Here is a 922,746-nt window from a genome sequence, read left to right on the forward strand (position 1 = left end):
GGGATTTCAATTTGATGTGGAGAAACCGGATGGATCCATCACCACGATTAGCACCGGAACCGAAATCTCGTCACACCTAGATGTGGATATTTACGAATTAGCGTACAGCTATTCCTTCGTTCAAGATGATCGGCTTGATCTGGCCGTTGTGGGAGGACTTTATGTCATGCCCGTGGATTTCGGTTTCTCCGCCAGCGGGGTCACCGTGGCGGAAGGGGGATTAACCTTTTCGGCGCCCCTCCCGGTGATCGGTTATCGCATGGATTTCGCCATGACGCCGAAATGGTTTTTCCGGAGCGGGACGCAAATCTTTTACGTGGATTACAATGGGTTTGTCGGAAGTTTATCGGACATTCGCGCCGCGTTTGAATACCAGGCCACTAAGAATTTAGGCCTCGGCCTTGGGTTTGATAATTTCCGAGTCAACTTTGAGGGAAACGGAAGTGGTTTGCCGGGTTCGGACTTGGACGGAACAATTGCTTTTGAGAACCGGGGCCTTCAGTTTTACGCGAAATATATATTTTGAAGTTTTTTCCAGAGTTCAGGAGGAGCTAAAAAATGGGGCATTCGAACGAATTTGGACGGAAAAAACCAATGGGGTTGGCGGTGTCGTTCATCGCCTTAGCCGCCTGCGGAAACCCTTATCGGCTGAATTACGTGAGCGTTCTTGATCGGCTTCCCGCCCAACCGGCCTTCGCCCCTTCCACCCCAACGCCTCGGCTGGTGGAGGCGAAAAATCCCCGGGAGGATTCGTTGAGGTTGGTGGAAGAGGGCTATGCGCCTATTGGTTACGTCAAATTCAATTCCGTCAAAGCCGATGAACAATTAGCCTTGGCTCAGGCGAAGGAACTGGGGGCCGACGTGGTGCTGACCTCGATTCAGTTCACCAACGTCGTGAACGAATCCGTCCCTACGACCGTTTATAAGGGTCCGGAAACGGTTCGCGTGGAGGATCGCGGCAACGTCGGGTATACCGGGGTCAATTACAACCGAAGCCAAACCGTGACCTACGAAGGAAGCTACCAAACCGAATTCGTCAACCGCGAAACAGCTTTTTACGATCAAAAGGCCCTGTTCTTTCGCAAACTTCAAGCCCCCGTTTTCGGCGGGGCCGTCAGCGCTCTTCCGGAGGAAGTGCGGAATTCGCTGGGCCGCAACCGCGGCGTGGTTGTTCGCGCGGTCGTGAACGGGTCTCCGGCCTTTCGGGCGGATGTTCTCAAGGGCGATATCCTGATCGGGCTCGAAGGGGAGGACATCATTGAACCCGGCGAGTTTTACAAGAGGATCGAATCCCTGGCCGGTCGGTCCGTCTCGCTGTCTATTTTGCGTAACGGGCAAGCTCTGGAACTCCCCGTTAAGTTGGGGGAGCGCCCGGTGGCGGCGGTTCCGGCGGCGCCGAAATAATGTCTTAATTAAAAGAAGTCGCGGTCAAAGGCGCTCGCTTGCCCAAGAAAACGATGGGAGGGAGCGGGAGAGGGAACGCCGCTTCGAAAGGGCTGAAGGGATAGATTTTTAGGAAGGGGGACGTGTGAACAAAAAACAAACAGGGTTAATCGTGAAAGGGGCAATTTGCGCGGCGGTTTTACTTTGGTCGAGCGGGCCGGCGAGGGCGGACAGCCGGGACGTGGCTCTTTATCCCAACGAGGGTTGGGTTTGGCGGATGGCTCCGGTCATCGGGCCGCAAAGCTATGACGGCTCCGTGCGGGTGGAAGGACAGCGGGGAACGGCGAATGCGGCGTTGAGCGATATCGCCGATCGGGCCACCTTTCAAATGGCGCTTCAAATGGAGGGACACGGGGAACAACTTGGGTTTCTTTTTGATCTTTCCTTCCTGGACTTGAACGCCGATTTAGACAACGGGGTCCAGAAGACGAATCTTTCAGCAAACCTGCTTTCCGTGGACACCCTGGGGTCCTATGGATTGGGCCCTTGGAACATGGGAACCGCTTCGGCCGGGTTTGAGTTGTTGGGCGGGGCGCGGTGGAATCAATTTAACGCCAGCGCGGAGGTTTATCCGGGAGGGTCCGCCGAATCGGGGCGTGGCTGGGTGGACCCGGTGGTGGGGGGGCGGCTCACGGCCAACTTCGATTTCCCGCTTCGGTTGGAAGCCCGGAGCGATTGGGGGGGATTCGGGGTTGGGTCCGCCACGGACTTGACCTGGCGGTTTTTCGGCGCCGCCCATTACCGTCCCGACCCCGCCCTGGAATTTTTCGCGGGGTATCGGATCACCGACATTAAAAGCCAGCACCAGTCGGGCACGGGCGGCACCGCCTTGGACGGCCGGATATCCGGGCCCATGATTGGGATCACTTTTATCCTTGAATGATTTTTTCCAGAACAAAGATTTCCCTTGGGTTCCTTTGCTTAGCAATGAGCGCGGGGGTCTGGGGCGCCTCCCCGCTTAAAAACGCCCGCCTGGGCGAAAATGCCAGCCTGGACCCCAAGCCAGACGCGGCGGAGATGATGGACGATGTCACTGTCTCTTCCGGAACGAAGAAAGGTGTAGATTTTATTTTTGCCCCGATTCCCTTCTCCAACCCCACCACGGGAGCCGGTCTCGCGGGAATGGCCAGCCTGATTTATCCCCTCTCCCCAGCGGACGCGGCGACACCGCCGTCGATGACAGGTCTTGGGGGATTTTATTCCGAAAATGATTCCTGGGGCGCATTCCTGTTTCAACGTCTCTACCTGCCGGGCGGGCGTTGGCGCTTCAACGGCGGGCTCGCCATGATGAATTTCAACTACAACTATTACGGAATCGGCACCGAAGCCGGGTTTGACGGGCAATCCATCCCCGTCCATCAACGAATCAATGGGCTCACGGCCGACGCCCTTTATCGAACATGGAAGTCTCTTTTTGCCGGTATGACGGGCGTTTGGTCGGTTTCCGACGTTTCGATGGGGGGGGGTCTTCCCCCTGCGGGAGCCGGACCAGGCAACGGCTTCAAATCTCAGATCGGGGCGGTGGGCCCAAGGTTGCAATGGGACACCCGGGACAACACCTTTAGCGCCGCCACCGGATCTTTTTTCGACGGCTCCTTTAAATACTACGGCCCGGCGCTGGGGAGCGATTATGAATACAATATCACACAACTGGAATATAACCATTACTGGTCCCCTTCAGAAAAACATGTTTGGGCCGCGCGTGGTTACGGGCGGTTTGCGACCGGGGATGTTCCCTTCTACGCCCTCAGCCAGTTCGGTATGAAAAGTGATTTGCGCGGATACGTGACTGGGCAGTTTCGCGACAATATGATGATCGCCGTTCAGGCGGAATCCCGCTGGCGGCTGACCCGACGGTTCGGCGCGGCGGCTTTCGTTGGGGTCGGCGAAGTGGCCCCGACGCTGAATTCCTTTAATTTAGAAAATCTCTTGCCGAGTGTGGGGGGTGGAATTCGCTACATTTTGTCGGAACAAAATCGAATTGTTTATAGGATCGATTATGCGGTGGGAAAAGGGGAGCAAGCCCTGTATTTTAACGTCGGAGAAGCGTTTTAACCCGTTTGTGCGCCGCTTTTAGCATTTGGGCGAACACCGACTGGTTTCATTATTTCCATGAACAAAACCTTTCTTTCCATCCATGGTCGATTTCTAAAAAAGGGCGTGTGGCTCTGTTTTTTCTCGATGTTTGGTGTTCACCCATCGGTTCATTCTTTGTCCATGGGCGAACCGCTGACGGACAACAACTATCAAATCGATGTGACCCGCACCGTGACCACCGGGTCCACGAGGAAGATCGCTCTCGGCGGAGCATGCGCGGGCATCGCGGAAGGGAACGCGGCGATTCCGGACAATCCGGCGGCGGTATCGTACCGGGCCCGGGCCTTCATGCGGCCCTTGGAACTGGATATGGTTCTAAGCACCCTGGCCATTGAAGACAACGACTCCGACAATAGCGGAACGGAAAGCCTGGTTTACGGCAACTCCTCCCTGGTGGATTTAGGGGCGATGGCGCAGTATAAAAACTGGGGGATTGGGTTTGTCAGCCAGATGGCGGTATTTGAATCGGAGAACCTCCCGCAAAATCAAGAGGCTCAATTTCGGAGCGGCATCCTGGCCGCAGGGTATACCACGGACGACAGAACCATCGCTTTTGGGTTTTCGCTCAACCCGGTGGGCGCTCGCGTCCATCCGAAAGACAATTACGACCCCCGGTCTTTTCAATTGAAGGGAGTGGGGTACGGCGCGGGGATCTTAGTCCATCCTTGCCGGGGGGCCTGGCGGTTTGGCGCGGCCTACTCCTCCGGGGTCTCCACGGATGAGGGGCTAGTCAGCTCCGCTACGGAGGTCGTCAAGGTGGGGAACCTGATTGTCCCGGAGGGGGTTTTGGAGGCCGACAACTTCTCCCTCGGCGTCGCCCATGAATGGAACCATTTTCTTGGGTGGCGCGGCCACCCAGGGTTGGCCAGCGGAGACATCCGTCTTTTTGGGAAATCCCCGTCCAACGCCCAGGGGTCGGCGGCCTTCGTCAGCCAAACCTCCCGGCCCATCGGGCAAAAAGCCATCGCGACCATTCACGGCGGGGCGGAGGTGGAACTGGTTCCCAACCGCTTTCGTCTTCGGGCGGGCACGTATTACGAGCCCAGCCGCTACGAGGGCGGCTCGGCCCGGACCCATATCACCGGCGGGTTCGAGGTCCGACTGTTTTCCATCCCCTTCGTCACCCGCGACGCCTCCTTTTCCTACGCCGTGGATTCCACCTCCCGCTACCAGGTCCACTCCTTTTCGTTATGGCTTTGGGCTTTGGCCGTGCCGGTTCCCGCTCCATGATGGGAAATGCTAAATTTCGGATACGATGAGATTTGTGGGAATTCGATTGGAATTTAATTTCAAACTTCGACGCTTTCGGACGAAGGCAGTGGTGTTCGCCCTGGCCGGTGGGGTGTGGGCGGCCACGGCGGGAAACCTTTTCGCGGACAACCTGATCCCGGAGGGGGCGCTGTACGTGACCCACAGCAAGATTTTGCGGAGCCGGTTTGCGGCGGGGTTGAATTACCGAACCGAAGACGGGTCGGTCTCGTCGGGCAACCTGGAATACGACTTGGATGTGGGGTTGCTCACTTTCTTCCGGCGCTATGTCTTTAAAGATCCCAACGTGGAAAAGGCCCAGCGTTTAACCACGCGGTTAGGTTTCGCCTATATTCCGGATTTGCGCGACGTGGAAAATCCGGCTGATGAAAACCGCGGGATTTTCGAGGTCACCGGGAGGATCCCCTTCGGGGGATCCTGGTTGCTTGCCGACCGCAACAAAGGGGATTTTCGCTGGATCGACGGGGTTTATTCCGCCCGCTACCGCAACCGGGTGCGGTTGGAGCACAGCATGGTCCGTGGATCGTTCAAGTGCACGCCCTACGCCAACGCCGAGGCCTATTACGATTTCAAAGCCGACGAGTGGAATCGGGCGGACATGACGCTGGGGGCGGAGTTTCCCTGGCGGTGGAGCACGGTCTTGGAATGTTATTTCACCCATTACGAAACCCGGCGCGGCGGTGACGGGCAGTCCTGGGGTTTCGTGTTCCAAAAACATCTCGTGACAAAACCTCGGGGGGGAACATGATTCGAAACCGTTTCCGAAATGTTTTGGTGGGGGGAGCGATCATCGGAGGGGCCTGGGGCTTTTCGGCCGCAAAAGAAACGGAAATCACACTGGAAGTGGGCACACAAAATTATGCGCACACCCGGCTCCTTCAGGAGGGGTCTGTGAAGGTGTCTGGTTGCACGCTCCATTACAACACGCTGTCCCTGGCAAGTCTCCGGGCCCAACCCGAAAAGTTCGACGTTATTGAAGTGGATATTTTGCCTTTTCTATCTCAACTGGCTGCGGGAGAGCCGCAAGATTACACATTAATCCCTGTGTTTCTTCTGCGGGAGTTTCCTTTGCGGGATCTGTGGGTTCGATCCGATCGAGGGATTAAGGGCCCGGAGGATTTACGGGGGAAACGGGTGGGGGTGGATGGCTACGGAACCAGCGGGGCCACCTGGATCCGGAAATTCCTCCAATCGAGCGCCACTTTGAAAACCGACGACATCACCTGGGTGGACGTCTCCACGGGTCCGCCTCCCCATAAAAGCTTGGTGGAGTTGATTCAGGCCGGAAAGGTGGACGGGATGATCTTTATGGGAACTCCCGAGGACGCGGGCCCTGTTGTTCGCCTTTTCCCGAATTACGCGCAAGTGGAACAGGATTTGTTCAAGGCGAGCCGGGTATTTCCCCTGGCTACAGCGCTGGCGGTTAGGACTGACCTCGTTAAAGAAAACGCATGGCTTCCGGAAGCTTTGTTTATGGCTTTCGCCGAGGCGAAACGCCGAGCCGTTGAAAACCTGGGCACCGACAAGGAACCCAAAATTCCCTTGCCTTGGGGGGCGGAGTCTTACCAGACGACCCTGGATTTGATGGGAAAACAATATTGGTCCTACGGCGTGCCGAACAACCCTCGTTCCTTGAAAGCCCTTTTAGATGCCGCTTTTGCCCAAGGACTGTTGAAACGTGAATTGAAGGTGGACGAGATTTTTGAACCCTCCACACTGCAACTGATGGATCAGTGACCAAGGAGGTGTTGGGTTCGTTGAGATTGAGAGGGGAGAATGAAGAAGACCTCCCCTTAATCCCCTCCTTGGGAAGGAGGGGAAACAATGGCTCGACAGGGATTTGTCCCTCCCCTTGATAAGGGGAGGGGTGTGGTGCGAAGTTCACTTTTTTTAGGAGTTAAAATGAAGAAAACTCTATCGTTATTGTTGTGTCTCTTGTTGGGCCGGGCGATTCTTCCCCTTTCATCCGACGCGGCGTCGTCGGCCGATACGGACCAACGGTTTCAAGCGGTGGATCAACGACTCAAAGAGTTGGAAGACGCTGTCCGCGCTCGGGACGCTAAAATCGACAAATTAGAATCTGAACGAAAACGGGTGAACACCTACACGCCTAACCTGGGATTTAAGGTGGCCGATACGGAGAAGGGGGATCTCAACATAAAAATCTTTACCTATATCCGGTATCTCAATCAGACAGGGCTGGATGAGACCTTCACCGATTCCTTTGGGACGACGAGCAAAATCCAACAGCGCCAGGACATCCAATTCAACAAGGCGAATATTTTCTTTACGGGTTGGTTCTTAGATCCCAAATTCCGCTACATGACATATGTGTGGACCTCCAACACCAGTCAAGGATTGGGCGCCCAAGTGGTGGTGGCCGGGAACCTCAATTACAATTTTAACGAACACCTGACGTTCGGCGGCGGAACGGATTCCCTTCCCGGCGTTCGAAGCACGGAAGGCAACTTCCCGTTTTGGCTGGGGGTGGACAACCGGCTGATCGCCGACGAATTTTTCCGGCCCTCATACACCTTCGGCGTCTGGGCCAAGGGCGCTGTCGTCGAGAAACTGAATTACGCCATCATGCTCGGCAACAACCTGAGCCAGTTGGGGATCGACGCGGGGCAAATGGACAACGATCTCAACACTTGGTCGGGAGCCTTAACCTGGATGCCCAGCACAGGGGAATTTGGGAAACGCGGCGGGTTCGGGGATTTTGAAGATCACAAAACGGTAGCAACGCGGCTGGGCCTTCACTTTTCCCGAAGCGACGAAAATAAGCAAAGCCAACCCTCGGACACCAACTCGTTCGACAACGTTCAGGTTCGGCTTTCAGACGGGAATTCCATTTTCAAGAAAGACCTTTTCGGCGCTGGCATTCAGGTGGAAGATGCCACGTACCGCATGTCCTCTTTTGACGCGGGGGTGAAATTCAAAGGGTTCTCATTGGAAGGGGAAGCCTATTGGCGATGGGTGGACCATTTTCGAGGGGCGGGAACCGCGGGGTTGTCCAACCTGAACGACACCGGCTTTCAGATCCAGGCCTCCGCCATGTTAAAACCGCAAACCCTTCAGGCCTACATCTCCCATTCCAAAGTGTATGGGGAATACGGCGATCCCTGGGATGCCCGGGTGGGAATAAACTGGTTCCCGTGGAAAGTGGAGGGGACCCGCTGGAATTTTGAATACATCCAACTGCAAAAATCCCCTGTGGGGGGACTTAGCCTGCCCTATCCGGTGGGGGGAGATGGCCCGATCTTTTATTCCAACTTTCAAGTTTCTTTCTAAAGGAGTTTTATGAAAATAAAAACATGGCTTCGTTTTTTCGTCGCGTTCGGGATGGTCGGCGGCTCTCTTCTTTCGAATCTTTCCGCAGAGATCACCATGGATCAGGTGCGGGAAGAGGTGCAACGGCAATTAAAAGAAGAGGAATCCGCCAAGCAGAAAGCGGTCCCCACATCCATTGATCAGAGCAAAATCGATTTCAAAGCGGGGAAAGGGCTTGCCTTGGTGCGGTCCCCCAACGGCGAATTGAAAATGAATTTGTATCTATTGGTCCGGTATCTCAACCAACTGCCCGCGACGCAGTCTTTTGAAGACCATTTGGGAAATCCTCACGACATCGACACGGCCAACTATATTTCCGCGCCTCACCGCGTGATTATGAATTTTAACGGTTGGTTGTACGATCCCAGATTTCTTTATTCAGCCGCCGTTTGGACCGTAAGTTCAACGGACAAGGTGGCTGTCCTGGGAGCTTTAGGCTGGGCCTTCAACAAAAAGCTCACACTTAACGTGGGCATCGGCGCTTTGCCGGGGACAAGGACGTTGACTTATTCCCATCCCTATTGGCTGGGAACGGATCGGATGATGGCTGACGAATTTTTTCGGCCGGGTTTCACCCAGGGAGCGTGGGCGTCGGGTGAAGCGGCCCCGGGGCTCAATTACACCGTCATGATTGGAAACAACCTCACCACATTGAACGTGAATGCCAAGGAAGATTCTCGGGATTTCGCCGCCAGCGGCAATCTCGCCTGGATGCCCACCACCCACGAATTCGGACCCAAGGGCGGCATGGGAGATTTCGAACATCACGAAAAGCTGGCCACCCGGATCGGCACAGCCTATACCCAGGGGCGTCAGAACGCCGCCATGTCGACTTCGGGAAGCAGTCAACCGGATTCCACGCAAATTCGCATGGCCGACAGCCTTCTACCCTTCACCCCAGGCGCCGTGGTGGCCGGCTACACTGTGGACATTTTGAAATACCAAATGTGGGCCGTGGACGCGGGGGTTAAGTATAAAGGCCTGCACCTGCAAGCCGAAGCCTACCTGCGACAACTGAGCGATTTTTACACCAAGACGGATGATCGTGTGCCGCAAAATATGATCATCGATACGGGATTCTATGCCCAGGCCTCCAAAATGATTCAACCGCGGAAAACAGAGGGCTATGTGGCCACGTCTTTTGTGTTCGGCGACAAAAGCGCCGGGTACCGCACGAGCTACGATATTATTCAAGGGCTCAATTTCTTCTTGTTCGATACGCGCAACAGCCGAATCAATTTGCATGTGATCGAAGTCTACCGCGCTCCGACGTCCTCCGATTTTGGCTACTATGTGGGGGGACAAAAGGGTGTGACTGTGTCGGTGGGTTGGTCGATTAATTTTTAAGGGGGCGCGTGTGAAACGAAAATTTTTCGCGTTTACGGCCGTTGCGTTTCTCAGTTCGTTGGGGCATTCGGCCCCAAAGAAGGTTGAGCTGAACGATGGTCATTTCCACCTCACCAATTATATTCAAGAGGGAACCGACATCCGTGATTTCCTGAAAATCATGGGCGACAAGGTGGGGCGGTCCACCCTTTTCGGCATTCCGCTTCAACAACAATGGATGTATGCCAGCACCGGAGATTTCGCCCCCTGGTACTATCTTCAGACGGACGCGCCCCTCTATTATTACTCTTTCACCGACGCTCACATCGCCATGGCCTACAAGTCCCTGCCTAAAAAAGACCAAGCCCGGTTCGACCCCATGATCACTGGGTTTAACCCCACGGACATGTACGCGGCGGACCATATTCGCCGAGTGTTGACGACGTTTCCGGGCGTGTTTTCGGGCATCGGGGAATTTTCGATTCACAAAGAATTCGTTTCTTCGAAAGTGGCAGGCGAAGTGTCGACGCTCAACAACAAAGCCCTGGATCGAATACTCGACTTCGCGGGGGAAGTGGGCCTGCCGGCGATTCTGCACTGCGACGTGAACGTGCCGTTTCCTAAGCCCAATCAGGACCCCTACATCGTCAAGATGCTGGGAGAACTTTTTGTTCGCCATCCCAAAACCACGATTATTTGGGCCCATGTGGGACTGGGTCGCGTGGTGCGACCGGTGACGGACCAGGCCGGCATGGTCGAGCGGGCCATCAATAATCCGGCCTTGAATCATGTCTTTTTTGACCTCTCCTGGGATGAGACGGCCAAATACATCGTGACGTCCACGGCTTCGGTGGCCAAGGTGGCCGCGATGATCAACCGCCATCCGGACCGATTCCTCTATGGGTCCGACGAAGTGGCTCCCACGGAACAAGCCGCCTATTTGAAGACTTACACCATGTACGCTCCCCTTCTGGCCCAACTCACGCCTGAGGCTAAAGAAAAATTTCTTAAAGGCAATTACGAACGGATTTTTGACACGGCCCGAAAACGGGTGAGGGCTTGGGAAAAGGCGAACGTGGGCAAAAAGAGGCCGCCGTCTCCCAAGACCCCCATATCCGGGTATGCGAAATAAATTTTGTAGATACCCCATCTACGGGGCTAGTGAATGACAAGCCGCTCGATAAATCGAGCAACTACAAAGAATGCCACCAGTTAAAGGAGAACGCACTCATTGAAAAAAACAACAATGGCGTTGTTAGGGTTGACCCTCATGATGCCAGGTTTCATGAAAGCCGCGGAACCGTCCTTCGAAGTATACGGGTTCGCCCAGTTGGACTACATCCAAGACTTCAACCGGGTGCAACCTGAATGGGACTCCACGCTTCGTCCCAGCAAGATCCCGACCACGGAAGGAATGTATGGGTCCGATGGACAGGCGATTTTGAGCGTCCGTCAGAGCCGGATCGGGTTTAAGGCCGACCTTCCCATCAACGGGGAATCGGTGTTTACTAAATTTGAGTTTGACTTCTTCGGCGTCGGCGCCGATGCGGGCCAAACCACGATTCGTCTTCGCCATGCCTACGGGGAATGGGGACCCGTCCTCGCGGGACAAACCAACTCGTTGTTTATGGACGGCGATATTTTCCCCAACACCATTGATTACTGGGGACCGACCGGAATGGTGTTCCTGCGCAACCCACAAATCCGTTTAACGAAAAAAGCGGGGGATAAATCATTTGCTGTCGCCCTGGAACAGCCTTCCAACGACATCGACGACGGACGCCTGCGGGAACTCGACCCCGCTTTGGATTCCGCCGTCAGCGGGGACGAAAAATATCCCGACCTCACCGCTCAGGCACGCTTGGGTGGAGAGAAAGGTCATGTTCAATTGGCCGGAATCGTTCGACACCTCGGCTACGAGACCGTGGGCGGCGTCGACAGTTCCCCCAAAGGCCATAAAACCGGCTGGGGTTTAGATCTGACGTCTGTCTTAAAGGCCCGCGAAGGCGATGCGCTCCGAGTGGGCGTTGTTTATGGCGCGGGGATTGCGAGCTATATGAACGACGGCGGCATGGACCTCGCCCCACAGGGTTCCACCACCACCTCCATATCGGCCAAAGCGGTGCCTTTGATTGGCGTGTCGGCCTATTACGACATCAAATGGAGCGACCGTTGGAGCAGTTCTGTCGGTTACAGTTTCAACGATGTGGAAAACACGGACTTCCAGGATCCAGGGACCTATGCCCGCGGCGACTACGCTTCGGCCAACCTGATCCATTATCCGACCCAAAACGTGTTTTACGGGCTTGAATACCTTTATGGTCGACGGGAAGACGCCAACGGGAAAGCGGGCCAAGACCAACGGGTCCAGTTCTCTGCCAACTACAAATTCAGTTCAAAGAATTCCCAGAATTAATTTCCCAAGGAGGAACAAATCGATGCTAAACAATTCCATGTTACGAATGGGTCTTCTGGCGGCACTCATGGCCGCCATGATCTCCCCGGTCCAGGCCGTCAGCAAGGCCGATGCCGATAAAGCGCTCAAGGCCGCCCACGACACGTATAAGGGGCTGAAAGAAGGGAAAAACGCCGACTACATCCCGGCCCTCGCCAAAGTCGATTCCAACTTCTTTGGGATCGGCTTGGTGACCGTGGATGGGCAGGTTTCCACCGTGGGGGACGTTGACCAATTGTTCTCCATCCAGTCCATCAGCAAGGTGTTCACCATGGCCGAGGTCATGCAAGAATCCGGTGACGACGTGGTTCTCAATGGAGTCGGCGTGGACGCCACGGGGCAGGTGTTCAATTCCATCGTGGCGGTGGAACAATACCGGGGGAAGGAAATGAACGCTTTGGTCAATCCGGGAGCCATTGCCACCACGAGCCTGGTGAAAGGGAAAACGGCGGACGAGGTGTGGGCCAAGATCCTCGGCATGCATAGCGACTGCGCCGGTCGTCCTCTGGAAGTCAACGCGGAAGTTTACAAATCCGAGTCCGACACCAACCAACGCAACCAGGCCATCGGGATGTTGATGTACGCCTACGGGCAAATCAAAGACAACCCCGCTCAGGCCACGGACCTCTACACCCGCCAATGTTCCATCAACGTGAACGCGAAGGACTTGGCCATGATGGCGGCCACCCTTGCGAACGGCGGTAAAAACCCCGTCACTAAAAAGCAGGTCATCGACCAAAAACACGTGGCGAAGATCCTGGCGGTCATGGCGACGGCCGGCTTGTACGACGATTCAGGCAAATGGCTCTTCATGACAGGACTTCCGGCAAAAAGCGGCGTGGGCGGCGGAATCATCGCCGTGTCTCCCGGCAAGTTCGGCATCGCGGCTTTTTCGCCTCCGCTGGACGCCGCCGGCAACAGCGTGCGCGCCCAGAAAGCCATTACGATGATATCGGAGAAACTCGATGGGAACCCCCTGAATCCCAAAGCGAAATAAATTCCGTTCCTTCAGGTGTTGAAGGGGGCGGCCTCCCGAGGATTTTTCGGGAGGCCGCTTTTTTTCTCTTGACAATTTTGGATTTAGGGTTAGAATTCGAATGCAGTCGGCAGAACGTGCGTTTGAATTCGTTTCGGCGGAGGCGCAACCGTGGACAATGTCGTGGCGACTATAAACAAAAAAGATTCGTTTCACCGGAAGGATCTGGTTTCCCTGGTGGGAATCTTCGCCACTCCCTTGGCTATATTAATGGGTATGACTGGAATCCTCGTGAACCGTTTGCGGGGGGGAAAGCTTTATCTTTGCCTGGGGCTTTTGACTTTGGGGGCTTTGTTCAACTTCGTATTTCCACGTCTGATCGCCCGTCAGTCTTCTTTAAAAATTCGGGGGATCGTGGTTCAACTCAGAATTATCACAAATGTCATCTTTAATTCCGTTTTGGTTTATTATTTAGGCGAAGCCTTTCGCCCTATGTGGTTGGTGTTGGCTCTGACTCCCTTTGCCACCGCGATATACGCATCGCGCGCCAGGACCCTTTCGGCTTCTTTAACCGTTTCCGCCGCCCTTTTGACGGTTTTTGTTCTTCGGGGCCCCGTTGACGCCGTTGGGTTGGCGGAGCAGTTGACTTACTGTGTTTTCATGCTCCTGATTAGTTTAATGATTAACAAGGTGGCTGTTTATCCGCCTTCCTCCGAGGAAATTTTGACCTTCCTCAAGCACCCCGCATTCTGAAACATATCAAAAAGATAAAACCCTTATCATGGCTTTGACAGGAAATCTCATTGTCTCGCCATGGCGAGGCGGATCGCGTCTTCGGGTTTGATTTGGTGCTCCGCGTTTTCTGCGGCGTCGGAGATGGCTAGTTGGATGCCTTTCACCGTGCCGTTGAATCGGTTGTCGCCCGCTTTGTAATCCGGGGACACCGGAGCGCCGGAATCTTCCCCCACATCACAGCCGTCGTCGGCCGAAAACACAACGGCCAAGGTGGCGCCGATTTCTCCTTCACCGACTTTCTTCCCGTCTGTAAACAACGCGACCTTTCCGCCCTTGCCCATGCCGCCTCCGGCGTAGGCGAACTCCAGGCGGACCTGGTGCGGACCTACGGGAAGCGGGGTGGTCCCTTCCACGAAGAAATGTTTTAAACCGCCCCAGTTGTAGCAGTATTTGAGTTTTCCGTTTTTGGCGTAGAGGCTCCAGCCCCCGATGTTGGCCCCCTGAGAGACGATAACGCCCTCCGCGCCGTTCTCCGGTACGACGATTTCGGCGGTGATGGAATGGGATTTGTTTTTAAGGTTCAACACGCAGTTCTCGCTCAAGCGGCCCATGCCGCCGAAGAGAAGTTGGGTTTTCCCTTTCACCAGGACCGGCCGACCGGCCGTGTCCGGGTTCATTTTTTCCATCATGCGATCATCCAGTGGGAGCACCTTGTAGCGCGTCGCTTCGATGAGCCAGAGGCGCTGTAGCTCGAGCAGTTTTTGGGGATTCTTTTTGGAGACGTCGTTCGACTGGCTCCAGTCGCCGGGCTCGTACAATTCCCAGACGTCGTTGTCGAAGGCTGGTACGGGGGCGTTCAAGGGCGCCCAGGGCGTGCGGTGTTTGGTTACGGCGGTCCATCCCTTGTGGTAAATTCCCCGGTTGCCGAACATCTCGAAGTATTGGGTTTCGTGTTGTTCGGGCGCTTTGGCGTCGTTAAACGAATAGAGCATGCTGGTGCCCTCGATGGGGTCCTGCTGGATGCCGTCCACGGAAACCGGTTGAGGGATTCCCGCCGCTTCCAGAATGGTCGGGGCCACGTCGATCACATGAAAAAACTGGGAACGGATCTCGCCTTTCGCCTGAATCCCTTTGGGCCAGTGAACAATGGTGCCGTTGCGCGTGCCGCCCCAATGGGAGGCCACTTGTTTGGTCCATTGGTAGGGAGCGTTCATCGCATGGGCCCAGGCGGAAGAGTAATGATTGTAGGATTCGGGTCCGCCCAGCTTTTCGATTCGGGCGTCGAGATACTCGGGCGTTTCAAAGGACTGGAGTCCGTTAAAATAACTCATCTCATTGAAGCATCCGTTCACGCCGCCTTCGGCTGAAGCGCCGTTATCTCCAATGATGTAGTACACCAAGGTGTCGTCGAGGATACCGAGCTTTTTGATCCCGTCCAAGAGGCGGCCCACGTGATGGTCCGTGTATCCCATGAACCCGGCATAAACCTCCATTTGGCGGGCCAGGAAGGGCCGAAAGGCCTCCGGCGTATCTTTCCACGCGGGAAGCTCCTTGTTGGGCGCGGTCAGCGGACAGTCCTGGGGAACGACTCCCAGTTTCTTTTGACGAGCGAGGGTCTCTTCCCTTAATTTGTCCCAGCCTTGATTGAATTTGCCCTTGTACTTATCCGCCCACTCCTTGGGCACGTGATGGGGCGCGTGGGTGGCCCCGGGGGCGAAATAAACAAAGAACGGTTTGTCCGGCGCCAGCGCCTTTTGCTGGCTGACCCAGTTCATGGCCTTGTCCGTCATGTCCGCCATGAAATGGTATCCCTCTTCCGGCGTCTTCTTGGGTTCCACCGACGTGGTGCCTTCGTACAGGGTTGGATACCATTGGTTGGCTTCACCGCCGATGAACCCATAAAATTATTCGAAACCACCGCCTCCGGTGGGCCAGGCGTCAAAGGGACCCGCGGGGCTGGTTTGCCAGACGGGAACTTCGTGGCATTTACCGAACTGAGCCGTGTTGTAGCCGTTCAGTTTAAGCGTTTTTGCCAGGGGCGCCATGGAATTGGGTAGGACGGAACAGTATCCCGGCGCGCCGGTGGCGATCTCGGTGATGCCCCCCATGCCGGAGGAATGGTGATTGCGGCCCGTCAACAGGGCTTGCCGGGTGGGCGAACAGAGAGCGGTCGTGTGGAATCGATTTAACTTGAGCCCAGCGGCCGCCAGTTTCTCGGCGTTGGGGGTTTGGCATGGCCCGCCGAAGGCGCTGGCGGACCCAAACCCGGCGTCGTCCAAAAGAACGATCAAAACGTTGGGCGCGCCCTTGGGCGGACGCAGTTGGGGAATGGGGGGGGAACTTGCTGTCTGGATCCTTGGCGTCGTAGGCGATGAATTTCGGATGCTCCGTGTTCGGCATCGGCAAATGGGATCGGTGTCGTTTGTCATCATTTTGGGTCATGGCATGGCTCCCTGGGTAAATCGGTTTTGTCACCTCTACGACTAAAAGATCTCGGTGCGGGTCAAAATGGTCAAAAACATCAAGATTCCCAATAGGCCCACCACAAACCCTACCGCCGATGTAAAATTGAATTTTTTGAAGGGGATGGTTGTCTGTCGGTTCAGGCGATTAACGGTCCCCAAATACTCGATCGAGCCCAATAGGATGGCCGACGTGCCCAGTGCGATCAGCGTGAGCCCGAACCGACGCGGCCCCGGCGCGTTTCCAATTACGGCCGACTGGAGAAATTTATAAATGGTGAACCCAAAACTAATCAACGACAGACCCGTGCGGATCCACGCCATCATGGTGCGGTTGGCGGCCATGAACGTCCGTTCCACCGCCAGATCCGTCCGTTGCAACGCCAGCTCGTCCGATGTTTGTTTAATTCCGGTCCCCATTGGCTGTTCTCCGAACCCTCTGCTGGATCAGGTCTCGAACGAGAGTATAGTATTTTGTAACTGCTCAGGTCTTCTGCTGGTCGCTCGTCGAAAAACCCCACCCTCTCCCCGCCCCTCTCCCGCGAGCGGGAGAGGGAGAAACGTCAGTTGCAGTATTTTGTTTAAGTCAAAGTTTCTGTGGGGGGTGGAAATGGACAAAAAGAACCGAAGAAGGCATAATCATGAAATGAGACGAATCTTTTTACTATCGTTGTTATTGGGCCTTGGATGGGTTCAGGGGTGGGGAGATGCCGCGTCTGTGGACCCGATCGCTATGGATGGGGGGAGAGACGAGTCCGCGTCCCATGCGGAGGTGGACCTGGACGGGCAAACTCTTTTCCGTGTGACCGGAGCCCCGAATTATCCCGCGGAAAAACGCGCGTCAGAAATTTCAGATCGCCTCGCACTTTTTGCGGGCGACCCCACCCGGTCGACCGACACCCTTAAAGTGATCACCCAGCCCGACTTTGCGGTCGTCATGGCCGGGGACCAGTTGTTAATGCGAGTCTTCGATGTGGATTCTGGAATACCCGGTTTGAACCACGCGGGGTATGCGGAGTTGGTTCAACATTTAATCGGGAAGGCCGTCTTGGATTACCGCCAAGCGCGGACCGCCGTGGCCCTGTTGAAGGACGCGGGTTTGGCAGGGGCGGGAGCCGCTCTATTATTTCTTCTTCTCCTGGGATGGACGCGGCTTTATCACAGGCTGAGAGCGCTCATTGAACGAATACTGAAACCCCAAATTTCAAAGATCCAGACCAAATCGTTCGATTTGCTCCAAGCGGGACTCCTGTGGGATGGACTTCAGGGTGTGATGACGGTTTTCCATGTGGTTGTGGTGGCCCTTTTGGTTTATTTCCACTTGGGCTTCATCCTTCGGCTTTTCCCATGGACCAAACCCTTGGCCGACGGGCTTTTGGGGTTGATTTTAAATCCGCTTAAAATGCTGGGCCTTTCGTTTCTTGCCGGATTGCCCGGCCTGATGGCGACCTTGGTGATCGGACTCCTTTGTTACGCGGTCCTCCGGACCCTGGGACTCTTTTTTGCGGGCATCCGCACGGGAACGATCAAGCTCACGGGATTCGACCCGGACTGGGCCATCCCCACCTTCCGCATCGTCCGGGTGGCGATCATCGCTTTGGCGGTCATGATCGCCTACCCCCACATCCCAGGTTCAAATTCCGCGGCGTTCAAAGGGGTTTCCGTCTTCCTCGGAATCATCATCTCCTTGGGGTCTTCCTCCTTCGCGGCCAACCTTATCGCCGGGTATTCGGCCATTTACCGGCGCGCCTTTCGCGTGGGGGACTGGATCGAGGTGGACAACTTCCGCGGGGAAGTTTTGGAAATCCAGACGCTGGTCACGCGGTTACGGACCGTTAAAAACGAAGTGGCCGTGATCCCCAATTCCGCCATCGTTAATTCTCCCGTCATTAATTACAGCACCTACGCTAAAGAACGCGGCTTAATCATCCACACCACCGTTGGCATCGGCTACGAAACTCCTTGGCGCCAAGTGGAAGCCATGCTCTTGGAAGCCGCCACGCGAACCCCGGGGTTCCTTTCCGAACCGAAACCCTTTGTTCTGCAAAAAACCCTGGGGGACTTTTGCGTGACCTATGAAATCAACGCCTATTGTTCCACCCCCGCCCTTCGCTTGGCGTTGACCCACACCCTGCACCAAAATATTTTAGATCTCTTCAATGAAAACAACGTCCAAATCATGACCCCCGCCTACGAAGGGGACCCGGAGCAACCGAAATTGGTTCCCGCGGACAAATGGTTCACCCCGCTGGCTCCACAGAACAAAAAGACCTAGTTTTCCCTTGAACAAAAAAATATTTGCATTGGGAAGTGGTGTTTGGCTGGCCGGTTGCGCCGGGCTTCCGAAAAACTTTACGGCGGAACGTTCTAGAGCCATCCGCCAGGATGAAGTCACCGTTCTTAAATCCACCTTACAACCTTCCCTAAACGCCCATCCTGGGCTGTCCGGCTTTTTTCTCTTGGACAAAGCCCAGGACGCCTTTCTGGCTCGGTTGGCGTTGGCCGATACAGCGGAAAAGACCATCGACGCACAATATTTTATTTGGGGCGGGGATGCGGCGGGAATCATTCTGATGGATCGATTGATTAAGGCCGCCGACCGCGGCGTCCGGGTTCGGATTCTTCTGGACGACGTCACCAGCCACGGCAAAGACATGGGGCTGGGCGCGCTGAACAAGCATCCCCTCATCCAAATTCGGGTATTCAACCCGTTGGGGCACCGATTTACAGGGAATGTGTCCCGATCCATTTCCATGGCACTGCACATCGGCCGGATGACCCGACGGATGCACAACAAACTCTTTGCGGTGGACAACCAGGCGGCCATTGTGGGCGGCCGGAATATCGCGGACGACTATTTCGGCCTCCATGGAAAATCAAATTTCCGCGATATGGATTTGTTGGCGGTGGGGCCGGCCGTGGGGGAGGCGTCGGGCAAATTCGATGAGTTCTGGAATTCTTCCTGGTCGGTGCCCATGGAGGTGTTGGGCGTTAAGGCGCCCACCCAGAAGCAATACGACAAAATGCTGGGGCGAATTAAGAAATATTTCACCACGGAATTTAAGAAGTTCCCTTATCCTCTCGATTTCAGCCATGAGGCTGTCCTAAGGGAATTGGATACGCTCCGCTCCCAGTTCGTCTGGGCCAAGGCCGAGGTGGTGGGGGATACTCCGGGAAAATCCTGGGAACCTGAGGAAGCTGGGAAAACCCGATCGGCCGTGGCCGCGCGGGTTTCTGAAATCGGAGGAGCATCAAAAAACGAGGTTTTGCTCTGTTCCCCTTATTTGATTTTGTCGACGGGTGCGGTTAGAGGCATGGGGGAATTGGTTCGAGCCGGGGTTCGCGTTCGAATCCTGACCAATTCCATGATGTCCACGGACGCCCTTCCGGTGGTGGCGCATTACAAAGGGATGCGGGAGAAGTTGATCGGGCAAGGGGTGGAACTATACGAAATTCGGCCGGATGCCGAAAACAGTCCCCGCCATTCGGCCTTCCCCAAGGCCCGGCACAGCCTCCACGCCAAGGTGGCGGTGTTTGATCGTAAAGATGTTTTTGTCGGAACGTACAACATCGATCCTCGATCCGAAAACTTGAACACCGAGGTGGGCCTTTTGGTCCACAGCCCGGAACTCAGTGAACAGGTGGCGCAAAGCCTGGAGGACGACCTCCGCCCGGTGAACAGTTGGGCCTTGGAATTCACCCCGACGAAAGATCTTGTTTGGAAGGGGGAGAAAGACGGAAAAAAGATTGAATTTAAAAAGGACCCCTATGCCGGGTTTTGGACGCGGTTTTTTGCCGGATTTTTGTCGATCCTTCCGATTAAGGAGCAGTTGTAAAATGGCGTCGCCGGCCAGGTTCCCATGACGGAGGAAAAAAGTTCCCTTATCCCTGGGCCCATGGAGCGAAAAATCCCGTTTTCCAGAGGTGCTTCCGCGGTTTTCGGGGCGGTGGTCCTATCGAGTCTCCTCGTCGGGAGCTACGTGGCCTTGGGAAAGGCGGGCCTGGCCCTTTGGGTTCTGGACCTTCTTTTTTCCGTGGCGCTTCTTCTGTTATGGTTGGGTCGACGGCGGGCCCCGATCCTTTCGGCCATGGGGATGCTTCTGACGTGGATGTTGACGGCGCGTATGGCGTTGGGTACCGCGACACTTTTCCGCCTTCTCGGGGGATTGGCCGCGGCGATCCTGGGGCTGTGGACATGGAAGAGGGCGGCCGCGCCGAGGGTCTCCCGACCCTTGGGCCGGGTCAGCCTTTGGCGCGTTTTAACGACATTAACGGTGTTCGGTTTGATCCTCGGGGCTCTGGCGGGGCCCCCGCGGATCATGGTGGATCCCCAAAAAAGAAAAGCCGCCTTGCGGGCGAAATCCATGGGCCCTCCGGACCCTGTGTCCGATTTGGAACGCCGGCTCCAGTCCCATGTCTTTCATCTGGCCGATCGAATCGGGGAGCGGGCCGTATACCAGCGCGACCGCATCGCCGCCGCGCGCGATTATGTGCGGGATCGGTTCACCTCCTTGGGATTGCCCACGAAATTGATTCCCTATCGGATGCCAAGCCTTGGGTCAAAAGGCACGGCGGACAACGTGGAGGCGCGGCTTTTACCGGCACACCCGAACAATGCGCCGATTTGGGTTATCGGCGCCCACTACGACACCGCGCCCGACACTCCGGGCGCCGACGACAACGCCAGCGGGGTGGCGGTATTGCTGGAACTGGCCAGGTTGCTGAAATCCCGCTCCGTTGCCGCTGAAATCCGTTTGGTCGCCTTTTCCACCGAGGAGCCTCCGTCCTTTGGAACCCGAAACATGGGGAGCGTTCACTACGCCCGGGCTTTGAAGGAGGAGGGGGTCCCCGTGGACGCCATGATGAGTTTGGAGATGCTGGGTTATTTCAGCGACCGGCCGGGTTCGCAGTTCTACCCTCCCTTGATCTCCCGCTGGTATCCTGAGCAAGGGAATTTCGTCGCCCTGGTGGGGAACGTGTCCAGCCGGGGCGTGGTCGCGAAGATCCGGCGGAAATGGCGGGCGGCGTCGACCTTTCCCCTGGAAACCCTGACCTTGCCCGCGCCCTTTTCGGGCGTGCCCTCTCGGATCAATTGAGCTTTTGGGACCAGGGATTCCGCGCCGTCATGCTCTCCGACACCTCCTTTTTCCGTAACCCCCATTACCATGAACCCACCGACCAACCCGACACGCTGGACTACCGCCGCATGGCCCAGATCACGGAGGCTCTCGCGGAAGTTTTTTCAACGTCTCGCGGTCCGAACCCGTGAAACGCCGGGGCACCCGAGGGGTCCTCAGGATTTGACGTAAATGGGATATAATAGGACGAAGCTCACAGGAGGATTAAACGATGGTGGACGTTGATTTAAATTCGGTTCGTGGATTTTTGAATTCCTTGGGAGCTTTAGGAATTGTGGGAACCGTGGTCCTCGGATTTTTGGCGGGATTAGTCGCCAAGGTCGTCATGCCCGGCAAAGATCCGGGAGGGTTAATCTTGACCATGCTGATCGGGATCGGCGGGTCCTGGGTGGCCACTTACCTGGGGCATCGCCTTCATTGGTTTCGAGCGGGCGGCCTTCAGGGGTTTATCGCCGCTGTGGTAGGGGCCTTTTTAATCCTTTTCGCCTACCGGTTATTGCGCCGGGCGGTTCGATCTTAGTCTTTAACGGATTAACCGGGCGGCAAAGGCGTTTTTGAATTTTCGGTTCAGGGGAGACGCGATATGAAAAAAATCAACGGAAAAATATGGGTGGGGGCGGGTTTGTTCGTTTTAGCGGTGTCGGTGGTCAGGGCGGGCGGAAACGCCGGCGAGGTGGGGGCGGAATTTTTGCGGATGGGGGCCGGGGCGCGGGGGATGGCCATGGGGGAAGGTTTTTCCGCCTTGGTCGACGACGCCACGGCGCTTTACTGGAACCCGGCCGCCTTGGGGGGGCTCAAAGATCGGTCCGCCACCCTCATGCACGCCAAGACCATTGAGGATAGTTTTTATGACTTCGGGGGGTATGGGCAGAGACTGGGGGCCGGCGGAATCGGGGTGGGGTTGCAGTATTATTCGGCGGGATCGGTGGACAACGTGGATTCGGTGGGCAACAAGACGGGCACCACCGATCCGAACGATGTGGCCGTGTTGGTGGGGTATGGGCGAAACGTGGGGGGATATCAGCTGGGCGCCACGGGGAAATTCATTCGATCGACCCTGGTGGACTCCGCCACCACCTTCGCCGGCGACGCGGGGGTTTTGACCCCGTGGTATTTTAAGGAAAAGGTCCGCCTGTCCGCTACCATCGTCAACGTGGGCGGAAAGTTGACCTACGACAAAGATTCGGTGGACCTTCCCATGGCTTTTCGCCTGGGGACCGGGATTTCGATCTTGAAGAACTGGTTGGTGGGCGCGGATGTGGTCGCGCCAAAGGGCGACGACACCTACATCGGTTTGGGAACGGAATACAAGATTTCGGTGGGCGAAAGGATGGGCCTGGCGCTCCGGGTGGGTTACAACACACAAGAGCGCGGCGGGTCTGACGGCGTCAGCGGCGGGATGGGATTCCGTTTCGAGGGGTTGGACGTGGATTATGCCCTTGTGACCCAGGGTGACTTGGACGCCAGTCACCGGATATCCGTGGGGTATCGGTTTTAGAAAATACGTTTGCGCGAAGATAAATGGATTTCAGTATTTCGGTGATCGGAGGATGCATGGGTGAATCGATTCACGGGCACGATGTCATGCGGATGATGGTGGAGGCGAACCGGCCCTTTACCGAAGAACAGCTGGAGGCCGCCATCCAGACTCGCTTTGGGGCGGAGGCGCGGTTTCATACCTGTTCGGCGTCCGAAATGACGGCCAAAGAGTTGATTGGGTTTTTGCGGTCGAGAAGCAAGTTCATCGTTTCCGACACCGAACTCTCCATGGCTTCGGAAAACATTTGCGATCACGGGGATCATTGAAACTAACGGGTGGACTATTTTAATGTTGGATACGCTTCCTTGAGGCATTTCTCTCAACCGAAATCCCCGGCATTGGAGGTTTATATGAAACGGATTCTTTTTTTGTTGGGATTGATGTGTTACTCGGGCGTGGGAAAGGCGGCGGTGGTCACCAAGGAAATTGAATATAAAGATGGGAAAACGGTGCTGCTCGGGTTTTGGCCTATGACGACGCCAGCGTGGGGCCAAGGCCTGGGGTTCTGGTGGCCCACGAGTGGAAAGGGCACGGGAATACGCCCGTGGGCGCGCGCGACAACTGGCGGAGGCGGGGTATGTGGCGTTCGCTTTGGATATGTATGGGAAGGGGGTGTTCGCCAAGGACCATGAAGAGGCGGCCAAACTGTCGGGAATCTATTTTGGGGATCGACAACTCATGAGACGGCGGGCGCTCGCGGGGTTGAACGTCCTTTTAAAGCAACCCAGGGTCGACCCCAAACGGGTGGCGGCCATTGGCTATTGTTTCGGCGGGACGACGGTGTTGGAATTGGCGCGGTCGGGGGCCGACCTGAAAGGCGTGGCCAGCTTCCACGGAAACCTGACCACACCTTTGCCAGCTCAAGCGAACACGGTTAAGGCCAAGGTGCTGGTTCTTCATGGGGGAGACGACGAATGGACGGCGGGAGGCATTGCCGCTTTTCAAGAAGAAATGAAAAAGGCGGGGGTGGATTGGGAAATGAACACGTATGGCGGCGCGGTTCACAGTTTCACCGTCAAAGAGGCGGGGGATGATCCCGCCACCGGCATGGCCTACAACGCGGCCGCCGACCGGCGGTCTTGGCGGGCGCTCCTGAACTTCTTTATCGAGGCGGGACTCCAATAAACAGATACGGTCGTTTTATCGCTTTTCTTCTCGCCCTCTCGGCGGCGTGTGGCGGAGTTCGCGCGGGGGAGGCCCATGTTCGGGCGGAACTTTTTTCCGAGCCGGCGGCGGTTTCGCCGGGAACGCCGTTTTGGGTGGCGGTTCGCCTCACCATGGCGCCGGGGTGGCACACTTACTCTAAAGATCCGGGGGATTCGGGACTTCCCACCAAAATTCGTTGGCGTCTCCCGGACGGGTTTGCGGCGGGGGAGATTCAATGGCCGGTGCCCAAACGGATTGAAACGCCGCCGTTGGTTAACTTCGGCTATGAAGATACGGTTTCCCTGTTGGTCCAACTAACCCCGCCGTCTTCGTTGGCGGGGGAAAAAGCGATTCTCTCGGCTCAGGTGACGTGGCTGGAATGCAAAGATGTCTGCGTGCCTGGAAAGGCCGACGTTTCACTGACCGTTCCGGTTTCCTCACAGCCATCGCCCCCCACGGCCGAGATGGCGTCGTTCTTCGCCGAAGCCCGGGCGCGGCTTCCCGCGGGAAGCGAAACGGCGCCTTCCGCTTCCAGAGATCCGCCCCTTTCCCTGGGGTTCGCTCTTCTGTTGGCCTTTCTGGGGGGGCTTTTGCTGAACCTGATGCCCTGCGTTTTGCCGGTTCTCTCCATCAAGTTCCTGGGCTTTTTGGAAACACCGCGGGAAACGTTGCGTAAACATGGGCTCCTTTATGGGGCGGGGGTTTTGCTTTCCTTTTTGGTTTTGGCGGGACTTTTGATCGTTCTTCGGGCGGGCGGGGAAAAACTGGGGTGGGGATTTCAGCTCCAATCGCCGGTGTTCGTGGGGTTCTTGGGGGCGCTGTTTTTCGCGCTGGGGCTCAACCTGCTGGGCGTTTTTGAAATTGGGACCTCGTTGGTGGGGTTGGGCGGGTTCTTGGGGGGGAAATCGTCTCGGAACGCTTTTTTGAGCGGGGTCTTGGCGGTTTTGGTGGCGACGCCTTGCACGGCGCCGTTCATGGGGCCGGCGTTGGGGTATGCGCTGACCCAATCGGCCCTGTCCTCTTTGATCATTTTCTGTTCCTTAGGATTTGGCCTGGCGTTCCCCTACGTGTTGTTGTCCTTCTTTCCAGTGGGGTTGCGATGGATCCCCAAACCCGGCGCCTGGATGCTGACCCTTAAGCAGGGCATGGCCTTCCTCTTTTTTGGCACCAGCCTTTGGATGGTGTGGGTGCTGGGCCTGCAACGGGGAACGGAGATGGTTTCCGTATTGCTCCTCATCTTTCTGGGCATTTCCGTTGGGGCCTGGCTCGCGGGGCCGGTGGCGGAACGAGCGCGTTCCGACGTTAAAAGAATCCGGGTGCGGCGGGTCGGCGTGGCGGTCGCTGTTCTCTCCGCGCTCGGGTTGTGGGCGTTGGGCGGGCCGGCCACGGAGAGGCCGGACGACCACCGATATTCCCAAGCCAAGGTGGACTCTCTTTTGGCGGAGGGACGGCCGGTCTTCGTGGATTTCACGGCGGCTTGGTGCATCACCTGCCAGGTGAATGAGCGGACCACCCTGTCCTCCTCGAAAGTTCGGGAAGCCTTTCGGAAACGGAACGTCGCCGTCCTCGTGGCGGACTGGACAAACCGAGACCCCGATATCACCCGAGCTTTGGAACAATTCGGGCGAAACGGGGTGCCGCTCTATGTTCTTTATTCGGCGCGGGGGGAGAGGGTTGTTCTGCCCGCGGTTTTAACACCGGATATTGTATTGAAGGCTTTGGATTCACTTCAAGAATAGAGGAAAAGGCGACCCCTCCCTGACCCTCCCCTTGGCAAGGGGAGGGAACGAAGAGAAAAACACGTCATATAGGAGAAAACAATGAGACGAATACTTGGTGCGGTTTTTGCCGGACTGATCATCGGCGGGGGCCTTTCCGCTTCGGCTGTGGAAGTGGGGGAGGCGGCTCCGGACTTTTCCCTGCAGGACATTCAGGGGAAAATGCAGTCGCTGGCGAAACGTCGGGGGCAGTTTGTGGTTTTGGAATGGGTCAACCACGGGTGTCCGTTTGTGAAAAAACATTACGACTCCGGGAACATGCAGGCCCTTCAAAAGGAGTTCACGGGGAAAGGGGTTCAGTGGTTGTCCATTTGTTCCTCGGCGGAGGGAAAGCAGGGGAACATGAGCCCCGCCCAGTGGAGAATCACGGCCAAGGAAAAAGGCGGGTTCGCCACGGCCATTCTTTTAGACGACTGGGGGCGGGTCGGCCATCTCTATGGAGCAAAAACGACCCCGCATATGTTCATTGTCGATCCGAAAGGAATTTTAATTTATCAAGGCGCCATCGACGACACCCCGTCGACGGACCCCGCCGATGTGAAGACGGCGGCCAACTACGTTCGGGCGGCGTTGGACGAGGCGTTAGCGGGGAAACCGGTGACGACGGGGGAGACAAAGCCCTATGGATGCGGGGTTAAGTATAAATAAACATTCTTCACCCGGAAGCCGATGACCAAAATCACGACGTTGTTTTGGGATGTGGGCGGGGTTCTGCTGACCAACGCCTGGGATCGGTCGTCCCGGCGGAAGGCGGTGGAACGGTTTCGGTTGGAAGGGGAAGAGTTCGAAGACCGCCACGAACGGGTGAACGGGGATTTTGAAAAGGGAAAATTGACCCTGGACGAATACCTCGATCAAACGATTTTTTACCGAAAACGATCGTTTTCAAAAACGTCGTTCAAGACGTTCATGTTCGCTCAATCCCAACCAAACTTGGAGTCCTTGGCGCTCATGGAACAGATCGCGGCCGGCGGAGGCTATTCGATCCACGCGCTGAACAACGAGTCCAGGGAACTCAATGAAGACCGGATCCGCCGGTTTGGGCTGGATCGCTTCTTCGACGTTTTTCTGTCTTCGTGTTTTTTGGGTTTGCGAAAACCGGACGAAGCGATGTTCCGATTGGCGCTTGAAGTGACGCATCGATCTCCCGAAGAAACGCTGTTGATTGACGACCGACTTCTGAACCTCGAGGGGGCGGGCCGGGTTTCCATGAACACGCTCCGATTCATCAACGCGGCCCAAACAGAAAAGGAATTGAAGAAACGAGGAATCGAATGGTGACCCCTCCGGCCGGGACCGCCCCGCGGGACCCCGCCAAAGCCTGGCACTCCCGGACGGTGGAAGAAACCTGGGCGGATTTGGGTTCCGGCTGGGATGGCCTGTCTGTTGGAGAGGCCGAAAAACGCCTCGTGGAGAATGGGCCGAACCAACTGCGGGAAGCGCAACCCGTGCGGCCAATCCACATTCTCCTCCGACAGCTGAAGGGACTTTTGGTGTGGGTCCTCCTCGCCGCCGGGACCGTCTCTTTTCTCCTGGGTGAACTATTGGATGGCGGCGCCATCGTGGCCATCCTTATCTTGAACGCCGTGATCGGGTTCTACCAGGAGTTCCAGGCGGAAACCTCCATCGCGGCGCTGAAACGGTTGACCTCGCCCCGGGCGAGGGTTTGGCGGGGAGGTAAGGTGACGTTGGTTCCGGCCTCCGCCGTCGTGGCGGGGGACCTTCTGGACCTGGAAGCCGGCGACCTCGTTGCGGCGGACGCTCGGGTGGTGAAGGCGGCGTCTCTCAAATGCGTCGAATCGGCCCTGACCGGCGAATCGGACGCGGTGGGGAAACAAACCGAGGCCATCTTGGGCATTGACCCCCCCCTGGGGGACCGGACCAACCTGATTTTCATGGGGACCAGCGTCGCGGCGGGGACGGGGCGCGCCGTGGTGGTGGCCACGGGCATGGGCACGGAATTGGGGCGCATTGCGACCCTCCTTGAAAAGGCGGGCGAGGACGAAGGAACGCCGCTACAGAAAAGGCTCGCGGGTGTGGGGCGGGTTTTGGTTTGGGCGACGCTCGGCATCGTGGGCCTTCTCTTTGCGCTGGGGTATTGGCGGGGGACGGCGCCGATCGAACTTTTCATGACCTCGGTGAGCCTCGCCGTGGCGGCGGTGCCGGAGGGGTTGCCGGCGGTGGTCACGGTGGCGCTGGCGCTCGGGGTCTCCCGCATGTCCCGGCGGGCGGCGCTCGTGCGACGGCTCCCCGCCGTGGAAACCCTGGGGTCCACCACCGTCATTTGCACCGACAAGACAGGAACCTTGACCGTTGGAGAAATGACCGTTCGCCGCCTCCAGGTGGCGGGGCAACCCTACGAGGTAACCGGAGAAGGCTACGGGCCCGGGGGCGAAATTCTTTTGGACGGGAGAAGCGTATCGGCCGTGCCGGATTCCGTGACCGAGCTGGCCCTAGGACTGGTGGCCTCCGCCAACGCCCACTTAGAGCAGAAAAAGGGCGTCTGGCGGGTGATCGGGGATCCCACCGAGGGCGCGCTTCTGGCGCTTGGGCTCAAAGCGGGGTGGAGCCAGGAACGAGTGGAACGGGAGTTTCCAAAAGTGGACGAAATCCCTTTCGACTCGGACCGAAAGAGAAGCACGGTCATCCGCCGCCTGCCGAGCGGTGTTCGCCGCGCGTTCACGAACGGCGCGCCCGACCAGATCCTTCCGCTTTGCACGCACTTGTACACCGCTGAAGGGGTCCGGCCTTTGACGGAGAAGGACCGGCAGGCCCTGCTGGCCGAAAACGCTTCCCTGGCGGGGCAGGCTCTTCGGGTTTTGGGGTCCGCTCGGCGGGACCTGGGACCTGATTTCCAAGGGCCGGTGTCGGCGGAAACCGTGGAGCGGGAACTGGTGTTCGTGGGTTTGACCGGGATGTACGATCCCCCCCGACCGGAGGGAAAAGAAGCGGTGGCCAAGTGCCGCGCTGCGGGGATTCGCGTCATCATGATTACGGGAGACCATCCCCAGACCGCATTGGCCATCGCCCGCGAACTCGGCATTGCCACGGAAGAGACCGCTTGCACCGGGACGGAGTTGGACGGGCTGTCGGAAGAAGACTTGAAACGGCGCGTGCTCCGGACCCACGTCTACGCGCGGGTGAGCGCCGAACACAAACTGCGGATCGTTCGCGCTTGGAAAAGCCACGGCGCCGTGGTGGCCATGACTGGAGACGGGGTGAACGACGCGCCCGCCATCAAGGGGGCGGACATCGGCATCGCCATGGGGCGAACCGGGACCGAAGTGACCAAACAGGCGTCGGACATGGTGATCACGGACGACAATTTCGCGACCATCGTGGCCGCGGTGGAAGAGGGCCGCGGGATTTACGACAACATTCAAAAAACTCTTCAATACCTTCTGGCGGGAAATACCGCTGAAATCCTGCTGATGGCGGTGTGCGTGGTGGTCGGATCGCCGGCGCCTCTCCTGCCGATCCACCTGCTATGGATCAACCTGGTGACCGACGGCCTGCCGGCGCTTTGCCTGGCGACCGACCCCATCGACCCGGACGTGATGCGGCATCCCCCGCGCCGCTCCACCGCGCGGATGATGGACGGACGGTTTTTGGGCACGATGATGTTCACGGGTTTCCTGACGGCGGGGGTTTCCCTGGGGGTGTTCTTCGCGGTTCTTAAAACCGGCGACCTCGCCTTGGCCCGGACCCAGGCTTTCACGGTGTTGGTTTTTTCCGAATTGCTTCGGTCGTTCGGAACCCGCGACAAACGCAAACCGCTCTGGCGGATTTCCTGGCTTTCCAACCTCCCGCTCCTCCTCGTGGTGGCGTTGTCTTTGGGCCTTCAGTTCCTGAGTTTGCACAACCGAATGTTCGGTGGATTCTTAAAATCCGCAACGGTCCCGCTCGCGGAGAGCCTTCCCTTGTTGGCCTTGGGAGCGATCCCGTTATTGACATTGGAACTGGTGAAAATCTTTCGGAACGGGGGGGTCTCCCGTGCGACATGAAAAAAGCGCCTTGGAGAAACGAATCTTAACCCTGAATGGCGGGTCCTCCAGCATTAAATTCACTTTGTTTGAGGCGGGGGGGACGTTTCGCCGCGCCCTGGCGGGGACCCTTGAACGCATCGGATGGGCGGACGCTCGGATCCGGTTTCGGAACGAGGGCGGGGAGGAGGGGAAGGAACGGGTCGGTTCAATTTCGCGGGAGTCGGCGGCCTCCTTTTTGTTGAAATGGTTGGAGAAACGGGTGGATTTCGCGCGCGTCGAAGGCGTGGGACACCGCGTGGTATTCGGAATGAACCGATCCCGACCGGAACGGGTGACAGCGGCTTTGCTACGGGACCTGACGCGGTTCATCCCTTTCGACCCGGACCACCTCCCGGGTGAAATCGGACTGATGAAGGCGGTTCGGGAACGGCATCCGGGCCTGCGCCAAGTGGCTTGTTTTGACACGGCCTTTCACCAAACCCTTCCCCGGGTGGCCAAAATCGTGCCGATTCCCCGCAGGTTTGAAAAAGCCGGGCTGGTTCGGTTCGGGTTTCATGGGCTGTCCTACTCTTCCCTCATGGGACAACTGGAACGCGTGGGGGGGAAGAAAGAAGCGCGGGGGCGAGTGATCTTGGCGCATCTCGGGAACGGAGCGAGTTTGGCGGCGGTGCGCGGGGGGAAAAGCGTGGACACCAGCATGGGGTTTACTCCGGCGGCGGGGCTCGTGATGGGGACCCGACCAGGGGACCTGGACCCCGGGGTGGCGTGGCATTTGTTGAAAAACGCGGGGCTCTCTCCCGATCAATACAATCATTTGATCCATCATGAATCCGGCCTGCTCGGCGTGTCTGAAACGAGTTCCGACATGCGGGATTTAATCGAACGGGAACGCACCGATGTTCGGGCGGCCGAAGCCGTGGATTTGTTTTGCTATCAGACGAAAAAATGGATCGGTTCTTTCGCGGCCGTGTTGGGCGGGATGGAAACCCTTGTTTTTTCAGGCGGGATAGGGGAGAATTCTTCCGTGGTGAGAGAACGCATTTGCGAGGGGCTTGGGTTTCTGGGAATCGCGCTGGACCGCCGGCGGAATTCCAAGGGCGAAGAGATCATTTCCACCACCGGTTCAAAGACCACCATCCGCGTGATTCGAACGGATGAGGAAGCTCAGATCGCGGAGCTGGTGCAGAGGGTCTTAAAGATTTAATGGTGACCTCAAACGATAGGATGAACCCATGAAGCCATACGAAAAAGACGGGAAGAAATCTTTGTCGGCGGACCTGCTGAAAAAGATGAACGCTTATTGGCGGGCGGCCAATTATTTGTCCGTGGGGCAAATCTATTTATTTGACAATCCGCTTTTGAAAGAACCACTGACGTTGAAACATGTGAAACCGCGATTGCTCGGGCATTGGGGGACCACGCCGGGGCTCAACTTTATTTACGTCCACATGAACCGGATCATTCGGGAAAAAGACCTCAAAGTTATTTATGTGGCGGGGCCTGGGCATGGGGGGCCGGGGTTGGTGGCCAACACCTATCTGGAGGGGACCTACAGCGAAGTGTACCCCGACATCTCTCAGGACGAGGCGGGAATGAAACGGTTGTTTAAACAGTTTTCGTTCCCGGGGGGAATCCCGAGCCATGTGGCCCCGGAAACGCCGGGGTCCATCCACGAAGGGGGAGAGTTGGGTTACTGTTTGACCCACGCCTACGGCGCGGCCTTCGATAACCCCGACCTATTGGTCTGTTGCGTGGTAGGGGACGGCGAGGCGGAAACCGGGCCTTTGGCGGCGAGCTGGCATTCCAACAAATTCCTCAACCCCATTCGAGACGGGGCGGTGCTCCCGATCCTTCATTTGAACGGGTACAAGATCAGCAACCCCACGGTGCTGGCGCGGATCAGCCACAAAGAACTGGACGACCTGCTACGGGGCTACGGCCATACGCCCTATTTTGTCGAAGGCGACGACCCGGAACACATGCATCAACTCATGGCGGCGACCATGGACCGCGTGACCCACGACATTCGGCACATCCAAACGGAGGCGCGGAAAACCGGGAAATTCGAGCGGCCGTTTTGGCCCATGATCGTGCTCCGGACCCCCAAAGGCTGGACCGGGCCGAAACAGGTGGATGGACTTCCGACGGAGAATTCCTGGCGGTCCCATCAGGTTCCTTTCGGGGAATTGGCCTCGCAACCCCGCCATCTTAAATTGCTCGAAGAATGGATGCGGAGTTACAAACCGGAGGAGCTTTTTGATGAGGCGGGACGGCTTCGGCCCGAATTGGCCGAGTTGGCGCCAAAGGGGGAACGCCGGATGGGCGCCGTGCCGGAAACCAACGGCGGGTTGGTTTTGCGGGACCTCCAACTTCCTAATTTCCAAGACTTCGCGGTTCCCGTCCCCGCGCCGGGCGCTGTGACCGCGGAAGCGACCCGGGTGATGGGGACCTTTTTAAGGGATGTGATTCGTCTCAACGAGCCCCATCGAAATTTCCGGCTCTTTGGTCCGGACGAAACGGCCTCGAACCGATTGAGCGCGGTGTTCGAAGCCACGAACCGGATTTTCGAGGGAAAGATTCTTAAAACCGACGACCACACCGCGCAGGACGGTCGGGTCATGGAAATTCTGAGCGAGCACCTCTGCCAGGGTTGGCTCGAGGGGTATTTGCTCACGGGCCGCCATGGACTTTTCTCCTGTTACGAGGCCTTCATCCACATCATCGATTCCATGTTCAACCAACACGCCAAATGGTTGGAGACGACACGTCACATTCCCTGGCGCCGGCCCCTCGCGTCCCTCACGTATCTTTTGACGTCGCACGTCTGGAGGCAGGACCACAACGGGTTCAGCCACCAAGACCCCGGATTCATCGACCACGTGGTGAACAAGAAAGCCAACGTCATCCGGGTCTATCTTCCCCCGGACGCGAACACCCTGTTGTCGGTGACGGACCATTGCTTGAGGAGCCGGCACTACGTCAACGTCATCGTCGCCGGAAAACAACCCGCGCCGCAGTGGCTTTCCATGGAGGCCGCCATCCAACATTGTACGGCGGGGGTGGGAATCTGGGAATGGGCCAGCAACGACGCGGGGGGAGAGCCGGATTTAGTGATGGCTTGCGCCGGGGACGTGCCGACGTTGGAAACCCTGGCCGCCGTCCAACTCTTGAATGAGTTTTTGCCAAATCTTCGAGTGCGCGTTGTGAACGTCGTTGATTTGATGACGCTCCAATCGCCCAGCGAGCACCCCACGGTCTTCCCGACAAGGATTTCGACGCCATCTTTACGAAAGACAAGCCCATCCTGTTCGCCTATCACGGGTATCCGTGGCTGATCCACCGCTTGGCCTATCGGCGAACCAACCATGACAACCTTCACGTTCGGGGCTACAAGGAATGCGGCACGACCACCACGCCCTTTGATATGACGGTCTTAAATGACCTGGATCGGTTCCACTTGGTGAACGACGCCGTGGACCGCCTTCCGCAGTTGGGGGCCCAGGTCGGCTACATCAAGCAAAAGGTTCGGGACAAACTGACCGAGCACAACCTCTACATCAGGGAATATGGGGAAGACATGCCGGAAATCCGCGAATGGAAGTGGAAGGGCCGGACCGCGTGAAAAAAACCTCTTCCCGATTGAAGGAACCCGCCGGTTCCAATCAAAAACCCGACGGCCTGTTGGTTTTGAGGACGTTGGCCATGCCGCGGGACACCAATCCGAATGGGGACATTTTCGGTGGGTGGATCATGTCCCAAATGGACATCGGGGGAGGGCTCTTGGCCAGCGAAGTCGCCGAGGGGTCCGTGGTAACGGTGACGGCGGACAAAATGACGTTTCTCCACCCGGTCCGCGTGGGCGATACGGTGTGCGTATATGCGAAACTTCTGCGCATCGGCCGTTCCTCCATGGACATTCATCTAGAAGCATGGGCCAAAGGGTTGGTGGACGACTTCGCCCGCGACCGGCGCCGGGTCACCACCGGCCTTTTCCGTTACGTGGCGATTGATAAAAATCATCGTCCCCGTCCCGTGCCCGCCCGAGCGAGAAATAAAATCGATCGGCGATCTTCCTCCGCTTGATCCCACGGGAATTCCGCCATATCCATTTCTCTAGATTCGGCCTACCCATTACATAGTATAATAATTTAGGGCGTCCCTCAAACCTTTAAATCTCCCTTGAATAGTTTTGATTTTAGGGCAAAACTGATGGGGACATGGGGATTCGGGGTCGTTCGATATCTTGGATTGGGGTGGTATTTTCCCTGACATTTTACGGGGTTGGGACCGGTTTTGCCCTTGTGGATGGGCAAAACGCCTTGAACGCGTTGGGAGAGTTGAGTTCTTTGGACGCGGTGTTGTACACCAAAAACGGGTTGAACAACGGGCCGAACACGCGGGGGTTGAACGGGGCCCAGGACGTGGCGCTGGACGTCGCGGGGCATCGGCTGTTCGTTTCAGATTCCGTCAACAACCGGGTGTTGGTCTTCAACCTGGACGGGTCCAACACCCTGGTGGACCGGGTGGCGGACAACGTGTTGGGGCAGGCGGATTTTGATAGCAACGGAGCGGCGGTCGCCAAGGCGCGGTTGAGCGCGCCCAGGGGGTTGGCCTACGACTCGGCGGGCCAGAGGCTGTTCGTGGCGGATTACACCAACAACCGTGTGATCGTCTACGACGTCGCGGCCGTCACCAACGGAGAGAACGCCGTCGGCGTATTGGGGCAGGCCAACTTCACCACCGGAACCGCCGCCACGGCCCAGAACCGGTTGAGGAACCCACGGGGACTGGCCTACCAGGCGGGGACGAACCGGCTTTGCGTGGGGACTTCACGAACAATCGCGTCATCGTCTACGACGTCGCGGTTGTCACCAACGGCGAAAACGCCGTGAACGTGTTGGGCCAGGCGCTCTACACCACCAATACCGCGGCCACCACCCAGGCGGGACTCCGCGGACCCAGCGGCGTCGCCTTCGATTCGGGAACCAGCCGGTTGTTCGTGGCCGATGCGACGAATAACCGGGTTTTGGTTTTGACCTCCTGGCGACAACAAACGGCGAGAACGCCGTGAACGTGTTGGGCCAAACCCTCTTCACCGCGAGCGTCGCCGCCACCACCCAAGCCGGCCTTCGCGCCCCGGCAGGGGTTCTCTACGACGGGGCGGGTCGGTTGTTCATCGGCGACACGGGGAACCACCGTGTGGTCGTGCAGAGCATGGGAGCGATCGCGGACGGGCAGAATGCCGCCAACGTTTTAGGGCAGGCCAATTTCACCTCCGGCGCGGCCGCCGCCGCCCAGAACCGCATGTCCAGCCCCGTCGGGGCCGCCTTCGACGCCGCCAACAGCCGCCTCTTCATCGCCGACAGCGGAAATAACCGCGGTTTGGTTCACCCCACAGGAGCCATCGCCAACGGCCAAAACGCCTCGGACGGGCTGGGGGAGTTGAGTTCTTTGGACGCGGTGTTGTACACCAAAAATGGGTTGAACAACGGGCCGAACACGCGGGGGTTGAACGGGGCCCAGGACGTGGCGCTGGACGTCGCGGGGCATCGGCTGTTCGTTTCAGATTCCGTCAACAACCGGGTGCTGGTCTTCAACCTGGACGGGTCCAACACCCTGGTCGACCGGGTGGCGGACAACGTGTTGGGGCAGGCGGATTTTGATAGCAACGGAGCGGCGGTCGCCCAGGCGCGGTTGAGCGCGCCCAGGGGGTTGGCCTACGACTCGGCGGGCCAGAGGCTGTTTGTGGCGGATTACACCAACAACCGTGTGATCGTCTACGACGTCGCGGCCGTCACCAACGGCGAGAACGCCGTCGGCGTATTGGGGCAGGCCAACTTCACCACCGGAACCGCCGCCACGGCCCAGAACCGGTTGAGGAACCCACGGGGACTGGCCTACCAGGCGGGGACGAACCGGCTTTTCGTGGGGGACTTCACGAACAATCGCGTCATCGTCTACGACGTCGCGGTTGTCACCAACGGCGAAAACGCCGTGAACGTGTTGGGCCAGGCGCTCTACACCACCAATACCGCGGCCACCACCCAGGCGGGACTCCGCGGACCCAGCGGCGTCGCCTTCGATTCGGGAACCAGCCGGTTGTTCGTGGCCGATGCGACGAATAACCGGGTTTTGGTTTTTGACCTCCTGGCGACAACAAACGGCGAGAACGCCGTGAACGTGTTGGGCCAAACCCTCTTCACCGCGAGCGTCGCCGCCACCACCCAAGCCGGCCTTCGCGCCCCGGCAGGGGTTCTCTACGACGGGGCGGGTCGGTTGTTCATCGGCGACACGGGGAACCACCGTGTGGTCGTGCAGAGCATGGGAGCGATCGCGGACGGGCAGAATGCCGCCAACGTTTTAGGGCAGGCCAATTTCACCTCCGGCGCGGCCGCCGCCGCCCAGAACCGCATGTCCAGCCCCGTCGGGGCCGCCTTCGACGCCGCCAACAGCCGCCTCTTCATCGCCGACATCGGAAATAACCGCGGTTTGGTTCACGACGGATCGGGCGGACCGCCAGCCGCTCCGTCTTCCGGGTCCTTTTCCGGCCGAACCACCGTCTCCTCTTCAGCCACCTGGACTTCTTCGCTGGGGGCCGCCACCTACACCCTTTCTATTTCGACTTTGCCCGCCAACCCGCCCACGGTGGTGGCAGGGTCCAGCACCACGGTTTTGACCTCGGGAACCGTGGCAGGGCTTTTGCCGAACACGACCTACTACGGGTTCGCCCGCGCGTGCAACGGATTCGGCTGTTCTATTTACACAGCGCTCGGCTCCACGGCCACCTTGGCCAATATCCCGGTGGCGTTGTCGACGGCCGCGCTCGATTCGACCTCCGCCACTCTCGCCGGGGGGGCCAACGGGAACCCCCGCGATACCTCTTAGCGGTTGGAACAGGACACGGGAAGCGAGGGGCCTTTTTGCGCTCGCGGCTTCCACTATTGGCGTGAGCGCCGCGGCCACGGGCTTTCGCCTGGCGTGAACGCCTGTTTCCGCGCGGCCGCTGTGGATCGAGCGGGGACTTTGACCTCTTTCACCTCCCCGCTCTGCGTGGTTCCGCCCTTCACGCCGCCGGGCGCGGGCTCTCTTTCCGTCCTAGGGACCGATACCCTTTCCGGCAGTTGGCTCTCCGCCCCGGGGGCGACCTATTACGTTTTGCGGGTGTCCACGAATCCGGACAATCCGCCGGTGCTCGTGGCGGGGTCCAGCAACACCGTTTTGACTTCGGGGAACATTTCTTCGCTCCTCCCGAACACCACCTACTACGGCTTCGTTACCGCGTGCAACGGATTCGGCTGTTCTATTTACACAGCGCTCGGCTCCACGGCCACCTTGGCCAATATCCCGGTGGCGTTGTCCACGGCCGCGCTCGATTCGACCTCCGCCACTCTCGCCTGGGGTGCCAACGGGAACCCCCTCGATACCTCTTATCGGTTGGAACAGGCCACGGGAATCGCGGGGCCTTTTGCGCTCGCGGCTTCCACTATTGGCGTGAGCGCCGCGGCCACGGGGCTTTCGCCTGGCGTGAACGCCTGTTTCCGCGTGGCCGCTGTGGATCGAGCGGGGACTTTGACCTCTTTCACCTCCCCGCTCTGCGTGGTTCCGCCCTTCACGCCGCCGGGCGCGGGCTCTCTTTCCGTCCTAGGGACCGATACCCTTTCCGGCAGTTGGCTCTCCGCCCCGGGGGCGACCTATTACGTTTTGCGGGTGTCCACGAATCCGGACAATCCGCCGGTGCTCGTGGCGGGGTCCAGCACGACCGTGTTGACGACGGGAAACATTTCTTCGCTCCTGCCCAACACCACCTACTACGGCTTCGTGAACGGGTGCAACGGAGCCGGTTGTAGTTCAGATACCGGGTTGGGGTTGGCGGTCTCCTTTGCCGCCGCACCGATCGCGTTGTCCACCACGGGAGTGACGGCTGTTTCCGTGTCGTTTGGGTTTGGCGCCAACGGGAACCCGTCGGGGACGCTGTTTGAAATTGAAAGGGCCACGGACGGCGTTTCTTTCGCGCTGACCCTCGTGACGGCGTCCCCCGCGGCGACCATCGGCGGGCTTGCGCCGGGGGGATCCTATAGCTTTCGGGTTCGCGCGGTTAACCACGCGGGACTGGCCAGCGGTTACTCCAACACCGTCTTGGTCGTTACCCCGAGCACGGCCCCGTCGGTTCCGGTGAATCTGCGGGGAACGGCCGGGAGCGGGACCTTGACCTACGACTGGAACCCCGTTGGGACCGATACGGCGGGGACTCCTTGGCCGCCGTTCACGGTGGTGACCTACGAGGTTTCCGACGCCAACGACCCCTCAGGGCCCTTCGCCGTTGTCGCCCTGACGACGGTTCCGTTCCACGGGCCGGTGGCGTCGGCAGGAGCGGAACGGTATGTTCGGGTGAGGGCAGAGGCCCAAACGCTCTTCTCCTCCGTGACGCCGGTCATCGATAACGTGGGAGCGGGGCGGTACGTCTACCCCTCCCCGGCGGGAACCGTGGTCGTGACACCCCAGGGCTCTTGACCGGGGTGGGGGGCCCCCTTCATCGGGTTTCTTTGACGGCTGGGCCTTTGACAGACGGAGCGGTGGCGGCGGTGGACCTTGCCGTGCTTGATTCGAGTTCCAGCCTTTCGGCCGGCGATGTGGTTTTTTCGCCCGCGGCGGAGGTTCGCTTACCGCTGGCCGGGGCCGCCGGGGAAAGGCCGGTGGAGTTTTTTAACGGGACGGGCTGGTTTCTCGCGGGCACCGCCCAGGTCGATGGGGCTGGAGCGGCGCGGTTCAATGCGGGCCGGACCGGTTCCTACCGACTCACCGGAGCGACCAGCGATTCGCTGATTCAGTCCGTGGCGCCCCGGGTGTTTTCGCCCAACGGTGACGGACGCAACGACGTCACGGTGATCCGGGTCGACAACCCCACCGGGCTTCCGGCGGGGGGATCGGTTTACGATGTGGATGGCGCCCGCGTGGCGGATTTGACCCCGGGCCCGGCCCCGGGCTTAAGCCTGTTGTGGGACGGGCGGCACGACGCCGGTCAACCCGCGGCGAGCGGGGTGTACCTTTACCAAGTCACCGTCGGCGACCGGCGCGCCACGGGGACGGTGGTGGTCGTGCGATGAAACGGCTCCTGCCGTGGGCCCTGTTTTTGGCGACGAGCCCCGCCTGGGGGGCTTTCGCGGAATCGGTCACCGGGGGGCGGGCCGCGGCCTTGGACGGGGCCCTCACCGCGGCGCCGGGGGACGTGTTCTCCTTGTATTACAACCCTGCCGGGTTGATGGACCTCGCGGAACCGGAGGCGGGACTTTATTACGGCCGACTTTTTAAGGGTATTTCGGATGGATCCAACATCAGCCGTTCCTTTTTCGGGTGGGCATCGCCCTTTCGGGGGGCGGCCCTGGGGGTGAGTTACGGGGCGTACGGCTTGGACCGCCTCTACACGGAGGAAACCGTTTCCGTCGCCTACGCCCGCCGCCTGGGTCCGAACGCCCGCTGGGGTGCCACCCTCAAACATTTCCGGCGAAACGTCGGCCACGACGCCACGACGGATTCCGCCATCGATCCGCTGTCCGGGACTAGTTTCGGGGCGGAAGATCCCGTTTATTCGTCGGGAAAGTCGGCGGAGGCCTGGGACGTTGATGGGGGAGCCCTGTGGCGCCTGGACCCCCGATGGAGAGTAGGGGTGTTCGCGACGAACCTGTTGGGAGCGGATGTGGGGTTGGCGTCCGAGGATAGGGTACCGCAGATGCTCAAAGGCGGCGCCTCCTACGACGGGCCGTGGGGACGGGTGGTTTTGGATCTCTCCCGGCGAGGGCGGGCGGGAGGGGAACAGACGCGCGTTCACGGGGGATTGGAGAAATCGCTGAACCGGTTCGCCGTGCGATGCGGGGGCGGTTTTGGGGAAAACAATTACGCCCGGGTGGCGGCCGGGTTTTCGGCGCGGGTTCGAAGGCTTCGGTTCGATTACGGGTTTTGGTTTCCCCTGGGGGGGGTGAAGGATACTTCCGGGAGCCATCAGGTGTCCTTTGTTCTCGGGTTTGGATCGGAGGAAAAACGTGCGGCCCCGTAAAACACCCGCCCTGCTCGCTGCCTGGGCGTTGGCGTTCGGAAACGGCGCCTGGGGCGCGGAGGATTTGAGGGGGCGGTGGGGGATTGAAGCGGACCTTTCCGGCGCCGTGGGGTTGCTTACCGAAACCGTTCGGAACGATGGGCGGACCGGCGCCGCGCCCGGGGTTTTGGTGCGTTTCGGCGACAACGGGGACTGGGAGACGGGGTTTGGTTACAACGTGATTTCGCTTCACGAGGGGATTCGCTTGCGGCCCGCGACCCTCGTCGGCACCCGACGATTTCCCAAACGGGGAGCGTGGACGCCCTATGTTCGCCTGGGAGGAGGGATCAGCTCAGACCAAAGCGCCGGGGCTATGAACAGGATGGCCTTTCGCGCCGGCGCGGGGGCCGAACGGTTTCTGAACCGCCGATGGGCGGTGGGGGCCAAGACGGAATGCTGGGTGTCGCCGCGTTCCGGCGGGGTCGGGGAGGATATGGTTCTTTTGACGGCCGGCCTGACTTTGGCACTGGCCTTTGAACGAGAAAATGACGCCCGGGTGGAACCGGACGCCCAAAAGGAAGAGACGAAACCGACCGGCCCTGTTCCCGAAACGATCGCGCCCGCGCCGATCGCTGCCACGGAAAAAGAAAAACGTCCCCCGGAAACCCAGGTATATTTCCGTTCGGAAAAATGGAAACCGAGTTCGACCCAAACTGAGCGAAACTCCGCCGACTGGGAGGGGGCGGCCCTTTTCCTGGCCCGACACCCCGAAGCTCGGGTGGAAGTCCATGGGCACGCCGACGCTCGGGGACCCCAGGAGTTTAACCGGGCCCTCTCGCAACGACGAGCGGAAGCCGTGCGGGACCTTCTGGCGAACCGCTGGGGATTGGAGCCCGAACGCATTTCCGTTTACGCCCACGGGAGCAGCCAACCCGTGGCCGACAATGACACCCCGGAGGGACGAGCCCGGAACCGCCGGGCCGTGGTGGTCTTCCGACTCCCAGACGAATAACCCGGCCCCCTGCGCCCGTTGGATTCAAGCCATTTTCGGATATAGTCCCAACGGTTAATCCAACGCAAGCATTCCAAACAACAGCATGCTTTATAGTAAATTTTTTAGGACGTCCCCTATGGTTGACAGGGATACAACGCCAGCCCGCCGCAAGCGAAGGCGTTTCGCGATGGGTTGGTGGAACTTGATTATGCGGCTCGACGCGTAGGCCGTGATTGGGAGCCGGGCACTTTGGTTTTTTACGACGCCAGGAGCAAGAATATCTTAACAGCGGAATGGCACCCATCACCGTTCGCCGTGACCTACCCGAAAAAACAGACCGAACCCGGCAGGACCGGTTCATTGTCACCCCAACCCGCGTGGGAATTCGGGGATTTGCTGATCAAACGACGGGAGGTGGGGGGAACGACCACAGATAAACGGATTTTCCTTTCCCGGGAGGATTGGGAAGGATCCTGGGGACGGCTTGGAAAAGCGGGTGTTTGGTGGGACGGACAACCTCGACCGGATCGTGGGGCTCTCTCCTGATCAAATGATGGATCTCCTGGTGGTCACTCTGAACGGGCTGATCCAGATGACTCGCACGGATATCGATCGGTGTGTGGAAACAGCCCGGAAGATTTCGACGAACGCCTAAGCGGTTTCTGAAACGGAATTCCCTTTCCCCCTTGGCGGCGCCATCGCCCGACGAATGTCTCCTAATAGTATAATTATTTAGGGCGTCCCCCTTGGCGGTCCCAATGGGTTTGGTTTTTGTGCTAACATTTGGGCGGAAGTTATTTTTAGGAGGAAGACCATGACTGGAGAAAAAGCTAAACCGGAATCAGAAGAAAAGTGTTGTTCGGATAAAACGGACAAGGGGTCTTGTTGTTCCAGCGGGAGCGGGTCGGGGTGTCGCTGTTATCGGTTGGCGGTGTCGGCGCTGTTGGTGTTGGCGGGGTTCCTGGCGGGGTTCTTTCTCAGCCGCGGCTGTCCTTGGATGATGAAATGCGATTCCTCTCGGGCTCGGGCGATGCACTGCCCTGTGGATATGAAAATGCCCATGGACGGAACCACGCCGCCTGTAAAATAACCCCGGGAACCACCACATGCCGACGAGGAACGCTCAAAACACCTTGAAAGGCGGGAAGGGATTGGGGGAACACGTCTCCCAGGCGCCGGGGGTGACCCGGGCGCCCACCCATCATTCGTCTGGCGGGGGGAATTGTCCCGCCTGCGGGGAGTCGGTGCCACCCAAACCGGGGTTTCGCTTTTCTTCTTTGGTTTGCGGGAAATGCGGCGCCTCCATGGGGAAGAAAAAGAGTTGATTTCCCGCAGTCCCTTGCCTTTCAATATCCGAATGGACAAGCGGACCGTTTCAGCCATGGTGGCCCTTTATTGTCGGACCGCTCATTTGACTGAGTCGAAGCCTTGCGTCAAATGCAAAGCCCTTTTGGATTATTCCCATGGGAGGCTTGAACAATGCCGTTTCGGTAAAGCGAAGACGACCTGTGCCAAGTGCCCGATACTGCTATCGGCCCGCCGCGCGAGAAGAAATGAAGCGGGTCATGCGGGAGGCGGGTCCCCGCATGGCTGGGGGCCATCCGATATTGACCCTCTGGCATTCGTGGCAGAGCCTAAAGGGGGCGCCTCGGGTGGGGGGCGCGGGGCGGGGATGAAAAAACTTTGAGCGGGGGGGGAAAGTAAAACATTGCCTCTCCCTCCCCGCCTCCCGCCCGCGGGAGAGGGAAAGCGCTTAAAGACATTAAAGCTAGGTCAGGGGGGATTTTGAGCATCATTCAAATTTTACATGCGGACCACGCTTATTTCCGCGAGAGATTCCGGCAGATGGAAAAGATGGCCTTGGCTCGAAAATCGAAAAGGACGACAACCTTGGCCTTGACCATCGTCAAAGATCTTAGACAACGACACAAGACCCATCTTCGGTGGGAGGCGGAGGTTCTCTTTCCGGGTTTGGTCGAGGCGTTTCGAAAACGGCGGGTGAAGCCGAAGGATCCATTGATTCTTCGCCATCTGGAAGAGGAACATCGGGACGTTGGCCGCGCCATCTACCTTTTGGACCAAGAACTTTCGGAAACGCCCCCCTTGCCAACTTGGACCGATCGGTTTATAACGTTTCGGGATTTATTTGATTCCCACATGCAAAGAGAAGAGGAACATCTTTTTCCTGAAGCTTTGAAGCTTTTGACCCAGAAAGAACTGGAAAAGATGGCCCGGGCCAACGGTGGGATTGGTTCTTATTGACCCGAAGGCAAGCCGTCTTGTTAAATTTAACCCAACAACAGACCCTTCCCTGACCCTCCCCTTTTGAAGGGGAGGGAACTTCCCATTAACGGGGGAGGGAGAGGGCCGGTGGATTTGGGGCGGGTGGTGGGAGCGTTCATTTGATAAGATGCGGATACCACCATCGGTCAATTCCGATGGAATCAAGGAGGCATTATGGGCAAAGTCACAAAGGCGTTGGGGACTGGGTTTGGAATGGCGTTGGCCGCGACAGCGGGAGCGTATCTCCTTTATAAGAAAAATCCGAAAGTCCGGAACAAGGCGAAAGTGTGGGTGGACGACATGAAAAAAGAACTGAAGAAGGACTTCAGCAAACTCAACGAAATCAATCAGACCACGTTCAAGAAAACGGTGGAGGATGTGGGGGAACGGTTCGGACGTATGGGTCAGGTGAACAAAACGGAACTTTCCGGACTGGTGAACGACTTAAAGGATGCTTGGGCGCACTTCAGCAAAGATCTCTCGTCGCTGAAAAAGGGCTGAAACGATACTGTTTGGGGGGCCGCTCGCGAGAGGGGGAAGGCGCTTGGAAAAGAGATGAAGGTCAACCTCCCAGGAGCAGGACGAAACCAAAGACGAACATCAGGCCGCCGACCAGGGTGTCTGACCAGTAGGTCAATTGGGATTCGTCCACCGAGGTCAAGACCTTCTTCCATCGGTTAATGAAACCGCCCAAAACGATCCAGGCGCCGATCACGCCGACGAAGGCCCCCGTTCCCGTGGCGGCCATTCCCATTTGCAGGGTGGACCCGCGGTTCATCCCGAGGAAAAGGGCGCCGTAGGCGGCCCAGGTGCCGGGGTTCGTCAACACGAGCCCGGCGGGCCAGAAGATCAGGATGGGCCAGGCCGTCCAATGGCCCAGATTCTTTTCGTCTTTTTCGAAATAAAGAAAGCCCAAACCGCTCAAGCACAGAACCAAACCCACCGTTAAATGAACCGCCCCTAAATGGGCCCGGAGGGATGGCGCCGCCAGGCCTAGGCCCCAGGCGGTGATCCCGGCCGCTCCGCCGTCCGCCACCGCCATGCCCAGGACGGCGGCAAACCCTTTCCGAGCCCCCCGCAGAAGCCAGGTCCGCAGGACCAAGAGGCCGGCGGGCCCCGCCGGCAGGGAGAGCAGGGATCCGGCGAGGATTCCTTTGGCAAAATCAAAGAAAAAAGATCCCAGCAACTGAGTCATGGATGCCTCCGTGGCCTCCGGTCCATTCATCGGCAAAGAGGCCCCAAAAATCCGGCGACTACAAATCCCCGCGTTCTTCCAAAGGGCTGAAACCCCGGGGGGCTCCGTCCGTAGGATGGCCGTGGCCAACCCCTGAGAAGCTTACCGCCGGTCCCCGCCCCCGTCAAGGGAAAAATTCATCCCGGATTTTTCCATTAAAATGATCCCCTTTTGGGGTTATAACTAGATTGGTGAGCGGCGTCTTTTTGTTTTCCCCGGTTTAGCGTCTTAAGAAATTCCCCAGCAGAGCGTCGTCCCGTCCTCCCCAGCTTGCCTTTCCTGTAAAGATTCCGGGTCTCGATTTATTTGTTCTGTGGTGGCACCCTTTAAAGAGAGAGGGGGTGCCGGCCATGAGGACACGACATTACATGATTTGTGGGGAGGTCTTTGTTCCGGATGCCTGCACGCGCGGATTTCAAAAGGTCTGTGGAAAGGATTTCTGCCGCCGGGCGCGGAACGACCCCACCTATTGGCGGGACTACCGCGCCCCCCACCCGGCCTACACGGAACGAAACCGGGAGCAAACCCGCGAGCGCCTGCGGGCCTCGCGACGTGTGTTTGCAAAACAAGACGCGATGGCCGGGTCCATCGACGGGATTGTGACTTTTTTGATCGGTCGGGAGGTGTTTGCAAAACCAAACGTTATGGTTCCCACCGGGTGAGCTGTGGCATCATACGCCCATGAACGCTGAACTCTGGGCTGAAATCCGACGGCTCCACATTTTGGAGGACCAGCCTACGGATGCAAAGCAGAAATTCGCGGGGGTTCAAACCCCTTGGCCTCCCGAACCTGGTTTATCAAGACCGCTGGGCCGGCCCGGGCGTGTTTACAACGACCGTGGGGGACTATTATCAGGTCAACCTTTTCCACGTTTCCGACCCGCCCCTATCTCGCGCGATGTTTGACAATGTTTACCTGGGACCCATTTCGGTGGAAATCAGCACGGCCAACCCATCGGGCCGACTTTGCTTCAAACGTTTCAACTCCGCCGGCAAAAAAGAACAGGTAGTGTATACCATGACCGTCCTTCGAACGCGAGAGGACAATTGATTCGGACGCGGTTCACTGAAGCAAAACAAGAAATATCCAACATCGACGGAATCGATTCGCTCACGGTCTCCTGGTTGGGGGCGCCTTCCGCGGCCGGAGGAACGAATCCTGGTCCGCCGTCCAAGCCGTCGTTTCCTCCCAGAGCCTCATCGCGGAGATCCAGGGTACAGACATGAACACCGTTAGTAACTGGAACGGGCGAACGGACACGGCGGGGAAGTGGCAACGCACCGTGGAGGTTAAACTTGTCCAAGTGGCGACAGGAGTCCTCCTAAAGTTCGGGACAGCGTCGGGGCGATTGGGTATTTTTTGCTGTTGTTTATTTTCATCGTCTTGGTCATGGCGATGGGGATGTTCAATTCCGTCAAAAAAGAAAGTGAACACAGCGTTTTCAGTCGGGTCCAGGTCAACTCTCGGTTAAATAACGAGGGGGCGCTGAATGCCGCGCGGTGGAGTTTGCCGGCCTGGGACGCCGCCTCGCCCCCGTCCACCTATGTCATCCTTGTGGACAGCCAGAACCCGACCACGGTCACCATCTATTTTTTAGGAACCCCTTAAAACCGAATAATTCAGTTGCCCACGGTTTGTCGCGGAGCGAGAATGCCGGAGGAGGGAGAGAAGAAAACTCAGGCGGTCGACTTGGGAACAGCGTGGTAGAGCCATCGGCCGCCTTGGACGAGGGGGATCTTTTTTTCGACGCGATAATGGGTTTCGAGCAGCGCTTCGAAATGGGGGCGGTCGTAATCCGTGAATATGTCCTCTCGGTTTAGGAGAAGACGTTGAACCATGCTGTCCTCTTTGCCAACGAATTCCACCACGAGTTCGGCGCCCAGGGACGCCAGCCAGGCCACGGCGTCGGCCAGCGGGACGTTGGCGCCGATCACCAGGTGGTGCAGAAGGGCGAGAGCCATGACGAGGTCGGGCTTGCCTCGGCTCGTCAGCGATTTGCGTTCCCGCCCCGCCCAGCCCTGGGCGGGCGAGGGATCGGCGAGGTTCATGACCAGGGGGAGGACGCGGGTGTCTTGGGCGGTTTTCAAGCGGCGGTAGAGATTCTCCACCACCCCGTCGTCGGCGTCCATGGCGACCACGCAAGACGCGTGGTCGGCGGCGATCAGAGAAAAGTCGCCGGTGTTGCATCCTAGGTCCCACGCCAAATCCCACGAACGGCGCGCGCAAACGCTTTTGACGAACTCCTTTTTAGCGGCATAGTCTTCAGGCGAATAGTTCCGTTCGTTCGCGTAATCAGACCATTCCGATTCATGCCGTTTCACACGAAGCCCCCGGACGATGCCCAGAAGGCGACGAACGTTTTTCAGAATAAATTCCTTTGGGAACCCGGCGTCCCGCATTTCAGTTCGGATCGTTCGTTCCGTTTTTGCCCAGGATCGTTCGAGGCGCGCCTCCAGAAAAACATCGGCCAGGAGGCCGGGGCGGAAGAACTCCCACCAGGAGAAAAGGCGGGTCATTTCCTCCGCCGGTATCCCTTCCAACAGGGAACGAAGCCATCGTTGAAAGGCGATGCCTTTGTACGCCTGGAACAAAAGCGGGTAGAGGAACGTTCGGCAAAACTGTTGGTAGCCCGCCCACACTTCACCGCTCTGGTGAAGGGCAAAGGAGGGAATATCAATGAAAAGAGGGCGGGCCCCCGTCCATTGAATGTTGAAGGGGGAACAGTCCCTCAAAATAAAGTCTTCTTCCAGAGCGGCCGAAATCAAATCTAAATGCGCGGCCGCCGCGTCTTGGAGCATGCCGAAGGACCATTCATACGGGTAAGAGATGAAAGGGATGCGGTCGTGTTCTAAAACGGCTACCCACGGCGGTTTTAGGGTTTCGGGATTGACCTCCACCCGATGGGTCGACCCAATTCTTTTCATGGCCAGGAGGCGTGGGTAGAGCGGTGAAGTTGAAAGAGAATCCCATTCCTTCAACGCCCCGGCGTCCAGGTATCGACAGACGCGGCCGTCTTGATAAAACACCCGGCTACTGCGGTCCCGGAAAGATCCACGATCAAATCGAGGAGGAATCGATTTCATCCTTTTGGGGGGGATGGGCGTTTTCGGCCGAACCAGCGTTTCCAGTGCATTTTGATCAACATGAGAATTCCCCCGACCCCGGCCAGGAGGGCCTGTAGGATCATGCTCCCGGTATTGGCGTCAAGGTACGCGTGCGCGGGTTGCGGCAGAACGGCCATGAGAAACGCCGCGGTCATGAATGCCCCGCCCAAAGACGCGCCGCATCGGGCCCATTGGTTCATGCCGGCCCCCGGCCTTCCTGAATTATTTGGCCCACTTTAAGCCCACTCATTTTGAGCCCAAAAGCAAAACCGTCCAGGGGCGTCCGCCCGTGGCTTGACAAAAGGATGGATTCGGGTTATATCTAGCCATATGGTCCCCGTTTCTTCCAAAGTGCCATCGCCCCCACCCGTCGCTCTTCGGCGCCGTCGATTTCTGGTTCACCCCTCTTTGCAGTGGATCCTGGTGGGCACGATCCTTGGGCTTGTCTCTCTCGCCACCATGTTGGTATTGGGCGAGTATTACTTCAATTTCGGCCGGAACATGTCGTCCAATTTGATGGACCCCGGACTCTTTCGCCTCTTTCTGGCTGGGAATTCCATTTTGATGGTCAAGCTGTTCTTTCTCTTTGTGATCGTGTGGGGGATCGGCCTTCTTTTGTCCCACCGACTGGCCGGGCCCATCGAAAACCTGCGAAAGGCCTTCCAGATCGTTGGGGATGGAAACCTTTCCCACCGCGTCCGGTTGAGGCGGCGGGATCATCTGCAAGATGTCGTGGAGGATTTCAATACCATGACGTTTCGCCTTTCTGCCCGTTACGAGGGAGTCTTTGCGGCGATGCAGGATGTTCTTCGGAAATTGGATGACTCTCTGGGACAAACCACCGACACCGCCACTAAAAATCAACTTTCTTCCCTGCGCGAGACGGTCGCCCGCCTGATTAAAAGTTTTCCGCATTAAGATACACTTCGTTTTTACAAACCTCGACATTATTCTTGCCCCTTGGGATCGGGAGCTCCGGAAAACGCGATCGTTTTCGCGGCGGGAATGTTTTTGAACGGGTTTTGGTCGGCGGGGCAACAGCGGGTCACATCGATATGAACATACGGTGTGGCCGGATCGCAATAGTAAGACCGGTTTTTCCAGCGACCGAAATGGGTGCCGAAGTAGGTGTCGAAAATAAACGGGAAGGTGTTCACCGGAGTGAAATCCTGAGGGAGTTTTGGCGCGTGCTTTCCCGGAAGGCGCATGGCGCACAGGTTGCTCATGCGCTCGTGAATTTGGGCCGCAGAGGGGTGAGGCGAAAAAGTCAGGGTGGAAGGCCCATGGTCCGATTCTAGGATAATGATCGGGTCCGTCTTAGATTCTTTTACAATGCGGTCGATGGCGATGAGGATCCGCCGGCTGATGAATTCCAGGTTATCCAAATAACGGCGGCGTTTCGTCCACCTTTTGCGATAGCTCTCTTTTACGAAATCAGGTCGAGGGTCTCCCCCGTCGGGGTAAAAAACGAAGGGTTCGTGGGGACAGACGAAGTGGGCGAAGACGAACTTGGGCCCTGCGATGGACTGGCACCGCTCCAAGGCCTCGAGGTTGGAATAAATGAGCTCTCGCCAGCCCCTTTGGCTTGATTTTGCGAACAGGGTGCCCGGGATCGTCGGCCGGAAAAGGATGGCGCGGAACTCGTGAAGGGAACGATGGCCCATCACCACGTCCGCCCCGGGGTTGTGGTCCGTGACCGCCCAACCGGACGGGAGATGCACAATCTGGTAACCGCCCCGTTTCAGCAAGCTTTGAACCGCGTTGTTTTGGATCATCTCGCCCGGAAGGTCCCGCGCGACGCTCCCCCGATTATTTTCCCGCACTACGTCGTCCAGATACCGCATGTTCAGCGTGGCCGCGAGAGAAAGGAAGGTGATGCTGTAGTTGCTCTTGGATTGATCCGCGATTTGGAAACCGCGTTGGCGGAGCTCTTTCAAGAAAGATCCGTTGTCGAAATGGAAAAGGTTCGTTAAAACGTCCTCCCGAGCGTAGGCGTCCAACAAAATAAAAAATATGTCGGGGCGGCCGGTGATTTCCGCGGAACCCAAGGAAACCGTTGCCGCGGGAGGAATCCATTTGTGTCGAGTGGCTTGGTGGGCTGCGATGCCCAGCACAGGAAAAAAGAGCCAAAGCGCCGCGGTGAAATCCAGAACCCGGTTGCTTCGTTCGGGCGGGGGATGTCGCCAGAGGAAGGCGGCCAGCCCGCCGATGGACAACGTTCCCGCGATAAGAAAAATATATTTCATTAAAGGCTCGGACCGCGTTCCTCCCACAAAAACAAAAATGTCGACCCCATACCCAAAAAAGAAATAAAAAAGAACTAAAACCGACGTCAGCAAGGCCCCTTTCAGGAAGCTTCGATAAACAGCCGCGATTCCTACGTAAGCCAACGCCGCGAACCCGACCCCTTCCAAAACCGGGCGCACCAAGGCCCCGGGCCACAACTGGTCGATGTTCATACTGAACAAACTCGTGGCTGGATAGGCGGCCAACAACAGGGGCGACAGAGGAGGGATCCGCCCGGCAACCCGGCGGACCACCCCCACCATTCGCAGGAGGATTGGGGACATGTTGCGATCTATATACCCCCACTGGATGAACCTGTCAATACCGTTTTTAAAACAGTTCGGATAAGCTTAGACGAACGACGATAATTTGTTTCCGGGGCGGGGAAAGAAGAGGACGTCGTGTGGAAGGCCCCGACCGACCAAAAGACAGGGTTAAGCGAATGTTTTTGATATTCAGAGGTCTTCCTGGCTCCCCCATCGATCAACAAAAAGTTAGGTAAGTGTTTCTAGGTTGACATTTTCGCGTTTCGGGGATAAGAAATAGGGATAGGTGGGAGGGTTCTATGAGAAAGAATGTTTCGGGGTCCCTTCGGGGATTTGCGGGCCGCTTGGTTTTGGGGGTGGGGCTGGCGGGGTTTCTTACCCCCTCCGCCAGGGCGGCCGTGGACCCGGTCAAACTATTTAACGCCCATGTGATCAATGGGGTCGGTGGATATTACGATTTTACCGCGAGCAGTTATTCCGTTTTATGCAACGTCGTGGGCGCTGCGGCCATTGGGCCTTACAACTTGGTTCTGGTGAGCGACGGGCAAATGGGGGACCTCTCTTATGCTGGCCTTCCCGCCTCCTCGTACCTGCATTTGCCGGGTGGAGACGCGGATGATCGAGCGGGTTATGACGTGTCGCCCAACGTGTGGGCGGGAAGCGATAAAGGCACCTCGGCGCTCTTTTCGTTCAGCGCCCTCGGCAATCTGAACCCCCGGGGTTACCCCTTGGCGCACCAGACTTACGTGGGAAGCGATATCGCTATAATGGGAGCTCTATTTTCCTTTTATGGCACCTCTAAAATCAGGCTCGCAACCCCCGGAGGCGCTCCCGCTTTCGTTTACGGGGCGCAAAGCGTAAAGGTTGGCCACCTGAACTGGATGACATTGCCTTGGGGCGAAAGTAATTTTGTGGTTTTTTCCAAATCAGCGCCCGCGGCGTCGAATTTGGGGGACGGCTCGGTTGTCAATTATTTATTGGATTTTAACACAGGACTGGTGACGGCTGTGTCCGTTGTCTCGACAAGGACCAGCCTCCACAGAACGAAAAACCCCATCGGGAACCTTGCCTTTATGGATTCGGACACCGCCATGGATATTCTTGTCGGCGATCGTCAGGATTCACCTCCTTTGAAATGGTTCAAAAACCCCGGAAACGGAAACATCACCGACGCCAACTACCAACCCGTCAATGTGGCGGACGCCGATGTCTTCCATCCGGCGGCGGTTTTTGCCGACAGATTTGACAATGATTCGTTCACGGACATTCTCGTGGCCCGGGACGGCGCCGGAGCGGATCGGAGACTCACGCTTCTTCATGGGACGGACGCGACGGGAACCAACTTCACGGTTAAACACATCACGGGGTTTCCTTGGGCGGCGAGTGCCTTGGCTGTGGCGGATTTTGACGGGGACGGTCGGCGGGATGTGGTGTCGGGAATGCTCCCGGACTCGGATCCGCAACCGTCGCCCGTCACGATCTTTTTTTCCGATGCGGGATTTAACACCTGGACCCCTCAGCCCCTGCCGAGAGGCGGGCTTTTCACCGGGACCCTTTTGGACGTCCAACTGGGCGACTTGAACGGGGACACAAAACCCGACGTGGTGGCGCTCTTTTCAGGCGAAGGGCCCGACGATGCCGGGTACCGTTCGCGGGGGTTAAGCTCCAACGTGCACGTTTGGATCAACCGTAATACAGGGGGTTCGCGGAACCAATGGTTCGATTTCGGTTTGGCCGAACCGGCGCTTCCCGCGGCGGCCTCCGGGTCGTCTGGAGGGAGTCTGGTCCTTAGGCCGGGTGGATCTATTGTCCGGGTGGCCCAGAAGTGTCCGGTGGTTTTGTTTGAGAACCGTTACAAATCCCAACAGGAATTCCGAATCCAAGCCACCACCGGCCGTGGACGCAACCGTCATACGAGCACCGTCATTACCGATGGTAATGGCAATGTTCGCCGCCAAATAGAGGGAAACCGATGAGGGGGCGGGGCCTGGGGAAAAACGGGGTTACGATGATTGAACTGTTGGTGGTTTCTTTCGTTTTAAGCCTTGTCATGGTCATGGTTTTTCGGGCCCTCACCCTGTTTACCAAAGGGGCCGTTCAAATCCAACAAAAACTACCTGGCCAGAACGTCATCCAAACCGCCTACCATTTTCTTATGTTGGACCTGGCGTCGGCTTCGCGTGGGTCCGTTAACAATCTTTTGCCAAATCCGTGTTTTTTCGAAGACGACGCAAGCGCCTTAATGGAATCCAACGTCCCGTCCTCCAGCACGTGGTCCTGTCCCGCTTACCGTATGGCGGCGGATCCCGCGCCGCATTCTTCGGTGGCTTTTTTCCAATCACGTTTGGAACTTCATTCCGTGAATAGCGGAACCACGACGGCCTATGCCCTTGCCGCGGAACCCGCGGTGAAGGTCGAAACCTTTCTTTTCTCGGCCAGTTATTTTTCCAATAATATCGGAACCAGGAAAGCGGAAGTCCGCGGAGGTCCAAACCCGTTTTCCCCGGTATCGCTGGTTTACCAAGACACCGGGACCCAAACCGGGGTGTTTACAACCACGATGGGGGACTATTATCAGGTCCACCTTTTCGACGAACCCCCCAACGCAAGCGATTCTTCCATTAGTTTCGGCAAAGTGTACTTGGGCCCGATTTCGGTGGAAATCAGCACGGCCAACCCGTCCGGCCGCCTTTTTTTTAGACGGTACAACCAGGATGGGAACTGGGAGCGCGTGACGTACACCATGAACCCCCTGCCGAACGGAAGAGGGCGGTTGATTCGGACTCGTTTCCTCGAATCGGAAAAACAAGAAACGGTTAACATCGACGGGATCGATTCGCTCCAAGTTTCCTGGTCGGGGGCGCCTTCCGCGACCGGGGGAACGAATCGTTCTCTCGTAGTTCAGCTTGTGGGGCGCGGGCCGAGTTCTAGACCCGCAGACGCGGTGTCAATCAAATTCGAGGTATACCCAAATGCTCCCTAAAATCGCTCGGTCTTCAAAAAGGTCAAAACTCGCGGGGTTTTCCTTAGTCGAAGTGGTGCTGGTCATCCTCGCCTTGGGGTTGCTTTTCCTTCCGGTGCTCCATTATTTCTTCGGAATGACGAAGGCGACGACGGACTCCTGGTCCGCCGTCAAAGCCTTTTCGTCCGCCCAAACCGTTGTTGCGGAGATTCAGGCATCCAATCCTTACACCGTTTTGAATTGGGACGGGCGCAACGACACGGTGGGAAATTGGACCCGCACCGTTCAGGTCTATTATGTCAACATGGTTGGCGGGGCGTTTGTCCAGACGGCTTCCCCGACACGTCTTTATTCCGTGAAAGTGACGCTAAAAGGAATTCGCAATGAAACCATTGTCCTCTCGACCATCGTTGAAGCCCCGGACCTCGGCTGCTAAACATCAGGACAGGGTTGGGGCGATTGGATATTTTTTGTTGCTATTTGTTTTCATCGTCTTGGTCACGGCGATGGGGATGTTCAGTTCCGTCAAAAAAGAAAGCGAACACGCCGTTTTCAGCCGGTTCAAAGTCAGCTCTCGGCTGAACAACGAGGGGGCGCTCACAGCCGCCCGTATGAATTTGCCGGCCTGGAACGCGGGAGCGACGACGACCTACGACGTCTATGTGGACAGCCAGACGCCCACCACCATCACGATCGAGTGCATCGGGGTGCCTTGAGAATAAATTGAGTTCCCCGGCGGGCGGGCCGGGCCGGGTCCCGATAGATTTAGACAAGTAGACCCCCCGTTCTTCGATTGGTTCGCTGTAGAAACACCCCACGCTCTCTTTGACCTTTTCCGGAATCGGCGCCCAGCTCTCTGCGTTGGGTCGCGAGGAGGAGAAACGACTACAACGGAGTCATCCTTTCGCAGGCGCCGTCAAAACCGGCGTGCCGTTGATGGTCGGGGGGGGGGTAGGCCGCTCCGGCTGGGCGTTGCGCGTTCCGGAAAAACAAACTAATATTGTCAACATTCGCGCGAGCCCTATGACCCAGACCTCCCAAACAGACGGAATTACCCCGGACCATTCGGACGTTGGCCAGTTGGGGATTTGGCTTTTCATTCTCTCGGAAATCATGCTGTTCGGGGGATTTTTGGCGAGCTATTTTATGCTCCGCTGGGGAAATTCCGTGTGCGCGATCGGAGCGCCGGCGTGGCCCAAGGAAGGATACACATGGGGCCTGGCGCTGGCCACGACGAACACGTTGATTTTGATCACCAGCTCTTTCACCATGGTGCGGGCCGTTCTGGCGGCTGAACTTCGGAACGAACGGGCTTTTGGCCGCTTTATGGGATCGACCATCCTCCTGGGGCTTTTATTCCTCTGTGTGAAAGGCGTCGAGTATGCGTTAAAAATCCACCATGGGTACTACCCCAGAAGCCCGTTCATGGAGGCCACGCCGGGGCTTAATATATTCATTTCTTTTTACTTCGCCCTGACGGGGTTTCATGGCCTGCACGTGGTGATCGGGATACTTTGGAATTTGTTTTTGAAACGGTCCGCGCGAAAGAAAGGCCTTTCTCCCGCCTTCGCTCGGAAGGTGGAATACGCGGGGCTTTATTGGCACTTCGTGGACGTGGTGTGGGTTTTCTTATTCCCGCTTTTCTACTTGATATGAGCGAAGAAAAATTTTCCGTGGTTCTCTTTGGGAGTTTGGCGGCCCTGACTCTGATGAGCGTTACGGCTTCCCGTCTTGGCCTGGGGCGCGGGGGAACGATTGGAGTCGCTCTTGGCTTCGCCGCTGTGAAGGCCTTTTTGATCGGTTGGTATTTCATGCGCCTCCGAACCGCGGGGCCCGTGGCGCGAGGAGCGGTTTTAATCGGGATTTTGGCCGTGCTGATTTTGGCCATCGGGATTTTGCCCGATGTGGGGTTGTTGAACCGATGAAACGACGCCTTCTCTACATCCTGGGAGGCCTCCTGGCATTGATGATCGCCTTTGGGGGAATCGCCTGGAACTGGATTTCCGCCAAACGCGCGGGCCCCGAGGCCTTGGGGTGCGCGCCCGACTTCGCGCTTCCCGCGGCCACGGCGGCGGGCGCAACGACGTTGGCTTTAAAGGATCTGGGGGGACGGCCCTGGGTGGCGGATTTCATTTTCACCCACTGCAGTGGGCCTTGCCCGCTCATGTCGGCGAAAATGGCCGAGCTCCAGCGGGGGCTCCCGGAGGCGGTTCGGTTGGTTACCTTCACCGTGGACCCCGACCGAGACACCCTGGATGTTCTAGCGGAATACGCCCGGCGCTTTGAGGCGGACCCCAAACGGTGGTTTTTTGTCAGGGCAGACAAAGAAACGTTGTATCGGATCGTCTTTGAAGGCTTCAAACTCCCCCTCATGGAAGATCCTTCGGCCTCCTCGGGTTATCGGGTCACCCACAGTTCAAAACTGGTTTTGGTTGACGCGCTTGGGCGGATCCGACAATATTTTGATTCCTCGGAGGAGAGACTGGCGGAGAAGGTTCGGGGGGCGGTGCTCGCTCTGGGAGAAAAACCATGAAAGGAACCCGTGGGTTTTGGTTTATTTTTGGGCTCGCGGGTCTCCTCTCGGCCGGATTGTTTGCGCTGTTCCACGCGCATCCCATGATGCCGGTGGCGGCGAGCGCCGAGGCCCATCATGTGGACCATGCTTTTAAGGTCATCCTTTGGCTGTCCATTCCCATTTATTCGCTCGTTATGGCCGCCCTTATCTACGCCCTTGTTTTTTTTCGCTCGAAAAACAAATTGGAGGAGGGGGAAAAGTTCGACAAAAGTCGCGGCCGTTGGGTGGAAGCCCTCTGGATCGCGGCGAGTTTCGTTATCACCATCGGCCTGGCCGCCTTCGGATCCGTTGAACTTCGTCGGCTCCACGCCACCCAGCAACAGGCCGACCTGGACATTAATGTCAACGCTTCCCAATTTTCTTGGGAATTTTATTACCCGATGCAAGGGCAGTACACCTCCCGCCTGATTTTGCCGGTCAACAAGAAGGTCCGGCTGATTTTCAAATCGGCCGACGTGATTCACTCTTTTTGGGTGCCGGAGTTCCGTTTGAAGCAAGACGTCGTCCCCGGCAAGGTGACCCAACTGGTGATCACTCCGACCGTTAAAGGCAGTTTTTCTTTGCGATGCTCAGAACTCTGCGGGTCCGACCACACCGTGATGACGGCCGGCGTGGATGTGGTGGACGAAAAGAATTCGACGATCGATGGAAGGGGGACAGCTGGTGATACCAGGACTCATTCGTGGCATTCTGGCGGGTATCGGCGCTTTCCTGGCCGTCTTTTTTTCCCTGAAACTCCGTTTGCCGGCGGAAACGGCGGCGGCCATCGCCTACCTCGTTTCCATTCCGATTTACCTGGCCGCCGGCGGCGGGTGGGCCGCCTTTCGGCGGTGGATGGATGAAAAGGAAGAGCCCGAAATTCACGGGGCGGCGCGATATTTTTCTTTCAACACCGACCATAAGGTGGTGGGGGTTCAATACCTTTTCGCCAGTTTTTTTCTGTTCTTTTTTGCGGGCATCATGGCCATGATCATGCGTACGGAGCTGGCTCACTCGGGAATGCAGTTTATTTCCACCAAAACCTACGGAACCGTGGTGGGTGTGCACGGCATCGGCATGGTGTTGGTCGCCCTCACCGCCATCGTGGGAGGGTTCGGGAATTACGTGGTGCCGCTTCAAATTGGCGCTAAAGATATGGCCTTCCCTCGGTTGAACGCTTTGTCTTATTGGCTTCTTCCGCCAGCGGTTTTGATCCTGGTGGCGAGCCTTTTTAACGGAGGATTCGATTTTGGCTGGACCGCCTACGCCCCCCTGAGCACGAAAGGCCCTATCGGAAAACTTTTCTTCCTCTTATCCTTCGCCACCGCCGGATTTTCTTCCATCTTCGGCGGAGTGAATCTGCTGGTGACCATTATTCGAATGAGGGCCAAGGGAATGACGTTTTTCCGCATTCCGATTTTTGTTCATTCCATCGCCGCCACCGCGGTGGTGATATTGATCGCAACATCCGTTGTCGCCAGCTCGCTCTTCATGGTCATTTTTGACAGGGTATTGAACACCTCCTTTTTCGACCCGTCCCGGGGAGGGAGTGTGCTTCTTTACCAACACCTCTTTTGGTTTTACTCCCATCCCGCGGTCTACATCATGATTTTGCCCGCTTTCGGGCTTTTGATGGAAGTTCTCCCCGTTTTTGCGAGAAAACCCCTTTTCGCTTACCCGCTGGTGGTCTTGTCCTTCTGGGTCATCGTCTTTTTGAGTTTCGTTGTTTGGGCCCATCATATGTTTACAAGCGGCATGTGGGGTCTCCTGAATTTTCCGTTTTTGATCACCACGGAACTTATTTCCATCCCCACGGGCGTCATGTTCCTGGCGGCGATAGGCACTTTGTGGCGGGGGAAAATACGGATCACGACCCCGCTCCTCTTCGCGGCCGGGGTGATCGCCAATTTCCTGATTGGCGGGCTCACGGGGATCTTCCTGGCCGACGTCCCGACGGATGTCCATTTGCACGATTCGCTTTTTGTCACGGCCCATTTCCATTTCACCATTGTGGGAGGAACGATTTTCGCCATGTTTGCCGGGGTTTATTATTGGTTTCCTAAGATCTTTGGGCGACAATTCAGTGAAAAACTCGGACGCTGGCACTTCGGACTGTTTTTCTACGGTTTTAATGCGACCTTCATCCCGATGTTTTGGACAGGGACACGCGGTCTTCGCCGCCGGGTGGCGGATTATACCCCTGACATGGGCCTGGACCCGATTCAAATGTGGATCAGCGTCTCCGCTTTTATCATTTTTATCGCCGTGGCCGTCTTTCTTTATAACATGATCCGGTCGGCCCTTCGAGGAGAGAAGGCGGCCGCGAACCCCTGGGACGCCCAGACCCTGGAGTGGACCTTATCATCCCCGCCTCCGGCCTACAATTTTGACCGGCCTCCGGAAGTGACGGCGGCGCCTTACAATTTCGGGCGTTTGCCTGGTTAAAGACATTGTCGACGGGGTCATGAAAAGCTAAAATTCGCGCGGTGTGACTGGGGTTAAAAAGACTGTTCATGAAATCAGATTATGGGACCGGTCAGAGATACTGAATGAGGTAAAAGAATACAGGTGGCGCCGCCCTCGCGCACGAGGGCGCTAGGCGTCGGGCCAGTTCGTTGGATGGCATTGGCGTGAATGGGGCCAGAGGGGCCGGGCAGAGTCAACAGTCAGAGTTAACAGTCAGAGTTAACAGTCAGAGTCAACAGTCAGAGTCAACGGTCAGAGTCAACAGTCAGAGTCAACAGTCAGAGTCAACAGTCAGAGTCAACAGTCAGAGTCAACAGTCAGAGTCAACAGTCAGAGTCAACAGTCAGAGTCAACAGAATGAGGTAAAAGAATACAGGTGGCGCCGCCCTCGCGCACAGCGCGAGGACAGGCGCGAATGGGCCCAGAGGGCCCGGTCATTCGCGCCGAGGTAGCTCAATTGGTGGAGCAGTCCCTTCGTAAGGGACAGGTTGTCGGTTCAAGTCCGATCCTCGGCTGATTTTTTAATTAAGGCGAAAAAAATTCCTTCAAAATGAATTCCCTTCCTCTACCGATCGAAAAGAACGCGAATTCTCAGGGGGGCGGCCTATCCCAGGCGGCCTGGGGGAACATATTTTCACGGGTGGTGGCTTGGTGTTTGCCGGTGACCTACTTTTTGGTGACGATTTCTTTTTATTTGCGAACGTATGATTCGGCGCAAATCAAAATAACGTTCACGCAGGTCGGCTGTAGTTTGGTGATGCTCTTTTGGTTCCTGCAACTCGTTTTCCAAAGACGTTGGCCGTTTTCCAGGAAAGATCTCCCGATCGTGGCTCCGTTTTTGGCCATTTTGGCCAGCGGCGTCGTATCGTTCGTTCAATCCTCCTTTCGCGCGGGGAGTCTTGAGGAATTCACGCGGCGGATTTTTTACTCCTTCATGGCGCTCATCGTCATTGCCGAGTTTCGCGGCATGGACCGACAACGGCGTTTGTTGCGGTGGCTGGTGGCGGCCTTTGCGGTGACAGTTTTCTATGGATTCGTCCAATATTTTGATGGGCGGCTGTTTCCTCCAGGACTCACGAAGGTGGGGTTGGACCCTTTCATTTGGCGGCAGGCTTTTTCCCTTCGGGTGTTTTCCAGCTTTGGGAACCCAAACTTTTACGGCAACTTCCTCGTTATTATCACGCCGATCCTTATCGCGCTCTATTTCAAGAATCGGGGAAAGACCTTTCAACCGTTCCTGCTGATCGCCTGCCTCGTCCCGGTCGTTATCTTGACCGATAAACTCTTTGCCAATAAATTCGGCGGGATCTCCGCCCACAATCAAATCTGGGTAACGGTGAGCCTATTGGCGGCTCTCATTTCCGTTCTGGGTGTCATCTGGTGGAAGAGCCCTTCCGCTTCGGCCAGCGGAATGTTGATCTTTTTGGGGGCGACGTTCGTCAACCTCTATGCCACCGAAACCAAGGGCGCTTGGGTGGGGTTCATTGGAGCCATCGTGGCCTCCGGGTTTCTGATCGGCCTTTTTCTGGTGGGCCCCAAGGCCCGGCGCCTCACCTATGGCCTCATGATTATTTCCCTCACCATGGCCATCGGCGGATTTGCCGTGGTGCGCCACTACGCCCAACAGAGAAAACAATCCGTGGATTTTCGCGTTTTTACCTGGATCGGGACCTGGGATATGATCCGGGCCCAGCCCTGGTTCGGGTCCGGGATCGGCAGTTTTAAATGGGCCTACCCGGCCTACCGGCGGCCGGAAATTATTCTCTTGGAAGCGCGATCGAATACGGAAACGGATCACGCGGAAGATGAATACCTCGAGGTCATGTTCGATGAGGGCATGGTGGGATTTGGAATATTTCTTTGGCTCATTCTGAGCGGGAGCGTCGTGGGGATTCGCCTTTTAAACCGTCTCACGGCGGGGGGGCCCCGCCCGCCGCCCGACATGGCCTTTGATGAAAGGGTCTATAAAGTGATGGCTTATTTGGGGGCCTGGTGGGGGGCTTTGGTCCATTGGTTTATGGACGTTTCCGTCCGTTTTGTTTCTTCCGGCATCTTTTCTTTTTTACTGCCCGCCCTGGTTGTGAGCTTCGCTCGGAACGACCCCATGCCGGACCAACAGGACCGGCCCAGCCGAGCGGACCTTTGGGTCCGAATGGGGGTCGCTGTTTTTTGGATGGCCTTTTTCCTCTTTCCTGACAAGACCCTCAAACCGATGATCGCGCCGGGGGGGATTCTATTTATGGGAGCCTGCCTGTTGGTGTTGGGCGAGATTTTGGAACAACGTCTTTCCCCCAATACGCCCCGCCTTTCCCCGTACCCTTTCCTTTTGGCCGCTTCCCTTTGCGTCGTGGCGGAATTTTTTGAAATCCCGGAGCTCGGCAGTGAAGGGTTGACGGCCATCCATGTGCTTCGGATTTTCTCCGGTCTGGGTCTGTTTTTTGTAGGTTGGCTCATCCAGCGAACCGGGGCCGAGTCCTCGTCTAAACTGGATCCTCTTTCCGACGGACCAGGGCCCGACGCCAGGGCCATTGGGCTCGCGGCCCTGGGCATTGTCGTATGGTTGGGCGGAGCCTCCCTCTGGCGCGGCTACTTTCTAGGAGATGTGAGTCATAACGTGGCCATCTTTTTTTCCAAGCAAAACATTTGGATGAGGTCCCCTGAGTTTGACGAGAGGGTGAAAGTTCCAGGATACCCGCCGGAGATGAGAGAAGAATACGAACAAGTGGGCGGCGCGCTGGAGCATTACGAGAAAACGGCGGAGCTGAACCCGGGTTTCCCCATGGCGCGTTATTTCGTTGGAAACGTCTACAACGACTGGGGCTCCAACGTGTTCGAGGCGTCCCGCCAGGCACGTCAAAAAGGAGACCTAAAAACCGCTGAAACCCTTCGGGCTCGCGCCATCGAAAATTGGAAAAAATCCCTCGACGCCTACGGAAAAGTGAAGGCCTTCGCCCCTAATTATGTGCAAACCCACCATCAGGTGGGCCTGGTCTATTTGAAGATGGGGGAAATGGAATCTTCCGTTGGGTCAAAGGAAAAAGCGGAAGAGTATTGGCAAAAAGCGTTGAAAAACTTCAACCTGTACCGTCAGCTCGATCCCGTATTTCCTCCCAATTATTACCGACAGTCCTATGTCCACTTTATGCGGGGCGACATGGTTAAGGCGGAAGAGGCCTATCTGGGCGCGCTCGTTTATAATTCGACCAACGTCGTCGGCCGGTTCTACAACGACCGGAATGCCGAAACCTATTCCAACCTCGGACGGCTCTATTACGTCCAGCTCGTTAACCAAAATCCAACAGCCGCCGTTCTTCCGGCGAATTCGAATGCCTTTCAGAAAGCCGAAAGGTATTATCTTAAAGCGCTGGAAGAAGCAAAGCTTTCCGGGAACCGCGAAGATCAAATCGCGATGGAACCCGCCAAAGCTCTGGCTGTTCTTTACAGCCGGGTGGGAGACAACGAAAAGTCCAAGGAACTTTGGCTTAAAATTCGGGGATGGAACCCGGAGGACCCCGACGTCCAGCGGGTGTTCTCCACAGCCCCCGTTTCCGCACGGTAGTGGGTCCGAGGGGGAGCTCCTTTTCAAAAAACTTTTTTTTTATCGCTGTTATTCTTCACATTATCTCACCCCTCCTTTTCCTTACCCATTTCACAGAAAATCCTTTCAGCCTTCAAATTTTCTTGTTGCACGCCGGGCTTTGCTTGGTCTGGGGTTCGATTGGTCTCCTCCTTTGGGGAGGACCCCCAGCCCTTTTCGTCCGCACCGAGATTGACGGGCCCCTCCTGCTTTTCGGAATCTGGGCCCTCTCCACCTGGGGGGGCTCGGCGCTCCGTCATGGGGCTTTCTTTCGGGCTCCGATTTTTCACGAAGGGCTTCGGGGGGCCATTTTTCTTTGGGTCAACGGACTTGGCGTATTTTGGTTCTCCACCCAATTATCCTCGGAGCCAAAAGCGCGGATTTTGCGCCGGACAATGCTTGGCGTTGCCGGAATTTCCGCCGCCTACGGCGTGCTCCAATATTTCGGCGTGGATCCGGTGTGGGGCCATGGCGTGAACGCCTTCAACGGCAGGCCGGTCTCCACCTACGGAAACCCGAATTTTCTCTCCTCCGCTCTTGCACTGCTTGCGCCCTTGGCGCTCCAAGAATTTTTGACCGCGCGGAGCGTTGCGGGAACTTTCGGATGGGGAAGCCTGGGACTCCTCTACGCGGCCGCGCTCATCGCCACGCTCACCCGCTCTTCCTGGGTCGGCGCCTGTTTCGGGCTCGGCCTTTACCTGGTGTTGGATTTCAAGACGATTCGGACCGCGCTCCCCCGCGCGCTGGGCTGGGCGGGGAGCGCGGTCATCCTTGTTCTCGCCTGGCCAGGCTCCCATTCGGGGTCTGCGCGCCCGCTGGCTCGCCTGGGGGAACTCTGGACGGGGATCACGGGCGGGGCCGTTTATGGGTCCTGGCACCAGAGGCTCCTGATTTGGAGATCCGCTTGGGACATGTGGAAAGATCACCCTTGGATGGGGAAAAGGGTGGGGACTGTTTGAACTCTTTTTCCCCTTTTACCAGGGGAGGCTCGTGACGTTGGACCTCTTTCGTTCTTTTCGCACCCACGCGAACAATGCCCATCAACTTTTTCTGGAGTTCGGTTCCCAATTGGGTTTGATTGGTTTGGGTCTCTTCTTTTGGTTAATGGCTATCACCCTCCAAGCTCATCGGCGGCGGTGGGCGGGGGAAAACACCCACCGATCCGTTCCGGCCGCCCTTTTGGCCGGAATGGGGGCCCTGGCGACGGACAACGTCTTTGGGAATGTGTCGCTTTTTTTTGCCGTTCCGGCCTTTCTTTTTTTCTGGGTGTGGGGACAATGGGCCGCCCTGACGAACGGCCGGGAGGTCCGTCTCCCATGGCCCCTTCCCGCGAAGCGGATGGCCTCCGTGAGCCTTCTGCTCTTGTCCTCGCTCGCGCTCATTCACGAGACGAGGGGGTTCCTGGCCGAAGCGGCGTCTTTCCGCGGCGCAGGGCGCGCCGCCGGGTCCGAGCGCTGGAGGTCCGGCGAAGAGGACCTGCTTTGTTCCCGACGCTGGCGGCGTTTTGAGGTTCATAACGCCTACGCGCTCGGGATTCTGTATTCCCGGGAAGCCGATGAAGCGGAACGCCGCGGATTCGCCGAGGAGGTTCGAGCCTCGTCGGAACGCGCCGTGGCGGCTTGCACCGATGCCCTCCGCGCCAACCCCGGGTATGACGAAATATTTCAAGCGCGCGCGCTAGCTTTCCGTCGTTTGAACCGCGTGGAGGACGCTATTCTCGATCTTCGCGTCGCGATCTTGATTAATCCCCTTTCCGTGGGGAATTATCAGGCCCTCGATACGCTTTACCGAAAATCCCCCGTCTATGACCAAAAGCGGGAAGCCCTCCGGCAAGGGGCGTTCCGTCTGTTCCCCTCAGAAGAAGCCGGGATCCAAACCGATCGCTCCGCCCACCCCCTCGCTCCCAGAGAATTCAATAAGGTCCCGCATTGACTCCTCGTGGGCCCTGGGATACAATGGGCTCCGTGCTTGAGATAACGCGGCCCATTGAAGACGTTCGCGGGGGACGCCTATGTTGTCGATGACATGACCCCGATTCTCCCGGCCACGCCGGGACCTTCCTTCTTAAGGCCAGGTCTCCGATCGCGGCTGCTGACTTTTTTTACTCTCGCTCTCATTCTCCCCACCCTGGCCACGGCCGCGATCGTCTACGTCACCGTGCGCCGCTCGCTTCGCGATGCCACCTTTCGCGAACAGCGGGAACTCTCCCGCCGCATCGCTGATCGGGTGGCGGCCCCCATCGAGAACGCCCATCGCGGTTTGGCCGCTTTGAGGACCGAGCATCGTTTCCAAAACCGCACCGAAAAACAAAACATCGCTTCTCTCCGCCACCTGCTCGAAGCCTACCCGGATCTGATGGACGCCTCCCTCTTCGATGCACAGGGCCGCGGGTTGGTGCGCGTTTCCCGTCGAAACGGAAAATTGGTTTGGGGGAAGGAGTCCTCCTCCCGGGCCGGCCGCCCCGAGTTCCTCCGCGCGTCGGAGGGGCGGACCTACACCAGCCCCGTGTTCTTCACGACCCGAGACCGCGTTCCCCAAGTTCTCCTCTCCGCTCCTTACGGAACCGCCCACGGGGTTTTGGTGGCTCGACTGAGCCTTGCCGGTTTATGGGACCTGGTGGGGGAATCCGCCGGCCCGTTCAGCCAAGCGTTTGTGGTGGATGCCGAAGGGCGCCTAGTGGCGCATCCCGACCACGGGCGGGTGTTGGCCCACGAGAACTGGTCCGAGCGAGCGGTCGTTCGAAAGTTTTTAGAGGACCCCTCGGGAGCCCAGGGCTTTCCCATAGACCAAGGAACCGGCTCCGCCCGGACCTTGGCGGTCTTCCATCGGGTCCCGGGGCTTGGGTGGGGAGCATTCGTTGAAACCTCCTACCGGGATGTCCTGGCCCCTGTGCGTCGGCTGGGCACCAAGGTCTTGGGGACCACGCTCTGTCTCGGGATTCTTTTTTGGTCCGTGGGTTTTTCCCTAGTGAATAAGATTTTGCGTCCCTTGGGTGTGCTTCAAGAAGGAATTCAATCTATCGGACGCGGGGAATTGTCCCACCGGATCGATCTCCGAACGGGGGACGAACTTCAGCGCGTGGCCGAGACGTTGAACGCCATGGCCCAATCATTGACGGAAATCGACCAGACCAAACGCGACTTGACTCACATGATCGTCCATGACCTCAAAAACCCGCTTTCGGCGACGCTGGGGAGCATCGAATATGTTTTGCATATGGCGAAAGATTCCCTGGATCCCGACCAGAGAAAGCTCCTGACCCTGGGGGCCAAATCAGGCCGCGATCTTCTGCGTTTGATTCAAACCCTTTTGGACCTCGCCAAAATGGAAGAGGGGAAATTGGAAATCCGGCCGGAGTCCTTTTCCCTGCTGGAAATGGCCGGCCAATGCGTCGATGATTTGGAAGCGCAGATTTTGAAGGAGAACAAAGTCATCTCGGTGGAGGTGGACCAAAATCTTCCCAATGCCTGGGCGGACCGGGATCTCGTGCATCGCGTGTTGGCCAACCTCCTCACCAACGCGCTTAAACACACTCCCGCAAAAACGGAAATTTCGATCCACGTTCGGATGGAAGGGGAGCCCCCGTCCCTGATCGTGAGCGTCCAAGACAATGGGGAAGGAGTCCCGGCGGATTTCAAGGAACGCATCTTTGAAAAATTCAGCCAGGCGGAGGGAAAACGCCGGAACCATCGGGTGGGAAGCGGGCTCGGATTGACCTTTTGCAAACTCGCGGTGGAAGCCCACGGGGGAAAAATTTGGGTCGAATCCGAACCCGGTCGCGGGAGCGAGTTTTTTTTCTCCCTTCCCTCGCCGAAGCTCGGGAACGCCGTTGATCTTCTCGAACCGCCTTCCGAGGCGGTCCGAAAAAAAGAACCCATCGCTTCGATTCCGGCGTCTTAAACCCCCGTCCGCTGAAGTCAATAGTTTGTATAATTCCACTATTCCTTTTTTATGAAAACAAACGACCTTTCCAGCATTGACAGGGTGTGTGTGAACACCCTGCGCTTCTTAGCCGTCGACGCGGTGGAGAAAGCGAATTCCGGCCATCCGGGAACGCCGATGGAAGCCGCCGGACTTGGCTACGTCCTTTGGACGCAGATTCTTCGGCACAACCCCCGGGATCCACATTGGGCGAACCGCGATCGGTTTGTCCTCTCGGCGGGCCACGCCTCCATGCTTTTATACGGGCTCCTGCATCTGACAGGCTACGATCTGTCGCTGGAAGAACTGAAAAACTTCCGTCAATGGGACAGCCAAACGCCAGGACACCCCGAGAAGGGCCACACCGTGGGCGTTGAAACAACCACCGGCCCGCTGGGTCAGGGGGTTGGGAACGGCGTCGGCTTGGCCATGGCGGAACGTTTTTTGGCCGAGCGGTTCAACCGTCCTGGTTTTTCATTGATCGATCATCGGATCTGGGCCTTCGTTTCCGATGGCGATTTAATGGAGGGGGTCGCGGCGGAAGCGGCGTCTTGGCGGGGCACTTAAGATTAGGGAAACTCACCTACGTTTATCTGGATAATCGCATCACGATTGAAGGATCCACCGATTTAGCCGTTTCCGAAGACGTGGGGCGCCGGTTTGAAGCTTAGGGGTGGAGGGTTCTGCGAATTCCCGACCCAGAGGATTTGGCCGCCGTCCGGTCCGTTTTGGAAGCCGCCCGGAGCCAAGAGAAACAACCCACCCTGGTCATCGCCCGAACGCACATTGGGTTCGGGGCCCCCAACAAACAGGACACGGCGGACGCCCACGGCGCGCCCCTCGGCGCCAAGGAAACCGCCTTGGCGAAGAAAAATCTGGATTGGCCGGAATCCCCGGCCTTCCACCTACCGGAAGAGGCCCGGTCTCACTGGGCCCAAACGGCGGAACGGGGCCGAAGGGTTCAGGCTGAATGGGAAGAAATGTTTTCTCGCTATCGTCTCGCTCATCCGGATCTGGCGGGGGAATGGATGGCGCTCCAGCGCACCCCCCTCACCGAGGGATGGAAAGATAAACTTCCTGTTTTTAAAGCGGGCGAGGCTCTCGCCACGCGACAAGCGTCGGGAAAAGTGATCAACGCTCTGGCGGCGACCTTGCCGACGTTGGTGGGGGGATCCGCCGACCTGGCTCCCTCCAACAACACGAATATGGACGGAGCGGGTGATTTCTCACCACCGGGGCGGGAAAAACCTTCATTTCGGCATTCGGGAACACGGCATGGGATCCATTCTAAACGGGATCGCCCTTTCCGGGCCTTTGATTCCTTACGGCGCCACGTTCCTCACTTTTGTCGATTACATGCGCCCGACTCTTCGCTTGGCGGCGTTGATGAAGCTCGGGGTGATCTATGTTTTCACCCACGACAGCATCGGGGTGGGAGAAGACGGGCCCACCCACCAACCCGTTGAACAGTTGGCCAGCCTGCGTTGCATTCCGGGCCTCAGCGTTATCCGTCCGGGGGACGCCAACGAAACGGTTTTCGCCTGGCGCGCGGCCCTCGAAAGGAGAGCCGGGCCCACCGCTCTTATTCTTTCGAGGCAAAAACTCCCCACTGTTGATCGATCCACCCACACTTCGGCCGAAGGACTTCTGCGCGGGGGATACCGACTGACACCGGAGGGGCCCACCGACGTTCTTTTAATTGCCACGGGGTCGGAAGTCGCGTTGGCGCTGGGCGCCCGGGAGCGGTTGGGGCGGGAAGGGGTGAACGCCGCGGTGGTGAGCCTGCCCAGCGTGGACCTCTTTGAGCGGCAGGACGAGGCCTACCGGGAGGCGGTGATACCGCCGTCCCTTCGGGCTCGCGTGGTGGTGGAAGCCGGCGTGTCTTTCGGTTGGCATCGTTACGCCGGTCCGGAGGGGGCTCTGGTCACCCTGGACCGGTTCGGCGCTTCCGCCCCCGGCGAGATCGTTATGGAAAAGTTGGGATTTACCGTCGAAGCGGTGGCGGCCGCGGCTCGCCAAACCCTCGCGCGCGCACGCGCTCGAATTTGATTCAAGGAGAAATGTCATGCCCCTTTTAAAAGAATTGCTGGCCCACGGCCAAAGCGTCTGGTTGGACAACATTCATCGGGGAATGCTGGTTTCCGGGGAACTGAAGAACCTCATCGATGGAGGGTTGCGGGGCATGACCTCGAACCCGAGCATTTTCGAAAAAGCGTTGGGCACCGGGACGGACTATGACGCGGGCCTGCGAACCCTCCTGCAAGAAGGAAAAAGCCTGGAAGACATTTTCGAATCCCTGGCCCTGGAAGACGTCTGCCAGGCGGCCGACCAGTTTCGGCCTCTCCATGACGAATCGAAAGGGGCCGACGGGTTCGTTTCGATCGAAGTCTCTCCGCTGTTCGCGCGGGACACGGAACGGACCCTCGCCGACGCGCGCCGCCTTTGGAAACGCGCGGCCCGGCCCAACGTCATGATCAAGATTCCCGCCACCAAAGAGGGCCTTCCCGCCATCGAACGGTGCCTGGCCGACGGAATTCCGATCAACGTCACCCTGATCTTCTCCATCGAGCGTTATCGGGAAGTTTTGGAAGCCCATCGCAGGGCCATGGAAACACGATTGGTGGAGGGAAAATCCCTCGCGGTCTCCACGGTGGCGAGTTTCTTTGTCAGCCGGATCGACGCGCTCATCGACAAATTGATCCAAGAAAGGATCCAGGCCTCGTCCAGTTCGACCGAAAAGGACCAATTGTTGGAACTTCTGGGAAAAACGGCCGTGGCGAGCGCCAAAACGGCCTATCAGGTTTTCAAGACAATGACCGGGAGCCCCGCCTGGGCTCCTCTCCGCAAAAAGGGCGTGAGGTTCCAGCGCCCCCTGTGGGCCAGCACCAGCACCAAGAACCCCCATTATCCGGACCTTCTTTATGTGGACAGCTTGATCGGTCCCGACACCGTCAACACTCTTCCGCCCCAAACGCTGGAAGCGTTCCTGGACCATGGGACCGTCGCCGACACCCTGGAGAAAGGGACCGACGAGGCGCGGAAGGTCCTGGAACGTTTAAAAGTCCACAAGATCGATCTTCTTCAAGCGACGGAGACCCTCGAAACGGAGGGCGTCAAACTTTTCGCTGAGGCCTATCATAAATTGATCGCGGGACTGCTGGCCAAGAAGAATGCGCTTCTGACTCCCGGCGCCAAGAAATAGCGGCCCCATGATGGCTGAAACGAAAACCGCCATGGACGTGGATGCCCAGAAGAACGCGTGTCGCGGAGATAACCGCGCGCGGAGTCCTCGTCACCCGTTAACCTTTTCCTCGGTTGTGAAAAACTGATGGACATCGGCTTCGTTGGACTTGGGCGCATGGGCGCCAATATGGTGGAGCGCCTGCTACGGGGCGGCCATCGCGTGGTGGCGTTCAACCGCAGTCCGGAGAAAACCCACGCCGTGGTCGAAAAGGGAGCCGAGGGGGCCTTCTCGCTTTCGGAATTGGTCTCCAAGCTGACCCCCCCCCGTACGATCTGGGCCATGGTCCCATCGGGTTCGGCCACCGAAGCGACCGTTTTGGAACTCTCTCATTTATTGTCCGCTGGCGACCTGGTCGTGGATGGAGGAAATTCTCGGTACACCGATTCCGTTCGCCGGGCCGGGATCCTGGCCGGGAAGGGACTTCGGTTCATGGACGCCGGGACCTCGGGCGGGATCTGGGGCCTCGAAAACGGATATTGCTTGATGGTGGGGGGGACCCCGGAAGATTATCATCGGTTGGAACCGGCTTTGAAAACCCTGGCGCCGAACGCCGAAGGGGTTTTGCACGCCGGACCGGTGGGCGCGGGCCATTTCACGAAGATGGTTCACAACGGCATCGAGTATGCCCTCATGCAGGGATACGCGGAGGGTTTCGAGATTTTGCGCGCGGCGCCCTTTCCCTTGGACTTGGGCCGGATCTCTCACCTTTGGAACCAGGCCAGCGTGGTCCGGTCCTGGCTTTTGGAGCTCGCCGAACGCGCTTTTGCGAAGGACCCAGATCTGGCGGCGATCAAGGATTACGTGGAGGATTCCGGCGAGGGCCGTTGGACCGTGGAACAAGCGATCCAAACGGGCGTCCCCGCCGATGCCATCGCCCACGCGCTCTTCGCCCGATTCGCCTCCCGCCAGGAGGAATCCTTCGCGGGGAAAGTGCTGGCCGCCCTGCGAAATGAATTCGGCGGCCACGCGGTGAAAGCCAAGTAACCTGTGGGGAATCCCCGCGCTGGAGGCGTTTTTCGAACCAAGGTCCAAGAGCGTTTTTGTTTTGAGACCCGGCCCGACCCTTGCGGGCTGGTGATCTTCGGGGCCTCGGGCGATCTGGCCGAGCGAAAAATATTACCCTCCCTCTTCCGCCTCCGGGTCCGCGGCCAGTTGCCCCGGCGTTTTTACGCCCTCGGCGCGGGTCGGACCGAATTCACGGATGACGTTTTTCGCGAGAGGGCCCGGACCGCCATCACCTCGGCGGTCAAAGACGCTTCCCCGGAGTCCCTGAAAGAGTTCCTTTCCGCCCTCTACTACCAACCGCTTCGCTATGACCAACCGGAAGACTACCGGGCCTTGGCGGATCGTCTCGTTTCCTTGGACCAGGCCCACCAGACCGGGGGGAACCATGCCTTCAACCTCTCCATTCCACCGGGCCTGTACGAATGCGTGATCCGGGAACTGGGTCGCGCGGGGCTGGCTCAGGAACGGGAGAATGGGCACGGGTGGTCCCGCGTCATCATCGAAAAACCATTTGGGCGGGACCTGGAGACCGCCCAAGCCCTGGCGAAGGAAACGCGCCGCGTTTTTAGCGAGGACCAGACTTATCGCATCGACCATTACCTCGGAAAAGAAACCGTTCAAAACATTTTGGTCCTGCGGTTCGCGAACATCTTCTTTGAACCGATTTGGAACCGCAACTACGTGGACCACGTCCAAATCACCGTGGCGGAAAGCATCGGGATCGGGCACCGGGCCGGTTATTACGAAGAGGCCGGTTGCCTTCGGGACATGTTTCAAAACCATCTCCTTCAGCTCCTGTGCGTCACCGCCATGGAAGCTCCGTCGAGCTTTCACGCCAACCGAGTGAGAGATGAGGCCTCCAAGGTCCTGCGCGCCATCCGCCCGATTCCCATCGACCGGGTGGACGAACGCGCGGTGCGCGGCCAGTATGGCCCCGGCCGGGTGGAGGAGGAGGCCGTGCTCGGTTATCGCCAGGAATCCGGTGTTTCGCCGGATAGCCGGACGGAAACGTTCGTCGCCATGAAGGTTGTTTTGGATAACTGGCGCTGGCAAGGCGTTCCCTTTTATTTGCGATCCGGGAAACGGCTGGCCGCGCGGCGGTCCGAAGTGGTCATTCGATTTAAACACGTCCCCCATTCGCTCTTCCAGCCGCTCCAGCCCACGGACCTGACGGCCAACACGCTCGTCCTGCGTATACAGCCGGAAGAAGGGGTGTCTCTTTCCTTTGAAACCAAACACCCGGGCCCTAAAATGTGTATGAGTTCCGTTGAAATGGATTTCGATTACGAACAGTCCTTCGGGGAGCCACCCGAAGCCTACGAACGCCTTTTCCTCGATGCCATGTCTGGCGATCAAACGTTGTTTATCCGCTCGGATTGGATCAACATGGCCTGGTCGTTCCTAACCCCCGTCCTCACCCGCTGGGCGGCGGACGGTTCCCCGGCTCCCTACCCCGCCGGCCTTTGGGGACCCGCGTCCGCGGACGAACTCCTGGCCCGGGACGGACGGACCTGGCTCAACGGTTAGCGAAACAATTCGCCAAGCTTTGAACTCGGGGGACCTTCCCCCGGGTTGCCCCGACGGAGACATTGTTCTAGAATGGTCATATCAAATAACCCTTATTTTGAAATGAGAAAGGAGATTCTATGTCTCGTCGACCCCTGATGGCCGGTAACTGGAAAATGCAAAAAACGATCCCCGAAACGGTGGACTTTTTGAAGAAACTCGCCCCTCAGGTTCTGGGTCTATTGGACCGGGAAATCCTGATCTGCCCTCCCTTCACTTCGCTTTTCGCGGCCGCCCAGGCCGCCCAAGGGAGCCCCATTGCCATCGGGGCTCAAAACTTGAATGAAAACCTTCAAGGCGCCTATACGGGAGAAATTTCCGCCGGCATGATTAAAGACGCCGGGGGGACCTTCGTTTTGATCGGACATTCCGAACGGAGACAGTATTACGGCGAGACCGACCTCCTCGTTAACAAAAAAGCCAAGCTGGCGCTGGAACAGGGACTGACCCCCGTGGTTTGCGTGGGGGAAACCCTCGCTGAACGGGAGGGGGGGAACACCTTCTCCGTGGTGGAACGCCAGGTGCTCGAAGGGCTACGGGGGTTCGCCGCGGCCCAGGCACCCGCCTTGGTCATCGCCTACGAACCCGTTTGGGCCATCGGCACCGGCAAAACCGCCACGCCGGACCAGGCCCAAGAAGTTCATGCCTTCATTCGGAAAAAGTTGGAGGGCCTTTTCGGAGGGGAAGCCTCCCGCATGAGGATTCTTTACGGCGGTTCCGTGAAACCAGACAACGTCGACTCGCTGATGTCGCAACCGGACATTCACGGCGGATTAGTGGGCGGGTCGAGTCTAAAAGCGGAAGACTTCCTCCGCATTGTCAAATTCAATCGGGTTCCCCAGGCGGCGGCCCGCTCTTGAACGTTTTCATCGGCGCCGACCACGGAGGCTTTCTCGCTAAAACGCTCTTGGTTCGAAGCCTGCGCGCCGACGGGCATGTCGTCACCGACGTGGGCGCCCCCAGCGGGGAACCCACGGATTATCCGGACCACGCGGCCCTGGTGGCGAGAGCGGTGGCGAAAGGAAAAGCCGAACGAGGCGTTTTGATCTGCGGAACCGGCATTGGCATGTCCATCGCCGCCAACAAAGTCAAAGGGGTTCGCGCGGCCGTCGCGTGGAACGAAAAAACAGCCGCCCTGGCCGCGGAACACAACGGGGCCAATGTGCTTTGCCTGGGGGGGCGTTTTCTTTCGGCTCCGCGAATCACGCGGTTGGTCCGAATATGGCTTCGAACCTCTTTTGCAGGCGGTCGGCACCTACGGCGGTTGAACAAAATATCCGCTCTGGAAAAAGGGGGCGCGCGATGAAACGATGGACATGGGCTTCTTTTTTTCTTCTGCTCGGCGGGGTTTGCTGGGCCGCCGAGTCCTCGACGCTTTTAGAAGAGGGCCTTCGCCTTGCTAACGACGGGAAGGCGTCGGAATCCCTCGTGATGATTCGTCGCGCCGCCGCCGCCGCGCCCTCAGATGCCGCCACCCAAACGGCTTTGGGGCTTGTCGCTTTACAGAACCAAAACCTTCAGGAAGCCCGCGGGGCCCTGGAGCGGGCCGTTCAACTGGATCCAAACTCCCAAACGGCGTTTTATTCGCTCGCGATGCTGTATGAGAAACTGAAGATGGGACCGGAAGCCCGGTCTGCGTGGCAACGGTTTCTGTCGCTTTCGCCTTCCGCTGAAATGGCGGAGCTGGCGCGGCGGCATGTGGAAAGGCTCCAATGAGGCGGAAGGGGTTTCTCTTTTCATGCGCGGTTATTTTGCCGGTCCTTTTCTCTGGATGCTTTTCAACAATTCGGACGGCCACCCGGCCGGGAACGGATTTCAGCCGAATCAAAAGCGTTTTGGTCCTGGAACCGGAATACGCCCAACAACGAGCCGTGACGGATGAATTCGCCCGTCAACTGCTGATGCGGGGCTACCAGGTCAAGGTCGGGGGACCTGCGGATGGGTCCGACGCGTGGCTCCAAATCACGGTCACCCAATTCGTGCCCGACGCTAAATATCTCGTTCCCCTTGAGACCTCCGGGAATCGGCAGACCTTGGTGCTGAACGCGGTGACGCCTATTTCCGGGCGAAACCTCTATCCGTCGGGGAGCGGAGCGGGAATCGAGAACGCACGGGTTTTGGTCTCCAACGCCTCCCTCTCCTTATCGGCCCGGCTCCTCGCTCCCCAGACCCAGGAACTTCTTTGGAGCGGGGCCGTCACCTACGAAGGGTTGGACCTCGATGTGGCCGTGGAGGGTTCGGTGGCGAGCCTGTTCAAAAAGTTTCCCTTGCAGTAAGGGGGGGCCATGGAATCCTTGAAATTAAGGGTTGAAAGTGAGTTTAACTTGATACATACTCATGAAGGGGATCCGAAAGCCAGCATTGGAGTCGGAAGGGGTTCCCCCATGGAAAGATGACAAGGGTCTTGCTAAAATGAGGTTTATTAAATTGTTGGAGATGCGACACCAGGAGGTTTCCCGTGGCCGTTGATATCAACAAACTCTTCCAAACCATGCTCCGAAGCGGTATATCGGACATTCACTTCAAGGCGGGAACGCCGCCGATGGTTCGTATCCACGGACGACTCATGTCCTCCGGGTTCAATAAAATGGGGGCTGAACACATCCTCGAGCTCGCCCAAATTTTAATGAACGAGAATCAACGCGCCATTTTTGAGCGGGACAATGAACTGGACATGTCCTACTCGGTGCCGGACTTATCCCGCTTTCGGGTGAACATCTATCGCCAGAAAGGCTCGGTCGCGCTCTCGCTCCGCGTTGTTCCGCTTCAAGTCAAAAGCTTTGAAGAATTAAATCTCCCCGGGGACACCATGCGGAAACTCTGCCAAAACACGCGGGGCATGCTTCTGGTGGCGGGAATCACGGGCGCCGGAAAAACCACCACCCTCAATTCCATGGTGGACTACATCAACAAAAACTACGCCTACAACATGATCATGATTGAGGATCCCATCGAGTATTACCACACCAACGACAAGTCTTCCATCGCCCAGCGGGAGATTGGGCAAGACACGCCCTCCTTCGCTTCCGCCGTTAAACATCTATTGCGGCAAGACCCCGACGTCGTGGTGCTTGGTGAAATGAGAGACGCGGAATCCATCCAGGCCGGCATTACCGCCGCGGAAACGGGGCACTTGGTTCTGGGCACCATTCATACGATGGACGCCTCCCAAACCATGGGCCGCCTTCTGGAATCCTACCACGCCGCGGAACAGGCCGGAGCGAGGGCCCGAATCTCCAACGTTTTAAAAGGTATCGTCGCACAGAGGCTTCTGGAATCCGCCGACGCAAGGGAACGCTATCCCGCCACGGAGATCTTGGTGGTGACGTCGCTTATTCGGAAACTCCTGCTGGAGGAAAAACCCGGCGAAGTCAATAAAGCCATCGAACAGGGCCAATATTATGGAATGCATTCTTTCGATCAAGACATCATTCGCCTCTTCAACGAACACAAGATCACCAAAGAAGAAGCTCTCGATGCCTCCACCAATCCCGACGATCTTTTGGTGAAAATGAACACTCTCCGGATCGGGGACGCCTAGCGGAGTGATGGGAGGAAAAACCGGTGAAGCCGGAGTCCAACTAGATGGCCATCCAGCGCTGGGAGATGTTGCTCTCCGCTCGGGCGGATAGTTATCTTTTAAAGATTCAGGGGCCACGAGCGGACGTGGACCGGATCATTCAAGCCCACCCCGACGTCTGCCAAGACGTTCAGGAAATATCAGACGATATTTTCCAATGGGCGGTGTTCGTCATTGATGCTCCACTCTCCGAACGGCTGGCCATCCAAAACATGGTCATGTCCTTAACCGTCGACCCGTCCGGGAACCGGCCCTCCAATGAGTTAACCGATGTGCTGGACGGCCTCAGCGGCGCCCTTGAAAGCCTCACGAATTTGACGGATGACGAACACGCGTTCGTGATGAAAAAGCTTTCCGGCGTGGCCAACGCCGCGGCCCCTATTCCACCTCCGCCGCTGAAAACGCCCACGGATCACCCGGCAACAGCGCCGCAGGCGCGTCCTCCCGCGGGAACGCCTCTTCCTTCAGTCAACATACCCGGGAAAATGGCGATGCCGGGGGTTCCTGCACCAATAGCCAAACCCGCTTCGCCAAACCCATTTCCGCCTTCAACCGGAAACCCGTCCCGACCGGGAAGCGGAATACCGTTGCCTTCCGTTGGACCGATTCCAGGCATCGTTCGCCCCGTTCAGCCGCCAAAACCCGTTCCCATGCCCACAGCACCCGGCGTTTCCCCAGCGGCCAAACAGCCTTTGCCGCCTGTTCCAGTCAACCGGCCGGCACCCATGCCTCCTCCTACTGCGCCGCCGCCTCCGATCTTCGCAAAACCTGTCCCGCCGCCCCCAGCCCCGTCGGCCCCGCCGCCACCCCTTTCAATGTCACAAACCCAGCGCCGCCGCCCCAAGCCCGTCGGCTCCGCCGCCACCCCCTTTCAATGTCACAAACCCAGCGCCGCCGCCCCAAGCCCCGTCGGCTCCGCCGCCACCCCCTTTCATTGTCACAAAACCAGCGCCGCCGCCCCAAGCCCCGTCGGCTCCGCCGCCACCCCCTTCCATTGTCACAAAACCAGCGCCGCCGCCCCAGGCCGCATCGACACCTCTGGTTCCGCCCTCGGCGGTTACAAAACCAGCGTCGCCTTTCCAAACAGCGGCGGTTCCTCCTTTGCCAACGACAGATAAAAAGCCAGCATCGCCCCCGTCCCAAGCCGAGCAAATTTTACCGCCGCCCCAAAAAGAAATCGGAGAAACATCCCCTTCAACCGTTCAAAAACAACCATGGCCGGTCAAGGAACCGAGCTCGGTTTCAAACATCGAAACCGGGCATTCTGCCCAATCCTCTCTTGTTCCCCAGAAAGAAGAAGTTCCCGTTCAAATCGAATTGACTCAAAAGTTTGAGGAGATGGTAGCACCGGATAATTCATCGACGAAACACGTCCGAGCGGATAAGCCTTCAGGGGCAGGCATCGAACCGATGGCGGTGGCCCAAGTTTCCGAAAGTAAGGGGGGGGCCAAACCGGTTGTGACCCCTTTCGGTCCAGCCGTTCCCACTGGGAATGCCGCTCCGGATCCCGCTCCTCCTTCGGCCACAAAGCCGCCTCAGCGAGAAACCGACGCCAAAACGATTGAAGACCCCTCAATTCGAGTGACCATTTTCTATCCCATCGGCGGAGAGGCCCCCAAAGATCGGTTCACGAGCACGATGATGGAAATGACACAGAAGAAGTCAAAAAAACCCATGGCTTTCCAGGTGGTCAACTCCGTTCCGACAACGGTAGCGCTGGAACACTCCACCGAATGGATATGGACCGCCAAGGCCAATGGAGCCAACTGCTTCTTCGTCATCCTTCCTCCCGACGTCATGATTGATCTCATGGAACCGATTCTGGCCGAAGCCCAAGAAGCCGGGATTCGTTGTTTTCTCGTTCCTCAGGCGGACGTGGGGTCCAAGCTCCTTTACATGGATTTAATGGTGGAGCTCATGATGATCAAACGTCGGGGGAAATAGACCATGGCGGCCGCCGCCCCTGATTCCGTTTCCGGGACCGGGGACACGCGCCTGGTCCCGGCGTACACGTTTGAAGAATTCGTTGTCGGTCCCCATAACCGCTTTCCCCATGCGGCGTCTCTCGCCGTTTCCGAAAATCTGGGCAAAGCCTACAACCCGCTTTTTTTGTATGGACCCGTTGGGATCGGGAAAACACACCTCATGCAAGCCGTTGGCCACCGCGTTCTTCAACGGGATCCAAACACGCGCGTCCTTTACGTCACGGCTCAACAGTTCATGACGGAAGTCATCGAACTTCTTCAGGCCGGGCGGCTTCAAAATCTTCGGGGGCGATACCGGGCGTTGGACCTTCTCTTGGTCGACGATATTCAATTTTTAGCGACCTCCGAAGCCACGCAAGAAGAATTTTTTCACATGTTCAACGATCTCCACGCTGGAGGGAAACAGATCATCATGACCTCCGACCGCCCCCCGAAAATGCTGACGACCCTGGAAGATCGCCTGCGGAGCCGGTTTGAATGGGGACTCATCGCTGACATCAAATTCACGAACCTGGAAACCCGCGTCGCCATCCTTAAGAAAAAAGAGGTCCATCTGAAGGGGTTCCATCTCGCCGACGACATTCGCCTTTACATCGCGAGCCGCCTCAAATCCAACATTCGGGAGTTGGAAGGATTTCTTCGCCGCATTCAGGCCTACACCCAACTCAACAACGAAGAGATATCCCTCGATTTGGTTAAAGAAATTTTGAAGGAACTCTTGCCGCCGGAAGAGTGGGGCGAGGAGGGGGAACACGCCGGGCCTGCGGTTCAGGCTGTCAGTGTGGAAGCGCCTCCTTCGGAAAAAACTCCCGATACACCCACCGCGCTGGTTCAACCTAAACTCGATGAGCCCCCGCGCGAGAAACCCAGTGCCAGGGATCCGTTTGATATTTCAGATGGGACGCCTTTTGCAGACCTGCAGGAAAAATCGGAGGGGAAAGAAAGTCACCCCGCGGAATCTCGGGAACAGGCCGCGGGGCAGGGGCCCGAAGGCCCGGCCGCCCCCATCGCCGCCTCCGCAGCCCCCGCCGCAGAGCTTCGGGGACAGGCCGCGGGCCAGAGGCCCGAAGGCCCGGGCGCCCCCACCGCAGAGCTTCGGGGACAGGCCGCGGGCCAGAGGCCCGAAGGCCCGGCCGCCCCCACCGCAGAGCTTCGGGGACAGGCCGCGGGCCAGAGGCCCGAAGGCCCGGCCGCCCCCACCGCAGAGCTTCGGGGACAGGCCGCGGGCCAGAGGCCCGAAGGCCCGGCCGCCCCCACCGCAGAGCTTCGGGGACAGGCCGCGGGCCAGAGGCCCGAAGGCCCGGCCGCCCCCACCGCAGAGCTTCGGGGACAGGCCGCGGGCCAGAGGCCCGAAGGCCCGGCCGATTTTCTCAGCGCGATGGAGGAACAGGGGGGACAAGACTCCTCCAAATTGTCTGGGGAAACTCAAGGCAAGGCCGAAATGGGCAACCTCATTAAAAAGGAAGAACCGTTACCGACCCTTTCTCCCAAGACATCAGCGGACCTGATTCAGCCGGAGGCTCCACGAGAGGAGAAGAAAGTGGAAGAGGGTGGAATGCCTATCCCCTTCAGGGACGATGCCCCGGCCAGTGAGAACCATCTGCCAACACCGAATTTACCGAAGACATCCCCGGGGGCCCCAGGAGTTGAAAAATCCTTGGATGAATTGGGCGACGCGTTGGATTCTCTCGACTCGCCCACGAAAAGCCCTTCGCTTTCCACAGGGATCCCTCTACCGGTGCTTCCCGTTCGGCCGACGACGCCACTGCCACCCGCTGGAACCCTTGGAACGCCCCCAAAAAAAATCCCCTTGCCAATGCCGGGGTTTCCGAAAATGCCTTCCGCCCCGCTCCCTTTGCCAACAACGCCGGTTAACCGACCGGGGCCTTTTCCAACGGGGGCCCAGCCGCCCGCTCCGCCACCGTCCACCCAATTCTCCAAAACAGAAGGGACTCCATCGATCGGGATCCCCGGAAATCCAGGGGAAATCCCGGTGGTTTTCTTTTATCCGACCGGACACGATAAAGAACTGATTCAGTTGAAAAGAAAATTTGAAGACATCATCAAGAAACATAAACTCAAATTCGTTCTCCATCCGGCGCTCGAGGTCGATTACAGCCAGGACCCCTCGATCCCGGATCACCTTTTTGTCGAAAAGTGCCAACAGGCCGGCGTCAACATCGGCGTGGTCCTTGGCCCCTCACCCGACAGCGGGTTGCAGGAAGGCATGTTCTTCAGCCGCCTGCAAGACACGTTCGACCAGGCCAACCTTTCCCTTCAAGTCATACCCTGGGATGAACTCTCGAAGGATTATCGTTTCCTCAACCTCGCCCTCGACATCACCCTGATCCGCATCAAACAGCGAAAACCCTAACCCACCCCCGTTCGGGCTTTAGGGTGGGGAGGCGCCTACAAAAAAAGGATTCGCTTTTCCGTCCGTTAACCTAAATTCCCCACAACCGAAAGTTCGACCCCTGGCCGGAGGTTTATTGGCCGGTTGTAACTGCTCAGGTCTCCGGCTGGCCACTCGTCGGAAAATCCCACCCTCTCCCCGACCCTCTCCCGCGATCGGGAGAGGGAGAAACGTCTGGACCTGAGTAGTTACGGCCGGTTTTTGATATGATTCCCAGAGGTTCATCGTCGGTGTTTTTCTTGGTTGCCAATACTTTTTAGGAGGCCGTCGTGAGAAAAACCAATGCCGCTTGGCACCCCCTCTCGTTCATACCCCTGGCCTTCCTGCTACCGTTTCTGTGCGGCGTCTCGGTTCGGGCCGATGCGCCAGCCTTGATCCACTATCAAGGCCGCCTCGCGGACTCCGCGAACAACCCTTTGACGGGGAACCATGCGTTTTTGTTCAAAATTTTTCCGGCGGTGACGGGAGGAAGCGCCGAATGGACGGAAACACAGACGGTGGCGGTGAACAACGGGATTTTCGAGGTCCACCTCGGATCGAACACTGCGTTTCCAACGACGCTTTTTGATTCTCCGAACAAATGGCTGGAGATCGCGGTGGACGGCGATCTTTTGACTCGCCGAGAGAGGCTCTTGTGAGTTCGCTACGCGGCGCGTGTGGCCACTGCCAGCATCGCGGACGGTGAAATCAAAAACACCGCTGAAATCAATCCACTCAAGATCAATGGGGGGACATTCCAAAACGAAAGCTACACCTTCCCCGGGCTTTTGAAACCAAACGGCTGGATCGGGCGCGATGCGACCAACGACAAAATGAATATATTTGGCGCGCCTTATGACGTGGATAGCGGGAGGATCGAGCTCTGGGGAAAGGACGCCCCCAACAATCAAGGAAACGTCAGCCTCATTGCTTCTGACGAAAACGCCGGCCCCACCAGCGGCGGGAAAATTGTTTTCACCACCTATCATCCATCGGGGGGGCTCGGCAACGACTATCTGGTGCGTGTCATCATTTCGAGCGCCGGGTATGTGGGAATCGGAACGGTAAATCCGTTGGAACGATTGGATTTAGCGGACGGTTCCATTAAAATCATCAACGCGACCACGACGGCCAACGCGCCATCCCCAGGCCTTATTTCCCGATCGGGATTGACCTTTCCGATCGCGAGTCCGCTAGGGGGAAACGTTTACTTGAACGATTTTGGGTTCGGTTTTATTCAAGAAAGCTTAACCTCAGACAGCGCCTATATTTCAGGCGGGGGGATTCGATTCTTTACCAACCAACAACAATATTTGACCATCGGAGGATCCGGAAATGTGCGCGTGAGCTCCACCGCCTTCCAGGTGGATGGGACCGGCGGGTCATTGAAAGTCGGCGGACAGGGAACCCCCGTCACCGCCTACCTTTCGGCCACCCAATCCCTTGATTTCCCATCGATGGCCAAAAACACCACCGCGGAACTAACCCTCACGGTGACCGGCGCCGCCGTGGGCGACACGGTGGCCCTGGGCCCGCCGGGCACGTTGCCGGCCGACCTTATGGCCATGGCCTACGTTTCCGCGGGTAACACGGTCACGGTTCGGCTCGCCAACATCGGAGGGGGTTCCATCGATCCGGCGGCGGCCACCTATCGAGTCAGCGTGATCCGCCACTAAGGGTTTGAAGAGGAGGGAGACTTCTGATGCCGATCTTCGCGCGACGAGCGGGATGGGTGGCCTTGTTCCTCTGCGGATCGCCTCTCCTGGCCGCGGGGTTAACCGGGACCTCCCATAGGATCGCGCGGGACGCGAAAACGTCGGGCGGCGGGTCAAAGGTGTCCATCTCCAACGGTTGGCGGGTCGTCTCCTCCCTGGGGGCTCCGGTTCAAGGGGAAACCGCCTCCGGGGCCCATGGATTGTTCGGGGGCCCCATGCGAACCTTCTTTTTTCCCGGGACGATCACGGACCTCGCCGTGACCACGGGCCCCGCTTCCGGCGAACTTCGGCTGGCGTGGTCGGCTCCCGGCGCTGACGGAAGAGAAGGCCGCGCCGCGCTCTACAAGGTTCGATACTCCCCCTTCCCCGCGGCGATCTTAACGCAATCGGATTTCGAGACCGCCTTGGATTCCGCCAACATCGTCGTCCCCCAACTTCCAAACGTCGCTGAACCTTCTTTTTCCATCACGGGTTTGATCCCTGGGACGACCTACTTCGTTGCCGTGGAGGCGCGGGACGCCGACGGCAATCAGGCGGAGCTATCAAACGTTCCCTCCAAATGGGCCCAATTCTCCCTATTGTCAGTTGATATCAGCTCCTCCAGTTACGATTTCGGATTGTTTTCTCAGTCCACCCAGACGGTATCCACCTCCACGATCCGGGTGATCAACAATGGGACGCTCCCTTCCACCTGGAGCCTGGCCGCCGCGACGACGACGGCGGGGAGCCCTTGGGTCATGACCTCGGGGAGCCCGGCTCCCGACCGCGTTTCTTTGAGCGCGGGGTTCCACGTCAACCGACCCGTTCCGGCCCAGTTCGGCCCGGAGGACCGGATGGTTCCCCAAGGGCAAAACTCGAGCGCGTTGGCCTTCAGCATCGACGGCACCCAGACGGGCGCGGGCGTTGCTCCAACAGCCGAACGAAACCTTTGGATGCTTTTGGAGACTCCCACGTCCTCCAGCGTTCCCGGAAGACAAGACTTCCAAATCACGGTGGTCGCGGGCCCCTGAAACCATTTTCCCGCCCAAGGGCGGAAATGAAATCAAAAGGAGAAATGAACCATGAAAAGAAAAATCGCAACGGCGGTGCTGGTGTTGTTCGGATGGGCGGTCTTCGCCTCGAAAGCCCAAGCGGCGACCACGGATAACATGACGGTGACCGTCACCATCGGCGGAGCCCTCGATATCAACCTCGTGGAAGCCACCTACGACTTCGGGAGCCAAGGCATCAACATCACCACCGTCTCGGCCACCGGGGTCACCGCGCAAAACAGCTCGACCGCGCTCACCGAAGACTGGCAGATTAACGCCTCGACCTTCACCGCCAACTGGAACCTCACCACCGCGGCGCCTGGTCCCGACACGGTCCGCCTGTCCGCTCAGTTGGCGGCCGTCCGGCCCGCCGTGGGGGGAGGAACCTGGAGCGTGTTCGACATCCTCACGTCTTACCAAAACCTGACGTCCTCCGCGTTCACGGACGGCACTTCCAACGGGAACGACGTCCCCGCTGCGGGAAGCCGAACCCTCTGGTTCAAGCTGGAAACTCCCACGACCACCTCCAGCAGCAACGTGCAAACCCTCACGGTGACCGTGCAAGCCGTTGTCGCGTCAACGTTCTAGAGGAACCCTTCACCGCCGTCATCGTTCATCGGCCCGGGTAGCCGGGCCACTTCGATGGGAAGGGGCGAACCGCATGAAAAAAATCATCGCGGGAGCGCTGGTCGTTTGGGGTGCCTGCGTGGGGCTTCCGGGGGATGTTTTTTCCCTTGGGCTCTCAACCCCTTTCGGCCTCGTCACCGTTGAAAATCTCCAACCTGGGCAGACCTATAACACGCGAGAGTTGGTCAACCTCCCGCTCAGCATTACCAACAAGTCCGAAACGGCCGTGGATCTCCGAATCGACGTCGTCGTTCCGGATTCGAACCGGTATCCCAACATGGCGTCCGCGGGGTTCGAACCGGTGCCCGACGCCGCTTGGGTGAGCGTCACCGCGCCCGAAATCACGGCGCCGCCGGGACAGACGGTGGCGACCGACGTCGTCATCCGCGTACCGGACGACGATCGTTACTTGGGGAAGCGATACCAAGTGCAGTTAATGTCCCGCATGGTGACCAAAGGACCGTTGGCCGCGGGGTTGAACAGCACCCTCCGGTTCACCATCGCGCCCCGCCGCGCCGGTCCCGAAGAAATCGCTCAACGGAAGAAGGTTGAATCGTTCAAAAACGTTAGTTTCAGCCTTCTTCCTTCGCGGCTGGACGCCGAACCGATGGAGCCGGGTGGCGAGGTGATGCTCCCGCTCAAACTGGCCAATACCTCGGACGAGACCTTCACCTTCTTTTTCTCGTCCGTTCGGCCGGAGGAGGTGGGACTGGTGGGAGGGTCGGAGGTCTCAGCCGCCCCCACGGAGTGGCTCGAGGCCCCGCGCAAGGGGCTTAAAGTCGGGGCCAACCAGGTGAAGAAATTCACCGTGCGTGTCCGGGTCCCCAAAACCGCCGACGTTCGCGGAGGCCGGTATCTATCGGTCCTTAAAGTCGAATTGCCTGGGTTGACCACCGTCCTCAACCAGGCGGTCCGCCTTTATCTCACCGTGAAACCGGGGGAGGGAAAATAACGCCGTCGACTATCGATCGTCGTAAAGGAGGTCCATGAAGCGCTGGTTTCTTTCAACGGGCCGTCGCGAACCGGTCTTCTGGGCATGCGCCCGGAGGGGGGGAGTCCTTTTGTCTCTCGTTTCCCTGGCTTTCCTCACGGGCCCCCCGTTCCTCCAGGCTTCATCAACCGACGCGGTCGCGTTGACGGTCGTCGTGCGTCCGCCGCCGGATGGAATTTCGGACCTCCGCGCCCTGACAGGGGACCAAATAACGCCCGCGCCCGCCCTGGAGGGAGCGCTCTCTTTGGCCTGGACGGATCCGGACCCGAACGACGGGACGGGAACGGCGTCCTCCTACGACGTTCGGGTCGCCACCTCGGGAAATCTGGAAAGTGACGCGGACTTTGACGTGGCGCCTTCCCACGTCCAAACCTGGGCCCCCGCCCCGGCCGGGAGCGCGGCGGTCCAATTGATCACGGGTCTCGAACCCGGGGCGACCTACTATTGGGCGATCAAAGCCTCCAACCATTTCGGCGAACGAGGGGGCTGGACGCGGGGGGGGCCCGCTGACGGCGTTAACGACAATAATTTTGCCGCGGCCTCGGACCTTCCCCCTCCGCCGCCCTCTGGACTGACCGCCCTTCCGGGGGATCGCGAGGTCCTTCTCCACTGGAATCCCGTGGCCGTCTCGGATCTTGCTTTTTACCGAATCGATGTGGACGCCACGGCGCCGTATGATTTCTTCGATGCCTTCTCGCTGGCCGTCGGCTCGGCCACCGTGTCTTTTCTCCACACGGGTCTCGTGAATGGCACCACTTACACCTATCGACTGGTCTCGGTGGATAAGGGCGCGCCACTCTATGCCGGGATCGCCCTGCCCGGCGCGCCGTCCTCCAGCCTCTTCGCCATCCCTGTCCCTCCGCCGGACTTGATTTTTCCAAACCCTTTGGCTGGAGTGTGGGGCGAAATCCTGTCGGGGTCCCCCAATCAAATCCGGGTCCATTGGAGCCGAGTCCTCCGAAATGTCGACGGCTCCCCAGCGGCCGATCTCGCGGGCTACGATCTCTTTCAATCCACGGGCCGGTGGGGGCCCTGGCTTCCGCTTGTTTCCCTTGGAATTAACATGTTCAGTTTCGACACCCCGCTGGACGGATCGCCCGCCCTCGCTTATTTTCGTGTGGTCGCCAGGGACACCAGCGGCAATCCTTCGTCCGATTCGGCGCTCATGGAGGTCCGCGGAGATGGGACGGACCTCCGCCTCCTTTTCATATCCGACGATCCCACATCCTATTTTAGCCTGACCGATACGCTGGCCCGGAATCTGTTGAGGACGCACACGGGCCTCTCCGAGGACCTGGTCCTGGAAGGGCTCCGACAAACCTCGCGGGAAGGACCGGACACGGTCAAGAGCGTGCAGTTCCAGGTTCTCGAGGGGTACGGAGGCGGGATCCTTAACAATTTTGTCTTCCTTCCGCCGGAGGCGCTGGTTGTTATCGGGTATCCCGTGTCGGGCGGGGAAATTCGACCGGGGATCCCGGAATATTCGGCGGCCGACGTTTTGGGCCTTTTTTGGTTTAACGGGGTCGATTTCACCCGTGTCCGAGCGGAAGTGAGCCTCGCCGAAAAAACCATGGTTCACCGGGGCGGACGCGTGGGACTTTTCGAAATCCATCTCGCTGGCCCCGTGGAAGGAACGGCGTTGGTCCTGGTGCGGCCCCGTGTTTTCACGCCGAACGGCGACGGGTGGAACGACCAGGTCGTCTTTGAGATACAAAATCCCAACCGGGCGACGATCTCCGGAAAGGTTTTTGACGCGCGCGGGACGCTGGCCGCTCCGCTGGCTCCGGGACCAACCCCGGACACGCTCATATGGGATGGAAAACTGGACGGCCATACCGCCCCCGGAGGGGTGTATGTTTATGAAATTTCTGTTTCCGGGCGCACCATGACAGGCACCGTGGTGGTGATGCGATGAGCGGAACCGGTCGGAGGAATGCAATAATCGGACGTTGGCTAGTCGCCATGGCCTCTTTTTTAGGGGGCCCAACGGCCCTGCTCGCTTCTTTCGAGCCTGTTCCCTTGGGAGCGCGGGAGGCGGGTTTTACCGAGGCGCTGAACGCCGTTTCGGACGATTCCTTTGCGGTCGTCACCAATCCGGCCGGGCTGGTCTTGGTGGAAAAACCGGAGTTTTCAACCACCTACGCTCAACCGTTCGCGAGCTTAGACGACGGCTCGCGGATCTCCCGCGCTTTCCTTAGCTTCACCCGGCCTCAACCGCTTCGATTTCGGAAAGCGGCCTACGCCGCCAGCTTTTTCCGGACGTCTTTGGGGGGCCTTTACGCCGAAGACACATTGAGCGGCGCGGCCGCCCGGGAATTCGGCGAGCGGGCGATTTTGGGTGCCACCGGAAAAATCCTGCGCCGAACGTATGGGGCCTCGGCGGATGTCTCCCGGGCGATCCAAACCCAGACGGGGGTCACCAGCGGCGGAGCGGACCCACTGCTTTCCTCCGCGCGGGCGACCACCGTTTTCACGGCCGACGTCGGCGCGCTTTGGAAACTCAATAACGGCGGTCGTATCGGCGCCGCCATGCGAAATGTCACTCGTCCGGATTTGGCGGCTGGGGATGATTTCGACCCCGCGCCGGTGACGTTCGACCTAGGCTGGGCGGCCCAGCGGTGGGGGATCCTGCTGGCCGCCAACTACAGCCATGTGCGGTACGCCGACCGCCGGGAAGATGCCTTGAGTTTGGGGGTCGAACGATGGATCACCACCCGCGTAGGTCTGCGTGGCGGGATCCTCACCGGGTCCCACGAGCGCGGAGAGGGATCCGTGGGGTTAAGCTACCGGCGATTTCCAATGCAATTCGACTACGCCTTTGGCTACGCGCTCTCCGACGCCTCCGGATCTTCCGGGAGCCATATCCTTTCAATGACCTTCCGTTTCGGAGACCAAATCTCCCCGATTAAAAAGTCCCGGGACTTTCGGCCGACCGTTAAAAACGCGGAGCCGATGAATCCCGTTTCCGTTTCCGCCCCGCTTCGCCGCGAAGAAATTGTCCTGCCCATGGTGCCGATGGAACCGAACCCCGCGCTCACGCCCGACGTGGCCGAAACGTACGCCGCCGTACTCGATGCCTACGCCGCCAAAATAAAGAAAAATGAACCGATCGAAGATCGAGCCGCTCTGTTGGAAGTCCTCTTTTCAGATTTTGAGGAACGCGGCCTGGATACGCGCGTTATCAAAATCGAAATGGCCGCCCTGGAACGGGCGGAAGCCGATGCCTCCCGTCATTATTCGGCCTTCTGGGCCTATTACAAAAATTCCAAATCCGGCGCCACCGGGCGGGATCGGACCTCCTTCCTTCATTGGCTGATCGAAACGTTCCGACCAACGGGCGTCGATGTGTCCGAAGCGGAACGCGAATTGGAAAAAAACCTAAAAAACAAATAGCCGGGCGGCTAATGTGTCCTTGTCAACGGATAAGGAAATTTCTAAGATACGTCTTTGGCTTCCTCGGTGCGGTACCCAAGCGGCCTAAGGGGGAAGTCTGCAAAACTTCTATTCGCCGGTTCAAATCCGGCCCGCACCTCCACTCTGAACCATGAGCCAAAGAAAAAGAGATTACTCCGAGAGCCATGCCCGGTCGGGCATAAAGGAAGCGTTGCCGGTCATTGAATGCTGGGAGAACCAATATCCCGGGTACGGGATCGAATTGGTCTTCCCGGAGTTCACCTCCGTGTGCCCAAAAACCGGCCTGCCGGATTTCGGGACTCTCACCATTCGGTATCAGCCGGAGCGGTGGGTTTTGGAGACGAAGTCGTTGAAGCTTTATTTGAACGCTTTTCGGGACCTTGGAATATTCACGGAGAACGTGGTCAATCGGGTTCTCGCCTCCGTCGTTTCCTGCGCCAAGCCCCGGTGGGCCGAGGTGGAAGGCCGGTTTTCGGCGCGGGGGGGAATCGAAGCCCGTATCACGGCGCGGCACGGGCGAAATAAAAGCAACGCCCATTTGCTCGGTTAGCTCAGTTGGTTAGAGTACCTCCTTGACATGGAGGGGGTCACAGGTTCGAGTCCTGTACCGAGCACCATTTCAACTTAGACGTGCCCTCCGCGGCACGGGAGCAGGGTCAACCCAAATGCCAGACGTTCAAGAATCCGTCGAGTCTAATCAAGAATATCTTCAGAAGCTCCGCCACTCCACGACCCACGTCATGGCCCAGGCGGTCCAGGAACTCTTTCCCGGGACCAAAATCACCATCGGCCCTCCCGTGGAAGACGGGTTCTATTACGACTTCGATTGCCCCCACCCGTTCACTCCGGAAGATCTTCCAAAAATCGAATCCCGCATGCAGGAAATCGCGGCGGGGAACCATCGCTTTGTGATGAGCACCCATTCCGCGGAAGATGCCAAAGCCTTTTGGGGCGAGAAAGGGGAAAACTTCAAAGTCGAGCTGATCCGCGACCTGGGGTCTCCCACCGTCACTTATTGCACCCACGGAACCTTCACGGACCTTTGCCGTGGCGGCCACGTGGAGACGACAAAAGAAATCCGCCATTTCAAACTGACCAAGATCGCGGGCTCCTATTGGCGCGGAGACGAAAAACGCGAGAGGCTCCAACGCCTCTACGGCACGGCCTGGCCGACAAAAGAAGCCCTGGACGCCTATCTCGCCCGAGTCGAAGAGGCTAAAAAACGAGACCACCGGGAGCTGGGTCCTCGCTTGGGGCTCTTCTCCATCGAACACGAAGAAGGCGGCTCCGGGTTCATCTACTGGCTCCCCAAGGGCGCGGTGATGCGGCGGATCATTGAAGACACCCTCAAAAACTATCTCTCGGAGCACGGATACGATTTCGTTTACACTCCCCATGTGGCCCGTTCCGTTCTTTGGAAAACTTCGGGGCACCTGGACTATTACCGGGATAACATGTATCCCGCCATGGAATTGGAAAATCAGGAATTTCTCCTGAAACCCATGAACTGTCCGGGCCATATCCTGATTTACAAGTCCGCGCTCCATTCCTACCGCGAACTCCCGATTCGCTATGCCGAGTTCGGCACCGTTTATCGTTTTGAACGGAGCGGCGTCCTTCATGGACTGATGCGGGTCCGAGGGTTCACCCAGGACGACGCCCACATTTTCTGTCGGCCCGACCAGGTGGAAAAGGAAGTGGTTGATATTCTAAAAATCATCACCGAGATCCTTTCCATGTTCGGTTTCAAAGAATACGACATCAAACTTTCCACACGCCCCGAATCCTATTCAGGGACGCTGGACGGATGGGCCCACGCAGAGGGGGCGCTCAAAAAGGCCCTGGAGACCGTCGGGCTTCCCTACACCATCGATCCCGGCGAGGGCGTTTTCTACGGCCCGAAGATCGACCTGAAGATCAAGGATTCCCTGGGCCGGCAGTGGCAATGCTCCACCGTCCAGGTGGATTTCAACAACCCGGAACGGTTTCACATCCATTTCCGCGACGAGAAAGGCGGCGAAACCCAAGTATTCATGATCCATCGCGCGCTCTTGGGCTCCTTGGAACGATTCTTCGGTGTTTTGATCGAACACTATGCCGGGGCTTTCCCGCTTTGGTTGTCGCCCATCCAGGCGGCGGTATTGCCGATCTCGGACAAGTTCCAGGCTTACGCCGACGAGGTTTACGGAGCTCTGAAAAAAGAAGGTTTGCGCGTGTCCGTGAGCGCGACCGCTGACAAAATCGGAGCCAAGATCCGAGAGGCCACCCTTCAAAATCCCCTATATGCTGGTGGTCGGCGGGCGCGAAGCCGAAACGAAAACCGTCTCGGTGCGCACCCGGGAGGGGAAAGACCTCGGCGCTCTGCCCCTGGCGGATTTCATCCTTCGGCTGAAAGACGAGGCGGCGAAAAAAGCCTGAGCCGACGGGCAGAGAAGTTGAATTTTTAAGTTTGAAAAAAGGAAAAGGAGAAACCCATGAGTGACGTCGTTCGAGTTGGTCAGGCGGTGCCGGACTTTGAAATGGACGTGTTCAACCCCAAAAGCCATGAGTTCGAAAAAATCTCACTGGCGGACCTCAAGAAAAACAAGAAATGGACCGTCTTGGTGTTCTACCCCGCGGACTACACGTTCGTATGCCCCACGGAATTGGCCGACGTGGCCGTGAAACACGACGAGCTGGCCAAAGCGGGGGCTGAGGTGATCTCCGTCTCCACCGACACGAAATTCGTCCACCTGGCCTGGCAGAGGGAAGAAAAACTTCTCTCCGGCGTGAAATATCTGATGGGCGCGGATCCGACGGGGAAAGTCTCCCGCCTTTTTGGCGTTTACGACGAAGCCACCGGCTTGGCGCTTCGCGGCACCTTCATCATCAACCCGTAGCCACCCTGGTGGGCCGCGTGGCGGAAGCGCTCAAATAAATCCTTCGAATAAAAACCCTCCCCCGTCCCGTATGACGAATAGGATCCGCTTCGCGCGGGCCGGGTGGGGGATTTTTCTTTATGCCTGAAAATCAACACGTCGAAACCGCACCGCCGATGGACCGGCCCGCTCCTGAAAGCCGGGCGGGGGAACGCGCCCATGCGGTTGTCGTTGGGGGCGGGTTTGCGGGAGCGGCCGCGGCATCCGCCCTGGCGGAAGCCGGGGTCACGGTGACGTTGATTGAAGAGCGGGCCACGTTGGGGGGCCGGACGAGTTCCCTAAAAGACGGGGTCACCAAGCAGGATGTGGACAACGGGCAACATCTTTTTTTGGGCTCCTACCGCGACACCCGAGCCTTTCTGAAACGCCTCGGCGTTGAAGATCGGATTCTTTTCGGAAAATCCTTCTCGATTCCTTTTATCAACAGAATGGGCCACCGCTCGATTTTGGAACCGCGGGTGTTTTCCGGGAGGCTGGGGCTCCTGGCGGGAATCTTCGCTTTTCGGGAAATGAAATGGAGAGACCGGATCTCCCTGTTGTGGGGGTTGGGCCGCGCTCGATTTTTGGCCCCGGAACGTGTGCGGACGTTGACGGTTTCCCGATGGCTCACGACTCTTCGCCAAACTCCCGGCGCCCGCCGGGCTTTTTGGGACCCCCTTTGTTTGGCCACCTTAAACGAACAGCCCGACCGCGCGGCGGCGGAGGCCCTGCTCTGCGTGCTACAACAAGGAATATTTTCTGACGGTAAATCACGCTCCATGGGCCACGCCACTCTGCCCCTCAACCGGCTTTGGTCCATGGAACTGGGCCCTTACCTCCAGCGGGCCGATGGGCGGCTGGCCGCGCGGCAAAAGGCGACGGGGTTCCGGGTCGAAGGAAATCGAGTCACTTCTGTGGAGGTCGCCGGCGAATCCTTTGTGGACGCCGAGGTTTTTGTTCTCGCCACCGAGCTCGCCGCCGCGGAATTAATCGCCCCCGCACCCCTGCGTGAGGCCTTTGCGCCGATACAAAAACACGATCATGCTCCCATCGTGGCGGTCAACCTCTGGTTCAAAGAACCGCCCTTCAAGGAACCGCTGGTGGGCCTGCTCGATATGGATTTGCATTGGATCTTTAACCGCGAAACCCTATGGGGCCCCACCGCCGCCGGCCAAATTTCAGCGGTGATCAGCGCCGCTCGACCCCACCTCGGACGGACCTCGGAAGAACTGATCGCCTTGGCCCTGGCCGACCTCCGGCGCGCTTTCCCCGGCTTTCAAGAGGAGCCCCTCCACGCCTCCGTTCTCTGGGAACATCAGGCCACGCCATCGCCCACCCCCGATTTTATTAAACACCGTCTTCCCGTCCGAACCCCGCTGGCGAATTTTTCTGGCCGGCGATTGGGTGGACGTGGGTTGGCCCCCCACCATTGAAACCGCCTGCCGAAGCGGTCACCGCGCCGCGGAACAGGCGTTGGTCTATCTGCGCACCGCGGGGCGCCTTTCGAGCTTGGCGAAGGAATCTTCGGCATGCTGAAAGCCCTCATTTTTGATTGCGACGGCGTGATCGCGGATTCCGAACATTTGCACTTTCGCCTTTTTCAACAGGTCCTTTCCTCGGTGGGGATTTCTTTGACCCAAACGGACTACGTGGAAAAATATCTGGCCATGGACGACAAGGGATGTTTCAACGCGGTTTTCGCCGCGAACGGCAAAACGCTCCCTGACGATGAGAGGGCCCGCCTCATCGCTCAAAAAACCGATCTCTACAAAAAGACCGCCGCTCAAAATTTGGTCATCCTTCCCGGTGTGGTGGAATTCGTCATGGCGGTCTCCCAGAAATATCCCCTGGCCATGGCCTCCGGCGCCCTGAGGGACGAAGTTTTACTGATGATCGAGGCCGCCGGGATACGCCACTACTTTGATGTCGTGGTGGCCGCCGAAGACGTCCAGCGCGGGAAACCCGCGCCCGACGCTTATTTGAAAGCTCTGGAAGAATTGAACAAAAAGTATCCCGGAAAAAATATCGCGCCGGGAGAATGCTTGGTGGTGGAAGATTCCAAACACGGTCTGATCTCGGCCCACGCGGCAGGCATGAAGGTGGTGGCCGTCACCACGACCTACCCCGCCCATGAACTGGCGGCCGCCGACCGGGTGGCCCCGGTGCTGACCGCCCTGCGCCTAAAAGACCTGGAAGGGCTGTTTAACGGAGCCCCCCAATGAGCGAGGCCGGTTCTCCCCGGGAAGCGTTGGCCCGCCTCCTTCGGGTTCACGAATCGGCCATCGATCTGGCCCAGGCCTCTCTTTTCATTGCCCAAGACGAATACCCTCTGCTTGAAAAACAACCCTACCTCGACCGCATCGCGGGTTTGGCCGCCCGGGTGACCGAAAATTTGACGGCGGGCCGGGATCCCATCGGAACTATTTCCGCCATGAACACGGTGCTTTTTGACGAGGAAGGATTTCGGGGGAACTCCGAGGAGTTCTTCGACCCTCGAAACAGTTTTTTAAACGAGGTGCTGGACCGCCGCGTCGGAATCCCCATTACGCTTTCCATCCTCTATTTGGAAGTGGCCCGTCGGGCGGATATTCCCATGGTGGGGATCGGCCTGCCGGGGCATTTCATCACGGGGCTGGTGGCTCCAGGGCGGACCTTTTACGTGGATCCCTTTCACCAGGGACAGTTGATGACCCCCAAAGATTGCGCCGAGCGGGTCGCCAAAATATTCGACGGCCGGATGTCCCTCACCCCGGAGCATCTCCACCCCGTGGGCGCCAGGGGCATCCTTTTTCGGCTTTTAACCAATTTAAAAAATATCTACATGGAATCGCACTCTTTCGCCAAAGGCCACGCGGTCATCGACAAAATGGTCCTCTTGGCGCCTGAGGATTGGTCCCAAGTCCGGGACCGGGGGCTGATCCGGTACCACTTGAAACATTACCAGCCCGCGCTGGCGGACCTGGAACTTTACCTCCAAAACACCCCCGAAGCCCGGGATCGGTCCGACATTTTGAAACTTGCCAAATTGATCATCAAAGAACTGAGCGAACCTTCTTAAGGAGCACGTCATGTCAAAATCAACGAAAGCCATTGATCTTCGAGCCCAAAGCCGTGCCATCACGGAAGGCGTGAACCGCGCACCGAACCGCGCCATGTTGCGGGACGTGGGCCTGACAGATGCCGATTTCAACAAACCCCTGATCGGGGTGGCCAGCACCTGGAGCGAAATCACCCCCTGCAACATCCACATTAACAAACTCGCCGAATCCGCAAAAGCTGGCGCCAAAGCGGCGGGGGGAGCCCCTCAGATCTTCAACACCATCACCGTTTCCGACGGGATTTCCATGGGCACCCCTGGCATGCGCTACTCATTGCCCAGCCGGGAGATCATCGCGGACTCCATCGAAACCGTGGTGGGCGCCCAACGCATGGATGGGTTTGTGGCCATCGGCGGGTGCGACAAAAACATGCCGGGATGCCTGATGGCCATGGGCCGCATGAACGTGCCGGCCGTATTCGTTTACGGCGGAACCATCAAACCGGGGCACTTCCAAGGAAAAGACGTGGACATCGTGAGCATCTTTGAGGCCGTCGGCCAATACAACAATAAGCTGATTGACGAGAAAACGGTGAAGGGCATCGAATGCGCCGCTTGTCCCGGCCCCGGCTCCTGCGGGGGAATGTACACCGCCAACACCATGGCTTCCGCCATTGAAACGTTGGGCATGAGCCTGCCCGGCAGTTCCTCCCATCCGGCGGAATCCCCGGAAAAAACCCGGGAGTGCGAGGCGTCGGGCCGCGCCGTCGTGAATTTATTGAAGCGGGGGCTTCGGCCCCGGGACATCGTCACGAAAACGTCCTTTGAAAACGCCATGGCGCTCGTGATGGTGTTGGGCGGATCGACCAACGCGGTGCTCCATCTGATCGCCATCGCCGACGCTTTTGGAATCCGACTCACGTTGGAGGACTTCACACGGGTGGCCCAACGAACCCCGCACCTGGCCGATCTCAAACCGTCCGGCCGCTTCGTGATGTACGACCTCCACAAGGCGGGTGGCGTTCCGGCGGTGCTGAAACTGATGTTGAAACACGGGATGATTGATGGAAACGCCCGGACCGTCACGGGAAAAACCCTCGCCCAAAACCTGGCGTCTTTCCCAGGCCTGACCCCGGGTCAACAGGTCGTCCGCGACCCCAAAAACCCCCTGCGGCCCACGGGCCCGTTGGTGATTTTGAAGGGCAATCTCGCTCCAAAAGGCGCCGTGGCCAAGGTGGGGGGACTGACGAACACCACCATCACGGGTCCCGCCCAGGTATTTGACGGCGAAGAAGCGGCGACCCAAGCCGCTCTCAAAGGTTCCATCAAGGCCGGCGACGTCGTGGTGGTCCGATACGAGGGCCCCAAGGGGGGACCCGGCATGCGGGAAATGTTGTCCTTGACCGCGATCCTTTCCGGCAAGGGGTTGGGCGACAAGGTGGGTTTGTTGACAGACGGCCGTTTCTCCGGCGGAAGCCACGGCCGCGTCGTGGGCCACGTCTGCCCGGAAGCCGCCGTGGGCGGCCCCATCGCGCTCATTAAAAACGGCGATGTGGTCACCATCAACGCCGACAAACAGGAACTTTCCGTGGCCGTCTCGAAAGCCGAACTGGCGAGGCGGGCCAAAACATGGAAACCGCGAAAATCAAAGGACAACCCCAGCGGGTGGCTGGCCCGCTACGCGGCCCTGGTCACCTCCGGCTCCGAAGGCGCCGTCCTCCGGGTGCCCCGTCCATAACAGGGTGGGGAATTATCCTTCGTTTTTCCAGATTTGTTCGAGACGACGGGCGGCTTGGTTGGCGGTGCGGGCCAAGACGAAGAGGTAGTCGGAGAGTCGGTTCAGGTAGATTTGGGCGTGGGATAGGGAACGGTCTTTCTTCAGCAAAGGCACCAGCGCCCGTTCGGCACGGCGGGCCACGGCGCGGCCCTGGTGCAAAACAGCGCCCAGGGGGGAACCTCCTGGAAGAATAAAATTTTTCAGTTCCGGGAGGCGGTCGGACAATCGATCGATTTCACGCTCCACACGGGCGATATGATCCGCCCCGATCCGGGGAACCGGTTTGGGGGCCGGGAGGACAGCGGGGTTGATAGATCGGCCCCGAGGGTGAAAAGCTCCCATTGAACCGTCCGGATCGCGCGACGGAGCGCCTGGCCCGGAGCCAGCGTTTCGGCCCAGCCTAGGACAGAGTTCAGCTCATCCACATCCCCGTAAGCCATCACCCGGGGATGATCTTTTCGAACTTTCTTGCCGCCGAACAAATACGTGTCGCCGCCGTCGCCCATCTTGGTATAGATTTTCATGGGTTTATTTTAGCGTTTCCGGCGCCCGCCCAAAAGCCCACTGAATTTGAGAGAATACCGTTATGGCCTCGCGCGTGGACAAATTGCTGGTCGCTCTTAAAAAACTCTATCCCCAGGTCTCCTGCGCGCTCACGCACCGCAATCCCTTCCAGCTTTTGATCGCCACCATCCTGTCCGCTCAATGCACGGACGAGAGGGTGAACCACGTCACGCCGCATCTCTTCAAAGAATACCCAACCCCGGAGAAAATGGCTCGGGCGACCTTGCCTTCGGTGGAAGAGATCATTTGGTCCACGGGCTTTTTCCGCCAGAAGGCGAAATCCATCGTTCTTTCTTCCCGAATTCTTGTCGAAGAACACGCCGGACAGGTTCCCCGAACGATGGACGCCCTCCTTCGTCTGCGCGGGGTCGCCCGCAAAACGGCCAACGTCGTTTTGGGCTCAGGGTTTGGAATCGCCTCCGGCGTCGTGGTGGACACTCACGTCACGCGTCTCTCGCGACGGCTGGGGTTGACCCGGGAAAAAGATCCCGTTAAAATCGAACGAGACTTGATGCGTCAAGTTCCACAGGCGGATTGGATTTGGCTTTCCCACGCGCTCATTTCCCACGGCCGACAGGTGTGCGGGGCGCGAAAACCCCAGTGCCCGGAATGCCTGGTCCGACACCTCTGCCCTTCGGCGGGCCGAGAGTGAACGATCCTCGCCTGGAAGAAGGGGTGAACTGTTTCAACCGGGAGGAGTTTTTTGAAGCCCACGAAGTTTGGGAAAACCTGTGGAACGAAACCTACGACGATTCAAAACCATTCGTCCAAGGATTGATCCAGGTGGCCACGGCCATGCACCATCTGTATAATGGAAACATGCGCGGCGCGCGAACGCTCTACCACTCGGGCCTGGACCTATTGAAACCCTTCGGAACCCGCCGGTCGGGAATCGATCTCGGGAAACTGAGCCGCCAGTTCACCCAGGCGCTGGAGGGTTTTCTGGACGTTCCTTACGAGCAGTTGGCGGGTCGCGGCGGGTCGGGAGGGCCGCTGAAGGCGGCCGACGCGTCGACCCGCGCCTTTAAAATCGACTATGAAAAAGAGTAATCCAACTCCAAAATCGACGCACCTCCACCCTCTTCAAGAGCGGCGGATTTTACAAGGTTTTAAAACCGCCGGGTTGGCGAAACGTTGGTGGGCTTCCGCCGCCAAAGAAATCCGCCATTGCCTGCGTTGCGGCGGCGGGTTGATCTGGCGCCACATCCGGTTGGAGGGGAAAAAACGTTTTATCTGCACGGAGTGCGAGTTCATCGTCTATCAAAATCCAAAAATCGTGGCGGCGACGCTCCCGGTCCGAGACGGAAAGATCTACCTCCTCCGGCGGGCCATCGAACCGGCCTACGGGCTCTGGAGCCACCCCGCCGGCTATCTAGAACTGGGAGAAACCGTGGAGCAAGGAGCCGCCCGGGAAACATTGGAAGAGATCCGCACCCGGGTCACGCTGGTGGGCCCGCCCCGGGTCTATTCTTACCCCGACGCGGCGGTCGTCACGATGGTTTATTTAGCGAAGGTTTCTGGGCCCGAGCCGCGCCCCGGACCGGAATCCCTCGAAGTTCGCGCTTTCCGCCCGGCCGAAATCCCCTGGGACTCCCTGGCGTTCCGAAGCACGTTCCACGCCCTCCGGGATTGGGTGCGGGAGTTGAATTAAAAGAAGGTTCGGATCAGGCTGGTGACGCACCCAATCACGGCCAGCTCTTGGCCTCGCAGGATGGGGTAGGCCTTGTTGGTGGGTTCCAGGAAAATATCTCGGCCGACGCGGCGAAATTTCTTAACGGTGGCGTCACCGCCGTCCACCGTGGCCACCACGATGTCGCCGTTTTGGGCCGTGGGCTGGTTTCGCACCAAAACCAAATCCCCATCGCGTAGGTCGGGCACCATACTGTCCCCTTTGACCCGGAGGGCGAAGTTGGCGCGCTTGGCGATGGCTTCGTCCACCGCCAGATAATCCTCCACTTCGGAAATGGCTTCCAGCGGCATTCCGGCCGGCACTCGCCCCAGAATGGGAATGCGCAAATGGGCGCTCACCAGCCCCCGGGCTTCCAAAACAATTCCCCTGGCTGTTTCCTTGGCCCGATGCAAAACCCCTTTCCGTTCCAGCGCCGCCAGATGGTCCTGCACCGCTTTCGGATAAATGCGGAAGTGCCGACCGATTTCCCGAACCGTGGGGGGAAACCCGCTCGTCTGGATTTTCTGTTGAAGAAACTGATAGATTTGAGTTTGTCGATCCGTAAGAGGGTCCATGCCAAACACTATACAAAAGGCCACATGATTCGAAAAGCCCCCCGCGTTTTTTTATTTCTCCCTTTGACAGCCTTTTTAGGGCCCGTCCCGGTGTTTTCCGAAATCACGGGTGAACCTATCGTTAGTAACGACTACAGCGTGGCGGTTCAACCCTCGGTGGCTGTCGGATCGGCCCGGAAAGTCGCGTTGGGCGGCGCCTATGTCGCCGTGGCCGAGGGGGTAGAGAGCCTCTGGGAAAATCCCGCCGGCGCCGCCTTCCGCCGCTCCACCCAAACGGGGACATGGCGGGTGGACGGGACCGTGGGTTCCTTTTTGGTCGACGGCGACGACATCGATAACAATGGCAGTGTGTCGACGGTGTTTCGCCAAAACCAGGTGATCAACGCCGGGGGCCTCCTCCAGTATAAAGGGTGGGGGCGGCTTCTACGCGGTCTCCCAACAGCATGACCTGGAGACGTCGAACGGGGTCCGCCGGCTCAATTTCAACGTCGGAGCCCTGGACCTGGGGTGGGCTTCTCGCTCCAAGGAATTTTTCTTTGGGGTCGGGATCCGCCCGGTCAGCGCGGAAAGCCAGTCGAAGGACACCGGCTCCCGTACCCTCCATTTAACCGGTTCCGGGGCGACCCTGGGCCTGCTCTGGCATCCGAACCGCGGAGCCTGGCGATTTGGTTTGGCGGGATCCGGTGCCATTAAAGACGACGGCCGTTTTCCACAGACCGCCACCGGTACGGTGGTCGTGGACGGCATGGTGATCCCCCGGGAGGTCACCATGCCCGCCACCGCGGCCGTTGGCGCCTCTTTCACAAAAGCCAGGGGACTTTATTGGGCCGGCCATCCGTTGCTCCTTACCTTTCAAGCGGATCTCATGGGAAAGACCGAAAACGCCGTGGGCGTGGAATCGTTTTTAGAGCAACGCGTTCAAAGGACCGGGGAACACGTGACCGTCACCCCCCGGCTCGGGGCCGAATGGGAGTTCCGGCCCCAACGACTCCGCTTTCGGGCGGGATCTTATTTTGAGCCGAGCCGCTTTGCGGGCGTGCCGGGCCGCGTTCACGGCACGGGCGGATTTCAACTGCGGCTCTTTCGCTTGCGCTTCCTGGGGGAACACCACGTCGGGCTCAGCTACGCCATCGACGGCGCTTCCCGGTATCTCACGCAATTCCTCGGCGTTGGCTTTTGGGCCTTCTAGCCCGTCCATGATTTCGTTCCGACAACGTTCCCAGAGTTCCAAATACTTGCGGGTGTCCACCTCCGGCGCCTCGCTCACGAAGGCCAGGGGCGTGGCCCGCATCTCGGCGATTTTGTCTCCGGCAGAACGGATCACGTAACGCACCGTCTCTCCCGCGTGCAGTTGAACGCCGGAAGCGGCCAGCCGCTTGACCGCCACGGCCGAGGGCCCGTTGGCGACGTAGTCCGAGGGATCCTTGGACAGCGTGAAAGTCACGGCCAATTCGGCCGCCTCCACCCGCCCGATGGCGATCCGTTCCCTCACCCCATCGGCGATGTCCGCCAAACGCCCCGCCCGGGCCCGACACCCCGCCACGTCCTCCGCCTCCGCCAAAACAGCCAGCATGTCTTTTTGCATCCGTTTAAATATTTCCGGCGTGTCCCGGCGGCGCAGGGCCAACCCCCGGATTTTCAGCTCCCCGTTTCTGAAGGCGCCGAAATAACGGTTGGGAACGCCCGAAAGCGGATCCGTCTTCGAGGGACAGAACCTCAACCATTTATAGACGCCTTCCAGTCCCACGGAGCAACCGCCCGCCGTCTCGATTTCACGTCGAAGGGCTTCATACTCCATTCCAGGACGCCCCTGAATCCAAACGCAATCCACGTTGGCGTGAAGGACATGAAACCCCCGCTCTTCCACAAAATCTTTGGCACGCAAGAGCGTCTCGCGCCCCCAGGCCGTCACCGATTCATGCGCCTCAATTTTCCCGAACCGCGCATTTTTAAATCCAAGATAACCAAATGAGGTCACCAACGACCACTTGTGGGCGTCGGCGCGGGCCTTGAATGCGGCGGCCTGAGGATCTCCCGCTTTGACTCGGCGCTTGTATTCGGCGCGTTTCTTTAAGATCGGGACCAAGACTTCCGGCACGATTCCTTGGCGACGAGAGCAAAGGTGATGGCCGATCTCCGGGACGGAATTTTTGTCACGGTTTCCGGGCTGGCGCCCTTCAACCATTTCCTCGGCTCCCACGCCTCGGTCACGGTTTCCGGGCTGGCGCCCTTCAACCATTTCCTCGGCTCCCACGCCTCGGTCACGGTTTCCGGGCTGGCGCCCTTCAACCATTTCCTCGGCTCCCACGCCTCGGTCACAGCACTCACAGTTCACCGTTTCAGGGGAAATATTGTGTTTCACCATGAGCGTGGGGTACATGGAGACGAAATCGTATTCGGCGACGTTTTCGAACCAGCCGATGTCGGGTTCGTAGACCAGGCCGCCCTTGTCGGCTACCACCAGGTCCGAAGCCGGGCGGAAATCCTCGGCCTGGGCCTTGTCCATGGGAACCCAAAGCCCCCGGCGAAGCGCCACGTCCAACTGCATGGAGGAAAGAGAGGTCCCAATCGTCGTGCGGGCGGCGCGCTGGACGGGGATCTTGGCGATGCGGGCGATCTCGTAGAGGCCCTCCCAACCGCATTCCTTGAAATAGAAACTGTTTTTTAAATCCAGATGCCACCGGCCGAAAAGATAGTGCGCGCCCGATTGGTAAACCGTCCGCCCGTAGGTCATATAGCTTCGGCCTCCGCTAGGGGCCGTCCCCGTTTGTAGGAGGGGCGGCCTCCGCTAGGGGCCGTCCCCGTTTGTAGGAGGGGGCGGGAACCGTTCCGCCCCACGCCCCGCTCCAAATCGCGAGAGAGTTGAAGCGGACGGCCCGCGCGTTGGGCCCAGGTGAGGAGATGGGGAACCAGGTAACTATCGCCCCAGTCCGTGGTTAAGACATCCGGGTCCCATTCCTCCAGCCGCCGTTCCAGGCTTTCCAACTGGAGGGCGGGATCCCCTTCCAAGACATGGGTGATCCCCTCGTGTTGCAACACCAGCCCGCCGCGGGACGCGTGGTTCGGGTCCACCGCACCGGAAAATTCCGAACCCGCCAGGGCCAGGTGCAAGAACCGCAGGGGGGGAATGGAATAGTCCGTCGACCAGGGATCGTCCTGGAGAAAAAATCGGTTCAGGCGTCCGGCGCCAAATTCAAAGGTGCCGAAGGCCAGGGGGAAATGGCCCCGTTCGTAATGATAATGTTGAACGGGATGAAAGTCCGCGTTGTAGAGAAGAACCCCGGCCCGTTTTAACTTTTTGACCAGGGCCCCATGAAGCGGAGGAGGAACGCGAACTTCCCAGCCCGGGCGACGGATTTCGCAATAGAGGTCCGTGCCCTCTTGAGGGGCGATGGAGAGGGGGGCGCGGACCTCCGCCAAAAGGGGCCGGGCCCGAGCCCAGGAAGTGCCCTCCACAATGAAAGGGGCCCGCCACGCATCAACAAAGCTGACCCGCCGACCATCCGCCAGGATGGCCCACACTCGCATCCCTTCAAAAACAGGATAGGCATCAAAGATCCACCCGTCGCAGAGCATCCGCGGACTCCTTCATCTCCAGCCGTTTTTCAAGTTCCGCCAACCGCGCGGCGAGGCCCAGGAGCATCGCCATCAGAATTCCCTCCATGGGGACCGGCCGGCTCGCCATGGACAGAGGCGCGGCGTGGCGTCGGGCGTAGCGCCACAACCCGTCCAAAACCTCCTGGTCCTCTTTGCGAAGCGCCCGGCGGAAACCGTTCCAGAGGGTCTCCTCCATATGAAGCGTTTGGACGATGGTCGGGAGCGTGCGGCCCATTAGTTCTCCAGCACGGGGAGGCCCGTGCCGCTGATTCGGCCGGTCGCAGAGATTCCGACACTTGGGGGCGGGCCGCTCCCACGCGGCACTTCCGCTAACGCGGTCGCAGTGCCGCTGATGCGGGTCACGGTTTGGGCTTGATCCAGGAGGAGCGCTGAAAAAAAACCACGGTCGGGGGGCGCCGGACGGTCCACTAGGAGGACCAGAACAGGCCCGGGCACATCGGCCAGGCCGAACCGTAGGCGGTCAAAGGCGCGCCGGGCGTCCTCAAGGGCCAAATCGGCGTCATAAAAAGGCGCCAGGGGGTCGGCCAGAACGACCGGCGCCACGGGAAGGCGAGGCAGTTTTCCGGCCACCAGGGCGGCCAGTTGGAAAGCGTTGAACGTCCGAGCCAGGTGAACCCGGGAAAGTGTCGCCCGGGGATCCAAACCCAAGACCTGGGCCGCCTTGGCAAAACCGTGGGCGTCAAAACGGTTGGCCGCGTCCACCCAGTAGACCTTGGCCGCCCCCTCGAGCAAGGGGCAAAGGGCCTCCAACACCCATTGAGAAACCCCATGGGGCCCCCACACCACATGAAACCCCCGCGACCGCCCCGCGGGCAACCCCAACTTTTCGGAAACCAAACGGCTGGGGGGAGGCAGAGGGTTCATTCGACTACTATACATTTGTATACCTACAGAATCAAGTCCACCCCCAGGGCCCCATCCAATACGGCGACGTCGACCCCGCCACGTTGGGTGTAATCCATAATTATTGTTGTAAAATGACCAACGACCACCGACGATCTATGAGCCATCGACCTAAAATATTGTTTTTTTCTGAAGCGGTGACGCTGGCCCACGTGTCCCGCCCCTTGATGCTGATGGAAACCCTGGACCCGGACCGCTACGACCTGCATTTCGCCTGTGCGTTCCGTTACGAATCTTATTTTAATCTTAAACGCTCCACCTACTGGCCGATGGAGAGCATTTCCTACGACGCGTTCATCAGCTCCATGAGCGGCGACAAATCAGCCTACGACGATGAACAGGTGGAAAGCTACCTCGCCGAAGAAGACGCCCTGATCCGCGAAATTCAACCGGATTTGATTGTGAACGACGCGCGCTACACGCTCTGCATCAGCGCTCCCTCCGCGGGAATCCCACTCGTCAACATCAACAATTCCTACTGGAGCCCCTTCCGCAAGAATAAAGGGTTCCCGATCCCGGCCTATAAACGATCCGCCCTCTTCCAGATGTTTCCGCCGGCCCTGGCGGAGCGCCTCCTGCCCTTTGAGTTGGTCAAGCGCACGTTTCCGATCATGCGACCCTACTACCATTGGAAATTCCTGGCGCCGTTCAACCGGGCCCGCCTCCGTCGGGGCCTTTCTCCTCTGCGGAGTATCGAAGCCATCAACACCTTCGGCGATTGGACGTTGTATTGCGATGTGCCGGCTCTCATTCCATTGAACCCCTTGTCGGCCACCCATCGGTTCCTGGGCCCGCTCCTATGGTCGCCGCCCGAAGCGCCGCCTTTGCCGACGATGGATCGATCGAAACCCATCCTATACATCAGCCTCGGCTCTTCCAACGACGTGCCCCGATGCCGTGAAATCGTGGCGGACTTGGCCGAGTTGGACGTCCAACTACTGGTGGCGACCGCGAACCGGTTCTCTTTTCCCTCGTCGGACCGGGTGCATGCGGCTGAGTTTCTGCCGGGGGTCGACGCCTCCAAAGCGGCCGCGCTGGTGGTGTGCAGCGGCGGCAGCACGGCGGCCTACCAAGCGCTCTCGGTCGGGACGCCGGTTTTGGGCCTGCCCTCCAACACAGACCAACACCTGGCCATGGGAGGCATCGAGCGTTGGGGGGCGGGGCTTTCCATTCGGGCCGACCAGGCCACTCCCGCCAACGTGCGGGAAGCGGTGAAGCGAATCTTGGCGGATCCCGCCTTCAAACAACGGGCCGAGGCGTTGGCCCAACAATTTTCCGGGTTCGACGCGCGGAAACGCTTTCGGGCGTTCATGGACGAAATACTCCCCGCTCCCGGGGGACGCGCTGAACCCTCGAGCCACCTGCAAACCCTGCCGGACCGCCTCCGTCGACGAGCGGAACGGACGCCCGACCGGCCCGCCTTTTGGGGACTGACGGCGCGCCAACGGGGAGAAGCCCCGCAGACGTACGGCCAAGTTTGGGATCAAGTCCAGCGGCTGGCGGCCGCGCTTCGTGAGCGGGGGGTGGAGCGGGGAGAGCGGGTGGGTTTTTTGGCCGGGGTGGATCCCGCCTGGGAACTGTTGAACCTGGCGGTGATGTTGGCGGGCGGGCGTCGTGGTGGGGTTGGACCTCCACGATGCGCCCGATCGAGTCCGGAACGCGGCCCAACAGAGCGACATCAAAGCCTGGGTCGTTCAAAATGAAAAAGTCCTCGCCGACTGGCCCGGCCTGTTCGAGGGAGCCCGCCTCGTCCTGCTCTTGAACGATCCCCCAACGCTTCCACCCGGCGACCAGGTGATCCCCTACCGTCGACTGCTGGACGGTCCGGCGTTGAGTCCCGTCCCCTGGCCCAACCCGGACGACCTGGCCACCCTTATTTTCACCTCCGGCACGACGGGCGAACCCAAGGGGGTGCCCTATACCCACCGCCAACTGACCCACGCGGTGCGGGCCATCGCGCGGGCCTACCGGGGCCTGCCCGAAGGTTTTCAGTCGCTCTGTTGGTTGCCTCTCTCCAATTTGTTCCAGCGAATGGTAAACCTCTGCGCCATGGAACGTGGCGCTGTCATCACGTTTGTGCCCCACCCCAACCAATTGGTGGAGAGCCTGCCGCTGGTCCGGCCGGAATTGCTGATCGGCGTGCCCCGCTTCTACGAAAAGCTGGAGGCAGGCATCCGCAACGCGGTGGCCGCCAAACCCTGGGGCGTTCAGGCACTCTTCCGCTGGAGCCTGGCGGTGGGAGCCGCCTACCGGACTGGTCGGCACGCCCATAACACCCTGAGGTTTTTTCTCTGGCCCCTGTATCAAACCCTAGACGGGCTGGTGTTGCGTGTTGTGCGGCAGCGGTTTGGGGGACGGCTCCGTTATTTGGTGTCCGGAGCGGCGGCCTTGAATCCCAAGACCATCCAGTTCTTCTGGGGTTTGGGGCTGTCGACCCTGGAGGCCTACGGCACCAGCGAAAACGCCATCCCTATCGCGTTAAACCGGCCGGGGGCTTTTGCTTTCGGAACAACAGGTCAACCGCTGGGGCCCAACGAGGTTCAGATCGGGCCGGACCGAGAAGTGCTCGTCAAGGGGCCCAGTCTTTTTACCGGCTATTGGAACCAACCGCGGGAGGCGTCTCTCTTTCAAGGGAGTTATTTTCGGACAGGGGACGAAGGCCGATGGGAGCCTGGCGGGTTCTTGAAACTCCTGGGCCGGTTGTCGGAGATCATCAAGACATCCACCGGGCGACGGTTGGCCCCGGGACCCATCGAACATCACTTCAAGGCAGTGCCTTTTGTCGATCAAGCCGTCGTCCTGGGCAACGGGCGGAAGGGCCCGGCTCTTTTGGTGACCATCGACCCGAGCCGTCTGGGCTTGACCGAAAACGCCGAAGGCGGGTTCTCTCCGGCCTTGAAAGAAAAAGTGGAGAAGGATTTGGTGGATCAAGCGGCTCGGCTGCCTTCCCTTTCACAACCCCTCGGTATCCTGGTGCTCCACCGGGCCTTTTCCGTCCTGCGGGGGGAAATCACTTCCAACCTTAAAATTCGACGGCGAGCAATTGAGCATCACTACGGTTCCATTCTCGACACCCTTTACGAGGAGGCCGTGGGCGCCTCCGGCCCCACGGTGTGGTTCCTTTCCTCCAGCGACACCCGGATGCAGGAGTTCGCCACCCTTCCTGTCCTCCATCGCTTGAAAACGAGTGTTATCCTCCGGTGGATCAGCTTGGGATTTTTTTTCCTCCGCGCGGGAGCCGCGTATGCCAAATACAGTTGGAACCTTTACCGCGCGCCCTGGAATTTCAAGAAATATCAATTCACCCTTTTTGAAACGCTCATTCGCCTGTTCCGCAACACGGTGGGCCCCCTGAAAGGCCCCCTGGTCAAAATCGGCCAAACCCTGAGTTTCGTCGACTTGGGGCTTCCCCCGGCCCTGCAAGGACTTTTGAGAGAGATCCAATACAAAACCCAGCCCCTCTCCGCGAAAATCATTCGAAACATTATTCGCCGATCCCTGGGGAAAGACCCGAGAGACCTTTTCCTCGATTGGCACGACATCCCTTTGGCCTCGGCCAGCATCAGTCAAATTCATCTGGCTCGGTTAAAAGATGGACGGCGCGTGGCGGTGAAGGTAAGGTATCCGGGCATCGAACAGATTGTGAAATCCGATTTGGTCGCCGTCAAGGCGCTCCTGCCCTTGGTTTCCGCCATGACGGGGGTTCGGAATGTTCGGGAAAATTTCGAGGAGGCCAAGCGCCTGCTTTTGGGCGAATGTGATTTTCGAAAAGAGTTGATTTTTATGAAACGGTTTAAAGCCATTTTCGCCGGCCACCCCCGTATTGTGATTCCCGCCGTTTACCCGGAGTTTTGTTCCAAGGACGTTTTGACGATGGACTACATCGAGGGGCAAAGTTATGCCGAATACAAGGCCACCGCGTCTCCTGCGGAAATTGACCTGGCCGGCGAGACCATCTATGAAATGCTCGCGGTGAGCTCCCTCCGTCACGGCCTTTTTCAGGCGGATCCCCACCCCGGAAACTATATATTCCGAAACGGCCAAGTCTATTTCTTGGATTTTGGTTTTTGCAAAGAGTGGTCAAAGGAATTCGTTTCCCAATGGAAGCGGCAGACTCGAGCCGTCCTCAACAACGACCTCGCCGCCTTTTCGGACGCCACGGAAAAACTCGGGATGCGCCTGCAGGAAGGCCGAATGAATTACGAACAAATGTTGCGCGGCTTTCGAAATTCGGTTGAGCGGTTCCTCCTCGAAGATCGCCCCTTTCGCCTCACAACCGAATTCGTCAAAGAAGTCAACCGGGACCTCCAAAAACACGCGCTCAGCGCCCAGGGACTTTTCGTCTCCCCGGAAATGCTCGCTCAAGGTCGGCTTTTTTGGGGTCAGAATTCCCTCTACGCGGACCTCGGGTGTAACGTGAACTTTCACCGCATTATTCTCTCTGTGCTTAACGAAGGGGAACACCCATGAATGACACAAGCCGTCCCTCCAACATGTTCATGAGCTGGAGGGATCTCACCCTGTCCCCCTTGGTTTTGATCGGGACGAACGGCGCGGCGGTTTTCGCCGCCTGGAAAGTTCACCAACAATTTCACTTTGGACTCTTTGCGGGTGTTTTGACCTATGGGGCCGCCAACGTCATCCTCACGGTGGCATTCTTGCGGACCTTGGTGGCTCTCGTGGGCTTTAAGGACGGCCGATACGACCGAATTGAACATCCCTGGACCTTTTATTTCTTCAACCTCCACTCCTTGGTCTTAACGACCAACCTTTACCCATTTTATGAGAACATCCTTTTTGTTCCGTCAACCTTTCGTAAGTGGCTGTACAAATTACTGGGCTCGAAAATGGGAGAAGGCCTGATTCTTATTGCCGGGGAAATCCACGATCCATGTCTTGTCGCCGTGGAATCCGATGTCATCGTGGGGACCGGGGCGCTCATTTTCGGGCATTTTTACACGGCCAAACGAGAATTGAGGCTGGGATCCGTCTTGATTCGGCGGGGCGCCTTAATCGGCGTGAATGCGGTTATTAGTCCGGGATGCGTTGTCGGAGAAAATGCCAGCGTGACCCCCGGTAGCATCCTCGCGCCTGAAACCGTTATTCCCGCCGGCGAGGTTTGGTCGGGAAATCCCGCCCAGAAGAATTTGAAACTCTCGCCCAGAAATCCCTCCGACCCGAACGACCCTTTGTGAGAGGCCGACCGAAAACGTCCCTGCAACATGGGGCCCATGGCCATTCCCCAGACAGGACTCCTTTCCAATAACAAGAGGAATATCGGGTTCAACCAGAAATGAAACGCCACGAAACCCGCCACTATCTGCCGGTCGGTCAGGCCTGGCTGGCGAAGACGCGTTCCTGCCAAAGATGTCCGTCGGTCGTTTCGGAATAGGGGCGGGTTTTTAAGTTTTCCAAGAGCCACTCAATGACGGCGGAAAGACTTGAATCGAGCCCCGATGTGGAGGCGGTTTTGAAGAGACCCACGTGAACGTCCTTTCCCCAAGCGGACGTCAACGCGGTTCGCAAATTATCTTGCGTGAGTTTGGTGGATCGGACGATGACCAAGCGAAGGTGTTTCGGCAGAGTGGAGAGACCTTCACTCAACAAAACGATTTTTGCGTAGAGAACCGGATTCGCCACGGCGGGGTCCACCCGCAGGACCAAGGCCTTCTCAATCGGAGAAGGGGTTAAAAAACTCTCCAGGTTGGCGCGGGTGACGTCGCCGACCGGCCCGGGCTCTTCGAGGCCGCCGATGTTGAGGCAGGGAATCGCATTGGATTCAGTCCCGGAAAGGGTCCCACCGAGATCCGGAGGGACAATCGACCGACGAGTTGGCGTCACATGGAAAGACCCGGCTCGAGGATGGACGGTTCTGAGAAGCCTCCGCAGATCCGCCGGGGAATACCCCAAGCGTTCTCCCAATTCAAAGAGATTTTGAATTTCTTGGCGCGCGGGCTTCTTATTTTTTTCCTGTTCCAAAACTCCCAGCTGGGCCAAGAAGCGCAATTCTCCCGTCCGGCGCACGGGGTCAAACCCCTTCGTTAAAGCCGACTGAAGGGGCCCCACATTTTGAAGGAGGGAGTGAAATACCTCGAACTCTTTTTCCATTGACGCATTTCCCAACATCGTCTCCCCCGCCAACGAATAACGCGTGACGCCCGCGGTATCTAACTCCTGTAAGGGAGCGTTGATACGGAGATGGTAACCGGCCAGGAGAACCGCCGGAAGGAACACGCCGAGGCCCATAAGAGGGAGGAGGGCGCCGACCAAAAAGGTCAGGGCGGTTAACTGAAGCACGACAGAGTCCCGATAGGAACCCCGGTTTCCAAACACGGACAGCGCAAGGAGTGGATGCGGTAACCAAAACACCAGGGCGGAGACCGTTCCAATGACCCACATTTGGATCTCCATCGAATCAAATCCTAGAGGCGCCAAGGCTAAAGCGACCCATCCGCCCGCCAATAAAGAAAACGGCGTCTCCAACCAAGCCCACTTCTTCTTATAGTTCCCATTCCCAAACCACGCCCCCCCGGTGGCCGGCGGGACCGACTTCCGCAACACAAACACTCCTTCGGGCGTCAACAATTTAAAATCCCCGTTATCCAGGGGCCAGACATTGAGCCGTGTCACGCCGTCCGGCCATTGTTTGGGAAGGGGCTGGCCAAGCCTATCCAACCGGCTCACTTGAAGGATCGGGTAGCCTCGCCAGTAATACGTTTTTAGCAGGGGTTGTTCAGGCGCATCGATTTTTTTGACCACCGTCGGAAAAACCCCCGCCGATCGCAGGGCGGTTTCCAGTTCCTTTAACCGATTCGGATGGATCGGCGGCGTCGCCATAAAGCGCCGCCGGTCCGGTGTCAGGATTATTTGATAAATAAATCCCGTGCGAGGGGAATCCACCAAGGCCACAACGGACCCGGCCGGGATCCTCTCGCTTTTCACATAGACCGGCGAATCGGGCCTGGCGGGATCGATGGCGTACCATTCATCATTTTCCGGTTTTTCGCCGGAACTAATTCGGATGTGATGAACGCCTTCGACCTCATCCACCATTTCGGGGGATTCCCCTTTGTCCCAAAACTTGCACGTTAGCCTTACTGTTTTCCAGGGAGTATAACCGGGATCATGGGGGACAACAGCCAGCAGGTTCGCCAAGGTGAAGTTCGGGGTCTCCAAGCCGCCATGTTCCAGTTTGAATCCAGACACCGTGTTGCCGAGAGGAGAAACTAAGATCAGGCCTGATCCATCGGCTTCCGGCATGGCCTGGAAAGACATGCGTTGCCCCTCCCTTAACTTCGGGTCCCTCATGGCATGCAGGGAAGTCGAATCATTTCCTTGGGTGTCCACAATCGTCCATGCGGGTTCCCGCGGGTCCCGATCCGACGCCGGCCTCCCTGAGCAGCGTCCAAGGAGGGTTGAATGATTTTGATGAAAAGAACTTCCGTTCCATCACCCACCGTTAATTGCTTTTCCCGGGAAAGAAAGACCTCCGCTCCGTGGGAATGGGACGCCGAACTCATCAACGATATCCGCTCCAACATGGCCGTGGCGGGATCCAGCTCGCTGAATTCTATGGACACCCATTGGTAAGGAGGTTGCGCGGAGCGAACGCCGCTCACTTTTCCCGCGGCCACGAACAAACCGGCCTGGTTTCGCCACACCATCACGAGGGTGTTGGAGGGGGATCGCCATAAAATCTTTTTAAGAACCTTCCATGGAATGGTTTTCCCCGCGGGGGCCCGCTGGGACGCCAAAACCAAGTGCGTTTCCCTAAGCCCCGAAGCCGGAGAAATGGGCGGGTCTAATTTTTCAAATTCCGCCTTCGTTTGTTGTCTCTTTTCCAGAAAAGCCACCCGTTCCCGAAGAATGGACGGTTTCAAAATGAGCATGAGGAAAAGCCGTAAATCAACGGGAGAAGGGTCTTCCTCCGCAAAACCGTCCTGTCTTTTCCACGCCCCGTTGATCAGGTTTAGGATTTTCATCTCTTCGGCGGTTTTCTCTTCCAGGTTGATTTGACTTAAAATCAATTTCTCCATCATTCGCAGGGTAGAGACGTCCTCCATCCGATTCAATTCTTCTTCGATCCACCGCGCCGCCGGCAAATATCGTTCCCGGTGCATCAACAAGAGAGGCTCCAACATTCCCTTCAATTTAAAATCAAACAGTCTCAGGTATAATCGATATTGATGGATCGTCAGGGGAGCCATTTCCTCCCGGGAGGAAGAGGGCGAACCGCCCGTGCGGAGATAGTCGCGCCAGGCTGTTTGGAATTGCCCTTCATCAAAGCCCCAGGGGCATGGCCCTTCTTTCAAACACCATTCCAGAAGTTGGAAGAGATACCCCATGGTTTGATATTTCGAAAGTCGATCTTCCACGGCCGGGCGCGCGCCCATGGCCGCATAATTTATAAAACCGCTTATGCGCCCTGCCCAATCCCTATTGGAATTGAGGCGCGCGACAACCTGGTCTTTGATCTCATCCAGCAAGATGCGCCCTCGCGAAGAGATCAAAAAGAGGATCGCGGAGAGATCGGGTCTTTCGTCGCGTCTGGGAGCGTAACGCAAAACACTCATCTCCAACGTTTCGATCCGATGAAGATGCGATTCCAAGAGGAAAAACAACAGCGCGTCATCGTAACTTCCGGCCGACGGCCCTTCCATTTTCTGAATCTCGCCGTCTAAAAAACTTCCCAGGTTCAGGGCGAGAAACGAGGCCTCTTCCATCCAATTCTCAGCGACTGGCGCCTGGAGGGGGGTATTCTTTTTTTGGCGGGCGCTGGCGCGGCGAAACGCCTCCCCATCTGAACGAGATAGGATTTGGCATAAATCACCCACCTCCTTTTTTACTTCTTTGGTTTTCCGAAGCCTCTCCGCGTGGTCATCCTGGCTTCCGCTGGCCGGGACTGTGCCGAACCGTTTCCAACCCACATTATTACTGAAATGCGCGATGGCCATCGCGGCCCACGCCAAGAGGCTCGGTCCCATGAGGCCAAGGAGCGTTTCGCTAAGGCCCAGCCCGGGGGGGAACCCCCTCCCTGGAAGAAATCCCAAAACGCTGATCGTCGCCACCGTGCCCAGGAGATAAAACCCTCTCAAAAGCCGATCCTGCCTATTTCGCCGGTGGAATTGATGGCCGGGAAGGTTCATCAGATATCGGTGGGTGGGAAAAAACATCAAGAAAGCAGAAAGGCTCCCTCCTAGGATCTGAAGAGGCAGGGCCGCGCCCAGGGAAGCCGCCCCCGCGATGACGAGCGAGGGAACCAGCGCCGCGCCAAGGGATTGAACGGCGCTTTCCACGAATGGGTCCCGTCCTTTCCGACGAACCCAATCCAGCGGATCGTTCTCGCTGTTTCCAAAAGCATGGAAAAGAGTGAGCGCCAAAGCGGCCGCTGGGCCCGCCCACGGAACCGAGCCAACCAGTCCGGCCAGGAAGGTGAACCCCGCCAATTGAAAAACGAAACCATCCGCGCTGGATCCAGGGTTCCCAAACCGCCCGCCGAACAACGATTCAAACCATCGGTGAGGCGCCCAAAAAACGATGGCGGCGAAGATTCCGGAAAGAAGGGCCTCGACCGCGCCGGGATCCAAACCCAACCCCGAAAGGAAAGGAGCCACGGCGCCAGCGACCATCGATCCGATCCAAAGAGACAACGGCGTTTCGAACCATGACACCCATTTCTTATAGGGTTCATTTCCAAACCAAGCCCCGCCCGTTTTTTTTCTTTCATTGTGCTTTATGGGAGGTTCGGGAAAAGGTTCTTTCTGTTTTAAACGCATGGGACCGTCAGGCGTTAAAATCAAATAGTCCCCATGGGGAAGCGGCCTTGCGTTGAGGAAAGTAATTTCTGGTCCGCTGGATGGAGTCAGGCCAAGAGGGGAATCCTTGACCTGCAACAAAGCAAGCCCCTCCCACACATAGGTGACGCGCGTGATCATTTTATTTTCAAATCGCGACACCACCGGCTGGGCGCCCGCGGAGAGAAGGGCCGTTTTAAGCGAGTTCAAATCTGGCGGCTCCAGCAGGTTCATCAAATACAGTTGTCCGTCCGGGGTTACGATGCACTTTAAAAGTGTATTTTTAGAATCTACGGCCATCAGAATCACCAAAGAGCCTTTGGGGATGGCCGGCATGGCCGGAACGACACCCCAGCCTTGATCGTAAGGCGTGAAAATAAAACCGTTGGTCTCTGGGATTTCAACTTCGTTGGTTATCCACACATGGCGCACTCGACGAAAGAATCCCGGCGACGGGCTCACAAATCCCGGGACCCGGGGAAGAAGAACCTCGAAACCAAACCACATGGAAGGGACCGCGTCTTTCGACCCCGCCTGCCTTGGAACACGCCCCACGAACGAGGCCAACTCAAATGTTCCGCCCTCGCTTTTCCATTTATCTCCCTTAGGAAAATAGGTGAACCCCGCCAATGTGTTACCGTGAAAGGGAACCACGTAGACGGGGTTTCCCGCCAGGTCGGTGGAACGAGCGAAGTTTAATTGGTTTATGAAGGACGTGACCGTCGACGGGGGAACTTCGATGGACCCGGAATACCCCGCTTCGGTCCGTTTCCTTTGGGTTCCAGGCCACCGGACGAATTCCCATATACCGGGACCGGATGGTTTAATTACATTTAGATCCAAGTCCGGATGAACAACGGCCTCTCCCTTTTCGGGCCAATGGATACCCAAAACCGCATATTCCCGTCCAACGATGACATCTGGTAACGTGTAGGTTCCCCAGCCTGTCCTTTCCGGAATCGGACCCAGCCGCCCCGAAACAGCATCTAGCAATGCCTTGGCGGCGAGGAGGGGATCAGATTTTCCAAATTCCACGAAGGTCCAATGAAACCTTTGTGAATGGCGAACGGCCCGGATGGTCGCCGCGACGAATTCGACGATCCCCGTTTTTAAATTCATCAACGTCAACACTCCAGGGGTGTTGGTGCCAACGAAACGGTCCAGTTCGTCTTTGACCGCAAGCGGCTTCATCGGGCCCGGAAGGGGAACCACTCCTTCCACGGGACCTGAAACAGTGGTTTCTCCTGTAGGACTCTTCTTCCTGCTCCCTCCGCTGGCCTCCAGCTTTGAGACCTCCGCTAATTCGCCCAAACGAATTGAAATGGCCTCCCGGACCCGGGGAGCGAGAAGGATGAAATGCCTCAAATCTTCGAAACGAGGCCGGGGGTTTTCCCCAAACCCTTGGGCGCGAAACCATTTACCCCAGACGCCACCGACCAACATCACGAATTCCTCTTTCTCCACCGTTTTTTCCGCTCCCGTCGCGTTATGATCGAGCACGGAGAGAAAGTAGTTTGCCGTTTCGGTATCCGGAATCATTCGTATGACCTTCAGGAGTTCTGGATAAATGGTCTTATATTCCAATTCTATTTTAACCCGCAAGGCCTTCAATTCGTCGTATAGGGGGCCTCCGCGGAGCCGTAATAAAAGTCTAAATCCATCAAAACCAAATTCCGGAACAGCGGCCGTCCGATCCTCCCGCGAGACGTTCTGGCGATAGAATTGATGGAAAAGGGGATTCAGGTTGTTCCGAAAATCGTTCAATGGGCTTCGCTTGGCCCCCGCGGCCCAAACACCGGTTTCAAATAAATACGCATACTTCTGGTAAGTCCGCATGCGAGAATAATGGACGCCGTCCGTTCTCTCCGCCAAGAAATGAACGAACCCAAGGAGGATGGAAGGAACTTTAAGAGAGGCGTCAAACAACCCATCGGCTTCCTCCACAACGGAATTGGAAAGTTTCATCCCGGCCTCTGAGACGGCTCCCAGATTTTCCACAAACACTCTCCGCCCTTCAACCGCAGCCAAATCTGCGCGCGCGGGATCCGATAGAGCGACTCGTAATTTTTCGACTTGATTCAAAACCGATGAAACTCCAAAAAATGTTTTTCCAAACAGATCGGAAGTTCTTCTCAACCGTTCTCCTTCGCCCCTCCGGTTCGTGTATGTAAGCGCTGTATTAATTTCCTCCAATTGGCATCGCAATTCAGCGAGCAGGAGCGCCACCTGAATCGGCCAGTGGGTGAATTCATTCACGATTTGAAGGATGTCGTATCCTGGCTCGTTCCGTCTGCCCCGGACATGCGCGTTCGCCCGAGGAACGATGGTTGGAAATAGGCGTTCGAGCGTTTTTATAGCGGTTTCGACCGACGCGACCGTGCCGTCAAGGTTTTCGAACCCGATCCAGAAAGGAGGAAACCGAGCTCCACCACTAGGAGAGATCCCAACCCCAAAAACAAACAGAAAGGGGAGCCCCTGGGGAATAAAACAAAGAACCGTTGTCACCAAAGAGAGAGAAACAGCGACCCTGATAAACATTGGATTTCTGACGATTTTCTTCAGGATGAGAAACAAAGTTTTGAGGATAGAATTTTTAGCCTTTCGTATTTCAATGCGGGTTCTTGTTCCCGTCCCCGACAAGAGAGCGGGGGTTCCGGCGGGATCACTTAATTCGTTTATGACGGGGGAACAGGTGATGGTCACATCACGAACTCCACCGATGGCCACTGTTCCTGTCATCAGCGCCTCATGAACCACGGCTTCAACCGGTCTCGCCAACACCGCCACCGCCGTTTTTGAACCGCCGACGGGAGCCACGGCAGGCGTGTCCACCAACGCGATTTTTGGGGCCGCAAAGAGGGCATCCAACGGAAGTTTCTCCCTGGTAAAAACGTTCAAATAATCGTTCGCCGCCGATCCGTCCACTGAATCGAGTTTTGGGGAAACGGTGAGGATCGTGGCTTTTCCTTTCAAAAATGAATTTAACCCGTTCGAGTGAAACCCCCCGGCCACGAAAACCACCGGCTCGTTTTCTTTGGTTCCTTTGGCCATTTTCTTTTTCACCGCTGCCGCCAATGCTTTATTTCGCGCCAGCGCTTTCTCGTAAAAGCCCTCAAAGAGTTTGAGATCGGCTTTCCATCTGGAGGGGTCCTCTCCGAAACGTAAGGGAAGTAAACAAACATCCGTTTCGTGAAGGGACACAAACTCCCCCCACTCCTCTGGGGTGAGGTTCAGTCCAATCAGGGCCCGGGCTCTTCGGAGATTTTGGTCAGCTTGATAGATGTTTTGCTGGGAAGCCGTCTGGAGGGCTTCCTCCCAGCGACGTTGTTCCAATTGTTTTAATTCAGCCAAGAGAACTTCCGGGTGAAGGGAATCCGCCTCTACCATATAGCCCACGTATCCGTAAAACGCGGGGAAATCCGCCGGCCTCAGTCCTGCTCGCGCCGTGAGATCCCGCAATCTTCGATAAAATTGAGGGTAAGGGATTTCTCCGCTTCTCAACGCCACGCTCTCATTCACGAGACCCTGGATTTCCGGTTTCGACAAACGTTTTATCAATTCGCTCAAAACTTGGTTCCGTTCCGCTTCCACCCGCGCAAAATCCAAACCCTTTTCCTCTTGGACCAGATGGACAAACCGGGAAACTTCCGGAAAACGCTCCGTTTTCAAGGATGAACCAGAATGGACCAGAAAGTCCGCGTATTCTCCCAGACCGGTCCGACCCGCTTCCCTGTCGGAACCTTTTCGATCCAAGATTTTCAATGCAGGGGAAAAACACATATTTTTTTCTTTTTCCAGGATGGCCGTCCAAGCGGACAACCGTTGTTGCCAGCGGGCCTGTCGCGGCAATGACTGTTTAACCGCCGCCACATTTTCCAAATACAAAACGGGATCTTCCAACCCAAAATACCGAGGAACCGTTTTCGAGGTAAACACCGGCAGTTCAGCTCCCGTCAAATAGCCTGTCTGGAAGAAAAACCGCCCGGTCTCCGCGTTGGCTTCTGGTGAAGGACCGCGAAACGGGGATAAGTCCATGTCCCTTGCTTCGGCGCCCTCCAGGCCCACGGGCGTTTCCGGATATTTCTCCAAAATGTCAGCCAGCAAAGCGGCCAGATTTTCTTGGGCCTTTCGTTGGCCGTGGACATCCTGAACATGAACGAGGAGGGGGCTGTTCTCAGGGCCCCTCTGAATTCGGTGCAAGGTTCCATGACGGGACAGAAGGGACACCAAGGAAGAAAGGCGAGGGGAGGGGTGGGCATATCCAAGTTTCGCGAGGGATTCGTTTCCCATGGGAGTCGCCATCGCGAGACCCGGGTTCCCTCGCACGGAAGGACTCGTTGAAACCAATTGAGCGAGGAGGGAGTGATCGGAATTTCGGTTGTTTCCGCGCGCGGCGACCCGTCGTTTTTCCCAAAATCCACTTTCCGGCCATTGGGCGAAGAGGACGTTATTGAAAAACACACACGTCACCAACCCCACGCAGAGGGTCGTTTTAAACGCCCTCCACCCGCCGCTGGATGAGAAAGACATGCCCATGAACCGATTGTAGTTTTACTCCTCAAAAGGAATGGTTTAGAACTTGTAACAAACTTGTAACTTTTTGGCTACGCATTCGTTTTATGGCGGGTCTCGTTGTGTGGCCGGAGGATTTGCGGAATTATCCAGAGGGCCGTCACGGGCTCTAGGAATTTTGTACACTAACGGTTCGAATCACCCCAAACCCTCATTTAACCATGAACCATCTCGAAGAACTGGAACAACAGAGCGTCTACATTTTGCGGGAAGCTTTCCGGCATTTTGAGCGCCTTTGCATGCTGTGGTCCATCGGCAAGGACTCGACGGTCCTGCTCTGGCTGGCTCGGAAGGCTTTTTTCGGCCACGTGCCGTTCCCTTTGGTCCACATCGACACCAGCTACAAACTCCCCGAAATGATCACCTACCGCGACCGACTGGCGCTTGAATACAAACTCACCATGATCGTGGGCCAAAACGTCGAGGCCATTAAAGCCGGCCGGACGTTCCCGGCCACGCAACACCTTCCCGAGGGACACCCCGACAAAGTGTCGCGCCAAGCGTGTTGCGGCCTGTTGAAAAAAGACGCTCTCGCCAACACGCTGAACGGCGCTTGGCCGCGCCAACGCCTGAACCTCGCCACGGGCCGCTATGAACTGGATCCGGATCGGGCCCCCTACCACGGCGTGATTGTCGGCGCCCGGGCGGACGAGGAAGGGAGCCGGTCCAAAGAACGGTATTTCTCGCCGCGGGATAAAAACAGCGCCTGGGACGTGGGGGAACAACCGCCGGAATTCTGGAACCAGTTCAAAACCGATTTCGCTCCAGGAACCCATGTGCGCATCCACCCGCTCCTGGATTGGACCGAACTGAATATTTGGGAGTACATCCAACGGGAGAACATCCCCACCGTGTCCCTGTATTACGACCAGGGCGCGGGGACCCGGTACCGGAGTTTGGGGTGCGGACCTTGCCAAGCGCCCATCCAAAGCGGCGCCAAGAACGTGGACGACATTATTTTGGAACTCAAAAGCGGAACGCTTAAGAACATCGCCGAGCGGTCCGGCCGACTGCAAGACGGCAAGCACGGGCTGGAAGAACTTCGCCGCGAGGGGTACATGTGACCGCCCCTGCGACTTCCGCCGCCGACGTTCGGGAACAGATGAGCATTGTGATCGTGGGCCACGTGGACCACGGCAAGAGCACCGTGGTTGGTCGACTGTTCGCCGACACCGGCTCCTTGCCGGAGGGGAAACTGGACGCCGTGCGGAAAGAATGCGCCCGCACGGGAAAACCCTTTGAATACGCCTTCCTACTGGACGCCCTCACCGACGAACAGGACCAGGGCATCACCATTGACACCGCCCGGTCTTTTTTCAAAACCGCCAAACGGGACTACATTATCATCGATGCGCCGGGCCACATCGAGTTCCTCAAAAACATGATTTCCGGGGCGGCCCGGGCCGAGGCGGCGGTGCTGGTCATCGACGCCAAGGAAGGCGTTCGGGAGAACAGCCGCCGGCACGGGTATTTATTGTCCATGCTGGGGATCCGGAAGATCATCGTGGCCGTCAACAAAATGGATTTAGCGGGACGTTCCGAATCGCATTTTAAAAAGATCGAAGAAGAGTTCCGGACCTTTTTAAAAAGCATCGGCGCCCCGACCCCCGAACGGTTTATTCCGATCAGCGCGTTAACCGGAGAAAACCTCACCACGCCCAGCCGGGACATGGCGTGGTATGCCGGGCCCACTCTTTTGACGGCCCTTGATCAATTTGAAAAAGCCCCCGAAGATGGACCGCCCGATGAGGTTTCCGGTTCAAGCCATCTACAAGTTCACGAGCGAGGGCGACGACCGCCGGATCGTGGCCGGACGGCTGGAATCCGGCCGCGTCCGTGTGGGCGACCGAGTGGTTTTTTCACCCTCGAATAAGTCGAGCTTGATTAAAAGCATTGAAGCCTTCAACGCTCCGGCGCAGGACGAGGTGGGGGCCGGGTGGTCCACGGGGTTCACCCTGACCGAAGAAATCTACATCACCCGGGGCGAACTCATGAGCCACGAATCGGTTCCGCCCCTGGTCAGCACTCGGTTCCGGGCCAACATGATTTGGTTGGGGAAAAAACCTTTTGAAAAAAACCGGGACTATAAATTGAAAATTCATACCCACGCCGTTCCGGTTCGGCTCCGGGAAATCAACAAAGTCGTGGACGCGTCGGACGCCGGGCGGGTGATGGAACGAAACCAGGTAAACCGCCACGACGTGGCCGATGTGGTCCTGGAAACCCGCCAACCCATCGCCTTTGACGATATCGCGCTAGGGGAAGCCACGGCGCGGTTCGTCCTGGTGGACGGCTACGACATCGCGGGAGGAGGCATCATCGTTTCCGCTGAACGGGACGAGCAAGAGGAGTTCCGAGCTGAGGCCCGTTTGAGGGATTTCCATTGGATCAAAGGCGGGGTGAACCTTCTGGAGCGGGCGGCTCGGTTTGGGCACCGCGCCGCCCTGGTCATGTTCGTAGGAAAGACCGGCGTCGGAAAACACCGATACGCGCGGGCCCTGGAAAAATCCTTATTCCGGGCGGGCCGGGCGGCCTACCTGATGGACGGGACCAACGTCCTCCTGGGTGTGGACAGCGACATGATCTGGGCCCAATCCACCCAACAGGAACTGGTGCGCCGATTCGCCGAGGTGGCCCACCTCCTTCTGGACGCGGGACTCTTGGTGGTTTCCACCACCAACGCCATCGGCTTGGCCGACGTGGCCGCCGTGCAGGCGCTCATCCCCGATTTCCCCGTTTTGGCCGTTGAAATCACGCCTGAAGGAGGGGGCCTCTCCTCCGCTGACTTGCGGCTCCATGGAAGGGAATCAGAAGACGAGGCCGTCACTCAAGTCACCGCCCTTTTGACCCAGCGACAAATCCTTCAGTCTCCCACCGTTTCTTAAAAACGGTCAGAGGGCAACCGTCTACGGACGTCCGCAGGCGGAAAGTAATGGCGGAGAATCTCGCGAAACCCCTGACCTTCCTGGGCGCGGTCCCGCGCGCCGTATTGGCAGAGGCCGACCCCGTGGCCGAGACCGGACCCTTCGAAAACAAAATAATTTCCTTTGCGTTGGACGGTGAATCGCGTGCTTTGAAGTTCGTGCCATCCTCTTTTGCGGCCCCAGGCCAGATAGAGGGATTCGCCTGTTAGATTGCGGCTCCCCCAACGAAGCTGAGCCGCGCGCCCCGAGCGGTCCCGCGACGTCACGGCCACATCCCCGGAAACCTCGTCGACGCCCATAAGCAAGGCGAGTTCCATGCCGCTGATCTCCGTGCGCCAGCGGTGGTGGGGGGAATCGGCGCAAGAGGGTCGATCCTCCGGACCGTCGGGCGAGCCCGACAGTCCGGACCGGCCGGCGGGCCAAACGTCCTGGGCCCACGCGGTGTGACCGCCGCAGTCCGAGTGAAAAAAGATGTCCGAAGGCCGGCCGTCCTGGATCAGAACCAAACCCGCCGTTTCCAGAACCGCTCGATCCACCTCGGGACGAGACACCCGGCCCGCGAAGGCTTGGCAATGGGTGAGGTCGCAGACGTCCGCCCCGTCAGACTCATGGCGGCCGCGGTTGGCCGGAAGAAACGTGCGGGCCAACACGGCCTGGGCCTTGACCGCTTCCAGGGGCCAATCGGCGGGAAGTTCGCGCCCCACCGTGGATCGGACATAGGATTCCTCGTCCACCCGGTTGATCACTCGGAGCCGGTCCTTTTCGATTTCCACCGTTAATTCCCCGTCGAAGCTCCCCGTCCATCCTTTCGGCGTTCGAAGGCGGAGGGGAGCGCCCCGGGGCTGGAGCGTCAGTTTTTTTCGTCCCGCCGCTCCGACCTCTTTTCAACCGCCAAACCACCTGGCTATTTAGGGCCTCCACGGAGAATTCCTCCGCAAGTCCGAGGTCCTTTCCATCCGACAAGATCCGCGCGGTGGAAAGGACCTGAATCGAGCGGGGAAGTTCTTTTTGGAAGAGGAGGACCCGGACCTCTGCGCGGAGGGTTCCACCCAGAAAAACAAGTCCGAGCAGGCAGAGTCTCAAGGGCGGACCACAAACTCCACTTGGTCCAGGCGTCCCCGGGAATCGGCCACGGCGACGCGATGGGAGCCGGGCCAGGGGTCCACAAAAAGAGTCTCGTCCGGCCCGGCGCGGCCTAAAAGCGCTCCGTCCAAATACCAATAGACGGGCCCGTCCCCTCGCTGGCTGGCGGCCCGGAGCGGAAGTTTCTGACGCCCCCGCCGGAGCGCTTCGGTCACCTGGTAACTTCCGCCGGCCCGGGGAATTTCGATGCGCAATCCGCCCTCCCGCTCCAAAACGGGACAAGCCGGGTTGTGGGGGGGAAGCGGAGCCAAGGCCTTGCCCTGGGAACGGAGGAAGGCGGCCACCTCCGGGGGCCAAAGCGTGATGACTTTCCGGCGATAGGCCGAGCGGGCACCCGTTCGGCATTCCCGGCAGGTCTCAAACCCCTTTTTGTCCACCACCGCCTCCACATGCAAACCGCAGAGAGACTCGTCGCTATGCCCGGGGATATAAACGTCCGGCACGGAAGCCGGACAAAAGGGCCCCACCGGCTCCCCGCTCACAGAGCACACGGACCGGGTTCGGACCCCGGCGGGCCGGGTGAACCAGACATCCCGGTACCGCGTGAGCTCGTTCATGATTTCCGTCAAAAGCGGCGCCGCCGCCCGGGACCCCACGAGAGCGCTGGACCCCCGGGCGTTCACGTTTCCGAACCAAACGCCCACGGTGTAGTCGGGCGTGAACCCCACGCTCCAGGCGTCCCGGAGTCCGAAAGAGGTCCCGGTCTTGTAGGCGAACTTCCCGCGGTTCGCCGTAAATTCCCACGATTGGGGCAGGTCCGGGCGGAACAGTCTGGCCATCATGCCGATGGTAAGGGCGGCGGCCTCCTGAGAAAGAACGGAGCGTCCATCACCCGCAGGAGAGCCGGAAAGAAACCGCAAGGGTCGTAGACGCCCTCCGTCCGCCAGGGCGGCATAAAGCGTGGTCAACTCTTCCAGGCTCATGGGGAACGCGCCCAGAGTCACCGAAAGGCCCGGATCGTTCCGCGCCAGTCGATTCCCAAAGAGGCGGGTTTCGCCGAGGAAGCCCGCCAGACCGCGCCTTCCCAGCCGCCATTCCAGGTCCACGGCGGGAGTGTTCAGGGAATAGGCCAAGGCGTCTTCGGCCGTCAGCGGGCCCCAGGCGTGGCGCTCGAAATTGGCGGGCTCATAACCGTCATAGTTACGTTCAATGTCATACACCAGGCGACGGGGCGTGATCAGCCCCTCTTCCATGGCGCGGGCGTATAAAAAGGGTTTCAGGGTGGAACCAGGGGACCGGAGGGCGGCGGCCCCGTTCACTTGTCCTCCGTGTTCCGTGTCGTCAAAGTCCGGCGATCCCACGTAAGCCAAAACGTCCCGCGACCGGTTGTCGACAACGAGAACCGCCCCATTAAACACCCCCTGTCGACGGAGGCGGCGGGAAGCTTGGCGAAGTCGGTCCTCGCAGAAATCCTGAAGGGCGGGGTCCACATGGTAACGACGCACCCACCCGCCGGCGGCGCGGCGGGATCGTTCGAGGAGGTGGGGAAACCGGTGGGGGTTGACGAACCGTTTTTGAGGGAGCGGCGCCTCCATGGCGGCGAGAAGGGCCGAGGGGGATAGGCCCACGCCGGGGCCGATGCGGCGCAAAACCTTTTCCCGTTGGGCCCGGGCGGGGCCGGGGCGACGGTCCGGGCGGAACAGAGCGGGGGATTTGGGGAGACCCACCAATAGGGCGCTTTCCGCGGCGCTCAGGCTGGCCGGGGGTTTTCCGAAGTAAAGAAACGACGCCGCGCCCACCCCCTCGATGTTGCCCCCCAGAGGAACGCTGTTCAAATAAATTTCCAACAGTTCGTCTTTGGAATAGGCCTGCTCCAACTGAAGGGCCCGGAAGATTTCGACGACCTTGGCGCCCAGGGTGCGCGGTTTGGGCTCCATCAGTTTGGCGATCTGCATGGAAATGGTGGAGCCGCCCATCAAGACGCGACGATGACGGAGGTTGGCGGAGAGAGCCCGGCCCAACGCCACGGGATTAACCCCGGGATGATGGTAGAAGTGGCGGTCCTCGTAGAGCAGAAATCCCCGCGTGAGAACCGGAGAAAAATCAGCCAATCGGAGTTTGACCCGGTATTTTTCCGCCGGGGAAAGGTCGATCCGCGCGAGGCCGCCTTTCCGATCCAGATGGAGAACCGAATAGTCCGTCTCCAGAAAACCGCGCGGGAGGGGAAAAACCGCCAACGACAGCGCCCACCCCAGCCGCCACACTCCCCACGCCGCAAAGATCCCGCCCGCCCACCAAAGCGGCCGGGGGAGGCCCCGGAGCCGGGACGGGATCCGACCCATGGGTCCGGTCAGGGTTTCACGTCGGCCACCACGAGCGGCAGAGGTTCTGATCCCTCGCCGTTCACGTCCGGATCGTACATGGCCTCCGCGAAAGGGTTGGGGACCGTGTATCGCCCGGGCGTCACCGCCCGCACGGCATAGGAAAAGTTTTGGGTCCCCATGAACCCGTCGGTGAACAAGAGCAGGCGGTCGTCCCGGATGTCCTGGTAGGCCGGATTGAACCCGAAGGCCGGATCGAACCCCAGTTCCCCTCGGGAACGGAGCCGCGGGTTTTCGATTTCAAAACCGCCCGGCAGAAGGTCCACGACCACCACGTTCCGGGCCTCTTTTTCCGCCGTCACCGTCAGGGTGACCACCACGAGATCCCCCTGGGGCACGTTGGAGAGATTGACGTCCCTCCCCTGGGTGTCCCGATAGGAGCGGGTGACTTTCAAACCGTTGGAACGGGGTTTCTCGGCCTTGGCCAAGGGCGTTCCCTCCACCATCCAGTGATAATAGAGGGTCGAATCGCCTTTGTTGGTCAACGCCAGTTTTTTTCCAGAAAGGGTAAGGTCCTGGATGTTGGCGGAAGAGCCCTCCGGAACGGCGTAGGGTTGGCCGTTGGCCGTGAGCGCCACGTTCAATGGTTTTCGCTTATCCTCCGCATTAAAGGCCCGGCCCAGGGCCATGAGCGCCCAGGCGTTTTCCTGGGTGGAGCCGAAATACCCGTTTTTCATCTGCGCCCCCAGATAATCGACGATCTGGGAAATGCGGGTCGATGCGGGGTCCGCCAGAGCGAGGGCGGCCAGATACATGGCGCTGTTCCGAACGGGAGAGTTGAAATCCCCGAACTGTTGACGGTAAAGCCAGCGGCTTTTGAAATCCGGCTTCAAGAGTTTCAGCGCGGTGTCCCGGTCCCCGGTTCGGCTGTAGGCCATGGAGAGGAGCGCCCGGGATACCTCGTCCAGCTCTTCCGGTTTTCGGGCCGCGACCACCGCCATGGATTCCCGGTCCGGTTGGCCCAACAGGGCCTTCAGGTAAAGAAGGTAAGGATCCAGAACCAATTGGCTTTGGTCCTGTTGCCCCCGGCGGTCCAAGCGGCTTTCCGCCATGTGCGCGGCCTGTTGCGCCGACAGGGGGGGAGGCTCCGGCGGTTGATAGTCGCCGTCTTCCCCCTCGCCTCCTTCGTCACGCGGGGTGCCGGACTCGTCGTCTCCCTGGGCGCCTTGGTTTTGGGACATGGCCTGAATCTGTTCCCACGGAATTTCAATGACGCCTTTGGTCAACAGCGTGCGAACCCGGCCCAAAACCACGGGATTGACTTTATACCCCTGGGATTTGGCTTCGATGAGGAAGTGGGAAACGTAATAGCTGAGCCAACGCCCGCCGGACCCGCCGCCCGGCCAGAACGAAAATTCCCCGTTAGGCAACTGAAGTTTTTGCAGGCGGTCCACCGCGCCCTGCACGTAGGTGTCGATGGCGTTGGCCCGCTCGGCAAACCGACCGGTGGCGAAGCCCAGGTCCTTCAGATACAGGAGGGGGAACGCCTGGGAGGCGGTCTGTTCCGCGCACCCGTAGGGGTAAGTGATCAAGCGGTCCAGCACGCCCAGATATTGGTACATCGGGTTTCCGGACATGCCCAAACGGAGCCGTTGGCCGAAGGGAATATACCCCGCCGTGGGGGCGAGCTCCACCGAAGCCCCGGGCGCCAGAGATCCCGCCTTCATGACGGTGGCCAAATGGGTGGCGGGACGGACGCTGAGTTCCTCCGTCGTGATGGATTCCTGGCCGTTGCCCCGGGCGATCACGGTGATTTTTGCGACCCCGGCATCCGCCAGAGCCCGAACGGAAAACACCAAACGCGTTTGGCCCTCCTTGGCCAAGTCCACCTTTTGGGTGGACCCGTCGGTTTTGACCGGGCCCTCGGCCCTGAGCACGATGGAGAAATTGCCGGCGCGGCCCGTCTTGTTGTACACATCCACGGGAATTTGGAACTCGTCGTTGGGCGAAACGAAGCGCGGAAACGCGGGCTGTAAAACGATCGGGTCGGCCACCTGAACCGATTTCGCGGAGGATCCGAATCGGTCCCCCCGAACGGCCAGGGCCATCAGCCTTATTTCACCGTTGAACCCCGGCGTGTTCACGTGCCAAGCCACTTTCCCGTCCGGGCCGGGGGAGAGGATCCCCGACACCACGGCCATGGACTTTTTCTTTTTGGCCTGGACCGGGTTCAGGTGGCGGCGGGTGAACTCGCCTTCGTCGCCGCCGCCCACCGCCAGTTTCTTGGCCTCCAGGTCGGGCAGGAGAAGGTCCATCAAACTGTAGGTGTGGGTGGTCAAGCCGTTCTTCCGGTAGAAGAAGGCCAGGGGGTCGGGTGTTTTGAACCCGGTCACTTGCAAAACCCCCTCGTCCACGGCGGCCAAAACGACGTTCGTGCGGTCCGGGTCCCCGCCCACCTGGAGCGAAACGTCGATCCCGTCGGCGGACTTGACCGCCGTGGGCGTTCCCCACGTGACGGGAATGGCGCGGGCTTTGGTTTCAACGTTCAAGGAAACGATGCCGAAGGATTCCATGGGCAAGGTATCCAGTTGCGTGTCGGGGGAACGGACGACCAACCCCACGATATACATGTTCGGCGTGTAGTCGTTTTTCACGTCGAAACGGACCGTCGTCTCCCGGCCCGTCATTTCAATGACGCGGGTTTCGTAGACTTTCTCCCGCTCCACGGTCAAGAACAGTTTCCCGGGGAAGGGAGACCGAACGGTCGCCTGAACTTGTTCACCCGCCGCGTAGTCTTCCTTGTCCAAAACGATTTGCAATTTTTCCGGCGACTGGAGGTTGGCCGTTTCAAAGCCGGTGCCCAGCACATTCACGGTCAGGCTGGAACGCATCCCGGAGGGGCTCACGAGCAGGATCGTGTATTCGCCCTCCTGTTCCGGCTTGAAGGTGGAGAGCACCGACTTGGCGGGCAGGTCTTTCACTTCGTTGACTAATATTTCCTCGTAGGTGGAGGATTGATAGTAGTCCCGCCCCCAGGACCCGTGGCGGTAAACAGAGTACCAGGCCTTGTGGCGGATGACCAAACGCATTTTTTCCACCGCCACCGCTTTTCCAGAGGGCGCCACGGCCACCTGCCGGAACTTGATCTCTTGCCCCACCCGGCGCGGACCGGTTTCCTCCACCTTCACGCCGAGGTAATGGGGATAGACGTTCACGTCGGCATATCCCGCCGCGCTCACGGGCCGGCCGCCGGTGTCGAAGACCTCGCTGTACAGGTAGGCCCGGAGGGCCGAGGGAGGTTTCACTTCGGGGATGGGAAGGGAGTATTCCTTTTCTCCCTTGTCGTCCGTCACCTCGTCGCCCAGATCGACTTGTTCGTCGGAAAAAGAGCGGTTGGAGTCTTGAAAGACGTAACCATCGTAGCCCGCGGGCGAGAAAATCCGCGAGTAAAAGCGAACCGACGCCGTGACCCGGTGATTGATCGCCGGCGGTCCGAACATCTGCCGAGCGCTCACGGTGAAAGTCAGCGGTTGTCCGGCCATCACCTCGTCCGCCGGCCCTTTCACCGCCACCTTCAACTTATCGGGAAGGAACTCCTCGACTTTCAGGGACGTGGTCCCCAGGACCCGGTCCGACCCCGGTTGCTCCAACCGGACGTCGTAGGCCCCGGTCAAGGCGTCCAGGGGGAACTCCACCATTGAAAACCGCCAGGCCGTTCCCGTTCAGGCGCCCGTCCAACTTGGCGTATTCCGCGCCCCGCGGGTCCCGGACGGTCATTTGAACCGGGATGTCCGGCGGCAATTGCCGCTCGGCGGTGCGCACGATGGTTGTGACGAAAGCCGTCTCGCCGGGCCGGTAGACCCCGCGTTCGGGGGTCAGGAAGGCCTCCAAACCCTCCCTTGTAAAGGGATCCCCGCTGATGGGGAACGCGTAGGCGTTCTTTTCGGTCTCCTGGAAATAGAGGAATGAAAAATCGTCGTCTTTCTTGGCCACCAGGAATTGTGGGCTCAACCGGTATTCGTGGTTCCGCCAATTCGGGAACACCGCTCGGCCCGCTCCGTCCGTGGACTGGGCCTCCATGATTTGGTTCGTGTCGCTCACGAGCTCCACCCGGGCGTCCGCCACGGGCCGCAGGGTGTTGACCGACACGACCCAAACCCAAAGGTCGTCGCCGGAATGCTTGGCCACGAGCCCCAAATCCGTGCAGAGGAACCAGGCGTTTTCCCGGTTGTAATAACTCTTCGGATCATACAGTTCCACCTGGAACAAACCTTTGTAGGGTTCCTTTTGGAAAGCGGACAGGCCGATGTATTGGGTCACCTCTTCGTTGATCTCGCCTTCCTCCACGCGATAGACGCCGTTGTAGATTTGTTTGGTGAGCGGAGGCGAAGATTTATTGTTCAGGAAACCCAGGAGGTTGTTGCGGAAAACCTTGGAAATTCGGACACCCACCGTGTCCAGATTCACGGTCTTGACCGCCAGGTTCTGGGGCCCCGACAGGGATAAAATATTTCCAGGACGGGCGAACTTCAGCGACGGCGGGAGATCTTCAATCCGTACGCTCCCCGTGTGAGGGGTGACCATGATTTCACCGCTTCGGGCCACGAGACCGGAGGCGATGTGGACGGTGTAATTCACGTTGGGCTTAAAGGGGCCGCGCAAAATCGCCATGGCGTATTCGGTTTTGACGTCCACGGAAAGCGGGGGGGTGATCTGCAAGCACCGGCGTACCTGGTCCTGGGAAACCGGCGTGTTGAAGAGGACGCTCACCAAGGTGTTGCCCGGCTCGTGGAACAACCGGACCTCCGTCACCTGGGGCTTCGGTTTTTCCGGAAGAACCAGAAGCGACTGATATTCCTTTTCCAGCGGCAGGGTGCCGCCGATGCATCCCAGGTCCGCCGACAGGGAAACAGCCACCGTTTGAAGTTTGGCGGAGGGCTTGACCCCTTCACTGCGGAAATAGCAGCGGGTGGGGTCGATGGCCCGTTCCCATTCCACCGGCAGGGGTTTGTCGTCCTTGGTGATCTTGGCGTTCCGGCGCAATTCGTCCAGGGCCACGGGGAAGTTGAAAGCCAATTCGCCCACCACCTCCATGTCCTGGGCCGTGATGGCGTCCAGGTTGTAGAAGACCCGGGCGTTGGTGACCCGGAAGAGGTCGGTGTTAAACTCGGTTTCCGCGCTTCCCTGCACGGCTTTCGCCGAAGACATCACGTTGGCGCCGTCGAATTCCACGACGTAACGGGTGGAGGGTTTCAAGGGTTCGGAGGGAATGAAAGCCAGCACGCGGGGAGATTCCTGTCGATAATTTCCCGCCAGGGGGGGAGTGATCTTAAAACAATCCAATCGCCGCAGGTCCCCCAGGCGGGGTTTCACGTCGCCCGAAAAGGAAATGCGGATGGCCACGCGGTCCGACACCAGGCCCGAAGGGGAAAACTCCACCACCGTTACGTGGGTCCAGCGGTAAAACCAGCGCGCGGCGGGGATGAAGACCGCCACGGCCGCCAAAGCCAAAAGGTCCGGCGAAGGAGGATCTCCCGGCCCGCCAACCTGGCGGCCGCGTAAGATCGTAGGAAACGCCCCACGCCTTCAAGGCGGTTCCCGCTCCCGTCAGGGCCTGGCGGGATTTATCCGGGGTCCCGAACCGTTCCTTGGCCATGGCCGCCCAACGGGCGGCCCGTTCCCAGGATTTCCGGCCCCCTCGGTTTCGGCCCGTTTCCAAGATAGCCAGCCTTCCTGGATCGCCGAGACGATTTCATCCCAATAGACGTGAATCCAGGGCAAGGTGAGAAGGAAATAGAGCTGTCCCCAGGGGAGCTTGGAAAGAAGCGGGGCCAGAAGGAACCAGGCCGTGAAGGTGATCGCCGCGTTTCTCAGATACTCCATTTTTTTTGAAAATTCCCGCCAACGGATCCAACCCGACAGAAGGGGAATGAAAAGGGTCAAGGCGTAGAAGTGGTTGTAGATCCAGCCCGCGAGCCCGATCCGAGATACCTCCAAAACCCCGTTCCGAACGGAAACGCCGTAGCGCGAAACATCGGGGTGGGACGCCAGGATCACCGAAGGAATTTTTCCGACTAGCCAAAGCACGAACCCGACCCCGACCGACAGGAGAAGCCAAGCCGCCAGGGGCCGGGCGGCCCCTTTCAAACGGGGCCCCTGAAAAAGATGTTTCCCCAGGGCGATGGTGCGATCCAGCCCGAAAACACCGAAGAGAATGCCCACGAGCAGAAAGGTGGCGATAAAAAGAAGGGTGGGAGCGGCCGTGCCCAAGAGGAGCCTGGTGTAGAAGACAAGGGCGTGGAGAAGAAGCAGGGCGAAAGCCGTGGAAATGGGGCGGGGGGAAAGCCCGAGCCATCGCCGGGTAGCCACGGCCACCAGCGCGGCCCCCAACGTCACCATCCACCCGTTTCGGAAAAAGAACCCCAGGAAAGCCGCCGCGGGCCCCCAGGTCGCCAGAGAAAGGGAGGCCCCATAAAGAGTCATAAAAAAAGCCAACAAAAGTAAAACCCAGGATTTTTTCATTCGTCATCCTCTTTTTTGGCTGAAATAAACCAATTTGACTGCTCCCATGATAACAAATGTTTTTGGATGACCATGGGTCAAATGTTAGGGAGAGAAAACTTTCCCGAATGACCCTTCCGGGGACTGGTTCCATGTATTCAGGAAGGGCAACAGCCTCATGGAAACCGATGACGAGAGCCACATTCGGGAGTTCAACAATATAATTGTGGCCCAAGGGTTTCCGCCCTTTGTATAATACGGTCACTGCAACAGAGGCGCACCCGGGAGGATTCAACGTGAAAAAAACAGGGATCTTGTTGGCGGCAACGGTGTGGATGGTTGGAGTGGGCCTTCGGGCCGAAATGGATCACGAAGGGATGGGAATGGACCCCTCGTCCCACAAGGCGGAAATGATTGACGGCCGGGTGGACCAAATGGCCAAGGCCCTTTCGCTCACGGCGGACCAGAAAGCCAAAGTCAAGGCGGTCCTGGAATCCGACTGGGAAGCCAAACTCGCCCAAATGAAAGAAATGGGCGAAAAAATGAAGGCCATGAAAGAAGCTTCGGACGCCAAAATCAAGGCTTTGCTGAATCCGGATCAACAGGCCAAGTTCGATAAGATGTGCGCCGAGAAACCCTGTTGCGGGATGGCCGGGATGAAGGGCCACAAATGCCCGGTCGGGAAGGACAAACCGAAGGCCTGTTGCCCCATGACGGGGGCCACGAAAAACGGTTCAAAATAACCCGTCCGTATTCACGCCCCCGCCCGTCCCAAAGACGGGCGGGGGTTTTTTATTTCTTCCAAGCGAGGGAGAAATCAAGTGTTTCAAAGTGACAAGAACAACGGCTAATCCCCCCGCGCCCCCCTTTGGAAAGGGGGGAAAAGGCAGGCAGAGAATGAGCGGTCCCCCGGTCTCTCCCACGGGGCGGCATGGCCGACAAAAAAATTGCCCCCTAAGAAACGAACATGTACAATACATGAACAGAACTTTGTCGTTTATTTGGTTTTTCTGATCTTCGCGTGGTCAGAAAAACGGGGGATAACGGTGGATAAGCTCAGGGTCAAAATGAGGATGGGGGAACGGGAATTCGAGGCCGAGGGGCCCCGGGAGGCGGTGGAAGCCCGCTGGGCGGAGGCCCGATCTTGGCTATTTGAGGATCGTCCGAAGCAGAAAAGCGCCGACGTTGAAGTCGCTCAACCCCTCCAGGAACGGGACGCCCACCCCCTGTTCGACATCGACCGGGGACGCCGGACGATCCGTCTCCGGGTCTTGCCCCCCCGGGGGGAGATCCTTCAACGGCTCTCGAATGCCCTTTTGCTTCTTCTTCATGGTTATCGAGACCTCCTCCATCGTCCGGAAATACCCGTCACTCGTATGGCCGAAGACCTTCCGAATGTCCAGGTTTCGCTGGGCTCAAAAGACTTTCCCGCGCCTTCGATCGGCTGGAACAGGAAGGACTGGCCGCCCGGTCGGGTGCCGGGAAGGGCACCCGATATAGAGCGACCCACCCTGGCTTGGAAAGCGCCAGGGCCCTGGTCCAATCCCTATCGAAGTGAGTTAGGCTTTCTTTATTTTCCAGGCCAAATCGAGGGAATCCTTCTCAAAAGGACCGGCGATTTGCCCGGTGGAGGCGTAGAGATAGAGCGCGCAACGGTAGATTTGGTTTCCGACGCTCATCAGATAAACAAAAGAAAATAGGCCCAGGAGCCAGAAAACGAACGTCCCTCCGAATACCCAAGGGGTCCTTAAGGTGGCGGAGAGATAGCCGCTCACTCCCAAGAGAACGATCGATGCCAGAAGAACGATCACACCGCCGAACTGGATCCCCAAAAACCCAATCACCGCCTCGCCCCAGGCCTTGCGGAGCGTCTCCGCAGATCGACGGAGAACGGCCACAGGGTTGGACCCAGCCTCCTCATCCATCACAAGCACCGGGATAACGAAGACGCTGGCCGCGCTCCAGGCGAGCCCGACCAGGCGAAGGATCAATTTACCAACGAGCCCCACGCGCTCTTCCAAGGACTTAATCAACCAACCCACCAGGCCCGCGAAAAGCGACCAGAGAAAAATGGCCGGCAATCGCCCAAAGGCGAACCGGAGACCCTCCCGAATTGAAACAGGTTGTCCTTGAAGCGCATTCATGATTTCCCGGTAGAAGGCAACGTTAAAAAACGTCGCCATAAACATCGCCAGAAAATAGACAACGGCCACATACCCCATGGCCTGAGCGGTAACACGCAACTGATCCCGAGCCGCCCGCGATGAGGATGAAGACGCCTCTTTGACCGCTTTTATGGAGGATTCCGTAAAGACAGATTGGGAGACGGCTTTCCAATGAGCCGGCTCATTGTATCGATGCCCCGTGGGCTGAAGCGCCACCGGCGCCAGTATAAAAGGGATCATGGCCAGGGTAAAAAAGGTCACCAGTAGAGGAAAAAGCATCAGTTTCTTGTGGTCTCGCATGACCGACCAGGTTTGTTGGACCAAACGCCAGCTGCTTTGAAACCGTTCACCGAACCCCATAGAGAGACCTCCAAGGCCGAACGCTCGAAACGAGGAGACAATGAAAAACAACTTCACTGACTCGGAACGAGAAATCGGTTTATTTTAGAAATGCCGCGGAGACAACCCGGCCGAATCAACCATAGATCGAGTTCGCCGTTTCGTCAACCCCTTTCTGAATATTATGTCCGATAATATATATTATGTTAAATATACGGCAAGCAAACTGGATCGCGCATGCCGAAGAATTTGTATTAGCTATTTAGTTGAAATTATTGTTTGTCAATCGTTTCTAATTCGATATTAATATTATTTATTTGGTTTTTCGATGATGCGCATGGATGCCTCACTTTCCCATTGACAAAATTCTGTTTTTGGGGCATTCTCTAATTCGACCCCGGCCGAGAGGCCGTCCCGGTCGAAAAAGGAGCTGGAATGTTTCAACTGGCACTGGATATTCTGTTGGTCGGTGGAGTCTTGATCCTCTTTCTTCGGATCGTGACCTGGTATCGCTCCAGGTCGGCTAGCCGCGCCAACGACACCACAAACAAACCCTAAACACCCCTTGGAGACCCCCATGGAACGAGATCGCTTGTCCCTTATCCTGAACACCGGCGCCCTCAAAACGGCCGGCGCTCTTTTGATATTGGTGGTCCTGCTCATCCTGGCCCCCAAACTCTTCGAGACCAACAACGCGGGAAATTACGTTATCCGGCAGGCGGCCGTCACCGGGAAATTAACCGCCATTACCGATTCCGGGATGTTCCTTCAATTTTTCGGGGATGTTTTCAGGTACCGGGCGGCAGACACCCTATACTTTTCAAAACACCAGGATGAAGGCAGGGAAACGGATGATTCCATATCCGTCCGATTCAACGACGGGGCCACCGCCCAGGTCACCGGCAATATCCGGTTTGAGATCCCGAACAACCCGGAACAGCTGGTGGACCTTCATAAGAAATTCCGGGGCTATGACGCGGTGATCCGCGATACCATCGACCAGGTGGTCTCGGAGGCCGTTATCTTGACCGCCGCATTGATGAGCGCGGAGGAGTCTTACACCACCAAACGCGCGGAATTCTCCCAAATGGCGGACGACCAGGTCAAAAACGGAGTTTACCTCACGGAAGCCGACACCATCGACTTCCGAGACTCCAAGACAGGAGAAATCAACAAGAAACAGATTGTCCGGGTCCAGACCAACACCAAGGGCGAATTTGAGCGAAAAGAAAGCGTCTTTTCGAAGTATGGGATCCGAGTCACCCAGTTCGTCATCAAGGAAATAGACTACGAAGCCAACGTGGACCAACAAATTACGACAAAGCAACAGGCCCTCATGAAGACCGTTTCGGCCAAGGCGGAGGCCGAAAAGGCCCAACAGGATCGTTTGACGGCGGAGGAGGTGGGTAAGAAGAACGTGGCGGTGGCGAAATACGAGCAGGAGGTGGAGAAAGCGAAGGCCATCACGGCGGCCGAGAAGGAGCTGGAGGTGGCGAAACTGAACCGATCCGCCGCGGAACAGTATAAATTGACCCAAATTTCCCGGGCGGAAGGCGACGCGGAATACCGTCGACGCATTATGGCCGCCGACGGCGCTCTGGAGAAAAAATTGGACGCCTATGTCCAGACCCAAAAGGTTTGGGCCGACGCCTTCGCCAACGCGAAGAACGCCGTGGTTCCCGAAATCATGATGGGCCAAGGCGGCGCCACGGGCGGAAACAACGCCGCCATGAACCTGATGGAAATCATGGCGGTCAAGGCCGCCCGTGATCTACAACTAGACTTGAAACCTAAACCCTAATCACCACGGAGGACAACGTGTTCACCATCGGCGAATTCAAAGGCAATATGGTCATCAGCTTAAAAACCAACGAAAACGATCGGTTCGGCTTGACCTTTGGCCTCACCAAAGCCAAACTGATCCTGGACCATATCGATGAAATCAAGAAATTTTACGACGAAAACAAGGAAAAAATTCAACGCAAATCCCCCCCCACGCCAGCCCCCTAATTCTCCGGCGGGGGAGAGCGTTGACCCTCCAGAGGAAATAGTCCAAGGGGGTCGGACGGAACGTTAGCGGGGGTTCGCGCGGGGATCGTCGAGCAGGCGGAGCAGGTATTGACCGTAATCGTTCTTCTTCATGGGTTCGGCCAAGCGCCGAAGTTGGTCGGCGTTGATGTATCCCTGGGAAAAAGCGATTTCCTCCGGGCAAGACACGCGCAACCCCTGGCGGTCCTGAATGGTTTCGATGAAAACCGAGGCCTGCAGGAGGGACTCGTGGGTGCCCGTGTCCAGCCAGGCGATGCCCCGCCCCAGCCGTTCCACGTTCAGTTCCCCCCACTCCAAATACACCCGGTTGACGTCCGTGATCTCCAGTTCCCCCCGGGCGGAAGGTTTTAAACCGGCGGCCACGTTCAGCACCCGATTGTCGTAAAAATAGAGGCCCGTCACGGCGAAATTTGATTTGGGTTTTGGCGGTTTCTCCTCAATGGAGACGGCCCTGCCGTCTGGGTCGAAGGCCACCACCCCGTAATCTTCGGGTTTGCGCACGGAGTAGGCGAACACGGTGGCGCCCTTTTCCCGGCCGGCCGCACGGTGCAAATCCTCCACCAAGCCGTGCCCGTAGAAAATATTATCCCCCAAGACCAAGGCCACGCGATCCGTTCCCACAAAATCCCGGCCGATGGTAAACGCCTGGGCCAAGCCGCCGGGAGAGGGTTGGACGGCATAGGAAATCTTGAGCCCAATCCAGGAACCATCGTCCAGGAGCCGTTTAAACCCCTCCTGCTCATGGGGGGTGGTGATGATCAAAATATCCCGGATCCCGGCCAACATCAAGACCGAGAGGGGATAATAAATCATAGGCTTGTCGTAGATGGGCACCAACTGTTTGCTGATGCCGCGCGTGAGCGGGTAAAGACGCGTGCCGGAACCGCCGGCGAGGATGATTCCTTTCATAGCCGTTCCCAATGATACATCATCTGTTCGCCCGATGTCCCGGCCGGAGAAGGTCGTTGATGGTTTTGACGGGATGGAAGACCCGGGCCGGGATCTCCACAAAAATCGTGTTCCAATGGGCCATGCCGCCGTTCCATAAGCCGGGGTGCTCGAGGGTGAGGATATCCTGACCCTCGAAATGTTTGCGGGAAACCATCGCGGCAGACGGATCGGCGTATGGCGAAAGACGGAAGGGCTTTCCGCGGAAATCACGAAGCCCCACCACCATGTCCACGGGGTTAAAATGCGTGGCGCGCCCCAGCAGGGCCTCTCGCGAATGGGGGATCTGGGACGCCTCGACGATTTGAACGAAGGGCCCCTCCCCGCCGGTGACCCAGAAAGGGCCGCCGCCGGGTTCCCCTCGGTTGGGAACCATGCCGCACACCCTCCAGGGACGGGTTAAGAGCCGGACCACGCGGGCGCGCCGTTGAGCCAACGTCAGGCCCCGGGGAACGCCGCTCCCCAACGTCACCCGAATGAAATTCTCGGCTTGACGTATAATTCCATGCGGAGAGTTTCGTGCCCGAACGGCCTGAATCCATCGGCCGGACGTTTCCTGGGCTTCGATCAATCGTCCCGCCAAGGCGGCCCGCCAAAGGTTCCCCTCCGCCTGGTGGGAAGGGGTCGGCACGTTGTCGATGTTCTTGATAAAAACGAGGTCCCCCCCCGTCCCTTCGAGATTGGCCAAGAGCGCCCCGTGACCGCCCGGGCGAAAGAGCAGACCCCCATCCGAGCGGCGGACCCAGCCCCCGTCCGCGTCCAGAGCCAGGGTGTCCAAGGAGGCATCCTGAACGCTGAATTTAAGCTCTGCCAGGCCCCTGGAGCGACGTTTGAGTGATTCCGATACCTGGCGACCCAAGCGTCGATACTCCGCCAGATGCTCCGGAAGAACCGTGAAGTGAACGCGCACGGGGCGGGTTTTGTCGGCGAAGGCCGAGGATTCAACCACCTGCTCCTCAAAAGCGGTTCGCGAACGGGGGCCGATCCGGTGGAACGGGATGAGCCCCTTTGGGCGCCGAGCCAGGTCCAGACCCTTAGGCCCGAGCAGAGCGTCCAAAAGCGGGTCCAGGTCTTGCTTCGCTAAAAGCCGTGGGAGATTTTTTTGGTGGATTTTTTTCAGTATTTTCGCGAGATCGCTCCGCAAAGCGAAACGGTCCAACTCCGAAAAGAATCGGAAAGCGTCCCTCGAAAAAGGGGCGCCCCCTTGTCGTAAAACCTCCCCGGCGCTCGCGCGGGATTCTTTTCGGGCTCGATCCAACTGAAGGAGAGGGTGAAAGAGGCGTGTGGCGGCCCCGGAGGCGGGAATAAAGCGTGAGAAGCGGCCGGCGTGATCCGCGGACCTCGCCAGGCGGGCCAAACGGTCTCGCTCCGCGCGAGACAAACGCTCGATCCCGTCTCCGATGGAACAGGGACGCAGGAGGGGCGGGAAGGGCGGCGGCCGGCGGAGGAGGCGGGCTTGACGGCGGGCGTCGCGCGGGCGCAGGCCCCGGGCGATCAAATCCCGACGGTCGCGCGGGCTGAAACGAATTAAACGATGGGCCGGGCCCAAAAAGAAGACCTCGAACCCGCTTTCATTTTATCGTGCTCAGACCCGCGGCGTTTAGGCTTCCACCGGCAAGGAAGAAATGTCGGTGGAGTTGGTCCAAAGGCTTTTGCAGGAGGAACATTCAAAATATTTCAGGTCTTTGCCGGCGTCGGTACGGGACTGCTTAACGTGAACCGTTCCTTTGACGTTGCATTTGGGACAGAGCGTGTCGGACATGAAGGCCCTCCTGCCGTGTGTCTCTTTAGCCGCCCGATGTAACCGTCAGGCGTGCATTTTGTAGTTGGCCCATTTATGGGGCCACATTTTTTCAAGACGCGTTCTTCCGATACTAAATCGCCCGATAAATCGGGCAACTACAAAATTCGCTTCAGTGCGCCAAGGTGATTCCCTACAGTTTCTTCGATGGCGGCGCCCCGGAGGCGTCGTCCACAAAACGGAACTCGATCTCGCCGGGCCGAAGCAAGCCCAACTCCCGCCGCGCGGCGAGTTCAATGAATTCCTCGTCATTTTCCGCCCGCGCCAGCCGCGCCTCGAGCGAGCGCATCCGCCGGCGGGATTCGGCCAAACGGTCTTCGAGGCGTTGCAGATCCTCTCGGCGGAGCCAATAATGCCGCACCGCGCCGCCGCACACCAACACCGATAAAACAAGAACCCCTCCCAGGACCCAGAACGCCCGGCGGCGCAGGTTCCTACGAGTCATGGTTAAGGGCGCTGAAACGCGGAGGCCCCAGAAAAGCTCGCGTCCCGGCCAAGGGATTCTTCCAGCCGGAGAAGCTGGTTGTATTTAGCGATCCGCTCGGAACGGGAGGCGGAACCCGTCTTGATTTGGCCCGCGTTCAACGCCACGGCGAGGTCCGCGATGAAGGAATCCTCGGTTTCACCGGAACGGTGGGAAATGATGGCCCCGTAACCCGCTTTCTGAGCCATCTGAACGGCCTCCACCGTCTCCGACAGGGATCCGATCTGGTTCACCTTCACCAAGATGGCGTTCCCCACCTGGCGGCGAATCCCTTCTTCCAAACGTTTCGGGTTGGTGACAAAAAGGTCGTCGCCCACGATTTGGATTCTCTTCCCCAAGCGGTCCGTCATGCGTTTCCAGCCGGACCAGTCGTCCTCGGCCAATCCGTCCTCGATGGAAACGATGGGGTATTTGTTCACCCAATCCTCGTAAACGCTGATCATCTCATCGGCCGTGCGGTTCCGAAAGCCGACCTCGCCTTCCAGGCAATACTGGCCGTTGGAATGATATTCGTTGGCGGCGCAGTCCAGGGCCAGAAAAACGTCTTTACCGGCCTTGTAGCCCGCATTTTGAATGGCCGTCAAGATGACCTGGATCGCCTCTTCGTTGGATTTTAAGTCAGGAGCGAAACCGCCCTCGTCCCCCACGCTGGTGTTGTATTTTTTTTCCTTCAACACTTTTTTTAAAGCGTGGAAAACTTCCGCTCCGGCTCGCAGAGCTTCGTGGAAAGACCCTCCCGCCACCGGAACGATCATGAACTCCTGCAAATCGACGTTGTTGTCGGCGTGGGCGCCCCCGTTCAAAATATTCATGAGCGGGACCGGCAAAACGAATTCCTTGCTCCTAATGCCGAACGTTTGTCGGAGATGGATGTGGAGCGGAACCTTCTTGGAGACCGCGGACGCGCGGGCCGCCGCCATGGACACGCCCAGGATCGCGTTCGCCCCCAGTTTGGATTTGGTTTCGGTTCCGTCCGCCGCCAACAGCGCACGATCTAGGCCGCGTTGGTCCGTGGCGTCCAATCCTTGGACGGCTCGGGAAAGGACCACGTTCACGTTGTCCACCGCTTTCCGAACGCCTTTGCCCCCGTAACGGGCTTTATCGCCGTCCCGCAGTTCCAAAGCCTCGTGGGCCCCGGTCGACGCCCCGGAGGGAACCGCGGCGCGGCCCTGGGACCCGTCGGCCAAAACCACGTCCACTTCCACCGTGGGATTGCCGCGGGAATCCAAAATCTCCCGGGCGTGAACCGACGCCACGCGGGCCCCGCTGAGGGGTCCTTTCCCGCGCCCGCCCGCCTTCGTTTTCTTCACCGCCGCTTTCTTTTTCTTGGCCATAGAGGTCTCCGAATGTGTTTGATGGTCCTATTTGTGGGCCGCCGCCAGTCCGGCCAATACTCGGCCGGCCTTTTCGAGCGCCTTCATTTTGGCGGGGTCCTGGCTTTCCAGGTAGACCCGCACCACGGGCTCCGTGCCCGAAAGTCGAACGCCGATCCAACTGCCGTCGGTTAAAATAAATTTATGCCCGTCGGTTTCCACGATTCGGCGCACGGGGAATTCATTCAACCGGGTGGGCGGTTTGTGGGTGAGCTTCTCCCTTAATTCATTCATTTTATCCGCCGTGAGGTGATAATTGAGGCGGGCGGTATAAAAGGAGCCCACCTCTTTTTGAAGAAGTTCGATGGATTTCCGAAGCGGCCGCTTGGTGACCGCCACGATTTCGGCCGCCAAAAGGCAAGCCAAGATCCCGTCTTTTTCCGGCACGTGCCCCCGGATGGAAAGCCCGCCGGATTCCTCGCCGCCGAGAACAAAATGCCCCCCGCGCGAAGGATAGACCGAATTTTCGTGAACCATCACGTCCCCGATGTATTTGAAGCCGACGGCCGTCTCCCGCACCGTGAGATCGTATTTTTTGGCCACCGCGTCGAGGAAGTGAGACGTCATCACGCTCCGCGCCACGACACCTTTCCAACCCCGGGTTTTGACGATATGATCCAACAGAAGAGGAAGGAATTCGTTGGGACTGAGCAAGCTCCCGTCCACGTCCATGACCCCGAAACGGTCGGCGTCCCCGTCGGTGGCCAGGCCCAGGTGCGCCTTTTTTTGGAGCATGACGCTTTTAAGTTCTTTTAAAATTTCAGGGTCGGGCGACGGGCTGTGACCGCCGAACAAAACGTCCCGGTGGGTATGGAGCGCGGTCACTTCCACCCCGGCGCTACGAAGGAATTCGTCCAGGTAACCGCGGCCGGCGCCCCACAGGGAATCCACCACCACGCGGATTTTCCCTTTTTTCAAGAGAGATTTGTCCACCAGCGTTTCGAGGTGTTTCACGTAGGCGGGCATGGGATCGTGCGGAACGATGAGGCGTTTTTTCAGGCCCACGGCTTCCCGGCCGGTCTTCGGGGTAGACTCCCCCAGCAGGTAGGGTTCGCACCCCGCTTCGATCCGCTGGGTGGTGGCCGGCAGGGCGGGACCGCCCCAAGAAGAGTTGAATTTCAGGCCCGAGTAGGTGGGCGGGTTGTGACTGGCGGTGATGTTGATGCCGCCGGCCGCCTTTTTGTGCAAGACCTCGAAGGCGATCACGGGCGTCGGGGTGTCCCGCACGCACAGGAGTGTTTCCATCCCGTTGGCGGCCAAGACCCCCGCGGCCGTGCGGGCAAATTCTTCCGATAGGAACCGCGTGTCGTAGCCCACGATCACGGGTTTGTTGTGAAGTTTTTCTTCCCGCAGGTAATCCGCGATGGCCTGAACCGCGACGCGCAGACGAGGGAACGTGAATTCGTCGGCGAGGATGCCCCGCCAACCGGACGTGCCGAATTTAATGCTCATGGAGGTGAACGCCTTTATTTATTAAGGGAAATAGTGAGGTACGGGGGCATGTTAGCACAGCGACGCCGGGCTGTCAACGTCGCTATAAAGGGTCGCCGCGGGGCCCGGATGGAGCTCGAATTCAGACAGAAAATCGAGAAAATCCCCCAGACGCTCCATCCGGTTGGCGCGATCCCGAAAGACGGAGGCCCGGTGGAGGCCCCGAACGTAAGAAGGGATGTATTTCCGAAGGCGCCGCATCCCCAGGCTCTCTCCGTAAAACTCCACGATCATTCGGGCGTGTTCGCGCAGGAGGGCGAAACGTTCGCGGAGGGCCACTCCCGTCGTCGGCCGGTCCGCATGGGCGCCCTGGAATTCCAGAAAGAGGAAGGGGTTTCCGATGGCGGCTTGGCCCACCAAGACCCCGGCGACGCCGGCGGTGTCCATCATGGTCCGAGCGTCCGAATAAACGGTTACCCCGCCGTTTCCGAACACCGGGATCGAAACCGCCCGAACCACATCGGCGAGCCCGGCGAGGTCGGGAGGGCCCCCGTGTCGGTCCTCCTGGGCGCGGGCATGGACGGAGACGGCCGAGGCCCCTTGGTCTTCGGCGATCCGAGCAAAGCGCACCGCGCGGTTTTCCCCCCGTTTAAAGCCCAACCGCATCTTCACCGTCACCGGCACCCGAACCCCGCGGACCATGGCGGACACGCAACGGGCGAAAAGGTCTTCTTCCCTCATGAGGGAAATTCCCCCGCCGCTTCGCGTGATCTTGGGAACGGGGCACCCGCAGTTCAAGTCGACGACGGAAGCCCCCGCGGACTCGGCGGCCTGGGCGGCCTCGGCCAATCGGTCGGGGTCGTTTCCAAACACCTGCATGCTCACGGGATGTTCGTCCGGGTAGGTGGCCAACATGCGGCGGGAGCGCTCGTCTTCGAAGTGGAGGGCGTTGGCGGAAACCATTTCCGCGCACACCATGGCCGCCCCTCCCCGACGACACAAGCGACGGTAGGGTGGATCGCCGATCCCCGCCATGGGGGCCAGGATGAACGGATTGTCCAACTGGAGCGGTCCGATGGAAGGGTTCATCCTTCCCTCCGGGTTCGTCATCCCCAGCTTTCGACGGCCAGGGTGGAATCGACGGAAAGGGGCTCGGGTTGAAATTGGTGTTTGGGCCCGCGGTGATACTTGTAGTAACCGGCGACCGCGATCATCACCCCGTTGTCCGTGCAGAGAAGCGGCGAGGCCATGTGAAGTTTGTATTTTTTTTGGTGGTCAGCGAAGCCCGCTCTCAAGGCGCTGTTGGCCGCGACGCCGCCGCATACCGCGATATGCCTCAGGCCCAATTTTTCGGCCGCGGCCACCGCCTTCTTCACCAACACCTCCACCACGGCCGCTTGAAAGCTGGCGCAGACATCGGCGATTTTTTTCTTGGACGCGAGGATTTCCGGATGGTCCCGCAGGTAATAGACGACGGAGGTTTTGAGCCCCGAGAAAGAAAAGTCGAACCCCTCGGACAGAAGCGGCCGCGGGAAGGCCACCGCTTTCCGGTTCCCCCGATGGGCGGCGCGGTCGATCGCGGGTCCTCCGGGATAACCGAGTCCCAGGACTCGGGAGACTTTATCGAACGCTTCCCCGGCGGCGTCATCCCGCGTGCGCCCAAGGACATGGTATTTCCCGTAGTCCTGAACATGGATCAATTCCGTGTGTCCGCCCGAAACGACAAGAGCCAGATAGGGGGGTTCCAGGTCCGGGTGGCCCGGCAAAATGGAAAGAAGATGCCCCTCCAGGTGATTCACCCCGATGATGGGTTTTTTGTAGACCCAGGCCAACATCTCGGCGACCACTTTGCCGACCAGGAGGGACCCGATCAGGCCGGGCCCCACCGTGACGGCCACGACGTCCACGGGAAGCGTTCTGGGAAACGGGACCACCCCCCGGGGGGTCTGGCCCTTGAGCGCCGCCTCCACCACGGCCTGGACGTTTTCGACATGGGCGCGGCTCGCCAGTTCCGGGACCACCCCTCCGTAGGGTTGGTGGAGGGGAACCTGGCTGGAAACGACGTTCGAGAGAATGTGTCGGCCGTTTTCAACGACGGCCGCGGCCGTTTCGTCGCAGGACGTTTCAATGCCGAGAACCCGAATGGTTTTACTCATGGACAAGCGCCGCCTTTAGAATTTCGCGTTTCATCGGTCGTGGATCACAAGCCGTTGGAACACATGATCCCGGTCTCCCACGTCCAGGGTCCACCGCCCCCCTTCCGTTTCATCCCGCATCAAAGCCAAGCCGCTCTGGGAAAGAAAACCCAGCAACCGCTTCAGAAAGGGACCCGACCGAAAACCGGCCGGCCGCGCGATCTCGAGCGTCGATTCCAGCCAGGAGCTTCCCTCCGCGTGCCGCTCCTCGTTGTAACTTTTCAAAATATCTTTTTCGCGGAGACCGGATTCGGACAGAAACTGACGAACCCCCGCTTGGGCCCCCGCGCTCCGCCGCCCCAGATCCGTGATGGCGGGCGAAATTTTAACGGGGGCCGCGCCCGACTGACCCGAGCCCCGTAACTGGAGAAACCATCTCCCCCATTCCGCCCGGGTCCGCCAAACCATAAAACCGCCCGCGCACAGGACCAGGATGAGGAAGAGGTCCCAGAGAATTCCACCGAAAAGGCGGCGGCGGGTGTGGACGGCGGCGAACACGCCGTTACCTCTTCATCTGATGAAAGACCGCTTCGGCTTTCAAAATCTGGGTGGCCCGTTCCAACACCTCGTCTTTCACCCGGTCTTGTTCTTTCACCGTGGATTGGGGCGATTTGTCTTTGGCATAAATCTCGTCCCCTTGGGCGTAGAGTTTCGATTCGACCTCGCGGGAAACCGCGATGACGATGTCGGGGGTGATCCCGCCCTTTTTCGTTTTCTCGTCGCGGTGGATCGAACGGCCGCTGGGCGTGTAATATTTGGCCACGGTGAGGCGGAGGGCCGACCCGTCCGCCAGAGGGATCACCGATTGGACGCTTCCTTTCCCGAAGGTCTCCGACCCGATGATCACCGCCCGTTTATGGTCTTGGAGCGCTCCGGTGACGATTTCGGAGGCCGAGGCGGATCCGCCGTTCACGAGAATGGCCATCGGAAGATCTTCGTAGGGGGCGTGGCTGTCGGCGAAGAAATCCTGTCGGGGAGAGGCCCGCCCCTGGGTGAACACCACGATTTTGGAATCGCCCAGAAAGAGCTTCGTCACATCCACCGCCGCGTTCAGGAGCCCGCCCGGATCGTTCCGCAGGTCGAAAACCAGAGACGTCATCCCCTTGCCCTTCAGATCCTTCAGCGCCGCGCGCAGATCCGAATCGCTGGTCTCAATAAACTCGGCCAGCCGCACGTATCCGATATTTCCCTCGAGAAGGACGGATTTGACGCTTTGAATTTTAATCACCTCCCGAGTGATGGTGAAATCCCGGGGTTCCTTTTCGCCTTCGCGCAGAATGCTGATGTTGACCTTGGTGCCCGGCTTTCCCCTCAAACGTTTGACCGCGTCCTCCACCTCCAGGCCTTGGGTGACTTCCCCTTCGATCTTGACGATTTTGTCGCCCGGCAGGATCCCGAGGCGATAGGCCGGCGTGTCCGGCATGGGCGTGATGACGGTCAACCAACCGTCCCGCACGGCGATCCGGATGCCGAGCCCGCCGAATTGCCCCTGGGTCTCGGTCTTCATCTCTTTGTGCGCGTCGGGCTCCATAAACTGGCTGAAGGGGTCCAGGGTCCGCACCATGCCGGCCGCCGCCCCGTAGACCAAGGACTTTTTGTCCACATCGATGACATACTGTTCGCGGATGTGTTGGAGAACATCCACCACTAATTTAATTTCAGCGTAACCTTCGTCGACGGCGGAACGGACCGGAGGAAGGAGGAACGTTCCCCCCATGACCGCCGCCGTTAAGGCCAACAAAACGGGTTTTTTTTTCATGGTTCGTATCTCCTTGGGCGCCTCGTTCAGCGCGAAAAGCTAGTGAAGCCACACGTCCGGGTCGACCGGTTCGCCGTCGACCCGAAGCTCAAAGTAAACCAGCGGACGGCCTTGGTCGTCCCGGCCCGGCTCGCCCACCGGTTCCCCGCCGAGAAGCTGTTGGCCGCGGACCACTTTCAGTGACCCCAGCTGGGCGTAAATGGTGTGCAGATGATCCGGGTGGCTGACAAGGGCCATCAACCCATAGTTCATGAACGGCCCTGCGAAAAGGACCTCTCCCCCCGCCACCGCCTGGACCGAAACCCCCGCCGCGGGCCGAATTTTGATCCCGTTCGAAATCGTCAGGGCGTCCAATTCCGAATTCTTCGTCCGACCGAACTTTTCCACCACGGCCCCCGCGATGGGCCAGGGAATTTTTCCGCGCCACTTTTGCGCCGCGGCGAGGGAGACGGAGGACGGTCCCTGAACAACCGGCTTTTTGGCCGCGCGGACCCGGGCAAGGCGTTCTTTCTCGATCAGCCCTTCGATTAATTTTTCGAACCGCCGGGCGGAGGCGTTCAATTGCGTGATCTGGCGAGCGAGCAGAGCCTGCCGTCCTTCCGTCGTTTGTTGGAGATCCCGCATGCGCTCCCGCGCGGATTCCATGCGGCGCTCTTCCCGCTCTTTGTTTTCTTTTAACCGCCGAAGATCGTTTTCCGCCTCGGCCAAATCGTCCCGCAGAAGCTCCACGCTCCGGTGGTTCTCCAGCGCAAAGGAAAGACCCGTGACCCGCTCCGAAAGAAAAGCTTCCTCATACCCCAAGAGGGCGAAGGACCCTTCCGCCGCCACGGACCAACGCGAATAAAAATCCCGCAAAGCGGCGTTCAAGCGGTCCTCCCACTGATCGAGGCTTTGGCGGGAAGCCAACAACCGGGATTCCGCTTGGGCCCGCGTCTTCTCGGCCTCCGTGAGGCGGCGGTCGGTGATCTGAAGCGCTTGGCGAGCGCCTTCCAGCTCATCCGAAATCCGGTTCACTTCCTGACGGATCTCCCTGGCCCGACGATCCGCGCGTTCCTTTTCGCGCCGCTTATCGTCTAATTCGGTCTGGATTTTCTTGAGGCTTTCCCGTTGGCCCTCCACCGCGTCCGTCTCCGGCCGAACCAACGCCGCTCCGGTCAGGAGAAAAAGAACCATCGCCCCGCCGATTCTCCTCACCGCCGTTCGACGCACCGGCCCAGGCCCGCCAAAAAACCGACCAGCGTTCCGGCCAGAACCCCCGCCGGTTCCCAGGCCCCCGTCCACGCGAAAACGACTCCGGCCCCCGACACACCCCCGACGGCCCCCGCGATCAAACCGACCAGGGAGGGACCCCAACTCGCGGCCATGAGACTCCAAAAGAGAAGATGGGCCGACCAAAACACCGCCGCGGCCGCCCCCGCCCACAGGAGAGAGGACAAAACAACGTCCCACTGACCTCCAAGGCGGGAGAGGAGCGCCAAACGTTCCAGTCGAGAACGATCATAGCCCACGCCGCTGACCCCATCCAGCGTTCCCCACTTTTCCGCGGCCGGACCGATGAGGTCGGGCCGTAGGAAGGCGGGTCTCCAACTGACTTCGAAGGATTCCGGCAAGGGATTGCGCGCCGCGAGCTTCAGCCCTTCGGCCAGCGCCGGGTTGTCCTGAGCGCGCCCGAGGGCTTCCTCTTTTGTCACCAACCGCGCCCCGAGGACTCCCGGCGTGACCAACAGTCGTTCTTCCACAAAAGAACGATCAGCGTGGTCGCCTAAAAACACGACGAAACGAAACGACCGACTTTCCCGCTCCACAAACCCGCCCACCATCCCCCGCGCATTTTTGGCGAGGGAGGCGGCGAAGCCTCCCGCCGCGGCCAAACCGAGAATCGCCGAAAAAAAAGCGACGTCCCACGTTCGGCTCAGCCCCCGAGAGGCGCGGTGAGACGGACGAGGACCGAAAGATTTCAGCCAGCCTGTGGAGGCGACGTTGGGCGACGGGATTCCCATTTCCGTCCCAATTTTACAATTTTTTAAGCGCCGTGTCGGCGAGGGATCTCCCGAGGGCCTCCAGGGCTTCCTTGGCGCGAGCGGGGCGGTCCCCGGGATCCACGGGACCCGCCAGGAACGCGCGGATCAACATCTCCCGCCACGCCTCGAAGCCGGCGACGGAGGGTGGTATAACCGGAACGCCCAACTCCCGCGCCAGATCGCCGACCTTGCCATAAACCTCGACGGCCAGCGCCGGGCGGTGCGCTAAAACCGCCGCCAGCAGACCGTGGTAGCGCAGGCTCACCACCAGGTCGTAGCGCGTGATCCGATCGAACAGATCGTCCGGATCCGCCCATGTTTCGAGCCGATGAGGAAAGGGGAACCGCGCTCGCGCGCGCGCCAGAGAGGGCCCGTCTTCCGTCGGATGGAGCGGGAGAAAACCGTGTTCCCAGTTCGCCCCGGCGGAAAGGGAGCGAACCCCTTCGATCCAGGACGCGGATTCGGGACCGCCGGAGGAAAAACGCGGAATCCACAAAATGCGGCGAAGGGTGGTCGGCGGCGGCGCCGCGGGCGCGGGCCAGGCCCAAACGATGTCGGGCATAAGATCCGCCCCGACCCCGCGACCCGCCAAAAAAACCCGGGACCTTTCGTCCCGAACCCAAAGACGCCGGGCCCCGCGCAAAACGGAGGCGGTGAGAGAACGGAACGTCAAGGGAAGGTGAGGGTCGAGCCCCAAGCTGAAACCGAACACGGGGCGCCGAAACCACCGGGCCAGGAGGGGCAGGGACAAATAATAAAAGAGACTTCGAACGCTGGTCCGGGTTTGAAAAAGTTCGCCTCCACCCAACAGGAGCGCCCGGGAATGTCGAAGGGCGCGGAACACGCTCGGGAGATGGAATCGCGGCACGGCGTTCGGTCCCCTGGGCGCCGGCCCGGACAGGAAGGGCGCGAGGCCGAACCGACGACGGAGCAGGTCCAGAATCATCTCGTCCCCGGCGTTGCCGTGCCCAAAATAACCGGCCAGCAAAATCGGTTCTAGGGGAGCCGTTGCCACCGCGTCTCGGCCCAGCGCAAACCGGCGATCAAAAGGCCCCCGAGCGCCGCCCCCAACCACAACCCATGGAAGGCGCGGGTCAGGGAAATGGACAGGGGGGTGTGGGCATGGCAAAACGTGTTGACGATGGACAGCGGCCCGACGAAACCCAACAAAAGGAACGGACGCGCGTCGTGAAAAATAAACCGAAGGGCCTGGGCCGCCGCCCCTCGCCCTGACGGAAGGAACGTCCCCCCCGCCGCCAGCCGAGCCCGAAGGGCGAACCCCAACCAGAGCAAGGGGTGCCCGATCAGAAATTCCTTAAACCGAGGCCGGACACCCAGGAGAGATTCCAGATGTCCGCGAACAACGATTTCCATGCTGGAGGCATCCGCCACGGTGCCGTGACCGGTGCGGAGAACGAAATACGCGACGGCGCCGAGAACCGCGCCCCCGAGAACCAACCGACCCACCGTGACGGTTTCCTGAAGGACGTGTTGGATTTCCTCCGCCCTGTAAAGGGTGAAAAGAACGACGGCCAGGGGGAGGAGGAGGGAGACCTTGACCCCGCGAAACACCGAAAACCCCAGGGCGAACTCCGGCGCGGAAAGAAAGGCCGCGACGAGGAGGCCTCCCCCCAAAGCGACGCCCGCCAACCCCAGAGGCGCGGCCACGGGCGAACGCTGGCGGAGGGCCCACTGGAAGGCCCCCAGCGGGACGACCACCGACGCCAAGAACGCCAGAAAAAGCCGCGCGCGCGTCGGCATCGGGGCCAAGGGGCGAGGCCAATCCCCATAACGGGGATGCGCGATCCCGAGACGCCATCCGTCCGACCGGAGGGCCTGGGTCAGACGCGTCACAAAAGCCATGTTGGCTTTTTTCGGAAGACCGGGGAAAAGATGGACGTACAAGAACCGCGCGCCCCTCTCTCTAACCGCCCGCCGCAGGCGCCCGAGAACGGCGTCCGGGCCCTTGAGCGGCATCTCCTCTTCGCTCAAAGTGTGGGCGCGAAGGATCCGTTCGGGAAACTTCTTTTGAAGTGCGTCCATCCCGCGTTGGCGACCGAACTCGACCCAGGGCAAACGGTAATCGGTGGCTTCAAGCCAACCCACGACGGGGGCCAAGTCGGGGTATCCCATCACGGCGGCGCCGGAAAAAAGGATATTGCGCACGACCGGCCCGTTGCGGAGAGGGCGCGCGACCCGCGGCCATCCCTGGGGCCAATCGGAAAACTGCACCGGCTCCGGCCGGAGCGTCACGCCCACGCCCTCCGGGACGCGAGGATCCCATTCCCGCAACAGGTCTCGAAGAGGGCGAGTGGGGTCCCAATAGACGGCGACGCCGGACACTCCCGCGGCCCGAAGATCCTCCAGAGTTCGCCAAGTCGCCTCGTCGTTTTGATCGGACAGGAGTTCTATTTCGGCGCCGTCGACGCAAAGCTCCACGGTATCGTCTTTTTCCCATTGCCAGCGCCCGGCCAAGGCGTGCGCCACAAAAAGGGTCGCCCATAGCCCCAGAAAAAACAGCGCCGCGTCCCGATGGGACCAACGGTTCATCCAGACCTGAAAGCGGCGTCCGCCTTCGATCGCCCGCTCGCGAAGGGCCGCGGCCAAGACCCTCACGCTCGGGCCGTCTCCATGTGAGCCTCCACCGCTTTCTTCGACTGGGCCAAACGGTAAAGGTCCAAATAACGCCCCACCGAATCTTTCCAATCGAAGGAAAGACCCATGCCCCGCCGCGTCAGGGCGCGCCACGCCGCCGGGTCCTCCCGGAAAAGCCGCACCGCCCGTTGCAGGGCGGCGCGGAACGCCGCGGTGTCCACGCGCTCAGCGACAAATCCCACGCCGACGCTTCCGTTGGGTGACGCGGGAGACACCGTGTCTTTCAACCCGCCGGTGGGCGTCACCACCGGCACGGCGCCGTAACGGAGCGCGATCATCTGGCCCAGGCCGCAGGGCTCGAAGCGCGAGGGCATGAGGAAAAGGTCGGCGCCGCCATAAATTTTATGCGCGAGGGCCTCATCGAATTCCGTCGTGGCGGAGACCCGGCCCTTGAATTTTCGCGCGAGGGTTCGGAGCGCCGCTTGGTACACCCGGCTCCCCTGGCCCAGAAAAACCGCCTGGCACCCGTCATCGACGAACTCCTCCAACAGGTCCAAAAGCATGTCGAACCCTTTTTGGGGATCCAGGCGGGAGACCATGGCGAGGATCGGCGCCCGCGGGTCGGTTTCGAGACCCACCGTGCGCTGAAGGTCTTCCCGGCAGACCGTCCGGGGGCCCAGGCTCCGGGCGGTGTAACGCCGTGCCAAAAGCGGGTCCCGGGCGGGGTTCCACAAGGCGGTGTCCAACCCGTTCAGGACCCCGGCGTAATCTTTCCCCCGCCCTCGGAGAAATCCGTCTAACCCCGCCCCGAATTCTTCCGTCTGGGTTTCCAGAGCGTAAGAGGGGCTGACCGTGGAGAGCACGTGCGCGTAGGACATCCCCGCTTTCAAGAAATTCACGCGATCATAAAATTCGATTTTGTCCGGGGTGAATTCGCTCCAGGGCAGGCCCGCGATGCCGAGGGTTTCTTTTGGAAAAACGCCTTGGTAGGCGATGTTGTGGATGCTGAAGACCGAGGCGGTGGGGATGAAAAACGAATCCGAGCGGTAGGCGGTCGCGAGCAAAGCGGGGACCAGTCCCGTCTGCCAGTCGTGGGCGTGGACGACGTCGGGACGGAACGCCACGGCTTTGGCGATTTCCAGGGCGGCCCGGGAGAGGAGGATGAAACGGATATCGTTGTCCGGAAAATCGCGCCCGCCGGGTTCGCCATAGACGCCGTCCCGGTCGAAATGGGCCGGGCTGTCGACCAAGTAAGCCCGAAGGCGGGGAGCGAACACGGCCTCGTAGACCCGAACCGTCTGTTCGCTCCCGCCGATGGGAACGCGGAGCGGAAAGGGAAGCAGAGTGAGCGGCGGGAGATCCGCTCGGAGGGAACGGTATTTGGGAAGAACGATCCGAACGTCATGGCCGGCCCGTTTCAAAGCGGCGGAAAGGGCGCCCACCACGTCGCCCAGCCCGCCGGTTTTAATGAAGGGGACCGCTTCGCTCGCGGCGAAGAGGATCTTCATTCCGCGGTAGGACGGCTGTTCGCCTCGCGCAGGTATTGCGCCGCCTGCTCGGGCGGCGTGGGGTTGATGTAGAAGCCGGCGCCCCATTCGAAGCCCGCGGTGTGGACAATTTTCGGCATGAGCTCGATGTGCCAGTGGAAGTGCGCCAGCCGGCTCGCCTTGAGCGGGCTGGTGTGAACGATGAAATTGTAGGGCGGATGGTCCAAAACGTTGTTCAACCGGTTCAGAACGCTTTTGAGCGTCTGGCTCAGGGACCGCAATTGCGCGTCGGAGGCGCCCTCGAAGTCCGAGGCGTGGGTTCGAGGGAGGATCCACATCTCGAAAGGAAACCGGCTGGCGAAGGGCGCGATCACGGCGAAATCGTCGTTCACCTCGATGACGCGCTCCCTCTTTTCCAACTCGGCCCGCAGGATCTCGCAAAAGATACAGCGGCCCTTTTGCTCGAAATATTCCTCGGCCCCGCGAAGCTCTTGCTTGACCCGGATCGGCACCATGGGCGTGGCGATCAATTGGGAATGGGCGTGGGACAGGGACGCTCCCGCCGCGGACCCCCGATTTTTGAAAACGAGGATGTATTCAAAACGCGGGTCCCGCTTGAGGTCGTAGATGCGCTCGCGCCAAGCGGAAAAAACCTCGGCCACGCGCGCTTCGTCCAAATCTTCCAGTTGACGGCTGTGATCTTCCGTTTCGACGATGACCTCGTGGGCGCCCAGGCCGTCCATGCGATCGAAAAGATCTTCTCCGGAGCGATGCAAGTCACCTTCAATTTGGAGGGCGGGGTACTTGTTGGGGATCACGCGCAAGTTCCAGCCGGGGGTGTTGGGGCCTCGGCCCTTCCCGCCATAAGCCAGGATCTCGGGAGGCGTTTTGGATTCGTTTCCAGGGCAGAAAGGACATGGCACGGACCCCTGGTTTTCCCGCATGGCGCTAAACCCTCCGGGACGGCGGCTTCGCTCCGTGGAAATAATGACCCAACGGCCGATGACCGGGTCGCGTCTCAGTTCAGGCATGGATGTCCTCCGAAATCGGATCGACCGGACCCTCGGGAGCCGGGGGCGCGGAAGCTTCCGGCGTGTCGGCCGGGGGGGCGTTTTCCAAAAGGGGCTCCTCCGCGGCGGGGGTCGTTAACGAATCCTCCGGAGGGACCAATTCCTCCAGACGAGGAAGCTCGTCCAGCGATCGGAGGCCGAACTGCTTCATGAAATCCGTGGTGGTCCCATAGAGGAGCGGGCGGCCGAGGGCCTCTTTGCGGCCTACGATTTTGACGAGCTTCCGCTCCAGGAGCGTCTCCAGAGTTCCGGAAACGTCGACGCCGCGAATATCCTCCACCTCGCCCCGGGTGAGAGGTTGTTTGTAGGCCACGATGGAAAGAGTTTCCAGCGCCGAAGGAGAAAGGCGGAGCGCGGTCTTTTCCTTATAGAGCTTCCGAACCCATTGGCTGAAGCCCGGGCGTGAAGCCAATTGGTACCCTTGGGCCACCTCGACGACATGATAGGGAGCCTGGCGCTCGTCCAGTTCCCGATCCACGGCCGACAGATCCTCACGAAGTTCGATTTCCGTAAACGACGGGTCGCCCAGGACATGGAGGATCTCCGTCATCTTAAGCGGACGGTCGGTCATCCAAAGAAGAAGTTCCAAAACTTTTTTTCGCTCGTCTCGTTCCATTTATTCTCCCCCCACGGGTTCCGGGAGCGGTGCCGCCGGCGCGGGGACCGGTTCCTGGGCCACCGGATCCTCCGCCAGTTCCTGAGGCAAGGAGTGCGAGTGGTAAACGCGGATTTCACCGAACGATTCCGTCTGGCGCGCGGCGATTTGCCTCAATCGGATCAGCTCCAAGACAGCCAAAAAGGTGATGATAAGGCCGCGGCGGGTGGCTTCCCGCTGTAGGATTTCCTTAAAGGTGGCGAAGGGTCGGGACGCCAGGAACGCCAACACGTCTTTGATCTTGACCTCGATGGGCACATCGTCGCTCTCGATTTCGCGCACCCGGGGCTTGAGATTTTTCAAGACGTCCCGGAAAGCGTCCAGGAGGTCGAAGAGCGACGCCTCCATGGTGAAATCAGTGTCGTTAAAATGGGGGGATCCCCGGTAATGGACGTCCTTCGACGTCTGAAGCTTCTGCTCCAGGTGGCGAGCGGCCTCTTTGAAACGTTGGTATTCCAGAAGGCGTTCCACGAGGTTTGCGCGCGGGTCCTCTTCCTCTTCCGCCGCGGAGGACGGCGCGGGAAGAAGCGTCCTCGCCTTGATTTGCATGAGCGTCGCCGCCATGACCAAGAACTCCCCGGCCAAATTGAGATCCAGGTCCTTCAAGACGTCCATCATCCCGAGGTATTCGGCGGTGATTTGGGAAATGGGAATGTCGTAAATGTTGAGGTCGTTTTTCTTGATGAGATAGAGCAGAAGGTCCAGGGGACCCTCAAAAACCTCAAGTTTAACCTCGTTCACGGCGTTGGCGGTCATTTTGTCCTGGGGCGAAGGCCCATGGCGGTTTGAACTTCGGCCAAAGTCTCTTGGGCCACGGCTTTGGCCCGCCGGGTCCCTTCTTCAAGAACGTCTCGGATATAATCCGGTTTTTGGGCCAACAGAACCCGTTTCTCTTGGATGGCTTTGAGGGGCTCCATCAACCCCAGCAGATGCTTCTTGCACGCCACGCACCCGATGCGCCCTTCCCGGCATTCCAACTCCCGGCTGGGGGCCTCGGCATTATAAATCTTGTGCAGGGCGAAAACAACGCATCCTTCGGGGTGGCCGGGATCGTTGGCGCGGAGTTTTGCCGGGTCCGTGAACATTTTTTGAATTTTTCCCCAAAGGATTTCAGGCGTGTCGCCGAGTTCCACGGAATTTCCATAGGATTTGGACATCTTGCGGCCGTCCAGCCCCGGCACTTTGGGAGTTCGCCCGAGCATCGCCTTGGGCTCCGGGAAAACGTTTCCGTAAAGCCGATTGAAACGCCGGGCGATTTCCTGGGTGAGTTCGAGGTGGGAGAGTTGGTCCTCTCCCACCGGGACCGCTTGCGCTTTGTAGACCAGGATGTCCGCCGCCTGAAGCACCGGATAACCCAAAAACCCGTGGGTCGTGATTTCTCGCCCCGTGATCTCCCGCAGTTGCTCTTTATAGGTAGGAATTCGCTCCAACCACCCCAGAGGGGTGATCATGGAGAAAAGAAGCGCCAGTTCCGAGTGTTCCGGCACACGGGATTGGACGAAGAACACGCTTTTTTCCGGGTCCAACCCCGCCGCCAGCCAGTCCAACACCATATCGTGGATGCTAGCCTGAAGGTCTTTGGTGTCCTCGTACCCCGTCGTGAGGGCGTGGAGATCCGCCACCATGAAAAAACAGCGGTGTTTTCCCCCATTTTGCAATTGGATCCAAGGAACCAACGCCCCCCAATAATTGCCGAGGTGCAATTTGCCGGTGGGCCGCATGCCGGAAAGAACGGGAATAAGAGGGTTCGTCGTCATTTTTGCGTCTCAAAAACGTGATGAATTTTAATTTTTAAGAGGAGGATTGTCAATCGAAAGGACGAAAGGCGGGCCGGCAGGGCCCCCGTCCACCGTCAGGGGGAGTCGGGCTCAAGAACCAGAGATTCGGAGGGAGAACGAGGCCTTTTCGTCTTGTGGGCCAGCCATTTGGCGAAATTCTTGTCCCGTTCAAGGATGTGCCGGGAGATCCAGGCGTTGACGAACTCACCGAATTCCGCCAACGCGGGAGATTCTCCCTCGTGCATTTTTTCCAGCGTCTTTCGGACCCGGGACAGCAGACCCTCATGTTCCAGCCGGTGGCTTTCCAATTCAGGATACGCGACCCTCTCCATTTGGTCTTCCTCCCCGCGGAAATGGGTCATGGCATAATGGTGGAGATAATGGAGAGTCTGCTCCAACTGTTCGGGTCCGCGGTTTTCCCGGCAGGCTTCATCAAAGGTTTCGGCGCAACGGAACAACTCCCGGTGTTCCCGGTCCACGCGCGGAATGCCGGTGGTGTAAAGATCAGACCATTCGAATTTCGTCATAGTGACTCCTGCCGTTTTTATCAACTATTTTGTTCATACCCTTCAGACCATTAAAGAAAGTCTTTGGTTTCACTAAGAGTCGTTTGGTACCCCCGAACGCCCACCCGCGCGGGATTGCCCAAACAAGTGATGGGACGACAAATCCCGGACGGTCCGCTCGTAACTGCCGAGGGGGCCCGCCTTTTGGTTTTTCGCCCAACGAACGAATTCGTCCAATCCCTTTCTTAATGTCATCCGGGGTCGGTAAGAAAAAGACGGTGACCACGCCGGTGTAGGGGTTGCCCAGGGATTGGCGGGACCCATACACGTTGAAATAACGGAGGATCACCACGGAAAAACCGTGAGCGGAAGCGGTTTGAAGGCAGAGATCTTCCTGGTGTTTCTTGGTGAGCGCGTAAATGGAGCCGGGATCCAAAGCGGCGTCCTCGGCGGTGGGAACCGGGCGCATGTCGCGGCCGCAGTGGGCGCATTTAATTTGAAAATCCCCCCTCTCCAGGTCCCCGCGAACCCGCCGGGCGGGATGGCCTTGGCCGTGGCGGGGACAGCGAGCGGCGCCTTCCCCATAGACGGCCCGGGAGGAAGCCAGCACCAGTTTTTTAATCCGGGTTTTTTGGCCGACGATGGCCTGCAGGAGGGCGGCTGTTCCTCCCACATTGGTGTCGACGTAACGAGCGACCTCATATTGGCTTTGGCCCACGCCGGTTCGGGCAGCGAAATGGAAGACGACCTCGATCCCGTCGAGGGCTTTGGCCAGGTCCCCGGGACGACGGACATCGCCCCGCATTCGCTCCACGCGGGGATCCAGCGCGGATGGGAACTGCCTTTCCTTTCCATGAATCTGGGGGTCCAGGACATCCAACACCCGAACGTGGTGGCCCTTGGCCAAAAGAGCCTCCGCGGTGTGGGACCCGACAAAGCCGGCTCCGCCGGTGAGGAGGATTTGGGTCACGACAACGTTCCCCCCGCTTTGTCCAGTTCCTCCATCAGAATATCGGAGGGACGGTAGGATCGGGCGATGGCGCGCATGGAGACGGCCCTGGCCTTCCAGGCCGGATCGTCTAAAAGTTCCTCGGCCGCGCGGGCGATCCCGGCGGGTGAAACGCGGTCCCCGCGGATGGTTTTGCCCAGTCCGGCCCGCTCCGCGAAAAACATGGAGGAAAACTGATCCAGGTTGGAAGCCACGCCGAGGAACGGGACGCCGGCCAAGAGACACTGATTGATACCGCCGCTCCCCCCGTTGTGGATGACCAGGTCCGCCGCTTTTGCCGCGACGTCCCCGGGAATGTAGGGAGCGGGGTGAAGTTCCAGGACCCCGGGGGCGGGGTTGCGGATGTCTCGATCGGGCCCCGTCGCCACAAACACGCGAAGCGGGCGTTTTCCCAATCCTTCCAGAATCGCCGGCAGAGCGTTTGGGTTTCCCGAGGTGCCCAGGGCGATGAAAACGGTTTTTTTGTTGGGGCTCTGAGCGGTTATATTTTCCGGCAAGGGGACGCTAGGGGACCAAGCGACGGGTCCCAAATAACGGTGCGTGGAAGGAAGACCCCGGGTTGAAACGATTTCGGGCAGATCCGGATAAAGCGTTCGGTCCCCTGCGCAGTAGGTCTTTCTCAAATCGGCGCCGATCCCCCGCTGTCCCCATTTTCGGAGAAGGCGATTGAACCCCTTCGCATAGGCTCGAAAATACAGGGGACGAAGGAGATTAAAGATCGTTTGCCCTAAAGAGACCCCGAGCCGATCCACGACCCCCCATTCGGGGACGACCCACCGGGTGGCGGCATAAGGACTCCAGTGGGCGTTGACGACGTTCAAGAAGGGAATCCCCGCCCGTTGGGCACTGACCGCCAGGGAGAGGCGGGTGTCCCCCACCACGAAGGACGGCCTGGTGCGGCGGAAAAGCTCGAGCTCGTCCGACACGTAACGGTCCAGTGTTTCGAAGTCATAGGCCGGCTTTCCTTGGCGGAGCCGTTCCAAGAAGAGAGCGGTGGAGAAGCTCGCCAGCGGGAACCATGGGCCCGGAAGCGGCCCGACGATTTTATTGAACCGGTCGTCCCAAGCGAAAACCGGTTCAAACCGGGCCCGGTCCAACCCCGCGGCGAGCGAGACCATCCGCCCCACATGGGCCAACGTCACCGCCTCCGCGACAAAGAGAACCCTTTGGGGAGTCACGGGAGAAGCCTATATCAGAAATCCTATTCCATCAAGGGAAAACCCTCGACCGTGCGCGTGCCCAGGAAAAGATCATCCGCTCCGTGGGAGCGGGAAAACTCCTCTGGACGTTAAAGAGGCGGCTTGGATTTTATGGGAGGGCGGTTTTGAGGTATTCGCGGTTCAATTGGGCGATGAAATCCACGGAGATTTCTTTGGGGCAGACGGCTTGGCATTCGGACTGGTTACTGCAATGGCCGAACCCTTCCGAGTCCATCTGGGCCACCATTTGCCGAACCCGTTCCCGGGCTTCGATTTTCCCCTGGGGCAGTTGGGCGAATTGCGAGACTTTGGCCGCCACGAACAGCATGGCGGAGGCGTTCCGGCAGGCCGCCACGCAGGCTCCGCACCCGATGCATTGGGCCGCGTCCATGGCCCGGTCCGACGCTTTCTTCGAAATGGGGATCGCGTTGGCGTCCGGAGTTCCCCCGGTCCCCACAGAAACGAATCCCCCGGCTTGGATGACCCGATCGAAGGAGGTTCGGTCGCAGACGCAGTCTTTGACCACCGGGAACGCTTTGGCGCGCCAAGGCTCGATGGTGATGATTTGGCCCTCGTGAAATTTCCGCATGTGGAGCTGACAGGTGGCCGTGGCCTGATGGCCCCCGTGGGGGACTCCGTTGATCACCAGGGAACAGGAACCACAGATGCCCTCGCGGCAATCCGAATCAAAGGCGATGGGTTCCTGGCCCTGTTGGATGAGGCCTTCGTTGACGACGTCCAGCATTTCCAAAAAGGACATGTCCGGGCTGATATCGACGGCGGGATAATCCACCAGGCGGCCGGGTTCCGACGCGTTTTTCTGACGCCACACGCGCAGGGTCAAATTCATTTGTAGCTCCTCTGCTGAAGATGGACGTTTTCAAAGACCAGGGGCTCTTTGTGAAGTTCCGCGGGGCGCCCCACCCCTTTGTGTTCCCAGGCCGCCACGTAGGCGAAATTCGCGTCGTCCCGTTGGGCTTCCCCTTCCGCTGTCTGATATTCCTCGCGGAAATGTCCGCCGCAAGACTCCTTCCGATGCAAAGCGTCGGCGCACAGCAGTTCGGAAAATTCCATGTAATCGGCCACCCGCCCGGCCTGCTCCAGAGCCTGATTGAAATCCTCTCCTTGACCGGTGACCATGACGTTTTTCCAGAATTCCTCCCGCAGGGCGGGAATCCGTTGGAGCGCTCGGTTCAGGCTGGCCTCCGTGCGCGCCATCCCGCACTCGTCCCACATGATTTTTCCCAGTTCCCGATGGAAAGAAAGCACGGTCCGTTTTCCCCGGATGGAAAGCAACCGGTTCGTTTGCTCCCGGATCGATTCCTCGGCTTTCTTGAACTCGGCATGGTCCGTGGTGACCGGTTCCCGTTTGACGGAAGCGAAATAATGGCCGATGGTGTAGGGCAGGACGAAATAGCCGTCCGCCAGCCCCTGCATGAGGGCGCTGGCGCCCAGCCGGTTGGCCCCGTGGTCGGAGAAATTGGCTTCGCCGATGACGTGCAGTCCCGGCAGGTTGCTCATGAGGTTGTAATCCACCCAGAGCCCCCCCATGGTGTAATGGACCGCCGGGTAGATGCGCATGGGCGCCTGGTAGGGGTTTTCCCCGGTGATGCGCTCATACATATCAAAGAGGTTCCCGTAACGCTCGCGAACCACGCCCTCGCCCAAACGCTTCAGCGAATCGGCGAAATCCAAGTAGACCCCTCGGCCCCCCGGTCCCACCCCGCGGCCCTCGTCGCACACGCGCTTGGCGGCGCGGGAGGAAATGTCCCGGGGAGCCAAGTTGCCGTAGGTGGGGTAGAGCCGCTCCAAATAATAGTCCCGTTCGCCTTCCGGTATATCGCCGGGGGCCCTTTTATCGTTAGCCGCCTTGGGAACCCAGACACGCCCGTCGTTCCGAAGGGATTCAGACATCAGCGTCAATTTGGACTGATGATCGCCCGATTGGGGAATGCAGGTGGGATGGATCTGCGTGTAGCAGGGGTTGGCCAGGTAGGCGCCCTTTTTATGGGCGCGCCAGATCGCCGTGGTGTTGCAGTTCTTGGCGTTGGTGGACAGAAAGAAAACGTTGGAATAACCGCCGGTCCCCAAAACAACGGCGTCGGCGGCGTGGGATTCGATGGCCCCGGTCACCAAGTTCCGCACGACGATGCCGCGGGCCTGGCCGTTGATCACCACCAGATCCAGCATTTCGGTTCGGGAAAACATTTGCACCGTTCCCAGCCCGATCTGGCGGGACAGGGCCTGGTAGGCGCCCAAAAGCAATTGTTGGCCGGTCTGGCCCCTGGCGTAGAACGTGCGGGACACCAAGGCGCCGCCAAAGGAGCGGTTGGAAAGAAGCCCCCCATACTCCCGAGCGAAGGGAACGCCCTGCGCCACGCACTGGTCGATCACGTTGGCGCTGACCTGGGCGAGCCGGTAGACATTGGCCTCGCGGGCCCGGAAGTCTCCCCCCTTGACCGTGTCGTAGAAAAGCCGATAAACGCTGTCGCCGTCGTTCTGATAGTTCTTGGCCGCGTTGATGCCCCCTGGGCAGCGATGGAGTGGGCCCGGCGCGGACTGTCCTGATAACAGAAACATTTCACCTGGTAGCCCAGCTCCGCCAAAGAAGCGGCCGCCGAAGCCCCCGCCAAACCGGATCCCACCACAATGACGCTGTAGCGCCGCTTGTTGGCGGGGTTGACCAGTTTCATATCAAACTTGTGTTTGTCCCACTTCTCGGCGATGGGTCCGGATGGAATTTTGGAATCCAGTATCATGGAAGTCCCCCAGTCGGCAGACGGATCAGGCCCAACAGCACCCCCGCCGGGATGGAAGCAAAACCTAAAAAGAGGAGCCCGCCCGCCAGGGCGGCCGCCGGTCGAACCCGCCGGCGAAGAGTTTCCGATTGAACTCCAAGGGATTGGAACATGCTGTACATCCCATGGGAAAGGTGCATCCCGAGGAGAAACACCCCCGCCGTATACCAGGCGCTTATTCCGGGACGCATGAAGCCCAGAACCACCATGGAATAAACGTCATGGCGCCCTTGAGCGTCCACCAAATAGCGGTATTCGGGATGGGTCAGGAGCCAAGTGAAGTGACAAAGATGGTAAACGACGAACGCGAAAACAATGAGGCCGGAATAGACCATGGTGCGGGAGGCGTAGGTGGCTTCCTTATAGCTCTTCACGGCATACCCCACCGGCCGAGCGGCCGCATTCTCACGGCTCAAAGAAACGGCCGTCGCGATATGGACGGCGACCATGGCTAGCAATCCTCCGCGCACCAGCCAGAGGAGTTCGCCCGTGCTTTTCAGGAAGGCCGCGTAGCGGTTCACGGCCTCTTGCCCCAAAAACATCTGGAGGTTGCCGATGAGATGGCCGACCACAAAACCGACCAAGGCCAAGCCGGAAACGCCCATCAGCACTTTCTTGCCGGTGGACGTCCATAAAAAGAAAGGAGTTTTTTTATCGTTTGTTCTCATGCGAATGGATTTTGAATGTTTTTTTGGAACCGAACGCCATGCTAGCATTTTTTTAAAGTAGGTTCCCCGCGCCGACTAAACGGCGGATTTTTTTCGACCCGTTCGTGTGCGGCCGAATTCCAGCCGCGAAGAGACATCTCTTCCCTTTTGTGCTTTTAATTTGTGAAAATAATGTTGGTATCTCTTTAGCGGACCGTTGCATCCGACGGAGTATGCCTTTTGTAGTGGCCCCATTTATGGGGCCACCGTTTTCCGGGGCGAGTTCCTCTAACGGAAGACCGCCCGATAAATCGGGCAACTACAAAAATCGCTTCGAAACGCTAAAGAGACACTGAAGATGCTTGAAACACTTATGGAACCGGGAGTCTTTCCCTGATGGCTCTCCTAGTGACTGGATTCGTTTTGTTCTTCTTCGTTTTCTGGACGATCATGGTTTACAACAAACTCGTTCAATTAAAAAACATGAAGACGGAGGCCTGGAACGGCATTGATGTCCAGATCAAGCGACGCGACGAGCTGTTCCCAATCCGGTCCGGACCGTGGAAGGTGACGCTCGCCACGAGAAGGATTTATTTGAACGCATCAGCCGGCTTCGCGCCCTAAGCGGTGGAGGCGGGTCGTAAATTTTCTGGTGGAACTTATGTTTCGGTCTGGTGTCAAAGGATCAACGGTTCCTTTCGCAAGATCCCCCGACAAGGAGCGGGCCCTCCCATGAAATTCAAAGAAATAGCCGCGGTCGGTTTGATCCTTTTACTCGCCTTGGGCCTGGCCTTTGTCGGTGGGAAGCGCTATCAACTCTCCCGGAAAGCCCTGGGCCATTATTATGACCGCATTCTGGTTCAGGGGGATCGGCCCCAGGAAGATTTTCTTCTCGTGTTGGAATTGAGTCGCGTGGAACAGGCGCTGACGGGGAAGTATTCACATTTTTATGACGCCCGGTTGTGGTGGCGCGGCCAGGTTTATCGAAGGCGGGACGCTTTTTCCTCCCTTTCCCATGAAATCCAAACGGGAAAGCTCTTCTCTCAGATCGCCTCTCGTTCGGAAAAGGAATCCACCCAGGAACGGGTCGATCTCACTTTCCACATGGATCAGAAAACAATCCACCTGGTTTTGACCGGATTGGAAAGCGATTTCATCGTTAAGAACCGGTTGGAATATCTCCGGTTCTTGAGCGTCGGGCAAGCCCGTCTCACCCTGGATGAAAAAACCTTTGCTGGCCAGGCCGTCGTTGACAAAGTCGCCTCCACCGACGTTTCGGAATCCTCCGCGCAAGGAATGGACCATATTCGCCGAACGAACCACAGCCTGATGCTGTGGGACGAAGCGCACAATTTCTATGGCATTGATCAATCCATCGTGCCGACCCCCAACCCCAGATATCCCCCTCACTGCTGGGTTTTGCTGAAAGACCATGCCAAAGGGAGCCTGCGGAAAGGGTTCAAGGCCAACGTCCAGGTCAACAAAGACCCATTAGGGACTCCGACCCTATGGAAAATCGAAATACCGTATTTGGATGGACCGAAGTTGACCTTGAAATTCGTCGGTGAACTTTCGCGGGCGGGAGACGTGACGGGAAGGGTGGCCGGCGAAGTCCAAGACGGTCGTGGGATCCGTAAGGTGGTCGGCTACGGAAGTTACGACGACATTTTTTAGAACAAAACCCGTGCGACCGTTTTATTTTTTTTCTAGCCGGACCCGGTGACGGGAGGCCACGATGATCCCCGCGCACTGGGAGGCCCCGCAAAGGCAGGGGGCCGGGTCGTCGCGAAAGGAATAGCCGTAGTCGTAGGTGATCTCTTCCCCCTTTAATATCGGGCGAAGCGACCTCAGCCAAATCTCCCCTCCGGCATTTTCACTTTCGGCGTTCGGGGCGCAGGAATGGTTGGCGTGTCGGCCCAGATTCCATTTCACGGACCCATCCACGGCCTCCCGCCGGTTCACCCGAAAGACAAACGTGTTTCCTTCCGCCGCCGCTCGGCGCCCTTGCTCCAGCGACAACCGAGGCCCGCTGTATTTCACCATCCGGGTCCCCGCGGGAATATCGGTCCGGGCGAAAAGCCCGTTCCCGTGAATGCCCGACCCTTTGGCGAACACCCACTGGTTGTTATCGCGTTTTGCGCGATTTGTCAGTTTAGCTCTCCGAAGTGATTTTTGTCGTTGCCCGATTTATCGGGCGATTGTTCGTCAGAAGAACTCGTCTTGGAAAGAGGTGGCCCCATAAATGGGGCAACTACAAAATGCATGCTCGGTCGGGTGCATCAGGCGTTAGAGAGAAGGAGCCAAAACCAATCGTTTATTCGTCGAGGGCGGCCTCGACGGCTTTTTGAAGGTTGTCGGAGAGGGGATCCTCCCGGCTTCCAAAACGGGCCACGACATGGCCTTGCCGGTTGATTAAAAACTTATTGAAGTTCCAAGAAATGCCGCCGGAGAATTCGGGGTTCGTCTCCGGCGAAGTCAACCACTGGTAAAGAGGGTGTTGATCCTTCCCCTTGACGGAAATCTTGGAAAACATCGGAAAAGTGACGCTGTATTTTGTGGTGCAGAAGGATTTAATCTCCGCGTCGGACCCCGGCTCTTGCCACAGAAAATTGTTCGCCGGAAACCCCAGCACCGCGAACCCTTTGTCCTTGAATTTCTGATACAGCGCCTCCAACCCTTCGTATTGCGGCGTAAACCCACAACGGCTGGCAACGTTGACGATCAAAAACACTTTCCCCTTGTAATCGGAGAGCGGGGTCTCCTTCCCATGGATGTCTTTCATGGTGAAGTCATAAACCGTATTCATTTTTTTCTCCTTGCCCAGAGCCCCGAGGAACGGAACGCTGAGGCACACCCATAAAACCAGAGACGAGCGGAAGCCGATTTTTCCCATGGCACTCGCAACCTCCCTTTTTATAAACACGCCAAAGGCTTTCCAGCTCCCAAAGCGCCTCATTCCCGTGCCCTATTGTATGAATAATAGACCCAACGGCGTTGAAGCGAGGGATCGAATGACCCTTGCCAAACTTGAAAACGGGCCCCATACTTGAGCATGCGGGGAACGGCGGCTTTCATTTTCGTCGTCCTTTTCCCGGCCGCCTTAGCGGCCGAGCCCTCCACGAATTCGGTTTCGAGCGCGGAACCGGAGTGGACCCTGGTGGCCGGCGGTGACGTGATGATGGCCCGAACCATCGGGGTGCGGATGGGCCGGAATGGCGCCGCGAAGGCCTTGGCAGGCGTGGGATCCATTCTCTCCAAGGCCGACATCGCCTTTTGCAACCTCGAATCCATCCTGGGAACATCGGACAATGAAAAGATGTTCCCGGAGAAATGCTACAACTTTCTCGCGGCCACACCGACGGTCCGCGCGCTCACGACCGCCGGTGTCGACACGGTTTCCCTCGCCAACAACCACGCCATGGATTATAACGGAAAAGCCTTGGCTCAAACCCGCCTCCTTTTATGGAAGCAGGGGATCTACCCGTTTGGGGCGGGCAAGGATTCCGTCCAGTCGCATCTTCCGGCCACGTTTGTCGTCCGCGGAACGACCGTGGCGTTCTTGGGATACGGCATCGCGCACTCCACTTGGGTTTGGTCGGGGGCTTCCCGGCCCGGCGTTTCGGCGTTGGACCCGCGCCGAATCCGGCAAGACATCCGAAAGGCGCGGAAGGGGGCGGACCTCGTCGTCGTCTCTCTCCATTGGGGAGAAGAATACAACCATTATCCCTCCAAGAGGCAAATTCAACTGGCCCATGGCCTTGTGGAGGGAGGCGCCGATATCATCCTGGGCCACCATCCCCACGTGCTCCAGGGGGTCGAGGAATACCAGGGAAAAGTCATCGCCTACAGCCTGGGGAACCTTCTTTTTGATCAAAAAAAGAACGCCCAGGACGAAAACATTCTTCTGCGGATTTCGTTGCAAAGGAACCGGGTCCGGCGGGTGGAATTGGTCCCCGTGGATCGGCGGGAGGTGTTCTACCCGGCCGTGGCCATGGGGGTGAAGGGAGAAAAGATTTTATCGGATGTTCAGCGCTACTCTCTTCCTTTGCAATCCACCGGGACCCTCACCGGCTTGATCTCTTTCGCCCTGCCGGCGGAAGCCCAACCGCCGAAATACGCCGAGGCCACGCCGTAGCCCTATTGAATTCGGGAGAGGGTGCCTTGGCTCGCGTCGAAACGGACCTGGGCCCCCAACGGGAATTTGGCGTTCGGAACGAAATGGACCATCACCGGGAGTCTTCGTTCCCGCGCCAGGATGGCCAGGTGGGACAACAACCCGCCGTTGTGGGACAGGATGCCCTGAATCCTGTCGAAATAAGTGACGAGGTTCGGGGACAGATTTTCCGAAAATAGGACCATTTTCTGGTCCTTCCGCTCGGGGGATCCCAACTCATCCACAGTGACCAAAAAACCTTCGGCCGTGCCGGCGGAGACGCCCAGGTATTTTCCCGTGGGGACCATCACACGATGAGACAGGGGACCCGGAATATCGAATTTATTGAATTCCTCGTACCTTTTTTTACGCTCCGTCCAAACCGCCTCCCGAGCCAGACCTTTGGCGGATTTCCTCCCACCGAGCGAAGTGAACGAGCCTCGCATCCTTTATTCCTTTCCCGCGGGCCCAATCCAAAACCGCGCGGCGGAGTTTGTTCACTCCCCTCACCGTCAGCCATCGACCCCATTCCCGCAACCGCGCAGACCGAAGCGCTCTTCGAACCGGCGTCGCCAAACTCTTCTTATTTTTTTCCGGCAAGGCGTCCCACCCCCCGGGAGACGGCTTTTGAATCGGGTCCAAGCACCGCAGAAATTCCGTTTCGTCCGCGAGATCGAGGCTGTTGCCGAGCCAACCGATCTCTCTTATTTCTGGAATCCCCCCCTCCGCGGGGGCCAACAGAGGCCCGCCGGTTTGCAAGATTTCCGAAACCTCCGCCTCCCCCTTTAACGCAATTTCCAGACTTTTAACAGCGATGCCGGCCAAGAGGTTTGTCTCGAAAACAGATTCATAATCTTCCAGAAACCTTGCCAAGACTTTCTCCGGAGATTCGGCCGCCCAAGGCGCGGCCAATTTCGCTCGGAGTTCTTCTTCCAAACGTTGGATCGCCCTATCCGTGAACCGCGCTGGCAGAAGCGACAAGGCCGCCAGGTTTTTGATGGTCGCCCACCACCCGCCGGAAAAGGTCATTCGAGGGGTTAAGGTGGGAGAGTTCACCACGCTGTAAGAAGGCAAGAGACTCTTTATTTCTTTCTCTTTATCCACAAACAGTTCATTCCCTATTTGTTTAAAAAAGTCAGTGTCCCGAAAATCAATGCCGAACCGCCGATAAACGCCGGCCACCGGGCCCGTGTCTCGATGAATTTCTTTCAAAACATCCAGGGTCAATGAGGTCGGACGCGGAGCCATTTCAGTCACAGGGCTTTTGTCATAAAGAAAGGGCTCCTGTGAAGGTAACACGCTGACCAAAAACAGGATCTGCGCGTATTGGTTTTTGGAAATGGAGGTAATGGGCCGGGATTGAAGAATATGGAGGATCCCCGCCTGGAGACACCATTCGATGTCCTGGGGCGCGCCAAACAATTCTTCCACGGCCTTGCAGGTTTCCAGCAACTTGGCGAAACCCGGGATTCGCGCGGCGGTCGGAGGCAAAGCGTGATTCCAAAGCAGGGAAAGGCGCTCCGCCTGAATTTCTCCACCCACCAATTTCTCGCCGCGCCCCTGATGATATTCGAAAACCATTTCCCGCCCCCCCTGCGGGTTGCGGGTAAAGCAAACACCCGAAAAGTCGGGCTCAACGAAGGACTGGACAAGCAGGGAAAATTTGTTCATTTGGCCCTGGAGGACCCCATCGGCGTGATCCAAAACCTCCCGGATCGCGTCAGAAAGACCGGCGGGAGGGACGCCGCAACGGGTTTGAAACTGGCCCGCCATGGAGGTTTGATCCCCGTCTTCGATCAGCGCGCTGGAACGCACCGCGTAAGTTTGAGCGTCCAAGGCGTTATGGATTTCTCCGGTCGTTTCCATTCGGAGGCCCACATCGCGCCGGATAGCCTGGCAATCCTCCGAGGGGATGGCGACAAAGGGCGGAACAGGGAACCCGGCGTCCAGACACTTCTTTAGGCGTAGGGTCTTTGACCCGATGCCTTTGTGAGCGGATTGAATGTTCGAAGGCGCGAGGAGGGTCAATGGTGATCCTAGGGAACCGCCCTGGCACCGGGCGTGGCAGGCGGGGAGGATTTAACTTCTATTTTTCTTCCATCGTTTTTCCACTTTTTTAATTGCATGTCGTAATAAATTATTGAAACGACGTAAGAAAGCGCAAGGCAGAAACAAACCCCGACGATCACGAGAACCGCCCATAGCCATTTTTTTTGTTTCACCTTTTCCCACCGGGTTTTAAAAAAGGTTCGAACCATCCCGACACTTGAAAGGATGAACAGAAGGCAAAACCCCAAAAATTGCGGGATTTGGGACCCCAGATTAAAAATGAAATCCGGCGGCGGAATCGCCTGGGCGCTTGAAGGAAAACCGGCGACAAAAACCACCAGGGACATGAACATCCATTTTTTATTTCTCAAAATGGACCGCCTCCCATAGCTCGATCTCCGCGCGTCGCGCAATCAAAAGGGTCGACTCCAGGTGGACTTTCCCCTGCCCCGGGACCGCTCCTTAAACTTAACCCCGGGCCAAACGCCCGTCAATGAGATTTTTTTTAAAGACGGCGAATTAACCTTGACAGATGAATAGACTGAGGATATCCTCCTAAAGTCGCCGCTTTTGGGGCGGCAGACTTCGTTGCACGGGAGGATCCCTTGATTCGATTGATCACGTGTTTGCGGCGGCGTTCGGAGATGACCAGCGAAGAATTTATTGCGGAGTGGGAAGATCCTAAAACGAAAATGTTATTCGACGGAGCGGTGAGCGCCCTTCAGCCCGCGAAATTTGTCCGGAACCGGACCTTGGTCGTGAAGTTTAACCAGGACCTCATGGAAATGCGGAACAGCGAAGCCCCCTTCGACGCCGTGGTCGAATGGTGGTGGCAAGGCACCCAAGCCTTAAACCCGAAAATGGAAACACCGGAAGCCAAGGAAGCCCTCAAGGCCCTGTTCCAACATCAGAAGACATTCATCGATATCGAGAAATCCCCTTCATTCTTTACCGTCGCGTAAATCGGACCCGAGTTTGAGAAATTCCCGCGGTGGAGCCCCTATCGTGGGGGGCGCCTTTGGGCTAGGCGAGCCGTTCATTTTTGCGCGATAGGTCCTTGTTGGTGCCCCTCCTATCGCTTTCATCCCAGGCGTGGCCGCTGGGATATCGGCCGACTGTTTTGAGAAGCCCAGGCGCCGGGGCGCGATAACCGTTCCTTACAATTATCGAATTTCTGCTTTAAAGCGCGCGGGGTCGGGAGGCTCCACGGAAGTTCGCAGGCGGAAATGGGTACGGCCGATTTCTCGGCCGTCCGTGGTCTCGACCTTCACGCGCCAATCCCCGGGAAAATAATTTTTCTTGAAAGAGTACCCGCGAAAACCTTCTTTGCGACCGCCCACGATTTTCAAGGGGATCCGGTCCGAACTCACCCAGCCTTGACGGGGATCATGGAAAAACCAATGGAGCGTGAGTTCATCGGAAAACCGCGCGGGAGAATAGATCTGGGCGAAGAAAAAGACCGCCTCGCCGGACCGGGCTTCAAAGTCTTGATCGCCCTTCCGCCACAGAGCCCAAACGGGACGCTCGTGATAGAGCCAGTATCGGTTCCCCAGTTTTTCGACGCGATGATAAATGCCCATGTGAACCACCGCGAGGGGGACCGGTGGAATCCAGCCGAGGAAATAAAAGGCCGTGGTCAATACCCCAAAGGCCGCAGATGGAAGCAGAATCCGGCGGACCACCATGCGCCGGTCGGGGATTTTTTTGAGGACCCAGCGCGCCATCCCAACCATGACAAGCCCGGCGCTCCCCAGCGACAAGGCAAAGGGAACTCGCCCCACGAAACCCAGGAGGGTCGGCCAGAGCATGGAAAAAAACGAAAATATGCAAAGCGCATAGAGCGCCACTTTGAGGCCCAGACCGGCGGATTGCACAATGGGCAATTCGTTCGCCACAAGGATCCCCAGGATGAGAAGAATAAAAATGAGCGAACTGGCGAGCGACGCGCTTTTTAAGAAAAAGAGAGAGTACACGCTGATGAGACTCCCCAACATGAAATGCATGAGGAGAACGCGGTAAGTCCAGATTTTCTCCAGCCAGCGCGGGGGCGCCCATTGTTTGGCATCGAACAGGAGATCTTTATACAGGAACCAACCGATGAGACCCAGGTAGGCCGCTTGCTGGGCGATGGAGAAAAGATTATCGACGGTGGACAGGGTGAGGACATCAAAAATAAAACCGCCTAAAAAAAAGGCGATGTTCAACCGGTTGTCGTATCGTCGATAGAACTCCTGCAGGCGGTTTTTCCAGTTTGCGGGGTGGGGACCAACGGCGGCGATCATTCCGCTCATCTTACAAAATGGGGGTCATGCCGGATTGACCAAAGAGGCTTGAGGCGTTTAACTCCTTTTTCTTAGCGGTCTTGAAGACGTGGCTCGTATCGGATGATTTTCGTCATTTGTCTTGGAGGCTTGGGAGAAAGCCTTCACTCCGACTTTTTTTACACCGACGGTCCGATGGATAGAACAACTTTGCCGAAGGTCTGATCCGAGGCCACCAGATCCAACGCACGAGCCGCCTCCTGGATCGGGACCACGGTGTCGATGACCGGCACGATGCCGCCGTCCTCGATCCGGGGCCACACCACGCGTTCAAGATCCTCCATCACCGCCGTTTTTTCCGTCACGGACCGGCTTCGCAAGGTCGACCCGATCAGGCGAAGGCGTTTCATCAGCAGCACGCCGATCTCGAGTTCGGCCGCCGATCCGCCCATCAACCCAATGACCACCAAACGGCCGCCCGAACGCAGACTGCGCAGATTGGGCTTCAGATAAGCGCCCCCCACCGGATCCAAGATCACATCGAATCCCTCTCCGTGGGTCCATCCGGCCACCTGCTCGGAAAAGGGACCGGAGTGACGGTTGGCGCCTCCGGCGGCGCCGAGCGCCAGACAACGCGTCAGCTTGTCATCGGTGCCCACGGTGACAAAGCACGGGTTGTGATTCATCTTGCACAACTGGATTCCTGCGGTGCCCACGCCGCTGGCACCCGCGTGAAGCAAAACCCGCTCGCCTTCCAAGAGGCGCGCCTCCATGAAAAGATTCAGATACGCCGTGGCGAACACTTCCGGCAGGGCGGCCGCCTGTTCAAAGCCAAGGCCCCGCGGAATGGGGAGGACTTGCCCGACGGGGACGTTCACCCGCTCGGCGTATCCTCCTCCGGTGAGAAGAGCACACACGCGATCACCCGCTTTATGGCGCGTGACCCCAGCCCCCACCGCCATCACCACCCCGGCACATTCAAGTCCAAGAATCGGACTGGCGCCAGGCGGAGGTGGATAGAGGCCCGCCATCTGCGCCAAATCGGCTCGATTGACTGCCGAAGCGTGATTCTGGATTAAAACCTCGCCCGCGCCGACAACGGGGTCGTCCACGTCCTTCCACTGAACTCTTTTGTCTTGCACAACGACGGCTTTCATGGTTTTTTAAAAATCCCCGCTAATTCTTCTGAAAGGGGACGGGGTCAAATTGAAAATAGAAAAGGTTGCTGTGGTCCTTCCCCGAAGTGACGGCGATGAAATACGGCCGTTCGGGGTCGATGCGATAGGGTTTCACGGGACCCAGGTTGGACTGGGGAGAGTCCACGGTAATTTTATCGACCGCCCATTCACGAATGGTGAGCTCGAGATACATGTCCGGACCTCCGACGATCACCTTCTTTTTTTGGTTCGGACGGTTCCCAAATTCGCCGAAAAGGACGAATCCTTTTTTCCATGGGACGAACGACGGGATCAAACCGGCGATTTTCATGGCGGAGGGCCCCCGTAGGGACGGGAACTCCCCCCGATTTGATTCGTTAATCCAGATTTTCTGGAACGGAATCCATTCCTGCGCCGCCGTCCTGGCTTTCGTTTTTCCATCGTCTTCCAGCAAGGTCGCGACCAACTGCAGGCTGGTGGAACAGACATGAGCCTCTTCGGTCGTGTGACATTCCAGCCGACTCACCTGTTTCCCCGGGAAGGCCTGTTTCCTTTCCCCACCGCCATGATCATCCGTATCCAAGGAGATCCAAAGGCTTTTCCCTTCAAAACCCGTCGGAATAAAATATTCCAGTTCGAAAGCCGCCGACCGTTTGTCTTCACGGACAAGAGTGAGCTTGAGGATCTGTGGTTCCGCGCCCATGGGGGCCGTGTTCTCAAAGAGGACCGCTCCCGTTTCGCTGGACGTGGAAACGAGGGGCGGGTGGAGAGTCGGGATTCTCCACCCCTGGACAGGGGTCGGTGCCGTGGCCACGGCGGATTCGCCCCCCAAGAGATCTTGCTGAACGGAGGAGGTGGCGGCGCCCAGGATTTCGCCCGTCTCCACCGCCACCAGCCAGGCGTGGATATCCCAAAAGGACTTTTTTCGGTCGGTCAAACTGCCGTAAACCAGGGCGTCCACCCCCAATATTTTGCCGATGCGTTTGGTGGTGGCCTCGTCCAAAAGTCCTGTCATGCCCAAGGTCAGTTCGTGTTTCACGGAGTCCAACCGGTCGCGCTCAACCACCACGACGTCGCCCCTGGTCACGAAGGCATAGATGAACCGCTCCTGCGCCACACGCCCGGCGATGGCGCCTTGGCCATTGACCAAAGTGAACTCAAGAACCGCCAGGCGTTTCACCTTGGCCGTTTGGGCGACAGCGGCCAGCTCACCGGCCATTTTTTCAAAAGAGTCCGTGGCGGCATGCCCCCCCCAGGGGACGAAAAGAAATCCCAGCACAAAGAAACCACATAGACGCCGCGCGAAGAGGGTCATGGGACCTTGGCGCGGACCGGGGAGCGGTGGAACCGATGACGATGGGGTGAATGGTTCAGCATATCGACAACGAAATGATACCGCATTTAAAACATGCCGGCTGTCCCTAAGTTCGGGGATCGGGGCGAACAGATAATTATTTTCCAAATCAAACCCAAGGCCGCCATTGGCTGTTTTAATCTTGCGGCCCCTTTTGGTCATCAGGCGCCGACGTTGGGTTTGGCGGGCCATGAATCCATCCCTGGCTTCTTCAAGGTTTGGTTTGAACAAAGCGCACCCAAGCGCCGCGGACAGCGGGGTCAGGTGGCTCATTCACCCGGATAATTCAGCCGGAAATAAAACCACTGAAGCCCTGGCTGACCAGAGCCACTTCAGGGAAAAAAGGACGGCCTCCCTCACAAGCCGGCGTTGGAGAATATTTCCCTAAAAAGGTTTTTGGAGGGGCGCAGGTCCCTCTCCCTGCCCGTTTGTTACATGCGCAAATGGGCGACAACGTTGAAAGAGCCGCCGCCGTTCACATCGCCCACTCTGAAGAAAAAATGTTGATAGTCTAGGCTCATGCCCAACATGGCGCCCTGGGAAACTTTCATATCGAAGCCCAGGCCCAGTAGCAATGTGGGGCTTATATCTTCTTGGTTGGAGCCCTGAACGACAGCGGGTCCAGCCGTAGTTGCATCATTTATATTCACTTGCGTGCGCGCTAAACCCAAGCCCGTTTTAACAAACGGCGAGGCGCCCCCCCCGGTAGCCATGCTGTGGTGGGTCATCAACATGGTGCTTAAAATGCTGACCGAGGTATCCACTTGATCCTTGGACGCTTTTCCGAAAGAATAATAGCTGACCCCGACGCCATAGCTGGCGTTTGGATCCGACTGTTGCATCACTTGCGCCCCAAAGAAAAGGCCTGTGTCGGAGATGTCCCCCAGATCCCCCACCACCGGGATCGCCAGGCCAATTTGAGAAAAGACCGTTGTTGCCTGCGGCGGCATTTCTGCCGGCGCCGAAAACGCGCTCCTACTTGCAAACCCACTTAACAACAAGACAAACCCAAGCATTGTCAAATTCTTTTTGATTGGCGACATTTTGATTTCTCCTAAGTGTAAGATGAACTCCAAATTTCGTGGCACGCCCTAGAAAATGCGGTGGAACGCAGGTGATCCACCTTTGACCTTTATCCGCTTCATTATTTCAAATTTCGGATGGTTCCTATCAAATAGCCTAGGTTGCGGGTGGCGTTGTCCGGGTTCTTTTGGGCTAACAGTTCAGATCGATCGACGGAGGGTTCGAAGAAGGTCCTGGACGCGGACGGTTTCTTCTGCGGTGAGGGTGTGAGCGCCGAATCGGACCTGGTGGTAAAGTGCCGTGAGTCGACCGAGGGCGGAACCGGGGGGAGCGGCGAGGCGGGCCTGGAACTCGGCGGGGGTCTCGGCGGGGGCGCGTGGGTAGCCGCGACGTTTCAGGTGGCGCAGAGCGTCGTTATAAAACTTAATTTTCGAATGGCGCGCCGCCGGTTTTCGTAACGAGCGTCGGCCCCATAAAACCGCGGCGGTCATAACCAAGGCGCCACCGAGGGCGCCGATCCAGAGCGCGCTTCCCGGGATCCGGCCCGTGCGCGACCCTTGGTTCCATTGACGTCGAAAGGATTGGAGGCCCCCCTCGATCCGTTGCGACGTGGACCACGCCCCTAGCGCCATGTCCTTTTGGGATTCCAAGTCGTAACCCAACACATGGACCGCCCAGAGAAAGTTGACATAGTCCAAACGTTCGCGCCAGCGGCGCCATAAACCTGGGGGGGCCGGAGCGTGGCGGTTGACGGGCGTGGGATCGAACGGGGCCCAGAGATTCCCCACCCAGGCTTCGACCCAGGCGTGGGCGTCCTGGGCGCGGATCACAAAATAGCCCCCGTCCAGATTCCGCTCATGGGCGCGGAACCCCGTGACAATTCGGGCCGGGATCCCCTCCAAACGAAGCATTACCGCCAGGGCGCTGGCGAAATGTTCGCAATGCCCGCGTCGAACATCGAACAGAAAAGACTCCACCGGGTTTTCGCCGGTCACGGCCCCCTCTAAACTGTAGGTGAAATCCTGTTGGAGCCGCTGGGTCAGCCGTTTCGCGGTTGCCGCGGGAGGTTCCCGTTTCACCACCACGCGACCTGCGTAGGCCTTGACTCGGTCCCAATTCCCGCTGGGAAGGGCCAAGGACTTTTCGAGGAGCTCTGGGGAAGCCGTTTCCGTCCCCGGGATCGGATCGGAAAACACCGTGTAAGCCAATCGGCCGCGATGGTCCGCCGGTCGGGCCAACGTGCGGTCCTCCCCCGCGAAGATCCGCGGCAGGGACACCTCCAGACGGCGGGGCCAAGGCGCGGCGAAAAGCGTGCCGGAATCCACCGCCTCCAAATAGATCCTCTGCCGACGAATGGCGCGGGGTCCGGGACCAGGGGCGGGCAGGGTGAACCGGTTTACCACCAGGCGCGGGCCGCGGAGAAGAACGGGAACGCCTTTTTCCGCCGTCCAACGGACGCCGTCGAACCGGGTGAGGGTGGTGCCCCGAAGGTATCCGTCCCAGGGGGCGGGGGTTTCCACCCGAAGGACAACGCGCGGGTCTTGATATATTTCTCCCGCGCTCTGTAGATTAACGGACTCGGTGTAACCGGACCGGCGGAGGGGGCCGAGAAAGGTCCCTTGGAAAACCGCCGCCGACCACCGCGGAAAAAGAAGGAACATGAGAAACGACAGGACAAAAGCGGAAAACAGCGTCACCCCCGCTGTGCGGACCAGGGCCGGCATCATGGGACGGGGGTTGGCTTCTTCCCCTCGGGATTCCAAACCCGCGAGGGTGAAGAGGGCCAGCGTCACCGAGGCCATGACCGTATAGGCCAGGAAGGCCATCAGAAAACTAATGTTCAAGGAGAGGGAAGCCGCGGCCAGAAGAACGAAAAATGAAAGAGCCGTGATCTGGCGGAGGTCTTTGAGGTCTTTCACGAAGGCCCCCTTTGTTAATAGAAAAAGAACCAAAAAATCCGCGATGACCAGGAGGAACGGGTCCCGTCGGAAGAGGAGTCGCGCGAGGGTGAGAAGCAGGAGCGCCGTTGCGATCAAGGTTTGAATTCGGTCCGCCCGCGGAAGACGCCGCTTTTCCTCAGCGACAAAAAGGAAAATCCAGAGGAGCGGAAAAACAGCGGTACGCAGGGGATCCAGTTCCCGCGTGAGCACGAGGGCGGCCACGGCCACCCCGGCGAGCGTCCAAACAACCCGCCGCAGGAGCAATGACAGAGCCGTCACCGTTTCCCCCAACGACGCCAAAGCGCTAAAACGGAGAGGGCCCCGTCGACGGGGAGCGGCGCCGTCAACGCGTCGGGCTCAAAAAGGGCTAAACGGGTCAGAATCGCCCGACGAACGGACGGTCCCGACGCGGGGGGCACGACCCGATCCCCTTCCACGAGACCCACGGCGAACCCGGCGTCCCAGTGTCGCAGGGCGAGCGTGGCCGCAAAGGAAACGGCGTTTTCACGGTCCGCCAGGGAGAGATCCCCCCAATCCCGGGCGGCGCCCAGGTTAAGGATGAGCCGCCGATCGGTTTCCTGTTCCGTTTCCTGGACGATCAGCCGACCCCGACGGGCGACGCTTTTCCAGGCCATTCGGCGGGGGCTGTCCCCCTGACGGAAATCCCGCAGTCCCCAAAACGTTTCTCCGGGCCCCCGGCGGGGAACCGACCGGCGCGGGGCCCCGGAATCCGTCCATAGGGCCCCACGGGGGAACGGCAAGGGAGCGGGGAAAACAACGTGGTCCTCCCGGGGCGTCAGACGGAGTGATTTTTCAAAAAAACCGAAGGGGAAGGAGGTCCCCACGCGGATTTCCAGGAGGGTCCAGCGGCCTCGGCGGTCGGGGTGGAAAAACATGTCCCGCGAACGTTGACCCTTCGGCGGGATAAAGAGGATCACGGACGGACTGGATTCACGGTCGGGGACCCCAGCCCGGCCGAACCGGACCCAGACTTTCAGACCCAGCAGGGGACGCGCCGACCGGTTTTTCAGGATGAACCGGACCGGCGCGGGCCGTCCAGCGAAAAGGTCCGCTGGGATCAAATGATCCACGACCACGGCCCGAAGCATGGATTCGGAAACGAGTCCCGAGGCCAGAATAAGTCCCAGGAGCAGACCAAAAATAACGTAGAGGAGATTGTTCCCCGTGTTCATGGCCGCGAACCCGATTCCCAGAGCCAGAAGGATCACCTGGCCCCCCAGCCGCGTGATCCGCAGAACCCGCGGCGGACGCCAACGTTCACGGAAACGGCGCCAGGCCCCCCGCCATCGGTCGCCGGTAATCGGCGGGATCAAAGAGGAACCGGCACCCGGGCCAACAATTCTTCCACCACGCGCCGGGCGGCTTCGCTTTCAGGCTCGCCGTCCGATCCGCGAGGAACCACCCGGTGGGCCAGGACGGCCACAGCCAGGGATTTGATGTCATCGGCCAACACGTAGTCCCGGCCTTCCAGGAAAGCGTTGGCCTGGGCGGAACGGCGAAGGGCGAGGGCGCCCCGCGGACTGGCCCCCAGTTCCAAGAAAGGGGATTCGCGGGTTTCTCTGACCAGGGCCAGGACATATTCGTCCAAGGCCGGATCCACGCGGACGGCCCGGACTGATTCGATTCCTTTCCGCATGAGCACGGCGTCCGCGACGGGGGCGAGCCGCTCGGCCGCCTGGGCATCGATGCCGTTGCGAAGAATTTCCAGTTCGTGGGCGGGGTCCGGGTATCCCATCGTCACCCGCATCAAGAACCTGTCTTTTTGGGATTCCGGCAAGGGGAATGTTCCGTGATGCTCGTGGGGGTTTTGGGTGGCGATGACAAAAAAAGGGTGGGGCAGAGGGCGGGTGGTTTGGTCCGTGGTCACTTGGCGCTCGCTCATGGCTTCCAGCAAAGCGCTTTGGGTTTTGGGGGAGGACCGGTTGATTTCGTCCGCCAACACAACGTTATGAAAAATCGGTCCGGGCTTGAATTCGAAAGATTGGTCCCGCGGATTAAAGACGGAAACGCCCAGGATGTCGGTGGGGAGCAGATCGGCCGTGAATTGGATGCGCTGAAGGGAAAGGCCCAGCGTTTTGGCGAGAGAGAGGGCCAAAATCGTTTTCCCCACGCCGGGGACATCTTCGATGAGGAGATGCCCCTCCGCGAACACGCAGGCCAAGGCCTGGCGCACCACGCGGTCTTTCCCCCGAACGACGGAGGTGATGCGATTTTCCAACTCTTTAACGGAATCGGTCATGGCGGTCCTCTCTGACAACAACGGAGCCGGATTTTTGTTCCCGGACACTCTATTCCTTTGGCCAGTTGATCCAACGACAAGGAGTATCGAATTTCATTTAGCTCACCAGCGGGTTTCGACTCCGGATTCAACGAGGGTCACCGGCGACGGTTCAGAGTCGAGACGGGACGGGATACGCCCGCAAACACCGTCAGCGGTTCCATCCGCCAGTCCGCCCGCAGGGCGGCGTCCACCCATCGCCACGTAGGGTCTTCCCCCTCTCGCGCGGCGTTCCGAACGGACCAGGACTAGGACTAGGGGACGGAGACAACTAATCAATTAAGTAGCTCCCGCGACTCCGGACGGTCATTCAGCCATTGTTCGCCTCGTTCCCGCACCTTGCTGGCGGCCGCGGGAAACATGCGGGTGGCCTCGCTCATTCCCTTTGCGGTCCGCCCAAATTATTCCACCCCCACGTTCATTCATTATCAATTCAAGAAACAAGACCGGCCCCCATTCCGTCTCTCACCACCCCCGCTCCCGGGCTCGTCGAGAGAGGGCGCTGAAGGCTTTTTTATCTGAGCCAGAGCCGGGAAAGGTTCGCAGGCCGATGGTTCCCAAAAATTCTAAAAAAGCAGGCGAGCTAATCCCCTAATTTAGGCTGGCCACCACCGCCGGGTCCAAATCGGTCATGAAGGTGAAAGAAACAAGGTAATGGGGACGGAGGCAACTAATCAATTAAGTAGCTCCCGCCACGCCGGATGGTCATTCAGCAATTGTTCGCCTCGTTCCCGCGCCTTGCTGGCGGCCGCCGGGGACATGCGGGTGGCCTCGCTCATGCCCTTTACGGTCCGACCAAAGTATTCCACCCCAAGTAGATCAACGCCGACTTGGCCCGGGAGACCTCCGCGGTCCGACCCCGCGAAAAAAGTGCTCGTTCGGGAATCCCGGCCTTTTTCGCCACCGCCAACGCCATCGTTCGAAGGTCCTTCCCTTCCCGCCGCAGTGTGTTTTTCGCCTTCAACTTGGCTTCCGTGTCCTTCAATACCTGCGTGACAAAATCCCCTTCCCCTAATACCCGAGAATCGCCCTGTTGCCGGTCCCCTTCCCTCCGCGCTTGCATGACCGCCTGCACGCCTCCCAGGCTCCGCAAAAGGCCACCTCCCACCAATTCCGGTCGACGTCCCTGGTCTTTCCCCTCCTCCATGAACCTCCGATACCGCCCCCGCGAACCAAAACAATCCAAAACCGATCCCGTCGCCTGCCAGGGCCGTGAAATCCTTCCCAAAAGGGCGCTGTGTCCACAGTAAGGATATTGATCCAACTCCGAAAGGGTTTTCACTACCCCCGCGCGCAGTGGGTTTAAATGAATGTATCGAACCAATTCCGTGAAGTAGGGATCTTGCTGGCAGACGATCGACTTAAAGCGGTTTTGAAAGAGATATCCGGAGCGCTTGTGCCGCGCATTAAATGCCACCGCATACCCCGACATCAGGCGCCGCATAAACCGGGAGAGACCTCCGGAACCCGTCCGAATCAAGAAATGAAAATGGTTGGGCATGAGCGCCCAGGCCAAGATTTGGTTCGGACTCTTCTCCAACGACGTTTCGACGCGGGAGAGGAAATCTTCGTAATCCGACTTCCCGGTGAAAATCACGCGTCGTTCCAAACCACGCGCGATCACATGGTGAAACAACCCAGGGGCATCCAGCCGGGCTTGTCGGGGCATGCTCTTACGGTATCAAAAGACCAGCGCGCTATCAACAAAGTTGATTAGTTGTCTCCGTCCCCTAATTTTTCTCGGACTATCTGGAAAACCTGCTCTTTAAGGTCAAAAATCAAACCCAATGTGTTAACTCGACGGGATTAGAACCTTTACAACCAAAAGTGGATTTTTCAGTTCAAAACGTCCAAAACCATTTAAAAGGCATTTTGAGAATATGCGCGCGCAAACCCGGGATTGAAAAAAGCCTGGCGGTTCGAGGGCACATTCAAGAGATCCGTTATTCCAAAGAGAGAGTGTGTGTGGACGTCCGAATTGGCCGCCCGCCCGTCGGTGAATCGAGTTTCGGACAGACGTCCTCCGCCGCGACTCTTTCCGTTGTGCCTTCCTCTTTTTCGTCCCCTGAAATAAGGAAAGGGCCTGTCCGCAAATCGCAGACAGACCCTTTTCCTCAGTTTGACGCTTTCGTAAATGGCGGGGTCGACGGGATTTGAACCCGCGGTCTCCGCCTTGACAGGGCGGCGTGTTAACCGAGCTACACCACGACCCCAAAATGGGACAAAAAAAACGTGGCACAGGCCACGTGTCTCGAAGAGTTTACCAAAATACCATGGCCAAATCAAAATTTTGGTGGCGCTGGGGGGTAGATGTATTTACTAATATTAGCCTTATGAACTTGGCGCGGAGATTCGTTTTATTGTTTGTTTTGGTGGGGATGGCGGTGGGTGAGGGTTGGGCGGATGATATTTCTCAAGTGGAGAGGGCAATTGAGACTTGGGATCGGGGGCTTTTAAGTGAGGCCCTCGTTGGTCTCGATGCTCGGGCGAAGGGTTCCCCTCAGGATGCGCGGGTGGCCTATTGGCAGAGCGTGGGGGCCTTTCATACGGTTTTGATGGATAAGCCCTCGGACGATGTTATTGCGTCTGTTTTGGAAACGGTTCGGAGGGCTTATCAGCTGGACCCCGCCCAACGGGAAATCAATGCCATGCTGTGCGTGTTGTATGGCATGCGGATACAGGCCAACAAGATGCGCGCGGTTTGGTTGGGACCCCGGGTGATGAGTCACAGCAAAATAGCCTTGGCGTCGCCGGAAAACCCCCGGGCGGTTTATTTGGTGGCCACGTGCCGGTACTATGGGGGGCGGGGAAAGAAGGATTTTGAAGAGGCTTTGCGGTTGTTGAACCGGGCGGAGGGGTTGTTTGATGTTGAAAGCCATCAGCCTCCTTCAGAATCAGAACCCCGGTGGGGGCGCGGGGAGTGTTTGCGGTTTATTAAAATAGTGTCGGACAAATTGGGGCGATGAGGCGGGTGAGGCGGAGGCGGTTGTAGCGTTGGACGAGGATGCAGGGGAGGTTGCCTAAAATTCCGTAGGCCACCATGAGGCCGCCGACCCAGGGGCGGTTCCATAGGAAAAAGAGCGGGGACGCACACATTCCGATCCAATGGGACAGTTCACCGCGGCAGGTTTCCAAGATAAAACGCTTTAGAAAATCCGGTGATCTGGAAGAAAGAGAACTTTTTTGGAATCCGCCTTTAAACCAGGGGCCGGCGTCGGGCAGGTGATCTTTCCAGGATTTTATGAGGAGAGCTTCATAGGTCCGACCGCCGCGCTCCCAATTTCTCTCCCGAAACAGCCAAGCCGTTGGGTTGAACTTTTGACCGTCGAGCGAGACCATTAATTTCGAGACGCCCAGTTGGATCAGGAGCCAGGCCGCCACGTCCAAGGCCAGCGTGACGGGCAGGGGAAAAAAGAAAATCCTCATTGGTTCGTTCGACCTTTCCAGACCAACGGTTGACGAAACACCAGGGCCGTGAGCGATCGGAGAAAGACAACAACAAAGTACAGGGCGGCAACGGGATAGAAGACGGCGGTGGATAAGCGAAAACCTCCGATTCGCTTAAGCCATCCATATATTTGAACGGCAAAAAAGTGTAGCCGAGGGCGGCCCACAGCAACGCGACCGTGTCCCAATGAACCAGAGCCGAGATGAGCGCCCTGGTCGCTCCCAAGGCCCCCCCAACCACAAGCTCCAGCAAATCCAAATAAAAAGCGGCGTGCCTTTTCCGCCCATGGCGAAAGATTTGGCCCACCCCGCCGTCATTTCTCCCAGCCCGCCGGCGTACATGCGGAATTCGACTGAGCCTTTCCCCCCATAACAGGCCATGGGAATGCCCTGCTTATCGAAATGTTCGGCCAGGTCGAAGTTTTCCACCCAGCGGTCTTTCACAGGCTCGTATCCTCCCACACGCAAAAACGTTTCTTTGTTAACAGCCAACACGGGGCCAAAAAGCCGTTTGTGTTTTGACCTGGGGCCGCGAAAAGTGAATGCGTTGGAGGCCGCCGCTTGGACCAGATTAAAAAAGGCGGAGAGGTCTTCGACCATACGAATGGTGCGGTGGTAGGGCAAAATCGAAACGGCGCCGTTTGATTTTTGGCAGGCCGCTAGGATTTGTCCAAGGGCGGTCCGCCGTAGAGTCACATCGGCGTCTAAAAATAAAATCCATTTTCCCTGGGCGGCATGGCCGCCCTGGTGGCAGGCCCAGGTTTTCCCCCGCCAGCCTTTGGGCAATGGGGCGGAGGCGATCACTTGGGCGCCCAGGGATCCGGCCAGCGCGGCGGTGTCGTCGGTAGAGTGGTCGTCGACCACCAGGATTTCGAGCGGGGGGTGGGATTGGTCTTTGAGCGAAGATAAAAGCAAAGGCAAACGTTCGGATTCGTTTCGGGCGGGGATAACGACAGAAAGAGTTTCTTCCCCCGAATCATCCCCGGGTTTGGGGAGGGTGGCGATGCGCCAGAGGATAAGATAACCGGCTAGACAGCAGAAGAGGTGGATAAAGAAGGTGATCATTTTAATTGGTGTCTTTTCATGTAATGGTTAACAAGGGCCTCAGATTAATTATAACGGCAAATCGAACTGCACCCTCTCCCCGGCCCTCTACCGCGAGCGGGAGAGGGAGAAAAACAGAGAATTGGGTTTTTGATGAATTACAAATCGGCGAGGATTTTATCACGGGCCAGTTGGCCGGAGAGGACGACCATGGGCATGCCGCCGCCGGGGTTGACGCTACCACCGACGAAATAGAGGTTTTTGTAGTGGGCGCTCCGTTGGGGGGCCTTAAACCCTAAATTCTTTTTGCGGTCGGAGACGACGCCGTAGATGGAGCCTTTGTTGGAATAATAGCGGCGTTGAATGTCCACGGGGGTCCAGGTGTCTTCGGTGACGATGTGTTGGCGCAGGTCGGTGAGGCCCATGCGCTCGAGCTTGATTAACAACCGTTCCCTGAGCGCCGCATAATCCGCGGGGGTGAAGGGATCCGTGTCTTTTAAATGCGGGATGTGGGGCAACACTTTAATCACCTCGCACCCGGCGGGGGCTTGGCTGGGGTCGGATTTGCAGGGGGCCACCAGGTAGATCGTGGGGTCTTGGGAAAGTTTCTGCTCTTGGAAAAGCGTGTTGAAATGTTTCTTGGCGTTCTCCGCGTAGAAGAAGTTGTGATGGGCCAGTTGGGGATATTGGCGGTCGACGCCCAGGTGCAATACCAGGCCGGAACAGGCGGGTTCGAACTTGTCGTATTTTTTGACGAGCGACGGGGGTTCCTTGAACAGGTCTCGGTAAACGGGGATGACCTCCATGTTGGATACGAACAGGTCGGCGGTCACCCGCCGGTTGCCGGCGAGAACGAGGGCCGACAGACGGCCGTCCGCGCGATCCGCGCCGACCACCTCGCTGTTGAAATGAATTCGGCCGCCCAGATCGTTCAGCAGGCGTTCCAGCCCCCGGGCGAGGCCGTAGAGGCCGCCTTTCACGTACCAAAGACCATAGCCGAACTGGATGTGGGGCATGAGGTTCAACAGCCCCGGAGCGTCGTAGGGCGAGGAGCCCACGTATTTGATGAAGTAGTTTAGCGCGTCCACCAGTTTTTCGTTTTTGACGAACCGGCGCACGCCGCCATCTAAGGTGCGAAAGACATCAAACCCAGCCAAACTCCGGAGAGGGCCATAAAACCTCACCAGTTCCCAAAACGTGTCGAGGCCTTTGGCGAAATAGCCTTCTTCCGTGATTCGCGTCAGGTCGCGGGAATAATTCAAGAAATCCCAAAACCCTTCAGTGCCACCGCCGGGGATTTTTTCAGTTCTTCCTCCATTCGGCGGAGGTCGGGAGTAAAGTCGAAGACGGTGCCATCCTCAAAGAAGTTCCGCCAATGGGGGATGACTTCCTGGAACTGGACGTAATCCTCCATGCGTTTGCCCGCGCGGTCGAAGAGGGCGCGGAAAATGTGGGGCATGGTTAAAATGGAGGGGCCGAGGTCAAAAGTGAAACCGTCTTTTTCCAAGAGGTTCAGTTTGCCGCCGGCGCGGTCGTTTTTTTCGTAGACATCAACGGAGAATCCCTCGGTGGCCAGGGAAATGGCCGCGGATAAACCGCCCAAACCTGCGCCGATCACGGCCACTTTTTTGTTTTTAATGCCCATGGGTCCCCCTATTTCTTCTGAGTCTTTTTTGTGTTTGGGCCATTCAAATGAAAATCGCCCGATGAATCGGGCAACTACGAAAACCAAAACGAAACATTAAAGATTTGCCTTTTTTTGAGACTGGCGAAAGGCGCGCATAAAGCCCCACAGGCCCTTCAGTTTGGCCAGCAGGGGTTTCTTTAAAAAGGACATGTGCAGATAGACCCGCAGATTTTCGTAGACGGCGCGGCTGTAGGGGAACCAGTTTAATTCCCGTGAGGCGGACCCCTGATTGACCATGACCGATTTTTCGTAGGTAAAGGCCCGCAGTCCTTCAGGACCGTGGTAACGGCCGAACCCGCTCTGTTTGATCCCGCCGAAAGGCATGTGGGGGTTGCCGATGTTTTTCAGCACGTCGTTCACCACGCAGTTGCCCGCGGCCAGGCGAGAGGCGACCCGGCGGCCACGGGCCAGGTCACGGGTCCACACCGAGGCATTGAGGCCGAATTTTGAATCGTTGGCCAAGGCGATGGCCTCTTCTTCGGTCTTAAAAGACATCACGGGCAAGATGGGACCAAAAGTTTCTTCGGTCATCACGGCCATGGTGTGGTTGGTTTTCGTCAAAACGACGGGGCTCATCAAAGGGCCCTTTGTCCAGCGTTCCGTGCGCAATTGGGCGCCTTTTTGCAGGGCGTCGTCGATGTGGCCGTTAATGATGTCCGCTTGACGGGGGTTGGTGAGGGCGCCCATGTCATCGTCCATCGTTGTGCCGATTCGCAAGGCTTTTGTTCGTGCCACCAGGGCGGCGACGAACCTGTCGTGCACGCCCTCCTGCACATAAAGCCGTTCCGTGGCCACACACACCTGCCCCGCGTTGGCGAAAGCGCCGTAGACGGCGGCCTCCACCGTCCGGTCAAAGGGCGCGTCATCGAAAACGATCATGGGATCTTTGCCGCCCAACTCCAAAACGACGGGGATCAGATGGGTCGCGGCGGCCGCCATGACTTTTTTTCCCGTTTCCACGCCGCCAGTCAGAAAAATCAGGTCTGGTTTCTCGTCTATCAGCTGTTGGCCGACCAGGCCATCCCCTGGGGCCAGCACGACCGCTTCCTTTGGAAAACCCGCTCGGTGGAAAAGACTTTCGATCATTTTCCCAACTTCGGTGGACAGCTCCGAGGGCTTTAATATCACAGCGTTTCCCGCGGCCAGTGCCGTGGCCATGGGGACCAGAGACAATTGAAAAGGGAAGTTCCAGGGAGAGAGGATCAATACCCAGCCCCAGGGGTGCCGTTCCACGTGGGAGGAACTGTGACGGTAGGAAAAAGGCGTGGGCCGCTTTTCGGGCGAGAGAACCCGGGCGAGATTCTTTTCTAAATAACGGAGGTTTTCGACCGTCGGAATGATTTCCGTCATCACCGCTTCCACAGGGGTTTTGCCGGTGACCGTGTTTAAACAACCGGCGATGGCGTCCATTTCTTCGATGATGAGATTGCGCAACCGGCCCAGGCGATCGACCCGCTCTTCGAACGTGGTTTGAGCCCAGGATGTCCCGGCCTGGCAGGCCCGATCACCCAGTTCTTCGATCAATTAGACCTCCGCGGGCAGGGCGGGGACTGGCGGGAACGGCACGCCGTGCTTTTTGCAAATCAGGTTGGAGGAGATCCGAGCGGACTCGTAGATCGTGGGCAGTCCGCTTCCGGGGTGGGTTCCACCGCCCACCAGGTAACAATGGTCCAGTTCCTCAAATTTGTTCCGCGGCCGCAAATACAACAATTGAGAAAACGTATGGGCCAGGTTGAAAGTGGCCCCCTGATAAATAAGGCCGTCCTTTTCCCAATCGAGCGGGGTGATCACGCGTTCCACCCGGATTCGGCTCCGAAGATCCTTGATGCCGGACCGTTCCACCACCAAGTCCAACACGTGGTTTTTGAAGGTTTCTTTTTGGGCGGCCCAATCCACCGAACCGGATTGGTTGGGCGCGGGGACCAGGATATAGAGGGCGGATTTCCCCTCGGGCGCCAGGGACGGGTCCGTGGCGGAGGCATTTTGAATATAGAACGAAATGTCGTCGGACAGCACCTTGCGGGTGGATATGTCGTGCAGGTTGGCTTTGTAATCCTTCGCGAAAAAGATGGTGTGGTGGTCCAGCGGAACCTTCCCGTCAATGCCCAGGTAGATCATGAACGTGGAACAGGAATATTGCTTCTTGGCCAACTTTTTGGGCGTGTATTTTTTGAGTTTCCCCCCGGGAACCAAGTGGGACATGGCGTGGGCGAAGTCGGCGTTAATCACCACTTCGTCGGCGGTGACGGTTTCGCCTGATTTTAATCGGACACCTGTCACCCGTCGGCCGTCCAGAACCAAGGATTGAACCGGGCTTGAAAGATGGATTTTACCCCCCCATTCTTCCACCACGCGGGCCATGGCCTGGGAAATTTGGTTAAGCCCGCCCATCACGTGCTCAACGCCGTAGGCATGCTCGATGTAGGGAAGCATGGTGAACAGCGCCGGGCAATCCCAGGGCGACATGCCCAGGTATTTCGCCTGGAACGTGAAGGAGAGTTTGAGTTTTTCCGGTTTAAAATAGCGGCCCAGGTTTTTAAACAGCGACCGGCCCACGCCAAGGGCGGGAACGGCCTTCAAGAGATCCAACGACAGAAAAGAGCCGAGGCTGGAGTAATCCCGCTGGATGCAGGGATAAAGCTTTTCGTATCGTTCCCCTTCGTCTTTCAAAAATTTATCAAACCCCGGCTCGCTTCCCGGGAACACCCGGCCGATTTCCCGGCGCATGGCCGCGTGGTCGGAAGAGACCGCCACCTCACGGTCCTCAAACCGGAGACGGTATAGAGGGTCGAGTTTTTTGAAAGTCAAATATTTTTCGACGTCACGCCCCGCTTCCTGAAACATCTCAGCCAGAATGAAGCGCATCATCAAAAAGGTGGGCCCCGTGTCGAACGTAAACCCCTCCGCCCGGATGGGCGCGTTTCTCCCCCCCACCACGGATTTGGCTTCGTAAACCGATACCTCAAACCCCCGCCGGGCCAAGATCATGGCGCTGGTCAACCCGCCGGGACCGGCGCCGACGATGACGATTTTTTTTGGTTTTTTGGGGGTTTGGTTCATGTTGAGATTTTCCTTAAATCTTCAAAATTTGGCCAGAAGGGCTCTGAAAAAGGATTCTCTCATATTCGGAAACAAAGAGGAGCGGGACACACAGGCGTTCACTCGCAAATTTTACGTGGGTCAACCGGTCCACTTCCTGTAGTGAAACAATTTTGGCGCGATCAACTTTCGCGCCGTTTCAACAAAAAAGATGCACAAACCCGGGAGAAGCGCGATGCCCCAATGCCAGGGTTTTAACGGCACAGTATCAAACGGATCATGAAAGATGGGAACATAGACCAAAATCAACTGCAAAACAACCCCCAGCAGAACGGCCAGGAAAAGCGGGCGGTTCTTGAAAAAACCAAGGCGAAAGATCGTATATTGATCGGACCGCGCGTTAAAACCCACCAGCCATTCAAAGATCACGACCGAGCAAAAAGCCATGGTCCGGGCTTCGTGGATCTCGTAGTGCCGGTACGTCCAGGCAAACACCAAAAAGGATCCAATGCCGAGCATGCTCGATAGAAATATCACACGCAAGACCATGCCTGGAAAAAGTAAACCCACGCGGTTATTTCTCGGCGGGTAATTAAGCTCGTCCCCCACGCGAGGCTCCAGGCCCAGCGGAATAGCCATCAGGGCGCCCGTCACCAGGTTGATCCACAAGATTTGCAGTGGAACCAGCGCCGCGTGGCCAATGAACGCCACGCTCAACAACAGCACGAGCAGTTCACCGAAACAGGTTGTTAGGCTGAACAAGAGCACATTGCGCAACCGGTTAAATATCGCCCGGCCCTCCTCCACCGCCGTCACAATCGAGGAAAAGTTGTCGTCCGCCAGAACCATGTTGGACGCTTCTTTAGCCACGTCCGTTCCGGTGATCCCCATGGCAATGCCAATATCCGCCGACTCCAGCGCCGGAGCATCATTCACCCCGTCCCCCGTCATGGCCACCACGTGGCCCCGGCTCTTGAAAGCATTGACAATGCGAAGCTTATGCAAAGGCTCGATGCGGGCAAAAACGGAAACACCTTCCACCCGGCCCGCTAGATCCGCCTCATTCATGCCTTCCAGATCCCGGCCGGTGAGAACCTCGCCATCCGTCAGGCCGATCGCCTTGGCAATGGCACTGGCGGTCACCTTGTTATCCCCCGTGGCCATCACAACCTTGATCCCTCCACCCCGGCAAAGCGCGATGGACTTCTTCGCCTCCTCGCGAGGGGGATCGATCATGCCGCAGAGCCCGGCCAGAACCAGCCGTCCGTTAAAGACCGCCGCTGTGAAAGGAGTTTGATCAGGGGCCTCTTCCATATAAGCCATCGCCAGCACACGCATGGCCTCACGGGACATCTGATCGGCTGATGCCAGGAACTGGGCGCGGATGTCATCCGTCAACGGGTGAATGGCGCCTTGGTCGATGTAAAACCGAGACATCGGCAAGATCTTCTCCAGCGACCCTTTTACTCTGACTACCCGTTGGCCGGACTCTTGGTGCAAGGTCGCCATGTATTGGTTTTCACTCTGAAAGGGGATTTCGTCAACGCGCGGCATCCTCTCCTCAAGCGATTTCTTGTCCAGGTGGGCTTTGGCCGCCAGAACAACCAGGGCGCCTTCGGTGGGATCGCCCAAAATATCAGGGCCGTCCTCCCCCTTAATTAAATGGGCATCATTGCAGAGAAGGGCGGTGGTTAAAACCTGGCGCAGGGACGGGTCCTGCGTCGCCGAAAAACTTTTCCCCTCTTGCGTAAATTCACCGGCCGTGTCATAGCCCTGGCCACCCACCTCCACCCACTGCCCATGGGAGTACATCTTACCAACGGTCATTTGATTAAGGGTCAATGTTCCGGTCTTATCCGAACAAATGATCGTTGTGGAACCAAGCGTTTCCACCGCGATCAGCTTGCGAATAATCGCGTTGTGGCGGGCCATTCTCTGCATTCCCAGCGCCAGCACGACGGTCACGACGGCCGGCAAGGATTCCGGTATCGCGGCCACCGCGGCCGCCACCGCCATCATAAACACTTCGGTCCGATCCATCCCTTTCCATAAACCCAACGCCACCAGGAGGGCGCACGCCGACAGGACAACCCAAATCAGCCAGTGCCCTAACCGATCAATGCTCTTTTGCAAAGAGGTTTTTTCTTTGCGGATATTCCGAACAGCCCCTGCGATCCGTCCGATCTCTGTTTTCATCCCGGTCTGGACCACCAACGCAAAGCCGCGGCCATAGGCCACCGATGTTCCCATAAAAACCATGTTCTTACGTTCCGCCAAGGGCGTATCCAGAGGCAGGGGCTCACGCTTTTTTTCGACGGGGAGGGATTCCCCCGTCAACGACGACTCGTTCACTTTGAGGCTTGACACTTCAAACATCCGCGCGTCCGCCGCCACCTTATCACCCGCTTCAAGCAGGAGGATATCCCCGGGAACTATGTCGCGGGTTTCGATGATCTTCACCGTCCCCTCCCGGCGAACCTTGGCTTTCGCCGCGGCCAACTTGAGCAAAGAGGCCATGGCGCTCTCGGCCCGCATCTCCTGAACAAAGCCGATCACCGCCATGAATAAAAGAACGCCGACAATGACCAACGCATCCAACGGCCCCTTCACATACGCTTTAATGCTCGCGGCGACCACAAGAATATAAACCAGGGGGTTTAGGAATTGACGGAAGAAGACGGACATCGGCGTGGGCCGGTCACGGGATTCCAGAACATTCAGGCCGTATTGGCCCGTTCGCCCAAGGGCCTCTTGGTCCGTCAACCCCTTGGGATCGGACGAAATTTCTCTGAATAACTCTTCAATTGTTTTATGGTGAGCCATCGGAATCCTCAATGACAAAATTTCTTAACGACGAAAGGGCGGGTTGTGACCCCGCTTTCGTTAAAAAGGGGTTATTTGATTTATTTTACTTTTTATCGAGGGTTTTGAGGTAGCGAGAAGCCGTTTGAATATGGTTTTCTTGTTTTTCCAAAGGCATCTTATCGAAAATTTTGACCAGCATTCCCAACCGTGGATTCGTCAAAAAGAATTGGCGTTGGGTGTGCATGAAGCGCCAGAACAAGCCATCCCAAACCGACTGCCAGTCGCCTTTCGGGTAATCGCTCATTTTCATCAAATAGTTACTGCCGCTGATGTAGGGTTTAGTGGTCATCAGCCCGCCATCGGCAAACTGGCTCATGCCATACACGTTGGGAACCATGACCCAATCATACGAATCAATAAAGAGCTCCATAAACCATTTTTACACTTCATCGGGGTCAAACTCGCAGAGCACCATAAAGTTCCCCAACACCATGAGACGCTCGATGTGATGACAATACCCGGTGGCCAGTAGTTTTTTAATCGTGGCGTCTATGGGTGGGATTCCCGTGCTGCCGGTCCAAAACGATGGCGGAATCTTCCGTTTGAATTTCCAATAGTTGGTGGTGCGTTCTTGACTCCCCTTGATTTGATAAACGCCGCGGATAAATTCGCGCCACCCTATAATTTGGCGCACGAACCCTTCGCAAGAGTTGAGAGGAATTTTGTTTTCATTGGCGTATTTAATGGCTTGATCCACAATCTCCCCGGGCGTCAGCAATCCCACATTCAGCATGGGTGTTAGGAGGCTGTGGTGTAATATGATTTCGTCCTTGACCATGGAATCTTCATAGTCGCCGAACTCGGCAAACCGTTTCTGTAAAAATTGGTTCAGCCACGCGCGACTTTCTGAAAAGGTTGTGGGGTAAATAATCGTGTCGCTAATTTCGCCGTAATTGAAAGGAAAGTGCTTTTTCACATAGGTGGCCGCTTCGGTCCAATAAGCGTTAGGGTTGGGGAATTTTACTTCCGGGGGTTTTTTGCCTTTGGGATACTTCAACCGGTTTTCTGTATCAAACGTCCACTTCCCCCCGACCGGTTGGAGTTTCGAATCGACCAATAGTTTGAAGCGCTTACGTTGCTGGGTGTAGAAGTCGGTCTGGTGGAATCGTTTTTTGCCGCCGAAATAACCGCTGACCTGTTCCGCCGTCAACATAAAAAGGGGCGAATCATGCTTAGTCGCTTTTATTTTCAGTTGGAGGGCGTGTTCCGACATCCTTTTTTCCAAAAGATAATCCGTCACATCGACATAATGAATCTCGGAAACGCCTTTTTGTTTGAGGTGCGGCAGTAGATGTCTAACATCCGAAATCTTTTCTTTTGCCTCGATGTAGGTGACGGCATACCCCTTGCTTTCCAGAAACCGCTGGTACGCCTTCATGGTGGCGCGATGAAAGACCAACTTTTGCTTATGGAAGTTATACTGCTTGAAAAAGAGAAATTCTTCCACCATAAAAACCGCTTGGTTTTTTTGCAACGCGGGGTGTTTTTCGAAAAGCTGATGAGGAAACACAAGAGTGATGGCGCTCATTATTTTATTCCTTTCGTTCGGCATCGATCGCTTCAGGATTTGACCTTGACGGCAAACACCTTAAAGAAACCGCACAAGCCACCCCTCCCTGACCCTCCCCTTGGCAAGGGGAGGGAACACATCCTTTAGGTCGAGCCGTTGTTTCCTCTCCTTCCCAAGGAGGGGATCAAGGGGAGGTCTGAGATTCTGTCTCTGCCCATCATGAGTTAATCGACTTCTATCTGGACTTCGTTGTGACGTAGGAACCACAGAGTAAAGGGCGCGTTGTACCGGGCCAGGATCGGCTCGTTTTTAGATGTCAGGCCTTGCGCGGCGATCCATTGAATCAGCGCGCTCTTTTTTTCTTCGTACCGGGATTCGGACCAGCTTCCGGAGTAGGTGATCACGGCGACTTTTCGCGACGGAACCTGGCGTAGGACGACCGTTTCGTCGTTCGGTTGAGGGGCGGTCTCCGCGGTGTAGATCGATGGAAGAGTAAACGAAACGATGTACCCGTTTTCGGAAAGCACTTGGGTTACGGGTGCGGTCATTGAGATCTTTTCCGGGGAGCCTTGTGATTGTTGGCCCACCGGAGCGGTCATGGGGATTTTTTTCTGGCCCTGGTTTTGACCCTGGATGTAACGGAAGAGCTTCCGGAAGGCGCTATTGCCGGCTTCCTTAAATGTGGCGCGCACCTCTGTTTCCGCCACGGCAAAGGACTCCATCTGCCGGAGCTCAAAATCACCGTCGGTCTTTACAACGCTGAATTTCGGCTGTTCGATTCCCAAGGCGGCCTCCGTTAAGAAGAAGGGAAGGAAAAGGAATAAACAGATCCACGCCGCAGACCCGAGCTTCGACTTATTGAAACCGGTCATTTGGGTTTGAGTGATCGCGCTCATAAATTCCCCCCACTTTCTATCTTACCATTATCAATTTTCTTTCTTTCCGCACCCCGAGTGTAACGCCCCGCTGGACATAAAGGTTCCCGAATCGAGTGCTGAATTCCAGCAACAAGACCGTAGGACGGCCTCCGACCAGCAACGGGGCGCCACACCCCATAGGCTAATTAACTAAATGCGTCCCCCATTTTTGACCCAGGTGGCGGCGTCGTCGAAAAGGGAATAGGCGACGGGGGTGATGAGGAGGGTGATGAGCAGGCAGAGGGACTGGCCGCCCACGATCACGACGGCCATGGTGGCGCGGTTGGCGGCCCCGGGGCCTCGGCCGAAGGCCACGGGGGTCATGGCGGCGACCAAAACTAACGTGGTCATCAAAATCGGTCTTAAGCGGGTTTTGTTGGCTTCCAAGATGGCTTGGTCCCGATCCATGCCGCGGGATCGAAGGGTGTTCGTGTAGTCCACCTGGAGGATGGCGTTTTTCTTAACGATGCCGAAGAGCATGAAAACCCCCATGATCGAAAAGATCGTGAGGGTTTGGCCCACCAGCAGAAGCGATAGGAGGGCGAAGGGGATGGAGAGAGGCAAGGACAAGAGGATCGTGACGGGATGCAAAAAGCTCTCGAACTGGGCTCCCAACACCATATACATGAAAATGAAGGCCAGCCCGAAAGCGATCAAGAATCCCCGGATCATGCGGCCGAACTCTTTGGCCTTGCCCAGCAACCCGCTTTTGTATTCAGGCGGTAGGCGGAGGCTTTTGGTTATTTCCTCCGCCTTTTTGATGGCGTCGCCGATGGGAAGTCCCTCGAGGTTGGCGGTGAAACTCACCTGCCGTTGACGATTGATGCGCTCAATTTGGGCGGGGCCCCGTTCCTCCACGAGGGTGGCCACATTGTCCAACCGCACCAGGCCGCGGGTCGACGGCACCGTGAGACCGGAAATGGCCTCGGCGCGGTTCCTGTCTTCTGGCCTCACCCGCAGTCGGACTTGATAGAGGTCGTCCCCCTCTTTGTATTTAGTGATGTCTTCTTCCCCCCCCACCAAGGTGCGGAGGGTGTTGGCGATGTCTTCCACTTTCACGCCCAGGTCTTGGGCCCGCTCGCGGTTAATGCGCACGTTGAGCTCGGGTTTAGCGAACACGAGGCTGGAGTCCACGTCCACCAGGCCGGGTATTTTTTTCAAACCGGCCTGAATGGCCGCGGCGGCGCTTTGAAGGCCTTTCAAATCAGGCCCCGTCAAAAAATAAGTGAAATCAGCATTATTAAACCCGCCCCCGGAGATGGGGCTGATGACGGCCACCCCGATGCGAAGGCCCTTGTATTTGGCGAAGGCTCGGCGGGCCTGGGCCATGATCGCGAACTGGGACTGCTTGCGCTCGGAAAGGTCCGCCAGTCGAACATAGATCAAGCCGTCATTGACCTGGCGCCTTCCCCTTCCCCCACCGAAGCGAGCAGACTCTTGACTCCGGGAAGACGCCGCAGGTCCGCTTCCATTTGCTCGAGAATTTTGGAGGTCATAGACAGAGACGTGCCCTCGGGCGTTTTGAGGGTCACCTGAAATTCGCTGGAATCGTCCGGCGGGATGAAATCTTTTCCCACATGGCGGATGAGCACGCCCGTGGATAGGATCACCCCCGCCGCCGTGACCACCAACACCCAACGCCGACGGAGCGACCACAGGATCATCCGCCCGTATTTCTCTTTCAGCCCGTCGTTCAGTCGGTCCACCGCGATTTGGAACCGGTGGCGGGGGCCCGTGGACACCCTTAAGTAGCGGGAGCACAACATGGGGGTTAAAGAGAAGGCGACGAAGAGGCTCACCCCAATGGCAAAAGCCACGGTGAGCCCGTAGCTTTTGAGAAACCGTCCCACGATCCCCGGCATATACGCCAGAGGAAGAAAAATGATGATGAGGGAAACCGTGGTGGCCATGACGGCCAGGCCGATTTCGTCGGTGGCTTCGAAGGCCGCTTGCCGAGCCGATTTCCCCTGTTCTTCCATGTGGCGGAAAATGTTTTCCAAGACCACGATGGCGTCATCGATCACCACGCCCACCGCGAGAGCCAACGCCAAAAGGGTCATGTTGTTAGGTGAACCCCGCCGCGTCCATCAAGATAAAGGTGGCGACCAGGGAAGTGGGAATGGCCAGGGACGCGATCAGGGTGCTCCGCCAGTCGCCCATGAAAAGAAGCACCACGAGGCTGGCCAGGATGGCGCCCAGGATTAAATGTTCCTCCACGGTGCGCACAGAAGAGAGGATGAAACCCGATTGGTCTCTCACCAGACGAGCCGACAAGCCGGCGGGAAGGGTCCCTCGCAAATCGGCCAACGCGTCTTTGACGTTTCGAATCACTTCCACGGTGTTGGCCCCGGATTGTTTTTGGACGACCAGGGACACCGTGGGAGCGCCGTCCAAGCGGGCCATCGTTCGGGGTTCTTCTTCGGTATCTTCGACCCGGGCCACGTCTCGAACACGGAGGGGGACGCCTCCGCGATTGGCCACGATGATGTCTCCAAAATCCTCAGGGGACTCGATGCGGCCCATGGTCCGCAAAATGAGTTCGCGCCGGTTTTGGTCCACGCGGCCGCCCGGGACTTCGATGTTTTGTTGTTTAAGAGCGTCTTTCACCTGTTGCACCGAGAGCGAGAGGGCGGCCAATTTTTGCGCGTCCACCACCACGTGAATTTCCCGTTCCCGGCCGCCCACCAGGGTGATGCGGCCGACGCCCTTCAAGGTTTCCAGCGGTTCTTTGATCTGTTTCCGGGCCAGTTCGGTGATCTCGCGGAGAGGTCGGTGGGCGCTGACGGCGATGGACAAGACCGGGCTGGCCCCCGGATCGAATTTTTGGATCACGGGAGGGTCCGTGCCCTGGGGGAGGTTTCGAAGCACGCGGCTGACGGCGTCGCGGACCTCCTGGGCGCCCACGTCGGCGTTTTTCTCCAGGACAAAAGTGACAATGACCTGGCTGAGCCCCTCGAAACTGGTGGAGCGAAGCTCGTCGATGCCGGAGATGGTGTTCACGGCCTCTTCAATGGGTTTCGTGAGAGATGTTTCGACCTCTTCGGGGCTGGCGCCTTTCAGCGTGGTGGAAACCGTGACGATCGGGAAATCGATATTAGGAAATAAATCCACCCCCAGCCGCCCAAAAGAAAACAGCCCCAGCACCACCAGGGCCGCGATCATCATGGTGGCGAAGACAGGGCGGCGAATACTAATGTCGGCGAGTTTCATGGGGCGGGGTCTTTAAGAATTTCCACCGGGCTGCCGTCTTCCAAACCGTAGAGGCCAAAGACAACCACGGAGTCCCCTTCCAATAAACCAGAAAGTATTTCACCCACCGTTTCGGAGCGGATCCCCATGGTGACGGGGCGCCGTTGGGCTTTGCCGTCCACCACCACGAAAACGGCCGCGTCTCCCCCCTCCACCAGGGCGTCAACGGGAACCGTGAGAGCGCCCGCCCGCGACGAGGTGACCACCGACAGGGAGGCGAACATGCCGGACTTAAGGATGCCGGGCGGATTGTTTAACGTGACCTCAATCGGCACGGCGCGGGTGGCGGCTTCCACCACCGGCGATACCCGGGTGATCCGCCCCGGCACATCCCCCTCCGCCCGGGCCGCCACCTGGACCCGAACCCGCTGGCCCGTGGCGATCCGACCGGCGTATCGTTCTGGGACTTCCGCTCGAACCAGCATACGGCTGTCGTCCACCACCAAGACAACGGGGGTGTTCAGCCCCACTTCGGCCCCACGGTCCAGATAAACGCGCCCCACGATGCCGTTCAAGGTGGAGGGCACCGGGGCGGGATTGTATTCAACGCCCACTTCGTCCCGCCGGACCAGGGCCACGGGCTGGTCAATCTTCACGCGATCGCCCTCCTTGACCAGGTTCTCCACCAATTTACCGGAGACGCGCGAAAAGAGCGTGGCCTCGTCTTTCGCTTTGACGGTTCCCACCAGGGTCAAGGCCTCCTCCACCGTTTGCCGACGGACCGAGGCGACGCGCACCGGGAAAGCGTCGGTGGGCAAGCTCATCGTTTCTTTTTTTCCGCAGGCGATACCGACCACCGCCAAAACAAAAAGAGCCACCCGATTCGATGTTTTCATGGAACGATCTCCTTAAAAATGTCGGCCTGTGGTTTTTTCCACGGCGCCGACGCTGGTCCAATAGTCGCTTAAAGCCAAAACGTGAGCCAACCGGGCCCGTTGGAGGGAGAGGGTGGCGTCGTTCAGGTCCAGCTGGCTGGCTTGGCCCGCCCGGTAACGCACCTCCATGGCATCGAGGGCACGGCGGGCTTGGGCGATGGCGGTGTTCTGGGACTGGGCCCGTTCGAGCGCTTCTTGGGCGTCCAAATAATCGGTTTTGAGCGCCGCTCGGACGGACCGTTCGGCTTGCTTTTCCTGCTCCACGCTTTTTTGATATTCGAGCTCGGCTTGGCGGATACGTTCCAGGTTGGACCCGCCCATGAACAACGGTGTGTAGGCGCGAAGGCCCGCCGCCAGGCTTTCTCCTTTCTCGTCCGCCGTGGGGGAAAAGTCCGGCGACTGGGCCTGCCATTCATACCGGCCGAAAAGAGCGAGGGAGGGGCGAGCGGTGCCCCGAACGACACCCACGTTGTGTTGGGCGGAAAGGGAGCGCTGACGAGCCGCCTGAAGGGCGGCGTCATGTTCCAGCGCTAAACCGACCAATCCTTCATAGGGCGGAAGAGGTTCCGTCGGCGATGATAGGTCCCCCGAGATTGAAAGAGGATGGTCCACGTCCATGGTCAACGTCATTTTGAGGAGGGTCAGGCCGGTTTCCAACAGATTCCTGGCCCGAATCAACAACGGTTTTGTGCCCGCCACTTCCACTTCCTGGCGAAGGACCGTGAGGTCGCTGTCCAACCCCTCTTTATAACGGGTTCGAATGGTAAGGAGATGGTCCTCGGCCGAGGTCAGGGTGTCCTGCTGAATGGAAACGGTGGCGCTGGCCAGCAGGATCCGCCAAAACAGCCGTTTCACCGCGAAAATCGTTTCCTCCTGGGCGGCCCGCAGGGATTCTTTGTCCGCGGCGATCCCCGCCCGGGCGGCCCGTTGACCGGCCCGGACACTGCCACCGGCGTAGAGGATTTGTTCGGCGTCCACCGTGGCCGTCATCCCGTTCAATTCCCCCATGCGCATTTTGGTCCCGTTCGTGAACGCCAGGGGGTTCCTTGTAATTGCGAGTGTACACGCCCGAGGCGCTGATCTCCGGCAGGCCCATCCCGACAATTTCGCGATACCGGCTGTTCATTTGAGCGAGATTGTGTTCGGCGAGGACGATGTCCACGTTTCGTTCCAACCCCAGGGCGACCGCCTCGTTCAAAGTCAGAGTGGATGGGTCGCGGTCGGAGGCCGCCGCGCCAACCCCCGGCGATATCGCCAAGAGCCAAATTCCCAGAGCCAAGCCCGTTCGCCCCATGGACTTATCGTTTCCCCAACCCGTTCAGAAAGAGGTCCATCATCATCGCCGTTTGGTTTTTGAGCGGGGCCGACGTCTTCCGCACGATTTTTTGCAGAACCAACATGCGGAGCAGGGAAAAAAAGAACAGGCTTCCCAGGGATCGGTCGTGCCGCTTCAGATCGCCGGCCCGAACACACCGTTGAACCCTGTCGGCGATATGGTCCATGACCCGGGTGAACCGGTCTTGGAGAACCTTCCCGGCTTTTTCCCCGCAAAGATTCGGCGTTTCCCGGGAAAACTGAATCAGAAAATCCGTGTGGGCATCCACACAGTCCAGCAAAGCCGAGGCCATCTCCGACAAAGCCTCGAGCGCCGGCCCCTTTTGCTGGACCGCCAACAACCGGCCTTCAATCCGATCGACGACGTCGCTCAGGACCGCGGCGAAAATATCTTCCTTATCCTTGAAGTAAAGGTAAAGAGCGCCTTTTGAAAGGCCCGCCCGCTTGGCGATGTCTTCCAATTTGACGTCGTGATACCCCTTCTCCACCAGCGCGGCCGCCGCCGCTTCCATCACCCGGCGACGACGAACCTCCAAAGGTTCCGAACGCGTTCGGGACATCGCCCCTCCTATTAATGACTAAACGTTCAGTCAGTAATAGGATAATACGCCAAACGGCGGAGGTCAAGGGTTTTTTGGATGGAATTTCTTGGCCGTTCTCCCGTCATCGACGGGGGTGACCTTTTCCCCATGGGCCAGGGAGGGGGCGGATGGCCGGCCTTATTTCTTTCAACAACATTCCCTCTCCCCCCTCAGCGCCCCTGGCGCCGCCGGCGGGAGAGGGAAAACCATTCAATAGACTAGAAACATAATCAACGAACGAAGGCGGGTTAGGAGCGACGGGGATGTTCGATTTTCGGCGTAATGGTATGATGGGTTGAGTCCTTCACAAACGATGATCTACGGCATCAGCCAAACCCGCGGGAAGGTTCTTCTCCAAAAACTAAAACGGCTTTGGTGGGCCGCTTTTTGGATTCTGCTCGTTGCGTGGGTTGCCGTCGCGTTGACTGGCGTTACCGGGGCCATCAATACCGCGGGACCCGCCAACGAAGGCATGGTTACGTCATGATCTTTTTCTTGTTTGTGGGTGGGTGGATTTTGGCGATCATGTTTTTGGCGTGGCTGTTTTGGGGTCTGGTGGGCCTTTTAATAGAAACCTTTGCTAAAGAAAAGTTTAAAGTGCGGTCCCGGCCATTTGGCGAGGACGTTTCAATTGAACGGCTGTGCGGCGCGGCATCCTTGAGGGCCACCGTTGCAAGCAACTCTGTCAGACCAGGAGTTCCTTTATGCCTTTGGTCGAAATAACCGTCCCCGCCGGGTTTTTGCCCGGCCCGGAAAAACAGACGCTCATCAAAGAGCTCACCACGGCCGTGTTGAAAGCGGAAGGTGTTCCGGACAGTGCGCGGGCCCGAAGCCTGACTTGGATTTTGATCAACGAAGCCAAGCATGGACATTGGGCCATTGCCGGGGAGCCCCCGCCAACCTCCGGTTTCTGGTGAGGGTCACGGTCCCCTGTCGGGGCGGTGAGCCTGGCGCGCAAACGGCGGATGGGCCTTGAAATCCACCGGCTATTATCCAAAACGGCGGGAAAAACGCTCGGGTTCGATGAGGCCTGGATCATCGTCCAGGAAGTCCCTGACGGGAACTGGACCGCCGACGGCAAGATTCTTCAATTAAAAGATCTCACCGCTTTCGTGGGCCTAAAACTCCCCGCAAAACCCGACGATAAGAAAACCTAAAGCCCCCTTGAAAAAGAGGGACGGTTTGCGACGACTCGGATCTATGATCCGTTAGACGTCGAGAAACCCCACCCCCTCCCCAGCCCTCTCTCGCGTCAGGATCGCTGGCGGGAGAGAGTCCACCTTTTAAGCAAACTTGGGCGGTACAGGGCTCGAACCTGTGACCCTTCGCGTGCCCCGCTTAATGCGCGGGGCGTGTGGGCTCGGCCGGTCCAGTGGGTCCGGCCTCTCCCATCCGACAAACCGGGACTATGCCTAGCGGCATTGCGCGCACACGTAAGGCGAATGGTTTCGCCTGTGCTTGCCTTCCATCTAAATCTGGGCGGTGAGGGTTTCGAACCCCCGACCCTTCGCGTGCCCCGCTTAATGCGCGGGGCGTGTGGGCTCGGCCGGTCCAGTGGGTCCGGCCTCCGCGCACACGTAAGGCGAATGGTCTCGCCCGTGCTTGATTTCCATCTAAATCTGGGCGGTGAGGGTTTCGAACCCCCGACCCTTCGCGTGTAAGGCGAATGCTCTACCGCTGAGCTAACCGCCCAAAATCGGACGTTTGGTTCTCCGTTTTCCGCGTGCCCCGCCAACGGCATGCGGGGCGTGTGGGCTCGGCCGGTCCAGTGGGTCCGGCCTCCGCGCACACGTAAGGCGAATGCTCTACCGCTGAGCTAACCGCCCTGCGGGGATGTCGCGCCTCTGGCGCGCCGTGGTTTCAGGGCTAACGCCCTTCAACCATTTCTTCGGGCCCCGCCCTCAGTCACAGGCACCCGAACTCTCCCTTCCTACAAACCGGGACGATGCCTGACGGCAATGCCGGTCAGTTAAGTTTTGATTTGTTGCCCCATTCATGGGGCACTTTTAAAATCAGTTCATTCGTTTCTTTGCCGTCAAAATCGCCCAATAAATTGGGCAACTACGCTTAACGGACCGGCATTGGGCTAAGCCCCTATCAGCTCCATCGGGAAGGTTTTAACCTTTTCCCAGGCGTGATTTTCATGGGCCACGTGCCATAGGTCGAAGTTCATCTGAAGGTTTGTCCACAGCTCCGGGGACGTCTTAAACGCCTTTGACAAGCGGAGGGCCATGTCAACAGTCACTGGAGCTCGTTCATTGATAATGGCCGAAACGGTTTTACGGGACACCCCGAGGTCTTCGGAAACCTCCGTCACGGTTAGGCGGAGGGGTTCCAGGTAATGCCTGCTTAGAATCGCGCCCGGATGGGTGGGCGGTCGTTTTCTTTCGATCATAGTACCCCCTAGTGATAATCCTCAAGGTTGATGGAGGAGGCGTCGCCGTTCTCAAATTGGAAGGTGACTCGCCAATTCCCCGTCACCTTCACCGCCCAAGAACCTTTCTTGTTACCTTTCAAAGGATGCAACCCCGCCCCCGGATAGTTCATATCCTGAATGGCCACCGCCGCGTCCAGGCGGTCGAGAATATCCGTCAGTTTTTGGGCCAGAACGGGCGGAATCCCCCTTTTTGACCCGTCATTGAACAAGCGTTCAAGCCCTTTATGGTCGAAGCTCTCAATCACGGCCTAATTGTAACCTAATACGTTACGTTTGTCAAGAGCCTCGCCGAGGACTTCGGCCATGACGACGCCGTTGGGGGTGCGGATGTCGACGATGAGGCCGGGTTTGGCGGCTTCGGAGCGGAGGAGGGCCAGGCCCAGGGGGCCGTGGAGGGCGGGCGAACGGGCGACGCTGGTCAGACGGCCCACGTCGGCGCCTTCCCAGAAAACGGGCATGCCGGGCGGGACGGGGTTCAACAGTTTTAGACGAACGAGGTGACGGCGGGGTTTGCCTTTGTTCATCAGCCGGGCGATGACCTCCTGGCCCAGGTAACAGCCTTTGTTCGGATGCACGGCGGAGGCGAGGTTGGCCTCCATGGGGAAAACGGTTTCGTCCACGTCCAACCCCAGGCGCGGGACGCCCCCTTCCACGCGCCAGGCCTCGAGCTCGTCGGGTGAAAAGAGGGCGGCCCCGGCATCGAAAAGGCGGTGGACGGTTTCGGAGGTTTTGGCGGGTTCGACCAGCAAGGCGAAGCCGGGCAGGCCCCACAAGCGATCGCCCACGGCGATCGTATCCGGGAAGTTCGCCTGAACCAAGGAATCCGCGGCGCGGGGGCCCAGGACGGCCAGGGCGTTCCATTGGGCGGAAAGGTCTTCCATACGGGTTTCGCTCACGGCGAGATATTTTTCCAGGGCTATTTTGAGCGGCGGCAGAGCGTCGGGCGGGCAGAGGCCGAGGAAATCATCCGCCCTTCGAAAGAGGAAAAAGTGGGAGACCAGTTTTCCCTCGGCCGTCAACAGGCAGGCGTGAATTCCCCGGCCCACCGCCATAGACCGGACATCGTTGGTGAGAAGACCGTTTAATGTTTCAGCGGCGTCGGGCCCGCTGAAACGCAGGAGGCCGAGCGCCACGGGGCCCACCGCGCACCCGGTTTTCGCCGCCTCGTATCCGGTGGTGGGGGTTTGGGGCATGGAACGGTCAGTAGCCGACGAGTCTTAAGAAATCCGCCAAGCGTGCGGCGGAGAGGAAGCGGTTCTCTCTTTTTTCATTCGCCAGGGTGCCGGTGGTGCCTTTGGCCGAATAGTTGTGGCCGGGGTAGAGAACCGTGGTGGGCGGAAGTTGGCCGATCACGCGATTTAAGCTGTCAAATAAATCGGTGGGGTTGGAGCCCGGGAGATCGCAACGGCCGCAAGCGCCCAGAAAAAGAGTGTCGCCGGATAAAAGCTGTTCGTTGACCAAAAAACATTGGGAGCCCGGCGTGTGGCCGGGCGTGTGAAGAAAGGTGATGGACGTGTTCCCCATGGTCAGCTTATCTCCGGATTGGACGGGTTTGACGTGGTCCTTCGGCAAATCCAAAAAGAGACCCCTTGGGGCGCCTTTGTCCAGATACTCGAGTTCTTTGGGATGGACGTAAATCGGCACGTTCCGTTTAGCCAACAGTTCTTCAACGGCGTTGCAGTGGTCGTAGTGGCCGTGGGTTAGAAGAGCCCCTTCCACCGTATACCCGTCTTTTTCGGCCTGGGCCCAGGCGCGGTCGATTTCCCAAGCGGGATCCACCACGACGCATTTTTTGAGCTCGGTATCCCCCACAAGATACACGAAGTTTTCCATGGGGCCCAACTGCATTTGGCGGAGATAGAGGCTCATATCCCCTTCATCATATCAAAATGGTCCGTGTAACCTGGACGCCGATGCCTGAGATGGCGCGACGCGGGATCGGGGCATCAGCGGACGCCGGCTTTGGTGAAAAGGGTTTTTAGGGGGATGCGGCCGGTGTAGCACAGGGCTTTGATACCCAGGCGTTTGGCGGCGCGAACGAATTCGGGGCGATCATCGACGTAAACCATGTCCTTAAAATCAAAACCTGTTTTTTGGACAAGAGTTTAAAAATGCGGGGATTCGGTTTCATGCATTTGAGCAAATGGGAAGCCAGGGGCCAACGGGCGGACTGGAGAGCGGGGTAGGTTCGGAGGAGGTAACGCCAATGGATGCCGCTGGTGTTGGACAAAAGGGCGGTGGAATGCGTTTTCGAAAGACGAATCAACAGGCGGAGGTTTTCGGGAATGGGCGTAAAAATATCCCGGAACGCGGCGCAAAAGGCCGCGTAGCCCATGGCCAGCCCGGCGGGGCGGGCCGCGCGCCGGAAAAATTCCGGCCCGGCAACTCGGCCTTTCTCCAAATCGAGCCCGAGCCGCGTTTCCCAGAGGGCGCGGACCAGAACCGGCCCGGCGCCGGGCTCGATCCGATCGAAATTTTCTCCGGCGCGTTCCTGACTGAAACGCAGGAGAACGTTGCCGATGTCGAAAACGATCAGGGGTTTGTCGCTCAAAGGATGGGCCACGGAAAGCGGATTATATCATCTGGAGGGGGCCTGGATTTGGTAGAATGCTTCCGTCCATGAAACCAGTTTTAGCTCACGAATCGCGGGTGGCGGTTTGGTCGGAACGCCTTAAAACCTACGCTCGGTTCCTCAAACTTGAACACACGCTTTTTTCTCTCCCCATCCTTTTTTCGGGCAGTTTGTTGGCCCATGAGGGGTTGCCCGGTTGGCGAATATCGGCCTTGATCCTTTTGGCCGGCGCGGGGGCCCGAACCCTGGCCCTGGCCCTGAACCGGTTGATCGACGTGCGGGTGGACGCCAAAAACCCCCGGACGGCGAACCGGGAATTGGTGACCGGGGCGCTGAGCGTATTCGACGCCGTCCTGGTGGCCCTGCTGGGTCTGGCCGTGTATCTATGGGCCGCGAAAGCCATCAACAGTTTCTGCCTTCTCTGGAGCTGGGTGCCGGTCCTTTTCTTTGTGGTTTACCCCATGCTCAAACGGTTTACCTGGCTCTGTCATTTCGGGTTGGGTCTCACCTGGGCCCTGGCGCCGCTGGGCGGATGGTTTGCGATCCGTCCAGGTTTCGAGGGAAGCTGGCCCGCCTGGATCCTAGGCCTCTTCAGCGTTTTTTGGCTCTCCGGGTTCGACATCATTTACGCGGTGATGGACGAGGAATTTGACCGGAGAGAGGGGTTGTTTTCCCTCCCGGCTCGGTTCGGCCGGCGACGAGCCCTGCGGGTTTCCGGCGTTTTGCACGTGCTCGCGTTTCTTACGTTGACAGGGCTCTTCTTCTTCACCCTGCATGGGGCCAACGCCGCGTTCCTCTGCTTGAGCGCGGGAACCCTGTTGTTGTTTGAACATCTCGTGGTGGACCACGTGGACCTGGCGTTTTTCAAGATCAACGTGGTCACGGGGTTCGTGGTTTTCGCCATGGTTTTTGTGGGCCTTCGGCCGGAATTTTAGGAGGAACTTATGCGCATTGTGCTTGGAATGACGGGAGCGTCGGGATCCATTTTCGCGGTGGAGTTTTTGCGGCGGTTGTCGGGAGAAGATTCCTATTTGATCCTGTCCCGCTGGGGCCGGTCCGTCCTGCATCAAGAAACCGGCCTGACGGCGGAGAACCTGTCCACCTTCACGAAACGCATTTTCTCCAATGACGACATGAACTCGCCCCTGGCCTCGGGCTCGAACCCCTTCGACGCGTTGGTGATCCTGCCCTGCTCCGTCACCACCCTGGCCAAAATCGCCCACGGAATCGGGGACAACCTGATCACCCGTTGCGCGGCGGTGGCGCTGAAAGAACGGCGCAAACTGATCGTCTGTGTTAGGGAAACGCCCCTTTCCACCATCGACCTTGAAAATGCCCACAAGCTCTCACTGGCGGGCGCCATGATCATGCCGGTGTGTCCCCCCTTCTACCAAAAGCCCCAATCCTTGCCCGACCTGATCAACGGCTACGTGGACAAGGTCCGCGGCGCCGTGGGGTTGGCGGTGGAGGCGGGGTGGCGGGCCAAGGAACTGGAATAGCCTCCGACCATTCGAATCAACCCTTCCGTGAAAATCCCCAACGACCTGCCGGATTTTATTCGTTTATTGGAAAGGTCCGGTGAATTGAAACGGGTTCGGGTGGAAGTCGACCCGGCCCTGGAGATCACGGAAATCGCGACCCGGGTGGTGAAGGCCGGGGGACCGGCGCTGTACTTTGAGAAGATCAAAGGGTCGCCCTATCCGGTCGTCATCAATTTGTTCGGCTCCGAGCGGCGGATGGAAATGGTTTTTGGCCGGCCCCCCGCCGCCATCGGGGAAGAGTTGCGCCTCGCCGCCGAGGACCTTTTTCCCCCGGCCCCCAGCTCCCTCTGGCGCCACCGCTCGCTATTGATGCGGGCGTCCAAAATGTCGCCCCGTCAGGTCGCCCGAGGGCCCGCGACGGAAGTCACCGAGGCACCGGATCTGGACGCCTGGCCCCTCCTCACCTGCTGGCCCGAAGACGGCGGCCGCTTTTTCACACTTCCCCTGGTGATCACCCAAAACCCCGCCCGGAAACAGAACGTCGGGATGTACCGCCTGCAGGCCTTCGACAAAACCACCACGGGCATGCACATGCAAATCGAACGGGGCGGCGGGGCCCATTACGCGGAGTGGGAAGCCCGCGGAGAAGCCATGCCCACCGCCGTGGCCCTGGGCGGAGATCCCGTGACCATCCTCAGTTCGGTTCTCCCCCTTCCGGAAAACATGGACGAGTTCGCCTTCGCGGGTTTCTTGCGGGGCGAGGCCGTCCCCCTCCTCCGCCTCTCCAACGGCGTTTTGGCGCCGGCCAATGCCGAGTTCATTCTGGAAGGGTTCATTCCCCCAAAAGAACGCCGGACGGAGGGCCCTTTCGGGGACCACTTCGGCCACTACAGCCACGCGGCGCCCTACCCGGTCTTCCACGTTCAAAAAGTCCATCGACGGAAGAACCCGATCTACCCCGCCACCGTGGTAGGCAAACCGCCCCAAGAAGACAAGTTCATGGGGAACGCCATCAACGAAATGCTGATCCCGCTCTTAAAAACCATGCGGCCGGAACTGAAAGATTTGTGGACGTACCAAGAAGCGGGGTTCCACAACCTAGCGGTGGCCGCCGTGAAACAACGCTACGCCAAGGAAGCGGTGAAAACCGCCTTGGGGCTCATGGGCCAAGGCCAGATGTCTTTGACCAAATGCGTGGTGCTGGTGGACCCCGGCGTGAACGTGAAAAGTTTCAACGAGGTATTGGACGCGGTGCGGAAGAACTTCCGGCTGGAAGAGGATTTCATCCTCCTTCCCGGCACCGCCCAAGACACCCTCGACTTCACCAGTTTCAAAATGAACCTCGGAAGCAAAATGATTTTGGACGCCACGACTGTCGGAAAAAAGCCAACGGAGCGAAAACCTGTTTCTTCCGCTGGCCCCTCCCCCGATGGAAACATTCTTCAATCCCGCCTTTTGCGGGACGCCCTCCTGGTGGTTCAGATGCAAGGTCCCGGGAGGCCGGTGATCGAGCGTCTGGTAAGAGACCCCGCCCTTTCTGGGTTTCCTTTGATCGCGGCCGTGAGCGCCGATGTTCCCTTGGACGACGAAGAGCTTTTGATCTGGGGCCTGTTCACCCGCTTTGATTGCGCGCGGGACCTCGTGCCCGGCTCGGCCCGGCTCGACGGCGCCTGGCCCAAAATGAGCGGCCCCCTGGGCATCGACGCCACATGGAAACCCGGATACCCGAACCCGCTGGTCATGGACCCTTCCGTCGTCGAAAAGGTCACCCAACGTTGGGGAAGCTATGGGCTTTGACCGGAGCGGGCCGAACGATGACAGGGGCCGTGGAATGAGGGGCCGATGATCTTCACCGACGAACGGCTTCCGATTCTTTGGGAAAAGGTCCAGCGGGGGAACCGGCTGGACCTGGAGGACGGGCGGGTTCTTTTCGCCAGTCCGGACCTTTTGGGCGTCGGGTGGATGGCGGACCAGGTGCGAAAAAAACGCCATGGTCAGAGAGCGACGTTTGTGTTTAACCGCCAAATCAATCCCACCAACATTTGTGTTTTATCTTGCAAGTTTTGCGATTATGCGACGAAAGAGGGCAAGCCCAACGCCTACGTCCTTTCGGAAAAGGACATTTTGGACCGGCTTTCGCCGGAACTGCGCGAGGTTCACATTGTGGGCGGGCTTTACAACAAATGGGGTTTTGAGGATTATTTGAACGTCCTCCGGGTGATTCGCCGGGCCTATCCGCACATTCAGCTCAAGGCCTACACGGCGGTGGAAATTGATTATTTCGCCCGTAAGGAGAAGATTTCCATCCACGAGGTTTTACAGCGCTTGAAAGACGAAGGCTTGGTGTGTCTTCCGGGCGGGGGCGCGGAGGTGTTCAGCGAACGGATTCGGAAAGCCCTTTTCCCCTTCAAGATCGGGTGGGCCAAATGGTCGGAGGTTCATCGCACGGCCCACCAGCTCGGGATCCGATCCAACGCCACCCTGCTCTACGGCCACATGGAAACCATCGACGAGAGACTGGACCACATGTTCAAACTGAGGGCGCTCCAGGACGAAACCGGCGGTTTTCTTTCCTTCATCCCCCTGGCGTTTCAGCCGGGCCAAACGGGAATCGTGGACCGGCCCACCTCGTCCATCGACGATTTAAAAACCGTGGCCGTGTCGCGCCTGCTCTTGGATAATTTCGACCACATCAAATCTTATTGGGTGACCGTGGGCGAGGAAACCTGTTCCATGGCGCTCCGCTTCGGCGCGGACGATGTGGACGGGACGATTTTGGAGGAGCGCATCATGCACGCGGCCAAGGCCGAGACGCCCGTGGGAATGGCGCGGGACCGGCTGGTGCGGATTATTCGGGAGGCGGGGTGCGTGCCGGTGGAGCGGGACGCGCTCTACGGGGTGGTTCGGGTGTTTGAGGGAGAGGCGCAGAAGATGGCCGCCGTATGAATTACCTTTACCCGGTGCGGGTGGGAGAGTTGTCGTTTACGAACACGGTGCCCTTTCGGTTGGCGGGGCGTTGGTATCCGATGCCCTGTTCGTCGCCTCGGCTGTTGGCCCAATGGGCGGAGGAGGACCGGATCGACGCGGGCGTGATCCCGGTCGTGGACGCTTGGCGGTTGGAAGATCGCTTTGATCCGTTAGGGGCCTTCGGGATCGCGGTCAAACGGCGGGCGAGAAGCGTGCTTTTGTTTTCGAAACGGCCCTGGGAGGAATTGGAGGGGGCGATTATCGGCGTGACGGACCAAACGTCCACGTCCGTTCAGCTTTTGAAACTGCTCATGGAAGTGCGGGACGGGTTTTCCGTCGGCTTCCGGGACGGATTTCACCCCTCCGACGAAGCCCGCCTGGTGATCGGCGACAACGCCTTGGCGCCGGACGCCGAACTCGCCGACAAATTCCCCTATATCGCCGACCTCGCCGAGGAATGGCATGCCTGGCACGGAAGCCCCTTCGTTTTCGCCCGCTGGGTGGTGAGGAAGACGGTGCCGCCCTACCTGAGGGAAGAGCTGATGGATTCCTTGGAAGATGCCCTGGATCATTTCAAGTTGAATCAGCAAAACCTTTGCCGCCAGTCGGCACGGTTTCTCAAAATCCCGGCCCGGCAGGTTTTGGAATATTTGAACGGGTTCGTTTACCGGTTGGGGCCGGCGGAAGAGGAAGCGGAAACACTGTTCCGCGCCCTGGTGATCGGCCGGAAACGGCGAACGTGCTGTTGAGATGAACCCCGCCTGGGAAACCATCGAACGGAAAGCCGCCGCCGGGGAACGGCTGAATTCAGCAGAGGGGCGGTTCCTTCTGACGGAGGAGGCTCCGCTCTTGGAACTGGGGGCCCTGGCTCATACGGTGCGAGCGAAAAAAACCGATCCGCGACGAGTGACGTTCGTGGTGGATTCCAACCCCAACTACACCAACATTTGCGACACGGACTGTCTCTTTTGCGCCTTCTATCGCCGGCCAAAAGACACGGACGCCTACGCCCTGACCGTGGACCAGGTCATGGAAAAGGTCGCCAACGCCGTGAGCCAAGGGGCGACCACCATTTTGCTCCAGGGCGGGCACAACCGGGACTATCCCCTTTCCTATTACACGGACCTCGTCCGTGAAATGCGGCGCCGGTTCCCCCAGGTCACGCCCCACTGTTTCACCGCTTCAGAGGTCCAAACCATGGCCCAGGTGGCGGGGATCCCCATGGAGGAGGTCCTTAAAGCCCTTTGGGAAGCCGGGCAACGAACACTGCCCGGAGGCGGGGCGGAAGTCCTATCGGACCGCGTGCGAAAAAAATTGGCCCCAAAAAAAGGCGGCGCGGACCAGTGGATGGACGTGCACCGCGCCGCCCATGCCGTGGGGTTCAAAAGCACCGCCACGATGATGTACGGCCACGTGGAAACCGTGGAGGACCTCGTGGAACACTGGGACCGCATCCGGTCGCTTCAGGACGAAACCGGCGGGTTCACCGCTTTCATCCCTTGGAGCTTCAAACCCCAAAACACCGTGATGGAACGCCGCCACCCTTCCCGCACCGGGCCCGTTCCCTACCTCCGGATGCTGGCGGCCTCCCGGGTCTATTTGGACAATTTCGACCACGTTCAGGCTTCTTGGTTTTCAGAAGGGAAGAAAGCGGGAGAGGTGTCGCTCCATTTCGGGGCGGACGATTTCGGCGGGACGCTGATCGATGAAAACGTCCACGCGGCGGCGGGATTTGTGAACAAAGCCTCCACCGAAGAGGTGGTCCGGCTGATTCGGGAATCCGGTTTTATCCCCGTGCAGAGGACCACGCTTTATGAACCGATCCACGTCTTCGGAGAAAAAAATTGAACGAGTCCCCCCTTCCCTACGAATCCATGGTGTTCGTCTGCACCCATCAACGCGGGCCCGGGGAACGAGTGGCCTGCGCCAACGCGGGACGGGCCGGACAAACCGTTTTGGATGAACTTAAGAAAGGGGTTTTGGCCCGGGGATGGGAAGGGCGCGTGCGCGTCTGCAAGTCGGGGTGTCAGGACAAATGCGAAGAGGGGCCCAACGTGATGGTGGTTCACAAAGACGGATTTCCGGAATGGCGCCGGAACGTGGGGCCGGAAGACGCCGCGGCCATCCTGGATGGGTTGGCTCCAACAAAAGGCTCGACTCTCCCAACCCCTCTTTGACGGCGCCCTCTCCCTCCAGAGGGAGAGGGAAACCGCAGAAAAACCAAACCTGGATTTAGGCTTCCACGGGTTCCGGGGGCGCGGGCGCTTTGGGGGCGACGGGAACGGCCTGGTAGGGGCTCCGGGCGACGTTCCGGGTGAGGGAGGCGACCTCCAGCGGGCCGCGCGGGAGTTCCAGATCGTCGGGGAGCACGACTACATTGTTGATCAGTTGGGCGCCCACCACGCCTTCGTAGGCTTGGCGGAGCATCCAACCGGCGGCGCCGGTGTAGCCATGCCAAATCATGCGGCCTTGATCGAAGGTGGTCAGCATGTCGGCGGACTGTTTGTTGGGCTGGCCGCCATAGACCTCGATTTCGCTGGGCGACAGATGGGACAGCGGAGAAATTTTCATCCAGAGGCGCAGGGCCGTTTGACGGTATTCCTTGGCTTTGGAACGGTCTTTGTCCAGTTCGGCCCGTTCCGCCAAAAGCCGGGCGGCGCGCACCAGCCACTGGACACCGTGGCAATACATCCCGTTTTCCCGAACCCCTTCCGGGTAATGGCTCGACCGGCCGAGATAGGGTTTCGTGTCTTCCCGGAGGGCGGGCCACCCGAGTAAAATCACGTTATCCTTCTCCAACACTTTCAGCGCGGTTTGGAACACGATGCGGTTCCGGTCTGGGTTTATGCCGGCATAAACGGCCCAGGCGGCCGTCAGGGCGTCGATTTCCCAGACGCCGCTGTCTTTTAAACCAATCTCGGTGCCGTCGTCGTGGATGGCGCGCAGGTAGCGGTCGTCCCGCCAGGTGTGTTCCAGGGCGGCTTCCAACTCGTGCAAGCGATGGAGGTAATGTTCCTTCCGCTCCCGACCTTCCTTCGTTTCGATGAGGTCCGCCATGTTCTTAATGATGTAGTACAAAAAGAACCCCAGCCACACGCTCTCGCCCCGGCCCTCGCTTCCGATTTCGTCCAGACCGTCGTTCCAGTCCCCGGTTCCAATCAAGGGAAGGCCGTGGGCGCCCATGCGTTTATCGAGCACGAGATCGATGGCTTTCATGCAGTGGCGGTAAAGCGTGTCTTCCACGGTGGAGCGGAGGTAGATCGTTCCCCAACCGTGTTTGTTTTTGGGGAGAGGCAGGAAAGGGTTCTCCGCTTTCAAATACGAGGTCCGCTCGTCCAGAATAGAGGCGTCGCCCGTCATCCGCACGTATTCGGCGGCGCCCCAGGCCAGCCAGAGAAGGTTGTCGGAGGCGTGGGAACGGTTGGAAAAAGCGGTCCGGCCGTCGTGGAGCGTGTGGAACCAATGGACCACGTCCCCCTCGATAAATTGCTGGGACGCGTGGAGCAGGATTTGTTTCCGCGCGAAGGCCGGGTCCACCCAGGCCAGGTTCACGGAATCTTGCAGTTGGTCCCGGAAACCGAAGGCGCCGCTGGTTTGATAAAAACCGCGCCGGGCCCAAAGACGTTCGGCCACGGCCTGGTATTTGAGCCAGTTATGGAACTGGTCGAATTCCGGCTGGTTGGTTTCCACCCGCACGGTGGACATGAGGCCCCTCCACCAACGACGGGTTTCCTCCAGGCTGGTTTTGGCGGCGTCGACACTTTTGTATTTGCGAATGATTTCTCCCGCCTGGGTCCGGTGATCGGCTTGCCCGAGCACGATGACGATGGTCCGTTCGCCGTGAGCGGGGAGATCCAAGGTTCCCAAAAACCCCGCGACGGGGCGTTCGTCGGACACCTGGGACTCGTCCGCCGCGCCGGTTTCCACCAGATACGGGTGGCTGACGCCTCGGCCCGTGCCCAGGAAACGGCCGCGTTTGGTTTCCCGAAGGTCCGAGGGGAGGGACATGGAAGCGAAGGCCGGGCCCGACCGGAAGGCGTTCCCGGGGTTTTGGAAGAAGAGCGCGTTCAGCTCGTCGTCCTGGTGGATCTGGAGGGAGGGCCGGCGCGGTTCCCCCTGGCCCGCCAGGGCGATTTGGAAATAGGGCGCCACCCGGAGGCGGCGGGGCTGGGCGGATTTGTTTTTCACCGTCAAGAGATAGACCCCCGTGGGCTCCTGGGGCGGCACGAAGACGGTCAGCTCGGTGGCCAAGGTCCCCCGCGACATTTTGAAATGCGCGGTGCCGTCCACGCTGAACTCGCACTCGTGGGCGGCGTTGGGGTCGTTTAGGGGTGGTGCGTGGGGAATACCATTCCTTTTGATCGGCATCGAAAAGGTAAATGGCTTCCCCGGGGACCTCCCGGGTCACGGTGTCGGGCCAGTCCGGCGTGACGGGGTTTTGCTGGGAGTTGCCGTTGGCGGTGGTGTGCAGGCCGCGGTTGGTCACCATCACGTAATGGCCGACGCCGTTCGACAGCGCGTGGTCGTAGGGCCGCGGGGTGAAGGGGGTGCGGACCGCCAAGGTGTTGCCCCCGTCTTCGTATTCGAAGTAGGGGAGCGGCGTGCCGGGAAGGATCTCGCCGTGCCCGATCAGAGGGACTTTCGCTTTTTTCTTTTTCCGTTTGTCGGCGACGGATTTGCCGGCTTGGGGGTGGAGGAGATTTTCAATGAGTTCCAGGGCGTGGTCCCGGTTCTTGGCCGACCCCAGGAGGAATTTGAGCGTGCGGGAGGCTTTGGGTTCCACGCGCACGGCCAAGGACAGGGTCCCGATGGGGTCGAAGGTGGGCGCGGGGGCGGTGTCTTTGGGTTCCAGAAAATCCAAGGTTTCCAAAAGACGGGGAGACCACAGGCTCCGGGCCCGGCCGATGAAATCCATGCGAGAGGTGTGGAACCCTTCCGTCGGAATGTCCGCGGCCAGGAACCCCGTGGACTTATTTTTCTTTTGGTTGACGACAATGGCGTTGGCCCGCGCCACGTATTCCATTTCCGGGAACAGCCGGCCGTACTGGGTGTGGCCTCGGTCCGAATCCGGGCGGTCCAGCACCCATTCCAGGTAGGGGACCAGTTTCAGGTCTTTGGCTTCGTCGCCCAAATTTTCCAGCGTCACCGTCCAGAGTTCCGCCGGGCTCCCGCGGTCGGGAAGCGTGATCTGAAGCGTCGTGCGGACGCCGTGGTGGGTCGTCACCACCCAGAGGGAATCGGCCCCTTTCTCCACGTGGGCGGGGGCGGCGACCTCGGTCGGAAAGTTGCCGAACACGGGCCAGCGGCGGGCCGGGTTTTCGGGCGATTCGGCCGCGTTCACCAGGAAAAGCGCCCGTCCCGCGGGGTCCAACCGGTCGTAGGACCTTCGGCTCAGGTCGTAACCGGACCGAACCAGTTCGCTGTGCCCGCCCCCATCCGCCAGAACGGACACTTTGTATTCCGGGTTGGACAATTCGAAGGAAACGGGCCGGCGGCGGGCCCCCCGTTTCAAAAACGCGCGCACAGTGGCGGAGAGGGCGCTCATCAATAAAACCCCCGCCACAAAAAGGCCCGCCAAGTGGTGCCATTCCAAAGACAGGACGGCCTGGGTCAGACCGCCGCCCGCAGAAGCGTTTTGGATTTCGATGGATTTGGCCCAGGCGAAATCCCAGTTTTCCCCCCGCGGGAGGTAGAAGGGGATCAGGAGCGGGGCCCAGGTGGTGAAACGTTTGACTCCTTCCGGCAAATAGCGTTGGGCGGCGGAAGGACCGATGAAACGGGCGATCTTTTCGTCCAGCTTGTCCATGCCGAGGAAGCTCAGGTTGACGAGGGTGGCCACCCGCAGGCCCATGTGGTCCAGCCAAATCAGGATACGAAGAAAGTCAAAGGCCAGCAGGGACACGAACACGCCCAAACTCCAGGCCTGGAAATCCACGGGGCTCAGCGTGAGGCTTTTCCAGCTAGCGATGAGAGTGCGGATCGCCCCGTCTTGGTTGTACCAAGTGGCTTGGCCCATCAGGCGGAGACCCGTGTTGATGATGGGCGACATCCAAAGTCCCCACCGCATCACGTGGATCAGGTTCACGCCCAGTTCCACCGCGCCGGCCTGGGAGAAGAAATGGCGGATAGGCGCTTTATCCCGCTGGAAATAGGCCGTCATGAACACGCGGTTCACCGCGAATAGCGGTGCGGCGATGGACCAGGTGATGAGCCCGGCCAAGGCTTCATTGAAGAACAATTTGACCCCGCCGGTGTAGGACCCCAGGTCCACCCGGCCCCATTTGCTGAGGAGGGAATAAATCGTGTAGTTCGAAGCCTCCAAACCGGAACTCGTGTAGGCGCGGAATTTTTCGACGATCACGGGCACTTGGGCCCCGTCCATATAGAAAGCCCCCAGGGCGCCGATCAACCCGCCGATGAGCCCGTCCACCAAGTAAACCTTGCCGGACTGAATCCGGCCTTTCCGACGGAGGGCGTTGGCGCCGTCGCAGAAAAGGCTGACCCCCGAGGACGCCAGCAGGCCCACCAGAAACCCGTAGGTCGAACGGTCCCCGGAACCCGTTTGAATGAAATCGCTCCCCAACCCAAACCCGAACCCCGCCCCGGCCACCGCCCCGCGCAGGTAGAGCGTGGTTTGGCCGTAACTGTAGCGGAGCCGCAGGAAGAAGGGCATGCTTCCGTCGAAACTTTCAATGATGGTTTTAAGAAGCGGGAAAAGCAGGGCCCCCGCCAGTGCGCCCGAAAGGAGAGGCGTGGCCGTCAAAAAGGTTTTAGCCGACGGACTGTCCACGACGATTTTGATGCCGTAAAGGAAACCCATGAACAGACCGCTGTAGGCCAGGCCTTTGCGGAGGCCCGTGGACCCGTGCCGTTCCAGAGCGTCGCCGGTGGGAGCGTAGCCGTGCAGACCGTCCAAAATCATTCCGGTAATGAAATAGGCTTCCACCCAAAGGCCGGCCTGGGAGACCATGGCCGAAACAATGGCCGCGAGGACGCCCAGGGAAGGGGGCAAAGCCGCCACGGCGGCGCCGGACCCCCCGTTCGCCACCGAAGGAGAGAGCACAACGCCGAGGGAAACCAGCGACACAAACCCGTGGGCCTTAAGGCCGCGCAGAAAGGTTCCTTTGGCGGCCAACCCGATGGCGTTGGCCACCACCTCGTTAAAAAGGAACACCACGATCAAGCGCCCCAAGAGTTCGCGTCCCGCCGCCCAGCCTTGCCAATCGCTGGACAACAGAGCGCCGCTCAGGGATTGAAGAAGCGACGGGTTCTCCAGCAGGAGAAGGCCCCCGAACAGAAAGGGGGTTCCCACGATCAACGCCCCGGTGATCGCCCGGAGATGTTTGCCCGACCGGGCCAGGGCCGCCCCGTTGGCCACGTGGTAGACGAGACAAGCCAGGGACATGGTGATGGACGATTTCATCAACAGTTGGTGCCAGCTCGTGGGCGCCTGCCAAATGACTTGGGTGCTGGCCGTGGCGGCTAAAATTCCGGTGAGGATGAAATTCTGAAAGACTTCCCCCCCCGTGAGATGTTTTTTCGTTTGCGTGAACTTGAGGAGTTCGGCGATCAAAACCCCCGCCGCCCCAGCAAAACCCCCACGTGGGCCACCCGGAGCGACGGAGCCGCGCCGAACACATAAACGGCCAGGGACGTGGCGCCGATCAGGACGGCGGCCAATCCGTTCAAGGCGTCGGATCGAAGGCGAGAAAGGGCGTTTCCTCGGCTTCTTCCAAAACCGGGGCCGCGGCGGTTTCCTCGCGCCGGAACATCCGCCGCCAAGCCTTCCCCACCCCGCCGGTAAAGAGGGAAAGACCTAAACCGACGAGGAGAACCCACAAAAGCCGTTTCGGCCCGGACACCGGCGACTCTTTTTTAGGGAACGTTCCTTGAATAAATTCCAGGTCCAGGCCCACGGTGCCGGCCCGGTCCCCGCCCACGGGATGGAGAACGAACACCGCCTCTTTCAACCGGCCCACCGCGGACCAATCGATGGCTTCCCGCGTTTCCGTCCACCCGTCCCCTAACGAAAGCGGGATCTGTTGGACCTTGTCGCCCTTCAGTTCCAAGGACAGGTCGATTCCGGCCACCCGCAGGTCTTTAGGAACGTTCACGGCCACCCGCACGCCGTTCACCACCTCCCGGGTCAAGTCCACCGGGAAATCCTTCATCCAAATCCCCGCCGCCGACCCCTTGGGCGTCTTGTAGTTAAAGGAAAGAACTTCTCTTTTCAGGGAGTCGTCCAGGCGCGTTTCAATGAGGCCATCGGACCCCAGAATATTGAACACCCCCCGGGCACCCGCCAAAGTGAATGGGTAGGTTTTAGGGCCGGCCGCCACCAAGGGGCCCGGTTCAGGAACCGCGGGCGGAGGAACCACACCCTTCGGGAAATCGTCCTTGGAAAATTCCAGATTGAACCCGAGCGTGGAGGAAACGAGGCTTGACTTCGGACCCGGCTGGACCACGAACACGGCCTCTTTGAACTCGCCGATCGTCGCCCAGTCCACGGGTTCCCGCACCACGTTCCAACCAGACCCCAGGGGCACGGGGATGCGTTGAATTTCTTTTTGGGTTCCCTTAATTTCCAGCGCCACGGACAACCGCCCCAGCGCGGACCGCGGAACGCGGACCCCCACCGTGACCCCATGAATGGCGGCGGGGACGAGGGCCGGATAGTCTTTCGTCCACAGCCCCACCAGGGACCCGGCGGGAACGGAAAAGGAGAGGGTCGGGATTTCTTTCCGAACGGTTTCGTCGAACACGGACCCCACCGCCACTTGGGCGGGCCCCGTGTTGAACGGACCCCGGGCCCGGGCGTCTTCCAAAGCCACGGTGCCGGGCGCCGCTTTCTTCGTTTCGGGAAGTTTAACGAAAACCAAATCCGCCAGGAGGGTTCCTTTCCGAAGGCCCCCCACGGGGGTGAGGACCCACGGCTTCCTGAAGCGAGCCAACGCGGGCCCAGTCGATGCGGTGGGGAACGGGAGCCCACTCCGATTGGACGGGAACGGGGATTTTTTGGGTATCTTTGGAGCCTTTGATTTCCAGGGAAACCGCGACTTGTTTCGATTGCAGGTCCGTGCCCAACAAGGCGACCTTGACCCCGTTCACGGTCCCCGCGCTCCATTCGGCGGGGAAGTTTTTGGTCCAGACCCCCACGGCGCTACCGGCCGGGGCGGCGTAATCGAACTTCAACACGTCGCGGCGGAGAGCTCCCTCCGGAACCACGGCGACTTTCCCATCCGCTCCTTTCATGGTGAAAATGCCCTTGGCGCCCGCCTGGGTCAGCCCGAACCCGCTCGCCGCGGGCGCGGCCGCCCGCGGGGCCAAACCAAAGGCCGCATCGAACCACAGCGTTCCCCGCCGGGCTCCGCCCACGGGCGACACCACGAACACCGCCTCGGCGAAGTCGCCGATCCGGGCCCAGTCCAGGACCGCTTCGCTCGCGGACCAACCGGCCTTCAGCGGCACGGGGATCCGCTGGCCCCCCTTGTCCCCTTTGACTTCAAAAACAACCGTGACGTTGGCGGGATTTCCGTCGTTGGTTTTGACCGAGATCGTGACGAAATTCGCCGTCGCGGCGCCCAGGTCCCCGTATCCCTTGCTCCACACGCCGACCACCGAACTTTCGGGGGCGTCGAAATCCAGCTGAAGAACGTTTCGTTTAAGCCCGGCGTCGGGCGCCAGGGACAATTTCCCGCGGGATTCCCCGATATTAAAAACGCCGCGCGAGGCGGAGTCCAACAGCGTCCGGGGGCGGTCCCCCGCGCGCAACGGAAAGAGACCCGCGGCGATGAAGAAAAGGACGAAAAAAGTTTTTTTTGAAACCACCATGGTCATTCTCCCTCACAAGAGTTGAGCGATAAATTGAGACGACTTACCAGGTCTTCATCGGTTCAATTTCAGGAACCCTGCCACCCGGACAATCGGTCGTTCCCTCCCCTTCCCAAGGGGAGGGTCCGGGAGGGGTCTCGTTTCAGCCGTGTTCCGGACCGTCACGGTTAACACCTCCCCATTCCCCCTCCGGGTGAAGGAGGGGGAAAAAAACGGCCCCCCCTTCTCCACGCGGCTATCGAAAAGAACGTTCGGGGCAAAATGCAATGCCGGGAAGTTGAGCGTAGTTGCCCGATTTATCGGGCGATCTCCGCTCCGCTCGAGCACAAGCCGCCCCCTGAATGGGGCCAGGACTAGCCCGAATAATTCAGTTGCCCACGGTTCGGCGCAGAGCGCCGAACACCGGAGGCGGCAGAGCCGCTGAACGGGATTCGACGTAAAATCTGACCCTTTTTACTTCACAAAAAAGTTCGACCGTAGTCCCAGCTACGCTCTCACTTTTTTGTTTCGTAAAAAGAGCCATCTTTTCCGTCTCGGTCCTCGCGTGCAACTGAATTATCCGGGTTAGGCATCCTGCACGGCCCGGCGTCGAGGCTAAATATTAACAATTTTTCTCCGGGTTATGAGAAATTCGTGTTTGTAAACAAACCGCAAAAAAAACCCTGGCAAAAACGGGGTTCAGGGGCTAGACTGGATTGAAGGGATGCGGGGGAAAGGAGGGGTTTATGAAACTTCGCCACGAAGGTTCAGCCCGACCCGAAGGGCCGGTTCGATCGGGAATGCGGGAGTCGCGGATCGCTCGACGGATTTTGGGATCCAGCATGATTGAAGTGGTCTTGTTCATGTTTGTCGTTTCCGTTATTTTCCTCGTGGGCGTGCAGGTGTTCCGCGGGGTGGGCATGGGCGTGGCGACTTCCAAAAACAAGACCCTCGCCGCCAACCAGGCTCAAAGCCACCTGGCAACGCTGGTGGCCACAGGATACGGCGAGATTTCAGCCAGTTCAGTCACCGCCGCCGTCCCCGGACTAACACCGGCCAAATACTACGACACCATCCAATATCCCCCCACCAGCACCAAGGTCGGCGCGGCCACGTTCACCCGCTACACCCTGGTCGAGAAAATGTCCCACGGGTCCAATGGCCAGCTGACCGCCCTGGCCGCCTCGGCCGCCGACGAGGGCTTGAAACGGATCACCGAACTGATCACCTGGCGGGACGGAAAAGATTTGCGTTCCGTGGAATTGAAAAACATCGTGGAATCCCCCCGGACCGACATCCGCCTCTGCGAGTTCCGGGGGGTCGTGAAAAGCACGAACAACGTGCCCCTGTCGGGCGCTTCGGTGATGGGTTCCTATTCCGACCAGCGGGCTTTCGCGCCCACCGACAACACGGGGGCCTATACGATCCAGGTTCCCTCGGGCACCTATGTCGTCACGGCTTCCTATCCCGGGTACGAACCCCGGACGATAACCGGGCTGAACCTGTCATTCCTCACCAGCCCGGTCACGGTGGACTTTTCGCTCAACCGCAGTCCCACGGGCGTGGTCCAAGGCTCTGTGTGGACCAACCCGAGCCTCGTCATCAGCCAGGTGGTGGCGTCCACGGTGAACTCGTCCGGCTTTTCACAAGAATACGTGGAGGTCTATAACCCCACCACCTGGACCTGGACCATGCCGGGAAACGTGGGGCTCATGTATCAACGACATGTGTCAGACGACCCTGTGGCGCTCCCCATCAGCATTAACTATTTAAGCAACTTCTTCGAAAACCGCAAATTTTATTTGTTCGCCAACACGAGTCCCGTGGTGGTGGCGGGGATATCGAAAATCCCCGACGCGGTGTGGGACACCTCGGTGGGAAACCCCAACTACACGAATTTCCCCATGTTTGCGGCCAACAAAAACATCATACCGACACAGGAGGATGGTTCAGGATCCAAACCGGGCGTCGGCGGTGTGGGCCTCTGCCAGGCCCCCTGCGTGGCCGGGGGACCCACCAAATGGGACCGGGTGGGCTGGGGAAGCGGCGGGGATGACCCCACCATCGTTGAGGGCATCCGCATTGAAGGCAGACCCTCACCAGGGACCTCCTATAGTCGGATATCCAGCACCTCGGGGGTGAGCAACGTGGACGGTCCCGCCTACGATATGGATGACAATTCGGCGGATTTCGTGGTATCCACCTTCGTGGCCGCCCCGCCGCGCAATATGTTAACAGCGGACACGATGCCCCGGACGGGGGTTCCCCCCACCGGGGCCTATGTGTGGACCAACGACCCTTTGGGTTACCCTACGCCGGCGGGCACGGTTTGGTGGATCAGCGGATCCGCGTCCCGGAAAACCTCGCAATTCACCCTCACCGTCACCACCGCGCCCCAAATGGTGGCGGTCAGCGCCGGCGCATTCGGAAAATCCTACGACCCGAGTTCCTTCATTAGCCCCACCAGCACGGGCCCCACGACAATCAACGTTTCAGCGCGGGAAACCAACCGTTGGGCCATACTTCAAGGCACGGTGAAGGACAACTTGGGATTCCCCATCGCCGGGCTCCCCGTGGTGGAGGGAATGCCCTCTGCGCCGGGCCCCACGGACATGACCGGTCTAAAACTGACCCGAGCCGACGGAACGATCACCGTTGGAACCATGGACGCCGGATTCCGCGCCACCATCAATCAAGGGGCGGCCATCAACCGCAAATATGCGTCCTCCCAGTTTATCCCGGTGGGTTGCAGTGTGGGAGCCGTGTGCGCCCCCCCCCTCGTCCTTTTGCCTTGCCAAGCGACGGTGCGAGGACAAACACTCACATCCGGGGGGTCTCCTCTTTCCGGCCAATCTGTGATTATAAATCCGGGGAACAAAAGTGTCATTTCGGATTCCAACGGGTATTACAACGCTACGGTTACGGAAGGGGTCAACACCTTGACGTCCTATGCGCCTATCGGATATATCCCGCCAAATGACCAAAGCGTTACCGTTCAAGCCACCGATGCGGGGGCGACCCTCGCCGCGCCGCCGTTGGTATTCACGAGCGACGTCCGAACCATGACCGGAAAGGTCACACGCGGCGGCGTCCCTCTAAAAACAGGCGCGATCGTCATCCTGAATAAGAATAGCATTCTGCCGGCTGTTTGGGCCCCCGGATATGCCCCTGATCTCGGTAGCATGCACGAATATTCTGCCACCCGATCCGAAACCGATGGGACCTACCAACTAAATCTTAAAGTGAATTCATGGGCACTGGATAAAGGAAACCTGTATGCGTACGAAACCCATGTCGAAAACGGAAGCGTTGTCACCAACCGAACCGTCGTATCGGGCATTAACATCAGCTCGAATTCAGTCCCGACGGTCGACCTGAATTTTTAGGGGATTCCCATGAACCGTTTTAAAGAACTTTGCGCTCCCCGCGGGCAGATCATGATCCTGGCCGTGGGAATCGTGTTGGTGCTGGCCATCTTGACGCCTCTCATGGTTCACCTGGTTCAGAGAGAGAGCGCCTGGAGCGTCAAAAGCGTCCGCCAGCTCAAAACATCCTCCCTGGCCCAGGCCGCGCTTCAAAAAGCGGAATGGCGGATGTCCACCAGCACCGAGTTCTACGCTCAGGCGTCCAGCGGAACCGTGATCCCGGGGTATAACAACGACCAAGTTTTTACCGATATCGACGAAGGCGAATACAAGGTCCGCCTAACGACGGGCCCCCTCGCCGACCAGTTCACCATGCTGGTCACCGCGCGGGACAAATCCACCAACGAGGTTCAAGGAATTCAAGCCGTCTACTGGAACTCGGGCGTTCAAGGCGCCTTTTACAATAATGGGACGTGCAATGTCAACTCGGACATGATCGTCCATTGGGCGCCCGTTCGCCGGAAGGGAACAATGAACGTCAGCTCTGCCAGCCCGTACGGCGCTCGTCATTTCCCCCGAAAAATTTCGGACTCTCAGATTTCGGTGGTTCCCGGGACGATATATAATAAACTGAACCCCACCGACAACGTAGAGTTTTGGATTCTTCCCACAAGCGTCGGGCCAGACCCGGTCCCGGATTTCAATTACTACAAAGACAAAGCCATGAAATCCGTCGTTCCCACCAGGACGGCCAACGGGAAAATGTTTGCCACCATTAACGGAATCGCCGAGGCCAACCCGGTGGGCTCCGGCCTTTTCCTGAAATCCCGGAACCTGGGCTTTACCACCGTTGGAGCCTATTTCGGTGTTAATTATCAGTTTCAAGACCCCTCCGCGGTATTGCTCTTCGAAAACGATATGACCGGGGCGCAAACAACGGTGAATGCCCCCATTGTTTTCAGTTCTTATACTTTTATCGACGTTGAGGCGGTGATCAATAGATGGAACGGAGCCAACAGCCGACTCTCCATTTCCAGCCTCGGGGCCGGGGTCGTACAGGCGACCATTCCCGCCAGCGCCAATTTGGAGTACCAACATCCCACCGCCCAAACGGTTTGGACCGCGGGCGGGGTCAACAGCATGCAAGTCAAATGGATGAACCCGACCCGATGCTGTTACCCCATCGGCAACGTGAGCGTTCGAGCCTTCATGTATTCAGCCGCGGGGTTCGACGTTATTTCCGGAAGGCCCGTCGTGGTCGGAGCCATGTCGTCGCCCTCTTACGTGGGAGCCCCTGCCGGGGCGCACGGACCCACCATTTATTTCGATGAGGCAAGAATGAAAAATGTTAGGATCAACAACACCGCCACCCGGATTTCCGGAAAAGAGATCAGCGTCCAATGGTGAAACGCCGGTGGGGGCGACCGGCACGAGCCTCCGGGCAACGGGGGTTGACATTAACGGAGCTGTTGGTGGTGGCGGCCATCATGGGGTTGGGCGCCGCGGTTGTTCCAAAAATGATGATCGACCTGGTCCGGTTCACCAACCGCAACACCACCCAAATCGAAGTTCAGCGCGAAGCCCGCATTGCCATGGACGAAATCATCCGGTTACTCCGTATGGCCAGAATTGGGACCACTAGTATCCTAAGCCCCGTGGGCCAGCCCCCCTTTTCCAAAATCACGTTTATAGCGGGGGACGACATCATGTATGTCATCAGACAAACCGGTTCCCAACTCCTCATCGGCCCCGAAACGGGAACGAAAAGGGTCTATTCCAACAACCTTGTCTGGTGCAGTTTCATCAATTCGAAAGGGACTGATTTTAGATCTATAACTGTTTCCATCCAACTCTCCAAGGCCACCATCAAACCCCTCTCGGATTCCGAGATATCAGTTACGGAAACCATCACTCCATTAAACTGAAGAGGTTCTCGGCGGCCAGCGCGTCTTCCGAAAACACGATGGTCGCCTTGAACCGTTTTTTTTCATCCACGGCTCGGGTGAGGCTGGCCCACCGTTCGCCTTTCCCCGCCGCCCAAGATCGGGTTTCAATGCCGCCCTCTGTAAAAACCTGCCCAGAAGAAGGCGACGCGGACGCCGCCGCGAGGGTGCACCCCACCAACAAACAACTGAGCACGCTCAACCGAACGCGCAAACTCACGGGCGCCGCCCCGCGCCGACCGGCCCCGTTGGATCCAGGGAAACCTTTCCGAGGCGCGCCACGCCGAAAACAAAATCCCCCCCCTTGCGCTCCGTCCAAACGGTTCCCAGACGAAACCCGCGCCGCTCCAGCGCCGCGCGAAACTCTTGGCTGGTAAACCGGTTTTCTTTGGGATGGTCAAACAGGACCCGGTACGGCCAGCGGTTCAGCCATGGACGGGTGACTTCTTCAAAATAAAAGGCCCCGCCGGGTTTCAGCACTCGCCGGATTTCCTCGAGGGCGAGATCCCAGTCCGGGACATGGTGCAAGGCGGCGAAATCGAAGACCGCGTCGAACTTTCCATCCGGAAAGTGAATGGCCGTGGCATCGCCTTCTTCCAGCGTGACCCGGTTTGGATCCCAACCGGCGAAACGTTGCCTGGCCCGCCGCACCATATCCGGATCTAAATCGAAAGCGTGAACGGACTTCGCTCCGAAGAGGGTCAGGATCAGTTCCGTCCCGACGCCGCGCCCGCACCCCACCTCGAGGACGTCTCCCCCCTTCACCGGCCCTCCCAAACGCAGAAGAATCGGAGCTTCCACCCACCGCTGAAAAGCCGCGCGCACCCCGCTGTTCATCATCATTTTTTCAATTCGGTTCATTTTCATTGGGGTTTCCCCGTGGGACGACGCAAAATTAACGCCGGTTCTTCCGCGCTCGGAAACCAATAGCCGAAAAAAGCAAAAAAGAGGAGGGGGGGGGTTTTAAAAAAAATCCAGGGGGACCGATTCGCAATGACCGCGTTGAGGTTGTGTCCCAGGGTTCGGCTGTATTCGTCGAACACACGATAATTGCAGAAGGGGACCAGCGTGTCCAAATAGGACCGTCGATACCGAGCGACCCGATCAAACCCGGTTTCCTCCCCCAGACGGTCCAATCCCGCTCCGGTTAAAAGCACCCGGTGAAATGGCTGGTGAAGGGCGGTGGTGGAGCGTTCCAGTCGATCGACCGCGATCGGCGCTGAATCGGGAGTTCCGATATAAAAAAGGCCGCCCGGTTTCACAAAAGAACTGGCGCGCCGAAGAGCCGCGCGCGGATCGGGAACATGCTCAATGACATCATTAAACACCACACAATCAAAAAGTCCCTCGGGTTCGGTGGCGAACGCGGGAAGGAAAGGGTCGTATCCGACGCAGGCGCCCCACCCTTTCAATTTCAGGAAGTCCAGAAATCGTCCGTTTCCGCAACCGTAGTCCAACACACGGTGTTCCTTTTTCAACCCAGCCCGCCGAAGGCGCCGCAACAGATTCCCCATACTGACCCGGGCAAATCCATCGAGAGAAAGCCCGTTCAACGGATAATCGCGGTAAATGTCGGCGAAATCCACCGGGTCGATGCTGTGAACCGTTCCACACGCCGGGCACTTCCATATTCGGAACCAGGTTTCCTTAAACCGTTCGGTATTGCCCCTGACGCGACCGATTTGATTCCCGGGAGGTGGGTCCGCGCGGAACCCACAGAGGGAACACTCCGCGGCCCCTGCGGGCGGGGTTTCATCACCGGATCTTTCGGCGGCCGTTGGGGAGAAAATTTTTCTGCCGACGCGAACCAGAAATTGGACCGGCACGAAGGCCGCTAATCGGCCTATCCAAACATCTTTCCATCGGGTATAAACCAGGGGCGCCCCGCGGGCCAAACCCTGAAGGGAAACGGCCACGACGGTTTCCGGTTTTTGACGGGGATTTCCGTTCTCAATATTGGCCAAGACGCGCGTGGAAAAACCCGCCCGCGCGTTCATGTTTGTTTCAATAACCCCCGGCAGAAGAGTTTGCACCAAAATTCCTTGGGATTCCCACTCGCTGTGCAAACCCAATCCAAAACTCTTGAGAAAAGCCTTGCTGGCGGTATAATTGACCATAAAAGGAGTAACGAAATGCGCCCCCGTGGAGGCCACCATGACGATCGCACTCGTGGGAAACGAGGAGAGATCCTTATGAAGGAGATAACAGAGTTGAACGATGGTCGTGATATTTAGTTGAACGGTCCCCAGGAGGGTTTCCGGAGAGGTCCCTTCCAGCGGTCCCCATTGAACACGGGCCGCGTTATTAATCAAAAGGCGAACGCGAATGCCACGGGATCTGATGGCGCCAACCAGTTCCTCGGCCGCCCCTGCGAAGGAGAGGTCCCGGGCCAAGACCAGGGTCTTGATTCCCGCGCCCTGTTCGAGTTCCGCCGCCAAGGACAGAAGGCGCGTTTCGTTCCGCGCCACGAGGACCAAAGAAAGACCCCCTTTCGCCAACTCCCTGGCAAACGCCATCCCCAACCCCTCGGAGGCCCCCGTGACAAGAGCCCAGTCCCCACGCCAAGAACGGATATCCACACCTCCCGACGCGGTTTGTCTCAGCATGATCAGTTTTTCCCCATTTCTTCTTTCAACCGTTCCAGGGCCTTGGCCGCTTTTTTGTCGTCCGGGTTGGCCCGCAGGGCTTGTTCGAATAGGCTCTTGCCTGATTCTAACTCTTTGGCGGAGTAGGCCGCCATGCCCTTCTCGTAGAATCGCTGGGAGTCCTCTTTGGCGCGTTGCTTTCCGGCGGTTTCCAAAAGAGAGATCCGGGTTTCGCTGTCTTTATAGGTTTTCAACCCTTGCGCGGACATCCGATACAGGTCGATGGCGGTTTGCCGATTTCCCTTGCGTTGGGCCTCGGCCGCGGCGGCGTAGGCCTCTTCCCGGCCGTGGGCCATGGCGCTGGTCGAGGCCGGGTCCGCCGACGATAAGTCCAACACTTTCCCCCAGGCCTGGATGGCGGGCCGCCAATCCTTGTCCGCCGTGAGTTGGCGCGCCCGGGCCCGCCGACGGGATGCCCAATCGGCCCCGAATCTTTCCAGGGGGTGGTCAACCAAATCCTCGGAGTCTCGCAACACCAGGCCTTCACCGTCGTGAGTGCAGAGGACGCTCCTGTGACAAAAGAGCTTCTCCCCACCAACGGCGAATAGCCCCTCTCGCCCCAGAGGAAAAGCGTCGGAAGCTTCGCGCTTTCCCGCCCCCAATAAAAAACCCGCCTCAAAAAGGAAGCGGGTGCTTTAAAAAAATAAAAGTAGCGGGGGAGAGAATTGAACTCTCGACCTCACGCTTATGAAGCGTGCGCTCTAACCAGCTGAGCTACCCCGCCATTCCTCTCATTTTAGCAATTTGTTGAAATGTTCGGGGAAAAACCGGGGGCGTCAGCCCGACATGCGGACGAGTTGGCCGTTGGCGCGGCCGCGTTCCAGCATGCGGAGACAAAACCAGCTGAAGAAAAGCGTGAAGAGGACGTTCAGACCCAGGGCGGCCCAAAAGGACGTCCACGGAAAAAGGCCGGTGTCGATGACGGTTCGCATGGCTTCCAGGACGTGGGTGCTGGGGAGCGCCAAGACGACGGGTTTCAACCAGGCGGGATACACCGAAACGGGATAAAAAATGGCGGAGAAAGGCTGGATTAAAAAGGGCACGCCCCAGATCAAGGCCTCGGCCGAGTGGCCCCATCGGAGCAGGAGGCCCGTGGTGAAAAGGCCCATGGCGTAACCGAACAGGAGCAAATTGGCGGCGATGGGAATAAAATAGAAGCCCAGCGCGGTCACGTTGAAGGCGTAAAAGAGGGCGGCCAGGACCAACAGGATGACCACGATGATCCCCGTTTTGATCAATCCGTAAATGTAGGCGCCGATGACCCATTCCCGGGTGCGGAGAGGCGAGATCAAAAGGTTCAACACGTTACGGGTCCAGAGTTCCTCCATGAACGCCAGGCTGAGGGCCTGTTGGGACCGGTAAAGAATGTCCCAAAAAACCAGGGCGTTAATCAGCGTGATCATCAGCCGTCCGTTGGCGTCCAGGTTGGTGCGCCGAAGATACATGGTGAAAAAACCCCAGACGAACAGTTCCATGACCGGCCAAAAAAAGAGGTCCAGGAGCCGGGCGGGGCTTTTCAGATGGATCAGGACATAACGGCGCACCACCGTTAAAATTCGGCTCATCGGGGGGCCTCCGGGTCCATGATGTCACCGGTGCGGGCCAGATGGATGAACACTTTTTCCAGGGAATCTTTTTGAAAGCGGTCGGCCACTTCCTTGGGCGTGCCTTCGGTGATCGCTTTGCCTCGGTGAAGAAAGAGGACCCGGTCGCACAGGGCCTCCACCTCGGACATGTTGTGGGACGTGTAAAGGATGGTCAACTGAACCCGCCGTTGAAAATCCTGAAGCGCGCGCCGCACCAAGTCGGCGATGTCGGGGTCGAGGCTGGCGGTGGGTTCGTCTAAAAAAAGAAGTTCCGGGTCGTTTAAAAGCGCTTTGCAAAGATTGAGCCGCGTCTGTTCCCCGGAGGACAGGGACCCCGTGCGGCTGTTGGCTTTATCGGTCAGCTTAAAAGACTCCAGCAGGGAATCGATTTTTTCCCCCCGGCGGGGGATCCCGTAAAAGCGGGCGAAGATATCGAGGTTTTGACGGGCCGAAAGGTTGAAGGGCATCTGGACGTAAGCCGAGGAGAAGTTCACACGGGCGGCTAATCGTTCTCGATCCGAAAATGGGGAGAGGCCGAAAAGTTCCACCCGGCCGGCCGTCGGGGTCAAAACACCCAGGAGGACATGGATCGCGGTGGTCTTGCCCGCGCCGTTGGGTCCCAGGAGACCGAAGATTTCCCCCCGCCGAACCCTCAGGGAAAGGCCGTCCAAAGCCGTGACCTCTTTGTACCGTTTGGTGAGACCCTCGACGACGATCAGGTCGTCGGTCACGGGCATCGGCCCGTCCGCTGGTTGACGTCCAGGATACCGGCGTTGCCTTCCCAGGTTTTTAGATCGTCCAGGGAAACCGGCGACACGTAGGACCAATTATGGACTCCCACCGTCCCGGGCAAATTGATGCGGGCTTCCGCGGGGTCCTGGCCCAACAGGGCGCCCCCGGCGTTCAGCCAGTCCTGAAAGAGCTGAACGCTGAAGATGGAAGAAGTTTCCCCCGCTTTCTCTAAAACACGGCGGACGAACTCCGGGGTCGCCGTTTCCGCCGCGGGGCCCTCCATCCCCAGGAAATTCCAAAAAGTCTCTTTTTCCCAGCGGGTCGATCGAAACAGGTCGAGAAAGTCCCGGGCTTCCTCCGCCCGAAGGCGGAGCCCCGCCAAGAGCGCGGGCTCGGAATTGATTTCTTGGCGCCAGTGCAGACGGCCGTGGGCTTCCCGGGAGGGATCGAACAGCCGGGCTTTTAATTCGTCGTGGGGAAGGCGGCGGTCTCGGCATTTGACCTCAAAGGAGAGAGCGTCCACCGTGGCCGTTTCGTCCCGCCACCAGGCGGCGACGATGGACATGTCGTGGGTGGAGGACACCGCCACGGAGTTGGGGCGGTAGCTCTCGGGAGAGTTGAACGCGTAGGTTTTCCCCCAATCCCGCGCCCAGCGTTGCACCTCCAAGCCAGGGATGGAAAGTTCCCGGAGAACCTTATACGAGCAGGCGGGCACCACCCCCAAATCCTCGCCGCAGGGAAGCATCGTGGTGCTTTTCAACATCACCTCCAAGAGCCGCCGCCCGTGTTCTTCCCACAGAGCTTCGTCCTTGGGCTCAAAGATGCCGTCCAAGGCCTGCCGTTCCGGGGGGCTCGACAGCGGGATTGTGAACACCCGGAAAACGCCGATCACGTGGTCGATCCGGAACAGGTCGTAAAAGTTTTGGGCGTAGCGGAGTTTTCGCTCCAGGTAATCGTAGTCGGCCTGGGCCAGAACGGGCCAATCGTAGGCAGGCATGCCCCACCGCTGGCCGCCGGCAAAATAGAGGTCCGGCGGGGCTCCCACGGAGAGGTCCAGGCGGAAATAATCGGGATGGGCCCACACGTCGGCGGAGTCCCGGGCCACCAGGAAGGGCATGTCGCCCATCAACAAAACGCCGCGGGACTCGGCGTGGGATTTCGCTTCCAAAAACTGCTCGAAGATCTGCCATTGGAGCCATTCATGGAAACGCACCGATTCTTTTTCCTCGGCCACCAACTTGTCCAGGGCCTGGGGGTTGCGTTTCCGGTAGGGTTCCGGCCAATCTTCCCAACCGGCTCCGTTAAACCGCCCCTTGAGAATTTTATAAAGAGCATCGTCCCGGAGCCAAAAAGCGGTGCGGCGGCGGAACTGTTGGAAGCGGGGGTCCTCGGGCCGCTCGCGGGTTTCGAACATCCGCCAGAGCAGGCTCATTTTGGCGCCTTTGATCCCGTAATTGACTTGGCGGCCGATGGGGAAACCCCGGCCCAGTTCCCGAATTTCCCCCTCGAAACGCCCGGCATCCACGCCCCACAAGGAACGGAGCGACAGGTACATGGGATCCAAAGCGAAGGAGCTTTTGGCGCTGTAGGGCGCGAAGTCGTAGCCCACATCGTTCAGCGGCAGGAGCTGGATGATGGACAGACCCGTGGCGGCGCACCAGTCCACCAGACCCCGCAGGTCGGGATATTCCCCGATGCCCACGCTGTCATGGGAATGGAGCGAAAAAAGCGGCACGCACACGCCGGCCCGGCGTCGAAGGCCCACCCGTTCCCAGTGGGCGCGCGAGGGACTTTTAAGGAAAGCGCTATAGTCGAAGTCGGTCATAGAGGCACGGTCTCCCGGATCGTATTTGAAAGGGGGTTCGGCATTCCCTCGAATATTCGTTGGGCCGCGGCTTCGCCCGAAGCCACGCAGTCCGGCAGGCCGATGCCGCCGTAGGCGTTGCCGGCCAGTTCAAGCCCGTCGATGGAAGCCACCCGGCGGAAAATGTCACGGACGCGGTCCACGTGGCCCAGCCGGTATTGGGGCATGGCCGCCGGGTAACGGCGGACCACCATCCATTCGGGATCGCCCCGGAGGCCCAAAAAATCGCGCAGGTCCCGCGTGACCGCTCCCCGAACCTCGTCGTCGTCCCCGCGCAAAATAGCGCCCCCCACAAAAGCCCGGAGCAAGGCGAAGCCTTCCGGCGCGCGGCCCGAAAACTTAACGGAACTGAACGTGCATCCCGTCACCGCGCGGTTCTCGCGGGAGGGCACCACGAACCCGAACCCGTCCAGGGGATGGTCCAAGCGGTCCCGCCGCACGGCCACGTTCACCGTCGCCACGTCGGCGTAAGGAATCTGCAGTAACAGCCGTTCCGTGGGCCGGTCCACGGACGCCAACAGGTCCGCCGCCACGGTGGCGGGCACCGCCAAAACCACGGCGTCCGCCTCCACGGTTTTCCCCCCGCTGAGCGTCAGACTCCACCCGCCCGCGTTTCGCTCGAGGCGCGAAACCCGGCTTTCCCCGGCATAGGTCCCGGGGGGCAATCGGTGGACCAACGCATGGACCAAAGAACCGACGCCCCCCTCAAAAGTAGCGAACAACCCGTAACGGGGCCCGCTGGCTCCCACCGCTTTTCCGGCGGCGCGGCGCCGCGCGGCCAAGAGACCGCGAATCACGCCGCCCTGGGCTTCCATCTCTAAAAAACGGGGAAAGGTGGCCTGGAGGCTCAAGGTTTCAGGATCGGCGGAATAGATCCCGGCCACCATGGGCTGGGCCAATCGGTCCAAGGTCTCACGGCCAAAACGCCGACGGACAAAAGACGCCAGGCTTTCGTCGCCCTGGTCGCGACGGGGAGGAATAAAAAGTTCCAGCCCGGCCCGCATTTTCCCTTTCCAGGAAAGAATCTTCGTGCGGAAAAGCGGGCCGAACTTGGAGGGAGCCAACAGATAAAAACCTTCCGGCGTGGGCAAGAGACGCCCGTTCCGCGCCACAAAACTTTGTTGGTATTGCCGGTTGGTGCCGACGACCTGGTTTTCCATGCCCAGGCGCCGCGCCAGCGTCAGGGCGGCGGGTTTCTCGGTGATGAAACTGTCGGGACCGCCTTCCCAAAGGAACCCGTCCCGTCGGCCCGTATCCACCACCCCGCCCGGGCGGGATCCGGCGTCTAAAACGGTCAGGTCCACCTCGGTGCCGGTTTCGCCCGCCCGTTCCCATATCCGGTGCGCGGCCGCGAGGCCGGACAGGCCGCCACCGACCACCACCACGCGCCGTCGAGATCGCCCCCTCCCCCTCACAGGGGCGGGCTGGGCCATCCGAGCGAACTGGGCCCGGACCCGGTCGGCCAGCATCGACACGAAATCCTCTTGGAGCCCCACCGTTTTCGCCCGATAATACTCAGCGCCCACCGATTCCGCCGCCGAGCGCGCTTTTGCGTCCAGGTCGTAGAGGACTTCCACATGATCCATCAAAAACCCCACGGGGATGAGCAGAACGGGGCGCCCTTTCAAATCGTGGTTTTGGGCCAGGGTTTCGGATATGTCGGGTTCCAGCCAGGGGTCTTCCGGCCGGCCGCTCCGGCTTTGGAACAACAAGCGCCAATCGGTTTGATGGAACTGGGCGGCCACGCGGGAGCACAGCGATTGAATTTGGCTGGAATAACCGGAAGCCGCGTCCCAAGACAGGGGAATACTGTGGGCGGTGAAATACCAACGGGCCCGCGGGCGCTGGTCCACGGGAATTCCGTCCAGCGCCGTCCGCACGCGCTCGGCCACCGCTTTTTCGAACAGGGGATCGGCGTGCCAGGGCGAAACGTAGCGGAGCCGAAAACGGCCGCCCACGGAATGAAAGGCTTCCGCCGTGGATTTAAGGTAATAGTTCCAACTGGGGATGGACCGGTAGGCCGCCAACACGACGCCGACCAGGTCGGTCACCCCATCCTCTTTCAACCGCGCCAGTGTTTCCGCCAGCGGGGGCGCCCAGTTCCGCATCCCGAGAACCACGGGGATTCCTTCGGCCGACAGGCGCTTCTCCAACTCCCCCGCCAAAGAGGACGCCAAGGCGTTGTAGGGAGACCGCCCGCCGATCCGTTCGTATTGGCGGGCCACTTCTTCCACCCGGCCAGGAGGCACGGGGCGGCCGCGAAGGACATTGGCCAGAAACGGCCGGATGTCTTCCGGCCGGTCGGGACCGCCGAAACCGACGAGCAGGACCGCGCGTTTCACCGCGAAGAAAACTCCTTCACGCACTGGACCAGCGCGACCACGTTTTCAAAGGGCGTGGCGGGAAGGATGCCGTGGCCTAAATTGAAAATAAAACCCGGCCGGGACCCGACTTCGGCCAAAATCCGTTGAACCTCCCGACGAACGACGCCGCGGGAACTGAGGAGAACCGTGGGGTCCAGGTTCCCCATGGCGCCCACGGGGCCCAAACGTTTCCAGGTTTCCAAAAGAGGGACGCGCCAATCCAGCCCGATCACGGTGCCCCCGGCGTCCCGCATGAGCGGCAGGAGCGCCCCCGACTGGGTGCCGAAGTGGAGGGCGGGGACCCCACGGGGAAGGGCCTGGAAAACGGACCGCGTGTGGGGTTGGGCGTAGGTCTGGTAATCCGACGGAGACAAAACCCCGACCCAACTGTCGAAAAGTTGAACCGCTTGAACCCCGGCGGAAATCTGTTCGTTTAAGAGGTCGGCCACCACGCGGGCTATTTTACCAAGCAGAGAATGCCAGGCTTTGGGTTCGGAGCGCATGAAGGATTTGGTGAGAGAAAAATCTTTCGACCCGCCCCCCTCGATCATATAGCCCGCCAAGGTGAACGGCGCCCCCGCGAAGCCCAGCAAGGGAATGTCCGCCGGAAGAGACAGCCGGGTTCGGCGGACCGCCTCCAAAATATAGCCTAGGGAATCGCCCACGTCCACGGGCCGAAGACGGGCCACATCCGCGGCGCTCCGGATGGCCGGCGCGATCGCGGGCCCCTCGCCCTTTTGAAAAGAAAGCGCCAGGCCCAAGGGTTCCACCGGCAGGAGCAGATCGGAAAAAAGGATGGCCGCGTCGACGCCGGTTTCTTGCACGGCGTTCACCGTGACCTGGGCCACCAGGTCCGGGCTTTTACAGAGTTCCAACATGGACACGTGTTCCCGGAGCGCGCGATAGCTGGCTTGATACCGGCCGGCCTGGCGCATCAGCCACACCGGGGGCCGGGGCGTTTTCTCGCGCCGACAGGCGCGGAGGAAAAGGCTCTCCTTCCAAGGAGAGAGGAGCCCGCCCTTTCCGGTTTTCACCAAACCCCCAGGCATTTTTCCAGCGCCGCCCGGAGCGACGCGGGGGTCACGGGTTTCAACAACACGCCCACGGCGCCCTTGGCTTTCGCTTCCGCCTCGTGCAGGTGCGCGTCCGCCGAAAGCAGGATCAGGGGGAACCCCGCCGACCGGGGGTCGGCTTTAAGGCGGGAGATCACGTCCAGCCCGGACATGTCGGGAAGACGATAGTCCACCGTGGCGGCGTCCGGTTTCTCGCTGTGGGCTTTGGCCAGGGCCGACGCGCCGTCCACGGCGGGGATGGCCGCCAGATTCAACTCTTCGCAAAAGTCGACCATCAGGTCCATCAGGTTCGGGTCGTCCTCCACGATTAAAAGGCGTTTCGTTGTTTTCATGGGCTCTCCCAAAGGATTAAAACATTTCCGCCAACCGCCGCCCGGCCAGGATCTGCGAGCCCAAGACCCACAACGCGGTCAGCCACACCAGGGCCAAAAGGCCGCTGGGCCGCCGCCCGGCCAGAAAACGCCACAGCGAGATGGCCGTGAACGTCGCGGCCACCCAAATCCCCAGAAAGCGATGTTCCCGCCATGGCCCAGCCGACCCCAAAAGACCCATCACCGAATGGGTGCCGAGAAATCCGGTCGCCACCCCGGCCAGAAGACCCGCCGTCCCCGTCCACAGGAGCCAGCGGGCCGCGGGCCCCGCCGGTTGGGGCCGGGCCGCGTCAAACATCGGTTTGACTTCCAAAACGAATCCGACGACGAGCAAAACCATCGGAACGTAGACCGTCCAAACATGAGGGGTAAGTGAGATCACTTTATAAAACCTGATTTAAATTATGGCAGTTTTGGAGCGAGCCGGAGAGCGTTCCCTATGACGGAAAGAGAGCTTAAACTCATGGCGGCGCCCGCGATCATGGGGCTCAGAAACAGGCCGGTCAGCGGATACAACGCGCCCGCCGCGATGGCCACCCCGAGGAGGTTGTAGAAGAACGCGAAAAAAAGGTTTTGGCGAATATTGGTCAGGGTGTCCCTGGCCAGCCGCACCGCCCGAACGGCCCCGATGAGGTCTCCCTTCAGCAGGACGATATCCGCCGTTTGAATGGCGACGTCCGTGCCGGTCCCAAGGGCCAGTCCAGCGTCGGCTTCCGCGAGAGCGGGAGCATCATTGACGCCGTCCCCGGCCATGGCCACCCGGGCGCCGGCCGCCTTCAGTTCGCGAACCGCGTCCCGCTTGCCTTCCGGCGACAATCCCCCGCGCGCCTCCGCGATCCCCAACCGATCGGCCAACGCCCGCACCGCCGCCGGGGCGTCTCCCGAAAGAAGAAGCGGTCGGAGTCCCAGGGATTTTAACGCCGCCACCACCGCCAGCGCGTTGGGCCGGAGGGGATCCTCAAAAAAGAAGCGCGCGGCGCGCCGCCCGTCGATCCTCAAGTCAGCCGAAAGCCGATCGAGCGGGGCGTTCGGCCCGGGGTCCCCCCGCCCCACCTCGACTCGATGGCCATCCACCGTGCCCGAGATTCCCTGGCCGGGGACGTTCTGAAAATCGGCGGGTTCCGACAGGGAGAGGGCCTTCGCGCGGGCCGCCTCCAGGAAAGCGCGGGCCAAGGGATGTTCGCTTCCCCGTTCCAAACTGGCGGCCCAACGGAGGGCGTCGTCGGGGGAAACGCCTGGTTCGGTTTGAAGGTCCACCAGGCGGGGTCGGCCCTCCGTGAGGGTCCCGGTCTTGTCGAAGGCCAGGGTGTCCACCGACGCCAATTTTTGAAAGGCTTCCGCGTTCCGCACCAGCACGCCGGCCCGAGCCCCGCGGCCCAGCGCCACCGTGATCGACATGGGCGTGGCCAAACCCAGCGCGCAGGGACACGCCACCACCAGAACCGAAACCGCGTTCAGAACCGCCCGAGGCCAGGACGGCGTCGGCCCCCACCAGAGCCACAGAACAAAGGTCAGCGCGGCCACCCCACCACCGTCGGCACGAAAACCGCCGCCACGCGGTCCACCAGGGTCTGGATGGGAGCCCGGGTGCGCTGGGCCTCTTCCACGGTTCGAACGATGTGGGTGAGAACCGAGTCGCGGCCGGATTTTTCGACGCGCAGGATGAAAGATCCGTTGCCGTTCAACGTTCCACCGACCACGCGGTCCCCCCGCTCCTTCTCCACGGGCCACGGTTCGCCCGTGAGCATGGATTCATCCACCGCGCTCCCTCCGTCCAAAAGGATCCCGTCCGCCGGAACCCGTTCCCCCGGCCGGACCCGCACCCGATCGCCCGGGAGAAGGGACCCGGCGGGCACGTCGGTTTCCCCCCCCGCATCGTCCAACCGGCGGGAGGTTTTGGGGGACAGGTCCAGGAGCGCCCGAACCGCGCCGCGGGTTTTGCGACGCGCGCCGGTTTCCAGCGCTTGGCCCAGAAGGACCAGAGTGGTGATCACCGCCGCGGACTCGAAATAAACCGGGCCCCCGGCCTGGGTCAAGAGAACGAAGAGACTGAAAAAATAGGCGGCGCCGTTTCCGAGCGAAACCAGCGTGAACATGTTGGCGGCGCCGCGCCGGAGGCCCCCGACCCCCCGGACCCAAAAGGGAGCCCCCGCCCAAAAGACCACCGGCGTCGCGAGTGCGGCTTGAACCCAAAGCCCGGCCGGGCTCCCGCCGGAATGCATGGAACCCATGGCGAGGAGGAAGACCGGGAGAGTGAGCGAGGCGGAGACAAAAAACCGTTTCCAGCTCCCCCGTTCTTCCGCCGAAAGTCCATCCGCCGAGGCCTCCGCTGGCTCCAGCGCCATGCCGCATCGGGGGCAAGCCGCCGGCACCGGGGATAAAACGTCGGGATCCATGGGGCAGAAATAGCCGGAGGCCGGCGAGGTGTCGACGGGGCCGGGGTGAAGAAACGATTCGGGGTTGGATTGAAAACGGCCGTTACAGCGAGGGTTGCAAAAGGCGTAGAGCGTGCCGCGGTAAGTCCACCGGCCCCCGGGCGCGGAGGCCGAAACCTCCATCCCGCAGACGGGATCCTTCACTTGCCGGCGGGATGGCGCGCGGCCAGTTCCTTCAATCGGTCAACGGCAAAGCTGGCGTAGGACTTGTCGCGGGAATTGGCCATGTCCAGGTAAATTTCCGCGACGCGTTTGAAATTCCCCTGCTTCCGGTAGATGTTGGCCAATATATTCTTCACCATGGAAGGGCACTCCGGGTCGAGGACGGCTTCCTCCAGGCGGGAAATGGCTTTATCCATATCTTGCTTCTTCCGGTAGGCGATGGCGCCCGCGTAAAGTTGATACCTCCAGAAACTCGGATCGCCGCGGACCCCGTCATCCAAAACCGCCAAGGCCTCGTCCACGCGGTTCAGGTTGAAGGCCAAGGCTCCCGCGGTGAATAGATAGGGAAAATGAAATCGCGGGTCCAGGGAACCTGCTCGAAAGGCGTAGTCCTTCAATTCGGGGAATGAGGCCGAGGGCCGGTCCGTGGAATCGGCCTCGCCCTCGTGGCCCAGGTGAATGTGGACGTGGCTGGTCTCCCGCTCTTCGATTTCTTCGATGGTTCGGGAGGCCAGGGCTCGACGGCCGTGGGGATGGTGGGGGTTGGCGTTTCCTGGGCTTCCGTAATACTGAAGAAGTTCGATGAACGCCAAGTCGGCCCCCAGTCGGCGGGCCCCGTTCACCACGGCGCCCATGTCTTGAACGGCGAAATCCTCCATGGTGGGCCGTTGGAAAAGAGGAAACGAGGGCGCCGGATGACGCCCCACGACCCAGGCCGCGGCCAGAAGAACGGCCGTGCCCAGAAACAAGGCCGCACTCTCGGAGCGCCGACGAACCGGCATGGGTTAAAATTCCTTTTTGGAAAAAAGCGCCGAACTGAGCGCGAGGCAGGCCAGGGTGTAGAGAACGGCGTAGGCGGCGCCCCACGCAAGGGGGCCGGCCCCGAAGCCGGGAAGGTCCATGACGTCCCGGGCGTTCAGAAGGCTCAGTTTCGGCAGGAGAATCCCCAACCCCTTCGCCAGGAACTGGGCCACGGGGCCGGATTTCGAGGCCAGGTATTGGATCTCGCTTCCGAAGTGGCCCAGCACCCAAAAGAACATGGAGAACACCGCCGCCGTCGGCGCCGACGTGAAGGTCAGCGAACAGAGAAGGGTCAACGCCGTCATCACCATGATCTTCAGCCCCATCATCGGGATGGCCGCGAAAACCGCGGGTTCGGGTTTCCATCCTTTTACGAGGAGCAGGGAAATATGAAACACTTCCATCAGGGCGATGCTGGCCCCCACGGCGAGGAGCAGTCCCAGGAACCGTCCCGCCACGTAATAGGGCCGCGGGAGGGGCCGGGTGAGAATCAGGTAGATGGTTTTCGATTCCATTTCTTCAAGCACCAGGGTCACCGCGCCGAAAAGCGCCGTCGCGAGGCCAAAGAGTTCCGCCGTGGCCAACCCCAAATCCAAGATCACGCGAACTTCCTGGTCTCCCGCCAGCGCGCCGAAAAGAAGAGAGGCGCCCATCATCAAGAGGCCGAACAAAACCACCACGAGATAAAGCCGGTTCCTAAACTGCTGTAGAAACGTGTAACGGGCGATGGAGAGGATGGATTTCATTATCGCACCTTGAGATGGTCCGGAGCGACGGTGGACACAAATATTTCTTCCAGCCGCCCATGTTCGTGGCCCCATTCCGATTGGTCGACGATGCGCGCCAAACGGCCGTTCACCAGGATGCCCACACGGTGGCACAACTTTTCCACCTCGGAGATGCTGTGGGAGGAGAAGAAGATCGTCTTTCCGTCGCGGTTCAAGCCCTGGATCAGCTCGCGCATTTCACGGAGGCCCAGGGGGTCGAGGCCGGTCACGGGTTCGTCCAAAACCATGAGTCGGGGGTTGTGGAGCATGGACTGGGCCAGCCCGATCCGTTGAAGCATGCCCTTGGAATATTCCCGCATGGCGCGATGGGCGTTCTGGGTCATGCGCACGGATTTCAGGACCTCTTCGATCCTCGCCGCCAGAAGGTTTTCCGGAATTCCCGAGAGCCGTCCATAAAACCGCAACACCTCGCGGCCCGAAAGATATTTGTAGAGGTAGGGGATTTCCGGCAGAAAACCGAGGACTCGTTTCGCTTCCGCCGAGCCGGCGTCCGCGCCGAACACTTTTGCCCGGCCGGCGGTGGGAAACAGGAGCCCCAGGACCAATTTGAGAGTCGTGGTTTTCCCTGACCCGTTCAACCCGAGCAAACCAAAGACTTCGCCCGCCCGGACCGACAACGTCACGCCTTCCACGCCCAGGGTGGTCTTCACGCGCCCCAGGTGGGAGCGACGGTAAATTTTCCCCAACCCCTCCAACTCAACCGCGGCCAAGGATTCGTTCATAGGGTGCCTAAATTTTAACCATTTTTGCGGAAAGAATGGAGGGGAAGGCCTTGACCTTGGCTAAAACCTCCGAGGAAGGGGCGCTGTCCACGCTCCAAAGCGAAACCGCCACGCCGCCGGGACGGTTCCGAGCGATGTCCATGCCCGCGATATTGATGCCAGCCGCCGAGAGAACGGAACCCGTGTGGCCCACCACACCGGGCCGGTCTTCGTTCGTCATCACAAGCAGGAACCCCTGGGGGTTGACGTCCACCGGGAGGTCGTCGATGCGCACGAACCGCAAATCCCCCCGACCGTAGACGGTCCCCGCCAACTGGTGGGTTCCGGTGGCCGTGGTCGCTTCCATCTCCAAAAGCGATGCATAGTCTTTGGCTTCCGCATGCACTTGCTCCTGGATCTGAAGCCCGCGCTGTTGCGCGAGAAGAAGAGCGTTCACCGGCGTGGCCGCCACGCCGAGACCCGAGAGGAACCCCGCCGCCGCCGTGGCGGTGTAAAGCGCCGGATTGACCCGGCCCAACTCGCCCGAGTATCGGAGCGAGAGCCGCACGGGCTCGCCCTCCGCGATCTGGGCGAGGAAAGCCCCCTGCTTGTAAGCGAGCCCCACGAACGCCAACAACTGCGTTTGGCCCGCCACGTCCAGGGGCGGGAGGTTGACCGCTTGGCGGGCGAACCCGTTTTGAAAGAAGTCCACGATGGACTGGGACAATTCCGCCGCCACTTTCACCTGGGCTTCTTCCGTGGAGGCCCCGAGATGGGGAGTCAAAATGATTTCCGGGTGTTTCATGAGCGCGGAGGCCGGGTCCAGCGGCTCCTTCTCAAAAACGTCCAACGCGGCGCCTTTCACGTGCCCCTGCTCGACGGATTCGATCAGGGCTTTTTCGTCCACGATTCCCCCCCGCGCGCAGTTGATGATCCGGACGCCTTTTTTGGTTTTGGCCAACGTCTCGCGATTCAACAGTCCCCGGGTTTGATCCGTTAACGGCACGTGCACGGTGATAAAATCCGACTGAGCCAACAAATCGTCCAGCGTGACGAACGTGACGCCCGCTCGACGGCACCAGGACTCGTCCCCCAGGGGGTCGTAGGCCACCACCCGCATGGCCAGCCCCATCCCCCGCACCGCCACCTCGCGACCGATCCGGCCGAGCCCCAGGACGCCCAAGGTCTTCCCGGTGATCTCCGTGCCGACGAATTTGGAGCGTTCCCACTTGCCGGCCCGGGTGGAGGCATCCGCCTGGGGCACGTTCCGCGCCATGGCGAAGAGGAGCGCCAAGGTTTGTTCCGCCGCCGAAATGGTGTTGCCGCCGGGCACGTTGGCCACCACGATCCCGTGCCGGGACGCGGCGCCCAAATCAATGTTGTCCACGCCGGTCCCCGCCCGGCCGATGAACCGCAAGTTTTTGGCGGCGGCGATCACCTCGGCCGTGACTTTGGTTTCCGAGCGTACGAGGAGGGCGTCGCACCCGGCCACTTCCCGGAGCAAATCCGCCCCTTTCAGGCCCGGCTTCACCGTGACGACGAAGTTCGCCTGCTGGCGAAGCGGAGCCAACCCCTCTTCCGAAATCGGATCGGAAACGAAAACGTGAATAGCCATGGGATTTTGTTCGCGTGGCCAGGCCAGCAGCGCTGCGGACGAGGCGGTAATGGGGGTGATCAACTGTTGTTTTGTCATGGACGGCCTCCCGGGATTAATAATCGGTGAACGAACGAAGAGCCATGGGCTCAAGCGGATTTCTTGATGTCCGCAAACATCCGAATGGGCTCTTTTTTACGGGACACGACGTCTTTGTCCACCAACACCCGCTGAAGCCCGTTCTGTTCGGGCAGTTCGTACATCGTGTCCAGCAGAAGAGCCTCAAGAATGGAACGGAGTCCCCGGGCGCCGGAACCCCGCTGGATCGCGAGTTTAGCGATGGCGTCCAAGCTGTCTTTGGTGAAACTCAGTTCCACCCCTTCCAGGGCGAACATTTTTTGGTATTGCTTGACGAAAGCGTTCTTGGGTTTGGTTAAAACGTCCACCAAGGCTCCCACGTCTAAATTGTCGAGAGTCGCCAGCACCGGCAGACGGCCCACCAGTTCCGGGATCAAGCCGTATTGGATCAAATCTTCCGGTTGCACTTTTCGGAGAACGTCGCCCAGGTTCATGCGCCGCTTCGGTTTCGGCTCCACGCCGAAGCCCACGCCGAATTCCCCCAAGCGCTGTTCGATGACTTTATCCAGGCCCTCAAAGGCGCCCCCGCAAATGAACAAAATGTTGGTGGTGTTCACCTGAATATATTCCTGCTGGGGATGCTTTCGCCCGCCTTGGGGCGGCACGGAGGCGACGGTTCCCTCGAGAATTTTCAAGAGAGCCTGTTGCACCCCCTCGCCGGAAACGTCGCGGGTGATGGAGGGCGAATCCGCTTTCCGGGAGGTCTTATCGATTTCGTCCACATAGATGATGCCGCGCTCCGCGCGTTTCACGTCGTACTTCGCGTTCTGAAGCAAGCGGAGGACGATGTTCTCCACGTCTTCCCCCACATAGCCGGCTTCGGTCAGGGTGGTGGCGTCGGCGATGGCGAAAGGCACGTGCAGCAACCGCGCCAGGGTTTGCGCCATCAGCGTTTTCCCGGTGCCCGTGGGGCCGATGAACATGACGTTGGATTTTTGGAGTTCCACCTCGGGGGACATTTCCCGCGAGCTGGCTTCGATCCGGCGGTAGTGGTTGTAGACCGCCACGGAAAGGATCCGTTTCGCCTGTTCCTGCCCGATCACGTAATCGTCCAACACCTTCTTGATCTCCGAGGGTTTGGGCAGGGCTCGTTGCTCGCGGCGCTCCTCCTCCTCGTTCAACCGCGTCAGGAGCGCGTGGGAGTTTCGCACGCAATCTTCGCAAACGTAGATCCCCTGCCCCCCGATGAGCCGGAGCCCCTCGCGTTTTCCCTTGCCGCAGAAAACGCATTGGGAGATGTCTTTGCCTTCTTTGCCGATGGGGGTCGTCATGGGATTCCTTCGCCCGAGAGTTGGGTGGGGCCGACGGTTTCGGTTTTACTTGCGCGGAGCGAAGACCTCGTCCACCAGGCCGTATTCTTTGGCCTCCTGGGACGACATGTAAAAATTGCGCTCGCAATCCGCGCGAACTTTATCAAAGGGCTGGCCGGTGTGCTTGGCCAAGATTTCCGTCAAGCGAACCTTCGTGTTCTCCAGTTCCTTGGCTTCAATGGCGATGTCGGTCACCTGCCCCGAAACCCCTTCGCCGTAAATCAAAGGCTGGTGGATCATCATGCGGGCGTTGGGAAGGGCATAGCGTTTCCCTTTTTTTCCCGCCGCGAGAAGAAGAGCCCCGAAGGACATGGCCATGCCCAGGCAAATCGTCGAAATGGGCGCCCGGATGTATTGCATGGTGTCGTAGACCGCCAACCCCGCTGTCACCATCCCTCCCGGCGAGTTGATGTAGAGGTTGATTTCCCGCTCCGGATCTTCCGCTTCCAGATAAAGCAGTTGAGCGATGATCGCGTTGGCCGAGTCCGTGTCAATGGCCCCGCCGTACCCGCCGATGAAAATGATCCGGTCCCGGAGAAGCCGGGAGTAAATATCGTAACCGACGGCGGCGCCTTGGTTCCATCGCTCAATGATCGTGGGAATCATGCTGGGCATTTAAGTGTCTCCTTTTACGACCGCACTTCAGATGCGGGCGCCTCAGTGATTTTAGCGTTTTGGATAAGGAAATCAAACAACCGTTCTTCCCGCAATTGAGCCTTCACGTTGTCCCGCCGGGACCGCATCCAGGTCTCCACTTCCGCGCGTTGATCCGGCCGGGCGCCGCCCAGAATTTTCTCAATGTGGGCGTCCACGTCCTCGTCCGACACCGCCACTTTTTCTTGCTCCAAGATCTTCCCAAGAATATAGGAAAGCCGAACCTGGCGTTCCGCCTCGGGGCGGGTTTTTTTCGAACATCTTGGGTTCCTGGGCCTGCCAATCCGCCGCCGTCGCCCCGCGTTCTTTCAAAAATTCCTTCAGCCGTTCCGTCAACTGCTTGGCCCGCTCCTCCACCTGGGACGACGGCACGTCGAAGACGTTCCGCTGGAGGAGTTCATCCACCACCTGTTTTTCAAGGTCCTGCCGTTCGGCCCGCGTGCGTCCGGTCTCGAGATCCTTGCGGACGCTTTCTTTGACCTCCGCCAGATCCTTCGCCCCGATATCCTTGGCGAACTCGTCGTCCAAAACCGGATATTCTTTTTCTTTGATGGCCGTCACGGTGGCTTTGAAGTTCACGGTTTTCCCCGCGAGATCCTTCTGGGGATGTTCCGCAGGAAACTTCACGGGGATATCCCGCGTTTCCCCATCCTTCGCCCCCAAAAGCCCCTCCGTGAACCCTTCCACGTTTTGGGCCGCTCCCATTTCGATCAACTGCTGGGTGGCCTTTCCGTTCCGGACCGGAACCCCGTCGAGAAAGCTTTCGTAATCCACCACCACAAAATGCTTCTTTTCAACCGTCCCGTCTTTGGAAAGGACCAGCTTCGCATGGCTCTCCCGAATCTCCGCTAGGCGTTTTTCGATGTCCGCCTCCAGCGGAACGGGGGTTTTCTTCACCAACGGAAGGCCCGCGTAGTCCTTCACTTTCGCTTCCGGCGCGCACTCAACCTTCAGTTCGAAACGCAGGGGCTTCCCCGGTTCCCCGACAATTTTATCCACCACGGGCGCGCTCACCCCGGCCACCTTCTCCTTTGTGAGCGCGTCGTAAATCGATTCCCGCAACAGATGATCCACGGCGTCTTCCCACGCCGCGTCATGAAAATTCTTTTTGACCATATCGAGCGGCGCCTTGCCGGGCCGAAATCCCGGGAGCTTCACTTTCGCCTGAACGCGGCGATAGGACTCCTCGGTGGCCTCCTGAACCCTGACGGCCGGAACTTCCACGCTCATGACCACCGAACAGGCCGCCCGGTCCTTCACTTTCACCGTGAGCCCATCGGACACCGCCGCCGGCGCCGCGGCCTTTTCCCCATCCGCCGTTTCGCTCGTTAAAGGTTTCTCTTTTTTCTTCCAACCGAACATAGAGGTTTCCTCTTGAAGAAAGGATGAACAACACGCGCCCACCAAACATTTGCGAGGGAAGGGACTCGAACCCTCAAGCCTTTCGGCATACGGTCCTAAGCCGTACGCGTCTGCCAGTTCCGCCACCCTCGCTCAGATCCGAACGATTTTTAAACCACTTTCGCTGCCGTCGCCCTTCAGGCTTCTAAAGCGATTTCCCTCTCCCGCCTGCGGGAGAGGGGGAGGGAGAGGGGCTTGCCTCAATAACCTCAGACCTCCCGAAATTCCTCAACCATCCTGTCTGGGCCATGGGGGACTTCCCCTTCCCCCGCCGCCTATCAGCGGCTCCTCCAGGGGCCGGCCGCCCTCGCTTCTTCTGCCCATGGGCAGCGCTCGGGTCGTCTGCAAGTCCCCGCTGTTCTTTCTTTCAACCATCCTGTTTGGGCCATGGGGGACTTGCACCCTCAGCCTCGCGCTTAAGAGGCGCTTGCTCTACTGTTGAGCTAATGGCCCAGACAGGGTGGTTAAAATGAAATGCGCGCCCGGAGAGACTTGAACTCCCAACCCTCTGCTCCGAAGGCAGATGCTCTATCCAATTGAGCTACGGGCGCAAAAGGCGTCGGGGTAAAAAAAAATCCCCGGCTTTAAAAGGCAACCGGGGGTTGTTCCCGTAGAGAGAGTATACAAAAAGCCGGGCGTTTCTGAAAAGTTCTGGAACCTACGCGACGAGGCGGAGACGATCGGCCAAGGCGCGGTACACGCGATGGTCGGCCCGGTCCGGCGCGGCCACGACCTGAGGGCGGAGCGTGCGGTGCCAAACGGAGAAGTAGGCGTTTTCGGCCGCCCACAAGGATAAGGGCAATTCCAGTTCGTCGGTTAAATCGAGAAGGGCTAAACATTGGCGACCGCGCTCGATCGTCGGCTCCTTGGAAAGAAGGTCCATATGCGCCTCCAACCGATGCTGAACGATCTGGCCCACTCCGGCCCAGTTCAGAACCACGTTGAACATGTGAGCGTCCCCGTGCACGCGCTTCAATAAACCCGTGCGGGACTCGTCCTTTTGAAACTCTGTCAGGCTGAGATGCAAATCCCGTCCCAAGACCGATTCCAGGGCAAGGCGAAAAGCGTGGGGCATGGGGTAACAGGCCTTTAAAAGATACGTCATCAATTTTTTGTTTTCATCCACCAAAAGCCGATAGGTCCCCTCGAAACGCGCCAGGATGTCCTCAATGACAGCGCTCAGGATGTGGCGCCGCTCTTCCACCAAAAGATCCTGCAAATCGAAGACTCTCGGTTCGAAATTTTGAGCAAACAAACTTAAAACCTCCGTCATGGAACCGGTGGTAAAAACCTCCACCAGCCGTTGGAGCACGGGGCGGAAACGCGCCATGTCCGGCGAGGCCCGAAGAACGCAATAAAAATCGTGGCCCCCCAAATGGAGAACGGCGTAGGCGGCGTCCAAGACCTCCCGGGTGATTTGAGACCGGACGCGGATTTGTCCGACGGAAAGGGCGGTTCCGGCGGCCCGTTCGGTCCGCCGATCCCCGAACTCATAATCAAAACAATAGACCGTTCCTCGATCCTTTTCCTCCCGCCAAAGGGCTTTCAACGCCTGGTGGGAGGCAATCCGGGGAAGGTCCGCGGACACCGGTTTCACGTAGCGTTCGTAAACGACGGCGCCGTTACCGATTTCGGGCAAATTGCTCTTGGCCGCGGCGAGGCCCGCGATGAATTCCACTTCCAACCGCGCCCCCTCCGGGTAGGCCGCGGCGATTTGAAGCGCCCGCGCGGCCGAGGTCAACACCGTCGTGCTTTCCAGACCCGACACCTCGTCAAAGAACCAGGCGCAACTGGTGAACATCAAAAGCCGTTGCCTCTGCATTTCTAAAAGGCGGAGCGAGTCCGTCTGAGCGCTTTCGGAAAGGGGCCGAACGGAGTGCGTGTCGAAAAACCGTTTCAAGCTTTCGGGGCTTCGGTCCAGGACGACGTCAATGTAATGGTTCCGAGCCAACCACGGCTCGCGAAGATACTCGCCCCCGCGTTTTTCAAAAACGTCGTCCAGCGTTTCGGAGAGCCGGTTCAGAGATTCCCGAAGCGGCGTCCGCCACTCTTGGGTCCAATGGCCGTGCCCGCCCAGCCGACACCCGCAGTTGGAACGCCACCGCTCGACCCCATGGGCGCAGCTCCATGACGAATTTTCATGGATCTGAACTTCCCATTCGGGGGGATTCTTTTCCAGGAACTCCCCGTAATTGGTCAACTGGGCCGCCCCGCTCTCGCGAATCCGTTTTAAGGCAATGGCCAAGGCCATGTCGCCGAACCGATGGTGGTGGCCGTAAGATTCGCCGTCGGTGGCGATGTGCATCAGTTGGGGCCCCTTCCGATCCGCGGAAAAGCCCGAAAGGAGGCGCGCCGCGAAAACGTCCCCGCTGGCCAGCACCCCCTCGAAAGCGACCGCGTGGGAAATGGGGGCGTCGTAGAAAAAGATCGCCATCTGGGCCCCGCTCGGCGACCGCCACAGGTAGGGACGGCTGGGATCAATGCGCCCGCCCGAAACGTCCCCCCATTCGCCGCCGGTCGGTGGGTCCCCGCCGTCCGGCCGGTCGCCGGTGCGGCGCACGGGGCGAATGGCCCGGGCCTGGGTGGGAGACAGCAGGGTAAATTTAATGCCATGGTCGGCCAGGGCTTCCAGGGTGGCGCTGTCAACGGCCGTTTCCGCCAACCACATGCCCTCGGGAAGGCGTCCGAACCGCCGTTCAAAATCGCGAATCCCCCATTTGATTTGGGTGTCCCGGTCGCGGGGAGACGCCAAGGGCATGATGAGGTGGTTGTACACTTGGGCGATGGCGTTGCCGTGCCCCGAACGGGTGGCGCGGCTCGCCCGGTCCGCCTCGATAATCCGCTGGTAAATCTCGGGTTGCTTCCGCTCCATCCAGGAGAGAAGCGTGGGCCCGAAATTGAAACTTATCTCCCGATAGTTATCGACGATTTCAACAATCCGCCCGTTTCCGTCCAAAACGCGCGAGGCGGCGTTCGGGCCGTAGCATTCGGCCGTGATGCGCTGGTTCCAATCGTGATAAGGGTGGGCCGAGTCTTGAACCTCGATGTCTTCCAGCCAGGGGTTTTCCCGGGGCGGCTGGTAAAAGTGGCCGTGAACGCAGAGGAATCGATCCATGGAAAAGGTCTAACGGAGAGGGGAGAACCGGATCAAAAAACCGAAGATCGGAGGCGTCCCGCCCCCTATCTTTTTAAGTGGGCCCACTTGCTTCGACCGCGACCGATGGCGACGATGCCGGATTTGTCCACATGATAGCCGGCCTTCTGGTCGGCTTCGATGTCCTGGCCGATGCTCGTATTATCGGGGAATACGTTGAACCGATCGGCCACCACGCGGCGGAACCGGCAATTTTTCCCGACGATGCAGTGGTCCATCAGAACGCTGTCTTCGATGACGGCCCCGGATTCGATCACCACCCCGCGACCGATCACGGAGTGGCGGACGAAAGCGTCTTTCACCACCACGCCTTCACTCAAAATGGAATCCTCCACCTGCCGACCCAACACCCGCGCCGGCGGTCCGTTGTAGCGCCCCGCCATGATGGGCCAATCGTCGTTGTTCAAATCCAACCGAGGCTTTTCTCCCAAGAGATCCATGTGGGCGGACCAAAAAGATTCCAGGTTCCCCACATCCCGCCAATAGCCCGGCTCTTCATATTCCTTTTGGCCGGGCAACGGAGCGGATTTAAAGTTGTACGCGTAGATGCGGCACTTGTCGAGAAGAGACGGCAGAATGTTTTTCCCAAAATCGTGGCCGGTTTCTTTTTTGATGTCCTCGGTGAGAACTTCTTCCAAAACATCGCGGTTGAAAATATAGTTCCCCATGGAGGAATAGGCGAAGTCGGGGTCCCCCGGCATAGGTTTCGGGTTCTTGGGCTTTTCGTCAAAGGCGGTCAACCGCCCCGCCTTCGTCACGTTCAAAATACCGAAAGATTTGGCTTCGGCGATGGGAACGGGCAAAGCGGAAATGGTCACCTGGGCCTGTTTTTCCACATGGTAGGCGAGCATTTGCCCCACGTCCATCCGATAAATGTGGTCCGCCCCGAACACCGCCACGTAATCGGGATCAAAGTCCCGGATCAAATTAAGATTTTGCGAAACGGAGTCGGCGGTGCCCCGATACCACATTTCCCCCATGCGCATTTGGGGCGGCACAACGGTAATGAAATGGCCGGGCACCAACCCGCGGTTGGACCAGCTGAGACGCAGATAATCGATGAGCGATTGGGACAGGTATTGAACCAGCACGTAAACGGAAAAAATTTCGGAGTTGGCGAAGTTGCTCAACACAAAATCCACAATGCGGTATTTTCCCCCGAAGGGGACCGCGGGCTTTCCGCGCTCGTTTGTGAGGGGCATCAGACGCTCGCCTTTCCCCCCCGCCATGATAATGCCGAGGACTTTTGAACGGATCATAGGGCTCCCATTTTCACTTCGGTAGGATACACAATTTCCGATTTCGCGACAATGCGAACGAACGCGCGAAACGCCTCCGGCGGATCGCAACAGACGGTTCGCGTCCCTCCGTCGGGGTGCGGAAAAGCCAGTCGGCCCGCGTGCAACATCAACCGCGGCGCCCCTCCGACGGGCCGAGGCGGCGGTCCGTACAACGGATCGCCCAACACCGGGTGGCCGATTCCCGCCAGGTGCGCCCGAATCTGGTGCCGGCGTCCGGTCACGGGCCGGACAAGAAGGAGCGCCCCGCCCTCCCAGCGCGCCCAGGTCTCGTAATCCGTCCGGCATGGTTTTCCCCCCGGACCGGCGGCCACCCGACCGGAACCGAACAGGCGGAGGGGAACCCCCACGCTTCCCTTTGCCGGCGCGGGATCTCCCTGGACGGCGGCCAGGTATTCCTTCTGGATATGACGGCCCTCAAAGGCGCCGTTCAAAAACCGGTGGGCCGCCGCGTCCCGGGCGAACAAAACGATCCCGCTCGTTTCTCGGTCAATGCGGTGAACCACAAAAACCTTCCCGCCGAAATGGGCCGCGGCTTCGTCTTTCAGGCAGGGCCCCGACTCCGGCCCCCTCCCTGGAATCACGTTTTGACCCGTGGGTTTATGGACAACAAAAACTCTTTCGTCCTGATAAAGGATTTCCACAGGAATTCAGCGAAGCGCCGGAAAGGCGCCCGGCTTGGGCGCGATCAACGACCACAACGGCACGGGTTCAGGAAAACCGGCGAACTTCACCGCCCCCTTGGGGTCCAACTCAAAAAACGCTTGGACGCTGGCCGCCGTTTCGGGACCCATGATGATTTCCCGCGGCCCGCTCACTTTCTCGATCCGCGCCGCCAGGTTCACGGCGGACCCGATCACGCTGTATTCCGTCCGTTCCTTGGACCCCACACACCCGGCCAGAACCTCCCCCGTGTTCAAAGCGAACCCGACCGCCAACGCCTCTTCGCCGGGGACAGACGAGCCGATGAATTGAAGAATGGTCCGCGCCTTGAGGGCCGCCCGGGCGGCGGCCGCCGCGTGGTCCGGCAAATCCTGAGGCGCGCCGAAGATGGCCATCAACCCGTCTCCCAAAAATTTATTCACCACGCCGCCCCGTTCCTGAATGGCGTCCACCAGAACCTCGAAGATTTGGTTGAGCGCGCGCACCGCCTCTTCGGGAGAAACGCGCCCGGCGTAGGGGGTAAACCCGCGCACGTCGGCGAACAGAATGGTCACCTCCCGCCGTTGGCCCCGTTTCCAAAAATCATCGGGATGATCGAGGACGAACCTGGCCACTTCCGGGGTCGTGAACTGACCGAAGAGGTCCCGAACTTTCTGCATGGAGGAAAGTTCCGTGTAGGCGCGATCCAATTCTTCGCGCAGAGCCCGCTCCCGCTCCAATTCCTTGAAAAGACCGCGCTTCGACGCGCACCGGTCGATGGCCATGCGGAGGGTGTCGGGAGAAAACGGCTTGACCAAATAATCGTAAGCCCCCTCGCGCACGGCTTGGATGGCCGTGGAAAGGTCCGGGAACCCGGTCATGATGAGGACGTCGGTGGTGCTTTTCGCCCGAACCCGGCGCGTGAGTTCCACCCCGTTCACCGAACCCGGCATATCGAGGTCCGTCAAAACGATTTCGACGTTCCCCGAAAACCGCTCCAACGCCTCGTCCCCGCTGGCGGCGGTCTCCACCTCGTAGCCCGCCGCTCCGAGCGTTTGGGAGGCCAGATCGCGCATGGTTTTTTCGTCATCCACCACGAGGATTTTCATGCGGAAGGGGAAGGAGGATCAGGCTTGTTGGGTTTCTCAAAAACGCCGTCCAAAACCTGGCGCACGCGTTGAACCAAGTCCCGGGGCCGGAACGGTTTGGCGAGGAAAGAGGATTCCACTTCTTGGAGAATGTTGTTGTGCGTATCCGTCTCCATGTAGCCGGAGAGATAGAGGACCCGCGTGCCCGGATGAGAAGAGAGGAATTGCCTCGCCAATTCAGGTCCCGTCATTCCGTTCATCACCACATCCGTGACCAGAATATCGATGGGCTCCGTTTGGTCCTGGGCCACCCGAAGGGCTTCCTCGCCGCTCGAAGCCTCGAGAACATGGTAACCGCTCAAGGAAAGAATGCGGACCGCCAGGTTCCGAACCGATCGATCGTCCTCCGCCAGAAGAATGGTTTCGTTGCCCTTGAGGAATTCGTCCGTTTCCGCCCCTTTTTCCCGAACGGACAACCCCTCCTCCACCCGCGGAAAGAACAATCGAAAACACGTGCCGTGCCCGACCTCGCTCGTCACGCGGATATGGCCGCCGGATTGTTGCACGATCCCGTAAACCGTGGAGAGACCCAGGCCCGTTCCGCGCCCTTTTTCCTTTGTCGTGTAAAAAGGCTCAAAGAGATGGGCCAACGTCTCCGCCTCCATTCCGCTCCCCGAATCCGTCACGGTCAAAACCCCGTAGGAACCGGGAGGAACGTCGGCGCGGGCCCCGGGAGGAGGAACCGGCACGTCCACGTTGGCGGTTTCCACGGTGAGGGTTCCCCCGCTCGGCATGGCGTCCCGGGAATTGACACTCAGGTTCAACAACACCTGCTCCAACTGCCCCATGTCCAACCGAACCCGCCAGAGGTCCGGGGCGCGCACCGTTTTAAGAACAATGTTCTCTCCGATCAACCGCCGCAACATTTTCTCCAGGTTGGCCACCACCTGGTTCATATCCAACACGGTGGGTTGCGTGATCTGCCGGCGGCTAAAGGCCAGAAGTTGCTGGGTCAACGTCGCGGCCCGGCCGGCGGTTTCCTTGATTTCCTCCACATCGGCGCGGCGCGGATCCATGCGGTCGAGGGAACGCAGAAGCAGGTCGCTGTAACCGTTGATGACGGTCAGCAAATTATTGAAATCGTGAGCAACGCCCCCCGCGAGGCGCCCCACGGCCTCCATTTTTTGAGCCTGGCGCACTTGCTCTTCCAACCGTTTTCGCTCTTCCACATTTCGCGCCACCACCACTGCCTTGACCGGGACCCCTTTCTCGTCCAGGGCCCAGCTCACAATGGATTCAAACAACGGCCAGGTCCCATTTTTGTGCTTGTAGCGGAATTGGACAGTGCGGTCGATCCGCTTTTCCAAAGCCGCTTGAAAGGCCACCCGCGCCGCCGTTTTATCGTCTGGATGGACCAAGGTGAAGCCTTTGCGCCCCACCAGATCCTTGGGGGAAAGCCCGAGAGACCTTTCGAAAGAGGGGCTGGCGTAGGTGAACTGCCCTTTTTGGTCCAAAAGATAAATCAAGTCTCGGGAATGTTCGGCGATGAGGCGAACCTGGGCTTCCTGCCCCCGCAAATTTTCTTCGGCCTCTTCTTTCTGGCGACGGATGTCCCGGGCCTTCACCGCGTTCAGAACGGCCGAGGGCAGGCGCTTGAGCGTGGACTTTAAGATGTAGTCGTCGGCGCCCCGCTTCATGCACTCCACCGCCACCTCTTCCGACTGGGCCCCCGTCACCAGGATGAACGGAACCTCCGGGAGATAGTGCCGCAGAACCGCCATCGCCTCCAGCGCGTCGAACTGGGGCAAAGCGAAATCGGAGAGGACGATGTCCGGTGAAAATTCTTTCAACTCCTTGAGAAACGCCTCCCGATTGTCCACCCCGCGAGAAACGAAAAGAACTTTCGCCTTCTGAAGCTCGTGTTCCACCAGCTCGCGGTCTTCCGGGCGGTCTTCCACGATCAGGATGCGGAACTGCTCGGGGTTCACGTTCGTTCTCCGGCCACCGAAGCGGGCAGGGTGAAAAAGAAACACGCGCCTTCGTTGGGCCGTCCCTCCGCCCAGACCCGGCCCCCGTGCTTTTCGACGATCCGCTGAACGATCACCAATCCGACCCCCGTCCCTTCAAAATCGGACGTGCTGTGAAGGCGTTGAAAGACGTGGAATAGTTTCCCGGCGTGGTTGGGATCGAACCCCACGCCGTTGTCCTTTAGGTAAAACGTGTGTTCCAGGGGCCCCTCCTCGGCGCCCACCACGAGGACGGCGCGGGCCGTGCGGCCCGTGAACTTGAGCGCGTTCGAAAGAAGGTTGGTCCAAACCTGGCGGATCATGCCGCTGTCCCCCCGGGCCGGAGGAAGCGGGGCCAACTGGAAATCGATGACCCGAGATCCCTTGGGCGTGGTCAAATCCTCGAAGACCTCCCTCGCCATCTCGGTCATATTGACGTCGACCGCCGTCACGGCTTGGCGCCCCAGGCGGGAAAAAGCCAAAAGGTCGTCGATCAACTGCGCCATGTGTTTCGTGTTCTTCACCACGATGCCCAAAATACGGCGTCCCTCGGGCATCATGGAAGAGGCGTATTCGTTCAAAAGGATCTGAGAAAACCCGTCGATGGCCCGCAAGGGAGCCCGCAAGTCGTGCGAAATCGAATAATTGAACGCTTCCAATTGCCGATTGCTTTCCTCCACTTCCCGGGTTCGCCCCTCCACCTGCCGTTCCAGGTTTTCCCTCGCCAAGCGAAGGTCCTCGTCGCGGCGTTGAAGCCGTTCGGCGATTAAATCGACGGCGCGGGCAATTTCGCCCAGTTCTCCCGGTTCCTGACCAATGCCGGTCCGGGCGGTCAGGTCTCCCGTGCTCATGCGCTCCATCACCAGAAGGAGCCGTTCCACATGCCGAGTGATGAAGAAATGGCCCACCCCGCCCGCCAACGCCGCGACGATTCCCAGGAAGAACAGCACCCACACCAAGCTTCGATACACCCGGTTGTGCGCCCGGCGAACGGCCTCATCGCGCGGGATCTCATAGACGATCCGCACCCCCGACCCCGGCGGAACCCGCACCGGGGCGACGGCAAAGATTCGGTCTCCCGCTTCCATTCCTTCTCCGGAAACCCGTTTTCCCGACACCGTCCCCAAGGACAGGCCGTCCGGCAAGGGGAGCGGGGATCCCACCGCTCCCCCCCCGCCCGAGGAAGCCAGGGTGATCCCCTCCCGATCCACCACGTAGAGCCGCGCCCCTTGAGGCAGGGCCAACCGCTGGGTCAGAATGGAAAGCCAGCCCAAATCGATGGAGGCGAAGGCCACTTTATTAATTTTCCCCCAACGGTCGCGAATGGGATATCCGCAGTTGATGCCCGGCCGTAGGGTGACCAATCCCACCTGAAAATCCCCAACGGCAAAATCCCCGGATTCCAAAACCCTCGTGAAATACCCCCGATGGGCCACGCTCACGGGTTTATCGAAGGGAACCGCGCTGGCGAACAATCCGCCATCCTTCCGCGCCACGCCGATGTTCTGGAATTGAGGGTAGCGCCCCAGAAAATTTTTCAACACGGAGTTCGCGATTCCTTGCTCGATGGCCTGATACTCGTCCAGTTGGGCGTAGGCCATCAACATCTGGCGGGCGCTTTCGAACAACCGTTCGTATTCGCCCGCCGCGATCTGGGTCAACATCGCCGCTTCATGGGCCGCGTCTTTCACCCGCAAGTCCCGCTGTTCGAAATGGTCGTGAAGGATCATCCCCATGGCGGGAAGGACGGACAGGAGCACCACGGTAAAAAGTCGGCCCCGGAGCCCGGTGACCGACTTGACCCGGCGCCGCCAGCGTTGCCCCCAGGGAGACCGAAGGAGGGAAACCCACCGCTCCGCCGCCCGGGCCCGTAAAAGCGCCAGAGGAAGGAGTCTCTTCATCGCGGCCTCTGCGCCGGGAACGAGGTGTCCGTGTGTGTGTGCGAATCCGTCACGCAGTTCTCCCTTAAAAGAAACACCGGGGGCTTACCCCGAATTCCCCAGTTGGATCGCGGTTCGGCGCAGAGCGCCGAACACCGGGGGCGGCAGTGCCGCTGAAAGGGGATTCGACAAAAAATTCGGGCATTTTTCGTCTCGGTCCTCGCGCCCAACTGGGGAATCCGGTGTCCTCCGTTATATACCCCCGGAACGGGGCCATGTCAAGACGGAAAAAGGAAGGAGACTCGGTCGGATCAGGAAGCGGTGGGACGAACGACTTTGAAGTCCGGGTTTTTCCGGATCAATCGCCGGGCCCAGGCCAACCGGTAGAGAGTGCGAAGCGCCCGCTCCCCCTCCGCGCCCAGGTCCAGCGTGTCGCGGTTGACGTACATTTTGACGAAACGCTCCCCCACGGCGGGGTCCACCCCGCGGCCGTAACGGAGCGCGTAGCGCACGGCCTCCGCCTTGTGGCGGTAGGCGTAACGAATGCTTTGGGCCAACAGTCCCGCCAGCGCGCGCGCGTCGGGAAGGCCCACATCTTTCCGCACCACATCCAGCCCCAGCGGGATGGGGAGCCCCGTCCGGGACCGCCACCACCGGCCGAGGTCCAACACCTTCACCAGCCCTTGACGGGCGAAGGTAATCTGGCTCTCGTGGATCACAAGTCCGGCGTCCACCTGTCCGCGGAGAACGGCCTGGGGAACCTTGTCAAAGCGGGTATCCACCGAAACAAACCCCGCTGGCCGGGCGAGGCGAAGCAAGAGAAGGGCCGTGGTTTCGGGGCCCGGGGTCGCGATCCGGAGCTTGGACCAATCCTTCCCCGCCAACGCTTTCCGGCGGTCGGGACGGCACACCAGCACGGGCCCGTACCCCCGCCCCACGGAGGCCCCCACGGAAAGCACCCAGTATTTCCGCGCCACCGAGGGGAACGCCGCGGCGGAAATGGCGGTCACCTGGTGAATCCCGTTCCGGGCGTCGGCGTTCAACGATTGGATATCTTTCAACACATGCTTCACGCGCCATCCCGCCGGAAGCACCCCGCCTTTCACGATCCCATAAAACATGAAGGCGTCGTCCGGGTCCGGACTGTGCGCCACGCTCAGAATTCGTTTCAAACCGCCCCCTCTAAAGACACAAAGAGTTCGTCGCCCCGCCGTTCCAGCGAAAAGGTTTTTGAACAGCGGGACGGATCCATCCGAAGCCCCCCCGTTCGAACGTCAAATTCCCATCCATGCCACGGACAGGTAACGACCCCCCCCTCCAAACGCCCGTCCGACAAGGGCGCTCCCCGGTGGGGGCAGACGTTGTCCATGGCGTAAAATTGGCCGTCGACGTTGAACACGGCCACGTCCCGTCCGTCCACGGAAACAGCCCGCCCCTGCCCCGCCGGAAAATCCGCCACCACCCCGGCCCTCACCCACCCCGCCACGCCTACCCCCTGGGAGCGGGAATCCGCTCCAACTGCGCGATGAGCTCCCGGCAGAAAGCCGGAAGATCGTCCGGCTTGCGGGCCGTGATCAGGTTTCCATCGACCGCCACTTCCTGGTCCACCCAGCGGCCCCCGGCATTCACGACATCGTCCTTGATGGCGGAAAACGAGGTGACGGTTTTTCCCTTTAAAATCCCCGCCGATGCCAACACCCACCCGGCGTGACAGATCGCGGCCACCGGCTTTCCGGCCCGGTGGATTTCCCGAACGAAATCCAACACCGTCTCATAGCGCCGCAAGAAATCCGGCGCCCACCCCCCGGGAACCAAAACGGCGTCAAAATCCTTGGCTTTCACCTGGTCGATCCATTGGTCAGCCATGGCCGGATAGCCGAATTTTCCCTTGTATTCCTTGGCCCCCGTTCCCAGAAACACCACCGTGGCCCCCTCTTCCTTCAGCCGCAGAGCCGGGTACCACACCTCCAAATCCTGATAGTCCTTTTCCAATAAAATCGCGACGACACGTCCGGTCAGTTTCATAGAATCCCCTTTTTGGCGCGGAGAAGGAACGTTAAAAACGTACGCACCAGCGCCCCCGTGGCGCCGGGCGGCGAAAGCGGCGTCCCGGTCCCGTTCCAGCCCACGGCGGCCATGTCGATGTGGGCCCAGGGCCCGTCGCCCGCGAACTGCTGAAGGAAAAGACCGCCGATGATGGTCCCGGCCTCGCCGGGGTTGCCGATGTTCTTCCAATCGGCCACCTGGCTTTGAATGTGTTCCAGGTAGCTTTTTTCAAGCGGAAGGGGCCAAAGTTTTTCCCCCGCCTCCGCCCCCGCGTCCCGCAGGGCCTGTTCCAGAGCGGGCCGGTTGGTCATGAGGGCCGCGTAGGCTTTTCCCAGGGCCACGGCGGCCGCGCCGGTCAAGGTGGCCACATCGATCACGGCGTCGGTCTTTAAGCGTTGGGCGAAGGAGAGCGCGTCGGCCAAAATCACGCGCCCTTCGGCGTCGGTGTTCAAAATCTCGATGGTTTTTCCGTTCATGGCGGTGAGGACGTCCCCCGGCTTATAGGCGTCCGGACCCGGCATGTTCTCGGCGATGGCGGCCACCCCATGGACCTCCAACCGAGGGGCGAGATCCGGAAGGGCTTTAAAGAGAGCGAAAACCGTGGCCGCCCCGGCCATATCGTATTTCATGGTCATCATGCCGTCCGCGGGTTTTAGCGACAACCCCCCCGAATCGAAGGTGACGCCCTTGCCCACAAACGTCACCGAACCCGTCGGCTTGCCCGTCGGACGATAAACCAAATGGACCAGCGCCGGCGGGTGCGCGCTCCCGCGCCCAACGCCCAAGAGAGCGTTGGCGCCCAACCGAGACAGGGCCTTCCCCCCATAAACCCGAACCGACACGCGCCGTCCCGCCAGTTTCCGCGCGAGGCCCGCTAAAACCATGGGCGCTTTGTCGCTGGGCGGACGGTTGATGAGGTCGCGGGAAAAATTCACCGCTTCCGCGAAAATTCGTCCCGTCTCCAAAGCCCGCCGCCCGACCGGCGCCGCCGGATCTGAAACGATGAAGGCGACCTCCCGGAGGGGAGTCCCCGGCGCTTTTTCACTTTTGAACCCATCGTGGCGGTAAGCCCCCAGGAGCAGGCCTTCCGTCAAGGCCTGTAGGGCGGGAGGGGCCGCCCCCGGCAGAGCGCCGGCCGGCGGAACCATTTGGATTCGCTCCCAACGGGCCTCCGCCGCCTTTCGCGCCACCGTCGCGGCGGCGCGGCGAAGAACCTGAGCGTCCGCCTCCTCCCGTTTTCCCAAACCCACCAAAAGGACTCGAAGCGCCGGCCGACCGTCCGAAGGACGAACCGTCCATAAGGCCCCCGGTTTCCCCGAAAACCCCTCTTCCCGGGCGTAAGCCAAAACCCGATCGGGGACGTCGCCCCCGGCCCGGCGGAGAGTCTCCCCCTCCGCGAACACCGGCAAGACCAACCAGCGGTCCTTTCGAATTTTATCAGAGAGATGAAATATCATTTGATTTTTTGGATTCGAATGCGGAAACCTTTTTTTCCCTCCACGATGCCCAAAACCCGGCAACCGAACTCCGCGCACCAAGCCGGAAGATCCTGCCGCGTGGCGGGGTCGTCGGCCCAAAGGTCCAAGCGCCCGCCGCTCCCCATTTTCTCCAGGGCCAAAGACGCCATCACGGTGGGCAGGGGGCACAGCGCCCCCCGGGCGTCCAAGCGCTTGGGCCGAACCTGCGGGGCGCGTTCAGGCTTTTGGCGTATCGAACCGGGCCTGACAGCCAATGCAATACCGCGCGTGGGGGATGGCCTTGAGGCGCGGAGCAGCGATGGTTTTTCGGCAAGACTCACAAACGCCGTAGACGCCGGTGTCTATTTTCCGAAGCGCGGCCTCCACGGCGTCCAAACTGTTGCGTTCGTTGTCGGACAGCTCAAAAAGAAGTTCCCGTTCGGAGGATTGGGTCGCCTGATCGGCCTCATCGCCCACGTCGGCCGGCACCAGGGTTCCCCCCTGGGTCCCTTTCACGATACGCATGATATCCGTTCGCATGTTATTGAGGATTTTCTCGTAGGCCTGGGTGCCGGCCTGTTTCTTGACTTTCATTTTAACGGGGCCGGGTTTGGCGGCTCGAACCGGTTTTTTCTTCTTCATCGGGATCTCCTTGATTAGCGAACGGCCACCACTTTGATGGTCCGGAGAGCTTCGCCCTCTTGCCCAACGACGCGGATGTCTTTGTCGGACAGATCGGCGAGGTAGTTTACAATTTCCTTGGTGATTCGTTCCCCCGGAATCAGGACGGGTATCCCTGGCGGATAAGGGGTGAGGGTCTGAGCCGAAATCTGCCCGACCGCCTTGGACAGCGGCACTCGTTTGGCTTTATGCAAAAGAAAAACGTCCCGGGGGTTCATGACCATTTCCGTCGTCAGCTCGGGGATTTGGAGCACCCAATTCTGGGCCCCACCCCGGTATTTCTCGTCAATTTCGCCCAGCGCGTCCACCAATCGGTCCACGTCGGATTTGTCGGACCCGATCCCCATGATGGCGATCATGTTGAACAAATCGGCGGCGTCCACTTGCACCTTGTATTTTTCCGCCAAAATGTCTTCGATCTCATGCCCGGATAGCCCGGTGCGGGTGACGTTGATGGTCAACTTGGTCACATCCAAGTCGTAACCCCGAGAGACGATGTCTTTCCGTGAAAACATAAAAAGGTTTTTCATCTGATTGATGCGCTTCCTGGCCGATTCGGCGTTCCGGATGACCTTTTCCAAAAGCCGTTCCCCTTCCAACACCGCCTGGCGGCGGGCGGCGTCGAGGCTGGCCAGGATGACGTAGTTGGGGCTCGTGGTCTGAAGAAGCGAGACCACGCGCCGAACCCGGCCCACATCCACCAGGTCCGACTGCAAATGCAACACCGATCCCTGGGACAGCGCGGAGAGGATCTTGTGCGTCGACTGCACGCACATGTCCGCTCCCGCCTCCACGGCGGACACCGGCAAATCTTTATGGAACTTCAAATGGGCCCCGTGGGCCTCGTCGACGAGGAGGATCTTTCCCCGGGCCCGGCAAATCTCTTTGATCTTCACCAAGTCCGCGGCCACCCCGTTGTAGGTGGGGCTGGTCACGAACACGGCCTTGGCCTCGGGGAAAAGCCTCAGCGCTTCCTCGATCTGCTCGGGGCTCGAATCGAAAAGGATGTCGAGGTTTTGGTCCACCTTGGGCTGGATCCAAATGGGCCAGACCCCCGACAGGATGACCCCCGCCATGGTGGATTTGTGGGCGTTCCGGGAGATGATCACCGAATCGCCCGGCCGACAGGAGGACATCAGCATGATCATGTTTCCGACGGAGGACCCGTTCACCAGAAAGAAGGAATGTTCAACCCCGTAGGCCATGGCCATCAGTTGCTGAGCCTTCTTAATCGGCCCCACCGGATCATGGAGGGAGTCGACCTCGGGGAAAACAGTGACGTCCATGTAGTAGAGGTTCCGCCCCGTAAAGGAGCGCAGGCGACGGTCCACCCCGCGCCCGTTTTTGTGCCCGGGCGTGTGGAAACTCACCACGCGATTTTTCGCGTGGTTCAAAAGGGTCTCAAAAAGCGGCGCGCGGTCGTGTCTCATAGAGGGAGGAACGCGGAATGATTTTTTAGCGTTCCGGACGGCCTATTAGAAAGCATTTCCAAGGTCCTGTCAAGAACGAACAGCATCCCGCCAGGGCGGTTTCCCGGAAGGAATAAGCAGGTGTAAAACGACGGAGGCTCCCAACGTGGAGTCCCTTCAGTCGTCTAAATCGGCAGCGGTGAAGGTCGTCCGGTCGCCCAGTCCGACGGAGCCAAAAGAGGCGTGCGCGAAATAACTGAACAAAATGGCGGCGCGACGCGCGGGAAGATCGAGCATTTGGTGTCGAACGGCGGGGGTCAAGGAGTCCACCGCGCGCAAAACCACCGAGGTATGATGGCCCGTTTCCAGCTCCCGCGCCACCCGCTCCAGCTCGGGGATCGCGTCCGGCGCCAGGGCGTCCGAGAAGGGCAAGAAGAGCCGGTTCAAGAAAGCCACCACTTCCAACTGCTTCCCCGACCGCTTGAAGGTGAGGGGGCTTCCTTCCAGGATTCGATTCTTGTATTGGTCCCTCAACTGTTCCTGTTGGATGAGAAGTTTGGAGGTCGTCTTTTCGACCGGGGTGAGGAAATCAGGCAGGGGAGCGGACCGCTTCCCCCCCCTCTTCCCACTCGGCAACCCCGGATGGGCCCCCGGCGATTTTGCCCGCCCGGGGGTAATGGCCCAGCTGGGCATGGGGTCGTTGGACTCGATGGTCGCCGAAGGCGCTTCCGCCCGTTTAACCGCACGATTCAAGCGCGCCCCCGTCTCCTGCTCTACGATCTTCCCGGTGCATCGGCTGATGTATTCGCGCGCCACCGCGTTGGAGGGGTCTTCCTTCTTGACCTTGACGAAAATCCGAAGGGCCTTGTCGTATTGGCCCTTCTCGTACAGCTTGGTCCCCTGTTCAAGAAGCGCGTTGGTGTCCGCCGCCCGCGCCGGAAACCCGCGCGTCGCGGCTAAAAACAGGAGGGTTCCCACAAAAAACCAATGGCGTCTCGGGCTCACGGCTGTGTCTCCGGTTCAAGGGTGATCAAGATTTCCGTCACCTCGCCCCGGGCCCCCTGGGCCTCGACACCGGGCTTAAAGTTATCCCCCTCAAAAACGAGTGCGTCCTCTAAGAACCGCTTCAGGGTGTCGGCCCGCTGTTCGGCCACCCCCCGCCCCCCCTCGCCGGCATAGACCGTGACGCGGAAGGGAGACCCCACGTGAACCCGCATAATATTCAGAAGGCCTTTGACCAACGGCACCGCCTCGATCGACAGGTCCGCCGAGCCCCTTTGAAAAAGAACGTCGTTGCGGATTTCAACGTGCAAAAGCCCCCCTTGATTGAACTGGAGGGCCTCCAACTGAATCGGTTCGCCAAAGTAGCGTTGAGTGGAACCCCGGGGGTCTGTCAACGTCAACATCGGCGTATAGGGCACGCCGGCCTGCAGAACGAGGACGTCGTTTTGAAACCCATCCCACACCGCCAGGTCCCGGGGAAGTTCCGGCCCAGATTTGTCGTAAATGACACGGGACATCTGATCCATGACGCCGAAGGACCCCTTAGACGTTTCAAGGCCGGGCGGAACCTCCATCCGAATGAAAGGCGGAGACGGGATGCGAAGAGGCAGGGCCCCCAGCGCCTGGCGAGGGTCCAAAATGGCCAAGCCCAAAATTTCGTTCCCCGGCATATGTTCCACGGGCCCGTCCAAGACCCGCTGGGTTTGGCCAGGCCGGGCAAACCCCACCACGTCCTTAAAGGACAAATCCAAAGGAGGCGGATCCAGGGCGATGGGAATCTCATCCTGAGCGCTGGAGGTGATCTCCAAGCTCCGAGAATTGTCCGGGGCCGCGTTGTCCTTGGGTTTGTCCGACGCCGGAAGCTCCCGGTCGTTGGGGGTTTCCCCGCCCGGAAGGGGTCCCTTCGGTTGGGCCGGCTGAGGTCCCAAAAGAGGGGTGGTCTTGGAAACCACCGGCTTCGCCTCCGGGCCCGCCGCCAGGGCGAAGGGGAGAAAGACGAACAGAAGGAGGGCCATCGGTTGTTTTTTCATTTGAAAGAGAATTTAAATTCAATGGTGCCGCTCTGGACCAGGTTGCCTTTTTCCGGCGGGAGCGAAGAAAAGACCCAGTGGAGCAGGGCGGTCCGCGCGATTTCATCCAACCCCGCCGATCCGGAACCTTTCAGAAGTTCAATGTTTTCCTTCACGCGCCCGTCCCTCGTGACCCAAAAGCGGAATTGGACAACGTTTTGTTCCCCTTTTTTCTTAAACGCGTCGGGAACCTCCGGTAGTTCCTGGTATTTGACCACGCGGTCCTTCAATTCGCCATAAATCGGAAAAATCTCCATCTTGCGCCCCGCCGCCGTGGTCGGAAAAGTGTGGGCCTCCATGACGGGCGAAGGAGAGTCCGGTTCCTCTTTCCCATGCCGGGGGACGACAGGAGCGACGACGCCCACGCCTGGACCTTTCAGAATGGCCGGATTCGATTTAGGATTCGACTCCAAATAGTTAACGTGCCCGGGAGAGATTTTCCCCTCCTTGGCATGCCCTTCCGGGAGAAGCGCCAGATCGAGCGTCGGCCGAGAAGGTTCGGGGATCGTGACGACGGGGGTGTTTCCCGCCGAAATCACCCCGCCTCCAATCCCTTCCAGCTCGTTGGGAGAGATCGGTTGCACCCTCGAATTGAGGTTCTGGATGCGGCCCCGCGGCTCCTCCCCCACGGAACCGGGCAAGGAAATTTTACCGCCGCCCGGAATCCCCGCAATGGAAGGGATGGCACCGGGGGCCGACCCCGTCCCGACGGGTCCCGTCGCAAGATTCGTCTTACCAAGCCCGGCAATCTGCGGGGGCGTCGCGGGCAGACCTTTCAAACCCGCCGGACCTCCAGAAATCGGCGGAATCGCGACCGGGGGTAAAGCGAGGCGCGGAACCAATTTGCTGATCGGCGGAGGAGCTTGAATAAAGTCGGGAATCGCCCGGGGAAGCACCGCCGGACGGCTGAGAATATCTTTAACAAATGCCTCCCCGACATCGATGTTATAAAGAGACCCCGATTTGGCCGAACGGAGCGGCGCTTGAAATTGGAGCAGAAGCAGAGGGAGGTGGAGCGCCACCGCGACGCCCAGGAGAACAGCGTCCAAAGAAACAGGGGGCCGCCCGTAAACCAGGTCCCAATGCCGCGACATCATGGCGTAGCCCCCTCCGCTCCCAGGGTCGACTCGTCGCCCTCGATCTCGCGCGTGCCCAAAGCCACGTGGGTGGCGCCCGCGTCCTTGGCGATCTTGATCAGTTCGTTGAGGCGCCCGTATTGAACGTTCTCGTCCGCGCGGATGATCACGTAAACGCCGGAGCCTCGAACCTTCAACTCGTTGCGAACCGCGCGTTCAAGGTCTTTCAGATCCAACTCTTGGGAGTTCACGGCCAGCCGTCCATCCGGGTTCACGGAAATTGAAATATGATTTTCCTCATCCTCTTTGAGGACGTGGGCGCGGGGGAGCGTCACCTCCACGGGCGACCGGTCCATGAGGGGCGAGATGACCAAGAGGATCACCAGCAGGACCAGGCAAAGGTCGATCACAGGAACGATGTTAACGCCCCCAATGGCCGAATCGGTGGTGATCCGTCGCCGCACATCCATCATTTTATTTTCTCCTGTTCCTTTTTCTTAAGGCCCAACAAGGAGAGGCTTTTCGCGCCCGCCAGCTTCGCCCCATCCAACACTTGAACCACCTGCCGGACCACCACACGCTCGTCGGCGCTCACGAGAACCGACCGCTCCGGATTGGTCAACAATCGCTGTTTCAAGTCCTCGAGCATGGATTCCACAAACTCAAAAGGCTCGCCGTTCAACAAGAACCCGTTCTCCCGGATGTCGACCCGGAGGGGCCCTTCCTCTTTTTTCGCCTCGGGGCCCGCTGCCCCCGCCCCCGTCTTCACCTGGGGCGTCGACACGCGGATCAAGGACTGGCTGATCATGGGAGAGATGACCATCAAGATGATCAGGAGAACCAACGTCAAATCCGCCAGCGGAACCACGTTGATCTTCTCCGTCTCCTCCATCTCCCCATCCATTCCCGGATCATTCATTCAGAATCCCCCCCGCCAGGCACTTAAACAAAGTTGCCCGATTCATCGGGCGATTTTGAAGAGATGCCGAAAAACAAACCGCCTCCCTGCTTTACAGGACACCGTTTCGCCGACAAAGTTCACACGTCCCGGCCCAGCGTCACGATGAGGGCGATTTCCTGCCCAAAGATATTGAGGCTGTTCAGCACGTGTTTGAGCTTGAAATTGAAATAGTTGTAAATAAGGGCCGCCGTCACAGCGACAAAAATACCCGCCGCCGTCGCATAGAGCGCCTCGGAAATACCCGCGGCCACCACCCCCGGCCCACTGCTCTGAGCGCCCGCCAAATTTCGGAAAGCCGTCATGACGCCCAGCACGGTTCCCAGAAGGCCCAAGAGAGGCGAAATGAAACTCAGGGTTCCGAACAACCCCAGCCGGCGGCTCAGCATGGATTGGGTTCGTTGAAAATAAAGCGTGAGCACATGGTCCATTTCGCTCCGTTCCCGGGAGTGGGACGCCACCAGAACCGCTTCCAAAGACTCCGCGATCAACCCTTTCCCCTGGGACGCGGCGACTTCGGCTTCTTTCAGTTTCCCGGCGATGAGGAAATCCTTGATGCGTTTGAAAAGGAAGGGGTCAATCTTTCCCATGCGGGAGAAAAAAAGCAGGCGTTCGATAAAAACCGCCACCATCAGGATGGACATAAGCAAAAGGACCGGGATGACCAAACTGATTTTCAAAATCCCAAACAGACTCAACGTTTCCATGGGTTCTCCTTAATTCGTTTTGTTCGTCGTCCCTTTCGGGGTCTTCGGCGTTTCGGGCGCCGGCGTCGGCGGCGGAGCGTCCAAGATCGCGCGAATGGCTGAAATCTGTTGTTGAGCGAGGGCCCGGCTGGCCTCGTCGGTGGCATTCTTCTTCACATCCTCATAGGCCGCCAAAGCCTTGGGGGCGTCGTTCGCGGCGACGAAAAGGTCCGCCAGGGCTAGGATCCCCGCGATGCGGTAGGGGTCGCCCTTGGCCGGAATGGTGCGAAGAGACTCGTAGGCCAGCTTCTCGCCGGCGGGTTCGGAAAGATTTTTATAAAGCCGAGCCAACAGATAAAGGGACTGGGCGTATTCCGGCCGTTTCGCAGGCACGCGCTTGTAGGCCTCGATGGCCCGGGATTCCTGGCCGACTTTCTCCAAAAATTGGCCCAGTTGAATAAACGCCGCCCCGAGGTCGTCGGCATCCGGATAAGCCGCGGCGTAGTTGATATAGGCCTGGTTGGTCTTGTCCACATCGCCGAGCCGGGAGTAGGAGATGGCCGTGTTCAACGCCGCGTTTTTCGCCAGCGGATCCGCCGGGAAGTCCTTGCTGTATTGGTCGAACACCGCCGCGCTCCGTTCAAAGTTGTTCAAACTGAAATAGGAAACGCCCAAATGGAACCGGGCGGGAGGAACGTTGGCGTTGTCGGGAAATCCCTGAAGGAATCCGTCGTAGGCCCCCACGGCCTCCAAATATTTCTCTTCAAAAAACAGCGTTTCGGCCCGATAAAAAGAGGCCTGCGCCGCCCAGGAAGAACTGGGAAATTCGTAGAGGATTTTCTGAAAATTCTCCCGGGCGGCGGCGTAGTCCTTTTCGTTGTATTGTTTCGCTCCTTCCGTCCAATAGATATCCGCCAGCACAGGGCTTTTTGTTTTCCCCTGGAACAAGGCGGTCAGCTGAGCGGCGGTCATCCCCGAATTGAAAGAAGCCAGCTGGATGTAGTTATCGACCTGGGCCCGTTCGGGATCGTCCGGGAACCGCGTCTGGAAATCGTTATAAACCTTGATGGCATTGGGCCAATCTTTGGAATTGAAGTAACACTGTCCGATTTGGAACCGGGAATCCCGCACGAACGGGGAGTTGGGAAAGTTGCGCACCAAGGATTGGTAACCGACAATGGCCTCGGTGTACTTGCCCATCTCAAAACGCGTGCGGGAGGCCCGGAAAAGGGCCTCCGCGGCGCGGGGATCCCGCGGGTATTGAACCGAAAGCCTTTCCCACGCCGAGACCGCTTCGTTGTAATATTCAGACCGATAAAGGCTCAGGGCCTCTTGGAACAGCGCGAAGGGCATCTGCTCATTTTGTGGGTCGATTTGCCCCAACCGCCGGTAGTTGGAAATCGCGTCATCGAACCGCCGAGCGTTAAAGGAAATGTTGGCCATGTCCAAGGTCAGCTTGCCCATCAGGTTTTTCTGGCCCCGCTCCTCGGCGCTCTGGTAGGCCCGTTGAAGCACCGGCAAAGCCTCCTTCACGCTCTTGTCCATGGCGAAGGCCAGGGCCTGGGAGCGAAGGGCCTCCGCGACCCAGGGATGGTCCACCGAAGCCACCGAGAGAAATTCTTTAAACTGTTTCTGGGCTTGGGGATAGTCCCTCAGTTTCATGGCGGCGTGCCCCATCCAATAAATGGTTTCGGGGAACTTCTTTTGTATTTCAGGGTCCACCAGCCGCCAGAGACTGTTGACCTGGGTGGTCATGGATTTGTACTCCCCCGCGCGGAAAAAACTCATGCAAGCCAGCTCCGCCGCCTTGGCCGCGTAGGGCGTTCCCGAGAAATGTTCGGCCACCAACTGATAAGAGGCAAAGGATTCGGGTTCCTGCCCGAGCCGTTCAAAGGCGTAGCCCTGAAGCAGGAGCGTGCGGGGCGTTAGTTCCGGATCTTCCCGCTCGTTCAAGAACTGGTTGGCTTGCTTCGCCGCTTTCTGGAATCCCCTGGGCCGCCCGAGCCCAAATGATTCGATAGTTGTTTTCGGGCGTTCGTTTGCGGGCGGGGACCTGCTCGAGGATCCCAACGATTTTCGAAATTTTGTCCTGCGTGGCCAGGGATTCAGTCAAGAGATAATTCACGTTGGCCGCCAAAGCCGGATCCAATTTGGATTGGTTCAACGTCCATAACCGTTCTTCAGCAGAGCTGTATTTTTTCATACGGACATCGCAACAGGCGAGCCTGTACAACGAGAGATAGTCCCACTGCTTCGTCCGGTGGGAGCGAAAAATGTCCCCGAAGGTCTGGGACGCCAACAAATAATCCCCCTGGAGGTAGAACGTCTCGCCCAGCTCAAAACGAGCGCGATCCGCCCAAACGCTTTCCGGAAATTCTTGCGTGATCCGCCGAAAGGCCCCGCTCGCTTCAGGGAACATTTTCAATTCCCGGTAGCAAAGTCCGGAAAAATATCGGCTGGCCGGGTTGCGATCGTCGCGCAACAGGTAGTCGAGGGCGCCTTGGTATTTTCGCACCTCCCACTGAATGAGTCCCAAGGGAAGCATGTACCGGGGGTGGGTCTTGTAGGCGGGATACAGCGCGGAAATCTCCCGAAAATGTTGGTACGCCTTTTCGATATCTCCCATGGAAAGCGTGGCCAGGGCTAACCCGATGATTGCCTCCGGCACGAGAGCCTTGGTTTTCCCCTCCGTCACCGCGGCGAAATAGGGGGCGGCCTGGGAATACAACCCTTCCTCATGTAACAGGTGGCCAAACGCATCATCACCGAGGCGCGAAAATAGTCGTCTTGGGTAGGGACCTCCGATAGGTTCTTAAGAAGCCGGGCCGCGTCTTCAAAACGCCCCTGATCCATGAACAGGTCGGCCACCGTGTACTGGGAGCCGATGCCTTCCAGGCCGGGCGCGACCTTCTGCAAGAAGGCGAGGTAACTCCGAATCGCATCGTAGGCCGCGTCTCTTTGGAATTTAAATTGGTAGGTCCGGATGGGATCGTGAACGGATTCATTTTTCTTGGGAGCGGCGGACGGGGACCCGACGAGGGTCGAAAAGAGGAGAAAGCTCCCCCCCAACGACCGCCATACCGGTCGAAAAGAAAAACGCGGGAGATCCGATGTTAAATGGCGAATCATAGGTTGATAGAGTTGAGTTGATGATCTACCGAGGTATTATGCAACGCTATGGCCAGAAGGTCAACGCACAATCGTCAGGAGCGATCGTCCCTTGGCGTCGGTGCGCCGTTGGTTGGGGTCTCGAACGGCCTTGCCGTCCACAATGAAATTATAGGAGTAATCCCCGGGGGCCATCGCCACGGAAACGCTCCACCGGCCCACGGTGCTTTTGCGAAAGGCTTCGGGGGTCCAGTTGTTGAAATCCCCCACCAGTTGAACGCTTTTCGCATTGACGTTGTTGTACACGAAGGTGCGGCGAGAAAGCGCGCCGGTTTTTGGCGGCCCCGAAAGCGAGGAAGGCGTCGATTTTGGATTTTCAAAGGGAACGGCCGGGTCCACGGGGGAGAGCCCCGCCGGGGCCGCCGTCGAGAGCACCGGTGCGGCCGCCGTCGCCGGACTGGTCGATGTGCTCACCCCTTCCACAGGGGCGGTGGAGGACACCACGGGAAGGGGCGTTACCGTTTCGGTCGCGGGAGGTTCCGAAGGCGCCGGGAGCGGCGCCGACGAAGGGGCGCCTCCGCGCAGGGTTTCGAACCGCGTCCAAAGACGAAATCCGACCACGCCCAGAAAGACGAGGTCAATCAAAATCAAAAAGGAAAGGGCTTTTCGGCTCATGGCGCTGTCGGTGGCGTAGGCCCTTCCGCCAGGTGTTCCAGGATCTTTTGAAGGCCATAGACCTTTTCTTTCAAAGCAACGAATTCCTCTTTAAACGCTCCCGCCTCCGGATCCGGCATAGCAAAACCTTGGGCAGGAGGAGGGGCCTCCACCGAGGGGGCCGGCGACGGAGGGGGGGGTGGCGGGGGAACCGCGTTCATCTTCTCCGTCATTTCCTCGATTCTTTTCTCGATCTGGCTCAGCCGCTTGATCATCGGGTCCAAAAACAAAGGTTCCTTTTGGACCGCCTCCTCAACCCCCGCAATCCGTCGAATCAGCGCCTCCTGCATGGCGGGATCCACCGGTGGCTTTTCGCCCGATTCGGGTTGGGGCGCGCGCACCGCCGCGGCCTCGGCGGGAGAAAGAACCACGGTCTTGGTGATGGCGTCAAATTTTGACGGGTCCGGCATCGGCGGCGGGGCCACAGGAGGGGAAGGCGCCTTTGGTTTGGCGGGAGGCGGGGCCGGGGCCGGTTTCGCCTTTTTCGCCTTCTTCTCGTTTCCTCCCCATTCCATAATCCCTTCCCCCACCGGCTCCGGCGCTGGAAGAATCACATCGGGAGCGGCCGTGGGGACCGCCTCCGGGGCCTGCGGCGCCGTCGTCAGAACCTTGGGAACCGCCGGGGATTGGATCAGTTTCGCGATCAGCCCAAATAACATAACGAACCCGGTGATGAAGCACGCGACGTAGATTAAAAACTCCAGGTCGCCCATCAGGTCGATGTAGGTGGTTAAGAAGTCCATTTGAACGTGAATCTAATGGAATTTTCGCCCATTGTCAATGCGTTTGTTCATGGAAAAAGCCCTCGCTGTTTCATCGCGAGAGATAAACGGCCGAGTCCGACGAGGAACGCCGCGAGCCTCAAATCCACTTTCTGCTCTCCGGCCACGCGCCAGACCTCCTGAAAGGCCCGGGCGAGGATGGCGCGAAGCCGTTGGCGCACTTCTTGTTCATCCCAAAAAAAAGCCTGGAGATCCTGCACCCATTCAAAATAACTGACGGTCACCCCGCCCGCGTTGGCGAGGATGTCCGGAACCACCGTAACGCCCCGCGACCGAAGGATTTCGTCCGCCTCGTTGGTGGCGGGCCCGTTGGCCCCTTCAACGACGAACTCGGCCCGCACCTTCCGCGCCACCGCCGCCGTGATCTGGTTTTCCATGGCCGCGGGAATCAGCAGATCGCAGTCCATTTCCAGGAGCTGAGCGTTCGTGACGCCCCGCCCCTTCGGGTATCCGGCAAGGGGGCCGGTTTCGGCATGGCGCCGAAGATCGTCCACGTCCAACCCCTCCGCCCGCGCGGTCCCGCCCTCCGCGTCGGAAATCGCCACGATCCGAGCCCCCGCCTCGTGCAAGATCCGGGCCGCGTTGGCCCCCACGTTCCCAAACCCCTGCACCGCGATCCGGAGGTTCTTCAGTTCCCGTTTTTTCACCCGGCAAAGTTCTTCGACGATATAATACAACCCGCGCCCCGTGGCCTCCCGCCGCCCCACGGTCCCGCCGATTTCCAAGGGCTTTCCCGTCACGACGCCGGGCACCGAATGGCCGGCCTGCACGGAATAGGTGTCCATGATCCAGCCCATGATTTTTTCGTTGGTGTTCATGTCCGGGGCCGGGATGTCCTTGTCCGGCCCGATAAGGATCGAGATCTCGGCCGCGTAGCGGCGCGTCAACCGTTCAATTTCTCCCTCGGAAAGATTTTTGGGATCGCAGACCACGCCCCCCTTGGCCCCGCCGAAAGGAAGGTTGACCACCGCGCACTTGATCGTCATCCAAAACGCCAGCGCCCGCACGTCGTCTAAGGAGAGGTCCGGATGGTAGCGGATCCCGCCCTTGGCCGGCCCCCGGTCCAGGTTGTGCTGAACGCGGTACCCGTCGAAAACGCGAAGCGACCCGTCGTCCATCCGCACCGGAATGGACACCTGCAAAATCCGTTTGGGTTTCCGGAGCCGTTCCACGATCCAGCGCTCCAACCCCATGCGCTCCGCCCCCCGCTCCAACTGAGCCAAAGCCTCCGCCCAAAGGGAGGATCCCGAGGGAGAAGAGGACGTCATGCGCCCCTCCCCTCTTTCACACAAACAGGAGAGGTCAAAGCGAGAGAAGAGAACCCAATGCCCCTTTCTCCCCCTCCTTCCCAAGGAGGGGCCAGGGGAGGTCTCAACGCCGTCGTCATGCAATGCGAAGCGATTTGCGTAGTTCGAATTGGAAGTAATGTTTCTCCCCCTCCTTCCCAAGGAGGGGCCAGGGGAGGTCTCAACGTTGTCTTCGTGATGGGACGGACCGTTCCTCTCATCCCTCCCTATCTACACCCGATGGAACCTTTTCGCAAGGTCTTCATCCGAAAATCGGAGGAAGGAGGGGCGACCGTGGGGACACGTCCACGGCCGCGGAGAGGCTTGCAGCTCCCGGATCAAATGGTTCATCTCCAGCACCGTCAAGGGATCCCCGGCCTTCACCGCCCCCCGGCACGCCGCCCGCGTGACCAAGGCGTCCCAGCCGCGGGGGATGCGCTCCGTCAATAAATCATCCGCCAACCCCTCCAACAGGGTCCGCACCTTGTTTCCTTCCCCCAGGGCGGCCGGAACCGCCAACACCCGCCAAGCGCCCCCGCCGAAAGGTTCCAAATCGTATCCGAGCTTCTCAAATTGTTCCCGTTGGGCCTCGATGACGGCCGAGGCCTCCGCCGAGGGTTCCCAAACCCAGGGCAGCAGCAGGGATTGTTTGGCCGGGGTCCCGCGGGCCGCCCCGGCGGTGAGGACCTCATAAAGGACCCGTTCCGCCGCCGCGTGCTGATCGAAAAGGAAGAACTGGTTTTCCACCCGGGTCAAAAGGTAGGTGGCGTACAGTTGAGCCACCGGTTCAAATCGCGCCGCCCGGAACGTTTCCAGGGGCATGCCTTCCCAGGCCGGCGGAGCGAGGTCGGGAGAAGCGGAAAGGAAAGGAGCCTGAAGTTGGAACGCCGCCCGAGATTCCGCCGCCGTGGGAGACCGCCCAAGGGACACCGAAACGCGCGGGGAACCCTCCACGGGATCCGGAGGAACCGCCAGGTCGGCGGGGGCGAAAACCGACGGGGCCTGAACGCTCCGCCCGAGCGCGTTCTGCACGGCGCGGCTCAAAAAATCGTGAACTTCCGCTTCGTGGGAAAGGCGAACCTCGCGCTTGGCCGGATGAACGTTCACGTCCACCAGGGTCGGGTCCATTTCCAAAAAGAGGAGGGCCGCCGGGTGCCGCCCCACCATCAGCCGGCCGCGGTACCCGTCGTAGAGGGCGTGGGCCAACCGGCGGCTGGTGACGGCCCGGCGGTTCACGAAAAACCGTTGATAGCGGGCTGTGGATTGGGGCTGGTTCACATCCGACACCCACCCCCGCACCCGCATGAACCGCCCGTTTCGTCCACCGCTTTCAAAGACGCCGCGCGGTCCGCCCCCCACAGAGATTCCAACCGCTCGATCAGCCGAGCCCCGTCCGCCTCCAAAGCCGGAAGCGAGAGCGCCTCCTTGCCCTCGGACATCACCCGAAAAGCGGTGCCCGGAGCCGAAAGAGAGGCGTCCTCCACGGCGCGAAAAAGGAGGGAACGTTCGGTGGGATCGGATTTGAGGAATTTAAGCCGCGCGGGAACCGCGAAGAAAAGGTCGTCGGCCGTGACGGAGGTGCCGGCGGGGGCACCGGCGGGCCCGTCGAAGGAGATCCGCCCGGCCTCGGCCCGAATGGCCCAAGCTTCAGGGGCCCCGGCCGTGCGCGTCACGAGCTCAAAGCGCGAGACGGCCATGATGGACGGCAGGGCTTCGCCCCGAAACCCAAAGGTCCCCACATGTTCGAGATCGTTTAAATCGCGGATTTTGGAGGTGGCGTGCCGTTCCAAGGACAACCGAGCGTCGTCCGGCGCCATGCCCTCGCCGTCGTCCCACACCCGCAACCGTTTCCGCCCCGCCTCCCGCCACTCCACATCGATCCGGCGGGCCCCCGCGTCCAGGGCGTTTTCAATCAGCTCTTTCAGAACGGAAGCGGGCCGTTCCACCACCTCGCCGGCCGCAATGCCCCGGACGATTTCTTCCGTCAGTTTCTGAACGCGCGCCACGGAGACCCCTCCAAAAAACGCACCTATGAGGCCGGAAACCTTTTTCCAACTGAAAAAGATTTCCCTCTCCTCTTGGGAGGCCGTTCGCAGAGCTCACGGCACCGGGGGCGTCGTAGCCGCTGATGCGAGGGCAGGGTGAGGGATTCGGTTTCGACGGAAAACGCTCTTCCGTCATCCGGCTTCCCTCCTATCCCTTCCGCCCGAAAGGGACCCCGCGTCGACCCTTCTTATTTCAGCTTAACGGATTTGGCGCAGAGGGTAAAATACCCGCACTTCCGAAAACAAACGTCTTTGACGCCGAAAGACAACTTCAACTCGCAATCCTGAAAGTCCTCCGCCATGGAGTTGATCTTGTCGACCGTCTCGCGCTTCAGATGATCGAAGCGAACCCCGATGGCCGTGGTGTCGCCCTTGGGCTCCGTCCAGGCCACCCGCCCCTGAAGCTCCATCCCCTCCAACCCGTGAACGTCCATCATCATTTTCAGCTTGGCGTTCCCCGACACATGGGCGAACACCACCAACGCCATCCCGCCCGCGGAAAGGTTCGTGAGCACCGCCGGCACTTCCTTCGCCGGATGGTCCATCACGAACAAATCCACCGGCTCCGCCATATCTTTCAACACCGGAAACCGCTTGTGGTTTCGCTTCTCTTCTTTCAACATACCCCCCCCCTCCCCACCCCATTGAGTGCCACCCATCATAACACCCCCACCCCCCCAAAAGCAAGATGCGTCCTCCCTTTGAAGTGCCCCCGAAAAAATGCGTAACAAGAAAAAGCGTGTAATCACCCATCGTTGAGGGGACGTCCTTCACTTTTATACTATGCTTCCACTCGCCAGGGGAACTCGACCAGGGAGCCATTGTCCATGGACCTGCTGGCGATTGGCCCGACCGTCGGCGGGTCCCTACCCCCTGGATCCGACGATCGCCGAACTAGAAACCCATGGATAGATAAACCCGAACGTTGTCCCGACTACCGAAAGCGGGATTATCGTTGTTGATGTATTCGATGTTGATCGGAAGGAGAAAACTGTTCAACCAGAGGGCGTCCAAACTCGCCCCGGCCGTGATCTCGTTGACCCGATGGGATCCTTTGAAATCGTCGATGGCGTAATGGTCGTAGGAAAGATAAAGCCCTTCCCGACGCAGGGACAGCGGAAAGGTGAAAAAGTATTGGCTGAAATTCAGGACCTTCTTCAACCCGGCCGACCCCTTCACGACCTTTTTCACGTACCTCGTTCCGTCGAGGCTCGGCATCGTCATCACCGAGGGGTCCCCTTCCACGAGGGAGGTTTTTGAAACCAGTTTGATTCCACGCCGCTCGGCCGCGCTCATCTGTTCCCGATCGCTGACGGAACCTTTTCCCCCGAAGGAAAGGTACCATTCTTTCGGAAAGTCCCGCTCAAAAGCCAACGCCCCGCCCATCCCCCTATCGCCGCGATCGGAAACCGCAAACACCTCGCCATCGACACCGCTATGGCGGTAAAAACTGTGGCCGAATTGTTCACTCTTCGAAAGCGCCACGGACAACCCGGCCGGCGCTCGTTCCACCGATTCCACGTCTTGGGAATAGGAAGCGTTCACGGCGCCGTCCCAATACCCTTTTTTCAGATAAGGGACGGAAGCCATCCCAACCACCCCGAAGTCCCGGTAGGTGGAGGAGGGCAACGTCCCGTTCTTTTCCGTCACCGCGTAGGGAATAACTTTAAACCCCACCAAGGATTGCGTGTTTTCATAACCGACCCCCAAGACGGTGACTTCGTCGTCCGTTCGTGAAGCCAAAGCGGTCACCGCATTTTGGGTTAACGGATCGGCAAAGACCATTTGAACATCGTAAAGCCACCCCGCGTCCGGATCCGACTGTAAGTTAACCATCGTCCCGCTGTAGTGCAAATCCAAGAGGGAATGGTAGGGTTTGGATAAATCCACCCTCTCCGTTTTTCCGTTCTCATTTTCCTTCACCGCGAAGGGCGGATCTTTTTCGAAAAACAGCTGGGGCTCAAAGGGCGCTCCTTGTTTTGCCTTCCACGGACTCACCACATAGTAATAATCGTCCGCGCTCGTGGCCGCCAACAACACCTCGCTGTCTGAAATCCAGCGCGCTTCCACAATATTGTCGGCTTCCGAAACCCGTTACACCTTCCCGTTTGGATCCGCGCGATACAACGTGGACCCCAAGGCGGAATTGGCGACGAAAAACACGTTCCCCGCATCGTCCACGTCGGCCACGATCCCGTAATATCCCTGAAAGGAGCACAGCGGCGATTTATTTTTATATAGGGTCCGGGTCTTGTTTTCCTGGGAGAAGTAATACAAGTTGTCTTTCCAGTCGATCAAAACGGAGGAATGAACATCGTCATAAAATTGGTCTCCCACAAACAAGCGGGGATGGTCGAACGAACTGGAAACGTCGAAATAAACCGCCCGACCGTCTCGCAAATAGCCTTGAATCATCATCCCTTCCGTTCCCTTTAATATCACCCCCCGCTCATCAAAGAGCCCTTGGTATATTCGCAGAGGAGAAACGTACCCCCCGCCCTGGGTATAATAACGGCCTTCGGCCTTAACCATTTTCCCCATCTGGTAAGAAGCCCGCTGTCGATCGACGTTTTTCGTCTTCCGTTTCAAACGGACCCGTTCCGGCGCGCGCACCCCGTCCTCGTTGACCAGAAAAAAGATCTCGTCGCCGTCCCGGTTCAACGATGCAAAATATTTGGATCGCGCAATAACAGTTCCCTGGGCTTCCACCACCTGATCCGCCAGAGGCTTCGTTTGCGCGACGTAACCCGACATCAGCGATTCAAAATTTTGGGTGACGGCGCGTTCCATGGCGGCGTTGGTGAAAAACGGCCAAAACCAATCCTGGGAATTTTCTTTCATAAAACCGTTGGTTTTCTGAATCCCATAATTCTCCGCCAGAAAATACTGGAAATAACTTCCCATGGTGTAGTAATGCTCGCCATAGGGAAAAAACAAGGTGTCGTTGTGCATCCGGGCCGGGGTAAAATATCCCGCTTTCACCTGGAGAAGCGTCTGGGCCAGAAACCGCCCGCTATAAAGGCGCCCCCCGTTGCCATGCCAGGATTCGTTCAAAACGGCGTTCCCTTCAAGAAAGAAAGGACTCACCGCCAGGTTCGGGAGCGTGAAGAAAGGACTGAAAAACCAGCCGTTGCCCAAAACAGAATGAAACGATCGGGAAATGAGGTTGTCTTTCGCGTTCAACTGATAATTGTGGGCCGTTTCGTGGTAAATCAGGGTGTCGAGCCAGGAGGAGGCGCTGAAATAGTCCACCATCTCCGTGCCGCCGATGAAGTTGATTTGCCGGTTGTTGGGAATTGGAGTCGAATACCCGTTGGCGATTTGGTTGTAGTCCGACATCAACCCCACATAAAGTTTTTCATCCAGCGCAAACCCGAAGAGCTTTTCGTAGCGAGGATGAATATATTTTTCCAACGCCGCCGCCCGTTCGGCGGCCGCCTGGTTTTTCTCCGTGAATATCAGTTGCACGGAATCGGTGTCAAACTTGAAATAGGGCTGGTCGTGGGGAACGCCGTCCGCGCCCATGACCCGACCAACCAAAAACAAAAAAAGCGACCATCGGTGAATTTTCATTTAATTTCCCTTTTCAAAAGATCCCCAATGATCCGCCCGTCCGACCATCGCTTTCGCGTCATGGTTTGGCTCCCCCACCAAAGTGATTTTTATCATCCCAGGACTCTTCTTACAAGCGACTCTTTTTAGGGAGAGTTGGGCCCATCGTCTCAATGGCGAACGGGGACGAAGCGATGAAGGGAGATGGATTTAGGACAGCCTTATCGTAGGCTTCCGTCAGGAGTCTTTTGATCGGAAAAAGGGGCGGTTCCCAAACGCTGGGCGAAGCGTCAATCCCACCCGGGGGTCAGGCGTTGATCGACAGGAAACGGAGGGTGCGGAGGGCGTTCTCCAGTTCGTCGCCCAGCGGTTTCACCAACGGCACGAGCCTCGCGCCCAGAGCCTCTATCGCCTCGACCGATTCGACCAACGCGTCGGGCGTGAAACCCACCAGGGCCAAGGATCCCGGACGGCCGCGCCTTTCGGTGTAGGCCGCCACGGAGAACCGGCCCCCCGCGATCATGGCCGCGCCCTCCGTCTCCGAGGCCAACAGGAGCGTGGCGCGGGGAGAGAGCGCGCCCCCCGGAGACAGGGGGGCCAAGGCCTTCAGGACCGCGCCCCGCTCGATCGCCGACCGAACCACCACGGTCAAGCGGGCGTCTTTATTTCGGCGGGCTTGAATTTCCCAAGCGGCCAAGATCGTCGCGACCCCTCGGCGGATTTCGTCCGTGGGGTTTTCCAACAACGGGGTGATGTCCAACACCGCTTCCCGACCCAGGAGTGCGTTCCCGATCAACGAGAGCCGCAGGGTTTCGCGACGCAATGCGTTGTAGGAGTCCTCGAACCCCCCCAACACTCTCGCGCGGGTTTCCGCGGGGAGATCTTTCACGGCGGCGGCCCACGCCTTCACGGCCCAGCGCACGCGGTCCGCCGCGTTGGCGTGATTCAAGCCATCCCGGGCGCCCAGCGCGGCCCCCGCCGCGCGGGCGGCGGGCTCGGTGGCGATCGGTTGGGCCCACAGAGCCAGAGCCAAAGCCGACAGGTTCCCTGGCGCTCCGTCCGCGGCCAAAATCCGCCCGCCCACGGCGTCCCCGGCCCCCAAGGCTTGGAGCGCGTTCTCCCATTCATGGTGGATCTTACCCCCGCCGCCCGTTCGTGGCGCCTCCGGAACACGCCGCCAATCAATCTCTATTTCCAAACGATCCATGTCCAAGGGGCCCGGCGACAGCATCCGCAATCGTTCCAACGCGGCCCCGTCCGTCGGGGGGCCCGTCCGCTCCCGAAACGCGGGGGGCGAGACCGCGGCGTCCCGCACGGCCCGCGCCACGCGGCCCCAGGCCCGTCCCGCGGCCCAGACAACCCCCGCCGCTCCGAGGGTCATCAGCATGACCCAAGGATCGATCGCCGCGCCCACCGCGGCCGCCGCCCCGAAGGCGTTTCCCCCCATCAAGATGAGCGTCCCGGCCGCCAAGATTTTCTTTCCGGGAGAAGACCCCGATTTCTCGGCCCGTATTTTGGCGATTATCATTATTTCGTGTTCGGCCTTTTCTCTGTCCGTCACCCCATTCCGCAACCGGGCGACGATCGCGCGCAATTCTTTTTCCCCGCAGAGGAACGGACCGGTGTTGACGTAAGACCACGCCTGAAACCGGTAGGTGATTTCGTCCGGGTCCGGATGTTCAAAGTGGGCGGCCAAGGACCCCCAGCGATTGAAATATTGTTGCACCAGCCAGGCCCGCTCCATCATGCGAAAAATACGCGCCTTCGAATCTCCGTTGGCGTCCCCTTCAAGGGCAAACCGAGAACCCAGGGACAAACGCTCGCTGGCGTTGGTTTGCAATAACTCGTCGCACCACTCGGCCAACGCGTCGAACAGGCGGTCGGGACTGAGGCGAATGTGCGCGACGAAGGCCGGGCGCTCCTGGCGGGCCTGGTAAACCACGTAAAGGTCACGCCCTCCGTTCGAGGTTCGAACCTCCGCGAATTCCCCCAGCGCTTGTTGCAGATACCGCGAAAAGCCCAACACTCCCCGGCGATTCACCAAAAGGAGAAACCGGGCCGAGGACCGCCCTCGGGCGCGGGACGCGCGCGGCCCTTCGATGGGATACACCGACGCCGCCCCCCCGCGCGCTTCCGGGGGCGGGGTGTAGGCCGCGATCAATCGTTCCAGCGTCTGATGCATTTTTTCCGATGAGTCGGGCACCCCCCCCCCGAACGCCACGTCGGTCTCGTTGGGACGCAAGTCCTCGATGGCCCGGTCCACCTCCTCCGGTTGAAAAAACGCCCCTTTGAGGGGAAACAGATGAACGTCCCGCCTGCCCCCAACGCGCCGGGCGGCGGCCGTAATCCGCGCGTATATTTTGAAACGCGATTTGATATCCGCGGCCCCCTCGTATTTGAACACCGGCACGGCCCCGATCCCGTCGACACTATTCAACCTCACGCGATACGCCCGCCCCTTTTCGCCCAAACCGTGGAAAAACAAACGAAGTCCTTCAAAGGGATCCTCCCATAGGTGGCTCCCGCTCACGGTGGTGGTGAAAACCCATTGCAGTTCTCCCAGGAGCCCTGTCAATTTTTGGTCTGGGTTTCGCTGACGCCCCGCCAGCTCCGCTCGTCGCAATAACAGGCCCGGGTGCCGTTGCACCCCGAGGCGCGCCTCGGTGCGGTTGGGGAAAAGTCCGAGGCGGAGGGGAGTGACCGACCGTCGATCCCCTTCCCCGCGCAAAGCCCGGAGCCACCGCCCTAATGTGAAAACGTGAACCCCGTCTTTCCCTTCCAAGAACAAGACATAGCCCCCGGCGCGAAACCACTCGACCTGGAGAGTGTAGAGGCTGTTCGGGGACAACACCATGGGGAGCGTCAACTGCCGCATTCGGCCCATTCGCCTCGAAAAGGTGAGAGGGGCTTGGCCTTTTTTGTCCGAGCGCACGGTCCACTCCGCCCGGTTGAACTCCTCCCGCCGCGCGGCCGCTTTGGGAGGCTCTTCCCAATAATTCAGGAAATCCTCTTGGGAAACGGAAAGAAGCAGCGGTTCCAGGGCGCTGCTGAGAAGGCCCTTTTGCGCCAACGAAAAGTGGCCCGCCGGCGTGCCGACCACCTCATCGAACTGCCCCGCGTGGGCGAAACGGCCTAGAGCAAACACCATTTTTTGGCCGCCCCCCGTCGACAGCAATTCCAGGGTCGATGTCTGACGAAAGAAACGAAGGGCGTATTCTCCGGGAGCGCGGAACACCAACGTGGTCACCCGGGTCCCGTCCGAACGGAATAGGGGAAAGGACGGGGTTTCGCACAGCAGGGTTGTGGATTGGGCGTCCGCCAACCGCACCCGAAGATCCGCGGGGGAAACCACGGCTAAGGCTCCATCGAGTGTCGTGGCCAGGTCGAAGTAGCGGGGCAGTCGCGCCAGGGCTTCCGTGAGGGAGGGAAACTCCCAAAGAGGGGGGGCCCCGATCTCCCGGTTCCCCTCGGTGGAATCGAAATACCGTTCCACGGCGAAGGCCATCGTCCTGCCATCGGTCCGCGTGAGGAGGACCACCGGGTAGTGGCCCCGGGGCCAAAAAAGTTTCATAGACGCGCTGTCATCTTTCAGAAAATCGTTGTGGAAATTGAGACGGCGGTTATCCCCGCGGATCAAGGTCAACAGGCGGTCGGAGATCCGCACTCCCTTGCGACGAGAGCTAACGGGAAAAGGAGGCGCCGCGGCCTCAAAGGCGGCCATGTCTTTTTCGATTTCTTCCCGAACCTCCAGCTCCCGCCCATCACGCACGGCGCGAACGGCGCGTTCCAAAAGGGCGAGCGCCTCGACTCGGGCGTTTTGCAACCGCTGTCCCGAGGAAACGACCGCCAAGTCATCCACCGGCTGGGGCGAAAGGACGGCGGTCGGTCTGGTGGCCAGGGCTTCGGCGTAATTATTGATTAGAAACACCCGCAACGCCGAACCCGCGCTCAACGTCAGAACCAAGCCCCACCCCGGCCGCCATTCCAGCGCCGCTTTCCAATAGCCCCCCCCCGTCAACTTAACGAACCGAAAATAACGCCGGATCCCGCGGTAAAAGAGATCCCATCGTCCCGAGGGGGACGGATTGGCCAGATACCCTTCGTCATTGAACGACTGGATGGATTCCAGGAACAAGGCGGGGAGGTCCGCCGTTTCCAGGTTTTTGTCCAAACGACTCCCTTCCATCAAGAGGTCGAGGAACCCCCGCACGGCGTCGGCCTGTTCGCGCAAAACCGGGCCCACCGGCGCGGCCGCGATCGCGGGTTCGCTTCCCGGCATCGACCGATGGGTCGCTTGTTCCACAGCGAGCGCGGCGGCGGGGCCCAGGGCATCGACGGCGGCCCGAGGGTTCCGCCAGCGATCGAGGGCCGACCGGAAAGACGGGTCCGACTCGAACACCTCGCCGACGCGCTGGACCCTCTTTTGCTCGTGGAAAATAGCCAACCACCGCGCGTGGAAGGCAGGATCGCCGAACAACCACTCCGCCCGCAACACGCGGCGCACCCGCTCCCACAGGTCCCGGGGTTGAAATTCCAATTCGGACACCACGGCGGAAACCGGGTCGCCGGTGACCGCCCGAACCTGAACGAAAACCGACCACACGCGTTTTCCGGTTTGGCTGGGAAAGATCAAAGAGAAATGCGTGCGGGGGCCGATCACCGCGTCGGCGGACTTCACGACGTCGGTTTTTTTCAACTCGTCCAACCAGTCTGTAATGAAGTCCATCAAGACCGGGCCGAGGTCCGTGCCGGCGGATTTCTTTCCAAAATCCAAAACCAAATGCACGTCCGGCGGCGGTCCCTTTGACGCGTCCCAGTCGCCGCCCATGACGATCAACCGCGCGGGGACCAGCCGCCCTTCTTCGTCCGCGATTTGGGGAACGGTCCGGCGCGCCGTGTCGAGAAAGCGTTCCATGTCGAAGCGACTTTTTTTCATGTTCGCTATCGGCCCGCTGTTTTTTTCCGGGGCGGCCCCCGCGAACAGCGACATGAAAGGCCAAGGTCGCCCGGAGTTGCGCCCTTCCCTCACTTCGCGGTGCTGAAACATCACCCATAGATTCACGAGGACGTGCGCCAGGATGTTGCTCCACCCGTCCGGGTCCGCGAAATACATCGCCGTGAAAACGGCTCCGAAATACAAACGCCAGACGCTGTCGATCCACCCCTCGGGCGGAAGCACCGTTCGACCCGGCCGGTTGTAGAGCCCCCCGGCCAGCCCCCGAAATACAGGGTGCAGGAACGTGAAGAGAAGGAGGACCGCGCCCGCGTAGACATAACCTTCTCCCAGAAATCCCAGCCACGTCGGGGCCGACACGGCCACGCCTCCGGCCAACAGGAATTGACGAAAGAACCACTCCTCGGCGGCGCTTAACGCCAACACGGCGGCGCCATAGCCCCAGGCCCCCGCCCGCCCGAGTTTTTTAAGCGGGGCGAGGAAAGGTTCCAAAATCATCATCGCCTTCGGGTTGGCCTCCTCGGCGGGCAACAACAACACGCTGGCCGGCCGGTCCAGGCGTTTCTCGATTTGCTCCCGGACGGGAAACGGCAAGTCGCTGGGATTGTCGGGGATTTCCGCGGCGACCTGGAAAAGGCGCTTAGATTCCGCCGTGGACTGGACCGACGGCGGGCCGAGAATTCCCGACTGGTTTAACCACCCCGCCCCCAAGAAATAATCCCGCTCCAACGCCACCGCCTCCCCTGATCGTTCAGTCGACCGGGTCAAGGCCTTCAGATTTTTCGCGACGACATCCACCGGATCCTCGGAAGTCGGGTGAATGTTCAGCAGAAACCCAACCGTCTCCCCTTTCATGGAGGGGATTCTCACGCGAGCGCCTTGCGGGTCGGGGTCAACCCGCGAACCGGGCGGCAAGGCTTCCAGCAGTTCGCCAAGGAACACGTTGACCACCGTCCGCGGTTGAAGCCACTGGCCGACCACAGGATCGTCCGGGCGATAGCTCAGAAACACGTCAACATCCCCGCGATCTTCGGCGAAACGGTATCGACTGCCTCCCACGATATCGGCGCGCACGGGCATCCCCAAACGGCCCAAATCCGACGTGCGTTCGGCGGCCCGCCACAGAGCCGACTCCAACACCGCCAAATCCGGCAACCGAAGGATTGTGACGCGCTCCACCGTCGCGGCCCCGCGCCATACCCGAAGGACCTCCAGAGCCCCTTGGCCGTGCGCGGAGAGGGGATCCTTCATCACCCGCTCCCACAACCGCCGCTCCTCCCGCCGTTGGGCCTTACGGGGCCCTAGGCCCGCCGTCGGCAACGCCGCCAACACCGTTCGGGCGTGGCGGCGAATGAAGGGGGAGGGATCGGCTAATTTGGCCTCGAGACGCTCAAACAGCGAGTTAAAATAACGGGACGCTTGCGTTTCGTTGGGAGCCGTCTTCAATTCGTCCCACGCCAAACGCAAACCCAACCGGTCGATAGACCCATCCGATTCATGCGGGGGATTGACTTCCAACGGATCGGCCACAAACCGGGCGGCGGGAACGACTTCCCGCAACGTCGTGGCTTTGGCGAAAACGAACGATCGGATGTTTTCGAGACCCACCCGCCGGGTCCAACGGTGAGTCACCGGGTCCAAAACGGATATCGCACGGACGGTGGAAAGCGGCACGCCTCCCGCCAACGGCACGGGTGGCAGGTGGTCTTCGCTCAAAGAGGGCAACGACGTTCCGGCGGCCGCCAAGGCGTCGTGGGAGACTTCGATCACGACCGCTGGGTCTTGGGCCGTTTGACGGGTCTCCGCGTATTCCTGGGCTTCACTCCATTTGAATGTGAATAAGGGAGCGTCGAGGAACCCGGCCCGCCCCCCAACCCATCGCACGTTCCCCCCCGACTCTTCGATCCGATTTTTACGGAGATCGGACACGGTGGTGCCCCGGTAAAGAACGCCCGCCGTGGGCGCCAGCAACGTCAGCCCCGAAACGGACCGGGTGGGCGACGCGGTCGGCGGCAAAGAGCGGACCTCCATCGCCATGTCCGGCTCCAGGGCCATTTTCCACTTTTTCTCTTTGAGCGACCAAACGCGCAACAACCCCGGCCCAAATTGCCCCTCCAAGAGCGTATACACCCAAAGACAGTCGCAACCGCGATACTCCAATTCGGCGGCCCCCCCGGCGCGGGCCCAGGCCAAAACCAAATCGAACACGCGGACCACATCCACCGGGGTTTCCCAATCGTCGTTCATCTTCAGGCTTTGAAGGACCGCCCGTTGCCGATTTTTTTCCAACCGCATCGACGCAACGGTTCGACCGTTGAGCCCCATCACCACGTGGGTAGGACCGTGCGCCCCAAGCCGCGTCAACCGGGACTCGAGACGAAGGGGCACATCGCTCGGTGTGATTCGAGCCGCCGCCGTCGCCTCAGTTTTTTCCGTAGGCCCGACCGCTGGAGGGCCCCGAGAGGCCGACAACCGGCCGCGTAGCACGAGCCCCGTCAACATCTCGTTGGAAACAAAAGAGATTCCCTCCGACCGCAACCGCTCCAAAAACCCCACGCCGTTCCAAGGCGGGGCGTGACTCCAAGGCAGCCCGACCGCCAGGTCTTTTTTAAACATCACTCGCAGACGGTTCCCGTCGAAAAGGTCCGGGGCCCGGTGGACGGCCATCACCCACAGCGCCGCGGAAAACTGAAGGTCACGACCGGGGGCGGCGTCGGCCAACATTTTGAAAAAGGCGGAGGGAAACCCGAGGAGAACGCGGTAGCGAAGTTCCACCTGGGGTTCCTCCACCGCCAAAACGCCTCCGTCCTGAGGGAGCAAGCGGAAATGGCCAATCGTTTCACCTTGAAGAACGATCTCTTTCAACCGGGGGTCGTTGCCCACCGCGTCGCGGAAGGACAACCCGGCGAATTCCTGGTCTTCCACGAACGAGGGGGGCTTTGTTCGTGAAACGGGAACTTGAACCGGCGCGAGGAGCTGACGAACGCGCACCCCCCATCCGTAGGGGTTTTGCTGCCAATGCGTTAAAGCGCCCCGGGATGCCTCCGTCAGCCGGTCGTCAAACATCGGCCCCCACACGGCTTCGTTGGGGACGGAAATTTCCTTGGCGACAAAGGGAAAATGACGGCCGTAATCCTTGGCGACCAGAGCGTCCTTCCAGACGAAATCATCCGTGACGAAGAAAGCCCCGGGGCGGAAAGAGGCGGCGATGTCGAAAAGGAAACTATCGGAGCGATCGTAGACAGAGGCCAGACCCATGCCCGCGCGAAAGTAAAACCCGTCCAACCCCCGGCTCAGGATATCTTGATAGGCCGCCACATTTTCCAAGCGCCCGTCGTGGAAGACAACCGTGCGGGGGCGGCCCTCCCAGGGGAAACGAAGCGCCGGTCGACCATCGATTTCGAGGACCTCCACCGCTGAAGGGGGGACCCCCAGCGCCGTCACTTCGATGGCGATGGCCAGGGGCAGATTGGGCGACGCGCTTAGAAAAATTCCCCGGGAATAGCCCCCCCTGAATTTTTCTTTGCTGTAAATCGTATCCGTTGAAGGAACGCCTTGGGAAAAGGTCGCCCGCAGAAGATCCGCCGTCAGCCCCGGGTAAGGGGCCAACATATAGACCCGTTCGGGGCTCCAGGTCATCAGGACGTTGGACACGTCCGCCCCGGCGCCGCCGTACAAAACCGTTTTCCCTTCCCCCCGGGGGTTCACGATCGACCGAACGGCGAGATCGTGATGGACGAATGGCGCCGACAGTAATTTATTGCCAATGACGGGGTGATTCTCCGTCGATTCGTCAAAAGGTCGGGGAGCCGGGGTCGACGCCGCCACGAACCCGCCAGCGGGGACAAACCGCACGTTAAGACGGTTGCCGTACCCCTTCAACTCGGCTTCGGGAACCCCTTGATGAGATCCCCTCAAGGATGTCTTCACCTTTTCGAACAGTTCCTCCTCGCCAGGGAATCGGGACACCGGCAAAGCCAGGGGAAACCGCGCGGCGTTGTCGCCGTTGTCGCTATAATGGCCCACCCACACATCATCCGTCGCCAAAACGCCCTCGGGCGGCATGGCCTCGGCGATATCCGATAAAAACGTCGAAGGATGACGCGCGAACTCTTTCGAAATCGCCATACCGGCGCGTTGCAGGTAAACGTCCACGCCGCGCTCAAGAACGTCTTGGTAAGTTTCGGGGTAAAGGACGTTGGCACTGACGAAAACGATGCGCCGCCACCGAAGGGGTTGCCCCGCGTAGGCCCACGGAAAGAGGATGGCCAAACGCCCCTCAAACATTTCAATGCGGACCTTGGCGGGGTCCACCCCCATGGCCGTCAACTCGAGGCGGAGAGCTTCCAGGCGTTTGGAAGAGCTAACCATCGTCCATACCGGGGCGTAACCTTTTTTCCTTTTCTCGGCCAAATATTTCTTTTCAAAACCGGGCGTGTACGGCACCTCCGCCGCGGTTTTTTGCAAAGGCTGAAGGTCTTCTTCGCTCAGCGGGCCGTAGGTGTCCAGAAAGTAAAACAACGAACCATCGGTATCCAACAAAGCCCCCGCCACGTCGCCCCCCGCCCCGCCCACCAGGACGCGTAGCGGCCGATGAGCCGGGTTGATTTGCCGCCGCATGGCCAGGCGATAATCCACCATCGCCGGAGCCAGAAGCCCGGCGTCCACCAGGCGACGATCGGTCAAATTTTCCGAACGTTTCGATCCCCGGGCGTTGAACAGGGAAACAGTTCCCATCATCGCCAAACCCCATGTTTCGAAAGTTCCCCCGAAAATCAAATGGCGAAAAACATATTCCACCACAACGGGCGCCACCAGCACCGCGAGCAAGGCGTACGCCGCGTAACCCTTTTTTGCCTTTTCTTTCAGGTGGCTGAAAAGCGAATCAAAAACAAAAAGCGGTTTGGCGCCAAAATGAGAAAAGAAAACATTGGTCTTTTTCCCCAGTTCGCGCGATGCCGCGGAGGGAAATTTCTTCAAGCGGCGAAAAATGCCGGCCAGCGAAGCGCTCGTCTTAAGGGAAAAGACCGGTCCGTTGGGGCCCATTTCGACCGACACGGGGGTTTTCGACGACCAGGGCGTCTCAAGGCCGTCCTGTCGAGCGAACGCGTCGGCGGTCGGGATCAGCATCGACTGCGTCGCCCGGGCGCGGGGCCGATCCATCGGGTCCAACTTATCCAGCGGGACCAACACCCGCGCCAGGGGCAATTGAACCCGGTCTCCGGCAAAAATTCTCTCCAGAGGCAAAGGATCCCGGGCGAAGGCGTCGAGCGGTCTGGTGTTCGCCTTTTCAAACCGCGGGGTAACCACCACGGCCCCGGCGCCTTCCAACGCCAATCCGTTTAGAATCCCCGCGGTGTGGAACCCTCCGACCACCAGAGCGACGGTTTTCTGCCCGCGCGCCCAGCGCAACGTATTGGCGACCAGAGATCCGTTTCGGGCGACGGCCTTTTCGCAAAATTGCTCGAAGGGCGCCAGATCGGGAAGGGCCGGCGCGGAGTCCCCGGCCAGGGCGGTGAAACGTTCGGGAAGGCGTGCGATATCCCCCCGTCGTTGGCGATACTCCCCCCAGGCCGCCGGCGTCATTTCGTTGCTGACCAAGCGGGCCGTCAGATCCACGTCGTTCGACAAAGCCAGAAGATCCTTTTGGCGCGAGGTCACCGCCCATCGACGGCCCGCGGCGGCTTCGGCCGCATTAAGCTCCTCCAACAACCGCGGTCGGGAAATGGATTCAACGGCGGCCACGTAGTCCAGATAGGCCGAAAAGGCGGGGGTGGTTCGAAGGTCCACGCCCGCGAGGTGGCAAACGGTTTTCAAATGAGCGTGAAATTCTCCCGCGGTCATTCCCCCGGAGCGGTACCGCTGCGCTTCGCGGAGCAAAGCGCCCGTTTGATCGGCGGCAAGTCGCGCCGTGAGATGCTCCAGGACGCCTCGCCGCTCCCGCTCGGCTCGGGCGAAATCCAAGCGGGCCTCCATCTCGAGCGCGGCCACAAAACCACGCAACGCCGGCCCGGTGCCGTGGGGAGCCAAGAACCGGGCGTAGTCGCCCACCCCGCCCCGTCCGGCGTGAAACGCCGAGCGGCGTGCGTCCAAGGTGGCGAGTTCAGGGGAATAAAGAGCTTTTTTCAAGGGACCCAGCCGACGCCCCCACACCGCCACCGCGGCCCTGGCCTTCGGTCCTTCGGCCACGCACAGCCGGGCGGCCCGCACGTTGTCGTAATACTGTTCAAAGGATTCGACGCCCACCAGGCGGGGGACTTTCCCCAGCGCGAGACCGGCCCACTCCGGACCGCTGATGTATCCCTCAGCGCGAAAGAAATCGGCGGCGCGGGCCAGGGGCCGGGGGTGAGGGTAACGGCGATATCGCTCAAGCTCGAGAGGGACCCACGCGCCCTCCAGTCCCGCCGTGGCCACGCCCTTGTCGGCGAGCGCCTCCAACAACCGACCGATGTTCGCTTGGGCGGCGTCCTCCGTGTGAACGTCCTCAATGACCACGACAAAGGGGGCCCCGGGCGTCCCGGCCCGAACTTCCCCCACCGCCCCGAAAGGCCGCACGGCGGCCTCCAGGCCCGGTCCGAGGGGCGTCTGATCTGTTTTCGATGAGAGTGGGGAGCAGGTGACGCCATCGCAGAAAAGGGAGTCCAACGATGGGGACGACGCGGCGAGGGGGGGCGACCAGAACCCCTCGCGGTCGGGAGGTCGTGCCGCGCGCCGTTGTTCCCAAAAACTCGCCTCGTTGGCGTGAGCCGCGACCACGTTCGAAAACAAAGTGGCGCCCGACAGAACAACGGCAACAACCCTTCGAAAAGGAAACATCATGGAACCAGTATAAACCCTGCCATCGAATTTGCTCTTAAGAAAACGTAACAAAGTTGTAACAAAATCAACCGCCACCGCTGTCCGGGGAAAATCGGGATTTTCCTTCCCCTCTTGGGGGAAGGTGCCCCAGAGGGGCGGATGAAGGAAATGTTTTCCTTCAACAAACCCATTCCCCTCACCCTGCCCTCTCCCAAGGGAGAGGGAAAAACTACGGACAATGCAGCAAGGATGTCTTATTGGCTGACGATCCGTTAAGAACGGGCATTTTTCCCCGGACAGGCGTGATCAACCGCCACCGCTTGTCCGGGGAAAATTAAAATCTCAGGTGGCGATAAAAGAAGATTGGAGTTGGGGGTCCAGTCGATTCAACCGTTTCAGGCTGGTTTCATTCAAAAGAGACACTCCGCTTCAGGGGATTATCAAGGGAGCCCAAACTTTTCGAATTCCTTCGTTTTCAGTCGAGGGCCTGTCGGACCCTTTGAAACATCAAAGGGAGAGCTTATTTTTAATCTCGTCCAAGGCCTGCAGGGCGCCCATGGGGGTCAGCTGGTTGGGATCCAAGGCGCGAAGCGCCTCCAGGGCGGGATGGCTGGCGAAAAGATCCCGTTGGGCCGGGGGGTCGGCCTTCTCAACGGGGCGTTTTCCCGCCTCGAAGGTTTTCAGGAGTTCCTTCGCACGAGCCACCACCTTGGGCGGAAGCCCGGCCATCTGCGCCACGTGCACGCCGTAGGATCGATCCGCCGGGCCCGGCAGGATTTGATGGAGGAACACCAGTTCGTTCCGCCCGTCGGCGTGGGTCCATTCCCGCACGGCGGCGTGAAAGTTTTTGACCCGGGGCCAACGCCGGGCCAGTTCCGTCAGTTCAAAATAGTGCGTGGCGAAAAGAACCTTGGGGCCCGGCCGTTCGGCCGTTCCCGCCAAATGTTCCGCCATGGCCCAGGCCACCGCGAGCCCGTCGTAGGTGGACGTGCCGCGGCCCACTTCGTCCAAAATGACCAGGCTCCGGGGGGTCGCGTTCAACAAGATTTCCGCCACTTCCCGCATTTCGACTAAAAACGTCGACGCCCCTCCCGCCAAATCGTCCCCCGCCCCGATCCGGGTGAACACGCGGTCCACCAACCCCATCCGCGCCCGTTCGGCGGGAACAAAAGACCCCATCTGGGCCAGCACCGCGCCCAAGGCCGCCTGCCGAAGAAAGGTGGACTTTCCCCCCATGTTCGGCCCGGTCACCAGGAGCAGGCGTTGGTCCCCGTCCAGAAATAAGTCGTTGGGGACGAAGGCCCCCCCGCCCCGCGCTTCCAAAACCCGCTCCACCACCGGATGACGGGATTTCTCAATGGCCAGAACGTCGTCTTCGGTGATCTCCGGGCGCACCCAGCGCCCGCGCTCGGCGGCTTCCGCCAAGGACGCTAAGGCGTCGGCCTCGCCCAGGGCCTCCGCCAAACGGAAGAGGTCGTCCCGATGAGCCAGCACCCGGTCCCGAAGTTCCGCCAACAGTTCCCGTTCCAGGGCGCGGGCTTTGTCGTCGGCGCCCAAAATCTTATCTTCCTGAACCTTAAGTTCCGGCGTCACGAAGCGTTCCGCGTTCACCAGGGTCTGCTTGCGGATCCATTCCGGCGGGACCTTGCCCAGGTTGGCCTTGGACACTTCCAGAAAATAACCGAAGACGGAGGTGAACCCCACTTTTAAAGACCCGATCCCCGTCCGCTGGCGTTCCTCCGCCTCCAGGGTGGAGATCCAGCCCCGTCCCCGGGAAGCCAAGCCCCGCAGTTCGTCCAGCGCGGCGGAATGTCCGTCGCGGATCACCCCGCCTTCCGACAGTCGAACCGGGGGATCCTCCGCCAGGGCCCGTTCCAGGAGGTCCGTCAGTTCCGCCGGGGTGTGGAACCCCTCAGCGAGCCCGGCCAAAGGGTGCGCCCCCGCCAGGGGGGCCGACGCGCTTAAAATCTTCGCGGCGCCCGGCGCCCGACGGAGGGTCCGCCGAAGGGCACCCAGGTCCCGCCCCGTGGCGGTCCCGGCCGTCAAGCGGGAAAGGATCCGCTCCAGGTCGGCCGTTTCCTTTAAAAGTTCACGCAGGTCCCGACGCTCCCGTTGAGCCTGAACGAAAAACTCCACCCGGTCCTGCCGGGTCCGGATGGCCCCCCGGTCCATCAAGGGGCGGAGGAGCCAGGATTTGAGGCGGCGCCCCCCCATGGCCGTGGCCGAATGGTCCAAAATTTCCCAGAGGCTCGCGGGGGCGGCCCCGCTTCGCCCCCCGGATTCCGGGAGAAGGTCCAGTCGCCGGATGGCGCCTTCGTCCAGCGTCATGGACTCCGCTCCGTTGTACCGGCGCGGAGGCCGGAGAGCCCGAAGGACCGCGGGTTGGTTTTTTTCCACGTAGGCCAACAGCGCCGCGATCACCCCCCGCGCCGCATGCCCTTCGGAAAGGCCGAACCCGCCCAATCCTTTGACGCCGAAAAGGCTTTCCGCCCGTCGCTCCAATCCCTCTTCTAAAAACCCGCGCAAGGGAACCAGGGTCACCGTCCGTCCCGGCGGGACGGAGGCCCCTTCGGGCCAAAGCGTTTCCCGCGGGGCCACCCGCCCCAATTCCTCCGCCATCCGCCGCGCGCCCGCTTCGCCCGAAGAGAACTCCGCGTAGCGAAGTTCTCCCGTGGACATATCCGCCCAGGCCAACGCCGCTCCGCCCTTCTCGCGGCCGGGCCACACAGCCGCCAGGAAATTGTTTTCCTTGGCCGACAGAAGTTCTTCCTCCAACACCGTCCCGGGGGTGACCACGCGGACCACATCCCTCGTCACCATGCCTTTGGCCGTGGCAGGGTCTTCCATTTGTTCGGCAATGGCCACCCGGAGGCCCTGTTTGAGCAGTTTGCCCAAATAGCTCGGCAACGCGTGGTGGGGAAGCCCGCACATGGGGATCCCCTGCCGCTGGGTCAGCACCAGTTCCAAGATCGGCGCGGCCCGCCGGGCGTCCTCATCGAAAAGCTCATAGAAATCGCCCAAGCGGAAAAAGAGAAGAGCGTCCGGATTCTTGTCTTTGAGGGCCCGGTATTGCCGCATCACCGGCGTGCCGGAAGCGGGGGAGGGGTCAGTCACGGAAAAACCTCTTCATGCGTCGCAACCGCCCGAGCCAACGTTCCGTTGACAAAACCCGTTCAACGAACCGCCGCGTTTCGGGAAAAGGGATGTCCGCCAGGGTCAATCGATCCCCGCGCCGCCAGGCTCGCACGTTGGTGGGCCCCCCGTTGTAGGCCGCCAGGAGGGCCACCGGATCGGGCCCGAATTCCAGCCGGAGCACTTCAAGATACTTGATTCCGATTCGGATATTGACTTCCGGATCGTCCAGCGAGATTTCCGAAGCGTCCAGGCCCAGGCGTCCCGCCATCTCCGTGGCAGTGTCGGGCATGATTTGCATTAAACCCACCGCCCCGCGGTGGGACCGGGCGGAAGCGGAAAACCCCGATTCCACCCGCACCAGCGCCAACACGAACAACGGGGAGAACCCCGCCTTGACCGCGTATCGATCAATCAAGTCTTTGTGGACGAAGGGACGAGTGATCCGCCAAAAAACGGGGGACGGGATAAAAACGGGCACGAGAAAAATCAGCGCCAACGCCAAGAGCCACCACCGGCGCCGCCGCGAAATCCGTTTAGCGCGGAATAGCGGAGAGCGATGTTCCATAAAGGGTCTTGCCGTCGGCCCGATCCACCTGGGCGCGCACCAGGTCCCCCACGGCGGGGTTCCCGTCCGAACGGACGAACATCTTCCGACAGTGCGCCGTCCGCCCCTCCAGTTCAAAACCGCCGTCGGCCGGACGGACGGCTTCCACCAAAATTTCCTGAACCTGCCCGGCCAAGGCGGCTAATTTTTTCCGCGACCGCGCGTCGGTTTCTTCCAACAGCATCGCCAAGCGTTCCTCCTTCACTTTTTCCGGCACATCGTCCGGCCCCGCTGCCGAAACCGTTCCGGGCCGCGCCGAATATTTGAATGAATAGGCCCCATCCAAGTCCGCCTCCCGGCCCAACCGAAGGGTGGCCTGAAAGTCCTCTTCCGTTTCTCCCGGGAACCCCACGATGAAATCCGTCGTCACCGCCAACCCCGACACCTTTCGCCGGAGCATTTCCACCTTTCGAAAGAAATCCCCCCGGGTATAGTTTCGCCGCATGCGAGAAAGGACCGCGTCCGACCCCGATTGCACGGGGAGGTGGAGATGGGGAGACACCCGGGCCGCCCGTCCAAAAGCGTCGGCGAACCGTTCGTCCACATGGAAGGGGTGGGGGCTCATGAACCGGACGCGGGCGACCCCCGGCAGGGCGTCCACCGCTTGCAACAAGTCGGCGAAATCCCGAACCTCCCGCCCGTCCAACCCCGGGTTGTTCCCGGCGGGACGGTAGGAATTGACCGTTTGGCCAAGCAGTAAAATTTCCCGTTGCCCCAGGGCCGCGCGTTCCCTCGCTTCCGCCAGGACGCTAGCCGCGGGCCGGTAAAATTCCCGCCCGCGCACGGAAGGGACCACGCAGTAGGTGCAGGCGTAATTGCAACCCCGCATGATCGTCACAAAAGCCGTCACGCCTTCCCCCGGGAGGCCCGTGGGGCCGAGCCCCGGCGCCCAACCCCAGGCGTCCGCCCATTCTTTCTCCCCATCAAAAACAGGAGGAGGCAGAAGGGACTCGATCAGCCGGTCGAAGTCCGCAATGGATTTAGCCCCCACCACCGCGTCGACTTGGGGGAACCGATGGGCCAGTCGGCCCTTCAATCGCTCGGCCGCGCACCCCGCGAAAATGAGCCGTCGTCCGGGCGCCGCGTCTTTCCAATCGGCGAGCCGCCCCAGAAAAGACAGGGCCTTGTTTTCCGCGTGGTCCCGGACCGTGCAACTGTTGACCAAGACAATGTCCGCCCGCGCCAGGTCCTTCGTGGCGCGGTAGCCGCGGGCCCGAAGCCGGCGCCCCATTTCCAGGCTATCCCCGACGTTCATTTGACAGCCGAATGTCTCGACGTAGAAATACACGGGGAGGATTATACCACTCTCCAACCACCCCCCGGTTGACAAAACGGAGAACGGGGGCTAGGCTTAGACCGCAAGCGAAATTCGGAAGGAGGGACCCCGATGAAACCGACGGCGAAGAAAGTGGTGATCTGCGGCGGCGTTCGAACGCCCATCGGTCACCTGGGGAAAAGCCTCGCCGGGTTTATGCCTGAAGATCTCATGGAGGTGGCCCTGCGGGCGGTGATGCAGAGGACCTCCCTCTATCCCCACGCCGTGGACGGCGTTTTGGTGGGCTGGGTCGGCCAGGGATCCCACGCGCCGAACATCGCCCGCGTCTCCGCCCTCAAGGCCGGCCTGCCGGAAAAGGTTCAGGCCTACACCATCCAACAAAACTGCATCTCCAGTTTGGAAACCGTCGCCAGCGCCTATCGCCACATCATCATGGGGGAAGGCGACCTCTATTTGGCCGGCGGAACGGAATCCATGTCGAATTTCCCCTACGCCATCCGCGGCCACCGGGACCACAAAATGCTCCGTTCCTTGGAGACCGTCAAGGCCAACTGGGCGGGCCTTTGGGACGATCCCGAGGTCGCCATCACCGACACCACCGAGGAAGGGCTCAACGATCCCATTTGCAAAATCAACATGGCCGCCACCGCTGAAGTCTGCGCCCAGATGTATTCCATTTCTCGCGAAGCCCAGGACCGCTACGCCTTCGAAAGCTACAAAAAAGGCCTGGAAGCCGAAAAGCGGGGTTTTTATGACTCCCATGTGACTCCGGTGCTGAAAGACGGCCAAAAAGTTTTGGATCGGGACGAATACCCTTTCCTGCGCGAAAGTTTGGTGGAAAAACCGAGGATGCTGGAAAAAGCACCCACCATTTTTGACGGTCCCTCCTACGGAATCAAAAAATTTTACCAGGACAACGCCCCATACATTCTGGGAAAATCCTATGAGGAAGGAAAAACCAAGGGGACGGTGAGCCTCTTTAACGCCTGTTCGCGCTCCGACGGAGCCGCCGTGGTCATCGTCACCTCGGAGGAACGGGCGAAAGATTTGGATTTGGAAATTCTCGCCGAAGTGACGTCCTGGGGGTTTTGGGGGTCGAGCCCCGCCTACATGGGTATCTCGCCGGTTTTCGCCGCCAGCGTGGCCCTGGAACGGGCCGGGATTCACTTCTCCGACCTGGACCACGTGGAACTGCACGAAGCCTTCGCCGCCACCTGCCTCTCGATCTTCCGCGTCGGCAAGGAGAAATACCGCCAGAACTGGGACGCCGCCAAAGAAAAAGGAATCGTCAACCCCAACGGCGGCACCCTGGCCCTGGGCCACCCGCTGGCCGCCACGGGGGTCCGCCTGCTCTTGAACTTAATCTACGCCATGAAGGAAGACCCAAACTCCCGCCTGGGAATGGCCGCCGCTTGCGCCTCCGGCGGCCTGGGCGGAGCCATGATCCTAAGACGATTTGGGGCCTAGCCAAGGCCCCTCCTTCCGGCGGCTTCTCGTCCGGACACGAAAATCCCGCGACCCTCGGCCGCGGGATTTTCATTTAAACCAGAGGGGACGTCCTTTACTATTATACTATTCTGGAAAATCAAGGGTAACACTGGCATGCGAACGGGGGTCGCAACGCCCGGGCCCGGAGCACCCGTGAAATCCCGGGCCCGTTCCAACAACAAAAAGATGCCGGCCTTACTTCCCCGCCGCATTGGAGGAGGTGGACTTCACTTCCGTCCGAAATTTTTCGCGTTCCGACTTGTTTTCGGATTTTTGTTCTTCGATATAGGCCTTGTTGGAGGCCTGATTCTTTTCACGAAGAGCTTCCAGGGCGGCCTTTTTCTGTTCGTGGGTTAAATTCGGATCGTTGGCGATTTTCTCAAAGGCGGCCACGTTGTCGTTGTAGCGCTGTTCGCGAAATGAAACATTTTTCGAATATTGTTTTCAAAATGCGCGATGAGCTCATTTTTCTGGGCGTCCGTTAATTTGTCGTTCGATGCTAAATGGGCCTTCAAAAACTCCGTATTTTTCTTGTGCATCTCTTCGCGAAACGCCATGTTCTCGTTGTATTGCTCCTCGTGATGGGCTTTGATGGCGTCGGCCTTCTCCTGATCAGACTTCCCTTTTAAAGTCCCACGAAACGCTTCGTTTTCCCCCTGTTGTTGTTTTCGGTGCGCCTCGCGGGCCGCCTTCTGTTCCTCATGGAACGCCTTTCTCTGGCCTGATTTCCCGAAAACAAGCCCAGGCGCGAAAACGAGCGCCGTCGCCAAATAAATCAAACAAGATCGATTCATCGACTTCTCCTTATGAAACGGTGGATGAGGAGGCGCGACCATAAGATCGACACCGACCCCATAGAGTTTAAGGGGAGAATGTCGGTTTTTCAAGGGTTTCAAAACCGGACGAGAACCTCCTTCCGCAGGTAGGTTCCCGCCCCAAACAAAAAGACCCACCCTTGACAAAGAGGGTGGGTCTTTTGCTCTAAATCTTGCGGGGGTAGGATTTGAACCTACGACCTCGAGGTTATGAGCCTCGCGAGCTACCAGGCTGCTCCACCCCGCGTGACGATTGTAGCAAACCCGACGGGGAATCCTCAACTTCTTTTTTTGACCGGGGAGTTCCGGAGCCCCACGACCCCAAGCCCGATCAGGAGGAAGAACGCGCAAACCCCGACAAAAACATCGCCGTGGCGGGCGTAGAAGGTGAGGCCCTCCATGGGCTGGGGACGACCGAAGAGGATGGCGGGCTCCAGCAGGTTGGTTCGGCCGGTGATTTCTCCACGGGGGGAGATGAAACCGGAGTATCCCGTATTGGCCGCGCGCACAACCCAACGACGGTTCTCCACGGCGCGCAGGACGTTGGCGGCGAAATGCTGTTCCGGCGCGGCGGTGTCGCGGTACCACCCATCGTTCGTAAGGTTGACCAAGACCTGGGCGCCCTGAACGGTAAAACGCCGGATCAGGTGAGGAAACAAACCCTCAAAACAAATGTTCACCCCGAGGCGCGCCTCCGGGAACGAAAGCCCCGAGACTTCCCCACCGGGGGAAAAGGAACCCAAGTCGTTCAATACGCCCACGCACCGGGACAGAAGGGGACGGAGAGGAACGTATTCCCCGAAGGGCACCAAATGTTCTTTCCGATATTGTCCGACGATTTCACCCTTGGGCGAGAGGAGAAACGCCGCGTTAAAGTCACCCCTCTCCTGCCGGGAAACAGCGCCGGTTAAAAGAAACGTGCGGGATTCCCGGGCCGCGTCCGTGAGCCAACGCGTGATTTTCGGGTCGTTGGGAATCCAGCCGGGGACGGCGGTTTCGGGCCAGACGATGAGGACCGGTTTCTTCAAAGCGGCCTCCCGCGTTAACGTGGAATAAGACCGAACGATTTCCTCTTCGTAGGCGGCGTCCCACTTCTTGTATTGGTCGATGTTTCCTTGGATCACCGCCACGTCGAAGGCGGGCCCGCCCGGGAGAGGACGGCGCCAGAGAGCCACGCTCCCCGCGATCAAGGCAACGATGGCGACCAAGCCGGGCACCGAGGCCAACCATCGCCGGGGCCGCTCGAAAACACCGAGAAGGGCCGCCGCCAGCGTCCCGTTCACCAAAAGAATCAGGAACGACACCGCGTAGCCCCCCCCGATTTCGGCCAGTTGCAAATGTGGGGGGACCTGCCACTGGGAACAGGAGAGCGGTGTCCAAGGGAACCCGCTCAAGAGGCGAGCCCGCAGGGCTTCCGACGATGTCCAGGCCGCGGCGGCCCAAAAGGGCCGTTCCCAAAGAGGGCGCCGCGACAAAACCCAGACCGCTCCCCCGAACAAAAGCCAAAAGAGAGCCGTGTATCCCGACAAGGCTCCCACCGCCAGGAGACTCACCGCCGGGTTCACTCCCCCCCACCGGCAGGTTGGATAGACCCAATACAAAACCCCCAGCCCGCTCACCCACCCGGCCGCAAAACTCCACCCGACGGCGCTTTTGGCGCTCATCCGCGGGAGCGCGACCAGCATCGGGACGAAAGCAACCCAGGCCCATGGGCCGTGGTTGAAGGTGGGAAAACAGAGGATGGAGAGGAACCCGGTCAGACAGACGGCCGGGCCCCATACACGGGAGTTCAACGACGGGAAATGAGGGTAACTAAGCGTTCGATGGCCGCTTTGGCTTTTTTTGAGCTAACGCGGTTCGTTTGGCGGTAGAGACGGACAGCGTCGGGCTTGAACCCGGCTTTGATCAATTTCAGATAGTCCGATTCGCTCACCGGATCCCCGGGTTGGGGGTAGAGCCCTTGTTGGCGGAGCTTATTTAAGCGCCGAGGCGTCCGCTGAAAGGCGAGGAAAACCCACAGGACAAAGGCGATGACCACCGTGCAGGCCCCGACGAAAAAACCATACCAAAAAACAGGTTCGACTATTTGCCGCAGCATTTTTTGAACTTCTTTCCGCTACCGCACGGGCAGGGGTCGTTGCGGCCGAGTTTTTGGACCTGAGGGAGGGACGCGGGGGATGGGATCCCTCCCTGAGGGGAAGACCCCGTCGGCGCGCCGGCCGTCCGAATCAAAGGGGCCGAAGCAGCGGAAGTCGAGGGCGGGCCCGAGGATTCAGATTCCCCGTCGATTTGGGGCGCCGCCGGCTTTTCCGCCCGCATCACGCGATCTTGGGGTTTCGCCTGGGGAACGGCCTCGGCGCGGAAAAGGAACTCCAAGGCTTCTTCCCGCACCCGTTGAAACATCGATTCGAACAGGTTCAAACCCTCTTTTTGAAATTCAATCAGCGGGTCCTTCTGACCATAAGCCCGAAGGAAAATCCCTTTCCTCAACTGTTCTAAATAGGTCAAATGTTCCACCCAGGCGGTGTCCATCACTTGAAGCAAAACCAGGTGGCTCAACTGTTGGAAATTTTCGGAACCCAAATCCAATTCACGCGCCCGGAACGCCTTTTGCAAGACCTCCTTCAACTCGGCGCGAAGATCCGCCTGGGAGGAATACGTCTCCGGGCGAAACGCGACCTCCGCCTCAAACCCGCGCGCCAGCCAGGCGGAGAGGCTCTGGAAATCCCATTCCTCGGGATGCGTCTTCTCCGGCGCCCAAAGGGCCAGCTTTTCGTCGAGGGATTCTTCCATCATGCTTTCCAGGCGTTCGGTCATGTTTTCGCCGTCCAAAATCGCGTTCCGGAGGGAATAAACGGCCTCGCGCTGTTTGCTCATGACCTTGTCGAAATCCAGGAGCTGTTTGCGAATGTCGAAATTCATGGCTTCGACCTTGCTTTGGGCGTGGCCGATGGCACGGCTGACCATGCCGTGCTCGATGTTTTCCCCCTCCTGCATACCCAACTTGCCCATCCAGTTCTGGATGCGTTCGGTGTTGCCGAAAAGCCGCATGAGTTCGTCGTCCAAAGCCAAATAAAACCGGGAGGAGCCGGGGTCGCCCTGCCGTCCCGAGCGGCCGCGGAGCTGGTTATCGATCCGCCGAGAGTCGTGGCGCTCGGTGCCGATGATGTGGAGCCCGCCCCTTTGTTCCCGGGCCAACAAGGTGGCGTCAAAGAACGATTCCAAAATCCGGCGGTTCACCTGGCGAAGGGCCGCCACGTCAGGCCATTCACCGGCAACCCGGGGTTCCCGCGCCTTCCGCCACAGGTCCTCGGAAACCCCCGCCGGGGGGGCGGACACCGCGAGCTTTTCGGCCAGGGCGGGTTCGTCCAGGAGGGAGTTCAACGCATGGATGACGTCCCGCTCTTTCGCCTTGGAGTAACCCGCCGCATCCACACCCATTTGATCCAGAATCAATTGATCCACGAGCCGCGGTTTCTTGGCCATTTTTTCAAAGGCGTAGGCGTTGAAATCCCCCAGTCCGTAAAAGATGGATCCCTCTTTAACGATCGCGGCCTGTTCCGCGTCCGGAGGGTTCCCGCCCAAAATAATGTCGGTCCCGCGCCCCGCCATGTTGGTGGCGATGGTCACGGCCGCTTTGCGCCCCGCCTGGGCGATGATCTGGGCTTCCTGCTCGTGGTATTTGGCGTTCAACACGCTGTGGGGAATGCCCTTCCGCCGAAGCATGCCGGACAATCGCTCGGACTTCTCAATGGACCGGGTGCCCACCAGCGTGGGCTGGCTCCGACGCCAACAATCCTCGATTTCATCGACGATCGCCTCGTATTTTTCGCGCTCGGTCCGGTAGACCCGGTCCGGGTGGTCCAGACGGGTGACGATGCGGTTGGGCGGGATGGCCACCACGTCCAGTTTGTAGATCTCCCAAAACTCTTTGGCCTCGGTGAGGGCCGTTCCCGTCATTCCGGCCAACTTTTTATACAGCTTAAAAAAATTTTGAAAAGTGATCGTGGCCAGGGTTTGGTTTTCCTCCGCCACGCGCATCCCTTCCTTGGCCTCCACGGCTTGGTGCAAACCGTCGGACCAGCGGCGCCCGGGCATGAGGCGCCCCGTGAACTCGTCAACGATGATCACTTCGCCGTCTTTCACCACGTAATCCACGTCTTTCTGATAAAGCTTGTGGGCGCGGATGGCCTGGGTGATGTGGTGAACCCACTCGCCTGAAATATCGTCGTAGAGGCTCCGTACGCCCAGGAGGTGTTCGCACTTGCCGATCCCCGCGTCGGTGAGGGTGGCGGTGTGGGCCTTCTCGTCCACGATGTAGTCCAACCCCACGCTTAAGTCGGCGCCGGTGTATTTCGCTTTGATTTCTTCGTCCTCGGTGATCATGCGGCCTTTCAGCTGAGGCACGAGGCGGTTGACGATTTGGTAGCGCTGGCTGGAGGCCTCGCCGGGGCCCGAGATGATGAGCGGCGTACGAGCTTCGTCGACCAAGATCGAGTCGACCTCGTCGACGATGGCGTAATGGAAGGGCCGGAGCACCCGATGCTCCTTGCTTCGAACCAGGTTATCCCGCAGGTAATCAAAACCGATTTCGTTGTTGGTGACGTAGGTGACGTCCGAGGCGTAGGCCGCCCGGCGTTCGTCGTTGGGCATGTCGTGTTGAACGAACCCCACCGTGAGCCCCAACCGTTCGTAGACCGGGCCCATCCACTGGCGGTCGCGTTTGGCCAGGTAATCGTTGACGGTCACCACGTGGACGCCCTTCCCCGTCAGCGCGTTCAGGTAAACAGGGAGGACCGCCACCAGGGTCTTGCCTTCCCCGGTTTTCATCTCGGCGATTTTTCCTTCATGGAGGACCACGCCGCCGACCACTTGGACGTCGTAAGGGCGAAGGCCGATGGCCCGCTTGGCCGCCTCGCGAGCCACGGCAAACGCCTCCGGCAGGAGATCGGACAAGGTCTGCCCGTTGGCCAGCCGTAATTTAAATTCGTCAGTTTTTGCCCGCAGGGTTTCGTCGGCCAAGGCCTCCACGGCCGCGCCGAAGGAATTCACCGCCTCCACCAGAGGATCGATCTTCTTGATCGTCCTTTGGTTTTGGGTGCCTAAGAATATTTTTAAGATGCTCTCAATCGTGGAAATCATGGCGTTAAGGGCTCCGATTATACCAAAAGCGTCCGAAGCGCCCGTCGTTTTTCTCGCTGGGTCTCCTCTTTTTCCTCCCTCAACATCCGCCGCTTGGCGTCGCGGCCGCCGGGGGCGGAATAGCCGCCCAAGGTCCCATCGGAACGCACCACGCGATGGCAAGGGATGAGCGGGGCGAAGGGGTTCGCGCCCAGGGCGCGCCCCACGGCGCGAGCGGCCCCCGGCCGGCCGATGTGGCGCGCGATCCAACCGTACGTGCGGGTCTCCCCCTTGGGAATTCCGGCGCAACAGCGCCACACCGCCTGGTAAAACGGCGGGTAGGCTTTCATCCGGGCGGACACGCGATCAGGAATTTTCAAGGACGGCTCCTTTCGAAAAAACGGCTTTGCCCCGTCGAGCCCGGTGAAAAGAAACGGCGAACCGATGGGCTTCATCCCGCACGCGTTGAAGCAAGTGGAGAGCGGGAGAGTTTTTGGGGAGACGCAAGGGTTCCGGCTTCCCCGGCAAATAGATTTCCTCCTCCCGTTTGGCCAGGGACGCCAGGAAAAGCCGGCGGCCCGTGACCTCGGCCACCGCTCGGACAGCGGCCGACAGTTGGCCGGGCCCGCCGTCGATCAAAATCAGGTCCGGCCAGGGCCACCCCTCTTTTTCCACCCGGCGGTAGCGGCGCCCCACGACTTCGGCCATGGACGCGAAATCGTCCACGCCCGCCACGGTCTTGATCTTGAATTTCCGGTAAGCGCTCTTTTCCGGGAGGCCGCGATGGAAACAGACCAGCGACGCCACGGTCTCCGCCCCCTGGATATGGGATATATCAAAACATTCGATCCGCACGGGCGGCCGGGGAAGCGAGAGAGCGGCCTGAAGCGCCTGGAGCGCCCGGGAAGAATCAATCCGCCCCTGAACGTCTTCCTCCTTCAGGTGGCGAAAGGTCACCGGTTCCCGGATGTGATCCAACGCCTGCAGGCTGTCGCGAAGCCGCGCGGCGCGCTCGAATTCCAACCGATGGGCCGCCTCTTTCATTTCTTCCCGCCACACCGCCAAGAGCTCCACGTTTTTGCCCTCAAAAAAAAGGCGGGCCCGTTCGACGATCCGCCCGTAGTTCTCTTTGGAAATGCGCCCCAGGCAGGGAGCGGGGCATTCCCCCGTGTGAAGATAAAGGCAGGATTTTACTTTCTCATAGGGAAACACCCGGCCTTCGGTGATGTCCAGGTCGCAGGGGCGCAGAAGGAACAGGCGGTTTCGCCACACCCAGTCCAAGAGGTGCCGCACCGCCCGAACGTTGGGATAAGGGCCGAAGTAACGGGCGCCGTCCCGCAGGCGCGCGCGGGTGAGACGCAGACGGGGAAAATCCTCGTTGGCCGATAGCTTCACGAACGGATAACTTTTGCCATCCTTCCACATAGTGTTGTACAGGGGTTGGTGCCGCTGGATCAACCTCTGCTCGATGACGAGGGCGTCCCGCTCGCCCGCGGCGGAGAGATAGTCGATGTGGCGGACATCGGCCATGAGGGCGCGGATTTTCGGCTCCACGTCGGGGCGGAAATAATGGGCCACGCGTTTGCGCAGGTCCACGGCCTTCCCGATATAGAGGATGCCCCCGGCGGTGTCCCGCATCAGGTAAACCCCGGGCCCGTGGGGGAGGGCGGTCAACAGGGGGCTACTCAGGGGAAATATCCTCCGCGGTTCTCCGACGGAGGATGTCCCGCAAATGTCCAAATTCCTCCAGGCGGGCCGCCCAAGAAATAAAGAGGTAGAGCCCCGTTCCCACGGTCACGGCCCCCAAGGCTCGAAAGGGGAGGGGCCCCGGCGCCCAGCGGAGCGACGCCCAGGCGCCCGCGGCCATGATCGCCGACGCCGCGGCGCTTCCCACCGCGGTCCGGAGCATCTTCCGCCCGCCCAGGGCGCCGATTTTCCGCCTGAGGAGCCAGAGCAGAATCCCGCCGTTGACAAAAGAGGAGAACGCCGTGGCGAAGGCCAAGCCCCCCACGCCCCATCGTTTCATCAAAAGAACGTTCCCCGCCATGTTGAGGAAGAGGCAGACGGTGGCCACTTGGACGGGCGTTTTCGTGTCTTTCCGAGCATAGAAAGCCGTCACCACCACCTTGACCACCGCGTAGGCCGGCAGGCCCAGCGTGTAAGCGACCAGGGCGGACGCCGTCATGAGCGTTTGTTGCGGCGTGAACAGCCCGTGCTGAAAAAGCGTCTTCACTAAAGGATGCGCCAACACGATGAGCCCCACCATGGCCGGGACGACCAAGTAAAGCGTCATGCGAAGGGAAAAATTGAGGTTCTCTTTGAAGGCGGCCCACTCCTCCCGCGCGGCGCTCATGGAGAGGTGGGGCAGTGTGGCCGTGGAGATCGACACGCCGAAAAGTGCCAGGGCGAATTGCATCAGCCGGTTGGAGTTGTAGAGCGCCGTCACCGACCCTTCCCGCAAAAAGGACGCGCAGATCGTGTCGACATAGGCGTTCACCTGGTCGATGGAAAGGCCCCACAGCGCCGGGATCACCAGCAGGCCCACCCGACGGATGTCCGGGTGCCCGGGGTTCCATTTCCAGCGGGGGGCGATGCCCTCGCGATGGAGGAGGGGCCACACCATGGCCAGATGAAGCAGGCCGCCGATGGTGGTGCTGATCGCAAGCCCCTGCATAGGGTCCATGGCCCACTGTTTGATGCAGAGCACGTAAACGATGGTCGCCACCGACAGCATCGCGGGGGCCAAGGCCGGAATGAAAAAGTGTCCCAGCGCGTTCAAGGCGGCGGAGGAAATGGCCGCCAGGCAGACGAATAAGAGGAAGGGAAACATCTGCCGCGTGAGCGTCACCGTCAGGTCGAAGGTCGCGGGGTTCGCCGATTTGAAACCTCCCGCGGCCAAGGCCACGATCCAGGGCGATCCGAGCATCCCGATACCGACGAGCACGAGCAAAAGAACCCCCAGCGTCGTGAAGAGGGATTGAAAGAAGTCCCGGGCCTGCCGCGGTTCGTGTTTGGCCAAATGCTCGGAAAAAACGGGAACGAAAGCCGTGGCCAGGGGCCCCTCGCCCAACATGCGACGAAGGAGGTTGGACAATCGGAACGCGGCGTAAAAGGCGTCCGTCAAATGGCCGCCGCCGAAAGCGCTGGCCACCAGCGCGTCCCGCACATACCCCAGAATGCGGGAGAGCAGGGTCGCGAAGGAAACGGCGCCGGCGTGCCGGACAAACTTTTGTGAACTCATCGCGGATTTGACTCCAAGGATTGAAAAAGGTACACTTCCGCCCTATGGCAAAGCTTAAAACCGGACGTCACACGTCCTCCCTTAAAGAAGTTCGCAAGGCCAACCGTCGTCACTGGGCCAACGCGGCCGCCAAAACCGGCGCTCGCGACGTGGCCAAGGAACTTCGGGCCGCCATCCAGGCCAAAGACGCCGCCAAGGTGAAGGAACTCCTTCCCCAGGCCATGTCTTCCTGGACGAAGCTGGGCAACCGCCACACGATCCACCCAGCCAACGCGTCCCGCAAGATCGCGCGCATTTCGCGTGCGGCGCACAAAGCCCTTAGCGCCGCTTAAGCGCGGCAACTTCCCCCCCCGTCAGGGACCACACCACGCGCGTTAAATCCGCGTCGGGTGAGCCGCGCCCTGTTTTAAGGGAGACGTCCGCCTCCACCAATCGGTCCAGCGCGGCCAAGAGATGATCCCAGGTCCACAGGGCCATGGCTTTCTCGAAATCCGCCTGGGCGTCCTGAAGGCGGATCCACAACCGTTCGAACACTTGCTTTTTTCCCAACCGGTTCTCGCCTAGGAGCGCTTTTCCCAGGCACAGTTTTTGAACCGCGCGGGTGACTTGGGGGAGGAGCTTCTCCACCGGCTCCCCCTGACCCCGTAAAATTTCCAACAATTCAAGGGCCTTCACCCGGTCTTTCCGCCAAAGAACCCGTTCCCATTCCATAAACCGCAAGGTCGAACGATCCCCCACGCAAGCCGCGACATCTTCCCGAGTAATGGACGGCCGGTCCGCCACGTAGAGAGCCAGCTTTCCCAGTTCCTGGGCCAGATCGGGAAGGCTCGGCCCCACCGCGTCCAAAAGGGACTGGGCCGCGGCCCGGTCCATGCGTTTCCCCGCCGCCTCGGCGCGCCCGACGACCCAGGCGGGCAACTGGTTTTTCAAAGGGAGGCCAGAGAGTCGTCAGAGCACCCACCGACCGAACGGCCTGAACCAAGACCGAGCGTTGGTCCGGCTTTTCATCCCACAGAAGGACCAAGGCGTTGCACTCCGGAATCGTCGAAAGGCCATCCGCCAAACGGTTGGTCTCGGCCGTGGCCAAGTCCGCCGCGCGGCGCACCACCACCAGCCGCCTCCCGCCGAAAAACGGCAGGGTATGGACGGCGGAGAGAATGGCCCCCGCCGTGGCGTCGTTCCCGTCGAAAAGGTCCAGCCCCATGCCGGAAGGGTCGGCGCCGAGGAACTCCTTTCGAAGCCGCGCCACGGCTTCCTCCTTGGTCAAGGTGTCGGGCCCGCCCAAAAGCGTGACGCGGTGGAACCGCCCCTGGGCCCAGCCCTCGATCAGGGAGCAGAGACTGCTTTCGTTGATCGGCGGCACCTCAGTAGGGAGCCGGCGGAGCCACCCGGGGCTCCGGCGGGGCCGCCGGTTTCTGGGCGTCCGGATCCGGCAGGGTCGTCTCCGGCACTTTGCGCGAGCTCGCCCCGGTGACGGAGCCGAACCCTTCGATGGTTCGTTTAACAATATCGCGGGCGAAAAGGTTCCACACGCGCTCCCGCGCTTCTTCTTCCGTCATGCCTCCCGGTTGGGTGTCGATGTAATACCGGTATTCCTGTTCCAGCCGAGGCTCTTCCCACAGAACCCGTTTTTCCTTCCGATCATTGAAACGAACATTCATAATGACCCACAACCGGTATTCCAGGGGCTGGTTGCTGGCATCGTAGGTGGCCACCTGGAGGATGTAATTCACAATTTCGCCTTCCACCATGCCGTCCGCCTGGGCCTCGGAACTGACGTAAGGCAGGCGGCCGTCCCGAATGAACTCCTGTTCCACCTGCAGGCGCAATCGGTCCTCTAGCCCGAAGAACTGGGTCCGGTTCACGAAATTCCGAATTCCGATCTTCTGAATGTTCGGGGGCAGGATGACATTGGCCGATTTTTGGCTCTCCCCCATTTCCGCGCATCCCTGCAAGGAAAAAGACCCCGCCGAGAACGATCCCTCTTCGTGCGTTTTCATATTCCATTCCTCCCATTCGGGGCGCGGTGACGAGGTTCACCATCCGGCCCGGCACGTGGATTTCTTTAAGGATCTTTTGGTCCTTCAAAACTCTTGAATGCGGGGCAAAGCCTTGGCCGCCGCCACCACCGCCGAGGGGCCCGTGCCCACCGGCACCGTCAGCCGGTCTTTCACCTTTCCATTGATTTGGACCGGGTATTCCACCGCGTCCTCCACCAGAAGGGCCGGGTCCGCCACGGGCCAGGGTTGTTCAGAAGCCAACCCCTTCCGTCCCAACCGTTCCCAAAATTCCTCCGCCAGATGGGGCGCGAAGGGCGACAGGAGAAGGGCCAGCGCGCCCAAGTCCTCCTCCGCGGCGCCGGGCCCGAGCGCGCTCACGTATTCCATGAGGGCCGCGATGGCGGTGTTGAATTTGAAATTCTCGATGCGTTCCGTGACCGCGTGAAGGGTCCGATGGCGAAGGCGCTCGTGGGTCCCCGCCGACAGCCGGGGCGCGTCTTGAAGCCTCCACACTTTATGGAGGAACCGCGTCACGCCCTCCACGGTCCGCATGTCCCAAGGTTTCTCCGCCTCGAAATCGCCCATGAACATTTCGTAGAGGCGCATGGCGTCGGCCCCGTGGCGGTCGATCACGTCGTCGGGACTGATCACGTTTTTCTTGGACTTGGACATCTTTTCTTTCAGTTCCCGCAGGGGTTCCCCCGTGGATTTCAAGGCGGGAGGGGTCTTGGTGAAATCGATCTCGTCGTAGGCGTGGTAGGCGCCCAGCTTGTCTTGGTAGCTGTAGGAAAGGATCATCCCCTGGTGCCGCAGTTTTTTGAAGGGTTCCCGGGTGGACACCAACCCCAGGTCGAACAACACCTTGTGCCAGAACCGCGAATAAAGCAAATGCAAAACGGCGTGTTCAGCGCCGCCTACATAGAGGTCCACCCCAGTGCTTCCCATCCACCCTCGTTCGGCCTCGGCCGACCACCCGGCCGCGGCGTTCTTCGCGTCCATAAAACGAAGATAGTACCAGCAGGACCCAGCCCACTGGGGCATGGTGTTGGTTTCCCGACGGGCGGGCCCGGCGCAGTGCGGGCACGCGGTGCGGACCCAATGTTCCACCGCCGCTAACGGCGATTCGCCGGTTCCCGTGGGTTCGAACTTATCCACTTCCGGCAAAAGCACGGGCAATTGGTTCTCCGGCACCGGCACCACCCCGCAGGCCGGGCAATGGACGATGGGGATGGGTTCGCCCCAATAACGTTGGCGGGAAAACACCCAATCCCGCAGGCGATAATGGACCGCGCCTTTCCCCGCCCCTTTTTCTTCCAACCATTTCGTGATCAACCGCTTAAACTCCGCCGTGGGCAAATCGGTGAAAGCGCCGCTCTGGACCGCACGCCGTCTTCTTCAAAAGCTTGACCCTCGGGCACCACCCGGCCGTCCGCCGGGGCCACCACCGGCCGGATGGGAAGGTTGAATTTTTTCGCGAAGGCGTGGTCCCGGCCGTCGTGGGCGGGCACGGCCATGATAGCGCCGGTGCCGTAGCTGATCAGGACATAGTCCGCCACCCAAACGGGAATTTTCTCTCCGTTCACCGGGTTGACGGCAAAACCGCCGGTAAAAACCCCGGTTTTATCCTTGGCCAAGTCGGTCCGTTCGAGATCGGATTTCCCCCGCGCCCGCTGTTGATAGGCCGCCACGTCGGCCCGCCTTTCGTCTGTCGTGAACGCGTCCACTAAGGGGTGTTCCGGAGCCAGCACCATATAGGTGGCTCCGAAGAGAGTGTCGGGCCGGGTCGTGAAAACCACCAGGGTCTTCCCCGCCGCCGTTGTCGGCGAGGCCCCCGCGAAGCGCACTTCCGCGCCCTCGGACCGCCCAATCCAATTCCTCTGCATGGCCAGGGTGGACCCCGGCCAATCCAATCCTTCCAGGTCGGCCAATAATCGGTCCGCGTAGGCCGTGATTTTCAGCAACCATTGGCGCATGTCCCGGCGTTCGACCAGAGTCCCGCACCGCTCGCAGGCGCCTTGGTGCACTTCCTCGTTGGCCAGCCCCGTGCGGCAACTGGGGCAAAAGTTGATGGGGCTCACGCCCTCGTAGGCCAGGCCTTTCTTGTAAAGCTGGAGGAAAATCCATTGGGTCCATCGGTAGTAGGCGGGGTCGGTGGTGTCCACTTCCCGGTCCCAATCGTAGGAGAACCCGAGGGACTTGATCTGCCGCCGGAAATTGGCGACGTTTTTTTTCGTGACCTCGCGGGGATGAAGCCCCGTGGCGATGGCGTGATTTTCCGCCGGCAGTCCGAAGGCGTCCCACCCCATGGGATGCAGGACGTTGAACCCCTGCATGCGTTTCATGCGGGAGATAATGTCCGTGGCCGTATACCCCTCCGGGTGCCCCACGTGGAGCCCCGCGCCCGACGGATAAGGGAACATGTCCAAAATATAAAGTTTGGGCTTGGCGGGATCCGCCTGGGCGCGAAAGGCGCCCGCCTCTTCCCATCGCTTCTGCCACTTGGGCTCAATGGTCTTAGGGTTGTAGGGTTCTGTCATGGTTGGGCTCTCTTCAAATAAATCAGGAATTCGGCGTTCCCGTCAGGTCCGGTGAGGGGAGAGGGGACGCGCCCCTGCAAAAGAAATCCGTTCGACGCCGCAACCCCCTCCACTGTTTTTAATACCCGTTGATGAACCTCGGGATCCCGAACAACGCCTTTCGGCGCTTCTCTGGGGACGACCTCGAACTGGGGCTTAACCAAAAGAACGAACTCGGCCTCTTCATCAAAAATGTTCCCAAGATGAGGCAACACCTTTGTGAGCGAAATAAACGAAACATCCACCGTCACCAGGGGACGGCTTCCCAGCCCCAAAAAGGCGGTCACGTCCTCCCGTCGCAAAGCCAGCACGTGTTGTTTCTCCCGGTTCTCCACCCGGGGGTCGTTCCTCAGTTTCCAATGCAATTGACCGTGCCCCACGTCGATCGCTAAAACCTTCAGGGCGCCCGCCTGCAGAAGACAATCCGTAAACCCGCCGGTGGAGGCCCCGATGTCCACGCAGACCCGGCCTTTCACCTCGATCTCGAATTCTTTGATCGCCGCCTGAAGCTTGAGCCCGCCCCGGGAAACAAAGGGAAGCGATTCCACCCGTTCGAGCGGCTGATCGAGCGAAACCTGGGCGCCCGCCGTGATCTTGGCCAAGCCCGGCGCCCGCACTTTCCCCGCCAGGATCAATGCGTGGGCCATGGCCATGGTTTCGGCCAACCCGCGCTCGACCAACAGGCGGTCTAAGCGAACTTTTTTGGCCAGACCCGTTACCGAACCGACAAACGTTGACGGTGAAGTTCCAACGCCCGGTCAGCGATTTTCGCGGCAGAAAGGCCCACCTTGTCCCGCAGTTTGGCCTGGGTGCCGTGCTCCACAAAACTGTCGGGCAAGCCGATGGTCCGCACCTGAAAGTTCTCCCCCTCGAGAGTTTCCCGCACGGCGTCGCCAAACCCGCCCACAAAGGTATTTTCTTCCACCGTGATAAGGAGCGGCGCCTTCCGCGCGACCTGAAGCACGAACTCCCGATCCAAGGGTTTCACGAACCGGGCGTTCACCACGCCGACCCGAACTCCCTTTTCAGCGAGGATTTCCGCCGCTTCCAGACAGGCCTGAACCGGGTACCCGATGGCGTAGAGGGTGGCGTCTTCCCCCTCTCGCAGTATTTCGCCTTTCCCGATGGGGAGAAGCCTCAGCTGGCTGTCCATGGGAACCCCCACCCCGGCCCCGCGGGGATAGCGGATCACCGAAGGCCCCGGCAGGTTCAACCCGGTCTTCATCATGTGCTGAAGTTCGTTTTCGTCTTTCGGCGCCATCACCGTCATATGGGGCATCATGCGCGCGAAGGAAAGATCGAAGGTTCCGTGATGGGTGGGGCCGTCGTCGCCCACCAACCCGCCGCGGTCCAAACAAAAAACCACCGGAAGTTTTTGCAGGCAAACGTCGTGGATCATCTGGTCGTATCCTCTCTGCATGAAAGAAGAATAGATCGCCACCACGGGTTTCAACCCCCCGCAAGCCAGCCCGGCCGCGAAGGTGGCCGCGTGCTGTTCCCCCAATCCGACGTCATAGAAACGTTTGGGAAATTCTTTCCGGAAGAGATCCAACCCGGTTCCCTCGGGCATGGCGGCCGTGATGGCCACGATTTTGGGGTCTTCTTGGGCCAGTTTAACGAGGGTCTGGCCGAAGACCTGGGTGTAACTCGGCGGTCCGCCCGCGCCTTTCACCATTTCGCCCGTCTCCGGGTTGAAACGGGTGACGCCGTGATATTTGATGGGGTCGGCTTCGGCGGGCTCGTAGCCGCGCCCTTTTTTGGTGATCACGTGGAGCACGTGGGGCCCCTTCAACTGTTTGATCGCGTTCAACACATCCATCATTTGACCGAGGTCGTGCCCATCGATGGGCCCCAGATAGCCAAACCCCATTTCCTCAAAAAGGACGCCCGGGAAAAGGAGGACTTTCACCCGCCGCGCCACGCGCAGGAGGTAGGGCCCGTAAAAACTCATGCGGGTCAAAAACCGCTCCACGCGTTTCTCCATGCGGCGGAAGGCGCCCGCCGTGGTGAGTTTCGCCAGGAACGCCCCGAAAGCGCCCACGCGGTGCGAGATAAACATTTGATTGTCGTTCAAAACCACTAGCAGATCGGTCCCCAAATGCCCGGCATTTTGGAGCGCCTCGAAAGCCATCCCGCCCGTCAGAGACCCGTCGTTGACCACGGCGACCACGTGATGGTTCTGCTTTTGAACGTCCCGTGCCGCCGCGAACCCCACCGCCGCCGAAATGGCGGTGGAAGCGTGGCCCGCGCCGAACACGTCGTGTTCGGACTCCGTGCGGGTCAAAAACCCCGAAATCCCGCCAAACTGCCGCAACGTGTGAAACCGGTCCCGCCGCCCCGTCAACAGTTTGTGGGGATAGGCCTGATGCCCGGTGTCCCAAATGATCTTGTCGGTGGGCGAGTTGTAGACGTAGTGAAGGGCGATGGCCAGTTCCACCGTCCCCAACCCCGCGCCCAAATGGCCGCCCACCTGGGAGGTCACTTCCAGAATTTTTTCGCGGATGTTTTTGGCCAATACGGGTAGCAGTTCCGGCCGGATTTGTTTCAGTTCCGCGGGGCTGTTGACTTGATCCAGTATGTTCATAAGAGGTCCTTTTTTAGTGTCCGTTTAGTTCCAGGGACTGACCGATGAGCTTCGGTTTTCGTAGTTGCCCCAGTTATGGGACGGCCTTTCTTTCAATGGCGTCCTTCCCACAAATAATCGCCCGATAAATCGGGCAACTACAAATTTCACCCCTGACCGTAAACAGACACATTTTTTATCGATCGCGTTCGATCATGTAGTCGGCCAAGGCGGAAAGCAGGTCCGCCCGGCGCCCAAAAACGCGCAGAGCGTTTTTGGCTTCGGCCACGGCTCGATGCCCGCGCCGTCGAGAGGATTCCAACCCGTAGACGGAGGGAAACGTTAGCTTCTGATTTTCCTGGTCCGACCCGCGCTTGCCCAAAAGTTTTTTGTCGCCCACGATGTCCAAAACGTCGTCGGCGATTTGAAAAGCGAGGCCGATGTTTTCCCCGTACCGGGCCAGCGCCCGCCGCTGAACCGCGGTGGCGCCCACCAACACGGCCCCGGCGTCCAAACTGGCCTGGATCAGCGCCCCCGTCTTGTGCCGGTGAATATAGTCCAACACCTGGGCCCGATGCCCGTTCAGGGCCGCGTTCCCCTCCGACACGAGATCCACCGCCTGCCCCCCCACCATGCCCAGGGACCCCGCCGCCCGGGCGACCAAACGGATGGCCTCCACCACGTGTTCCGGCCGGACGCCCTTCACCGAGGCGTTCCGCGCCATCAATTCAAAAGCGAACGTCAGGAGCCCGTCGCCGGCCAAGATGGCCATCCCTTCGCCGAACACCTTGTGGTTGGTGGGCCGCCCGCGCCGAAGATCGTCGTCATCCATGGCCGGCAAATCGTCGTGCACCAAGGAATAGGTGTGAAGCACCTCCAAGGCGCAAGCCGTGGGAAGGACTTTTTTGAAATCGCCCCCGCAAATCTCCGCCGCCGCCAGACAAAGCACCGGTCGAAGCCGTTTGCCCCCCGCGAAAACGGAATACCGCATGGCCTTGTGGACCAGGTCCGGTTGAATCTTTTCCCGCACCAAATACCGGTTGAGCGCCTGGTCCACCAGAGCCGCCCGTCGTTTCATGTGCGTCAATAGTTTTTCTTGCGTCACCTGGGTCACCGGTCATTTCCTTTCAAACGTTTTATGGATTCTCTCAATCGAACGAGCCCGCCCCGTGGACTCGTCCGCCTCCACGATCACCGCGCAAAACTGAGCGTCGCCTTCCGCCACGGACAAACGAACTCTCACTCCGGTCAAGAACCGTTTGAGCGCCGAAGCTCGATCCCCGCCGATGATCCCGTCCCGGGGCCCCGCCATCCCCACGTCCCCGATGAACGCCGAGCCCCCCGGCAAAATCCGTTCGTCCGCCGTCTGAACATGGGTGGGTCCCGAGCACCGCCGCCACCCGCCCGTCCAAATACCATCCCATGGCCTGCTTTTCGCTGGACGTCTCCGCGTGCATGTCCACGAGGATGAGATCCGCCTCTAAACCTTTTAAGAGCGCATCCGCCGCGCGAAAAGGACAGTCGATGGTGTCCATGTGGTGGCGCCCCATCAACTGAAGGACCGCCACCCGCTTGCCGTTCACGGGATACACCCCACCCCCGCCCCGCCAACATGGGAGGGTAATTGGCCGGCCGCAATATACGGGGGTCCGAAAGGAGCGGTTCGGTTTCCGGCCGGTCCCAAGTGTGGTTCCCCAGCGTAAAAACGTCGATTCCCGCCGCAAAAAGCTCCTGGGCCACCGGCCCCGTGATCCCCCGCCCCCCCGCCGCATTCTCCACATTCCCGACGACAAAATCGATCCCCGCGTCCCGCCGAATCAGCGGGAACGAAGTGCCGAACCGCCTCCCGCCCCGGCCGCCCAAAGATGTCCCCCACAAAAAGAATGCGCACTCCCCATCCCCCGTCGACATGTAAAGAAAAGATTATATCAAACCAAACGCTTTTTTCGGGGATAGAAAGCGCCAACCCGGGTTCTAAGTCAAAAACCACCCCGCCCAAGAAAGGGACGGCCGTCATTTAGCAACGAAGAAGAAGTCCGAGGAAATCGCTTGGGAAAGGATAAAAAGGCCCGCCAAAATCGAATCAAGACCCCCGTGTGACCGTTTTCCATTTTATTGATTTCGTTTAACAACGCAATGAAACCCGCGCTGGTAGCCCACGGGACCGTCATTGGGGAAAAAGTGGATCCGTCGGGATGGTTCGTCACAAGGACCGGGAAACCCCACGTTCGTGCGTCACCTTAATGTGGCTCCCCCCTCCTCATTTCTGCACCACCACCTTCAACCGTTTCCGCCCGCCGTTCTTTTCAATGATCGCCAGGTAGACACCGCTGGCGATGGGAGATCCCGCGTCGTTGGTCAGGTCCCAAAGGAACTGAACCTTGCGGGGGCGTGGTTATGGTTTTCACCGGTTGACCGCTGATCGTATAGATCCGCACCGCCGTCTCCGCGGGGATTCGGTCGAAAGTGATTCCGGCAGATCCGTGGTGGGGGCTGTAGGGCACGGGGTAGGCCCGTGCGCCGTCCACCGTTGTTGGAGCCAGTGGCAGATCCTCGTCCTCTATTCCTTGGTCTGTCAGGCCTGGGGTTGACAGGGTTTTGGTGGACCCCGCAATGGCGTGGGGCGACTCGTTTCCTGCCCCATCCACGGTCCACACACGTGCGTAATACATCTTGTTCGCGGCCAGGGACCTTACGCTGGTCGATAAAGTCACCATGTAATTCTTATCCCAGCCACTTAAACGGCTGGAAAAGTTGTTATCGGAGGACACATCCACCCGGTAACCTGCCACCTCGCTTCCCCCAACATCCGAGGCCTGAGGCCAAGACAGATCGATCGATTGGCCTTTCCCCTCTAAATTCAACGATCCAGGCGAGGCTGGGACTGTTTTGTCCCGCAACGTTCGAGTGCTCACCCAGTCCGAATAGTTTTCATTGCCATCCCCATCCACCGCTCGAACACGAACAAAATAGAGTGTCTCCGCCCTCAGGCCAGTCACCGTGACCTGGGGCAACCATCCTACGCCGCGGGCCACCCAACCAGGAATGCGCGAAGAATTATAATTCCCGGTTGCCACATCCACCTTGTATCCCCTCAACCCGCTCCCGCCCTCATCCGTGGACGCCGTCCAGGCAATTGACACACCTCCCTCCAGCCCCGTTGGCGTCACGTTCATTGGCTTCACCGGTGGGATCGTGTCAAGAAGTGTCTTCGTCGTCACAATCTCGCTGTAGTTCGAAAGAGTCCCATGCCCATCCTCAGCGCGAACGCGCGCAAAATAAGTTGTACTCGCTCGCAAGCCCGACACTGTTACCGCTGTTTCCACTACCACCTTGTTTTTCCATCCTGGGACGAAGGGATTGAAGTCAATCGCGGTCGAAAATATCAACAACGTATTTTAAATCCGCGTATTGTCCCGTGGCCGGAGGAAACCACGAAAGAGCAAGAGCCTCCTGCCCGCCACTTGCGATTAATTCCCGCGGAGGCGTCAACGTATTCCATTGACTAAACAGGTCTTTTACCACCAAATATTCCGGTGTTGGTGGGGTTGATTTATCCAAAAAGAATGTGACAATGCCATCGGCCGTTCCATTTCCTACAGCGGAATGGGCTACGCTGAGCGCGTCTTGAAGGTAAGAGAGGGTTGGGGGTTCAGGATGCCAGCTTGTTTGGCTCGCATAGATCATGGTGGTCAAAGCGAGGCGAGGCACCTGAGAGTTAAAAGGCTGAAACTGGAAATCAGGGGGACCCGTGAACATCGGGGGAGTGTAAGGATCCAGATTGGAATTTGTGGTTTTAATGTCCCAGATCTCAAATTGGATTGGGAAATGATGGACAACGGAACTAAAGAACAATTCGAATTGCAATTCGGCGCTTGTCTTTGCTTTAAGTTTGTCTGAAATATCCAAACTGACGGCGCCTTCAGATACACCACCGCAGTCTTCTTTCCAAACCTCTTCGCCGTCAATCAGTAGTCGTTTAAAAAATTTTCCCGTTGGAAGAGCAATGGGCGGGTGAACGCATCCCGTTGCTGAAAAGAGATTCGGTGGTTTGTTGCCGCGTCGACATTCACCTTGAGACGTATTCGCCCTTTCGTGTTTGCCGACGCCCACGTGTAAGGCGGAAAAGCAATTTTCCATCCTTTTCGGTTCCAAAGACTTCTGACACCTTTGATCTGTTCGTTCAGGAGAGAAGCGTTGTCGAGGTTTTCGAATGGAAAAATGATCCCGTCGACACGATCCTGATAGGCATCCATAAATGAGGGGGTCAGGCGATCAAAGTAATTGACAACCTGAAAGGAAAGCGAAGGGGAGATCCTGTGTGCTTTTTCCATCATGGTGGCCACAAACTCCGGTGAAAATGTGTTGGTTTGATTGGTGGGAGTAAAGTCATCCATAACAAATCCTTTCAGGTTAGTGAACCTCTTCGCCTCCAGAGCAATCGATTCTGCCCATTTGATGTAGGCCTCCTGGTTGGTTCCATACCCATCCGCCAGGCTGTAGGGCTTATTCGGACCACCTTCGCTGGGAGGTAACAAATAAACCCAAACCTCAATACCCGCCGCTTGGGCGGCGGGCATGAACTCATTCCTAAAATCCTCCCAGCTGCTGTATTGTACCCCCGAGGAGGATTCCCGTATCAAATACAGATACGTTTTCATGCCCGCCGATTTTATTTTATCGATCATCGCTGGGGTGTCGATGTGGTAGGTCGTTTCTAAAGGGCGTCGCTTTTCAATTAATGGGCGGCCAAAATCCCCCAACATTTTATCTCCTTTGATGGATTCAGAACCCGAAGAAGACCAACCATCGCAAAAAGATAGGATCGTTACGAACATCAAGCCTAATAATTTGGGTGGACGGGTCCTCATGAATTCTTCCTCCTTTAATTTTCCAAAGACGGCTGATCAGCCATTGGATCCTATTTCTGCACGACCACCTTCAACCGTTTCGTCCCGCCGTTCTTTTCCATAATCGCCAGGTAGACCCCGCTGGCCACGGGGTTCCCCTCGTCGTTGGTGAGGTCCCAGAGAACGGCCCCTCCTGTGGTCGAGATCAAGGTTTTGACCGGGTGACCGTCCAACGTATAGATCCGCACCGTCGTCTCCGCGGGGATTCGGTCGAAGGTGATGCCGTCGGCTCCGCGCCCTGATTGGAAGGGGGACGGGTATGCGCGGGCAGTATCCACCGTCTCCCAAGCAGAGGGATCGCCGGGCAAGATCGGCGGGAGAGGAATCCCAACCGACGGCGGCATTGTGCGGACCATCGCCTCAAAAGATTGGGGGGATTGGTTTCCCTCAGAATCACGGGCCACCACAGTGAATAAATAGGTCGTCTTGGCCGTCAATTCACGGAGAAGCAAAGTGGATTCGGCGGTGGAAGCCTTTTCAACGCCCGCCTGATACACTTTGTACGTCGCGGGAGCCAGCATGTCCTTCGAAACGCGGATTTCATCAAACCACACCACGCCGTCGGTTATTCTGTAATCGTCAAAATAGCAATAGAGTTTGAGATCCTTCCCCGACCCGTTGGGCGCGGTGAACCGGAAAGACATCGGGGCCCACTCTGAATTCGAGAAGAAATAATCCTTCAGGACCACGGTGACGCCACCTGTCCGATCATAGACCCCCACGCGGCCGCGCACCCTTCCGTTGGTTTTTCCCCAGAAAGTCACAAGATAGGTCTCTCCGGGGGTATAGGTGAGTCCCCGAATTCCATTGAACCATCGCGTTCCATCCGTCTTGACCACCAATCCGGCGTTTCCAAAACGACGGTCGTTTAAGGCGGTCGAACGAAAAACCTGGGTGGAGGTTCCCGACCGCGTCCACCCGTCTGGAAGGCTGAGGTCCGATACGTTTGATGCCTCAAACCCCGGGTTGGCGTTCATTGTTGGGCCCGCGGGAGGAGTCCACGACAAGCGCACCGTGGTGGACGACAGAGCGGTCGCCGTCACATTCCCTGGAGCGGTTCGCTCGATGGGTTTTTGAAGCGGATCGAATTTCGCCAACCCGGACACCGTTAAGAGTCGGACCCCATTGCGCCAGGAGATTCCTGTAAACAATCGATCCACCAACGGCCAAACCGCCGGATCGTATCGAGCTAAACCGACCCATTCGTTCATTCCATACTTGTAATCCACTTCATGGCCGACGATATCAGATCCGTCCACACGCGAATGCATAAAGGGATCGATGATATTTCCATTCCACACCGTTTCCAGAAGTGTCCGAGCGAACATTCGCATATCCTCCGGCGAAAAAACCACGCTGTCCTCGGCCATGCGCAAGACGGCAGATATATCAAGATTGCCATGGTTTAAGTCTTCAGCTTTTAAACCGCTATCAAAACCGTCTTGGAACAGGTTATCGGCGTAATGCCACACATAGCCTCCTCCAGAAGATAAAGTGACGGGTTTCAGGAAAGCTTTAAAAGATTTCCCAAGTTTTTCTGCTTTTTCACGATATTTGGTTTGTCCCGTTAAATGCCATAGGTCAAGAAAGATTTCGGCCATGGGCAAATATTGGTTGTGTGGAAGAGCGATATCGGCGGTTTCACCGGCGCGCCCAAAATCTTTTTGATCGTTCGACACATAAAACCCCTGGTCCCCTTTTTCCCGCCAATCCCTTTCCCAACTTGGAAGAATGGTCTCCTTCGCCAGGACGATGTAGCTCTCTGCCTTTTCATTAAACTCCGGCTGAAGCCAGGGATCTTCTCGGACCAGACGAGCGAAACGAAGAATCGGCGCGAGGAGAACCGCTTGATGAACCAGATATTCCGCTTGCATTTTCAAAGACGCCTGGTCGAAACGCGCGGTTGTCCCCAACGCGTTTCGGGTAAGCGTCAATCGCATTTTTAATGGGTTATTTCCTGCGACAGGTGCGGTGAAAAAAAAGTCTAAATCACCCCAGGAATCGGACGTTCGCTCAGCAAATTCGATCACCGATTCGCCGTTAAGGATTTCAAGGCGCGCCGATCCCCAGCTTTTGACCCGAACTTGATAGATCGCGCCCGGGACGGCGCGAAACGATTCCTGTTCTGCCGCCGGGGCGGTCCCGTCTCCATCCGCCCGAACTTCCAGACAATAAGGCCGGGAAGGACAATCCGTCCGTTTTGTTCGGTTCACGGTGGATGGAAGTCCTCCCACGGCTCGCCAATCGGCCGCGTGGGCGGAATCGGCCAGGGCCACCCGCACATCGTCGAAGGACACCCGTCCATCGGTCGGCTTATAATCGTCGAAATAACAGAGGATTTGAAGGTCGTTCCCCGCGGCGGGCGGTGCGGTGAAGGTAAGGCTTCCAAAGGCCCAGTTGGAATTTGAAAAGAACACCTCCGCCAGCGTCACCGTTCCTGAAGTTCGATCGTAGACGCCGACGCGACCTTTCACTTTTCCGTTTGTTTTTCCCCAAAACGACACGTAGTATGATTGTCCGGGGAGATAAACATTTCTTAGGCTTTGAATTCCGTGGCGCCAGGAAGACCCGTTGGTCTTTACCACCAACCCCGCCGATCCCGCGCGCCGGTCCTCCGCCAAAAGAGAACGATACACTTCCTCGGACGTTCCCGACCGCGTCCAGCCCGCGGGAAGATTTGCTGAAACGCCGCCCTCCCCCACTTCAAATCCTGGGTTTTGGTTTACCGCGACGGGGTCCCCCACGCCGATCCATTCCACCTCATCAAAATAAACAACCCCGTCCGTGGGAAGGTATTGATCGGTGTAACAGTAAATCTTGACGTCCCGTCCAGGGACCGAAGGCGCCTGGACATTGAACTCCACTTTTTGCCATACCGTCGAATCAAAAAACTTTTCGCCCAGGACCACCGTCCCCTCCGTGCGGTCATAGATCCCGATGCGTCCTTTCACTTTCCCGTTGGTCTTTCCCCAGACCGATACGTGGTAAACCGCTCCGGGGACATAGGTCAGATTTTGAATTCCATGGCGCCAATTCACCCCATTGGTTTTGACCACCAAACCGGCGCTCCCCTGATACCGATCGTCCAGGTTCGTGGATCGAAAAACTTCCGTTGAAGACCCTGACCGCGTCCAACCCGCGGGAAGGGTCGGCGCCTGGGGATCCACATCTTCAAACCCCGGGTTGACGGTCAGAACACCGGGAGCGGGTCCCGCCCCGGAAAAGGCCGGATTGGCCAACAGTTCATCCGTGTAGTTGGAGGTTCCCCAAGCCCGTCCGCCATCCCCGTTCCAATCCCTCAAGTGAACCGTTGTTTGATCAAAATGGGTCACCAGTTTGCGAAGGTAATAGGGTTCGTGATAGGCCTCAAACATTTGAAGATAGGACTTAAGTAAAGGCCCTTCGTTCCAAGCCAAGACGGCGCCGTTGGGATCGCTGGTATAGCCCTGGCCCCCATTCAAAGCGTTGTCCGTTGATCGGAAGAGCGTCTGCCAATCGCGGGTTTGGGCGTGAAGCCCCATGGCCCCTGCCAACGCCAAAACAGACAAACCAGATCGGAGCCCAATCCGTTTGAGAAGAGAATGGTTTTTCATGGGGGGTCTCCCTTTGGCACGATTCATTTTTGAACCACCACTTTGATTCTCTTTTGTTCCCCGTCCTTCCCAATCAACGCCAGATAAACTCCGCTCGCCACGGCTTCGCCGTTCTCGTTGGTGAGGTCCCAAGGCGCAACGCCGCCATTATCCGCCACAAGAGTTTTGACGGGTCGGCCCTCCATCGTGAAAAGACGGATTTCTGCCCCCCCAGGAATCCGGTCGAAAGTCAACACGGTCGCCCCCCCCGGGCGGAAAGGCACCGGGTAGGCTCGCGCCCCGTCAACGGATTGAGGTGCAACCAGCGGAACAGGCAAGGTCATGATGGGCGACGTCGCCAAAACACCCGTTTGAATGCCTTTGTAATCAAAAAACAAATTGTCCACCCACAGGGCCCCCTTCCCGGGAGAAGAAGCGGGAAGCAGGCGGAAACCAGAGATCCATGTGTTTCCGCCTGGAATGGGGACGTTGTCCCCCACCAAGACGCCATTGACCCAAGCGCTGAATCGACCCCCCGCGAAATCCGCCAGAATCTCAATCACATACCAGGTGTTCGCGGCATAGCCTTTGGTGTCACCGGCGAAACGAACATATTTGGCGCCGTCGTAAAAGCTCCACGTGGCGTCGCTGTGGGCGTTGATGAAATAGACGCTGGTTGCGTTGCCGTTGCCAAGAAACACGTAATGGGAGGAATTCGCCTCCCTAAATCGGACATGGGCGCGGTAATAAAACGTCGTGACGGACTGACCCGCAAGATACTGCAAATGGCAATACCCGCCGGGATTGTCGTCCGCCAGAGAAAGGCTTTTGGCGCCCCCGCTGGAGGTGGCGTCCGCCGCCACCGTCACGGCGGTTTGCGCGGCGGATGAATTAACGCCCCAGCGAGAGGGAGATGTCCCCACGTTTTCGCTTTCAAAATCGTCGTAAAAGGGAAGCGCCGTGGTCAGCAGGACATCGTCCACCCACATGCCACCCGCGCCGGGGGCGGAGGCGGGGAGCATACGGATCCCAGAGATCGACGAGTTGCTCCCCGGAATAGGAAGGTTGTCCCCCACCAAAACCCGGTCCACCCACACGCTGAACCGACCGATCGTCAGGTCCGCCCGCACCTCCACCTGATACCAGGTGTTGGCCGCGTAGCCCTTGGTATCCCCGAGAAAACGAACATATTTGGCTCCGTCGTAAAAGCTCCAAGTGGCGTCGCTGTGGGCGTTGATGAAATAGACACTGGTTGCGTTGCCGTTGCCGAGGAGCACGTAATGGGAGGCGCGCGTTTCACGAAACCGGACATTCGCCCTATAATAAAACGTATTGATCTTTTGCCCCGAAAGGTATTGCAGTTGGCAATAGCCATTTAGATTGTCGTCCGTCAAATAGGCGCTTTTTCCAGAAACTCCGGCGAACACATCGCCGCTGATCGCCGCATTCGTTTGACTGGCCATGGTGACCGACCAGCGAGAGGGGGATATCCCAACGGCTTCAGTATTAAAATCGTCGTTAAAAGCGCCAAGCTTGACGGGAACGACGGAAGAAAACGGGGAGAGATTCCCCGCGCCGTCCACGGCCCTTACCCGAACATAATAAACCGTGTCGAACATCTGAACCGACGCGGATGTGGAGACCGCCAGCCCAACGTCCCGCCCGTTCCACCCTGGAACGAATGAAGCGAACTCTGTGTCCGTGGACATGTCCACCCGATACCCGGCCACCCCCCCTCCGCCCGAATCGGTGGACAAGGACCAGGACAGGCCCAGTGTCTGTTGAGTAACCGTCGCCGTTAAACCCGACGGCGCGGTGGGCGGGATATGATCAACAAGGATGGAGACGGGTAAGGACACCACGCTATTGCCGGCAACATCATAGGCTTGTGCGGCGAGCGAGTGGCTCCCGGGGGCGAGATTTATTAAGGAGGCGGCGAATGGGGCCGCCGTATCGGTCACCATCGGCGTTCCATCCACCACGAACACCACTCGGGCCACGCCGCCCGCGTCCGAAACGCCGGCGGTGACGGCGACCGTACGAGACGACGGGTAAATCGTCCCGACCACCGGCGCCGTTATGGACACGACGGGCGGCGTATCGTCTCGATCGCCGGACATGAGATTTTCGACGCTGTCCGGAGTTCCACTGACGGGAACGATTCCTTGCAAAAGAGAAACCCCAATCCAATTGGGGCTCATCAAGCGCGTGGCCGCCCCGCTCGCATAGTGGGTGGCGTTATAGATCTGAGAGTCGCATTCTTGGGAAAAGGCGGGATCCAAGTTCCGCATCGAACAGACGGCAAACACCACCGGACTGGAACTTGGTTTCATGGTATAGATCCCTAAAGCGTAGTTTTTGAGCGCGGTCATGTTTTCGCGCAAGGACCGTGCGGCGGCATCCAGATATTCCTGACGTTGGAGCAGGGCCCCCGCTTCCGCCAAGGCCGGAGCCGTCAATGTTCCGAAATGCGCCTCGAAAGTGGGGGTTTTGTATTGGGGCGTATCGACGTCGTCATAGGAAGCGTTGGAGGGCGTCTGAGCCAAATTGTAATAAAGGGAGTACATCGTCCAATGCCCAAGATATAGAAGGCTTTTCTTCACTTTGGCTGTTTTCAAACCGTCCCGTGTGGCGACCTTGATATCAAAGGTCGGCATGGGAAAAGCCGGGTCGTTGAGACGAGCGAGGGTGAGGCCCATTTTCAACATCGCCAAACCCAACAAACCCGAACAGTTCACGCTCACCAAGGCAGGGTCGTCGGCCGTATAGTGAAAACGGAACGGGCGCGGCAGGGTGTAGGTGCTGGTGGAGAACCCGAGCAGATTCAGCGCTTTTTCCCCGTCGTTGCAACCAGGGCCGGGACAAACATCCGTTCGCTGGCCGCCAACGATCGCTAAATTCAATATTTCGTTGTTCGGTTTCAGATTGAAAAAAGCCTGAATGTCCTTGACCTTGAGGGTTCCTCTCACGATGGCATAACTGGACCCCGCGGCCAAATAGGGGTTCGCGCGATCGTCCAACCAATAATGGACGCCTTTGATGAACGCGTCGTAATAGTCCCGCTTCTTCCCCATGTCCGTCGTGGTTTCAAAAGCTCGGCCCAGAACCATGAGCGATCGACCGCTGTCATAGAGATCCGGCGTGGTGTTATTCGTGCAGGTGCCGTTGGCCCAGGCTTCCCAATCACTGGACAGATTGTTCCACCCCCATTTGGTCCCGTCGATTTGAATAGCGGCACTGATAACGTCGTCCCCCATGCGGACGATCGCCTGTTTCATGTCGCTTACCAAAAGGGTTTGGGCAGGATTGTCTTTAAGGAGTCGTATCCCTTCATAAAACGCCGAGGCATAGCCTTCCATTTTGTCGGAATTGCGCGACTGGCCCTTGCGCTTCACCTCACTGCTGGAGGGGCAATGGTCAAGCGCGAGGGGAGTTTCGTCCAATTCTCCATATTTGGCGGCATAGGCACCGGTGGATTTTTTAAGTTGAAAAACAAGGACATCCTCACTCATCGGGATTGGATCCGCGGCGAACAGAACCCCTGGGAGGAAAGCCAACCCAAGAACAACGATTTTTTTCAGGGGACCCATAGGTTTCTCCTTTTTGTTTTCCCACACGCCTTACCCCTTCCCCCGAGATTCTGCTCAGCCAACCGATCCACGATAAGCCGGAGAGAATTCCGCGCCATTTTAAAACCCAAACTTCACGGAAATCACCTGACCAGGATCCAGATCCCCGTGGCTGACGAAGGCGTAGTCCACCACCAGTTTACGCCACCCAAACCCAAGCCCGGCGGAGAGTCCCTCCGCGCTTCCTCCTGTGGATTCTCGGCTGTTGTATCCTCCGCGGAGCGCCAGGCTCAAATCGCTCCCCATCGTTAGTCGATACTCCGCACCCAATGCCAAATGAAGGTTCTCGTCCTTGGGCGCCACCACGTCCAGCGCTCCCGTCCAATCTTTCCAGGGGCGCGCCTCCAATCCGCCTCTTAAGATCAACGGCAGGGGCGCCGATTCCTGGTCGTATTTGATATGGCCGCCCAGGTTCGCCACGCTCCCGCCCACCCGCAGTCGGTTTTTCCAAAACGCCGGCGACATCACTCCGCCGTCCGCCGCCAACGTCCGCGCCGTGTCCACTAATTTCGATTGCACATATTTTACCGACAGCCCAATACCGTAGCCGCTCACCGTTCGCGCATACCCGCCGGTGAGGGACACATCGTTGGGGGTCAGGGTTCCCATCGGGGCGCCCGTCAGGTCCGTTTGGTCCACATCGCCCGGTGAAAAATACTGCAGGCCCACGCCCCAAGCCGATTTACCGTTCCCGCGCCCGTAGGCCGCATAGTCGAGCGCGCTTTCTTCCAAGGCCGTCGAGTGCATGAACGTGGCCGAATGGCCTTCCAGCCGCGTCAGCGCACCAGGGTTCCAATAAAGCGCGGTGGCGTCGCTCGTGGCACCCGTGGCCGCCTCTCCCATGGCCAGGGCCCGAGCCCCAACGCCCATGCTCAGAAATGGGACCGCCGTCGTCCCGGCAGATTTGGCCTTAGCTTGCGCAAACGGCAATAAACACGCAAAAGACATCAAGCCAATGGTTTTGATGTGTTTCATGGCAAATTCTCCTTTTATATTTCCCTGGGTTCACACCCTTTACCAGCAACGAAACAACCAATGACGTTAATTCTGCTCTGGACCCTTTTCCCCCTCACACAGAAAGGTTGTCCTGGTTCTTGGTTATTACACCAAGACGCCTTAAGATTCCCTTAAGAGTTTGAATATTTATTGTCAACAAGTCGTAAATTATTGGTAACGGAAGGGAATAAACTCGATAATCATGGAGAATTGTTGACGCAGGGAAGGAAAACAACTGTTGCTTATTTCTGCACGATCACCCTCAACGGTTTCCGCCCGCCGTTCTTTTCCACGATCGCCAGGTAAACCCCGCCGGCCACGGGGGTGTTGTCCTCGTTCGTCAGGTCCCCTTTCTACCGAAAAGTGATCTCCTCTCCCCCCTGGGAGACTGTTTGGGTGGAATCAGATTAAGAGATGATCTTCCCCCGAAAAAGTGGACACCCAGATAAGTTACATTACGGGTGGAGGTGTGTCCATGGAGAAGCGAACACGGCGAACGTTTGACGCCAATTTCAAACACAATGCGTTGCGAATGGTCTTCGATGAAGGGGTCCCCCTCGAGGAAGTAGCGCGAAAGCTGGATATTCACCGGCAGGTGCTGCACCGCTGGAAACAGGACTACAAACAAGACCCCAAGAACGCCTTTCCCGGTCGCGGACAACGAAAGAACCTGGAAGAAGAAAACCGGAAGCTCCGGCAGGCGTTGAAAAATGCCGAAGAAGAGCGCGAGATTCTAAAAAAAACTTTAACCATCTTGTCGCGCCCAAAGTCGATCGATTCAGGCTTATAAGGCGATACGAAAAAGAACACCGGGTGGATCTGATGTGCCGGGCGCTGGATGTGTCCCGAAGCGGGTATTATTGGCGACGGGGAGCAGCAGTGAGCTCCCGGGAGCAAGAGAATCAGGTTCTTTTGAACCAAATCAAAGAGATCTTTGAAAATAGCCGCCGGACTTACGGGAGCCCGCGCGTGACCGAAGAAATGCAGGAACGTGGGTTCCGCTGCGGGCGCCATCGCGTCGCGCGACTCATGAGGCGCGCGGGAATCCAAGCGAAGGTAAAGAATCGGTTCCGGGCCAAGAGACACAAGGGAAGAGGTTTGTGGGCGTGCCAAACCTCGTTCAGCGGGTCTTTTCCGCGCCCCAGGCCAACCGGCTTTGGCTTGCGGACATTACGTATATCTGGACGTGGAAGGCTGGACCTATTTGGCGGCGATCCTGGACGTCTATTCCCGCAAGATCGTGGGATGGTCCCGGGGCGCCGACCGACGACAGAATTGGCCCGGGCAGCATTTGAAAGAGCTCTGGGCCAGCGAAAAGGGGAACCCGGATTGGTCCACCATTCGGATCAGGGGGCGCAATACGCGAACCATGAATACCAGGCGCTGCTGAAAGCCAAAGGGATCGATGGCAGCATGGGCGACAAAGGAACGTGCTACGACAACGCCATGATGGAGTCGTTCTTTCACACGCTGAAAACTGAGCACACGTATTGGCAGAGTTATGGGTCACGCGAAGAGGCGGAACACAGTCTGTTCGATTACATCGAGTTGTTTTACATTGCCGAAAGGCGGCATTCTGGAGTGGGCTACAAAAGCCCATCGGCTTTTGAGAAACAGAACTCATGAACTTAATCGCGTGTCCACATTATCGGGGCAAGATCAGGAGGTCATTTAACAACTTAAGACGAAAGGTTCAGTTAAATCGCGGGTCGGCGCAGAGCGCCGAACACCGGCGGCGGCAGAGGAGCTGAAAGGGGATTCGACGTAAAATCTGACCCTTATATTTCACAAAACAGTTAGATCTTAGTCTCACAGCTAGGCTCTCACTTTTTTGTTATGTAAAAAGGGACATGTTTTCCGTCTGACGTCAGCGGCTCTGTCCCGGTCATCTCATTCTCTAGGGCCGGGAGCTCTGCGACCGGCCGGTCCTCGCGTGCAACTGAATTATCTGGGTTAACGGATGTTTGCGGGGTCGTCACAAAAAACCATGGGCCAAATATATTCCTGTTGGTTGAGTTTTCGCTTTGGGGGAATGGATTTAAATCGGCGGGACCAGCCCCGTCGATAGACGGGTAAAATTGGAATGAGTTACAAAATAGCCAAACGCCCCATGAAAGACCCGGCGATGAAGGCGGCCAAACCGAGGGCGGAACTTCCGACCACATAGACGAGAGCGGGGAACGTCGCGCCGGATTTAAATAATTGGACGGTTTCAAGCGCGTAGGTGGAGAACGTGGTGAAACCGCCGCAAAAACCCGCCATCAGAAAAAGACGGCCCGCCGTTCCCAAACGCAAACGCTCCTCGGCCCAGGTAAAAAGAAGTCCGATGAAAAAACAACCCGCCCCGTTGACGGCCAGGGTCCCCCAGGGGAAAGAGGTTCCCCACCGCCGATAAATTCCCGCTGACAACGCCACGCGGGCCACGCCGCCCAAAGCGCTTCCGGCGGCCACCAGCACCCATTGTTTAAACATGGCGGGTCCGGGTCGGGGTGACGATCCACTCCATCCGATGATCGTGTTTTTCAACGGGGAGGCGAACCGCCACCTGTTCGTCGAAACAGACCCCGATGGTTTTCGGACGCGGGCGTCGGGCGAGATACCGATCGTAGTAACCGGCCCCGGAGCCCAACCGGTCTCCCCGAAGCGTGAACGCCGCGCCCGGGACCAGGAGGAGATCCAAGCGGTCCACCCAGTCCCGTCGGAAAGGCTCCCGTATGCCGTAAACGTTTTTGACCCATCGGGGGCGGCCGTCCGGAAGGACGGCGAAACGAAGCCGCCTTTCCTCGGGGAAGACCACCGGAACGGCCACCGTTTTTCCCTCACGTCGGGCGAGGGCGATCAGCGGAGCGGTTTCGATCTCGAAGGACAATGGCAGGAAAACACCGACGGACCGAGCCTGACGGAATTCGACCAGGCCGCCGACCCGGCGAGCCAGCGCCAGGGCGGCCGCCCGACGTTTGGGGAAGGAAATTTCTCGGACCAATTCGCGGTAGTACCCCCGAAGAAAATGTTTATGACGGACCGCCTCTTCCGGCTGGAGCTTTTTCATGGCGTGGGTTTCGTCTCGGAAAGACGGCGCTTCGGCCAAAGGGCTTCGTAGCGATCCTTGAGCCGTTTTTCATCCCCCTGGTCGCCGGGTTCCCAAAAACGGATCCATTGGGGCAGGTATTCCTGGGGGCTGAAATGGCCGGGAAAATCGTGGGGGTATTTGTAATGGGCCCCGTGGCCTAAAACCTCGCCGTCCCGGTTAGCGTCCTTCAGGTGGGCGGGGACCTCCCGCCTTGGCCCTCGCTCCACCTCCGCCAGGGCGCGGTTGATGGCCACGTAAGAGGAGTTCGACTTGGGCGCCATGGCCACATACACCGCGGCTTGGGCCAATGGAATCCGGCCCTCCGGCATCCCCACTTTTTCCACGGTTTCAAAAACGGCGTTGGCGATCAAGAGAGCCCGAGGGTCGGCGTTGCCCACGTCCTCCGAGGCGCAGATCAACAAGCGGCGGGCCACGAAGCGCGGGTCCTCCCCCGCGGCCAGCATCTTCGCCATCCAATAGAGCGCGGCGTCCGGGTCCGATCCTCGGAGGGACTTGATGAAAGCGGAAATGGTGTCGTAGTGTTCGTCGCCCCCCTTGTCGTAGCGAAGCGCCCGTCGCTGGGTGGAAGCCTCGGCCACGGCCAGGGGGACATGGATTTCCCCCGCTTTTTCCGACGTCGTGAGGACGGCCAATTCCAGGGCGTTCAGGACGCGCCGAGCGTCCCCATCCGACATGGACAGGAGGTGATCCTCGGCCTCGGGGTCCAGCCGGACTTTTTTCTTTCCAAAACCCCGCTCCGGGTCGGACAGGGCCCGGCGGAGAAGCCCCGGAGATCTTCCTGCGACAACGCCTTGAATTCGTAAACGGTGGAACGGGAGAGGAGAGCGGCGTTCACATAAAAGAACGGGTTTTCGGTGGTGAGTCCGATCAGGGTCACCAGGCCGCGCTCCACGTCGGGCAAGAGGGCGTCCTGTTGGGTGCGGTTGAAGTGGTGAATTTCGTCCAAGATCAGCAGAGTGCGCAAGCCCCGGGCCCGTTTGCGTTCGGCGGCCGCGGCCAGGATTTTCCGAATGTCGGGCACGCCGATCGTCACAGCGTTCGTTTGTTCCACCTGGGCCCGGCTCTTGGCGGCCACGAGGCGCGCCAGCGCCGTCTTCCCGCACCCCGGAGGACCAAAAAATATCGCCGACCCCAACCGATCCGCGTCCACCGCGCGGCGAAGGAGGCTCCCTTCCGCCACCAGCCCGCCTTGTCCCGCGAACTCGCCCCAGTCCCGGGGGGCCATGCGGGCCGCCAGGGGCGCCCCGGCCCCCGGCTCAACGATTTTTTCGTCGAACAGATCCGCCGTCACGCGAGGGCTTTCTCAAGAGATTCCAAAAGGCCTTTGATCTTCGCCTCGTCTTGAGGCGGTAGTTCCCCCCCGGCGGCCTTGTTCCTGGCCCCGAGCTCAAAGGCGATGTTGAGCGCCGCCAAAACGGCGATTTTCTGGGTATCCACCAGGCCGAACTTCTCCGCGATTTCTTTCATTTTCTGGTCCACGTAACTGGCCAATTGGCTCGCCTCCAGCGGCGTGAGATGGCCGGGGTCAAGCTCGTAAAGCTTGCCAAAAATATTGACTCGGGTTTTGTCTTTAACGAGTGGGTTCACGCGACCTTCAGTCCGTCCAATTTGGCGAGGATTTTTTCCAGTCGCTCCCGGGTTTTTTTTCGCTCGGCCAGCAGATCGTCGTGCGCCCGCAGGAGCTTGCGGGCGCGGCGGCTTTCCTCCTCCATCAAGGCCAGCTCCGCCGTGAGCCGCTCGCGTTCTTTCCTGAGATGATGGATCTCGGCGGCGGCCAGACGGACTTTATCGGCCAGCTTGTTTAAAAGGGGGGACGGCATCGCGACCATTAGACTAGCAGAAAAGTCCCGCTCCGACAAGCGTCCTATCGACGGAAACCATGGCCCTTCGATGCCGGACGCCCGGGCCCGGGGCTCAAATTACAAAAGAAATTTTTGACGGGTTTCGGTCTTTGCTATAGTATGGACTGACCATGACAAACCCGCCGAACGCCCCGCACTCCCGATGGGTTCGACCCAGCCCGATTTATTCGCTTTCCGCCTTCTTGGCCGCCATCGGTGTTTTGACTTTCCGCTGGGCGTTAGGCCCCTGGATGGCGGTATCGCTCGCTCTCTTGGCCATTCCTTATTGCCTTTGGGTGCTCGGGAGAGGCACGCTCTACCCGCATATTTATCGGGCGCGTTGGCTAGCGAGCCTGGGGCTCTTGCTTTCTTTCATGGGGTTCAGCGACGCGGCCGGACGATTGGCCTACCAGGGCCTCTGGCGGCGCGCCTTCCAATTGGGGGGAAATGACGCGCTTTTCCAGGAGGACCGCGAAGGCTGGTCGGTCCACTATCCGGGTCTCTGGAAACCCTACGACGCGCGAACCAACGGAGCGACAACCTTCCTTTTCAAACCCAACCGTCTGACGCCGGCGATGGAATTTTCCGTCACCCGTAGAGCGCTTCCCGCTAAAACGAACCTTGAAACCGCGGGCCTGAACTTTCTCCTGGCCCTGCCGAAAAGCGGATCGACGAAAATCCTCACCCAACGCTCGATCCCCTACCCCGGCGCTCCCGGGGCCTATGAAGTGGTCTACGAGGATCCCGACCAGCTGATTCTGCTCCGCCACCGCCTGATTTTTCTTTTAAACGGAGGCGACATGTTCGTTCTCTCCGTCGTGGCCGTGCCCGTCTGGATGGAACGCCTGTCGGCGGAGTCCGAACGGTTCCTCTTCAGCTTCCGCCAGACAACTTGACTCTCTTCTTCCCCCTCCAGCCGTTCATCCCGTAGCCCGCCACCAGGAGAGCGGCCATCACGCCGCCGCCCCACAGGAGAGGCTGAGCGTGGTTCATCATGGCCCGGCGAAACCCCGTCATCCCCGCTTCCAGAAGGATCGTCCAAAAAGTGTCCGCGAAAAAAGTCATCACGAAGGTCCACGGCAAAAGACCGACGGCGCTGGTCCACAGGAACCGCCTGTAGCGCATGTGCGAGAGGCCCGCCAAATAGTTGGTCACCACGAATGGAGGAAACCCCAGAAGTCGGATGACGATGAACATTCCGGGCCCGGGATTCCGCAACCGCGCGGCCACGTCGCGGTTCCGCCAGCGGCTAAAAAATCGGGTCAGCGCGTGTTGGCCCAACCGCCGGGCGATGAAAAAGGGCCCCGTGGCTCCCAGTAAAACCGCCGCCAAATTCACGGCCATCCCTCCTCGAAACCCAAAGAGGACCCCCCCAGCCACAGGGAACAAACTCACCGGAACGATGAGGCAAGCCGCGGCATACAGGATCACGAACACGGGCAAGGACAGCGGGTTCCCCTTCAACGCTTCGATCAGATGGATGAAACTAGCCAGCATGGTTTTCCCCTTGTTCCCCCGAAGAGAGCGAATATCCTAAACCGAAGGTCACGAGCGTCCCCAGGATCACCAACCAGCTCCAGCCGAGCGGAAGGAGGCCCCGTTCGGAGAGAACAAGAAGAACCAGGTTCACCCCGGCGCTCACCCCCATGGCGATGAGGTTGGTGGCGGTCCGTCCCCGGCGGGTGAGGAGGCCCAGGAGAAAGACGCCCAACAGGGACCCGAAGGTGACGCCGCCGATCTTAAAGGCCAGCCAGAGAATATTTTCAAAACGGCTGAATCCCCAGGCCACCAGGGCCAAAAGGACCCCGAAGGCGGCCACGCACGCCCGGGAAAGTCCGACCAGCCGCCGCTCGTCGAGCACGGCCCCGGCTCGGGCCGCCAGCGGCCGATAAACATCCGTCACAAAAGAAGTCGCCAAGGACGCCAAGGGCGAATCGATTCCCGCCAAAACGATGGCCGACAGAAGCCACCCTTTTAAAAGAGTGGGCATCTCGCGCCCGATAAAGTGCGGGAAAATAGCGTCCAGTTTTTCCGGCAACACCGCTTCAGGCCGCGCGGCGTAAAAAGCGTAGAGTCCCGCCCCCACCATCAAATAAATCAACAACACGCCCAGGCTTAGAAAAATGGTGGCGATCATCGTCCGCTGGCTCGACCGTCGGGTCTCCACCGTGAGCAGGCGTTGCATCAGGTCCTGATCCGTGCCGAAAGCCGCCATGGAACCGAAAAAACCGTTCAAGATCGCCACCCAGAGAATGTTCGGATTTCGGAAAAAAGAGCTCCAGTAGGCCGGGTCGCCCACCGAGGGCCCCCAGTCGAAAACCGCCAGTCGTCCCCCGGCCCGCGCCAGGTGGAAAAGTCCCCCCAGACCTCCCTCGGTCCGTCCCGCCAAAAACCAAATCGCGGCCAGCCCGCCCCCGATAAAAACCAACGCCTGCAAAACGTTCGTCCACACCACGGCGCGCATCCCGCCCAGCCCCATGTAGAGGATGCCGATCACGATGAACACCACGATCACAGCCCGAATGTCCCATCCCAGAAGCACCGACAGGGCCAGACAGGCCGCCATCAGCCGGACCCCGGAGCCCAGGAGCCTGGTCAGGAAGAAAAAGAAAGAGGCCGCCACCTGAGTTCCCCACCCGAACCGCGCCGCCAGGTATTGATAGATCGTCGTGCAGTTGAATTTATAAAAAGCGGGGATGAAGAGCGTGGCGATCACGATCCGCGCCGCGGCCGATCCGATAAAGAATTGAAGATACTCCCAGTTTTCCCGGTAAGCCGTGGCCGGGACGGAGATGATGGTGACAGCGCTCACTTCCGTCGCCACAAAGGAGAGCGCGGCCGCCCAGCCGGGAACCCGCCGCCCGCCGAGAAAAAATTCCTGGGTGGAGGTCTGCCGGCGACGAAAGAAAAAACCAACCCCCACCATCAGGGCCAAAAGCCCGCCCAGAACAGCGAAGTCCGCCGGCGCCACCAAGGCGCGATCCCACCATCCGGTTTCCATCAGGGGTACACCAGGATGGATTTTCGATCGTCGAAAAAAATAGTCGCGCTTCGGTGAATCCGCTCCAGTATCGCCTCGGGGGAATCCCCCGCTTTGAACCACGTTTCGAAATCGGCGGATCCGACCACCCGGGGCATCTCGGCCCAACGGGGCTGAAACTCCTTGGGCGAAAGGTCCCGCAAGAGGCACGCGGCATGGACGAAGAGGTCCACCGGCCGGACGCGCTGGGGGTCCGTAAGTTCCACCCGGACGCCGAAACACTTTTTTCCCTTATACCGATCCGAGCGGGGCGTGAACGTCGTCGATTTGAGTCGAAACCCGGGGAGCTTTTTCTTGGCCAGAGCCCGGGCCAGGGGCTCGCTTTTCATCCAGGGGGCGCCGAAGACCTCGAAGGGCCGGGGGGTTCCGCGCCCGACGGAAAGGTTCGTGGACTCAAAGGCCCCCAGACCCGCGTAAAGGAGAGCGGCGCCGGGGGTCCGAATATTGGGCGACGGAGGGAAAAATTCCAACCCCGTGTCGTCCCAGAGCATCCAGCGTTTCCACCCCTTCATCGGGACCGTCAGAATCCTAGCGTTCAACCCGTTCCGCTCGTTATGCCATCGCGCGATTTCGGCCATCGTCAGCCCGTGGCGGGTGGGGATGGAATAGTAGGCCGTAAAGTGCCTCACTTCCGTTGAAAGGACCAAGCCTTCCACCACGGCCCCACCCAAGGGATTGGGCCGATCCAGGACAATGAATTCCAGGTTGGCCTTGGCCGCCGCCTCCAGCGCGTAACCGAGCGTGGTGATGTAGGTGTAGAAACGAACGCCCACGTCGGGCAAATCGCAGACCAGCGCGTCCAACCCCTTCAGACTCTCGGGGTGGGCCGCTGGGTCGCGCCGTAGAGACTATAAACGGGAACGTCGGTGCCGGGGAGAACGCCATCGGCGACCGGGCGCCCATGCTCGACTTTTCCGGTTAGGCCATGCTCCGGCGTGAACACGGCGGCCAGGGTGACGCCGGGAGCCTCTTTTAGGAGGTTCACCACATTCCGCCCCTCGCGGTCCACGGCGGATTGGTTGGCGATGACGCCCACCCGTTTTCCCCAGAGGGGCGCAAAATGTTCCTCGACTAAAACGTCCAACCCGGTCTTCACCTGAGCCTGAAGCATTGCCCCCGCGAAGAGCATCAACCCCAAAAGGGCCCCTGGGCGGCTCATGTCTCCAACACCGCGCGCAGGGATCCGTCGGCGCGTGAGAGGGCGCGCCGGGCTTCCCGCCTCGACATTCGCCGCCGGGCCATCACGATGGCGGTTTTCACTCGGCCGCCGGACCGCGCTAAGAGCCGCCTCGCCTCCTCGGGCGCGACCCGGCCCAGGAGGGAGATCAAATGGGTTCCCCGGGCCGCGAGTTTCTTGGACCGCGGCTGGAGGTCCACCATCCATTGGCCGTACACTTTTCCCAGTCGAACCAGGGTCATGGTGGTGAGCATGTTTAGTATCATCTTGGTCGCCGTCCCGGCCTTGAGCCGCGTGGACCCGGTAAGGATCTCGGGACCCGTGCGAAGAACGATGCGGACGTCGGCCCGGGCGGCCGCCTTGGGGTTACACGTGACAAGAATGGAGGCCGCTCCCCGGCGGCGGGCCAGCGCCAGGGCCGCCCCGGCGAAAGCGGTGACGCCGCTGGCGGCCACGGCCACCACGGCGTCGGAAGAACGCAGGACGGGATCCAAACGGCGGCGGATTTCTTCGGCCTGGTCCTCGGCGCCTTCTTTGGACCGGAAAACGCTGGAACGGCCTCCGGCCATGAGGGCCTGGATGAGGTGGGGAGGCGTGTCGAAGGTCGGCGGGCATTCAGCGGCTTCCAAAACGCACAGGCGGCCGCTGGTTCCGGCCCCCGCCAGAAACAGCCGCCCTCCCCGGGCCAAGCGGCCGGCGATCCGGTCCACGGCCCGGAGAACGTCCCGTTTAGCGCGAGCGGCGGCCCGGGCCGCGGCCAGGTCCTCCCCGCTCATGAGGTCGAAGAGTCGGCCCGGCGAAAGCCGGTCCAGCTCCATCGATCCGGGATGGGGTTTCTCCGTTGGCAGTCGGCGGTAGGCCGCGAGTTTCATGAAGATGAGAATAACAATTTTGGAGAGCCTCGCCCTCGGGCCGGCCGCTCCGAAAAGGAAGGTTCCCCATGTCCGATGAATTGGACCGGCTGATCGGTGAAACCCTGGTGTTCGGGATTCCGGGCCCCCGCCCTACGGTGGAAGATCTACGACTTTTTCGGGAAACCCACGCGGGGGGGTTGATTCTCTACCGAATCAATTTTCGCTCGCCCGAACAGATTTGCGGTTTGATCCGCGGCCTGGAGGAATCGCTCGGACGGCGCCTCCGGGTGACGGTGGACCACGAGGGAGGCCGGGTGGTCATGTTCGAATCCGGCGTGACGGTGTTTCCGGACAATTTGGCCTTCGGCGTCGCGGACCGCACGGACTGGGCCCGCGCCCAGGGAACCATCGAGGGGCGGGAACTCCGCCGACTGGGAGTGGACGTGAACTTCTCCCCCACCGTGGACGTCCTGACCGAGGCGTTCAGCCCCAACATCGGCATCCGGTCCTACGGCCGGGACCCGGCCCAAGTGGCGCGACTGGCCTCGGCGCGGATCCGAGCCCTCCAGCGCCAGGGGGTGAGCGCCTGCGCCAAACATTTCCCGGGCCTCGGGCCCGCCACCAAGGATCCCCATCTCGACCTCCCGGTCATTGACGTCGGTTGGGCGGAACTTCGACGTCGGCACCTGGTGCCTTTCCGCGCCGCCATCGACGCCGGCGTGGACCTCGTCATGTCGTCCCACCCGCTCTATCCCAAACTCGACCCCCGCCCGCGCACGCCGGCCACCTTCTCGCGCCGCCTGATGACCGACCTGCTTCGCAAAGAAATGGGCTTCCGCGGCGTGGTCGCCTCGGACGATTTGGAAATGGGCGCCCTGGGCGGACTGGCCGGGGTGGGACGCGCGGCGGTCTTGGCCGCCCGGGCGGGGCACGACCTGATCCTATGCTGTCACCAGAGAATCCTTCAAAGGGAAGTCGCCCGGGCGCTTCGCGACGCCTATCGCTCGGGGGAACTGAAAGAAACGGACCTGGTAAACTCGGTCCAACGGATCCGGCGCCTCCGAGGATCGTCCCAACCGCGCTTCACGCCCGGAGCGCTCCGGGCCGATCCCTCGGGAGAGAGTCTCGCGCGCCGGGTAGCCGATGCCGCCGTCCGCGTTCGACCAGGACGAGCGGCCCTCCCCTTCCTGAACGCGGGAAAGGTTCAGGTGATTTTTCCGCGCCTTTCGGATCTGGCTCGCCGGATTATGATCGAGCCGGCCTTGCGCCGGGAACGGTCCTTTCTCCTTTCGCGAATCGGTCCCGTCGGGCGAATGGATCTCTTTCCCCTGGATCCCTCTCCCGCTCTTCTCCGTCGGGCGGTTCGCGGGGGCCGCTCGCACGACGCCACCGTCTTCTTTTGTTTCGACGCTCATCTCCACCCAGGCCTTCGACGCCTCTTGGCGGCGCTTGAAAAAGAAAACCGGCCCCTGGTCCTCGTTCTCATGCGGGATCCTTATGACGGGGAATATGCCTCCGCCCGCACCACCCTCGTGAGCGCCTCGGGGTTCCGGCAAAGTCAAATCGAAGCCTGCCTAAAAAAAGTTTTCCCTTCATGAGCCCCGCGCCCACCACCGTCGCGGTAGACCTGGGAGGTAGTTGGCTCCGAGTGGCGGCGTGCGCCGGGAAACGCGGCCTCGCTCAGGCGAGTAAGAAAAAAGCCGTCCCCCCACCCCAATTGCCGGACCTCCTTCAGAATATGTGGAAAAGACGTGGATGGCGTAAGGTTCAACGATTGATTGTCGGGTCGAAAGGCATTTGGACGTTGCCGGAACGAAATAAAATGGCCCGGGAACTCCGTGGCCTGGCGCGGTCCGTTTCAGTGATGTCGGATGTGGAATTGGCCCTGCACGCGGCATTCGGCCGTTCGGGCCGGGGGATCCTGGTCGTCGCCGGCACCGGCTCCATGGCGGTGGGCCGAACCGCCCGGGGTCGGCTGAAACGCGCCGGAGGGCTCGGCCCCGCCCAAGGAGACGAAGGGTCCGGCTGGTGGATGGGGAAGGAATATCAGCGTCGGCGATCGGGGGCAAGGCGAACCGAGGAAGAGTCGCCTCCCACCCCCGCCACCGTCCGCCGGACGGCGGGCCTCGCGGCGCGGGTTCTGCGTCGAGCGGCGACGGATCCACTCTGCGCCCAGATTCGGCGGGAAGCCCAGGAGCATATCGCCGAATTAGTGATCTCCGTCGCAAAAGGGTGGAAATCGCCTCCCCCCCTCCCCGTCGGCTGGGGCGGAGCGCTGTTAAAAAACCCCGCGTTTCGAAAGGGCGTCTGGCACAGGCTCCGGTGTCTGGCGCCCGGCCGTTTTCAGGTCGCGGCCCACAGGGGGACCCCCGAACGAACCGCGGCCCGCCATCCGGACTATTTCCCTCGGCGTCCCCCGCGGGAAGTTTCCCCCCGCTTTCGGACCAAAAAGTAAAGCCGGCCTTTTTCCCAAAACCGAACGGCATACGATTCGGCCTCGGGCCCGCCGCCCACGAAGAAATCCACCCTCGCGGGGCCTTTAATGGCGCCGCCTTCGTCTTGATTCAAAACGAACCGCCCGACCTTGGGATCCTCATCCGTCTCCATCCAAGCCAGAGCGCCGGGCGGAAAAATCGACGGATCCATGGCCACCGAGCGCCCCGGCGTGAGCGCTAAATTCAAAGAGCCAAAAACCTGTTCCCGGGAAGGACCGCGGTCGATCTTGAAAAAAACATAGCGGGGGTTCCGATTGAGGATTTCCTGCCGCTCCTCCGGATGATGGGAAAGATAGTCCACCATGGCCTTCCGGCTGAACTTCTCCCGCGGCAGGATTCCGCTTTCAATCATGTAGCCCCCCACCGAACGGTAGGGATGCCCGTTGTGGCCCGCATAGCGGACCCGAAGCCGTTCCCCGTTGGCCAGGCGCAACCACCCGGACCCCTGAACTTGAAGGAAAAAAACAGAAACGGGATCGTCTGCCCAGGCGATCTCGAGGCCTCGGCCCGATAGAGCCCCCCCGGAATCAATTTCCTTTCGGGTGAAATAGGGCCGCCCGCCCGATCCGGCCCGCCGAATCCCCTGGCGTTCCCCATGGGGTCCCAGAATTTCTTCCAAGTCCCCGGGTCGGCCGTAGAGCGGAAAACGGAATCGACCGGTTCGGGAGAGGGAAACGGACACCTCGTGCTCGTAATAGGCGCTGTAAACCACGGTGCCATCCCGATCCGAGCCGACGGAGGCGTAGAGTTGAAAATCGCGGCGGATCGCCTCCGCCCAACCGGGTTTCCCCGACTCCACCAACTTTAAAAAGTACTCCAGGGATTCCGCCAACTCTGAAACCGCGATCGCGTCCGGACCGAAATAAAAAAGCCGCTCCGGAGGCAGGGTTCGGTAAAAGGCGAGGCTCCCGCGGACCGCCTCGACCAGAGGACCTAAAAGGGAATCGTCGGAAAAGGACGGCGGAGGAGAGGAATCGACCCGGACCATGGCGTTGGCGGCCGTGACGCTTGGCGTCGCCGGGTTCGGCGACATTCCGGTTCCTGTGGAACGCCGGATCGGACCCCGGCACGCCGCGAACCCCAAGACGCAAAAAAACAGCCCGGTCCGCGCGATCAAAAAGCCCGTCCTTGGGATAAAAAGACGGGAGACGGAAATTCCGTTCTTCACGGGCGGAAACTCGTCTTTCACCCTCGGCTGAAAAGCGCCTCAATGGAAGATTGATCCCACCGGACGAACCCTTTTCGAACCAAACCGTCGGCATCGAAACTGAGCCGGACCGAAATCGGCACCTCCCGGGGGGCCCCGACAATGCGATACCGGTAGGTGAGAACCTGCAGGTTTCCTTCCGGCACGCTGTCCAAGGGTTCCCCCAATAGAAGCAGCGTCTTGGCGTGGCTGGGTAGCTCCGCTTCCACCTCGGGGGCCAGGTGGATCTGGGCGCGGGCAAGTTTTTTCATCTCGAAGACCTCGGCATCCTTCGCCTGTTTCAGGGTCTCGATGACGATGTTTCGAGGGAAAAGGAGCATAAACTTCTCCGGGACGATGATCTTCACCAATTTTCCCCGCCTCGAAGCCAGGTCCAAACTTAACCGCTCGAGGGCCACCGACGGTGCGGCGCTGGAGGGACGGACCAAGTCGAATTCGAAATGCTGGAGGAGTTCCTCCCCCCCCGTTTGAAAAAGCGGATCGGCCCCGATCAGAAAACGCACGTCTTTGGTTCTTAGCAGGGGATTTTTGAATTCAATCACCAGTTCCGAACGGCCCCCAATGGCAAAATTGGCGTCGAAATCCTGGAGTTGCTTTTTGACTTCCAATAGCCGGAGGTAAACGCAGGAGGACAGGAACAGGACGGCGCCGGCCAAGCCGAGGAGAAAAACGAAGCCCCGAGAGGAATAGGACCTTGGATTCTTGGCGCCCGAGGGCATGGCGGGTTAAGGGGTCGCCAGAGGCGCGCGGAGTTGCGCGCCGTGGTCCCGGGCGAGCCCGGCCGGGACCCGGTCTTGAAGCGCATGGGCTTCGGCGTCGGTGAGGGTTCGATCGGGATGGCGGAAGGTCACCCGAAAAGCGAGACTCCGCGTTCCGGCCGGAAGCCCCTTCCCCGTGAACACATCAAAAAGTTCCACTCCCTCGACCCACTCGCATTCCCGCTGAATGGAGAAAACGATGGACAACCACGGAACGCCTTCTGGAAAGATCAAAGAAAAATCGCGGACCACCGCCGGTTGGCGGGAGAGGCCTTCAAATTTCGGCTGAAGAAAAACGCCCGACGCGGCCACGGACAAATTCAACTCGCCCACGAAGGTGTCGGGGGGAAGTTCCCAGGCCTCCGCCTGACGGGGGTGGATCCGGCCGTAGACCCCGAGACGGTTCTCCCCCAACCAGATCGACTGGGATTCCACCGGGTGGAGAAAGGGGGCGTCTCCGACGGCGAACCTTGTTCCGGCCAGACGCCAATCTTTGACGGCCGCTTTGGTCCAGGCCCGGGCATCCCAAATTTCCAAGGGGCGCGACCGGAACCGCCAGTGGTCCCCATGGTCTCGGCCCGTGGCCACCCAGGCGAAATGGTCCGCCTCGAGCACCGCTCCTTTTTCCCCGTGGAAAACCCGGGCGATTTCGAACAGCCGGGCGTTGCCGTTTCCCCGCCGCACATTTCCGGCGAGGCAGGCCAGGAGGTTGACCAGAAGGCTGGGGTTCAAACATTCTCCCGTCAGCGAGAGAGGATTCGATAGCTCCGGGGGGTTTTCCGCCGTGGGACCGCCCCAGCGATCCCAGAGAGCCCGGGGGACCAACCCGCTCTGGGCGGCCTCCCAGAACCCGAGAGAGATCCACCGTTCCCGCGCGGAGCGGGCCAAGGAACGGAGACGGGTCGGCGGTTCCGAGGAAACGCCGGCGCCCCGAACCCGGCCCACGATGCGGTCATACCCGATGCGGCGGGCCACTTCTTCCAGAACGTCCGCCGGTTCCCGGACATCGGCCCGATGGAGGGGCGGGGTCACGTGGACCAGCGAACCTTGAACGTCGCAGGAAAAACCAAAACTTTCAAGAGCCCCCCGCACCTCGCTGGGAGAGAGCGATAGGCCCAACCGCTGGGACAACCCTTCCAGGGAAACCGCCATGGGAGCGGGTTTGGCGAACCCCTCGTTCACGTCTTCCTCCGCCGTGAGCCTTCCCCCGGCCCCTTTCAAGAGGAGGTGCGCGGCCCGGCGGCTGGCGAGCTCGGCCATGTCGGGATCGGTCCCGCGTTCAAATCGGAAAGAACTTTCCGTCGACACGTTCAGGCGGCCCCGGGCCCGGCGGACCTGGGAGGGAAGGAAATGAGCGCTTTCCAGCAAGACATCCGTCGTGCCACTCCCGACGGCGGTGGGTTGCCCGCCCATCACGCCCGCCGCCGCGACGGGCCCCCGGCCGTCCGCGATCACCAACACGCCATCGACGGCGCGGGTGACGCCGTCCAAACACTCCAATTTCTCATGGGCGCGGCCCCGGCGAACGATCACGCTCCCCCCGTCCAGCCGGGCCCGATCGAACACATGAAGCGGATGGCCGAGTTCCAACAAAACGTAATTCGTCACGTCGACGAAATAATGGATCGATCGGATCCCGCAACGCTCCAGTCGGAGCCGCATCCACAGGGGGGAGGGCTCCGGCCGAAGCCCCTCCAGGACGCGGGCGACGTAACGGCCGCACAGGGTCGGTTCCTCCACGCGGACGAGGCCGGTTTTTTTCTCCACTGGAGGAAGACCCGTTTCCGGAAAAACAACCTTTTTATCCAGGCCGGCCGCGATTTCCCTCGCCAACCCCCAATGGGAAAGAACGTCGGGACGGTTGGGGGTTATTTCCACTTCCAAAATCACGTCGTTCAAAGCCAAGGTGCGGGAGACCTCTTCTCCCAAGGGTGCCTCTTCCGGAAGGAGATAGAGACCGGAATGGTCGTCCCCCAGCCCGAGCTCGCGGGCGGAACAGAGCATTCCCTGGGATTCCACCCCGCGAAGGGCGCGTTTTTCGATCACCATCCCGTCCGGCAATTTGGCGCCCAAACGGGCAAAAGGATATCGTTTTCCGGCTTCCACGTTGGGCGCCCCGCACACCACCGAGTGGCGCGCCGTTCCATCGAAGACGTCGCAAAGCTTTAATTTGTCGGCGTTGGGGTGTTTTTGAATGGTCTCCACCCGAGCCACCACCACTCCCTCCACGGGCCCGCCCACCGGGGTGATCGAAGCCACCTCGAATCCCTGCTTCAAGAGAAGCGCGGCGATCTCCGAAGGCGTTTCCGAGAAGTTCACGAACTCCTTCAACCAGAGGAAGGAGGCCTTCACGCGAAGTTCTCCAAAAAGCGAATGTCGTTTTCGAAGAAGAGACGCATGTCGTCCACGCCGTATTTGAACATGGCCACCCGCTCCACTCCAATGCCGAAGGCCCAGCCGGAATATTTTTCCGGATCGACCCCCCCGGCGCGGAGGACGTTCGGGTGAACCAACCCCGATCCGAGCATTTCCACCCACCCCGTCTGCTTGCAGACCCGGCACCCCTTTTGGCCGCACAACGTGCAGGAGATGTCCATTTCCAGGCCGGGTTCGACAAAGGGAAAATAGGAAGGGCGGAACCGGGTTTTGACCTCCGCGCCGCGATCGCCGAAAAGCCGTTCGGCGAAGAGGGTCAACACCCCCTTCAGGTCGGCGACGGAAATATCCGTGTCCACGGCCAGCCCTTCCACCTGGTGGAAAGCGTAGGAATGGGTGGCGTCCACGTTTTCGTGGCGGAAGACCCGACCCGGCGCGACGATGTAAACCGGCGGACGGTGGGACCGAAGGTAACGAATTTGAACGGGAGAGGTGTGGGTGCGCAAAAGCAAGGGGCGGCCCGTCTCGTCCGAGAAATCCTTCAGGTAAAACGTATCGTGGGAATCCCGGGCCGGATGGTCCGGGGGATGATTGAGGGCGTTAAAATTGTGGTCGTCGGTCTCGACTTCGGGGCCCTCCGCCACGCTGAACCCCAGGCGTCCGAACACGTCGGTGATTTCTTCCATCACCCGCGTCAGGGGATGGAGCCCCCCCCGAGGGCACGGGGTTCCCGGGAGAGAGAGGTCCAATTTTGTTTTGGAGAGGTCGGCCGTGATGCGGGCGGTTTCCAAGGCCTTCAGCCGAAGGTCAAGAGCCGTTTCCAGAGCCCCTTTTCAGCTCATTTCCCGTTCGCCCGACCTCGCGCTTTTCGTCACCTGAAAGAGCCGGCAACTGGCCCAGAATATTTGAAAGAAGTCCCTCTTTCCGACCAAGGTACTTCAGCCGGAAAGCATCCAGGGAACCAAGGTCGGCCAGGGCATCAAGCTCCTCCAGGCTTTTCGCCTTTAAGGAGTTCAGTTGGTCGAGGAGGGCCGACATCGGTTCGCTTTCGTCGCCCGGGGTTCGGTCGCGTGAGATCCGGGCCGGTCGCCCGGCGTGGTTACGCTTTGACGGCGTCGTGCTCTCGCGCGAGAGCGGTCAGTTTTTGGAAGGAAGGAAGATCCTCAGCGGCCATGGTGGCCAGGATTTTCCGATCCAAAACAACGCCGGCCTTTTTCAAGCCGCAGAAGAAACGGGAATAGCTCATCCCCTCCGCGCGGGAAGCGGCATTGATTCGTTGAATCCAAATGGCCCGGAGGTCTCGTTTCTTGTCCTTCCGCCCACGGTACATGTGCCGCATGGACATTTGAAGGTGTTGGACCACCATACGCCAACGAGTGCTTTTCGTCGCGTAGGCGCCTTTGGCCCGACGGAACCATTTCTTCTTGCGCTGACGTGTATAAACGACGCTTTTAACGCGCATAGGGCAAAAGGGCTCTGATCATGTCGGTTTGGGTTGTGTTCAGTTTGTTGTCCTTACGGAATCGGCGACGCCGATTGGACGACATTCCGATCAAAAGGTGCCGACGTCCCTGGGTTTGATGCATGATGTGGCCCTTGGCGGTCAGCCGGAAACGCTTCTTGGCGCCGCTATGGCTTTTAATTTTTGGCATGGTTTTTAACTCTTCGATGGTATTTAGTGTTTGAAAATGAATCCCGCTTTTCCCTCGGCCCAAAAGGTCCGACGGGCCTACTTTTTCTGCGGAGCCAGCATGAGAATCATCCGATTCCCAAACATCATCGGGGAAGACTCCACCGTGGCCGTTTCCCCCAGAATGATTTTAATCCGTTCAATGATCTTCTGGCCCAAATCTTTGTGTTCCATTTCCCGACCGCGGAACATGACCGTGATCCGCACTTTGTCCCGGCCTTCGAGAAACTTCTGGATGGCGCGCAACTTGGTGTTAAAATCGTGCTCCCCGATGCGGGGGCGAAACCGGACTTCCTTGACCTGCCCGCCTTTGGTGTGTTTACGGGCTTCTTTCTTCTGCTTCTCTTTTTCATAACGATACTTAGAGAAGTCCACCACCTTGCACACGGGCGGCGTGGCCAGCGGAGCAACTTCCACCAAATCCTTCCCCCGATCTTGGGCCGTGCGAATGGCCTCGTCGAGGTTTTTGACTCCCAGTTGGGTCCCGTCCTCATCGATCAGGCGGACCTGCTGGGCTCGAATTTGATGGTTGACACGCGGCGCGCCCGAATTGCTGGGCGGGGGCCGCTGAAAAGTTCTCGGGTAGATGCTCGTTGTCTCCTAAAAAAAACAGAGGAGGAGGTCCCCCTCTGTGTCGTAATGCCCCTCTATGTTAACAGAACCAAAAAACCATGTCAACAGGCCGCGAGTGTTTTTTAAAAACGTTCCGTCGTATTTCTCGGACCGAAGCGGCGGTTCAATTCTTTTTCGTTGAGACATCGACGGAAACGGGATCCGGCGAAAGCTGGGCTTTGGCGGCGTCCAAATTGGCCTGGGCTTCGGGGGCCCAAGGGGATTTGGGGAAGAGCGTGAGAAATCGCTCAGAGGTGGAACGAGATTCCTTTCATTGCTTCTGCGCCAAATGAAGGCGCCCCAATTCCATGAGACACCGGGGAACCAAGTAGTGATCGGGGAAATCCCGAACGAAAGACCCGTAGCGTTCGATGGCCTCGAGGAATTTTTGCATTTCCACGTCGGCGGCGCCCCATCCCACCAGCATCAGGGCCTTGTAGGAGGGAAACGACGCCTGGCCGAACCCTTCCTGATAATTTTCGGCCGCCTCTCCAAACTTCCTCTCCTGAAACAACATCTCCCCTTTGAGGATGTAGGCCTGCATGGCGACGGAATTGGTTCGATGGGCGGTCAAAACGTCTTCAAGGGTTTGGAGCGCTTCTTTGCGTTTGCCATGGGACGCCTGCATCCGCGCCATGGAAATCTGTTCGATCCCCCGCTCCGTCAGCTTGCTCCGATTGACGCCGATGGCAATCCCCAGACCGCTCCCCACCACCAACAAGCCAAACGCCAACCCGAACTGCGCCCGATGGGCAAAAAACCATTGAGCCAACTTCTCGCCTTTAGTGGCGGGCGCGAGATCTCGTCCCGGCAACGTGTAAATCGTGGAAGACATAGAAGACACCCTTTCTCATTTTTTGTCCGACATTTTCCGCCCACGCCCCCGGGCGGACTTGAACCACCAACCTTCTCCTTAGGACGGAGCCGCTCTATCCAGTTGAGCTACGGGGGCCTGGGCGGGAAACGTCGGATATTCTACCACGTCCCGGCCCCGCGCGGCCAACGATCGGAAACTCAATAATGAATGAGCGACCCCACTTCAAAATTCTTAAGCCTTTCCCGGCCTTTGAGAAATCCGAGTTCAATGACGAAGGCCGCTCCCACGGGAGCCCCTCCCGCCTCGGCCACCAGACGGAACACGGCCTCGGCTGTACCCCCCGTCGCCAAAACGTCGTCCACCACCAGAATGCGTTCCCCGGGACGAATCCCGTCCACGTGCATTTCCAACGTATCCTGCCCGTATTCCAATTGGTAGGTGGCGGAAATGGTTTTAAAAGGCAGTTTCCCCTTTTTACGAACGGGGACCACCCCCACCCCCAAACGCTGGGCCACGGCGGAACCGAAGATGAATCCCCGGGATTCAATGGCGATAATTTTTTCGGCCTTGAGCCGGGTCCCCATTTGAGACAGAAGTTCAATCACGTGGCCGAAAGACGCCCCGTCCCCCAAAAGAGGGGTGATGTCTTTAAATACAATTCCCGGCTTCGGAAAATCCGGAATCTCCCGAATGAATTTCTTGAGGTCCAGCCGAGGGGACGTCGCGAGCCCGCTCACAAAAGCCCCATCCGCCGCGTCACCCGTCGCAGGCGCGCCACGCCGCGTTCCTCCAACTGGCGCACGCGCTCCCGCGAAAGACGAAGTTTCCTTCCGACTTCTTCCAAGGTCATGGGATCCCTCCCGGTCACTCCGTACCGCATTTCTAAAATATTTTTTTCCCGCGGCCCGATCTGCTTTAGGGCGAAGGACAGATCGGTGCGAACGCGAAGGAGGGAAAATATTCGTTCCGGTCCCTGGTCCGGACGGTCGGCCACAATGTCCCGGATAAAAATATTCTCGTCCTCGTCCAGCGGCATGTCCAAGCTACCCACCGGCTTGGCCGCCTCATGGGCGTCCACCACGCTTTTCATTTGGCGGGGGGAGAGGTGAAGGCTTTTTCCCATTTCCTGCATTGTCGGGCTCCGACCCAGACTCACACGAAGGCGGTCCCATTCCCGAAACCATTTCCGAAGGGCTTCGAGGGCGTGGGGCGGGATGCGGATCAGTTTTGATTGTTCGTCGTACGCGCGGCGGACCGCCTGCTCGATCCAGTAAGAAGCGTAGGTGGAGAAACGAAACCCCCGTTTGGGGTCGAATTTGTCGACGGCGTGCATCAGGCCTAAGTTGCCTTCCATGATGAGATCAAGGAAGTCGACGCCGGATCGGTAATACTTCTTCGCGACCGGAATCACCAGCCTTAAATTGGATTCCACCAACCGCTTCTTCGCTTTTTTGTCTCCCTTGTTGGCGAGGCGCCACAGTTCAGAAACGTCGTCTTTGGAAACATCCTGAAGACGCTTGACGCCGTGGAAGTAAAGAGTGACCGAATCCAGGCTTTCCGTCATTCCAATGAACTCCTAAGGATCGACATTTCTAACGAATTTGAAAAAGTTCGTCTGGGTCGTTTTTGGCCGGGAGGGGCGCCTCTTCGGTGCGATCCACCCGGGCAAAAAAATGTTTTTGTTGAAGGTGCCGCAAAAGATCCGACAAGACCTCCGCGTTTCCTTCCGCTTCGACGGAAACGGACCCATCAAATTCGTTGCGCACCCACCCCCGCACGCCTCGCGCCAAGGCCGCCTCTTCGCAAAAAGCCCGAAACCCGACCCCCTGGACTCTTCCATCGAACCGCCACCGACGCCGAAGAATCATCGCCCCCGTTCCCCTGCCAAGCCTCCGATTGAACAACGCCCGCTACGAAGAAAAATCGGGGTGCGGGGTCCTGGGCGCCAGTGGCGCCCGTTTAGGGACGGCGCCGTTGCGGCGAATAGGCCGCAACGTTTGGCGCGGGCGAGCGACGGCGCGAACCCTGCCAGAACAGGCCCCGGGTCCCACGGTCCCCGAACGAAAAACGATCCCCTGCCGCCCTGCATGCAAACTTCCACCAAACGACAACCCTTACGAAGAAAAATCGGGGTGCGGGGTCCTGGGCGCCAGTGGCGCCCGCCTAGGACGGGCCGAATAGGCCCCGGGTCCCACGGTCCCCGAACGAAAAACGATCCCCTGCCGCCCTGCATGCAAACTTCCACCAAACGACAACCCTTACGAAGAAAAATCGGGGTGCGGGGACTTGAACCCCGGACCTCTTGGTCCCGAACCAAGCGCGCTACCAACTGCGCTACACCCCGTAAATGAATACCTCCGCCCGCCTTCCGTTTTCGAACAAAGCGCGCCTTCCGCCCCTCACACCGGGGCTCCAGGCCGGCCCGGCTGAAGCCGGTCGTCCCAAACGTGTGCCCTTCTCGGCACACGGGACCCAACGGCGCTACACCCCGTAAATGAATACCTCCGCCCGCCTTCCGTTTTCGAACCAAGCGCGCCTTCCGCCCCTCACACCGGGGCTCCAGGCCGGCCCGGCTGAAGCCGGTCGTCCCAGGCGTGTGCCCTTCTCGGCACACGGGACCCAACGGCGCTACACCCCGTAAATGAATACCTCCGCCCGCCTTCCGTTTTCGAACCAAGCGCGCCTTCCGCCCCTCACACCGGGGCTCCAGGCCGGCCCGGCTGAAGCCGGTCGTCCCAAGCGTGTGCCCTTCTCGGCACACGGGACCCAACGGCGCTACACCCCGTAAATGAATACCTCCGCCCGCCTTCCGTTTTCGAACCAAGCGCGCCGTCGGCAAAAACAAAATCATTTCTCGACGGAACCGGCCGCGGCGCTCACGATCCGATGACGGCAAACGGCTCGCCCGCCGCGTTCTCCCAGACGGGCTCGAAGCAAAACCACTGGTCGGCATAGAGGGCGAGGTATTTTCCCAATACTTGGGCCATCTTGTCCATTAGATTCTGCACAGAATCCGGCCCCTCCGGCCAAAACGGCTCCTCCACCACGATGCGGTAGCGCCCCGGCCCGTCCATCAGGATGAACCCGGGAAGGATCGGCGCGCCGAAACGACAGGCGAAAAGGAAGGGCCCTTTGGGAAGCCGCGCCGCGCGGCCGCACAAAGAAACCGGCACCCCGTCCTCCCCAAAAGGCCGATCGGCGAGCATCGCGATGGACTCATGCCGACGAAGGACCTTCGCCACCCCGTGGGCGGCGCCCCGACCCACCGCAAGGTAACTCAAACCCGGAGCCCGCCTCGCCTGGATAAAATTCTGCATGGCCCGGGACTGGTAGGGCTGAAACACGGCCGTCACCGGCCAACCCCACCCCGCCAACACTTGTCCGCCCAGCTCCCAGTTCCCCAGATGCGTTGTGAGAATGATCGTCCCGTGGCCGGCCCCGCGGGCCGATTCGGCGCGCTCGCGGCCCTCCACTTGAAGGTCCGCCATTTTTTGGCCGCTTAAAAAATCAGCCAAGGTCATTGCGAAATTTTCAAAAACCCGATCGACCTGGAACCGCGTCCCGAAATGGGCGTTGATGAGGTCCAGGTTTTTCCGGACCGCCTCCCGCTTAAGGGGGAAACATCGGCTGACGCCGCGACCCAGGGCGGCGGCCCATCGGTACCGAGTGTTTTCCGGAAGCGCCTGAACCAAACGGCTGGCCAGGGAAAGACCCAAAGCCCAAAACGATTCCCGTTTCACGAGCGGGAGGGAGACACAGGCCAGGAACGGCCCGGAAACCGCCGCGCCGAGGGCGAAACGTTTTGGGCCACGAGGGAAGCGATGGCTTCCGCCGCGTCCCGCGCGGCCCAGGGCCGCGCCAAGAGCCCGCCGTTTTCCCGCAGACGATCCAAGCGATCCCGATCAGTCAAAAGCTTTTGAACCACCTCCACCAAATCTTCCAGCGTATCCGCGCGAACCGCGGCCCCATGCCGAAGGAGATACTGGGCATTCCGTTCCTCTTGGCCGGGAATCGGCTGGATCATGACCATGGGGAGACCCTTGGCCAGGGCCTCGGAGGTGGTCAAACCGCCCGGCTTTGAAATTAAGAGATCCGCCGCGTCCATCAACCGGTGAACCGCGCGGGTGTGGCCCAAAACGTGCACGTGACGGTCCCCGGCAAAATGGCGGTGCATCTCCCGCAGAAGCCGCCGATTGTTGCCGCAGACCACCACCAATTGAAGCCCCACCGGCAGGCGTCGAAGCGCGTGAACGGCGTCCTCCAAAGGACCGAGACCGTAGTTGCCCCCCATCACCAGGACGGTGGGCCGATGGGGCGAGAGGCCCAAGGCCACTCGTTCCGCGCGACGGTCCCCGCGGGACGCGAAGTGGGGATCCACCGGAATCCCGGTCACGCGTATTTTTGATTCCGTGACCCCCAGACGCACCATCCGGCGGCGGACTTCGGAGGTGGGAACGAGATAAAGATCCACATGGGGCGAAATCCAATACTTGTGAACCCCGAAATCCGTCAGGATCCCCACCAAAGGAACCCGGATTTTCCCACGTTCTTTTAAAGCCGCCAACAATCCCACCGGCACGGCTTGCGTGCAGACCAGGCAGTGGGGCCGTTGCCGGCGAAGAACCTCGGCGATGCGGCGCGTGTTGAACAGGCTCAGGAACTCCCGAAGGTCCCGTGTGGCTTTTTCCACGTAAGGGTTGTCGTAGAGATAATCCCAAACCTGGGGCGCCACCTTGAGCAGTTGGATGTAAAGCTTGGAAATGATCTTGCCGAAAACCGGGTTCGAGTAGCTGATCGAATTGATGCCTTCACAAACCACCGGGGGTTGCTGACGGCGAAGAACCCCCATCACGGCCTCGGCCGCGCGTTGGTGGCCGCTGGCCGGCGATATATAACAGAAAAGCACCTTGGTGGGAGCGCTCATGGACGGCCGCCCGGCCGTCCCAACAAACCGATGGGATCAAACATTAGGGTGGACAAAGGGGATAAACGAACCGCCGCCTTTATGATGAAACATGTTTCCGGCCCGCCACATCGGGGCGGTGGGACTTCCCTTTCCCCCGCGCCTTCGGCACCGTCCGACATCCGATACATTGTCGGTGCCGTCCCGACTTCGGTCTGAATGACGGACGGGACGGCGCTCCGCCAAGGGCCGGGCGCCCTCGCTTCTTCTGCCATACATGGCAGCGCTCGGGTCGCCTTCAAGTCCCACCGTCGGAACTCTTTCGTGCCAGCTCCTCTTCTTTTGTTCCTGCGCAGACTTTATTTTTCCGGCCCGCCACATCGGGGCGGTGGGACTTGAACCCACGACCTCTCGCACCCCAAGCGAGTGCGCTACCACTACGCTACGCCCCGGTGTGAGGGGCCGGAAACCATAAAAAGATCTTCGATACGCCTTCAGGCGGCACCGTCCGTCCGGACATTTAAATCTTTAACCAGGAGGGCCAATTCCTGCCTTACGCCGCGCAAAACCTCCACGGCCGCCGAGGAATCCGTCAAAGCCAGGGGGACCTGGGTCGGTCCGCGTTTGGCCTCGGCCCGCAGATGCTTCTTGACGCCCGCCAACGTGAGGCCCTTCCCCTGAACCAGTTCCCGGACCTGGACGAGGGCCAGCACGTCTTTCCGGGAGAACCGTCGGTGCCCGGACCCCCGCCGGGCGGGGCGGACCAGGCCGATCGCCGACTCCCAATACCGCAAAACGTGGGGCTGGATGCCCGTGATCCGACAAACCTCGCCGATGGAAAAAAACTCTTTGTCCGTCGGAATACTCACAAGCATGGGAGAGCCCAATATACCACAAGCCGGACGGAAAATCAACGAAAAGGACGAGCCGGTGCCGTCCCTTTCCGACGCCACGGCCGTCCCGTGGACCGCTGACCCAGACCGAGGTAATGCGCCCGCCGCTCCGCGGGAAGGCGCTCGATCGCATACCTTAACATGGTCCGAGGCATATGGCCCGCGTGCCTATCGAGAAAACTTAATTCGGCGCGAAGCGTGCATCGTTTCCCACTTCCCGAAGCATCCATCCGACCGCTTTCCGGATCAGATCGTGGGGGTCGTCCACCAACCGGTCCGCCACGCGCAAGGCGGGGCCCGGGTCTCCCTGGCGGATAAAATGAAAAGTCGCCACCATGGCCATGCGCCGTTCCCAGAGATTGGAGGAACGAGCCAATCGATCTAACAGGAGGGGGCGCGCGGGATCTACGTGGGAGCCGAGCAGGGCCGGGGCCGAGAGGTCGACCAAGTCCCAATTATTCACCCCGCGGGAGTGAGCGAGATAGAACCGGTGCAGTCGACGCCGCTCGCCCCCCTCCGCCCGCCGATGGCGATCGTCCAAAAGCAGAACCGCCGTCAGACGATCCTCGTGCCAGGGACTGCGCAAAAGAGTGGACATCTCCCGGAGAGGCAACCCGCGGAATTCGCGAACCACCCGACGCTGAGAGGGAACCGTCACGCCGAGAAACCGGTCCCCCTCGCCGTAGTCCCCCCTCCCCGTTTTAAAAAATCCCGCCAAAACCTTGGCCTTCGCGGGGTTCCGAAGGCGCCGGAGCGACCGACGAACGTCCGCCGCCGTCGGAGCCGACGTCAAAGAAGTCCTTTGGCCATCTTGAACTTAATGCGGCGGCGGGGAGGAATCATCACGGGCTCGCCCGTGCGGGGGTTCCGCGCTGGCTTGCTTTTTCGCATAACCACGTGAAAACTGCCGAACCCCTGAACCACCACTTTGTTGCCTTCCTGCAAGGCCTTCCGCATGCCATCAAACACCTGCGTCACCGCGGCCTTCGCCTCCACCTGAGTGCCCACCGCATTCGATACCAACGCCACCAGATCGGCTTTGTTCATTTTCTCTCCTTAGGACGTCGTCTGTTTAATAAACGTTTGAATGTGCATCATCTCCGGCACGGGAGGCCGGGAGAGGAGATCCCGCATCGCGTTCCGAGCCGGTTTCCCTTCGTAGAGAACGCGGTACAGTTCCGAGATAATCGGGAGATCCAAACCGTGCCGGTCCGCCAACTGTTTGGCGCTCTTGGTCGTGGGAACCCCTTCGGCCACCATGGTCATCTCGGCCAGGGCCTGCGCCAGGGTCTTTCCGAACCCCATTTTTTCGCCGAAGGAGCGGTTCCGCGAATGGCGGGAAGTGCAGGTGACGATCAGGTCGCCCAAACCCGCCAAACCCAGGAACGTGATGACTTGGGCCCCCTCGGCCACACCGAGGCGAACCATTTCGTTCAACCCCCGGGTCATGAGGGCCGCTTTCGTATTATCGCCGAACCCAAGCCCGTCGGAAACGCCGCAGGCGACGGCGAACACGTTTTTCAGGGCGCCGCACAGCTCCACCCCGACGAAATCCGGGTTCGTGTAAACCCGCAAATGGTCGGCGTTGAAAATATCCACCAGGGTCTCCCGGAAAGGACCGGGCCCGGCGGCGACGACGGCCGTCGGGAGCGACCGAGCCACCTCCTCCGCATGGGACGGCCCGGCCAGAACGGTCACGCGCCCCGCCAAGGCGGGTTCCGCCTCCACGATCACCTCCGTCATCCGTTTCAAGGTGTCGTTCTCAATGCCCTTGGAAACGCTGGCCGCCCAGGCCCCGGGCGCCAGAGCGCCGCTCGCGCGGACCGCTTGAAAGGTTTTCCGCACGTGGGTCGAGGGAACCGCGTTTACAATAACCGGACGGTCCGCCAGAGCGGCCGCCAGGTCGCTGGTGACCCGAACGTCGGCGTGGAGAACCAAATGGGGCAAGGTCGGCAATCGGCGCGTGCGGGACAAGCGGTCGGCGTCGGAGGGAGAGAACTCCCACACGCAGACGTCGTGCCCGTTTTTCGCCAAGTGATCGGCCAGCGTGGCCCCCCAGCTTCCACCGCCTAGAATGGCAATCCTTTCTTTCATGAGGAGGTTCCTTTCTTCGACGTAAACAAAAGGGGAGGTTCCTGGCCCCGCCGGAGCCGTCGGATATTCGGCGCATGGCGAAGGATGACCACCACGCTAATTACCACGGCCAAACCCCATCGGGGGGTCGAGCTCCCCAACACCCCGGCGGCCACCGGGAGGGACGCCGCGGCCAGAATGGACCCGACGGAAACCCGTCGGGATAATAGGAAAGCGCCCAGGAACACCAAAAGAGCCACTCCCATGGGACCCGGGAGAAGGGCCAGAAAAACCCCCGCCGACGTCGCGACGCCTTTCCCCCCGCGAAACTTCACCCACACCGACCAGCTGTGCCCGCCCACCGCGGCCACCCCCGCTAAAAGCGGCCAAAAGTCTCCCCCGCAGACAACCAGGGCGATTCCCACGGAAAGGACCCCTTTGGCGATATCGATGAAAAGAGTGGCGATCCCCGCCGTTTTCCCCACGGAGCGAAAAACGTTGGTGGCCCCGACGTTGCCCGATCCGACGGTACGGATGTCAATCCCCTTCAACCAACGGCCCAGGAGATAGCCCGTGGGGATGGACCCCAGAAGATAGGCCGCTAGAACGACCAGCCACCCCCCCGTCATCTTTTCCCCTTCTTAAATTTCAAAACCAACGGCACGCCGGCCAACCCGTGGGCCTCCCGGAAAACTTTCTCCAGATGCCGTTCATAGGAAAAATGAACCTCTTCCGGGAGGAGGTTGGAACGGAGGACGAACACGGGCGGAGCCGACGCCACCTGGGACGCGCTGTAAAAGTTCATCTTGCGTCCCCGAAAAGAGTAGGGGCGTTCCTGAACCGCTTTCCAGAAAAAGGCCGTCAGCTCCTCATTCACAAAACGCCGGTGATACTCTTCCCGCGCGGTGCGGAGCGCGAGCAGAAGCTCCTCGATATGGTGCCCCGTCTTGGCCGACAGGAACACCAAGGGGCTATGCGCCAAAAAGGGCATGCCCTCCGGCGTGCGGTCCCGGAAATACCCGGCGCTGGGGGCGCGATCCGTCACGAGGTCCCACTTGTTAACGCCGACCACGCAGGCCCGGCGTTTTTCGTCGATCAACCGGCCCACGGCCACATCGCCCTCGGTCAAACCCTCCGACGCGTCCACCAAAAGCAGAGCCACCTCGCACCGGTCCAAAGCCCGCTCCGTCATGAGGCGGGTCAGCCCCTCCAAATCGTCGGCCTTGGACTTCTTCGAGCGGAGACCCGCCGTATCGATGAAAACGAAGTCCTGGTCTTTCCAACGCAGGGAACTGTCGATGGTGTCCCGGGTGGTTCCGGGCACCGGGGAAACGATCATGCGCTCCTCGCCCACCAAGCGGTTGGTCAAAGAGGATTTCCCCACGTTCGGCCGGCCCACGAGAGCCACCCGAACCGAGTTCGGGTCCAAGGCCGATTCCTCGCCCTCCTTCGGGGGCCCGCCCGTGCGTTCCTCCAAGGCGTCCAAAAGTCCCGTGATGCGCCGGCCGTGGGAAGCCGACAGAGTGAGCAAGGTGGGAAACCCCAACCGAGCGAAATCCCCGAGGATCGCGTCCCGCCGTTCGTCGTCCGCCTTGTTGACGACCACAATCACCCGCTTGGCGATGGGGCGAAGGAGGCGCGCGAAATCCTGATCGCCGGGCGTCACCCCCTCGCCGGCGTCCACCACCCAGAGGACGGCGTCCGCCCGATGAATCCAGCGTTCCACCTGTGTCCGCACGGAGGCCATGACATCCTCCCCCGGCCCATAGCCGCCGGTGTCCACGATGCGATAGACCCGCCCGTTCCAATGGCAAACCCCTTCGATCCAATCCCGCGTGGTGCCGGCGATGGGAGAGGTGATGGCCCGGCGCTTCTCGCAAAGACGGTTGAAGAGCGTTGATTTCCCAACGTTGGGGCGGCCCACGATCACCGCGCTGGACGGCGCCCCGCTCAACCCAGTTCTCCCAAAGTCTTCGAACCCACCCACACGTAATCCGCCGTCGACAAAATCGTCACGAACACCATGGGCCACAGCATGGCGGCCGGCCACGTTTGTCCGGGAAACGCCAGGGCGGCCATCACCGTCGTCATCTGCATCAAGGTCGTGGCCTTGCCCAGCCAGCGGGGGTGGACCACATAGTTCCCCGTGAGGATCGTGATCACGTTCCAGCCCAGGAGGATCATGAGGTCCCGGGAGAACACCACGATGAACACCCACATGGGAACGCGGCCCAAATGGACGAGGACCAAAAAAGAGGAGGACAAGAGGAGTTTGTCGGCGATGGGGTCGAGGAATTTCCCCAGGGTGGTCTGCTCGCCCCGCCATCGCGCCACGGCGCCGTCCAGCACGTCGGAGAGCGCGGCCAGAATGAAAATGTAGAGGGGCCACAACCGCTCCCCCCGGAGCAATAGAATCACCAGGAGCGGCGTCAGCAAAAGACGAACGATGGTGATCCGGTTGGCCCAAGTCAGGCGCCGGGCGCGGCGCGGGGTTCCTTTAACGGACACGGCGCAACTCCTTTTCAATGTAACCCCAGCTTTTTGGGTCCAGTTTGACCCGGAAGCGCGTCCCGGCGGACACCGGCTTCTCCGAAAGGACGCGCCCGGTTCCGTACAGCGACGGCAGGAGATCCCGTCGATCGTGAGGGAGAACGAACGAGTGTTCTTCGAGCCCCGCCTCCAGCTTCTCTTCAATGAGGTGGAGAAAGGCGTCCAAACCGTCGCCCGTTTTCGCGGAGACCAGGGTGTGCCCATCCCTCCGAGCCCGCTGGCGTTGCGGCGCCGTGAGCGCGTCGGCTTTATTGAAAAGGTCCAAGCGGGGCAATTGATCCGCCTCTAAGGTGGTGAGAACGTCCTCGACCACCCGCCGTTGTTCCAGCCACGCTGGGTTGGAGGCGTCCAGCACATGGACAAGGAAGTCCGCATCCCGCGCCTCTTCCAACGTCGCGTGGAAAGCCGCCACGAGATGGTGGGGCAAACGCTGGATGAACCCCACGGTGTCCACGAACAACGCCAGCCGCCCGCCCGGAAGCTTGACCCGCCGGGTGGTGGGATCGAGGGTGGCGAACAATTTGTCGTCCGAGAGAACATCCAGGGCGCGGCTGGTGTGGAGGGCGTTTAAGAGAGTGGACTTGCCCGCGTTCGTGTACCCCACGATGGCCACCAGAGGGAGCGTGGTCTTCCGCCGATTGTCCCGTTGGAGGGACCGCTGGGCGCGAACGCCGTCCATTTCGCGCTTCAGCCGCACGATCCGCTCCCGAATGCGCCGTTGCGAAATTTCCAGTTTCCGTTCGCCGGGACCGCGGGTCCCAATCCCGCCGGTCTGCTGTTCAAATCGTCCAAACCGTTCCGTCACCCGCGGCAGAAGATAATTCATCTGCGCCAACTCGACCTGAAGTTTGCCCTCCCGGGAACGCGCCCGCTGGGAGAAAATGTCCAAAATGAGCCGCGTGCGATCAATGATCTTGGCCGGGATGATCTCCTGAAGATTTTTCTGCTGGCTGGGCGAAAGTTCTTCGTCGAAGACCACCGCCACGAGTCCTTGGGTCCGGACCAACTCCGCGATCTCCTCCGCCTTGCCCGCGCCGATCAACGTGGCCGGATCCCGCCGGGCTCGCTCCTGCACGACGGTAAACTCCGCCGCGCCGCCGGCCGTTTCCAACAAGCGTTTGAGTTCCTCCAGGGAGGCCTCCGAGGCTCTGTCGTCCGTGCCTTTCAATCGAATCCCCACCGCGGCGGTGCGTTCCATGGCCGCTATTCTAGCGTTTCCTGAAAACTTAGGGAAGTCATAGGATTTCAAACCCACTGTCCCTGAAGCCCGTCCGCCGCTTCCTCCGGATGGAAAGGGGAACGAACATCGAGCCACCGGAGTTCTTTTTCTCCCCGAAACCAGGTCCATTGACGTTTGGCATAGAGTCTCGTTTGTTTGAAAAACTCCCGCTCGAATTCTTCTCTGGAAATCTGTCCGGCGCCATGGGCCAAGGCCTCGCGGTAACCCAGGGACTGGAAAGCGGGAGCCGAGAGCGGGACCCCCTGGGCCAACAGGTCTTTCGTCTCCGCTAAAATCCCCTCCGCCATGGACCGGCACCGTTGCTCCAAACGATTCTGGGCGGCGGCGGGTTCCCAACGAAGTCCGCACCAAACGAAATCCCAGGGAGCGGCGCGGGTCCCTTCCCTTTGAAGGTCCGATAGGCGCCGCCCCGTCAGACGATAGACCTCCAGAGCGCGGACCACCCGCTGAAGATTGTTGGCGGGGATGGCCAGCGCGGCGGCCGGGTCCACCCGGGAGAGTTCCCCGTGGAGGGCCGCGCGGCCTTCCCGGCGGGCGCGGTCGGAGAGTTCCTGTCGGAGGCGCGGGTCTCCCGTGGGGAGAGGCGCGAGTCCCCGAACTAGGGATCGCAGATACATCCCCGTCCCGCCGACGATGATCGCGGGGACCCCGCGCTCTTGGAGATCGTCCAAGACCGTCGACGCTTCCCGAACGAAGTCGCCCGCCGTGTAAGGGTCCGTGGGCGGGACATGGTCCAGGAGGTGATGCGGAACGCCCTGGACGACGTAACGCCGCCCCTGGGGGGTTGGGACCCACGCCCCTTCCGGTTTCGCCGTCCCGGCGCGAAGGCCCTGGTACACCTGGCGGGAATCCGCCGAAATGATTTCCGCCGAGCGGCGCCGCGCGAGGGAGAGAGCCACGTCGGTCTTCCCGGACCCTGTCGGGCCCGCGAGGATCAAGACCGGAAGCTCCCCCGGGCGCCGATCCGACGTCGTCATTGACCCTCCCGAGGGGGACCGAGAAGGAGATCCAAGACCCCCGAGAGGACGGGCCGCGTCCAGGACACCACCCGGTAACCGGCCTCGCTTAGCCCCGCGAACCAGCGGTGGGAACGATATCGGTTTAAAAAGAAGGGAAACCCCAGGAGCGCCCGGGTTCGAAAAACCGCCTCGGCCCCTTGATGAAGGACCCCGTCGGAGTCAAGCAGAACGACGGATCGTGCGGTCAAATCAAGGGAAAGGGCGGGGAACCGTGCCGCCGCGTCTTCCCGACGGAGGACCTCCACCCGGCCCCCCGCTCGACGGCGAACCCACCCGACCGATCGGCGGCAAAATCCGCAATCCCCATCGTAGATCAGCACGGGTTTGGCCGCCTCCACCGACGGAATCAAAACCATTCCGCGACCTCCCCTGGCCCCTCCTTGGGAAGGAGGGGAGAAAAAAAAGATAAGACTCCTGGAATCGGTATGTGTTCATTCCAGAGTCTTCGGTTGGTTTGGAATGTTGGTTCCCCATGAGGCGGTTTGAGCACGACGTTTTGGCGGTTGCGGTGCGGCCCGTTGTGCCGGCGATAGGGTGCTGTCGCGGCGAATAGGCCGCGACGTTTAGCACGGGCTCGCGTCGGCGCGAGCCCTGGCCCCGAAGGGGTTGAGCCGAGCCGGTCTCGTTTTGGCGGCGAAGCCGACAGAGACCGGGCCCGGCGTTTCTGCCGGGCCACTTGAGGGCCGCCCGTCAAAACGGCGCGCGCAAGCCGTCCCGTCCGACATGGATATCCGAAGTCGGGACGGCACCGACCATGGAGATGAATTATAGAACGGTGCCGATCGGGGCGCATTTCTTTTGGTTCCTTTTCTTTGTGCGTGCAAAGAAAAGGAACCCGGGGTAGGAGGGGGTGGAGCCCCCTTGCTTGAAAACAGAAGTCAAAGCCATTCCATCCAGATCAACGAGAAACCTGAAAACCGAAAATAGAGGCGGCGGTCAGGGTTTCTTGGGAGGCGCGGGGGGTTCATTCATCGCGGCGGTGACATCGCCGGGTTCCAGGCCCGAAGCGGCGGACTCCGCCCAGGCCTGGCGCTTGGTGGGAAGGCGGCCGGCCAAGGGACCGTATTTTCGCGACCAAAGGATTTTTCCGGAAGCGTCGAACAAGGTGACCCAAATGCTGTTATCGTCGGGTTCCCGTTGAGACCAGGCCTTGAACTCCTGGGTCCACTGGCCCGTAGGATCTTCGGGTTGGGGCGGCATGACGACGGTCTGCTCCTGCAAGACCAACAGCCGTCCGCCCTCCAGCGGCGTCGCGGCCGAATCCTTGGCGGAGAGGCGCGCGAACTTGAGGCCCCGATCGAGGGCTCTCGATTTCAGCTTCTCATCCTTGATCTCGTCCGCTGAAACCGGCAGATATTCCCGAACGCTCATGAGCGGGATTTCCTTCAGCGTCCGCTTGGATTCCGTGACGAGGACCGCGAGGTTCCGGCCCGTGCGTTTTTCTTTCGTCAACGACCACCTCCCCTCCGCGGCGAAACACCCCGCCGACATCCCAACGACGAAACAGAAGATGAAACAAACTTTTTTCATGGCCGCTCCTTTTATGACCCCCCGCCATGTTCCGCCTCCGGCCCCCTCTCCCGCCTCGAAGGCGGGAGAGGGATGGGGAGAGGGAGCCAGGCGGAAGGAAATCCTAGTAATGCCCCAACGTCCCGTCGGCCCTAGCCCGACGGAGAGACCGGCTGAAAACAAAAACCCCCAACGGCCACAGGACCGCGATGAACAGAGCGAGCGCCGCGAGTTGGGGCGAGACGTCCTTCCAACCGGCGCCCATGAGAAGGCTCTTTCTCAGCCCCTCCAGCGCGTGGGTCATGGGGATAAAAAGCGCCGCCTTTCGCAGGCCCAGGGGAAGGGCGACGATCGGAAAGAATACGCCGCCCAGGAGGTTGCTCGTGGCTTCCATGAACCAGGTGACCGGGTTCCCCCGCTTGAAGCGCATAATAAACGAGGCCGAAAAGACGCCGAGCCCCATGAACGCGAAGAGCGTCAGGACCAACACGGCGAGGGCGGGTCCGACGCGGGCCTGGCTCATCCGGAACCCGAAAAAGATCGCCCCGAGAATAAGGTAAAGAGCCACGCGGATCGTGGCGTACAGAAAGTCCCACAGGGAGGACCCCACAAGAAAACGGGGCGTGTTCACGGGCGTCATCAGAAGGGGTTCCAGGGTGTTAAGGAATTGTTCCTGGCGGAGGGACTGGGAAAAAGAATTGAGCCCCACGTTTTGGTAAGCCGCAAAGGCGACGCCGATCAAGACGAAGGCGAAATAATCCCCTCCGTAGTCCTTGAGGAAGGGAGAGGCCGAGGCCCCGAAGAAACGCGACACGAAGTAGTAGGTGGCCGCCGTAAAAAAAACCCCCGCCAGGTCCACGAAAAAACCCACTTTGTAGGACGTATGGATGAGCGCGTCCCGCCGAAAAAAAGCCCACAGGGTTTTAAACGGCATCGGGCGTTTCCGTCAGGCTATGAAAGAATTTCTCCAGGTCCAAGTGAGGCTCCTTGGCTCGGGCCTCAGAGAGGGACCCCGAAAAACGAACCCGGCCGTCCCCCAAAACGACCCAACGGTCGGAAATCTTTTGGGCGTCCTCCAGGTGGTGCGTGGAAACGACCACCGTCTTCTTACGATTCTTCACCCACTCCTCCCGGATCACGTCCCGAAGCCGGGAGGAAAAGCGCGGGTCGAGGTTTTGGTGGGGCTCGTCCAAGATCAGGAGGGAGGGATCGTGGAGGTCGGCCCGAGCCAGCAAGAACCGCTGTTTTTGTCCGCTGGAGAGTTCTCGAAAAGGCCGGTCCAGCCCCCCGGAAAGGTCCAGGAGAGACGAAAGGTCGGCGAGGCGATTCTCGAAGGCCCGCTCCGAAAGGCCGTACATTTGCCCGTAAAACCACAGGTTCATGCGGCCCGACAGCCGGCCGTAAAAGGACTGGTCTTCGGTGGAGGCAAAACCGATCATCCGCTTGGCGCGTTCCGGATCCCGGTGGACGTCGAACCCGCCGGCCAAGACGGCGCCCTTTTCCGGGATCAACAGAGTGGAGATGATTTTAAGGAGGGTCGTTTTTCCCGATCCGTTCGGACCGAGCAGGCAAAGGAGCCCGCCCGCCGGGACCTCAAAACGGATGTCCCGAAGAACGTCCCGAACCCCGCGGGAGGACGGAAAAGATTTTGAAACACCGGAGATTTGGAGGTCGGTCATAACACCCGGAGGTCACAACCCTTTCACCCACCAACGTTGGGCGCGGAGTTCGAGTTTAAGGCGCGGGTCGGAGATGGAAAGCGTGGTTTCGTCCACGGCGTCCGCCACGAACAGGCCGGGAGACAGGGCCAAATTGACGATGCGTTGGTTTTCCAGCCGCCTCCCCGCGCCGTCCATCATGAGCCAAACCCGGGGCCGCAACGACAGGTCCGCGTGGGTGGCGGTCACGACCCCGATGTCCCCGGTGTTCAACCGCACATAGGAACCGGGGGGATAGAGGGACAGGCATTCCACGAACGTTCGGATCAACCCGGGATCGAACTCGTTCTCGTTTTCTTCAATCATTTTGCGCAACACTTCATGGGGGATCGTTCGCGCCCGCCAGGGCCGGAGATGGGTCATGGCCTCGTAGGTATCCATCATGCCGATGATTTTGGCGAAGGGATGGATTTCATCTTTTTTGAGACGGCCGGGGTAGCCTTGGCCGCCGGTGCGTTCGTGGCACTGGCTGATGACACGGCGGAGCGTGGCTTTCATGTCGCTTTCGGGCAGGGGGAAAAGATCGAGCATTTTAATCCCCTCCTCCACGTGGTTGCGGAGCAGGCGGTATTCTTCGTCCGTGATCTTGGTGGCCTTGGCGGCCAGTTCGAGGTGCGAGGCCAAACCCAGATCGTTCAGAAAAGCGGCCAGGCCGAGCGTGACGGCGTCTTCGTCCGCGATTCCCACCGCCAACCCGAGCCGGAGAGAAAGGATCGTCACGTTCGGAACGTGCCCGAAAAGGAAATGATCAGAAACGGACCGGCTCACGAGCGCCAAGAGTTCCTGGTCTCCCGCCTGGAGAAGAGCCAGCATTTTCCGGATGACGTTTTCCGGCCAAAAAAGAGCTTGGGGCGTTTTCGCCTCGGGTTCCAAAATCTTGTAGATTTCCCGCGCGGCCGTCACGGCCTCGCCGTAAACGTCCGCGGCCCGGGCCCGGTCGGTCCCCGCTCCGGCAGAGGGCGAGGCGGCTGTATCGGCCATTCGCTAGCGCGCCGGCCCCACGCGGACTAAAACCTGGTTGTCCGCGTCGGGGGACGGGGGCACGACGTCCCCGGTCATTTCACGATCGTTGAAAAACAATTTCTGGGTCCCGGCGGGAAGCTTCGGGTCCCGTTTGAACTGAATGCGGTAGGTTCCGCCTTGGAAACGGCGGGTGGCCTGGGCTTCCTTCCAGTGGGGAGGCAGGCAGGGCCGGATCCGGAGACCTTCCCAGGTGGGCCGAATGCCGAGGAACCATTCGGTCGATATCCGGTATAGCCAAGCGGCAGACCCCGTGTACCAGGTCCATCCCGCCCGGCCGGGCGTGGGAGACCCGGGCCCGTCGACGTTTCCGGGAGTGACGTAGGGCTCGGCGCGGTAAAGTTCCGGGTCCTGGGCGCTTCGGAGGACGGGGGACAACTTCTCGTAAAGCTCCCAAGCTTTTTTGGCGCGCCCCAGGGAACATTCCATCTGTAGCGCCCAAACCGCGGCGTGGGTATAGATCCCCCCGTTCTCCCGGGTGGTCGGGGAATAACGCGTGAGATAGCCCACCCGCTCGTCCGGCGTCGTGTAGGCCGGGGTTAAGAGGAGCGGGCCGTGGGGGCCGTAGAGATGTTTTTCGAGGGACCGAAGCAGGGCCTTTCGCCGCGCTTGGGTGGGAACCACGTCGTTTAAGACGGCCCAGGTCTGGGCGTTCAGGAAGATTTTCCCCTCTTTGGACTTGGCGGACCCCAACACCGTTCCGTCGTCGGTGGTCGCGCGCCAGTACCACGCGCCGTCCCAAGCGTGCCGGTTGACGGCGGTTTTTATTTTTTCCGCCGCCTTCCGATAGCGGGCCGCGCGGGCCTTTTCCGTGGCGGGGAGCGCTTTGGCGCCGACGGCGCGTTCCGTCATCTCGGCCCAGTCCCGCAGAAGGCCGTAGAGGAAATGGGCCATCCACACGCTTTCGCCCTTCCCGCCGCGTCCGGCGGCGGAAAGACCGTCGTTCCAGTCGGCCTCGCCCATCAAGGGGATTCCCCTGGGAGACAAACGAGAGAGCGATTTTTCGATGGCGCGGACGGCGTGGTCGTGAAGCTTGCCGGATTCCGTGCGGGTGGTCCCCGGTCGGGGGGCGAAAGGCACCGATTCGCCCAAAAGCGTCCAACGGCCCGTCTCCTTTAAGTAATTCATCATCACGAAAGGAAGCCAGAGAAGGTCGTCGGAGTAGCCCGACGGATGGCCCTCCTCGGAAAGAGGGTGCCACCAATGGTAAACGGTGCCGTCGGAGAACTGATGGGCCGCGTGAAGGTGGATCTGGCGGCGTGTTCCTTCCGGGTCCAGAGGAAGGAACACTTGGCTGTCCTGCAATTGATCGCGGAACCCGTAGGCCCCGCCCATCTGGTAGTAGGCGGTCCGGCCCCAGAGCCGACCCGAAAGGGCTTGGTATTTGAGCCAGGTGTTCGTGAGAAGGTCGAAGGCCCGGTCGGGCGTTTTGACCGGGAAGGCGTCCATGTACTTGTCCCAAAACATTTCGGTCCGGCCCCAAGCGTTGTCGACCTGGGAGAAATCCATGAACCGCCGGGCTTTGACCAGGGCCTGACTCTGGGAATCGGCGGCGCCGATAGAATAAAGGATGCTCCGTTCCTGTCCCGCTTTCAAGGGCAAGGCGACGCAGAAACTCGCGATGGAGTCGTCCCATTTGTGAGTGGTGGGCCCGACGTATTTCCCCTCTTTTAAGGCGGCGGGGGCCTGAAGCGAACCGTAGTTGCCGAGGAAGGCCTGCTTGTCGCAGGACATCGCCTTCACGGATTGGCTCACCGCGTGCCACGCCACGTGGTCCCAGTTGCGGTTCCACAGCTGGCCCTTGGCGTTTTTGAGCGGCGAAAGGCGTTTCTTAGCCAGCAAGATGTTGTTTTTGTCGTGGACCGAGGTTTCAATAAAGGTTCGGTGGAATTCCCGGTGCCAGTCAGGCGATTCGCCCAAGTTCCATTCCAGATAAGTCCACAGCGTGAGGTTTCGGGGCACCTTGCTCGTGTTTTTGATCCGGAGCCGCCACACTTCCAGCGGCTCGTCGTGGGGAACGAACACCAGCCACTGGGCTTGGATGCCCTCGTTCTGGGAATTGATGATCGTGTAACCGACGCCATGGATGACCTCGTAGGACTGAGGTTTCGCGCGGACCGGTTGCCACCCGACGGACCAAAACTTTCCGGTTTTCTCGTCCCGGAGATACACATAACGGCCCCAAGCGTCTTGGATCAAATCCTGGTTCCAGCGCGTGATACGGTTCATCGACGCGTGATGGAGCCAACTGTAACCGGAGCCGGTTTGGCTCAGGGCCACCCCGTAGGTGCCGGAAGACATGACGTTCACCCATGGGCGCGGGGTGTCCGGTCGGCGAATGAGATAACTGGCGCCGTCGTCGGCAAACTGGCCGTAATCGGTTTTGAACGGAAACTTTTTTTGGGACATGGGTTTCTCCTTCTTAAAAAGTGACCCGCAGTGCGCTCTCGGGTTGATCGCCCAGCAGGGAAATGGTCGCGCGCCCCCTGGCCCAGCGCAGGGCGGGCTTCGCGGCCCCCCGGTCACGGAACGGGGCTTTTGGGAAGCGCCAAGCACACCTCCACCGGCCGCCCCGGCGTCGTGGCCAAAACCATCCGGAGACCGCGGGGGTTGGACGACAGATCCAATACCTCCGCTGTCGAGTAAACCAAGGACACCTGCGGCCGCACCGGAACGTTCAACGGCAAAACCACGCCCGACAAAGGCGGCAAAAAGATCTTTCCCTTGGCCGGGAGTTTCAGTCGTTCCCCGGTTCCCGGCAAGGGCAGGGTCACCGTCCCTTCCCTATCGGTGAAATGATAGTTGAAAAGGAAAAGAAAACCCAGGTCGTCCGAGACCCGGAGCGAAGCCTGGAGGTCCCAGGGAGCGCAATCCACCCTTGGGACCAGACCCATGGACTCGCCCCATTGGCGAACCCAATGACGGAAATGGTCGAAAACGTGGGGCAAACCGAAACCGGCCACGAGGACCTGGCCGTTCCCAGCGTTCGCCTGGAGGACCGCCGGGCCGGAAGGAAGTTCCATCCAGCGCCGGGTTTCGCCTGTCGCCGAGAAAGTTTGAACGGGGCCGTGGACCCACCAATCTTTTCCTTCGCCATGAAACAAGTTCCCGGGGGCCCCGCCCGTGATGGAAATCCCCAGTTCGTCGGCCAAAGTCGTGTCCGGCTCGCCCCGCAAATCCACCGTGGGAAGGCACGGCCCCAGAAAAAGCTTCCCCCGTTCTTCACGTAACCGGCCAGTTTCGCCTGGGTTTCATGGTCCATGAAGCTCAAGGAGTACACCCAGAGGCTGGGATGGCTCAAAAGAACGTCCACGGGAGACCGCTCGATGTCGGCCATGTTCGCGCTGTAGCCCGCCAAATGGATCAAACGAGCCATCCCGTCGTACCACACGTTCGTCCGATGGGACTCCAGCGCGTCCACCCAGGGACCCGACCAGTATTCGGTTCCGTAATAGGGAAGGTAGAATCCCAAGGTCGTGTCCGTGGCTTTCTTGGTGGCGGCCAGGGACGGACCGGCCCATTTCAAAAAGCGTCCAAACTCTTTCAAGGGAGCCAGATGGGCCCGTTCCTCTCCGTCGGCACCGATGGGCGCCTGCCAGTCGTGGGAGGCGCCGAAGGCCCCCAACCCGGTGGGGTTCTCCCCCCCGGCGAACATGTAAGCGTTGACCCCCGACAAGCCCTGACCCACCGAGGTCTTGACGTTGAGCGCCACCTGGGTGGGGTAGAGCCGGGGCCGGTCCCGCATGATTCCGGTCTGGAGCTCCGCACAGACCAGGGGGACCGGGGATTCCGAGAGCGGCTCGAACTCCGGCAGGGAAGGCAGTCGGCCTTCCAGCGCGGGATTGCCATCGGCCGTTTTGCCTTTCACTTCGACCGCGCCCAGGAGCCGGGTGACTTCCGTGGTCAGCGCCACGTCGTGGAAATTCTCAAAATCCAAATGGCGCATCTGGTAGGCCCCGCCGAAGACGATTTCCGGCGTCAGGATCGGGAAATCCCGGAACATGGAGGTGGTCATGGGGGCCCAGTTGCCCCGGCCCCGAATGTCGTAGTCGTAGAACTGAGGAATGTTGCAGAACAGGGGCACGTCGATGCCCTGCTCCTGGGCGTGACGGGCGAGACCATGAAAGTAGGCGGCGTAGTAGCGGCGGTAAAAAAGAGACCAATCCACATGCACGGCCAGGCGGGTCGGGTCCACCCCCTCGCCCAGAGGTTGTTCAATGTCGGAAAAAGTTTTGTAGGCGGCGCGATGGGCCGCGTTCAGGGCCGGCAGGGTGCCGTATTTTTCCTGGATGAAAGCGCGAAACATGGCGTTCACGTGGTCTTTGTCATCCGCGCCCTTTTGGAGCCAATGAACCATGCCCACCTCGTTGCAGAGCTGGACGCTGATCACGTTTCCGCCGCGGGTCACCTGGCGGGAGGCGATCTCAGGCAGGAGAGCGCCATACCAGGCAGCCACCTTCTCTCGGAACACCGGGTGCAGGTAAGACACCATGGTCACGTGGGGGAGGTTCCCCACGTTCCGGCGGCCGGTAACGAAAACCTCCGGATGGTTTTGGAGAAGCCACGCCGGCAAACCCTCGTTCACCAATTCGGCGTTTGAAATGGGTCCCACCCGGGCGGAAACAAACAGGCCTAATTTTTTCGCCAGGTCCAGAAACCCCAACACATCCCGTTCCGGCGCCGTGCGGCCGGAAAAATCCAGCCTGCCTTCCTCGGGCTCGTGCCAATTCCAGGGGATGTAGGTGCTCACCGTGTTGAACCCCGCGCCCTTCAACGCCCGCAGACGCGCCGCCCAGGCGGACTTAGGAATGCGGAAATAATGGATCTCTCCCGAATAAAGGAAGAAAGGCTTGCCGTTCATGGAAAAGTAACCGTTCTTAAGTTCCATAGCCAAATTGACATTAGCAAAGAACGTGGGACTTCGAAAGCGCGTTCGGGGTTTTGGTAGAATCCCTCCATGTTTCAAATCGTGTCCAAAACCACCCGGTGGGTCGGGCTCGGCTTGGCCCTTTGGGGTTTGGCCGGGATCGGTTTCGTGCCGGCGGCTCTCCCTTTTTTCGGCGCGGCCCCCGCGGTTCCGAAAATGGGCGTCCTGCCCGCGGTGAACCCGGAGACCAGCGCGATGATGGAACTTCGCTCCCGCCAGGCCGTCGATGCCGGCAAAACACTTCGGCTCCGCCGCCGCTGGGTTCCCCTTTCGAAAATCTCGCCCGCCCTCGTTAACGCCGTCGTCGCCGCGGAGGACAGCACGTTTTATTCCCACCGCGGCGTGGAGTGGGGCCTGACGCGGGACGTCCTCCTGGAAAGCCTGCGCACCGGCCGGCGGGACCGTGGGGCCAGCACTATCACCCAACAGGTCGCGCGCAACCTCTATTTATCACCGAACAAAACCTATACGCGAAAACTTCGCGAGATCGTTTTGGCCCAGCGGATGGAAAAGACCCTGACCAAAAAGCGGATTTTGGAAATCTATTTAAACATCGCGGAATGGGGCGACGGAATTTTCGGGGCCGAGGCGGCGGCGCGGGAATATTTTAATGCCTCGGCGGAGGACCTCACCTGGGACCAAGCCATCGCGCTCACGGCCGTCCTGCCGAGCCCTCGGCGGCACCGGCCCACGGATTCTGGCCCCTGGGTGGCTGGCCGCGCGAACTGGGTGCGGAGCCGCCTGATCGCCACGGGCCGCTACACGCCGCCTCCATCCCTGGAACCCGACGAGTCGCCGCTCGAAGACGGAATAGAGGACGACCTTTTGGACGCGCTGGTCACGGCGGTCGACGGGGAGGAACCCTCCGCCCATGATTGACTTTTTGTTGTCGGGGTGGGGCCTTCTCGCGGTTCTCGACCTGGGGTTGGCCTTTCTGTTTTCATTCATCGTGATTTCTCAAAAACGGGATCCCGCGGTCACCTTGGCCTGGGTGCTGGGCTTCTTCCTTTTCCCTTTCGCGGGGCTCTTCCTCTACGCGTTTTTCGGCTACCAGCGGTTCCGGCTCCGTCGACGTTTCATTCCAAACCCCAGCCGGCGACTGGCGCTGATCCACGAACCCACCGACCTTCGGGCCGGCCTCGCTCCGGGACTGCGGGACGTGGAACTTTTGGCCGCGAAGTTGACGGATTACCCGGTCATCGGCGGCAACCGCGTGACGGTCTTTGACCACTCCACCGAAACCGACACCGCCCTCACCCAGGCCATCCGCCAGGCCAAACACCACGTGCACATGTGCTACTACATCGTGGAACCCGACAGCACGGGCCTCCATTTCAGGGACCTATTGATCGAGCAGGCGAAACGCGGCGTTCAGTGCCGTCTCTTGATGGACGCCGTGGGTTCGTATCGCGTGGGCCGAAGTTTTCTTAAACCGCTCCGGCAGGCGGGGGTCCGGACGGACTTCTTCGGCCCGTTTCGAACGTTCCGCCGCCCCTGGGCCTTCAATTTCAGGAACCACCGAAAACTGACCGTGATCGACGGAAACGTGGGGTTCCTGGGGAGCCAAAACATCGGCCACAATTTTTGGCGCGTGGGTTCGCGGCGCATCCGCTGGAGGGAAACCGACGTGCGGCTGGAAGGCCCCGCTGTGGAAGAACTGCAGACCGTCTTTGGCGAGGATTGGAACTATGCCACCGGCGAAAACTTGGCGGGTGAAACTTTTTTTCCCTCGCCCACCGTCCGGGGGACGACCCTGGTCCAGGCCCTGCCCACAGGGCCGGACCGGCGGGAAAACGCGCTGGCCATGATTTTCCTGGAAGCCATCCACTCCGCGCGCCACCGAGTGACCATCACCACGCCCTATTTCATTCCCACGGTGCCGGTGGCCTTGGCGTTGGAAAGCGCCGCCCGGAAGGGAGTTCGGGTGGAACTGCTTTTGCCGCGCAAAACGGACCACCCTGTCGTGGATTGGGCGGGTCGGAGCTGGTTTAAGGAATTTTTACAGAGCGGGGTCAAAATTTACGAACACGGGGAGAGCTTTTTGCATTCCAAGGTCGTCACCGTGGACGGGCACTTGGCCCTGGTGGGCTCCGCCAACATGGACACGCGGAGCTTTTTGATCAATTTCGAACTGAGTCTTTTGCTCTACGACCGAGGCGTCGCCGGCCACCTGGTCCGCGAGTTCGACCGCATGGCCGCCCGCGCCGCCGTCGTCCACCACGACGAACTCTCCGAACTGTCCCTCACCCGACAATTCACCGAAGGCCTCTGTCGGGTCCTCTCCCCCCTTCTGTAGAAAAAGAAAGGGCCCTTTTCAGCCGCCTGGTGCCTCCGACGGAGCCTGCATTTTGTAGCGGCCGCCGCAGACATCTTTTCGGAGCGCTCCACGGCCCCTATGAAGGAGAAGTTTCCCCCCTCCTTCCCAAGGAGGGGGCCAGGGGGCGGTCAAAAGCCCTGAAGTCTTTTTCTTTCCGATGCGCACTCCCCTCGCCTACCGCTTCATCCGGGAATAACGCTCCAACAATTCCCTCTCGTCGGAGGTCAGGCTGGAACGGCCTTTCGCGGAAATCTTTTCCAAAATCCGGTCCACCTCCGCACCCAACTCGTGGAAAGAGATGGGCGGTTTGGGCGCCGTTCGTCGATGGATCCAGTCGCCGATCCGCCCGCGCCAAAGCCGGATGTCGTAGCGCCAGGTTCGGCTTTTGAGATACAAGAACCCCGTGGCCATTCCCCCCAAGTGGGCCACGTTCGCAATATGGGAGGCGTTGGCGCTTGAACTGAACATCAGTTCCAACAGCGCGAAAAAGATCACCGCGTGCTTCGCCCTCATGGGAACGATGAACATAACGAGGAAAACCGCGTTGGGAAACATCAGGGCGAAGGCCACCAGAAGCCCGTAGATGGCCCCCGACGCCCCGATCACCGGCACGAGGGCGTTGGGTTGGACCGCCACGTTGACCGCCGCCGCCCCCACCCCGCAGAGGAAATAATAGAAGAGGAACGAACGGGTTCCCCATTGAAGCTCGATGACTTTCCCCAGGGCCCACAGCATGTAGGAATTGAAGAGAAGGTGGAAGACCCCGCCGTGGAGGAACATATAGGTCACCATCTGCCAGAGCCATAACCGGCCCGTGACAAAACCAGGGGTCAGCCCGAAGAGAGGAACCAGGTCCGGCCCCCCCGTGAGGGAAAAAATCCATTGCAGGACAAAAACCCCCACGTTCAAGGTCAGCAGAGCCTTGACGGCCGGGGGAAGGGTTCGATAAGAAAGAGGTTGATTAAAAACCATGGGTTAGAAAAACCTCCGAAAACGGGGTCTTTGTTTTCGCGTTACCAACGAACGGTCGGAGAGGTCGGACAGGCCCCCAGGGCTCTTTTTGTTTTTCGGCCCAGCGCTCGCCCGTCTCGCCGCGTCCTCTTTAAAATCCATATTGTAACCGCTCAGGTCCAGCCGTTTCTCCCTCTCCCGCATCAGCGCCCCTGGCGCCCCCGGTGCCCAGAGCTCTGCGAGGGGCCGCTCGCGGGAGAGGGGCGGGAAAAGGGTGGGGTTTCACGACGGTGAACTGATCTGAGCCCTGGGTCGTTACGCCATATTAGCTTATCCGGGAGAGGGCGCGAAGGGGTCGGTAAAGAATCAGGGAAGAACAAATTTCGGGTCGCGCTTCCCGTCTGGAGTCAGGCAAAGGAAGGTGAAAAGGCGACGCCCGAAAAGGTATTGAAGCGTTGAAAAACGGCCGGATAAATATATTTTCCCGTCCTCCCCCACATGCATGGCCATCACGGAAGGCGTGATGAGATGCGAATTCCGGTTGGGCAGGAAATCGGGATCGTACCGCCCATCCGGGAGAAAGCGGAGGAGCCCGCAGGTCCGCCCCGCGGCGTTGGTCAACCGTCCTCCCACTAAAACCTCGCCGCCCGCCTGTACCGTAAAACACCTGGCCGGAACGCCCAAGGCGGGAGGCGCGAACCCGGGATCCCGGCGCCCGTCTTCAAGCAAGCGCATCAATCCCGGCTTTTCTTTGCCCTCCGCGGGCGCCGCTAAAACGTACACCCGCCCATCGGGAGCGGCCCGGAAATCCGTCACGTTCAGGTCTTCGGGGGGACGAAACGTCGGGTCCAACGTCCCATCGCCCAGCAATCGCGCCAGTCGCGACCCATGGCTTCCCGTCTCGCTTTCAACCGCCGCCAGAATCCGGCCGTCCCCGGTCACTTCCACCCGGGAACAACGGACGGTTCCCCACCGGGCCTCCAGGGCTTGGTTGGCCTTTTCGGTGAAGAGGACATCCTGGGTGCCGCTCGGGTTCAACCGCACGAGAGCGATCGGCGCCTCGTTAATGAACCGCAAGGAATTCGAAAAGAGAAGTTTCCCGTCCTTCTGGAACGCCATGTGGTCCGGCCCATACTGGGGATGGGCCACGTCGCCCACCGCCTCCGAGAACCGTAAGTCGATTTGACCATTGGGAAGGATTCGGGTCGGGGCCGGCCCGGCGCCCAACCCCACGTTCAAGTACAAATTTCCGGAACGAGCGACCAAAATGCGGGGGGTTGAAAAAAGGATGGGAAACTCCGGAAAGCGAGGAAACGATTCGTCCAAATGTCCGTTGGGCCCCAGGCGTAAAAGCCCCGGAGCCGGGAGCCCCGCATACCACTGGAACCCGCCGGTGGCGGAAATAAACCCCCGCGAGTCGGTGGCGATGTTGAAAGGAGGCACGTCGAACCCGTACAGGCCCTGGACGAAACCCGATCCCACATCGTCCGGAGAAAGACCCGTTTGGCTCTCAAAGAATTCAAGCCGTCGGCGGCGATCGTCCCGAACCGAAAGGTCGGCCGCCATCCTCGCCAAAAAGGAAGGGCCGCTGTAGCACGCCCACAAGGAGAGGATCACGATCGCCCCGTAGCGGATCGGCGGCCAGCTGTGCCAGAGGGAGAGCGGAAAGCGAACCCCGTGAAAGAAAACCGCGAACCCCGCCCCCGCCAAGGCGAAAACAATGGCGTAATTGGCGATTTCCGCCGGCGGAAAACAGTTCCGCCCCTGCCACCATTGAGAGATGGAAACCAGCGCACCCAAAAAAGGAACGCCCCACAAAACCGCCAACAAGCCCGCGTCCGCCAAAATGATCCCGAGCGACGTTTCCGCTTCCTTCTGGGTGGACCGAAAAAGCGCCGTAAACGCCCCCGACACCGCCAACCCCATCAAGGCCGGAACAAAAAACTGCTGGGCCTGAAACCGAAGCCCCACCGAATCCACATGCCCCGCCACCCCGCAAACACCGCCACCCCCATCCCCCCAAACACCCCCCCAAGGCACCGCGCTCCTCTGAAACGAAAAAAAACGAACCATTAGGGGACGCCCTTCACTATTATACTATCGCGAATTCGGTCGGACAAATCTCCCGCTTCGCTCGATTCCTCCCCCGAACGGCACAATTTTGTAATCGCCATCGGGGTGACCCCAAGACCCTCGGCTAAAATGATCTTTTTAATCCCAAAATGGCGGCCCCCTGCCAGACAAATGGCCTCGCGGCATCGACTTCCCCGCGCCGTGGTTTTTCCCGACCGCACAATTTCGTCCATGGGTACTCCCAACTGGTCGCCCACCGCGCGGATCAAAACCCGGAGATCAACCGTGGGCCCCGGGGCCACGATCCTTGTTTTCGTCCGAACCCCCACCTCCCGCACGAAATCCCCGTCCCCCAGAATCCGGGAATCGTATTCCTCCGGACCGCCCGCCATCGCCATCTGGACACCGCCCGCGCTCCGCACCAGTCCGCCGCCCGAAAGGTCCCGGCGCACGCCCCGTTTTTCTTCCAGGTAGGAGAGATACGCCCGACGGGCGTTCCCCTTCGTTCGTCCGAACCGGCTCAGCACCGATTCCGTATCCTGCCAAGGTATTTTGTCCAAACCCAAGTGAGCCCTGTGCCCGCTCCAGCGATACTCGCCAAGTTCCTTCATCCCGGTCAAGAGCTTCGCCCTAAGGGGATTTAGGTGGACGTAAGCCACCAACTCCGAAAAATAAACGTTCTCGTCACAAAGAATCGACTTAAAGCGGTTCTGAAACAACCGGCCGACCCGCCGCCGTCGACGATTAAAGTAGCCCGCGTAGGCCGTCTGCAATCGACCCATGAAAGTCCCCAACGGTTCCTTCCCGCGCCTGACCACCAAATGAAAATGGTTGGGTATCAGCACCCAACCATACACTCGCAAACCAGCCTCCGGCGCAAACCGCGCCAACAGGTCGATAAACTTTTCGTAATCCTCAGCGTTTTCGAATATCTTCCTCCGCTCCATGCCACGGTTAATGACATGATAAAACATCCCTTCAAAGTCCAACCGAGCCTGTCGGGGCATAGGGAAAGTTTACCTTATTCGCCCAAACCGAAGCAATTGTTTAATACTTTAGGACGTCCCCTGAATCAGTAGGAGGGTTTGAGGGACACGACGCGGGGGGTTTCGGGAAGGCCGGGGGGCGGGTATCTGGCCAAACCGGGGTCACACACGTTAATCATATCTGAATTTGGGTACCACCAATAATAGAGCCCAGCGGTATCCACTCCACTTATTGTCAGGCTGTGGGGGCCCCCCGTATTTTTAGCATCCAAGAATTTCCCATACGGACCGGTCGTCCAGCTATAGATGACTCCACTGAAATTGATGGGAGCATCAAAATTGTCCTCATGGGCAAACACAACATGGGATGAAACCATCAGCATGAAGGCGTGCGTTGAGTCGGCGGTGAGGCCCGATCCATGGTCATACGTTAAGCTGTGCGTGCCAATAACCACGTTGCCAGTGACCCGAACATTTTTGGAGCCGGACATAATGTTGTAAGCCGGTCCAACCGGGGTCCCATTGCCTGTGCAAACAACGGTAACGCGACCGTGAACGGGGCCCTCCAGAAAAAGCGCCGTGTTTTCAGCAAGCAAAATAGCTCCCGCTTCCGGATAAACGTGGCGAGGGTGGCCGGCCTCCTCTAAAATGGTAAAAAAGGATCTGTTTGCAGGCAAAGCGGAGATATCATATCCGAATTTCCAGGTTTGTGAACTTGGGGTAACGGAATTTCCGGTGTTTAACGTGTTATAGGTGAGATAATAATTGGGACTGCTGGGCGGCATCGTGATACCGAACACGAAGGGATATTTCACGGCTCCATTGATAAAGCTGGCCCCCCCCCAATTGGGCGTTGGATCGGAATAATAGACATCGGCACTGAAGATGGGAGATCCTGGAAAATCCACCTCGCCATCAATGACGACCGGCCCGCCGTTAAAGAAGGGGGTCGCCCCCGCCAGGATGTGCAGTCCGCGGGAAAACCATCCCCCCTGCATGATTCCTGTCGTCCCGGGGGAGAATGTAAAAGATGCCCTCGGATAGGCTTTAGTATAGAGCAAGAGATCGCTACTGAATTTGATCACCGAGTCCAAGGTTTTCACGGATTTGGGGGCGTTGGGGTTAGATCCATATTTACCGAGCGCACGAAGGTAAACGCTGTGATCCGCGGCATTCAGATGGAAAGTCACCGTTGTAAAACCGACGCTGTAAAACAGCTCGGGGCGGTTAAATTGGGCTATGTCTCCGTAATCGATGAAAGGGCGTTGACTGAACTGGCGAACATAGTCGAAAGGAACGTTCAAGGCCAAACCGCGGGCCGATTTTTGTTGCCAATCCTTCACATTGAGCATGTTTTGCGTGATGGCCCGCTTGGTCAATACCAAGAGCACGGGAAAAACGAACAACGCGATAAACATGACATAGAGAAGAACCGACCCCGCGGACCTTCGGGAATCGGCAAGCGGCTTCCCCTTCGGGTTCATGGCAAGGACCTCCTCACGGGAAGAAGCAACGGCGAAACTTCCGTCCTCAAACTAAAATCGTCTTTGCCGTCATGATTGGCGTCCTGGGCCAAGCGGACGGAAAAAAAGAATATGTATTTCCTTTCAACGAACGTATCAATCCGGTCATAGGGAGGAAGGAGAGAACTTTGGTTGCCGTTCCCTCCTTCGACGGGGAGAACCATGTCGATTTCCTTGTCCGTAATGATGCGGTCCCCTTGGCCTGGATCCACAACCGCTTTCACCCCGTCGTTCCCCAGGTCGACATTCATTCCCATCAGTTCGTTCACGTTGCCAAAATATTCTATTTTAAACCCGTCGGTTGAAAGGGACTTGGCGAGCACCTCTTCGTGGAGACCCCACCCCGCCTCGTGGTAGTTGTAATCGCGAAGGAGCGCGCCGTCCTTCACAAAATATCGACAAAGAACGTCGATCTTCCCGTCGTTAATGACCGCCACGTCGCTCATGGTGGGGTCAAACTCGTCGTCGTCTCTTAGGTTGAAACCGCAGGTCCACTGGGTGGCGGGAGTCAACATAGACCCATAGTCATCGTCGACGTCCGCATCCCGAATATTGATGATACCGTCGCCGTCCGGGTCGCCGTTCGGGTTGTAACCCGGCAGGCGGGTACTGTCCAGCCGGAACTCGATAAACGTAGCGGAGGAAACATCCACCTGGACCATCTCGCGAAAATCTCGTTCCACTTCGCGCATAGCGTTACGGATGGCGTCCTGACTGTCCAAACCACGTTTCAACTTGACGGATTGCATGAGCGAAGACCGAAAAAAATGAACCAGCGGAACCAAAATCAAACCCAGGATGAAAACCACCACCACAAGTTCAACCATCGTTAACCCCCGCTCCAAGGGGCCTCGGGGCAGCGATTTTCGTGGACTGACAAAAAGGGGCTCCATAACTTAGGGAACCGTGAACGGCGTACTAACAGTTATTGGAACAGCCTTGTGGTTTTTAACATCAATAAACACCACGTAAGGTCCAGAAGTGAGCGCCACGGGGTGCGCGTAATGAAAATGAGCACCAGAGGTGGAATTTATGGCTGAAAAAAACCGGCCCACACTCGGCGTTGTGGCGCCGTCAAGAATAACGGGGAAGGGCCCCCCATTGGGCCCAAGCTTTAGTGTGAAAGTATTCAGATTGACACCACTTTGGAGATCGTCCAGATCCGCATCAACCGTCACATTGGAACCAGAGACGGTTGCAACGAAGGGGGAAACGGTGGGCGGTGTCAAATCAGTGGAGGGCACGTTAATGGAAAAATGCCAATAGATTCCCTGCCGCGAAGAACGAATTTTGTAGCCAGCGTTGTCCCCCCCTTGGACTTTCCACTCATAAGATCCATTTTGCAATGTCGCGGGGAGCAACGTGACTGGGTTCACCCACAGTATTCGACCTGTCGCCGGATCGTAGTCGGAGGGCTTAACGCTCCAATTCTGTGAACCTACGTGAGCTATTAACGTGATGGATTCTGGACAGATCCCACTGACCACTGTGGTCGACTGAGGAATTTGATCCTGAAAGGTCATCTGCACGAACGGTGTTAAGGTTTTAATGCTGTTCGTGTTGTTCGGAGGCTTTGTGTTTGACAAAAGCGGGCTACGATCGTCCTTGATAAGTTTCCGGACGATAAAAGGCGAAATGTCCCCCCCCTTCACTGCCCGCAAGGCGAACCGGTTCCATCCGAGCACGAGACCATTGTTCAGGACGGGAGCGGGAAAGTTGAAGTTACCAAAAATATCGGCCTGGCTGGAATCAATGACCGGATCCGTGCCCACCGGATTCCATCGAACTTCCACGGTTGCGCCAGGTTCCGTCCAACCAATGAGTTGAATCGGGGTAGGCGCCCCCGGATTGGAGTCGGCCTGAACGGAGACCACGTTGGGCGGGTAGACGAAGGGCACGAAAGAAAGCCCTTGGAAACCGGACATTCCCGTAAAGTTTTGGTCCGTTACTTCACTGAGTTGGATGGTCATATTCGGGCTGTGCTTATCGAACAATGTCACGGTGGCCGTGGACGGGATGTTCAGAAGCGCGATGCCGTACGCCGCCTCTTCGGAAAACGGAGAATGACGCACGTTGCCGGAACCCAGGGCTTCCATGGTAAGCAATTGTCCCCGTTTCGACACCACGGTTTCATTTTTCTTAAGCAGGCTAATGGAAAGCTGGGCGATATGGGTGTTGGGGCGCTCCGAAGTGAAGAAATAGTCGTTAATCCAAAAAAAGTCCACCGTGTCACCGTCGTTGTTGTAGTCCACGAACCCGATCCCTGGATCCACATCATCTATGCCGTCGGCCGGAGCCACGTCTAAAAAGGGAACCAAAGAGGAGGTCATTCCAGTCGTGGCGGAGAGATCCCGGCGCATAGGCGTCACGTTGACCACGAAATCCGAAAACCCCGCGGCGCGAACCTCTTTACGAATCTCGTTAAGAACCGGCAGTTCGGGATAGACAGACGTCTGCGGGAGCCAGGTCGAATATAAAACCGTCGTGTTCCAAGCACCGGCAATGCTGGAACCCGGAACCGCCTGTGTGGAATAAACAGGATAGGTGGCCCCTGCCGGGAGACCAAAATTCTGCAACCGTGAGTCCACAGGCATCACATACCCAAAATACATGTTTGAATAACGCGTTTGGATCATGTCCGCTAGTCGGCTGGCGCGGATTTGCATACGAGAGTTGAGGGATGAGCTGTGAACCGCAAAAAAGGTGCGGCTTACCACCAGCACAATAATCGCCAACAGGGCAATGGCGATCATGAGTTCGACCAGCGTTACGCCGCGCCTTAATCTCTCAGGCATCTCCGTCCCCCCCGTTTGAATTGGCCCGATGCTAACTTCTTTTTTGGCGTTGGGCTACACCCCTGCCTCATGCGCCATTACAACCATTTTCGATATTCAAAGCCAAAATCAAGTGATTATTCCTCGCCGAGGAACAATCCGAACAGAACCCACGCCCTTTTTTAACTGTCACACCTGTTACTTATGCACCACTTCAACCAAAGCTATCCAACCTGGAAGCAGAAATCCTGATTCAGCCGCTTTCTTCCCTTTCACGACAGAAATAGCACCCCAACATTATTGACTTGATTGACTGGCCCTCCCGAGGTATAATCATAATCCAAAGACGACATTATTTCCAGAGATATAATGGGGGGTTTAAAGATTTTAGTAAGCCCCCCGTTGCGGGTGTAGTTCAGTGGTAGAATGGAAGCTTCCCAAGCTTCAGATGTGGGTTCGATTCCCATCACCCGCTCCACTTTAAGAAGAAAGGCCAGGCCCGATTTCGGGCCTGGCCTTTCGTTTATGTGCGCGTTTGGGTGATGGGAATCGAAGCCAACTGGCCCGCCGCCTTGAATGGCGGAAAAGCAACGCGGAGCGTTGCGCCAGGGCCAGTGGCCGGCCCGCGGAGGAGTGCCGAAGGCACGGGGGAGAGGGGATTCCCGACCGCGCCAGCGGAAGTGCCGTGGGGGAACGGCCATCATCCCTTCCTACAAACAGGGACCATGCCTAGCGGCATGGCCCGCTCCACTTAAGAAGAAAGGCCAGGCCCGATTTCGGGCCTGGCCTTTTTTTGAATCTCGTCTTTCTCCCGTTTGTAGAAACGTCTTTGCGTTGTTCCCTCTCCCCGACCCTCTCCCGCCGTCGAGGCGGGAGAGGGAGAGCTCTGAAAGAAGAAAATCGGGGGGACGGGCGGGCTCCTGTCAAAGGAGTCGGCGGGCCCATTGGAGGGCCTGCGCGGGGGTGGTCACTTCTCCGGTGGATTGGGCTTCGCGGATCTCGGCCAGGAGACGGCCGACGTCGGGGCCGGGCTTCAATTTGAGGGATTTCATGAGCTGATTCCCATCGATGATTTTGGGGGGTTCCACGGCTTCAGGTTTCAAGAAAAAATTGGACAGCATCTTTCGGATCGTGCGGAAGACCGGGTCTTTCCGGGCGCGGCGGGCGCGGGTGGATAGATAGGTGAAGTGGTCGCCCAAAGAAACGATCAAAAGGCCCACGGCGTCGCCCTCCAAATCCCGGTAGAAACGATAGATCGCCCGGTCGGTTAAAACCGGCGTGTGGCCGAGGTTCCCCGGGCGCATGTGGGCGCCCACTTGGCGGGAAAGGGAACGAGACTCGTTCGACGAAAGACGCAGGCGAGAAGCGATTTTGGCCACCAGGCGCGCCCCCACGGCGTCGTGGCCGTAAAAATGGAGTTTCCCCTTTTCTCTTTTCGCGGTGGCGGGCTTGCCGATGTCGTGGAAGAGTTCGACCAACTTCAAATGGGCGAACCGGGGGTGGCCGCCGACAGTCTCGCGCAGGTGTTTCGACAACGCCCCGTGAAAAGAAGGGAACTGGAGCGGCAGTTCTTCCAGCAATTTTTCCAGAGACCCCACGGCCGCCAGGGAATGCGCCAGCACCCCCCCCGTCCCGTAATAGGCCCGGCCCGTCCGGCGCATGGGTTCCAACTCCGGAAAGAGAACGACCAAGAGACCGGCACGGTCCATGTCGGCAAGAGTGGTCGCGGCTCGGGGCGTGGCGAGGAGGCGGAGCAGTTCCTCCCGCACCCGTTCGGGCGCGCTTCGGGAAAGTTTTCGACGATGGAGCCGGATGTCCCGTACGGTTTCCGGCGTGAGGCCAAACCCCAGCTCCGCCGAAAATCGGTAGGCCCGCAAAAGCCGAAGGGGTTCTTCCCGAAACGCTTGGGGACACCCGCCGCAAGCGGCGCGCCGCCAGGTCCGGAACCCCGCCGGTGGGGTCCAGCAGGTTCGCGCGCCAACGGGCGGTTCCCCACAGAGAGGCGGGAAGGGCCAGGGCGTTAACGGTGAAGTCCCTCCGGCGGAGATCGGCCTCCAGGGTCGGCCCCTGGAGCCGCGCGAAATCGAAATGGCCGTTTTCCTGGGGAGATGGAAGGTGTCTCTTTAGCCCTCTGAAACGATTTTCCCTCTCCTCTTGGGAGAGGGCAGGGTGAGGGATTCTATTTCCCAACGAAAAGATGGCACATCCCTCATCCGCCCCTTCGGGGCACCTTCTCCCAAGAGAAGAAGGAAGTTCTTTGTGATCCGTCGATAACTTCGGAGGTCTAAAGAGATTCGCCGAAAGAGATACCCGGTAGGTGCCCCGCTCCTTGTCCAAAGGAAAAAAGGATCGGCCCGGGGCCCGGGCGAAACGCTTGGCCAGGGCGCCGGCGTCTCCGTCCACCACCACGTCCACGTCGGCGGTGGGCCGGCCCAGCAGGGCGTCGCGCAAAAACCCGCCCACCAGCCAAACGTTGCCGCCGGACAGCGCGGCGATCTCGCGAATGAAAGGGGTCATGGTCGTCTCCGTTTGGACTGGGCTTCATTCCGCAACTCTTTTTTCAACACTTTTCCCATGGCGTTCTTGGGAAGTTCCGCGCGAATCTCGATCCCGTTGGGCGTCTTGTAGGGCGCCAGGCGCGCGCGGCAATGGGCCAAGAGCGTCAGGGGCGCGTCGGTCCGCCCCTCTTTTAAAACGACGAAAGCCCGGATCGCCTCGTCCCCGGTGTCGTCCGGAACGCCGACGACGGCGGCCTCGGCCACGGCGGGATGGCCCTCCAACACATGCTCGATCTCCTGGGGGTAAACGTTTAATCCTTTGACGAGGATTAAATCCTTTTTTCGGTCCACGATGGACAGATACCCCTCCGCATCGAACCGCCCCAGGTCGCCGGATTTCAGCCACCCGTCCCGGGTGAAACTGGCGCGGGACTCTTCCGAACGTTTGTAGTAACCGGCCATCACGTTCGCGCCGCGCACGCACACTTCGCCCACTTGGCCTGTGGGAAGGGAGCGTTCCTCTTCGTCCACCAGTTTGACTTCCACGCCGGGAATCGGCAGGCCCACGGTGCCGGGTTTACGCGCCTTGTGCAAGGGGTTGACCGTCACCACCGGGGCCGCTTCCGTTAGGCCGTAGCCCTCCAGCAAAGGGATATGGAACGCCTTCTCGAAATCCTTGTGCACCGCCACCGGCAGGGCGGCCGCGCCGGAAATCGCCACCCGCACCGGGTTTACCACGCGCAGGGCCAACGCTTTTAAGCCCCGAACCTTTTGCGTGAGCGCGGCAAAGATCGGAGGGACCGCGCAGAACACGGTGACGTGGTGTTCCCAAATGGCTTTCAGCACAGGATCGAAGGGGAGGAGTGACTCCATGATGACGATGGAAGACCCGAGCCGGATCGGGAGCAAAACGTTCACCGTCCAGGAAAATGAATGAAACATGGGAAGGAGACAGAGGAACCGGTCCTTCTCCCCCACCTCGATGGCCTGGCGGCAGGACTCCACGTTGGCCATGAAGTTGCCGTGGGTCAGCATGACGCCCTTGGGAAGCCCCGTGGTCCCCGCCGTGTAAATCAGGAGCGCCAGCGCATCGGACATCAGGGACGGATCGCCCGCGGTTCGGGTCGCGGGTTCCAGCAAACGGTCGAAGGAAAGGGCGTCGCTCCCGCCGTCCTTTAGAAAAACGTGTTTCAGGGAAGGACAGTGCGTCTGCGCCTCCTGAACCGTTTTCAGGAATTCCCGGGAGGTGAGACATCCCTTCACCCCGGCGTCCGCGAAAATATAGCCGACCCGGTCTCCCCGTTCCAGGAAATTCACGGGGACCGCCACGGCCCCCAGCCGCGCCAGGGCGAAGAAGAGCACGACGAATTCCGGCGAGTTCCGAAGGAGGATTCCAAAGGTATCCCCCCGGCCGATCCCGAGTTTGGAAAGCCCAGCGGCACAGCGCTCCACCCTTTCTTCCAGATGCAGGTAGGTCCACACCTGACCGCGGTAATGGAACACCACGGCCTCGGGCACCCGGCGCGCGGTGTCGGCCAGCAGGGTGTGGAGGGTTCGTTGATCTCTCATCGGAGGAGGGATGGAACGGCGTCCAAAAGCGTCTTCGTCGCCGGGCTGGAGGGGCGGGTCAACACGGTCTCCGTCCCGCCGGCCTCCACGGACCGGCCCCGTTCCAAAATCAAGATCTGATCGGTCATTTGGCGCACCACGGTGAGGTCGTGACTGATCAAGATCAAAGACAATTGCCACCGTTCACGAAGGTCGGCCAACAAATTCAATATCTGGGCTTGAACCGACAAATCCAAGGCGGACACGGGCTCGTCCGCGATCAATAGTTTGGGCCCCACCGCCAGAGCTCGGGCGATGGCCACCCTCTGTTTTTGCCCGCCGGAAAACTGGTGGGGGTAATAGAACCGCGCGTCGGAAGGCAGTCCCACCTCGGCCAAGGCCCCCTCCACCAAAGACCCCGCCCTCCCGCGCCCCACCCGTCGGCCCAGGGCTTCTTCCAACAGGGTTCCCACGGAAAGTTTGGGGTTGAGCGAAGCCGAGGGATCTTGGAACACCATTTGGACCCGGCCCGCCCACTCCGACCGGGAAAAATCGTTTTGGGGACGTCCCTCCCAAAAAACCTGTCCGGCGCTGGGCGCCAAAAAACCCGCCAAGACACGCGCCAAGGTCGTCTTTCCGGAACCGGATTCCCCCACGAGCCCCAAAGATTCACCGGCGTTCAGGGACAGAGACACCCCGTCCAAGGCCCGAACGTCCCCCCGTCGGGTTTGGAAAACGCCGCCCCTCACGGGGTAAACCTTTCCGAGACCCTGTGTTTGCAGAAGAGGCGTCATAAGAACCAACCCAGACGGCGGGCCGCAACGTTTTTTCTAACTCCCCGAGGTTCAATCATCCCGGAAATAATATGAAATTCGTAACTACTCAGATCCCTCACCCTGCCCTCTCCCAAGAGGAAAGGGAAAGTCCATGTTTTCCTTCCCCTCTTGGGGGAAGGTGGCCCGAAGGCGACGCCGCTAGGTGTCGTCCCCGTTTGCCTCGCGGCTACGCGAGGTCCCTGTTGGTAGGAAGGGATAGGAGGGGAGCCGGATGAGGGTGGTGAGCCGTTTCTGAAATTCCCCAAAGAAATCCGGTCAAAAAATCGGCGATGGTCGGGTGATGAAGTCAATACAAATGGCAGGAGACGCGGACCGCTGGGTCTTTTGAGACCCGCAAACGGGGGTCTTGGGCGGCGCAGGGGGCGAAAATCGACGGACAACGGGGATGAAAGGGGCACCCCGACGGGAGGGCGCGGGGGTCCGGCGGTTGGCCAGGCAGGGCCGGCAGGCGCCGCTCGGACCGGGAGAGGCGCGGCAGGGACTTCAACAGGCCTTGGGTGTAGGGGTGGGCCGGGGTTCCCAGCACCGTCGCCGTGGGTCCGATTTCAACGATTTCTCCCGCGTAGAGGATGGCCAGCCGATCCGTTCGTTCGGACAACAACCCGACGTTGTGAGTGACCAGCAAAAGCGCCATTTTCAATTCCCGCCGCAATTCGTCCAACAGGTTCAGGATTTCCCGTTGCACCGTCACGTCCAAAGCGGTGGTGGGTTCGTCGGCGATCAGCAATTTCGGGTTCCCCGCGATGGCGATGGCAAGGCAGATCCGCTGGCGTTGGCCGCCGGAGAGTTGGTGGGGATAGGCCCCGTAAAGACCCGCTGGATCGGGAAGTCGAACCTGGTCGAAAAGGGACAGAACTCGGGCCCGGTTTCGCCCGCCGGCATGAAACTCCAGCACCTCTTCCACTTGGTCCCCCACGGTCAGAACCGGATTCAAGGCGGAAAAGGGATCTTGGAAAACGATGCCCACGGGCCCGCCGCGGAGCGCGCGCAGGTCCCGATTCGAGAGAGAGAGGATTTCCCGGTCCTCCCACGCGAGCTGGGCGGCGGCGATCCCCGCCGTTTCCGGGAGCAGGCGGAGGACCGCCAGGGCCAGCGTGGATTTACCCGACCCCGATTCCCCCGCCAGGCCCAGGGATTCGCCCGGTTCCAAGGAGAGCGAAACGTTTCGCAGAGCGGGAACCCGTTTTCCGGACCGGAGATAATCCACCCGGAGATCCCGAATGGAGAGCAGGCTCACCCGTTCCCCCGGGGGTCCAGAACGTCGCGCAATCCTTCGCCCAACAGGTTCAACGCCAACACCGTGACCAGGATGGCCAGGCCGGGGAACACCGACAGCCACCAGGCCACGTGGAGGTAATCTTTCCCGCTGGTCAGGATGTTGCCCCAGGAAGCCATGGGGGGTTGCACGCCGAGCCCCAAAGGAAAGGGCCGACTCGGTTAAAATCGCTCCGCCGACCCCCAGCGTCGCCGACACTAAAATGGGCGCCACCAGGTTCGGCAGTAAGTGGACGAAGAGAATTCTCGGTGTGGAGAGGCCCAACCCGCGGGCCGCCAAAATGAAATCCCGTTCCCGAAGGCTGAGCGTTTCCCCCCGCACCAGCCGCGCCAACCCCGGCCAGGAGGTGAACCCGATCACGGCCATGACGTTCCAGAGGCTCGGTTCCAAGAACGCGATCACCATGAGGATCAAAAAGATCGTGGGAAAGCAAAGCACGATGTCCACCAGCCGCATGAGAACCACGTCCACCACCCCGCCGAAAAACCCCGCCAACAAGCCCACCAGGGTTCCCAACGTCACGGAGATGGCCACCGCCAACAGGCCCACGCGAAGCGACACGCGTCCGCCGTGGAGCAAGCGGGAAAAAACGTCCCGCCCCAAGTCATCCGTGCCGAGAAGATGGCGGGACGACGGCGGTTGCAAGCGCTCCGTGAGCCGTTGTTGGTCGGGTTCGGCCCGAGCCAGGAGCGGCGCGCACAACGCCGAGAAACCGATCAAAAAGAGGAGGGCGCCCCCGGCCAAGGCCAGCCGGTTGGAGAAAAAGCGGTCCGCGTAGAGTCGCCACATCAGCTTTTCCCCGCCAAGCGGATGCGCGGATCGGCCGCGGCGTAGGCCAGGTCGGCCAGGAAGTTCCCCGCCAGCGTGAGAAACGCCGCGATGGTCCCGACCCCATCACCACCGGAAAATCCCGCGCCATGATGGCATCGAACCCCAACCGTCCCATGCCGGGGAAGGCGAAAATGGTCTCGAAAATAAAACCCCCGCCGATCAGGTCCGGCAGGGACAGACCCAAAATCGTGATCACCGGGATCAGTGCGTTCCGAAGGGCATGCCGCCCGATCACCCGGGATTCCGGGAGGCCCTTCGAGCGGGCCGTCCGAATGTAATCCTGGCGGATCACCTCCAACAAACCGTTCCGCACGAACCGAGAAAGCCCTGCCAAACCCGTAAAGGCGGATATAAAGACCGGAAGAATTAAATGTCGCCCGGTATCCGCCCAATTAGCGGCGAAGGACAGTTCGTCCGAGTTCAAGGAGTGCAGGCCCGAAACGGGCAACCAAGCCAGCTGGACGCCGAACAAGAGCATGAGCAGGAGCGCCAACCAAAACGTCGGAACCGAAAAACCAATAAAGACGAAGACCGACACCGCCCGATCCCAAAACGTGTTCTGCTTCACGGCGGCCAGAATGCCCAAGGGCACCGCCAGGGCGAAGATGAACCCCAAAGACAAAAAATTCAAAAGGAGCGTGTTCGGCAGGCGTTCCCCGATTTTTTCCAAGACAGGCCGGTCGTCCTTGAACGAACGTCCGAAATCCAATCGAGCCAGCCTTTTCAACCAGCGGCCATATTGCACGTACCAGGGTTTGTCCAGGTCGTAGAGAGCGATGAACTTTTTCCGCTGTTCGTGGGCCGACACCCGGGCGCTGAGGTCCGTCATGCCGCCGGTCAGCCCGCCCGGGGCCATGCGCATGACGACAGAGGTCATAACCGTGATCCCGATCAAAACCACCAGGGTTAAGGAAAGCCGCCGAAGGAGGTAGGCGCCCATGGGTCAGGAGGCCAAGCGGTAGCGTTGGAGCGATTTGGGCACAAACCATTCCCGGAAATTCCAACCGATGCCGGCCGGAGCCAGAAGAACGTTATGGAAACGTTTGTGCACAGTGGGCAAGGCCTCGGGGTAATAGAGAAAAATGTAGGGGAGGTCCTCGGCCAGCATTCGATGGAGCCGGTGATAAATGAGTCGACGCCGGGCCGGGTCGAACGTCCGCCTCCCCTCTTCCCACAAGCGGTCCGCGGCGGGGTTTTGATACCCGACGAAATTATAACGTCCTTCCCCCCGCTGGCTGGAATGCCAGATCAGGTATTGGTCCGGGTCCCGGCCCAGACTCCAGCCCAGGAGGATGGAATCAAAATTCCCCTTGTCGACGAAATCGTGGATGAAGGAGGACCACTCCAAAACCCGCACCTCCATTTTAACGCCGATCCGCGCCAGGTGGGCTTGCATAATGACGGCGGTTTGTTCCCGCAATTTATTGCCCTGGTTCGTGATGACGGTAAAAGCGAAAGGTTTTCCGCCTTTATCCAACACGCCGTCCCCGTCGGTGTCCCGCCAGCCCGCTTCGGCCAGGAGGGTTTTCGCCCGAACGGGATCGCAAGGCCATTCGGGGACGGTGGGATCGTAGGCCCACGAAGAAGGCGGGAAAGGTCCCGTGGCCGACCGGCCATACCCCAAAAGAACCCCGTCGATGATTTCCCGTTTGTCGAGGGCCAGGGCCAAGGCCCGCCGAACCCTCAGGTCTTTGAACAGAGGCCGCTGGAGGTTGAACCCGAAGAAGGTGTAACTGAAGGAGGGATAACGAAACTTTTGGTGGTTCTGGAAAAAAGAGTCGTAGGCGATGTACTGGTCCGGCCGGAGGCCCATGGAATCGATGGATTGGTTCCGAAGTTCCAAAAACTGAACCGAACTGTCCGGGATCACCCGGATCACCACGCGGTCGATGTTCGGGCGGCCTTCGAAATAGTCCGCGTTGGCGACCAACACCGCCTTTTCATCGGTTTTTAACTCCTGAAACCTGTAAGGGCCTGTCCCGATGGGGGCCCGATGGGCGGGATGGGTATTGAAATCGCCTTTCTCAAAAACATGTTTGGGGATGAGGCCCATGCCCCAGGATTCCAGGGCCGGGGCGAAGGGCTCTTTGTAGAGAACCCGCACGGTGTGGGGGTCCACGGCCGTCACCGACTGGACCCCGGCGAAATCGGAGCCGTAGGGCGTGAGGACCTTGGGGTCGATAAGTCGTTGGTAGGTGAACACCACGTCGTCGGCGGTGAACGGAACGCCGTCGTGCCAGCGCACGTTCTTCCGCAGGCGGAAAAGGATTTCCAGCCCGTTTTGGCGGACCGTCCACGATTCCGCCAAATCCCCCACTAATTTCAAATCCCGGTCGTATTTGACGAGACCGTTGAAGAGATACCCGTTGACGGTTCCCGAGGCGGAGTCCGAGGCCAAGAGCGGGTTAAGGCGGGAGGGGTCCCCCAGGGAGGCTTCCACATAGGTGTCGCCTGTGACGGGGCCAAGGTCGGCGGGGACAAGAGCGGGCTCCGGGATGGGATCCCGGCCGCAGGCGGCGACAAACAGAGGAACCGCTAAAACAACCCGGGAAAACCAAGCCAACGGGGCGGCCGTCCCATTCGCCGCATGGAAGCCCACAGGGCGCTCCCCTCTCACGGGGTTCTCTTTGGCAATGGGAGCGTTGGGGGAATCGAGTGTTTCAGTCGAATCAAGCCCCTCTCCCGCCAGCGGGAGAGGGAACCCGCTTCAAAAAACCCGATCAAGGGACGGGCGGGACGGGACCGGTGGAAATCACGCGAACGGTGACGGAAGGCTGGGCGACGGTGTCGCGGGCGATCCGGTTGATTTCGTCGGCCGTCACCCGGGATACGTCGGAGGGATAGACGGCATCGTAGGCCCAGCCTTTTCCCAACAACTCCCACCAGCCCAAATACCAGGCCAAACGCCCGTTGGTCTGGTGGTCCATCAGGTAATGGCCCCGAATATAATTCTTCGCGTCTTCCAAGTCCTGAGGGGAGGGAGGCCGGGAAACGAAGTCCGACAGCACGGCCCGAACTTTTTCTTCCGCCAGCCCAAGGTTTTTAGGGTCCATCCCGGCGTAGATCACGAAGGAACTCTTCCCGCGGCGCGAGGGATAAAAAGAAGCCACCTCATAGGCCAAGGATCCCTCCTCCCGCACCGACTGAAACAGCGGGGAACTCATGCCACCGCCCAGGAGCGCGTTCATGAGTTTCATGGCGGGATATCGAGCGTCGTCCGTGGACGGAGCTGGAAATCCCAGCATCAAAAAGGATTGCTCGAACACTTTTTTCTCCTCCACCACCCGGGCGTCGGAAGGGAAAACGATGGGGGGCGGCAACCCGGCCGCCGTCCCAGTGGACGTCCAGGCCCGGGCCAAGCCCTCGATCCGCCGCGTCAGCGCGGCCGCGGGAACGTTCCCCACGGTCACGAGAACCGCCCCTCGGGGAAGGACCCTGGCCCGGTGCCAAGCCACCAGATCTTCGCGGGACAATCGGGCCACGCTCGCTTCCGTCCCATCGTCCGGACGGCCGTAAGGGTGGTCCCCGAAAAGTTCCTTCCGAAACCGCTCCTCGGCGACGTTAAAGATGTGTTCGTCGTTCGTGCGGAGGGCGTTCAATAGCGCGGCCCGTTCCTTTTCCACCTCGGGTTCGGGGAAGGACGGGTGGAGGAGAACGTCTTGGAAAAGGTCGAAGGTTTTTTCCCACTTGTCCGTCGTCGATTGGCCCCCGGCCGAGAGGGCGTCGGGTTGGGCGTCGAAACCAAAGGAAGCGCCGAGCCGTTCCATTTCCTGGGCGAGGACCAGGGCGCTCCGGCTATCGGTGCCTTTCACCTGGGCCGCCGTCATGAGGTGCGTCAGGCCCGCCTGTTCCATGGACTCTTGAATCACCCCGCCGGGAATGAACAGCTGAAAGGCGAAGATGCGGTTGTGGGCCACCGGGCGATGGATCCATTTCAAGCCGTTCGGAAACTCCCGAACGGTCGGGGCGGCGGCGCGGGCGGAGGAAAGGACGGCAGTCATCAGAAGGGCTCCTAAAATATTTCGTGAACGCATCGGGTTCCGCTCAACGCCCGGCAGGTTCCGCCGGCGTGACGATCACTCCCGCGAGGGTGCGCCCCACGGTGTATTGGGAGAGAAGTTTGGCCAGGTCTTCGCCCTTCACCGCGTCCAATTGTTTCAGGTACCCCGTCACCATGTCGGGGGCCCCGAGCGCGGTGTAGAATCCCCACTGGGACGCCTGTCCGTGATAGGTCTCCTGGGAGAAGAGCCAGGAACTCCGGAGTTGGGCTTTGGCGCGGGCGACTTCCTCGGGTTTGAACCCGTTGAACTCCACGTCGTTGAAAAGGAAATAGATGTCGTTGGGGAGGGACCGAACCTTCTCCGGGGGGCACTCGGCGAACACGCCGAAGGCGCCGGACCCGGACTGCGTGATGAAGCTCGCGCTCACGGTCCAGACCTGGCGTTTTTCTTCTCGGAGCGTTTGATAAAGGCGGGAGCTTTGACCGCCGCCCAAGGTCGCGGCCAGGACGTCCATGGACACCTGGTTCGGATCTTTGAGCGTGGGCCCGACGAACCCGATGGCCAGATAAGCCTGTTTGGCCGAGCGGCGGACCCAACGAATGTCGTTGTTTTCCGCCGGGGGCTCGATCAGGTTGGGCGCGGGCGGAAGCGCGGCGCGCGGCAAGGAGCCGAAGACCTCCTTGATTTTCTTTTCCACCGCTTTCCTCTTGACGTCGCCGACCACCACGACCACCATGTTGTTGGGAACGTAATAAAGCCGATGCTGTTCCACCATAAGGGACCGCGGCATGTCGGTGATGGTCTGAACCGAGCCGATCACCCGTTGGCGGTAGGGCGTCTTGGTGTAGAGGGCTTCGAGAAATCCGTCCCAGAGATCCGATTGGGGATCGTCGTTCCGCCGTTTAATTTCCTCCAGGATGACCTTGCGTTCTTTTTCGAACTCCGCCGGAGGGAACGCGGGTTTGAGCACGGACTGGGACAAGACCTCGAAGGCCTTCTCCCATTTGTCCGACGGCATATCGATGTGGTAATGCGTGGTTTCGCCGCCCGTCGCCGCGTTGATGGACCCCCCGTTCGATTCCACGATCTTCGAAATTTCGTTCGCCGAGATCTGGTCGGTCCCCTTGAAGATCATGTGTTCCAAGAAATGGGACACCCCCGACGTGGGGCCGGCCTCGTTGACGCCGCCGCAACGCACCCAGATTTGCAGGGACACCACCGGGGAGGCGTGATCCTCCACGACCACGGTTCGAAGGCCGTTGGGAAGAGTCTTCAAGGGGCTGGCGGCGTGAGCGCGCGCAGAGGCGATGGCCATGGGAAGGAGGGCGATCAGGGCAAGTCGAGCGGGGCGCACGCGCTCAGATCGCCGTGGTGACGAGGGTTTCCGTCGAGCTCACGCCCGGGACCGCGCGGATCATTTCGACCACGATGTGGGTCATGGAGGGAAGGTCTTCCGCCTCGATGTCCACCACCAGGTCCCAGCGGCCGTAAACAGCCGACACATGGGCAACGCCCTTGGTCTCTTTGATTTGTTTCAAAGTCGTTTTTTCCCGCCCCGCGTTCAACCGCACCAAAACCAAGCCCGTCACCATAAGTGCCTCCTAAGCGGATCCAGAAGTGCCGCCGTCAAAAAGACGGCGGAAAACCAATATCGCCCACCACCACCCGGCCCACGAACGCCCGGGCCCCGGGGAGAATCAAGCCCCGCTTGGGCCGCGCGAGGGTGACCGTGACCGCCGCCCGTACGGCCTCGCCCACAGGGCGTCCCCGGTCGGCGTCCAAACCCGAGGGAACATCCACCGACAAAATCCGTCGACCGGAAGCGTTCAGCCAAGCGATCATCGCCCGGTAGGGTTCCTCCAACGGCGGGCGAAGGCCCGTTCCCAGGAGAGCATCGACAAAACATCGCGACCCGCGGGTGAATCTTAGCAACTTTTCAGACCCGGAATAAACTGCCCAGTCGAGCCCCATGCGAGGAATCCCCGGCCAGAGCGCCGCGGCTTCAGGTTTGAAACGGTTCGTCGGGAGAGCCAAAACCACCCGCACCCGGCGGCCGGCCTTGGCCAGCCAACGCGACGCCACCAAACCATCCCCTCCGTTGTTGCCCGGCCCGCAAAAAACGGTCACGGGCCCGGGCCCAAGCCGCCAGGTTTCTTGGGCCACGGCCCGACCGGCATTTTCCATCAACGCCTGGGGAGAAATTCCAAATTCCGATGACGCCCGCCGATCCAACGCCCGCATTCGGGCCGAAGACACGGTCCCGCGTTGGGGAGAGCGCGTCACTCGGCCGGGGGAGGGGTGGCGCGCGCTTTTAAAAGATCCCGCGCGCCCAAATAGGCGTCCAGGATTCCGTATCCCCAAATGGCCAGGATCAAATACCAGAAGGTGTTGATGAACCCGCCTTCTCTTCCAGGACCGTCTCCACCATCCCGCGTACCTGTTCCGGAGAAACCTCCAGGCTCGCCGGAAGGAGCGCCGACAGAGAAACGGACATGGTTATCATGAACCCAAAAATGACGAGGAAGAAAAGGACCATCAAAATGACGCCCTTCACCTTTTCCTTGTTGTACAGTTGGCCCGCGCCGGGAGACACCAGCGCGGACAGCAGAACCGGGTAAAGAATTTCTTTCATAGGGTTTAACCTCGCCGCTTATTATAGGATTTTGTGGGCCGCCGGACCGCTTTCCGGGCCGCCCCGCTTAGGAACTTTCGGGCGGCCAGAAACGGTTGCGGCTCCCGCCCGCCCCGCAGGGACGCCAGCAAAATTTCCAGCCCCGACATCAGGTCCATGCGGTGCCCAACGGAAAGGAAGAGGGGCGCCTCGTAAGGCCGGGTGCGAACCACCAGCCCCACCGGCGATCCGCCTTCCTTGATAAAAACGTGCCCGCCCTCCAGCCCGGGCGGCGGATCCTCCCATTCGCCGAAATCGCAGACCGAAGAAACCCCGAAAGACGGCAGGTCCCAGCGAAGTCCGAGATGACAGGCGAGCCCGAACCCCCGACGATGGGCGACCCCGTCGCCCTCCACCATCAACGCGTCCGGCCGGACCGTCAAACGCCCCAGCGCCGCCTCGATCACGGGAACCAAGCGAAAACTTTCCAGCCCCGGAACAAACGGCATCAGAACCGAGGTCTCCACTTTCCCCCGGGCCCGTTTCAGCACGTCCAGAGTTGAAACCCGGAATACCACCGCCGCGGCCCGAAGGCGCCCGGGCTCCACCACCACGGCCGCGACAGTGCGGATCTCCCGCCAGTCCTTAAAAGCGGGCCGCCGATCCAACCGGGCCGCCAGGTCGGATTGAAGTCCTTCCGCCTGATCGAGGGACAAATTCCAAGAATGGTCCACGGAGGGTTTCACGCGTCCATTTTCTCTCATTCCCAAGACCGAGGCAAGCGGACGCCCCCCCTTGCGGGAAGGCGTTCCTGGGATTACACTGAAACGAGGGCATCCCATGACCGACACCAACGGGCTCGTTCGACGGCACGACCAGTACCAGTTCGAAGTCAAGCTGGCCTATGACCTTCATCCCCAGCATAAACGGGAATGTTACCGGGTGGACTCCTATTTTTTCATCCCGGAAAATCTCGACGTCAACGAATCCACCTACTCCAAAGACCAGTTTTACCGGGATCTTCTCCTCTACATCCGATTTCGCACCCCCGACTTCACCTTGAGCGCCCTCACCGACCTGAGCTCCGAACGTTCCCCCCTGATCGGCGTCGCGACCATCCTGGCGGCCTGCCGGGAGTTTCCCACGGGCGAGAAGGGGCACGCCTTGGACTACGAAATGAGACTGCTGGGGTGCGTATTCAAGAATTCCCTGCGCCTTCAAACCCGGGCCGTCGAAACGCTCCTCGACCCTTCCCTCACCGCACCGTCTCCGGAAGCCCTGGCCCAGGCCGAAGCCCTCCTCGGGGAATTCCTGGTCGAGGCCCCGCGGGTGTGTTCCCGCTTTCGGGAATTGCGGACGGCCTTTCAAAACCCTCTCCTGCCGAAGGGCCTGGCCGCCACCTACGCTTTTACCGATGAGCACATCAGCCTGTTGGTGGAGGAAAGCGCCCACGAAATTCTCCAGCGGATCCAAGACAGGACCGAGAGATCCTTCCGCCGGATGGCGTCGGAGCTGGCGATGCTCATCCAAAATGAAATGGCCCACCGTCGCCAATCGGGGTATCCCTCCCTGGGGGACGAAGGCCAGGAAAATGAAACCTTCATCTTTCGGCTCAGCGTGTTGAAAAAGTTCATCGGAAGCGCTTTGCATCTCACCGTCCGGATGCGGCAGGAGGGGCGCGGTCTGGAACATGTGCTGTTGGCCATGGGGGCGGGCCTGGCGATGCTTTTCGCCACGACGGTCGCGTTTTATTACCAACGCCTCTACGGAACCCTCTCCTTCGGCTTTTTCATCAGTTTGATCGTGGTCTACATGTTCAAAGATCGAATGAAGGCGCTTTCCCAAGCCCGCCTTCAGCACTGGCTGGCGAAAAACGTCTACGACCAATCCACCGCGATTTTCGATCCGCTCACCCAGGACAAAATCGGAATTTGCCGGGAAGCCGTGGGGTTCGTGCCGGAGAAACGAGTCGACCCCCTGGCCATGAACCTGCGCAACCGGGACCACATCACGGAAATCGAAAACACCTGGCGGGCGGAAAAGGTGATCCACTACACGAAGGAAATCACGCTCTTTTCGAACCGGTTCTTAAAAGTCCACAAGCGTAAGACAGGGATCACCGACATCCTGCGTTTTAACCTGCGAAGCTTCCTCTCCAAGATGGACGAACCGGTGAAGGACTTGTTCGTTTTGAAAGACGGGAAAAGCGTCCAGATTCCGGGGGCCCGGGTGTACCACGTCAACGTCGTCCTGCGCTTCACCTCGGAAACCGAAACCCGCTACGAGCGCATCCGCCTGGTCTTGAACCGCGACGGCATCAAACGAATCGAACCCGTCGCCGTGGAACGCGCCCCCGGCCGGGAGTCGTTCTACCCCTCCCCCCTGAGACCGGCGTAAACCCGCGCCCCCAACGCCCAGACGGCCAGGAGCGCGGAGACGAAAGGTCCCGTCGGAAAATCCCATCGGAAGGACAGCGCAAAGCCCAGCGTGGTCAAGACAGGCGTGGCCGCCAACACCCAGAGCCAGAGTCCCCGCACCCGTCGCGCCAGCAGGAACGCCGCCGCGGCCGGGAGGATGAGAAACGCGAAAGCGAGCAAAACCCCCGCGATGTGGATCGTGAGCGTCATGGCAGCGGCGAAGAGAACTTGAAAAAAGAAGTTCCATGGCCCCACCCGCAGACCGGCCACCTCCGCCGCCCCCGGATCCACCGACAACCAGCGCCAGCGGTATTGGAAGAGCGCCACCAAAACCGCCACGACGGCAAAGAGGACCGACGCTTCGACGACTTCCCTCCCGGTCAGGGTCAATATATTGCCGAAGAAGATCCCCAAAGTTTCCGACTCCCCGCGCGGCGATTTGGACAACACCAACACCGCCGCCGCGGCTCCGACGACGTAAAGGCACGCCACCCAGGAATCCGCCGGCGTGCGCCGGCTCCGCGAAAGCCAGGCGACCCACACCATGCCGACCACCGCGAAGGTCCACGCCATGGCCTCCGCCCCCCAATGCCAACCGAGGCTCGCGCCGATGACGGTGCCCAACGCCGACGCCTGGGACGCCGCCAAACCCGAAAAGGCGGTTCGGCGGGCCGTCATGAACACGCCGAGCAGGGCCAACGCCGTCCCGGCCAAAACGGCGGCCGACAACGCGATCCGCATGAAGGGAAGCGCCAGAAAATTCATCGGGTCCCCCGCGCGGGCATCACGAACCGCTGGCCGTCCCGTTCCATATGAACAAACGGCACCCCATACACCGTCTCCAAACGATTGGTTTCCACGATTTCCTTGGGGGTCGTGTCGATCACACGGCCGGAATGGAACAGCAAGATCCGTTGGCAAAAGTTGAGCGGCAAATGGAGCGTGTGGCTCACAAGAAACACCGTGAGCCCGCTCCGGGCCAGATCCTCGATCAGACCCATGAGGTCCCGCTCGGCCACCACATCCAACCCCTTGGTGGGTTCGTCCAACAAAATGACGTCGGGCGACTGGGCCACGGCCTGGGCGATGATGGCCCGTTGGCGTTGACCGCCGGAACCCTCCCGAAGCAGGCGATCCGCGATCGAGGCCACGCCGGTGCGTTCCATCGCCTTTTCCACCGCCGCCCTTTCCTCCGGAATCAGGCGGCCGAAAAGCCGCCGCGAGCGGAGAGGGAGCTCCACCGTCTCCCGGATGGTTTGGGGCCACAGGAGGTTCAGTTCCTCGGCCTGGGGCACATAAGAAAAACGCCGGTCCGGGCGGCGATCCACGCGGCCTTGGAGCGGTTTCAAAAGCCCCAAGGCGGAGCGGAGAAACGTCGTCTTCCCGCACCCGTTGGGCCCCACCATCCCCACCGCCTCTCCCTCCTGAAAAGACAGAGAGAGGCCCCGGAGAATCGGCGACCCGCGGTATCCCAGGTCGGCGTTTTCAAAAACGAGGAGATCCTTCATGGGACCGAGAGGACCTTCACGATCCCGTTCACATTGGAATCCATGGTCGACAAATAATCCGTCGCTTCCGGCACCGCTTCCGGCGCCATGGCGAAAACCACCACCGTCGCCCCCGTGTCCCGGGCGATGGAATCGGGGGTGCGTTTCTCGAAGTAAGGCTGGGTCAGGATCAGCCGGGTTTTCTTGGCTTTCATAGCGGCCTCCAGTTCCGCCGTGTGCCCCCCCGAGGGCGGGATGCCGGGTTTTGGTTCGATTTCTCCCACGGACACCAGCCCGAACCGTTTGGCGAAATAAGGCAGGTTCTTGTGGTAGCTGATGAATGTCGCTCCGGCATAGGGGGCCAGGGACGCCGTCCAGGTTTTCATTTTATCGTCCAGTTTTTTTTCGAAGGCCGCCGCGTTGGCTTTAAACGTGGACGCATCGGCGGGCCGAAGCGACGACAACTTCTCGGCGATCCCCCGCGCCACCATCCGGGCATTCTCCGGATCGGTGAGAAAATGGGGATTGCCGCCCGGGTGAATGTCGCCCTCCGCCCGGGTGGGGTTCGTCGGGACGTCCAGGGGCGCGACGAACTGGGAAACGTCGATGAACCCGGCCCCGCCGGTCTGAATACGGGGGTTCCGGGCGCTTTGGATTAAAAGCGGCGCCCAGCCCACCTCCAGATCCAGCCCCGTCTGGACGAAAACATCCGCGTCCATAAGCTTAACAATGAGGGACGGCTTCGCCTCCACGAAGTGCGGGTCCTGAAACCCTCGGGCCAGGCTTTCAACCTTGACTTGATCGCCGCCCACCTGACGGACCAAATCGGCCAAGTCCGGCGTGGTGGCGAACACTTTGAGCGGCCCCGTGGCCCGCGCTTGCCCCAGCCCGACCACCAAACCAACCAAAGCCACCCAAACCCACTGTAAAATTCGTTTCATAAGGTATCCTCCGTTATTCGTGTCATGCGCCTTTAGAACGGGTGCCCCCCATGGGGTCCCAGCACGAACGTCCATTGAAGAAACCCCAAATTCTCCTTTTCGTGTCCCGGGTTTTCCCGACGCTCGTATTGCAAACGGAACCGGTTGAACTCCGTCAATGTGAAGGTCGCGTAGGGGGCCAGGGCGCGGGAGATGTGGGGAGTGTTGTCGTCCCGAACGGCGGGATCCTCGGCGTAATCTCCCCGGATCCCGAAGCGCCAGCGTTTGACGGGCTGGAATTCGGCGTAGGAGTAAGCGCCGCGGCGGTGGACACGGGCGGCCGGTTCATCGATGGACCCGTCGACGGGGTTCGTGACTTGAACCAGATCCTGATCCGTATAGTGGCCCTCGGTCCTCCAGATAAAAGAACGGTAGACGCCTTGGCTGAGCGGTTTCCAGCGAAGGGTAAAGTCCATTGCCGCGAAGCGTTGCCGATCGAATTCTTCCGTGGCGGTGGCCTTCGGCTGGTGGACCGCCGCCGAAAGCCCCAGGTCGATATTGGCGGTGTCCGTGAGGTCTTTATAGGCCCGAAGTTTGGCCGTCTGCGCGAAGTTCCCGAGCTGGTGGGACGGGTTGGAACTTTCCCCCGGAACGGAAATTTCAACGGGATTCCCGCTCCCCTGGTCGATCACCGTGATGGTGTGGGACCGGGGCTCGGCCGCGGTTCCCAGATCTTGAAGAACCGCGAAAGTCGCCTCGGTGTAGAGACCCCCGAAGGGAAAAACGCGGCTCAATTCAAAACCCGTGCTGTTGATTCCCCCTTCTCCGTAAAATTTTTCCAACACGAGCGGAGCGTCCACTTGGGCATACTCATGGGGGTGCACCCTATTGAGCTTCCCGTAATCCGCGCGGAATTTACCGCCCCGGGCCTGGAGACCCCAGGGAAGAGAAAGGAGGGTCACATAGGCTTCCTCCAACTCCGGCGACCCGCCCTGGTCGTTCAGTCCCCCGATGAAAAGATCGGCCCGGGCGTAGGGGTCCACGTCCGCCTGAACACCGAACTCCACTTCGCGCACATGGAACCCGTCCTCCTTCTGGTTTTCCGTTCCGGATCGACCCACGAAGTCTCCGATGACGCTGATTTTCGGGTTCATGGCGGCGGCGCTGGTGCCCGCGGCGAAGAGAGAAGCGGTGAAAAGAAAACCGCAGAAAGAAATGATAATGCGTTTGATAAATAACATGAGGGTCCTCCGTTATCAAGAAAAAGTCGCTACCCTCGAGAGGGGAGCGGCGCCAACCGTTTAACGAACGAAGGAAAAGGGTGGAGCTCGACCGAAGGGATGGAGGAGGGGATTCGAGGGAAGAGGAGCGGGATTGTGTTTCCAAAAAAGCTCAGCGGTACAACGGGGAGCGGAGGCCACCGGACTGGGAACCAACGCCCCCCCCGCGGCCGCCCCGGAACGTAGACAAACAGAACAATCTTCGTGGGGGGCGAACAGCCCCCCGTCATGGGCGCTGTGGCGGTGGAAGACCTGGAGCCCCATGGCTCCCAGCAGGCCCCCGGCCAGCCACAGCGCCCGCGCGGTTCTCATCATGAAACGTTTTCCAGTGGACTCCTTACTTCACCCGGACGATGGTCACTTTCTTCATGGACAGGGTCTGGGTGGGGCGGTCACCTCCATCGCGCGGCGCGGTGGAGATCGCGTCCGCCACCGATTGGCCTTCCACCACTTCGCCGAAGATCGAGTGGTGATCGTTCAACCAGGGCGTGGGCGCCACGGTGATGAAAAACTGGGACCCGTTGGTGGCCGGACCGGAGTTCGCCATGGCCAAGATCCCTTTTTTGCTGAACCGCAGGGACGGGTCAAACTCGTCGTCGAATTGGTATCCCGGACCGCCGATGCCTTTGCCCAGGGGATCGCCCGTCTGAATCATGAAATCCGGGATCACGCGGTGAAAAATAATCCCGTCGTAGAAAGGGCGTTTGGTTTTGGCGCCCGTTTTTGGGTCCGAAAACTCCTTGGTTCCTTCCGCCAACCCGACGAAGTTCGCCACCGTCTTCGGCGCCTTGTCCGGAAACAACTTGCAAACGATGGTGCCCAATTCCGTATCGATCACGGCGTACGTCCCTGCTTGTTTCTTCCAACCGTCAGCGGCCATAAGCGCTCCTGTCATCAGAATCATCGCCGCGGCGGCGATGGGGATTATTCGTTTCATGGGGATTTCCTCTTTTTGGCATCTTTTTGTGAATGAATGTAACGAACCAACGATTTAATCTGTGACGAACTCAAAGGGCCGCCGTGGGCATGGCCAAAAGCCGGCATGGACGTTCCGGCCACCCCGTCGGTGATGGACGTTCGCAGAGCGGCCGTCGGCCGGCCCGACAAATCATCCGCGGCGGAGGCAATGAGGCGGCCCCCCCGCCGATGATTTTCGTGGCACATGGCGCAACTGGCCATGTAAAGATTTTCCCCTTTCTTTCCCTCCGAGGAGCGGGCGTGACAAGTGCTGCAACTTCCTTCAAAAAGATTCTGGGGTCCCGTCACTTCGGGATGGCCGGACGGCGTCACCCGTCCGGAGATGGTTAAGAAGTTCATGGGATGGTCCGGATCGTTGGTCCGGACGCGAACCTGTTTCAGCGTATCGCCCATCTTGCCGCGGGAATCAAAGGTGACTTGGATCTGGGCGGTGCGTCCCGGCTCCACGAGGGAATTGTCCGAGACGGCCGCCGTGCATCCGCAGGTGGTTTGCACGGACTCGATTTTGAGCGGTTCGTTGCCCACATTTTTAAAAGGATACGAATAAGACACCGTGGACCCCTGGGGAAGGACCCCGAAATCAAAGGAAGTTTTCTCAAACTCCGCTTTCGGGCGAGCCCAGAGGGACACCGGCAAAATGAAAAGAAGAAGAAATGCGCGTTTCATAACCTTGTAAGTTTACCAAATCATAAAATCAATTAACTTCAAATTGGTGGCGTGGCGCGCCTTTGAAGGTTCAGCCAGGAGCCGCTAGGGGGTCCGGATTCGGTTCGCCAAAGAGGGAGCGATTCGTCGAAATTGACCTATATTCCAGGTGAGAATGGATTTGGCCTTGGTTTGTTCAGCCGCTTTCAAGATGAGAGCATCGTAAATCATCCCCCCCGTCCAATGGGTGCCTACAGCGCGGTGAAGCGTGTCGGTATACGCCCTTTCGTCCAGAACGATCACGGTCAACCGTTTTTTAATTTCTTCAATAAAAAGGAATGCATCAGCGGGGGTCACCACGGGGCGCACAGGAAGGCGTGTCAAGACGGCGTAAACTTCGGCCAGGGAATGAGCGGCGCAGGCGCCTGTTGATTTTGAAACCGAGACAAAGGCCTTAAGACTGGCCTCATGGTGGGGATGATCCCCCCAAAAGGTCGCCACCAGGACGGAGGTATCAAAAAAACGATTCAAGATTCGGCAGTTCCCAACCGTTCGTTACGGACCCCATCCACAAGATCAGGAATCGACTCATTGGTTTTTTTTCCGGACCGATAGACCCAAACCCCCTGTTCTTTGCATAAAGGGGTCGAAGCAGGGGGGAAACGAAGGGTGATACAATCTCCGGAGCTTTCTAATTCCAAACGATCTCCGGCGTGCAAACGGAGTTTGTCTCGAATAGGCTTCGGCAAGACGATGCGTCCCGCTCGGTCCATGGGGATCGTTTTTGTCATGAACCCATTTTACAATGGTATTTACCATTTGTCAATACCATTTATGGCTCACTTAGAAATTTAGACAAGACCGCCCTCAGGCCATCGGCCAGCCGGGTCCAGTCGCGGCGAGGGATGGAGAGGGGCGGCAGGATCACCAAGACGTCCCCCAAGGGGCGGAGCCACACCCCTTTTTTCAAGAGGGCCCGGCACATTCGGGCGCCCCTCCTTTCCAGGACCGGGTGGGGTTGGCCCGTCCGTTTATTCTTCACTAACTCGATCCCGGCCATGAATCCGGCCTGACGGACATGGCCCACGCCGGGCAAGACCGCGACCTCTTTTAAGAATTCCGTCAGCCAGCGCCGCTTTTCTTTTAATCGTTCAAGAGTTCTTTCCCGTTTAAAGACGGCCAGGTTTTCCAAGGCCACGGCGCAGGCCAGGGGGTTAGCGGTGTAGCTGTGGCCATGAAAAAATGTTTTGAACTCGTCGTATCGGCCCAGAAAGGCCCGGTAGATCTTTTGCGTCGTGAGGGTGGCGGCCAGGGGAAGATACCCTCCCGTGAGCGCCTTGGCCACACAGAGAAAGTCCGGACGAACGTCCTCCTGTTCCACGGCGAACATACGGCCGGTTCGGCCGAACCCCGTGGCCACTTCGTCGGCCACCCAGAGAACATTGTATTTCCGGCAAAGCCGCTCGAACCCCTTCAAATACCCCCTGGGCATGACCCGCATCCCCGAGGCCCCTTGAACGATGGGTTCCACGATGGCCGCGGCCAGCCGGTGGCCCCGGGCCTTCAATATTTTCTCCGCCCCGGCCAAACATTCCCACCGGCACCCCGTTTCCCCCCGGGCCTCCCCCGGCCGCGGAGCGCGGACGGCAGGGGACTCTTCCCCCGTCCGCAGTTCGGGTTGCGCCGGGGATTTTCGAAACGGGCAACGGAAACAGTGGGGAGCCGGAGCGAAGTACGATTTAAACAACAGGGGTCTGAAGGTTTTATGAAAGGCGGCAATGCCGCCCACGGAAACGGCGCCCAGCGTGTCCCCGTGGTAGGACCCTTCCAGGGCCAGATACTCGGGCCGATGCTCGCCTCGATGGACCCCATACTGAAACGCCATTTTAAGCGCCACTTCCACCGAGGTGGCGCCGTTGTCCGAATAGAAAACCCGCGCGAGGCCCGGAGGGGCGATGCCCGCCAAGGCCTGGCCGAGCCGCGCGGCCGGCTCATGGGTGAGCCCTAAGAACGTGGTGTGGGCCATGCGGGATAACTGCCGTCGAATCGCCCGGTCCAAGGCCGGGTGCCGATGGCCGTGGGCCGTGACCCAGAGGGAAGAAACCCCATCGATGTAGGTGCGGCCGCGCGTGTCGGTGAACGTGGACCCCCGCGCCAACCGAACCACGATCGGATCCGACTTTTCCCACTCCAACTGCTGGGTGAAGGGGTGCCAAAGGTATTTCTTGTCCAGCGCGGCGACGCTATTTTTTTTCATAGCCAAATGGAAAATCGGTTTTAAAGGCCGCCCAGAGCTTTCGTTTGGCTTTATCCAAAGGGGCTCGTTCGTTGGATCGCGGAATTTCGGTGAGGGGAATTCCCGTCAAACCCTCCAGGATCCGGGCATTGGTCTTCTCGGATAAATCGTGGCCGGTATGGCCGCTCAGGATGATTCGGCGGGGCGTGAGCCCCCGGTGTCGGAGCGCTTCCACCGTCAACAAAACATGGTTCAGAGTGCCCAACCCGGCCCGACCAACGATCCAAACAGGAAGTCTGAGCCGCGCGATGAGGTCCGCCACAACGTAGGGACCCCCCAAGGGAGCCAAAACACCGCCCAAACCCTCCACCAACACGCTGTCGAATTGTTTTTGCAACTCCTTCACGGCAGACAGGGTTTTGGCGAAAGTTTTTTCAACAACGGTCCGACCCCCGCGACCCAGCCCCACCTGGGCGGCGGGCGCCAAGGGGAGTCGGCTATACAACAGGGTCACGCGGTCCACGGGACCCGGGCGACCCGCTGAGCGATGAAGCGCGGCGGCGTCATCGAGGTCTCCGGCGGAAAAGGGTTTCAAAACGCCCACGGTCTTTCCAGCTCCCCGAATCGATTCCGCCAACAGGCAACCGATAAAGGTTTTGCCCACTCCGGTGTCCGTGCCGGTGATGAAAAGAGACGGGGTCAAAGAACGCCCTCCCCCTCGCCCGCGTCAGCGCCGCTGGCGCCCCAGGTGCCCATCGCTCTGCGATGGGCCGCCAGCGGGAGAGGGAAAGCGCTTTCCTTAAGGAGGAGAGAATTTGTTCTTTCTTTCCAACGGGCGACACAGTGAAGCACGCCATCCATGTCCTCCGGCGTGTGGGCGGCGGTGACCGAGAAACGGACCCGCGCCTCTCCTTTCGGAACGGTTGGGGTGCGCACGGCGGGAGCGAACACCCCTTCCTCCCACAGCGCGGCGGAGAGGGACAACGCGCTGGAATCTTCCCCCACGATCAAGGGCACGATGGGGCCTTTTCCTTCCAGGCCCAGACCGGTCCAAAGCCGGTCGGAAAGGTCGAACATCCGCCGGCGCCGTGGCGGCTCTTCTTGCACGATTCGAAGCGCCGCCAAGGCGGCCGCCGCGGCGGCCGGGGCGAGGGCCGTCGAGTAAATAAACGCCCGGGCCCGATTGAGCGCCCATTGAATGAGAGGGCGGGACCCGCAGACGAAACCGCCCTGGGCCCCGAGCGCCTTGGAGAGCGTGCCCATGCACACGTCCACCCGGCCCGACAATCCGAGCTCGTTCACCCAGCCCCTCCCCTCGGGACCCCATACCCCGGTGCCGTGGGCTTCGTCCACATAGAGCCGCGCCCCCCGCCGGTCGCAAACCCCAACGATCTCCTGGAGCGGGGCCCGGTCCCCGTCCATGGAAAAAACGCTTTCCGTCACCACCCACCGTTCCCCGGGACCGGAAACCCGAGACAAGGCCCGGTCCAAATCCTCCGGATCGTTGTGACGGAACACCCGCACCCGAGCCCGGGAAAGCCGCGCCCCGTCCACTAAGGAGGCGTGGGCCAAGCGATCGAGGAAAACGGTGTCGTCCGGCCCCAGCAACGCAGGAAGCATGCCTGTGTTCGCGTGGTACCCGGAAGGAAAAACCAAAGCGGCCGCGCACTCTTTAAATACCGCCAAGGCCTCTTCCAATTCGCGATGAAGGGCCAGCGTCCCCCCCATCAACCGGGATCCCGTGGCCCCCGCGCCCCATCGGTCCGCGGCCTCGGCGGCGGCCCGGCGAACGCGGTGGTCCTCGGCCAGCCCAAGATAATTGTTGGAAGCGAAATTGACAACGTCCCGGCCCCCCACCCGGCAGTGCGCGGCCGGAGCGCCTTCCACGGTGCGGGGGAGCCTGAGCCGATTTTCCGTTTCCAGGATCCCCAGGGATTCCGTCAAACGGTGATCGAGAGGAAAAAGCGTCACGCGGGGAGCCCTAAAACGACGGCGGCCAAGGTCCCGCCGAAACCGAACGACAGAGACGCCACTCGCCGTAGGTCCGCCGGGCGGGAACGGTTCGGAACAAAATCCAAACGATCGGTTTCCGGGTCTTCCAGATTCAGAGTCGGCGGCAAACATTGGTCCCGCAAGGCCAACACGCTGAAAGCGATCTCGACGGCCCCGGTGGCGCCCAAAAGATGGCCCGTGGCCCCCTTGGTGGAGGAAATCGGCGGGGCGTGGTCCGGGAAAAGGGAAAGGAGCGCTTGGGTTTCCAGGGTGTCGTTCAGGGCCGTGGCGGTGCCGTGGGCGTTCACGTAATCCAACGCCCGTCGGCCCAGCTTCGCGCGGGCGAGGGCCCGTTCGAGACAACCGGCCATGCGGAGACCATTGGAATTAAACCGCGTGGCGTGGTGGGCGTCCGATGAAAAATCGCCGCCCAAAATTTCCGCGTAGATCCGCGCTCCCCGGGTTCGGGCCCGGTCTCGGGATTCGACCACGAACACCGCCGCCCCCTCGCCCACCAAAAAACCGTCCCGGCCCCGATCGAAGGGCCTCACGACGCCCCGGTTCGACAAAACGCCCATGTTCCGAAACCCGCCGAGATAAAGGGGATGGAGAGCGCTCTCGGCGGCGCCGGCCAACACGACGTCGGCCCGCCCCTCCTCAATCCAACCGGCGGCCGTCAACAGGGATTGAGCCCCCGTGGCACAGGCGGAGGCGATGTTCAAAACAAGGCCCTCCGCTCCTATGGCGCGCGCCACCGCCTGGGGAACGGCCTCCGGCGGCTCGCAGATCCAATCGGCCCCCGACCCCAGGAGAGGTTTGCTGGAACTGACCACGCAGGACAACCGCTCGGGATCCACCGCCTTCAACTGGGCGTCCCCCCAAGCCTCCTCAGCCGCGCGCAGGGCCAGGGCCACCGCCCGAAGGCCCTTCCCTTCCGCCAAGGGCGCCCGCGCCCCGTCCGCTCCCGCAGCCGAACGTCCGCCGACGATGGCGCGCCAACTGGTTTCGCGATCCGCGCCCAAGGGAGTGACGAGGCCGATCCCCGTCACCACCGCCCGGGTCCCAGCGGACCTCATAACCCGCGGGAATCCACGTTAAAAACCTGGCCTGAAACCGTCGTCGTCTCCGCGAGATTCAGGACGAACCGCGTGAGTTCATCCAAATCGGTGGAACGCCCCAAGGCGTGTTGGGCCATGACCCGGTCTTTCTGCGCCGGTGGAATTTTATCGGACATTTCCGTCGGGTGGAAACCGGGAAGAATCGCGTTCACCCGGATGTTGAAACGGCCCAGTTCCAGCGCCGCCGCTTTGGTGAGCCCCAAGAGCCCCGCCTTGGCCGCCGCGTAGTTCGCGCACCCGACCGCCCCCCGGACGCCCAGGATCGAGAAATGTTCAGGATGAAACCGTTTTTCTCCCGGCTCATGTGCCGGGCCGCCGCCTGGAGACAGAAGAAGGGTCCCGAGAGGTTCGTATCGATCACCTCGCGCCATTCCCCGAGGGAAAGGTTCACGAGGGCCCGGTCCCGGGTGACGCCGGCGTTGTTGATGAGTCCGTCCAAGCGGCCCCACTTTTGAACCGCGCCGTCCACAGGGCCTGGGCTTGCAGAGGATCGGAGACGTCCGCTTGAAAAAGTTCCGCTCGGGCACCCATCCCTTGCAGTTCGGCCAACACCGACTCCGCGTCGGCGTGGCGCGCCTTGTAGTTCACCCCAACGGAATGCCCCGCCCGCCCGAAGCCCAGGGCCAGGGCGCGGCCGATGCCGCGGGAGGCCCCCGTGATCAAGACGTTCATTGGCGGGTTTGGCGCGTGACGATATGAACCTGATCCGACAAGGACGGAAGAGTTTTGTCCGCTTTTTCCCCCAGGATTTCAAACCCCGCGTCCCGGATCATCTCGCGGTCCGCCTGGGCCGCCTGGCCTTGGGTGGTGAGATAGTCCCCGATGAAAATCGAATTGGCCACGAACAGGCCCAGGGGTTGAAGGCTCCGCAAATGGAGTTCCCGGCCCCCGGCAATACGAATCTCCATGGCGGGGTTCAAAAACCGAAAGAGGCAGAGGATCTTGAGGCATTCCGTGGGCGTCAACTCGTTCCGCTGGGACAAGGCGGTCCCGGGAACCGGGATTAAGAAATTAATGGGAATCGAATCCACGCCGGTTTCCCGAAGTCGATAGGCCACATCCAAAATGTCGTCTTGGCTTTCCCCCATCCCAAAGATGGCCCCGCTACAGGGAGAAAGCCCGCCGCCTTGGCTTTCTCCACCGTTTCCACCCGATCGGCGTGGGTGTGGGTGCGGCAAATCTCCTCGTAGCGGCGCTCGCTCGTGTTGAGGTTGTGGTTATAGGCATCCACGCCCGAACTTTTTAATCGATCCGCCTGGCCGTCCTTCAAGAGCCCCAGGGAGGCGCATACCTCAAGACCGGGGTGCTTTTCTTTGACCCGCCGCACCGTCTCGTCCAAAGACGCCATCTCCCGCTCCCCCGGGCCCCGCATGGACGCCACCAAACAAAGGCGCGCCGCCCCCGCCGCCACCGCCCGGTCCGCTTGGATCAACACCTCGTCGGTGTTCAACAAACGGTATTTTTCAATGGGGGCTTTGGAATTTTTCGATTGACTGCAATAGGAACAATCCTCGGCGCACAAACCCGACTGAAGGTTGACCAAGAAATTCATCTTCACCTTCCGCCCGAAATAGGCCCGACGAACGCGATGCGCCGCGGCCACGAGATCGAGCAGATCTTCTTCCGGCCAATCCAGGACCACCCGGGATTCTTCCCGCGAGAGCGGTTCGCCGGCCAGACTTTTTTCTGCGAAAACAAAAGCGTTTTGGGTTTCGAGCCAGGGGGGCATGGGGTTCCTCCGACGATATTTTCACCCATTTAACCAAAGGCCGGGATCTATGTCAACCGCCGCCGCCTTCGGCACGGTTGACATTCAGAGAAGGGAGGGAACGGGAGAAAAGGCGCTTAGACCAGCCGTTCGACGGGCGGGGGGTTGGCCTTCACGACATCGGGCTCCCGTGGGTCCCTCATGGCCCGAGGATTTCCTTTAGGACGGCCGCGTTCAGGTATTCGGTTTTGGCCCGGGTTTTCTGATAGACGACGATGAACTCCAACCCGATCAGAAAATGGTGCGCGGTTTCAGTGGATTGAGCCCAAACGACCCGCCCCACGGCGGAAATGGTTCCCCGATCCGTCAAATGGATGGAAAGGGCCAACACGGTTCCCCGCGGCAACCTCTCCGCCAAAACCAGACAGGCTCCCGACGGGCTGATGTTGTCGGTCTTGGTGGGGAGATGGGGAACGGCCGCTACGGAGGCGACCGTCGGCTCTTCCGTGAGGATCTTGTAAAGGATAGGAAGCTTGAGGTCGATGCGGGGGAACCGGCGATTCTCCGACCCCGGCGGTTCGGGATCCGACGAAGAGAGAGGAGAGATGGCCGGTTTGGGCCGGACGGGGCCCGCCTCGCGCCGGATCCCCTCAGTGGTCCAATGGAACTCGGAATCCTCTGAACCGGAAAACGCCTTTTCCTGCATCGCTCTCTCCCTCTTGAGAAATGCCCCCGCCCCAAAGTCCCTCGGCGGCTGGACTCCGGGACGGGCGGGGACGATGTCACTCGTCCCTCCAAACCTAACCCTGATTCAGCGGAATTGCAAGGGGTTTTTTAAGGAAGGAACAACTACATTTCTGTCGGCGCGTTGACGCCGAGGAGGGAGAGACCGTTGTGGATGAGGGTGCGGACGCCGTCGACCAAAGCCAAGCGCAGCGAACGTCGGTCGTCGGGAGCGTTCAAGACGGGGCAGTTTTCGTAGAAACGGTGAAAATCCCCGGCGAGTTTTAAAAGATAATCCGTCAAGTGGTGCGGGGTTAGGTCTTTGGCGCATTGGTCCAGGACATCGGGAAAAGACGCCAACCGAAGGAGCAGGGCCCTTTCCGCGGGGTCCAGCGCCGAAGGAGCGCGGAAATCGACCGCCGCCCCGGTGGACGGCCCAAAGCCGCGTTTCTCCGCCTCACGGAAAAGAGAACAGCACCGGGCGTGCACATACTTCACATAAAACACGGGATTTTCCGACGCTTGCCTTTTCGCCAGGTCCAAATCGAATTCCAATTGGCTGTTGGGGCTCCGGAGGGCGAAGAAAAACCGCGCCGCATCTTTGCCCACCTCCTCCACCACTTCGGTAAGCCTCACGAACTCGCCGGTCCGGGTCGACATCGCCACGGGTTTCCCCCCCCGAACCAAACTCACCAGTTGGTAGAGGAGGATGGTCAGTTGGTCCGGATTGTGGCCCAGGGCTTGAGTGGCGGCTTTCACCCGGGGCACGTAGCCGTGGTGATCGGTTCCCCAGATATCGATCAACCGGGTGAACCCCCGCCCGAATTTTTCGTGGTGATAGGCAATGTCCGAAGCGAAATAGGTGAGGCGCTCGTCCTGGCGTTTCAACACGCGGTCCTTGTCGTCCCCGTATTTCGTCGACAGAAACCAAAGGGCTCCCTCCTCTTCCTTTAAATCCCCCCGCCGTTTTAATTCCGCCAGGGCGGCGTCGACACGGCCTTCATCAAATAGGCGCGACTCGGGATACCAGGTATCGTGGCCCACGCCGAAGGCCGCCAGGTCGCCCTTAATCCCGTTCAACACCAGGGCCAAACTCTCGTCTCGGAAAAACGAAATCCCATGGGGACGCTCCTGCCCCTTCGGAAAACGGCGCAGGATGTCCCGGGCGGTGTCCACCAAATACTCGCCCTTATAAAGGTCTTCGGTTTTCTTCGCCTTATAGGCGGACCGTTCTTCATCGCTCAGGTAAGTCGGATCGAGAGCGTCCGCCCGCCACATGACAGAGGCCCCCAAATTCTCCATTTGGTTGCCCACGTTGTTGATGTAATACTCCGTGGTGACATCGTAGCCCAGATGGCGGAAAATCCGCGCCAGGGAATCCCCCAACGCGGCGCCCCGGCCGTGGCCCACGTGAAGAGGTCCGTTCGGATTGGCGGAAACGAACTCGATCAAAATCCGTTCTCCCGCGAGACCTTCCCGACGGGCGTAGTCGCCCCGGCGGCGCAGAAGAACTCGAAGTTCTTCCAACAACCAAGCGCCGCTCATGGTGAAATTCAAAAACCCGGGCCCGGCCACTTCGGCTTTTTCCAAAACAGCGCCGGCTTCCACTTGAGCTAAAATTTCCTGGGCCACCAGGCGGGGCGCTTTTCGGGCCGCCTTCGACAGAGAGAGCGGCCAGTTGGAGGCGAAGTCTCCTGGCACATTGGCGGGGGGAACTTCGACCAGGGCCTCTCCCAAGGGGACGGATGGCGATTGGGTGGCCGCCCATCGTTCGGCGGCCGAGGCCAGCAGACCGCGGACGATGTCTTTCACGGCCGTGGTTTCCGGGAACGGGACACCCGCAGCGTCGTTGCGACCGCCCAAGGGATGGGCCGGGCCAACTCCCACAACCGTTCCAAACCGTAGAAGGCCCGAACGGGCTCGGTCATCAGATGGACCACCAATCCTCCAAAATCCAAAACTCGCCAAGCCGCCCGGTCGCCGCCGTCGGAGCGCAGGGCGCGCCCTCCGGACAGAGCCTTCACTTGGAGCTCGATTTCCTTCGCGACAGCCGAGGACTGGGGCCGGAATCCACCGTCGCCAAAACAAAATAATCGGCCAAGGTGGAGGAACGGCGCACGTCGAAAAGTTTGACGTCGCGGGCTTTTTTATCGTCCGCGGCCCGCGCGGCGGCGCGGGCCACCATGGCGAAAGAGGGTGTTTTCACCGGATATTAAAAATCAACGGCGCTTTGCCGCGCCCGGGCCAACCGCTCCCGGGAACGTTTTTCGACCCGCAGGTGGGCGCTGTCGAAGGCCGGGGAAACCACGTTCACAACCCCCGCCAAGATCCGCCGGTGCGTGGGGGTGAAATAGTCCGCCTCCCTTTCGAAGCCGAAAACCACGTGCCCCACCGCCAGCCGATCGCCCAGGACGGGCGCGGCGAGGAGGGACTTAAACGGAGGCCACAGTCCCCGGGCGGCGTCATTAAACCGATCGTCGGCCGGCCAGTTCGCGACCAGGGCGCATTCCCCCTTTTCCTCCATCCACTGAAAGAGAGGGTCGGCGGGAGGCCGGGGGCCCTTGAACTTATCCGCCCAGGACCCCGCGCTCGCCACCATATCGTATTCTCCGGCGAACTCGTTCCACAAAAAGAAACCCGCGCTGACCGGCTCATCGAAACCCCTCGCGAGAACGTCCGTCAATCGCCCCGCCAAAACGGAGGATTCCAGGTTGAGAGACAACACGCTCCCCACATCGAAAAACAAAATCATTTCACGGGACGTCTGGCGGAGCCGCGCGTTCAGCGATTCCACGAACGGGAGAACCAGACGCAAAGGCACGGGCGCGTCCGCCGACAGCCAGGCCCCGAGTTCCTTCGCCGAGAGCGAGAGGAGAACCGTGGGCGCCAGCGTGACGGCGGAGGCCCATCGCGGTGTTTTCTCCAACAGCGACATCTCCCCGAAAAAATCGCCGGGGCCCATGACCGAGAGTGTCTTAAAAAGCCCCTGTTCCCGATTGAGAACCTTCTGAATCGCCACCCGCCCCTCCGCCAGGAAATAAAGGGCGTCGCCCGCGTCCCCCTCAGAAAACACCGTCTGCCCAGCCGCGAAGGACTCCTCCCTCAACCTTTTGGCCAATTTCCGACGAAGATCCACCGGAAGGGACTGAAACGACGGAAGGGCCGCCAGGCGTTCCAAGGAAATCATGGACGTCCTCCCGCCCCCCGCAGGCCCGGGGGAGTCGGTCCGGCAGAAGACGTCCCCACGATCCCCTCCGTCTGAAGCCGGATCCTCAAATCGTTCGGGTTCGGGGAATAGGACAGGGCCTCTTCGACCGTCACGGCGTTCCGGGCGATCAGACCCAGGAGGGCCTGATTGAAGGACTGCATCTTGTAATACTCCGCCGAATCCTCGATGGCTTTTCCAATGGCGCCGATTTTGTTGTCTTCGATCAGTTTTTGCACCGTCGAGGTGTTGATCATGATTTCCTGGAGCGCCAGCCGTCCTTCGCCGCCGACCCGCCGAATGAGCCGTTGGGCCACGACCCCCAGGAGACACTTGGCCAATTGCATGCGGATTTGGTTCTGCTGCTCTGGTGGGAACGTATCGATGATGCGATCGATGGATTGTTTGGCATCGTTGGTGTGGAGAGTGCCGAAAACCAGATGGCCGGTTTCAGCGGCGTTCATGGCGGTGGTCATGGTCTCCGGATCCCGCAGTTCCCCGATCAAGATGACGTCCGGGTCCTGGCGCAGGGCCCGCCGAAGGCCCTGGGCGAAATCGTGGGTGTCGGTGCCGATTTCCCGTTGATTGATGACGGACAATTTGTCTTCAAAAACGTACTCGATGGGGTCTTCCAAGGTCATAATGTGGACCCGCTGGGTGCTGTTAATGTGGTTGATGAGGGCGGCCAGGGTGGTGGTCTTGCCGGAACCCGTGGGACCCGTGACCAGGAAGAACCCTTGCCGGCGGGTGACGAGTTCTTTTAAAATCGGGGCCAATCCCAGGCTGTCGATCGAAGGAATCTCGGCGGGAATCAACCGGAAAACGGCCCCCACCGCCCCCTTTTGGAAAAAAGCGTTGCCGCGGAAGCGCGCCACGCCCCGGAGATAAAAAGAGAAATCCAATTCGCGGTCCCTTTCCAGTGTGCTTCGTTGCTGGGAATTGATGACCGCGTAAACGTAGGAGGTCAGGTCGTCGATTTCAAGCGGTTTTTCGCCTTCCACGGGAAGGATCTCCCCATGCAATCGGATCATGGGCGGGCGGCCGGCCTTCAGGTGAAGGTCGCTGCCGCCGCGATCATGGACGGCTTTCAGAAGTTCCTGGATGGTCAAGTTGGGCGCCATCTCAGTAGACCGGGGTGCGGGAGGAACCGCGACCGCCCGTCGCACGACCGGTCAATTCCCTGATTTTCTCGGGGTCGGAGGACTTGGCCAGCGCATCGTCGAACGAAACGGCGCCGGTGTTCACCAGATCCGCCATGGCCCGGTCCAGCGGGACCATGCCGAACTTGGAACCGGTCTCGATGGCGTTGTAGACCATGTGGGTTTTTCCCTCGCGGATCAAATTGGCGATGGCCGGCGTGACCACCATGATCTCCCGGGCGGCCACGCGTCCGGTGCCGTCCGCGGTGGGGAGGAGGGTCTGGCAAACCACACCCTTCAACACCGTCGACAGTTGAACCCGGACCTGTTGTTGCTGGTGGGGCGGAAACACGTCGATGATACGGTCCACGGTTTGGGCGGCGTCGGTGGTGTGCAGGGTGGCGAAGCAGAGATGGCCGGTTTCCGCGGCGGTCAGGGCCAGGGAAATGGTTTCCATGTCCCGCATTTCCCCGATCAAAAGGACGTCGGGATCTTGCCGAAGGGCGTGCTTCAACGCTTCTTGAAAACTCCGGGTGGAGGCCCCGACCTCCCTTTGGCGGATGATGCACCGTTTGGGTTCGTAGACAAATTCGATGGGGTCTTCGATCGTCAAAACATGCTGGCGGCGGGCCTGGTTGATAAGTTCGATCAGGCAGGCGAGGGTCGTGGACTTGCCGGCCCCGGTGGCGCCGGTCACCAGGACCAGGCCTCTCGGGAGGTTGGCGAACTCCAAGACGGCGTCGGTCAGTTTAATGTCGTCCGGCGTCGGGATCTTTGAGGAGATCACCCGGATCACGCATTCGATGCCGTTCATTTGAAGGAGAACGTTCACGCGGAAGCGGGCGAGGCCGGAAATGGCGAAGGAACAATCCAGTTCCAGCTCCTCCTCGAACCGTTGTTTCTGTTCCTCGTAAAGAATGGAATAGACGATCCGCTTGGACTCTTCCGCTGAGAGCGGCGGGAACTCCGCCAATTCTTGAACCTCCCCGTTCAGCCGGGTCATGGGCGGGCGGCCGATCAGCAAATGAACATCGGAGGCGCCTTGTTTCACCGCGGCGCGTAAAATGTCGATCATTTCCATGGCGTCACTCCTTAGCGAACGTCCGTTGATCTAAAATCCTCACCCAGCAAGACTTCCACATCCGTGCGCAAGGCCGGATCCGCATCCGAATAAAGCGAGACCAACCCCAGAGCCTCGGCCACCCGGCGCGCCTGTTCGAAGCGCCCCGAACGGTCGATCACGCGGCTTTTCTTTTGGTGCCCATTATAATTACCCCACTCCACGACGTCAAACCCCGCTCCGCGCAGGCGCCGCGTCACCGCGATGGCCAAACCCAGCCGCCCGGATGCGTTCCACACTTTCACCGTCACCGGCCCGGCGGATACCTCCGGGGAAGACGGCCCCCCCGCGTCCTCCTCTTCGCCGCCCGCCTCCATCACGGGACCTGGATCCGGCGGCGCGATCTCCGTGGGCCCTCCCCGGGCGATGCCCAAACGGGACAGGACAAAGGAAGCCCGCTCCACGTCCATCTCCCAGGTGGCGCCCCGGGGCCGCCCCGGAAGAAGCACCGTGTTGACCCGCTGGGACGTCATCCGCCGGGCTTCCACCGAGAGAAAGACCAAGTCCCAAAACGGCAGGTTGGTCCGCACCGCCCGCCACGCCTCCACCGTCGCCCGAGGCCCTCGCCAGAGGATCCCGGGAGAAGCCAGCCGTTTCGAAAGGGCCCGGACAAATTCCATCTGCCGCAAAATCCGTCCCCGGTCGCCGCTCCGACCGCGGAACCGCACGAAACCCAAGGCGTCCTGGCCTTTCAGCGTGGCGACGCCGGTGGCCAGGTGCACGTGAAAATTTCCCGCGGCGTCGTCGTAATCCATGGGCTCGTCCACCGAGACCACGACCCCGCCCAACCGATCGATCACCCGGCGGAACCCGTCAAAGTCGACCTGCACGTAATAGCTGGGTTCCAACGCCGCCCCGGCCCGGGCCAGAAGTTGCCCCACTGCCCGACACACCTGGAGGGACGCCGCGTCCGGATCCCGCCCCTGGGCGTAATGGTAAGCGAACACCTCATTTATACGTCGAAAACGGTATCCTGGCAAGTCCACCCGCGTGTCCCGGGGGATAGAAAGAACGTCCAACTGTCCTTCCGACGGACGATAGAGCCAAACCATCAGCGTGTCGGAGTGCGGCGCGTGTTCCGCCAGATCGGTCCCGATCACCGCGCCGGAGATCGGCTCTCCCCGCCGAATGGCCCGGGCCACGGGCGAGCGGGTGGCCACCAGGCACAGGAGCAAAACCACCGCCACGCCGGCCCCCGCCAGGCCGCGAAGCCAAGCCACGCCGGGGGAAACCGTCACGCTCGGCTCTTCGCCAACGCGTTCCACATCGCCACCGTGGCCGGATGGAGGAACCCACCGCGCCGCACCACCCATTGAATTTTGTACCCCGCCGCCGCGCGCAGGGCTCCCTCGAGGTCCCGCCTCGCCAACCGACGAACACGGACGGATTCGGGGGTTCGGCGGTCCGGGGAAGAAAAATCGGCGACGTAAAGGATCTTGTCCAGGAGAGTCATCCGCCCGTGTCCCAGGGTGTGCCGCGCCATGGCGGCCCGCGTCGCGGGCGCCCCGGCCCAGCCCCGCCGGCCCGCCCGATGGGCCGACACATACCCGTGCAGGAGCCCTTCCCGTCGGTGTTCTAAAATGAGATTCAACCCGGGAACGGAAACCCCGTGTTTCCGGACGTAGCCCCGCAATCGCGCGGGAGACCACTCCTTCGCCCAATCGTGTAGAAGTCCCGCCCGGACGGCCTGATCCGGATCCGCCCCATGGAGACGGGCCAACTCGCCGGCCCAGCGCGCCACCGATAAAGAATGCCGCAGGCGGGGAGCGGACAACGAAGCCGCCAGAGTTTCCAGGACCCGCGTTTTTTCCTCACGGCCGCGAAAACGGATTTTCTTTTTGCGATTTCAACGGTAAAGGCCTTTCCTTTTGATGTATTCCAACACGGGCCCGGGCACCCCGCGAACGGCGGAACGACCGGCGCCAAGGGAGTGACGGACGTCCGTGGAGGAAACCGCTGGAAGCCGCGCCCGGAGGAAAAAGGCCCCCGCCGGTCCCCGGGTCGGCCCCGGACCGGCCCGCTTTCCGACAATCAAGGGATAGCGGCCGGCGATTTCCCGCCAGCGCCGCCACCGGCGAAAATTCCGCCAGGAATCCTCGCCTAAAATCAGTTCCCACCGCCGCCCGGGAAACACCCGCCGGAGGCGCCGCAATGTTTGGAACGTGTAGGACGGTCCCGGACGGTTCAACTCCCAAGATCCCAGCGCCAGCCCGCGCCGACCCCGAATCCCCGCGCGAACCATGGCCGCGCGATCCTGGGCCGAGGCGCGGGTTCCCCCCTTTTTCAGGGGCGACCGCGCGGCCGGGACCAAATACACCCGGCCCAGCCGCCGCTCCCGAAGCGCGGCCAACGCCAAGGCGATATGCCCCTTCTGCAGAGGATCGAAAGACCCGCCGAAAAACCCAAAAGCGGGAAGAACGCCCCGACGTTTCACCTTTCGCTCAGGCAAAAAGGGCTTCGCCGTTATTCCCGAATTTGTCCTGAACCGCGGACCAAATACTTAGTGGTGGTGAGTTCCCGCAAGCCCATGCTCCCGCGGGCATGTAGCTTTTGGGTGGAGATCCCCATTTCGGACCCCAACCCCAAAGCGCCGCCGTCGTGCAAGCGCGTGGAGGCGTTGTGAAATACAGCGGCCGAGTCCACCTCCGACATAAACCGCCGGGCCGTTTCTTCGTTTTGGGTCACGATGGCGTCGGAATGATGACTGCCGTGCGTGTTGATGTGGGCCACGGCCTCCTCGACGGAATCAACGACCCTCATCGCCAGTTCCAGATCCAAAAATTCCATGTCAAAATCATCCGCCTTGGCCGGGACCACCGCCGCGCCGCCCCAGAGTTGGACGGCGGCGTCGCCGCGGACCGTCACCCGGTTTTCAGCGAAGCGCCGAACCATTCCCGGAATGAACGTTCCGGCGAGGTCGCGGTGGACCAACAGGGTTTCCATGGCGTTGCAGACGCCGGGGCGTTGAACCTTGGCGTTGAACGCGATCCGTTCCGCCATTCCGAGATCGGCGTCTTTGTCCACGTACACCGAACAGAGCCCCTTCCCGTGGGAAAGCACGGGAACCGTCGCCATTTCCCGGATGGCGTTCACCATCTCTTCCCCCCCGCGCGGGATGACCAAATCGATGAACCGATCCATGCGCACCAGGTCCCGAATCACCGAGCGGTCCGTGGTCCCGACGAACTGCACGGCCGACGCGGGCAAACCCACCCCCGCGAGCGCGTCCTTAAGAACGCGGACCAAAACCGTGTTGGAGTCCACGGCCTCTTTTCCACCCCGGAGAACCACCGCGTTTCCGGCCTTCAGACAGAGCCCCGTGGCGTCCACCGTCACGTTCGGCCGGGCTTCATAGATCATGGCGATCACCCCCAGGGGAACCCGGATCTTTTGGACCTTGAGCCCGCTGGGACGGTCCCATTGGTCGGTGATTTCCGCCAGGGGATCCGGTAATTCCGCCACCTCCCGGAGGCCCTGGGCCATATCCGTCACCCGCCGGGCCGTGAGCGCCAAGCGGTCCAACAACGCCGGGGAAAGCCCCGACCGCCGCCCCGCCTCGATGTCGATCTCGTTGCGGAAAAGGATGTCCACCTTGTTTTTTTCCAGGGCCTCGGCCATGGCCAAAAGCGCCCGGTTCCGCTGGTCCACAGAGGTTCCCGCCAAAACCCGGCTCGCCTCTTTGGCTTGGACACACAGTCGAAGCAGTTCGGGGGTATAATCGGACGGCGCCACGGTGGACACCCGCGGGGATTTTTTTCCCTTGGAAGCAACCTTTTTTTTACGAACAGACACAGCGGACTTTTTTTTACGATTCATATGGACCTCTTTCACCATCCCGTTCAATCGAACTCCTTTATTTTACCAGAAAGAAAGCCCTCTCCCCCACCCTCCCCATGGGATCGGGTTCCACGTCTTGGTTTCACCCCCCTCCCCAACCCCGCATCAGCGGCTCTGCCGCCCCAGGTGCCGCGAGCTCTGCGAACGGCCGCATCAGCGGCTCTGCCGCCCCAGGTGCCGCGAGCTCTGCGAACGGCCGCATCAGCGGCTCTGCCGCCCCAGGTGCCGCGAGCTCTGCGAACGGCCGCATCAGCGGCTCTGCCGCCCCAGGTGCCGCGAGCTCTGCGAACGGCCGCATCAGCGGCTCTGGCGCCCCAGGTGTCCGGAGCTCTGCGACGGGCGCCCCTTGGCCAGGGGAGGGTGACACAGGCCCCCGTTTTTTTGCCTCTTCATATTTCCCCTCCTTCCCTAAGGAGGGGATTAAGGGGAGGTCAATGCCTTTATTTTCGTTCGAGACTTCCCGTCCTTCGAAAACCGTTTCCCTTGTGAACTCGGCGGGCCGGGGGTATAATGGGCCCATGGATTTTGTGGGCACACTGACCCTCTTGCGTGAAGCGTTTGAGCGACTGGAAGTGAAGGCCGCTTTCATCGGGGGGTTCGCTCTTCAAGCGGCCGGGATCACCCGGAGCACCACCGATGTTGATTTTTTGATTTTAGCCCGAGACGCCGACCGGATCAAGCCGGTCATGGCGGAGGCGGGGTTTGCGCTGATGCACGAAAGCGAGGACGTCCTTAACTTCTTCGGAAAAACGCCGGCCCTGGGACGGGTGGATTTTCTGCTCGCGCACCGGCCCTACGCCTTGGCTATGCTGAATCGCGCCCGCACCATCGATGGACTGGGCGCGGTCCGAGGGTTCAAGACCATCCTCCCGGAAGACCTGATCGGTCTTAAAGTCCAATCGGCCGTCAACGACCCCCATCGCGAAAACCAAGATATGTCCGACATCCGTTCTCTGCTTCGAAGGCACCGAAATGCCATGGACCTGGGTTTGGTACGGGATTATTTCCGCGTGTTCGATCGGGAACCAGATTTGGACCGCTTGCTTCGGGAGGAAGGCCTTGCGCCTTACCCCTGAGGAAGCCAGCGGGTTTAAGGAAGACGGGCTCAATTTTAGGCGGGCGGCACAATTCCGTTCGGCCCCGCCCGCTCCTTCTCCGACGTTGGAAGAATTCCTAAAATTCCTCAACGATCTCCAAACGTTGTTCGGACCCTTCCTCGTTTCCCGCCAACGGACCCCCACGCACCGGAACCTCCTTTAAAAATACAGCGGCCCCCCCGCAAAAACCGGCGGGAGGGCCGCTTTCAAACCGATGGACGCTCCGGCGTTAGGCGTTCTTCAGGGCCGCCAGGATGCTCCGGACGCCGTTTTCAATGCCTTCGGTCACCGGCACGGCGGTTCCCGCCATGATCCAGATGAGGAGCTCCGCCGTTGTCTGGTCGAAACCTTGCTCTTTCAACAGCGAGGCGGTCGGAGCGTCTGTGATCATCTTTACCGTCAACCCCATCGTCCGGGCGGCCCGATGAATGCCGTCCAAACTCCGCGTCACCTGTTGGGCAAGGTCCGATTCGTCCGCCGTGGCGGACCACTCGATGATTTTAATGCTGGGCCCTTTCAAGGCGGTCAGCCGGGCCAGAAGTTCCGGGGAGAACCGCTCCCGGGCTTCCGGCTTAACGAGGATCACCCGTACCGGGGCCTCTCTTGGAGCCACCTGCCCCTCCCGAATGGCGTCGGCAAGCCGTTCGGTCTCATCCAGGACATTTTCCAACATGTCGGGGACCGTGTGTTCGGTGATGAGGTATTCCTCGAGAACCCCGCTCTTCGCCTCTCCGATGGCCACGAACCCAACGGGATCGGACCATTTGGTGAGCGCGAAGAGAGGGCCCGCGTATCGGGTCAATTCATTTCCCACCGTCTCCCCAAAAATCGTTTTGGCGAATTTCCCCAGGGTCGTTTTCACTTGGCCCGCGAAGGAAGAAACGGTGGTCGGGTTGGCATTCTGGGCCAGGGAGGCGGTCAACAAGGCCTGAACCGCCGTCCCTTCAAAGGCCGCTTTGGAAACGAGGGGGACCGCCAATTCCCCAAGACCGTCCAACTCCCGAACGGTTTGGTTCATCAGATCCATCGCGGTCACTTGAAGGTCTCCCAGCTGGGGTTGGACCCGCGGGATCAGCTGGTCCCATAGCGGACGCCCCCCGGCCCGCTCATAAAGCGAGCGCCTATCCGCGGAGGGCTTCGGGGTCAGAAACTTCTCTAAAAGCCTCTTCAGGCCATCGATGAAAACTCCGATGTTTAAAAAACCACCCTGTTTTCCGGACCCGGGCGTAGCGTTGGGAGCCCAATAAAATTTCGGGTTCTGGGGTGCCCCGGGGTGTAGGAAAACGACGACCCGCCCCGTCTGGAGAGCCTGTCGAAAGGTCCCACTATCGTCGAACTCCTGCGATTCTTGTCCCGGGGTCACGGATCGCACATAGGCCATCCCGTCCGCAAGATAAGAAAGAACGGAAGCGGCCGCCTTTTCCCTCGGAACAATTTCGAACCCTTTCCTTTTAAGATCTCGCTGAACAGCCTCCAACCATTCCTTCGGGAGTTCCTGCGTAACCTTTGGAGTGGTCCCGCGGGAGACGGAATCCTGAACCAAAACCTGGCCCAGACCCGGCGCGACCGATCCGACCGCGAGCACCGCCAAATCCCCCGCCGAAAAATGAAACCCCGTCCACGAACCGGCCAGGTCCAAGAGTCCCTTCATCCCCTCCCACAACCCGACGGGGTCCGCCCACCCCCCTGCCATCACCGCCATCGCCAGCGCCGCCAGGATCCCCAAGGGAAGGAAAGAACCATAACCCAAAATGAAACCAGCCTCTTTCCGCCTGGGAAGGGTCCGCTGGGCTTCCTCGAGAACTTTATTTGAAAATAGACCGTCCTTCGCCGCCCGGACGATAATTTGTTGGACGGATTCAAGAATGGCGTACAAACCCGGCGCCGATTTGACCTCGGCGAAAGAAGGGACTGGGCCAGTGTATTTTTTCGTCCCCTTGGAAAGGATCTCAACCTCGTTCAAGCTGATGTCGACATAAACCAAATTCATATTCGCAGGGACGGGAACCGTTTTGTCCCGGGTTGGATCTTCCATCATTCGAGCCTTGACGGCTTCCGGCAAAACCCCGTGCCACATGCCGCTGATTTGCTCTGGTTGCCAGAAGGTAGCGTCCCCATCCTTCTTTTCGACATATTCTGAAGGCAATAAATTTATGAAGCGATCGGTTATCTGCAACACCTGATCCGGGGTGAGCTTCGCCAGGCGGATTGAAAGGTTGTAGAGAGCCCTCTGATTTAAAGCGGAAACAGCCACATAGTCGGTCCAGGTCATCAAAGGACGGTTTTCGATGTTAATCCCTCCGCTGACCGCGTAGAGGAAGGACGCATAGTTGATCGCGTTTTCGAAGGTTGAAAACATCGTGATGTCTTTGTTGGGGACGAAACCATTCCGGTTGGGGGTGTTGGGGATCAACGTATCGTAAAGGGAGGGCGTTCCTTCGACAGCGACCGCTCCCCCGCCAAGTTGTCCGACGGTCCGCCAATTGGCAATCGCCACATGCGCCAGAGGCGCGCCCTTTTCCGCCTCGACCACCATTCGATCGCGAACTTCCTCCATTTGGGACAACCCGATTTGGGCGAGAGGCCCGTCGCCCGCCCGCCAAAGTCCGTAGGGCGTTCCCTCCGCAAGCGATTTAAGCATCGACGCGGCCGCTCCCCGAACATTTCCATGCCCTAACACTTTTCCATCGACGCGCTGAATCTTCCCCTGCTCGTCAAACAGGAAATGTCCAGTGGAATCCAGTTTCAGTGCCTCCCCCGGATTTTGAAGGATGGTGTGGACTGAAACAAGCTTTCCTTCGTTCCCAGCGGCGCTACGCCCGCGGTAAATTTCCTTCATGATATCGATCCAGGTGAACGGGCTCACAACCGTTGAAAGCCGCCCCCCCCCCTTCGTGGCCAAACTATCCAGGAGCAATCCAATGCCGCTGAATCCCGGCAACCAGTGAACAGCGACTTGCCGAGGGCCCTCCGGAACGGTTCTCAGCAGGCCTTCTTTAACCAAACCACGTAGAGAATCGTTCCAACGGGACGCCATTCCTCCCGCCAAAGCGACCAACTCCATGGCCTTTTTCAGAACTCGTTGGGTCACCCGGGGTTTAAAGTTGGCGGCCAAAGGCATTCGTCCACGAGCCGCCAACGAAAGAACCTCCCAGGCTTGATGCAAAGCCACCACCCGCATCGTCAAGGTTTCATCATCCAAACCGTTCTCCGCAAGTTCCTGCGGGAGGAAGGCGCCTTTGACGTCTTTAACGGCTTGCAAGGCGACCGGATCCAAATGACCCCGCTTGTCGGCCCAGAGTTCCCTGATTTTCAGAAAATTCATCGCTCGGCGAAAAGAAGCGCAAAAATCCAGGTATTTTTTCATGGCTACTTCGCGTTCCTCATCGCTAAGAGTTTCGCCTCTGCCCAGGAACGAGGCGACGGGGTCGCCGATGGCCTTGGCCACGACCAACGTCTGTTCTGGAGATTTGAAGGCCTCCCCTTCATATTTCGCGTAGGCCTGGAGCCGCTGATCGGCGGTCCACCCCTGCGAACCTTCCTGGCGAGCGACGGCCTCAACGACAAAATCGACTATGTCTTTGTCCACATCGGCGGGGAGCATCACATTTTTTGCTTCATCAAGCTTCAATCCGGATTTGATGATTAAGGCACGGACCATCGCAACGGTCATGTAGGGGGCCCAAATTTGTCCGCGGGATTCGTAAGGCGAGAAATCGTCGGGGTAGAGGGTCTCGATTTTCGCCCCACCGCCCGAATGAGTGATGTGGGAGCGGCCCATCATCGCCCGCACCCCTTCTTTATTTTGCTGAGCGGCAAGAGCTTTATCGGCGAGGAACAAATCCTCAATGGCGTCCACCCGGGATCTCTCTATGGAAGTCCCCACCCGAATGGCCAGGCCGGAGAGCCGGCCCTGCAAACCATCGACGGACTTTTTCATTTCCGATGGGATGGCGTAACTCATCTGGGGTAATTCCATAACCGCCGACACGCCCTTAAGAATTTCCTGCTGAGCCACTTCTTTTATCCCGGCCTGGGCGGGGTCAGCGTTTAACTTTTTTTCAAAGGCTTCGGCCTGCTCGATGAAAGCGAGGACACGAATGTAAACAAAGGGGGCATCCTCCAGCCATCCTTCAAGAGTGTTCGTGCGTTGGGATTTCTCGTAATCCGTCATCAAACCTTTGACGGACCGCTGAAGGCTGTTCAAATCAACCTTCCCCTCTGGGTGGGAGGTCACCAAATTAACCATCCCCCCCTGACGGGACGCCATTCCCGCCGGCGGTGAACCGACCCGTATACGGGAGAACCTTTCCCCCGCCGACACCACCGATGCGAACACGGACCGCCCCGCCCCTCGCGCGACATCCATAAACCGGGAGAGGAACCGCCGAAACGCCGCCAAGGAAGAATCAACGACGCCCTGGGGTTTCGACGTGATCACGGCGACGGGCACCCCGCCGTTCCCCGCGTTCAATATTTTCCCCTCGTATCCTTTCCCTCTCGCGAGGGCGGCGATCGCCTCGATGGTGGGGCCGGCGACGACGGTCACTTCCGCTGTTCCCCGGTCAGCGGTGGCCTCAACGATGCCGTTCGGGTGACTGACGATACCCACGCGGTCCGCCAACCCCGATTCGGCGGTCTGCCGGGCCGCCTCTCCCCCAAGGACCGCCTCCACGGCGGCGGCGAGGGCTCCCACCGCCTCCGGGCCCCGATTTAAACCCTCTCCCGGAACCTGGATCGGCTCGCTGATCCCGTGATAGGGCGCTACGTAGAGACGTTCGCCAACGAGCATTTTTTCCAGAGGGACGTGTTTGGCCACGAAGAAATCCAGGTAGCGGGCGTCTTTGGGGAGGTCACCCACCTGGGGCGTCACGGTGACCACCGAGGCGCCGGCGGTTTCAAGGGCTTTCTCCAAGGCCGGGGTGTGGAACCCCCCGGCGATCATGACCAGGACGCGGGACTTGGATTCCCGCGCTTTGGCTAGGAGGTTCTCGGAAAGGGATTGATTGCGTTTATCGGCGGCTTGATAGAACCGCTCAAACACCGCCAGGGTTTCGGGCGCGGGAACCCGAACGGTTTTTCCTCCCAGGGCCTGGAAAAGACGTTCGTTTAAGCGGGAGAGATCGGGTCGGCGGGCCTGATAGCTGTGCCATTCGGCCGGACCGAACTCGTTTCGAACCAACCGGTCCAGGAGCCGCAGGTCTTCGGCCAAAGACATCAGCGCGCGCTCTTGGTCCGTCTTGGCGGCGGTTGCTTGCGCTTTGGCTTTTAAGGCGTCCACCTGGTCGAAGAGAGCGAACTTGTCGATACTCTCTGAAAGAAGAACGTATTCCACGTAACGATCGAAGGCAGGGAAATCTTTCCACGAAAGACCTTTCCGGGCGGTCAGAGACTTCAGTCCCTTGAAATAGTCGCTGTAGGTCAGGTTCCCGGCCCGGTAGGCCAGGGACGAGGCCAGGAGGTTCTGGAGCGAGGCGGGGTCCAGTTTTTGCGCCAGGGCCTGGATCAGGTCCGTCCGTTCGCGCTCGACCCGGGCAAAATCCATACGGCTCTCCATGTCCAAAGCCCGCAGGAGTTTGGAAACTTCCGCCCCCTGGGTTTCCACCGGGATTCGTCCCGCCAACGCACGAATATAGTCCGAAAAGGGGACAGTCCCTTTCGCGTATCCCGACAAGGTGGCTTCCAAGGTTTTCAAATCCGGGGAGAAAATAGCCGAGGACCGGTGGGCCAGCGCTTGCCCCGCCTCGGACAGACCCCGTTCCACCGCGGGAACAAGGGGGTGGCCAGCGCGGTAGGCCGAAACGTTTTCGATGTAGTCCGCCGGGGTTTCGATTCCCCACAGGAAAGGCTCGTTTTCGGATTGGAAAGCGAAAAATTCCGGGGCGGCGATCAAGTGGTTGTTCAGCAAGATCTCGCAGGTGAGGGGGTGTCCCTTGAAAATCCGCTGGGCTCGGTAAGGCGCGAGATCGAATTTTCCAACGGCGCCCTCCACCCCGACCATCACTTTTTCACCCCCGGCCGCGGCGTCGATGTGGGAGAGGATTTGGGCGATGTTTTTCTGGGCGGAGACGACATCGTGGACGTCTTGAATCAAAACCACCGCGAGGGATTTACCGGGATTTTTCGTCAGCCGGACGCGGCGGATTTCACCCGCGGAGGAAGGCAGGCGGCGGAGCCATGCGGGAAGGTCGGAGGCGCGCACGCTGGAGGCCACGCGGGCGCGGATCTCCCCCGTCGAAGCCGAGCTCAGGGCTCCGGCCAGCGAAGGAGTGACGGACGGGAGCGCGAGGTCCAGTTCCATGGCGCCGGGGAGACGGGCGTAAAGAGGGGAGGTCTTTTCCTCGGGCCGGTTGGACCGATCGGCGGCCTGACGGCGTTCCTGCCAGAAATTAGCCTCGGCCACGGGAGCCGCCACCGTGGAAAACAGGAACCCGAACGACGTCAGCGCCGCGACGGCCGTTTTAATTTTTACGACAAAGCGTTGAGTGAATACCATGAGGTTCCTCCGAACGAAAAGGTACGATCCATGGGATGATTATTGAATTTGACTGGCAAAGACCGCCTTAACAACTTGTAAATTTTTTGTAACAAGTTTTTTCCCGGACAAATGGTTCCATGGATGATTTTTTGTAGAATGCCGTCGCGTCCTTTCTTTCCTTTTGGAGAATACGGCCATGGCTCATAAACCGTTAAATAGTTTTGGCACGAATACCGCCCTGAGAAATTCGGTGTCCTTCTTTTCACTCCCCGCCCTGGGTTCCCGGCTGGGAGTGAACATGGAAAAACTCCCTTATTCCATCCGCGTTTTGTTGGAAGATTTACTGCGCACGGAAGACGGGCGGTTGGTGACGAAGGAAGATGTCGAGAACCTGGCCCGCTGGACCCCAACAAACCTGCCGGAAAAAGAAATCCCCTTCATCGCCTCCCGGGTCCTGCTTCAGGATTTCACGGGGGTGCCCGTGGTGGTGGACCTGGCCGCCATGCGGGACGCCGCGGCCTCCTTTGGGGTGGACCCGAAACGGATCAACCCGCTTTTCCCCGTGGACCTCGTGATCGACCATTCCGTGCAGGTGGACCTTTTCGGTTCCCCCGACGCCTTTCGGAAAAACGCGGAGATGGAATACGCCCGGAACCGCGAACGATACGCCTTCCTTAAGTGGGGCCAGAAAGCCCTGCGCAATTTCCGCACCATCCCCCCCGACACGGGGATCGTTCACCAAGTGAACCTGGAATATCTGGCCCCCGTGGTGGCGGTGGACCGTTCCGGGACGGACGCCGTGGCTCATTTCGACACGGTGATCGGGACGGATTCCCACACCACCATGATCAACGGGCTGGGGGTTTTGGGGTGGGGCGTGGGAGGGATCGAGGCCGAGGCGGCCCTCCTCGGCCAACCCATGGCCCTCTTGATCCCCGAGGTTTTGGGCGTGCGGATTTCCGGGCGGCTTCCGGTTGGGGCCACGGCCACGGACGCGGTCCTGACCGTCACTCAGCTTTTGCGGAAGAAAAATGTGGTGGGCAAATTCGTTGAATTTTTCGGGCCGGGACTTTCGGGCCTTTCCCTGCCGGACCGGGCCACCATCGCCAACATGGCTCCCGAGTACGGGGCCACCGCCGGATTTTTTCCCGTGGACCAGGAAACTTTGGCCTATTTGCGTCTCACCGGCCGGACGGAGGAACAGGTTCAGTTGGTGGAGCTCTATTGCAAAACCCAGGGGCTTTTCCGGACGGATCAAACCCCCGAACCGTCCTACTCCGACGTTTTGGAACTGGACCTGGGATCCATCGTCCCGTCCATCGCCGGGCCCAAGCGGCCCCAGGACCGGGTGTCGCTCAAAGACGCAAAGACATCCTTTTTAAAGGCCCTGGCGGCCCCAGTCAAAGAACGCGGGTTTGAACTCCCCGCCGCCGCCCTCGGGCACAAATCCACCGTCGATGTCGGAGGAAACCGGGCGGAGATCGCCCACGGGAGCGTGGTGCTGGCGGCCATCACGAGTTGCACCAACACGTCCAACCCGTCCGTCATGATCGGCGCCGGGCTCCTGGCCAAAAAGGCGGTGGAAAAAGGATTGCGCGTGGCCCCTCATATCAAGACCAGCCTGGCCCCGGGGTCCCGCGTGGTGACCGATTACTTGGACGCGGCCGGGCTCACGGGCTATTTGGAAAAACTGAATTTTCATCTCGTCGGCTACGGTTGCACCACCTGCATCGGGAACAGCGGCCCTTTGCCGGACTCCGTTTCCAAGGCCATCAAAGATGGAAACCTGGTGGCCACGGCCGTGCTTTCCGGAAACCGCAACTTCGAAGGCCGGATCAACCCCCACGTCAAAGCCAACTACCTGGCTTCCCCCCCGCTGGTGGTGGCCTACGCCTTGGCCGGACGGATGGACGTGGATTTGACCACGGAACCCTTGGGGCATGGCCCGAAGGGGCCCGTTTATTTAAAGGACATCTGGCCCACGGAAAAAGAGGTTTTGGATGCCGTGCGGAACGCCGTGCGGTCCGACATGTTCAAAACCCGGTACGCGGTCGCCGCCCGGGGGGACGACCAATGGAACGCGCTGGCCGCCCCTGAGGGAGATCGCTACGGGTGGGACGCCGGGTCCACCTACATCAAGAAGCCCCCCTACTTTGAGGGCATGGGCCTGGAATCGGGCGTTCTGGCGGACATCCGGGGCGCCCGGGCCCTGGCCGTTTTAGGGGACTCCGTCACCACGGACCACATTTCTCCCGCCGGATCCATCGCGGAAGACAGTCCCGCCGGTCGGTATTTGGTCTCCCTCGGGGTCGCCAAGAAAGATTTCAATTCCTACGGCGCCCGGCGTGGAAACCACGAGGTGATGATCCGCGGCACTTTCGCCAACATTCGATTGAAGAACCTTCTGGTCCCGGGCGTGGAAGGGGGCGTAACCGAGCATCAACCCTCCGGCGACCGCCTGGCCATTTACGACGCCTCGATCCGCTACCAAAAAGACGGGGTGCCGCTAGTGGTGCTCGCGGGGAAGGAATACGGTTCCGGCTCCTCCCGCGATTGGGCGGCCAAGGGGACCCGCCTTTTGGGGGTCCGCGCCGTGATCGCCGAGAGTTACGAACGGATTCACCGCTCGAATCTGGTGGGTATGGGCGTTCTTCCCCTGCAGTTTCTGCCCGGCGAAACCCGCGACACCCTGGGCTTGACCGGGAAAGAACTCTTCGATGTGACGGGGATCGCCGATGCCTTGACCCCGCGAAAAATTCTCGCCGTGGCGGCCCGTCGGGCGGACGGATCTTCGGTCTCCTTCCGCGCCTTGGCCCGAGTCGACGCTCCCGTGGAAATCGACTACCTGGCCCACGGCGGAATCCTCCCCGCCGTCCTCCGCCAGATCATCAAGGCGGGGTGAACAGGGTTCCCTTCGCCGCCGGGGCTTCGACGATCAACGGATCGGGTATAAATGGACCCCGTGGGATTTCAGCCGAAGATTCTTGTAGACGAACTTTCCAGAAAAAAACCTCCGGCCGGCCAGCCATTTCATGAAAAGGCGGTCTCCTTCCCACAGCGGGAGATGCGGGAGTTGTCGGTCCGGAACCCAGGCGAGATCGCCTTCGGAACAGGGCCGGAGTTTCCCGGAAAAACGCCGGGCCACAAAGACGAAGACATACCAATCGTCCTCCCCGTCGAACCCTGGAAACGTCAAGAAGCCTTTCCATTCCGGGCGCGTCAGGCGGAGACCGCTTTCCTCGCGGACTTCGCGGATCACGCATTCCTCGGGCGTTTCCCCGGGAAAAAATTTACCGCCCAGCCCGTTCCATTTCCGGAAATGGATGTCCTTGGGGTTTTTGACGCGGTGCATCATGAGCGTTTTTCCGCCGCGTTTCAGGTAACAGAGCGTCGCCAGTTTTGTCATGGTTGCAATTTCCTCACTAAAATATTAAATTATTACCACTTTATAATATATTAGGAGACCCTATGGCCCTGACTGACTTCTTTAGCAACTTCAACCTCTTCATGCGTTGGATTCACGTTTTCGCCGGCATCGTTTGGATCGGCCATCTGTACTTCTTCAACTTCGTCAACCTTCAACTCCAGGCCACGCTGGACGACGCCACCAAGAAAATCGTCAACCCGCAGTTGATCCCCCGGGCCCTCTGGTGGTTCCGCTGGGGAGCCATGGTGACGTTCCTTTCCGGCTGGACGCTCTTCACCATCGTCTACATGTATCAGCCCGGCATCTGGGGGCCCACGGACCTCTTTACGAACTTGGAGGGGGTCACCGGCCGAGCCTGGTGGATCTTGATCGGGATGCTCTTGGCGTCCATCATGTGGTTCAACGTTTGGTTCGTGATCTGGCCCGCCCAGAAAAAGCTTTTCGGCCTGGGCGTGCCCAAAGCCGCGCCGGAATTCCTTCCCGCCATCCGCGCTCGGGCGGCCCTCTTTTCCCGGGTCAACACGTTCCTTTCGGGCCCCATGCTCTTCGGCATGCTGGCCGCCACCCACTACGGCGCCATCAATCTGCCCACGCTCCTCGTCTTCAGCGCCATCGCCGTCACCGTCCTCTGGGCGTCCTACCGGCTCTCGGTGCGCGTGGCCCGGGTGTCGTAAAGACTCGTTCGTTTTTTCAACTGAAAAGGCCCGGGGATGTTCCGTTCCCGGGCCTTTTTTTAGAGAATGGCGGGAGTATCGGGGAGTTCGTTGGGATGGGCGCCCTGGGGTGGGAAATGCCGGGCGAGGAGTTGGGTGGCCCCGTCGATTCCGGCCAGGGATCCGTTTTCGAAATCCCCTTTTCGAAAATGAGCTTCCATGGACCGGCACACCGACTCCCATTCCGCCGGAGAGATTCTTTTGTTCAGGCCTCGATCGGCCAATATTTCCACGTCCCGGTCGGCCAAGAGCACATAAATCAAAACCCCGTTGTTGTGCTCGGTGTCCCAGACCCGAAGGCGGGAGAATAAATCCACCGCCCGCTCCCGGGGAGACTGACCGGCGGCCAACGGACGAAATGGAAGGGTCGCCTCGACCACAAACCGAATCTCCCCCGCGTGTTTTTTTTCCGAGCTCCGAATGGCCTCCCCCAAGACCTTCAACACCCCCTTGGAAAAACGATGCCGGAGGGCCCAGGGCGGATGGAAAAAGTGTTTAACCCAACGCCGGATGTTCACCATCGCCCCGAAGCGCCTCCCCCGCCGAACCCGCCGCCTCCGCCGCCAAATCCCCCCCCACCGCCCAGGCCGCCCCCGGACCCGCCGCCGGACGTCCAACCGCCCCGCCCCGACCCGATAAAAGGTCCCCCAAATAATCTCGGCAACAAAACAACCACTCCGAACAAAACGAAAATCCCGAACCCATCCAAAAGGTGAAAACCGCCGGAATCGGCCGCCGGGGGCGGAGGCAACGGCTCGCCTTGGACGATCCCCAAAATTTTCGCCACGCCAGCCTGAATGCCTCCGGCGAAGTCCCCTCCTTTAAATAAGGGGACCATGAATTCCTCGATGATGCGTTTGCAGATGGCGTCGGGGAGAACGCCCTCGAGCCCGTAGCCGACTTCGATGCGGAGGGCGCGATCCTCCTTGGCCACCAGAAGAAGGGCGCCGTCATCGACGCCTTTGCGGCCGAGTTTCCATTGACTGGCGACCCGGATGGAGTATTGTTCGATGGTTTCAGGCTGGGTGGTGGGAACGATGAGAACTGCCACCTGGGAACCCTTCTTCCGCTCGAAGTCCGCCAGAGTGTTTTCGAGATCGTCCTGTTGAACAGAGGAAAGGGTCCCGGTCAGATCCGTGACGCGTCGGTGGAGGATCGGGATCGGCATTTCGGCCGCCAGCCATGGGCCGACGGATACGAGACCGAGGAGGAAGAGGACGACCCGGGAAACGGTTCTCATGGAGGTTCCCCCACCGGAACGAGAAGGCGAGGGAGGGATTATCGGTCGGACGGCCCGCCGAAGTCAACGACGGGAGGAGTGGAAATGGCTTTTTCGTTTTCCACGGTAAAGTTCGGTTTCACCTTGTAGCCGAACATTTTCGCCGTCAGGTTGGTGGGAAATCGACGAACGGTGAGGTTATATTCCTGAACCGCGGCGATGTAACGGCCCCGAGCCACGGTGATCCTGTTTTCCGTGCCCTCCAGTTGGGCTTGGAGATCCTGGAAATTCCGATCGGATTTGAGCTGGGGATAGTTCTCGGTCACGACCAAGAGGCGCTGAAGCGCCCCTGAAAGTTCCCCTTGAGTCGATTGAAATTTGGCGAAAGCCTGGGGATCGTTCAGCGTTTCCGGGGTCACTTGAAGGCCGCCCACGCGGGACCGGGCTTCCGTGACGCCCAACAAAACGTCTTTCTCCTGTTTGGCGAACCCCTTGACCGTGCTGACTAAATTAGGGATCAAGTCCGTCCGCCGCTGATATTGGTTGACGACCTCCGCCCAAGACGATTGGATGGTTTCATCCGTCGTTTGGAACGTGTTATACCCGCACCCCGATAAAAAGGCGAGCGACGCCAGGAAAAGGAATGTTTGTTTTTTCATGAGCGGCCCCCTTAATGACCCCGGCGTTTTTTGATTTCGGCGGTGATGGCGGGGATGATCTCAAAGAGGTCTCCCTCGATGGAGAGGGTGGCCATTTTGTTCATGGAAGATTCGCCGTCTTTGTTGATGGAAATAATGACCTCGCTGGAACTCATGCCGGCCAAGTGCTGGATCTGGCCGGAGATACCGGCGGCCACGTAAAGTTTTGGACGGACCGTGCGGCCCGTCAGACCGACTTGGTGCCGGTAAGGGATCCAACCCGCGTCCACCGCGGCCCGGCTGGCGCCCACGGCCCCTTTCAATTCGTTGGCGAGGGCTTCCAGGGGCTTAAATCCTTCCTCGCTCCCAACGCCGCGGCCCCCGGCCACGATCACTTCCGCGGCCGTGATGTCTTGGGCCTCTCCCTTTTCGGCTTCGAAGCGCACAAAGCGGGTGCGTTGTTTCCACTTCGACGGGTCCACCGGCACCGTCACCACGCTCCCCGTGCGTCCCGGTTCTCGGGGCGAGCGGGGGAACGCCATGGGTCGTACCGTCGCCATCTCGGGCCGGTGCTTCTCGCACAAAATCGTCGCCATCAGGTTGCCGCCGAAAGACGGCCGCGTCGCGTGGAGCATGCGCGTGGCGGGGTCGATGGCCAATTCGGTGGCGTCCGCCGTGATGCCGGTGTTGGCCGTAATGGCCACCCGGGAACCGAAAGAACGACCGATGGTGGAGGCCGGAAGCAATAGCTTGTTTGGCTTCTCCTTCAAAATCAGGTCCGTGAGGGCCTGGGTGTAAAGTTCATCGACGAAATTGGCAAGGGAAGGGTGGTCCACCACATAGACGATGTCGGCCCCGTGCTCGATCAGTTCCTGGGCCTGGGAGCCCACATTTTGACCGATCAACACGGCGGCCACCTTTTCGCCCAAGGTCCCCGCGAGGGTCCTCGCCAGGCCCAGCAGTTCAAAGGCCGTGGGAACTAGCTTACCGTGCCGCATTTCCGCGTAAATCCAGACGTTTTTATACAACGCGGCGTCCACCGTGGTTTTGCCCTCCACTTTTTCCTTCATCATCGTAATGGCGTGGAAGACGTTCTTGTTTTTTGATTTCTCGCCCAGCTTGTCGCAGGCTTCGACGCAGGCGTTGCAGAAGATGCACTTGGCCTCGTCGATGACGGCGAGCTTCCGCCAAGGGACTCCCGCCTCCTTGACGCGATCCACCATGTCGATGCAGGACACGGGACAAACCTTTGCGCAGGAGGTGCACCGGTGCAACGGTCTTTCGTGACGAAAATAGTATTGGGCATGGTTAAATGAGTTTCATCTCTTGGAGTTTGTCGACCAAGGCCTTGGCCTTGTCCTGGGGCGTGGCCCCGGCGATGGAGACCCCGCCTTTCCGCGGGGGCGGGTTGAACGATTTGGCGACGACGGTGGGGGAGCCCCCGAGACCGATGCATTTCTTGTCGGCCTCGATGTCGTCCTCGTTCCATTTGGGGATCACGGCTTTCTTGGCGGCCATCTTGCCCCGAAGCGACGACACCCGGGGCTCGTTGATCTCTTTGACCACGGCGATCACCGCGGGGAGATCCATTTCCAAAACATCCACCCCGTCCTCCATCAGGCGGTGGACCACGATCTTTTTATCGTCGATGGACTCCACCTTTTTGACATAGGCGACGTTGGGCCAATCCAACCAGGCGCCGATGCCGGGTCCCACGTGCCCGGTGTCGCCGTCGTTGGTCTGCTTGCCGCAGATCACTAAATGGACGGGTCCCTTCTCCTTCATGATCTTTTCGATGCCTTTGAACAGGGTGTAGGAGGTGGCCCAGGTGTCGGCCCCGGCGAAAGCCCGGCTGGTGAGATGGAAGGCTTGGTCCGCTCCCCGGGCGATGGCCTCGCGGAGAGATTCCTCCGCCTGGGGCGGCCCCATGGTCAGAACGGACACGGTGGTTCCCGGCACGCGTTCTTTGATCCGAACGGCCTCCTCAATACCATATTCGTCGAACGGGTTGATGGCGGCGGCCATGCCTTCCCGCTTCAACGTGCCCGTGACCGGATCGATTTGAATGTTCGAAGTGGCGGGTGTCTGCTTGATGCAAACGACGATGTGGAGGCCCATGGGTTCTCTTTCCAGACGGTTAAGTGGAGGTGCGCTCTATTTTACAATCCGCGGTCGGCCGATGCAACCCGTTAGGCGGGTTTGGCCGCAAGTTCTTTGGTGATCATCATGCCGATCTCGTTGCGCTGAATTTGGTTCGTGCCCTCGTAGATTTGGGTGATCTTCGCGTCCCGCAGGAACTTCTCAACGGGGAAGTCCCGCATGTACCCGATGCCGCCGCACAACTGGATGGCGCTGTCCGCCACCCAAAACGACGTGTCCGAGCAAAATAGTTTCACCATGCCGGAATATTTCGTCCAGCGGGAGGAGGATACCTTTTTCATTTCCTCGTAGACCGTCTTGCCGGACTTCTCGGAAGCCTCGACGGCGGCCTTCATGTCCACGTCCATGGCGCGCGTCACGGAGTAAAGAAGCGCCCGGGCGGCTTCCAGGTTCGTGGCCATGTCGGCCACCATGTGTTGGGACGTGGGGAAGGAAAGGACGGACTGGCCGAATTGCCGGCGAACCTTGGCATAGGCCAGGGCTTCGTTCATGGCCCCGGTCCCGATGCCCAAGGCCTGGGCGGCCACGCCGGGCCGGGAAATGTCGAAGGTGGCCTGGGCCACGAACAACCCGAACCCTTCCTTGCCCAGCATTTGGGAGGCCGGCACCCGGCAGTTGTCGAAAACGAGCTCGTAGGTGTAGCTGGCGCGGATGCCCATCTTGGTTTCTTTCTTACCGAAGGTGAACCCTTTCATGCCTTTTTCCACGACGAAGGCGGAGATGCCGCGGGCGCCGCGAGAAGGGTCCGTGGTGGCGAAAACCGAGTAGATCTCGGCGGCCTCGCCGTTGGAGCAGAAGTTCTTGACCCCGTTTAAAACATAGAAGTCCCCGTCTTTTTTCGCCGTGCACTTGGTCGCCGTGGCGTCGGAACCCGCCTCGGGTTCGGTGATCGCGAAGGCGCCCAAACGTTTACCGCTGGCCAAATCGGGAAGCCATCGTTTTTTCTGTTCCGGAGTTCCGAACAGGATAATAGGAAACGCACCGAGCGCCGTCGCCGCGAGAGCCAACGCGATGCCCCCGCAGGCTTTGGAAAGTTCCTCCACCACCAGGACCAGCTCAAAACCCGCCCCGCCCAGACCTCCGTAATTGGGGTGGAAATAGACGCCGAACAAGTCCGCCTTCCGCAGTTCCTCCACGATTTCCCAGGGGAAGCTCTCCTCCGCATCGTGTTTTTCACGGACGGGTTTGATCTTTTTTTCAGCGATCTCCCGGGCGGTTTGGACGATGGCGTCCTGGTCTTCGGTCAGAAAGTAGTTCATAAGATCTCCTCTACGGGTGGTCCTGAAGTGTGGGCGACAGGGCGTTACTATACAAAATCTTCACGCGCTCAGCGCGACGCGCGGCGGGGCGACGGATTGGCCACCGTGTTGTCGTCGGCCATGTGGTGGGGATCGATCCGCGGGGCCAGGCGATGGGCCCGGATCTTTTTGAGCCCCTGCCAGGCCGCCGCTTGTTCCGCCTCTTTTTTGGAATGCCCTTCGCCGACGCCCAGGAGCCGCCGGCGCACGTGCACGCGCATGAAAAAGGTTTTGTTGTGGTCGGGACCCTTCTGTTCTTCCAGCGTGTAGGAAGGCGGCATTTTATACCGCTTTTGAATGATTTCTTGAAGTTTGCTTTTGTAATCGGTCTCGATGATGCGCTTTTTCTTGGAAAGAAACCGGACGATGAAACGCTGGGCCACGGAGAATCCGCCGTCCAGGAAAAGCGCCCCGAGGAGCGCTTCGAAGGCGTTGGCCAACAAGCTCTCGCGGTCGCGGCCGCCCGTGGCTTCTTCCCCGTCCGACATCCACAGGTAATGGCCTAGGCGGATCTCCCGGGCCCAGGCCACCAAGGCCGGGCGGGAAACCAGTTGGGATTTCAACTTGGAAAGTTTTCCCTCGTCCTCGTCCGGATACCGTTTGAAGAGGTAGTGGGCCACGATGGCGGCCAGGATGCTGTCCCCCAAAAACTCCAAGCGTTCATTAAAAGCCCGGCTCCCCTTCTCGATGGCGAACGATTTGTGGGTGAGGGCCTCTTCCAACAGTTTCGGGGTCTTGAACACATGCCGGGCGGCCCGTTCCAGCGGCGCGGAATCTTCGCGAGGCATGGCGGAAAGTTAGGCGTCGAACCGCTTGGCCACCACCACGGCATTGTGCCCCCCGAACCCCAGGGAGTTGGAAAGCGCGCATTGAATCTGGGCGGTACGGGCCACGTTCGGCACGTAGTCCAAATCGCATTCGGGGTCCGGCGTCTCATAATTAACCGTGGGATGGATGAACCCATTTTCCATGCACAAAAGCGTGGCGATTAGCTCCACCGCGCCGGCGGCGCCGAGAAGGTGGCCGGTCATGGACTTCGTCGATGAAACGGCGAGCTTTTTGGCGTGGGCCCCGAACACTTTTTTCAAGGCCAGGGTCTCGGTTTTGTCGTTCAATTCCGTGGAGGTCCCGTGGGCGTTGATATAGTCCACCTCTTCGGGACGAACCCCCGCGTCCTCCATGGCCAACTGCATGGCCCGACTGGCCGCCTTCCCTTCCGGCGACGGGGCGGTGATGTGATAGGCGTCGTCGGTGGCGCCGAACCCGGCCAACTCGCCGTAGATATGGGCGCCCCGGGCTTGGGCGTGTTCCAGGGTTTCCAGAACCAAAACCCCCGCTCCCTCCCCCATAATGAATCCCGACCGGTTCTTGTCGAAAGGCCGGCAGGCCTTTTCGGGCCGGTCGTTAAAATCCGTCGTGAGGGCCCGGGCCTGGCAGAACCCCGCATAACCGAGGGCCGTGATGGCCGCCTCGGCTCCCCCCGCCAGGAGAACGTCCGCGTCGCCGTAACGAAGATGCCGGAGCGCGGCGCCCAAGGCATGGTTGGCCGTGGCGCAGGCCGAACTCACCGAATAGTTGGGACCCGTCAGCCCGAACTCGATGGCGATCTCGCCGGAGGCAATGTTGGAGATCAGCATCGGGATCAGGAAAGGGGATACCCGCCGCATCCCCTTGGCGAGGATGACGCTGTGTTCGGTTTCGATGGTCTGGAGGCCCCCGATGCCGGACCCCACGATGACCCCGCACCGTTCAACGTTCTCTTTCGTGAAATCAATCGCGGCATCCTCCACCGCCAGCCGGGCCGCGGCCAAGGCGAACTGGGCGAAGGGATCCATGCGTTTGATCTTTTTTTTGTCCATGAAACGCTCGGCGTCGAACCCCTTCACCTCGGCGTCGATCTGGCAGGGATAGGTGGACACGTCGAAATAGCTGACCCGTCCCACACCCGAACGACCGTTTTTGATGGACTCCAGAAACGCCGCTTTACCGATTCCAATGGGGCTCACGACCCCGAGACCGGTCACGACGATGCGCTTTTTATTCATGGACATAAACGATTCTCCAAAACGTCGGCCCCGAGCGGCTCCAACATCGGCCGCTCGGGGCCGGAGGTTGATCTATTTTTTGTGGCCTTTAATGTAGTTGACGGCTTGGGTGACGGTTTGGATCTTCTCCGCCTCTTCGTCGGGAATCTCCATGTCGAAGGCTTCTTCCAGCGCCATCACCAACTCCACGGTGTCGAGGGAATCGGCCCCGAGGTCGTTCACAAAGGACGCCTCCGGCTTCACCTGCGCCGCGTCGACGCCCAACTGCTCCACGATGATGTCCCTTACTTTTGTGTCGATGTCATCTGCCACGTGTGCCTCCTGACGGAATGTGGGCCGGGAGGCTCAACGTGCGTGGGTTCGCCCCGCGCGCGTTGGGCTTCCGTCGCCCTCCTGCAAAACGATTCAACCACGCCTCTCACGCCCCCCGCCGGGGAGCGGAGGCCTCACATGTACATCCCGCCGTTAACGGAAAGGACCTGGCCGGAGATGTAGGAGCTTTCCTCGGAGGCGAGAAAGAGCGCGGCGTTGGCCACGTCCTGGGCTTCCCCGAGGCGCGTCAACGGAATGATGTCGGTGAGCTTCTTTTTTTGTTCGTCGCTGAGTTTGTCCGTCATCGCGGTGCGGATGAAACCGGGAGCGATGGCGTTCACGAGCACCTGCCGGCTCGCGAATTCCCGAGCACAGGTCTTGGTAAAGGCCACGAGCCCCCCCTTGGAAGCGGAGTAGTTGGCCTGCCCCGCGTTCCCCATCAGCCCCACGATGGAGGCAATGTTGATGATCCGGCCCTTCTGGGCCTTGAACATGGGGCGGACGACGGCCTTCGTGCAGTTGAAGGGCCCTTTCAGGTTGACGGCCAAAACGGCGTCCCACTCGGCGTCCGACATGCGCATGAGGAGATTGTCTTTGGTGATCCCGGCGTTGTTGACCAGAACGTCCACCCGGCCCAGGGCCGCGACGACGGCTTGAACCCACTTTTCGCATTCTTCAAAAATCGTCACGTTCACTTTCGCGGCGTGGGTTTTGACCCCGTATTTCTTGGCGATTTCCTCCGCCGTGGCCTGGCACACTTGCTCGTTCACATCGCACAGGGCGAGGTTGGCTCCCTCCTTGGCGAAGGTCTCGGCGATGGCCCGGCCGATGCCTTGGGCGCCGCCGGTAATGAGGGCTGTTTGGTCTTTGAGTCTCATGGGATCATCCTTTCAAGAAGAAACGGAAGGCGCGGAAAGGAGCGCCTCCGCCGATTTCTTGTCCTCTATATTAGAAAATTTTCGCGTCTTATCGGTCCTCCGCAGAAGGCCCGAGAGGACGCGGCCGGGGCCCACCTCAATGAACGTTTCGACCCCCGCGCCGATCATGAATCGGAGGGTGTCCTCCCAGAGGACCGCGTGGTCGATCTGTTGCACCAGCTTTTTTCGGATCTCGTCGGGATCCGTGGTCAGCCCGGCGTCCACGTTGGCCACGATGGGAACGGCGGGACGAACGATCCGAGCCCCCGCCAGCACCGCGGCCATCCGTTCCGCCGCGGGATGCATGAGCGAAGAATGAAAGGCCCCGGATACATTCAGGCGAAGCGATTTGGGGGAACCCGCCGCCTGGGCGAGCCGAACCGCTTCTTCCACGGCCTCCACCGATCCCGCAATCACAATTTGTCCCGGGCAATTGAAATTGACCGCCTGGCAAACGCCCCGTTCCGAGGCTCGTCGGCAAAGGTCTTCCACCACGGCGCGTTCCAAACCGATGATCGCCGCCATGGTCCCGGAGGCCTGTTCCCCCGCTTCACCCAAAAATTCGCCCCGGGCTTTCACCAGGTCCAGCCCGGTTTCGAAATCGAAAGCGCCCGCCGCGCAGAGCGCCGAATATTCCCCCAGACTGTGCCCCGCCATGACGTCCGGGCGGGGTCCGCCGTTCTTCAGCACCTCGTACGCCGCCAAAGAGACGATGAAAAGAGACACCTGGGTGAAACGGGTTTGCCGCAGTTTTTCCTCGGGCCCGTTCAAAAAAACGTCGAGATAGTCCCGCCCCAGTTTCGCCTCCGCGCGCTCAAAGATCGCTCGGGCCGCCGGGAAATGGTCGTGGAGGTCCTTTCCCATTCCCACCGATTGAGACCCCTGCCCGGGGAAAACGAAGGCGGTTTTCATCCCCATCGCAGTACCGCCGCGCCCCAGGTCAATCCCGCGCCGAAAGCGATCAATTCCACCAGGTCCCCCCGTTTCACCTGCCCGGCGGAAATGGCTTCGTCCAAGGCGACGATCGTTGTCGCGGCGGACATGTTGCCGTATTTGTTGACGTTCCGAAAAATCCGGTCGTTCGGGATGTTCACGCGCTTAGCCACCGCGTCGATGATTCGGAGATTGGCCTGATGGGGGATCATGAGCGTCAAATCCGCGGGAGTGAGACCGGCTTTTTTTAAAGCCGCGAAGGCGGCTTCCACCATGCGAGTCACCGCGTGTTTGAACACTTCTTTGCCTTCCATCCGAAGGTAGGGAGGAAACGCCTTGGCCGCGCCGGGGGCCCCCAAGGGATGGCGGGAGCCGCCGCCGGGAACGGACAAAATATCTCCGACCGCCCCGTCGGCCGAGAGATGAAGCGAGAGAAGGTCCGAGGGACCCTCTTGGGCCTGGACAATCACGGCCCCCGCCCCGTCGCCGAACAACACGCAGGTTCCCCGGTCCGTCCAATCCGTGATTCGGGAGAGGGTGTCGGCCCCGATCAGGAGCGCGGTTTTTACGACGCCGGTGGCGATCAGCCCCTGCACCACCGCCAAGCCGTAAATGAAGCCCGAACAGGCCGCCGACACATCGAAAGCGATGCAGGGCGGAGCGCCCAGGGCTTTTTGCACCAGACAGGCCGTGGACGGCACCAGATGGTCCGGCGTGCAGGTGGCGACAATGATCGCGTCCAACTGGTCGGGCCGGAGCTTGGCCCGTTCCAACGCTTGGCGGGCGGCCCGCGCCGCCAGATCCGAGGTCGCTTCGTCGGCCGCGGCGATCCGGCGTTCTTTGATCCCGGTGCGTTCCGTGATCCACTCGTCGGAGGTGTCCACGATCTTGCAGAGATCCGCGTTGGTCAGGATGCGGTCGGGCATTCCCGCTCCCGTGGAAAGAAATTTAAGGCCGAACATATTAAACGGGCACCCGAACCGCAGCGGCTGGAGGAGCCTGGTCGTGAAGCTGGTCCGAAATTTGGCGGTTGATGCCGCTTTCGACGAAGGCCGCGGCGGTCCGCACCGCGTTCTTAATCGACACCGCGTCGGCCCCTCCGTGGGAAATCAACGCCACCCCGTTCACCCCCAAAAGCGGCGCCCCGCCGTGTTCCGCGGGATCCGTCTTCTTGATCAGTTCCTTGAAGGCTCCCTTCAATAGATACTTTCCAAAAACAGCCAAGGGATGTTTACGAACCTCGTTTTTGATGAGTTTCAAAACAGCGGCGGCCAAGCCCTCCCCGAACTTCAACAGGACATTGCCCACGAACCCGTCGCAGACAAAGACGTCCGCCACGCCCGCCGGGATGTCGCGCCCTTCCACATGCCCCAAATAGTTCAAACCGCTGGCCCGGAGCAAGGGGTGGGTTTCCAGGGTTAACTCGTTGCCTTTTCCTTCTTCTTCCCCGATGGTCAAGAGACCGACGCGGGGGTTCGGAATGCCGAACACCGCGCGGGAATAAATCGACCCCATGACGGCGAATTGAACGAGGTTTTTGGGCTTGCAGTCCACATTGGCGCCCACGTCCAGGATCACGGCGTGCCCCACCAGGGTCGGAAAAATGGCGGCGATGGCCGGGCGGGAAACCCCGGGCAATCGCCGGAGGTGCCACAGGCTGGCCGCCATGGTCGCGCCGGAATTGCCCGCGGAAATCAGCGCCTCGGCCTTGCCCTGGGACACCAACTCGGCGCACTGCATGATGGTGGAGTCTTTTTTCGCACGGCAGGCCTCCGCCGGCTTTTCGTGCATGCCGATCACCGTCGGAGCGTGTTGGATCAAAAACTGGCCCACGGCGCCGTGATGGGCGAGTTCCTGCTCGATCATGCCCCGGTCGCCCACGAGAATGATCTCGTGCTCCAGCTCTTTCTTCGCCAGGAGCGCGCCTTCGATGTTGATGGGAAGCCCCCGGTCGCCTCCCATGGCGTCCAGGGCGATGCGGATGGTCATGGGAAAGGGAAACGAAACAAAACTTATTTTCCCTCGTCCTTTTTCTTGGGGGCCTTGGGGGCCAGAACAAGTTCCTTGCCGTAGAACCCGCAGGCGGCGCAGACGCGGTGAGGCGGGCGCGCGGCCCCGCAATTGGAACAGCGGGAGAGCGAACCGAACTCCAGCTTGAAGTTAGAGGCCCGCCGGCTGTCGCGCCGGGCGGGGGAATGTTTTTCTTTGGGTTGGCCATAGGGGCTGGGTGTCCTTAGTTAAGTTTCAAATTTTCAACGCCTGAAAACCCGGGTGAGAATCCTGGGGCGGGCACCCGCAGGGTCCCGCGTTTAAATTTTTACCGCACCCGGAACAGAGTCCCTTGCATTCCGGCCGACACAGAGGCTGGGGCGGGAGGGACAGCAAAAGCTGTTGCCGAACATCATCGTCCACATCCAGATACTCCTGGTCGGTGGGCGCTTCCACATCGAAGGCGGGCTCCACCTCCAAGACGTACCGTTCCAGGCATCGGGCGCAGGCGATGGAGACCCGAGCGCGGGCCACCACCCAGGCCCACGCGGCGCCGTCCTGTATCTCGGCCCGCATTCGGGCCTGGACGGGCCCCATCAGTTCGGGCCGGTCCGGCGTTTCCAGGGGCAGGCGGGCGGAGGGAATGGCCTCTTCCAAATCGATGGGCCCATCACGCACGATGTCCCGGATGCGCAGTTTCATCGTCCGCCCCCCCCAAAGATCCATCTCACCCGAAATTTGCGGGTGAGATCCATAAAATCTTGAGAATTGTAGGGGATTGGGAAGCGGGTGTCAACCGCCGCCGGACGTTTGGGGCGGCCAGCCGGCCGCGGGAGACAACCGGGCGTAGAGTTTTTCCTGTTCCCGAACCATGACGTTGATATCGAATTCCGAGCCGATGGACGCCCGCGCGCGGGCGCCCATGCGGCGGGCCATGGCCTCGTCCTCCAGCAAACGGAGCAGGCGGTCGGCGGTGGCCTGGGGGTGGCCCGGGTTGATCAGAAAACCGTTCCTCCCGTCCTGGATCACGTCCTTGCAACCGTCCACCGCGTTGACGACACAGGGAATTCCGGAGGCCATGGCCTCCACCAGAGAGCGCGGCAACCCCTCCCACAGGGAGGTCATGCAAAAAAGATCCGTGCGGGCCAGGATGGGGGCGATGTCCCTTCGCCAACCGGCCAGGACCACCCGGGCCCCAGGTTTCGCGAGCGGATCTCCCGCTCGATCTCCGCCCGACCGCGCCCGTCCCCCACGATCAGGAAACGGACGTCGTCCCGGCGCGCCGCCACGATCTGGGCGGCGCGAATGAAATCGAAGAGGTTTTTCTGGGGTTTGAACGGCCCGATCGTCGTCACCACTTTTTCGCTGGGAAGGAAGGGCAAATCCACGGGAGTGTCTCCCCGGTGGACGAGGGTCCGGTAATCGTCCAGCGGCACCCCGCTCCGGATCAACCGGTACTGGCTGGGACGGCCGATGCCGCGGGAGAGGGCCTCCTCCCGGTTCGCGCTGGAAACGGCGATTAAAACGGTGGTCCACGGCGCCAAGATCCGCTCCAGGAGGACGAACGTCCCCCGAACGATGGCGTTCTGCCCCGGAGTGAAACCAAACCCATGAAAAGTGTGGACGATGACCGGGACTTCCGCCAGCACGGCCGCGATCCGGCCGAGAACCCCGGCTTTGGAGGAATGCGTATGGACGATGTCGGGTTTTTCCTTCCGCAAACCCCGATAAAGATCCACCAACGCCACCAGGTCCCGCCAGGGCGAAACGGGGCGGACGAGGCCCCGAATGAAGCGCACCGGGAAATTGCCGTTCCGGGCGGCCGGGTCCAGGACGGCGCCCTGCCCGCAGAAAAGCACGGGGGCGTACCGCGTCCGGTCCAACCCCGTGACGGTGGCCAGAGTGTTCTGTTGGGCGCCCCCCAATTCAAGCTGGGTGACGATGTGGACGACTTTAATTTTTCGGAACATCGTTCAAGCGTTTTGCCTTCTCTTCCACCCGCCGGGCGGCCGCCGCCCGTCGGGTCGGATCGCCGGCCAGAACGCGCGGATCGCTCAAGGCGCGGAGCGCGCCGGCGTAAGACCGACGCGCTTCTTCCTTTTGGCCCCGCCCCGCCAGGAGATCCCCCCGCCGTTCCCAAGAGGAAGCCTTCAGCGGCAGGAGCCGCGTGGCCGTCTCATACTCCCGCAAAGCCCGATCCGCGTCTCCGCCCTCCAGGGCCAATTCCGCCGATTCCACGCGCAAACCGGCGCTGGCCGAAGCCAACGCCACCGCTCGCGCCAGGTCGGCGGAGGCGCCCTCCCAGTCTTGGGATTTCAGTCGAAGGGCCGCGCGGAGTTCGAACAGTTCCGGGTTCCAACGGTTCCAACGCAAACCCCGATCCACCCACTCCCGCGCGGGTCCCCATTGCTCTTCTTGAACGGCCGCCCGGGCGAAACCCAAGAACTGCTCCGACCGAAAAAGCGCGGCGGAGGAGCCCGCCAAGAGGATCCCGAGGGCCGCCGCTGAAAGGGCCAGGGCCCGCCGCCGGGTTCCCGAAAGAGAAACCGCGGGAAGGTCTTCTTCCGGCCCCGCGAGTCCCGCCGCCAAAAAAAACAGCCAGAGAAGAGCCGGGAAAGAGAACCCGATGTGAAAAAGATTATAAACACAAAACCCGGTCAGCCCAAGAAAAAGTCCCGCCCCTCCCGAAACCGTACGCCGGGCACGAACCAAGAAAGTCCCCATCAATAGAAAAAGCGCGCCCGCCCCCAAGAGGCCCCGCTCGGCCAAAAATTCCAGGACGAAGTTGTGGGCATAAAGGCTATTCAAACCCCAGGGAGCGGCGCGAAAAGCGGGATAGGCCTCGGCGAAAGCCCCTGGCCCCACCCCCAGCCAAGGATGGGAGGAAAAAGCCCGGAGCGCCGTCCACCACCAGGTCCATCGATCGGCATCGCCGTGGAAAAGTTTCGGCCAATCGGCCCGGGCGAAAAAAAGCCCCGCCAGCGCGACCAGCAGGCCCGCCGCGGCGAGGGGCCAGAAAATTCTTCGAAAGGCTTTCCCCCCCCGCCCCCGGAAAAGACCCAGGGCCAGCGCCGCCTGAAGGAACGCCGTTCCATACCCCACCAAGGACCGGCTTAACAGGAGACCCGTCAAGAGCGCGCCAAAACCCATGGCCCAGAGCCAACGCGCCCGCCCCCCCTCTTCGGACCGTAGCCACCATTGGACGGCCAGGGGTCCCGTGAGGAGAGTCAGAGCGGCCAAAATATTGGTATTCAAAAGCAGGCCCGCCCAGGGGACCACCGCGCCGACGCCGCCCAAAAGCGCGCTGAGGACGGCTAAGATTCCCGCTCCGGCCAGAGCCCTCGCGTAAAGCCCCCGACGATGGGAGGAGGACCCAATTCCCACCGCCCAGAAGGCGAAGAGCGGCGCATCGTTCAAAACGGACGGAAGAGCGCTATGGGGGAACCCGCTCCGGAGAGCGGAGAGGAGGCCCGCCCCCAGAAAGACCGCCCAGAGCGGACCCCATTTTTGAAACGCCGAATCGACCCGCTGGAAATCGCCGGAGCGCCCAAGGAGAATCAGGAGCGATCCCAAAAGGATCAGGAACGACCAAACCAGGTGGACGGAGGTTTGCGCCCACTGGTCCCAGGCCGCCCGCATCAAAGGCAAGACCAGCACCAGGGAAAGCAGTACCCCGTGGGCCAGGGAAGCGTATCGCGTCATGGAGCGGGGCGAACGAACCGTCATGCCCCGCCCCCCTCCCGAGAGCCAAGCCCCCGATCGGTTTCCTCGGCCGCACGTCGGCCGTCCAAAATGGCCTCTTCCATGAACGAATATTTCCATCCGCCGTAACGGCCGATGGACACCGCGCCCGCGTTCCGTTCCAACCAAGTAAAAATCTCGCCCAACGCCGCGGAACGATGCTCGTCATAGATCACGTAAGCGTAGCGGAGAGGCGCAAAATGGACCACGGGAAACGTATCGGAGTGCCGAAGGAGGCCGGCCTGGATAAGGCCCCGGCGGATGTCGCCGAACAACCGTTCGCGTCCCCCGTCATCCGCGGGCTCCGTCCCGGGGCGATAGGAGACCTCCACGTACATGGACGAACACCCGCGGGGAACCACGTGGGGGGTGAAATTCATAGGGAAACCGGCGCGGTAGAAGGGGTATTTCTTTTCCGGAAAATAGATCCACGAAGCTTTCGAAATGTTCGGCCGGGCGACCCCGACGTTCACGCACATCACCGTGCTCCAGCGGAGGCGTTTCACCGCGCCCCGCAGTTCCTCCGGAAAGGGTTCCAGCCGTTTCAGGAGTTCCGGGAGAGGAAGCGTGGAGACGAGGCGCCGATAGGGCACGGTCTCCCCGCTGGAAAGCGCGACCCGGCGGTTCCGCCACTCCACCGCCTCCAGGGAAACGCCCAGTTTCAGTTCCGGGATTTTTCGCGCGAACGCCTCGGCCAAGGCTTGGATGCCGCCGCGGCGAGGATAGAGGAAGGTGGTGTTATAACCGAACCGTTTCCGGTGGACCCGCCGCGCGCCGGACTCGACCTCGGCCAGGGTTGGAACGGGGACGAAGCGGCCGCACCAGTCCGGCGTCATTCGATCGGCGGACACGCCCCAGAGTTTTTCGTTGTAGGGAATCATGAAATGGCGGGAAATGCCGGCTCCGAAGAGCCGGAGGCACCACTCGCGGAAAGAAATCGCCCCCGCGCCTTCCAGCGGTTTTTCTCCATAATCCCGACGGGCCTCGCGCACGCCTTCCACGCACTCCCCCACCACGCGGGCGGGCAGACCGTGGAGGTTGGCTTGGAAAGGGTAGGGGGTCTCCACCCCGTGGGAATGGATCCAGGCCTTCCGTTCGCACTCCACCCAGTTTCCGCGAAGGAGTCGTCGGACCAAAGAACGCGTGGCGGGATCGTGAAGATGGAGGAGGTGCCCCGTGAAGTCGAAGGTGAAACCGCCCACCGAAACCGAACGGGCGGTGCCACCGGGCCGCCGCTCCCGGTCAAAAATAATCTTGGGCCCCCGGAGATGATAGGCGCAGGAAAGGCCGGCCAACCCCGCCCCGGCCACAACGACGGGCGTTTCCCCCTCCATCAGATCCGTCCCGAGGGTTGGAAAATATTTTCCACCGTCAGCTGGGCGAACGTTCCCCCGTCCGGGCCCATGTCGTCAGTGAACCACGACGTCGTGGAGTTTGACCATGACGAAAAGACCCACCAGCAAAACACCCGAGACCACCACGAGAGAAATGAAGAAAGGCGTCAGGGTCAGGAGGTAGGCCCCCGCGGAAAGGGCGGCGGCGGCCGCCGCGAAGACCAGAACCACCCGATCGGTGCTCAGGCCGGTGGCCCGGAGTTTAAGGGCCAAATGGTCTTTGGATCCCAAAAAAGGCGATTTGCCCTGTTTGATCCGCAAAGCGGAAACAAAAAATGTGTCGTATACCGGAAGACCGAGGATCAGAATCGGGGCGAACACGCCGACCTCGCTCACGCGGGTGTAGCTGGTCCCCAGGGAGAGCCCGGCCAGGAGGAACCCCAGCACCAGGCTTCCCATATCCCCCATGAAAATTTTCCTTTTGTTGGACATATTGTGCGGGATGAACGCCAAACAGGCCCCGGCGATGGCGGCCGCGGCGGCGTTCACATAGACCTGTTCCGTCGGGATCGAGATCAGGAGAAAGCCCAAGGCGGCCACGAAGGTTTGGGACGCCGCCAGGCCGTCCATAATGTCGATCAAATTGATGGCGTTGGAAATACCCGTCACCCAGACCACCGTGAGGAGGATGGCCAACCAGTCAGGATGGATGAACCGGATGCGGATGTCGAAGAAGATCAAAATCCCCGCCGCCAGGAATTGGAAGAAGAACTTGGCCTGGAAGGACAGGCCGTTGGGTTTAACGAGGTCGTCGGCCAGACCCACGCCCGACAAAAAGGCTCCGCCGATGAGAAGGCCCCAGAGGGACCGCAATGTGCCCGTCGGAAAATGGGTCGCAAAACGGAGAAGAACCAGGGCCCCGGCGAACCCCGCGAAAAGAGCCAGCCCCCCCAGGTAAGGCACCGGGGACTTGTGGGTTTTGACCGCCGTGTGGGGGTGGTCCAATATCCCCCAGCGCAGGGCCAGGGCCCGAACGAGCGGGGTTGAAAGAAAGGTGATCAAGAACGCGGTCAGGCCGGCGGCGGTGTAGAGAAGGATCATAAGGGAAGGGCGTAAAGAGCGGCGCCCTCGCTGGCGTAAAGGGGGACCAGGGAACGAAGCAAGGACTCGAACACCGCGCGGCCGTGCTCCGTCAAATCCAGCACGCGATAGCTTTCCAAACGTTTGGCCTCGCGGCGGTTGAAGAAAAGGTGGGTGAACCCCAGGGCCCTGAGTTTCCGTCCAAAAGCCGGCCCATCCGCGGATTCCTCCGTCCAATCCCGCAAGGGCGTCGGCAGGAGCGCCATGGGCGCCAGGTGGCGGCGGGGGCAGTAATAGGAGCGTTGGTCGCCGACGAAAAGAACGTTGGCGTCGGGGGGCAGTTCTTTTTCCATAAAAGACATGGCCGGATAATAGTCCAGCTTGCGGGATAAATACTCGTCCCGGGAAACCAAGCCCAGGGCCACCGGGAGCGGGCCCCGAACGTCCTCCACAATATAAAAAAGGATTCCGTTGGAAATCAAAAACAGCCCCCCCACCAGGGCCGCCGTGCGCCGGGCCCAAGCCGGGATTTCTTTCCAAGCGAGCCCCACGCCTTCCCCGGCCAATAGACAAACCAGCGGAAAAATCGGGAACAGAAAGCGCAACACGGGGCGGAGCGACGCCCAAATCACGATGTGCGCGGCCGCGTAAGCCAACAGGAACCCGCGCTCCTTCCGGACCGCCAGGAGGGACAGCGGCAAGAGAAGGATCGGCAGAGCCCAGCCCAGGTCCCCCGTCACGTCGAACCCTCCGCCGAAGGATTGAGCGTCCGTGGCCAGGCGGAAAGGCATTTTGAGAAGATCGATCAAAAGGGAGCTGGTGCCGGAGTATTCCGCCAACACCGAGAAATAGGCGCGGGAAGATTCCGCGAACATATAGACGTTTCGGGCCGGGAAGATGGACGGGAGAAAGGGGAACACGGGGTTCCCTCCCGTGAACACATAATTTTTGACCATCCAGGGAACGAAAAGGGCAAAGGCCGCCCCGCCCAGACAGACGCCATCCAGGAGCCGGTCCCGAACCGAACGCCGGCCCGGCCAGAGGGCGACCAACGCCGTCAAAACAGCGGGGGTCAGCACGCCCGTGTATTTGATCCCGGCAGAAAATCCCCCGGCCAGCCCCGCCAAGACGAACCACGCCCGGTTCCGATCGCGCAGGCCCCGGTCCGCGCCCCACACGGCCAGGGTGGTGAAGAAGGCCATGGGCATTTCCACGTAGGACTCGGTGGAGAGCAGGAGAACGCAGGGCGCCGTCACGTACAACAACAGGTCCCATCGTCGGCCCTCGTTTCGGCGGCCCATGGCCCAAACCATCCCGCCGGTGAGCGCCGCCAGGAGGAGGTTAAAGAGGTGGGTTGAAACGTCGCTCCCCGCCGCCAAGAACCATCCGAAAATCAACTCCATATTTTGTGGGAAATGGGCATACTGGTTGTAAGGGACAAACCCGATCCGCCCTTCCTGCAGATAGCGGAGCGGGAGGGCCAAGTGATAGACCAGGCTGTCGTAATAGGTGGGCGGGGCCAAAGCCGCCAAAAAACCCGCCAAGAGAGCCCCCGCCGCCAGGGCCCGAATCCCCCAGCCGAGACCCAGACCTTCCGAAAGGGGCCGAGTTGAAAAATGCCGAGGGTTCAGCCATCCCCGCCATTCCTTCGATCCGACTCCGGCCCAAACCACGGTCCAGAAAATGATCCCCGACCCGTTAAAAAACCCAAGGGTTCCCACGAGCAAGAGACCCAAAGTCAACGGGACCAACCCGATCCCCGCGGACCAGAAAAAAAGTTCCAGGGTTCGCCCCTCTTCCCCGAGGCCCGTGCGCCGATCCGTTCCGGTCCATCGCAACAGCGCGCGTCCCGTGCCGGCGGACAGGAAGAGCAGAAGGCCCGCCAGTAAAAGTTCCCACGCTCTCCCGAACAGGCCCGGGATCGGATAATGGAGGAAATAAGAGGCCGCCATGGCGCCCGCCACCGCGGCGTAGACCGCTAGGAGGATCGGGCTTCGAAGAGCGCGCATCGGACCATCCTTCCACGGTGCAGAACCCACCGCGCCAAAGTCCAGAGCGTGGACAACCCGTAGACCACGCTCCGGCGAAAATTAATGGACGAGGACAAACGTTCATAGCGCGTCGGAACCGGAATGTCCCCCAAACGGAACCCGAAGTGAACCGCCTGCACGATGAACTGTTGATCGAAAACGAAATCGTCGGAGTTCCTCTCCCAGGGAACGGTTTCCAGGACATGCCGCCCATAGGCCCGGAACCCGCTGTGGGTCTCCCCCAGGTTTTGGCCCAGGACCAGGTTTTCGATGACGGTCAACATCCGGTTGAAGAAATATTTATATCCCGGCATCCCCCCCGACAGAGCCTCCCGGCGGGTGCGGATCCGGCTTCCGAACATGACGTCGCAGATATCCTGGGCGATGAGACCGGTCAAGAAAGGCGTGAGCCGCGCGTCGTATTGGTAATCGGGATGAATCATGACCACGATGTCGGCGCCGCGCCTGAGGGCTTCCGCGTAACAGGTTTTCTGGTTGCCGCCGTAGCCCTTATTTTTTTCATGGCGGATCACCGCGAGCCCCAGTTTCTCGGCCAAAGCCGCGGTGCCGTCCCCGGACGCGTCGTCGACGAGAACGATCTCGTCCACCGACCCCGGGGGAATGTCCCGCAAGGTTTTCTCCAGCGTTTTCACGGCGTTGTAGGCCGGAAGGACCGCGATGACTTTGGGCTTCATCGGACGCGCCCCGGGCCCGCGAACAGGGTCACTTGGGGATGGTGGGGAAAACGGGGCGGAAAACCCGATTCGCGGTGGACCACCACCAGGTTCTTGTTCAAAACGCCTAAAACCGGATCGTTCTCCGGATCGAAAGAACTGTAGAGGATCCCGTCAAAGGAGAGAATGTCGTCACGGGTTTTTTCCCAGTTCGTGGAGGCGTTCGCGAGCCGCCGGTTGGTGAAATCCACGGAGACGGAAAAGGGATCCCCGGCGTTGAACTCGGGCGTATGGGCGAAGCGGAGAATCTTGGAGCCTGGCGGCACGTTCTCCCGGACCCACTTCCCGGCCAGGAGCCGAGTGTCGGTGGCTCGCGCGATACGAACTTCCCGAAGGGAGGAGGGCACGGAGAGCGCCAGGAGGATCGCCGCGAACAAAGGCATCACCGCCGGCCCTCGCCGGGGAATCCGCTCCGCGGCTCGGAACGCGAAAAGGAAAAGAGGAGGATAGAGCGCCAAACTGTAATGGGGGGCCTGGCCTCTCCAGAGCCCGAGGAACGCGAACAGGGTCAGCCAGAGAACCGACAAAAGCCGCCAAACTCCTTTTTCCGCCAGGGCGTATCCGATTCCAAGCACACCGGCCCCCAGGGCGGCCGGCCCCGCGTTTCGCCATAGGTTCGCGAGCGTTGGAAGAATAACCGCCGAAGAGTTTGGAACGCCGACAATCTTGGGCGCCAGATGGGCGAACCGCGCCGCGAATTCGCCCCCCGCCAAAAGGGTGAACGGCGACCCGCAAAAAAAACCCGCGGCGGTCAGGAGGGACACCACGGCCGACGCGTAAACGGGCCGCTCGTGCCGGGCCCACCAAGGCAGGAGGACCAAAGGCGCGAAAAGGATTCCCGGATAATATTTGGTCGCCGCGGCCAGACCAACCAAGAAAGCCGCCTCACCGCCGTCCCGTACCCGCCGAGACAACCCGAAATCCAAAATCCGGTCCATGGCCCATAAAGTGAAAAAAGCCGCCGCCACGTCCACCGTCCCGTAATGGCTTTCCCGCACGTGAAGCGCGTTGACGGCCAGCAGGCTCGCCGCGCCGAACCCCACCCACGCTCCGCCGCGCCGCCTTCCCATGCTAAAGGTGAGCCCGATCGTGAGGAGGGCGAACCCCACCGTTAGCGCCCGGGCGGCCAGCGTGAAGAAATCCGCGCTCCCGGCATAGTAGAGGCCTGCCAATTCGTCCATTCCGGCGCCCCCCAAGACCCCGTGAAGGGTCCCCAAAATCCGGAAGAGTCCAGCGAGAAGATAGAGGAAAAAACCGGGGTAATCGTAAAACCCAGGGTTGAGCGCGCCGGCCACGATCCGCATGGAATAGTGGATCACCACGGCTTCGTCAATGTGGGCGAATTTCAGGGGAAGCCCCCAGCGGAGACCGGGCCATCGGAACAGGAGCCCGAGACCCAGGGCCCCCAACAAGGACAGCCGTGTGATCCAAGGGGAGACGGAAATAGGGAGACGGGAAGCGGTCATGGAGATAAGATTTTACAAATCTTCGAGCGCCGTGATTTTTTTTCCCGTTCGCGCCACCGCCACCAAGCTCGGGAGGCCCCACAACGCTGTCCCGGCCATTTGCGCCAGATGGAGCGCCGCGATGAATGGAAAAGCCACGGCTTTTTCGTGGCCGAGAAGAGCCAACGTCCCCACGCCCGCGGCCTCATAGGTGCCGACAAAGCCCGGGGCAGACGGCAACGCGACGCCGAGAGCGATGCCGGCCAGAAGAAACGAACCGTCCGTCCAGCCGAGGTGGATGCCAAAGAGTCTTCCCGCCCCCATAAAAACCGCGGCATTGAGGGACCAAATCGCCAAGGAAAGAACCAAAATCAAAGCGAGCGTCCTAAAGGAGCCAAGAGGCGCGGCTCCGGCCATGAAAGCCCGCAGGAATTTCTGAACCGGCCCCGGCAGTCGGGAAGAGTCCAGCCAACGCCCCACCCGTTCGGACCGACGCGCCAGAAGAACGAAAAATAAAAAACCCAAAATCCCCACGGCCAGAAGACCCCAGGCCGCCCCCCGCGGAACCGCCGTTCTCCCCGCCGCCAGGGCGGCGAGGAAGAGCGATACCAGCGCCAGGCTGTCCATCAAACGGTCCACCGCCAAGGCGGCCACGGCGCCGACCAAAGGCCGTCCGGTGCGCCGATGGGTCCAATACACTCGGGCCGCCTCGCCGGCGCGGAAAGGAAGCACGTTGTTCAGAAAAAAAGCGCCCGCCACGATCGGAAAAAGGGCCGGACGAAGCGCGCGGGGCTCCCCCAGGACCAGGCGCCACCGTTCCGTTCGGATCGCATACTCCAAACCGCCGGCGAGCGGAATGAAAAGGAGAAACCAAGGATGGCGAACCCGTTCCAAAGAGGCCCGCACGGCATTCCCGTCCACCCCGCGGAGAGCCAACCAGATCCCCGCCGCGCTCACCGCCATGGCCACCCCCCAGCGCCATCCTTTCATGGGCGAAGCAGGTGGCGGAGACGAGAGATGACGGCGAGGTTCCGAAAAATGGTTTGCCCCACCCGCATTTTGCTGGCCCCGGGTTTTCGGTCGTAGCGGAGGTTGAGCGGAATTTCTGAAACCCGGGGCTTGAGCGCGCCGAGTTTCACGATGATTTCCGCGGCGGCGGCGAACCCATTTTCCGTGGCCAGGCGCCCCCACCGGCCTTGGGCGGTTATGAGCAAAGCCCCCCGATAAGCGCGAAAACCGCAGGTGTAGTCCCGGAGACCGGGAATGGGAAGGAGCGATCGAAAGAGGAGGGAGGCGACCCCGCTTAAAACCCGGCGAAAAGCGGGCACGCCGACGATTCGGGCCCCCGGCACGAAACGGGAAGCCACCACGAGGTCCGCCCGGCCGTCCTCGATGGGTTGAACCAAGGCGGGGATTTGATCCGGGGGATGGGTGTTGTCGGCGTCCAGCGTAACCACCACGTCCTCGGGCGCGAGCGCGGGGATCAGCGCGGAAAAACCCGTGTGAAGCGCGGCCCCCAACCCCTGGTTTTTTTCATGCCGGATCAGCACCAGCGGGATCGATGCCCGCCAGCGTTCCGCCACGAGGACGGTGCCGTCCGAGGAACCGTCGTCCACGACCCAGACTTTGAAGGCCTCACCCGCCAAGGTCCGCGCCATTCCGCTCAACAAGTCCCCGAGGGCTTTTTCCTCATCGTAGGCGGCGAGGAGGATATGAATCAAGGACGGGCCCCAGACTTTCCCCGCAGACGTTTCAAAAGAATCTCCCAGCGCGGGTCTTTGGGATGAAGGCGACGGCCGGAAAAAAGTTTTTCCTCCGCCGCTTTTGAACGGCCCTGCAGAAAGAGACACCCGGCCTCCAAAGAAAGGCGGTCCGGCGATGAGGGGTCCAGTCGGGACAGGGTTTTAAGAGCGTCCGAATAACGTTTCAGATCCATTTGGCAGAGCGCCACCGCTCCGTCCAAGGAGGAAGCCTCCCGGTGGAGCACCGTTCGACGATAACCGGAATCGTCGGGACCCGCCCGGGGCCAGAGGGCCGACCTCCGGGCAAGAGTCTCCAGCCAACGTAACGCCTCCGCGGGACGCCCTTCCGCTCGAAGTAGGTTTCCGTAAGCCACCGCCGCGTCAAAATAGCGCGGCTCCGCCCGCAGGGCTTCCCGCAAGGACCGCCGCGCGGCAAGCCCGTCGCCGCGGCGCTCCATGGCCTGGGCCAGTTCCACCCACCAGGGGGCGTGATGGGGGTTCAAGGTGAGAGCCTGACGGTAGGCCGTGACCGCGGCGTCGCTTTCAGGGGGAAGGCGATGGTCCATCTCCAGGTGCGCCAGGTCACGCCAGAGTTCGGCGCGATGGGGGCTCCAACGGAGGAGCCCCCTTAATTCGCCTTCGACCCGGCCTTGCTCTTCCGTGGTCCCGGAATGGAGCCAGCGATCGGCCCGTTCCCGGCGAACCTCCACCCGGCGAGAATCCGTGGAATCGAGCCACGCGGACCCATGGGAACCCAAAAGTTCATTGGTGGCCAATAGGGTTTCTCCCACCCCAAAAACAGCGACCAAAGACAAGGCGACCATAACGGCCCACCTTCGCCCCGCCATCGGCAGGAGCGGCCGATCCGCCCACCGGCCGGGCGGGGCGAGAGCCGCCAGGACGCCGGCCAGAACACCGCAGGCGGGCAGGGCCATGGGCAAATTGACGGCGGCAAAAACAGCCATCGCCGCCCAAGCCGCCCGGAGCCCGGGCCCCCGAGGCCCGCGGGGAGAGGAAATGAACAGCCCCGCCAGGGCCAGAAGAGCGAAGAGCCCTCCGGGAAATCCCGTCTCGGCAAAAACCTGGAGGAATTCATTGTGCGCGAAAGCCGTCGAAAGTTCATACCGGACGGGCTCGGTTTCCTGGGGCCGGCCATGCCGCCAATAGAGATTTTCAAATTGGCCGGGGCCCCAGCCGAACAGGGGGCGTTCCAGAATCCCCGAAAGGGCGGACGCCCATATCTCGGTCCGTTTAAATCCGCGCGGATCCGCGAATTTCAGGCGACGGCCCACATAGGACGCCGGGAAGAGGGAGAAACCGAGGATCAAAACGAAGCCCGCGGCCAAGAGCCCTCGCCGGCCAAAACGCCCGTATCCGAAAACCAGCAAACCGACGAGAACCCCGAGTAAACCCGCCCGCACATTTTGAAGCCAGACCCCGGCGATGGAAAATAGACCGACCCCCGCCCAAATCCAGCGAGAGCGGGATCCGACAGATTTGATCGATGGTTTCGACTTCTCCGCCCCAGGGGAAAGAGCGTGGCCCAAGGCTAAAAAAAAGACGGCACAAGACCAAAAAGAAGCGTATTGGGGATTTCCTGGAAAAAGGAGGAAGGGTTCCCTGCCGGCCCAACGACCGAAAAGGAGGAGCGCGGACTGGGAGCAAACCACCAGGGCCAAAAACCGTTCCAGGAAGCGCCGGTGCGGCTCCCGCCAGACCGCCAGCCCCACCGCCGCCAAGGAGATCGTGATCAAAAGCCCCGCCACCGCCGACCACGCGGCCATGGGGGCCGGGGAAAAGAGTCCCGCCGCCGCAAACCAAACCGCCAGCCCGACGGCTCCCGGACTCGCCGGATGGCGTAACAAATCAACGGAAGATCTCCCGCGGAGAGCGAGAAAAAAAGCCCCGAAAAGGATAGCCTTGGCGCCGTGATCGGCCAACCCCCACTTTCCGCCCCGACCGAGCACAAGAAAAAGGACGCCCAGAAGGGACGCCCAGACCGCGAAATCAATTTTCTGATTAGATTCGGTGGAGGAAACTCCCCCCTCGTTAGGCTTCACCCATTCCATGGAAACGAGGGGACCTACTTGGAGGTCCGAAGATAACGGATGACGAGGTAGGTCAGGGATCCGACAAAACGAAGCTGCCCGTTCTTCCCAAAAGGTGCTCCACGGCGATGAGTTTCGGACTAGCCAATTCCGGGTGGGGACCTATTTTAAATCGAACCACGACCCAACCCACCAAGCAGAGAAGCGCAACGATCGGAGCGACTCGTCCCAGGATGAGAGGCACGAACCGGCCGCCCGGCGCGGCGTCGGTCTTTGTTTCCACCCTCATCAGATAGAGGGCTTGGATTTTCTTGAAGGCGGCCCGGTAAAAATCAACGTCGGGGCTCCGAGCGATGCGCGCCCGGTATTCTTCCAACACTTCGCCCAATTGGTCGGCTTTCACGGCGGCCGTCAGCAGACCTTCGTGGGAGAGTTCGTCGCTCGGATCGGAGGTGACCAACCGCCAATACTCCTCCATGGCCCGTTGGTACATGGGCTTAAAACCCATGCGGTCGGCTTTCGCCACATAGGCGGCGGCCAGGCCGCGACGCAACGCTCGTTCTTCCGGAAGCTGTTTTAAAGCGACCTGGAAAATTTTGACAACATCGTCCCAGGCTTGCCGTTGGCGGGCGATGTCGGCTTGCTTTAAAAACGCCTCGATGGTCGAGGTTTCATGATCATTCCCGGCGTTTTGGTTCACGAAAAAAGAGGCAATATCCGCGCTTAGTCCGGAACCACGCGAGCGGTGACGAAGATAAGAATTTCCTTGCGCCGCTTAGAATTGGTTGTGCTCCGGAAAAAGACCCCCAGGACGGGCAAATCGCCCAACAAGGGGACTTTCGAAGCCGTTTCAATCATCTTCTCGCTCACCAAGCCGCCGATGACCAAGGTCTCTCCGTCTTTAATCATGACCTCCGTTTCGGCTACGGTGGTGTCAATGGTCGGAGGGTCCACTGTCGCGTCCGCCACTTCGCTGACCTCGGGTTTCACTTTCAGCGCGATGCGATTGTCCACGTTGATCGTGGGCGTCACGTTGATGATGAACCCCACGTCGACGAACGTGATGGACTCCGTCGCGACCCCGGTGCCCGTCACCGTCGTGGTTTTGAAAGGGACCTTAGACCCGATCTGGATTCGCGCGTTTTGGTTGTTGGTGGTGATGATTTTCGGGTTGGTGAGCGTCTTGGTTTGCCCGTCTTGCTCCAGGGCGTTCAGCGTCATCGTCAGGATATCGGAGTTGTTGATGAACCCGAACGTAATTCCAGCCGCCTGGGGCCCGGGCAAGGTGACGCCGGTTCCGCGCGCCGCCGATTTGGCCGCCTGAATCACGACCTCCTCCAGGACCCCCGAGGTCGGATTGACCCGTGTGGTTTTGAATCCAGGTCCTCCCTTATCGTCTGGATCTGTGCCGACCGTGGTATTCCGGAGACCGACCGTGCGGGCCGTCGACCCGCTCTGGGCCGTGTTCGCGAATTCCCATTGAACGCCGAGCTGAAGGGCCTTGCCCACATCGATCTGAACAATCTTGGTCTCGATGAGAACCTGGGGGGGCTTGCGGTCCAACTCGGCGATCAGCCGTTCCGCCGCGGCGATTCCTTCCTGGGTGTCGGTCACGATCAGCGCGTTGTTCCTCTCGTCGACGGAAACCTTGGCGGTGGGCGAGATTTTAACGGCGGCAAGATGGCTCTGAATTTCGGAAGCCTTCCCATAATTCAGAATGAACGTTTTATAGGTGGTGACGGAACGGGCGCGGTCCGTATTGAGCGCCTCGGGGGTCAGAATGCGGAGGATATTGCTCCCAATTTGTTGGGCCACAAGCCCCTGTGTCGTCAAAATGGTGCTCAAGACCTCGTTAAAAGGCACACGGTCCAGATGAATGGTCACGAACCCCCTCAAATCGGCCGCGTAAATCATATTGATTCCGCTCATTTCCGCCAAAACCCGGATCACATCCCGGACTTCCGCCTCATCGAAATCGATGGTGATGGGGTTGGTCGGAAGGGACGCCATCAAATCTTTAACGCGCCCCCCGTCCCGCCCGCCCGGCCGCTCGATAGCGGTGGCGGCGATCTCCGCCTGGTCCACCCCACGCACGATGGGTTCCTCAAGCCCGGAGGGAACCGACTGGGCTTCGACGCCCGCGGACGGGCCTTCAAACCGCAAAACAATCTCGCCGGCTTCCCGGGTTGTCCGGTAGGGCATCATTTTATCGACGTCCAGGACAATTCGGGTGACCATGTCCGGGGACGTCTTGAATTGGGCGCTCCGGATCCGGTGCAGGACTCCGCCTGTCACCGAGGCTTCGTAAGGCCGGGGCCCGTGAATGGTATGAGAGAGTTCGACGACCACGCGCGCGGGCCGGCTCAACGTGAAAACCCTGTAGGGGACCGAACGGTCCAATCGGATATGAAGAGCGTTTTCGTCATAGGAAATGCTTTTTAAATTCGCCTGCTCCCCCGTCGAGATGAAAGGCCCGCTGGCGCCATCGCTGTGGGCGGCATCCATGACCGCCAGGGCGAACACCGATGGAGAGGGAAACAGCAGAGACAACAACAGCGTTCCCCGCAAGGATCTCCCCCATGAGGAATGGGTCAGCGCCTTCAAAAGACGGGATTCAAATGTTTTTGTCATCGGATTCAGGCCTCCTCGTTCGCCACAAAAAGTCGGTGCTTTCTCCCGCCCAACCGGCTCCCCCCCAGCGCAAGGAACGTCCGGGAAAGCCCATGGGGATCAAAAAACATCCGGGGCCTCCTCATCGTTTCGCCTTCGCCGCGTCCTCGTCTTTTTTCAAACGCAACTCCACTTCCTGGTTCTTGGGTCCTAAAATAATGAGCGTCCGCTCTTTAACGATCCCTTGAAACCCTTCGACCACTTTGCGCTTAGGATCGAAAACTTTTCCGTTCTGGACCATGTAAACAGCCCCCTCGGACGTGCGCAGAACCGCCCACCGCCCCGTCGGTGTTTTCAGTATCCCCTTCAGTTCCGCGCCTTGGGGATTAAAGGCGGACAGAGGGAGGGAGGGGGACGGGGCGGCTCCCACCGAGGCGGGCGCTCCCACCAAGGGGACGAACGGATCCCGGATCCGGTCCCCGCGAAATACAAACACGGGCTGCGCCGGGGCTGTTGACTCCGCAACGGTGGCGACCGGAGAAAGCGAGCCCAAAGGGAACGCGGCATTTTCCGCCGAGCCTCGAGTGGAAAGGGTGAGGACCCCGACCACCAGCGATGCGTTTAAAATCCACGTTTGGAGAGCGCCCATATTAACTCCTCATCCGATGTAAACGAACGAGATCAACGTAAAATTACCCGAAACGGTCTCGTTCCGTTTTTCGTCAGGGGTAAAGTTCAGCGAGAGGTTTCTCGCGCTGAAAATCCGCTCCTGCTGTCCGATGATGGAGAGAAACCGACCGATAGAACTCACCGAACCGTTGATATTCATGGCGAACGAGACTTCTTTAAAAAGACCCGTCACCTGCTCCCCCATGGGAGAAAAAGAGGAAAACCTCACCCCGTTTTTGGCGGCGAGATCGCTGACGATCCGAATAATGTCTTGGAGGTTCGTTTCTTTCGGAAGGCGTTTCTCCACCTTGGCGACCTGGCCTTTCAAGTCCTCCACCCGTTTCAAAAGTTGGTCCCGTTGGTTGGCCGTCACCCGCAAACTGTCGATGCGTCCTTGGATGCCACCTAAATCAATTTCTTTCTTTTTGATATCGGCCTGAACCGGCGCCAGCATCCGCGCAAAGAAGACATACCCGAAAACCGCCGCCGCCACAAGCGCCATGGCGAGCTGTTTTTGTTGGTTTTGTGTCAATTTCATATCAACCGTCCGTCCGCCGAAAGGTGAAATTCATGGTAAAGGAGTAAAGCGGCGAGCGGCCATCGCCCTGCTCCGCGACGGTGATGGCTCCCATCTTCACGTTGGAACACATCGGCGATTGTTGAAGGTTCGTCAACCAATCGGCGATGGCGAAGCTCGTCAGGGATTGGGCATTCACGGTAACGGCCAAACCGTAAGAGGGATCCGTTGTCGTCGCCAGGGAATTGATCCAGACATCGGCGGGCAAGAGCGAAATGAAATCCTCAAAAAACTTGGGGTAGGTGAGGGTCCCCTTGAGCAATTGGCCAATGACCGATAACCGGGAATTAAGTTGAGATTCCTGTTGTTGGAACGACTTGACCTCAGCGTCGAGAGCCTCATATTTCTGAAGTTCGATACGGGCCGCCGCCAAATCCTTGTCCAGATCCCTGGACCGTTTGAATTGGGTCGCGTAATAACCGAGCAACAAGACCGCCACCACGGCCCCCATGGCGATGCCCAGGACTTTGATCTGCTGCTGGGCCTTGGCGGCGTAAATTTCCGGGGGAAGGAGATTGATCTTGATCATGGCGCGAGCAGGCCGCTAGGCCGCGTCCCCCTCACGCCGGAGCGCGAGCCCCACCGCCACGGAGAACAAAGGACGGACGTCCGGCGCGATGGATTGGGCTCCCTCAATCCGCTGAAAAGGATCCAGGACCTCGACCGGGAGGCGAAGCTCCTGGGCCAGGTAGTTCGCTAAGTTGCCCAACCGTGAAGCGCCCCCGGAGAGCAACACCCGCCCCACCTGCCGGTCGGACCCCTGGGAAAGAAAAAAGTCCAGGGACCGCTGAACTTCCGCCAGCAAATCTTTCATGACCGGCAAGATCACGGTCGACATTTGAAGCGTCTCTTTGTTCGCATCGGCCATGGCCCGCTCGCGGTCCTCGGGAGTCACCAAAATTTGCGCCCGGACCTTCATGGCCTCCGCCTGTTTTCCATCGCATTGAAAATTACGTTGCAGGGCTTTGGTGACGGTGTTCCCGGCGATGAAGACGTCGCGAACCACCTTGGGAACGCCGTTCTCCATAATCACCATGGTCGTCACGAAAGCCCCCATATGAACGATCAGCGCGGTTTCACGAGCCGCCGCCCCCACGCACACATCATACACGTTCTCCAGAGCGAAGGCGTCCACGTCGATCAGGACCGGCGAAAAACCGCCTTGTTGAACAACGTCCAACCGGGCGTTGATGATTTCCTTTTTGGCGGCGACCAGGATCGTCTCCATCTTTTTTTGGCCTTCCTCGACCACGTCGCCCAAAATATGAAAATCGAGGTTGACCTCGGGAATGGAGAAAGGGATGTAGGGCTCGGCCTCGATTTTGATCATTTTCGAAAGGTCGTCCCGGGACATTTTAGGGAATTTGACGAACCGAACGATCACGGAGTTTCCCGAAACAGAAACGGCGGCGTCCTTGGAAATCGCGCCCTTTTGCTTTCGGAGGTATTCTTTCAAGAGGCCCACGGCCTGGGCCCTCCGCTCCGGAATTCCAACGTCCGGCCCCGCGTTCGGCAGGGGTAAGTGCGCGCACCGGTGCAATTTCCACCGCCCGCCCCCCCCCTTCAACTGCACAATTTTTATCGAGGTGGACCCAAGGTCCACCCCCACCGCGTCCTTGGACTTGAACCGAAGTTTGTCCAGTCGAAAATTCTTGATGGTATCCGCCAGTGTCATTGCGATGCCTTTTGTCGTTTCCGTCTCCGAACCACCGCCACGATTTTCCCGGAAGGAAGGGTCACTCGGCGTTGGACGGTCTAACTCTTCTCACGGCCCTATTTATATAGGTTCCCAATGAAATTTGTCAAGGGTTTTTTATCGCTGAGCAAAAAAAATATTCCCGTTTCCGTCTCAAACACCGTTCCAAAAAAAGAGGGGTCCCGGCCGATGGGGAGGCCTCCAAAAGGCCCGCCCCCCGATTCGGCAAGAAAGCTTGACCCCATCCGCCCCCAAGACTTGAAAACGCGATCGCTCCCATGGGACCTCTCAACTCCGCAGAAAAGGGAGAGGGGTCTTCAGACCCCTCTCCCTTTGGATCGAAACCTTTTCTTGTTCGGACGGTTACCAGAACGTCCATTTCGACGTTTTCGAATCCGCGTGGGTACAGTTAACGTAAACCTGCCCCAGGTTGGAACCCGTATACCACCAACCGCCCGCGTCGCCGATGGCTGTCACCACCGCGGAGTTGTTTTGGTGTAGCCCCGGCTTTGGGATGGCGATGTTCGGAATGGTATCCAGATACTTGCTCCCCGGGGTCAACGCCCCCGCCAAGTCAGTGGCCGCCGCCGAAGCCGGGAAGATTCCTTCGTTGTCAGAGTAATAGATGCTGACCGCCGAACGAACCGACCCCAAGCTTCCTTTCGCCGCGCTTTCTTTCGACTTCGTGATGAGGTCCGCGAACTTCGGGATGGCAATGGCTGCCAGAATACCTATGATGGCGACAACGATCATCAGTTCGATGAGGGTGAACCCCGCTTTCGCGACTCGTTTCGTTAGCTGACTCATTTTAGTTTACCCCCTGCCTTATTTTGAATGGAAAAAATCCGGAACCCTCCTTGATCCGGCGGCGCGTTCCAACCGAAGGAACAAAACCCCGCCGACTTCGTAAGTATAGAACCAAAACAGATTTATTTCAATGACTTATTTATTTGGGGGGCGAACCCCGCGAATTCAGTAACCTTCCCTTTCACATCCCCCACCAAAAAGAAAACAGGGCCGGCCAGGCCCAGTGCGCCCAGGCGCCTGCCGCGAGGAAAGGGCCGAAGGGAAGATAGGCGCCCCAGTTCATCTTCCGGCGAGCTCTAAGGCCCAGGAAAACAAGGCTACCGAAGATGGAAGCCAAAAACCAGGTTGTCAAAACGCCGCGCCAGCCCAACAAGGCGCCGATTCCCGCCAATAGTTTTACGTCCCCCCCGCCCAGGGCTTCTCGTCGAAAAACGCGTCGGCCCACTTCCGCCATGACCCAGGCGCTCAGGAACCCGGCGGTCGCGCCGAGACCAGAGGACAGGGCGCGCTCGACACCCGTCCATCCGAGCCGCTCGTTAAGTGGGGAGGCCGAAAGGGATGTCCAGAGAAGACCCAGAGAAAAAATATCGGGGATGATCCGCCAGTCCAAATCAATGACGGAAATGACCACGAGAACAAACGTCAGAGCCACACCGAAGACTAAGCCCGGGCCCGCCGGGGCTTGCACGAACACAAAGCCCACGAGCGCCGCCGTCAGGAACTCCACCAGTGGATACCGGAAAGAGATGGGCTTACGACATCGGGCGCATTTTCCGCGGAGCGCCAGAAAGCTCGCCACCGGGATGTTCTCATACCACCGGATCAACGCGTGGCACCGGGGGCACCGGGACCGGGGCCTGACGATGGATTTCCCCGGGGATCCGGTGGATGCAGACGTTCGCGAAACTCCCCAACCCCGCTCCGACCAGGAGTCCATAGACGATCCAGACCCAGGAATCAAAAATGCCTTGACTCACCCCTTACCCCCCTCCCGTAGAAAAAAAGGGAGAGGGGTCTCGCGACCCCCCTCCCTTTGGATCGAAACCTTGCTTGTTCGGACAGTTACCAGAACGTCCAGGTCGACGTTTTTGTGTCCACGTGCGTGCAGTTAATATACACCTGGCCCAACGCAGAGCCCGTGTAATACCAACCGGACGCATCTCCAAGAGCCGTCACCACCGTGGTGTTGCTCTGGTGAAGACCCGGCTTTGGGATGGCGATGGCTGGAATGCTGTCCAGATACTTGTTGCCCGGCGTCAACGCTCCCGCCAAGTCAGTGGCCGCCGCCGAAGCTGGGAAGATTCCTTCGTTGTCAGAGTAATAGATGCTGACCGCCGAACGAAGCGACCCCAAGCTTCCTTTCGCCGCACTTTCTTTCGACTTCGTGATGAGGTCCGCGAATTTCGGGATGGCAATGGCTGCCAGAATACCTATGATGGCGACAACGATCATCAGTTCGATGAGCGTGAACCCTTCTTTCGCGACTCGTTTCATTAGTTTACTCATGTTCACACACCTCCCTCTCAGCGTTAACGTCCGCCGAGAAATCCGTTAACAACGCCTTTTCCTACCATACAAAGTTTCCTTTGTCAACTACCCGGCCGGTTCCCTTCCGCCCTTTGAGTATAGACCCTGTTCGCTTTTTTTTCAAGGGATTTTTTACCCTTGCTTGCTGGCCAGGTTTCCGAGCTCGAACATGGGGATGAACATGGCGATGACGATGCCGCCGATCAGGATGCCCATGAACACGATCACGATGGGCTCGATCATCGAGGTGAGGCCTTTAATGGCCTGCTCCACTTCCTGGTCGTAGAAATCCGCGATCTTGTGCAACATGACGTCCATGTTTCCGGTTTCCTCTCCGACGGAAATCATCTGGATCACCATGGACGGAAAAACGCCGGACCGCTTTAAAGGGTCGGCGATGCGCTCGCCTTCGCGGATGGACTCCCGGGCATCCATGATGGCGGCTTCGATCACCTTGTTGCCCGCCGTTTGAGCCACGGTTTCCATGGCCTGCAAAATCGGAACGCCCGACTTGACCAGGGTTCCCAAGGTGCGGGTAAATTTGGCCACCGCCACTTTCCGGAGGAGAGGGCCGAACAACGGGAGCTGGAGGGTTTTTGTGTCAAAGATTTTCTTTCCGTTCTCGGTTTTCAACCAGCGCTTGAAAAGAAAGAAAGCCCCGGTGGGGACCCCCAAGAAAATATACCACTGATGCTGGAGAGCATCCGACAACCCGACAACGATGCGGGTGGGAAGCGGAAGCTCGGCGCCGAAACTGGAGAAGATCTCTTTGAAGGTGGGAATGACCCCGACCAGCAGGAATACGGTGACCAACCCGGCGATCGAACTAACCACCATCGGATACATCATCGCCCCTTTCACTTTCAGCCGAAGGGCCTCCGCGGCCTCCAGGTAGTTCGACAATCGTTCCAAAATAATGTCCAGAATACCGCCGACCTCGCCCGCGCGGATCATGGCGACGTAGAGGTTCGTGAAGGCGTCGGGATGCTTCTTCAAAGCGTCCGCGATGGGAAGCCCGGCTTCGATGTCCTCTTTGACCTTCAGAACGATGGTTTTAAACCCTTTGTGAATGATCTGCTCCGCCAAAATATTTAACCCCGAGACCAACGCCACACCCGCGGAAACCAGGGTCGAGAGCTGACGCGAGAAGAGCACGATTTCTTTCGCGGGGATGGAGGCCTTGAAGAGATTAAGTTTTTTGAGGCCGTCGATAAAATTGGGCTGTCGCTCGTTGATTTCAAGAACCACCATCCGCTGGGACCGGAGCTGGTCGATGGCCGACCGTTGGTCGGCGGCCTCGAGGACGCCGGCGGAAGTGGTTCCGCCGGCCGCGCGCGCTTTGTAGGCGAATTGTGGCATGGGATGGCTCTCCTCTTTATATAACCCGCATTATGACTTTTGTCCAGGGGGTCACTCTGTTTTTTTCTCCAGCGCGCGCACCAGACGATCCGCCACCTCGGCGCTGAGCGCGGCGGAGGGGGCTTCCCATAGTGGGAAGACTTTTTCAAAAGCCGTTCGACCCGATGCGGGATGGTCGCGTCGGGGCAGGATCCAAAAGGTGAGCGAGATGTTCATCTCCCGCGCTATTTTTTCGGCTTCCTGAAAAAGGGGGTCATCCGTTTTTGGGACGGGATCGCCGGGTCCCCGAATTTTTCGGTGAACCAGCAATTGAATGAATCGGCTTCTCCCCAACAGCTCGTTAACGAGCCAGCGATGATCCCCCAACCAGAGAAGGCCTTCGGTGGACGGCATTCCCGGGGCCCGGTTCTCGCACAACCACAGGATCGTTTGGGGTTTAAAATTTAACCCCTGGCCCTTTACGTAGGCCCATTGCTCCAAGGGCGAAAGCCCCCACAACCCGGCGTTGATGACCTGGAAAGCGCCCGGCCGCCCCCGGTTCAACAGGGCCTCCATGCGTTGAGATACCGTTTCGTCCTCCGCCTGGCCCGGTCCGAAGCAGAAGGTCCCCCAAGAGGAGAATCCTGGTCACTCCATCGGGAGCCACCAGCGGGAAGTCCGGCCCGCGAAGCCCCCACCGGTTTAACTGATAAACCACCCGGCCGTCGTCCCAGAAAATCGGGTTCGCGTTCGTTGGGTTCCATTGATAGGGCAAAAAGGAATTGACCCGGCTCGCCGGATAAATTGGCGGAACGAAGAACTTGGCCCCCAGGGCCTCTTCAGCGCACCGAGAGGTCCACTCGCCAACGGCGAAAAAAGCGCTCCCCAGGATCAGGAGCCCCCCGACGAACCTCGCGGCCTTTCCAAGCACGCGGCGCAAAATGGATCGCGGGGCTCCGCCCGGGAGATCATTGTCGGGCACGGAAGCGGGCGCGGGCCGTTCCGTTCCCCGGGAACCCGAGGACTGGTCCACAGCGCGCCGCGCCATCACCACCTCGGCAGGCGGCGGGGCCGCGGGGACCGCTCCGCCCAACGTGACCTCCAGGGGCCCCCCAGGAATGCGAGCGGGAGGAGCGGGGGCTTCCTTCGTTTCAGCCGGGAGGGTGGAAGACTCGGGGGCGAACGTCCGGGAACCGGCCAGCACCAGACCGATCATCTTGATCAGCTCGCTGGGTTTAAAGGGTTTATTGATGAAACCGAAGACGTTGCGTTCCGCCTTGATCATCCGGATGGTGGAGTCATCGTAATTCTTGGCCGTCATCACGATGAGGGGAATGTCCTGCGTCTGTGGCGTGCTCTGCAGAAGCCGGACCACCTCGTAGCCTCCCATATCGGGCATGACCACATCCAACAGGATCACCGCCGGACGGTGCCAGATCGCTTTCTGCATTGCCGTTTTTCCGTTCAAAGCGATGGTCACGTCAAAAGAATCCGAGCCAATCCTCAATCAGGGTCGCGATATCCTGCTCGTCGTCGGCCACAAGGACCTTGTACCGCGGTGGAACTTTGAGATCAATGACGGGGACGGGTTCTGGCATGGGTTCGTGGCCTTACATCTGCTCGGTGTACCCTTTGGGGAGAAGTCGACGGAGTTCCTCCGGGTCGGAGGAGGTCCCCAGGGCCTCCTCAGTGGTAATTTGGCCCTTCAGCCCCAGGTTGTACAGGCATTGGTTCATGGTCTGCATCCCGCTTTTGGACCCCGTCTGCATGGACAGATAGATCTGTTCCACTTTCTGTTCCCGAATCAAGTTGCGAACCGCCGGGGTCACCATCAGAAATTCGCACGCCAAAACACGTCCGACGCCGGAGGAGTGGAGAAGGAGAGTCTGACTAATGATCGCCTGAAGCGTCATCGACAGCTGAGTCCGCGCCTGTTCTTGACGCTCGGTGGGAAAGGCGTCCAGGATGCGGTTGACCGTCGAGGCGGCGTCGTTGGTGTGGAGAGTGGAGAACACGAGGTGGCCCGTTTCCGCGATGGTGATGGCGGCGTTGATGGTTTCGATGTCCCGCATTTCCCCCACCAGGATGACGTCCGGGTCCTGCCGGAGAACGTATTTCAAGGCTTGGGTAAAACTCGACGTATCGCTCCCCAGTTCCCGTTGGTTGACGACGGATTGTTTGTGGAAATGGATATACTCGATGGGATCCTCCACCGTCACGATATGGCACTGTCGGTTTTCGTTGATGAAGTCGATGATGCTGGCCAGCGTGGTCGACTTGCCGGACCCCGTGGGCCCCGTCACCAAAACCAGACCGCGAGGCAAATTGACCACATCCCCGACCCCGGGGGGCAGGCCGATCTCCTCAAAACTCATGAACCGGGACGGCACGGACCGGAGCGCCGCGCCCACCGAACCGCGTTGCCGGTACACGTTCATCCGAACCCGGCCCAATCCCTTGATCCCGAAGGAAATGTCCAATTCGTTTTCCGACTCAAACTTCTGCTTCTGGGCGTCGGAAAGAAGGGAATAAACCAAACGTTGAGAGCCATCCCCTGTCAGTTTCTCCAAATTGGTTTGAACCAAGGTCCCATCGATCCGGAGACAGGGGGGCACGCCCACGGTCAAGTGCAGATCCGACGCTTTTTTTTGAACCATCAAAAGGAGCAGGTCGTTCATGTTCAGCACAGTTCACCTCGTTGTCCCGGAACCTTCGCGCGTGGGACGACGCTCGGACTCGTTTTTGCCTCGGGCCTCCGGCCTATCGGAGGCGCCCAAAAAATGTCTCAGCCAACCCGCAAGGCTTCCTCCACCGTCGTCTCGCCCGCCAATACCTTTTTGACGGCCGCCTCGCGGAGCGTGACGCGCTCCGACGTCTCCCGGGCCAGGAGGGCGGGGCTCGCCCGTTCAGCGATCAACCGTCGAATATTGTCGTTCACAAAACAGACCTCAAAGACAGCCACCGCGCCGATGTACCCGGTGGCCAGACACTGGCCGCAACCGCGCCCCCGGTGGACCGTAAAAGACTCGGCTCTTTTGGCCCCGCGGATCTCCTTTTCGCCGACCCCGGCCGCCATCAATTCCCGGAGGGACAAGGTATAGGCCTCCCGGCAGTTCGGACAGATCGTGCGCACCAGCCGTTGGGCGAGGACCCCGACCAGCCGCCCCGCCAAGAGAGACGGCGGGACCCCCATCTCCACCAACTTCTGAATGGCGCCCAACGCATCGGGAGCGACGACGGAGGACAGAACGAGGCAACCCGACGCGGCGTCCACCGCGACCTCGGCCGTGTCCAGGTCGGATATCTCGGTCACCATCAAAACGTCAGGGTCTTGCCGCCGGAGAATATGCAATCCCGAGGCCAGGGTCACGCGCACATCCGCCCGCACCTGCATTTGCGTCACCCCGTCTACGAAACGCTCCACGGGATCTTCAATGGTCAATAAATGGCGGTCCGAGCGGTTCAGGGCGTTCAAGGTCGCGTAGAGCGTCGCCGTTTTCCCGGCTCCCGATGGGCCCGCCACCACGAGGAGGCCTTCCTTGGCCTCGATCAGCTTCTGGTAGTGTTCAAGCACCCCCGGCTCCAATCCTAATTTCGCAAGGTCCAGTGGCATGGCCCGCGCGGAATCCAAAAGAGACAACACCACTTTCTCCCCCGCCACGGTCGGAAGCGTGGAGACTTTGACATCCAACGCATGGCCCTCCCATTGGCCTCGAAGCCGCCCGTCCTGGGGCAACCAGCGCTCCGCCACGTTCAAGCGAGCCAGATTTTTTATATGCGCCACGAGCGGCGCTTGATGATGAAGAGGGAGATCTGGTTTTTTCTCCAGCGTCCCCTTCACCCGGTAGCGAACGTGAACAGAGGCGGGCCCGGGCTCTAAAAAAATATGATCAGCGCCCAGTTTGGCCCCGTTATCAATGAGGGCGTTCAGGATGGTGGTCATTTGGGGATCCACAGCCACATCGCTCTGGGAAACGGCCGACCCGGAAAGCGCCGCGTTCGTCGTCCTCAAAACCGCGTAGTCGCGTTCCACGGCTTTTTGGATTTCTTTCTCCGAAGCGAGAACCATTTTGATTTCAAAACCGGTCTGAATTTTAAGGTCGTCCACCGCGTTCAACTCCACGAACGGATCGGAGAGAGCCACCGTCAGAGTGTTCCCCTCCCGGGCCAACGGGAACACGCTTTGCTGTCGGGCGATGTCGGCCGGGACCAAGGCCAAGATCTCGGCAGGAACCTTTCCGTAAACGGAGAGGGAGGAGACGAAAGGGATCCCAGCCCGTTTGGCCAGGACCGAGAGAACGAGGTCTTCCGTGGCAAAGTTGAGTTCCACCAAGATATCGCCCAGCCGCCCGCCTTTGACGCGCTGGACCTCCACCGCTTGGTCCAGTTGTTTCTGAGTGATCAGATTTTCCTGGACGAGCAAATCTCCCAAGCGCTTTTTCTTGTTCTCTCTGCTTGTCATGGTGTCGTTCTCCGTCAAAGAAGCGCGGTCAAAACCGCCGCATCCACAATGTCCTCATCGGTGCATCCGCGCGAGAGGTCCGACATCGGCCTGGCCAGCCCGGCCAGAAGCGGGCCCACCGCGCGCGCACCGCCCAAATATTGGACCAACTTGTAGCCAATGTTTCCCGCATTCAAATCCGGAAAAATCAAAACGTTGGCGCGCCCCGCCACGCTTAAGTCCGACACCCCTTTCTGTCGGGCGATGTGATCCACCAAGGCCGCATCGCCCTGAAGTTCCCCGTCCACCGCCAGGCCGGGCGCTTTTTTGCGGCACAGCTCCACCGCGCGGCGAACCGCGGTCACGCTCTCGTCCTCGGCGCTCCCCGCCGTCGAAAAGCTCAGGAAGGCGACCCGCGCCGTACCGCCCGTAAACTTGGTAAACAGCTCCGCCGAGGCGATTCCCACCGCCGCCAGCGCTCGGGGCGAGGGATGGGGCGAAACCCCCGCGTCCGCGAAGAGAAGCGTCCGCGCTCCCCCCGCCGCATGGGGACAATCCATCAAAAAGGTTCCGAACACGATCTCCGCCCCGGGGGCCATCCCCAGTCCCGCGAAACCGGCTCGCACGGTGTCCCCGGTGGTCCGCACCGCCCCGCCCACCAGCCCGTCGGCCAGACCCGCGCCGAGGGCCATCACCCCGAAGTAGAGCGGGTCCCGCGCCAGTTCCCGCGCCTGGGCCTCGGTCATCCCTTTGGTTTTGCGGCGTTCAAAGAACGCCCGCCAAAACTCTTCCAGCCTCCCGTGCGTCGCGGGGTCTATGCATTCCAGGCCCGCAAGATCGATGCCCGCCGCCCGGGCGGCCTCTTCGATCCCGGGGAGGCTCCCCACCAGAAGAGGGCGCGCGATTTCCTTGTCGCGAAGGTACGCCGCCGCCGACAACACCCGCGGATCTTCCGCTTCCACGAACAAAAGACGCGCCGACCGTGCGGCTGCCCTCCGTCGAAGCCCTTCCCAAAGGGGCGAAGGGCCCAACGCTTTCGGATCGTCTTTTCGAAGAATAACCCGGGGATGGCCTGTTGTCAAGGGAATTTGATCGACGCGGAATAAGGTTGGCCCCTGCGCGCCGTCCGGATCAAAGGCTCCCTCACTGGCCTTTCTTCCAACGAAGTTTCTTTTTGAGCCGGTCCACGAGCGCGGGCGGCACGAAACGCCAGGCGTCTCCCCCAAGACGCACAACGTCTTTAAGCAAAGAGGAGGAAAGGTAGGTGTATTTTTCGTCGGCCATGAGGAACACGGTCTCAAGTTCTGGAGCCAGGTGCCGATTCATGAGCGCCATTTGGAACTCGTATTCGAAATCCGACAAAGCCCGGAGGCCGCGAGCCACCGCCTGGGCCCCCTGCTTCCGGCAGTAGTCGGCCAGCAGTCCGTCGAAAGAGTCCACGCGAACTTTGCCGCTTTTAATCACCGACGCTAACACCGTGTTCAACATGTCCAGCCGTTCTCCGACGGTGAAGAGGTGGGATTTGGCACTGTTTCGCGTGACCGCCACGATGACATGGTCAAAAATCTTGCACGCTCGGCAAACAATGTCCAGGTGCCCGTTAGTCACGGGATCGAAACTGCCGGGATAGACGATGGTGCGGGTGCGGGTCACAACGCCATTCTAAATCGTGAACTCGCCTCTGTCAACGAGCTCTTGTCCATTTATCGCAGGCAACACCACCATTGGGGTCCTCGTTTTATCTTAGTAGAATGACATGGCATGAAACCCGCCCCCCAGGGACCAACGCTTCCGAAAGACTTCCCCATTCATTGGTATACATTGAGCCACGGATCCCACTTTTGGGTGGAATGGAGGTTTCGGGTGTTGTCGCGATTAGTGAAAACCCACGGGCCTTCCCTGACCACGACCCTTCAGGCCTTGGACGTGGGATGCGGCGCGGGGGTCTTTCGCTCCCAGTGGGAAAAATTTTGCGCGTGGACAGTCGACGGCGTCGAACAGAATGAGTGGGCCATTCACAACGGAGCATCCGCCAAAGGCCTCCTTTATAATTTCGACATCACCCGACCTCCTGCGGAAGTTCTGGGTCGCTATGATTGTATTTTTCTACTCGATGTGTTGGAACACATTGAAAAGACCAGGGCTTTTTTGGAGGGGATTTTTTCTTGTCTAAAACCGGAAGGGTTTCTCGTGATCAATGTCCCCGCCTTCCAGTCTTTGTTTTCAAAATACGATTCGGAAGCGGGCCATCACCGGCGCTACAATGAGAAAAGCCTCCGCCATGAATTGTTGTCTTTCCCTGTGACGATCCACCGGGTGGCCTATTGGGGATTCACCCTGATTCCATTTCTTTTGGCGCGAAAAATCTTGTCGCCAAGTTGGAAAACCTCTCCCGACATCATCAGGAAAGGTTTCCAGCCCCCCGGACCGGTCTCGAACCTTTTCTTTAAATTTCTCATGCGTCTTGAAAATAAGATGGGAGGGCTCATGCCCCGAGGCAGTTCTTTAACGCTGATCGCCCAAAGAAAAAGATGAGAACCCATCTCCAAGTCATCGTGCCATTGTTTAACGAGTCGGACGTCTTGCCCGAATTGATCTCGCGCCTGACGGCGGTTTTAGCCCTTCTTTCCTTGAACAACATGGAAAGCACCGTCCTCTTCGTCAACGACGGAAGCGACGACGCCTCTCCTGTCTTTTTGGAGAAACAAGCCGGCGACGATCTTCGGTTTGGCTACCTCTTTCTCAGTCGTAATTTCGGACATCAGGCGGCCCTATCGGCCGGCCTCGATCACGCGGACGCCGATCTAATTGTCATTTTAGATGCGGACCTCCAAGACCCCCCTGAACTGATTCCCGAAATGGTCCGGCTGTGGCGGACGGAAAAAGCCGACGTGGTCTATGGCGTCCGAAAAAATCGAAAAGAAAACCTCTTTAAGCGATTGTGCTATGCAGGGTTCTATCGGTTCTTCGGATGGCTGACGGGATTAGCCCTTCCTCTGGACTCCGGCGACTTTTCCCTCATGACTCGGCGGGCCTACACGACCTTGCGCGAGATGCCCGAGCGCGTTCGTTTCATGAGAGGTCTGCGCCACTGGATGGGATTCAAGCAATGCCCTTTGCCTTACGATCGGCCCAAACGATTTGCGGGCGACACTAAATATAGTTTCTATGCCCTTACAAATTGGCCACAGATGGTCTGGCCAGTTTTTCCATCGCTCCCCTTCGCGCGGCCCAGTTTTTTGCCTTCCTTTTTGGTCTTTTAACAATGGTGGTCTTTCTGTTCTTGGTTCTCCGACCAGATTTGGCCGCCCCGAGGCTTTTGGCCTTAATCAGTTTAATTGTTTGTTTCTCTTTTTCCATGCTTTTCCTTTGCGTATACATTCTCGGGGCGTATATCTCCCGCATTTATCAGGAAGTCAAAAAAAGACCTCTCTACATCGTCGCCGAGTCCAAATTACCCAGACCCTCCGCCTCTTCGTGAACAAACGCATCCCTTGGGCGTGGCTATTCATTTCCCTCAGCTCCGCTCTGTCGCTCTGGAGCTTTCCGAGATACACCATCGGACTTTTCGAGGACGACGCCGCCTATCTCCTCGGGGCCTTTTCTCTGGCGAAGGGACAGTATCTCGATCTTTCCTTCAGTCGGCCGGTCCCTATTTCAACGTCGTTCCCGGGCGTTTCTCTGTTCCTAACCCCTTTTGTATGGATTTTTTCTTCCCATCTTGGTTTTTACAAGCTCGTCCCTTGGATCGCCTCCTTTTGTTCCGCCCTGTTTTTTTCGAAAATCACCGCGAAGGTCTTAACATCCTGGCGCATTCCTCTTTGCATCGCCCTTTTCATCTTAAACCCGATGTATGTTCAGTCCAGTTCATTTTTGATGACCGAACCTTTCAACATCGCCCTGATGTTGGGAGCGCTCTGGGGGGGCGGGCGCGACGAGGAAAAAGGGTGGGGATTTTTTCTCGCGCTTGTCGCTGTGGTTTTGTTGGCTCTCACACGTCCCGAGGGGATTCTTGTCGGTCTGGTCTTATCCATGGCGTGGGCTTACGACCGCCGGTGGAAAAGATCCCTGGCGTTTTTCGTTGGCGGGCTTCTTCCTTTTCTTTTGGCCCACGGCCGTTCTTGGATTTTTGAAAGCGCCCCTGGGATGTATGAAAACCACTTTCGAGCCCATCTGTCCTGGGAAGGTCAACACATGAGTTTATTCGGAATCCATATTTTTGAATTAACTCTGAGCATCATCAAGAACACCGTCGCGGCTTATTCACGTGTTTTTGACCCGCTTTCAATGGGGCTGGCATTGGCCTTGGCGGTGGCGGCCCTGATTTTTTTCGGAATTCGTCACTTAGGGGGTTCGGAAAAACGTCCAACTCCGTTTCTCATGGCTCTGGTTTCCCTCCCCTTCAGCCAATGGGTCGTGCGCTTGTGGTGGTTTCAATACACCGCTCGTTACACCCTGATTTTTACGCCATTTCTCCTTATTTTCCTTTTCGCAGGGATCGAAAACCTTTTTGAAGAATCCAGAAGAACCAAGACCCAAAAACGATGGATCCCTGTTGTTGTCTTCGCCTTTTTTCTTATCGGGCTCGCCAACGCGTGGAAAAAAAGACCCGCTTACCCCCCCCTTCCCGAGAAAACTTTGGCGTGGGCGAAGACACATTTGCCGAAGGAGGCCAATGTTTTATCTGGACGGAAATATCTTGTTCGGCTTTATGCGGGAAAACCGGGCTTCTATTTCGAACAACACGAAAGTTGGGATTTGTTCCAAGCGGATTTATTGGAGAAAAGAATTTCCCATCTATTTTTCGCTCCTACGGAATACCTCACCGCCAAACGAAATATCCCCTCGGTCCATGACCCCAGCGCCAGTGAAATCCAAACGAAGCATTTCTTAAAAGATCACCCTCACCGGTTCAAAAAGATTTTTGATCAAGAGGACGAGAAGACGGTCGTCTACGAGTGGGTTCCGGAGAACGGTTTTTCAAAAGCCTGGAAGGATTACCAAAACGCCCTGACACTTTATCAGAAAGGGAAACCCATGGAAGCCCTGCGTTGCGTGGAAAAAACCAACGCGGCGCCAGGGACGTTGGCCTCCGCTTTAAATTTGGAGGCCCTTTTGATTCAGGATCTTCCTCAAAGAGCCTCCGAGGCACAGGGCCTTTTTGAGCGTGCCATAGAGAAAGACCCCACCAGCAAAATTTATCGCGCCAACGCCGCCCGGCTTTATTTTAAGCGCGGAAAGGAATCGGATGGAAAAAGGGAGCTAGACAAATTGATGGAGCTAACCGAAAAGATGTCCACCTAGTGGACAGCCAACCGAATTATCCATGCCCCGAGGCCGGAGGATACCCTTCTCCTCCGTTGAGAACAAATCTTCCTCCTGTGATCCAGCGTAAAACGTCCAACCCTCAACAAATGTTCGTGGCCCTCCGGATTTCCAGGTTTAAGCGGAGGATCCACACGGCTGGCTCTGGAGGGTTTTCGGTCGGGCGCGGTAGGACCCCTTCCCAGAGGGACCTGACTCTACGCGACGCGGCCGAACCGGAGGCGGTGGGCGAAGCGGCGGCGTAGATCTTCCGCTAGGGGGCGGTGCTCCGGCAGGGAAAGGTCCGGGTCGCGGGCCACCAGGGAAAACGCCGCCTCCCTCGCCTCCCCAATCAAGGCCCCGTCGCTGGCCAGGTTTCCGACGCGAAATTCCGGCAGGCCGTGCTGGGCCTCGCCTAAAAACTCGCCGGGACCCCGGCGCCGAAGATCTTCCTCGGCCAATTTAAACCCGTCGGAGGTTCGACAGAGAAGACGTAACCGTTCCGCGGCCTCGACGGAGGGAGCGCCGGACACGAGGTGGCACTCCGAAGCGTGCCGCCCGCGGCCCACCCGGCCCCGCAATTGATGAAGCTGGGCCAAGCCGAAACGCTCCGCATTCATAACAACGAGGACCGTGGCGTTCGCCACGTCGATCCCGACCTCGATCACCGGGGTGGCGGCCAAAATTTTGACCTCCCCCCGGGCGAAGGCCGACATCGCCACTTCTTTCTCCGCGGATTTCAGTCGGCCGTGCAAAAGGCCCACCTCGATGCCGGGGAACAGGGACTTCAAGTGTTCCCACCCTTTCAGAACGGCTCTCAGGTCCAACCGTTCGGACTCTTCCACCAAAGGGAACACCACATAGGCTTGGCGCCCTTCCCCCACGGCGCGGCGGACGGCGGACAGGGCGTCCCCTTCCGGCGACCAGCGGGTGGCGATTCCGGGACGGCCGGGCGGCAATTGATCGATCACGGACACCGAGAGGTCGCCATAGACCGTCAAAGCCAAGGTCCGAGGAATGGGGGTGGCGGTCATGAGGAGAACGTGGGGCGAAACCCCTTTGGCGCCCAGCGTCGCCCGCTGGTCGACGCCGAAACGATGTTGTTCGTCGATCACGGCCAGGCCCAGGGACTGGAAAGCCACTTCGTCTTCCAGGAGCGCGTGGGTCCCCACGGCGATTTGGATCTCGCCCGAGGCCAGGGCGTCCCGGTCCCGGCGTTTCTGGGACGCCGTCCGTCCCCCCGTGACCAGAGCCCAGCGGATCGGCAGACCGCGAAGCAAACGGGCCAAACCGTGCGCATGTTGTTCCGCCAAAATTTCCGTCGGGGCCATGAGCGCGGACTGGAACCCGGCCTCCGCCGCCAAGAGAAGCGCGGAAACGGCCACCACGGTTTTCCCCGACCCCACCTCGCCCATCAAAAGCCGATTCATGGGCCGGGAGCCTGCCATGTCATCAAAGATTTCGTTAATGACGCGCCGTTGCGCCGATGTGAAATCGAACCCCAACGCTTGTCGAAAGGGAGTCAGGAGTTCCCGTGTGGGCGGACAGCGGGGAGCCGGGGGCCCCTCTTCTCTTCCTCGGCGAAGACGGGCCAAGGCCATTTCCAGAAAAAAGAACTCATCAAACGCCAGCCGACGACGGGCCTGCTCGCGGGACTCGGGGCTGGAGGGGAAATGGAATTCCCCCAGCGCTTCCCCCAACCCCGGAAGGTGGTGTTCGGCGCGAAGGGTCTCCGGGAGCGCGTCCGCCGCCCTCGCGGCGGCGTCCCGAACCGCCCAGGCCAATCCCCGAAGCCAACGCCCATCCACGCCCTCCGTCAAATCATAAACGGGAGCCAACCGATCCATGTGGGGAGAGGGCGCGTCGGTGGGGAAGTCGTGGTCCTCCACGCGAATTTCGGGGCCCCGGGGTCCGGCCTGCCAGGGTCCGTAGACGCCCAAACGAGCCCCCGGGGAGAGCCTCTTTTTCAAACCGTCAAAGGGATCGAATCGGAAGGATCGACGGCGAAACCAAAGGGCCTCGAAGAACCGTCCGTCTCCCGCCAGAGAAGCGCGCCCGATCAGAAGATCCTTCCCCGCTGATGACACCTGGAAATCCCGCACCGTTCCCTGGGCCGCCACCGCCGTCCCGGGCAAGCCCCAGGCGCTCGGAGGAACCAGGCGGCGGTCTTCGTGGACCCGCGGGAAATGGCGAAGAAGATCGCCCACGGTCGAAAGACCGAGTTTGGCCAGGGCCTTGGCCCGGCCGGGACCTACGCCGGGAAGGTATTGGAGGAGCGGTCGAATCCGACGCCCTCCGGACCGCCGGCGCTGGGAGCGGTTTGCCGTTTTTCGAGGAAAGTGGTATGATTTTTCAAAATTTATGGTTCGGTGGCGTCCCCGCGTGGCGCCCAAGGAGATCGGTATGGCCTATCGTTGCACCATCTGTGACAAAGGCGTGAGCGCCGGAAAATCCGTCAGCCACTCCCACCGCAAAACCAACCGTCGCTTTGCGCCCAACCTTCAACGGGTCAAAGTCCGCACGTCCTCCGGCCCCCGTCGCCAATACGTTTGCACCACCTGCCTGCGATCCGGAAAAGCTCAAAAAGCCGCCTAGACTCTCCTCTCCCTCTCCTCCGGAACCTTCCAGCTTAACCGTTCGACTTTCCTCCCAGAGAAAGGATGACGGAGAGATCGAACTGGTTGACCCGTTCGCCTTCGAATTTTCGGGATTTCACGGAGGCGTCCATTTTGTAGTGTTGCGGGTTTCCGAAGGAGAAGCCCCAGGAAAACGACGTCTTGGCTTGGTTGTTGAAATCCTCGCTCACGGCACCGGTTCGCAGAATCAGCCACGACAGGGGCGCGAACTCGATTCCGAAATGCCAGTAGTCCGTGTCCGGGGTGTTCCCCGTAAAAAATCGTTTTTCGTAATCCGAATAAAACCCGAACACTGGAACCGGCTGGAACCCCAAGCCCGCCCTCAGAATCACGGGAAGTTGATCTGTTTTATATTTGTCCCAGTAAATCACGCCCGGTAAATTGAGAACGGAAAGCCCGTAGGCCACGTCGCCCTTCCTGTCGCGAAAACCCAGATCCACCGCAAAACCATTTCCGTCCGCCATCTCCAACACGGGGGCTGTCCCGTGACGGCCTCCGCAAACCCGCGATGGGCGCTGATATAAGAAAGACCCATGCCAACGGAATAGCCTTTTTCGGTCTCCTGGGACCCGCTGATGCCGATTTGGTTGATCTGGAGGGATTCTTCCAGGAAATTGTTGTCGGGGTCGGCCGTGTTCGTCACCACGGTTTCGTCGAAGTCGGCCAGGGGGCGGTAAAAAAACGCCCGGTTCGGCCCCGCAAAACCCAAGTAGGTCAGCTTTTTGCCCCGGAGCGAGGAGGATTTTAAAAGGATTTCTTCCGGCAGATTGCTTTGGTTGGCCAGCTGAAAATCGGCGGCGAAGGAAGACCCCGGGACTTCGCCCAAAGAAGCGGGATTGTAGACCGGAGATTGGGGCGACCCCCCGAGCGCGGCCCCCACTTCCCCCATCCCGATGAAACGAGCGCCCACGGGTTTGCCAAGATAAGCGATGGGCGGAATGCCCGAGCGAGGTTTGGCCGCCAGCGGGACGGCGATGAAAAGCGCCGCCGCCGCGAGGAAAGGTTTAGGAGCCACCACGAACCGAAGTCGCCGGAGCCGGCACACCCATGGAGGGAGACGAGGCGGCCGCGTAGTCGCGCCGGGGCATGCGGCCCGCCAGAAACGCGCGCCGCCCGGCGTCCACGCCGAGCTTCATGGCTTCGGCCATGAGCGTCGGGTTTTTGGCTTCCGCGATGGCCGTGTTCATTAAGATGCCGTCCACGCCCAGTTCCATGGCGGCGGCCGCGTCGGAAGCCGTCCCGACGCCGGCGTCCACGATCACGGGAACCGTCGTCACCGCCTCGCGGATGAAAAGAATGTTCAAGGGGTTTTGGATCCCGCGCCCGGACCCGATGGGCGCCGCCAGGGGCATCACGGCGGCCGCCCCCGCCTCTTCCAACCGTTTGGCCACAATCGGATCGTCGTTGGTGTAGGCCAACACCTTGAATCCCTCGTTGACCAACGTCTTCGTGGCCTCTAAAAGAGCCAGAACGTCCGGCAGGAGGGTTTTGGGATCGCCCAACACTTCCAGCTTAATGAGCGGGGTGTCCAGCGCTTCGCGGGCGAGCCGCGCCACCCGGACCGCGTCTACGGCGTTGTAGCAACCGGCGGTGTTCGGCAGGATCACCATCCCCTTGGGAATGTGCGTCCAAAAATCGTCGGCGGACCGATCGTTCAAATTCACCCGGCGAATGGCCACCGTCACCATGTCGGCCCCCGAGGCGACCAAGGCCTCCTCCATGGCCTCCATGGAGGAATATTTTCCCGTGCCCACGATCAGGCGAGAGACATAGGTTCGGCCCGCAATCACCAGCGCATTGTCCATAACGTTCTCCATTTTAACAGATTCCAAGAGATTCAACCCCCGCCGATCATGCGGACGATCTCCACCGCATCCCCTGGGGAAAGACGGGCGGCGCCGTAGTCGGCGCGTCGGACGATCTTCCCGTTAATTTCGCAGGCGAGCCCTCCCGAAGAAAGTTTGAGCTCCGCCACCAGTTGGGCCAGGGTCAGGCCCTCGGCCACCGTTCGGGGTTCGCCGTTCACCGTCAGGTTCATGGGTGGGGGAGGAGGGCGCTGACCGCCACGCCGGCCACGATGAGAACCCAGCACCACAGGTCTCGGCTCTTGTGAATACGGGGCAGGATGTCCGCCATGCTGATGTAGAGGAACCCCCCCGCCGCGGACCCCAAAAGCACCGCCAAAACGGGCCCGCTGGCCCAGTTCCCCGGGAAAACACCGATCGCCACGCCCAGCGGCGTCGCCAGGGCGAGCGCGGCCACCAGCCCCGCGGTCTTCCGGCGGGAATAGCCGGAGTCCAGGAAGAGAGTCGACAGCGTCATGCTGTCGGAAAATTTATGGGCGATCACGGCGCTCGCCACCGCGAACCCGAGAGCCTGGGAGGAAACGAACGAAAAAGCGATGGCCAGGCCGTCCGCCAACCCGTGGAGAAAAAGCGCCGCCCAGGCGCCGTATCCCACGCGGTGGACCGCGCAATGTTCTCCCACTTCCCCGCAGGCGTGAACCACGGTGAATTGCTCCGCCGCGAACAGCGTCACGAGCGCCGCCACCACTGCGATGCCAGTCCCCCGGGAACTGAGGGCCCAGGCCTCCGGAAGAAGGTGCATAAAGGTCATGGCCAGGAGGATCCCGCTTCCGAACGCCAACACCCGCCACAAATTGCGTTCCGCCCAGGCTTTTCGGCGAAGGATCACAAACCCGCCGGCCGCTGTCGCCAGCACCGCGAGAAATGAAAATGAAATCGGTCCCATCAGCGTTCCAGCATTTGAAGCTCGTAGAGGTGGCGATAAATCCCGTCCGTGGCCAACAGTTCCGCGTGGGTGCCGGTCTCGGCCACTTTCCCGTGTTCCATCACCACGATGCGGTGGGCGTTTTTGACCGTGGCCAACCGGTGAGCGATCACGAGAGTCGTGCGGTTTTTCATCAAGCGTTCCACCGCCTCCTGCACCAACCGTTCGGATTGGGCGTCCAGGGCGCTGGTGGCCTCGTCCAACACGAGGATGGGAGGGTTCTTTAAAATGGCCCGGGCGATGGCCAACCGTTGCTTCTGACCACCCGATAATAAAATGCCCCGCTCGCCGATCATCGTGTCCAAACCCAGGGGTTTGTCCTGGATGAATTCCCAGGCGTTGGCGGCCTGGGCGGCGGCCATGATCTCCGCTTCCGTGGCCCCCGCCCGGGCGTAGGCGATGTTGGCGCGGATCGTATCGTTAAAGAGGAGCGTCTCCTGGGTCACGAGCCCGATTTGTTTCCGCAGGCTTTGGAACGTCACCTCCCGAATGTCCCGGCCGTCGATCCGGACAGCGCCCGAAGCGGGGTCATAGAAACGCAGGAGCAGGGCGGAGAGCGTGGTTTTGCCCGATCCGGAGGGGCCCACCAACGCCACCACTTCCCCCCGCCGGACCGTCAGGTGAACCCCGTCCAGAACCGTGCGCTCGGGTTGGTAGGAAAAACCCACATCGTCAAATTCGATGGCCTTTGTGAAGGCGGGCAAGTCCACGGCGCCGGTCCGTTCCACCACGGTCGGACGTTCGTCCATCAATTGGAACATTCGTTCCGCGCCGGAGAAGGCCAACTGGAGCGTGGCATTGGACCGGGAAAAGTTTTTGACGGGCTGGTACATTTGGAGGGCGCTCCCGATAAAAGCGAAAAAGGCGCCGGTGGTCCAGACGTGGTGAACCACGTCTTTACCGCCGAACCAGAGAATAACCCCCATGCCGAGCGCCCCCAACATTTCCATCACCGGACTGGAGAGAGATTCCACCCGGGCGTTTTTCATGTATATTTCGAAATAGGCTTGGTTTTCTCGACGGAAACGTTCCCGTTCGTAATCCTCCCGTTGAAACGCCTTCACGACCGGCGCGCCCACAATGGTTTCTTGGATCAAGGTGTAGAGGTCCGACATTTTGGACTGGCCCTGCCGGGAGGTTTTTCGAAGACTTTTCCCAAACCGGGCGATGAGGATCCCCGAGAGAGGCAGGAGCGTGAACGCGATCAAAGCGAACTTCCAATGGAGATAGAAAAGGAATAACGTCAGGCCCACCACAGTCAGGCCATCGCGAACAATCATCACCGGAATCTTCGTCAGCGCGTTTTGAACCAACTGCCCGTCGTTGGTCAACCGTGCGATCACCCGGGCGGAATCCGTCCGGGTGAAAAAGTCCATGGACAGGGAATGGATATTGCTGTAAGCCTCATCCCTCAAGCGCCGGACGATGGCGTTGCCGATGTAAGCCGTCACAAAATCGTGCACGTAAGAAAGAACGGCCTTCATGAAATACAGGGCGATCAAAAGGAAAACAATCTGGCTTAACATTTGCATGTCGGCGCTCAGGAGAGCCCGGTCGATCACTTGTTTCAGGATCCACATGGATCCCGCCGTGATGACCGCCACCAGCGCCATGGCGATGAGCGCCAGCACCATCCGGACCCGATGGGGACGGAAATAGGGAAGAAGCCGTTTCGCCACGGCCGAGGAGGAGACCCCGCGTTGAGCGCCTTCCTGAACCATCCCCTGTCGAAGGGGCATCTGAGTGATGCCGCTCACGCCGCCTCCTTCAAAATGGCCTCGGCCGCGCGAACCGCCGCGCCGGGTCCGCCAAGTTTCTCTCGAAGCGCCAAGAGCTGTTTTCGCACCGCCCGACGCTCCGGGGGGTTCGACAAAAGGGCCCGAAGGGCCCCCGCCAGTTTTTCCGGCGTCGCTTGGGATTGAATGAATTCGGGCATGAGCGTTTTCCCGGCCAAAATGTTCGGCATGGCGATGTTCTTGACCCGGACCAGGAGCCGAGCTAACGCGTAGGTTAGCCCGCTGGTTTTATAGGCCACCACGGTGGGAAGGCCCAATAGCGCGTTCTCTAGGGTGGCCGTGCCGGAACAAGCCAGCGCCACATCCACCCCCCGCCGCCAACCGTAGTTTTCGTCCCGAACCATTTCCAAAAGAAAAGGGCGCCGCCGGGGAACATTGAGGAACCCATCGTAGAACCCGTTCGCCAGGGTCGGTGCGGCGAAAAGAACAAAGCGCGAAGACGAAGGAAGGAGTTCCGCCGCCTTTAAAAAAACCGGAAGAAGCCGCCGAACCTCGCCGGGACGGCTCCCCGGCAGGAGACCCACCACGGGTTCGACCCGCATCGGAGCCTCCCCCTCCGCCGCCGGCAAAACGTCCAGCAGGGGATGCCCCACGAAGGTCACCGGAACGCCCGCCTCGCGGTACAGGGGTTCCTCGAAAGGGAAGATCACCAGCATGCGGTCCACGCATTGTTTCAAGGCCTGTATCCGCCCTGGACGGCTGGCCCAGACCTGGGGGCTCACGAAATAACAGACCCGGCTCCCCGCCGCTTTGGCCGCGCGGGCCACATGCCGGTTGAACCCATAGAAGTCCGTCGGGACGACGACGTCGGGTTTGAATTCCGCCAGAGCGGGGCGGAGGACCCGGTTCAAAAAATTCAGAAAAAACGGGACCTTTTTGATCGGCTCCAAAAAGCCCATGACGCTTTGGGACACCAGGTCCCCCAGCCAACGGTCGGCGATTTTTTGGAGGGCCGGTCCGCCGGCGGCGAGAATTTCCGCTCCGCGGGATTTGGCTTCCGCCGCCACCCGAGCCGCGTGCTGATCTCCCGAGGGGTCTCCCGCGACGAACAGGATTCGCGGCATCAGAGGGAATGAAGACTCATGGATTTTCGGATCTCCAACGCCAGCTCCAGGGCGTCCCGCCCATGGGTCCCCCCCACCAGCGGCGGCTTCCCGTCCCGAACGCATTGGAGGAAATGACGAAGCTCGGTTTCGAGTGGATCCTTTTTTTCCAGCCGCGGCCGCTGTATCGCCACGTCCAACAAACTCCGAATCGGGTCGTGCTTTTTCCGGTAAATTTTCAAACTCCGTTCCGAGTAATCCAGGGACATGTAGGCGTCTTTTTGAAAAACGCGGATCTTCCGGAACTTTTTCAAACTGACCCGGCTGGCCGAAATATCCGCCCGGCAACCCCTCGAAAAGAACAGCGTGGCCTTCACGATGTCTTCCTGGTTGGACAGAACCCGCCCGCCCACCGCGTCCAAGCGGACCACCTTGTCCTGGGCCAGCGCCAAAACGATGTCCAGGTCGTGGATCATGAGGTCCAACACAACGCTCACGTTGGCCACCCGCGGATCGTAGGGCCCGAGCCGCGAGGCTTCGATGAAAAGGGGATCCTTGGCCTGCCTCGCCATTTCCACCACGGCGGGGTTGAACCGTTCGATGTGGCCCACCTGAAGGACCAAATTTTTCTCTCGTGCGAGGGATATAATGTCTTCGGCCTCTTCCACCCGCTCGGTGAGCGGCTTTTCCACAAAACAGTGCCAGCCCCGCTCCAAAAAAGACCGGGCCAAGGCGTGGTGCGCGGGGGTAGGCGCGGCGATCACCACCGCCCGGGTCTCCGGTGGAAATTCGTCGGCGGTGCGGAAAGCCGGGGCCCCGTGGGCTTTCCCCAGTTCGCGGGCTTTCTCTAAATTCAAATCGGCGATTCCCACCAGGCGAGCGGGCCCGAGAGTGGACAAAATGCGCGCGTGGTGGCGGCCCATCTGCCCCACGCCGACAACACCTATGGGCACCCGTTCCGATTCAGGGACGGACGGTTCTTGAACCACCGGGGCCTTGCCGAAAAGCCTCACTTTTTTTCCTTTATTCCCATCACCACCAGTCCGGCCTCCTGGGCGCCCTTTAAAAACGCCTCTCGATCGAACAACAGGGTTTTCCCCGCCTCCACCACCAGCACGGCCGCCCGGGCCGCGATGAGGGATTCCAACGTGCCCTGCCCGATGACGGGGACATCGAAGCGGATGTCCTGACGGGGTTTGGCCACCTTGGCCGCGGTGAACCCCGGGGCGAAGGCCCCCGCCCGTCGGATACAGGCGTCCGTCCCCTCCATGGCTTCCACGGCCAAGACGGCCCGGTCCTTCACGCACACGGTCTGCCCCAGGTCCAAACCCGCGATGGCCTTGGCGGTGGCAAACCCGAACTCCATGTCGCGTTTTTGTTCCCCGGTGGGCCGAACCGAGGTCATGGGCCCCTCGGGGGCCAGCCGGTCGGCGAGATAAGTCGTGGAGGGCAAAAAGCGGATGCCGTGTTTGGCGAACTCTTCCGCCACGGCGCCTAAAATCGTATCGGTCTTTTTATTGGGAAGCAGGGCCAAAATCTTAACCGCCGTGGCGTCCAAATGCCGGAGGTCGAAGATGCTCACGTGCTTCACCTGTCCGGCCATGACGGCTTCCTCGGCCCCGGCCTCTTTCAAAATCTCGATGGTGCGTTTAATCTGCCCCAACTTCATCCAATGAAGAGAGTCCACGAGACCCGCCAACGCCGGGTCGGTTTCCCCCTCGATGGCCGCCGCCACCACGGACCGGCCCTGCCGACGGGCTTCCTGGGCCAACAACAGCGGGAATTGCCCGTTGCCGGCCACGAGCCCAAGGGGTTTCATGCGAAGGGGTGGGAAACGATTAAGCGGGACTCTCGTCCGACTCGCCGGCGGATTTCGCCGCCGGGCGGCAGAGCCCCCGGGCCCCGGTGTTCCGGAGGAATGCCACGAAGGTGTCCACCTCTGGAAAACGCGGCCCCTGGTCGATCTTCGCCACGGCCTCCGCCAGGGAGAGCCCCGAGGCGAAGAGCGTCCGGTACGCCGCTTTGAGGGCGCTTAGAGTTTCGCGGGAAAGACCCCGACGGCGAAGGCCCACCAGGTTCAACCCCACGATCTTCGCGCGGTTCCCGTGGGTGGTGCAGAAGGGGGCCACGTCATTGACCACCATGGAAGCCCCGCCGATCATGGCGCCGGCGCCGATCCGAACAAACTGGTGGACCGCCGATAGGCCGCCAAAAAAAGCGCCCGGCCCGACCTCCACATGCCCGGCCAGGGTCGCCAGGTTGGCCATGATGATCCCGTCCGATAAAACGCAGTCATGTGCCACATGGCAATAGGCCATGATCAAGCAATTCGAACCCACCTTGGTGATCCCCGTGGCCGAGGTGCCCCGATGAATGGTGACGCATTCCCGGACCGTGGTCCGGGCGCCGATCTCCACCCGGGTTTTTTCCCCCTTAAATTTCAGGTCCTGGGGTTCGGTGCCAACAAAAGCGTGAGGATGGAACCGGCAAGCCTCCCCCACCGTGGCGTATTCCACGACGCCATGGGGCCCGACCCAACAACGGTCCCCCAACTCCACCTCGGGCCCGATCACGGCGAAGGGCCCGATCTCGACCCCCGCGCCGAGTTTGGCCGTCGGGTGGACGATGGCCGTGGGATGGACCCGCGTTTCCGCCGAAGACATCAGGGTTTCGCCTCTTTGTCCACGATGGCGAACATGAATTCCGCCTCCGTCACCAGTTCGCCCGCGACGAACGCCTCCCCCTTGGCTTTCCCAACCCGCCCCGGCCGGAGGATCTCCACCTTCAGTTCCAACTGGTCCCCTGGAACAACGGGTTTTCGGAACTTCACTTTGTCGATTCCCATGAAGAAGGCCAGCTTGGATTTGTTCTCCGGCTTCTCCAAGAAAAGAACGCAGGCGGTCTGGGCCATGGCTTCGACGATCAAAACGCCGGGCATGATGGGCCGCCCCGGGAAATGGCCCTGAAAAAACGGCTCGTTGCCGGAGACGGACTTAAACCCCGTGATCTTTTTGTCCGCCTCCACAATGACGGCCTTGTCCACCATCAAGATCGGGTAACGGTGGGGGATGGCGTTCAGTATGTCGACGGTGTTTAACGTGCGGGGCGTGGCGCTGTCCATGGGGAGAGACCTCCGGGTTAGTAAGTCGAAGCGATGGGTTCCGAAACGGGGGCGGCTTCGCCGGCCATTTGGGCGGCGAGCTGTTTGACCAAATTCACGTTGTGCCCGTGCCCCACGCGGGACGCTTTGATGCGCGCCTTGAGCGGGAGGCCCAATAGAAATAAATCGCCGATGAGGTCCAGGGTCTTGTGGCGGACGAACTCGTCGGGATAGCGGAGCGACTTCTCTTTGTTATGGATACGGTCCATCCCCACCACCACGGCGTTGCTCAAGGATCCGCCCTTGGCCAACCCCTGGCGTTTGAGCGCCTCCACTTCGTAGTCGAAACAAAACGTTCGGGCCCGGGCGATTTCGTTGAGATAATTCTCCCGCGTGAGCGTGAATTCCCGCCTCTGTTCGCCGATCAAAGGATGTTTGAAATCGATGATGGTTTCCAAAATCAGCTCCTCCGCCGGCTGGACTTCGTAAAACGTTTCCCCCGCCCGATAGACCAAAGGGTCCGGTTGAAAAAACCGCCGGGGTTCCGCCAATTCCGAGAGGCCCGCCTTGAGCAAAACCTCCCAAAAAGGAAGCGCGCTCCCGTCGGCCACCGGGGGCTCGTTGGCGTTCACTTCCACCACCAGGTTGTCGATGCCCAAGCCGTAGAGCGCGGACAGCACGTGCTCCACCGTGTGAACCCGGGCCTCGTGATTTTTTTCGCCATCGAGGCTCAGCGTGGTGCCTCGGATGACGCTGGAGACGATTCGGTGGTGGGCCGGCAAACTCGGCCGGCCGGGGAGGTCCGTCCGCACGAACACCACGCCGTGATTGGCCGGGGCGGGTTTAAAAATGAGATGGCATTTGTTTCCGGTGTGAAGCCCGATGCCTTTATAGACGGCCTCCTGGGCGATGGTGCGCTGGGGCTCTCCGGTCGAAAATATTTTCATAAGAATTTCTTCCTCAGGTTCTTGATTTCCTCAAAAAGTTTGGGCAGTCGCCGAATGGACGCCAACATTTTCATCTCATCTTGAATGGGTTGGGCCGGGGTTCCCCAAATCACCTGGTTGGGTTTCACGTCGTGGGAAATGCCGCTCCGCGCCGCGGCCACCACGTTGTCTCCAATGGAAATGTGCCCCACCACTCCCACCTGGGCGGCTAAAACCACATTTTTTCCTATTTTCGTCGATCCGGCCACGCCCGTCAAGGCGGCCACCAAGCCGTTCTCGCCGATTTCAACGCCGTGGGCCAGCTGGACAAGGTTGTCGATCTTGGTCCCCCGCCCGATCCGCGTCACCCCCACCCCTCCGCGATCGATGGTCGCGTTGGCCTGGACCTCCACATCGTCTTCGATAACCACCGTCCCGATCTGTGGGATTTTCAATTGCCGCCCCCCGGCCGGGGTGAACCCAAAACCATCTCCGCCGATCACAACGCCGGGTTGAAAAACACAACGGTTACCCACTGTGACCCGTTCCCGGAACGTGACGTGGGGGTACACCAGACAGTCCGCCCCGATGGCCGTGTCAAAGCCCACATAAACTTGGGCGTATAAAATCGTGTTGTCGCCCACCGAAGCGCCCTCTTCGATGACCGTGTGGGCGCCCACTGTGACGTTATTTCCGATCTTTGCCGTGGGCGCAATCACGGCCGTGGGGTGGATGCCCCCGGGCCGCCGCGTTCGTTCCCGGTCCAAAATATCGAGAACCGCCGCCCACCCCTGGGAAGGATTCTTCAGCGCGATGGCCGCCCGTCCCTCGGTTTCCACGTCGGGAGAAACGATCACCGCTCCCGCCTTCGTGGTGGCGAGCTGGGACCGGTACTTTGGGTTCGCCAGAAAGGTGATATCCTCCGGCCCCGCCTCTCCCAACCCCGCCGCCCCGCGGATCACCACGGAGCCGTCCCCGCGAAGGATCCCCCCCACTTTTTCCGAAATTTCGGCCAGCGTCAGTTTCATAAAGGTTTTACTTCTCCTCGTCCGGAAGACCGCGGACCCGGCGGCTCAGGGCCTCGGTCAGGTCCACGGTGTTGGTGCCGTAGAGAATGGCGGACTTGTCCACCACCAGGCTGATGCCCCTCTCGTCCGCCAGCTGAACCAGGGCTTTATACAAACGGCCCAAAATCTGTTTCGATTGCCGCGCCTCAAAATTTCGCAAGGCGAGCGTCGCCTCCGCCCGGGCCTTTTCGATCTCCTCCTGGCGTTTAACCAGTTGGTCTTGGCGTTTCGCCAAGCCTTCCGCTTCAGACACGGAAGCCACCGGGGTCGGAGGCGCCAGGCTCACGGGCGTCGTGCTCACGGCCGGCGGCTCACCCGTTACAGTTCCGGACGAAAGGAGTGTGTTTGTCGACGAAATGGGGGGGGCCTTTAACGCCTCAATTTCGCCCTTCAGATCCTCCAGGGCCCGCTCTTTTTCAGCCAGTTCCCCTTTGTAACGGGTCACCTCTTTCCGGTATTCCTCCCGAGCCTTTTTCGTCTCCGGGTATTCCCGAAAAATGAGATCCATGTCCACGTAGCCCACCGGCGAGCCCGACGCCCCTCCCCGCCGCACAGGGATCTCCATCCCCCGCACGACTCCCGCCGCCACGAGAAGTCCAACCCCTAAAGAAATTCGCCGAAAAAACAAACCATCCCCCCAGCCGCCAGGGCCGAACTGAAACACCCCGCCGCCGAAACCGATCAAGAACGTCTATTTTACCAGAACGCCGGGGGAGTGTCTACGACAGAGGAAAAAAATTGCCGCCTATTCGGAGGAGACATGCGGTCTTTGCCTTTTCTCCCCCTCCTTCGCAAGGAGGGGCAAGGGGAGGTATCAGGATTCTGGTTTTCGGTTTCTAACGCTTCACCCCGGCCCCACGAAGCGCCCCAGGAAAAGAATCGTTCCCGAAGAGCGGTGGCGGATAAAATAAAGGAATGGACGGTCAGCTCGAAGAGAAGAGAGGAAGGGGCCGCGGCTCCCACCCCCATCACGACCGCCGTGGCCGCCGTGGCCTCTGTTCCCTCCTCGTCCACCTGAAGGAAGGCCTCGTGAAAGACATGGCTGATGAAAATAGGTTCATCGGGGCGAAGGGGTCGAACGCCGGAAAAATCGGCTCGATCGGGGTCAAAGGCCCGCCGAATTCCAAGGGACTTAAGGTCGGGGGGAAGGTTCCGTCGAAAACGGCTGGTAAATTTCGGAAAAAACACCTCGACTTCGTGGTTTTGAAGACCCGCCACCCACGTTTCCAGTTGGCCGGGGTTCAGTCGTTTCTCCACGTCCCCTAACGTCTTGCCTTCTTTCGGGAGGAGGACCACCAACGAAAGATCGCCCCCTCGATAGGGCATCTCCAGCGCTTGAACCCACTCGTCTTCCGCGTAGGGGAACCGCGAGGTTTGACGCATCAAATCAACCGGAAACGTCGTTCCATCCGATCCATGAAATGGCGTTGGTTGGGTGTCGGTCTTTTCAAACGCCTTTTCCCAGGTTCCTTTGAAATAGACAGCGTTGGTAAGGACAGTCTGTGTGATCGAATCGATGGTCCCTTCAGGCAAAAGTTCGGGAATCTTGGTTTTTGTCCGGTCGGACACCCAGTGATTGATCGTCAACCTGGAAGGTTCCGGCGCCTGGCCAAAATCAAGAAGTTCCGCCCCCGCCCCGTAATCGTCGGCGAGGGTTTTAAGGAATTCCGGTTGAAAAGCCGCGCCTTTCCGCAACCAGATCCGGTTGGCAATGTTTAGTTCGTAGGGTCGGTCCGTTCCACCCAAGGCGCCGTCCAGCCGATGGAAGCCCGCGTGGGGCCCGACGGGGGGGAAATGAAAGACGGTGTTGATTTCCGTCAACGTTTCGCCACGCGCCCCTGCGGAGGTCATGGCCAAGGCGGCGGAAAGACTGTAGGGCGAAAAGAAAACGTTTCCCGCCCCGACGCCCAATTTTGCGTAGAGGTCCAGCGCGAATTGGGTGTTCCCTTTCACCAGATCTTGAGGAAGAGGATCCGCTCCCAAGACCGTACCTGCATAAAGGACCAGGAGACCTGCCGGAATCTTTTTTCGCATGGGATTATTTTGTCAGTTTTGGTCGTTTATTGGGGGTCCCGGCTTTGCCCGGATTTTTTGGTTTGAACCCCGCCGGGCGCGGAGCCGGCGACCGCAAAATTTCTCCCCAGCTCCAGGCCAGGGCCAAGGAATGGTCCGATCCCCATTCCGGAGCGCTTTGTTGAAAGGCGTAGTCGAGGCGAAGGTTTTCTCCCAGCTTGAGCCCGAACCCGGTGGTGAAGTGGTCCAAGAGCCCGTCGGCGGTGGACTGAGCGTCCAGCGCCAAATTGTCCGCGCCGCCCAGAGACGTGCGTAGGCCCGCTCGAAGAGAGAGGGATCGCCACCGATACTCGAACCCCAAGGCCGCCTCGGAACCCGCCCCCGCCAAGGACCGGTGATAGCCCGCCAAAAAGGTCACGGCCCCGGGTTCCCAGGACGTTTCCAAGCGAAGAACGCTGGGCAGGGGATCGCTTTGGTGGATGTATTGGATTCCAGGCCCCAGTTGGTTGACGGCGGCGCTCAACAACACATCTTTCACCACGTAGGAAACCCCGGCGTCCACGGACCACCCCACGCCGGAACTCTCGCCGGCCAAGGTGGATTCAAAAAACCGCCCGGCCGCGCCCACCCGCAACCCCCGCGCCAGTTTCCGCGAGAGAGCCCCGGCCACCGTCGTGTGGCGTGCCGAGGTGTCGGCCCCGGTCGGCTGGCCCGAGGCATCCCTCCCCCCGGCGGGGTCCGACGCCATAAAGCGGGCTGAAAGAGCCATGGCCGTTTTGGGATCCAACCCGGTGGCGAAAGCCACATGTCCATCCGTGGTGTCGCCCCACAACTGGGAAAAGGTGGCGTAGAACTCCGATCGGCCGTGGGTGGGGGTAACCAGGGCGGGATTGGCCCCCAAGGCTTCGGCGCCAAAAGCCGCCGCGGAAATCCCGCCCAAAGATTCCGCCCTCACCGAGGGGTCCACGGCCAGGAACGCGGCCCCCGGGGTTTTGGCCCCGAGACCCAGCGGGCTTAAAAAAAGCACCGCCGCGATAAACCGTTTTTTCACCGCACCACCGTGACCCGCGTTTTAGCGATAACGTTTTCGCTTCCGGCCCGGCCGTGGATCACGGCGTAATAGACCCCGCTGGCAATTTCTCCCGGCCAGGTGTAATCAAAAGCCGCCTTCCCGTTCACCACCGCGGTCGGCCCGTCCAGCCGCGCGCTGTGGACAGGGTGGCCCCGGGCATCGTACAGGGTGATCTCCACATTGTCCACATCGCCCAGCACGGCCCGAATGACGGGCGCCGCCCCGCCCATCGCCGGGTCGGGGTAACTGTAAGCTTCCGAGAGCCCCGCGGGGGTGACCTGGCTCGACACCGTCACGTTCAGAGTGCCCGAGAGACCCGACTGATTGCCCGCGTTATCATAAGCCAAGACCGCATAGGAATGGACGGATCCCAAAACCAACCCGGTGTCGGTGAAATTAGCCGCGGTGGGCGAGGCGGCCGCCAACCCGTCCCGGAAGAGACGATAGCCCGCCATCCCCGAACCCCCGGTGTCCGTGGAAGGGGACCAACTCAAGAGCAGTCGCCCGGCCCCGATGCCGACGGCCGCCAACCCCGTGGGGACCGAGGGGGCAATGAGATCCGAAGCCGCGTCCACGGTGAGCGTCACCGGAACCAACACGTCGCCGTTCCCCCGGGGGGCCCCCGGCGAGGCCGAGGAGACCGTGACGGTCCCCACATAAACCCCCGCCGCCAGCCCCACGGGGTTCGCCCCGATGGAAACGATCCCCTCCCCGATGCCGGAAAGGGCGGAGGCGGAAAGCCACGGCGTGTTGAGCGCGACCGCCCACCGGAGCGCCGCCCCCCCCAAAGAATCGGAGATGGTGATCGGGCTCACCGGCGGCAGGCCGCCACCGGCGACCGCGTGAAAAGAGAGGGCCGTCGGGGTCACCACCAAATCCGCCCGGGCCGTGTTGTTCACCGTCACGCTGACGCTCCCGGACAAGGCGTTGTTGCCCGCGTCGTCGAAGGCCCGGGCGGTGAGGACGTGAACTCCGTTCGTTTCACGGGTGCTGTCCCATTGATAGGAATAACCCGCGCCGGTCGCTGTGGACGTGGCCACGCCGTCGACAAAGAAAACCACCCGCGCCACCCCGACGTTGTCCGACGCCGCGGCAGACACGAACACCGAATAACTCACCGTGGCCCCCGCGAGGGGCTGGGAAATGACCACCGTGGGCGGCGTCGTGTCGATCACCAACGAAACCGACGCCGGGGGGCTGGTTACCGAGCCGTCGGAAACCGTAAAGGGGAACCCATCCAACCCCGCGTATCCCGTGTTCGGGGTGTAGGTAAGGTTGGGGGCCGTTCCCGTTAATGCCCCGTGCGCTGGCGACCCGAGCGTGTAGGTCAAAAGATCTCCGTCATCGTCCGTGGCCTGCAAAACGATGGCTTTGGGGGTATTGAAAAGCACCCCCGCCGTCTGAGCCAGCGCCACGGGGGCGTCGTTGACGGGCGAGACGGTCAGAGTGAAGGAGGTTTGGGCCGTGAGCCCTCCCCCATCCGTTACCGTCAACGTGAGTGTGGCCGACCCGTTGCGGTTGGCCGCCGGCGTCACGACCACCGTCCGTGAGGCGCCGGTGCCGCCAAAAACAATGTTGGAACTTGGAACCAAGTTGACGTTGCTGGACGCTCCGGACATCATCAGAGCCCCGGCCGCGGTTTGGGTATCGCCAACGGTAAATGAGAGGGACCCCGTGGGATTGTCTTCGTTCACCCCCTGGTTGGGGACGGTGGAAATGGTCGGGGGAGTGTTGCCGGCGCCGTTGGTCATGGTGGCGTCCACATAGTAGGTGCCGAGCGTGTTGTCGATGGTGACGGGAAGGCCGGCCTTGGCCACCTCGGCACTATCGGAAACGTTGATCCACTTGAAGGCCTTGACCGTCGTTGGATTCCCGCTGGCGGTGTCCTGAACGCGCAAATACCACCGTTTGGGGGTCCCGTAGGCCGGGGCGATATCCGAATAATCCAGAACGAATTCTCCGTCCACCGCCGCCCCCCCGCCGTTAAAAGCGTAGGCCCCTCCCGCCTGTTGAAGAACGTAACTGGGAGACCAACTCGTGGCCGGAATCGTTTGGGGGGTGTCGGAAAGCCCCAAAGAAACCCTCAATTGGTTTCGTGTCAAATGGGATAGGGTGAATTGGGCCAGGGCCTTGGGGGTGTAGGCGGGTTTCGCCGTGACCCACATGGCGTAGGAACCCCACCAGGCCGGTCCGCGCCCCGACGAGGGGCCCCCGGCCACGCCGCTGACGGATTTGAGCGCGTCGTAAGCCAGCCAGGTGAATCCCCCGTCCTGCCACCCCGATCCCCAGGAATTGGCGATCCGGAGAGCTCCCTTTTCGCCCGCGTCCACGGTTCCGTTCCCGTTGATGTCGACCCAAATAGCGTCGTTGTACCCGACCACCGTCATGGCATGGCCGCCGCTCGTCCCGCTGATCCAAAAGCCGGCGTTTTTCCCGACGAAGGCATCGTCCGCCGACGTCCCCGGATCATTGGAAATGGTTTTATACTGCCAAGAATTGATGTAGGTGGCGTAGGTCAAAACGTACCCGTTTACCAAGAGAGTTTTGAGCTGGTCCAAACCCGTGGGCGTGTCGCAATTGTAGACATAGCCGGTGGCTTGGACTCGGACGTTCAAGGCGTTCCGCCAAACAGTGGCGGTCAAAGGCCAACCGCGAAAATCGCTATTGTAGGGCCAATCGGCCCAGGTCGCGGCGCCATGTTTGGCCGCGATGGACCACCCGTCCGATTGCCAGGATCCTGCGTCCACCCCGCCATTCACCAGGTTGTAGGTGAATTTTGGAGAAAACCGGTAGGCGTCCCCGCCATTTTTCGCGTCCAGGTCCCGGGCCAGGGCGTTCATATGGGTGAAACAATAGTACATGCCCGCCCACTGGGCGCAGGACCCGATGGACCCTTGGCTTCGAATCGGCGGGAAATATTTCAGCGTGCTGTTGTCGATGGAGGGAGGAAGAGCGGTGGGCGCCCCCTGGGGCGCCAGGGCGGGCGCGCCCGGAACGGACGTCTGATCTTCGGTCAAGCCTTCCACTTCCAAGCCCACCGCGGAAACCTCCACGGCGCTCGGGGGCAATCCGCCCTGCCCCTTTTGGATTCGATCGGAATTGACCCGGGAGAGCCCCAGGGCGTTCAGTTTCACCCGCCGGGGAACGATCATGTGGGCCCGTTCCCAAACCTTCTGTTCCGCCGACGGCGGCCGCAGGCCGGTGGCGTGGGGATCGCTGTCCGCGCGCGCCGAAACCGAGAACCCCAGGAACAACCCCGCCATCAGAAGAACAAAACCGGAAGGCCGAAACGTCGGAACAAAATGAGATTTCCTCAAATCATCCATGAAACCCACCCCTTTGGACTTTTCTTATCCTCAGGCGTTGCTCTGACCTTCATGACGTCATTCACGGTTTCAGTAAAGCGCGTCGAAGCGCATTTTGTAGTTGCCCGATTCATCGGGCGATCCTCCGTCAAGAACCCATCATGGAACCAGGACGCCCCATAAATGGGCCAAAAACAAAATCCACGTTCAGTCGAACGGGAGAGCGGAGGAACCGGCCTCTCCGCTTCGCCGGCGAAAATCGGCGGAACGGAATTGGGTGGACAACGGATCGTGGTGGGGAGAACAGCTCACACCCCCTTTTCAATGAACCCAGGGGGAATCCCCGCTCCCTAGAAGCCTAACCCCGGGATCCCCCCCTGTCAAGGGAAGGAAATGGGATAAAACAGGGACCTACGTTAAAACCGGTACCGAACCCCGCCGTGAAGCCGGTGGAAGGTATTGCCGCCGAAATCGCCGTCGTAGGCCAGGAGCAAGGAAATATTTTCGCTGAAACTCGCGGACAAATCGCCGCCCAACGCGATCGTGTCCCCTTCCGGCGCCGACCCGGCCACGGACAGGGTCCCGCCCGATCCGGCGAAAGAGGCATTGATGTTGGTTTCACCCTTAAATTCATGCCGCCAGGCGGTTCGAACCTCAAAGCGGTCCCGCTTGTCCGTGGTGAACTGGCGTTGGACCCGGACCCCCAGGTGCGTGGCCAAGGATTCCCGCGTTTCGCCCGCCACCGACAAAGAGAGGGGCCCCGCTCCGGTTTCCTGGAACGCCCCCACGGTTTCCTGGGCCCATTGGAGCCCCGCCACGGGAACAAAATCCCACAGATCTTTCCGGAACGGCCTGCCCGCTTCGACGCCTGCGGCGTAGGCGTGGCCGCTCGGAGACGCGTCGGCCTGCAGGTTTTGAGTCCCATAAACAATTTTTCGCGTGGACACGTAGTCGTTGGTCTGGGTGGCCAGGAGAGCATCAAGATAATAGCTCGGAGCGTTGTAGCTTCCATAAAACCCGGGGGTGAGGCTTTTCCCGTCGACGTTAAATTCGTCCGATCCCATCTCCCCGCTGGACTGAGCGAACCCGATGCCGAACCCCAGGGTCCAACGGGGAGAAAAGCGATAATCCACCCCCGCCGTAACCCCGCCGGACGCCAGGGTACCGTCCGCCACGTCGGCGTCCCCCGGCAAGGGAGCGTATAGCCCATCGGCCGTGAGGAAGGCGCCCCATTTTTTTTCAAATTCGAAAAAGGAGTCCGGCTCCGCCCCGTCGTCCCGAACCCCCGCTTCGGCCGTCAGAGATCCCCACCGAACATTCGACCGGCTCTGTTCGGAACCGAACGTTTGTATTCCCCACTCGCCCAACCGGGCGCGGGCGAGCTGGCTGTGAACCCGTTGGGAAAACCCCGAAAGAGACGCGAACCCCACGGTCGTGAGCGTCTGGTAAGGTTGTGGGGAGATGGATTTCAACGCCTGGCCCAGTTCCTGTTCCGGCAAAGCGTTCAGCTCGCCCATGACCAGCGCCAAGTCACCCGTGGCCGACGGATAAACGCTGTCCATATAATTTCCCACCGCTTGCTCATTGCCCGTCCGCGCGTAGGAAACGTAGGGGGTTTTGATGGACGTCAAGACGACGTTGTACGAACTGTAAGCCACCTCGAACTGAAGGGCCGCACCCGTCGGATGGAAATCAAAGGTTCCGCCCAGGGACGAGGCATTCAGGATGGAATAGGTGGAGGTTCCCACCGGCAGAAACCCCGGGTTCACCCCGATGGACAAAGTTCCCCCCACCGCGGCATTGTTGGCGACGCTTAACCGATCGAATTGACCCGCGCCGGCCCCGTAAAGGGTCAAGGCGAGGGTTCCCCCGCTCTGGGTATAATTCGCCCTGGCCGTGATCGTTCGGGGACTCCCATCCCCCTTCAAGGTCCCGTCGGCCACCGTCACGTCCCCAAACCCCAGGGCGGAGGTCGTCGCCACCGCCAGCGTTCCCGCCTCGAGGCTGAGGCCGCCCGAAAAGGTGTTGTTCCCCGAAAGCGTCAGGATGCCCGTCCCGGTTTTCCGCACCGTCCCAACGCCCGACAGGTTGCCCGCGTAGGTCCCCGTCCCCGTTTGATCAAAAACCACCGCCGCGTTGTTGAGGATGTTCCCCTGGAGGCCCCGCCCGTCCCCCTTCAAAGTGCCCGCCGTGACCGTGGTCCCGCCCGAATAAGAGTTGGCCCCGGTGAGCGTCAAGACCCCGGCGCCGTCCTTGGTGAGGGATCCCCCCCCCACGATGGCGCCGCCGAAACTGCTCGACGTGGCGGAACTGACCGTCAATATTCCAGAGGGAAGGAGAACGGTCCCCCCGGTGTTGCCTCCCCCGTTCAATTGCCCGATGGAGAAACTGAAATGATTCAGATCTAGCGTGGCCCCGGCGGTGTCGGCCAGGGTGAAAGAGGTGCCCGACCGAAAGGCCGTGGCCGTCCCCGCTCGCAGGGTTCCCGCCTCGATGGTGGTCCCGCCGCTCCAGCCGAGCAAGGTGTTGTCCCCGGAAACCGTCAAAACCCCCTGGCCGAGTTTCCTCAACCGCGCGGGTTTCAAATCAATGCCCCCGTCCCGGAGCCCGCCCGTGAGCGTCATGAAAAAGCCGTTCGTGTCGATGGCGGGAGCCGGTGTGAATTGGGAGATCGGCTCCTCCAGATAGATGGGCCCGGATAAAGTGACGTCAGAAGCCATTTTCAAAGTCCCATTTTCGCCGATGTTCGCCCCCGGCAATTGGGTCGCCGAATTAATGACGACCGTGGCCTGGTAAAGAGCGACCGTTGTGGAGACCCTGTTGTTGAATTGAACCTCATTGACCGACGTCACATACAACCCGTCCAAACCAAGCAGTGGCTGGTTGAAAACGACTTTCCCGGCGCCCCCGGAAACAGAAAGCCCCGCTCCCGAGTTGCTCACCGTCGAATTGATCACCAGAGTTCCCGCCAGGGCCGAAATGTATTCCAGATCCAAGAGAGGCCCCGAAAAACCGATGGTTTGGGTCAACGCCGCCCTGTTGGTTATCGTGGATAGCCCCGAAAAGGTCACGGTATTCCCCTGCAAAGAAAACGAGTTGGCGTTGGAGTCGAAAACGATTTGAGACAGATCGCAGTTGAGGAGATTGTTGTTGCTCGAGGTGAACGTGCCGCCGAAATGAAGCGAGTCCGAGCTGGTCGGCGTCCCCAGATCCTCCCAATTCCCCGCCGTGGACCAAAGCGAGTTTCCCCCTCCCCCGACCCACACTCGATTGTCCGAACGGCCCACCCCGGAAAGAAAAAAGACCGCCGCAACCCCCGCCATGAGGGGCCGAAGAATGATTTTGCTGTTTTTCGTCAACAAGGTTCGCCTCCCTGAGCAAATATCCACCGGATTTAACCAACATCCACCATTCGCCACAACCTACCCCTTTCCCAACAAATTCGCAACGCCCCAGGTCCCTACCCAGATGCAACAGAAAGACCATAGAGGATCCATTCCTGATTTTGGGTCCTCCGGGTTTCGTATACAGGTTTGTTTGTTTATTTTTTTTGACTCGCGCCCCCCCTTGAGGCGTTATGAGCACGCCGTTTTGACGGTTGCGGTGCGGCCCGTTGTGCCGGCGATAGGCCGTTGAGCCGAGCCGGTCTCGATTCGGCGGCGAAGCCGACAGAGACCGGGCCCGGCGTTTCTGCCGGGCCACATGAGCAACTGTCTTGAAAGTCAAGGGTGAACATGGTTAGGAGCCAGCCGCCAAGGGGTATTGGTTTTAAGGATGGCGTTGAGGATAGCCAAGAGTTTCCTCATGCACGCGACGAGCGCGACCTTGGCTCGTTTGCCTGCGTCACGAAGGCGTCGGTAGAATTCACTTATCACCGGGTTATGGCGCGTGGCGGTGAGCGCGGCCATGTAGAGGGCTGACCGGATGGAGGCGCGTCCACCCCAGATCGTTCTCCGTCCGCGCATTGTGCCGCTGTCACGGTTGAAGGGGGCAACGCCGATGAGAGCGGCGGCCTGGCGGCGATCCAGGCTCCCCAGTTCCGGCATTCCGGTTAAGAGGGCGGCGGACAACTGGGGGCCAACGCCGGGAACGCTTTGAAGGAGGCTGTCCTTTTCGCACCAAAGCGGGTTTTGATGGATTTCTTCGCGGAGGTCTTTGTCGAGGTCGCGAAGCCGCTTTTGTAGCCAGCGGATGTGGGCTTCAATGTCCCGGCGAAGGGCGGCGGGGGCCGAGGGAAGGCGGTTCCCTTCTGCGACGATCATACCGATGATCTGTCGTCGACGGGTGACAAGGGCGTCCAGCCGGCGGGTATCCTCGTCGGGCAAGGTCCGGATCGGAGGCCGCACTCTCTCGCCGAAGAGAGCCAGGACGTCGGCGTCGATGGAATCGGTCTTGGCGAGACGTCCGGTGGCGCGGGCAAAGTCGCGGACTTGGCGGGGGTTGACAACAACGACGGGTAGCCGGGCGGCTCCAGCGGCGGATACGAATGGGATTTCATAACCGCCGGTGGCTTCCAATACCACGAGGGAGGGGCGAAGCTTTTGCAGATGTTTGATGAGGTCGTCGATGGACGATCCATCGTTGTCAACAGTAAACCGTTCGCCCGAAGGTCGGACGGCGATGTCGAGGTGGGACAGGGACACGTCGACGCCGATGAAAACGTCGGACGGAATGAAGGATTCATTGGATGGATTCATCACTACCTCCTGAGAAGCCCTTCCTTGCGGGATACGGGCTCAAATGGCCCTCGCAACTGTTCGGGCTTTCTTTGGAATCGGGCGCGGCGACCCTCGCTCACGTGCGGTGTGGGACACCCAGGGACGATCGGAGATATACTCAAAAGTTGTGGGTGAGGGGTTGAGGGGATAAAAAAGAAAAGCGTATCCTGTCTGGTGAAAGGAAACAAAAACCCGGTGGTTGACGCCACCGAACCCAGGAGGATACGCTTATGAAAGATGTTAAAACAATTCGGGCAGAAAAACCAGAAGGGCAAGGGGTGGTGGGTACGCTGGAAGAGATCGTGCGCCGCGGGGCGCACTGGCAGCTGTGGAAGTGGCGCTGAACGAAGAGGTGGATATTTTTTGTCAACGCCATGCGGCCCAGGTGGACGAACACGGGCATCGGTTGATTGTCCGCAACGGAAAACAAAACCGGCGGGTCTTGGTGACGGGAGCCGGCCCCCTTGGACATTGAGCCTCCTCGTGTGGACGACCGGGTTCTGAAAGGGACGGGGAGCCACGATTTCAGTCGATCCTGATCCCGCCGTATTTGAGGAAGACCAAGAACCTGGAGGAGCTGGTGCCGTTCCTGTATTTGAAAGGGATCTCCACGGGGGATTTCACGGAAGTCCTGGAGAAGCTGGTCGGGGAAAAGGTGCTGGGATTTTCAGCGGAAAGCGTGGTGCGGATGAAGCGGATCTGGGAACAGGATTACCAAGAATGGATCGGACGGGACATATCGAAGAGCGAATATGTTTACTGGTGGGTGGACGGAATCTATTTCAACGTCCGGCTGGACGATGATCGGCAGTGTATTCTGGTGATTATTGGGGCGAAGGAAGACGGAACCAAAGAACTGGTGGCGGTGGAGGACGGGTTTCGGGAGTCGAAGGGAAGCTGGCAGTCCGTTTTACGGACATTAAAACGGCGTGGATTGGCGAAGGGGCCAAAGTTGGCGATTGGTGACGGCGCGTTGGGGTTCTGGGCGGCGCTGTCGGAGGAATTCCCCGGCACGAAGACCCAGCTTTGTTGGGTTCATAAAACAGTCAACGCGCTGGACAAGCTTCCGAAGAGTCTTCAAGGGAAAGGGAAGCAAATGATCCACGACATTTACCTGGCGCCGACGAAAGAGGAAGGACACGCCGCCTTTGACGCTTTCGTCAAAGAGTTCGAATTGAAATATCCGAAGGCGGTGGAAACGATCAACAGGAACCGGGAGAGTTTGCTCGTTCTACGATTTCCCGGCGGAACATTGGTTGTCGATTCGAAGCACGAACGTGATTGAGTCGACATTTGCAACGGTGCGTCTACGGACAAAAGAACGAAGGGATGCGGTTCACGGATCGCGACGTTGACGATGGTTTATAAGTTGGCGGAATCGGCGCAGAAGCGGTGGCGGAATTACGGGGATACACAAAGTTGGCGGCGGTGTGGAAAGGGATCAAATTCAAAGACGGGGTTGAACTGGAAATGGCCGCCTAATTTACGACCGGATGGGATACGCTCCTCAAATCCCACCCACAACATTTGACAATATCTCGGACGATCGGTCTGCCGCGCCGAACTTCGGTGACAGTAAACATGTCACCAAGAGCTTTGACAAGATACAAGGGACGCCCGTCAAAACGGCGCGCGGAAGCCGACGGGGCACGTTTTCTTTCCCCCCTTTCTTTTGCGTGTCCAAAAGAAAGGGGGCCCGGGTCCAGGGCGGAGCGCCTGGGGGGGGGCCAGGGGGTGGAACCCCCTGGAACAATGCCGAGGTGTCTAGGATAGGTTTTCAAGGACGCTTTACCGATGATACACATACTGGTTTTAAATACACAAAACCCAGAAGAACCCCTATTTTGTTCATTGAGCGGGTTACCCTTTTCCATCGGCGGCCCGTAGCATAGCTCTGGGCACCTGAGGCGCCAGGGGCGCTGATGCGGGAGAGGGGATTTTTTTGACTGAAAAAATCCGGACCCTTACGAAGCGACCGGTTTCTGGGAAACGGCCGACGGAGAACCCGCCAAATAAACCGTTTGGGTCGGGAAAGCGAATTCGATTCCCCGCGCCTCAAAGTCCGATTTAATGGCGAGGTTGATGGTCTGTTGCACGTTCATGAAATCGTTGTAGTCCGGAGAGAGAACGAAGAAGACGATCTCAAAATCCAAACTGGAGGGCCCGAAAGCGGCGAAATGGGCCCGATCAAAACGGGCCTGGGGAACCGACGCCACGATGGCCTTGATCCGGCCGGGAAGCTCTTCCAGCAAAGCCGAGGAGGTGTTGTAGGTGACTCCCACGCGGCACAACACCCGCCGTTCTTGCATCCGCTTCAGGTTCCGCACGCGGGACCCCGTCAGGTCGGTGTTGGAAAAGACGAGCTGTTCTCCCCCCAAACTGCGCAGTCGCGTGGTTTTGATGCCGATGGCCTCCACAGTTCCCGCCATGTCCCCCACGATGATCATGTCCCCGTGCTCAAAAGGCTTGTCGAATAGAATGGCGAAATAACTAAAGAGGTCCCCCAACACCGCCTGGGAAGCCAGGGCCACCGCCACCCCCCCGATGCCCAAGCCGGCCAGGACCGCCGACAGCTTGAACCCCAGGTTGTCCAAAAGGACCAAAATCCCCACGGACCAGAGAACTACGTTCAAGAAAGGCGTGAGGGAATGGATTTTTCTTTTAAGGTCGTGGTCTCCTTCCACGGGGAGCCAGAGGCGAAAAATAATAAACCGAAGAATCCCATCCGCCAACCGAACCGCCGCCCACACCAACCAAAAAGCGCTGACGAACCGGAACACCCGGGCCCCCAAGGGGGGCCAAGAGAGGGGCCCCAGCGCCAACACGAACGCGCCGAAATAAAGGAACGGAGGAAGATGGTTGGCGATCCCCTCCACCAGGAGATCGTCCAAATTCGTTTTGGAAAACCGCGCCAACCATTTCAAATGCGGCAATACCAACCGCTTAATCCCCCAAGCCAAAAGGAAAAAACAACCCAAAGGACCCCCGCCTTCGCATAGGCCACCCACCCATGCCCCGATTCCATTTTCCCGACGAACTCAATAAGCTCCTGAACATTCATGGTCATAAATTCACCCGTACCTTTTAACCCCTGAATTTGTTTCCCCGCGCTTCCGACATGCGCCCCTTGAAGCGCCTTCCCTCTCCTGCTGGCGGGAGAGGGGGAGGGACCTCCCCACCCGATTATTTTTTTGGGCTTTCCCCTTGGAGAGATCCGACCTCTTCATACAAGTCCCGGTATTGGCGATAGATCGCCTCCCAGGAAAATCCCTCGGCCGCTTTTCGATTTTCTTCCCCCATTCGCCGACGCAGGGATTCATTGGAGAGCATGATGTCGATCAACTGCGCCAGCTGGTCCGCGTTCCCTGGATCATTCAGAACCCCCGTCGCTTTGTTGTCCACGGAAATGATTTCACTGGTTCCAACGGTGCGTGAAACCACCAGAGGAAGCCCGGAAGCCATGGCTTCCAGACAAGCCAACGGAGATTCATCATACCACGCCGGATAAACCATCAAGTCACACCCCGGCAGAACTGTGCCGATATCGTCCAATCGGCCAAGAAAGTAACTTCGATCTTCCAGCTCCCTGGGCCACGGAAATTGATCTTTGCGCGCGCCCACAAACAACATCCGCCAGTCGTCACGGTGCTGAAGTTTCAGCAAAGCCTGGCCCATGGTTTTCATGTTCCGCTTTTCAAAATCGCCCCCGGCCGCGAAAACAAGCCAACGGGCGCCCGTCGGAATCCCCAACTGACGGTTCAGCCGACTTCGAATTTCTTCCCGCGAATGCTTGCGGAACCGTTGGGGGTCCACCCCCGGATAGATGATTCGGAACTTGGAGGAGTCGAAGTTCGGGAGCAAATCCAATATATCCTGACGCATTTGTTTGGAGACCAGCACGAGCATTCGAAGACCGGGATCCAAAAAAGCCCGCTTCTTAACGTAAACGGCGGTCCCATCGGGCTGGCGCCCCGGAAGGTGTTTCGAGTAATTCCAATCCACGTTTCCCAGGGTGAAGATGTGTTGCCGGTAACTATCCCCGAACCCATGAATCACTCCGCCGCCCCGGGCCAACTTTTCCGCCCGCCGGGAGGCCAAGTCGGCAAAAAACCGAAACCGAGTCCATTCCCCCACAAAAGGAGGCAATTGAAATACGCGCTGTTTCTGGATCCCAGAATTCTCCATCCCCGCCGGAAATCGTCGAGCCACCAAGTGAACGTCGTGCCCTTCCGCCAAAGCCCTCTGCCCCAATTCCCAAGCAATTCGCGACTGCCCGCCCAACAGCGTGCAGTTTCGGCAAACATAGATCAGTCGCATCGATTTAAGGTCCATGGATTTCCTGGAAAGAGTCGCGTAATCACTTTGGCTCATTTTTGTTTAGAAGTTAAGTCAGTATTTAATGATGTAGTTAAGAGCCAAGGAGGGCGGCATGTTGTTGTGGGGCTGGTCTTGGCCCTCCGGCCCGATCGGCCTGGAAGTCGATATATCAGGTTCTGTCCCCGCCCCATCAACATTATCGATAGATGCTGTCGTATTTAGACCTGTATGGCGTAGAAGCTGGAAAAATCCTCCCCCAGGATTGTGGTCGTGACTCGGCATTTCGCCCTTGGTCAATATGTGGGTTTCTTCCCCAAGCGTTTGAGCGAGTGTCCGATTGGTCAGGCCAGCGCCCAACCCTGTTCCGATGGCGGTCCTCCCGCGCATATCGGGAACCTTAAAGGTGCTTACGCCATCGCCCCCATACGTCGAGCCCAAGGCCTGGCGCAATTCATTCAAATCCGGCCGTGACGCTATCGCGTAGAGCGTCCCGTCACACGCCAGCCACCCCTGGGGGGTCACGATCCCAGCAAAGGGAACGACGGTCCCCACCGGGACCAAAAACCCGGAAACGTCTTTTATTCGAGAGTTCACGGTCAACGGCCCCTTGGCGGAGATGGCTCCGTCCCCGCGAACCGTAACAGAGGTGGAAAGCGCCGTGTCATAGACTTCTAAAACGTTGATCGACCCGGCGGGCACCGAGGGGTTCGGTTTGATGGCCAAGGGAACAACATCGGCCGTGGCCTGAATGGTCTGGGCGGTGGATGTGGATCGAACCACCGCCGTCCCCACAACCTGCGTGGGTTGCAGGCCGCCGATGGGATCGGATCCGCCCGCCAGGTGGGACCCCTGGTGTGCCACCGGAGCCGAAAGGATGGTCCCGTAGACCTTGGCCGAATCGATCTTGTCCAGGTGTCCCGCCACCGTGCTCTGCCACACCGTCATGGGGCTGGCCGTTCCCGGGAGCATGATCTTCGCCGCTGAAATTGTCGATACATTCACGTCCGTCACCGCTCCGCTCTGGATCGCCGCCGCGTTCACCCCCCCCGTCGCCACTTTCTTGGCCAGAAAGGCATAGGGGCTCACGTTAATTTTTTCCCGGGGCGTCAACACCTCGCCCCCCACCTGCACCTCCAGCTCCGGCGCCGCCCGTTCCCAATCGTAACTGGGCGGCATATTTAACAGTACCGAAAACTCCCCCGTGGCCGCCAGCGTCACCAAACTTGAAAAAACGATCTGAGGGGATTCCACCCCATTGGCGTCGATGAGGGTAACCGTGATGTTTTGCGACGAGCTCACCGCCGCCCCCGACCGCGACAACCGCCCCTGATACACCACCTTATCAGGCACCCCCGCGTAAATCCCCACCCCTGAGAAAAGCGCCACCAGAACCACCACCCAAAACCGTTTTCCACCCATCGATCCTCCTCTTCGCCGTTGACCCCCGTCGCTTTTGAAATGAATCAGAACGCTCTAACCGCCCTTGCTAAGGAACCCGATCCGCACAATGGGGACAATCGGCCTCATCGGTTTCCCATTATACCCCATCTTCCGAAGCGTCTGAATTTCATTTAAGGGTCCCTAAATTCCACAACATTTCTTCTGTTTCCGCCCGGACCCGCAAAGGCAAGGGTCGTTCCTGTTCAATTGCCCGCCAACGGCCTTCATCTGCTGGAAAATTTTCTCTTGGCGCTCCAACCAGGAGAGGGCGCCATTAATTCTCTGCCAGACGGGTAGGAATTTCTCGGCGTAGGACTGGGCCTCGGATTCTCCTCCCATGGAGATGTGTTCTGGAATTTCCTCCGGCAGAGCGGACCTGCCGAGGAGGTAGTCGGTCACATAAGGGTTGTATTCCATCGCCTTACGCAACGGCTCCTTGGCGGCGAGGCTGTCTCCGACCTTTTGAAAAGTCAGCAAGGGGGCGGTGAAGGCCCACTCCGCTGAACAATCGTAGGGGTATTTCTTCAGGAGGGTCGCCATGGCGTCGTATTCCATTCGTTCTCCATGGCGGGCCAGTAAAACGCACCGGATTCCCTGGTTGTCCCCGGGATTTAAATCCAGCATTTCATAATAAAGGGCGAACCCCTTGGTTGGCTCCCCGGTTTCGAAACACATCTCCGCTTGTCCAGCCATTGAGCGCATGAACGGGCGCGTTTGATGCATGCCCCAAAAATGACCTTTGTTTTCTTTAAAAAGTTTTCCCCCAAGGCCCGTCTTCCCGCTTCGACACCTTGCGAATAAAATTGGAGGGCTTCGGCCGGCGACTGGGCGGATTCTTCCGCCAAGAGGTTGTAGGCATCCGCGCAATCAGCCGACATTTTGAGCGCCTTCCGGGCCAGGGCGATGCGCTTCTTCGCCGTCGGCTCCTCCCAAGCCTCATAAATCAGAAACTGCGCCCGATCCAAGGGAGTCTTCCCCTCTTCCACCTCGAGGTCATCCAAACTTCGCCCTGTAATCGAATCGATGTATTTTTTCATCTCAAGCTCAGAAGAGAATTCCCTCTGAGCCAGATGATGAAACAACTTTTCCGTTGGACCTTTCCCGGCATTTCGAATGATTTTCATTTTATAATCCTATTTAAGTTCTCTGGCGATGATCCCCCCATGCCGATTTCAAATCCGTTTCGACGTCTTAAGCCAATCAACGAAAGATCTCCGCGTTCGGTATAAGAGTTTAGGTAACTCTTCCAACACCTGCTTTTTCCATTTCGCGATCTGCATCGGGTTAATCCCACGGGTATAGGGGACGTCTTTAACCAATTAACTAAAGTTTTCCTTTCAGCCTGCTGGTTTCCCAAAACTCCGCTCCGCGGGTCAGAGCTTTGCTCGCCCCGGGGTCCGACATGCGCGTCAGTTTCGCCATTTCACGAACGGCTTTCCCTAAATGCTCCACCCCCAGATAGATCAACAGGGCTTTTCCACGCGACACCGATTCCCGCCGCCCTCGCTCAAAAAGACTTTTCACAGGGATCCCCGCCTCCTTCGCGATCTCCTCCGCCATCGTTTCAATCCTCACGCCCCGTTGCCGATACCCCGCCAGTCGTTTGTCCCCACCTTCCACATCTTTCAGAACGGTTTCCACAAAACCTCCACCACCCAAAACCCGCTCGTCATAGGCTTCCCTCTCCGACAGAGACCGCCCTCGGGCCGCCCACAACCCTCCGGCACTCCGAATCAGCCCTCCCCCCATTAAATCCGGCCGCCTTCCAGCCTTTATCCCTTCCCCCACAAATCGCTCATACAGTCGACGCGCCGTTGCCTCTTTCTTTGAAAATCGCCCCAGAACCTCCTCCGTTGCCTGCCACGGGCGTTTCCGAGTTCCCATCACCACAGAATGGCCGCTATACGGATACGATTTAAGAGCCCCGAGGTCCTTCACAACCTTCCCCCTCAGCGGGTTTAAATGGATATACCTTACCAGCTCGAGCAAATACGGTTCTTCTTCACACACAATGGATTTATATCGGTTTTGAAATAGGTGCCCTGCCCGCCGATGCCGTCGGTTGAAGGACACAGCGTATCCCGTCATCACCCTCTGCATCAAAGAACTGATCCCTTTCCCACCCGCCCTCACCAACAGGTGAAAGTGGTTTGGCATCAGAGCCCACCCCAACACCTGCCCGGGACACCGTTCCAATCCCTTCGCCAGCCGCTCCAAAAAGTCCTCGTAGTCTCCCGCTCCAACAAAAATTGCCCGCCGCTCAATTCCTCGAGCCATGATGTGATACAGAAAACCTGGAACATTGACTCGCGCTTGGCGGGGCATACAATAACGATACAACTCCCCCACCCGATCGTCAATAGTTACTTAGTTAAAGACGTCCCCTATGATGACTTATTTCCCCTTTCACCGGTTCGACATATTTTGGGTTAAACTTTGGCACATTCGGATAAAAGGTCATTTCCGCCAACCACGTTACCTCCATTTCCTTCCCTTGGAACGGGCCGTCACTCGTAATCACTGCCATGTAATCAATCCCCGAATCTTCGAACGTTTTCCAACGTGTCACCTTCACAATCCGGAAAGTGCTCCCTTGCGGAAGAACCCCAAGAATTTGTCGATCATAATATTCAAAAGGTAATCTGGGTGGAAGATCCTTTTGATTTGGCAAACCTGTGGTCCCAAAAACATCCAAATGAATATGCCCTTTCGATTCTGAAAAAGAGAAGGCAACTGTATCTGTTTTCGTAATAAACTCATTTCCAACCATTCCCTTGTAAATCGGGTCTGTGGAAACGTCAGTTGTCTTGGACATGCAACCGATCGACAAAGCAAAGAAGCCTAAGATAGTGATCAATCTTGGAATCCTCATTTCAAACCTCGTTCCTTCGCCCAAACATCCACTTCCTGCCGATAGAATTCTTTGAAGCTGTGCCTATTCCCATCAGCGTTCTGATTGATTCGTGTCCATGCTATATCAATTTTTCGCGACCATTCCGAAAAAACCAGCCAATTGGAGACCCGAATATTATTCCCAAAAATAAAGACAGGGTCTCCCTCGTTTCGAACGTTCTTGGCATCAGCCAGCCCCATTGTATTCGCGCTAACGTAAGTCTCCGAACCCAAACCCAGATAATGAACATTGCTTCGCTCCTCTTTTGTTAGCAACTCAAGGGCCACATTGCTGATCGCCGTTCCTTGGCTGTGGGCAATAAGATAAACCTCGCCCTTTTCCTGAATCCCTCGTCGGAGCGCTGTAGCCGTTTGCACGGCTGGGGTATCAATAACCCCCAGAAACTCGTGAGCCGCCACCTGTAGAATATCCCCTACGTAGGGACCATGCGAATTATTAACAATTGCCACAGACGTTTGGATTCCTAACGAAGTGTTGATTGCCCTATTCATTTTTCTTCCACCAACTTCGGAAGTAAACACGCCGTTAACCGTTACAACCGCTGGGCCCTTCGTGTCAAATTGAAATGCCGCCTGGTTATCAAAGGCGTCGCCACTGAATACGCTGGCCACAATGCCAATGGCGAGCTTGTTCGCGGTCACGGGATGGGCGCGGGTTATCTCTTGGAAAGACACTGATACGTTCTTCGCGTAGGGTTTCGCAATGGCACCTGCTCTCTCTTGCGCCATGGTCCAACCGGCTTGCGCCTTGTCAACGGAATATTCCTTGGCGTTTTTTACCAATTCCACCGTGGCCGAGCCGATTGTTCGCACATCGTCCCGGTAGGAAATGGCGGTCTCGTGAACCTTCGATGCCGCGCTTCGCGTCACATCCTCGGTCCAATTCACCGCTGTGTTGGCTCCATTTATTGCGGCGTCCTTACCGACCGTGAAAGCTTGAGCGGTTTGCGTTACCCATAGATGTGTGGTGGTCTTGGCTCGGTCCGCGGTCTGCACGACCAGGCTTTTCGTTTCATTCCAAATGGTCTCTACCCTGGACCTCACGGCAGTGTAGGATCCTTTTACCCTCGCACCCGTTCGCGTCCAGAATCCTAATTGTGAATCAACGTCGTGGTCCTCATCTGCCAATGGGGAAATGTCGATCTGTGTCGATTGAACCGGCACGGGTGGAACAACGACAGGGCCCTCTCCGGACTGGACGTTGCCGTCGCCCAGCATCGTGGCCATGGCAACCACCATACCCCCAACGACCACGGACCCTTTGGACGGCCCAGTGGGGTTCCCTTTTCCACTACTGGAATCCTTGGGAGCATGTGAATCTCTGGCGCCGAAATCTAAAATGGGCGGGGTGCCGGGTTTTTCTAAGGCCCTACGGCCATCCGCCATGGCCTCCAATGACGGGGCGCGGGCGGGGAGGGGTTTCTCCTCCGCCTTCGCTCCTACGGTTCGGGAGTGGGGGACGACATCCTTATCCCTCCCGTCAGGACGGACGATCCGGTATCGGCTTGTCCGGGAATCCCCCAAGTCCTCTGCAGACGCCGCCCCAAAGCTTTTCGCACCGGGCCGCTCCGGCGCCAGGGAAATGTCAACATTTCCACGCCGCTCAGAGCCACGCTCCCACGCCGCGTTCACGATGAGTTTGGCTTCTTTTAACAAATTGGTCGCTCGTATACCCCCTCGATGCTCGGATGCGCCCGCCGGAAGCAACAATCGGCTATATAGTGGATCCCACCCTTCGGGGGTATCAGCGCTATCAAAGGCCTCCGCCATCCTTTCTAGGCGGAGCGCTTCTGCATAAGCTGCTCCAGCTTCGTTACGATATCGTTGTACTCTTTCATTCCGTCTACGTAATTCTGTTCCAGTGTCCCGTACTTCTGTTCCAGTGTCCCGTACTTCTGTTCCAGCTCTTTCAAATCCTGCCCCGCCTGCCCGAGCGCGTTGTAGAAGTACTCCAAGATCTTCGACTTGGGCCAGCTGACTATTTCGTCCGGCGTTGGCATTCAATCCTCCCTTTGACAACAGATTTTCAAGCAGGCGGGGGTTGGTCGGTTGTTTTCCGTCACCAATCGCTTTGTACAAACTCCCATTATGCTCAAGCATTCCCGCTGGCGTCTTCGTTTCAAGTTTTGTGTAGAGCCGCCCATTGTATTCCGTCTTCCCCTTGGGTATTTTGCCACCCGCTGACATCACCGATTCAATCCTCTTTTCCAGATTAAGCCGCATTTCATTCCTTTGTCCCCGCGCGGACATCTCTTCGTTAATCGCCAGCTTCAATTTTTCTTCCGCCTGACCCTTTAGCCGACTCGCCTGCCTTTGAAGAACTCGGGCGACGAAATTCCCGGCGATCATGAACCCCACTTCTTTCCCATCATCAATTTGCAAACGGGTCCAGCCCAATGCCTTACCGCCCAATTCTACACCACCCTCGACAGCAACAACAATTCCCGTTGTAATGCCTAAGGCTTGCGCAAACTCTTTTCCACTCCCCAAAGTAAACGAACGAGCCGACTCACCCACCGCACCCCTTACGCTCGGGTTCACAAAGGCGCCCGCCTTCGTTGTCGCCGATGCCGCTCCCGCAAACAGGAGAATCCCAGACCCCAGACCAACCCAACTTCCCCATTTTTGCGCTTCTTCCTTCTCCATCCCGAAATTTTCGGCCATGTTGGTTGTGTGATGCTCAACCACGACCGCTGTCACGGCTCCTAACCGAACAACAGGCACTATCCAATTTAATACTTCCAAGACCCCGCGTCCCACCAGCCCAGGCCCAACACTAAGCACCCGCACCCATGTCGGTCGGTCGTAAAGTTCCGCTGTTTTGTCATACCCCCATTTCGCAATGCGGAACACGTTGAAGGCTTGGGTAAGTTTGGCGTCCATATCCCCATTCGCTGTCAGCGTGTCAAGATCCTCAGTTAAATCCACCCCCTTCGCTAACATCTTTTCCATCACAAACCCCGGCCATTTCATCAGGCGTAATCCCAATTTCTGATCGGAAGGGGCCGCAATGGCGTTTCGAGCTTCTCGTTCCGCCAACGCAAAGTCAACGCCACGTTCAACAACGCTTTTTGCCCATTCTGCTTTTGAACTCAGAACGGCGTGGGGTTCGCTAAAACCGCTCTTCACGATGTCCCGGATCCCCACACGGAACAGACCTACCCCTTTACTCGCAACAACTTGCAACTCCATACGAATCTTTCCACTTTCCGTGAGCGCCCCTTCAACCTGCTTCAGAAATGTTTCAGCTTTTGCCAACCGTTCCACTCCGCGTTCCAGACGCTCAACACGCGACGTCCAACCTCCAAAATCCATTCGCACACTCTCCAGCAGCGACGCCATTTCCCATTGCCCCCCCTCCGCTAAATCCACCCAACTTTCAGCATTAGCAAGGTTTCTTTCCGCTTCAAGTTGACTCGCTTTCATCGCTCGCGTCGCGTTTTCATTCGAATTAACAACTCCTATTCTTTCAAATGCCGTGGCGGTCCGGGCCTCCAACGCTTTCACCGCGCCAACGTCAGACAAAGCGCCATTCGCATTCTCTCGTATTCGGCCAGCGATTGATGTTGCGCTCTCGATCTTCTCCCCATTCGCAACAAATAGATCACCACCCCGCTCCAACAAAACCGCGGCCGACACCCCCCCAACGCTCAATGCGCGAACAAAGGAGTATTCCAATCCTTCCTCCGTTGTCCAGGTTCCTGATCCGCCGACGTAAGCCATCCTCATCCCGATGCTATGGGTATTCACGCTCTGCGCCGATAACGTGACCACGCCACCATTTAACCCCATCGATTTGCCAGGCAAATCAAGCCACCCATTTCCATCCCCGCTAAGTCGATATACCCCGCCGGGAACTTCCATCGCCCCCACTTTCTCAAGGGGCAGACGCATTGATTCGACTTTCCCAACACCACCCCTCAGCGTGATGATTCCGCTCAGAACAGTTACGCCCCTAACTGTTAATCCCTCGCTAAGAACAATCTTTCCGTGCTCAAGTCTCCCGATTATCCCATCTTTGCCTGGGATCACCTCGATCTCTTCGCCATTCGCGGTTTGAAGTGATACGGCCTTCACCCCCGCGCGTGAATACAATTCCCCATGCTTCAGCGTATACCCCTGGGCACTACGGCCGCTCACGAAATCGGCGACCTTTTCATATACGCTCGCAATGAAGCTCTTGATTGCCCCACCCAGCCCACCGACAGCGCTGGCGATAGATTGGATTAAGCCAGAGTTCGGTTCTTCCAACTGAACCACTCCGATATCTTTTGCAACACGATCAGAAGGACTCACCACTTCGCCGTCCCACATTCCCAGCGCGTCGCTCGCGCTCGCGTAGAGCGCACCGACAAGGTAACCCTGAACCTTCAGCGGGTGCAGGCCCATCGGTAAAGGCAACACCCCAGGGCTTTTCCGAAAAAGCGGCTCTAAGGAGTCATAGAGCGATTGCCGTTTCTTCTCTTTTACCGTTTGAGCCCCCGGCACCAGCTTTTCACCTTTCTGTCGCGTTAGATTCGAAATCGGCGCATCGCCCAGCCTCCGGACACCCGGGCTCAGGATCGAAATTTTTGGATCATTTTCTCCCTCTCCCACCAGAACAGGATGTAACGACCTCTCCAGCACTGACTGAGGATTCCCTGTGAGGAAAGGGCTTCCGAAAGTTTCCGAAAGGTCAAAGGGAAACAGACTCCCAAGCGAAGGGAACAGACTTAAGGACGGGGGTAGCGACCTTATCCCCCGGTTCTCGCCCGTTCCCGAAATATCGTTTAACCCCATCCCCAACCCCGCGATGGCTCTCACAGGTGAGGCTAACCCATCCAGCAATCCTCTCATGAAGGCTCTCACCGTCATTTTCGGAGCCGGGAGAGATGCCATGGCCTGGCGATATTCCTGTAAAGTTATGTTTATCCCTTGAGCCCGTAGTTTTTGGACAGCGCGAATTTCTTGAACCTCACGGAATTTTTTCTCACCCAGCGCCATGACGCCACCCGCAAACTCGGCAACAGCTTGGTTAATCAGCCCTCGGTTAAGTCGATTTTCATCCAAACCCCCGCTACCGTCATTGCTCTTCGAATACATCTGAACGCCGTAAGTTTTCAGAGCCGAAGAGGCCGCCCCTTGGCCTCCGCTACCCGCCCCCGTCAAAAAGCTACCAAGGGTCAACCACGTGGTCCCCTGTTTCTGATCCCCGTAAGTCAAACCAAGGGTACTAACGAGAGACCCCGCGATCGTTAGCGCTCCTTGCGTGTAAGTCGGTATTTCACCCGTATCCGAAAACCCCACGCCACGGTTCAGGAGGCCCGTCGTGACCGCCAGCGCGCCCACGGTCCATAACGTCTTCCCGTTCGCGCCACCCGCGCTCGCCGCCGCCATCTGGCCGCCCACCTGAATAGACAATAAAGTGTACCGCGCGACGTCGGAAAGGACTTTTATCTGCTCTCCCGTTTTTGCCACCACTGCCATCGTCGTCCAGGTTCCCCCCACGGCAGTGCTATTCATCCACGCCCCCGCGCCCGCTACCGCCACGCTCGCCACGCTGCTATAGAACCCCATCGCGTTTTGCTTGGCTTCCGCACGATCGTGGTTTTCACCGAACATCCCAAGGTCGTGCGTGCTGATCCCTCGCCGCGCCGTCGCATACAGAGCCGTCGCCGCGGCGATGCACGCCGCCGCCAACGCCTGCGTGCCGGGAATAATCGCTAATACCACCCCCAACACCACCGCGCCCACTGCCATCACAATATCTTGGGCTTGCATCAGCTTATCCCCGTAGTTCTTGCCCTGCTGGTAGCTCTCTTCCGCCAACGTCGTCGTGTGAGCTTTCGTCGCCTCTTCATCCAGCGTGCCGTCGGCTTTGTATTGGTTTTGCGTCACCGTGTGGCTTGTGGAATGGATCACCTGCCCCCCCAACGACCCGGATGCCACATACGCCGCCAGCGGCGGACATACCAGAAAAACTAAGTTTAAGAGCGGGAACGATTGGAACGCCTTCGACAATGATTTGGCGAGCCCATGTCCGCCTTTTTCCACTGTCGCCTTGCTCTGGGTGTATCGTTCCACGTCCAGCGCGCGGCCGGCGCTGTCGAAACTCTTTACCCGCGCGTCCGTCTGTGTCCACACCTTGTTTCGGTCGTTCCGTTGGCTGGTGGTGATCGTGTGCACCTGCCGGCCGAAACCATCGTATTCCAGCACCTGGACGTCGCTTTCCGTCGTCACCGACTCCGTGGCGCTTTTCTTCGCGTTCTTTCGCTTCAGGCCTTTTTGGACTTGCTTAACGTAATCGTATTTCTCCACCTGGGTCACGCTTTGGTGGTAGCTGGTGACTCTCCCAAGGCTGTCGTATCGGATGTCGTTCCGCAGGGGGGTATTCCACAGGGCAAAAGGCAATGGAGAAAAAGGGGCCGCGTGGACGGCGGAGAGGGGAGACAGGAGGATGAAAAAGAAGTAATTTACCGTCAGAAATAAGGCAAAGGACCGGCTAGGGAGGGAGCTTCGTTGGGGGCGGTCTCTCACGAGCAGATTTTACCAAAAGAGCCGATTTTGGTGGGGATTCTTACGACAAACTTTTACGACAGAATCGTCGCATGATGCCATACGGTTTGAGGCGACAATCTGGACTGAAATCTTTTAACTTGACGAATGACGTCTAGACGTCATAGAATTACCAGTATGTCAACCATAGTTCAGCCTCGATTTAAACGCCGGCCAGGGGAGGTCCGAGATATCGTCATTGACGTTTTGGCTTCAAAACCACGAGGAGCTCGGCTCTTCGAAATTGAAAGTGGCGTGGCCGAAGTCCTTCCAGGTATCGGATCATCGAGCGTTCGATCCTACTTAAGGCTAAACACACCAAATCTTTTCGTCAGGGACGCACGCGGTCACTACCGTCTGCGGGAAACAGCGTCATTACTTTATCTCACTTCAACAGAAACCAAGCCCGCCTGGCCACAATACTCAACGGGCAAGGCGACAATGTATCATGCCGAATGCATGGAATGGCTACGAATTCAACCAGCCGATTCCATCCATGCCGTTGTCACTGACCCACCATACAGTCTGTTTGAATACTCATCAGAACAACAAGAAAAACTCAGAAACGGGAAGGGCGGAGTTTGGCGAATTCCCCCTTCGTTTGACGGGGCAAAAAGATCACCCCTTCCAAGGTTTACGATCTTATCCAATCAAGACCTTTCAACTCTGGGGAATTTTTTCTATGAATGGGGGCGACTTCTTCTGAGAATTATTGTCCCGGGCGCTAATGTGGTAGTGGCCAACAATCCGCTTCTCTCATACATAGTTTCCTCTGCTCTCGCAAAATCAGGATTGGAGCGACGAGGCGAAATTGTTCGCCTTGTTATGACTATGCGAGGCGGGGATCGCCCAAAAGATGCTCACGAAGAGTTTCCAGATATCAGCGTCATGCCTCGATCAATGTGGGAACCTTGGCTCCTTTTCCGAAAGCCACTGGAAGGTCGCGTGCAGGATAATTTGCGGAAATGGAAGACAGGCGGATTTAGGAGACCTTCAAACGAAAAACCGTTCGGGGATGTGATTGTGTCGTCCCCGACCCACAAATCAGAACGCGACATTGCTCCTCACCCAAGCCTTAAACCCCAAAACTTTCTCAGAAAACTAGTCCGTGGTGTTCTTCCGCTCGGGCAAGGAATTATTCTGGACCCCTTTGCGGGTTCGGGATCAACACTAGCCGCCGCCAACGCCAATGGCTACGAGAGCGTCGGAATTGAAAAAGATGAGCACTACTTTGAAATTGCAAAACTTGCTATCAAAAAGCTTTCACAAATTAATACCAAAGGGGCTCAGCCCGACAATTTATAAACCCAGTTTTTCCGAAGCTTCTCAATCCCCTCCCTGTGTAGAGTTGCAGTCCGGGTTCCAAGTTCTCCCCGAGAGTTCTTTCTAAAATCCTCCGTTGTTACGTGTCCCAAGTAAACTTCGGTAAAAGTCATCGGAGCTCTTTCACGAGCAGGTTCAGTCTCAACGTCGACATCATAAACGAACACACACATCCATTGGTTCCGAGCCCCATGTGTGTCCACAGCTCCACCGGCTTTTCTTGTCGTCTTGATTTCAACCCCATCCGTTCCGGCTTTCGCCATATTTTTTGGATATACACCCTTGACCACAAGGTCAGGGTGGCCATTGAAGTAAACGTTCACCGTCAATGTTCTGGAATGTTTGGCCATGCTAGAGGTAAGCATATCCGACAAAACTCCAGACATTATCGCGGGTCGAAGTATGTCATCCAACCGTTCCAAACCGCGAACCGTTAAGCCTTGGTTGACGTCGTGAAAAAAATCATAGACATCCTGCATTGCCAATTCGAAGTCCTTCAGCCGCAACTCAAACGGCAAACGGACTTTTTTGTTGAATGAGTTTGCATCAACCAGGTTCCTTTTGACTACGGCCATCTCCTACCCCCTTTCACCGTGACCTTTCGATCTTCCCAGCCTATTTCGTTGCGTTTATGATTGTATCGTTTAAGAAAGAGGGCCGCGCGGATAATTTTGATATTTGATTGCGAAATAGCAGGACATCTGTGGGGCATCTTTCAATAGGGATATCCCCACTCAAAAGTCCACAAAAGGGAGGCTTGCATCGAACTTCGACTCAAACAACTTTCAAATGCCCCTGCAACGGTAAGGGCAAATTTTCCGGCAGGTCGAAGTTGCCCTGTAGGATTTCTCCGCCTTGGGCCATGTCTTTGTTCTGGGGGGCGACGTAGATTTGGGTGGTTTCAAGGCTTCGGTGGCCGAGCCATTTGGATACCGTGGCAAGATCGACCCCCTGCATGAGCATCGTCCGGGCTCCTGTCCGCCGGAGATCGTGGAAACGGAAATCCTTCAACTCGCAGACCTTCACCAGCTCGGGGAAGCGGGAGTTGAAGTTCGTGAAGTCGAAGATTTTTTCCCCGGGCGCGGTGTCGATCAAGTAACGGGTGACCTTGTTGATCGGGAGCCGGTAGGCCTTCTGGGTCTTTTGTTGGATTCCATAGAGCATCCCGGTCGTCTCGTCAACGTTGGATTTGCCGAGCCGCTTCAAGTCAATCTTTCTCAGCGTGGTGTTCAAGGCCCCCAGGATAATCCTCTGAAGGGCGGGATTCGCCTTTTCCATCAGGAGCCGGAACTCCTCTTGGTTGAGGACCCTGGTGCGGTTTAAATGCCGGTCGTCCTCCTTTTTCACCATGGACCCCGGGTTGGCGTCGGGCAGGATCACGGGCCGGATCACGTTCTTCGCCTTCCATTTCTTGAGGCAGTGAAAGATTTGGGTGAGGAGCGAATGCTCGTGGTTGACCGTCCGCAAGGAAAGAACCTTCTTTCGCGCGGCGCGGTAGTTTTCCACGTCCAGGTAGTTGATCTCATGAACGTATTTCTGGCCGAAGAAGGCCCGGAGTTGGTCCAGGGAATACTTGATGGTCCGGGCGGACCGAAGCCTCGTGGCGTGGTGGTCCCAAAACAGGTCCACGGCCTCGTCAAAGAGGATCACGCGCTCCTTGGGCGCGTTCTTAGCTCCCAAGACCCCATCGCGTATTTCACGTTTAAGGCGGGTCAAGAGCTCCACCGCCCGGTCCAACACCCCCGGCCCCTCCCGGAGATGCCCCACGCACTTGCAGACCTGTTTCCCTTTGGGCCATAGGCGGACGAAGATATACCCCCGGTCCTCCACGACTCCGCGCGGGACCTTTCGCCCCAGGATTTTCTTTTTCTCCGCTTGGATGGTCACAGACCGACGACGATAACGTCGCGGGGACTCCCCCGTCAAGTCGGATTTCAGGCCCCCGGTGACGTTCCGCAGGACTTCCCGCGTGATTTCAGCGACAAACTCCTTGGTTTCCGGGGTGATGGCGGCGGTCATGCTCCGCCCAAGGACCGTTGGGATGCGGGAGTTTCCAGGGATGGGGCCTTGGACTCCACCCCAGGGTTGCCGCCCTCGGGGTAAATTTCCCTTGCCAAGGCCGCGAGCCGCTTCAGGTATGAAAACCGGAAATCCTTGACCCCGGCCTTCTGTAACGCCACGGGCCATTGGACCCGGAACACCCCGTAACCCATCCACAATGCCCCCAGGAGGTCATGCAGTCTCCTCCCTGTCCTGATCCCCGCAAGGATGACCTCCCGCAGTTCGGGCGAAGCGGATTCCAGAATCGTTTTCAGCTGTTCTCGGGTCAACCGGCGGCCCTTGTCGGCCTCCTTGAGCCAAGGGATGGTCACCACCTGGGCCGGATTCCTTGCCGGGAGCGCGAGTGGCGCGATTTGCCCAGCCAAAATCCACTTCATGAGCGCTTCATACATGCGGCGGATGAAAATGTGCTCACTGTTCACCGTGCTCTGGGACATGACCGCCTCCCGTGCTTGGCGGTAATTCAGGATATCTTCGGGTGTAAGGGTGTCCAGGAACCGCTGGCCGAAATGCCGTTCCACCGGGGCGAGGTAGGCGGCGATCTTCTTCCGGTAGGGGTGCACGGTGGGCGCGGCGGTATACCGGTCGAAAAAAAGGCGAACACCTTCGGACACGGTGGCTCTCCGAGCGGGTTTTGCCAGCAATTTTTGGGCTCTCAGGTCTTGGCGCAACTGTTTCAGGGCTCTCACGGCCGCACGGAAAGAGTTTCCATACTCCGCCCGCCCGAAACACTTCTGGATTTGTTTTCCCCGGAAATAGACCCGGTAGTAGACCAGCCCCCGGTCCACCAAAATTCCCCGCATCCTGGGTGCTTCTTTGAATTTCCACATGGCGCGACGACGATAGCGTCGAATTCTCCCCCCGTCAAGAATCCGGCCGGGACCCGGCGGATGGGTCCAGACCCTCCGAAAGACCTTTCGGTCTCTCTTTCAACGGGAGGACCCCCTGGGCCAATCGGCCCATGGCCAACCCGCAAAACCCCTCGTCAATCTCAATCCCGATCGCCCTTCGGCCCAGGTCCATGGCCGCCCGTAGAGTCGTCCCCGACCCCGCGAAGGGGTCCAAAATCACGCCCCCGCCCGGGCACCGGCTGGCCAGGTCGGAGACCACCGCCAAGGGTTTGACCGTCGGATGGCCCTCCACCCCCTCTTTCCCCACACGGTTCACCACGTAACAATCGTGTTGGAAGGGTCTCCGTTCCGCTAGGACAGGACGATCTCCCTTTACAAACCACAGGATAACCTCAGACTTGGAAATCCACCCGTGGTGAGGGTAAGCCATGTCGCCGGGTTTACATCCAGAATAGCCGCCGAACCGGCAATCCCACCTTGGCCGCCACTTTGACGGCCTCCCAAGGGGATGTGAATACGAACATCGAGCCGCCCTCTTTCAACACCTCCCAGGCCTGCCGCAACGCCGGAGCCACAGCGTGGAGGTAATCCTTGCCGTCCGTGGCGAACCGCTTCATTCCGTAGGGCGGGTCCGTCAACACCATGTCCACGCTCTCCCGAGCTAGCGCCGGGAGGATGTCCCGGCAATCACCCAGATAAAGGGTAATCCCCTCCCTGGAATAGAGCGGCGCGATGGCGGACGGCCTTTCGCCCATGGGTCAGGCCCGCTTCCCTTTCTTCTCTGAAACCCGAATAATTTCACGGATCGACACCCGTCTCCAGCCCCGGCCGAACCGGGTAAACTTGATTTCCCGAGCTGATATCTTCCCCCTCTTTATCCATTGGCGGATAGTTTCGTAATGGACCCCAATCAACCGAGCGGCTCTCCCCAGGGGATAAACCGGCAATTCCAAGAGATGCTCCCGAAGCGCATACAGCCGCCCGGTCCGTCTGCCCCGCACCAACGGCAAATACCTGGCCCGCCCAAACCGCCACAGAGTCTTTTTTGACACACCCAACATTTGGGCCCCCTTTCTTAAACTGAACCAATCCCTCCTTGGAGTCTGCCCCGCTTTTCTGGTGATGTTCCTTTGGAAGTTGGTCATGGTTATTCTTCCTTACCCCGCCGATTCACAGCACCCCCCAACAGCATAAAAACCTCCTTATCCATTATTTGACCACCTCATCAACTCAAAACCCTATGGAACGGCGAATTTGAGCTGGTGGCGGGGGGTGGGTTTCGCGCCTAAAATGCCGCCATCGGTTCACCACCTCAGCAAGCGAAAACCTAGACCCCTTGATCTGATGAGGTGGTGGCCGGGAAGTAGCAGGTCACCAGATTTCCCCGATCCCCCATCTTTCGTTTCTCCGATCGGATTTTCTTTCCGTCCTCCAACAACTTCGCGTAAGCCCGGATGGTGTTCTCTGAAAGGCCGGTGGCTTCTTTGAGCCCCTTCGTGGTATGTCTTTCCAAGTCCCCCCCTTGCGCGGCGTCCTCCACCGCACGAAGAATCTTGCTCAGCCGTTCCGCCTGGCTAAATTCTCCAGCGTCCCCGGCGAACACGACCCGGACCCCAACCTTATCCTCCCCATCCGTCACGTCCTCCAACAGGTAGAGGAAGGGGTCCTGGGGCGCGTTTTTGGATTCATGCTCCACTTTGATATGTTTCCCGGCCTTGCCGGTCAGATAGAGAGAGTTTTCCGACCACCCGCTTAGGACAGAGGACCCCCGCATCCGCTGGTTTGCCCGGCTGGATTTTCCCTCCCCCCCGGACTTTCGGAAGTGGTGAACGATCAGCACACTGCATCGGCACGCCCGGCGGAACCCTTCCACCGCGTTCATGACTTCCGTCATCTGTTGCTGTGAGTTTTCTTCCTTGGTGTGGAGCTTGTTAAAAACGTCCATGATCACGATGTCCGGCCCAAAGGTCGCCAGTTCATGGTGGAGTGCGGCCTGCCACTCCGGGACGTCGATCTTAAATCCCACGCGAATAGAACAACGGCAAAGAACGTCGTCAATCTCCGCCACGCCCCGGCCCGCCATCAGGTGTTTGATCCTTTTTCGGACCATGGCCGCGCCGTCCTCCTCTTGGATGTAGAGAACCTTCCGCTTCTGCGCGACCTCAAAATGACCCATGAACGGTGTCCCGCTCGCCAAAGCCACAAGCAAATCCAGACCAAGCCAAGATTTGGATAGTTTGGGCTCCCCCGCGATGAATCCGATCATCCCCTTTTCCAACAGGTCCTTCACCAGCCAATCCGTTTCTGGCTCCGGGCCATTCAGTAGCTCGCCGATGGGTTTGGTAAATATTTTTGGGGCTGGCGTGACCGCCGGGGGATGGTTCACGGCCTCCCGGTGGGCAATGGAGTTCACCACACGGACCAATTCGTCATGCGCGAGCGGGGGATCATTCTTTTCGTTCCAAACGGAAAGCAGGGCAATCACTTCCGCTCGCGCGTGGCCTTTCGCCAGGAGCCGACCCGCCAACCGCGCGGCCGTGGCGTTCCGTCTCCCCTGTTCTACGCCGTTCAACAAGTCCACATATTCTGTCGCCCTGAGCGGCAGGAGGGCAGGATGGGGAGCGAGTCCGTTGCTCATAACAGGCATGGCGGTGGGCACAACCATATCCCTCAACCAATTCGGCATATCCGCCAGAGGCGTGTCTTCGGGAGAGAGAGGGAACGGCCACTCGTAGATCGTGCCGTTTTCATGGATGGACGGAGGGGCAACGACATAGGCACCGTCGCCTCGAATGTCCAGGCCGGGGAGTATCCCAGGCGGGCTACCCACCACACCCCCGGGGTGGCGGTAGTAGTAATGAAATCCTTTCCCCGTTTTGACGGAAACCGTAATTGGGAGCTCTTTTCCAACAATGGAGGCCCGCCCCACAGGGCCGTCCACGTCCAAGACCACCAACCCAGAAACCCCGCCGGTCACCACCGCCACGTTGGCGTCGGGCCACGTTTCCCACCAACAATGAATCTCCTCCGCCGTCGCCCGTCGCGTTTGGAACTCTTTCCATGAAGGGATCAACGGCCGTTTTCCTCCCGGCAGAACTGGGATTACACCCCACCCAAGAAGGTCATACCGCAACGCGGCCAGGAGGCCCTTGTTTTCCGTCATCTCATTTCCCAAGTAATCGGCGGCGGTTGCCCACCGCGAGAGGAGGTCAAGCCTCCTCGTCCTCTTTTTCGTTCACCGGGTCCAGTTCAGCCAACAACTCGCCGATCTCGTCCCGCTCATCCAACCCCAGGGATGAGCACGCCTTGCGAATGGCCTTCGCCAACTCCCTGGGTTTTACTTCGACTCTCATGGGAGCCTCCTTGAAGAATGTGCGCCGTTCAACTGGCGTCGTCACATTTCAGCAGAGGTAGCGGGGTCTGGGGAGGTATGAAAAATGGGAAGATAATTGCCGCCAACAAACTTCGAACCCTGGAGTTTTCAGGGCTCAGCGGAAAAACTTATGGGAGTAGTGGGAGAGCCTTTGGGCTCAGAATTCGCCAATCGTAGGAAATCGGTGGGATAAGACTTCGATACCGCTCTTTCTTTATGAATTCCTTCGCCTTCTTAATCGCATAGCGGACCCGTTGCCCGGCCGCAGAAGGGGTGCCTTCCCAGCGAGCCTTGCGAAATTTCTTAGCCTCGTATTTTCCAAAGAACTTCGCTACGACTTCGGCCATCGACATCCCTTTGATGTGGCGGGCCTCAAAATATCGGAACCCCTCGTTTAAAACGTTGAAAGTTTTACCCGGAAAGGAATCGAAACTAGTCCCAAAAATCTTTCTCAGTTTGCGTTCAATTCGGATCCGTGTCGCCTGAGGATGAAGGCTCAAAACAACGAGGTCCTCGGCCAAACGGTGCCTGACGATTTCCCTCCTGGGCGAGTCCCCTTTTTGTGGACCGGCTTTCAGAAAGTTCGCCACGTTCAAGAGCGCCTCCGTTGGAGTCATCATGCGATGCAACCAAAGGACATTTCGTCCCTCTTTGCGTTCCCGTTGATCAAACCGCCGCGCCACGGCCAGTGGATCATCTCCTCGAATTGTCCGGGACAAAATTGGGTCATAAGGACAGTGGTGGTAGACAAATCCTGCCCTCTCAGGATTGAATGATATTGACGTGGCCGCGAGATGGCCAACAAGAGCCTCTTTGCATCGGGAGGGCGAGCGGGAGAGGGACTTACAGAAAGACCCGCACTTTATAAAACAAGGTTTCAAAGAATCGCCATTTGGCAATGGCCTGGTTGAATTGGGGTCCGGAAGAACGTTCGCGTCCATCCCCCATTTCGCGGCAATTTTCGAGAGCCACTGCTGGGAAGGATTATTCGCGTCCTTTGGGTGGTCCTGACAATAGCGACGGTGGGGGAGGCTTTCCTGCCAATCTTTTCTATAAGCCGCGTTCAACCGGAGCCCATTCCACGCCGTCGAAACACGGACATACCCGAACCGGAAACAATCAAATCTCGTCATTCTCGCCAAAACAACCCCCTGGGCGCGTTATTGGAGAGGACGGCAGACCGAAAAAACAACATCGTTCCACCATTGTTTTTCCCGAATGGTTGCATTTCAAAAATCTTTTCCCGTCGATATCCCATCGACACAATTTGTTTACCGACAGTTTTTCCCGCCGTCCACTCTTACGACAGTTTCTTACGACAATTCCTTTAAAAACAGGGGGCCCGCTGGAACCAAATAACGGGGCAATGGGTTTAAAACCGCGCCAAAAGGCCGACGTCGAATTTTTATAGCGTGGGGGCATCCTAACTTCAAAGAAGGCGAAAAAGGGCAACGTCGGCCTTTGTTGTGCGTTTGGCGGGGTGTTAATCAATAACCACGGCCCCTACATTATCGGGGCCCGGAATTGTATAGCCCAGCCTGGGATGTTTTTGCGTGACTTGTAGGGGCTCGAACCCAGCAACACATCTTTTCTTCGCCCAGGCCCGCGAAAGCAAGGGGCGTTCCGTTTTTCTAAACTGGTCTTGCGTGGTCTCCCCCAGTTCCACGGCTTTCATGATTTCCTGAAGAAAATCCCCCGATCCCACGATCGCGTCAACTAAGTTATTAGATTATCAACGTTCCCAAAAGTTTCCCACAGTTTTGTATCAAAAAAAATCGCGCCATAAACGGACTTCCACCAAGCCGCGAATATCTGCCCAGCCTATGACTTGATCTTTTTTCTGATCAACGAATACGAATAAGGCCTCAACACTGATGGGGTTGGCGAATGCCCGGTCTTCCTCGATCAGGTAAGAATAGACCTTTACACTGCCGTCGATGGGGAGCCTCTCATCAATCAGGTCTTTCGGGTATATAGATTCGTAAAGGTTATCGTTATGGATTGTGGCGCGTGTCTCAGGCTCACTCTGGCCGGGCCAAAGTTGAACAATTTGTTCTTTCAAAAACTTTTCACCTCTCATCACGTGATCAAGCTCTGCCTTACTCATTCCAATTCTCAGTTTGGACGTTACCTTTGCAACGTCCATGCGTTGGCAACCAACGGTTACCAACGCAGCCAGACAAGCCAGAACTCCCGTGGAGAAGAGTCTCATGGTTTTCGCCCTAAGCGCAACTGGCGGCGGAGCATATCAACGGTCTTGTCTTCGTAGATATCGCCGTGGTTATTGATCCCTATCCCGTAGGGGTTGCGCCAGGCATCGGTGGCATCGATGGCCTTGAAATCCGGATGGCGAACTACGCCAGAGGGACCCGTGTAGCCAAGCGCATAATCAAATTGGGTGGCGAAGTACGAAAGGCCGAAGACCACTTCCTGCCGTCTAGAATAGACGACCGTGAGGTGCTCTATATTCCGGATCGCTTTCTCGTACTTGCCGCCAGGGGTGATGTCGTGGTCATTGATTGCGGGAACAAAGAGAACCACGCTGTTGAATTTCATCCCTTTTGCGGCTTGATCCAAGATCACTCGAGCCCCCAAGCTATGTGTCGTCGCGTTAATTTGGATGTCATGGTTATATGTCCTCGCAAGGCCCATCAACTGCCAAAGGCCGTCCGAAGACATATCGGCGGATGCCTTGGCGCGTGCAAAAAAAGCGACGCTGGACAGTGGATTGTTACCAAGGTCACCAGACCAAGAAACTCCCACATTCATTCGGCGGTGCCCAATTGCTTTTAATCCCTTGACGAATTGAGATCTCATGTCCAACGATTTTTTGCTTCCTACATTGTAGCCGTGAATGTAGAGGTCTAAAGCGTTCGATTTCTTTAGGGCGCTTTCAAACTCCGCGGGTTCTCCATTGAACATTAAGACGACCTGGGAGGCGCTTTCACCTTTCTCCATTCTAATTGAGGGAGCAGAGGGCGTAATTCCGAAGCCTGGGATTACGCGAAAGCTATGGCGCATTTCAAAGATAGCCGACGGGGGATTTTCCGGCCTGTCAGGCACTCTTGCAGAATAGAATTCCATCCCGTCACGCGCAGAAAGCGCTTTTTTACTCAGAGGATCGACGATTCGGTCGAATCCTGGAATTGGTTCCTCATTCACCCGCCCGCCAAAGGTCATGATTACCGCATCGTATACGGCGGAAGCGCTCTCACCCATAAAATCCCCCACGACCCGCGCATCGTTAGGATAGTCCACCACATAGGCTTTGGCGTTTAGCGCTGCGCTTTGCGTGATATTGGTTGCCCAGGAAACCGCGCCATTTGCCGCATCAATGATATCGTTTTTCAAGGCGATCTCAGCTTTCACGGTGCGCGCCGCCGCGTGCCGCGCGGTGGCCATGGCTCGGTCCGCCGTCTGCCCGGCCAGGGCTTTCGTTTCATTCCAAATGGTCCCTACCCTGGACGTCACGGCAGTGAAGGATCCTTTTACCCTCGCGCCCGTTCGCATCCAGATTCCTCGTTGCGAATCAACGTCGTGATCCTCATCTGCCACTGGGGAAATGTTGATCTGTGTCGTTTGAACCGGCACGGGTGGAACAACGACAGGGCCCTCTCCGGACTGAACGTTGCCGTCGCCCATCAATGTGGCCATGGCAATCACCATACCACCAACGACCACGGACCCTTTGGACGGCCCAGTGGGGTTCTCTTTTCCACTGCTAGAATCCTTGGGAGCACGTGAATCTCTGGCGCCGAAATCGAGAATGGGCGGGGTGTCAGGGACATCTACGGCCCTACGGTCATCCGGGAGGACCTCCCCGACACGGAAGGTAATCTCCGAAGGTCCGGCGCGAGTGGGATCGAAAGCTTTGTCGATGCGGCCTACGAATTCTTGGAATTGGCCTGTTTTGGAGAAGAGCATGCCAGTTTGAATGTCTTCGGCCCAGAATTCGACCATCGTGTTGCCATTGCCGTCTTTCACGAAAGAGTTGACCCTCTCGGCGGAATTCATGATCTCCTGGGCCACTCTTCGGCCTTCGGCGTTGAGGACAGCGGGGGACATGCTGGCGTCGTTGGGTTTCGCCAGGTTGTTGGCCAGTTTATAGCGGGCTATGCCTTCGCCGGCGGCAATCAATCCGTTTTGTCCGACAGGGGATTCAAGGCTCACTTTGACGATGGAGTCGCCGCCGTGTTGGCCTTTGCTGAAAACTTGGGTGTTGGCGCCTTGGTAATACCTGGAGATAAAGGCGGGAGGAGTTCCCGGGGCTTCGGGAGAAATCTTGCCGGTGGGAGTCACTCCGTTCGGGGCGAAAGTTCGGCCAAGGGGTGGTCCGTCCGTCGGGGCGGCGGGTGGGACGGTGTCTTTTTTTCCGAAGAATGACTCTTTGAAGTTTCGGAGCGCCTGTTTGAAAGAAACCCCCTCCGTTAAAATAGCCCCTCGTTGATTGCTGAGAACGCCCTCCCTTTTGCCCTGAGTTTTGAAAAGGAATCCCGATTTTTGAGGGTCATCGTCTCCCACTAACCATTGTCGAATGGAATTCTTGAGGTCTCGTTTTATCGTTGATTTGATTTCAGCCGCAATGTAGCCTTGGACTTCAACGGACAGCGAGGGGGCAACGTCCCGGATTTTCTCAAAGAAGGATGTCCGGCTCAACACGGGCTTGCCGTTGATGGCGGCATGGGAAGACAACAAACGGACAGCATCACGGTAGTCGTTGAATTGGACCCCACCGGCAGACACTTCTTTGCCGCCCATGGCAACTTGGCGAAGTGTCATGATAGGTCGGCCCTCGGCATGGGTGGCTACATCAAAGAGCGTAATTTCCGGTTTGGCGCCGACTTTATTCGACAAACGAATGGCGACAACATAGTCGGACTGCAGAGCCTTGCCCAACCGGGAGAAGGCGGAGAGAGGTGTTTTTTCAGCGGCAACGACAAAAAGCGTCGCTGGGCTGTCAGCGGTGGCGGGGAGCAATTCGTAATTGCCCGTTTTTCGTAGTGTCGCCTTGTCCCAAAGAATGCCGGCTCTTGCCAAAAGCCCCGTCGGCTCGTAAACCGGGCGGTCTGGAATTGCCCGTGCGGTCATCTCGACCGCAGACTTTTTGGAAGGGGAACGCTTCGTTACAGCCGAATCAAGTGCAAGGCGATTCTCCCGAAGCGCGACACGCTTCTTTTCGACATCTACACTTGCGCGCCTAAAGTCCTCGCTTCGCGCTTTAAATCCTCCAGCTTTTTCGAGTAGTCCGGATCGGATTGACTCAAAGCGAGAAATTTGTTTTTTAATTCCAACAATCTCGATACCTCGGAGTCTAACCTCTTCCCCTCGGAGTCTAACCTCTTCCCTAAGTGACTGTTTTCCGCCAACAACTCGTCCGATTTCTTCAATAAACGCTGGAAGTCCGGCCCCATTTCCTTGAGCCGTCGTTCCGTCTCCGCGAAGGAGTCCCTCGCCTGGGCGAAGCCCTTTTGCTGGGCCTGCAATTTCTTGATTTCCTCGTCGTCCCGTCCCACTCCCTCCCGCAATTCCTTCTGGAATTCCTGCATTTCTTCCGGGGTTAGCGGACGGGACTCGACCGAAGAACCGGCCGATTCTTTCTCCGAGGGAGGTAAACCACCCTCCTTTTTGCCGAACAGTCGTTTGAAGAACCCCACCAGACTCACCTCCTCGAGTTTGCTCAATTAGAACAAGATCCTGCTTTAACTTTGCCAATTCTAATTCTTTCACAGCAAGGACGTTTTCTTTCTGCGCCTTCACGTTGCCCACAGCTTCGGCCGCCTTTTCATAACGGGCGGAAATCGCCTTTTTCGTCCCAACAAGAAGATCCAACTCGATCCTGTCGTTTAGCAAGATTTTTTCACGCGCAGCAAATTCAGCTTTTACATTTGACGCCTCGGTCTTGTTCAACCATTTTCCATATTTAGCCACATCGGCAGGCTTCATTGCCGCCAATAGCTCGGGATCGACATTGGGCTTAAACTCGACACGGTTCTTGATCCAGGTTTTTTCGTATTTGCCCGCCGCTTTTTTGAAGAGAGCCAAGGCTTCAGCACTGTGGATGTTAACGGAATAAGTCTTTCCGGCCTCAAACTTGCCTTTAACGAAATCTTGGGCCAGCTCCATGTCCCGGCCTCGATACCGGCTCACCATTCCCATACTCACGCCGCCCACAAAGCTTCCCGCGCTCCTTCCCAGGGATTCCGCTGTCATACTGTTCAGGCCCACCGCTTTGGCACCTTTTTCAACCGCCCAGGCAGTTGTGTGGTCTGCACCCATTCCCATCAGCATGCCTTCAGTCAAAGACAAAGTTGCGGCCCCTTGTTGGGTTGCGGTTATCCTGGCTTTCTCCGCAAAGGTAAGCCCTCGTTTGGCGTCTACAGCAACTTTTTCAACTTTTGCCGCGTAGTTGGCTGCGCCCCGCTCCGCCCGATAGGTGAGTGTTTTCGGCAACTTGCCCGCTGTCATGACCGCCGCGGCCTCAGCCAGCGGCGTCCATTTCACAAAACCCAGTCCGCCCTTTGCGCCTTGGACAAAAACGGACCCTGCCTTGCTCCATCCGATCCAACCGCGCTCCTTGGTTGTGACGGTGCGCCCCAACATATCAACGCCCTTAAATATTTCTTGCCCGGACACCGCGGCCTTGAACTGTTCTATTCCAACGCTCAGAAGACCGCCGAATCCGCCCAGGTTCCTCGCTGTTTTGAGGAATACCTGCCTGTTCCCGAGGGCGCTTAACGCCTCCAGAGATTTAGATAGCCCTTTCGCCATAATCCCGGTTTTTGACGCGATGTTCGCCGCCGCCGTCGCCACCTTGGCGGACCGCAACATGACCGAGCCAACGCCCCAGGTCAGCGCCAACTCCGCCGTCAAGCCCATGACTTCTCCCACCATTTGTTCGGTCTTAAGGCGACCATCCAGAAAATCAATATGACCAGACACCCATTCCTTGCCGAATTTACCACCCAACAGAGTGTCTTTGACTACTTGAGCCGCTTTTGGTAAATCGCCCATCCCAAGCCCAGCCATTCTTGCCCAGAAACCATCGAGATGTTTTGACACTCCTCCAATAAGGAGAGCGGTCGACACTTTAACATCGCTGATTCGTTCGCCAAGGTCAAAGGCCTTCTGCATTCCACCGACTTGATCGAACAGATCACTGGCCCGCGCCATGAGGGATTCGACCTTGCCCCACGCTTCTGTGGTGGCGAGGTTGCCAGCCGCAAGGAGTTCAGACGCTGCCTTTTTTATCCCCAGCGCACCATAAGGGCCCGATTGCAGGGACGAAATTCCATTCCGGATTATCTGTTTTTCAGAATCGGTGAAGCGCAGTCCTTCCAACCGTTGTTCGAAATCCACCGACCCATTGATGATCCGAACGCGGAGAAGGTCCATCTGTCCATGGATCTGATTCACCCGGATAGCCCCTACAAGGGCGTTGAATCGGTTTTGCAATTTCTCCGTCCAGGCGCCCTGGGTGAAGAGAGTCTTCAATTCGCCGAACGCCGCTTCCGCCGCTTTGAAGCTTACTTCGGCCGCTTTCACGGCCTTGCCCTCTCTTTCCAACGCGGCTTTCTCTTTGCCGATCCGCCCGTTAAAGGACGTCATGAGGTCTTTCAGCACATAAAGAGTCGCCAGCTGCCCGGCACGGTCCATTTCTGTTCCCGCTGGTCCAAGGAGCAATTCCAGCGCTTTCAGTGGCGCCTTGGCCACTGTCCCAACGTCCAAGTTCGCAATCCGACCGCTGATCAGGCTTTTCAGATCCTCAACCCCAGGGATGGAGTTCAACATCTCACTGACATTCCCGTCTTTTATGGCGTTCACAAGACCGGTTTTATTCATCTCAGTCAGCCGTTGATCAATCTCTGACATGGCCATGTCGTGGAACGCCTGCTTGTCGATTAACGCGGTCCCGGTATCCGCTTGCTTCTTTAAGGTGAGCTCAAGGCCCTGTTTTTGGGAATCGAACTCTGTCGCCAAGATGTCGAACTGTTTCTGGCTGGCGTCAAGCGAGACCACCGACTGAAATGCCTCGGGGGTTCCAACCCGGGAAGGCCCCAACAGTCGAGTTCCTGACAACGCACCCACTCCTGGAATGTAATCTAAATCAATCGGGCTAAGGAAATCCGCCAGCCCTGTCGAATAAAGTGAAGATTCAAAACCACCAATGTCCGTTCCGAATGACCTCATTCCAGGAAACGCAGATTCGGTGTCGTAGTCCACAAAGATATCGGATAAATCGTCGTCAGCGGAAATGCCGATGGCGTCCACCTGCGAGATCCGGCCCGCACGGCTATCCGCCAACGTGACGGGATCTCGCAGGTTCATTCCTAACCCAGCCAATGCTCTGATGGGAGAAGCCAAACCTTCTAACAACCCCTTCATGAATGTCTTTACCGTCATTTTCGGGGTCGGCAACGCTTTGCGGTATTCCTCGACGCTCAAGCCCAGTGCCCAAGCGGCGCGGGCTTCCTGCACCGCGCGGTATTTGTTCTCTCCCAGAGCGACGGCTCCTCCCGCGAGTTCAGCCACAGCCTGGGTTACAAGCCCGCGGTTTAGGCGGTCTTGGTCCATACCGCCACTGCCGTCGTTGCTCTTGGAATACATTTGAACACCGTATGTCTTAAGGGCCGAAGCGGCCGCGCCTTGGCCTCCGTTACCCGCCCCCGTCAAAACGCTACCAAGGGTCAACCAGGTAGTCCCCTGTTTCTGATCCCCATAAGTCAGGCCAAGGGTGCTGACCAGGGAACCCGCGATCGTCAGCGCGCCTTGGGTGGCCGTCATCGTCCCACCGGAATCCGCCAGGCCGACTCCTCCGCTCATTAATCCTGTAATCGTGGACAAGGCTCCCACTGTCCAGAGGGTTTTCCCATCAGCCCCTCCAGCACTCGCCGCCGCCATCTGTCCACCCACCTGCATTCCCATCAACAGGAATCGTCCTCCCCCTGTCAACGTCGTCACTCCGTTCACCGTCGTCGACAAGGTTCCCGTCCCCGCCATCCATGCTCCAGCCCCTGCCACGACAGCACCGGCCGTCGCGCTATAAAAACTCATGGCGTTCTGCCGCGCTTCGCCCCGGTCTTTGTTCTGCCCAAACATTCCCAAATCATGCGTGCTAATTCCCCGCCGCAGGGTTTGATAGGTCCCTACCGCCACGGCGATGCACGCCGCCGCTAAGGCTTGGGTGCCGGGGATGATGGCTAGGACTACCGCTCCGACCACAGCCAAAACCGCTACAGAAACATCCACAGCTTGCATCACCTTATCACCGTAATTGAGCCCTTGTTGATAGCTCCGTTCCTCCAGAGTGGTGGTTTTGGCCTTCGTTGCTTCTTCGTCTAAAGTCCCATTCGCCGTATACTGGTTCTGGCTTACGGTGTGGCTGTAAGAGTGAATCGCCTGACCACCCAGCGAGCCCGATGCCACAAAAGCGGCCATGACCGGCATTACCACCAGGACCACATTTAACAACGGAATGGAATTGAAGGCTTTCGCCAACGATTTGGCTAAACCATGGCCTCCCTTTTCCACCGTGGCTTTGCTCTGGGTTTTGCGTTCCACGTCCAGGGCTCGGCCCTGGTCGTCGAAGCTCTTAACCCGGGTATCCGTCTGGGTCCAGACCTTGTTTCGGTCGTTCCTCTGGCTCGTGGTGATGGTGTGAACCTGCCGGCCAAAGCCGTCGTATTCCAACACCTGCACATCGGTTTCAGTCGTCACCGATTCCGTCGCCGATTTCTTGGAGTTTTTGCGCTTTAGGCCCTTCTGGGTCTGCTTCACATACTCGTAGTGCTCCACCTGGGTCACGGACTGGTGGTAGCCGGTGACCCGGCCTACGCTGTCGTATCGGATGGCGGATTGGTGGTACGTCAGGTGGATGCCCATGGCCTGCACTTCGCCGTTCGCGTGAACGCCGGTGCCGTCCGCGGTCACTTTCATGGAGGACAGTAATCCGGACCCGGCATCGTAGCCGTAGGTCGTCGTCATCTGCGCTTGGCCGCTCGTCCAATCTTCAGACAGGCCCTGCACGCCGCCGCCGTCATAGGTTTGCTCATATTTCTGCCCACCGGCCAGCGCCGCCAGGGCGGCTCCCCAATAGCGGGTGGAATCCGTCCGCGTCATCCGGCCGTTCAGGTCGTAAGTCGTCCCCACGTTCCGGTCCGTATAGAGCAATGTCCGCGCTGCGGTTGCGTTTTCGTCCTCCACTTCCCGGAAGGTCTCCTTGCCGTCCGCCCACACCACGTTCCCGGCGTTGTCGTATTTCGCCCCCGTTGTCTTCTCCACGCTCTTTTCAACCGACGTGTTGTCCCAGCTCTTGGTTTCAAAGTCTTCCGCCTGGCCCTGGTCGTTGAACTTCGTCGCGGTCCATTGGGTGTAGGAATTCTTCAACGGCGCGCTCGTGTCCTGGTAGGTCCGCGTGGTCTGGCCGACCGCGCGACCCTGGGCGTCGTATGTATATGAGACTTCCTGCGAATAGGCGCGGTTAATGGCGCCGGTCTCCGTCACGCGGTTTGTTTGCGTGGCCACACGGCCGTCCGCGCCGTAGGCGATGAGGGATGTGGTTTCCCTATTCACCTGCCCTTCGGTCGTTGTTCGGGTTTGGAGTATGGGGCGATTCAAGCCGTCAAATTGGAGGTTCGTTGTCGTCGCCGGGTTGGCTTCGTTCTTAATGAGCGTGCCCTCTTTGTCCCAAGCCAAGTTAACGACGATCCCGGGCGTGGACTCCGATCGGCCATTGATGTCGTAGGTCGCCCCTTTGATCCCGGTGATATCCGCACGTGTCAACCCATAGGACCCAAGCCTTTCCACCAGATTTTCCCCGTTCGCCGCCAAATAGTTCTTGAACAATTCCGGTCGAAACACCGGCGACCACCCCTTGTTCCATCCGCCATTCCGCACCAGCCCCATCCACTGGCTCCCATGCTTGGCCAGGATTCCGGCGCGTAGGCCACCACCAGTTTTCCCAAAACCGGCCCAGCTTGATCGATGAACCGCCCCAGCCTCGTGGGGTCTTCGATCAAGGACTCCAACGTCGGAAGCGCCTGCGTCACCTGGCTCAACATTTTATTCACCGCCAGCGCCGCCTCAAGCGCGCCCAACGGCAGGAGCTCCAAGGCGCCCTTTGTCAGCGAATGACCCAAGAACCTTTTCTTTGACCCCCCACCGGTCAGCGCCGCGAGCGCGGCCAGGCCCGAAGGGTCCTGCATCAGCTGGTCCAGGCTCGGCAGGGCCTCCGCCATGAGCGCCAGGCACTTCTCCAACCGTGGCGACGTGGGAACCGAAACCACGGCGGGAGCGGTTTTCCGCCCCTTCAATTTTTCCACGCTGGGCGCGGTGACAGCCTTTACGCTTGGCTCCATGCCCAGCGCTTTTTGTACCGCTTCATAGGCCTGGGTAAACCCCGCGACCACGTTCTTCTGGATTTCCGCCACCAATGCGCTCACCAGCGCGTATTGGCTGTCGATCACCGCCCCTTCCTTCGAATTCAGACGGCCGGTGCTGAACAAGCGTCGCAGTTCGGCGATCGCTTCCGCGCTCGGGGGCTCCCCGTTTTGCGTCCCCAGGTTCACGGTAACGTTGTTTATGGCTTGACCTAAATCGTTGACGAGATTGCCGAACGTCAGTTCATAGGCGACGGGACCCTGTGGGGGAGTGATCTTCACCATCGATTCCAACAATCGGCCCGACTCGTCATATATCAGGCTCCCCGCCACGGGGGTATAGGTCGTCGTGCCCGCGGCATCCGTAATGCTCTTGGTGTAATCCACCAAGTTCCCCTGGGCGTCGTAGACCATGCCGGTTTGACGAATGACCTGGTGAACATCGAGCGCCACCCCGCCCGCCAGCGACGTTTCGTAAGAATCGGTGACCTGACGGAGCACTCGTCCGTCCGCGTTGTAGACAATGTCGTGCACGTCATGGGTGGTAAGTTTTAGCCCGTCTTGAACCGTTTGGACGTATCTTTTGGATCGACCCCAGGAATCGACCTCATCCACCCGCATTGTTTCGACGGTGATCCGATCGAGTTTGTCCCCCGTTTCGCGCACGAGGTCCCGGGATTCGACCACGCGCCCGTTTTCATAGCGAATATCGTCCAGGGAAAGTCGTTGGCCAGCGGTGTCCACGGTCACCGTTTCAGATTCGTAAGACCGGAGGCGGCCGAACCGGTCATAGGTATGCTCGCTCTCCCTCTTTCGGGAGGTTTTAAACTCTTTGTGATCCGCGTCCCATTCCGTCAGCTCGGTTTGTTCCCATGTCGTTCGGCCCAGGGCATCGTAGCGGACATCGCCAGTCGTGCGCTCCTCTGTTTTTACGCCTTGAGCGTCAACCGACCACCGTTCAAAACGTTGCGCTCGGCCCAGATCGTCAAAAGAATAGGGATCGGCCTTATAATAGTTTTGGTGTGTGTCTCACCCAGCGCATTGGCGGTCGCCGTCAGGGTTTCCAGGAGTCGCCCGTTCGCATCGTAGACCCGGTCTTGAAGATCGCGGGTCACAGTCTTCTCGCCATCTTCCCAACGGGTCGTCGTCTGACGCAACGCGCGGCCCTTCCCGTCCGCCCTGTCTCTCGCGGTTTCTTCGCGGTAGGATCTGTAAACACCGGTCTTGGAGACCAGGTCCCAACCCACCTCGAGCGCGTGGGTGCCCGTATTGGCCACCGCCGTTCCGCTGAAGGCATTCTTTGTCTTTTCGAAGACCAGGTGGTACCCCGGCAGGCCCACTCCCTTCTGGGTCAATCGGAACCCGTCGGTGGTTTCACCGGCGGCATTGTGGGCTAGGTTCCATTCCGCCAGGCGGGATCGTTCCCCCGAAGATTTCGCAAAGTCCTCCCCATATTTCGTCCACGCATCAACCGTTGTGGTGAGGGTGTCCGTGAGTGAAAAAGTCAGGAGCCCCCAGGGGTCGGCGCGGGCGGGGCCGACATCGCGGGAGATATCCACCTTTCCGCCCGCGAAGCGGGCCCGCGTGGCGTTAATGGCCCGGCCCTGGGCATCGTAGCCGTCGTTGGTGGCAACCAACCGGTATTTGCCGCTGGCATCCTCCACCTGCGTTTCACTTCGGCGAGACCGCCCTTCCGCATCGAAATCGGCAACCTCCAACACTTCCCTCACAGGGTCTTTCCCGTCTTGAACCGTCGTACGATCAAAACCCACCAGGTTTCCGCGTGAATCGTAAACCATTTTCTCGCTTGTTTGGACCGTGCGGGAGGTCGTGGTTTCCCCTCCTTTGCGGGAGAGGGTGATGGTTTCATTGACGTGCGATAGAGTCCGCCCGGCGACGTCCTGGGTCTGCTCGATGGACCGGGAAATGGTGAGTTTCCCATCGCCGTTAAAGGAAAGTCCGGGAAGCACGGGAGTGCCCTCGGGAAACTTGGCCCCGGTTTTTTCCCGCCATTTTCAAGACCGTTCGAACCGCCTCCCCCATCTTTCAGCGTTACCGGGCGGCCGTGCAACCGCAAGGACCCACCCCAAGAAAGGTTCACCGCCTCGTCCGGGCGATTCAACCCGAAACCGGCGAGGGATTCCGATTTCTTGAGCGTCTGCTTGACCATCGCAACCTTTCCGAGTTCCTTCAACCCATAATCCCTTTCGCCTAAACGGACGGTCCCTCCGTTCAAGAGTCCTTCCAATTGTTTCGCATCCAACCGATAGTCACTCCGGCCTATTTGGAGGGCTTGCTCCGCCAACTTCGTGGTGAAGTCGGCCACCATCCCCGCTAGAGTCGATAACGCCTCTTTCTTTTTGTCGGCCGTGGACGTCGGCAGGGACGATTCCATCTCCTTAAATCTGGCTTCGGCGCCGTCAAACGCCTCCCGGGCCGTTTTAAAGAAATTTTCCGCAAGGGCGCATGTTCCTTCTTTCTCCTTCACTGTTTCTATTAGTCCCTTTTCCCCCTTTTGAGTCAGGGGGTCATAGTCTCCGTCCAATAGTCTATTGGCATCATCGAAGTTCGCATTGGCTTTAGTTAACTTATCTTCCAGGTCAATCCGCTGATTCAGTAAACCAATAAACCTTTCCCCCTCCGCCGTAAGCCTCCCCTGCCCGGCGATGGCGCCAACCACGTCTTGGCCGGAATCGTTGTTTAAGATGCCAATCGAAAAGTAATTAATGATTCTTCCTCCACGTTCTTTCTTGAAAATAATCGTCCCCGCGCCATCAAACCATACCGTTCGATATTCAGTTAACCCACTTTGTTTCTGGCTGTCATCATTTACAAGGATTTTTCCCACATACCCTTGGATTTCCTTAGTGAGTTCTTCTATTTCTTTGGGAAGGGTTTCAATGTCTTTGTTTGCTGAATCGAGATTGTTCTTCGCATCCTCTTGTTCCTTATTTGCTTTCTCAAACTCACCCTGCGCGGTCTCCAGGTTGGTGGTCGCGGCGGCAAGGTTCATACCTGCAAGATCCTTCTCCGCCTGGATCAGAGCCATCTCTCGCGCCGCTTCCGTGTCGATCGAGGCCAGAAGATCGGCCTTCATTTCGTCCAGGGGTCGGTCGAAGAGAGTCGCTTCCTCAAATCGGTTAAGGGCGACCCCTCGCACTTCATATCTGCCGATGCGGTTCTCCATGATCCCGTTCGCGTCAAAGTCGGCTCCATCTAAAATTGTGAAATCGACTTGTCCCAACACTTCGACCTTTTCAGCCAACACATTATCCATGAGTTGGGTGCGTTGGTCTGCCGTCAATTGTGCCCAGCCGGCGGAAACCGTTGGGGCCGTCAAGTCCGCTCCATCCCCCGCACGCTGGGAAGGCGCTCCGTTGTCACCCTCATTTAGGATGGAGATGTCCTCCCCATTAAACGTCACTTCGCGGTAAGTCGAGCGGCCGAAATCGTCGTAGGCGAAGTTGTCTCGATACAGGTTCGTCACTTTGCCGCCGTCCGCCGTCCTCGCCGCGTAACTCGCCAACCGGGTCGAAGTTCCCTCGAAACTCACCGTCACCAAGGATTCCACTTCCTTCTCCGGCGCCGCCGCGGAGCGGGATATTTCCACCCAGGACACCGCCCGGCCTTGGGCGTCGAAGGCTTTGTCCTTTGATTTCGTCACGCTCAACCCCTGGTCAAACACCCCCACCGCCACGGCCGCTGACTGCAGGTTTAGCGGGATGTCCCCCATCTGGGCGCCCCCCGCTTTCTCCTCAATCGCTCGCACTAAATTCGCCAGCGTCCGCGCGTCCAGTTGCGGCACGATTTGTGCGTCGGATCCCACCAGGCTTTCAAGCCAGCCGGTCATGTTCTCCACAAATCCTTTGGCCGGGTCCGCCACGTTCTCCTTTATCCACGTCCCCACCGCCGCCCCCAACCCCGCCGTGTTCGTCACCAGCTGGACCAACCCCTCCCACAGGTTCCGCCCCGCCCCCGCTATATTGCCACCGCTCAAAATGTCAGAGATTCTTCTCAGCGTGTCCTTCACCCGGTTCGTCTCCCCCGCGGTCGTCTCCCCCTCCACAAACCGACCCGCTTTGTCATACCTCATGTTCCGCACCGCCACCTTCTTCCCCTTCTCTCCCGTGGCGCTCTCCAGGCTCGTTTCGTCATACCCCGCCATCAGGCCCTTTTGGTGGCCCTCTCCGTCCCCGTCGTAATAGCTGATCCCCTCCCGGCGCCGACTGACCTTGCTGGTTTTGGTTTCCCCATCCTTCACGTAAGTCGTCGTGTCGTCCGCCTGGAATCCCGACAGGCGGCCCCGTTCGTCATACTCCCCGTTCTTCCAATTCGATGTCGTGGTTTCCGTGGCCCCCGTGGCGTACGTTTTCGTCGTCGTCTGCCGGTACTCCGTCTCTTGCCCGTTTTCGTTCTGCGCCAGCGCGTCGTGCGTCGTTTTGAAATCGTTCACGAACTTTCCGCCCTCAAACACCTGCCCCTCTTCCTCAAAACCCAGGGAGCGGCCTCGGCTGTCCGTCCCCTTCGTCATCCACCGCGACGTCGTCTTCTTCTCCGCCGTCGCCTTCGTCCGGTCAAAAGATTCCAGCTCACCCGTCAGCCCGTAGGTCAATTTCGTGTCCGTCGTTTCGAATTCCCCTTCCGACGCGTTCCACCCTTTGGTCGTTCGCCCCACCGCCTGGCCCAGCGAATTGTAACCCGCCGTCTCCGTCCGCTCCTTAAACGTACCCTGATCGTTGTAACCCTCCCGCGTCGTTTCTTTCTCCCGCCCCTGGGCGTCATACCCCACCTTCACCTCCGCGTTCGTATACGACCCGTTGTTATACCCTTCCTCGTGGCGCTTAAACGCCCGGCCCATTTCGTCGTAGCCCACCTTCGTTATGTTTAAATCGCTGATCCCCGCCGTCCCCTCCGACCGGCTCCGGTACGCCGTCGCTCGGCCGGCCGCGTCAAAGTCGCTGTTCTCCGTCACCAACGAATAGCTCCCTCCGTTCCGTACCCCCTCAGACGCTGTCCGGGCCGTTCGACCCGCGCCGTCGTAGCTCGTTGTTCGGTCCCCCTCCTCTTCGCTGTAGAGGCCAGGACCCATGGTCGTTATTTGCTCGTGGTGCCCCGCGGCGCGGCCCAATTCGTCATACCTCATCCCGCTCTTCTTCGTCACCTCCGTTACCATCGTCAGCCCAGGGCGCGTCATCGTCTCTTCACTCCCCACCAACTGACCCGCCGCGTTGTAATTCATTCCGCTCGTTTCCACGTGCGTCCGCACCCCCTGGGCGTCCGTCACGTCCTCCGTTGTACCCGCCAGTTCCCCGTTCCCCTGATACCGGTTTTGCCGCTCCGTCACCGTTTTGGCCCCCGGCGTCGCCGCGTCCACCGTCGTTTCACGGTAAGCGATCCCGCGGCCGCTCACGTCCACCACCACGTTCGCCCGCTCCGTCTTCGTTTCACCGGCCTTCACCAGCGTTCCGACCGCATCATACCCCTCCGACCGCCGCGTTTCCGTGCGTTCGCCGTTCTGACGGCTCGTCACATCCACTGTCTCTTTCGTATGAACCGCGAGCCCGCCCAGGGTCCCCATCGTTTCCCCTGTCGTCCGTATTTTCGTGGCTCGGCCCGATTCTTCCGCCACCGCCTCCGTTCCTTCCACCACCGTCAAATCCACATCACCCGCCCCGGTTCGCCCCATGATCCGCGTCGTCGCTGTTCCCCCCGTCGCTTGGTTTTGCATGTCATAGGTCCGGCCCGCCAGCGTCGTCACGCTCTTCATTTCTGGCCGGTCAGACCTCGCCACCGTTTCCACCGAATCCGTCACCCGCCCGCGCTCGTCATACCGTGCTCCCGCCAAATCCGTTCTCACCACGAGCCCTGTTCCGTCCCGCGTCTCTTCGCTGGATTCCACCGCCAAACCCCGTCCGTCCAGCTGGCCGCTCCACCGGCGTTCCCGCCACGCCCCACCTCCTGTAGTGGTCTCTTTATACGCGCTCGCCCGGTCCCAACTGTCAAACCCCTCCGCTTTCCACTCTACCTTCTGCACGGTCCCCAACGCGTCCGTATACATGTCCGTCGTCTCCGCCACCCGCCCTCGGTGGTCATAACCCGTTTCGTGTCGTTGGGTCGACTTCTCCCCCAATACGTTCGTCGTCGTTAGTTCATAGCCCTTCAAATCGCCCTTGCCGTCATACCCCAGCGCCGTCCACTCCTGCCGACCCGTCGCCCGGGGCGACCCGCCCCCCTCCGCCGCTAATTCCTCTTCGTAATGCGTCATCCGCCCGGACCCGTCATAGCTTACGTTCCCGCGCCGCGTCGTCCGCGTTCGGCCGTCTTCCGTCGTCTCGCTTTCCACCGTCACCAAAGCTCGGTCTTTCCCGTCAAATCCTCCGCTCTCCATGTCGTGTTCACCGTTCGCCCAAAGGCGTCCCTCGTGGCCCCTTTATATCCCACCAGCCGGCCCAGCTCGTCATACCTCATCTCTTCTTCACTCTTCAGCGTCCCGTTCCCCAGAGCGTCTACCCCTTCTTCCGAATATCCCTTCAGCCGCCCCCCCTCGTCATACACCCCCACCCAATGTTTCGTCGTTTTACGGCCCTGGTCGTCCGTCGTCGTTTCACGCGTCCCCGTGACGCGGCCTTTTTCATACCCCTCCGCCTTCCAATCCCGCCCCGTCACCAGGCCACGCGCGTCCGTCACGTCCTCGTGGTAGCTCAATAGCTCGTTTTTCGCGTTATAATCGCCCCCGCTCCACCGCCGATAGCTCGACGGCCCGTCTTTCTCCCCGTTCAGCTCCTCATACGACGTCAACCGCCCGTGCTCGTCGTACTTCCCGTTTCGGAACACCCGGAGCGTCTCTTGTCCCGTGGAACTTTTCACCGTCTCCCGGTAACTCGTCACGTTCCTTGATCGTCAAACGCCGCGTCCCCCCAGCTCCGGTCCGTCGTCTCTCCCGCGGGGTCCGTCCGTTTCTCCCGGTAACCCACCAGCGCGCCGCGCTCGTCGTATTTTGTTCCGCCCCACTCCCGCGTGGACTCCCGGCCCGCCGCGTCCCTCGTCGTCTCCTTGTATCCCGTTAGCCGCCAGTCGTCTTTTTTGTCCTTCTTGAAATTCTCATAGGTCGCGCCGCTCCACGTTCGGAACTGTTTCACCCCGCCTTCGGTGGACTCTTCCTTAAACGACGTCAAATTCCCCGCCTCGTCGTGCGTCGAATCCCACACCCGCCGCGTTGTCTCCCGCCCGTTCGCATCCGTGGATTTCTCTTCATACCCCACCAGGTTCTTTCCGTCACCGCTCCACGTCAAATTCGTCCGTTCCAGCCGGCTTTCGTTTCCCAGTGCGTCCCAGCTCGTTTCCGTAAACGACTCCAGCCGGTCTCTCCCGGGCACGACCGCATACGTCCCGCTCCACCGCTTGATGTCCGCGTGCCCAGCGGCGTCCCGCGTTTCCGTCTTCGACTTCAATAAGTTCCCGTGTTTGTCATACTCCATTTCTGTCGTGTCCTGCACATGCACGCCGCCGTAGCTGTCTTTGATCTTTTCGTTCTCGATCCGGTGCACGCGGCCGTTCTTAAACCACATCCGCTTGCCGTCCGCGAACGTTCGATACTGAAATCCCCCCGCCGCCGCCATCCGCGCCGAGAACCGCGCCCGTTTCATCTCTACGTCCGCGTTCATCGACGCCGCTGTTTGGAACTTCTCCAGCGCCATCTGGAACACCCGAGGGCCTAAATCAGCCACCCCGCCCACCGCACGGCCCTGCAGGCGCGCGAACCGCGCGTTTTGGCCCGCCACCAGCGCGTCCACCGCTTCGATCCGCGCACGCAGTCGCTCCGGGCTGAAATAGGCCCCGTCTTCGCTGGAGGTGGAGAACTCGTCATACTGCTTCTGCCCCAGCATTTGCGACGCCCGGCTTTGCGCCCACGCCGACGCCGGGCCGAATAACGTCGTCAATAAAAATGCCCCCGCTAACGCCGGGCGAAACACCCACACCCCGGCGCGGGGGACCTTAATGATCAGGAAATGGTGGAGAGGCCGCACAAAGAACAAAACCCGCGCCAGGGCGCGGGTCGTTCTTTGACGGAAAAGTTCAATCGGAAATGGGGGGAAGGTCCGCTTGCCCATGTCGTGCTCCACGGGAATTCTATTTAATATCTATAGGTCTAGTGCAGAGCAAGTTGCAAGTAGTTGTTTATAACATTAAATAACTGTTTCGTCAACTGAAGAATATGCCTTGGATGGTTCTTCTGGGTTTTGTGTACGTAAAACCAGTACGTGTATCATCGGTAAAGCGTTCTTGAAAACCTGTCCTGGCCACCTCGCCATCGTTCCAGGGGATTCCACCCCCTGGACCCCGGCCAGGCGCGCCGCCCTGGACCCGGCCCCCTTTCTTTTGGACACGCAAAAGAAAGGGGGGAAAGAAAACGTGCCCCGTCGGCTTCCGCGCGCCGTTTTGACGGGCGGCCCTCACGTGGCACGGCAGAATCGCCGTGCCCGGTCTCTGTCGGCTTCGCCGCCAAAACGAGACCGGCTCGGCTCAACAGCCAATCGCCGGCACAACGGGCCGCGCCGCAACCGTCAAAACGTCGTGCTCAAATCGCCTCAAGGGGGGGGCGAGAGTCAAAAACAATCAAATATACCTGTACACGAAACCCGGAAGACCCCCTTGGATCAAACAGGGGGCTTTTCGAAAAAGGCGCGGGCTTCCAGGTAGAGGGCGGGGAGGACCACCAGGGTGAGGGCGGTGGAAACGAAGAGGCCGAAAATCACGACGATGGCCATGGGGGCTTGAAGTTTGGCTCCTCTCCCGATGCCGAGTGCCAGCGGCAAAAGCCCGGCGATGTTGCCCGTTACCGTCATGAGGATGGGGCGCAGGCGGGTATGGCTGGCTTCCAGGGCGGCCTGGGAAGGGGTGCGACCGGCTTCCCGGCGTTGTTGAATGAATTCCAAAAGCATGAGGGAGTTGTTCACCACGATGCCGGCCAGCATGAGGAGGCCCTGTCCAGACATTAAATTCAACGTGTTTCCCGTCAGGAAAAGCGCGGGGGTGACGCCGTTGACGGCCAACGGCACCGCCACCAAGGCTAAAAGGGGAACCCACAACACGTTGAATTGGGCCACGAGCACGATGTAGACCAGAGCGACGGCCCAGAGGAACCCCACGAACAGGCTGTTGAGCGAAGCCTGAACCTCCTCCATTTCCCCCCCCATGGCGACCGTGGAATCCCGACGGTTTTGGAACCCCGCCAAAACGTTCTTCACGGCGGGCAACACGTCGCCCAGCTTTCGGCCGGAGAGGAAAACCGAGACCAGCACCGTGCGCTGTTGGTCCCGGCGGCGGATTTCCGACGGACCGGGCGCCATGGACAGCCGGCCGTATTCCTCCAAGGGATGGCCGCCCCCCCGCTCCAGGGGGCTGGGCACCACGAGCCGAGCCAGAGCGGAGGCGTCTTTCCGGTCCTCTTCCCGCAGGCGCACCCGGACGGGGATTTCCTTCCCCTGCTCGCGGAACGCCGTGGGGGATTGGCCGTGAACGCCGCCCAACACCGCGTCGGCCGCGTCGCCCACGGTCAAGCCGTCCCGGGCCAGCCGGGATTCGTCCAGCTCATAGCGCATTTGGAGCGAGGGAACCGTGCGGCTATCCTCGACTTTGGACACGCCGGGGATCGATCGCAATTTCTCTTTAAGAGCGTCGGCCGTTTTCCGGAGAGCCTCCAAATCCTGGCCTTTCACCTCGAGCACAAGGTCGGACCCGGCTCGGCCGAAAACCTGGGAAAAAACGTCGCCCCCCTGGGCCTCAAAATCCACCCGCCCGCCTTCCAAGTCCATGCCCTTCAGTTGTTGGGCCGTATCCTCCATCATTTTCCGCGCGGTCCGCCGACGAGCGCGGGTGCCCCCGCCGGGAAGGGCGATGCGGTCCGCCAAATCCACCACCACCTGCCCCTGGTGCGCGCCCAGGGCGCCCAAGGCGCTTCCCCCCGAAGAGCCCACGATGACGTTCCGATGGGCGGCCTCGGGCGTTTTGGATAAAAGCCCCTCGATAGAACGAAGAACCCTGTCCGTCACCTCCAGCCGGGTTCCGGTCGGCAGGGTAACCTTCATCAGGAACTGGCTCTGGTCCACGTCGGGCATGGACTCCCGCCGGATGAAGAAGAGGCCCAGCGTGTTCAACGCCGTGGCGATGAAAGCGATCTGAAGGATTTTTCGCGGGTGCCGTATCGCCGTTTCAAGGGCCCGGTTGTAGGCCCCCAGGAGCCGCCGGCGCGCCTGCTCGACAGCGGCGCCCGCGCGGGAAAACATCGAAGGGAGCCCCACCTGGCTCTGGATCCAAGCCCGCGCCCGCCCGACCCGGTCCAGAACGAATCGTTTCACCCGGGCGGGATCGCGCGCCGTCAAAAACCGGGCCACGGCTTCGTTCTCCAGGACCAACGAAGCCAACGCCGGCACAAACGTGAACCCCACGACGAGCGCCGCGGTTTGGCTGACCATGACGGCGATGGCGATCGGCGTAAACACTTTCTGGGCCACGCCGATGGCCACGAACGGAATGGGCGCGAAAGCCACCACGGTGGTCGCCACCGAATAAAACACCGCGCCGCCCACCTCGTCGCTTCCTCCAACAAGCTTTCCTTCAGTGGTTTCCCCATGTCCCGGTGGCGGGAGATGTTTTCGATAATGACGACCGCCGTGTCCACCAACATCCCCACACCCAAGGCCAACCCTCCCAGGGTGAGAAGGTTCAAGGTTTGCCCCATTTTCCAAAAGGTTCCCACGGTGAGGAGGAGCGCCAAGGGGATCGTCAACCCGACGATGATCGACCGGGTGTGGCTTCTTAGGAAAACCCAGAGGACCACATAGGTCAGAAGGCCGCCGAAAAGAACGTTGCCGAACACGTCGGAGATTCCTTCCTTAATGAAAATGGACTGGTCGTAGATGACCCGCAACGACATTTCTTTGGGAAGCTGACGCGCGAGTTCCTCCAACGTCCGGCGGGCGGCCCGGGAAACGTCCAGCGGGTAAGCCTCCGACCGCTTGAAAACCGCCACGGCGATGTTTTCTTTTCCGTCGTACCGGGCGAAGCTCGTGCGTTCCCGAAAAGTGTCCCGCACCTCGCCCACGGAAGACAGGCGCACCACCCCGGCCGCGCCCCGCCCTTGGGCTTCCGGCGCCTCCGTTTTCACCACGGTTTCCGCGATGGCTTTCACTTCGTCAAAAACGCCGGTGACGGTGATGGGGTAATCGAACATCCCTTCGGAGGCCGAGCCCGCCGAGCGGGAAACGTTGCGGCGCTTGATAGCGTCGGCCACCTCGCCCAGGGAAATCCGCAAGCCCGCCAAGCGTTGGGCGTCCAGGTTGACTTGGATTTCGCGTTCCACCCCGCCGCTCACATCGATGCCGGAAACGCCCTGGGTTTTTTCCAACGCCGGACGGAGGCGCGTCTCCACCAGATGTTGAAGGTCCGCCGGGGCCAGGTCCCCCGTGACCGCGATCAGAAGGACCGGCCGTTCAAAGGGATTGTAACGGGTGACCTCGGGTTTCTTGGCCTCCAGCGGCAGGAGGTCCTGGATCATGCCCAACTTTTCCTGGACCCACAGGAGAGCCGCGTCCATGTCGGTATCCCAGCGGAATTGGATGTTGATAACGGAAACTTGTTCCTTGGAGGTCGATTCCACCTGGCGGACGTTCTTTACGGTGCCCACGATCTGCTCGATGGGTTTGGTCACCAGGTTCTCGACCTCTTCCGGACTGGCGTTCGGAAGAACGGTCACCACCGAGAGCTGTGGAAAACGGAGGTCCGGCATGAGTTCCTGGGGAAGGCTCTGCCACGCAAACAGCCCCATGACGGCGAGGCCGACGTAAACAGCCAAAACGCCCAGGGGGCGCTCGATGCAAAATTTAATGATGGAGCGCATGGGAGGGGAGGGCCCCGGTCGCGGTCGAACGGGCGGCGATGGGGGAAGAACGGGACGGCATGGGGGTTAGGGGAGCGCGGGGGCCGGGCCGGCGGGCGGCTCGACGTGGGCCTTGGGGTCGAAGACGTCCAAGACGCGAACCGGGGTCCCGTCCTTCATGTCCGCTCCCGGATTCAAGACCACCAAATCATTTTCCGCCAACCCCGAAATTTCCACCAAGCCCTCATCCATAAAAAGGATGTCTACGGTTTTTTCCCGGGCGCGGTTTTCCCCATCCACCAGAAACAGGCGCAGGGTCTTTTCTTGGACCTCCGCGCCGGCCTCGAGCGGCACGGTGAGCGCGCCCGTTTTCTCATAGCGGCGCACCGCGCACCGGGCGAACATCCCGGGGGTCAATTTCTCTTCCGGGTTCTTGGCCACGTCCACCTTGACCGAGAAAGACCGGGTGTCCCCTTTCAAATACGGGGTAATGGAAAGAACCACGCCCTCTTCCTTGTAATCCGGCACCGCGTCCACGGTGATCGCCACCTTTTGGCCCGCCTTCAAGAATTGGATGTCGTCCTCGGACAGGTCCATCTCGATGGCCACGCGGCTTTTGTCCATCAGTTTGCCGATCACGGTTCCCGGCTCCATGTGTTCCCCCACATTGACCCATTTCTCGACCAGGTAACCGTCGTGCGCGGCCCGGATCACGGTTTTCTCGGCCTCGAGCCGCGCTTGGCTGTAACGTGCCTTGGCCTGCTCATAGGTTAAACGGTCGATGGTGCCGTCTTTGAAATATTTGGAAGACGCTTTTTCATACTCCAGCTGGGACACGTCCAGCGCGTTTCGGGCTTCCGCCTGGTCCAAGGTGGCGATGAGGGCGCCTTTCTTAACGAACTGCCCCTTCTCCACATCAAATTTCGTCACCCGCCCCGGCGCGCCGAATTGCAGATTGGTTTCCGCCCGAGCACGGATGGTTCCGATCCTTTTCAACGAACCGGCCACGTCCCGGGGTCGCACTTTGTAGGCCTTCACTTGAACGGCTTCTTTGGCCGCCCGCTGGGCTTCTAAAGCCTGGGAGCGATAAAGCCGATATTCCTGAAACCGGCGCACCCCCCACGCCAAAGCGAAAACCACGACCACGCCCACCAAAAGGGGCCAGCGGCGTTTGAGTTGACCGGGAGTGTGAACGGTTGTCATAAAACAAATTCTCCTTTCTTCATCGTCGGACCCACGTTAGGGCGCCACCCGATACTGGTCGGCCACCCCGACAGCCCGGTTCAGCGCGGACACCGAGATCAAATACTGCGCTTGGGCTTGAGCCAGCCCCGCCTGGGCGAACGCCAAACGGTTTTTGACGGACGCCAGGTCCCCCAAGTGGGCGCGATCGTCCTGAAGGAGGGACCGCGTGTCTTTGAATTCCTGCTGGGCTTCGTCCACTTTGGCCTTGGCGGCATCTCGGCGGCGGCCGGCGGTGGCCAACCGCTGAATCGCCAAATGAACCTCGGTTTCCTGGTCGCGGCGGGCCTTCTCATAGCGCCATTCTTCCTCGTGGTAGGCCTTGCGGCTTTCCTTGTTGGTGACGCCCACGCCCAGGGCATCCCCCAAGGACAGGCTGACTCCCTGGCTCTCCGTATGGGTCCGGCTGGATTCGCCCAGCTTGGGGCTAGTTTGTTCTTGAAAAGCGGAATATTTGGCCGTGTTTCCGCCGAGGGCCCACACGGCCGTCACCCCGGCGTTCCAGTCCCGCTTGTATTCAAAGGGCTCGCTCTGAATGAAGGCGGCCCCGGAATGGCCGTAAAATCCGTTCAAGTCCACCTTGGGGTAATATCCGCTCCGACCGATCACCCGCCCCGCCTGGGCCGACTCGATCATGCGGTCGGCGATGCGGAGGTCCGGCCGGTGGGCCCGGGCGATTTTCAACGCTTCCTCCTCGTTCGGGGTCACGGAGCCCACGGGGATTTCTTCCGGGACGGAAAAATCCATGGACGTCCGCTGGCCCACAGCGTCCAGAAGAGCGATGCGGGCCTCCATCAGGTTTTCCTCGATCTCCGCCAGGGCCGCTTCGCTTTCACGGTTCTGGGCGCGGGTGGACAACAGTTCGATCCGAGCGGTGCGGGCCTCGCTCAGGTCGTGGCGCACGGCCTTTTCCAAATCTTCCTGCAAGGTTTTGTAGGTTTCGCGGTGCACGGTTTGGGCCCGCTGGAGCGCCGCCACCCGCCAATAGGCTTCCGTCACCGCGTATCTCACATCCAGCCGTTGTTTCTCCAGTTGAAGGGCGGCCACCTCCGCCGCCAACGCCGCCTGGCGTCGGGTTCCCCACAATTTTCCGCCCGCGTAAAGAGGTTGAGTGGCCTGAATGCCGTAAGATCGTTCCAGAAAATCCTGGTTTTCGTCGCCGCTGTTGTCCGCCTTGCCCCGGGTCTGGTCCGCCTTCGCGGTGATGGCCGGCACCAGCCCCGCCGTGGCCGTGCGCTTACGCGCCTGAGTGATGGAAAGTTCATCCTGCGCCAAGGTCAACCCCGCGTTGGCCGACAACGCCCGTTCCACGCACTCCCCCAAACTGAGGACGGGAGCCGCCCCCCCGTCCCCCCAGACCAGAGGACTGCTTAGGAAAACAAACAACACAGATCGTCGGATGAGATTCATATCATTCCTTACATAGTTTAATATTTTAGGGCGTCCCCCAATGCGGTAAAGTTCAGAGGGCCCAATAGTCACGGGGGGCGATGATCCGAATGTTTTTGTGGGTTTTCAGGATGAGAAGGTCTTGATCGCCTGTGAGGATAAAATCCACGTGGTTTGCTTCGGCATCCGCGAGAACTTGGTCGTCGTCGGGATCCCGGCAGATCTTATCCACGACGGAAGCGGTTTCACCGCGAACGAGAAAACGCTCCATAAAATCGGTCAATTTTTTGATGGCCGTGTTTGAAAAATGGAATTTAGCTCTCAATTTTTGTTTGAGCTCGCGCAGAATGAAGTCGGAAAAATAGAGTTCGTGTTGATGAACCGCGTGCGTGAGAATTTCATGAGAGTGTCCTCCCCGCGCGATAAAGGCGGAAATCAGGACGTTGGTGTCCAGAAATATTTTCACGAAATCTGCTTGAAGACATCCTCTTCGGTGACGCCCACTCCCCTTTTGGCGGCTTCGATCTGAGCGTCTTGGCGAAGACGGTCGAACGTCGCTCGAAAAAAATAATCACGAAGGGAACGCCGGATAATTTCACTCCCGTTGGCGTGTTCGCGTTTGGTCTCTGATTTAAGTTGTTTCAGCATCTCTGCCGGCAGACTAATGGAAACAGATTGGCGCATCGGTCACCTCCTTGTTCTTATTACACTGTAGCACAGGTCCGTCAAACTGTCAATGGGCATCCAATTTCGCCCACGTGACTTTTTTTGCTCCTAAGCAAAACGAGTTATGACTTTATTTGCCTCAAAGCAAAAAAGGACAGCCGATGAAACGCTGAAAATAATCTGTTAAATGACGAACCGAGCCATTCCTCGGCCTTATTGTTTAATAATTTAGGGCGTCCCCCGATCTTTTCCGTCCCCCTACAACGGGTCACTGAATTTTCCATATGCGCACGGTGGTGTAAATGGAGGGGGCTGAGGTTCCCAGTGAATGGCTTAAGCCCAAACCCCACCCTCCGGTTGAGTTCATGGTTAGGTATTGAACCTCAAATACACTGGTCGCGGTCAGGGTGAACCTTCCAAATCCCGAGCTTTTGGTGTCTGCAAAGTCATCTCTATCGTTCGAAAAAGCAGTGTTCCCTACTACCGTAACCGAATCGCCGGACCGCGTGGTAAATCGGGTGACCACTCGACCCACTCTGTAAAAAGGGCTCTCCCATTCAACGTCGTAGGTGCCGGGAGGGAGGGTGATTTGGTCGGACGCCAGACTGGCTCCAGGGATGGTATTGGTTAGGACGGTGTTCAACGCCCTATTCCTGAAGAGGCCGTTTGTCGCTGTGCCGCCATCTGCAGAGGCCGCTTTCACGTCGGCGACGGCCATATAAGGAACGGGGGCGACCCGGGCCGATCCGTCGCGGTTGAGGGTCAGGGCTGTGACGGGGTTGGTGTTGTTGTCTTGCACGGCCTCGATTTTGAGGCTACCGTCGATGGGCACCGTCAGCCGCCAGGCGCGCTGGTTCGCCGTCCCGGCCGTGTTCTTGAGAAGGACCTCCCCCGGAGATCCGTTCACGGCCAGGGCCGTGGCGGTGACGGACCCCCCGATAAGGTTGGAGATCGTTGAAGAGGACGCCGTCATCGAACCATCCCGGCCAACCGATAAAGCCGTGACAGGCCCTGAGTTATTATCTTGAACCGCTTCCATCTTCAGGCTTCCGTTGGTCGGCACCGTCAGCCGCCAGGCGCGCTGGTTGGCCGTGCCGCCCGTGTTTCTGAGAATAACCTCGCCCGGCGATCCGCTGAGGTCCAGGGTTCCCAATGGGGTGGACATGGACCCCACGCTCAATTTGTTTCCGATGAGGCTGGTTCCCCCCGCGAGGAATTGAGCGGTGGGGGCGGCGCCTGCCGTTCCGGGGTAAAGGCTCAACACCGGTTGGAGGGGATCGGTGGCGTCGCGGGTGGCTTTCAGGCGCAGGGTTTCCACCACGGAAATGGGCTGAATGGTTTGGTGAAAGCCGGAGGCGGTGATGGTGGAAACAACCGCGCCCCCCGAAATTTGGGTTCCGTCCACCGGCACCGTGCCGAGGATCACGCCGGCGTCGATTTTCGCGGGATTCGTTTTCGATTGCCAAGCGGTGGCGAGGTCCAGGTTGGCCGTGCCGGGAAGGACGATTTTCCCTGCCGAAATGGTGGCCACTTTGGCGTCCGTCACGGCTCCGTCGGCCAAGGCCAGGGTGTCCACGCCACCGGCTTCGACCCGCTGGGCCACGAAACTGTAGGGGCTCGCGCTGAAATCCGACTCGGGGGTCAGCGCTTCACCGCTCACCTCCACTTTGAGTTTCGGGTTCACCGCTCGCCAATCCACGCCGGGGTTGTCCCAAATCACGGTGAACTCACCGGTCACGGGGAGCGTGACCACAAAGGTGTTGGAATCGTACACCGTCGTCGGGTTGACGGGGTCCACCAGGGACAGTTTGATCGCCTGTTCCCCATGGACCGCCGCGCCGGATTTGGAGAGCCGCCCTTGATAAATGATCCGGTTCGGAACGGCCGCCAACACGGCTCCACAGGCGAAAAACAGAAGAGAAAGTGTTCGGAATCGGTTCATTTAGCGGCTCCTTTGTTTTCCCTTTCTTTAATCCGCCTGAGCGCCTGGCGGGCTTCCTCGTGTTTGGGATCGAGGCGCAGGGCCTCTTCAAAGGCGGCTCGGGCGTCGTCGTATTTTTCGTCCCCGTAAAGCCGCAAGCCTTCCCGATAGCGTTCTTCGGCGGAGGTCTTGATTTGGACGGGCGGCACATAAAGTTTTCGGCCTTGCATGAGGCGTTTGACTTCGCCCACCTGTTCGATGGCCCCGGCGTTGGTCGGATCGATCTCCAACACCTGGTTGAGGGTTTCCAGGGCTTCGGTGTAACGCTCGTTCACCATATCCAAGGTCGCTTTCGACAGGAGCCGGGGCACTTCCTTTAAACGGGCCTCTTCCCGAACAGCCTTTTTGACGGCGGTGGTCACCGCGCCGAGATTGGAGAGGGCGGCCCGGGCCTGGGGGTCCGCCGGGTCCCGGGCAAGAACCTTTTCCAAATTCAATCGCGCTCTGTTCAGGTCGCCTTCCTGCTCGGCCCGTTGGGCGCCGGCCAACAGATCTTGGCGTTCCCGGCGCCAAAGGTCCTCCGCGGCCTTTTTGTCGGCCAGGGCCGCGTAGTCCTCCAAACGGGCCGAAACGAGATCGTCGGGAAGAGGGCCCGCGTCCAGAGCCAGCCGGAGCGATCGCCCGGCCGCATCCCATTGGCTCTGATTGTATTGGTAAATGCCCTCATGGGCGGCTTGATGTTGGGCGGAAGGAAAGCGCCGGTTTAATCGGGCCGTCAAACGACGGTCCAGGCGCCCCATTTGGTCGCGGGCCTCGTCCAGACCGGGGGCCTCTTCCAGGACACGGTTTAAGACGTCGGAGGCCCGGAGAAGCTCATCTTTTGAAATCAGCTTCGCCGCCTGGGCCACGCGGTCCCGCTGCTCTTTTTGGACGGAGTAACGACGATCGGCGCTCATGCGGGCGTCCCGGACGTAACGGGAAGCGTCGGCCTGCCGTTGGGCCTCCATTTGGTTTTCCAATTGGCGCGCGGCGCGGGTGAGGGCGAGGGTCAGGTTTTTGTCGCCGGAGTTTTCCGGCAGAGCGGAGAGATAAATTCGGCAGGCTTGCCGGAAGTCCCCGGTTTTCTCCGCTTCGGCCCCCTGGGTAAGAACGACCTGGAGGTCTGTGGCGGAAAGGACGGAGGTCAGGCAACAGGAGGAGCCCGCAGAGCGCGGCGGCCAGGCGGCGGGAACCCATGCGGATCAGCGCGGTTCGCCGCCCTCCATCAACCGACCGCATTCGAGGAGCCACTGCTGGACCTCGGCGCTGGCGGGGTTGATTTTGAGGGCTTCGTTGAAATCAAGGATGGCGCGGTCGTAAAGTTTGAGGCCCATGTGCCGTTTGCCCCGTTCCACAAAATCCTGGTAAACGTCCGCCGCCAGGCCCGGGGCCGGCGTCGGCTCGCCGAAGCGGAACCCCAAGGTGAGACGGTGGGCGGCGCCCAGGTTTTCTCCCAGACCGCTCCAGGCATAATCCAGGGTGACCTTGCCCAGCCGGAACCCCGCCCCGGCGCGCAGGCCCGCGCCCGTGTTGTCGGTGGAACGGTATCCCACCCGCAGGGCCAAGAGGCCCTTCAGCCAATACTCCGCCCCGAAACTGATCGAGGTCTTTTCTCCTGTGACTTGGTGAAGGTCCGCCCCGGTGGTCAAAAGGTCCCCCGAGAACGGCTGGCTGTAGCCCAGACCCAGCACGTATTCCGTGGGAAGCGCCGCCGTCTGGGAATCAAATTTAAGTCCCTGGCCCAGATTTCGGACCGCCGCCCCCAGGGAAGACCGCCGGAACCAGGGATTCCGCGCCGCGCCCGCGCCCCAGGGCCGAACCATGACACCGAAATCCGCCGCGAACCCCGACGCGGACACCCCTGCCACCTTTTCAGAAATGACTTTGGCGGCCACCCCGGCCGTGAGGCCGCTGGCCCCCGTGGCGCCCTGGGCCAAATTCCGCCCCCAAGCCACGGTGAGAACGTCGTCGCCCGATTTAACGGACCCGGTCGGGGTTCCCTGGGCGTCAAAACCCAAAAAGTCGTCGACGGTCAAACGCTCGTAAGCCAGCGCCAACGCCCCCGCGCCTTTGAAAGGAACCGCCCCCACGAACCGTTGGTCGGTGACCCCCTCTGTCCATTTGTTATGGGTGAGGGACACCTCCGGAGCGCTCAATAGCCCGAGCCCCGCGGGGTTCCACAGGGCCGAAAGGGCCCCCTCGGCCAAGGCGGCCTGGGTGTCCCCCAAAGCGGCCGGGCGCGCGCCGGCACCCATCTTCAAAAATTCAGCGCCGGTATTTCCGTCCGCCGCGTGGGCCGCGGAGAGGACAGAACCAACACCCCGAAGAGAACACTAAGGCGTTTCATCGAATCACCGCGAGCTTCCCTGATTTCTTCGTTCCGTTGGCGTCCACCACCCACAGGTAGGTCCCGGTGGCCAAATCTTCCCCGGCGTCACTCCGCACGTCCCAAACCTCTTGAGGAGTGCCCGAGGTGTGGTCAATTTCTTTCACCCGGGAACCCGACAGGGTATAGATGTGGATCGTGCAAAGACTCGGCAAATTATTGAAAGTAATACCGCCCGCCAGGGTACCGCTTTGCCCGGCCCCGGACCCCGCCGTTCCGCCCGACGGGCGCCAGGGAACGGGGAACGCGTGGATATCGCCGGCATTAAAGGAAGGCCCCCCCATCACGGCGAAAACGGAGAAATGGTGGATGGGCGTTGTGACGGTGTTCTCCACCTTGTCGATCGAAGGGTCCGGTAGCCGGACCCAGTTCCCATGGACCTCGTCCAGCCACCAAATCGCCAGTGTGTCTACCCGGACTGGTCGGCCGCCCTCAGTGCCATCCACGATTCCATCCCTGGGATTTTCGTCGTTAAAGGGAAGGGTTAAAACGGCTGGTTTCAACAAACGGGTGGACTGCTGTGGCCCATTTACGGTTTGAAGATTGATCTCCCAAAGTCGATCGTCCACAGGGAATGTGAATCCGTTGCCCATGGCCTCTAGATTGCGCCCCCCCCAGAGGCCGGTCACAAGCACATAACCTTTCGAATTGGTCAATACCGTCTGGGACCCCACATCCCCGAGAGAGAAAGACAATCTCCAAGTGGCCGTCGAGGATGGATTTTCCGTTACCCCTGAAAAACCCACAACGTCAAACAACCGAATGGAATCGTCCACAGACCCTTTCTTTAACCCAGCAAGAACAATGAGGTTTAGAAATACAGACAGCACAATTATCATGAGAATTTTAGTTTTCATAGGAGGCCACCAAAGAATATGCAACTAAAAGTATTGTTCTGAAGGTCTTCATCGAGAGCGAGTAGTATACCACAGTGGACCGAAAAATGTCTTAAGAAATCGTAAACGTTTCGTAACAAAATTTTTGGGGTGGGAAGGACCTTCGGCGTGGGAGAAAATCTTATACGTTTTGGGTCTTCCGGGTTTCGTAAACAGTTTTATTTGATCGTTTTTGACTCACACCCCCCCCTTGAGGCGTTTTGAGCACGACGTTTTGACGGTTGCGGTGCGGCCCGTTGTGCCGGCGATAGGCTGTTGAGTCGAGCCGGTCTCGCCGTGGCGGCGAAGCCGACAGAGACCGGGCCCGGCGTTTCTGCCGGGCCATATGAGGGACGCCCGTCAAAATGGCGCGCGGAAGCCGGTCGGGGCACGTTTTCTTTCCCCCCTTTCTTTTGCGTGTCCAAAAGAAAGGGGGCCGGGTCCAGGGGGTGGAACCCCCTGGAACGAAAGAGAGGTGGCTTGGACAGGTTTTCAAGGGCGCTTAATCGACGATACATTTCCATTTTTTGCATACACAAAACCGAGAAGACCCTTATGTTCTTTGATCGCCGGTTTTAAGGGTCGGGGATAGGACGACGCCCAACCGGCGGGGGAGGTCTTCCAATAAAAGGTAGGTCAGGGTCGGCGTTACGAACAGCGTGAGCACCGTCGATGTGAGGAGGCCGAACACCATGGCGACCGCGAGGGGGCGCCACAGGGCGCCGGACTCCGAGGTGTCCAGCATCATGGGGAGGAACCCCAGAACGGCGCTTCCGGCCGTCAGGAGGATGGGGCGCAGTCGGGCCCGGGCGGAGTCCAGCAGGCGTTCGGAAAGGGGACGGGCGGGGTCCGTGTGGTTGTTTAGGTGGTCCAAAATCATGATGGCGTTATTGACCACAACCCCGGCCAACATCAAGATCCCGACCAGAACCCCGGTGGTGAGCGGGATGCGGAAAAGGATCAAGCCCGCCGCCACCCCGATCAGGCAAAGGGGCACCGTGCTCATGATCACGAAGGGTTCCATCAGGGATTCGAAGAGGACCACCAAAACCACGTAGACCAAAAACACCATCACCAAAACACCCCAGGTGAGTTGGCTGAGGGCCCGCGTCATGTCGGTGACCCCGCCTTCCAAGGTCGCCCGGTATTCCAGGGGAAAGGTCATGCGGTCCAATGCGGCTTGGGTTTCCTCCGCCGCCCGGCCCAGGGACAGCCCGGCCCGGTTGGCCGTCACCTGGATCAACCGTTCTTTGTTCTCACGGAAAATCTCGTTAGGCATCTTCGACATCCGGAGCTCGGCCACCTCGGACAGCCGAAGGGACCGCCCCGGCCCGGCCAACAACGGGAGGTCGGCCAGGGCGTTCAGGCTGGCCCGGTCTTCCTGGCGCAGGCGCACGATGGTTTCCGTTTGGCGAGCGCCCGTCCGATAGGTGGTGGCGCGGAGACCGCGCATGAGGGCGTGGGCGGTTTCGGCCACGCTTTCGGCAGACAACCCCGCCCGCGCCGCGCGGTCCGGGTCCACCACCGCCAACACCTCCGGCCGGCCGGGACGGTAGCGCATCTTCACATCGGTCAAACCGCGGATCTTCCCCAACTCGCCCGAAAGGCGCTGGGCCAACTCCTCCAACACGGCGTAATCGGGGCCCAGCACCTGCACGGCAATTTCCTGGCCCGTGCGGGGGCTGGAGAAATGGACGAAAGCGTTTCCGTCCCGGTCCTGGCCGGAATGTTTCAGCTTTTCCCGGAGCAGATCCTGCACCTGCTCTGTCGTGATCCGCCGCTGGGCCCGAGGCACGAGCGTGACATAGATTTTAGAGGACCATCCTTCCACCCGGCTGACCGCCGTTCGGACGGCGGGAGCCACGTCCCGGTCCTGGGCCAGGACCCGCTCAATGTCGCCCACCACCGCGTTGGACACCTCCAGCCGGGCGCCGCTGGAAAGCTCCACGTAGATCACGAACTCGTCCATCTCCCCCGTGGTTTGGAAATCCCTTTCCGTGGCCTTGAAAAGCAAAACCGTGGCGGCCAGGGCCAATACCGCGGCCCCCCCTAGCACTTCCACCCGGCGTTTCAGCACCGCCTCCCAATGGCGGCCGTAATCCCGGAACAACCAAAACCCGCCCGCCGTGGCCCCGGCCGCGCCCAGGAAGAAGACCGCCTTGGCCGCCCCGCTCCCCGCCACCGCCCAAAGACCGACAAAAAGGAGCAGGAATAAACCCAACACTTCCAAGGGAAGAAGGTTTTCCAACGAAGGGTGAAGGAGGAACTCCCGGTGGATCCAATTTTTCGGCCGAGCCAATACTTTCACTTGGGCGCCCGCCCAAGATTTTCCGGCCGCCCCCCACGCCCGGGCCTGGCCCCATAATCGGATCAAACGGTCCCCGAAGTTCTTCATCCCACGCCGAACCCGCGCCGGGCCGAAGGGCCAACGCGGTTCTCCCCGGAGCGGAACCATCACCGTGAGAAAAGGGACGACGGTGAGCGAAATGCCGAGCGAAGCGAAGAGCGACGCCCCCACCGCCGCGGCCACGTCGGTGAACATGTTTTGAATGTCTTGGGAGAGGAAGAGAAACGGCACGAACACCACCGCGTTCGTGACCGTGGCGCCGATGAGCGGCAGGACCATCTCTTCCGTGGGGCCCAGGGCCCGTTCCCGCGCGGCGGCTCCCGGCGGGCCCAGATCTTTGTGGGAGAGGTGCTCGTAGACCACCGTGGCGTTGTCCACCAGCATCCCCAAACCGAGGGCCAAACCGAAAAGGCTCATGACGTTCAGCGTGATGCCACAGGCCTGGAATAACAGGAAACAAAAAAGCGCCGACAGGGGCATGCTCCCGGCCACAATGAGTCCCGGCCGGATGTCGGGATCGAAAATCGCCGCCAGAAGGAACGCGCCCAGAAGCGCCAGGTAAAACGGTTCCATGGGCGCGTCGCCGATTTTGAAGAGGGCGGCCAAGACCATCAACGCCAGGAGCGCCGCTAGGGCCGCGCCCGCCGCGCGTTTCGTGGCCGCCCGTTGGCTTTCGAACAGGCAGAGGGCCAGGAGGATGAGGAGAATCCCGCAAATTAGCGAGACCCGCACTGATCGGATCGCCGCCAAAATACCCTGGGCTTGGTTGCTGACCACCACCCGCGAAAGGCCCTCCGCCTGGACGGGAAGCAACCGCCAGGCGGCGTCCAGCGCGGCCTCCACCTCCCGCACGGTGCGGATGGTGTTCCCGGCAGATTCTTTTTGGATGTAAAGGGAAACGGCGGCCCGGCCGTTCAAGCGGGAAAGGCTTTCAGGTTCCAAATAACTGTCGGTGACGGTCGCCACGTTCTCAAGCAGGATCGTCCCACCTGCGGGGTCCCGACCCACCACCACTTTCCGAATGTCCTCCAACCCCCGGAAACTGCCCACCACCCTCACGGGAGCCACGCGGGACTCCCCTTTGACACTGCCGACCTGGACGGCCACGTTCCGCCGACCCAAGAGGGCCGTGATCCGATGGGGCGAAAGCCCGTAGGCCAAGAGGCGGCCCCGGTCCAGCTCCACCAAAATCTTGCCTTCCCGCCCGCCCCCCACCTCCACGTTGGCCACGCCGGGGCCCGGAGCAGAAGGTCCTTCACCCGTTCGTCCACCAGCCGACGGACGTCCTCGGGCGACAAGCGGTCGCTGGTAATGGCCGCGATGTAGATGGGCGCGTCGTTCTCTTCGAAGTGGGCGATGACGGGCTTTTCGATTTCCGGAGGAAGGCGGGAGAGGGCGCGGTCCACGCGCTCGTTCACTTCCGCCGTGACGCGCTTCATGTCGACGCCCGGATGGAAATCCAGGGTCACCGACCCCCGGTCTTTTTTAGCGTTGGAAAAAAGGTTTTTTAGCCGAGGCAGATCCCCCAACGCCCCTTCCAGCGGCCGGACGATCAAGGTCTCTACGTCGGTCGGATCCATACCACCCCGCACCGCCACCGTCACCGTGACGGTTTCCGAGGCCACCTCGGGCATGAGTTCCACCGGCAAGGAATGGAGCGCGATCAACCCCCACCCCACAAACCCCGCCGTCAACACCCCCAGGAGCGCCGGCCGCCGGAGCGCCCAGCGCGGCGCCCCCCGCGCCGTCAACACCATGGCCGCGGCGAAAATAAAGATGGGGGTGAGGGTTTTTTCCACCGGGAGGTCGGCGGGGTCAGTATTTAATGATGTAGTTCACAACCAGGGAGGGTTGCATGTTGTTGTGGGGTTGGTTTCCGCCTGCGGAACCGGAATCCCCCGTCCTTGGCATCAAAAGCGTATCGGCCCCGTCCGCTTTGTTGCTTGTGGCGTTCGTGACATGGACACTGGGGTGAACGTGGCTCGGCATTTCGGCGACGGACAACGTATGGGTTTCCGCACCCGGGGTAGCGCCCAGGGCTCGAGACGTCAAGCCGGGCAGCGTGGCCCCGAGCGTAAATCCCAGCGGGACTTTTCCCCGCAAATCGGGAACGGCGAAAGACGTTCCCAAGACTCCGCCATAGGTCGCGCCCAAAACGGCTTCGAGCTCCGGGTAGGCGGCTTTCGTTCGTATCGTCGCGTCGCAGAGGAACCATCCGGGGGGCGCCACCGCCCCACCGTAGGCGATGATGGCCCCGACGGGGGCCACGAAACCGCTCTGGTCCCGGATGCGCCCCGCCACGTCAAGGGTCGAGACCGGGGTTTTCGTGCCGACGCCCAGCTTTCCGCTGATGTAGGCCTGACCGTCTCCCCGCACCGCCATGGCCGTGGACAAACTGGTGTCATACACTTCGAACACAGGATCCAACGCGTTCACGCCGGGATTGGGTTTGACCGCCAGCGGGAGAACGTTGGCCCGGGGTTGGATGATTTGGGTAAAAGTCGAGCGAGCCACCACCGCCGTGTCGGCAACCTGGGCCGGGGCGAGGTTCACCAGGGGATCCACGCCCCCAGGCAAAACGTGGCGTCCGGCATGGGCCGTGGGAATGCTGTTCACGGTTCCGGTGACCTTGGCCCCGTTGATCCACTCCGTCCCGGGAAATTGCCAGTTGGTCAAATCCTTGCCCCCGCTGTTGGGCAAAACCACCTTGGACGCCGCGATGGTCGACACATGAACATCCAACACTTGCCCCGCCCCGATCGCCGCCGAGCTCACGCCCCCCGCCGCCACCTTTTTCGCCAGGAACGCGTAGGGGCTCACGTTGATTTTTTCCCGGGGCGTCAACACCTCGCCCCCCACCTCGATCTCCAACTCCGGCGCCGCCCGTTCCCAATCGTAATTGGCCGGCATGTCCAGCAAAATCGAAAATTCCCCCGTGGCCGCCAACGTCACTAAACTTGAAAAAACAATGCGAGGGGATTCCATCCCGTTCGGGTCAATCAAAGTCACTTTAATGGGTTGCGACTCATTAACCGCCGCCCCCGACCGCGACAGCCGCCCCTGATACACCACCCGCTCAGGCACTCCCGCCTGACCCGCTATTCCCCAAAAAAGGATCAGGCCCGCCACCAGGAACCCCAACCGCTTTTTCTTAGCCATATGCCCCCCGAACACAAAATGTTTTTTATAACAATCGTAATGCTTACGTTCTTTTCCCTCTCCTCTTGGGAGAGGGCAGGGTGAGGGAAAGTTTTTTCCAACAATCGTTCGGTCAACTTCCATCATCCGCCCCTGGGCCCCGGAAGAGAAGGAAACACTATTTTATTCCGCCTTAATCGACGGTCTTCTTTAACTGGCCAGTTTCAATTCCTGGCGTTTGTTAGACGTTTCATTGATGAGGATCAGTTTCCCTTTGTCTTCTTTCGCTAACTGCTCGTTCGCATTCAACAGCTCAATTCCATAAATGGTCCCGTCGGGGGCCATATCCACGTTCACATCGTCGCTCACGCGAAGCGTTTCCACTTGGGCCGTTTTCTGATGCAAACGAATATAGGCGATATTATGTTTTGGATCGTATGTGATTTGCATCGTTATCTCCTAGAAATACTTCGTGATCACGGTAATTACAAGCCAGCCGGAACCTTACTCCACAGCAAAGACCTCCACCTGCTTCGTTTCGAAGTGTCGCCCACGCCATTCTCCACTCATCGCAAAGTTACGGTTGAAGGTGGACGCCGGCGACCACGCACCCGGCATCCGAAAGAAATCATGTTTATGCCTGGGCATTTCCTGGCAGGATTGGATTAATTGATTCCATTTACCAACTACAGTTTGGCGAAGGGATCCCACCGTTTATTCCTCCGATTGAAAAACTATTCTCAAAAATGCACCCAAGCTGAAATTGCAGACCCCCGGAACTGGCCATGAAATTTGCACATGTTCCAGAAGTCCAACCTGACGGAACCAAAGTGGTAAAAGCAAACATATTTGGAACAGTGACGCGGCAAAATTTCTGAGAAGTAAAATTAATAGAACCTCGAACATCTAACTTAGCCGAGGGGGAATTCGTTCCTATCCCAACATTGCCAGAGGTTGTTAAAGATCCAACGGACGCGGAACCTGAGACATTGAGACTCCCAGAGGTAGCGATGCCCGCAACCCCCAGATTGCCTGTAGCATTTACATTGACTGCGGAGGCATTTCCGGTGAGGGTGAGGGTTGACGCCGAAATGCCACCGGACACTTTTAAGTTTCCCCCCGTTACTTCTAGTCTTTCCGATGGAAAAGATGTTCCAATACCCACGCTCCCTTTGAAATAGGTCTGCCCGTCTCCCCGAACATTGAACTGTTCCACCTGGGGGTTTTGGGTCCCGAATACCCGAAGGGGATAGTAACTGGTTTCCTGAGCGCCCCGCATTCCTTTGATGGTTAACGTGTCGGTCGCAACCGAGACCGCCTCAACCACCTGGGTCCCGGATGTGTTCGAAACTATCGCCCGGCCGGTAACCTGATGGGGAGATAAAGTGACGGCATCGGCACCGCCCTGCCCGTGGTTGGCCGCGTGGGATGTCGGGACCGTTGGAATAATGCCGAATATTTTAGCCGAGTCGATTTTGTCCTGTTGCCCAACCACCGTGCTCTGCCACACCGTCATGGCGCTGGCCGTGCCGGGAAGCATGATCTTGGCGGCTGAAATCGTGGACACGTGGACGTCCGTCACCGCGCCGCTCTGGATCGCCGCCGCGCTCACGCCCCCCGCCGCCACCTTTTTCGCCAGGAACGCGTAGGGGCTGACGTTGATTTTTTCCCGGGGAGTCAACACCTCCCCTCCCACCTCGATCTCCAACTCCGGCGCCGCTCGTTCCCAATCGTAATTGGGCGGCATGTTCAGCAAGACGGAGAACTCCCCCGTGGCCGCCAGCGTCACTAAACTTGAAAAAACAATCTGGGGCGACTCCACCCCGTTGGGATCCATCAACGTGACCTTGATATTCTGCGACGAAGCCACCGCCGCGCCCGACCGCGACAGCCGCCCCTGGTACACGACCTTTTCAGGCACCCCCGCCTGAACGGAAAGCCCCATAATAACAATCAGCCCCGACAGCAGGGAAATGATCCATCCCTTAACACCCATACCCCCTCCTCTAAAAATTCTTTTCAAATTCGTTCACCGAAATCCGCTTTTTGATTATACCACGGGTTTCAACCTATCTTCTCTCAACAACCATTTCGCTTGCCGCGCAGGTCGGGATGGGTTTCGGCGTCGCGGGCCAAGGTGAGGGCGTGGACGCGGAGGGCGCCGGCCTGGGTAAGGGCGCGGGCGCAGGATTCAAGCGTGGCACCGGTGGTGCAGACGTCGTCGATCAAAAGGATCCGGCGGCCCCGGACGGCGTCGGGCCGGGGGACGGTGAAGGCGTTTTCCATGTTGGCTCTCCGTTTCTCCCGGCCGAGCCCGGCCTGGGCGCGGGTCCAACGGCGGCGCGCCAAGGCGCGCGTTTCCAGGGGGAGCCCCGACTCGGCGGCGAAAAAACGCGCCAGGAGTTCCGCCTGGTTGAACCCCCGGGCGTGGCGTTTCAGAAAGTGGAGCGGGACCGGAACGACGAGCTGGACCGATTTCAGTTCCGGACGAGCGCGGAAGGTTTCGGCCAGGCACGCACCCAGGGGGCGGGCCAAAACGTCGCGGCCGCCGTATTTTAAGAGCAGGATCGCTTGGCGAAGCCGCCCCTCGTAGAGGCCCGCGCTCCGGCAGAACCCGAAGGCGCGCCGACCGTGGCGGCAGGCCCAACAGCGCGCGCCACCATCCGGGAGAGGGGTCCCGCAGATCCGGCACGCCCGCCCCGTCCAGTGGGGAAACGCGGACCGGCAATGCCCGCAAAGCACCGGTTCGCCGGCTTGCCGGTCCGCTCCGCACACCGCGCAGGTCGGGGGAAACAACAGGTCCACGGCCCAACGGCCAGCGGAAGCCAGGATTTTCTTCCACCCGCTCATCAGAACTGGATCACCAGTTGGGTGTTCAGCTCCGCGCTCATATAACCGTCTTCCGCCCGGGCGCGGTTGTTGACCAGGCCCAGTTTCCCGCCGAACGAAAACCGGAAGTTCCGGGAAATCTCCCACTCGCCGGTGGCGTCGGCGGTGTAGGTGTCGGTGTTGTCCCGTTCAAAGTTAAGGCTGGAGATCTTCCGTTCGAAACCCATCTTCGCGTCCAAGGTGAGGCGGTTGACGTTGGAGAAGACCTTCTTGGTGAAGGGAAAGCGGAACCCGCCGGGGTAGGATTTATCGAACCGCCCCAGCACCGACGCGGTTTGCGATTGAAGATCCTGAAGGAACCGGCCGGTGCCGTCTTTGGATATATCCGAACGCAACCCCACGCTGGGCGTGACGCGCCAACTTCCCCATTTGGTCCCCACCTGGAGGGAATGGTTCAACCCGTCGGTTCCGGTTTTCAACAGGCCGGTGCGCAAATCCCGGGTTTCCCCCGCCGATTTCGATAGGCTCAGGAAGACGTCGTAACGGGTAAAGAACGCGAAGCGGTAATCCAAACCCCTCGTGTTGTTGTTGGAAAACTCCTCGCCGAAGGTTTCGGACTTCTTCCGGGTCCAGCGAAAGTTCGCCTGGGATCCCCCGATCCAACGCTCCAAAAACAACCACTTTTCCGTGTCCCGGACCGTGAGGATCATGTCCGGCCAGGTTAACGAGGTCACGTCCCGCTCCGTCAAAGTGGTTTCAGTATGCTCGTTAATATTGGTGACCGTGTTGTTGATGTTGATGGTTTTAAAAGGGTCCAGCCGGTAGGGCGCCGACAACCAATCCAGCGGCGTCCAGTTCAATGCGAAACGGAGGGTGTTCCTGGCGGCCATCTGCCGCCGAGAAACGAGGGGGCTGTCAAAACTCAGCGGGGCCAAGAGCCCGTACATGGAACTGCCGTCCTTGCGCTGGACTTTGTTGAGCTGGAACGGAGTGATGCGGCGCCAATCCTTGTAGTCTTTCGAAACCCCGTCGTAGGTATCGGAGGAATCCACCCGGAAACTGCCGTCCAGGTTCAGGGAACGCACCAATTTGAGGTTGGGAAAGATGTCCCGCGGGTGCAATGTTCAAAAAGAGGTCGCCGTTGGAGGATCGGTCCAGGGTTTTTAAACCCGCCGCCGTCGGCGAAGAGGAGGTGGGCAGGCCGTTCGTCTCCGTTCCGGACCGGGTGTAGGTCAGCCGCGGTTCCAACCACGAAAAGATTTTCCAAGACCCCGCGAGACCCCGGGACTGGCTGAAGGATTTCTCGTAGGCCTGGGCGGACGAAAAATCAGGCACCGCCGCGAGATCGCTCTCGGAGAATTCGCGTTGTTCGGTGACGCGGCGTTGGCTGTAGGTGGGGGTCAAGGACAGTCCCACCCACGGGGTGAACGTCAATCGCCCGGTCCAGTCGTCCGCGGCCTCGGCGGTTTGGGCGTTGGAAAAAATGGCGTTCCGCTGGGAAACCGGGTCCGTGGAGGCGGCGATTTGCTGTTCTTTTTTTTCTGGAAAATAAGACAGGAAATAATTGCTCCGGGAATATTTGACGAAAACGCTTTCCGGCAAGGGGCGGAAGGTGTATTTCCCGGGCATGACGTCCACCCGGCCAGGGACGGCGTAGTCCAAGGACCCCGTGTAAAGATTTCGGTCGCGCCGTTCTTGGCGGTCGGTGGATTCGGTCACCGTCCGTTCCGCGCTGTAAGCCAAGGCGGGGAATTTCGGAAAAAGGAACTGACCGTCTCCACGGACGTGGGCGTTGTCTTCCCGCCCCTCGGAGAGGACCGACACCAGCTGGGACTGGCCGGTTTGGAGGGCGGTGGGGGTGATGGTCTGGTTCTTGTAGAAACTCCCGGTCAACGGCGCGAAACGGAACCGGGTGAGGTTGGCGTATCCGGAAAGTTCCTGGCGGTCTTGGTTCACCACGGGACTGGTCAGGGTCTGGAAGTTCCGGTCCACATTCCGGAAGATCCCGCCGAAGGTTCCCCATCCGTTCCAGCTGGCATCGGCGGCGAACCGGCGGGCGTTGCCGACCCGCGTTCGCGAGCCGGACAGGTAAATCTCGTTCACCCAGAGTTCGCTCGTGATCGGCGTCAAGGTGCGGTTTCGAACCCCGATCTTGATCTGACCCAGGCGGGTCAGGCTGGGCGCGCCCACCACGGTCACAGTGGAGTTGACGGTGGTGGACTGGAGAGTGTCCGGCGTACCGTCGTTGTTCAGGTCCACCAGGTTCAGGGTTTCCAGGGTCCAGCCGCCAACGCTGTTCACCGGGCGCTCGAACTCAAAATAATCGGTTTCCGTTCCCATTTGAATGAACAAATGTTCTCCCGTCTGTTGGCCCGTGGGGGTTTGAAAAAAGAAGTTGAAATTTCGGTGGTGGGAGAAATCCCGGGCCGACCCATAGACCGACCGGGTCGTGGCCGAGGAAGCGATGGGCAGGGTGAATTTCAACTGCAAGGCCTGTTCGCGAGTTCGATTTTCGGCTTGATCGCCGTAAAGTTCGTTGTAGGCCGGGTTTCCGATCAAGGTTTGGTAATTGGGGTTGTCCAAATTGTTCACGGCGGCGATCTCCATGAAGGCCCCGGGGGACACCGTGGGCGTCTCCCAGGTGGTTCCGACGAAAGCGATCTTTCCGATGCGGACCGTGGAGGATTTAGCTCCCCCACCGGCCGCCCCCCGAAAGGTTAGCCGCAGGTGCTGGACATTGGAGAAGCCCTCCGGATTGGAAATAATGGCGTTTAAGGGAACCCGGATAAACCGCCAGCCTTGAAAACCAAGGTCTGAAATCGAATCCGTGGTTCCGTCTTGTTTCGTGACCGTGGTTCCCGCGGGCAGGGCCGACAGTTGGGCCAGCGGCGTCACGGGACTCCCCACGTCCGCCGTCAAAAACCCACCGCCGTTGGCATCCTCCGCGTCCAGACGGCCGTTCCCCGCCCCGATTTGAAAGGAAACGTCGTCCCCGCCCCCGGAAGCGCCGTCCGGCCCCCAGCCATTAAAATCGTAGCCCACATCTTCCCCTTCGTTCAGGGTCCCATCCGGGTTGGGACCGCGGTCTTCCGTGTCGGGGATTCCGTCCAGGTCCGAATCCTCGTTCAGGGACCCCGCACTCACGAGCAAGTCCACGCCCGCCCCCGCGGGGCCAAAACCTTCCAACCACATTTCCAGATATTTCTTTTTTGAAAAGTCCCGCCCGCCCGTTTTCGAGAGCGCCTGAAGGATGGAAGCCTCCTCGGGAGCCGGCGCCCCCCCCGGTTTACGATCCAGTTTAAAAGCGATGGGAAGAACGCGAAGGTTCTCGCTTTCGCTCACATTGGCCCCGGGTGAAACAACGTCCTTCAACTTAACGGAGACCGCTTCCGACACGACCAAAGAGCTGGAACTTGTGGGAACGCCGTAGGCGTCCGGGTTGGCCCCCAGGGGCCATAAATCCTGATCCATCACCGCGGCGTCCTCTTGAGCCAAGCCTTCCATGGAATCCACCAGGGCCTTGCCGTAGAGGTTCGGGTCCTCCCGGGATTGGGCCACCTCGCCGGTCAGTGAAAGTTTCACCGGGAGAAAAGGCACGTTCACCTCCGTCAGTCGGCCGTCCGCTTCCAGCACCATGAGGCTGGAGGGCGTCGATCGGACGTCCGGCACCACGGTGGTTTTGGGGGCGAAGGTGTAGAGAAAAGAAGATCCCAGCTGGAACCGGCCGGGGATCACCGCCAGTTCCGCCCGGCCGCCCACCAGGGTTTGCCCCAGTTGACCGCCGAAGGGGGCATAGTCGTAGGTCACCTCGATTTGGCTGGTTTCGTTCAGTTCGTCTTCGTTGAAGAACTGCAAAAGGCCGCTGGCGGGATCGATAAAATAGTCGATCTCGCTTTTCATGAGCCGCCCGTTGACGGTCACCCGCTCGCTTCCATACACGATGTTGGGCCTCAACTGAAAATCCCGCAGGCGGTAGCGGTATTCCGTGAGGAAGCTGAACTTCGTGGTGGGGGACGGCTCGTAGAGTTGGGGGTCCTTCACCCGGAGATAACCGGCCGGGTCGAAAGGTCCAGTGGAAAAATCCACGTTGAATATCCCGAGATCGAAATCCACCTCGATGGTGGGTTTGTATTGCAGTAACTCGTCGGACGTCAAAAGCACGCCCAGGTCGTTTTGGTTCCCGTCGATGGTCCGCAAAATGAAGTTTCCCAGATCGTTGTCGTGGACGATTTTAATGTTGCCAAGAGAATAAAAGGTTTCGATTTCCCGCCGATAGGCGGTCTCCAGGGGATCCAGGGGGGTCGTCAGGGGTTTGTTCGAATCGGTCTTGATCACTTTCAGGCGGCCCGGCGTGTTCAGGTCGGACAACTGGGTTCCGTCCGTGAACTTGTAATTGATGGCGATGACAGCGCGGTCGTCCACCCGGCGGCGAAAAAACAAAATGCCCCGGGCGGCGTCCATCGTGTAGTCGTCCCCGGGCTTCAATCGGTCGAAATTCCCGGAGTAATTGGAAACGACGTCCGTGTCTTCCACATCCGTGCTGATGGTCACCGTGTTGTTGTTGGTGAGGATGTTGTCGTCGCGCCAAACCGCCTCGGAGCCAGCCAGGATGGTTTTTGTGGTGAACGCCACGGCGTAATACTGTTGTTTGACGAAATCCACGTCCTTGATGATGCGCCGCTCAAATTTGGTGGCGCCATTGAACCGGCGGGTTTCTGTGGTGCCCTTGGTTCGGCTCCCGATGGCCAGGAGGGAGGCGTTTTTGTACTGGAGTTTGGTCCGGACGCCAAAGAGCTGTTTTGAAAAAGAAACGAACTCGGTGGAAGGGAGCGAGAGCGTAATGTCTCCGAAGGCCGCCTCCTGAACGAACTCCCCCGGGTCGCCCTGGTAAACCACGGAAATGTCTTTTTTGTCTTCCTTGGTGTCGTCGAAATCCACGTTGACGGTGATTTTCCGCCCGACCTTTCCCTTGATGCGGACTTGAAGTTCCTGCCGCATTTCCACATCGTTCTGGTTTTGCGCAAGCCCATTGTTCACCCCGGAGTTGCCGCTCTTTCGCCGAATTTGGGCCATCTTGAACGCGATGAGTTTTCGGCCGGAAATGGAGAGACCGGAATCGTAGGGAAGGTCCACCGAGATCCCCGTCAGGGGTTCCCCGGCGGCGACCGGAAGCCTCGGGGCCGGCGGAGCCGACCGCTCGGCGGCCTCCACCGTTTCCCTCGCCTGGTTCCACCCTTCTTGACTGAATTCAAAAAGACTCGTGGAGTCCGGGGCGGGGGAAGCGAACTCCCCTTTCAACTCATCCTCCGCCGATAGGTCCGACAGGCGAGGCTCCGCGTGGGCGGCCAACCAAGGCAGAAGAAAGAGCAGAGCCGCGCCAGAGAAGACCCGTCGCGTGGACCGTCTCATTTGAGAGAAAAGAAGGGGAACCATTGGTTTCGTCATTATGACAAGCAACACATCGGCCAAAAGCCAAATTGACGCCGTAAGGATAGATCGAACTCTTCGAAAAATCAATCGAAATCATATAATGTTCCGGTGATTCTCGCCCGCTACCTATTGTCCCAATTCATCCCCCCCTTCCTGTTTGGGCTCTCTCTTTTTTCGGGTGTTCTTCTGTTGGACAAGATTTTTGATTTGATCGACCTTCTGATCAACAAAGGCGTCTCGTTCATCCTCTCGGCCAAAATCTTTTTCTTGTTTATCCCGACGATCATGACCCTAAGCGTCCCCATGGCGCTCCTGCTGGCCTGCCTCTTGACCTTCGGCCGCCTTTCTGAAGACAACGAAATTTTGGCGCTCCGGTCCTCGGGCCTTTCCTTCCGCCAAATCCTTTGGCCGCCGATCCTCTTCGCGGCCCTCGTCTCCCTGGCCCTCATTCCTTTCAACACCCGGGTGACTCCCAAAGCCATGGGCCAGTTCCGATCGATTTTCCATAAAATCGCCCGCATGGACCCATTGCAAATCGAACCCAAACGGTTCGTCGCCGTCGGCAACGTCAGGCTCTACGCCGCGGAAGTTCGGAAAGACAAAAAGACCCTGAATGACGTCTGGCTCTACCGCCTTTTCCCCGCCTATACCGAACGGATCTTCGCCCCCCGCGGGACCTGGGCCGTGACGGAGAACCGGCTCTCCTTGACCCTGCGGGACGGACAAATCGAGCGATTGTCCCATGCCTCATCGGGAGATTTCCTGCACATCGCCTTTAAACAGTACGGAATTTCCGTCCCCCTCCAGGGGGCGTTGGATTCCCGGAGCCGAAGCTGGCGGGAATTCAGCAACCCCGAACTTCGCCGAGAGATGGCCCGGCGCACCCTTCGCCAGCTCCCGGTGGGCGAATTGGCGTCGGAATACCATCTCCGTTTTTCCATCGCCTTCGCCCCTCTGGCGCTGGCGCTGATCGGAATTCCCCTTGGCATGACGCTGGAGCGGGGCGGCCGCGGCGTGGGGTTCGGCGCGGCCTTGGCCGTTCTGTTCTTTTACTACCTGCTCCTCGTGATGGGAATGAACCTCGCCGACCGGGGCACCGTGCCACCCGGGGTGGCCCTCTGGATCGCCAACGGCGTCGCCGCGGGGGTGGGCCTCGTGCTCTTTCGGAAAAGATTGGCCGCATGAAAAAGCTCAACCGCTACGTGTTGGTCTCGTTTTTGAAACCGCTCTTGATCGGCTACGGAGCCATGACGGTTTTGGTTTTGATGGCGGAGCTCATGGAGCGGCTGGACAAAATCATCGCCGGAAAGGCGGCGCTCAGTGTCGTGGTTCGCTACCTTCTGGCGCTCTGGCCCGTGCGGAGCATGGAGCTTTTTCCGGTGGCGGCTCTCCTGGCGACCCTGCTTTGTCTCGGTCAACTTTCCCGCCGGATGGAGATCACGGCCGCCATGGCCGGCGGGGTCCACCCCTGGCGGCTTGTTTCGCCCATCCTCTCGGTGGGGATCGTCCTCAGCGTGTTCTCCTGGGGACTGGGCGAGGCCCTCACCCCCTGGGCCAACCGCGAAGTTAAGAAACTGTGGAACACCGACATCCGACACCTCACCACCCCCCGCTCCAGCCGGTTCGACCAGGTAACGGTGGCGGGGGCGGGGGTTTTCTACGCCATCGGACTTTTGGATGTGGATCAGGAGCGAATGGAGAACGTGGTGATCGATTTGGTGGAGAACGGCGGGCCGCGGCGTCAATGGCAGGCGCGGACAGCCCTGTGGTCCCCCGACGGCTGGCGACTGTTCAGCGGGGTCGAACGGACTTTCTCCAACACCAACGCCCTCACGAAACAGAAGGCCTTCGAAGAGAAACAAACCGACCGATTGGAGAAACCGGCCGACCTCGTTCCCCGCGAACTGGAAACCGACGACATGAACATGCGGGAACTTCTACAGCACATCCGCCGCTTAAAAATTCTCGGCATCGCCACGCGGAAAGCCGAGGTGGAACGCTACATGAAAACCGCCCTCCCCTGGGCCAACCTGATCATCCTGGTCCTGGGGATCCCCTTCGCCTTCAACAAACGGGGCGGGAAGGTGCGGGCCGTGGCCGTGGCCCTGGGGGTGGCTTTCGCCTATTTCGGACTGCTTCAGGTCGGGCGGGCCGTGGGCCAAAAACCTTGGTGCCCGCCGCTCCTCGGCGCGTGGTTCGCCAACGTCGTTTTCCTCGCCATCGGCGCCCGCCTCTTCTGGCGCATGCGCTCCCTCAGTTAGCTTATGCGCCTCTTCTCCGATTTGTGTTCACGTTTTTGTGGTTGTTTTTGACCGTCCTCCCCATTGAGGCGTTATGAGCACGACGTTTTGACGGCTGCGGCGCGGCCCGTTGTGCCGGCGATTGGCCGTTGAGCCGAGCCGGTCTCGTGTTGACGGCGAAGCCGGCAGAGACCGGGCCCGGCGTTTCTGCCGGGCCACGTGAGGGCCGCCCGTCAAAGCGGCGCGCGGAAGCCGTCCCGTTCCACATGGATATCCGAAGTCGGGACGGCACCGACCATGGCGATGAACTGTAGGACGGTGCCGACGGGGCACGTTTTCTTTCCCCCCTTTCTTTTGCGTGTCCAAAAGAAAGGGGGCCGGGTCCAGGGCGGAGCGCCTGGCGTGGGGGGGAGGAGGGGGCGCGGAGCCCCCTTGCTTGGAAATAGAAGGCACTCGATGTTCTCTAATAACTTAAGGGAAACCCGAATTCAACGTTGCAACTGAAAAAACAGGGATAGTTCTACCTCTGAACCAAAATCGACTTCCTCACCTTATCCCCGTCGGCTTCAAACAACAAGGAATAAACGCCGGAGGCCGCGTCTTCCCCCGACTCGTCCCGCCCGTTCCAGTCCCACTCGTAAACCCATTCAAAATCTTTCGACAGATCTTGGCGGAACGTAAACGCGTCTCCGGAAACAGAACGCACCCGCACCCCCTGGAGCGTGTAGAGGGTCGCCTTCAGGGCCGCCGGAGCCACGGGCCGCGCCAGTTGAACCCGCAAGGTGGACCAGGTTCCCGGGGGGGCCCCCGGCCGGGAGAGCCCGGTGGCCGGGTTCGGGTAGGAAATCGCCCGCACCACCGATTGGGTCGGGGCCGCGCCCAGGAATAGGACCTCCGCCGTCACCGTCGACCCGCCCACCCCCTGAATGGCCGTCATCACCAACCCCGTCACCGTTCCGGCAAAAAGGTTGGAGGAAGGCGCCGCCAGCGTCTGCCCATCAACGAACCCGTTCCCTCTCCCCAGGTCCCCCGCGTTGGGGTTCGCCGCCGTCCCGTCCGCTTCCACCAAATCGACCCCCACATGACCGCGACTGTTCGGCGAGTTCACCACGTTGTTGCCCGTCGTCACAAAATCGTTCACCACGTTTTCGTCCACGTGCCACACCGCCAACCCCGCCGATTGGGGAAGGCCCTGGTCGTAGGTTCCCGCCGAGGCGCGCCGGTATTCCAATAAAAAATATTCCGACCCGGCCCGAAAAATCTCCAGCGAACCGCCCGGCGCCGTTTCGGCGGCCGTGAGCGCCACGGATCCGCTGGAAACCGCCACGGCGGACCCGAACCCTAAAAAGCGTTTGCTCCAGGCCCCCAGGTGCGGCGGGTTGGCCCCCACGGGAACCCCGGTATACGGATAATCCATCAGATCCCAGCTCCCCACGGTGGAGCGGCCCCCGGGCACGGACGTGTCGTAGAGGTCCGGCAGGCCCAGTTGATGCCCGTATTCGTGGCAGATGACCCCGAGGGCATCCGCTCCCAATTCCCGTTCAGGAACGATGGTCGCCCCGTCGAAGTTTTTCCGTCCAATGTCGGGATCGCCCCGCCGGGCATTTCCTGCGCGGGATAAAAAAGCGACCAAATATCTCGAGGCGTGCCGGTGGTTTCTTCGCCAAAACCGGCGTGATAAACCATCGCTTGGTCAAAATCGGAAAAATCGATGGTGGGATCCGCGGCGCTCAGAGAATCCGTGATCAAGTCGGGGGCCTTGCAGGCGATGTCCCCCCCGCAGTTCGCCCCATACGACAACAGGTCCCCCGGCAAGGTAAAAACAGCGCTCAGGGTGAACGTCGGAGCGAAAACCCCGTAGGAGTTCTCTTGATAATAGTCCCGCACTTTCTGAAAAAAAACCGCCGAATTGTCCGTCGGAAGGAATGGGGTATCCGATGGTTCAACCCGGAGAACGATCACGCGCGGAGTGGGATTCGCCGGGGGCGCGAACGCCGCCCCCGGCGCCCCGCGGGCTTGGGCGGCCCGCCGGGCCAAAACCGTCCGATTGACAAAACAAGTCCGAACCCCGCCCCCCCATTCCCGACCCGGCGCTGGAGGGACCGCGGCCAAGGGAAAGGAAAACAAAAGGACCCCCGCCGCTAAAAGCCGACGACGCATCAAATGCCAAAGAATCATAAATGGGTTCCGATCTTTCGCAAAGGTGTCTCCGGCCCTCATTCTACAAAGACAGGGCCCCCTGCACGAAAAAGCCCCCCCCGGCCGTCTCGCCGGGGAGGGCTTTTGAAGAATCTCTTAACGACTTGAGCGTTTTCCCCCTCCCGCATCAGCGCCGCTGGCGCCGCAGGTGCCCAGAGCTCTGCGATGGGCCGCTAGCGGGAGAGGGGCCTTTTCCCTATTGAACCGCCGGTTTTTCCGCCGGAGCGGGAGGGGTGGCGCTCGGCGCGGCCGTCGCCGGGGGAGCCTTGGGAGCCGTGGCTTCTTTAATCCGTTCCCGCCCTTCCGTGTTTCCGCTTCCGAAACTGAAGGAAACAGAAAGTCGATGGGCCGGATGCCGTTCCCCGCCCGCGAAGAGGGACAACTCGTCGGCGTAGTAGGCATAGTCCAGCTTGATCATGGGCCAGTCCACACCGAGCCCGCCGGTGAAATAGCCCTGGTTGGCGCCCGCCCGGAAGCGAAGGAACCACCACCGGTATTCCGCCCCCAAATGGAAGTGCGTTCCCGCCGTGTCCGCCAACCCGCCGTTTTCGATGATCTTGCTGTCGGCGTTCACAATGTCGCGCACGTCGGCGGCCAACACGAGCCGGTCATGCAAGGGGATCCCGAAAGAAGAGAACCCCACCCGTCCGGGCGTCCAAGCGACGCCCAGGTTGACCCGTTGCCGGATGGATTCGGTGAAAGAGGCTTTCGCGTCGAACCCATCCTTCGCCTCCAAGGCGTCAAACGAGATGCTGGTTCCGCCGAAATCCATCATGGTTGCCGCAATGTTCCAGCGCGGTGTCGGGCTGTATATAGCCCCGAAATCCATTCCCACCCCATGCCCCATCTGGGCCGGGGGCCCGCTGTAGTTGTCCATGGCGAAAACGTCGACGGAATCTTCCTGAACGCGCCCCCGCTGAATGTATTTCAGGTTGGCGCCCAGGCCCAGTCCTCCCGGGATGAACGGAAGATGTTTCACCTTCACGGCGAGGTTCATCGGGAAGATGGCGTCCGCGTTGACGTTATAGTAGAGGGAGGGAGAGATAATGACCGGATTGAACCCGACGACCCCGGAGACTTGGGCGAAAGCTCCCGCGCCCCAATGCAAGCCGCCGAACATCGGCCCTGAGAGATAGCTCACGTTGGGCAAGCTCGCCCCAAACGTGGGCTTCAGCCCCACCATCTCCGCCGTGATTTTGTTGACCAGGTCGGCCTGTTCACCCGGCGTGAGCGTGTCGAAGTTCTTCAGAGAATCCTCGTTGTCCCCAATGAAGGTCGCCAGGTCGATGAAATCCTTGCTGACGGTGGCCGAGATATCCGCTACCGTCATCAGCGACCCAGTCCGCTGGACCGTTCCGGCGGGGTTATAGAAGAAGATGTTCTGGTCGTCGGCCACCGCCGTCAAGGCGTCGCCCATGCCCAGCGCCCGGGTCCCGCGGATCGAAGCGGGAATCTCCGCCGCCATGGCGGGGAGAGCCCCCGCCAGAAGAAGAATGAGAAGTCGTTTCATGTGTGGATCTCCTTAAATTAAGGTTGAGGTGACGAACCCACCAGCGCTAGAGGATCAGAGTCGATCGCCAGGAGAAGACGGAACCCCCGCCGCCAATCGCGTGGCAGGGACAGAAGGACAGTCCGTGCTCACCTGCCCGTGATAGGTCGTGTAAAGAGTGTCCACGTCGCTGGTGATATCCGCGAGGGTCGAACCCGAAACGAGTTTCAGTTTTCCGACCGCCTCGTTCAGATCCAAGAACCCCCACGCCACGTGGTGAATGGCGTCATCGATCACGACACAACTCCCGGAAATCGACCCGGTCAAAACAACTGAATAAGCCCCCCCGGTTTCACGAATATCAAGAAGTCCGCTCCGCCAAGGCCCCGTCACGCCTTTCAGCAACCGGGCCAGGCCGAGATTGATGAGGAGAGAAGCGTCGTCCCGCGCGATTTTCCCGTCCGCCAAACCCAGGTGAATTGTTTCAAGGTTCCGGATCACCACCTTTAGCGCATCGTCCAGGGCTACCTTATCTCCGATTTCGAACAGGAGGCTATCGCTCGAGCCGGAAGGCGCCCCCAATCCCAGGGAAGCCTGCTGGATGGCCCCGCGAAGTGAGGGAGCGCCGGATCCACCATGGTCGGTGGTCAAATTGGAAACCAATTGCCCGATGTTGAGACCCGCCAAACCCATAGCCGCCACGGCGGAGCCGTAAAGAGCGTCGGAATTCCCGGGATCGGCCGCGATGGCCCGGGTAAAGTAGTCCTGCGCCGTGGCGTATTCTCCCCGCGCCAACGCCGATTGACCGTCCGACACCAAACTCTGGGCGTCGCCGGTTCCCTCCTTGTGCAGTCCCCCGAACAAGTTATTGTTTTGGCAACCGGCCAAAACCAGAACCCCGGCCAACAAAACCGCTGACGGAACAATTCTTCGCATGGTCGCTTCCTCCTCAGTCCGCGCTTAAAACGCGGTTCAAACATGGGATAGGCAAAGCAAACAACCTCGAACAAGCATAGACTAAGAACGCCGGAATTTCAATAGAAAAAAAGCCGAGCGGGAAACCCCGCTCGGCTTTTTCTGAAAGAAGCAATCTGTCTTCGGTCGGTCCCGCCCCCCACACATTATTCTTCAATGTGTTGTCCCTCCCCTTGATAAGGGGAGGGTAAGGGAGGGGTGGTGTTTTCGATGTGGCCGTTAAGCCTCCACAGCCAACAACCCCCGCGATCTGTTTACGTCCCTTCCTGCCAAGAAGCCAGGTATTTCTCCTGTTCCGGGGTAAGGGTATCGACGCCGACCCGCATGGCGGCCAATTTGAGGCGCGCGATGTTGCGGTCAATATCCACGGGCACGCTGTGGACTTTTTTGGCCAGGCCCTTGGCGTTCTTCACCATATATTCCGCGCAAAGGGCTTGGTTGGCGAAGGACATGTCCATGACACTGGCCGGGTGGCCTTCGGCGGAAGTCAGGTTGATCAGCCGACCCTCGCCCAGCACGTGAATGCGGCGTCCGCCGGGCAGGGTGTATTCGTCGACGAAGGGACGCGCCTGGCGCTTCCCCTTGGCCAGCTTGGCCAGGGCGGGGATGTCGATCTCCACGTTGAAGTGGCCGGAGTTGGCCAGGATGGCCCCGTCTTTCATTTTCTTGAAATGCTCCGCCGCGATGACGGAAATGTTGCCCGTGACGGTGATAAAGATGTCGCCCTTGGCGGCGGCCTGCCCCATGGGCATGACCATGAACCCGTCCATGTGGGCTTCCAGCGCGCGGAACGGATCGATTTCCGTCACCACCACGTGGGCGCCCAGACCCCGGGCCCGGCTCGCGATGCCACGGCCGCACCAACCGTATCCGGCGACCACCACCGTCTTGCCCGCGAAGAGCACGTTGGTGGCGCGAAGGATGCCGTCGAGGGTGGATTGCCCGGTCCCGTAGCGGTTGTCGAACATGTGTTTGGTCAAGGCGTCGTTCACGGCGATGATGGGATACTCCAACACCCCGTCTTTCTCCATGGCGCGCAGACGGATGACTCCGGTGGTGGTTTCCTCGGTGCCGCCGATGACTTCCGGCAGTTGGTCCCGCCGCTCTTTATGGAGAACCCCCACCACATCCGCGCCGTCGTCCATGGTGATCTGGGGATGATGGTCCAGCGCGGCGTAGATGTGCTTGTAATAGGTTTTATTGTTCTCGCCTTTAATCGCGAAAACCCGGATGCCGTGGTTTTTGACCAAGGCCGCGGCCACTTCGTCCTGGGTCGACAGCGGGTTGGAGGCGCAGAGAACCACGTCCGCCCCGCCTTCCTTTAGGGTGATGGCCAGGTTGGCGGTCTCCGTGGTCACATGGAGACAGCAGGACATGCGGATCTTTTTGAAGGGCTTTTGTTTTTTGAAGCGCGCCCGGATGAGGCGAAGAACGGGCATCTCCCGCTCCGCCCAGGTGATGAGGTTTTCCCCCGCGTTGGCGAGGCGTAAATCCTTGACGTCGTATTTCATGGGTTAGATCCTCGCGGATTTCTTGAGTTCGGCGGCCTTGTTCGTCTTCTCCCAATAAAAATCCGCGTCCTCGCGGCCGAAGTGGCCGTAGGAAGCGGTTTTCCGGTAGAAGGGCCGGCGCAGTTTAAGGTAATCGATGATGCCCCGGGGCGTCAACGGGAACACGTCCCGGACCAAGGTCACCAAGCGGGCCTCGGGCACGAGGCCGGTGCCGTGGGTGTCCACCATAACGCTCACGGGGTCGGCCACGCCGATGGCGTAGGCGAGCTGGACCGTGCATTGGCGGGCCAAGCCCGCGGCCACGATGTTCTTGGCCACGTGGCGCGCCATGTAACAGGCGGACCGGTCCACCTTGGTGGGATCCTTGCCGCTAAAAGCGCCACCACCGTGGGGAGCCCAACCGCCGTAGGTGTCCACGATGATCTTTCGCCCGGTCACGCCCGTGTCCCCCTCGGGCCCGCCGACGACGAATTTGCCTGTGGGGTTCACAAAGAATTTCGTTTCCTTGTCCAACATGTTCTTCGGAAGCACGGGGAGGACCACTTTCGCGATCATCTCTTCCCGCGCGACGTTGGTGATCTTTTTCCCCGTCCGGTCCAGGATGGACTCGTCGTGCTGGCTGGAGAGGACCACCGCGTCGATGCGGCGGGGCCGCCCGTCTTCGTACTCCACCGTCACTTGGGATTTTCCGTCGGGTCCGAGATAAGGGAGGATTTTCTTTTTTCGAACTTCCGCCAAGCGGCGGGTGAGGTTGTGGGCCAAGCTGATCGGCGTCGGCATGAGCTCTTTGGTTTCGTCGCAGGCGAACCCGACCATCAACCCCTGGTCTCCGGCCCCGCCCGTGTCCACGCCCTGGGAAATGTCCGGGGACTGGCGGCCGATGGCGTTCAAAATCCCGCAACTGGCGGCGTCAAACCCGAACCGACGGTCGGTATAACCGATCTCCGCCACCACGGACCGGACCAGGGACGGCACGTCCACCCAGGTTTTGGTCGTGATCTCGCCGCCCACCACCACGAGCCCTGTGGTGACGAAGGTCTCGCAGGCCACCCGGCCGTGGGAATCTTCCGTCAAAATCGCATCCAACACCGCGTCCGAAATTTGGTCGCACACCTTATCAGGGTGCCCCTCCGTCACCGACTCGGAAGTAAAAACATATTTATCACGACGCATCATGGAACTCCTTTGAGGAATTAGCTCTGTAGTGACTTTATTGGTTTTTCGGGAAAGCAGATTCTACCAGATTTGTTGGATTATCCACAAACCAGGTCAGGTCGAAAAAGATCCTCACCTTTCCGTGAGGCCAGGCAGGACTTGGCTATGAGAAGGCAGTCGCGCGCCGTCGGCTAAAACTTGGTCCGGCCCGATGCGGCAGTCGGAGCCGATGACCACCTTGGAGCCCAGGAGGCTTCTTTCCACTTGGGTTCGGGCGCCGATGCGGGCGCCTTCCAAAACGACGCAATCCGACAGCCGCGCGTCTTCCTCGATGCGGGCCCCCGCTCCGATGGTCACCCGCCCCGCCAACGTCACCCGAGCGCCCAAGCGGACCCCTTCGCCGACCACCGCCGTCCCCAGCACCCGCACGCCCGCCCCCACGACGGCGCCCCGCCCCAGATGCATCCCCCCTCGGGAACGCAGTCCCGGAGGCCACAGGCCCATCTCCTGCAGGTCCGCGTGGGTGCGCCAATAGGTTTTCAGGGTCCCGATGTCGGACCAGTAGCCCCGGTGGAAAAAACCGGCCACGCGAAAGCCTTCTTCCAGCAAGGCGGGAAATATTTCCCGCTCAATGGAAACCGCCCGCCCCACGGGGATCCGTTCCACCACCCGGGGCTCAAACAAATAACATCCCGCGTTCACCCGCGCCTTTTCATGAACCTCCGCGGTTTCCGTCGCCGGGGGTTTCTCCAAAAACCGCCGGATCAGGCCTGCGGCGTCGCTTTCCACCAACCCGTAGGCCGCGGGATTGTCCACGGCCACCAAGGCCAGCGTGGCGTCGGCCTTGGCCTTCCGGTGGGTCTCGGCCAGGGCTTTCAGGTCGAAATCGCTCAACACATCGCCGTTCAAAATGAACGCCGGCCCGTTCAAATGGTCCAGAGCGTGGCGAATGGCGCCCCCCGTCCCCAGAGGCTCTTTCTCCAGGGAGTAAATGAACTTCACCCCCCACTGTTTCCCCGTCCCTAACTGCCGTCGAAAAGCGGCCGCCTTGTGCCCCAGTCCCAACACCACTTCCCTCACCCCGAACTTTTTCAAGAGGTCGATCTGGTAGGCGATAAAGGGCCGGTTCAAAATCGGCAAAAGCGGCTTAGGCCGATCCACCGTCAACGGCCGCAACCGCGACCCCAACCCGCCCAACAGGATAAGAGCTTTCATTTAACCGTCCTCTCCAACCAATCAAGGTAGTCAGGCACCGTTTGTCCTTTAGCCCTAATGCAGTTTAGATAAGGAGTAGCTGCCCGATTTATCGGGCGATTTTCAGTCTACGCGAACCAAAAGCGCCCCATAAATGGGGCAACTACACTTTTTCAGACCTTATCTAAACCACATTTCCTTTAGCCCCCCTAAATCCAAAGACTCCGGAAGGACGTGTCAATGCAAAATGATCAGTGAGACTGCAAAATTGCATTCCCTTCAATCCAGTGGGCGGCGGCGGACAGATCACGGACGAATGGGACGCCGGCCGGGAGATGAGCCTTTTCTTTCAACCCGTAACCGGTCCCGACCAGGATGGGCTGAACTCCGGCCGCCTGCGCCGCCTGAACGTCGATCAATTTATCCCCGACCAAAAAAGAACGGGAGAGGTCGATGTTCAAATCCGTTTCGGCTTTCAGGACCATGCCCGGCCGTGGTTTTCGGCAATCGCATCCCTCCCCCGGCCCGTGCGGACAAAAATAAAATCCCGCAACCTCAACGCCCATGCCGTGGAGATCTTTGGCCACCTGGCCGTGCAATGCCCGAACATCCGCCGCCGAGTAGTATCCCCGCGCCACCCCCGATTGATTCGACACCACGACCAGCCGGAACCCCAGCCCCGCCATTTTCCTCATCCCGTCCACGGCCCCCGGAATCCATTCCCAATTCGCGTATCGATGGACATAGTCCTTCTCCACATTCAACGTCCCGTCCCGGTCCAAAAAAACCGCCGCCCGATCGGGCTTTCGGCCCTCGCCACCTTTCCTCTTCATAACGGGCTCACAAGCATGCGAATGGGATGGAAACGATGCGTTCCGTCAGCCGCCGGACCTCGGCCCCATTGTGCACTACCAGGCCCCATTCGCATTTGTGCTCCTGAACGAAGTCGGTGAGAGATCGCAGGTCGTAATGGGTCAATGTCTGTGCGTGCTTGATCTCAATGGGAACGGTTCCGAAGTTTCCCTCCAAAACGAGGTCCACCTCCCCCCCCGCGTAGGTTCGGTAATAATACGCTTCATGGGGAACCCCCTCCATGGCCAGCCCGCGGAGAAGTTCTTCGGTGACGAGCCCCTCCCAAGAGGCTCCCATTCGAGGATGGGCCATGAGCGAAGCGAGATCATTCACCCGAATGAAGTGATGGAGAATGCCGGTGTCTCGAAGGAAGCCTTTCGGATGCTTCACCAGGCGGCGGAGGGGCCCCTTGCCATAAGCGGGGAGATTTCGCCAAAGATAAGAACCTTCCGCAATCCCCAAATACTCCTGGGCCGTCACGGAAGAGATGCCCAGCGCCCGCCCCAAGTCGGCACAGTTCACGATCGACCCCGAAAATCCCGCCAACTGTTGAGAAAACAGTCGAAATTTGGCCTGGTTCAATCCCGGAAATAGCCGCGCCACATCCCGTTGAATATAGGTCTGAAAATAATTTTCCATCCAAGCCGTCCGAAAGGCCGCCCCGCGTCTCACCCACGGCTCGGGATACCCCCCCTTTAACCAATAGGAGTGAATTTGCGAAAGGGTGAGCCGGGGCTTCAGAGATTCGAAATCTTGTGCCGTGACCTTCCCACCCTTCAACAACGAAGCCAATGGCGGCCGTTGCCCTCCATAGGCCTCCAGGCAGGAGAGGGGCGCCATCTCAATGATCGCCACGCGCCCGGCCAGAGTTTCCGAAATATTACGAACGAGCGCGGGAGAGCTGGACCCCGTTATAACAAACCGCCCCCGCTCCCTTCGGTGCTCGTCAATGGCCACGCGCAACGCGCTAAAAACCGGCGGATGAACCTGAGCCTCATCCAAGGCCACCTGCCGGGGATTCAGCCGAAAGAAAAGGTCCGGATCGCGGGAGATCACCTCGAAATCGGCCGACCGTTCCAAGTCGAACCGCCGCCACGGCTTTCGCAGACTCTCAAGGAGGGTGGTTTTTCCGCACTGCCGCGGCCCGAGCACCGCCACGCAAGGGAACTGTTTGAGGCGATCCAAAAGAAGCCGCTCGTAGGCTCTTTTCATATGTCTAATTATTAAACATTATGTTTAATAATTCAATCTATCGGTTTACCCACCGACCGGATATGCGCATAGGTCTTGGCCAATCCGTCAGCCAACCCCACCGTCGGTTTCCAACCCAACACCCGCGCCGCTTTGGAGATATTCAAAACGCTTCGAAAAAGTTCCCCCGGCCGGGCGGGTTTGGGCTCAAACGATGAAGGCCCCGGATGGCAAGACCTCAAGACTTTAAACAAACGGTGAACGTCCGTGGGTTTCCCCGTTCCGATATTAATGGATTCCCCTTCCCCCTTGGAGAGCGCCGCCACATTCGCGCGAACCACGTCGCTCACATAAACATAGTCCCTCATTTGTCGTCCGTTCCCGTATATAAACGCCGGCTCTCCCGCCAGCAGTCGATGACAAAAAATGGCCACCACGCCCGCTTCCCCGTGGGGGTCCTGGCGGGGCCCGTAAACATTCCCATATCGCAAAACGGTGAACGGCAATCCGTGCAGGGCGCGATAGGTCCGCAGGTAATGTTCCCCCGCCAATTTCGTGACCCCGTAGGGAGAAAGGGGCCGGGGCGGATCGCTTTCGATCGCCGGACGACGGCACTCCCCATAATAAGTCCCGCCCGATGCCGCGAAAATAAATTTCTTAACCCCATGGGCCCGCGATAATTCCAAAAGATTCAAAAGCCCCAACACGTTCACCCGCGCATCGAACAACGGGTCCGCCACGCTTCGCCGAACATCCATCTGGGCCGCATGATGATTCACCACATCGAATTTCTCTTTCCTAAACAGGCGAACCAATCCCGCACCTTGAATATCCGCTTTGACGAACCGGGCCTCGGAATTGAGGTTGGCCTTCTTTCCTGAGGAAAGGTTGTCCACCACCGTCACCCGGTGCCCCGCCCCCACATAAGCGTCCACCACGTGAGACCCAATAAACCCCGCCCCCCCGGTCACCAAAACCCGCATCAATAGGCTCCTTGCCGGCCAAACACCGTGGGGATTGTTTTCAGCAAAATCTTCAGGTCCAACCCGGGCGACCAATGCTCGATGTAAAAGACGTCGAGTTCGATCATCTCCTCGTAGGACAGTTGCGCCCGGCCGCTCACCTGCCAGAGCCCGGAGATGCCCGGGAGCACGTTCAGTCGTTTCCGCGCCCACTCGTCGTTGGATTCCGCTTCCTTGGGCAATTGGGGGCGGGGTCCCACCAGGCTCATGTCCCCCGCAAGGACATTGAAAAGTTGCGGGATTTCGTCCACGCTCAATCGCCGAATCCAACGGCCCACCCGGGTGATGCGGGGATCCTTCTTGATTTTAAAAAGAGGGCCGGGTCTTTCATTTAAATGGCGCAACTCCTCCAAACGGTCTTCCGCGTCGGTGCTCATGGATCGAAATTTGAAGATCTTAAAATTTTTTCCCTTGTATCCCACCCTCTCCTGCCGAAAGAAAACCGGCCCGGGAGAATCCAACTTGATGAGAATGGCCAAGAGCGCCAGCGGAACCGCTCCGACCACCAGCAGGCCTACCGAGACAAACAAGTCAAAAGTTCTTTTATAAACATAGGTCCATCCGTGAAGAGAAACCGATTTGACTTGAAACGTCGGGAGCCCCAAGGACTCATCCAAAATCAACTCCCCCATGCGGAGTTCCAAGATATCGGGAACGATGCGAAAAATCACACCGGCTTCTTCGCTGATCTCGGCCATGGCGACCAAGTCGGAGGAGACAAATCAGGATCCCCACGTAGACTTCACGGAATCCATCGCCATGAACCCAATCCCTAAAAATGGCAAGGTCGCTCGTGGGCCGGGCTTCGACCTGCAATTCGGGATGGGCGGCGAGGACGCGCTGAATGGAAGCGCAAAGTCGGCCTTGACCGAGGACGAGAACCCGGTGGCGCCCCGCCCATTTCAGAAAAATCCGATGGTAAAAAAACCGCGCGGCCTGGCGGCTGGTTAGCACGAAAAGGAAGAGAAACGTTCCGCTTAAAACCGAGACGATCCGGGAATAATCCGTGCCGCGGTAGAGGAATCCGCCCGCCACCACCAAGACCCAGCCCCAAAACACTCCCCGGGCGGTCCTCAAGCCATCGTCCAGGAAGGGGAGGTTGATCCGCTGATAAAACCCGTTCATCACAAATACGGCCATCCAAATCATCACCGCCGCCGTCTGTAGGGGAAAATAGAGAGACTCCGGCATGGCCACTTTATGGGACGGAACCAAACGCGCTCCCCATTCCCAGTAGAACCGCGCGGCATAGGCCAACTTCAACGCCGCCACCACGCATAACAAATCGACCAGGAACAGAACCGAGCGGTTCAGGAAAAGCCTGTGCTTCAAGGTCTTAAGCATCGGATCATTCTAATAATTAACGAGCAGCGGAAGAAACTCGCTCGACAATTCCACGAATGCCGCGAACAAAAGCCGCTCGATTGAACCGTTCGGCTTGGCGGCGAATCCGCGCCGGATCAAACGTCATGCCTTCAAACCGGCGAAGGGCGTCTGACAGGCTTTGAACCGTGGGAACCTCAAAGAACAATCCCGTTTCTCCCTCCAGGACGGTTTCGAGAGCCCCCCCTGCCGCCAAAGCGATCACCGGCCGCCCGGCGGCCATGGCTTCCACGGGGGCGATGCCAAAATCCTCTTCTCCTGGAAAGATAAACGCCCGCGCTCCGACCAAGAGTTTCTTGAGTTCCTGGAAGGAAACCCCACCCAGGAACTCCGTTCGAGGTCCTGCCAGGCGGCGAAGAGTTGGCTCGAAGGGTCCCTTCCCTACAATTTTTAAAGGGAGACCCATTTGCCCACAAGCCTCGATGGCCAGTTCGATTCGTTTGTAGGGGTTCAACCGGGAAACCACGAGAAAATAATCCCCCGGTTCGGTGGAAAAGTCAAAAGAATCCACCTCGACCGGAGGGTAGAGAACATCCGCTTCCCTGCCATAACAGGTGTAAATCCGTTTTCGGATGTGTTGCGAAATCCCGATGAACCGGTCCACCCCGAGATTCGTTTTGAGATCCCACTTTTTCAACCTCCCCAAAACTAGGGACAATAAGGGTTTCAGAAAAACCGGAATGGGTTCCTTTTCCAGATAACGGTCCCGATCCCAGACAAACCGCATGGGCGAGTAGCAATAACAGACATGCCGTGCACCCACCGGAACCGAAATCCCCTTGGCGAAGGCGCTACTGGACGAAAGAATCACATCGAAACCTTTCAAATCAAACCGACTGAAAACCAATGGATAGAGAGGGAGATATTTCTTGAAATGGTTTTGAGAAACGGCAACCTCTGCATAAACGACGTCCGCACGTCCCATTCCGAAAAAAAGGCGGGAAAGTTTTCCGGAAGAAAAATCGAGGTAAAAATCGGAGCTTCGGGAAACGCCTCGTGCATCGCATCCAACGTCCGCTCCGCCCCTCCGTATTGATTCAGAAAATCATGAACAATCGCTATTTTCATGGCACCCGCTTAAGATATTCCCTTCTTTTTTCCAATAATGAAATAAGCCTCTCTGTGCGAAGGCGTTTGCCCTCGACATCCAAGTGATCCACGGTGTTGGTGAAGTTTCAGTAGGGGAAAGCAAAATCGACGGGCGTCCCAAGGATAGGGACAAGAAGGTTATGGCCAAGGTCCCAGGCGAACCGCATCGGCGAAAAGACATGGCTCACGTGCGTTTGGTCTGGCCCCGTCAAAACGCTCTTGGCCACGGGGTGAGACACGGAACGGCCGCCTAGAAAACCGCACCCTACTTTTACCAAAACGGCGAGCAAAGCGAAAAGATTCGCCTTCGGGTAAAGGCCCAGAACTCCCCCCGCCCGCGTCACGAGCCAGTCGCATACGATGCCAATTCTTTTATCCGCCATCATGATCCACGCGCCGCCGGTTCCCGATGGACCGGAAGGGGATGAGAGGGCCCCATCGCTTTCGCATACCCTTTCAGCGTCAACGCCGCACACTGGTCCCAACCGAAACCCTTGGCCCTCTCCAAACCAAGCGCGCGCAAACGCTCTCTCTCAGCTGGATCGTCCAAAAGCCGGGACATCGCCGCGGAGAGACCGTCAACGTCCATGGGATCCACTTGAACCCCCGCGTTTCCCACGACTTCCGGAAGCGACGAGACATTTGACGTCAAGACCGGGCATCCGCATCCCATCGCTTCCAAGAGCGGAAGGCCGAAGCCTTCGTATAAAGAAGGATAGGCCAATAAAGTCGCTCCAGAATAGAGAACGGGCAAGTGTTCCTGAGGAACGTATCCCAGCGTTTTGACATCGTTGGAAAGCCCCCAACGGGACAACAACGTCTTCCAATCGTCAAACAGCCACCCGGCCCCGCCGACCACCGCCAGAGGAAATCGCTCCCGCAAAGAGGGGGACAGCTTGGCGTAGGCCGCGAGGAGCCGTTTCAGGTTTTTGCGGGGCTCTTTCGTTCCAACAGAGATAATGTAATGCCCCGGGGTCAGGCCAAATTTCGCCGTAACGGTCTTGACATCCCCAGGCGCGGCGGGCGTGTATTGGGCGTCTAACCCCAGAGGCGTGACCGTGATCCGATCCGCGGCGATATGTAGATCTTTCACCATTTCCCTCTTCACGGATTCCGAAATGGCGAGAAAATGGCGAATGAGGCTTAGCCGAGGGTAAAAGTACCGTTCGTAAAACTTGACCCGCTCTTTCGGATGAGTTTCCGGGTAATACAGGAACGACAGATCATAGACCGTTACCACCGTTGGACCCCGAAAGGGAAAGGGGGCATAATTCGTTTCGTGATAGAGATCGATGTTCTTGCGGTAGGTGTTGACGCGAAAAAAAAGTTCCAGGGCGACTCGATAGGCCGTGTACATTCCCGGGACATTGCGCAATTGTCTTCTCACTTTCCCGAAAGACGCGCTCGGCAGATTCCGGACCATCGAGGACTGAAAGGTGAGATAGTGGAACATCCATTCATGTTCCGGGCCCACCCGTCGAAGAGCCTCCCCGAGAAAATAAACATAATTCCCCACACCGCTCCGGGGGCTTAACAACGGGATACCGTTTAAAAGAACGCGCATATTAAATCACCGCCGACCGACCGCGAACCGCCTCCGCGTGATACACGAAGGGAGAACCCGTCAAGATCCCATCGCACACCACATCCAAACCGGGATCGGCGCCCGGGCCGAGGTCCATCAGGCGAAATTTCGATCCCAGCCCGTAGGGGGGGTCCCCGGGTCGCGGTTCCATGAACGAGAGCGGAATCATTCGGCGGAAGAAAAAGTGATAGGCATAAAGTCGTGCGCGCCGCCTCTGCTCCGGCGGCAGAGGGGCTCCGATCGGCAATCGGTCCAAAAGTTCCCGGTAATGAGAAGGGGAGCGCGCGTCCCAGGTCAATCCTTTGCCGCGTATCCAGGCCTCTCCGGCCACGATCACGGGTTTTCCCTGGCTGGTCAGCTCAACACCCGTCTTGGTCCCGAAGATCAGAACCGAATCACATCGCTCCATCAACGCGTAGGTGCTGACGGGACTCTCCGGACCGACCAAAAAAACGTTGGGGGGTAGAGGTCGGCCTCTCCGTCGAACTTCTTCCACAATTCTCTGGCGGGACGGCAACGTCCCGCGAATTTCCGCGGGATGGACGCGAATGATTAATTGCAAGTCAGGCCGTTCGGCGAAATAATCGATCGTCAGGAACAACCAGTCCAACAGGTTGGGGAAGGCGTTGGCCGGGTAATGCAGTTGAGCGTCCCACAATACGTTCGTCAACAGGTCGATCCAAGGTTTGGAAGGGTCGGCGCCTACGGCCCGCCGAATATCGTTCTCACTAAAGCGGGGATTCTCGTGAAACCAGATCCAATCCTGGGATCCATACCACCGGCTCTTTAGATAATTGTCCAGTTCTCGGTCCTGCTCTTCCGTTAGGCTCAGGGTTTCCCAAACGTCCGTGGGTTCCGCCATCAACGTGTGATGATAACTGTCCCCATGGCTGAAAATAAAACACTTCTTTCGATAGGCAGGGTTCCAGTTGACCACGGGAATACCCAACGACCGGGCGGCCTCTCCGATCAATCCTTGAGGCACATAAATTCCATGGTTAAAAACCACCCGGTCATACTTTTTTTCCGCCAGAAGACGACGGACCGCCCGCGCCGTCAAAAAAGCCGCTTCAAAATATTTCCTAAAAACCGCGTCCCCCTCCGGCTCGCTCTCCAAGGTCGCCCGGGCATAATAACGGAGCGCGCCGGCGAGGGCGTGTTCTCCCACCGCCATACCGTTGTCGTGGTAGGCACGAAGTTCTTCCGAGGGCCTCTGCAAGAGGCTCTTCATGGATTCCCAATCCGCCGGCCGAACCCAGGAACCCAGACCCTCCACCGGCACGCCCAGACCTCGGTACATGCGCTCCGAAAGAGGGTAACAACTTCCGCATAGCCAAGCTTGGGGACCTTTCTTTAAAAACGAGCGCGGGTTCGGAAACCACAAGTTGTGGCAATCTAAACACGCCGGCAAAACCCCGTCACACAAAAACACCTCCACCCGAGCCTTGCGAAGCGTCAAGGCGACGGCGAGAACGCTTTCCATGGTGTTCCCCGGTAGGTAGGCCCCGACGGCGGTAGCGATTAAAACCCGGGGCCCGGAGGCGGAGCCTAAAGACTTTCGCCAGAGGGGTAGGTCGGCCTCCAGAAGGCCTGGCCAGTCGGGATAGCCTTTTCGGCGTGCCCAGTACCAACGCCGGTAGACCCATCGCACCCAAAGTCCGATCCAAGGAATTTTTTCCAACTGTTCGCGAGCGTTGGCTTTCCAACTCTTCCGGCTCATGGACGCCCACCGCGCCCGAGAAGGAAGGAGGCTTCCGTCCGGATCATGCGCGTCGGGCGACCACGAATAAATTGGCCCCGTCCTTATCCCCACTCACCGAACCTCGAACGCGATCAATGATTTTTGGAGAGACCTGATTCCAAATCCGCTCCTGTAACGAAGGGATAACTCCCATTCCTCGCTCGCCGAACAACCGGAGCATGCGATACCAGAACGTGAACGACGGCCCCTGGTATAGCTTGACCACCACGGAATCGAACCCCGCCAAGGCAAGCCATTGCTTCCAGGTTTCGGCTTCCACCAAAGTGTAATGGTGATACTCCCGATTAACCTTCCGGCTTTGCGCCCAGCCGAAATATCGGGCCAAATGACGCGCGAAACCCAGAAGAGGGACAGTCATGACGAAGAAACCGCCGGGGCGGAGGAGCCGAGCCATTTCGGCCAAACTCGCCTGGGGTTGACGCGTGTGCTCCAACACCGAATTGGCCAGCACGCTCCCGAGGGACCCCGAGGGAAGGGGAACCGTCGTCTCAGATCCCAAAATTCTGTTTTCATACGCTTTTTGATGGGCGCACGCCGTGAGGGCTTCCGGGTCATTGTCAATCCCGAAGTCAATCTTTGAAAAAAGTGCCGCGCCAAAGGAACCGTCCCCGCACCCAAAATCCGCCATGGGCTTTTCGAAGTATTTCCGGTGGCGGTCAATAAGAGTCAGTTCCTGAGCCCGCCAGAGGGTGTGCGCCAGGCTCCCGTAACGGACCAGGCAGACGTCCCCGGGGAACCGTTCCAGAACCACGGGTCGACCGCCCTGAACCAACCCTGTCTTATCGTGCCCATCGGATCGATGTTTGCCTCCCAAAAACCGAACCATAAGAGGACGAACCACATCCAAAACATTGCTGACGCGCCCAACGATCCGATAGAATAGGTCTTTCACGAATGCCCCCCTTTCCGAACGGCCCGGAGAACGACCCGTTCGAAAAATTCTTCCGGTGACGGCAAACCGGGGATCGTCCACCAGGGATGAAACGCCCGCAAGGCGTCCTCTCCGTAATGCCCGGAGGCCACGGCGATGGTGTGCGCTCCGATCGCTTTCCCGCAATGAACGTCATGCGGCGTGTCCCCGATAACGTAGACGTCTTCCACACTGAAGCCCGCCTGGCGCTCGCGTACCATGTCCAGAGCCTGCCGGGCGATGGAGCGGCGGTCCGGAAAACCATCCGAAAAAGCGCCACCGCTAAAAAAACCATCAATGCCGTAATGGGTCAGCTTTGCCCGGGCGCCGGCGCGGGTGTTGCCCGTCAACAACATTGAAAAAATATCCTTGCGAGCCGCGATTCCCTCCAAAATGGCCCGGACACCCGGGAGCACCCGTCCGATTTTGCGCGGCAGAGCCCCGGGCAGACGATCTTCATACACTCGAAGAAACCGGTCCACAACCGTCGAATCCGCGGGGCGGCCCGACTGTTTCACGATTCCAACCGCAATTTCTACGTCGGTCAATCCGGCGGTGGCCAAACCGTTAAAATCCGGCGTCGTTTCCAACACTTCCCGCGCCGCGTCTTCCAGGGCGAAAATGCCCGCTCGGCCGGTGTCCAAGAGGGTCCCATCGATGTCCCACAAAAGCGCGACCGCAAACGGTTTATCCAATGTCTGAATCCTCAACGGAAACCATGGCGGCTCCCTCGCTCCCGGTCGAAGTCCCTTTTATGAGAAGGCTTCCAATGTCCTCCGTTAAACTCTCGGAATCCATACGGTGGGCTTTCAAAACCTCCTCGTAAGTCCCGCAAACAGGCTTTCGTGACAGCCCGAAACGACGGGCTTGGAAAGATCCCACGCCGCGAGTTTCCGCCAAGGAGGCCAACAACCGCTCACCCAACCCACCATTCAAATAATGGTTGTCCAGGGTAATGACCCAAGGCCTATCGCCCACCGCGCCCTTCAACCACTCGGCATCCACTCGATTCAGCCACGGCATGGCCACCAACCGGACGCGGGTCCCGCCGCGAGCCAAGTTTTGCACCGCGAGATAGGCCTGGGTAAGAAGAAGCGGACCGGAAGCGAAAAGAACCGCATCCCCGCCTTCGGCCAGAACGACGCCCCGTCCGAGGGCGGGACGGGCATCGGCGGGCCAGGAAAATGGCACGTCGCAGGACACCGAGACCAAGCGAAAGTACGACGCGTCCGCGCTCTCATTGACCGCGTATTCTATCAGGGCTTCAAAATCCTCATTGCAACTAGGTTCGATGAGATTAAAATTCGGGAGCGCGGCCAACGTCGAAATATCCCGCACCGCCTGGTGGGATGTTCCCGGCCCCGCCGGCAGGAACCCTGCCAAAGAACCCACGTAAATAATTTTATTCCCCTCCAAGGCGTTGTTATAGATTTGCTCGTTAGGCCGCGACGACAAGAAGCAGGAAAAGGAATGAACCACCGGAAGGAGACCCTGCCTCGCCAGACCGCCGGCTTGACTGACCATGTCTTGTTCGGCGATACCGCATTCGATAAAACGATCGGGGAACTTTTTTTCGAATGGCAAAAGCCCGCAATCTTTCGCCAGATCGCCGTCCAAGACCACCAGCCGAGGGTTTTTTTCCGCTTGACGAACAAGTTCCCGGCCGTAACAGGCGACCAGGTTTTGGGGTTTTCCCATCGGCGCCTTGGGAAGTTGGGGAACCCGTTCCAGCGCGATTTCATTCTCCCCTAAAGATTTCAATCCGGCGTTGATTTTCCCGGCCAATTCTTCCACGGCCCGGTCATACTCCAAATCGCCCGGGGCGCCGCTGTGGTAATGGTATAAACGATCCTTCGCCCCCATGCCCTCCATGAAGGACACTCCCCGCCCTTTCACGGTGTCCGCTAAAATGAATTTGGGCCTATCGGCGACGGCCCGCAACCGAGTGAAAAGTTCTTTCAAGGCGTTCATGTCGTGCCCGTCCACGCGGTCCGTGTGCCAGCCAAAGGCCTTGGCCTTGGCCAGAATATCGCCGCCGTCGCTCACCTTGGCGACCCAGAGATCGGATTGAATCTTGTTGGAGTCCACAATGACAGTGATTTCTCCCATGTTAAGATTCACCGCCTGGGAAGGGATTCCCAAATCTGCCCTTCCTGAAGCTCGCCGTCCCCGAGAAGAACATAAACGTGGCCGGGTTTTTTCTGCAATCGTCTGGCGAGAATGATGCCTTTGGCTTTCGAAATCCCCATGCCCAAGGATCCGGTGTTGGCAACGATCCCTGGGACCGACACGTCCGGGTGGCCCGGCACCCCCCCTAACCGGCGGAGCTCGTGAAGCTTTTTAAACTCCAGCTTTCCTAAAGCGGTGAGCACCGAATAGAGACCTGGCACGTCGTGTCCCTTAGAGGAGAAATAAAGGTCGTCGGTGCCCAATTCCAGCAAGTGCAACCACGACACAATATCCAAACTGCTGAAACTCGACCCGATGTGTCCAGAATTAGCGCGTTTTATGGCATAGAGGGCATTCAGTCGGGCCGCGTTCGCAAAAACAGCCGCCCGATGGGCGTCCATGGGGCCACCCAGGATCCGTTGAAATTCTTCTTGAGGAATATAAACCAAATCACTCATGATCCGACAACCTCCAGGGGGTTTGGGTGACCTGCGGCAAAACCGCCTGTCCCCGCTTCAAAAGCTCTTCCGCCAGCCACCAGTCCTCGGGATGATTGATATCAAATCCCTCCAACCCTTCGGTCTCGAAAGGGAGGACTTTTTCTCCGGCGATGGTTCCGCCTTCCAGCGGCACACGGGTCCACGCGATCTCCAGACTCGCGTTCTGAACGTACACCCGGGGAAGGGCCTGGTAGGGAGTGCTGTGCCAGGGTGGGTTTTGGCCCCCCCGGCAATAGCGGCTTCATCCAGTCGCTTTCCATCACCCACATTTTACCGGGATGTTGGCCGCAAAGTTCCACAGCCCGAAGGGAATCAGCCTCCGGGAACCGATGAAAAAGAGCCCACGCTCGAACAATGGTTTCCGCTTTTCGGAACGGGCTGGTTGGCCGAAGCAGGGCGAACGATTCGTAGGTCCGTCCTTGGTCCGCCAGGGTTTTCAGGGTGTATCGGACCCACTCAATGTCCGGTGACAGATCCCCGCGAAAGCCGCCGGGCGCAGAAAGGGAACTTCGCCCCCGCAATGACGGGCCACGCCCGCCACCTCCTCGCTGTCCGTAGAAACAACGATGGCGTCAAACATTCCCGAAACCTGGGCCGCGTTCAACGTATAGGCGAGAAGAGGATGTCCGTTTAGAACCCGGACGTTTTTCCCCTTGACCCGCTTCGATCCTGCGCGGGCCGGAATGAGCGCAATTCTTTTTCGCGGAGGGTTCATGGACGAACGAATAGCCTGTTGGCCACGCGCCCTCCGGCGTGTTCCCAGACGCCCCCGTCTTTGAAGCCCGCGGCATACAACGCCGCGCAAAGCTGGCCCTCGTCGGACCGACTTCGGTCCACTTCCATCAGGATCGACCGCAACTCCGGACGTCGCAACGTTATTTCGCCCCCGGTCAATATTCGAAACTCCGCCCCATCCACATCCAATTTCAAATGGTTCGGCGCAGGCAATGAAAATAGGTCCATCGCGCTGTCCAATCGCACGCAAACAAGGTCTTGAAAGAGCCCCGCAGGCCGCGCCCCGTCCGGAGTCAACCCCTCATGTTCGGCGGCTCCGGTTTCTAGGCTAGCCAAATGAAAACGAGCCATCTCCGTTCGGTCGGAGAGGGCCAAGGGCAAAGCCACGACGGCCCCGCCGCAGGCGTTTCGCAATATATTTTCAACAAGCCGCATGTAGTTGGCGGCCATGGGTTCAAAAGCAAAAACCCGACAGTGGGTTGCCTTCGCGGCCACAAGAGAATAAGCGCCTACATTGGCCCCCACATCGAAAAAAACATCCCCTCGCCGGAGATGTGTCTCCAACCATTGGATCGTCTCAGGCTCCTTTCGCGCCGAACGGAGCCGCATGTCCCACTCGGTCAGGGAATCGACCCGAAGGAAAATGGCGGATTTTTTATAGTCCATTTTTCGCCACACGGGGAACGATTGGCGCACCGCCACCCATAGCCGCGTCGGAAACACCACCGCTTTGACGCTCTCCACCAATAGTTTAAAAATGAACGTTGGAAGAATCTGTTCCAAACGCGATTTGATTTTTCTTAACACGTTTTCTCCCGAGAGAGACCCATCCCCATATAAATTAAGGTCAGAATCCCGTAATAGACCCCCGTGGCCAACGCCAAACCCCGTAGACCCCAGTAACTGAAAAATATAATCCGAATCGCAATCGAAAAGGGAACTCCGACGAGTCCGATCCAGGTGGGGGTCCAGGTATCCCCAGGGCGTAATAACGGTTCGAGAGGGCCAGAACCACCGGGCTCAAAAGTTGCCCTCCCAAAGCCAACAGCAACAACCAAAGAAGACGGATATCCCCGTCCGACAGACGACCCCCATAAAAAATGAGTCTCAACGCCGGCAAACCAAACAGAACCAAAAAGAAAATAATTCCGACCGCTAAGAAAACCGTTTTCCGGACCCCCCCGCGATAGAGGGCCTCCGCACCCCGCTCATCTCCCTCCCGAAGGTGTCCAGCCATCCGAGCCAGAACCGGTCCTGATATGGCCTTCTGAAGAACGACTTCCCCCGCGCCGTAAAACTGCTGGCTCACCTGAAAGAGAGACAATCCTCCGGCGGGCGCCAAGGCCGACAAAACGCGATCCACCAAGTAAGTCATTTTGTAAAGAAAAGCCCCGCCTGTCAAAATCCCCATGCGCTTCCACAAAAATCCCGGCAAAGAGGAACGAAACCGAACCCTCTGAAAAGGACCCAAGACCCCCACCAGCGCCCCGGCGCTAACAACCGCCCGAAGCAGAGAAGCCCGCGCATATCCAGCCCCTCCCCATATCGGGAGAAACACCAGCAATAAGGTCAGCCCCGCGATCGAACCCAGCAACCCTGATAGTTCCGCCCGAAAGAACCGTCCTTGGGCGTAGGCCAACCCTTGGGCGACACTCAGAACCGCCTGAACGGGTAGGAGCCAAACGAAAGTCTCCACCAGACGTTCCGTCATCGCCCGCGCGACGGAACTGTAAGCGCCAAAAAAAACCCCCACCCAATGATGGGACGTCGCCTCCAAGATCCAAGCGGCCAGACAGAAAAATAAAAAAGCGATCTGCGCCATTTCCCAGGCGCCCCCCCGTTGATCCTCGGCAGACAACGACGCCAAATGGGGGGCCAACGCTTTCCCTGTTACCGTGGCCAGAATCATGATAATCGCTTGGGGCACGATCAAGGCGGCAAAAACAGCGTCGGACTCGGTTGAAGCTCCCAATCGTCGGAGCAAAAGCCAATTGAAAACGAAAGATATTCCGAGGTTGACCATGGTGATTAAAGCCAACCCAACCGAGTCGCCCCCCCTCAGCAAGAACCTCAAAGGATCCAAAAGTTTATTGGGGGATCTCCAGAAAAAATCCACTACACCCGCGCCGGGTCGAAATTAATATAGAGGGTTTTCCAATCGGAATAGACGTCCAGGGCTTCGCTTCCCGCTTCCCTCCAGCCCGTCCCGGAATCCTTGAGCCCGCCAAACGGCATGTGTGGCTCGCTACCGTAGGTCGCCCCATTCACAACGGCCACCCCCGCTTGAATTTTCCCCAGGAACGTCATGGCACGATCGATGTTCTTGGTGTGAATGGCCGCCGTGAGCCCATAGGGGTACGCGTTTGCCGAGAAAACCGCCTCTTCGAAATTTTTTACCCTGTAAAGACAACAAATCGGCCCAAACAATTCGGTTCGAGATATTTCCGAGAGCGGATCCGAATCTTCCAGCACCGTTGGCTCCATAAAATAACCACGGGAATACGCCGGACCCACCATTCGCTTGCCGCCGGCGAGAAGAAACGCCCCCGCGGCCCGCGCCTTCTCGACAGCGGCCACCATATTTATCAACTGTTCCTCGTTGATCACCGGGCCGAAATCATCGGTATCCTGACACCCGACCTTCAACGTCCGGGCCCGTTCCAACAATTTAGCTTTAAATGTTTCGTAAACGGAATCAAAAACAATGATCCGCGTTCCTGCGGCACAACGTTGGCCCGCGTTGCTACAGGCGGAAAGAACAGTGGCCTCCACCGCCTTGTCCAGGTCCGCGTCATCGCAAACAATGAGAGGGTTTTTCCCTCCGAGCTCAAGGCAAACCTTGGCCAAACGAGCGCCGGCATTTTTTTGAATGAGTCGCCCGACCTCGGTGGATCCGGTGAAGCTCACCACGGACACATCCGGGTGATCCACCAAGGGCGCGCCAGCCTCCACGCCGTACCCATGGACCACATTCAATACGCCTGGAGGAACCCCCGCTTCGCCGAATATCCGTGCGCACATCCAAGCGGTGAGCGGTGTGTCTTCAGACGATTTCAAAACCGCGGCATTCCCGCACAAAAGAGCCGGAAAAACTTTCCAAGCCACGTTGGCCATGGGCGTATTGGCCGCAATGATCAAACCCGCCACACCGAGAGGTTGACGAACAACCAACGCCGCCTTATGGGGAACAGCGCTCGTGGTGGTCTTGCCGTAAAAACGTCGCCCTTCCCCCGCCACAAAAAAACCCATTTCAACGGCGGCGCCAACTTCCCCCAGAGCGTCCTTAACAGATTTTCCTGTTTCCAGCGCCACGATCTTTGCCAGCTCATGGGCCCTATCCCGAAAAATCAGAGCCGTGGCGCGAAGCACGTCGCCACGACGAACGGGCGTCGCCTGAGACCATTCGACCTGTGCCCGTTTGGCGCTCTCCACCGCCGTATTGACATCGGCCTTTCCCGAGCGGGCCACTCGGAAGAGAGCTTCCCCGGTGGCCGGGGACAGTTTAGAAAAAGAATCTCCGGAAGCCGCCTTGCATTCCTCATTGTCGATCCAATTGCCGATTTCCGATGGATAGGAAACGTCGGGAAGGACAGGGATCGAACCGGTGTTCTGTGCCTCTTTACCCATTGGAATCTCCTTCTTTACCAGGTGGTGAAACCGCCGTCCACCATAAGATTTATCCCCGTCACATATCGGGAAGCGTCCGACGCAAGAAATAAGAAGGGCCCCCGCAAATCGGCTAGCGTCGCCATCCGGGAGAGGGGGACCCGTGCAGTAAATTTAGATTTGAAAGCCCCATCCTGCCCCCCCTCCACGCCACCCGGAGAGAGGGTGTTCACGCGAACGCCCTTCGGTCCCCAAAGAGTGGCCAAAAATTTTGTCAGATTGGCCAAGGCGGCCTTGGAAGCACCGTAGGCGGGAGGCTTCATAAAAGGCGTTTGACCCGTAAGATGGTCATAAAAGCGTTGGTCCGGAGAAACCGCACTGTAAAGCGATCCGATATTGATCACAGACCCCTGCCCAGACCTGGCCACCCCTTCTCCGAACACCTGCAAAACCTGGAAAGCCCCTAAGAAGTTCACCTCAAACATTCTGCGCACGTCTTCAATGGGTATCTCTGAAAAAGTAAAGTTTTTCTTAAGCACGGCGGGAGGCTGATCGATTCCGGCATTATTGACAATGACCGCCAAGGAAGATTTTCTTAGGGCGCGGTCCCTGGCCTTTTCCAGGTCCCGCCGCGAGGTGACATCGCCCCGCTCCAAAATCAACCGCGATTTGTATTTTTTAGCCAGGGCGGAAAAGGACGGGGACACAGGGACTCCTTTCCGGTCAAGCGCCAGAACCCAGGCGCCGGCAGAGAGCGCCGTCTCCACCCAGAGATGGCCAAGCTTTCGAGAGCGCCCGTGACCAAAACCCTCGCCCCGCCAAACCAAAAGAGGGCTGGAAGAAGCCATTTTAGGCGGTCACCCGATCGGGCACCATTTTGAGATCGAATTCTTGGTCTTCAACCATGGGTGTGGAAAGCGTTTTTCCAACCAACCGATCCATCTCATAGGGAGGGAGCCCGTCGCCGGGGGATTTAATGGCGATGTCCGCAGACGTGAGAACGTGTCCCGCGGGCAAGGGCCGGGCCGCCACCAGCTTTTTCCCCATCTTCAAAAGAGGTTTTTGTTCGGAGGCGAACGTGCGCTTCACTCCGGTTCCCAAGGCTAACCGCAACCGCTGAAGATCCCGGACCATTTTTTTCAAGCCCACGGGTTCTAGCGAAAAAGCGTGATCGGTTCCCTTCAATGCCCGGTTCAACGTGAAATGCTTTTCAATCACCCGAGCGCCCAACACATACGCCGCCACCGCCATGGCGATGCCGCTGTCGTGGCTGGAAAACCCGATGGTCGCTTCCGGGAACTCTCGCCGGAACGTTGAGATCACATTGAGTTCCAACTCCTCAAAGGCGGGCGGGTATCCCGCTGTACATTGAAGGATGGCAATTTGGGAGTTGATGGACAGAATGGCTTCGCACATCCGCTTCACATCCTCAACGCACCGCCACCCGTGCTGATGACCAGAGGCTTCTTGAACGATGCCAAATATTTGATCAACGGAATGTTCTTCAAATCACCGGAAGCAATCTTATAGGCAGGCACGTCTAAGTCTTCCAGGAAATCGGCGCTTTTAAAATCGAAAGCCGTCGCGAAGAAGGTGAGTCCCAGTTCTTTGGCGAGCTTTTGCAATTCCTTGTATTCGTCCTTGCCGAATTCGAGCGCTTCCCGGTGCAGACCGTAGGTGGGGCCGTAGCTGTTTTCGTTGTCGTAAGGCTGATGGTACATGGCCTTGGTGTATAGGGACTTGTTGTCACGCTTCTGGAGTTTTACAGAATGCGCGCCGCACTCTTTGGCCGCCCTGAAGAGTTCTTTGCAGGTATCGACGTCCCCTTGGTGGTTGTGCCCAATCTCCGCAATAACATAGGCGTCCGAATCATCCCGGATGTCAAATCCGTCCAACCGCAAAAGCCGCTTATACATATAGGTCTCCTTTAGTTATGTCGATACTATTATTTATTATTTTTCGAAGCGTCCTTCCCCCCCCCTCTGGGGTGTGAACGTCTGGTCCGCACGCCCTTGCATAAAGGGGCGGGAAAATGAGTGTTCCCCTGGGCTTCGCGCTCAATGGCTTCCGCCATGATATCTCCGGCCGACCGCGCGGGGCCAAGAGGCCAGACGAATTTGCGTATGAAGTTTTTTCTCTCCGCTCGCTTTTCGTCCTTTCCTCCCGAGATATCAGCAAGGAGGTTGACGCACGATTCAAACCCGTCCGCCATGGCCAGCGCCTCGAATTTTGCCAGCACTTTGAAATGCAAGGCCGTTGTCTGGGTGGCCGAGAACTCCGGCAGGAGAAGAGCCACCGTTGGCCGATCACAAATCAAGGTGTCTAACATTCCGGAAGTGTTGAGCCCTACGGCCGCGACGCAACGTGAGATCACACCGAAAAACTCAGCGATGGCCCGAGGAGTGTCAGGGGGAGAGTCTCTCAAGTCTTCGGGTTTTTGGGGCCACACAGCGAAACCTTCGGTCAGCAACACAGAAAGCTTGACCACTTGGGAGGGATGCGGCCGGACAAGCACGTCCAGACCGCTTAACGCCGGATGCTGAGAAGATTTGATTAACGCCGCGAGCCGCCGGATGACCCAAGCCTCATCCGGCGCAATGTTGGGCGAGGATCCTAGGTAAAGAACGAAAGGTTTATCCGGGGCCCTCGTGAGGGATTGGGAGACCTTTGCATAGGCGGCGCCGCTGTCCTGGGGGTCTCGCCATTTGTCAAAAAAGGGCGCACCTGCGACGACAATTTGGTCGGATGTGAACCCATGAAGTTCAACAGCTTCCCGGTGGTGTTCCTCATTCCACACCAAGAGGCGGTCCGGGCGCGCATGAAACATTCCTTTCGTGGTGAGGTTGTCCCAGCTCAAAACAATCCCCACCGTTGGCAACCCGAGAAACTGGGCCGCCTTAAGGTATTCAATTTCTTCCGAGAAACGCATGTTTAATGGCGACAAAACCACGACATCGGGCAGATCTGCGGCGATCGCACGAACGATGACTTGATCTGCCCCGGCCACGCATTCCAACGCCTTGTGAAATGACCTGAGCAACGGGCCAAACACCAACCGCCGCAAAAATGGAATCCTCGCGATGGCCCGGAATTCTCTATTGAGGTACCGCTCCCATCGGGCACAATAGAAGCCCGATTGGCCTCTCCTGCCAAGATAACGGGAATAGGTCACCGCCTCCCGCAGGGGAAAAAGGAAACGTCGCATGGGTCCTGACCGCCGCCGGGACCACGCCCATGCGGCCGACGGCGTTTTGCGTAAGAATTCATCCAACGCCTCCCGTGATTTTCCCCGGCTCCATTCCTCATCCACGAGGATCCTGACGCGGTTCCCTCGCCGACACAGAGACTCCAACACGGACACATGGTAGACGAAATGCGCCGTGGAGCGGATGACGAAAAGAACGTTCAACGGGCCCTCTCTACCGACGCGCGGGCCGTAACCCTTCCGATCAAATGCGCGTACCCCGACGAATACAAATCCGACCTTCTCCCGAAGGAAAAGGAAGCCATCTGACGGAGGGCCTGCCTGACCCGGCTCAGCCAAGGGCCCGATGGGGAGGTCCGAGGAACAAAAAAATCATTGTGCGCGCGTTCTAAAACGGAGATCTTTCGGAGATCGTAGTGCCGGCGCATGATGGCAATCAAATCGTTCAGCTGCGGGTTGTATTTGGGTTTCCACATGTTGAGGCTATACAATGTGGGGCATCCGGCGGCCTCCACAGCGGACACGTAGAATTCAACTTGCGTGGCGGTCATTTCCTGAAACGACACCATGTTGAGAGTCAAATCAATCCGTGGAAAGGAAATATCGCCGAAGGCAAAATTTGGCAAAAAAATGAAGTCGAAGCTGTCCCATTGGTCCGCCAGGATCGCCAGGGGAGTTTCTCCATAGATCCACATCCGCGCGCGGGGAAAAACCGTGCGCAGGTAAACAGCGGAAAAGAGAAACAACTCTGGGAAATCGACAATAACATAGGTGGAGAAAGGAAAAATCGACTTGAATTGGTAGGCGAACCCGCCCCACCCCCCGATTTCGCAGACTGTGCGCCGGACTCCCGGCGCCGCCGCCAGGCCGGAAGCTCTCCCGATCGGTCCAACGCGAGGAGCGCCTCGTAATATTTCAAGGTGTCCAAGTTGATCAGACCTCGGTCCGTCTGGTACCCAAACCCGCCCAACAGGGGCGACTCCGGGACCCAAAGGCCGACCGAGTCTTGCCGGTTCAACGAGTTCAACCGCCCAAGAAACACGGTTCGTAGCTTGTCCTTCAAGGTTCGGTAATCGTAAACTCGCACACCCGTGATGTGAAAGCAATGATGCCGGAGCTTCGCGATCAGCCGGGGAGATGCCTCCAGCATATAATCGAAATTTTCCATTTCCTCCCGCCAATAATCACTGGGATGATTTCTCCCGTCCCCGGCAGGGCCTGGTTTTTCGCGCATGGCCACCACCAAATCGCGGACATGTTGGTAATAACGATAGACCTCCGCGAGGGAAGCGCCCGGTTGTTCGGTGCCCAAGTCCGAGGAAGCGCTTTTGACCGTCATTTCAGGAGGGTGCCTGTCACAGGATGCACGCGCGCATTAACAACACTCGAGGCCCAGAGGCGCAAAAACCACGCTCCCTTTTTTCTAAGCACACGCGCCAGACTCGCACCAATTTGCTGTCACAACTCGAACCAAAGGAAAACGGCAATTTTCCAAGAAAGGAGCGGCCTGGGGTTAGATGGAGAGTCTTGGCGTGGGACCACCCAAAAACGGAGTCACGGTCCAGGACAGCCACCAGATGGCTCAACCAACGGAGATGCGCGGAGTAATGATTGCCAAACCAGCTAAAATATTTAGCAGAAAAAACGTCCCGCCCGGCGTCCGCTGGCCGTTCATCATAAATCACCACGCGGATATCCTGATGAGATTTGGCCAAGACCGACCTGAGAGGGACAAATGGGGAGATCGGTTGCACACGGGGATGCCAATAACGATTAGCGAGCGTTCACACATGGGGGACGCACTCCGGACCCACCGTTACTGTGGCCGCTTCCGTCACGATGTCCGCACGCGTTGGAATCCCCAACGCTTGGTCCAAGGTTTTCATGGCACGAGAACGAAGCATTCCATTGAGGTCGAGGGCAGGGAACGGCGCCTCACATTTCGCCAGGGCTCGTTCAAATTCATTCGCATTTTCGGGCCGAACTGGAAACAAAATGGCTTCAACTCAGGCGGCAAGCGCTGATGTAGGTTCGGCGTAAGAAGGACGTAACAATTTGTCACCAATGCATCGAGAATTTTAGTCTTGAAGCCCCGTCCAAAGTCCGAGAATACAGCCATGGCCCGCGCTTTCCTCAATGCTTCGAAAGGCGATGGTAAAATCCCCCATTGTTCGACCCGGGTGGAAGTCACTCCTTTCTCAGTCTCCCCAGTCAGCGCAAACTTCCAACCCAGCGCCCGCTCCGACAAACCGTCCACGGACTTACGGAACCGTCGCGCGTTGTCAATAGCAAGCGTCCCCGATAGAACGGCGCCTAAGGAGACGCACAATTTCTCTTTCGGATGAGAGGCCGGCCCGCTCGGAAGATACAGGGTTGGCAGGAAATAAGGCGCGCACAAGACGTGGGCCCGCCCCGCCAGCCACTGATAATAACGAACATCCCCCTCCGCGATACAGAGGACATAATCGGCCTCCGATGCGGCCCAGAGGTCGGCAAAAAACAACCGGAACAAAGCCCTCAGGCTTCCCTGTTTGAATGACCCAAGGCCGCCGGCTCGAAAATAGTCCCAGCGGTGAAGAAATTCAGCGTTGTGGGCCCGGTAGAGAACGGGCGAAGAGCTGTGACGTTTCAAATACGCGATCGACCGCGGAAAGGTGCTTGGAATATCCAGCAAGAAGGCTCCGTAGCGTCCCATTTCAATACGTTGAAGCAACAACGACAACGCGCCGTCGTCCCGCTCCACGTATAATTCCTCCGACAGGATTTGTCGCTTCGCAAAATATTCTTTCCGCCCTTCTGCATCCTTTCGACTTCCGTGATAAAAGAGGTTGGGATCCCCCATATTATTCGCGGGAAGGATGTGAAGGACGGGCTTTCCCGCCTGAAGTCGCCGAGGGGGCTCCGAGAAGAACGCTCGCCGAATCCGCGCGTGGATAGACTTTCTGATTAACTTCCCAGTTCCCCACAAATATCGGGCCCAAAACATCGACCCTGCCATTTTTCGACGGACCCGTCGCCGCCAACGCTTGGCGCCCACATGGATCCCATAAGCCCAACGAACCAGCCGCAGGCGCTCAAACATCTCGTCGATCTCCCAGGCAGGCGCCAGAGGGGACGCACCTTTCCCACATCCAACCGCCTGTATCCAGTCGTCCCAATTCGACTGCGGAGGGTCCGCCATCCGTAATTCTTCTCTCAGCAATGGCGCGAGTTTCTTCGTCATTTGCCGGAAGAACCCCCAACCAAGATACTGGCGACGGAGGGCCCTTCCGGGGTCCTCGCCGGGTTCCCCTAGCCGGAAAAAAACCGTCGACATCGAAAGGACTGGCATCGCTTTGGGGTTGTCCGCCGCAAACAATTGTTTCAATTGTCTTTGCACCAACAGTACAGGTGCTGCGGGTTTGGCGGTTTCCCGTCGATAGCGAATGGCCTTTGGTTCAAAACGAATCCCCATGCAAATGCAGTTCGGCCAGAAGAATACGGTCGGGAAGAATTTCCTCGCGAAAAAACCACAGCGAGCAAGTATCGTGCTTCGAATCAGTCCGTACACCGCTTCCCCGGACCCCATGGCGTCATGGGACGCCGCCTCCAGGCGCGCCCAGGGAGGCATATCAGCGCTGTCAAAGTGAACGGGAACCTGTCCTAATTCATGCCCGGCCAAATCGATCCGGTGGGTCCTCCCATGGGCGAGGACCGAACCCGCTTCCCTGTCCAGCCGCTCCCTCAAATGGAGGAGCCAGTCCCGATGTAAAAGGTCGTGGTCCCCGCACCAGGCGAAGTATTCCGCCCCGGTTTCTTGAATGGCCCAGCGGGCACACTCGGCCCATGCCCTCACCATCCCTTGACGAGCGGGAGATCTCCGGAGAGATAGGCGCGGCTCGCGCCGAGCAAACTCCTCCAAAATCTCTTGTGAACGATCGAAGGACCCATCATTCAAAGCGAACACCCGGAATTCCCCATCCGATTGAGAAAAGAGGCTCTCCAGGGTTTCTCCCAGGAAGGTGGCGCTGTTGTGAACGGGGATTCCCAGGGCCACCCCCCGCCTTTCCCCTCCCCGCGCGCGATTCCGTTTCCGGACATCCCGGTGTTCATCCGAAACTCGCCTCGGCCGCGTCCCGGACCCGTGTCGGCCCGGCCGACGTCCGGAGCCGCCCACACACATGGAGGTATTTCGGCGCATAAAATTCGGCCCGCATCCCGGCCCACCCCACGCCAGGAGGAAGCGTCACCGCCCGCGCGGTCGTCGACATGTCGAGCGTGGTATAATCCACGGGCAGGACATCGATTAAGGTCAAATCATAGTGGCGCGCAAGGAGGGGATTCAGGTCCTCCAATTCGCGGTTGTATTTGGGGCGCGACCGATTCAGGGAGTAAAGCCGGGGGGTTCCGAGTTCCGCTGATTTTTCCAGATAACCTTCGACCTGGCCTTTCGTCATTTCCTGAAACGACACCATGTTGAGGGTCAGGTCGACGCGCGGGGGCTCAAAACCCGCCAGAAACGTGTTGGGCAAAAAGATGAAATCTTGGCTCTCCCAATCGGCGAAGAGGTCCCGATCCGGCACGTCTCCGTACATGCGGATCCTGGCCGCGGGGAACACCGACCTCAAATAGGTCGCCGAAAAAAGGAAGAGTTCAGGCAAATCGATGATGACGTAAGTGGTGTCGGGACGCCACACCTTGAAATGGTAGGCAAATCCCCCCCACCCGCCACCGATCTCCCACACCATGGCCCGTCGCCCGGATAGGGAGAGTTCTTCCAGGAACCCAGCTCGGTCCATCGCGATCAAAGCCTCGTAATATTTCAGGGTATCGAGATTGACTAGAGAGCCCCCGATGTTGAATCCGAATCCCCCCAGCGCGCCGGACTCCTGAACGAACAGTCCTCGGTCGTCCATCCCGGAGAGGGCGGAGTTTCATCTCATGCAAGCCGCGCCGACGGTCCTGGTTGGACCTGTAATCCCACCTCAAACCCGTTAGTGGTAGGTGTGTTGCCGCAACCGTTCGATGATGCGCGGGGACGCCTCCTCCATGTAATCGAAGTTAGCTAGTTCCTCTTTCCAATAGTCGCTGGCCGGACCGGCCCCGTCGCCTTTTTGAGCTACCTGGATTGCCCGGACTCGGTCCCGGACGGTCAGGAAATAAGCGAAGGCGGCTGCCTTATCGGCCGGGCTTCCCGTCCATCCTCCGCGTCCTGCCCGGAGCGGGTCCAAGGCGGGTGGCACCGGGCCGAGTCGTATCCCCGCCTCCCGCGGACCGTTTCCCCCAACCGCCGGCGCCCCGGCCAATCGATACCATATATTCCGGAACCGCTTCCTCATCTGACGGCCAACGGGCTGCCAGCGGTTTTCCCCCCGTCGCCAAATCGAAACGAACCGTTCGAGCCCACTGACCCCCGACGGGGGCGTCTTAGACAAAGGTGATTGCACGGGTTTAGCAAAGGGCGCTTTCGCCCTCGCATTTTCAAATTTCGCACGGACGTGGGCCAGCACATGGCGGACGTCCAGCAATTCATCGCGGGACGCCACGGGCGCCTGCGCGAGATGATTTAGGATAAACTTAACGAGGGGGCCCAGTCGCGGATCGTTTTCCGCGCTTTCCTCTCGAATAAGTTCCCGATGCTTATAACCCATTTTGGTCGCGTAAAGAGTGGCATGCCACCAGCGGGCCAGCAACTGTTCCTCCGTCTCCTCCTTCGCGAACCGGGCGTTTCGAATAAAGAACGTCACGTGCGACGTCACGGGAAACCTCGGCGCCCCCCCCGTCGGCGAAAAAAGAGTGCTCAATTGGCGCTGGATCGCGGCACGGTCCTTGGAGGTGTATGCGGTCAATCGGCGAAACCGTTGAACCTCCGATACGCATCGGACCCCCCCGTGAAGATTGATTTCGGAGACCAACAGGCGGTCCGGATAAATTTCGTCCCGAAAGAATCCGCACGATTGGAGAGCGGGATAACGAAATAATCCGTAGACTGCATCCCCGGCCCCAATAGACAAGCCCGTGGCCCGGTCCACACGGGTCCATACGTCGTCCATTGACGTATCGAACCTAACGGACATGGGCCTCAAGACCTCCCCTTCCATGGACATATGAAACGTGTCGGCATAGGCGAGACTGAGCGCGCGGTCGCTTTCCAACGCTTGAACCAGCCCCTCCAACCATTCCGGCGAAACGCGGTCGTGGTCACTGAACCAGGCAAAATAAGCGGGAGGTCCGGATTCAGACGCCAGCTCGGCCACACGGCGCCAGGCGCCGATCATCCCCAGGCGCCCGCCTCCGTGAACCAGGCGAAAACGAGAGTCCCCCCTTTCCTCGGCCCGCAAGATGTCCAAGGACCCATCCTGGGACCCATCGTCGAAGAGGATGGCTTCAAAATCGCGGTGGCTTTGTCCCCGAAGACTATCAAGGCTTCCTTCAGGAAGCGAGGCCCGATTATAAACGGAATCCCACCACCAAACGCTGACGCTCCCCGGATGACACGCTCATAATTTTACCCCCTTGGTTGACCTATCCAAAAAATGGGACCCATGGATCCCATCTCAGCTGGTAGCGCAAATCGCGCGACCGTTCTCGTATAAATTTTACCGGATTGCCCCCCACCACGTGAAAGGGTTCAACGTCTTTGACCACCACTCCGCCAGGAAGGACCACCCCGCCGCGCCCGACTCGAACACCCGGGAGAATGATCGCGTTGGCGCAAATCCACGCATAATCCTCAATCGTCACACCCGCACCCTTCGTCGCAAAAACGGGCGAATCAATATCGTGCCCCTTGGTCAGGACCAGAGTTCCGTACGTGAGGGACACGTTTTTCCCAATGACGATGGGGAAACGGTTGTCCAAGCGGCAGCCGTTGTTAATGACCGTGTGCGCTCCCACCCGCATGTTCCCCCGCCGCGAGACCCGAATGTCCCGCAGGAGAGAGGCCCCCGGACCGATATCGAATCCCATGATATGCCGGTACCACCACAGCCGCCACGCGCTGAACAGCACGCGGGCCACCACGTGGTTCGTCAGAAAGACCAAGAAGAGATCCCGGCGATGGGTGGTTCGCTTTCGAAAGGAAGCCAAGCGATCACGCCACGGCATGGGATTCCATCGCCGTTTCGGCGGGAAAAACAAACGGGGTGCCTTTCAAAATCCCATCGCAGATGATATCCAACCCAGGGTCTTTTCCGGGAAGCAGATCCTCGAGCGTTCGAATGCCCAGGCCAAACGGCGCGGCCTTGTCCGAGGTCAACGTCAATGAGGAGAGGGGGATCATTCGCCGCATGAAAAAATGATACGCGTATTTGCGAGCATCGCGCACTAGGTCCGGAGAGAGCCGAGGCTCGGCGGAGGGTAGGCGAGCCAGGACCCGGAAATAGTCTTTTTCATCCGAGACGTCCGTCGTGAGTCCTTTGTTGCGGATCCAGGCCTCGCCCGCCACGATGACCGGGATTCCCATGCTAGTGAGCTCCACCCCTGTCTTTGTTCCGTAGATGAGGACCGCGTTGCACTTCCTCATGGCCGCGTAGGTGTTGATATGGCTCTCCGGCGGGATGACAAACACGTTGGGGGGGCGACGCGGAAACGCCTTGTCAATTTCTTCAACCACAAATTGTCGGGACGGCTGAAGCCCACGAATTTCGGCCGGATGGACGCGTATGAGGAGTTGCAGGTCAGGGCGAGTTTCAAAATAACGGATCGTCTTTACGATCCAATCCAACATGGTCGGGAAAGCGTTCGCCCGATAATGGAGTTGAGCGTCCCACATCACATTGGTCAAAAGACCTACGATGGTACGCGCAAGGTCAATCCCCGTTTCGGCCACCAAGGTCTCCTCCTTGTCATCGGGGTGTCATGAAAATAGATCCAATCCTGGGAGCCCCACCACCGCGTTTTGAGATAAGCCTGGATAGCTTCGTCCATCGCGGGAGTGAATTCCATGGTTTTCCAGGTGGACACCGGTTCATCCAACAGCGTGTGGTGATAGGTGTCCCCATGCGAAAAGATAAAACATCGCTTACGGTATGCCACGTTCCAATTGACCACGGGGACCCCCCGGGCGCGGCACACCTCTCCTGTCACCCCCTGGGGAACGTAAATCCCATGATGAAAACACGAACCCGCGAAGCGAATTCGCCGCGCCAGATGATCCGTGACCGCCGCCGCCAAGAGTGCGGCCTCAAAATATTTTCGCAGGATCTCCTCCCCTCGCGGCTGACCGTCCAACGTTGCGGTGCTAAAATATCGGAGGCATCCCGCATAGGCGTGTTCCCCTATAGGTAGGTCGCGCCACCGGAAGGTCGGAATTTTGTCCGCCGGGAGACCGTTGGCCAGCGTGCGCAAATCCTGCCGTTCCAAATGCGACAACTCTTCGGAATAGAGGTGGACGGGCAGGCCCAAGTCGGAAAAGACACGGCGCCGATCCACGCAGGGTCTGCAGGCCAACTCTCTGAAAGTCCCGTCAAAAAATGTGTTGGGCCCCGTTCGCCTGAATTTGGTGTTGAAGCAGGCAGGCATGACCTCATCGCACAAAAGCAGATGGACGTCCGCTCCTCGAAGGGTCAGTGCTACGGAAAGCAGGCTCTCCAAGATGGAGCTGTTATAGAAGGCGGGGACATTGTTGGCCATGAGGATTTTTGGTCCGGTTCGGCTCCTGTCCAGGCTCTCCTGCCAAAGGTCTCGATTAGCCTCGAAAAATAAAGGCCAGTTAGGCAACCGCCCATCCAGGGGAGGCGCGCCACGGGATTGGCCCCGACCCGACACGCGCGGGCGCAATTTACCCCAGAGCGACCGCACACGGCGCATCATGACAGCGCCATGGGGTGCCACGCGCCACCGGGGGTGAAGAGGCCCTCTCCGATTTTCTCCGGATCCTGAATGGCCGCGTTCACGAGGCGAACCGAGATCTGGGAGTTAGCGATCCAAAGCCGTTCCATCATCAACCGATGGGTCTTGAAGAACCCTTTTTCTTCCCGGAAAACACATAGGGTAGGTGTCCCCGTCAACGCGCCAAGAAGAGGTAACCCCGAAAAGGATCCCAGAATCATTCGCGCTTTTCGGGCCAATTGAATAAACCGGTCCCCCATGTCTTGAGGGGGAACCGTCATCCCCTCCACCCGGCTGAATTCATCCGCCATTAAATCTGGATTGGCATCGAACGTCGGACTGCACAGGAGAGTCTGTCCCCGCCCGAACGCTTGGGCACCCAAAGCGGCCGCCCGGACCCATTCCACGTTCTCGGGCGTGGCGGGGAAAAATGGGTTCGCGGGCCACCGGTGAAGGACGATCGGCCATTCCGTTAGCCTCGTTCCTGATTCCGGAGCCAGGCGAGGCAACGGCTCAAAAGGAATCTCGGGAGCGATTCCCCCTCCCCAACTTGAAGAAAGGGCGTTCATTAACGAAGAGGGATGCAAGATATCTATTTCAACCAACCCCAGCCGACTCTTCGTTTCTTCGATAAGTCGACCTTCGATGGGGGTGAACTCGCGTTGCTTTCGCCCCCCCAGATTCCAAAGAAAGTCCCTCGTTGGCCCGTCGAGGGATTCCCCAGAAACCAGCTCTGATAAATCAACGTATTCCATGCCCAGAGAACGATAGATCGAACTCAGATTTCCGCGGGAAACGGCTACCCACCTACGTTTCTCCATACCCGGTCTCTGGCGAAGGGAGTTCAAGAAAGGGAGCCAATAGAGCGCCTCAAACAAAGAATTAGACAACCACGGCCCAACCAGGACGGGGGCGCGCACTCGAACATACGCGATCAATGACCTGAGTTAAGGGCCGTCGCGACCCCGCGGCCCAAGCCACCCAATAGAAGGTCGGGGCGTTCGCATCTAGGAGGCCGACCCCGGGTCCCCGCTCTTTCCCGGGGGACAGAGGTTCGCTTGAGGATGCGTTGGCCAGGAGGGGAAGGATCCCCAATCCCTCCTCGCGGGTTCCTTCCCAGAACAAGCGGCCCGAATGCAAGATACGGCATTGGGAAATTGCCTCAGGGGCTTTTTTTGCGGATCCGGCCAACACTAAAACGGTTTTCTCTCTAAAGATTTCCGCGAGGCGGGATTGATAACATTTCTCAAAGGCTGGCGACCCAATTCCCACGCTCTCATCAAAAACAAAGATGTCCCCCTCGCCAAAGGACCCAGCTGCTTGAGGAAGCCCTTTCGTCACGATTGGCGGCACATCCTGAATTCGGGCGTCCAGCCAGGGACCAAATTCGTAAAAGTCCGCGACCTCGGTGACCCGCGACCGTAGCGATCGACCCGGGACATGGCAAAGAGCCAAAGCGAGTTCCAGGTATTCTCGCAACGTCATGAACGGGTGCATTCCCATTTTGCCTTTTCCGACAAAACAGACGCGGCCCACGACGCTGACCTGGCCTTCGTCCGGACGATACTGTCCTGTCAGGAGCCTCGCCAAAGTGGTTTTTCCAGAGGAGGGTCCTCCCAAAATCAATAATTTCTGGCAGTCGCCCACTTCAACGCTGACATCCTTCAAGGCAAAGAACTCCCCCGGCCGCAAGGTGTGTGCATAGGGTGGGTGGCGTTTCTTGAACACATCTTGGAGCGCGTACATCCGGGAGAGCCTGATTTGGCCACAAAATACTTTGGAGACGCGATCCAAGCGGAATCCAACTTTCATTGAAAGCCCGGGGTCATCGGGGGATCCGCTCAGTCATGATGGGGATTGCCCGAAAAACGAACCGTTCGGCGATGATAAAAACCGCCACGACCAAGGCCATCGATGGGAAGTATATCCAATGAGAGGTGTGCCATCCTTCCAGGACCCAATCCCGGGGAATGTTCACCAGGTAGGTCATGGGGTTCCACTTATTCAATAAGTGGAGGAGACCCTCGCTCGGCATCTGGTAAAAAACTGGCACGCACCAGACTAACGCTGATGATAGGTACGGGGTGGCAAACCGAAAATCGTTGAAAATAAAAGTGAACGGGAAAATAAAGATGGCGATGGAAAGCCCTGTCAAAACCATTAACGGGATCGTCGTCAAACATAAAATGGTCGTTGGCGCCGGGAGAAATTTGAAAAAGAAGCAGGCTACGACGAACATCACAACGTAAACAACAAGATTAAACGCGACATGGGACACAGCAGCCAAAAGGATGGCCCGGTGGGGGACATAGGTGTCCCTCATGACCATTCGAAGGCGATAGGCCATGAATTGCGCAAGATTGATGGTGTCCCAAAGAACTTGCCAATAGATGAACCCTGCTAGAGCATAGAGTTCGTAGGGGTAGGCGGCCTTCAATCCCATTGAAAAATGGCGCCCAACAAAAATGAATGGAATTCCCGTCAGTGTGGCCCGCAGGATCGGCCACACCCCGCCAAGGAGAGTTTGACGGTATATGAAACGAAATTCCCGGAGGAACAACAACCACCCCAACGATAACACCGATGTCCAGTGTTGCATGTCAGTTTGGTGGAAATAGGTGGGGCACCATATAGGACGATGGCGCTCGCTCATTGGCCGAACGGTCCGACAAGGGCCGGAAGATTCAAGTGGTTTAAATCATTTCGGACCATCATGGCAACCAATTTATCGAAAGAGACATGAGGGCTCCACCCCAAAAGAGACTTTGCCTTAAACGGATTCCCAATCAACAAATCAACCTCTGCGGGGCGAAGGAATTGCGGATCAATGGTCACGACGACTCGGCCCGTGAGCCGATCGATCCCTTTTTCATCGACACCTTGCCCGCGCCATTCCAATTCGATACCGGCGACCTCAAAAGCCAACTCCACGAGACGCCGAACAGTGTGGGTTTGGCCCGTCGCAATCACAAAATCATCGGGTGCTGGGTGTTGGAGCATAAGCCACATGGCCTCAACGTAATCACCCGCAAAACCCCAATCCCGCTTCGCCTCCAGGTTCCCCATTTTAAGTTCTTGGGCCAGTCCCATCTTAATCCGGGCCACCGCGTGCGTGACCTTGCGGGAAACGAACTCAAGTCCCCGGCGTGGGGACTCGTGGTTGAACAATATTCCCGAGCAGGCAAAAAGGTTGTAGCTCTCGCGGTAGTTGACTGTGATCCAGTGGCCATAGACTTTGGCGACACCGTAAGGACTTCGGGGGTAGAAGGGTGTTTTTTCGTTTTGCGGCGTCTCTTGGACCTTTCCAAACATTTCAGAAGAAGAGGCCTGGTAAAATTTCGCGTCGGGTTTGTACTTTCGAACTGATTCAAGGAGACGGGTCACCCCCAACCCTGTCACATCCGCAGTTAAGGCCGGTTGGTTCCAAGAAACGGGAACGAAGGATTGGGCCGCCAAATTATAGATTTCATCGGGTTTCACCACCCGAACAGCCTCGTCCAATGAAGATTGATCTGTCAGATCTCCATGGATAAATTCTAAGCGGTCTTTGATGTGGGAAATCCGTTCGAGGCTGTCGGTGCTGGAACGGCGCACCATCCCGAACACCTTGTATCCCTTTTCCAAAAGGAATTCCGCGAGGTAAGATCCGTCCTGCCCCGTTATGCCGGTGATTAGAGCCTTTTTCATTGGTTCTCCTAAATGGTCAAACAAATACCTTATTATTCTTCAACCCAAGAAATAAACTACCTCTGACCAAGGTCACGCTCGGGTTTTTTGGGTGAGAAAAATCAATCCAATGGTTTGGAGAAAACATTGTACAAATTTTCTGGCTTTGGCGGTGTTCGGCACGATCGTGCTGAGGGTGAACCTGAAACGAACCCAAGGGGGCAGTGGGCTCTTGACCCAGATTTCCCATTTGGGCGCAAGGACCTCGATGGTCAGAGGGTTTGGATCAGGAACCCGAGTCCCGAACAGGGGGTGGCAGAACCCGGGGGAAGGAGCGAGACGACAACGGGACTTCTCCTTCGACCCAAAGAAGCCCCCCGGGAGAACGACATGAAAAAACCGAAGTTTCTCGATGTCATCCGAAGCCGATGAATCCCCGCTTTCAGGGGGCGCGCACAGATTTTTCCTTTCTGGACCCAGAGCGTGGGAGAGGAACCCTTTTTTTGCCAAAGAACGGGGCGATTGAAAAGAATCGATTTCAAGGCGCTCCGAAAACGGACGGGTTTCGACGTCAATCCCAGACGTAGCACGTTATCGGAGTTTCGCATCACCTCAACACCCACGCCGCGAAGGTAGGTGTGCGGGACCCCGGGACGGATTTCCAGGCTTTCGCCCGGCATCAACCGGCGGAAGTTCATGAAACAGGCCATCAGGCAGGCGGGGTCGGATTTCGGAAGACCGTGTTCCGCCCATAGGCGGCGCAGCCAGAGAGCGCGAGGGCCCGATGGGAGGTTTCTTCGGCCGAAAAGCTCCTGGCCGATGGCCCGAACCCGTTCCGGGGACAGGCGAAATAAACGTTCGACCAATCGTTGGGTATTAGGGCGTGGGCCGCCGACGAGGGAGATGATTTCGCCACACCAGACGTCCTGCCGCAGAACGTTCCATGGGAGAAATCCGGCCAGAACGTCGAAGGGTTGGAGGGCCAGGAGGAGTTCGGGTTTGGCGACGGGGTCGGGAAAGCACCGGTCGGGGGAGTCGCGCGGAATGCCGGCCGCATTCTCCCGGGCGAACCCCGCCTTGGATTGTTTCTCGTCCGGATGGACTTGGAGAGAAAGGGGGCGGGCCGCATCGATGATTTTGATGAGGAAGGGGAGGCGGGCTTCTTTCCTCTGCTTGCCCGGAGGGAAAAAAAGACGCGCGTTTTCCTTTAGGAAACGGTCCAGGGGGATTCGCTCGCCTTGCTCCGTTTTTACCAGGGATGGCGCCGTGGGGTGGTCCCCGAACCAGAGCTCGGCGTAGGGAGTATTCGGCTGGGGACGGATGCCCAGACAGCGCGGAATGAAGGCTCTTTTTCCCCTGGCTCCCCAATCGTAATGCCTGACGCGGGGGAGGAGCGGAATGCCGATCGTCATCTCCGAATGGAGGGTCATTGAAAAATCTTTCCCGTCATCAGTAAATCCGAAAAATGGGCGAAGGAGTAAACCTCTACGCCCGAGTCCAGTATAAGAGCGGGGCCTTCCGGGTAGACAAGGATTCGACGGATGAGGCCAGGCAAAGGCGCGATGGCGCGAAGACCGCGAAGCCAGTGAGGCTGAACCGTCCGTCCGGATTTGACCTCAACCGCCACATGCCGCCGTCCCTTTGTCAGTAAAAAATCCACCTCCACATCTGAATCGGTGGGGGCCCAGGTACGGCATTCGTCGCAAACAGCCCGGTAATCCATGCAGGCCCGAATTAACTGGGCCACCAGACCTTCAAAGAGCGGTCCACGCTCCTCCGGCGTGAGAGGGCCCGACACGTGCTTGATGGCTCGAACCAAGCCCGGATCGCACCAATACCACTTCGGATGACGTCGTTCCCGCACCCGAAGTTTGGATTCGAAAGGCAACACCCTGAAACAAAGGAGAGTCTCTTGGAGGATGTCCAGATAGCTGTCCACGGTCGCTCGGGCGATACCCGCTTCCCGGGCGATATTGCTGGCGTTCAGGGTCTGCCCGTTTAGAAGAGCGGCAATAGGGAGGAACCGTGCGAAAGCCGGAAGGTTCCGAACCACTGCTTCGGCCTGAATCTCCGCTTTCATGTAAAGTTGGGCATAGGCGGCAAGGCTTTCTTCCTTGTTCTTGGAAGAAACCACGATGGGGAAGCAAACCCGTTCGCAAGGCCGACTCCAGCCGAAACGCGCCGCCGAGCTCTTTCGGGTGGAACGGATGCATGTGCCGCTGAAGCGCCCGCCCCCCCAGCAGGTTCACCCCGGCTCGTTTAAGCTTGCGCGCGCTGGAACCGCACAGGGCGAAGCGGCGGCCCTCGTTTTCAATGGCGCGGTGAACCTCATTCAGAAGGTGAGGGAGCCGCTGGAATTCATCCACGACCACCCAGCGTCCTGTCGGCACAGCCCGGATCTCGTTCGAAAATTGCGAGGGATTTGCCAAGAGGCGTTGGAATATCTCTTCATCCAACAGGTCCACCACATGGGCAGACGGCAGATTCTGTTTCAACCACGTGCTCTTCCCCGTGCCGCGGGGCCCTAAAAGGAAAAAACTTTGCCGGGGAAGAGGGAGGAGGCGGGGATATTGATTCATAAATCACATTGTAACATTACGTCGTAATTTTACAATATACTTTGCAAATATATTTCCCTCCTCCGACGTCGGTCTTTGTCCGAGATTGTTTGGAAAAAACGAATACCGCTCCCTTAAAAAGGGCTCGAGGTTTCGGAATCGGGCGTAGGGGAAGAGGGAGGTTTGGGAAGGGGAATGTTCATCGTGGGAGCTTGGACCGGGAGCCCCATGGAGGGGACGGCGGGCGAGGGGATGCCGAAACGCGGCGCGGGCCCGGCCCCGCCGGCGCGGAGGTGGGCCTCTCGATCCACGGCTTGGGCCACCTGGGCGATCTGGGTCATGTTCAGGTGGGGCCCGATGGGGAGGCTAAGAACCTCGCGGCTGGTCTTCTCGGAAATCGGAAAAGCGCCGGGTCCCCACTTCATCTCCGCGTAGGCCGAGGAGAGGTGAGGCGGCTCGGCGTAATGGACCATGGTTTGAATGCCGACAATATCGAGGGCCTTGGCGATTTCGGTCCGTCGGGGGTGGCGGATCACGTAACGGTGCCAAACGTGGGAGGTCCCCTCTTGGTTTAAGACCTCGGGCCGGGTCAGCCCGGGAGTGTTTTCCAGGGCTTTTTGATAGACGGCGGCCTGTTTGCGGCGAAGGTCGTTCCAGGCCTCCAGCCGGTGAAGTTTGGTGCGGAGGACGGCCGCCTGAATTTCCCCGAGGCGGCTGGTGATGCCCTTCTCCGCCCCGAACTTTTTGCCCCGAAATCCGAAATTCCGAAGAGCTCGAATGCGCTCCGCCAATTCCGCATCGTTCGTCAGGATCGCGCCGCCGTCCCCCACCGCCCCCAGATTGAGCGTCGGGTAAAAATCAAAAGCGGCGGCGTCTCCCCAGGAGCCCGCCCGTCGTCCCCGATAGGAAGCCCCGTGGGCCTGGCTCACTTCCTCCACCACCTTCAGTCGACGGGCTTTGGCGACCTCCAAGATCGGGGCCATATCGGCCGGTTGGCCGAACATGTGGTGGACCAGAATGGCTTTGGTTTGAGGGGTCACCGCGGCGGCGATCTGGGTGGGGTCCATGTTCATGGTGCTGGGGTCCGGCTCCACCGGGACCGGCACCGCCCCCACGGCGTTGACCGCAAACCAGAGGGAAACGAAACAGTAGGCGGGAACAATCACTTGATCCCCGGGCCCAATACCCATGGCACGGAAGATGAGGAAGAGGGCATCGTACCCGCTGGAGACACCGATGCCTTGGGAGGTCCCGCAATAGTTCGCGAACTCACGTTCAAACCCATCCAGTTCCGGGCCCAAAATATAGACGCCCGAGGCCATGACCCGCCCGATGTCGGCGCCGATTTCGGCCCGAAGTTCGTCCTGCGCCAATTTGATGTCCATGAACGGAATCTTCATAACCCTTCTCCTCCTCGACAACCGAAAACTCGGATCCTCAGGACACAGCCCACCCGCCCCCTAAGATAAACATGAATTTCCATTTCGGTCAAGGGTTTTTATTCGCATGCAAAAAACCGCGCGGCAACGAAAAACAGAGCGCGGGGGTAATTCAGAGGGATAACGTAAGAACGCGGAAAAAGTGTTTTAGGAAGCAACGAGGATGGAGGATCAATTTAGGGGGTCTTCTGGGTTTCGTGTAAGAAAAAATGGAATGTCTGTCGTCGATCAGGCGCTCTTGAACACCTGTGCTGGCCAACCTTCGATCGTTCCATGGGGTTCCACCCCCTGGACCCCAGCCAGGCGCTCCGCCCTGGACCCGGCCCCCTTTCTTTTGGACACGCAAAAGAAAGGGGGGAAAGAAAACGTGCCCCGTCGGCTTCCGCGCGCCGTTTTGACGGGCGGCCCTCATATGTCCCTTCGGGACCAGTCTCTGTCGGCTTCGCCGACAAAACGAGACTGGCTCGGCTCAACGGCCTATCGCCGGCACAACGGGCCGCGCCGCAACCGTCAAAACGACGTGCTCAATACGCCTCAAGGGGTGGCGGGTCAAAAAAATTGCATAGACTTGTACACGAAACCGGAAAGGCCCAATTCAGGAATCTTTTTCGTTCCCCCAGAACCGACGGATGATATAGGTGGGGCGATCTTTGGCTTCATCAAAAATATGGGCGATGTATTCGCCGATCACCCCGAGGGCCAACAGTTGAGCGCCACCCAGGAGCAGGATGATGGCGATCAACGAGGTCCACCCTTGAACGCTCCGGTCCGTAAACAACCGAACCCATAAAGCCCAGGCCAAAACTCCCCCGCTGGCGAGAAACGCCATGACCCCCGCCATGGTCACCAGCCTCAACGGCACCCGTGAAAAAGCGGTGAGCCCGTCCAGGGCGAACCGGACCATTTTCCACATGGAAAATTTGGTTTCCCCCGCCGCCCGGGGGGGTCGATCGAAGGATACGCCGATTTGACGGAACCCGATCCAACTCACCAGCCCCCGCAAAAATCGGTTTCGCTCGGGAAAAGCGTTTAAAACGTCCACCACGCGCCGGGCCATCAAACGAAAATCTCCGGTGTCCGGCGGGATGTCCACCCCCGCCAGGGCCCGGAGGGTTCGATAGAAAAGGGCCGCGGTGACTTTTTGAAGACCGTTTCCCTCCCGGGACCGACGGACCGCGTAGACCACGTCGTAACCCTCCCGCCATTTTTCGACCATCGTCACCAGAAGCGCGGGCGGGTCTTGGAGATCGGCGTCCATGATGACACAGGCGCGCCCCTTCGCCGCGCGCAAACCGGCGGTCATGGCGCTCTGATGTCCGAAATTTCGGGAAAACTCGATCACCTTCATCCGAGCATCGCCCCGGCGCAGGGATTCCAAGCGTTGGGCGGTGCCGTCGGAGCTCCCATCGTTGACGAAAATCGTTTCAAAGGTGAGGCCGGTGGGGGTCAAGGTCTCCACCAAAACCCGGGCGAATTCCGGGACCACGGCCTCCTCGTTAAACACCGGGACGATAACGGAAAGATCGGGCGCGTTCACGGACCCACTTCCAGCGTGCCGGACCGGGTTTCTCCCGCCGGGACAACGCGAAGGCCCGACAAACGAATTCCGTAGGGCCGACGGGCCGTCGCCCCCAAAGAGAGGGTTTTCTCGCCCAAACGGCTCAGGAAAAAACGGGGAACGGAAAACCAAGCCACTTTCATCCTCCTCAAACGAACCTCCAGTTGATCCTCTGTGACACCCTTTTTCAGGGACAATCCCAATTCGGCGAGAACGGAAACAGGGCCCATCCGCCCGGAAACGAGAACTCCCCCTTCCTCCTGGAAGATCACGCGCCCCTGTTTCAAACCCGGCGCCCGCTTCAACAAAAGAGAGGCGGCGGACTCCTCATCCCAAACGGCGGATTGAATGGAGACCTCCTGCAAATCCAGCAAACGAGGCCCCCCATCGGTCATCGCCAGGCGCAAACCGTCCAAATCCAACCGCACGTTCCCCAAGACCACCGATTTGAACTCCATTTCGCGAGCCATGATCTCGGCCCGCTGGGACCCCGGAAAACGCACGCTGGGTTTCGCTGAAAACCGGACGTCCTTCCAATCGATTCCCCCCCACCCCGCAAGCGGGGCTCCCCCTGGGATGGGGCGGGCGTTCAGATTTCGGACGAACAGAAGGGCTTCATTTCCGTCGGGAAGCGTCCACCGGGAGGATTCAGTGAACTCCCGCTGGAACCATCCTCCCGGCAACAAGATCTCTTCTCGGGCGGCGGTGGGACGAGCCACGCTGCCCGGGGGTCCCAACGACCCTGTCTTCACAATAACAAAATCCGAAAACTCTCCCAAACGATCGGTTTTGGTTCGGACCGTTAATCGATCCGACCACCCCCGGCTCGTGACCGTCCAGGTCAAATTGTTCCCGTTCAAATAGGCGTGGTTCGAAACCAAAATCAGAGTGGAAGGTCCCGTCCGGTCGCCCCGCATGGAGTTCGCTTTTTCGAGCATTTCCGAAAGGGGCCAGGCTTGGGCGACAGGGGCGTCGCGCCACCGCCCGCCGGGCTGGGCCCAGAGGGATGAAATCGCCATCCCCGCACAGACCGTGGCCGCCAACGCGGGGATTCCCATGGGCAAGGAGGAAAGGGCGATGGGGAGGACCATCGCCGCCGGGAGCAGGTAACGCGGGTCTTTATTGGACACCGAACTCCAAATCGCGTAGCTGAAGACGAACCAAAGAGCGAGAACCAAAGTGCCTTTCATTCGTCGGAAAAAACCCCAGGCCAGGCCCGCCATCCCGCCCAAAACAAACGGGCCGCCCCACTGGGCCCAGAGGATCCGAACATACCACAACCAGCCCGCCAAGGTCCGCCCGGAGGGGTCCCCCTCCTGAACACCCAACCCCGCCACGCGGGACAATTTGGGAATCACAATGAAAAGGTTCGCGGCATACCAGGGGGCCGTCACGAGGACGGAGAGAGCCAGCGCCGCGAGGATGTGGCGCCTATTTTTTGATTTCAGAAGCCCCCAGATCCCGGCCCCCACAACCGGAAGAAGGTAGGTGGGAAACGTCCACTTCACCAAACACCCGATTCCCGCGGCCAAACCAAACGCCAAAGACCAGCCCAAGCGAGAGAATTTATCGCTCCAGGCCCAACAGCCGTAAGCGAACACCACCATGGCCGCCAGGGCCACGTCGACGAGGGCTTCGTGAGAGAGGAACTGCAACGGCGGAGCGAACAGGGCCAGCGCCGCGGCGGCCAGGCCCGCGCCGGAACCCCAAAATCGGCCCGCCACCAAAAAACATCCCACCGCCAACACGCCCAAAGAGAAAAACTGCAAAAGGAAGACGGCCCCATCTTCCGGCGAAGCCCCGATCGCCCGGGACGTCGACATCCCCGCCGCCATCACGAAATGCGCCACTGGGGGATATGGGGGATGGCCTGGAAAAGTGGGTGTCAACAGAAGGCCCCGAAGGTTCCCCTTCCAAGCGGCCTCGGCGTAATGATGAGCGGTCATTAAATGGACCGCCGAATCCCATTTGGGGGGGCGCGTGTCTTTTTTGAGCCACACCGCCAAAAGAATTCCCTGCGCCAAAAGGAGCCCGGCCAAAACCATGGGCCCCCGAAACCGGCCCCGCCCCCCATCCAACCAATTTCCCATATTCATCTCCTGAAAAGCGGCTTGCCCTATTTCAGACGGATCCCGTTCGTCCGTCATTTCGCCAACGTGCGTGGGTTTTTGCCGTGGGAGGGAACGGGCCCGTCCGCGCGAGAGTTTACCAAAACGACCGCGGGTCCGTACACCATCAGGGGTCGAAGGAGAAGCACCCCTTTCGCTTTTAGGACCGGGTGCTTGATTCCCCCGAACGGAGGACCCGCGCGACGAAGAGGGGGAGGCCGAGCATTCGACCGGCGCGGCGAGGCTCTTGGATGAGGCGGAACAACCATTCCAGGCCGACCGCGCGCATCCAGGCGGGGGCTCGACGGAGACGGCCGGAAATGACGTCGAAGCTTCCGCCCACGCCCAAGACGACCTTCGCGCCGAGCCGATGGAGGTTTTGATGGATCCAGCCGTCCTGGCGGGGGGTGGAGAGGGCGACAAAAAGAAGGTCGGGGCGCGCCGCGGCGACGAGGGAAAGGACGGCCGACTCCCGCAGGGCTGTGGAAGGGGTCGAAACGGCGTCCGGTTCAAAATAGCCGTGGCAGGTTCCGACAATGGAAAGACGGGGGTGGCGAAGGAGCAATTCTTTCCCGGCGGCGTCGGCGACGCCGGGAGCGGCGCCCAAGAGGAACACTCGCCATCCGCGTTCGGCGGCCCGGGCGCAGAGCCGGTCCATTAAGTCGATGCCGGAGATTTTTTCCAGGCGCCGGCCCTGGAGGAGGGCGGCCCATTGGACGCCGGATGAATCGGGAACCACGAGGTCGGCGGAGCGAAAAGCGGCGCGGAGCGCGGCGTCTTTCTCCGCCGCGAGGATCATGAGGGGGTTGGCCGTGATGATCTGCCGCGCGGCGCCCTCGGCGACGAACGTTCCCACGAGAAGTAGAACGTCCTCTCCCGTGATCGCGTCAACCGAAACGCCGAGGATGGAAATTCGATCGGTCGGGGGGGATACCATCAAAAAACACCCCTCCCTAACCCTCCCCTTGGCAAGGGGAGGGAACGACAAACACGCTTGGGATATTGGCGCCTTTGGGGAATTCCCCTCCTTCGTAAGGAGGGGAGAAAGGGGAGGTCAAAGCCGTTATCCGCCTTCCATCGTCCATGGTCCTCCGCCAAAGGTCAACGGCCCCCGAAGGAAGCCCTACGCCCCGCGGGCGGCGGTGAGGACGGATTCGGGGCTTCTGGCTTCGGGACGCTCGTCCAGATTTTTCAGGCGGGCGGAGAGGATGCGGGAGACCCCTTGGACTTCCATGGTCACGCCGTAGAGCGTGTCGGCGGTTTCCATGGAACGCTTGTTGTGGGTGATCATGATGAACTGGGACTGTTCGGTGAAGGCCTTGATCAGGGTGATGAAGCGCGTCACGTTGGCTTCGTCCAGCGGGGCGTCCACCTCGTCTAAAACGGCGAAGGGAGCGGGCCGCACCATGAAAAAGGCGAAGAGGAGGGCCACGGCGGTCAGGGCTTTCTCTCCGCCGGAGAGCAGGGTGATGTTCATCAACTTTTTTCCCGGCGGTTGGGCGAAAATCTCGACCCCGGAATTGAGGACGTCGGATTCGTCCGTCAGGCGAACGTCGGCCTCTCCCCCCGGGAAGAGCTGGCCGTAAATGTTCTGGAAGTTCTCCCGCACCTTGTCGAAGGTTTCCTTGAAGTTCAGGCGGGTGGAGGCATTGATTTTCTGAATGGTGGTCAGAAGGTCTTCCTTGGCTTTCACCAGGTCCTGTTGTTGGGACAGCAGGAAGTTGTAGCGCTCCTCCAACTGGGCGTGCTCTTCCGGCGCGGCCAGGTTCACGGGGCCCATGGACTCGACCCGCCGGCGAAGTTTTTCCAGTTCGGCGGAAGGCACGGCCTCGGCGGGAACGGGATGGGCTTCCCGGGCCTCGGCCAAGGTGAGGGCGTATTTGTCCTTCAAATGCGTTTCCACGGATTCCCGACGGAACTCGGCGTGGCTGTGTTGCAGTTTTTTCTCGTGGAGCTGGGTTTGCATCTCTTCGGTCTGTTGGCGCAATTCCGAGAGCGCGGTTTGGGCCAGTCCCAAGGCTTCCGCCAAGGAACGGCGGGACCCATGGACAGCTTCCAGCGCCTCGTTGGCGTCCCGGCGGCCGGTCATTAATTCGACGATGGCTCGGGCGGCCTCTTCCTCCACCTTCCGCTGTTCCGCCACCCGTTCGGCCGACCCGGCCCGTTCCTGAACTTTGGATTCAAGGCCGACAGCCAACCCCTGGCTTTCGGATTGAACATCCGCCCATTGTTTTTCCTTCCAGCGGAGCCGCTCTTCGTGGCCGTGGGCGCGCTCCTTGGCAACGGCCAATTCGGAGGACGCCGCGAAGGTCTCGGCCTGGCGTTCCTTCAAGGATTCCTGGACCATGGACCACTCGTTCCTCAGGCGGGTTTCGTCCCCCTTCACGCCCTCCAACAGGGCCTCCAGGGCCTGGGCCGAGGCCCGGGCCTGACCCTCCGTCTGGAGCGCCTTTTCCATTTCCACGTCGATCAAATGGATTTCTTCCGCGTGGAGGGCTCCCTGACCCCGCAGGCGTTCCGCCTCTTGGGCGGCGACGTTGGCCCGAACGCGGACGGATTCCAGCGCGCGCCGCGCGGCTTCCAGGTTCTCCGCGGCGGCGCGTCGGGCGGTCTCGGCTTCGCGGCGCGCCGTCTGGGCGGCTTCCAATCGGGCGGTGAGGGAGGCGATCTCCCGGGACAGATTTTCCCGACGGAGCGCGTCGAAGACGGGTCCGGCGGCGGCGTCCGATCCGCCCTCCAAAACGCCCTCGCCGTAAAGCGCTCCGTCCATAGCGATCCAACCGGAAAGGAGGGTGCGGATGACCGGATCGAAACGGGAGTCCACGCGGACCATGTCCAGGAGGGCCCGTTGGCCCACACCCGCCACCGCGCCGGGAGCGCCCTGGGGAAGACGGTCCAACACCAGAACGCGCGCCCGACCGTGGGAGCCTTTCGCCAAGAAATCAATGGCGGCCCGGGCGTCCTCCAGGGTGTCGGCCACGAGGTCGTTGACGTGGACGCCCAAGGCCCGGCGCACCACCACTTCATCCGCCGTTGAAACGGAAATCAGTCGGCCCACCGGGCCGTGCAAGCCCGGGAGCCCGGCGCCCAAAGCCGCTTGGGTGCCCCGGGCGTAGATATCGGAGGCTTCCCATTCTTCCTGGGCATCCAGCTGGGCCTGAGTGCGAAACAAATCTTCCTGCGAACGGGCCACGGCGGACTGGGTTTCGGTGATCCCGCGATCGCGGGATTCCACGTCCGATTGCGCCGTGCGGACGGCGGTTTCAGCGTCCACCAACGCGGCGGCAGAACCCACGGCATCGGATTCAGCGGCCGCGAGATCGGTCCGCAACTGGGTCAACCGTTCCTCCGCCTTGGCCTTTTCTTTGGCGTGAACCGCCCGCTGGATCTCCAGCCGGGATTCCAAAGACCGCTGGGCCACCAGATCATTGTTAAGCTTGGTCCGATCCTGGGTGTTTTTCCACAAGGCGTCCTGGATTTCCGTCGCCACGTTCTGAACGCTGTTCAGCCGCGCGGCTTTTTCATTGTAGGAGGATTCCGTGGCGGCCAGGGTCCCGGCGGACTGCCGGGCGCTCTCGGCCTCTTGGGCCAAGGCGGCTTGAATCTCTTCGGAAAGTTTGGCCAACTCCTCACGGCGCAGGCGCCCCTGGTTGATTTCGCCGTCCAAAACCAGGTCCCGGTGGGAGATTTCGGCCTGCCGCTCCCGCGCGGTGCTTTGGCGCTGTTCCGCCAGGCTCACGGCGCCGTCGATCTCGGAAAGGCGGCGGTTCATTTCCACCAGCTTTTCCGCCAGCTGGGTCTCCTGCCAACGCAGGTCCGCCAACTCGGCTTCCTTCTGCGCCGTGCCGGAGGTTTTGGCGTGGAGATCGTTGTCCATCATCATCATGGCCTGACGCATGGACTCCATCTGCTCTTCCAACTGTTTCGACTCGTGCAAGGCGTGGGCGATTTCCAGGGATTTGAGGTTGTCCTGGATCTTCTGGTAAGTCCGCGCCTTGCGGACCGCGGCCTCGATCTTGTCCATCTGGTCTTTGGTGAGCGCGATCACGTCCGACAATCGGTCCAAGTCCAACTGGGTGCGCTCGAGGCGCCGAAGCGCTTCCTCCCGGCGGGCCTTGTATTTGGAGACGCCAGCGGCTTCTTCGAACAGTTCACGACGCTCTTCGGGTTTGGCGGAAAGCACGTATTCCACCCGGCCCTGTTCCATGATGGAGTAGCCCTCTTCGCCGATTCCCGTGTCGAGGAAAAGCTCTTTGATGTCTTTCAAACGGCACTGGGTTTTGTTCAAGAAATATTCCGACTCCCCGGACCGGAACAGGCGCCGGGTCACGGTCACTTCAGAGTAGTCGATGGGCAGGCGGTTTTGGGAATTGTCGAACGTCATGGAAACTTCGGAAAGGTTGGAGGGGGCCCGGTTCGCGGAGCCGTTGAAAATCACGTCCGAAAGGACCTTGGAACGGAGGGATTTGGCGCTCATCTCGCCCAAACACCAGCGGAGAGCGTCCACCACGTTGGATTTACCGCACCCGTTGGGGCCCACGATGGCCGTTACGCCTTTTTCGAACTCCAAACGCGTTCGTTCGGCGAAGGATTTGAAACCGACCATCTCAAGGCGTTTTAAGTACATCTTTTACCATCCTTTCTCAATGGGATACCTTTCCTTGCCAGCGCGCCTATTTTACCTTTGAAGGGCTCGAAGTCAAGTAAACTTTTCCGTCCACAGACGGGACGAAAGAAAGCCCCCCGGGCGGCGTGGGGCCGGCCCGGGGGGCTTCGAGAGAATCGATCCGTTATTAAGGCTGGGCGGGAGCGGTTTCCGTGGGGGCCGGGGCGGCCATGTCCTTGGAGACGGTGAACTCCTTGGTGTCGATCACATTCCCGGCTTCGTCCTTCAATTCCACTTTCCAAGCGCCGGGCCAGATCGTTCGATAGCTCCAGGTGGTCCAAGGAGATCCCTTAATCGAAAGGGGAACGGAGGCCGTCTCTTTCCCGTCCAAGGAATAGACATGGTTGACGGTGGTGGGCACCGCGGAGGCCTTCACCCGGGTGAGGAAATAAACGTTCGTCACGGAAGCGTCAAAACTTGCCGCCTCCCCTTGAATCGCGCGGGTCTCCCGGTCCACGCCGGTGCCCAGGGCGGACTTCACGAGTTCCACGCTGGCCGTTGGGGCCACCACTTCGGGGCGGGGGGTCACCGGGGCCGTCATGTCTTCCGCGAACGCCGAAACAAAAAGGCTCATCATAAGTCCAAGAACAGGAATCATTTTTTTCATGGGGGAATCCTCCTTGAATGGGTAAATGAACAGGGGTAGATTAGCAAGAAAACATCAAGAAAACTAGCTAGAATCACCCCATGGCGAAACGAATTTTGGTGCGAGCGCCCAATTGGCTGGGAGACGCCGTCATGGCGACCCCGTTCTTAAAACGCCTGGCCGCGCGGTCGTTGGGATCGGAGGTGGAAGTCCTTGCCAAACCAGGGTTGGCCGATCTTTTTCGGGACGCGCCCGGAGTGAAGAACGTGCTGGTCATCCACTCGGACGATGGTCCGTGGAGCTTATCCCGGCGCCTCCGCGAGCGGAAATATGAAACCGCCTACGTTCTCCCCACTTCGTTTTCCTCGGCGCTCCCCTGTTGGCTGGCGGGAATTCCACACCGCATCGGGTACGCCGGAGACTTCCGGAGCGGTCTTTTGACGGAAGCCCGTCCCTTGGACGAACGGTTCCACTACGTCCGTCGATATTTAGGGTTGCTGGGTGAAACGGGGATGGACGTACACGCGGGTGATTTTTTCGTCCCCCGAGCGACCGAGGAAGAAATGCACCCGGTGCTGGGAACCCTGGGAAGCGGGAAAATCTTGGCCGTCGCGCCGGGGTCCCGAGCCCCCGCCCGCCGCTGGTTTCCGGAACGATTCGCCGGGGTGATCAACGGCCTGGGTCCCGAATGGTCCGACGTCCTCCTTCTGGGTGCGGCGGAAGACCGCCCGGCGGCCGACGAAGTCGCCCGCCTGTCCCGGCGAACCACGCGGAACCTCTGCGGGAGCACTTCGATTCCCGTGGCGGCCGCTCTCCTGGCGCGCGCCTCGGCCTTGCTCACCAATGAATCCGGCCTGATGCACGTGGGCTGGGCCGTCGGCACGCCCCTCGTGGTCGTGGCGGGCCCGTCCAACCCCCGCGTCACGTCCCCCTTCGGCCCCCAAGTGCGGGTCCTTCAAACCACCGAGGTCCCCTGCGTGCCCTGCGTTCGAAACACGTGCTACCGCCCGGAGGAAGATCACATCCTGTGCCTTAAAAAATCACCGTGGAACAGGTTTTAAAATTTACGGTAAGTGGAAATTTATAGCACGCTTTTGGTCTAGGTGTTTTTCTAGTGTGGCGACCTGGGGCACCCAATGAAGCATGCATTTTTTAGTCGCCCAAGGGATGGGGCTACCTTTTTTCAGGACGAGGTCTTCTGGCGGATAATCGCCCGATAAATCGGGCAGCTACAAAAATTTTTTCGGAGCGAGAATCGAACACTGAGCTGGAGGGTTTTGGCGCGGGGGGATATTTCATTTTAACGCCAAAAGGGAACAGGCTCCACTATGGAATCACTATATGGTATCATGCTCCCATGAAGAATAGGCCGTTTTGGCTGAACCTTATTCAAACCGCCTGGAAACGCCGGTCCATCGTGTGGCTTTCTGGTGTCCGCCGATCTGGAAAAACGACGCTTTGTAAAAGTTTGCCGGGTGTGGATTATTATGATTGTGATCTTCCCAGTGTGCGCCGAGCCTTGGGAGACCCGGAAGGTTTCTTGTTGGCACGTCAAGGCAAAACGGTGGTCTTCGATGAAATTCACAGACTGGCCGACCCCTCCGAATTTCTAAAAATAGCGGCGGATCATTTCCCGAACATCCGGGTCCTCGCGACCGGATCATCCTCCCTGGGGGCCGCGGCAAAATTTCGCGATACCCTCACCGGTCGAAAAACGGAAATCTGGCTCACCCCCATGATGTCCTCTGATCTTTCAGACATTGGCCCGGTCGACTTGGACCGACGACTTTGGCAGGGGGGGTTGCCGCCTTTTTTTATTGATTTGAAAGCGGGTGAAGCCGAATTTCAGGAGTGGATGGACTCTTACTGGTCCCGGGATATTTTGGAACTTTTTCGTTTGGAAAGGCGTGATTCCTTTTGAAATTCATGGAACTCTTGTTCGTCTCCAGCGGATCCATATTTGAAGCCAACACCTACGCACGCCCGTGTGAGGTGGACAGAAAAACCATCCAAAATTATCTTCGCGTTTTGGAGGCCACACACACGGCGCATCGGCTGAAACCCTTTCATACCAACCCGAGCGCTGAGATCATTTCCGCCCCAAAAGTGTATGGGTTTGACACCGGCTTTATCGCGTCACTGAAAGGATGGAAAGACCGCCGACAGGAAGACCGAGGGATTTTGTGGGAGCATTATGTTTTGAATGAAATTCACGCCCGCCTTCAAACTCGGCGCATACATTATTGGAGAGACAAAAACGGACACGAAATTGATTTTGTTCTAGCCCCGGCGGGGCGCCCCCCCATGGCCATCGAGTGCAAATGGTCAGGTCGGGATGTGGATCTGAGAGGGATTAAAGCGTTCCACAAGACCTATCCCAAGGCAGATTGCTTCGTTGTCGGGGCCGATATCCATCTCCCTTTTGAGCAGGTGGACGGCTCGTGTCGCGTTCGCTTCGTCGATCTCGAAACCCTGATCAAAACGATCTCGCCATCCATCCGACTGTAACCTGGGATTCCCTGCCTCGTTCAGGCAACGTGACCCCTTTGATTTCGGTGCAATAGCGTCAAAGGCCGCTCGTCCTTCCTTTTTACGTAGGGGGGCGGAATTCAAAACCAAAACAAAAAAAACCGGGTCGTCACTGGGATCGATTTTCGCCTCCCCCTTTACTCTTTTTCTTCCTCCACGGTCTTCTCTAGTTTTTGCATGACGCGTTTGACTTGGAGTTCGGTGTCGCGCAGGCGTTTTTGGCAGAAGTCGATGAGTTCGGCGGCGCGTTTCACCTTTTCCGACAGTTCGTCCACATCGATCTCCCCCTGGTCCAACGCCTCCAATATTTTCTGGAGTTCCGCGTAAGCTTGGGCGTACCCTTCGGCTTTTTTCGTCATATCAGTCCTTTCGGGACGCGAGCACGTTGGCGGTCACGAGACCGTCCGAGAGCCGCGCCTCAATGAATTCCCCCACCCGTACCGAGCGAACGCTTTTGGCGATGCGCCCGCCGGCGTAGATCAGGCTGTATCCCCGCGCCAAAATCCTTCGGGGATCTTTAAACTCGCATTCCTTTTTGAAACCCGCCAGCCGCTCGGATTGAGAGCGGAGGAGCGACCGGGCGCCCCCGCCCAACCGGTCCGGCGCGGCCGACAAACGTTCCCGCACGATCGTCACGTGCCGCCGAGCCGAAGCCCGCAAAAGGTCTTTCCCTCGAGAGAGCGCCTCGAAAAACCCGGCCAAGGCGGTCCCGGTGTTTTCCCGCCAAGCCCGGGCCGCGTCGGTCAAACGTTGGGCCTCGCCCTCCAGCCGATCCCGCGCGGCGTCCCGGACCGAGCGGGCGGATTGGGAAAGGTCAGCCTCAAATTCCCGCGCTCGCTCCACCAGGAATTGGGCCACCGCCGTGGGGGTTTTTCGGCTCGTGTGGGCCACCAGGTCGGCCACCGACAAATCAATCTCGTGCCCGATGCCGGCGAGAACGGGTTTCGGGCAGAGCGCCACCGCCCGGGCGATTTTTTCCTTGTCGAACCAAATCAAGTCCGAGCGGGACCCGCCCCCGCGGATGAGGACGATGACCTCCACCTCCGGGTGCCGCGCCAGGGCCGACAAGGCCCGGACCACGTCATTTTCGGTGTCGGCGCCCTGCATACGCGCGTCGAAAAAATGCAGGCGAAAGGCAAAACCGGAGCTTCGCAGTTCCTCCACGAAATCGTGATAGGCCGCGCTTCCGTCGGAGGTGATCAACCCGATGTCCAGGGGCACGCGGGGGCACGGGGTTTCCCGGTTCTTTTCAAAGAGCCCGGTGCGTTTCAGCGTCTCGATCAATTCCCGGCGGGAACGTTCCATGTCCCCGAGGGTGAAGTGGGGGTCCACGTCCAACACTTTCAGCTGAAGGTTCGCCCGGGGCCAGTAGAAATCGATTTTGCAGAGGAGTTTGACTTGAAGTCCGTCCTGAAACTTCAGGTCGCCGGCCACGGCCTGAAGTTTAGCCCGCACGGCGGCGTGGACGTCGCCCCAGACCAGGGCCTTGATGCCCGCTTTCACGGTGTCCGCGCCGGATTCTTTTTCAATCAACTCGAAATAGATCTGGCCCCACCGCCGCTGACCGGCCTTGGCGGCGTCGCGGTCGTATCCCTGAACCTCGCCCACCATCCAGAAAGCGTCGGAAAATCGCTCTTCCAGCGCGGCGCCGATGGCCCGGTTAACTTGGCTGACGGTGAGGGGAGCGGGGCCCTCGCTCATGGCGCCCGCCGGGACAGGGTCAGGAGCCAGCGCGCCTCCTGGTCCACGTCGGAGGGTTCGTCGTAACCGGCGTTGCCCAGGGGCCGGCCTTCCAACCACCAACGGGCCCCGCGGTTCAACAGGGCGCCGGGCGCCAGTCGGTGCAAAAGGACCAGCAGGCGGCGCAAATTTTCCGGCCCCCCGGCGCCCATCTCGGCGCCGAGACCCGAGAAATCAAAAGCCGACGGCACGGCCCGCCATCGGCCTCCGTCGCCGAAGATATCCAAAAACATCACCCATTCCGTCGCCGTCGTGGTTTGCTGGACTTCCTTGGCTTTTCCCATCCCCACGGGGATGCCCGTCGTGAGCATGATGCCGAGCCCCACCAGTTTCCGCCCACCGGAAACCTCTTCTTTCACCGTCTTGGTGACCATCACGTCTTTACGGAGGCTGGCCACGGAAAGGACCTGCAGGGAGGACAACGGGAGCGGACGGATCGTCGAGGGAATGCCCACCGCCACGTTCATCAGGTCGCCCTCAAACACGGCCCCATGGGCGGAGGAGGGCGGCCCCAACACCGAGACGTCCTTGGTTTCAACGGCCATGGCCGGGAGCCCGGCGGCGCTGGCGGATTGGACCAGGGCCAAAGCTTCCGGCTCGGGAAGATCGCGCCCCAGAAATCCCCAGGAGTGTCGAGCCGTCCGCTGGGCGTCGATCATGGGGATCTTTTGTCGGGCGGCGAAAAAACGGGCCAGGGCGCCCGGGTCGGCCCCCGCGGGGTCGGAGAGAAGAACGGTCCAGTCATTCATTCGATGAGCCTCTTAAGTCTTGAGATTTCCCGCTCCTGCGTGCGCTGATCCTTCCCCAGAGAGTGGAGCGTGCCACCGAGAAAGCCAGCGGGAATCAAGGCTTTGACCTCCCCTTTATCCCCTCCTTGTAAAGGAGGGGAAATAAAAAAACGACGTCGGTCTAAAGGAAAGGCGGGGAGAACCGGGTTGGATCTCAGCCCCCTCCCCTTGCCAAGGGGAGCCCGTCGCAGAGCTCCGGACACCTGGGGCGGCAGAGCCGCTGATTCGGGGTCGGGGAGGGGTGGTTTTGGAAGTTGCGGGACAAAGCCCGCGCCTGCCGCCTCTACCCGACGCGCCTATTTTTCCGAGGTTTTTCTTCCTCCTCGATGCCCTTCTTGAGCTTTTCAACGGCTTCCTGGGCGGAACGGATCAAGCGGCCGTCGCGGTCCCCCGTCGTCAGTTTTTTGAGCGCCGGAATCGCTCGCTCATCCCCGATTTGGGAGAGCCCCCGGACAACCGCCATTTGGACCAAAAGATGGCGATCCTCCAACAACCCGATCAGATGGTTTTGAACGTCTTCGCGGCCGGCTCCGACCTGGGCCAGACAGCGAACGGCCGTCATCCGCCGCGTGTCGGGGACGCCGTAGGCCGTGTGTTTCTTCAACCGGGAAACAAGGTCCGCCGGTTTCAGCGCCGTGAGCGCCTCCAGGGCGCCCGAACGGAGAACGTCGTTCCAGGACTCCATGCCGAGGGCCTGCTCGATGAGCTTCAAGATCAGGGGATCTCCCTGCCGGGCCAGGGCCCGCAGGGACTGGTTGAAGGCGAAATAACTTTTTTCCCCCGCGTGGGTTTCCAGGAGCCGCTCGCGCACCAGGCCTTCCCGGAATTCTCCCAAGGCGTAAAGGATCGCCCGGCGGGCTTTGGGATGTTCCACCTGGCCGTGGGCGGCCAACAGCGCCTGGGCGGCGGCCGGAGTACGAATCTGGCTGAGAGCCTGGGCGATTTCCCCCTGCACGTGCCAAAACGGTTCCGCCAGGAGGGCCTTGGACAAGGCCTCCACCGCCGACGGGCCGGCCGCTTTTCCGAGGGCTTTGGCGGCCTCCGCCCGCCCCAACACGTGGGGGTCCACAGTCAATTGCCGTTTCCACATCTCTTCTGATTTCGGGAAATCCACCTTTTTCAGAATCCAATGGTCCGGATCAAAAAGGGCCACCTCGGGCTCCCGATTCAATTTGAAGCGGAAGAGGTGGGATTTTTTGTCCACCGTCTCCTTGAACCGTTTCTGCTCCCGGCCCATCCAAAACCCGAATTCCACTGGAAGACGGAAGAGAGCCGTTTCACCATTGGTGTTCTGGGTCTGAACCACGCGAACCACGGCCTCCTTTTTTCGCGCGTCCCACCAATAGCGGATTTTGAATTCCGGGTGGCCGGCGCCATAAACCCATTGGTCGAAGAACTTGGAGAGGTTCTTCCCCGTGGCTTTTTCAATGGCGTCCAATAGTTGCCGGGTCTCCACGACTTTTCCCCGGTTTTCCCGAACATAGATCCCGATGGCTTTCCAGAAATCGCGGTCGCCCAGAAGACCCCGAACCATATGGAGCACCCGGGACCCCTTCTCGTAAAGGTGCCGATCGAAGAGGTCGGAGGGTTGTTGGTAAACCTTGGTGACGATGGCGCGGCGGTAATGGTCCCGGTCCTCCTCGAAATAGATTTCCCCGTTCTGGTAAAGCTCCACGGCGAATTCATCGGCGCCCTTGTCGTGCTCGGTGAAGAGGGCCTCGAAGTAGGTGGCGAAACTCTCGTTTAACCAGGCATGGGACCAGTCCCGGCACGTCAGGAGGTCGCCGAACCATTGGTGCGCGAGTTCATGGGCCACCAGCGGGTCGGAAGAAAAGTCCAGGTGGGCCCGTTCGTCGTGCAAGGTCAGGGCCGTTTGGGTCGTGGCGCTGGTATTTTCCATGCCCCCATAAATGAAATCCACCGCCGCCACTTGGGCGTATTTCGGGTAGGCGTAGGGCACCCCGATTTTTTTTGAAAAGAATTCCATCATTTTCGGCGTCTTGCCGAAGGCCCGGCGGGCGTCTTCCTCCCGTCCTTTTGGCACGTAGTAGAGAACGGGTTTTCCGCGCCACAGGTCCTTGATCTCCGCGAATTCTCCAACGGCGAGAGTCACGAGGTACGTGGCGTGGGGGATCTCTTGTTTCCAATGGAACAGGGTATCCCGGCCCCGGGAGGATTTCCGAACCAGTCGTCCGTTGGAGACGGCGGTGAACCCCCGCGGCACGCGGACGATCATTTCCGTGGTCGTGCGATCCTGGGGAGCGTCGTGGCAGGGAAACCAATACCGCGCGTATTCGTCTTCCCCTTGGGTCCAGACCTGGACGGGTTTTTTGGGATAGCCGCGGTCCGGCCTGATGAAATAGAGACCGAGCTTGGGCCGGGTGACTTTGTACTCCACCGCGATGTCCAACCGGGCCCCGCGCCGCACGGGCGAGGGCAGATGAACCGTCAGTTTTTTATCGTCGTAGTCAAAGCGGAGCGCCCGCCCCCGACTCCGGACCGAACCGATGCCAAAGTGCACGGCGTCAAAAACCATGCGGTCCGCGCCGTCGGCCAAGGCCCGGAGGGTCGTGGTGCACACGCCGCGCAATCGTTGGCCGGGGATATCCAACCGAAGATCCAGCCGAATGTGTTCCGTGTCGAAAGTGCGATCCGGGGCATACTGGGGCTCGGACCCCTTCAACGTAAACCGGCCGTCCAGCCGGCCCGATCGCTTGCATTCAAAAAGGTTTTCCATCATTTCAATGTTTCTCCTTGGGGGTCCTCATGGGTCGAAGCCGCAAAGACGGCGTCATCCAGATAAGAGTTGTAAACAACGGCGTTCGCGCGCAAGACTTCCATGCGCTGGCCCGCCGCGTTGAACCGGGTCCATTGGGCCGCCGTGTTCAATAGGTTCTGCCGAAGCTCGTGGTCTTCCAACAAAAAACTTCCAGCGCCGTCGTTGGCGCCAAAGCGTACCCCGCGTAGACGGGGCACGTCCGTGTCCAGGAGCAGAACTACCGGGGCGTCCACAGGAATTCCCTGGTCCGGTTTCAGATCCAGTTCGATCCGGCGCACGAGCCGTGTTTGAAAATAGGCGGATCCCAAATAGCGCGAACCGGAAGAGGATGCCGAGAGGGTGAAGGGAGCCATGAGCCAAAAAACCCGGAGCCGGGCGTCCGACACCCGGGCGTCGCGGGTGGCCGGGTCCGACACCGGAATCCCGTCCTTTAGGACGAAAGGAGCCGAACCGGTCCAAACGGTCCAGCGCCCCTCCGGCGTCTCCAGGTCCTCCCGGATCTGAAAGCCGTTTCCCGCGCGCCTCAACCGCTGGCGGCCCCGCCAGGTCACCACCCCGCCCGGCGATGGCCGCGCCATGGAAAAAGACCAATCCACGGTTTCCACGCGATCGTAGCGAACCCCGCCCCCCGCGTCTTTCAAACAGTCGTTGAAATAATCCGGTGTTTTGGCCGCCAGGAGGAGGACCGCCGCCAAAGGCCAACACCCGGATCGAGACATTTACTTCTTTCCGGCCGTTCGGAAATGGAGGGAACCGTCCTTGGCCGCGTCCACCTCGACGGTTTCGCCGTCGCGGAACTCGCCGGCCAATATTTTTCGGGCGAGCGGGTCGATCACCTCTTTTTGCAGGGCGCGTTTGAGGGGGCGCGCGCCATAGTCCGGGTCGAACCCGTCTTTGGCCAGGGCGGCTTTGGCGGCGGGCGTGAGGCGGATCGTCATCCGGCGCTCCGCCATCCGTTTCTGCAGTTGGGCCACCTGAATGTCCACGATGTGGGCGATCTGGGCCTCGGTCAGGCGGGAGAAAATCAACACCTCGTCGATGCGGTTCAAGAATTCCGGGCGGAAGTGGCCCCGCAAGGCGTCCATCACCTTCACCCGGGCCTCGGCGTCGGAGGTGGCGTCGGTCAGCCACTGGCTTCCGATATTGGAGGTCATAACGACCACCGTGTTTTTAAAATCCACCGTTCGCCCCTGTCCGTCCGTCAGGCGGCCGTCGTCCAAGATCTGGAGAAGGATGTTGAAAACGTCCGCGTGCGCCTTTTCGATTTCGTCCAAAAGGAGCACGGCGTAGGGGCGCCGCCGCACGGCTTCCGTCAGCTGGCCCCCCTCCTCATACCCCACGTAGCCGGGAGGGGCGCCGATCAGCCGGGCCACCGCGTGCTTCTCCATGTATTCCGACATATCCAGCCGCACCAGGGCGCGCTCGTCGTCGAAAAGGAATTCCGCCAGAGCCCGGGCCAATTCCGTCTTGCCCACGCCCGTGGGTCCGAGGAAAATGAAAGAGCCCATGGGCCGGTGCGGATCCGCGAGACCTGAACGGCTCCGCCGAATGGCGTCGGACACGGCGCGCACGGCCTCGTCTTGGCCCACCACCCGGTCGTGAAGTTTGTCCTCCATTTTGAGGAGTTTGGCCACTTCGCCTTCCAGCATGCGGGAGACCGGAATGCCGGTCCATTTGGCCACCACTTGGGCAATGTCTTCTTCATCCACCGCTTCCTTCAGCATGGCGGTGTCTTTTTGAATGCCCGCCAAGCGGTCCTGGGCGGCCTTCATCTCTTTTTCCAGGGCCGGCATTTTCCCATATCGAAGTTCCGCCGCTTTCCCCAGGTCGCCGGACCGTTCCGCCTTTTGCTCTTCCCGGCGAACGTCTTCCAGCTTCTCCTTGGCTTCTCGGATGCGGGAAAGGCCGGCCTTCTCCGCTTCCCAATGTTTCTTCATCAGGTCGGACTTCTTGGCCAGTTCCCCCAGTTCCTTTTCCAGTTTCGCCAGACGCTCCCGGCTAGCCGGGTCCTCTTCCTTTTGCAGGGCCCGGCGTTCAATCTCCAGCTGGCGGCGCCGCCGTTCCACCTCGTCCAATTCCACGGGCATGGAATCCATTTCCATGCGGAGACGGCTGGAGGCTTCGTCCATCAGGTCGATGGCTTTGTCGGGAAGGAATCGGTCGGCGATATATCGGTCGGACAGGGTGGCGGCCGCCACCAGGGCGCCGTCGGTGATGCGGACGCCGTGGTGCAGTTCATAGCGTTCCTTCAGGCCCCGGAGGATCGCGATGGACTGTTCCACCGTGGGTGCCCCCACCACGATGGGCTGGAAGCGGCGTTCCAGGGCCGGGTCTTTTTCGATGTGTTTGCGGTATTCGTCCAGGGTCGTGGCGCCCACGCACCGGAGTTCCCCCCGGGCGAGCATGGGTTTCAGGAGGTTGGCCGCGTCCACAGCCCCTTCGGCGGCCCCCGCTCCCACCAGCGTGTGAAGTTCGTCGATGAACAGGATGATCTTTCCCTGGGCGTCGACGATTTCTTTCAGCACCGCCTTCAGCCGGTCTTCAAATTCGCCCCGGTATTTGGCCCCGGCGATGAGCGCGCCCAGGTCCAGGGCCAACACGCGTTTGGACTTGAGTCCCTCCGGCACGTCCCCGGACACCACCCGTTGGGCGAGCCCTTCGACGATGGCGGTCTTGCCCACGCCGGGCTCTCCGATCAAAACCGGATTGTTCTTGGTCCGGCGGGAAAGGACCTGGATCACCCGCCGGATTTCCTCGTCGCGGCCGATCACCGGATCGAGCTTTCCGGCCCGGGCGGCTTCGGTCAAATCCCGGCCGTATTTTTCCAGGGCTTGGTATTTCGCTTCGGGGTTTTCGTCGGTCACGCGGTGGGATCCTCGCAGGTCGGTCAGGGTCTGGAGCACCCGGTCCCGCTGGAGCCCTTGGGCCCGGAGAAGGGCCGCCGTCGGGTCTCCAGGAAGGTTCAGGATCGCCAGGAGGAGGTGTTCCGTCGAAATGAATTCGTCCTGAAACGCCTTGGCCTCGGTCTCGGCGTTGGCGGCCGCCGCGCGGAACGCCGCGGAGGCGGAAAGCTGGACGTTCCCGGTCACCTCGGGGATTTTGTCCAATTCCGCTGAGAGCAGGGGCCGAAGCCTCGCCAGGGAGATCCCGGATTTCTCCAACACCGAGGGAACGATGTTCTCGGGAACGTCGAGCAATGCCGAGAGCAGATGCGCCACCTCCACCCGGGCGTGGTGGCGCTTCTCGGCCAAGGAAGTGGCTTCTTGAAGGGCGTCTTGGCCTTTCTGGGTGAATTTCAACATGGAGGAAAGACCCGCCGGTCAGCCCCAACGCCGAACAACGCCGGGTCGAGCGGGGTCAACCGGGGAGGCCGTTGAAATGGTTCATGGCCGTTTCCAACCCCTCGACCAAGACCGCGTTCAGGGCGTCGGCGCCGAGTTCCCCCAACTCCGCCAAACGCTCCGCGTCCACCTTCTTGAGAACGAAATCTTTGGGGTCCATCCCCGGAGGGACGGGGCCCACCCCGATCCGAAGGCGGGCGATGTCCTCGATGTTGAAAGCCTGGAGAACGGAATCCAGTCCGTTGTGCCCGCCGGAACTGCCCTTCCGCCGAATGCGGATCCGCCCCCAGGGAAGGGCGAAGTCGTCGCATACCACCAGGAGTTCCGCGGCCGGAATATGCCACCAGGCGGTGGCCCACAGCACGTTGTTTCCGGAGAGGTTCATCAGCGTTTTCGGCTTGGCGAAACGCACGTCGCCCTTCAGGGCGGCGTGAAGCTTGTCTTTTTCGTCTTTCCAGGTCAGCTTGAGCCGACGAGCCAAAACGTCGAGCGCATGGAACCCGATGTTGTGAGGCGTGTGGTCGTACTTTTTCTCGTCGTTCCCGAGCCCCACCACCAAGCGTGGAATCATCGGCCCATCTCCTAGGGGGAAAAGTTACTTCTTCTCCTTGGCGGCGGGGGCGGCGGGAGCCTTGGCTCCGGCGGGCGCCTTGGCGCCGGCCGCGGCTTCCTCGCCTTCTTCGGGCTTCTTGCCTTTGGCGATCACTTCGGGTTCCGTCCCAGCCGCGGCGGCCACCGGCGTGGGGGCCACTTCTTCGGCGGCGGGCGCCACGATATTGACCACCAGACCTTCCCGATCGTTCAAGATCTCGACGCCTTTCGGCAGGACCAGGTCTTTCACCTTGATGCCTTGGTTCAGTTGAAGTTGGGAGACGTCCACCGGAAGCCCGTCGGGGATGTCGGTGGGAAGACAGCGCACCCGGAGGTTCCGAAGGATGTGCTCCAAAATGCCTCCGCCCACTTTGACGCCGGGGGCTTCCCCCGTGACGTGGAGAGGGATATTGACTTCGAGCAGGGCCGTCATTGAAATCCGCTGGAAATCCACATGGATGATGTCGTGGGTCAGAATGTCCCGCTGGACTTCTTTCAGGAGCACCACCTCCGCGCCCGAGCCCACCTTGAGGTTCATGAGCACGTTGATCCCGTGCCCCTTCAGGACTTGAACCAGATTTTTCACGTTAACGACCAGGTTCATCGGCTCATTTTTTCCGCCGTAGACCACGGCCGGGATGTTCCCGTCCTGACGGAGTTTGTGCAGGGTGCCTTTCGATGTCAAATCGCGCTTTTCGGCGCCAAGTTCAATGGTCTTCATGGGATATACCTCGCTTGATTTCTAAAGTGTTAAACGAACAACTCGCTGATGGACCGCTCGAAATGGATCCGTTGGATGGCTTCGGCCAGGAGCGGCGCCACCGAAAGGACCCGGATTTTTCGGGAATCTTTCTGGTTCAGGGGAATGCTGTTGGTGATCACCAATTCCTCCACGGGCGAAGCGTTCAGCCGATCGATGGCCGGGCCCGCCAAAACGCCGTGGGCGGCCGCGGCCAGAACGCGGGTCGCGCCGGAATCTTTCAACGCTTGGGCCGCCTTCACCAGGGTCCCGCCCGTGTCCACCAAATCGTCGATGATGAGCGCGACCTTTCCCTTCACGTCTCCCACCACGTGCATGACGTTGGCTTCCCGCGGGGAAATCCGCCGCTTGTCGATGATGGCGAGGCCGGACTCCAACCGTTTGGCAAACGCCCGCGCGCGCTCGACGCCCCCGGCGTCCGGCGAGACCACCACCAGCGTCTCCGGAGGAATTTTCTTTTTTTGGAAGTGGCCCACGAGCACCGGGTTCGCGTAGAGATGGTCCACGGGGATATCAAAGAAACCCTGGATCTGGCCCGCGTGAAGGTCCATGGTGAGGACGCGGTCGATTCCCGCGGCGCGGATGATGTTGGAAACCAGTTTCGCCGAAATCGGAACCCGGGGTTCGGCCTTCCGGTCCTGCCGGCCGTAACCAAAATACGGCATGACGGCCGTGATCCGCCACGCCGAAGCGCGGCGCAGGGCGTCCACCATCAACAAAAGCTCCATCAAATTGTCGTTGGCCGGATAGCTCGTGGGCTGGATGATGAAACAATCGGCCCCGCGCACGTTCTCCGTGATCTTGACCTCGACTTCCCCGTCCGGAAAACGCCCGACGCTGGCCTGACCGAGTTTGGTCTTTAACACGCCCGCAATTTCTTTCGCCAACGCCGGATGGGCGTTGCCCGTGAAAAGTTTGAGTGGTGCGACCATGGGATTCTCGCCTCGTTTTTTAACCATGTGATGGACTCGATTTCCTCGTCCGCTTTGATTTGGCCCATCCCCGCTTGACGACCGCCGGAGCGCGCTCGAGAGCGAGCGCCTGGGCCGGAACGTCCCGCGTGAGAGTGGACCCCGCGCCGACCACGGCGCCCGCCCCCACCCGCAAGGGAGCGACTAAATTCACGTTGGAGCCGATGAAGGCCCCTCGACCGATCACCGTCCGGTGCTTCTGAACGCCGTCGTAGTTGCAGGTGATCACGCCCGCCCCCACGTTGACTTGGGGCCCCACCGTCGCGTCCCCCAGATAACTTAAATGGTTGACCTTGGCGCCGGCGCCCAGCCGGGTCTTCTTGATTTCCACAAAATTTCCCACATGGGCGTCCCGCCCGATCACCGCCCCCGGCCGCAGTCGGGAAAAGGGTCCCACCCGAGCCCCGCTTTCCACCCGAGCTCCCTCGCCAAAACTGGCTTCCAGACGAACGCCGTCGGCCACCACGCAATCCTGAAGGCGGGTCATGGGACCGATGCGGCAATTCCGGCCGATCCGGGTGGCCCCCGCTAAAAACGTCTGGGGTTCAATCACCGTGTCTCGCCCGACCCGCACCGACTCTTCCACGAAGGTCGTCGCCGGATCCACCACGGTCACGCCCGCGTCCATCAAACGGTCCAACAGGCGCCCGTTGATCCGCCGCCCGGCCTCGGCCAGTTCCCGGCGGTTGTTCACGCCCAAAATTTCGTCCCCGTCCGACAAACGCAGGGCCCCCACGGAGCGACTCCGTCCCACCAAAAATCCAATCACATCCGTCAGGTAATATTCGCCCTTGGCGTTGTTGGGGCGAAGGCGCCGCAGTCCCTCCAACAGGTCTCGAATTCGAAAACAGTAGGTCCCGGAGTTGATCTCTCGGATGGACTGCTCTTCCACCGAAGCGTCGCGTTGTTCCACGATGGCGGCCGGTCGGCCGTCCGGCCCGCGGCGAATCCGCCCGTAGCCCGCTGGGTCCGGAACCTCAGCGGTCAAGAGCGTCGCCGCGTTTTTCTCTCGACGATGAACCCGGGTCAGGGCCCGCAAAGACTCGGTGCGGACCAGAGGCGCGTCCCCGCAGAGAACCAAGACGCTCCCGCCTCGACTCGCCAGCCATCGCGCGGCCGGCCGCACCGCATCGCCGGACCCGCGCCTTTCTTTCTGAATAAAAAAAGCCAGACCTTTTCGGCCGGACAACCGCTCTTTCACTCTCTCGGCGCCGCGTCCCAGGACGATCCCGACGGCGCCCCCCAGGGGCGCGACGGCGTCCAACACATGCTCCACCAAGGCTTTTCCGGCCAGCGAGTGAAGAACCTTTGGCAAATCGGACTTCATCCGGGTGCCTTCCCCGGCGGCGAGGATGAGAATACTATTGGATGTCAACGAGGTCCACGAACCACAAGGTTCAAACAGAGCGATTTTAGCACACTTTCCCGCCGGATGACTAGAGGGTGGGACCCGCGGGCGGAGCGGGCACCGGCGGTGCCGGGGAAGCCCCCTCTTCCCCCACGGCCCGAACCCGGACCACATAGTAAGAAGTCTCCCCGAAAATCTTAGGGGGCACGCCGCGGTGTTGGTCGTAGCTTAACACGACGCGTTGTCCCATGGTGCCTTCAATGGAGGGAACGACTTTTTCATCACGCACCGTGAAGAAAAAGATCTCCGGCATGGCGCCGGGCAGGTTGACCATGGCCAGTTCCCCTTCCCAGGTTTTAAAGATCCAGCCGCGCTTGGAAAACTTTTGGACGAACCCGGCCCGTTCTCCGCTGGAATAGACGAAGCGGAGCGCCCCCCAGGCCCAAAGAGCGATTCCGAGAACCGCCAACCCACAGGCCATCAGGCTCCATTTAATAAGAGACCGTTTTATTTTCTGTCCCAACGTGCGTCCCGTCTGTGCCATGGATGTGTCCATAAAAACCTCGCTCTGAAGGGAATGGGCGGCGCCGGACTGAGGCCCGCGGAAAGATTCTACCTGATTTTTAAACCGTCTTGTAACTGCTCAGCGGCAGACCCGGCGATGAGGCGTGGCCGTGTTAAGAAGCGGAGAAACTGTTTTTTCCCCCTCCTTCGCAAGGAGGGGGAAGGGGAAGGTTCCATTGATTTTCAGTCTACGGCAAATCCCCCCAGCCCCCCTTTTTCCGAAGGGGGGAGAAAAAGGGACCTGGGATATTCCCCCCTTTCCTAAAGGGGGGCTGGGGGGATTTGCTGTGAAAAATTTCAGGGCGGAAATGTCCGCCTTTTGAGCCGTTACCCCCTCCTCCGGGAAACAGCGCTCAGAAAAAGATCGGAAATTAAGCCGCGGAGGAGATCGCCCGAGCCAAACGGTCAATCTGTTTCAGATCGCCCTTTTGAACGGGGACGGCCTTCAGTTGATCGAGGATGAAAACGAGGGCGTTTTCAAAGAGCCCTGAAGCGGAGCCGTTCCAATCAATCTCAAGCGCGGGAGGCACCAACAACACACACCCGGTGAAATGCCTGGCCCGAAGATCGGCCGGGACGCTTCTTTCCACCGCGCTCAAGGCCATCCGGAGCCCCTGGGAGTCCCGGATGACGGAGGAGGACGCGTCGACCCAGCGGACCCGTTCGGACCCGTTCCGTTGCTCCCTCCACGAATCCGCAGCGCGCCGGGCCTCAGGATCCAACGCCATCACCGTCATCTCGTTTTCGCCCCGGCCGTTGATCCGCGACCATTCGCCGATCAAAGAGGGCAGGTTCCCAGCGTTTTCCTTGGTCAGAAGAAGAATATCCAACCGACGGTCTTGGACGCGGCCCGCTGGCACCGCCTCCCCGAAATTCAGGGAGCGAGCGCTCCAGAAGCCCTCCAGAAGGAGCCGCCGCGCCGTTGGAAAATCAAGTCCCAGAGGGCCCGTTCCTTTCCTCAAGGAGTCCAACCAAAGACGGTCTTCCAGGCGCCCCCGCAAATGTTCCTCCCCCAAACCCAAAAGGAGTTCCCGGCCCGCGAGGATGGCCTTGATCTCCTCGGCCGCCGCAGGTCGATTTCCTCTTCGTCGCTCGATTAAAGACGCCAGGGCCTTTGCCACCACGGAGACCTGGTCGGAGGCGGAACTTTCCCCACCCCGGTCCATGGCGAGCCCGGGTTCGGGCCCCTCCGAATAGCCCGGTGGGTGGCGCACGACGAAAAGGTTGGTGTCCATCTTTGCATCGGTTCGAACGCGAACCTCCATCACCCGCGGAGCGGGATGCACACCCCCTTTGATCAAGGGAAACCCCGCGTTCGGGTCATAGTTTCCCGCGGTCGCCAACGCAGACTCAACAATGGGGTTGCCCATCCCGTCCGTTTGTTCCATGTTCCACAACAAAGCGGAAGCCCCCGGTTTCAACAACCGGGGGAGGGCGTTGGCCAACGTGCGGAGAACGCTGTAACCGGCACCGTCAAACAACTCGGAGGGCGCGCGGTTTTGCGGATCCAACGACGCTTCCGTTTTGGAATAAGACGGCATATTCCAGAGCACGAGGTCGAACTTCACTGGATCGCCCTCCGGGTCGCCATTCTTTCGGGCCAACGGTTGACCCTGGGGACCCCACACCAGCCAAAGTTTTCCCTCCGAGTCCGCGGCGTTGTTCAGTTGGAAGGTTCGAAGGCGATGTTCCATCCCATGGAGACGGAACACATAGCGGGTGTTCTCCAAGGCTAAAGGATTAATGTCCGCCGCCCATATCTCGCCGGCGGTATGCCGGGCCGCGATCAGCGAATCAAAACCGGAACCCGCTCCCAGGACCAACGTTCGAGACCCAGCCCCCTGGGGCCAGTTGAACAATCGGTCTTCGGTCGCCCGCAGGGCGCGGTAATACACGAGGTCCATGTATTGCACCCGAAAGTCCCACGTCGCCGGAGCAAAAACGCCCGGAAAAACGGGAAACAAATATTCCATAAAATCGGAAAGGCGCCCCGCTCCCTTCTCAGGGCCCCGGCGATCCGCGCTGTTCATGAGGCTCACCAGTCGAACGTTCGGCCCGGACGAATTCTCCAGAAGAACCTCGACATATTGGGAGCCGGAAAATTTCCGACGCCCGATTTTCATCAGCTGGTTCCGGCTGGAGATGGCCACCGGGAAAATATCGTCCCAAGAGTTTTGAAAGATCTGGGGAGAGCCCCCCTTCCTCCATCGTCCCATGGGAAAATGGAAATCCAACAAATCCATGTAGAGCCACTCTCGACGGCCCTCCACGACAGGCGAGATCCCGGCCACCCAGCCTTGATCGTTCACGAAAAGATCCAAAACGGTGGCCACTTTTCCCTTTCCGATCAGCGTTCCCATCTCGCGTTGAAAGCTTTGGAGGGGCGTCAGAATCTGCTCCTTTTCCGGCACGTCGGCCAAATGAACCCGCGCCACCCATCCCGCCCATTGTTCCTCGGGAACGACGTCGACCTGGCATTCGGAAACCTCGCCGAAAATCGCCGTGAGAAAGGTCCGCGCGGGTGTTTCTTCAGGAAGTCCCGCCAGGACGTCGGAAAGGGTCTTCGGCGGCCGATGACCGGGCGGGAGCGCGCCGGAATCCCAAAGAGGTCCGGCGGTGACGGCCAGGAGGGAGGAAAGAGCGCCCGCCTCCCCCCGCCCCCGCCAGATCAACACCGTCAAGAGCAACGCCACAAAAATGCCTGAAAGAGGAACCACCATTTTCTTGAAAAAACGGCGAGCGCCGGGATCCGTCCACAGGACGGCGCTGAACAGGGCCAACGCGCCCAAGGCGGGTTGGACCCACCATAAGAAGGCGAGGCCCAAAGCCACGGGCCCCAGATCGTTCAAGCGGCCGTTGGATCGACCCGGTTCCTCCCAGGAACGAACGAGAGTCAAAGCCAACTCTTCCACCTCTTCGGGCGGAGCATGAATGCTTTGAACCGCCAGGCGGATCCTCGCCCCAAGGGTGGGGTCCACCGCGGCGCGACCATCCGCTTTCCATCCCTTGACCAGGGCGGCGGGGTTGTTGGCGCCATCGGCCAGAACCGAAAATTGGGCGTGGTCCAGGAGATAAAAACGAGATGGGTCATCGATCACATACGCTCTCCCAAACTCCGAGAAAGCCCATTCGTTTTCAAAATTCTTTGGAACCAGAGGATCGACCTCCTCTCCTTTTTTTGGAACCCCGGCGATTTTGTCGGCGACAAAAATTCGAATTCGTCCATTCGTGGGGACCAACAACAAATTAAAGCTGTGTCCTTTGGCGGTGATCGCCTGGACGGCGAGGTGGGCCTGGAGAGCTAAGGCGTCCTTATGGTTTTCATCGGCTTCCAACACAAGGCCCGTGCCCAACCCGTCATCGACGACGGAAACGGTGACGGTCCCGGCCCGGCCCACCTCCCGAGTGGGGGCCCGCTCGAGAGGAAAAGGAAATCGAAGGAAATGCGCGTGCGCTTGGTTTTGGGAGGCGCCCGCTTTGAAATGATCGCCGTAGAACCACCCATTGATGGCGCCCCGGACCCCTTCTTTCCCTTGCAGATCATCCGAGGCGTTGATTTCCCCCAAAGCCTCAAGGACATCCCTAATGGCTTCCTTGGAATCCATGAAGGTTTGCGGAACGTTCCCGTCCCCTCGGGAAAAGATCGCGTGGTAAAACTGGTCGAGGGGTCCATGGGTGGAGTCGTAGGGCCAGATGGGAAAGGGGTTGCAGGTGAACCACCAGACGCGATCCCCCTGGGAGCGCCATCGCAACCACATCTCTTTCCCGAAATGGTCCTTGATGTAGTCCGGCTGGAGAACGTACATGGCCGGATTTTCTTCCGCTTTACGGCGCGGAGTCCGCGCGTCCGCCACCGACGGGCCCGCCCCCCCCAACCCCGGACGTTTGGCGCGATCGGTGTTTTGAATGGCGACCATCGATGCGCCGCGCAAGTTTTCAGGCGTGGGGTTGTGTCTCACCCCCACCCCGCCTTGAGGATCGAAAACGGCGTAATCGACAAGGTTCCCATCCTCTTCAATCGTGATGAAATGGGTCGGTTCCGGGTTTCCTTCCGTGTCCTTCGCGCTATCGAACCCGCCGTTGATTTGGCGTTCTTCCTTGAAAAGTTCTTTCAGGCTCTTGAAGAGGTCGTGTCCCGCCGCGCGTTCCCGGGGATGAACAAAAACATTTCCCTCCCGAAATTCAAAGGCGAGGTTCCCTTCCTTCGCTCCGTTCCGAAGGACCTCCCACAGGCGCGGGTCAAACCGCATCCGCCACCGGTAGGGCCATTGCAACCAGAGGGCCGTGAGGGGAACCCGAAGTTTTTCGCCCAAGGTGCCCAGCCAACTTCGTTTCCCCGGGATCAGAGCATCGGATTGAAGTCCGTCCGGTTGCAGTCGGAAAGAAACGGTGCCCAGAGCGAGACCCTCCTTCGACAGACCGACGTCGGCGGCGCCGGCGGACTTGTCCGCGGCGGTTTGAGCGTCCACCGGAAGACCGAAAGTATGGTTGACCTTTTTTTCATCCGCGAAATCGGCCGGTCCGTTGGCGATTTCTTCGGCCGCATTCACAGCCGCGGCCGCGGCGGGAAGCGCCGTCGCCGCGATCGGCGGCGGGGCCAGGAAAAGTTTTTCTCCCGAAAAGAGTTTGTCGAGCGGGGTTTTCTCCCGTGTGAAAACGGAGAGCGCCGGGGTCCCCTGAACGGAATCGATCCGGGGGACGAAACGGATGACGGCGCACCCCGCTTCCGTCAGCCGCCGGGTGAGCCCCGGGGAGTGGAAACCGCCCGTAACCAAAAGGAATACGGGGGCCCCGGCGGTCCCTTGCGCCGACAGGAGATTCCGGGCCATGGCCTCGTCCCGAGCCTGAGCCTCGATGTAAAAGTTTTCGAAGAGCTTAAGATCAAGAGAACCTTCGCCCGCGCTCAGGGCGCGGTAATCCTCCCACTCAGCGGGGGATAAAGAAAAATCGACCAGTTTCGTCTGCAGGGAGAGACGTCTGGATTGCCTAACAAGAAAGCGCTCCCGCGAAGAGGTCGTGAGAGAACCGTAGATCTCCGATTCGGACCGTTCCAAATCCCGATAGAGATCCTCGGCGTCGATCCGGTCCGCCTCAAGGACATAGCGAACGTAACGGTCCAGCGCCGGGTAACGGGAAAACGCGACCCCGTGCTTCCCGCAGAGATCCCTCACGTATCCATAGAACTCACCGTAGCGGGTGCGGGCCAACCGATAGGAGGCGCTTCTTTGGCTGAGTTCCTCCAATTCATCGGGAGAGAGAACGCGAACCAAACGATCGATCACTTCCCCCCGTTCCCGTTCCACCTTTTGGAAATCCAAGGATTCTTCCAAAACCAGGGCGCTTAGATATTTTTCAATCGAGGTTGGAACCTGTCCCCCTCTGGCCGCCGCGATCGCTCTAACGTAATCGCTCAGGGAACCGTTCCTTTCCCTGAACCGTTGAACCGCCTGGTCAAAGGCTTTAAGGGAGGAATGAAAAACGGTCGCTTTTTCCGCTTCCAACTCAACCCGAAGCCCAGCCAGAATTGCTTTCATGTCCGCCGCCCGAGACTCGGACCGCCGATAGGCTTCCACGTTCAGTCGATAATGGATCGGATCATCGACGCCGACGAGGGGGACCGACGTGCGGGCGAGCACGGCGCCATGAACAGGACCTGAGATTTCGCCATTTTTGAGGAGGAAATCCGCCGCCAAACCGATGGCCTTCCTATTCGGGTAGGTCCGAAAGGGGTTCAGGCCCAAGGGAGCGAAGCCTCCCTCCAGAGCCACACCCCCGACTCGCCCATGGGAAAGGAGATCCTGAACCGTCCGACTGATGTTGAGTTGGGCTTCCGCGTTTAAATGGATGTCCTGGATGTGGAGAACGATGGGCGCGGAGGGGGCCCCCTTTGAAGGAAGCGAAACCTTTCGAATCGAACCGAACCCATTGGAAAGAGAGGAGAGAAGCCCACGGTGACGAATGAGAAAAGAGGGAGGCAGACCCTCCGTGACAAAGGCGGGGGGCGAAGAAGCGAGGGCAACCGAGGCCGCCAAGGGCAAAACAGCCCAAGGATCGAGCCCCTTCGCCCCCTCAGAAACCCGGAGCGAGGCGGAGGCCAATGACACGGAGGCCGGACGGTTTCTCGAGCGCCGCCGCTCCGCCCAAAAAGAAGATTCCGGAACATGGGCGAACAGGGTCTGGGTTCCGAAATACGAAACAGCGATGCCCGCCGCCAACAACCGGGAGAACCCTTTTCCATTCATTGGCACAAACTTTAGCGATTTAGAACGAGCTTTTTTCTTAAGGGCTTGTAACATTATTGTAAATGATCCATGCGAAGAGGAAGGGCCGTTCTGGGAGGAGACAGGGCGGATAAATAGCGATAAAAAAGCTGGGGCGCTAGGATTCGAACCTAGGGATGACGGCTCCAAAGGCCGTTGCCTTACCGCTTGGCGACGCCCCATCTGGCGAACCCGACGAAAAAAGGCGCCTCTCAAGCGGCGAGGCCCCGAACTTCTTCGACGGAAAACGCCCGCAGATCATATCAAATAAATGGCCAAGGGCCAAAGACCGTCGGTGGATGACGCTTAAAAAAAAGGAAGCGGGTTCAGGGAAAAGCCGGGGGGGGCGAGCTTGGCGGCGGAACTTTTTTTATTTCCTGCTCGTAGGCGACGAAAATCCTTTTTTCAAGGTAAGTCCGAAATTCGCTGTGAATGGGGTGGGCCACATCTTTAAACGTCCCGTCCGCCAGTTTTCGGGAAGGCATGCAGAGCATGAGGCCTTTCTCTCCCTCCACGACCTTCATGTTGCGAACGGCGAAACACTTATCAAAGGTGACCGTGACGAAGGCCTTGAGCTTGTCCTCCGTGCGGAGAGTGACGCGAATTTCGGTGATTTCCATGAGAACCCACCTCGTCGACCATCGTCGTGCTTGAAAGGCGGCGTAGCACGGACGACACCAGCCGGACATCCCAGGGCTCCCCGCGTAGCCGCGCCGCCACCTGCCGACCGTGTCTGGAGTTCTCGACCACCCCGAAAACGGACGATCCGGAGCCCGTCATCAACGCGTTCAGACACCCGGCGCGTAAAAGAGCCTCTTTCACTTGGGCCACGGGCACCAACCGAGGGAGAACCGCCTCTTCCAGCCGATTGAACAACCAGGGCGCCCAAAGACGCGGAGACGCGCCGTCCTGAATCGCCCGCGTTAGTTTAAGGCCGGAACGGCGCTTCGTCAAGGGGAATCGGAGGGCCCGGTAGGCTTCTGGAGTGGAGGAGAAAATTCTGGGAAAAACTAAAACAAAATGGAAGGTTCGACCCCGGCGCGGTGAAAGAAAGGTCAAACGGTCCCCCACGCCCCCGGCCGAGGCCAAGCCCCCGCGCAGGAAGAAGGGCACATCCGCTCCGAGCCGGCGCGCCAGCGGGAGAAGCGCCTCCCAGGGGGCCCGGACGGGGGAGCGGCCGGTCGCCAGAGACCAGCAGGCCTTGAGCGCCGCGGCCGCGTTCCCCGACCCCCCGCCCAAACCCGCCCCGATGGGAATCCGTTTGGTGAGCGAAAAAGAGAAACCCGGGGTTGTGGGGAAGGCGTCTTGGAAGACCCGGGCCGCCCGGAGAACGAGATTGGTTTCGTCCGTCGGCAGGGACCCCTCGTTCGTGACCAGAGTCGTCGCCGACGTCGCCCGGGCGCGGACCCGCAGGGTGTCGGAGAGGGAGATTTCCTGGAAAAGGGTGGAGAGGGTGTGGTAACCGTCGGGCCGGCGCCGCAGGACCTCCAGGAACAGGTTGATTTTGGAAGGCGACGCCAGCGTCAGCGCCCGGTGCGCGGGGCTCACGGCGCCGGGATGAAAAGCGTGGCCGCCAAGGCGGGATTCACCGCCAGGCGGGAGAAACGCAGGGTAAACCCAAACCCATCGGCCTCCGATTCTCCTTCCACCACCCCGGGGAGAATCAGCCCCTCTTCCTCCCGGGGTCCCCGGAACTTAAGAAGGAGCGGGGCCGACCCGGGAGGAGAGATCCGCGCTTGGACCATGGACTTCTCCCGAGCGTCCAGCCGGAGCTCCCCCGCCGGACCGTTGTAAACCACGGTCGTTCCCTCTTGGCGAACCGAGACGGCTGGGTCATCGAACTTTTTAAAAAACTCCCCGGACAGAACTTCCGCCCAAAGGGCCAGCCAGGGCCCCTCCTGCCCCGACCCCAGGCCGGACGGGACCCAATGAGTCGCCTTCCCGTCATAGACCAGAACGGCTTGGGGAGCGAAAAAAGGCCCCAACACTTCCAGGCGAAAGAGGCCCGGCCGAGAATAATAAAAAAGCCCATGCCCGGCCAAGGCGCGACCGTCTACGCGCACGCTGACGGCCGCCACGCCGGAGAGGGAAGCCAATTGCCGAAAATTTCCTTCCACCCGCTTCAAAAGCGTCCGCGGAGCGGAGAGCGGTACGACCCGGGTCGGCCCGCCTTCCTCTCCCAAACGTTTCAAGAGATCGGGTTGACGGGGGTCCAACAGCAATCCCTCCTGCCACGCCCGCACGGCCTCGGGGTGGCGTCCCAGCGATTCGAGCACATCCCCGTAATGGGACCAGACCACGGGATCGTTGGCGGCCCGGGCGACGGGGCCCAGGGCCGCTTCCGCCTCGGTCAAACGTCCGAGCCGGAAATAGGCCCATCCCAGGGAATCCCGAAAGGCGAGATTATCCGGCTCCAGGGCCACGGCTCGCTGGATCAATTCCAGCCCCTCGCTCAACCGCTCGTTGCGGTCCACCCAGCTGTAACCCAGATAGTTCAGCGCCACCCCGTGGCGAGGGTCCAGTTGAATGGTCCTCAGAAGGTGAGACGTCGCCCGATCGAAACGCTTCCTCTTGTCCCAGTTGATCGCCGCATGGAAATGCAGGTCCGCTCGGTTGGGATCCTTGGCGAGTGCGCGGTCCAGCCAGCGGATCGCCGACCGGGGCTTTTCCATGTCCTCATAAGACAAGGCGAGATAGAACATAAAATCGGGGTTGTTGGGCTGGGTTTTTTGCAGACGTTTCAGAACCTGAAGGGCTTCCTGGGGTTTGTCTTGGTGGCTGTAATAGGAGGCCAACCGAAGCAGAACCCCCGGTTCCCGGCTGGTTTTGGCCACCCGCTCCATATGGAGCGCGGCCTCCTGCCAATGCTCTCCTTCCTGAGCCACCAGCGCGCGCCAGAAATGCAAACTTTCGTCCTCGGGCGACAAACGCAAGGCGCGATCAAACCGATCCCGCGAATCCTCCAGGCGGCCCTGGGAGTAATAGAGTTGACCGAGCCGCGTCAACACTTCGGGATTGTCGGGGGTTTTTTCCAGGACGGTTTCGTACGCCGCGATGGCCGCGGCGGTGTCTCCCCGCACGTCGTAGAGACCGGCCAGGGCCAAGGGGGCGTCTGGGTTGGACGGGTCCAGCTCCAGGACCTTCTTCCAGGACGCTTCCGCGCCGGGAACGTCCCCCTGTTGTTGTTGAATTTCCGCCAGGCGAGCGCGCACCTCATCGGCTTCGGGGTTGGACGTGAGAAACTTTTCGTAAAGGCCGCGGGCCCCTTGAGGATCGGAAATCTGTCGGCGGCTGGCCGCCCACCCCAGGGCTTCAATGTTGGAAGGATCGAGGCGAAAGGCCTGGTCAAAAGCGGCCTGGGCCTCCCCATTCTCTCCCCGGGCCAGGTGCACTCGCCCAAGCAAAAGATAGCCCTCCGCGTTCCCCGTGGAAAGAGCCACGGCTTGTCGGGCAGCCCCAAGAGCCACCTCCGACTGACCGGACCGTAGGGCCGCTTCGGCCACAGAAAAATGAAGAAAACCGGCCCCTGGATCCCGCTGGAGAACCTGCTGGTAGGCCTCCAACGCCGAAGCGGTCCGGCCCGCGTTCTCGGCCAAAAGGCCCTTTAAGAAGAGCCGGTAACAATCCCAACACTCGTCGGCCCGAAGGGCTCCGGGGAGAAAGAGAAGAACCAAACCGCCGAAGACTCCCCACCGACAGGGACCGCGCCGAAGAACGGCGCCCCCCGCCCCGGTTTCAGTTTCTCGAACCAGGTTCAAGTTTTTTCTCCATCAGAACCGCATCGGCCTGATCCTCGTAGAACCGAGCGCGGCGGCTGGTTTCAATAAAGCCCAGCCGTTGGTAGAGCTCCAGGGCGGGCCGGTTGTCCACGCGAACTTCCAGGGTCATCTTCTCCATTCCTTCCCTCTGGGCTTCCTCCAGAAGACGCTCCATCATTTTCCGTCCGAGCCCCTGGCCCCGGCGGTCCGAGCGAAAGGCGATGTTGGCCAACTGCGATTCCCCGGCGATGAACCATTGAATGCCAAAACCCACCACCTGGTCCTCTTCCGCCGCCACCCAAACCCGAGCCGAAGGCTTGTCCAACTCTTCCTCCAGCTCCCCCCAGGTCCAAGGAGTGGAGAAGGAGGACCGCTCGATTTCCAAGAGAGAGGGGACATCGCGCCGCTCGGCCAACCGCCAGGTGACCTGGCTTTCGGTGGTCAGGGACATAGGAGACGCTCCTAAAAAATATTTCCGATGGTGAAGTAAAACTGGCTCTTGGGTTGGTCGGGACGATGGTTCAAGCCCCAGCCCCAGTCCAGGCGGATGGGGAAGACCGGTGTCTTAAACCGGATCCCGAAACCGACGCCGGCTTTCATCTGCAACAAACCCGTGCCGACGCTCCAATCGATGGTGCTCACGCTGGGCCAACATCCGCCCAAATCCGCGAAGAAGGCTCCCTGGAGAATCGTTTTCTTGTTTTCTTGAACAATGGGGAATTTATATTCGGCGTTAAACACGGTGAAGGCCTTTCCGCCGTCCACCCCCACCTCGCCGATGTCATAGCCGCGAACCGTATCGACGCCGCCGATGCGGAACAGCTCGGAGAACGCCACGGTGCCGCCGATATTTTTGAGAGTCTTGATGTAGGCGCCGCGGGCCGAGAGCGTGAGAACAAACTTCCAAAAGGTGGGGAAATACCGCGCCACGGAGAGTTCCGGCTTGTAAAAGTTCAAATCGCCCCCCAGGGGTCCGCCGGCGTATTCCAGGGTGGCGCTGTGGCGGCCGCCGCGATTGGCGTCAAAAACGTTGTCCCGGGTGTCCAGCACCACGCCCGTGGTCACGGCGGATTTAATATCGTCCGACGGGGTGATATTCATGGCGGGATTCAGGTTGCCGACGAACTTAGGATCCACATCGAAAACACGGACGCGTTCGTAACTGTAATTTTCGATTAAAGAGAGTTGGTCCGACAGGCGGGGGCCGGCCCGGAGCCCGAAACCGCGGTTGCCTTTCTTGTAGGCGAAACTGTCCCCCTGGAAGGGAAGGGTCCGGACCGTGTCGAAGAGGTCCACGCCAAAACTCATGGGTTTCCCGAGGAACCAGGGGTCCGTCCATCCGAGCTCATAGTTTTGCCGTTTTCGACCGAATTCCCACATGACGTTGACGTGCTGGCCGTAACCAAAAACGTTGGAGTGCTGAACTTGGAGGGTCCCCACCAACCCGTCCAAACTGGAGAACCCGGCTCCGGCGGAGAGGGTGCCCGGTTTTCCCTCTTTCACCGAGAAAACCACGTCCGCCTTTTCCGGCGACTTCGGTTGTTGAACATCGACCTGGACGTCCTCCAGAAAGCCCAGGTTATACAGCCGTTCAATGGATCGGCGCATCTTGGTCGCGGAAAAAACGTCTCCGGGCTTGAGCAGGAGCTCCTGGCGGATCACTTTCTCTTTGGTGTAGGTGTTGCCGTCAATGTAGATCCGGTCCACGTAGACCACCGAACCTTCGACAAAGGAGAATCGAAGGTCCACCGTTCCCTTTTCGCCGTCCTGGGGCTGGGTCTTGGTTTCCGGGGTGACCTCCGCGCGCAGAAACCCCTTATCGCTGTAGAGATCGTGGAGGTTCCGCAGGGATTCGTCCATTTTGGACTGGTCGTAGAGTTTGCCGGGTTGAAGGGCCACGGCTTTCTTCAACTGGGATTCCGTGAACAGGGTGGACCCTTCAAAGGAGAAGGAACCCACGGTGTAGCGTCGCCCTTCGGTGATGGAGATGAAAACAGTGACTTGGTTGCCGTCCGGGGTGAATTCCCGCCGGCTGTCATCCACGGCGACTTCCAAGAACCCTTTGTTGCGGTAGGCTTCCACCAGCAAAGCCACGTCTTCTTTCAGGGTTTCTTCTTTGAACACCTTTTTTTTCCGGGTGTTCTTGAGAACCTTTCGTACCGCGCCTTCGGACATGGCCCGGGCGCCCGCCACCTGGACGTCTTTCACCGTCACGCGGCGTCCATCCGTGAGGAAGAACGTCAAAATGACCTTGTTGGTCCGTGGATCGAGGGAGGTGTAAGATTCGGCCGCGGCGTCCAGGTAGCCCTCCTCATGGTAGACCGAAAGAATTTTGGAAACGTCCTGGGCGGCCTTAAACCGATCGTAGGGTTCGTCCGGCTTGGAAACCAGCCCTTCCCGAAACTTCGATTCGCCCAGTTTGAGGTTGCCCTTGAAGTCCACCCGGCGGATGAGGGGCCGTTCTTTGATTTTGAAAGTGACCCGAACTTTGCCGGCGCCCCGGGCGTCTTTCTTCCCTGGAAGGTCCTCCACGGCCACCTCGACATCCTCGTAAAAACCCGACTCCAGAAGACGATCGACGTCGCCCCTGAAAGCGGGATCGGTCATCACGTCGCCCTTCCGGACCTTCACTTTGGATAGCACGGCCCCGGGCTTGGTGAAACGGTTGCCTTCCACGGTGATTTCTCCGACCGTCGGAGGAAGGTCCTCGGCGGAAACACGGCGGGCAGGGAAGAGGAGGAAGGCACTGACGAAAAGAACCCCAGGAAGACCGCGAGGCGAAGACCGAAGGCGCGTCATTTTATCGGCTTGGCCGCGTTATTTTTTCGGTTCTTGAGGGGCAAGCCAAAGCGCCACTGGTTTTCCAGGAAAGCCCTTCGTTCCGGAGGCTGGCCAAGCAAATCCTTGGAGTCCAATTCCGTGCTGGCCCGCACGTAAAGGCTCCCCTTAAGCCGATAGACAAGCTCCAATTGGTCCCGGAAGTACGTTTGATTTTTGGCCTCATCCAGTTTGACTTTATAAACTCCAAAAAACCGCTCGGACAACCGGATCCGGGCGGCCGCCCCAGCGCCCCGCAAATAGGCCGCCACCGGACTGACGTTTGCGGAACCAACGGGTTTGGGGTCGGGGTTGGCCGCCGTCGGCACAGGTTCAGTGGTCTCGGGCGGTTCGTAGGTTGCCGAGATCATACCAATTCCGAACTTTTGAGCCAACCGGTTGGCCAGCGGGGCAGCGCTGGAACCCACCAATTGGACGAGACCCGCCCGGAGCAGTTGATCTCGTTCCGTTTGGGTAGTCCGCTGGTCGCTGGAAAGGCCCAAGGCCTTCATGGCCACCCGTTCGGATTTCATGTCCGGATTGTTCCGCGAGACGAACCGGGGTTGAATTTCACCCAGGAGGGCGCGGTCCACAATCATGGAAACCGTGTCGTCAGTCGAAAGGCCCCGGGCGTCCACCGAGGTCACCACGCGCTCGGCTTCGCCCGCCACAAACGGCAGGATCCCGGCGGACCCCAGCCCGGGTCGGGTGTCCGTGAGTATCTCAAAGAGGCCTCGCTTCACCTGAAAGGTCTGGCCCAGATAACTGATGGCGCCCTCGCGGGACTCCACTCGTCCGTTCGCGGCCCAGGCCCCGGGTCGCACTTCCAGCCGAAGCCCGCCATCCAGACGAACATTCACGTATTCGTTTCGGTACCAGGTTTCCTTTCCTGTTTTGAATTGAATGTCCCAGGTGGCCAGCCGCCAAAGGTTCCGCCACCAGCGGGGAAGCGGGGGCCCCGGCGCGTCCCTTTTGGACGGAGGGTAAGTGAAGTGGGTTCCCTCCAACTCCACCTGGCCTGAAATGCGATGTTCCCCATGGGGCCCCTTCAAGCGGAGAGAGACTTTGGGTTCGCCATAGGAAATACCCTGGAGTTTATCCGACAAAAACGAAAAACGTCCCAAAAGGGGGCCCGGGGGCACGCTCAGTTGAGGGACCTCCACTGCCACGCCCCGAGAACCGTCGCTTTGGATGGAAAGGTCGTAATCCACGGGGGAAAACCCGTGAATCCCGATGTCTCCCGCCATCTCGATCCATCCGCTCCCCACCCGGGCCCTCGCGTGTTCCACCCGCGCCCGGTCGTTGTCAAAAACAACTTCCGCGTTCAGGTCCGTGACGCGGGGCGCGTAGGTCTGAAGAGACAGACGCCCGTTACGTAAATGGAAAGCTCCCAGAGCCCGGGGAAAGCCCTCGCCGGGCGCCAGGCGCAGTTCACCAGAAAACTCACCCGCCGCGGAACGACAAAGCGGCCAGATGTCCTTTAGAACCGCGAGCTTCCCCTCCGTCAGATGAAGATTCAGTTCAAGGTCGGAGGCGGGTTCCCCTTCACGAATCGGCAGGCGTCCCACCCCGGTCAACAAATAACCTTTCCGACGAAAAACCCTCACGCCTTGAACATCCACGTGGGTTCCCCTCCATTCGGCCTGGGTTTCGAGACGATCGTAGGGAACCGGCCCTAATCGGCCCGGCCCGCCCGAAATATCCGCCGTGACCTCCGGAGCGGACGGGGACCCCCTCCCCCGCACGCGAACGTCCCAGGGACCCGTGACGGGCCAGTCAAAATCGGCCAGGGAGAGGAGAGATTCGGCCTGTAAGCCCCACCCCTGCAAACTGAAGTCCCAGAGCGACGGTCCCAGCTCTCCAGAAAGGACCAGGGTCCGGCGACCCTCGTCCCAAAGCGTCAGATTTTCAAAAAAGGTTTGGGGCCATCGGTCCAACCGAACCCGCCCTTTGACGAAAGCCCTGGCCCCCGCGATCGGAGCGAATTCAACGAGGCCGGAACTCCAACGAAAATCCGCGAGTTCCTGATTGAAAACGCGATGGTTGATCCACAGGGAGCGGGCGCCGAAGCGCCCCGACAGGGAACGTTCCCGGGGAGAGGCTTGTCCGTCAAAAGAAAGCCCCCCAAACAAACGAAGCGGACCGAGCCCGATGTTCCGGAGGTCGTTCGCCAAATGAACGTCCCAGCTTCCGTCGACCAGACGGGAGACCCGGCTCCCAGACTTAATCCGCCAAAGCCCCTCGGCGGTGGTCACAACGCCTTCCGCCAGAGTCGCGGTCGCCCCCTCGACCCGAAAATGGCTCCGCCATTGGACAGGAAGGTCCCCCGGCCCCTGGGCTTTCCCTTCCAGGGCCAGCGTTCCTCCCAGGGAACCGGGAGAGCCGGACAGGGAACAAGTCCCTTCGAGGGTTCCATTCCACGGAGCGGGAACGCCGAGGGAGCGAAGAATCGGATCCAAAGACATTCCCTCCAACCGCCCCTCCCACAACGCCGCCGGGCCGCCTCCCGCTGGTTTTGGGTCCCAGTGCCCGCTGGCCATCAACGTTCCCCCGGCCGGAAAACGCAGAGAAAAACGCGGGATCTCGAGGCGTCCGTTCCAGCGGGCGCGAACGTCCCCCGTGACGTCCACCGACCGCCAACCGGCGCTCGAGAGAGCGACGTTCAAATCGACCTCCGGGCGGGCCCATGTTCCGGAAAGAACCGCCTCCCCGTTCAGCCGACCGAAACGGGCCCCGGACGAACGGGATTGGTTGGGAAAAAGAGCGTCGAGGGAAAAATCCCGAAATTCCGCCCGTCCCGAAAGGCGACGTTCCTCCCCCGCCATCTCTGCCGCCCACCGCAAACCCCGCTCGCTCGTTACGTTCTCCAATCGAAGGGAGCCCGCCGACCAAAAGAACTTACCCCCCACCCGCCCGAGGTCCCCATCAGCGGCTCTGCCGCCCTCTTCGCCGAGCTTCGAGGACTGGCGGCGCCCCAGAGGGGCGAAGGCCCCGCCGCCCCCGGTGGTGGAAGTTACGCCTAGGGTGAATCCGGGCGAAGTCAAATCCCCCTCGCCGGCGCCTTCTCGTGGGCGATAAAGCCCTCGCGTTGTCCAAGACCCGGAGAGAACGGCGGCCCCCGCTTGGAGGGACTCCGCCCGCCCCGCCAAACGCCAATCCCAAACGGCTCCCGGCGACGCTGGATTGAGGGCTCGACGCGCGGCATCGCCCCTGGCCTTCAGAGTTCCGCTTCCTTGACGGATTTCCATGGATTCCAAGTCCACCCGCTCCCCGCGAAAATAAAGGACCGCCCGGGCCTCTTTGAAAGGGAGCGTTCCCCAGTGGCCCTCCCCGGCGCTCACACGAACCGAGCCTTCCAAACCCGGCCCGTTTCCTGAAGCAAGAGAAACCCCTCCGGAAAATTGACCGGCGAGGGCGCCGGAATCGGCGAAAACATCGAAGGCCTGCTCCGCCCGCGCCTGGTCCAACTCCGCCGAAAACCGCCATCCCTGCCCGAAAAGCCAGGCCCCTTCGGCCTTCAACGTGTCGTCCCAGGAGAACCGGGAAACCGAGACCCCCTTCCGCCCTCCGCGAAGATCCGCCTCGGCGGAATGGAGGAATCCCCCCGGCCGCCAACGGGCGTTCCGGAGCCGCACCGTCCCTGTGAAAATCGGATCATCCCACGCCCCGTGAAGTCGGCCCTCAGCGGAAAATTGACCCTCTACTGACGGAAACCGTTTGGCCACCGGGGGAAGGTCCACCAAGCCGAGGCCTTCCAGGCCCCCCTGGAATTGAAGTTTTCCCTCCAAATCCCGAAGGAATCCCCGGCCCCAAACCTTCAGGCTTCCGGCCTCATAAGCCAAACGCTCCACCCGCCAGACCCCGGAAGACTGGCGAATGTCCAGATCAAACCCGCCCCCCGCCCCTTCGACCTGAAGGCCCGACTCTTTGAGGGTGAGATGGCCCTGAACCGGAGCGGTCTCCTGATGAACCCCCCATGCGAATTCATCAATCCTCAACATCCCAAGGGCCCCCGGACGGAAGACCTCCGTTCCGGAAGAAGTGTTCACCAGGGAGAAAGATCCGTTCAACAGCCCGCCCACGCGAGACCAGCCGTTGCGCTGGGCGAGTTGGCCAAGATCCAGGCGGGAGGCCCGAAGGGTCCAAATTTCGCCAGGCGCGGAGGAGGAATCCCGCGGAAGGGCCATTACCGCATTCCTCCAGCGGAGGGTCCCCTCCGCGTCCAATCGCCCCCCCAGACCATCCACGGAAAGAGCCAACCAGTCGTCTTTCCATTGCCCCCGGGCCTCCAAAGTCGGCAAGAGAAACCCCGGAAGCCCGGCGTCCCGGAGTTCCGCGGTCCAGGCCACGTCCGGATGCCGGCGATCGCCTTTGACCGTTCCTTCCGAATCCATGCGGCCTCGGGACGGAACCCCCCGAAAAAAACCGAACCCGCTTTCCGCCAGGTCCGTGAGCGCCAGGTCTTTCGCCCGCCACACGAGATCGAGGGCGCCGTTTTCGTCCGTCCCCAAAGATCCAGAAACGTTCAGGGCCTTGAACAACTGAAGGTCTTCGATATCCACGCGCTCATTTCGAGCGATCAATTTCCCCGTCAAAGGGACGCCCGAATCTTTAGGGCGCGAGTCTGGTGGCACCCAGAGGGCGTCCCGAAACCGCGACTGGAAACTCCAACGAACCTTTGAACCAAAACCCTCCCACGCCAAAGATGAAACGGAAAAATCGTCCAGGGCCCCTTCGGCCGCGAGATCCGCTCGCCCCAGAAACCGACCGCTCCCGGCGGGGAGCCAGGGCGAAATAAAATCCAAAGAGGCATTGGACACGCTCGCCTTGCCGTGAACCGAAAGGTGAAGTCCCCGCCGAAGGGCCTCCGCTCCCTCCAGGGACACGTCGAAACGCCCCGCCACGGAATCTCCTTCGATGTCCAGAAAAAAACCCCGGGGCGAAAGGCTGAGGGTTCCCTCCGTTTCAAACAAATCGAGCGGGGCCCGGTCCGCCCCGCCGGGGAAACGAAATGTCCCGTTTCGCCAGTTCAACCGATGAAGCGGAAATCTCCGCCACCAACCCTCGGGGAGCGGCCGGCTGGGATGCGGAAGAGGAGGAACGCGGAAGGTCGGCCGGTCCACGTCCGAACGACCGAGGGTGAAGGAGAGAAGGGCGAAGGGAGAAGGATCCGCGGTAAAGACCGTGTGGAAGGTCCACCGGTCGCAAACGAAGAGGGGACCGGCGGCGGGCCCCACGCGAAGGTGTACGATTTGAGCCTGAAGGAGAAGGGGATGCAGCCGGACGGCGTCCACCCGGACGTCTTGACCGAGAAACCGCGAAAGGTCCGATTCAAGGCGGACCTTCATCCAATCCTCCGCCTGAGGCCGCCACCAAAAAGTCCAGGCCACGGCGCCGGCCGCGGCAAATAACAGCAGGCCCAGGAGTCGCCAACGCATAGATCAGGAATCTCCTCGAACGGGGCTCCAGGCGGACCCCGCCCGGGAACCCCGACCCGAGGTCAACCGCTTTTGACGGTCTTTTGGGGCGGGGTGGTGGAAAAAACCAGCTTTCCGGCGGCGGCGTCGACGTCCACGAAGACCGACGTACCGGGAGACACTTTCTTGGAAAGAATGTCCTCCGCCAGGGGATCTTCCAGGAGCCGCTGGATGGACCGTTGGAGCGGCCGCGCGCCGTAGTGGGGGTCGAAGCCTTTTTCGACAAGAAAACCTTTGGCCTCTTCCGTCAGCTCCACGGTCAAGCCTTGGCTGGCGATTTTCTTGGAAACCCGCGCCAGCATGAGGTCCAAAATCTTCCGGCTTTCCTCCCGCGTGAGCGGGTGGAAAACAATGATGTCGTCCAAACGGTTCAGGAACTCCGGATTGAAGGCTTTCTTAACCTCCTCCATCACGGTGTCCTTCATGGAGGCATAGTCCTTGGCCGCATCGTCTTGCACGAGGAAACCCAGGGATTTTCCCTTTGAGATCAACCGCGCGCCCACGTTCGATGTCATGATGATGACGGTGTTCTTGAAACTCACCCGGTGGCCCAAATTGTCCGAGAGGGACCCGTCGTCCATCATTTGGAGCAGGATGTTGAAGGTGTCCGGGTGGGCCTTCTCGATCTCATCCAAGAGGACCACCGTGTAGGGTTTCCGCCGGACGGCCTCGGTCAGCTGACCGCCTTCCTCGTACCCCACGTAGCCCGGAGGAGCGCCGATGAGCCGCGAAACGGAAAACTTTTCCATGTATTCGGACATGTCGATCCGCACCAGGGACTCTTCGTTGCCGAAAAGGAATTCCGCCAAAGCCCTCGCGAGTTCCGTCTTGCCCACGCCGGTGGGTCCAAGGAATATGAAACTTCCGACGGGCTTTTTGGGGTCTTTCAACCCGGTTCGGCTTCGCCGGATGGCCTGGGAGATGGCCTGGATGGCTTCCTCCTGCCCGATGACTCGCTTGTGCAGTTCGCCTTCCATGTGGACCAATTTTTCCTGCTCGGTCTCGGTCAGCTTCATGGTGGGAATCCCGGTCCATTTGGAAACCACGGCCGCGATGTCCTCGCCGGTCACCACCGGCACCGTGGCGTCCCGCTTGTCGCGCCAGGTTTTCCGGGCCTCGTCCAAGAGACGCCGCATTTCTTTTTCTTTGTCCCGAAGCTTGGCGGCCTTTTCGTATTCCTGGGCCGAGATCGCCCCGTCTTTTTCCTGCGTGACCTTGTCGATTTCCCCCTCGCGCTCTTTCATCTCTTTGGGCCGCTGGGTGACCTGAAGGCGCGCGCGGCTTCCGGCTTCGTCAATCAGATCAATCGCCTTGTCGGGTAGGAAGCGGTCGGTGATGTAGCGGTCCGACAGCTCGGCGGCGGCTTTCAGCGAATCGTCTTCGAACTTCACCTTGTGGTGAGTCTCGTAGCGATCGCGCAACCCTTTCAAAATCTTGACGGTGTCTTCGACCGAAGGGGGGTCCACCAAAATCGGCTGAAAGCGGCGTTCCAGGGCCGCGTCGTGCTCGATGTATTTGCGGTATTCGTCCATGGTCGTGGCGCCGATGCATTGAAGTTCGCCCCGCGCCAGGGAGGGTTTCAGCATATTGGAGGCGTCGATGGCCCCTTCCGCCGCGCCCGCGCCGATCACGGTATGGAGCTCGTCGATAAAAAGGATGATTTGGTTTTTGGCCCGACGGATTTCGTCCATGATGTTCTTCAGGCGTTGCTCGAATTCTCCGCGGTATTTGGTCCCGGCCACGACGGCGGCCAGGTCCAAAGTCATGACGCGCTTGCCATGGAGCAGGTCCGGGGCCTCGTCCGAGGACAAGCGTTGGGCCAGCCCCTCCACAATGGCGGTTTTTCCCACACCGGGGTCGCCGATCAACACGGGGTTGTTTTTGGTGCGACGGAGGAGGATTTGGATCACGCGCTCAATCTCGTTCTCGCGGCCGATCACGGGGTCGAGTTTGCCGTCCTTCGCCATTAAGGTCAGATCCCGGCCGAACTCATCGAGGGTCGGAGTTTTGGATTTGGATTTCGGAGACGTCTGGTGGTGGCCCGCCGGCCCGGACCCGGAGGCGCTCTGGGCTTGTCCCTGCGCCTGCTGGCCCTCGCCTAAAAGCGAGATGACTTCTTCCCGCACCACGTCCAACCGGACGCCGATGTTTTCCAACACCCGCGCGGCCACCCCTTCCTCTTCCCGGATCAGGCCCAGCAGGAGGTGCTCGGTGCCCACGTAGTTGTGGCCCATATTTTGGGCCTCTTCGACGGCAAGCTCCAACACTTTCTTGGCCCGCGGGGTGAAAGGAATTTCACCCAACAACATGACGTTGTCTCCCGTGCCGACGATCTTTTCGATCTCCGCCCGCACGCGCCGGAGGTCCACGCCCAAGTTCGCCAGCACCTGGGCCGCCACGCCTTCCCCCAGGGCGATCAGCCCCAAGAGCAAATGCTCCGTCCCCACGTAATCGTGGTTCAACCGCTTCGCCTCTTCTTGAGCGATCAGGATCACCCGCTGGGCCCTTTCAGTAAATCGGTTGGACATCGGTCCTCCGCAAAAAACGTCTTGGATGAATTCTAAACCCTTTTCCCATGCCTGTCAAAGAGTTCTTTTAAGTTAACGCCCCGCCTGAAAAAAAGTTCCTCGGCTTAGATGGGAACCCCGTCCCGCCGGGTGAGCGCGTGGAAGGCCTCGATCAGCCGTTGGGTTTTGGGCCCCGGTTTTGCCTGCCCAATCGGGCGAGCGTCGATCCGCACCACCGGGATCACCTCCGCGGCGGTCCCCGTCAAAAAGACCTCCTCCGCCGTGTAGAGATCAAAGGGAGTGAAAAGTTTTTCCTCGGGCGTCAAACCCACCGCCGGGGCCAGTTCCATGACGGCGGCGCGCGTGATCCCCTCCAGGGCGCCTGCGGCCGTGGCCGGCGTGACCAGACGGTCTCCCTTAATGAAGAAGATGTTATCCCCCGTGCATTCGGCCACGTAGCCCTCGAGAGAGAGCATGATGGCCTCCCGGGCGCCGGAGAGACCCGCCTCGATCTTCGCCAAAATGTTGTTTAAATAATTGAGCGATTTGATGTTGGGGTTCAACGCCTGACTGGAATTGCGGCGCGTGGAAACGGTGTTCACCTCGAGGCCCCGGGTGTAACACTCTTCCGGGTAGAGGGCAATTTTATCGGCGATGATGAACACCGTGGCCCGGGGACATTTCTTGGGATCGAGTCCCAAATCCCCCACTCCGCGGGTGACCACGAGGCGGATGTAGGCGTCCCGAAGTCCGTTGGCGCGAAGGGTCTGGAGCACCGCCGTTTGCATCTCCTCCGGCGTCAGGCCCACGTCCAACACGATCGCCCGGGCGGACCGGTACAATCGATCCAAATGTTCCTGGAGCCGAAACACCCGCCCGTTGTAGGCGCGGATTCCTTCAAAAACCCCGTCCCCATACAAAAGACCGTGATCGAAGACCGAGACGACCGCCTGTTCCTTCGGGACCAGCCGGCCGTTCATGAAAATCTGAAGCGACGAGGTTCCCGGCAACGGCGACGATTTGGTTTCGGAGCTCACGATTCCTCCCATGCGTTGTTCCCTACGAAAACGTTCGGTGCGTCAATCGACTCTCTCCAGACGTCCGTCCACCAAAAGAAGACAGCGGTCCATGTGAGCGGCCAGAGCCTCGTCGTGGGTGACCAGGACGAGGGTCGTTCCTCTCCGCTGGGTTTCTTCCCGCAAGAGAGACTCGACCTCCCGGCCGATGCCCCGATCCAGGTTCCCGGTGGGCTCGTCGGCCAACAACAAAGCGGGCTCGTTGGCGAGCGCCCGAGCCAAGGCGGCCCGTTGTTGCTCGCCCCCGGAGGCTTCCCCCGGTCGATGATTCAAGCGATGCTTCAGTCCCAACCGACAGAGCAGATCCTCCCCGCGAGCACGAGCCTCGTCGGTTGGACGACGCCGGATCAAGAGGGGCATCATAACATTTTCAAGCAGGGAGAGATCGGGGAGGAGGTGGTGGAACTGGAAGAGAAAACCGATTTTTTCGTTCCGGAGGCGAGTGGCTTCCGTTTCCGTCAACCCGCCGGCGTCCCGGCCGAAAAGGTCCAACCGTCCGCCCGTCACGGGCGTCATCAGCCCCAATAGGTGCAAAAGAGTGGACTTGCCGGCCCCGGAGGGGCCCACGATTCCCACCCGTTCTCCGGCGCGGATATCGAAGGAAATTCCCCGCAGGACCTCCACGAAACCGAAGCGCTTTTGAAGGGTTTGGGCCCGAAGAAGAACGGGTGAAACGACCGGTTCCATCAGGTTCTCCGAATGGCGTCGAGAGCGTCCAGCCGCGCGGCCGCCCGGGACGGATAAAGCGTGGCCAAGAGAACGATGAGCACGGCCGCCGCGGCCACCAGAGCCACGTCCCCGGCGACCACCTTCACGGGCAGGCGTTCCACATAATAAATATCGGCCGGCAATTTGACGAACTCATAACGTTTCAGGAGAAACGAAATGCCGAGGCCGAGGACCACGCCGATCCCGGTGCCCACGAGACCCATGAGGAACCCTTTTAGGAGAAAAATCCGCTGGATCGCGCCGCGAGTGGCCCCCATGGCCCGAAGGATGCCGATCTCCCGGACCCTTTGGGCCGTCACCAAAAGGAGGTTGGAAAGGATGGTGAAAGCGGCCACCAGCGTGATCAGCGCGAGGATCAGGAACATCACCGTTTTCTCAAGCCGCAGAGCGGCAAAGAGAGGCCGGTTCATCCCCAGCCAGGACCGAACCCAAGCCTGGGAAGAAAAACGTTGCTGGAGTTTAATGGCCGGCCCTTCGAACGCGTCGGCGTCTTTCAGCCGGACGCCCAACCCCGAAAACCGCCCTTTGAGATTGAAAAGCTTCTGTGCCGACGGAAGGGCGACCACGGCGAGGGAGGAATCGTAATCGAAGAGCCCCGTTTGGAGGATCCCGGCCACCGTGAAAGAAAAGAAGAAGGGCAGGGTTCCCAAACCCGTGTCCGGCCCGGCGGACACGGCCAACACCACCTGATCGCCGATCGTCACTCTCAGATTTTGGGCCAACTCCTTGCCCAGAAAAATGGCCGGACTATTGGACGGCGCGGCCGGCGTGCTCGAAAGCGCCCTCCAATCCCCGGCCGTCAACCGCCGATCCAGACCCGTCACGCCGGGTTCCCGCGCGGGATCGACCCCTTTGACCACAACGCCCTGGGTTCCCCCTTCGGTCCGCGCCAGGGCCTGGCCCATGACGTAGGGGGACCAGGATTCCGCCTCGTCGATCCCCTTGAAGCGGTCGGCGTAGTCCTGCTCCGGCAGGCCTCGATCCGAGGAGGGCTGAATCAGGAGGTGGGGTTGGGCGCCGAGGATCTTGGCCCGAATATCTTCCCGGAATCCCGTCATCACGGCCAGGGTCGCAATGAGCGCCGCCACCCCCACCGTCACGCCCGCCACCGCGATCACGGAGGTCAAGGAGCCCCCCAAAGCGCGGCGGGAGCCCTTCAAGTAACGCAGAGCGATGAAGAGTTCGTAGGTCAAGGGAAAGGACGGAGGATCAACCGCGGACCGGAAAAATCAGCCGAATCAAGCCGAGGGCCGAAGGAGCGGGAAAAGGATCACTTCCCGGATGGAATCCACCCCGGTCAAGATCATGGTCAGACGGTCGACCCCGATGCCCAGGCCGCCGGCGGGGGGCATGCCGTGCTCCAGGGCGATCAGGAATTCCTCGTCGGCGGGCATGGCCTCTTCGTCCCCGGCCTGGCGTTGGCGGGCCTGGGCCTCGAAATGCTTTCGCTGGACATCGGGGTCGTTCTGCTCGGAATACGCGTTGGCCACCTCTTCGCCGCAGAGGAAGAGTTCAAAGCGTTCGGCGATGTCCGGGGTTTCGGGGCTCGCTTTGGCCAAAGGGGAAAAAGCCGCCGGATAACCGAACAGGAAGGCGGAGGCCGGAAGGCCTGGAAGAATTTTACCGTCCAGGATCGCGTCGAAGCACTTGGCATCGGGAAGATCCTGGACGTCAAAACCCATTTGACCGGCGGCGGCGCGCCACCCGTTTTCACGGCAAAGGGCCGCGTAGTCCAGACCCAAGACGTCTTTAAATATCTCCACCAAGGAAACCCGGGCGAAAGGCGCCGCCAGATCCACCTCCGCCTTCCGATAGGAGAACCTCAGGTCGGGGTCTTTTCCTCCCTCCCCGTTCGAAGAACGCGCGGCCCGGCCCGCGCCGCGAATGAGTTCTTCCGTGAGATCCATCATGCCGTGGACGTCAGTATAGGCTTGGTAGGCTTCCAATAGGGTGAACTCAGGATTGTGGCGGGTGTCGATGCCTTCGTTCCGAAAGGCGCGGCCGATTTCGAAAACGCGCTCCAGCCCGCCCACCAAGAGCCTCTTTAAAAAAAGTTCCGGAGCGATCCGGAGGTGAAGCGTCAGGCCCAAAGCGTTGTGGTGGGTTTGGAAAGGTTTCGCCGCGGCGCCGCCTGGGACCGATTGGAGGATCGGCGTTTCCACCTCGATAAACTTCCGGTCGGCCAGGGTCCTTCGAAAAGAGGCGACGATGCGCTGACGCGCCAGAAAACGGGCCCGAACCTCTTCGTTGGAAAACAGGTCCACCTCGCGCCGGCGAAAACGGATTTCAACGTCGGTCATCCCATGGAATTTTTCCGGGGGAGGGCGGAGGGCCTTGGCCAGCAAGGTCCAGGTCTTGACGTGGAGAGTGATCTCGCCGGTGCGGGTGCGGAACGGAGACCCCGTCGCTCCGACAATGTCCCCCAAATCCACCCCGTTCTGGAAAGAGGCGAAGGCCTCGCCCAACTCGTCTTTCTTGAGATAAATCTGGAGTTTTCCGGAAAGATCCTGGAGGTGGGCGAAAATGGTTTTGCCCATGTCCCGCCGGGTGACGAGGCGTCCCGCGAGGGAGACGGTCTCTTCGGCGTGCCCCCCGGTGGGGAGCGCGGCGTGCCGGGCGGCCAGGCCCGCGGCGCCGTCGGAAAAATCGAACCGGGTCGGGAAGGGATGGACCCCCGCGGCGCGGAAGGACGCAAGCTTGCCCCGTCGCTGGGAAACGAGGTCTTCCAAAGAGGAACGCGGGAGCTCTTCGGCCACGGGAGGAAAAACGCGGCTAGCGGGCCGCGGCCTTTTCGAGGGAGGTTTGGACGCGGGCGCGGAGATCCTTGACGTCGAAAGGTTTGAGGACGAAGCCCACCACGTTAGAGAACAATTCAAAAGTCTCCCGCAATCCTTCGCGGCCGGTCAGGACGATCACGGGAATATCTCGGGTGGCGTCGTCGGATTGGAGGTTGGACACCAGCGTGTAGCCGTCCATGTCAGGCATGGTCACATCCAGCAAGATCATGGAGGGCGTCTGTCGGGAAAGGACCTCGAGCGCCTCGGTGCCGCTGTGGGCGGAAATAACTTCATGCCCGTCTTTTTCCAAGAGAAGGCGGATCAGATCCACCAACTCTTTCTCGTCATCCACCACCAGAAGCTTGGCCATAGGATTTTATGATACCAACCCCTCGGCCCTCTGTCAAAAAGAAATGTCGCGACCGGGGGGAACGGGAGAAATCAGGAGCGTTTTTTGTTCTGCGGCAACCGTGCCAGCAGCTGGTTAATGAGGTCGGCCAGACTTTGAAGCTCGTCGCCCTGTCGCAAATGAATCGGAGGGATGGGCCCTTCGGACGAAAGGGCGTCCCGCAGGGTTTTTTCAAAGCGAAACAACGGCCCAGCGATCTTGTGTGAAATAAAAATCGACAGGATGGGGATCACCACCATGTAGATCATGCCGCTGGCCAGCATCCACATCTGAAGCGATTTGAGCGGTTGGACCAGCACGGGGTTCATGAATTCCGGCTCCACCGTTCGGATGATCAAAAAGGTGTGCGCCTCCATCAGGACCAGAATGGTGGCCAATACGCCGCCGATCATCAGGGCGTATTTGAACTGAAGCCGCCGGTTAACGAGGTAATTCCGCCGCATGGCTTTGTAGTTCGGCGTGGGTATATTCATGGTCTCCTCCTGAGGTCTAGCCGCCTCGGGATCGACCCCCTCGCGGGGGTCGCCTTCGGCGCACCGCCATTATAGGGGGTGAACAGCTAATTTTCAAGGGCCGATTTGCGCGGCGGGGCTCCGGACAGCTTCCATTCCAGATAGGCGTGGATGAAAGGGTTCAAATCCCCGTCCATCACCGCTTGAACCTGGCTGGTCTCATAACCGCTCCGCGTGTCTTTCACCAACTGGTAGGGCATGAAAACGTAGGAGCGAATTTGGTTGCCCCAAGCGATGTCGCCCTTATCGTCGTAATGTTTTTCGGTCAGCGCGCGTTGTTTTTCCAATTGGAGATTATACAACTTGGCCTTCAAGAGCTTGATGCACATGGCGCGATTTTTGTGCTGGCTTCGCTCCACTTGGGAAGAAACGATGAGCCCCGTCGGAAGATGGGTGAAGCGAACGGCCGATTCGGTCTTGTTGACGTGCTGGCCGCCGGCCCCGCCCGAACGGAACGTGTCCACTTTCAGGTCGGCCTCTTTGATCTCGATGGGAATGTCGTCGTCGATTTCGGGGATCACGTCGCAGGCGGCGAAGGACGTGTGGCGGCGGGCGTTGGCGTCGAAGGGAGAGATCCGGACCAGGCGGTGAACGCCGGACTCCGATTTCAAATGCCCGTAGGCGAATTCCCCGGTCACCAGAAACTCCGCCCTTTTGAATCCCGCTCCGTCGCCCGGCATTAAATTCGTGACAGTCACGGTGAACCCGTTCCGCTCGGCCCACCGGGTGAACATGCGGAAGAGCATCTCCGTCCAGTCGCAGGATTCGGTTCCCCCCGCCCCCGCGTGGAGGGAGACGATGGCGTTTTTGGCGTCCAGGGGCCCGGACAGCTTGGCCCGGAACATCATTTCCTCCGTGGACGAATCCAAGGCGGAAAGCCCCCGTGTCAGTTCGCCCCACTCGGCCTCCCCCCCGAACTCCCCGGCCAGTTCCTCCAAGGCGTTCAGATCCCCGAGAGAGCGTTCGAGTCCCTCGAACTTTTGGATGGTGGTTTTAAGGCCGTTGGTCTCCCGGAGGGTTTTTTGGGCCGCCGCCTGGTCGGACCAGAACGCGGGCTTCACGGCCTCCTGTTCAAGGACCTTCAGACGATCGCGGGCGGCACCGACGTCAAAGAAACCTCCCCAGCTGGGCCAAAGCGCTCTTCGCGCGGTCCAACTTCTCGTGAATCTCTTCGGGATTGACGTCGGGCATCTCCCTATCATAGTCACCCCGGGAACCTCTGTCAAATATCATTCGGCCAAACGACGAGGGCCGTCCCGGTGTTTTGGGACGGCCCTCGGTCAAACCTTTAAGATGCCGTTTAGAGATCGAACAGCATCTCCTGGTAGGTGGGGACGGGCCAAAGATCGCGGGGAAGGATGGATTCCAGCGCGTCGATGTCCGAACGAAGGTCCGCCTGAGCGGTGAAGACGTTGTCGTGGAAGGCCTCGGCCTTTTTGTGCGCGTCGTCCACGGCGTTCGCCTTGGCGGTGGCGGCTTCCAGGGCGGCCGTTTTCTTCGCGGCGGAAGCCAAGAGACCGTTCACTTTTTCCAAAAGCGCCGCTTGGACCTTCACGTCCGCGCCGGCGGCCTTGAGGGCGTTCACCGTCTCGGCCAGCTCGCCGGTGTAGGAGATCACCGCGGGGAGATACTCGTTTTTCGCCATGGCAATGGCGCAACGGGCCTCGATGTTGATGTGTTTGGCGTATTGTTCCAGGCTGATTTCGTAGCGGGAGTGGAGTTCCCGCGCCGAAAGCACCTTGTATTTCTCGAAGAGCGCCACGGCCACGTCGTCGGCGAGCGCCCCGTAGGCTTCGATGGAGGACGTGATGTTCGGAAGGCCCCGTTTGGCGGCTTCCTTCACCCAATCGTCCGAATAGTTATTGCCGTTGAAGATCACCCGGCCGTGTTTTTTCATCACTTCGCGGACGATGGCGGTCACTTCTTTTTCCAGGTCCGTGGCTTTCTCCAGGCGGGTGGCGATCTCGTCCAGGATTCCGCCACGATGGTGTTCAACACCATGTTGGCGTCGGCGATGGACATGGAGGAGGGCACCATGCGGAACTCGAACTTGTTGCCCGTGAAGGCGAAGGGCGAGGTCCGGTTGCGGTCGGAGTTGTCCAGCGCCAGTTTGGGCAAGGTATCGACCCCGATGGTCATGAACTGCTGGCCCTTGGACTCGGTTTTTTTGCCTTCGGCGATGTTGGTCAAAACCTCGGTCAACTGGTCGCCCATGAAGACCGAGATGATGGCGGGCGGGGCTTCGTTGGCGCCCAGGCGAAGGTCGTTGCCGGGGTTGGCGGCACCGGCGCGGAGCATGTCCGCGTGGCGGTCCACGGCGGTGAGCGTCGCGGCCAGGAACACGAGGAACTGTTCGTTGTCGTGGGGCGTGAAGCCGGGCTCCAAGAGGTTCAATCCGTCGTCGGTGGCCATGGACCAATTGTTGTGCTTGCCGGACCCGTTGACGCCCGCGAAGGGCTTTTCGTAGAGCAGGCAGACGAGGCCGTTTCGAAGCGCCACCTTCTGCATGGTCTCCATCACGAGTTGGTTGTGGTCGGCGGCGATGCTGGACATGGAGAAGATCGGCGCCATTTCAAACTGCGCGGGCGCCACTTCGTTGTGCTTGGTTTTGGAGGAAATCCCCATTTTCCACAGTTCGATGTCCAGGTCCCGCATGAACTTGGCGATGCGGTCCTTAATGGCGCCGAAATACTGGTCTTCCAATTCCTGACCCTTGGGAGGAGGAGCGCCGAAGAGCGTCCGTCCGGCGAGCACCAGGTCCGTGCGGTTGTCGAAGTAGGCCTTGTCGATCAGGAAATACTCCTGCTCCGGTCCGACCGTCGTTATCACGCGTTTGGACTTCTTGTTCCCGAGAGCGCGGAGCACGCGGACCGCTTGGCGGGCCAGGGCTTCCATGGAACGGAGAAGCGGGGTTTTTTTGTCGAGGGCCTCCCCAGTATAGCTGACGAAGGCCGTGGGAATCGTCAAGGTGGCGTTTCCGGCGGAATCCTCTTTAAGGAAGGCCGGGGAGGTGGTGTCCCAAGCGGTGTAGCCCCGGGCTTCAAAGGTGGCGCGAATGCCTCCCGACGGGAAGCTGGACGCGTCCGGTTCGCCTTTGATGAGCGCTTTGCCGGAGAAAACGGCGATGGCGGATCCATCGGCCTTGGGCTCCAGGAAACTGTCGTGTTTTTCGGCCGTCTTGCCGGTCAAAGGCTGGAACCAGTGGGTGTAATGCGTCGCCCCTTTCTCAAGGGCCCAGTTTTTCATGGCTTCGGCCACGACGTTGGCAACGTCCAACGTGAGCTCCGCCCCGCCTTCCATCACCTTGCGGAGAGCGGCGTAGGTGTTTTTAGGAAGACGCTTTTTCATTTCCCGGTCTGAAAACACATTGGACCCAAAAAGCTCGAAAAGAGACGGTTCCGCGGAAACGGACCGCCCGTTGGAGGAATGGAGCGCGCTGACTTTGGTGGACATAAAATACCTCACTTGAAAAGAAGTGTCTCCTCGGGCCAAGCCCGGGAGTTTAAATCATCCCCATTGATCGTCTTGCGTGGTTGACCGGCGAACGTCGTTGTCCGCCGTTTTCGATTGATGGGATATTATACCACACCCGCCCCGCTAAAACACAAGAGCCTGAAAATGCGGTGGCGGAGAGCAAGCCATTTGTCAAAAAAATTCGTAGAATGGCGCCTCCCTTGGGAAGCCCGAGGAAATTCCGAATCAATTAAGGACACCCCATGCCGAAAATATTTCTTCTGGACGTGACCAACCGCGACGGAGTGCAGACCTCCCGCATTTGCCTCTCCAAATTGCAAAAAACTGTTTTGAACCTTCACCTGTCCCGCCTGGGGATTCACCAGACGGAATTCGGTTTCCCACTGACGCACCACGAAACCAATTATTTGAACGCCAACTTGGAACTGGCCGAGCAGAAGGTGTTCGGCTCCATGCGTCTCTCGGGGTGGATCCGGGCCATTGAAGAGGACGTGAAGGAAACCTTCAAACGGATACCCAAAATCGAGCATCTCAATTTGTCCATATCGACCTCGGAACAAATGATCCGACATAAGTTCCGGGGAAAATTGGACCACGAGTCGATCATTAAAGAGATGGTCTCGGCCGTCAAGCTGGCCCGGAAAAAAGGGGCGAAGTCCATCGGGGTCAACGCCGAAGACGCCTCCCGGACCGACATCAATTACCTGACCCGCTTCGCCCTCGCGGCCAAGGCCGCTGGGGCCGACCGCATCCGCTACTGTGATACCCTGGGGTACGATTCCCCCTTCAGCATTCACCAGCGGATCACGGTGCTAGCGCGCGCGGTGGGGATCCCCTTGGAGATGCACTGCCACAACGACCTCGGGATGGTGGTGGCCAACTCGGTGGCGGGCGCCATGGCCGCCGTGGACGCGGGAGTGGACGTGCACATCAACACCACCGTCAACGGGATCGGCGAACGCGCCGGGAACGCCGACATGGTGGCCGTCATTTTGGCCCTGCGTCACGCCAGCGGCGTTGAGGGAAAGTATGAGTTGGACCCCCGCATACGCTTGAAAGAGGCCTGGCGCACCTGCAAATACGCCTCCTACGCTTTCGACGTTCCGATCCCCATCAATCAGCCCGGGGTCGGGGCCAACGCCTTCGCGCATGAATCCGGCATTCACGCGGACGGCGCGCTGAAAGACCGACGGAACTACGAACTCTACGATTACGACGAACTGGGCCGGGGCGAACCCGAAATCATTGAAACCGGCCGGCAGATCACCGTGGGCGAATATTCCGGGATCAAGGGCTTCCGAAACGTCTACGAAAAAATGGAAATCGCGTTCAAGGACGATGACGAAGCCACCCGAATCCTGGAATTGGCCCGCTACGCGAACGTGCACAACCAGAAACCCCTGGTGGAAGAAGAAATGCGTTTCATCGCCAAACACCCCGACATCGCCCGGAAAATCTTGACGATGAACCCACTGAGGTAACGCTCTCCCCTCCCCCGAGTCAAAGGACGATTTTTAGCGCTTTAGCTTTCTATCGCAAAGTGATTTGTTTTGTGCTGCCCTTGGGGGGCCACGGGACAGACGACCCCTCCTTACCGGATTTCCCCAAAGAAGCCGCCTGTGGGCCGAAAAGTCGCTCGCAAGGGATTCTTTAAAACTTCAAGTTTTGTAATTAAATCTTTATTTGGAAGGTGAAACGGAGGGAATGGCCCCTGCGAGTCCCAGCAGGGTTTGAAGGTGGGCCATGTCTTTGTCGCCTCGGCCGGAAAGGCCAAGCACCACGGATTGGTTTTTTTTCATGCGCCGGGCCAAGCGGGGAAGGAAACCCACGGCGTGGGCGGATTCCAGGGCAGGGGAGAGGCCCTCGGTTTCGTTCAGAAGTTTGAACCCGGCCAGGGCCTCGGCGTCCGTGGCGGCCACGTAGGTGGCGCGGCCCGAATCTTTATAAAACGCGTGTTCGGGGCCCACGGCGGGATAATCCAACCCCGCTGAAATCGAATGGGTGGCCGACACCTGGCCGTCGGCGTCCTGCATGACGTAGGTACGCGCTCCGTGTAAAACCCCAGGCGATCCGGCGCAGAGAGTGGCCGCGTGGCGGCCCGTTTTCAGGCCCTCGCCTCCGGCCTCCACCCCGTAGAACCGAACCCGGGGGTGATCGTAAAACGGGGCGAAGAGGCCGATGGCGTTGGATCCGCCGCCCACGCACGCCACCAGGGCGTCCGGGTCGCGGCCCGCCGCGGCGCGGTGCTGTTGCATGGTTTCCCGACCGATGACGCTTTGAAACTCCCGCACCATCCAGGGGTAAGGGTGCGGACCCACCACCGACCCGATGCAGTAAAAAGTTGTTCGAACGTTGGTCACCCAATCCCGCATGGCCTCGTTGATCGCGTCTTTCAGCGTGCGGGAACCCGAGCGAACGGGAATGACCGTGGCCCCCATGCTCCGCATCCGAAAAACGTTTAACGCCTGGCGCTCCATGTCCTCGGCTCCCATGTAGACCTCGCAGGAAAGACCCAAAAGAGCGCAGGCGGTGGCGGTGCCCACCCCGTGCTGGCCAGCGCCGGTTTCGGCGATGACGCGGGTTTTTCCCAGCCGTTTCGCCAAAAGGCACTGGCCCAGGGTGTTGTTCACTTTGTGGGCCCCGGTGTGGCAGAGGTCTTCCCGCTTCAAATAGAGGCGCGGCCCCCCCAAACGGTCCGTCAAGTTTTTGGCGAACAGGAGCGGCGTGGGCCGCCCGGCAAAGTTTTTAAGAAGGCCCGATAATTCCCGATGAAACGCCGGATCCCGTCGAAATTTTCGGAAAGCCGCTTCCAGTTCCTCCAGCGGCCCCACCAGGGTTTCCGGAACGAACCGGCCGCCATACTCCCCGAAATAGCCCCGACGGTCGGGAAGATCCTTCAGACGAGGAAAGCGATCAGGCATACTTGACCTCTTCAATGAATTTCTTCATTTTTTCGTAGTCCTTCCGTTTGGGAGACTTTTCGACTCCGCTGGCCACGTCCACCGCGAAAGGTTGGGCGGTCTCGATGGCCTGGGCCACGTTCTCGGGCGTCAAACCGCCGGCCAAAAAGACCGGCTTCCCGAAGGCGCGGGCGCGAACCGCCAGGTCCCAGGGAAACGTTTGACCCGTGCCGCCGGCCAACCCTTCCACGCGCGTGTCCAGGAGGAAATACCCCACCACGTCCTTGTAGGCCGCCAAAGGGTCCAAGTCTTTTTCTTCCGCCACGCGGAACGCTTTGATGAGCAAAACCTCCAACTCGCCGGCGATGGCTCGGCAATCGTCGGGCGTCTGCTCCCCGTGCAGTTGGATCCCCCCCAGGCCCACCTTCTTCGCGATTTTGACGATCTCGGCGGGTCCCTGGTCCACAAAGACGCCGATGGTCGGGACGAAGGAAGGCACTTTTTTTGCGATCCGGGCGGCCAGGTCGGGGGACACCTTGCGAGGGCTGTCCTTGTAAAAGTTCAGCCCGAGATAGTGGGCCCCCAGGTTCACCGCCCAGGTGGCGTCTTCTTCGTTGGTGATCCCGCAGATTTTCACTTTGGTCGACATGTCAGTCCTTTCCGGCGGTCGTGAGGACCCGGGCCGCGCTTTCGAGATTTTTTTGTTTTAACAAAGATTCCCCCACCAACATGGCGTTCACTCCGAGCGCCGCCAACCGGTGAACGTCCGCGGCCGTTTTAATCCCGCTCTCGGCCACCAGAACGGCGCCCTGGGGCGCCCGAGGAACCCATTTTTCAAAGGCCCTGGGGTCCATAGCCAGGGTATCCAAATTCCGGCTGTTGATCCCGATCAGTCGCGCGCCGATTTTTTCCGCTCTTTTTAATTCCGCCGCGTCGTGAATTTCCACCAACGCCTCCATGCTGAAATCGTGGGCCAACGACTGCAACATTCCCAGTTCCCAATCCGTCAACAGGCGAACGATCAATAAGACGGCGTCCGCCCCGTGGGCACGGGCCTCCACCACCTGATAGGGGTCCACAATGAAATCCTTGCGAAGGACCGGAAGCCCCGAGGCCTGTCGAGCCAACCCCAGGTGTTCGAGTTTTCCCCCGAAGAATCGAGGTTCGGTCAGGATGGACAACGCCCGGGCCCCCGCCCGGGTGTAGGCCCGAGCTCCCGCGGCCACGTCATATCTTGAGCGAAGAATCCCGGCGGAAGGGCTTTTGGCCTTCAGTTCGGCGATCAGAGACACCCCGCCTCGGGTCAACGCGGCGGAAAAAGAACGGGGGCGCGACGCGCGACGCGCCAATTTTTCAAGCTCGTTTAAGGGAACCCGCTCCCTCCGTTGAACAAGGGCTGAACGTGTCGCCCGGACAATGGGATTCAAAACCATTGTCACGCGGGAGACCCTTGGCTCAAAAGGACCAGTTTCTCAAGTTTTTCTTTGGCCGCGCCGGAATCGATGGAATGTTCCGCCACGAGGCGAGCCTGTTTCAGGGTTTTCACGTTCCGATGCCCGGCGGCCCGGCTGGCCACCAGAATCGCCGCCGCGGCGTTGGCCACTACCGCATCCCGTTGGGGTCCAGCTTCGCCGGCTAAAATCCGTCGAAGGATGCCGGCGTTTTCCTCTTTGTCCCCTCCCCTCAAAGCGGCCGCCGAATGGCGCTTGAACCCAAAATCTCCCGGGGTCAGCGTTTTCCGATGAAGACGGCCGTCGACGATTTCCACCACCGTGGTCTTCCCGAACAGCGTGATTTCGTCATGCCCGGCGCCGTGGACCACCATGGAATGCCGGGTTCCCAACCGCACTAAAACCTGGGCCATCGCCTCCACCATCTTATCGGAAAACACCCCGATCACCTGGGCATTGGCTCCCGCCGGGTTCGTCAGCGGGCCCAACAAATTGAACACCGTCCGAACCCCCAATTCCCGGCGAACGGGCATGGCGTGCTTCATGGCGGGGTGGAACGCCGGAGCGAAAAGGAAGCCGATGCCGATCTCTTTCAAGCACCGCTCAACGACCGCCACCGGCGGATCGATTTTTACCCCGAGAGCCTCCAACACATCGGCGCTTCCGCAAGCCGACGAGATGGAACGGTTCCCGTGCTTAGCCACCGTGAAACCGGCCCCGGCCACCACGAACGCCGCCGCAGTGGAAATATTGAAACTTCCCTGTTTGTCCCCCCCCGTCCCGCAGGTGTCCGCGATGACCGGGGCCTCCGGAAGATGGATCCGCGTGGCCGCGCCCCGCATGGCCTCCGCGGCCCCGGCGATTTCATCCACCGTCTCGCCCTTCATCCGAAGCGCGATCAGAAACCCGGCCACCTGGGAGGCCGGAACGTGGCCGGAAAAGATTTCGGACACGGATTCCCGGGCCTCATCAAAGGTCAGATCCGTTTTTTCCACCAACTTGACCAACCCCGCCTGAATCATAAAGGGGTCGGCGTCCTCCCCCCTTGAGGGGGAGGAGAAAGGAGGGGGGTATCGTTTGATCGCTCTAGAGACAATCGAACCATTTCAAGCACCGTTTCCAGGTTTTGAATAACTTCGTGGTTCCAAAATCGAATGACCTTGTACCCGCTTTTCTCCAGCCAGAAGGATCTTTTCGCATCCGCCGAAACATCCACCGAATGTTGGCCCCCATCAACTTCTACGATAAGTTTTTCTTCCAAACAAACAAAATCAACGACGAAGGGTCCCAAGGGGTGTTGCCGCCTAAACCGATGACCCTCGATCCCTTTTCGGCGCAATCTTCGCCAAAGAACTCTTTCGGCTTCGGTGGGATTCTTTCGAAGGCTTCGAGCGGTCTGTGTTCCCAAAGACACCCCCCATCCCGGCCTTCCCCCTCAGGGGGGGAAGGAGCCAATTTAAATTTTCATTCGAAGAAAATTCCTCAACAGGTCCTTTCCGCCTTCGGTCAGAATGCTTTCGGGGTGGAACTGAACGCCCTCCAGCGCGGGGATCGTGCGGTGGCGGACGCCCATGATTTCGCCGTCTTCGCTGGTGGCGGTCACGATCAGATGACGGGGGCAGGTCTTTTTTTCAATGACCAACGAATGGTAGCGCGTGGCCGTGAATGGATTTTTCAGCCCTTTGAAAACGCCCTTCCCGTCATGCTTGATTTGGGAGGTTTTGCCGTGCATCAGTTTTTTGGCGCGGATGATTTTGCCCCCGAAGGCGTACCCCAGGGACTGATGGCCGAGACAGACGCCCAAAATCGGAAGTTTCCCCGCATAGGCCTGGATCACCGGAACGGAGATCCCGGCTTCCTTGGGCGTGCAGGGGCCGGGGGAAATCAAGAGGTGGGTGGGGTTCAGGCCCGGGATCTCTCCGATGGAAATCTCGTCGTTTCGAACCACGCGAACCTCTTGGCCCAGTTCCCCCAAATACTGGACGAGGTTATAGGTAAAGGAATCGTAGTTGTCGATGACCAAGATCACAGTTTTTCTCCAGCGAGCCGCAGAGCGGCGACCAGGGCGGCCATTTTGCTTTGGGTCTCCTCGAATTCTTTACGGGGGATGGAATCGGCCACGATCCCGGCCCCGGCTTGCAGGTGGGCCACGCCCTTCTGCATCAAAATGGTCCGGATGGCGATGGCCATGTCCATGTTCCCCGTGTAAGAAAAATACCCGATGGCGCCGCCATAGAGACCCCGGCGGGTCGACTCAATTTCCTCAATGATTTCCATGGCGCGGATTTTGGGCGCCCCGGAAAGCGTTCCCGCCGGGAAAACGGCGCGGAACAGATCGAAGGCGTCCCGGCCCGGCAACAGCGTTCCCGTCACTTTGGAGACGATGTGCATGACGTGGCTGTAGCGTTCGATGGCCATGAAGTCGGGCACCCGCACGCTCCCCGCGCGGGAGACGCGGCCCAAATCGTTTCGGGCCAGGTCCACCAGCATGAGGTGCTCGGCCCGTTCTTTGGGGTCGGCCAAAAGTTCCCGCGCCAACCGCTCGTCGAGTTCGGGCGTGGCGCCGCGGGAACGGGTCCCGGCGATGGGACGGGTTTCAGCCAGCCCGTCCTCCAACCGCACGAGCATTTCGGGGCTGGACCCGATCACCTGGGTGTCTCCGTCACGGAAAAAATACATATAGGGGGAGGGATTGACGCGGCGGAGCGCCCGATAGATTTCGAGAGGATGGGCCTGGACCCGCTTGGAAACCCGACGGGAGGGGACCACCTGGATAATATCGCCAGCGGCGATGTACCGTTTGGCCCGGCGAACGCCCTCCTCGTAACGAGCGCGATCTTCCGCGCTCGCGGCCAAGGGACGCCGCTCCGCCGCGGCCAGCGGGACCAACGACGCGGCCCGCGGACGAAGACGCGACACCCGAGACACCAAGTCCCGGGCCGTCTGTTTGTACATTTTTTCCGCCGAGGCGCCGCGCGGCACCGAGACGGTCCGGACCAGGCGGATCGTGTGGGCCACATGGTCAAAGATGAACAGGTCCCCCGTCAACATGAAGACGAAGTCCGGGACTCCCAAGGGGTCCGAAGCCCGGGCGGGGAGCCGCTCGAAATGCCGGAGGATGTCGTAACTGGTGAACCCCACGGCGCCGCCGTAAAAACGAGGGAGGCCCCGAACCTCGGGAGCGCGGCGCTGGGCCAGCGCCGTCCGCAGGGCTTCCAGGGGACCCACGCCGGTGGCCGAAACCACTGGAGAGGAGGCCGCCCGAGACCGGAGGACCATCCGGGGTTCAAAGGCGGCGAAAGAATATCGCCCCAAATGCTCTCCCCCCTCCACGCTTTCCAACAGAAAACACTGGGGGCTCTTGGCGTAGAGCGCGTGGAAGAGCGCCAAGGGGGTCACCTCGTCCCCTGGGCATTCCACCCAGAGAGGAACCAGCGAGTGGCGGCGCGCCAACGTTTTAAATTCCGCGAGCGACGGATAGATCATCGGTCCACCATCAATTTACCTTCGATCGTCTTCACCGCCACAAAGGGGATGTGCCCGCCCGTCGGACCCAACCAATCGCGGCTGTCGCCGGACTCGTCCCGATTGTCGCCCATCACCACCACGTGGCCCGCCGGAACGACACCCAGTTCCATGTTGTCCCCGACCAAATTTTCGCCGGCGCGGGTGTGCTGGACATAAGGTTCCGGCAGGGGGCGGCCGTTCAACTGAACCTGTTTTTCAACAATTTTAACCTCGTCCCCTTCCATGGCGATGATGCGCTTGACGAGCTCGCGGTTTTCCACGGGAGAAGGGAACGTCACGATCTCCCCGTGGCGAGGAGGGCGGAGCCGATAAATAAACTTATTCACCAGAACCGTCTTTCCGACCGGAAGGGTAGGTTCCATGGAACCGGACACGACCACGATCCGCTCGAAGGCATAGGCCCGAAGCAGGAAACCCAACGCCACCGCCACCGCCGTCAAATACAGGACGCGGATCATCGTCTATTTCTTGCCGTAAACCTTCTTGGGGTCAAAAAGAATTTCGCCGGTGAGCTCGAGCCGCTGGTCGGTCGTCACCTGATGGAAAAAACAGGATTTCCGGCCCGTGTGGCAGGCGGCGCCCCCGATTTGATGGACACGGATCAAGACGCAATCTTTATCGCAGTCCAGGGCCATGGAACGGACGTCCTGAAAATTCCCGCTCTCTTCCCCCTTCCTCCACATTTTGTTGCGGGACCGGCTGAAGAAAACCCCGCGACGGCGCTCCAGCGTTTCCAAGAGCGCCTCCCGGTTCATGTAGGCGACCATCAGCACCGTGCCGTCTTTGTCGTCCTGGACGACCGCGGGCACGAGCCCCTTGTCGTCGTATTTCACCTCGTTGACCCACTCGGGGATGTTCATCCGGTTCTCCTCTCCGCGCGCATGGGGATTCCCCGCCGGCGCAAGTATCTTTTTAAGTTCTGAATCGAAAGTTCTTTGAAATGGAACAGCGACGCCGCCAGCGCCGCGTCGGCCCCGGCCCGGAAGGCGTCCTCGAAATGACGGGGCGTCCCCGCCCCCCCGGAAGCGATCACGGGGACGGTCACCGCCCGGGAAACAGCGGCCAACATCTCCGTGTCGTAACCCGCTTTGGTCCCGTCCGCGTCCATGCTGGTCAAAAGGATCTCGCCCGCTCCCCGCCGCACCGTTTCCCGCGCCCAGGCCAAGGCATCTTTTCCCGTGGCGGTCCGCCCGCCGTGGATGTAGATTTCCCAACGCCCGGGCCCCCGCCTTTTTGCGTCCATGGCCGCCACGATGCACTGGGCCCCGAAGCGGGCCGACGCCTCCGAAAAAAAAGCGGGACGTTGCACGCCCGCCGTATTGATCGACACCTTGTCCGCCCCGGCGTTCAGCAGGGCCCGGATATCCTCCAGGGTCCGCACCCCGCCCCCCACCGTCAACGGGATGAACACCTGCTCGGCCGTTCGGCGGACGACCTCCAGCAAAATGCCCCGCTGGTTGGAGGAGGCCGTGATGTCCAGGAAAACCAACTCGTCCGCCCCCTCGGCGTTGTAGCGGCGCGCCACCGCCACCGGATCTCCGGCGTCCCGAAGGTTCAGGAACTTCGTGCCTTTCACCACCCGGCCCGCGTCGACGTCCAGGCAGGGGATGATCCGTCGCGTGAGGCCGTTTTTCATTTAGCCGGCGGCGGCGATGGCTTCGGGAAGGGTGACCTTGCCCGCGTAGAGAGCCTTGCCTAAAATGCAACCGCGAAGCCCTTTGGCTTCCAAACTTTTGAGCGCGTGGATGTCCGCCAAACCCGAAATCCCGCCCGAGGCATAAACGCCCATGTGCGTCATTCCGAGCACGGCCTCGATGGATTTTAAGTTGGGTCCTTTGAGCGTCCCGTCTTGCTTGATGTCGGTGTAAACGATTTCCCGGAAGCCCAGGTTATCGATCAGCTTGATGACATCGGCCAGGCTCTGGCCGGAATCCGCCTGCCACCCTTCGATCATGACCTCGCCGTTGACGGCGTCGAGGGAAGCCATCAGGCGACCCGGGAACTCCGCGATGGCGGACTTGATCCACTGGGGATATTTGAGGATGGCCGTCCCGACAATGGCGCGCCCGACGCCTTTCTCCAAAACCTTTCGCACGGTCTCGGGATCCCGAAGGCCGCCACCGAACTGGACAACGACGTTCACCGCGTCCTTGATCCGGTAGACCAAGTCCAGGTTCGCCGCCTGGCCCGTGAAAGCGCCGTCCAGATCCACCACATGGAGCCGCTGGGCGCCCTGGGCCACCCATTGCCGTGCCATTTCCACGGGATCGGAGGAATAGACGGTCTGTTGTTTCGGGTCCCCGTGGATCAAGCGCACGACGGAACCGGCTTTGATGTCAATGGCGGGAATTACTTGCATGGGTCACCTCGTCGATGAAATACGGCTGAGAAGGTTCTTTAAAAAGCGAAGGCCCCTGGGGCCGCTCTTCTCCGGATGGAACTGGGTGGCCGCCAGGTTTCCCCGGGCCACCGCGGAACAAAATTCGCCTCCGTAGGGCGTCGTTGCCCAGACCAGTGAACGATCCGCGGGCCGGGGATAAAAAGAGTGGACAAAATAGAAGTGGGCCGAGTCGGGCAGGACGCCCTTCCCCAGGCCCGTCGCCGATCCTTTGGGATGGACCTCATTCCACCCCATGTGCGGCACCTTGAGGTGGGAGGATTTGAGACGAAACTTGACCACCTTCCCCGGCAGAACGCCGAGGCCCCGAACCCCGGGGGCCTCTTCGCTTTTCTCAAAAAGGATTTGAAGCCCCAGGCAAATCCCGAAATAGGGTCGGTCCGATTGGATCCACTCTTTGACGAACCCATGGAGTTTTTTCTTGCGAAGGACGCCCATGGCCGATTCAAAAGCTCCCACGCCCGGCACCACCAGAAGGTCCGCCCGCTCTAAAACTTTGGCGTCCGCCGAAACGAAAGCCTTCGCCCCCGCCTGGGCCAAGGCCTTCTCGACCGAACGCAGGTTTCCCATGCCATAATCCAAAACGCCTGCGCGAATCGGCCTCACAGGCTTCCTTTCGTGGAGGGAACCGAGGAGAGCCGGCGAGGATCGATGGAGACCGCCTGGGACAGGGCGCGGCCGAACCCTTTAAAAATCGATTCGGCAATGTGGTGGTTGTTCCGGCCCTGAAGTAACTTGATGTGCAGGTTCATTTTCGACGTCATGGCCATGGCCTGAAAAAAATCCTCCAACAGCTCGAAACAAAACGGCGCCTTGTTTTGAACGGAAAATTTCACCTTCCAATCGAAATAGGGCCGGCCCGAGAGATCCAAAGCGACGTAGGACAATGTTTCGTCCATGGGCGTCAGGGCCCGGCCGATTTTAAGCGCCTGGCCGTAACGCGCGATGCCGCGTTTGTCGCCCAGAGCTTCGACCAGGGCTTCCCCCAGCGTGAGGCCGATGTCCTCCACCAAGTGGTGATCGTCGATGTGGGTGTCCCCCTGGGCCGCCACCTCCAGGTCGAAGTTTCCGTGTTTGGCAAAGAGTTCCAGCATGTGATCCAAAAAGGGGAGGGTCGTCCGCACCCGATACCGGCCCCGTCCGTCCAAGCCCAGCCGCAGGCGCACGCCGGTTTCCGAAGTGACGCGATCCCGTTTTGCCGCTCGTTTTTTCATATTTTCTCCCGAACCCGGGCCGAGGCGGCGTGACGCGCCAGCCCCTCCGCCTCGGCGAACTGGGCGATGACGGGCGCCGCGTTTTGCATGGCGCGCCGCGACACTCCAATCACGCTCGTTCGTTTCAAAAAGGTTTGTATCGACAGGCCGGACGAGAACCGCGCGGACCGTCCTGTGGGCAGGACATGGGACGGCCCCGCCCAATAATCCCCCGCCGCCACAGGAGACGAAGATCCCAGGAAGACCGCCCCCGCGTTCCGAACCAGCGGGAGCCAGCTCTCGGGATTCTGGACCATCAAAGATAAGTGTTCGGGCGCCAACCCGTTGGCGCGCTCCAAGGCGTCTTTCTTTCCCGAGGCTTTCACGAACCGGCACTGGCGCCGAAGGGACGGGAGAACCGCCGCCCGCGCGGCGGCCAAAACCCGGGCTTCGCTGGAAACCACCGTGGCCCGGGCCAAGGGATCGTGCTCCGCCTGGGCCATGAGGTCGGCGGCGACCGCTTCCGGCGGCGCCGTGCGGTCGGCCACGATCACAATTTCGCTGGGCCCCGCCAACATATCGATCCCGACAGCGCCGAAAACCTGCCGTTTGGCCTCGGTCACCCAGGCCCCTCCCGGGCCCACGATCAGGTCCACGGCGGGAACGGTTTTCGTTCCGTAGGCCATGGCGCCCACGGCGGCCACGCCGCCGATTGAAAAAATTTCGTCCACCCCGGCCATGGCCGCCGCGGCCAAAACTTCTTGCGTCAGATTTTTAGGCGGGGTGCACATCACCACCCGCCGTACTCCGGCGACCCGGGCCGGGATGGCCGTCATGAGGACGGTGGACGGATAAGCGAACCGGCCTCCCGGCACGTAGAGCCCGGCGGTTTCCACGGGTCGCACCTCCTGCCCCAGCGTGATCCCGTCCCGCCGGTCCCGCCAGGACCGCGGCGCGTGGCGCTTTTCGGCCTCGTGAAATCGTCGGACGCGGAGGGCGCACTCGTCCAGCACCCGGCGCCGTTCCAAGGGAAGGGCTTTCAACGCCTCCCGCAGGCGAAGGGCGGAAATTCGCCATTCCGACGGCCGCCGGTCCACGCCGTCGAAACGGCGCAGAGCCGCCCCCACGGCGGCATCCCCGCGGCGACGAATGTCATCCAAAAGAGCTTCGACTTTGTTTTTCATGGGAGACCGATACGCATTATATCAAAAGAAGGATCCCCTACCGACGGAGAGACAGGGGTCAAGCCCCGGGCGCGCCGGGAGGAGGAAGACAGCCGCACTGTTCCGAGCTTTTTTGGCATCCTCGGCAGACAACGCGGCGGTCCCGGCCGCGAACATGAAGATCCATGGGGCCGCCGCAAACGCGGCATTGATCCCGCAAAGGCGTTTTGTTCACACGCCGGGTCCGGCGCTCCACCTCCTGGGGATAGGGGGTTTCTTCCGCCCCCGTCACGAGGATCGCCGGCCTTCCCGTTTAACGGCCAAAAGTCTTTGGGAATCCACCGGGATGTTCCGAACAATACCCGCCGCGTCTTCATACCAAAACAGAGTGCCGCCGGGCCCCCCCGTGATGCCGATCAGTTTCCCGTATTCGGGCGGAACGTAAGCCACGTTCCGATACTGGGAAAAGCGCATGGAATCATCCCGTTCATCGAAATGGAACTGTTCTTCCTCCGTCACGGAAGAGTAGTACATCCCGTTTTTGAAACTCCGAACCAACCCCGACGCCGCCGCGCCCACCGCGAAGGCCGCCGTCACCGCCGCCACCAGACTCCACCGCACTCGCATGGTCACCTCCTACCCGATCTGTTGATTATTTTACCTTTTCGGTTGGAATCTGGACAAAAAACTCGCCAAGTGTTCTTCCTACAGATCGGCGCGTTCTAGCTTTAATTTTCCCAGCAGGAAGGGGGTGGTGAAGGCAACGATATTGAGCAGGACCAGCGCGGTGAAGATGAAGACGGTTTCCGACGTATTTCCGAAGGATCGGCCGGAGAAATAGTGAGCCCGGACGACCACGGCCTCCAGGGCCAGGGTGACCCCCACGTAAAAAAGAGAGGTCGCCATGTAAACAAGTCCGCCGGCCGACGTTTGGATCTGGGCGACGTTCTCCAGGCCGAACCGCGGGAACAGAGCCCCGAACCCCACCCCCATCCCCGCCAGCGTGATCGACATGACGAAGACCGTCCCGTTGGACAACCAAACGATGAAGCGGTCCACCCCCAAAAAAGCGTTGGACACCCACACCAGGGCCACCCCCATGGCCGCGATGGGGACGACCCCTCCCAGGAATTTTCCCCAGAGGATTTCCCAGAGGCCCATGGGGGCCGACCGGAGGGCCCACCAACTTCTCCCCTCCAGGCTGACCGCGGGAAAAACGAACCGAAGACCCACCGACGCCAGGACGAACCCCACCATGCCGATGTTCAGGAAAGAGATCAGCCCCCGCAAAAAACGGGTGTCCAGGGGCAATTTTCGGATGCTGATTAAATAGATGGCCACGATGGACAGGAGCATGAGGAGCTGGGACCATTGGTTGGAGTCTCGACGGAAGACCGCCAAATCCTTGCCCAAGAACGCCCGGAACCGCACGCCGAAGAGGGACGGAACCCAACGCCATTCCCGACCGAGCGGCGCGGGCCGGTTGCGCCGGGGGGATTCTTGGGCGGAGGACCACCCCCCGTAATAGGCTTTCTCGCCGAAATAGAGCAATCCCCCCGTGACCGCCAGCGCCGTCCCCACCAGAATTCCGCCGAACTGGAGCGCGTCCGCCACCCGCCCGGCCGCGAAGCCGCCCACGGCCTGGGCCAACCAATAGGAGGGCAAAAAAGGCGCCGTGGGCGTTTCCAGAAGCGCGATGTACTGGATCAGAAACTCCATGGTGTCGGCGCGTAGGAACTTCGCCGGGGCCAGCCAACGGACCCAGAGGAAAAGGCCCGTGCAGATGAGAACCGCCAAGACCAGCATCACGTCCCGCACCCGACGGGCCGGGAAAAGGCACATGAGCGCCAGGGAGAGGGCGATTCCCAGGGCGCTCGCGATCCAAACGAAAGGGATCCCGAGGGCCGTCAAAAGAAAGTAGAACGCCGGCCCCTGGCCCGTCACCTGGCCGTAGGCGGCGAGGAAAGGGAGGAGGGACATGACCATCATCCAAGAGGAGAAAATCGTCGTCTCCAGGGACTTGAAGGCAAAGAGGGTCCGGTAGGGAAGCGGGGTGTGGACCAACATGGACAGGTCCCGGGCGAAAAACAGGGTGGAAAAACTGGCGAGGGTGCTGGAGAAAATGATCATGAGGAAACTGGTCATGAAGGCCATGGCCAAAATTTTAAGGAGGAGCAGGTCCCCGATCAACTCCACGTTTCGGATGACCGTCAGAAACCGAAAGAAACCCCAGTGGAGCCCGCCGAAGAAAAGGAGGCCTAGACAGGCGAAACTGGCGGCCTTGATTCGTTCGGCCGCGGAACTCCGCGTGACCCAGTTCTTTAATTTAAGAAATTGGATGCGCAGGAGAAACCGCACGGTCAGGCGAGGAACTTCAATAAGTCCCGATACTGGTCCCCGCCGGTGAGAGTGAGGAAAATGTCCTCCAGGGTCCCGGAGTGGGCGGCCTGGGCCCGAAGATCGGCGATAGTTCCCACCCGGGTCAGCCGTCCCTGCTGAACGATGCCCACCCGGTGGCAAAGCCGTTCGGCGATCTCCAGGACGTGGGTGCACATGAAGATGGCAACGCCGCTCTCCGACAACCGCTGAAAAACGTCTTTCACGAGCCGGGCGCTCTTCGGGTCCAACCCCACCATGGGCTCGTCTAAAAACAAGACCTTGGGTTCGTGAAGCAGGACGCCCGCCAGGACGAGCTTCTGCCGCATCCCATGGGAATAGGTTTCCACCAACTCCGACCCCATCCCGCCCATCTCAAACATTTCCAGGAATTCCGGGATTTTCTTTTTCTGGTGGGAAAGGTCCACCTCGTAGAGGTCTCCGATGAAACGCAAAAACTCGTTGCCGGTCAGGTGGGGATACACATAGGGCTGGTCGGGAACCAGGCCCATGATCTTCTTGGCGCGGCGGGGTTCGGCCTGGACGTCGAAGCCGCCCACCCAGGCGCGCCCCGCGGTGGGCCGCAGGAGCCCCGTGAGGAGTTTCACCGTCGTCGTTTTCCCCGCTCCGTTAGGGCCCAGGAAACCGAAAATTTCCCCCGGCGGGATTTCCAAATCCAGCCGGTCCACCGCTAAAACGTCCTGAAATTTTTTCATCAACCCTTCGGTTTTGATCATGCCATCCCCCGGAAAAAATGCAGGGCCAACCCCGAGAGGAGGGGAAGCGTCATGTTGTCGTCGGGCGGAAGCGAGAAAAACTCCAAGACTGCGGCCAGGAGCGCGCCCACCAAAGCTTCCGGCCGCCCCGGGACCGGGGTCAAGACCAGAACCCCGACCACCCAGGCGCCCAGGAAACAGGCCAGGCTTCCCTCCAAACTTTTCCCGCCGATCCGGAGGCGGCCCCAGGTCCGGCCCACGAACCCGGCCAAGCCGTCTCCCACGGCCAAATAGAGCATGGCCGCGACCACGATGTCCCGTTCGGGAACCAGCAAAACCACCAGGAAACACCCCGCCAAGGTCCAGAAAATCCCCGAAGGCCGGTGCCCCTCTTTTTCCCGATGGATGCCCGCGAAACGGCCAAGGAGCCACGCATTGAACGGGCCGTGACGTAGGCGTCCCGCCTCCAGCCCCGCCCCTAAAACCAACGCGGTGCCCAAAATCCAAAGGGTCGGCCCGCGTCCGGCGGCGACGAAAAGCAAGGCGTATCCGGCGCTGAAAGCGTGGAAAATTTTCCGCAGGCTTTCCTGTCGGAAGGCGGACATCATGGGAGAGCCCCCCGTATCCATCCGCCCTGGGCGGCCGCCTTCCGCCCCAACCATGAGAGGCCTTCCCAGGTCCGTTCAAAAAGTAGCCTCGTGTCCCCCACCCACGCGCCAAAGAAGGAAGAAAGTTCCACGATCGATGGGAAAAGGGCCTTCAACACGAAGGCCAGCACCAGGCCGTTGGATAAAACGATGAGTACCAGAGAGAAGAAAGTTCCCGCGTGGCGGAGGTCCGGCTGGTTTTGTCGAAGGGCGTGAACGGTGAGAGCCAGGTGGAAAGCCAGCGTCAAGCCGATCCCGAAACCGACCCAGAGCGGAGGGGCGGCCAACGGGGCGTAACGGCGCACGAGCCCGTAGGCCAGAAGGACCGCGATCGTGTAGGCGGGAACGCAATAGGGGGCGAGGGCCACGAAGGCGTTGGTGTCGGACAGTTCGACTTCGCCCCCCTTTTCCGAAACGAAGAGGGATTTCACTTTGTAACCGGAGAGCAGGGCCGCCGCCGCGTGGGTCAACTCATGCCCGAACACATACAACGTCATGGGTTTACGAAAAATCAGATGAAGGAGGGCATACACGGCGGCGCCGGCCAAAACGGGAAACAGCACCGGTCCCTCGAAGGGAAGCGCCCGCCCGACGCGCGCCAGGCCGATCCAGGCGCCCAGAGCGGGCCCGGCCAGAGCGAGACCCAGCGCGGGATAAAGGGGGCGCGGAAATCGGAGGCGGGACTTCTTGGACTTCCGTCGAAAACGGACGCGCCTCATCCCGCCGCGGCGCCAGGCTTCTCGTGCAGATATTTGACGAAACGGTTCCCGCGGTCCACCAACACGATGCGGGCCCGGGGCGGGCGGCGGGCCACGTCAAAGGTCATGATGATGACCTGGTCCCCCTTTTTCACCAGGCGGCTCGCGGCGCCGTTGGCGCAGATATCTCCGGAACCCCGGGGACCTTTGATGACGTAGGTTTCCAGGCGCGCCCCGTTGGTGTTGTCCACCACCAGAACTTTTTCGTGTTCAGCGATGTCCGCTTTCTCCATCAAGGCGGCGTCGATGGTGAGCGACCCCACATAATCCAAATTAGCGTCGGTGACGGTGGCGTTGTGGATCTTGGACCTCAGAAAAATTCTCACAGGGTTCTCCGGTCGCCCGAGCAGAGCCATGGCGAGGGGGACGTGGACCGCGGATGGGAGAGGGGGGTCGTCATCAGGTCGATTTGGGGGAAAAGCTCGGAAGGTTCGGGGCGAGCTGTGTTTTAAGGCTAGCGTGGGCTTCCCAAAATTCCGAAGAGGAGACGGTCAGGATGAACCCGCGGGCCCAAGCCCCCGCTCCCCCCCGCGATTCCATCATTTGAACGGAAAAGCCGGCGGACCGAAGATGCGCTTCCAGTCGTCGCGCCTCATCGAGCCGAGCCGTGGAGAAAACCACGCGGCGATCGCCTTCTTCTCCGGGCTCGGGGTCAAACATCAAATCGGTCACTGGCAAACCCCGCCGGCGGGTTTCCTCTCGCCAGGCTTCCTTGGCGGCTGGGGCCAACAGGCGAGCCCGCCTTGAATACCGGGTCTCGGGCCGGCCGAATAAACGGTAGACGTCCCGGTAGGCAAAGTAGGCCCGTTTGGCCGACGATTCCGCAACACGCGCATCGTAATGGGCCCGCAGAATGTCCCGCTCTAACCGTAAAACGTCTTCGCTCCGCTCCCGCCGATCCGCCAGGGCCGTCCATCGCTCGCCAGCGTTAAGGAATTCCGCTTCCAGAGCGCGACGCGCGACCGACGGGTCATTGGCCCAGAATCGGTAACCTTCCGCCTCGAAGAACGACGCCCGAGCCCGCGCCCCCATTTCCAGACAGAGGATCCCGACGACCCCCGCGACAACCGCTGAAAAAACCATCAGGGACTGGAACGCGCGCCAAAGGCGGATCCTCGAGAAAGCAAGAACGGAGGGAGGAGAGATCATCTCCCCGCGATTAAAAGCTTCACGCTTTTCAACAAGTTTTCCGTAAGGATGGGCTTGACGAATATTTTCTTAACATTGGGGGAAGCATCCAAGGCCTTTCGGGTGTCGCCCGCGTCGGCGTAGGAACTCACCACCATGACCGGAATGGCGGCCGTTTCGGCGGTTTCCGCCAAACGTCTAAGGATGGTCAACCCATCGACGCCTGGAAGCATAAGATCCAAAAGGACCGCCACGGGTTTGCGCGAAAGGATTATTTCCAACCCTTTGATTCCGTCCGGGGCCACGCATACCTCGTATCCCTCTTGTTCGAGGGTGAGACTCAAAAACTCCGAAATAGCTTCGTCGTCTTCGACGACCAGAACCACGCACCCTTTCTTCTGCGGATCTTCGTTCATGAGGGACCTTTTTAAAGATGTCGAGCGCAATGAATATCCGTGATGCGGAAAATCCGAAAAAAGCCCCCCGCTCGGAGCGGAAGCCGGGACCTCGAAACCCAAAAGCACGAGCGACGGCCAACGCCAAAAACCCCGGCGATTGAATGGCTCATCGGAATCGGTAGTCTAACAACTGGGGCGGCCCGCTGTCAAGAAAAAGGTCTCTTCAACATCGACGGAAATCAGGCGCAAATACGAACAAATTCCAGGCGGCGGAGAATCCTTTCCAGGTCCGCCCCCAAGAGGGCGGGCAAGGGAATCAACTCCACAGGCCATTGGGCGAGTTCCTCCGGGGATTCGCGAAGATTTTCCGCCGCGAACCCCACCACCCGGAGAGGCCTTTGCCACACAGGAGATTGTCTTAAATCTTTCAAAGAAAGCCGGCCCCCCGCCAATACCTTTTTCGCTTCCGGCTCGGACGCCAGCAGAAGATGGGCTCGACTCAGCCCCTCTCGATCCGAGGACGGAACGCCTTTTGCCAGGAGCTCCGTCGCCTGGGCTCGGGAAACCCGTCCGTTCCGAACGACCAAAGCGAGCGGGTTGGCGGGCTCCCGGTGCGACGCCGCCAGGGCCGCCGAAAAGCAGAACCACGTTTGCGCCTTCTGCGGATCGGACGAACCGGATTCAAACAACGGCGTGATATCCAAAACAACACCGGCCCCCCCTAAACGGGAAACGGAAAGCCGCCATTGCAGAAGGGAGACCCGTACACGGTTGTAGGCCTCGGCAAACGCGCCAGCCTGGCTCTGGGCTTGATCCGGGGCCGTTTTCAACAAGAGCGCGAGGGTTTCCGCCACCCGGCGGGGCACGGGCCCCGACAGGGGGCGCGTGTCGTCCCAGGCGGCCAAGGCCGCGCCGGCCGCCGCGGGGTCTCCGTTTTGGGCCGCCTCGACCACCCGCGCCGCCAAAGCTTCCGCCCCCAGAGGATGGGAGCAGAAGAAATCCACCCAGAAGAAAGAGGCAACCTCTTGTCGGATCAACCCGTCGATCCGTGCCTCTGAAAGGTCGGGAAGCGGGTTCCCCGTCACCCCCAACCCCTGACGGAGGTTTTCGACCAACGACCCCTCGAGGGACAAGCGAGCGGGATTCACCAGCGCCTCCAGCCCCTTCATTTCAGCCGGCTCCGGCGCGAGCGCCAACAATGCCTGCAGGACCGCCCACCGGTCCTCCGAACCGAGAGAATCGATGACCGGCCGTTGGCGGACCGTTACCCCGGGAACAGAAAGGACCCCCGACACAGGGGCCTCGAAACCTGGGTCGCCACCATCCTCAGACTGGGAATGAAGGTTCATTCGCTCTCCGCGGAGCCCCCCCGCGATGATTTCTTTCCGCAGTTGACCTCTCGCGCAGAACGCTTTTTTATAAGAGCCACGGTTCGACTGGTTCTCAAAACCAGTGATTCTGTCAAACTCAACGTCGGTCGCCTGAACGCTCCCTTTCCAATCCAAAAGAGTCCTTCGCCGATGTCGAGGCATTTGGGGCGGCAGAACCATCACCTCCAACGTCCCCGGCTCAAAAATGCGATCGCACAAAAAGTGAAATGTCCAGGGATTGTCAATGTCTTGGACTTCGAGGGGAACGGGGGTCCCGTCGGAGTTTTTTCGGGGGGTTAGAATGAGCGCGGCTTCCCTTGCCAAAGCAAAAAGGGCGGCAGAGCCAAACCCCCTCTTTTTCTTGTTGTCACGGATGGTGATGTCATTTAAAAGGATCGCTTCTCCTCCGTCAAAAAAATCGATCTCCCCCACGTTTTTGCCGTCGTTCACAACAAAAACGATCCCTGAATCTTCGTGGAACGACACCGATGGAAGGGGTGGGACCGACCGGGCATCGGGTTCTTCTTTTGTTATTGCCAATTCCGGCCAGAGGAGTCGGCGCGCCTCTACGGAAAGAGAACCCTGAATATCGCCCCGCTGATTGGATCTCTCGATCGCGGAATGAAGAAACGGAGATTTTGTCCCTTTTGAGCGTTCCGGTTTTCTCCGCTTTGACCCCCGCGACGCGGGATCCAAAAGCACCGCCGCCGCCTCCACCTCCTCGGGTTCTCCGCCCCGAACCGCGAGAGTTCCTTCCCCTCCATGAAAAAGACCGAGGCGCCCCGCTTCGGCCATCAGGGCCAGGGCATAGCCCTCCCCGGCGGGAGGGAGACCGGTGATTTTCAAAATGATTTCCCCCCGTTTCCCTTTCACTTCGGCCCGTCCGACAAAGCGCCCGTCTAATTCGAACATGGAAATGCTTAATCCAGACCCCTTGGGCCTGGTTTCATAACGCACCCTTCGCCGAAGCTCGGCCAAAGACCTCAGGCTCGGGAAGAAGCCACTCGATGGAGAATATGAAGGTTCCGAAATAGTCTGATCCCGTTTGGAGGGATCCGTGGTTGAACTTCGGAACCCATCTTCTCCCGGCTCCTGAAGAGTCGACCGATTTCCGTTCGACTGAAGTTCCACCGCCCACCCGAGGTCCGCGCCGGACGAGATCATTCGGCGCAAGTGTTGGACCGAGAACCCGGCGCGCGTGAAAGCTGTTCGCCATTCCGCTTCCGTTCCGGGCAAGCTCAGAGCGCCCGCTAACAAGTGACGACCGAGCCCCACACGAGAGAGAAGTCGTTGCTCCCGGGCCACCAAACCCATCAACACCTGGGCCCGGGTTATTTCACCCCGCCGCCACGCGGCGAGGTCATAAATCGTGAGGGGAAGGCATTGCCCGATCAAATCCGTCACCCACCCATGCGTCGCCTGGGAAAATATTTTTTCAAGCAACGAGGATGCCCGCGCCTCTAGGTCGGCGAAAGGTTCGCCCGACTCGATGGCGTCCCTCATGTCATCAAAGAATGGCGACGAGAGAAAGATGGCCTCCAAATTTTCCCCCAAGAAAGCGGTGGAGCGAACGATGTCCGAATCGGCCCCATGAATGAGAAGCGCCGCCCGACCCCCTGGTTTCAGAACCCGATGGATTTCCTCCAACACGCGGCGCCAATCCGTATAGGCCAAGGTGAAAGAATCGACGACGGCATCGAGGCGGCCATCCGCCAGAGGGATGCGTTCGCCCCGCCCTCGAAACCAGGGGGACGCGGGTTTAAAGGGCGCATAGGTGAAATCGGCCAAATCCATTCCCACCATCCGGACATCGAGACCCCATTCCTTCGTCTTGAGGGACAGCCTTCCCAACCCGGCCCCCAAATTGAGGACACACGCGCCTTTCGTTTCGGCCACGCCGGTCAAAAATGACCTAAAAAAATCCCAGGCCTCTCTATGCCGGTCGGAAAGACTGTGCGTTTGAGCCCCCGTGTAGACGCGGGACCATAGGCTTTTCGCGGTCTCCGCCGGAGAAGATGGTCCGGAGCGCGCCGCAAAAAGGTCGAAACCAACCCCGTCGCCCTCCCATCGATCGACGCGAACGAACTCTTCCATTTCGGCCGAAATATCCCCGGCGCGTATTTCCACCGCTCTCATTTTCATCGGCGTCCCGCTAAAAAGGAATACGCCTTCCGCTTGAACGCGACCGAACACCGACCGGAAATCCCATTTCCCCTGGGAGGCCGCGAAACCGTTCCGCAGAAGCCATTCCGTGAGATGTCTTTCCAAGGCCGCTGGAAATGGATGACCGCGTTGGAAAGACCCGCGGGGCTCCGAAACGAGGGGGGTCCCGCTCTCCCCGGGGGGAACGATGTGGGTTACAAGAGGCATCCGCCATCGCCACCCGAAAAACCGGCCAAGCGAGGGATGGAGCCCGTTTTCCGGGACGATCCAGCGGATCCTCCCCAAGAGATCGGTCTTCACGGAGGCACCCCATTTCCCCGCAAAGACTTGCACCCGCCGGGCGGCTTGGAGAAAAAAAGCCCGGACAAAAGAGAGATCGGGCACGAGGATTTCCATTCCATTTCGAACCCGAAGAGGGACGTTCTTTTCGGCCAGCCAGTGCAAGAGAGAATCGCGAAACAGCCCCGCCCCCATCCAAGAAGCCAAGAGAACCGCCCCGAGAAACGGATCCACCGGAAAACCAAACCCCGCGAGCAACGCGGAATGGGACCGTTTCGCCGGGCCGGCCGATTCGTAAAATTCCCGCCGAAGTCTCCCTCGCAGGTGAAAATTCGCCAAGGGCGAGTCCTCCGAAGTTCCCGTGGGACCGACCCTCTCAGCGAACCGTGGGTCCTTTTCGGCGAGGGCCCCCCCCCAGTTCAGCCCGGAAAGGAACGCCGGGGAGGGCTGATTCGGCAGGACCAGCAGCGCCTCCATGGAACCGGGCTCAAAAATATGGTCCCGCAAAATCCGGTAGGTCCGCGGATGAACGACGTCCATGACAACAAAGGGCCTTTCGTTCTCTTGCCGATCAGGAAAAAGGGCCGCCGCTTCCCTCGCCAACGCCAGGACGGCGGCGAGCCCGAACCCCCGCTTTCTCTTGTCGGGGTTCGTGGAAAAATAGTTTAACCGCAGAGCGTCGCCGTCCCTTAGAAACGTGATTTTTCCAACAGGCCTCCCATTTTCATCATCGATAAAATAATGGTTTCCCCGAATCCTCCAAAAAGAAATGGAGGGCACCCCGCGCCATAGATCCTTCGCCGGCTCCTTTTCCGGAGTTCGCTGATCCGAATAGAATTCGGGGCGGAGGACGCCTCGGGCGGTGAAATAGGTCTCGTAATCCCCGGAATCAGGATTTCTGTTTTCCTTTCCAGTCAACCGAAGGAATTCCGGGTCGGATTCATGAAAAGGATTTTCCCAAACGCTGTCCGACCCATATCCGTATTCGCCCTCCGAATCGATTATCTCCATGGTCCCCGGTTGGAAAACCCGATCCCTCAGCAGACGAAAAGTCCATGGATTGGAAATTCGGGAAACCACGAGAGGGACGGGGCGTCCGTCCGCGTTCCGGTCCGCATCCGTCAGCCGGGCGGCCCTTTTCGCCACGTTCAACACCGCGGCGGACCCATATCCCCTTTTCCGGTTCGAAACGTTCACGGAACTCAGAAATACAAAGCGTGGGGTTTCAATGAAAAAAGTGTTCCCCACGACCTGGTTTCCGGCCTCGATGGCGTAACAAAAGGTCCCCTCCTCGTTCACCAGCTCAACCGATGGAAGCGATACAGAGTCCCCTCCCGGGACCACCCATAAACGTGACAACCTGAGAAAAGGCGCGAAAAGAAGGGACACCCCGTGTTGAAACGAAAAACCGATGGGGGAGCGGTCCCCGGTCAAGGAATGAGGACTTCTTTCAATGAGAAACGCCAAAACACTTTTTAAACGGGATCCGATAAAACGGGCGGAACGCGCGAGGAAGGGCTCCGCCGTGGAAGGACGTCGGCCATAGAAGGAGAGGACGTGCCCGTTCGAAAGAAGAATGGGTTCCCACAACCGTTCCCCCGCCGTCGGATATTTATTCCCATCCCCGCGAGACCCCACGACCAACGAAATGTCCTTACCGCCGCAGAGGAACCTGAATTCCACGACTCCCGGCGCCAAAAGGCGCCGTTCCGCCACGCGAATGCCCAAACGGGAGACCCAGCCTTCCACCGCGGCCGCCAAGCCGTTCAGGGTCATCCCTTCCCCGGCGAGAGCCAGTTCCAACACCGTTTTCCGTGGGGACCCCAGCAACAATTCGGGCGAAAGACTGATGGGTTTCCCCGCGAAGAATTGATCGAAAGGCACCGGGTCCCGGGCAAAAACATCCAAGGGATGGCCCTCCAGGGGATCCGTGCGGGGAGTGATCACCACGGTGGAGCATCCGTTCCGCCGGAGTTCGGCTTGCAGACCCGCGGTATGGAACCCCCCCGTGACGAGAACGGCGGCGGAAGCCTTGGCGGATCTCACCTGCGCCATGAAATTAGCGGCCAAAGCGTTGTTCCTCTCCATGGCCAAACGACAAAATTGTTCGTGGGAACGGCAAAAGGCGGCCAGGCCGCCTGGGGGTTCCGACCCTTCGGAAAATTCGCTCAGGCGAGCGGGAAGCGCCAGAATCAGTTCCTTCTTATTTTCATACGCCGCCCAATGCTCGGGGGACATTTCATTTTCCAACAAACGGCGAAGGAGCGCGGCGTCCCGGTCCATGGCCAAGAGTTTTTTTTCATCCGGGTTCGAAGCGAGGCGATCGCCCAGAACCGTTTCCCATGCCGAGAACTCCTTTAAAAGGTCTCCCCGGCGGATGGTTTGGGCCAGGCCCAGGAAGGAGACGTAATCGAAGAAAGCGCGATCGGAAGCCAGGGAAAGATGGCTTTTCTCACAGAGGGTTTGAAAAGAAGCGAAAAAGTCCCCATTTGTCATTTTCCCGGCTCGGTAAGCCGCGGCTTGGCGGAGAAGGCCGTTCAGGTCCGCCGTGCCCAGATGGCTGGACAAACGTTCCATGAGCCGCCGGCGATCGGCTTCCACCCGTTTCAAATCCAGCCGGGCTTCCCAATCAAGAACCGTGAGAAATTTTTTGACTTGGGGCCCGGCCAGGGCGGGAGCCCCCGAGAGACGCGAAAGAAATCGGGCATAGGGGCTAAAACCTTCACGACCATCCTCAAAGGCCTCTCGATGAAGATCGAAGGCCTTCAATGGCGGGGAATACAGCCGCTGTTTTTGGGTTCGGAGGTTTTCGGCGAGGGTTCGAAGAAAGGAGGCCGCGGCCGGTCGGCGCGCGACACACTCCCGCGCGGCGGCCACATTGGCTTGATAGAGAGCGCGGGTTTCAACCCCCACCAGGCGGGGAGGGCGGGGCGCGGTCAGTCCGGCCCATTCGGATCCGCTCAGCCGACCGGATTGACGAAACGATTCGGCCACCCGGGCGACGGTGGGGGGCGAGGGGTGGCGTCGGAAAGGGTCCAGCCGAAGAGGCCCCCACGCGCCTTCCACTCCGGCGAGGGTCACCCCCCGGTTGGAAAGTTCGCCCAACAGCCCGCCGATGTTTTTTTGGGCTCCGTCGTTGCCATGAACATCTTGAACCAGGAACACCACGGGCGCCTCCCGGCGCCCTTCCCGGACTTCGCCAATAGCCCCGTAGGGCAGAACCGCCGACGCCAAGTCGAACGGCAAGGCGAGGTGCTTAAAATTCGACGGGGGCTGGGAGGGTGATGATCCCCCGTCGAAAAGCGTGGATCCCGGCCCGGCGAATGCGCCCGGGGCGGGAGGAAGGAGCCCCGCGTATCGCGGCGCCCCATCGCGCGCGGAACGCCGCTCCTCCCAGAGGCTCTTTTCGACGGCGTGGGCGGCCGCCACGTTCGTGATGAAGGTGGCGCCGGCCAGACCGACGGCCACCATTCGTCGAAAAAGAAGCATCTTGTCTTTAGTATAATGATCGCGACGAAAGCCCATCTTAAGTTTATGTAAACTTGTTGTAACAATTTAACGGCGGGGGAACTCCTATGAAAACGCGTGAAATCATCGTTGGAGATAAAAAGGCGCTCGGAGTGGAGATCGATTTGCCCGGAGCGCCGCTTATTTTGGCCCGGGGCGGCCAGGGGTTCGTGATGTGCGGATTTTTGGACCTGCACACGGCCGAAAAGGTCAACGCCGCGGCCGCCGTCGTGCGCGGAGTCCAATCGGTGGACGATCTCCTGGCGAAACCCGTGGTCGGCGTGACGGCCGCCGCCCTGGCTCTCGGCGTCAAACCCGGCATGACCGGGTATGACGCCCTCGAGATTTTGGCCTGATGACCTTTTCTCGCCCCCCGTTCCGGCGCTCGCCGACCCTTTCGATTTCAGGCCGCCATCAAAGGATCCCATGACCACCGACCCCATACGTCTCGAACGCCTCGCCCTGGGAGGGGACGCCGTGGCCCGCCTTCCCGGAACCGAACCCGGCCGGCCGGGACCCGTGGTCTTCGTCCCCTACGGAGCGCCAGGGGACCGGGTGGTCCTGGGTTCCATCCGACGGGAGAGCTCTTTTTCCCGAGGATGGATCGACCGCATTGAGGAAGCGTCCCCCCAGCGGCGGGAGCCCCGGTGCCCGCTCTTCTTTCAACCCGGACGTCGGCCGGACCAAGTCTGCGGCGGTTGCGATTGGCAACACCTGACCTCCGCCGCCCAGGCCGAGGGGAAACGGGCCCTCCTGGTGGAAACCCTCCAGCGGATCGGAAAAATCCCCAGCCCCCACGTCGAACCGACGGTGGCCGCCCCGACGCCGGAAGCGGCGTGGCGGTACCGTAACAAAGGGCTGGTTCCCTTTGCCCGGAACGCCGCGGGGGAACTGGTGGCCGGGTTCTACGCTCCCGGCTCCCACACCGTGGTGCCGTTCGAAGATTGCCCGGTTCAAAACGAACGATTCGTCCAAGTGGTCCGGGCGGCCCGGCAGTGGCTGTCCGAGAGAGACGTCCCCGTCTACCAGGCCCCCGCCGAGAGCGGGTGGCTGAGACATCTGCTCGTCCGAACCTCCTCCACGGGAGAGACCCTGGCCGCTCTGGTCACCACCTCCGAGGCCGGACCTGACGTGGAGGCCTTTGCCAGGGAGCTCAGAGCCGCCTGCCCCTTCGTCACCAGCGTTTTTCAAAACATCAACGACCGGCCCGGTAACGTGGTGCTGGGGCCCCGGTGGAAGCCCCTGGGCGGGAAGGAACGCATGGAAGAATCCCTGTCCGGACTGCGGTTCCGCCTTTCGCCCGCTTCCTTCTTCCAGGTGAACCACGCCATGGCGGAAAAGCTCTACGCCATGGCCGTCGAAATGGCGGCGGTGGGACCCACGGACGTCGTCTGGGAACTCTACGCCGGCGTGGGCGCCATGGGCCAATTGTTGGCACGCCAAGCCAAACTCGTTTGGGCCATTGAAGAAAACACCCAGGCGGTGCGGGACGGCATCGAAAGCCTGGAAATGAACGGAATCACGAACCTGCGTTTCCGTCAGGGACGATGCGAGCTGGTGCTGGCCCGGGGACTGATCAAAGACCCGCCCACCGTCATCCTCCTGGACCCGCCCCGGGCGGGATGCGAACGAAGCGTTCTCAAATTCGTGATGCGGGCCGCCCCGCGCCGTATTCTCTATGTCTCGTGCGATCCCGGCACGCTGGCGCGGGACGCGCAGTACCTTTCCACGGGCGGCTATCATTTGAAGCGATCCATCCCCGTGGACCTATTCCCCCAGACGGCCCACATCGAAAGCGTCACGCTTTTCGAACGGGCCCCTGGGTGACCCCCTCCCCGCAAAACGTTGGCCCGCTTCCGGGGGGGGCGGAGGCCTGGTGGCTCCTTCAAAAGCGGGTCGGCCGCCTCTTGGTCGTGGCGGCCACGGAAGAATCGTCGGGAGCGCTGTTCGACGATTACCAGGCTCTGGAACGCTGGCGAAACCCCGCTTCCCCCACCCGAGCCGCCTTTTTTTCAGAAGACGACGAGGAACGCCTCACGGCCCTTTCCGAGTGGGCCGCCGGCCGCGCCCACATCCTGTTCGCCCCGCGGGAATCCCTGGCCGCCCCCTTGCCGTCGCCGGAACGCTTTTCCTCCGACCACCGAACGCTCCGGCTGGGGGAACGGCTCGACCGGGAGGATTTTTTCGCCCATCTGCTCACCCGCGGCTATGAACGCGTGGACACCGTGGAACGGCCGGGCGAAGTGGCCGTGCGGGGAGAGGTGTTGGACCTTTGGTCCCCCGGATGGGAAGGGCCCCTTCGGACGCTTTGGCCCTACGACCAGATTGAATCCATCCGAAAAATCGATCTTTCCACCCAACGGTCCACCGACCTGGTCCCGGAGATTTTGGTCCGGCCGGGACGCCTCCCGGAAGCCTCCGCCGCCATGGACCCGGCGGCGCCCACGGCGACCCTGTTGGATTACCTCGGGACCGCCGGAACTCTTTTTGAGTCCCATCCCTCCGCCGGCTTTCCGGTGGTCTGGCCGGGCGAAAGGATCGTCCACGACCCCCTGGCGGCCTGGCCGGACCCTCTGCCCTTCGCTTCCCCCCCCGCCGTGGCGGGACATGGGAACCTGCTGGCCAAAGAGGTTCGGAGTTGGGTGGATAGCGGGTGGTCGGTTTCCATTTTCTGCCATAACCCGGGGGAACAGGAACGAATCGAAGAAATCCTCCTGGAACAAGACCGAACGCTGGCGCGGGCCTTTGAGGAAAAAGGGATCGATCTCCCCATCGGGCCCCTCACCCGTGGGTTTCTCGACACGAAAAACCGCCTCGCGGTCCTGGCCAACGGGGAATTGTTCGGCCGCATCCGCCGGCGACTGCGGCTCCCAAAATTCACCGGCGGGACCGCCCTGCAAGGCGTGGCGGAACTTCGGAAAGGCGACTATGTGGTTCACGAACAGTTCGGCATCGGCCGGTACATGGCCCTCGAACGGAAAACCGCCGCCGACATGGAAGCCGACTATCTTCGCCTGGAATACAAGGGCGGGGACCGGGTTTTCGTCCCCCTCTTTGAATTTCGCCAAGTGCGCAAGTTCGTGGGCACGGAAGGCAAACGCCCGGTGCTCTCTTCCCTGGACACCGGATCCTGGGACCGCACCCGGGCCGAGGTGGAGAAAGCCGTGGCCGAGCTGGCGACGGAACTGCTGGCCCGCGCCGCCCGCCGCTCGCACACCCAAGGGTTTTCCTTTCCGTCGGACACGCACATGGAAAAAGAGTTCGGGGACTCCTTCCTCTACGACCTCACGCCGGACCAGGCCCGGGCCATCGAAGAGACCCGGCGCGACATGATGAGCCCGATCCCCATGGACCGGGTCGTTTGCGGGGACGTGGGGTACGGGAAAACGGAAGTGGCCATGCGCGCGGCCTTCAAGGCCGTGAGCGCGGGCAAACAGGTGGCCGTCCTGGTCCCCACCACGATTTTGGCCGAACAGCACGGGCGCAATTTTCGGGAACGTTTCGCCGATTATCCGGTGAGCGTGGCCGTCCTTTCCCGCTTCGGAAAACCCGCCGACCAAAAAACCGCCATACAGGACGTCCGGCGCGGGGTCATCGACATCGTGATCGGAACCCACCGGCTCCTCTCCCCGGACGTGGCGTTTAAGGACTTGGGGCTCGTGATCATCGACGAAGAACACCGGTTCGGGGTCAAGCAAAAGGAACGGATCCGGGCGTTCCGCGACGTGGTGGACGTGTTGGCCCTCTCCGCCACGCCGATTCCCCGAACCATGGGGCAGGCGCTGGGAGGTTTGAAAGGCCTCTCCGTCATTGAAACCCCCCCCGAGGGAAGGCTCCCCATCGGAACCCACGTGGGCCCCTTCGATCCGAAGATCGTGGTGGCCTCGGTGGAGCAGGAACTCAGGCGCGGCGGCCAGGTTTTTTACGTTCACAACCGCGTCAAATCCATCGAGAAACGGCGCCAGTGGCTTCTGGAAACCCTCCGTGAACATGGGCTGACCACGAAGATCGCCCTGGCCCACGGGCAGATGTCGGGCCCGGAACTGGAAAAGATCATGTGGGATTTCCTCCACCGAAAATTCGACATCCTGTTGGCCACCAGCATCATCGAGTCCGGCCTCGACATCCCCACGGTGAACACCCTGGTGGTGGAGGAAGCCGAGGATTTCGGCCTGGCCCAGCTTTATCAGCTCCGGGGCCGGGTGGGGCGGGAACGGGTCAAAGCCTACTGCCTGCTTTTTTATTCGGAGGGCGCGAACCTGACGGAAGAGGCGGAAAAGAGGCTTTCCGCCTTGAAGGAATTCGCGTCCCTGGGGTCCGGTTTCAAGCTCGCCATGCGGGATTTGGAGATCCGCGGAGCCGGGAACCTGCTGGGCCCCGAACAACATGGCTACGTCAACGCCGTGGGCCTGGATCTCTATGGGCAACTGCTGACGGACGAAATTGAGCAACAGAAAAAGGGAGGAGCCGTCGTCCACAAAACAACGCGGACCGACCCCTCCATCGAAATCCCCGTCTCCGCCTATCTCCCGGAAACCTATCTCCCTTCGGAATCGGATCGGGTGGTTTTTTACAAACGGCTCCTGGATTCGCCTGTGGAGGAACTTGAAAATCTGGCGGGTGAACTGGAGGACCGGTGCGGGCGGATGCCGGAACCGGCGCGGCGGCTTTTTGACGTGGCGCGGCTCCGCCAGGCCGCGAGGCTCCGCCGGGTGACCCACATGGGTTTGGTTCGAGGAGGGCTGGAGATCCGGTTCGCCGAAGCGGCGTCGCTACCCCCGGAAACCCTGTCCCGCCTCACGACGGAATTCCAAAACCGTTTCGCCTTTCTCCCCGGCCCCCCCTTCGGAATGCGCTTCGAAGAACCCCTGGCCTCCGACCTCATCGCCTGGGCAACGACGTTTCTTGAAACGCTTCCCCTGGACAGCCCCACCGAAGAAGGATAAAATGGCCCCCATGCGCGCGCCCCCTTCGCCGGTTTGGCTCACCTTGTTGCCGCTTCTTTTGATTCCGGCCTGCGGCAAAAAAGAACCCGTTCTGGCGCGCGTGGGATCCCACACGGTCACCACCGGCGCCTTTTTAAAAGAGGTGGAAGGGGTTCCCTTCACCAGCCAGGCCTATCTTCGATCGCCCGCCGGAAGAAAAGAGTTGTTGGAACTCCTGGTGCGGCGAAAAATCATCCTTCAGGAAGCCGAAACCGCCCCCGCCGACCCCGAAGACAAAAAAATCCTCGACGAACTCGCCGCCCAATATAAAGAACGCCGAAAACAACTCCGGGAAAGTTTTCAAGAGGAGACGGAACGCGCGAAGGTCGGCCGCTTTACGAAAAAGCTCAAGGACGGCCCGCTGAAGGTGACCGACAACGAGGTTCGCGCTTTCTGGGAAACAGAAAAAGAGGTCCGCGCCTCCCACATTTTGGTGAGCAACCGCGCCCTGGCGGAAGACATTCGCAAAAGGATCACCGCCGGTGAAAAGTTCGAGGCCCTGGCCAAGGCCCACTCCGAAGACGCCGGCTCGGCGGCCAAGGGAGGGGACGCGGGGTTTCTGTTGCGGGGCTCCCTGGTTCCGGATTTCGAGAACGCTCTCTTTCAAATGAAGACCGGAGAAACCTCCGGCGTTGTCGTGTCCCCCTACGGCTTCCACATCATCCGCCGAGGCGAAGACCGCCCCCTTTCCCGCCAACCTCTGAGCGACGCGCTCAAAGCGCGTATCCGCCAGACCCTGGAAGGCCGCAAACTTCAGGAATGGTTCGACCAGATCCGAAAGCGCCATCCCGTAAAAATCGATACGGAGAAACTGAACGACGTGGTCTTTCCCACGCCCAGCGTTCAACCGGAAACCCGCGCTTCTTAATTGTCCCGGCGAATCAATATGATATATTCGTGGCATCCGAAGGAACAGGAGGCTTTCCCCTTGAGGCACATCGCACTGCTCACCGCTCTCGTTTGGTTCGCTTTATCCCCGCTGTCCGCGGCGAAACTCACCAACCGCCCCATTGCCGTGGTCAGCGGAGAAACCGTCTTGCTATCGGACTACCAGAAAAACTGGGACGCCCTCTTGGAACAGCGAAAAGCGCAGAAAGGGCCGGATTCGGTCACGGAAGCCTTCAAAAAAGATTCTCGCCAAAAGCTTTTGGATCAGATGGTCGATGACAAAATTCTCCAGGCCGAAGCCAAGAAACGCAAGATCCGGGTTCCCCAGCGCGATTTGGAAAACGCCGTGGTCCAAGTCAAAGCCCGCCTGCTTTCGGATGCCGGACGCCGGGACATCGAAACGATCCTGCGGCGGCAGATGGCCGCCCAGGGAAAAAACGGGGAAGGGGAGGCGGACATTTCGGCCGCCTGGAAAGAACTTTCGGCCTCGAACCCCGCCGCCGTGAAAGAAGCCGAAGCCACGTTTAAAAAAAGAATGGCCGAGGAAGGACTGGACGATAAAAAATTTACGGACCGGATCCGGGAACAACTGAGCGTGGTCCAGCTGGCCCAGGAAATTGTCCGCGAACGGACGAAACCACCATCGGAAGAACAAATGAAGGACCTGTTTTCTCAATTGGAACCCAAGGTCAAAAAATTACAGGCGGACCACGACCTGGCCCGGGATCGCATGAAACGCGCGCGGGAAGAGGAGCTGGCGCCGGAAGAAATTCTGACTTTGAAATCTTATCTACAAGTCGCCGAACAGGCGCGGGCGCGCCATATCCTAATGGGGATGATTGGAAGCAACCGCCGCCCGACCCCATGGAAAGAGGTCTCGCCAGCGGACAAAGCGGACGTTCGGAAGAAAATAACGGAACTGCGGAAGAAAATAAAAGCCGGCGCGGACTTCGCCGAACTGGCGGAACAAAATTCCCTGGATAAAGATTCCGCCGCGAACGGCGGAGACCTGGGGTTCTTTCCCCGCGGGAGCATGGTTCAGGCCTTTGAGGACGCGACCTTTGCCCTCTCCGAGGGCCAGGTTTCGGACATCGTGGAAACGCCCTTCGGCCTCCATCTCATTAAACTTATTGAGAAGAAAGGGGCGACCAAACTCCGCTTCGAGCAGGCGCAGACGGACATGCACGAATACCTCTTCAGCACCGCTCAACAGAAAGTTTTTGAGGAGTTCGTTTCAGGCCTTCGCAAAAGTTACGACGTTAAAATCCTCTTGACCCCTGAGGAGTTGGCCGCTCTTTAAATGGTCCTCCCTTTCCTCGCCATCACCCTGGGGGATCCCGCCGGGTGCGGACCCTGGGTGGGGGCGCGGGCGGCCATGGACGCCCGGGTTCGACGCGCCGCCAGGCCGGTCCTGGTGGGCGATGCCTGGGTGCTTCACCGTTTCGTCCGAATCCCCAACCTCCGAGTTCACCCCATCACCGACCTTAGCGAATTTTCTGCTCGCCCCGGGTTGGTCAACGTGTTGCATGTCCCTCATCCGAACATTCGAACCCTGGTCCTGGGCCGAGCCCAAAAAACCGGTGGGGAATCCGCCGCCTTGTCCGTTCGAACGGCGGTGAGCTTGGCGATGACGGGCCGCGTGGCCGCCGTGGTCACGGGCCCGGTTTCCAAGGAATCGTTTAAAGCCGCCGGCCTTCCCTTCCCGGGCCACACCGAAATGCTGGCGGCCCTGAGCGGGGCGGGCCCTGTGGAGATGATCATGATGGCCGGCACTTTACGAACGCTTCTGGTCACGCGGCACCTACCGCTCAAAGAGGTCCCGGGCGCCCTCCGTTGGAGGGGTCTGGTGGATTCCGTTGTTCGGGCGGACCGATGGGCCCGATCGGCCCTGGGGCTCAGGCGACCCCGTTGGGCCATGTGCGGGCTGAACCCCCACGCGGGGGACAACGGGTTGTTGGGAAAAGAGGAAGGGCGCTTGATCGGTCCGGCCGTGGCCGAGATTCGTCGACGAGGAATCCAAGTGGAGGGGCCCTTGCCCGCCGACAGCGCCTGGGCCAAACACCGGGAAGGAAAATACGATTTTGTGGCGAGCCTTTACCACGACCAAGGGATGATCCCGCTCAAAATGGCATCGCCCCGGGGGGTCGTCAATGCCACGGCGGGATTGCCGTTCGTCCGCACCTCGCCAGGCCACGGAACGGCCTTCGACTTGGCGAAAGAACGGCCTCCCTTCAGACAGGCGGACCCGGAACCCACGGTTCAAGCCTGCCGGACGGCATTGGAAATCGCTGGAAGAAATACCCGAAGATGAAGAACACGATCCGAACCTCCCTCCTATCGTTCGCACTCCTTCTCCCGGCATTTCTGCGAGCGGAGGAGCGATCCTCCATTCTCCTAGCTCTTCAGGCGGGAGGGGGAACGGTTTTTTCGCCTTCCGGGTTCTCCTCTCTCCATCACGAACCCATTGTTGTCGGGGGACGGTTGGGCTACCAAATTTCCGATCGATGGGCGGTGGGTGGACAGTTTTCCAACTACCACATCGGGTCCTCCACCACCCCCTCTCAAGACGTCACCCTCCAGCCCATCACGGCCTGGGTTCAACGAGATTTTACCGGCACCCGCCTCTGGACACCCTACCTCCTGGCCTCCGCCGGCGTCTCCCGGAACGCGCGCGACCATTTTTCCACCCAGGAATCGGACACCGGTTGGACCGCGGGACTCGCGTTCGGACTCAACTTACGGGTTTCTGAAATGAACGACCTCTCCTTTGAGATCGGCGCCCGCCACTTCTCCCAGGCGACCGTCGAGAACGGTTCCCTCGCCCTGATGGACGCCGCCCTGATCCTCCGGTTCTATATTCCGGAAAGTTGGGTGCCCGTGAAATCTGAAGTCGACATTTCCGCCGCGGAGCTCGAGCTCCCCATCACGACCGAAGAGCTGGATCGCGAAATCGACCCTGGGCTCCTGGCTCAGGTGGAGTTGGCCCGAGTCCAACAAGAGATCGGGAGCGGAAAATTCCCGCCCATTTCCTTTGATTCTGGGACGGCGAGGCTCCAAACGACTTCGTTTGAAGCCCTCGATACCATTGGCGCGATTCTTCGCCGATACCCCGACGTGGCCGTGCGCATCTACGGCTACGTGGAAGAATCCTACGGGGGAGAAGCGGCCGAAGCGTTGGCGTTGGCCCGGTCGGAAGTGGTCCGGACCTATGTGGTGCAAAATTTCCACGTAAACGAGGGGCGACTGTCCGTCCTTGGGGAACGCCCCCTTTCCACCCCGGAGCAAGGAGCTCCCCCCCCCCGGCGCTACCGGCGCATCGAGTTCGAGGCGCTGCAGAGCGCACCCTAATCAGTTGAATTTTATTGGATTAATTCTCATAATGATACAGACTTCATACCCGCCCGAATCGTTCAGGCTTTGGAAAAACTCAACTCAGGAGGATTCTTCATGTTAACGAAATATCGGTTTGTTTACGGTTTGATCGCCATGGGCTTTTTGGCCACAGGATGCGCAAAACCGCCGACGGTGGAAATGGCAGACGCGGAAAACGCGGTCACCGCGGCGGAGGGAGCCGGCGCCGCCGAGTATGCCCCGCAGGAGTTCCGGACCGCCCAGGACACCCTGGCCGACGCCCGGGCTAAAATGGATGCCAAAGATTACAAGGCCGCCTTAGCGGGCGCCCTCGACGCAAAAGGCAAAGCCGAGACCGCCCAGACCGCTATCGCTTCCGGAAAGGAAACCGCGAAAGCCCAAGCCATGCGGGCCATCACGTTGGTGCAAGAAAAGCTGAAGAAGCTTAAGGCCAGCGTCGGCAAAACCAAGGGAGCCTCCGCCGCGAAACTGAAATCCTCTTTGGCCGCCATTGAATCCGATTGGACGAAAGTGATGGAGGAGACCATGAACGGAAACTTCACCAAGGTGAACGCTTCCATTCCCGGCATCCTGAACCGGATCGATGACCTGGAAAAGAAAGTTCAGGGACCGGCAAAACCCGCCGCCAAAGCGAAGCCAGCCAAACACTCGAAAAAGAAATAGAGGCCGCCCGCGTTTTTCACACAACCACCCGATCCCGCACGCGGGGCCGGGTGGTTGTCTTTTCAGGAAAGGCAGGACCGCGAGGGAGGGGCACCGTTGACCGTCCGTCGGCGGAAATGGTAATGTGTCCTTCTAGGCGGAAAACACTTTCATGAAGCGACGATTCATCTTTGCGATTTTTGGCGCCGGTCTGGCGCTCTTGCCCGCGCGGGGACGAGCGGAGGGCCCCGGCGAACCGCTGATGGCGGAAGTCCAGAAATCCACCGAATCGGTGAAGGATCCCCTCCTGACGGAAGCCCGCGGGGACCTGGAGGCGGGTCAGGTCCGGCAGGCGAGACGAAAGTTGAATTCTTTTTTGGACAAACAGCCAACTTCGGCCGAAGGGTGGACGCTGTTGGGGCGAACCTATCTGGCGACGGGAGACAACAGCAAAGCCCTGAGCCGCTTCCAGAAGGCTTTGAAATTCGATCCGCATTACGCCCCCGCCTTCACCGGACGGGGAGAAGTTTTTGAGAAACGGGGACACTTAGACGAAGCGGCCAACGAGTTCCGCGCCGCCGTCCTGTCCGACCCCAACGAGCCGGAAGCCCGCCAGGCTCTGGCCCGGTTGAATCAAAACGCCCCCTCCCCCGAGTGAGGCGCCCCCTTTTTGAGGTTCCGACACCGCGCGGGTGGTGGAATTGGCAGACACGTAAGGCTCAGGACCTTATGGCCGCAAGGCCTTGCAGGTTCAACTCCTGTCCCGCGCAGTGTCGGAATCCAAAGGTCCCATGAAAACCGTCGCCCGAAATCGCCGAGCGTTTCACAAATACAGCGTTCTGGAAACATTCGACGGGGGGTTGGCGCTCACGGGCCCGGAAGTTAAATCCATCCGCGCCGGCGAGATCAACCTCGAGGATGGGTTCGGCCGGGTCGAAAACGGCGAAGTGTTCCTATGGAACGTTCACGTCGCGCCCTACAAACAAGGATCTCTTCACGTCGAGCAGATCCCCACCCGCCGGAGAAAGGTCCTGCTTCACAAGGCAGAAATCAAACGCCTTTTCGGCAAGATGACGTCCAAGGGATTGACGCTCATCCCGCTGGAAATCTATTTCGGAGAATCCGGTTACGCCAAAGTGAAACTCGGCCTGGCCAAGGGTAAAACCGGCCCCGACCATCGGGAAGACATTAAACGGCGTGAACTGGACCGAGACCTGCGCCGAAATTTTTCCGGCCGGCGGAAAATTTAAACCGGGTTTTCATTCGCATAAAGCTTTGTGTTTCCCTTTGGTGTTTCTTAATTTTTGAGGGGAACCAACATTGGAGTTCCCCTCTCCCTCCCCCCTCTCCCGCAGGCGGGAGAGGGAAACCGCTTGTTTCTTCGGTCAAACGATTGGGAGAAACCAAGTGGAACTTTTGCGGGGTTCAGGCGGAGGGATGGCCGAGTGGTTGAAGGCGCCGCTCTCGAAAAGCGGTAGGGGTTTACGCTCCTCGTGAGTTCAAATCTCACTCCCTCCGCCGGAACCCCGAAAACACTCCGGCAGAGGAAACCGGCGCGTCGAAATACCGACCCGCCGATTTTTTATTGCGGCACGCCGAGCTTTTGCATTAAAAGGTCGGGAAAGCGCGTGTGCCGAAGAACGTCCTCCAACCGGATCAAGTCGGACTGCACCAAGGCCTGCAAGGCCTGGTTCATGGATTGCATGCCGAACCGCTTTCCCGTTTCCATGTCGGTGAGGATTTGGAAGGTTTTCCCTCCCCGGATGAGGTTTCGGATCGACGGGGTCGACACCATGATTTCAGGCGACAACACCCGCCCCGATCCATCCATTCGCGTGACCAACTGTTGCGAAATGATGCCTTCCAAACACCCCGCGATTTGACTCCGCATTAAAACCTGTTGCTCGTTTGGGAAACTTTCCACCAACCGATCGATGCTGGCCGCCGCGTCCATGGTGTGCAACGTGCCCAACACCAAGCGCCCCGTGCTCGCCGCCGTGATGGCCATGGCGATGGTCTCCCGTTCCCGAAGCTCCCCGATCATCACCACGTCAGGATCCTGGCGAAAGATATGCCGGAGGGCCGTTTCGTAATTCTCCGTATCGGTGCCGATCTCTCTCTGTTTGATGATGGCTTTGTTGTTCTTGAATAAAAATTCGATGGGGTCCTCAATGGTGATGATGTGGCAGGGACGTGTCGAGTTGATGACCTCGATCATGGCCGCGAGGGTCATGGACTTTCCGCTCCCCGTGGGGCCCGTGACAAGAACCAATCCGGACTCTTTCAAAGCCAGGGAACGGGCGATGTCCGGGAGCCCCAGCTCCGTCAGACTGGGAATCTTGAGGGGGATTTTTCGGAAAGCCACCGCCCAACTTCCCCGCTGTTTGTGAATGTTCCCGCGAAAACGGCCCACGTCAGGGAAACCTATGGAGAAATCCAGTTCGCGGTCTCCCAAAAGGCGGCTTCGCTGTTCCTCGGTCAAAAGACGAAAAATCATTTCCTCATTGTCGCGAAAATCGATGGGGGCCGTGTCGGGCATGGGGGCGATTTTCCCGAAGGTGCGAAGGCACGGGGGAGAGCCCGCGCAGAGGTGCAAATCCGACGCATCGCTTTTCGCCAACTTGAGCAAGAATTCTCTAATGTCTGGGGCCATCGGGTTCCTCCAGTTCCTTCCATTGGCGAACGATCCAGCCATACAGACCCACGAACAACGCCAAAATAGCAACCAACAAAACGAAAAAAATCGCCGCGAAGGCCCGCGTCGCCGCCGGCACGGTGGACACGTTGTCCCGGTAGACAAAGACCAAAGCCCCCCCCACCACCAACAGAGCGACCATCCCCCGCGTGAAACGCTGAAGAATGGACAAGAGGCCCAGTTGGCGCCGCCAAAATTCGGAATTTGCTTTCGCCGCGGCCCATTGACGAAGGGCCGACGCCGGGACCCAAAGAATTCCGTAAACCGCCGCCAACACGGCCAGCCAAAGGACCAAGGGACGATCCGATAAGAGACGGAGCTCCGCCGCGAATGCGCGGACCGCTTCCTTCGATTGCAATTCAAGAACGATCGCCACCGATACCGCGGCGTGGAGAAGCGCGATTGAGAAGGGCAGGTTCATCCGCCAAAAAATCGGCCACCCCTCAGAAAAGTTGTCCCTTGTGAGTCGATCGAATAGAGTCTTCATTCCATGGTCCTGGTCTTGCCGAGAGTTAAGCATAGCGCCTTTGCGGCAAATTTCAAGGGTTTTTTTTACCCCGCGCGGGACGCGCCTTCAATGTGATAAAATATTTCCGATAAAAGGAGATCTTATGCGTTTTTTGGTGACGGGCGCCGGGGGACTGATCGGCGCCAATGTGGCGATGGGCCTGGAAAACCGCGGCCATGAAGTCCATGGCCTGGACCATTTCGACATCGGCCGACGGGAGAATTTGGCGAACGTGCGGGGCCCTATCCATGAGGGCGACATCCGGAATTTCAACTATGACTCGCTCGGTCGGTTCGACGCCATTTTCCACCAAGCCGCCATCACGGACACCACCGTCACCGACCCAGAACTCATGATGTCCGTGAACGTGGAGGCTTTCATAAAAATACTCGATTACGCCCAACGCACCGGCTGTCCCAAAGTGGTCTACGCCTCCAGCGCCGCCACCTATGGGAAAGGCGCGCCCCCCAACCGGGAGGACCAGCCCCCCCAACCCGCGAACATTTACGGCGTCAGCAAGGCCGACATGGAAAAAGCCGCCAAAGCCTTTACGGAAGCCAACTCGTCCGTGAAAGCCGTGGGGTTGCGTTATTTCAACGTTTACGGCCCCTTGGAGTTCCACAAGAAGGCCGCCGCCAGCATGATCTTCCAGTTATACCGACAGATCGCAGACGGCCAGCCGCCGCGGGTCTTCAAGTGGGGGGAACAATATCGGGACTTCATTTATGTGAAGGACGTGGTGGAAGCTAATTGGAAAGCGTTCGAATATCCCGGAAACGGCGTTTTTAACGTGGGGACGGGCCGGGGAACCCGCTTTAACGAAGTCATCGCCTGTTTGAACAAAGCTCTTGGAACTTCTCAACCCACCGCCTATTTCGACAACCCTTACGGTTTCTACCAAGACGCCACCCGCGCCGACATTTCCCATGCCCAAAAAGAGCTCGGCTGGAAAGCCGCGTATACGCCCGAAGCGGGAATCATCGACTACGTGGCTTGGCTTCAAGCGCGAGAGAAATCCGCCGCCGGCGCCTAACTTATTCCCCCCAATAAAAATCCCCGCGGGAGCGGGGATCTTGAACATCCGATAACGGTTCTTCCTAGGGATTCCGCCGAACCACCAACCCCTTTTTTTTAACCACGTGTGCCGTAATAATGAACTCGGCCACCACCGGGATGAGGAACACCAAAATAAAAACCGCGAACCCCGGCATCCATTCATTCGCCATTATCAAAAAAGCCACCAAGACCGAAAATAGGGATACCCCCAGGGCAATAAACATCAGACCCCATCGGTGCCGAAGGAAGACCATTTCCCCGCAAGTCGCGCAGGAGATGGATTGAAAGGGGGTGACGATGCTCATGACGTCAAAGAATGTGATCGTGCCCCCGCAGGCGGGACAGTGGGTGTTCGGCAGTAATTTCATGGCTCTCCAAATCTAATGCTTGTTCGGCCGCTTGTCAAGGGTTTTAAAAATAGAGGGAACAAATCAAGCTTGTTTCGACACCAGGACCGACAATTCGAGCCAATTCGAAAAGTCCACGATCGACGGTCTCAGCTCACCCAGCAACCCCAGAAGAGTCTCCAAGGCATTCTTGATGGGAGAGTCTTCCTGTAACGACTCCAGACCTTTGATTTCGTATCCAGCCGGCAGACCCACGGCGATCGCCAACGGAGTGTTCGCCAAAGGGGAATTCGCTCTCCAGTTCAGAAACCCTTCTTCCAAGCGCGCGGCGGATACGGTCCCGGGCGCGTCTGAAGAGGGGGCCAGGACGACGATACCCGCTGGGAGCTTAACCAGACCGGCTAACACCCGTTGAGCCTCATCGTCGGCGGCGGTGAGAAGAAGTTGCGGCGGCGGAACGCCTAAACTTTCGGCCAAAGCATAAGCCGCTTGGTGGGACTTCATGAGGCGGTCCAAGGCCGGAAGATCGGAACCTGAAATCGCCGAAAGAAAGACGGGAACCGATGCGTTGGGCCCCGCGACGGGAACGGTGCCGGATCCCAGCGACGTAAACATCCGAAGAGCCGATGCGACGTCTGGACGAGAAAGCTTCTCTTCCCGGAACTTCACTTCCAGCGCCTTTTTCATTGAACCGCCTCTCGTGGAATCGCAAACCGCCTCCACCCCCCGGCGAAGGGCCCGGATCGCCCGCACGTCCAAGGATTCAACCTCCAAGGACCCCGGACGAGGCAGGAGCCACTCGAGGGTCGAAGCAAGATCTTTTCCTTTGAAGTTCCCCCCCCCACCGGCAAAGGCGGCCACCACCGCGAGAAACTCAACATTGGCCGCCTCCACGTCGCTCCCGACCCCCGACTTAGCCCCTCCCCCCAAAGCCGCTACTTTTCCGTAGAACGGAAAAAAACTGTTATATAAACCGTGGATAAGGGAAGACACAAAGGCCCCCCCGACCAACCATTGCTGAGGTGAACCCAGAACAGGGATTCCCAGGAACGGGAGAATAAAAGGAACCAGCGAAATCACCAGGAAAGGACCAAAGAACCAGTGGCTCACCAAGCGCAATAAACGGCGATCTTGATCAAATATATAGCTTTCCTTCAGGAACCACCCCTCGTCTATCCACGCCTTATCGAAAAACAACCCTTTTTCCCCATGTGAGATGGGAAACGATTTCCAGAGAAAGCCCGTCGAGAGGACCAGCCACAGGAGGGCCCTCCATGTGCCAACCCCGATCCACTCCGCCACCACACCCGCCCCCCCCACCAATACCACCTGCTCGGCAAAACCCGCGATCCCGGCGGCAACGAGGTGGTGGTATTTTAAACCCATCCACCTGGTTAATCCGTCAAATACAGGGCGCCCAATGAAAGGAAGGAGACCCGCAGGCGGCGATGTCTGGCGAGAACTAGACTCTTTCATTCGGACCGATAAAAGGCCTTTCAAGGAATCGGGAATGAGCCTGAAAAGGGCATCCTGTTGTTCCGAGCGAACCACCTGGGCGAAAAAAGCCCGGCGGCCAAGACCCTCGCCGTCATGGAGAATCAGGTTCAGAATCGGGCCATAAAGGCTCGTATCCTCCGGGGCCGGACCGCTTTTGATTTCGCGGTCCAGTTCCGAGAGGATGTTCACCAAAAGTTGCGCGCGGACATGTGCCGTGGTGGTCGGGCCCATCGGGATCGTCGGGTCTTGCCGAGAGAGGATATCCAAGAGCACATAGGATTCCAGGGGACTCAAATTTAATATCCGTTCTTCCAGGGGCCCCGGCCCCAAAAGGACTTCCCTTGACCAATCGATCACCAGAGGCCAAAGGTCTTTCTCGGACTGTAACCCTCTATTTCGGAGGAATTGGGAAACGATCCCTTCGGGCTGTTCCTCTTCTTCTGTTTCCGCATCAGGACCCGCACTGAAAGAAACCAATCCATCCACCCCATTTTCAGGGGCAAACGGACCTACACTTTCCGCGCGACCGTCGTGGATCAAACCCAACGACAAAAAGAAAATTAAACCCAACCCTAAGGATTTCAGCCCATCCCCCCAGGCGCCCCTCCCTGTGTGGGTGGTTTCGCGTGGGGCCTTGGGCCGTGCGTGAGAAGGATCCACGGGGGGCCGGGAGGAGCCGGGATTCCATTCATAACCGACCCACCCGTGAAACAGAATGCTTTCAGCGGGTTCGTTTCCTTCAAATAATTTTGTGAGAGTCCCTTTCCCCTCGCGGGTGAAGGTTTCCAACAGGCGTTCGCTGTTCTCCTTGTAGGTCGGGTTGCGATTGTACCAGCCGATCAGCAAGATCCCCCCTGGACGAAGCATTTCCACCATTCGATGAAGGGTCTCCCGTCGATCGCTTTCCTCCGCGTAGGGGGAAGCAATGACGCTAAAAGCCATCACCACATCCGCTGTCCCTTTCAGGCCGCGGGAATCCCTGGCCTCTTGAGCCAAAATAATTTTCCCGTGGCCTGAGGGATTGGTTTCAGCCGCGACCTCTAGCCGTCTAAAAGAGACAGGATTGCGTTCAAAGAGATGCACCGTGGCTCCGCGGCGAAGAGCGCCGTCCTCCAGGGTGAGACCCCAAGGCTGACCCTTATTGACCAACCGCCCTCCCGGACCGACGGAGACCAGAACCGATCGCGATCCCACGTTCAGCCGGTCCAAAACCTCGGCGGTCTGTCTTCCCAAGAGCGCGACCACGCGAGGCCATTCCGTGCGGGACGGCCAGACGAAGATCGATTCTTCCAAACCCTCGAGGCCATGGCTCTCTGTGGATGGAGAGGGGGACCCTTTCCATTTCGCCGGTGTGGCCGCGGGGTTGGACCCGGAATAGGCGACTTGGTAGGCTTGCCTGAGAGCCTCCAGGAGATCGGACTTCCTCGTTGCCAAAATGAGAGCGGATCCCAATCCCCCCAAGGCTTCGGGGGAGAGCCATAGGGTTTTCATTTCAAAGGCCGGGAGGTGAAAGACAAATGGCAATAACGCGGCCAGAATTCCGAAATACAAAAGCAACGGAGAAAAAACCACCACGGCAAAAAGGAAAACGGCCCTCACGGCCTTTTTATCGATTGACAGAAACCCTTGGCGAAAGCGAGGCCATCGAAGAAAACGATTGACGGCATGGTGTACCGCAAAGAACAAAGGTACGACGACCGCCGGCGGTGCTCCCCACAAGAGGGGCGAGGCGCTCAGGCCGGCGATCAGAAACGCGGATATCATGTTGGGCGGCGCCCGTGAGCGATCCCCCGTTAAAAGGTCCACGAAATGCCCGCCCACGAACACGCCCAACACGGAGCCGGCCAAGAGATTCGGAAGGTGCCCATCGTCTCCGGTCACCGCCGCCCACGCGGCGGTGAGGAACACGCCGAGACTCACGGAAAAAAGACCTTCCGTCAAAAACGCCGATTGTTGCCACGACTCTTCCCCCATTTGGAACCGGGCGGGGACAGCTAAATTCCAAACCCGGAGCAACCAGAACATCACTCCCCCCAAACCAGAAGCTCCTTTCCCATTCGTTTGGTGGGACGCCCTTTCTTCCAGTGCGGCCAACCCCGCCCACGCATCATGGTTTTGAGGATCGATACGCCTCGATTCTTCGTAGGCGGTTCGGGCCTCTTCCCAGCGACCAGAGAGAAGATGAAATTCCCCCAAGGTATTTAGGGCCACGGTGTGTCGATGATCGTTCATCAAGAGATCCGCCGCGGAAACAATCCGGGCCGTTTCCCCAAGCCAGCGGTCGATTTTATCCATATCCGACGGGAACCCCCGAGCCAAAGCCGCCAACGCGGGCTCCACGAAACGGCCCCTTAAGACGGCAAGGTCCGGATTTTCCCCGACATGGTATCGGGAACGAAAAGCCAAAAGTATTTCGGCCACCCCCCCCATTTTGGTCTCGCCGATAACGTCGCGCCAAGAACCGGGGGACGACGCCAAAACATGGAAGATCCGGTGGAGGTGCTCGTAGGCCCGAACGCCTTCGCCCCGCCGGTGAAGAAGAACCGCCGTCCCCACTCGCGGCAAGGATTCAATCGCATTTTCAAGGACGGGAATAAATTTGTCCGCCATCACATTGTCCCATTCGAATCTCTCGATCACGTTCCGTTGCTGGGGGCCCAGGTCCCGCGGGGAATGGCGATCCATGTAAGCCAGAAGCCGATCGGCAATGAGGTCGGGGGAGTCGTCAATGGAGAACAAGGGGCTTCCGTTCCCCATGGTTTCCTTGTGGGGCGCCAGGTCCGTGGCGGCGACCACGGTTCGCACAGACGCGGCCTCAATCGCCGGCATTCCAAAGGACTCCATGCGGGAAGGCATCAACAAGACGTCCGACAACACCACGAGGTCCGATATGTACTGGCGATGGCGGCGAAAACCAGAAATCCGCGTGGCATCCAGGAAGACGACATGCTTTTCCGCCACCTTTCGCATGGTTCGGTCAAGCCAATCCGCCGCCCCCGCATCGCGGTTCGCTCGGGTCTCGCGGAGAAGATCTTCAAAAGAACTGACTCCTGGCACCACCAGGATCAATTTTGTTTTAGGTCGCCGACGAGCCAAAGCTTCGGTAATCTGGAGGGCTTTGGGGATGTCTTTGTTCCAATCCACCCTCGTTGGGAGCAACATCACGAGATCTTGGGTGAAAAGCCCATTTTGAGAAAACTCTTCCGCCGCCTCCGTGGTGAGGTAATCGGGGTTGTAAGCCCAAAGCGCGGGAGGGACGACTTGGAACGGCGGGGACCGCGGATAACTTCGGGCGATCACCTCGCGATAGGCTTTGCTGACCGTTACATAGGTGACCTGCGGAAGGAAGAGGTTGGGATTCATCAAGCTGAGCGGGTAGTGAACCTCTTCCCGCTCCATCGCATTGTGCACGAAAACGATGAAGTGCTTTTCTGGATGTTGGGTTATATAGCGATGGAGAGACGCGGTCAAAGCCAGGTTCATTGGAACCGAAAGAACATTGTGAACCACCACAACGTCCTGGTTGTTCAATACTTTTTCCAAATTCTGATCGATCTCCCATTCCTCCATCGAGGACAACCCCTCGATGCCCACGTAATCCAGGTGGGAGACCGAATCGAATTCGCTGGAACGGTTTCCCGCTACCACCCGAACGGGGATCCCGGCTCGCGCCAACCAACGGGCTTGTTCCGTCATCACGATATCCACGCCGCTCACCCTCGGCGGAGCGGTGAAATGAAGAAACGCGACTCGGATTCCGCCAGGGGGTCCCCGGGCCGCCAGCTCTTGAAGTTGGCGGCGATGCCGAGGAATTCGAGCCCGACGGTCTCTCACGATCTGACGCGCGTCCTCCTTGAGAAGCCGCCATTTATCCAAAAGGCGTGGCGAGAGATCTCCCGTTTTTTGAAGGCGTTGCCAAACCCCTTCAGGTTTAGGTCCATTGAGATGGATTCTCGGCCCCCCTCTCAACTGCGCGGCCGCTTCCTCCAGGTTTGGATCGACCGAAAACGCGCTGGCGCTCCATAATTGGATAGGCACGGCCGGTTGTCCCGCAGCCTTGGGTTCAATTCCATGGACGAGCGGGGATGGCGTCATTCGGCCGTCTTCTTCGAGATCCCAACTCCAGGCCTCGGCAAAGGCGAGCGGACCCAACAGCCGTCGCAGGGAAAGGAAATCTCCGAGCGCTTGGAGAATCTTCTCCCGGTCGGCCGGATTTTCCGCATTCTTGAACTGTCGGGCCCAACCCAAACCGAGGGCGGCCGTCACCCAACCCCAGACGACGGTTCCATGATAAGCCTGACGACCTAAGACCTCCCACAGATAGGGGTTATCCGCCAAGGCGGGATTTGAAATCAACACGCCCGCCTCGCTCCATAGCCCTAAAGGAAAAGGGCGGCTCCAGAAATCAACAAGCCGCCGGGTTTCCGGAGCAGGGAGGGTGTTGTCCAACAACGTAAAAACCTCGTCCGAATGAACGATGGGGACGGGGTGACCCTCCCCATCCAGAGCCACCGCGGTGAACGAAAACCCCCCTTTCAACCAGGGGGGATCTCCGTGATCGGTGACGAAATCCTTGACGCTAATCCCGGGAGCCAACAGTCGGCGACCCAGACGCTTTCGGTTTTCCGGAGAATGCCCTTCCCAGGCTAAAAAACGGGAAAGACGGCGTCGAACTTCATCTTTGGGGAAAGCGACCTGAAAATGGGCTTTGGCCGTGCTCCATGCGTCTCGGGCGCGGCCCAGGACGACCCGACCATCCAAGGCCTCCTTCAGCAACGGCCAATTTCGCTCGCCGACCCTTTCCGTCATTTTCGAGGACGTGCGCCCCAAAGAATCCAAGATTTCTTCCAGCGAGGCCAGCGCGCTTGGGATGAGAAAAGCGTTCAGGTCCGCGGGATATTTTCCAAACCCGAGAGCGGCGCTCGAGTCGCGCCAATTCCCGATAAAGGATTGGCCGCGGGAATCCGGTTGAATTCGAACCAACGCCAGGGCCGTTCGGTGGAAATCGTTCAGTTTCGTAAGCCCCGCCAGGCTTTCGCTGGGATGTTCCTCGCGAAGTTTTTGGAACGCGTCGACGTAGGGGCGAGAGAGGTGCAACAACACGTTGGCGTGAGCCAAAACAGAATCGAGGTTCGATTCTCCTCGGGCGTTTCGGGTCTCAAGAAATCTCTGCTTTTCGGAGGGTTCCAATTCAAGGAGGAACCGGGAGAGCAACCCGGTCAACAGCGCATTGCCGTCGAGGACATGATACTCGGGTAAATCGCGCGGACCGGAAAGAGCGCGACGAACCAGGTCCACCGCGGCCCCTTCACGACCGGCCTCCATGAGGCGGTTGAATTCCACCACCGCCTCATGGAAAAGATATTCCCCATTCCTCTCATCGCTGACGGCCACCCACCCATCCACCTCCGGAGCTCCCTCCATTGAAAAACGCCCCAAACGGTTTAAAACGCTTTGGATGATGGTTGCCTTGACCGCCGGGGTGAGCGCCGGCCACATCAACCGAGCCGCCACGAGAGTGTCCCGACCGAAATAGGACGGGTACATCCAGGAACCCGCCAACAATTTTTCCTCGTAAACCAAGGCGGCAAAACGTTCCGCAGAATCACGGAAAGAGCGATCCCCCGCCATGGCTCGCCTCGCCTTCAGCGTAAATATTTTTTCAAATGGGAGGGGGGTTAGCGGGTCCACGTCCGAATCCATGCGAAACCGAATTTCAATCGGGCGGTTCCCTTCCACCTGGAGTTCTCCGTTGGCGGTCAGGGTGGCTTGCTCGGCGTTCAACAGATCGATGAACACACGATAATGTTTTCGTCCATCGTAGGTCGTTTTGAGAATTTCAACTCCCCGAATCACCCCACCCCGGTCTTTAACAAAATAAATCCTCGGCTCAATAATATCCTCCAGAGGAGAAGGCATTAATTCTTGCAGGGCTTTTTTTGTCCCGGGGGGAAGCCCTTTCAAATAAGCGAGGAATCGTTTTTCTTCTTCCCTTATCGAACGTCCATAAAACAATTGCATCCGAAGGGACACGACGTTCAACAACAACATTTTGGGGAGGTCGATGGTTATTTGCCGTGGATCTCCCGCCTGCAAAGTCATTTCTACCCCCCGGTACCCTCCTTCGACGCGGGCGGGTTCGCTGGCGATGGTGTTCCAGGCCCACGGCGTTTCCGAATGAGCGGGGAGGAATAGCGCGGCCTGTCCCGCGGGAAGATGAAAGAGGAGGTCTTGATGCTCTTTCTTTTCCGACGAAACCTCAAGGTGAGCCGCGATTTTGGTTCGACTGTCACGAAGGATCAAGTGTCGGTATTTCCCGATCGAGACCGAAAGGGTTTCCTTGCTCCCCTTTGGAGTCGGCCAGAACCCCATGGCGGGGATGGGACTGACCAAGTTGAACAAGAAATGAGCACCGATTCCGGTCAAAATCCCATCGCGAATCAACAGCGTGGCCAAGGGAACAAGTTCTACGCCTCCGAAACCTGTTAACGAATGAATGGTGGCGGAAATCGTTGCCAGGCCGAAGAACCAGTAGCCTGAATCGACGACGGTTTTGTAACTCTCTGGGGATACGCCGAATTCAGCGGCTTTCAGAGCTGGGTGGCGGCCCAAGAACGGATTCCGTCCCGCCAACAGCCCAGCGATACCCGCCACCCAGGCGGCGGGAATGGCCCAAGGAGAATGCATCCCGAAAAGAAGGAAAGTCGCAACGGCGAGACAAAAAGCGGGCAAAATGAATAATTGCTCTCGGAGCAAATTTAACGGGATCAAACCCCTTTCCTGGGCTTTCCAGAAGAAACGAATCTTTCCGGCTTCCGAGGACAGCGTTCGAACGAGCGAGGCACCCCCCCGCGAAAACCAAAAGGTGACCGTGGATTCCCCGGCCTTTACGGTTTGGACGATTCGAGTGATTTTGTTTAACACAGGGACGGGCGCCAAACGGCCCATCACGTCTCTCGCGGAAGACCCGAACCGGGCTTCCGAGGCCGCAATCTCGGCCGGGGCTTCGAACTCCGCCACATTCTCTTTGATTGGTTCAGGAGCCAAAAACAACTTTTCTCCCTCAAAAAGCTTCTCTAACGGGGTTTTTTCCTGACTGAAGATGGTGAGGGCGGCGGCCCCCTGAGGCCCCTCCAGTTTTTCAATCCGCGGAACGAAAGAGGCGACGGCCAACCCGGCTTTCGTCAGCCGTCCGGTGATCCCCCCAGCGTGATATCCTCCCGTGATCAAAACCGGGAACCGAAGGCCACGGGTGGTATGAGGAGAGCGGTAAAGGGAAAGGAATTTGTCGGCCATGGCGGCGTCGCGGGCGTCCGCCTGGCGGTAGAAATCCTCAAAGGAGGCCAGGTCTCGAAGGGCCGGGTTCGCCGTTGATCCCTTGAGCGTCGACAGACGATAGTCCGCCCATTCGCCGGGCGTGAGGCTGAAATCAACCAGTTTGGCGGTCAAAAATAGATGACGATCCGCGAGAACTAGCAAACGCTCTTCAGCGGTTTTTCCGTTCGATCGTAAGCGTCCTTTTCAAGCCGGGCGACGCCGTCGAAAAGATCTTCCGCGGAAATGGCCTCCGCCGCCAGCACGTAGCGGATGTACCCGTCCATGGCCGGGAACGCCGAGAGAGAGACCGAACTTTGGGAGCACAGCCGGGAGAGGTGGCCGTAAAAGTCGCTGGAGGTGATGCGCCCTGCTCTGAAATCGACGCTGGATGCCACCAGGAGTCGAAGCTGGTCAGGGGTGAGGGCGGCCGCCAGTTTCTCCAGAAGACGGGTCCGCTCGGTTTCGACTTGCGAAAAATCCAAGCGGGATTCCATGTCCAAAACCCTCATAAACCCCTTCACCTCCGGACCGACTTTGTCCGGAGCGGCCTGGGCCAAGAACTTCAGATAGACGCCGAATTTCCCCCCCTGGCGATAGGCCTCCACTGAACGGTCCAGGTTCATAAGTTCGGTGTTATAAACAGCGGCCTTTTTTTGTTTCAATTCCGACTGGGCCGTGGAAACCGCCGCCCGGGCCTCCGCCAAACGCGGCGCGGACTTCCGAAAAGCATCGACATTGGATTGGTAGAGAACCGGATCTTCGACCCCGATGAAGGCCGGCATCTTTTCCGGTCCTGAGAAAGCGGCGTGAATGGGCCCGGAGATTTTATTTTCACGCAAGAGGAAATCGGCCACCAAACGCACGCTCCCCCGGCCGGGAAAGGCACGAAACCGTTCGAGGTCCAGGGTCCGGTGCGTCCCCTCCAAAGCAAAAAAATCGACGTCGTCCCGCGCCCCCAGGGCGGCGACGGCCTGGGCCATATTCTTTTGGGCGCCCAGATTCCCATGCACGTCCTGGATATAGACCACGAGTCCCTCCGCCTTTCCCCCCGGCGGCAAAGTGATACGACGAAGGGTCCCGGCGGAAAGCGGTAAAGCGTTCAAGAGACGAACCTGGGCGGCCGTCAATCCCTCGGGGAGGAGGCGTTGGGTTTTGGGGACAAAAGGGGAGGGAACCGTTCCCTCCACCTTCGGAAGGCGGCCCAGATCGGTCAGAGGACCCGGTCCTGCCACCAGCGACGCCAATACCGGAGAAGAATCTTTTTGTTGGCGATCGACGGCGGCTCGGCGTCTTTCGGTCCACAGGTTGGATTCCGGCGCGTGGGCAAATAAGACATTCGTCCCCAGAAAAACAGGGAGAAGGGCCAGGGAGGTGATTCTAAAGAAAGCAGGGCGCTGTTTCACCCCCTGATTCTACAGGTCGCACCTTAATTTGGCTGGAACATCCTGTAACAAAGATGTAACAATTTGGAGTCGGCCAAAAAAAGGCCGCGGGGGGTTTGCCCGGCCGCGGCCTTTCTGTGAAAAAGACGAGGATGAAAAGGCGTTACATGAATTCCTGAACGACGGCCTTCCAATCGTTGTCCGAGAGGCCCAACGAATGTTTCACGAGGGGACCGAACTCCGAGAGGGCGGGGTCCTGCTGTTCGTAGGTGGGGCGCTCCACCTGGTAGAGGACGCCCAGGGCGATGCGTTGGTCCCATTCAAGGCTGGCCTTAAGCGCCGCTTCGATGTTCGTGGCGTCGTGGCCCTTATCCGCCAGCTTGTAGACCCGCTCGCGAAACCAGGCGTAGGTGTTCATTTTGTTGTAGGTGACGCAGGGGCTCAAGACGTCCACCAGGGAGAACCCTTTGTGCGCGATGGCTTTGGTCATGATCTCGGCCAATCCGTTGGCGTCGCCGGAAAATCCCCTGGCCACGAAAGACGCGCCGGCCATGAGAGCGATCCCCAGGGGGTTCAGTGCATTTTCGATGTTCCCGCCGGGTGTGGATTTCGTTTTGATCCCTTTGGTGGTGGTCGGGGACGTCTGGCCGGTGGTCAGCCCGTAGATTTGATTGTTCATGACGATGTAGGTCATGTCGATGTTCCGGCGCACCGCGTGGACGAAGTGGCCCACGCCGATCCCATAGCCGTCGCCGTCGCCCCCCGTGGCCACCACGGTGAGGTCGTGATTTCCCAGCTTGACGCCCTGGGCCACCGCGACCCCACGGCCGTGCAGGGTGTGCATGCCGTAGGAATGGATGAAACCAGGGAGGTTGGAGGAACAGCCGATGCCGCTCACGACGACCAGGTTCTTGGGGTTGATGTCCAGGGTGGCGCAGGCTGTTTGGAGGGAATTCAACACTCCGAAATCACCGCACCCGGGACACCAGGTGGGTTTGATCTCCGAGCGAAATTTTGACGCCGCTTGGGGGGTGGCAAGTTCAACCATAGGGGTTTCTCCTTGTGGGGTTGGGTTTACGCGGTGACCGCGACCCGTTTAATCGCAATATCCAATTCGGCCGTCACCAAATGTTGAACTTCCGGGGCGCCGGGTTTCAAGAGTCCTTTCACACGCTCTAAAAGCGGCGCGAAATAGAAAGGTTCCCCGTCGAATTTTCGGATGTGGTGAGGAAGGGAAAGGCCGGTCTCCTGGCGGAGCAGTTTGGCAAAAAGGCCCGAGTAATTGTTTTCAATCATCACGGCTTTCTTCGCGCCCCGCAGTTCTTTCAGCGCCGCGTCCGCAGGGAAAGGCCAGACAATGCGGAACTGCAGGTGGTTGACTTTGACTCCTTCTTTTTCCAAGGCCAGGCGGATGTTTTTCAAGGTCTTGTAGGTGGACCCCCACCCCACCAGCGTGAGGTCGGCGTCGGCGGGCCCTTCCTTCACGATGGACTGCCCCGCCACTTCCCGCGCCAAACCGTCCATCTTGCGGAAGCGTTTCTGTACCATTTTAACGCGGGTGGTCGGGTTCGTGAAGATGTCTGAAATCAGGCACCCGTCCTCATCATGCTCGTCGGAAGCGGCCACGTGCTGGCCCCCCTCGAGCCCGGGGAAGACCCGGGGAGACACGCCGGAGGGCGTGTCTTTGTAGCGCTTGTAATCGTCCCCGCTAAGGGAAGAAACGATGTCCCCCCGTTCGATGGGGACTTTGTTCGTCAGGGCCGAGGGATCCACGGTTTCCATGTGTTCGGAGAGAAGCAGGTCCGACAAGAGGATGACGGGAAGTTGGTATTTCTCCGCAATGTTCAAGGACTGAATGGTGGAATGGTAGGCGTCTTCCACCGTGATGGGGGTGAGGATCGCCTTGGGGTATTCGCCCTGGCTGGCGCCCAGGGCCTGAAACAGATCCCCCTGTTCCGTTTTCGTGGGAAGACCGGTGGAGGGGCCGCCCCGTTGAACCAAGACCGCCACCACGGGTATTTCCGTGATGCCGGCCAATCCCAGGGCTTCGGTCATCAGGGCAAACCCGCCCCCCGACGTGCCCGTCATGGCCCGGACCCCGGAGAACCCGGCGCCGATGGCCATATTGATGGAGGCGATTTCATCTTCGCATTGTTTCATGACCACGCCGTATTTTCCGGACCGCGGAGCCAGCCAGTGCATGATGGCCGAGGCGGGCGTCATGGGATAAGCGGAATAGAAGGTGCAACCGCCCGCCACCGCGCCCAGGGCGATGGCTTGGTTCGCGCCCAAGAGCATGCGGCGTTGGCCGTCGCCTTTCAATTGAATGTCGCCCAGGGTCTGGAACTTGGACTTGGCGTAATCGAACCCCTTTTGGGCGACCTTGACGTTCAAGTCGGCGATTTCAGCTTTCTTCTTCCCAAATTGGGATCGAATGGCTGTTTCAAAAACATCCCAGGAAAGGCCCAGAAGGTAAACCAATACCCCGCAAGCCAGGGTGTTCTGCATGACGGGATTTCGGCCGAACTCGGCCGTTAAATCTCCCACGGGAATCCCGTAGGCCATGGCCCCGGCCGGGAGGAGCGCCGGATCCAGCTTGACCTTATCGCTGTTGAAAATGAAACCCCGTCCTGCCGAGCGATTCACGGAGTTGAGATGATAATCAATGGAATCTTGGTTCAGGGCGATCATGAGGTCGAAGCCGTCCCCCTGGGTGTAGACCGGCTCCGAGCCCGTCTGAAACTGATAAACCACGTGCCCGCCGCGGATGACCGATTGGTAGGAGCTCTGGGCGAAATAATGCAAACCGCTCCGACTGCAGGTTTTCGCCAGAATTTCACCCGTGGACGCCACGCCGTCGCCGGCCGCGCCACCGATCCAAATCGTTGCTGATTTTTTTTCCATGGGGAATGTATCCTCCTCAATTATAAAAGCTGACCTTCGGAGACCGACGCCGCTCGCTGGCCTACAGCGCTGACTCGTCTTTGAGCAACGAACACCGGTGGGATTTAAACATGACTATTTTAATAATATATTATTTTTCTGTCAACTCGTCGTCGGAAGAGCGGTTTTTACAAAAGGGTGAAATCGATGTGGCCTTTCCAGGGATTGGTGGATTGGAGGCGCACTCGCACCGCGTCGCCGACGCCCAGCTTCCCCGTGTCGCCCAGAACGCGGCCTTCCACCGGGGGATGGGACAGGCGCACCCAGGTGCCTTTCTCTCCCGCGCCCGTCACCAAGCCATCGAAAGTTTCGCCCAGGCGGGGTTCCATCATCACGGCCGCCAGGCATTTGCGAACCAAACGCTCGACTTTGTTGGCGTCGTCTTCTTTGGCGGTGCAATGGGTCGCCAGCGTCGCCATATCTTCCGGACTCGCGGGGCTTTTCCGTCCGAGGAAAGCCGCCTTCAAAAGACGTTGGGTGAAAAGGTCGGGATAACGCCGGTTGGGGGCCGTGGAGTGGGCGTACCCCTGGACGGCAAGCCCGAAATGGCCCAGGGGCTTTTCTCCGGGCCCTTGGACGCAATATTCCCCGCGACCTAACAGTTTGATGATCGAAAGCGACAAATCCTGAAAGGTCTCCGGGGATTCCCGCCTTCGTTTTTGCAAAAATCCCTCCAAGCTCCTGGCATCGGGTTCCTTGGGAAGGTCCCCGCCCTGCCGGGCCGCCAGTTCCACGATGCGGTCCCACTGTTTCGGCGTGCGGACCACCCGGCGAAGGCTCGGGAAACCCCGCCCTTCCAGGAAACCCGCGGTGACCTGGTTGGCCGCGATCATGAAATCCTCAATCAATTGGGCCGCGCGGTTGGGCTCCCGAACATCCATATGGATTTGACCGTCGGGAGAAACCGTCGGGCGGAACTCCGCCGTGTGCAACGTCAGGGCGCCGGCCTCGTGCCGCCGGTTTCGGAGGGCCTGGGCCGCGCCGTCTTGAAGCCGGAGTTGTTCCTGAAGGGCGGGGTCCCGGCGAATCCGTTCGGCCGCTCCCCCGGAAACGTCTCCGCGCCCCTCTAACCACGCCGCCACGGCGTTGTAGGTGAGCCGCGCCCGGTTCAAAACCAGGGCCGGATAAACGGAAGTGTCTTTCACCGCGCCGTCCGCGGCGACGAAGAGTTCGGCCACCACGGCCAAACGCTTTTCCCCTTCGTTCAAGGACGTGAGGTGGGTGGAATACCGTTCGGGAAGCATGGGGAAGGTCTGCACCCCGGTGTAGATGGAGGTGGTGTTGGTTCGCGCGGCCCCGTCGGTGGAAGAGGCGGCGGGAACGAACCCGTCCACGTCGGCGATCCCCACGAACACCCGCGTGCCACCGTCCTCTTTCCGGACGAATTCAATCTGGTCCAGGTCCCTGGAATCGTCGTTGTCGATGGAGGACCACAACCATCCCGTGAGGTCTTTCCGTGCGATCCCGTCCAAGCGGGGTTCCCCCGCCCGCTCCGCCTCGCGGAGGGAAGCCTCGGGAAACTGCACCAGGAACCCCCGGTCCAGCATGGCCTGCCTCGCCACCGCCCGCAGGTCCACGGAGGGGCCGTTGGTCAAGCGGGCCTCTTCCGATTCAGGCTCAATTTGTCTCGGGGTCCTTGGGGGTTCCGGCGACGCTGAATTGGGTCAGGAGATCCTCCCGGGAACGAGGCGGGAGGACGGTGATTTCCGCGTCGCCCTCCATGATCCGCTGGGTCTCCAAAATTTTAAAAAGAACCTCGGAAACCTGTTTGTCCTGGGCCAGGCGCTGAAGTTCCTGGCCGACAATTTCCGAGCGGATGGCGGCGGCGCGGGCGAATTCGGCGGCCGCTTCTTTCTCGGCGGTGCTGGCGATGATGTTGACCCGGTTGGACCCGTCCTGCCGGATGGCCGAGGTCACCTGGCGGAGACGGTTGACGACCTTCTCCTCGATCTGGTGGATCATGCCGGCGTCCCGGAAATGCACTTTTCGGATATAAACCGATCCCACCTGGTATCCCCATTCCTTGGAGTCGTCGGACACCTCGTCCCGCACCGTCTGGCTCATGCCGTGCCGGTTGACCAGCATGTCGGCGAGCTTGAGGTTGGAGAGGCACCGCACGGTGGCGTTGGAGACGTTGGCCCGGAGGGACCCTCGAGGGTCCGCGTTTCGGAACACGTGAGCCACGGGATCGACGATGGACATTTCATACCAGACCCCGATGCCCATGGGCGCCCCTTCCTCGGAGTTCACGGGGTTGCTCCGGCTGTATTCCTGGTCCAGCCGGAGATCCCGAAGGTGGCATTGGCCGAGGAGGTTCACGATCAGGGCCCCCGGCCCTAATTTGAACCAGAGCAGGTGGAGGCCCGGCTCATCTATGACGCCCAAGACGTTTCCAAAAAGGACGTAGACCCGCGCCTCCCGCTCGCCGACCACGGCGTAGAAACCGATGAAGCGGAGAAATCCCAGGACCAGGCCTTCCAGCATGAACCCCGCCAGGAGGACGCCGACGATGACAACCCAAGAGGGGAACATCACGCTTCCCCTTCCACAATCACCTTCCGGGCCTTCTTAAAGAGCGTCAATTTGACGTTCCGCAAATAAAGGTTCAACGCGTCGGGGCCGCTCTTCCTCAATATCGCCAACTGTTCGCCGAGCTGTTTAAGGAGCTGGACCTCGGCTTGGGCCTTCAACGTTTCAATTTCCACGGCCTTTTTGGATTGGACAATTTTCTGGTCCGCGGAGGCGTCCGCGAGGCTGATTTCGGAGGAGACTTGATTGTGGGCAGTGTTGATGGCGGCCAGGGCGGATTCCACGTCCACCGGCGGTTCGATCTCGGTGATGAGAGCCGCGTCCAAACCCATCCCGTAACGGGAAATGGAGGTGCGGCATTCCTCCTCCATGCGGCGGTTGATCTCGCTGATGTTTTTCCGTAAGTCGTTGATCGAAATGCCGGGGACATGGCTGGAGGCCAAGGGAGCGTCCGCCAAAACCGGAGCCTCGAAATTGGCGATCCGTTCCCGCAGGATGGCCACGAAGTAGCCCATCACATGGACGATGGGATTTTTGACGCCGAAGAGGAAAGCGTAGAGGTTCCGTTCGCTCACCGCGTAACGGATCTGGCCTTTAAGGCCCGTGTTCAAATGGTCTTTGGTGACGGCCTCCAATACCTTGCCGCTTTGGTTGGCCGCGACGGATTCCGGATCGAAGGCGATGTTCGCGGTTTGGGTGGCGATCGAAACCTTAAAAACGGCCTGCCAGGGGAACTTAAAGTGCAGGCCGGGGGGAACGACAACCACCTGGGGATAGGCGTAGCGTTCCCGCTCGTCCGGCCGGAGCGCGGCGGCCAGCGGATCGTCCAGGGACGTGAACGCCCCCCGCCGCGAGGCCCGCCCGAACGTGGTGATGACCGCCCGTTCGTTTTGATCGACGGTAAAAAATCCCGTCAAGATCACCCGAAGGGCAAACCAGAGGCCCAGCCCGATGAATATCGAATCCGCGAGATTTCCCATTTCCACCCCTTTGCCTTGGACGACGAAAATAAACCACCCTGAAATGAACAGGGGGGCTTATTTCGATGAAGGAGACCTAGGTGAAGCTTTCCAACGATGCCCCCTGCTTCGGCTAAACCCTCCGTCCGTGATTAAACGGAGGCGGCCGAACCCAGAGAGTTGTTTATCTAACGGCCGCTGTTCTTTCGTTTCGAGAAACAATCCTTGCAATAAACGGGACGATCCCCGGTGGGTTTAAAGGGAACATCGCATTCCTTCTTGCATTCCGCGCAAACCGCCTTATGTTTCTCTCGTGGTCCGCCGAAACCGCCGCCTGGTTGATTGTCCATGATGCCCCCTAATTGGATTAACAAAATTCACTGAAGCCAAAATCTAACATATTCGGGGTCTTCTCGGTTTTATGTGTGCAAAACGGGAAAGGCCCTATAGCGGGAGCGGACCGGCGGGACCGTCTTACATTGATTCTCGGACCCGTTCCATCCCGACCCATAATGTCATTTTTGGAATGGGCGGAGGTCGATTGAATTCCATCAGGCAGGTCAAACGGGGGTGTGTAACGGCCGCTCCCTCGCGGCATTTCCACTGGCGCGGTCTGGATTTGAACCCGCGACCTCCAGCGGAGGGTTCGGCCCTCTGGGCCGCCGCGGGCCCTCGTAGCTCTGCGAAGGGGGTCCGGGCCACCAACGATACCATCGACAAAGGACTGACTTTAAAGCGGGTGAGTAACGGGATTTCCCCTTCCCCCGGCGCTTCGCGCCTCCTCCAGGGGCCGGCCACCCTCGCTGTCGCAGGCCTTCAGCCTGCTTTTCCGCCATTCATGGCGGCGCTTCGGGTTGGCTTCAAATCCCATCAGGTTAATTAAAAATGGGGTGCTTTTAAAAATTTGAAAACTATTCCTCTTGACTTCCCAAATGTAGCCCATTCCTATTGGGACAATTTCCGCCTGACGGGAGATTACTACATCAGACCTACGCGGTTGACCCTGTAGCATGGGCTTCCAGCCCATGTGGTTTTGTGGTGCCCCTTTATCGTTCCGAACGGATCGACGAACGTGATAAAGCATTTTCCTTCTCCCGTCCGTGGGAGAAGGGTCGCGTGGGTATAAACCGGGTACACTGGTAACAGAATAGACCGGGCACATGGGTAACAGGTACAACAAAGGGCAAGGAGGGACACACCTATGCCCTGGAGAGAGACCTACCCCATGGAAGAGCGATTGAAATACATTGGCGATTGGCTGAAGGATGAAGAGCCCATGACGGATCTGTGCCGGATCTACGGCATCAGTCGAAAAACTGGGTACAAGTGGATTGAACGGTATCAGACGCATGGATTGGATGGTTTGAAGGAGATGAGCCGAGCCGCATAGCCATCCCAATCAGACCCCCGCGTTGACGGAAGAAGGGCTGGTTCTGTTTCGGCATCAGCACCCGCATTGGGGCCGCGCAAATTGGTCCATCGGCTAAAGGAAATCCGGCCAAACGAGATTTGGCCGGCGGTGAGCACAGCGGGAGCGATTCTGAAGCGCCACGGGCTGACGAAACCGCCACGCCGCCGAAAACGAACGCCGATTTTCGCAGGGAATGTGCGCTCGGCTTGCCGCCCCAACGACGTATGGGCTACGGATTTCAAGGGATGGTTCCGAACACGGGACGGCGGCCGGGTGGATCCGCTGACGATTACGGACCTGGCAAGTCGTTATTTGATCGAGTGCCGGGCGCTGACATCGACGACGGGAGACAACGTTCGTCCCTGGTTCGAAGCGGCTTTTCGGGAGTTCGGTCTGCCCTGGGCGATTCGATCGGATAACGGACCGCCGTTCGCCAGCGTGGGATTGGGCGGGCTGTCGCGGTTGTCGGTGTGGTGGATTCGGCTGGGGATCATTCCTGAGCGCATTCGACCCGGCCATCCGGAAGAAAATGGGTGCCACGAGAGAATGCATCGAAGTTTGGCGGAGGCGACGGTAAACCCGCCGGAGAAAAACAGCATGGCGCAACAAGGATCGTTTTGCGTTTTCCGAAAGGAGTTCAATGACGAGCGGCCCCATGAATCTTTGGGAATGGCAACGCCCGCTCGGATTTATCGTCCGTCGGAAAGAACCTATCCGCTGAAGCTCCCGGAGCTGGAATACGGAAACGGGGTCGAAGTCCGGCGCGTGAGGTCCAACGGCGAGATCAAATGGGGTGGCGACTTTATGTATGTGAGCAAAGCGTTGATCGGCGAGCAAGTAGGTTTGCGTCGTGTCGATAACGATCGGTGGACGATTCATTTTGGCCCTGTTCCTTTGGCGATGTACGATGCGTCGAACAAACAATTGCAACCTTTTGATTCAGTAAAACTGTCACCCATGTGCCCGGTCTAAAGTGTTACCTATGATCCGGGTTGCACAGTGTGCCAGTGGCACACGTTAGCGACGGGCCGAAAAGGCCCCGGGTCCGAAGGACACCGAAGGGACGGATGAGGGGCGGTTTTCCGTTGACAATTCCCTCTCCCGTTGGCGGGAGAGGGCCAGGGAGAGGGTGGGCGCGTTTGACTTCGGAGGGGCCGGGAAGCGCGGGCTGCATTTTTTTTAGCCTCAATTTGTGCCCGCTATGCGGGCGCCACACCGCACCGCTGTTCTCTCCACGTTCACGTCCAATGAATGGGACAGTAAGCAGGACAAGCCCCGGGCCTTTGACCTGGCGGGGGGCCACGGTGTCCGCGCTCGAACCACCGGCCACCGAGAACCCAAGCGACTTTCCTCTCTCATCGAAAACAGACCCCGCCACAAAAGAAGAGCCCCAGCAATTTCGGGCCGGGGGAGGAAGCTCGGACCTTGGTTGAATCGCTGGACGGGAAAGAATGGGGGACCGCTCCTCTTTCGGTGGATGAAGACGACTGTTCACCAGGCCGCCCACGGCGGCGGCCTGCGCGCCTGTTAAACGCTGACGATTGATTCGTCTCCGTTGGGGTGACAAGCGGGCAACCCAACACGCGAAGAAACCCCGCGCTGAAAGAACGCCCGTCGCGGCGCATTAAACGCGCCGCAACTCCTGCCTCCGAATCCGACGTTTCCCGCCCCGATCCACAGGAAAAGCCGCGCGGCCTTTCTGGCCGCGCCCCGCTGGGCTCCGGTGGATTCGTTCCCGGCGGAGCGGTTCCGCCCCTTGCTCCGGTCGGGGAACGGAAACCCGCTGACGGTTATTTCGTCGGTCGCGGGAGATATGTTCACCGCTCCGGTTTGCGGACAATCGGCGCGCTGGACGAACGCCCGTCGCGGCGCATTAAACGCGCCGCAACTCCTGCCTCCGATTCCGACGTTGCCCGCTCCGGTCCAACGGAGAAGCCGCGCGGCCTTTTTGGCCGCGCCCCGCTAAGCTCCGGTTGATTTGTTCCCGCCGGACCGCTTCCGCCCATTGCTTCGGTATGGGAACGGAAACCTGCTAACGGTTATTTCGTCGATCGCGAGAGATATGTTCCCAGCTCCGATTTTCGGGAAATCCTTGCGCTGGACGAACGCCCGTCGCGGCGCATTAAACGCGCCGCAACTCCTGCCTCCGAATCCGACGTTTCCCGCCCCGATCCACAGGAAAAGCCGCGCGGCCTTTTTGGCCGCGCCCCGCTGAGCTCCGGTGGAATCGTTCCCGCCGGAGCGATTCCGCCCCTTGCTCCGGTTGGGGAACGGAAACCCGCTGACGGTTATTTCGTCGGTCGCGGGAGATATGTTTCCCGCTCCGGTTTGCGGAAAATCATTGCTCCGAACGAACGCCCGTCGCGGCGCATGGTTTCCGGACTAGCGTCCTCCAACCAGCCCTTCGGGCCCAGGGCCTGTTCGGCCCGCGCCAACCGTGTGCCACTGGCACACGGCGCCCTCGCCTCCCTCGGCTCGGTCATCAAACGCGCCGCAACTTCTGCCTCCGGTTCCGACGTTTCCAGCTCCGGTCCACGGGAAAAGCCGCGCGGCCAGAGGCCGCGCCCCGCTTCCGCCCCGGCCCCGCTCTGCGGGGCTCCACCTCCCGGCCCGCCGGTCACCTATCGGCTTCGCCCTTTCTTCGCGCGCGCACACCAAAATCAAGTGGAATTCGTCGGTCCGGGAGGTGGACTCAATCCCCTTCGGGGACTGAGCGGGGCGGAATTGTGCCCGTTCGGGCACATACCCCTCCGGGGTATACAGATGACATGAAAAATCAAGAATAGGGGCAACTTCTCAATCCACATCCAAACCGGGGCACGAGTGCTCGCGCCCCATTACGATCGCCAAGATGCAAGAAAATTAACTGCCGCGTCCGCAAAGACCGGCCGCTCCGCCACGTCAACAGCCAAGGCACGCGGCCTTCGGCCGCGATAGGAGCCGTCGCTCTGCTCCGGAACAATTTACGGCGTCCTGAAACTGGCCCCTCCCCCCCACGGTTCTTGCCTTCTTTCGCCCTTGGGTCACCAACGTTCTTAGTGCTTTTCTTTATCTCCGCTTCGGGTCCGACGGCCGTGGCCAGGCCCCTGCACAAAGGCAGGGGCGGGGGCGGGGCCACATCCCGCCGCCCGTACAACCCCCCCTCCCCCCTTCAAGGGCAAAATCAAAAAGATTGGCCAACACGGGCGCCGAAAGGCACGGCTTACCCGTGTCGCGGATGACCACGCGACCAGCCAAGGTCCAAATAATGCGGCCCGCCAAAAACGCGGGCCGCCAGCAATCTAAGGCGCCAAATTTCACGGCTTGCCCAATCGGCGCCCAATGGGCGCCTCAAAAAACTCAAAAGCGCTGGTGGAGATCCACCCAGCGCTTTCGATAATTGCCTACGAATGGTTAAGGGGGCCTCAATAAACCCGCGCTAGCCCCCGGTCAAGTAATTCTTGGTTCAACCATTTACCGTCCCGGTAAACCCGGCCCCACTCCATTCGTTCATCGAGGCTGTAGAACACATGACCCACAAATCTCCGTGCAAGTCTTCCTTGCTCGTCCTGATCACTATCTTTTTGGACTTCGCCATTTGATCTCGCACGTAGACAAAGGCCTCTTCTCCGCCGTCTTCTTTCAACGGCGGGGCATCCACCTCCGCCAGACGAATCCGCTGGCCAATCAACACATCAAACCCAAGGTCCAGGCGCACAAGGAGAGTATCTCCGTCGACAACTCGAAGAATTGTCGCCCGGTAAATAAAGGGTTCTCCTGCTGGGCGCTTTAATCGTTTTGGGGTGGTGCCGTTTCCCTTTGTGGGGTCTTCGCCGAAATGGTCCGCTTGGATTGCTTTCACCAGTTCGTCTCGCGTCCATTTCTTTTCTATTGCCGTTGTTTCGTAGAACTGGCGGGCCTTATCAACCTTTACCGACAAAAGTTCTCTGACATGCGCCCATGTCAATGGGGTATTTTGGGGGACGCCTTTCGGGTAATACTGATGGTAGAGAACACAACGGACCAAGGTTGTCCGGTCGGCGTGGAGTTCATTGGCCAGACGCTCCATGATCGACTGGCCATACCCCGAATTTTCTGTTATTCGCTCCCGTGCGATTCTGGCCCCGCAATTCCAATACGTCCGCATTAATTCAAAATTAGCCGCCGCTTGCGCGCGGGCCCGTCCGGCATCAATGATCTTCCTCAGGTCAAGGACCAGTTTGTCGAAATTCTGGCCGCTCAAAACCAAATTTTTCGCCATTTCTTTTCCCTTTGCAGGTGAACCCATTAACGTCGTCTCAATACCAACTCCAACCCCTCCCGCGCCTTCGCGGCCACCGTTTGGTCAATTGCCAGAGATTCCAGGTATCCTCGGAACAAATCCGCCGACACTTGGTCCGCCGCGCCCTCAATGGCGGCGGCCAGCGTCAACATCTTTTTCCAATCGTCGCCGTTGCCCACCATTCGGCGCAAGGCTTGAACTTGCCCGCCGAGGCGGGAGAGCCGCATTTGTATGGTCGTTTGAATGTTCGTCCCTACGGAAATGTCAATCCGTTTTCGGTTTTTTGCCATACGACTATCTTTCCCTCCGTGCAACTTTTCGATGGGAGAATCCTAGAAAATCCAAGCTTGATCATGACCAGGCTCGGTGGTAGAAATGGTTTTGAACCAAGGACCCCAGCCCCACCGTCACTGTTGTGTTTTTTCGCTCGTCTGTTTCGTTTTTTGAAAAAGTGTTGAAGCCCCTTCCTTCCGTTTCAGCAAACGCCAGCTGTCGGCATCCTTGCGGAAGTAACTCGTAAAAAGATGTTTATGCGACCCATCCCTAATTTCCAAAATCGTGCCCACAGGCAAACGCCCCGGTATTTCCTCCGCTGCAAATTGAAGATCCGCCGAGCGATTGTCTCTTGTGCGGTTGATCTTCTGTCCAAGAAGACGCCGTCCAATTTTCCCGTCCTTGAAATCCATCACGGCGACATATTCCTTTTTCAAGTGGTTCCATGTGGTCGGGTAATCGGGTTCCTGCGGCACACCAACGAGTGTGCCCAAGAAGGTTTCAAAACGATTCCCGAGAGACGTTTTTCCCCATTCGGATAAGACGGTCCGCGTTGAAACCACATGCGCCGCTTGATCGACGGGCGGCAACTTCTCCATCTTGCCGCTTCCGACTTCATGCAGTGGGATTCCGGCGGCTTCCAAGAACTTGCGTTTAAGCGCATCACGTTTCCGGTTGTCCTCTTCCGCGTGTCCGCCCCCCTGATATTCAAAAACCAAGCGTGGAAATCCATCTCGGTCACAGACAAGAAAATCCACCCGACATGTCAGAAAATACCAACGGTCCGCTTTCTCAGCAATGATCGATTCCGCCGCCCCCACCCGTATAAACGCCGCCAAAGGCACCTCGGGGAAAACGAAAGCGTAGGCCCTCTTTAAGGTTCTGTATAGCTCCACGGCTTTCGGTTTTCCCAAAACCGACATGGTTTTTCCGTTCCGGGGATCAAGCAAAAGCATTTCCCGCAATTCCGGCAACAGGTGGACCCGGTTCCCCTTCTCAATCTCAATCAAGTCCATCCTTGCCAAGTTCCGCATTAAACCTTTCATCGCTTCCCCGCCAACACCAACGCAAACGGCGGCCTTCTCGGCATCTCCCTCACGAGCCAGCTCCACGAGGAAAGCGTATTCCAGATCGTTTAAACCTTCGTGAGCGCCCGATTCGACGGCGCTCTCCATCGCTTTTTTCCTTACCGAAAGTTTCATCGTCATTCTTTAATGCGTATGGACAGGAAGGCCGTCATGGGAGTGGGGCGCGAAACGGTGACGATCGTCATCAAGCTCCCCAAGCGGATGAACATGGACCAGTGCTCCGGAAAGACTTTTTACATGATGGAGAAGCTGATGATGGACCTCTTTGGCGACAGCGTGCCCTTCGGAAACAGACATTTTAGGGTCCACGGCCACGTTGATTTCAGCTTGAAGACGGTGGCCGATCCATCGAGCGCGGGCCTCCGTCACGCCCCGCACGCCAGCGGCGTGGCGAGCGGCGTGATCGATTTCGTCCAGCACCTCTGGTTCAACCCCGTCGAGCATCCGAGCAAAAACTGTTTTGGCGGATTGAAAGACGATACCGAGAATGGCGATGGTGATGAGGAGGCCGATCACGGGGTCCGCCAGGGGAAAGCCCAACTTGACGCCGATGGCGCCCAGGAGGACGGCAAGGCTGGTGAACCCGTCCGCTCCGGAGTGATATCCGTCGGCCACCAGGGCCGCGCTCTCGATCTCTTTGCCGACGCGAATACGGAACACAGCCACGGCCTCGTTCCCGATGAATCCAACAAGGGAAGCGGCGATCACGGCCCACAAATGAGTGACGGGCTGGGGATGGAAGAGTCGTCGGACCGATTCGTACCCCGCAACGGAAGCGCTTAAGAGGATGAGAAGGACGATGATGAGCCCAGCCAAGTCCTCGGATCGGCCGAGACCATAGGGAAAATCCCGCGTGGGTTTCCGACGGGCGAGGAGAAAGGCGAACCCCAGGGGAATGGCGCTGGCCGCGTCGGCGAAGTTGTGGATGGTGTCGGCCAAGAGGGCCACACTCCCCGAGAAGAGAATAACCACCGTTTGAATCAGGGCCGTGGCCATCAAACCCCAGAAAGACAACTTGACCGCCCAAAGGCCCCGCCCGGTGCTGATGATGGAGGGATCCACGGGCCCGTGGGTATGTCCGTGCACGTGGGAGTGTCCATGCTCTGCCATAAATGTCTCCTTAAAAAGACAGGATTCTTTCGGAACCATCCACCCATGCGGCCAAGTCCTTCATGGTCCCAGGGCATGCGTCACGAAAGAACGTCGTGAGCGGGAGGAAGGCGAGAAGGCCACCCCCCAGGACGCTCCGCTTGGACAGCTCCGAGACGGCCACGACCAGGACGACGGTGATGATGAACTTGACGACGATATAGGCCAATTCAGCGCCTTTTTAGAATCCAACCAAGACCAGGACCATCTCCGTGGCGAAGGCGACGGAGAAGCCCACCAGGAGCCCTATCTCCACGATGGTTTCACCCTTGAGGTGCCGCCCTAGGTGCATCAGTTCGCCGATGAGGTAGAGGAGCGTTCCGGCGGCGAGGGACATGGTGAAAATCTTGAGGACGTCGGACTGCCAGTAGCTCCCCAGGATGGCGCCGAGGAAGGTGGGGCCGCCGCCGATGAGTCCCATGGTGAGGAGAAACTTCCAAGATGGTTTCTGGCCCGAGAGCGGCGCCGCGATGCCGAAACCTTCCGTCGCGTTGTGGAGGCCGAACCCCAGGGCCAGGAGGATGGCCAGCTTATGGTCGCCCCAGGAGTAGGCTTGGGCGATGGCCATGCCCTCCGTCAGGTTGTGGATGCCGATGCCCGTCGCGATCATCTTGGAAATGTGCCGCCCGCGTTCGCCGGGCGTGGAGACCTCGTCTTTGCCTTCGTGGATGAAAGCCCTCTCGAAATAGATCATGCCCAGGAGGCCGCAGGATAGGCCGAGGATGAGCAGCCCGCTGTAGAGGAGAGCGTTGTGGAGCTGCGGGAACCCATCAACCGATGACTTAAAGAGGTCCTCGATCCATTCCATCATCTGGCCCATGATCTCCAGGAGCAGGAAGAGGACGATGCCGGTGGACGCGGCGTTCAAGAAGCCCCGCGTCTTTTCTCCGACCCGCGGAAGGACGGCGATGGGCAATCCCAGGAAGATGGTGGCGCCCGCGATGGCGCCCAAAGTGATTTGAAACGGCATTTTGATGCCTCCTATCTTGCGTTATTGGTCCTCGCGGGAGTCATTGGATTCTTCCAAAGCTTCCCATCCTTCCTTGACAATGAAGCCGGCCATGACGAGGCCCGCCAAAGGATCGGCCCACCACCAGCCCCAAAGAGCGTTCATGCCCAGGCCGAGGAGCAGGATGATGGACAGCCAAGCGCAGACCATGGTCTCCACGGCGTCGGCAGCCAGGGCCTTGCTATCGAGGTCCCGGGCCGTCTTTCGTTTCGCGAGGCCGACCCAGGGCATGACGATGGAAGAAAGGATGGAAAGGCCGATGCCGACGAGGCTTTCTTTCGAGGTCTCCCGCAGCCACAAGGCCCTTGCCGACTCATAGGCCACGTAGGCGGCTAAAAGAAAGAAGGTGACGGCCACGATCCGAAGGGCCAGCCGTTCAGCCGCAAGCTCCTCATCGGGCGAGCCCGTCTTCTTCAGACGCCAAATGAGGGTGGCCGCCGACGTCACTTCGATGAAACTGTCCAGCCCGAAGCCGACCAAGGCGACGCTTCCCGCCGCGACCCCCGCGCCGATGGCGACGAAGCCTTCGATCACGTTCCAGCCGACCGTCAAGTACTCCAGCCGGAGGGCCCGGCGGAGGAGGACGTTCCTATTTTCGGATGGGAGAGTCATGGAATTCTTTTTTCATCGGCTGGAACCTCGTCACGCACTTCCCGTCCCGGCGCCTTTTTAGGCAAAGACGGAACAGACCCGCTTCTTTTCCGGATTCCTTGGAGATGCGGTCCAATAGCAGGGACAGCCAGGGCTTCTCCCGTTTCCAGAAGTCCTCGCGAATCGAGAAATATACCCACTTCCCCGCCGGGCGCTCCTTTAAAGCCCCCAGCGTCTTGAGTTTTTTCAGGTGGGCGGAGGCCAGCGGCTGGGACAACCCGACAATCCCCTCCAGTTCGCAGACGCAGAGTTCCTTCTTGGCCAGGAGGGACAGGATTTTAAGCCTTCGGGGATCGGCGATCGCTTTAACGAGACCGATGGTGTCCATCACGCTCTCCAATCATATAAACCAACGTTTATATTATATCCGCCCCCGTCTTCCGCGTCAAGGCGTCGTCCTATGACAGCCCGTTATGAGTGGGTGTCCTCGGGACAGCGGACGATTTCCAGTTGGAGGGTGGTGTGGTTGATCTCGAACTCCTCTTTCAAGACGCGGCGCAGATCGGCGAGGATGCGGTCTCCCCGCGCCGGGTCGTCCACGTCCACGTGAGCGCTCAAGGCGTCGAAGCCGGAGGTGATGGTCCAAACATGCAGGTCGTGGACGGAGCAGACGTTCGGGACGCGCTTCATGGCCGCCTCCAAGGCGTTGACATCGATGTGGGCGGGGACGCCTTCCATGAGGATGTGCACGGCCTGCTTGAGGAGCGTCCAAGTGCGGGGCACGATGAAGAGGCCGATGGCCGCGCTTACGATCGGGTCCGCCGCGTACCACCGCGTGCGCCACATGATGGCGGCGGCCGCGATCACACCGATGGAGCCCAGGGCGTCGCTCAAGACCTCCAGGTAGGCCCCTTTGACGTTCAGGCTTTCCTTCGCCCCGTGGAATAGGAGCCGCATCCCCACGAGGTTGACAATCAGGCCAACGACCGCTATCCCCAGCATGGGGCCGCTCATGACCTCGAGCGGGTGGCGGAGCCTTTCCCACGCCTCGATGAGGATGAGCACCGACATGAGGAGCAGGATGGAGGCGTTGACGAAGGCCGCCAGGATTTCGGCACGGTGGTAGCCGTAGCTTTTGCGTTGGTTGGCCGGGCGCTCCGCAAAGCGCATGGCGAGGAGGGAGAGGCCCAGGGCTCCCGCATCGGCCAGCATGTGGGCGGCGTCGGCCAGGAGAGCCAAGCTGTGGGTGAAGAATCCGCCCGCCGCCTCGGCAAGCATGACGGCCGACGTGAGAGCGAAAACGATCAGGAGCCTCTCCTTGTTCCGCCCTCCCGCCGACGCGGCGTGGTCATGAGACATGGGTGTGCCCTCCCAGGCGCGGGCGCGCGGAAACCAAGCTCATGCCCGCCGCCTCTCCGACAAGACTATATGGCATTCTCTCCTCTTTCGCCGTCGCTGATCTTGACGACCTCTTGTACATCATAGACGAAGATCTTTCCATCGCCGGGCCGGCCGGTGTGGGTGGTTTTCTCAATCAGCTCAACCACCTCTTTCCATAGGTCGTTTGGGACCACGATTTCTAATTGGACCTTTTGGGCATACGCCACCGCTTCCACCACCACTTTGTCCGTGGCGTCACTGGCCTGGCTCTTACCAAACCCTTTGACTTCCGATACCGTCACGCCTGGAAGGCCGGGGTGTTCTTTCAGAGCAATAATCACTTGTGTCAACAGGGAGGGGCGAAGGATGGCTTTGATCTCTTTCATAGATAATCTCCTTAGATTTCGATTTCTTTCGAGCGCGATTTTTTCTCCACCAGGCTGTAGAGGGTGGGGAGCACCACCAGTGTTAAGAGAGTGGCGGTGACGAGCCCGCCGATGACCACGGTGGCCAGCGGGCGTTGGACCTCGGCGCCGATGCCGGTGTTGAGCGCCATGGGGATGAACCCCAGGCTTGCGACCAGCGCCGTCATGGCCACCGGTCGGAGCCGGACCAGGGCGCCGTCCCGCGCGGCAGTGCCCGCGTCGAGCCCTTTCTCTCGGAGTTGGTTGAAGAACTCGAGCATGACCATGCCGTTTAAGATGGCGATGCCCATGAGCGCGATGAACCCCACCGACGCAGAGACGCTCAAAGGGATTCCTCGGAGAGCGAGGGAGAAGATGCCGCCCGTCATGGCCAGGGGAATGCAGGTGTAGACCAAAACCGCCTGGCGCAGGGTACCGAAGGTTCTCCATAGGATAACCAAAATCCCCAGGAGAACTACCGGAACGATGACCCCAAGCCGTTTCCGGGCCCGTTCCAAGTTTTTGAACTGGCCGCCCCAACTCATGGAATAGCCTTCGGGCAGTTTAACCTCCCGCTCAATGGCGGCGCGGGCTTCCGCCACATAGCTGGCGATGTCGCGCTCGCCCAGAAACACGGCCACGGCCGCGTAACGTTGGCTGTAGTGGTGAGCGATGGTGGTGACCTCGTCTTTGCTCTCGAAGTCGGCCACCTTGTAAAGTGGAACCGACCCTCCGTCCATCCCGACAGGCAGGGATTTGATGGTCTCCACGTTCTCCCGATGTTCCTCCTCCATCCGCAAGACGATGGGGAACCGCCACTGTGCCTCGTAGAAACTGCCCACCTCCTTGCCGGCCATGGCGGACTCGAGCAGGCTGTTGACGCTGTGGATGTCCAGACCGTAACGGGCGATGGCGGCGTAGTTGGGGCGGGCGCTCAAAACCGGGCTCTTGCGGAGCGCGGTAAGGGCGTCCATTTCCGCCTCGTCGGTGCCGGGGATTTTCTCCAGAACAGCGATGGATTTTTCCAAGAGCTCGATCAAGACCGGCAGTTCTTTCCCGTAGATCCGCAGGCTCACGTCGGCCCTGCTTCCCTCCATGATCTCCATGAACCGCATCTCGATGGGCTGATTCTCGCTGACCTCCTGGCCGGGGACTTCCGTCTCCAGAGCGTCTTTAAGGGCTGTGTATAATTCCGTTTTGGTGCGCGGTTTCCCGTTGGGCCCCTTGGGCCAAACGTCCCTCTTTAATATGACGAAGGTGTCCGACAGATGAACGCCCATGGGGTCCGTGGCGGATTCGGGTGTCCCGATCCGAGAAAAAACGCGCTCAACCTCGGGGAACCGGGCGATAACCCGGTCGCTCCGCCTTTGCATCTGGAGCGAGGCGTCCACGCCGATGTCCGACTCCCGCGTGAAGTTGACGACCATGTCTCCCTCATCGAGAGGCGGCATGAAGTCTGATCCCAGCCGTTGGTACACCAAGACAGAAGCCACCAGGAGGACCGCCGCGGGGACCAACGCCAGCGCGGGCCGTTTAAGGCAGGCGTTGAGCGTTGGCCGGTAGAGCGCTAAGAGGCCGCGGTAAATTCGGTCCTTGCCGCCCTTCTTCGGTTTTTCCAGGAACAGATAGGCCAAGACGGGCATCAGCAGAACCGCCACCAACAATGACGCGCCCAAGGCCATGAGCACGGTGACGGCCATGGGATGATAGAGTTTGCCTTCGATCCCTTCCAAAGAGAGGATGGGCACGTAGACCAGCATAATGATTAAAAGACCGACGGAAACCGGTTTGACCACTTCCTTCGCGGCGTCCAGGAACAAGAGAAGACGCTCCCGTGGCGCAAGTTCGCCTTCGTGTTCCTCCAGGCGCCGCAAAATGTTCTCGATCATCACCACCGCGCCGTCCACCAAGAGGCCGAAGTCGATGGCGCCCAAACTCATGAGGCTGGCGGAGACGCCAAAGACCCGCATGCCGATGACCCCGAAAAGCATGGAGATGGGGATGGCCAGAGAGACAAAGAGCGCCGCGCGCAGGTTGCCCAAGATCAAGAACAGGACCGCGACGACCAGCACCGCGCCTTCCGCCAGATTCTTGACCACAGTTTTGAGCGTGGCGTTGACCAGATAGCTTCGGGTGTAGAGAGACTCCAACCGAACGTCGGGCGGCAGGGGGGCCTCCTTTAACGCCCGCTCGGCGTCGATGGACACCTGGCGAGAGTTGGCCCCGGAAAGCATCAACACCGTGCCGAGGACCGTCTCTTCCCCGTCATACGTGGCTCCTCCCATCCGCTGGGCGTACGCCTCCCGAACATCCGCCACGGCGGAGAGGGGGATTGGTTTTCCTTGCACGTCCAGCTTAATCGGAACCCCCCGTATTTCATCTAAACTTTGTAGCCGTCCCGATCCCCGGACAATCACCTGCCGTCCTTTGGGCTGGATGTACCCACCGCCGAAATTCTCCCCCAGTCCTTGGAGGCGCTCCGCGATCCCCTCGATGGTCAGGCCATAACGGTCCAAGCGTTCCGGATGGATTTCGATATGGATTTCCTTCTTGTAACCGCCCGTGGAATCGACCTCGGCCACATTCTTGACAGCGCGTTTCATGTAGGGGGCGATGACGAAGTCCTGAATTGTGCGGAGGGCGAGCAGTCTTTCTCTTTCGGGCTTGGCGGCGAGGGCCGTGCCCGGTTTAGCCAAAACCGCGTACATGAGGACCTCCCCCAACCCCGTGCTGATGGGCGCAAGTTCAGGCGACAGGTTTTGGGGCAGTTCGCCCGCCACGCCTTGGAGCCGTTCGCCCACCTGCTGGCGAGCCCAATAAATGTCGGTTCCGTCTTCAAAGATCACGACCACCTGGGAAAGGCCGTATTTCGAGAGGGAGCGGACGTCCTTCACACGGGAAATCCCGCTCATGTCCGTCTCGATGGGGAAAGAGACGGTCTTCTCGATCTGTTCCGGGTCCAAGGCGCCGGTTTTGGTGTTGACCACTACCTGGACCGGCGTGATGTCCGGCACCGCGTCCACGGGCGTGTGGGCCACGGCGTAGAGGCCGAGACCCGCTCCAAAGGCGAAAAAGAGGACGACCGTCAGTCTATTCTTAAATACCCAATCCAGTAAGCGTGTCATGAGAGTCTCCTAGTACGAAGCAAGAAGGGCCAGCGCGTCCCGCTCGCCGACGGCGGCCATGATCGCTGTCCAGGCATCGGCGAGAGCCCGCTGTGCGTTTTGCACCCGCCCAAATGTTTCGGAAACAGAATCGTCCAGCTCCAGGAACGTCAGGAGGTCCACCTGCCCCCGACGGAAGCCCTGCTCCGCCTCACGGATATGTGTCTCCAGCTCGACCGGAAGCGTTTCCGGATACTGTTGGGCTACGCGGCGGGCCGCCTCGTAATCCACGAAGAGCCGCGCCAGGTCGGATTTAAATTTCCGCTCCTCAAAGACAAGCCTATTTTCCTCAGCGGTCTGCTTTTGTCCCGCGCTCAAAACCCCGGCCCGGTTTCGGTTCCAGCTCGGTAGGTCCAGGCTCAGACCCAAACCCATGGTTTTTTCGATCTCTCCCGCTCGGGCCTCTTCATAAGACGCTCCCAGAGACGGTTCCGGCAAACCCTCACGCGAAGCGAGCGTTTTCTCCAACGCCGCGCCCTTGACCGCCAGTTTTTGAAGAAGGAGGTCAGGATTCCGGTCAATCGCTTTGGCGAACCACGCCGCCTCATCCAGCGTTTTCGCCCCCACCAACCAGGGGACTGTTACGTTTGGCACAGCCCCGGGTTCGAGCGGCACATGCACTTTCAGTTTTTCCAAAGATACCTTGACCCCCGCCTGGCCCAAAACCGCGTCGGACGTGAGGGCGTTCAAGCGGTTGCGCACGATACGGCTCTCCGCTTTTTTCTGTGGCGTGGAAAACTCCCGGCCCGCCAAGTAATCCTGAACTAACTCAAAACGTTTCTGGCGTTGCTCGGCAAAACCCGCTTTCCGGCGGTTGACGACATATTCGTAGGCGGACTGGATGACGGTCAGCGTGACGCCAATCTCCGTCGCCCCGCGCCGCACGCGCCAGGCTTCCGCCTCCAGGTCAAGGATTCCTCCGCGCAGACCCATTTTCCCTAAGAGCGGGAGCGGCTGGGAGACGCCCACCTCGTAGCGGAGCCCGCTAGCGGGGCCCACCCGCTTCCGCCCGCCGGAAGCGTCGAGGGAGAAACCCGGCCACGTCCTGGCCTGGGCGCCGGACTGAACATTCTCCTCGATCCGTGCGCTCTCGGACCCCAGCAGAGGGTTGTCGCGAAGGGCGAGGGACACGAGCTCTGATAGCGAGAAATTGGACGGGGGGACGTTCTCCGACCCCGCGACCACGCGGGCCGGAACCGCGCCAACGCAAAAACCGGCCATGGAAATAAAAATAAAAAAACGCTTAAAAAATCGAAATCGTTTCATGCGATACTCCTTCAACGAATATGACGACGAGAGGGGATGCCCCCTTTGGCACGGACGAATGTCCACCGGACGAATGTCCGTGGGGGAGCGTTCAATAGTGGAAAAATTATTTAGGAGGACGTTTTGGGAGGACGAAAGAGGGACTTATCGAACAGGTGCTGAACGAAGAGAGGCCTCAAGACAGGAGCGTGATTTAAAGAAAGAACCGCTGGCCTCGCGGCCAAGCCGGCCGAGGGAAGAACGTTGTGGTTGTGGCAAAGAACGCCGCAGGAAACTCCGTGTGACGTATCTTTCGAGCAATCGAGATCAAAGCTTTCCACCGCGACATTATGGGCGATGAAAAGACAGACAAGAAGAGAAACCCATTTCCACATGACTCAATTTATACCAGAAAATGAAACGTCCGGCAATTCGCCCCGTTGGAATTTCAGAAATTGACACCCTCTGGTAGGTTTGTCAGAATCTTCTTGTGAGTAGAATGAATTTTCCGTAAAGGCAAAAAGAATCGGGCCGCATGAAATCCCCCCCCTAAATGTTTGTAGGTTGGGGGGAAATCCCGGTTAACAATGGAAGACCAACCGCGCGGCAATGTCGAAGGTGATACCGACGAATCCCTGATGAGACAGTTTCAATCGGGGGACGGGGTCGCCTTTGAAATTTTATTCGACCGATATTCCACCCACCTGATTAATTTCGCCCACCGATTTTTATTTTCCCGAGAAGAATCCGAAGACGCGGCCCAAGAAGTCCTCCTACGTATTCATGGCGCGAGGGACCGCTACGATTCTTCCCGCCCCTTTCGTCCCTGGTTATTTTCGATTGCCTCACGTTTGATCTCCAACCGTCTGCGCCAGAAAAAACGCCATCCCCTGGTTTCTCTTTTCCATTCCGCCGATGAGGGGGGTGACGAATCGATCCCCCTTGACGTGCCGGACCGATGGGATTCGGGCCCGGAGCAGATCGTCGAGAAACACCATTTGGCCGCACACATTCAATCTGTCCTTTCCCGGTTGCCGGGGAATCAGCATACGGCGGTGGTCCTCGCCCGGTTTGAAGAAATGTCCAATGAGGAGATCGCCCAAACCATGGGGATTTCGGTGTCATCCGTAAAATCCCTCCTCTTTCGCGCCCGTCAAACATTAAAAAACGATCTGAAACAATTTATTCCAAATCATCCCGTTCCCCCAAAAACTACCGCAACTTTTTAAAGCCTGCGGTGTATAGAGGGGTGAAGGAGCGAAACCATGAACTGTAAAAATGCGGTCAAAGCGCTACCGGAATACCTTGATCTCACCCTTGGCAAAGACGAAGCTTTGGGGGTCCGAGACCATTTGGCACTTTGCCCAGAATGCAGAGAGCAAGCCCGCCTGTTCTCGTCCAGTTGGGAAATGCTTGATGTTCTTGAAACTGTCCAGCCGTCCGCCTATTTCCGCGCGCACTTTTGGGAACGGGTGCGCGAACAGGAAACCCGGGCCTGGGGCCGCACAGGCCTTTTCTCAAGATTTCCTTTAGCCCCAGCGCTGGCCGGGTTCTTTGTCCTATGGTTATTGGGAGTCGCCGGAGGGGCCCACCTGTTTAAACTCCGCCATCGAACGGTCACGACAACGGAAATCGCATTGAATCGATTCCTCTCGCCCTACCCACAAAATTCTGTTGAACACATTTTCCAAGAAGGACGAACGCCCGGGGGGAACGTATGACGATAAAACGCTTGACTCTATGGAGCGCGGGGGCTCTCGCTGTGTTGGCCATCGCCCTGGGCTCCACTTACATGATGTTGACTTGTTGCCGCGCTCATCCGACGGTAAAATCGTTGGACATGACCGGCGCCCACCGTTGGATCCACCAGCTCCATTTGTCAGAGGAACAAAAAACGAACCTCATCCCGTTGGAAACCTCCTTGCAGAAGGACTTAGAACCTCTCCAAATGAAACTGGCAGACGCCCGGGTGGCTCTGTGCGGTGTGTTAGGGGATGACAATGCCGACGAAAACCAGGTAGACCGCTACGTGGACCAGGTGGCAGATTTAGAATCTCAACAACAACATCGGATTGTGCGGCATCTTTGGGAAATGCGTTCTGTTTTAACGCCAGAACAAAGGAAATCGTTTTTCACTTCCTTAACACAAGCAGTCTGCGAAAACTGCCTGGTTCCGCCCCCGGCATCTCAACCTAAAGCACATAGAAGGAGAGGATCATGAGCATGTGGAAAATACGGATGATTGGCATGTTGTCGGTGGTAGTCGTGGGGGGGGCTGTGTTTGGGGCATCGCCCACAACCCAAAGGGGGCACGCGGATGACCCCGTCCTTCCCGAGGGCCGTTATTCGGCGAAGGCCAAATCACTGGTGTGTGGTGGGTGCGCTGAAGCTATAGAGAAGGCGATGGGCGGTGTCCCTGGCATCGCAACCGTCACGGTGGACGCCAAAACGGGCGTCGTGGGGTTTACCGTTAATAAGGGGGCCTCTGTTGCGTGGTCCGATTTGCAAACGGTCTTGAAAGCGGCATCGGACCAAATGGGAATGGGGGCGGACTATCGCTTGTCGGATTTCCAAATCGCTTTATCCACAACGAACACGTCCACCGGAAAGAAAATCAGGGCGGCCTGTTGCCTTCCTCACCCGTAAGGAGTCTAACTCAAGGTGGGAAGGGCCATCATTTTTTGCAGTAGAGCATTATCGTTCAGAGCAGTTCAAAATACTTAGGAGGAATCAAACCATGAAAAGACTCAAAAGCGCCATTCTTGGCGTGGGTATCATTGCGGGGGTTTTGGGGTTTGCGCCGCAACTGTTCGCCGACGCTACCAGTCACTTAGAAAAGGCGGCGGCTTACGAACAGAAAGCCACCGACCTGGACGCGGTGATTGCCGAGCACAAGGCCATGGAGAAAGCGGGAATGACGGATAAAACACCGGCGTCCACCCGGCAGAAGATGGAGAAGCACTGCGACGCCATCATTGCCGCCACGACAAAACTGCAAAGCGAATACCGTTCCTTCGCCGCTTGGCACAAACTGCAAGCGAACGAAGAAAAGGGGAAGTAACCGTCTTCGGAGAGGCCCGCTTCCCGTTTATTTCGAGAAGCGGGCCTCTCCGTTGATTTGCAATCTTTTACAGGAGGAAAAACAATGGGAAAGTTTGTCATCGCCGGGCTCGGCGCCCTGTCGTTTGTCTTGCCCCTGGCCGCGCACGAACATGGGATGCACGACGAGATGATGGAAAAAATGGAAATGAAAGACACCGCGACGCCCGCCTCGGTCAGCGTCAAAGGGGAGATCGTCGATATGGTGTGTTATCTCGACCACGGGGCCACCGGCGCCAAGCACGCGGAATGCGCCAAAACATGCATTACAAGCGGGCTTCCCGTGGGACTCAAGACGGAGGACGGAAAACTTTACTTGTTGGTCGGCGAACATAAGCCGATCAATTCGTCACTCGCCGACCTCGCCGCTAAGACCGTCACCGTCAAGGGTAAGCTCGTGAGTCGTGACGGGATCAGCATGATTGAGAACGCCGAAATCACCCAGTAATTCATCATGGGTGACCTCTCTCTCATCCTCCACCACTTGAAACAACCGGAGTACCTCCACGTCGTGCTAAACCATTGGCCCGTGGAGGGCCTCGCGGCTGGGGCCTTCGCCTTGGCGTGGGGCCTTCTGGCCAAATCGAAGGAGGGTCGAAGAGGGGCGCTATGTTGGCTTGTTCTCATGGGCGTTATGTCATGGGTGGCGATTCATTTCGGGGAAAAGGGGTACGACCGGGTCTATGCCATGTCCAATGGCGACGCCCAAGCGTGGCTGGATCTTCACGTGGCCCGTGCCGAGCGTTTCGAGGGCCTTTTTACTTTGACGACTTTTTCAGCCCTGGCCGCCCTCGCCGCGTCGTGGAAACGTCCCGTTTGGGAAAAAAGAGTGTCTTGGCTCACACTGTTTTTCTCCATCGCCTCTTTCGCCGCGTCCGGGTGGATTGCTCAGGCCGGCGGTCAAATCCGACACTCCGAGTTTCGGGACGCCCCACCATCCGTGGCCACTCCCCATCCCCCAAACGAAAAAAGATGAAACCATCGATCGCGGAAAGCATGAGGAGATCCCCATGAAAGATCACGTCTGTTGCACAATCGTGTCCAAACCTCCTCCGACGCCGGAGGGGCAGGACGCAAAATTTAATCCCGAAATGATCCCGGGGGGTGTCGACGGTAAGTACACGTGCCCCATGCACCCCGAGATTATCCAGAACGGGCCTGGAACTTGCCCAAAGTGCGGGATGTCGTTGGAGCCCATGGCCGTTTCGGCGGAGGAAAAGCCGGATCCGGAGCTGGCGGACATGACGCGACGGATGTGGGTGGGGGCCCTCTTGAGCCTGCCCCTTTTCCTATCGGCCATGGGTGAGATGGCCGTTCCAGGCTTGCACCATTTTTTCGCCGGGTCCGCCGGACGGGTCTGGGGTTGGGCCCAGTTCCTGCTGGCCACGCCTGTGGTCCTGTGGGGTGGGGCGCCCTTCTTCGCCCGAGGGTGGAAGTCCATCCATAACCGCAGCCCCAACATGTTCACCCTGATCTCCTTGGGGACGGGCGTCGCTTATCTGTACAGCCTCATCGCTGTTTTCTTTCCGGGGATATTCCCGGACACCTTCCGGGATACAAGCGGGCGCGTGGCTCATTATTTCGAGGCGGCGGCCGTCATCGTCACCCTGGTGCTCCTGGGGCAGGTGCTGGAACTCCGCGCCCGGCAGCGGACATCCGAGGCCATCAAGAAGCTGCTGAACCTATCGCCCAAGACGGCCCGGCGCCTCTTGGCGGACGGACGTGAGGAAGACATTTCGTTGGCGTCGGTCCAAAAGGGTGATTGCTTGCGCGTGCGGCCGGGGGAAAACTTGCCGACGGACGGGATCGTGACGGAAGGGCGGAGCGCAGTGGACGAGGCCATGGTCACGGGGGAACCGCTCCCCGTAGAGAAGACCCCGGGCGACCGCGTCACAGGCGGTACGGTGAACGGTACCGGAAGCCTGGTGATCCGGGCCGAGCGGGTAGGTGCCGAGACGCTCCTTTCCCGTATCGTGCGGATGGTGTCGGAGGCCCAGCGGAGCCGGGCCCCCATCCAGGGTCTGGCGGACAGGGTATCGGCCGTCTTCGTGCCGGTGGTGGTGGGCGTGGCGGTAATCTCTTTCATCCTCTGGGCGGTGTTCGGTCCCATGCCACGGATGGTTCATGCCTTGATTGCCGCAGTGTCCGTCCTCATCATCGCCTGTCCTTGCGCCCTGGGACTAGCCACACCCATATCCATTATGGTGGGTGTGGGACGAGGGGCCCTGGAAGGGGTTCTCATCCGGAGCGCTGAGTCGTTGGAGAGGATGGAAAAAATCGACGTGTTGGTGGTTGACAAAACGGGGACTTTGACCGAGGGAAAACCCCGCGTCGTTTCCGTGGTTCCTGCGGACGGACGGGACGAACGGTCGCTCTTGGCCTTGGCCGCCGGTTTGGAGAAGGGCAGCGAGCACCCGCTCGCGTCGGCGATCCTAAAAGCCGCCGAGGAAAAGGGCGCGGCGCCCCTCCCCGTAGATGATTTCGCCTCCGTGACGGGCAAAGGCGTGCGTGGAAAAACGAAAGACGTTGTGGTGGCCCTGGGGAACAGTGCGCTCATGAAGGACTTAAACATTTCCCTGGGGAGCTGGGAGGAAAAGGCGGGGGCCTCGCGGCAGAAAGGGCAGACGGTCATGTTCCTGTCAGAGGGGGGCCAACTGGCCGGTTTCATCGGCGTGGCCGACACCGTGAAGAAGTCCACACCGGAAGCTTTGGACCTGCTTCACCGCATGGGCGTGCGTGTGCTTTTGGCCACGGGCGACAATGAGGCCACCGCTCGAGCGGTGGCGCGAGAGTTGGGGATCAACGATGTACGGGCGAGCGTCCTGCCTGAAACGAAAGCGGAGATCATCAAGGAATTGAAACGTCAGGGTCACGTCGTCGCCATGGCGGGGGACGGCGTCAACGATGCGCCCGCCCTGGCTTTGGCGGACGTGGGAATCGCCATGGGGACGGGCACGGACGTGGCCATGGAATCCGCAGGGGTAACGCTACTGAAAGGCGACCTGCGCGGCATCGCCAAAGCCCGCCGCCTTTCCCGTTCTGTCATGAGGAACATTCGGCAGAACCTTTTTTTCGCCTTCATTTACAATGCCCTGGGGGTGCCCGTGGCGGCGGGGTTGCTTTACCCGTTCTTCGGTCTCCTGCTTTCCCCGATGATCGCGGCGGCGGCCATGAGTTTCAGTTCCGTTTCCGTCATTCTCAACGCGCTCCGATTGAGAAATACGCCTCTTTAAAACCGCGCCTCTGCTTTTACAAGGAGCGCCTAGTTATTAGGGGACAATTTAACGAAGATAAGGTGGAGTGAACTTATCCGGCGGTTTCGCTTCTGTCTCCGACCAGAAAAATATTTTCGGGGGACATCATGAAGTCGAGGGCGTTCGCATGGGAAGACGTCATCCTAGCCGTGGCCGCCCTTTCATGGCTCGCGGCTAGGGCGCGGATGGAACTGTTCCATTATTTCGTGCAGGCCGTCATGGCGGTGGCGCTCATCATCGGGATACGCCGGGGCTAAGCGCGGCGTTGTGGCGTTCGGCGTTCGTTTCGGTTCTCGTGGCGTTGGTCGGGTTTCGGCACGGACTCTCCGCCCGGGAGCTGACGGCGGATTTTGTCTCCGTGGCGGGGTGTGGCCTTCTGGCGGGATTTTTGGGCGACGGCCAGCGCCGCGCCCGCGAAGCGCTGACCGAAAGTTTCCGAAGGACGCTTGAAGCCCTCTCCCGCGCCCTGGAGGCCCGGGACCCCTACACCGAAGGACACTCCCGCCGAACGGCCCTCTATGCCGACGCCATCGCGGAAGTGTTGGGTCTAGGCCGGGAGTCCCGAGAGCGATTGCGTTGGGCGGCCCTCCTTCACGATCTGGGAAAAATCGGTGTTCCCGACGCCCTGCTACACAAGAATGGCGGATTTACACCAGAGGAGCGCGTCCGGATGGAGGCCCACTCCCTGATTGGCGCCGGGATCATCGAGGGGTTGCCATTTCTCAAGGATGCCGCCCTTATGGTGCGCTCCCATCACGAGCGGTTTGACGGCGCGGGCCGCCCGGACGGCCTGGCCGGAGAGGCTATCCCCCTGGAAACCCGCGTCCTCACCGTGGCTGACGCACTGGACGCCCTCACGACCGATCGTCCTTACCGCAAAGCCACCGGCTGGGCAGAATCCATCCGAGAGTTAGAGAAAGAATCCGGTATGCGCTTTGACCCTTCGGTCTTGGCCACTCTTAAACACCTACCACTCAACGGAACAATGGTTGGCGCGGGGCTACCGTCGACAGCGTACGGAACAGAAATTTCCAGCCCTCGTGGACGGAAATAGTCGGTCACCTAAAATTTTTGGGTTAAGAAAGGAGCTCATCTTTTACGGCTTCTTCGATGATATGGCGAACCGTTTTTTGAATGGAAAGCTCTTTCATAAAGGCACGATGTCGAAGTTTCTTGTGGGTTTCCACCGAAAGATGGATGAGCAGAGCTTTACCCAGGCCCTTTCCCTTGTAAAAACCGAATCCACTCCGTTTGTCGTATTTTATCTTTCTCACGGAGGTAACATACCAGAAATAAACCCATTGACAAATAGAACTGATAGCAGTTATACTAAATAAGGGTTTGGTGAATTTGAACCCCAGGGGAGGTTTCCATGACAGCGAACAACGATCCACGCGCCGTTGGGAGGGAGGGAATGGTTCGGAGCAACGGACTAGAAATTTCAGTCATTATACGTGACGTTCGACCCAGAGCGAGCTATTTTGATTTTAATTGAGCCAACTGCAGGCCAGGGAATGATCTGGATTGAGAGTGACAAAGTCATGATTGTTGGATAAAAAAAAGTGGGGAGGTTGCCAAGAATCGCTTAGTAGCAAAACCGGCGATCCTGGTCGCTAAGACTCATTGGCAGACCAAGACATGTCCCAAAAGCGGGGGCCTGGTGCCCACGGTCCCCGTGTGCACCCAAGCCCCCAACGACGGGACGCTGTTTAACGGCAAGGAAGAGGAATACTTAATATGCGCGCGGGAAGAAAGGGCGAAGCCGATAGGTGACCGGCGGGCCGGGAGGTGGAGCCCCGCAGAGCGGGGCCGGGGCGGAAGCGGGGCGCGGCCTCTGGCCGCGCGGCTTTTCCCGTGGACCGGAGCTGGAAACGTCGGAACCGGAGGCAGAAGTTGCGGCGCGTTTGATGACCGAGCCGAGGGAGGCGAGGGCGCCGTGTGCCAGTGGCACACGGTTGGCGCGGGCCGAACAGGCCCTGGGCCCGAAGGGCTGGTTGGAGGACGCTAGTCCGGAAACCATGCGCCGCGACGGGCGTTCGTTCGGAGCAATGATTTTCCGCAAACCGGGCGGGAAACATATCTCCGCGACCGACGAAATAACCGTCAGCGGGTTTCCGTTCCCCAACCGGAGCAAGGGGCGGAATCGCTCCGGCGGAACGATTCCACCGGAGCTCAGCGGGGCGCGGCCAAAAGGCCGCGCGGCTTTCCTGTGGATCGGGGCGGAAAACGTCGGAACCGGAGGCAGGAGTTGCGGCGCGTTTAATGCGCCGCGACGGGCGTTCGTCCAGCGCAAGGATTTCCCGAAAATCGGAGCTGGGAACATATCTCTCGCGATCGACGAAATAACCGTTAGCAGGTTTCCGTTCCCCTACCGAAGCAATGGGCGGAAGCGGTCCGGCGGGAACAAATCAACCGGAGCTTAGCGGGGCGCGGCCAAAAGGCCGCGCGGCTTCTCCGTGGACCGGAGCTGGAAACGTCGGATGAGGCAGGAGTTGCGGCGCGTTTAATGCGCCGCGACGGGCGTTCGTCCAGCGCGCGGATTGTCCGCAAACCGGAGCGGGAAACATATCTCCCGCGACCGACGAAATAACCGTCAGCGGGTTTCCGTTCCCCGACCGGAGCAATGGGCGGAACCGCTCCGCCAGAACGAATCCACCGGAGCCAGCGGGGCGCGGCCAGAAAGGCCGCGCGGCTTTTCCTGTGGATCGGGGCGGAAACGTCGGATTCGGAGGCAGGAGTTGCGGCGCGTTTAATGCGCCGCGACGGGCGTTCTTTCAGCGCGGGTTTCTTCGCGTGTTGGGTTGCCCGCTTGTCACCCCAACGGCAGACGAATCAATCGTCAGCGTTTAACAGGCGCGCAGTCCGCCGCCGTGGGTGGCCTGGCGAACAGTCGTCTTCATCCACCGAAAGAGGAGCGGTCCCCATTCTTTCCCGTCCAGCGATTCAACCAAGGTCCGAGCTTCCTCCCCGGCCCGAAATTGCTGGGGCTCTTCTTTTGTGGCGGGGTCTGTTTTCGATGAAGAGGAAAGTCGCTTGGGTTCTCGGTGGCCGGTGGTTCGAGCGCGGACACCGTGGCCCCCGCCAGGTCAAAGGCCGGGGCTTGTCCTGCTTACTGTCCCATTCATTGGACGTGAACGTGGAGAGAACAGCGGTGCGGTGTGGCGCCCGCATAGCGGGCACAAATTGAGGCTAAAAAAAATGCAGCCCGCGCTTCCCGGCCCCTCCGAAGTCAAACGCGCCCACCCTCTCTGTGCAACCCGGATCATAGGTAACACTTTAGACCGGGCACATGGGTGACAGTTTTACTGAATCAAAAGGTTGCAATTGTTTGTTCGACGCATCGTACATCGCCAAAGGAACAGGGCCAAAATGAATCGTCCACCGATCGTTATCGACACGACGCAAACCCACCTGCTCGCCGATCAACGCTTCGCCTCACATACAAAGTCGCCACCCCATTTGATCTCGCCGTTGGACCTCACGCGCCGGACTTCGACCCGTTTCCGTATTCCAGCTCCGGGAGCTTCAGCGGATAGGTTCTTTCCGACGGACGATAAATCCGAGCGGGCGTTGCCATTCCCAAAGATTCATGGGGCCGCTCGTCATTGAACTCCTTTCGGAAAACGCAAAACGATCCTTGTTGCGCCATGCTGTTTTCTCCGGCGGGTTTACCGTCGCCTCCGCCAAACTTCGATGCATTCTCTCGTGGCACCCATTTTCTTCCGGATGGCCGGGTCGAATGCGCTCAGGAATGATCCTCAGCCGAATCCACCACACCGACAACCGCGACAGCCCGCCCAATCCCACGCTGGCGAACGGCGGTCCGTTATCCGATCGAATCGCCCAGGGCAGACCGAACTCCCGAAAAGCCGCTTCGAACCAGGGACGAACGTTGTCTCCCGTCGTCGATGTCAGCGCCCGGCACTCGATCAAATAACGACTTGCCAGGTCCGTAATCGTCAGCGGATCCACCCGGCCGCCGTCCCGTGTTCGGAACCATCCCTTGAAATCCGTAGCCCATACGTCGTTGGGGCGGCAAGCCGGAGCGCACATTCCCTGCGAAAATCGGCGTTCGTTTTCGGCGGCGTGGCGGTTTCGTCAGCCCGTGGCGCTTCAGAATCGCTCCCGCTGTGCTCACCGCCGGCCAAATCTCGTTTGGCCGGATTTCCTAGCCGATGGACCAATTTGCGCGGCCCCCAATGCGGGTGCTGATGCCGAAACAGAACCAGCCCTTCTTCCGTCAACGCGGGGGTCTGATTGGGATGGCTATGCGTGGCTCGGCTCATCTCCTTCAAACCATCCAATCCATGCGTCTGATACCGTTCAATCCACTTGTACCCAGTTTTTCGACTGATGCCGTAGATCCGGCACAGATCCGTCATGGGCTCTTCATCCTTCAGCCAATCGCCAATGTATTTCAATCGCTCTTCCATGGGGTAGGTCTCTCTCCAGGGCATAGGTGTGTCCCTCCTTGCCCTTTGTTGTACCTGTTACCCATGTGCCCGGTCTATTCTGTTACCAGTGTACCCGGTTTATACCCTCCCTGGCCCTCTCCCGCCAACGGGAGAGGGAATTGTCAACGGAAAACCGCCCCTCATCCGTCCCTTCGGTGTCCTTCGGACCCGGGGCCTTTTCGGCCCGTCGCTAACGTGTGCCACTGGCACACGCGACCCTTCTCCCACGGACGGGAGAAGGAAAATGCTTTATCACGTTCGTCGATCCGTTCGGAACGATAAAGGGGCACGACAGAACCACATGGGCTGGAAGCCCATGCTACAGGGTCAACCGCGTTGGTTTAATGTAATATTCTCCCGTCAGGCGGAAATTGTCCCAATAGGAATGGGCTACATTTGGGAAGTCAAGGGGAATAGTTTTCAAATTTTTAAAAGCACCCCCAATTTCGAAACCCCCCACCGGGGTCGACAGGCTCAACGGCTCACGGTCGTTGGGTCTTTTTCTTTCCCCACCGAAAGCGTCCGGTCCCATCCCAATAGTCGTCCCCCTCCGGCATCCAACCCCCGAACCGGTCGAATTTTCTCCATCTGCCGCGCGGCGCGGAGTAGAAGAAGTCCACTCCATCGGGCTTTTTCCGTCGAGCGGGGGCCGAGTCTCCGTCCCCTCCGCTCGTTCGACCCCGTCACTTTCCGATTCCCGGTTCTCCCAAAACGAAGTCCACCCGGATACTCTTTTTCGAATAGTGAATGCTCCTCAGCCCTCGCCGAACCGCAAGGGCTTTTTCAATCCCAACCCCGCGCGCACACCAACCCCATTAGGAGCCCTCTCCCTGTCCTCCCTCTCCCCTCTGGGGAAAGGGACAACCCTCCGATGGATCCCTCTCCCGGCCTCTCCCCATCCGGGGCGAGGGGAAAAGCAATTCAAACGCCGAAGGGATTTTCGCGCCCGAAATCCAAAAGCCCCTAAACTCTTTCATCGGCCCGCCCCCCGGCCCGGCGGAAGATTGCCATATAAAGCGGCCACGCCAACGGGCCACGTTGCGGCCCATCGACGTGGCCGACTTGGTTTAATTTTTGGGATGTCGCGGGATGGTTCGCCCAATCAATTCGTCAATGGAAATGCCCATAACATCGGCGATTTTGACCAGGGAAGACATGGCTGGGTCTTTCGTGAAACCCTGCTCTACTTTTGTGACCACGATGAGCGAGACGCCCGCCTCTTGGGCGAGCTTCTGTTGCGTCAGGCCATGGGCCTTCCGCAAACGCTTTAAGCTTTCCGCTAGATTCGTATTCATCTTGACGGATTAATATAATAAAGAGTATTATCTATTATATAGTTCATTGTAGGTTTTTTAGATCCTACCCATTGGAGGAACCTCATGCAAGAGAAATCTTTGACCACTTCCGAAGTCTCTCAAAAGAAAATAACTCGTTGTGCCGTCTACACACGCGTATCAACCGATCAACAAATGGAGGTCCAGTTTAACTCTTGTGAGGCCCAAGAGGACCGCATTCAGTCATTCATCGCCAGCCAGGATGGATTTGTCTTAGCGAAGGTTTACTCTGACCCCGGATTTACTGGGGCCAACACCGATCGTCCGGGTCTCCAACGGCTTTTTGCCGACGTAAAAGCGGGCCTCTTGGATATGGTGATTACTTATAAAATTGATCGCCTCACCCGTTCCCCCCGAGATTTCTACCAATTGATCGAACTTTTTGAGGCCCACAATGTCGGCTTCATCTCCGTCACAGAACGGTTTGACACATCCACTCCGTCCGGTCGGCTCCTCCGAAATATTATGCTCACCTTCGCCCAATTTGAACGGGAATTAATTTCGGAGCGGGTCAAAGACAAGCTCATTCAGCGCGTGAAACGCGGGCTCCATTCGGGCGGTTGTACTGCGTTTGGCTACAAGACGGAAAATGGAATGCTCGTCTTTGACTCGCCCAGGAATGAACATATCAAACTCATTTTTGAAACCTACGTAAAAACCCGATCCATCCGGGCCATCTTGCGGGCACTAAAAGAGAAAGGCATCGTTTCCCGCAAAGGAAACTCATTTTCTGACTCGACCATTTGGTGTATGTTGCGAAACCCTGTCTATGCGGGAAAGATCGTCCATAAAAAGAAAATTCATCCTGGACGTCATCCAGCCATCATCTCCGAAGATCTTTTCGCGCATGTTCAGCGTCTCGTTGACGAAGCCCCTCGGCTCCCGCCAAATCCGGACAATCATCTGCCCTTCGCCGGAATCATCCATTGCAAGGAATGTGGATCCATCATGAGCGTCGCGTTTACCCACAAGAGGAACAAGACCAGCGTGAGGAAATATTTTTACTACCGGTGTAACAGCGTGGGGCACAATGGAAAGACGGCGTGCTCGACCAAACAGATCGGAGCGGACCGACTTCACGACATGGTTTATAGGAACCTGTTACGGATTTCCCTGGATACCGAACACCTTAAAAACCTAGTTTTTTCCCTTCAAAATCAAACCGGCCCCGGACCAGAATCGGGATTTGAACCGCTACAAGATTGTTACAAGATAACCCCGGAAAACCTTCAAAAAAACCTAAAGGCATATGTAAAGGCATGTGCGCGCAAAACCGGGATTGAAAAAGCCCTTGCTGTTCGGCGAGGGCTGAGGAGCATTCACTATTCGAAAAAGAGTATCCGGGTGGACTTCGTTTTGGAGAACCGGGAATCGGAAAGTGACGGGGGTCGAACGAGCGGAGGGGACGGAGACTCTGCCCCCGCCATCGACGGAAAAAGCCCGATGGAGTGGACTTCTTCCACATCCGCGCTCCGCGCGGCAGACGGAGGGAATTCGACCGGTTCGGGGGTTGGATGCCGGAGGGGGACGACTGTTGGGATGGGACCGGACGCTTTCAATCGGGAAAGAAAAAGACCCAACGACTGTGAGCCGTTGAGCCTTCCGACCCCGGTGGGGGGTTTCGATATTGGGGTGAGTAACGGGATTTGAACCCGCGACCTTCCGGGCCACAGCCGGACGCTCTAACCGCTGAGCTATACCCACCAAAAGAGAGGCGAAACTGGCTTCGCGGGAATGATTATACAACACCGTCGATAAAAAAGGGAGATGCTGAGACGACGAGGGCCAGGGCCGGCGTTCGCGTGGACGGTCCGTCCTTCCCTTGCTATAATGGACGGACAGAAGGCAAGAGGAGGGGCCATGGTCAAAGTCGTGGAGGTGCAAGGCACGCCGAACCCGGACGCACTTAAATTTATTACGGACGCTCGGCTGGTGGAACGGGGGGCGAAATCTTTTGAGGACCCCGGAGCGGCCAAGGACGACGCGCTCGGGAAAGCGCTCTTCGCCTCGGGGCCCGTGGCCTCGGTGTTTCTTCTGGACCGGTTTGTGACGGTGACCAAGGTTCCCGGCAGCGAATGGCCGGCCATGGAATCCGACATCCGCGCCGTCATTGAAACCCAAGCCCAAGCCATGGCCGCCTCGGCCCCGGCCCCCGCGAGCCCGTCGGTTTCCAACGATGAGATGCTTTCCAAGATCGAAGAGATCATCGACGAAAATGTCCGGCCCGCGCTGGCGGGAGACGGAGGCGGACTGGAAGTGTTGGCGTATCAGGACGGCGTCCTCACGGTTCATTACCAAGGAGCCTGCGGCAGTTGTCCCAGCGCTTCGGCGGGAACGCTTTACGCCATTCAAAACCTTCTCCAACGGATGCTGGACCCCAAGATCCAGGTGGTTTCCGTTTAGGCCGAAGGGGGAGCGAACTCGGGGCGGGACCAGAGGGCGGGGTCGTAGGGCGCCAGTTCCTCCGGAGTAAAAAAGAAAGCGGTTTCGCGGGCGCCGGAGGAAGGAGAATCGGAGGCGTGAACGAGGTTCCGGCGATTGTCCGTTCCCCACTGGCCGCGGAAAGTCCCCGGTGCGGCCTTCTTGGGGTCGGTGGCGCCGATCAGCGCGCGCACCCGTGAAATAACATTTTCCCCCTCCCAGACCGTCACGACGGCCGGGCCCGTGGTGATGAACTTCAGTAGTCCCTCGTAAAAAGGCTTTCCCCGATGTTCCGCGTAGAATTCGCCCATCCGCTCCGCCGTGGGCCGGATCATCCGCGCCGCGAGCAGGCGAAACCCTTCCCCTTCCAACCGGTCAATAATTTTTCCCACCACGGACTTCCCCACCCCGTCGGGTTTAACGATCACGCAAGAAATTTCTTTCGCCATGCTTATGCCCGCAACTTCCGAATGATCGCGTCGCCCATTTCTTTAGTGCCCACGGCGGTGGGGTCGTCGGGGCGGGGTTTCATGTCGTAGGTGACGTCTTTGCCCTCGGCGATAACGGCGGCGATGGCGGCCTCCAGCTTTTGGGCGGCGGCTTTTTCCCCGATGTAATCCAACATCAACACGGAGGAGAGGAGCACGGCCGTCGGGTTCACTTTGTTCATCCCTTTATACTTGGGAGCGGACCCGTGAACGGCTTCGAAGAGGGCGAGGCCTTTGCCGATATTGGCGCCGGGGGCGATGCCCAACCCGCCGATCAAGCCCGCGCAGAGGTCCGACAGGATGTCGCCGTACAGGTTCGGCAGGGCGATCACATCGTAGAGTTCGGGCTTTTGAACCAATTGCATGCACATGTTGTCGATCAGCCGTTCCTCATACTCAATTTTTCCCTCATACCGTTTCGCCACCTCCCGGGCCACCTCGAAGAAAAGGCCGTCCGTGTATTTCATGATGTTGGCCTTGGTCACGGCGGTCACTTTCCGGCGCTTGTGAAGAACGGCGTAATCGAAAGCGTATTGAATCAGGCGTTCGGACCCGGTGCGGGAGATGGGTTTGATCGAGATGGCGGCGTCGGGGAAAATCTTTCCCTTGGCCCAGCCGATGATCTCCAGGGCCTCCTTGGACCCCGCTTGGTATTCCACGCCGGCGTAAAGGTCTTCGGTGTTTTCGCGCACGACCACCAGGTCGATGTTCTGGAAACGGGAGCGGACGCCGACGTAGGACTTGCAGGGGCGCAGGCAGGCGTAGAGGTCCAGCTCTTTGCGGAGCGCCACGTTGACGGAACGGAACCCCGTGCCGATGGGCGTGGTCAACGGGCCTTTCAGAGCCACTTTGTTTTTTCGGATCGACGTCAAAACGCCTTCGGGAAGCGGCGTCCCGTATTTCTCAACGACATCGGCTCCGGCTTCCACCACGTCCCAGGCGATTTTGACGCCCGTGGCCTCGAGAACTTTTTGAACCGTCGCTGAAATTTCGGGCCCGGTGCCGTCGCCCGGGATCAAACTAATGGTGTGAGTGGTCATAGGGCTCCTTCCTTCGCCAAGGTTGAAACCATTGTAGCGAATTTATTTCAATTAGTAACGGCTCAGGTCTCCTGCTGGTCACCCGTCGGAAATCCCCACCCTCTCCCCGATCCTCTCCCGCGAACGGGAGAGGGAGAAACGTCTGGACCTGAGTAGTTACTTCAATTAAGCATTTTGCCGGATGAAGGCGCGGATCCGCTCGGCCGACCGGGCGGCTTCCATGGAGTCGGAAACGCGGATCAGCCCCTGGGGGACCAACAGATACAGCACCCAGGACATCAGCTCCTCTTTAACGTCGTCGAGGATCCGGTCCCGGTCCACGGTGAAGATTTGGACCGTTCCGGAGGAAGCCCAATCTCTCCGCACCTGACTCAGGAGCCGGTCCAAACTGATTTTCCCGTCCCGCTCAAAATCACGGGCCCGCGCGAGGTGAAACGCGTCGAGGGCCAGGAGAGCCCGATCCGCCGCGGCCCGTTCCGCCGTGTCCGGAAAAGTGTCGGCCAGCCGCGTCCGAAGGGCGGAGAGAAGGCTCGATGATTCCGGGTAAAGACGTTCGGCTCCTTCAAAATCCAGCAGGGCCATGACCCGGGCCGCCCCCCCTTGAGGGGCGCGGGCCCGTTCCATGAGGTTCGCCAAAAGTTCTGCGGCTTCCCGCGACGTTTCGACGGGCGAGGTCAGGTGGAACACCCCGACCGCCCAACGGTCGGCGGTGCCTGGGTTGGCGGCCACGGCGTCCGCGGTTGACAAGGGAGCCATGCGGCGGAACCCCTCTTCGAATCGCGCGCAGTACACGCGGAGCAAGTGACGGACGAACTCGCCCGTCGGAACGTCACCGGGATTCCCGAACCGGACGCCCGTCAACATCAGCAATCCAATAATAGATTGGGCCGCGGGGGCGAAACAGTCACGAATGCTGTCGGCCAAGGCGTTCCGCCGATTCTCCGTATCTCCCGAAGCGAACGAACCGGTTTGGAGCGCGGCCAGTTGACCGCTCTCCCTCCCAACGGAATTCAGATATCCTAACACCAAATCGCTCGATAAGTCGATCAGATCCGCGCGGCTTTTAGAACCGGGCCAATAACTTCGCAGGTCCCACCGCGCTCCGATGAAGGATGAAAATAGATCCAAGACCGCTATCTTTTCTTTCAAATGGAGAAGCGTCATTGTTGCCGCCCACGTCTGGGCCGCCCCCTCGGCGCCCCCCCCTCGAGACAATGCCTCCGTCAAAGGGCCAGGCTTTTCCAGACCCGCCGCCGGATTCCATTCGCTCGCGTTCAACCCGCCGGACGGATTCAAACCCCAGGCGAACCCCGCGAATCCCCCGTTCGACACCGCCGTGGTAAGGTCCTCGGGTTTAACAAAAAGCGGGGTTCCTTCCGGGTTCTTCAGCCATGTGAAAAACTGAACCCGCCAATCTTCCGCGCTTCGAACGGCTGGAATTCCAAGAACGGGAAGCCGCCGGCCCAAACCAAGAATTCGGTTGTCCAGCTTCTCCAGCGGTGGAGTGAGCAAACGCAGTTGAAGGAACTTCCGATTCAACAGTTCCCCCCGTGGATCAACGGCCAGGGCTCTCGCGTGGGCCTCCCCCGCCGTCGCTCCGCCGACCCGTTCGACCACTTCCCGGAGGGCCCGGGCCAGAACCCGGTTGGGCACCTCTCCGGCCGTGGCCAAGGCGGGAAGCTGAATGAACACGTCGTAAACGCCTTCCTCGAGCGCCTGCGAAATCTGAAAAAGGGAATGTTCGCCTGGCTCTTCGAATAAGACGCGCGCATTGGAAACCCGAAGGCGAAGGGCGACGGGTTTCCCGCCGATGGCCAGGCGAAGATTCAGCGTGGTCCGGTCAGGAGACAGCTCCGCCACGGGAGGTTCCTGAAAAGCGAGGAGTGGAGAAGTCTTGATGATTTCCTTGGCCGCGGAGAGCAGAGAGATCTGCCATTCCTCCTCCATATCCCCGTAGGCATGGGCTTCCGCCAAACGATAAAGGAGGGAAGCGCGGGCCCCCGGTTCCGCCTGAAGAGCCAAATCTCGAAAACGCCTTTCCTCCTCCATTTGAAGGGACTCCACCCACCGAGCCGTTGGCCGGGCGACCCAACCGAACCCTAGCCAGCTGGTCGTCCGTTGCAGCGCGGTGGCCCCGACCCGGGCCGCCGTCGCCGTGGCCCTCCCCACCCCGGAGAGGACGCGGACAAGCGCGGTCGCGATTCGATCCCTGGAAACGAGAGAGAAAACATTCCCCCTTTCCGATAAAGACACAAAAATTAAAATTATTTTCTCAAAGACATCCGACCCGCTCCCGACCGCCCTGACGGACTGGGCCGGAACCTCCCCTTCCTTTCCGACGGCAGCCATTCCTGAAGCGGGAAGCGCGACCCAGGAATCAAAATGCCGACCCGGGCCCATCTTCCCTCCCGGCCGTCCGGCTCCACTCTCCGTCGCCTTGAAGGAAAGGAGCAGGCGCCGTTCCCCGACGGGAGACGTTCGACCTGAATCGGAGCGGTGAGCGCCAATCCATTCCGAACCGCCTGGCCGCGTGAATGGTTTTCTCCACCGCGCGACGGGCCTCTTCCTCGGAAAGGGCCCCGAACTCGCCCGCCTGATCGAGGAGCGCCTGATAGACGAAAACCTGTTGGAATTCCCATGTCCGATCGGAGGCCACGCCGACGGGCAGGGTCGCGGTGAGGAGGGGTTGGTGAAGCCCCGTCCGGTCCCCCGATAAAACCAATCCAAAGGCCGCTGGTGGTTCCGGAAAGAATCCAGCGATCCTGGAAGGTTTTTGGTCGAGGCCACTCGCGGGATCAAAGCAATGTAACCGAGGCCCCTGGACATGGCCTCGAGGCGGAGGCCTTCGGCGTGGTATCCCCCGGCCACGAGGACCGCCAGCCCGCTGCCCGTCCAACGGGCGAGTAGGTTTTTGACGAGAGGGGCGTTCCGTTCCTCGGCCCAACGGTAAAACCCCGCGTGGCGGTCCATGACGGAAACGAGATTCGGCCAAGGACCCGAACGAGCGGGCACACGACGGGAGAGGGATTCCCCGCGTTCGGACCAGCGCCGGAGGGTTTCTCGACGTTCGATGAACCGTTTAAACTCCTCAGAGGACAAAGAAAAATCGTTCAGTTTTTTGATCAACCGAAGGTCCGCGTCCATGGCGGCCAATTCCTCCAAAGCGGGGGTGGTCCGAAGCGCCTTGAAACGTTCCTCGGCCAGGGCGTCGATTTCCCGCCAAAGTTCGGCGCGGTTTAAACCGTCGGCTTTGGCAGCGTAGGCCGCGTAGTCCGTCAGGCCCGGGTAATCGTTGAGCGAAAGTCCGTGCCGTCCTCCGAGGTCCTTCAGAACAGCATGAAAAGAGGCGTAGGGCGCCCGTCCCAACCGGTAGGCCAGGCCCGCCTCCATCCATCGGCGAATCTCGGGCTCGGAAAGACGGGGAGCGAGAGCCTCCAAAAACCGTTTTTGATCTTCCTCCACGCGGGCCACGGAGAGAACCTCTTCCTCGGCCGTCGCCCGCAAAAAGACCTGGAGATTCGGACCCATTTCCGTCAACGCTCCATCCGCGAGAGATCGAGCGTAGGAGGCCAACCCCAACGAACCCTCCTCATAGCGAGTTCGAAGATCGTCCAACTCTTTCAAGGCGGGAGGATAGAGAACGGCTTTCAACCCATGGACGAGCCGCCGCGCCTCGCTCACCCGAGCGTCGTCTTTCGCTTGCCCGGCCATAGACTGCGTCAACGAAGCGATGTTGGCCGCGTAGGCGCGGGCGTCTTCCGCACCCCAAAGCCGCACCGGGGTCTCCGTCGTCAAACTGAAATATTCGGGGCCGGAAATAAACCCGGCCTTCAAAAACCGATTGGCCGTCCGTTGGAGGCCCCGGGGCGCCGCCAAGGCGCGGAAATCCTCCGTGCGGAACTCGCCCGCCGCCCCCTCCACGCCCACGGGAAGTCCGGATTTTCCGCCCAAACTTTTTGCCAACTGTTCCAGAACGGCGGCGGTGTTCCGTTGGGCCTCCTCCACGTCGTGGAGGTCCTGGATATGAATCAAAACGCGGCGTTCTTTGCCGGAAGGAGGGAAGAACTCGCCCAGATCCGCGTGGAGACCCACGGCGGATTCCAACCAGTCGGGAAGACCCGCCGGGGAAGCGGGGCCGGGCCGAGGCGCCACTTCTTCAAGGGGCGGAAAAGCCACCGACAGTTTTTCCCACACCCGGCCCCCGGGGGCATCGGCCGTCCGCGCGGCATGGACCGCCTTTTGACGCTCCGACCAGAGGTCACGCCCGGCCCGAAGGCTCGAACCGTCGCAAAAGAAGAGGGCGCTCGCGAGGAAAACGCGCAAGACCCGGCCCCCCCCGCGCACAACAAGACAATCCCTTTGACGGGCTTCTTTTTTCCGTTTCATGTCAAGGTTATTATAGCGCGCGAGAACAGAAGATCGGGCTAAGAAGTTGTAACGTCTTTGTAAACGAGCGGAGGAGGGCCTTCCCCCCCCGGGACGCCGAACAACCGGTCCACTCCGCGCCCGAGAACGGACAGGGTGCGGCTGTTGTCTAACAGGAAATGGGCTCGTCGGCGTTTTTCGTCCAAGGGCATCTGGGCGGCCATGCGTCGGCGGGCCTGGGCGCGGGTCAACCGGCCGCTGGCCGCGAGCCGCGCCAAACAAGTCCTTTCCGGGGCCCAGACCACCACCGTCCGGTCCACCATGCGGTCCAATCCCGTTTCAAAGAGGAGGGGCACGTCCAAAATCAGGATCCCGCGCCGGTGGGCGGCGATGCGCCGCCGGAACTCCCGAACCACGATGGGATGGAGGATGGCTTCCAATTTCTTGCGGATTTCGGGGTGCTCGAACACCACCCGAGCCATGGCGGCGCGGTCCAGGCTCCCGTCCGACCGGCGAACGGCGGGCCCGAAAAGCGACAGGACCCGGCGATAGCCCGCCCCCCCCGGCCGGAGGGCCCCATGGACAATGACGTCCGCGTCCGCCGCCGCCAGCCCGCGTTCCCGGAGCAGGGAGAGGACCGTGGATTTTCCCGACCCGATTCCACCGGTCAGGCCCACCACGAGGCGGGGCCAAGAAGGCTTCCGAGAACGGGCGTTCATGTTTGGCACCGGGGGCAAAACACGGCGCCCCGCCCGCCGACCTTCACCCCGCGCAAAACCGTCCGGCACGTCGGGCAGGGAAGCCCGTCCTTGCCGTAAACCAACAGCCGGTCTCGGGCCTGCCCGCGTTCCCCTCGAGCGTCCCGATAGTCGCGGAAGGAAACCCCCCGATGGGCCAGACCCTCCTCCAACACCCGCCGGATGTTTTCAAGAAGCGCGGGGATTTCGGCGGTCCGGACCGCCCGGGCCCGCCGGGTGGGGCGGATCCCGGAACGGAAGAGGGCCTCGGTCACGTATATATTCCCGAGCCCCGCGATCCGCTTCTGGTCCAACAGAGCCGATTGCATTTTGGCCGAGGATCGACGGAGGTCCCGCCCCCAAGGGGAAGGGTCGATCCCTCCCTCCAAGGGCTCCGGGCCCAGGGCGGCCACGGCGGGGTCGGCCCGCCAATCCTCCGCCAGCCACCATTCCCCGAACCGGCGCGTGTCGGAAAAATTCAAGGATTCCGCGGTCCCCTCAAATTCGATGCGCGCCCGGGCCGCGGGATCAGGCGGGCCGAACACGAGGCGGCCCGTCATTCGCAGGTGGGCCAAAAGCGCCGGGCCGGGGCCCAGATCAAAGACCAAATATTTTCCTCGGCGGAAAAGATCCGCCACGGTTCGGCCCGCCAGGGCGCGCACAAAATGGTCCACCTTCACCCGCCGCCGCACGCCGCCCCCCGGCCTGAACCCCTCCAACACCCGGCGGTCCCCGATCCGAACCGCGCTGATTTTCTTCCCGACCAAAAGCGTGACCAGGTCCCGCCGAATGGTTTCCACCTCCGGCAGTTCAGGCATAGCGGGTCATCTCCGCCCAGTTGGGTCCGGTTTTGAGATCCACCCGGACGGGCACGTCCAAGGCCAAAGCGGACTCCATGGTTTCCTGAATGGGACCGGCCACGCGGGCCAACTCGGCCCGGGGCACCTCGAAAAGTAAATCGTCGTGGACCTGCAGGAGCATGCGGGTTTTCCAGCCTTTCTTGGAAAAAAGGGCGGCCAGGTTCCGCATGGCGATTTTGATGATGTCCGCGCTGGTCCCCTGAATGGGAGTGTTCATGGCGGTCCGTTCGGCGAAGCCGCGCACGGAGGCGTTGGACGCCTTGATTTCCGGCAAGTAACGGCGGCGGTTGAGAAGCGTGGTCACATACCCGTCGCGGCGGGATTCTTCGATGATCCGCCGGATCCAGTCTTTGACGCCGGCGTATTTTTCCAGGTAGGCGTTGATGTACGCCTGGGCCTGGCCCATGGGAATCCCCAACTGCTGGGAAAGCCCGAACCCCGTTTGCCCGTAGACGATGCCGAAATTCACCGTTTTCGCCACGCGACGCTGTTCATCGCTCACGGCGTCCGCGGGACCCAGATGGAAAATGTCCCGCGCGGTGGCGGCGTGGATGTCCTCCCCTCGCCGAAAAGCCGCCACCAGGGCCGGATCCCCCGAGACGTGGGCCAAAACGCGCAGATCGATTTGAGAATAATCGGCGGAGAGGAACACCTGGCCCTCCGCCGGAACGAAGGCCCGCCGGATTTGCCGCCCGTATTCCGTGCGGATGGGAATGTTTTGGAGGTTGGGTTCCGAGGACGACAAACGTCCCGTGGCCGCCACGGCTTGGTTGAAACTCGTGTGGACCCGCCCGGAGTCCCGCACTTTCTCCAACAGCCCGTCGATGTAGGTGCTCTTCAGTTTGGCCAGTTCCCGATAGGCCAGTATCTTCGCGGGCAAGGGATGGCGGGACGACAGCGTTTGAAGAACGTCCTCGTCCGTGGAAAACCCGGTCTTCGTTTTTCGGACCACGGGAAGCTTCAATTTCTCGAAGAGGATCACCGCCAGCTGTTTGGGCGAGTTCACGTTGACCGGCTCTCCCGCGAGATCGTGAATCTCCCGTTCCAAACCCGCGATGTCCCGGGCAAAAGATTTCGAAAGGGCCGTGAGATGGGGAACGTCCAAGGCCACCCCGGCCTCTTCCATGGCCGACAGGATCGGCACCAGAGGCATCTCCACGTCGAAGAAAAGCCGTTCCAGTTGTTTTTCCTTCAACTGCCTTTCCATGAGCGTCTTGAGGCGAAGCGTCACCTCCGCGTCCGCCCCCGCGTAGGAGGCGGCGTCTTCGATTTTGACCTGATCCATGGTGATCCGCTTGGCCCCGGTGCCGATCAGGACGTCGATGTTCGTCATGGCCTCTCCCAAAAAATCCAACGCCAGGGCTTTTAGACCGTGGGTTTGCCGGCCGGGGTTTAAACAGTAGGACCCCACCAGGGTGTCGAAGGAAATGGGGGCCAGGGGCATTCCCGCCCGGGCCAACACCTGGCTGTCGAATTTCAAGTTCTGACCCACTTTCGGCAGACGGACGTCCGCCAGAGCGGGACCCACGGCTTTGCGGACGCGGTCCAGCGGAAGCTGACGGGGAACCCCGAGATACGAGTGGCCCACCGGGATATACCACGCCTCGCCCGGTGCGATGGAAAGAGAAATCCCCACCAGAGCGCAAAAAAAAGGATCGAGGCCCGTGGTCTCCACGTCCACCGCCAAGAGTTTGGCGGCGCCCAGCGTTTTCCCAAGGCGGGTCAAGTCCTCTTCGGACAACACCGTATGAACGACCCGGTTGACCGGCCGCCCCAGGGCCACCGGCTCGCTCGGGAGAGGAGAATCCTTTTTCGCCTCCCCTGCGGGAGCCTCTTTTTCCGTCGGCAAGGACAGCTCGGAGAGAAGGCTGTTGAACTCCAGCCGGCCCAAGAATTTCGCCAATCCCTCCGCGGGCCTTTCCGGAAGGCCGCAATCGGCCAAATCCAGGGACAGCGGAACCCGGCGATCCAGCACCACCAGGTCCCGGCTCAGACGGGCTTCTTTTTCGTGGTCCCTCAATTTTCCTTGAAGCGAGCCCTTGACCTCGTCCAGGTGCGAATAGACCCCGTCCAAGGTGGAAAACTTCTGAAGCAGTCCGGTGGCCGTCTTTTCCCCCACGCCGGGAACCCCCGGGACGTTGTCCGAACTGTCGCCCAGAAGGGCGAAATAGTCCACCATCTGATCCGGGCGAAGACCGTATTTTTTCTCCACCTCGGCCGCATCGTAACGAACGCCCCTCTGCTCGTTCAACACCGTGACGGGCCCCCCCACCAGTTGGAGCGCGTCCTTGTCCGCGGTCACCACCACCACGGCGTAGCCTTCCCGGGCGCCGGTTTCGGCCAAGGTGGCGATGAGGTCGTCCGCCTCAAAACCCGGCTGAACCGCCAAGGGAAGGCCCCAGGCCTCCACCATGTCCCGGGCCAGGGGCAGTTGAAATTTCAGGCCGTCCTCGATTTCTTTGCGATGGGCTTTGTACTCGGGGTAGGCTTTGTGGCGGAAGGTGGGCGCGGCGTCGTCGAAGCAAACCACCAGTCGGTCCGGCTGATTTTGACGAACGATTTTGGTCAACATCCGGGCAAACCCATACAGGGCCCCCACCGGCTCGCCCTTGGAGTTGGACAAGGGAGGAAGCGCGTGGTAGGCCCGGTGCAGATACCCGTGGGCGTCGATGAGAAATAAGGATTTTTTAGGGTGGGTCACGGGGCGCCCCGACCCGGCGGGGAACTTACACTCCCAACAGTTTGTCGATGGCCGCGCGCCACTCTTTGTCCATTCCGGAAGCGAAACCGGGCCAGACGCCCGCCACGCGGCCTTCCTGGTCGATAAGAACGAAGTGGGGAATCCCCCCCACCCCGTAGGCGCTGGAAATGTCGGAGTTCCCAGCCAGGAGAACGGGGTACGGGGTTTGTTTTTTAGCGACAAACTTTCGAACGTCGTCCGGGTCCTCGTCGAGGTTCAGGCCCAGGACCTGCACGGGCTTCCCCTGATAAGCGGCGTGGAGTTTTTCCACCAACGGCATGGACATTCGGCAGGGCGGGCACCAGGTGGCCCAGAAATCGATGAAGACCACCTGGCCCTTGAAATCCGCCAGGGCCACGGTTTTCCCCTGGGTGTCCAGGAGCGAAAACCCCGGAGCCCTGTTCTCGTCGCCCGACGGGACCGCACGCTCGGCTCGGCGGGAGGGCGCCTCGGCCGGCCGCCCATTCGAGTTCGATCCGCAGGCCGTCCAGAGCGCCGTCCCAAGAAGAACGGTCAACAGAGACAGGGGACGCCGGACGGGGAAAGATTTCACGCGGCGATTATTTCAGGAGCGCGTCGAGCTTGGCTTTAATGTCTTTTTTGGAATGGACGCCCACCATCTGTTCCACCACCTGGCCGTTCTTAAAGAACAGCATGGAAGGGATGGCGGAGATATTGAACTTGGAAGCGACTTCCGGGTTGTCGTCGGTGTTCAGCTTCCCAACCACGACCTTTCCGTCGTATTCCTTGGCGACCTCTTCGACAATGGGGCCCAGCATGCGGCACGGACCACACCAGGGCGCCCAGAAATCCACGAGCACGGGCAGGGCGGACTTCAGGACCGCCTTGTCAAAACTGTCGTCGGTCAATTGCAGTTCCATGAGAAAGCTCCTTTTCCAGGACGAGTCCTTCATTTGATCAACGCCCGCGGAAGGATAAAGTTCCATCCTCAGGAATCAATCACCGAAAAAGTTTAACACACCCGGCGTACTCCGTCAAAAGGTAAATGTTCCAATAGGGATCTGCTTTCATCGCGCTTTTGACATATGCTTTGAAAAAAATTCCGCGATATGGAACGCGCGAATTTTAGATTTTGATTTTAGAAGTCCGGCGCGGACCTGGAGGAGGCAGGAGACGCTGGAGGTCAAGACCCACCGCGCTCCGGTGACCGAAATGTTTTCGGCTTTCCGTTTTCCCACCTCCCTGGAAATTTCCGGCTGCAAGAATTGGTAGGTGCCGCCCCCGCCGCAACATTGGTCGGATTCGGGGAGTTCGCGGTATTCAACGCCGGGCATGGAGGCCAGCAGGCGGCGGGGTTCCTGGACCAGCCCCTGGGCGTAGCGGGCTTTGCAGGCGTCGTGGTAGGTCACCACCGTTTTTTCCCCTGGCGCCGGAATCTGGGGCGGATGGGCGTCCAGCCATTCCAGCAAATCCTTCGCGCGTTTTGAAACAACCTCCGCCCGGGCCCGCCAGGGGGGGTCGTCCTCGAAAAAGCGGGGCCAGTCCTTCACCGTGGCGGCGCAGGAGGAATCGTCGATGAGGATGACCGCCGTGGGATACGTTTCCAAGACCTCGATGTTCTTCCGGGCCAGAATCCGCGCGGCTTCGAGATCGCCGAAACTTTGGCCCGGGAGGCCGCAACAGACCGTCTTGGCCGTCCCCGATCGGATCCCTTGCACTTTCAAAATGTGCGCCGTGGCCAGGCCCACCTCCGGGGAGAGGCAGTTCGGGCCGCAGGACAAGAAATGGATCACCTCGGCGTCCTGGGGAGCCGCGGGCAGGAGGTCCCGAAGAAATTTTTTTGGCGCTTGGTCCACCACGCTCTCGGCCGCCGCCAGCCGAGGCGAGATCCACCGGAGGATCCCGAGCCGGTTCAATAAACCGGAAATCCCCAGGGTTTTCCCCACGTAAAGACATTTAAGAAATCCCTCGAAAAGGGCGGGCCGGGGAATTACGGTGCGAAGGAAAAACCGCAGGGGCCAAGCCCCGCCTTGGAGAGTTCGAACTTTTTCCCGGGCCTGGGACATGAGCCGGGCCGTGGGCACCTGGGCGAAGCAAACCGAGGTGCAGATGCCGCACAGAAGACAGGTGTCAAAAGAACGCCGACCGGAGGAGGGGTCCAGCCGGCCTTCCAGCAGGGCCCTCCAGGATTGGTTGCGGCCCCGCGGAGAGAGGGACTCGTCTCCCGTGGCCAGATAAGTGGGACAAAAAGACGTGCAAAAGCCGCAACGGTTGCAGTGCATCACGTCGTCGTAGGCCCGGGATTCGCCGGGAGAACCGGGCGCGGCGGGGCGGCTGTGGAGGTCGGGTTCAGTCGCCATAGGGGGAGAACAGCGTCGGGTTGAATAGGTTCCGGGGATCAAAAGCGGATTTGATTTTTCGGTGGAGCTCGGCGGCGGGGAGCAACGAAAAGTTGGGCAGGACGGGAATGGACGCCTCCAGAACCTCCGCGGGGAGTGGATGGAGCCGAAGGGTCATTTCCACCACAACCCCCAGAGTGCCCCAGGCCCCTTGGAAAAGACGGGCCGCGTCGTATCCGGCGACGTTCTTCATGACCTTGGCGCCAAAACTTAAAAGTTCGCCTTCCTCCGAAACGGCTTTAAGGCCCAGAAGTTGGTTCCGAAACGGCGGCCGCCGGCTGGCGTTGGTGGAAAGGATGCCCCCCAGGGTTCCCTCCCCGGCCACATGAAGGTGGAGACCGTCCGCCGCCAAAAGGGCCCGGAGGGACGGCAAGTCGGACCCGGCGCCCAGGGTGAGGGTTAAATTGGCGCGGTCCAGGTCCAGGATGGCGTTCAAGCCCGTGGTGACGAGCACGGGAACGCCCGCCGGGATCGACAAACCTTTTGAACCCAGGCCCTGGATGAAGAGCGAACCCCGCTGGTCCCGAATGGCGCGCACAAGGTCCAACGCTTCCTCCACCGAAGAAACGGCGAGTTCACCCGCCGGGGCGGGGCCCCCCGCCCGGGGGCCGGGGGCCGATTCCACCACGGGGATCAGCTTGTCGGGATTGCAGAGGTTATCGGGATCGAAGGCCCGCTTCACCTCGCGAAAAAGGGAAAGGGTGGGCGGTGAGAAGAGCCAGCGCATGGCGTCCCGTTTGTCGGCGCCGATCCCATGCTCGCCGGAAATGGATCCGCCCAGGTCCACGCAGACGCGGAGCATCTCTTGGCCGGCCTCCTGGACGCGGGCCGTCTCGACTTTGTCCCGCTCATCGAAAATCATGTTGGGGTGAAGGTTGCCGTCCCCCGCGTGGGCGATCAGGCCCATGCGGAGATTTTTCCGTTGGGCGATGGCGCGGATCTGCCGCACGGCTTCCGGCAGGCGGGTCCGGGGCACCACACCGTCTTCCACTAAAACGTTCGGCGCCAGCCGCGCCATGGCGGGGTAGGCGCCCCGGCGCCCTTCCCACAGCTTTTCCCGTTCCGCCTCGTTCCGGGCCGTGCGAAAATCCGTTCCGCCGTTTTTGGCGCAGAGGGCACGGATCCGGTCTCCCTCAAAAATCGTGCGTTCCTGGGGCCCGTCCACTTCGATCAAGAGAACCGCCTCGGCCTCCGTCGGATAGCCCGCGTGGACAAAGGCCTCCACGGCCTGGACCGTCACCCGGTCCATGACCTCCAGGGTCGTGGGAACGATCCCGGCGGCGATGGTGTCCGTCACCGTCTGAACCGCCGCGTCCATGGAGGGAAAAGCCACCAAAAACGTTTGGACGTCTTCGGGTTGAGGCAAAAGGGCCACTTCGATCTTGGTCGCCACTCCCAGGGTGCCTTCGGATCCCACGAAGAGCCCGGTCAAATCGAACCCGGGGTCGTCCACGGACACCCGCGACGTTTCCCCGTCGGGCCGGACCCATTCCAAAGCCGTCACGTGGTGACTGGTCACGCCGTATTTCAGGCAATGGGGCCCGCCGGCGTTGGTGCCCACGTTGCCGCCCAGGGTGCAGGCTTTTTGGCTGGCCGGGTCCGGGGCATAGAAAAGGCCCCGGGGCGCCAGGGCCCGATGGAGGTGAAGGTTCACCACCCCCGGTTCCACCCAGGCGCGGCGCCGGGCCGCGTCGATGGACAAAATTCGGTTCAATCGGCTGAGGTGGATCACCAGGCCGCCGGTGGGCGCCACGGTCCCGCCACAGAGGTTCGTGCCGGCGCCCCGGGCGACGAAGGGAACATTGAACTCCCGGGCCACGCCAATGGCCCGAGCCACTTCCTCCGCCGTGCGGGGGAGGACCACCGCCCCGGGCAGTCGTTTCTCCAAAGCCGCGTCGTAGGCGTAGGAGAAAAGGTCCCCCGCACCGGAAAGGACCCGGCCGGGCCCCAACGTTTTCGACAACGCTTTTAGGAAGGACGACGACATGTCAAAGCGAAATCGTGGGGGGCTGGCATTGTGAAAACCATTATACCAGTCCGTCGAAGGGACGGGAGGGTCTTGTTTCACGGGGATGCCTGTGGTATAACAAACCCATGAAACGTTACCTATTGACGGCGGCGGGGCGGGATCGGGCGGGGCTGGTGGCGGCGGTTTCCAAGGTCCTCTTCGAGGAGGGGTGCAACTTGGAGGACAGCGCCATGACGCGGATCCAGGGTGAGTTCGCCATCCTTCTTATTTTGACCGGGCCGGACAAACCCGGAAAACTCCAAAAGAAAATGAAGGCCCTGGGGAAAAAACTCTCCTTGGCCGTGCACCTCAAACCTCTCTCGGCCCGGGAATCCACCCCCCCCAAAAAAACCGGCGAGCGGGTTCTGATCACGGTGTACGGCGCCGACCGGCCGGGAATTGTGCACCGCGTCACGAGCCGCTTGGCCAAAAACCGGGTGAACCTCTCGGACCTTTCCACTCACCGAACGGAGTCCCGGGGGAACCCGTCGGGATACATCCTTTATCTGGAAGGGGAAACGCCGGAAGGGGTTTCTCCCGCCTCCCTGGAAAAAGACCTTCGAGACCATCTGGCGGAGATGGGGGTCACCGTTTCCGTCAAACCGCTCGCGTCCCAAACCCTCTGACGGGCGAGGCCCGCTTTCTTATGGCAGACGCCCCCGCCTGACATGATCCGACCGATCCTGCTGTTCCCGGACCCGTCCCTTAAAGAAGTGTGCGGCGAGGTCGGCGCGGTGGACGGCGCCGCCGCCGAACTGCTGAGGGATCTGGCGGACACGCTTTACTCCACCCCCGGCGTGGGGATCGCCGCCCCGCAAATCGGGGCGCTCTGGCGGGCGGTGGTGGTGGATGTCACCTGGCTTCCCCCCCGCAAAGGAAAAGAACCCCCCAAGGGACACGGCCGTATTGCTCTACTCAACCCCCGCGTCGTCAAAGCCGAGGGATGCCTCACCTTTCGGGAAGGGTGCCTGTCCATCCCTGAATTTTTGGCCGACATCCGACGATCGTCCTTCGTCCGAGTGGAAGGCCTGGACCGGGACGGGAACCCCGCCGCCTACGAGAGCGAGGGGTTTGAAGCCGTGGCCCTCCAACACGAAATCGACCACCTGGACGGGATCCTTTTCCTGGACCGGGTGGCCAACATCAAGACCGACCTGTTCCGCCGAAAACAACCCCCTCGGGCTAACGGAAGCTGAAACGCAATCCCGCCGTGGCCGCCCAGTCGTCTTTCGCGTAGAGGCCCCCCAGGTTGATCTTGCACAACGGGAAAAAGGTGAACTCCAGCCCGCCGAGCAATTGCAAAATATCGTCGTCGGCTTTGGCGGAATTTTTTCCCGACACGTTCACGGCCCCGCCCGGAGAGGCGGTTCCCACCACATCCACCGACGTTTCCGCGTCGCCCATCAAACGGCTGTACCCCGCGCCGATATACGGCGTGATGATCACCAACTGTTTGCTCGCGATGACCCGGGCCGTGACGGCGCCGGTCCGCCAATCGGATTTCATCGTGGTCGCCGCGTCCAGGGTTCCGCCCGTCACGGGGGCCACGTAACGTTCCGTTCGTTGAACATCTCCGTTGGCCTGGTCGTATCCCAAGGTTAACGCCACGTCGGGAAGCACCACCCCGGTCGCCCCCTCGCCCATCAGCCGGCGGCGGATTTCCACCCCGAACACGGAGTTCTTGACTTTGGATTCCACCCCGTTTTTCGAATCGCTGAAGTCCATGCGGCCGTATTTCACCCCCAAATCCAGTTCAAAGGGAAGGCCGACCTTCGCGTGGACCAGGGGCATCGGAAGCATCATCTCCGACGGCATATCGAACCCGGTGGTTTTGAGCGAGACCAACGACAGCTGATGGAACCCGTCCTGATCCACCTTCGAAGAGCTCACTCCCGCCTCCACCCCGATCTCGACCCCCAGAAAATTATGCACATCCGCGGGAATTTGGGGGAGGGCGGCCGCGTTAAAAGCCGTGATATGCGCCACTTCTTGGCTAAACCACTTAGCGATTTGTTGTGAATCCGACTGGATGTCATCCTGGACAGCGGCGGAGACCGGTCCAACCAAAACACACAGGAATGCCGAAAATAACAGCGTTTTATTGAACTTCATAGGTTTTTCACCGCCCTTATCCACAGTTTTATCCACAAAGCTCACTTTTTCACTGAATTTACGTGCCAAATTCGCCACAATCCCTCCAAGGTCAAATCCGGGACCACCGCCTCGATTTCAGGAACAGCGGGGGCCAAAACAGCCGCCAGCCCCCCGGTGGCTAAAACCGTTGGCCGGCCACCCATTTCCTTGGCGATTTGCCTCAAAAGGCCCCGGGTGAGGCCCACGTAACCATGGAAAAGGCCTGAAGCGATGCTGTCTTGGGTGTTTTTTCCGATGGCGTGGGGAGGGCGGTGGAAAGCCCCCACCAGGGGAAGTTTGGCGGTGCGCTGGTAAAGGACCTCCGCCGCCATTTGGGGGCCGGGCGCGATGGCCCCCCCGAGATAGGCCCCGCGCCGGTCCACGCAGTCGAAGGTGGTGGCGGTGCCGAAATCCGCCACGATCAGCGGGCCCCGCACGCGAGCGAAAGCCGCCGCCGCGTTCACCACCCGATCGGCTCCGACTTCGCCCGGAACATCGTAAAGGATTTTGACCCCGGTCTTCACTCCGGGGACGACAAAGAGAGGGCGGTGCCTCAATTGTTTTTCGGAAAGGTCCCGGAACACCGGATCCAGAGGGGGAACCACGCTGGCGATCACCACCCCCGCCAACAGGTCCAGGGAAGGTCCGGCGGCGGAGAGAAGACCCTGGAGTGTGACCCCCACCTCGTCCGCCGTGGCGTGGCGATGGGTGGCCAGCCGCCATCCGGCCAGCGGCGCGGGAGCGTCCCGCCTTTTTTCCGCGGGAAGGGCCCCGAGCGTGACATTGGTGTTGCCGATGTCAACCGCCAACAACCAGGGGCCAGCCTTCCCGGCGAGGGAGGAGGAACCGGGCGGCACGCGCGGGGTCGGCAAGAGGGGGCGCCTGCCGGGGATTCTCAGTTGACGGATGTTTCCGCCAACAAGGGTTCCGCCCGGGAAATGCGTTCCAGAGCGGAACGGAAGTCGTTCAAGTGGTCGTGGAACACCATGACCTTCGACATCCGCCCAAAACTTTTCTCCGTCAGCATGATGTATTTGTGGCCGTTTTTCGTGATGTGGCTTTCGAACACGTAGGTTCGTTTGCCGCACTCCAACGTTTCTGTGCTCATGGCCTTTTTTTTCCTCCCAAGGGTGAAGAGCGATTTAATTTTTAACATGGTCCGCCCGCTTCAACGTTTCCACCAAGTCCTGTACGGCCTGGGCGGATTTCTGAAGCGCCGCCTTTTCATCATCCGTCAGCCGGAGCTCCATCACCTGTTCGATGCCGCGGGCGCCCAGCTTGACGGGCACGCCGAGGAACAAACCGCGAACCCCGTATTCCCCCTCCAGATACGCCGCGCAGGGGAAAATACGTTTTTTGTCTTTCAGGATGGACTCCACCATGGCCACCACGGAGGCCGACGGCGCGTAGTAAGCGGAACCCGTCTTGAGGAGTTTCACGATCTCCGCCCCGCCGTCCCGGGTGCGCTGGAAAATGGCGGCCAACGATTCGGCCTTGAGAAGGTCCCCCACGGGAACCCCGGCCACCGTGGTGTAGCGGGCGATGGGCACCATGGTGTCGCCATGCCCCCCCAACACCGTCGGCTGGATGTCTTCGACCGACACGTCGAGGGCCTCCGCCAAGAAAGCCGCCAACCGCGCCGAGTCCAAGACCCCGGCCATGCCGATGACCCGGTGTTTGGGGAACCCCGTGGTCCGAAGTGCCACGTGGGCCATGGCGTCCAAGGGGTTCGACACCACGATCAGGATCGCCTCCGGCGAGTGGCGGGCCACCTGTTCGGAAACGCTTTTCACGATCCCCGCGTTGATGTTGAGAAGGTCGTCCCGGCTCATCCCCGGTTTGCGGGGCACGCCGGCCGTGATCACCACGATATCGGATTGGGCCGTCGGCCCGTATTCGGTTGTACCCACCACGCGACTGTCGAACCCGTAGAGGGGACCCGATTGCCGGATGTCCAAAGCCTTGCCAGCGGGCATGCCCTCGGTCGCCGGAATATCCACCAACACCACATCCCCCACCTCGGCCTCCGCCAGGCGTTGGGCCAGGGTGGCTCCCACGTTGCCGGCGCCAATCACGCTCAATTTTCTCCGCATGGTTCCTCCCTCGGAACTCGTATTCCCGCGTGACGTATCGCCGCGGGATCTTTTTCCGTTCTTTGAATGGAAAACTAGATTTTAACCGGTTCGGGAGGAGTTGACAAGAGCAGGCGCGCCTGGTCTTTTAAGCGATTTAGAGCGAGAGGTAGGCCTCGACCACGCGGGGATCGAATTTGGTGCCGGAGCCGTTGCGAGCCAGCTGGGCCTGCAGGACCGCCAATTCTTTCTCGGAAAGGCCGTTCAGTCGGAGTTCCTCCAACTGTTCCACCAACGCCACGATCCGGGCGCCCAAGGGAATGGCTTCCCCGGCCATGTGGTCGGGGTGGCCGGTGCCGTCCCAGGCCTCGTGGTGATGACGGATAATGGGGATGACGTTTTTAAATAGGCGGACGCCTTTCAGCAGTTCCGCCCCCAAAAGCGGGTGGGCCTGTTCCCGCGTCCGGGCCTGGGCCTGGGGCGTCGCTTTTTCCAGGAGCTCCCGGTGATTGACGGCCAAAAAACCAACGTCGTGCAGGAGCGCCCCGTAGTAAAGGTCCGGCCGTTCGGCCTCCGTCATCCCCATCTTTTTGCCGATGGCGCAGGCCCGCTCGGCCACCCGGGCGGGGTGCCCGACGTTGGCCGGGTCCGTGGCCTCGATGGCGGCGGTGAGGATTTCGATCATGTTATCGAAAAAATTGTGTTGGGACTCGGCTTGGCGGGCATTTTCGATGGACACGGCGGCCAGGCCCGCCAGTTCTTCCAGAGCCCGCTTGTCGGTCGGGGTGACGTGCCCCGCTTTCTTGTTGAGGCCTTCGCAGACGCCGATCACCCGGCCGTCCACCAGGAACGGCACCGCGAGGACGGATTTCGTGGAGAAGCCCGTGGCGCGGTCCACGTCTTTGGCGAACCGGGGGTCGTGTCGGACATCGTTGACGAGGACGGCTTCCCCCTTGCTGACAACCCATCCCGCCAGTCCCTGGTGAAGGGGAACCATCTGGCCCTGCACGATCCGTCCCTTTTCTCCCGTGGCGGTGCGGAAATAGAGGTTTCTCCCTTCCTCGTCCAGGAGCAGGAGCGACGCTCCCTCGGCACCGGTCAACCGTTCGGCCACGCGCACGATTTCTTTCAGCAAGCCGTCGACGAAAAGGTTCGAGGAGAGGGCGCGCGCGATGCCGAAAAGTTCCTGAACCCTCCGTGCGTCTCCCCGGACGGGGCGGGCGGAGGATTTCCTCGGTCCGGACGGGGGCCGCTTCAATGGGCCGCCGCCGCTTTTTTCGCGGCGTCCTCGGCGGCCTCGGAGGCGCCGCCCAACACTTCCCGGACCGTGGTGCCGCCGTCCAGAACTTTCTGGAGCCCGTCCATCAAAATCGTCCGCATTTTCTGCGGGGACTTCTTGACCGCCGCCTCGCGCACCGAATCCACCGTCATCTCCTTCAACATCACGGCTCGGACGGCGTCGTCGACCACCAGAAGTTCGTGGATGCCGAGACGGCCTTTGAAACCCGATCCATTGCAGTTGCGGCACCCCGCCCCCTGGTAGATCTGGAGACCCGGGGCGACCTTCATCCCGTTGGTGACAAAAACCTCCATTTCCTCGACGGAAATAGCGCGCGGAGTCTTGCAGTCGGGACAGATCCGCCGGCACAGCCGCTGGGCGAGCACGCATTTGAGCGTGCTCGCCACCATGAAAGACGGGATGCCCATGTCCACCAACCGCGTCAAGGTGGAGGGGGCGTCGTTGGTGTGGATCGTCGAGAACACGAGGTGGCCGGTCATGGCGGCCTCCATGGCGATGTGGGCGGTTTCCTGGTCGCGGATTTCTCCCACCATGATGACGTCGGGATCGAGACGCAGGAAGGAGCGGAGCGCCGTCGCGAAATCGAAACATTTGTCTTCGCCCAATTTCAGGTCGGGGTTGACCTGGACCTGCACGATGCCGTCCAGGTTGTACTCGACCGGGTTCTCGGCCGTGAGGATCTTGATGTCCGGGCGGTTGATGTGGTTCAGCGAGGCGTAGAGCGTCGTGGATTTTCCCGACCCCGTGGGCCCGCACACCAGGACGATGCCGAAATTCTTTTTTCCTCCCACCCCCGCCATCAGCGCCAGGAATCGGTCCAGGGTGTCGGGGAAAAACCCAAGCCTCTTGATGTCGACTTGCACGGCCTTCCGGTCCAGGATCCGCATGACCACGGATTCGCCGTAAACCGTGGGGATGATTTCCACCCGAAACTCGATGGGGCTGCCCTTGGCCATCACCTGGATTCGTCCGGACTGGGGAATACGCCGTTCCGTGATGTTCATGGAATTGGTCATGATCTTGATCTTCGCGATCACGGCGCTCCGGTACGTCCAGGGGATCTGGAAAGCGGCGGCCTTCAAAAAACCGTCGACGCGGAAACGGACCAAGACCTTGGAGTTCCGGCCCGCGGGGTCCTCGAAAGGTTCGATGTGGATGTCGGAAGATTTCTGCCCGAGAGCCGACAGGATGATCCCGTTGACGATCTTTTCGACTTCGGGGGCCGAAGCGTCCACCTCGGTCACGTCGGTCTTTTCCTTAACGCGTTCCAGCGACCCTTCCACGTCCGGGATGACGGCGTCGGTCACGGATTTAAGGAGTTCCGCCCCCTGACCGCTCCCCGAAATGCCGTAGACCTTGTCCAGTTCTTTTAAAATGTCCTCCGGCATGGCCATGTAACGCTGAACTTCCAGGCCGGTCTTGATGTGGATGTCTTCCGACACCATGAAGTCCCGAGGGTCCGCCATGGCCACCAGAAGCACCTGGTCTTCTTTGGCGAACGGCAGGACCAGGTGTTTTCGGGCGTCGGCCTCCGGCAGGATATGAACCACGTCGGGATCGATCTCCATCTCGGCCAGGTCCACCGCCTTGGTGCGCCATTCACGGGACAGGACCTGGAGGATGTCGACTTTGTCCACCCATTTTTTTTCGACGAGGATCTGTTGAAGGGGCCGACCCGAACTGGCCGCTTCTTTCTCGGCCAGGGCGAGGTTTTCGGTGGTGACGAGGTGGGCTTCGAGGATGATTTCCGCGGCGGTTTTCCGTCCGACGTTGGGGCGAAGGGCCATGGAATTAGAGACCCGACGCCGGGAACGCCATGGAACAGGCCACCGACCGGGGACGGGGAATCATGCCGGAATATCGAGACCAGGGGATCAGCATCCCCACCTATCTAACCCCAGAACGGAGAATTGTCCAGAGGTTTTATGGAGAGGACTTTCGGGGAAAGGCCGAGGACGGCGGTGGAGAGAGGGAAGCGCCGCGCCGGCGCGTGAGAGCGGCGGCGCCGATGGCCCCCACGGCGGCCCACCACGACCAGGCGGCCAGGAGCGCGCGCCGATGGTGAACGCGGGACCGTCGGAGTTCCCCGGCGTCCCGCACCCACGCCAACGCCCCGGTCAGACGCCCGTCCATCCACACCGGGGCCCAAAAAGCCCAGGCCCCAGTCTCTAAAGAGCGATCCACGGGAGCGGAAAGGCGGAGCGGCGGGGCGGGAAGCGGGTCCCCTTCGAGCCGGAGGACCTGACCGTGGGGGTCCAGCAACGCGGCGGAGCGGCTGTCCGGATCGCCCGCCAAACGACGGAGCAGGCGCGCGCGGTCCGCCCCCCCGTCGCCGAGCCGGTCCGACCAAGCCGCGGCCAAGCGCCGCCCTTCCCGCCGGAAGGATTCGGTCTGGATCGAAACCCCATAACGCTGGACGTAAAAGAAAAGGAGGCCGACCCAGGCGAGCGAGAGAAGGTATCCCGCCCAGACCCCTCCGGGCTTCACGTTACCCTTGTCGGGGAGAGAGGCGCCGGAGGGCGGCGGCGACGAAATCGCGGAACAATGGATGGGGGCGCAGGGGACGGGACTTGAGTTCCGGGTGAAACTGCACCGCCACGTACCAGGGGTGGTTTTTCAGTTCCACCGCCTCGGCCAGGTGGAGCCGCGGATAATCACCGACGACGCGCAGGCCGGCCTTTTCCAAAGCGGGCCGGTATTTATTGTTCAGCTCGTAGCGGTGGCGATGGCGTTCGTAGGCCATGTCGCGGCCGTAGGCCTTGTGGGCGAGAGAACCGGCTTTTAACCGGCAGGGATAAACGCCCAACCGCATGGTGCCGCCCAACTGCGTGATCTTTTTTTGCTCGTCCATCTTGCAGACCACGGGATGGGGAGTTTTGGGGGAGAACTCGGTGGAATGGGCCTTCCCGAGCTTGGCCAGGTGGCGGGCCACTTCGATCACCGCGCACTGCATGCCCAGGCAAATGCCGAAGAAGGGGATCTGGTGTTCCCGCGCGAACTTGGCCACGGCGATTTTTCCCTCCACCCCGCGGTCGCCGAACCCGCCCGGGATCAGAATCCCGTCCACCTGAAGGAGCTGGGCTTCCAGGGTCTTGTCTTCCACATCCAAATACTTCACGACCACCTTGGCGTCGTTGGCCAAGCCCCCATGGAGAAGCGCTTCGCCGATGGACTTGTAGGCGTCCTTTAACTCCACGTATTTTCCGGCGACGCCGATGGTCACGTGGTGCCGGGGGTTTCGGATCTTCTCCACCATGGCTTTCCAGGAGGCCAGGTCCTTGGTGGGGCTCCGCTGGCGGAGCATCATGAGCACCTGCTCGTCCAACCCCTGCCGTTCGAACATGAGGGGCACGTCGTAGATCGTGTCCACGTCCACGGCTTCGATCACCGCTTCCTTGGGGACGCTGGAGAAAAGCGCGATTTTGTCCCGGATCTCCACGCCCAGCGGGCGGTCCGAGCGGCATATGATGATGTCGGGCTCGATCCCGATCTCGCGAAGTTTTCCGACGGAGTGCTGGGTGGGTTTGGTTTTCAACTCCTCGGCCGCTTTAATGTAAGGGACCAGGGTGAGATGGATGTAGAGAACGTTGTCCCGGCCCGCGTCGATCCGCATTTGGCGGATGGCTTCCAGGAAGGGCAGGGACTCGATGTCGCCCACCGTCCCCCCCACCTCCACGATCACGATGTCGCGGCCCTTGGCGACGCGAAAAAGGCGGTTTTTGATTTCGTTGGTGATGTGCGGGATGACTTGAACCGTCTTGCCCAAAAACTCGCCCCGCCGCTCCTGGCCCAACACGGTCTCGTAGATTTGGCCCGAGGTGCAATTGTTGTCCCGGGTCATGTCCACGTCGATGAACCGTTCGTAGTGGCCCAGATCCAGATCGGTCTCGGCGCCGTCTTCGGTGACATAGACCTCGCCGTGTTGGTAGGGGCTCATGGTCCCCGGGTCCACGTTCAAGTAGGGGTCCAGCTTGATCATGGTGATGTTCAGGCCCCGGGCCTTGAGCAGTCGCCCCAAGGAGGAGGCCGCAATGCCTTTCCCCAACGAACTCACCACCCCGCCCGTCACGAAGATGAACTTGGCCATCGGTCCCCCTTTTTCTTCCGCCGCGCGGTTCACGCGACGGCCCCGCGGTGTTTTAAAATCGCCTCCACCCGCGCCACGTCCTCGGGGCGGTCCACGCCGATGGAATCGTCCGGCGTCACCGCCACTCGCAGGCGGACGCCGTTTTCCAAGGCGCGCAACTGTTCCAGCTTCTCCGCCGTCTCAAAAAAACCCGCCGGCCAGCGAACGAAGGCCCGCAGGGTTTCCGGGCGAAAGGAATAGACGCCCAGATGCTTGAACAAAAATCGGTTGGAGGGCGGCGCCGCCGGCGCGCCGTCCCGGAAAAAGGGAAGCGGAGCCCGGGAAAAATAAAGGGAATCCCCGCGTTTGTCCACCAAGACTTTGACCGCGTTGGGATCCGGCCAATCCGACGCCGTCAACGCCGTGGCCGCCGTCCCCAACCCCACCGACGGGTCGGCGTGAAGCCGAAGGACTTTCCGCAAGGTCCGCGCGGTCATGAGCGGTTCGTCCCCTTGGATGTTCAGATACAACCCCGCCCGGATTTTGCGGGCGACCTCGGCGACGCGGTCCGTGCCGCTCCGGCACTTTTCCGACGTCAAGACCGCCTCGCCTCCGAAGCCCCGAACGGCCTCCGCGATGCGCCCATCGTCCGTGGCCACCACCACCCGGGGAAGGGCCTTCCGCGCGGCGTTCCACACCCACCAGATCATGGGCCGGCCCGCGATGGGCGCCAGAGGCTTGCCCGGAAACCGTTGGGCCGCGTACCGCGCGGGGATGACGCCCAAAACCGTTCGATCGAGCGTCACGGCCGAAGCGCTTCTTTCAGTTCGGCGGGGCTCACCGTGGCGGTTCCCAGTTTGGCCACCACGACCCCCGCGGCCGCGTTGGCGATGCGGGCCGCCGCGTCCAAAGACGCGCCCGCGGCCAAGGACAAGCTTAAAGTGGCGATGACGGTGTCGCCGGCGCCGGTCACGTCGAAAACCTCCCGGGCCTGGGAGGGAATGTGCAGGGGGGGGCGGTCTTCCCGGTACAGGCTCATGCCGCGCTCGCTCCGGGTGATCAACACCGAATGGCACCGCAAACGACGGAGGATCCGTCGGCCCAGCTCGTCCACCTCTTGGTCGTTTTTGGGCGGCAGAGCGCGCATCCCTTCCGTGGCCTCTTTCAGGTTGGGCGTGATGCAATCCACGCCCCGATAACTTAAGAAATGCTCGATTTTAGGGTCCACCGTCACGAGTTTGCCTTGCCGATGGGCCCAGCCCAGGACGCTCTTCAAAAGCCGGGCGTTCACCAACCCTTTGCCGTAATCCGAAAGAACGACCCCCTTCGAACCGGAAAGACGCTCGCGCACGCTGGCCAAAATTTTATCCACGAGGCCGTGCGAAAAGGGGGAACGGTTTTCCCGATCGAACCGCACCACCTGTTGGTGCCCGGCCAACACGCGGGTTTTGAGGATGGTCGGACGGGAACCGTCGGCCACCACGCCGGACACGTCCACGCCGCGATCGCGTAGCGAAGCGAGCAATCGGTCCCCGTCCGCGTCTTGGCCCACCAGGGACACCAGGATCGGGCGTCCGCCCAGGGCGGCGATGTTGGCGGCCACGTTGCCCGCGCCGCCGGGCATGAACTCTTCATGCTGAACGTCCACCACGGGGACCGGGGCCTCGGGAGAGAGACGGCTCACCGCCCCGCGGATGTAGCGGTCCACCATCAAGTCCCCCACCACGAGGACGGGGATTCCCTCAAACTTTCTCGTAGGACCTGGCATGGGGCGAATTATACTAAAAACCCCCGCTCGATCATCTCAGGGAGTCGAAGCGGCCATGGAAGGGCCCATCCCGGACGGCGAAAGAGGAACCCCGGGCCGATAGTCTTTCATCTCCGCATCAAAAGACCCTACCATCACTTTGGAGCGTAGAAGGACGGGGACGTGGGGAAAATCTTCCGTGACCCAAACCTCCAGCCGACCCTTGGCCTGGAAGATCCCCTCCCCGGCGAGGACGGGTTCCAGCCGCAGGCATTGGAAACGGCCCGCCGGGACGCGGACCGATTCCCGTCGCAGGACCCGCACGACCAAGGGCCAGGTGGTGGCGCCGGAATTCGCGTCCACGGCGTATTCGCGGCCGATCTCCAGCGGTCGAGATCGAATGTAATAGAGAGCGGAGAGGACGTCTTGAACGAACGGGGGCACCGAACCGTCGCGGGAGCTCTCCTTTCCGTTCTTCCACTTCCGGTAGAGAAAACGCTGTTCGGGATGGTCATAAACGGTTTCGACCCGGCGGGTCGTTTTCCCCTCCCGCAAATCCTGCCGGAAGCGAAGGGAACAGAGGCTCTGGGCGTCCACCCAGGACTCGTTTTTGTCCCGGACTTTGAAGAACGCATCCATGCCAGCGTTGGTGCGAGCCTCGGAAAGAAGGTGGTAGGCGCTCCGCCCCGCGACCGGGGCCGTGGAAGTGACCTCCAAGGTGGCCGAACCGGCGGAAAGAAACCCGTATTTGATGACGTAAAGAATCGATTCGCCCACCGCCGGCGGAGGCGCGGTTTCTTGGCGCCACTGGAAGACCAAGGCGGGGGCGGTGGAGGGAACCGGGCCCTCCCCCCGCGCCGCCCCTCCGAGCCCGAGCAACCAGAGGCCCGGAGCCCAACGGAAAAACTTCACCAACCGACGAGGCCCTTCACAAGGATGACGGCGACCCCCGCGGCCCAACCGAGGGAGGCGTTGTATTCCCGATTTTTCCGGTACCGGGCCCAGGAAAATTGGTCGGGGTTTTCCCGACGGAAGGGGCGGAGGCTGGGGAGGAAACGCCGGTTGCGCCCCGTGAAACTCCGCCAGGCGTCGCCGAAATAACCCTCCAGGGTTTTCTCCTCCTCCTTGATCCGCCGCGGATAGATCCACCCGAAGAGGAAGAAGAACATCGCCCACAAGGCCGCGCTCGCCCCGATCCGAACCCCCGTCCCGGCCAGACAGAACCCGAACGCCATCAAAATACTACCAGCGTAAAGGGGGTGGCGCACCCACGCGTAGGGCCCGTCCTGGGCCAAGCGCTTGCCCTTTTCCAAATACCCCGCCGCCCACCCCCGGACCCAGAGACCCGCCAAGGCCACGAGAATTCCCGCCGCGGCTCGAGGCCAACTCGCCACGTGGGATCCCAGCAAAAAAACCAGCCCCGCCATGTATCCTAAAAATACGCGCCACCGTGAAATCACGCTCGTCACCTCGCCTTTTTAGAGAATCGTTTTAGTTTCAGAATTTTGGACGGGCGCCGCCCGGGATCCCAGCGCCCAGGCCGTACCGGCCAAGAAGTAAAAACATAGGACCACCTCGGAATCGTTGGTCCAGGTTTCCGTGATCCCGGCGAAAAGGAGACCCACGAAACCGAAGAAGATCCCCAGGGCGGGCGGTCCGGACCGGGCCGCCCGCCACAACAAACGCCCCACTGCCGCCAAGAGCCAAAGGAAAACCGCCAGACCGGGGAGACCGCGCTCCACCACGGACTGAAGATACATGTTGTGGGTTTCGGTCCACGTCATGTCGGGCGGCGAACCGCCCCAGCGGAGTTCACTGGGAAGGATAACGACGTTGCCGGGGCCGACCCCGACCAGCGGATGATCTCGGACAAGCTCGAGGGATTTGGCGTATAGGCCCATGCGAATCCGATTGGAACTATCCGACTTGGTATTCACGATGCTGGCCGTGCGTCCCCGCAGGCCCGGGCTGACGCTCACGAGGAGCGCGCTCAGCGCCGCCAACAGGAGAAAGACCCCAAGAACCTTTCGGTCCCGCCGGAGGAAACCCCAAAGTGAGAGGGTGATGAACATCGCCATCCAGACCCCCCGGGTTCCGCTGGCCAGGACAGCGAGGAAAAGGATCGCCCCGGACGCGGCCCAGACGGGTCGGAGGCGCACCAGCGCCAACCCCAAAACCAGGGCGCCCGCCAACAAAAGCATTTCGGCAAAGGTGATCGGATGGTTGTAGAACCCGATGGCGCGCCCGCCCCAGGTGCAGAGGAGATGGACCAGCTTACCAGGCAACACCGCGGCCCAAGCGGGGGTCGAGCCCGCCGACCACCCCAACCCTTTTTGGAGAATGCCGAGGCCCCCCGCCACGGTGGCCCCGACAGCGAAAAGCGACAGCCGTTGGCGCAGGGCCGGGGCCTCCCCCGTATGCGCCGCCAGGAGGAACACGACCACCAAAATTTCGCTCCGGAGCGACCACAGGCTGTGGGCCGGACGGTCGGAGAGCAGGCCGGAAAAAACGGCGATTCCGATGCCCGCCACCCACGGAAGTTCCACCCCGGTCCAACGAAAACGCGGCCGCTCCACCGCCAGGGTGACCAAAACCATCAGGAGCGCGACCCCCCAAAAGAGGTTGGAAATCGCGATGGAGAGAGGCAGGGCCAGGGCCAGACCGGCCATGGCCCCGTCGGAAACGCGCCGAGCCGCTGACGAAATCTTTGGTTTCTCTAAATTCACGGTCTCCGGTCCTTTGGTCAGAATCATGGCTTCCAGCGGTTGTGGATCCAGAGCCATTGGGTGGGGCGGTCCCGCACCCAACGCTCCAGAACAGCCGTCATTTGCCGGGTCACAGCGTCCACACGTTCCGGCGTGGACGGACCGGGTTCGAGGGGGAGCGGGGGTTCCATTTCCACGGTCAACCGCCCCTTTTCCCGCCAACTGCGGAGCGGGACCACCGGACAGCCCAGACGGAGGGCCAGAATGGCGGGCAGGCCCGTGGTATGGGCCGGCCGGCCGAAAAAGGGAACTTGCAGGCCGCCGGCCGTGATCCGCTGATCGAAGAGAAGGCCGATGACTTCGCCGGACGACAGCCGCCGAAAGGATTCCCGCACCGCGTTCTTGTGCATCAACACATTGACGCCCAGGCGGCGCCGTTCCGCCGTGATCCAATCGTTCACGAAAGGGTTCTTCATTCTTCGGGCGATGGCGGACACCGGAACCCCCGTGAGGGAGGCCGCCCGGGAGGCGTATTCCCAATTGCCCAGGTGTCCCGTGAAGAGAACCACGCCTTTTCCCTGGGCGTGGGCCGCGAGAAGATGTTCTCCCCGATGACGCGGACCTCTTTTTGAAACTCCTCCGCCGTGAGGCGCCCCAGCCGGGCGAACTCCCAGATCCCGGCGCCCAGATCCGACCACACCGCGCGGGTCCAGGCGCGGATTCGGGAGGGAGACTCCTCCGGGAAGGCCAGGGCGAGGTTCTCGGAGGCGACCCGGGTTCGTTTCCGCGCCACTAGCCCCACCGCCCGGCCCAGGGCTCGACCCACCCCGCGACCCGGAAACGCCGGGAGGCGTCCCAAAAGGAAGTGGAGAGCCCGAAGGCTGAGATATTCTAGGAAAAAACGGAGTCGATCACCGGCGCCCACTGGGCCTCCTCTTTCACCCGCCACTCCAACCGGGCCACCAGGGCCGGAAAATCTTCGGGCAAACGTTCGCGGTCTTTTTCCGTCACGACAATGCGGCGTTCTTCCCGCCGCGCGCGATCCAGCGCCGCCGACTGGTCGGCCGTTGAGAAAAAATGATGGTCCCCATGGCGCTCCCCCGCGACCTTGGCGCCCAACCGCCGAAGAGCCTCCTCGAACCCCGCCGGGTCGGCCAGACCGGACAAGGCCAGGAGCGAGGCGTCCTCCAGCCGTTCCGCGGGGAAGGGTTCCCCCGTGCGATGATCTGAAAACGTCAAAAACCCGTGGGCGGCCGCGGCCCGGCGTCCCAACGCGCGCAGACGTTCTTGGAGCGCGGCCAATTTGTCCGCCGACAACCGTTCCGCCCGGGTTAAAAGCACCAAGTGGGCTCTCGCCAACGCGGCGGGCCGTTCCCGCCAGGGCCCGGCCGGCAGGATCGGCGTCGGAAGATTTTCCAGGAAAACACGGTGGGCCAGGCGCGCGTCCAGACAGACGAGGTTGCGGTCCCGGAACATCCGAAAATGCTGAAACCCGTCGTCCATCACCAAACAGTCCGGCTTGAATTCCTCCCAGGCCCGTTCGCAGGTCCGGGCCCGGTCCGCGCCCACCGCGACGGGCACGCCCGATCGGCGGGCCAAGAGGCGCGGTTCGTCGCCCATGGCCTCCGAGGCGGGAAGCGCTTCCCCGGCATTGGGAACGAGCAGAACCGGGGCGCGGCTTCGCCGCCCATAGCCGCGGCTGACGACCGCCGGCCGGTGGCCCCGTTTCTTCAACTCCCCCAGGAGCCACAACACGCCCGGCGTTTTCCCCGATCCGCCCACCGTCAGATTTCCGACGCAAAAAACCGGAACGGGAACCCTCACGGTTTCCAACAGACCCCGGGCGTAGGCCTGGGCCCGCGCCCAGGCCAGCCCCTCGACCAGGAGGGAAGGGCCCCAAAAAAAGCCCCGCCAGAGCCGTCCCCACGCCGTCGAAGGGTCGGGAAACGAAAAGTTCATCTCAGTTCACGGCGGCCGTTCGGAGAACGGCTTCCGTTTCCCGAACCACGCGCTCGGGGGAAACCCATTCCATGCACTCGTGGCCGAAAGGGCAACGATCCCGGTTGCAGACCAAACAGGCCAATCCTTCCGCCTGGAGGAACCGGTGAGGAGGGCGGCCGGGGTTCCAAGACCCTGGGGAGGTGGGCCCGTAGACCGTCACCGTGGGGGTGCCCACGGCCACCGCCAAATGCATCAGGCCCGAATCGTTGGTCACGGCCACCCGACAGCGGGACAAGACCGCCGCCGCCCGGTGAAGCGACCCCGCCGGCATGACCCAAGCCCGCCCCGCAAAATCCGCGGCCACGTCCTCCAACGCCGCCCGCTCATCGGCTCCGCCCACCAGGACCACCGCCCGGCCGGGCGCGGCCAGGAGACGGCGAATGGTTTCTTTGAATTTCGCGGCCGGCCATTGGCGGATCGCGTGCCGGTGTTTGGGCATGACCGCGATGCGTTCCCGGGCGCGATCCAGCCCGCTCTCGGACCACCAGGCGCGAAGGGCGTCCATTTCGGAGTCGTCCACCCCCAAACGGGGCAGAGCGTCCCCGGGCGCCTGGACGCCCAACCGACGGAGGAGAGCGAACTTGTTTTGAACGGCGTAGACCGCCGTGGTCGGGCGCGCCACGCGGTGGGTATAGACCAGGCTCCAAAAGGGAACCACGAACCCCGCGCGAACCGGAGCGCCGCTGGCCCAAGCGAGTTGAGCCGTGCGGGGATTGTTCATGAAATCCAGCACCCAATCATGCGCCGTCGGCGCAGTTCCCGCAACCAAAACCAAAACTTCGACTTATCGAACACCAACCGCTCGTCCAAGCCCGGAGTGCGGTCCAACACCGGCGCCGCCGCGGGTTCCACCAAAAACTCGATTCGAGCGTCGGGGAATTGGCGCCGCAGGACGTCGATCACCGGCGTCGTCACGATGACGTCTCCGATCCGACGCAGTTGAAGGATGAGGATCTTCATGGGCGCCGTTCACCCGCTCCCCGGTCCATTTAGAACCGGGCCTGTCCGCGGGTCAGGTGGAGGTGGAAATCCCAGCGGGTGTCGTCGCCCCGGACGAAGATCCGTTTCAGGCAGAAAGGAGCGCGGACCAGGTCGCCCTTCCCCCGATGGACGGAAGAGGCGGTTTTGTACCCCGCCTCCTGGATTATCCGCCGGAGTTCCAGGCTGTCGGCTCCGTCGCCGTAGGGGTGGGCGAAGGAAACGGGAGCGGCGCCCAATTTTTCGGCCAGGATCCGACGGCTCTCGACGATTTCGGTTTTCGCCGCCTCCGGGGACAAGCGGGTGAGGCGCGGGTGGTTCAGGGTGTGGGACCCGATGTCCCACCCGGCGTCCCGAAGCGCCGCGAGCTCTTCCCACCGGAGCATGGGCAGGCGGGTTTCCGTGGCGGGGTCGTGCCAGAAATTGTCCCGACCCACCGCGTTCACCACGACGAAAAGAGTCGCGGGAAAATCGAAATCCCGAAGCACCGGCAGCCCGTTTTCCAGGTTGTTCCGGTAGCCGTCGTCAAAGGTCAGGACCACCCCCCGGGCGGGCAGGGGTCGGCCTTCCGCCAGGCGTTCCGCCGCCTCGCGCAGAGTGAGGGCCTCGTAGCCCCGCCGCTTCAGATAGTCCATCTGCCAACGGAGCTGTTCCACCGACACCCAAAGCTTCTTCAGCCGCGAGCCCGCCGGCGGCACGCCCACCCTAGGTATATGAGCACCGGCAAGCCTCCCACGGGAAGCCGCCACCAATTCCAGCGGGCCGAAACGCCCAGGGCCGAAAGGCCCCCCGCCACCGCCAGGGTTTCAATGAGCATCGCCGTCTCCTTCCATGACCCGGATCAGCTTCAGCCAGGCGTAATAGGCGCTCAGGGTCGCGTAGATGAACCCCGCGTTTCCGTCCAAGAACCCGAGTTTCAGAAAGTAGCGAACCGAGAATTCCCAGGGCAGGCGCAGGTGGCTCCACGGAGAAAACCGTCGGCCCCGGCGGAATTTCTCCCGCGCGATGAGGCCCGTGTAGCGATTGCATTTGTCCAGATACTCGGAAAAATTTCGGTAGCTTTCATGCCGCACGGGATGGCGGAGCCGCCCCAGAGGAGGGACCACGGAGATCCCCTCGTGAATTTGTTTTCCTTCATAATGCGCCTGGTCCCGCCGAAAAAGGCGGAGGTGCCACTCGCTCCAATGGCCGCCGAAACGCAAACGCCGGCCCAGGAACACATTGTGGAAACGGAGGTGGAACCCGTTGACTGTCGGGGTGGCGGCCAGCGTCTTCCGGATCTCCGCTCCCAGAGGCGCGCTCAAACGCTCGTCGGCATCGAGGTTCAACACCCACTCGCCGGTCGCCTGTTCCAAAGCGAATTGCTTTTGCGGGCCGAACCCGGCGAAGTCCCGTTGGATCACCCGGGCGCCGAAACCAGCGGCGATCTCACGGGTTCGGTCGGTGGAACCGCTGTCGACGACCACGATTTCGTCCGCCACGCCTTTCAGGCTTTCCAGGCACGCGGGGAGGTCCCGTTCCTCGTTTCGGGCGATCACGATGGCGGAAAGTTTTGGCGGCATGGCCATCCTTTTATCCTTTACGTCCCGGGGGCAGGAGCCGATCGTAAAGTTTTTCGTAGGCGTCCGCCATGGCGGTCACCGAAAAAAGCCGACCCCGTTCTCGGCCCCGTTCCACCCGCCGCGCCCCTTCGGCGGGATCGTCCAAAACCTTCCGCATATTGTCGGCCAGCGCCGCCGGGTCCCCGGGGGCCGTCAGCTCGGGGACGGCCGCGCCGCCGTAGAGGTCGGGAATGCCGCCCGCCCTCGTGGCCGCCGTGGGCACGCCGATCACGAGCGCGTCCAGGAGGGCGGTGCCCAACCCCTCCTCGGCTGAAGAAAAAACGAACAGGTCCGCCATGGCCGTATATTCTAACACCTCCGGACGGTGTCCTAAAAACAGAACTCGACCCGTTAAACCTTCCGCCCGGGCCAAGGATTCCAGTTCCGGCCGCAGGGGCCCTTCGCCCAAGATCAGAAATTTCGCCCGGGGATAGGTCGAAGCCAACCGGGAGGCCGCGCGGAGAAACGTCGCGTGGTCCTTGTGGGGCACCCAGGGCCCCCACCGTGACCACCAGAAGGTCCCCGGCCGCGAACCCGTGTTTCCGGCGAAAGACGTCCCGGTCCTGGGGCCGGGGGTACCCCGCGGGGTCGATGCCGCTGGGAATGACGGCGATCTTGCCCGAAGGAACGCCGCCCGAAAGGGCCTGCCGTTGGATCGCCGTCGATAGGACCGCCAGGGCGTCTAAACGGCCGTACTTCCAGCGGCTGAAAAACCCCGACCCCAGCGGAAAATCTACCCGCCGCGTCGCCACCAAGCGGGCCTCGGTTCCCCGAACCGCCAGCGCCCCCAGGCCGACGGCATGGCCCGTGTGGGCGTGCAAAAAATCCGCCCGGCGGGACCGAAGATGAGACCTGAGCCGCCGCGCCGCAAAAACATCAAACTCCGCCAGAGGCGTCAGGGGTAAAACGGGCAATCCCGAGCCGCGCGCCGCCTGGGCCAACGGTTCTCCCGGACGGCAAGCCAGTGCGTTGTCATGTCCGCGCCGGGCCAGCTCCTTCGCCAACCACAGGGTTTGGCGTTCCCCCCCGCGCCAGCCCCGCTCGGTGTTCACATGGACGATGCGGAATGGTTTCACGCGGAGGTTCCCCTCCGTCGGGCCACGGCCGCCCGGTAGACGCTCTCCGTTTCCCGCCCCAGGCGGTCGAACCCGAAACGGGTTTCGGCCGTGCGTCGAGCGCGGCCCCCCATTTTCTTTCGCCGGTCGGCGTCGTCCATCAAAAGCCGGATCGTCCGCGCCAGCCCGGTGGCGTTCCGGGGCGGGACCAAAAACCCGTTGTCTCCGTTCAAGACCATTTCCGGTAGCGCTCCGACCTGGGTGGCCACCAGAGGCCGACCCCGGGCCAACCACTCCAGGGCGGCCCGGCTCACCGCCTCGCTCTCCACCGAGGCGATCACGCCGATGTGGCACGACTCCATAAACACCCCGGCGTCCGGAACCCGCCCCAAAAATCGCACCCAGCGTTCCAGCCCCAACCGCCGGACTTGCTTTTCCAAATCAGCCAGGGTCGTTTGTTTGTTCTCGCCGGCGATCAAAAACACCTCGTCCCCCAATCGGTCCTTCATTTGCCCCACGGCCTCCAGGAAATGGAGATGTCCTTTGACGGGGTCCAACCGGCCCAGTATTCCGATGCGGAGCGGCCCCGGGGGTTCCGGGGTCGCGGGGGGCATTTCCATCCCCGGGTAGACCACAGACACTTTGTCCATAAGAAAGGGAAACCGCGCCCCATAGACCTCCGCCAGGGTTTTGGACGCCGCGATGACGGCATCCGTTTGTCGGAAGAGAAACCCCTGCCCGGGACGGGGGACCACCCGGCGGGCTTCCCCCCGGGTGCGAACCAGCGCGGTAGGGCGGAACCGCGTGAGGAAAAATCCAAGACTGTGGCCCCGCCCCGTGTGGGCGTTCACCACGTCAAAACCGGCCCCGCCCGCCCGCCCACGGAGGGCCAAGGCCGATCCCCAGGGGAAGAGGGGCAATCCCATCTCTCCCGCCTGCCGCGCGGCGGCCAACCCGGGCCGGGCCGCCACCCACACCGCGTGCCCCAAAATCTGGAGCGACCGGGCGGCCGCGAGACCGTAGGACGTGAGGCCCGAATCCCAGGGCTCATCGAGAATATGGAGAATTTTCACGAAACGCGATCCTTTGGAAATGTTTTCAGAAGCGCCTGGCCCGCCGCCACCACGCGATCCGCCGTCACGTCCCCCATGCAGAGGAAGTGACCCAGGGGGCAACGCCTGGACCCGTGCACCGAACAGGGCCGGCAGGCCAGCCCCGGGGTTTCCACGACGGACGCCCAAGGCGCCGTCGGAAAAAAGCCGAAAGGTTTTACGGTGGGACCGAAGACCGCGACGGTGGGGACGCCGAGGGCCGCGCCCACGTGCATGGCCCCCGAATCGTTCGTGAGCAGAAGGGCGGAACGATTCAGAACCAGCATCATCTCCCGCAGGGACGTTTGGCCCACGAGGCTCTGGGCAGGGCCGTGAAGGGAACGCAACACTCCCTCCGCCGCGTCCTGGTCCGCCGCGGCGCCCAGAAGAACCACGGGCCAGCCCCGTTCCCCGGCCAGCCGGTCCGCGGCCTCGGCGAACCGGTCGGGGAACCAGCGTTTCGTCGCGTGCAGGGCGCCGGGGGCCAGAGCCAGGAAAGGGCCCGGGCCCAGCCGACGCTCCCAATCGGCCGACAGTTTTTCTTCCGCTCGAATATAAAGTTTCGGAATTCCGTCGGCGGGGATGACCCCGAGGGGGACCAACGGTTCCTGATACCGGTCCACGATCCCCCCGGCCAGGCGGGGAGACTCGCGTTTGAACCACACCAGGGTCCGGCGCGCCCCCGCTCGTTTGTCGTAGCGAACGCGACAGGGGGCATTGGAAAGGAACGTCCAAACCCTCGAACGGGGAGTGTCGTGCAAATCGATCAACACGTCATACTTTCTCCGCCGGATTTCACGGGCCCAACCCCACAGGCCTCGATCTTCGAACACCGCCACGTCCTCCGCATAAGGGTTTCCTTGGAAAACGGGGGCAAAGGCCCCCTTGGTGAGAACCGTCAGCCGAGCCCCGGGCCAGGCGGTTTTGAGCGCGGCCAATACGGGGGTGGTTAAAAGAACATCGCCGAGAGAAGAAAGACGGATCACGAGGACGCGAGCCGGGTTCATGATCTGGTTTTCAACATCCGCCACAGGGCCGCTTGGATCGCCCGATTTGGTCCGGCGGAATGGACAGGGCTTCCTGAAGCAGATTCAGGTTCGCTTCCAGGGCCCCGCGCTGGCTGTCCGCCAGGGCCCGCGCCGCCTGGCCCAAAGAGGCCCGCCGATCGGCGGAACGGAGGAGACCGGCCACGGCGTCCGCGAGGCCGCCCGGATCTTTGATTTCAACCGCGGCTCGGTTTTCCCGAAAAAGAGAAACGATTTCCCGGAAATTCTCCATGTGGGGCCCGAAGACCACGGGCACGCCCCAACGGGCGGGTTCCAGGGGGTTCTGCCCGCCCCGGCGGACCAGGCTCCCCCCCACAAAGACCACCGTCGCCAACCCATAAATTTCCGCCAACTCCCCCACCGTGTCCAAGACCAGCACGTCCACCAGTCCCGCCGACGATGAAAGCTGGGAGCGGAGCGCCGTGCGGAACCCCCGTGCAGAGAAGATCGTGCGCACCTCGGCGGCCCGTTCCACGTGCCGCGGCGCCGCCACCAGTCGGAGGGAGGGCCACTCCCGGCGGAGCTCCGCGAAGGCCTCGAGGGCGGCGGCCTCCTCCCCGGGGTGGGTGCTTCCGAGAACCCAGACAGGATCTTCATCGGAAAAACCATAGACTTTCCGGAGCGCGGGACGTCGGCCGGGGTCCGGAAGGGGGAGGTCGAATTTGAGGTTCCCCGTGATGGCCACCGCTTCTGGGCGGGCGCCCAACTGGAGAAACCGGGAGGCGTGGGTGGGGCTCTGGACGCCGACGCGGGTCAAGGTGGACAACAGGGAGGAGAGGGGCCTCCTCAATCGATAATAAAGCGGAAACGCTCCGTCGGAAATTCGTCCGTTCACCACAACCACGGGGATTTTTTCCGCCGCGAAGGCCCGGAGCCAATGGGGCCAGAGTTCTGTTTCGACCAACACCACGGCGCGCGGGCGCCCTCGCCCGATCACCCGCCGAACCGCGCCCGGGCGATCGATGGGGGCCAGGCGAACCACGTCGGCCACGCCCAGTCTCAGGGCCAATTCTTTTCCGTGGACGGTGGTGGTGGTCAAGAGGCGCGGAACACCGGGGAAGCGGGCCGGCAGAGCGCGCAAAAAGGTTTCCGCCGCTCGCACCTCCCCACCGAGGCGGCGTGAATCAAATGGCCCCGGGGCCCCCGCGTCCCCCCCCAACCGAAGCGTTCCGGCAGGCCCCGCAGGGTCCGACGGAGGCCGTAGCGCCAGATGAAAACCAGCAAGACCAGGGGCCAAAGCAGGAAAAAGAAGGTCGAATAGAGAGTCAGCATGGGGAATCCTCCTCCAACCGGTGACGAGCTTCGGTCTCAACAGCGATCAAGGCCGATCGCAACCGGTCTTCCGCCCACGGCCCCGCCTCGACGATGAACAAAGGATCGCCATAAACGACGCTGTAATGAGCGAAGGGATAAGGGATGAGGAAACGGTCCCAACTTTTCAGCTCTTTGGTCCGGCTTCCGGCCCAGGCAATGGGCACGATGGGCGCCCCGGTTTTGGCGGCCAGGGCCAGCACGCCGGGCTGGATGGACTGGAACGGGCCCCGGGGCCCGTCCGGGGTAAAGGCGACGGAACGGCCGGCGCGAACGATATCCACCATTTTCAAGAAAGCGCTTCCCCCGCCTCGGCTGGAGGAACCCCTCACGGTTTCGAACCCGAACCGATGCAAGGCCTTGGCGATCAACTCCCCATCGCGACTTTGGCTCACTAACACGGGGACTCCCCGATTCCGATGTTCAAAAAGCATCAAAAGTTGATATCGGTGCCAGAACGCATAGATCACCGGGAGACCTCGCTCCAACCGTTCGCGGAGCCCCGGGGAGAGGGTCGTTCGAAGTTTGGAGGACCGGCCGATGAAGTGGACCACCGCCCAGGCCAACCCGGAAACAAGGGTGGACAGAATTCGGTCGCGGCGGGAAAGCGTGGGTGTCAGAGGGCCTCCCTCCGGCGAGGATTTGATGCGAGTGGAATTTTAGCATGTTTTTTAGAGGGAGAAAGTGCGTCGAAGGGAGGCTTGGCTCGAGGAGCAACCGAAGAAGCGATCCCAACGGGAAGGAGCGTTTTGGACGTCCCGTGGACCGCCTATAGTATAATTATTTAGGGCGTCCCCTATGCTTGGAAGGGGGGCCCCAGGGGAGGGCGCCGGCGCGGGTGAAGCGGGGGGTGAGGTGGGAGGCGGCGTCGTAGGACATGGCGAGGCGGGCGGCGTCCAACAGCTCGAGAGTAGCGCGGATGTCTTGGGGGTCGGAAAAATCCCGGCGGTCTTCCAGTTCGCAGGAGTCTTGGCGGGCCTCTTCCGACACCAGCCGTTCAATGAAGTGGGCGGCTTGGTCGGCCAATTCTTCGCCCAGGGCCGTCAAGAGGCGGGCCCGGAGACCTTCGCCTCGGGATAGGGCTTCCGCCAGTTCCAATTCAAAACCGGTTCCGATGGTGGCGGTGTAGAGGGTCAGGCAGACGGGGCCTTTTGTCCCGCCCGGAGCGGGGCGCCAAAGGGGTTCCATCCACGCGGGAGCCTGGGCCGGGGTCCAGGTACCGTAGAGGGCGGCGGTGTCCAGGCGGTGAATCGACCCCAAAGCTTCGGCCTCGGCGGCCTTTTCCAGTTCCGGCGTGATCTGGGCGTTGTCGAGCAAGGACTTGAGGTTTCGGAGGACGGCGCTGGGGCGCGGGTGAAGGCGGAACTTGCGGATCTTTTTGACGGGACCCACCGCGGTCGTCACGGTCTTCCCGTCGGTCAACGGAGCGTCTTGTTCCGCCGCGTCACCCAAAGGTAAACGATGGGGGAAGCGATGAAAATGGTGGAGTAAGACCCGATCACCACGCCGAAGGTGAGGGCCAAGGAGAAGTCCCGAATCACTTCACCGCCGAAAACCAACAGGGAGATCAGGACCAAGAACACGGTCAGGGACGTGATGATGGTACGGGAAAGGGTTTCGTTGCAAGATCGGTCGATCAGGATATCCAGGGGTTCCTTTGTCCGGCCGCGCAAACGAATATTCTCGCGTATACGGTCGAAAATGACGATGGTGTCGTTGATGGAATAGCCGGCCAAAGTTAATAGCGCCGCCACCACGGTGATGGAAATTTCCCTATTAAATAAAGAAAGGAACCCCACCGTCAAAAAGACATCATGCACCAGAGCGATGACCCCGGAAACGCCCCACACGAGGCTCTTGAAACGAAACGCCACGTAAAGGGCGATCCCCAACATGGAGGAGAAAATCGCCAACATCGCCTGGCCCACCAAATGTTGTCCAACCACGGGACCTACGTATTCGGCCCGGGTGCGGTTCTTGTCCACGGGGTTGTCTGGAAAGGCTTTGGCCAAGGCGGATTCGATCTGCGTCGCCAACTCTTGCTTAAGACCTTCCTCGGATTTGAAGCGAATGATCACGGTATTCTGTCCGGGCACGCTTTGGAGCTGGGGATCTTTCAGCCCCGCCTGGGCCAAGGCCTTCCGAACATCGCCAATGGAGACGGCCGCCTTCGTGAAAGTCGCTTCCACCAGGGTTCCCCCCGTGAAATCAATGCTCAAGTTGGGGCCGCGAGTCAGGAGCGAGACCACCGTCATAACCCCCAGCGCGCCGGACAGCCAGAAAAAATATTTCCGGTTAGAAATGTATTTGAAGTGAGGGGTTCGGAAGAATTCCATTACACGCTCAACTTTTCCACGCGGCGATGCATGAGCCACAGGTCATAGACCGTGTGGGTCACAATGATGGCCGTGAACATGGAGACTAAGAGACCGAGGGTTAAGCTGATACCGAACCCTTTCACCGGGCCCGTGCCGAATTGAAAGAGGAAAACAGCGGCGATGATCGTGGTGAGGTTGCCGTCCAGGATGGCGGAGAAGGCCTTGTCGTAGCCTTGCTCCACCACGAGGCGCGGACTTTTTCCCAAATGGCTTTCCTCCCGCATACGCTCCAAGATGAGAACGTTGGCGTCCACCGCCATGCCCAGGGTGAGGATGATTCCCGCGATGCCCGGCATGGTGAGCGTGGCGTGGAAGGCGGCCATGGCCGCCAAAAGCAAGAAGAGGTTCAGCAGGAGGGCTAAGTTCGCCAGCATCCCGGACCATTTGTAATAGGCCGCCATAAAGATAAAGATGAGTCCCAGGCCCACGGCCCCGGCCAGGAGACCGCCCTTAATGGAGTCTTCCCCCAGGGTGGCCCCCACGGTGCGTTCCTCGATGATTTCCAGCGGCGCAGGGAGAGCGCCCGCCTGAAGGACGGATTTAAGGAACTTCGCGTCTTCGGCGGTGAATTGGCCCTCGATGATCGCGTGGCCGTCCCGGATGGCCGTGCGGATCACCGGGGCGCTTTGCACCACGCCATCCAAAACAATGGCCAAATTCCGGTTGACGTTGGCCTCCGTGACCTGCGCGAACTGCTTGGCCCCTTCGTCGCCAAATTCAAGGGCCACGTGGGGCGCCACGCCCGAATAATCGTTCCCCATCTCCACCCGGGCGTTCTTCAGCGCCGAGCCCGTCATCTCCGCGGAGGATTTCACCAGATAAAAGGAGGCTTCCTTGCCCGCCAACAACTCCGTCCCCGGGGGAATCAGACCTTCCAGGGCGCCGGGCATTTTCCCAGGCCGGAGGTCTTTGGCCCCCAGGCCCAGCTCGCGGGCCTTCTTTAAAAGGGCTTCCGGAACCCCGCCCGAATCCACGATGCGGAACTCCAGGAGCGCCGTGCGGCCGATCAAATCCTTCGCCTGTTCCCGGTCTTTCACGCCGGGAAGCTGAACCACGATCCACTTTTCCCCCTGTCGGACGATGAGGGGCTCGGACAAGCCAAATTGGTCGATGCGGTTGCGAACAACTTCGATGGCGCGCTCAATGGCTTCGCGGAGCGTTTCAGGACGGTCGTCGGGGAGTTTGTCGGTTTGGAGTTCCAGGAGCAGATGGATGCCCCCCTGGAGGTCCAACCCCAGATTGAGGATTTTATTGACGAGCGGGTTCCGCCGCTCCCGCATGGCTTGCTGGTCCGCCAACGGTTGGGAATAAAAGCGGAAGGAGGGATAGAGGAACGCCCCGCCGATCAGCAGAGCGATGAGAATGAAAACCGACTTCCAATACGCTTTGTGCATGAAGAACTAGGCGGTCTTGGAACCGTTCACGGCCGGTTCGATTTCGGAGGCGGGGTCGTTCTGAACGACTTTCGCCACGTAGCTTTTGTCGATCAACACCTTGGTTTCCTCGGAAATCTTGACCTCGATGACTTTCCCCTTCACGGATTGGACCGAGCCGTAGAGGCCACCTTGGGTCAAAATTCGGTCGCCCCGCTTCAGGTCGTTGACCATGCGCTGGTGTTCCTTGGCCTGTTTCTGTTGGGGTCGGATGAGGAGGAAATAAAAAATGCCCAGGATGGCGAGCAAAGGGGCGAAGCTCATGAGCCCGCCGGACGGAGCGCCGCCCGAGGGCGCGGCCCAGAGCGGTTGAACTCCAAACAACGAAACGGCGAAAATGAACAGGCGCATAAATTCTCCTAGGGAGCGGCGGAACGTGTGAGGCTTCCGGCGTGGTAACGATCCAAAAAGCCGTTCTTGAAATTCGAAAAACCGCCGTCGAAAATCGATTGACGGATGCGGCGCGTGAAGTCTAACATAAAGGCCAAATTGTGTAAAGACAGGAGGCGGAGGGCGGCGTATTCCCCGGCCCGGAACAAATGAGCGATGTAGCGGCGACTGTAGCGGCGGCAGACGGGGCAGGAACAGGCCTCGTCCACCGGGCGATCGTCCCGCCGGCAGGCGTTGGTGCGGAGATTAAGCGGTCCTTGGGAAGTGAGGGCCTGGCCGTTCCGCCCGTTCCGCGTGGGCCACACGCAGTCGAACATATCGATCCCCCGTTCCACGGCTTCCAACATGTCTTCGGGGCGCCCCACGCCCATCAGATAACGCGGCTTGTCTTTGGGAAGCTCCGCCACGCTGGCTTCGATCATGGGGCCCAGAAGGTTCCGGGGTTCTCCCACGGACAAACCGCCCAGGGCGTAACCCGGGAAATCCAACGCCACCGTTCGGCGGGCGCTTTCCCCCCGAAGGGCGGCGAAGGTGGCGCCCTGGACGATGGGGAAGAGGTGGGTGTTTCGATGGGCCTCGCTTCGCTGGCTCCAAACCTCCTTGGCCCGGGCCGCCCAGCGGAGCGTTCGGTCCATCATGTCCCGCGCCTCGGCCTCGGAGCAGGGGTAGGGCGGGCATTCGTCCAAACACATGGCGATGTCAACCCCCATCCGCATTTGGGCCTGGGCCACGTTTTCCGGCGTCAATCGGTGCCGGGCGCCGTCCACGTGGGAGGCAAACTCCACCCCCTCCTCTTCCACCGTCCGCCGGTTGGCCAGGGAGAAAACCTGAAACCCGCCGGAGTCCGTCAAGAGTCCCCCTTTCCAGGACATAAAAGAATGGAGCCCGCCCGCTTCCTCAAGGACGTCGATGCCGGGACGTAGCCAGAGGTGGTAGGTGTTCCCCAGAATCAGGCGGTAGCCGAGGGCTTCGAGATCCTCCGATATGAGAGTTTTGACGGAAGCTTGGGTGCCGACCGGCATGAAGACGGGGGTTTCCACTTCCGCGTGGGCCAAACGCAGACGCCCCCGCGCGCGGCGCCGTCCGAGTTTTCAAGAGCGAAGAGGGAATTCACGCCCGGCAGAATAGCAAATGTTTACCCCGGCCATTCAGTTGGACCCGAGGACCGGCCGGTCGCAGAGTGAGTGACACCTGGGGCGCCAGAGGCGCTGATGCGGGCCAACTGAATCATTCGGGTTAGGCGTTGGTCTGGAGATAATAAAGGTTCTTGACCTCTTCGGCGAGGAGATGGGTGGCGTCCACCACCAAGCCCCCGGCGAGGGCGATCAACAGTCGCGCCAGATCCTTGGGCAAGTCCGATTCGATCACCCATTCGCCGCGGTCCATCAAGAAGAGATCCGTCGCCGCCAAATCCGCCACACGGGCGCGGCCCTGCACATCCAACAGGAGCGATTTCACGGAAAGTTTTCCGTCCACTTGAGGAATTTTGGATTTCACCCGCACACCGGCGCGGATGTCGCGCAGCCCCGCCAAATCGCGGGGCAACCGGGCCAGGTCCTTCCGGCCGTCGGGGAGGACCCAAGTGAGCTGATCGGCGGCCAGGTCGGCTTGGCGGGACAAGAGAACCCGAAGTTCGGCCAAGCGGGTCTCGTCCTGGGCGGTCGGCGCGCCGCTCAGCATCGACGCGCTGATTTCAACGATCAAGGGGCGCTGCTCGTCCACGGCTTCGCTCAATCGCTTCCCGGCGGGAGTCAAACCGGTATTGAAGCCTTCGGCGAACACCTCCGCCCAGACGCTCCATTGGGCGGGCGTCAGATCGTGTTCACCCAAAGTGGCCAGCGCCAGAAACACCGGTGGCGCCGATGTCGGCAAGGCGGAATCGACGCCGCCCTCCCGACGCGAAGCGGCCGCCACCGCGGCCCCGGCCCAGCGAACACGCTCTTCCGACAAGAGGCCGTTCTCGTCGGTCAAAGACCACGCTCCGAAATTCTTTTCCAGGACGGCCCGGGCGGCTTGGCCCCGCCGACGCTCCGATTGAACGAAAGACCGGACGCGGGAAATGTCCGCGGTCAACCAACCCACCGACACCGGGCCCGCCGCCCCACCCAAGAGGACGCGGTCCAGCGTCGTCCGGCGGTCCACCGTCAAGCTTTGGAGCATCGCGGAATCCCAAATCATCTGTTGGCCCGCCCATTTCGTGGAAACCGCCGCGGAAGCCCGACGAACAAGACGGGCGGCCATGGCGGCGAGTCCCAGCCCCATGGCTCCGGCCAACCATAGACGGTCCAAGGTCAGGGCCGCCGCCGTCAAGGCCAACACGCCGGCCAAGCCTAACAACAGGTCGAGGGAAGCCCCCCCGCGCTCCTGGCGCGGGCGGAAAACGCGCGCTTGGCCGAGGATTTTGCGGGATTCCTCCCTCACCACGCGGCGGTCTTCGGCGTTTCCCACCAAAAGCGTTCGGGCCAACCGAACCCAAACCAAGGATTCCCGGGTGAGGCGTTGGATCGCGGACTCGCTCAGCGCCGGCGTTTGCCATTCGGTCATAATTTCATTGCCTTCCCATTCCAGTTGGTCGGTGACGGCGTCCCGCCAGGGGCCCTTGGCCTTATCGGCGTAAAAGCTCTTGACGCTCCGGACCCCCGCGCGAACATCCTCAGTCACGCGGCGTATTTCGACGTCCTTGTCCTCCGCCACGGCCGCGAGGAGCGTTTCCGCTTGCGTGAACAATTCTTGGCTTTTGTCCCAATTTTCCAAGGCCATGGCCGGGTTTTGGCTGGCAATAATCCGGCTCCTTCGCTCGCTCAAGCGACGGCGCAGGTCGCGAAGGGCTCTCAAATTCTCCGGACGTTTATCGGCCAACGTTCGTTGCGCTTCCTCGGCCGCGCGGGCGTCCAGCGCGGAGGCTTGAGCGGCCAGCTCCGCGGCGTGGGCATCCCACAGGACCTGCAGTTTTTGGACGCCGGGTTTGTCCGCCACCCCCAGAAGGCGAGCGTCGTCCAACGAATTCCGCGCGGAAGTCCAATCGGCGATGGGGGCCTCGGCCAACAGCCCGATCTGCCTTGGGTATTGTTCCTGGGCACGCTTCCAATTCAGATTCGCGAAATTGGCGAAGGGCCGCACCGCCATCACCGAGGGGTTGTCCCTCATGGCCTGGAGGCCCTTGACGGAAACGTCCTCGGCGTTGGCTTTCAAAAATTCCACCACGACGTTGTGGGCCGCCTTGTTGTCCGAGGCCGCCGCCCGCGGGACCAGGGTCCGGACCACCCAATCGACGTCGCTGACGCGTTGCAGGTTTCCCAGGGCGTTTTCAAAAACTTTGATTGGCGCGGCCCCGAACGTATGATCGAACGCTCCGTTCGCGGCGGTCAGGAGGTATCGCCGCAAGGCGTCCAGGCTTCGACCGAAAGCCGCTTTCTCGCCGCGCATATTCAGCAGGAAAGCCGCGTCCGCCGCCAGCTCGGCGGTGGCCGGGTCGACGGCGTTCACGGACGTCGCCGCCAACGCGGCGGACACATCGAACCCCATGGCCTCCAATTGAGCCAAGGCCTCTTTCATGGATCCCAGGAATTGGAAATCCACCCGCTCGGGTCTCTGGGTTTTTTTGTCTTTCAACACGGCGTCCCGCGCCGCGACCAACCGCCGGAAACCCTCCGTGAAATCTTCCGCCCCGAACCATCGGTTCAGCCACACCCGGGCCACGTCCGTTTTGGCCGGGTGAAGGGCGATGGCCTTGGGTAGCGCGGCTTCCGCGGCCGCCAAATGTCCCTCGGACGGCGCCAGCTCGTGAAGGAAAAGTTGCGCTGATAAGCGGGCGCGGAAATGACGGATGGTCGCATCCCCTTTGGCGGCGGCTTGATCCAACAAGGCCAACGACTGCCGGGCCAGCCGCTCATTTTCCACGAGGGAATCGGCGCCCGCGGCCCGTTCCAGATGCAGAACGGCCTCGCCCGTGAACGCGCGCGGGTCTCCGGGCGCGCGGGCCTGCGTTCGACGGAACGCCTCCGCGGCTTGGTCCCAATGCTTCTCGGCGGCGTGGGACTCGGCGATGAAAAACTCCAGCTCAAGGCTCAGATCCCGGTTGTTTTGAATAGGGTGTTGGAACGCGCCGTCGGGGGCGCTCAACGCCTCGGTGGCGATGGCGCGGGCCTCTTCGTATCGGCCGCGCAGAAACGCCAAGCGCGTGCGCGTGTGGGCGATGGCCGCGCGGGCTTCGGCGATTTTGGGAATGGGCGGGGGGCGCTTCCCGGACGTCGGAGAGTTCCCGGCCGCGGAGTGGGCCAGACCCCATTGGACGCCGGCCTTTTCCGCCAGCGGCTCCGCTAAATCGAAATTTCTCGTGTCGAGGGCGCGCGCCGCCAGGTTGTCCAGCATGAGCGTGGCCATGTAGTTCCGCGCCAATTCGTCCGCGTAGGGGCCGGCGACGGCGGGGGTCGATAGGGAATTCGCCAAACGCCAGAATCTCTCCAGCAATTCCGTTCGGGCTGTTTCCCGTTCGGCTTCCGGCAAACCCGGGACCAACGACAAAAGCCGGATCATGAGAATGCAAACCCCGTCGACGTAGGCGGCGGGGTCACGGCCCGCCATCGACTTCATCTCCCGCAAATAATCATGAACCTCGATCCAGGTTCCCGAGCGGAACAGGGATTCCACCTTCTCGGCGTTGACGCCGGCGCGCGGACGTCCCATCGCCACGGCGGCCGCGACGAAAGGCGCGGCCAGAACCTCGGAGGTGGAGGCGCCGTCAATCATGGACTGGGCGGCCAGGGCGACGTCCGGCATGGCCAGAAGGATCAACGCCCCCAAAACGGTCCCTATCGCCAGTCTCCCGGGGTTCAATGCCGCGCGCCACCCGGAGAATCGAGCCCAGGGGGCGGCCAGGGGGGAGAGCCCGGAGCGTCCGGGAGGAATCGCCGCCGACCCGAAATCTTTTATTTCGATCACGGCTGGATCCAGGGGTTGAATGGGGGCCGGGGCGACCGCGAAGGTTTCGGCGCGGGGGGCCTCAACGCGGAGCCCCCACCCCGCGATCAACAAGCTGAACGCGAGGACGTCGGACCGCACCCCTGTTTCGATCCCCGACCACGGGGACTCGGGCATCTGCCAATCATTGGTGAATTCCAACGGTGTAACCTGAGCGGCGGCCTGGCCCCGGGGCGCGCGGAGGGAAAAAACCACCGTTCCCTCCTTGACGTCGCGACGCCAGGACCATCGAACTCTGTCGGCCAGACCCGTGGCGCTGGATGGATACAGGGATTTGACCAGGGCGGCGATTTTGGCGACGCCGGCCCCCCAGCGACTGCCGGGGCCGCGTTCCGTCGGCGGAACGTCGGTGTTGGGGTGTTGGATCGAGAATTCGCCCTGAATCGCGTCGGGAAGAATTTCGGTGGATGGATTGGCGACTTCCAGCAGGATGTCCCCCCCTTGCGCCCGCAGAGTGATCGAGGCTTCGGCCCCGGGGGTTCCGTGTTGCTCGGTGTTTTCGAGCGCCAGTTCGGCGATGGCGCGAAAGGCGGTGGGGTTGATTCCGGTCAAGGCGTCGGGCGTGGCGTCGACCAGTTGGGTAAAAGCCTGGTCCAAAATGGCGGATCTTTGCGGGTTGGAATTGTAGACGCCTCCTTCATCCGGGACCCCTGCCGTGGGAACATAGCGAATGGTTTGGAGGGAAGGAACAAAGCGCGCGAGAGCGGCGAGGGGGTCGACCACCGCCAAAGGCCAACCGGCGGGGGGCCGGAAATCGTAACGCGCGTGGAGAGAAGGAACGATCAAAAAGGGCAATACGGCCGCGGCCCAAAGGACCATATCGGAGGGAGGCCCCGCCACCGGCGCGCCCGCCAACAGCGCGGAGAGCCAAGGCAGGGCAAAAAAGAGACCGACGTGAACCGCCCTAAGCACCGCCCCGAACCCCAACAACCGAACCACATCGCGATCGCTGGAGGAACGGTCTTTGAGACGACCGGTGTGGTCGTAATAGTGCACGAGCCCGGCGTGGCCAAGAGGAAACAGAACCAGCGCCGAAGCGGAGGCGACAAGGAAACTCTGCGCCTCGCCCAAGCCAAAGGCGCTCCCCAACAGTCCCGCCATCAGTGAAATTCCCCCCATGAAGGACAACTCCTCGAAGAACCCCAGAACGGTCCCGATGCGGCGGTCCGCCCAACCCAGAAAGCGCAACTTTTGAATGACCGGCCGCCAGAAGGGAAGAAGCCCCGCCGGAGCGGACGGGACGCCCACGGTCAAGCGATTGTTTTGACCCCAGGAAATGCCCTCTTGAACCATCCACACCGGCTCGCGATCGTCGCGGGTTTCGATGATAAACTCATATTGCCCCGGGGGCAGGTCCACGTCCGCGGCCAACGTCACGTTTTGGGAGCCCAATTCCCCGACCACCACCCCGCCCGCCGGACCCAAGGGGATCTCGCGCACGGCGCCCCATTCCATGCCCCAGCCACGAACGGGGGCCAACCGCGCCCGGGCCTCCAAATGACCGGTGCCCACCCCGGGGCGCAGATGGACCAAGGCTTCGATTTTGACCGGGGCGTCGGCGGGGAGGACCAGCCCCGTCCGCCAGCGCGCGTCGGTCTTCAGGTCCACGGGCAGTTGATAGCTCAGATTAAAGTCCCGCAGGGACGCCGCGGCGGTGAGGCGCGCCTCCAATGGCCGGCTCAAACGCACCGACGTGGCCTGGTGCGCGGCGAAATTGTCGGGGCGGTCGAAATAAACGCTGGTCGCCCTGGCCAACGTGTCCAAATAGGCGTCCGACTTCTGGTTTTCAGGGATGAGGGTATTCCCGTGCCCCGGCTGGTTCCAATCGATGGGAATGCCCTGGCCGCGAATCAGCCCCTCGCCGTTGTGGAAGGGAGGAGCCATCACCAAGGCGCCCGAAGCGGAGGCCGCCACCTCGGTGTAGCCGTTGGCTTCGGTGTCCTTGTCGGAGTCCAACACCAAGAGGTCGAGCGACGTCAGCGCCTTCTTTTTTAATTCCGAATTCCCCGAATCGATGAACAACAGCCGACCGTGCCCCGGTTTCCATTCTCGATCCAAATTCCCGGCCAGTTGGGTCAGTTGCAGGGCGATGGTCGAACTGGGGCTTCTGGGATCGCTCTTTTGCTGGATGGGGGCGAAGAGCACCACGTTCACCCCGGCCTGAACCAAGGCCCGAATGACGAACCGCGCCCAAGCACGGTCCATGTTGAATTTTTCGTTCACCAACCGGCCCACGAACCCAAAGGTTGGTTGCGTCAGAAGAGCGGGGTCCAGCCGGGCGTCTGTACCGGTGGTGCGATCGCGCAACACATCCCGAAAGCGTTCAAAGACCTCTGATTCCAAATGCTTCGACTGGCCCTTGTCATTGACGGCCAGAAGCTCCGTAAAAAATTCTTCTTTGGCGAGCCGCTTGGCGTCCCGCACTTGACCGGCGGTGGGGCGGAGCTGATCCACGTGGTCCCCCGCGACGCGTTTCAGGTAACCGCGGAACAGGCCCGCCGACCATTCCAAATTAGCTCCGTTGGTGATGCCGACCACGGGGTGGGGATCGTCGTATTTCCGCGCCACGTCCCAACCGTGTTTGCGCGACACCCCCTGCACGTGCCCCGGAGTCGCGGCGACGCCCGCCGAGGTGACGTCGGGGTAACCGTTTCCCTCCGGGCCGGTGCGGGCAAAATAGCCCATCAACCGGCCGTGGTCCCATTCGGGGATGCCGCTTAAAAACGAGAGGCGGCTGAAATGGTCATTGGGGCGGCCCCAAAGGTAGCCCTGGCGATTGAAGTAGGTGTGGGTCTTGAAGCTACGCGCGATCCACCGGGACAACGGCTTGAAGAAAGGAATCTTTTTCGCCAGGGACTCGGCCCGCGGGTTGCCCCCGGCCACCGCTTCGGCCACCAGAACGTTGACGAGGGCCGTCTGCGCATCGTTGCCGTGGATCACCGGCGGACGCCAGGCCGCGCCCAACGCGCGGAGCCGCACTTCTTCCAAATGCGCGATGATGGCGAGGCTCGCGACGCTAAAGAAGGCCGAGAAGTCCTCCCAGCTGGCCGGGTTGTCGCCTCCGCCCCGGTAGTCGTAGAGTTGCTTCGTGAAAAAGGCGTCGCCGTCGGGATTGTCGCGGAAGAGGTAGACCGGGTTGCCCTCTGGGCCCTTCATGGGTCGAACCCGGATTTTGACGGGGTGGTCCTCGAAAACCACGTCCAGATCAAAGGGCGGCTCGTCGCTGGGCAACAACGGTGTCGACGGAGGAACCGCCGCGGCCAAAACCAGCCCTTCGGCCGTTCGTCGGTGAGTGTAGTCCGGCTCGATATCGACAATGTCCACGTTCGAACCGCGGGTGATCTCCCGTTCCGCGTCGCTGTGGAAGACTTGCACGGGGCCCAACCCGCCGGCCCACACCTTGCGCCCTTCAGCCGAGAGGTGATAGACCCGTTGGTAGGCGATGCCGTGCAGTTTGGCCCATGAGGCCGGCACGCGGCCCGTCATCAAAAGAATCCTGTCCACTAAGGGCCGGTCCGCCAGGGCGGCGTCCCGAAGCACCGCCGCGCCCAATTCCTCCAACAGCCGGGTCTCCTCGGCGCCGTCCAAAAGGCTGATCGCCTTTAGCAGGGGGTGCAACGCTTCCACCGGACCGGAATCCATGAGGGGCTTGGCCCAGTCTTGCTCGGTCCGGCGAGCCTCCGCGGCGCGGGGGTCCTCGTCCCCGGGACGGCGAGGAGCTTCCCCTTCCACCCGACGCATCAAATCAATCCGGTCTTGCGCGCGACGTTCCATCGCGGTCGGCGACAGGCCCAAGGGAAGGTGCAGGGCGTCGTCCGCCTCGGACAGGAAGGGAATCAAACGCCCTTCCGCCATTTTCCCGCGCAACTCGGTCGCCAAGGAATAAATGTCTTCGCCGCGGAAATCCCGCTGGAGACGGCGCACGCGCAATGCGCGGCCGAGAGCATTCTTAGGATGGTTTTCCAGCCCCTCCAGAGACAGCGCGAAGGCCTCGTCGGGCGAAAGACCCCAAAAAAGGACGGCCTGAAGACGGATCGCGTCGAGGTGGTGGGTGGTTTTTGCGTCGGCGCCAAAAACCACGTGGTAGCCTTCGTGAAATGCGGCTTCCATGAGGTGGGGGTGTAAAACCGACCGTAGCTCGAAGAACTCATCGCTCAACCCGAGGCGCCCGCGGCCGCCCGTCCGGGGTTCCTGCGAAAAGCCGTAACCCAAGACACGCGATTGGCTGTGGCGTTGAAGCCCGTCGGCGTCAAAGACGCCCAGGTCGGTGTTTTGCCTCAGGGAACCGATCTTTTCCCGAAGGACCTGCGCTCCGCTCCAAACCGCCTGGGCCAAATTCGGATTGGCGGACGGGGGGGGCGGACCCGCCAGCTTGGTGGCGAGCCACTCGTCCAAAGCGGAATAGGCCGCCTTCACTTCGGCCGCCCGTTGCAATGGCACGGCGGTCAAATCGACTCCCGCGGGCACGTGGCCGATGAGCGCGTCCGATAGCAGGGGCCGGGCGTGGTTTTGAGCCACCAACCCGATCTTGAGCGCGTTCAAATAACCGTAGAATTCACCACCTTGAGGATCAAAGTTCAGGCTGGGAGGAAACCCGCCGGCCAACCCCTTGGCCCATTCGAACCGCTCCCGAGCCACGTTGGCCGGCTGACGGCCTTGATAAGCGACCCCCCCGTTATGAATAACGGTGATGAGCGCCGCGTCGCCCAGGCTGTCGGTGTCGCGGATTTCGCCTCGGTCCAACGCCATGTAGACGTCGAGATATTCCGGCGCCACTTTTGACCAGTCACGCGGGCCGACCATGGTTCGTTTTTGAATAGCGTTGTAGGCGTCGGGCGTTTCCTTAAAGACTTTCAAGGCGTGCTCCACCGCCGACCAAAGGGAGTCAGCCGTCTTGAGATCGAATTTCAAACCGGTGCCGTACCCCGGGTATTCCCGTTCATCGATAATGGTGGTGTCCAGACCCCCCACGCGACGGCCGATGGGAACGGCGCCGTAACGCATGGCTTGTTGATGGGCCACCCCGCAGGGTTCGAACTCCGAAGGCCACAGGGAAAAGTCCGCTCCGGCCAAAAGCATATGGACATCGTCTTTATTGAAGGTTTCACGGAACACCATCTTTCCTGGAAAACGGTCCCGAAGTTCCCTGAGGCGGGCGACGTAATGGTATTTTTTTTCCTCTTCCGGATGGGCCAGCCCCTGAATGACCATCTGACCGCCGCTGTGGAGGACCCGCCCCGCCACGCCGATAATTTCCTCGACCCCTTTTTGGCCCGTGATGCGGAACGCGCTGGCGAAGACCGGCGCGGCCGGGTCGACGGTTAACCCAAGCGCCTCTTGCATCCGGGTTTTGTTCTCCCTTTTCCCCTCCGGGTCAGCCGCGCTGAACGGCGTGTAATCGTAATCCAGGAGAGCGGGCTTGTTCTCTCCGGACGCCGGCTGTTGACGTCGCGGTTTGGGCCGACGGGGGTCCCAACCTTGGTGGCTGATGCCGTTGGCGATGCCCAGGAGACCTTCTTCGTCTTCGCGGAAAATGCCCACCAGCTCGCCGCTCCCCAGCTCCGTCAACAGCTCGTGGGCGTAGCGGTCGCTCACCGCCACGCGGAACGCCCGACGGCCTTCAACGGGCCGGGTGGGCGCGTGCCCCCGCACGTAGGCCAACGCTTGGGCCGCCTGCCAATCGTGAGCTTGAACCACGCTGGGCTTTAGGTTCAACGCCTCCATGGCGCGGACGGACGCCGCGGAGAAAAGAGTGGCCTCCCAATAGAGGTCCCGGGGAGAGCGCCCGGCGCGGAACATCTCGACCGATCCCGCGAAATCGATTTCTTTGTCGGCGTAATTCGTTCGGTACACGAACGTCTGTCGACCGTCGACCGAGGTGACCCTCGCCAACCGCGCGTCGTAATCGCGGCCGGAGTAAAACCAGCGGAAAGCGTCCACGGTTTCGCCCTGGAGAACCCGTTGGCGCACGTCCGCGGGGATGTTGGACCAGAACGCCTCTTGGCCTTCGTATCCGTTCGGGAACAGTTCGGGGTGGGCGATGAAATCGACCGTCACCCCTTCGATTTCAGTCTCGTACACGCCGAAGGTTTTCCCGTCCACCACGACCGTGGCCACCCGCCTGGCGGTGTAGGTCTCTTGGCCCCGGGTCAACGTGAACTGGGAAACGCCCTCCACCCCTCGGGTCAAAATTTGGTCGCGAACCTCCCGAGGCACCCCCCCTTGATGCAGAGGGACGAAGAGACGCGTGGCCACCCCCTGGCGGACCAGCTCCGGCAAAAGTTCCGTGACGACGTCCTGAACGCCGCCCGCGCCCCAGAAAGGTCCCTCGTAAGCTATGTTGACCACCTCGCCGCGGATCGCGGCGTCTTTCGGGCGAGCGACTTGAACCCCGCCCTCTAACCCGGAATCGACGCTGGTGAGCAGTTTCCGCGCCCAAGCGCCCAGCCAGGGCACGAAGTCCCCGGCGACATCAAGCGGGGGGTGGGTCGCCTGCCACCACTTGTTGAAGCGATCGGTTTCCTTGGTCAGTTCGGCGGCGACGTGGTCGGGGGCGCGCGCGAAATGTTCGTCAAAATAGGCCCGCGCCACGTAAAGGATTTTCTTCGGGTCGGCGCTATTTTTGGACGTCAACCCGCTGGCGTGGGCCCGCACCCGGCCGAAGGGGCCGTTAAACACAAATTGGAAATTCCCCTTTCCGCCGATAAGGTGAACCTCGAAATCCCGGGGAACGCCCAGGCCATACAGCGGGTGATCCGCGGGGAGCACCACGTCTCCAATGCTCTTCAGGCTGTGAATGCTTTGGTTCAATTTGCCAAGGGGATCAATGTCGGCGCTCACGGCGCCGAGGTCAGGGATGGCCTGCTCCAGAGGGGGCGCCCGGGGCTGGGCCGACGTCGACGGGGCCTCCGCCGCGCCGTAGTTCCGCGGCTGTTTGGCCGCCACCCGTTTGAGAGAGTCCTGAACCGACCGCACGTTCGCCGCCAAATCCGCCTGGATGTCGCCCAAGGTCTTGCCTTTGTATTTTCCCGCCACGGCCTCCCACCGAGCGGCGTCCGCGGGGGAGAGTCCGCTGGTTTGAAGCGTCGCCACCGGGGAGGTCGCCGGGCGCCCCTCCGCGAGCAATCGCTCGACCAAAGCGTAGTTGGCCGAAAAATTATCGATGTTTTCCTTCAACGGTTCGAAGCGCGACTCCGCCCCCGCTGACGGCCCCACGGGCACCTCAACGAAAACCGTGGGCACGCGCCACGTCACCATGCCGGCCAAACTGGCGGGCTGGAGGGCCGGGTGGGTTTTGTCTTTTTCCCAGAGCTGGGTTTGTCGGCGGTAACCGGCGATCAGTTCAAAACGCAGGGCCAACAGAACCTCGGGGTCGTTGCGCGCGTCATAAAAACGCTTCAATTTCGCTTCAACGTCGGCCTCCGTCGCGTCCGGGGTGTTGAAAAATTGGCGGGAGAAATTCGCGATATCCACCACGTAGTTGGCGGTGTTGAACATCGGGAAATAAGCCTCCGCCGCCTCCGGCGACAACCCCTTGAGGAAAGACCCGTCAAATTGAAATTCCTCGGCCAAACCGAGCCGACGGCCGAAATCCACGGCGGCGGAGGTTCGACCTGCCTTGAATTTCACCGCGGACGCGCCCTTCGCCCCCTTGGGTTTTTGGGCCAGCTCGTTGAGGAGGGGGGCGCCCGTCAATCGCATCACGGCGAGCAGGGCGGGCGACGGGAGGGCCGCCAAGTTGTCGATGTTGGCGATGAATTGAAACCGCTTCCCTTGCTTGAACACTTCGTAGGCCCGGCCGCTGACGATGAAATCGATGAACGACGTGTCGTGGGCGTCGGGCCACATCACGTCCATCACATCCATGCCGGGAACGCTGTGCTTGTAAAAATCCCCCGTGCGGGCGTCCAACAGATGCGCTTCGCGCACCCGGACCACTTTCACCGGCGCGGACCCTTCCGCCGGGTGGGTGTACAGGCCGGGGGTGTACAGCCATTCGGGCAAATTGTCCAGGACAAATTCAGGCATAAATCGTTCCATGAAGTTCGGCACGTAACCGAGGCGAATCAATTCGAAACGGATCTGACTGTCCGTCAAATGGCTGGTGTGGACGTCGACCTCCAGCGCGGCCCCGGTGGCCAGATTTCGAGCTCGGGCTTGGGCCAAAACTATTTCCAGAATTCCCCGGGGCGCCCCCTCCTCCAGGGGAACGGTATAGACGCCTTTCGCCCAGTCGAGAACCACCTTTGCACCCGTGGCCTCATCGTATTCTTCGCGGGCGTAGCGAGTGCCTTTGCCGGCGGCGCTACGGGACACCATGGCCATTTTCTCCAAGGGAAGTCCCAGCCAGTCCAAATCCCCGCGGGTAATGAGCAGGTGCCCTTCCGGGTTAAACCGAACCCGACGCCACAGGTCGGCGCGCTCGGCGGATTTCAGGGTCGGCCAAAGATCCGTCAGTTTCTTTTTAAATTGTTCGCGGGTGAGGGGAAGGGCCATCGTTTGGCCGGGAACGGGGAATTGAAGGGAGTCCCCGACGCGCACATCGTTCCCGCGGGTCCAGGGGTCGAATTGGGCCAAAGATTTCGCGATGACGTTGATTTCGGAGATGGGTCGGGGGTCGCTGATCAGAGCGTGTTGACGGGTCAGTTCTTGAACAAACTTCCACAGGGGGAAGGGTTTGCCGATTTCCGGGTCCAGGTCGACGATGTTTTTTCTTTGAAGGAGAGCGAGGGCTTTGTTGAAGACGGGGGAGCTCGGGGCGGCCCCGTCGAACACCGCGCCCAAATGAAGTTGCGCCAAGATGCGATCTTCCGTGGTGAATGGCCGCCGGAGAATCTCCGTGGCCATGCCCACATGCTGTTCGGGCGTCAAATGGGGATAGGCGTGAAGGTAGGACGTCCGCTCGCCGCGCGCCCGCTCCAAAAACGCGTTCCACCGGGGTGCGGCGCCCACGGCGCGGGCGGCCGCGGCGGAGTGAAGCACCCGCAACAGGGCGCGGGGGCGGGCGGACGACGCGACCGCGTCGACCTCCGCCTCCGACGCCGGACGACCGGACTCTTGAAAGCGACGAATGTGCTCCGCCTCGTGGCGTAGCATCTCCCCCACTACCTCCAACAGGAGGTCCTGGTCCTCCCCTGGGGGAAGGGTTCGGAAAAGTTGTTTGAACCCGTCAAAAACCGCGCGGGGCAGATACGCCTGGTGCCGCCGGTGCCCGGGGTGGAGGGCGACGTCCGCCGGGAAATCCCCGTCGACGACGATCAAGTCGAAGTCCGCGGGCCACCCGTTCGTTAGGATTCCTCGCCGCAGCAAACCGCGCAGGCCCTTCACGAATCCGTCCGTGTCCTCTTCCACGGGAAGCGTCTTTAGGTCCTTGTCGTTTTTGAGGGCGCCGGCGCGGTCCCCGCACACCGCCGCGGCCTTGCCGTCTTTGATCAAAGCGAGAATCACCCGGTTGATCCGTCTGTGTTCGACGACGCTGAGGCCCCCGCCGGACAAACGGATGGCTTGCCCCGGGGCCGCGGTGTCTTCCGTTCCGCCGGTTTCGGCGCGTCGATAACCCAGCTCCCGCCAGAGGAGAGCGCGCCATTCATTGCGCCACCGTCCGGGGGCGGTGAGCGCGGGCGCCACGGCCTCCACTCCCGCGACCAATTCGTTCAGCTGGGCCCGGTGCCGCCACACCGGGTATGACCTCAACTTCACGGTCGAAAAACCCGCAGAGCCGGGCTCGACGGTTATCGCGGGCCCCGCGTCCACCCGGCCGTGATGGGCGGTGGCCACCAGCCGCAAGGTCGAGGATCGCTCGCTGATCCAGCGCGAGACCGCCGTCGTCCCGGGCTTGGCGTATTTGGTGTTGGTCTGGGCGTCGGCGGCGGGTAGCGCCGGAATCTCCACCGTGGCGGTGAACACCGCCGCTTCCCCTCGGGGTTCCCGATCAAAACGGATTTTAATGTCGCGCCCGTGCCGTTCCTGCGCCTCCGGGGCGAAAAGGCCATGGGCCTGGATGATCATGCTCCCGGCCCCCATGCTCTGTCCCGGGCTCGGGCCCCGCGGGAAAACAGGGGTTGGATCGGCCATGGAGTGCGTCTTCAAGAGCGCCGAGGCGAGTTCCGGAGACAACGGTTCGGAGGTGACGTTGGAAACGGTCAGGGTGAGGGCCCCCTGGTTGTAGACCAAGAGGACGGCGGCCGGTTCGCCTGCGTCCCCGTGTTGAGAGATGTTGTCCAAGGAATGTTCCAGAATATTGGTGAAGCGGTCCATATTAAGGGATGGGACCAACCGTTCGACGCGGTTCCATTTGGGGTCTTCAGACAACCCCGAACGGCGATCCACTATTTGCGCGCCCGTGCCGGTCCAGGAAAAAAGCGTCACGGGTCCTTCCGCCAGAGCCAGGGTTTCGGCTTCGAGGTTAAACCGTTCGATGTCCGGGAATTGCGCCCGATGGGCGGTCAAAGCGTTGACTATTTCCTCGACGCGGGTCTCCCTCTCGCTCGACGACAACCCCGTCAGGAAGCGGGAGGTCAAGTCCGCCCGCCACGCCTCGCCTAAATTCTCGGCCATGACCCAAGTCGGCGAGTCGCTTTCACTTAACCAAGAGGTCAGTATTTCTTCCTTTCGCGGAGTCCCCGCCGGAGCGGTGAAAAGGAAAGACACTTTCGTCACAGCCGCACCGTCCGGCGTTTTGTCCACGGGAGCGGATTCGCTCCACAGGACTTTTTGGGACCGCCCGTCCGAACCCAATCGGAGGGATTGGATCACATAGGATGTGCCATAGCCGTACATGGTGTTGACGCCCCGCAGCCTTTCCTCTCGCATAAGGGTGGTCAAAACGGGAGAACCTTTCCGAAACACCCGGTCCGGTAAAGTGACGTCATCCTTCTCCGTTTTTCGTTTCCCCGCCTCCGGCAACTTCGGAAGACGTTCGTCGGAATAATTTTCGACGCGGATAACCCAATGGCCCGCTGTGAGGGCCAGGCTGGCCTCGGCGGGACTCTCTGGCCGGATGATCCCGTGAAGATGCGCGTTCGCCAAGGAGTGATTGAGAGCGGCGACCACTTGCTCCATTTCCGGACCGGGGACAGCCGCCCGGACGTCGTTGATCATTCCCTTCTGGAAAAGGTCGAAATCGTGTTGGCCGTCTTTATAACTTCCACCCACCCATCGGCGCGAGACCAGGGGTACCCCCGGAGACATCATCCCCAAGGTGAGCAAATCCAACCCGAGGGAATCGTCAAGAGTCCCCCTTTCGACTCCCTCCACGACCTGGGATAGCAACCCCTTTAAAAGGGATTCGCGGTCGGTTCCTCGAGCCCCCCGCAACCAAAGCCGTTCCACCAGGTCGGGCCACCATTGGTCCGGGGGGGTGGTCCGACCGGGCAAATTGAATTTTTGAATGGCGTCGGCCAAGAGCGTCAAGCGGCGCGCGTCGCTGGGATCGGCCGACGGCGGCATCGCCTCCGCCACGGACCGAGCCACATGGTCGATGAGCGTTCTCTCCGTGGCCGCCCCGAACCAGTCTTGGTCGAGCGCCCCATGAAAGCGTGCCTGCGCCCAGGCCGCCGCTGGGCCGAACCCGCCATGGAGGGCCCCGTCGCAGTATTTGTTGTATTCAACCGTTAACGCGGCGGCGTCAGGAAAACCGGTTTCGGCGACCCGGGCCCGCAAATAGTCCCGGGTCATATCGCGGTATCCGTCGCCCACATCGGCCATGGCCAATATCAACGCCAAGCGGACGTGCCTCTCTTCCAGCCCTTCGATGGAGGAAAGGTCCTGCTGCCCCAAGGGCCCGATAGCGCTGTGCGCCCGGAGCACCAGGGAGGCGTCGGGCCCCAAATCCAGTTGGTAGCGGTCCAACATGGCAAACACGGCTTCCTCGTGGGCGGCCAGGGCCTGGTGCTCGGGCGATCCGCGTTCGTGGTATTGCACCTTCAAAATACTCTCGATGCAATCTTCGTGGAATTTACCCATGTCGTGGGCCGCCGCCGCCATCGAAAGAATTCTTTTGTCATCGAGCGGGAGATGGAAGTCCGAGGCAAACTGCCGCGCCAATTCCTGGGTGCGCCGAATATGTTCAAAAATCGGAAGCAATTTCTCTTGTGGAATCCTGTTTTGGGTCGACACCTTCACAATGGCGGCTAAGTGGGCCTGTTCAATCCGCCGCTCCTCGCGGCTGAGCCGCCGGTTGTTGAGGACCCGGCGCAGGGCCGCCAGCAAACGGCCGGGCGTCCCGGCCACGCCGTCCGCCCAGGACACCTCGCCCAAATCGCTGGGTTCGATCTCATGAGCGTTGTAAATCCGGATGTCGGCTTCGAGGCTTTCCAGCGCAAACCGCCCGGCGTAGACAGGTTTGGCGTCGGGCAGAGGGGCTTCCCCATGGGAGGGAACGGCCAGGATGACGAATCCTTTATTCATGCCCAAATGAGTCTCCAAACGGACGACCACGGCGTCCAACGATTTGCGGAACTTCACGGGGCGGGCCCCCACCGACTGGATCGATTTGAAACCGGAGGACCAGTCGTCAAACCGGGAGAGATCGCCCGCCTGAAATCCGGTTTTGATGACAGCTAAAAATGAATCCAGTGAATCCCATAGAGCCTCGGCGGTTTGTCTCCGCGCGGGGCCTTGTGGCACGTCCGCGACCGTGCCCTCGGCTTGGGTCAGGGGGGCATAGGCGAGGTGGATAACGTCCCCGGCCAGGAGCGTCTCCAGCGGCAGGGGCGCGCGGGCGAAAACATCCAAGGGCCGGGCCGGTTCGCTCACGCGGGCCAGGCGGGGCGACACGACGGCGAAGGACACCCCTTTTTCCTCCAGAATGTCCTCCAACCCGGCGGTGTGGAACCCGCCCGCCACCAAAATCCCCGTGGCGGCTTTCTCGGCGGCCATTTTTTTCAGAAGATGATCGACCAACGCGCGGTTGCGCTCCAAGGCGGCCGCGCAAAATTGCTCAAACGGAGCCAACAGGTCCTCGGGGATTGTTTCCCCCCGGGGCTCCCCCGCCATTTCGGCCAACGCCCCCGGGATCCGGAGGATGGCCACGCGGTCTTTTTGATAGGCGGCCCACTCGGCGGGGGTCAGCGCGTGCTGGGATAATTTTTCCAGTAGCGCCAGCCCCCAACGCGCCCGAACCAATCGGGTCGCGGTTTCCGTCGTGGCCAGCGCGGTGAAGGCCGATCGTTCCAATTCATTCAATTCGTCCAGCAACTTCTCCCGTTGGATGGTTTCGGCGTTCAGCGCGTAGGCGATGTAAGCGTTCAGCGAGGGGTAAGCGGACAAGCGGATCCCGTGGTCCCGGCAAAAGCCTTGAGGAAATCATAGTAACGTCCATGGGAGAGCGCCCCTCCCGGAACCGGAGGCTTTCGTTCACCAGCCGGTCGAGCGAGGCCGGGGACACAACGCGCACCAAAGCGTCGATGAGCGCCTGCCGTTCCGCTTCCACCCGTTTGAAATCAATCCGTTTTTCTTCCGAAAGGAGGTTGACGAGCCGGGCCACGTTGGGGAACGAGCCCTTGGCCACCGGGGTTTCCCAGAGGGCGGAGGTGTATTGGCTCAGCGATTCCCGTTTCGCCGCATGCGCCAGGCGGCGTTCATCCAGCGCGCGCAACCTGGCCGGGTACAGTCCGTCCCGAAGGCCGGAAGCGGTTTCGGACAATTCCCGGACCCGCCGAGCCAGGACCGCCCGGCTTTTTTCGGCGGCGGAAAAGGCGTCGACGTGCTTCTTGTAAAGGGCCCTGTCCTCCACCCCCCAAAGAAGCGTCGGTTGGGGGGCCGTGATCGCGGCGGCTTCGGGCCCCGTCAAATAGCCCAAATGGACAAATTCCCCCGCCAAAGCGCGGGCTATGTCCGGCGGGGCGGACCGGTAAGGCTCGAGGTGGAAGGCGCCCACGGCGCCTTCCAGGCCCACGACGTCGGCGCGCCCGGCGGCCCGCAGGCCGCCGACCAGCCCGGCGAGGTTGCGCTGGGCCTCTTCGTTTTCGTGCACGTCCTGCAAATGCACCACCAGGGGGCCGCCCGCTTTCTTCGCCATGTGGACGCGGCGGATGTCCCCGTGCGCCGCGACGGCCGCGGGTAGCCACCCCAAGGTTTCCACCGCGTCCGGAGGAAGGATTTCCACCAGAGAGGGGTTTTCGCTCTGGGTGAAGGAGGGCGCGAGGTTCGGGAGAATGGCGTCGGGGCCCGCGGCGGGATGAACCCCCGGAAGGCGGGCGTAGAGCTCGCCCGAGGCGCGTTGCCGATCGGCGGCCTCGCGGCGTTCTTTCCACAAGCTGGTCTCAACGGCGTGGGCGCCCACGACGTTGGAAAAAACGTAGGCGGCCGCGAGGCCGCCACCCGTGATCCGCCTAAGGAGATTAAGGGGCATGCTTTTTGTCTCGCTTGTACTCATAAAAAGATGACATCAATTTTTCACACAACCGGCCAATGCCGCTCTGGCCGACGCCCCGCCCCAGGGGCAAGGGAAGGTCGGCGTCCACCGGGTCAATTCGCCGTTGGGGACCTTTGATCCAAAGATAAGCGGGTTTGGATTCTTTGCAAGAGGTATTTTCAGTCTCGGTTTTCAACATACAAAGTCCTCCTTGTGCGCCATCCCGACACTGCTATTAAACCTATGCGACCTTAAGATTGCCTTGCGTACATGTAAATATTTTGTAAACGACAACGCCCCGAAGGGGAGGGGCCCCTGTCAAGCCCGGGCTTTGCATTAGGCGTGAGCACCGGCCGAACAGGCCCCGGCCCCGAAGGCGAAAAAGTCCGGCATCCTTCGTTAAATGCCGAGTCCTAATGTAAAGCCAGGGTTAACCCCTTTCCGACGCGGCCGACGGGGGAATGGTTAGGCCGCGGCGTTGAGGACATCCGCGTATCTGGACTCCTTGTCAAACTCCGAACCCGCGCGGAAGAGAAGGCCGTTGGTCAGGGTGATGAGAAGTTGGACCAGGTTTGCCGGAAGGTCTAACTTCCATTCCTCTCCGTTGGAAACAACCAGGTCCACCGGCTTTAGGTCTTTTAGCGCGCGGCGCCCTTGAACCGCGAAGAGCAAGTCCTGCAAGGAGTATTGATTCCCGACCTTCGACAGGTCCGTCTTGAGGACCGATGAAATCCGCGCCGTGCCCAAGACGCCCAAATCGGGGTCGGAGGCCCACAGGGTGTTCAGGTCCGCGCCCGCGCGCGGGAGCAACCAGGTCAGTTGGCCGTTCTCCAACGACTCCCCGTGCCCGGCCAAGACCTTCAATTGAGAGAGGGTCGTTTGGTCCCGTTCGGTGGGTTTACCCTGAAGGAGCGTTTCCGACAATTCCAAAACCATGGGGCGTTTTAGAGCCAACGCGGAGAGAACCGCCTCCCGCCCGTCGATCAAGCCGCCGTTGAAACCCCGTTCGAAGACAGCCACCCAACGGGTCCATTCGGTCGAGGAGCCAGCGGCGAGGAACTCTCCGAAACTGGCGAGGGCGTTAAAGATCCCGGGGGCGAGGCCGGCGCGATGGGCGGATTGGCGGAAGTGCTCTGCCAAAGCCGCCCCGGACCGAAGCACGGCGCCTTCGGAAAGCGCTCCTTCCGCCCCGGTCAATTTCCATTGCCCCAGCGAACCCGCGAGGGACTCGCGAGCGAGGCGGGAACCATCCCGTTCCCTGTCCACGAAGGCGCGAACCTGAGCCAAGTGAACGTTCAACCGCGAAATGTCCAAACTCCCGGCCGGCCCCCCCAACAATTCGCGCGCCAGAGCCCCCCCCGACGTGATGGAAGTCGCGTCCCGAAATTCGGTGGTATGCCTTCCCAGGGCGGGCGTTGAACCGACGATCACTCCGAACCCCATCATGAAGTTCGACCAGGTGTCCTCCAACCCGACGGGGAACAGGAAATGCCACAAAGCCGCGAAGGCCCCCGGAAAAAGAGCGAAGGTCAAAACCCCCAAAGAGAGAACACCCAACCAAAACCACCCTGGAAAACCCAATCGCGACGAAAAACCCTTCCAGCGCTCCCCCAGGCCGACGGAGTTCGAAGAAGCGGAAGGCGAGGCCCCCGCGGACTTCGATTCAAATTCCTTGAACCGGCTCTCCACTTTCTCGAAAAAATATCGGAGGTCCTGGGCCCCAGGATCCCCCCCATCCGAGAGCATCAGGTAAACATAGGGGGGGCGGCGGGGAGACGTTTCGATGGATCGGCGCGCCGCGTAGCGACGCAACCGGAGGGGATCGCCCCGCAAGAGGCGTTGGGCATCCGGGTTTTGGCTCCGCCAGGACGTGCCGGCGGGTTGGGTTCTCCAGACCATGGTTTCCAAAAGGACGGGAGCGCCGTAGACCGGGCGGGCGAGGCTTCCCTGATAATCCGTGTGCGTCCGTCGAACGAAGCGAACCACTTTTTTCAAGAGCCCGGACAGGGCCCGCTGGCCTCCCCGCAGAGCCCCCTCCAGGGAGGGGCTGGGGGATCCAAAGAAACGGATTTCGCCAATTTCAGGTCCGTTCATTTTTGTTTGACGGTGGAGCAAAAACAAGGCCGCGGCGTAGCGGTCGGCCGCATCCGCTCTCTCAAGTCCCGCCCGATCCAGCACGTCTTTGACCTCCTCGCTTGATAGACGTCCGGAAGCGAAGACGCCGTCATCGTTCAGACCGATCGAGAGGAACCTGGACGTTTGTTCCGGGGGTTCGGGCACCTGGTTCTTGTTGGCACGGAGGGTCTCGTCATAGGCCGTCACCACGGGCGTTGAAACGGCGTTTTTCTCCTCCATGGCCCCCATAACAGCGGCCGTGCGAAATATCCCCTCCATCCAAAGAGCGAAGGCCACGGGAAGGTCTTCGGGAAGAATGATCTCCGCCACGGGATGGCCGGTCCGGCGAAGGTTTTCCACGGCCTCGCTGTTCGGGTCCGAAATGCCCTCCCGGCGGACATGGATGAACACGGCACGGGATTCCTCGGCAGGGGGGTAGAAACCGGGATCCAACGGCATGTCGTAGGACACCATGGGGGAATCGCCCTCCTCGGAAAGAAGTCCCGGCTCCAGACTCCGGGCGGACATGGGACCCAGCCCTTCCAATAGAGGCGGGAAGATGAGAACCGCCTGGTTTTTCCCTTCGCGGATGTAGCCTTCCAACCAGGCCGCCAGCCTTAAGAAGGCGTCCTGCGAGACTCCCTTGTGGGCCGAGGCCGCCGTTTGTTCAAACACCGTCGTTGGCGACACCCCCCGGAGCGCCAAGAGAAACGCGTAGGGCAGGCCGGGATGCAGGAACCTCTTCAACAATTCGCGGCCGCCATCGAACTGAAGGGGAAACTGTTGGGCGCCAATGGACTGGGCCCAATTCCATCCCAAGGCCGTGCGATCGTCGGGCCGCTTCGGAGGGTCGGCGAAAAACAGAACATGCTTGAAGGGCTTATCTTGGTCCGCTTTTCCAAAAGCCTCGTTCACCAGGCTGGTGAGACCCTGTACCTCTTCTTTGCTCTCCTCCCGGAGACCCTTGGACACCACCACGAGGGCGCTCTTTTGGATGGCCCGCCCCCACACGCGTTCCCGAACCGTCGATGACCCCATTTTCATCCACCCGCGCTCCCAGGGGGTTGCCTCGGCGCGGATGAGCCGTTTTCGCAACGCCTCAATCTCCCCCGGATCAATGTGTTCCAACGGCAAAATCTGCGCCGCGCCGGAACCCGCCGGCCAGGCGTTCATCATATTCCCCAAAGGTTCAACCCCCCCCACTCCCACATAAATCACATAGCGAATCCCTTCGCTCCGGAACGTGGCGGCCACTCCCGCCAAACGTTCCAGGTGGATCTTATCGTACAGGGTCTCTTCCAACGCGTTGGCGCGAAAAGCCAACTTTTGCACTCCGTCCACCGATCCGACCCGGCGGAAAATACCCCGGCCGGAATAAAGCTTTTCCAACCACCTCTCCTTGACCATTCGACGCATCCATTCTCCCCAGGCCCGGGGCCGAGCCGAAAAACGGATTCCCACCCCGGGGGAGACCGTCTCCAGATAAGAGGCCATTTCGGTGATAAACTCCCGTGTGTCCGCGGGGGTTCCTTCCTCGGGGACGATCGTCGTATTCGGGAACGTCTTTTTCGGGACCTTCCCTTTGGCGGAGAAAAAAGCGCCCACGGCCTCGGCCGCGGGACGAACCTCGTCGATGTCCGGTTTGTCGTCCGCAAACATCAACGCCGATATGGATTCAAGGCTGTAAAGGTAAACCAACAAGGCCAGGGCATCTTTTTTTGACTGGCCGAAGGGGATGAAGTTGATGGAACTGGTTCCCGCCACCACCGCGGACAAGGGAAGTCCGGCTTTGTCGATTTCCGCCTGGATACGCTCCGCGGCCCCCGCCCGAGTGGCCTTCGGAATATTTCGGAGAACATACTGGACACGGCGGTCGTTCAATAACAGGGAGACGCCGTCCGGGAGGGTTTGGGATGTTTTCCCGGGGGCCGCCGGTCGCCTCTCCACCCCGGCGCCGTAGACGTCGGGATGAATTCGCTCCCGCGCGAGGAGAGCTTCCAACCAGAGGGCCACGGCCAGACTGGTGGGCAGAAGAGGCGAGTCCAGCCCTTTCCGCACCGTTTCCGGCCAGAGAAATTCCCGCTCTTTGCTGTGGATTAATTTCCCGTAACCCGCGGGGGAGTTCGATCCCTTGGCGACGGCCTCGGAAATAAGGCCAACGCACCCAGCGAACGAGTCGCTGATTCCCGCCAAACTATCGGACAGAGCCTGGGGCTTAGGGGACGAAGAGTGCTCCTGATCCAAGACCGAACGGGCGATTCGGGATTCGATGGTTAACGCCAAGATGTTTCGAACCGTCAGCGAAGATCGATTCAAGGCTTCCCCCAGCGAATTCACCGAGGGGGCTTCGCGGTCGCTCGCGAGGCCCTTTAGTTCCCCCACCTGCCGCCGCGCGACAGAGAGAAGAGCCTCCCCATGGGATTCAAGGGTTTCTCCGTTTTCGGCAAGTTTCTTTTCCACGGCCAAAACCGTGGATTCGAAGCCCGGCCAAACCCCCACCTGCCCGGGGGACAGAAATCCGCGGGCCTGATCCAACAGCGCCCGGCGGGCCTCTAACACATTTCCACCCTCGGCGAGGACCTTGGCCTCAAAGGTTTCTGCCATGGCGGTAAAGAGGTCCTCGGTCATGGCCGGCTGGTATTGCGCCGATGTGCGGTCGTAACGCCGAAAGTCCATGATGCTGGCGATCATGGGTAAATTGTTCCCCAAGAGAGAGGCCAGTAAACGGGGTCGGCCGCCCGAAAAAAAAGTGAGGGCCAGGAAAAGCCACTTCAAATCCTTCATCAACTCCTCAAAACTCGTGGCCGTGTGGGGAACCACCACCGCTCCCGCGTGCACGGCCCGCACCATCGCCTGAGCCGTTTGGACGGGGATGGGCGTGTTGGGAAGGCCGAGGGTATCGTCTTTATCAAAAACGCCGACCAAGCGACCGTAGGTCTCGTATTGCCGTTTCAGAGCGAACCACGTCAGGAGGCGATGGGGACGGTAATGAAATCGACCCTCCTTCGTCCATCCCGCCAACGAAGAGACAAAAACCCGCGCGCCGAGAAGTTCTTCCAGCTCCATTTGGATTTCTTCCGGCGTCCGGGTTTCCCAGAAACCGGTGACCGTCTTGGCCGCCCAGCGGTTGGTTTTCGGGTCTCCCGCCAAGTTTGACTTTTTTTCCGCCTCGGATTTAAGGAAGGCTTTTCGTTCCTTGGCGCTTTGTACAGGAACGTTGACGACCACGTCGGTTAGGAAGGAGCGCAGGGCGACGGCCCGTTTATCGGTTGAAAGCGATCGCTCCAATAGTTTCACCAGGTCCACGGGCGTAAGTCCGTCCGTATCCGGGTTTTGGGTGGGATTGAAGAGCCAGGTGATCGTGGCCCCGCGGCGCTTCGCCCTTATCAGGGACTCCACGATCCCTTCGGGAGCCAGGGCACCGAACAGACTGGTTAAACTCCCCGGACCGATGACGATTTCTTGGCATTCGTTAATGGCCCGGAGGGCCTCGGGGTCGGCAAAGGGAAGGGAATTCCGCCTGTTCCCCCGATGAAGATCCGCCAAATCGATCCGCGCAAAAGGTCCCGCCTCTTGGGCCAATCCGATGGCTTTTTCTCCCAGGGCTTCCCGGCCCGAAGCATCCACGCCGATGAGTTGAACGTCTTTGGACGATTGGAAACCCGCCGGGAGAGGGACCACGGAACTGTCCAAAGCCCTCACCAAGCCGTCCACCGCCCAGTAATAGGCGGAGGGTCGGAGGATCCCCGGAGAGGACACGGCGCCGTCCCGATACAAAGCGCCCAGATAAATCAAATCGCGCAAGGGTTGGGGGCGGGGGGTCCGCACCGCCGGATCGGGAATGGTGTCCGCGCGAATTCCCGCTTGAATATCAGGGGGGATCGCCTGAAGGCGGGTGCGAATGGCGGTGAGGAAGGCTTCTTTTATGATCGGGTCTTCTTTCTTCATTTCAGAGATGACTTCTTCGTTTTGAAGCGGAGACACCAACCAGCCCTCAGGAGGACCCGTGTAATTGGTGATTTCGGCGGCCAACAACGTCCGCACCCAAGGGCGAGCCACACCGCCTTCGATGGCCCGCATGGGATAGCCCATGTAGGGAAGGGTATTCACGGGGACCCGGTCCAACCTTTTGGCAAAAAAGCGGGGAAGCGCCCTCCACCAACGCCGCGCGGAGGCCGGGTGTGATTTCCAAGCGCGTTCCACCACCGACTGGAGGGCGGCGGAACGGCCGGAATCGTTGAGGTTGCTCATCACAGCCTTGATGGGCCCTTTGATGGTCGGGATACTTCGAAAAACGCGGCCCAGGAGTTCCGCCCCGCTCCCTCCACCGAGGACCACCACCTCGGCCGGTTCAGCGACCCGCACGCCCACCCGACGAACCCTCGCGCCGTGAGCGACCCAACGCCCGACGGTCACGAAGGCGTTAAACAAAGCGACGACGGGGGTGAACAGGGGAACCAAATCGAATCGATTTCCGTTTCCAACCTCCTTCGACGGGTCATCGAAGGCCGACTCTTTGCTGAAGACCCATCCGTTGACCACCGCGTGAGGAAAGGCCAACCCGGCCACCCAGGCCAGGGATTGAGCAAACGAACTCCAATCAAAGAACCCCGCGGCGGCGGAAAAACCCGAAAGCGATAAAAGGGCCCCGGCGGTGATCGCCAACTTTTCCGCCGAGAAGGCGAAGCGGAGCCGCTCCCGCCAGGTCCCCTCGGCCCCCCACAGGTGGGCCATATGCCACGCCAACGGGTAAACCAACCCCCACAGGGGAGCCATGAACCCGGCCCCTGGCGTGACGCCGACCCAGGACAGAAGAACCGAGGGCAAAACGCTCTCCGCCAAAACGGGCAACCCCACCCGTCCCCACCACCCGTTTCCAGCCAAACGATAAAACCCTTCCAACCAGGGCCATCGCCCGCCCCGCTTGCGGGCGGAGGCTTTGGCTGGCGTTGCCCCCCCGAGGTCGAGGACCACCCAGTCGTGGGCGAAGCCGTTATATCGTTCAGGCTCCCGGCCACTCGCGATGAGCCCCTTCTTCCAGACCAGCGGGGCTAGAAAATTTCGGGTGCGGGCGTCGTCCCCATTGAAATCCCAGTACCATCCGACCAAGACCTTTCTCGCGTTAAGGAGAACCTGATCCAGGATTTTCGCCTTTGACTCCGCGTTGATCGAGGGATCGCTCAACACGCTTTGCATCAGGACGAGCTCGACCTGGCCGAGGCCGACCCCGTTTTGACCCACCCGCGCCGCCGCAGGGGCCGGAACGATGAGACGCTCGGCCATGTCCTCGGGCAAAGACCGCCGATAGTTCTGCCATTGGCCGTTGAACTCAGGGTCCGGTTCATAGAGGACCACGCGCGCGCCGAGTTTCAACGCCAGAAATTCCCAGGGGAAGGCGGCGGTGGTCTCCTGGCGGAGGAGGTCGCAACTTCCTGGACCGATGGAAGCCACCTCGCTGGAAGGACCGATGCCCCATTCTTGGAGATGACGGACCCCCGCCTGTTCCAGCCCGCGCCGAATAATTCGCCGGTCTTCCTCCGAACCCTCCACCGGACGAGGCCAGGCGATCGTCCCCGCCCCCCCGTTCCTCGCGCCGATCCCCCTGGTCCGACGGAGGGCCGCGAGGTCCTCTGCGAAAGTTAACAACCGGCTGGGGAGTTGAGCCAGAGGAGGGAGGTCGCGAAGAAACCTCTCCCAACGGGACAACCCAAAATATCCGGGAGGGATCCCGTTCGGCTGTCGACCGCCGAAACCCAAGAGCACCGCGACCGACGTCCCCGTGGCCCAGGAAGCCCCCTCCGGGAAAGGGATGAGCCCGGCCACAAATCCCACCCCCAGGGCCGATCCGATGCCCAGGACCGCTAGAAAAACCACCGCCCCCAGACCCGCCTGGCGCCCACCGGAGATGACCTTCAGAACCGGTCGCCGAGGGGAAGAAGCGCTCGGGGAACCTTTTTCGAAGAACCCCACCGTCTCCGCTTCACCCTCACAGAGGATATGGGACATGACCGCCGTTTTGGGAACCCCCTTTTTCGGGACGATGGCCTGGATCCGACTTACGAAGTCGGGACGCCCGATCAAATGCGTGACGAGACCGGCGTCTCCCATTCCGAGATAGACCGCAAAATCGTTCGGCTTTCCGCTGTAATGAACGACATTGCTGTTGAGCACGAACACGCACGTTCCCTTCGGAAAACGGTCCACGAAAGAATTAAAGAGCTGGGGGACAGCGGCGAAATACGGTACGCCTGGCTTTGTTTCCTCCCAACGTTTGAGCGTCGGCAGGAGAGCGGAAAGGGTTCGAGGGAAGACCACCACGTCCCCCGGGTTCAGGGACTCCGGAGAAACGGCCATCGATGAAGCCCGCCCCGTTCCCCCTCCTTTCGTCAAAAACAATCGAGCCCCTCCGCTCGATGTCACATCGACGTCCGCTGTATAGATCTCGGCGGTGGGCCACTCGCTCGATCTAAGATCAACCGGACCCCGGATAAAAACCCGGAACTGAAGGGAGAGGGGAGGGCCTCCCAGGCTTCTGCCAGGGCGGCGTCCCTTTTTAACACGTTCGCCGGGGCCACCGCCGCGAGGCGGCTTTGACGGATCGACTCACGGATCGTCCGGGTCAGGTTCGCGTCGATCGTACCGAACCATTCGATTTGGAGCGCGCGCAGGAAGTCGTGGGCCTTCCCCTCTCCCCCGGCCGCTTGGGCCCGGGCGGCGTAGACCGCGGCCCGATCGTTAATCAGTTGGAGCGAATGGATCTTTGCACCCAGAATGACCCGCAAAGAGCGAGAGCGGGGATCGTATCGGAACTGCATTTTTTTCGCGGCGACCAGATGTTCGCCGAACTCATGAAAAACCGCCAGGTCGGCGGTCAGCGGGTCGGACGTTGGGGAAGAAGCGAGGTCCTCATGGACCGCGATGAAATTCGCGCCGGCCCCGCCCCGAAAGTCAAATATTCTTTCGCTGAAGAGAAGGACTTCAGGAATCTCCGCCGCGTGAGCCTTCAGGTAATCGCCGAACACCTGTTCAAACAACGAGAAGCCCGACGACGTTCCCCTTTTCCACCCGGCGAGTGCGGAGATCGAATCACCCACCGTTCGGGAGTGTAGATAAGGAAAGACCTGCCCCAATTCATTCCCCTGGAGGTCGCCCATGGTCAAGACCCATACCCCCGCGAACCGTTTGCGGACGATTTGAATCAAGGTTCGGCGGCCGATCTGAGCGGTCGCTGGGGGGGTTTCCACCTTCCGGGTGAAGTCGAGAATGGCTTGGTTGACGTCCGAAGCGTATTCCTCGGACCCGTGGAGGCTGTGCATGGTCAAAGGATTGACCTTCCCTGCCGCTTTTACGAGGACGACGATCGAACGGTTGTCCCCCGTGATCGATTCCGCGAGGCCGACAATTCCCGCCGAAAGAAAATCCTGGGGGCTGTACACCAACAGGAGGGGAAGGCCTTTTAGTCGCGTGATCACTTTTTCCTCGATCCCGGGAAAACGGTCCCGGAGAAACCGGCCCACGGCGAGGGCCTCGTTTTCTATGTGCGCGAGGTCCCGGAACTGGGACCGGGGAAGGAGGGGCCGCCCCATCAAAACTTCCCACATCCCCGATAGAAAGGGAAGGGCGGCTTGGTCCAGGGAGGAGGCTAGACGATCGACGTCCCGATCCGCCCGGGGCGGTCCGGAAACGAAACGGGAAGCCGAATGAAGCGCCCTGGCCGCCCACCCCACCATCGCCCGAGCGCCCTTGATTCCCAACAGGATGCGCTCGTAACGGACCAAGTGGGGGACGGCGGGGTTCAGAAGCGTCACCGACAACAGCCGTTGGCGAACCCAGGGGTCCTCTTCCGATACCAAATGAAACAGCGTCAGCGCGCCGAGAGAATGGCCCACCGCGTGGAATCCCCTTTCGACCAGCGACCGACCGGCCGCGTTTTTCAAGCCCTTCATGACCTGAATTAAATCCGCCGCGGTCTCGGAGACCAGCGTGTCCGGGGCCGGGAGGGGCCCGCGCTTGGGGACGATGAGGGCCCGGTAATTTGCGAACAAGGCGCGCTGGCGGCCCAAAGAGGGGTCGGCTCCGCCGCCGGGAACCCAAACCATGGGTCTGTTTTTTCCATTGGGATTGATCGCCACCAAAACCTCATGGCCGTTTGGGAGGACGACCGTTTTGGTTTTCCACTCCGGCCAGGTTTGGACCTCGGCCCAGAAAGTGCCGGGGTGAACCATGCCGAAGACCGCCCACCCCCAGGCCCCCAGATCCGAAAAATGGTAACCCGCCGCCCAGGCCACCGCTCCGCCGGCCATCACGGCCAGGGTCGCCAAGGACCCCAAGTTTTTTCCCGTGGATCGAGGCGGGACCGGGAGCGCGAGGCGAGCCGCCAGGGAAAGGATCAACATCGCCGCCATAGAAACCCAGTGAATGCCGAAAACCGCTCCGATTCCCACCACCAACAGAGGAGTCCAGGTGGAATGGAGCCAGCCCCAGCGAGTGTTACGCCCGATGCCTTCCTGGGCCAGGGCGCCCTTCGAAACATCGGGCGCCCCCGCCTCCGCGCCTGCGTCCTCCGATGACCCGATCGGCCGGAGGAAAAGTCGTTGGAGTTGGGCGCCCCACATCCCCGCGGCCGATGCTCCGTTGTTGAACCAGGAAGGAGATTCCTCCTTGGCCGGATAGACCCGGAACACCGCGTCGCCTCGGGGGGTGGACAGGGTTTGTTCCGACAGGGGGTCGCCCGGGAACCCCGCCGATTGAAAAAGCGCCGAGTCCTTGGCGATGTGTGTTTTGAAAGCAACGGCCACCGAGAGAGTGTGTTCCTTTCCCTTTCCGAAAGAAGACCGCAGACGAACGGTCAAATGGGAGACCAAGCCTCCCGCCCGGGTTTCCCCCGCGGTGGTGGCGGCGATGCTGAGGCCCGGAGGCGTTTCAGGGACTTTCCCGTCTATTAAAAACCCAAGCGAGGAACACGCGAGGGTGAACACCCCGTCCATGGCGGCCTTTTCGAAGCGCACGCGTTGGACCATGGGGTCCGGGACGACGGGAATGGATTCGGCGGAGAGCCGGGGAGATTGGAGGGTGATCACGTCCCCCGCCAATAGTTTTTCCAGGGGGAGCGGGTCCCGGACCAGGAGCGGAAGGGGCCGGCTGTCCTGGGAAAAGTCGGCCAGCCGCGGGGTAACGACCGCGTAGGAGACGTCCGCTTTTTTTAGCCGTGAGGCGAGGCCTTCCGTATGGAACCCGCCGGCCACCAGGACGGCCATGGGCGCTTTTTTAAGGCGCATTTTGTCCAGCAGGTTTTCCACCAGGGAATCATTTCGTTGGATGGCGCGGGAGGAAAAATCTTCAAAGGGCTGGAGGAACGCGGGGGTCAAAACCTCGTCGTCGGGAGGCGCGGGGCGACGGCTCAGCCCCCCCAAGATCCGGGGGAGGGAGGGGAGAGCGTTTTTCACCGCGGGATAGGCGCGCCAGTCTTCGGGGGTCATGGCATGCCGAGCTAATTTATCCAGGAGGGCCAGGGCGCGGCGGGTTTTGGTCAAAGATTTTTCCTCGGGCGTCCGGGCCAGGCGGCTTTCAACGGCACGCTCCAGAGAATCAATTTCGGTCAGGAGGGAACCCCGGTCGATCTTTTCGGCCAAGCCCAGATAAGACAGGTAGCCGTTCACATGCGTGAAACCATGGAGACGGATTCCGTTCCGTTCCGCCAAGGAACCCAGGAACTCGTGATAGTCGGCCTGGGAGAGTCGGCCGAGGCGATAATGGACGCTTTGATCCAATACCTTCTTCAGGTCGGCCGGAGACAAACGCCGAACCAGGATTTCCATCAGATCCCGTCGTTCGCTCTCGACGGCTTTGAAATCTATTTTTCCTTCGGCGTCGAGGGCCTGATGAAGAAGCGAAAGGTTCGGGTACGGCCCCGCCGAAACCGGGAAGGATTCCCATAGGTAACGAACGTGGGCCGCCAGGGTCTCCCGGCCCGCGATATAAGCGGTGGAACGAGCGTCGAACTCTTTTAATTCCAGGGAATACAATCGGACGGCGGCCTCTTCGGAAAGGGTTCGGAGATCGGCCAAACCGCCCAAGAGCCTGGATCGCTTTTTTTCCGAATCGCCGAAGGCCAAAAGATTTTGGCGGTAAAGTCCCGGGGTTTCCACGCCCCACAGGAGGGGCGGCGTTTCCGCGGAGAATCCCACGAACTCCGCTCCTCCGATATACCCCAGGCGAAGGAGGAGGTCCGCCGCGCCCCGACGGACGTCGCGGTTCACAAAAGAGCGATACGGATCCAGGCCAAAGCCCCCGGAGGCCCCCTCCAGCCCCACCAACCGAAGGCCCCGGGCCCCCAGCGCTTCCAGCAAACCGGCTTGGCTCCGTTGGGCGTCCAGGCTTTGGTGGGCGTCTTGCACATGGATCACCAAGGGAGCTTTGGGATTTTTGGACAACCAGACCGCCCCGAGAGTTCCATAGGGCGCCACCAGGTCGGGAAGCCACCCTAAACGATCTTCGGCCCCGGCCGGAAGGCACCGTTGGGAAACAGGCATGCCCTCGGCCGTCTTCGTTGGCGTGAGGGCGGAATCGAAACCAGCGCCGGGGCGGGAATCGGGCCCAGGGCCAGAAGCGCGGCCGGAGAATCCCGGCGCACAGCGGCGCGGCGGGCTTTCCAAAAATTGGTTTCGGCCGCATAGATCCCCGAAACGTTCGTGGCCAGGTAAGCCGCCGTCAGAAGGCACGTCCCGAAAGGACGGGCCCCGCATCGCCCGAAGCGTTTGAGGAGGTGGGATAGGTTTCTCATAGGAATTCCATGACGCCACATGGTAACCCGAAAGGGATTAAGGATGCCTTTTGGAGTTGTAAACTTATTGTAACGATTACAGGACGGCCATGGCGTCGCCGTAGGAAAAGAATCGGTAGCCGTGGGCGAGGGCTTCAACGTAGGCCCGGCGCAGGGGGTCCACGCCGGCGAAGGCGGCGGCCAGGAGGAGCGGGGTGTGGTGGGGCATATGGAAGTTGGTGAGAAGGCGGTCCACGGAGCGGAACCGGTAGCCCGGCGTGATGTAAAGAGCCGCCGTTCCGGACCCGGCTCGGACCGCGCCGTCGGACCCGGTGGCGGACTCCAGGGTCCGCACCACCGTCGTGCCGACGGCCCAGATCCGTTTACCCTCGGCGCGAACGGTTCGGAGAGTTTCGGCCGTTTCCGCTGGAACCCGGTAAGGTTCCGGCAACATGCGATGCCGGCGATAATCTTCCGTTGATATCGGCCGGAAGGTTCCCCAACCGACCCAGAGAGTGACAAAGGCGACGCGGACTCCCCGGCCCCGGAGCGCGTCTAGGAGTTCCGGCGTGAAATGAAGACCGGCGGTGGGGGCCGCCACGGCGCCCTGGGGAAGGGGACCGTCGCCCTCGGCCGCGCCGGGAACCGCGAAAACGGTCTGGTAGCCGTCGCCATCCTCCCACCGCCCATCGGACGGACGCTTGATGTAGGGAGGTAGGGGCATGAGCCCCAGGCGTTCCAGCGCAGGGGAGAGGGCGGCGGAAAAAACCAGTTCCCACTCCCCATCCGCCCGATCTCCGGCCACCCGCGCCGAAAGGCCCTCGGGAAAAAGGATTTCCGCTCCCGGACGGGGCCGGGGCGTGACGAGCGCGGTCCAACGATCCGGCCCCTCCCCGGGGAACCGGGCCAGGAGCAACACGGTCACCCGCCCCCCGGTGGGTTTCTGGCCGACCAGCCGGGCGGGGAGGACCCGGACGTTGTTTAAGACCAAGGCGTCCCCCGTTGAAAAAAAATCGGGCAGGTCCGAAAACGTCCGGTGGGACAGCCCCCCGTCGGCCCGGCTCAAGACCATCAGGCGCGCGCGGTCCCGCTCCGCCAACGGGGTTTGGGCGATGCGGTCCGCGGGAATTTCGGGAAATCCCAGAAATTCAGCCGGCCTCGCCCCACGACCTTCAAAAGCGCTCATGGGCGGACCGGAAACAGAAAGAGGTTGGCCGCTATTCGGTCCAATCGACGACCTCGACCCGGTGGTAATAAATCCGAAGGATCTGCCCGTAGGTCATGCTGTTGTCGGCCAGAGTCTTCATGCCCCACTGGCAGAGGCCCACGCCGTGGCCCCACCCGCTCCCATGGATCTGCCACGCTCCATCCAATTTAGAAACACCGGCCCATAATGTGCTTCGAATCAAGGCCGGATTCACGATGTTCCGGAACGTGTTGGCCAGGAGGTCCCGGGTGCCCCGCTCGCCGAAAATCCGGACTTGGTACACACGGCCGGAAGGCGTGTGGCTCAAGATCCCGATGGCACGGACCGCCCCGATGTGGTATCCGGCGCTGGCCAACCGTTGATCCACAAGGGCGTAAGGAACCCGGGCCATCCAGTGAAATCGGGGGCTCGACCTGCACCACCCGCACCGGACCACTTTCAAGTAGGGCTGACCTCCGTGTTCCCACACATTTTCCGCCGATTCCGTCGATCCGCCGCAACAAGAGTGGTAGACCGCGCTGATGAGCTTTTTTTTCCTGTCCACCAAGACCTCGCCGCGAGTGCGTTTGACGGCGGCGTCGGTTGTTTTCCGTTCGGCGGAGGCGCCGGCGTAGGTTTGGCAGTGGGGGGACGGGCAGAAATCATAACCGGACGACCCGTGACGGCCGCGGTTCCGTAGAGCGTAGGTCCGGCTGATGACGGATTGGGCCTTCAACGCCTCCACGGGCCACTGGTCCGAGGTTTCCATGAGGAGAACACCGCGAACATAATCCTCCACGGAAAGCCGGTTCACCACGCGGATTCCGGCGCCGCGCCGATCCAATTCGATCGCGCCGCGAAAGGGCCGCTTGTTAACGGTCACGACCCCCTCCGGGTCGGCGGGTTCGATGGTGATTTTATTCCCCCACCGTTCTTTTCCGACGAAGAAACCGGTTTTCGCGGGGAGGATTTCCTGGGGCTGACGGTATTTGACCTCGCGGCGGGGAACGGATCCGGTCAGGAAGTAGGCGCCCGCCCCGAGGACGACCGAGGGCGCGCTCGCGCGAAGACCGATCCGTATCAGGGGCGGACGGTCGGCGCGTGCGGAAGAGGCGAGGGCAAAAGCGAATAGGAGCGTTGGGAGAAAACGCCGACGCCACCGCGACTCACTGTTTTTTTCCGGCGGAGGAATGGGAAGAGACCTCCCCTGGCCCTTCTTTCGGAAGGAGGGGGAAAAAGAAAGGTCCGCTTCTTTGTTTTCCAACAAAAAGTCTCGCCATGGGTTTTCTGGCCCAAACGTTTGGGCACCCAGGCGGGTTTTTCCCCTCTGGAAAAAGGGAAGCGGCCGGCCAGCGGAGCTCATGGCCCGAAGAGGTTCGCTTGGTTGGGGGCGGCGGGAAGGGGCAGGCCGAGGTGTTGGTAGGCGAGCGGGGTCACCACCCGCCCGCGGGGCGTCCGGGCCAGGAAACCGGCTTGGATCAAATAGGGTTCGTAAACGTCCTCCAGGGTGTCCCTCTGTTCGCTCACCGCCACGGCCACCGTGTCGGCGCCCACGGGGCCGCCGCCGAACTTGGTGATGAGCGCGGTCAATATTTTTCGATCGATGTGGTCCAACCCGGCCACGTCCACTTCCAGCGCCTCCAGGCCCCGGCGAGCCACGGCGTGGGTGACCCGGCCGCCGGTTTCGACGTCGGCGAAATCGCGCACCCGGCGGAGAAGGCGGTTGGCGATCCGGGGCGTGCCCCGGGAGCGGTGGGCAATTTCCCGGGCGGCCTCAGGCTCTATGGGGGCGTTCAAAAGACGGCTGGACCGGATGACGATGGCGGCCAGGTCGGTTTCGTTATAGAAATCCAGGTTCGCGATGATGCCGAACCGCTCCCGGAGCGGGCCGGTCAAGAGGCCGGCGCGGGTGGTGGCGCCGACCAGGGTAAATCGCGGCAGAGGCAATTTGATGGTTTTGGCCGAGGGCCCTTGGCCGATGATGATGTCCAGGGAAAAGTCTTCCATGGCCGGGTAGAGGGCTTCCTCCACGGAGTGGTTCAAGCGATGGATTTCATCGATAAAAAAGATGTCCCCCTCTTTTAAGCTGGTGAGGAGGGCCGCCAAGTCGCCCACCCGTTCCAAGACCGGGCCCGACGTCTGGCGAAGGCCGACGTTCAGTTCCTTGGCGATGATATGGGCCAGCGTCGTTTTGCCGAGCCCCGGCGGGGCAGAGAAAAGGCAATGGTCCAGGGGCTCCTTCCGTTTTTGCGCCGCCTGGATGAACACCTTGAGGTTCTTCTTCAGTTTGTCCTGTCCGACGAATTCGTCCAGGTTTTGGGGACGGAGCGTGACGTCGAGGGTTTCGTCCTCGGGCAGGGGATGCTGGGTGACCGTGCGGTCGTCTTCTTCGAGCACTAGGCCCTCCCCGCCAGGTGGCGCAAGGATTCGCGCAGGAGGTCCTGGGAGGTGGCGCGGGGACTTAGGACGTCCCGGGCGGTTTGGGCGGCCTGGCGGGCGGCGGCTTCCCGGTACCCCAGGCTGACCAAGCCGGCCACGGCTTCCTCAAAAGCGGAGGCGTCTCCGGAAACCGCGGGGCCGCCCTGGATCGACAGGGATTCCATCTTGCCCTGGAGGGCGGCGACCAGCTTTTCCGCCGTCTTGGCCGTGAAACCGAACATCGTCACCAGGGATTTGGCGTCTTTGTCCAAAATCGATCGACGGAATTCGGGGAGGGACGTGGCGGCTTTGTCCAGAAGTTCCAGGGCTTTCTTGGCGCCGGCGCCCGGGACGTTTTGCCGCAGGACCAGATAGACTTGTTTTTCCTGGGGGGTCAGGAAACCGTAGAGAGAGGTCCCGCCGCCGTACATGGCGATGGATTCGACGATCAAGAGACGCACGTCTTCCCCCACGGGCGGCAGTCGGAGCGCGGAGGAGGCGGAAAGAGACACCTCGTAACCGACCCCGCCCGCTTCCACCACGCACCCCTCCGCGGTCCGGTCCATCAACGCGCCGCGGAGCGAAGCGATCACGCGGGAACCGCCGCCGCGAAAGAGGCGGAATTCAGGTGGCAGAGGGCGATCGCCAGGGCGTCCGCGGCGTCGTCGGGTTTCGGGATTTCTTTCAGTCGGAGGAGCCGTTGGACCATGCTCTGCATTTGGGATTTATCGGCGGCGCCGTAGCCGGTGAGGGCCATCTTGACCTGGCGCGGGTTGTATTCGTGGATCGGAAGCCCCAGGTCCGCCAGCGTCAACAAAATGGCGCCGCGCCCGTGGCCCACCGAAGCGGCCGTGCGACTGCTTTTGGAAATGAAGAGATCTTCGATGGCCGCCAACACCGGACGCTCCCGCTCCACAATGACGCGCAGGGCGCGCGCCAGAAACAAGACCCGGTCCGCCAGGGGTTTCCCCCGGGGAGTTTCGATGGCGCCGTAGCCCCACACGCGGTATCCCTCCCGGCCTTCCGTTTCCAACACCGCCCAGCCCACGGTGCCGAGGCCGGGATCCACGCCGAGAACTCGCATGGGCCCGTTAATCTTGCAGGTCGGCGTTGGTATAGACGTCTTTAACGTCGTCGTGGTTCTCCAATTCCTCCAGCAACCCCTCCATTTGACGGGACGATCCGCCGGTGAGCGGCGTCCGCGTGGAGGGGATCCGGGTGACCTCGGCGGAACTGAGCGGAACCCCTGCGGTTTCGAGAGCGGCTTTGACTTTGTCGAAATCGGCGGGAGCGGTCAACACCTGAAAAGCGTCGGGGTCGTCGGAAGTGATGTCCTCGGCGCCGGCTTCCAGGGCGATGGTCATCAGTTTCTCTTCGTCTTTCCAAGCGGCCTTTTCGACGACGATTTGCCCTTTGGTTTGGAACATCCAGGACACGCAACCGGACTCGCCCAGGTTGCCGCCGTGGGAGGAGAAGATCTTTCGAATTTCAGAACTGGTTCGGTTCTTGTTGTCGGTGGTGCCGGTGAAGAAAACGGCGGCGCCGGCGGGGCCGTAACCCTCGTAACTCACCTCATCAAACGTCATCCCGGGGATTTCGCCCGTGCCGCGCAGGATCGCCTTCTTCACGTTCTCGCCCGGCATGTTGGCCGCTTTGGCGTCCTCGATGGCTTTCCGAAGCCGTGGGTTGTTCTCAGGGCTTCCGCCGCCGGTTCGGGCCGCAATCGTCAACTCGCGGACGATGCGGGTGAACACCTTCCCCTTCTTGGCGTCTAGTAACCCCTTCTTATGCTTGATTCCTGCCCATCGACTGTGACCGGACATGACGGCTCCTCCGAGAAAGTGTTCTCCGAATCCATCTTACCAGATCGTTTTTCGACTGACAACGGCGGGGCGGGGCGTGAGGACTGGAGAATGATCTAAAAACCGGTATACTAATCCTTATGAGCCCTCGAGCGGCACGCTGGTTGGCCCTGACGGGAACGGTCCTTTGGTTGGCCCCGCTCCTGCGGGGAGCGGCCCCGCCGTCGAAGAAATCCGGGAAAAGGTGGTTCTCCCGTGGGTCGGTCCGGGCGGCGCCCGAGAAGGAACCTTCGTTCCGGGGGTACCGGATTGCCCGGATCTACGTGATCCGCCGTCAGATTTTCGATGTGTCCATTCCCTCGGAAAACAAGATGGGTTACCGCGCCGTGAACCACCTCCACATCACGACACAGGAACGCACCGTCCGCGAACAACTGTTGTTTAATGAAGGCGACCTCTTCAACCCGGAACTGGCCCGGGAAACCGAACGCGCGCTCCGGCAGATCCTGCGGCTCCGGGACGTGCGGGTGAAGGCGGTCCCCGTGGGCGGGGGACGGGTGGATGTGTTGGTGGAAAGCCAGGACACCTGGAGCACGGAAATCCTCCTCTCGATGTCGGGGACCGGCAGCGAAACCAATTATCTTCTCGGCGCGCGGGAACGGAACGCTTTGGGCCTTGGGAAAAAAGTCGGGTTCCTGTATAAGAAAGACACCGACCTGATCAGCCGGACCTTTTCCTACGACGACCCCGCTCTCCTGGGAACCCGGCTTCGGCTCGCCGGCAATTACCAGGACACGGCCGACGGATCTTCCCGTTTCCTTTCCCTCGAACGACCGTTTTACTCCAGCCTGACCCGCTACTCCGTGAAAACCCAGGGCAGTTATGACAAGTCCGACACGATCGTTTATCAAGATGGGAAAGAAGTGGATCGATACACCCAGGAAAACCGAAAATTGGGAGGCGGCGTTGGTTTTTCTTTGGGCTCCACGACGCGGAGAATTCGGCGGTTGGGGCTGGGCTATTCCTACCAACACAACCGATTGGACGCCGCCGGATCCGCCGCCACCGCCGGACAAGACGACGTGTATCATTTGATCGGGCCCTCCATGGAATGGCAACAAGTGGATTTCATTACCGAGGACCACATCCGTCAATATACCAGGGAAGAAGATTTCAACCTGGGGTTCTCCCTTAAAGGCAATGTGGGCGTGTCCCAATCCCGTTGGGTGCCGGGAGCGGCCAACGCCACCATGCCCCAGGGAACCCTCACCCAAGGCCGTTTGTGGGGCCCCGGAAATTTAGGTTTGGTGACGTTCCAGGGAAACGGCCGCTACGAAAATGGTTGGCAGGACACGGAGACCAAAATCGATCTGGAATATTACAACCACTTCCTGCCCTGGAGCACCTGGGCGGGGCACCTGGCCTGGGACCAGGTCCTCCATCCCGCGGAGGACACCCAGCTTCTCCTGGGAGGAGACACGGGCCTCCGGGGCTACCCGGTGAACCAATTCGCGGGGAACCGGCTTTTCCTGGCCAACCTGGAAAACCGGCTCTTCTTCGTGCCCGAGGTGTTGAATTTTTTCGGGGTTGGGGCCGTGGTGTTCGGCGACGCTGGGTACGCCTGGCCCCGGGGCCAGGCGGTGCGTTTCGAGGACCTTCGGGCGGATTACGGGGCGGGTCTGCGAATCCACTTGACCCGAGCCAGCCTGGGCCAGGTCCTTCGATTGGACTTGGCCTGGCCCACCCGGGCCAACAACGGAAATCGGTCCCCCGTTTGGACCTTCGGCACCAGCCAGGTCTTTTGATGAAGAGGGCCGCCCCCCGGTGATACCCCTCAGGAGTGGGAGGCCTTTCCGACGTGGGTCCGCGCGGACTCATGAAAACGTCTCACTCGGTCGTCACAGATCAGGTCCCGGGGCCGCACCGGGCGGCGGAGCGTCACGCCGGAGAGGGTTTTGCATCGGCTGAAAGCCACGTAGGCCTGGCCGTGGGCGAAGGCCCCGTTCCCCAAATCGATGGTAGCGCACTCGAAGGTTTGGCCTTGGCTCTTGTGGATCGTGATGGCCCAGGCTAAGCGAACCGGAAACTGTTGAAAGGTGCCGACGACTTTCTTTTTAATGCTGGCCGCCTTTTCGTCGAACACATAGACGTAGCGTTCCCAGGACACGGGGGTCAACTCGTGGCGTTTCCCCTTGATCTCCACTTGAATGGATTCCTCCGATAGGCCCACAATTTTCCCCAAATCTCCGTTGACCCACTCCAGGCTTGGATCGTTCCGGAGGAGCAAGACCTGGGCCCCTTTTTTGAGCACAAGCTGAAGGTCCGTCGGAAAGCTGGATGGGTCGAATTCTCCGGTCACCACCCCCTCGTAGCAACGGGCTTTCCCTTTCAAACGATCCATCTCGGCGTCGTTGATGACGCGGGAGATGGCATTCGTCGTGCTCAAGACCAGGCCTTCCCGCGCCCCCCCTTCGGTCTTTTCCACTCGTTGATTCAACCGCGCGAAGTCTTCCCGAGTGGCGGTGTTGTCCCGCAGGCGGTCCAGCAACGAAAGGAACTCCGGATCGGACCCCTGACGGAAGACTTTCCGCAATTCGAAACAGGTGGCGTTCATTTCCCGCCAGGCGTTGGAGTCGAAAAAATAGGGGCCTGAATAACGTTGGGAGAAAATTTCGTTCAGCCCCGGCTCGACCACCGGCGGAAGTTGGAAGAGGTCGCCAAAGAGGACCACCTGGGCCCCGCCGAAGGGTTCGGACACGCCCCGGGTGAGCCTCATGCAGACGTCCATGGCGTCCAAGAGGTCGGCCCGCACCATGGAGGCTTCGTCGATCACCAGGGTTTCCAATTCTTGAACCGCGCGGCGGTTCCGCCCAGCCCGCTTGACGTCTTTTGGGTCCATGAAGTGGGGCGGAAACCCAAAGAAGGAATGCAGGGTTTGCCCCCTCACGTTCAGAGCCGCGATCCCCGTGGGGGCCAGCACGACGCATTTCTTGGAGGCCTGGCCTTTGAACAAATGGAGGAGGGTCGATTTCCCCGTCCCCGCGCGCCCGGTGATGAACAGGTTTTGCTTGGTGGAATGGAGGAGTTCAAGCGCCTCCCGAAATTCCGGAGTCATCTCGATTTTCGGCCCTATTTCACCATCGATGGGTTTCACGGAGTTCACCGGGTTAAAAGATAGACCGGAGCGAGGAACGTCGGAAGCGAGGCGGGAGGACATCAGAAGTTTTTGGTTCGACCTACGGGAGAAACAACGCTTCCCGCGAAGAAAATGTGCCGAGGGTCAGAATTGAACTGACGACACCAGGTTTTTCAGACCTGTGCTCTACCAACTGAGCTACCTCGGCGGCGCTAGCCGCCGTCCCGGTTTGTAGGACGGGACGGCCTCCTTAAATTTCTGAACGGCCCCTCTGGGGCCATTCGCGCCTGTCCTCGCGCTGTGCGCGAGGGCGGCGAAGGAAGTGGAAGGCTTGATTCCCAATAATTCTACTGAATTTTTAAGATGGCCACTGTGATTCGGCGATTTTGCAGTTGAGTCTTCACCCTGTCGGCCCAACCATCCCAACGGAGACGCTTTTCGATGTCTAATTCTTTTTACAATACGCCCCATCAAGCGTCGTCCCCTCCGGACACGGGGGAGGAATGTTCATTGCTCCTGAATCGATTAAAAGCTTTTTCTCAGCCATGGGCATTTTTTCGATCATGGTGCCATCGCAATCCATTTGAACACCAAAAACGCCACCTCCAGCAGGGGAGATATTCCTTGGCTGAACAATGTTGCCATTCCAATCCCGGGCGACCATTTTGCCGTTTTCGCATCCGTATTGCTGATAAGCGCTATGATCTGAATGGGCAGGAGAAAAAACAACTTTATAATTTTTTTGGATTTTGGGGACAGCGATCAAATTTAAACTTTCTAAACCGGGACCACTGCATGCATCGATATTTGAATTAATCACTTTCACCGAGTAATAAATTTCTTTATTAGAATCATCCCTTAAAACACTTTTTTCAAATCCCCGGGCGGCGCATGACCCACTGGCCAAATTCCCTAATATCGTCTTCCGAGTAAAATCAATCTGCGGGAATTTGACTTCCTTGCATGCCATGTTCCTAGCACTCCTCATTGTGTTCTGAAAATTATCGTATGCCGCATTATCACCTAGGACGAATTCTCCCTCCAAAAAAGGTTTCCCTTTGTCGCGTTCAAATTGGGGCACATCCAGGGCACTTAAAATGTAACAAGATTCCTGTATATCGACGTTCTCGAATTTCACTGTTGATTTTTCTTGAGCAAAAGCAAGGCAAGGAAGACAAAGGACAAAAGAGACGGTCTTGTAAAGTTGATTGAAGTTCACTAACCCCATGACCAATTCCTCCTTTTTCCCCAGTCCAACCCCACTCCAAGAAAAACTAATTATCGAGTAAAGTTTTAAAACTTTGAACCGAACGACTTAAATTCTTCCATTCAAACCAACCCAACACTCGTGTTCCTTGTTTTTCAGACCTGTGCTCTACCAACTGAGCTACCTCGGCGTAAGGGGTCGAACGCTTGCATAGGAACCATTCTACCTAATTTTCCTGCGGGGCGTAGAAAACCGACGATGACTGAGTTGAAGGACGCACCTACCCCAAGCGACCCTAAATTCGACCTATCCAATAATTTGGGTTCCTATGCAAATGCATAACAGCAACGACCACGACATTTTTAGGTTCAACCCGATAGAGGACCGCGTAGGGGAACCGGCTCACGAATCTGCGTCGAATATTCGGCCGATACAGTGGCCAGCGGATAGGATTCGACTCCACGTCTTCAACGGCCGATTGGACACGAGCCAGGAAGTCAACCCCAAGACGTTGCGCCTGCCCCTCATAAAACCTGGCCGCATTGAGCATCTCAATCTCGGCCAATAGAAGAAACCGTGACTTCATGCGATCTTTTTCAGGGCATTCCGGAACACATGTTCACTAGGCGATGAAGACATCTTTCCTCTTTTGTAGGCCTGGTAACGACGCTCCGCCTCTTCGGCCCACAATTCTTCCCGTTCTTCCACGGTGAGATTGTCCAAACTCGCAATCAGCTGCTCAGCCAAATGGGCCCGTTTTTTCAAAGGCATTCGCAAAAGGGAAGCTTCTTGTTTTTTCATGGTCAAATTATCCTCCTTTGTCAACATCCAGAACAGTCTCACCCTAAAAAAAGCGCCATCCGACCGATGCCCCCGAAATGACAGTATAGCAGAGCCCGGAGCCGCCCGACTACTTCAGTTCGAACGACCGGAGAATTTGTTCGAAGGGGACCAGGGATTCGAAGGTGCGGTCGGGGACGGCGGCGCAGAGGAGGGCCCAGCCGACGCCGTCCCGGACAATGAAAAGGCCGCGATAAACGAACGCGCCCCCCAGGGCCCCCGGGCCGTAAAACTGGGCGAGATAGGCATAGCCGGCGGGATAAAGGGCCTGCCGACCTTGGAGAAATTGCCACTGCCGGTCTTGGGCGAATTTCCGGGCGAATTGTTCGGCGGAGATATCGGCGTCTAAAACCTCCCTCCGAAGTTCACCCCAGGCGTCTCCGCCGGATTTACGGAACCCCACGAGGGATCGCCCGCCCTGGGGTTCCCACCCCCAATCCGCCGGGACCGAGAGGGCGACGCCGTAAAGCGGAAGTTCGAACCGTTTGCCCACCGTCCGGCCGATTTCTTCTGGCTTCAATCGGGGCAGGCGGGCCTTCATTCCCATGTAAGTGGAAACGTTCAACTCGGTCGGGCGATGGAAAAAAAATCCCCGAGCCAGATAGGCCTTGGCCAGCTCGATGCGCTGGTCCGTGGGAGGGTGGGATCGGAGGTAGGGCTCCCAGTTGTCCGGGCCCGCTTTTTTTTCAAGAGCCCCCAGCCGTTCAAAGAAACTGAGCGCCGCCTTGGGGTCGTAGCCGCAGGAAACCATGTAGCGAATGCCCACTCGATCGGCTTCGAGTTCGTGTTCCCGGCTGTAGCCCAGCAAATAGAGGTTGGTGAAGAGGTCCGCCGTCTGGGCCACCAAAATCATGGCTTCGGGACCCATCTGGATCCCGGAGGCGATGGCCCCCAGAAGGCCCAGCGCGCCGTATCCCATCTGGCGCTGGATCATGCCGATGGAGTGCCAGCCGGCCACGTGGCCGATTTCGTGGCCGATCACGGAGGCCAGTTCCGCCTCGTTCGACATTTCCTGAAGCAGGCCGCGGGTGACAAAGATGAACCCGCCGGGCGCGGCGAAGGCATTCACCAAGTCGGTGTCCAGGATAGTGAACTCGTAGTCCACTTTGGGTCGGTCGCTCACGGCGGCGAGTCGCTTGCCGATGTTCGTGACGTATTGGGAGAGGACCGGGTCCTTCATCTCTCCGTATTCTTTCAGGATGCTCTTTTTTGTCTCCAGCCCGATCTCCCGTTCGGCGGCATCGGAAATCAGCTTGGTCTGGCGTTTGGACGTGATGGGATTGAGGGCGCAACCGGGCAACAAAAGGCCCGCCACCCAGAGGGAGGCGAAAAAGAATCGCCGGGAAAAAGGGGCTCGTTTCATCGTCAACTCCGGGACACGAAAAAGGGATCAGAGGCCCGATCGGAGCCCCAGGAAGCGCGGCGGTTAACTTTCGTAGAACGCGCGAACGGCGGCGATGATCCGGAGAACGTTGTTTTCAGAGAGGCCCGGATAGAGCGGAAGCGAGAGCGCTTCCACGGAGGCCCGTTCCGCCTCGGGAAAATCCCCAGGTTTTCCGCCCAGGCCCGCGAAGGCCGGTTGAAGGTGAAGCGGGGTGGGATAAAAGACTCCGGACGAAAGGCCCCGGGCCGCGAGGAAATCTTTGAGCGCGTCCCGGCGGGGGGCCCGGACGGTGAAAAGATGGTACACGGGCTCCGCCCCCGGCGTCACGGCCAAGGGTCGGGCCGGGGAACCGGCCAATCCCCGTCGGTAAAGGTCCGCCAGTCGCCGCCGCTCCTCGGTCCAGGCGGCCAGGCGCGGAAGTTTTATTCGGAGCAGGGCCGCTTGAAGATTGTCCAATCGCTCGTTGTACCCCAGTTCCAAGTGCTCGTATTGGGCCCGACGGCCGCAATTCCGAAGGCGGCGGAGCCGCTCGGCCAGGTCGCCGTCGTTGGTCACGGCAATGCCTCCGTCCCCGAACCCGCCCAGATTCTTGGTGGGATAAAAACTGAAACACCCGATCCGTCCCAAAGCCCCCACCGGACGGCCGCGCCAGCGGGCGGCGTGGGCTTGGCAGGCGTCTTCCACGACGTTTAACGAATGGGCGTCCGCGAAGGCGTTCACGGCGTCCATGTCGGCCGGCTGGCCGAACAAGTGAACCGGGAGAATGGCCTTGGTGCGGGGGGTTAGCGCGCGCGGGAGAGCCCGGGGGTCCAGGTTCAGCGTTCCGGGATCGATGTCGACAAATACCGGGCGCGCGCCCACATAGGCGATCACGGCGGCCGTGGCGAAAAAGCTGAAAGGCGTGGTCAGCACGTCGTCCCCCGGCCCGACGTTCAGAGCGCGGAGGGAAAGCTCGAGGGCGGCCGTGCCCGAGGACATGCCCACCCCGTGGGCGGCGCCCGAGGCGCGGGCGAATTCTTCTTCCAGGAGCCGGACTTCTTCCCCCAGGATGAACTCGTTTTTTCGGTAAATCCGCCGGAAAGCGGCCACCGCCTCCTCTTCCATGGGCTCATGAACCGAAGCGAGGTTGAGGAAGGGGACGGGGTCTAGTCTTTCTGGATCCATCGGTCCACGGACCATCGGCGTTCACGATCAAAAAGCAGGAAGAGGCAAATCACCAAAAGGGCGGCGTCCAGGCTGAGCGCTTGGATCGGTTGAAGGTGGGGGCCCACTTGGCCGAAACAACCGCAATCGGTCATGGGCAGTTTTCGAAAGACGGCCTGGGCCAATACCGCGACGAAGGACGCGTAAAGGCCGGCCGCGAGAATCGCCGAGGACCCCGTCGAAAAACCCACCAGGAGGGACAACCCCACCACCAGCTCCACCCAGGGGACCAGCACCGACGCCGGCCGGACCAAAGCCGCCGGAAAGATCCAGTAGGACTCGAGCACCGCCGCGAACTCCGCGGCGGGCCGAACCGCTTTCAAATATCCGGAAACCGCCAGCACCGCCCCGGGAAGGATCCGGAGAACGGCGAGGGCGCGGGAAATTCCCGTCCGGACCGAGGCGTTCATCGGCCCAACTCCCGCTCGATGTATCGCGCGGCGTCACCGGCCAATTGAGTGTCCCCCACCAACATCCGGTCGTTCAGGAAAAAGGTCGGCGTGGCGGGGATCAAGAGAGCGTCCGCCTTGGCCTTCTCGTTTTGGACCACGGCCGCGATGGAGGGGCTGTCCAGATCTTTCGCAAACCGAGCCGAGTCCAAACCCAGGTCCTTGGCATAGGACGCCAACAAAGGGCGGGGGTCGGCAGATTCGGACCATTCCTTTTGATTGGAAAACAAGCGCTCCGCGTATTCCCAGAATTTACCCTGACGGCCCGCCGATTCCGCCGCTTGGGCGGCGAGGATGGCCCATTTGTGCTGTTTGAGCGGCGCGTGGTGAAAAACCAGCCTCACGTCCTTGCTGTAAACGCTAAGAAGGTTTTTTAGGATCGGAACCGCCTCCGCGCATTTGGGGCATTGGAAATCCGAATATTCCGTTATAACGACCCGGGCGCCGGAGGGGCCGGTCTGGCGGTAGGATGGCGCGTCTCCTGAAAAAGAGGGCGCGCGCCGCCCCACGGCGACGGCCACCAGGGCCGCCCCGACAATTCCCAACCCCACGAGTCCCTTCCGTTTGGTTTTGTGCACGCTCATCCGACTTTGTAGAGGTAGTCGCCGGCGCGGCACTTGCCGACGGCTTTGATGCCCACCGGATCGCCGGTTTTGGCTTCGAGGACCGGCTGGTGATTAATTTGAATGGAAGCCACCGCTTCGGTCATGTCGGTGGTGTGGCCGCGCACGTGAATTTTGTCCCCCACTTTGAGCGGAGCCTGGAGGGTGAGAGTGATCACGCTTAAGTGACTGAAGAAATCATCCACGACGCCCGCCAGGATCTCTCCCGGCAGAGCGTGCCGCCACGGAAGCGGATCCGGCGGAGGGGCCGCCGGTTTTTTGACCGCCGCTTTCTTGATCGAAACCTTTTTGACCGTCTTTTTTTTAACGGGCTTAAGGACCTTTTTCTTAAGCGTTTTTTTGGCCGCTTTCTTCACGGGCTTTTTTGACGTTTTGGTTTTCTTTTTCGCCATGGCACCACCTCCTGGGTTCAGTCTGGCCGCGGTCACATCGCGCCTATGATTGTAGACAAACCGGGGCCGTTACGCAAAAGATTCGGTTTCTCCGAGGAAGGATTAGAGCGGGGGCCGGTCGCGGACCATGAGGTCCAGGGCGACGGCCCGGATTCGATCAAAATTTAATAGGTGGTGCTCGATTTCATGAAAGCGCGCCAGATGGGACGCGCGGTTTCCCACCCGATCCACCACGGGACCCAGCTGGTTCATGGGAACGCCATGGCGAACGTAAACGGCGGCGGTCGCCGGGTTGCACATGAAACACCATCCCGTGAGCCGAAGCCGTTTGCTGACCCGGTACAACATTCGGAAGAGGCCCAAAAGAATGACCGCCCCCCGTCGGCGGTCCCGCCGAGGGGCGCTCGGCTTCCCGGGAGGGACGGGGAGAGGGACCGGCATGGACAAGAGGGCCGACCATACGTCGGCGAAGGCCCCGGCGTAGGGGTTCGCCAGGGCTAAACGCGAGAGTTCCGCCACTTTCTTAGAGGAGGCCAGCTTGACCTGGTGTTCCTCCGAAGCGGCCCCCAAGCATTGGAATCCCAGGGGCGAGTTGAGCACGAGCCGCACGGTTCCGACCGCGTTTCCTTCAGAGTCCAGCGCCACGGCGTGGATGGACCCAGGGTCGTAACGGTCCGTATGCCTGCCGTCGGGAAAGTCCGCCTCCGGCGCGAAACGATAATCCTTCACATAGGATTGGTAGCGGAGCCCATACACTTTTTCCAACAGATCTTCAGTGGTCGCCACCGTGAAGTGGAACCCGCCCAGGCGGAAGCTCAGCCCCTCCACGAGGGCGCGCTCTTGGAGGGCGGGGGTGTTGGCGATATGAAAAGTGTCGTCTCCGAGATGGGACATGGCGGCGGTTTTGGAGGGTTCTTTTAGGAGGATACCCCTTGAAACCTAATTCTGTCAAGGGACGGTTGCGGAAAATATTAAAATAGAGTTGTTCTTAGGGAGGAACGCCAAATGTCGGTGTTGGTAAAGACCGTGGGGCTCTTGATATTGTCCAACCTTTTTATGACCGTGGCTTGGTACGCCCATTTAAAAAACCTGAGCCACCGAGCGTGGTGGATAGCGGCCACGATCAGCTGGGGGGTGGCGTTTTTCGAGTATGGCCTCCAAGTTCCGGCCAACCGAATCGGCTATACCGCCTTCAATTTGCCCCAACTGAAAATCCTTCAGGAGGTCATCTCGCTGGCGGTCTTCGTGCCCTTCGCCGTTTTTTACATGGGTCAACCCGTCCGGCTCAACTACCTGTGGGCCGCCCTGTGCATGACGGGCGCGGTGTTCTTCATTTTTCGGGGATAAACCCCAAACCATGATTGACCTCCGGCGAGTGAGGCCCCTGAACGAAACGCCCGCGGGCCCGGGACCCGTCCTTTATTGGATGAGCCGGGACCAACGGGTGGCGGGCAACTGGGCCTTGCTCCGCGCCCAGGCGTTGGCGTTGGAACGACGGGCGCCCCTGGCCGTGGTGTTCACTCTGGCTCCGGAGTTCCTGGGCGCGCCCTTTCGGGCCTACGACTTTATGTTCAAGGGTTTGGCCCAGGTGGAGGCGCGCCTCTCGGCCGCGGGGATTCCTTTTCATCTTTTGTTCGGCCCGCCGGAAAAAACGCTTCCGGACTTCGCCGCCAACCATGGGGCCGGCGCGGCGGTGACGGATTTCGATCCCCTGCGAACCAAAACCCTTTGGAAAAAATCCGTGGCCGACCGGCTGACCGTCCGGCTGGAAGAAGTGGACGCCCACAACATCGTCCCGGCCTGGATCGTTTCCCCCAAACACGAATACGCGGCTTACACCCTGCGGCCAAAACTTCACCGCCTCCTTTCGGATTTTTTAGTCGAGTTCCCCCCTTTGGTCCGCCATCCCTTTCCCTGGGCTGAGAAAGCCCCGGGCGTGGATTGGGACCGGGCCCTGGCCCGGTTAAAGCCGGACTCTCGAGTGGGACCGGCAACGTGGATCAAGCCGGGCGAGGCGGCGGGGGCCAAGACGCTGGGGCTTTTCTTGAAGAACCGCTTGGAATTTTACGGAAAGAAACGGAACGACCCCACGGAGGAAGGCCAATCCGATCTTTCCCCTTACCTCCATTTCGGGCAGGTCTCCGCGCAAAAGGTGGCGCTGGAAGTCCGCCGGCGCGCCTGGGACACGGAATCCGGGCAGGCGTTTTTGGAGGAACTCATTGTTCGTCGGGAACTCTCGGACAACCATTGCCTTTACAATCCGCATTACGATTCTTTTGAGGGGTTCCCCGACTGGGCGCAAAAAAGCTTAAACGCCCACCGGCGGGACAAACGGGCCTTCCTCTACAATAGAGACGACTTCGAGCAGGCCGCCACCCACGACCCGCTCTGGAACGCCGCCCAAACGGAAATGGTCAAACGGGGAAAAATGCATGGGTATTTGCGGATGTACTGGGGAAAAAAGATTCTGGAATGGTCGTCCTCGCCCGAAGAAGCCCTGTCCACCGCGATCTATCTAAACGACCGCTACGAGCTCGACGGTCGGGACCCCAACGGTTACTCCGGCATCGCCTGGTCCATCGGCGGCGTTCACGACCGCCCCTGGTTCGACCGCCCCGTCTACGGCCAAATCCGTTACATGAACGCCAACGGCTGTAAATCCAAATTCGACGTCAACGGTTACATCCAACGAATCAAAAATCTTTGCTGATTTAGGCTTGGACGCGAAAGTAGCCGCGGTCCCAATCGACGAAACGGCGGACGCCGGTTTCGATGTCGGTGGCGGGGTGGATTTTCGGATGTCGGCCCAGGCGGCGGCGACATCGCCGGGGTTGACCACACCCCACCGGCGAAGGGCGACGGCACGGCCCTCCATGGCGGATTTGAGTAAAACGATAATTCAATTGTTGTTTTACTCAAATTTGTATAAAATGGTTTCATGATTCTTAGACATCTCACGCCGGTATTAAAAGCCCGATTCGCCGCCGCCCGGTCTGTCCTTCTGACCGGGGCGCGACAAACCGGGAAGACCACCCTCGCGCGGCAGACCTTTCCGCGTTTGCCCTATTCGTCTTTGGAAAACCCGGAAGACCGGAGCTTCGCCCAGGAAGACCCAAAGGCATTCCTCGCTCAATTTCCCGGCGGGGCGGTGCTGGATGAAATCCATCGAGTTCCGTCCTTGTTGTCCACCCTTCAGGGAATCATCGATGAAGGGGAAAGAAAGTTTATCCTCACCGGCTCCCAAAATATTCTCCTCCTAGAGAAAGTCTCGCAGTCCTTGGCGGGGCGATTGGCTCTGCTGACCTTGCCCCCTCTCACAGAAAGAGAACTATCGGGTCGGCCCGTTTACGACCCGGCCAAACATCTCTTTGCTCACCCCGGAAAGGCACCGTTGGGCGGCAGGCCTCTGATGGATCGGATCGTTCAGGGAGGATATCCCGAACCCGTGACGAAACCGAAGACCCTCTCCTTTTGGTTCGGGGATTACATTCGAACCTACGTCGAAAGAGACGTGCGGATGATTTTGAATGTGAAAGACACCCTGGCTTTCCAACGGTTCTTGGCCCTCTGCGCGGGACGTTCGGGCCAACTCCTGAACATGGCGTCGTTGGCAAACGATGTGGGAATCAGTCCCGGGACCGTAGGGCATTGGCTGAGCGTTCTCCAAGCCGGTGGTTTGGTATACCTCCTACCCCCCTATCATGAAAACTTCAACAAGCGTGTGATCAAATCGCCCAAACTTTATTTTTTGGACACGGGGCTCCTTTGTCGGTTAATCGGAATCCGTCATTCCCGAGAACTTAAGTTTCATCCCTTGGTGGGCGCCATTTTCGAGACCTATGTCGTGTCCGAAATTCGCAAAAACCTGCTCAACCTGGGTCGTGAACCGGAATTGTTTTTTTGGCGAGATCAACACGGGGTCGAGGTGGATCTCCTTCTGTTGCGGGGGGCCAAACGCGTTCCACTGGAAATTAAGCTTGGCCAAACCGTTTCCGGAGACTTGTTTAAAGGCCTTCGACGATGGAAAGAGCTTTCAGGAGACAAAACCTTACCCGCCTGTCTCCTTTACGGGGGCGAATCCGAGTATGAGCGCGAAGGAGTTACCATCAAATCCTATCGGTCCCTGTGAATCGGCCCTCCCATCGAAAAAAAATTAGCCCCTAACGCGAAAATAGCCGCGGTACCAATCCACGAAACGGCGGACGCCGGTTTCGATGTCGGTGGCGGGGTGGAAATTTAGGAGGCGAGTGGATTTTCGGATGTCCGCCCAGGTGGCGGGGACGTCGCCGGGCTGGAGGGGGAGGAGTCGTTTTTTGGCTTTTTTGCCGAGGGCGGACTCAATGGCGCCGATGAAGCGGGTCAAGGCCACCGGGCGGGAGTTGCCGAGGTTGAAAATTTCGTAGGGGTAGTCCCGGTCCAGGGCGTGAAGGACGCCGTCAACGATATCGGTGATATACGTGAAGTCTCGCTTCATGCGGCCGTGATTGAACACGTCGATGGGACGGCCTTCCAAGATCGCCTTCGTGAAAGAGAAAAGCGCCATGTCCGGGCGGCCCCAGGGGCCATAGACGGTGAAAAAACGCAGGCCCGTGCAGTGCAGACCGTAGAGATGGTGGTAGACGTGGGCGGTCAACTCGTTGGCCCGCTTGGTGGCGGCGTAGAGGGACACCGGAGAGTCGACAGGGTCTTCCACGGAGAAGGGGATTTTTTTGTTGGCGCCGTAGACGGACGAAGACGAGGCGAAAACGAAGGATCGGATGCCGCGTTCCCGCGCCAGTTCCAACAGGTTCAACGTTCCGAGGTTATTGGCTGTTTCATAGGCGAAGGGATGCGTGAGGGAATAGCGGACGCCGGCCTGGGCGGCCAGATGGCACACCTGATCGATTTTCACCCGCCCCAGGGCCCGGATTAACGCCTTTCGATCCGCGATGTCGACCTCGTGCATGGGAACGTCAGGAATGAGCGCCTGGACGCGGTTTCGTTTCAGACGAATGTCGTAGTAGGGGTTAAAGTTGTCCAGCCCGATCACGCGGTCGCCCCGAGCCCGGAGGGCTTGGGCGGTCCAGGCCCCGATGAACCCGGCCGCGCCGGTGACCAAAACGGTTTTCATTGAACGCGCTCCTTTTCTCCCACGGTTTCCACCCGCTCCAAAACCAGCCCGTCGCCGGTCCTCGCCTTATCGATATTATAGCGCCCCGGAGGGGCCGCTTCCAACACCTGTCGCAGGACCACGAGCCGGGGGCGCTGGGGTTCATCCGAAGACAGGACCCCCGCCAACCGCTGGACGATCCGCCCTCCCATCCAGGTCACCACAGGCTGGGTGCCCACCTTGATCACAAAGGTCTGGTCGATCTGAAGGAGCGGCCAGGTCCACCGGGCGTAGCTCACCGGAACGATGACCGCGGCGGATTCCGGGTTCACCGTGGATTGGCAACGCTTCTCCCGGGCCGACAAGACCCGGATGACCCCGTCGGGCGTGACGGAGAGAGAAGCGAGCGGTTTCCCCGGGCCGAAAGGCGCCGCCGCCCAGAGGATCCAGAAAACCAAGAACGCGCCTCCCAAACACCCCGCCGCGGCCAGGTCCGTGAACCGCGCCACCGGAGAACCCAGTTTCCACGCCAGCGCCCGGCGAAAGTAGTATAGCGCGGCCAGGAGAAACAGCATGCCCAGAGCCGCCAAAAGTTCCGTGGTTGGTTTTTGGTGGAAACTAAAGAAACGGAAACGATAAGCCGCCAAGAACGTCAGGACGTAGAACGCCACGCCGCCGGCCACCCGGAGTGTCAGGGCCGAGAGCGCCAGGGTTTTACGAAGGACCCCCACCCAAGGGGCCTCCCGAAGCTTTCGCCAGAAGCGAAACCCGCCCCCCTCCTGGCACCCTTCGCAAGAAAAACGGGTGGAGGGGTTCTCCCGGCCGCAGGCCGGACAAATCCAGGCCGGCGCCCAGGCTTTTTTCCCGGACCAGCGGGTCCGCCACCCCCATCGAAGGACGGGCCAGGCCCAAGACAAAATCAGGACCCCAAAGACCGCGAGGTGGAGGCGGGAGGACCAAACCCCCAAGCGGGGACCGAAATGATCTTCGAGGAAGAGAAGAAAGCGTTGATCACGAACGCGGGCGGGGAGCCCGAAAGAAACGGCGGAGGTGGTCGGCCGCTCGACGGAAAGCGATGGCGCGGTGGCTGATCCGGTTTTTCGCAGCCAGGGACATTTGAGCGAAGGTCCGGCCCGCCCCTCGGGGTTCAAACACCGGGTCGTAGCCGAAACCCTTTTCGCCGCGCCCTTCTTCGACGATCCACCCCGGACAGCGCCCCACAAACACCCGTTCCGTTCCGTCCGGACCCACGAAAGCCACGGCACAACGGAACACGGCGCGCCGACGGGCGCGAGAAAAGCCTTTCAGCAGGCGGATCAGTTTTCGGTTGTTGTCCGCGTAGGAACAACCCGACCCGGCGAAGCGGGCGGAATAGACCCCCGGCCGACCGCCCAAGGCGGCCACTTCCAGCCCCGTGTCGTCCGACAGCGCCCAGTGGCCCGTGCGACGGACGGCCGCCCGGGCTTTAAGGAGGGCGTTGGCTTCCAAAGTCCGGCCCGTTTCCCGCACGGTGTAAGGCGGAAAATCGTCTAAACCTCGCACGTCGGCCACCCCCCGGCCCAGCAGGCGGCGGATCTCCCGCACCTTGTCGCGGTTGTGGGTGGCAAGCACGACGATGGGTTTTTTCAATGACGGCTCACCCCTCTCATCCGACCCTCCGGGCCACCTTCCCCCCAGAGGGGAAGGAAAACACAGATTTCCCCTCTCCGCTTGGGAGAGGGCGGGGTGAGGGGCCTGAGGCCTTGCATTTTTCATCTAATGGAAAACCGGCGTAAAAGAGGCCTACGGGAAGTGGATCTCGAGGCCCTCGTAGGCGGCGCCCACGTCCAGGGTCGATCCCCGGGCCAGGGCCTGGGCGCGGACCCGTTCCAAGCGGACATCCAGGTCGGCGTCGGTCCGGTCGGGATCGTGGTGGAAGAAGAGGAGCCGTTTGACGTGGCCCTGAAGGGCCATTGCGAGAGCGTACTCGTAAAAGCTGTGGCCCCACCCCAGCCGGGTGGGGTATTCTTGCTCGGTGTATTGCCCGTCGTGGATCAGAAGGTCGGCGCCCTCGAAGAAATCCACGAGCATCAGGTCTTCCCGTTCCAGTTCCACCTGGCCGCGGTGGAGATCGTCGAAGACGTCCTGCTTTTTGGCCTGCTGGCGAAGAAGGTAACGAAAGGGCTCGTTGTCCGTCATGTAGACGATCTTGCTTTTGCCGGTGTCGATCTTGTACGCCAAGGCCAGGCCCGGGTGATTGACGTAGGCGGGGGTGATGGTCCAGCTGTTGAGGTTCAACGGGCGGGTAGTGAGTTGGACGAAGTGCAGGTCCGAAGGCATCTCGGCCAAGGTCACGGGAAAGTATTCCGGGCTCATTTGGCCCACGAAAATATTTTCAAGTTTTCGCCCCGTCCCTTCGCACCCATAGACCGTGAACTTGTTCCCTTTCACGTAGAGCGGGCGGAAAAAGGGGAACCCGACGATGTGATCGAAATGGAAATGGCTGATGAAGAGGTGGCCCTCCACGCGAGTGCCCGGCGGGGTCCGGCGGAGGATCTCTTCACCCAACAAGCGAATGCCGGTGCCGGCGTCCAAAATCGCCAGGGTGTTTTCGTCGGAAACTTCGATGCAGGCCGTATTGCCACCGTATTTGGTGGTTTCCGGTCCGGGCGCGGCAATCGAACCGCGAGTGCCCCAGAATTTAATTTTCATACCGTGTGGTGGACACAACCTCCCGCCAACGACGCTCTTCACCCCGGGGGCGAAACCGGGCGCGCTCATTATTGTTCATGACCGGCGATTCGTCAAGGCGTCCCCCCCCTGCGATGGGGAAAAAAAACCGGCCCCTCCCCCGGGGAACGAGGGAGGGGCCGGGAGAAAACCGCCGCCGAAAAACCTACGCGGGGACGGCGACCGCCTTCGCGAGGATGTAATTGACCAGGTCCACCACGCGGTTCGAGTATCCCCATTCGTTGTCGTACCAGCTGACCAATTTGAAGAACCGCTTGTTCAGTTCGATCCCAGAGCCTTGATCGAAGATAGAGGAGGACTTGGAATGAATGAAGTCCGAGCTCACGACTTCGTCGGAGGTGACCTCCAGGATGCCTTTCAGATAGGTTTCGCTCGCCTTCCGCATGGCGGCGGCGATCTCGGCATAGCTCGTGTCCTTCACGGTTTTGACCGTCAGGTCCACCACGGAAACCGTGGGGGTCGGCACGCGGAACGCCATGCCGGTGAGCTTGCCTTTAACCTCGGGGATGACCAGGGCCACGGCTTTCGCGGCTCCGGTGGTGGAGGGAATGATGTTTTGCGCCGCCGTGCGGCCGCCTTTCCAGTCTTTCCGGGAAGGACCGTCCACCGTCTTCTGGGTGGCGGTGTAGGAGTGGATGGTGGTCATCAGCCCCTCTTCCACGCCGAATCCCTCTTTTAAGAGAACGTGCACAACCGGGGCCAAGCAGTTGGTGGTGCAGGAGGCGTTAGAGATGATGTGGTGCTTGGCGGGGTCGTATTTGCCTTCGTTCACGCCCATGACGACCGTCAGATCCTCGTTTTTGGCCGGCGCGGTGATAATCACTTTCCGCGCGCCCGCGGCGATGTGGCCCTTGGCTTTTTCGGCATCCGTGAAGAGGCCGGTGGACTCGATCACGATTTCCACGCCGAGCTCTTTCCAAGGAAGGCCGGAAGGGTCTTTGGCGCTCACGACTTTAATGTCGTGGCCGTTGACCACCAAAACGTCGTCGTCCACCTTGTCGGGGGAAGATTTCTTCGATCCCACCGTGCCGCTGAATCGACCCTGGACGGAATCGTATTTCAACAGATACGCCAGGTTGTCCGCCGGCACAATGTCGCCCACGGCCACCACTTCCAATTTCTTTCCCAACAGACCCTGTTCCACCAACGCCCGAAACACCAACCGCCCAATCCGGCCGAAACCGTTGATCGCCACCTTGACCGCCATGTGATGCCTCCTTAACAATGTTAAAAAAAAGTGTCTCTTTTAGCCGCCTGGTGTACCCGACAGGCCATGCCATTTGTCGTTGCCCCATTTATGGGGCCACATTTTTTCAAGATGAGTTCTTTCGACGCTAAATCGCCCGATAAATCGGGCAACTACAAAATTCGGTTCAGTGCGCTAAGGTGATTCAAAAAAAGATATCCCCGCCCCATTGCCCCGGGCACCGTCATTGTGCGCGATAAAATGAAAGGCCCCCCGATTGGACCGCCCGGGAGGAAGCGGTGAGACTATTCTAGGAAACCGGCCGCCGCGCCGTCAAGGTTCCAACGCGGGAAGGCCGGGGCCCGGCTCGCCTTTCAGGAGCCCTTCCACCCGAGAGAGGAGCGTGCGCGGGTCCGCGGGTTTCGAGAGAAAATCGTCCGCGCCCACGGCCCGGGCCTGATGGCGGTCCGCCGGAAAGGTTTTGGCCGAAAGGAACATAATCTTGATGGCCGAAGTTTTGGGGGAGCCTTTCAGCCGGTGGCAGACCTCGTAACCATGAACTTCGGGGAGCATGACGTCTAAAAGGATCAGTTCCGGGGGTTCGGCGGCCACAGCGTCCAAACCGGCTTGCCCGTCCCCCGCCGTTCGGACCTGGTGGCCGGAGGTTTCCAGAACATACCGCAAAAACTCGCGGTTCGCGTCGTCGTCCTCCACCACCAGTATTTTGGCCATAGGCTTGGGGGGATTATAAGTCATGGGAGGCCAGCCGTCAATTTGGAAAGAGGCGGGGAATGTGATAATCTGCACACCTTCCATGGAACTCCCGACCGTCTACAACCCAGAAGAAACCGAAGCGAAGTGGTATCCCCTCTGGGAGGGGAAAAGACTTTTCGGCGCCCGGCCTGGCGCGGGGAGGACCCCTTTTACCGTTGTGATTCCCCCCCCCAACGTGACAGGATCGCTCCACATGGGCCATGCGTTGAACAGCACCCTCCAAGACGTCCTGGTCCGCTGGCGGCGCATGAAAGGCGATAACGCCCTCTGGATACCCGGCACCGACCACGGCGGCATCGCCACCCAAAACGTCGTGGAAAAGATTTTAAAAAAAGAGGGCAAAACCCGCCACGACCTGGGCCGGGAAAAGTTTTTAGAGCGCATGTGGGCCTGGCGGAAGGAGTCGGGGGACACGATCCTCCATCAACTCCGAAAGCTCGGGTGTTCCTTGGACTGGACCCGAACCCGCTTCACCATGGACGAGGCCAGTTCCCGCGCCGTGGCCGCGGCGTTCGTGGAATTCTTTCGCAAAGGATTGATCCAGAAGGGCGAGCGGCTGGTCAACTGGTGCCCGCGCTGTTGCACGGCGCTCTCCGACATCGAAGTGGAACACGAGGAACGCGCCGGGTCCCTATGGCACATTCGCTATCCGTTTGCGGACGACCCGGCCAAGGGAGTGGTGGTGGCCACCACGCGGCCGGAAACCATGCTGGGAGACACCGCCGTGGCGGTGAACCCCACGGACGAGCGGTTCCAGGGCTTGGCGGGGAAAAAAGTGCAACTTCCCCTCATGGACCGAGCGATCCCCATCGTGGCCGACGCGGCCGTGGACGCGGCCTTCGGCACCGGGGCGGTGAAGGTCACGCCTTCCCACGACGCCACGGATTTCGAGATCGGCGCCCGCCACCATTTGCCCCACGAGATGGTCATCGGTTTTGACGGAAAAATGACCGCCCGCGCCGGACGGTTCGCTGGGCTGTCTTTAAAAGAATGCCGCGAAAAAGTCGTGGCCGAATTGGACGCCCTGGGGCTTCTGGTGAAGGTCGAAGACCATCGCCACGCCGTTTCCACCTGCTACCGGTGCGCCACGACCATCGAACCCTTGGAATCCAGCCAGTGGTTCTTAAAAACCACCCTCATGGCCGAAGCCGCCGCCAAGGCGACGGAAGACGGGCGGGTCAAAATCCATCCGGAATCCTGGTCGAAACCCTACTTGGCTTGGCTCCACGACAACCGCGATTGGTGCATCTCCCGACAGATTTGGTGGGGCCACCAAATCCCCGTGTGGTATTGCCTGTCCTGCGGCGGCTATGCCGAAGAAAAAGCGCGGCTCATCCGCGAAGACCCCGGCTTCAAAAATGAACGAACGAAAACGTTCCTGAGGGAATCAGCCAAACCCCCCATCGTTCAGGCGGAAGCGCCGTCCGCTTGCCCGGAATGTGGGGCCAAAGACATTCTGCGCGACCCGGACGTTTTGGACACCTGGTTCTCTTCCGGGCTATGGCCGTTGACTACCTTGGGCTGGCCAGAGGAGACCGACGCCCTGCGGGACCATTACCCCACGTCGCTCCTCGCCACCGGCCACGAAATCCTTTACCTGTGGGTGGCGCGGATGGTGATGATGGGGCTTGCGCTTCGGAACGACGTTCCCTACCGGGACGTCTTCATTCACGGCATCGTGCGGGACAAGCAGGGGCGCAAAATGTCCAAATCCTTGAACAACGTCATCGACCCCCTGGACGTCATGAAAAAATTCGGGACCGACGCTTTGCGGTTCGCTTTGGTGTCCCAAGCGTCGCCCGGCCGGGACATGCAGATGTCGGACGACAATTTTGTGGGCGCGCGGAATTTCTCCAACAAGATTTGGAACGCGAGCCGGTTCGTGATGATGAACCTCAAGGGGTTCACCCCGGCGGACCTTCCCCTGGACCAGCGGACCCCCGCCGACCGATGGATCGCCCAACGGTTGGCGGACACGCTGGCGCTGGTGGACCAACACCTGAAGGATTTCGACCCGTCCCAAGCGGGGCGGGCGCTGTACGGGTTTTTCTGGAACGATTTCTGCGATTGGTACATCGAACTGGCCAAACCCCGACTTCTGCCGGGGGAGGCGTCCCCAGCCGCCACCGCGGCGAGGCAAACCTTGGTGGACGTTTTGGACGGCGTTCTGCGGGCCCTGCACCCCCTCATGCCTTTCATTACTGAGGAGCTGTGGCAGGCCCTTTGGACCGATTTGGGGGCGAAACCGTCCGGCCATCTCATGGAGGGGCCCTACGAAACTGTTCGGAAAGGCCCCATCGCTTCCCCCGAGGATCTGCGCGGGTTGGCGTTGGTTCAAGAAGCGGTCACGGCCCTTCGCACCATCCGATCCGAAATGAACGTGCCGCCCGGGAAACCCATCAAAGTGATCGTGAATTTGCCCGACGCCTCCACGGCGACGAAGACACTGCTCTCCAAAATGTCCCCCCACATCACCCATTTGGCGAAAATCGGAGACTGGCAGTGTGTGGAAACGGGCGAATGCCCGCGGCCGAACCAAGCGGCGTCCACCGTCACGGCCGACTTCGAGATGTTCATCCCCTTGGAAGGCTTGATCGATTTCGCCAAGGAAAGAACCCGCCTGGAGAAGGGCAAAGCGGAAAGCGAAGCGGGCATTAAACGGGACGAAGAACGGTTGGCCAACCCCGATTTCCGCGCCCGCGCCCCCGCCGACAAAGTGGCCGAAGTGGAGACCCGGATGGCGGAAAGCAAAGCCCAACTCCGCCGATTGGAATCCTTCCTGCGCGCCCTCGGCGCCTAGGAGCAATGCAGTTCACTTAAGGTGATATTTGTAGTTGCCCCTTTTATGGGGCGTCTTTTAAATCGATTAAATGGCGATGTCGACATCAAAGGTGCCCGATAAATCGGGCAACTACGCTTAACTGCGCCCAGGACCTGGGCTATACCGCCAGGGCGCGGAGTCGTTCGAAAAAACTGAGGCGGGGAGGTTCGCCGAAAATCGCGAACCCCTGGGACTCCAACTTTTCCAAAAGCATCTCGTAGATCCGGCCCATGGCCAACGCCGGGCGCGCCCGTCGACGGCTTTCCGCGGGAAGCGCGGCCCGGGCCTCGGCGAAAACGGCGCGGGCGCGTTCGGCCTGAAACGCCATCATCCGACGGTAGTTGTCGTTATACACCTGGGCCAAAACCTCCGCCTCCCCGAAACCGAAACGAACCAAATCTTCCTGGGGCAAATAGATCCGCCCGCGCAGAGCATCTGTTTTCACGTCGCGAATGATGTTGACGAGTTGCATCGCCAGCCCGAGCTTTTCGGCGAAGGTCCGGTGCAGGTCCGGCCCGAGCCCGAAAATGGGCAAACAAGCCAACCCCACCGTGCCGGCCACCCCGTGACAATAGACCCGGAGCGCATCGAAAGTCGCGTAACGGGTTTGCGTCAAATCCCGCTCCACGCCGTCCACCAAATCCAGCAGATCGTTCTTCGCGATGGGGAATTCCGACAAGACGGTCTGGAGCGACTTCCATACCGCGGCCTCGCGGCCTTCGAAATCGGCGGGTTCGCCGTTCAGAACCGCTCGCCAGCGGCCCAGGACGGCCCGGGCCCGGTCCGGTTCGTTGGCGTCGATGCCGATTTCGTCCACGGCATCGTCCACCGCGCGGGCGAAGGCGTAGACCGCGGCCAGGGCGTGGCGTCGGCGGGGCGGCAGGAGGATAAACGCCGGAGCGAAATTGCTCATGCGAAACACGCTGAGCGGACGTTTCAGAAAAGACAATTTCATGCCGCCACCGCCAAAGGAACCGGTTTCCAGAAAAGCCAGGGCAGAACCAGCCGCGCCCAGTCCCCCGCGCCCAGGGAAGGACGGCGAGACCACACATCAAACCCCTGCCTCTCGATCTTATTTAAAATTTCCATTCCACCCAGCCAAACGAAACGCAACTCCCGTCGGAGCGGGGCGGGGGCCTGGTCCGCGAGAGCGCGCCCTTCGGCGAAGATCGTCCGGGTGCGGCGAACCTGGAACCCCATGAGATCGCGGAGCGCCTCCGTGGCGGGGCCCTGAAGCGCGGCCTGTTCGGAGAGACCCCGCGCCGCCAGGTCTTCCAGCGGGATGTACAAACGGCCTTTCAGAGCGTCCACCGTCACGTCCTGCCAAAAGTTGGCCAACTGGAGGCCCGTGCAAATCGCGTCGGACCAACGGCCCATGGGTTCGGTCCAGGCGCCGAATAGCCGGAGCAGGATCTCGCCCACGGGGTTGGCGGAGCGCCCGCAGTAATAAAGGAGGTCGTCAAAGGTCGCGTGGCGGGCCTTTTGCACGTCCATCTCAAAGGCGGTGAGAAGGTTTTCGAAAGGGGCTTTGGGAAGGCGGTGGCGCGAAAAGACGTCGGCCAAGGCCCAGAAGACGGGGTGTTGCCGGTGATCCGTCAAGCAGGCCTCCAGGCGGCGCCGCCAGTCCGCGAGGCGCGAGAGACGGTCCGGGGCGGTGAGGCCGGGCTCGTCGGCGAAGTCGTCGGCGCACCGGGCGAAGGCGTAGACAGCGGCCACCGCCGGGCGGATTTCTTTCGGCAACCAAAAGGAGGCCACGGGAAAATTCTCGTAGTGTTCCCGAGCGAGCTTCGCGCAGGCGTCGTAAGCCAGCGGAAGCGTTGAAACGGAAGAGGGCAGGAGGTCGGCGGAAAACGGCATGGGGGAGTGGACCAACGTCCGGCGCGGGGAGGGATCGGCCTGGGTCAATCCCAGATGGGGGCGTGCCAGAGCGTTTCCATCAGCCAGCGAACCTCGGAATCGCAGTAGGCCATTTCGGAATATTGGGTCTTCCCCCGCTCATCGAGGTAGGTGAGAGCGATGGTCACGTCGCGGTGCCGCTCGGCATGGGTATTGCGGGACCACGTGGCGGACACGCACAAAATACCCGACGGAATATCCAAATGGCCCCGCCATTCGGCTTTGACGCAGGGGCCCTGGCAAACGAGGCCGCGGTCTTTGGGGCGTAGAACTTTCTCTTCTTCGGGCCGCCGGGTCGGTTTTCCGGTCATCCCCCCGGCCTCGCAAATGGAGGCCAGGAAATTTTCCAACTTCCGCTTGTTGATTTTCGGCAGGTGCTTGGGAGCGCGGTTGGGCTCCTTGTTTTCGTCCGGATTATGCTTTGTCATGGCTTTGTCTCCCTGCCTCATCTTTTAAAATAAACCAAGGCACCGACTGCCGCCCGTGGGGATGGCCCTCGGCAGCATACACCGCATCACCCCGGATCGAATACCAGGGGACGGTCAAGGCCGCCCGTTGGGGGTGATGGTCCGTCGGAAACAGTTGATCCTCGCGGACCACATACCACGCCCGCGGGTCTTCCCCGTCCGAATGATGGGGCGTCGTGTACGCCCACCCGTTCCGCAAAACGAACGTCGGTAATGCCTGGGGCCCTTTGGGGTGGTGCGCGGTATTATACAGATATTTTTCGGTCACGTCGGTTTCTCTCGGGAAGATTTTATCATAAATCCCTCTTCCCGCGCCCGCCCGTCTTTCTGCCGTCGCCGGATGCGCCGCGCCAGCAAAACTGCTAAACTTTCGCCCGCAGGGTCCGTAGCTCAGGGGTAGAGCATTCGCCTTTTAAGCGAGGGGTCGAGGGTTCAAATCCCTCCGGACCCAAATTTGGACGGTTCCTCCGTGTTGGTCCGGAAGGATTTGAAGCCAACTTTCCCGCCGCCTTGAATGGCGGATGAAGGGAAAGGGGCCGGCCTCCGGAGGAGCACCGACAGGTGCGGGGGAGGAGGAAATCCCTCCGGACCCAAATTTGGACGGTTCCTCCGTGTTGGTCCGGAAGGATTTGAAGCCAACTTTCCCGCCGCCTTGAATGGCGGATGAAGGGAAAGGGGCCGGCCTCCGGAGGAGCACCGACAGGTGCGGGGAGGAGGAAATCCTCCGGACCCAAATTTGGACGGTTCCTCCGTGTTGGTCCGGAAGGATTTGAAGCCAACTTTCCCGCCGCCTTGAATGGCGGATGAAGGGAAAGGGGCCGGCCTCCGGAGGAGCACCGACAGGTGCGGGGGAGGAGGAAATCCCTCCGGACCCAAATTTAAAATTTATGGAAATTAGAAATCTTCATCCCTGGGACATCCCAGTGGACCAAGCTCTTGGAATTCAAGAGGAACTGGCGCGGGACCTCATCCTTCGTAACGAATTCGATGAGATCGAGACCATTGCCGGCGCCGCCGTGGCGGTGGATTTGAAAGAAGGGGTGGCGCACGCCGGGGTCATTGTTTACGCTTACCCAAGCCTGGTTCCGATCGAAGCGGTGGTGGCCAAACAGAAACTCCACTTCCCCCCCGCGCCAGGGCTCCTGAGCTTTCGCGAGGCGCCGGTCCTGCTGGAGGCCTTTCAGCGGCTGGACGTCGAGCCGGATTTGATTTTTTTTGACGGACAGGGCGTCGCCCATCCCCGCAAATTAGGGATCGCCTCCCACATGGGACTTCTGCTGGACCGGCCGACGATCGGCGTCTCCACCACCCGACTCACGGGAAAGAGCCGAACCCCGGGCCCCAAAGAAGGCGATGTGGCGGAGTTGATCCTGGAAAGTAAGTTGGTGGGCTATGTTTTTCGTTCTAAGAAAGGGGCGCTTCCCCTCTACCTATCCCCCGGCCACCGCCTGGATTTTGAGACGGCCCTTAAATTTGTGCGAACCTGCATGGACGGCTTCCGCCTTCCGCGCCCGATCCGCGAGGCGACGGCACTGGCCGAAGCCGCCAAAAAGGGCAAACCGAAGGATTTTTTGAACAAACTGAAGTAGGGCCAGCCAACAGGTCCCGGCGACCTGTTGGTCGAAACACATTTTAAAGCTTTTGTCCGCTCTGCGGACCCGGCCTTGCTAAAGCAAGGCGACATTGGCGCGTGCCATCTTTTGCTGTTGCGCGCTTCGCGCCCGGCCCCGCTAAAGCGGGGCGACATAGGCGCGTGCCACATGGCACGCATGTCCCCGTCGACTAACGGTTAGGTCACGGCCCTTTCAAGGCCGTAATACGGGTTCGATTCCCGTCGGGGACACCATTTAGAAGAATCGAACTGCGCGGAAGGACCCACTCCCAATTTGGGGGTGGGTTCTTTTGTTTCGGGGGTTCGGGGGGGGCTGTCGGGGGCCGGAGAGGGGCTCCCACCGTCGAGGAAACGTTCCCAGTAGAATTCGACGGCCACGGCCTCTTTGGAATACCGCACCCTCTTGATCCCTTCCTGAACCAACAAGGTCTTCTCAATTCCGGTTTTGCGCGCCCATATGCCGTTGAACTTTTTAAGCGATAGCTTGAGTGTTTCTGTTGAAATATCCCCCCTTTCTTCAATGGGTTCGATTCCCGCCGCCTGGTCGCGGCGGGTTTGATGATTCATGCCCTGAACGACGTTTTTCAGGAAAAATTCGTCCAGGGACCAGCGGCGAAAGTTCTGCTCCATCATTTCATGGAACCGGTCGGCGTTGATCTGGCGGGTGGTGCAGGATTTCCAACCCTTGTGGTTCAACCGGCTACACCGGTAATAGTAATAGCGCCGATCCCCCTCCTCCGTCTTTTTCAACACGTGGGAGGGGGTCATGACCGATCCACATTCTTGGCAATCAATGAGCCCTCCATAGGGCATGTTCAAGTAGGGGCTAGGCTTTCGGCGCGGTTGGCTGGAAATAATGGTTTGGACGTGGTCAAAGACTGCCTGTGAAATGATGGGTTCGTGTTGGCCGGGATAGATCTTTCCCTTATGAACAAGTTTCCCGGTCAACACGGGGTTTCGAAGAAGGTGCCACACCATTGAATTCCCAATCGCCCGGCCGTTCCGCGAAGGAATACGATTTTCCACCACCACCTTCTGGGCCTCGGCCAAGGAACGCGTTTCAACGTATTTTTCGAAAACGTGCCTGGCGACTTCGGCCGCCTTTTGGTCAACAACCAGCTGGCTATTCTCGCTTTTGTAGCCAAGCGGCGGACGGCCCCCGGGATAGAGCCCCCGGAGAACACGTTGCGCAATTTTGTCACGCACCCGCTCCGAAACCAGCTCACGCTCGAACTGGGCGAAAGTGAGCATGATGTTCCTCAAGAGCCGCCCGGAGGGGGTGGAAGTATCAAAGCGCTCCGTGACTGAAATGAAGCCCACCCGATTCCGCTCAAAAATTTCAATCAACTGATAAAAGCCCCGGGGGGAGCGCGTCAGCCGGTCAATTTTATAAGTGATAACCATATCCAATTGCCCCGCCTCCACGTCGCGGAGCATTCGCTGTAATGCCGGGCGGTCCGAATTCGCCCCCGTAAAGCCGGGATCGGAATAGGACTGGGCGAGGACGAAATCCTCCTGGCTGGAGATAAAAGAGCGGATGCGATCCTCCTGGGCTTCGCAGGAATTGAAATCCACTTCCGCCTGCTGTTCCGTTGAGACGCGGGTGTAGATCGCGCAACGGGTGGGCTTCTTCGTGCCATTTTTCTCTTGCATGGTTGCCCTCCGACGGGTATGATTGGCAATAGAATTATTATTTATACTATCCAATATATACTAGTTAGGGGCCCCATTGTCAACCTTAGATTTGGCTCGCCATTTGAAGCGGTTGCGGAAGGAACGCGGCTGGACCCAACAAAAACTGGCGGAGAAAGCGGGCATGTCCTACGTCATTATCACCAAGATTGAACAGGGTGTTTCCAAGGAGCCGACCATCTTGTCGATGATCAAACTGGCTAATGCCCTGGGCGTCTCTCTTGATGAATTGGTCGGGCGGCCCGTTCCGCGGCACCCGACCAACTGAAACCGAAAGCCGCGGCAATGGGCCGCAGGGTGGCCCTTTGGCGCGGCTTTATTAATTTAGGCCACTTTCCGCAGGGCCGGAAGGCGGGCCGACGAAAGGGGTTAGCGGGCCTCTGGATTTCGGGCGCGAAAGGTTTTTCGGTGTTTGACGTTGTGTGACTCTGTAATTCGTCATGTTCCATCCCTCATCGGTTTTCCCCTCGCCCCGGACGGGGAGAGGTCGGGAGAGGGATCCACCAGTAGGGTTGGGCGCGCGCCTTTGGAATTGAGAAGACCTTGTTGGTTCAGGAAGGGATCAAGAGGGTGCGGTATTCCAAAGAGGCCGTGGCCGTCGAATTCTACTGGGAACGTTTCCTCGACGGTGGGAGCCCCTCTCCGGCCCCCGACAGCCCCCCCCGAACCCCCGAAACAAAAGAACCCACCCCCAAATTGGGAGTGGGTCCTTCCGCGCAGTTCGATTCTTCTAAATGGTGTCCCCGACGGGAATCGGTGCGAACCACGGTATTGAGTGCGCCAAACATGGCGCACACTCACAAGTCGCGCTTCCAAACAGAAATAGCGGCCGTGACCGTTTAGTCGATGGGGTGACCAGCCAAAGGCAACGTGCCTTGAATGGCACGTTGGTCACTTTGGCGCGCTTGGGAACGGGCGCGAGATCGTGAGCGCACCGGGTTGGACCGCTTCCAATGCCCTTGTGCGGGCCAACATCTCCACGCAACTGGAGTGCATCCTCGCCCCCATTTGGGGAGAGGACCGAGGAGAGGGGTCCTTTTTTTATCCTCAATTTGTGACCGCTATGCGGGCGCCACAGCGCGCCACTGTTCTCTTCGCACCCCCACACAGCACAGAACGGGACAGAGACACGCACGGCCCTTCGGGCCTCGCTGACTGGCGGGCCGCTTCGGACCTCTTCGCCATTTACCGGGACAACAGGAGCCCTTCCACGGGCCGGATAAAACAGAAGCCACAACGGGAAGAAAGGACCCAGCCGCTTCGGGCCGGGGAGGAAGACGGGGACTGAGACTGAATCGCTGGCCGGGGAAAGAAAGGAACCGTTCCGCTCGCGGCGGAAGAATACGGTGCGCGCGAGGCCGCCCCGAAGCGACAGACGGCGCGCTCGTTTGACACTGACGGTTGATTCGTCTTCCTGGGAAGAAAATGGCAACCGCTCCGATCTTCGTAGAAAGACCGCTCGGGCGGCCCGCCACGAGAACCACGCGGCGGTCCATCCTCGCCCCGCTGTGCTGACGGTTATTTCGTCGTCCGCGCGGAGATATGTTCCCCGCTCCGGTTTGCGGGAAACCCCGCACTGGACGAACGTCCGTCGCGGCGCCTATTACGCGCCGCAACTCCTGCCTCCGATTCCAACGTTTCCCGCTCCGGTCCACGGGAAAAGCCGCGCGGCCTTTTTGGCCGCGCCCCGCTGTGCTCCGGCGGATCGTTCCCGCTGAAGCAGTTCGCCCTTCGCTTCGGTGGGGGAACGGAAACCCGCTGACGGTTATTTCGTCGTCCGCGCGGAGATATGTTCCCCGCTCCGGTTTGCGGGAAATCCGCGCGCTGGACGAACGGCCGTCGCGGCGCCTATTACGCGCCGCAACTCCTGCCTTCGATTCCGACGTTTCCCGCTCCGGTCCACGGGAAAAGCCGCGCGGCCTTTTTGGCCGCGCCCCGCTGTGCTCCGGCGGAATCGTTCCCGCCGGAGCGGTTCGCCCTTCGCTTCGGTGGGGGAAAGGAAACCCGCTGACGGTTATTCCGTCGCCCACAGGAGATATGTTCCCCGCTCCGGTTTGCGGGAAACCCCGCACCGGTCGAACGCCCGTCGCGGCGCCTGGTTTCCGGACTAGCGTCCTCCACCCATTTTCTCGCCTCCCACGGCTCGGGCATCAAACGCGCCGCAACTCCTGCCTCCGGTTCCAACGTTTCCCGCTTCGGTGCCACGGGAAAAGCCGCGCGGCCAGAGGCCGCGCCCCGCTTCCGCCCCGGCCCCGCAGGGGCTCCACCTCCCAACCCGCCGGTCCCCTATGGGCTTCGCCCTTTCTTCCCGCGCGCATATTAAGTATTCCTCTTCCTTGCCGTTAAACAGCGTCCCGGCGTTGGGGGCTTGGGTGCACACGGGGACCGTGGGCACCAGGCCCCCGCTTTTGGGACCACAATTAAAAACATTCTTGGTCTGCCAAAGATTTTTGGCGATCAGGGGTCCGGGTTTAGCCCCGAAGTGTTGCCGCTGTGCGAGATTGTCGACGAAGAGTTTCGATCGCTTCAGCAATCCCATCAGAATCCGGGGCTTTTTCGCCCCACTCCTGCCAGAAGTTCCGGGTTTGGCTCAGCGGTTCAATGGTTGGAAATTTCAGCTTAATTCGGGCAGGAAGAAGGATCGCGTCGCCCAGTAACAAGGCCTCCCCCGTGTCGAGAAGCGGCAAGCCGTCAAGAACCCCCGCCATCGAATCGGGCATAAGGCGCCGGACGACATTTTGATCCTGATCGTTAGTCAGGCGTAAGATGAGGAAATTATTGCACTGGCTAAGGATGGTTCTGCTCACGTCCGATGGGCGTTGGCTCACCACAAGAAGGGAGACGCCATATTTCCGGCCTTCTTTAGCGATTCGTTCGAAGGAGTAGAGGGCTTGTTTCTCGACAGCGTCCGCATCGTCACGGACCGGTAAGTAAAGATGCGCTTCGTCGCACACGAAGACAAACGGGGTCCGCTTTTCCGGTTGCATCCAGAACTGGACGTCGTATAGCAATCGTGCAAATACACCTGTGACGACGGGGAGCACGTCCGAGGGAACCTCAGAGAAATCCACCACCTTGATGCCATGCTTTCCCACACCGGGGGATAATAGTTTTGCGATTTGCTTTCCGAGCCAGTCGTAATTTAGGGCAACCTCTGGTGGGTTAAACATAAAGCCGTACCGGCGGTCCTCCGCCTTGGCTTCGAGACGAGAAATAAATCGCGTCAATTTCCCGTTCCAATCTCCCTTGATTTCTTTATCCTTCGCCCCAGGCTTCATGCCTGTGTCATCCTCTTGTAACTTTTCGAGAAGTTCGCTGAGTTTGTAGGGCACGGGGGAGTCCACGGTGAATGTCGCGCGGACCGTCTCTTGCTTCTCGGTCTTCAAGGTCTTGTCCTTTAACTCCCGCACATGGGTTGTAAATCTCGCTGCCTGGTTGGGCGCATTCTGATCGCTACGGTCCAAGATCATGGAAAGCATCTCTTCTCGGTTCAGGAGCCAATACGGCAGAAAAAGTGTGTTTTCCGGTGGATTGATCAGATCTCCCGGACCGGCAATCTTGAATGCGGCGGCAATAGAATTGGGCACCGTGCCGGTCTTAGAGGCAGGCGGGTTTGCAAGCGGGGAATACTCGCCGTGCATATCAAACACGATGATGTTCGCGTGTTTGCGAGCGTATGCACGTTCCAGGATTAGCGAGACCGCGCAACTTTTGCCCGAGCCGGTACTCCCGAGAATTGCTGCGTGCCTCTGGAAGAACCGATCACCGTTAGCGATTGCGGCGGCCGAGCGGTCGATGACGAAGTGACCGAGTTCGAGCCGTTGTGTCTCATCAAGGTCTTTTCCCATCAATCCCATGAACCGTTGAAGGTTTCCACCCTCAATGAGAAAACAATCACGATCGATTTGGGGGAACGAATCAGCACCTCGCTTAAACCGATTGTGGGCGGCTCCCGCAATGGTTCGATAAGTGCCAAGCAAGACAGCCCGGAGAGAATCGTCTGGGACGATCTCAACTACAAGCGTCGTGGGTGCCATCGCATCAGGCTGAGCTGTCTGCTCCCGAAGCTGTCGGGTCACACGTTCCGTCATGCCAATCAGAAATTCCTGAGCGGTCGTGCCCTGAATTGCGACAAGACTCCCGACTGCGGCACGCGGCAGGAGCGATGCGTTTTCTACCGCAATGATTACGCGGCTCGTATCAACGGAAGCGACCTTGCCGAGCTTGCTTGGAAAATCGAACGCCAAAACAGGTGAATCGCTCATGTAAGTAGCTCCCTTGCCAGAATTCCCAGATCCCATAAATCATGCCCCTGATGATCAAATCGGTGACCCCGCGTCACCATTGTGACTCCACCCCAGGCCACTGGCTTAGAAAGCCACACACATTTCGGTGAAATCTCCGCCAGCTGTTTAACCTTCAAGCTACCCGATTGGTTTAAAATCAGCGTGGGTGTTCCGGTGCGTATCTTTTTTTCAAGATGGGTTTGCAGGTGATCGTCATTGAACCCATAACCAACGACCAGTAGACGCCCGGCCCGGTTAATGTAGTCATTGGCCAAATCACGATGCTTGTCAAAGGGCGAGTTGTATCCAGCTCGGTATTTGTTGATGCCGGGAGTGATCATGAGCCGTTCCGCGTCCAGATCTAGACTGCAACGACGTGGGGCAATTCCGGATTGGTACCAGTCAAAACTTCCATGGGGTTTCAAGACGACCGCACGGGGAAAGTGATCGAGGACGGTAGCCCGAGCTCGAGTTGTTATTCCCCGGCATGATGCCATGCAACTTCGGGCATGGTCGAAAGTCCCCGCATAGTGCCCGACAGCGGTTGTGTCCACGTGGAAGCCGGCCATCTCGCATGCCAACTCGATGAGGCGATCATAGTTGGGTGTGAGGATCGGGAGCCCATTCGAAGGGTGCAACACCTTTGATAGAAATGTCGTCAAGCGTAGCGAGCGATCCCCACGGAGCACAGCGCTCATGACTTCGCGTTCCTTTGGCATTAACAGTGCGCAAGTTCTTTGCGCAATCCAGGTCTCAAGCGTGGTCGATGGCGGTTGTTTAAGTAGCGCAGCTTCTAATCCCTCTCCCGTTTCCAACAAGCCGCTGATCTGATTCCACAGCGTCGCGTCAGCTCCTGTCAGTTCGCCCGCGCTTCTATTGAGATGCGCACCAAGCTCAGGCATCCCCGGGAACCCCTCAGCGGCAGACAACCCAGACCCAATCACCAAGCAGAGACCATCGGTGAAGTGCCCCTGCAAGAATGCGACCAGTGAGTTGAAGTCCATTTTCTCGGTCAATTCCGCTACCGCCTCAAATACAGTTACTTACTAAAAAGTTTTTTACAAGACATGACAAAGCCAGCCGGATGGGGAACAATAGCGTTTGAGTGGGTCTTCCCGTGAAACGGATAATCAATCGTTTCCGCTAGCTCCCTCGGGCTTGTCATGCCAGAGAGGTTGTGAGGTCGGCGACAGTCGTTGGTTTTCGCGCCTCGAAGTCTGCCTGGTCAACGCGGACGTAGCGCCAGGCGGTTCCTGTTGCCTGGGAGATGCGGTCACACCATCCACCGATCGCCTCGTCCTTGGCCGCCGTCCCCTCCCACACGCGTCCCTTCGTCTCAATGATCCAGTTGACCTCTCCCGTCTTTGACTTCTGCACGACCACCCAGTCGGGGTGATAGAAGCCGATGGCTCCACTTGCTTTGAGGTAGTCCACTCGGAATTGCGTGCCGGACTCGCCTTGCTCCGTGGTCCCGAGCGCGGCGAAGCGCAGAACATCGGATGCCTTTAGGTCGAGAAACTCGGCGAAACGTCGCTCGAAGTTGTTGTATGTCGCCACGAAATTGAAGACTGTCTTTTTCGCGACGAGCGGAGGGGGCAGGTTTCTCCGCCAGCTAAAGGGTTTGGTCTCGGATAGCTTGTAGTTCGCCCGATCAAATTCGATCGTACGGCGGTCAATGGTCAGCTCGGCAATTTTGCGCGCGAGGTATTTGGCGATACCCTCTTGGATCTCAAGCCGCGACAGGTGAGAACGAATCGCGTCGCTCTCCAGGTCAACCTTCTTCCCGAAGCAGTGTTTGGTAACGTAATCGCGCACCGCGGGATACAATTCGGCGAAGCGGTTTGGCAGTTTCGCTCGCTCGATGACCTTATTGGTGATGGAACCGAGCAGATCCTGGGGCGGAGGAAGTTCACCGGCTCCGATATCAACCTGGCTGACTTCCGTCTCCGTGGTGGCGAATTCGAGCTTCAGTTTAACCCGATACACCTCCGCAAGATCTTCCTGCTCATACACCGGTTTAAGCAACTCGACGTTCAGTTCCGAAAGCTTGCGGATGTTGAACTCCAGGCTCGGCTTTGTGATCGGGATCGCGATGTCGTAGTCGATCCGTTCCTTCACCGGCTCAATGATGATCGGTCTCGGCGGATCGGTCTTGGTCGTCGTGACGCCGACGCCTTCGGCCTCGAGCTGGTTTCGTAGAACGTCCAGAAGGTTGCGGGTTCCCAGAACTTCAAGGGTCTGCGTTCGGTCTGGGCTAATGTGGGGCATCAGCCGCAGTCCACGCCCGATGACCTGTTCCGGCAAAATTTCGGCCTTGGCGGTAAACGGCCGTAAACCAAGCACCACGGTGACGTTCTTCACGTCCCAACCCTCGCGGAGCATCATCACGCTTACGATGGCCTTGATCTGGTTGTCCGGCTTATCAATATCCCGCACCAGTTCCCGCGCTTTTTCTAGACTAGCTTGGGTGATTTCACCGGTGGAGTCCGTATGGATCACGCTAACCTCAGATTCCTTGAAACCAAATTCCTTCGTCTTCCAGAGGTACTCACCCAGCGCGTCGGCATAGACGTTTTTCTCCGCCATTATGAAAAGCACCGGCTTGGTGTCGAGCATCTTGTAAACGCTCCAATGGTCCTTCCATCGCTGGACGGCGGCGCGTAGCCAATAGCCATATTTCTCGGCGACGTTGTCCTTGGTGATGTGGTCGGGGTCGTCTTTCGGTTGTTTGGGGTCGTCTTCCTTGGTAACGATGATTGGCGCCTTGACGATGCGATCCTCAACCGCTTGGGCGAGCGGGTAGTCGCAGACAGTCCAGGGGAAATACATCCCGTTCTGGTCCTTGGGCGTCGCGGAAAAGTCGAGCCAGAGGCCGAGGCCCTTGGGAAGGGTCCGGTGGATCGCCAATAATGACTGGCTCCAGGAAAGGTCCTCATCGTGGACGTGGTGAGCCTCGTCGTTCAGCACCACGAGGTCCTTCATCGACTTGACCCGCTCCAGCATGGACCGCTGACTGACGGCCAAGTCTTTGACCGGCTTCTTACCCAGTAACGCATCCACGGCATTTTGGGGAGTCCACTCCTTGTCGCGCGACTCGTAAAGCTGGTGGACGTTGGTCAGAAATAAGTTGCCCGAGGCGTCCGGCTCGGTGGCCTCGCCGCGCAAGATCACCTTAGGCTCAAATGGCTTCCATTCGGGTGGAACGAGGGGTAACTGTCTAAAAATGTTATTGCTGGCGAAGTCCTTTTCCAACCGCTGATAAACAATGACGTTCGGAGCGACGATCAAGAAGTTGGTCGAAAGCTCTGACCCAGGCACGCGTTTTTTGTGGAAGTAAGACCACACCACCGCCATGGCGATCACCCAGGTCTTGCCCGACCCAGTGGCCATCTTGAAAGCAAAGCGGCGAAGGTCTTCCGGCGGGAGGTCTTGCACGCCTTCAGAGTCAAGTTCGGGCACGTAGCGGCGAATCTGGCGTTTGCCGTCCATTGTCGTCTGGAAAACAATGTTGTCGGAGAAAAGATCCTTTTTGAATTTTGTGGCGTGGGACAGGATCAACTTCTGTGCGTCGCGCTCACCGGCAATTTCAACCAACCAGACCAGTGTTTCGATCGCTTCGCGCTGGCAGAAGTAATATCGGAAGGGGACCGGGAAGTTCGCCACTTCGTGGTCTTCGTCAAACCAATATTCAAAAAGCCGCCGAGTCACGTCCGACGCACCGGGGTAACCCTGCTCCCGCCACGCGTCCACCGCTGTGCGAATTTTCGGCACCAGCAGGAGTTGGCTCGGTCGCCGTCCTGAAGTGTCTTCCCTCCATCCCGTCGGCGCAACGGGGTCTTTCTGGAGGAAAGATGTCGGCTTTTCCCACGGACGGCGGCCGGAAATCTCCGGCAGTTCCTTGTCGTAAGCGACGACGGCCCTGGGCATGGCTATTTCACTTCCACGTCGAAAGCCTGAGAAGTGTCGTTTCCGAAAATATCGATCACCTTAACCAAGATGCGGTATTTACCTGGTTTCTCGTAATTGTGCGGATCGCAGGCGAGTGGGAGCGAGCGCTCCTTTCGGGTTCGGTAGGCGACCCAGCCTTGCATGAAGGTGTCGTTCTGAAAGTCCCAGTCCACTGACCAATAGTCAATAAAGTCCGACCACTTTTTGACCTTGCTTCGCACTTCTTCTGGGATCAGATCGGTGTTGGGGATGACAAAGTCCTTGAGTTCGACCTGCGCCGTCAGTTTCTTGGGTTTCTTAATCTCGGCTTCGAGGTAAGCCAGCTCAAAGAATCGCACGTCACCCTTCGCGGCGGCCTGCTGTTCCATGACCTCGCGGGGGATTTGCAAGAGCAGGAGTTTCACACCCTTCTTCTTGGAGGCCTCGACCATCAGGTCGTAGAGCCCCATCTCCCATTCCCAGCCGAGGACGTGAAGTTCGCTCTGTTTGAGCTTTGCGCATTCGTCCACGGCCGCGTCTATTTCGGAGATCGTTACCGGTGCGTCCACTGCGCCGATGTGGATCATGGCCTTGCCCTTCTTGCCGTGCAGATGGGCCATGCCAGCCACCGGCCGGGCACTGTAAAGCTTGAGGATGAAAGCGAGATATTCGAAGAGCGCCTGTTCCGTCAGCGGCTTCTCCTTGGTGTTGCCAAAAGTCACGCCCTGCCAGTATTGACGTTCGTATTTGCCGAGGTTGAGAACCTCAAACGGTTTACAGTTCTCGATGCCAAGGAGACGCTTACGAGAGACGTGGGTTCCCCAACGCCCTAAATCGCACCCAATCCAACGGCGGCCAAGCCTTTCGGCAACGGCAAGCGTGGTGCCGGAGCCGCAGAAAAAGTCGGCTACGACCTGCCCCTCTTTTGACGCAGCTTTAACGATACGATCAAGAAGAGGCCACGGTTTCTCGGTCGCGTAGCCCGTTCGCATTACTCCATCGACAGGAGAACGTGCCGCGATCGCCATTTCCCACCAGTCTTCTGGGACTTTCCCCTTCTCCGCCAAATCATAGGTATCCGCAACGAATCCGGATCCTTTCAGTCCCTTCTTGAAGTTGTCTAAAGTCTTTTCGTGATGGGCAACGCGCACTTCATTCGCATTAAAACACCACTTAGCAGACTTGGCGTACCAAAATATGGTGTCATGCTTCCGGTTGAACTGGCGCATTCCAGGAGAACCAGGTCCGGTGTAGCACCAGGCTATCTCGTTCACCATCCGATCGCGCCCAAATACATCATCGCAGATACTCTTCAGATAGTGTCCGATGTGCCAATCGCAGTGAAGGAAAAGCGAACCGTCGTTCGTAAGTAGATCCCGCATCAGCACAAGACGCTGGGACATCATGCTGAGAAAGGACGAGTCACCCCGCCCCCAAGTATCTCGGTAAGCCTTCTCCTCAATGGCAGACTGCTCCTTCTCAACCTCAATACCTTTTTCCCCAATTTCTGCCATGAATGAAAAATCAGCCCCCGTCGCAAACGGCGGATCGATATAAATAAGGTCGATTTTTCCTGCGAACTTTTCCAGCAGTGACCCCATCACCAGCAGATTTTCCCCCCAAATCAGTTTGTTCCGCCATCCCGCCTCAAATGTGTCTCCCTCCTTGCCTTGATAGAAGTCGAAAAGAGAGGGCGTGTTGGTCTTCTTCGCTTCGCGCGTGGCGCGGCTCTCGTTGACGGTCTCAATGACCTGGAAGGGCAGGCTCACACGGGGCACTTCCTTGAGCGTGCCGTCTTCATTGTATTTGCCGGGCCAAACTAGCTCGGTCTTTGTGATCTCAATTTTCGCCATGTTTTTCCTCAGTCCTTCATCGTAATAATTCCATCAGATCGGCACAGGCCGCGCAGATCGCACTCTTTGCAGATGGCCGCTTCGGGCGGTTGTGTCACCCGGAACTCCTCGGCCTGGATCCGCGCCACCACTTGGTCGAAGTAGCGGCCGGCCTCGTCGATTCTTTCGGGGCGGTATGGGAAGGCCATGAGCGCCTGGGCTTTCTGTTCTTCCGCCGTCCAGTATAGCAACAACCGGTCCACACGTTTGTTGTATCGCCGCTCCAGAATGTGAGCGTAGGTGCAGAGCTGGCGTTCGTAGGCCTCCAGCAGTGCGGGGCTGTCGGTGGGGCGCGGAGAGGTTTTGAAATCCAGCAGTTCCAACCTGCCGTCACCGCCGAGCAGGAGGTCCACTTTTCCCGAGAGGATATAGCCGTCTTTTTCCAACGAGACGGCAACTTCGGTCTGAATGACCCGCCGCATCTCCTCCCGGTTCTGGCGGAAATAGTTCATAACTTGGCGCAAGGCTGACACTCGGGCGGCGTCGCCGATGGGCCGCACGTCGCTCATGCAGAGGAAGCGGAAGGTGCGGTCGAACAGTTCCCGGATGCGTGACTCGTCCAGCGTTTCGAGTTTACCATCGAGACTAATGCGGTGGATTTCTTCGATGGTCTGGTGCACCAGCAAGCCGAAGAAAATGACAGCCGACCGGGACGGCGTGAAGTCATACTCGCGGAAGAATTGATATTGGCGGGGGCAGGTCTCGTAAATCTTGAGATCGCCGGTAAAGCTGTAACTCTTCTTGACTGGCATCCTTTCACGCAATGCGAAACGCTGGGCCGCCAATATCTCCTTCTCCACATAGGGCCACTGCGGAAGCCCTTGCCATATGGGCGCGAAATGGCTCTTTGGGGGGGCGTGGGCAGTGAGGACGAGGACCTTCTGTGGCCGCGAGAAGGCGACGTAGTGCAGGCGCATCCGGTCAAAAAGGGTGATCCGGTTCTCGGGCTCGAAGCGCGGCCGATGATAGTAGGGACCAAGGTCGCGGTCGATTTGTTTCTGGCTTGATATCTGGGCGCTGAGGCTCCCCACAACGACGACCGGGAATTCCAGCCCCTTCGCCTGATGGATGGTCATTACCTGGACGTGGCCCTTGGGGAAAGGCCGGTCAGGGTCTTCGTATTCGTTTATGCCACCGTCGTGAAGTAGCCGCAGGAAGCTGTTGAAGAAATGAAAGCGCAGAAACTCGCGGTTTTGGTGAGTGACGACGGTATAGTGGTAATAGCTCTGGAAGACGTTCAGGAGTTGGGAAAAATGCGCGAGGTTTCGCGCGGCGTTCTCGTTCTTGACCTCCTTGGCGAAAGGCGCCAGGGCGAGCAAGCGGTAGAAGTAGTCGGCCGGGCGAAAGTCCAGGGACTCGCCCTCACCGAGGGCCGCGATCCCCCCGACCCAGTTTTGCAGTGAATGCGCCAGCGGATGCGGGGCTATGTAAGCTTTCGCCAATTCGACGATCCCTTCGTCCACGTAGATCGCAAGTTCCGCAACGGCGCCTGCCACCGGACCCCGCCCGTCGCCGTGCCAGCCTAATATAATGGCGTAACAGGCGACCAGGAGGCGGATCTCTTCATTCTCGAAGAAGGCGCGGGACCGGGGGCAGAAGGTGGGGATACCGCGCGCCGCAAGTGCGGCGAGGTAAGAGCCGCTGTGGTCTTCCCTCACGCTGTGCAGGAGCAGGGCCACTTGGCTGTAGTCCTCGATGACCGCACTGCGCTTAAGGAACTCAACAAGCTCCGCGAAACGCTCGGCCTCGTCGCGTGGGTCGCGACCCCAGATGCTGATGACCGCCGGATAGTCCGGATGCCCGCCGTTCGGATCGGCCTCGATGGTCTTGGCGAAACGAAACGGCACGCCGCCCGGGTTGGACCAGTCGGCGGAAGCCATCCAACGATCATAACGCTGGACTATGGCGCGGTGGGAGCGGTAGTTCGTGGTGAGCCGAACGACAGGACACTTTGGGAAGCGGCTGGGAAACTCAAGAATATTGCGAACTGTGGCACCACGAAACCGGTACAGACTCTGGTCCTCATCACCCACGACGCAGAGGTTACCGGTCGGCTCAGTGAGCTTAAGCAGGAGTTGCTCTTGGACGTAGTTCGTGTCCTGATACTCATCCACCATCACATAACGGATTTCTCTGGCGATCGCGGCGCTGTGCTCAGGGTGTAGGAGAAGATTGTGGACGATGTTCTGTAGATGGGCGAAGTCAATGCGGTTGTTGGCAAAGAGGGTGGATTCGTAGGCGCGGTAAGCGCGGGCGAGGTTTTGGGTGAATATATCGGGCGAGGCAGATAGCCTGGAGGGATCGACCAGTTCTTCAGTAATCTTATCGAAGTATCCACGTGCCCCCTCAATTGCGGTCCAGCGGGTCCTCCACTTTCCGAGGTAGAGGTCATTTACTTCGGGGCCAATGATCTCGTCAAAATGCTCAAAAATAAAGAGGAGTTGGGTCAGATCATCCAGCGTCTCATAGCTGTTGCCAAGATCGGTCCGGTGACGGTGCCGAGTAAGCAGTTGGTTGCATAGCCCGTGGATGGTCGAAACTCGTAGCTCCGATAAATCTCCCCGATAGCCGACTTTTTGGGCGGCGGCGGAGAGGCGGTCGCGCATTTCAAATGCGGCCTTCTCCGTGAAAGTGCAGAGCACCATCTCCTTCGCCGTGGCTCTCCCAAGGAGGAGCAGGTTGAGCGTGCGCAACACGATGCTGTAGGTCTTGCCCGATCCGGGGCCGGCCACGGCGAGAAGCGGGCCGCCCACGTGCCCGACGACCTCGCGTTGCGCCTCGTTTAGGTCCGGGTAGTGTTCAAGGATGGCGGGGGCTATGGTCACAGGAGGCCGGCTTTCCGAAAGCTAAACACCTCGTCAGCGGAGACGATCAGATGATCGAGGATCTTGATATTCACGGTCTCCGCCGCAAGCACGAGCGCGCGCGTAAGAGTCTTGTCCTGTTCGCTTGGCTTGACCTGGCCGTTTGGGTGATTGTGGGCGAGGACCAGAGCAGAGGCTCCGCGTTTGAGCGCAGACTCGATGACTCGGCGCGGGTAAACGGTCGCTCGGTCAATTGTTCCTTCTTCCAACCGGTCCACCCCGTCTCGGAGCAGGCGGTGGCCGCTGTCAAGATATGCCACCTCGAAAACTTCATTGGGAAGCGCCCCGATTCGCACCCGCCAGAAAGCCAAAAGCCGGTCCGGGTCGGCCAGAGACTCTGTTCCTTCGGCCGACTGTTGGAGGTAAAGCGTGGCGGCGGCGCGGATGAAATGGAGCGCCACCGGCGCAACCGACCCAATCCCACTGATCTTTTGCAAATCATCAAGCGGCGCATCTAGGATGCCCCTGAGATTGCCAAAGCGGGAAATTAATGTTTTGGCTAGTTCTTTTACATCTGAACGTGGGATGGCAAGGGTGAGGAGTAATTCGACGACCTCGTGACTGTTGAAGCCATTAAATCCGGTTTGGAGGAACCGTTCACGGAGCCTTTTTCGATGGCCGAGGTAGTGCGGGCCAGTCATAAAAAACAATCCCATACAGGAGATCGCTGTAAGCAAATAAATAAATGACCGACTCTCACGTCCGCGTCGTTTTTGGTCATAACGCGCTTATTTTGAAACCGTGGAAAAATGCGCTGCCCCTGATTGAAGGAATAAAAAGGTTGTCAATATTCTTCCCAAGTCCAATCCAAGTGTTTTGTTCCGTCGTTGATTCGCCCGAGAATCTCAGTCCGCCGGTCTTTTGCCCAATTTGGCATTTCATTCTTCCACTTTTCAGGCGAGGGTAAATAAATCACCGACGGGCTGTGCGCAAGTGGTTCAACGCCCAGCTCAAGCTTGTTAGCTCCTTCCATGTATCGAATATACTTAAAACTAATATGGATACCATATGCTTCCAAAATCCATGTTTCTCCTTTAGTTAGGTTCCAAAATTTATCGGGTTAGAAAAAAACCATTATTGAGAGCAAAGCCATACGTTTCAAGGGTAAAACCTGGATGAGCCCTCTTAATTTCCTTCAAAGCCTCCGGTTCTTCTAACTTCTTTTGCCTAACCATCTCGGCGCAATGCTCTGCATAATCGATAAGAGCTTTGGCTTTTCCTATTGCATATTCAATTTCTGCTTTTCCACAGTCTTTTCGTTGCTTGGAAAGCAATTCTTGCGCAATTTCAATTGTGTGATCCCTAACCAGGCAAAAAGCATCATCGAGTATGTTCATCATTAGTCCTTGTAGGACCACCTGTGAATGTTCTTGTTCTGCTGCAGAGCAGGAAATTCATGCTGATAAAATGTCCGAGTTCCTTCCGACTTGTGCACAAACAATGTAATTTCACCTGAGGCTCCTGCCGCATATTTTTGGGAGGCACGGTTCCAAATTAACTCGGCTTGCTCCCTTGTGACAGGGCTGTTACCGCCTCTACCAAAAAGGTCAAATTTTTCCAGCCATTTCCCTCCGTTGGTATCCTCTATGGACCATTTATTTGTAGCGGTTTTATATGAGAAGGCGGACGTTCGGCTACCCTCCCCAGAATAAAAAATAGCCTTATTTGGCGGAGAAGAAAGATCAAGATTGTCCACTTCCCGCATAAAGAATTGAAAGGGATCTTCGTTTCGCCAAGGTTTTTGTTTTAGGGTTTGAGTTTCCACCGCAGTCACAGTTTTTGAGACAGAACCAGCTTCCCCCGCTACAGGTGGACCCATGTAAACGTGCCCTGCTTCGCTGTTCACGGTTTCGGCGATGGACCCATTTCCGTTTCGGAAAAATTCAACAACCCCAGTCAAAAACCCTCTGACAGTGCCTACGATCGATGAGTCGATGCTTTTCATGCTGTTCGAGGCGGTGGCCCCAACCACCACAGGGGCGGTCAAGAGGACCGAGTAGAAGCTGGCCGCTTCTGGGGTGAGCCCCATAGCCTCAAAGGCCTTTTGGGAGATGACCCCCGCCCCCACGACGACCACGGTCGTGGCCGGCTGAGTCGCCAAGCCAAATCCCACCCCCACAACGGCCGCGACACCGGCCACGGCCAGGACTCCATGGCCCACGGCCCCCATGGTCTTGGGGTATTTCTCGGACGCCTTGTCCAGATGGTCGAAGATGGCTTCGTCAAAATCTTTGCTGACGCCCTGGTAGTTTTGCTCCAAGGCACTGGCCGTTTTTTTCACTGCATTTCCAACGTTGTCTGGCCGCGCGACCAACAGGTGGTCACGGATCGCTTTGACTTCCACAACCTTCAGGATCTGCTCGGCTGGGGTGATGATCCCTTGTTTTGCCATCTCGTTCAGGGCTTTAACGGCATTCGTGGACTGAATACGGATGTCGTTTTTTTGTTCTTGGAAGTATGGCGCGGCGTCGTTGATTTGTTCCTTGGTTATTTCGGAGCCTTTCATGCTCGCGGGGTCGGCTTGGGCCGCCATGGCTCCGTAGGCTTGTTCCAAACCTTTGACCGCCCTCTTGTAGGCCTGGAAGGTCTCCACCTGGGTTTGTTGTGTCTTGATTTGATCGGTTAGGGCGTTTTGCGTTGCCTCGATGTCGGTCACGGCGTTGGCCACGGCGCCGTAGTTGCCCTGGTCCATGTGTTGAGCTAGAACGTTGGCCTGGACTTGGAGGGTTTTGGCCGTCTCCGCTTGGGTCTTTACGGGTTCCTTGGTTTGGAAATTGACTGTCGCTGGGGTCCCGGTGACTTTGTGAAGGCTCTCCATGTGATGGTTGGACAGGTTCACGGCCCCCTGGGTGTCATCGCTCAGTTTCTTTGACTGTTTGGTCAGGTCAGCTGATTTGCTTTGAACCGCCGAATTCTTTCCTTCCAGCTGGGTCAGGGAAAACAGTTCCCCCTTTTCGGACCCATAGAACTTTTCTTTTCCTCGGTTCATGTAAAGGTTGTTGATTTGGTAGATGGCCCCTTTGAGCTTCATCTCCGCCTGGGCGAGGGTTAAGGGTTCCTTGCCATTCCCCAGGGATTGGAAGGCGTGGTTCTCGAGCCGGGCGTTTTGGAACGAGAGGACGACGGTGGGCGTTTGGCTTTCGGACCCTGGTTTTGTTCCTTCAAAGGTCATGGAAGCCCCGGCGGGGATTTTACCCACGCCGTCCATGGTCACCGGATGGGTCAAGTTAAAATTCGTCTTGGGCTCGACCCGGGCGAAGTCGATGCCCACGGGTTTGACGATCCCGTTCTCCCCGATCATCTTCACCGGGAGGAGTTTCCCGTCGGCCCTCGAAATTCCACCCAGGTCGGGACTGAGGGTCACGCCTTCGGTCAGGCTTATCCGGCCGTTGGAATTCAGTTGAAAGGTGGTTCCCGACTCCCAGGTTCGGCCTCCCTGCTGGGCCGTTTGGCTCGGGGGGACTTGGAAGGCGCCCCGGGACACTTCGCGGATGTTGGGGTTCTCTTTTAACACCATGTCCCGCTGGACCTGGTAGGTGATTTTGGCTTTATCAACGGCGAAGAACTGGACCGCCTTCGTGATAGACTGGCCAATGGCTTGGAACGTCGCTTTGATGGCGTTGACAACGGGCTTAAGGGCGTTAACGACGGCTCCCAAAAGGCCCTTGGGCTCCATACGGCTGACAGCCAGGGGTTTCGGGATTTCGGTTTTGAAGGATACCAGCGGTTTGGGTGATGCCGTTCCGAATTGAAACTTTGGTTGGGGAAGAGTGGGGGCGTTGTTGGGACTAAGCGTGAACGTGGGGGATTTGATTTCAATCCGCTGGCCAAAGCGAAACTGCAAGGCCGTGTTTTGGATCTGGATCTGCCTATCCAGTTGGGAGGTTAGGGAAAAGTTTTTTGGGGGTTTGTATCCGTTTTGGAAATCCTGGGCCCTGCTTGGCGTGTAGGCATACCGGTCCTCATTACGGGCAAAGGCGGGGGCGGCCTCGAGACTTACCAGGGCCAAACAAAGGGAAAGGGCGAAAGATTTTGTCAGCGCCAAGCGAATCTGGGAGGGAATGGCAAAATGGTTCATACGGGCCCCTAAGAAAATTCCATCTAGAGACTGAATGATTTTAGCACGGCATCGTCGAATATCAAAGGCATTTGTTTCTTCGGTTCAATGCCTTTGAATATTATTCTGGGGTCTGGCGGCGTGTTCCCTTTTGGGTTTTTTGGGTGGGCATTTGAAACAATCGCTCTGGCCCCATCGTTTCACTTTTGGCGGGGAACGTTTGAGGCGCAAGGAATACTCTCTGTTGCCGGGGGCATGGTGGAGTTTAGATTTTGTAGGATTCCCGCGACGAGGTTAACCGTTGAATCCGGCTCACGATGGGGATGCAGAGGAGGCGATCGTTGAATGGCTAAAGCCCGAAAACATATGGCAGAGAACTCACCAAAAAAGGTTCGATCGGTTTCGGATCTACGCCTCGCTCGTTTGGAGGGCCAAGTTCAAGCTCTTCGCCGAATGGTCGGAGTAACCGACGACTGGAAAAAGATGTTGACGCTCGCCGCCGCCATTGAGGGCGCGGCGGACCAGGCGACGGCTGACCTTTTTGAGAAATACCTGGAATCCTTAAATGGCGGGAAGGAACTTGGCGTGGACGCCAGGAAAGCTTTGGACTTGGTTTTAAGGCGGCTTTAGGGTATGGACAAAGGGACTGTTCTTTCAACCAACACTTTCAACAAGCTTGTCACCGACATTCAGGCCCTTATCAACCAGGGGCGGGAGCGGGCGAAGTCCGCCGCTAACTTAGAGCTTATCCGCACCTATTGGGCGGTGGGGTCCAGGATTGAGTCCGAAGGGTTGACGGAAAACGCGGGGTATGGGGACGCCATCATGGACAAGCTGGCGGACGCTTTGAGCGTGGATCGGTCCACGTTGGTTCGGTGTATTCAGTTTGTGCGGGCTTACCCGAAGGGGGTCCCGGAGACAGATTTAAATTGGAGCCAGATCAGGCTACTTTTGACCGTGGCCGACGCCAAGGAACGGGCCTATTATCAAGAGCGTGCAGAAAAGGAACACTGGACCCGGGACCAACTGGCGAAAGCGATAAACGCGGAGGTGGTATCAACCCCTGGCGGGAAACCCTCCAAGAAACTGAAACGCCCGGAAGGAGGCCCGTTTATCTACCGGGCGGAAGTTTTAAAAGTGAGCGACGGGGATTCCATGTTGGTTCGGTTAGACCTGGGCTTCCAGGTGCTCAAAGACCAGCGCATCCGGCTGGCGGGGGTGGACACGCCGCCCCTAAAAGAAGACGGCGGCGAAGAGGCCCTTGAATACGTTCAAACCCAAATGGCCAAAGCCAAGGTGGTGACTATCCGCACTATCAAGGTGGACATCTACGGCCGCTACGTCGGCCACGTATTTTACAGCTTCAACGAAAACGACGACTGGGAAAAAGTCTTCGCCAAGGGATTTTGGCTGAACCAGGAACTTTTGGATCGGGGCCTCGCACGGGCGCTATGAAGAGGCGGGCATGGGTTGGGGTGGCTACAGCAACACTTTCAGCCGTCTTGCTGGCTGGTCTTTTTTTCTGTTACGGGTTTCGATCCGACTCCGTTGCCGCGATTACCGTATTTCCCCATTGGGTTTGGGTTGCTCCGGCGGCCTTCCTGATGTGGATTGGGTTTAGGAATCGCAAGGGCCTACACCTGCTTATTCTTTTGGGTTGGCTAGGTTTTATTGTGGTTTTTTCCGATTCGCCTTTCCGATATTTCCAGAGAAGAGACCATGGGTTGAAAAGCGAGAACGTCGGAGAACATCAGAATAAGACCCTGCGGGTAGTGAGCTTAAACTGCGCAGGCGGCAGTGAAGACGCGGCGCGGGAAGTAATCCCCCTCAAACCTGATATCGTCTTTTTACAGGAGGTCCCTGAAGAAAAAACCGTTTTGAAATTGACCAAAGACCTCTTTGGGGAATTCGGAAACCTCGTGCGTGGAGAAGAAGCCGCCATCCTTGTCTCGGGAAAAGTAACGACCATGAAAGGATTGCCCTGGTTTGTTGCCCGCGCCAAAGTGGAATTGCCGAATGGAGTGAAACTGAACCTCACGACTTTTCGACTTAAAGCACCGATTGTGCGGGCGGACTTGTGGAACCCGGAATGCTGGCGTGTGCAAAAAGCTGATCGAATTGCACGGCGGAAACAGTTGAAGGAAATCCTTGATACAATTGAAAAGGACGTGGATACCGCCCATTCGGTTATGGGAGGAGACTTCAACGCTCCCCCAGGGGACGCTATTTTCCGCCTGATTGGGCCGGGGTGGAGTGACGCATTTGAAGTGGGCGGAACAGGATGGGGCGCAACGATGCCGAACAACTCGCCATTTTTTAGAATTGACCGAATCTTTAAATCAAACGGGATCCGTGTTGTTCAAGCCAAGACAGCGAAAACAAATTTTTCCGATCACCGTGCTTTAATCGTTGATATGTCTGTTCAGTAGAGGAATCCTCTTACCTTCCCCGCGACTGGGCGTCGATCAGGTAATCAGAGATCGTTTTGAGCCGTTTCACCTCCGCCTCGAACCCGGTGACTTCCTTGTTCAACCGCAGGTTCTCCCCGGTTAATCGCAACACCTCCAGCATGGCGTCCCGGCATTTTATCAAGAGCGCCAGGTTGTCCTGGCGCGCCCCCTTGGGGTAATTGCAGGGGTCCTCTTCATCGTAAACGGCCATCATGGCTACCCTCCTTGTGTGCGTCACTTATTCCATCCCGAGGTATCGCCGAAAGGGTGGGGCATATCCGTTTTAAAAACCCTCCCAGGGCGGTGATAAAGTTCATGGGCACCCCTTGGCCTGTGGCGCACATGACGGCCAGTTTGAACTGAGCTTTGAGGTGGCCTTGGCAGGCGGCTTTTTTGATCCAGGTGGCGGCGGCGGGAAGGTTTTGGGGAACGCCACGCCCTTTGGCATAGAGAATGCCGACGACGTATTGGGCTTGAGCGTGGCCTTGGTTGGCGGCCAGGAGAAAACATCGGGCGGCCTGGGAGGGGTTCTTTGGAACGGCTTGGCCCTTGGCGAACATCAGGCCGAGGGAATATTGGGCGTCGGCGTTTCCTTGGATGGCGGCATTGTGGTGCCAGTTGGCGGCTTTGGCCAGGTTCTTGGGCACGCTTTGGCCTTTGGCATACAGAAGCCCCAGAGCCTGCTGGGCGACCGCTAAACCCTGAGCGGCGGATTTTGATACCAGTCTCGGGCTTGTATCAAGGTTCACGGGAACGCCCCAGCCCCGGGCATGCATCTGCGCCAGAGAGAACTGGGCGTTGGGGTTCCCTTGTTTGGCGGATCGGCGAAACCATTTAACGGCGGATTCATAATCCTGGAAACGCCGTCGCCATGGGCATGCATGGTTCCCAAATAGAATTGGGCCGCGGCGTGGCCTTGGTCTGCGGCCATTTGGAACCACTTGAAAGCCTCCCGGCTATTTTTCAGAACTGTTTGGCCGATGAAATGGGCCAAGCCCAGATTGAATTGGGAATCGGCGCATCCTTGGTCGGCGGCTTTGCGGAACCATTTCAATGACTTGGCGGGGTCTTTTGGAACACCCTGGCCCTCGGCATACCTGACCCCCAAATCCCGCTGGGCTTCGGGGTTGCCTTCCTCCGCAGACTGGCGGAGCATTGCAAGGGATTTCTCGCGGGACTCGGGCGAGTTTTTCACGTCACCGTAGGCCTTGGCCAGGGTCAAGTGGGTTTTATCGTCCCCTTCCCGGGCCGCTCGCTTGAGCCACATCTTGGCCAGAGCTAAGTCCTTGGGCACGCCCACGCCGATGGTGTGGACCACGCTCAGCATCATCATCGCCTGGGCGTGACCCCGGGCGGCGGCGTCCCGCCACCATAGCACGGCCTGGGCGGGGTCCTTCGGCATCCCCTGGCCTTTGGAATAGGCTTCGCCGATTTTATAAAGGGCGTCGGCGGAGCTGTTGTCCGAAGCCCTTCGGAAAAACGCGAGGGCCTTCTTGATGGCAGGGACGTCATCCCCGTGCTCTTCCTAACGGCAAAAAGCTTGGTGAGGTCCTGCCAACTTTCCCCGAAGGGCTTTAACTGCGGTTCACGATCATTGAATTCTGCCATGGCCATCCTCCTGTGATTGGGTTCGGTTCACACAAATCCCCCCCGTCCTGCGGGCCCGGTGAACGGAGCCCGACGGGGGGTTGTCAGGGTTTGAGCGCCTCCTTTACTGATGTTTCGCGCAGGATCGTGGTGTCTGAAATCCATTTATTTCTCCTGCCTTTGTTTCCTAACCCGTTTCACGGTTAGGCCGCTGGACTTAAGGATGGCGATAAGGCCTTCTTTTCCGCCAAGATGTGCATAGCCCACCGCCATGAACGGGCGGTCGGTTGTTTTTAGAAGTTGGTGGAAGGTGTGCGCCATGGCGCGGTTGCGGCGGACCATGATGTTATAGTCTCTGTCTGCCTTGTCCAGGTCCCCGACGCGGCCCTCCCGCCAATCTTCCCACACCCAGTCCGCCACTTCACGGGCCTCGTCAATGGCGCGGTCCAAGGTGTCCGGCTCGAACGGGTCAAAGACATAATCGTTTCTGGCTTTGATGATTTTCCCGTGTTTGTTGTGAATCCAGTTTGGTTCGGCCGCAAGGATTGGTTTCGAGAATCCGGCACGCCCAAAAAGATGCCGCTCAATCCCGTTTTTGAAAGAGTATCCGCTGAGCTCGATCACGGCTCGATCGGTATCAAAGCCATTAATTGGAAGGGCCTTCTCGGTCAAATACAGGGAACGCCGATAGGCTTCGGCCCTGCGGTCGGAGATGGACTGGGACTGGTAGGCGAGCCAGGCCGCGGGGTCTCGGCGGATCTGGAGGGCGGCCACCCGATAAAGCAATTCGCGTTCCTTGCGGGTGTCGAGTTTGGGGGGCATGGGGCTGGGTGCCCGGGGTTTAGTCTTTCCCAGCTTGATTTCAAAGGAGAGCAACCGGGCGCGGTCAAAGGCCTCTAAAATGGCGGGGTCCATAGGGTAAACGCTGTCTTTGCCCGCGTGGATGGTGCCCAGCACGTGCCCCGTGCGGGCCCCGTCGGTGACCTCCCACATCATGGTGTAACGGTTGTCCGCGAAGTGCGCGAGAGCCAGTCGGCCGACGATGAAGATAATAAGCACGAGCGCGGCGCGATACGTGAGGGACCTCGGGATCAGTTCCCCCAGGGATCGGGGGAAGAAAGGAACCTCCTGGCTGAATGACGGGGTTTTCGGTGCGCTGTCATCATGGGTGGGGTGGCTGGAATCGTGTGCCATGATCGTTCTCCTTTGAGACCAAGGTCCAAGAAGATCGAGTCGCCCATGATGTCGGAGGGAGGATGCTTTCGTCCCTGCCTCCATTGTAAGGGAGAAAAATAGATAAAACAAACTAATAATATTAATAACTGATATAAACCATGATAATCTATTGGCATGGAGATCCAACACCTGCGTTCTTTCTTGGCGGTGGCGAGTGGGGGCGGGTATTTGCGCGCGGCGGTCAAAGCGTTGGAGCGGGAGCTGGGGATCGCGCTATTCGAGCGGCGCGGCCGCCGAGCGGTGCTGACCCTCGCTGGTTCGGCCCTGGTGGAGGAGGCGCTCACCAAGGCGGGGCTGGCCTATCAAGTGGGATTGGAGGCTAGGGGATGGGAGGCCATCAAGACCTACGCGGGGCGGGATTCGGCGTAGGGGTGGTGCCGGAACTGTGCCTGACTAAGGACGACCGCCGTGGGCTCGCCGTGCGAAGCACGGGAGACCTGTTCGGCCAGGATAGCTACGGGGCGGTCACCCGGCGGGGGATGGCGTTACCCCCCAAAGCCCGGGAGCTTATTCGGCTGGTGGACCCGGGGTACCCCGAGTTGGCGCCCAGGGGAGGCAAGACTTAGCTGGCCTATAGGAAAGTTAAGGCGTCTGATAGGGCTGGGGAGACGTTTGACCCCAGCCCTTTTATATTTTGCGGTGATTTTTCGGCGGTGGCCGTCGGGGGGTGTGGGGGGCCACCGGCCAGGCAGCCCCCCATAATCCCCCCGCGGACGGCCACGAGGTTTGTGGCCGGCCGTGGGGGGAGGGGGGGCGTTTTGCCTGGAGCGCCGCCAGCGGTGCCGTGCGGGCCGAAGCCTGGCCTGCACGGCGGCGCAATGGGGCGGCGCTTGCGGTAGCCACCGGCAAGCGCCGAAGTTTTGTGACCGCGAGTAGCGAGGCTCTGAACGATAAACAGGCGGGACGGTGGCGGTGTTTGCCACCGGGGCTTTCGCTTGGTGAGGGGGCCCACGCGCGAGGCGCGGCGGCGAAGTCTGCCGTGCCTTGGACACAAGGCTGGGCCCCCGAATAAAGGACCGGCGGGTGGGAACCACCCGGGCATATACCTCATAGGGGGATATGCCGCTGTCTATGGCAAGCCCGGTCTTAATAAGTGTCCCTGGGGGCTTTATTCTTTTAATGCGCGCGGGAAGAAAGGGCGAAGCCCATAGGGGACCGGCGGGTTGGGAGGTGGAGCCCCTGCGGGGCCGGCGCGGAAGCGGGGCGCGGCCTGTGGCCGCGCGGCTTCTCCGTGGCACCGGAGCGGGAAACGTTGAAACCGGAGGCAGGAGTTGCGGCGCGTTTGATGCCCGAGCCGTGGGAGGCGAGAAAATGGGTGGAGGACGCTAGTCCGGAAACCAGGCGCCGCGACGGGCGTTTGTCCGGAGCAAGGATTGTCCGCAAACCGGAGCGGGAAACATATCTCCCGTGGCCGACGGAATAACCGTCAGCGGGTTTCCCTTCCCCCACCGAAGCGGAGGGCGAACCGCTCCAGCGGGAACGATTCCGCCGGAGCACAGCGGGGCGCGGCCAAAAAGGCCGCGCGGCTTCTCCTGTGGATCGGAGCGTGAAACGTTGGAATCGGAGGCAGGAGTTGCGGCGCGTTTGATGCGCCGCGACGGGCGTTCGTCCAGCGCGATGATTTCCCGGAAACCGGAGCGGGGAACATATCTCCCGTGGCCGACGGAATAACCGTCAGCGGGTTTCCGTTCCCCGTGCGGAGCAATGGGCGGAATCGCTCCGCCGGGAATGATTCCGCCGGAGCACAGCGGGGCGCGGCCAAAAAGGCCGCGCGGCTTTTCCCGTGGACCGGAGCGGGAAACGTTGGAATCGGAGGTAGGAGTTGCGGCGCGTAATAGGCGCCGCGACGGACGTTCGTCCAGTGCGGGGTTTCCCGCAAACCGGAGCGGGAAACATATCTCCGCGCGGACGACGAAATAACCGTCAGCACAGGGGGCGAGGATGGACCGCCGCGTGGTTTTCGTGGCGGGCCGCCCGAGCGGTCTTTCTACGAAGATCGGAGCGGTTGCCATTTCTTCCCAGGAAGACGAATCAACCGTCAGTGTCAAACGAGCGCGCCGTCTGTCGCTTCGGGGCGGCCTCGCGCGCACCGTATTCTTCCGCCGCGAGCGGAACGGTCCCCTTTCTTTCCCGGCCAGCGATTCAGTCTCAGTCCCCGTCTTCCTCCCCGGCCCGAAGCGGCTGGGTCCTTTCTTCCCGTTGTGGCTTCTGTTTTATCCGGCCCGTGGAAGGGCTCCTGTTGTCCCGGTAAATGGCGAAGAGGTCCGAAGCGGCCCGCCAGTCAGCGAGGCCCGAAGGGCCGTGCGTGTCTCTGTCCCGTTCTGTGCTGTGTGGGGGTGGAAGAGAACAGTGGCGCGCTGTGGCGCCCGCATAGCGGTCACAAATTGAGGATAAAAAAGGACCCCTCTCCTCGGTCCTCTCCCCAAATGGGGGCGAGGATGCACTCAGTTGCGTGGAGATGTTGGCCCGCACAAGGGCATTGGAAGCGGTCCAACCCGGTGCGCTCACGATCTCGCGCCCGTTCCCAAGCGCGCCAAAGTGACCAACGTGCCATTCAAGGCACGTTGCCTTGGCTGGTCACCCCATCGACTAAACGGTCACGGCCGCTATTTCTGTTTGGAAGCGCGACTTGTGAGTGTGCGCCATGTTTGGCGCACTCAACACAGTGGTTCGCACCGATTCCCGTCGGGGACACCATTTCAAAGAAGCGAACCGCGAGGAAGAACTCACTCCCAGTCCGGGGGTGGGTTCTTTTGTTTGTGGGGTCCGGAGGGGGCTGTCGGTCAGGGCCACTCTGAGCGCGGGGGCGGAGGACAAGGAATGGGGCTCTAATTTTCCGTCGAACGCGGGGTCACAAACGAACTCGACAATGACCGACGTTTTGGAATAGTGAATCCGTTTGATGCCTCGGCGAAGGGCCAGGGCTTTTTCAATTCCGGTTTTGCGCGCACATGCATTTAAGAATTTCTGAATGCCTTGGCCCAGTTTTTCGGCCGTTATGCTCTCAAAATGCCCCTGGGGTTCGATTCCCGGTGAGAGGGTCGACCGTGATTTTTCCCCACTCAAATAAACCGCTTTATTTAGATATTCCTTGTCCATGGAGACCCTTAAAAGGTTCTGGTAAACGGCTTCATGGAGGCGGGTGGCGTTGATCTGGCGAACAGAGCAAAGGCCCCATCCCCGGTGCGAAAGTTTACTGCACCGGTAATAAAAATATTTCTTCACTTTGTGGTTCTTGTTCTTCAGGATATACGACGTCCGACGTCCGGGACGTTGCTTATTTCTTATATTTATTGAAAGGAGATTCTGTCGTTCCTCCGCGTGTTCTCCGACGGGGTATCACATGGTGACCCACCCCATGCGCGTCCAGCCGAAATTGCATTGACATAGAGCAGACACAGCTTTATATACACTACATATGCAACGTCCCATATTTCTTTCCACCGGCTGATGGAAGCGGGCCTTATTGAACAAATCGGCCACGGCCGGGCCACGGGATACATTCTGAAATCAAAGGAACCATGCCCCCCCCTGCCGCACTCGAACAAAAACTTTAAAATTACTGAAACATCCTTCGGGATGACGCATACCGGACACGTCGATACGAGCCTGGCGGGGCGCGAGACAATTTCTAGTCTTCAGCAGTAAGTCAATTTGTATGCTACGTCCCCTTGGACCCGCCTCGGTTGGTAACGGACAAAATGGACCCCCACCCAGGAAAATCCAGGTAAGCCTCTGGATGATTTTCAGGTGAATTGGAACGAAAATGGCTTTATTGATGCATCTCATGGTAATAAGGGAAACCATGAGAAATAACCGATTAATTCAACGGTGGCTGACGGGAACGGGGCTGATTTTAGCCTTTTCCGGTTCCGCCGTGTCTGGGGGCGCGGGACTTCCTTCCCAGTCCTTGAGAACCCTTTATGACCAAACGGCCCTGGTTCAAGACGCCCAGGGAAACCCCCTGCCCACCGAGTGGGAACTGTTCCCAACGACCGGAGGAACCGTCCAATGGGGAGGGGTGAATTTGTCGTCCGGGGGGACGACAACCCCACGACCGATCCACGTGACCTATGCCGGGGGCCGGGCGGTTCCAATGAGTGGGTTGGTGATGGTTCCACCCCCATCGGCCACCAACTTCACGAAGCTTTTTTTCCACCCGGTGTTGGACCCAGCGACCACCTGGGAGTTGGAGGTCACGATGGGGTTGTTGGACACGGGGACGACCGGGAGGGTCCATGTTCAGGTGGTGGTCGGCGGGGATCGCCCCAACGCCCTGGACGACCCCTGGGCGGTCTTGGTTTCGACAACAATGGCCGCGGGTGACACGCGGGTTTTAAAAGTCCCCTTGGGGTTGTGGCCGCTGAGGAACCATTTCGTCCTGGCACTGCAGACCTCTAAAACGCCATCAAACACCCAGCCGGACTTGGTTGTGTTGGAGGATGCCACCCTCGTGCCCGGCCCCGCGCGGCCGGAGATGGGAATCGCGCGGTCGAATATCAACTGGTCGCCGGATCCCGCGAAAGTGATTAACGGAATCGCGGGTTTGAATCCCGGATGGCTTCGAAATACAACGGGGCCCGGAACCCCGCCGGTTCGAGTGGCGGCGGAACTCGCCCAAGCCAAGGCGCGGGGGTTAAAAGTTTTGCTGGCGATATTGCCCGAACGAGCGGATTTCAATGACAACTACTTGAGGACCCTGAACCCCAACGTTTATGAATATGAAAATGCCGGAACGGCTTTTAACAGCCTGTGCGGTTACACGCAAGGCTCCCCCAAACTGAGCGAGGTGGACCCGGTGAAATTCGCCAATCGGTTGGCCGCTTTCCTTCAGGCCGCCGAAACGGCCGGAGTTCATTTTGACGCGGTGGAGATCGGGAATGAATTGGACTGGGTCTGTTTCAACGGCGATATCCCTCTCGGGCAGATTCCGGGGCCTTTGGATTCATCGATTCGGACCTACGGAAAGTTATTGGAAAAGGCTTATCCCCTGGTTAAAAACCATAACCCCTCGGCCTCCATCGTCACCTTTGGAATGGCCAACGCGGGCACGTTCCAAGAAAGCACGTACGTCACCGATCCCGGGCCGAACTATGTGGCGGACCCGGGCCGAAATTTCATTCTCCGATTGGCGACCATCGACGCGGGAAAAAATTATCTGGATTTCGTGGACGGAATTGGGACCCACCTTTATCCCGGTGTCGGGCGATCCGACCGCATGGCTAAAATGGTCCTTGGAACCGCCAGGTCGTTGGGGGTAACGAAACCCTATTGGGTCACAGAATGGGGGTTCCGGTCGGACCTTTACCCGGCGAGTTCCCGGTATCAAGATATACGTAAAACCATCGAGGGCCTCAACAGTATGGGATCGGTGCCGGTGCGAACCTTGCTGTATTACAGCTACGACGATCTGACGCCTGGGCACCCCCATAATTTGGTGGATGCCTCGGGCGCGAGGCTCCCCGAAGCCGGTATGTTTGAAGATCCCGGTTTGAACCCCTACCCGCGACCGGCACCGCCGACGCCGGTCGACGCGACCCCGCCGGCGGTGAATGGGATGTGGCCGGGAGCCGGGAGCGCCATCGCCGGAAGGGTTTTGCTCAAGGCGAACCCCACGGATAACGTTCGGCCCAATTGGGTCACCTTCACGGTGGACGGCCAGCCCGCGTGGTCCATGCCGGCCATCGCCACAACCACCTACAGTTGGAATTCCGCCAGCGCCACAGACGGCCTCCACACCGTGGGGGCGATCGTTTACGATGTGTTCGGGAACAGCGTGTCCACCGCCGTGACGGTGATGGTGGATAACGGAGTTCCCGCCGTCTCCATCCTTCAGCCCTCGCCCGGTGCGAGCGTTTGGGGATCCGTCGTCGTGTCGGCGGCCCCGACGGACGCCATGGGGGTCGGTTCGGTCGTCTTTTTGGTCAACGGGGTGGCCAAGGCCACCGCGACCGCGGCCCCCTACGAGTATGCGTGGCCGACCTCCGCCGTCGTTAACGGACCCGCCGTCCTCACGGCCCGGGTCTATGACCGAGCGGGCAACAGCGCGCTCTCCCTCCCCGTCGCCGTCACCGTGGCAAATCGGGTGCCCGCACTGGCGGTGACGCCTCTGACGGTGGACTTCGCGGGTTCTCTAGGAGACACCAACCCTTCACCGAAATCCCTGTCCATCGGGAACTCCGTGGCGGGATCGACCCTCGTGTGGACGGTGACAGGCTCGATCCCGTGGTTGACGGTATTCCCTTCCAGTGGCACAGGAAGCGGGACGGTGTCCTTGTCGGCGAACCTGTCGGGACAAGGGCTCGGACTGCAAACGGGAACTCTGACGGTGACCGCCTTGGACATCAATGGGGCGGCGGGTTCTCCCGCCATGGTTAACGTCAATTTAGTGATCTCTCCATCGCTGGACACCACGCCTCCCCTGGTTTCATTCACGGCTCCCACCCCAGGAGCCCGTGTCACGGGGACCGTTTTTGTCGCTATTTCAGCCACGGACGACCGCGGGGTCCAAGGGGTTGTTTTCTTTGTGGACGGAGTGTCCGTCAGCACCGACACCGCCCCGCCCTTCGCCTATGCCTGGGACACGACGCGCTCTTCTCCGGGTGTTCACAGTGTCCTTGTCCAGGCCTATGACGCCGCCGGCAACAGGACCCAGGAAACCCTGAGAGTCTCCATCCCGCCCCAAGAAAAACCCACCGCCTACCCAAACCCCTATCGAGGAGAGGGAACCATGAGGTTTTCGGGTTTGGAAGGAGGAAGCCGGATCAAGATATTCACATCGGGGGGAAGGCTTGTGGCCGAACTCCCGGTGGACAGCGACGGTCAATCGGCCTGGGAGGGACAAAACGCCGGGGGACTCCCCGCCGCCAGCGGCGTGTACCTCGTGGCCGCTGAATCCGGAAAAGCGCGCCGAACCTTCAAGATCCTCATTCAACGGTAATAAAACACTCGAACTCGGCGATCCATGCGCCCGCCCCAACGGTTCAGGCGCACTCCCCCGGACCGAACATTGGATAGGATAGAGCCTTCGATCCGCGGAATATAGTCGCGCCGGCCAAGGGGCACCTGGGGATCCACTTCACCGACCTCCCGCTGGGCGCGGTCTTGACGGTCTATGCCATGGACGGCAAAGAAGTTTATGCCTTGGAAGCGGACTCCACCGGCAAGGGCTTCTGGCCCGGCACCAATCAAGCCGGCCAGAAAGTGGTCAGCGGCGTTTATTATGTCTATGTGCAAGGGGCGGGCGCTTCAAAGACCGTGAAAGTGGTGATCCAACGATAAAAATTCTGTAGGGCCGCCCCCTGGGAAGGCCGCCAACCTTTTTATTTTGGGGGAAGTGCCAGAGCCCCACGGGGGTGGCGGAATTCCCAGGGAGGAAGGGGATTTTTTTCGGCCCAAAGACCCCGCTTCGCCGAACGGGCCTCCGCTTCGAGGCTCTCCAACGTTTTGTTGTCGGGGGCATACTTTCGGTACCACCAGCCCATGCCGGCGAGCAGGATCTCTTCGTTTAATAACCGATCGTCCTCCATCCGAACCCACGCCACCATGCGGCCGTATTTATCAATGTTCACCACGGTGACGGTCACCCTTTTTCCGAAAATCTTGGAAGCGGTGTATTGTTTTGACCTGGCGCCGAAGTCCTGCCCTTTTTCGGGGCAGTCCACGCCCTCCAGGCGGACCCGACGAGGCCGGTGTTGGGCCAGGACGTCCAGCGTGTCCCCGTCCAAAACGCTTGTGACCTCGCCCGAAAACTCAGGGGAACGGCCCGCCTGGAGCGCGGGGCCAAACAAACCCGGCGGCGAATCCACGAGGCAGGCGGTCAACTCATCATGGAAAGTGTTTTCCCCCACCTTGTTTTCTCGGTGAAACCGTCCGCAGGAAAGAACGGTTTGACCGTTCTGAAGGTCCGTCTTTCCAAAGGAAAAAACATGCACTTTATGGGCGCCTTGCCGGATATCGAGGGTGAAGTAGGCGTTTCCCTTGGAGGAAACAGAACCCCTGATGTTTTCAGCGGTCCCGTCGACACAAACGCTTTGCCCGTCGTAGGTTTCCGGGAAAGCCAAGAGTGTTCCGACGGGAAGGATCGACAGTCCCGCCCAGGCGCGAACAAAAGAAAGGAGAAGAATGGCGAAACAAGTGAACCAGCGCATGGCGAACTCGTCGGAAAGGCTGTTTTGATTCGAAATCATTCTAGCACTCGACGGAAATAAGTCAAGCTTGGATTTTGTAGGATTCATCCGTCTATGAAATCTTCAGGCGGATGCATTCGATTTAAATTACGAACATACGGTGCGTGCCCATGATGCGATGGTTTTGTTTTGGTTTAGCACTAGGGGCGGCGTTTTTCTTTTCGTTTCGAGTGGGACGGAACAACCCGGACCCGCCCCGGTCGGCGTGGCAAAGAGGGCTCAGGGCCGCCGCGGTTCTTCTGATCGGGCTAGGGCTTTTTGGAGTGGCGGAAAAAGCCTATTTTTATCCGCGCTATGGTGGGTGGGCCGGTTATCTGACCGAGGGCTGGATGGCGGGGAGCTTGACGCATAAAACGGAAGGCGATTTAAGAAAGTTACAAGCCGATCTTTCTCTCTGGTATGGAGACAAGGGGAAATTCCCGGCCACGCTGGACCTCCTGGAGCGGAACCCTCTGCCCTCGCGGGGGCCCTGGCCGCCCCATGCCGAGGTTTTTCTGGAGGTGAACAACCGATTCAAGCGCGCCCATTGGTTTTGCGATACCAACCACTTCAAATATTTCTCGTCGCGGACGCTATCCGACGACAGCGGCGGGTGGGGCTATGTCAACGATCCCAGGAGCCCCGAGTGGGGGACCGTTTTCGTCAATTGCACGCATCTTCATTTCGAGAAGCGCGTCCCCTGGAACCTGTCGTCGACGGTGGCCCGGTCGGTTGCTTCCGAGGCCGAACCGCAAACCCCAACCGACGCCTTGACGTCCGGGACGCGTTGAAAAATCGGGGAATCCGACCTATACTGACGGGTCCCCGTGGACTTTAAAACCGCCTCTCGATATCCCGCATCCTGCGCCTTAAGGGCACCGAGCAAACGATCGGTCTGGGGACTGTTGCTTTTGACCGGGATGGCCGTTTCCCTCCAAGCGGCGCCCGGGGACTGGTTCCGTCCCGTGGCCTCCACCGACGTCTCCAACCTTTGGACCACGGACGCCAACGCCTACGATGGGTCCTTGGCCACCTACGCCTCGGACGCCAGCAACCGCGTGGGCTACGGCGGCGAGATGCAATTCACCCTCCCCGCCACGCTCCTCTCCGACCGGGTTCGGGTATCGGCCGACTTCGGTTACGGCGTGGTCGACAAAGTTCAGATCAAAATCCTTCCCCACCTCGGCGCGTGGACGGTCGTGTACGACGGGGTCATCAACGATGTTTCGTACAGCGAATTAACATTCACTCAACAACAGATCGACGCGTTCAGTTTCACCTTCCATTACCTCTCCACCGGCTATAACTTCTGGCTCTACGACATCGCGGCCATGCAAGCCTCGCCGGCCCCCACCGCGCCCGTGGTGCTCAGCACCTCGGCGACATCGCTCTCGGATAACGCGGCCGTTCTCCACGCCATCCTCTCCAACTCCGGAGGATTGCCGTGCCAGTTAAGGTTTGAATACGGGCTCACGGCCGCCTACGGGTCGTCGACCCCCTGGCAAAGCGGGTACGGCACGGGGGACACCATGGGCTACCCGATCGGCGGCCTCGCCGCCGCCACGCTCTACCACTTCCGGGCCGAAGCCCAACAATTTTCCACCGGCCCTTTCACCTCGGGGGCCGACCTCACCTTCGTCACCGGCCCGATTCCCGATGACGGGACGGCGGGGTTCGTTACACCCATCGTCAGTAGCGATGCCACCGGCCGATGGCTGACCCCGGAACGCTCCCGGGACGACGACGACATTTCCTACGCGACCTGTTACCACACCATCAACAGCGGCCAACCCTGGAGCCCCTATCTCTATATGCAAACACCGGCCGTTTGGGCCAACGGCGTGCGAATGGTGGCCCCCTCCACAGCTTTGCAGGACCAAATCGCCGTGGACATCTCTTCAGGGGGCGTGTGGCAAAACATTTACACCGGGGTCATCAGTGGTGCGTTGACCGTGGGGTTCAGCACGGCCCAGGTCACCCAGGCCCGCGTGATGGTTCACACGACGTCCGATCCTTCCGGTTTTTATTGGCAATTGAACGAATTCGATTTCCGCGCTTCCACCACGCCGCCTCCGTCGACCATCCTGAACCTGGCCGCCACCTCGGGCTTTTTACCAGGGACCTCCACTCTCACCTGGACGGCCCCCGGGAACTACGGATCCAAAACCGGCACCACCTCCAAACAGTATGACATCCGCTATTCGACGATCCCCGCCAACGCGCCGTCTCTCAGCAACGCCCTGTTCAGCGCCGCCGCGTCGGTTTCCGCTTTTGGAACGATCCCCACGCCCTCCGTCAAGGGCACGGCTGAAACCATGTCGCTGGCCGGCCTGATCCAGGGAACAACCTATTATTATGCCATCAAAGCGCGAAACGAAATCCCTCTCTGGTCCCTTCTTTCCAACGGCGCCAACGCCGTGGCCACCATCGCCACCCGGGGGATCTCCATCAGTACTCCGTCGTATGTTTTTGGCTCCGTCGCTTTGGGAACCTCCGTCGTTTCCACGACCGCGGTGCAGGTGACCAATAGCGGCAACATCGTCAGCACCTTCACCTTCAGCGCGGCCACCACCACGCTCGGCTCCCCCTGGACTCTTTCTCCCGCAGAACCCACATCCCCCGACCAGGTGGTTATCTACGGCGCTTTCCACGCCACGCAACCCGCCAGCGGCACCTTCGGCCCCGAAGACGTCATCCTGACCACAGCCCAAGTCTGCAACGCGACGCGCTTTTCGATCAATGGAACCCAAACCGGCACCGCCGTCCCCGTGAGCGCTTCCCGCCCATTATGGATCAAGGTGGCCATGCCGACCAAATCCTCCACCGCCCAATCGCAAAACGTCACCATTACCCTCACCGCCGGGCCCTAGAAATACCGACGAAGGGCTTGGCCACCCTGGGGAAAGAGAGGCACGACTCCAAAGAAGCAAAAAGCCTTGAATTTTCCCCTAAGCGGGGGTATCCTTAGAACCAGACGATGGGGGATTAATTCGGGACGAGTTCGATCTATTTTAAAGGGGGAAACTTTGGCGACTTGCGTAAGGAAAAAGTTCCCTTGCTTGGGCCGAGGGCGCGAGGGCTTCAGTTTGACGGAAGTCGTCGTGGCCATGGCGATCATGGCCGTCATTGTCACCGGGTTCATCGGCGGGTTCAACCTCCTCTCTAAACTGATCACCGCGACCCGCAACAAATCGCTGGCCACGCGGTCGGCGCGAAACGGTTTGGCCGAGTTCCAAGGCATGCCCTACCATCGGGTATACGCGTCGGCGATCCCCATCGCGGTCCCCCACGTGAGTCCAACCGCCTACCACGACCCCGCTCATTACCCCCCCATCGTCGAGCATTACAATAACGTTACTTTCACCCGCTACACCTTTGTCGATAAACTTCTGAAAAACGGGGCTACAGATCTGTTTCAACCCGTGGCCGCGAACGCGCCCGATACCGGCCTAAAGCGCGTGGCCCAGACCGTGGTCTGGCAAGACCCTTCGGGCGATTGGCGGAACGTGGGGCTGAAAGGCCTGATCAGCAACCCGAACCGCCAGACGAATAGCGTGCAGTTCACGGGAAACGTCGTCTCGTTTTTAGGCCCCCCTTGGCCAATACCGTCGTGGAAGTCCTCCAAAACCCCGCCTGGCAGGCCCGGAGCGACGGGGCGGGGGCTTACGCAATTTCCTCGATACCGGGAACCTACTCTCTTCGCGCCCGTCAGCACGGGTTTTTCTCCCAGGTCATCGCCAACCAAACCGTCGATTTTTTGAACACCCCGTTGTCCGTCAATTTTACCCTCCGCCTCATGGACAGCGGCACCATCAAAGGCACCGTCTGGGCCAACGACCATCTGGTCATCAGCCGAATCGTCGGGGCTGCGGGGGGCCATGAGTTTGTCGAAATTTACAACCCCACCACCTACACCTGGCAAATGAACAACCCTCAGATAAAACTTTCCTTTCAAAGACGCACCGTTCAGGATCCCAGCCCCATCCCTATTGATATAAATTTCATCTCTCCCAGCGTGGCCTCCCACCATTTTTATCTGTTCGCCAACGCGAACCCTTCCTTAAATGGCGTCCCCGCGGATGCGGTCTGGGACGCCGGCGGGCCAAACACGATCGCACTGAACGCTCGGCATCCGGCTATCCCTTTCAATGTCATTGCCACTTACGAAGACGGGATGTCGGGTCTCTACCCGGAAGGGGCCGGAGGGTTGATTTTGGAAGACCAAAACCGGGGCGTGCTGGACACCGTTGGCTGGCACGGGGGAGGAACCGCCTGCCCCCCGGATCCCGGATTCAGTCCGGACCCAAACGCCATGGAGGGCAATCCCCTGGGCCTCGTTGATTGCGCGGGCCTTCGGCAGGACGAAGAATTCTATCGTTATTCCAGCACCCACCAGATCCTGAACGTCGCGGATGGACCGGCCTACGACAGCGGGGACAACGAACTGGACTGGGGACGCCACCTGGGTCCCCTGACACCGCGCAACACGTCCAATCAACTTTCCCCCATCGCGGGAACGCCGGGTATCGGTGCCTTCATTTTTGCGAACGATGGCCTGTCCGCTTCCACCCAAGCCGTTCAGGCGATAACCGGAGGCGGCCCCTACGCCGCCTTCTCACTCCCGAAAGTGGCGACGGGAACCTGGACCTTTTCCGTCTCTCTCGGGACGCTCCACCAAGAGGGCCCGGTGAACATCAACGGCGTTTCGGTAACAACCACTGTTTTCCTGACCCAATCCTCGAACAAAGGTTTCCTGAGCGGTCAGGTGACGGACCTCGCGACAACCCTTTCTCTGCCGGGGATCACGCTGACCGCTGGAGCCAACAGTTTCATCACCGCGGGGGATGGGCGTTTCCGGGCGGCCGTGGACCCGGGCGCCTACACCCTGACCGCCAACCCGGGGGGTTTGAATTCGTTGTTTACGGAACAGGCCCTTCCCGTCAACGTGTTGTTGGGCCAAGAGCTGGCCGGGCAAGATTTCCAATTGTCCGGCGCCGGTTTTCTGAGTGGGTGCGTCACCGCGGACGGAATCAATCCTCTTCCAGACATTAACGTTCAAATTTTCCCGCTGTTCACCAACATGGTTCAGGGGGAGGCGCTCAGCCAGTCCGATTGTCATTTCTCCGTCCGGGTCCCCACCGGAACCTACACGGTTCAACCCGCCCTCGACGTTGAAGAATCCGCCACCCCTGCCCAATTCTCCCCTGTGACGCTAACAGCGGGGTCCACTCTTTTCGTTGGAACGTTTACCGTGACCCTCGCCTATGGGTTCATCGAAGGGGTGGTCACCGAAGGCGGCCACCCCATTACGACGGGGGTGCCCATTCACGCGTCGACCGACGGGGGGTTGGTCAATGGCGGATGGCCTGGGATTATGAATTCGAATAACCATTACTCTGTTAACCAAGCGTATATGACGGTCAGCGACAACAACGGCAACTACCGCCTTCGCGCCCTGGCGGCCACGGGCTATCATGTCTTCGGTTATTACACGACGTTCAATGGGAACGCCCCGACCACCACGTCCCAGGGAGTTGCCGGAACGATAAACGTATCCACGACGGCTCCCGTTACCGTCAATCTCAATTGGCCATGAACCTCTCGCGAGGTTCCCAGGGCGGAGGAAAAGAGCGGGGGATCACCCTAACCGAATTGTTGATGGTGAGCGCCATCTTGGGGTTTCTTTTGACTTTGGGAGCCCGATTGTTCATTTCCATCGATCGCTACTTTCGGCTGAACAGCGCTCGAGTGGAAATTCAACGGGACGCGGAGCGGGTGACGACCCTCGTCCATCGCTATCTTTCAAAAGCCGATCCCTGGAGCGTCACCGTGGATCAAGCCTTTCCTTTTAACACGAACCCCGCCTTTTCCCGTATCCAGTTCATCACCATCGACGGGTCCACCGTGACTTTTTGGCAGGACCAACGCACGTTCTATTTGGCGGTCAATGGAAGCACCCAGACCCTTTCCCAGAACGTTCGCGGAGTGGCTTTTGTTTACCCCGACATCGTTAAGTTGGGCGACCTCCTTTTTTCCGTCACAACCGAAAAAAGCATCGGCGGCGGTCAGACGAAAACCACCCATACGCTCCAGTCCCGAATCCGGATGGTGAACTAGCCATGGCCCGCCGGAGTTCTCCCCCGCGCTCCCCCGCCACTCACCCAGAAAAGGGCATGGCGCTCGGAATCGTCGTCGTCCTTCTCTTGGTTTTGTTGATCCTCTATCCCTTGATTCTTCGGCGCGGAACCGAAAACGCGAAGTCAACCGTGAAGGAGGTTCAATCCGCCAAAGCCCAGGCGCTGGCCGAAGCCGCGGTCAATCGAGGCCTATGGGAACTGCAATCCTCGGGCGTTATGTTTTCAAGCGCCGTCGCGGGGATTCCGTTAACCAAATTCAACGACGACTTCGAATTCCACGATCTAGGCGAAGGGAGCTACAAGATCAAAATTTCAACCGACCCCGGCGGAAACATCGTCATCCTCGGAAAAGGCCTTGAAAAGTCCGGCCAGACATCCAAAGCGCTCCAATCCACCCACCAAATCATGATGGGAGCTGTCTGGAGCATTCGTCCAGTCATCAATGGGATTGGCTACCCATTGATGCCCTGGGGCGTTCATTGGGGCCCGATTTTTTCAAACGTCGCCATCGGAAACAACACCTTTCTAGAGTCTTTCCCGCGAAAGTATTGCCGGGGTCGTATTCCGGACCGGGATCCAAGCATGGAAAACCCCCCGAACACGGACAATGTGGAATGGTGGGATTATTTGACTTCCCTCGAACCCCCGACCGTGGACCTGGATTACTATCGAGACAAAGCCAAAAATTCAACGGTTTTAGCGCCTCCTTCTTTACAGTGGAACGTGGTTCCGGCCATCGCCAATCCTCCAGGGTCCGGTTACTTTCCAAAATCGGCCAATGCGGGGACAAGCGTGGCGCTCCAACTCGCCTCCATCCTTTCGCCAACGTCGGTGATTTTTTTCGACGATGATACGGGCGGGGGTCTAAACTCCTTTGCAAACTTTGGCTTTATCGAGGCCGAGGCCCTCCTTTTCAATGGTTTTTCGGATATTTATTTTAGTAACAACATCGGAACCGTTGTGGCCACCATACCCGTTACCGCCCCGCTGGAATATCGGGCCGACCCGACCGTTTGGACGAACGCGAATCCCCCTGGAACGGGAGGAGGCCCCTCCTTCGATTCCGCCTTTACCTTAAACCGACAATACACCCTTAACAATGTGGGCCTTGTCGGGTTTCTCTACTCGGATGGGAACGTGTGGGATGTCCTTTCAGGGCCCGTCGGGGGCAAGAAAATCGTCGGGGGCGTCATCACGAGTAGATTTGGGGGAACCATTGCCCAAACCGGGGTTTCCGTTTTTTACTCCCCCGAGATCATGGCGAAGGTCCGCTACAAAAAGCCTCCCCCGCTCCGATTGATGTCGCGGCGAAATATCAGTGTCCCTTACTGAGCCTCTGGTTTAACAAACATTTAAAGCGAAACAATGATGCTATCAATGAAAGGGGCCCCCTTTGGGTGCGGGGGGGCACCATTTTTTCGGTCGCCTGCGCCCGCCCTTCGCGTTGCGGCGGACTGGTTAGTTGACGTTTATGAAGGCCGACTCCGCGGCACGTAGCTCCCGGCCGAACAACCGAAGAAAGTAGTTCCTACCAGGGCCGGTCCAGAGTTTCTCCAGGAGGTGAGATCCCGAGGCTTTCTCGCGGAGCGTCAAGCAACCGTCTATCACCCCTTGGCAGGAGAAAGTAGATTGGTCCACCAATCCGGTTTCTTGGGTTGTTAACACAAGGGCGGCTCCCGACAATGACGCCCGGCCAACGCCCACGAGGCCCGGTAGCGCCCCCCCGCCTATCCAGGATCGGGTCCGCATACGGAGGCGGTATAAGGTGGGAACGATTTTTTTTCAAACCCTGTTAGTGGCCGATCAGGTTGAGCCCCAATTTAACCACCGGAATCAGGAGGAGGAGCCAGAACGAAGCGCTCCAAAGGAGGTTCCAGGAAGGAGCGCCGCGTTGCAATACCGTCAACCCTTGCACAAACACCACCTCGCAGGCCCCGTTTCCCGTATCGTATCGAGTGAGGCTCGAGTTTCGCCAAAACTCCGGTTGGGCGGCGTCTTGGTAAGCCACGAGGCGGCCCGTGAGGTGGATTTGGTCCCCCACCCTCAGTCGCGCGATGTCGGTGCGCAGGGACTCCTGATCGGTGATCAAGTGGTTATTGGACACTTCGGAGGGCCGGAGGTTCACTCCGTCCGGGTAACGCCAATTGCAAGTCCAAGGACCGTTCCAAAATTTCACTCGATGGAAGTCGTCGGTGGCGACGTTCTCCCCCCAGATGACGCAGACGTCTTTGGTGTCTAGGGATTTTCCGTTGTGATAGATGTCCGCCAGACCGGTGGTGTGGTTGTGGCTCACGACGAGACCCCACAAATCATAACGGGCGAGAGGTTGAACGTTGTAGGGCCGGCCCTTATATGAAAAAGCGAACCGCGTTTCCCCGGCCTCCCTTTGCGTGGGGGACTGGCAGAGTTCCTGGCGGATTTCACTGGCCGCCGGCAGACGGCCCTTCTGGAACCAGGCGAGCGGAGCGATCGCCAAGGCGGCCAAGAAAATGACGTTTAACCCCCCCTGGATTTTCACAGAGGCGGGACGAACTTAAAGGCGGGCAAAATACCACCCCCCGAGGGCCAGAAGCAAAAGGATCAAAAAAACGTCCACCAACAGCCGGAGAGCCCCGACGTCCGAACGCAATTTTCGGATTTCGCGCTCATGGGCGAGCATCAGTTCCTGGGCGTTGTCCCGCCATTCCTCCAGCTCGTCCAATTGCCGCCCGAGAGCGGCGGGGGTGGCCGCGGGCTTTTCTTTTACCGGGCGGGTTTTTTTGTTAAAGAATTTTGAAAAAACCGAGCCTGCGCCCGCCCCCACAATGGGGGAAATGATGGCGGTAATCCATTCGATCACGGCGTCCTCCTTGTATGGCTTTAGTATGGCGCCAAATTGTGGAGCGCGCCAGGGGGGCTTGAAAAAAGAGCGTTCGGGGGATAGGCTTAAGGGGCCGGCGCCCGAGGAGGGCCGCCCCGGGCGCACTCGCGTGCCCCTTGGGCAGTCTCCCAGGAGGACGCCGTGTCGAAGGAGCGGGTGGGTCACAGCCGTCGGACTTACGGGTCGATCGGGCTCGCGGGAGGCGTGGCGATTTGGTTGGCCCAACCCTTCCTCGGCCCCGCCCTCCTGCACGCCGAGGCCCCCCCCGCCCCGTCCGAAACCGCCCAGACGGAATTCCGCCCGCCCAACGTCTCGACCCAGACCGTGAGGAAAGATCAGCGTTTCCTGCAGAAAACCGTGACCGCCCTCGCCTGGCCCTTCCGTCCCGTGAAAGATTTCTCAGACGCGGCCTTCGAAGGCCTGTTTCGGCTGTTCCCCTCCGGCCAGAATTTACCGAGCCATCTTAAAAACAAACGTCATTGGGATTACCCATGGCCTTTTCACCGAATCCCGCGGGGCTGGACCACCTTCCGATGGGGAAAACCAAAGATGCTCCTGGGAAACCAGGTGAGCCAGGAGGAGGGAAGCCCCAAACCCATCGGAGAGCCCGGCAGTTTCCAGTTTTCCCGGTATCCCGACCTCCCGATTCCCCTCTCCTGGTTGCCGCTCTACCTGGCGGTGACCACGTCCGGCGGAACCCACTTCCGCCTAGGCGCCCGCTGGGATGACGTGGACGCCTACACCCAATTCCCCTCCGTGGCGATCAAACACCTGGAAAAAAAACGGTCGAAGGACGCCCCTCCTCACCAACAATAGAAAATGGCACGAAGTTTTCTTGACAGTGGGCCGCCGCCTCTCTATAATCTTTTCGTGCAACGGTGGGGACGGATGCTCTTTTCGGAGCAAGGAGAACTGAAAGAATCAGCGCGGTTGGGGCTCTGGGTGATGGGGCTCTCCGGCGCGGGGGTTCTCTGTCTTTGGCTTTTGGCCCGCAGGTCCCCCGCCGCAGGCGCGTCGCCGCCCCTCACGGCTCTCGCGCCGACGCCGGTGGAGGCGGCCCGTTTCGTTGTCACAGCGGGGACCTTCACCCGGGGAACTCGGCTTTTCAATATTCTGCGCGGCGCCTCCCTTTCCCCTCAACGATCGCAAAGCGTCGTTTCAGCCCTGGCCAAGGTTTTGGATCCCCGCACATTGAAGGAAGAGGACCGCTACGAAGTCCGGCACAGCACCTCCGGAGAGTTCCAAAGCCTTTCGGTGGTGCGGAAACTGACGCGCTTCGTGGTGGAGGCGGCGCCGGGGGTTCCTTTCTCCTCCCTCGCCGACGGAAGAGCGGAGTCGGCCCTGGCCGCGAGGAAGGAACCGATCCCGCTCACCACCCAGGAAAAAACGGCCGCGGGGACCCTGTCCGACTCGCTGTGGCTCTCTCTGCGCGCGCGCGGGCTCGAACCGCCCGTGATCGTGGAACTGGCCGACATTTTCGCCTGGAACATCGACTTTTTGACGGAAACCCGCGACGGAGACCGCTTCGCCCTCGCTTGGAAAGAGGACCGGACCCCGGACGGCCGTCTGGTGGAGGTGAAAATCCTCGGCGCCATCTACGACGGAAAAGTCACGGGCCATCACCGAGCGACGCGTTTCATGGAAGACTACTACGATGAAAAAGGCGTTTCTCTGCGGAAGGCTTTTCTCCATGCCCCGCTCAATTTTCGCCGGATTTCTTCGGGGTTCACCAACCGCCGTTTTCACCCGATTCTCCGCCAATGGCGCCCCCACCACGGCACGGACTACGCCGCGGCGAGCGGAACCCCCGTGGTTTCCGTCGGCGACGGGACCGTTCTTTTCCAAGGGAGGTCCGGGGGATTGGGCAATTTGGTGAAAGTCCGACACAACGCGACCTACACCACTTATTACGGGCATTTATCCCGGTTCGCCAAGGGAGTGGGCGCCGGAACGAGGGTCCGGCAGGGACAAGTGGTCGGTTATGTGGGGTCCACGGGGCTCTCCACGGGACCGCACCTCCATTTCGAGGTGCTCAAGAACGGGACGACCGTTAATTTTCTAACCTTGAAAATGCCGGCCATGGGGTCGGTGCCGAAAGGACGGATGAAAGCCTTTGAACAAAAGCGCGACCAGGTCCTTCCTCCTCTCGAACAACAGCTAGCCGTCCTTTCGAAAAACTAAAAGCCCACCGCCGCTGAAATCTCCTGAACCGCCGTCCGAAGCTGGGCCATTTTCTTGCTGACGTTCCCAAAAGCCCGAAGATGTCCCTCGTCAAAAACCAAATGCATCACTTCTCTGTATTTCCAAGGAGCCTGAAATCCCCGGGGGCGGAGAAGTTCCCATTGGAACCCCCTCCCCAAAAGCAGTTCCCCGCTCCAGGGGACAAAGGTGTTGAGATCCGTGTAGAGTAATCCCGGACGCCCCCCTGGATCTTCTTCCTGAATCGGGCTTTGACCGGCCAGAACAGGCGGGAGCCTTTGGCGGGTCCAGTAACGGAGTTCCGTTATTTGAAGGTCGTCGCCCACGAGACGATAACCGGCCAAGGTCCCCCGCTGGCAACCGGTATGGGGAGCGTAGGGTTCCAATCCCCACCCCAAAGCGGACAAAGGCCGATGGGGGGTGCACCGGGCGACATCGTATTCTCGCCCCTCGAAGAAAAACCGATCGGGAAGTTGAGCGCTCATTTTGTTTCTCCCTTGACCAAAGGTCATTAGTATAAGGACACGGTGTGTCTCATTTTGTTTCATCCTCACCGAGACCCTCCGCACCTCACTATGCTGCGACACTTCGGCCAAACGCCTAAACACGATGATTTTCAATGATTATTGGTTTAAGCGGTGGACGGAAAGGGGAAACAGAGGAAACCCTATCCTCTTTTTAGGGCTTGCGGAAGGGAAGAAAAGCCGGGTTAGTCGTAGCGTTCGAAATAGATTTGTTCTTTAGGAACGTTCAGGGAGAGAAGCCGGTCGTTGACGGCCGTGATCATATTATTGAGGCCGCACATGAAAAAACTTTTTTCTTTCAGGTTTGGAACGAAAGCGGCAATTTTTTCCTGTACATACCCGCGCTCGCCTTTCCAATTCGTGTCGCGGCTCAGGGTAAAGAGCGGATGGAAACGCGGATTTTTTTTGGCCAGGTCTTCCCATTCCGCGCGATAGAGGATGTCCGGCTCGTAGCGGTGGCCGAAAATCAAATACAGTTCCCGAGGCGAGTTTCGGTGCACCAAGTCATGGATCATGGCCCGGAAAGGAGCCACGCCGGACCCCGTGGCGATGAACACGAAATCCCGGGACTCGTCTTTTATTAAGAAGTGACCCAGCGGCACCATGCCCTGGATTTTGTCCCCCACCTTCATGTGGTGGAGGTAGGTGGAAGAAATGCCCCCATCCACCAGAGTCACGCAGAGTTCGAAATAATCTGTGTGCCAGGGGGAAGAGGCGATGGAATAGGCCCGCCGCCGCACGCCGTCCGCGTGGGGAATGAAGAGTTGGGCGTATTGCCCGGCGTGGAACTTGAGCGTCTTCCCCGGCGGGAGGGAGAACCGTAAATGCTTGTCGCGGGGAGCGATGTCGCGGGTCTCCACCAGGGTCAGGTCGTAGGTGTCAAAAGCGCGCTTGCGTTCCGGGGTGTCCGACATGGAAACTCTCCTTCTTTCTGGAATCCGCAGATAACTTTATCGGACCGGAAGCGATCCCGCAAGGGGGTTCGGCTAAAGGTAAAAACCATAACCACCGAAACCAACGGGGCCTCGCGAGGAGGACCGATCAGCCTAAAGATCAGTCGAGGCGGATTTCCTTGACGGTGTAGGAAAAGGAACGGGAAAAAGCCGCGTCTCGCTGAAAAACGAAATACCGAAAAACGCCATCGTCTTCCGGAAGGACATAGATTTCTTCGTCCAAATCCAGGGCCTTCTCGCGCGCGGGCGCCACGCCGAAGATCACCTGGGTTTGCCGGAACGCCGCGTCCCGCGCGTGGAAGCGCCCGTAACGCCCGTTGGGGGAAAGGGTCAACTCGTGGATCTGGGCGCGGGGTTCGGAACGAAAGAGGACCTTTCCCGTCTGAGTTTCGCGGGCCACCGCTCGGACACCCGTCTCCCGCCCTTCGTTTCGACAGACGAGGAGGACGGTCTTTCCATCATCTGAAAAACGCAAGGGATCCACCTCGCTGAGTCCCTCCGCCTGCCAAAGAGAGGTCCCCGTTCCGTCGTAGAAGCGCACAGAGGCCAAGCCTTCCGCCCCGTTCGCACGAGGAACGGACGGAAAGGTCACCACGGCGGCGTAGTTTCGCCCGGGGGAGAGGAACGCCGCGTCTTGTTTTTGAACCCGGTTTTCCACCGCGGGATCGGAGGAGGCCGATCCCCCCGACTCGGACACGAGGGGAATTCGTTTGACCAGCTTTCCTCGGGCGTTCCGAAACGCCACCGTCCCGGCCTCCACCGATATCCGGGGTTTCACCGCGCCCTGGGCCGGCCCGACCAGGAGGGCCCCGGCGAAAAAAACCATTCCCAAACCGGCCGAACCTTTTTTCATTGGCTCTCGCTCCGTCCGAATAGGCCTAAGAACCGGTCACCCGCCGGCTTCGGGTGGCGAAATCCACGTTGTCTTTTAACCAAAGGAAGAATTTCTCCTGCTGCTCCACCGGCTTCCCGGCGTCCCAGGTGGAGGGATCCTTCCAATAGGTCATGACCGCCGCGTCCTGGGTCCACACTTTGACCCTTCGACGGGGCACCTGGTCCTGCCACCGCCTCCCCGTCTCCGCGTCCGTATACAACAAGCGCACGGTCACGTTCCGGGAAAGGTTTTCCAGCGGCTCCAGGGAGATGGCCCCGTAATTCGGCTTTTGTCCGCTCACGGCCGACTTGCCGTCCGAAAGCATGACGATGGAAATGGGCCGGAGCACCAGGTTCTTGTTCCGCACGGTTTCCGCCACCTGTTCAAAGAAGGCGTTGAAGTCCGTGAGCGGGTTGGTGTTTTTCTTTGCAAACAACTCCCGCAATTGCTTTTCAATTTCCTCGACGGATTTTCCCTGGACGGTTTGTTTCGGGAAAAAGGTCTTCGGTTCTCCGGGCTTGGCCCCGCCGATGGAGGCGATGAAGAGCGCGTCCGGGACCTCCAACCCTCCCGCCCCGGTCAAGTGGGCGTAGAGGTAGCGGGAGAGAAAGGCGAGCGCGTCATCGAAGTTCGGCCCGTGGACGAAGGACCCGCTGATGTCCACGCCGACAAAGAGGGCCAAGCGGGGCCGGAGGGCGCCGCCCGGCTCGGGCGCGCAGGCCGCCAAAACCAGGGCCGCGGTCAAGGCCGCCGCCCCGCGCCGCCACATCGATGTTCGGGCCATGGCTATTCCTCCCCCGGGGAGGTCGTGAGTTTCGCCCGGGACACCGTGTGGAGCCGGGTCCGGGAATGGGCCATTTCATCTATGCTCTTGAAAGGAAGATCGAAGAGGTGTTGACCGGCGATGGCCAAGGTCAGGAAGTTGATGGCCGCCCCGATCACCTGCATGGGCGGAATAATGAAGGCGCCGATGACGGCCTCCCCCTGTTTCTTCAGTTCTCCCAGCTCGTCCCGAATTTGCTGGACGAAAGCCAGGGTGATGGCCAGGGCCTCGGCTTCCTCCTTGGGTTTTTCCCCCTTCTTCCCGGACTGGACCCCCGCGCCGCGGATCATGGACATGAGGGTCGGGGTTCCGTGGGAGGCGAACAGAAACCACGACACGCCGCGCACGCCAAACCAGGCCAGCCCGGCGATGGAGAGCGTGCCCACGATCCCCATTTCAAACTTCCCCCCGGAATGTTGGGCGAACCAAGGGACGAGCGCGTCGACGAATTCCCGGTAGAGGAACATCACTTCAACGAACAGCACCACCACTTCGATCAAACCGATCTTGATCATGCCCCCGATGTTCTTGGCTTTCATGTTCTCGGTCCAGGTGGAGAGCACCGCGTAGCTCCCGAGCACGATAAAGAGGAGAAAGAGGAACAGCGGCACCCGCACCATGGCCTCCGTGAGGTCCTTGCCGGTCATGTTGCTGAAGGTATCCAAAACCAGCGGGGTGGTGACGTAGGTGAAAATGGTCGCCTCCAGAAGGCTCCAAAACACCGTCAACGCCACCGCGATCCAGGGCGTGCCGGGGCTCAACATGTTGTCCCCGATGGCCCGGATCACCCGGAGCGGCAGAAGAAAGAGGTCCGTCAACAACGTCCACACCCCCAACACCGCCAAGCGGGCCACCGCGTAGAGATACATAAAGAAGACAAATACGAAGTGGAACATCCCGGCCCAAAAAGCGAGCACGGCCCGGCCTAAATCCCACCAGGTCATGAGGAGCGCCACCAGAAACTCTTTTCGTTTCTGGCGGAAGATCGAGGCCAGAACGCAAAAATTGGTCACCCAGAGCGCAATCAAAAGCGCCCCGCCCGGCATCAAGAGGAAGAGAAGTTTCGGCACCCGCCACCCGAGGGCATCCCCGGCGCCCCAGAGCCATTTCAACAAAGTTTCTTGAAAAAAGACGGGGTAAAGGAAGGCGGTGAGAATGAATTTCGTTATTCCGTTCGAACTTTCAAACATGGCGGCCACCTCGGGGCACAAGGATCCGTCGCTTCGATCGCTGACGGAGAACACGAGCCGTGCGGTTTTCTTTGCGGACTCAAAAAACAGAGTCCCACCGGCACCGGGCCAGTATAGCCCCGGGTCGCTCAAATTTCAATGACTTATTGGAAGGGAAGGAAAGTTAAAGAATCTCGTAATCGAGGGCCAGGACGGCCTCGCTCACGGGTTTCACGTATTGCTCCACCACGGCCACATGGGCCGGATGGACGACGTACGCCTCCAGGGCCGGCCGGTCCTTGAAACGAACGACGAACCCATGGGTGTAGCCTTGGGCGCGGGCGGAGAAGTTCACCCCCGCCGAAGCCTGAAGGATTCCGGGAATACGGTCCCGAAGAGCCAGGAGGTTCCGAAGAAGCGCCTCCTTCTGAATTTCGGGCGCATCGGATTTAAGTTTAAAAAGGACGACGTGTTCGACGGCCATGGATCAGGCCTTCCAACGCCGCGGGAGGTCCGCCGCGGGCCGCGCCGGCGCGCGCACCGTGGCGGGCTGGGGCTGGGGTTGGGCTTTCGGGACCGCCAGCATCTCGTTCAGCAATCGCCGCAGGTACCGCACCTCGGCCTCCAACTCGCCGATCCGGGCCGCTTTGGCCTGGACGGCTTGCCGCATCAATTCCTGCTCCGCCAACCGCAGATCCCGCACATCTTCTTCTTCCAGGACGTTCATCGCCATCACCTCGCTTGGGTTGCTCCACCTACTTACCTCACATTCCGAAAATTCGCCAGGGGGGGCCAAAAAAAAACCCGCTGTCGGGAGACAGCGGGCGTCGGGTTTCCTGAATCTTCAGCGAACTTTTTAGAAGGATCGCCTCCCCGACACCCCTGCCCCATGAATCGAGGCGAGGCCCCAACGGGTATAAACCCGGCGGGCGCACATGGTCATCGGCTTGAGGAATCCTTTTTTCATAACGGGCACATTGTAGCATGGACCGGGGCCCTTGCCAAGGGGAGGTTTATGGACTAGACTTTCGAACACATTCTTTAGGAGGAACGTCATGATCCCAAAACATCGCTCGTTCGTCGTCATCGGCCTGACCGGCTTTTTTGCCGCCTGCGCCACCACCCCCAAAGTCACCCGCGTCGACGTCAACGAAACCATCGATCTCTCGGGAGATTGGAACGACACCGATTCCCGCCAGGTGGCGGAGGAAATGGTGAAAGACTCCTTGGCCCGGCCGTGGTTGGGCGAATTCCAAGCCGACAAAAAAGTGAAACCCCGCGTGATCGTGGGACTCGTGGGCAACAAGAGTAGCGAACACATCAACACCGAGACCTTTGTGAAAGACCTGGAGCGGGAACTTACCAATTCCGGTCAAGTCCGGTTTGTGGCTTCCAAGGAACAGCGAGAAGAGATCCGGGAGGAGCGCACGGACCAAGCGAAAAACGCCTCGATCAAAACCGCCAAAAGCATGGGCCAGGAATATGGGGCCGATTTCATGTTGAAAGGCCAGATCAACACCATTGAAGACCAGGCGGGCAAACAACAGCTCAAATATTACCAGGTTGAGCTGGAAATGATCGACATGCTCACCAACGAAAAGGTTTGGATCGGCCAGAAGAAAATCAAGAAGACCGTCATTTACCGGAAGAACAAGTTTTAACCGAGCCCGACCGGAACGCCCGCTCTCCCGGTGGGAGAGCGGGCCCCGGTCCCTCGCCTAGCCCTTCCCCTCCCGTGCGCGGCCCCCGCCCGCTCTTCTTCGTCGCCTTCCTCCTGGTGGGTTGCGCCACGACGCTGACCCTCCGTGACCTGAACAGCTACGTCCTCAAAAATGAGTTCGCCCCCGCCGCCGAACAGGTGGAAAAATTAAAGACCGGCTACGGCGAGAAGAACGCCCTTCTTTATTACTTGGACCGGGGGATGCTCCTCCAGTTGGCGGGCCAATACGCCGACAGCAACCAGGCCTTGGAAAACGCCAAGCGGACCGCCCGAGACCTCTACACGAAAAGCCTCACCGCCCACATGAGCACGTTCCTCATCAACGACCTCATGACCCCCTACTACGGGGAAGACTTCGAGCGAGCGCTCATCCATGTGTTCTCCGCCCTCAACTACGCCGCGCTGGGAGACGGCGAAGGGGCCTTGGTGGAATGCCGCCAAGTGGACGTGTTCCTCCGGTCCCTTCGATTTGAAGGACAGCGGAACGCCTACCAAGATGACGCCTTCGCCCGCTTCCTGGCCGGACTCCTGTATGAAGACCGGGGCGAAACGAACGATGCCTACATCTCCTACATGAAAGCCCTCGAAGCCTACGACGCCTACGGCGGGTTTTACAAAACCCCCCGCCCCGAGGGGTTGGTGGAGGACGCCCTCCGGACGGCGCGCCGCCTGGGCTTCTCCGATAAAGTCGCCGAGATCCAGCGCCGGTGGGGAGGAACGCCCCCCGCCCCCGCCACGGCGGGTACCGGAGAGCTCGTGATCCTCCACTACGCCGGCCTGGGGCCCGAGAAAGTCGACTCCTTTTTTGAAATCAGCGTCTATAACGGCTGGCCTTATGTGGAACAGGTGAACGCCAAGACCCAAGACGATACCCAGGTGGAACAGGCCCGGGCGGTGTTCCGGTCCCTGGCGGCGGACAAAATGATCCGCGTGGCTTTCCCCAAATACAACCGCCTGGCCGCCCGAATTCAATCCGCGGAAGTTCAATCCGATTCCGTTGTTTCCCGGACGGTTCTGGTGGAGGACGTGGGCGCCATCGCCGTGAAGAATCTGGAGGACCGGATCGTCCGCATCCGGGCCCGTGCCATCGCTCGGGCGGTCACCAAATACCTCCTGGCCCAAAAAGTCAGCCAGGCCGTGGAAAAAAACAATAACGAGAATTTGGGGTTTCTGGTCAAAATGGTGATGCAAGCCGCCTCCGCGGCCACCGAGGTGGCGGACAAACGGAGCTGGCGCACCCTGCCGGACCGAATCCTCATGGCCCGCCTGACCTTGCCGTCGGGGAGCCAAAACATCACCCTTCGCTTTTTGGACTCTTCCGGAACCACTGTTGAAACCCGCGAAATCAAAAACGTGCCCGTGACCGCCGGCCGAAAGTCTTTCCTAATCGTTCGAACTGCGTTATAATGAGAAAGGAGGAACACCCATGATCCACCCCCCCCGCTGGACCCTAACTCTACTCTTTCTTGCCTTTTCCTTGCCGCTCGCTGCGGCCCCCAAGAAACCCGACTGGGTGACCGGGCCGGACCCCAAGTATCCGGAAACGAAATACGTGACCGGGGTCGGCATCGGCGCCGATCTTGACGCCGCCCGCTCTAATGCCCGGGCGGAGATCGCCCGCACCTTCCAGGCCCGGGTTCAACAAACCCTCACGGACCAGCAAACGGAATCCTCTAGCTCTGTCGGAAAAAGGCGGAGCGCGGCCCAGGGGACCCAAAAGAGCGAAATCAACACCCAACTGACCACGGACACCTTGCTGGAAGGGGTGGCCATCGTCGAAACCTATTTCGATAAAAAATCGAAAAAGAGCTATGCCCTTGCTGTTTTGGATAAAGTCGCCCTCCGGAAAACCCTTAGCACCCAAATCATGGAAAAAGAACACGATCTCTCCGCCGCGAAAGCCAGGGCCGACGCGGCCACCACCCCATTGGAACGAGCCCGCGCCCTCTCACTGGCGTTGGAGGCGGCCCGCGAGCGGGACGCCCTATCGGCCCGGCGCCGCGTGGTGGACCCCGCCGGCATGGCCGAGTTGCTGGGCGGGACAACCGCCGAATGGCAAAGCTCTCTTGATAAAGCCATCGCCGCCATTCCGGTTTCCGTTCAGGCCGAAGCCCCGGAAGGCTCGAAATTGCGGGAGGTGGTGGTGGCCCAAATCAATGGGGTCGGTGTTTCCATCTCCAACGCCAGCGAGACCGGCCTGGCCGTGAAGGCCAAACTATCGGTGGCCCCCTTTGAACGAAACGTGCCCGACTGGACCTTTTTCCAATGGTCGGGCACGGTGGAATTGACGGACCTCGCCACGGGAAAAGTAGTCGCCAGCGCCTCCCCGGACGGAGTGGAGGGTCACCTCACCGTCAACACCGCCCGGGCAAAAACCCTGGCCGCCGGAGAAATCGCCCTGGGCCAAGAAGCTGCGAAGTTCCTGAGCGCCCATCTTTTCGGGCAGTAGCCCATTTCCCTCTCCCGCCTGCGGGAGAGGGTGGCCGTAGGCCGGGAGAGGGGCCTTTCCCTTTCCGACTATTTCGAGTCATATTTTCAAGGAGGAACCAAAATGTCAAAAAATGCTCTGTTACGTAAAACTGTTATGGCGGTGGTTGGTCTCGCGCTTTTCGCCTGCGGGGGCCCGAAACGGCCGGATTGGATTATGAAAGGCGCGGGCGCTTTTAAGGATAAAACCAAGACCTTTTACGGCGTGGGCGTGGCGGAAGGGATCCAATCGGAAGCGCTTCGGCGCACCACCGCCGATAACCGGGCCATCGCCGACATCTCGAAACAATTGAGCGTCATGTCCACCAGCCTCATGCGCGATTACCTGTCCAACACGTCGATCCCCGCCGAAAAGAAAGCGAACGAAGAGCAATACATCGAGAACACCGTAAAAACGTTCACGGACAACGTTCTTTCAGGCGTGACGGTGGTTGATCGCTACCAGGACAAAAGCGGAACCCTCTATTCGCTTGCCTCCCTGAACATCGACCAGTTGAAAGACTTGGCCGACAAGGTCCAAGGCCTCTCCGCCGGCGTCCGCGACCACATCAAAGCCAACGCCGAATCCGCCTTCGACAAACTCTCCGAAGAACAGTCCAAACACTCCGACAAATAATCCCCGTCTCTTTCCTAAAACCGCCGGTGGCCTCCCCAGGCCCCCGGCGGTTTTTTGTTAAGGGGTTTCCCAAGGTTCCGGAATTCCCCCCCCGACTTAGGTTCTAAAGCAAGGGGGCTCCAGAACGTTCTCCTGTGAGTTCATATCTCTGCGGGGCACCCCAAAAAATGCGGGGCGGCCTCTTTTGGGAGGCCGCCCCGCTTGGGTGAAACCTGTTTCGAACTATTTCGAGGTGTAGGACTTTCCCGTTTTGTCCTCGATCACGGCTTGGGCGGCCGCCAGGCGGGCCACCGGAATGCGGAAGGGGCTGGCGGAGACATAGTTCAAACCCGCCCGGTAGCAGAACTTGACCGAGGGGGCGTCGCCTCCGTGCTCGCCGCAAATGCCGCATTTCAGGTCCTTGCGGGACTTTCGGCCCTCTCGGACCGACATCTCCATCAGCCGTCCCACGCCGGTTTGGTCCAGCGTGGCGAAGGGATCGTCGGTGAAGATTTTTTTGTCCAGGTAGACCTTCGTGAAATTCCCGGCGTCGTCCCGGGAGAAACCGAGGGTCATTTGGGTCAGGTCGTTGGTGCCGAAGGAGAAGAATTCCGCCTCTTCGGCGATCTCGCCGGACGTCAAGGCGGCGCGGGGCACCTCGATCATGGTGCCGAGGAGATATTTCACCTTCACGCCGTATTCTTTTTGAACGGCGTCCGCCACCCGGCGGACGATGGCGGTCTGGTCCTTCAACTCTTTGACGTTCCCGACCAAGGGGATCATGATTTCGGGGAACACCGTCACGCCTTCCTTCTTCAACTCGCAGGCGGCGGAGAGGATCGCCCGCACCTGCATTTCCGTGATTTCCGGATAGGTGATGCCGAGCCGGCAACCGCGGTGGCCCAACATCGGGTTGAACTCATGGAGCGCGTGGGTCTTTTGAAGGATTTTTTCCGTCGGAATTCCGATCTTCCGCGACAGTTCCGCGGCGTCTTCCTTCGTCTTCGGCAGGAACTCGTGGAGAGGGGGATCCAGGGTCCGGATGGTGACGCCAAACCCTTTCATCTCTTTCAAGAGGCCCTTGAAGTCGTCTTTCTGGAAGGGCAAGAGTTTCTCCAGCGCTTTCCGCCGTTCTTCTTCGGTATCGGCCAGAATCATCTCCTGCATGAAGGGCAGGCGGTCGGGCGCAAAGAACATGTGTTCGGTGCGGCAGAGCCCGATGCCTTCGGCGCCGAGCGCGCGGGCCATGATGGCGTCCCGAGGAATGTCCGCGTTGGCGCGGACCTTGATCTTGCGGTAGGCGTCGGCCCAGGACATGACGGCCTTAAAGGAATCGAACAGAGGGGACTCTTTTTCCGCCAATTCACCGCGAAGAACCCGCACCACTTCCGAGGGGAGGGTGGGCACTTGGCCCGTGATCACCTCGCCCGTGAACCCGTCGATGGAGAGGAAATCCCCCTCCTTGACCTGGCTCCCGTTAACCGATAGGGTGCCGGCCACGGTGTCGATCTTTAAAACGCCACAGCCCACGATGCAGGGTTTGCCCATGCCGCGGGCCACCACGGCGGCGTGGGAAGTCCGGCCGCCGATGGCGGTCAAAATGCCTTCCGCCACGACCATGCCTTCGATGTCGTCGGGATTCGTCTCGGGACGGACCAGAACCACGGGCCCTTCTTCGACATCTCTACCGCCCGGTCAGCGGTGAACGCCGCCCGGCCCGTGGCCGCGCCGGGACCGGCGTCGATGCCCTTGGCCAAGAAGCGACCGCCCTTGACCGCCAGGGTTTTTTCCTTGCCGTCAAAAACCGGCGCCAGTAGTTGGGCGATCTGGTCGGGCTCGATGCGGAGGAGAGCTTCCTCTTTGGAAATGAGCTTTTCCTTCACCATGTCCACCGCCACCTGAACCGCGGCGATGCCGGTGCGTTTGCCCGTGCGGGTCTGGAGCATAAAGAGCGTGCCCCGTTCGATGGTGAATTCAAAATCCTGCATGTCGCGGTAGTGCTTCTCCAGCTTGGTCGTGATCTCCCGCAGCTGTTTGTAGACGGCGGGCATGTCTTTTTCCAATTCCTTGATGGGCTTGGGGGTCCGGACGCCGGCCACCACGTCTTCGCCCTGGGCATTGGTGAGGTATTCGCCGAAAAATTCCTTCTGGCCCGAGCTCGGGTTGCGGGTGAACCCGACGCCGGTGCCTGAATCGTTCCCCATGTTGCCGAACACCATGGCCTGGACGTTGACGGCCGTGCCGATTTCCTCGGAAATCTTGTTCAACCGGCGGTAGGTGATGGCGCGGGGGTTGTTCCAACTCCGGAAAACGGCGTTCCGGGCGTCTTCCAGCTGTTTGACGGGATCCTGGGGGAAGTTCTTGCCGGTTTCGTCCTTCACCAGCTTTTTCAGCAATTCCACGACGTTTTTGAGGTCGGCCACGTTCAGTTCGGTGTCCAGGTGCACGCCCCGCTTCTGTTTAACGGATTCCAACACTTTCTCAAAAGCGCCTTTTTCGATTTCCAGAACGACGTTGCCGAACATGGAAATGAACCGGCGATAGGCGTCCCAGGCGAACCGTTCGTTGCCTGTTTTCTCAGCCAAACCGAGGACCGCTTCGTCGTTCAACCCCAGGTTCAAAATCGTGTCCATCATTCCCGGCATGGAAAACTTGGCGCCGGATCGGACGGAGACCAGCAAAGGATCGGAGGAGGACCCGAATTTCTTGCCCAAAGCCTTCTCCAGCTTCGCCATGGCTTCCTTCGATTGGCCGGCCAGCTCAGGGGGAAGTTTCTTGCCTTTGGCGTAGTAATAGCGGCAGGTGTCCGTGGTGATGGTGTAGCCCGGAGGAACGGGAACTCCCGCGCTCGACATTCCGGCCAACCCCGCGCCTTTTCCGCCCAGAAGATCTTTCTGAGTTCCGTTTCCCTCCGCCTTGCCGTTACCAAAAAAATAGACGTATTTCTTTGCCATACGAGTGGGACTCCTTAATTTTCCGGTTCTTTGCGATTGAACTCGGGGGTTGCGCGCGATAATAGAAAAGGCGGAGCCGGAAACTCGGGCCCCGGGCGGCCTTCCGTTGGAAAGCCCCGGCGCGATGAAGACAACGTTACCAAATAACGGAGGGGAGGGTCAACGAGGGGGGGGGCCTTTCGCCTGGAATGGGTCTTCCGGCTTATCCAACCCCCGCTCCAAATCCTCGGGGGTGAACGCCGGGGTTTGGCAGGAAAAGGAATGGCAGAGGAAGGCGGCGGGGCGGCCGCCGACAGGGCCTACGCCCCGCAGGAAGGGGAGCCGTTCGGCCAGTGCAACCTGGCCCGGCCCCCCGTCCGCCAGGATCAGGGATAGATCCGGGAGAAACATTCGGCGCGCCACGGCGAGAAAACCCCGCGTTTCCGGGGACAAGGGGTCCCCCGCGATCACCAATTCCCTGGACGGCCGATCGACTAAAAGAGAGGCCGCCAAGAGAAGGGGGAACGCACGGGGGCCCCCGGAGGCAAAGGCCAGATGAGCCTCGATCATCCGCTGGGCCGCGCGGTGGAAATCCTCCCGCCCCCGGTACCGGGCCAGGCGGAGGAGCGTCATCGCGGCCACGCTGGCCGCCGAAGGCTCCACGTTGTCCCCCTCCTCCCGCGCCCGGAGGATGAGGTGGGGATCATGGTCCGCTGGCGCGCTAAACAACGATCCCGTGGCCGGATCCTGGAACCGGCCCAGGGTTTCCTCCATTAACCGTTCGGCCCAGAAAAGGCGTTCCACCTTGAAATCCGTTTCGTAAAGGTCCACGAGACCCTGGGCCAAGAACACATGGTCGTCCGCCAGGGCCACGATGTCCCGTTTCCCCTCCCGCCACCGGCGGTAGAGCCGTTCCCCGTCCCACAGGTTCCCTTGGATAAACGCGGCCGCTTTTTGCGCGGCCACCCGATAGCGGTCCTCCCCCAAAACCGCGGCCCCGCGGGCGAAGGCCGAAAGGGCCAGCCCGTTCCAGGAGGTCAGGATTTTGTCGTCCCGTAGCGGCCGGCACCGCCGGGTTCGAACCGACAATAACTTCGTTCGGGCCGCCTCCAGCCGACGGGAGGCCTCGTCCAAGGGAATTCCGGCCGCGCGGGCCGACTCTTCCAGCGAGCGAGCTTCGAAGAGGACGTTTTTGCCGGAAAACTCCCCCTGGGGATCCTCCATCACGTTCCCGGCCGATTCCACCCCGTAACGGGCCGAAAAAAGCGCGGCGTCCGGCGATCCCAGGATCTTTTGAATTTCCTCGGCTTCCCAAACATAAAAAGCGCCTTCTCGTTTTTCCCCGCCTTCCCCCGAGCCGGGGAAACTGTCGGCATCCTCCGCGGAAAAAAATCCCCCCTCCGGGTGAGTCAAGTCCCGTAAAAGGTAATCCAGGGTGGAGCCCGCGGTTTCCGCGAACATTCGGTCGCCGGTGAGCTGGAAGGCTTCCAGGTCATTCACCGCCAGTTGGGCGTTGTCGTAAAGCATTTTCTCGAAATGCGGCAGAAACCACCGCCCATCGGTGGAATAACGGTGGAACCCCCCGCCCAGAACGTCGAAGATCCCCCCCCGGGCCATGCCGCGAAGGGTAGACAGCGCCATGGCCTGGACCCGTCGACCCGCATCGCCTCCCACGGCGTCTCCGTAACGAAACAAAAAGGATTGGTTCACCGGCATGGGAAACTTCGGCGCCGCGTAAAAACCGCCGTTGGCCTCATCGTAGGATTCCTCCAGAGCGCTGAAACAGGCCTTCAGCGCTTCCCCCCGGGAAAACCCTTCGGAAGAAACGGCTGGAATCAAGTCATCGCGGACCGCCCGTGTCAGCCCTTCGCTTTGGGCGATCAGGCGCTCCCGCTCCGCGGGGTTCCTCCAGGCTTTTCCAACGGCTTCCACCACGGCGGGCCACCCGCGCCGGCCGTGGCGGTCGGAAGGAGGGAAATAAGTCCCGCCGGTGAAGGGCTTCCCCTCGGGGGTCGCGAAGGCGTTCAGGGGCCACCCCCCCTGGCCCGTCATCGCCCGCACGGCGGTCATGTACAAACGGTCCACCTCCGGCCGTTCTTCCCGATCCACCTTCACCGCGATCAGGTATTCGTTCATGACCGCCGCGATGGCCGGGTTCTCGAAACACTCCCGTTCCATGACATGGCACCAGTGGCAGGTGGAATACCCGATGGAGATCAGGAGAGGCTTGTTTTCCCGGCGCGCGGCATCAAAAGCCTCCTCGCCCCAGGGATACCACTGAACAGGGTTCTCGCCGTGCTGGAGAAGGTACGGACTGCTTTCGCGAGCCAACCGATTGGACATGGCCGAAAATATACCACTTTCCCGGCCCATGCCCCCGTCGTTGCGAGGGAAGCCCGGAATTGATAATCTAGGTTCGTGTATCCCGCCAAAACATCCTGGGGTTCCTCGGCGTCTCGATGAACGATGAGCGCCGTCGGGAATTCAAAGAAAAAGCGCTCCCGCTTTTGGACGAGCTCTACGGGGCGGCCCTTCGCATGACCCGGAACCCCACCGCGGCCGAGGATTTGGTGGCGGAAGCCTTCGCCCGGGCCTGGAAGAGCCTGGACCAGTTCCAACCGGGGACCAACCTCCGGGCCTGGCTCTACCGCATCCTCACGAATTCTTACATCAATATTTTTCGGAAGAAAAAACGTGAGCCGGAAAAAGTGTCCGTGGACGCTTACGAAAAAGTCGACCAGTTTCACCTATTCAACCGGCTCGCCGCCCAGACACCCGCCGGACCGGACCCCGTCAAAGACGTTATCGGCCGAATGACCAACGAAGATTTCCGAAAGGCTCTGGACGCCCTTCCGGAAGAATACCGGGCGGCCATTGTGCTTTTCGATTTGGAAGGTCTTTCCTACCAGGAAGTGGCGGAATCCTTGGACGTCCCCCTGGGCACCGTCCGTTCCCGCCTGGCCCGGGGCCGGCGACAGCTCCAAACGGCGCTCCATTCCCACGCCGTCGACGCGGGTTGGGCGAAGGCCTCGGCGTGATCTCCATCGATCCCAAACATTGGCGCGTGTGCGAAGGGATTTTGGACCGCCTTCACGAATTCCTGAACCGCCGGGAGTTGACGCCCGCCGACGAAGAGGAAATCCGCCAACACCTCAAGGCGTGCCCCCCCTGCGGCGATCGTTTTGAGTTCGAAGAACTTCTCCTGGATCGGCTCCGAAAAGCCGACCCTTGCCGTTGTCCGGACAGCCTGCGCGCCCGCGTCCAGGCGCTCTTGAACCTGGAGTAAGCATGGCGGTTCTGACGCTCAGCCTGTATTTCGGCATCCTCCTTCTATTGTCGCTCTACGGGTTCCACCGCTATTGGATCCTCTATCTTTATTGGCGGCACTACAAAACCGCTCCCCGGAGGGCCGACCCCCCGATCCCGACCCCGTGGCCCCGGGTAACGGTCCAACTCCCGCTCTATAATGAGATGTACGTGGTGGAACGGCTCCTGAACGCGGTTTGCGCGCTGGACTATCCCCGGGACCTCCTCGAAATACAAGTGCTGGATGATTCCTCAGACGATAGCGCCGCCCTCACCGACCGACTGACAGAGGAAAAGCACCGCGCAGGATTTGACATTAAAACCCTCCACCGCGCGGACCGCCGAGGCTTCAAAGCCGGCGCCTTGGCGAACGGGATGAAAACCGCCACGGGAGAATTCGTCGCCATCTTTGACGCCGACTTTTTACCTTCCCCGGATTTCCTGCGGGCCACCCTCCCCCACTTCGCCGACGAACGGATCGGGATGGTGCAAACCCGCTGGGGGCATGTGAACCCCGGCTATTCCCTCTTGACCCGGCTCCAGGCCCTGCTCTTGGACGGCCATTTCGTTTTGGAGCACACGGCGCGGAACCGCTCGGGCGCGTTCTTTAATTTCAATGGGACGGCCGGAGTCTGGCGACGGTCTGCCATCGAAGACGGAGGGGGTTGGAGCGACGATACGTTGACCGAAGATCTGGACATTTCCTACCGGGCCCAAATACGGGGGTGGCGGTTCCTTTTCCTTCCCGAGGTCGTCTGCCCGGCCGAACTTCCTGTGGACATCGGAGCCTTCCGCGGCCAACAACATCGCTGGACCAAAGGCGCCTTGCAGGTGGCCAAAAAAATCCTGCCGTCCTTGTGGCGAAGCCCCCTGCCGTTTTTCGTTAAACTGGAAAGCACCATCCATCTCACCTCAAACGCGGGATACGTTTTGTTGCTGGCCTTTTCTCTTCTGCTCTTCCCGAGCCTCTTGGCTCGCCGGGCGCTGGGCTGGCCGGCCTGGGCGGCGGGGGTGGATCTGGGCGCTTTCTTCCTCGCGGCCCTCTCCGTGGCCCTTTTCTATGGCGTGGCCGATCGAGAGTCTTTCCCGAACCGGGAGATCCGCCTGCGGTGGACGGACCTTCCGGCGCTCATGGCGTTCGGCGTGGGCATGTGCGTTAACAACAGCCGCGCGGTTTTGGAAGCGTTGTTCAACGTCCGGACGGATTTTTTACGGACAGCCAAATACAACATCCGGGACCGGGGGGAGAGTTGGCTGAACAAACGTTATCGAACCATTTCAGGCTCCCTGGGCGCCCTGGAGATGGCCGCGGCCGTCTATTTCGTGGTGGCGCTTGCCTGGAGCTGGACCGCGGGCTACCTCTGGTCCGTCCCTTTTATCGGCCTCTTTTTGGTGGGGTATGGCTATGTGGGGCTCCTCAGCCTTCGCCATGCTTTCTGGCCCGGGAAATGGTAGAATGGTCGTGTCCTCCGGGAACTTTTGTTCCATTTTCGCGTTAGGATGACATAGGTAAACCCTTTTCAAGGAGGTCGCCATGTTCGGTCCCGGCTGTGGTTGCTAGTTGAACGGGGGGATGAAAGCCATCTTTCATTCCCCCGTTTTATTTGGTGCGAACATTTTCTGAGGGCCCGCCAACGGCGGGATGTTTTCATTGCGGGAGGACGGAATGCCGAGGATAAAGGAAAAACTGGGAGATCGATCGTTGGGCGTCGCTAAAGATTTGGGGAAAAGACTGGGGAAGAAAACCTCCGGACATCGGGCCGCGGCCCAGCCCCCTTGGACGTTGTATTACAATCCCCATTGCGGGACGTGCCTCAAGGTGAAGGAACGTCTCGAATCCAGGGGCGTTCAACCGAAAATCGTGGAATATATGAAAGACCCGCTCTCCGTGAAAACCCTCGAGCGGATCTTAAAAAAAATGGGCCTGGGCCCGGCCGCCATCACTCGCTTCAAGGAACCCTTTTGGATGGAAAAAGCGTTGGATCCGGACCGGCTTGGCCGCAAAGAGTGGTTGGAAATGTTGGCGGAACATCCCTTCTTGATTCAGCGCCCTATCGTGGAGACGAAAGAACGGGCCGTCGTCGCCCGCCCACCCGAAGAAACGGATTCCCTCTTCAGCGAACAATAGCTCGGGGTTAGCCCGGAGCGGAAACGAATTGGGGGGTTTTTTCGAACTGGCGCTCGAAAAGGACAGGCTTATCGAAAACGGCTCGGACGCTCGTCATTAACGCTTGAGGAATGGACTTTTTTTCCTTTCCGGAAAAAAGAACCACGGGCGTCCGGCTGGTCTGGGGGCGGGAAAGAAGCTGAAGCAAAACCTCACGCCCGTCTCCTTCGGACCCCTCCAGGTTGAGAGTGATCAGGTCCGGGTGCCAGCGCCCCGCGTCAAAAGCCGCCCGTCCGACGTCCGTCACAAGAAAGGTTTCATAGCCGGCGGATTCCCAGAGCGATCCCATGCGTCGGGCCGTCACCGCGTCTTTTTCAATCACCAGGACCCTTTTCATTTTTTCGCCCCCTTTCATCACCGAGCCTCCTATAAAGTCTACTCAGAGACCTTAAGGGAACCCTTAACGACTTGTAACATTCATGTAACAATTTATGGCTCGGGGGTGGTTTCCGTTTCGCGGAGGGACGTTCCGACTGCCGGTGAAATTTTTTAAAAGGACTTTTTGTTGGGCGCGTTGGAGCGGGGGTTCCGATAGCGGGAGGCCGCTTCGTAGGCGTGGAGGCGAGCGAGCGCTCGTTCCAGGGCGGCGACGGCCGCGGCGTCGCGCTTTTCGTCGGATCCGTGTTTCAGGGCGGCCTTGGCCTTTTCGAGGGATTGGCGGGCCCGTTCGGCGTCGATTTCATCGGACATCTCTGCCGTCTCGGCGAAGACCGAGACCCGGCCGGCGCAGACTTCCACAAATCCTCCTGAAACGGAGAGCAGACGCGGCTCCTCTCCCTCCCGACGAATGACGACCATCCCGGGTCGGAGTTGCGCCAGGAGAGGGGCGTGACCGGGAAGGATCCCCAAAGACCCCTCCTGGGCCGGCACCACCAAAGAGTCCACCTCCCCCTCCCATGCTAGGCGCTCAGGCGTTACGATGGAAAAGGGGATTCGTTTAGCCACGGGCTTAACGGCGGACGGGCGCCTTTTTCGGTGCGAGAATCGGCGACTCGGATTCTTTCTTCCTGCGCTCAGAATCCGCTTTTGCCTTCGCCATTTCCTCTTCCATTTTTTTCTGCAACTCAGCCCGGGTCATGGGTTGGCCGGACGTCCCCGGAACCGCGGGAGGGGGTAACATGGCTGGCGCGCCGGGGGCCGAGAACCTCCCGCGCCCGGACTGCAACCGTCCCCGTTGCGCCTCGATGACCCGGCTCACGACCATGAGAAGAACTAGGAGCGAGAACAGAAGGCCCCACACGGTCCAGGCCCTGGCGGCGGGAACGCCGTGAACGTGGATGGAAGCCATCGCCAACAGGAAAAAATAGAACCCCATCACCAGCGCGCTGAGAACCGGGCCCCCGCCCAAGACTGCGCTCACCACAGCCAGCGGGCAGAGGAGCGCCCACACTCGGAACGCTGTTTGGTACTTAAGGGAAGATCCCAGCAGGTGCCAGATCAAAAACAGGATCGCCGAAACAACGAAACCCACCGCGACCATCATCGGTGGAATGAGGAAAAAAATAAAAACATTCCCCCACACCCCAAAAGGAGCGGGAATCGGACGCAGGAAGGAAAGGATCAGGGCCAGGGCGGCGGCGACGTATTGCCAGAGAAACGCATAGAGGATCGGTTTCCCGAAGCCGCCATCCTTGCTCATGGCCCGGAACATGCCTTTCGGTGAACGGAAAATATCGACGCCCCCCCGCAGAAAATTCGAAAGGGAGAAAGAGTCTAGAACAGGGGTTTCAGTTTCCAAAGGAATCTCCTTTTATTTCATTGCAACGTCTTGGCTTTTTCGATCGCTTCTTCGATGCCGCCCACCATGTAAAACGCCTGCTCGGGAAGATGGTCCCATTTTCCCTCCACCACCTCCCGGAAACTGCGGATGGTCTCTTTCAGGGTCACGTATCTCCCCGGGATGCCCGTGAATTGTTCCGCCACATGGAAGGGCTGGGAAAGGAAGCGTTGAATCTTCCGCGCCCTGGCCACAATGACTTTATCGTCTTCCGACAGCTCATCGATCCCCAAAATCGCGATGATGTCCTGGAGGTCCCGGTAACGTTGGAGGATCCGCTGAACCGCCCGGGCCGTGGCGTAATGTTCTTCGCCCACGATCTTGGGGTCCAAAATCCGGCTGGTGGAATCCAAGGGATCCACGGCGGGATAAATCCCCAGTTCCGAGATCTGGCGGGAAAGCACGGTGGTAGCGTCCAAGTGGGCGAAGGCGTTGGCCGGCGCGGGGTCGGTGAGGTCGTCGGCGGGCACGTAAATCGCTTGGACGCTGGTGACGGAGCCCTTCTTGGTGGACGTGATCCTTTCCTGAAGTTCGCCCATTTCCGTCGACAACGTTGGCTGGTACCCCACGGCAGAGGGCATGCGGCCCAACAGCGCCGACACCTCGGACCCCGCCTGGGTGAATCGAAAGATGTTGTCGATAAAGAGCAGAACGTCCTGCCCTTCCCGGTCGCGGAAATATTCGGCCTGGGTCAAAGCCGTGAGCGCCACGCGGAGGCGGGACCCCGGCGGCTCGTTCATCTGGCCGTAGACCAAAACGGCTTTCGAGAGTACGGAGTTTCCGTCGGAAAGTTTGGACTGTTGCATTTCCAGCCAGAGATCGTTCCCTTCGCGGGTACGCTCGCCCACGCCGCCGAAGACCGAGACGCCGCCGTGCTGTTTGGCGACGTTATTGATGAGTTCCATGATGACCACGGTCTTACCGACCCCGGCCCCCCCGAAAAGGCCCACTTTGCCCCCTTTCATGTAGGGCTCCAAGAGATCGATCACTTTGATGCCCGTTTCGAAAATTTGAGGGGTGGTTTCCTGGTCGGTGAAGGCCGGCGTTGGCCGGTGGATGGGGAAGGTTTCCTTGGCGGCGATTTCCCCCCGGTAATCCTTGGGTTCCCCCAACACGTTCATCAGTCGTCCCAAACACGCCGGGCCCACGGGCACCGAGATCGGGGCGCCCGTGTCTTCCGCCACGGCGCCGCGACGAAGCCCGTCGGTGGGCCCCAGGGTGATCAAGCGGACGGTGTTATCGCCCAGGTGAAGGGCGACTTCGGCCGTTAAAATCCGGGGCGCCTCCCCGTCGGTTTCGATCTTGATTTTCACCGCGTTATAAATGGCCGGCAGTTGACCCGCCGAAAATTCGGCGTCCACGATAGGCCCAATCACTTGCACCACTTTTCCGACGTTCATCAAAGGCTCCCCTGGTTGAAGAAGGTCTTCAACCGATCTATTGAAAGTTGTAGCGGGCCGAAAGGCCCCACACGCGCTCGTTGCCGAAATGGATCTCCGTGGAAACGTTCCACGCGTCGTTGGGGGACCAGCCCGCCCCGACGAACCCGCCCACTTCCTGGACCAGTCTCAGGTCGATCTTGCTTCCGGAGAGGTCCAGGTTCACGTCGTCCTTCAGCATGGAAACACCGCCGGTCACGCTGAGATCGTGGGGCAAAGGAACGCTCGCCCCGCCGCCAAGCCGACTTCCACCCAGTTGAAGTCATTGCCCTTGGATTCACGCCCGTCGTAATAGTCCACGGTGGCCAATAAACCGAGCCGCACCGGCCCCAGGGGTTCCGGCGGGGCCCAATGGAACCCGCCCCCCACGCTCCAGACGTCGGGGTTAAAGGCGGTCCCCGAGAAATTGACCCGCGAGGTCAACGGCGTTCCGCGGAGGAGCATCTCAAAACCCTGCCCCAGCCCCCGCGCGTATTGAAGACCCAGCCGATGAGCATCCAGGGTCACCGTGTTGCCGCCCGTGTCCGTCTCCAGTTCACGGGAACCCGTGTCGTAAATAAACTCGAGCGCGTGACCGTCTTTGGGCGCGGCCTTCCCCACCGCGCCATACCAAACGGCGTGGACGGGGACTGAAGCCAGAAGAGCCAGGAAGCACCATCGTTTCATCGAAAACTCCTTTCCACTCAATAGAATGAAACCGTTTGTTTCCGATCGTCAAAACACACCCGAAACTTGTCGAAAACGCCTTTCCGGCCCAGCAGGTTGAAAGCGCCGCCCAAGGCACTGCAAAATCCGACTTCCACGGGAACCACCCGACCGCCGAGCCGCATTTTGAGCGTCTTCACAAAAACCGGAATTCGCCGATCTCCCGCCACCACAATATAGAACTTCCGACATCCCTTCAGGCTGACCCCCAACCGACGGGCTTCGTAGGTGTGAAGGATGCTCAGGCTGGCGCCCGAGTCCACATAGACCCAGAGGTTGTGCCAGCGGTCCCGGCCCCGGAACTCCACCGGGATGACCGGGGCCTTGGCTTTACGAAAAACGGAATAGTCGAACCGGATCAAATTCCTGCCCGATTTGTTCCGCCGCCGGCACCCGCACGACGGAAGGAGATCCCTTGCACCCCGCGTTCCGCGCCTTCCGCTCGATCCCTTCCCACCGCGCCCCCACCGCCACCACCCGCTGGTCGGAAACCGCCACGTAACGGCCCCCGTAGAGGTCCACCAACAGTCCGAAATTCTTCGCGATCCAGCGGTCGTTTTTGTTCATTGCAAAACCTCCGCCCCGCCCACGAGTTCCGCGATTTCCTTGGTGATGGCCGCCTGGCGGATCTTGTTGGCGGTCAGAGTCAGACCCGCGATCAGTTCCTGGGCGTTCTTGGAAGCGTTCTCCATGGCGGTCATGCGGGCGCCCATCTCCGACGAATAGGATTCCAGGAGCGCCCGGAAGATCTGGGCTTTCAAATAGCGCGGAAACAGCGCCTCCAGGATTTCCGCCCGGACCGGCTCGTAAATGAACGGGGCGGCCCGTCGCACTTCCGGAGGGCGTTCCGGCGGCGTCAGCGGCAAGAGAGTCGTCGTCACCACGCGCTGTTGGATGGCCGACTTGAACTCCGTATACACCAAGGTCACGTCGCTGGCCCGATTCTTCACAAAAAAATCGATGACGTCCCGGCCGATCAGCTCGGCCTGGCTGTAACTCAATTGATTGAAGATCCCCACATATTCATGGCGGATCGGCGAACCCACCCGGCGGAAGTAATCCCGAGCCTTCCGCCCCACCGTCATGAGCTCCACGGCCCGCCCGGCGTTCTCGCGATAAAACTCAAGCCCTTTCTTGATCAAGGTGGTGTTGAATCCGCCGCAAAGCCCCCGGTCGGCCGTGATCAACAGAAGGCCCCTGGGCCCGCCCGGAGTCCCCCACAGCAAGGGGTGTTGCAATTCCTCGGGCGTCAGGACCCCGTCCCCGTTGGCGTCCGCCTCCTGCCACAAAACATCCGCCAACAGGTCCGTCATTTTGTTCGCAAAAGGCCGCGCCCCCAAAATCCGCCCCTGGGCCCGCCTGAGCCGCGCCGCCGAGACCATCTTCATGGCCTTGGTGATCTGTTGCGTCGATTTGACGCTCTTGACCTTGCGCCGAAGCTCGCGGAGGGAAGGCACGCGCGATCAGGCCTTGAAACGGCCTTTGAATTCGGTCAAAGCCTGGGTGAGCTGGGCCTTCATGGGGTCGTCCAGGACCTTTTTTTCCGCCAGCGCCTTCAATACCTCTGGGCGGTCTTTGTTGAGGAACTCAAAGAGGCCGGTTTCGAAACGGCGGAGTTGGTCGATGGGGAGGTCGTCCAGGAAACCGTTGGTGGCGGCGTAGATGAGGGCCACCTGTTCGGCCACGGAGATCGGCTGGTATTGGTCCTGTTTTAAGATTTCCACCAGGCGTTGGCCCCGCGCGAGTTGGGCCTGGGACGATTTATCCAGGTCCGAGCCGAATTGGGCGAAGGCGGCCAGCTCGTTGTACTGGGCGAGGTCGAGACGTAATTTTCCGGCCACTTGTTTCATGGCCTTCACCTGGGCGCTTCCGCCCACGCGGCTGACCGACAAGCCCACGTTGACCGCCGGGCGAACGCCGGAATAGAAGAGGTTCGCCTCCAAATAGATCTGGCCATCGGTGATGGAAATCACGTTGGTCGGAATGTAGGCCGAAACGTCGCCGGCCTGGGTTTCAATCACAGGAAGCGCGGTCAAGGAACCCCCGCCGTTTTTGTCGGACAGTTTGCAGGCCCGTTCCAACAACCGCGAGTGAAGATAGAATACGTCGCCAGGAAACGCTTCCCGCCCCGGGGGACGGCGAAGCAGGAGAGAGAGTTGGCGGTAGGCGGCGGCGTGTTTGGAAAGGTCGTCGTAAACCAGAAGGACGTGTTTTCCCGCCCACATAAATTCTTCGCCGATCGCGCAACCGGCGTAGGGGGCCACGTATTGGAGCGGCGCGGGCTCGGAAGCCGTGGCGGCGACGACCACCGTGTAGTCCATGGCGCCGTGGTCGGTGAGCTTCTGCACCACCTGGGCCACCGTGGACTGTTTTTGCCCGATGGCCACATAGATGCAAATGGGGCGATGGGGATCGTTCTTCTGGTTGATGATGGTGTCGATGGCGATGGCCGTTTTCCCGGTTTGGCGGTCGCCGATGATCAACTCCCGCTGGCCTCGGCCGATGGGGATCATGGCGTCGATGGCCTTGATGCCCGTCTGAAGCGGCTCCCG

The 922,746-nt window shown here is 59.7% G+C and carries 739 protein-coding genes, 21 tRNA genes and 36 pseudogenes (2 of these 796 only partly in view); 201 read left to right on the forward strand and 595 right to left on the reverse strand.

Annotated elements, in window-relative coordinates; all coding sequences use genetic code 11:
* The 13 genes from IPP35_01650 to IPP35_01710 form a co-directional block, all read left to right on the forward strand.
* A protein-coding gene (locus IPP35_01650) for a hypothetical protein (protein MBL0057838.1) crosses the window boundary here: on the forward strand, positions 1-526 show its 3' portion. It extends 326 nt beyond the left edge of the window; 526 of the gene's 852 nt are visible here — the last part of the coding sequence; its start codon lies beyond the left edge, outside the window; the stop codon is at positions 524-526.
* A 32-nt stretch (positions 527-558) separates the two neighbouring features.
* Positions 559-1,404, forward strand: coding sequence for a PDZ domain-containing protein (locus IPP35_01655; protein ID MBL0057839.1), 846 nt, complete (start codon positions 559-561; stop codon positions 1,402-1,404).
* 124 nt (positions 1,405-1,528) lie between these two features.
* Positions 1,529-2,326: a hypothetical protein gene (locus tag IPP35_01660; protein ID MBL0057840.1), complete on the forward strand. Its 798-nt coding sequence runs from the start codon at positions 1,529-1,531 to the stop codon at positions 2,324-2,326.
* On the forward strand, positions 2,323-3,498 hold the full coding sequence (locus IPP35_01665) for a BamA/TamA family outer membrane protein (GenBank protein ID MBL0057841.1): 1,176 nt from the start codon (positions 2,323-2,325) through the stop codon (positions 3,496-3,498). Before IPP35_01660 ends, IPP35_01665 begins: the two co-directional genes overlap by 4 nt.
* Before the next feature lie 57 nt (positions 3,499-3,555).
* On the forward strand, positions 3,556-4,770 hold the full coding sequence (locus IPP35_01670; protein MBL0057842.1) for a hypothetical protein: 1,215 nt from the start codon (positions 3,556-3,558) through the stop codon (positions 4,768-4,770).
* Between the two features lie 34 nt (positions 4,771-4,804).
* Positions 4,805-5,557: a hypothetical protein gene (locus IPP35_01675; GenBank protein MBL0057843.1), complete on the forward strand. Its 753-nt coding sequence runs from the start codon at positions 4,805-4,807 to the stop codon at positions 5,555-5,557.
* On the forward strand, positions 5,554-6,546 hold the full coding sequence (locus tag IPP35_01680) for an ABC transporter substrate-binding protein (GenBank protein ID MBL0057844.1): 993 nt from the start codon (positions 5,554-5,556) through the stop codon (positions 6,544-6,546). The genes IPP35_01675 and IPP35_01680 overlap by 4 nt, the downstream gene beginning before the upstream one ends.
* A 426-nt stretch (positions 6,547-6,972) precedes the next feature.
* Positions 6,973-8,100, forward strand: a complete 1,128-nt coding sequence (locus IPP35_01685) for a hypothetical protein (protein MBL0057845.1) — start codon at positions 6,973-6,975, stop codon at positions 8,098-8,100.
* A gap of 9 nt (positions 8,101-8,109) precedes the next feature.
* Complete coding sequence (locus IPP35_01690; protein MBL0057846.1) at positions 8,110-9,486, forward strand: hypothetical protein; 1,377 nt, start codon at positions 8,110-8,112, stop codon at positions 9,484-9,486.
* A 160-nt stretch (positions 9,487-9,646) separates the two neighbouring features.
* Positions 9,647-10,597 (forward strand): amidohydrolase family protein, encoded by a 951-nt coding sequence (locus tag IPP35_01695; GenBank protein ID MBL0057847.1) that lies wholly within the window; start codon positions 9,647-9,649, stop codon positions 10,595-10,597.
* Between the two features lie 153 nt (positions 10,598-10,750).
* Positions 10,751-11,881 (forward strand): hypothetical protein, encoded by a 1,131-nt coding sequence (locus IPP35_01700; GenBank protein ID MBL0057848.1) that lies wholly within the window; start codon positions 10,751-10,753, stop codon positions 11,879-11,881.
* 22 nt (positions 11,882-11,903) lie between these two features.
* On the forward strand, positions 11,904-12,917 hold the full coding sequence (glsA, locus tag IPP35_01705) for a glutaminase A (protein MBL0057849.1): 1,014 nt from the start codon (positions 11,904-11,906) through the stop codon (positions 12,915-12,917).
* Positions 12,918-13,067: 150 nt separating this feature from the next.
* Positions 13,068-13,649 carry a hypothetical protein gene (locus IPP35_01710; GenBank protein MBL0057850.1) on the forward strand — a complete coding sequence of 194 codons (582 nt, stop codon included), beginning with the start codon at positions 13,068-13,070 and terminating at the stop codon, positions 13,647-13,649.
* A gap of 47 nt (positions 13,650-13,696) precedes the next feature.
* Here the strand turns inward: IPP35_01710 and IPP35_01715 are convergent.
* A pseudogene (locus IPP35_01715) lies at positions 13,697-16,073 on the reverse strand (arylsulfatase).
* Between the two features lie 41 nt (positions 16,074-16,114).
* Positions 16,115-16,513, reverse strand: coding sequence for a DUF202 domain-containing protein (locus tag IPP35_01720; GenBank protein ID MBL0057851.1), 399 nt, complete (start codon positions 16,511-16,513; stop codon positions 16,115-16,117).
* Between the two features lie 226 nt (positions 16,514-16,739).
* On the opposite strand from IPP35_01720, the gene IPP35_01725 reads away from it, so the two are divergent.
* The 27 genes and pseudogenes from IPP35_01725 to IPP35_01855 all read left to right on the forward strand — a co-directional run bounded on the left by IPP35_01725 (position 16,740) and on the right by IPP35_01855 (position 43,489).
* Positions 16,740-18,368, forward strand: coding sequence for a mechanosensitive ion channel family protein (locus IPP35_01725; protein MBL0057852.1), 1,629 nt, complete (start codon positions 16,740-16,742; stop codon positions 18,366-18,368).
* Between the two features lie 7 nt (positions 18,369-18,375).
* Positions 18,376-19,929, forward strand: a complete 1,554-nt coding sequence (locus IPP35_01730) for a phospholipase D family protein (GenBank protein ID MBL0057853.1) — start codon at positions 18,376-18,378, stop codon at positions 19,927-19,929.
* A gap of 24 nt (positions 19,930-19,953) precedes the next feature.
* Positions 19,954-21,189, forward strand: a complete 1,236-nt coding sequence (locus IPP35_01735; GenBank protein MBL0057854.1) for a M28 family peptidase — start codon at positions 19,954-19,956, stop codon at positions 21,187-21,189.
* Positions 21,186-21,362: a hypothetical protein gene (locus IPP35_01740; protein ID MBL0057855.1), complete on the forward strand. Its 177-nt coding sequence runs from the start codon at positions 21,186-21,188 to the stop codon at positions 21,360-21,362. The genes IPP35_01735 and IPP35_01740 overlap by 4 nt, the downstream gene beginning before the upstream one ends.
* A gap of 80 nt (positions 21,363-21,442) precedes the next feature.
* On the forward strand, positions 21,443-21,751 hold the full coding sequence (locus tag IPP35_01745; GenBank protein ID MBL0057856.1) for a GlsB/YeaQ/YmgE family stress response membrane protein: 309 nt from the start codon (positions 21,443-21,445) through the stop codon (positions 21,749-21,751).
* Positions 21,752-21,814: 63 nt separating this feature from the next.
* The gene (locus IPP35_01750) at positions 21,815-22,729 is read left to right on the forward strand and encodes a PorV/PorQ family protein (GenBank protein MBL0057857.1); all 915 of its coding nucleotides are present in this window, start codon (positions 21,815-21,817) and stop codon (positions 22,727-22,729) included.
* Between the two features lie 56 nt (positions 22,730-22,785).
* Positions 22,786-23,037, forward strand: coding sequence for a YecH family protein (locus tag IPP35_01755; GenBank protein ID MBL0057858.1), 252 nt, complete (start codon positions 22,786-22,788; stop codon positions 23,035-23,037).
* 84 nt (positions 23,038-23,121) lie between these two features.
* A pseudogene (locus IPP35_01760) lies at positions 23,122-23,896 on the forward strand (dienelactone hydrolase family protein).
* Positions 23,893-25,656 (forward strand): thioredoxin family protein, encoded by a 1,764-nt coding sequence (locus tag IPP35_01765; protein MBL0057859.1) that lies wholly within the window; start codon positions 23,893-23,895, stop codon positions 25,654-25,656. Before IPP35_01760 ends, IPP35_01765 begins: the two are co-directional and overlap by 4 nt.
* An 81-nt stretch (positions 25,657-25,737) precedes the next feature.
* Complete coding sequence (locus IPP35_01770; GenBank protein ID MBL0057860.1) at positions 25,738-26,343, forward strand: thioredoxin family protein; 606 nt, start codon at positions 25,738-25,740, stop codon at positions 26,341-26,343.
* A gap of 21 nt (positions 26,344-26,364) precedes the next feature.
* The gene (locus tag IPP35_01775; GenBank protein ID MBL0057861.1) at positions 26,365-26,976 is read left to right on the forward strand and encodes an HAD family phosphatase; all 612 of its coding nucleotides are present in this window, start codon (positions 26,365-26,367) and stop codon (positions 26,974-26,976) included.
* On the forward strand, positions 26,970-29,699 hold the full coding sequence (locus IPP35_01780) for a cation-translocating P-type ATPase (protein MBL0057862.1): 2,730 nt from the start codon (positions 26,970-26,972) through the stop codon (positions 29,697-29,699). Before IPP35_01775 ends, IPP35_01780 begins: the two co-directional genes overlap by 7 nt.
* A complete protein-coding gene (locus IPP35_01785) occupies positions 29,689-30,885 on the forward strand; it encodes an acetate/propionate family kinase (GenBank protein ID MBL0057863.1) in 1,197 nt (398 codons plus the stop codon). The genes IPP35_01780 and IPP35_01785 overlap by 11 nt, the downstream gene beginning before the upstream one ends.
* Before the next feature lie 28 nt (positions 30,886-30,913).
* Positions 30,914-33,303: pseudogene (locus tag IPP35_01790) on the forward strand (phosphoketolase family protein).
* Positions 33,304-33,320: 17 nt separating this feature from the next.
* Positions 33,321-33,764: an acyl-CoA thioester hydrolase YciA gene (gene yciA / locus IPP35_01795; GenBank protein MBL0057864.1), complete on the forward strand. Its 444-nt coding sequence runs from the start codon at positions 33,321-33,323 to the stop codon at positions 33,762-33,764.
* Positions 33,765-34,000: 236 nt separating this feature from the next.
* Positions 34,001-34,573, forward strand: a complete 573-nt coding sequence (locus IPP35_01800) for a hypothetical protein (GenBank protein MBL0057865.1) — start codon at positions 34,001-34,003, stop codon at positions 34,571-34,573.
* Positions 34,570-34,752 (forward strand): hypothetical protein, encoded by a 183-nt coding sequence (locus IPP35_01805; protein ID MBL0057866.1) that lies wholly within the window; start codon positions 34,570-34,572, stop codon positions 34,750-34,752. Before IPP35_01800 ends, IPP35_01805 begins: the two co-directional genes overlap by 4 nt.
* A complete protein-coding gene (locus IPP35_01810; protein ID MBL0057867.1) occupies positions 34,749-36,566 on the forward strand; it encodes a hypothetical protein in 1,818 nt (605 codons plus the stop codon). The genes IPP35_01805 and IPP35_01810 overlap by 4 nt, the downstream gene beginning before the upstream one ends.
* Before the next feature lie 93 nt (positions 36,567-36,659).
* Complete coding sequence (locus IPP35_01815) at positions 36,660-38,192, forward strand: fibronectin type III domain-containing protein (protein MBL0057868.1); 1,533 nt, start codon at positions 36,660-36,662, stop codon at positions 38,190-38,192.
* Positions 38,193-38,239: 47 nt separating this feature from the next.
* Positions 38,240-38,785 (forward strand): gliding motility-associated C-terminal domain-containing protein, encoded by a 546-nt coding sequence (locus IPP35_01820; protein ID MBL0057869.1) that lies wholly within the window; start codon positions 38,240-38,242, stop codon positions 38,783-38,785.
* A complete protein-coding gene (locus IPP35_01825) occupies positions 38,782-39,732 on the forward strand; it encodes a hypothetical protein (GenBank protein ID MBL0057870.1) in 951 nt (316 codons plus the stop codon). The genes IPP35_01820 and IPP35_01825 overlap by 4 nt, the downstream gene beginning before the upstream one ends.
* Entirely contained in the window at positions 39,719-40,723 is a 1,005-nt protein-coding gene (locus tag IPP35_01830) for an OmpA family protein (protein ID MBL0057871.1), read from the forward strand. Before IPP35_01825 ends, IPP35_01830 begins: the two co-directional genes overlap by 14 nt.
* Before the next feature lie 466 nt (positions 40,724-41,189).
* Positions 41,190-41,360, forward strand: coding sequence for a hypothetical protein (locus IPP35_01835; GenBank protein ID MBL0057872.1), 171 nt, complete (start codon positions 41,190-41,192; stop codon positions 41,358-41,360).
* Positions 41,361-41,519: 159 nt separating this feature from the next.
* The gene (locus IPP35_01840) at positions 41,520-41,795 is read left to right on the forward strand and encodes a hypothetical protein (GenBank protein MBL0057873.1); all 276 of its coding nucleotides are present in this window, start codon (positions 41,520-41,522) and stop codon (positions 41,793-41,795) included.
* A gap of 201 nt (positions 41,796-41,996) precedes the next feature.
* A pseudogene (locus IPP35_01845) lies at positions 41,997-42,381 on the forward strand (nitrous oxide-stimulated promoter family protein).
* A gap of 109 nt (positions 42,382-42,490) precedes the next feature.
* Positions 42,491-42,967 (forward strand): hemerythrin domain-containing protein, encoded by a 477-nt coding sequence (locus IPP35_01850; GenBank protein ID MBL0057874.1) that lies wholly within the window; start codon positions 42,491-42,493, stop codon positions 42,965-42,967.
* A gap of 195 nt (positions 42,968-43,162) precedes the next feature.
* On the forward strand, positions 43,163-43,489 hold the full coding sequence (locus tag IPP35_01855; GenBank protein MBL0057875.1) for a hypothetical protein: 327 nt from the start codon (positions 43,163-43,165) through the stop codon (positions 43,487-43,489).
* A 61-nt stretch (positions 43,490-43,550) separates the two neighbouring features.
* Here the strand turns inward: IPP35_01855 and IPP35_01860 are convergent, their stop codons facing one another.
* Entirely contained in the window at positions 43,551-44,183 is a 633-nt protein-coding gene (locus IPP35_01860) for a hypothetical protein (GenBank protein ID MBL0057876.1), read from the reverse strand.
* Between the two features lie 389 nt (positions 44,184-44,572).
* Between IPP35_01860 and IPP35_01865 the strand changes: the two genes are divergently transcribed.
* The 3 genes from IPP35_01865 (at position 44,573) to IPP35_01875 (ending at position 45,831) form a co-directional block, all read left to right on the forward strand.
* The gene (locus IPP35_01865) at positions 44,573-44,884 is read left to right on the forward strand and encodes a hypothetical protein (protein ID MBL0057877.1); all 312 of its coding nucleotides are present in this window, start codon (positions 44,573-44,575) and stop codon (positions 44,882-44,884) included.
* An 80-nt stretch (positions 44,885-44,964) separates the two neighbouring features.
* The gene (locus IPP35_01870) at positions 44,965-45,273 is read left to right on the forward strand and encodes a hypothetical protein (GenBank protein ID MBL0057878.1); all 309 of its coding nucleotides are present in this window, start codon (positions 44,965-44,967) and stop codon (positions 45,271-45,273) included.
* A gap of 309 nt (positions 45,274-45,582) precedes the next feature.
* Positions 45,583-45,831, forward strand: a complete 249-nt coding sequence (locus tag IPP35_01875) for a hypothetical protein (GenBank protein ID MBL0057879.1) — start codon at positions 45,583-45,585, stop codon at positions 45,829-45,831.
* 68 nt (positions 45,832-45,899) lie between these two features.
* Here the strand turns inward: IPP35_01875 and IPP35_01880 are convergent, their stop codons facing one another.
* Both IPP35_01880 and IPP35_01885 read right to left on the reverse strand, forming a co-directional pair.
* Positions 45,900-47,306, reverse strand: a complete 1,407-nt coding sequence (locus IPP35_01880) for a class I SAM-dependent methyltransferase (protein MBL0057880.1) — start codon at positions 47,304-47,306, stop codon at positions 45,900-45,902.
* Complete coding sequence (locus tag IPP35_01885; protein ID MBL0057881.1) at positions 47,303-47,527, reverse strand: hypothetical protein; 225 nt, start codon at positions 47,525-47,527, stop codon at positions 47,303-47,305. The genes IPP35_01880 and IPP35_01885 overlap by 4 nt, the downstream gene beginning before the upstream one ends.
* A gap of 130 nt (positions 47,528-47,657) precedes the next feature.
* Between IPP35_01885 and IPP35_01890 the strand changes: the two genes are divergently transcribed.
* The gene (locus IPP35_01890; GenBank protein MBL0057882.1) at positions 47,658-48,245 is read left to right on the forward strand and encodes a methyl-accepting chemotaxis protein; all 588 of its coding nucleotides are present in this window, start codon (positions 47,658-47,660) and stop codon (positions 48,243-48,245) included.
* A gap of 29 nt (positions 48,246-48,274) precedes the next feature.
* Here the strand turns inward: IPP35_01890 and IPP35_01895 are convergent, their stop codons facing one another.
* Complete coding sequence (locus IPP35_01895) at positions 48,275-49,897, reverse strand: hypothetical protein (protein MBL0057883.1); 1,623 nt, start codon at positions 49,895-49,897, stop codon at positions 48,275-48,277.
* A 281-nt stretch (positions 49,898-50,178) separates the two neighbouring features.
* Between IPP35_01895 and IPP35_01900 the strand changes: the two genes are divergently transcribed.
* The 41 genes and pseudogenes from IPP35_01900 (at position 50,179) to ilvD (ending at position 94,581) form a co-directional block, all read left to right on the forward strand.
* Entirely contained in the window at positions 50,179-51,855 is a 1,677-nt protein-coding gene (locus IPP35_01900) for a VCBS repeat-containing protein (protein MBL0057884.1), read from the forward strand.
* A 32-nt stretch (positions 51,856-51,887) separates the two neighbouring features.
* Positions 51,888-52,862, forward strand: coding sequence for a hypothetical protein (locus IPP35_01905; protein ID MBL0057885.1), 975 nt, complete (start codon positions 51,888-51,890; stop codon positions 52,860-52,862).
* Positions 52,852-53,277: a hypothetical protein gene (locus IPP35_01910; GenBank protein ID MBL0057886.1), complete on the forward strand. Its 426-nt coding sequence runs from the start codon at positions 52,852-52,854 to the stop codon at positions 53,275-53,277. The genes IPP35_01905 and IPP35_01910 overlap by 11 nt, the downstream gene beginning before the upstream one ends.
* 37 nt (positions 53,278-53,314) lie before the next feature.
* The gene (locus IPP35_01915) at positions 53,315-53,557 is read left to right on the forward strand and encodes a hypothetical protein (protein MBL0057887.1); all 243 of its coding nucleotides are present in this window, start codon (positions 53,315-53,317) and stop codon (positions 53,555-53,557) included.
* A 307-nt stretch (positions 53,558-53,864) separates the two neighbouring features.
* A complete protein-coding gene (locus IPP35_01920) occupies positions 53,865-54,497 on the forward strand; it encodes a heme-copper oxidase subunit III (GenBank protein MBL0057888.1) in 633 nt (210 codons plus the stop codon).
* Positions 54,498-54,514: 17 nt separating this feature from the next.
* Complete coding sequence (locus IPP35_01925) at positions 54,515-54,766, forward strand: cytochrome C oxidase subunit IV family protein (protein ID MBL0057889.1); 252 nt, start codon at positions 54,515-54,517, stop codon at positions 54,764-54,766.
* Positions 54,763-55,374: an SCO family protein gene (locus IPP35_01930; protein ID MBL0057890.1), complete on the forward strand. Its 612-nt coding sequence runs from the start codon at positions 54,763-54,765 to the stop codon at positions 55,372-55,374. The genes IPP35_01925 and IPP35_01930 overlap by 4 nt, the downstream gene beginning before the upstream one ends.
* A gap of 705 nt (positions 55,375-56,079) precedes the next feature.
* Positions 56,080-57,840, forward strand: a complete 1,761-nt coding sequence (locus IPP35_01935; protein ID MBL0057891.1) for a cbb3-type cytochrome c oxidase subunit I — start codon at positions 56,080-56,082, stop codon at positions 57,838-57,840.
* A gap of 463 nt (positions 57,841-58,303) precedes the next feature.
* Positions 58,304-58,376: transfer RNA gene (locus IPP35_01940), tRNA-Thr, on the forward strand.
* Between the two features lie 35 nt (positions 58,377-58,411).
* Positions 58,412-61,420 (forward strand): O-antigen ligase family protein, encoded by a 3,009-nt coding sequence (locus tag IPP35_01945; protein MBL0057892.1) that lies wholly within the window; start codon positions 58,412-58,414, stop codon positions 61,418-61,420.
* 413 nt (positions 61,421-61,833) lie between these two features.
* Complete coding sequence (locus IPP35_01950) at positions 61,834-62,397, forward strand: O-antigen ligase family protein (GenBank protein ID MBL0057893.1); 564 nt, start codon at positions 61,834-61,836, stop codon at positions 62,395-62,397.
* A gap of 31 nt (positions 62,398-62,428) precedes the next feature.
* Positions 62,429-63,370, forward strand: coding sequence for a hypothetical protein (locus IPP35_01955; protein MBL0057894.1), 942 nt, complete (start codon positions 62,429-62,431; stop codon positions 63,368-63,370).
* Between the two features lie 54 nt (positions 63,371-63,424).
* Complete coding sequence (locus IPP35_01960; protein ID MBL0057895.1) at positions 63,425-65,338, forward strand: sensor histidine kinase; 1,914 nt, start codon at positions 63,425-63,427, stop codon at positions 65,336-65,338.
* 51 nt (positions 65,339-65,389) lie between these two features.
* Positions 65,390-67,408: pseudogene (gene tkt / locus IPP35_01965) on the forward strand (transketolase).
* 16 nt (positions 67,409-67,424) lie between these two features.
* Positions 67,425-68,561, forward strand: a complete 1,137-nt coding sequence (gene tal / locus IPP35_01970) for a transaldolase (protein MBL0057896.1) — start codon at positions 67,425-67,427, stop codon at positions 68,559-68,561.
* Positions 68,562-68,687: 126 nt separating this feature from the next.
* The gene (gnd, locus tag IPP35_01975; protein MBL0057897.1) at positions 68,688-69,587 is read left to right on the forward strand and encodes a decarboxylating 6-phosphogluconate dehydrogenase; all 900 of its coding nucleotides are present in this window, start codon (positions 68,688-68,690) and stop codon (positions 69,585-69,587) included.
* Positions 69,588-69,590: 3 nt separating this feature from the next.
* Positions 69,591-71,135, forward strand: coding sequence for a glucose-6-phosphate dehydrogenase (gene zwf, locus IPP35_01980; protein ID MBL0057898.1), 1,545 nt, complete (start codon positions 69,591-69,593; stop codon positions 71,133-71,135).
* A gap of 119 nt (positions 71,136-71,254) precedes the next feature.
* Positions 71,255-72,034 (forward strand): triose-phosphate isomerase, encoded by a 780-nt coding sequence (locus IPP35_01985; GenBank protein MBL0057899.1) that lies wholly within the window; start codon positions 71,255-71,257, stop codon positions 72,032-72,034.
* On the forward strand, positions 72,031-72,480 hold the full coding sequence (gene rpiB / locus IPP35_01990; protein MBL0057900.1) for a ribose 5-phosphate isomerase B: 450 nt from the start codon (positions 72,031-72,033) through the stop codon (positions 72,478-72,480). The genes IPP35_01985 and rpiB overlap by 4 nt, the downstream gene beginning before the upstream one ends.
* Positions 72,477-72,890 (forward strand): tetratricopeptide repeat protein, encoded by a 414-nt coding sequence (locus tag IPP35_01995; GenBank protein MBL0057901.1) that lies wholly within the window; start codon positions 72,477-72,479, stop codon positions 72,888-72,890. The genes rpiB and IPP35_01995 overlap by 4 nt, the downstream gene beginning before the upstream one ends.
* On the forward strand, positions 72,887-73,450 hold the full coding sequence (locus IPP35_02000) for a hypothetical protein (protein ID MBL0057902.1): 564 nt from the start codon (positions 72,887-72,889) through the stop codon (positions 73,448-73,450). The genes IPP35_01995 and IPP35_02000 overlap by 4 nt, the downstream gene beginning before the upstream one ends.
* Before the next feature lie 182 nt (positions 73,451-73,632).
* A complete protein-coding gene (locus IPP35_02005; protein MBL0057903.1) occupies positions 73,633-74,715 on the forward strand; it encodes a PilT/PilU family type 4a pilus ATPase in 1,083 nt (360 codons plus the stop codon).
* A 44-nt stretch (positions 74,716-74,759) separates the two neighbouring features.
* The gene (locus tag IPP35_02010; GenBank protein ID MBL0057904.1) at positions 74,760-75,872 is read left to right on the forward strand and encodes a hypothetical protein; all 1,113 of its coding nucleotides are present in this window, start codon (positions 74,760-74,762) and stop codon (positions 75,870-75,872) included.
* A 463-nt stretch (positions 75,873-76,335) separates the two neighbouring features.
* Positions 76,336-76,698, forward strand: a complete 363-nt coding sequence (locus tag IPP35_02015; protein MBL0057905.1) for a hypothetical protein — start codon at positions 76,336-76,338, stop codon at positions 76,696-76,698.
* Positions 76,699-76,701: 3 nt separating this feature from the next.
* Positions 76,702-79,113 (forward strand): ATP-binding protein, encoded by a 2,412-nt coding sequence (locus tag IPP35_02020; GenBank protein ID MBL0057906.1) that lies wholly within the window; start codon positions 76,702-76,704, stop codon positions 79,111-79,113.
* A gap of 308 nt (positions 79,114-79,421) precedes the next feature.
* Positions 79,422-79,790 (forward strand): hypothetical protein, encoded by a 369-nt coding sequence (locus tag IPP35_02025; GenBank protein MBL0057907.1) that lies wholly within the window; start codon positions 79,422-79,424, stop codon positions 79,788-79,790.
* 18 nt (positions 79,791-79,808) lie between these two features.
* Positions 79,809-80,807, forward strand: coding sequence for a hypothetical protein (locus IPP35_02030; GenBank protein ID MBL0057908.1), 999 nt, complete (start codon positions 79,809-79,811; stop codon positions 80,805-80,807).
* 26 nt (positions 80,808-80,833) lie between these two features.
* On the forward strand, positions 80,834-81,856 hold the full coding sequence (locus IPP35_02035; GenBank protein ID MBL0057909.1) for a fibronectin type III domain-containing protein: 1,023 nt from the start codon (positions 80,834-80,836) through the stop codon (positions 81,854-81,856).
* A gap of 51 nt (positions 81,857-81,907) precedes the next feature.
* On the forward strand, positions 81,908-82,465 hold the full coding sequence (locus IPP35_02040) for a hypothetical protein (protein ID MBL0057910.1): 558 nt from the start codon (positions 81,908-81,910) through the stop codon (positions 82,463-82,465).
* Between the two features lie 73 nt (positions 82,466-82,538).
* Positions 82,539-83,456, forward strand: coding sequence for a hypothetical protein (locus IPP35_02045; GenBank protein MBL0057911.1), 918 nt, complete (start codon positions 82,539-82,541; stop codon positions 83,454-83,456).
* A 109-nt stretch (positions 83,457-83,565) separates the two neighbouring features.
* Positions 83,566-85,410: a gliding motility-associated C-terminal domain-containing protein gene (locus IPP35_02050; protein ID MBL0057912.1), complete on the forward strand. Its 1,845-nt coding sequence runs from the start codon at positions 83,566-83,568 to the stop codon at positions 85,408-85,410.
* Positions 85,411-85,457: 47 nt separating this feature from the next.
* Positions 85,458-86,888, forward strand: a complete 1,431-nt coding sequence (locus IPP35_02055; GenBank protein ID MBL0057913.1) for a hypothetical protein — start codon at positions 85,458-85,460, stop codon at positions 86,886-86,888.
* Positions 86,889-86,953: 65 nt separating this feature from the next.
* A tRNA-Cys gene (locus tag IPP35_02060) sits at positions 86,954-87,030 on the forward strand.
* A 9-nt stretch (positions 87,031-87,039) separates the two neighbouring features.
* A complete protein-coding gene (gene queF / locus IPP35_02065; protein ID MBL0057914.1) occupies positions 87,040-87,459 on the forward strand; it encodes an NADPH-dependent 7-cyano-7-deazaguanine reductase QueF in 420 nt (139 codons plus the stop codon).
* Positions 87,450-87,526: transfer RNA gene (locus IPP35_02070), tRNA-Val, on the forward strand. Before queF ends, IPP35_02070 begins: the two co-directional genes overlap by 10 nt.
* A gap of 48 nt (positions 87,527-87,574) precedes the next feature.
* Positions 87,575-89,327, forward strand: a pseudogene (gene thrS / locus IPP35_02075) (threonine--tRNA ligase).
* Between the two features lie 56 nt (positions 89,328-89,383).
* Positions 89,384-89,788, forward strand: coding sequence for a redoxin domain-containing protein (locus IPP35_02080; GenBank protein ID MBL0057915.1), 405 nt, complete (start codon positions 89,384-89,386; stop codon positions 89,786-89,788).
* Between the two features lie 155 nt (positions 89,789-89,943).
* Positions 89,944-91,239, forward strand: coding sequence for an FAD-dependent oxidoreductase (locus IPP35_02085; protein ID MBL0057916.1), 1,296 nt, complete (start codon positions 89,944-89,946; stop codon positions 91,237-91,239).
* Between the two features lie 96 nt (positions 91,240-91,335).
* On the forward strand, positions 91,336-92,028 hold the full coding sequence (locus IPP35_02090; GenBank protein MBL0057917.1) for an HAD family phosphatase: 693 nt from the start codon (positions 91,336-91,338) through the stop codon (positions 92,026-92,028).
* Positions 92,025-92,864, forward strand: coding sequence for a transglutaminase family protein (locus tag IPP35_02095; protein ID MBL0057918.1), 840 nt, complete (start codon positions 92,025-92,027; stop codon positions 92,862-92,864). The genes IPP35_02090 and IPP35_02095 overlap by 4 nt, the downstream gene beginning before the upstream one ends.
* 10 nt (positions 92,865-92,874) lie before the next feature.
* Positions 92,875-94,581, forward strand: coding sequence for a dihydroxy-acid dehydratase (gene ilvD, locus IPP35_02100; protein ID MBL0057919.1), 1,707 nt, complete (start codon positions 92,875-92,877; stop codon positions 94,579-94,581).
* A gap of 12 nt (positions 94,582-94,593) precedes the next feature.
* On the opposite strand, the pseudogene IPP35_02105 reads toward ilvD, so the two are convergent.
* Positions 94,594-95,144, reverse strand: a pseudogene (locus IPP35_02105) (cob(I)yrinic acid a,c-diamide adenosyltransferase).
* Positions 95,145-95,206: 62 nt separating this feature from the next.
* Between IPP35_02105 and nth the strand changes: the two are divergent.
* The 3 genes from nth to IPP35_02120 are packed head-to-tail and all read left to right on the forward strand — an operon-like array spanning position 95,207 to position 96,835.
* Positions 95,207-95,836 carry an endonuclease III gene (gene nth / locus IPP35_02110; GenBank protein MBL0057920.1) on the forward strand — a complete coding sequence of 210 codons (630 nt, stop codon included), beginning with the start codon at positions 95,207-95,209 and terminating at the stop codon, positions 95,834-95,836.
* A complete protein-coding gene (locus IPP35_02115; GenBank protein ID MBL0057921.1) occupies positions 95,833-96,234 on the forward strand; it encodes a DUF309 domain-containing protein in 402 nt (133 codons plus the stop codon). Before nth ends, IPP35_02115 begins: the two co-directional genes overlap by 4 nt.
* Positions 96,221-96,835, forward strand: coding sequence for an NUDIX hydrolase (locus IPP35_02120; GenBank protein MBL0057922.1), 615 nt, complete (start codon positions 96,221-96,223; stop codon positions 96,833-96,835). Before IPP35_02115 ends, IPP35_02120 begins: the two co-directional genes overlap by 14 nt.
* Here IPP35_02120 and lexA read toward each other — a convergent pair.
* Positions 96,832-97,428: a transcriptional repressor LexA gene (lexA, locus tag IPP35_02125; protein ID MBL0057923.1), complete on the reverse strand. Its 597-nt coding sequence runs from the start codon at positions 97,426-97,428 to the stop codon at positions 96,832-96,834. The genes IPP35_02120 and lexA overlap by 4 nt on opposite strands.
* Before the next feature lie 24 nt (positions 97,429-97,452).
* Between lexA and IPP35_02130 the strand changes: the two genes are divergently transcribed.
* The gene (locus IPP35_02130; protein ID MBL0057924.1) at positions 97,453-97,875 is read left to right on the forward strand and encodes a hypothetical protein; all 423 of its coding nucleotides are present in this window, start codon (positions 97,453-97,455) and stop codon (positions 97,873-97,875) included.
* Positions 97,876-98,332: 457 nt separating this feature from the next.
* Here IPP35_02130 and IPP35_02135 read toward each other — a convergent pair whose 3' ends face one another.
* Genes IPP35_02135 through IPP35_02150 form a run of 4 tightly spaced genes read right to left on the reverse strand, consistent with a single transcriptional unit; the run spans position 98,333 to position 101,925 of the window.
* Positions 98,333-100,162 (reverse strand): hypothetical protein, encoded by a 1,830-nt coding sequence (locus IPP35_02135; protein MBL0057925.1) that lies wholly within the window; start codon positions 100,160-100,162, stop codon positions 98,333-98,335.
* Positions 100,159-101,004 carry a hypothetical protein gene (locus tag IPP35_02140; protein ID MBL0057926.1) on the reverse strand — a complete coding sequence of 282 codons (846 nt, stop codon included), beginning with the start codon at positions 101,002-101,004 and terminating at the stop codon, positions 100,159-100,161. The genes IPP35_02135 and IPP35_02140 overlap by 4 nt, the downstream gene beginning before the upstream one ends.
* Complete coding sequence (locus IPP35_02145) at positions 100,979-101,260, reverse strand: hypothetical protein (GenBank protein MBL0057927.1); 282 nt, start codon at positions 101,258-101,260, stop codon at positions 100,979-100,981. Before IPP35_02145 ends, IPP35_02140 begins: the two co-directional genes overlap by 26 nt.
* On the reverse strand, positions 101,260-101,925 hold the full coding sequence (locus IPP35_02150) for a hypothetical protein (GenBank protein MBL0057928.1): 666 nt from the start codon (positions 101,923-101,925) through the stop codon (positions 101,260-101,262). Before IPP35_02150 ends, IPP35_02145 begins: the two co-directional genes overlap by 1 nt.
* Before the next feature lie 122 nt (positions 101,926-102,047).
* On the opposite strand from IPP35_02150, the gene IPP35_02155 reads away from it, so the two are divergent.
* The 3 genes from IPP35_02155 to IPP35_02165 are packed head-to-tail and all read left to right on the forward strand — an operon-like array spanning position 102,048 to position 107,144.
* Positions 102,048-103,652 carry an AMP-binding protein gene (locus tag IPP35_02155; protein MBL0057929.1) on the forward strand — a complete coding sequence of 535 codons (1,605 nt, stop codon included), beginning with the start codon at positions 102,048-102,050 and terminating at the stop codon, positions 103,650-103,652.
* A complete protein-coding gene (locus IPP35_02160) occupies positions 103,564-106,419 on the forward strand; it encodes an AMP-binding protein (protein ID MBL0057930.1) in 2,856 nt (951 codons plus the stop codon). Before IPP35_02155 ends, IPP35_02160 begins: the two co-directional genes overlap by 89 nt.
* On the forward strand, positions 106,416-107,144 hold the full coding sequence (locus IPP35_02165; protein ID MBL0057931.1) for a hypothetical protein: 729 nt from the start codon (positions 106,416-106,418) through the stop codon (positions 107,142-107,144). The genes IPP35_02160 and IPP35_02165 overlap by 4 nt, the downstream gene beginning before the upstream one ends.
* A 136-nt stretch (positions 107,145-107,280) precedes the next feature.
* Here IPP35_02165 and IPP35_02170 read toward each other — a convergent pair whose 3' ends face one another.
* Both IPP35_02170 and IPP35_02175 read right to left on the reverse strand, forming a co-directional pair.
* Positions 107,281-109,224 (reverse strand): hypothetical protein, encoded by a 1,944-nt coding sequence (locus IPP35_02170; protein ID MBL0057932.1) that lies wholly within the window; start codon positions 109,222-109,224, stop codon positions 107,281-107,283.
* Positions 109,225-109,253: 29 nt separating this feature from the next.
* Positions 109,254-116,033: a hypothetical protein gene (locus IPP35_02175; GenBank protein ID MBL0057933.1), complete on the reverse strand. Its 6,780-nt coding sequence runs from the start codon at positions 116,031-116,033 to the stop codon at positions 109,254-109,256.
* A 443-nt stretch (positions 116,034-116,476) separates the two neighbouring features.
* Between IPP35_02175 and cysD the strand changes: the two genes are divergently transcribed.
* The gene (cysD, locus tag IPP35_02180) at positions 116,477-117,379 is read left to right on the forward strand and encodes a sulfate adenylyltransferase subunit CysD (protein ID MBL0057934.1); all 903 of its coding nucleotides are present in this window, start codon (positions 116,477-116,479) and stop codon (positions 117,377-117,379) included.
* A 681-nt stretch (positions 117,380-118,060) separates the two neighbouring features.
* Positions 118,061-119,200 (forward strand): adenylyl-sulfate kinase, encoded by a 1,140-nt coding sequence (locus IPP35_02185; protein ID MBL0057935.1) that lies wholly within the window; start codon positions 118,061-118,063, stop codon positions 119,198-119,200.
* Here IPP35_02185 and IPP35_02190 read toward each other — a convergent pair.
* The 5 genes from IPP35_02190 to IPP35_02210 form a co-directional block, all read right to left on the reverse strand.
* Complete coding sequence (locus IPP35_02190; protein ID MBL0057936.1) at positions 119,197-120,012, reverse strand: SpoIID/LytB domain-containing protein; 816 nt, start codon at positions 120,010-120,012, stop codon at positions 119,197-119,199. The genes IPP35_02185 and IPP35_02190 overlap by 4 nt on opposite strands.
* Before the next feature lie 306 nt (positions 120,013-120,318).
* Positions 120,319-122,664: a penicillin-binding protein 1C gene (gene pbpC, locus IPP35_02195; GenBank protein MBL0057937.1), complete on the reverse strand. Its 2,346-nt coding sequence runs from the start codon at positions 122,662-122,664 to the stop codon at positions 120,319-120,321.
* A gap of 8 nt (positions 122,665-122,672) precedes the next feature.
* The gene (locus IPP35_02200) at positions 122,673-126,341 is read right to left on the reverse strand and encodes a hypothetical protein (protein MBL0057938.1); all 3,669 of its coding nucleotides are present in this window, start codon (positions 126,339-126,341) and stop codon (positions 122,673-122,675) included.
* The gene (locus tag IPP35_02205; GenBank protein ID MBL0057939.1) at positions 126,223-128,139 is read right to left on the reverse strand and encodes a hypothetical protein; all 1,917 of its coding nucleotides are present in this window, start codon (positions 128,137-128,139) and stop codon (positions 126,223-126,225) included. Before IPP35_02205 ends, IPP35_02200 begins: the two co-directional genes overlap by 119 nt.
* A gap of 111 nt (positions 128,140-128,250) precedes the next feature.
* On the reverse strand, positions 128,251-129,165 hold the full coding sequence (locus IPP35_02210) for a hypothetical protein (protein ID MBL0057940.1): 915 nt from the start codon (positions 129,163-129,165) through the stop codon (positions 128,251-128,253).
* Positions 129,166-129,440: 275 nt separating this feature from the next.
* Here IPP35_02210 and IPP35_02215 point away from each other — a divergent pair, with 275 nt between their 5' ends.
* A complete protein-coding gene (locus IPP35_02215) occupies positions 129,441-129,887 on the forward strand; it encodes a hypothetical protein (GenBank protein ID MBL0057941.1) in 447 nt (148 codons plus the stop codon).
* Positions 129,888-130,292: 405 nt separating this feature from the next.
* On the opposite strand, the gene IPP35_02220 is transcribed toward IPP35_02215, so the two are convergent.
* On the reverse strand, positions 130,293-130,475 hold the full coding sequence (locus tag IPP35_02220; protein MBL0057942.1) for a hypothetical protein: 183 nt from the start codon (positions 130,473-130,475) through the stop codon (positions 130,293-130,295).
* A 228-nt stretch (positions 130,476-130,703) separates the two neighbouring features.
* Entirely contained in the window at positions 130,704-131,669 is a 966-nt protein-coding gene (locus IPP35_02225; protein MBL0057943.1) for a hypothetical protein, read from the reverse strand.
* A 556-nt stretch (positions 131,670-132,225) separates the two neighbouring features.
* Here IPP35_02225 and IPP35_02230 point away from each other — a divergent pair.
* Both IPP35_02230 and IPP35_02235 read left to right on the forward strand, forming a co-directional pair.
* Positions 132,226-133,449, forward strand: a complete 1,224-nt coding sequence (locus IPP35_02230; protein MBL0057944.1) for a hypothetical protein — start codon at positions 132,226-132,228, stop codon at positions 133,447-133,449.
* A gap of 17 nt (positions 133,450-133,466) precedes the next feature.
* A complete protein-coding gene (locus tag IPP35_02235) occupies positions 133,467-133,658 on the forward strand; it encodes a hypothetical protein (protein MBL0057945.1) in 192 nt (63 codons plus the stop codon).
* A 63-nt stretch (positions 133,659-133,721) separates the two neighbouring features.
* Here IPP35_02235 and rfbA read toward each other — a convergent pair whose 3' ends face one another.
* The 25 genes and pseudogenes from rfbA to IPP35_02360 form a co-directional block, all read right to left on the reverse strand.
* Complete coding sequence (gene rfbA, locus IPP35_02240; protein MBL0057946.1) at positions 133,722-134,606, reverse strand: glucose-1-phosphate thymidylyltransferase RfbA; 885 nt, start codon at positions 134,604-134,606, stop codon at positions 133,722-133,724.
* 19 nt (positions 134,607-134,625) lie between these two features.
* Complete coding sequence (locus tag IPP35_02245; GenBank protein MBL0057947.1) at positions 134,626-136,194, reverse strand: DUF4301 family protein; 1,569 nt, start codon at positions 136,192-136,194, stop codon at positions 134,626-134,628.
* Between the two features lie 51 nt (positions 136,195-136,245).
* On the reverse strand, positions 136,246-136,407 hold the full coding sequence (locus IPP35_02250; GenBank protein MBL0057948.1) for a hypothetical protein: 162 nt from the start codon (positions 136,405-136,407) through the stop codon (positions 136,246-136,248).
* Between the two features lie 172 nt (positions 136,408-136,579).
* On the reverse strand, positions 136,580-136,891 hold the full coding sequence (locus tag IPP35_02255) for a septum formation initiator family protein (protein ID MBL0057949.1): 312 nt from the start codon (positions 136,889-136,891) through the stop codon (positions 136,580-136,582).
* Positions 136,892-136,893: 2 nt separating this feature from the next.
* Complete coding sequence (gene eno / locus IPP35_02260; GenBank protein ID MBL0057950.1) at positions 136,894-138,264, reverse strand: phosphopyruvate hydratase; 1,371 nt, start codon at positions 138,262-138,264, stop codon at positions 136,894-136,896.
* 27 nt (positions 138,265-138,291) lie between these two features.
* Positions 138,292-139,755, reverse strand: coding sequence for a phosphoglucomutase/phosphomannomutase family protein (locus IPP35_02265; GenBank protein MBL0057951.1), 1,464 nt, complete (start codon positions 139,753-139,755; stop codon positions 138,292-138,294).
* 51 nt (positions 139,756-139,806) lie between these two features.
* Complete coding sequence (dusB, locus tag IPP35_02270) at positions 139,807-140,823, reverse strand: tRNA dihydrouridine synthase DusB (protein ID MBL0057952.1); 1,017 nt, start codon at positions 140,821-140,823, stop codon at positions 139,807-139,809.
* A 17-nt stretch (positions 140,824-140,840) separates the two neighbouring features.
* A complete protein-coding gene (tsaD, locus tag IPP35_02275; protein ID MBL0057953.1) occupies positions 140,841-141,896 on the reverse strand; it encodes a tRNA (adenosine(37)-N6)-threonylcarbamoyltransferase complex transferase subunit TsaD in 1,056 nt (351 codons plus the stop codon).
* Positions 141,897-141,920: 24 nt separating this feature from the next.
* Positions 141,921-142,427: a hypothetical protein gene (locus tag IPP35_02280; protein ID MBL0057954.1), complete on the reverse strand. Its 507-nt coding sequence runs from the start codon at positions 142,425-142,427 to the stop codon at positions 141,921-141,923.
* 4 nt (positions 142,428-142,431) lie between these two features.
* Entirely contained in the window at positions 142,432-143,688 is a 1,257-nt protein-coding gene (locus IPP35_02285; protein ID MBL0057955.1) for a S41 family peptidase, read from the reverse strand.
* Between the two features lie 39 nt (positions 143,689-143,727).
* On the reverse strand, positions 143,728-144,861 hold the full coding sequence (locus IPP35_02290) for a peptidoglycan DD-metalloendopeptidase family protein (protein MBL0057956.1): 1,134 nt from the start codon (positions 144,859-144,861) through the stop codon (positions 143,728-143,730).
* Between the two features lie 17 nt (positions 144,862-144,878).
* Complete coding sequence (locus IPP35_02295) at positions 144,879-145,688, reverse strand: hypothetical protein (GenBank protein MBL0057957.1); 810 nt, start codon at positions 145,686-145,688, stop codon at positions 144,879-144,881.
* 13 nt (positions 145,689-145,701) lie between these two features.
* A complete protein-coding gene (locus IPP35_02300; GenBank protein ID MBL0057958.1) occupies positions 145,702-146,724 on the reverse strand; it encodes a polysaccharide pyruvyl transferase family protein in 1,023 nt (340 codons plus the stop codon).
* Complete coding sequence (locus tag IPP35_02305) at positions 146,706-148,325, reverse strand: hypothetical protein (GenBank protein MBL0057959.1); 1,620 nt, start codon at positions 148,323-148,325, stop codon at positions 146,706-146,708. Before IPP35_02305 ends, IPP35_02300 begins: the two co-directional genes overlap by 19 nt.
* Positions 148,322-149,812, reverse strand: a complete 1,491-nt coding sequence (gene glgA, locus IPP35_02310) for a glycogen synthase GlgA (protein MBL0057960.1) — start codon at positions 149,810-149,812, stop codon at positions 148,322-148,324. Before glgA ends, IPP35_02305 begins: the two co-directional genes overlap by 4 nt.
* The gene (galT, locus tag IPP35_02315) at positions 149,809-150,822 is read right to left on the reverse strand and encodes a galactose-1-phosphate uridylyltransferase (protein MBL0057961.1); all 1,014 of its coding nucleotides are present in this window, start codon (positions 150,820-150,822) and stop codon (positions 149,809-149,811) included. The genes glgA and galT overlap by 4 nt, the downstream gene beginning before the upstream one ends.
* On the reverse strand, positions 150,815-151,477 hold the full coding sequence (gene scpB, locus IPP35_02320) for an SMC-Scp complex subunit ScpB (protein ID MBL0057962.1): 663 nt from the start codon (positions 151,475-151,477) through the stop codon (positions 150,815-150,817). The genes galT and scpB overlap by 8 nt, the downstream gene beginning before the upstream one ends.
* A complete protein-coding gene (locus IPP35_02325; protein MBL0057963.1) occupies positions 151,478-152,272 on the reverse strand; it encodes a segregation/condensation protein A in 795 nt (264 codons plus the stop codon). It abuts the gene before it with no gap.
* The gene (gene trpS / locus IPP35_02330) at positions 152,269-153,273 is read right to left on the reverse strand and encodes a tryptophan--tRNA ligase (GenBank protein MBL0057964.1); all 1,005 of its coding nucleotides are present in this window, start codon (positions 153,271-153,273) and stop codon (positions 152,269-152,271) included. Before trpS ends, IPP35_02325 begins: the two co-directional genes overlap by 4 nt.
* Positions 153,274-153,368: 95 nt before the next feature.
* Complete coding sequence (locus tag IPP35_02335) at positions 153,369-153,821, reverse strand: hemerythrin family protein (GenBank protein ID MBL0057965.1); 453 nt, start codon at positions 153,819-153,821, stop codon at positions 153,369-153,371.
* On the reverse strand, positions 153,799-154,770 hold the full coding sequence (locus IPP35_02340) for an NAD-dependent epimerase/dehydratase family protein (GenBank protein ID MBL0057966.1): 972 nt from the start codon (positions 154,768-154,770) through the stop codon (positions 153,799-153,801). Before IPP35_02340 ends, IPP35_02335 begins: the two co-directional genes overlap by 23 nt.
* A complete protein-coding gene (locus tag IPP35_02345) occupies positions 154,767-155,987 on the reverse strand; it encodes a glycosyl transferase family 1 (GenBank protein ID MBL0057967.1) in 1,221 nt (406 codons plus the stop codon). Before IPP35_02345 ends, IPP35_02340 begins: the two co-directional genes overlap by 4 nt.
* A gap of 130 nt (positions 155,988-156,117) precedes the next feature.
* The gene (locus tag IPP35_02350) at positions 156,118-156,858 is read right to left on the reverse strand and encodes a succinate dehydrogenase/fumarate reductase iron-sulfur subunit (protein ID MBL0057968.1); all 741 of its coding nucleotides are present in this window, start codon (positions 156,856-156,858) and stop codon (positions 156,118-156,120) included.
* Positions 156,855-158,767 (reverse strand): annotated as a pseudogene (locus tag IPP35_02355) (fumarate reductase/succinate dehydrogenase flavoprotein subunit). Before IPP35_02355 ends, IPP35_02350 begins: the two are co-directional and overlap by 4 nt.
* Positions 158,764-159,474 (reverse strand): succinate dehydrogenase cytochrome b subunit, encoded by a 711-nt coding sequence (locus IPP35_02360; GenBank protein ID MBL0057969.1) that lies wholly within the window; start codon positions 159,472-159,474, stop codon positions 158,764-158,766. The pseudogene IPP35_02355 and the gene IPP35_02360 overlap by 4 nt, the downstream one beginning before the upstream one ends.
* Positions 159,475-160,185: 711 nt before the next feature.
* On the opposite strand from IPP35_02360, the gene IPP35_02365 reads away from it, so the two are divergent.
* Positions 160,186-161,127 (forward strand): hypothetical protein, encoded by a 942-nt coding sequence (locus tag IPP35_02365; GenBank protein MBL0057970.1) that lies wholly within the window; start codon positions 160,186-160,188, stop codon positions 161,125-161,127.
* A gap of 21 nt (positions 161,128-161,148) precedes the next feature.
* On the opposite strand, the gene IPP35_02370 is transcribed toward IPP35_02365, so the two are convergent.
* The gene (locus tag IPP35_02370) at positions 161,149-161,568 is read right to left on the reverse strand and encodes an SET domain-containing protein-lysine N-methyltransferase (GenBank protein MBL0057971.1); all 420 of its coding nucleotides are present in this window, start codon (positions 161,566-161,568) and stop codon (positions 161,149-161,151) included.
* Between the two features lie 199 nt (positions 161,569-161,767).
* On the reverse strand, positions 161,768-162,259 hold the full coding sequence (locus IPP35_02375; GenBank protein ID MBL0057972.1) for a glutathione peroxidase: 492 nt from the start codon (positions 162,257-162,259) through the stop codon (positions 161,768-161,770).
* Positions 162,260-162,505: 246 nt separating this feature from the next.
* Between IPP35_02375 and IPP35_02380 the strand changes: the two genes are divergently transcribed.
* The gene (locus IPP35_02380) at positions 162,506-163,588 is read left to right on the forward strand and encodes a CapA family protein (protein ID MBL0057973.1); all 1,083 of its coding nucleotides are present in this window, start codon (positions 162,506-162,508) and stop codon (positions 163,586-163,588) included.
* A gap of 2 nt (positions 163,589-163,590) precedes the next feature.
* Here IPP35_02380 and IPP35_02385 read toward each other — a convergent pair whose 3' ends face one another.
* Genes IPP35_02385 through IPP35_02395 form a run of 3 tightly spaced genes read right to left on the reverse strand, consistent with a single transcriptional unit; the run spans position 163,591 to position 166,026 of the window.
* The gene (locus tag IPP35_02385) at positions 163,591-163,917 is read right to left on the reverse strand and encodes a hypothetical protein (GenBank protein MBL0057974.1); all 327 of its coding nucleotides are present in this window, start codon (positions 163,915-163,917) and stop codon (positions 163,591-163,593) included.
* A gap of 55 nt (positions 163,918-163,972) precedes the next feature.
* Positions 163,973-165,634, reverse strand: a complete 1,662-nt coding sequence (locus tag IPP35_02390; protein MBL0057975.1) for a hypothetical protein — start codon at positions 165,632-165,634, stop codon at positions 163,973-163,975.
* Between the two features lie 8 nt (positions 165,635-165,642).
* Complete coding sequence (locus IPP35_02395; protein MBL0057976.1) at positions 165,643-166,026, reverse strand: hypothetical protein; 384 nt, start codon at positions 166,024-166,026, stop codon at positions 165,643-165,645.
* Positions 166,027-166,260: 234 nt separating this feature from the next.
* On the opposite strand from IPP35_02395, the gene IPP35_02400 reads away from it, so the two are divergent.
* Positions 166,261-166,617, forward strand: coding sequence for an EthD domain-containing protein (locus IPP35_02400; GenBank protein MBL0057977.1), 357 nt, complete (start codon positions 166,261-166,263; stop codon positions 166,615-166,617).
* A gap of 201 nt (positions 166,618-166,818) precedes the next feature.
* Here IPP35_02400 and IPP35_02405 read toward each other — a convergent pair whose 3' ends face one another.
* The 9 genes from IPP35_02405 to IPP35_02445 all read right to left on the reverse strand — a co-directional run bounded on the left by IPP35_02405 (position 166,819) and on the right by IPP35_02445 (position 177,902).
* Positions 166,819-167,937 (reverse strand): DUF2914 domain-containing protein, encoded by a 1,119-nt coding sequence (locus IPP35_02405; protein ID MBL0057978.1) that lies wholly within the window; start codon positions 167,935-167,937, stop codon positions 166,819-166,821.
* Between the two features lie 158 nt (positions 167,938-168,095).
* On the reverse strand, positions 168,096-169,073 hold the full coding sequence (locus tag IPP35_02410; protein MBL0057979.1) for an NAD(P)H-quinone oxidoreductase: 978 nt from the start codon (positions 169,071-169,073) through the stop codon (positions 168,096-168,098).
* A 19-nt stretch (positions 169,074-169,092) separates the two neighbouring features.
* Positions 169,093-170,388: a hypothetical protein gene (locus tag IPP35_02415; GenBank protein MBL0057980.1), complete on the reverse strand. Its 1,296-nt coding sequence runs from the start codon at positions 170,386-170,388 to the stop codon at positions 169,093-169,095.
* 470 nt (positions 170,389-170,858) lie between these two features.
* Positions 170,859-171,470, reverse strand: coding sequence for a hypothetical protein (locus tag IPP35_02420; protein ID MBL0057981.1), 612 nt, complete (start codon positions 171,468-171,470; stop codon positions 170,859-170,861).
* A gap of 180 nt (positions 171,471-171,650) precedes the next feature.
* The gene (locus tag IPP35_02425) at positions 171,651-173,669 is read right to left on the reverse strand and encodes a DUF3488 domain-containing protein (protein MBL0057982.1); all 2,019 of its coding nucleotides are present in this window, start codon (positions 173,667-173,669) and stop codon (positions 171,651-171,653) included.
* Entirely contained in the window at positions 173,666-174,724 is a 1,059-nt protein-coding gene (locus IPP35_02430) for a DUF58 domain-containing protein (protein ID MBL0057983.1), read from the reverse strand. Before IPP35_02430 ends, IPP35_02425 begins: the two co-directional genes overlap by 4 nt.
* Entirely contained in the window at positions 174,721-175,650 is a 930-nt protein-coding gene (locus IPP35_02435) for a MoxR family ATPase (GenBank protein ID MBL0057984.1), read from the reverse strand. The genes IPP35_02430 and IPP35_02435 overlap by 4 nt, the downstream gene beginning before the upstream one ends.
* Positions 175,651-176,473: 823 nt before the next feature.
* Entirely contained in the window at positions 176,474-177,358 is an 885-nt protein-coding gene (locus IPP35_02440; GenBank protein MBL0057985.1) for a transposase, read from the reverse strand.
* A 466-nt stretch (positions 177,359-177,824) separates the two neighbouring features.
* Positions 177,825-177,902 (reverse strand) — tRNA-Asp (locus IPP35_02445).
* Between the two features lie 300 nt (positions 177,903-178,202).
* On the opposite strand from IPP35_02445, the gene IPP35_02450 reads away from it, so the two are divergent.
* Positions 178,203-178,655 carry a hypothetical protein gene (locus IPP35_02450; GenBank protein ID MBL0057986.1) on the forward strand — a complete coding sequence of 151 codons (453 nt, stop codon included), beginning with the start codon at positions 178,203-178,205 and terminating at the stop codon, positions 178,653-178,655.
* Here IPP35_02450 and IPP35_02455 read toward each other — a convergent pair.
* From IPP35_02455 to IPP35_02520, 14 genes and pseudogenes are all read right to left on the reverse strand, one after another.
* Positions 178,624-179,115, reverse strand: a complete 492-nt coding sequence (locus IPP35_02455; GenBank protein MBL0057987.1) for a glycosyl-4,4'-diaponeurosporenoate acyltransferase — start codon at positions 179,113-179,115, stop codon at positions 178,624-178,626. The genes IPP35_02450 and IPP35_02455 overlap by 32 nt on opposite strands.
* Positions 179,116-179,250: 135 nt before the next feature.
* A complete protein-coding gene (locus IPP35_02460) occupies positions 179,251-180,201 on the reverse strand; it encodes a glycosyltransferase (GenBank protein ID MBL0057988.1) in 951 nt (316 codons plus the stop codon).
* Between the two features lie 137 nt (positions 180,202-180,338).
* Positions 180,339-181,819 (reverse strand): annotated as a pseudogene (gene crtI, locus IPP35_02465) (phytoene desaturase).
* A 102-nt stretch (positions 181,820-181,921) separates the two neighbouring features.
* Positions 181,922-183,391 (reverse strand): aldehyde dehydrogenase family protein, encoded by a 1,470-nt coding sequence (locus IPP35_02470; GenBank protein ID MBL0057989.1) that lies wholly within the window; start codon positions 183,389-183,391, stop codon positions 181,922-181,924.
* On the reverse strand, positions 183,392-184,927 hold the full coding sequence (gene crtI, locus IPP35_02475) for a phytoene desaturase (GenBank protein MBL0057990.1): 1,536 nt from the start codon (positions 184,925-184,927) through the stop codon (positions 183,392-183,394).
* A gap of 120 nt (positions 184,928-185,047) precedes the next feature.
* Positions 185,048-187,729: an HAD-IC family P-type ATPase gene (locus IPP35_02480; GenBank protein ID MBL0057991.1), complete on the reverse strand. Its 2,682-nt coding sequence runs from the start codon at positions 187,727-187,729 to the stop codon at positions 185,048-185,050.
* A gap of 85 nt (positions 187,730-187,814) precedes the next feature.
* A pseudogene (locus IPP35_02485) lies at positions 187,815-189,299 on the reverse strand (cryptochrome/photolyase family protein).
* Positions 189,300-189,505: 206 nt separating this feature from the next.
* Positions 189,506-190,153, reverse strand: a complete 648-nt coding sequence (locus IPP35_02490; protein MBL0057992.1) for a heme-binding protein — start codon at positions 190,151-190,153, stop codon at positions 189,506-189,508.
* A 195-nt stretch (positions 190,154-190,348) separates the two neighbouring features.
* Positions 190,349-191,584 carry an efflux RND transporter permease subunit gene (locus IPP35_02495; GenBank protein MBL0057993.1) on the reverse strand — a complete coding sequence of 412 codons (1,236 nt, stop codon included), beginning with the start codon at positions 191,582-191,584 and terminating at the stop codon, positions 190,349-190,351.
* On the reverse strand, positions 191,581-192,258 hold the full coding sequence (locus tag IPP35_02500) for an efflux RND transporter permease subunit (GenBank protein MBL0057994.1): 678 nt from the start codon (positions 192,256-192,258) through the stop codon (positions 191,581-191,583). Before IPP35_02500 ends, IPP35_02495 begins: the two co-directional genes overlap by 4 nt.
* A gap of 4 nt (positions 192,259-192,262) precedes the next feature.
* Entirely contained in the window at positions 192,263-193,408 is a 1,146-nt protein-coding gene (locus tag IPP35_02505; GenBank protein MBL0057995.1) for an efflux RND transporter permease subunit, read from the reverse strand.
* Positions 193,405-194,283 carry an efflux RND transporter periplasmic adaptor subunit gene (locus IPP35_02510; GenBank protein ID MBL0057996.1) on the reverse strand — a complete coding sequence of 293 codons (879 nt, stop codon included), beginning with the start codon at positions 194,281-194,283 and terminating at the stop codon, positions 193,405-193,407. The genes IPP35_02505 and IPP35_02510 overlap by 4 nt, the downstream gene beginning before the upstream one ends.
* A gap of 12 nt (positions 194,284-194,295) precedes the next feature.
* Positions 194,296-195,336, reverse strand: a complete 1,041-nt coding sequence (locus IPP35_02515) for a TolC family protein (GenBank protein MBL0057997.1) — start codon at positions 195,334-195,336, stop codon at positions 194,296-194,298.
* Positions 195,337-195,620: 284 nt separating this feature from the next.
* A complete protein-coding gene (locus IPP35_02520) occupies positions 195,621-196,217 on the reverse strand; it encodes a TetR/AcrR family transcriptional regulator (GenBank protein ID MBL0057998.1) in 597 nt (198 codons plus the stop codon).
* A 725-nt stretch (positions 196,218-196,942) separates the two neighbouring features.
* Between IPP35_02520 and IPP35_02525 the strand changes: the two genes are divergently transcribed.
* Positions 196,943-197,155, forward strand: coding sequence for a tautomerase family protein (locus IPP35_02525; protein ID MBL0057999.1), 213 nt, complete (start codon positions 196,943-196,945; stop codon positions 197,153-197,155).
* Between the two features lie 24 nt (positions 197,156-197,179).
* Complete coding sequence (locus tag IPP35_02530) at positions 197,180-197,395, forward strand: hypothetical protein (protein ID MBL0058000.1); 216 nt, start codon at positions 197,180-197,182, stop codon at positions 197,393-197,395.
* 463 nt (positions 197,396-197,858) lie between these two features.
* Here the strand turns inward: IPP35_02530 and IPP35_02535 are convergent.
* The 6 genes from IPP35_02535 to IPP35_02560 form a co-directional block, all read right to left on the reverse strand.
* A tRNA-Val gene (locus tag IPP35_02535) sits at positions 197,859-197,930 on the reverse strand.
* Positions 197,931-198,324: 394 nt separating this feature from the next.
* Positions 198,325-198,633 (reverse strand): HigA family addiction module antidote protein, encoded by a 309-nt coding sequence (locus IPP35_02540; protein ID MBL0058001.1) that lies wholly within the window; start codon positions 198,631-198,633, stop codon positions 198,325-198,327.
* Between the two features lie 8 nt (positions 198,634-198,641).
* Positions 198,642-198,920, reverse strand: a complete 279-nt coding sequence (locus tag IPP35_02545) for a type II toxin-antitoxin system RelE/ParE family toxin (protein MBL0058002.1) — start codon at positions 198,918-198,920, stop codon at positions 198,642-198,644.
* Between the two features lie 3 nt (positions 198,921-198,923).
* Positions 198,924-199,868 carry a folate-binding protein YgfZ gene (locus IPP35_02550; GenBank protein ID MBL0058003.1) on the reverse strand — a complete coding sequence of 315 codons (945 nt, stop codon included), beginning with the start codon at positions 199,866-199,868 and terminating at the stop codon, positions 198,924-198,926.
* A 7-nt stretch (positions 199,869-199,875) separates the two neighbouring features.
* Positions 199,876-200,544: an MBL fold metallo-hydrolase gene (locus tag IPP35_02555; GenBank protein ID MBL0058004.1), complete on the reverse strand. Its 669-nt coding sequence runs from the start codon at positions 200,542-200,544 to the stop codon at positions 199,876-199,878.
* Between the two features lie 109 nt (positions 200,545-200,653).
* The gene (locus IPP35_02560; protein ID MBL0058005.1) at positions 200,654-201,226 is read right to left on the reverse strand and encodes a hypothetical protein; all 573 of its coding nucleotides are present in this window, start codon (positions 201,224-201,226) and stop codon (positions 200,654-200,656) included.
* Between the two features lie 68 nt (positions 201,227-201,294).
* Between IPP35_02560 and IPP35_02565 the strand changes: the two genes are divergently transcribed.
* Genes IPP35_02565 through IPP35_02595 form a run of 7 tightly spaced genes read left to right on the forward strand, consistent with a single transcriptional unit; the run spans position 201,295 to position 207,872 of the window.
* A complete protein-coding gene (locus IPP35_02565; GenBank protein ID MBL0058006.1) occupies positions 201,295-202,182 on the forward strand; it encodes a UbiA family prenyltransferase in 888 nt (295 codons plus the stop codon).
* 9 nt (positions 202,183-202,191) lie between these two features.
* Complete coding sequence (locus IPP35_02570) at positions 202,192-202,746, forward strand: UbiX family flavin prenyltransferase (protein MBL0058007.1); 555 nt, start codon at positions 202,192-202,194, stop codon at positions 202,744-202,746.
* A gap of 27 nt (positions 202,747-202,773) precedes the next feature.
* The gene (locus tag IPP35_02575; GenBank protein ID MBL0058008.1) at positions 202,774-204,525 is read left to right on the forward strand and encodes a menaquinone biosynthesis decarboxylase; all 1,752 of its coding nucleotides are present in this window, start codon (positions 202,774-202,776) and stop codon (positions 204,523-204,525) included.
* Between the two features lie 45 nt (positions 204,526-204,570).
* Positions 204,571-205,674 (forward strand): CofH family radical SAM protein, encoded by a 1,104-nt coding sequence (locus tag IPP35_02580; protein MBL0058009.1) that lies wholly within the window; start codon positions 204,571-204,573, stop codon positions 205,672-205,674.
* Positions 205,671-206,444 carry a menaquinone biosynthesis protein gene (locus IPP35_02585; GenBank protein ID MBL0058010.1) on the forward strand — a complete coding sequence of 258 codons (774 nt, stop codon included), beginning with the start codon at positions 205,671-205,673 and terminating at the stop codon, positions 206,442-206,444. The genes IPP35_02580 and IPP35_02585 overlap by 4 nt, the downstream gene beginning before the upstream one ends.
* A 1-nt stretch (position 206,445) precedes the next feature.
* A complete protein-coding gene (gene mqnC, locus IPP35_02590) occupies positions 206,446-207,543 on the forward strand; it encodes a dehypoxanthine futalosine cyclase (protein MBL0058011.1) in 1,098 nt (365 codons plus the stop codon).
* Positions 207,540-207,872, forward strand: a complete 333-nt coding sequence (locus IPP35_02595; GenBank protein ID MBL0058012.1) for a (2Fe-2S) ferredoxin domain-containing protein — start codon at positions 207,540-207,542, stop codon at positions 207,870-207,872. Before mqnC ends, IPP35_02595 begins: the two co-directional genes overlap by 4 nt.
* Before the next feature lie 55 nt (positions 207,873-207,927).
* Here IPP35_02595 and IPP35_02600 read toward each other — a convergent pair whose 3' ends face one another.
* The 4 genes from IPP35_02600 to IPP35_02615 form a co-directional block, all read right to left on the reverse strand.
* Positions 207,928-209,400, reverse strand: coding sequence for a hypothetical protein (locus IPP35_02600; GenBank protein MBL0058013.1), 1,473 nt, complete (start codon positions 209,398-209,400; stop codon positions 207,928-207,930).
* Complete coding sequence (locus IPP35_02605) at positions 209,348-213,268, reverse strand: hypothetical protein (GenBank protein MBL0058014.1); 3,921 nt, start codon at positions 213,266-213,268, stop codon at positions 209,348-209,350. Before IPP35_02605 ends, IPP35_02600 begins: the two co-directional genes overlap by 53 nt.
* Positions 213,269-213,380: 112 nt before the next feature.
* A complete protein-coding gene (locus tag IPP35_02610; protein MBL0058015.1) occupies positions 213,381-214,646 on the reverse strand; it encodes a hypothetical protein in 1,266 nt (421 codons plus the stop codon).
* Complete coding sequence (locus IPP35_02615) at positions 214,561-215,526, reverse strand: hypothetical protein (GenBank protein MBL0058016.1); 966 nt, start codon at positions 215,524-215,526, stop codon at positions 214,561-214,563. The genes IPP35_02610 and IPP35_02615 overlap by 86 nt, the downstream gene beginning before the upstream one ends.
* A 725-nt stretch (positions 215,527-216,251) precedes the next feature.
* On the opposite strand from IPP35_02615, the gene IPP35_02620 reads away from it, so the two are divergent.
* The 3 genes from IPP35_02620 to IPP35_02630 are packed head-to-tail and all read left to right on the forward strand — an operon-like array spanning position 216,252 to position 220,795.
* Entirely contained in the window at positions 216,252-218,891 is a 2,640-nt protein-coding gene (locus IPP35_02620) for a carboxypeptidase regulatory-like domain-containing protein (protein ID MBL0058017.1), read from the forward strand.
* Positions 218,892-218,900: 9 nt separating this feature from the next.
* Complete coding sequence (locus tag IPP35_02625) at positions 218,901-220,277, forward strand: hypothetical protein (protein MBL0058018.1); 1,377 nt, start codon at positions 218,901-218,903, stop codon at positions 220,275-220,277.
* Positions 220,271-220,795, forward strand: coding sequence for a type II secretion system protein (locus IPP35_02630; protein ID MBL0058019.1), 525 nt, complete (start codon positions 220,271-220,273; stop codon positions 220,793-220,795). Before IPP35_02625 ends, IPP35_02630 begins: the two co-directional genes overlap by 7 nt.
* On the opposite strand, the gene IPP35_02635 is transcribed toward IPP35_02630, so the two are convergent.
* The 58 genes and pseudogenes from IPP35_02635 to IPP35_02920 form a co-directional block, all read right to left on the reverse strand.
* Positions 220,779-221,033, reverse strand: a complete 255-nt coding sequence (locus IPP35_02635; GenBank protein ID MBL0058020.1) for a hypothetical protein — start codon at positions 221,031-221,033, stop codon at positions 220,779-220,781. The two genes, IPP35_02630 and IPP35_02635, sit on opposite strands and share 17 nt — an antisense overlap.
* On the reverse strand, positions 221,030-221,680 hold the full coding sequence (locus tag IPP35_02640; protein ID MBL0058021.1) for a class I SAM-dependent methyltransferase: 651 nt from the start codon (positions 221,678-221,680) through the stop codon (positions 221,030-221,032). Before IPP35_02640 ends, IPP35_02635 begins: the two co-directional genes overlap by 4 nt.
* Entirely contained in the window at positions 221,677-223,419 is a 1,743-nt protein-coding gene (locus tag IPP35_02645; protein MBL0058022.1) for an SDR family NAD(P)-dependent oxidoreductase, read from the reverse strand. The genes IPP35_02640 and IPP35_02645 overlap by 4 nt, the downstream gene beginning before the upstream one ends.
* Before the next feature lie 2 nt (positions 223,420-223,421).
* Positions 223,422-223,934: a hypothetical protein gene (locus IPP35_02650; protein MBL0058023.1), complete on the reverse strand. Its 513-nt coding sequence runs from the start codon at positions 223,932-223,934 to the stop codon at positions 223,422-223,424.
* A 174-nt stretch (positions 223,935-224,108) separates the two neighbouring features.
* A tRNA-Met gene (locus tag IPP35_02655) sits at positions 224,109-224,182 on the reverse strand.
* Positions 224,183-224,234: 52 nt separating this feature from the next.
* On the reverse strand, positions 224,235-225,023 hold the full coding sequence (locus tag IPP35_02660; protein ID MBL0058024.1) for an ABC transporter permease: 789 nt from the start codon (positions 225,021-225,023) through the stop codon (positions 224,235-224,237).
* Positions 225,020-225,781 (reverse strand): ABC transporter ATP-binding protein, encoded by a 762-nt coding sequence (locus IPP35_02665; GenBank protein ID MBL0058025.1) that lies wholly within the window; start codon positions 225,779-225,781, stop codon positions 225,020-225,022. Before IPP35_02665 ends, IPP35_02660 begins: the two co-directional genes overlap by 4 nt.
* Positions 225,772-227,601, reverse strand: a complete 1,830-nt coding sequence (gene malQ / locus IPP35_02670; GenBank protein MBL0058026.1) for a 4-alpha-glucanotransferase — start codon at positions 227,599-227,601, stop codon at positions 225,772-225,774. The genes IPP35_02665 and malQ overlap by 10 nt, the downstream gene beginning before the upstream one ends.
* Positions 227,598-229,982: a protoporphyrinogen oxidase gene (gene hemG, locus IPP35_02675; GenBank protein MBL0058027.1), complete on the reverse strand. Its 2,385-nt coding sequence runs from the start codon at positions 229,980-229,982 to the stop codon at positions 227,598-227,600. The genes malQ and hemG overlap by 4 nt, the downstream gene beginning before the upstream one ends.
* A complete protein-coding gene (gene hemE / locus IPP35_02680) occupies positions 229,979-231,052 on the reverse strand; it encodes a uroporphyrinogen decarboxylase (protein ID MBL0058028.1) in 1,074 nt (357 codons plus the stop codon). The genes hemG and hemE overlap by 4 nt, the downstream gene beginning before the upstream one ends.
* Positions 231,034-231,408, reverse strand: coding sequence for a response regulator (locus tag IPP35_02685; GenBank protein MBL0058029.1), 375 nt, complete (start codon positions 231,406-231,408; stop codon positions 231,034-231,036). The genes hemE and IPP35_02685 overlap by 19 nt, the downstream gene beginning before the upstream one ends.
* A 16-nt stretch (positions 231,409-231,424) precedes the next feature.
* Complete coding sequence (locus IPP35_02690) at positions 231,425-231,787, reverse strand: hypothetical protein (GenBank protein ID MBL0058030.1); 363 nt, start codon at positions 231,785-231,787, stop codon at positions 231,425-231,427.
* Positions 231,788-231,849: 62 nt separating this feature from the next.
* A pseudogene (gene cadA / locus IPP35_02695) lies at positions 231,850-234,005 on the reverse strand (cadmium-translocating P-type ATPase).
* Positions 234,006-234,022: 17 nt separating this feature from the next.
* On the reverse strand, positions 234,023-234,826 hold the full coding sequence (locus IPP35_02700) for a tetratricopeptide repeat protein (GenBank protein MBL0058031.1): 804 nt from the start codon (positions 234,824-234,826) through the stop codon (positions 234,023-234,025).
* 3 nt (positions 234,827-234,829) lie between these two features.
* Positions 234,830-235,591: an ABC transporter permease gene (locus IPP35_02705; GenBank protein MBL0058032.1), complete on the reverse strand. Its 762-nt coding sequence runs from the start codon at positions 235,589-235,591 to the stop codon at positions 234,830-234,832.
* Positions 235,591-236,355: an ABC transporter ATP-binding protein gene (locus IPP35_02710; GenBank protein ID MBL0058033.1), complete on the reverse strand. Its 765-nt coding sequence runs from the start codon at positions 236,353-236,355 to the stop codon at positions 235,591-235,593. Before IPP35_02710 ends, IPP35_02705 begins: the two co-directional genes overlap by 1 nt.
* A gap of 7 nt (positions 236,356-236,362) precedes the next feature.
* Positions 236,363-238,027, reverse strand: coding sequence for a phosphoglycerate dehydrogenase (locus IPP35_02715; protein ID MBL0058034.1), 1,665 nt, complete (start codon positions 238,025-238,027; stop codon positions 236,363-236,365).
* Positions 238,028-238,077: 50 nt separating this feature from the next.
* Positions 238,078-239,337, reverse strand: coding sequence for an ATP-dependent Clp protease ATP-binding subunit ClpX (gene clpX / locus IPP35_02720; GenBank protein MBL0058035.1), 1,260 nt, complete (start codon positions 239,335-239,337; stop codon positions 238,078-238,080).
* 45 nt (positions 239,338-239,382) lie between these two features.
* Positions 239,383-239,982, reverse strand: a complete 600-nt coding sequence (locus tag IPP35_02725) for an ATP-dependent Clp protease proteolytic subunit (protein MBL0058036.1) — start codon at positions 239,980-239,982, stop codon at positions 239,383-239,385.
* Between the two features lie 23 nt (positions 239,983-240,005).
* A complete protein-coding gene (locus IPP35_02730; GenBank protein ID MBL0058037.1) occupies positions 240,006-240,209 on the reverse strand; it encodes a hypothetical protein in 204 nt (67 codons plus the stop codon).
* Positions 240,172-241,392, reverse strand: coding sequence for a trigger factor (gene tig, locus IPP35_02735; GenBank protein MBL0058038.1), 1,221 nt, complete (start codon positions 241,390-241,392; stop codon positions 240,172-240,174). Before tig ends, IPP35_02730 begins: the two co-directional genes overlap by 38 nt.
* 50 nt (positions 241,393-241,442) lie before the next feature.
* Positions 241,443-241,524 (reverse strand) — tRNA-Leu (locus tag IPP35_02740).
* A 288-nt stretch (positions 241,525-241,812) separates the two neighbouring features.
* Positions 241,813-241,884 (reverse strand) — tRNA-Lys (locus IPP35_02745).
* Positions 241,885-241,908: 24 nt separating this feature from the next.
* Positions 241,909-241,982 (reverse strand) — tRNA-Arg (locus IPP35_02750).
* A 107-nt stretch (positions 241,983-242,089) separates the two neighbouring features.
* Positions 242,090-244,546 carry a DUF3536 domain-containing protein gene (locus tag IPP35_02755; protein MBL0058039.1) on the reverse strand — a complete coding sequence of 819 codons (2,457 nt, stop codon included), beginning with the start codon at positions 244,544-244,546 and terminating at the stop codon, positions 242,090-242,092.
* A gap of 65 nt (positions 244,547-244,611) precedes the next feature.
* Complete coding sequence (glgC, locus tag IPP35_02760; protein ID MBL0058040.1) at positions 244,612-245,844, reverse strand: glucose-1-phosphate adenylyltransferase; 1,233 nt, start codon at positions 245,842-245,844, stop codon at positions 244,612-244,614.
* Positions 245,841-246,527, reverse strand: coding sequence for an RluA family pseudouridine synthase (locus IPP35_02765; GenBank protein MBL0058041.1), 687 nt, complete (start codon positions 246,525-246,527; stop codon positions 245,841-245,843). Before IPP35_02765 ends, glgC begins: the two co-directional genes overlap by 4 nt.
* A 6-nt stretch (positions 246,528-246,533) precedes the next feature.
* Positions 246,534-247,601 (reverse strand): response regulator, encoded by a 1,068-nt coding sequence (locus IPP35_02770; protein ID MBL0058042.1) that lies wholly within the window; start codon positions 247,599-247,601, stop codon positions 246,534-246,536.
* Between the two features lie 29 nt (positions 247,602-247,630).
* Positions 247,631-249,601, reverse strand: coding sequence for a response regulator (locus IPP35_02775; protein ID MBL0058043.1), 1,971 nt, complete (start codon positions 249,599-249,601; stop codon positions 247,631-247,633).
* Positions 249,598-251,520, reverse strand: coding sequence for a HAMP domain-containing protein (locus IPP35_02780; GenBank protein MBL0058044.1), 1,923 nt, complete (start codon positions 251,518-251,520; stop codon positions 249,598-249,600). The genes IPP35_02775 and IPP35_02780 overlap by 4 nt, the downstream gene beginning before the upstream one ends.
* A 290-nt stretch (positions 251,521-251,810) precedes the next feature.
* Positions 251,811-252,620 (reverse strand): ABC transporter substrate-binding protein, encoded by an 810-nt coding sequence (locus IPP35_02785; GenBank protein MBL0058045.1) that lies wholly within the window; start codon positions 252,618-252,620, stop codon positions 251,811-251,813.
* 47 nt (positions 252,621-252,667) lie between these two features.
* Positions 252,668-252,985 (reverse strand): Rieske (2Fe-2S) protein, encoded by a 318-nt coding sequence (locus IPP35_02790; protein MBL0058046.1) that lies wholly within the window; start codon positions 252,983-252,985, stop codon positions 252,668-252,670.
* A gap of 2 nt (positions 252,986-252,987) precedes the next feature.
* Entirely contained in the window at positions 252,988-253,524 is a 537-nt protein-coding gene (locus tag IPP35_02795) for a type 1 glutamine amidotransferase (protein MBL0058047.1), read from the reverse strand.
* Positions 253,521-255,002 carry a leucyl aminopeptidase gene (locus IPP35_02800; GenBank protein ID MBL0058048.1) on the reverse strand — a complete coding sequence of 494 codons (1,482 nt, stop codon included), beginning with the start codon at positions 255,000-255,002 and terminating at the stop codon, positions 253,521-253,523. The genes IPP35_02795 and IPP35_02800 overlap by 4 nt, the downstream gene beginning before the upstream one ends.
* On the reverse strand, positions 254,999-255,172 hold the full coding sequence (locus tag IPP35_02805) for a sulfurtransferase TusA family protein (protein ID MBL0058049.1): 174 nt from the start codon (positions 255,170-255,172) through the stop codon (positions 254,999-255,001). The genes IPP35_02800 and IPP35_02805 overlap by 4 nt, the downstream gene beginning before the upstream one ends.
* A 67-nt stretch (positions 255,173-255,239) precedes the next feature.
* Positions 255,240-255,644: a TraR/DksA family transcriptional regulator gene (locus IPP35_02810; GenBank protein ID MBL0058050.1), complete on the reverse strand. Its 405-nt coding sequence runs from the start codon at positions 255,642-255,644 to the stop codon at positions 255,240-255,242.
* A 14-nt stretch (positions 255,645-255,658) separates the two neighbouring features.
* Positions 255,659-257,077, reverse strand: a complete 1,419-nt coding sequence (locus tag IPP35_02815) for an aminotransferase class I/II-fold pyridoxal phosphate-dependent enzyme (GenBank protein ID MBL0058051.1) — start codon at positions 257,075-257,077, stop codon at positions 255,659-255,661.
* A 192-nt stretch (positions 257,078-257,269) separates the two neighbouring features.
* A complete protein-coding gene (locus tag IPP35_02820) occupies positions 257,270-258,097 on the reverse strand; it encodes a hypothetical protein (protein ID MBL0058052.1) in 828 nt (275 codons plus the stop codon).
* Positions 258,094-259,125, reverse strand: coding sequence for a hypothetical protein (locus tag IPP35_02825; protein MBL0058053.1), 1,032 nt, complete (start codon positions 259,123-259,125; stop codon positions 258,094-258,096). The genes IPP35_02820 and IPP35_02825 overlap by 4 nt, the downstream gene beginning before the upstream one ends.
* A complete protein-coding gene (locus tag IPP35_02830) occupies positions 259,122-260,261 on the reverse strand; it encodes a TonB family protein (GenBank protein ID MBL0058054.1) in 1,140 nt (379 codons plus the stop codon). The genes IPP35_02825 and IPP35_02830 overlap by 4 nt, the downstream gene beginning before the upstream one ends.
* On the reverse strand, positions 260,258-260,713 hold the full coding sequence (locus IPP35_02835) for a biopolymer transporter ExbD (GenBank protein MBL0058055.1): 456 nt from the start codon (positions 260,711-260,713) through the stop codon (positions 260,258-260,260). The genes IPP35_02830 and IPP35_02835 overlap by 4 nt, the downstream gene beginning before the upstream one ends.
* Positions 260,710-261,159, reverse strand: coding sequence for a biopolymer transporter ExbD (locus tag IPP35_02840; GenBank protein ID MBL0058056.1), 450 nt, complete (start codon positions 261,157-261,159; stop codon positions 260,710-260,712). Before IPP35_02840 ends, IPP35_02835 begins: the two co-directional genes overlap by 4 nt.
* A gap of 119 nt (positions 261,160-261,278) precedes the next feature.
* A complete protein-coding gene (locus IPP35_02845; GenBank protein MBL0058057.1) occupies positions 261,279-261,905 on the reverse strand; it encodes a MotA/TolQ/ExbB proton channel family protein in 627 nt (208 codons plus the stop codon).
* Positions 261,906-261,914: 9 nt separating this feature from the next.
* Positions 261,915-263,837 carry a tetratricopeptide repeat protein gene (locus IPP35_02850; GenBank protein ID MBL0058058.1) on the reverse strand — a complete coding sequence of 641 codons (1,923 nt, stop codon included), beginning with the start codon at positions 263,835-263,837 and terminating at the stop codon, positions 261,915-261,917.
* On the reverse strand, positions 263,773-264,612 hold the full coding sequence (locus IPP35_02855) for a tetratricopeptide repeat protein (protein MBL0058059.1): 840 nt from the start codon (positions 264,610-264,612) through the stop codon (positions 263,773-263,775). The genes IPP35_02850 and IPP35_02855 overlap by 65 nt, the downstream gene beginning before the upstream one ends.
* Positions 264,576-265,013 (reverse strand): tetratricopeptide repeat protein, encoded by a 438-nt coding sequence (locus IPP35_02860; GenBank protein ID MBL0058060.1) that lies wholly within the window; start codon positions 265,011-265,013, stop codon positions 264,576-264,578. The genes IPP35_02855 and IPP35_02860 overlap by 37 nt, the downstream gene beginning before the upstream one ends.
* 60 nt (positions 265,014-265,073) lie before the next feature.
* A complete protein-coding gene (locus IPP35_02865) occupies positions 265,074-265,667 on the reverse strand; it encodes a hypothetical protein (GenBank protein MBL0058061.1) in 594 nt (197 codons plus the stop codon).
* Entirely contained in the window at positions 265,664-266,449 is a 786-nt protein-coding gene (locus IPP35_02870) for a hypothetical protein (GenBank protein MBL0058062.1), read from the reverse strand. The genes IPP35_02865 and IPP35_02870 overlap by 4 nt, the downstream gene beginning before the upstream one ends.
* Positions 266,450-266,496: 47 nt before the next feature.
* On the reverse strand, positions 266,497-267,756 hold the full coding sequence (locus tag IPP35_02875; protein MBL0058063.1) for a Glu/Leu/Phe/Val dehydrogenase: 1,260 nt from the start codon (positions 267,754-267,756) through the stop codon (positions 266,497-266,499).
* Between the two features lie 249 nt (positions 267,757-268,005).
* Positions 268,006-269,079: a hypothetical protein gene (locus IPP35_02880; GenBank protein ID MBL0058064.1), complete on the reverse strand. Its 1,074-nt coding sequence runs from the start codon at positions 269,077-269,079 to the stop codon at positions 268,006-268,008.
* Entirely contained in the window at positions 269,049-269,780 is a 732-nt protein-coding gene (locus IPP35_02885; protein MBL0058065.1) for an ATP-binding protein, read from the reverse strand. Before IPP35_02885 ends, IPP35_02880 begins: the two co-directional genes overlap by 31 nt.
* A 227-nt stretch (positions 269,781-270,007) precedes the next feature.
* Positions 270,008-270,442, reverse strand: coding sequence for a PilZ domain-containing protein (locus IPP35_02890; GenBank protein ID MBL0058066.1), 435 nt, complete (start codon positions 270,440-270,442; stop codon positions 270,008-270,010).
* 271 nt (positions 270,443-270,713) lie between these two features.
* A complete protein-coding gene (locus tag IPP35_02895) occupies positions 270,714-271,889 on the reverse strand; it encodes a hypothetical protein (GenBank protein MBL0058067.1) in 1,176 nt (391 codons plus the stop codon).
* A gap of 24 nt (positions 271,890-271,913) precedes the next feature.
* Positions 271,914-273,392, reverse strand: coding sequence for a hypothetical protein (locus tag IPP35_02900; protein MBL0058068.1), 1,479 nt, complete (start codon positions 273,390-273,392; stop codon positions 271,914-271,916).
* 286 nt (positions 273,393-273,678) lie between these two features.
* Positions 273,679-284,880 carry a hypothetical protein gene (locus IPP35_02905; GenBank protein ID MBL0058069.1) on the reverse strand — a complete coding sequence of 3,734 codons (11,202 nt, stop codon included), beginning with the start codon at positions 284,878-284,880 and terminating at the stop codon, positions 273,679-273,681.
* A 750-nt stretch (positions 284,881-285,630) separates the two neighbouring features.
* The gene (gene mutS, locus IPP35_02910; protein MBL0058070.1) at positions 285,631-288,237 is read right to left on the reverse strand and encodes a DNA mismatch repair protein MutS; all 2,607 of its coding nucleotides are present in this window, start codon (positions 288,235-288,237) and stop codon (positions 285,631-285,633) included.
* Positions 288,230-288,823, reverse strand: coding sequence for a lytic transglycosylase domain-containing protein (locus IPP35_02915; GenBank protein MBL0058071.1), 594 nt, complete (start codon positions 288,821-288,823; stop codon positions 288,230-288,232). The genes mutS and IPP35_02915 overlap by 8 nt, the downstream gene beginning before the upstream one ends.
* Entirely contained in the window at positions 288,792-290,117 is a 1,326-nt protein-coding gene (locus IPP35_02920) for a MiaB/RimO family radical SAM methylthiotransferase (protein MBL0058072.1), read from the reverse strand. The genes IPP35_02915 and IPP35_02920 overlap by 32 nt, the downstream gene beginning before the upstream one ends.
* 132 nt (positions 290,118-290,249) lie before the next feature.
* On the opposite strand from IPP35_02920, the gene IPP35_02925 reads away from it, so the two are divergent.
* Positions 290,250-291,605, forward strand: coding sequence for a thiolase family protein (locus IPP35_02925; GenBank protein ID MBL0058073.1), 1,356 nt, complete (start codon positions 290,250-290,252; stop codon positions 291,603-291,605).
* Positions 291,606-291,821: 216 nt separating this feature from the next.
* On the opposite strand, the gene IPP35_02930 is transcribed toward IPP35_02925, so the two are convergent.
* From IPP35_02930 to murJ, 9 genes are all read right to left on the reverse strand, one after another.
* Positions 291,822-292,019: a hypothetical protein gene (locus IPP35_02930; GenBank protein MBL0058074.1), complete on the reverse strand. Its 198-nt coding sequence runs from the start codon at positions 292,017-292,019 to the stop codon at positions 291,822-291,824.
* Complete coding sequence (locus tag IPP35_02935; GenBank protein ID MBL0058075.1) at positions 291,980-292,420, reverse strand: hypothetical protein; 441 nt, start codon at positions 292,418-292,420, stop codon at positions 291,980-291,982. The genes IPP35_02930 and IPP35_02935 overlap by 40 nt, the downstream gene beginning before the upstream one ends.
* Positions 292,421-292,614: 194 nt before the next feature.
* Positions 292,615-292,688: transfer RNA gene (locus tag IPP35_02940), tRNA-Met, on the reverse strand.
* A 31-nt stretch (positions 292,689-292,719) separates the two neighbouring features.
* Positions 292,720-294,126, reverse strand: a complete 1,407-nt coding sequence (lnt, locus tag IPP35_02945) for an apolipoprotein N-acyltransferase (GenBank protein ID MBL0058076.1) — start codon at positions 294,124-294,126, stop codon at positions 292,720-292,722.
* 104 nt (positions 294,127-294,230) lie between these two features.
* The gene (locus IPP35_02950) at positions 294,231-294,539 is read right to left on the reverse strand and encodes a hypothetical protein (protein MBL0058077.1); all 309 of its coding nucleotides are present in this window, start codon (positions 294,537-294,539) and stop codon (positions 294,231-294,233) included.
* Complete coding sequence (gene secA / locus IPP35_02955) at positions 294,524-297,583, reverse strand: preprotein translocase subunit SecA (GenBank protein MBL0058078.1); 3,060 nt, start codon at positions 297,581-297,583, stop codon at positions 294,524-294,526. The genes IPP35_02950 and secA overlap by 16 nt, the downstream gene beginning before the upstream one ends.
* 17 nt (positions 297,584-297,600) lie before the next feature.
* Positions 297,601-298,017 (reverse strand): MGMT family protein, encoded by a 417-nt coding sequence (locus IPP35_02960; protein ID MBL0058079.1) that lies wholly within the window; start codon positions 298,015-298,017, stop codon positions 297,601-297,603.
* Positions 297,929-299,236: an excinuclease ABC subunit UvrC gene (locus IPP35_02965; GenBank protein ID MBL0058080.1), complete on the reverse strand. Its 1,308-nt coding sequence runs from the start codon at positions 299,234-299,236 to the stop codon at positions 297,929-297,931. Before IPP35_02965 ends, IPP35_02960 begins: the two co-directional genes overlap by 89 nt.
* Before the next feature lie 7 nt (positions 299,237-299,243).
* Positions 299,244-300,803, reverse strand: coding sequence for a murein biosynthesis integral membrane protein MurJ (gene murJ, locus IPP35_02970; GenBank protein ID MBL0058081.1), 1,560 nt, complete (start codon positions 300,801-300,803; stop codon positions 299,244-299,246).
* Positions 300,804-300,847: 44 nt separating this feature from the next.
* Here murJ and IPP35_02975 point away from each other — a divergent pair, with 44 nt between their 5' ends.
* Complete coding sequence (locus IPP35_02975) at positions 300,848-301,135, forward strand: 30S ribosomal protein S20 (protein MBL0058082.1); 288 nt, start codon at positions 300,848-300,850, stop codon at positions 301,133-301,135.
* On the opposite strand, the gene holA is transcribed toward IPP35_02975, so the two are convergent.
* The 14 genes and pseudogenes from holA to IPP35_03045 form a co-directional block, all read right to left on the reverse strand.
* On the reverse strand, positions 301,122-301,721 hold the full coding sequence (gene holA, locus IPP35_02980; GenBank protein ID MBL0058083.1) for a DNA polymerase III subunit delta: 600 nt from the start codon (positions 301,719-301,721) through the stop codon (positions 301,122-301,124). The genes IPP35_02975 and holA overlap by 14 nt on opposite strands.
* A 446-nt stretch (positions 301,722-302,167) precedes the next feature.
* Positions 302,168-302,803 (reverse strand): LptE family protein, encoded by a 636-nt coding sequence (locus tag IPP35_02985; GenBank protein ID MBL0058084.1) that lies wholly within the window; start codon positions 302,801-302,803, stop codon positions 302,168-302,170.
* An 84-nt stretch (positions 302,804-302,887) separates the two neighbouring features.
* On the reverse strand, positions 302,888-304,159 hold the full coding sequence (locus tag IPP35_02990) for a class I tRNA ligase family protein (GenBank protein MBL0058085.1): 1,272 nt from the start codon (positions 304,157-304,159) through the stop codon (positions 302,888-302,890).
* Entirely contained in the window at positions 304,132-305,340 is a 1,209-nt protein-coding gene (locus IPP35_02995; GenBank protein ID MBL0058086.1) for a leucine--tRNA ligase, read from the reverse strand. Before IPP35_02995 ends, IPP35_02990 begins: the two co-directional genes overlap by 28 nt.
* Entirely contained in the window at positions 305,337-306,032 is a 696-nt protein-coding gene (locus tag IPP35_03000; protein ID MBL0058087.1) for a TlyA family RNA methyltransferase, read from the reverse strand. Before IPP35_03000 ends, IPP35_02995 begins: the two co-directional genes overlap by 4 nt.
* Before the next feature lie 62 nt (positions 306,033-306,094).
* Positions 306,095-307,963 (reverse strand): 1-deoxy-D-xylulose-5-phosphate synthase, encoded by a 1,869-nt coding sequence (locus IPP35_03005; protein ID MBL0058088.1) that lies wholly within the window; start codon positions 307,961-307,963, stop codon positions 306,095-306,097.
* Positions 307,964-308,138: 175 nt separating this feature from the next.
* Positions 308,139-309,020, reverse strand: a complete 882-nt coding sequence (locus tag IPP35_03010; GenBank protein ID MBL0058089.1) for a polyprenyl synthetase family protein — start codon at positions 309,018-309,020, stop codon at positions 308,139-308,141.
* A gap of 39 nt (positions 309,021-309,059) precedes the next feature.
* A pseudogene (locus IPP35_03015) lies at positions 309,060-309,833 on the reverse strand (TIGR00282 family metallophosphoesterase).
* Between the two features lie 415 nt (positions 309,834-310,248).
* Positions 310,249-311,085 carry a fibronectin type III domain-containing protein gene (locus IPP35_03020; protein ID MBL0058090.1) on the reverse strand — a complete coding sequence of 279 codons (837 nt, stop codon included), beginning with the start codon at positions 311,083-311,085 and terminating at the stop codon, positions 310,249-310,251.
* A gap of 223 nt (positions 311,086-311,308) precedes the next feature.
* Positions 311,309-311,851 (reverse strand): hypothetical protein, encoded by a 543-nt coding sequence (locus tag IPP35_03025; GenBank protein MBL0058091.1) that lies wholly within the window; start codon positions 311,849-311,851, stop codon positions 311,309-311,311.
* A 59-nt stretch (positions 311,852-311,910) separates the two neighbouring features.
* Positions 311,911-312,813, reverse strand: a complete 903-nt coding sequence (locus IPP35_03030) for a hypothetical protein (protein ID MBL0058092.1) — start codon at positions 312,811-312,813, stop codon at positions 311,911-311,913.
* 50 nt (positions 312,814-312,863) lie between these two features.
* Complete coding sequence (locus tag IPP35_03035) at positions 312,864-316,445, reverse strand: carbohydrate binding domain-containing protein (GenBank protein ID MBL0058093.1); 3,582 nt, start codon at positions 316,443-316,445, stop codon at positions 312,864-312,866.
* Between the two features lie 23 nt (positions 316,446-316,468).
* Positions 316,469-320,014: a hypothetical protein gene (locus tag IPP35_03040; GenBank protein MBL0058094.1), complete on the reverse strand. Its 3,546-nt coding sequence runs from the start codon at positions 320,012-320,014 to the stop codon at positions 316,469-316,471.
* Positions 320,015-320,113: 99 nt separating this feature from the next.
* Positions 320,114-321,028 (reverse strand): PorV/PorQ family protein, encoded by a 915-nt coding sequence (locus IPP35_03045; protein ID MBL0058095.1) that lies wholly within the window; start codon positions 321,026-321,028, stop codon positions 320,114-320,116.
* Between the two features lie 496 nt (positions 321,029-321,524).
* Between IPP35_03045 and IPP35_03050 the strand changes: the two genes are divergently transcribed.
* Positions 321,525-321,839, forward strand: a complete 315-nt coding sequence (locus IPP35_03050; GenBank protein MBL0058096.1) for a transposase — start codon at positions 321,525-321,527, stop codon at positions 321,837-321,839.
* A gap of 23 nt (positions 321,840-321,862) precedes the next feature.
* The gene (locus tag IPP35_03055) at positions 321,863-322,675 is read left to right on the forward strand and encodes an IS3 family transposase (protein ID MBL0058097.1); all 813 of its coding nucleotides are present in this window, start codon (positions 321,863-321,865) and stop codon (positions 322,673-322,675) included.
* Positions 322,676-323,137: 462 nt separating this feature from the next.
* Here IPP35_03055 and crcB read toward each other — a convergent pair whose 3' ends face one another.
* The 5 genes and pseudogenes from crcB to zapB all read right to left on the reverse strand — a co-directional run bounded on the left by crcB (position 323,138) and on the right by zapB (position 325,960).
* A complete protein-coding gene (crcB, locus tag IPP35_03060; GenBank protein ID MBL0058098.1) occupies positions 323,138-323,521 on the reverse strand; it encodes a fluoride efflux transporter CrcB in 384 nt (127 codons plus the stop codon).
* Positions 323,514-324,098 carry a 5-formyltetrahydrofolate cyclo-ligase gene (locus IPP35_03065; GenBank protein ID MBL0058099.1) on the reverse strand — a complete coding sequence of 195 codons (585 nt, stop codon included), beginning with the start codon at positions 324,096-324,098 and terminating at the stop codon, positions 323,514-323,516. The genes crcB and IPP35_03065 overlap by 8 nt, the downstream gene beginning before the upstream one ends.
* Positions 324,095-325,365: pseudogene (locus IPP35_03070) on the reverse strand (replication-associated recombination protein A). The gene IPP35_03065 and the pseudogene IPP35_03070 overlap by 4 nt, the downstream one beginning before the upstream one ends.
* 62 nt (positions 325,366-325,427) lie before the next feature.
* Positions 325,428-325,691 (reverse strand): cell division protein ZapA, encoded by a 264-nt coding sequence (locus tag IPP35_03075; protein MBL0058100.1) that lies wholly within the window; start codon positions 325,689-325,691, stop codon positions 325,428-325,430.
* Between the two features lie 32 nt (positions 325,692-325,723).
* Positions 325,724-325,960: a cell division protein ZapB gene (gene zapB / locus IPP35_03080; GenBank protein MBL0058101.1), complete on the reverse strand. Its 237-nt coding sequence runs from the start codon at positions 325,958-325,960 to the stop codon at positions 325,724-325,726.
* 152 nt (positions 325,961-326,112) lie between these two features.
* Here zapB and IPP35_03085 point away from each other — a divergent pair, with 152 nt between their 5' ends.
* On the forward strand, positions 326,113-326,877 hold the full coding sequence (locus IPP35_03085; GenBank protein MBL0058102.1) for a hypothetical protein: 765 nt from the start codon (positions 326,113-326,115) through the stop codon (positions 326,875-326,877).
* Here IPP35_03085 and IPP35_03090 read toward each other — a convergent pair.
* Genes IPP35_03090 through IPP35_03110 form a run of 5 tightly spaced genes read right to left on the reverse strand, consistent with a single transcriptional unit; the run spans position 326,855 to position 331,070 of the window.
* Positions 326,855-327,478 (reverse strand): VTT domain-containing protein, encoded by a 624-nt coding sequence (locus IPP35_03090; protein MBL0058103.1) that lies wholly within the window; start codon positions 327,476-327,478, stop codon positions 326,855-326,857. The two genes, IPP35_03085 and IPP35_03090, sit on opposite strands and share 23 nt — an antisense overlap.
* Positions 327,468-328,982, reverse strand: a complete 1,515-nt coding sequence (locus IPP35_03095; GenBank protein ID MBL0058104.1) for a hypothetical protein — start codon at positions 328,980-328,982, stop codon at positions 327,468-327,470. The genes IPP35_03090 and IPP35_03095 overlap by 11 nt, the downstream gene beginning before the upstream one ends.
* Positions 328,982-329,824 carry a DUF1343 domain-containing protein gene (locus tag IPP35_03100; protein MBL0058105.1) on the reverse strand — a complete coding sequence of 281 codons (843 nt, stop codon included), beginning with the start codon at positions 329,822-329,824 and terminating at the stop codon, positions 328,982-328,984. Before IPP35_03100 ends, IPP35_03095 begins: the two co-directional genes overlap by 1 nt.
* A gap of 5 nt (positions 329,825-329,829) precedes the next feature.
* Entirely contained in the window at positions 329,830-330,180 is a 351-nt protein-coding gene (locus IPP35_03105) for a DUF1343 domain-containing protein (GenBank protein ID MBL0058106.1), read from the reverse strand.
* Entirely contained in the window at positions 330,177-331,070 is an 894-nt protein-coding gene (locus IPP35_03110) for an N-acetylmuramic acid 6-phosphate etherase (GenBank protein ID MBL0058107.1), read from the reverse strand. The genes IPP35_03105 and IPP35_03110 overlap by 4 nt, the downstream gene beginning before the upstream one ends.
* Before the next feature lie 68 nt (positions 331,071-331,138).
* On the opposite strand from IPP35_03110, the gene nagZ reads away from it, so the two are divergent.
* Positions 331,139-332,650, forward strand: a complete 1,512-nt coding sequence (nagZ, locus tag IPP35_03115) for a beta-N-acetylhexosaminidase (GenBank protein ID MBL0058108.1) — start codon at positions 331,139-331,141, stop codon at positions 332,648-332,650.
* Between the two features lie 224 nt (positions 332,651-332,874).
* On the forward strand, positions 332,875-333,507 hold the full coding sequence (locus IPP35_03120) for a hypothetical protein (GenBank protein MBL0058109.1): 633 nt from the start codon (positions 332,875-332,877) through the stop codon (positions 333,505-333,507).
* On the opposite strand, the gene IPP35_03125 is transcribed toward IPP35_03120, so the two are convergent.
* The 33 genes and pseudogenes from IPP35_03125 to IPP35_03285 form a co-directional block, all read right to left on the reverse strand.
* Entirely contained in the window at positions 333,450-334,664 is a 1,215-nt protein-coding gene (locus IPP35_03125; protein ID MBL0058110.1) for an MltA domain-containing protein, read from the reverse strand. The two genes, IPP35_03120 and IPP35_03125, sit on opposite strands and share 58 nt — an antisense overlap.
* A gap of 68 nt (positions 334,665-334,732) precedes the next feature.
* Positions 334,733-335,473 carry a hypothetical protein gene (locus tag IPP35_03130; GenBank protein ID MBL0058111.1) on the reverse strand — a complete coding sequence of 247 codons (741 nt, stop codon included), beginning with the start codon at positions 335,471-335,473 and terminating at the stop codon, positions 334,733-334,735.
* A 6-nt stretch (positions 335,474-335,479) separates the two neighbouring features.
* A complete protein-coding gene (locus IPP35_03135; GenBank protein MBL0058112.1) occupies positions 335,480-337,864 on the reverse strand; it encodes a phenylalanine--tRNA ligase subunit beta in 2,385 nt (794 codons plus the stop codon).
* Positions 337,861-338,926, reverse strand: a pseudogene (pheS, locus tag IPP35_03140) (phenylalanine--tRNA ligase subunit alpha). Before pheS ends, IPP35_03135 begins: the two are co-directional and overlap by 4 nt.
* A gap of 61 nt (positions 338,927-338,987) precedes the next feature.
* On the reverse strand, positions 338,988-339,350 hold the full coding sequence (gene rplT, locus IPP35_03145) for a 50S ribosomal protein L20 (protein MBL0058113.1): 363 nt from the start codon (positions 339,348-339,350) through the stop codon (positions 338,988-338,990).
* Positions 339,340-339,540, reverse strand: a complete 201-nt coding sequence (gene rpmI, locus IPP35_03150; protein ID MBL0058114.1) for a 50S ribosomal protein L35 — start codon at positions 339,538-339,540, stop codon at positions 339,340-339,342. The genes rplT and rpmI overlap by 11 nt, the downstream gene beginning before the upstream one ends.
* Before the next feature lie 77 nt (positions 339,541-339,617).
* Positions 339,618-340,166: a translation initiation factor IF-3 gene (gene infC / locus IPP35_03155; protein ID MBL0058115.1), complete on the reverse strand. Its 549-nt coding sequence runs from the start codon at positions 340,164-340,166 to the stop codon at positions 339,618-339,620.
* A gap of 295 nt (positions 340,167-340,461) precedes the next feature.
* Entirely contained in the window at positions 340,462-341,025 is a 564-nt protein-coding gene (locus IPP35_03160; GenBank protein ID MBL0058116.1) for a tetratricopeptide repeat protein, read from the reverse strand.
* Between the two features lie 43 nt (positions 341,026-341,068).
* Positions 341,069-341,142 (reverse strand) — tRNA-Arg (locus IPP35_03165).
* A gap of 62 nt (positions 341,143-341,204) precedes the next feature.
* Positions 341,205-341,717 (reverse strand): adenine phosphoribosyltransferase, encoded by a 513-nt coding sequence (locus IPP35_03170; GenBank protein MBL0058117.1) that lies wholly within the window; start codon positions 341,715-341,717, stop codon positions 341,205-341,207.
* Positions 341,718-341,740: 23 nt separating this feature from the next.
* Entirely contained in the window at positions 341,741-342,571 is an 831-nt protein-coding gene (locus IPP35_03175) for a sigma-70 family RNA polymerase sigma factor (GenBank protein MBL0058118.1), read from the reverse strand.
* A gap of 28 nt (positions 342,572-342,599) precedes the next feature.
* Positions 342,600-342,875 carry an acylphosphatase gene (locus tag IPP35_03180; GenBank protein MBL0058119.1) on the reverse strand — a complete coding sequence of 92 codons (276 nt, stop codon included), beginning with the start codon at positions 342,873-342,875 and terminating at the stop codon, positions 342,600-342,602.
* A gap of 403 nt (positions 342,876-343,278) precedes the next feature.
* Positions 343,279-343,351 (reverse strand) — tRNA-Pro (locus tag IPP35_03185).
* Between the two features lie 532 nt (positions 343,352-343,883).
* The gene (locus tag IPP35_03190; GenBank protein MBL0058120.1) at positions 343,884-344,747 is read right to left on the reverse strand and encodes a lysophospholipid acyltransferase family protein; all 864 of its coding nucleotides are present in this window, start codon (positions 344,745-344,747) and stop codon (positions 343,884-343,886) included.
* Positions 344,744-345,931, reverse strand: coding sequence for a glycosyltransferase (locus IPP35_03195; protein MBL0058121.1), 1,188 nt, complete (start codon positions 345,929-345,931; stop codon positions 344,744-344,746). The genes IPP35_03190 and IPP35_03195 overlap by 4 nt, the downstream gene beginning before the upstream one ends.
* A gap of 359 nt (positions 345,932-346,290) precedes the next feature.
* Positions 346,291-346,362, reverse strand: a tRNA-Pro gene (locus IPP35_03200).
* A 42-nt stretch (positions 346,363-346,404) separates the two neighbouring features.
* Positions 346,405-346,785, reverse strand: a complete 381-nt coding sequence (locus IPP35_03205; protein MBL0058122.1) for a MerR family transcriptional regulator — start codon at positions 346,783-346,785, stop codon at positions 346,405-346,407.
* Positions 346,786-346,820: 35 nt separating this feature from the next.
* A pseudogene (locus tag IPP35_03210) lies at positions 346,821-347,596 on the reverse strand (DNA alkylation repair protein).
* A complete protein-coding gene (locus IPP35_03215; GenBank protein MBL0058123.1) occupies positions 347,593-347,850 on the reverse strand; it encodes an HU family DNA-binding protein in 258 nt (85 codons plus the stop codon). The pseudogene IPP35_03210 and the gene IPP35_03215 overlap by 4 nt, the downstream one beginning before the upstream one ends.
* A 9-nt stretch (positions 347,851-347,859) precedes the next feature.
* Positions 347,860-348,897 carry an NAD(P)-dependent glycerol-3-phosphate dehydrogenase gene (locus IPP35_03220; protein MBL0058124.1) on the reverse strand — a complete coding sequence of 346 codons (1,038 nt, stop codon included), beginning with the start codon at positions 348,895-348,897 and terminating at the stop codon, positions 347,860-347,862.
* Positions 348,894-349,505 (reverse strand): glycerol-3-phosphate 1-O-acyltransferase PlsY, encoded by a 612-nt coding sequence (plsY, locus tag IPP35_03225; GenBank protein ID MBL0058125.1) that lies wholly within the window; start codon positions 349,503-349,505, stop codon positions 348,894-348,896. The genes IPP35_03220 and plsY overlap by 4 nt, the downstream gene beginning before the upstream one ends.
* A complete protein-coding gene (gene der / locus IPP35_03230) occupies positions 349,502-350,830 on the reverse strand; it encodes a ribosome biogenesis GTPase Der (protein MBL0058126.1) in 1,329 nt (442 codons plus the stop codon). The genes plsY and der overlap by 4 nt, the downstream gene beginning before the upstream one ends.
* Positions 350,827-351,384: a CDP-alcohol phosphatidyltransferase family protein gene (locus IPP35_03235; GenBank protein MBL0058127.1), complete on the reverse strand. Its 558-nt coding sequence runs from the start codon at positions 351,382-351,384 to the stop codon at positions 350,827-350,829. The genes der and IPP35_03235 overlap by 4 nt, the downstream gene beginning before the upstream one ends.
* A complete protein-coding gene (gene hflX / locus IPP35_03240; GenBank protein MBL0058128.1) occupies positions 351,374-352,624 on the reverse strand; it encodes a GTPase HflX in 1,251 nt (416 codons plus the stop codon). Before hflX ends, IPP35_03235 begins: the two co-directional genes overlap by 11 nt.
* 47 nt (positions 352,625-352,671) lie before the next feature.
* The gene (miaA, locus tag IPP35_03245; GenBank protein MBL0058129.1) at positions 352,672-353,643 is read right to left on the reverse strand and encodes a tRNA (adenosine(37)-N6)-dimethylallyltransferase MiaA; all 972 of its coding nucleotides are present in this window, start codon (positions 353,641-353,643) and stop codon (positions 352,672-352,674) included.
* Positions 353,640-354,041: a DUF393 domain-containing protein gene (locus IPP35_03250; GenBank protein MBL0058130.1), complete on the reverse strand. Its 402-nt coding sequence runs from the start codon at positions 354,039-354,041 to the stop codon at positions 353,640-353,642. The genes miaA and IPP35_03250 overlap by 4 nt, the downstream gene beginning before the upstream one ends.
* Positions 354,042-354,621: 580 nt before the next feature.
* Positions 354,622-355,215: a hypothetical protein gene (locus tag IPP35_03255; protein ID MBL0058131.1), complete on the reverse strand. Its 594-nt coding sequence runs from the start codon at positions 355,213-355,215 to the stop codon at positions 354,622-354,624.
* Positions 355,216-355,318: 103 nt separating this feature from the next.
* A complete protein-coding gene (locus IPP35_03260) occupies positions 355,319-356,128 on the reverse strand; it encodes an ABC transporter permease (protein MBL0058132.1) in 810 nt (269 codons plus the stop codon).
* A complete protein-coding gene (locus tag IPP35_03265; GenBank protein ID MBL0058133.1) occupies positions 356,118-356,873 on the reverse strand; it encodes an ABC transporter ATP-binding protein in 756 nt (251 codons plus the stop codon). Before IPP35_03265 ends, IPP35_03260 begins: the two co-directional genes overlap by 11 nt.
* Before the next feature lie 12 nt (positions 356,874-356,885).
* Complete coding sequence (locus IPP35_03270; GenBank protein ID MBL0058134.1) at positions 356,886-357,893, reverse strand: hypothetical protein; 1,008 nt, start codon at positions 357,891-357,893, stop codon at positions 356,886-356,888.
* A gap of 3 nt (positions 357,894-357,896) precedes the next feature.
* Positions 357,897-360,341, reverse strand: coding sequence for a glycosyl transferase family 36 (locus IPP35_03275; GenBank protein MBL0058135.1), 2,445 nt, complete (start codon positions 360,339-360,341; stop codon positions 357,897-357,899).
* 113 nt (positions 360,342-360,454) lie between these two features.
* The gene (locus tag IPP35_03280; GenBank protein ID MBL0058136.1) at positions 360,455-360,706 is read right to left on the reverse strand and encodes a hypothetical protein; all 252 of its coding nucleotides are present in this window, start codon (positions 360,704-360,706) and stop codon (positions 360,455-360,457) included.
* Entirely contained in the window at positions 360,703-362,820 is a 2,118-nt protein-coding gene (locus tag IPP35_03285) for a beta-galactosidase (GenBank protein MBL0058137.1), read from the reverse strand. The genes IPP35_03280 and IPP35_03285 overlap by 4 nt, the downstream gene beginning before the upstream one ends.
* 69 nt (positions 362,821-362,889) lie before the next feature.
* Between IPP35_03285 and mtgA the strand changes: the two genes are divergently transcribed.
* Together mtgA and cls are read left to right on the forward strand one after the other, a co-directional pair.
* Positions 362,890-363,738, forward strand: a complete 849-nt coding sequence (gene mtgA / locus IPP35_03290) for a monofunctional biosynthetic peptidoglycan transglycosylase (GenBank protein ID MBL0058138.1) — start codon at positions 362,890-362,892, stop codon at positions 363,736-363,738.
* Positions 363,731-365,155, forward strand: coding sequence for a cardiolipin synthase (gene cls, locus IPP35_03295; protein ID MBL0058139.1), 1,425 nt, complete (start codon positions 363,731-363,733; stop codon positions 365,153-365,155). The genes mtgA and cls overlap by 8 nt, the downstream gene beginning before the upstream one ends.
* 195 nt (positions 365,156-365,350) lie before the next feature.
* Here the strand turns inward: cls and IPP35_03300 are convergent, their stop codons facing one another.
* The 6 genes from IPP35_03300 to IPP35_03325 form a co-directional block, all read right to left on the reverse strand.
* Positions 365,351-366,148 (reverse strand): rhomboid family intramembrane serine protease, encoded by a 798-nt coding sequence (locus IPP35_03300; protein ID MBL0058140.1) that lies wholly within the window; start codon positions 366,146-366,148, stop codon positions 365,351-365,353.
* Between the two features lie 345 nt (positions 366,149-366,493).
* Positions 366,494-368,200 carry a delta-60 repeat domain-containing protein gene (locus tag IPP35_03305; GenBank protein MBL0058141.1) on the reverse strand — a complete coding sequence of 569 codons (1,707 nt, stop codon included), beginning with the start codon at positions 368,198-368,200 and terminating at the stop codon, positions 366,494-366,496.
* Positions 368,200-369,207: a transposase gene (locus tag IPP35_03310; GenBank protein MBL0058142.1), complete on the reverse strand. Its 1,008-nt coding sequence runs from the start codon at positions 369,205-369,207 to the stop codon at positions 368,200-368,202. Before IPP35_03310 ends, IPP35_03305 begins: the two co-directional genes overlap by 1 nt.
* Before the next feature lie 65 nt (positions 369,208-369,272).
* Positions 369,273-370,565, reverse strand: a complete 1,293-nt coding sequence (locus IPP35_03315) for a hypothetical protein (GenBank protein MBL0058143.1) — start codon at positions 370,563-370,565, stop codon at positions 369,273-369,275.
* A 101-nt stretch (positions 370,566-370,666) separates the two neighbouring features.
* A complete protein-coding gene (locus tag IPP35_03320) occupies positions 370,667-371,536 on the reverse strand; it encodes a hypothetical protein (protein MBL0058144.1) in 870 nt (289 codons plus the stop codon).
* A gap of 69 nt (positions 371,537-371,605) precedes the next feature.
* Positions 371,606-373,504, reverse strand: a complete 1,899-nt coding sequence (locus IPP35_03325; protein MBL0058145.1) for a prepilin-type N-terminal cleavage/methylation domain-containing protein — start codon at positions 373,502-373,504, stop codon at positions 371,606-371,608.
* Between the two features lie 383 nt (positions 373,505-373,887).
* Here IPP35_03325 and IPP35_03330 point away from each other — a divergent pair.
* Positions 373,888-373,961 (forward strand) — tRNA-Gly (locus IPP35_03330).
* A gap of 445 nt (positions 373,962-374,406) precedes the next feature.
* Here the strand turns inward: IPP35_03330 and IPP35_03335 are convergent.
* From IPP35_03335 to IPP35_03400, 14 genes and pseudogenes are all read right to left on the reverse strand, one after another.
* Positions 374,407-375,360, reverse strand: coding sequence for an HD domain-containing protein (locus IPP35_03335; GenBank protein MBL0058146.1), 954 nt, complete (start codon positions 375,358-375,360; stop codon positions 374,407-374,409).
* A gap of 40 nt (positions 375,361-375,400) precedes the next feature.
* A pseudogene (locus tag IPP35_03340) lies at positions 375,401-376,000 on the reverse strand (hypothetical protein).
* Positions 375,997-377,550: a long-chain-fatty-acid--CoA ligase gene (locus IPP35_03345; GenBank protein MBL0058147.1), complete on the reverse strand. Its 1,554-nt coding sequence runs from the start codon at positions 377,548-377,550 to the stop codon at positions 375,997-375,999. Before IPP35_03345 ends, IPP35_03340 begins: the two are co-directional and overlap by 4 nt.
* Positions 377,547-378,323 carry an ABC transporter ATP-binding protein gene (locus IPP35_03350; protein MBL0058148.1) on the reverse strand — a complete coding sequence of 259 codons (777 nt, stop codon included), beginning with the start codon at positions 378,321-378,323 and terminating at the stop codon, positions 377,547-377,549. The genes IPP35_03345 and IPP35_03350 overlap by 4 nt, the downstream gene beginning before the upstream one ends.
* 328 nt (positions 378,324-378,651) lie before the next feature.
* Positions 378,652-379,602 (reverse strand): ABC transporter ATP-binding protein, encoded by a 951-nt coding sequence (locus IPP35_03355; protein MBL0058149.1) that lies wholly within the window; start codon positions 379,600-379,602, stop codon positions 378,652-378,654.
* A pseudogene (locus tag IPP35_03360) lies at positions 379,599-380,430 on the reverse strand (ABC transporter permease). Before IPP35_03360 ends, IPP35_03355 begins: the two are co-directional and overlap by 4 nt.
* Positions 380,430-381,412 (reverse strand): annotated as a pseudogene (locus tag IPP35_03365) (ABC transporter permease). The pseudogenes IPP35_03360 and IPP35_03365 overlap by 1 nt, the downstream one beginning before the upstream one ends.
* A gap of 3 nt (positions 381,413-381,415) precedes the next feature.
* Positions 381,416-383,035 (reverse strand): peptide-binding protein, encoded by a 1,620-nt coding sequence (locus IPP35_03370; protein MBL0058150.1) that lies wholly within the window; start codon positions 383,033-383,035, stop codon positions 381,416-381,418.
* Between the two features lie 157 nt (positions 383,036-383,192).
* Positions 383,193-384,473 carry an insulinase family protein gene (locus tag IPP35_03375; GenBank protein MBL0058151.1) on the reverse strand — a complete coding sequence of 427 codons (1,281 nt, stop codon included), beginning with the start codon at positions 384,471-384,473 and terminating at the stop codon, positions 383,193-383,195.
* A 43-nt stretch (positions 384,474-384,516) separates the two neighbouring features.
* Positions 384,517-385,827, reverse strand: a complete 1,311-nt coding sequence (locus IPP35_03380; protein ID MBL0058152.1) for an insulinase family protein — start codon at positions 385,825-385,827, stop codon at positions 384,517-384,519.
* Positions 385,828-385,831: 4 nt separating this feature from the next.
* Complete coding sequence (locus IPP35_03385) at positions 385,832-386,065, reverse strand: Lrp/AsnC ligand binding domain-containing protein (GenBank protein ID MBL0058153.1); 234 nt, start codon at positions 386,063-386,065, stop codon at positions 385,832-385,834.
* Positions 386,066-386,099: 34 nt separating this feature from the next.
* Positions 386,100-386,729 carry an NAD(P)H-hydrate epimerase gene (locus IPP35_03390; protein MBL0058154.1) on the reverse strand — a complete coding sequence of 210 codons (630 nt, stop codon included), beginning with the start codon at positions 386,727-386,729 and terminating at the stop codon, positions 386,100-386,102.
* A 115-nt stretch (positions 386,730-386,844) separates the two neighbouring features.
* Positions 386,845-387,105 (reverse strand): hypothetical protein, encoded by a 261-nt coding sequence (locus IPP35_03395; protein ID MBL0058155.1) that lies wholly within the window; start codon positions 387,103-387,105, stop codon positions 386,845-386,847.
* 5 nt (positions 387,106-387,110) lie between these two features.
* Positions 387,111-387,830: an endonuclease V gene (locus tag IPP35_03400; protein ID MBL0058156.1), complete on the reverse strand. Its 720-nt coding sequence runs from the start codon at positions 387,828-387,830 to the stop codon at positions 387,111-387,113.
* A gap of 94 nt (positions 387,831-387,924) precedes the next feature.
* Here IPP35_03400 and IPP35_03405 point away from each other — a divergent pair, with 94 nt between their 5' ends.
* Positions 387,925-389,481, forward strand: a complete 1,557-nt coding sequence (locus IPP35_03405) for a hypothetical protein (protein MBL0058157.1) — start codon at positions 387,925-387,927, stop codon at positions 389,479-389,481.
* On the opposite strand, the gene IPP35_03410 is transcribed toward IPP35_03405, so the two are convergent.
* From IPP35_03410 to IPP35_03540, 27 genes and pseudogenes are all read right to left on the reverse strand, one after another.
* On the reverse strand, positions 389,454-390,266 hold the full coding sequence (locus IPP35_03410) for a metal ABC transporter permease (GenBank protein MBL0058158.1): 813 nt from the start codon (positions 390,264-390,266) through the stop codon (positions 389,454-389,456). The genes IPP35_03405 and IPP35_03410 overlap by 28 nt on opposite strands.
* On the reverse strand, positions 390,263-391,009 hold the full coding sequence (locus tag IPP35_03415; protein ID MBL0058159.1) for a metal ABC transporter ATP-binding protein: 747 nt from the start codon (positions 391,007-391,009) through the stop codon (positions 390,263-390,265). The genes IPP35_03410 and IPP35_03415 overlap by 4 nt, the downstream gene beginning before the upstream one ends.
* On the reverse strand, positions 391,006-391,929 hold the full coding sequence (locus IPP35_03420) for a zinc ABC transporter substrate-binding protein (GenBank protein MBL0058160.1): 924 nt from the start codon (positions 391,927-391,929) through the stop codon (positions 391,006-391,008). Before IPP35_03420 ends, IPP35_03415 begins: the two co-directional genes overlap by 4 nt.
* Positions 391,930-391,961: 32 nt before the next feature.
* Positions 391,962-393,149 (reverse strand): hypothetical protein, encoded by a 1,188-nt coding sequence (locus IPP35_03425; protein ID MBL0058161.1) that lies wholly within the window; start codon positions 393,147-393,149, stop codon positions 391,962-391,964.
* Positions 393,150-393,209: 60 nt separating this feature from the next.
* Entirely contained in the window at positions 393,210-393,503 is a 294-nt protein-coding gene (locus IPP35_03430) for a hypothetical protein (GenBank protein MBL0058162.1), read from the reverse strand.
* 22 nt (positions 393,504-393,525) lie between these two features.
* Entirely contained in the window at positions 393,526-394,125 is a 600-nt protein-coding gene (locus IPP35_03435; protein MBL0058163.1) for a peptidylprolyl isomerase, read from the reverse strand.
* Entirely contained in the window at positions 394,122-394,832 is a 711-nt protein-coding gene (locus tag IPP35_03440; protein ID MBL0058164.1) for a DUF1573 domain-containing protein, read from the reverse strand. Before IPP35_03440 ends, IPP35_03435 begins: the two co-directional genes overlap by 4 nt.
* Before the next feature lie 84 nt (positions 394,833-394,916).
* The gene (locus IPP35_03445; GenBank protein ID MBL0058165.1) at positions 394,917-395,342 is read right to left on the reverse strand and encodes a PIN domain-containing protein; all 426 of its coding nucleotides are present in this window, start codon (positions 395,340-395,342) and stop codon (positions 394,917-394,919) included.
* Entirely contained in the window at positions 395,339-395,602 is a 264-nt protein-coding gene (locus IPP35_03450) for an AbrB/MazE/SpoVT family DNA-binding domain-containing protein (protein ID MBL0058166.1), read from the reverse strand. Before IPP35_03450 ends, IPP35_03445 begins: the two co-directional genes overlap by 4 nt.
* A 41-nt stretch (positions 395,603-395,643) precedes the next feature.
* The gene (gene bioA, locus IPP35_03455) at positions 395,644-397,068 is read right to left on the reverse strand and encodes an adenosylmethionine--8-amino-7-oxononanoate transaminase (GenBank protein MBL0058167.1); all 1,425 of its coding nucleotides are present in this window, start codon (positions 397,066-397,068) and stop codon (positions 395,644-395,646) included.
* Positions 397,055-397,750, reverse strand: coding sequence for a dethiobiotin synthase (bioD, locus tag IPP35_03460; protein ID MBL0058168.1), 696 nt, complete (start codon positions 397,748-397,750; stop codon positions 397,055-397,057). The genes bioA and bioD overlap by 14 nt, the downstream gene beginning before the upstream one ends.
* On the reverse strand, positions 397,747-399,018 hold the full coding sequence (gene bioF, locus IPP35_03465; GenBank protein MBL0058169.1) for an 8-amino-7-oxononanoate synthase: 1,272 nt from the start codon (positions 399,016-399,018) through the stop codon (positions 397,747-397,749). The genes bioD and bioF overlap by 4 nt, the downstream gene beginning before the upstream one ends.
* Positions 399,015-400,115, reverse strand: coding sequence for a beta-ketoacyl-[acyl-carrier-protein] synthase family protein (locus IPP35_03470; protein MBL0058170.1), 1,101 nt, complete (start codon positions 400,113-400,115; stop codon positions 399,015-399,017). The genes bioF and IPP35_03470 overlap by 4 nt, the downstream gene beginning before the upstream one ends.
* The gene (locus tag IPP35_03475; GenBank protein MBL0058171.1) at positions 400,112-400,528 is read right to left on the reverse strand and encodes an SDR family oxidoreductase; all 417 of its coding nucleotides are present in this window, start codon (positions 400,526-400,528) and stop codon (positions 400,112-400,114) included. Before IPP35_03475 ends, IPP35_03470 begins: the two co-directional genes overlap by 4 nt.
* Positions 400,529-400,544: 16 nt before the next feature.
* Positions 400,545-400,829, reverse strand: a complete 285-nt coding sequence (locus IPP35_03480; protein MBL0058172.1) for an SDR family NAD(P)-dependent oxidoreductase — start codon at positions 400,827-400,829, stop codon at positions 400,545-400,547.
* Positions 400,826-401,886, reverse strand: a pseudogene (bioB, locus tag IPP35_03485) (biotin synthase BioB). Before bioB ends, IPP35_03480 begins: the two are co-directional and overlap by 4 nt.
* A gap of 178 nt (positions 401,887-402,064) precedes the next feature.
* The gene (locus tag IPP35_03490) at positions 402,065-402,571 is read right to left on the reverse strand and encodes a PilZ domain-containing protein (protein MBL0058173.1); all 507 of its coding nucleotides are present in this window, start codon (positions 402,569-402,571) and stop codon (positions 402,065-402,067) included.
* A 143-nt stretch (positions 402,572-402,714) separates the two neighbouring features.
* On the reverse strand, positions 402,715-404,400 hold the full coding sequence (locus IPP35_03495; GenBank protein ID MBL0058174.1) for an arginine--tRNA ligase: 1,686 nt from the start codon (positions 404,398-404,400) through the stop codon (positions 402,715-402,717).
* Positions 404,397-404,681: pseudogene (locus IPP35_03500) on the reverse strand (RsfS/YbeB/iojap family protein). The gene IPP35_03495 and the pseudogene IPP35_03500 overlap by 4 nt, the downstream one beginning before the upstream one ends.
* Positions 404,609-404,794, reverse strand: coding sequence for an RsfS/YbeB/iojap family protein (locus IPP35_03505; GenBank protein ID MBL0058175.1), 186 nt, complete (start codon positions 404,792-404,794; stop codon positions 404,609-404,611). Before IPP35_03505 ends, IPP35_03500 begins: the two are co-directional and overlap by 73 nt.
* Before the next feature lie 6 nt (positions 404,795-404,800).
* On the reverse strand, positions 404,801-405,775 hold the full coding sequence (locus IPP35_03510) for a cyclic nucleotide-binding domain-containing protein (GenBank protein ID MBL0058176.1): 975 nt from the start codon (positions 405,773-405,775) through the stop codon (positions 404,801-404,803).
* Complete coding sequence (locus IPP35_03515; GenBank protein MBL0058177.1) at positions 405,772-406,902, reverse strand: type IV pilus twitching motility protein PilT; 1,131 nt, start codon at positions 406,900-406,902, stop codon at positions 405,772-405,774. The genes IPP35_03510 and IPP35_03515 overlap by 4 nt, the downstream gene beginning before the upstream one ends.
* A gap of 13 nt (positions 406,903-406,915) precedes the next feature.
* Positions 406,916-408,007: a type IV pilus twitching motility protein PilT gene (locus tag IPP35_03520; protein ID MBL0058178.1), complete on the reverse strand. Its 1,092-nt coding sequence runs from the start codon at positions 408,005-408,007 to the stop codon at positions 406,916-406,918.
* A 17-nt stretch (positions 408,008-408,024) separates the two neighbouring features.
* A complete protein-coding gene (locus IPP35_03525; protein ID MBL0058179.1) occupies positions 408,025-409,290 on the reverse strand; it encodes an LCP family protein in 1,266 nt (421 codons plus the stop codon).
* Entirely contained in the window at positions 409,287-409,826 is a 540-nt protein-coding gene (gene yqeK, locus IPP35_03530; GenBank protein MBL0058180.1) for a bis(5'-nucleosyl)-tetraphosphatase (symmetrical) YqeK, read from the reverse strand. The genes IPP35_03525 and yqeK overlap by 4 nt, the downstream gene beginning before the upstream one ends.
* Before the next feature lie 72 nt (positions 409,827-409,898).
* A complete protein-coding gene (nadD, locus tag IPP35_03535) occupies positions 409,899-410,501 on the reverse strand; it encodes a nicotinate (nicotinamide) nucleotide adenylyltransferase (protein ID MBL0058181.1) in 603 nt (200 codons plus the stop codon).
* Positions 410,502-410,515: 14 nt separating this feature from the next.
* On the reverse strand, positions 410,516-411,868 hold the full coding sequence (locus IPP35_03540; GenBank protein ID MBL0058182.1) for a glutamate-5-semialdehyde dehydrogenase: 1,353 nt from the start codon (positions 411,866-411,868) through the stop codon (positions 410,516-410,518).
* A gap of 455 nt (positions 411,869-412,323) precedes the next feature.
* Here IPP35_03540 and IPP35_03545 point away from each other — a divergent pair, with 455 nt between their 5' ends.
* The gene (locus IPP35_03545; protein ID MBL0058183.1) at positions 412,324-412,965 is read left to right on the forward strand and encodes a hypothetical protein; all 642 of its coding nucleotides are present in this window, start codon (positions 412,324-412,326) and stop codon (positions 412,963-412,965) included.
* A gap of 250 nt (positions 412,966-413,215) precedes the next feature.
* Here the strand turns inward: IPP35_03545 and IPP35_03550 are convergent, their stop codons facing one another.
* On the reverse strand, positions 413,216-419,482 hold the full coding sequence (locus IPP35_03550) for a hypothetical protein (protein MBL0058184.1): 6,267 nt from the start codon (positions 419,480-419,482) through the stop codon (positions 413,216-413,218).
* 178 nt (positions 419,483-419,660) lie between these two features.
* On the opposite strand from IPP35_03550, the gene acnA reads away from it, so the two are divergent.
* Positions 419,661-422,366 carry an aconitate hydratase AcnA gene (acnA, locus tag IPP35_03555; protein MBL0058185.1) on the forward strand — a complete coding sequence of 902 codons (2,706 nt, stop codon included), beginning with the start codon at positions 419,661-419,663 and terminating at the stop codon, positions 422,364-422,366.
* A gap of 33 nt (positions 422,367-422,399) precedes the next feature.
* On the opposite strand, the gene IPP35_03560 is transcribed toward acnA, so the two are convergent.
* Complete coding sequence (locus IPP35_03560) at positions 422,400-422,870, reverse strand: 8-oxo-dGTP diphosphatase (protein ID MBL0058186.1); 471 nt, start codon at positions 422,868-422,870, stop codon at positions 422,400-422,402.
* A 62-nt stretch (positions 422,871-422,932) separates the two neighbouring features.
* Here IPP35_03560 and IPP35_03565 point away from each other — a divergent pair, with 62 nt between their 5' ends.
* Complete coding sequence (locus tag IPP35_03565) at positions 422,933-423,565, forward strand: urate hydroxylase PuuD (GenBank protein MBL0058187.1); 633 nt, start codon at positions 422,933-422,935, stop codon at positions 423,563-423,565.
* A 59-nt stretch (positions 423,566-423,624) separates the two neighbouring features.
* Here the strand turns inward: IPP35_03565 and IPP35_03570 are convergent, their stop codons facing one another.
* The 42 genes and pseudogenes from IPP35_03570 to coaD form a co-directional block, all read right to left on the reverse strand.
* Complete coding sequence (locus IPP35_03570) at positions 423,625-424,125, reverse strand: TPM domain-containing protein (protein MBL0058188.1); 501 nt, start codon at positions 424,123-424,125, stop codon at positions 423,625-423,627.
* A complete protein-coding gene (locus IPP35_03575; GenBank protein MBL0058189.1) occupies positions 424,119-424,844 on the reverse strand; it encodes a YgcG family protein in 726 nt (241 codons plus the stop codon). Before IPP35_03575 ends, IPP35_03570 begins: the two co-directional genes overlap by 7 nt.
* Positions 424,845-424,882: 38 nt before the next feature.
* A complete protein-coding gene (locus IPP35_03580; protein MBL0058190.1) occupies positions 424,883-425,482 on the reverse strand; it encodes a LemA family protein in 600 nt (199 codons plus the stop codon).
* A gap of 11 nt (positions 425,483-425,493) precedes the next feature.
* Positions 425,494-426,699 (reverse strand): electron transfer flavoprotein subunit alpha, encoded by a 1,206-nt coding sequence (locus IPP35_03585; protein MBL0058191.1) that lies wholly within the window; start codon positions 426,697-426,699, stop codon positions 425,494-425,496.
* 70 nt (positions 426,700-426,769) lie between these two features.
* Complete coding sequence (locus IPP35_03590; GenBank protein ID MBL0058192.1) at positions 426,770-427,579, reverse strand: electron transfer flavoprotein subunit beta/FixA family protein; 810 nt, start codon at positions 427,577-427,579, stop codon at positions 426,770-426,772.
* 71 nt (positions 427,580-427,650) lie between these two features.
* Positions 427,651-428,880: an acyl-CoA dehydrogenase family protein gene (locus tag IPP35_03595; protein ID MBL0058193.1), complete on the reverse strand. Its 1,230-nt coding sequence runs from the start codon at positions 428,878-428,880 to the stop codon at positions 427,651-427,653.
* A 68-nt stretch (positions 428,881-428,948) separates the two neighbouring features.
* Positions 428,949-429,707, reverse strand: a complete 759-nt coding sequence (gene rnc, locus IPP35_03600) for a ribonuclease III (protein MBL0058194.1) — start codon at positions 429,705-429,707, stop codon at positions 428,949-428,951.
* 9 nt (positions 429,708-429,716) lie between these two features.
* Positions 429,717-430,970, reverse strand: coding sequence for a beta-ketoacyl-ACP synthase II (fabF, locus tag IPP35_03605; GenBank protein ID MBL0058195.1), 1,254 nt, complete (start codon positions 430,968-430,970; stop codon positions 429,717-429,719).
* Positions 430,971-431,036: 66 nt separating this feature from the next.
* A complete protein-coding gene (gene acpP, locus IPP35_03610; GenBank protein MBL0058196.1) occupies positions 431,037-431,264 on the reverse strand; it encodes an acyl carrier protein in 228 nt (75 codons plus the stop codon).
* A gap of 146 nt (positions 431,265-431,410) precedes the next feature.
* Positions 431,411-432,154, reverse strand: a complete 744-nt coding sequence (gene fabG, locus IPP35_03615; protein ID MBL0058197.1) for a 3-oxoacyl-[acyl-carrier-protein] reductase — start codon at positions 432,152-432,154, stop codon at positions 431,411-431,413.
* A gap of 12 nt (positions 432,155-432,166) precedes the next feature.
* The gene (gene fabD / locus IPP35_03620) at positions 432,167-433,105 is read right to left on the reverse strand and encodes an ACP S-malonyltransferase (GenBank protein MBL0058198.1); all 939 of its coding nucleotides are present in this window, start codon (positions 433,103-433,105) and stop codon (positions 432,167-432,169) included.
* Positions 433,102-434,088, reverse strand: coding sequence for a ketoacyl-ACP synthase III (locus IPP35_03625; protein ID MBL0058199.1), 987 nt, complete (start codon positions 434,086-434,088; stop codon positions 433,102-433,104). Before IPP35_03625 ends, fabD begins: the two co-directional genes overlap by 4 nt.
* Before the next feature lies 1 nt (position 434,089).
* Positions 434,090-435,109 (reverse strand): phosphate acyltransferase PlsX, encoded by a 1,020-nt coding sequence (gene plsX / locus IPP35_03630; GenBank protein ID MBL0058200.1) that lies wholly within the window; start codon positions 435,107-435,109, stop codon positions 434,090-434,092.
* 29 nt (positions 435,110-435,138) lie between these two features.
* A pseudogene (gene rpmF / locus IPP35_03635) lies at positions 435,139-435,336 on the reverse strand (50S ribosomal protein L32).
* A gap of 34 nt (positions 435,337-435,370) precedes the next feature.
* Complete coding sequence (locus IPP35_03640; GenBank protein MBL0058201.1) at positions 435,371-435,817, reverse strand: DUF177 domain-containing protein; 447 nt, start codon at positions 435,815-435,817, stop codon at positions 435,371-435,373.
* A 90-nt stretch (positions 435,818-435,907) separates the two neighbouring features.
* Positions 435,908-436,303, reverse strand: coding sequence for a glycosyltransferase (locus tag IPP35_03645; GenBank protein MBL0058202.1), 396 nt, complete (start codon positions 436,301-436,303; stop codon positions 435,908-435,910).
* Complete coding sequence (locus IPP35_03650) at positions 436,237-437,085, reverse strand: glycosyltransferase (GenBank protein ID MBL0058203.1); 849 nt, start codon at positions 437,083-437,085, stop codon at positions 436,237-436,239. Before IPP35_03650 ends, IPP35_03645 begins: the two co-directional genes overlap by 67 nt.
* On the reverse strand, positions 437,069-438,841 hold the full coding sequence (locus IPP35_03655) for an O-antigen ligase family protein (protein ID MBL0058204.1): 1,773 nt from the start codon (positions 438,839-438,841) through the stop codon (positions 437,069-437,071). The genes IPP35_03650 and IPP35_03655 overlap by 17 nt, the downstream gene beginning before the upstream one ends.
* Complete coding sequence (locus IPP35_03660; protein ID MBL0058205.1) at positions 438,838-440,190, reverse strand: FAD-dependent oxidoreductase; 1,353 nt, start codon at positions 440,188-440,190, stop codon at positions 438,838-438,840. The genes IPP35_03655 and IPP35_03660 overlap by 4 nt, the downstream gene beginning before the upstream one ends.
* 75 nt (positions 440,191-440,265) lie before the next feature.
* Positions 440,266-441,291 carry an undecaprenyl/decaprenyl-phosphate alpha-N-acetylglucosaminyl 1-phosphate transferase gene (locus IPP35_03665; GenBank protein ID MBL0058206.1) on the reverse strand — a complete coding sequence of 342 codons (1,026 nt, stop codon included), beginning with the start codon at positions 441,289-441,291 and terminating at the stop codon, positions 440,266-440,268.
* A complete protein-coding gene (locus IPP35_03670) occupies positions 441,288-443,279 on the reverse strand; it encodes a glycosyltransferase family 39 protein (protein MBL0058207.1) in 1,992 nt (663 codons plus the stop codon). Before IPP35_03670 ends, IPP35_03665 begins: the two co-directional genes overlap by 4 nt.
* Complete coding sequence (locus IPP35_03675) at positions 443,249-443,995, reverse strand: glycosyltransferase family 2 protein (GenBank protein ID MBL0058208.1); 747 nt, start codon at positions 443,993-443,995, stop codon at positions 443,249-443,251. The genes IPP35_03670 and IPP35_03675 overlap by 31 nt, the downstream gene beginning before the upstream one ends.
* The gene (locus tag IPP35_03680; protein MBL0058209.1) at positions 443,992-445,500 is read right to left on the reverse strand and encodes a glycosyltransferase family 39 protein; all 1,509 of its coding nucleotides are present in this window, start codon (positions 445,498-445,500) and stop codon (positions 443,992-443,994) included. The genes IPP35_03675 and IPP35_03680 overlap by 4 nt, the downstream gene beginning before the upstream one ends.
* 12 nt (positions 445,501-445,512) lie before the next feature.
* The gene (locus IPP35_03685; protein ID MBL0058210.1) at positions 445,513-446,469 is read right to left on the reverse strand and encodes a flippase-like domain-containing protein; all 957 of its coding nucleotides are present in this window, start codon (positions 446,467-446,469) and stop codon (positions 445,513-445,515) included.
* Positions 446,466-447,200 (reverse strand): glycosyltransferase family 2 protein, encoded by a 735-nt coding sequence (locus IPP35_03690; protein MBL0058211.1) that lies wholly within the window; start codon positions 447,198-447,200, stop codon positions 446,466-446,468. Before IPP35_03690 ends, IPP35_03685 begins: the two co-directional genes overlap by 4 nt.
* Positions 447,197-449,290, reverse strand: coding sequence for an O-antigen ligase family protein (locus IPP35_03695; GenBank protein MBL0058212.1), 2,094 nt, complete (start codon positions 449,288-449,290; stop codon positions 447,197-447,199). The genes IPP35_03690 and IPP35_03695 overlap by 4 nt, the downstream gene beginning before the upstream one ends.
* A 52-nt stretch (positions 449,291-449,342) precedes the next feature.
* Positions 449,343-449,969 (reverse strand): hypothetical protein, encoded by a 627-nt coding sequence (locus IPP35_03700; GenBank protein ID MBL0058213.1) that lies wholly within the window; start codon positions 449,967-449,969, stop codon positions 449,343-449,345.
* A gap of 23 nt (positions 449,970-449,992) precedes the next feature.
* A complete protein-coding gene (gene pilQ / locus IPP35_03705) occupies positions 449,993-451,900 on the reverse strand; it encodes a type IV pilus secretin PilQ (protein ID MBL0058214.1) in 1,908 nt (635 codons plus the stop codon).
* A gap of 121 nt (positions 451,901-452,021) precedes the next feature.
* Entirely contained in the window at positions 452,022-452,528 is a 507-nt protein-coding gene (locus IPP35_03710; GenBank protein MBL0058215.1) for a hypothetical protein, read from the reverse strand.
* Between the two features lie 9 nt (positions 452,529-452,537).
* Positions 452,538-453,086, reverse strand: coding sequence for a type 4a pilus biogenesis protein PilO (gene pilO, locus IPP35_03715; protein ID MBL0058216.1), 549 nt, complete (start codon positions 453,084-453,086; stop codon positions 452,538-452,540).
* Position 453,087: 1 nt separating this feature from the next.
* Positions 453,088-453,654 carry a PilN domain-containing protein gene (locus IPP35_03720; protein MBL0058217.1) on the reverse strand — a complete coding sequence of 189 codons (567 nt, stop codon included), beginning with the start codon at positions 453,652-453,654 and terminating at the stop codon, positions 453,088-453,090.
* A gap of 15 nt (positions 453,655-453,669) precedes the next feature.
* Positions 453,670-454,800, reverse strand: a complete 1,131-nt coding sequence (gene pilM, locus IPP35_03725; protein ID MBL0058218.1) for a type IV pilus assembly protein PilM — start codon at positions 454,798-454,800, stop codon at positions 453,670-453,672.
* A gap of 384 nt (positions 454,801-455,184) precedes the next feature.
* Positions 455,185-455,628 carry a prepilin-type N-terminal cleavage/methylation domain-containing protein gene (locus IPP35_03730; GenBank protein MBL0058219.1) on the reverse strand — a complete coding sequence of 148 codons (444 nt, stop codon included), beginning with the start codon at positions 455,626-455,628 and terminating at the stop codon, positions 455,185-455,187.
* Between the two features lie 181 nt (positions 455,629-455,809).
* The gene (locus IPP35_03735) at positions 455,810-456,565 is read right to left on the reverse strand and encodes a prepilin peptidase (protein ID MBL0058220.1); all 756 of its coding nucleotides are present in this window, start codon (positions 456,563-456,565) and stop codon (positions 455,810-455,812) included.
* Positions 456,566-456,690: 125 nt separating this feature from the next.
* Positions 456,691-457,122 (reverse strand): prepilin-type N-terminal cleavage/methylation domain-containing protein, encoded by a 432-nt coding sequence (locus tag IPP35_03740; protein ID MBL0058221.1) that lies wholly within the window; start codon positions 457,120-457,122, stop codon positions 456,691-456,693.
* Between the two features lie 165 nt (positions 457,123-457,287).
* Positions 457,288-458,514 (reverse strand): type II secretion system F family protein, encoded by a 1,227-nt coding sequence (locus IPP35_03745; protein ID MBL0058222.1) that lies wholly within the window; start codon positions 458,512-458,514, stop codon positions 457,288-457,290.
* Between the two features lie 51 nt (positions 458,515-458,565).
* Positions 458,566-458,907, reverse strand: a complete 342-nt coding sequence (locus tag IPP35_03750) for a hypothetical protein (protein ID MBL0058223.1) — start codon at positions 458,905-458,907, stop codon at positions 458,566-458,568.
* A gap of 43 nt (positions 458,908-458,950) precedes the next feature.
* Entirely contained in the window at positions 458,951-460,000 is a 1,050-nt protein-coding gene (locus IPP35_03755) for a response regulator (GenBank protein ID MBL0058224.1), read from the reverse strand.
* Positions 460,001-460,103: 103 nt separating this feature from the next.
* Positions 460,104-461,177 carry a type IV pilus twitching motility protein PilT gene (locus IPP35_03760; GenBank protein ID MBL0058225.1) on the reverse strand — a complete coding sequence of 358 codons (1,074 nt, stop codon included), beginning with the start codon at positions 461,175-461,177 and terminating at the stop codon, positions 460,104-460,106.
* Positions 461,178-461,278: 101 nt separating this feature from the next.
* Positions 461,279-462,955, reverse strand: a complete 1,677-nt coding sequence (tadA, locus tag IPP35_03765) for a Flp pilus assembly complex ATPase component TadA (protein MBL0058226.1) — start codon at positions 462,953-462,955, stop codon at positions 461,279-461,281.
* A gap of 14 nt (positions 462,956-462,969) precedes the next feature.
* Entirely contained in the window at positions 462,970-463,965 is a 996-nt protein-coding gene (locus tag IPP35_03770; protein MBL0058227.1) for a phosphotransacetylase, read from the reverse strand.
* Between the two features lie 112 nt (positions 463,966-464,077).
* Complete coding sequence (gene coaD, locus IPP35_03775; GenBank protein MBL0058228.1) at positions 464,078-464,587, reverse strand: pantetheine-phosphate adenylyltransferase; 510 nt, start codon at positions 464,585-464,587, stop codon at positions 464,078-464,080.
* Positions 464,588-464,695: 108 nt separating this feature from the next.
* Between coaD and IPP35_03780 the strand changes: the two genes are divergently transcribed.
* From IPP35_03780 to IPP35_03790, 3 genes are all read left to right on the forward strand, one after another.
* On the forward strand, positions 464,696-465,469 hold the full coding sequence (locus IPP35_03780; GenBank protein ID MBL0058229.1) for a class I SAM-dependent methyltransferase: 774 nt from the start codon (positions 464,696-464,698) through the stop codon (positions 465,467-465,469).
* Positions 465,466-466,197 carry a glycosyltransferase family 2 protein gene (locus IPP35_03785; protein MBL0058230.1) on the forward strand — a complete coding sequence of 244 codons (732 nt, stop codon included), beginning with the start codon at positions 465,466-465,468 and terminating at the stop codon, positions 466,195-466,197. Before IPP35_03780 ends, IPP35_03785 begins: the two co-directional genes overlap by 4 nt.
* 214 nt (positions 466,198-466,411) lie before the next feature.
* Positions 466,412-468,238 carry a hypothetical protein gene (locus IPP35_03790; GenBank protein MBL0058231.1) on the forward strand — a complete coding sequence of 609 codons (1,827 nt, stop codon included), beginning with the start codon at positions 466,412-466,414 and terminating at the stop codon, positions 468,236-468,238.
* Positions 468,239-468,456: 218 nt separating this feature from the next.
* Here the strand turns inward: IPP35_03790 and recG are convergent, their stop codons facing one another.
* Complete coding sequence (recG, locus tag IPP35_03795) at positions 468,457-470,631, reverse strand: ATP-dependent DNA helicase RecG (protein MBL0058232.1); 2,175 nt, start codon at positions 470,629-470,631, stop codon at positions 468,457-468,459.
* Between the two features lie 10 nt (positions 470,632-470,641).
* Here recG and IPP35_03800 point away from each other — a divergent pair, with 10 nt between their 5' ends.
* On the forward strand, positions 470,642-470,833 hold the full coding sequence (locus IPP35_03800; GenBank protein ID MBL0058233.1) for a 50S ribosomal protein L28: 192 nt from the start codon (positions 470,642-470,644) through the stop codon (positions 470,831-470,833).
* A 34-nt stretch (positions 470,834-470,867) separates the two neighbouring features.
* On the opposite strand, the gene IPP35_03805 is transcribed toward IPP35_03800, so the two are convergent.
* The 19 genes from IPP35_03805 to IPP35_03895 form a co-directional block, all read right to left on the reverse strand.
* The gene (locus IPP35_03805; GenBank protein ID MBL0058234.1) at positions 470,868-471,281 is read right to left on the reverse strand and encodes a hypothetical protein; all 414 of its coding nucleotides are present in this window, start codon (positions 471,279-471,281) and stop codon (positions 470,868-470,870) included.
* Positions 471,242-471,889, reverse strand: coding sequence for a hypothetical protein (locus tag IPP35_03810; GenBank protein ID MBL0058235.1), 648 nt, complete (start codon positions 471,887-471,889; stop codon positions 471,242-471,244). Before IPP35_03810 ends, IPP35_03805 begins: the two co-directional genes overlap by 40 nt.
* Entirely contained in the window at positions 471,879-472,679 is an 801-nt protein-coding gene (locus IPP35_03815) for a thiazole synthase (GenBank protein MBL0058236.1), read from the reverse strand. The genes IPP35_03810 and IPP35_03815 overlap by 11 nt, the downstream gene beginning before the upstream one ends.
* Positions 472,680-472,711: 32 nt before the next feature.
* On the reverse strand, positions 472,712-472,912 hold the full coding sequence (gene thiS / locus IPP35_03820) for a sulfur carrier protein ThiS (GenBank protein ID MBL0058237.1): 201 nt from the start codon (positions 472,910-472,912) through the stop codon (positions 472,712-472,714).
* Positions 472,909-473,625 (reverse strand): ZIP family metal transporter, encoded by a 717-nt coding sequence (locus IPP35_03825; GenBank protein MBL0058238.1) that lies wholly within the window; start codon positions 473,623-473,625, stop codon positions 472,909-472,911. Before IPP35_03825 ends, thiS begins: the two co-directional genes overlap by 4 nt.
* Positions 473,625-475,421: an ABC transporter ATP-binding protein gene (locus tag IPP35_03830; GenBank protein MBL0058239.1), complete on the reverse strand. Its 1,797-nt coding sequence runs from the start codon at positions 475,419-475,421 to the stop codon at positions 473,625-473,627. Before IPP35_03830 ends, IPP35_03825 begins: the two co-directional genes overlap by 1 nt.
* Positions 475,418-476,524: a lipid-A-disaccharide synthase gene (lpxB, locus tag IPP35_03835; GenBank protein MBL0058240.1), complete on the reverse strand. Its 1,107-nt coding sequence runs from the start codon at positions 476,522-476,524 to the stop codon at positions 475,418-475,420. Before lpxB ends, IPP35_03830 begins: the two co-directional genes overlap by 4 nt.
* Positions 476,524-477,516: a Gfo/Idh/MocA family oxidoreductase gene (locus tag IPP35_03840; GenBank protein MBL0058241.1), complete on the reverse strand. Its 993-nt coding sequence runs from the start codon at positions 477,514-477,516 to the stop codon at positions 476,524-476,526. Before IPP35_03840 ends, lpxB begins: the two co-directional genes overlap by 1 nt.
* Positions 477,513-478,322, reverse strand: coding sequence for a UDP-2,3-diacylglucosamine diphosphatase LpxI (gene lpxI, locus IPP35_03845; protein ID MBL0058242.1), 810 nt, complete (start codon positions 478,320-478,322; stop codon positions 477,513-477,515). The genes IPP35_03840 and lpxI overlap by 4 nt, the downstream gene beginning before the upstream one ends.
* A 19-nt stretch (positions 478,323-478,341) precedes the next feature.
* The gene (lpxA, locus tag IPP35_03850) at positions 478,342-479,166 is read right to left on the reverse strand and encodes an acyl-ACP--UDP-N-acetylglucosamine O-acyltransferase (protein MBL0058243.1); all 825 of its coding nucleotides are present in this window, start codon (positions 479,164-479,166) and stop codon (positions 478,342-478,344) included.
* Positions 479,166-479,624 (reverse strand): 3-hydroxyacyl-ACP dehydratase FabZ, encoded by a 459-nt coding sequence (gene fabZ, locus IPP35_03855; protein ID MBL0058244.1) that lies wholly within the window; start codon positions 479,622-479,624, stop codon positions 479,166-479,168. The genes lpxA and fabZ overlap by 1 nt, the downstream gene beginning before the upstream one ends.
* Before the next feature lie 17 nt (positions 479,625-479,641).
* Positions 479,642-480,550: a UDP-3-O-[3-hydroxymyristoyl] N-acetylglucosamine deacetylase gene (lpxC, locus tag IPP35_03860; protein ID MBL0058245.1), complete on the reverse strand. Its 909-nt coding sequence runs from the start codon at positions 480,548-480,550 to the stop codon at positions 479,642-479,644.
* The gene (lpxD, locus tag IPP35_03865) at positions 480,547-481,557 is read right to left on the reverse strand and encodes a UDP-3-O-(3-hydroxymyristoyl)glucosamine N-acyltransferase (protein ID MBL0058246.1); all 1,011 of its coding nucleotides are present in this window, start codon (positions 481,555-481,557) and stop codon (positions 480,547-480,549) included. The genes lpxC and lpxD overlap by 4 nt, the downstream gene beginning before the upstream one ends.
* A 7-nt stretch (positions 481,558-481,564) precedes the next feature.
* Positions 481,565-482,281 carry an OmpH family outer membrane protein gene (locus IPP35_03870; protein MBL0058247.1) on the reverse strand — a complete coding sequence of 239 codons (717 nt, stop codon included), beginning with the start codon at positions 482,279-482,281 and terminating at the stop codon, positions 481,565-481,567.
* A gap of 11 nt (positions 482,282-482,292) precedes the next feature.
* Entirely contained in the window at positions 482,293-483,630 is a 1,338-nt protein-coding gene (locus IPP35_03875) for a serpin family protein (GenBank protein MBL0058248.1), read from the reverse strand.
* Between the two features lie 4 nt (positions 483,631-483,634).
* Positions 483,635-484,660 (reverse strand): hypothetical protein, encoded by a 1,026-nt coding sequence (locus IPP35_03880; protein MBL0058249.1) that lies wholly within the window; start codon positions 484,658-484,660, stop codon positions 483,635-483,637.
* Positions 484,657-488,007, reverse strand: coding sequence for a hypothetical protein (locus tag IPP35_03885; protein MBL0058250.1), 3,351 nt, complete (start codon positions 488,005-488,007; stop codon positions 484,657-484,659). Before IPP35_03885 ends, IPP35_03880 begins: the two co-directional genes overlap by 4 nt.
* 395 nt (positions 488,008-488,402) lie before the next feature.
* Positions 488,403-491,348 carry an autotransporter domain-containing protein gene (locus IPP35_03890; protein ID MBL0058251.1) on the reverse strand — a complete coding sequence of 982 codons (2,946 nt, stop codon included), beginning with the start codon at positions 491,346-491,348 and terminating at the stop codon, positions 488,403-488,405.
* A 360-nt stretch (positions 491,349-491,708) separates the two neighbouring features.
* Positions 491,709-492,683 (reverse strand): IS110 family transposase, encoded by a 975-nt coding sequence (locus IPP35_03895; protein ID MBL0058252.1) that lies wholly within the window; start codon positions 492,681-492,683, stop codon positions 491,709-491,711.
* A gap of 251 nt (positions 492,684-492,934) precedes the next feature.
* Here IPP35_03895 and IPP35_03900 point away from each other — a divergent pair.
* A pseudogene (locus IPP35_03900) lies at positions 492,935-494,186 on the forward strand (IS256 family transposase).
* A 482-nt stretch (positions 494,187-494,668) separates the two neighbouring features.
* Here IPP35_03900 and IPP35_03905 read toward each other — a convergent pair.
* From IPP35_03905 to IPP35_03940, 8 genes are all read right to left on the reverse strand, one after another.
* Positions 494,669-495,682 (reverse strand): mechanosensitive ion channel family protein, encoded by a 1,014-nt coding sequence (locus tag IPP35_03905; protein MBL0058253.1) that lies wholly within the window; start codon positions 495,680-495,682, stop codon positions 494,669-494,671.
* Between the two features lie 205 nt (positions 495,683-495,887).
* A complete protein-coding gene (locus IPP35_03910) occupies positions 495,888-497,036 on the reverse strand; it encodes a glycosyltransferase family 4 protein (GenBank protein MBL0058254.1) in 1,149 nt (382 codons plus the stop codon).
* Positions 497,037-497,093: 57 nt separating this feature from the next.
* Positions 497,094-498,440, reverse strand: coding sequence for a tail fiber protein (locus IPP35_03915; protein MBL0058255.1), 1,347 nt, complete (start codon positions 498,438-498,440; stop codon positions 497,094-497,096).
* Positions 498,441-498,602: 162 nt separating this feature from the next.
* Positions 498,603-499,016 carry an SEC-C domain-containing protein gene (locus IPP35_03920; GenBank protein ID MBL0058256.1) on the reverse strand — a complete coding sequence of 138 codons (414 nt, stop codon included), beginning with the start codon at positions 499,014-499,016 and terminating at the stop codon, positions 498,603-498,605.
* A 56-nt stretch (positions 499,017-499,072) separates the two neighbouring features.
* Positions 499,073-499,585, reverse strand: coding sequence for a hypothetical protein (locus tag IPP35_03925; protein MBL0058257.1), 513 nt, complete (start codon positions 499,583-499,585; stop codon positions 499,073-499,075).
* Between the two features lie 199 nt (positions 499,586-499,784).
* Positions 499,785-500,786 (reverse strand): transposase, encoded by a 1,002-nt coding sequence (locus IPP35_03930; protein MBL0058258.1) that lies wholly within the window; start codon positions 500,784-500,786, stop codon positions 499,785-499,787.
* 46 nt (positions 500,787-500,832) lie between these two features.
* The gene (locus tag IPP35_03935; protein ID MBL0058259.1) at positions 500,833-501,357 is read right to left on the reverse strand and encodes a hypothetical protein; all 525 of its coding nucleotides are present in this window, start codon (positions 501,355-501,357) and stop codon (positions 500,833-500,835) included.
* Positions 501,330-507,680 carry a hypothetical protein gene (locus IPP35_03940; GenBank protein ID MBL0058260.1) on the reverse strand — a complete coding sequence of 2,117 codons (6,351 nt, stop codon included), beginning with the start codon at positions 507,678-507,680 and terminating at the stop codon, positions 501,330-501,332. The genes IPP35_03935 and IPP35_03940 overlap by 28 nt, the downstream gene beginning before the upstream one ends.
* Before the next feature lie 366 nt (positions 507,681-508,046).
* On the opposite strand from IPP35_03940, the gene IPP35_03945 reads away from it, so the two are divergent.
* Positions 508,047-509,213: a site-specific DNA-methyltransferase gene (locus tag IPP35_03945; protein ID MBL0058261.1), complete on the forward strand. Its 1,167-nt coding sequence runs from the start codon at positions 508,047-508,049 to the stop codon at positions 509,211-509,213.
* Here the strand turns inward: IPP35_03945 and IPP35_03950 are convergent.
* From IPP35_03950 to IPP35_04095, 30 genes are all read right to left on the reverse strand, one after another.
* Positions 509,195-509,806: a hypothetical protein gene (locus IPP35_03950; GenBank protein ID MBL0058262.1), complete on the reverse strand. Its 612-nt coding sequence runs from the start codon at positions 509,804-509,806 to the stop codon at positions 509,195-509,197. The genes IPP35_03945 and IPP35_03950 overlap by 19 nt on opposite strands.
* Positions 509,807-510,005: 199 nt before the next feature.
* On the reverse strand, positions 510,006-511,250 hold the full coding sequence (locus IPP35_03955; GenBank protein ID MBL0058263.1) for a tyrosine-type recombinase/integrase: 1,245 nt from the start codon (positions 511,248-511,250) through the stop codon (positions 510,006-510,008).
* Positions 511,247-512,095, reverse strand: coding sequence for a hypothetical protein (locus IPP35_03960; protein MBL0058264.1), 849 nt, complete (start codon positions 512,093-512,095; stop codon positions 511,247-511,249). The genes IPP35_03955 and IPP35_03960 overlap by 4 nt, the downstream gene beginning before the upstream one ends.
* A gap of 61 nt (positions 512,096-512,156) precedes the next feature.
* Positions 512,157-512,573, reverse strand: a complete 417-nt coding sequence (locus tag IPP35_03965; protein ID MBL0058265.1) for a site-specific DNA-methyltransferase — start codon at positions 512,571-512,573, stop codon at positions 512,157-512,159.
* A gap of 10 nt (positions 512,574-512,583) precedes the next feature.
* Positions 512,584-512,898, reverse strand: a complete 315-nt coding sequence (locus tag IPP35_03970; protein MBL0058266.1) for a site-specific DNA-methyltransferase — start codon at positions 512,896-512,898, stop codon at positions 512,584-512,586.
* A gap of 3 nt (positions 512,899-512,901) precedes the next feature.
* Positions 512,902-513,195, reverse strand: a complete 294-nt coding sequence (locus tag IPP35_03975; GenBank protein MBL0058267.1) for a hypothetical protein — start codon at positions 513,193-513,195, stop codon at positions 512,902-512,904.
* 275 nt (positions 513,196-513,470) lie between these two features.
* Positions 513,471-515,306 carry a bifunctional DNA primase/polymerase gene (locus tag IPP35_03980; protein MBL0058268.1) on the reverse strand — a complete coding sequence of 612 codons (1,836 nt, stop codon included), beginning with the start codon at positions 515,304-515,306 and terminating at the stop codon, positions 513,471-513,473.
* Positions 515,307-515,352: 46 nt separating this feature from the next.
* A complete protein-coding gene (locus tag IPP35_03985; protein ID MBL0058269.1) occupies positions 515,353-515,496 on the reverse strand; it encodes a hypothetical protein in 144 nt (47 codons plus the stop codon).
* Between the two features lie 148 nt (positions 515,497-515,644).
* A complete protein-coding gene (locus IPP35_03990) occupies positions 515,645-516,199 on the reverse strand; it encodes a hypothetical protein (GenBank protein MBL0058270.1) in 555 nt (184 codons plus the stop codon).
* Between the two features lie 1,082 nt (positions 516,200-517,281).
* Entirely contained in the window at positions 517,282-517,728 is a 447-nt protein-coding gene (locus tag IPP35_03995; GenBank protein MBL0058271.1) for a hypothetical protein, read from the reverse strand.
* Complete coding sequence (locus IPP35_04000; protein MBL0058272.1) at positions 517,725-526,418, reverse strand: RHS repeat protein; 8,694 nt, start codon at positions 526,416-526,418, stop codon at positions 517,725-517,727. The genes IPP35_03995 and IPP35_04000 overlap by 4 nt, the downstream gene beginning before the upstream one ends.
* A 1,402-nt stretch (positions 526,419-527,820) precedes the next feature.
* Positions 527,821-528,690, reverse strand: a complete 870-nt coding sequence (locus IPP35_04005; GenBank protein MBL0058273.1) for a hypothetical protein — start codon at positions 528,688-528,690, stop codon at positions 527,821-527,823.
* The gene (locus tag IPP35_04010) at positions 528,618-533,279 is read right to left on the reverse strand and encodes a hypothetical protein (GenBank protein ID MBL0058274.1); all 4,662 of its coding nucleotides are present in this window, start codon (positions 533,277-533,279) and stop codon (positions 528,618-528,620) included. The genes IPP35_04005 and IPP35_04010 overlap by 73 nt, the downstream gene beginning before the upstream one ends.
* Positions 533,237-533,758 carry a hypothetical protein gene (locus IPP35_04015; GenBank protein ID MBL0058275.1) on the reverse strand — a complete coding sequence of 174 codons (522 nt, stop codon included), beginning with the start codon at positions 533,756-533,758 and terminating at the stop codon, positions 533,237-533,239. Before IPP35_04015 ends, IPP35_04010 begins: the two co-directional genes overlap by 43 nt.
* 17 nt (positions 533,759-533,775) lie before the next feature.
* Entirely contained in the window at positions 533,776-535,002 is a 1,227-nt protein-coding gene (locus IPP35_04020; protein ID MBL0058276.1) for a hypothetical protein, read from the reverse strand.
* Positions 535,003-535,548: 546 nt separating this feature from the next.
* The gene (locus IPP35_04025; protein ID MBL0058277.1) at positions 535,549-537,480 is read right to left on the reverse strand and encodes an efflux RND transporter permease subunit; all 1,932 of its coding nucleotides are present in this window, start codon (positions 537,478-537,480) and stop codon (positions 535,549-535,551) included.
* Between the two features lie 1,376 nt (positions 537,481-538,856).
* Entirely contained in the window at positions 538,857-539,972 is a 1,116-nt protein-coding gene (locus tag IPP35_04030; protein MBL0058278.1) for an efflux RND transporter periplasmic adaptor subunit, read from the reverse strand.
* A gap of 36 nt (positions 539,973-540,008) precedes the next feature.
* A complete protein-coding gene (locus IPP35_04035) occupies positions 540,009-541,421 on the reverse strand; it encodes a TolC family protein (GenBank protein MBL0058279.1) in 1,413 nt (470 codons plus the stop codon).
* Positions 541,422-541,473: 52 nt separating this feature from the next.
* Positions 541,474-541,866 (reverse strand): putative toxin-antitoxin system toxin component, PIN family, encoded by a 393-nt coding sequence (locus IPP35_04040; protein MBL0058280.1) that lies wholly within the window; start codon positions 541,864-541,866, stop codon positions 541,474-541,476.
* Entirely contained in the window at positions 541,863-542,084 is a 222-nt protein-coding gene (locus IPP35_04045) for a ribbon-helix-helix protein, CopG family (protein MBL0058281.1), read from the reverse strand. Before IPP35_04045 ends, IPP35_04040 begins: the two co-directional genes overlap by 4 nt.
* Before the next feature lie 250 nt (positions 542,085-542,334).
* Positions 542,335-544,008 (reverse strand): hypothetical protein, encoded by a 1,674-nt coding sequence (locus tag IPP35_04050; GenBank protein ID MBL0058282.1) that lies wholly within the window; start codon positions 544,006-544,008, stop codon positions 542,335-542,337.
* Positions 544,005-544,994, reverse strand: a complete 990-nt coding sequence (locus IPP35_04055; protein MBL0058283.1) for a tetratricopeptide repeat protein — start codon at positions 544,992-544,994, stop codon at positions 544,005-544,007. Before IPP35_04055 ends, IPP35_04050 begins: the two co-directional genes overlap by 4 nt.
* Positions 544,995-545,228: 234 nt before the next feature.
* Positions 545,229-546,287: a PorV/PorQ family protein gene (locus IPP35_04060; GenBank protein MBL0058284.1), complete on the reverse strand. Its 1,059-nt coding sequence runs from the start codon at positions 546,285-546,287 to the stop codon at positions 545,229-545,231.
* A gap of 82 nt (positions 546,288-546,369) precedes the next feature.
* The gene (locus IPP35_04065) at positions 546,370-547,269 is read right to left on the reverse strand and encodes a hypothetical protein (protein MBL0058285.1); all 900 of its coding nucleotides are present in this window, start codon (positions 547,267-547,269) and stop codon (positions 546,370-546,372) included.
* 571 nt (positions 547,270-547,840) lie between these two features.
* Positions 547,841-550,864, reverse strand: a complete 3,024-nt coding sequence (locus IPP35_04070; GenBank protein MBL0058286.1) for an efflux RND transporter permease subunit — start codon at positions 550,862-550,864, stop codon at positions 547,841-547,843.
* 585 nt (positions 550,865-551,449) lie between these two features.
* Positions 551,450-552,793 (reverse strand): tail fiber protein, encoded by a 1,344-nt coding sequence (locus IPP35_04075; protein MBL0058287.1) that lies wholly within the window; start codon positions 552,791-552,793, stop codon positions 551,450-551,452.
* A 189-nt stretch (positions 552,794-552,982) separates the two neighbouring features.
* Positions 552,983-553,222 (reverse strand): DUF2283 domain-containing protein, encoded by a 240-nt coding sequence (locus tag IPP35_04080; protein MBL0058288.1) that lies wholly within the window; start codon positions 553,220-553,222, stop codon positions 552,983-552,985.
* A 229-nt stretch (positions 553,223-553,451) separates the two neighbouring features.
* The gene (locus IPP35_04085; GenBank protein ID MBL0058289.1) at positions 553,452-554,768 is read right to left on the reverse strand and encodes a hypothetical protein; all 1,317 of its coding nucleotides are present in this window, start codon (positions 554,766-554,768) and stop codon (positions 553,452-553,454) included.
* An 83-nt stretch (positions 554,769-554,851) separates the two neighbouring features.
* Positions 554,852-555,622: a ComF family protein gene (locus IPP35_04090; GenBank protein MBL0058290.1), complete on the reverse strand. Its 771-nt coding sequence runs from the start codon at positions 555,620-555,622 to the stop codon at positions 554,852-554,854.
* Between the two features lie 894 nt (positions 555,623-556,516).
* Complete coding sequence (locus IPP35_04095; protein MBL0058291.1) at positions 556,517-561,034, reverse strand: hypothetical protein; 4,518 nt, start codon at positions 561,032-561,034, stop codon at positions 556,517-556,519.
* Positions 561,035-561,139: 105 nt separating this feature from the next.
* Here IPP35_04095 and IPP35_04100 point away from each other — a divergent pair, with 105 nt between their 5' ends.
* Both IPP35_04100 and IPP35_04105 read left to right on the forward strand, forming a co-directional pair.
* Entirely contained in the window at positions 561,140-562,216 is a 1,077-nt protein-coding gene (locus tag IPP35_04100; protein ID MBL0058292.1) for an LptF/LptG family permease, read from the forward strand.
* A complete protein-coding gene (locus IPP35_04105; protein ID MBL0058293.1) occupies positions 562,213-563,292 on the forward strand; it encodes an LptF/LptG family permease in 1,080 nt (359 codons plus the stop codon). Before IPP35_04100 ends, IPP35_04105 begins: the two co-directional genes overlap by 4 nt.
* Before the next feature lie 499 nt (positions 563,293-563,791).
* On the opposite strand, the gene IPP35_04110 is transcribed toward IPP35_04105, so the two are convergent.
* The 45 genes and pseudogenes from IPP35_04110 to IPP35_04330 form a co-directional block, all read right to left on the reverse strand.
* Positions 563,792-564,805 carry an immune inhibitor A gene (locus tag IPP35_04110; protein MBL0058294.1) on the reverse strand — a complete coding sequence of 338 codons (1,014 nt, stop codon included), beginning with the start codon at positions 564,803-564,805 and terminating at the stop codon, positions 563,792-563,794.
* Positions 564,688-565,449 (reverse strand): hypothetical protein, encoded by a 762-nt coding sequence (locus tag IPP35_04115; protein MBL0058295.1) that lies wholly within the window; start codon positions 565,447-565,449, stop codon positions 564,688-564,690. The genes IPP35_04110 and IPP35_04115 overlap by 118 nt, the downstream gene beginning before the upstream one ends.
* 217 nt (positions 565,450-565,666) lie before the next feature.
* A complete protein-coding gene (locus IPP35_04120; protein ID MBL0058296.1) occupies positions 565,667-566,980 on the reverse strand; it encodes a hypothetical protein in 1,314 nt (437 codons plus the stop codon).
* Between the two features lie 54 nt (positions 566,981-567,034).
* Positions 567,035-567,895: a hypothetical protein gene (locus IPP35_04125; GenBank protein ID MBL0058297.1), complete on the reverse strand. Its 861-nt coding sequence runs from the start codon at positions 567,893-567,895 to the stop codon at positions 567,035-567,037.
* Positions 567,896-568,188: 293 nt separating this feature from the next.
* Complete coding sequence (locus tag IPP35_04130; protein MBL0058298.1) at positions 568,189-569,445, reverse strand: adenosylhomocysteinase; 1,257 nt, start codon at positions 569,443-569,445, stop codon at positions 568,189-568,191.
* A 3-nt stretch (positions 569,446-569,448) separates the two neighbouring features.
* On the reverse strand, positions 569,449-570,618 hold the full coding sequence (locus IPP35_04135) for a methionine adenosyltransferase (GenBank protein MBL0058299.1): 1,170 nt from the start codon (positions 570,616-570,618) through the stop codon (positions 569,449-569,451).
* Positions 570,619-570,732: 114 nt separating this feature from the next.
* Positions 570,733-571,815: an NDP-sugar synthase gene (locus IPP35_04140; protein ID MBL0058300.1), complete on the reverse strand. Its 1,083-nt coding sequence runs from the start codon at positions 571,813-571,815 to the stop codon at positions 570,733-570,735.
* A 230-nt stretch (positions 571,816-572,045) separates the two neighbouring features.
* On the reverse strand, positions 572,046-572,627 hold the full coding sequence (gene gmhB, locus IPP35_04145; GenBank protein MBL0058301.1) for a D-glycero-beta-D-manno-heptose 1,7-bisphosphate 7-phosphatase: 582 nt from the start codon (positions 572,625-572,627) through the stop codon (positions 572,046-572,048).
* A gap of 7 nt (positions 572,628-572,634) precedes the next feature.
* Complete coding sequence (locus tag IPP35_04150) at positions 572,635-573,858, reverse strand: ATP-binding protein (GenBank protein ID MBL0058302.1); 1,224 nt, start codon at positions 573,856-573,858, stop codon at positions 572,635-572,637.
* A 32-nt stretch (positions 573,859-573,890) separates the two neighbouring features.
* On the reverse strand, positions 573,891-574,820 hold the full coding sequence (locus IPP35_04155; protein MBL0058303.1) for an NAD-dependent epimerase/dehydratase family protein: 930 nt from the start codon (positions 574,818-574,820) through the stop codon (positions 573,891-573,893).
* A complete protein-coding gene (locus IPP35_04160) occupies positions 574,820-575,557 on the reverse strand; it encodes an exopolysaccharide biosynthesis polyprenyl glycosylphosphotransferase (GenBank protein ID MBL0058304.1) in 738 nt (245 codons plus the stop codon). The genes IPP35_04155 and IPP35_04160 overlap by 1 nt, the downstream gene beginning before the upstream one ends.
* A complete protein-coding gene (locus IPP35_04165) occupies positions 575,469-576,203 on the reverse strand; it encodes a hypothetical protein (GenBank protein MBL0058305.1) in 735 nt (244 codons plus the stop codon). The genes IPP35_04160 and IPP35_04165 overlap by 89 nt, the downstream gene beginning before the upstream one ends.
* A 16-nt stretch (positions 576,204-576,219) precedes the next feature.
* Positions 576,220-577,310: pseudogene (locus IPP35_04170) on the reverse strand (glycosyltransferase).
* A gap of 107 nt (positions 577,311-577,417) precedes the next feature.
* Entirely contained in the window at positions 577,418-577,717 is a 300-nt protein-coding gene (locus tag IPP35_04175) for a hypothetical protein (GenBank protein MBL0058306.1), read from the reverse strand.
* A complete protein-coding gene (locus IPP35_04180; GenBank protein ID MBL0058307.1) occupies positions 577,714-578,895 on the reverse strand; it encodes a glycosyltransferase family 4 protein in 1,182 nt (393 codons plus the stop codon). The genes IPP35_04175 and IPP35_04180 overlap by 4 nt, the downstream gene beginning before the upstream one ends.
* Before the next feature lies 1 nt (position 578,896).
* Positions 578,897-580,399: a capsule biosynthesis protein gene (locus IPP35_04185; GenBank protein ID MBL0058308.1), complete on the reverse strand. Its 1,503-nt coding sequence runs from the start codon at positions 580,397-580,399 to the stop codon at positions 578,897-578,899.
* 280 nt (positions 580,400-580,679) lie between these two features.
* Entirely contained in the window at positions 580,680-581,570 is an 891-nt protein-coding gene (locus IPP35_04190) for a class I SAM-dependent methyltransferase (GenBank protein MBL0058309.1), read from the reverse strand.
* Positions 581,567-582,283, reverse strand: coding sequence for a haloacid dehalogenase-like hydrolase (locus IPP35_04195; GenBank protein MBL0058310.1), 717 nt, complete (start codon positions 582,281-582,283; stop codon positions 581,567-581,569). Before IPP35_04195 ends, IPP35_04190 begins: the two co-directional genes overlap by 4 nt.
* A pseudogene (locus tag IPP35_04200) lies at positions 582,276-584,215 on the reverse strand (transketolase). The gene IPP35_04195 and the pseudogene IPP35_04200 overlap by 8 nt, the downstream one beginning before the upstream one ends.
* Positions 584,208-584,972, reverse strand: a pseudogene (locus IPP35_04205) (acylneuraminate cytidylyltransferase family protein). Before IPP35_04205 ends, IPP35_04200 begins: the two co-directional pseudogenes overlap by 8 nt.
* Positions 584,969-585,799 carry an FkbM family methyltransferase gene (locus tag IPP35_04210; GenBank protein ID MBL0058311.1) on the reverse strand — a complete coding sequence of 277 codons (831 nt, stop codon included), beginning with the start codon at positions 585,797-585,799 and terminating at the stop codon, positions 584,969-584,971. Before IPP35_04210 ends, IPP35_04205 begins: the two are co-directional and overlap by 4 nt.
* A gap of 40 nt (positions 585,800-585,839) precedes the next feature.
* The gene (locus IPP35_04215) at positions 585,840-587,030 is read right to left on the reverse strand and encodes a hypothetical protein (GenBank protein MBL0058312.1); all 1,191 of its coding nucleotides are present in this window, start codon (positions 587,028-587,030) and stop codon (positions 585,840-585,842) included.
* A gap of 77 nt (positions 587,031-587,107) precedes the next feature.
* Positions 587,108-588,619 carry an aldehyde dehydrogenase gene (locus IPP35_04220; protein ID MBL0058313.1) on the reverse strand — a complete coding sequence of 504 codons (1,512 nt, stop codon included), beginning with the start codon at positions 588,617-588,619 and terminating at the stop codon, positions 587,108-587,110.
* Between the two features lie 14 nt (positions 588,620-588,633).
* Entirely contained in the window at positions 588,634-589,446 is an 813-nt protein-coding gene (locus IPP35_04225) for an SDR family oxidoreductase (protein ID MBL0058314.1), read from the reverse strand.
* A gap of 1 nt (position 589,447) precedes the next feature.
* Positions 589,448-590,514: pseudogene (locus IPP35_04230) on the reverse strand (N-acetylneuraminate synthase family protein).
* Between the two features lie 29 nt (positions 590,515-590,543).
* Positions 590,544-592,007, reverse strand: a complete 1,464-nt coding sequence (locus tag IPP35_04235; protein ID MBL0058315.1) for a hypothetical protein — start codon at positions 592,005-592,007, stop codon at positions 590,544-590,546.
* Positions 592,004-592,795 (reverse strand): putative sugar O-methyltransferase, encoded by a 792-nt coding sequence (locus IPP35_04240; protein MBL0058316.1) that lies wholly within the window; start codon positions 592,793-592,795, stop codon positions 592,004-592,006. The genes IPP35_04235 and IPP35_04240 overlap by 4 nt, the downstream gene beginning before the upstream one ends.
* An 890-nt stretch (positions 592,796-593,685) precedes the next feature.
* Positions 593,686-595,839 carry a glycosyltransferase family 2 protein gene (locus IPP35_04245; GenBank protein ID MBL0058317.1) on the reverse strand — a complete coding sequence of 718 codons (2,154 nt, stop codon included), beginning with the start codon at positions 595,837-595,839 and terminating at the stop codon, positions 593,686-593,688.
* Positions 595,840-595,891: 52 nt separating this feature from the next.
* Positions 595,892-596,698, reverse strand: a complete 807-nt coding sequence (locus IPP35_04250; protein ID MBL0058318.1) for a putative sugar O-methyltransferase — start codon at positions 596,696-596,698, stop codon at positions 595,892-595,894.
* Between the two features lie 78 nt (positions 596,699-596,776).
* A pseudogene (locus tag IPP35_04255) lies at positions 596,777-598,240 on the reverse strand (glycosyltransferase).
* A 67-nt stretch (positions 598,241-598,307) separates the two neighbouring features.
* Complete coding sequence (locus IPP35_04260) at positions 598,308-598,889, reverse strand: acyltransferase (GenBank protein ID MBL0058319.1); 582 nt, start codon at positions 598,887-598,889, stop codon at positions 598,308-598,310.
* Positions 598,876-600,305, reverse strand: a pseudogene (locus IPP35_04265) (capsule biosynthesis protein). Before IPP35_04265 ends, IPP35_04260 begins: the two are co-directional and overlap by 14 nt.
* A gap of 287 nt (positions 600,306-600,592) precedes the next feature.
* Positions 600,593-601,435, reverse strand: a complete 843-nt coding sequence (locus IPP35_04270; protein MBL0058320.1) for a hypothetical protein — start codon at positions 601,433-601,435, stop codon at positions 600,593-600,595.
* Positions 601,436-601,496: 61 nt separating this feature from the next.
* Complete coding sequence (locus tag IPP35_04275; protein MBL0058321.1) at positions 601,497-602,360, reverse strand: ABC transporter ATP-binding protein; 864 nt, start codon at positions 602,358-602,360, stop codon at positions 601,497-601,499.
* Positions 602,361-602,439: 79 nt separating this feature from the next.
* On the reverse strand, positions 602,440-603,267 hold the full coding sequence (locus IPP35_04280; GenBank protein MBL0058322.1) for a hypothetical protein: 828 nt from the start codon (positions 603,265-603,267) through the stop codon (positions 602,440-602,442).
* Positions 603,264-604,301 carry a GDP-mannose 4,6-dehydratase gene (gmd, locus tag IPP35_04285; GenBank protein ID MBL0058323.1) on the reverse strand — a complete coding sequence of 346 codons (1,038 nt, stop codon included), beginning with the start codon at positions 604,299-604,301 and terminating at the stop codon, positions 603,264-603,266. Before gmd ends, IPP35_04280 begins: the two co-directional genes overlap by 4 nt.
* 251 nt (positions 604,302-604,552) lie before the next feature.
* Positions 604,553-605,710 (reverse strand): mannose-6-phosphate isomerase, class I, encoded by a 1,158-nt coding sequence (manA, locus tag IPP35_04290; protein ID MBL0058324.1) that lies wholly within the window; start codon positions 605,708-605,710, stop codon positions 604,553-604,555.
* Complete coding sequence (locus IPP35_04295; protein ID MBL0058325.1) at positions 605,707-606,414, reverse strand: DUF4143 domain-containing protein; 708 nt, start codon at positions 606,412-606,414, stop codon at positions 605,707-605,709. Before IPP35_04295 ends, manA begins: the two co-directional genes overlap by 4 nt.
* A gap of 55 nt (positions 606,415-606,469) precedes the next feature.
* A pseudogene (locus IPP35_04300) lies at positions 606,470-606,859 on the reverse strand (AAA family ATPase).
* Between the two features lie 113 nt (positions 606,860-606,972).
* Entirely contained in the window at positions 606,973-608,238 is a 1,266-nt protein-coding gene (locus IPP35_04305; protein MBL0058326.1) for a DegT/DnrJ/EryC1/StrS family aminotransferase, read from the reverse strand.
* A 634-nt stretch (positions 608,239-608,872) separates the two neighbouring features.
* Positions 608,873-609,814 carry a glycosyltransferase family 2 protein gene (locus IPP35_04310; GenBank protein MBL0058327.1) on the reverse strand — a complete coding sequence of 314 codons (942 nt, stop codon included), beginning with the start codon at positions 609,812-609,814 and terminating at the stop codon, positions 608,873-608,875.
* Positions 609,811-611,925, reverse strand: a complete 2,115-nt coding sequence (locus tag IPP35_04315) for a glycosyltransferase family 39 protein (GenBank protein ID MBL0058328.1) — start codon at positions 611,923-611,925, stop codon at positions 609,811-609,813. The genes IPP35_04310 and IPP35_04315 overlap by 4 nt, the downstream gene beginning before the upstream one ends.
* A 178-nt stretch (positions 611,926-612,103) precedes the next feature.
* Positions 612,104-612,880, reverse strand: a complete 777-nt coding sequence (locus IPP35_04320; protein ID MBL0058329.1) for a WecB/TagA/CpsF family glycosyltransferase — start codon at positions 612,878-612,880, stop codon at positions 612,104-612,106.
* A 186-nt stretch (positions 612,881-613,066) separates the two neighbouring features.
* Entirely contained in the window at positions 613,067-616,570 is a 3,504-nt protein-coding gene (smc, locus tag IPP35_04325; GenBank protein ID MBL0058330.1) for a chromosome segregation protein SMC, read from the reverse strand.
* Between the two features lie 166 nt (positions 616,571-616,736).
* Positions 616,737-617,216: a DUF2914 domain-containing protein gene (locus tag IPP35_04330; protein ID MBL0058331.1), complete on the reverse strand. Its 480-nt coding sequence runs from the start codon at positions 617,214-617,216 to the stop codon at positions 616,737-616,739.
* A gap of 80 nt (positions 617,217-617,296) precedes the next feature.
* Between IPP35_04330 and waaF the strand changes: the two genes are divergently transcribed.
* From waaF to IPP35_04345, 3 genes are all read left to right on the forward strand, one after another.
* The gene (gene waaF, locus IPP35_04335; GenBank protein ID MBL0058332.1) at positions 617,297-618,256 is read left to right on the forward strand and encodes a lipopolysaccharide heptosyltransferase II; all 960 of its coding nucleotides are present in this window, start codon (positions 617,297-617,299) and stop codon (positions 618,254-618,256) included.
* Between the two features lie 296 nt (positions 618,257-618,552).
* Positions 618,553-619,116, forward strand: coding sequence for an AAA family ATPase (locus IPP35_04340; protein MBL0058333.1), 564 nt, complete (start codon positions 618,553-618,555; stop codon positions 619,114-619,116).
* Positions 619,113-619,703: a DUF4143 domain-containing protein gene (locus tag IPP35_04345; protein ID MBL0058334.1), complete on the forward strand. Its 591-nt coding sequence runs from the start codon at positions 619,113-619,115 to the stop codon at positions 619,701-619,703. The genes IPP35_04340 and IPP35_04345 overlap by 4 nt, the downstream gene beginning before the upstream one ends.
* 158 nt (positions 619,704-619,861) lie before the next feature.
* Here the strand turns inward: IPP35_04345 and xseB are convergent, their stop codons facing one another.
* The 28 genes and pseudogenes from xseB to IPP35_04485 form a co-directional block, all read right to left on the reverse strand.
* Positions 619,862-620,083: an exodeoxyribonuclease VII small subunit gene (gene xseB, locus IPP35_04350; GenBank protein ID MBL0058335.1), complete on the reverse strand. Its 222-nt coding sequence runs from the start codon at positions 620,081-620,083 to the stop codon at positions 619,862-619,864.
* Position 620,084: 1 nt separating this feature from the next.
* Positions 620,085-621,425, reverse strand: a complete 1,341-nt coding sequence (xseA, locus tag IPP35_04355) for an exodeoxyribonuclease VII large subunit (protein MBL0058336.1) — start codon at positions 621,423-621,425, stop codon at positions 620,085-620,087.
* Positions 621,422-622,213, reverse strand: coding sequence for a hypothetical protein (locus IPP35_04360; GenBank protein MBL0058337.1), 792 nt, complete (start codon positions 622,211-622,213; stop codon positions 621,422-621,424). The genes xseA and IPP35_04360 overlap by 4 nt, the downstream gene beginning before the upstream one ends.
* A gap of 322 nt (positions 622,214-622,535) precedes the next feature.
* Positions 622,536-624,992: a M1 family metallopeptidase gene (locus IPP35_04365; GenBank protein MBL0058338.1), complete on the reverse strand. Its 2,457-nt coding sequence runs from the start codon at positions 624,990-624,992 to the stop codon at positions 622,536-622,538.
* Positions 624,989-625,750, reverse strand: a complete 762-nt coding sequence (locus IPP35_04370) for a hypothetical protein (GenBank protein ID MBL0058339.1) — start codon at positions 625,748-625,750, stop codon at positions 624,989-624,991. Before IPP35_04370 ends, IPP35_04365 begins: the two co-directional genes overlap by 4 nt.
* Positions 625,751-628,333: an ATP-dependent chaperone ClpB gene (clpB, locus tag IPP35_04375; protein MBL0058340.1), complete on the reverse strand. Its 2,583-nt coding sequence runs from the start codon at positions 628,331-628,333 to the stop codon at positions 625,751-625,753.
* 55 nt (positions 628,334-628,388) lie between these two features.
* Positions 628,389-628,943, reverse strand: coding sequence for an aminoacyl-tRNA hydrolase (locus IPP35_04380; protein ID MBL0058341.1), 555 nt, complete (start codon positions 628,941-628,943; stop codon positions 628,389-628,391).
* 24 nt (positions 628,944-628,967) lie between these two features.
* Positions 628,968-629,684, reverse strand: coding sequence for a 50S ribosomal protein L25 (locus tag IPP35_04385; GenBank protein MBL0058342.1), 717 nt, complete (start codon positions 629,682-629,684; stop codon positions 628,968-628,970).
* 29 nt (positions 629,685-629,713) lie between these two features.
* Complete coding sequence (locus tag IPP35_04390) at positions 629,714-630,655, reverse strand: ribose-phosphate pyrophosphokinase (protein ID MBL0058343.1); 942 nt, start codon at positions 630,653-630,655, stop codon at positions 629,714-629,716.
* 19 nt (positions 630,656-630,674) lie between these two features.
* Positions 630,675-632,216: a bifunctional UDP-N-acetylglucosamine diphosphorylase/glucosamine-1-phosphate N-acetyltransferase GlmU gene (gene glmU / locus IPP35_04395; protein ID MBL0058344.1), complete on the reverse strand. Its 1,542-nt coding sequence runs from the start codon at positions 632,214-632,216 to the stop codon at positions 630,675-630,677.
* Positions 632,131-632,586, reverse strand: a complete 456-nt coding sequence (locus tag IPP35_04400) for a hypothetical protein (protein ID MBL0058345.1) — start codon at positions 632,584-632,586, stop codon at positions 632,131-632,133. The genes glmU and IPP35_04400 overlap by 86 nt, the downstream gene beginning before the upstream one ends.
* A 391-nt stretch (positions 632,587-632,977) precedes the next feature.
* A complete protein-coding gene (locus tag IPP35_04405) occupies positions 632,978-638,848 on the reverse strand; it encodes a hypothetical protein (protein MBL0058346.1) in 5,871 nt (1,956 codons plus the stop codon).
* A 128-nt stretch (positions 638,849-638,976) separates the two neighbouring features.
* A tRNA-Gln gene (locus IPP35_04410) sits at positions 638,977-639,048 on the reverse strand.
* A 144-nt stretch (positions 639,049-639,192) separates the two neighbouring features.
* On the reverse strand, positions 639,193-639,486 hold the full coding sequence (locus IPP35_04415) for a septation protein SpoVG family protein (protein MBL0058347.1): 294 nt from the start codon (positions 639,484-639,486) through the stop codon (positions 639,193-639,195).
* A complete protein-coding gene (gene ispE, locus IPP35_04420; protein ID MBL0058348.1) occupies positions 639,413-640,414 on the reverse strand; it encodes a 4-(cytidine 5'-diphospho)-2-C-methyl-D-erythritol kinase in 1,002 nt (333 codons plus the stop codon). The genes IPP35_04415 and ispE overlap by 74 nt, the downstream gene beginning before the upstream one ends.
* Positions 640,411-642,624 carry a tetratricopeptide repeat protein gene (locus tag IPP35_04425; protein MBL0058349.1) on the reverse strand — a complete coding sequence of 738 codons (2,214 nt, stop codon included), beginning with the start codon at positions 642,622-642,624 and terminating at the stop codon, positions 640,411-640,413. The genes ispE and IPP35_04425 overlap by 4 nt, the downstream gene beginning before the upstream one ends.
* Positions 642,602-643,075, reverse strand: a complete 474-nt coding sequence (gene rimI / locus IPP35_04430; GenBank protein MBL0058350.1) for a ribosomal protein S18-alanine N-acetyltransferase — start codon at positions 643,073-643,075, stop codon at positions 642,602-642,604. The genes IPP35_04425 and rimI overlap by 23 nt, the downstream gene beginning before the upstream one ends.
* 11 nt (positions 643,076-643,086) lie before the next feature.
* Entirely contained in the window at positions 643,087-645,423 is a 2,337-nt protein-coding gene (bamA, locus tag IPP35_04435; protein MBL0058351.1) for an outer membrane protein assembly factor BamA, read from the reverse strand.
* On the reverse strand, positions 645,420-650,879 hold the full coding sequence (locus tag IPP35_04440; protein ID MBL0058352.1) for a translocation/assembly module TamB domain-containing protein: 5,460 nt from the start codon (positions 650,877-650,879) through the stop codon (positions 645,420-645,422). The genes bamA and IPP35_04440 overlap by 4 nt, the downstream gene beginning before the upstream one ends.
* A gap of 62 nt (positions 650,880-650,941) precedes the next feature.
* Entirely contained in the window at positions 650,942-653,446 is a 2,505-nt protein-coding gene (locus IPP35_04445) for an ATP-dependent Clp protease ATP-binding subunit (GenBank protein MBL0058353.1), read from the reverse strand.
* 104 nt (positions 653,447-653,550) lie between these two features.
* Positions 653,551-654,474: a branched-chain-amino-acid transaminase gene (gene ilvE, locus IPP35_04450; protein ID MBL0058354.1), complete on the reverse strand. Its 924-nt coding sequence runs from the start codon at positions 654,472-654,474 to the stop codon at positions 653,551-653,553.
* A 30-nt stretch (positions 654,475-654,504) separates the two neighbouring features.
* A complete protein-coding gene (locus IPP35_04455) occupies positions 654,505-655,188 on the reverse strand; it encodes an ABC transporter ATP-binding protein (GenBank protein ID MBL0058355.1) in 684 nt (227 codons plus the stop codon).
* Positions 655,188-656,423: an ABC transporter permease gene (locus IPP35_04460; protein MBL0058356.1), complete on the reverse strand. Its 1,236-nt coding sequence runs from the start codon at positions 656,421-656,423 to the stop codon at positions 655,188-655,190. Before IPP35_04460 ends, IPP35_04455 begins: the two co-directional genes overlap by 1 nt.
* A gap of 45 nt (positions 656,424-656,468) precedes the next feature.
* A complete protein-coding gene (lysS, locus tag IPP35_04465) occupies positions 656,469-657,959 on the reverse strand; it encodes a lysine--tRNA ligase (GenBank protein ID MBL0058357.1) in 1,491 nt (496 codons plus the stop codon).
* Between the two features lie 43 nt (positions 657,960-658,002).
* Positions 658,003-658,377: a response regulator gene (locus tag IPP35_04470; protein MBL0058358.1), complete on the reverse strand. Its 375-nt coding sequence runs from the start codon at positions 658,375-658,377 to the stop codon at positions 658,003-658,005.
* Between the two features lie 71 nt (positions 658,378-658,448).
* On the reverse strand, positions 658,449-658,889 hold the full coding sequence (locus IPP35_04475) for a hypothetical protein (GenBank protein MBL0058359.1): 441 nt from the start codon (positions 658,887-658,889) through the stop codon (positions 658,449-658,451).
* An 86-nt stretch (positions 658,890-658,975) separates the two neighbouring features.
* The gene (prfB, locus tag IPP35_04480; protein ID MBL0058360.1) at positions 658,976-660,130 is read right to left on the reverse strand and encodes a peptide chain release factor 2; all 1,155 of its coding nucleotides are present in this window, start codon (positions 660,128-660,130) and stop codon (positions 658,976-658,978) included.
* A gap of 98 nt (positions 660,131-660,228) precedes the next feature.
* Positions 660,229-662,381 (reverse strand): annotated as a pseudogene (locus IPP35_04485) (glutamine synthetase III).
* A 263-nt stretch (positions 662,382-662,644) separates the two neighbouring features.
* On the opposite strand from IPP35_04485, the gene IPP35_04490 reads away from it, so the two are divergent.
* Complete coding sequence (locus tag IPP35_04490) at positions 662,645-663,883, forward strand: homocitrate synthase (protein MBL0058361.1); 1,239 nt, start codon at positions 662,645-662,647, stop codon at positions 663,881-663,883.
* Between the two features lie 198 nt (positions 663,884-664,081).
* On the opposite strand, the gene trpB is transcribed toward IPP35_04490, so the two are convergent.
* The 23 genes from trpB to IPP35_04605 form a co-directional block, all read right to left on the reverse strand.
* A complete protein-coding gene (trpB, locus tag IPP35_04495; protein MBL0058362.1) occupies positions 664,082-665,323 on the reverse strand; it encodes a tryptophan synthase subunit beta in 1,242 nt (413 codons plus the stop codon).
* Positions 665,316-665,951, reverse strand: a complete 636-nt coding sequence (locus tag IPP35_04500; GenBank protein MBL0058363.1) for a phosphoribosylanthranilate isomerase — start codon at positions 665,949-665,951, stop codon at positions 665,316-665,318. The genes trpB and IPP35_04500 overlap by 8 nt, the downstream gene beginning before the upstream one ends.
* Position 665,952: 1 nt before the next feature.
* On the reverse strand, positions 665,953-666,741 hold the full coding sequence (trpC, locus tag IPP35_04505; protein MBL0058364.1) for an indole-3-glycerol phosphate synthase TrpC: 789 nt from the start codon (positions 666,739-666,741) through the stop codon (positions 665,953-665,955).
* Positions 666,738-667,775 carry an anthranilate phosphoribosyltransferase gene (gene trpD, locus IPP35_04510; GenBank protein MBL0058365.1) on the reverse strand — a complete coding sequence of 346 codons (1,038 nt, stop codon included), beginning with the start codon at positions 667,773-667,775 and terminating at the stop codon, positions 666,738-666,740. The genes trpC and trpD overlap by 4 nt, the downstream gene beginning before the upstream one ends.
* Positions 667,772-668,161 carry an endonuclease domain-containing protein gene (locus IPP35_04515; GenBank protein ID MBL0058366.1) on the reverse strand — a complete coding sequence of 130 codons (390 nt, stop codon included), beginning with the start codon at positions 668,159-668,161 and terminating at the stop codon, positions 667,772-667,774. Before IPP35_04515 ends, trpD begins: the two co-directional genes overlap by 4 nt.
* Positions 668,162-668,209: 48 nt before the next feature.
* On the reverse strand, positions 668,210-668,782 hold the full coding sequence (locus IPP35_04520) for an aminodeoxychorismate/anthranilate synthase component II (GenBank protein ID MBL0058367.1): 573 nt from the start codon (positions 668,780-668,782) through the stop codon (positions 668,210-668,212).
* Positions 668,779-670,239, reverse strand: a complete 1,461-nt coding sequence (gene trpE / locus IPP35_04525) for an anthranilate synthase component I (GenBank protein MBL0058368.1) — start codon at positions 670,237-670,239, stop codon at positions 668,779-668,781. The genes IPP35_04520 and trpE overlap by 4 nt, the downstream gene beginning before the upstream one ends.
* Positions 670,236-670,739 (reverse strand): signal peptidase I, encoded by a 504-nt coding sequence (gene lepB, locus IPP35_04530; GenBank protein MBL0058369.1) that lies wholly within the window; start codon positions 670,737-670,739, stop codon positions 670,236-670,238. Before lepB ends, trpE begins: the two co-directional genes overlap by 4 nt.
* A 3-nt stretch (positions 670,740-670,742) precedes the next feature.
* Positions 670,743-671,135, reverse strand: coding sequence for a phosphoribosyl-AMP cyclohydrolase (gene hisI, locus IPP35_04535; protein MBL0058370.1), 393 nt, complete (start codon positions 671,133-671,135; stop codon positions 670,743-670,745).
* A gap of 2 nt (positions 671,136-671,137) precedes the next feature.
* Positions 671,138-671,917: an imidazole glycerol phosphate synthase subunit HisF gene (hisF, locus tag IPP35_04540; GenBank protein MBL0058371.1), complete on the reverse strand. Its 780-nt coding sequence runs from the start codon at positions 671,915-671,917 to the stop codon at positions 671,138-671,140.
* Positions 671,918-672,640 carry a 1-(5-phosphoribosyl)-5-[(5-phosphoribosylamino)methylideneamino]imidazole-4-carboxamide isomerase gene (gene hisA / locus IPP35_04545; protein ID MBL0058372.1) on the reverse strand — a complete coding sequence of 241 codons (723 nt, stop codon included), beginning with the start codon at positions 672,638-672,640 and terminating at the stop codon, positions 671,918-671,920.
* A 3-nt stretch (positions 672,641-672,643) separates the two neighbouring features.
* Positions 672,644-673,249, reverse strand: coding sequence for an imidazole glycerol phosphate synthase subunit HisH (gene hisH, locus IPP35_04550; protein ID MBL0058373.1), 606 nt, complete (start codon positions 673,247-673,249; stop codon positions 672,644-672,646).
* Between the two features lie 32 nt (positions 673,250-673,281).
* Complete coding sequence (hisB, locus tag IPP35_04555) at positions 673,282-673,893, reverse strand: imidazoleglycerol-phosphate dehydratase HisB (GenBank protein ID MBL0058374.1); 612 nt, start codon at positions 673,891-673,893, stop codon at positions 673,282-673,284.
* Positions 673,890-675,056, reverse strand: a complete 1,167-nt coding sequence (hisD, locus tag IPP35_04560) for a histidinol dehydrogenase (protein ID MBL0058375.1) — start codon at positions 675,054-675,056, stop codon at positions 673,890-673,892. Before hisD ends, hisB begins: the two co-directional genes overlap by 4 nt.
* A gap of 267 nt (positions 675,057-675,323) precedes the next feature.
* Positions 675,324-675,662, reverse strand: a complete 339-nt coding sequence (locus IPP35_04565; protein ID MBL0058376.1) for a hypothetical protein — start codon at positions 675,660-675,662, stop codon at positions 675,324-675,326.
* A 78-nt stretch (positions 675,663-675,740) separates the two neighbouring features.
* Positions 675,741-677,393 carry a hypothetical protein gene (locus IPP35_04570; GenBank protein MBL0058377.1) on the reverse strand — a complete coding sequence of 551 codons (1,653 nt, stop codon included), beginning with the start codon at positions 677,391-677,393 and terminating at the stop codon, positions 675,741-675,743.
* Between the two features lie 2 nt (positions 677,394-677,395).
* Positions 677,396-678,148 carry an ABC transporter ATP-binding protein gene (locus IPP35_04575; GenBank protein MBL0058378.1) on the reverse strand — a complete coding sequence of 251 codons (753 nt, stop codon included), beginning with the start codon at positions 678,146-678,148 and terminating at the stop codon, positions 677,396-677,398.
* Positions 678,145-678,735, reverse strand: a complete 591-nt coding sequence (locus IPP35_04580; protein ID MBL0058379.1) for a hypothetical protein — start codon at positions 678,733-678,735, stop codon at positions 678,145-678,147. Before IPP35_04580 ends, IPP35_04575 begins: the two co-directional genes overlap by 4 nt.
* Positions 678,732-679,493: a hypothetical protein gene (locus tag IPP35_04585; protein ID MBL0058380.1), complete on the reverse strand. Its 762-nt coding sequence runs from the start codon at positions 679,491-679,493 to the stop codon at positions 678,732-678,734. The genes IPP35_04580 and IPP35_04585 overlap by 4 nt, the downstream gene beginning before the upstream one ends.
* Positions 679,490-679,888, reverse strand: a complete 399-nt coding sequence (locus IPP35_04590; protein ID MBL0058381.1) for an aspartate 1-decarboxylase — start codon at positions 679,886-679,888, stop codon at positions 679,490-679,492. The genes IPP35_04585 and IPP35_04590 overlap by 4 nt, the downstream gene beginning before the upstream one ends.
* A gap of 43 nt (positions 679,889-679,931) precedes the next feature.
* Positions 679,932-680,681 (reverse strand): hypothetical protein, encoded by a 750-nt coding sequence (locus tag IPP35_04595; GenBank protein MBL0058382.1) that lies wholly within the window; start codon positions 680,679-680,681, stop codon positions 679,932-679,934.
* Entirely contained in the window at positions 680,678-681,076 is a 399-nt protein-coding gene (locus IPP35_04600) for a response regulator (GenBank protein MBL0058383.1), read from the reverse strand. Before IPP35_04600 ends, IPP35_04595 begins: the two co-directional genes overlap by 4 nt.
* Before the next feature lie 221 nt (positions 681,077-681,297).
* On the reverse strand, positions 681,298-688,359 hold the full coding sequence (locus tag IPP35_04605) for a class I SAM-dependent methyltransferase (protein MBL0058384.1): 7,062 nt from the start codon (positions 688,357-688,359) through the stop codon (positions 681,298-681,300).
* A gap of 86 nt (positions 688,360-688,445) precedes the next feature.
* Between IPP35_04605 and IPP35_04610 the strand changes: the two genes are divergently transcribed.
* From IPP35_04610 to IPP35_04665, 12 genes are all read left to right on the forward strand, one after another.
* Positions 688,446-688,733 (forward strand): DUF1805 domain-containing protein, encoded by a 288-nt coding sequence (locus IPP35_04610; protein MBL0058385.1) that lies wholly within the window; start codon positions 688,446-688,448, stop codon positions 688,731-688,733.
* 70 nt (positions 688,734-688,803) lie between these two features.
* On the forward strand, positions 688,804-690,204 hold the full coding sequence (rlmD, locus tag IPP35_04615; protein MBL0058386.1) for a 23S rRNA (uracil(1939)-C(5))-methyltransferase RlmD: 1,401 nt from the start codon (positions 688,804-688,806) through the stop codon (positions 690,202-690,204).
* The gene (mfd, locus tag IPP35_04620; GenBank protein ID MBL0058387.1) at positions 690,201-693,323 is read left to right on the forward strand and encodes a transcription-repair coupling factor; all 3,123 of its coding nucleotides are present in this window, start codon (positions 690,201-690,203) and stop codon (positions 693,321-693,323) included. Before rlmD ends, mfd begins: the two co-directional genes overlap by 4 nt.
* A gap of 1 nt (position 693,324) precedes the next feature.
* Complete coding sequence (locus IPP35_04625) at positions 693,325-694,230, forward strand: peptidylprolyl isomerase (GenBank protein MBL0058388.1); 906 nt, start codon at positions 693,325-693,327, stop codon at positions 694,228-694,230.
* A gap of 60 nt (positions 694,231-694,290) precedes the next feature.
* A complete protein-coding gene (locus IPP35_04630; GenBank protein ID MBL0058389.1) occupies positions 694,291-695,550 on the forward strand; it encodes a peptidylprolyl isomerase in 1,260 nt (419 codons plus the stop codon).
* On the forward strand, positions 695,551-696,561 hold the full coding sequence (pdxA, locus tag IPP35_04635) for a 4-hydroxythreonine-4-phosphate dehydrogenase PdxA (GenBank protein ID MBL0058390.1): 1,011 nt from the start codon (positions 695,551-695,553) through the stop codon (positions 696,559-696,561).
* Positions 696,558-697,598 carry an outer membrane beta-barrel protein gene (locus IPP35_04640; protein MBL0058391.1) on the forward strand — a complete coding sequence of 347 codons (1,041 nt, stop codon included), beginning with the start codon at positions 696,558-696,560 and terminating at the stop codon, positions 697,596-697,598. The genes pdxA and IPP35_04640 overlap by 4 nt, the downstream gene beginning before the upstream one ends.
* Positions 697,599-697,697: 99 nt before the next feature.
* A complete protein-coding gene (locus IPP35_04645; GenBank protein MBL0058392.1) occupies positions 697,698-698,285 on the forward strand; it encodes a DUF4398 domain-containing protein in 588 nt (195 codons plus the stop codon).
* A 151-nt stretch (positions 698,286-698,436) separates the two neighbouring features.
* The gene (locus IPP35_04650) at positions 698,437-698,922 is read left to right on the forward strand and encodes a tetratricopeptide repeat protein (GenBank protein MBL0058393.1); all 486 of its coding nucleotides are present in this window, start codon (positions 698,437-698,439) and stop codon (positions 698,920-698,922) included.
* Between the two features lie 28 nt (positions 698,923-698,950).
* Positions 698,951-699,034, forward strand: a tRNA-Leu gene (locus IPP35_04655).
* Between the two features lie 21 nt (positions 699,035-699,055).
* Positions 699,056-699,514 carry an SsrA-binding protein SmpB gene (smpB, locus tag IPP35_04660; protein ID MBL0058394.1) on the forward strand — a complete coding sequence of 153 codons (459 nt, stop codon included), beginning with the start codon at positions 699,056-699,058 and terminating at the stop codon, positions 699,512-699,514.
* Between the two features lie 181 nt (positions 699,515-699,695).
* Positions 699,696-699,782 (forward strand) — tRNA-Ser (locus tag IPP35_04665).
* Positions 699,783-699,846: 64 nt separating this feature from the next.
* On the opposite strand, the gene IPP35_04670 is transcribed toward IPP35_04665, so the two are convergent.
* Together IPP35_04670 and IPP35_04675 are read right to left on the reverse strand one after the other, a co-directional pair.
* Positions 699,847-700,917, reverse strand: a complete 1,071-nt coding sequence (locus IPP35_04670; protein ID MBL0058395.1) for a PilT/PilU family type 4a pilus ATPase — start codon at positions 700,915-700,917, stop codon at positions 699,847-699,849.
* Complete coding sequence (locus tag IPP35_04675) at positions 700,901-701,380, reverse strand: hypothetical protein (GenBank protein ID MBL0058396.1); 480 nt, start codon at positions 701,378-701,380, stop codon at positions 700,901-700,903. Before IPP35_04675 ends, IPP35_04670 begins: the two co-directional genes overlap by 17 nt.
* A 190-nt stretch (positions 701,381-701,570) precedes the next feature.
* Here IPP35_04675 and IPP35_04680 point away from each other — a divergent pair, with 190 nt between their 5' ends.
* Positions 701,571-702,500 carry an NAD-dependent epimerase/dehydratase family protein gene (locus IPP35_04680; protein MBL0058397.1) on the forward strand — a complete coding sequence of 310 codons (930 nt, stop codon included), beginning with the start codon at positions 701,571-701,573 and terminating at the stop codon, positions 702,498-702,500.
* Between the two features lie 64 nt (positions 702,501-702,564).
* Here the strand turns inward: IPP35_04680 and IPP35_04685 are convergent, their stop codons facing one another.
* The 9 genes from IPP35_04685 to IPP35_04725 all read right to left on the reverse strand — a co-directional run bounded on the left by IPP35_04685 (position 702,565) and on the right by IPP35_04725 (position 719,847).
* Positions 702,565-702,891: a hypothetical protein gene (locus tag IPP35_04685; protein MBL0058398.1), complete on the reverse strand. Its 327-nt coding sequence runs from the start codon at positions 702,889-702,891 to the stop codon at positions 702,565-702,567.
* 63 nt (positions 702,892-702,954) lie between these two features.
* Complete coding sequence (locus IPP35_04690) at positions 702,955-711,846, reverse strand: glycosyltransferase (protein ID MBL0058399.1); 8,892 nt, start codon at positions 711,844-711,846, stop codon at positions 702,955-702,957.
* Positions 711,840-713,087, reverse strand: a complete 1,248-nt coding sequence (locus IPP35_04695) for a hypothetical protein (GenBank protein MBL0058400.1) — start codon at positions 713,085-713,087, stop codon at positions 711,840-711,842. The genes IPP35_04690 and IPP35_04695 overlap by 7 nt, the downstream gene beginning before the upstream one ends.
* 142 nt (positions 713,088-713,229) lie before the next feature.
* Positions 713,230-714,114, reverse strand: coding sequence for a 2-oxoacid:ferredoxin oxidoreductase subunit beta (locus tag IPP35_04700; GenBank protein ID MBL0058401.1), 885 nt, complete (start codon positions 714,112-714,114; stop codon positions 713,230-713,232).
* A 26-nt stretch (positions 714,115-714,140) separates the two neighbouring features.
* Entirely contained in the window at positions 714,141-715,970 is a 1,830-nt protein-coding gene (locus IPP35_04705; GenBank protein MBL0058402.1) for a 2-oxoacid:acceptor oxidoreductase subunit alpha, read from the reverse strand.
* A 167-nt stretch (positions 715,971-716,137) separates the two neighbouring features.
* Complete coding sequence (locus IPP35_04710) at positions 716,138-717,556, reverse strand: RNB domain-containing ribonuclease (protein MBL0058403.1); 1,419 nt, start codon at positions 717,554-717,556, stop codon at positions 716,138-716,140.
* A gap of 70 nt (positions 717,557-717,626) precedes the next feature.
* Positions 717,627-718,541: an SPFH/Band 7/PHB domain protein gene (locus tag IPP35_04715; GenBank protein MBL0058404.1), complete on the reverse strand. Its 915-nt coding sequence runs from the start codon at positions 718,539-718,541 to the stop codon at positions 717,627-717,629.
* Entirely contained in the window at positions 718,541-719,518 is a 978-nt protein-coding gene (locus IPP35_04720) for an SPFH domain-containing protein (GenBank protein ID MBL0058405.1), read from the reverse strand. Before IPP35_04720 ends, IPP35_04715 begins: the two co-directional genes overlap by 1 nt.
* A gap of 167 nt (positions 719,519-719,685) precedes the next feature.
* A complete protein-coding gene (locus tag IPP35_04725; GenBank protein MBL0058406.1) occupies positions 719,686-719,847 on the reverse strand; it encodes a DNA-directed RNA polymerase in 162 nt (53 codons plus the stop codon).
* Positions 719,848-720,698: 851 nt separating this feature from the next.
* Here IPP35_04725 and IPP35_04730 point away from each other — a divergent pair.
* From IPP35_04730 to IPP35_04740, 3 genes are all read left to right on the forward strand, one after another.
* Complete coding sequence (locus tag IPP35_04730) at positions 720,699-720,887, forward strand: helix-turn-helix domain-containing protein (protein ID MBL0058407.1); 189 nt, start codon at positions 720,699-720,701, stop codon at positions 720,885-720,887.
* A gap of 129 nt (positions 720,888-721,016) precedes the next feature.
* Complete coding sequence (locus IPP35_04735; GenBank protein ID MBL0058408.1) at positions 721,017-721,880, forward strand: transposase family protein; 864 nt, start codon at positions 721,017-721,019, stop codon at positions 721,878-721,880.
* 751 nt (positions 721,881-722,631) lie between these two features.
* Positions 722,632-722,874: a hypothetical protein gene (locus IPP35_04740; protein MBL0058409.1), complete on the forward strand. Its 243-nt coding sequence runs from the start codon at positions 722,632-722,634 to the stop codon at positions 722,872-722,874.
* A 1,479-nt stretch (positions 722,875-724,353) separates the two neighbouring features.
* Here the strand turns inward: IPP35_04740 and IPP35_04745 are convergent.
* From IPP35_04745 to IPP35_04800, 12 genes are all read right to left on the reverse strand, one after another.
* Positions 724,354-725,148, reverse strand: a complete 795-nt coding sequence (locus tag IPP35_04745; protein MBL0058410.1) for a hypothetical protein — start codon at positions 725,146-725,148, stop codon at positions 724,354-724,356.
* Positions 725,149-725,174: 26 nt separating this feature from the next.
* Entirely contained in the window at positions 725,175-725,459 is a 285-nt protein-coding gene (locus IPP35_04750) for a metal-sensing transcriptional repressor (protein ID MBL0058411.1), read from the reverse strand.
* 117 nt (positions 725,460-725,576) lie between these two features.
* Complete coding sequence (locus IPP35_04755) at positions 725,577-726,617, reverse strand: DUF2726 domain-containing protein (GenBank protein ID MBL0058412.1); 1,041 nt, start codon at positions 726,615-726,617, stop codon at positions 725,577-725,579.
* 36 nt (positions 726,618-726,653) lie between these two features.
* Positions 726,654-727,679, reverse strand: a complete 1,026-nt coding sequence (locus IPP35_04760) for a cation transporter (GenBank protein MBL0058413.1) — start codon at positions 727,677-727,679, stop codon at positions 726,654-726,656.
* Positions 727,651-727,848 (reverse strand): hypothetical protein, encoded by a 198-nt coding sequence (locus IPP35_04765; protein ID MBL0058414.1) that lies wholly within the window; start codon positions 727,846-727,848, stop codon positions 727,651-727,653. The genes IPP35_04760 and IPP35_04765 overlap by 29 nt, the downstream gene beginning before the upstream one ends.
* Before the next feature lie 12 nt (positions 727,849-727,860).
* Entirely contained in the window at positions 727,861-728,649 is a 789-nt protein-coding gene (locus IPP35_04770; protein MBL0058415.1) for a ZIP family metal transporter, read from the reverse strand.
* Between the two features lie 21 nt (positions 728,650-728,670).
* Positions 728,671-729,300: a cation transporter gene (locus IPP35_04775; protein ID MBL0058416.1), complete on the reverse strand. Its 630-nt coding sequence runs from the start codon at positions 729,298-729,300 to the stop codon at positions 728,671-728,673.
* Positions 729,278-729,667, reverse strand: coding sequence for a winged helix-turn-helix transcriptional regulator (locus tag IPP35_04780; protein ID MBL0058417.1), 390 nt, complete (start codon positions 729,665-729,667; stop codon positions 729,278-729,280). Before IPP35_04780 ends, IPP35_04775 begins: the two co-directional genes overlap by 23 nt.
* A gap of 83 nt (positions 729,668-729,750) precedes the next feature.
* Complete coding sequence (locus IPP35_04785; protein MBL0058418.1) at positions 729,751-730,638, reverse strand: cation transporter; 888 nt, start codon at positions 730,636-730,638, stop codon at positions 729,751-729,753.
* Between the two features lie 65 nt (positions 730,639-730,703).
* Positions 730,704-731,045: a P-II family nitrogen regulator gene (locus tag IPP35_04790; protein MBL0058419.1), complete on the reverse strand. Its 342-nt coding sequence runs from the start codon at positions 731,043-731,045 to the stop codon at positions 730,704-730,706.
* 11 nt (positions 731,046-731,056) lie between these two features.
* Positions 731,057-734,188: an efflux RND transporter permease subunit gene (locus IPP35_04795; GenBank protein ID MBL0058420.1), complete on the reverse strand. Its 3,132-nt coding sequence runs from the start codon at positions 734,186-734,188 to the stop codon at positions 731,057-731,059.
* A 9-nt stretch (positions 734,189-734,197) separates the two neighbouring features.
* Positions 734,198-735,493 (reverse strand): TolC family protein, encoded by a 1,296-nt coding sequence (locus IPP35_04800; protein ID MBL0058421.1) that lies wholly within the window; start codon positions 735,491-735,493, stop codon positions 734,198-734,200.
* A 617-nt stretch (positions 735,494-736,110) separates the two neighbouring features.
* Between IPP35_04800 and IPP35_04805 the strand changes: the two genes are divergently transcribed.
* The 10 genes from IPP35_04805 to IPP35_04850 all read left to right on the forward strand — a co-directional run bounded on the left by IPP35_04805 (position 736,111) and on the right by IPP35_04850 (position 742,879).
* On the forward strand, positions 736,111-736,701 hold the full coding sequence (locus IPP35_04805; GenBank protein MBL0058422.1) for a sigma-70 family RNA polymerase sigma factor: 591 nt from the start codon (positions 736,111-736,113) through the stop codon (positions 736,699-736,701).
* 36 nt (positions 736,702-736,737) lie between these two features.
* Entirely contained in the window at positions 736,738-737,193 is a 456-nt protein-coding gene (locus IPP35_04810; GenBank protein MBL0058423.1) for a zf-HC2 domain-containing protein, read from the forward strand.
* Positions 737,190-737,693, forward strand: a complete 504-nt coding sequence (locus IPP35_04815) for a Spy/CpxP family protein refolding chaperone (protein ID MBL0058424.1) — start codon at positions 737,190-737,192, stop codon at positions 737,691-737,693. Before IPP35_04810 ends, IPP35_04815 begins: the two co-directional genes overlap by 4 nt.
* Entirely contained in the window at positions 737,690-738,118 is a 429-nt protein-coding gene (locus tag IPP35_04820; GenBank protein ID MBL0058425.1) for a heavy-metal-associated domain-containing protein, read from the forward strand. The genes IPP35_04815 and IPP35_04820 overlap by 4 nt, the downstream gene beginning before the upstream one ends.
* A 91-nt stretch (positions 738,119-738,209) precedes the next feature.
* Positions 738,210-738,533 carry a hypothetical protein gene (locus tag IPP35_04825; GenBank protein ID MBL0058426.1) on the forward strand — a complete coding sequence of 108 codons (324 nt, stop codon included), beginning with the start codon at positions 738,210-738,212 and terminating at the stop codon, positions 738,531-738,533.
* 84 nt (positions 738,534-738,617) lie between these two features.
* Complete coding sequence (locus IPP35_04830) at positions 738,618-739,019, forward strand: hypothetical protein (protein MBL0058427.1); 402 nt, start codon at positions 738,618-738,620, stop codon at positions 739,017-739,019.
* Positions 739,020-739,025: 6 nt separating this feature from the next.
* On the forward strand, positions 739,026-739,547 hold the full coding sequence (locus IPP35_04835; protein ID MBL0058428.1) for a hypothetical protein: 522 nt from the start codon (positions 739,026-739,028) through the stop codon (positions 739,545-739,547).
* 34 nt (positions 739,548-739,581) lie between these two features.
* Positions 739,582-741,804 (forward strand): copper-translocating P-type ATPase, encoded by a 2,223-nt coding sequence (locus tag IPP35_04840; protein ID MBL0058429.1) that lies wholly within the window; start codon positions 739,582-739,584, stop codon positions 741,802-741,804.
* 128 nt (positions 741,805-741,932) lie between these two features.
* Complete coding sequence (locus tag IPP35_04845) at positions 741,933-742,082, forward strand: hypothetical protein (protein ID MBL0058430.1); 150 nt, start codon at positions 741,933-741,935, stop codon at positions 742,080-742,082.
* Between the two features lie 8 nt (positions 742,083-742,090).
* Positions 742,091-742,879 carry an HD-GYP domain-containing protein gene (locus IPP35_04850; protein ID MBL0058431.1) on the forward strand — a complete coding sequence of 263 codons (789 nt, stop codon included), beginning with the start codon at positions 742,091-742,093 and terminating at the stop codon, positions 742,877-742,879.
* Positions 742,880-742,901: 22 nt separating this feature from the next.
* On the opposite strand, the gene IPP35_04855 is transcribed toward IPP35_04850, so the two are convergent.
* The 4 genes from IPP35_04855 to IPP35_04870 form a co-directional block, all read right to left on the reverse strand.
* Positions 742,902-743,099 (reverse strand): hypothetical protein, encoded by a 198-nt coding sequence (locus IPP35_04855; protein MBL0058432.1) that lies wholly within the window; start codon positions 743,097-743,099, stop codon positions 742,902-742,904.
* A gap of 2,251 nt (positions 743,100-745,350) precedes the next feature.
* Positions 745,351-745,878, reverse strand: a complete 528-nt coding sequence (locus tag IPP35_04860) for a transposase family protein (protein MBL0058433.1) — start codon at positions 745,876-745,878, stop codon at positions 745,351-745,353.
* The gene (locus IPP35_04865; GenBank protein MBL0058434.1) at positions 745,785-746,282 is read right to left on the reverse strand and encodes a helix-turn-helix domain containing protein; all 498 of its coding nucleotides are present in this window, start codon (positions 746,280-746,282) and stop codon (positions 745,785-745,787) included. The genes IPP35_04860 and IPP35_04865 overlap by 94 nt, the downstream gene beginning before the upstream one ends.
* A gap of 1,064 nt (positions 746,283-747,346) precedes the next feature.
* The gene (locus IPP35_04870) at positions 747,347-747,574 is read right to left on the reverse strand and encodes a helix-turn-helix transcriptional regulator (protein MBL0058435.1); all 228 of its coding nucleotides are present in this window, start codon (positions 747,572-747,574) and stop codon (positions 747,347-747,349) included.
* Between the two features lie 84 nt (positions 747,575-747,658).
* Between IPP35_04870 and IPP35_04875 the strand changes: the two genes are divergently transcribed.
* Positions 747,659-749,263 carry a recombinase family protein gene (locus IPP35_04875; protein MBL0058436.1) on the forward strand — a complete coding sequence of 535 codons (1,605 nt, stop codon included), beginning with the start codon at positions 747,659-747,661 and terminating at the stop codon, positions 749,261-749,263.
* Here IPP35_04875 and IPP35_04880 read toward each other — a convergent pair.
* Positions 749,242-749,317 (reverse strand) — tRNA-His (locus tag IPP35_04880). The genes IPP35_04875 and IPP35_04880 overlap by 22 nt on opposite strands.
* 156 nt (positions 749,318-749,473) lie before the next feature.
* On the opposite strand from IPP35_04880, the gene IPP35_04885 reads away from it, so the two are divergent.
* Positions 749,474-750,016 carry a NifU family protein gene (locus IPP35_04885; GenBank protein MBL0058437.1) on the forward strand — a complete coding sequence of 181 codons (543 nt, stop codon included), beginning with the start codon at positions 749,474-749,476 and terminating at the stop codon, positions 750,014-750,016.
* On the opposite strand, the gene ndk is transcribed toward IPP35_04885, so the two are convergent.
* From ndk to IPP35_04935, 10 genes are all read right to left on the reverse strand, one after another.
* Positions 750,013-750,483, reverse strand: coding sequence for a nucleoside-diphosphate kinase (gene ndk, locus IPP35_04890; GenBank protein ID MBL0058438.1), 471 nt, complete (start codon positions 750,481-750,483; stop codon positions 750,013-750,015). The genes IPP35_04885 and ndk overlap by 4 nt on opposite strands.
* A gap of 2 nt (positions 750,484-750,485) precedes the next feature.
* Positions 750,486-751,562 carry an isocitrate/isopropylmalate dehydrogenase family protein gene (locus IPP35_04895; GenBank protein ID MBL0058439.1) on the reverse strand — a complete coding sequence of 359 codons (1,077 nt, stop codon included), beginning with the start codon at positions 751,560-751,562 and terminating at the stop codon, positions 750,486-750,488.
* Positions 751,563-751,727: 165 nt separating this feature from the next.
* Positions 751,728-755,948 (reverse strand): hypothetical protein, encoded by a 4,221-nt coding sequence (locus IPP35_04900; protein ID MBL0058440.1) that lies wholly within the window; start codon positions 755,946-755,948, stop codon positions 751,728-751,730.
* A 38-nt stretch (positions 755,949-755,986) separates the two neighbouring features.
* Entirely contained in the window at positions 755,987-756,646 is a 660-nt protein-coding gene (locus IPP35_04905) for a dephospho-CoA kinase (GenBank protein MBL0058441.1), read from the reverse strand.
* On the reverse strand, positions 756,643-757,482 hold the full coding sequence (mutM, locus tag IPP35_04910) for a bifunctional DNA-formamidopyrimidine glycosylase/DNA-(apurinic or apyrimidinic site) lyase (GenBank protein MBL0058442.1): 840 nt from the start codon (positions 757,480-757,482) through the stop codon (positions 756,643-756,645). The genes IPP35_04905 and mutM overlap by 4 nt, the downstream gene beginning before the upstream one ends.
* Positions 757,475-760,225 (reverse strand): DNA polymerase I, encoded by a 2,751-nt coding sequence (gene polA / locus IPP35_04915; GenBank protein ID MBL0058443.1) that lies wholly within the window; start codon positions 760,223-760,225, stop codon positions 757,475-757,477. Before polA ends, mutM begins: the two co-directional genes overlap by 8 nt.
* A gap of 25 nt (positions 760,226-760,250) precedes the next feature.
* Positions 760,251-760,817, reverse strand: a complete 567-nt coding sequence (locus IPP35_04920) for a TlpA family protein disulfide reductase (GenBank protein ID MBL0058444.1) — start codon at positions 760,815-760,817, stop codon at positions 760,251-760,253.
* Positions 760,818-760,824: 7 nt separating this feature from the next.
* Positions 760,825-761,145, reverse strand: a complete 321-nt coding sequence (trxA, locus tag IPP35_04925) for a thioredoxin (protein ID MBL0058445.1) — start codon at positions 761,143-761,145, stop codon at positions 760,825-760,827.
* Between the two features lie 147 nt (positions 761,146-761,292).
* Complete coding sequence (locus IPP35_04930) at positions 761,293-762,585, reverse strand: (Fe-S)-binding protein (protein MBL0058446.1); 1,293 nt, start codon at positions 762,583-762,585, stop codon at positions 761,293-761,295.
* Entirely contained in the window at positions 762,575-764,611 is a 2,037-nt protein-coding gene (locus tag IPP35_04935) for an FAD-binding protein (protein ID MBL0058447.1), read from the reverse strand. Before IPP35_04935 ends, IPP35_04930 begins: the two co-directional genes overlap by 11 nt.
* A 107-nt stretch (positions 764,612-764,718) precedes the next feature.
* Here IPP35_04935 and IPP35_04940 point away from each other — a divergent pair, with 107 nt between their 5' ends.
* Together IPP35_04940 and def are read left to right on the forward strand one after the other, a co-directional pair.
* Positions 764,719-765,258 (forward strand): ACT domain-containing protein, encoded by a 540-nt coding sequence (locus tag IPP35_04940; GenBank protein MBL0058448.1) that lies wholly within the window; start codon positions 764,719-764,721, stop codon positions 765,256-765,258.
* Between the two features lie 42 nt (positions 765,259-765,300).
* Positions 765,301-765,828: a peptide deformylase gene (gene def / locus IPP35_04945; GenBank protein MBL0058449.1), complete on the forward strand. Its 528-nt coding sequence runs from the start codon at positions 765,301-765,303 to the stop codon at positions 765,826-765,828.
* Here the strand turns inward: def and IPP35_04950 are convergent.
* The 44 genes and pseudogenes from IPP35_04950 to IPP35_05165 form a co-directional block, all read right to left on the reverse strand.
* Positions 765,815-766,822, reverse strand: coding sequence for a hypothetical protein (locus IPP35_04950; GenBank protein MBL0058450.1), 1,008 nt, complete (start codon positions 766,820-766,822; stop codon positions 765,815-765,817). The two genes, def and IPP35_04950, sit on opposite strands and share 14 nt — an antisense overlap.
* A complete protein-coding gene (locus tag IPP35_04955) occupies positions 766,786-767,577 on the reverse strand; it encodes a type III pantothenate kinase (protein MBL0058451.1) in 792 nt (263 codons plus the stop codon). Before IPP35_04955 ends, IPP35_04950 begins: the two co-directional genes overlap by 37 nt.
* An 83-nt stretch (positions 767,578-767,660) precedes the next feature.
* Positions 767,661-767,873, reverse strand: a complete 213-nt coding sequence (locus IPP35_04960) for a hypothetical protein (GenBank protein MBL0058452.1) — start codon at positions 767,871-767,873, stop codon at positions 767,661-767,663.
* A 34-nt stretch (positions 767,874-767,907) separates the two neighbouring features.
* Complete coding sequence (mdh, locus tag IPP35_04965) at positions 767,908-768,858, reverse strand: malate dehydrogenase (protein ID MBL0058453.1); 951 nt, start codon at positions 768,856-768,858, stop codon at positions 767,908-767,910.
* 136 nt (positions 768,859-768,994) lie between these two features.
* Positions 768,995-770,095 (reverse strand): GAF domain-containing protein, encoded by a 1,101-nt coding sequence (locus tag IPP35_04970; GenBank protein MBL0058454.1) that lies wholly within the window; start codon positions 770,093-770,095, stop codon positions 768,995-768,997.
* Positions 770,092-771,924, reverse strand: coding sequence for a Flp pilus assembly complex ATPase component TadA (gene tadA, locus IPP35_04975; protein ID MBL0058455.1), 1,833 nt, complete (start codon positions 771,922-771,924; stop codon positions 770,092-770,094). Before tadA (IPP35_04975) ends, IPP35_04970 begins: the two co-directional genes overlap by 4 nt.
* Before the next feature lie 136 nt (positions 771,925-772,060).
* Positions 772,061-772,624 carry a hypothetical protein gene (locus tag IPP35_04980; GenBank protein MBL0058456.1) on the reverse strand — a complete coding sequence of 188 codons (564 nt, stop codon included), beginning with the start codon at positions 772,622-772,624 and terminating at the stop codon, positions 772,061-772,063.
* A gap of 1 nt (position 772,625) precedes the next feature.
* Positions 772,626-774,224: a CTP synthase gene (locus IPP35_04985; protein ID MBL0058457.1), complete on the reverse strand. Its 1,599-nt coding sequence runs from the start codon at positions 774,222-774,224 to the stop codon at positions 772,626-772,628.
* A 29-nt stretch (positions 774,225-774,253) separates the two neighbouring features.
* Positions 774,254-775,009 (reverse strand): 3-deoxy-manno-octulosonate cytidylyltransferase, encoded by a 756-nt coding sequence (gene kdsB / locus IPP35_04990; GenBank protein MBL0058458.1) that lies wholly within the window; start codon positions 775,007-775,009, stop codon positions 774,254-774,256.
* Entirely contained in the window at positions 775,006-775,971 is a 966-nt protein-coding gene (gene rfaE1 / locus IPP35_04995) for a D-glycero-beta-D-manno-heptose-7-phosphate kinase (protein MBL0058459.1), read from the reverse strand. The genes kdsB and rfaE1 overlap by 4 nt, the downstream gene beginning before the upstream one ends.
* Positions 775,972-776,007: 36 nt before the next feature.
* A complete protein-coding gene (locus IPP35_05000; GenBank protein MBL0058460.1) occupies positions 776,008-776,865 on the reverse strand; it encodes a DUF3108 domain-containing protein in 858 nt (285 codons plus the stop codon).
* On the reverse strand, positions 776,859-777,410 hold the full coding sequence (locus IPP35_05005) for an isoprenylcysteine carboxylmethyltransferase family protein (protein ID MBL0058461.1): 552 nt from the start codon (positions 777,408-777,410) through the stop codon (positions 776,859-776,861). Before IPP35_05005 ends, IPP35_05000 begins: the two co-directional genes overlap by 7 nt.
* Positions 777,411-777,428: 18 nt before the next feature.
* Complete coding sequence (locus IPP35_05010) at positions 777,429-778,733, reverse strand: O-antigen ligase family protein (GenBank protein MBL0058462.1); 1,305 nt, start codon at positions 778,731-778,733, stop codon at positions 777,429-777,431.
* The gene (locus tag IPP35_05015; GenBank protein ID MBL0058463.1) at positions 778,700-779,224 is read right to left on the reverse strand and encodes a lysophospholipid acyltransferase family protein; all 525 of its coding nucleotides are present in this window, start codon (positions 779,222-779,224) and stop codon (positions 778,700-778,702) included. Before IPP35_05015 ends, IPP35_05010 begins: the two co-directional genes overlap by 34 nt.
* Positions 779,128-779,580, reverse strand: a complete 453-nt coding sequence (locus tag IPP35_05020) for a hypothetical protein (protein MBL0058464.1) — start codon at positions 779,578-779,580, stop codon at positions 779,128-779,130. Before IPP35_05020 ends, IPP35_05015 begins: the two co-directional genes overlap by 97 nt.
* Positions 779,547-780,614, reverse strand: coding sequence for a tetraacyldisaccharide 4'-kinase (gene lpxK, locus IPP35_05025; protein MBL0058465.1), 1,068 nt, complete (start codon positions 780,612-780,614; stop codon positions 779,547-779,549). Before lpxK ends, IPP35_05020 begins: the two co-directional genes overlap by 34 nt.
* 1 nt (position 780,615) lies before the next feature.
* Complete coding sequence (locus IPP35_05030) at positions 780,616-781,377, reverse strand: glycosyltransferase family 9 protein (GenBank protein MBL0058466.1); 762 nt, start codon at positions 781,375-781,377, stop codon at positions 780,616-780,618.
* Entirely contained in the window at positions 781,374-781,616 is a 243-nt protein-coding gene (locus IPP35_05035) for a hypothetical protein (GenBank protein ID MBL0058467.1), read from the reverse strand. Before IPP35_05035 ends, IPP35_05030 begins: the two co-directional genes overlap by 4 nt.
* Positions 781,617-781,645: 29 nt before the next feature.
* Positions 781,646-782,296, reverse strand: a complete 651-nt coding sequence (locus tag IPP35_05040) for a polysaccharide deacetylase family protein (GenBank protein MBL0058468.1) — start codon at positions 782,294-782,296, stop codon at positions 781,646-781,648.
* A gap of 11 nt (positions 782,297-782,307) precedes the next feature.
* Positions 782,308-782,451: a hypothetical protein gene (locus IPP35_05045; protein MBL0058469.1), complete on the reverse strand. Its 144-nt coding sequence runs from the start codon at positions 782,449-782,451 to the stop codon at positions 782,308-782,310.
* On the reverse strand, positions 782,441-783,196 hold the full coding sequence (locus IPP35_05050) for a glycosyltransferase family 2 protein (protein MBL0058470.1): 756 nt from the start codon (positions 783,194-783,196) through the stop codon (positions 782,441-782,443). Before IPP35_05050 ends, IPP35_05045 begins: the two co-directional genes overlap by 11 nt.
* Positions 783,197-783,206: 10 nt before the next feature.
* Positions 783,207-783,725 (reverse strand): glycosyltransferase, encoded by a 519-nt coding sequence (locus IPP35_05055; protein ID MBL0058471.1) that lies wholly within the window; start codon positions 783,723-783,725, stop codon positions 783,207-783,209.
* A gap of 94 nt (positions 783,726-783,819) precedes the next feature.
* Positions 783,820-784,311 (reverse strand): annotated as a pseudogene (locus tag IPP35_05060) (glycosyltransferase).
* Entirely contained in the window at positions 784,308-785,363 is a 1,056-nt protein-coding gene (locus IPP35_05065; GenBank protein ID MBL0058472.1) for a glycosyltransferase family 4 protein, read from the reverse strand. Before IPP35_05065 ends, IPP35_05060 begins: the two are co-directional and overlap by 4 nt.
* The gene (locus IPP35_05070) at positions 785,360-786,388 is read right to left on the reverse strand and encodes a glycosyltransferase family 9 protein (protein ID MBL0058473.1); all 1,029 of its coding nucleotides are present in this window, start codon (positions 786,386-786,388) and stop codon (positions 785,360-785,362) included. Before IPP35_05070 ends, IPP35_05065 begins: the two co-directional genes overlap by 4 nt.
* 10 nt (positions 786,389-786,398) lie before the next feature.
* Positions 786,399-787,508 carry a 3-deoxy-D-manno-octulosonic acid transferase gene (locus tag IPP35_05075; protein ID MBL0058474.1) on the reverse strand — a complete coding sequence of 370 codons (1,110 nt, stop codon included), beginning with the start codon at positions 787,506-787,508 and terminating at the stop codon, positions 786,399-786,401.
* Positions 787,463-787,699: a hypothetical protein gene (locus IPP35_05080; GenBank protein ID MBL0058475.1), complete on the reverse strand. Its 237-nt coding sequence runs from the start codon at positions 787,697-787,699 to the stop codon at positions 787,463-787,465. Before IPP35_05080 ends, IPP35_05075 begins: the two co-directional genes overlap by 46 nt.
* On the reverse strand, positions 787,693-788,292 hold the full coding sequence (locus tag IPP35_05085; GenBank protein ID MBL0058476.1) for a lysophospholipid acyltransferase family protein: 600 nt from the start codon (positions 788,290-788,292) through the stop codon (positions 787,693-787,695). The genes IPP35_05080 and IPP35_05085 overlap by 7 nt, the downstream gene beginning before the upstream one ends.
* Positions 788,293-788,518: 226 nt before the next feature.
* Positions 788,519-789,142 carry a hypothetical protein gene (locus tag IPP35_05090; GenBank protein MBL0058477.1) on the reverse strand — a complete coding sequence of 208 codons (624 nt, stop codon included), beginning with the start codon at positions 789,140-789,142 and terminating at the stop codon, positions 788,519-788,521.
* Between the two features lie 14 nt (positions 789,143-789,156).
* A complete protein-coding gene (gene secF / locus IPP35_05095; GenBank protein MBL0058478.1) occupies positions 789,157-790,074 on the reverse strand; it encodes a protein translocase subunit SecF in 918 nt (305 codons plus the stop codon).
* Positions 790,074-791,510 (reverse strand): protein translocase subunit SecD, encoded by a 1,437-nt coding sequence (gene secD / locus IPP35_05100; protein MBL0058479.1) that lies wholly within the window; start codon positions 791,508-791,510, stop codon positions 790,074-790,076. The genes secF and secD overlap by 1 nt, the downstream gene beginning before the upstream one ends.
* Positions 791,511-791,516: 6 nt before the next feature.
* On the reverse strand, positions 791,517-791,900 hold the full coding sequence (yajC, locus tag IPP35_05105) for a preprotein translocase subunit YajC (protein ID MBL0058480.1): 384 nt from the start codon (positions 791,898-791,900) through the stop codon (positions 791,517-791,519).
* Between the two features lie 8 nt (positions 791,901-791,908).
* Positions 791,909-793,000, reverse strand: coding sequence for a tRNA guanosine(34) transglycosylase Tgt (gene tgt / locus IPP35_05110; GenBank protein MBL0058481.1), 1,092 nt, complete (start codon positions 792,998-793,000; stop codon positions 791,909-791,911).
* Between the two features lie 175 nt (positions 793,001-793,175).
* Positions 793,176-810,188 carry a UTP--glucose-1-phosphate uridylyltransferase gene (locus IPP35_05115; protein MBL0058482.1) on the reverse strand — a complete coding sequence of 5,671 codons (17,013 nt, stop codon included), beginning with the start codon at positions 810,186-810,188 and terminating at the stop codon, positions 793,176-793,178.
* Positions 810,097-811,272, reverse strand: a complete 1,176-nt coding sequence (locus IPP35_05120; protein ID MBL0058483.1) for a hypothetical protein — start codon at positions 811,270-811,272, stop codon at positions 810,097-810,099. Before IPP35_05120 ends, IPP35_05115 begins: the two co-directional genes overlap by 92 nt.
* Positions 811,262-811,474, reverse strand: a complete 213-nt coding sequence (locus tag IPP35_05125; GenBank protein MBL0058484.1) for a hypothetical protein — start codon at positions 811,472-811,474, stop codon at positions 811,262-811,264. The genes IPP35_05120 and IPP35_05125 overlap by 11 nt, the downstream gene beginning before the upstream one ends.
* Before the next feature lie 266 nt (positions 811,475-811,740).
* Positions 811,741-819,744: a YvcK family protein gene (locus tag IPP35_05130; GenBank protein MBL0058485.1), complete on the reverse strand. Its 8,004-nt coding sequence runs from the start codon at positions 819,742-819,744 to the stop codon at positions 811,741-811,743.
* Between the two features lie 62 nt (positions 819,745-819,806).
* On the reverse strand, positions 819,807-823,922 hold the full coding sequence (locus IPP35_05135; GenBank protein MBL0058486.1) for an alpha/beta hydrolase: 4,116 nt from the start codon (positions 823,920-823,922) through the stop codon (positions 819,807-819,809).
* 327 nt (positions 823,923-824,249) lie between these two features.
* Positions 824,250-825,338, reverse strand: coding sequence for a tRNA preQ1(34) S-adenosylmethionine ribosyltransferase-isomerase QueA (gene queA, locus IPP35_05140; protein MBL0058487.1), 1,089 nt, complete (start codon positions 825,336-825,338; stop codon positions 824,250-824,252).
* Positions 825,339-825,369: 31 nt separating this feature from the next.
* Positions 825,370-826,602: a SpoIID/LytB domain-containing protein gene (locus IPP35_05145; GenBank protein MBL0058488.1), complete on the reverse strand. Its 1,233-nt coding sequence runs from the start codon at positions 826,600-826,602 to the stop codon at positions 825,370-825,372.
* A gap of 95 nt (positions 826,603-826,697) precedes the next feature.
* Complete coding sequence (gene ruvB, locus IPP35_05150; GenBank protein ID MBL0058489.1) at positions 826,698-827,696, reverse strand: Holliday junction branch migration DNA helicase RuvB; 999 nt, start codon at positions 827,694-827,696, stop codon at positions 826,698-826,700.
* 38 nt (positions 827,697-827,734) lie between these two features.
* Positions 827,735-828,349: a hypothetical protein gene (locus tag IPP35_05155; protein ID MBL0058490.1), complete on the reverse strand. Its 615-nt coding sequence runs from the start codon at positions 828,347-828,349 to the stop codon at positions 827,735-827,737.
* Entirely contained in the window at positions 828,346-828,840 is a 495-nt protein-coding gene (gene ruvC / locus IPP35_05160; protein MBL0058491.1) for a crossover junction endodeoxyribonuclease RuvC, read from the reverse strand. The genes IPP35_05155 and ruvC overlap by 4 nt, the downstream gene beginning before the upstream one ends.
* A 7-nt stretch (positions 828,841-828,847) precedes the next feature.
* A complete protein-coding gene (locus IPP35_05165) occupies positions 828,848-829,579 on the reverse strand; it encodes a YebC/PmpR family DNA-binding transcriptional regulator (protein MBL0058492.1) in 732 nt (243 codons plus the stop codon).
* A gap of 119 nt (positions 829,580-829,698) precedes the next feature.
* Here IPP35_05165 and IPP35_05170 point away from each other — a divergent pair, with 119 nt between their 5' ends.
* Positions 829,699-831,363 carry a BamA/TamA family outer membrane protein gene (locus IPP35_05170; GenBank protein ID MBL0058493.1) on the forward strand — a complete coding sequence of 555 codons (1,665 nt, stop codon included), beginning with the start codon at positions 829,699-829,701 and terminating at the stop codon, positions 831,361-831,363.
* A gap of 29 nt (positions 831,364-831,392) precedes the next feature.
* On the opposite strand, the gene IPP35_05175 is transcribed toward IPP35_05170, so the two are convergent.
* The 11 genes from IPP35_05175 to IPP35_05225 form a co-directional block, all read right to left on the reverse strand.
* A complete protein-coding gene (locus tag IPP35_05175) occupies positions 831,393-832,775 on the reverse strand; it encodes an AAA family ATPase (protein MBL0058494.1) in 1,383 nt (460 codons plus the stop codon).
* A gap of 54 nt (positions 832,776-832,829) precedes the next feature.
* Positions 832,830-832,902, reverse strand: a tRNA-Phe gene (locus IPP35_05180).
* Positions 832,903-833,139: 237 nt separating this feature from the next.
* Positions 833,140-833,922, reverse strand: a complete 783-nt coding sequence (locus IPP35_05185) for a hypothetical protein (GenBank protein ID MBL0058495.1) — start codon at positions 833,920-833,922, stop codon at positions 833,140-833,142.
* A 274-nt stretch (positions 833,923-834,196) separates the two neighbouring features.
* Positions 834,197-834,487 (reverse strand): type II toxin-antitoxin system RelE/ParE family toxin, encoded by a 291-nt coding sequence (locus tag IPP35_05190; GenBank protein ID MBL0058496.1) that lies wholly within the window; start codon positions 834,485-834,487, stop codon positions 834,197-834,199.
* Complete coding sequence (locus IPP35_05195; GenBank protein ID MBL0058497.1) at positions 834,484-834,708, reverse strand: addiction module protein; 225 nt, start codon at positions 834,706-834,708, stop codon at positions 834,484-834,486. Before IPP35_05195 ends, IPP35_05190 begins: the two co-directional genes overlap by 4 nt.
* Before the next feature lie 103 nt (positions 834,709-834,811).
* Complete coding sequence (locus tag IPP35_05200; GenBank protein ID MBL0058498.1) at positions 834,812-836,104, reverse strand: M48 family metalloprotease; 1,293 nt, start codon at positions 836,102-836,104, stop codon at positions 834,812-834,814.
* A gap of 63 nt (positions 836,105-836,167) precedes the next feature.
* Positions 836,168-837,289 (reverse strand): DegT/DnrJ/EryC1/StrS family aminotransferase, encoded by a 1,122-nt coding sequence (locus IPP35_05205; GenBank protein MBL0058499.1) that lies wholly within the window; start codon positions 837,287-837,289, stop codon positions 836,168-836,170.
* Complete coding sequence (locus IPP35_05210; protein ID MBL0058500.1) at positions 837,271-837,738, reverse strand: hypothetical protein; 468 nt, start codon at positions 837,736-837,738, stop codon at positions 837,271-837,273. Before IPP35_05210 ends, IPP35_05205 begins: the two co-directional genes overlap by 19 nt.
* Complete coding sequence (locus IPP35_05215; GenBank protein MBL0058501.1) at positions 837,735-838,361, reverse strand: thioredoxin domain-containing protein; 627 nt, start codon at positions 838,359-838,361, stop codon at positions 837,735-837,737. The genes IPP35_05210 and IPP35_05215 overlap by 4 nt, the downstream gene beginning before the upstream one ends.
* Positions 838,358-838,612, reverse strand: a complete 255-nt coding sequence (locus IPP35_05220) for a translation elongation factor-like protein (GenBank protein ID MBL0058502.1) — start codon at positions 838,610-838,612, stop codon at positions 838,358-838,360. Before IPP35_05220 ends, IPP35_05215 begins: the two co-directional genes overlap by 4 nt.
* A 282-nt stretch (positions 838,613-838,894) precedes the next feature.
* Complete coding sequence (locus tag IPP35_05225; protein ID MBL0058503.1) at positions 838,895-839,686, reverse strand: GNAT family N-acetyltransferase; 792 nt, start codon at positions 839,684-839,686, stop codon at positions 838,895-838,897.
* A 111-nt stretch (positions 839,687-839,797) separates the two neighbouring features.
* On the opposite strand from IPP35_05225, the gene IPP35_05230 reads away from it, so the two are divergent.
* The 3 genes from IPP35_05230 (at position 839,798) to IPP35_05240 (ending at position 842,921) form a co-directional block, all read left to right on the forward strand.
* The gene (locus IPP35_05230; protein MBL0058504.1) at positions 839,798-840,139 is read left to right on the forward strand and encodes a DMT family protein; all 342 of its coding nucleotides are present in this window, start codon (positions 839,798-839,800) and stop codon (positions 840,137-840,139) included.
* 10 nt (positions 840,140-840,149) lie between these two features.
* Positions 840,150-841,502, forward strand: coding sequence for a deoxyribodipyrimidine photo-lyase (locus IPP35_05235; protein ID MBL0058505.1), 1,353 nt, complete (start codon positions 840,150-840,152; stop codon positions 841,500-841,502).
* Positions 841,503-841,730: 228 nt separating this feature from the next.
* Entirely contained in the window at positions 841,731-842,921 is a 1,191-nt protein-coding gene (locus tag IPP35_05240) for an ATP-binding protein (GenBank protein ID MBL0058506.1), read from the forward strand.
* 24 nt (positions 842,922-842,945) lie between these two features.
* Here IPP35_05240 and IPP35_05245 read toward each other — a convergent pair whose 3' ends face one another.
* From IPP35_05245 to IPP35_05270, 6 genes are all read right to left on the reverse strand, one after another.
* Complete coding sequence (locus tag IPP35_05245; GenBank protein ID MBL0058507.1) at positions 842,946-843,902, reverse strand: NAD-dependent epimerase/dehydratase family protein; 957 nt, start codon at positions 843,900-843,902, stop codon at positions 842,946-842,948.
* The gene (locus IPP35_05250; protein ID MBL0058508.1) at positions 843,899-844,849 is read right to left on the reverse strand and encodes a zinc finger Ran-binding domain-containing family 2 protein; all 951 of its coding nucleotides are present in this window, start codon (positions 844,847-844,849) and stop codon (positions 843,899-843,901) included. Before IPP35_05250 ends, IPP35_05245 begins: the two co-directional genes overlap by 4 nt.
* 43 nt (positions 844,850-844,892) lie before the next feature.
* The gene (rdgB, locus tag IPP35_05255; protein ID MBL0058509.1) at positions 844,893-845,636 is read right to left on the reverse strand and encodes an RdgB/HAM1 family non-canonical purine NTP pyrophosphatase; all 744 of its coding nucleotides are present in this window, start codon (positions 845,634-845,636) and stop codon (positions 844,893-844,895) included.
* 27 nt (positions 845,637-845,663) lie between these two features.
* Positions 845,664-846,572: an MBL fold metallo-hydrolase gene (locus IPP35_05260; GenBank protein MBL0058510.1), complete on the reverse strand. Its 909-nt coding sequence runs from the start codon at positions 846,570-846,572 to the stop codon at positions 845,664-845,666.
* A 184-nt stretch (positions 846,573-846,756) separates the two neighbouring features.
* Positions 846,757-847,818, reverse strand: a complete 1,062-nt coding sequence (gene gap, locus IPP35_05265) for a type I glyceraldehyde-3-phosphate dehydrogenase (protein MBL0058511.1) — start codon at positions 847,816-847,818, stop codon at positions 846,757-846,759.
* Positions 847,819-848,130: 312 nt separating this feature from the next.
* The gene (locus tag IPP35_05270; GenBank protein ID MBL0058512.1) at positions 848,131-848,553 is read right to left on the reverse strand and encodes a response regulator; all 423 of its coding nucleotides are present in this window, start codon (positions 848,551-848,553) and stop codon (positions 848,131-848,133) included.
* Positions 848,554-848,611: 58 nt separating this feature from the next.
* Between IPP35_05270 and IPP35_05275 the strand changes: the two genes are divergently transcribed.
* On the forward strand, positions 848,612-851,371 hold the full coding sequence (locus IPP35_05275; protein ID MBL0058513.1) for a valine--tRNA ligase: 2,760 nt from the start codon (positions 848,612-848,614) through the stop codon (positions 851,369-851,371).
* A gap of 139 nt (positions 851,372-851,510) precedes the next feature.
* Here IPP35_05275 and IPP35_05280 read toward each other — a convergent pair whose 3' ends face one another.
* The 4 genes from IPP35_05280 to IPP35_05295 are packed head-to-tail and all read right to left on the reverse strand — an operon-like array spanning position 851,511 to position 854,023.
* Complete coding sequence (locus IPP35_05280) at positions 851,511-852,347, reverse strand: squalene/phytoene synthase family protein (protein MBL0058514.1); 837 nt, start codon at positions 852,345-852,347, stop codon at positions 851,511-851,513.
* The gene (gene hpnC, locus IPP35_05285) at positions 852,344-853,249 is read right to left on the reverse strand and encodes a squalene synthase HpnC (GenBank protein MBL0058515.1); all 906 of its coding nucleotides are present in this window, start codon (positions 853,247-853,249) and stop codon (positions 852,344-852,346) included. Before hpnC ends, IPP35_05280 begins: the two co-directional genes overlap by 4 nt.
* Before the next feature lie 44 nt (positions 853,250-853,293).
* Positions 853,294-853,716 carry a hypothetical protein gene (locus tag IPP35_05290; protein ID MBL0058516.1) on the reverse strand — a complete coding sequence of 141 codons (423 nt, stop codon included), beginning with the start codon at positions 853,714-853,716 and terminating at the stop codon, positions 853,294-853,296.
* On the reverse strand, positions 853,703-854,023 hold the full coding sequence (locus IPP35_05295) for a hypothetical protein (GenBank protein MBL0058517.1): 321 nt from the start codon (positions 854,021-854,023) through the stop codon (positions 853,703-853,705). Before IPP35_05295 ends, IPP35_05290 begins: the two co-directional genes overlap by 14 nt.
* A gap of 111 nt (positions 854,024-854,134) precedes the next feature.
* On the opposite strand from IPP35_05295, the gene IPP35_05300 reads away from it, so the two are divergent.
* The 3 genes from IPP35_05300 to IPP35_05310 all read left to right on the forward strand — a co-directional run bounded on the left by IPP35_05300 (position 854,135) and on the right by IPP35_05310 (position 855,601).
* Positions 854,135-854,206, forward strand: a tRNA-Lys gene (locus IPP35_05300).
* Positions 854,207-854,642: 436 nt separating this feature from the next.
* Positions 854,643-855,344 (forward strand): endonuclease V, encoded by a 702-nt coding sequence (locus IPP35_05305; protein MBL0058518.1) that lies wholly within the window; start codon positions 854,643-854,645, stop codon positions 855,342-855,344.
* Positions 855,345-855,526: 182 nt separating this feature from the next.
* Positions 855,527-855,601 (forward strand) — tRNA-Glu (locus IPP35_05310).
* Positions 855,602-855,997: 396 nt separating this feature from the next.
* On the opposite strand, the pseudogene IPP35_05315 reads toward IPP35_05310, so the two are convergent.
* Together IPP35_05315 and IPP35_05320 are read right to left on the reverse strand one after the other, a co-directional pair.
* A pseudogene (locus IPP35_05315) lies at positions 855,998-856,180 on the reverse strand (recombinase zinc beta ribbon domain-containing protein).
* Between the two features lie 357 nt (positions 856,181-856,537).
* A pseudogene (locus IPP35_05320) lies at positions 856,538-857,020 on the reverse strand (recombinase family protein).
* A gap of 103 nt (positions 857,021-857,123) precedes the next feature.
* Here IPP35_05320 and IPP35_05325 point away from each other — a divergent pair.
* From IPP35_05325 to IPP35_05335, 3 genes are all read left to right on the forward strand, one after another.
* Positions 857,124-857,327: a helix-turn-helix transcriptional regulator gene (locus tag IPP35_05325; protein ID MBL0058519.1), complete on the forward strand. Its 204-nt coding sequence runs from the start codon at positions 857,124-857,126 to the stop codon at positions 857,325-857,327.
* 1,120 nt (positions 857,328-858,447) lie between these two features.
* Positions 858,448-858,777: a hypothetical protein gene (locus IPP35_05330; protein ID MBL0058520.1), complete on the forward strand. Its 330-nt coding sequence runs from the start codon at positions 858,448-858,450 to the stop codon at positions 858,775-858,777.
* 71 nt (positions 858,778-858,848) lie between these two features.
* A complete protein-coding gene (locus tag IPP35_05335) occupies positions 858,849-859,070 on the forward strand; it encodes a hypothetical protein (protein ID MBL0058521.1) in 222 nt (73 codons plus the stop codon).
* A 460-nt stretch (positions 859,071-859,530) separates the two neighbouring features.
* Here the strand turns inward: IPP35_05335 and IPP35_05340 are convergent, their stop codons facing one another.
* From IPP35_05340 to IPP35_05375, 8 genes are all read right to left on the reverse strand, one after another.
* The gene (locus IPP35_05340) at positions 859,531-861,324 is read right to left on the reverse strand and encodes an ATP-binding protein (GenBank protein MBL0058522.1); all 1,794 of its coding nucleotides are present in this window, start codon (positions 861,322-861,324) and stop codon (positions 859,531-859,533) included.
* Positions 861,321-862,361: an SIR2 family protein gene (locus IPP35_05345; protein ID MBL0058523.1), complete on the reverse strand. Its 1,041-nt coding sequence runs from the start codon at positions 862,359-862,361 to the stop codon at positions 861,321-861,323. Before IPP35_05345 ends, IPP35_05340 begins: the two co-directional genes overlap by 4 nt.
* A gap of 145 nt (positions 862,362-862,506) precedes the next feature.
* Positions 862,507-865,272 (reverse strand): DEAD/DEAH box helicase family protein, encoded by a 2,766-nt coding sequence (locus IPP35_05350; protein MBL0058524.1) that lies wholly within the window; start codon positions 865,270-865,272, stop codon positions 862,507-862,509.
* Between the two features lie 2 nt (positions 865,273-865,274).
* A complete protein-coding gene (locus IPP35_05355; protein MBL0058525.1) occupies positions 865,275-867,125 on the reverse strand; it encodes a site-specific DNA-methyltransferase in 1,851 nt (616 codons plus the stop codon).
* A gap of 8 nt (positions 867,126-867,133) precedes the next feature.
* Positions 867,134-869,989, reverse strand: coding sequence for an ATP-dependent helicase (locus tag IPP35_05360; protein ID MBL0058526.1), 2,856 nt, complete (start codon positions 869,987-869,989; stop codon positions 867,134-867,136).
* Positions 869,986-870,705, reverse strand: coding sequence for a DNA repair protein RadC (gene radC, locus IPP35_05365; GenBank protein MBL0058527.1), 720 nt, complete (start codon positions 870,703-870,705; stop codon positions 869,986-869,988). The genes IPP35_05360 and radC overlap by 4 nt, the downstream gene beginning before the upstream one ends.
* Positions 870,706-871,080: 375 nt before the next feature.
* The gene (locus IPP35_05370; GenBank protein MBL0058528.1) at positions 871,081-871,365 is read right to left on the reverse strand and encodes a hypothetical protein; all 285 of its coding nucleotides are present in this window, start codon (positions 871,363-871,365) and stop codon (positions 871,081-871,083) included.
* A gap of 2 nt (positions 871,366-871,367) precedes the next feature.
* Entirely contained in the window at positions 871,368-874,106 is a 2,739-nt protein-coding gene (locus IPP35_05375; GenBank protein ID MBL0058529.1) for a hypothetical protein, read from the reverse strand.
* Positions 874,107-874,430: 324 nt separating this feature from the next.
* Between IPP35_05375 and IPP35_05380 the strand changes: the two genes are divergently transcribed.
* From IPP35_05380 to IPP35_05390, 3 genes are read left to right on the forward strand one after another with little or no spacing between them, the layout of a single operon-like run.
* On the forward strand, positions 874,431-874,715 hold the full coding sequence (locus tag IPP35_05380) for a metal-sensing transcriptional repressor (GenBank protein ID MBL0058530.1): 285 nt from the start codon (positions 874,431-874,433) through the stop codon (positions 874,713-874,715).
* Between the two features lie 3 nt (positions 874,716-874,718).
* Complete coding sequence (locus tag IPP35_05385) at positions 874,719-875,540, forward strand: thermonuclease family protein (protein MBL0058531.1); 822 nt, start codon at positions 874,719-874,721, stop codon at positions 875,538-875,540.
* Between the two features lie 20 nt (positions 875,541-875,560).
* Positions 875,561-876,514, forward strand: a complete 954-nt coding sequence (locus tag IPP35_05390) for an endonuclease/exonuclease/phosphatase family protein (GenBank protein ID MBL0058532.1) — start codon at positions 875,561-875,563, stop codon at positions 876,512-876,514.
* A gap of 10 nt (positions 876,515-876,524) precedes the next feature.
* Here IPP35_05390 and IPP35_05395 read toward each other — a convergent pair whose 3' ends face one another.
* The 5 genes and pseudogenes from IPP35_05395 to IPP35_05415 all read right to left on the reverse strand — a co-directional run bounded on the left by IPP35_05395 (position 876,525) and on the right by IPP35_05415 (position 879,316).
* Entirely contained in the window at positions 876,525-876,749 is a 225-nt protein-coding gene (locus tag IPP35_05395; GenBank protein ID MBL0058533.1) for a hypothetical protein, read from the reverse strand.
* Positions 876,730-877,476: a sel1 repeat family protein gene (locus IPP35_05400; protein ID MBL0058534.1), complete on the reverse strand. Its 747-nt coding sequence runs from the start codon at positions 877,474-877,476 to the stop codon at positions 876,730-876,732. Before IPP35_05400 ends, IPP35_05395 begins: the two co-directional genes overlap by 20 nt.
* An 80-nt stretch (positions 877,477-877,556) precedes the next feature.
* A pseudogene (locus IPP35_05405) lies at positions 877,557-877,868 on the reverse strand (sel1 repeat family protein).
* 9 nt (positions 877,869-877,877) lie between these two features.
* Positions 877,878-878,033: pseudogene (locus IPP35_05410) on the reverse strand (SEL1-like repeat protein).
* 254 nt (positions 878,034-878,287) lie between these two features.
* Complete coding sequence (locus IPP35_05415; GenBank protein ID MBL0058535.1) at positions 878,288-879,316, reverse strand: TraB/GumN family protein; 1,029 nt, start codon at positions 879,314-879,316, stop codon at positions 878,288-878,290.
* Positions 879,317-879,472: 156 nt separating this feature from the next.
* Here IPP35_05415 and IPP35_05420 point away from each other — a divergent pair, with 156 nt between their 5' ends.
* Complete coding sequence (locus IPP35_05420) at positions 879,473-879,727, forward strand: hypothetical protein (protein MBL0058536.1); 255 nt, start codon at positions 879,473-879,475, stop codon at positions 879,725-879,727.
* 1,057 nt (positions 879,728-880,784) lie between these two features.
* On the opposite strand, the gene IPP35_05425 is transcribed toward IPP35_05420, so the two are convergent.
* Both IPP35_05425 and IPP35_05430 read right to left on the reverse strand, forming a co-directional pair.
* A complete protein-coding gene (locus tag IPP35_05425) occupies positions 880,785-881,288 on the reverse strand; it encodes a hypothetical protein (protein MBL0058537.1) in 504 nt (167 codons plus the stop codon).
* Positions 881,289-881,947: 659 nt separating this feature from the next.
* On the reverse strand, positions 881,948-882,583 hold the full coding sequence (locus IPP35_05430) for a hypothetical protein (GenBank protein ID MBL0058538.1): 636 nt from the start codon (positions 882,581-882,583) through the stop codon (positions 881,948-881,950).
* Between the two features lie 580 nt (positions 882,584-883,163).
* Between IPP35_05430 and IPP35_05435 the strand changes: the two genes are divergently transcribed.
* Both IPP35_05435 and IPP35_05440 read left to right on the forward strand, forming a co-directional pair.
* On the forward strand, positions 883,164-886,298 hold the full coding sequence (locus IPP35_05435) for a T9SS type A sorting domain-containing protein (GenBank protein MBL0058539.1): 3,135 nt from the start codon (positions 883,164-883,166) through the stop codon (positions 886,296-886,298).
* 164 nt (positions 886,299-886,462) lie between these two features.
* Positions 886,463-886,639: a T9SS type A sorting domain-containing protein gene (locus IPP35_05440; GenBank protein MBL0058540.1), complete on the forward strand. Its 177-nt coding sequence runs from the start codon at positions 886,463-886,465 to the stop codon at positions 886,637-886,639.
* 41 nt (positions 886,640-886,680) lie between these two features.
* On the opposite strand, the gene IPP35_05445 is transcribed toward IPP35_05440, so the two are convergent.
* Positions 886,681-887,547 (reverse strand): thermonuclease family protein, encoded by an 867-nt coding sequence (locus IPP35_05445; GenBank protein MBL0058541.1) that lies wholly within the window; start codon positions 887,545-887,547, stop codon positions 886,681-886,683.
* Between the two features lie 110 nt (positions 887,548-887,657).
* Between IPP35_05445 and IPP35_05450 the strand changes: the two genes are divergently transcribed.
* The 5 genes from IPP35_05450 (at position 887,658) to IPP35_05470 (ending at position 894,995) form a co-directional block, all read left to right on the forward strand.
* On the forward strand, positions 887,658-888,317 hold the full coding sequence (locus IPP35_05450) for a hypothetical protein (GenBank protein ID MBL0058542.1): 660 nt from the start codon (positions 887,658-887,660) through the stop codon (positions 888,315-888,317).
* Positions 888,318-888,353: 36 nt separating this feature from the next.
* Positions 888,354-890,396, forward strand: coding sequence for a hypothetical protein (locus tag IPP35_05455; GenBank protein ID MBL0058543.1), 2,043 nt, complete (start codon positions 888,354-888,356; stop codon positions 890,394-890,396).
* 216 nt (positions 890,397-890,612) lie between these two features.
* Positions 890,613-891,287, forward strand: coding sequence for a hypothetical protein (locus IPP35_05460; protein MBL0058544.1), 675 nt, complete (start codon positions 890,613-890,615; stop codon positions 891,285-891,287).
* Between the two features lie 1,831 nt (positions 891,288-893,118).
* Positions 893,119-893,643: a prepilin-type N-terminal cleavage/methylation domain-containing protein gene (locus IPP35_05465; GenBank protein MBL0058545.1), complete on the forward strand. Its 525-nt coding sequence runs from the start codon at positions 893,119-893,121 to the stop codon at positions 893,641-893,643.
* Positions 893,644-893,699: 56 nt separating this feature from the next.
* Complete coding sequence (locus IPP35_05470; GenBank protein ID MBL0058546.1) at positions 893,700-894,995, forward strand: hypothetical protein; 1,296 nt, start codon at positions 893,700-893,702, stop codon at positions 894,993-894,995.
* A 460-nt stretch (positions 894,996-895,455) separates the two neighbouring features.
* On the opposite strand, the gene IPP35_05475 is transcribed toward IPP35_05470, so the two are convergent.
* On the reverse strand, positions 895,456-896,148 hold the full coding sequence (locus IPP35_05475) for a hypothetical protein (protein ID MBL0058547.1): 693 nt from the start codon (positions 896,146-896,148) through the stop codon (positions 895,456-895,458).
* A 48-nt stretch (positions 896,149-896,196) separates the two neighbouring features.
* Positions 896,197-896,502 (reverse strand): hypothetical protein, encoded by a 306-nt coding sequence (locus tag IPP35_05480; GenBank protein MBL0058548.1) that lies wholly within the window; start codon positions 896,500-896,502, stop codon positions 896,197-896,199.
* Between the two features lie 162 nt (positions 896,503-896,664).
* On the opposite strand from IPP35_05480, the gene IPP35_05485 reads away from it, so the two are divergent.
* Positions 896,665-897,339, forward strand: a complete 675-nt coding sequence (locus IPP35_05485; GenBank protein MBL0058549.1) for a hypothetical protein — start codon at positions 896,665-896,667, stop codon at positions 897,337-897,339.
* Positions 897,340-897,342: 3 nt separating this feature from the next.
* On the forward strand, positions 897,343-898,704 hold the full coding sequence (locus IPP35_05490) for a M23 family metallopeptidase (GenBank protein MBL0058550.1): 1,362 nt from the start codon (positions 897,343-897,345) through the stop codon (positions 898,702-898,704).
* On the opposite strand, the gene IPP35_05495 is transcribed toward IPP35_05490, so the two are convergent.
* From IPP35_05495 to IPP35_05525, 7 genes are all read right to left on the reverse strand, one after another.
* The gene (locus IPP35_05495) at positions 898,701-899,207 is read right to left on the reverse strand and encodes a hypothetical protein (protein MBL0058551.1); all 507 of its coding nucleotides are present in this window, start codon (positions 899,205-899,207) and stop codon (positions 898,701-898,703) included. The genes IPP35_05490 and IPP35_05495 overlap by 4 nt on opposite strands.
* Before the next feature lie 224 nt (positions 899,208-899,431).
* On the reverse strand, positions 899,432-900,160 hold the full coding sequence (locus tag IPP35_05500) for an oxidoreductase (protein ID MBL0058552.1): 729 nt from the start codon (positions 900,158-900,160) through the stop codon (positions 899,432-899,434).
* 139 nt (positions 900,161-900,299) lie between these two features.
* Positions 900,300-901,052 (reverse strand): hypothetical protein, encoded by a 753-nt coding sequence (locus IPP35_05505; GenBank protein MBL0058553.1) that lies wholly within the window; start codon positions 901,050-901,052, stop codon positions 900,300-900,302.
* A gap of 25 nt (positions 901,053-901,077) precedes the next feature.
* A complete protein-coding gene (locus IPP35_05510) occupies positions 901,078-901,857 on the reverse strand; it encodes a hypothetical protein (protein ID MBL0058554.1) in 780 nt (259 codons plus the stop codon).
* Positions 901,858-901,859: 2 nt separating this feature from the next.
* Positions 901,860-903,086: a hypothetical protein gene (locus IPP35_05515; protein ID MBL0058555.1), complete on the reverse strand. Its 1,227-nt coding sequence runs from the start codon at positions 903,084-903,086 to the stop codon at positions 901,860-901,862.
* A 163-nt stretch (positions 903,087-903,249) separates the two neighbouring features.
* Positions 903,250-903,549 carry a Dabb family protein gene (locus IPP35_05520; GenBank protein ID MBL0058556.1) on the reverse strand — a complete coding sequence of 100 codons (300 nt, stop codon included), beginning with the start codon at positions 903,547-903,549 and terminating at the stop codon, positions 903,250-903,252.
* Positions 903,550-903,552: 3 nt separating this feature from the next.
* A complete protein-coding gene (locus IPP35_05525; GenBank protein MBL0058557.1) occupies positions 903,553-903,792 on the reverse strand; it encodes a hypothetical protein in 240 nt (79 codons plus the stop codon).
* Positions 903,793-904,120: 328 nt separating this feature from the next.
* On the opposite strand from IPP35_05525, the gene IPP35_05530 reads away from it, so the two are divergent.
* The 4 genes from IPP35_05530 to IPP35_05545 all read left to right on the forward strand — a co-directional run bounded on the left by IPP35_05530 (position 904,121) and on the right by IPP35_05545 (position 907,888).
* Entirely contained in the window at positions 904,121-904,726 is a 606-nt protein-coding gene (locus IPP35_05530; protein ID MBL0058558.1) for a penicillin-binding protein activator LpoB, read from the forward strand.
* A gap of 74 nt (positions 904,727-904,800) precedes the next feature.
* Positions 904,801-906,192: a hypothetical protein gene (locus IPP35_05535; protein MBL0058559.1), complete on the forward strand. Its 1,392-nt coding sequence runs from the start codon at positions 904,801-904,803 to the stop codon at positions 906,190-906,192.
* A 19-nt stretch (positions 906,193-906,211) separates the two neighbouring features.
* Positions 906,212-907,234, forward strand: coding sequence for an LPP20 family lipoprotein (locus IPP35_05540; protein ID MBL0058560.1), 1,023 nt, complete (start codon positions 906,212-906,214; stop codon positions 907,232-907,234).
* 102 nt (positions 907,235-907,336) lie between these two features.
* Positions 907,337-907,888 (forward strand): LPP20 family lipoprotein, encoded by a 552-nt coding sequence (locus IPP35_05545; protein ID MBL0058561.1) that lies wholly within the window; start codon positions 907,337-907,339, stop codon positions 907,886-907,888.
* A 222-nt stretch (positions 907,889-908,110) separates the two neighbouring features.
* Here IPP35_05545 and IPP35_05550 read toward each other — a convergent pair.
* Together IPP35_05550 and IPP35_05555 are read right to left on the reverse strand one after the other, a co-directional pair.
* Positions 908,111-910,821, reverse strand: a pseudogene (locus tag IPP35_05550) (pyruvate, phosphate dikinase).
* Positions 910,822-910,980: 159 nt separating this feature from the next.
* Positions 910,981-913,143: a thioredoxin domain-containing protein gene (locus tag IPP35_05555; protein ID MBL0058562.1), complete on the reverse strand. Its 2,163-nt coding sequence runs from the start codon at positions 913,141-913,143 to the stop codon at positions 910,981-910,983.
* 116 nt (positions 913,144-913,259) lie between these two features.
* On the opposite strand from IPP35_05555, the gene IPP35_05560 reads away from it, so the two are divergent.
* The 4 genes from IPP35_05560 (at position 913,260) to IPP35_05575 (ending at position 916,234) form a co-directional block, all read left to right on the forward strand.
* On the forward strand, positions 913,260-913,838 hold the full coding sequence (locus IPP35_05560; protein MBL0058563.1) for a sigma-70 family RNA polymerase sigma factor: 579 nt from the start codon (positions 913,260-913,262) through the stop codon (positions 913,836-913,838).
* A complete protein-coding gene (locus IPP35_05565; protein MBL0058564.1) occupies positions 913,835-914,086 on the forward strand; it encodes a zf-HC2 domain-containing protein in 252 nt (83 codons plus the stop codon). Before IPP35_05560 ends, IPP35_05565 begins: the two co-directional genes overlap by 4 nt.
* A gap of 2 nt (positions 914,087-914,088) precedes the next feature.
* A complete protein-coding gene (locus IPP35_05570) occupies positions 914,089-915,561 on the forward strand; it encodes a glycosyltransferase (protein ID MBL0058565.1) in 1,473 nt (490 codons plus the stop codon).
* 211 nt (positions 915,562-915,772) lie between these two features.
* Positions 915,773-916,234 carry an arsenate reductase (glutaredoxin) gene (locus tag IPP35_05575; GenBank protein MBL0058566.1) on the forward strand — a complete coding sequence of 154 codons (462 nt, stop codon included), beginning with the start codon at positions 915,773-915,775 and terminating at the stop codon, positions 916,232-916,234.
* Positions 916,235-916,241: 7 nt separating this feature from the next.
* Here the strand turns inward: IPP35_05575 and IPP35_05580 are convergent, their stop codons facing one another.
* The 10 genes from IPP35_05580 to IPP35_05625 form a co-directional block, all read right to left on the reverse strand.
* Positions 916,242-916,610, reverse strand: coding sequence for a response regulator transcription factor (locus tag IPP35_05580; protein MBL0058567.1), 369 nt, complete (start codon positions 916,608-916,610; stop codon positions 916,242-916,244).
* Between the two features lie 152 nt (positions 916,611-916,762).
* Complete coding sequence (gene atpC / locus IPP35_05585) at positions 916,763-917,218, reverse strand: ATP synthase F1 subunit epsilon (protein ID MBL0058568.1); 456 nt, start codon at positions 917,216-917,218, stop codon at positions 916,763-916,765.
* 4 nt (positions 917,219-917,222) lie between these two features.
* On the reverse strand, positions 917,223-918,011 hold the full coding sequence (locus IPP35_05590; GenBank protein MBL0058569.1) for a hypothetical protein: 789 nt from the start codon (positions 918,009-918,011) through the stop codon (positions 917,223-917,225).
* Positions 918,012-918,028: 17 nt separating this feature from the next.
* Entirely contained in the window at positions 918,029-919,450 is a 1,422-nt protein-coding gene (atpD, locus tag IPP35_05595) for a F0F1 ATP synthase subunit beta (GenBank protein MBL0058570.1), read from the reverse strand.
* 37 nt (positions 919,451-919,487) lie between these two features.
* Positions 919,488-919,706: a hypothetical protein gene (locus IPP35_05600; protein MBL0058571.1), complete on the reverse strand. Its 219-nt coding sequence runs from the start codon at positions 919,704-919,706 to the stop codon at positions 919,488-919,490.
* Positions 919,685-920,155 carry a hypothetical protein gene (locus IPP35_05605; protein ID MBL0058572.1) on the reverse strand — a complete coding sequence of 157 codons (471 nt, stop codon included), beginning with the start codon at positions 920,153-920,155 and terminating at the stop codon, positions 919,685-919,687. The genes IPP35_05600 and IPP35_05605 overlap by 22 nt, the downstream gene beginning before the upstream one ends.
* A gap of 17 nt (positions 920,156-920,172) precedes the next feature.
* Positions 920,173-920,556, reverse strand: a complete 384-nt coding sequence (locus IPP35_05610) for a hypothetical protein (GenBank protein ID MBL0058573.1) — start codon at positions 920,554-920,556, stop codon at positions 920,173-920,175.
* Positions 920,525-920,761, reverse strand: coding sequence for a hypothetical protein (locus IPP35_05615; GenBank protein MBL0058574.1), 237 nt, complete (start codon positions 920,759-920,761; stop codon positions 920,525-920,527). Before IPP35_05615 ends, IPP35_05610 begins: the two co-directional genes overlap by 32 nt.
* Positions 920,758-921,651, reverse strand: coding sequence for an ATP synthase F1 subunit gamma (atpG, locus tag IPP35_05620; GenBank protein ID MBL0058575.1), 894 nt, complete (start codon positions 921,649-921,651; stop codon positions 920,758-920,760). Before atpG ends, IPP35_05615 begins: the two co-directional genes overlap by 4 nt.
* A gap of 6 nt (positions 921,652-921,657) precedes the next feature.
* Positions 921,658-922,746: the 3' portion of a F0F1 ATP synthase subunit alpha gene (locus IPP35_05625; GenBank protein MBL0058576.1), read on the reverse strand. 426 nt of this gene lie beyond the right edge of the window; 1,089 of the gene's 1,515 nt are visible here — the last part of the coding sequence; its start codon lies off the right edge, out of view; the stop codon is at positions 921,658-921,660.

The sequence above is a fragment of the Elusimicrobiota bacterium genome (genome assembly GCA_016721625.1).
In the GTDB taxonomy this organism is placed as follows: domain Bacteria; phylum Elusimicrobiota; class Elusimicrobia; order FEN-1173; family FEN-1173; genus JADKHR01.

Bases quoted from the DNA above. Each gene is read 5' to 3' on its own strand.
- IPP35_04875 (MBL0058436.1), top strand. From the start codon at position 747,659: ATGCAAGAGAAATCTTTGACCACTTCCGAAGTCTCTCAAAAGAAAATA.
- IPP35_02120 (MBL0057922.1), top strand. From the start codon at position 96,221: ATGAAAAAGAGTAATCCAACTCCAAAATCGACGCACCTCCACCCTCTT.
- lpxD (MBL0058246.1), bottom strand. From the start codon at position 481,557: ATGAAACTGACGCTGGCCGAAATTTCGGAAAAAGTGGGGGGGATCCTT.
- IPP35_03050 (MBL0058096.1), top strand. From the start codon at position 321,525: ATGGAGAAGCGAACACGGCGAACGTTTGACGCCAATTTCAAACACAAT.
- IPP35_02200 (MBL0057938.1), bottom strand. From the start codon at position 126,341: ATGGTGGAGTTCCCCCTGGACGCCTTGACCGGGGCCTACGACGTCCGG.
- IPP35_02665 (MBL0058025.1), bottom strand. From the start codon at position 225,781: ATGCCCGTGACCGACGACCTGATCGTCGTCGAGGGTCTCACCAAACGG.
- lexA (MBL0057923.1), bottom strand. From the start codon at position 97,428: ATGGACCCTCTTACGGATCGACAAACTCAAATCTATCAGTTTCTTCAA.
- prfB (MBL0058360.1), bottom strand. From the start codon at position 660,130: ATGATAGGGAGATGCCCGACGTCAATCCCGAAGAGATTCACGAGAAGT.
- IPP35_05375 (MBL0058529.1), bottom strand. From the start codon at position 874,106: ATGAACCATTTTGCCATTCCCTCCCAGATTCGCTTGGCGCTGACAAAA.
- IPP35_04720 (MBL0058405.1), bottom strand. From the start codon at position 719,518: ATGGGAAATCTCGCGGATTCGATATTCATCGGGCTGGGCCTCTGGTTT.
- IPP35_04575 (MBL0058378.1), bottom strand. From the start codon at position 678,148: ATGATCAAAACCGAAGGGTTGATGAAAAAATTTCAGGACGTTTTAGCG.
- IPP35_03175 (MBL0058118.1), bottom strand. From the start codon at position 342,571: ATGACGGAAAGCCTGGATTCGGTCACTCTTTACTTCCACGGCGTCAAG.
- IPP35_03440 (MBL0058164.1), bottom strand. From the start codon at position 394,832: ATGAAACGCGCATTTCTTCTTCTTTTCATTTTGCCGGTGTCCCTCTGG.
- IPP35_03105 (MBL0058106.1), bottom strand. From the start codon at position 330,180: ATGAGCCGCCCAGGGGCCCTTTTGGGGTTGATGCTCTTCGCGGGGGCA.
- IPP35_05575 (MBL0058566.1), top strand. From the start codon at position 915,773: ATGCCGAGGATAAAGGAAAAACTGGGAGATCGATCGTTGGGCGTCGCT.
- IPP35_02570 (MBL0058007.1), top strand. From the start codon at position 202,192: ATGCGCATTGTGCTTGGAATGACGGGAGCGTCGGGATCCATTTTCGCG.
- fabF (MBL0058195.1), bottom strand. From the start codon at position 430,970: ATGTCCATGAATAAAAAGCGCATCGTCGTGACCGGTCTCGGGGTCGTG.
- IPP35_02835 (MBL0058055.1), bottom strand. From the start codon at position 260,713: ATGATGGATGTGCGGCGACGGATCACCACCGATTCGGCCATTGGGGGC.
- IPP35_05540 (MBL0058560.1), top strand. From the start codon at position 906,212: ATGATCCACCCCCCCCGCTGGACCCTAACTCTACTCTTTCTTGCCTTT.
- IPP35_04825 (MBL0058426.1), top strand. From the start codon at position 738,210: ATGAAAAGACTCAAAAGCGCCATTCTTGGCGTGGGTATCATTGCGGGG.
- IPP35_02755 (MBL0058039.1), bottom strand. From the start codon at position 244,546: ATGGATCGATTCCTCTGCGTTCACGGCCACTTTTACCAGCCGCCCCGG.
- IPP35_02455 (MBL0057987.1), bottom strand. From the start codon at position 179,115: ATGAGGATTTTCTTTTTTCCCCTGCCCGTCACGCTGGCCTTGGACGTG.
- IPP35_05615 (MBL0058574.1), bottom strand. From the start codon at position 920,761: ATGAACAAAAACGACCGCTGGATCGCGAAGAATTTCGGACTGTTGGTG.
- IPP35_03545 (MBL0058183.1), top strand. From the start codon at position 412,324: ATGCCTTTATTTTCGTTCGAGACTTCCCGTCCTTCGAAAACCGTTTCC.
- IPP35_03385 (MBL0058153.1), bottom strand. From the start codon at position 386,065: ATGGTGACGGGCTTGGTTTTGGTGCGGTTGAACGCGGGGCGGGAAAAA.
- IPP35_04830 (MBL0058427.1), top strand. From the start codon at position 738,618: ATGGGAAAGTTTGTCATCGCCGGGCTCGGCGCCCTGTCGTTTGTCTTG.
- IPP35_03780 (MBL0058229.1), top strand. From the start codon at position 464,696: ATGAAACCCGCCCCCCAGGGACCAACGCTTCCGAAAGACTTCCCCATT.
- lepB (MBL0058369.1), bottom strand. From the start codon at position 670,739: ATGATCCGCGTCCTGTATTTGACGGCGGTGGCGGTGGCGTTGGGTTTC.
- IPP35_03685 (MBL0058210.1), bottom strand. From the start codon at position 446,469: ATGAAAGGATGGCGCTGGGGGGTGGCCATGGCGGTGAGCGCGGCGGGG.
- IPP35_04155 (MBL0058303.1), bottom strand. From the start codon at position 574,820: ATGCGGGTTTTGGTGACCGGGGGGGCGGGGTTTATTGGGTCTCACGTG.
- glgA (MBL0057960.1), bottom strand. From the start codon at position 149,812: ATGAAGATCCTCTTCGCCGCGAGCGAAGCGGTCCCCTTCATTAAAACC.
- IPP35_03740 (MBL0058221.1), bottom strand. From the start codon at position 457,122: ATGAAACGAGTCGCGAAAGAAGGGTTCACGCTCATCGAACTGATGATC.
- IPP35_05280 (MBL0058514.1), bottom strand. From the start codon at position 852,347: ATGAAATTGTCTTTTCTGAAACGTCCGCTCAGCGTGTTTCGCATGAGC.
- IPP35_03655 (MBL0058204.1), bottom strand. From the start codon at position 438,841: ATGACGGTTCGTTCGCCCCGCTCCATGACGCGATACGCTTCCCTGGCC.
- IPP35_02845 (MBL0058057.1), bottom strand. From the start codon at position 261,905: ATGGAAACGTTGAGTCTGTTTGGGATTTTGAAAATCAGTTTGGTCATC.
- IPP35_03595 (MBL0058193.1), bottom strand. From the start codon at position 428,880: ATGAACTACTTTCTGACCGAAGACCAGGACGCCATCGTCCAAACCGCC.
- rnc (MBL0058194.1), bottom strand. From the start codon at position 429,707: ATGCCTCGCGAAGATTCCGCGCCGCTGGAACGGGCCGCCCGGCATGTG.
- IPP35_04580 (MBL0058379.1), bottom strand. From the start codon at position 678,735: ATGATGTCCGCCTTCCGACAGGAAAGCCTGCGGAAAATTTTCCACGCT.
- IPP35_01665 (MBL0057841.1), top strand. From the start codon at position 2,323: ATGATTTTTTCCAGAACAAAGATTTCCCTTGGGTTCCTTTGCTTAGCA.
- IPP35_04860 (MBL0058433.1), bottom strand. From the start codon at position 745,878: ATGTGCGCTCCGGCTTGCCGCCCCAACGACGTATGGGCTACGGATTTC.
- IPP35_04020 (MBL0058276.1), bottom strand. From the start codon at position 535,002: ATGGGCAAGCGGACCTTCCCCCCATTTCCGATTGAACTTTTCCGTCAA.
- IPP35_04360 (MBL0058337.1), bottom strand. From the start codon at position 622,213: ATGAATGACTGGACCGTTCTTCTCTCCGACCCCGCGGGGGCCGACCCG.
- IPP35_05545 (MBL0058561.1), top strand. From the start codon at position 907,337: ATGTCAAAAAATGCTCTGTTACGTAAAACTGTTATGGCGGTGGTTGGT.
- IPP35_03270 (MBL0058134.1), bottom strand. From the start codon at position 357,893: ATGGCCGATACAGCCGCCTCGCCCTCTGCCGGAGCGGGGACCGACCGG.
- IPP35_03980 (MBL0058268.1), bottom strand. From the start codon at position 515,306: ATGACGGAAAACAAGGGCCTCCTGGCCGCGTTGCGGTATGACCTTCTT.
- IPP35_02265 (MBL0057951.1), bottom strand. From the start codon at position 139,755: ATGAGCATTAAATTCGGCACGTCCGGTTGGCGGGGCATCCTCGCCGAC.
- malQ (MBL0058026.1), bottom strand. From the start codon at position 227,601: ATGACCGACTTCGACTATAGCGCTTTCCTTAAAAGTCCCTCGCGCGCC.
- IPP35_04820 (MBL0058425.1), top strand. From the start codon at position 737,690: ATGAGCATGTGGAAAATACGGATGATTGGCATGTTGTCGGTGGTAGTC.
- IPP35_04220 (MBL0058313.1), bottom strand. From the start codon at position 588,619: ATGGGTAAAGAGGCACAGAACACCGGTTCGATCCCTGTCCTTCCCGAC.
- IPP35_04730 (MBL0058407.1), top strand. From the start codon at position 720,699: ATGCCCTGGAGAGAGACCTACCCCATGGAAGAGCGATTGAAATACATT.
- IPP35_02725 (MBL0058036.1), bottom strand. From the start codon at position 239,982: ATGATTCCCACGATCATTGAGCGATGGAACCAAGGCGCCGCCGTCGGT.
- IPP35_02440 (MBL0057985.1), bottom strand. From the start codon at position 177,358: ATGCCCCGACAAGCCCGGCTGGATGCCCCTGGGTTGTTTCACCATGTG.
- IPP35_04585 (MBL0058380.1), bottom strand. From the start codon at position 679,493: ATGAGGCGCGTCCGTTTTCGACGGAAGTCCAAGAAGTCCCGCCTCCGA.
- IPP35_01755 (MBL0057858.1), top strand. From the start codon at position 22,786: ATGGGTGAATCGATTCACGGGCACGATGTCATGCGGATGATGGTGGAG.
- IPP35_03955 (MBL0058263.1), bottom strand. From the start codon at position 511,250: ATGACCGCCGCCATCACCCCGGAAACCAAGGAGTTTGTCGCTGAAATC.
- rpmI (MBL0058114.1), bottom strand. From the start codon at position 339,540: ATGCCAAAAATTAAAAGCCATAGCGGCGCCAAGAAGCGTTTCCGGCTG.
- IPP35_03665 (MBL0058206.1), bottom strand. From the start codon at position 441,291: ATGATCCTTCTCTACACCGCCGCCGGCCTGACCGCGTTCTTGATCACC.
- IPP35_05235 (MBL0058505.1), top strand. From the start codon at position 840,150: ATGATTGACCTCCGGCGAGTGAGGCCCCTGAACGAAACGCCCGCGGGC.
- ilvE (MBL0058354.1), bottom strand. From the start codon at position 654,474: ATGGGAGGAATCGTGAGCTCCGAAACCAAATCGTCGCCGTTGCCGGGA.
- waaF (MBL0058332.1), top strand. From the start codon at position 617,297: ATGGCGAAACGAATTTTGGTGCGAGCGCCCAATTGGCTGGGAGACGCC.
- IPP35_05415 (MBL0058535.1), bottom strand. From the start codon at position 879,316: ATGGCACACGATTCCAGCCACCCCACCCATGATGACAGCGCACCGAAA.
- IPP35_04475 (MBL0058359.1), bottom strand. From the start codon at position 658,889: ATGAATATACCCACGCCGAACTACAAAGCCATGCGGCGGAATTACCTC.
- IPP35_05260 (MBL0058510.1), bottom strand. From the start codon at position 846,572: ATGAAAATTAAATTCTGGGGCACTCGCGGTTCGATTGCCGCGCCCGGA.
- IPP35_05520 (MBL0058556.1), bottom strand. From the start codon at position 903,549: ATGGCCGTCGAACACGTCGTCCTTTTTAAACTTAAATCCGATGCGCCC.
- IPP35_03405 (MBL0058157.1), top strand. From the start codon at position 387,925: ATGACCGACACCAACGGGCTCGTTCGACGGCACGACCAGTACCAGTTC.
- IPP35_02600 (MBL0058013.1), bottom strand. From the start codon at position 209,400: ATGTCCACCGTGCGGGTGGAAACCAACCAGCCGGAATTCGACCAGTTC.
- IPP35_01825 (MBL0057870.1), top strand. From the start codon at position 38,782: ATGAAACGGCTCCTGCCGTGGGCCCTGTTTTTGGCGACGAGCCCCGCC.
- IPP35_03490 (MBL0058173.1), bottom strand. From the start codon at position 402,571: ATGCAGGAAAAGGCGTTTTCCGGTTCAGAGGATTCCGAGTTCCATTGG.
- secF (MBL0058478.1), bottom strand. From the start codon at position 790,074: ATGGAATTCTTCCGAACCCCTCACTTCAAATACATTTCTAACCGGAAA.
- IPP35_04260 (MBL0058319.1), bottom strand. From the start codon at position 598,889: ATGCCGTGGCGTGATCGCTTGGCTTCCTTTCGAAAGCGAACCACCCAT.
- cysD (MBL0057934.1), top strand. From the start codon at position 116,477: ATGAACCATCTCGAAGAACTGGAACAACAGAGCGTCTACATTTTGCGG.
- IPP35_03470 (MBL0058170.1), bottom strand. From the start codon at position 400,115: ATGAGGTCCGCTGGGACCCGGGCGGTGGTGACGGGGATCGGCCTCGTC.
- IPP35_04030 (MBL0058278.1), bottom strand. From the start codon at position 539,972: ATGACAACCGTTCACACTCCCGGTCAACTCAAACGCCGCTGGCCCCTT.
- IPP35_04815 (MBL0058424.1), top strand. From the start codon at position 737,190: ATGACGATAAAACGCTTGACTCTATGGAGCGCGGGGGCTCTCGCTGTG.
- tadA (MBL0058455.1), bottom strand. From the start codon at position 771,924: ATGGCCCTTCGCCCCAACGTCGGACGGAAAACCGCCGCGGAAATCATC.
- glsA (MBL0057849.1), top strand. From the start codon at position 11,904: ATGCTAAACAATTCCATGTTACGAATGGGTCTTCTGGCGGCACTCATG.
- IPP35_04900 (MBL0058440.1), bottom strand. From the start codon at position 755,948: ATGAAACGGAAAAAAGAAGCCCGTCAAAGGGATTGTCTTGTTGTGCGC.
- IPP35_04845 (MBL0058430.1), top strand. From the start codon at position 741,933: ATGAAGTCGAGGGCGTTCGCATGGGAAGACGTCATCCTAGCCGTGGCC.
- IPP35_04090 (MBL0058290.1), bottom strand. From the start codon at position 555,622: ATGAGCGGGTGGAAGAAAATCCTGGCTTCCGCTGGCCGTTGGGCCGTG.
- IPP35_03575 (MBL0058189.1), bottom strand. From the start codon at position 424,844: ATGAGAACCGTTTCCCGGGTCGTCCTCTTCCTCCTCGGTCTCGTATCC.
- IPP35_03580 (MBL0058190.1), bottom strand. From the start codon at position 425,482: ATGAAAAAACAAACATTCCTTTTCCTGGCGTCGCTCGCCTTTTTATCG.
- IPP35_05555 (MBL0058562.1), bottom strand. From the start codon at position 913,143: ATGTCCAATCGGTTGGCTCGCGAAAGCAGTCCGTACCTTCTCCAGCAC.
- lpxI (MBL0058242.1), bottom strand. From the start codon at position 478,322: ATGAAACCCCTTGGGCTCGTGGCCGGCAACGGGCAATTCCCGCTGTTG.
- IPP35_03960 (MBL0058264.1), bottom strand. From the start codon at position 512,095: ATGCGGGGAATTTTGGTGGACCGGGGGCTGGTCTACTACCGGGTCTAT.
- IPP35_04305 (MBL0058326.1), bottom strand. From the start codon at position 608,238: ATGAAGATTCCGTTCATGGACATCAAATTGGCGCAGGACGAACTTCGG.
- glmU (MBL0058344.1), bottom strand. From the start codon at position 632,216: ATGTGGTCCGGGTTCGGGCCGTGGGGGAAGAGGGGGCTTCCCCGGCAC.
- IPP35_02985 (MBL0058084.1), bottom strand. From the start codon at position 302,803: ATGAAAACGCACGAAGAGGGATCGTTCTCGGCGGGGTCTTTTTCCTTG.
- IPP35_02170 (MBL0057932.1), bottom strand. From the start codon at position 109,224: ATGTCTTTCCAGGCCATGCCGGAAGCCGATGGATCAGGCCTGATCTTA.
- IPP35_02565 (MBL0058006.1), top strand. From the start codon at position 201,295: ATGAAACCAGTTTTAGCTCACGAATCGCGGGTGGCGGTTTGGTCGGAA.
- IPP35_02875 (MBL0058063.1), bottom strand. From the start codon at position 267,756: ATGACGTCCTCTTCTCCCTCGGGATCCTCCCTTTGGGCGGAGGCTTTG.
- hisB (MBL0058374.1), bottom strand. From the start codon at position 673,893: ATGAAAAAACGAGCGGCAAAACGGGATCGCGTCACTTCGGAAACCGGC.
- IPP35_04380 (MBL0058341.1), bottom strand. From the start codon at position 628,943: ATGATTCCACGCTTGGTGGTGGGGCTCGGGAACGACGAGAAAAAGTAC.
- IPP35_01690 (MBL0057846.1), top strand. From the start codon at position 8,110: ATGAAAATAAAAACATGGCTTCGTTTTTTCGTCGCGTTCGGGATGGTC.
- IPP35_01870 (MBL0057878.1), top strand. From the start codon at position 44,965: ATGCAAAGCAGAAATTCGCGGGGGTTCAAACCCCTTGGCCTCCCGAAC.
- IPP35_05170 (MBL0058493.1), top strand. From the start codon at position 829,699: ATGAGCCCTCGAGCGGCACGCTGGTTGGCCCTGACGGGAACGGTCCTT.
- IPP35_01905 (MBL0057885.1), top strand. From the start codon at position 51,888: ATGATTGAACTGTTGGTGGTTTCTTTCGTTTTAAGCCTTGTCATGGTC.
- IPP35_05350 (MBL0058524.1), bottom strand. From the start codon at position 865,272: ATGCCCAGGGCCGTCGTCGCTTACGACAAGGAACTGCCGGAGATTTCC.
- hisH (MBL0058373.1), bottom strand. From the start codon at position 673,249: ATGGGAAACCTGCGTTCGGTCGAGAAGGCCTTGGCCCAGGCGGGGGCG.
- IPP35_02055 (MBL0057913.1), top strand. From the start codon at position 85,458: ATGGCCTCTTTTTTAGGGGGCCCAACGGCCCTGCTCGCTTCTTTCGAG.
- IPP35_04650 (MBL0058393.1), top strand. From the start codon at position 698,437: ATGAAGCGACGATTCATCTTTGCGATTTTTGGCGCCGGTCTGGCGCTC.
- IPP35_03085 (MBL0058102.1), top strand. From the start codon at position 326,113: ATGACAAACCCGCCGAACGCCCCGCACTCCCGATGGGTTCGACCCAGC.
- pilQ (MBL0058214.1), bottom strand. From the start codon at position 451,900: ATGACAAAAACATTTGAATCCCGTCTTTTGAAGGCGCTGACCCATTCC.
- IPP35_02130 (MBL0057924.1), top strand. From the start codon at position 97,453: ATGATTCGAAAAGCCCCCCGCGTTTTTTTATTTCTCCCTTTGACAGCC.
- IPP35_05205 (MBL0058499.1), bottom strand. From the start codon at position 837,289: ATGGATCCAGAAAGACTAGACCCCGTCCCCTTCCTCAACCTCGCTTCG.
- IPP35_05200 (MBL0058498.1), bottom strand. From the start codon at position 836,104: ATGAAACGAGCCCCTTTTTCCCGGCGATTCTTTTTCGCCTCCCTCTGG.
- IPP35_03345 (MBL0058147.1), bottom strand. From the start codon at position 377,550: ATGAGAGATCAACGAACCCTCCACACCCTGCTGGCCGACACCGCGCGC.
- IPP35_04135 (MBL0058299.1), bottom strand. From the start codon at position 570,618: ATGCGTCGTGATAAATATGTTTTTACTTCCGAGTCGGTGACGGAGGGG.
- IPP35_03650 (MBL0058203.1), bottom strand. From the start codon at position 437,085: ATGTTCCGAAAAATTAAAGTCGTCCACATCGTCACCCAGCTTGAATTG.
- IPP35_04340 (MBL0058333.1), top strand. From the start codon at position 618,553: ATGAAGAATAGGCCGTTTTGGCTGAACCTTATTCAAACCGCCTGGAAA.
- IPP35_02145 (MBL0057927.1), bottom strand. From the start codon at position 101,260: ATGGGCCGCACGCTCCCGACCATCGTCCAAACGCTTCATATGGAGGAG.
- pilM (MBL0058218.1), bottom strand. From the start codon at position 454,800: ATGACACTGGCGGATACCATCAAGAATTTTCGACTGGACAAACTTCGG.
- IPP35_01655 (MBL0057839.1), top strand. From the start codon at position 559: ATGGGGCATTCGAACGAATTTGGACGGAAAAAACCAATGGGGTTGGCG.
- IPP35_03640 (MBL0058201.1), bottom strand. From the start codon at position 435,817: ATGAAACTGCGCATCCGGGACATCGTGCGTGATGGGCCCATCGATTTG.
- IPP35_02490 (MBL0057992.1), bottom strand. From the start codon at position 190,153: ATGACCGGTTTCAATAAGTCGAAGCTCGGGTCTGCGGCGTGGATCTGT.
- secA (MBL0058078.1), bottom strand. From the start codon at position 297,583: ATGATTTCCACGATTGAGAGCATCTTAAAAATATTCTTAGGCACCCAA.
- IPP35_04685 (MBL0058398.1), bottom strand. From the start codon at position 702,891: ATGAAATTACTGCCGAACACCCACTGTCCCGCCTGCGGGGGCACGATC.
- glgC (MBL0058040.1), bottom strand. From the start codon at position 245,844: ATGATCCGTTCAAAAGTCCTCGGCATTATCATGGCGGGGGGGAAAGGC.
- IPP35_03730 (MBL0058219.1), bottom strand. From the start codon at position 455,628: ATGAGTCAGCTAACGAAACGAGTCGCGAAAGCGGGGTTCACCCTCATC.
- IPP35_05130 (MBL0058485.1), bottom strand. From the start codon at position 819,744: ATGGCCGTTTCTCCGGAGTCCCTGAACCCGGGGGACGTGGTGGTCTTC.
- IPP35_04775 (MBL0058416.1), bottom strand. From the start codon at position 729,300: ATGACTCTCCCATCCGAAAATAGGAACGTCCTCCTCCGCCGGGCCCTC.
- IPP35_05380 (MBL0058530.1), top strand. From the start codon at position 874,431: ATGGCTAAAGCCCGAAAACATATGGCAGAGAACTCACCAAAAAAGGTT.
- IPP35_05135 (MBL0058486.1), bottom strand. From the start codon at position 823,922: ATGCCTGTTTCCCAACGGTGCCTTCCGGCCGGGGCCGAAGATCGTTTA.
- IPP35_04490 (MBL0058361.1), top strand. From the start codon at position 662,645: ATGCCGAAAATATTTCTTCTGGACGTGACCAACCGCGACGGAGTGCAG.
- IPP35_02230 (MBL0057944.1), top strand. From the start codon at position 132,226: ATGGAACGAGATCGCTTGTCCCTTATCCTGAACACCGGCGCCCTCAAA.
- IPP35_03875 (MBL0058248.1), bottom strand. From the start codon at position 483,630: ATGCGAAAAAAGATTCCGGCAGGTCTCCTGGTCCTTTATGCAGGTACG.
- IPP35_02685 (MBL0058029.1), bottom strand. From the start codon at position 231,408: ATGAAAACAACGAAACGCCTTTTAATCGTGGAGGACGACCCGAACCTG.
- IPP35_02085 (MBL0057916.1), top strand. From the start codon at position 89,944: ATGGACCGGCCCGCTCCTGAAAGCCGGGCGGGGGAACGCGCCCATGCG.
- IPP35_02420 (MBL0057981.1), bottom strand. From the start codon at position 171,470: ATGTCGCCAATCAAAAAGAATTTGACAATGCTTGGGTTTGTCTTGTTG.
- IPP35_05385 (MBL0058531.1), top strand. From the start codon at position 874,719: ATGGACAAAGGGACTGTTCTTTCAACCAACACTTTCAACAAGCTTGTC.
- IPP35_04840 (MBL0058429.1), top strand. From the start codon at position 739,582: ATGAAAGATCACGTCTGTTGCACAATCGTGTCCAAACCTCCTCCGACG.
- IPP35_05445 (MBL0058541.1), bottom strand. From the start codon at position 887,547: ATGATTTCGAATCAAAACAGCCTTTCCGACGAGTTCGCCATGCGCTGG.
- IPP35_01670 (MBL0057842.1), top strand. From the start codon at position 3,556: ATGAACAAAACCTTTCTTTCCATCCATGGTCGATTTCTAAAAAAGGGC.
- IPP35_03120 (MBL0058109.1), top strand. From the start codon at position 332,875: ATGGCCCGGGAACTCCGTGGCCTGGCGCGGTCCGTTTCAGTGATGTCG.
- IPP35_04120 (MBL0058296.1), bottom strand. From the start codon at position 566,980: ATGAAACGACTTCTCATTCTTCTTCTGGCGGGGGCTCTCCCCGCCATG.
- nagZ (MBL0058108.1), top strand. From the start codon at position 331,139: ATGTCCGATGAATTGGACCGGCTGATCGGTGAAACCCTGGTGTTCGGG.
- IPP35_05450 (MBL0058542.1), top strand. From the start codon at position 887,658: ATGATGCGATGGTTTTGTTTTGGTTTAGCACTAGGGGCGGCGTTTTTC.
- IPP35_02165 (MBL0057931.1), top strand. From the start codon at position 106,416: ATGAATGACACAAGCCGTCCCTCCAACATGTTCATGAGCTGGAGGGAT.
- IPP35_04610 (MBL0058385.1), top strand. From the start codon at position 688,446: ATGAAAACGCGTGAAATCATCGTTGGAGATAAAAAGGCGCTCGGAGTG.
- IPP35_04500 (MBL0058363.1), bottom strand. From the start codon at position 665,951: ATGTCGACCAAAGTGAAAATCTGCGGGATCACCAACGAAGAAGACGCC.
- rlmD (MBL0058386.1), top strand. From the start codon at position 688,804: ATGACCACCGACCCCATACGTCTCGAACGCCTCGCCCTGGGAGGGGAC.
- IPP35_04700 (MBL0058401.1), bottom strand. From the start codon at position 714,114: ATGGTTGAACTTGCCACCCCCCAAGCGGCGTCAAAATTTCGCTCGGAG.
- rdgB (MBL0058509.1), bottom strand. From the start codon at position 845,636: ATGAAAAATGCAAGGCCTCAGGCCCCTCACCCCGCCCTCTCCCAAGCG.
- IPP35_05500 (MBL0058552.1), bottom strand. From the start codon at position 900,160: ATGTCGGACACCCCGGAACGCAAGCGCGCTTTTGACACCTACGACCTG.
- IPP35_02770 (MBL0058042.1), bottom strand. From the start codon at position 247,601: ATGCGCGATCTGGCCTCCCAAACGCTCGGAGCGGCGGGCTACGAGGTG.
- IPP35_03920 (MBL0058256.1), bottom strand. From the start codon at position 499,016: ATGGAATACGACGCCATGGCGACCCTCCTGAAGAAATACCCCTACGAT.
- pbpC (MBL0057937.1), bottom strand. From the start codon at position 122,664: ATGGGTCGGATCCCGTCCCGGCTCCGGGGCCTCCCCCGGCCGCTTTGG.
- IPP35_04680 (MBL0058397.1), top strand. From the start codon at position 701,571: ATGCGTTTTTTGGTGACGGGCGCCGGGGGACTGATCGGCGCCAATGTG.
- IPP35_03045 (MBL0058095.1), bottom strand. From the start codon at position 321,028: ATGAAACACATCAAAACCATTGGCTTGATGTCTTTTGCGTGTTTATTG.
- IPP35_04250 (MBL0058318.1), bottom strand. From the start codon at position 596,698: ATGGACGACCGAGGACTGTTCGTTCAGGAGTCCGGCGCGCTGGGGGGA.
- IPP35_04065 (MBL0058285.1), bottom strand. From the start codon at position 547,269: ATGAAAACTAAAATTCTCATGATAATTGTGCTGTCTGTATTTCTAAAC.
- IPP35_02785 (MBL0058045.1), bottom strand. From the start codon at position 252,620: ATGTTTTATGGGATCGTGAAAGGCGGGGTGCTTCCGGCGGGATGGCGC.
- IPP35_04400 (MBL0058345.1), bottom strand. From the start codon at position 632,586: ATGGCACAGACGGGACGCACGTTGGGACAGAAAATAAAACGGTCTCTT.
- IPP35_03735 (MBL0058220.1), bottom strand. From the start codon at position 456,565: ATGGACTCCTGGTCGGAGCGGGGTTGGGGAGTTTCGCGAACGTCTGCA.
- gap (MBL0058511.1), bottom strand. From the start codon at position 847,818: ATGGCGGTCAAGGTGGCGATCAACGGTTTCGGCCGGATTGGGCGGTTG.
- IPP35_04725 (MBL0058406.1), bottom strand. From the start codon at position 719,847: ATGGACAATCAACCAGGCGGCGGTTTCGGCGGACCACGAGAGAAACAT.
- IPP35_05340 (MBL0058522.1), bottom strand. From the start codon at position 861,324: ATGAGCGATTCACCTGTTTTGGCGTTCGATTTTCCAAGCAAGCTCGGC.
- IPP35_04780 (MBL0058417.1), bottom strand. From the start codon at position 729,667: ATGGACACCATCGGTCTCGTTAAAGCGATCGCCGATCCCCGAAGGCTT.
- hisD (MBL0058375.1), bottom strand. From the start codon at position 675,056: ATGAAAAACAAAGTCGAAGCTCTTTTGGATGACATTCGTCGCCGCGGG.
- IPP35_05270 (MBL0058512.1), bottom strand. From the start codon at position 848,553: ATGACTTATAATCCCCCCAAGCCTATGGCCAAAATACTGGTGGTGGAG.
- IPP35_02150 (MBL0057928.1), bottom strand. From the start codon at position 101,925: ATGTATAGTAGTCGAATGAACCCTCTGCCTCCCCCCAGCCGTTTGGTT.
- IPP35_01775 (MBL0057861.1), top strand. From the start codon at position 26,365: ATGACCAAAATCACGACGTTGTTTTGGGATGTGGGCGGGGTTCTGCTG.
- tal (MBL0057896.1), top strand. From the start codon at position 67,425: ATGCCCCTTTTAAAAGAATTGCTGGCCCACGGCCAAAGCGTCTGGTTG.
- IPP35_02175 (MBL0057933.1), bottom strand. From the start codon at position 116,033: ATGGGAAACGAATCCCTCGCGAAACTTGGATATGCCCACCCCTCCCCT.
- IPP35_02000 (MBL0057902.1), top strand. From the start codon at position 72,887: ATGAGGCGGAAGGGGTTTCTCTTTTCATGCGCGGTTATTTTGCCGGTC.
- IPP35_04440 (MBL0058352.1), bottom strand. From the start codon at position 650,879: ATGCGTTGGCGACTCCTGGGCCTGCTGTTATTTGCCGCGGCCGGCGCC.
- IPP35_05240 (MBL0058506.1), top strand. From the start codon at position 841,731: ATGATTCTTAGACATCTCACGCCGGTATTAAAAGCCCGATTCGCCGCC.
- IPP35_05165 (MBL0058492.1), bottom strand. From the start codon at position 829,579: ATGTCCGGTCACAGTCGATGGGCAGGAATCAAGCATAAGAAGGGGTTA.
- IPP35_02975 (MBL0058082.1), top strand. From the start codon at position 300,848: ATGGCAAAGCTTAAAACCGGACGTCACACGTCCTCCCTTAAAGAAGTT.
- IPP35_03815 (MBL0058236.1), bottom strand. From the start codon at position 472,679: ATGGACAATGCGCTGGTGATTGCGGGCCGAACCTATGTCTCTCGCCTG.
- IPP35_04330 (MBL0058331.1), bottom strand. From the start codon at position 617,216: ATGAAAAAAATGATTCCTGTTCTTGGACTTATGATGAGCCTTTTTGTT.
- bioA (MBL0058167.1), bottom strand. From the start codon at position 397,068: ATGAAAAAAAATAGCGTCGCCGCGCTGGACAAGAAATACCTTTGGCAC.
- IPP35_02220 (MBL0057942.1), bottom strand. From the start codon at position 130,475: ATGAAGAAGAAGCAAAAGGGCATTCGAGAGCCGTTGAAGGATCTCCCC.
- IPP35_01865 (MBL0057877.1), top strand. From the start codon at position 44,573: ATGAGGACACGACATTACATGATTTGTGGGGAGGTCTTTGTTCCGGAT.
- IPP35_03095 (MBL0058104.1), bottom strand. From the start codon at position 328,982: ATGGAAACCGGATGGTGGGATCGCGCCTTGGTGGCGCCGGCGGACTTC.
- IPP35_01695 (MBL0057847.1), top strand. From the start codon at position 9,647: ATGGGCGACAAGGTGGGGCGGTCCACCCTTTTCGGCATTCCGCTTCAA.
- IPP35_05605 (MBL0058572.1), bottom strand. From the start codon at position 920,155: ATGAAACGATGGTGCTTCCTGGCTCTTCTGGCTTCAGTCCCCGTCCAC.
- galT (MBL0057961.1), bottom strand. From the start codon at position 150,822: ATGCCTGAACTGAGACGCGACCCGGTCATCGGCCGTTGGGTCATTATT.
- IPP35_03885 (MBL0058250.1), bottom strand. From the start codon at position 488,007: ATGGATGATTTGAGGAAATCTCATTTTGTTCCGACGTTTCGGCCTTCC.
- smpB (MBL0058394.1), top strand. From the start codon at position 699,056: ATGAAAACCGTCGCCCGAAATCGCCGAGCGTTTCACAAATACAGCGTT.
- IPP35_02225 (MBL0057943.1), bottom strand. From the start codon at position 131,669: ATGGGGTTCGGTGAACGGTTTCAAAGCAGCTGGCGTTTGGTCCAACAA.
- IPP35_02405 (MBL0057978.1), bottom strand. From the start codon at position 167,937: ATGATCGCCGCCGTTGGTCCCCACCCCGCAAACTGGAAAAACCGCCTG.
- ruvC (MBL0058491.1), bottom strand. From the start codon at position 828,840: ATGCGAGTTCTCGGCGTGGATCCCGGCCTCGGCACCGTGGGCTGGGCG.
- hisA (MBL0058372.1), bottom strand. From the start codon at position 672,640: ATGCAAGTAATTCCCGCCATTGACATCAAAGCCGGTTCCGTCGTGCGC.
- IPP35_03415 (MBL0058159.1), bottom strand. From the start codon at position 391,009: ATGAAGGATCTCCTCGTTTTTGAAAACGCCGACCTGGGATACCGCGGG.
- IPP35_04385 (MBL0058342.1), bottom strand. From the start codon at position 629,684: ATGAAGACCATTGAACTTGGCGCCGAAAAGCGCGATTTGACATCGAAA.
- IPP35_01930 (MBL0057890.1), top strand. From the start codon at position 54,763: ATGAAACGACGCCTTCTCTACATCCTGGGAGGCCTCCTGGCATTGATG.
- IPP35_02515 (MBL0057997.1), bottom strand. From the start codon at position 195,336: ATGCGCATGGGGGAATTGAACGGGATGACGGCCACGGTGGACGCCGAA.
- IPP35_03450 (MBL0058166.1), bottom strand. From the start codon at position 395,602: ATGACAAAAACGATCCCCATGGACCGAGCGGGACGCATCGTCTTGCCG.
- IPP35_03065 (MBL0058099.1), bottom strand. From the start codon at position 324,098: ATGAAAAAGCTCCAGCCGGAAGAGGCGGTCCGTCATAAACATTTTCTT.
- acnA (MBL0058185.1), top strand. From the start codon at position 419,661: ATGGCTCATAAACCGTTAAATAGTTTTGGCACGAATACCGCCCTGAGA.
- IPP35_02095 (MBL0057918.1), top strand. From the start codon at position 92,025: ATGAGCGAGGCCGGTTCTCCCCGGGAAGCGTTGGCCCGCCTCCTTCGG.
- IPP35_04595 (MBL0058382.1), bottom strand. From the start codon at position 680,681: ATGATCTCTCCTCCCTCCGTTCTTGCTTTCTCGAGGATCCGCCTTTGG.
- IPP35_03395 (MBL0058155.1), bottom strand. From the start codon at position 387,105: ATGAAAGAAATTCTTTACCCGGTTCTGCTGTCCGCGCTGGTGTCTCCC.
- IPP35_02500 (MBL0057994.1), bottom strand. From the start codon at position 192,258: ATGACCCTTTTGGCGTTGGCTCTCGCGGTGGGCGTGGTGATCGATGAC.
- IPP35_04185 (MBL0058308.1), bottom strand. From the start codon at position 580,399: ATGGAAAGCGTTCTCGCCGTCGCCTTGACGCTTCGCAAGGCTCGGGTG.
- xseA (MBL0058336.1), bottom strand. From the start codon at position 621,425: ATGAGCGAGGGCCCCGCTCCCCTCACCGTCAGCCAAGTTAACCGGGCC.
- IPP35_02435 (MBL0057984.1), bottom strand. From the start codon at position 175,650: ATGACCGATTCCGTTAAAGAGTTGGAAAATCGCATCACCTCCGTCGTT.
- IPP35_03970 (MBL0058266.1), bottom strand. From the start codon at position 512,898: ATGGGCGAAAGGCCGTCCGCCATCGCGCCGCTCTATTCCAGGGAGGGG.
- IPP35_04095 (MBL0058291.1), bottom strand. From the start codon at position 561,034: ATGGTTCCCCTTCTTTTCTCTCAAATGAGACGGTCCACGCGACGGGTC.
- zapB (MBL0058101.1), bottom strand. From the start codon at position 325,960: ATGCCGTCCCCCCTTTTAAACAAGCTGGCCGATAAAGTCCGTCTGGCC.
- IPP35_02715 (MBL0058034.1), bottom strand. From the start codon at position 238,027: ATGACAAAACAACAGTTGATCACCCCCATTACCGCCTCGTCCGCAGCG.
- IPP35_01855 (MBL0057875.1), top strand. From the start codon at position 43,163: ATGGGCAAAGTCACAAAGGCGTTGGGGACTGGGTTTGGAATGGCGTTG.
- lpxA (MBL0058243.1), bottom strand. From the start codon at position 479,166: ATGTCTTCGGCGGAAACGCGGGTCCATCCCACGGCCATCGTCCACCCG.
- crtI (MBL0057990.1), bottom strand. From the start codon at position 184,927: ATGAACCAAACCCCCAAAAAACCAAAAAAAATCGTCATCGTCGGCGCC.
- IPP35_04085 (MBL0058289.1), bottom strand. From the start codon at position 554,768: ATGGGTGTTAAGGGATGGATCATTTCCCTGCTGTCGGGGCTGATTGTT.
- IPP35_04710 (MBL0058403.1), bottom strand. From the start codon at position 717,556: ATGCTGGACCGGGGGTTCCTGGTGCAGTTTCCCGAGGCTTCCCTCCGC.
- IPP35_02410 (MBL0057979.1), bottom strand. From the start codon at position 169,073: ATGAAAGCCGTCGTTGTGCAAGACAAAAGAGTTCAGTGGAAGGACGTG.
- IPP35_01890 (MBL0057882.1), top strand. From the start codon at position 47,658: ATGGTCCCCGTTTCTTCCAAAGTGCCATCGCCCCCACCCGTCGCTCTT.
- IPP35_04270 (MBL0058320.1), bottom strand. From the start codon at position 601,435: ATGGAGAAACGTAGGTGGGTAGCCGTTTCCCGCGGAAATCTGAGTTCG.
- IPP35_05510 (MBL0058554.1), bottom strand. From the start codon at position 901,857: ATGGCCCGAACATCGATGTGGCGGCGCGGGGCGGCGGCCTTGACCGCG.
- IPP35_02505 (MBL0057995.1), bottom strand. From the start codon at position 193,408: ATGAAACTCGCCGACATTAGTATTCGCCGCCCTGTCTTCGCCACCATG.
- IPP35_03260 (MBL0058132.1), bottom strand. From the start codon at position 356,128: ATGCCGTTTAAAACCCTGTGGGCTTTTTTTCGGCGGGACGCGCTCATC.
- dusB (MBL0057952.1), bottom strand. From the start codon at position 140,823: ATGAACCCTTCCATCGGACCGCTCCAGTTGGACAATCCGTTCATCCTG.
- IPP35_04080 (MBL0058288.1), bottom strand. From the start codon at position 553,222: ATGCAAATCACATACGATCCAAAACATAATATCGCCTATATTCGTTTG.
- IPP35_04180 (MBL0058307.1), bottom strand. From the start codon at position 578,895: ATGCGCGTTCTTTTAAACGGTATCCCGTTGTTAAGCCCCCGGAGCGGT.
- IPP35_02920 (MBL0058072.1), bottom strand. From the start codon at position 290,117: ATGAACGTCGGGGATAGCCTGGAAATGGGGCGCCGGCTTCGGGCCCGC.
- IPP35_02135 (MBL0057925.1), bottom strand. From the start codon at position 100,162: ATGACCTACGGGCGGACGGTTTACCAATCGGGCGCGCACTATCTTTTC.
- IPP35_02810 (MBL0058050.1), bottom strand. From the start codon at position 255,644: ATGAAGAAGAAAAAACCGGTTCGAGCCGCCAAACCCGGCCCCGTTAAA.
- IPP35_05035 (MBL0058467.1), bottom strand. From the start codon at position 781,616: ATGAAGATCCTCATCCTTCAACTGCGTCGGATCGGAGACGTCATCGTG.
- scpB (MBL0057962.1), bottom strand. From the start codon at position 151,477: ATGGAACGAGACGAGCGAAAAAAAGTTTTGGAACTTCTTCTTTGGATG.
- rfbA (MBL0057946.1), bottom strand. From the start codon at position 134,606: ATGAAAGGAATCATCCTCGCCGGCGGTTCCGGCACGCGTCTTTACCCG.
- IPP35_03035 (MBL0058093.1), bottom strand. From the start codon at position 316,445: ATGAAAAACCATTCTCTTCTCAAACGGATTGGGCTCCGATCTGGTTTG.
- IPP35_04005 (MBL0058273.1), bottom strand. From the start codon at position 528,690: ATGGTTTACGATTCACGCGGAAACCTGGTGGGTTTTGATCGTACGACG.
- IPP35_05230 (MBL0058504.1), top strand. From the start codon at position 839,798: ATGTCGGTGTTGGTAAAGACCGTGGGGCTCTTGATATTGTCCAACCTT.
- IPP35_02555 (MBL0058004.1), bottom strand. From the start codon at position 200,544: ATGAGCCTCTATCTCCGCCAAATGCAGTTGGGCCCCATGGAAAACTTC.
- IPP35_02040 (MBL0057910.1), top strand. From the start codon at position 81,908: ATGAAAAGAAAAATCGCAACGGCGGTGCTGGTGTTGTTCGGATGGGCG.
- IPP35_04160 (MBL0058304.1), bottom strand. From the start codon at position 575,557: ATGGCCGAGATCAGCGAAGAAGCCGGTGTGATTTTTCGCATCGTTCCC.
- IPP35_03480 (MBL0058172.1), bottom strand. From the start codon at position 400,829: ATGAACGTCTTGATCACGGGGGCCTCCCGCGGCATCGGCCGCGCCCTG.
- IPP35_04935 (MBL0058447.1), bottom strand. From the start codon at position 764,611: ATGTCGTCGTCCTTCCTAAAAGCGTTGTCGAAAACGTTGGGGCCCGGC.
- IPP35_02960 (MBL0058079.1), bottom strand. From the start codon at position 298,017: ATGAAGCCCATCGGTTCGCCGTTTCTTTTCACCGGGCTCGACGGGGCA.
- IPP35_01840 (MBL0057873.1), top strand. From the start codon at position 41,520: ATGACTGGAGAAAAAGCTAAACCGGAATCAGAAGAAAAGTGTTGTTCG.
- IPP35_03510 (MBL0058176.1), bottom strand. From the start codon at position 405,775: ATGATTTCCTTGGAACGCCTGGCGGCCCTTCCGTCGTTTCAGTCCCTT.
- IPP35_03915 (MBL0058255.1), bottom strand. From the start codon at position 498,440: ATGGGTGGAAAACGGTTTTGGGTGGTGGTTCTGGTGGCGCTTTTCTCA.
- IPP35_03180 (MBL0058119.1), bottom strand. From the start codon at position 342,875: ATGATTCTTCGGCGTCGGTGGCGGTTCGATGGAAGAGTCCAGGGGGTC.
- IPP35_02640 (MBL0058021.1), bottom strand. From the start codon at position 221,680: ATGAAAATGAACCGAATTGAAAAAATGATGATGAACAGCGGGGTGCGC.
- IPP35_05395 (MBL0058533.1), bottom strand. From the start codon at position 876,749: ATGATGGCCGTTTACGATGAAGAGGACCCCTGCAATTACCCCAAGGGG.
- IPP35_02255 (MBL0057949.1), bottom strand. From the start codon at position 136,891: ATGACTCGTAGGAACCTGCGCCGCCGGGCGTTCTGGGTCCTGGGAGGG.
- IPP35_04415 (MBL0058347.1), bottom strand. From the start codon at position 639,486: ATGGAAATCACCGAAATTCGCGTCACTCTCCGCACGGAGGACAAGCTC.
- def (MBL0058449.1), top strand. From the start codon at position 765,301: ATGATCCGACCGATCCTGCTGTTCCCGGACCCGTCCCTTAAAGAAGTG.
- IPP35_03565 (MBL0058187.1), top strand. From the start codon at position 422,933: ATGGCCCTGACTGACTTCTTTAGCAACTTCAACCTCTTCATGCGTTGG.
- IPP35_04670 (MBL0058395.1), bottom strand. From the start codon at position 700,917: ATGGCCCCAGACATTAGAGAATTCTTGCTCAAGTTGGCGAAAAGCGAT.
- IPP35_04010 (MBL0058274.1), bottom strand. From the start codon at position 533,279: ATGGAGAGCGGAGGATTTGACGGGAAAGACCGAGCTTTGGTGACGGTG.
- IPP35_02620 (MBL0058017.1), top strand. From the start codon at position 216,252: ATGAAACTTCGCCACGAAGGTTCAGCCCGACCCGAAGGGCCGGTTCGA.
- IPP35_04885 (MBL0058437.1), top strand. From the start codon at position 749,474: ATGGTCAAAGTCGTGGAGGTGCAAGGCACGCCGAACCCGGACGCACTT.
- IPP35_02045 (MBL0057911.1), top strand. From the start codon at position 82,539: ATGAAAAAAATCATCGCGGGAGCGCTGGTCGTTTGGGGTGCCTGCGTG.
- IPP35_03435 (MBL0058163.1), bottom strand. From the start codon at position 394,125: ATGAAACGAATAATCCCCATCGCCGCCGCGGCGATGATTCTGATGACA.
- IPP35_04275 (MBL0058321.1), bottom strand. From the start codon at position 602,360: ATGTACGCGCTCCAAGATGTGTTCAAGAAACGCCACCCACCCTATGCA.
- IPP35_01770 (MBL0057860.1), top strand. From the start codon at position 25,738: ATGAGACGAATACTTGGTGCGGTTTTTGCCGGACTGATCATCGGCGGG.
- IPP35_02335 (MBL0057965.1), bottom strand. From the start codon at position 153,821: ATGACGAAATTCGAATGGTCTGATCTTTACACCACCGGCATTCCGCGC.
- IPP35_05490 (MBL0058550.1), top strand. From the start codon at position 897,343: ATGGCACGAAGTTTTCTTGACAGTGGGCCGCCGCCTCTCTATAATCTT.
- trpB (MBL0058362.1), bottom strand. From the start codon at position 665,323: ATGCCTGATCGCTTTCCTCGTCTGAAGGATCTTCCCGACCGTCGGGGC.
- crcB (MBL0058098.1), bottom strand. From the start codon at position 323,521: ATGTTTAAACAATGGGTGCTGGTGGCCGCCGGAAGCGCTTTGGGCGGC.
- IPP35_02090 (MBL0057917.1), top strand. From the start codon at position 91,336: ATGCTGAAAGCCCTCATTTTTGATTGCGACGGCGTGATCGCGGATTCC.
- IPP35_02325 (MBL0057963.1), bottom strand. From the start codon at position 152,272: ATGACCGCCAACGCCGTGAACGAGGTTAAACTTGAGGTTTTTGAGGGT.
- IPP35_03305 (MBL0058141.1), bottom strand. From the start codon at position 368,200: ATGGTTCGTTTTTTTTCGTTTCAGAGGAGCGCGGTGCCTTGGGGGGGT.
- IPP35_03265 (MBL0058133.1), bottom strand. From the start codon at position 356,873: ATGACCGACCTCCAAATCTCCGGTGTTTCAAAATCTTTTCCGTCCTCC.
- tig (MBL0058038.1), bottom strand. From the start codon at position 241,392: ATGTTCGGTTGGAAGAAAAAAGAGAAACCTTTAACGAGCGAAACGGCG.
- IPP35_02185 (MBL0057935.1), top strand. From the start codon at position 118,061: ATGAGGTTTCCGGTTCAAGCCATCTACAAGTTCACGAGCGAGGGCGAC.
- IPP35_04315 (MBL0058328.1), bottom strand. From the start codon at position 611,925: ATGGGAAATTGGTTGGATGGGGGGCGGGGCCGGTTTCGGGGGCCCATG.
- IPP35_05070 (MBL0058473.1), bottom strand. From the start codon at position 786,388: ATGAACCCGGCTCGCGTCCTCGTGATCCGTCTTTCTTCTCTCGGCGAT.
- manA (MBL0058324.1), bottom strand. From the start codon at position 605,710: ATGACCCTCCATTCGGAGATGACGATCGGCATTCCGCTCCTCCCCCGC.
- IPP35_05370 (MBL0058528.1), bottom strand. From the start codon at position 871,365: ATGAACATACTCGATGATGCTTTTTGCCTGGTTAGGGATCACACAATT.
- IPP35_05175 (MBL0058494.1), bottom strand. From the start codon at position 832,775: ATGTCCTCCCGCCTCGCTTCCGACGTTCCTCGCTCCGGTCTATCTTTT.
- IPP35_02210 (MBL0057940.1), bottom strand. From the start codon at position 129,165: ATGAAAAAATCCTGGGTTTTACTTTTGTTGGCTTTTTTTATGACTCTT.
- smc (MBL0058330.1), bottom strand. From the start codon at position 616,570: ATGTACTTAAAACGCCTTGAGATGGTCGGTTTCAAATCCTTCGCCGAA.
- IPP35_04565 (MBL0058376.1), bottom strand. From the start codon at position 675,662: ATGCGAGTGCGGTGGAGTCTGGTGGCGGCGGTGACGGCGGCCTTCGCG.
- IPP35_05245 (MBL0058507.1), bottom strand. From the start codon at position 843,902: ATGAAAACCGTTTTGGTCACCGGCGCGGCCGGGTTCATCGGGGCCTGG.
- IPP35_04225 (MBL0058314.1), bottom strand. From the start codon at position 589,446: ATGGCTTCTTCCAGCCCTCTTTTGGTTTGGCGGGGCGAGGGTTTTGGT.
- clpB (MBL0058340.1), bottom strand. From the start codon at position 628,333: ATGTTGAAATTCACCCAGAAAGGCCAAGACGCCCTTCAAGAAGCCACT.
- eno (MBL0057950.1), bottom strand. From the start codon at position 138,264: ATGGCCAAGAAAAAGAAAGCGGCGGTGAAGAAAACGAAGGCGGGCGGG.
- IPP35_02285 (MBL0057955.1), bottom strand. From the start codon at position 143,688: ATGAAAAAAAAACCCGTTTTGTTGGCCTTAACGGCGGCGGTCATGGGG.
- IPP35_04590 (MBL0058381.1), bottom strand. From the start codon at position 679,888: ATGGCTCTGCTCGGGCGACCGGAGAACCCTGTGAGAATTTTTCTGAGG.
- miaA (MBL0058129.1), bottom strand. From the start codon at position 353,643: ATGACGACGTCGGATCGGCGCCCGGGGGAGCTTCCGGTCTTGATCCTC.
- IPP35_03090 (MBL0058103.1), bottom strand. From the start codon at position 327,478: ATGCTGGCTAGTTTCATCCATCTGATCGAAGCGTTGAAGGGGAACCCG.
- IPP35_03625 (MBL0058199.1), bottom strand. From the start codon at position 434,088: ATGTTCGGCCTTAAATTTCTTTCCACGGGAGCGGGAATGCCCGACCGC.
- IPP35_05530 (MBL0058558.1), top strand. From the start codon at position 904,121: ATGATCCCAAAACATCGCTCGTTCGTCGTCATCGGCCTGACCGGCTTT.
- IPP35_04125 (MBL0058297.1), bottom strand. From the start codon at position 567,895: ATGCGAAGAATTGTTCCGTCAGCGGTTTTGTTGGCCGGGGTTCTGGTT.
- IPP35_01680 (MBL0057844.1), top strand. From the start codon at position 5,554: ATGATTCGAAACCGTTTCCGAAATGTTTTGGTGGGGGGAGCGATCATC.
- fabZ (MBL0058244.1), bottom strand. From the start codon at position 479,624: ATGGACAGCGCCACGCCCCGCACGTTAAACACCGTCGACATACTGAAC.
- IPP35_02860 (MBL0058060.1), bottom strand. From the start codon at position 265,013: ATGATTCGCCATTTAACATCGGATCTCCCGCGTTTTTCTTTTCGACCG.
- rimI (MBL0058350.1), bottom strand. From the start codon at position 643,075: ATGTCCCTGACCACCGAAAGCCAGGTCACCTGGCGGTTGGCCGAGCGG.
- IPP35_02825 (MBL0058053.1), bottom strand. From the start codon at position 259,125: ATGAAAAAACAACCGATGGCCCTCCTTCTGTTCGTCTTTCTCCCCTTC.
- IPP35_03420 (MBL0058160.1), bottom strand. From the start codon at position 391,929: ATGAAACGAATTTTACAGTGGGTTTGGGTGGCTTTGGTTGGTTTGGTG.
- IPP35_02830 (MBL0058054.1), bottom strand. From the start codon at position 260,261: ATGATGTCGCGGCATTGGGACCTGGTTTACGGGCGGCCCCCTGTTTCT.
- gnd (MBL0057897.1), top strand. From the start codon at position 68,688: ATGGACATCGGCTTCGTTGGACTTGGGCGCATGGGCGCCAATATGGTG.
- IPP35_03680 (MBL0058209.1), bottom strand. From the start codon at position 445,500: ATGACCGCTTCCCGTCTCCCTATTTCCGTCTCCCCTTGGATCACACGG.
- IPP35_02460 (MBL0057988.1), bottom strand. From the start codon at position 180,201: ATGATCACCTTCTTTATCCACCTCTTCTGCTGTCTAGCCGGTTATCTT.
- IPP35_02805 (MBL0058049.1), bottom strand. From the start codon at position 255,172: ATGGCGTCTTTGGCCCTGGAGAAAATGGGGAGCGGCGGGCGCTTGGAC.
- IPP35_02380 (MBL0057973.1), top strand. From the start codon at position 162,506: ATGCGGGGAACGGCGGCTTTCATTTTCGTCGTCCTTTTCCCGGCCGCC.
- IPP35_03520 (MBL0058178.1), bottom strand. From the start codon at position 408,007: ATGATCGACATTTTACGCGCCGCGGTGAAACAAGGCGCCTCCGATGTT.
- IPP35_03570 (MBL0058188.1), bottom strand. From the start codon at position 424,125: ATGGTGAACATCCGGCGTTGGGTTAAACACTTTTTCCATCCGCCCTGG.
- IPP35_03010 (MBL0058089.1), bottom strand. From the start codon at position 309,020: ATGAAACGACGGGCGGCTCTGGTGGACCAGGCGCTCAACCGGTATTTG.
- fabG (MBL0058197.1), bottom strand. From the start codon at position 432,154: ATGAGACTCAAAGACCAAACAGCCCTCATTACCGGCGGCGCCCAAGGC.
- IPP35_04805 (MBL0058422.1), top strand. From the start codon at position 736,111: ATGAGACAGTTTCAATCGGGGGACGGGGTCGCCTTTGAAATTTTATTC.
- IPP35_03410 (MBL0058158.1), bottom strand. From the start codon at position 390,266: ATGAATTTTCTGGCGCTTCCCTTCATGCGGATCGCGTTGTCGGCCGCC.
- IPP35_04785 (MBL0058418.1), bottom strand. From the start codon at position 730,638: ATGTCTCATGACCACGCCGCGTCGGCGGGAGGGCGGAACAAGGAGAGG.
- IPP35_04115 (MBL0058295.1), bottom strand. From the start codon at position 565,449: ATGATTCTTTGGCATTTGATGCGTCGTCGGCTTTTAGCGGCGGGGGTC.
- IPP35_03950 (MBL0058262.1), bottom strand. From the start codon at position 509,806: ATGGCCGTAGTCAAAAGGAACCTGGTTGATGCAAACTCATTCAACAAA.
- IPP35_04055 (MBL0058283.1), bottom strand. From the start codon at position 544,994: ATGGAGGCCCAACGGCAGGCCGACGCTTCCCGTTACGTCCGGGACGCC.
- IPP35_01880 (MBL0057880.1), bottom strand. From the start codon at position 47,306: ATGAAATCGATTCCTCCTCGATTTGATCGTGGATCTTTCCGGGACCGC.
- IPP35_02580 (MBL0058009.1), top strand. From the start codon at position 204,571: ATGATCTTCACCGACGAACGGCTTCCGATTCTTTGGGAAAAGGTCCAG.
- IPP35_02840 (MBL0058056.1), bottom strand. From the start codon at position 261,159: ATGAATGATCCGGGAATGGATGGGGAGATGGAGGAGACGGAGAAGATC.
- lnt (MBL0058076.1), bottom strand. From the start codon at position 294,126: ATGCTGGTCGCGCTCCCGCGGATGAGCGCCAAAAGCGCCGTCGGGTGG.
- IPP35_01750 (MBL0057857.1), top strand. From the start codon at position 21,815: ATGAAAAAAATCAACGGAAAAATATGGGTGGGGGCGGGTTTGTTCGTT.
- IPP35_05335 (MBL0058521.1), top strand. From the start codon at position 858,849: ATGTTCCCCGCTCCGGTTTGCGGGAAATCCGCGCGCTGGACGAACGGC.
- IPP35_03550 (MBL0058184.1), bottom strand. From the start codon at position 419,482: ATGGTATTCACTCAACGCTTTGTCGTAAAAATTAAAACGGCCGTCGCG.
- gmhB (MBL0058301.1), bottom strand. From the start codon at position 572,627: ATGAAGAGGAAAGGTGGCGAGGGCCGAAAGCCCGATCGGGCGGCGGTT.
- IPP35_05505 (MBL0058553.1), bottom strand. From the start codon at position 901,052: ATGAAAAAAGGTTCGGCCGGTTTGGGAATGGTTTTTTTCGCCGGGGCC.
- hemE (MBL0058028.1), bottom strand. From the start codon at position 231,052: ATGCCTGGGGGTTTGGTGAAAACCGGAAAGGGCGGGCTCCTCTCTCCT.
- IPP35_02510 (MBL0057996.1), bottom strand. From the start codon at position 194,283: ATGAAAACATCGAATCGGGTGGCTCTTTTTGTTTTGGCGGTGGTCGGT.
- IPP35_04755 (MBL0058412.1), bottom strand. From the start codon at position 726,617: ATGGAGAGCGCCGTCGAATCGGGCGCTCACGAAGGTTTAAACGATCTG.
- IPP35_05185 (MBL0058495.1), bottom strand. From the start codon at position 833,922: ATGGGGTTAGTGAACTTCAATCAACTTTACAAGACCGTCTCTTTTGTC.
- secD (MBL0058479.1), bottom strand. From the start codon at position 791,510: ATGCACAAAGCGTATTGGAAGTCGGTTTTCATTCTCATCGCTCTGCTG.
- IPP35_05190 (MBL0058496.1), bottom strand. From the start codon at position 834,487: ATGAAGTCACGGTTTCTTCTATTGGCCGAGATTGAGATGCTCAATGCG.
- IPP35_05050 (MBL0058470.1), bottom strand. From the start codon at position 783,196: ATGCCGCCAAAACTTTCCGCCATCGTGATCGCCCGAAACGAGGAACGG.
- IPP35_02950 (MBL0058077.1), bottom strand. From the start codon at position 294,539: ATGCTGCGGCAAATAGTCGAACCTGTTTTTTGGTATGGTTTTTTCGTC.
- IPP35_05210 (MBL0058500.1), bottom strand. From the start codon at position 837,738: ATGAACGCCTCGGTCCGGACGGGAATTTCCCGCGCCCTCGCCGTTCTC.
- IPP35_03540 (MBL0058182.1), bottom strand. From the start codon at position 411,868: ATGAATCGTAAAAAAAAGTCCGCTGTGTCTGTTCGTAAAAAAAAGGTT.
- IPP35_04045 (MBL0058281.1), bottom strand. From the start codon at position 542,084: ATGCGCCAATCTGTTTCCATTAGTCTGCCGGCAGAGATGCTGAAACAA.
- IPP35_05275 (MBL0058513.1), top strand. From the start codon at position 848,612: ATGGAACTCCCGACCGTCTACAACCCAGAAGAAACCGAAGCGAAGTGG.
- IPP35_05010 (MBL0058462.1), bottom strand. From the start codon at position 778,733: ATGGCTCTGGATCCACAACCGCTGGAAGCCATGATTCTGACCAAAGGA.
- IPP35_02295 (MBL0057957.1), bottom strand. From the start codon at position 145,688: ATGGGAATCCCGTCGCCCAACGTCGCCTCCACAGGCTGGCTGAAATCT.
- IPP35_02865 (MBL0058061.1), bottom strand. From the start codon at position 265,667: ATGAGCCGAAAAGCCCTTTCCTTTTTGATTTTGATTGACCTCGTCTTT.
- IPP35_02585 (MBL0058010.1), top strand. From the start codon at position 205,671: ATGAATTACCTTTACCCGGTGCGGGTGGGAGAGTTGTCGTTTACGAAC.
- IPP35_02705 (MBL0058032.1), bottom strand. From the start codon at position 235,591: ATGAAATCCATCCTCTCCATCGCCCGTTACACGTTTCTACAGCAGTTT.
- IPP35_05080 (MBL0058475.1), bottom strand. From the start codon at position 787,699: ATGCTGACTCTCTATTCGACCTTCTTTTTCCTGCTTTGGCCCCTGGTC.
- IPP35_05290 (MBL0058516.1), bottom strand. From the start codon at position 853,716: ATGACAAAGCATAATCCGGACGAAAACAAGGAGCCCAACCGCGCTCCC.
- IPP35_04930 (MBL0058446.1), bottom strand. From the start codon at position 762,585: ATGGCGACTGAACCCGACCTCCACAGCCGCCCCGCCGCGCCCGGTTCT.
- IPP35_04905 (MBL0058441.1), bottom strand. From the start codon at position 756,646: ATGAACGCCCGTTCTCGGAAGCCTTCTTGGCCCCGCCTCGTGGTGGGC.
- IPP35_03220 (MBL0058124.1), bottom strand. From the start codon at position 348,897: ATGAAAGAAAGGATTGCCATTCTAGGCGGTGGAAGCTGGGGGGCCACG.
- hisF (MBL0058371.1), bottom strand. From the start codon at position 671,917: ATGAAAAACGGCCTCACGCGACGGATCATCCCCTGCCTGGACGTCGAC.
- IPP35_04865 (MBL0058434.1), bottom strand. From the start codon at position 746,282: ATGCCCTGGAGAGAGACCTACCCCATGGAAGAGCGATTGAAATACATT.
- IPP35_05125 (MBL0058484.1), bottom strand. From the start codon at position 811,474: ATGTTGAAAACCGAGACTGAAAATACCTCTTGCAAAGAATCCAAACCC.
- IPP35_04130 (MBL0058298.1), bottom strand. From the start codon at position 569,445: ATGAAATACGACGTCAAGGATTTACGCCTCGCCAACGCGGGGGAAAAC.
- IPP35_02365 (MBL0057970.1), top strand. From the start codon at position 160,186: ATGAAATTCAAAGAAATAGCCGCGGTCGGTTTGATCCTTTTACTCGCC.
- IPP35_03110 (MBL0058107.1), bottom strand. From the start codon at position 331,070: ATGAAACTCGCGGCCTACCGCCGACTGCCAACGGAGAAACCCCATCCC.
- mdh (MBL0058453.1), bottom strand. From the start codon at position 768,858: ATGCGGAGAAAATTGAGCGTGATTGGCGCCGGCAACGTGGGAGCCACC.
- IPP35_04645 (MBL0058392.1), top strand. From the start codon at position 697,698: ATGTTAACGAAATATCGGTTTGTTTACGGTTTGATCGCCATGGGCTTT.
- IPP35_03785 (MBL0058230.1), top strand. From the start codon at position 465,466: ATGAGAACCCATCTCCAAGTCATCGTGCCATTGTTTAACGAGTCGGAC.
- IPP35_03710 (MBL0058215.1), bottom strand. From the start codon at position 452,528: ATGGGCGCTCTCCAAACGTGGATTTTAAACGCATCGCTGGTGGTCGGG.
- IPP35_03560 (MBL0058186.1), bottom strand. From the start codon at position 422,870: ATGACAAAACTGGCGACGCTCTGTTACCTGAAACGCGGCGGAAAAACG.
- IPP35_03425 (MBL0058161.1), bottom strand. From the start codon at position 393,149: ATGTTATTTATCAAACGCATTATCATTTCTTTCTGCGGTTTTCTTTTC.
- IPP35_04455 (MBL0058355.1), bottom strand. From the start codon at position 655,188: ATGGAACCGGTCGTTTCACCCGTTCTTCTTCGGGCCCAAACCCTTCAA.
- IPP35_04175 (MBL0058306.1), bottom strand. From the start codon at position 577,717: ATGATGGCGGATAAAAGAATTGGCATCGTATGCGACTGGCTCGTGACG.
- IPP35_03350 (MBL0058148.1), bottom strand. From the start codon at position 378,323: ATGACGCCTCTTCTGCAAACACAGGGTCTCGGAAAGGTTTACCCCGTG.
- IPP35_04745 (MBL0058410.1), bottom strand. From the start codon at position 725,148: ATGGCGAAAAATTTGGTTTTGAGCGGCCAGAATTTCGACAAACTGGTC.
- IPP35_04810 (MBL0058423.1), top strand. From the start codon at position 736,738: ATGAACTGTAAAAATGCGGTCAAAGCGCTACCGGAATACCTTGATCTC.
- IPP35_02615 (MBL0058016.1), bottom strand. From the start codon at position 215,526: ATGGTGGTTTCAAAAAAAACTTTTTTCGTCCTTTTCTTCATCGCCGCG.
- IPP35_03250 (MBL0058130.1), bottom strand. From the start codon at position 354,041: ATGGTTTTGATTCCGTCGGTGGAGGCGGCCAAACCCGTGCTGATCTAC.
- IPP35_03945 (MBL0058261.1), top strand. From the start codon at position 508,047: ATGTCAACCATAGTTCAGCCTCGATTTAAACGCCGGCCAGGGGAGGTC.
- IPP35_02660 (MBL0058024.1), bottom strand. From the start codon at position 225,023: ATGAGCCGAATTTTAACGGTGGTGCGCCGTTATGTCCTGATCCATCTG.
- lpxB (MBL0058240.1), bottom strand. From the start codon at position 476,524: ATGCCGCGAATCCTGTTCGTCGCGGGAGACCCCTCGGGAGATCAGCAC.
- IPP35_03255 (MBL0058131.1), bottom strand. From the start codon at position 355,215: ATGAAAAAAGTTTGTTTCATCTTCTGTTTCGTCGTTGGGATGTCGGCG.
- bamA (MBL0058351.1), bottom strand. From the start codon at position 645,423: ATGACGCGCCTTCGGTCTTCGCCTCGCGGTCTTCCTGGGGTTCTTTTC.
- IPP35_05420 (MBL0058536.1), top strand. From the start codon at position 879,473: ATGGAGATCCAACACCTGCGTTCTTTCTTGGCGGTGGCGAGTGGGGGC.
- IPP35_01900 (MBL0057884.1), top strand. From the start codon at position 50,179: ATGAGAAAGAATGTTTCGGGGTCCCTTCGGGGATTTGCGGGCCGCTTG.
- IPP35_02925 (MBL0058073.1), top strand. From the start codon at position 290,250: ATGAAACCGACGGCGAAGAAAGTGGTGATCTGCGGCGGCGTTCGAACG.
- IPP35_03720 (MBL0058217.1), bottom strand. From the start codon at position 453,654: ATGATCAAGATCAATCTCCTTCCCCCGGAAATTTACGCCGCCAAGGCC.
- pdxA (MBL0058390.1), top strand. From the start codon at position 695,551: ATGGTCCTCCCTTTCCTCGCCATCACCCTGGGGGATCCCGCCGGGTGC.
- IPP35_04000 (MBL0058272.1), bottom strand. From the start codon at position 526,418: ATGGGGCTGGTGCGGAATGGCGGATGGAACAAGGGGTGGTCGCCGGTG.
- IPP35_02645 (MBL0058022.1), bottom strand. From the start codon at position 223,419: ATGCTGAGACAAACCGCGTCGGGAGGTGTGGATATCCGTTCTTGGCGT.
- IPP35_03910 (MBL0058254.1), bottom strand. From the start codon at position 497,036: ATGGACCTTAAATCGATGCGACTGATCTATGTTTGCCGAAACTGCACG.
- IPP35_01735 (MBL0057854.1), top strand. From the start codon at position 19,954: ATGACGGAGGAAAAAAGTTCCCTTATCCCTGGGCCCATGGAGCGAAAA.
- trxA (MBL0058445.1), bottom strand. From the start codon at position 761,145: ATGGAACTGCAATTGACCGACGACAGTTTTGACAAGGCGGTCCTGAAG.
- IPP35_03320 (MBL0058144.1), bottom strand. From the start codon at position 371,536: ATGGTTGAACTTGTGGTGGTGGTTTTCATCCTGGGTTTGATTTTGGTT.
- IPP35_05120 (MBL0058483.1), bottom strand. From the start codon at position 811,272: ATGCCCCTTAATCTCCTTAGGCGGATCACGGGTGGCGGCCTCGCGGCC.
- IPP35_01700 (MBL0057848.1), top strand. From the start codon at position 10,751: ATGAAAGCCGCGGAACCGTCCTTCGAAGTATACGGGTTCGCCCAGTTG.
- IPP35_03030 (MBL0058092.1), bottom strand. From the start codon at position 312,813: ATGAGGACCCGTCCACCCAAATTATTAGGCTTGATGTTCGTAACGATC.
- IPP35_04940 (MBL0058448.1), top strand. From the start codon at position 764,719: ATGAAACGTTACCTATTGACGGCGGCGGGGCGGGATCGGGCGGGGCTG.
- ndk (MBL0058438.1), bottom strand. From the start codon at position 750,483: ATGGCGAAAGAAATTTCTTGCGTGATCGTTAAACCCGACGGGGTGGGG.
- IPP35_04895 (MBL0058439.1), bottom strand. From the start codon at position 751,562: ATGACCACTCACACCATTAGTTTGATCCCGGGCGACGGCACCGGGCCC.
- IPP35_02880 (MBL0058064.1), bottom strand. From the start codon at position 269,079: ATGCGGGTGCGGGGGTGGGTGTCGGATGTGAACCAGCCCCAATCCACA.
- IPP35_04800 (MBL0058421.1), bottom strand. From the start codon at position 735,493: ATGAAACGATTTCGATTTTTTAAGCGTTTTTTTATTTTTATTTCCATG.
- IPP35_05560 (MBL0058563.1), top strand. From the start codon at position 913,260: ATGAACGATGAGCGCCGTCGGGAATTCAAAGAAAAAGCGCTCCCGCTT.
- IPP35_02415 (MBL0057980.1), bottom strand. From the start codon at position 170,388: ATGACCCTCTTCGCGCGGCGTCTATGTGGTTTCTTTGTGCTGGGATTT.
- IPP35_05580 (MBL0058567.1), bottom strand. From the start codon at position 916,610: ATGAAAAGGGTCCTGGTGATTGAAAAAGACGCGGTGACGGCCCGACGC.
- IPP35_02525 (MBL0057999.1), top strand. From the start codon at position 196,943: ATGCCTTTGGTCGAAATAACCGTCCCCGCCGGGTTTTTGCCCGGCCCG.
- cls (MBL0058139.1), top strand. From the start codon at position 363,731: ATGATTGACTTTTTGTTGTCGGGGTGGGGCCTTCTCGCGGTTCTCGAC.
- IPP35_02140 (MBL0057926.1), bottom strand. From the start codon at position 101,004: ATGCTCTGCGACGGGTGGATCTTTGATGCCTATCCTGTTTTTGAAGGG.
- IPP35_04105 (MBL0058293.1), top strand. From the start codon at position 562,213: ATGAAAAAGCTCAACCGCTACGTGTTGGTCTCGTTTTTGAAACCGCTC.
- gmd (MBL0058323.1), bottom strand. From the start codon at position 604,301: ATGAAAAAGGCTCTAATCACCGGCATAACGGGGCAGGACGGATCTTAC.
- IPP35_04050 (MBL0058282.1), bottom strand. From the start codon at position 544,008: ATGAACCGATTCCGAACACTTTCTCTTCTGTTTTTCGCCTGTGGAGCC.
- IPP35_02795 (MBL0058047.1), bottom strand. From the start codon at position 253,524: ATGAAACTGACCGGACGTGTCGTCGCGATTTTATTGGAAAAGGACTAT.
- IPP35_03040 (MBL0058094.1), bottom strand. From the start codon at position 320,014: ATGGGTCCCCTGAAAAAAATCGTTGTTCTTGGGTTGGCTTTCCTCCCA.
- IPP35_04600 (MBL0058383.1), bottom strand. From the start codon at position 681,076: ATGAACGAAGATCCGCAGAAGAAAGGGTGCGTGGTTCTGGTCGTCGAA.
- IPP35_04320 (MBL0058329.1), bottom strand. From the start codon at position 612,880: ATGGTATCCCCCCCGACCGATCGAATTTCCATCCTCGGCGTTTCGGTT.
- lpxC (MBL0058245.1), bottom strand. From the start codon at position 480,550: ATGAAAATATTTTCGACCGGAGAGCCCCAGCGCACCATCGCCCAGGAG.
- hpnC (MBL0058515.1), bottom strand. From the start codon at position 853,249: ATGCCGTTTTCCGCCGACCTCCTGCCCTCTTCCGTTTCAACGCTTCCG.
- IPP35_02020 (MBL0057906.1), top strand. From the start codon at position 76,702: ATGGCGGCCGCCGCCCCTGATTCCGTTTCCGGGACCGGGGACACGCGC.
- IPP35_04605 (MBL0058384.1), bottom strand. From the start codon at position 688,359: ATGCTTCTTTTTCGACGAATGGTGGCCGTCGGTCTGGCCGGCGCCACC.
- IPP35_05470 (MBL0058546.1), top strand. From the start codon at position 893,700: ATGGCGCTCGGAATCGTCGTCGTCCTTCTCTTGGTTTTGTTGATCCTC.
- IPP35_02550 (MBL0058003.1), bottom strand. From the start codon at position 199,868: ATGCCCCAAACCCCCACCACCGGATACGAGGCGGCGAAAACCGGGTGC.
- IPP35_03985 (MBL0058269.1), bottom strand. From the start codon at position 515,496: ATGAGAGTCGAAGTAAAACCCAGGGAGTTGGCGAAGGCCATTCGCAAG.
- IPP35_02035 (MBL0057909.1), top strand. From the start codon at position 80,834: ATGCCGATCTTCGCGCGACGAGCGGGATGGGTGGCCTTGTTCCTCTGC.
- IPP35_03195 (MBL0058121.1), bottom strand. From the start codon at position 345,931: ATGAGCGCTCCCACCAAGGTGCTTTTCTGTTATATATCGCCGGCCAGC.
- IPP35_02625 (MBL0058018.1), top strand. From the start codon at position 218,901: ATGAACCGTTTTAAAGAACTTTGCGCTCCCCGCGGGCAGATCATGATC.
- IPP35_05215 (MBL0058501.1), bottom strand. From the start codon at position 838,361: ATGAGCGTGCACAAAACCAAACGGAAGGGACTCGTGGGGTTGGGAATT.
- IPP35_02080 (MBL0057915.1), top strand. From the start codon at position 89,384: ATGAGTGACGTCGTTCGAGTTGGTCAGGCGGTGCCGGACTTTGAAATG.
- IPP35_05465 (MBL0058545.1), top strand. From the start codon at position 893,119: ATGAACCTCTCGCGAGGTTCCCAGGGCGGAGGAAAAGAGCGGGGGATC.
- IPP35_05045 (MBL0058469.1), bottom strand. From the start codon at position 782,451: ATGCTCATTGAAACCCTGGCGGTGGCGGGGGGCCTTTCGGCCCTGGGC.
- IPP35_02995 (MBL0058086.1), bottom strand. From the start codon at position 305,340: ATGACAGAACCCTACAACCCTAAGACCATTGAGCCCAAGTGGCAGAAG.
- IPP35_04790 (MBL0058419.1), bottom strand. From the start codon at position 731,045: ATGAAAGAGATCAAAGCCATCCTTCGCCCCTCCCTGTTGACACAAGTG.
- IPP35_03475 (MBL0058171.1), bottom strand. From the start codon at position 400,528: ATGGCGCGAGGTGATCGATACGAACCTCTCGGGACCCTTCTTCTGTCT.
- IPP35_03825 (MBL0058238.1), bottom strand. From the start codon at position 473,625: ATGGGACCGATTTCATTTTCATTTCTCGCGGTGCTGGCGACAGCGGCC.
- IPP35_03930 (MBL0058258.1), bottom strand. From the start codon at position 500,786: ATGCCCCGCCAAGCGCGAGTCAATGTTCCAGGTTTTCTGTATCACATC.
- IPP35_03285 (MBL0058137.1), bottom strand. From the start codon at position 362,820: ATGGAACTTAAGAACGGTTACTTTTCCATGAACGGCAAGCCTTTCTTC.
- IPP35_02935 (MBL0058075.1), bottom strand. From the start codon at position 292,420: ATGAATCGATCTTGTTTGATTTATTTGGCGACGGCGCTCGTTTTCGCG.
- lpxK (MBL0058465.1), bottom strand. From the start codon at position 780,614: ATGAACTTTTCGTTTCCCGACCCTTCGACGGCGTGGGGACGGCTCTGG.
- IPP35_03325 (MBL0058145.1), bottom strand. From the start codon at position 373,504: ATGCCTGAGAGATTAAGGCGCGGCGTAACGCTGGTCGAACTCATGATC.
- IPP35_04280 (MBL0058322.1), bottom strand. From the start codon at position 603,267: ATGAGCGAGCGCCATCGTCCTATATGGTGCCCCACCTATTTCCACCAA.
- plsY (MBL0058125.1), bottom strand. From the start codon at position 349,505: ATGACGGGGGGGTGGCTGGTCGTTCTAGCGGCCTATCTTCTGGGGTCC.
- IPP35_04760 (MBL0058413.1), bottom strand. From the start codon at position 727,679: ATGGTTCCGAAAGAATCCTGTCTTTTTAAGGAGACATTTATGGCAGAG.
- IPP35_02890 (MBL0058066.1), bottom strand. From the start codon at position 270,442: ATGTTGAAAGAAGAGAAGCGAAACCACAAGCGGTTTCCGGTGTTGAAA.
- hflX (MBL0058128.1), bottom strand. From the start codon at position 352,624: ATGGAACGCACCGCCGCGGTGGGGATTCGATTGAAAGGCACGGACGAC.
- IPP35_03375 (MBL0058151.1), bottom strand. From the start codon at position 384,473: ATGACTGCCGTCCTTTCCTCCGCCCGCGCCGCCGCCCCGACCGTTCGG.
- IPP35_02010 (MBL0057904.1), top strand. From the start codon at position 74,760: ATGGCCATCCAGCGCTGGGAGATGTTGCTCTCCGCTCGGGCGGATAGT.
- IPP35_03000 (MBL0058087.1), bottom strand. From the start codon at position 306,032: ATGGCCATGGCCCACGCATTGATCCTGGCGGGGAAAGTGCGGGCGCCG.
- ilvD (MBL0057919.1), top strand. From the start codon at position 92,875: ATGTCAAAATCAACGAAAGCCATTGATCTTCGAGCCCAAAGCCGTGCC.
- IPP35_02710 (MBL0058033.1), bottom strand. From the start codon at position 236,355: ATGAACGAATCCTTGGCCGCGGTTGAGTTGGAGGGGTTGGGGAAAATT.
- mutM (MBL0058442.1), bottom strand. From the start codon at position 757,482: ATGCCTGAACTGCCGGAGGTGGAAACCATTCGGCGGGACCTGGTCACG.
- IPP35_02630 (MBL0058019.1), top strand. From the start codon at position 220,271: ATGGTGAAACGCCGGTGGGGGCGACCGGCACGAGCCTCCGGGCAACGG.
- yajC (MBL0058480.1), bottom strand. From the start codon at position 791,900: ATGCGCCTGTTCATTTTCGCCGTTTCGTTGTTTGGAGTTCAACCGCTC.
- IPP35_04640 (MBL0058391.1), top strand. From the start codon at position 696,558: ATGAAGAACACGATCCGAACCTCCCTCCTATCGTTCGCACTCCTTCTC.
- IPP35_01945 (MBL0057892.1), top strand. From the start codon at position 58,412: ATGAATTCCCTTCCTCTACCGATCGAAAAGAACGCGAATTCTCAGGGG.
- IPP35_04705 (MBL0058402.1), bottom strand. From the start codon at position 715,970: ATGGAAAAAAAATCAGCAACGATTTGGATCGGTGGCGCGGCCGGCGAC.
- trpE (MBL0058368.1), bottom strand. From the start codon at position 670,239: ATGATCTATCCGTCGCTCGCGGAATTTAAAACGTTGGCGCGCCGCCAC.
- IPP35_03205 (MBL0058122.1), bottom strand. From the start codon at position 346,785: ATGCTTGTGAGTATTCCGACGGACAAAGAGTTTTTTTCCATCGGCGAG.
- IPP35_02520 (MBL0057998.1), bottom strand. From the start codon at position 196,217: ATGTCCCGAACGCGTTCGGAACCTTTGGAGGTTCGTCGTCGCCGGGTG.
- nth (MBL0057920.1), top strand. From the start codon at position 95,207: ATGGCCTCGCGCGTGGACAAATTGCTGGTCGCTCTTAAAAAACTCTAT.
- IPP35_03130 (MBL0058111.1), bottom strand. From the start codon at position 335,473: ATGCCCTCGGGCGCCAAGAATCCAAGGTCCTATTCCTCTCGGGGCTTC.
- pilO (MBL0058216.1), bottom strand. From the start codon at position 453,086: ATGAAATTGACACAAAACCAACAAAAACAGCTCGCCATGGCGCTTGTG.
- IPP35_03745 (MBL0058222.1), bottom strand. From the start codon at position 458,514: ATGCCACAATTCGCCTACAAAGCGCGCGCGGCCGGCGGAACCACTTCC.
- mqnC (MBL0058011.1), top strand. From the start codon at position 206,446: ATGAACCCCGCCTGGGAAACCATCGAACGGAAAGCCGCCGCCGGGGAA.
- IPP35_03965 (MBL0058265.1), bottom strand. From the start codon at position 512,573: ATGGCTTACCCTCACCACGGGTGGATTTCCAAGTCTGAGGTTATCCTG.
- IPP35_04140 (MBL0058300.1), bottom strand. From the start codon at position 571,815: ATGAAAGCTCTTATCCTGTTGGGCGGGTTGGGGTCGCGGTTGCGGCCG.
- IPP35_01995 (MBL0057901.1), top strand. From the start codon at position 72,477: ATGAAACGATGGACATGGGCTTCTTTTTTTCTTCTGCTCGGCGGGGTT.
- tadA (MBL0058226.1), bottom strand. From the start codon at position 462,955: ATGACAAGCAGAGAGAACAAGAAAAAGCGCTTGGGAGATTTGCTCGTC.
- IPP35_01920 (MBL0057888.1), top strand. From the start codon at position 53,865: ATGACCCAGACCTCCCAAACAGACGGAATTACCCCGGACCATTCGGAC.
- IPP35_05495 (MBL0058551.1), bottom strand. From the start codon at position 899,207: ATGAGCGCTCAACTTCCCGATCGGTTTTTCTTCGAGGGGCGAGAATAC.
- IPP35_04985 (MBL0058457.1), bottom strand. From the start codon at position 774,224: ATGGCCAAGTTCATCTTCGTGACGGGCGGGGTGGTGAGTTCGTTGGGG.
- IPP35_04675 (MBL0058396.1), bottom strand. From the start codon at position 701,380: ATGAACCTGCCCTTCTCAATCGCGCTTCTCCACGCCGCGGTATCGGTG.
- IPP35_05030 (MBL0058466.1), bottom strand. From the start codon at position 781,377: ATGAACAATCCCCGCACGGCTCAACTCGCTTGGGCCAGCGGCGCTCCG.
- IPP35_04715 (MBL0058404.1), bottom strand. From the start codon at position 718,541: ATGTTCCCCTCTTGGGTTGTCATCGTCGGCGTCCTCCTGGCGGGGTTC.
- IPP35_04750 (MBL0058411.1), bottom strand. From the start codon at position 725,459: ATGGCAAAAAACCGAAAACGGATTGACATTTCCGTAGGGACGAACATT.
- IPP35_04625 (MBL0058388.1), top strand. From the start codon at position 693,325: ATGGCCCCCATGCGCGCGCCCCCTTCGCCGGTTTGGCTCACCTTGTTG.
- IPP35_04075 (MBL0058287.1), bottom strand. From the start codon at position 552,793: ATGGCTAAGAAAAAGCGGTTGGGGTTCCTGGTGGCGGGCCTGATCCTT.
- IPP35_03590 (MBL0058192.1), bottom strand. From the start codon at position 427,579: ATGGGCCTCCACATCGTCGTTTGCATCAAGCAGACACCCGCCACTTCG.
- rplT (MBL0058113.1), bottom strand. From the start codon at position 339,350: ATGCGCGTTAAAAGCGTCGTTTATACACGTCAGCGCAAGAAGAAATGG.
- mtgA (MBL0058138.1), top strand. From the start codon at position 362,890: ATGTTTCAAATCGTGTCCAAAACCACCCGGTGGGTCGGGCTCGGCTTG.
- IPP35_04035 (MBL0058279.1), bottom strand. From the start codon at position 541,421: ATGAATCTCATCCGACGATCTGTGTTGTTTGTTTTCCTAAGCAGTCCT.
- IPP35_03660 (MBL0058205.1), bottom strand. From the start codon at position 440,190: ATGGAGGGGGAAACGCCCGTCGTTGTGGCCGGGGCGGGGTTGGCCGGC.
- queF (MBL0057914.1), top strand. From the start codon at position 87,040: ATGAGCCAAAGAAAAAGAGATTACTCCGAGAGCCATGCCCGGTCGGGC.
- IPP35_01950 (MBL0057893.1), top strand. From the start codon at position 61,834: ATGCTTGGCGTTGCCGGAATTTCCGCCGCCTACGGCGTGCTCCAATAT.
- IPP35_02290 (MBL0057956.1), bottom strand. From the start codon at position 144,861: ATGGTTCTTTTTCTCCTGACCGGAGCGGCGTTGGTTCGGCCGGAGACG.
- IPP35_02870 (MBL0058062.1), bottom strand. From the start codon at position 266,449: ATGGACTTCTTAACCACCTACATCGACCTGATGGGCGACCTGGAGTTT.
- IPP35_01780 (MBL0057862.1), top strand. From the start codon at position 26,970: ATGGTGACCCCTCCGGCCGGGACCGCCCCGCGGGACCCCGCCAAAGCC.
- IPP35_02700 (MBL0058031.1), bottom strand. From the start codon at position 234,826: ATGCCGGTTCGTCGGCGCTCCGAGAGTGCGGCCTTGTTTCTGGGCACG.
- IPP35_02780 (MBL0058044.1), bottom strand. From the start codon at position 251,520: ATGAAGAGACTCCTTCCTCTGGCGCTTTTACGGGCCCGGGCGGCGGAG.
- IPP35_02375 (MBL0057972.1), bottom strand. From the start codon at position 162,259: ATGAATACGGTTTATGACTTCACCATGAAAGACATCCATGGGAAGGAG.
- thiS (MBL0058237.1), bottom strand. From the start codon at position 472,912: ATGAACCTGACGGTGAACGGCGAACCCCGAACGGTGGCCGAGGGCCTG.
- IPP35_04870 (MBL0058435.1), bottom strand. From the start codon at position 747,574: ATGAATACGAATCTAGCGGAAAGCTTAAAGCGTTTGCGGAAGGCCCAT.
- IPP35_03925 (MBL0058257.1), bottom strand. From the start codon at position 499,585: ATGAAAATCATTCGAAATGCCGGGAAAGGTCCAACGGAAAAGTTGTTT.
- queA (MBL0058487.1), bottom strand. From the start codon at position 825,338: ATGAGCGCTTTTGAAGGTCGTGGGGCGAGGCCGGCTGAATTTCTGGGA.
- IPP35_02690 (MBL0058030.1), bottom strand. From the start codon at position 231,787: ATGGTTTTGCTCGTCGTCGGATTCGTTTTGGAAGTCAAACCGATGTTT.
- IPP35_03430 (MBL0058162.1), bottom strand. From the start codon at position 393,503: ATGATGAGAACCGCGCGGGCGCTGTGGCTGGCCGGGGGCCTGCTGGGA.
- IPP35_04365 (MBL0058338.1), bottom strand. From the start codon at position 624,992: ATGATGGAAAACCTTTTTGAATGCAAGCGATCGGGCCGGCTGGACGGC.
- IPP35_04445 (MBL0058353.1), bottom strand. From the start codon at position 653,446: ATGTCCAACCGATTTACTGAAAGGGCCCAGCGGGTGATCCTGATCGCT.
- IPP35_03310 (MBL0058142.1), bottom strand. From the start codon at position 369,207: ATGCCCCGACAGGCTCGGTTGGACTTTGAAGGGATGTTTTATCATGTC.
- IPP35_02155 (MBL0057929.1), top strand. From the start codon at position 102,048: ATGAGCCATCGACCTAAAATATTGTTTTTTTCTGAAGCGGTGACGCTG.
- IPP35_05305 (MBL0058518.1), top strand. From the start codon at position 854,643: ATGGAAATTAGAAATCTTCATCCCTGGGACATCCCAGTGGACCAAGCT.
- IPP35_04835 (MBL0058428.1), top strand. From the start codon at position 739,026: ATGGGTGACCTCTCTCTCATCCTCCACCACTTGAAACAACCGGAGTAC.
- IPP35_04150 (MBL0058302.1), bottom strand. From the start codon at position 573,858: ATGAAAAGAGCCTACGAGCGGCTTCTTTTGGATCGCCTCAAACAGTTC.
- IPP35_03675 (MBL0058208.1), bottom strand. From the start codon at position 443,995: ATGAAGCCCAAAGTCATCGCGGTCCTTCCGGCCTACAACGCCGTGAAA.
- IPP35_04770 (MBL0058415.1), bottom strand. From the start codon at position 728,649: ATGCCGTTTCAAATCACTTTGGGCGCCATCGCGGGCGCCACCATCTTC.
- IPP35_05435 (MBL0058539.1), top strand. From the start codon at position 883,164: ATGAGAAATAACCGATTAATTCAACGGTGGCTGACGGGAACGGGGCTG.
- IPP35_04795 (MBL0058420.1), bottom strand. From the start codon at position 734,188: ATGACACGCTTACTGGATTGGGTATTTAAGAATAGACTGACGGTCGTC.
- IPP35_01745 (MBL0057856.1), top strand. From the start codon at position 21,443: ATGGTGGACGTTGATTTAAATTCGGTTCGTGGATTTTTGAATTCCTTG.
- IPP35_03005 (MBL0058088.1), bottom strand. From the start codon at position 307,963: ATGAACATACTGGATCAAGTCAACAGCCCCGCGGAACTGAAACAAATC.
- trpS (MBL0057964.1), bottom strand. From the start codon at position 153,273: ATGACGACGAACCCTCTTATTCCCGTTCTTTCCGGCATGCGGCCCACC.
- IPP35_02250 (MBL0057948.1), bottom strand. From the start codon at position 136,407: ATGTCCGACACGCTCTGTCCCAAATGCAACGTCAAAGGAACGGTTCAC.
- IPP35_02915 (MBL0058071.1), bottom strand. From the start codon at position 288,823: ATGGAACATCGCTCTCCGCTATTCCGCGCTAAACGGATTTCGCGGCGG.
- IPP35_02480 (MBL0057991.1), bottom strand. From the start codon at position 187,729: ATGGCTCACCATAAAACAATTGAAGAGTTATTCAGAGAAATTTCGTCC.
- IPP35_01720 (MBL0057851.1), bottom strand. From the start codon at position 16,513: ATGGGGACCGGAATTAAACAAACATCGGACGAGCTGGCGTTGCAACGG.
- IPP35_01910 (MBL0057886.1), top strand. From the start codon at position 52,852: ATGCTCCCTAAAATCGCTCGGTCTTCAAAAAGGTCAAAACTCGCGGGG.
- atpD (MBL0058570.1), bottom strand. From the start codon at position 919,450: ATGAACGTCGGAAAAGTGGTGCAAGTGATTGGGCCTATCGTGGACGCC.
- IPP35_05570 (MBL0058565.1), top strand. From the start codon at position 914,089: ATGGCGGTTCTGACGCTCAGCCTGTATTTCGGCATCCTCCTTCTATTG.
- IPP35_05225 (MBL0058503.1), bottom strand. From the start codon at position 839,686: ATGTCCCATCTCGGAGACGACACTTTTCATATCGCCAACACCCCCGCC.
- IPP35_02540 (MBL0058001.1), bottom strand. From the start codon at position 198,633: ATGATCGAAAGAAAACGACCGCCCACCCATCCGGGCGCGATTCTAAGC.
- IPP35_04470 (MBL0058358.1), bottom strand. From the start codon at position 658,377: ATGGCCAAGCTTCTGGTGGTGGATGACGAGAAAGAGTTGGTGGATCTG.
- IPP35_04390 (MBL0058343.1), bottom strand. From the start codon at position 630,655: ATGGTCGCACCACTCAAACTTTTCACGGGCAACGCCCATCCGGCGTTG.
- IPP35_03800 (MBL0058233.1), top strand. From the start codon at position 470,642: ATGGCCTATCGTTGCACCATCTGTGACAAAGGCGTGAGCGCCGGAAAA.
- IPP35_04405 (MBL0058346.1), bottom strand. From the start codon at position 638,848: ATGAATGGAAAAGGGTTCTCCCGGTTGTTGGCGGCGGGCATCGCTGTT.
- IPP35_01885 (MBL0057881.1), bottom strand. From the start codon at position 47,527: ATGAACCAATGGGCCCGATGCGGCGCGTCTTTGGGCGGGGCATTCATG.
- IPP35_04960 (MBL0058452.1), bottom strand. From the start codon at position 767,873: ATGAGCACAGAAACGTTGGAGTGCGGCAAACGAACCTACGTGTTCGAA.
- murJ (MBL0058081.1), bottom strand. From the start codon at position 300,803: ATGAGTTCACAAAAGTTTGTCCGGCACGCCGGCGCCGTTTCCTTCGCG.
- IPP35_05525 (MBL0058557.1), bottom strand. From the start codon at position 903,792: ATGAACGTCCTGGAAGAAGAAGATGTGCGGGATCTGCGGTTGGCGGAG.
- clpX (MBL0058035.1), bottom strand. From the start codon at position 239,337: ATGACGACCCCCATCGGCAAAGAAGGCAAAGACATCTCCCAATGCGTT.
- IPP35_01725 (MBL0057852.1), top strand. From the start codon at position 16,740: ATGAGACGAATCTTTTTACTATCGTTGTTATTGGGCCTTGGATGGGTT.
- IPP35_03160 (MBL0058116.1), bottom strand. From the start codon at position 341,025: ATGTCTTCCACGATTTACACGTTGCCGGGACGAGATCTCGCGCCCGCC.
- trpD (MBL0058365.1), bottom strand. From the start codon at position 667,775: ATGATTCAGGCGGGGTTGGTCAAGTTGGTGGAAAAAACGGATCTGACC.
- IPP35_03995 (MBL0058271.1), bottom strand. From the start codon at position 517,728: ATGAGACTCTTCTCCACGGGAGTTCTGGCTTGTCTGGCTGCGTTGGTA.
- IPP35_01860 (MBL0057876.1), bottom strand. From the start codon at position 44,183: ATGACTCAGTTGCTGGGATCTTTTTTCTTTGATTTTGCCAAAGGAATC.
- IPP35_03695 (MBL0058212.1), bottom strand. From the start codon at position 449,290: ATGGAATGGGTGAAGCCTAACGAGGGGGGAGTTTCCTCCACCGAATCT.
- IPP35_05515 (MBL0058555.1), bottom strand. From the start codon at position 903,086: ATGTTTGAAAGTTCGAACGGAATAACGAAATTCATTCTCACCGCCTTC.
- IPP35_04370 (MBL0058339.1), bottom strand. From the start codon at position 625,750: ATGTCTCGATCCGGGTGTTGGCCTTTGGCGGCGGTCCTCCTCCTGGCG.
- xseB (MBL0058335.1), bottom strand. From the start codon at position 620,083: ATGACGAAAAAAGCCGAAGGGTACGCCCAAGCTTACGCGGAACTCCAG.
- IPP35_03895 (MBL0058252.1), bottom strand. From the start codon at position 492,683: ATGAATCCATCCAATGAATCCTTCATTCCGTCCGACGTTTTCATCGGC.
- rfaE1 (MBL0058459.1), bottom strand. From the start codon at position 775,971: ATGCCAGGTCCTACGAGAAAGTTTGAGGGAATCCCCGTCCTCGTGGTG.
- IPP35_05355 (MBL0058525.1), bottom strand. From the start codon at position 867,125: ATGGCGAAAATTGAGATCACAAAGACCGAGCTAGTTTGGCCCGGCAAA.
- fabD (MBL0058198.1), bottom strand. From the start codon at position 433,105: ATGAAAACCGCCTTCGTTTTCCCCGGGCAGGGGTCTCAATCGGTGGGA.
- IPP35_03300 (MBL0058140.1), bottom strand. From the start codon at position 366,148: ATGGTTTTTAATCAACCTCTTTCTTATCGAACCCTTCCCCCGGCCGTC.
- IPP35_01985 (MBL0057899.1), top strand. From the start codon at position 71,255: ATGTCTCGTCGACCCCTGATGGCCGGTAACTGGAAAATGCAAAAAACG.
- IPP35_02350 (MBL0057968.1), bottom strand. From the start codon at position 156,858: ATGAATTTGACCCTGCGCGTGTGGCGTCAGAAAAACGCGTCGGAACCC.
- IPP35_02360 (MBL0057969.1), bottom strand. From the start codon at position 159,474: ATGAGAACAAACGATAAAAAAACTCCTTTCTTTTTATGGACGTCCACC.
- IPP35_02800 (MBL0058048.1), bottom strand. From the start codon at position 255,002: ATGATATTTCATCTCTCTGATAAAATTCGAAAGGACCGCTGGTTGGTC.
- IPP35_03670 (MBL0058207.1), bottom strand. From the start codon at position 443,279: ATGCGCGCTCTTCGAAGCCCGATCCTCCTAGCGGTCTACGCCGCGGTG.
- IPP35_03275 (MBL0058135.1), bottom strand. From the start codon at position 360,341: ATGTCCCAAAAAAAGTTTCCGTTCAAAACCGATTACGGCCAGTTTGCC.
- IPP35_03215 (MBL0058123.1), bottom strand. From the start codon at position 347,850: ATGAACAAAGCCGATCTGGTGGCGTTGGTATCGAATGCGGTGGGCACT.
- IPP35_04165 (MBL0058305.1), bottom strand. From the start codon at position 576,203: ATGCTTAAGACCTTGAAGCACAGGCTTTTCCTGAACCGCTCGGTTCTG.
- IPP35_01895 (MBL0057883.1), bottom strand. From the start codon at position 49,897: ATGTCCCCAATCCTCCTGCGAATGGTGGGGGTGGTCCGCCGGGTTGCC.
- IPP35_02900 (MBL0058068.1), bottom strand. From the start codon at position 273,392: ATGAAAATTCACCGATGGTCGCTTTTTTTGTTTTTGGTTGGTCGGGTC.
- IPP35_03750 (MBL0058223.1), bottom strand. From the start codon at position 458,907: ATGCCGTCCACCGAAGGCCTTCTCTGGTTGGGGGATCATCGCTGGCTC.